Here is a 918,195-nt window from a genome sequence, read left to right on the forward strand (position 1 = left end):
GCCCGGCCACCTCTCGCTCCTTGGAGGCACCCGTGAAGATGACGCGCCTACAGCGCCGACTCGTCGTCGCCGTCGCCGTCGGCGCCGCGGTCATCGCCGCGATCGGCTTCATCGGCTCATACGCGGCCGTCGCCGACCTCGCCGAGCGCAAGGACTTCGGCGCGTTCGCCACGATCTTCCCGATCGGCATCGACGCCGGGATCCTCGTACTCCTCGCACTCGACCTGCTCCTCACCTGGCTCGGCATGACGCTGCCACTGCTGCGCCACACGGCATGGCTCCTCACCGGCGCAACGATCACCTTCAACGGCGCCGCCGCCTGGCCCGACCCCATCGGCACCGGCATGCACGCCGTCATCCCCGTGCTCTTCGTGGTCATCGTCGAAGCCGCACGGCACGCCATCGGCCAGGCCGCGGCCATCACCGCCGGCCGCCACATGGACTCGGTGCGCCTCTCGCGGTGGCTGCTCTCTCCGCTGTCGACGTTCCGACTGTGGCGCCGCATGAAGCTGTGGGAACTCCGCTCGTACGACGCCGTGATCGAGCTGGAGCAGTCCCGACTCGTCGAACGGGCTCGGCTCCGCTCCCGCTACGGCTGGCGCTGGCGCTGGCGTGCGCCCGTCGGTGCCGTCATGGCGCTGCGCCTCACCCGCTACGGCCGGGCCCTGGCCCCGGTCGAGGGTGTCCTCAACATCGAGCGCGTCCCGACGAACACTGCGCCCGCGCTGGCGAACACGACACCGCCCGCGGCGATCGAGTCGGCCACGTTCGCCGCCGCAGCCGAGCAGGCGATCGACGTTGTTCGCGAACCCGAGCAGGCCGAACGCGAGCAGCCGAACGCCGTCGCGAACACCGCACCTGCCGCCCCGAACACGGTCCGCGAACACGTCGCGAACGCTGCCGTGACCAGCCCGAACCCCGATCGCGAGCAGTCGCCGAGCATGGCCGACGTCGTCCGCGAACAGATCGCGATCCACCCGAGCAACGCGGACGCCGTTCGCGGCGTGATCGCGATCATCCCCACTGCGAACAAGGCGAGCGTGGCGGCCACTGTTCGCCGCGAACGAGGCAAAGCCGCGATGGAAGGCGGCTACGGATGATCTCCGCCCTCGACCCCGTCGCCCTGACCCGTCTTGCCGAGAGGCCCACCCCATGACCAACACCCGCCCCGGGCCCGACGAGCGGCGCGTCCGCGCGATCCTCCGCAGGCGCGGCGTCAGCCTCGGCACCAGCGAGGAGCAGCCGCTCCCGCCCGCCCCCGAGCACCTGCCGCCCGGCTTCCCCACCCGCCCCCGCGACTGGCTCGACGACGTCCTCGACGGCAACGCCGACACTCCGACGCCGCGCCCCGCTCCCGCACCGATCGCCGATCCGCCGGCCGAGGCCACCGCCCCGGAGCCGGACGAGCGCCGTGACTGGTCGTGGCTGATGCGGTGGATCCGCCCTTGGCAGTCCTTCACCGCCGGCGCCGTCAGCGTCCTGCCCCTGTTCAACGGCTGGTCCCTGGCCACCGGTTGGGCGCGCGCCCTGCACGAGATGCGCACCGACACCCTCGCCGGCGCCTACACCACGGCGCTCCTCGCCCTCGGCGCGGCGTTCCTCCTCGACAAGCGCCGTAAGCGCTGGCTGCTCCGCCTCGCCCTGATCACCACCGCCGTGGGATCCCTCGGCGTCCTCGACTGGTTCGACCCGATCACCTTCGTCACAGGAGTCCACCGATGACCGGCACCGGCCTTACCTTCGCGGGCGTCGCAATCGTCCTCGTCGTCCTGTGGGCGAACCTCCGCCGCTGGTGGTCGGGCGACCGCGACCCCGCCAAGCTCAAGTCCTTCGGGCTCGGCTCGCTCCTCGGCGCGCTGTCGACGATGTGCGCCGGTGGCATGCTCGGCTGGCTCGCCGGATGCTCGGCCAAGGCCGCGAACACGGGCGGCGGCAAGGGAGTTCAGGCCGCCACCGGCACGGCATCCGAGGCCGCGATCACGCACGGCGACCTTGGCCAGCTCACCCCTGAAGGCGCAGTGATCGTCTTCCTGATCACCTGCGGGACGATCTTCGCGTTCCGCGCCGCAGGCAAGGATGAGCGGAAACGCATGGTCGGCGGGATCTTCTGCGGCGTCTGTCTGTGCCTCACCGCCGGAGTCGCCTCCGCCCTCGACTTCCTGCCCGACCTCATCAACCAGGCCGGGACCGTGCTGAAGGACAGCGTGCAGGGGGCGGGCCTGCTGTGAAGTTCCTCGCCCGTACCGTCCGTGTGCGCACGGCGGAGCGTCTTGCCCGGGGTAGCGCAATCGTGTGGCAACGCCGTACCGCTGCCCTCACCGCGTGGGTGCGGCGCGGACGCCGCGACGACCTCACCGGCTGGCGCGCGGCCCTCGGCCCCGTCCTCCGCCTCGTCCTGCTCGGCGTCCTTGCCTGGATTGCGTACGGCATCCTCCGCGCGCTGCCGTGGCTGTGCAGCCTGTTCGCCGCCCTGTGGTGCCGGGCCGCGTGGAAGGCCGGACGAGCGCCCTCGGAGCAGCCCTCCGAGGCGGCCCCGGCAGCGCCTCCAGGGGAGACGATCCGCGCGCTCCTGCTGGACCTCATGGGCAGCGACTCCGCGGTGCACCTCTCGACCGTCCTGGACCACCTCCAGCAGCGCCCCGATACCGCGGCCCTCACGGCCTCCTGGCAGGTGTCCGATCTGCGCTCTCAGTTGGAGGCCTTGGGGGTTCGCGTGCACCCCAAGGTGAAGGCCGGCGGGCGGGGTCCGACGAGGGGTGTGCGGCGCGTTGATCTGGCCCCTGCCCCGGCTGCGGCGCCTGAGACGTCTACCGCGCCGTCTACCGCCGTCTGACCTGCGCGTCTACCGGTTCATCTACCGCGATCTACCGGGATATCTACCCGGTCATCTACCCCGGAGCGGCCGCCCGCCTGGCAGCTAGTCGGCCGCCCCGGTTCACCCACCCCGATCACACGAGACAGGACGGCCATCATGGCACTGCGCCGAGACATGCCCATCCGCGACGACGACGCCGCGCAGCAGACCACCACGCACACCACGACCTATCAGGCGTCCCGGGGCGGCTACTACCCGCCGAACCAGGCACAGAGCGCACAGCCGGAGGGCGCCACCCACACCGTGGAGCGGGCGGACAAGTAGCCGGCGCTGCGCCGCACTGAAAGCTGCGCGCCGTGTAACGCCCGGCATGAGAGCCCCGCTGCGTCCCCCGTCGTGGCGGGGCTCTCGCGTGCCCGAGGGCAGATATTCATCAGGCGTTGAATTACAGCCGACGATCATGCACACTGGGCCGCAGATTTGGCGTGCCCGAAAACGAGCGACTGTCACAGGTCAGCCACAGGCGTTCACAATTCCCCCACACCCGCGGATGATGGCCCCTCGCCACGCCATCCCTGGGGGGACCATGAACCAGCAGCCGCCACGCTGGCCACAACAGCCGCCACCGCACGCACAGCAGACACCGCCCCCAGGATGGGGAACCCCCACACCGCCACCCCAATGGGGTGCTCAGCCGCCGCGGCCACCCAAGAAGCAGCCGCCTCGTCTCGCAATCGCCCTCACCATTGGGGGCGTGATCGCGTTCATCGGACTCGCCGGTGTGATGGTGCCGGACGGCAGCGACGAACCAGAGGCCAAGTCCAACACCAGCGCAGCGCCCGCCAAGGCTGACCCCGACAAGCTCGACGACGCGGGCAAGTTCGCGTGCGACGACTTCGCCAAGGACTACAAGGCCGCCGTGACCACACCGGACCGGCTCGACCTCGCCCACAAGGTCAACAAGTGGGCGCCCAAGTCGCAGACGCGGAACATCGCCGATAACGGCAAGGTGCTCGCGCGCGGCGCCGGCGGATCCGACGGGGCATGGCAGATCGCCGCAGACGCGTTCGCGCAGTCCTGCCTCGACGCCGGGTGGAAAGCCTGACCGATCACTGACGAGCCCGGCCGCCACGTCGCAGCGGCCGGGCTTTCGCACGCCCGGGGGTGGCCATGTCGACGAGCCCCAAGTTCTCCAAGGGCGGCCGCGTCACCGCGGAGGAGCGGGCCGAGATCATCCGTCTCGCCCGGTCCCGCAAGGGCCGCAACGAGATCGCCCGTCTCACACGCCGATCGCTCCGCACGGTCTCCCTCATCTGCGAGGACGAAGGCATCAGCTTCGACCGGTCCGCGACCGCGGCAGCAACGGAGGCCAAGATGCAGGACGCCAAGGCCCGCCGCGCCGCGATCATCGAGGGCCTCTACGACGTCGCCGAGGACGAACTCGCCTACCTGAAACAGGGCGAGGGATACAACCTCGTCGAGGTGTCCATCGGCAAGCCCGTCCCGTACACCGTCGAACGGCTGCCCGCCCAGGACCGTAAGGCCCTCGTGTCCAGCATCAGCACGGCGACCACCGCAGCGGCCCGCCTCGAAGCGCTCGACACGAACAACGGAGTCGACGACGGCATCAGCATGCTCGGCAAGCTCGCCTCCGGGCTCACCGCGGCGTACAACGCGATGAACCAGGAGGCCGACGGCGAGGGGGCTGGTGATGCTCCGTGACCTCGATCTCCCGCTCTCGCGCGCGCAGATCGCTTCGATCGTCGAGTCACAGGACGCACCCCTCGCCCTGTGGTCCGGGGCCGTGTCGTCCGGGAAAACCATCGCGTCCCTGATCGCATTCCTCCTGCGGCTCGTCGCCGCACCGGACCACGGCCTGATCGTCATCGTCGGCCGGACCCTCCAGACCATCGAGCGGAACCTGATCGACCCGCTCCAGTCGAAATATCTGTTCGGCCCGCTGGCCAAGCACGTGCACCACACCACCGGCTCGACGACGGCAACGATCCTCGGCCGAACCGTGCACCTGATCGGCGCCTCAGACGCGCGCGCCGAGGGCCGCATCCGCGGTTCCACCATCGCGCTCGCGTACGTCGATGAGGCGACGCTCGTCCCGTACGAGTTCTGGATGATGCTGCTGTCCCGGCTCCGCGTCGGCGACCAGTCGAGGCTCCTGGCCACGACCAACCCGGACGGCCCGTTCCACTGGCTGCGCAAAGAGTTCCTCCTGCGCGCCCCACAAGTGGGGCTGTCGCACTGGCACTTCACCCTCGACGACAATCCGTCGCTCGACCCGCGGATGGTCGCCCGCCTTAAAGCGCAGTACACCGGGCTCTGGTACCGCCGGTTCATCCTCGGCGACTGGTGCCTGGCTTCCGGCGCGGTCTACGACGCCTTTGACGACACCAGGCACGTCGTCGACCTGCTGCCGGAGATGCGCCGCTGGATGTCCGTGGGCATCGACTACGGCACGATCAACCCGTTCGTCGGGCTCCTCGTCGGCCACGGTGTCGACGACCGCCTGTACGTCGCCTCCGAGTACCGGCACGACTCACGCGCCGCGCACCGGCAGATGACCGACGCGCAGTACAGCCTCGGTGTCACCGGCTGGCTACGCGAGTTCGAGCACAAGGGCGCCACCGGGGTCACCCCGGACTGGCTGTTCGTCGACCCGTCCGCAGCCTCGTTCATGACGCAACTGTGGGCCGACGGCGTACAGGGCGTCGCGAAGGCAGACAACGACGTGAAGGACGGCATCCGCTCCGTGTCCATGGCGCTCGCCGCCGGCCGCCTGCTCGTGCACCGCTCCTGCGAGGGCCTGCTCGGTGAGCTGCCGTCGTACTCGTGGGACGAGAAGGCCGCGATGGCTGGCGAGGACAAGCCGGTGAAGGCGAACGACCACAGCTGCGATGCGCTCCGGTACGCGCTGCACAGCTCGGTGAACGAGTGGCGGCATCTGATCCGCGCAGACCTGGAGGTGGCAGCGTGACGACTCGACTCGGTGCGGTGCCACCGTTCCCGCGCTGGACGGGCGTCCGGGCTCAACTCGACTGCCCCACGCGGGTGCATGCGGGCGGGCTCGTCGTGAACGTTCGCGTACGTCTGACCTGGCGAGCCCGCGTGTGGGCGTGCTGGCACATCTGGAGAGGGGGATCGTTCCATGCCGCTTCCTGACAAGGGTGTTCGCTGGCCGCCGATCCACCCCGCGATCCAAGCCGACATGGCGGACTGGGCAGCGTGGCTGTCCGCGAACCCGGACCGGCTCGCCTACCGCTACCGCAACCGGCACCGCGACAACGCCCGTTTCGGGCCGGCCGAGAACCGGCCGTCGCAGTACCGCGGCGGCGTCGTCGGCCGCGTGTCCCGCTGGTTCTGGGGTGAACCGACACCGCTCGGCGAGAAGCGCGCCAACCTCCATATGCCGCTCGCCCGGGACATCGCCCGCACGTCGGCCGACCTGCTGTACTCCGAGCCTCCGGCGCTGAAGGTCGCGCACAAGGCCACGCAGGAGACGTTGGAGACGCTCCTCAACACCGGCCTGAAGCGCACCCTCATCGCCGCAGGCGAGTCCGGCGCGGGCCTCGGCGGCGCCTATCTGCGGATCGTGTGGGACACCGACGTCGCTGCGCTCCCATGGATCGGCCGCGTGCGGGCGGACGGCGCGGCACCGGAGTTCGCGCACGGGGAGAAGCTGCGCGCAGTCACGTTCTGGACCGTGCTGGAGGCCGACGGGCAGCGCGTCGTGCGGCACTTGGAACGGCACGAACCGGGGTGGGTGCTGCACGGCGTGTACGACGGCACCGAGGACAACCTCGGCAAGCCCCGCGCACTCACCGACTTCGAGGCCACGAAGGACTTCCTTCCCGCACGGGCACTTCCGTCGGGCATGGAGCGAAAACTCCTCGTCGCCTACCTGCCGAACACCATGGACGCCCCCGACTGGGAAGACATCCCCGGGGCCGCAGGGCTCGGCACGTCCGACTTTCAGGGCGCGGAGACGTTCCTGTCGGGCATCGACGAGACGTACACCAGCTGGCTGCGGGACATTCGTCTCGCGAAGGCGCGGATCATCGTGCCGTCGGGCTACCTGCTCAACTCCGGTCCTGGCATGGGCGGCGTGTGGGAGGACCGCGAGGTCTACGCCCCGATGAACGTCCCTCCGACCGCCGACCAGGCGATCACGTTGAACCAGTTCCTCATCCGGCACGAGGAGCACCGGGCCACGGCCGCCGAGCTGACGGAGAAGGTGGTGCGGAACGCCGGGTACAGCGCTGGCACGTTCGGCGACGACTCGGCCGGCGCCGCGGTGACTGCGACGGAGATCAAGGCCCGTAACGCCCGGTCGATGTCGACCCGTGCCCGTAAAGCCGAGCTGGCAGCACCCGAGATCGCTGACATCACGGAGGCGTGGCTCATGCTCGTCGCCTCGCCGATGTTCCCGGGGGCTCCGGCGGTCGACGTCGAGAGGCCGGACGTCAGGTTCCAGGACTCCGTGCAGGACGACGTGAAGACTCTCGCCGAGACCGCGGCCCTGTGGTCGCAGGCCGAGGCCGCCTCGACCGAGGTTAAGGTCGCACTCCTGCACCCGGATTGGGACGAGCGGGACCAGCGCGCGGAAGTCGACCGGATTCTGCGTGAGTCCGGCCGGCTCGTCGAGGATCCCGCCACGGTCAGGGAGGACCGGCCCATCACCGATCCGGGCGCGGACGATGACGCTGGCACTGAGGCTGTGGGCGTAGAGGCGTAGGGGGTCCGCGATGCCGGTGTCCCCGTGGATGGCTGAAGATCTGTCCGCGGGGATCCGCGACGTCTACGCCACCGCGGAGGAGCGGCTCCTGTCCCTGGTGGCTCGCAGGCTCGCTGACGGGCTCGGCGCGCCGGGCTGGGTCCAGGCCAAGCTCCGCGACATTCAGGCACTCCGCAGGGGCGCGCAGGCGGTCGTCGACGAGCTCGGCCGGGCCACCTCGTTGGAGGTTCACAATGCGGTCGCCGAGGCGTACAACGTCGGCGCCCGCGCGGGCCTGCTCGAACTCGGGGCCCTCCACGATGACGACGTGCGCCGGATCGCCGAGGAGACACCCGGCACCCGCCGCGTGGACCGGCTCGCCATGGAAACGATCGACCGCGTCACCGACGCGCATCGCGGAATCCTCCGCGGTGTTGAGGACATCTACCGGCGCGTGATCGCGCAAGCGGCGGCGACCCCGCTCGCAGGTGTCGACACTCGCAGGCAGGCCACTCAGCAGGCCGTCCAGCAGTTCACGCGGCGCGGCGTCACCAGCTTCGTCGACCGGGCCGGCCGTGGCTGGTCCATGCCCGCGTACGCGGAGATGGCCGTGCGCACCGCGGTCGGCCGGGCCGCCGTCGAGGCGCACACGGATCAGCTCACCGCGGCCGGAGTCGAGTTGGTCATCGTCTCCAACAGCCCGCACGAGTGCCCGCAGTGCCGCCCGTGGGAGGGCAAGATCCTCGCTCTGTCGGGAGTATCGGGCGCGCGCACGGTCGAGGCCGAGCACGCCACGGACGACGGCCGGATGGTCCGGGTTGAGGTAGCGGGCACCCTCGACGACGCGCGCCGGGCGGGCCTGCAACACCCCAACTGCAAGCACACGACGAGTGCGTACCTGCCGGGCCTCACCCGCACACCGCAGAATGCTGCACAGGACCCGGACGGGTACGAGGCGACGCAGCGGCAGCGGGCGATCGAGCGGAACATCCGCAGGCACAAGCTGGACGTGGCGAGCGCCGTGGACCCGGCCGTGAAGCGGCAGGCCGAGGCCCGCGTCCGGGACTGGCAGAAGAAGATGCGCGAGCACCTCGACGCGCACCCGGAACTGCAACGCAAGCGGTACCGCGAGCAGCCCGGCGCCTCGAACCTGCCGACCGGCGCCCGCCCGCCGCAGGACGCCGTCGAGGCCGCACGCATCCGCGCGGGCGATGCCCGGACGCCGGCCGAGATGAGCGACACCCAACTCGGCGCGGCGATGCGCTCCGGCGCCCTCGACGAACGTGACTTCGCACGCGTCCGCGACGAGGCCGACCGCCGCGACCATGCGGCACTCCTCGACCGGATCCGGCCCGGCGGCCGGCTCGCCGACGACCTCACCGGCTTTGCCGATGACGAACTCGGCCGCGCACTGCGGGACATGGGCGCCGAGGATGCGCTCCGCATCGCTGCAGAACTCGACCGGCGGGACCTCGACGCGGGCATGCCCGGCATCGACCGTGCGCTCGTCGGCATGTCGGACGAGGCCCTCGGCCTGCGCGCCGCGACCGCAACCGGCAGCGACCTCGCTGCGATCGCCGCGGAGGCCGACCGCCGGCAGATGCTCGCCGACTTGTTCCCTGGCGGACAACTCGCCGCGAACGTCGCCGCGTTCGGCGACAGCGTCCTCGGATGGGCGATGCGGTACGCGACCGAACGCGACGCGGCTCGGATCGCCGCCGAGTTCGACCGCCGCTACCCGCCCGCCCCGGCACCGGCCGCGGCCGGCGGGCACACGATTGAGGGTCAACTCGCGGACCGGGCCGCCCTCGACGAGGCACTCGGCCCGCTCGGCGACCTCGACGACTGGTCGCATCTGGTCGACGATCTGCCGGACCCGTACGCGGGCATGACGTCGACGGAGCGGTGGATCGCCGAGCGGGACGCCGAACAGCAGGCCGCGCGCGGTACGTACACCCGGAAGCAGATCCGGGAGCTGTACGCGGAGCACGTGTTCTCGCAGATCCTCGCCGCCGAGGAAGCCACGAACGGCGTGATGCTGTCCGCCAAGGCGCGCGCCGCCGGCGTGGACGTCCGGTCCCTGTTCACGGGCCCGTCACACGTCGCCTACGCGCGTGCTTCGGAAGAGCTGAAACGGTGGTGGGCGGACAACCCGCGCACTACTCTGGCCGAGTACACCGAGCAGGTCACCGGAGAAGCCAGCGACGCCGCGCAGACGGCCCGCCAAGCAGCCAACGACCAGCAGAACCGACTCTGATACTGGGAGGGCCGCATGTCCCGCGAGACGCTTGTACGCGCTGTCGGGCAGGGTGCTGCGGCCGGCCGTGAGGGTGCTTCGGTGACGACGTGTCCGTATCCGGCTGGTGACCTGCACCGGACGGCGTGGCTCCGCGGTTACGCCAAGACGGGGAAGCTTGACCTCGGCTGACGCTCGCACCTTTCAAGGCCCGCCCTGTGCGGGCCTTTTTTCATGCCCTGCCTCGGACTCCGAGCAGGGCTGTGACTTCCGGCCGCCCGGAGCGGTCGGGGATACCGATCCGCCTGGAGCGGGTCACTCCTGAAGGCCCGCCAGGCGCGGGCCGAATGCACTACCGCGGGCACGCCAGGCGCGGCCCGAACCCCACCGCTCGCCAGGCGCGGGCGACTCATGCCCTGGAGGGCGCATGCCGAAGAAGACCCTGCCTCGACACCGGCTCTCAGGGGCCGGCTGGTCCCACCCCTATGGACACGGCCCTTTCGCCCCGTTCCTCTACGCGGACGGAGGGGACAGCGAAGGCTCCGGATCCGGCGAAGGGAACGGTGACGGCGGGGCGGACACCGGCAACGGCGACGCTGACGGGGCCGCAGGCGCCGGTGGCACTGGCGGCGACGCCGGGGCGGACACCGGGCAGGGGAAGGACGGCAAGAGCGACGACTCCGCGGCCACGATCAAGCGGTTGGAGAAGGAACTCGCCGACGCCCGCAAGGACGCGGGCAAGTCCCGCACGGACGCGAAGAAGCAGGCCGCCGACGAGGCCGTTACCAAGCTGACGCAGCAGCTCGGGAAGGCGCTCGGGTTCGTCAAGGACGACACCCCGCCCGACCCGGCGAAGCTCGCCGAGGCGATCGCACAGAAGGACACGACGATCGCCGACCTGAACACGACGCTCCGCACGAAGGACGTCGAGCTGGCGGTGTGGTCCCGCGCGGACAAGCAGTCCGCGAAGGCCGGGGCGCTCCTCGACTCCCGCAGCTTCCTGAAGGCGATTTCGGAACTCGACCCCTCCGCAAAGGGCTTCACTACCGCTCTCGACGACGCGATCAAGGCGGCCGTCAAGGACAACCCCGCATTCGCGGCTGCCGCGCCCGCCGGAAAGAGCGGCGGCGACCTGTCCGGCGGCACCGGCGAAGGCACCGCGAAGAAGCGGACCGGCTCCCTGTCCGGGGCGGTCGGCGCGCACTACCAGACCTGACGATCAGGAGTAACCCATGCCCATCACGCTCGCCCAGGCGGCGATCAACACCCAGGCCGACGTGAACTACGCGGTCATCGACAACCTCCGCCGCTACTCGTGGCTGCTCGACCAGATCGTGTTCGATGACACGGTCACCCCCGGCACCGGCGGCGGCTCGCTGACCTACGGCTACACCCGGCTCACCGCCGCACGTAGCGCGCAGTTCCGCGAACTGAACCAGGAGTACGGCGTCTCGCAGGCCACCCGCGGCCGGCAGACCGTCGACCTCAAGCCGCTCGGCGGCGCGTTCAGCGTGGACCGCGTCCTCGCGAACCTCGGCCAAGCGCAGACCAACGAGGTCACGTTCCAGATGCAGCAACTCCTGACCGCGGTCCGTACGCGGTTCCAGGACGAGCTCATCAACGGCGACACCGCCGTGGACTCCGCCGGGTTCGACGGCCTGGACAAGGCGCTGACGGGCCAGTCGACCGAGTACCTCCCGGTCAACGAGGGCGTCACCACCGGCTACCTGGACTGGACCCGCGGCACGATCGACACGCAGGCCGAGGCGATGTCTCAGCTCGACGTAATCGACGACTTCCTGTCGCGGATCGTCCCCTCCCACACGGGCGGCGGCGACCAGGGCGCCCCGGGCTCCCTCCCGCCGGGCCTGAAGGCGATCCTCGGCAACACCAAGAGCATCACCCGCATGCGTGCGCTCGCCCGATGGGCGGGGATCTACACGCAGACGAAGGACGACCTCGGCCGCCAGATCGAGATGTACGGGCCGTGGACGCTCATCGACCTCGGCGACAACGCCACCGGCTCGGCGCCGATCATCCCGACCGAGACCCGCGACACCGACGGCGCGGGCGGCGGCGGCAACATCACCAACGTCACCGACCTGTACGCGGCCAGCTTCGGCCTGGACGCGCTGCACGGTGCGAGCGTCGCGGGCAAGCCGCTCGTCGAGACGTGGATGCCCGACTTTTCGCAGGCCGGTGCAGTCAAGTCCGGCGAGATCGAGATGGGCCCGGTCGCGATGGTTCTACGGAACAGCAAGAGCGCGGGCGTCCTCCGCAACGTGAAGGTGGCCTGATCATGAACGCCTTCACTGTGCACGCCCCCATGGGTGACTTCAGCGGCGAGTCGGCCGGCGTCTCTTTCAGGGATGGCGTCGGGCACGTCACCGACGAGGCGAAGGAGGGCCGGGCGGCGATCGAGTACTTCCGCCGCCGCGGCTACACCCTCACCCGTGACGGCGCTGAGAAGGGCGAGCCGGCCGAGCCGCAGCGCCCCGAGCAGGGCGACGAGCCGTTCGACCCGGCCGAGCATGACGCGCCGGAGGTCATCGCCTACCTCGACGCGCACGCCGACGACGAGGACGAAGTCGCCCGCGTCCTCGACGCCGAGAAGGCGGGCAAGGCCCGCAAGACCGTTCTCCAGAAGGGAGCCGAGGCATGACCGTTCACGGCGCATTCCGCGGCAACGTCCGCGACAGTCTCGGCTACCTCGACACCGGAGGCCGCCCCGACGTCTTCCACCGGGCCAACCTCCCCAGGATCGGCCTCGACGACGTCGCCGCGCTCGCCTCCGGTGTGATGACGTCCGTCGACCTGTGGCTGAACGAGGGCGACCTCGTCACGAACCTGTCGTTCCTCTCCGCGGGCACCGCGGCCGGCACGCCGACGAACTACTGGTTCGCGCTGTACGACCCGACGGGCGTCCTGCTGTCGCAGTCTGCGGATCAGCTGACCGCGGCGTGGGCGGCGGACACGTGGAAGACGCTGGCGCTCGGGGCGCCGCAGCGGGCCACGCGGTCGGGCCGGTACAGGGCCGCGGTGAACGTGACGGCGACGACTCCGCCGACGTTGGCGGGCACGATCGCGTCCAAGCCGCTGCTGGCCGGTGAGGGCAACCTCGCGCAGACGTCGGGCTCGTCGCTGACGGGCACCGCTCCGGGGACGATCGCGACACCCGCGTTCAAGCGCCAGTGCCCGCTCGTCATCGCGACCTGACCGGAGGGACACCACCATGCCTCTCTCCGGAACGATGCTCGCCGTCAGCGGGTTCGCCGAGCTGACGTCGGCGCTCGACCTCGGCACCGCCAAGGCCGCACAATCCCTGTCCCGCTCCATGTCGCTCGCCTCGGGCACGGGCGCGGGCAAGGCCGACCGGGTGTTCTCGGATCGGCGCACGCTGGCCGCGTCGGCGTCCGAGGATCTCGACCTCGCCGGCGTGCTCCTCGACGCGGTCGGCGCGGCGATCACGTTCGCCCGCATCAAGGGGCTCATCGTCGCGGCGGCCGCCGGGAACACCAACAACGTCGTCATCGGCGCAGCGTCCAGCAACGCCTGGGCCACGCTCCTTGGTGCAACGCACACCCTCACGATCAGGCCGGGTGCCTTCGTGGCGGTCGGTACCGGGGTGGCTGACGCGACCGGGTATGCGGTGGCGGCTGGCACGGGCGACCTGCTGAAGGTCGCCAACTCGGCTGCGGGCACCGCGGTCACGTACGACATCCACATCATCGGCGCGTCCGCGTAGCCGACCAGCTCAGCGAATAGGGAGGCCCCTCGTGGCCTCCCTTTCGCGTTCCCGAAGGGAGACGCGATGGCGAACATCGTCTTCAACATCGCCCTGGGCAGGCTGGCGTACTACGCGTCGCTGCCCGCAACGAACGACGCTCTGATCATGGTGCCGATCGAGACGGCGGGGATCGTCACCGACGCGGTCATGCGGGATTACGACGACCTCGGCACGCTCCTCGCCGGGGCGTCCAACGAGCAGACGACTATGGGCCGCAAGACCCTCGCCTCGGTGACGGGGACGGTCGACGACACCAACGACCGCTGGAACGGGGACGCAGCCGACGTCACTTGGACCGCGGCGACCGGCAACCCGATCTCGGCGGTGGTCATCTGCTACGACCCGGACACCACGACCGGGACGGACGCGGACCTCATTCCGCTCACGAAGCACGACGTCACCATGACGCCGGATGGCAGCGACTTCACGCTCACCATCGCCGACTTCGCGCGCGCCTCGTCCGCAGCCTGACCCCTGAGGGAGGCCATCGTGGCGCGCTTGTGGACGTGCGGGTTCGAGCTCCAGTCGGCGGCCGCAGGGGTGGAGGTTCTCTCCGTCACCGGCACCCCGACGATCTCCACGACGGTCCACCGGCTCGGCACGGCCTCCCTCAGGATCAACCCCACGGCGGCGACGCAGTACGTCGAGCAGCAGGTCGACACCGGCGTCGTGAAGCGCACCCTGCACCGCCTGTACCTGCGGATCACGACGCTCCCGTCCGCGACCGTCACGATCTACGCGATCGGCCAGTCCGGCTACTTCCCCGCACAGCTTCGCCTCACCGCGGGCGGCACGCTGCGCCTGTACGACGGGTTCACCGGCACCGACCTCGGCACCGCCTCGGCCACGCTCAGCACCGGCCAGTGGTACCGCATCGAGCTCGACCACACCGACGCAGCCGGGACCGCGGGCAGCGTCACCGGGGCGTTCATCGGCTACCTCAACGGCGTCAGTTTCAGCGGGGCGACGGTCGTCTCCAACATCAACGGCTTTTCCCGCATTCGCACCGGCTTCGTCACCGCGGCGACCGGCGAGATCCACCTCGACGATCTCGCCGTGAACGACACCAACGGCACAGCCCAGACCGGGCTCCCCGGGCCGGGCAACGTAGTCCACCTCACGCCCGACTCCGCGGGCGACGCGAACGGCTGGGCCACCGCGGTGGGCGGTACGGCCGGCACCGCGAACAACTGGGGCCGCGTCTCCGAGACGCCCCCGAACGATGCGACCTCGTACAACGAGACGACCGCGACCGGGACGACGACGGTCGACGACTTCAACGTCAGCTCCCCGGCGGCTGCGGGCCTTGGCGTCTCGGACACGATTGCCCTGGTGGCGGTGGGCGGCCGGATCGGCTCGAATGCCGCCACCGCGGCGAGTCTCGTATACCGGCTCAAGAGCCAGGCGGCCGGGACCGTCGTCGAGTCCGGATCGGTATCCGTCGCCGTGAACGGGTGGGCGACGCACAAGGCGGCGATGCCGTACGTGCCGCAGCTCACCGCGTACACGAATCCGCAGACCGGGGCGGCGTGGACAAGGGCAGCGCTCGACAACGCGCAGATCGGCGTACGCTCTAACGCCTCGCAGACGACCGCTCGCCGCGTCTCCGCGCTGTGGGCGCTCGTCGAAGCGACCGCCCCGGCATCACTCGCCGCCGGAACGTGCGGGGAGACGAGCACGGCGCAGGCCCTCGGCCGCCGTAAGGTGCTGGCGCTCGGCACCGCCACGGAGGCGGCCGCCGCACAGCCGGTGGTCGGGCTCGGAGGCGTCCCGTTCGCCGCGCTCACCGACGACTTCAACGACGGTGTCACCGACCCGGCGAAGTGGCCCGACTCCTACGAGCCCGGCGGCTACTCCGAGACGGGCGGCCGGGCCCGGGTCGCCTGTACTGCCGCGTACAACGCGTACGCGTCCGCGGAGGCGTACCGGCTGCGCGAGTCCGCGGTCCACGTCCGCATGTGGCCGCCGGCCGCAGGCGGCGCGACGGCGGAGGCATGGGCACAGCTCCTCGTGCAGACGGCCACACTCGGCACGGACGCCATTTTCGAGGTGTCGGCGATCACCGGGAACCTGGTGATGGCAGTCCGGACCGCCTACTACGACCCCGCCCAAGTCGCCATCACCTACGACCCGTTAGCGCACGCGTGGCTGCGGCTGCGCGAGACGGGCGGCGCCCTGTACTGGGACACCAGCCCCGACGGGTCGACGTGGACGAACCGGCGCACCACCCCGTCCCCGGCATGGGCGGGCGACACGAACCTCCAGGTGCAGCTCATCGCGCACCGGAACAACGGGACCGACGACTACGCCGAGTTCGACAGCCTGAACACCGCGGCGAGCCAGCAACTCGCGGTGGCTCTGGCAGCGGAGACGAGCTCCGCGCAGCCGCTCACTCGGGCGAAGCGCCAGACGCTCGGCGCCGCCGTCGAGAGCAGCACCGCGCCGGCCCCGGCCCGACTCAAGCGGCGGACACTACCGTCCGCAGGCGAGGTCGGCACGGCCCGCCCGTTCGCTCGGGCGTCGGGGTTGGCTCGCGTTCAAGAGACCGACACGGCCCACCTGTTGGGCCGTCGCAAGTCCTCCGTGCAGGGCACGGCGGGGATGGTGGAAACGGCCAGGCCACTCGGTCAGGCCAAGGTGGCGCGGCTCGGCGTGACGGCCGAGACCGCGGAGGGCAGGCCGCTCACGGGCGGCCAGGTTCGAGCTCTCGCACCTGCCGAGGAGACGTGGACGGCGCGCCTCCTCGGCCGGGCGAGAGCACGAGCCCTGCCTAGGACCGGCGACACGCACACCGCCCGCCCACTCGGCACAGCCAAGACTCGCGCCCTGACCATCGGCGCAGAGACAGAGACGGCACGGCCCCTCACTCGGGCCAAGCGTCTTGCGCTCACGGCCGCGGAGGAGAGCAGCCAGGCGCAGCTCCTCGCCGTCCCCGATCAGGTGATGCCGGCCGAGGAGATGAGCACAGCGCGCAGCCTGCGCGCGGTCAAGACACAGCCGCTCGACGTGGCCGCTTCAACCGACGCTGCTCAACCCGTGACGGCCGGCAAGCGTCGCGCCCTCGGAACGGCAGTCGAGTCGGTCACGGGGCTCGGCCTGGTCCAGGGCAAACGCGCCTCGCTCACGATCGCTGTGGTGGTCGACGAGGCCCTCTCGATGGGGGCAGGCGCACGGCGTCCGCTCGGCACAGCGCACGAGGTGTCGCGGGCCCTGATCGGTCCGCGAGTGCGGCTCGTCCTCGCGGTCGAACTCAACGTCGCCGTGTCTCTGGCTGGAGTGCGGCAGCGCCCGGCGGACCGGCTCGACGCCACGACGTCGGGGCCGCTGCTCACGCCGAGCAGCGATGGTCCGGCCCTCACCGCATCCACGAACGGCCCGCAACTGGCCGCGATTTCATCCTCGGGAGGCTGACGATGCCGGACGTAGGCGATGTGGTGACTGCCCGGCTCGTGGTGTCGCCGGCCGACCAGACGACCGGGGCGGCGCTGGTCGTCACCCGGCCGGACGGGACAACGGACGCGCCGGTCGTCACCAGCGAGGACGACGGCACGGTGTGGGCGGCCCCGGTGACGTACACGCTGGCGGGGCTGTGGCGCCTGTCGTGGACCGTGACAGGCACAGGCGCATCCGTTGAGCACGAGGTCGTCTCCGTTGCCCCGGCGCCGCTGGTGGCGACGACGGGCCGCGTGTACGCGACGACGACGCAACTCGCCGAGTACCTCGGCACCGCTGTACCGCTGGACGCGGTGCGCCTCCTGACGGACGCGTCGCGGGCGCTCGACGACATGCTCCGGGCCGCACGGTACTGCGTTGACGACGACGGTATGCCGACCGATCCGGCCGCCTCAGCCGCGTTCGCTGAGGCCGTCTGCGCGATCGTGCAGTGGTGGGACGAGACCGGTGACCCGGTCGGCGCCGGCGCGGGCTGGGACAGCGTCTCTGCCGGATCGATCAGCCTGTCCGGACGGTCCAGCAGCACCGCTACACCGATCGCCGCCGGGAACCTGCCGCCGCGCGCGCTCGCTGCTCTCCAGCGCGTGCCTGGCGGGATCCTCGACTTCACGGTGTGGTCCGCGTGGTGAGGCAGATCCCGGCCTTCGTGCTTCAGCACGAGGTCACCGTCGAGCAGTATCTCGGCTCGTCCAGCAAAGGCGACCTGTTCGGGCCTCCTGCCGTCGTGCGCTGCCTGATCGACGAACGAACACAGCTGGTGACCAGCCCTGGCGGCGATCAGGTCACCTCCGGATCGTCGTACCTCACCCGGCCCGGCCACCGGCCACCCCCCAAGAGCCGCGTGACGCTGCCCGGCGGCCGGAAGACGACGGTCATCACCGTTGCCCGGCCGGACGGCGGTCGCCTTCCCGTGCCCTCGAACGTGCAGGTCTATCTCAAATAGGGAGGCCCCTGTGGCGCAGTCTTTCCGCCTCCGGTTCGACGGGTCCGCGGTGACACGGGAGACGCGCGCCGCTGCGTCGCGCGGCCTGTACCTCGGCGCCGAGCACGTCCTCGGGAAGTCGAACGAGCGGGTGCCGCTCGACGAGGGCACCCTCCAGCATTCCGGCACAGCCTCCGTCGACGAGGCAGCGCTCACAGCCGCCGTGTCCTATGACGGTCCGTACGCGGTGGTTCAACACGAACGGCTCGACTTCCGGCACGCCCCGGGCCGCGAAGCGAAGTTCCTGGAGAACGCCCTCAACAGCTCGCGCGATGAGGTCATGGCGCTGGTGGCGGCCGAGGTTCGGCGGGCACTGCGGTGAGCGGGTACACGAGCACGCTCCTCGATGGGATTGCCGTCCTCCTGGCAGACGCCGGGGCTGGCGTGTTCCGCCCCGACGGGGCGATCGCGGACGAGGAGACGGGGATTTACCGCGCGGTGATCCCGGCGGCCCCGGACCGGGCGCTCGGCCTGACCGCGTACCCGGTCGAGGACACGCACCTCACGGACGCGACGACCGGGGTGCAGATCCGCATGCGTGCGGGCCGCGACCCGGACGCGGTCGACGACCTTGCCGACGCCGTGTTCAACGTGCTGCACGGCCGCGAGAACTACGACGCGGGCGGTGTGTTCGTCGAGCTGTCGTGGCGGCAGTCGCAAGCGTGGATCGGCCAGGACGAACACGGCCGCATGGAACTGACCTCGAACTATTACCTCCGGACCACTCGGCCGGGCCCTCACCAACAGGACTAGGAGCACCGCATGTCCACTCCCACGCCGGAGACCGCGCTCGCCCGCAGGTGGCGACTTCAGATCGACATGAACTACCCGAACGCCGGAGACCCGGACTGGCAGACCGTGTTCGGCGTCAAGGAGTTCACGCCTCCGATGCCGGACCCGAACGTCGAGGACTCCTCGGACTACGAGTCCGGCGGCTGGAACGGCAACGAGAAGACCGCGCAGGGCTGGGAACTGTCGGTCACCCTGAACCGGAAGAAGAACGGGGCCACCAAGGTCTTCCACCCCACCCACGAGAAGCTGCGCCAGGCGGCGTTCCTGTTCGCCTCGGGGAGCCGGGCGCACCTGCGGTGGTTCGACCGCGAGGGGATGCCCGAAGCGTACGAGGGTGTCGGCATCGTCAAGTGGGAGAACTCCGGCGGCGAGCACACCGACCTGGACACACCGGAGATCACCGTCACCGGGGACGGCGAACTCCTCATGATCGACAACCCGCTCGCCTGATGGCCGAGGAATTCAAGCCGCTACAGCGGTTCCTTGACGACGCCCTCGTCCTCCCCGTCCCCTGCCGCGACGGCGAGGAACGACGCTTCCGCATCCCCTCGCCCCCGGCCGAGGACGGCCTGCGCGTCGACCTCCTCACCGTGGCCGCCGCTCGCCTCGCCGCTGGCGGCTCCCCGGACCACGAGGAAGTCCTCAACGACGAGGACGAGCGGCACATCTTCCGCCTCTCGCTCGGCGAGATGCACGACGAGATCCTCAAGCACGTCGAGTGGAGTCTGTTCAAGCACATCGCCCTCACGGCGATGGTGTGGATCACGCAGGACCGTGACCGGGCTGAGCAGTACTGGAACTCGGCCGGCGACCCTTCTCTCCTGGCCCCGAACCGGGCGGCCCGTCGATCGCGGAACAGCGGCTCCTCGGCGTCGGCTGCGGCGAGTACGACCCAGTCTCGGGGCTCTACGAGTGGTACGAGGGCGGGCTCCCGTCGCGGCGGCAAGGGGCGACGGAAGTAACCCGCGAGGCCCTGCTGGAGCAATGGCCGCTGGTTGAGGCCGACATGCATGAGCAGTACGGCCTTGACCTGTCCAGCGGGATCCTCCGCGAGCGGTCGTGGCGCTGGTTCCTGATCCGCCTGTATGGCCTCCTCTCCGCGGACTCCCGCATCGCCCGGCATTTCGCACCTCCTGACCCCCAGCAACCCCAAAGGAGGTAGCAGCGTGGCGCTCACCGTCGGCGAACTCACCGGCCTCATCACCCTCGACGCGTCCGGAGTCACCGACGGACTGCGCACCGCAGAGAGCCAGATGCGGCGCGCGGGCACCCAGATGGGATCGGATGCCGAGCGGGCCGGGCAGCAGGCCGGGCAGCAGCTCGGCGACGGCGTGGTCCGCGGCGCCGACGGCAGGCTCCGGGATCTGCGGGGCCGGTTCGTCGCCGCAGGCCGCGACGCGGGCGACGGCCTCGGCGACGGCCTGAACGACACCAGCGGCCCCGGTGCCGACAACGCCGTGGGCGGCATCGCCGAGAAGCTCGGGAAGCTGAAGATGGCTGCGGCCGGCATCGGCGCAGCGGCGGGCGCGCTCCTGATGACCGCGATGAACGACGCGATGGAACAGGGGAAGATCACCGGCCGTCTGGGGGCCCAGTTGGGGCTCACTGCGCAGGAGGCGCAGCGCTACGGGCACATCGCCGGGCAGATGTACGCGGACGCGGTGACCGAAGATTTCCAGGGCGCGGCCGATGCGATTTCGGCGGTAATGCGTGCTGGGATCGCCCCGCCGGAGGCGACGAACGCACAGATCGAGTCGATCGCGACCAAGGTCACCGACCTCGCCAGCAGTTTTGAGCTGGACTTGGGCCAGACTGCGAATGCAGTCGGGCAGATGATCAAGACGGGTTTGGTCGACAACGGCGCCGAGGCCGTCGACATCATGGCCGCGGCGCTCCCGAAGCTGGGGCAGCGCGCCGATGACGTCGCGGACACGTTCAACGAGTACTCGACGATCTTCCGGCAGATGGGCCTCGACGGCGCCGACGCTATGGGCCTTCTCTCGCAGGGCATGCAGGCCGGTGCGCGCGACACCGACGTGGTCGCCGACGCATTGAAGGAGTTTGTCCTCATCACCCAGGGCGGCGGCGACAAGGTCGACGAGGCGTTCCGGAAGATCGGCCTCTCCGGCAAGGAGATGCAAGCGGCTTTCGTGAAGGGCGGGCCCGAGGCTCGGGCCGCGCTGGACAAGGTGTTCGAGGGCCTGTCCAAGATGAAGGACGGCACCGACAAGAACAATGTCGCGCTCACCTTGTTCGGCACCAAGAGCGAGGACACGCAGAAGGCGTTGATGGCGCTCGATCCGTCCTCGGCCGCGGAGTCGCTCGGCAAGGTCGGCGGCGCCGCGGACAAGATGGGCGACGCGCTCCGCGACAACGCGGCGACGAAGGTGGAGCAGTTCAAGCGCGGCATGCAGCAGGGAGTCGTGGACTTCCTCGGCACGAAGGTCATCCCCGCGATCACGGGCCTGAAAGGACTGGTGGGCGGGGCGTTCGGCTCGATGTGGGACGAGGCCGGGGCATCCGGCGCGGCCGGGCTCGACAGGGTGTTCGCGTTCTTCGGGCTCCTCGGCCCGAAGCTGATCGAGAAGATCAAGACGCTTGCGCCGCAGGCCATTTCGGGGCTGATGGGGCTGGGCGAGAGCATCGGCGCTTGGATGATGGCGAACCCCGACAAGATGTTCAAGATCTCCTTGATCGCCGCCGCGATCATCGTCGGGCTCATCGCGCTACCGCTCCTGATCGCCGGGGCGCTGGTCGCCGCAGTCGGCATGATCCTCGTCAACCTCGGCAGGGGCTTCGTCGAGGGCATCCCCGCACAGTTGGGAAAGCTGGGCTCTGCCATCGGCGGATGGTTCGGCGGCCTGTGGTCCCGCTACATCGCCGGACCCGTCGGCGGCGCCTTCAGTTCCTTCATCTCCTACGTGGCCGGACTCCCCGGGCGCGCAGTCGCGGCACTCGCCTCGCTCGGGGTACTCCTCGCTTCGGTCGCTTCGGTCGCCTTCCAGCGGTTCAAGACCGGGGCGGTCACCAAGGCCGTCGACTTCATGGCGTGGGTGCGGGGACTGCCCAGCCGAATCTCCGGAGCCCTCGGCTCACTTGGCGGACTCCTTGTCAGCAAGGGCGCCGACCTTGTGCGCGGCCTGGTCCGCGGCGTGCAGTCCATGGGCGGCTACCTCCGCAGCCAGCTCATGTCGTTCGCGAAGGGGATGATTCCCGGGCCGATCGCCAAGGCGTTGGGCATCCACTCGCCCTCCCGCGTGATGGCCGACCAGATCGGCCGGTGGATCCCTGCCGGTATCGCGCAGGGCGTCGAGGCGCACTCCGGAGTCCTCGACGACACCATGTCGAACCTCGTGAACACGCCGACCCCGTCCGCAGCGATGGCCTCGGCTGTCGGCGGGGCGGCGGCCGGCGTATCTGGCGGGTCCTCGTCGCAGACCTCCACGCAGCGCGTGGAGCTCGGCGGAGAGCTCGGCCAGGCGATCGTGTCGGCGCTCCGTAAGAAGGTCCAGACAGACGGCCGCGGCAACGTGCAGCTGTACCTCGGGAGGGGATGACATGGCTTTTCCGGAGGATCCGCTGGGCCTGCGTGTCGAGATCAAGGCGGGCGTGTGGACGGACATCACGGCGAGCGTCTACACCCGCGATCCGATCCGCCATACGCGTGGGATCCGGTCCAACGGCGCGACGGCGGACCCGGCTTCGGTGCCGATCACGATCAACAACCGTGACGGGAAGTTCAGCCCGCGCAACCCGATGTCCCCGTACTACGGGCTCATCGGCCGCAACACCCCCGTGAGGCTGTGGCTGCCGGGCGGGGAGCACTTCCTCGACCTCGACGGCGACCCCGCCAACATCGCCTCGACACCGGACGCGGCGGCGCTCGACATCACCGGGGACCTGGACCTGCGCATCGAGCTGGAAGCCAACTGGTACCAGCCGACGCCCCAGACCCTCATCGGCAAGTGGGCACCTGGCCAGGCCAGTTACTACATGCGCATCCAGGACGGCCTCCTCAGCCTCATCTACTCGACAGACGGCGGCCCGGGGTTCTTCGTCCGCCAGCGTTTGCCTGCGCTGCCGCGGCGCGCCGCGCTGAGGGCAACGCTCGACGTGGACAACGGGGCCGGCGGGTTCACTGCGTCCCTGTACTGGGCTCCGTCCATGGCGGGCCCGTGGACGCTGCTGAACAGGCCGTACAGCGCCAGCGGTGTGCTGTCCCTGTTCTCCGGCAGTGCGCCGTTGACTATCGCTCCGCTCGACGTGACTGCGACGGCGACGCGGCCCCCGGTGGTGGGCCGGGTGTACAAGGCCGAGGTCAGGTCGGGGATCAACGGAACGGTCGTCGCCAGCCCCGATTTCACGCAACAGCCGCTCGGCACAGCCTCGTTCACCGACTCGGCGGGGCGCACGTGGTCGCACTCGGGCACCGCAGCCGTGGCCGACCGCCGGGAGCTGTTCGTCGGGGAAATCGCGTCGTGGCCACAGAAGTGGGTGGCCTCGCACGCCGACGTGTGGACGTCCGTGGAAGCCGCGGGCATCCTGCGCCGGTACGGGCAGGGCGCCAAGGCCCTCGACAGCACACTGCGGCGCCGGATCCCCTCCGGCTCCCCGATCGCGTACTGGCCCATGGAAGAGGACCGCTACGCGACCCGCGCGTACTCGCCGATCAAGGGTGTCAACCCGGCCGCGCTCACCAACGTGGAGTGGGCCAGCCTCGACACGCTGCCCTCATCCAAGCCACTCCCCAAGATCAACGCGGGGGCGCAGCTGTCGGCAATCGTGCCTGCCGCGGCGGCCGGCCAGTGGCAGGTCGAACTCGTCTACAACGCCGACGACAAGGCCCCTCTCCCCACCAACCCGCCCGTCGAACTGATCGGCATCTCGTCCACCGGAACTGTGCGCCGCTGGACCGTTGCCATGCGCGCAGGCGCCGTGCAGATCCGCGGTGTCAACGCGGGCGGCACGGAGGTCGTCGGTGTCCTTGTTGCGGTCGAGGCTGACGTTTTCCACGGCTGGGTGCGCCTGCGCCTGTGGGCCCGCGACACCGGCACCGGCTCGGTGCAGTGGCGTCTCGACTTCCAGGACGTCGGCGGCGACGCCGGCGGTACCGGGGGCACCATCTCGGGCACGGCGGGCAGGGTCACAGCGGTCACGGGCACGTGGACTGAGGCAATGACCGGGTGGGGCATCGGTCACCTCGCTGTCCTGCCTACCGCACAGAACTCGCTCTACACCGGGTCGGATGACGGGTACGCCGGCGAGACGGCGTGGGCGCGGATGATGCGCCTGGCTGGCGAGGAGTCGATTCCTGTATCCCGGATCGCCGGACCGCTGGAGCCTCAGCTTGTGGGCCCGCAGCGCCCGGAGACGCTCCTGGCTCTGCTCCAGGAGGCCGCGGACGCCGACGGCGGCATGCTGGTGGAATCCCGTGACCGGCTCGGTCTGCTGTACCGGGACCGGTCGAGCCTGTACACGCAGGAGCCTGCGCTCGTCCTCGACTACGCGGCCGGGCAGATCGCAGCCGGGTCGCTGGAGCCGGTCGACGACGACTCGGCGACCCGCAACGACGTGACCGTCACCCGCTTCGGCGGCTCGTCGGCGCGCGCGGTGCTGGAGACGGGGCCGCTGTCGATTCAGGAGCCGCCGGACGGTATCGGCGTCTATGACGAGTCGGTCACCCTCAACCTGAACGACGATCTCCAACCGCAATTCATCGCGCCGTGGCGGCTCCATCTGGGCACCTATGACGGCGCCCGGTACCCGTCGGTGTCCGTGCGTCTACACCGGCATCCGGAGCTCATCGACGACGTGATCGCACTCCGCGAGGGCGACATCCTCCGCATCGTGAATCTGCCGTCGTGGGTGGCGTACGGGCCGGTCGATCTCCTCATCACGGGCATGTCCGAGACGTACCTCCCACGCACATGGGAGATCACCCTCACCTGCGATCCCGGAGGCCCGTGGATGACGGCACAAGCAGACCACCCGGTGTACGCCAAGGCGAACACGGACGGAACTGTACTGACGCTGGCCGCTTCACCGTCGGACACGGTCCTCGCGGTCCGCGTGACGGCCGGCCCTCCGTGGACGACCGATCCGGCCGAGATGCCGATCCCCATCGAGCTCGGCGGCGAGGAGGCGACGGTCACCTCAATCGCCTCGCTCACCGACAACTTCGCCCGGACGGTGGCCTCGGGGTGGGGCACGGCTCCGGGCGGCGACGTGTGGGCCACGGCCGGCGGATCCGCGTCGGACCGGTCGGTCGACGGAGCGCGCGGCGTCGTCACGGTGCCGTCGAGCCCTACGACGCTGCGGGCTCAGACCATGCCTGGGGCCCTGGCGGACGCCGAGGTGCGGACCCGCATGTCCGTCGACCAGATGGCGACGGGCGCGAGTCTCGTCTCGGTGATCCTCCTGCGCTACGCGTCCGTGGCCGACTGCTACCGGGCGCGGCTTCACTTCAGCCCGAACGGAGAGCTGTACGTCAGCGTCGCGCGCGGCGCAACGGCCCTCAGCGCCACCGTGAAACTGGGCTACGCGTACACAGCCGGGGCGACGTTCGAGGTGCGGGCGCAGGTCGAGGGGCAGATCGTGCGGCTCCGTGTGTGGCCTACGGGCAGTGCTGAGCCGGCCGCGTGGGTCATCGAGCAGGAGGTCACGGCAAGTCCAATCGTCGAGGGTGCGGTGGGGCTGGCTGCGAGCGCCTTCTCCGGCAACACCAATACGGCTCCGGCCTTGCGCTTCGACGACTTTGAGGTGGTCGGCGTGCAGCGCATGACGGTCGTGCGCAGCGTCAACGGCGTCATCAAATCTCACGCGGCGGGCACGCCTGTTGGCCTTGCCCGGCCCGCGATCGCATCCCTGTAGAGGAGGACCTTTGTCGACCCCTGTGGACTGGCGTGCAGGCATGGACATCACCGCTGGGCGACTCCAGGCGATGGTGCCAGCGCGCACTTTCAGCGTCCTGAACTACGGCACCGACAGCAGCGGAACCGTGGGCGCCTCTCCGGGCATTCAGGCCGCGCTCAACGATGCCCGTGATGTCGGCGGCGCGGTGGTGCAGGTTCCTCCGGGCGTCTATCTGATCGACCAGACGCTGAGGATCTACGGCAACACGCGGCTGTCGCTGATGCAGGGCGCGGAGTTCCGGCGCACCGTGCCGGGGACGATGCTCATCAACGGCGACGGCGGGCAAAGCGCCCCGGGGTACACGGGGCACTCTCGGATCACGATCGAGGGTGGCCTGTGGAACATGCAGGGGAACGTGAGCGGCCTCACGGGGTCGGCAATGTGCATCAGCATCGGGCACGCCTCGGACATCGTGATCCGCGACTTGGAGATCCGGGATGTGCCGGGGTACCACGGCATCGAACTCAACTCGACGTCCCACGGCACGATCACCGGGTGCCGGTTCCGCGGCTACATCGACCCGGGCGGCCGAGATTTCTCCGAGGCCGTGCAGATCGACCTCGCCAAGTCGGCAGGAGTTTTCGGCGGGTTCGGCCCGTACGATCACACGCCGTGCGTCGACATCCTGATCAGCGGCAACCACTTCGGGGATTCGGACACGTCCGGAACGACCGCGTGGCCGCGCGGCGTGGGCTCGCACTCGGCGACGATCGGCCGCTGGCACCGCAGGATCCGTGTCGCGGACAACAGCTTTGAGAACCTCCTTCAGTACGCGGTCAGCGCGTACAACTGGGAGGACGCGACGATCACGGGCAATGCTTTCGTCGGCTGCGGCTCGGGGGTGCGTCTGCGGGCGGTAATCCTGGCGGACGCGGAGGACACGAAGGACGTCAACGGGAACCCCACGGGCGCCTCACAGGTGATGAGGAACCTGAGCGTCGTTGGCAATGTCTTCCGGCAGGGTGGCGGCTACGACGAGCCGATCATCGCGCTCGGGGAGACGTCCGGGCAGATCCTCAACCTGACCGTCGGCTCCAACAGCATCGACGGGTCGTCGTCGAGCCAGAACGGCATCCGCATGCAGCAGGTTTCCCGGGCGGCGATCAGCGGCAACGTGGTCGCCAACATCAACGGGACCGGGATCTCTACCGAGGACTGCGGCAACCTCGTCATCAGCGGGAACCAGTTGTGGACGATCGCCGGGCATGGGATGACGTTCGTCAACGTCGATCACTCCAGCGCAGTCGGCAACCAGATCAGGGAGCCCGGTAACAACGGGATCTTGATCCAGGGCGGAAGCAACATTCACTTGCGGGACAACTACATCAAGTCGCCTGGCAGGAGCGCGAACGCGCAGTACTACGGGGTTCGCCTGTCGACGTCCGCCTCGTCCATCTCGATCAGCGGCACCAAGGTCCGCCCCAACGGCTCCGGCAATGAGGCCAAGTACGGGCTGAGCATCAGCGGGACGTGCTCGCTGATTCAGCGGTACGGCAACGACTGGCGCGGCGCGGAGTGGAAGGGCGGCGATTCCCCGAATACGGGGACGGGCATCGGCGTGAACGTCGAGAGCGGCGCGACGGAGAACACGACCGCGACGGACCTGTCCACCTGACCCACCCCGCTTCACCTATACGCCCCGAGCCAGTTGGCCGGGGCCTTTCTCATGTCTGGAGTCCCATGGCTACACCCCTCACCCCGGACACGTTCCTCGCCATCCTGAGAGCGGAGGGCGTCAAGACCAGCGAGTACCCCGGGTGGCGCACCCGTGGGCGCGACGCCGCCACCGGCAAGACGTTCGGCCCGGTCCACATGGTCCTGAACCACCACACTGCCGGGGCCAACAGCCGCGACATCGTGGCGAAGAACGGAGTTCCTGGACTGCCGGGCCCGCTCGCGCACATCCACCTCGCCAAGACGGGCGTGGCGACGATGTGCAGCGCACACCGCGCGAACCACGCCGGCCTCATGGCACAGAACGCGTACTCCTCGTTCCTGAACGAGAAGGCGACGCACCCCGCCCCGTCCAAGGCCTCCGGCACGGTCGACGGCAACGACCTCAGCTACGGCATCGAGACGGAGAACCTCGGCAACGGGAAGGACGTCTACCCGCGCGAGCAGTACGACGCGTGGGTGCGGATCAACGCGGCGATCTGCCGGCACTACGGCTGGTCGGCAGAGTCGTGCGGCGGGCATCTGGAGACGTCGGTCGAGGTCAAGGTCGACCCGCGAGGCCCGGTCGAGGGCTACGGCAACCGCAGCAAGTTCACCTTCTCCATGGGGCAGTTCCGCAAGGACGTCGCCGAACGCCTGAAGAACAAGGCGTCGTGGTCCCCGGGCGCCGACGTCACGTACACCGTCAAGCGCGGGGACACCCTCTGGTCGATCGCCGTGCACGAGCTGGGTGATGGCGCCCGCTACGCCGAGATCAAGGCCCTGAACTCGCTGAAGTCGGACGCGCTCAGCGTCGGCCAGAAGCTCACCCTCCCCAAGAAGTGAGGTAGTCCCATGGCTTCGTCCTCTGCTCCGATCGAGAAGAAGGTCACGGCGGGGTCCGCGGTCGCGTACCTGGCCAGTCTCGCCGGGCTCGCGATCCTCGGCGCCGTCACCGACGACCCGTCGCTGATCTCCGGCATGCCCGATGCGCTGGAGCCGTTCGTGCTCGCCCTCGTCCCGGCCGCCGCGTCGTGGGTCGCCGGGTGGGCCGCGCCGCATACGCCGCGCTCGGACGCCTGATGCGGCCCGCGCTGGCCCGGCTGTGGGCGCGGCTGGGCTGGCGCGGCCTGGCCCTGGCCACGTCAGGAGTCGCGTGGATCAGCTACGGCGCGTCCATCGCAGTACAACCCCGCTACGGCACCGTCCGCGGCATCAGCGTCCTCCTCGACCTGATGTGCATGGCCGCCTGGGGCTGGCTGTGGATCGGCGCCGGACTGCTGTCCATCGTCTTCTCCGTCGCGCGCGCAGGCCGCGACCTCCCAGGGCTCGCCGCGGCGATGGGCCCGCCTCTGCTGTGGGCCCTGGCCTACGCGCTCGGCGGCCTCTCCGGCACGTCGCAGACGGCATGGGGAGCGGTCGCACCGTGGGCATCCCACGCGTTCCTCATCGCGATCGTGGCATACCTGACCCGCCCCCGACTGATCGTCCCGAGGATGGTGCCGCGTGGAGCCGAGTAGCTGGCTGGGCCTGCTGGCGGTCGTGGTCTCGACGCTCGGCACGGTGGCCGGCACATGGCTCGGTAGGACGCGTACGACGGTGCAGGAGATTCCCACGGACGGCATGGCTGCGGCGCCGCCGCAGGCGGAGGGGACGTGGACGGTCAGCCCGGAGATGTACAGGTGGTTCCAGGATCAGATGTCCGGGCTTCACCAGCGGACGCGCGCGCTTGAGGAGGATGCGCGCGAGTCACGCTCAAGGGCGGATCGCACGGAGCGGCTTCTTGGTCTGGCCCTCGATCACATCAGTCATCAGGACGAGCGGCTTCGTGCGGCTGGGATGCCGCTGGTGCCGATGGACCCTGAGCTGGTGGCGGCTCGCGATTCCCGTTGAACGGTATGGCCCCCATCGCCTTCGGGCGGTGGGGGCCGTTTCGTCATGCCTCGACGCGGTCGAGTGCTCCGATGGCGCGGGTGATGAGGGCGCGCGCGTCGGCTCCGTATACGGCCATGCTCCGCAGCTGGCCGAACGCCCGGAGATACTCATCGATCTCGGACTGTTGCCGGATACGCACCCGCGCGGTGACGAGCTCGACGGACACAAGCCGGTCGTCGTACACGTGGAACGTCTCTCGCGGCCACTGGCACCGTTCGACGGTCGCTGACGGGATGATGCCGAGCGAGACACTGGGCAGCGCCCCGACGGTGAGGAGGTGGCCGAGCTGTGCAGCCATCGCATCCGTGTCGCCGAGCTGGTAGTACAGGGCGGATTCCTCGATGACGAACAGGAACCGACGGCGCTGCTCGTGCAGGATCTTTGACCGCTCGATGCGGGCCTGCGCTGCCTGCGGACTGTCGTCGACTTCGAGGCCCCGCATCTCGGCAGAGATACGCAAGATGCCGCCCGCGTAGCCGACCGTCTGGAGCAGGCCCGGGACGAGGGTGGCCGAGTAGACGCGGAACAGGTGGGACTCGGTGAACAGGCGGCCGGTGACCTCCTGCAACTCCTTGAGTCCGTTGCGGACGTGCTGTCGCCACTCGGTGTACATCGACTCGGCGGTGAGCGACTTCGTGACGAGGCCCTCAGCCTGGTCGACTGCGCCGGTCGCTGCGCACCACAGGCGAATGTCGCGGGTCGATGGCGCCGTGACGGCGTTCTCGATACGGGACGTTTTCCCGCCGCTCCAGCCGCAGCGTCTTCCGTGCTCGGCGACCGTCTGCCCCGCCGTCCGGCGCAGATCACGCAACTGTGCGGCGACGGCCTCACGGGCGGCCTGCGCGGACGACGACGGCGACTGTGGCATGTGGTCCTGCTCGTACTCAGAGGGTCAACGAATCTCGTACTGCTCGTGGGGGATCGCTCGTTCCCACACCGACTCGAACGCGTCGGAGCAGAGTTTCGCGGCGGCCGGGTCGGTGCTGATCTCCCCGCCACCGGAGGCCCCGTCACCGCTGAAGTGGTTCCACCGGACGAGTCGCCTGTCGATGAGCCAGAAGTCGTTGCCGGGCAGGGCAAGGCCTGACGCGCGGCGACGCGGCAGCCACCGCACCTGTTCGCCCGCGGCGACGTTCGTGAAGGTCCCTGAGTGCTCGTAGCGGATGTACTCGCTCACCGGCTCGGACACGATGCGGGCCCGCCGCACGACGACGCCCCGGCCCACCGTCTCTTGGATCAGGTCGAGCCACGGCCGCCACCACGATGCACGGTCGGCGGGATCATGGCGGAAACCCTTCTTCCACTCGGCGAACGGCCCCGCCTCGTAGTCGACGGCATAACTGTCACGCATCTCCAGATGGACGGCGGACTCGACGGCGCTACCGAGGAGGTCAGGAAACGTCGGGACGCTGCTCGACTGCATTGCACGCCTCCTTCAGCATCGCGGCCATACGCGCCGGGACTCGTACCACCTGTTCGTGTTCGGGGATGCCGACCGCGTGCCCCGGTACCTTGAACGCCGCGGCGGCGGCCGCAACGTCGGGTGTGGGTTTCCATCCCTGAATGACGATCTCTGCTCTCTCCTCGTCCACCCACACCGTGGGGCTCTCTCCGTCTCCGGTGTTGGGGTCGATTCCGATGAACCGTAGCGACATCGTGGCCTCCCGCAATCGGTGTTGCAGTTCGTTGCACCACCGTCCGGCCCTTCAGGAATGTGGTCAAGACCGCGGTCACGCCAACACCCCACGTGAGGGGTAATTCCTGCAACGATCCGCAACAAGCTGGAGGGCACGCGTGCAGGGCTCCTAGCGTCATGAGCACACGGACGCCGCCCTACCCCCGCGGAGAGTGCCATGACCACTATCCAGGACCCCCCACCGCAGACCGAAGCGAGCAGACTGCGCAGGCTGCTCGACGACGCAGGGTCAGCCCCGCGCAAGCGGCCCTCTCCAGAACAGCGCAGCAAGCTCGACATCGCTCTGCGCGCCGAGATACGCCGGTTGATGCCTCTCGTGCAGACGCAAGCCGATCGCCTCAACAGGGGGAATCGGGCCTGGTATTCGCGCGATCGGGCGCTCGCCGACGCGGCCGAGGAGTTGAAACAGGGGCTCAGCCCCAGCTCGCTCGCCGGATCGCTGCGGCTGGCTGCGCTCGGCCGGATGGTCCGCACGCTCGATCAGTTCGCCGGCGGCGAGTCGTAATGGCGTTCGTCCCGATCCCAGGGATCTGCTTCATCCGGAAGCCTGGAACGAATATCCGGTGCACGCTGCCGCCGCACAGCTCCAAGCGCGACCACGTGAACGTCTACCAGGGCGTCACTAACAGCGCCGGCATCCGCCCCGGCGCGACCTGGCCGGCTAGTCCCGGCGAGACACAGGCGGGGTAGAGAGCGCTCGGCCTGGACCTCGCCGGCGGAGAGAACCGCACCACCCGAGAGGTACACCGATGACAGCAAGACGGCGACAGTGCGCTCGCTGCCGCAAGCCGATCACGGCGACGCAGGGGACAGCTCGGCTTCCGATCGATACCGGGTCGGGGGTTGGTCTGTCCGCCGAGGTGCACGAGGAGTGCGCGAGCGCGTCGCAGCAGCCGCGGACATCGCCGACTCGTCGGCATCTCTGATCCCCTGGCACGCTCCTTCCCCCGGGTCGGTGCCAGGTGGGGCGGCGGTATGACGGTCTCGGAATGCCGCCGCCCCCTTTTGTCTCCCTCGCTGGCGCGTCCCAGTCGGACGCCAGTTGGGGGGTAGCGGGCCTGCGTGTTGTCGCGGCCTGTGCCCGGTTCGGCGACTGGAGGGTTTCCGGGCCGGAAGAGGGCGGCCCGGAGTGGAGTCCCGGGTCGCCCTGCCAGGCTCCCGCGGCTTTGTGATTGGGCTGCGGGCGGGCGGCGGCACGACGGCTATCGGGGCCGCCGCCCATCAGTACTACTGGCTGCACGCGGCTCGATCACTGTTCGGCCACACGTGCAAGGCCTGTGCGAATACGACGCACGTTCGAGTGAATCCCTGTGGGCTGTCGGGCGCCCGGGGCAACGGTCGGACACCGTGCATATGACAACCGCTTTCCACGGACTGCCCTCAGCGCTGCGAGTGAGGGCTCAATGGCGCCTCTCCGGGACGTACGCCCGTCCGCCCGGGGAGGCGCCTTTGCGTGTGTGCTGGGGGTGATGTTCGCCCCATGGGTGGCGTTCACACGGGGTGTGCGTCACCGTCTATCGCAACGGCCCCCGCCGATTATTGCGGCGGGGGCCGTGGCCTGTGGGGCGGGCCTCCCCGCCCGGATCCCACAGGAGGTAGACGAGCGCCCGTCTGGCGCGCACGGGGAGAAGCGCCAGCCCTCGTCATCAGTGACTCTACGGATCGCCCGGGGCTGATCAATCCCTCGTTTCGGTGACAGGAGGGGGAGATCCTGTGGTGTTGTGGACTCTATGCGGACTTCGATCACGACGAAGGCCCCCCAGTGATCACACTGGAGGGCCCCTGACCTGCTATCTCACGCGGTGGGCGCGGACGGTTTCGAACCGCCGACATCCTGCTTGTAAGGCAGGCGCTCTACCCCTGAGCTACGCACCCGACATCCCGGGCTTTCGCGACCAGGACGAGCCGACAGCGTACCTTGCCGACGCCTGTGCACCGCAAACCCCTTACGGCCGGGGCCGCGGCGGGGGTTAACCCCACCTGCGATCCGGTGGCCGTCCGCATCCCGCGCACCACCTGCGCCGCCGTACGTTCACGGGGTGCCGGCCGCCGGTCCGGCACCGCAACACCAGCCGCCGCAGGGGGAATCGACCATGACCGTCCGCCATTTCCGCACCGCCCGCAGTGTCCGTGCGCTGGCCGCCGTGGCCGTCACGGCCGCGGTCGCGGCGACCGCCACGGCGTGCGGCGCCGACGCCTCCGACGACGACCACCCCGACCACCGCTCGTTCGCCCTGCACGGCAGGACGCTCACGGTCGACTCGGACGACTCGCGCCTCGAACTCGTCCCGGGCGACGGCGACCGGGTGGAGGTCACCCGCTGGTTCCAGGGCTCCACCGTGGTCGGCGCGGACCCGGAGGTGACCTGGAAGTGGCAGGCCGACGAGGACCGGCTGACCCTGCGGCTGCGCTGCAGCGGCTTCATCGCCGACTGCTCCGCGCGGCACCGCGTCGAGGTGCCGCGCGAGGTCGCCGTCGTGGTCCGGGGCGGCGACGGCAGCGTCCGCGCGAGCGGCTTCCGCAAGGGCCTCGACATCTCCACGCGCGACGGCTCCGTGCACGTCGAGAACGTCTCCGGGCCGCTGCGCCTGCGCAGCGAGGACGGCTCGCTGCACGCCTCCGCAGTGGACGCCCGCCAGGTCTCCGCCCGCTCCCAGGACGGCTCCGTGCACCTCGCCCTGCGCACGGTCCCCGACCGCGTCGAGGCGCGCAGCGAGGACGGCTCTTTGACCCTCGCGGTCCCCGGCAGCGCGACGTACCGGGTGACCACCCGTACCGACGACGGCGGCGTCGACGTCTCCGTCCCCCGCGACGCCCACAGCCCGCACCGGATCTCGGCCCGCTCCCAGGACGGAAAAGTCACACTGCGAACCGCGAACTAACCGGCCCGTGTGTTCGTCCTTAACCGGTGGGAGAATGGACACCGGTCAGGGCTGATGACGGCACGGGAGTGGTTGGTGACGGCGACGAACGAGCGCCCCGCAGGAGCGCGGCACAGTGCGCGCCCGGCACAAGCGAGCCCCTCCCGCCGCAGCGGCCCCCTCCGCGACTTCCTCACCCTCACCCTGCTCCCCGTGCCCCTGCTCGCGGCGACCGTCACGACGGCGTTCGCCGGCGGCGGCACGCGGAAGTGGTTCGGCGGCCGTGCCGAGTCCCAGCGCGCCGAGGCGCAGGCGGCCAAGGACGCGGCGGCCGCGGCGTTCTACGAACTGGACACGGCCCAGCGGGATCTGCGCATCTCGATAGAGACGATCACGGCGGTCGACGACTCCCCCGCGGCCCGCCGCGCCGTCACCGACTTCCAGCAGCTCGGCACCCGCATCGACGAGGTCAGCGGGCAGTACATCACCGCGGTCGACGCCCACGACCTCGACCGCGACGACCTGGAGGCGAGCGTCGCGTCCCGCGCCCGGGCCGAACTGACGCAGGCCAAGGACCAGTTGACCCGGACCAAGCAGGATCTGGACCGGTTCGCACAGGGTCTCGGTCCGCTGCTCGGCAAGGCCGAGACGCAGCTGGCCCGCCTCGCCCCGTCCGTGGAGCGCGCCCGGCAGGCCCTGCTCGCCGCCACGACCGCCCTCGACGCCGTCCGGCGGTCGGACCTGAAGGCCGACGACCTCGCGGCCCGGCTCGCCGCCCTCGGCCCCGAGCTGACCAAGCTGAACCAGGGCGCGGGGCAGCACGGCGTACCGGAGACGCTGGAGCGCGCGGAGCGGGTCGCGCGGGACGCCGAGTCCGTGCGGGCCGAGGCCGAGCGGCTCCCGGAGCGGGCCGCCGAGATCGACCGGCGCCTGGTCTCCCTGCGCACCCGGGCCCAGGCCCTGACGACCCGCGCGGGCCAGGTCGAGCCGGTCCTGAGCGAGCTGCGGCGCCGGTTCTCCGCCGCGTGCTGGCAGGACCTGCAGCGCGTACCGGACCTGGCCGCGGAGAACGTGCGGCAGGCCGAGACCAAGCTCGCCGAGGCCCGCGCCGCGCGCGACGCCCAGAGCTGGCCCGACGCCACCTCGCTGCTGTCCACGGTCCGCGCCCTGCTGAACACGACGGACGAGTCGGTCTCCGCCGCCTCCGACCGGCTGCAGCGGCTGAACGCGGTGTCGAAGGACCCGCAGCAGGAGATCGACCGCACCCGGTTCGCGATCCGTGACGCGCAGCGACTCGCGATGGCGGGCCGCAGCACCCCCGACCCGCGCCACGCCCGCCCCCTCGACGACTCCGTGGCCCGCCTCGACCGCGCCGTCGAGAGTCTGGAGGGCCGCCACCCCGACTACTGGCACTTCCTCACGGAGACGGAGGCCGTGCGGCGGACGGTGGCCCGGGTCGTGACACAGATCCGCGAGGAGCGCGGCGGCGCCTGACCCTGTTGGCACTCCCCCGGCGACGGGCGGATCCTTGGACTACGTACGGGTCCTCGACGTACGTACGTACAAGGAGGCGAGGCGATCATGGCCACGCAGGTGCTCCGCCCGGGATCCCGACGACACGTCACGCTCGACGAGCATCTGCCCGTCGACCACCGGCTCAGCCGGGTGTACCGCACCGGTGCGGGCCTGATGGGGCTGGTGCTGCTGGCCTTCGGGGTCCTCGGGCTCATCGACAGGATCGGCTTCTTCGACACGCGCGGGGACACGGTCGCGGGCCTGAACACGAACGGCGCGCTGAGCATCCTGTCCCTCTGCGCCGGTCTGCTGCTGTTCGCCGGAATGGTGATCGGCGGCAACATCGCGTCGACGCTCAACATGACGCTCGGCATCCTCTTCATCCTCAGCGGGTTCGTGAACCTCGCCCTGCTCGACACCCGCTACAACTTCCTGGCCTTCCGCATCCAGAACGTCCTGTTCAGCTTTGTCGTCGGGCTGCTGCTGATGGTCTTCGGAATGTACGGGCGGGTCAGCGGCACGCTGCCGCACGACAACCCGTACTGGCGGGCCCGGCACCCCGGCGCGGACCCGACTCCTGCCCTCAACCAGGCTGGTTCCAGAGCGAATTGATATTGCGAGGGACCCGTGCGAGCCTGCTGCGCATGACCAGCTCGCCGCCGATGCCGCAGGCCGGCCACGAGGCGCCCCGCCGGGCGGTCGAGCGGCTGGCGCGCGGCATCACCGACGGCACGTACGGCGTCGGCTTCACGCTCCGGCCCTCGCTCCTGGCCGACGAACTGGGCCTGGCCGAGGCGGTGCTCGGCGAGGCGGTGCGGGTGCTCGCGGGCAAGAGCCTCGTGGACGCCGCGCACCGGGTGCGTCCGCAGGCCGACTGGAACGTGCTCGACACCGACGTCCTGCGCTGGACCCTGACGCCCGGAGCGCCCTGGCCCGACGGCTTCTCCCCCGATCTGCACGAGCTGCGCCGGGCGGTCGAGCCGTCGGCCGCCGCGCTCGCCGCGCAGTTCCGCTCGTCGGCCGACCTGATCGCGCTGGACGAGGCGCTGACCGCGATGGCCGCGGCGGAGCGGTCCCCGCAGGGCGACCCGGCGCTCGCCGTGCTCGCCGACGTCGCGTTCCACACGGCGCTGCTCACGGCCTCCGGCAACCGGTTCTTCGCGCAGCTGCCCCGCGTGCTCGTGCCGGCCCTGGCCGCGCGGGGCGAGCGGGTGCGCATGGGCCCGCACCGCCCTCCACTGTCGTCCCACACCGAAGTCGCGGCGCGGGTGCGCGAGATGGACGCCGACGGTGCCTACACGGCGATGCTGGAGCTCCTGGACGTGTCGCTGCGCGACGACCCGTAATCTTGGCCCATGCCTCGCTACGAATACCGCTGCCGCACCTGCGGCGACACGTTCGAACTCAGCCGCCCGATGTCCGAGTCCGCCTCGCCCGCGGCCTGCCCGGCCGGCCACCCGGACACGGTGAAGCTCCTGTCGACGGTGGCGGTGACGGGCTCCGGCGCGAGCTCCCCGGCCCCCGCGCCGTCGTCGGGCGGCGGAGGCGGCTGCTGCGGTGGCGGCTGCTGCGGCTAGCCCCGGCAGCCACCGCCCGGGGCGGGCGGGCGTCGGCGCCCGCCCGGCACGGGCGGTGTCACACCTCCCCGAGGAACCCCCGCAGCACGGCCTCCCCCGCCAGCACTCCGCGCTCCGGGAGCACGGTCACGCCCGGCGCGGTCCAGCCCACGTCCGCCAGTTCGCCGTGCCCGGGACGCCAGCCGCGGTCCACGGCCCGCAGCAGATCCGCGTCCAGCAGTGAGTCGCCGGCCCCAAGGACCTGCCCGGCCCCGGCCCGCCGCGCCACTTCCTGGACCGCCGCGCCCTTGGTCAGCGGCTTGGGGACGGCGTACACCTTCCGGCCCTGGAGCGAGACGCCCCAGCCGACGCCCTCCGCCCACGCGCCGAGCTCCTTGACCCACCCCGGCGGCAGCAGGGCCCGGTCCACCACGAGATACGCGAACAGGTCCTCGGCGACCCGCTCCTTCAGCAGCCACGCCGGATCCGCGGCCGCGACCATCCGCTCCCGCACCTGCGCCAGCGGCGCGCACTCGGCCCGCAGCCGCTCGGTCACCGCGGCGCTCCACTCCGGGTCGGACACCCCGTCGACCAGCAGATGCCCGCCGTTCGCGCAGATCGCGTACCGCGGCGCCGGGCCGGGCAGGCGCACCCGCCCGTACTGCTCGCGCGTCCGCGTCGTCGTCGGGACGAACACCGCCCGGCGGGCCAGCTCCGCCAGCAGCTCCGCCGCGTCCTCGGTGACGTACGACAGGGGTCTGCCCTCGTACACCTCGACGCAGAGCAGTCGCGGCGCCAGCGCGTCGGGCATGGTCAGCCCGAGCGCACCGGACGAGTAGATGAGCGTACGGTCGAGGTCGCTCGCGACGACGGTCACGGAATCGGAACTCACTTCGCCGTCACCGCCCTGCCGTCCACTCCGGTGGCTCCGCGGGTGAACCGCGGATGGATCAGCCCGACGCAGCTGTACGGGAGTTCGTCCACCACTTCGACGGGAACCCCGCGCTGCTCCGCGAGCAGGCGGACATGGTCCAGGTCGGCCCCGGCGTCGGCCCGCGCCAGGATCTTCCACGGCACGCGCCGCAGCAGTACCCGGGTCGTCTCGCCGACCCCCGGCTTCACGAGGTTCACGTCGTGGATGCCGTACTCCTCACTGATCCGCTCGACGGCTGCCCAGCCCTCCCAGGTGGGCGAGCGGTCGGCCCCCAGCAGCTCCTTGACCTCGGCGTCGACCGCGTCGCGCACGCCCTCGAAGCGCTCCTCCATCACGTCGAGGAACTGCCGCGACACATCCGCTCCGGCCAGCTCGCGGTAGAACTTCGCCCCGTGGAAGTCGTCCGGGCCGACCAGGTCGGCGCGGAGCACGGTGCGCGAGATCAGTCCGGACACCGTCGAGTTCAGGCAGGCGGAGGGTATGAGGAAGTCCTCGCGCGTCCCGTACGTCCGCACGCACGACCCGGGGTCGGCGAGCACGGCGATCTCCGGGTCGAAGCCCTCGAACTCGGCCAGCGCCGCGGCCAGTTCGCGGGTGATGGCGCCCTTGCCCGTCCACCCGTCGACGAAGACGACGTCGGCCGGGTCGTGGTGCGCGGCGAGCCAGCGCAGCGCGTTCGCGTCGATGCCGCGGCCCCGCACGATGGAGACCGCGTAGTGCGGCAGCTCGATGCCGTGCCGGCGCAGGGCCCAGCGCCGCATCAGCACCCCGACCGGCGTCCCGGCCCGCGCGAGGGACACCAGGACGGGCCGCGGCGAGCGCTCCGCGAGCACCGTCTCCGTCACGACGCCCACGGCCCGCGCGATCCGGTCGGCCGACGCCTCGAGCGCCGCGTGGAACAACTCCTGGTACTGCGCGCTCGGTTGGTACTCGACCGGCAGCGACTCGGCGTAGTGCGCGCCGCCGCTCTGGATGGCCTCCTCGCGCTCCTCGGTCGGCGCCTCCAGCGTCACGTCCGAGAGGTCCTGCAGCAGCCAGCCCACCTCGTCGGGCGCGTACGAGGAGAACGCGGGGCCGCGCAGCGGCTCGGGCAGCGACATGGAGGGCCTTTCCTGAGGAACGTACGACGGGACCACGACCACCACCACGCGCGCCGCGTGTCCGGCGACCCGGTCCAACAGCCCGCCGGGCGCGTCGAGTTCGGCACGGTCGCCGACGGAGTCGAGGACGACGACGACCGTGTCGAAGCCGCCGCCCGCCACGTTGTACGCGTACCGCTCGCCGGGTCCGTCGGCCGGTGCGTCGTGCGCGGGGAAGACGAGGCGGGTACGGATCGCGTAGCCCGGGTCGTCGACGGCGAGGACGGGCGAGCGGGTGGTCGTGGAGTAGGCGATGTCGGCGCCCGTCGCCTCGAGGGCGGTGGCGAGGCGCAGCGGCGCGTACATCAACTCCTCGTTGCCGAGGACGAGTACGCGGCCCGTGAGGTGCGGGGCGATCCGCTCGGCCAGGCCGGGCAGCGCCGCTTCGAGGCGGGCGCGGTGCCCGGCGGTGAATCCGTGCCGCCCGCCGTCCGGTACGCCGGCCGGCCAGCCGGGGTCGCCGAGCCGCACGATCTCGCCGCGCTCGCGCCGGGGCTCGGGGACGGCGGCCGTCTCGTGGGCGGCGACGAGCGCCTGCCCCTTCTCCAGGACCCCGTCGGGAAGCCGCACCGAGCCGCGCGCCCTGACCACCAGGTCGACGCGGGCGCCGATCTCCTGGGCGAACGCGTCGAGGCGGCCCTGGTCGCCGGGCGAGCGCATGTCGACGAGCGCGACGATGACGTAGTGGTCGCGCCCGTGCAGGTCGTGCAGCGCGCGGATGGTGTTCAGGACCGTGTTCCCCGTGGAGAACTCGTCGTCGACCAGGACCAGCGGTCCGTCCCCGGCGAGCAGCGCCGGGTCCTCGGGCAGCAGCAGGTGCGAGGTGGCGTGCGAGTGGGACTCCTCGAAGCCGCCCGCACGGGCCACGCCCTGGACGGGGCGGCGCGTGGAGTGCAGGTACGGGGCGAGCGCGAGGCCGTCGGCGACCGAGTGGCCGAGGCCGGTCGCGGTCTCGGCGTAGCCCAGGACGACGGCCCGCGCCGCCGCCTCGTCGCCGAGCAACTCCCTGACGCGTACGCCGAGTTCGAAGCCCGAGCGCCAGATCACGGTCGGACTCTGCGGCACGTGCTTGCCCAGCACGTTCGACACGAGCAGATGCGCGCGCTTGGGGTTGCGCCGCAGGGCGAGCCCGAGGAGTCCGGTGAGCTCCCGGTCGCCGGCCAGCTCGACCCCGAGCCGCTCGGCGACCCATGTACCCGACCACACCACGTTGCTGTTCTCGTCTCTCGTCGCTTCGGTCATGCGGCCGCCCGTGCGGGCTTCGGCATCGGTCGTACGGGCTCGGGTCATGCGGGCAGTCCGGCGGTCAGCAGCTCCACGAAGCCGACGTCCTCGCGCGCCACCCCGAACGCCTCCGCGCGCTGCAGGGTCCGCTCGGCCCAGGCGCGGTGCGGCTTCACCTCGTTCATCTTGTTCGTGTACGCGGACCTGAGGACCCCGCCGCCGCCCCGCTCGGGCCGCAGGATGTCCCGGGCGTCGCTGTACTCCTCGTGGCTGACGACGGACAGCGCGTGCACGGGCAGCACGTGGGAGGGGTGGATGCAGGTCTTGCCGAGCAGGCCGTTGGCCCGGTCCAGCTCGATCTCGCGCAGCAGACCGTCCATGTCGTGCTCGATGAGCGCCTCGCGCAGCGGCTCGGCGCCCTCCTCCAGGAAGGGGCTGCGGCGCAGCTGCGGCTTGAACATCCGCTGCTGGTGGCGGAAGTACTCCCAGACCGGTCCGGTCACCGTGAAGCCGGTGCCGTCGGCCCGGCCCAGCAGATTGACCACGTCGGCGATGACCGAGGCCACGATCTGCACGTCGTACGCCGTCATGTCCGGCGGCCTGCGCAGACCGTACGCCGAGCAGAAGTCGGTGACGCCGAGCCGCAGCGCCAGGACGCGGTCCCGGTACTTGTCGACGGTGCGGGAGATCCCGGCGAGGGTCTCGGTGCGCGTCTCCAGGTGCAGCAGCTCGGGGGATTCCAGGACCGGCATGGCGAAAAGCCGCCGCCCGGAGACCGCCTCGGCCGCGGTGAGCGCCTCCAGGAACGGAACGCCCCGCTCCTCCGTGAACTTCGGCAGTACGAATCCGGACAGCAGCGCGACGGCCGGTCCGAGGCGGCGTACGAGATCGGTGATCTGCTCGGGCGCCCGGACCCGGACGAAGAGCAGCGGCACCTCGGCCCCGCCGGCGGCGAGGTCGGCGAACTGGCGCACGAGGTTGTCCTCGGCGCCGCTCACCTCGGAGTCGTCGATCGAATCCTCCAGGCAGAGCACCATGGACACGACACCGCGCCCGGTCTGCTTGACCACGTCCTCGGCGAGGTGCGGCCGGGTCGCGGGACTGTAGAGCGTGGCTCCCAGCGCCGCCGCGAGCATGCGGGGCGCGGAGTCCGTGGTGAAGACCTGCGGCTCCTGATGAAACAGGCGCTCTCGCACCTCAGGGGCGATGTGCCCGAAATGACGCATAAGTTTCCCCCGCACTGCCAGGCCACCGGACGTGATGTGGCCGGTAATAGTACGTACAAAGCTGTGTCAAGAGTTCCCGGGTGCAATGAAATTCTGGTAACCCATGGATGTCGGACGATCCGTTCCGGCCCGCGATCCCCCCGGTGATCACGGCACCCCGCGTTGTCCCGGCCCCCGGCGGGAAGGCAGGATGACCGCATGACGCACGCGATGCTCAAGGGGGCGAACTTCCCGCTCGAGGCCACGGCGGTGCGCGCCGTGCTCCGCTGGACCCCGGGGCAGGGCGTCCCGGCGGTGGACGCCTCGGCGCTGCTGCTCGGGGCGGACGGCAAGGTCCGCTCCGACGAGGACTTCGTCTTCTACAACCAGCCCAGGCACCCCTCGGGGAAGGTCTGGCGGCTCGGCCAGAAGCGGGTGCCCGAGGGCATGACGGACACCCTCCAGGCGGATCTGGCGGGCATCCCGCAGGAGATCACCCGGATCCTCTTCACGGCCTCCGCCGACGAGGTCGCGTTCGAGCACGTGCAGGCGCTGCGCATGTTCGTCCACGACGCCGGCGCCGACGGCGCCGACGGCGCCGAGCCGCTCGCGTACTTCGACATCAAGCCGGAGACCGGCGCCGAGACGGCGATGATCTGCGGCGAGCTGTACCGGCGCGGCGACGGCTGGCGGCTGCGCGCGGTCGGCGAGGGCTACTCGAACGGTCTGGTCGGCCTCGCCACGGACTTCGGCATCTCGGTCGACGACTCGGCCTCGGCGGAGCCCGCCACGGCACCGGTCGCCCCCGCTCCGGCCCCGTCGTTCCCGCTGCCGCCCCAGCAGCCGCCGATGTACGGCTACCCGCCGCAGCCCGCGCCGCAGCCCGCGCCGCCGTCCCAGCCCGCGTACGGGTACCCGCAGCCGGTGGCGGCGCCGGCCTACCCCGACCCGGCCTTCAGGCTCCCGCCGCAGGGCCCGCAGTTCATCGGGCGCTGAGCGCCACGGGGGCGGGCGGTCACCGCCCGCCCGTCTTGGACTTGTAGCCCCGGCCCCACTGCAGCCCCCAGCCGTACAGCCGGTCGAGCTCCGCCTGGAAGCCGTAGACGAACTTCACCTCGCGCCGCACCACCAGGTCGCCCTTGACGTTCTCGATGGAGATGACGGCGCAGGAGCGGGCCTGCGGTGCCCGCTCGTCCAGGCTGATCTCGATCCGCGGCCCGTTGCTCGGGTACAGCGTCACGATCGCGTGCGTACGGTCGAACGCCGGCGTCTGGTCGTAGATGTAGACGAAGACGAGCAGTCTCTTGATGGCGTCGCGGTGATCAAGATTGACGTAGATCGTCTCACCGGACGCCGAGCCGAACCGGTCGTCGCCGCTCGACTTCACATACGGCGGCGCGTTGAGATCGCCGTAGAAGCCACCGAGCGGCTGGACGACCCCCTTCTCGCCGTCCATCAGCTCGTACAGGCAGCCGAGGTCCAGGTCGACGTTGACCATGGACTGGGTGTGCGCCTGCACGACGTCCGGCTTGAACATCCTGAACGGGTGCCGCATCAGGCTGTTCTTCTCGAACCCGCCGATGTCCGAGGTCCGCATCCGCCAGGACAGGTTGATCCGCAGGTTGCCGGTGGCCGCGCCCTGTTTGGAGAGCGAGACGACCGGATGCCGCTTGGTGAGTTCGATGGCGTTGGTCGCCGCGCTGCCCGAATCGAACTCGAACTGCGCGGAGCGTCCGCGCCAGAGTTTGTCCCAGAAGGACATTCCGCCCCCAAGTGCCGTACCCGTACTGCCCGTTCCTGCCCGTTCATGCCGACGGGGCGGCCGCGGGAGGACTTGTCCTCGTACGACCGCCCCGTTCAGAGGGTTCCAAGAAAGGCCCCCTGGTCAAACACCGGGCCTCGGGTTCCGGTCAGACCCCGGAGGACACCTCGGACTTGTCCGGGCTGCCCGAGCCGCCCTCTTCGGCCGCGAGCGCCTTGTTGCGGCGCACCGACGACCAGAAGGACCAGGCGATCAGGACGACACCGACGAGGCCCGTGATGACCTCGTTGATCTCGTAGCGGATGGTGACCAGCAGGATCACGGCCAGCGCGCCGATCGCGTAGTGCGCGCCGTGCTCCAGGTACACGTAGTCGTCCAGGGTGCCCTGGCGGACCAGGTAGACCGTGAGCGAACGGACGTACATGGCGCCGATGCCGAGGCCGAGCGCCATCAGCACGATGTCGTTCGTGATCGCGAAGGCGCCGATCACGCCGTCGAAGGAGAACGACGCGTCCAGGACCTCGAGGTAGAGGAACATGAAGAACGCGGCCTTGCCCGCCAGCGCCACGGCCGACTTGGGCTTGCCCTCACGGGCGGCCTTCTCCTCTTCCTCGTGCTCGCGCTCCTCCTCTTCCTCGAGACGGTTCTCGAAGAAGCCGGACAGACCGCCGACCACGAGATAGGTGATCAGACCCGCGACACCGGAGATGAGCACCGTCGCCTGCTTGTCGACGTGCACGCCGCCGTGCTGGTGGGCGTGGATCGCGAACGTCATCGAGGACACCAGCAGCACGATCAGCGCGATGCACACCGACAGCATGTCGACCTTGCCGAGCTTGGCCAGCGGCCGCTCGATCCAGCGCAGCCACTGGACGTCCCGCTCCTCGAAGATGAAGTCGAGGAAGATCATCAGCAGGAACATGCCACCGAACGCGGCGATCGACGGGTGCGCGTCGGTGACCAGCTGCTGGTAGCGGTCGGGCTGGTTGAACGCGAGGTCGACGGCCTCGATCGGGCCCATCTTGGCGCTGATCGCGACGATCACGACGGGGAAGACCAGTCGCATACCGAAGACCGCGATGAGCACACCGATCGTGAGGAAGATCTTCTGCCAGAAGGCATTCATCTTCTTCAGGACCCCGGCGTTGACCACCGCGTTGTCGAAGGACAGCGAGATCTCCAGGATGGCCAGGATCGCGACGACCCCGAACGCGGTCCATCCGTCGTAGAACACCGCTGCGATCAGACCGAGCACGGTGATCGCGAACGACCAGCCGAAGGTTTTCAGAACCACTGACTACCCCATCGTGTGTACGGGTTTCCCCGTGCTGGTTGTACGGGGCTCCCCCGCTCCGTGCACGGCTTTAGGAACGCTTTATGAAACGTTGACTCCGAAGTCTAGAGCGATGCCCCGAAGTCCGGACGCGTACCCCTGTCCCACGGCCCGGAACTTCCACTCCCCGCCGTACCTGTACACCTCGCCGAAGATCATCGCGGTCTCGGTGGAGGCGTCCTCGGAGAGGTCGTAGCGGGCCAGCTCCTGGCCGTCCGCCTGGTTCACGACACGAATGAACGCGTTGCTGACCTGTCCGAAGGTCTGCCCGCGGTTGTCCGCGTCGTGGATCGAGACGGGGAAGATGATCTTGTCGCAGGTGGCCGGCACCTTGGAGAGGTCGACGATGATCGACTCGTCGTCGCCCTCACCCTCGCCCGTGAGGTTGTCACCGGTGTGCTCGACCGAGCCGTCGGGGCTCGTGAGCTGGTTGTAGAAGATGAACCACTCGTCGCCCATGACCCGGCCGCCGCTGCACAGCAGCGCGCTGGCGTCGAGGTCGAAGTCGGCTCCGGTGGTGGAGCGTGCGTCCCATCCGAGCCCGACAAGGACCTGGGTGAGATTCGGTGCGGCCTTGGAGAGGGAGACATTGCCTCCCTTGGCGAGCGTGACGCCCATGATCTGGTCCTCCCCGGATGTAAGGCACTGCTGTTGTCGAGCGCGTCCGGCGCCGCACTGAAGCAGTGCGGCGCCGGACGGATGAGCGGGGTGCTGTACTTCGGCTCAGACGTTGACGCCGAAGTCCTGCGCGATACCGCGCAGACCCGACGCGTAGCCCTGGCCGATGGCACGGAACTTCCACTCGGCACCGTGCCGGTACAGCTCACCGAAGACCATCGCGGTCTCGGTGGAGGCGTCCTCGGAGAGGTCGTAGCGGGCGATCTCCGCCTCGCCCGCCTGGTTCACGACGCGGATGAACGCGTTGCGCACCTGGCCGAACGACTGCTGGCGGTTCTCGGCGTCGTAGATCGACACCGGGAAAACGATCTTGTCCACGTCGGCCGGGACCGTCGCGAGGTTGACCTTGATCTGCTCGTCGTCGCCCTCGCCCTCACCGGTGATGTTGTCGCCGGTGTGCTCGACCGAGCCGTCCGCGCTCTTCAGGTTGTTGAAGAACACGAAGTCCTGGTCGTTGCGGACCTTGCCCTCGGCGCTGGTCAGAATGGCGCTGGCGTCGAGGTCGAAGTCCGTACCGGTGGTGGTACGGACGTCCCAACCGAGGCCCACGACGACCGCCGTGAGGCCCGGGGCCTCCTTGCTCAGCGATACGTTGCCGCCCTTGCTGAGGCTGACTCCCACGAGTCCTCCCTATGGTCTTGGGGGCGGGGAGCCCCGTAGTGCGTCTGGCATCGGATCAACGTCTGGATCCTAGTGACGGGTTCCCGCCTCCGGCGAGGCTTAATACAGGGTGTCGTACCCCGGAGGGGTCTCAGAGAGCGTCGATCGCCTTGACGTACTCGTTCAGGTCACGGGCGTCCGGCAGGCCGTTGACGACGGTCCAGCGGACCACGCCCTCCTTGTCGATGATGAAGGTGCCGCGCACCGCGCAGCCCTTCTCCTCGTCGAAGACGCCGTACGCGCGCGAGGTCTCGCCGTGCGGCCAGAAGTCGCTCAGCAGCGGGTACTCCAGGCCCTCCTGCTCGGCGAAGACGCGCAGCGTGAACGGGGAGTCGTTCGAGACGGCGAGCAGCTGCACGTCGTCGTTGACGAACGCGGGCAGCTCGTCGCGCAGCGCGCAGAGCTCGCCGGTGCACACCCCGGTGAAAGCGAACGGGTAGAAGAGCAGCACCACGTTCTTCTCGCCGCGGTAGTCCGAGAGCTTCACGGTCTCGCCGTGCTGGTTCTTCAGCTCGAACTCCGGAGCCTTGGTGCCGACCTCGATCGCCATGGTGAAGCTTCCCTTCGATGGGGCTGTTCGGGTGGCTTCAGCCTAGTTGGCGATCCGGAACGGCCGCCCACCGGCCGCCCGGCCGCGGGCATGCGTAAGGCCCTGTGGGCGCACTTTCGTGCCCACAGGGCCCTCCACGTGGGATCTCCGCTCCGCCGGGACGGCTACCGCTTCTTGGCGGCCGTCTTGGGCGTCACCAGCCTGCTCCCGGTCCAGTCCTTGCCGACGCTGACGCCCTTGGTCTGCGAGAGGCCGGCGGTGGTGGCGGCCTCGCCGATCTCGCTCGGCTCGACGTACCCGTCCCGTCCGGTCTTCGGCGTCAGAAGCAGGATGTAACCGCCGTCTTCGATGTACGTGGTGGTATCCACCAGCGCATCAGTAAGGTCCCCGTCGTCCTCACGGAACCAGAGCACCACGGCATCAGCCACGTCGTCATAGTCCTCGTCGACGAGCTCGGTGGTGGTTGTGGCCTCGATGGCCTCACGGAGCTCTTGATCGACGTCCTCGTCGTAGCCGATCTCCTGGACCACCATGTCGGTCTGGAAACCAAGCCTCACGGCAAGGTTCGTCTCCGCGTGGTCCGCGGTCGCGCTCACGGATTGCCTCCTGATCATGTTTACGAAGTTGTCTGCAGCATCGCGCACGCGCGAAGCGTTGGCCGTAGTCCACACGTGCGCGACGGATCGCGCAAGTACCCGGCCGTCTAGACCGCCGAAACGGTGACGTTCCAGGCCGTGCCACCACAACCCCTGTCAAGGATTCCCACAGGTCAGTGATGTACGCCACACCGATCTGCCAGGTTTGCCCGCCCTGCCCCGGCACACAGCGTAACCGGGACCGAACAGACGCAGGGAACACCTGAGCGAGATGGGCGTATCGTTGCGATTTGTTCGCAGCCGCTCGAGGATCACGCGCCGGACCTTCGGATTACCTCTCGGTAGAGATGACGATTCCGATTCCGAGGTACACGATGGACACCGGCGCAGCCGACAGTGGAACAGTGGCATCACCGACAGTGAAGGAACAGCGTGGCTTCCGGATCCGATCGCAACCCGATCATCATTGGCGGTCTTCCCAGCCAGGTCCCGGACTTCGATCCAGAAGAGACCCAGGAGTGGCTCGACTCCCTTGACGCCGCAGTGGACGAACGCGGCCGCGAGCGGGCCCGCTACCTGATGCTCCGACTGATCGAGCGGGCCCGCGAGAAGCGCGTGGCCGTGCCCGAGATGCGCAGCACGGACTACATCAACACGATCGCCACCAAGGACGAACCGTTCTTCCCCGGCAACGAGGAGATCGAGCGCAAGGTCCTCAACGCCACCCGGTGGAACGCAGCGGTGATGGTGTCCCGCGCCCAGCGCCCCGGCATCGGCGTCGGCGGACACATCGCCACGTTCGCCTCCTCGGCGTCGCTGTACGACGTGGGCTTCAACCACTTCTTCCGTGGCAAGGACGAGGGCGACGGCGGCGACCAGATCTTCTTCCAGGGGCACGCCTCGCCGGGCATCTACGCCCGCGCGTATCTCCTGGACCGGCTCACCGAGGACCAGCTCGACGCCTTCCGCCAGGAGAAGTCGAAGGCGCCCAACGGCCTTTCCTCGTACCCGCATCCGCGCCTCATGCCGGACTTCTGGGAGTTCCCCACCGTCTCCATGGGCCTCGGCCCGCTCGGCGCGATCTTCCAGGCCCGGATGAACCGCTACATGGAGGCCCGTGGCATCACGCAGACCTCCACGTCGCACGTGTGGGCCTTCCTCGGCGACGGCGAGATGGACGAGCCCGAGTCCCTCGGCCAGCTCTCCATCGCCGCCCGTGAGGGTCTCGACAACCTCACCTTCGTCGTCAACTGCAACCTGCAGCGCCTCGACGGTCCGGTGCGCGGCAACGGCAAGATCATCCAGGAGCTGGAGTCCCAGTTCCGCGGGGCCGGCTGGAACGTCATCAAGCTCGTCTGGGACCGCAGTTGGGACCCGCTGCTCGCACAGGACCGCGACGGTGTGCTGGTCAACAAGCTGAACACCACGCCCGACGGCCAGTTCCAGACCTACGCCACCGAGCCCGGCTCGTACATCCGCGAGCACTTCTTCAACGACGACCACCGGCTGCGCGCCATGGTCGAGAACATGACCGACGACCAGATCCTGCACCTGGGCCGCGGCGGTCACGACCACAAGAAGATCTTCGCGGCGTTCACGGCGGCCAAGGAGCACAGGGGTCAGCCGACGGTCATCCTCGCGCAGACGGTGAAGGGCTGGACCCTCGGCCCGAACTTCGAGGGCCGCAACGCCACGCACCAGATGAAGAAGCTGACGGTCGACGACCTGAAGGGCTTCCGCGACCGGCTGCACATCCCGATCACGGACGCGCAGCTGGAGGGCGGCGCCCCGCCGTACTACCACCCCGGCCGCGACTCCGAAGAGATCCAGTACATGCACGACCGCCGCAAGGCGCTCGGCGGGTACGTCCCGACCCGTGTCGTGCGCGCGAAGCCGCTTCAGCTCCCGGACGACAAGGCGTACGCGGGTGTGAAGAAGGGCTCGGGCCAGCAGTCGATCGCCACCACCATGGCGTTCGTCCGGCTCCTGAAGGACCTCATGCGGGACAAGGAGATCGGCAAGCGCTTCGTGCTGATCGCGCCCGACGAGTACCGCACCTTCGGCATGGACTCCTTCTTCCCGAGCGCGAAGATCTACAACCCGCTCGGCCAGCAGTACGAGTCCGTGGACCGCGAACTCCTGCTCGCCTACAAGGAGTCGCCGACCGGCCAGATGCTGCACGACGGCATCTCGGAGGCGGGGTGCACGGCCTCCCTGATCGCCGCCGGCTCCGCCTACGCGACGCACGGCGAGCCTCTGATCCCGGTCTACGTCTTCTACTCGATGTTCGGTTTCCAGCGCACCGGCGACCAGTTCTGGCAGATGGCCGACCAGCTGGCGCGCGGGTTCGTCCTCGGTGCGACCGCGGGCCGCACGACGCTGACCGGCGAAGGTCTCCAGCACGCCGACGGTCACTCGCAGCTGCTGGCCTCGACCAACCCCGGCTGTGTCGCCTACGACCCGGCGTACGCCTACGAGATCGCGCACATCGTCAAGGACGGTCTGCGCCGGATGTACGGCCCGACCGAGGACGGCAAGCCCGGCGAGGACGTCTTCTACTACCTCACCGTCTACAACGAGCCGATCCAGCACCCCGCGGAACCGGCCGATGTCGACGTCGAGGGCATCCTCAAGGGCATCCACCGCATCAGCACCGGGACCGCGGGCACGATCCCCGCGCAGATCATGGCGTCGGGTGTCGGCGTCCCCTGGGCGCTGGAGGCCCAGCAGATCCTCGCGCAGGAGTGGAACGTGCGGGCCGACGTGTGGTCCGCGACCTCGTGGAACGAACTGCGCCGCGAGGCAGTGGAAGTGGAGCGCCACAATCTGCTGCACCCCGAGGAGGAGCAGCGCACGCCCTACGTCACGCAGAAGCTGTCCGGCTCGGAGGGTCCGTTCGTCGCGGTCTCCGACTGGATGCGCTCGGTGCCCGACCAGATCTCCCGCTGGGTGCCCGGCACCTACCAGTCGCTCGGTGCCGACGGGTTCGGCTTCGCCGACACCCGGGGCGCCGCGCGCCGCTTCTTCCACATCGACGCGCAGTCGGTCGTGGTCGCGGTCCTCACCGAGCTGGCGCGTGAGGGCAAGGTCGACCGCTCGGTCCTCAAGCAGGCGATCGACCGGTACCAGCTGCTCGACGTCACGGCCGCCGACCCGGGCGCGGCCGGGGGCGACGCGTAGCAGTCCGCTTGTCCGAGGGCGGCGGGGCTTTGGGCCCCGCCGCCTTCCGGCTTTTCCTGCGAGGCGATGTGCTGGCGTCGGGCATGGCACAGGCAGGCGCGGCGCCAGCGGCGCGGCGCCGGCAGGCGTGGCGCCACCGGGCGTCCCCCAGGCGGTTGCACCCATGGCTCCGGGTGAGCCGGATGTACCGCAGCCCGGCGGCGCGGGTGCCTCCGGAGACGGCCCCGGGAACTCGTCCGGGGCCGCGTGGAGTTGACCGCGCGGAGCGGTCAGCCGCTCGGACTCGGGCTCGGAACCGCCCGCCCGCGGCGTGACCGGTCGCCGAGGCCGGTCAGGCGATCGCGAGCAGGGTGTCGATCGCGCCGAGGACCACGGCGACCAGCGCCGGCACGGACTGTGTGCCGGCCCAGCGCCGGCCCATGGCCAGCCAGCCGCAGACCAGGGCGACCGGTCCCAGCACGATCCCCAGGACGAAGAACCCGGCGATCGCGCAGATGAACCCGATGATTCCGAGCGTCGCGCGGTCCGGCCCGCTCCGCGACCTCGTGCGACCGCGTGAACGGGGGTGCTTGCGCGTGGTGTGTCCGAAGCCCGCCATCATCACTCCTCGAGTTCGTCCGGACTCGGGCAATGCTTCGGGTACCCCGTCGGCCGTTGTCTATCGCGCGCGCTCTGTCCAACGCGCACGGCGCCCGGGTTGCGTCATCTCTCCCAGATCTTGAACGCCCGTGTGCGATAGGGCGATTCGGGTTCCCAGGTACCACTGCCGGGGTAGGTCTGGAACTCCCCTGTCTCCGCGCACTCCGCGGACTGATAGGTGGTGACGGGACGGCCGGTGCGATTGGCGAGGGACGCCGCGCTGCTCCCCTCCGGCAGCGCGACGCAGCTCTCGATGTCGGTCCCGGCCAGTTCGTAGGTGTGCCGGGGTCCCTTGAACCCGGCCTTGCCCCACAGGCACAGCTCCCCCGCCGCGCAGGCGCCGAGTGTCGGTGGCGACGCCGCGGCGGCGGGACCGGGTGTGAGAGCGGTCGCGGCGAGTGCGGCTGCGGTGACGATCATGGGCATGGACGTACGCATGTGTTTCAACCCCCGTGTCGTATCGACCAGTTGCGTTCGCGACTGATCGCTTGCCTCACACTTTGGCCCGGAGGATCAGGTTCCGGGAAGGGCTGCCGGGCGGCGTCACCCGGATAAGCGAAAGCCCCCGGAAAGTTCCCCGGGGGCTTCCCTCACAAGGGCGGTTTCAGCGCCTCGTCACGACTGAGGACAGTGCCGTCCGACACCCATGAGCTGGGGCGACGTACGCGGGATCCGTCCGGCGTCAGATGTGCGCGGCACCCGCACCCGCCTCCGCGTTGGCACCGCGCTTGGTCAGCATCGCGACGAGGATCGCGACGACCGCGACTCCCGAGGCGACCAGGCAGGCCAGGCTCATGCCGGAGATGAAGGTGTCGTGGGCGACGCTCGTGATCTTCTCGGCGAGCGCGGCCGGCGTGCCGGGCGGCACCGGGGCGGCGCCGACCTGCACGGCCTCGGAGGCCTGGTCCAGCTGCGTGGCCGAGAGCGGCGGGAGCTTGGCGTCCGCCCAGTTGCCCGCGAAATCGCTGTCGACCTTCGACGCCATGACGGCACCGAGGACGGCGGTGCCGAGGCTGCCGCCGATCTGCATGGCGGCCTGCTGGAGTCCGCCGGCGACGCCAGAGAGCTCCATCGCCGCGTTGCCCACGATGACTTCGGTGGCGCCCACCATCACCGGCGCGAGGCCGAGGCCGAGCAGTCCGAACCAGACGGACATGATGCCGCTGCCGGTGCCCGCCTCCAGCGTGGACATGCCGTACATGGCGATGGCCGTGCACGTCATGCCGCCCGCGAGCGGGATGCGCGGGCCGACCTTCGTGATCATCGCGCCCGCCAGCGGCGAGGCGACGATCATCATGCCGGTCAGCGGCAGCAGGTGCAGACCGCTGTCGATCGGGCTCATGCCGTGCACGTTCTGCAGGTAGAAGGTGACGAAGAACAGACCGCCCATGAACGCGATGGCCATGAGCACCATCAGGACCACACCGGCCGACAGCGGCACGGAACGGAACAGGGACAGCGGGATGAGCGGCTCCGCGACGCGGGTCTCCCAGATCGCGAACAGCGCGAAGCAGAGCACGGACGCGGCGATGAACGTCCACGTCATCCCGTCGCCCCAGCCCCACGCCGGCGCCTTGATGAGGGCCCAGACCAAGCAGAACATCGCGCCGGACAGCAGCAGGATGCCGGCGATGTCGAAGGACCGCGGCGCGTTCTTGGCACGGTGGTCCAGGAGGATGACGAGCCCGAGGACGAGAGCCAGGACGCCCACGGGAACGTTGATGAAGAAGACGGACTGCCAGCTGACGTGCTCGACGAGCACACCGCCGAGGATCGGACCACCCGCGGTCGACGCACCGATCACCATGCCCCAGATACCGATCGCCATGTTCAGCTTCTCGGCGGGGAAGGTGGCCCGCAGCAGGCCGAGCGCGGCGGGCATGAGCAGCGCGCCGAACAGACCCTGGAACACGCGGAACGTGATGACGAACGCGATGCTGTCGGACAGACCGATGGCTCCCGAGGCGGCGGCGAAGCCGACCACGCCTATGAGGAAGGTCTGCCGGTGTCCGAACCGGTCGCCGAGCTTGCCCGCGGTGATCAGCGTGACCGCGAGGGCGAGGAAGTAGCCGTTGGTGATCCATTGGACGTCGGCGAAGCTCGCGCCGAGGTCCTTCTGAATGGCCGGGTTGGCGATGGCGACAATGGTGCCGTCGAGGGCAACCATCATCACGCCGATCGCGACGGAGAAGAGAGTCAGCCAGGGGTGGCCGCGCAGCCCCTTGGCCGGTGCCGGGACGGGGTCGGGCTCCGGAACCCGGTCCGTCTTGTCGACAGTGGTCTGACTAGTCATGTGTTCGAGGCTAGTGACAGCCCCTGACAGTTGACAAAGCATTTCACAAGTCGGTAACTGTCACGTCGCTCACAGTACGGTGGTCTGCACAAACAGCCAGAAAGAGGACCATGGCGCCCCGATTGAACCTGCGTGAACTCAAGAAGCAGCGCACGCGAAACGCTCTGCTGCGCTCCGCACTTGAGCTCTTCACGTCCCAGGGGTTCGACCGCACCACGGTCGACGAGATCACCGAGGCCTGCGAGGTCTCCCAGCGCACCTTCTTCCGCTATTTCGCGAACAAGGAAGAGGCCGCTTTCGCCGTACAGGAGATGGTGGAGTCACGTTTCGTCGCCGCGCTGCGCGAACGCCCTGCCGCGGAGAGCCCGTTCGAGGCGCTGCGCCACACGGTCCTCGGCACCTGGGAGGCCCTGAGCCGCTCGGTGGAGGAGGTCATCCCCGTCGAACTCCACATGCGCACCTACCAGATGATCGAGTCGACACCCACGCTGCTCGCGGCGCACCTGCGCCGCTCCACCGAACTGGAGGAGGAGATCGCGGGCGTGATCGCCGAGCGGGAGGGGCTGGACATGGACGCCGATCCGCGACCGCGCGTGGCCGTGGCCGCGTTCAGCGGCGTGATGCGGATGACCGGGCGGCTGTGGGGCGCCGGCGAGGACGCGAGTGTCGATGCCATTCGTGCGCTCACCGAGTCGTATCTCGACCATCTGAAGCCGTCGTTGGGCGAGCGATGGAGTCATGACCGAGTGTGATCGACGTGGGCGCCGTCACGTGACCCCGGTCGCACTCCCGCGCGCGTGAGGCGCCTTCTTCGCCTACGCAGCGTGAAGGCTTGACTGCAACTATGCCCGGTTTTACCCAAATACACCCCGGAAACCGTGATCTGCCTCACCCGCTGCACGGAGTGCCCCGCGCTTCTCCTAGGGTGTCCCGCAGTGACTTCCTTCGACTCGTCCCCCCAACTCAACGTCTGGCGCGCACTGCTTGCGCTGGCCGTCGTGTTCGTCATGCTGGCGACCACCGGCTGGACCGCGGTGCGTCATCACCGGGGCGTCACATCGCCGCTCCAGGCCGCGCTCACCGCATGGGAGCACGGCAGTCTGAACGGACGGGCCCTGCCCGCGCCCGACGGTTCCCCCACCCGCCTCGCGCACTTCTTCGCCTCGCTGACACCGCACCAGCGCAGCCGTCTCGCCGATCGCTACCCGCTCGCGGTCGGCAACATGAACGGCGCACCCGTCGAGCTTCGCTATCGCGCGAACCGGGTCGCCCTCGACCAGGCCCGCAAGGTCGAGGCCAAACGCATGCACGACGTCCGGCTGTCCACCGTCGGCCACCACGACGCCGAGCAACGCATGAAGCGCTTCGCGCTCCTGAAGAATCCCGACCGCAAGATCCTCGCCTTCGACCCCATGGGCAACGGCCGGGTCGCCGAGGTCTTCGGCAACCTGGACAAGGCCCAGCGCGTCTCGGTCGTCGTGCCGGGGGTCGACACGAATGTGCTGACCTTCCAGCGCACGTTCCGCAAGTACTCGGCTCCTGTGGGCATGGCCCGCTCCTTGTACTCCGCCGAGCGCGCGGCGAGCCCCCACACCCGCACCGCTGTCATCGCGTGGGCCGACTACACGGCCCCGATCGGCCTCGGGGTGGACGCCGCCACGTCCATGCGCGCCGACGACGGCGCGGTCCGGCTCAACTCCATGCTGCGCGGCCTGCCCGGCCGCTCCCCCGTCGCCCTGTACTGCCACAGCTACGGCTCCGTGGTGTGCGGAGTGGCGGCGCACGACCTGCCCTCGCGGGTCAGTGACATCGCCGTGGCCGGCAGCCCGGGCATGCGTGCCGAGAACGCTTCGGGACTGCACACCCACGCGCGCGTGTGGGCCACCCGCGACAAGGACGACTGGATCCAGGACGTGCCCTACATGGAGGTGGGCGGCCTCGGGCACGGCGCCGACCCGGTCTCCTCGGGCTTCGGCGCACGGGTCGTCTCCTCAGCGGACGCCAAGGGTCACACCGGTTACTTCGCACCGGGCACCGAGAGCCTCAGCAACTTCGCCGAGATCGGAACTGGCTCGTACCGATCGGTGCGGTGTGCGGACGCGAACCAGCACTGTCGGGAGGGTTTTTCCGGCAGTGCCTCGACCTGACGCGCGTAGAAATCTGCGAAACAGCGGTCTGACGCAACAGGCGACGGAGGCGCGCGTGCCGCATACGATGAGCCGCATGGGTGACGTACTGGCCGGATTTCATGCCGCCTGGGAGTTCGAGTCCGACTCCGTGCTCATCCGCTTCGAACGGGGGATCCGCACGCCGAAGCTCCTTCAGGCGCTCGGCGAACGCCGCATCCCTCTGGAAGCGATCGCGGCGGTGACTCTGACTCCTGGTAAGCGCGGGACCGTAGTTCTGCGTGCCGTGCCGAGACCGGGCACCGATCCGCTGATGGACGCCGCGGCGGGCCAGCTCAAGGAGGGCAGCGACCCTTATCGCCTGGTGCTGCCCGCGGAGCGGGAGACCCTCGCCGAGTACTACGCGGACGAACTGCGCGGCCGGCTCGTCGCCGACGAGGACGTCTGGCCGGACGGCTATCTGGTGGCGCCGCCCGCGGCTCCGCTGCACTTCAAGGGGTACGACGGCAAAGCCTCCTTCGACGGGACGTCGGTGTCGTTCCGCTGGTTCTGGACGGGCGCGTCGTCCGCGAAGTGGAAGGCCGGGGACAAGACGTTCCCGGTCTCCGGTCTGAGCGGCGTGGAGTGGCGCTCCCCCGAGCTGTTCGAGGGGCATCTGCGACTGCTGCACCGTGACGCGGCCGAGGAACAGCCGGGGCAGGCCGATCAGGATCCGGCCGCCGTGGTCTTCGGACTCGGCTACGGGCCGGTGCACGAGTCGCTCCCCTTCGCCGCCTCGGTGCTCGCCGCCGTGCGGTCCACGGGCTCCACGCCGGTGCCGGCCGGGCACCTGCGCGCCGAGTCCGCCACGGCCGGACGCCGTGACCCGGCGGACATCGCCGAGCGCATCCGTCATCTCGGCGAGCTGCACCAGGCGGGGCTGGTCACGGACGCGGAGTTCACGACGAAGAAGGCCGAGCTGCTCGCGGAGCTGTGACAGCCGGGTGAGCCAGGTGGCTGGTGATACCCGGGTATGAGGTGCGGTTGAGCACCTCGGTATGACGGCACGGGCCGGGCTCATTGCCTACGCTGAACGGGCCATGAGCACTGCACCGCCCCCTCCCGATCAGGCACCCCGCACACCGGACGAAGACTCCGGACGAGCGGGGCCCCGCCACATGTCCGGTGCGCCCGGGCATGGACTGCGCAGCGCGCGGGACAGGCTGGCCGCGGCCGGTTCGGCACTCACCGTCGCCGTCGGCGGCGACCGGTCCGAGCCGCTGCTGGCCCAGGCGCCCAAGCGCTGGATGCGGCTGCTGCCCTACGTGGTCGCGCTGGGATTCGTCGCAGTGCTCATCCCGGTCACGACGCAGGTGTTGTCGCAGGACTACGGGGTCGGCGGCGGCCTCGCCGGCGCCATCGGTGTGGCACAAGCCGCTCCCCTGCTGCTCGCCGTCAGCCGCCCGCTGACCGCCTGGTACATCACGATCGTCGCCGTCGTGCTGGGCACGATCCCTGTGCTCCAGGGCGACGCACACCATCCGTCGCCGTGGACGCCCATGGTCGTCGTGGGCTATGTGGTGCTGTGCATCGCCCTGGCGCTGCGCGAGAGCCGCCGCACTCTCGTCGGCATCTGGCTGGTCACCGTCGTCGTCAGCATCGTCCTCGGCCTCTTCCGCGACGGGACGAGCCAGGACACGGGCGTGCTGCTCATCGTCCTGAGTGGCGGGGTACTGCTGTTGGGTGCTCTGTTGAGGGAGCGCGGCGAGACACAGCGCAAGCTCGTCGAGCAGGAGACGATCAGCGAGGCCGAGCGGACCCGCCGCACGCTGCTCGAGGAACGGGCGAGAATCGCCCGCGAGTTGCACGACGTCGTGGCTCATCACATGTCGGTGATTACGGTGCAGGCCGACTCCGCGCCCTACCGGCTGCCGGGCCTGAGCGGACCGACGCGCGAGGAGTTCGAGTCCATCGCCGCGGGAGCGCGCGAGTCGCTGACCGAGATGCGCCGCCTGCTTGCCGTGCTGCGCAGCGAGGACGCGCAGGGTGACCTGGCGCCCCAGCCGGGCCTCGCGCATCTGCGACAGCTGGTGGAGGCGACGATACGCGGAGGCGTACCGGCCGAGCTGTCGTACCCGGAGCTGACGCTCGTCGGTCAACTGACCGATGTGCCGCCCGCGGTGGACCTCTCCGCGTATCGCATCGTGCAGGAGGCACTGGCGAATGTGGTGCGGCACGCCCCCGGCGCACGAACACAGATCTCGGTCGGCCTGGACGACGACGCGCTGTTGGTGATCGTGGTCAACGGGCCGGCCGGGGAGCCCGTCTCCCCCATCGAGTCGACCGGCACGGGACACGGGCTGGTAGGGATGCGCGAGCGCGTACGGTTGGTCGGCGGCACGCTGGACGTGGGACCGCTGCCCGACGGAGGTTTCCGTGTCGCGGCCCGGATCCCGTTGACCGAGCCCGACTCTCCCACGGCGTAAAGGAATTCGGCCCGCATGACCATCCGCGTGATCATCGTCGACGACCAGAGCATGGTGCGGGCGGGATTCGCCGCGCTGCTGTCCGCGCAGAGCGACATCGACGTCGTGGGCGAGGCACCGGACGGCAGACAGGGCGTCGACGTCAGCCGGTCCACCCACCCCGATGTGGTCCTCATGGACGTACGGATGCCCGAGATGGACGGACTGGCGGCGACGCGCGAGCTGTTGGATCCGCCGCGGGGCGTCGTGCACCGCCCCAAGGTGATCATGCTGACCACGTTCGACGTGGACGACTATGTGTATGCCGCGCTGCGTGCGGGCGCGTCCGGCTTTCTGCTCAAGGACGCGCCGCCCGCCGATCTGATCGCCGCGGTGCGCATCGTCGCGGCGGGAGAGGCGCTGCTCGCGCCGACCGTCACCAAGCGGCTCATCGAGGACTTCGCCAAGACGCGGCCGACGCGCAGGGAGCGCTCCCCGCTGCTCAAGAGTCTGACGCCGCGCGAGTTGGAAGTGCTGGAGCTGATCGCACGCGGCCTGTCCAACCAGGAGATCGCGCAGAAGCTGGTCCTGGCTGAGCAGACCGTGAAGACCCATATCGGCCGGGTGCTGGCGAAGTTGGGGCTGCGCGACCGGGCACAGGCCGTGATCTTCGCGTACGAGTCCGGGCTCGTCACGCCAGGCGAGCAGTAGCACCCCTACCGGAGTACCGGTTCACCTGACGCACGCCCCGCGCCGCACCGGATCGCGCCCCGGCAACTCCATTGGTATCAGGACGTCTTGCGAGATCAGCGGCGTGCGGCCCTGACACCCCCTACTGCGGTATGAGGTACGCATACCCAGGTATCAGGCGCGAGTTGGCTCCGTAGTGTGACGTGCCGCCCGAAGCCGGCTCCTTACCTTCCCCTCGTCATGCCGACGGACGAAGGGGAGACGGGCGATGGGCCTGGGCTTTTGGAAACGACGCGGGCGCCGCACCCTGATCGCCGCCGCGCTCACGACGACGATCGTCGCGGGCACTGCGGGCTGGGCATCGGGACACGAGCAGCGTCCGCTCACCGGCCCGCCACCGGGCACCGCGTCCTGGCGTGCGGACGGCACTCTGGGGCGGCAGCTGCCCGATCCCGAGACGGCGACCCCCGCACGCATGGCCTCGTTCTTCCGCGGGCTGAGCGCGGCCGAGCAGCACAGGCTGGCCGCCCGGCACCCGTCGGTCGTCGGCAACCTGGACGGTGCGCCGACCTCCTTGCGCTACGAGGCGAACGGGCTGGCGTTGCGTGCCGAGCACGCCCGGGCCCGCGCGGACGCACAGGACACGGCGCTGACCCCGCAGGCGCGGGCAGCGGCACGCGCCCTCGCCGAGCGCTGCGCCGATCTCCTCACGCCCGGCCGCCGGGTACTCGCCTTCGACCCGCGGGGCCGAGGGCAAGTGGCCGAGGTGTACGGGGACTTGCGGACCGCCCGGCATGTCTCCGTCGTCGTCCCCGGCTCGGACATCGATCTGACGTCGTTCGACCGGACCAAGGAGGTGTACGGGACTCCGGCCGGGATGGCGAAGTCCCTGTACACAGCGGCGCACGGGCGTACGGCGGTGGTGGCGTGGGTCGGGTACACGACTCCGGTCGGTCTCGGCCCTGATGCCGCCACGGGCCGGCTCGCCGAGGCGGGAGCTCCCCGCCTGACCCGCTTCGTCCAGGGCCTCACCGCCTCGGGCGCACCGGAGCCGGCCGTCTTCTGCCACAGCTACGGATCGGTGGTGTGCGGGCGCGCTGCGTCCCGGCTGCCCGCGTCGGACCTGGTGGTGCTCGGCTCGCCCGGACTGCGCGCGGACAGCGTCTCCGATCTGCACACCAGAGCCCAGGTCTGGGCGGCGCGGGACGACAGCGACTGGATCTCCCGGGTGCCCCATGTCGAGCTTCTCGGCATGGGACACGGCGCCGACCCCACCGACCCCGCCTTCGGAGCGCGACGGGTGCCCGCCGAGCGCGCGAAGGGCCACACCGGCTATTTCGCGCCCGGCACGGACTCGCTGCGCGCCTTCACCGACATCGCCACCGGAGCGACCTCATGACCCTCACCACCTTGCGGGCCTCCGCCGCGTCGGCTGTCGCCACGATCGACGCGAGGACACCGGCCCACCGCGACCGGGCGGTGGACGGGCTGCGTGCCCTGGCGCTGCTCGCCGTACCGACCGGCCACTGGCTCCTCGGAGGCTTCACCCTGGACTCCCAAGGCGCCCTGCACAATGCGAGCCCGCTGTCCTCGTTCGGCTTCTTCGCACCCCTGAGTTGGATCCTGCAGATGCTCGGCGTCTTCTTTCTCGTGGGCGGGTACGCGTCGAGCCTGTCGTACCGCCGCGCTCGGGATCGCGGCACGTCGACGGCCTGCTGGCTGCGGGGCCGGCTGGCCCGGCTCGGCCGTCCGGTGCTGGGCGTGACGGCGGTCTGGGCCGTGATGCTTGCGGTCCTGTACGCCGTCGGGGTGCCGGAGACGACCTTGCGGACGGGCTCCACACTGGTGATACAGCCGCTCTGGTTCGTCGGTGTCTACACCGTGATCACCGCGCTCACGCCCTGGTGCATCCGGGTCGCCCGACGGCTCGGGGCCTGGTCCGCGGCGCCGCTCCTGGGCTCGGTGGCCGCCGTCGACTTCCTCCGGTACGGGCCCTTCGCCGCGGCGATGCCGTCCTGGCTGAGCCTGCTGAATCTCCTGCCGGGCTGGATGTTCGCCTACCAACTGGGCGTCTGCTGGGGCGAGAAGAGGCTCGGCAGGCGCGGCGCGTGGTTCCTGCTTGTCGGCGGAACAGCACTGTTCGCGGCGCTCCTGCTCGTCTTCCACTACCCGACGTCGATGGTCGGGGTACCGGGCGAGTCTCGGACGAACTCACATCCTCCGTCGCTTCTGGTGCTCGCTCTGGCGGCCGCGCAGAGCGGCGCCGCGATACTTCTGCGGGACCGCATCGGCCGTCTGCTGCGACGCCGACCGACGCTGTGGGCGCCGGTCGTAGTGATCAACCTGTCGGCGATGACCATCCTGTGCTGGCATCAGACGGCACTGCTCGCGGCAGCGGTCCCGGCGTCCTTCGCCGGGGCGATACCGGGCCTGACCACAGGCCCGGACACGCTGATCTGGATAGCGGCCCGCCTCGCGTGGCTGCCGCTGTTCGCGATACTCCTCGCCCTGATAGGTCGCTACGCGCGGGGCTTCGAATCGCCCTGGAAGCAGGTGAGTCGGGGGCGCCGGGCACTGGCGGGACTGCTCGCCGCAGGATTCGCGGTCTTCGCACTGGGTCTGGCGTGAAGGGCCTGGCGGGACCCACGGCCCCGCACGTCAGTCAGCAGGGAACGCCCCACCGTCAGGGGCGGCCGGCTGTGACGACGGGGGCCGCCCCCAGCAGGTCCGACAGCTCGGGCCGGACATTGAAGGCACCTGGCTGCCTGGGCCGGCGGAGAACGGGTTTGGGCGCGCCGTGTTCACCTGCCGGACCGTAGGTCCACTCCTTCACATACGGCCGCGATCATGATGGCCCACCACGGGCCCGCTGCTTCTCAACTCAACAGTGGAAAGCCACAGTTCAGACTCGCTCGGGCACCTGCTGGGCACCCGCATAGAAGTTGATCTTGTGGTCGAGTACGGCCAGGGTGTCCTGGAGTTCGGCCATCCGGTTCAGCACGTCGCGGCGGGTCGACTCGAGGAGCTCGCGGCGCTCCTCGAAGGTGTGCTCGCCCAGGCGGACGAGCTCGGCGTAGCGGACCATGTGGGCGACCGGCATGCCGGTGAGCCGCAACTTGCCGACGAAGGCGAGCCAGTCCAGGTCGCGATTGCTGTAGCGGCGCTGACCGGTGTGCGAGCGGTCGACATCGGGCATCAGGCCGATCCGCTCGTACCAGCGCAGGGTGTGCGCGGTCAGTCCGGTGAACGCGACGACCTCACTGATCGTGTAGCGGTCCTGGCCGTCCGGACGCGGATGGGCGCTCGGCGCCGAGGCACAGACATCGACCTTGGTCCGATCGGGCTCGGCCTGGGCACGTGCGGGCGTGGTCTCCATCACCGTCATGCCCCCACGCTAGAACCTTGGAGTGCGCTCCAAGCAAGCGCATCACAAGGAATTCCTGGCGACAGCCGCGCGGGCACCCCACTACCGTGCGGATCATGCCCCTCGTCCGCCGTGCCGTCGCTGAAGACGCCGAAGAGCTGGTCCGACTGCGCAAGATCATGCTCGACTCGATGAACCCGAGCTCCGATACGAGCTGGCAGTCGGCCACCACCGAGACCTTGCGGGCTCATCTCGCCGATGCACAGGGCGAGTTGGCGGCGTTCGTGGTCGATGCCCCGACAGGCGACGGACGTCTCGCGGCCTGCGCGGCAGGGGTGATCCATCGCGGTCTGGGCTCTCCGGGAAACCCCTTCGGCCTCTCGGGGCACGTCTCCAACGTGTGCACCGACCCGGAGTACCGACACAGGGGATTCTCACGAGCCTGCATGGAGGCGCTCCTGGGCTGGTACCGGGACCGCGACGTGCGCCGGATCGACCTGCACGCGACGATGCAGGGCGAGCCGCTGTACACCTCCCTGGGGTTCGTCCGCACCCCGGCGCCCTCGATGAGGCTGACGCTCTGAACACCCGGCTCACCTGACGGGCGTCCCTGCGGAGGAATTAGGCTCGTGGGCATGCAGAGCCTCGCGTTGATCGAGAACTGGCCGGTCCCGACCGCCGCCGCAGCCGTCGTCCGTGCGGACGGCACAGTCCTGGGCACGCACGGGCCAACGGCCCACCGCTTCCCGCTGGCCTCGGTGACCAAGCCCCTCGCGGCCTACGCGGCCCTCGTCGCCTACGAGGAAGGGGCGATCGAGCTCGACGAGGCGGCCGGCCCGGAAGGTTCGACGGTGCGGCACCTGCTGGCGCACACCAGCGGGCTGGCCTTCGACGAGCACCGGACGACGTCGGCGCCGGGGACCCGGCGGCTGTACTCGAACGCGGGCTTCGAGGTGCTCGGGGACCACATCGCGAAGGCGGCGGACATGCCGTTCGCGGAGTATCTGCGGCAGGCCGTGTTCGAGCCCCTCGGGATGACGGCGACCACGCTGGACGGCTCGCCCGCCAAGGACGGGGTGTCGACGGTGGACGACCTGGTGCGGTTCGCCGCGGAGGTGCAGGCGCCGCGGCTGCTCGACCCGCGCACCGTGGCCGAGGCGATGACGGTGCAGTACCCGGGGACGAAGGGCGTGCTGCCGGGGTACGGGCACCAGAACCCGAACGACTGGGGCCTCGGGTTCGAGATCCGGGACCACAAGTCGCCGCACTGGACGGGCGGCTCCTCGTCGCCGCGGACGTTCGGGCACTTCGGGCAGTCCGGCACGTTCCTGTGGGTCGACCCGGAGGCCGGTGCGGCCTGTGTCGCGCTGGCGGACCGGGCGTTCGGGCCCTGGGCGGCCGAGGTGTGGCCGCCGTTCACCGACGCGGTACTCGCGGAGCTCTGACCGAGCGGAGCCGGTCGCGGCGGGCGGCGCCCGGGTCAGCCGGTCATCTCCCAGATCAGCAGCTGCGCGTCCGTCGTCGCCTGTGCTTCGGGGCCGCTCTCCCCGGTGATGCGGGCGGCGTCGCCCTGGCCCAGAACCGTTCCGGCCAGCCGCACTTCGCCGTGCACCACGTGAAGGTAGACGTACGGGGCGGTCGGCAGCTCCGTCCGCTCCCCCTCGGCCAGGCGCCGCACATGGAGCATGGCGCCCGCCGCGGAGACGTCGTACGGGGTCGAGTCGGCGATGCCGTGCACCACTTCGTACGCGGGGTCGCCACCCGGATCCCGGGGGGCCAGCCACATCTGGATGAAGGCGAGGGGCTCGGTGGCGTCGTTGCGTTCGACATGGCGGACGCCGCCACCGGAACTGAGGCGCTGCACGTCGCCGGGCCGCACGACCGACTCGTGACCGGTGGAGTCGCGGTGGGTGAGTTCGCCGGTGACGACCCACGTGACGATCTCGGTGTGGCTGTGCGGGTGCTCGTCAAAGCCTGCGCCGGGCGCCAGACGCTCCTCGTTGCAGGCGAGGATCGCGCCGAACCGCAGATTGTCCGGGTCGTAGTGCGGGCCGAAGGAGAACGCGTGGAAGGACTCGATCCCCGCGTCGGGGTCACCGCCCGGATAGCGGTCGCCGGAGCGACGTACATCAATCACGCAGTACACGGTAGCCGCCGTTTCCGGCCTTCCGCCGGGGTCACCTCGGACCCTCCACTCCGCTGAGCCGTCCCGATAAGGCAGTCTTGTCCCCGTGCCCCAATCGGAATCAGCGCAGCCTTCAGCGAACGAACAAGCGGACCGCCGCCCGGACGTCCGTGCGGATCCCCACCCGCACTCGGCGACCCTGAAGCGCCTGGAGAAGTCCTCCGGGGCGCTCGCGGCGCAAGCGATCACGCGCATGGACGAGACGCTGTCCTGGTACCGGGCCATGCCACCGGAGAACCGGTCGTGGATCGGGCTGGTGGCGCAGGCGGGTATCGCCGCGTTCACCGAGTGGTTCCGGCACCCGGACGCCCCGCAGGCCATCTCGACGGATGTCTTCGGCACCGCGCCGCGGGAGTTGACCCGGGCGATCACCTTGCGCCAGACCGTGGAGATGGTGCGCACGACGATCGAGGTCATGGAATCGGCCATCGACGAGGTGGCCGCGCCCGGCGACGAGAGCGTCCTGCGGGAGGCGCTGCTCGTGTACGCGCGAGAGATCGCGTTCGCCACCGCGCAGGTGTACGCGCAGGCGGCGGAGGCGCGGGGCGCCTGGGACGCGCGGCTGGAGTCGCTCGTGGTGAACGCCGTGCTGTCCGGGGAGGCCGACGAGGGCGCGGTCAGCCGGGCCGCGGCGCTGGGCTGGAACTCACCGGAGCATGTGTGCGTCGTGCTCGGGACCGCGCCCGACGGCGACAGCGAACTGACCGTGGAGGCGATCCGGCGGGCATCGCGGCACGCCAAGCTGCAGGTGCTGACCGGGGTGCTCGGGGACCGGCTCGTGGTGATCGCGGGCGGCAGCGACAATCCGCTGGCGGTGGCCAAGTCGCTGATCGGGCCGTTCGCGGCGGGCGCCGTGGTCGCGGGTCCTGTGGTGCCGGACCTGCTGGCCGCCACGCGGTCCGCCCAGGCCGCGGCCGCCGGACTCAAGGCGTGCGGGGCCTGGCAGGACGCCCCGCGTCCGGTTCTGGCGGACGATCTGCTTCCGGAGCGGGCGATCGCGGGAGACCCGGCCGCGCGGGAGCAATTGGTGGAGGAGATCTACAGACCGCTGGAGGAAGCGGGCTCGGCGCTCCTGGAGACGCTCAGTGTCTATCTGGAGCAGGCGAGCAGCCTGGAGGGCGCGGCCCGGATGCTCTTCGTGCACCCGAACACCGTCCGCTACCGGCTCCGACGTGTGACCGACGTCACCGGATGGTCGCCGTCGGACGTCCGCTCGGCGTTCACGTTGCGCATCGCGCTCATCCTGGGGCGCCTGGCCGACGCAGATCCCCAGTCGTAGGCTTTTGTCGGGGGCCTACAATTCCCCCTTCGGTTCTTCGTCCCTGTCCCCACGGGCGGCCCGCACCGTCCACAAGAGAGAGTGTGAGAGTGCTCGTACTCGTCGCTCCCGGCCAAGGCGCTCAGACGCCCGGCTTCCTGACTCCCTGGCTCGACCTCCCCGGCGCAGCGGACCGCCTCGGTGCGTGGTCCGACGCCATCGGACTCGACCTTGCCCACTACGGCACGCAGGCCGACGCGGACGCGATCCGTGACACGGCCGTGGCCCAGCCGCTCCTTGTCGCGGCCGGGCTCCTGTCCGCATCCGCTCTCGGTGACGTGACGCCGGGTGCCGTGGCGGGACACAGCGTCGGCGAGATCACCGCGGCCGCGTTCGCGGGCGTGCTCGACGACACCGCCGCCCTGAAGCTCGTCCGGGGACGGGGCCTGGCCATGGCCGAGGCCGCGGCGATCACGCAGACCGGTATGTCGGCGCTGCTCGGCGGCGACCCCGAGGTCACCGTGCCGCACCTGGAGAAGCTGGGCCTGACCCCGGCGAACGTGAACGGCGCGGGCCAGATCGTGGCCGCCGGCACGCTCGAGGAGCTGGCCGCGCTGGAGGCGGACAAGCCCGAGGGCGTGCGCCGTGTGGTGCCGCTGAAGGTGGCCGGGGCGTTCCACACCCGGCACATGGCCCCCGCGGTGGCGAAGCTGGAGGAGGCCGCGAAGGAGCTGTCCCCGGCCGATCCCACGATCACGTACGTGTCGAACAAGGACGGCAGGACGGTCGCGACCGGCGCCGAGGTGCTCTCGCGCCTGGTCGGCCAGGTCGCGAACCCGGTCCGCTGGGACCTGTGCATGGAGACGTTCCAGAAGCTCGGCGTGACGGCGCTGATCGAGGTGTGCCCGGGCGGCACCCTCACCGGCATCGCCAAGCGCGCGCTGCCCGGCGTCCAGACCCTCGCCCTGAAGACCCCCGACGACCTCGACGCGGCCCGCGCCCTGATCGCCACGTATGCATCTGCCGCTGACGCGGCGGGCGCCACTTCGGCCTGACAAGGAGATCCGAGCAGCATGTCGAAGATCAAGCCCAGCAAGGGTGCCCCGTACGCGCGCATCCTCGGTGTCGGCGGTTACCGGCCGACGCGGGTCGTGCCCAACGAGGTGATCCTCGAGAAGATCGACTCGTCCGACGAGTGGATCCGTTCGCGCTCCGGCATCGCCACCCGCCACTGGGCCAACGACGAAGAGACCGTGGCGATGATGTCCATCGAGGCGTCCGGCAAGGCCATCGCCGACGCGGGCATCCAGGCCGAACAGATCGGCGCCGTGGTCGTGTCGACCGTGTCGCACTTCGCGCAGACGCCGGCCATCGCGACGGAGATCGCGGACAAGCTGGGTACGCAGAAGGCCGCCGCGTTCGACATCTCGGCGGGCTGCGCCGGCTTCGGCTACGGGCTGACCCTGGCCAAGGGCATGGTCGTCGAGGGCAGCGCGGAGTACGTGCTCGTCATCGGCGTGGAGCGGCTCTCGGACCTGACCGACCTGGAGGACCGCGCGACGGCCTTCCTGTTCGGTGACGGCGCCGGTGCCGTGGTCGTCGGCCCGGCCCAGGAGCCCGCGATCGGCCCCACCGTGTGGGGTTCCGAGGGCGACAAGGCGCAGACGATCAAGCAGACCGTGCCGTGGGACAAGTTCCGCGTCGGCGACGTGTCGCAGCTGCCTCTCGACTCCGAGGGCAACGTCAAGTTCCCTGCGATCACGCAGGAGGGCCAGGCGGTGTTCCGCTGGGCCGTGTTCGAGATGGCGAAGGTCGCCCAGCAGGCGCTGGACGCGGCCGGGATCAGCCCGGACGATCTGGATGTCTTCATTCCTCACCAGGCCAACGAGCGGATCATCGACTCGATGGTGAAGACTCTGAAGCTGCCGGAGCACGTCACGGTCGCCCGCGACGTACGCACCACCGGCAACACCTCGGCCGCCTCGATTCCGCTCGCGATGGAGCGGCTCCTGGCGACCGGCGAGGCGAAGAGCGGCGACACCGCGCTCGTCATCGGCTTCGGGGCGGGTCTCGTATACGCCGCCACGGTCGTTACCCTCCCCTAGGCATCTCGTCCGGATCACCTGATCCGGACGGGCGTAACACCTGCCGCTGCCGCGGCGGACGCCACACCCTCTGGATACACACCGAAGGAGCGCCACAATGGCCGCCACTCAGGAAGAGATCGTCGCCGGTCTCGCCGAGATCGTGAACGAGATCGCCGGGATCCCCACCGAGGACGTCCAGCTGGACAAGTCCTTCACCGATGACCTGGACGTCGACTCGCTGTCCATGGTCGAGGTCGTCGTCGCCGCCGAAGAGCGCTTCGACGTCAAGATCCCGGACGACGACGTCAAGAACCTCAAGACCGTCGGCGACGCCACGAAGTACATCCTCGACCACCAGGCCTGAGCCACCAGCTCCGGACCCTGAAGGTCAGTCGCTCCGCCACCCGGCGGTGGCGCCGCTGAATCCCTCGCATCCGTTGGAGAAAGAATTCCTGTGAGCTCGACCAATCGCACCGTGGTCGTCACCGGTATCGGCGCAACCTCACCGCTGGGTGGCGACGCGACAACCACCTGGGAGGGCCTCGTCGCCGGACGTTCCGGTGTCAAGCCCCTCGAGCAGGAGTGGGCCGCCGAGCAGGCGGTCCGTATCGCTGCACCGGCCGCCGTGGACCCGAGCGAGGTCATTCCTCGCCCGCAGGCCCGCAAGCTGGACCGCTCCGCGCAGTTCGCGCTGATCGCCGCCAAGGAAGCCTGGGCCGACGCCGGCTTCACCGACAAGGCGGGCGACGACCCGGCTGTCGACCCCGACCGTCTGGGCGCCGTCATCGCGTCCGGCATCGGCGGCGTGACCACGCTCCTCGACCAGTACGACGTGCTGAAGGAGAAGGGCGTCCGCCGCGTCTCCCCGCACACCGTGCCGATGCTGATGCCCAACGGCCCGTCGGCCAACGTGGGCCTGGCCGTGAACGCCCGTGCGGGTGTGCACACCCCGGTCTCCGCCTGCGCGTCGGGCGCCGAGGCCATCGGCTACGGCATCGAGATGATCCGCACCGGCCGCGCCGACGTCGTCGTCTGCGGTGGCACCGAGGCGGCCATCCACCCGCTGCCCATCGCCGCGTTCGGCAACATGATGGCGATGTCGAAGAACAACGACGACCCGCAGGGTGCCTCGCGCCCCTACGACACCGCCCGGGACGGCTTCGTCCTCGGTGAGGGCGCGGGCGTCATCGTCCTGGAGTCCGCCGAGCACGCCGCGAAGCGCGGTGCCCGCGTCTACGCGGAGGCCGTCGGCCAGGGCATCTCCGCCGACAGCCACGACATCGTGCAGCCGGAGCCGGAGGGCCGCGGGATCGCGCAGGCCCTGCAGCACCTGCTGGACAACACGGACCTGGACCCGGCCGAGGTCGTGCACGTGAACGCGCACGCGACGTCGACGCCGGCCGGTGACGTGGCCGAGCTGAAGGCGCTGCGCAAGGTGTTCGGCGACGACACCGACCACATCGCCGTCTCCGCGACGAAGTCCATGACCGGGCATCTGCTCGGCGGCGCCGGTGGCGTCGAGACGGTGGCGTCGGTGCTGGCCCTGTACCACCGGGTGGCTCCGCCGACCATCAACGTGGAGAACCTGGACCCCGAGGCCGAGGCCACGGCCGACATCGTCCGCGGTGAGGCGCGCAAGCTGCCCGTCGAGGGCCGGATCGCCGCGCTGAACGATTCGTTCGGCTTCGGTGGGCACAACGTGGTTCTCGCGTTCCGTTCGGTCTGAGACCTGACGTAGCACGCGGGACGCGGAGCACCTGGCGCTTCACGCTCGGTGCTCGACCCCCGCGTAAAGGAGTGGGCCCGCCCGGGACTTCCCGGGCGGGCCCACTCCTTTTCACCCTGACGGCTGTCGCCCGGGCTAGACCACTTGGTGGAGCCAGCGGACCGGCGCGCCCTCGCCCGCGTAGCGGAAAGGCTCCAGTTCGTCGTCCCAGGGCTTGCCGAGGAGCTTGGCCACCTCGGTCTCCAGATCCGTCTCGCCGCCCGCGGAACGGGCCAGTGCGGCCCGCAGACGGTCCTCGGGGATGAGGATGTCGCCGTGGATGCCGGTGACGGCGTGGAAGATGCCGAGTTCGGGGGTGGCGCTGTAGCGCTCGCCCTCGGCGCTCGCGCAGGGTTCGGCCGTCACCTCGAAGCGCAGCAGTTGCCAGCCGCGCAGCGCGGATGCCAGCTTGGCGGCCGTGCCCGCCTCGGCCTGCCAGGAGAACTCGGATCTCCAGGTGCCAGGCGCCGCGGGCTGCCTGATCCAGTCGAGGCTGACGCGCGCGCCTAGTACACCCGCGACCGCCCATTCGACGTGCGGGCACAGCGCGCGCGGCGCGGAGTGCACGTACAGAACTCCACGTGTCGTCACCGGACCTCCAGTGTGGGTCGAGGTTCGCCTTCCCCAGCGGCCTCGCGCCCGTGCCGAGCCTTCTTCCCTTGCTGCCCGAACTCGAAGGTACAGACAAAAAGGGACACATCTGACGTGTAGTAACTTAGCGGAACCGGTACAGCGGGGTCTCACTGGGTCGACCGGGGACCCCGGGGCGAGGCTATCGCGCAGCGGTGCAAGGAGTGTGACGTACTGTCGGTCCCGAGGCGCACAAACGCCGACCTTTCACCCGGCGGGGCGCAACCCCGGCCCCGTTCACGGCGTCAGCCTGGTCGGTACGGGCGACGAGTGGACGACGCAGAGCGACGGAGGGGCCACAGGATGCGGAAGCGAAGCCACCGGTCAACTGCCTCGCGTGCGGCCGTCGCCGCGGTGACGGCGGCCGTACTCGGTGCCGGCGCGCTCACCGCGTGTGACGCCTCCGGCGGCAACTCCCCCGGTCCCAACGGCTCGACGGCCGGCGCGAAGCCGTCGCCGAAGCCCACTCCGACGTGGGACACGAGTCCGCGTTCGGTTGCCGCGGTGGGGGATTCGATCACGCGGGGGTTCGACGCGTGCAGCGTGCTGTCGGACTGCCCCGAGGTGTCGTGGGCGACCGGTACCGACGCGCAGGTCAAGAGCCTGGCCGTGCGGCTGCTCGGCAAGAGCCGGGCCAGGACGCACAGTTGGAACCTCGCGCGGACCGGCGCGCGGATGGCCGATCTGCCGGCGCAGATGGCGCAGGCCGGTGCCGAGCGGCCCGAGCTGGTGACGGTGATGGCCGGGGCGAACGACGCGTGCCGGCCGACGGCGGCCGCCATGACGCCGGTGGCCGACTTCCGGGCCGATTTCGAGGAGGCGTTGCGGAAGTTGCGGCGCGCGGCGCCCAAGGCGCAGGTGTACGTGATGAGCGTGCCGGACCTGAAGCGGCTCTGGTCCGAGGGACGGGCCAATCCGCTGGGCAAGCAGATCTGGAAGCTGGGGATCTGCGCGTCGATGCTGGCGGATCCGGATGCCATGGACGTCGCGGCCACCGAGCGGCGCGACTCCGTGCAGGAGCGCGTCGAGGCGTACAACGAGGTGCTGAAGGACGTGTGTGCGAAGGACCGGCGGTGCCGGTCCGACGAGGGTGCGGTCTTCGGGTACCGGTTCGACGGGGACCAGTTGAGCCACTGGGACTGGTTCCATCCGAGCAAGAACGGACAGGCGCGGCTCGCGGCGCTCGCGTATCGCGGAGTGACCTCGCAGGAACCGCTCGTCTGAGTGTCCAGGGGGCGGGCGTAGGGTCTCGATCATGCGCAGTGAACTCTTCGACGCCCTGCCCGACGGCACCGACGTCCACCGCTGGACCCTGGAACGGGACGGGGTGCGGGTACGTGTCCTGACGTACGGGGGCATCCTGCAGACGGTCGAGGTTCCCGACCGCGCGGGAGCCAGGGACGGGATCGTGCTCGGGTTCCCCGACCTGGCTTCGTATCTGGCCCATCCCGAGCCGTACTTGGGCGCCCTGGTCGGGCGGTACGCGAACCGGATCGCGAGCGGCCGGTTCCCGCTCGGCGAGCGGACCCACGAGCTCGCGCAGAACAACGGACGGAACGCGCTGCACGGCGGTGAGCTGGGCTTCGACAAGCGGGTGTGGGACGCGGAGGCGGTCGGGGAGCACGTGCTGCGGCTGACCCGCGTCTCCCCGGACGGCGAGGAGGGGTACCCGGGCCGGCTGGAGGTCTCGACGACGTACGCGCTCGAGGAGGGCGGGGTGCTGCGGATCTCCTACGAGGCGGTGACCGACGCCCCGACCGTCGTGAACCTCACCAACCACAGCTACTGGAACCTGGGCGGACCGGGTTCCGGGAACGCGGCGGGCAGCCATGAGGTGCGGATCGACGCCGGGCATGTGACCGCGGTGGACGACGAGCTGATTCCCACCGGTGAGGTGGCGGCGGTCGACGGGACGCGGTTCGACTTCCGGGAGAGCCGGAAGGTCGGGCCCGGGTACGACCACAACTACGTGCTGGACAAGGGGGTCACCGAGACGCCCGTGGAGGTGGCCGAGTTGCACGATCCGGCGTCGGGCCGGGTGCTGACCGTGGCCACGACCGAGCCGGGGCTGCAGCTCTACACCTCGGACGGCTTCGACGCCACGGTGCCGTACGCGCCGGGTGACGGGATCGCGCTGGAGACGCAGCACTTCCCGGATTCGCCGAACCGGCCCGAGTTCCCGAGCACCGTGCTGCGGCCGGGCGAGGTGTACCGGTCGCAGACGGTGTACGGGTTCGGGCTGCGCGGCTGAGAGCGGCGCGGGAGCGGTGCAGGGGCGGCGGGGGTCAGGGTCCGCCGCCCCTGGATCAAGGCCGGCCGTCGCAACAAGCCGGTTACCGAGCCGGGCGTCGCGACAAGCCGGTCGTCGGGCCGGTCGTCAGGCGACGATCGTCTCGCTGACGCGGCCGTCGGTGAGCGAGCGGCCGGCCGTCAGCTCGTAGGAACCCGGCTGGTACGCCCAGGCGTCGGCGCTCTCGTCCCAGATCTCGAAGGTGCGGCGCGGGAGTTCGACGACTGCTTCGACGGTCTCGCCGGGGGCGGCCGTGACGCTCGCGAAGCCGGCCAGCCAGCGGGCCGGGCGGGCCGCGTCGGGCTCGCTCGGGGCCAGATAGAGCTGGACGACCTCACGGCCGGGGCGGGGGCCGGTGTTGCGGACCCGGACCGTGGCGGTCGTGCCGTTCACGTCGATCGACTCGTACGTCCAGTCGGTGTAGCCGAGGCCGTGGCCGAAGGGGTACGAGGGGGTGGCCCCGGACTTGTCCCAGGCCCGGTAGCCGATGAACACGCCCTCGGCGTAGTCGAGTCGGCCGTCGGTCGGGGTGACGTGGGTGACCGGGGCGTCCTCGAACGAGCCCCAGGTGGTGGGCAGGCGGCCGCCCGGTTCCTCGGCGCCGAGGAGCACGTCGGCGAGCGCGTCGCCGCCCTCCTGGCCGGGGAACCAGCTCAGCAGCACGGCCGCGACGTCCTCGCGCCACGGGAGTTCCACCGGGGAGCCGGAGTTGACGACCACGACGGTGTTCGGGTTGGCGGCGGCGACGGCGCGCACCAGGTCGTCCTGGCGGCCGGGGAGCCGGAGGTCGGTGCGGTCGAAGCCCTCGGACTCCACGCGTTCGGTGGTGGCGACCACGACGACGGCGACCTCGGCGTCCCGGGCGGCCTCGACCGCCTCGGCGATCAGTTCCTCCTCGCCGCGGCGCGGGCCGAGGTGGGTGAGGGTGAACATGATGGCGGGCAGCGGCATCTTGAGGGACTTGTCGAGCGGGTGCAGGAGGGAGACCTCCACCGGCTCGCCTGCCGTCACCGTCACCCTGCCGCGCTCCAGCGGGGCGCCGAAGAACGCCTCGAACGGGTCGGATCCGTCGCCCATCGGCTGGACGCCGTCGTAGAGGACGGTGCCGTCGACGGTGAGCTTGTAGGCGCCGGTGCCGCGGGTGCCGAAGGCGTGCTCGCCGCTCTCGCGCGGGGTGAAGGTGCCCTTGATCTCGATGCTGTGCAGCGCCTCGTGGGTGACGCCGGCGGGCAGGTCGGCGCCCATCCACTGGAGCTGGCCGCTGGGCAGTGATCCCTCGCCGATGACGGTGCCGTCGGCGTCGCGGCAGATGGCGCGCAGCGCGAACCCCTTGTCGGCGGGGGCGAGTTCGTCGCTCGGGTCGGCGCCGACGGCGTAGGCGAGGGAGTCCACCGCCGCGGTGAGGCCGTCGAGCGGGGAGACGGTGCGGGCGGGGAAGACGGTGGCGGAGCCGCCGCCGAGGATGCGGGCGTCGCGGGCGGCGGCGCCGATCAGCGCGATCTTCGCGTCGCGGCGCAGGGGCAGCACGCCCGAGTTGCGTACGAGGACGAAGGCGCGGCGGGCGATCTCGCGGGCGAGGGCCTCGCCGTCGATCTCGGCCGGTGCTTCGGTGACCACCGGTTCGGCGCCTTCGAGGATGCCGATGCGGGCGGCGAGCCGCAGGACGTTGCGCACGGCGTCGTCGACCTCGGACTCCTCGACCTCGCCGGCCCGTACGGCGGCGGCGAGCGCGGGTCCGTACACGGTCTGCGGGCCGGGCATGGCCACGTCCAGGCCGCCCTTGATGTCGCCGGTCGTGGAGCGGGCTGCCATCCAGTCGGAGACGTTGAAGCCGTCGAAGCCCCATTCGCCGCGCAGGACCTCGTTCACGAGGTAGCGGTGTTCGGTCATCGAGGTGCCGTTGACCGTGTTGTAGGCGGTCATGATGCCCCACGGGTGGGCGTTCTCGACGATGGCTTCGAAGGGGGCCAGGTACAGCTCGCGCAGGGCGCGGCCGGAGACGATGTTGTCGACGGTGAAGCGGTCGGTCTCCGCGTCGTTGGCGACGAAGTGCTTGACGGTGGTGCCGACGCCGCCGGACTGGACGCCCTGGACGTAGCCGGTGCCGATGGCGCCGGTGAGGTACGGGTCCTCGCTGTACGCCTCGAAGTGGCGGCCGCCGAGCGGGGAGCGGTGCAGGTTCACGGTGGGCGCGAGCAGCACGTGGACGCCCTTGCGGCGGGCCTCCTGGGCGAGGAGGGCGCCGGCCCGGCGGGCGAGCGCGGGGTCCCAGGTGGCGGCGAGCGCCGTCGGGGACGGCAGGGCGATCGAGGGGTCGTCGGCGGTCCAGCGCACGCCGCGCACACCGATCGGGCCGTCGGACATGACCAGCGAGGTCAGGCCGATCTCGGGGATCTCGGGCAGCGACCACATGTCCTGCCCGGCGAGCAGTCGCGCCTTGGTGTCGAGGTCGAGCTTGCCGAGTGCGGCCTCGACCACCGTCTCGCGGGCCTGCGCCCCGCCGTCACCGCTGTTGCCGTCCACCTGGTTCGCCATGCCGGCACCTCCTCGTCGAAGTCTGAGCTCCTTCATCCTGCACCCGTTACCTGTAGAGCGGTAGGTTTCGTTATCTTGGCGTTATAAAGAACACCCGGGGGCGTTCTCGTGATGTCGTACGGTGACCGCATGAGCAGCACCAGAACCGCCAGGAGCGAGGAGCGGCGGGCCGAGATCCTGCGGGCCGCGCTGGAGGTGATCGCCGAGCGCGGGTACCGGGGCGCGAGCCTCGCGGCGGTCGCCGAGCGCGTGGGACTCACCCAGCAGGGGCTCCTCCACTACTTCCCGACGAAGGAGGCGCTGCTCGTCGCGGTCCTGGCGGAGCGGGACCAGTGGGACGCGGTGCCGGACAGCCGGTGGCGGCTCGATCTGCTCGGGTCGCTGGTGGAGTACAACGCGATGCGGCCGGGGATCGTGCAGACCTTCTCGGCGCTGCTCGGGGAGTCGGTCACCGAGGGGCATCCGGCGCGGGAGTTCTTCTCGCGGCGCTACGACGGGGTGCGCGCGTCGATGGCGGAGGTGCTGCGCGCCGAGTACGGGGAGCGGCTGCCGAGCGGCCTGACGCCGGAGCGGGCCGCCCCGCTGCTCGTCGCGGTGATGGACGGGCTGCAGTACCAGTGGCTGCTCGACCCGGAGTCGGTGGACATGCCGGGGGCGTTCCGCGACTTCCTGACGCTGCTGGGCGAGGACGCGGCCGGGGGCTGAGCTACTGGTTCCAGACCACCGCGAGGGTCTTGCTCGCCACGCACACCAGGGCGAAGACGACCGCCCAGAGGTACGCGCCGGAGAGCGCCAGGGCGACGACTCCCGCGCCGAACCAGACGGTCTCGAAGGCGACGCGGGTCGCTCCGCGGGTCTTGTGGCGGGCCTTCGGGGAGCCGAAGAGGGCCCAGGTCGTGATCATCACGGCCAGTCCCAGGAGGCCGTAGAGCCAGGCCAGGGGGGTCGCGACGTCGCGGGTGAAGCCGTACGCCCCCACCGCGCCGAGGGCGACCAGTTCCACGACGAAGAGGACGCCGAGGTTCGCTGTCTTCATGCCGTCGTTCCTCGCGGGCTCTCGTCCGCCGGGTGAGCCTCGCCGGCCGCGCGCGGGTCCGTCGTGGGCGCGGCGGCGCCTTCCATGTCGCGCACCATCAGGGTCGCCCCCGCCACCGCTCCCGGCATCAGGAACACCGCCACGACCGGCACCAGGAAGGCCACCGCCAGCGGCGCGCCGAAGCCCCACGCGAGTCCCTTCCTCGACCTCAACAGGGCCAGGCGGTCGCGGAGTTGGACGCCGCGGCGCTGCAGCGCCACCGCCGTGAGCTCCTCCGTGAGGAAGAAGCCCGTGACGAAGAAGCCGAGGACCGGGATCACCGTCTGGCCGACGAAGGGGACGAAGCCGAGCGCGAAGAGCAGCAGGCCCCACAGGCCCGCGCGGGCCAGGATGCGCAGGCTGTCGCGGGCCGAGATCCACAGGTCCCGCCAGAGCGGCAGGCCGGACTCGGGGGCGTGGCCGCCCTCGGCGATGTCGACCTGCTCGGAGAGGGATTCGTAGAAGGGCTGCCCGATCAGGAGCGTGACCGCGGTGAAGGTGAGCACCGCCAGGAGCAGGGCCAGGGCGAAGAGGACGACCGTCAGGAAGCCGCGGAACAGGCCGACCCACGGGGACGACCAGTCGTCGGCGAACGGGGTCGTCCAGGCGATGAAGTCGCTGCCCCATATGGCGAGGCAGACCAGGGCCGCCGCGTACAGGACGAGGGTGATGAGGCCGGGCAGCAGGCTCCAGCCGTACTGCTTGCCGTGCTGGGCAACCCAGCGCTGCCCCTTCATCAAATAGCCGAAGCCCGCCCCGAGATCACGCATGGCGCAAACCTTACGGGACGGGCCGGGGCCGTCGAACGGTCAGACCGAGAGCGTGACCGTGATGTTGCCCCGGGTCGCCTTGGAGTACGGGCAGACCTGGTGGGCCTTCTCGATCAGGGCCTGGGCGGTGGCCGCGTCCGCGTTCGGGATGGCCGCCGAGATCTCGACGATCAGGCCGAAGCCCTCGTCGTTCTTGCCGATGCCGACCTTCGCGGTGACGGTCGAGCCGGTGATGTCGGCGCCCTCCTGGCGGGCGACGACGGCGAGGGCGCCCTGGAAGCAGGCGCTGTAGCCGGCCGCGAAGAGCTGCTCCGGGTTGGTACCGGCGCCCGAACCACCCTGCTCCTTGGGCGGGTTGACGACGACGTCGAGCTTGCCGTCGTCGGTGGCGACGCGGCCGTCGCGGCCGTTCTCGGCGGTGGCTACGGCGGTGTAGACGACGTCGGACTGCGTGATGGCCATGCCCGTGCTCCCTCTTTGGTTCGATCCGGCAGACGGATCTCGTCGGGAGATCCGTAATGCGGAAACTTCAATCCGTAAGACGGAAGCACACTATCGAATGCCCGCGGGAACGAAAGTGGCCCCCGTCACAGAAGTGCGGGGGCCACCGATGTGCGCGGAGCGTCAGAGCTTCACGACCATCTTTCCGGTGTTGTCGCCGCGCAGGACGCCGAGGAACGCCTCCAGGTTGTTCTCGATGCCCTCGACGACCGTCTCGCGGTACTTGAGCTCGCCGGATCGGACCCAGGCGCCGACCTCCTGGACGAACTGCGGCTGCAGGTCGTAGTGGTCGCCGACGAGGAAGCCCTCGATGCGGCCGCGGGTCTGGATCAGACGGGAGAGGTTGCGCGGGCCGGGGGCCGGCTCCGTGTTGTTGTACACGGAGATCGCGCCGCAGATGGCGATGCGGCCGTCGCGGTTCAGGCGGGCGATGGCGGCCTCCAGGTGGTCACCGCCGACGTTGTCGAAGTACGTGTCGATGCCGTCGGGGGCCGCCTCCTTCAGCTGCTCGTGGACGCTGCCCTTCTTGTAGTTGAAGGCCGCGTCGAAGCCGTACTCCTCGATGAGCAGCTTGACCTTCTCGTCCGAGCCGGCCGAGCCGATGACCCGCGAGGCGCCCTTGAGCTTGGCGATCTGTCCGACCTGGCCGCCGACCGCGCCCGCGGCGCCGGACACGAAGACGCTGTCACCCTCCTTGAAGGAGAGGGTGCGCAGCAGGCCCGCGTACGCGGTGAGGCCCGTCATGCCGAGCACGCCGAGGTACGTGGACAGCGGCGCGGCCTCGGGGTCGACCTTCACGGCCTGCTTCGCGTCGAACGTCGCGTACTCGCGCCAGCCGAAGAAGTGCAGGACGTGGTCGCCGACCGCGACACCCTCGTCGTTCGAGGCGATGACGACGCCGACCGCGCCGGCCTGCATGGCCTTGCCCAGCTCGTACGGGGCGACGTACGACTTCGCGGCGCTCATCCGGCCGCGCATGTACGGGTCGACCGACACGTACAGGTTCTTCACCAGGACCTGGCCGGGGCCCGGCTCGACCACCGGGGCCTCGCGCAGCTCGAAGTCCGTGGGCTCGGGCCAGCCGACGGGACGGCTGATCAGGGCCCACTCACGGCCGGTGGCGGGGATCTGAGGGATGTCGGCGGGCATGCGCTGATCCTTCGTGGCAGTGGGGGAAGTGCTTCAGCAAGTACTTCAGTACGTGAAACAACCATGCTCCTGAATATTTCAGGATGTCAAGTAACTGGGTACGCTGGAACCCATGACCGCCACCCGTTCCCCCCGCACGGACCCGCTGACGCTCGAAGTGGTCGAGCTGATCGGGGCCGTCGTCGCGCGCTACCACCAGGAGTACGAGGAGGCCGCCGCGCGGCACGGGCTGACCGGGGCGCAGGCGCGGGTGCTGAGCCTGCTGTCGCTCGAACCGCTGCCGATGCGGCAGATCGCGCAGCGGCTGAAGTGCGAGCCGTCGAACATCACGGGCATCGTGGACCGTCTGGAGGCGCGGGACCTGGTGGAGCGGCGGCCCTCCCCCGGCGACCGGCGGGTGAAGGTGGCCGCGCCCACACAGGAGGGCACGCGGGTGGCGCTCAGCCTGCGGGACTCGCTCGACTTCGCGCGCGAGCCGCTGGCCGGGCTGTCCCGTGCGGAGCGGCTGGCGCTGCGGGACATGCTCCAGCGGATGCTCGGGGTCGGCTGACCCCCGGAAGGCCCCTGAGCCTCAGGTGCACCACCAGAGGAACCGGTCGCACGTCTCCGACGGAGTCGGATCGGGGGTCGGGGACGCGGATGTCGGGCGCGGGGCCGCGGTGGTCGGCGTCGATGTGGCCGGCGAGTCCGAGGGCGAACCAGCCCTGGACGACGGGGCGTTGACCGGGGTCGTGGTGCCGCTGCCGGACTGCGCCGACGCAGAGGCGGTGCTGCGCTCCGGGCTCGGTGACGCCGACAGGGAGGCCGGCGCCTCGGGCGAGGAGGAGGCCGGCGCGGGCGCGCTGGAGTGCCCGGTCCCGGCGGACGGGGACGTGGCCTCGGCCTCCGCCTCCGTCACGGCGTCGGCGGTGTCCGGCGCGGCCTGGGCGTCGCCGCCCCCGGAGGACTCGGTGCCGAGTTCGGCGAGGCTGAGGCCGCCCGCGGCGAGCGCGAGCCCCGCCGTGGCGAGGAGGATGCGCCCGCGACGCCGGCGGTGCGCCCTGCGGGTGCGGCGCCGGCTGCGGGGACGGGTGGGCTCGCCGTCGTGCGCCGCCTCCGGCTCGTCGACCGCTTCCTGCGCGACCGTGGCCTCCGCGTAGGCGCGCACGGCGTCGGCGGGGGTGCCGCAGCCCGGGCAGGCGAGGGCGCCGTTGAGGTGCCTGCGGCACGGGTGGCAGTAGTCCATGACGTAGGGAGGCTAGGCGCCCGGCCGGTAACGGAAAAAGCCGGTCCTGTGAAACTTCTGTGCGGAACCGCGTGTTCCGTCGGGCGCGCGGCACGGAGATCCTCCGCGCAGACCCATTGACACCCCCATAGGGCCGCTTTACTGTCACGCCAGCATTTCGAACGTGTGACGAAATATCGAACGGCACAGGGGGCAACTGCCTTGCGCATCACGGGAATCAGCACGCATGTGGTCGGGACGCCGTGGCGGAATCTGACCTACGTCCAGGTGCACACCGACGAGGGGATCACCGGCGTCGGCGAGACCCGCATGCTGGGCCACACCGACGCGCTCATCGGTTACTTGAACGAGGCTCTGGCCAATCACATCGTGGGCTCCGATCCGTTCGCGGTCGAGGACCTCGTGCGGCGCATGAAGTACGGCGACTACGGGCGGGCCGGCGAGATCGTCATGTCCGGTATCGCCGTGGTGGAGATGGCCTGCTGGGACATCAAGGGCAAGGCGCTCGGCGTCCCGGTGTGGCAGCTGCTCGGCGGCAAGGTCACCGACCGGGTCAAGGCGTACGCGAACGGCTGGTACACCACCGAGCGGACCCCGGAGGCGTACCACAAGGCCGCCAAGGCGGTGATGGAGCGCGGGTACAAGGCGCTGAAGATCGACCCGTTCGGCACCGGGCACTTCGAGCTCGATCACGAACAGTCTCTGTACGCCGTGTCGTTGATCGAGGCGGTGCGCGACGCGATCGGGCCCGACGCCGAGCTGATGCTGGAGATGCACGGCCGGTTCTCCCCCGCCACGGCGATCCGGCTCGCGAACGAGCTCGCCCCCTTCCGGCCCGCGTGGCTGGAGGAGCCGGTGCCGCCGGAGAACCTCAAGGCGCTGGAGAAGGTGGCCGCCAAGGTGGACATCCCGATGGCCACCGGTGAGCGGATCCACGACCGGATCGAGTTCCGGGAGCTGTTCGAGAGCCAGGCCGTCGACATCCTGCAGCCCGACGTCGGCCACCTCGGCGGCATCTGGGAGACGCGGAAGCTGGCGGCCACCGCCGAGACGCACTACATGCTCGTCGCCCCGCACAACGTGGGCGGTCCCGTGCTCACCGCCGCGTCCCTCCAAGTCGGCTTCACCTCGCCGAACTTCAAGATCCTGGAGCACTTCAACGACTTCGCCGACGCGGAGATCAAGAAGGTCGTGAAGGGCGCCCCGCAGGTCGACCCGGAGACCGGATGCTTCGCGCTGTCGCACGAGCCGGGGCTCGGGGTCGAGCTGGACGTGGACGCGGCCGCCGAGTTCCCGCAGCAGCAGGCCCGGTTCGACCTGTGGGCCGAGGGCTGGGAGAAGCGCGCCCCCAAGGGGTCGAAGTGAGCTCCGCGGTCGTCGTCGACGCACCCGGGCGGCACCGGCTGGTGCCGCACGAGCCCGCGGCACCGGGGCCCGGCGAGGCGCAGGTGCGGGTGCACGCCGTGGGGATCTGCGGCAGCGACCGCGAGGTCTACCAGGGCAACAGGCCCAAGGAGTACGTCCGTTACCCGGTGACGCCCGGGCACGAGTGGTCCGGCGTCGTGGCGGCCGTGGGCGCCGGGGTGCCGAAGGAGCTCGTCGGGCGGAAGGTCGTCGGCGAGGGCTTCCGGAACTGCCAGGTCTGCGAGCGGTGTCACGCCGGTGACACGACGCTGTGCACCGCCGGGTACGAGGAGACGGGCTTCACCCGGCCGGGAGCGATGGCCACGACGCTGGTGCTGCCGGCCCGGCTGCTGCACGTCCTGCCCGACGGGGCGGATCTGAGCGCCGCCGCGCTCCTGGAGCCGGCCGCGTGCGTCGCGGCCGCCGCGCTCAAGGCCGACGCCAGGCCCGGGGAGCGGGTCGCGGTGGTCGGGACCGGGACGCTCGGGATGCTGGCCGTGCAGTTCCTCGCGGCGAACTCGCCGGCGGAGCTGCTCGTCGTCGGGACGCAGGACGAACGGGCCGCGCTGGCGCGGCAGTTCGGGGCGACGGACTTCCGGCTGCACGACGAGCCGCTGCCGGCCGACCTCGATGTGGTGATCGAGGCCGCCGGGTCGGCCTCGGCGGCGCGGACCGCCGCCGGGCTGCTGCGGCGGGGCGGGCGCCTGGTGCTCACCGGGCTTCCGCCGGCGGGCTCCGAGGGGCTCGACCCGACGGATCTGGTGGTGCGCCAGCTGGAGGTGCGGACCGTGTTCGGCGCCGGTGCCGACGCGTGGGCGCACGCGGTGCGGGTGTTCGGGGCGGGGCTGCTCGATCCGCTGCCGCTGGTGACGCACGAGGTGCCGCTGGAACGGTTCGCCGAGGCCATCGAGTGGGTGGGGGCCGGGGATCCGAAGGTGGGGAAGGTGCTGCTGCGGCCTTAGCCCGGCGCGCGGCGCGCCGCTCTTCGGCCCCGCGGCACCCGGCACGCCGTCCCACGGAACCGAACTCCGTCCGACATACCGAACAACCGCAAAGGACCAGCGTGACCGACTCACCCCGCCACCCCGGCGAACCCGCACTCTCCGCCCTCGGCCTGCCCTCTCCCGCCGCCGAGCCGGCCGATGCCTCCCCGCACACCTTCCCCGGCGGGGGCCGCTGGCGTACCGAGATCCCCTCGTGCGAGGGCCCCGAGGCGCTGGCCGTGGTGCTCAAGGAGTCCTCCCGGCTCGATGTGCCGATCCACCGGATCAGCCAGGGCAGCGGCGTATGGATGCTCACCGATGCCGAGATCACGGAGATGGCCGAGGCCACCGCCGAACGCGACATCGAGCTCTGCCTGTTCACCGGCCCGCGCGGCACCTGGGACACCGGCGGCTCGGTGCGCACCGACTCGGGCGGCGCCGGGCTGCGCGCCCGGGGGCACAACGCCGTCGCCGGCTGCGTCGAGGACGCCGTGCGGGCCACGGAGCTGGGCGTCAAGTGCCTGCTCGTCGCCGACGAGGGCGTGCTGTGGACGCTGCACCGGGCCCGGCTGGCCGGGATCATCCCCGCCGACACGACGCTCAAGGTCTCGGCGCTGATCGGGCCGGTCAACCCGGCCGCGTACGCCGTGTTCGAGCGGCTCGGCGCCGACTCCCTCAACGTGCCCAGTGATCTGACCCTGGACCATCTCAGCGAGATCCGGCGGGTGTCGGCCGCGCCCATGGACATGTACATCGAGGCGCCGGACGACCTCGGCGGCTATGTCCGCATGTACGAGGTGGCCGAGCTGATCCGGCGGGGCGCGCCGCTGTACCTGAAGTTCGGGCTGTCCAAGACGCCCGGCATCTACCCGTACGGACACCATCTGCGGGAGCTGACGCTCGCCACCGCGAAGGAGCGGGTGCGGCGCGGACGGCTCGCCCTGGACCTGCTCGCGCGCCACGGCGCGGACGGCGACATGGCTCCGCTCGGCTCCCGGCTGCCGGGTGACCTGCAGCGGTTCGACACGGCTGAATAACTTTCCGGAAACGCAACTTCACACAACCCGACAGGGCCGCGCACAATCCAACGCATCTCGCCTCGGTCAACCTCCGTTCCCCGCAGGTGATTTGGCTTCTCCGGACCGAGCTCTGCACTCTCACATCAAGGATGATGACCATGCGAAACCGCCGAGCCGCACTCTCCGCGCTGGCCGCGACCGCGTCCCTCGCTCTCACCCTGACGGCCTGCGGCCAGGACAGCGAGGGCGGCAGCAACGAGAAGGCCGGGGACGCCAAGGGCGGCACCGTCGGCATCGCGATGCCGACGAAGTCGTCCGAGCGCTGGATCGCCGACGGCAACAACGTTGTCAAGAACCTCAAGGCCAAGGGGTACAAGACCAAGCTGGTCTTCGGGGAGGACGACCCCGACCAGCAGGTCTCGCAGATCGAGAACCTGATCACGCAGGGCGTGAAGGCGCTGATCGTCGCGGCCATCGACAACAAGTCGCTCACGAACGTGCTGCAGCAGGCGCACGACGCGAAGATCCCGGTCATCGCCTACGACCGGCTGATCCTCGACTCGAAGAACGTCGACTACTACGCGTCCTTCGACAACACCAAGGTCGGTGAGCTGCAGGCCAGTTACATCGTCGACAAGCTCGGCCTGAAGGACGGCAAGGGCCCCTTCAACATCGAGCTGTTCGCCGGCTCCAACGACGACAACAACACCAAGTACTTCTTCAACGGCGCGATGAGCGTGCTCAAGCCGTACATCGACAAGAAGAAGCTCGTGGTCCGCTCGGGCCAGACCGCGCTCAACCAGGTCACCACGCTGCGCTGGGACGGCGCCACCGCCCAGAAGCGCATGGACGACGTCCTCACCAAGTCGTACAAGAGCGAGAAGGTCGACGCGGTGCTCTCGCCGTACGACGGCATCTCCATCGGCATCCTGTCGGCGCTGAAGTCCGACAACTACGGCTCGGCGTCCAAGCCGCTGCCGGTGGTCACCGGCCAGGACGCCGAGCTGGCGTCGGTGAAGTCGATCATCGCGGGCCAGCAGACGCAGACCGTCTACAAGGACACCCGCGAGCTGGCCAAGGTCGCCTCCAACATGGTCGACGACGAGCTGGGCGGCAAGAAGCCCGAGGTCAACGACACCAAGACGTACGACAACGGCGCCAAGGTCGTCCCCTCGTACCTGCTGAAGCCGGTGAGCGTCGACAAGAGCAACTACAAGGAAATCCTGGTGGACGGCGGCTACTACACCGAGGGCGACCTCAAGTAACCGCTCGCTCCTACTGATTGGAAGGCACGACCATGGCGGGACCCGTCCTGGAAATGCGCTCGATCGTCAAGACCTTTCCCGGTGTCAAGGCGCTGTCGGACGTCACGCTGACGGTGCGTCAGGGCGAGGTCCACGCCATCTGCGGGGAGAACGGCGCCGGGAAGTCCACCTTGATGAAGGTGCTCTCCGGCGTCCATCCGCACGGGAGTTACGAGGGCGAGATCCTCTTCGACGGAGAGGTCTGCGAGTTCAAGGACATCCGGGCGAGCGAGCAGCGCGGCATCGTCATCATCCACCAGGAGCTGGCGCTGGTGCCGTTCCTCTCCCTCGCGGAGAACATCTTCCTCGGCAACGAGCATGCCAAGCGCGGCTTCATCGACTGGACCGAGACGCTCAAGCACGCCAGCACGCTGCTGCGCCGGGTGGGGCTGTCCGACCACCCGGAGACCCGCGTCGCCGACATCGGCGTGGGCAAGCAGCAGCTCGTGGAGATCGCCAAGGCGCTCTCCAAGAAGGTGAAGCTGCTCATCCTCGACGAGCCGACGGCGGCGCTCAACGACGAGGACAGCGGCAAACTCCTCGATCTCATCCTGGAGTTGAAGCAGCAGGGCATCACCTCGATCATCATCTCCCACAAGCTCAACGAGATCCGGGCGGTCGCCGACTCGGTGACGATCCTCCGGGACGGCCGGTCCATCGAGACGCTGGACGTGAAGGCGCCGGAGACGACGGAGGACCGGATCATCTCCGGCATGGTCGGCCGGGACCTCGACAACCGGTTCCCCGACCGCACCCCGCACCATCCCGAGGAGGGCGCCGCGCCCGCCATGGAGATCCGCAACTGGACCGTGCACCATCCGATCGACCAGCAGCGCAAGGTCGTCGACGACGTGTCGATCCAGGTGCGGCGCGGGGAGATCGTCGGCATCGCGGGCCTGATGGGCGCGGGCCGCACGGAGCTCGCGATGAGTGTCTTCGGCCGCACCTACGGGCGGCACGCGGCCGGCACGGTCCTCAAGGACGGCAAGGAGATCCGTACGAAGACCGTCGCGGAGGCGGTCGACCACGGCATCGCGTACGTCACCGAGGACCGCAAGCACTACGGCCTCAACCTCATCGACACCATCAACCGCAACATCTCACTGACCGCGCTGAAGAAGGTCGCGAAGCGCGGGGTCGTCGACGAGCACGAGGAGCGGCAGGTCGCCGAGGGCTACCGCAAGTCCATGAACATCAAGGCGCCGACGGTCTTCGAGCCGGTCGGCAAGCTGTCGGGCGGCAACCAGCAGAAGGTCGTCCTCAGCAAGTGGATCTTCGCGGGTCCCGATGTGCTGATCCTGGACGAGCCGACCCGCGGCATCGACGTGGGTGCCAAGTACGAGATCTACACGGTCATCGACCAACTGGCCGCCCAGGGCAAGGCGGTCGTCTTCATCTCCTCCGAGCTGCCGGAGCTGCTCGGTATGTGCGACCGCATCTACACCATGGCCGCCGGGCGGCTCACCGGTGAGGTGGCGCGGGCCGACGCCACACAAGAAGTGCTGATGCGTCGGATGACAAAAGACAAGACGGGCGAAGAGGTAACGCGATGAGCACCGATGTGACCGACAAGAGCCCGGCCGCCGCGCCGCCGGGCGGCTCCGCGGGCGGCGGTCTGCTGCACCTGGTGCTCGACGGCCTGCGCCGCAACATGCGCCAGTACGGCATGCTGATCGCGCTCGGCCTGATCGTCGCCCTGTTCGCGGTGTGGACCGACGGCGACCTGCTGCTGCCGCGCAACGTCTCGAACCTGGTGCTGCAGAACAGCTACATCCTGATCCTCGCGATCGGCATGATGCTGGTGATCATCGCGGGCCACATCGACCTCTCGGTCGGTTCGCTCACCGCGTTCATCGGCGCGTTCGCGGCCGTCCTGACGGTGCAGCACGGGATGGCCTGGCCGCTGGCCCTGGTGCTCTGCCTGGTGGTGGGCGCCGTGGCGGGCTCGCTGCAGGGCTTCATGATCGCGTATCTGGGCATACCCTCCTTCATCGTCACGCTCGCCGGGATGCTGCTGTTCCGCGGTCTGACGGAGATCTTCCTCAAGGGGCAGACGCTCGGCCCGTTCCCCGAGGGCATGGGGAAGATGGGCAACGGCTTCCTGCCGGAGGTCGGACCGAACACCAACTACCACAACCTCACACTGCTGCTCGGCCTCGCCCTGATCGTCTTCGTGGTCGTGCAGGAGGTACGGGACCGGGGACGCCAGAAGGAGTTCGCGCTCGACGTCCCGCCGCGCAACCTGTTCCTGCTGAAGCTGGTCGCGATCATCGCCGCGATCCTGGCCGTCACGATGCTGCTCGCCAGCTACGAGGGCGCCCCGATCGTGCTGCTCATCCTCGGCGTGCTGGTGGTCGGCTACGGCTACGTCATGCGCAACTCGATCTTCGGCCGGCACATCTACGCGATCGGCGGCAACCTGCCGGCGGCGAAGCTGTCCGGCGTCAAGGACAAGAAGGTCACCTTCGCCGTCTTCCTGAACATGGGCGTGCTCGCGGCCCTGGCGGGTCTGGTCGTGGCGGCCCGTCTGAACGCCGCCTCGCCGAAGGCCGGCCTCAACTTCGAACTCGAGGCCATCGCCTCGTCGTTCATCGGCGGCGCGTCCATGAGCGGCGGTGTCGGCACCGTGCTCGGCGCGATCATCGGCGGCCTGGTCCTGGGTGTCCTCAACAACGGCATGAACCTTCTCAGCGTCGGCACCGACTGGCAGCAGGTCATCAAGGGTCTGGCCCTGCTCGCCGCGGTCGGCTTCGACGTGTGGAACAAGCGCAAGTCCGGTTCGTAACTCACCCACGAGGAGAGCCGCACATGGAACTGAGCAGACGCACGGTCATCGCCTCCGCGGCGGCCGCCGGGGTCGCCGCCACTGCCCTCGGCGGCACGGCCCACGCCGCGGCGGGCGGCCGGCGGCCGACGAAGGAGCTCTTCGGCCGGCTCGCCGACGGCACGAAGATCCACCGGTGGTCCCTGGAGAACGGCGGCACCCGCCTGAAGGTCCTCTCCTACGGCGGCATCGTGCAGTCCCTGGAGATCCCGGACCGGCGCGGCCGGTACGTGAACGTGTCGCTCGGTTACGACCACATCGAGGGGTACGTCACCGGGACCACGTTCTTCGGGGCGACCATCGGCCGGTACGGCAACCGCATCGCGAACGGCCGCTTCACGCTGGACGGGACGGCGTACCAGCTCTCCGTGAACGACGGGGTCAACTCCCTGCACGGCGGCGCGAAGGGCTTCAACACGCGGGTGTGGGACGTGGAGCCCTTCACGTCCGGTTCCGACGTGGGCCTCGATCTGCACTACACGTCGGTCGACGGCGAGATGGGCTACCCGGGCACGCTCAGGGTGAAGGTCACCTTCACCCTGAGCGCGCGCGGCGCGTGGCGCATCGACTACACGGCGACGACCGACAAGGCGACCGTCGTGAACCTCACCAACCACACCTACTACAACCTCGCGGGCGAGGGCAGCGGCGGTGTGTACGACCACGAGCTCACCCTCGCCGCGTCCCGCTACACGCCCACCGACGCGGGCCTCATCCCGACCGGCGAGCTGGCGAAGGTCGCGGGCACCCCGTTCGACTTCCGGTCCGGCAAGGCGATCGGCGACGACATCCGGGCCGGGCACCCGCAGCTGATCACCGCGAAGGGCTTCGACCACAACTGGGTGCTCGACAAGGGCGGCACGGACCGGCCGGTGCACTTCGCGACCCTGCGGGACCCGGGCTCCGGGCGCACCCTGAAGATCGCCACCGACCAGCCGGGCGTGCAGTTCTACTCGGGCAACTTCCTCGACGGCACGCTCGTCGGCCCGTCCGGGCGCGCCTGCCGGCAGGGCGACGGCCTGTGCCTGGAGACGCAGCACTTCCCGGACGCGCCGAACCAGCCGTCGTTCCCGTCGACGGTGCTGCGCCCGGGGCAGACGTACCGCTCGACGACGGTGCACTCGTTCAGCACCACATGAGCCGCGTCCGTTGAACAACGCCCCGCCCGTATCCGTATGAGAGGCCACCACGGATACGGGCGGAGGCAGTTGATGAGCGGAAGTGTCGTCTCACTCTTCCAGGGCAGCACGGCCCACAGCCCCTCGTACGGCCAGCTGACGCGGGCCGGGGCGGGCGACGAGACCGGCGGCCGGGTGACCGACTTCTGCATCCCCTGCAATCCGTACTTCCCGACGCCCGCGATGCTGGACGCGCTGCGCGGGCGGCTGCACGAGATCCTGACGTACTACCCGAGCGGTGCCGACACCATCACCGCCGAGCTGTGCCATGTCCTCGGGCTCAATCCGCAGACGGTCGCGATGGGCAACGGTTCCACCGAACTCATCACCTGGATCGACCACTTGCTGGTCCGTGAGTCACTGGCGGTGCCCGTGCCGACGTTCGGGCGGTGGACGGACCAGCCGATGGAGACGGGCAAGCGGGTCGACATGTTCCCGCTGCCGGAGCGCGACGGTTTCGCCCTGGACCCGGCGGCGTACGCGGAGTTCCTCCACGCGCGCGGCTCGCGGGTCGCGGTGATCTGCAACCCGAACAACCCCGACGGCGGGCTGCTCCCCCGCCATGCGCTGCTCGCCCTCGTCGACGAGCTGCGCCATCTGGACCTGGTCGTGATCGACGAGTCGTTCCTGGACTTCGCCGACGCCTCCGATGCCGGCGGGCAGGACCCGAGCCTCGTCCAGGAGGCGGTCCTGCGCCCGAACGTGATCGTGCTGCGCAGCCTCGGCAAGAACTTCGGGCTGCACGGCATCCGCTTCGGCTACCTCGTCGCGAACCCGGCCCTGGCCGGGCGGGTGCGGGCCGCGCTGCCGAAGTGGAACCTCAACTCCTTCGCGGAGACGGTGGTGTTCATGCTGAAGGAGCACCGCCAGGAGTACGCCGACAGCATCCGTCAGGTGTGCCGCGACCGGCAGGACATGCGCTGGCACCTGGCCCGCCTGCCGGGCCTGACCGTGTACCCGTCGCAGGGCAACTTCCTGTACGTACGCCTGCCGGACGGCGTCGACGGGGTCGAGGTCCGCGATCGGCTTCTCGCGCGGCACGGGGTGCTGGTCCGCGAGTGCGGCAACAAGATCGGCTCGTCCAGCAGCTTCCTGCGCCTCGTGGTGCGCCCTCAGCCGGATGTCATGCGCCTGGTGTCCGGTCTGGAGGCGCTCCTGGGGAGCGGGAGGGAGGCCGTGCCCGAGCTGGGCGGAGGGACCACCTACAGCTCGGGCACGGCGGCGGTGGACCGGCTGGTGCGCACGACGGGGTCCTGAGCGTCCGCGACGGGATCAGGATCTGCGGATCAGGGGTTGCGCCAGGCCGCCGGGTCCTCGGCCAGTTCCCGCACCGGGTCCGGCAGTCGGTCGTGCGCGATGTCGGCGAGCGTGACGCCCTCCAGGATCTTGCGCACGTTCGCCCGCAGCGCCACCCACAGCGGGAGCAGCGGCTGCGCCGGTCCCGTGTAGGCGAGTGCGCTGGGCCGCTCCCCGCGCACCGACACGATGGGCCCCTCGACGGCGCGTACGACGTCGGCGACGGTGATCGTGTCGGCGGCCCGGGCCAGCAGGTACCCGCCGTTGCCGCCGCGCCGGCTGACGACGATGCCGCCGCGGCGCAGGTCGCCGAGGATCCCCTCCAGGAACTTGTGCGGGATGTCCTGGGCCGCGGAGATCGCCTCCGCCGTGACCGGTTCGCCGTTCGCGCGGACGGCCAGTTCCAGACCGGCGCGCACCGCGTAGTCGGCTCGGGCTGAGATCCTCATGGGGTCATTGTCGGGGACGGCTCCGGCTCCTCGGCCCGCCGCTGCGCCGGCAGCGCGGCGTCGGCCCGCCGGGTGCGCAGGGTCACCACGGCGCCGACCGCGGCGAGTGCCACGCAGGCCAGGACGAGGGGGGTGCCGGAGACGCCCCACATGGCCAGGCCCGAGCCGGTGAGCAGGACCACCAGGGCCCAGCGCAGCGCGGGGCCCGAGACCCGGGTGGAGAGCAGGGCGCCGCACAGGACGCCGGGGATCGCGCCGATCAGCAGGGTGCCGGCGAGGCCGAGGGACACGTCGCCGACCAGGAAGTGACCGAGGGCGGCGGCGCCGACCAGCGGCACGGCCTGCACCAGGTCGGTGCCCACCAGGTGGTTGGCCTTGAGCCGAGGGTGGGCGAGCATCAGCATCACGATGATCAGGGAGCCGGAGCCGACCGAGGTCATCCCGACCACGACCCCGCCGACCAGGCCGATCAGCAGGGTCGCGACCGGCCTGACCCGCACGTCGGCGTCCTCGGCGGTGTCCGTGCCGAGTCCGCGGCGCCGGTCGAGCCACATCCGGGCGACCATGCCGGTCACAGCCAGCAGCAGCGCGCCGCCGATGACGTACTTGACCCGGGTCTGGAGCTCCTCGCCGTCGCCGAAGAGCTGGAGCAGCAGGGCTCCGCCGAAGGCGGCGGGCAGGGCCGTGGGCAGCAGCCAGCGGACGATGTCCCAGCGGATCGTGCCCGCTCTCTGGTGCACCGCGGCGCCGAAGGGCTTCATGAACAGGGAGGTCGCGAGGTCGCTGCCGATCGCGGCAGTGGGGTTGACCCCGAAGAACATGACCATGATCGGGGTCATCAGTGCGCCGCCGCCCATACCGGTGAGGCCCACCGCGAGCCCGACCAGGGCGCCGGCGACGACGATCGTCCACGAGAAGTCCATGGCGCCCACTGTGCCCACGATCCCTATGGGAAAGGTATGAATCGCGTCGGGATCTCGTATGGCGGACTCGGCCGGGCCCGCGCACGGGCCGGTCAGCATCCGGGCCTGCCCCGCCGACGTCGGGCATCCGCATCGGCTGAGCTTCCAGTAGGACTCCGCCCGGCCGCCTCTCTCCTCCCCCCTCCCCCTCACGCACATCGTGACAGGACCGGAACACGCGCTTCGGTAGAGTCGAACACGTTGCTCACGTGATTCGAATTCACGGAAGGTGTACGGGGGATGGGCTACACGATTCCGGGCTGGCTCGATGACGTCCTGGACTTCATCGGCATCAACTTTCCGAACGTGGACGAGGACGACTACCGCGAGATGGCCGACGCCATGCGGGAGTTCGCGGAGAAGTTCGAGGGGCACGGCGGGGACGCGCACAAGGCGTTCTCCCGGATCCTGTCGTCGTCCGAGGGCTGGGCCGTCGACTCGATGGAGAAGCACTGGAACCAGATCAAGGCGAGCCATCTGGAGAAACTCCCGGAGCTGGCGCGGCTGTTCGCCGACGCGTGCGACGTGCTCGCGGACATCATCTTCGGGATGAAGACCAAGGCCGAGATCGAACTGGGTGTCATGGCCGCCTCAGTGGGGATCTCGGCGGGTCTGGCGGTGGTCACCGGTGGTCTGTCCGCGCTGATCGGCGCGGCCGAGGTGACCGCGATGCGGCAGGTGGTGAAGCGGATCATCGACGAGGCCGTGGACCGGATCGTCGACGAGGTCCTGGCGAAGATCACCGAGCCGATCAACGCCAAGCTGGAGTCGATGGTCGAGGACATGGTGCTCGACCTGGCCGAGGGCGCGTTCTCCATGCCGTCGCCCGACGGCAGCGGCGGCGGGCACGGCGGCAAGGGCGGGATGCACATCGCCTCGGCCGGGGACGGCGGGATGCAGCTCGCCTCGGCCGACGGCGGGGCGCAGAAGCGCACCAGGATCGACCACTTCGAGTTCGAGGACGGCGCGGGCAAGGTCTCCAGGCACGGCGGCGAGCTGCACCTGGCGGCGTCCACGTCGCTCGGCAAGGCCCGGGGCGCGTTCGGCCGGAGCAAGGGCCGCGACCCGTTCACGCAGGCCTTCGACAGCGTGCTGCACGGCGCGCTCAAGGGCTCCGAGAAGGCGCTCGGCAAGGTCGCCAAGCACATCACCGACACGGTCCCCGAGCGGGTCAAGGGCGCCTCCCGGCTGCACAAGGGCAAGGACCACGACGTACGGGACAAGGTCGACGCCGTCGTCGGCGGCAAGAAGGGCGGTGACGGGCCCGGCGTCCGCACCCGCGTCAACGAGGCGATCAAGCGCCTGCCCGGCTCGACGAGGGACGCCCTGGACAAGGCGCGCGCCAAGGCGATCGCGCTGGCCCAGCGACGCTGCAAGACCGACCCGGTCGACGTCGCCAGCGGCGAGATGGTGCTCAGCCAGACGGATCTGGCCCTGCCCGGGATCCTGCCCCTCGTCCTCGAGCGCACCCACATATCCGGCTACCGCTACGGCCACTCCTTCGGCACGAGCTGGGCCTCGACCCTCGACGAGCGCCTGGAGCCGACGGGCAGCGGCGCGGTCTGGGCGCGCGCCGACGGGTCGCTGCTCGCCTATCCCCGGCTGCCGCGCGAGGAGGGCGAGGAGGTGCTGCCGCTGGAGGGCGACCGGATCGCCCTCACCTTCGTCGGACGGTCGGCCCTCGGCGACATCACGTACGCCACGACGGATCCGCGGTCGGGCCTGATCCGCCGCTTCACCGGCAATCCGTACTCCGTCGGCAGCCTGTACTGGCTGGCCGACGTCGAGGACCGCAACGGCAACGGCCTGCAGTTCACCCGCGACGCGCAGGGCCTGCCGTCGGCGGTCCTGCACGAGGGCGGCTACCGCGTGCGCGTCACCCGTGACACGGACCTCGGCCGGGTCACGGCCCTGGACGTGGAGACGCCCGAAGGACCCGTCCGGGTCGCCTCGTTCACGTACGACGAGACGCGCGAGCTGGTGGGGGTCGCGGGATCGCGTGGCGTACCGCTGCGGTTCACGTACGACGACGAGCACCGCGTGACGTCCTGGACCGACCGCAACGGTCACACCTACGGCTATGTGTACGACGCGGCGGGCCGGGTCGTGGAGACCGTCGGTCCCGACGGCGCGCTCTCCTCGCGCTTCGCCTACGACCTCGCCGCCCGCGAGACCCGCTTCACGGACTCGACCGGCGCGGTCACCGTCACCCGACTCAACCAGCTCGGCCAGACCGTCAGCGAGACCGACCCGCTCGGCAACACCGTGCGCTTCGCGTGGGACCGCTACGACAACCTGCTGGCCCGCACCGACGAGCTGGGGCACACGGCCCGGTTCGCGTACGACGGGGCCGGCAACCTGACCACCGTCCGGTACCCGGACGGGCGGCAGGCGTCGACCACGTACAACGCCCTGCACCTGCCGGAGACGATCACCGGTCCGGACGGCGCGGTGTGGCGGCAGACCTTCGACGAGCGCGGCAACCGCACCGCGATGGTCGCGCCCGACGGCACGTCGACGACGTTCACGTACGACGCGACGGGGGCGCTCGTCACGGCCGCCTTCCCGACCGGCTCGACGGAGACCCGCACCAACGACCCGGCGGGGCTGGTCCTTTCGGTGTCCGACGGGCACGGCGCCGCGTACACGGTGAGCCGCGACGCCTTCGGCCGGCCGCGTGAGTGCGCCGACCCGGCGGGCGCCGTCACCCGCCTGGAGTGGACGGCGGACGGCTGGCTCACCCGGCGCACCGCGGCCGACGGGACGGACGAGCGGTGGACGTACGACGAGGAGGGCAACTGCCTGACCCGCACGGACCCCACGGGCGGCGTGACCCGCTTCGAGTACACCTGGTTCGACCTGCTCGCCGCCCGCACCGGCCGGGACGGGGCGCGGTACGAGTTCGCGTACGACACCGAACTGCGGATCGCCGAGGTGACCAACTCGCAGGGTGGGACGTGGAGTTACCGCTACGGCCCGTCGGGGCTCACCGAGTCCGAGACCGACTTCGACGGGCGCACGATGCGCTACGAGTACGACGCGACGGGCCGTCTCACGGCCCGGACGACCCCGCTCGGGCAGCGCATCGCGTTCACCTTCGACGCGGTGGGCAACGTGCTGGAGAAGGACGCCGCCGGCGTGCTCACCCGCTACACGTACGACGCCGGCGACCAGCTCGTCACCGCCGTGTCGCCGGCCTCCTCGCTCTCCCTGGAGCGCGACGTCATGGGCCGGCTGCTCGCCGAGACGGTCGACGGGCACAGCATGCGCTACGGCTACGACCCGCACGGCGAACTGGTCTCGCGCACGACCCCGACCGGGGCCACCTCGTCGTACGCCTACGACGCCGCGGGCAACCGGGTGCGCGTGGACCTCGCCGGACATCCGCTGGCCTTCGCCCACGACGCGCTGGGCCGCGAGACCCGGCGCACGCTGGGCCCCGCGGACGCGCCGGTGACGCTCGCCTCCCGGTGGGACGCGATGGGCCGGCTCGCCGCCCGGTCGGTGGCCACGTCCCGCGGCACCCTGCGGGACCGCTCCTACGGCTACCGCGCCGACGGGTTCCTGACGCGCGTCACGGAGGAGCAGGGCGGCTCCGACGTGCGGTTCGAGCTGGACCCGGTGGGCCGTCCGCTGGCGGTCACCGCCGACGGCTGGTCGGAGCGCTACGCCTACGACAGTGCCGGGAACCAGACCGATGCCCACTGGCCGGACCGCGCCCGGTCCACGCAGAGCCGCGGCGAGCGGGCCTACGAGGGCACCCGGCTGCTCGGCGCGGACGGTTTCCGCTACGAGTACGACGGGGCAGGACGCGTCGTGCTGCGTCAGAAGCGGCGTCTGTCCCACAAGCCCGACACCTGGCGCTACACGTGGGACGCCGAGGATCGATTGGTCTCGTGCACCACGCCCGACGGCACCGTGTGGCGCTACGCCTACGACGCGCTGGGCCGGCGCACCGCCAAGCACCGCATGGCGGCCGACGGGCACTCCGTGGCGGCCACGGTCCGCTTCAGCTGGGAGGGCACCCAGCTGGCCGAGGAGACCGACTCGGCCACCGGGGTGACGCTGACCTGGGAGTACGAGGGCGTGCAGCCGATGTCGCAGCTGGAGCGCAGGCTGCCGGCCGACGCCGGTCAGCACGAGGTGGACAGCCGGTTCTTCGCGATCGTCACCGACATCGTCGGCACCCCGACCGAACTCGTCGGCGAGCAGGGCGACATCGCCTGGTACAAGCGCTCCACGGTCTGGGGCATCACGACGCGCAACCGCGATGCCCAGGCGCACACGCCGCTGCGCTTCCCCGGCCAGTACGCCGACCCGGAGACGGGCCTGCACTACAACCTGAACCGGCACTACGACCCCGAGACGGCCCGCTACGTGTCGGCCGACCCGTTCGGCCTCGTGCCGGCGCCCAACCCGGCCGCGTACGTCGTCAATCCCTGCACGTTCATGGATCCCGAAGGCCTGGTCGCCAAGGGGTGCACGCAGGAGAGCGGGTGGTACGGCGGGCTGCTGCCCGCGAACAAGAAGGCGGACGGGACGAAGTATCCGAAGCCGATGGAGGTCAACCACATCCCGGCCAAGTCGGCGTACAAGGACGTCATCGAGCCCGGGTTCTACTTCGCGAACAAGCCGCACAAGAAGCAGAAGGTCAACAACGGGCCGGCCATCCGCATGGAGCGGGATCACCACGAGAAGCTCTACAGCACCGGGTACTCGCTGGAGTCCCAGGCGTGGCAGCAGTACCAGCGTGAGCTGATCAATTCCGGGCGCATCACCGAAGCCATGCGCATGGACATCGACGACATCAAGCGGCGCTTCCCCGGCACGTACGATCAGCACATCAAGGACATGGTCGACAGCCTGAAGGACAACAAGCCCCTTCAGGACATGCTCACGAAGCGAGGATGGACCATCGACGAGAGCGCCCTGCTCGCGTGAGGTCCGGGGCGCGTCGGCGAGAGCACCGAGGGCATCGAGGGAAACGAGGGACTGGACATGGAACTGGAACTGCTGCCGCAGGTCGGCGTCGGGCCCCTGCGGCTCGGCATGTCGGTGGAGGAAGCGCGCGGCGCGGTCCAGGAGTGGGGGCTCTTCCAGGTCGTCCACAGTGATCCGGAGCCGGGACAGATCCTGCTCAAGCACGGCGACTCCGAGCTGAACGTCATGCTCGGTTTCACCAAGGGCGCGCTGAGCGGTGTGGAGCTGTTCCGGTTCCTGGACGAGGACGCCGACGTCCGGGTGCTGCTGGACGGCCTCGACGTCTTCCGCACCCCGAGCGTGGATCTCTTCGAGCAGCTCGGGGAGCGCGGCCACACGATCACCGAGGACGACCTCGGCTTCGACGCCCTCCCGGACCTGAAGGTGATCCTCGCCAACCAGAGCAGCCACGAGCATCCGGTGGACGAGGACGGGGATCCCCTCTACTACGACTACGTGCGGGTCGCGGACCAGATCTGAGCCGTCCTCGTCGGCTCCCGGGGGTGTCAGCCCAGCCGGATCACGTTCCAGGACAGCGGTTCGAGCTCCGTCCTGAGCGTGCTGTCCTCGATCGTCGTGCCCGGTGTCGCCGCCCGCGGTGCCACCCGCTCCGGCTCCGCCTGCGTGTTGCGGGCGTCCGGGTCGGCGTCGGCGAGCACCGAGTGCTCGACGACGGATGTCAGCTCCAGTCCGTGCAGGGCGACTTCGAGCGGCAGTGATGCGGTCTGGCTGCGGTTCACCGCGAAGACGGTGACCGTGCCGTCCTCCGCGCGGACCGCCGTCGCGTGCAGCAGGTCCGCGGTGCCGTGGCGCTTCGTGTCGTACGTCGGACCAAAGACCCGGACGTCGAGGACCTCGCCGCGGCCGTGCTTCGAGGCCTGCGCGAACGGGAAGAACGTCGTCTGGCGCCAGGCCGGGCCGCCGGGCTCGGTCATGATCGGGGCGATGACGTTGACCAGCTGGGCCAGGCAGGCGACCGTGACGCGGTCCGCGTGGCGCAGCAGGGCGATGAGGAGCGAGCCGAAGACGACCGCGTCGGTGACCGAGTAGACGTCCTCCAGGAGGCGGGGGGCCTGCGGCCAGTCGAGGGCGGAGACCTGGGCCTCCGTGCGCGACATGTACCAGACGTTCCACTCGTCGAAGGAGAGGTTGATCTTCTTCGTCGACTTGAGGCGGGCGCCCACGTGGTCGCAGGTCGCGACGACGTTCTCGATGAACGACTCCATGTCCACCGCCGAGGCGAGGAACGAGTCGCGGTCGCCGTCGTGCTCCTCGTAGTAGGCGTGCAGGGAGATGTGGTCGACCAGGTCGTAGGTCTCGGCGAGGACCTTCGCCTCCCACTCGGCGAAGGTCTCCATCGACTGGCCCGAGCTGCCGCAGGCGACCAGTTCGACGTCCTTGTCGATCTGGCGCATGGCGCGGGCCGTCTCGGCCGCGATCCGCCCGTACTCCTCGGCGGTCTTGTGGCCGGTCTGCCAGGGGCCGTCCATCTCGTTGCCCAGGCACCACAGCCGGATGCCGAAGGGGTCCTTGTCGCCGTGGGCGATGCGCAGGTCGGAGAGGGCCGTGCCCTGCGGGTGGTTGGCGTACTCCTGGAGTTCGATGGCCTCGGCGACGCCGCGCGTGCCGAGGTTCACCGCCATCATCGGCTCGGCCTGCGGGCCGACCTTCTTCAGGAACGCGATGTACTCGGACAGGCCGAAGCGGTTCGACTCCGTGGTGCGCCAGGCCAGGTCGAGGCGGCGCGGGCGGTCCTCGACCGGGCCGACCGAGTCCTCCCACTTGTAGCCGGAGACGAAGTTTCCGCCGGGGTAGCGGATGGCGGTGACGCCCAACTCGCGTACCAGGTCGAGGACATCGGTGCGCAGGCCGGACTCGTCCGCGGTCGGGTGGTCCGGCTCGTGGATGCCGGTGTAGACGCAGCGGCCCAGGTGCTCGACGAAGGAGCCGAAGAGCCGGGGGTTGACCTGGCCGACGGTGAACGCGGGGTCGAGGGTGAAGCGGGCGGTACGCAATGGGTGCCTTTCGTCGTGCGGTGGTGTGGGGCTGGTCGCGGTCACTGTCCGGCGAGTCCCGTGTGGGCGACGCCCGCGACGATCTGCCGCTGGAAGAAGATGAAGACGACGATGAGCGGGAGCCCGGCCATCAGGCCGCCGGCCATGAGCTGGGCCCACTGGATGCCGTAGGAGTTCATGACGGTCGCGATGCCGTTGGGCATGGTCATCAGGTCGGGGTTGTTGGTGACCATGTACGGCCACAGGAAGTTGTTCCACGACGCGATGAAGGTGAAGATGCCGACCGCCGCGAGCGAGGGCCGGGCGAGCGGCACCACGAGGGTGAAGAAGATCCGCCAGCGGCCCGCGCCGTCGATGAACGCGGCCTCCTCCAGCTCCTTCGGGATGCCCTGGAAGAACTTGTAGAGGATGTAGACCATGGCCGCGGGGGCGCACTGCGGCAGGATCATGCCCCAGTAGGTGTCCACCATCCCCATCTGCTGGACCGTGGTGAACAGGGGGACGCCGAGGACCGCCGGGGAGATCATCAGGCCCGCCATGACGACGCCCATGAGGGCGCCCTTGCCGCGGAACTCGGTGCGGGCGAAGCCGTATCCGGCCAGCGCACTGACGCAGAGCACCACGGCCGTCACGCACACGGAGACGACCAGCGAGTTGACGAACCAGTTGGTGATGTTGCCGGTCTCGAAGAGCGCCTTCCAGGCCTGGCCGGTCCAGTCCTTCGGCAGCCAGTGCGTCGGTACCTCGACGGCTTCGGTCTCGGACTTGAGCGAGGTGAACAGGGCCCAGGCCAGGGGCGCCAGGAACACCGCGGAGACGGCGGCCCCGAGCAGGGTCAGGACGATCTGGCCGGGCGTCCAGGAACCGCGGGGCCTCAGCCGTGGCGGTGGTACGGGTGTGGCGCTCATCGCGCACCCTCCTCACGGTTGCGCAGCAGCCACATCCGCCCGAGGGCGACGGCCGCGATGATCACGAAGAAGATGATGGAGATCGCGGAGGCGTAGCCCACGCGGTAGCTGGTGAAGCCCTCTTCGAGGGTGTACTGCACGAAGGTGCGGGTCGAGTTCTCGGGGCCGGGGCCGAAGTCCATGAGGGTGACGGCCTGGTCGAAGACCTGGAGCGAGGCGAGGATCTGGAGCGCGATGACCAGGCCGGTGATGTTGCGCAGCATGGGCAGCGTGATGTGGACCGTGCGGTGCCAGGCGTTCGCGCCGTCGAGCTTGGCGGCCTCGTAGAGGTGGGCGGGGATGCCCTGGAGCGCGGCGAGGTAGAGCAGGAAGCTGAAGCCGACCGTCCACCACAGGGTGGTGATGACGACGGCGAGCATCGCGTACGACGTGTCGGTCAGCCAGGGCGTCTCGATGCCGAGGACGTGGTTGATCATGCCGGTGCCGGGGTTGAACAGCCACTGCCACAGGTTGCCCGCGACGGTGGACGGCAGCAGGAACGGCATGAAGAAGCAGAGCCGCCACAGCCATTTCCCGTGCTCGATGTGGTGGGCGAGCATCGCGAGGAGGAAGGCGAGGACCGTGATGCAGGGCACGACCAGGAGCGTGAAGTACGCGCTGTGGCCGAGCGCGTCCCACATCAGCGGGTCGTTCAGGGCCTCGCGGTAGTTGTCGAGGCCGACGAAGCCGGGGCTGTCGCCGGAGATGTTGGCGTCGGTGAAGCTGAGGTAGATGCCGCGCAGCAGCGGCCAGATCACGAACAGGGCGAAGAGGGCGAGGAACGGGGCGACGAACCAGCCCCCGTGCTGGAAGCCCTGCTTGCGGCGGACGGTGGCGCCGTCCGCGGCGGTCCGCGGGCGCGCCGGTGGTGCGATGACGGTCTCGGCGCTGGTCGTCGTCATGCGGCCGTACCTCCCTGCGCGGCGGTCCTGCCGTCCATGGGGTTCTTCATGGCGAGGAGCGCGGTGAGCGTGCTCTTCATGCGGCGGGCGGCGGCCTCGGGCCGGGCTGAGCCCATGGTGGAGGAGACGACGATCGGGCCGACGCGCTGGGCGAGGATGCCGGTGGAGCCGGCGAACCAGACCTTCGGTTCGGTGGCCTGGTGGTCCATGGCCGTCACGTATTCGTTCTGCGGGGCGAGCTTCTGGTACGCGGCCGTGGACAGGGTCGGCGTGTAGGCGGGGATGTGGCCGCCGGCGGCCCACTGCCGGGCGTGCTTGACGACGTAGGCGGCGAGTTGGTGGGCCCCCTCATTGGCGGCGCCGCCGCGGTCGGCCTGGTGCGGCAGCACGAACGAGTGCGACTCGGCGTGCGTGGCCTGCTTGCCGAAGACGGGCGGCAGCGGGGTCGCTCCGTACTCCAGCTTCGCGCCGGAGAAGACCGGCACCGACCAGTTGCCCTCCCAGGTGAAGGGCGCGCCGTTGAGGAACTGTTCGCCGTCGGCGGCGCCCGCGACGGAGTATCCGTCGGTGACGTGCTGCCGCAGGAACTCCAGGACCTGGGTCGCCTTGTCGGTGTCGAAGGTGACCTCGGTGTTCGCGGAGTTGAAGCAGGTGCCGCCGAGCTGGGTGTAGAACGCGACGAAGAACCACCACATGAAGTTCTGGTCGTTGGCGTGCAGGCCGACGGTCTGCAGCCCCTTCTTCGTGGCCTTCTTCGCCTTCTTCAGCAGGTCGAACCACTCGCCGGTGGACGTCACGGGCACGATCCTGCCGTCGTCGCCGAGCAGGTCCGCCTTCTTCAGCACGTCCTTGCGGTAGAAGCTGAGCTGGACGTGGATGTCGAGGGGCAGGGCGTAGAGCTTGCCGTCGATGACGGCGCGCTTCCACAGCTCGGGGTTGAAGTCGGCTTCCTTGACGCCGTACTTGGCGAGCAGGCCGACGTCCCAGGGGTCGAGCAGGCGGCCCGGCGAGAAGCCGGTGACGCGGCCCAGGTGCATGACGCCGAGGTCCGGTGCGCGGTTGCCGGCGGCGGCCATGGCGAGCTTGGTGTAGAAGGGGCTGCCCCACTGGAGGGTGGAGTCCTTCACGTCGATGCCCGGGTTCGCCGCGCGGAAGTCGTCCAGCATCGCGATCATGTTGTAGCCGTCGCCGCCGCTGAAGAGGTTCCAGTAGCGCACGCGGGTGTCGGCGCCGGAGGCGAGCGCGTCCGCCCCGGTCCCGAGCGCCGCGAAGCCGAAGCTTCCGGTGACGGTCAACCCGCCGATTCCGGCGAGGAGTTGCCTGCGACTCAGGCCAGGTCGTCCCATGCCCTGCCCTTACTGTTCGAAAGTGGCTGCTGTTCGATATCTCGAATAGCGCTCGTAACTTCGAACGGGACCGTAAAGTCGAAGCGCTTCGACGTCAATGGGTCGCGCAACGAAAAGTTCCGGCCGCCTTGAGGGGTGCGGGGCCACGGGGCGCTGCCCCGGACCCCGCTCCTCAATCGCCGGAGGGGCTCGGTCTCACGTCACCGGCGCTGTCAGCCGACGAACGCCGGCTGGGCCAGACCCTGGCCGATCGCCGGCAGGACGAGCAGCGAGCCCGCCAGTGGTGTGGGGCGGTCCAGGCCCACGCGGGCCGTCGACACGTACAGGTCGCGCAGGTCCTGGCCGCCGAACGCGCACGCCGTGGGGCGCCGCACCGGGAGCGGGACGACGCGGTCCAGGGCGCCGGACGGCGTGTAGCGGCGCAGCGCGGCGCCGTCCCACAGCGCGACCCAGACGCAGCCGTCGGCGTCGACCGTCAGCCCGTCGGGGAAGCCCGCACCTTCCTCGACGGTCGCCAACTCGCGGCGTCCGCCGACCCGTTCACCGTCCACGTCGAAGACGTCGATGCGTCGGGTCGGTGTGTCGATGTAGTACATGAGCGTGCCGTCGGGGCTCCAGCCGGTGCCGTTGGAGACGGTGACGTCGTCGAGGATCCCGGTCGTGGTGCCGTCGGGGGCGACGCGGATCAGGTTGCCGCCGCCGGGCGTCTCGGCGTAGGCCATCGAGCCCGCCCACAGCGCGCCGTCGGGGGCGACCGCCGCGTCGTTCCCGCGCCGCCCGGGGACGGGCTCGCGGTGCAGCCAGGAGAATGCGCCCTCGGCCGAGTAACGGCCCACGCCGTCGCGGAGGTTGACCACCAGGCCGCCGTCCGTCCGCGGCTTGGCGGCGCCCACGTGCTGCTCGGTGGCGAGGACCGTGCGGCGGCCGCTGCCCGGCTCGTACGTGTGGACGCGCGAGCCGAGGATGTCCACCCAGATCAGCCGGCCGGCGGCCGGGTCCCAGGTCGGGCCCTCGCCCAGGGCCGCCGTCTCGCGCACGGCGACGTCCACCGCCGGACGGCTGCTCATGCCGGCCCCCGATGGCCGAGCCGCTCGGAGAGGTCGGCGGCGCCCTTCGCGGCGAGCTGGGCGAGCTCGGTCTCCCGGGCGTCGCTCCAGCGGATCATCGGTACGGAGATGGAGAGCGCGGCGACGACCCGGTTGGTGCGGTCGCGCACGGGCGCGGCGACACAGGACACGTCCGTGTTCGACTCGCGGCTCTCGACGGCGATGCCGCGCTCCCGGATGCGGGCGAGCGCCGCGCGCAGGACGGCCGGGTCGGTGATCGAGTTCTCCGTCATGGCCACGAGGTCGGCGGAGTCCGGGACGCGCGCGGCGAGTTCGGGCTCGGGCAGCGACGCGAGGAGCATCTTGCCGACCGAGGTGCAGTGCGCGGGCAGCCTGCGGCCCGCGGCGGAGACCATGCGCACGGCGTGCGTCGAGTCGACCTTGGCGATGTAGATGACGTCGGTGCCTTCGAGGATCGCCACATGGACCGTCTCGTCACAGGTCTCGGCGACGGTACGGGCGACCTGCTGGCCCTCGGCGGCGAGGTCGAGCTGCTCCGCGTACCGGCTGCCGAGCTGGTAGGGGCGCACACCGAGCCGGTAGCGGCCGGGCTGGCCCGGGACCTGCACGATGTACGAGCGGGCGGCGAGCGTGGTGACCAGCTCATGGACCGTGGTGCGCGGCAGCTGTAGCTTGCGGACGATGTCGGGGGCGGACAGCGTGCCGTCCCCGTCCAGGAAGAGCTCCAGTATGTCCAGAGCCCGGGTCACGGCGGGTACGAGGCGTCCCACGACCGGCCCCCTCCCATGTTCGATATTTCAACAGTCGGTCGGTATGACGAACATAGGCTACGCACAGCGGGGTTGACCGGGCAATGGGCTCGGTGAAACCGCAGGACACGGCGGGCGTCAGGGCCCCAGCTCACCGCGCAGCCGCCGGGCCCGCAGCACCAGCTCCAGCTCGAAGCGGCGGTCCGGGTCGTCGACCTCGGCGCCCCACAGTTCGCGGATCTGGCGCAGCCGGTAGCGCACCGTCTGCGGGTGGACGCCGAGCCGGGCCGCGACCTCGGGGGCGCCGCCGCGGGTCTCCAGCCAGGCGAGCAGGGTCTCGGCGAGCCGCCGGGCGTGGGTGGGGCCGCAGTGCGCGAGGGGCGCGAGGGCGCGCCGGGTGAGGTCGTCGACGAGTTCCTCGGGCTGGAGCAGGACGAGGGCCTGGGTGTGCTCGGTGCAGTGCAGGACCCCGTCGGCGGGGAGCAGTCCGCGCTCCATCAGCGTCACCGCCGACTCGGCCCAGCGCAGCGACTTCGCGGCGTCGGGCGGTGCGACGGGCGGGCCGATCGCGCCGCTCCAGCCGGACAGGGCGCGGCGCAGCAGGTCGGGCCGGCCCGCCGCGTCGGGGTCGGGGACGACGAGCCGGGGCCGCTCCGTCTCCATGTCGAGCAGGATGTCGCAGGCAACGGCCGGGGCGACCGCGTCGCGGGCCGGCCGCAGCAGGACGCCGACGGCCAGCCGGTCGGGCACCGGCCAGCCGATCCGGGCGGCGCGTTCGGTGAGCGCCTTGACCGGGTCGGGCGGCGCCGCGACCCGCCCTTCGAGCAGCAGGTCCATCAACTTGCGTTGCTGGCGCAGGCGTTCACCGGCCTGCCGGGCGGCCGCCTCGACGTAGCCGCGGACCGACTGGTCGACGAGGCCGTCGAGGTACTCGTATCCGGACTCGGCGAGTTCGTACATGGCCGGGGGCGGGATGCGCAGTTGCTGCCCGAGGTCGGCGAGGCGGCGCCAGGCGAGCTTCACACCGAGCCGGTACATCGCCTGGAGGGAGTCGAGGCTGCGCCCGTGCAGGCTCTGACCGCGCCCGAACTCCTGGAAGACGGACGGCGGCAGGTCCTCCGGTTCCGTATCGGCGGACACCCGGGTCAGCCGGCGCACGAAGCCCTCGATGGCGCGGCGGATGCCGACCAGGGCCATGGGTTCGCCGGACTCGTCGAGGACCAGCGGCAGGTGCGGGAACTCGCGGCGGATCTCCTCGAGGATGTCCTGGGCGAGCCGGGGCGCCTCGTCCATGGCGAGCGCCGCGAACTGCTTGACCTGGAGCGGCGGCACGTCGCACCAGGCGGACCGGGTGACGGCGGGCACGGCTCAGCGCCCCTGGCCGGGCGTCTCGTACGTCACGAGCGGGGTGTTGGGCTGGTCCGGGGTCACGTTGATCAGCGCGAGCACGCCGAAGGAAGCGGCGACGGCGAGCGCCGCTCCGGCGGCCGCGGACAGCACGGCGGTGAGCAGTCGGTTCATCGCAGGGTCAGCCTCTCGTCCGTGATGAATGCGGAGTGCTGAGGTCGGTCCCCACCCTGTGTGTCCCGTCAAGTGCCCAGTCTCAGCAGTGCATTGACACCCCGTCAAGAGTGCGTCTACGGTTCCCGGCCCATGACCGGCAGACCACGGGCGTGCCGTGGTGCCCTTCCCCTCAGGAGTGCCGGATGCGCCGTACATCGAAGATCACCACATCGAAGATCCCCTTCGTCTGCACAGGCCTCGGCACGTTCCTGCTCGTCCTCGCCGGGCTGCTCGCCTGGTACGTGGAGCCGCGTGCCGAGCGCACCCCGATCGACACCGACACCACGACCGTGTTCACCGGAACCGGCAGCTACTTCGACACCGGAAAGATCAAGACCGTCGACGGCCGGCGCCTCACGATCACCCGGCAGGTCCGCGGCGACGTCGCCGAGAGCGAGCGCAGCGGCCGGGCGGTGTGGGACGTGACGACGTCCGTCGACACGGACGCGTCGCTGCCCGCGGCCGATCCGCACGACGCCCTGCAGTGGACCCAGGAGCGCTGGGTCACCGACCGGGAGACCAATGCGCCGGTGCACTGCTGCGGTGAGCAGCCGGCGTTCGAGGGCGAGGCGTACCTGAAGTTCCCCTTCCGCGTCGAGAAGCGCACCTACACCTGGTGGGACAACACGCTCGGCGCCACGGTCCCGCTCCGCTTCAGCGGTACGAGGAAGGTCCAGGGGTACGAGGGCTACCGGTTCACCGGCACCGTCGCACCCGCCAGGACCGGTTCGCGCCTGGTGCCGGGCCGGATCGTCGGGCAGCCGAGGAAGAGCCAGGTGCTGGCCGAGGAGTGGTACGCGAACCACCGTGTCGAGCTGGTCGTCGACCGGCTCACGGGCCGGATCCTGTACGCGGCGGTCGGACCCCGCAAGACGCTGCGCGCGCCGGGCACGACGAAGGACGCGGCGGTGCTCCTGGACAGCGAGCGGATCGCGTTCACCCCGGCCACACAGCGCGCACAGGTCGCGCTGGCCCGGGACGACAACGACCGCCTCACCCTGCTCGGTACGACGCTGCCCATCGGGGCGGGCGCGCTGGGCGGGCTGCTGCTGGCGGGCGGGATCGTCCTGGTCGCCTGGGGCGGGCGTGGCCGCAGGACGCCGGACGGGCCGGGGCGTCCCGATCCCGATTCGTCCCCGACTGCCCTGCAGACATCCACGATGTGACAGAACGTCAGCTCGGCAAAGCACGAAACTTGTCACGCAGGTGAGTAGCCGCGGCGAACAGCGCAGCGAAAACTGTCCCACCCCACCTTGTGCACAGCCCGAACACAGCCCCGGCACAGTACCCGCCGGTTCGTCTCGGCAGCCCGCACCCTGCCGAGCCGTCCCCCCACCCTCACGCACCCTGAGACGAGTTGGAGCACCCATGCCCCAGCACGTGCCATCGTCGCTGCGCACCGTGTCGCCGCGCGGCGCGCAGCCCCGTCCGGCCGGTCCCCCACCGCCGCGCCGCATCGTCTTCCTGGCCCACCGCGACCTCGGCAACCCGGCCGCGGGCGGCTCCGAACTGCTCGTCGACCGGCTGGCCGAAGGGCTGACGGACCTGGGCCACCAGGTGACGCTGCTGTGCGGCGGGCCGGCCGCGTACGGCGCCTTCCGCGACTACCGGGTCGTGTCGGCGGGCGGGCCGGCCGCCCACTACCTGCGCGCCCGCTCGGCGTTCGCCCGCCAGGTCGGCGACTGCGATCTGCTGGTCGAGGTCTGCAACGGCATGCCGTACCTGGCCCCCCTCTGGCACCGCGGTCCCACGCTCTGCCTGGTCAACCACGTCCACACGGACCTGTGGCGGATGCGGCTGCGCGGACCGCTGGCGCCCGCGGCCCATCTCGGCCGAAGACTCGAGCACTGGGCGCTGTCCGGCGCCCAGCGCCGCAATCTGCTCGTCGCCGTCTCGCCGTCGACGGCGCACGCGCTGCACTCCATCGGCGTCGACCCGGCCCGGGTCCGTCTCGTGCCGAACGGCGTCGAGGAGCCGGGCCCGCGCGCCGACCGGTCGCCGGAGCCGATGTTCCTGGCGATGGGCCGGCTGGTCGAGTACAAGCGGATCGATCTGCTGCTGCGCCTGTGGGAGCGGGTGCGTCCGGTGACGGGCGGCCGCCTGGTGATCGTGGGCGACGGCCCCGAGGGCCCGAAGCTGCGCCAACTCGCGGGCCCTGGCGTTGAGTTCACCGGCCATGTCTCCGAGGCCGACAAGCACCGGCTGCTCTGCGAGGCGTGGCTGCTGCTGCACCCCTCGGCCGTCGAGGGCTGGGGCCTGGTCATCACGGAGGCGGCGGCGCGCGGCACGCCCGCGGTCGGCTTCGACGTGCCCGGCGTACGCGACTCGGTCGAGGACGGCCGCACCGGGCTGCTGGCCCACGGGCCGTCGTCGTTCGCGGCGGCCTGGTGCACGCTCGCCCTGTCCACGCACCGCCGCGAGCTGATGGGCAAGACGGCACAGGAGCGGGCCGCCGGGTACCGGTGGGCGCACACGGTACGGCAGTTCAGGGCGGTCGCGGCGGAAGCGGTGCGGGGCTGGGCGCCATGACTCCGGCCGGGTTCAGGGACCCGTCGCTGACCAGGTCCCTCACGCTCTTCCGGGCGTTCCTGCGCGAGCAGCGCGACCCCGAGGCCTGTTACGCGCTGCTCGCCCGGGACGCCGCCGACCAGGTGGAGGCGTACGGGAAGGTCGCGGGCAAGGTCGTCGTGGACGTGGGCGGCGGCAGTGGTCACTTCACGCGCGAGTTCCGCTCCCGCGGCGCCCACGGCGTCCTCTTCGAGCCGGACACCCGGGAGCTGGGCCGGGAGCCGCCGCCGAACACGGTGGTGGCCGACGGCTATCTGCTGCCGCTGGCCGACGCGTCGGCGGACGTCACGTTCTCCTCGAACGTCCTGGAGCACGTCGCCGACCGCGACACGTTCCTCGGCGAGCTGGTCCGGGTGACCCGGCCCGGCGGCCTGATCTACGTCTCGTTCACCAACTGGCTGTCCCCGTGGGGCGGTCACGAGTGGGCGCCCTGGCACTACCTGGGCGCCCACCGGGCGCAGGCCCGCTACCGGCGGCGTACCGGAAGGGCGCCCAAGCACACCCTCGGCGAGAACCTCTTCGCCCACCACATCGGTCCGACGCTGCGCCATGTCCGCTCCCGTGACGACGTGACGCTCGTCTCGGCGCGCTCGCGCTACTGGCCCTTCCTCACCGAGGCCGTGGCGCGGGTGCCCGGGGTGCGCGAGTTCGCCACCTGGAACCTCCTCCTCATCCTCAGGCGGTGTCCCCCATGACGACCATGGTCCAGACCCCACCCGCCGCGGCGACGGGCCCGGATCCGGAACCGGGTCCCTGCTCGCGCCGCTGGCTGCTGTCCTTCTGGGCCGTGCTGTTCGTCGCGTTCTGCGCGGTGCATCCGGGCCGGATGACGTTCGAGACGAAGCTCGGGGTCGCGCTCGACCCCTGGCAGTTCATCGAAGACCTCGGGCAGCTGTGGCACGACCGCGCCGGGTTCGGCGGCATCGCCGACCAGTACATCGGCTACGCGTTCCCGATGCTGCCGTACTACGGCCTGGCCGAACTGCTGCGGGTGCCGGTCTGGCTGGCCGAGCGGCTGTGGCTGTCGGTCGTCGTGACGGTCGCGTTCTGGGGCGCCCTGCGGCTCATGGAGCGGCTCGGCGTCGGCAGCCCGCGCGGCCGGCTGCTCGGCGCGATTGCCTACGCCCTGTGGCCGACGTTCACGATCGTCATCGGGTCGACGTCGGCGGCGGCTCTGCCCGGCGCGTTCCTGCCCTGGGTCCTGCTGCCCCTCACCAACCCCCGGACGACACCGCGGATCTCGGCGGTGCGCTCGGCGCTGCTCGTGCCGTTCATGGGCGGGGTGAACGCGGCGGCGACGCTGGCCTCCCTGCTCCCGGTAGGCCTCTATCTGCTCTCCCGGGCACCGTCCGCGCGCACACGCCGGCAGATCGCCTGGTGGATCCCCTCGGTGGTCCTGGCGACCCTGTGGTGGACGATCCCGCTGCTCCTGCTCGGCGCGTACGGCGAGAACTTCCTGCCCTACGTGGAGAACGCGCGCACCACGACCGACACGATGGCGGCGACGGAGACCCTGCGCGGCGCGGGCAACTGGGTCGCCTACCTCCATCTCGGGGACGCCTGGCTCCCGGCCGGCTGGACCGTGGCGACCGCGGCCGTCGTGATCGTCTGCTCGGCGCTGGCCGCCGCGTTCGGCCTCGCGGGACTGGCCCGCCGCGATCTGCCGGAGCGGCGCTGGCTGGTGCTGACCGTGCTGACGGCGGCCCTCGTCACCCTGGCCGGATACGCGGGTGCGGCCGGCGCCCCCTTCCACGACACGGTCCAGTCGTGGCTGGACGGCGGCCTGGCCCCGTTCCGCAACGTCTACAAGTTCCAGACGGGCATCGCGCTCGCGCTCGCCCTCGGGATCGCGCACCTCGTGGGCGTCGCCACCGAGGCCCGCGGCACCCGGCCCCTGCGCGGCCGCCGGTACGCCCCGCTGCTGGTGGCCGTCCTGATCCTGCCGGGCCTGGCCTGGCCGTACCTCAACGGTTCGATCCTCCAGCCCGGCTCCTTCAAGAAGCTGCCCGCCTACTGGCAGACCACGGCGGACTGGCTGCACACCTACTCCCCCGACTCGCGCGCGCTCGTGGTCCCCGCCACCGCCCACGGCATCTACACCTGGGGCTCCCCCATCGACCAGCCCCTCGACGTCCTCGCGGAGTCCCGCTGGGCGCAGCGCGACTTCGTGCCGTTCGGCACGGCGGGCAACCGGCGCGTCCTGGACGCGATCGAGCAGGCCCTCATGTCGGGCGGCGAAGTACCGGGACTGCAGGACTACTTGAGCCGCAGCGGCCTGCACTACGTGGTGGTCCGCAACGATCTGGACCCGGACCAGTTCGGGTACGTCCCCACGGCCACGGTCAAGCGCACGCTCACCGAGTCCGGCTTCCACCGCGTCACCGGTTTCGGCCCGACGGTCACCGGCGGCCGGATCGCCGAGGGCACGCCGGTCCAGGTCGAGGGCCTCTACCCGCGCTCGCGGTCCGTCGAGATCTACGCGCCGCGGAGCAACGCCCGGCGCCCCGGGCAGGCGGGCCTGCTCCCGGTGCGCGACACGGCGGAGGTCAGCGGCGGCCCCGAGTCGCTGCTGCCGCTCTCCGCGGACCCGGCGTTCGGCGACCGGCCCACGGTACTGACTGGCGACAACCACCCCGGCATCGGAACACCCGCCCTGCGCACGGCAGGTGACGGACTGCGCCGCGCGGACACCCGGTTCGGCCTGGTCAACACCCACACCTCGTACCCGTACACCCCGACGGAACGCAACAGCCCCGAGGCCACCCAGGAGCCGGGCGCGGAACCGAAACAGATCCTGCCCACCGAGGGCGTCGGCCACCAGAGCACGGCCCGGATCACGGGCGCCCGCTCGGTCACCGCGTCCTCCAGCGGCAACTGGCTGCTGTACCTGCCCCAGTTCGATCCGGTGAACGCCTTCGACGGAGACCCGGACACGGCCTGGACGGAGGGCTCCCCGGACTCGGCGAAGGGCGAATGGCTGCGGATCGACTTCTCCCGCCCGACGCGGATCCCGGCGACTCTCCAGGTGACACCGCTCCCGCAGGACGGGGTCCGGGCGGCGCCCACCCGCATCCGTGTCGAGACGGACAAGGGATCCAGCACGGCGCTCCTCCAGCCGGACGGCAGCCGCCAGCGCGTCAAGGCGCCGCAGGGCACAGCGAGTTGGCTGCGGGTGACGATCCTCGACACTCAGCGCGCCCGACCGTCCCTGACCGGAGCCGGCTTCTCCGACATCAGCGTCCCCGGCGTCCGGGCGAGCCGCTCGCTGCAACTGCCCGCCGACTCCGCGCAGGCGGACCAGTTCACGTTCCGCCGCGCGACAGGCGACGGCGCCCTCACCCTCACCGACATGGAGCCGTCGCTCAACCGCACGTTCACCACGACCGGCACCTCGCGCTTCACGTTCCGGGCGACGGCGACGCCCACCGCCTCCGCCGCCCTCGACGAGCTCCTCTACTCCGTCGCCCCCGACCAGCGGCGGAAGATCACGGCCACCGCCGACTCCACGGCCCTGCTCGGCACCAACACCTCGCCGCGCAACCTCACCGACGGGGATCTGACCACGGCCTGGATCGCGGGCGACAAGCCGACGATCCATCTGCGCTGGCCGGGCAAGAAGCGCGTCTCCACGCTCGTGCTCCCCGCGGCCGGCGGTCTGTCCACGCGACCGGAGAAGATCGAGATCAGCTCCCCGGACGGGGCCGCGATCGCCGGCGTGGACGAGAACGGCGTGGCCCGCTTCGACCCGATCACCACGGACCGCCTGGACGTCACCGTCACCGCCACCGCGCCGCTCACGGTCCACAACCCGATCGCGGACGAGGACCTCCAGCTGCCCGTGGGCCTGACCGAGGCCTATCTCCCCGCGCTCGACCAGTACCGGGTCCGCCAGCCCGACCCGGAGCGGAAGTTCAGCCTGCCCTGCGGCAAGGGCCCGACGGTCACCGTCGACGGCACCCGCCACCGCACCTCGGTCAAGGGCACCGTCGCGGACCTGACCGAGCGCCGCCCGGTCACCCTCACCCTCTGCGACCCGCTCACGCTCCCGGCGGGCCGCCACACCCTCAGGACGGACCCCGACGGCCCGCTGGCCCCCACCTCCGTCACCCTCACCCGCGCCGGCAGCGGCACGGAGGCGACCCCCACCCGGCGCGCACTGACCGTCCGGGACTGGCTGGGCGACCACCGCGAGGTGCGCGTCGACGCGGGCGAGGCGACGTATCTGACGACGTACGAGAACGCCAACGACGGCTGGCGGGCGACGCTCAACGGCAAGGAGCTGACCTCCCTGCGCCTCGACGGCTGGCAGCAGGCGTGGCTGATCCCCCAAGGGGCGGGAGGCTCCGTCAAGCTCTCCTACGAGCCGGCCGTCCTCTACGACGCGGGCCTGATCGCGGGCGCCGTGGGGCTCCTGGCGCTCGTCGCCCTGGCCCTGTGGCGCCGCAGGCCACCCGCCGACCCGCAGGAGGTGCCGCCGCCCCCGCCGCCCGGCTGGGTCCTCGGCACGGTGGCCCTCGCCCTCGTCGGCTTCGTGATCGCGGGCCCCTGGGCGGCCCTGGTCCCGGCCCTGGCCCTGCTGTCCTGGAAACGCCCCTCCCTGCTCGTACCGATCGCCTTCCTGGCGATGACGGCGGCGGGCGCGGTGGCCGCGACAGCGGCGGGCGAACCGGTCCGCGACGGCCAGGGAGCGTTCAGCACGGCGGCCCAACTCCTGGCGCTGCTGGCCCTGTTCGCAGCACTGACGACAACAGGATCCAGGCGGAGTCAAGCCCCGCCAGTTCAAGCCCCTCCGGCGCTTGAGGAGCGGGGTCCGGGGCGGAGCCCCGAAACAGCAACCCCAGCACAGGGCACACCCAATCAAGCCCCTCCGGCGCTTGAGGAGCGGGGTCCGGGGCGGAGCCCCGAGGCGGCGCCCCCGGCACGGGGCACGAACCCGACGGAGGGGCCCAAGCCATGACGACCCTGGACGACCACCCCACCCCCACCCCCAGCGGCAAGCGCCTCCCGTTTCCGACCGTCGACGAGATCGCCCGCCACTGCCTCCAGGACGACGAGCCGGAGACGGTCCACATCGAGGTGCACCTCACCGGGCAGCTCACCCCGGACCGGCTCACCGCCGCCTTCGACGAGGCCCTGCGCCGCCACCCCCGCATCCTCATGCGCGAGGCCCGCCGCACCTGGTACGCCCGCCGCTACGTATGGGAGCTGACGGACACCCCCGACGTACCGCCCGTCTCGTTCCCCGGCCCGGGCCCGGACGCGCTCAAACAGGCCCGCACCCGGTCCCTGACCCAGGCCCCGCCCCTCACGGCGTCCCCGCCCGTCCGGCTGGAGGCCGTCCCGCACCCGGACACCGGCAACACCGTCCTCTTCCTCACCATCAACCACACGGCGCTCGACGGCCCGGCCTGCCTCCGCGTCCTCGCCACGGCGGCGGGCCTCTACGGCGGACGGGACAACGGCCCGCCGCCCCCGCCCGCGACCGCCCCGCCCCGGCCGGCCCCGCCCGACCTGCCGTCCTCCTGGGCCCGCCCGGCCCGGGTGGCCCCCGGCACCCCCGAACCCCGCCCCGGCAACGGCCTCCTCGTCTGCGACCTCCCGGTGCCGCGCCGCCCCAAGGGCGCCCCGTACACGGTGAACGACCAGCTCATGGTCGCCACCGCCCGCACGATCGCGGACTGGAACGAGGAGCACGGCGACCTCCGCACCCGTCGCCCCCTGCGCATCACGATGCCGGTCGACGACCGCCCCCGGGACGCGTCGATGCCCATCGGCAACGGCACCCGCCTGGTCGAAGTCGCCTTCACCACAGCCGAGTTGCGCAGGCCCGTGCCCGCCCTGCTGCGCCTGACCGCCACCCGCACCACGGCCCTCAAGTCCCTCGTGCGCCCCCAGCTCGGCCACGGGGCGGCCCTGCTGACCACCCCGTACGCCCCGGTGGCCTGGCGGGCCGCCGCCACCCGCGCGCTGCGCACGGCCGCCGCCCCCTGGACCTCGACGACCCTGCTCAGCAACATCGGCCGGATCCCGTACCCGCTGGACTTCGGTGACGGCGGCCGGGCCCGCGCCGTCTGGTTCTCGGCGCCCGCCCGCATGCCGCGCGGGCTCACCGTCACGACGGCGTCCACGGCGGGCCGCCTGCACCTGGCCCTGCGCTGGTCGCGCACCCTGCTGGGCCACGGCGACGGGGCGCACCTGCGCGACCTGTTCGAGCACCACCTCCACGCGACGCAGGAGGAGGCACCATGACGTCCACCGTGTCCGGCCTGCGGGACTTCTACGAGAACCCCGCCGTCCCGGTCGCCTCCGGCACGCCCCGCACCCTGCGCCAGACCCGGGTGCTGGCCGCCGCGCTCACCGGGACCCGCTCCACCGTCCTCGACGTGGGCTGCGGCGACGGCACGGCCGCGCACACCGCGGCGCGGCTGCTGCCCGGCCATCGCCTCGTCGGCGTCGACTGGTCCCAGGACGCGCTGCGCCGCGCGAAGTCACGCGTCCCCCGGGTCGTGCGCGGCGAACTCACCGGCCACGGGCTGCCGTTCAGGGACGGCGCCGCCGACGCGGTGCTCCTGTCCGAGGTGATCGAGCACCTCGTGGACCCCGATGCCGCCCTCGACGAGATCCGCAGAGTGCTGCGCCCGGGAGGCCATCTGATGCTGTCCACCCCGAACCTGGCCGCCTGGTACAACCGGGCCCTGCTGCTGGCCGGTGTGCAGCCCGTCTTCTCGGAGGTGAGCCTGCGCGCCGTCCACGGCCGGCCGGGCTCCGAGGTGGTGGGGCATCTGCGCCTGTACACGGCGCGCGCGCTGCGCGAGTTCGTCGCGGCCGCCGGCTTCGAGGTCGTACGCGTCACGGGGGCGCCCTTCCACGGTGTGCCCCGTCCGCTGCGCCCCCTGGACCGGCTCGCCTGCGCCGCGCCGTCGCTCGCCTCGATCCTTCTGCTGCACGCCCGAAGGACGTGACGCGCGATGCCCGCCGTGGCATGGGGAGTCGGCGCGGCACTGCTCGCGAACACGCTGTACAGCGTCGGCTTCGTCCTGGAGAAGCGGGCTCTCACCCGTCTCCCCGAGGTCAGTGTGCGCCGTCCCGCGCACCTGCTGCGCCAGGTCGTGACGAGTCCGCTGTGGCTGGCCGGGTCGATCGCCCTGGCCGCCGGCTTCGGCGCCCAGCTGGCCGTCTACCGCACGCTTCCGATCGCCGCCGCGCAGGGCATTTTCGTATCGGGTCTGGTGCTGCTGCTCCTGCTGTCCTCCCGGCTGCTCGGGGAGCGCACCTCGGGCCGCGAGCGGTACGCCATCGCCGCGATCCTGCTCGCGCTCCTCATGGTGGTGCTGTCGCTGCGCGACACCGGGCAGGACCCGGACACGGTGGGCGGCGGCGCCCCGGCCCCGCTCATCCTCACGGTCTGCGTGCCCTCGCTCGCCGCGGGCCTGTGCCTCTACGCGGCGGCGGAGCGCCGGGCCGGGCACCGGCACCGGAGGCCCACCACGGGCGTCGAGTACGGCGTGGCCGTGGGCCTGCTCTACGGGGTCAGCTCACTGGCGATCAAGGGCGTGTCCGGGGTGCTCCCGGACGTCCCGGCGCTGCTGCGGTCCCCCTACCCGTATCTGCTGCTGTGCACGGGCGCGTGCGGTCTGGTCATGTCGCAGGCGGCGCTGCAGCGCTGCCGGGCCTCGCTGATCGTGCCGGTGTGCACCACGGTGACCTGCGTGTTCACGGCGGTGCTCGGGACGGCGGCGTTCGGCGAGTCGCTGCCGTCCGAGCCGCTGCGCCTCGGGCTGCGCGTGGCGGGCACGGCGCTCGCCGTCGCCGTGCTCCTGCTGATGCCGAAGCACGATCCGGCCCCGGAATCCCCTCAACCCAACCCACCCCCCAGGGAGTTGCTCCCCCATGTGCCCCATGAGCCCTGACGATCCGCTGCTGCGCCTGCTCGCCTGCCCCCTCGACAAGGGGCCGCTGCTGCTCCTGCCGGACGGCGGTGCGCTCTACAACCCGCGGCTGCACCGCCGCTACCCGATCGTCGACGGCATCCCGCAGCTGCTGCCGTCGTCCGGCGAGCAGCTCCCGGAGGACGAGCACGAGCGGCTCCTCAAGACGGTGGAGCGGGCCAGGCGGGCGGCGCCGTGACCACGCTCGCCGCCCGCCTCGCCCCGTACCTTCCGGCCCGGCTGACCGCCGCGACGGCGCGGGCCCTGTATCCGCGCTTCGAGCCCGAACTGGCGCGGCTGGCCGACATGCTGCCCGCGCCGCGCGGCCGGTGCGGGACGGCGGTCGACGTCGGCGGCTGGTACGGGCCGTGGACGCACCGCCTCGCCGCCCGCGCACAGCACGTGGTCGCCCTGGAACCGGTGCCGCACCTGGCCCGGACGCTCGCCGCGTCCGCGCCGCCGAACGTCCGCGTCGTCCGCGCGGCGGCCAGCGACCGTCCGGGGCCGGCGCCGCTGTGGCAGCCGCCGCACGACGAGCGCGGCGAGCGCGGTGTGTCCTCCCTGGTCCGCCGGGACGGCCTGCACGCGCCGACCGCGCATGCCGTGCCCTGTGTCACCCTCGACGAACTCGCCCTGCGCGACGTCGGCTTCATCAAGGTCGACGTGGACGGCGCGGAGCTGCCGGTGCTGCGCGGCGCCCGCGCGCTGCTGGCCCGGGACCGCCCGGCCCTCTTCATCGAGCTGGAGACCAGGATCCAGCCGACCGCCCCGGTGGTCCGCCATCTGCGGGCGCAGGGGTACGCGGGCTGGGTCCTGCCCGCGGGCAGCTGGCTGCCGCTGGCCGGCTTCGACCTGGCGGCGCACCAGCGCGACACCGCGTACATCGCCTCGCAGGGCCTGCTGCGCCGGGCGCTCACCCCGGCCGGGCGCCGGCCGCGCTATGTGAACTCGGTGCTGTTCCTGCCGGACGGGCGGACCCCCGGCCCGGTGCGCGACCATGGGAGGCATGCCACGCCCCAAGCCCACCGGACCCGCTGAACCGTTCACGCCGCTCCACTTCCAGCTGGTGCTGCTGCGGCGCATGGCCGACCACAACCCGGAGCTGGTGGAGACCGCCCGCGCCGACCTCGGCGTCTCCGTAGCGGACATGCGGGAGGCCAACCGGCGCTGGCAGGCGATGCTGCACGCGCCCCGCGGGCGGGCGGCCGTCTCCCGGTACCGCTCCGTCCTGGGCGCCCCGGAGCAGCGGCTCACCCGCAGGATCGGCGACCTCGACTGCGAGGCCCTGCTGTGGCCGGTGCCGCTCTGGCCCGGCCTGCGCTTCGAGGTGCTGCTCGCGCCCACGGGCGCGGTGTGGAACGAATGGCTGATCCGCGCCCCCGGCACCCCCGGCCCGTCCCTGCGCACCCTCGACGACCTGACTCCCTGGTCCTGCACGGTCGACGAGGCGGCCCGCGCCTTCGCCCCGGCCCGCCCCCTGGAGGGTTCGGCGCCCACGCGCTGGGGCCTGGCGTTCGCGGCGCCGGACGCGTCGGGCGAACCGCGGCAGGTGCGGGCGGAGTTCACCTGGGGGCTGCTGCAGCGCTGGACGGAGGTCTAGGCGCACCACCGGGCGCTGCCCTACCTCCTGACGCGCGCGGGACGCGCCGCGGCGCGCAGCCGGCCGGGCGCCGCGAGCGCCACCATGGCGAGCGCGGCCGCGACGCCGACGCCGAAACCGCCGTGCGGGCCGGCGGTGTCCACCGCGCGTCCGGCGAGGGCCGCGGCGCCGGCCGACCCCGCGGCGCTCGCGGACCCGAGCCAGGTGAAGGCCTGGGTGAGGACGGCGCGCGGCACGGCGATCTCGGTCAGCACGTTGAAGAGGACGAGCAGGACCGGGACGGCGAGGCCCGTCAGGGCGAGGCAGCCGGCCACCGCGGCCGGGGCGTCGACGACGGTCAGCGGCAGGCAGGCGAGGGCCAGTCCGGCGGTGGCGAGGGCCCGTTGCCGGAGGGGCGGGGCCGTCCAGTGGCGGGCGCCGTAGGCCCAACCGGCCACCAGACTGGTGCAGTTGGACACCATGTACAGCAGGGGCGCCGCGTCCGGGGTGCCGCGGCCGACCGCGTACGCCGTCACGGACACCTGGAGGGCTCCGAAGTAGATCCCGAGCGCCGCGCTGAGGGCGACGAGCCGGACGAAGGCGGGGCGGAGCAGGCCGCGTCCGGCGCGGTGGCGTTCGGCGTGGCCCGCGACCGGTGGCTCGGTGCGGCGCTGCGCGGCGAACGCGAGGCCGCCGCCGATGACGAGGGCCGCGGCGAGCAGGCTGCCCAGGCGCGGATGCCCGGCGGCCCCGACCGCGCTGACCAGGGCCGGACCGGCGAGGAAGGACAGCCCGTTGGCGAGGGCCTCCAGGGTGTAGGCGCGGGGCAGCGCGGCCTCGTCGGGGGTGCCGCGCAGCAGGGCCGTCCAGCGGGCCGCGGACAGGGCGCTGAGCTGCGGCAGGGAGGCCCCGGCGAGGATCGCTCCGGCGACGGTCAGCGGCCCGCCGCAGAACAGCAGGCCCACCGCCCCCGCGTGTGCGGCCAGCGCGCAGGTCAGCACCCGGCGCTGCCCGAACCGGTCGGTGAGCCGGCCGATCTGGGGCCCGCCGAGCGCGTCGGCGACGGCGAAGCAGCCCGTCACCAGGCCGGCGTCCGCGAACGAGCCCGTGCGGGCGTGCACGAGCCACACGATGCCGATCCCGGTCATGGCGAGGCCGACGCGTCCGACGACGGCGGCGAGGAAGAAGGTGGCCGCGCCCGGAATGCGCAGCAGAGCACGGTAGTTCGCCGAGGGCACGGCGCGTCCCTTTCGCCGCCCGGCGGGGCGCGTCGCAACGGGGTCGCCGGCGTCCGGATGTGCCGACCCGTGAGCGTGCCTGAAGCCGTCCAGTGCGGGCGGGAGGTGGGGACGCGCGCCTCACGCCGGCTCCGTCACCGGGCAGAAGTGTCGTTGCAGAAGTGTTGTCGATGACCTTCGAGCGGCCCGACCCTAGCCGACGGCCGATGCCCGCCGCCAGAAGCGTGCGTGCGCCGCGGCGGAATCTCGCCACCGCCGGAAAACGGGCCGGTGGGGGAATGCGCGCGTCACGCGCATTCCCCCACCGAGTAATTCACCGCTTCCGCCGGACTCCCGGTCACCCGCCGACGTACCAGCTGAATCCGCCGTTGGCCGCGACGGCGATCAGGACGATGAAGAGGATCAGGTCGATGATGCCCAGGATGATGGCCGCTTTCGCCATTCCACCCCCACCGGCCGCCTTCTGGCGCACCGCGAGGGCACCGAAGATGATCGCGAGCGGACCCAGGACGACGCTGAGGAAGAACAGCCCGACGATGCCGCACACCAGACCGGCCACCGCGAGGCCATTCGTCCGGGAACCGGAGGAAGCCGCCGGCGGACCACCGTAACTCGACATGTCCCACACCCCTTACAGGTCGCTTTACAGAATTCCGTGACGCAGCTTCGAGTGCCCCGGAATTCCGTGCGCAGTCAGCTCCCTGTTCCGATGAAGCGGAATTCGCGATTCGCCGCACTGTCACGCCTCGGCGGCGTCCGGATCCCATTCCAGGAGGCGGACCTTGGCCACCGAGCGGACGTGCCGGCGCATCGCGGCCGCCGCGCCGCGCCCCTGTCCCGCCTCGATCGCGTCGAGGATCGCCCGGTGCTGGGCGAGCGAACGGCCCGGGCGGCGCGGCTGGCGCAGCGACTCGGTGCGGGACTCCGCGATGGGCTCGTCGATCTCCCGCATGAACGCGGCGAGCAGCGCGCTGTGCGCGGCCGCGGTCACGGCGGCGTGGAACAGCCGGTCCCCCTCGATGCCGAGTCCGCCCGCCTCGATGTCCCGCGCCATGTGGTCGAGGGCCGAGCGCAGTGCGGTCAGGTCGGCGTCGGTGCGGCGCTCCGCCGCCAGTTCCGCGAGCTTCGTCTCCAGCGCCTCGCGCGCCTCCAGGACGTCCGGCAGCCGCTTCTTGCGGGCGACGAGGCTCTCCACCGGCTCGACGACGACGTTGTCCAGGCTGTCGCGCATCAGATACGTGCCGCCGCCGTGCCGCGCCTCCACCAGGCCCTGCACCTCGAGGACGACGATCGCCTGCTTCACCGAGGCCCGGCTCACCCCGAGCCTGGCCGCGAGATCGCGCTCGGTCGGCAGCCGGTCGCCCGCGCGCAGCCCGCCCTCGGCGACGTACGTACGCAGCCGGTCGAGCACCTGCTCGTACAGGCGCGGGCGCGCCGCCATCGGCCGCAGTGCGTCGGTCATGCCTGCTCTTTCCCGCCCCTGGTCGCTCCGGTCCGTCCCCGTCATGCGCCCGCAGCGTACGTCCTTGACGTGGGCGGCTGCCAGACGGCACGCTCGGATTGGCTCAGCCACTGAGCCAATCAGGATGGTCCGCTCACCGCATCGCTAGGAGCGTTCACGTGCCCCGTCTCCTCCCGGCCCTGGCCGACACCCCCGACCGCCCCGCGCTGCGCTTCGGCGACCGCGCCCTGACCTATGGCGAACTGGCTTCGGCCGCCGCCCCGTTGGCGTCCCGGCTGCACGGTTCGGCCCGGGTCGCCGTGTGGGCGACGCCTTCCCTGGAGACCGCGGTCGGCGTGGTCGCGGCGCTGCTCGCCGGGGTCGCCGCCGTCCCGGTCAACCCGAAGTCGGGCGCGAGCGAGCTCGGCCACATCGTGGCGGACAGTGCCCCGGACGCGGTCCTCGCGGCGCCGGGCACCGAACTCCCGGCCGCGCTGGCCGCGTTGCCGCGCATCGACATCGGCGTACCGCCGCAGCCGGGGCGGCCGGCCGCGCTGCCCGACGAGCCGGACGACCCCGAGGCGCCGGCCTTCGTCGTCTACACCTCCGGCACGACCGGCCCGCCCAAGGGCGCCGTGCTGCCGCGCCGTGCCGTCTCCTCGACGCTCGACGCGCTGCGGGACGCCTGGCAGTGGACCGAGGCCGACACTCTGGTGCACGGTCTGCCGCTGTTCCACGTGCACGGGCTGATCCTGGGGATCGTGGGCCCGCTGCGCCGGGGCGGCGCGGTGCGGCACCTCGGGAGGTTCGACACCGAGGGCGTGACGCGCGAGCTGTCGTCGGGGGCGACGATGCTGTTCGGCGTGCCCACGATGTACCACCGGGTCGCGGAGGCGCTGCCCACCGACCCGGCGCTCGCGAAGGCGCTGGCGTCGGCCCGGCTGCTGGTGTCCGGTTCGGCGGCGCTGCCGGTCCACGACCACGAGCGGATCACCGCGGCCACCGGTCAGCGGGTCGTCGAGCGGTACGGCATGACCGAGACGCTGATGAACACCAGCGTGCGCGCGGACGGTGAGCCGCGCCCCGGCACGGTCGGCGTGCCGCTGCCGGGGGTGGAGCTGCGCCTCACGGAGGACGACGGCACGACCGAGGTGCCCGCCGGCGATCCCGAGGCCGTCGGCGAGATCCAGGTCCGCGGGCCCAACCTGTTCCTGGAGTACCTGAACCGGCCCGACGCCACGGCGGCCGCCTTCGCACCGGGCGGCTGGTTCCGCACGGGCGACATGGCCGTGCGCGACCCCGACGGCTACGTCCGCATCATCGGCCGCAAGGCCACCGACCTGATCAAGAGCGGCGGTTACAAGATCGGCGCGGGCGAGATCGAGAACGCGCTCCTGGAGCACCCCGGCGTCAAGGAGGCCGCGGTCACCGGCGCCCCCGACGCCGATCTGGGCGAGCGCGTGGTGGCCTGGATCGTGCCGGCCGACGACGACCACCGCCCGGGCGCCGACGAGCTGGCCGACCATGTCGCGGCGCGGCTGTCCCCGCACAAGCGCCCCCGCACCGTGCACTACCTGGAGGCACTGCCCCGCAACGACATGGGCAAGATCCTCAAGCGGGCGCTCCCCGATGGCTGACGGCACGGGCGCCCGGGCCGTCCTCGGCACGGTCTGCGACCCGGGCACCTTCCGCGAGCTCCCGCGCCCCGCCGCGCCGGAGCGCCCCGACCCGCTCGGCTGGCCGGGCTACGGCGCGTCCCGCGAGCGTGCGGCGGCGCGGACCGGTGAGACGGAGTCCGTCGTCACCGGCACCGCCGAGGTCGACGGCGTGCCCGCCGTCCTCATCGCCTTCGAGTTCGGCTACCTGGGCGGATCGCTCGGCCAGGAGACCGGCGACCGGATCGAGGCCGCCCACCGCCACGCCCGCGCGCACCGCCTCCCGGTGGTGCCGCTGATCGCCACGGGCGGCAGCCGGATGCAGGAGGGCATGACCGCCCTGACCCAGCTCCAGCGCGTGGCGGGCCAGTCGGCGCTGACCCGCGCCGCGGGCCTGCCGCAGATCGCCGTGGTGCGCGACCCGACGACGGGCGGCGGCTGGGCCACCCTGGGCGCGGGCGCCGACCTGACGCTCGCCCTGGCGGGGGCGCAGATCGGTTTCGCCGGGTCCCGGGTGCGCCCGCCGGACGCGGACCCGGCGGCGTACGGCGCGCCGGGGCAGCTGCGGGCGGGCGCGGTCGACGCGGTCGTGGCGCCGGACGCGCTGCGGGCCGCGCTCGGCCGCCGGCTGCGGCTGCTGACCCGCCCGGCCGTGGGCCCCGCGCCCGTCCCGCACACCCTGGGCCGTACCGACCTGCCCGCGACCGGCTGGGACGCGGTCCTGCGGGCCCGCGCTCCCGAACGGCCGCGCGCGGACGCCTACTTGGACGCCTACTTCACGTACCGCGAGGAGCTGCGCGGGGATCGCGCGGGCGGCACCGACGACGGCATGCGCTGCGGTTTCGGTGAGCACGCGGGGCGGACGGTCGCGTACGCCGCCCAGTGCGGCACGGCCACCACCCCGGCCGGCTACCGCACCGCCACCCGGCTGCTCCGGCTCGCGGGCCGGCTCGGCATCCCGGTGCTCACTCTCGTCGACACCCCGGGGGCGGCGAGCGACGCGGCGGCGGAGCGGGCGGGGGCGGGCGCGGCGATCGCCGAACTGTTCCTCGCGGTCGCCGAGTCGCCGGTGCCGGTCACCACCCTGGTCATCGGTGAGGGCGGTTCGGGGGGCGCGCTCGCGCTGGCCGCGCCCGGCAACACCTGGGTGGCGCCGGACGCGTACTTCTCGGTGATCGCTCCGGAACTGGCCGCCGCGATCCTCAAGCGCCCGCCCGATCAGGCACCGCAGACCGCCGACCACCTCCGCATCCGTCCCCAGGACCTGGTCGAGCTGGGCGTCGTCCGGGGGATCGCGACGGCGTCGACATGATCCCGGAAACGAACAGGCGAGCAGTTGTTCCCGCGAACAGGTGATCGTGGCGCCAGAAATTGCATGAGGCACGGGTGACCAACGATGCTTACGGTGCGCAAGCAACGGGCTGCAGACCGTAGTTGACGCGCACCCGGTCCATGTCCCAAGCAGGGCCGGGGTGTTGGTCCCACACACAAGCACCATCGCAAGGAGAAGCACCACCATGAACCTGCTCACCGACATCCTCGCCGGCATCGTCCACTTCGTCGGCTGGCTGGTGTAACACCGTCGGACGCAAGCGCGGCGCCGTCTCCCCCGGTCCCACGGGGAGGCGGCGCCGCCGCGTTCACGCGGGCCCTCAGGCCCCGGCCGCCTCGCGGGTCGCGGCCGCCAACTCGCCGCGCAGGCGCGAGAACCCGGCCGTCGCCCGCAGTCCGGCGACATCGGCCGCACCGCGGTCGAGCCCGATGGGCACCTCGGCGACGATCCGGCCCGGACCGGCCGCCATCACCAGGACCCGCGAGCCCAGGAGGACGGCCTCCTCCGCGGAGTGCGTGACGAACAGGACGGTGGTCCCGGTGGCGTCGGCCAGGGACCGCACCTCCTCCTGGAGCCGCTCCCGGGTCAGCGCGTCGAGGGCCGCGAACGGCTCGTCCATCAGCAGGATCTGCGGCTCGGTCGCCAGCGCGCGGGCGATCGCGACCCGTTGCTGCTGCCCGCCGGACAGCTCCCAGGTGCGCCGCCCGGCCATCCCGGCCAGCCCCACCCGCTCCAGCAACTCAGCTGCTTTTGCCGCTCGTTGAGCGCGGGGCACCCCGTGGCGGGCCAGTGCGAAGGCGACGTTCCCGCCGGCCGTGCGCCAGGGGAACAGACGGGGCTGCTGGAAGACGACGCCGACCGGGCGGCGCACGTCGACGTCGCCCTGTGCCGCCCGTTCGAACCCGGCGACGAGCCGCAGCAGCGTCGTCTTGCCGCAGCCGGACGGTCCGACGAGCACCACGAACTCACCCGCGCCGACGCTCAGGGACACGTCCTCGACAGCGGTGACGGGTGCCTTGGCGCCGCCGTAGCGGACGGTGACGCCGTCGAGCACGATGTCCGCCGCCGGGGCCCCGGCGTCCTCAGCGGGCGGCACGGGCCAGCTCCTCGACCGCGAGAGCCTTGTCGAACACGGCCCGGGACGGCACCGCGTCCACCGCCTTCTGTCCCTTGAGGAACACGGCGGCGTCCCGCAGGTTCACGGCCAGCTTGCCGGGCGCGCCGGGCGTGCCCAGGTAGTCGGGGCCCTGCTGCTCCTTCGCGCTGAGCAGCACGAGCTGCTTCAGCTGGGCCTTCGCCTCGGCGGCGGGGATGCCGAGTTCGGCACCGATGGAGGCGGCGGCCTTGTCGGGGTCGGACGTGGCCTGCGCGACGGCCTTGTCCTCGGCCTTCAGCCAGGCGGTGACGATGTCCGGGTGTTCCTCGGCGAAGTCGTTCGTGACGACGCCCAGGTCGGCGGTGGGCTTTCCGGCGTCGGCGATCTTCCGGCTGGTGGTGAGGACGGTGCCGTCCTTCTCCAGCTCGCCCAGGGTGGGCGTCCACACGTACGCGGCGTCGATGTCGCCCCGCTGCCACGCGGCCAGCGCGTCCTGCGGCTGGAGGTCGACGAGCGTGACGTCCGAGGCCTTCAGCCCGGCCGCGTCGAGGGCGGCGAGCAGCGAGTAGTGGGAGGTGGAGCCGAAGGGGGTGGCGATCTTCTTCCCCTTGAGCCCCTTCACCGAGGTGATGCCCTTGCCCTTCTTGGCGACGAGGGCTTCGTTGTCACCGATGACGTCGTGGATCCACAGCACCTTGTAGGGGATGTTCAGGGGTGCGGACAGGCCCTTGGTCACCGGGCTCGATCCGGCGAGGCCGAGGTCCACCGCGCCGGAGATGACGGCCGTGTTGACGTCGCCGCCGGAGTCGAACTTCACCCACTTCACCTCGGCGTCCGGCAGCGCCTTCTCCAGCAGGCGCTGCTGCTTCACGACCAGGTCGGCGTTGGGTATCGCCTGGTAGGCGATGCGCACTTGAGTTCTCCCGGACGCGGTGTCGGAGCCTCCGGTACCGCAGGCGGTCGCGGTGGCGGCGAGGACGAGGGCGGCGGTGCCGGCGAGGAACGCGCGGCGGGTGGCGGTTTCGGGCATGACGGATCTCCAAAGGGCGTGGTGCGTACGGGACTTCAGGCGCGGCCGCGCCAGGGGACCGCGATCCGCTCGACGGCCTTGAGCAGCGCGTCGAGCACGATGCCGGAGACGCCGATGGCGAGGATGCCGACGATCACGACGGCGGTCTGGTTGTAGCGCTGGGCGTCGCGGATCATGCCGCCGATGCCGGGGACGCCGTTGACGGTCTCGGCGGCGACGACGGAGGTGTAGGCGACGCCGACGGCGATCCGGATGCCGGTGAGGATCTCCGGCAGCGCGGCCGGCAGCCGCACGGACAGCAGCAGGGTGCCCGGCCCCGAGCCCAGGGCCCGTGCCGCTTCCAGGAGTTCGCCGGGCACGTCGCGCACGGCGGCGGCCGTGGCGGCGGCGATCGGCGGCAGCGCGGCGACCACGAGCAGCCAGATCTTCGGGGACTCGTCGATGCCGAACCAGATGACGAGGAGGGAGAGGTACGCGAGCGGCGGCAGGGTCCGCAGGAAGGTGACGGCGGGTTCCAGGACGACGGCGACGGGCTTCACCGCGCCGATGACGAGGCCCAGCGGTACGCCGACGAGGGCGGCGTACCCGGTGCCGATGCCGATGCGGCGCAGGCTGACCAGGAGGTGGTCGGTGAGGAGGTGGCCGCTGTAGCCGTCGGTCATGCCCACGGTGAAGGCGTGCCGGACGTCGCCCGGCGACGGGACGAGCACCCGGGGCCAGAGTTCGGCGGAGACGGCGGCCTGCCAGGCCGCCAGGAGTACGGCCAGGGCGATGGCCCTGAGGGCTGTCCAGCGCAGCGCCGTGGCGCGGGGGCTCCCCCGCCGCGCCGCCGCCGTCGGCGGGATCTCTCTCGTCCGCGGCCGGTCGCGCCCCTTCAGGTCCAGCGCGCTCATCCGGCGCCGCCCACCAGCTGCCGCAGCCGCGGAGCGACCTCCTCGCCGACCCGGAACGCCTCCTCCAGATGCGGATATCCGGAGAGGATGAACTCGTCGATGCCCAACTGCCGGTACTCGTAAAGGCGTTGGGCCACCTCGTCGTGGCTGCCCACGAGTGCGGTGCCCGCGCCCTCCCGGACCAGGCCGATGCCCGCCCACAGGTTGGGGGCGATGGTCAGGCCGTCCGTGGAGCCGCCGTGCAGGGCGGTCATCCGGGCCTGGCCGGTGGAGTCCATGCGGGCGAAGCGTTCCTGGCTGGCGCGGATGGCCTCCGGGTCCATGCCGGACAGGATGCGGTCGGCCTCGGCCCACGCCTCGTCGGCCGTGTCGCGGCTGATGACGTGCAGCCGCAGCCCGAAGCGGAGCGACGGATTGCGGCCCCGCAGCCGCTCGACGCGCTCGGCGACGGCGGCCGGCGGTTCGCCCCACAGCAGCTGGACGTCGGCGCGGCGCGCGGCGACGTCCTCGGCGGCCCGTGACGCGCCGCCGAAGTACAGCGGCACCTTGTGCTGGACGGCCGGGTCGGTCAGCTGGGCGCCCTCGACCTGGACGTGCTGCCCCTGGAAGTCGATGCGCTTGCCGTCGAGGAGATCGCGCAGCACGGCCATCACCTCGTCGGTGCGGCCGTAGCGCTGGTCGTGCGCCAACTGGTCTCCGTAGGAGCGCTGTTCGACGGAGTCACCGCCGGTGACGACGTTCAGGCGCAGCCGTCCGCCGGTGAACCGGCGGAACGCGTCAGCCTGTTGGGCCAGCAGCGTGGGACTGGCGAAGCCCGCCCGGAAGGCGACGAGGAACCCGATGCGCTCGGTGTGCTGGGAGAGCGCGGAGGACAGGATCCACGGGTCGACGCAGCCGAGCCCCACGGGGGTCAGCAGCGAGGTGAATCCGGCCTGTTCGGCGGCGCGGGCGACCTGCGCCAGGTAGCCGACGTCGGCCGGGCGCCGGGTCGCGGTGCCGCTCCTGGCCTGCACGGCGGTGACGCCTCCGGGGTCGCGTCCGTCCCCGCCGGTGGGCAGGAACCAGTGCAGCAGCGGTTGGGTTTCGGGCATGGGGGCACCTCGGGCCTACGACGGGGTGGCAAGGGCAGGACGGCGCGCCGCACGCCTCACGGGGGCGGAGCGCGAAAGGGAGAAGGTGCCGCTACGGCGTGCCGGAGTGGATCAGCAACCGGCCGTACGGCACTGCGAGTAGGCCCGACAGAGCATCGTGGAGACACGCAGCAGATCCACGTGACGACGCGAGACGAGTACGGGGGCCATGCCCCGCATCCTGTCCGCGCACACACCACCACGACAAGCATGTTCCGCATCATGGACGGAGCCGTCTCGCCATACGGAATGCCGAAGGCCCGGCGCGACGTGGTTCCGCACCGGGCCCCGGCCCGTGATTCCCCTGTTCCCAGGGGCTTCAGGGCACTACTTCACGCCCACCGCCCGGATGATCTCCTGGGACACGGAGCCGCCCTTGTCGTCCTTCGCCGACGCGCGCAGCGAGATGTACTGCGCGCCGCGGGGCACGCTCAGGCTGCCCTTCCAGGAGGCGCCGCGGCCGTCGAGGGCCACGGACTTCCAGGTCCTGCCGTCGTCGTAGGACACCTCCAGCTTTCCGCCGCCGATGGTGCCGGTGCCGGACGCGTCCTGCACGTACTGGCCGTAGATCCCGACCGGGACGCGCGAGCCGCCGCGGACGTCGCCCGCGAGGTCGGTGTCGACGTCGAAGCCGAGGTTGATCAGCGGCAGGTACGTCCACTTGTCGTCCGGGGTCTCGGCCGATCTGACCGTCCACTCGGCGTGGCCCTCGGTCGACAGCTTCCAGCGCTCGGGGTCGAGCGTGGTGTCGGTGGTGACCTTGTACGTGTGCTCGGCCGGGTCGGCGTCCCACACGTACACGCCGGAGCCCTGCTTGCGTCCTCCGGGCACCCCGTCGACGGACACCTCGGTGAACTGGGTCATGCCGGTCGTGTCGGACCACGCGTCGCCGAAGCCGGTGTGGTCGGGCCCGGAGTCGCCCCAGCCCGGGGTGTTGAACTGCAGGGTGGAGCCGGAGCGCTGCTGGCCCCAGCCGAGGCCGGTGCCCAGCCACGGGTGCCAGACCGGCTTGAACCAGTCGAGGTCCTGGTGCGAGCCGCCCTTGTAGGTGATGACGCCGCTGCGCTGCTCCAGGTCGGTCGGGCCGGTCTGCACGGACTCGTGCCATCTCTGGCCGGTGCCGGTGGAGACGTAGTCGGTGCGCTCGGCCGGGTAGGCGATCTTCTCCAGGAAGCCGATGCCGATCGGGAAGGTGTCGGTGAGGGAGTACCGGTACTCGCCGCCGTCCTGCGGCTTCACCGCGTGGAACTTGGCGTCCAGCACGGCGAGTTCACGCTTGCCGGGCTCGTACGTCAGGTCGCCCTTCGGCACGGCCCCCTTGTGCTCGTCCGCGAGGTCGTACACCCACGGCGTGTACTGCGTGCCCGTCATCGACACGGTCCGCCCCGCCTTGGCGAGCCCGGCGAGCGTGGCGCCGGCGGCCGCGTCGACGGTCGCGATCTGCAGCGGCCGGTCACTGCCGTCGTCCGGCCCGAACCAGGCGTTGAGGCGGCCCGCCGCGTCGTCGGTCACGAACAGCGCCTCGGCGCCCGCGTCCTGGGCGGCCTGCGCGAGCTCGGCCGGGGTGAGCGCGTCGCTGCGGCGCACCAGGACGGCCTTGCCGCGGACGTTCTTGCCGGTGTAGTCGGCGGGCGCGCCGTGGCCGGCGTCGACGACGCGGAGGCGGCTGCGGCCCTCGATCAGGGTGCCGCCGCCCTGCACGGTGGCCTCCCGCAGGCCGTCGACCTGCAGGGTCGGCTTGCCCAGGCGCCACACGGTGCGGTACTCGAAGCTGCCCTCGGTCACCTTGTGGGTGGGCGCGGCGAAGACGCTGTCGTACTTCACGGGCAGCTGGACGGCACTCATGTAGTCGGCGCCGCCCGCCGTGCGGTCGGCCTCCATGAGGAGCTGCCGGGTCTGCGTGGTGCGCCCGACGTCGGCCGTGATCTCCTTCAACTGCCGTCCGTCCAGGGTGATCTCGCGGTCCCGGTCGAGCGTGATCTCGGGGTCGGCGAGATAGCCGAGCCCGAGCGAGTCCTTGCCGTGGCTGCCGCGCACGTCCAGGTAGGACTCCAGGTAGTACGAGCCGGGCTTGAGCCGCAGCTGGAGGGTGCCGGAGTCACCGACGGCGGCCGGGAACGGGTCGGTGTTCGCGGTGAGCTGCTGCACCCCGAGATGGGCGGCGGTCGGCGCGCCGGACCGGTCCTTCACATGGACGGTCAGCGTGTACCGCTCCTCCTCCTTCACGAGGCCGAACGCCGTGTGCGCGACGGTCTTCCCGCCCGCGTCGGCGACGATCTGCCCGCTGGTGCTGCCGACGGGGGCCTCGGCGCCGTCGCCGGTGACGGTGGTGGCGGCGGTGCCGTGCGCCGGAACGGTCAGCGTGCTGTCGGCGAGCGTGGCGACGCCTTCGGCCGCGCCCTGCACGGCGAGCTTCAACTCCACCGCACTGTCACCGGAGTTGGTGTACGTGACGGTCCTCGTCACCGGCTGATTGTCCTCGTACGGCCACGTGTAGTAGCCGAGGTCGGCGCTGCCGGTGGCGGTGACCTGCGCGTCGACCGCGTCGGGCACGCTGACCCGTCCGGCGCCCAACTCGTAGGCGGAGGAGTCCAGTTCCTTGCTGCTGGACATCAGGGCGTCCTTGAGCTGCGGGCCCGTCCAGTCCGGGTGCTTCTGGGCGAGCAGCGCGGCGACTCCGGCGACGTGCGGCGTCGCCATCGACGTACCGCTCATCTCCGTGTACGCGCCTTCGCCCGCGACCAGTGAGGAGCGCGCGGCCAGGATGTCCACGCCCGGGGCGGAGACGTCGGGCTTGAGGGCGTTGTCGCCCAGGCGCGGCCCCTGGCTGGTGAAGTAGGCGGCCCGGTCGGCGGAGTCCACGGCGCCGACGGTGAGCGCGGAGTCGGCGGCGCCGGGCGAGCCGATGGAGGTGGGTGCGCCGTTGTTCCCGGCGGCGATCACGAACAGCGCCCCGGTCTGTGCGGTCAGGGAGTTGACGGCGGCGGCCATCGGATCGGTGCCGTCGCTGGCCTCCTGCGACCCGAGGCTCATGGAGATGACCTTGGCCTTGATGTCCTTGGCGGCCCACTCCATACCGGCGATGATCTGCGACTCGCTGCCGGAGCCCTCGTTGCTGAGCACCTTGCCGACGGCGAGGGTGGCGTCCGGGGCGACGCCCTTCTCCTTGCCGTCGGAGGCGGCACCGGAACCGCCGACGGTCGAGGTGACGTGGGTGCCGTGGCCGTTGCGGTCGGCGACCTCCTCGCCCTCGATGAACGACTTCGACTCGCTCACCCGCGAGGCGAGATCGGGGTGGGAGGAGTCGTACCCGGTGTCGAGGACGGCGACCTTCACGCCCTTGCCGGTGAGCCCCGCCTCCCAGGCCTTCGGGGTGCCGATCTGCTCGTTGCTCGCGGCCATGTCGGCCTCGACCCGGCCGTCGAGCCACACCTTGCTGACGCCGTCGGCGAAGCCGCTGCCGGTCGTGGCGGCGTTCCAGAAGGTCCGGCTCTTCGCGGCGTCGAGCGCGGCGCCGCCGATGCTGCCGAGCGTCCGGGTGCGCTCGGCGCCCCGCGGCACGGCCCGGGCGGCGCGGGCGGCCTTGCTGCCGTAGGTCACGATGAGGGGCGTCGCGTCGGCCTTGCCGTCCGCGAGGCCCTGCCGTATCAGTTCGCTGACGTTGAACAGGCGCGCGTCGAGGGTGCCCGCCGCCAGGTAGGGCCGGGCCTCGTCGGGGACGACACTGACGTCGCCGTGCGCCACCTGGGTACGGACGGCGCCGGTCGCGCCGGCGGCCCGGTCCACTGTGACGGTCCGCTTGTCACCGCCGAGCTCCGTCACGGTCACCTTGTCGCCGGTCACCAGGGTCACGGTGTGCGCGGCGGCCGCGGTCCTCGTCGCCTTCGGCGCGGCCTCGGGGGCGGCCTGTGCGCCACCGCCGGGCAGCAGCGCGAACGCGATACCGGCCGACAGCAGGGCCGCGCCACGTCTCGCGGCAGGTCCTCTGGTCATCGTCGCCTCTCTTCATAGGCCTCGGATCGGGGGTCACCCGAGTGCTGTGAAGAGTCTCAAGGGGCATGTGTTGCAGGGACGTTGACTGGTGCTGGCGGGAAGCTGCCCTGGCACGTTCCCGCCAGCGGGCGGCACACCGGCCGCGGACGCCCGGCCCCCTCGCGCGCACCCCGGACTCCACCGGCCGCCCGGTCCGCGTGGTCCCCCGCGTCTCGCCGCCCGTCATACCGGCGTACCTCCAAGGCCGCTCCCCGGCCGTACGCGGCGAGGGACACCACGACGACCCGCCTCACCGCACCGGGCGCCCGTCACGTCGTACAGAACATCCCGGAACCGGTCGGCGCCCCGTCCGGGACAGCGCTCACCGGGCGCTGGGCCTCCGGAGTGCGCGCCACGGCACGGGAGCCCCCGCCGTCCCGGTCGGCGCCGGTCGCACGGGAGGACGACGGCGGCCTCGTTCATCGAATTCTTCACCTGTTGGGCCCAGCCCCGCACGGCCTATCCCACCGCGCGGAATCCGGACCTCCGCCGCACGATGCCAAAAGGACCGCGGACCCGCGGCCCGCCCACGGTCTGCGCTCTCGGGAGGATCTGCCATGACCGTCAGTCTGGAGCAGTTGCGCCGCTGCCACTTCGCCGTCGATCTGGGTGCCGCGCGCACCCGCGTCTATGTGAAAGGCGCGGGCCTCGTCGTCGACGAGCCGAGCGCGGCGGCCATCAACACCCGCACCGGCGCCCTGATCGCGGTCGGCGAGCTCGCGGAGAAGATGACCGGCCGCACCCCCGGCTACATCCGTGTCGTCCGGCCCGTCTCCGGCGGCACCGTCGTCGACATCGAGATGGCCCAGCGGATGCTGCGCCACCTCATCGGCGAGAAACTGCGCCGCACGCTGCGCCGCAAGCCCCGGCTGCGCGCGGCGGCCTGCACCCCGCACGACGCGGACCCGCTGGCGCAGCGCGCGGCGGTCGAGACGCTGGTCGGCCTCGGCGCGCGCCGCGTCGAACTGGTCGACACCCTCATCGCCGCCGCCGTCGGCTGCGGCCTGCCGGTCGAGCAGCCCGAAGCCACGATGATCATCGTGTGCGGTGCGGCGACGACGCAGATCGCGGTGCTCTCGCTGGGCGCGATCGTGACGGCCGACCGGGTCCCGGTCGGCGGCGACGCCATCGACCACGCGGTGGTCCAGCACCTGCGCCAGCAGCACGAACTGATGCTGCCCTCGCAGTCCGTACGCCCCCTGCAGCTCGCCCTGAGCGGCAACGGCCTCACCCCGTACGGCCCCGAGCAGACCGAGATCCACGGCCGCGACGTGGCGACGGGACTGGCCCGCTCGGTGCACGTCGACACCTCCGCGGTGCGCCGCGCCATCCACACCCCGCTGACCGCCGTCCTCGACGGCATCGGCAAGGTGCTCCGCGACTGCCCGCCCGACCTGGTCGCGGACCTCGCGGACCGCGGCATCATGATGGTCGGCGGCTCGGCCCTGCTGCCCGGCCTCGACCAGATGCTGCGCGACGCGACGGGCATGCCGGTGCACATCGCCGAACGTCCCGACGTGTGCGCCGTGCAGGGCCTCGGTGCGATGCTGGAGGGCAAGATCCAGCCGCTGGTCCTGGACCCGCTGGCCGGCTGACCGCACAGACCTGGGGGCGGACGCGCGATGACCGCAGCAGCACGCGAGCCGGGGGTCCCCTCCGGCCTGTCCGTCCTCCTGGAAGCCGTGCTGAACGTCGGCTCCGAGCTCGAACTGCGCAGCACCCTGCAGCACCTGGTGGACAGTGCGGTCGCCCTGACCGGCGCCCGGCACGGCGTCCTCGGCGTCCTCGACCCGGGCCACGGCGGCCTGGTCGAAGCGGTCGGCACCGGGGACGCGGAACCCACCCTGCCGCCGGACGAGGCGCCCGGCGCGGTCGTCCACGAGCCGGGCGTCCTCGCCGTCCCCATCCACGTGCAGCAGACGGTTTTCGGCCGCCTGCGCCTGACGGGCGAGCCGTCCCGCGCGCACCCGGGCGGCTTCACCGGCGACGACCTCGACCTGCTGCGGGTCCTCGCCACACAGGCCGGCATCGCGATCGGCAACGCCCGCCTGTACGAGACCGCCAAGCAGCGCGAACGCTGGATCGAGGGCGCCGCGGCGGTGACGACGGCGCTGCTCACCGGCCGTCCCGGGGACGCCCTGACGACGGTCGCCGAACGGGCCAGACTGCTGGCCGACGCCGCGGCCGGGGTCGTCCTGCAGCCCACGGAGTCGGGCGGCATGGAGATCGTGGCGGCGTCCACGGCGGACGCCCCGGACAGCCTGATCGGCGCGACGATCCGGCCGGGCACCGCGGTCCTGGCGCAACTCCTCAGCGGGGAGCCGGTGTTCATCGACGACTCGGCGACGGACCCGCGGATGACGACCGAGGTACGGTCCCGGTTCGGCCCGAGCATGATGCTGCCGCTCCAGGCCGGCGGGAAACTGATCGGCACCCTGGCCCTGCCGCGCTCCCCCGGCTCCCGCCCGTACACCTCCGTCGACCATCTCCTGGCCACCCAGTTCGCCTCGCAGGCGGCGCTCGCCCTGGTCCTGGCCGACGCCCAGGCGGGCCGCGAGCGCCTCGCCGTCTTCGAGGACCGCGACCGCATCGCCCGCGACCTGCACGACCTGGTCGTCCAGCGGCTGTTCGCCACGGGCATGATGCTCGAATCGACGCAGCGCCGCGCCCAGGTGGGTGACGTCCGCGACACGCTCGCCCACGCCGTCGACGAGCTGGAGTCGACGATCCAGGAGGTCCGCACCACGATCTTCGCGCTCCAGCAGCCGCCGGCCGACGCACCCACCACGTTCCGCGGCAAGGTCCTGCGCGAGACGGCGGGCGCGGCCGCGGTCCTCGGCTTCGCCCCGTCGGTGCACTTCACGGGCCCGGTCGAGACGGCCCTGAGCGGCCCGGTCCAGGGCCACCTCCTGACGAACCTGCGCCGCGCCCTGGCCACGGCCTCGCGCCGCGCGGAGATCTCCCGGATCGACGTCACGGTCGACTCGGCGACGCCCCTGCCGGACGGCCGTCCGGGCGTACGCCTGACGGTGGCGGACGACGGCACACGGGACGACGGCGGCTCGGCCACGACGGTGACGTGGCAGTCACCGCACTGACGCCTCACAGCCCCTGCACGGCGCCGTAGCGGCACGGGATCTGCCCGAAGAATCCACGAATGAGTGAGCCGGTTTCCGCAGCATCTCGCTGAACGGGTGACAGGAGGGCCGCCACCGTTTGTGTGACGGCCCATCAGGTTACGTACGTCCTGGTCGCATCGTTTCTGCGCCACGATCGCGTGGTGGGGCGGGTGGGACTCGAACCCACGGCCGACGGATTATGAGTCCGCTGCTCTAACCGGCTGAGCTACCGCCCCGTTACGGCGCGTCGCGCACATTTGTGCGCGCCGTCTGCCGCAGCATAGCCGCTCATACGATCTCCTGCCTCGAATGGTTCGGCTCTGCACGACCTTGAGGACTCCATGGGCGCGCACATGGTTCCACCAGGCACGAAAAAGCCCCCCGGAGTGGACTCCGAAGGGCTTGTTCCGCAGCTCTCCCGACTGGACTCGAACCAGTAACCTGCCGGTTAACAGCCGGCTGCTCTGCCAATTGAGCTACAGGAGATCGAGCTCCCCCGACTGGACTCGAACCAGTAACCTGCCGGTTAACAGCCGGCTGCTCTGCCAATTGAGCTACAGGGGAATGCATCGTTGCTTCGAACGCACCTACCTGGGTACTTGCCAGGCGGCGGGCGCTCGCTGCGACACATACATTAGCGCAAGCAGGGGGGTGCTCCGCCAATCGGTATCCCCCTCGGTGATCACGACTCGCTACGGAAGGGTGGCCGTCATGCGCTACCGGCTCACATTCATCGCCGGTCTGGCCCTCGGTTACGTGCTGGGAACGCGCGCCGGGCGCGAGCGGTACGAGAAGCTCAAGAAGACCGCGCGTGAGATCGCCCAGAACCCGACGGTGCGCAACACCGCCGAGTCGGCCGCGCAGCAGACGCGGAGCTACGCGGGCAAGACCTTCCACGCGGTGAGCGAGAAGGTGGAGAACAAGGTGCCGGACTCGGTGGCCGACCGGGTGCGCTCGCTGCGCAAGCGCACCGACGCGGGCGAGGACGACGACTGGGGCACCAGCAACACGTAGCGAAGCGGACGCTGCGGTACGGGAGTGGCCTGCGGTGCGGCAGAATTTCTGTCATGGGGATAGTCGCCGGGCTGGACAGTTCGCCCGATTTCACACGCATTGTGGTCTGTGACTCCGACACCGGGGCCGTACTGCGGCAGGGGTACGCCCCCCATCCGCTGGACCCGGTGGAGGGCGGTGGCCGGCCCTCCGACGTCGATCCCCAGGCCTGGCTGCTGTCGCTGGGCGAGGCCGCGGGCGGCGGACTGCTCGAAGGCGTGCAGGCGATCGGGGTCTCCGCGCAGCAGAACGCGCTGGTGCCGCTGGACAACCAGGGCAACACGGTGCGTCCCGCGCTGGTCGGCGGCGACAAGCGGGCGCAGGCGGCGGCCGCCGATCTGATCGACCGGCTCGGCTCGCGGGAGGCCTGGGCCGACGCCGTCGGGTGCGTGCCCCAGGCGGCGCAGCCGGTGACCAAGCTGCGGTGGCTGGCGCGGACCGAGCCCGACAACGCCCAGCGGGTGGCCCTGCTCCTGCAGGCGCACGACTGGCTGGTGTGGCAGCTCCTCGGCCGGCCCGCGCGGCGGACGACGGACCGGGGCGGCGCCTCCGGCACCGGGTACTGGTCCGCCGCCACCGGTTCCTGGCGGCCCGATCTCGTGGAGCTGGCCCTCGGGCAGCAGGCGATGCTGCCCGAGGTCCTCGGACCGGGCGACGCGGCGGGGACGACCCCGGAGGGGCTGATCATCTCGGCCGGGACCGGGGAGACCATGGCGGCCGCCTTCGGGCTCGGGGTGCGGGCCGGCGACGCCGTGGTGTCGCTCGGCGCCTCCGGGTCCGTGATGGCCGTGCACCATGAGGCGCTGGTCGATTCGACCGGTGCCATCACCTCGCTCGCGGACGCGACGGGCATGCATCTGCCCGTCGTGCACACGTTGAACGCCGTGCGGGCGCTGCGGGGCACGGCGGAGATGCTGGGGCTCGACGGCGGCCTGGAGGAGCTGTCCGAGCTCGCCGTGAAATCGACGCCGGGTTCCCACGGACTCGTCCTCCTGCCCTATCTGGAGGGCGAGAAGACGCCGAGCCTGCCGCACACCGCCGGGACGCTGAGCGGACTCCGGCGGGAGTCCATGCGGCCCGAGCACCTGGCGCGGGCCTCCTTCGAGGGCATGCTGTGCGGCCTTGCGGACGCCATGGACGTGCTGCGCGGGCGGGGCGTCGAGATCCGGCGGGTCTTCCTCCTCGGGGCGGCCGCGGAGCTGCACGCCGTGCAGGCCGTGGCGCCGATGCTGTTCGGGACGCAGGTCGTGGTCCCGCAGCCCGCGGACTACGCGGCGCTCGGCGCGGCGCGGCAGGCCGCGTGGGCGCTGACCGGGCAGTTGCCGCAGTGGCAGGGCGCGGCCGCACAGGTCTTCGAGCCCGGTGAGGAGGCGGCCGTGGGACAGGCGGTGCGCCAGCAGTACCGGGCCGTTCGGGAGCAGATCCATCCCGGCGCTTTTTCTTAGACCCTTGGCTGGTCTTTGAGCGCTCTTGGGTTAATCGGTTGAGGTAACGCGGGTGGAGTGTCGGACGATAGGGGTCCATGCGTCGCCGTTGTGGCGGCGGCGCCGGACCGTCCCCGTTTTTCCGTCGCTCCCCCGTCCACCGCTCACACTCACCCGCCGACCACCGAGAGACCGAGCGTGCTCATACGACTCCTGCGGACCTATCTCAGTCCGTACAAGAAACCCATCGGGCTGCTGGTGCTGCTGCAGTTCCTGCAGACCTGCGCCTCGCTGTACCTGCCCACCCTGAACGCGGACATCATCGACAACGGTGTCGTGAACGGCGACACCGGCTACATCCTCGAGTACGGCGCCCTGATGCTGGGCGTCACGGTCGTCCAGGTCGTCTGCAACACCGGAGCCGTGTTCTTCGGCGCCCGGACCGCGGCGGCGCTCGGGCGCGACGTGCGCGGCGCCGTCTTCGACCGCGTGCAGTCCTTCTCGGCGCGGGAGCTCGGCCAGTTCGGGGCGCCCTCGCTGATCACCCGGACCACGAACGACGTGCAGCAGGTCCAGATGCTGGCGCTGCTCTCGTTCACCCTGATGGTGTCGGCGCCGATCATGTGCGTCGGCGGTGTGGTCATGGCCCTCGGGCTCGATGTGCCGCTGTCCGGCGTGCTGCTCGCCGTGCTGCCCGTCATGGCGATCGTGCTGTCGCTGATCATCCGCAAGATGCGGCCGCTGTTCCGGTCCATGCAGGTCAAGCTGGACACCGTGAACCGGGTGCTGCGCGAGCAGATCACCGGCAACCGCGTCATCCGCGCCTTCGTCCGGGACGACTTCGAGAAGAGCCGGTTCGGCGAGGCCAACTGGGACCTGACCAAGACGTCGCTGGCCACCGGCCGGATCATGGCACTGATGTTCCCGTTCGTCATGACGATCGTGAACGTCGCGTCGATCGCCGTCGTCTGGTTCGGCGCGCACCGGATCAACAGCGGCGGCATGCAGATCGGTGACCTGACCGCGTTCCTCGCGTATCTGATGCAGATCGTGATGAGCGTGATGATGGCCACCTTCATGTTCATGCAGGTGCCGCGCGCCGAGGTCTGCGCCGAGCGCATCCAGGAGGTGCTCGCCACCGAGTCGAGCGTCGTGCCGCCGGCTCCGGAGGCCTCCGTACGGGAGCTGCGCCGGCACGGCCACCTGGAGATCCGCGGCGCCGACTTCGGCTACCCGGGCGCCGAGGAGCCGGTGCTGCGCGGCGTCGACCTGGTCGCGCGGCCCGGTGAGACCACCGCGATCATCGGCTCGACGGGCAGCGGCAAGTCGACGCTGCTCGGACTCGTGCCGCGGCTGTACGACACCACCGCCGGGGTCGTGTACGTCGACGGTGAGGACGTCCGCGAGATCGACCCCGTGCTCATGGCGCGGACCGTCGGGCTCGTACCGCAGAAGCCGTATCTGTTCTCCGGGACCGTCGCGTCCAACCTCCGGTACGGCCGGCCGGACGCGACCGACGAGGACCTGTGGCACGCGCTCGAGGTGGCGCAGGCCAAGGACTTCGTCAGCCGGCTGGAGGGCGGGCTGGACGCGCCCGTCTCGCAGGGCGGGACGAACGTCTCCGGTGGTCAGCGCCAGCGCCTGGCCATCGCGCGCACGCTCGTGCAGCGGCCGGAGATCTACCTCTTCGACGACTCGTTCTCCGCGCTCGACTACGCCACCGACGCCGCGCTGCGCCGTGCGCTCGGCGCCGAGACGGCCGAGGCGACCGTGGTGATCGTGGCCCAGCGGGTCGCGACGATCCGGGACGCCGACCGGATCGTCGTCCTCGACGAGGGGCAGGTCGTCGGGGTGGGGCGCCACCACGAACTGATGGCGGAGAACGAGACGTACCGGGAGATCGTGCTCTCCCAGCTGACGGAAGCGGAGGCCGCCTGATGAGCGGGCCGATGGCGGCGCGGATGGCGGCCGGTGGGCCCGGTTCGCGCTCGATGGACTTCAAGGGCTCGGGCAAGCGGCTGCTCAAGCGGATGGCGGCGCACCGCGCGGCGGTCGTCGCGGTGCTGGTCGCGGTCGTGATCAGTGTCGGTCTGTCGGTGGTCGGGCCGAAGATCCTCGGCCATGCCACCGACCTGCTGTTCGGCGGGATCATCGGCGGGCAGATGCCGGCCGGGCAGACCAAGGAGCAGGTCATCGAGGGCCTGCGGGCCAAGGGCGACACCGGTATGGCCGACATGCTCGGCGGGGTCGACTTCACTCCGGGCCAGGGCGTCGACTTCGACGCGATCGGGCGGGTGCTGCTGCTCGCGCTCGCGGTGTTCGCGGTGGCGGGCCTCGCGATGATGATCGGCACCCGGCTGGCCAACCGGGTCATCAACCTGGCGGTGTCCCAGCTGCGCAAGGAGATGCAGGCGAAGCTGTCGCGGCTGCCGCTGTCGTACTACGACAAGCAGAAGCGCGGCGAGGTGCTGAGCCGGGCGACGAACGACATCGACAACATCGGGCAGACGCTGCAGCAGACGATGGGCCAGATGCTCAACTCGCTGCTGACCATCATCGGCGTCCTCGTGATGATGTTCTGGATCTCCTGGCTGCTGGCGCTGGTCGCGCTGGTGACGGTGCCGCTGTCGGTGCTCGTCGCGGCGAAGGTCGGCAAGCGGTCGCAGCCGCAGTTCGTGCAGCAGTGGCGGACGACCGGCGTGCTGAACGCGCACATCGAGGAGATGTACACCGGCCACAACCTGGTGAAGGTGTTCGGGCGGCAGAAGGAGTCGGCCGAGCAGTTCGCCGAGCAGAACGAGGCGCTGTACGAGGCGTCGTTCAAGGCCCAGTTCAACAGCGGCATCATGCAGCCGCTGATGTTCTTCATCTCGAACCTGAACTATGTGCTGGTCGCCGTGGTCGGCGGGCTGCGGGTGGCGTCCGGGTCGCTGTCCATCGGTGACGTGCAGGCGTTCATCCAGTACTCGCGGCAGTTCTCGATGCCGTTGACGCAGGTCGCGTCGATGGCGAACCTCGTCCAGTCGGGTGTCGCCTCCGCCGAGCGGATCTTCGAGCTCCTCGACGCGGAGGAGCAGTCGGCCGAGCCGGTTCCCGGTGAGAAGCCGGCCGATCTGCGCGGGCACGTCGAGTTCGAGCACGTCGCCTTCCGCTACGAGAAGGACAAGCCGCTCATCGAGGACCTGTCGCTCACCGCGGAGCCGGGGCACACGGTCGCGATCGTCGGGCCGACGGGCGCGGGCAAGACCACCCTGGTCAATCTGCTGCTGCGGTTCTACGACGTCACCGGCGGGCGGATCACGCTCGACGGGGTCGACATCGCGAAGATGTCGCGCGACGAGCTGCGGGCCGGCATCGGCATGGTGCTCCAGGACACGTGGCTGTTCGGCGGGTCCATCGCGGAGAACATCGCGTACGGCGCCGCGAAGGACGTCACCCGGGAGCAGATCGAGGAGGCGGCGAAGGCCGCGCACGCGGACCGGTTCATCCGGACGCTGCCCGACGGGTACGACACCGTCATCGACGACGAGGGCACGGGGGTCAGCGCCGGTGAGAAGCAGCTCATCACCATCGCGCGGGCCTTCTTGTCGGACCCGGTGATCCTGGTGCTGGACGAGGCGACCTCCTCCGTCGACACGCGGACCGAGGTGCTGATCCAGAAGGCCATGGCGCGGCTCGCCGCGGGACGCACGTCGTTCGTCATCGCGCACCGTCTGTCGACGATCCGCGATGCCGACACGATTCTGGTCATGGAGAACGGGGCGATCGTGGAGCAGGGCTCGCACGATGCGCTGGTCGCCTCCGGCGGGGCGTATCAGCGGCTGTACGAGGCTCAGTTCGCGCAGGCCGTGGCCGAGGTCGACTGATCGCCGTAGGGGCATGGCGATCTGTCGAGTGACACGTTCGTCGTGGCTGGTCGCGCAGTTCCCCGCGCCCCGGTAGGCGCCCCTTCGGGGCGGCCTACCGGGGCGTCTGCACCACGCAGAATCTGTTGCCGTCGGGATCGGCCAGCACCACGAAGTCCGCGTCCGGCGGGTACTTCCAGCCCATGACCTCTTCCGCGCCGAGGTCCAGCAGGCGGGTCACCTCCGCCTGCTGGTCGGTCGCGTAGAGGTCCAGATGGGTGCGCGGGGCGTCCTGGGGCGGGGTGCCGCTCTCCATCAGGGAGAGGTGCGCGCCCGCGGCTCCGTCCGGCGGGACCAGGACCACCCAGTCGTCGTCCAGGGGGCCCGGATCCCGCGGCACGTAGCCGAGGGCGCCTGTCCAGAAGGCGTACGCGCGGCGTACGTCGCTCACCCCGAGCACGGTCGAACCGATCGTCAGCATCAGTCCAAGTAACCACGCAGCTGGTCGGCGAACGCGTGGTCGCGCAGCTTGTTCAGGGTCTTCGACTCGATCTGACGAATCCGCTCGCGGGTGACGCCGAAGATACGGCCGATCTCCTCCAGGGTGCGGGGGCGGCCGTCGGCGAGGCCGTAGCGGAGCTGGACCACCTTGCGTTCGCGCTCGCCGAGGGTGGAGAGGACCGCCTCCAGGTGTTCCCTGAGCAGCAGGAACGCCGCCGATTCGACCGGGCTCGTCGCGTCGCCGTCCTCGATGAGGTCGCCGAGCGCCACGTCGTCCTCCTCACCGACGGGGGCGTGCAGCGAGACCGGCTCCTGCGCGAGGCGCAGCACCTCGCTGACCCGTTCGTGCGGGAGGTCCAGGTGGGCCGCGACCTCTTCGGGCGTCGGTTCGTAGCCGCGCTCCTGGAGCATGCGGCGCTGCACCCGGACGACCCGGTTGATCAGTTCGACCACGTGGACGGGGACGCGGATGGTGCGGGCCTGGTCGGCCAGCGCGCGGCTCATGGCCTGGCGGATCCACCAGGTCGCGTACGTCGAGAACTTGTAGCCGCGGGCGTAGTCGAACTTCTCGACGGCCCTGATCAGGCCCAGGTTTCCTTCCTGGACCAGGTCGAGCATGGTCAGGCCGCGGCCCACGTAGCGCTTGGCCACCGACACGACCAGGCGCAGGTTCGCCTCGATCAGGCGGCGCTTGGCCATCCGGCCCATGACCACCAACTTGTCGAGGTCCAGGGCCATTTGGGAGTCGAGGTCGGGGGCGTGGGTGAGTTTCTCCTCGGCGAACAGGCCCGCCTCGACGCGCCGGGCGAGCTCCACTTCCTCGGCCGCGGTGAGCAGCGGGATGCGGCCGATCTCGCGCAGGTACTGGCGGAACAGGTCGGAGGAGGGGCCGGCGGTGTCCGTGCGGGTGCCGCGCACGGGCTCCGGCGGCTCGACCGTCTCGGCGGGCTCGGGCTCCGCCGATTCGGGTTCGGCGGTGTCCACCGCGGGGCGGGGCTCCGCGCGGGATTGCGGCGGCACCGTGGTGAGGGCCTCGCCGTCAGCGCCGCCTTCGGGATCGGCGAGGGCCTGCGCTGCGCTGTCGCTCTGACTGAGGGTCTGGGTCTGCACGGGGGCGACCTCCAAGGTGATCGCTGCTGAGGCGTGCGGCAAGGGGGGCGGTAGCGGCGGCCGCGCCGCTGCCCGTCCCGTACGCGATGAGCGGAATCGCGGGGGTGTCGGACCCGGTGTCCGGGCTCCGGCCGCGCTCCGAGGACTCAGGCACCGCAACCCAGTGTGGAGTACGACACAGTGCCGCCACGAGGGGCGTGCGATGACTTTTTGAGTCCGGTGCGTGACCGCACGGTTACCGTGCTGTACGGGTGCCCGCTCTTCCCGGCCCCGAACAGGCCGAAACGGCGCACGAAGGTGCGGGCCCGCGCCTACAGCGCTTCCGCGCCCCGCTCGCGCAGTGCCTGGCCGTACTGCTGGAGCACCCACAACTCGTTCTGCACGGCCACCAGTTGGGCCGGGTCGCCGCCCGAGCCGAGGCGGGTGAAGGTGCCCTGGACGTCCCGGATGCGGCGCTCGACGGCTCGCCTGCGCACGGTGACGAGCTGCTCGCCCGCGTACGCCTCGTCGACCGACTTGCGGTGGATCGCCTCGACGGCCAGCTCGGTCACCATCGCCCGCACCGCGTTGTCCGGCGCCGCCTCGCGGACCCGGACGAGGTATTCCTGTGGGTCGTGCACGCCCTGCTCGACGCCGCCCGCCTCCAGGACGGCCTGGCGCACGGCGGCGTAGGGCGCGGCCGTGAACTCGTCGACGCCGTACGCGTCGAAGGCCGGGGCGACCAGGTGCGGGTGCTGCAGGGCGAGCTTGAGCAGTTCGCGCTCGGTGGCGTACACCGGGTTGCGCAGGGTGAGCGCGGGGCCGCCGAACGCCGGGGCGGGCGCGGCAGGCTGGGGGGCCTGCGGGCCGCGCCCGGCGGGGGCCGGGCCCTTGCCGCCGCGGTCCCGGGCCCAGCGGGCCAGCTGTGCGACGCGCTTGACGACGAACTGCGTGTCGAGGATGCCGAGCATGCCCGCGAGCTGCACGGCGACCTCGTGCTGGGCTCCGCTGTTCTTGATGCGGGCGACGATCGGCGCGGCCTCGTCGAGCGCGGCGGCGCGGCCGGCCGGGGTCTCCAGGTCGTAGCGGCTCACGATCTGGCGGAGCGCGAACTCGAAGAGCGGCGTGCGGGGTTCGACGAGGTCGGCGACGGCGTCGTCGCCCTTGGCGAGACGCAGGTCGCACGGGTCCATGTTGTCCGGGGCGATGGCGATGTACGTCTCGGCGGCGAACTTCTGGTCGTCCTCGAAGGCGCGCAGGGCGGCCTTCTGTCCGGCGGCGTCGCCGTCGAAGGTGAAGATGACGCGGGCGCTGCCGTTGTCCATCAGCAGGCGCCGGAGGATCTTGATGTGGTCGCCGCCGAAGGCCGTGCCGCAGGTCGCGATGGCGGTGGTGACGCCCGCGAGGTGGCAGGCCATGACGTCGGTGTACCCCTCGACGACGACGGCGCGGCTGGACTTGGCGATGTCCTTCTTGGCGAGGTCGATGCCGTACAGGACCTGCGACTTCTTGTAGATCGGGGTCTCGGGCGTGTTCAGGTACTTCGGGCCGTTGTCGTCCTCGCGCAGGCGGCGGGCGCCGAAGCCGACGACCTCGCCGCCGATGTCGCGGATCGGCCACATCAGACGGCCGCGGAACCGGTCGATGGGGCCGCGGCGGCCTTCCTGGGAGAGCCCGGAGAGGGTCAGCTCCTTGTCGGTGAAGCCCTTGCCGCGCAGGAAGCGGGTCAGGTGGTCCCAGCCCGCCGGGCTGTAGCCGACGCCGAAGTGGGCGGCCGCGGCCTGGTCGAAGCCGCGCTCGGCGAGGAACGCGCGGCCGATCTCGGCTTCCGGGGACTCCAGCTGGTCGACGTAGAACTGCGCGGCGGCCTTGTGCGCCTCGACGAGGCGGATGCGCTCGCCGCGCTGGTGCGAGGGGTTGTACCCGCCCTCTTCGTAGCGCAGCGTGATGCCGGCCTGGCCGGCCAGGCGCTCGACCGCCTCGGAGAAGGTGAGGTGGTCGACCTTCATCACGAACGTGATGGTGTCGCCGCCTTCCTGGCAGCCGAAGCAGTGGAAGAACCCCTTGCTCGGACTGACCTGGAAGGACGGGGACTTCTCGTCGTGGAACGGGCACAGGCCCTTCAGGTTCCCGCCGCCCGCGTTGCGCAACTGCAGGTACTCGGACACCACGGCGTCGATCGGGACCGCGTCCCGAACCGCCTTCACGTCCTCGTCATTGATCCTGCCTGCCACGCGGCAATTCTACGGTCCCCGTCGGACACTCCCCTCACTCCTCCAGAAGATCGGCGAGCGGAACGGTCGGGTCGGACAGCCGCTCGGTGCCGGGCCGGGCGCCGGAGCGGATCAGCTCCTGGATGTGCTCCGTGACGTCCCACACATTCACGTTCATCCCCGCGAGCACCTGGCCGTCCTTCAGCCAGAAGGCGATGAACTCGCGCTTGCCCGCGTCGCCCCGCAGGACCACCTGGTCGTACGAGCCCGGGGGCGCCCAGCCCGAGTACTCCAGGCCGAGGTCGTACTGGTCGGAGAAGAAGTAGGGCACGCGGTCGTACGTGACGTCCTTGCCGAGCATGGCGCGAGCCGCGGCCGGGCCGCCGTTCAGCGCGTTGGCCCAGTGCTCGACGCGCAGGCTGCCGAGGGTCGGCGAGAAGAGCGGGTGCTGGAGGGCGGCGACGTCGCCGGCGGCGTGGATGTCGGGGTCCGAGGTGCGCAGGTGCGCGTCGACGGCGATGCCGCCGCCGTGCTCGCGGGGGGCCAGGTCCAGGCCCGCGGCCTCGGCGAGCGCGGTGCGCGGGGCGGCGCCGATCGCGGCGAGCACGTCGTGCGCGGGGTGCTCCTCGCCGTCGTCGGTCTGGGCGGCGAGGACCATGCCGTCCTGGCCGGTGATCTCGGTGAGCCGGGCGCCGAAGTGGAAGCGGACGCCGTGGTCGCTGTGCAGTTCGGTGAAGATCTGGCCGACCTCGGGGCCGAGGACGGCGTGCAGCGGCGTCTGTTCCGGCTCCACGACGGTGACCTCGGCGCCGTACTCGCGGGCGGCGGCGGCGACCTCCAGGCCGATCCAGCCGGCGCCGGCGATCACGAGGTGGCCGTTGTCGCGGCCGAGCGAGGCGAGCACGTGCTTCAGGCGCTCGGCGTGGGCCAGGCGGCGCAGGTGGTGGACGCCGGCGAGGCCGGTGCCGGGGATGTCGAGCCGGCGCGGTTCGGCGCCGGTGGCGAGCAGGAGCTTGTCGTAGCTGATGGCGGTGGAGTCGCCGAGCCGCACCGTCTTCGCGGCGCGGTCGATCGCGGTGACCGTCTGGCCCAGGTGCAGCTCGATGTCGTTGCTCGCGTACCAGGCCGGTTCATGGACGAAGACGCTGTCCCGTTCCTCCTTGCCCTGGAGGTATCCCTTCGACAGGGGCGGGCGTTCGTACGGGTGGTCCCGTTCGTCCCCGATGAGGATCACTCGCCCGGTGAAACCCTCCGAGCGAAGTGTCTCGGCGGCCTTCGCGCCGGCGAGTCCTCCCCCGACGATGACGAACGTCTGGTCCGCGTCGACCACTTGATGCCTCCTCGTTGCGCTGCCGTCATATGCGAGCGTCCCGCACGCAGCGTGATGCGGGAAGGGGGCGTGGCCCGAACAGGGCACCTTTTCCCTGGTTTTCCCTCAGTTTTCGTCACGCCCAGTGGTCGGGGGTGCGCTCGGCGGGGTGCTCAGGGCCGGTCGCCGGTGAGGCGGGAGTGCAGGGAGCGGGCCGAGGCGTCGGTCAGGGAGGCGATCTGGTCGACGATGACGCGCTTCCTCGCACGGTCGTCGGGCGCGTCGTCGAACAGGGCGCGGAACTGGGGGTCCAGGCCGTCCGGGGCGCGGGCCGTCAGCGCCTCGGCCAGCTCCGCGACGACGATGCGCTGGTCGGCGCGGAGCCGCTCCTGCTGCGGGCGCTGCATCACGTACCGGTCGGCGACCGCCTTGAGGACGGCGCACTCGTGGCGGGCGGTGCGGGGGACGACGAGCTCCGCCGCGTAGCGCGTGAGGCGGCCCGTGCCGTACCGCGCGCGGGTCTCGCTCTCCGCGGCCAGGCAGAAGCGGCCGATGAGCTGGCTGGTGGCGTCCTTGAGGCGGGCCTGGGCGACCGCCGTGCCGTCGTAGCCGTGCGGCCACCACTCCTGGTCGAGGAGCCGGTCGAGAGCCGCGGCGAGCTCGGCCGGGTCGGTGTCCGCGGGCACGTACCGTCCGATGGCGACGGCGAAGATGTCGGCGCGCTCGGGCTCGGCGTGCAGCACGTTCGGATCCAGGTGGCCCGCGTGCAGGCCGTCCTCGATGTCGTGCACGGAGTACGCGACGTCGTCCGACCAGTCCATGACCTGGGCCTCGAAGCAGGTGCGGCGTCCCGGCGCCTCTTTCCTGACCCAGTCGAAGACGGGCCGGTCGTCCTCGTACACCCCGAACTTGGGCGAGACGGGATCGCTCGGGTGCTCCCCGCGCGGCCACGGGTACTTGGTCGCGGCGTCGAGCGCGGCCCGGGTCAGATTCAGGCCCACGCTGACCAGTTCACCGCTGTCCTGCGAGCGGATGAACCGCTTGGGCTCGATGCGGGCGAGGAGGCGCAGCGACTGCGCGTTGCCCTCGAAGCCGCCGCAGTCCTGCGCCACTTCGTTCAACGCCTGCTCGCCGTTGTGCCCGAAGGGCGGGTGGCCCATGTCGTGCGAGAGGCAGGCCGTCTCGACGAGGTCGGGGTCGCAGCCGAGGGCCGCGCCGAGCTCGCGCCCCACCTGGGCGCATTCCAGCGAGTGCGTCAGCCGGGTGCGGGGGCTGGCGTCCCAGTGCCTGCTGCGCGTGCCCGGCGTGACGACCTGGGTCTTGCCGGCGAGCCTGCGCAGCGCCGACGAGTGCAGGACGCGGGCCCGGTCGCGCTGGAACGCGGTGCGGCCCGGGCGCTTGTCGGGCTCGGGGGCCCAGCGCTCGACGTCCGCTTCGTCGTACGTACCGGAACCTTCGTCCGTGGTGTTCATGCACTGACAGTAAGGCCAGGCACCGACAAAAGGGGCGGGCCGGTCAGGTCAGGCGGACGCCAGGTGCCGGACGGTCCCCGCGGGGGCGGCGAGGGCGCCGTCGTAGCGGTGCAGGACCAGGCGGGCGAGGTCCGGGTGGGCGCCGAGCGGAGCCGCGACGACACCGCGGGCCTCGGCGAACGCCGCCGCCGTCTCGGTGGCGAACCGGCCGGGCGCGGTGAAGTACGAGGCGAGCCCGACCCGGTGCCGGCCGCGGGCGGCGAGGGCGCGGACCGCGGTGGCCACGTCGGGCGCGGAGCCGGAGGCGTAGGCGGGCACGACGGGGACGCCGAGGCGCCGGGCGAGGAGGCCGGCGGTGCGCCGGGTGTCGACGGCGGCCCGCGGATCACGGGACCCGGCGGCGGCGAGGACGACCCCGGTGCGCCGGCGGCCGCGCTCGGAGAGGTGCGCGGGCCAGCCCGCCTCCCGCAGCCGCTCGTGCAGGACGTCCACGAGCAGGGGGTGCGGGCCGAGCGGCTCGGCGACGCGGGTGAGCAGGTGGGCGGCGGCCTCGGCGGCCCGGGGCAGGTCCCGCTTGACGTGGTGCCCGCGGGACAGCAGCAGCGGTACGAGGACGGCCCGGCCGCCGTCCGGCAGACCGGCCAGGACGTCCGTGAGCAGTGGCTCGTTCAGCTCGATGTGGGCGAGGCGGACGGTGAGGCCGGGGCGCTGCTCCCGTATCCGGCCGGCGAGTTCGCCGACGGTGGCCAGGGCGCGCGGGTCGCGGCTGCCGTGGGCCACGAGGACCAGCGCCGGGTCGGGGCGGTGGGTCCGCAGGGACCTCTGGTCGAGCTGGCTGCCGAGCTGATTGCTGATCATGGTGAGGAGTCCCGCCGTGCTGGCCGTGTGGTCGAGGTGTGCCGACGCGTCCGTCATGGGGCGATCCTGCCGGGCGGGGGTTGCCGGTCTGTTGCGCGACGGTGACGGGTCGTTGCCGGTCCTTCACCGCGCGCCTCCGGCCGAGGTGAGCGGCGAACCATCCGGCCGCGCCCGACGTCTCCTTCTTCCGAAAGCCCGCACGTCCATCGTCCACCGGGGGTCCCGCATGCGCCTGTCCCGTCCACGGCTGCCCCGCACCCGGCAGGGGCGGCGACGGGCGCTCCAGGCGCTCATGGCGGCCTGTGTGCTGGCGCTGCTGCCCGCGACGTGGCTGTTCACCTCGACCGGCGACCGGCTGCGCTCGATCGCCGAGGTGCCCCGCACGGACGTGGCGGTGGTGTTCGGGGCGGGCCTGTGGCAGGGCGAGCCGTCCCCGTACCTGGCGCACCGCCTGGACGCGGCGGCCGAGCTGTACCGGGCGGGCCGGGTCCGCGCGGTCCTCGTCACCGGCGACAACAGCCGCAGGGACTACGACGAGCCGGACGCGATGCGGACGTATCTGACCCGGCACGGGGTGCCGGACCGGGTCGTGGTGAGCGACTACGCGGGGTTCGACACCTGGGACTCGTGCGTGCGCGCCAAGAAGATCTTCGGGGTGGACCGGGCGGTGCTGCTCAGCCAGGGGTTCCACATCCGGCGTGCGGTGGCGCTGTGCGAGGCGGCGGGGGTGTCGTCGTACGGCGTCGGGGTGGACGAGCGGCACGACGTGACCTGGTACGCGGGCGGGGCACGGGAGGTGCTCGCGGCGGGCAAGGCGGCGCTCGACGCGCTGGTCCGCCCCGACCCGCACTTCCTGGGCGCGCGGGAGGACGGCGTGCGGCGGGCGCTGAAGGAGGCGCCCTGACCTCACACCGGCCGGCCGGGGCCTGCGAGATGTGCGTACCGCGCGCGTAACCCGACCCTTCTCCACCACGTAACAAGCGCCGCGCACGCTGGCGACCATGCACACGCGAGCGACGTCACCGGCCCCCGTCTCCACGCACTGTCCGTACTGCGCGCTGCAGTGCGGCATGACGCTCACGCCGGACGCGTCGGGCGCGGGCGTGACGGTCGCGGGCCGGGCGGACTTCCCCGTGAACCAGGGGGCGCTGTGCGGGAAGGGGCAGAGCGCGGCGGCCGTGCTCTCCTCCCGGGTCCGGCTGACGACCCCGCTGATCCGCTCGGCCGGCGGCGAGCTGGAGCCGGCCACGTGGGACGAGGCGCTGGACGCGATCGCCAACGGCCTGCGTCGTACACGTACGGCACAGGGCGCGGACGCGTGCGCGGTGTTCGGCGGCGGCGGACTCACCAACGAGAAGGCGTACGCGCTCGGCAAGTTCGCCCGCACGGTCCTCGGCACGTCGCAGATCGACTACAACGGCCGGTTCTGCATGTCGTCGGCGGCCGCCGCGGGCCAGCGTGCCTTCGGCCTGGACCGGGGCCTGCCCTTTCCCATGGAGGACATCCCGCGCACCGGCTGCGTCGTCCTCGTCGGCTCGAACCTGGCCGAGACGATGCCCCCGGCGCTGCGCTATCTGACGGAACTGAAGGCCAACGGCGGCAAGTTGATCGTCATCGATCCCCGCCGCACCCGCACCGCCGACCAGGCCGACCTGCATCTGGCGCCGCGCCCCGGCACGGATCTCGCGCTCGCGCTCGGCATGCTGCACCTGGTGGTGGCCGAGGGCCGGGTCGACGAGGAGTACGTGCGCGAGCGCACCCGGGGCTGGGAGGCGGCGCGGGCCGGGGCGATGGCGCACTGGCCGGAGTACGTGGAGCGGGTCACGGGCGTACCGGTCCCCCAACTCCGTGCAGCGGTCAGGCTGTTCACGGACACCGAGCACGCCATGGTGCTGACGGCCCGCGGCCCCGAGCAGCAGTCCAAGGGGACGGACACGGTCGGCGCCTGGATCAACCTGGCCCTGGCCACGGGACGGCCGGGGCGCCCGCTGTCCGGCTACGGCTGCCTGACCGGCCAGGGCAACGGGCAGGGCGGCCGCGAACACGGCCAGAAGGCGGACCAGTTGCCCGGCTACCGCAAGCTGACGGACCCGGCGGCTCGCGCGCACGTGGCCGGGGTCTGGGGTGTGGACCCCGATTCGCTTCCGGGGCCGGGCCGTTCGGCGTACGAGTTGCTGGACGCTCTGGGCGGTGACATCCGCGCGCTCCTCCTCATGGGCTCGAACCCGGTGGTGTCGGCTCCCCGGGCCGCACACGTCGAGGAACGCATCCGGTCCCTCGACTTCTTGGCGGTGGCCGACGTGGTGCTCTCCGAGACGGCCGAACTCGCCGACGTGGTGCTCCCGGTGACGCAGTGGGCCGAGGAGACGGGAACGACGACGAACCTGGAGGGCCGGGTCCTGCTGCGCCGCCGCGCGCTCGCTCCGCCCGACGGGATCCGCTCCGACCTGGAGGTCCTGCGCGACCTGACCACCCGCCTGGCACCGGACCTGGAGAAGGGCTTCCCCGCGGACCCGGAGGAGGTGTTCGACGAACTGCGCCGCGCCTCCTCGGGCGGCCCCGCGGACTATGCGGGGATCTCCTACGAGCGGCTGGCCGAGGGCCGGGGCGTCTTCTGGCCGTGCCCGGAGCCCACGGACCCGGGCACGCCCCGTCTCTTCCTGGACCGTTTCGCGACGGAGGACGGCCGGGCCCGCTTCGTCCCCGTGACGCACCGGCCGGCGGCCGAGGAGCCCGACGCTCAGTACCCGCTCCACCTGACGACGGGCCGGGTCGTGGCGCAGTACCAGTCGGGGGCGCAGACCCGCCGTGTCGCGGAGCTGAACAAGGCGGCCCCGGGTCCGTTCGTGGAGCTCCACCCGCGGCTGGCCGCGCGGCTCGGCATAGCGGAGGGCGATACCGTGACGGTCACCTCCCGGCGCGGCCGGGCCCTGGCCCCGGCCCGCCTCACCGCCACGATCCGCCCGGACACGGTCTTCATGCCCTTCCACTGGCCCGGCCCCGGTCGCGCCAACACCCTGACCAATCCGGCGCTGGACCCGACGTCTCGTATGCCGGAGTTCAAGGTGTGCGCCGTGCGGGTGGCCCGGGCCGGTTGAGCGGGGTCTTCCGGGGGCCTGTCGATCTGTCGCCCCGCGCTGCACCCCAGCCCCGGGGGCTCCGCCCCGGCCCCCGCTCCTCAATCGCCGGAGGGGCTTGATCTGCCAGGCGGCCACCTTCCCTTCAGTGCGAGCCCACCTCGGCCCGCACCCAGGACACGTACCCGCAAGCCCCTCGCACCACCGGCACGGCAATGATCTCCGGCGTCTCGTAGTCGTGATGCTCCGTCAACCACGCCTCCAGCTCGGCGTACCGCGCCTCCGTGGTCTTCAGCAGCACCTGCCACTCATGAGCCGTCTCCACGGCCCCTTCCCACCGGTACACCGACGTCACCGGCCCGGAGATCTGCGCACACGCGGCAACCCGCGCCTCGATCGCCCCCCGGGCCAGCGTGTCCGCCTTGTCGGGGGCGTCCGTCGTGGTCAGGACGGTGAGGAGACCCGGCGTGTTCTGTGTCTGGTTCTGCACTCCCCCATTGTCACCTTCACAGCTCCGGCACCGGCGCACCCTGGACGAGTCTTGTCATGACCGCCTAAAACTGAGGCGTCATCAGCGAGCCGCCCGTCCACCCCTCCCCACGTAGGAGACCGATGAGACCCACCAGGACCACATCGCGCCTCACCACGGCCGGCATAGCCGCGGCCGGCATAGCCGCGGCCGCGGCCACCCTCCTGGCCGCGGCCCTCGCCCCCACCGCGGGCGCCACCGGCACCCCCACCCCCACCCGCGCGGAGACCCTGAGCGCCGCGGCCACCGCGCTCACGGCCCACGCCGCCGCCCTGGACCTGACCCCCGCTCAGGACACCTCCGCCCGCGACGTGATCGTCGACAAGGACGGCACGCGGCACGTCCGCTACGACCGGACGTTCCGCCGACTGCCCGTGCTCGGCGGCGACTTCGTGATCCACCTGACTCCGTCCGGCGCGTACAGGAGTGCCGACCGGGCCGTCCCCGGTAACCTGTCCGTGCCCTCGACGACCCCCGAGGTCACCGCTCCGCAGGCCGCCGACCTGGCCGCGACGGCCCTGCGCTCGGCGAACGCCGGCGAGACGCTCCGCAAGCTGGTCTCCAAGCCGCTGCTGGTCGTCGACGCCCTGCACGGAGCGCCCAAGCTGGCCTGGCGCACCACCACCGCGGCCAAGGACTCGCTCGGCAACCCGGTCGCCCGCGTCGTCCTCAGCGACGCGCTCACCGGCCGGCAGATCGACGCCTGGGACAGCATCGAGACGGCCACCGGCGACGGCAAGTCGCTCTACTCCGGCACGGTTCCGCTGGAGACGACGCAGTCCGGATCGACGTACCAGCTGAAGGACGCGACGCGCGGCGGCACGTACACCGGCGACGCGCAGAACAAGACCGACCTGTGCATCCTCGGCATCTGCCTGAGCCGCGCCCCCGCGACGCTGTTCACGGACGCCGACAACCACTGGGGCACGGGCGCGAACGCCGACCGCGCCACCGCGGCCGTCGACGCGCAGTACGGCACGGACCGGACGTGGGACTACTACAAGCAGGTCCACAACCGGAACGGCATCGCGGGCGACGGCAAGGGCTCGTACAACCGCGTGCACTACGGGAACAAGTACAACAACGCGTTCTGGGACGACAGTTGCTTCTGCATGACGTACGGGGACGGCGACGGGACGACGTTCGGCCCGCTGGTCGCGCTCGACGTGGCGGGGCACGAGATGTCGCACGGCGTGACGTCCAAGACGGCCGCCCTGACCTACTCCGGTGAGTCCGGCGGCCTCAACGAGGCGACGTCCGACATCTTCGGCACGCTCGTCGAGTTCCACGCGGACAACGCGTCCGACCCCGGTGACTGGCTGATCGGCGAGGAGATCGTCAAGTCCGGCTTCGGGAAGGCGGCGCTGCGCTTCATGGACCGGCCGAGCAAGGACGGGAACTCGGCCGACTGCTGGAGTTCGAGCGTCGGCAACCTCGACGTGCACTACTCCTCCGGCGTGGCGAACCACTTCGCGTACCTGCTGGCGGAGGGGAGCGGCCCGAAGGTGATCGGCGGGGTCCAGCACAACGGCACGACCTGCAACGGTTCCACGCTCACCGGTATCGGCAAGGACAAGCTCGGCAAGATCTGGTACCGGGCGCTGACGGTCTACATGACGTCGTCGACGAAGTACGCGGGCGCGCGCACGGCGACGCTCAGCGCGGCCAAGGACCTGTACGGGGCGGGCAGCGCGGAGTACGCGGCGGTGGCCGCGACGTGGTCGGCGGTGTCCGTGAACTAGCACGACCGAGGTCCCGGAACCCGCGGGTCCGGCGGCCGGGACCTAATGCCCGAAAAGGCAGGATAAGGTCCTGGCCGCGCCTTCTGTTACAAAACATCGGCCATGTCGCAACAGTCGGTTTCTACCGTCGATGACATGAGCCCTCTCCACCGCCTCCTGCCGGGCGCCGTCGCGGTCATGACCGCGCTGGGCATCGCCGTGCTCGCCGGCTGCGGCCGCACCGACGGCCTCGCCGCCGGGGAGGCCGCGCCCTCCGTCTCCGTACAGCCGCAGCCGCAGGACGTGTGGCCCGCCTGGTCCAGTACGTCGACGAAGGCGCCCGGCGCCGAGGCGTCCACCCACCAGCCGCCGCCCAAGCCGCTGACCGGGCTGCCCCGGCTCGGCAAGGAGGGCATCCGCGGCCTCGATGTGCACGCGGTGCTGCGGGCCGACCCGCGGATGCAGCCGATCGCCGGGCGCGGGGACATCGACGAGCCGGGGAAGGCGGGGGTCCGGCCTCCCATGTACCGGGATCTGACCGGGGACGGCCGACCGGAACTGCTGGTCGCGGTCGACACCGAGACCCGGCGCACGGTGCTGACCGTGTACCGGGAGGGCGACGACGGCCGGGTGTACCCCGTGCTGTTCACGACGGGCAAGCGCGTCGCCGTGGAGACCCTCGGCCAGGACCTGCTGCTGCGCAGCTCGTGCGCGGACGGCGGGGAGCAGGCCGTGCGCTTCCACTGGGACGGGGTGCGCATGTCGACGCTGCGCGACGTGAAGAAGTACAAGAAGTCCGAGCCGACGCTCTCGGAGACGACCGAGCCGGAGTCGCTGGAGGAACCGCGCACGCCGGTCGCGTCCGGTACGGTCCCCGCCCCGGTCCGGACCGCCGCCTCGCCGTACGGGAACGTCGTATGAGCCGCCCGCGGCTGTCGTGGGCCCGGGTCCGGGCGGGGCGGCTCGGGCTGCGCTGGCGGATCGCGGTGCTCGTCGCGTTCGGCTGCACGCTGGTCGCCGTCGCCATCGGGCTGCTCGTGCACCACGCCCGCCTGGAACAGGTCTCGGCGAACGCCCGCTCCAGCGCCACCGCGCAGCTCGCCCGGGTGCGGGACCGGTACCAGCTGACCGGGCAGGTCCACAGTGACGGCCGGCCCGACGGCACGCACGGCGCGTTCGACGCGCCCCGTCTTCCCGCCCCGCTGCGGAAGGCGGCGCGGGACGGGCGCCGGACCACGTATCTCGACCTGTCCTCGGCGCACCCCGCGGTGTGGGCGGCGCTGCCGGTCGGCGACCGGGTGCTGTCCGTGCGCGAGCCGCTGGACGAGCAGGCCACCGAGATGGCCGACTTCGACCAGCAGCTCGTGGTGTTCGGTGTCGTCGTGGTGGCGCTCGCCGCGCTGAGCGGTGCCGCGCTGTCCTCCCGGCTCAGCCGGGAGCTGCGGGAGGCGGCCGCGACGGCGCGGCGCATCAGCCAGGGCGAGCTGGACGCGCGGATCGGGCATCCGCGGCCCGCGCACAGCCGGGACGAGGTGGCCGAACTGGCCAATGCCGTGGACACGATGGCGGCGTCGCTGCAGAAGCGCATCGAGGCCGAGCAGCGGTTCACCGCGGACGTGGCGCACGAGCTGCGCACCCCGCTGACGGGGCTGCACACGGCCGCGGAGCTGCTGCCGCCGGGGCGGCCCGCGGAGCTGGTGCGGGACCGGGTGGGCGCGCTGCGCACGCTGACCGAGGACCTGCTGGAGGTGGCCCGGCTCGACGCGCACGCGGAGGAGCCGGACCTGGCCGCGCATCCGCTGGGGCCGCTGGTGGAGCGAGCGGTGGACCGGGTCGGGCCGGTCTGTTCGTTCCGCTGCGACGCGAGCGCGCGGGAGGCGTTCGTGCGGACGGACGCGCGGCGTCTGGAGCGGATCCTGGCCAATCTCGTGACGAACGCGCGGCGGCACGGCTCGGAGCCGATCGAGGTGCTGGTGAGCGGGACGACGGTGTCCGTACGCGACCACGGCCCCGGGTTCCCCGACGAGCTGCTGCGGGACGGGCCGCGGCGGTTCCTCACCGGGGCGTCCGAGCGGGGGCAGGGGACGGGGCTCGGGCTGACGATCGCGCTGGGGCAGGCGGCGGCCATCGGGGCGGTGGTCGCTCTGCGGAACGCGAGTGCGGGTGGGGCGGTGGCTTCGGTCTCGCTCCCTGCGGTTCTGGGGGGCTGACGGGGCGTCGGGTGCGTGCGGGGGCTGTCGGGCGGGTCCTCTCGCCGTGGGGGTTCCTGACGCGTCAGAGGGTGCGGGTCGCGGGTGGCTGGTCGCGCCGCTCCCCGCGCCCCTGGCGCCATCGGGCTTTCCGACCGTCAGAAAGTGGCGGTCGTACGTGGTTGCTCGCGCCGTTCCCCGCGCCCCTGGCGGCGTGGGGGTTCTCGGCCGTCAGAGTCGTGCGGGCGGTGCGTGGTTGCTCGCGCACCTGGTGAGGGGGTTCACCCGGTCGCACGGGTGGCGCTGTCCTTCGGGTAGTTTTTCGCGACACGCCGATGACCTGCTGGAATGTTGCCGTCGGGGCGTCAGGAGGGGTGACGGAACCGGGTTTCTGACGCAGCATCAGCAGGCGTGCCGCGGCGAGTGGCACTTACCTCGTGCTTGCAGGGCGCGCCCGCCGCCCGATAAGGAGCAAGCACGATGCGTACAGGCCGATCCCTGACCGCCGCCGCGTTCGCCGTCGCGGTCGCCGGATTCGCGGCCGCGCCCTCCGTCGCGGCGCAGGGCGGCCTCGAGGTGTACCCGGCGACGGCGGTCCCCGGCAGCACGGTCAGCGTGAGCACCACCGCCTGCGGGGCGCACGGCACGGCCGCCGGTGACGCCGGGGCGATCGGGGCGGGGGCCTTCACCCTGGCCCCGGGGACGGATTCCGCGGACGCCGCGGGGCGGTTCGCGGTGCCGGTGTCCGCGCAGCCGGGCACGTACGAGATCGTCGCCCGCTGCTCCGGCGGCACCGTGGTGACCGGCGATGTGATCGTGTCGCTCGCGCAGGACGGCGCACCGGGGGCACAGATGCCCCGCGGGCATGTGAAGACGGGGGTCGGCGGCGCGCTCGGGCCCGACCCCGTACAGACCGCGGCGGGTGTGGCGGCGCTGGCCGTCGCCGCCGCGGGCGGTACCTGGCTCCTGCATCGCCGGGCGAGAGGCGATGGGATCTGAGGATTCGAGGGTCTGAGGATTCGAGGATCCGAAGAGGGAAATGACGGGCTTGCGGGCTCCCTCCGCCGTCCGTGAGCCCGTCCGTCCACCGGTACCGCCAGTCCCGTCCCCTCCGGCCGCAGCCCCTCGCGGGCCGGAGGGGAAGGGCTTTCCACGTGGGTGTCCGCACCGGGTGCCCGTCCCGGGTGTCAGGAGGCATCGTGCGCGTCGCGAACCCCGTCAACGCCGTCATAGGTGCCGTCACGGTGCTCGCGCTGAGCGCCGGCGCCTGGCTGCTGACCAGCGGCTCCGAGGGGCATCCGCCACCGCAGCCGTCGGCCGCGCAGGCCCGGGCGGGCACGGACCGCAGCGCGCCGGGGGCCGCGCCGATGTCCCCCTCCCCGCCGGACCGGATCCGTATCCCGTCGATCCGCGTGGACGCGCCGCTGATGGGGCTCGGTCTGAACCGGGGCGGCAGCCTGGACGTGCCGCCGCCGGAGAAGAAGAACCTGGCCGGCTGGTACGAGGCGGGCACCAGGCCCGGCGAGCGGGGCACGGCGGTGGTGGCGGGCCACGTCGACAACGCGGTCGGCCCCGCCGTCTTCTACGACCTGGGCGCCCTGACCCGCGGCCGCACCATCGAGGTCGACCGGCGGGACGGTTCGGTGGCGGTGTTCACGGTCGACGCCGTCGAGGTCTACGAGGCGAAGGACTTCCCCGACGAGAAGGTGTACGGCGCCGCCGCCCGCCCGGAGCTGCGGGTGATCACGTGCGGGGGGCCGTACTCACGGCGGACCGGCTACCAGGGGAACGTGGTGGTGTTCGCGCACCTGACGGGGAGCCGCTAGGCGCGCGTCGCCGTCCGGCCGCGTCTCACGCGACCCACTGCTCGTACGCCATCTTCAGCACCAGCGCGCACACCACGGTGAGCAGCACGACGCGGACGAAGCCGGCGCCGCGCTTCAGGGCCGTGCGGGCGCCGATCATGCCGCCCGCCAGGTTGAAGACGGCCATGAGCGCGGCCAGTTGCCAGTAGACCGTGCCCTTGAACGCGAACATGGCGAGCGCGCCCGCGTTCGTGCAGCAGTTGACGATCTTGGCGGTGGCGGAGGCCGTGACGAGGTCGAGGTGGAGGAGCGCGGTCAGCGCGAGGACCAGGAACGTGCCGGTGCCGGGGCCGATCAGGCCGTCGTAGAAGCCGATGCCGAGGCCGGCGAAGCCGATCGCGGCGAGGATCCGGCGGGGCGAGGCGGGCTCCGCGGTCGGGGCCGTGCCGAAGGACGGGCGGAAGATGACGAAGGCGCCGACGGCGACCAGCACCACCATCACGATCGGCTTGAGGACGTCCGTGCTCATGCCCGCGGCGAGGAGCGCCCCGCCCGTCGAGCCGATCAGCGCCGCCACGCCGATGCGGACCGCCAGGCGTACGTCGACCGGGGCCTTGCGGGCGTAGGTGACGGCGGCGCCGGTGGTGCCGACGATAGCGACGGCCTTGTTGGTGCCGAGCGCGTACGGGCCGGCCGCCGCGGTGTTCGGCAGGCCGAGCAGCAGCGCGGGCAGCAGGAGGAGCCCGCCGCCGCCCACCACCGCGTCGATCCAGCCGGCCGCGAGGGCGGCGACGCACAGCACGACGACGGTGGTCAGGGATATGTCAGGCATGATCGCGAGCCTATGGACGGGTTACGTGTGCCGTCCACGAATGGGTGGAGAGTTGAGGGTCATCTGAGCTTGCCGTTCCGGCATGCGGGACGGCCCGGTCGGGAGCGGGCGGCCCGGCCGGGTCGACGGTCAGCGCGAGGCAGGTCGCGACCAGGGCACTGGCCGAGGCGAGACCGGCCGCCAGTTTGCGGCGGGCCTGGACCGTGGGGGCGTGGGCGGTGCGGGTGGGTCTGCTGTGGCGGCCCATGAGGTGACTCTCCGGAAGCGGCTAGGAGGGATCCGGCGCGTACGTCAGTGGTCAGCTGCCAGTGGTCAGCTGCCAGTGGTCAGCTGCCAGTGGTCAGTACGTGAAGCACTCGGCTGTCAGTACGTGAAGCACTCGGCGTGGATGCGGTCCTCGGGGACGCCGCCGCGGACCAGTGCCGTCGTCGCGGCGGCGGTCATGCCGGGCGGGCCGCACACATAGACGTCGTGGTCGGCGAGTCCGGGCACGAGGTTGCGCAGCGCCTGCGGGGCGAGCGGGTCGAAGGCCGCGTCGGAGGGGCCGAGGAGGTAGTGCAGGGCGGCCTGCCGGGTGCGGGCGATGGCCTCCAGTTCCTCGCGCAGGACGAGCTGTCCGGCGTTGCCCGCACGGTAGAGGAGCGTGATGTCGCCGGGCTCGCCGGGCAGCGTCTCGAACAGGGCGCGCAGTGGTGTGATGCCCACTCCCCCGGCGAGCAGCAGCACCTTGCGGCGGGTGCGGCGGTGGGCGGTGAGCGCGCCGAACGGGCCGGTGGCGACGACGCGTACCCCGGGGCGCAGCCGGCGGACCCGGCGCGTGTGGTCGCCGACGGCCTTGACCGTGACGCGGACGTGGTCGCCGTCGACCGGCGCGGACAGGGAGAACGGGAGCGCCGTGTGCCAGAGCCTGCGGGTCAGGAACCGCCAGCGGAAGAACTGGCCCGACTCCGCGTGCAGCCGGCCGAGGTCGCGGCCGCGCATCAGGACGGACACCACGCCCGGGCCCTCGGCGCGCACCTCGACGACCCGCAGCCCGTGCCGGAGCGCCTGCCGCAGCGGCACGACGAGCCGGTACCAGAAGAGGAGCACGGCGACGGTGGCGTGCAGCAGGCACCACAGGCCGAGGCTGAGGGAGCTGTACGCGATGTCGGGTCCGGCGAGTTGGTGCGCGAAGGCCAGGGCCGCGGCGAGGTAGGTGAGCAGGTGCAGGCCGCGCCAGGTGCCGTGGCCGAGGCGGCGGCGGGCGGCGCGGGCGCTGCTGACGCCGACCGTGACGAACAGCAGGGTGCCGGCGGTGGCGGCGGCCAGCCCGGGGTAGCCGAGCAGGTCGGTGAGCGTGGTGAGGAGGTCGGTGCCGGTGTTCGCGGCGTAGCCGCACAGGGCGAGGACGGTGTGGGCGGCGCACAGGGTGAGGACGTGCCGGCCGCCGCGGGCGTGGTGGCGGGCGAGCCGGTCGGCGCCGATGCCGTGCTCCACCGCGGGCACCCGGGCCATCAGGAAGAGCATGACGAGGATCCCGTACCCGGCGAGCAGCCCCGACAGGTGGGCGCCGGTCGCGAACAGCACGTCGAGCCGGGCCGACGGCCGGGCCTGCACGCCCCACAGCGCGGTGACGGCGGCGCCGCCCGCGCCGATCCCGGTGCGCAGGGCGCGCGGGGTGACCCGCAGCGGGGCGGCGGGCCGGACCCGGGGGGCCCGGCGCGGGCGCGGGGGTATCGGCGGTGCCTGCGCCGGGCCCTCGGTCTGCCTCAGATACGCGGACAGGGCGGGGTAGCGGGCGAGTTCGGGTTCGACGGCCTCGGTGGTCACCTGCGGCACACTAGGCTCCGCCGAGCTGGAATATTGGCTGGTCAGGGTCGCCGGGGAGATCCTTAAGGCGGGCTTGAGGAAGACCTGAACACGGGTTAAGCCGCCGTCGAGTTCGGGTCCTTGAGCGCGTTCGCGACCGCGCCTCCGGTGGGGGCTGGCGCCCCTGGAGGAGATGCGCACTACGTGCCGCATCTCCTCCAGGGGCGCGGGGAACTGCGCGACCAGCCACGACGCACCCCGCACCCGCCGCCGATACCGAACCCCCAACGGCGAAAGGGCGCCCTCACACCCGCCCATCCACCTCGCTGAGCCCACCGTTCCCCCCGGGAAACCGACGAGACGCCCCCGAGAAACACCCACCCCGCACGCTGCAGAGCATGAATCGCGTCGTCGTCATCGGCACCGGCCTGGCCGGCACCCGCCTCGCCAGGCGTCTGGGCGAGCGCGCGGTGCTGATCGGCGAGGAGCCGCACGCCCCGTACAACCGGGTCCTGCTGGCCGAGGTCCTGGCCGGCAGCTACGGCCCCGAAGTCATCAAGCTGCCCGCCGTCCCGGGCCCCCGGCTCCGCACCCGCGCCGTCCGCGTCGACCGCGAGCGGCGCCTGGTGCAGTGCGAGAGCGGCGCCGAGGTCGCGTACGACACCCTGGTCCTGGCCACCGGCTCGAACCCGGTACTGCCCCCGCTGCGCGGCCTGTTCGCGCCCGGCGCCACCGAACTGCCCGGCGGTGTGCACGCGTTCCGCACGATGGACGACTGCCTGGCGCTGTCCGGCGCCGTGGCGGAGGGCACCCGCGCCGTCGTCATCGGCGGCGGGCTGCTCGGCGTCTCGGCGGCCCGCGCGCTCGCCCGCCGCGGCGCCCAGGTCGTGCTCGTGCAGCAGGCCGAGCGCCTCATGGAGCGCCAGCTCGACCCGGCGTCGTCGGAGTTGGTGCGGCGTCATCTGGTCGCGCTCGGCGTCGAGATCCACACCGAGTGCCGGGTGCGCGCCGTCGGGGTCGTCGACGGGCGTGTACGCCGGGTGGAACTCCATGACGGGTACGTGCTGGGCACCGACGTCACCGTCCTCGCCTGCGGCGCCCGGCCGCGGACCGGTCTCGCGAGCGCCGCGGGGCTCGACGTGCGCCGCGGCGTCGTCGTCGACGACGAGCTGCGCACCTCCGATCCGCGCATCCACGCCGTCGGCGACTGCGCCGAGCACGAGGGCACGGTCTACGGGCTGGCCACCCCCGCCCTGGAGCAGGCCGACGCCCTGGCCGACCTGCTCACCGGGACCACGAAGACGTACACCGGCACCCGCGCCCTGACCCGGCTCACGCTCCCGCACGAGGCGGACCCGCTGGACCTCGCCGCGTTCGGGGAGACGCAGCCGCTGCCCGGCGACGACGTCGTGCAGCTCGCGGACGCGACGCGCGGCACCTACCGCAGGGTCGTCGTGCGCGGCGACCGGCTGGTCGGCGGGGTGCTCGTCGGCGCGCTCGGCGGTGTCGGCGCGCTCGCGCACGCCTGGGAGTCGAACGAATCGCTGCCTGCCGCCACCGACGTCGGCGCCGCGCCGCTGCTCCACCTGCTCACCCACGACGGAGGCCTCTGACATGGCGACCTCACTGCCCACCCTCGTCCTCGTCGGCCACGGCATGGTCGGCCAGCGCTTCCTCGAAGCGGCGGCCGAACGCGGCCTCACCGGGACGCACCGCGTGGTCGTCCTGTGCGAGGAGCCGCGGCCGGCCTACGACCGCGTCCACCTGACTTCGTACTTCTCGGGCACGACGCCCGAGGAACTGTCGATGACGGACCCGGAGTTCATCGAGAGGCACGGCATCGAGCTGCGGGTCGGCGACCCCGCCGTGGTCGTGGACCGCGGCACCCGCACCGTGCACGCCCGCTCCGGCTTCAAGGTCACCTATGACGCGCTGGTGCTGGCCACGGGCTCGTACCCGTTCGTGCCGCCGGTGCCCGGCAAGGACGCCACGGGCTGCTTCGTGTACCGCACGATCGAGGACCTGTACGCGATCGAGGAGTACGCGAAGAACCACGCCACCGTCGGCGCCGTGGTAGGCGGCGGGCTGCTCGGCCTGGAGGCCGCGGGCGCGCTGCAGGGCCTCGGACTGACCACGCACATCGTGGAGTTCGCGCCCCGGCTGATGCCCGTCCAGGTCGACGAGGGCGGTGGCGCCGCCCTGCTGCGGACCATCACCGGCATGGGGCTGTCCGTCCACACCGGTGTCGGCACGCAGGAGATCGTGGCCGGTCCGGACGGCGACGGCGCGGTCAGCGGCATGAAGCTGTCGGACGGGTCGGAGCTCGCGACCGACCTGGTCGTCTTCTCTGCGGGTGTCCGGCCGCGTGACCAGCTCGCCCGCGACATGGGCCTGTCGGTGGGCGAGCGCGGCGGCATCGCCGTCGACGAGCAGTGCCGCACCAGCGACCCGGCGGTGTTCGCGATCGGTGAGTGCGCGCTGGCCGCCGACGGCCGCGTGTACGGGCTCGTGGCGCCCGGCTACGAGATGGCGTCGACGGCGGCCGCCGCCATCGCCGCGGACGAGGACGCGGACCGGCCGGGCTTCACCGGCGCCGACCTGTCCACCAAGCTGAAGCTGCTCGGCGTGGACGTGGCGTCCTTCGGCGACGCGCACGGCGCGACCGAGGGCTGCCTCGACGTCGTCTACTCCGACTCGCGCTCGGGCACGTACAAGAAGCTCGTGATCGGCGGCGAGGGCGAGCTGCTCGGCGGCATCCTCGTCGGTGACGCCGAGGCGTACGGGACGCTGCGCGCGCTGACCGGCACCGTGCCGCCGCTCGCCCCCGAGCAGCTGGTCCTTCCGGCGGGCGCGGGCGCCCCCGCGCAGCTCGGCCCGGAGGCGCTGCCCGACGACGCGGTCATCTGCTCGTGCCACAACGTCACCAAGGGCGAGATCTGTGCGCACACCTCGCTGCCGGAGGTGAAGAAGTGCACCAAGGCCGGTACCGGGTGCGGGAGTTGCGTCAAGCTCATCGGGCAGCTGCTGCCGAAGTCCGGTGACGACGGGCTGTGCGGCTGCTTCGGGCACACGCGCCAGGAGCTGTACGAGATCGTGCGCGTCAAGCGGATCACGAGCTTCGCGCGGCTGCTCGACGAGCACGGCCGGGATGCGGCGCGCGGCGGCGAGGGCTGCGAGGTCTGCAAGCCGACGGTCGGCTCGGTCATCGCCTCGCTCGCGCCGTCGATCGGCGCGGACGGCTACGTCCTGGAGGGCGAGCAGGCGGCGCTGCAGGACACCAACGACCACTTCCTCGCCAACCTGCAGAAGAACGGCTCGTACTCGGTCGTGCCGCGCATCCCCGGCGGTGAGATCACCCCGGAGAAGCTGATCGTGATCGGCGAGGTCGCGCGGGACTTCAATCTCTACACGAAGATCACGGGCGGTCAGCGCATCGACCTGTTCGGCGCACGGGTGGACCAACTGCCGATGATCTGGGCACGGTTGGTGGACGCCGGCTTCGAGTCCGGGCACGCGTACGGCAAGTCGCTGCGCACCGTGAAGTCGTGCGTGGGGCAGACCTGGTGCCGCTACGGCGTGCAGGACTCGGTCCGGATGGCGATCGACCTGGAGCTGCGGTACCGCGGCCTGCGGGCGCCCCACAAGCTGAAGTCGGCGGTCTCCGGGTGCGCCCGCGAGTGCGCCGAGGCCCAGTCGAAGGACTTCGGGATCATCGCCACGGCCAACGGCTGGAACCTGTACGTGGGCGGCAACGGAGGAATGACACCACGTCATGCCGACCTGCTGGCACAGGACTTGAGCGACGCGGAACTGATCCGCCTGATCGACCGTTTCCTGATGTTCTACATCCGCACCGCCGACCGCCTGGAGCGCACCGCGGCCTGGATCGACCGGATCGACGGCGGCCTCGACCACGTGCGGGACGTCGTCGTGCACGACTCGCTCGGCATCTGCGACGAGCTGGAGGCCTTGATGGCCGCGCACGTCGCGCACTACCGCGACGAGTGGTCCGAGACCATCAACGACCCGGAGCGGCTGTCCCGCTTCGTCTCCTTCGTCAACGCCCCCGACACCCCGGACCCGACGGTCCGCTTCGTCCCGGAGCGCGACCAGATCAAGCCCGAGCTGCCGCTGATCCCCCTGGAAGGACTGGCCGTACGATGACGATCGCCCCCGAGAAGACGACGCTCCTGGTCCAACTCGGCCTCGATGAAGACTGGTTGACCATCTGTGACCTGTCGCGCCTCACGCCGGGCCGCGGTGTCGCGGCCCTGCTGCCGGACGGCCGGCAGGCGGCGGTCTTCCTCGATCGCGCGGGCCGGGTGTACGCGGTGGACAACACGGATCCGTTCACCGGAGCGGCGGTGCTCTCGCGCGGCCTGCTCGGCTCGGCACAGGGCCGCCCGTTCGTGGCGTCGCCCCTGCTGAAGCAGCGCTTCGACCTGGAGTCGGGGCGCTGCCTGGACGACGAGTCGGTGGCGGTTCAGGCGTATGCGGTGCGCACCGCGTAGGAGTACGGAGGGTGCGCAGGAGCACAGAGAGCACAGAGCGTACGCAGGGCGTGGAGAGTCCGAGCAATACTTGACCGGTCGTTCTGGATACGCGTAGGTTCCCTGTCGTGGCCAGGACCAAGGAATTCGATCCGGACGCCGCGCTGCGGGCAGCCCTGGAGCTGTTCCACCGGCGCGGCTACGAGGCGACGTCGATGGCGGACCTCGTCGAGCACCTCGGCATCGGCCGCGCCAGCATCTACGCGACGTTCGGCAACAAGCACGCGCTGTACCTGAAGGCGCTGGACCGCTACACCGAGTCCACCGACCCGCGCGTGCTCGCCGAGCTGTCCGTCGGCGGCCCGGCGCTGCCCGCCGTGCGCGCCCTGGTCCGCCGGTTCGCCGCCGAGGCGACCGCCGACGACCAGCGCCTGCTCGGCTGTCTCGTCACGAACACCGCGGCGGAGCTCGGCCCGCACGACGCGGAGGCCGCCCGCCGCGTGGAGCGCAGCTGGGAGCACATCGAGACCGTGCTGCACAGCGCGCTCGCCCGGGCCCGCGCCCAGGGCGAGCTGCCCGCCGACCGCGATCCGCGGGCGCTCGCCCGTCTCCTGCTGGTCCTCATGCAGGGCATCCGGGTCGTCGGCAAGGCCTCGCAGGACACCGCACGCGTCCGGGACGCGGCGGAGCAGGCCCTCGCCCTGCTGGACTGAGGACCGAGGGGCCCGGCAACCAAGACCTCCTTGAATCGAGAGCCCTCCCCCCTTCCTCTTTCCTTCCCTCTTCACGCTCTCATACTGAACCGATCGGTCAAGAAAGAGGTACGTTCATGTCCGCTTCGTCCCGCACCCGCTTCTCCGGCAGGACCGCCCTCGTCACCGGCGCCGGCTCCGGGCTCGGCCGCGCCGTCGCGCTCGCCCTGGCCGCCGAGGGCGCGAACGTGGTCGTCGTCGGCCGCACCCCGGCCCCGCTGGCGGAGACCGTCGCCCTGATCGAGCAGGCGGGCGGCACGGCGCTCGCGCACTCCGCCGACGTGAGCCGCCCGGAGTCGGTGACAGGTGCTGTTCGTACGGCAGTTGAGCGGTTCGGGTCCCTCGACATCGCCGTGAACAACGCCGGCGTCTTCCGCGGTGGCGCCCCGGTCGCCGACCTGTCCGCCGAGGACTGGCACGCGCTCCTCGACATCAACGTCACCGGCGTGCTGTTCTCCCTGCAGGCCGAGATCGCCCAGATGCGCGCGCAGGGAACGGGCGGCGCGATCGTGAACGTCTCCTCCAACATCGGCCCTCACCGCACCCAGGCCGGCGCCACCGCCTATGGCGCGTCGAAGGCCGCCGTCTCCGCCCTCACCCGCGGCGCCGCCCTGGACCACGTCGCGGAGGGCATCCGCATCAACGCGGTGAGCCCGGGCGCCGCGGACACCACGATGTCGCTGCGCCCGGGCGAGACGGAGGCGGAGCGCGCCGTCCGCATGAAGGACCAGTCCCCGCTCGGCCGTCTCGCGGCCACGGCGGAGATCGCCGCCGCGGTCCTCCACCTGGCCTCGGAGGACGCCGGGTCCACGGTCGGCGCCGACCTGGTGATCGACGGCGGCGCGTCCGCGTGACCCGGTAACTCATACACCGTGTGCGGGAGTCAGTCGATTCCGGACCGCTCCACTCCCGCCACGATCCACCGCTGGAACAGCAGGAAGACCAGCAGCAGCGGCACGATCGAGACGGCCGCCGCGATGAACAGCTCGTGCAGCCGCACCACTTGGGACGTGGTGAAGGAGGACAGGGCCACCTGCACCGTCCACGCGTTCCGGTCCTGGCCGATGACCAGCGGCCACAGGAACGAGTTCCAGGCGCCGATGAAGACGATCGTGCCGACCGCGGCGAACACCGGCCGCGCGTTCGGCACGACCACACGCCAGTACGTGCGCCAGTATCCGAGCCCGTCGACCCGCGCCGCGTCCTCCAACTCCTGCGGGAATCCCAGGAAGTACTGACGGAAGACGAAGCACGCGAAGGCGGAGAAGAGCGTCGGGACGATGAGTCCGCGCAGCGTCGACACCCAGCCCAGCGACGACACCAGGACGAAGGTCGGTACGAAGGTGACCGCGGCCGGGACCATGAGGGTGCCCAGGATCGCGTAGAAGACCTTGTTCGCGTGCCGGTACGGGATGCGGGCGAGACCGTATCCGGCGAGGGAGGCGAGCAGCAGCGTCCCCAGGGTCGTCACGAGCGCGATCAGGGCCGAGTTGAGGAGGGAGCGCGCGAAGGGCACCGAGGTGTCGTCGAACAGCTCGCCGAGATTGCCCCATTGGATGTCCGAGGGGAAGAACGTCCAGTCGGGCGAGGTGATGTCCTCCTCGCGCGCGAGTCCGTTGCGGACGAGGAGATAGAAGGGGATGAGGAAGAGCAGGGCGAGCGCGATGAGCAGCACGAGGCGCAGGGCGCGGCCCGCGCGGACCAGCGCGTCGTCCTGGACGGTGCGGCCGGCCATCAGTCGGCCTCCTTCCTGCCGAGCCCGAACCAGCGGGCCTGCCCCACCGTCACCACCGCGATGATCAGGGCGAGCAGTACGGCGCCCGCGCTGCCGAGGCCGAGGTTCTGCCCCTGGCCGAGGGCGGTGTAGTAGAGGTAGACGAGCGGCGGGCGGGCGTAGGGCGGATAGCCGCGGGCGTCGGAGAGCAGGTTGTAGAACTCGTCGAACGCCTGGAAGGCGTTGATGACGAGCAGCAGCACCACGGCGACGGACGTGGCCCGCAGCTGCGGGAACGTGATGTGCCGGAACACCTGCCAGCCGGGCCGCGCGCCGTCGACCGCCGCCGCCTCGTAGAGAGTCGGGCTGATGCGCTGGAGCCCGGCCAGGAACAGGATCATGTAGAAACCCGCCTGCAGCCACAGCCGTACGGTGACGATGACGAGCCAGTACCAGGGCGGCTGCGTCGTGGACAGCCAGGCGATCTGGTCGGCGTCGACGTATCCGAGGAGCGTGTTCGCGAGGCCGAAGCGCACCCCGTTGAAGAGCGACATCTTCCAGATCAGGGCGGCGACGACGTACGAGCAGGCGGCCGGCAGGAAGAACACCGACCGGAAGAACGCCTGCGCGCGCCGCAGCCGGTTCACCATGAGGGCGAGGGCGAGCGAGGCGGCGTACGTCGTCGGCACGATGAAGAGCGTGAAGACGCAGAAGGTCCACAGGCTGTCGAGGAAGGCGTCGTCCTTCAGCAGCGCGGTGTAGTTGTCGAGGCCGACGAAGGTGTCGGGCGTGACGGTGTTGTGCGCGTCGAAGAAGCTGAGGTACACGCTCCAGCCGAGCGGGACGTACGTGAAGACGAGCAGCCCGAGCACGAACGGGCCGACGAACGCCCAGAACCACAACGCCCGGTTGCGCTCGCGCGGTTGAGCCACCGTGCCGCCGCTCACTTCTTCTTCACGCGGTCGAGCTCCGCCGACGTCTTCCGCACGACGGTCTTCAGTTCGCTCTCCGGGTTCGCGCCGTTCTTGATGATGCGGTTGAGCGCGTCCTGGTACGCGGTCTGCGCGGCCGGCGTCCACAGCAGCGGCTGGGCGTGGCCGTGGTCGGTGGTGAAGCGGACCGCGTCGGCCGCGGCGCCCTTGCGCAGCTTGGCCGCCTTCTCGGCGAGGGAGATACGGGCCGGGATGTGGAAGCCGTAGCTGAGCGCGAAGTCCTCCTGATAGTCGGTGCGTTCGACCCACAGCCACTTCAGGAAGTCCTTGCCGGCCTGCTGGTGCTTGCTGCGGGTGGAGACGGCGGCGGCGTAGGCGCCGACCGGCACGGCCGGCTCGCCCTGCGTCCCGTCCTTGGGGAACGGCAGCACTCCGAAGTCGTCGCCGAGCGCCTTCTGGACGGCGGGCAGGGCCCACAGGCCCGACCACTGCATCGCGGTGAGGCCCTGGGTGAACGCCGACGGGTCCGACCAGTCGGCGGGCGCGCCGAGCAGCAGTGACTTGTCGGCGTACAGCTGGCGGAGCTTTCCGAGGGTGCGGGCGGCGGCCGGGTCGTCGAAGCCGACCTTTCCGTCCTCGGTGACGAGTGCGAGACCGGCGGCGTAGAGCGGGGTCCCGCCGAGCACTCCGGCGCCCGCGTCGTTGCCGAGGAACAGCCCCTTGGCCTTCTTGGTGGTCAGCTTCTTCGCGGCGTCGAGGAGTTCGTCGAGCGTGGCCGGAGGCTGCACGTCCGCGTCGGCGAGCAGGCTCTTGCGGTAGTAGAGCATCTGCATGTCGATGACCTGCGGGATGCCCCAGATCTTGCCGTCGTGGCGCTTCGGGGCGAGGGCCGCCTGGTTGAAGTCGTCCTCGACGCCGTCGAGAAGCTCGGTCACGTCCGCGACCTGCTTGCCCTGGATCATGTCCAGGGACGGGCCGTTGACCTCGAACACGTCGGGGCCCGAATCGGTGAGCAGCGCGGCGGCGGTCTGCTGGTCGTAGTTGCCGGGCCGCCACTGCACGGCGACGCTCGCCTCGTCGTAGGCGGCCGCGTACTTCTTCACCGCCTGCTCGGTGCCCGCCTCGCCGTACTGGTGGTACCACTGGGACAGCTTCGGCCCGCTGCTGCCACCGCCTCCGTCGCCGTCCCGCCCGGTGTTGGACCCGCACGCGCTCAGCAGACCGAGCGCGGAGCCGACGGCTCCGGTGGCGAGCAGTCCCCTGCGGCTGATGGTCATCGCGGGTGTCCCCCTGTCCGTTCTGTGTGCCGTTGCTGTGAGGCCGTCGGCCCCAACGATCAACCATGCAACGGATTTACGACAGAGGTACTACAGCCGCGTGTCGGCGTCAGCGCAGCGTAAGGGTGCGGGCCTTGCGGGTCAGCGGATCGTCAAGAAGGGCCGCCGGGACGCGCTGCCGGGCTTACGGTGCGCTGCATGGACCGCATCGTCACCGACCGGAACTGGGCGCGCGAACTACGGGCCGCGGTGCTCTGCTCGGTACTGCTGCTCGGCCTCGTGACGACCATCGACGCCGCCAACTCCACGCTGAGCCCGGCGCGCGGTGTGCTGTGGACGGGGCTGACCCTGCTCCTCTACGTCGTGCTGCACCCGCCGCGCGTCACGGCGGGCCCGGGGCGGCTGGCGGTCCGCGGGCTGCTGCGCGGCGGCCACGTCTGCACGGACCTGCTGGTGTCGGTGCGGCGCGCCGAGGGAATCACGCCGCGGCTCGTGCTGCGGGACGCGCTGGGCGCGCGGGTGGAGCTCGACCCGAAGGTCCTCACGTCGAACCCGGTGCTGTGGCACCGCCTGGAGACGGGCGCGCGCCGGGCCCGGGCGAGCGGGCTGCTGGTGGCGGGCGACGCGGTGCTGCGGGAGCTGGGGGATCACGTGGACGGCGACGGGGCACGGGAACTGCTCAGGGCGGCGGGCCTGGAGGGCCCGGCGCGGGAGCACGGAGCGCGGGCCCGGAGATCCAGCCCCTCCGGCGACTGACGAGCGCGGGCCCGGACGATCGAGCCCCTCCGGCGATCGAGGAGCGGGGTGCGGCGCTGAGCCCTGTGACGGTCAGCCCTTCAGGCCGGTGAACACCACCCCGGTCAACTGCTCCGAGGCCGCCCACAGCCGCTCCCCGGCCACATCGTTGCGGGTCCACGACGCCCGCCACGAAGGCGCCGGGGCCCCGCGCCACATCATCACCCGGGGCCCGTAGAACCCGTCGCCCCGCACATCCGGCGCGGTCGCCGCGTGCAGCGTCGGCAGCGCGCCGCCCTCGGCCGACTGCCCGAAGACCCGGTTGCCCACCTCGTAGAACCGCTCCATCGCCTTGCGGCCCTCCATCTGCGCGCCGCGCGCCTGCAGCGACGTGGCGGCGTACCCCGGATGCGCGGCGGCGGCCAGCAGCGGGACACCGGCGTCGGCGGCCCGCCGCGCCAGCTCGTGGACGAACAGCAGATTGGCGGTCTTGGACCGGCCGTAGGCGATCCAACGCCGGTATGTCTTCTCGCTGTTGAGGTCGCCGATGTCGATGTTGGCCAGGGCGTGCAGTCCGCTGGACACCGAGACGACGCGGGGCGCGGCCGCCTCCAGCAGGCTCGGCAGCAGCAGCCCGGTCAGGGCGAAGTGTCCCAGGTGATTGACACCGAACTGGGTCTCGAACCCGTCGGCCGTGCGCCCGTACGGCAGGGCCATGACCCCGGCGTTGTTGACGAGCAGATCGAGCGGCCGCCCGGCCCACCCTTCGGCGAACCCCCGAACGGACGCCAGATCCCCCAGGTCGAGAGCCTCGAACGCGGCTTCGGCGCCCGGTACTTCGCCGCGCAGCCGGTCCACGGCGGCGGTGCCCCGCTCCTCGCTGCGGCAGGCGAGCACGACGCGGGCGCCCGCGCGGGCCAGCTCGCGCGCGGTGACGTAGCCGATGCCGCTGTTGGCACCGGTGACCACGGCCGTGCGGCCGCTCTGGTCGGGGATGTCGCTGGCGTTCCAGCCGCTCATGGCTGTGCTCCCTGGGCGCGGGTCGGTGGTTGCCGGGTGAACTTACCCGACAGTAGGTGCCCGCTCCGCGCTCGCTCAACCCCACACACCGGGAGGGCGGCACCCCCCGCACAGGGGTGCCGCCCTCCCGTCTCGCACCGGAGCCGCCGCCGATCGGTGAGGGTCGGGGACCTGCGGCGGCTCCGGCAGCCTCTACCGGTGGTCGCTGCCCGTCGACGTGGAGGCGGCGCGGCCCGCCTCCAGGCGCGCGACCGGGATACGGAACGGCGAGCAGGAGACGTAGTCGAGACCGACCTCGTGGAAGAAGTGGACCGACTCCGGGTCGCCACCGTGCTCGCCGCAGACGCCGAGCTTGAGGTCGGGGCGCGTGGCGCGGCCGGCCTCGACGGCGGACTTCACCAGGGAGCCGACGCCGTCCTTGTCGATCGTCTCGAACGGGCTGACTCCGAAGATGCCCTTCTCCAGGTACGCGGTGAAGAAGCTGGCCTCGACGTCGTCGCGGCTGAAGCCCCAGACGGTCTGCGTCAGGTCGTTCGTACCGAAGGAGAAGAACTGCGCGGCCTCCGCGATCTGGCCGGCGGTCAGCGCGGCGCGGGGCAGCTCGATCATCGTGCCGATGGCCAGCTTCAGCTTGACGCCGCTCTGCTCCTCGACCTCCGCGATGACCTGGTCGGCCTCCTCGCGGACGATCTCCAGCTCCTGAACGGTGCCGACGAGCGGGATCATGATCTCGGCGCGCGGGTCGCCCTTGGCGCTCTTGCGGGCGGCGGCGGCCTCGGCGATGGCCCGCACCTGCATGGCGAACAGGCCGGGGATGACCAGGCCGAGCCGGACGCCGCGCAGACCGAGCATCGGGTTCTGCTCGTGCAGCCGGTGCACGGCCTGGAGCAGCCGCAGGTCGTTCTCGTTGTTGTCCTGGCGGGACTCGGCGAGGGCGACGCGGACCGACAGCTCGGTGATGTCGGGCAGGAACTCGTGCAGCGGCGGGTCGAGCAGGCGGATGGTGACGGGCAGGCCGTCCATCGCCTCGAACAGCTCGACGAAGTCCTGCTTCTGGAGCGGCAGGAGCTGCTTGAGGGAGTCCTCGCGCTCGACCTCGGTGTCGGCGAGGATCAGCTTCTCGACCATCTCGCGGCGCTCACCGAGGAACATGTGCTCGGTGCGGCACAGGCCGATGCCCTGGGCACCGAACCGGCGGGCGCGCAGCGCGTCCTCGGCGTTGTCGGCGTTGGCCCGTACGCGCAGGCGGCGTACTCGGTCCGCGTACGCCATGACCCGGTGCACGGCGCCGACCAGCTCGTCGGCGTCGTCGGCGCCGGCGTGCATGCGGCCCTCGAAGTACTCGACGACCGGGGAGGGCACCACCGGCACCTCGCCGAGGTAGACCTTGCCCGTCGAGCCGTCGATGGAGACGATGTCGCCCTCCTCGACGACCACGCCGCCGGCCGTCAGGCGCCGCCGCTTGGTGTCCACCTCGATGTCCTCGGCGCCGCAGACACAGGTCTTGCCCATGCCGCGCGCGACGACGGCCGCGTGCGAGGTCTTGCCGCCGCGGGAGGTCAGGATGCCCTCGGCCGCGATCATGCCGTCGAGGTCGTCGGGGTTGGTCTCGCGGCGGATCAGGATGACCTTCTCGCCGGAGCGGGACCACTTGATCGCGGTGTACGAGTCGAAGACCGCCTTGCCGACCGCGGCGCCCGGCGACGCGGCGATGCCCCGGCCGAGCTGCTCGACCTTCGCGTCTTCGTCGAACTTGGGGAACATCAGCTGCGCGAGCTGCGCGCCGGTGACCCGCTGCAGGGCCTCGGCCTCGTCGATCAGACCCTGGTCGACGAGCTGCGTGGCGATCCGGAAGGCGGCGCCCGCGGTGCGCTTGCCGACGCGGGTCTGCAGCATCCACAACTGGCCGCGCTCGATGGTGAACTCGATGTCGCAGAGATCCTTGTAGTGGTTCTCCAGGGTCTCCATGATCTGCATGAGCTGGTCGTACGACTTCTTGTCGATCTGCTCCAGCTCGGCGAGCGGCACCGTGTTGCGGATACCGGCGACGACGTCCTCGCCCTGCGCGTTCTGCAGGTAGTCGCCGTACACGCCCTGGTGTCCGGAGGCCGGGTCGCGGGTGAAGGCGACGCCGGTGCCCGAGTCGGGGCCGAGGTTGCCGAAGACCATGGAACAGACGTTGACGGCGGTGCCGAGGTCGCCGGGGATGCGCTCCTGGCGGCGGTACAGCTTGGCCCGGTCGGTGTTCCACGAGTCGAAGACCGCGTGGATGGCGAGGTCCATCTGCTCGCGCGGGTCCTGCGGGAAGTCGCGGCCGGCCTCGGTCTTGACGATCTTCTTGAAGCGCGTGACGAGCTTCTTCAGGTCGGCGGCGTCCAGGTCGGTGTCGACCGCGACCTTCTTGGCGCGCTTGGCCTTCTCCAGCTCCTCCTCGAAGAGGTCGCCGTCGACGTCCAGGACGGTCTTGCCGAACATCTGGATGAGGCGGCGGTAGGAGTCCCAGGCGAACCGGTCGTCGCCGGCCTGCTTGGCCAGGCCCTGCACCGACTTGTCGGAGAGACCGATGTTGAGGACGGTGTCCATCATGCCGGGCATGGAGAACTTGGCGCCCGAACGGACCGACACCAGAAGGGGGTTGTCGGCCTGGCCGAGCTTCTTGCCCATCGTCTGCTCGAGGGCGTCGAGGTGCGCACTGACCTCGTCACGGAGTGCCACCGGCTCGGCGCCGCTGTCGAGGTAGACCTTGCAGGCCTCGGTGGTGATGGTGAACCCCGGAGGGACGGGAAGTCCCAGGTTGGTCATCTCGGCGAGGTTGGCACCCTTGCCGCCGAGAAGGTCCTTGAGGTCCTTGTTCCCCTCGGTGAAGTCGTAGACGAACTTCGCGCCTCGATCGGCTACCTGAGGATCTTTGTTTTCCGACACGGGTCTCGACTCCTCGAGGCTCGGTGGCTGCCCTGACGGCGAGGAACATACCCAGATCCAAGGCCTGTGGGTACGTCCACTCAGCCGTCATACGGCCGTAACCACCCGTCCGCCAGGAGATCGAAAGTGACCGGCGGGTAGGCACTGTCGGATTTCTGTGTTCACTTCCTGAACCATCAACCCCCGTAGACCCCGATTATCGCTCACATGAGCATGCTGAGCTCTCATGTGCGTTCAAGCTGTAAATGATCGAGCAGTGGCACTGAGTGCCAGGGCTTGGAGAAGTGCAGTCAGCGAATTTCCGCTCATCTGAGCGCAAGGCCTATCAGGGGTGGCGAGAATCACGCCGTTTGAAACGGCCTTCGGACGGCTCGATGTCAGCATGCGGACAGGACACGGGGGTGAAACGGGCGTGTCAGACGCCCAGCGCCGCCAGCCGCTCCTCGGCCCGCCGGGGCGCGTACAGCTCCTCCACCACCAGCGCTCCCGCTCCGATGAGCGCGGCCCGCTCGCCGAGCCGGGACGTGACCACCTCCAGATGGGCGGTCGAGCGGGGCAGGGCGCGCTGGTAGAGCAGTTCGCGCACGCCCGTCAGGAAGGGAGTTCCGGCCAGATCTCCGGCGATCATGAGAACGCCGGGGTTCAGGAGGGTGACGACCGTCGCGAGGACCTCGCCTACGCTGCGGCCCGCCTCCCGCGCGAGCCGTACCGCCTCGGGATGGCCGGCCGCGAGCAGCGCGCGCACGTCGGAGCCGGAGGCCGCGGACACGCCCGACTCGGTCAGCCGGCGGGCCACGGCCCGGCCACTGGCGACCGCGGCCAGGCAGCCGTACGAGCCGCAGTTGCACAGGGCGTCCGCGCCCTCGGGGACGCGGATGTGCCCGATGTCGCCCGCGCCGCCGTCGATGCCGCGGTAGATCGCGCCGTCCACGACGACGCCCGCACCGATCCCGGTGGAGACCTTGACCAGGGCGAAGGCGTGGCAGTCGGGGTGGGCGGCGCGCTGTTCGCCGTACGCCATGAGATTGGCGTCGTTGTCGACGAGGACCGGCGCGTCGAGGGGGCCCTGGCCGGTCGCCGCGTGCTCGGCGACCGCGCGGGCCAGCCGGCCTCTTATGTCGTAGCCGTCCCAGCCGGGCATGATCGGGGGCTGTACGACGCGGCCGGAGTCCGTGTCGACCGGGCCGGGGACCGCGAGGCCGATGCCGCACACCGCGTCCCCGGGGCGGCCGGCCTCCTTGAGCAACTCGCCGAACCAGACGCCGAGTCGGGGCAGCACCGCCTCCGGTCCCTCTTCGACCGTGAGCGCGCCGGTGCGCTCGGCGACCACCTCGCCGGACAGGGTCAGCACGGCGGCGCGGGCGTGCCGGGTGTCGAGGTCGGCGGCGAGCACGACCGCGTGCGCGTCGTCGAACTCCAGATGGATCGAAGGGCGGCCGCCCAGCGGGGAGTTGACGGGTCCGGCCGTGCCCTCGCGCAGCCAGCCCGCACGGAAGAGCCGGTCCAGGCGCTGTCCGACCGTGGCCCTGGACAGGCCCGTGACCTCCTGGAGTGCGCCGCGTGTGGTCGCCCGTCCGCTGCGCACCAGGTGCAGCAGATCTCCGGCGCTCGCCTGGTTCCCCGCCATGCCCGCCAACCCCCTTGCGATCATCAACTGCACGTTACATTCTGGGTTTTGCGTGTTAAGTAGACGTAACTCTATGCTGCCTGCTGCGTAACCGGCAGCCTGCGGGAGAGCATGTGGAGCACACCACCGAGCGGTCCAGAACCGCGGTCCGCGTCGCGCGGCGCGAGCCGCTGCGGGACCGCGCCGTCCGTGTCCTCGACGCGAACTGGACGGGTGCCTCGACGGTCCCCTCGCGCACGCTGTATCCGCACCAGTGGTCGTGGGACTCGGCGTTCATCGCGATCGGACTGCGTCATGTGTCCCCCTTGCGCGCCCAGTCGGAGCTGGAGACGCTGCTGAGCGCCCAGTGGGGCGACGGCCGGATCCCGCACATCGTGTTCAACCCTGCCATCCCGCTGGACGCGTACTTCCCCAGCCCCGACTTCTGGCGCTCCTCCACCGCGGGCCGGGCCGCCGGAGCACCGGCCGCCGTGCAGACCTCCGGCATCGTGCAGCCGCCCGTGCACGCGCTCGCCGCCTGGCTGGTGCACCGCGCCGACCCGGCGCTGTCGCGCTCCCGCGGCTTCCTGCCCCGCGTCTACCCGGGCCTCGCCGCCTGGCACCGCTACCTCCTGCACCGCCGCGACCTGGGCGGCGCGGGCCTCGCCTCGGTGGTCCACCCCTGGGAGCAGGGCATGGACAACAGCCCGTGCTGGGACGCCCCGTTGAGCCGGATCACGCCCGCTCCCCCGCGGACGTTCCGGCGCGCCGACCTGGAGCACGGGACGGCGGACGACCGGCCCACGGACATCGACTACGGGCGGTACGTGCGTCTCGCGACGGACTACCGCGACGGTGAATACGCCGACGGGCAGGGCGAGTTCGCGGTCGAGGACCCGGCCTTCAACGCCCTGCTGGCCGCCTCCGAGCACGCGCTGGCCCGGATCGCCTGCGAGCTGGGGGCGGCGGGCACGGCCCGGCACGCGCGCGCCGAGCGGCTGACGTCGGCGCTCGTGCGGCGGCTGTGGGACCCGGTGGCGCAGATGTTCTTCTGCCGTGATCTGCGCGGCGGCGCGCTGGTGCCGGAGTACGGCGTCGCCGGGCTGATCCCGCTGATCCTGCCGGCGCTGCCGCGCGACGTGGTGGCGGCGCTCGTCCGCACCGCGCGCGGACCGCACTTCGGCCTCGGCGGCCAGGTGCGCCTCGCGCCGAGCTACGACCTTCAGGGGCCCGCCTTCGACCCGCACCGGTACTGGCGCGGCCCCGCCTGGTTCAACACCAACTGGCTTCTGGAGCACGGCCTTCGGCTGCACGGCGAGCACGCGCAGGCCGCGCGGCTGCGCACCGCGCTGCTCGACGCGGCCGGGGCCTCGGACTTCGCCGAGTACGTCGATCCGTACACGGGAGCGGGCTGCGGCGCCCGCGGCTTCGGCTGGACGGCCGCGCTGACGCTGGATCTGCTGGGCCCCGGGGAGGGAACCTCGTGATGACCGACACGCACGGGTACGCGCGTCACCATCTGGTACGCGGCACCACGTTCGCCGCGCTGGACGCGAGCGGAGGGCTGACCGCGGTGCGCGGCGGCTCCTCGCCCGACGGCCTGTTCGTGCGCGACGCCCGGCACCTGTGCCGCTGGCAGCTCACGGTCGACGGCGCCGCACCCGAGGTGCTGACCCCCATGACGTACGAGGACGAGGGCGTCGCCCGCTGCGTGCTCGTGCCGCGCGGCGGCCGCCAGGAGCCCCCGGCCTACACGCTCTTTCGTGAACAGGCCGTCGGGGACGGGTCGTTCGTGGAGCTGCTGCGCGTCGTGTCGAACCGTCCGGTGCCGACGACGGTGCGCGTCGCGCTGACGGTCGACGCCGACTTCACGGACCAGTTCGAGCTGCGCTCCGACCACCGTACGTACGCGAAGACGGGGGCGGTGCGCACTCGCGAAGTCCTCGACGACGGCGTGGAGTTCACCTACAAGAGGGGCGACTGGCGCTCCTCGACGGCCGTGACGAGCACCCCCGCCCCGGACGCGGTCGAGGAGACCGGCACGGGGGCGCGCCGCCTGGTGTGGACGCTGGAACTGGACGCGCAGGGCGCCGCCGAGCTGGCCTTGCGCGTGACGGCCCGACCGCACGGATCCCGGCCGGCCCGTACGCCGGCGACCCCGGCGGCCGCCGCCGCCCAACTCTCCGACGTCGTACGGGACTTCGCGGACGGGGTGGAGCTGCCTGGGGCGTGGCCGGAGCTGGCGGCGGCGTGCGCGCGGGGGCTGGCCGATCTCGCGGTGCTGCGGGTGGCGGCCGAGGGTCCTGACGGGGAGCGGCATCTGGCGCCGGCGGCCGGGGTGCCGTGGTTCCTGACGCTGCTGGGCCGGGACGCCCTGCTGACGTCGCTGTTCGCTCTGCCGTACCGGCCCGAACTGGCCGCGGCCACCCTGCCGGTGCTCGCCGCGACCCAGGCCACCGAGCAGATCGAGGCGTCCGTGGCGCAGCCCGGGAAGATCGTGCACGAGGTGCGGCACGGGGAGCTCGCGCACTTCGGGCAGGTGCCCTACGGGCGCTATTACGGGTCGGTCGACGCGACGCCGCTGTTCCTCGTGCTGCTCGGGGCGTACACGGAGCAGACCGCGGACACGTCCCTCGCGCGGCGCCTCGAGCCGTACGCGCGGGCGGCCGTGGGCTGGATGCTGGACCACGGCGGGCTCACGTCGCGCGGATACCTCGTGTACCGCGCCGACCAGGGCGGCCTCGCCAACCAGAACTGGAAGGACTCCCCCGGCGCGATCTGTTCGGCCGACGGGAGCCGGGCGACGGGCCCGGTGATGGCGGCGGGCGCGCAGGGCTACGCGTACGACGCGCTGCGGCGCACGGCCGTGCTGGCGCGGACGGTGTGGGACGACGCGGTGTACGCGGATCTCCTCGAACAGGCCGCGGCGGATCTGCGGGACCGTTTCGTGCGGGACTTCTGGATGCCGGAGAAGTCGTTCGTGGCGCTGGCCCTCGACGGGGACGGGCGGCGGCTGGACGCGCTCGCCTCGGACGCCGGGCATCTGCTGTGGTCCGGGCTGCTCGACAAGGAGTTCGGCGAGGCGGTCGGGCGGCGGCTGCTCGAACCGGACTTCTTCTCGGGGTGGGGGGTGCGGACGCTGGCCGCGGGGCAGGCCGCGTATCACCCGCTGTCGTACCACCGGGGTTCGGTGTGGCCGCACGACAACGCGTTGATCGCGCTCGGGCTCGCCCGGTACGGGCTGCACGACGAGGCGCGGACCGTGGCACAGGGGCTGGTGTCGGCGGCGATCGCCTGCGGCGGGCGGTTGCCGGAGGTTCTTGCCGGGTACGCCAGGGCTTCGCATCCGGCGCCGCTGCCCTATCCGTACGGGTGTGTACGTGAGTCGCGGTCCGCGGCGGCGCCGTTGGCGCTGTTGAGCGCCGTCGGGGGGTGAGCGTCTCGGTCGGCACGGCTTCGCCGCGCCCCCATCATGAGATGCCGCACGAAGTGCGCGTCTCAGGGGCGCGGGGAACCGCGCGAGAAGTCCCACCGGCCCGCACACGGCCGACGTCAGGACATGGCGGACGGGACGCCGGACCGGTCAGCCCCCGGACGTGTCCAGCTCGGCGTCCTCGGAGAGGCCCGCGCAGTCGTACGGGTCCTTGAGCCACCCGTCCGGCAGCACCACCCTGTTGTTGCCGGACGTCCGCCCGCGCGGGCCGTCCGCCCCGGCGGGCCACTCCTGGTCCAGGTCCAACTCGTCGAGGCCCGTGCGGAGTTCGGCCAGGGACGAGGTGATCGCGAGCCGCTTGCGCATCTCGGAGCCGACCGCGAACCCCTTCAGGTACCAGGCCACGTGCTTGCGGAAGTCGATGACGCCCCGCGCCTCGTCACCGATCCACTCGCCGAGCAGCGTCGCGTGCCGCACCATCGCGTCGGCGACGACCCGCAGCGTGGGCTGGGCGCGCTCCGGGCGGCCCTCGAACGCGGCGACCAGGTCGGCGAAGAGCCAGGGGCGGCCGAGGCAGCCCCGGCCCACGACGACGCCGTCGCACCCGGTCTCGCGGACCATGCGCAGCGCGTCGTCGGCCGACCAGATGTCGCCGTTGCCGAGGACGGGGATCTCCGGGACGTGCTCCTTGAGGCGGGCGATGGCGTCCCAGTCGGCGGTGCCGCCGTAGTGCTGGGCGGCGGTGCGCCCGTGCAGGGCGATCGCGGTGACGCCCTCCTCGACGGCGATCCGGCCCGCGTCGAGGAACGTGATGTGGTCGTCGTCGATGCCCTTGCGCATCTTCATGGTGACCGGGAGGTCGCCCGCGCCCGAGACGGCTTCCTTCAGGATCGCCCGCAGCAGGTTGCGCTTGTACGGGAGGGCCGAGCCGCCGCCCTTGCGGGTGACCTTCGGGACGGGGCAGCCGAAGTTCAGGTCGATGTGGTCGGCGAGGTCCTCTTCCGCGATCATGCGGACGGCCTTGCCGACGGTCGCCGGGTCGACGCCGTACAGCTGGATCGAGCGCGGCTTCTCGCTCTCGTCGAAGTGGATCAGCTGCATGGTCTTCTCGTTGCGCTCGACCAGCGCCCGCGTCGTGATCATCTCGCTCACGAAGAGGCCCTTGCCGCCGGAGAACTCGCGGCACAAGGTGCGGAACGGCGCGTTGGTGATCCCCGCCATGGGCGCGAGGACCACGGGCGGCTGCACGGTGTGCGGGCCTACGGTGAGCTGCTGCTGGGTCATCGGGGCGGGTCTCCGGGAGCGTACGAGAAAACCTTCATGGGGCACGGACAGGACTCCATTGTCCCTCACCCGGCGCCCGGCTCGTCAGCCGGTTTCCCGAGCCGCCGCGCGCTCCGCCAGTTTCTCCAGGCGCTCGTCGGTCCTGTCGTCCGCGGGAAGGTACGCGACGACGCGGTACGCGCCGGTCTCCGGGGCCAGCCACATGTGGCGGTGCTCCAGGCGCAGCAGGCCGATGTCCGGGTCCGGGTGCTGGTACCGCTTGACGTGCGAGACCATCGGCGCGACCTCGCGCCGCTCCCACAGCTCGCGGAACTCCGGCGACACCGCGAGCAGCTCGTCGACGGGCGCCCGCCAGGCGGGCTCGGCGACGTGCTCGGCCATCGCCTTGCGGTACTTGGCCAGGAGCTCGGGCAGCATCACGTCGCGGTCCAGGAACTGCACGCGCCAGCGGTCGTTCATGAACATCATCCACAGGGCGTTGCGGTGCTCGGGGTCGAGTTCGGCGGGGTCGCCGAAGACGTCGGCGTAGGCCTGGTTGTGCGCGAGGACGTCGTACCGGGCGTTCTTCACCTCGGCCGGGTAGGGCTCCAGGCGCTTGAGCAGGCGCAGGACCGTGGGCGTGACGGCCGGGCACACGGTCTCGGCGCGCGGGTCGACGGTCCCGGCGAGGGTGAAGGCGTGGGCGCGCTCGGTGGGGTCCATGAGCAGGGCGCGGGCGATGGCGTCCAGGACGCCGGCCGAGACGTTGATGGCGCGGCCCTGCTCCAGCCACGTGTACCAGGTGATGCCGACCGAGGCGAGGTGCGCGACCTCCTCGCGGCGCAGGCCCGGGGTGCGGCGGCGGGCCGTGTCCGGCAGGCCGACCTGTTCCGGGGTGATGCGCTCGCGGCGGCTGCGCAGGAACGCGGCCAGCTCGGCGCGGCGCAGCTCGGCGGCCGACGGAGCGGGGGCGGAGGCCGTCGTCGGAGTCGTCATGCCACCAGGATGCCTCCGCGCTCATCCTGTTGCCAGGTAGTGCCTGTACCACGATGAGGAGACTCTGGTACCAGGCTGAGCGGACGAGGACGCTGGTGGTCATGACCTCACGTGCCCGTCCCCTCACCGATCCGGTTACCGTCGAGAACATGCCCGACGCACCACCGACCCTGACGCACCGCAGGCGGATGCTCGTCCTCGCGATCTGCTGCATGAGCCTGCTGATCGTCAGCCTCGACAACACCGTCCTGAACGTCGCCCTCCCTTCCATGGCGAAGGACTTCGACGCCACGCTCTCGGGCATGCAGTGGACGATCGACGCGTACACGCTGGTCCTCGCCGCGCTGCTGATGCTGGCCGGCTCGACCGCGGACCGGATCGGGCGGCGCAAGGTCTTCCGGACGGGGCTGATCGTCTTCACGGCCGCGTCGGTGGCCTGCTCCCTGGCCCCGAACCTGGAGTCGCTGGTGGCGTTCCGGATGGTGCAGGCCGTCGGCGGCTCGATGCTCAACCCGGTCGCCATGTCGATCATCACGAACACGTTCACCGACCCGCGGGAGCGGGCCCGCGCCATCGGGGTGTGGGGCGGCGTCGTCGGCATCTCGATGGCCGCGGGGCCGCTGGTGGGCGGCCTGCTCGTGGACTCGGTCGGCTGGCGCTCGATCTTCTGGGTCAATCTGCCCGTCGGCCTCGCCGCGCTCCTGCTCACCCTCCGCTACGTCCCCGAGTCCCGTGCCCCCAAGGCCCGGCGGCCCGACCCGGTCGGCCAGGTCCTGGTCATCGCGCTGCTCGGCTCGCTGACGTACGCGATCATCGAGGCGCCCGACGCGGGCTGGACGTCGGCGCGGACCGTCGTCTGCGCGGCGGTCGCCCTGGCCGCGCTCGCCGGCCTGCTGTGCTACGAGCCGCGCCGCGCCGAGCCCCTCATCGACCTGCGGTTCTTCCGGTCGGCGCCGTTCAGCGGGGCGGCGGTGATCGCGGTCTGCGGCTTCGCGGCGCTCGGCGGCTTCCTCTTCGTGTCCACGCTCTACCTTCAGGACGTGCGCGGCCTGGACGCGCTGCACGCGGGTCTGTGGATGCTGCCGATGGCGGCGATGGCCCTGGTGTGCGCGCCGCTGTCCGGGCGTCTGGTCGGCAGCCGCGGTCCGCGTCTGCCGCTGCTGATCGCGGGCGTGACGATGACGGCGAGCGGCGTCCTGTTCGCGGCCTTCGACGCGGAGACCTCGAACGTGTCGCTCTTCGTCGGCTACGTCCTGTTCGGCATCGGCTTCGGTTTCGTGAACGCTCCCATCACCAACACCGCCGTCTCCGGCATGCCGCGCGCGCAAGCCGGTGTCGCGGCGGCCGTGGCCTCGACCAGCCGGCAGATCGGCCAGACCCTCGGCGTCGCCGTCATCGGCGCGGTCCTCGCGTCGGGCGTCGCCGGGTCCTCGTACGCCCGCGCCTTCGTCGAGGCCAGCCGGGCCTGCTGGTGGATCATCGCCGGGTGCGGCCTGGCGGTGCTGGCGCTCGGCGCGCTGACCAGCGGGCGGTGGGCGCGGGAGACGGCACGGCGGACCGCAGAGCGGCTGGAGGAGCCGGCGGACGCGGCGGCCACCCGGGCCGCCGCCGGTTCATGAGGCGCGGCTGAGCGCCAGCTCCTGGAGCCGGTCGAGGCGCTCACGGGTCGCCTCGTCGGCCGGGGTGTACGTCACCATGCGTGCCCCGCAGTCCCGGCCGAGCCAGAGATCGGTGTGGACGACGGCGAGCGGGCCCACGTACGGGTTGACGAAGTGCTTGACCTTGCTGGGCACCGACCGCCCCACCTCGTGGCGCTCCCACAGCTCACGGAACTCGGCGGACTCGTCGAGGAGCCGCTTCAGGACCAGCTTCCAGGCGGGCTCGGCGAGATGGTCGGCCATGCCCGCGCGGAACTTGGCGGCCATGGTGCGCAGCACGTCGTCGAGGGAGACGATCGCGGAGCGCCACTGCTCGTTCGTGAACGCGAGGAGCATCCAGTTGCGGTCCTCGGGCCGGATCTCGTCGAGGTCGCACAGCAGCATCCGGTAGGTGCGGTTGTAGGCGAGGACGTCGTAGCGGCTGTTCTGCACGCAGGCCGGCATCGGCTCCAACTGGGCGAGCATCTGGCGCAGTTCGGGGGTGAGCGTGGTGCAGCTCGCGGCCGGGGTCGGGTCGATCGCGCCGGCCAGGCCGAACAGATGGGCGCGCTCGCTCGCGTCGAGCCGCAGGGTGCGGGCCAGCGCGTCGAGGACCTGCGCCGAGACCTGGATGTCGCGGGCCTGCTCCAGCCACGTGTACCAGGTGACGCCGACCGCGGAGAGGTGCGCGACCTCCTCGCGGCGCAGGCCCGGGGTGCGGCGGCGGCTGCCGCGCGGCAGGCCGACCTCCTCGGGCAGGATGCGCTCGCGGCGGCTGCGCAGGAACCCGGCCAGCTCGTGCCGCCGGATCTCGGCGGGCCGCGCGTCCTGCGTCATGGTGGTCATGCTCCCAGCCTGTACCCGGGGCCATCCTGTTTCCAGGTAGCGCTTCTACCAGGATAAGGACACTCTGGTACCCGTCTGAGCGGTGGCGGACGCTCGATGCCATGACCACCCACACGCAGTCCCCGCCGGTCACGCCCGTCGCGGCGCCCGGCACCCTGCTCACCGGTGCGGGTCTGTTCACCGTGCTGCTCGGTGCGGCCCTGCCCCTCGTCGACTTCTTCATCGTCAATGTCGCCCTGCCCACCATCGCCCGGGACCTGTCGGCGAGCGAACCGGTCCTGGAGCTGGTCGTCGCCGGGTACGGCATCGCGTACGCCGTGCTGCTGGTGCTCGGCGGCCGGCTCGGCGATCTGCTCGGCCGGCGCCGGCTGTTCCTCGGCGGCATGGCGGCGTTCGGCCTCACCTCGCTGGCCTGCGGGCTGGCGCCGACGGCGTGGACGCTGGTCGCGGCGCGGGTCGCGCAGGGCGCGGCGTCGGCGGCGATGCTGCCGCAGGTCCTCGCCACGATCCAGGCGACGACGGCCGGGCCGCGCCGGGCCAGGGCCATGAGCCTGTACGGGGCGACGGCCGGCCTGTCGATGGTGGCGGGGCAGGTCCTGGGCGGCGTGCTCGTCTCGGCGGACGTCCTCGGCACGGGCTGGCGCTCGGTGTTCCTGGTGAACGTGCCGGTGGTCGTCGTGGCGCTGGTCCTCGCGGTCCGGACGGTCCCGGAGACCCGCTCGGCGCGGCCCGAACCGGTCGACGTGCCCGGCACGGTCCTGCTCGCCCTGGCTCTGGTCGCGCTGCTGGCCCCGCTGACCGAGGGCCGGGCGGCGGGCTGGCCGCTGTGGACGTGGCTGTCGCTGGCGGCGTTCCCGTTCCTCTCGTACGCGTTCTACGCGGTGGAGCAGCGGGCCGACCGGGCGGGCCGCACCCCGCTGGTCCCGCCGTCGCTCTTCCGGCTGCTGTCCCTGCGGCGGGGCCTGGTGATGGTGGTGCCCTTCTCCATCGGCTTCAGCGGTTTCATGTTCGTGATCGCGGTGGCGCTGCAGCAGGGCGAGCGGCTCGGCGCGACGGCGGCGGGCCTCGCGCTGGCCCCGATGGCGGCGGTGTTCTTCGCGACGTCGCTCGCCGGTCCGCGGCTGGTGGCCCGCTGGGGCACGCGCGTCGTCACGGCGGGCGGTCTGCTCCAGGGGGCCGGGGTCGCGCTGATCGCCCTGGCGGCCTGGCGTTCCTGGCCGCACCTCGGGGTGCTCCAGCTGCTGCCGGGCGCGGCGCTGGCGGGCGCGGGCCAGGCGCTCCAGCTGCCCATCCTGTTCCGGATCATCCTGTCCGAGGTGCCGGCGGCCCGGGCGGGCGTCGGCAGCGGCGTCATGACGACGACCCAGCAGGCGGCCCTGGCCCTGGGCGTGGCCACGCTCGGCACGCTCTTCCTGTCGCTGACCCCGACGCTGGGCATGCGGGACGCGCTGGTGACGACGCTGCTGGTGCAGCTCGCGGCGGTGGCGCTGACGGTGGGGCTCAGCGTGCGGCTGCCGCGCTCGGTCTCCTGAGTCGCGGCGGGCCGGGGGGAGGTTGCTAGGCCCCGCCCCGGGCGGCGGCCCGGCGCCGCTCCCCGCGCTCGTACGCGACCGTCGCGCCCGCCCCGAGGCAGACCGTCACGGCGGCGAGGCCGAGGAGGGCGGGGTTGACGTACGGGGGCACGGTGTCGGCGACGTACTCGCCGCCGCCCTTCGTCTCGCACACGAACCGGAGCGGCACGAAGTCGACGTGGTAGCCGAGGTATCCGGGGTCCGCCACCTGCGGCCCGGACCGGCACGGCCGCAGCGGGGCCGAGCCGGTGCCGCCGTCCTCCGCGTCCATGACGGCCCCGGCCACGTGGAGCGCGCCCCACGCGTAGAGCGCGCAGGCCGCCGCGGCGGCGAGGCCCGCCCAGCCGGCCGCGCGCCGGTCCGCCCGGCCCAGCGTGGAGACGCCGAACCCGAGGAAGGAACAGGCGGCGATCAACGCGACGATGAGCACCAGGAAGGTCGTCATGCGGCGAGTTCAGCAGCCGGACCCCCCGGCCACCGTGACCCGCGTCACATCGCCCGTCACAGGAGTGTCACACCATGGGCCGACGGCCCGGCCACGCCGATCTGCTGCGGGAGCGGATCGACGGGGCCGTCGGCGTGTGAACAGCCGCTCTCCGCTCAGGAGTTGACCGCGTCGAAGAACCGGGTCAGGTCCGCCGCGAACGCCTCCGGCTGGTCCATCGCCACGAAGTGGTGGCCGCCCGGATTGCCCGTCGGCCAGTGGGCGATGGTGTTGTGCCGCTCGGCGAGGCGCCGGATCGCGGGCGCGTCGCCGCTGTACACCCCGGTCGGCACGGCCTTCTGCCCGCGCGGCCAGGCGAAGGGGCCGGCCGGGCTGTCGTAGTACGGCCAGGACGAGGTGCCGAACGTGCCGGTGAACCAGTACAGGCTGACGTTCGTCAGGAACAGGTCGCGGTCGATCGCCTCGAACAGCGGCCCGCCGGAGGCGTTGAAGTCGTGGAACTTCTGCAGCATCCAGGCGAGCGCCCCGGCGGGCGAGTCCTGCCACCCGTACGCGAAGGTCGCCGGGGCGGTCCGCAGCAGGGCGTGATGGTCGACGCCGTGCATCCAGTCCGCCGACTGCAGGGCGTCGTACACCTCCTTCTCCTGCGGCGTCAGGTCGGGCACGTCGGCGTCGGACGGGAAGCCGAGCCCGCCGATGACGTACACGCCGACGACGTGGGCGGGGTCGGCCAAGGCCACCTCCGGGGCGACGTACGCGCCGAAGTCGCCGCCCTCGACGCCGTACCGGTCGTGGCCGAGCCGCCGCATCAGCTCGGCCCACAGCCGGGCGACCCGCGCCGCCGTCCAGCCGCCGGTCCGGGGCGCGGCCGAGTAGCCGAAGCCGGGCAGCGACGGCACGACGACATGGAAGCGGCCGGTGAGCCGGTCGATCAACTCGGCGAACTCCACGAAGGAGTTGGGCCACCCGTGGGTGAGCAGGAGCGGCAGCGCGTCGGGGTCGGCGGAGCGGACGTGCAGGAAGTGGACCTCCTGGCCGTCGATGTCGGTGCGGAACTGCGGGAAGCGGTTGAGCCGGGCCTCGTGGCGGCGCCAGTCGTAGCCGGTGCGCCAGTACGCGGCGAGCTCGCGCAGCTCGGCGAGGGGCACACCGCCCGGCACCGGCAGGTCGCGCTCCGGCCAACGCGTCTTTTCCAGGCGGGAGTTGAGGTCGTCGAGGTCGGACTGCGGGACCGCGACACGGAAGGGGCGCAGCGAGGAGGTCATGAAGGGACCGTAGGCAGGAAGTAGGTCAGATCCTGTCCGCTGCACGACGGGGCGGAACGGAAGGGCGTGACGGGTGACCGGCCACGGGCGACGAGTCGCGAGTAACAGATGACAGCTGACAGATATTGAAATCTGTCAGCTGTCATGCGAAGGTGGAAGCCCCCGAGTCCCGGCCTCAAGGAGCCCCCATGAGCACCACCCTCCCCACTCGCTCCCTCGGTACCACCGGCCCCCGCGTCTCCGCCCTCGGCCTCGGCTGCATGGGCATGTCCGCCCTGTACGGCGACGCCGACCGTACCGAGTCGATCGCCACCATCCACGCCGCGCTCGACGCGGGCGTCACCCTCCTCGACACCGGGGACTTCTACGCGATGGGGCACAACGAGATGCTGATCGGCGAGGCCCTGCGCACCGCCCCCGCGGCGGCCCGCGAGCAGGCGCTGACCAGCGTGAAGTTCGGCGCCCTGCGCGACCCGGCCGGCGGCTGGTCCGGCTACGACGGGCGTCCCGCGGCCGTGAAGAACTTCGCCGCGTACAGCCTGCAGCGCCTCGGCGTCGACCACATCGACGTCTACCGCATCGCCCGCCTCGACCCCGACGTGCCGATCGAGGAGACCGTCGGCGCCATCGCCGAGCTGATCGAGCAGGGGCACGTCCGGCACATCGGGCTCAGCGAGGTCGGCGCGGACACCATTCGCCGGGCCGCCGCCACCGCCCCCATCGCCGACCTGCAGATCGAGTACTCCCTCATCTCGCGCGGCATCGAGGAGTCGATCCTGCCGACCACCCGTGAGCTGGGCATCGGCATCACCGCGTACGGGGTCCTCTCGCGCGGCCTGATCTCGGGCCACTTCACCCGCGACCGCAAGATCGCCGCGAACGACTTCCGCGGCATGAGCCCCCGCTTCCAGGGCGACAACCTCCAGCACAACCTGGACCTCGTGGACCGGCTGCGGGGGATCGCCGAGCAGCAGGGTGTGAGCGTCGCGCAGATCGCGATCGCCTGGGTGCTGGCCCGGGGCGCGCAGCACGGCGACGACATCGTGCCGCTGGTCGGCGCCCGCACCCGCGAGCGCCTGGCCGAGGCGCTCGGCGCGCTCGACGTCAGCCTCGGCGCCGCCGACCTGGCCGCGATCGAGGAGGCCGTGCCCGCGGACGCGGCGGCCGGCGAGCGCTACCCGGCGGCCCAGATGGCACACCTCGACAGCGAGCGCTGACCACGGCCGGGTACGGTCAGTGACATGGCACCGTCCACCGAGCCCCTGACCCCCGAGCGCATCCTCGCCGCGACCGAGGACATGCTGCGCCGGCACGGCGCCGCGAAGGCGACCGTCGTCGACGTGGCGCGCGCGCTCGGGGTCAGCCACGGCTCTGTGTACCGGCACTTCCGCACGAAGGCGGAGCTACGCGGGGCGGTCACCAAGCGCTGGCTGGACCGGACGACGGCGGTCCTGGCCGAGGTCGCGGCGGGACCCGAGGAGCCGGCCGCCAAGCTGCGGCACTGGTTCACGGCGCTGTTCGACGCCAAGCGGCACAAGGCGGGCGACGACCCCGAGCTGTTCGCCACGTACTCGGTGCTGACGACGGAGATCAGTGACGTGGTCGACGCGCACATCGCCGAGCTGGCGGGCCAGCTGACCGCGATCCTCCAGGAGGGCGTCGCCCAGGGGCAGTTCGAGGCACCGGACATCACGGCCACGGCCCGCGCCCTGTTCGAGGCCACCGCCCACTTCCACGACCCGGTGTACGCGCCGCAGTGGTCACGGCCCGGCGCCCAGGAGTCGTTCGACGCGGTGCTCGGCCTGGTGATGCGCGGTATCGCCGCCCGCTGAGGCAGGCCCGAAGGGGCGTCAGTCCCCCGCCGGGTCCACCGTCGCCTGGTGCTCCTGTTCCAGGTGTTCCTGCGCCTTGAGCCACGGCAGGAACTGCGCCGATCTCCGCCAGCCGCACGTCTCGCACGTCAACTGCCGTTGTATACCGACTTTTTCGACGTGTACGACATGGGCCCGCCCGTGCTGGTCCCAGCGGCTGACCTTGCTGCTCGTCATGTGAGGCACAGCGGCAGTGTGCAGCAAAAGGCCCCGGCCCGCCGCAAGAACGGCGAGCCGGGGCCGATGCGCGTACCGGTGTCAGCAGCCGATCAGGCGGCTGGCCAGGTAGCCCTCGATCTGGTCGAGGGAGACGCGCTCCTGCTTCATGGTGTCGCGCTCGCGCACCGTCACCGCGTTGTCGTCGAGGGTGTCGAAGTCGACCGTGACGCAGAACGGCGTGCCGATCTCGTCCTGACGGCGGTAGCGGCGGCCGATGGCGCCGGCGTCGTCGAACTCGATGTTCCAGTGCTGGCGCAGCGCCTGGGCAAGGCCCTTGGCCTTCGGCGACAGCTCCGGGTTGCGGGACAGCGGCAGCACCGCGACCTTCACCGGGGCGATGCGCGGGTCGAAGCGCATGACCGTGCGCTTCTCCATCTTGCCCTTGGCGTTCGGGGCCTCGTCCTCGAAGTACGAGTCGAGCATGAACGCCAGCATCGTGCGGCCGACACCGGCCGCGGGCTCGATGACGTACGGCGTGTAGCGCTCGCCCTTCTCCTGGTCGAAGTAGGAGAGGTCCTGGCCGGAGGCCTTGGAGTGCGCGGACAGGTCGTAGTCCGTGCGGTTGGCGACGCCCTCCAGCTCGCCCCACTCGCTGCCGCCGAAGCGGAAGCGGTACTCGATGTCAGCGGTGCGCTTGGAGTAGTGGGAGAGCTTCTCCTGCGGGTGCTCGAACCACCGCATGTTCTCCTCGCGCAGGCCCAGGCCGGTGTACCAGTTCCAGCGCTGCTCCATCCAGTACTCCTGCCACTTCTCGTCCTCGCCCGGCTTGACGAAGAACTCCATCTCCATCTGCTCGAACTCGCGGGTGCGGAAGATGAAGTTGCCGGGCGTGATCTCGTTGCGGAAGCTCTTGCCCATCTGGGCGATGCCGAACGGCGGCTTGCGACGAGAAGTCGTCTGGACCTGGCCGAAGTTGGTGAAGATGCCCTGCGCGGTCTCGGGGCGCAGGTAGGCGACGGAGCCGCTGTCCTGCGTCGGGCCGAGGTGCGTGGAGAGCAGGCCGGAGAACTGCTTGGGCTCGGTGAACGTGCCCTTGTTGCCGCAGTTGGGGCAGCTGAGGTCGGCGAGGCCGTTCTCGGGCGCGCGGCCCTTCTTCTCCTCGTACGCCTCCTCGAGGTGGTCCGCGCGGAACCGCTTGTGACAGGAGGTGCACTCGGTGAGCGGGTCGGTGAACGTGGCGACGTGACCCGACGCCTGCCAGACCTCGGTGGCCAGGATCACCGACGAGTCGATACCGACGACGTCCTCACGCGAGGTGACCATGTAGCGCCACCACTGACGCTTGATGTTCTCCTTCAGCTCCACACCCAGCGGACCGTAGTCCCAGGCGGCCCGCTGACCACCGTAGATCTCACTGCAGGGGTAGACGAAGCCACGGCGCTTGCTGAGGCTGACGATGGTCTCGATCTTGTCGGCGGCCACGGTGCTCTCTTCTTACGACGACGAATTCAATAGGTGCGGCGCGCAGCGCCTCCGTCAGGGGTGGTGGTCGGGCGACGGGCGGGCGGATACGCGCTCCGGGAGCGAATGCTTCAGGTTACCGGCGGGCCTACCCCCCTAACCAAATCGGTTCTCGGTACAGAGCAGGACGAAGGGCTTGTTGACAATCGTTTCCAGTTTTGTTGAAAATGACTGTCATGAACGTACGCCTGCCTCGTCGCCCCCGCCGCCTCATATCCACCACCGCCGTCGCCGCCACCACGGTGCTCGGCCTGACGGCCCTGTCCGCCTGCTCCTCGTCGAGCGCGGCGGACGGCAAGAACGACGGCAAGCTGGACGTCGTGGCGTCGTTCTACCCGATGCAGTACCTCGCGGAGCGGATCGGCGGCGACCACGTCGACGTCACCAACCTCACCGAGCCCGGCCAGGAGCCGCACGACCTCGAGGTCAGCGCCCAGCAGCGCGGCCAGATCGAGGAGTCCGACGTGGCGCTCTACCTCAAGGGCCTGCAGCCCGCCGTCGACGACGCGATCAGCCAGTCCGGCATCGGCACCAAGGTCGACGCGGCCTCCCTGACCAGCCTGGAGAAGCACGGCAGCGAGGTCGGCGGCCACGCCGAGGAGCACGACCACGATCACGACCACGGCGACGAGAACGGCTCCGACCCGCACATCTGGCTCGACCCGGTGAAGTACGCCGAGGTCGCCGAGGGCGTCGGCAAGGCCCTGCAGAAGGCCGACCCCGACCACGCGGCCGAGTACAAGAAGAACACCGCGGCCGTGGTCAAGGACCTGGACGCCCTGAACACCGCGTTCGAGGACGGCCTGAAGGACACCGGCTCCAAGGTGTTCATCACGACCCACGCCGCCTTCGGGTACCTCGCCGAGCGCTACGGCCTCACCGAGGAGGCCATCAGCGGCCTCGACCCCGAGAGCGAGCCCAGCGCCGCCCGCGTCAAGGACCTCCAGAAGATGGCGAAGGCCGACGGCGTCACCACGGTCTTCTACGAGACCCTCGTCAGCGACAAGACGGCGAAGACCCTGGCGGGCGACGCGCACCTGAAGACTGATGTACTCGACCCGATCGAGGGCATCACCGGCAAGTCCAAGGGCGACGACTACATCCAGGTCATGAAGTCGAACCTGGCGGCGCTGCAGAAGGCACTCGGCGCCAAGTGACGTACGGATCAAGCGGCTTGAAGGGCGGCACCGAGATGAGTGACCCCGTCATCACCCTGCGGCGGGTCACCGCCGAGCTGGGCTCCCGGCCGGTGCTGCGCGGCATCGACCTCACCGTGGGCCGCGGCGAGGTCGTCGCCCTGCTCGGCGCCAACGGCTCCGGCAAGTCGACCGCCGTGCGCAGCGTCATCGGCCAGGTGCCGCTCACCGGCGGCGAGATCGAGCTCTTCGGCACCCCGCGCCGCCGCTTCAAGGACTGGGCGCGCGTCGGCTACGTGCCGCAGCGCACCACCGCCGCGGGCGGCGTCCCGGCGACGGTCACCGAGGTCGTCGCCTCGGGCCGGCTGTCCCGGGCGAAGTTCGGCGTCCTGCGCAGGGCGGACCGGGAGGCGGTGCGCCGCGCCCTGGAGCTGGTCGGGATGGCCGACCGCGCCAAGGACTCGGTCAACGCGCTCTCCGGCGGCCAGCACCAGCGCGTGCTGATCGCCCGGGCCCTGGTCGCCGAGCCCGAGCTGCTGATCATGGACGAGCCGATGGCGGGCGTCGACCTGGCCAGCCAGGAGATCCTCGCCGCGACTCTGCGTGAGCAGGTCGCCACGGGCGCCACCGTCCTCCTCGTCCTGCACGAACTGGGCCCGCTGGAGCCGCTGATCGACCGCGCGGTGGTGCTGCGCGACGGCTGCGTGCTGCACGACGGGCCGCCGCCCAAGGCCGTCGGGCAGCACGCGCTGCCGGGCCACGACCACGTCCACCCGCACTCCGACGCGGGCGCCGAACCGATCCGTACGGGACTGCTGAGCTGATGGAATTCCTCGACTTCGCCTTCATGCAGCGGGCTCTGCTCGCGGCCGTCCTCATCGGGATCACGGCACCCGCCATCGGCATCTACCTCGTCCAGCGCCGCCAGGCCCTGATGGGCGACGGCATCGGCCACGTGGCGATGACCGGCGTCGGTCTCGGCTTCCTGCTGTCGACGTCCCCGGTGTGGATGGCGATGGCCGTCTCCGCGGTCGGCGCGCTGCTCATGGAGCTGATCCGCTGGTACGGCAAGACCCGCGGCGACATCGCCCTCGCGATGCTCTTCTACGGCGGTATGGCGGGCGGCGTCATGCTGATCAACCTGGCGCCGGGCGGTTCGACCGCCAACCTCAGCTCGTACCTGTTCGGCTCGCTCACCACGGTCTCCCCCGAGGACGTCGTGGCGATCAGCTGGCTCGCCGCGTTCGTCGTCCTCGTGACGGTCGGGCTGCGCCGGCAGCTGTTCGCGGTGAGCCAGGACGAGGAGTTCGCCCGGGTCACCGGTCTGCCGGTGCGCGCCCTGAACCTGCTGGTCGCCATCACGGCGGCGGTCACGGTGACGGTCGCCATGCGTGTCGTCGGACTGCTCCTGGTGTCGGCGCTGATGGTGGTCCCGGTGGCCGCCGCCCAGCAGCTGACCCGCAGCTTCAAGGCGACGTTCGTGATCGCGGTCGCCATCGGCGTCGTGGTGACCCTCGGCGGCACCGTCACCTCGTACTACCAGGACGTGCCGCCCGGCGCGACGATCGTGCTCCTGACGATCGGCGTCTTCATCGTCCTGACGCTCCTCGCCACGCCGCTCGCCCGCCGCAGGGCACGGGCGGCGACGGTCGCGGCCGGCGATCCGGCGGAGTGCTCGATCCCCGAGCAGGCCCCGGCCAAGGTCTGACCCGGTCACAGCGCCGCCTGGCACAATGGCGGCGGTACGTACGTGGCAGGGATGTGAGGAGGAACCCGTGGCAGCCCCGGTTCGAGGCAGGTCTACCCGCCAGCGCGCGGCAGTGGCGGCGGCGCTCGACGAGGTGGACGAGTTCCGCAGCGCCCAGGAGTTGCACGACGTCCTCAAGCACAAGGGCGACTCGGTCGGTCTGACCACGGTCTACCGCACGCTGCAGTCCCTCGCCGACGCCGGCGAGGTGGACGTCCTGCGCACGTCGGAGGGCGAGGCGGTGTACCGCCGTTGCTCCTCGGGCGACCATCACCATCACCTGGTCTGCCGGATGTGCGGCAAGGCCGTCGAGGTCGAGGGCCCGGCGGTGGAGAAGTGGGCGGAGGCGATCGCCTCCGAGCACGGTTACGTCAACGTGGCGCACACGGTGGAGATCTTCGGCACGTGTGCGGAGTGCGCTGCCGCCGGTTGAGCGGGGGCGCCTCCTCGTGTGCCGGGTCGGGCGTCGCGGGCGGGTGCGGGTTGCGTCGTGGCTTCTCGCGCAGTTCCCCGCGCCCCTGAGGGGCGCGGGCGCAACCTGCAGCAGAGATCCGGCCTAGCCCTCGGCTTCCAGCTGCAGCAGGACCTCATTCGGCGTCGCGCCGCCGAACCGGCGGTCGCGGGAGGCGAATTCGACGCACGCACGCCACAGGTCGCGGCGGTCGAAGTCCGGCCAGAGCACGTCCTGGAAGACCATCTCGGCGTAAGCGCTCTGCCACAGAAGGTAGTTGGACGTGCGCTGCTCGCCGCTGGGGCGCAGGAACACGTCGACGTCCGGCATGTCCGGGTAGTAGAGGTACTTGGCGAAGGTCTTCTCGGACACCTTCGACGGGTCGAGGCGGCCGGCCTTCACGTCCTCGGCGATGGCCTGCGCGGCGTCGGCGATCTCGGCGCGGCCGCCGTAGTTCATGCAGAAGTACAGGGTCAGCTTGTCGTTGTCCTTGGTCTGCTCCTGGGAGATCTCCAGCTCCCGGGCGACCGACTTCCACAGCTTGGGCATCCGCCCGACCCAGCGCACCCGCACGCCCAGGTCGTCGAGCTGGTCCCGGGTCTTGCGGATGAAGTCCCGGTTGAAGTTCATCAGGAAGCGGACCTCGTCGGGCGACCGCTTCCAGTTCTCCGTCGAGAACGCGTACAGGGAAATGGCCCCCACGCCCATCTCGATGGCGCCCTGCAGGACGTCGAGCACCCGCTCGGCGCCGACCTTGTGCCCCTCGGTGCGGGGCAGCCCGCGCTCCTTGGCCCAGCGTCCGTTGCCGTCCATCACGATGGCCACGTGCTCGGGCACCAGCTCGCCCGGGATCTTCGGCGGCCGCGCGCCCGACGGGTGCGGTTCGGGTGTCTCGTACTCACGACGGGACGACCGTCCGAGGATTCCTCGACGTGCCATGTTCCGGGCCTCTCCCCTTAGCTCAGTGCCAGCTCTCGCTAGCTTTTCTCCACGTACCGCAGCGAGCGCAGTCCGCGCTCCAGGTGCCAGTGCAGGTACGCCGACACCAGCCCGCTGCCCTCCCGTACGAAGCGTGCCTCGCACGCGTCGGCCGTCTCCCAGTCGCCGGTCAGCAGCGCACCGAGCAGGGTGAGGGCCTGCGGTGAGGGTACGACGCTGCCCGGTACCCGGCAGTCGACGCAAACCGAGCCGCCCGCGCCGACCGAGAAGAATCGGTTGGGACCGGGCATTCCGCACTTCGCGCAGTCGCCGAAGGTGGGCGCGTACCCGTTCACGGCGAGGGAGCGGAGCAGGAACGCGTCGAGGATGAGGTGCGCCTCGTGCTCGCCGCGGGCGAGCGTGCGCAGGGCCCCGACGAGCAGCAGGTACTGCTGCACGGCCGGCTCGCCCTCGTGGTCGGTGAAGCGTTCCGCCGTCTCCAGCATGGCGGTGCCTGCGGTGTAGCGGGCGTAGTCGCTGACGATGCCGCCGCCGTACGCGGCGATGGTCTCGCTCTGCGTGCACAGCGGCAGCCCGCGCCCGATCAGCTCGCTGCCCCGGGCGAAGAACTGGACGTCGACGTGGGAGAACGGTTCGAGCCTGGCCCCGAACTTCGACTTGGTGCGCCGCACGCCGCGGGCCACGGCGCGGACCCGCCCGTGGCCGCGGGTGAGGAGCGTGATGATGCGGTCGGCTTCCCCGAGCTTCTGGGTCCGCAGGACGATCCCGTCGTCACGGAAGAGACTCATCCCACACCCCCTCGGGTCCTCCGCCGGGGGTACGGGGGCCGTCCCCGGGGCGCGAGCGGCGTGCTCCGTCCCGCCGCACCCGGCTCGTGGGTGCGCGGCTTCTGGATGCGCAGCACGGTGCCGTCGTCGCGGAGCAGGCTCATGACTCCATTCTGCCTCTCCGCGGACGGGGGCCGGGGCGCGGCCGGGTTGTTCGGGCGCGGAGGCCCGGGGCCGCCCCGATCAGGGGACCTCGCCGCGGCTCCTTCTGTTCTCGTACGCCGTCGCGGCCCGCAGCCGCTCGGTCGTCGTCGCCTCGCGCACTATCTCGGGCGGGCAGTCCCACTCGCGGCCGCCGCCGAAGGGGCGCAGCTGTACGTACGGGCCCTCGTGTCCCATCACCCGGCCCACCTGTCCCGTGCTCGTGTCGACTGCGTACGAACCGATCGGCGGCTTCATCGGGTGGTGCTCCTGTCAGGTAGTGCGTCCTGCCGTGCGACGAGCGCGGCGGCCGGGCGGGCCGCCGCGTCAACCGGACAACGTCTCGATTCCACCGAGGGACACGGGGCGGTCCGCGCAATTGACACCGGGTCCGGACCGAGTGGGGACAGCACAATTCCCGGCCCCGTGCGTGCGACTCGCGCTTTCTCCGTCATTTCGTCGTTCCCTCCACGCTCGGCGGACATGGTTCTCGTGGCCCGTCACGTGGCTCCCCTTCCCGATTCGATTTCACGCTTCGCCACTCGGCGGTGGCGTCGTGTCTCTACAGTGGGGAGGAGTCTGTGCAGTACAAGCGCCTTGCCGGACCGACGGGTCGGCCATGGCCATTGGTCCGGGCAAGGGATGCGGCCTTTCCTCCGCTGCGGCTACTTCGGTGGTTTCGAACGGGCAATTCGCAAACCGAAGTCGGATGTCGCCCGGAGGGCCGACGAGGCGCCGCGAACGCTGATTCTTTCGAGCGGATGTGCCGTAGGTGACAAGGATTCGCGCTCACCGTCGGGGAAGTTCCGCACCCACCCGCCCCTCGCATCCGTGCGTGTCCCGCGTCACCCCGTGGACGGCGTCCGCGACGGGGTCGGCCTGCTGGCACAGGACGAGTGCCACGTCGTCCTGGAGCGGCGCCGCGGTGTGCGCGGTCACGGCCGCGTACAGGGCGTCGAGGGCGTCGCTCTGCAGGACCGCGGAGAGCGGCTCCGCGCACCGGTCGAGCAGCGCGAACTCGGTGCCGTCCGGGGAGCGCGCCTCGATCAGGCCGTCGGTGTAGAAGAGGACCCGGTCGCCCGGCTGCAGCCAGCAGCGGCGTGCGCCCGGCCGGGTACCGAGGCCCAACGGCAGCGCGGAGTCGGCCGGTTGGAGCAGTTTGAGCGATCTGCCGATGCGCAGCGGCGGCGGGTGGCCGCAGTTGACGAGCCGGACCTCGCCCGGGGCGAACTCGGCGAACAGTGCGGTGACGAAGTCCTCGGGGCCGAGGTCCGGGGCGACGAGCGCGTCCAGGCGGACGGCGATGTCGGTGAGTTCGGGGGTCACATAGGCCAGGTCGCGAAAGCCGCTGAGCACCGTCGCGGCGGTCTGCACCGCGCCCAGGTCGTGTCCGCGTACGTCGCCGATGAACACCCGTGTCCCGAAGGGGGTGTTGACGATCTCGTACACGTCGCCGCCGACCGTCGCCGGCTCCAGGGGGCAGTGGTGCCGGGTGAAGACGTCGACCTCGCCGATCCGCGCGGCCACCGGGCGCATGATCGCGCCCTGCGCCACCTGGGCCACCTGGACGGCGTGCCGGAGGGCCGCCGTGTGCGCCGTCAGCCGCCCCGCGACCCGGACGGCCAGGACACCGCCCGCGAGCAGCACCAGGTACTCCAGGACGAACGGCGGCGTGCCCGCCAGATGCCGGACGGTACCGACCGACAGGGCGAGGGCGGCGCTCCACCCGGCCACGGCGAGCGTGCCGCGCGCGCCCAGCCGGGAGCAGGCCAGGACCGGCCCGATCAGCAGCGCCCCCACCGCCGGCCGCCATCCGTCGTGGAACGTACCGAGCACGGCGAGCAGCGCGGTGACGGCCAACGGCAGCAGTAAGCCGCCCGCCCTTCTCCAGCGCCCTCGCCCGCTGTCCCGCACAGCCATGCAGGAGCCTCCCGCCTGCCCTGCCCCGCTCGCCCCGCCGCAGTGAGCGATCCACTCTGGCCGAACGCACCGTTCCGTGCCCCCCGTTGAGCACAGTGCGCATCCGCGCGACCGCAACCGTCCCCCGCTGACGCCTTCTGCCCGGATCGGCGTGCCGGGCGCGGGGCAGCCGCTCAACTTTCGCCAACCACTGATGCGGCCCGCGTGCCGGAGCAGACTGTCCGGCGACGGCGCGCGGACGTGCGCGGTACGGGCGAGCCGGGAGGCGGTGCGGGTGGAGACTTTCCCCGCCGAGACGACGAGCTTCATCGGGCGCGATCAGGAACTGGCCGCGCTCGACCGGGTGCTGACGCGGCACCGGCTCGTCACCCTCACCGGGGTCGGCGGCGTCGGCAAGTCGCGCCTCGCCGCGCGCGCCGCCCGTCGCGCGGCGCCGCGGTTCGCCGACGGCGCGCGGCTGGTCGCGCTCTCCCCGCTGCGCGAACCCTCCCTGCTGGGCCACGTCCTCTTCGAGGAGCTCGGTCTGGTCGACCAGTCGACGCGGCCTCCCGAGGAGCTCATCGCCGAGTGGCTCGCCACCAGGAACCTGCTGCTCGTCCTGGACACCTGCGAGCACCTGGTCGGTGCGTGCGCGCGGCTCGCGACCCGGCTGCTCGACGCGGGGCCCGGGCTGCGGATCCTGGCGACCAGCCGGGAGCCGCTGGGCGCGGCGGGCGAGTGGCTCATGGAAGTGGACCCGCTGCCCGTGGCGGCCGATGCCGCGGCGGAGCCGGCGGGCGGTGACGCCGTCTCGCTGTTCGCGGACCGGGCGGCCGCCGCGGTCGACGGCTTCCGGCTCGGCCGTGCGGAGCGGGAGTCGGCCGTGACCGTGTGCCGCCGCCTCGACGGCATCCCGCTGGCCATCGAGCTCGCCGCGGCCCAGCTGGCGGAGCTGACGGTGCGGGAGCTCGGCGAGCGGCTGCGGCACCGGTTCGACACCCTGGTCGTCCCGGACGCCCCGGGCGGCCCGGCCCCGTCCCGGCACCGGACGCTGCGCACCACGATCGGCTGGAGCCACGAACTGTGCGCGCCCCTGGAGCGGCTGCTGTGGGCCCGTCTGTCGGTCTTCGCCGACGGCTTCGACCTGGCCGGCGCCCGGGCGGTGGCCGCGGGCGGCCCGCTGTCCGCCGAGGCCGTTCCCGCCCTGCTCGACAAGCTGGTCGCGAAGTCCCTGGTGCGCCCGGACCCGGTACCGGGCGGGGCGGAGCCGACCCGGTACCGGCTGCTCGACACCGTGCGGGAGTACGGCGCGCAGTGGCTGCGCGAGCTCGGCGAGGAGGCGGCGGTGCGGCGGGCCCACCTGGAGCGCTACCGGGAGCTGGCCGCGCAGGGCGACCGCGAGTGGCTGACCGACCGGCAGCCGGTCTGGGGCGCGCGCATCACGGCCGAGCACGCCAACATCCGGGCGGCCCTCGACTTCGCGCTCCGTGAGGGCCGGCGGCACATCGCGCTGGAGATGACCGGCTCCCTGTGGTTCTTCTGGTTCGCGTGCGGGTTCGCCCGTGAGGGCCGCCACTATCTGGAGCGGGCTCTGGCCGACGGCCCGGAGCCCGGGCCCGAGTACGCCAAGGCGCTGTGGAGCTGCGGCATCGTGGCCATGGCGCAGGGCAGTCTCGACGTGGCGCTGCGGCACTCCGCCGAGTTCCGGGTGCTGGCGGCGACGTCCGCGGACCCGACCGCGGACGTGGCGGCGGACTACCTCACGGGCACGATCCTGACCCAGCAGGGCGACCACGAGCAGGCGATCGCCGTGCTGGACTCGGCCGCGCCGCAGACCCGGCGGGGCGCGTACGAGGCCGCGTGCTTCCTGAACCGGATCTCCCGCGCGTTCTCCCGCATCTACGTCGGCGACTTCGACGAGGGCAGGGCCCTCGCGCACGGCGTCTGCGTCGAGCTGGCCGCGCGCGGCGACTGCTGGGGGCGGGCGTTCGGCGACTATGTGCAGGCGCTCGCCGCGTTCGGGCTCGGGCACTGGTCCGAGGCCGCCGGGCACGCCCGCGCGAGTCTGCGGGGCAAGGCCGGTCTCCACGACACCCTGGGCGTCGCCCTCGCCGCCGACGTGCTGGCCGCCGCGACCGTGGCCGACGGGCAGGACGAGGCGGGGGCCCGGCTGCTGGGCGCGGCGCAGCGGGTGTGGCTGGGCTTCGGCCGCCCCCAGATGGGCAATCCGCAGCTCGTCGCGGTCCGCGCGGACGCGGAGCGGCGGAGCCGGCAGGCCCTCGGCGAGGCCGCCTACACGAAGGCGTACGAGGAGGGGCTGCACGACGAGGCCGTCGACGGGATCGTCTACAGCACCGGCACCTAGAACGGAGCTCAGCCGACCCCGCGGGTCTCCTGCTCGGCGCGTGCCTCGATGCCGCGGAAGTGGTGGGCCATGGCCTCCTGCGCCCCGGCGGCGTTCCCGGCGCGCAGCGCGGCCACGATGGCGCGGTGCCGTTCGACGGTCACCTCGGGCGCGGGGTCGTGGGCCCACCGGCGCACCCCGGCGACCCGGTCGAACACGTTCCAGAACGCGCCGAGCAGCTGCGGGATCAGTTCGTTGCCGAGCGAGCGGTAGAGCGTCTCGTGGAAGGCGCGGTCCAGGTCGGCGAACGGCTCGCCGGCCTGCCCCGCCTCGCTCATCTTCCGTACGATCACGTCGAGTCGGTCCAGGACGTCGTCGTCGGGCGGGGCCGCGGCGACCCGCCGGATCAGCCCTTCTTCGAGGACCTCGCGCACCTGGAGGATCTCGGCGAGGGCGTGCGCGTCGTCGGCGGGGCGCAGCAGGGTGCGGAAGGTGAGGCCGTCGGCGAGCGGGGTCAGCGAGGCCTGGCCGACGTAGGTGCCGTAGCCGTGTCTGATCTCCACGATGTCGAGGGCCTGGAGGGCCTTGAGGGCCTCTCGCACCGAGTTCCTGCTCACGCCGAGGGTGTCCATCAACTCGGCTTCCGTGGGAAGGAGTTCACCGGGCCGCAAGCCCGTGTCCAGGATCAGTTGCGTCACCGCGCGCCGGACCTGGTGGCTGACGCGGCGATGGCGTACGGCCGGGCCGCCGGGCTCGTCGTCGGACATGCGCCGCATCGTAGGCGCTCGGGACATCCCACGTCCCACCTCGGGGCGAAAGAGGTTCTCCGCGCGATGCTGCGCGATCTCTTGACCGCCCCTGCGGGGCCTCTTATGGTCACGTCGCTACCCAGACGTAGGACGTTGGATCTCCCGGCTCCGGTGCACCTCCCCGGCCGGGCGGTCCTCTCACCGGAGTCACTGGAGGCACCATGAGCGACCATGACGCGACCGGCCGCCGTTCCTTCCTCAAGTACACCGGCGCCCTCGGCGCCGCGGCCGCCATCTCCACGTCGCTGTCCGCCTGTTCGTCCGGTCCGAAGTCCACGAACGACACCGGTGACGACGACGGCGCGGGCGGCTCGACGTCCCTGACGGCCGTCATCGGCTACGGCAACGACGGCAGCTGGGACCCGACGCTGACGGCGTCCGCGTTCGCGATGGCCGGCAACCACCACATCTACGAGGGGCTCGTCGACACCGACCCGATCACCCGGGCTCCGTACGCGGCACTCGCGACCGAGGTGCCGGACGCGGCCCAGCTCAAGGGCACGACATGGACGTTCACGCTGCGCTCCGGCGCCACCTGGCACGACGGGAAGCCGGTGACGGCGGACGACGTGGTGTTCGTCTTCGACCGGATCCTCGACCCGGACACGCAGACGCTCGCCAAGGGATTCTTCGAGAGCTGGCTGAAGGAGGTCAGGAAGACCGGCGACTCCTCGGTCGAGCTGGTCCTCAAGTTCCCCTTCCCGGAGGGGATCGCCCGGCTGACCCTCGCCAAGATCATGCCGAAGCACGTCTTCTCGCGGCCCGGCGCGTGGGACGACGCGATGAAGGGCAAGGCCGTCGGTTCGGGCCCGTACCGGCAGACCTCGCACCAGCCCAAGGTGAACACGACCTTCGAGGCCTTCGCGGACTACAACGGCCCGCGTGAACCGGCCTTCAAGAAGATGAACTGGCTGACCATCGTCGACGCGGCGCCGCGGGTCGCGAAGATCTCCGGGGGCAGCGCCGACGCGCAGATCGCCGACAACGTCCCGTACGCCAATGTCCCCCAGCTGGAGAAGGGCGGGCTCACCGTCGAGGGCGGCGCCGGGATGAACAACCTGTTCCTGCTGTTCAACACCGCGCACGAGCCATTCGGTGACGTACGGGTGCGGCAGGCGCTGCACTACGCGATCGACCGGAAGAAGATGATCGAGGTCGCGCTCAAGGGGCACGGGAAGGCGGCCACGTCGTTCCTCGACGAGGGGAACCCCGCGCACCGCGACGCGAAGCCGGTCTACGGCTACGACCCGGAGAAGGCCGAGCGGCTGCTGAAGGACGCCGGGGTGAGCGGTCTGCGCATCAACCTCATGGCCGTGAACGTGTCGTGGATCGTGGACTGTCTGCCGACCATCAAGGCGTCCTGGGACGCGATCGGCGTCAGGACCACGCTCGACCCGCAGGAGACCACGGCGGTCTTCACGAAGCTGGACCAGAAGAAGGACTTCCAGGTGGTGGCGGCGGCCTCCAATCCCAATCAGTTCGGCCTCGACGCGGACCTGATCATGCACTACAACTACGGGCCCGCCAACACGTGGATGGGGTACGCCCGTTGGGCGGACGACCCCACGGCCAAGCAGCTCTTCCGGCGGATGGACCAGGCGACGCGGGAGCCGGACGCCGCCAGGAAGAAGGCGATGATCCAGGACTATCTCGACGTCGTCGCCGAGCAGGCCGTCATCTACCCCGTCGTGCACAACGAGCTGATGACCGCGTGGGACGGCAAGAAGATCACCGGTGTGCAGGCGCAGCCCTACCCCGGGATCAACCTGCTCAAGGCCCACCCCGCGTAGGACAGGCTCCGCCTCGGTACACGCTCCGCCTCGAACAAGGGAGTTCACGCCCGTGGCCGTGATCGCCAGAATTCTCGCCCGGCGCCTCGTGCTGCTCGTGCCGCTGCTGCTCGGCATCGTCCTGTTCGTGTTCCTCGTGATGCGCTTCGCCGACGTCGACCCGGCGTCCGCGTACTTCCAGGGCGCCAACCCGACGCCGCGGCAGCTGCACGAGTTCCGGGAACGCAACGGGCTGCTCGACCCGTTGCCGCTGCGCTACCTCCACTTCGTCGGCGATCTGCTCCAGGGCGACATGGGGATCAGCGTGCTGACCCGGCAGCCGGTCGTCGAGCAGGTCACCACCGCGCTGCCGCTCACCCTGCAGCTGACGTTCCTCGGCCTCGGCATCGCCGTGGTGGTGTCGCTGGTGCTCGGCATCAGCGCGGCCATCCACCGCGACCGGACCTGGGACCAGGTCGTCCGGGTCGTGTCGCTGACCGGGGTGGCCGCGCCGGGGTTCTGGCTGGCGCTGCTGATGATCCAGTACCTGGCGGTGGACCGGGGCTGGTTCCCGACCGGCGGCTACGTCAACCCGGCCGATTCCCTCACCGGTTGGCTGACGTGCATGACGCTGCCGGCGCTGGCCCTGTCGCTGCCGGTCGCCGCGCAGCTCACCCGGATCGTCCGGACGGCCGTGGTGGAGGAGCTCGACAAGGACTACGTGCGCACGGCCGTCGGCAGCGGGCTCCCGCCGCTCGTCGTGGTCGGCCGCAACGTGCTGCGCAACGCCCTGATCAACCCGCTCACCGTGCTCGGCCTGCGGGTGGGCTATCTGCTGGGCGGGGCGGTGGTCGTGGAGACGATCTTCTCGCTGCCCGGGATGGGGAAGCTGATGATCGACGCGGTGAAGAACGGGGACCCCGCCGTGGTTCAGGGGGTCGTACTGACGACGGCCGTCGGGTTCGTCGTCGTCAACCTGGTGATCGACGTGCTGTATCTGCTGGTGAATCCGCGGCTGCGGGGGCTGTCGTGAAGGCCTCGGGGCTCCGCCCCGGACTCCGCTCCTCACGCGCCGGAGGGGCTCGGCTGCGCTCCCGCATCGCGCTCGGCGTTCTCGCGGTCGTCGTGCTCATGGCCCTGTTCGCCCCGCTGCTCGCCCCGCACGACCCGCTCGACCAGCAGGCGCAGGTGGACGGCACCGGTCATCCGTCCGGCGCGCACTGGATGGGACAGGACAGCCTGGGCCGGGACATCCTCAGCCGGCTGATGTACGGGGCCCGGTGGTCCCTCGCCATCGGGCTCGGGGCGACCCTGCTCGCGCTCGTCGTGGGCGCGGTCCTCGGCGCGGTCGCCGCGACGTCCCGCAAGGCCGTCGACGAGACCCTGATGCGCTGCCTGGACGTCGTCATGGCGTTCCCCGGGATCGCCCTCGCGGCCGTGCTCGTCGCCGTGTTCGGCGGCGGGATCCCGGTGCTGATCTGCGCGCTCGCGTTCCTGTTCACGCCGCCCATCGCCCGGGTCGTCCGCGCCAACGTCCTGGACCAGTACGGCGAGGACTACGTGACCGCCGAGCGCGTCATCGGGGCCCGCACCCCGCACATCGTGCTCAGGCACGTCGCGATCAACTGCGCGGCGCCGATCCTGGTGTTCTGCACGGTGCAGGTCGCGGAGGCGATCGTCTTCGAGGCGTCGCTGTCCTTCATCGGCGCGGGCGTGCGGCCGCCGGACCCGTCCTGGGGCAGCGTCATCGCCGACGGCAAGAACATGGTGCTGATCGGCGGCTGGTGGGCGACCGTCTTCCCCGGCCTGCTGATGCTGGTCACGGTCCTGTCCCTCAACGTCCTCAGCGAAGGCGTCTCCGACGCGTGGGCGGCGCCGGCCGCGCGGGACGTGGCGGCCGAGGAACCCGACCGGCTGGAGGCCGCGGCGCCCGGCACCGGCCAGGTCCTCGAACTCCCCGGGCTCACGCAGGCCGCGGCCCGGCTGCGCGCCCGCGCCCGGCCGCTGCCCGACGGGCCGCCGGTGCTCTCCGTGCGGGGCCTCGCCATCGGCTTCGACGCGCGGCACGGCGGGGTCGACATCGTCGACGGCATCGGCTTCGACGTACGCCCCGGTGAGGTCCTGGGCCTGGTCGGCGAGTCCGGCTGTGGCAAGTCGCTGACCGCGCTGACCGTGATGGGCCTGCAGCCCAAGGGGGCCCGCGTCCAGGGACAAGTGACGTTCGACGGGACCGAGTTGACGTCCCTGCCGATGAGTGCGCGGCGCCGGCTGCTCGGCCACGACATGGCGATGATCTACCAGGACGCGCTGTCGTCCCTGAACCCCGCGATGACCGTGCGTGCGCAGCTCAAGCAGGTCGTCCGGCGCGGCGGCCGCCGCTCCCCCGCCGAGCTCCTCGCCCTCGTCGGGCTCGACCCGGACCGCACTCTGCGCAGCTACCCGCACGAGCTGTCCGGCGGTCAGCGCCAGCGCGTCCTCATCGCCATGGCACTGTCCCGCGACCCGAAGCTGATCGTCGCCGACGAGCCGACGACGGCGCTCGACGTGACGGTGCAGGCGCAAATCATCGAGCTGCTGCTGCGGCTGCGCGCCGAGCTGGGCTTCGCGCTCGTCCTCGTCTCGCACGACCTGGCGCTGGTCGCCGACGTCACGGACCGGGTCGTCGTCATGTACGGCGGCCAGATCGTGGAGACGGGAGTGACGGCCGATCTGGTGGGGGCACCCCGGCACCACTACACGCGCGGCCTGTTGGGCTCGGTGCTCTCCCTGGAGTCGGCGGCCGACCGGCTCACCCAGATCAAGGGCGTGGTCCCGTCCCCGGCGGACTTCCCGGCGGGCTGCCGCTTCGCGGACCGCTGCCCGCTGGCGTCGGAGGTGTGCCGGGACCTGGCCCCGGACCTGGTGGGCGGCGCGGCGCACGCCACGGCGTGCCATCACCCGGCAGCGCCCCACAGGGACGCGGGGAACGGCGCGAGCGACCACGACGGCGCCGCGGACGCGCCACCGGCCACGGTGCCCCCGGCGCGCGGCGCCGAGGCGGAGAGGGAGCCGAAATGACCACGCCACTGGTGGAGTTGACCGACGTGCACGTAGTGCACAGGGCACGCTCGGGCGGCCTCTTCGGCCGCGACCGCGTCCACGCCCTCACGGCGGCGGACCTGACCGTCGTCCCGGGCGAGACCCTGGGCGTCGTGGGCGAATCGGGCTGCGGCAAGTCGACCCTGGCCAAGGTCCTGGTGGGCGTCCAGAGACCGGCCTCGGGAACGGTGACGTACCGGGGCGGCGACCTGTGGACCATGCCCGCCGCCGAGCGCCGCGCGGCGGTCGGCACCGGCGTCGGCATGATCTTCCAGGACCCCTCGACGGCCCTGAACCAGCGGCTGACCGTACGGCAGATCGTGCGCGACCCGATGGACGTGCACCGGTACCGCACGAGCGGCGGACGCGATGTGCGGGTACGGGAGTTGCTGGGGCTGGTCGGCCTGCCGAAGGCGCTGGCCGATGCACTGCCCGGGCAGCTGTCGGGCGGGCAGCGGCAGCGGGTCGCCATCGCGCGGGCGCTGGCCCTGGAGCCGGACCTGGTGGTGGCCGACGAGCCGACGAGCGCCCTCGACGTGTCGGTGCGCGCCCAGATCCTCAACCTCCTCCTCGATCTCAAGGAACGCCTCGGCCTCGCCCTGGTCTTCGTCTCGCACGACATCCAGACGGTGCGCCGGATGAGCGACCGGGTCATCACCATGTACCTGGGCCGCATCGTGGAGGAGACGCCCGCCGCCGACGTCCTGGACCGGGCCCGGCACCCGTACACGCGCGCCCTGTTCTCGGCGACGCCCGGGCTGCTCGCCCCGGTCGACCCGATCCCGCTGGCCGGCCCGGTGCCGTCGGCCACGCGTCCGCCGTCCGGCTGCCCGTTCCGTACGCGCTGCTGGCGGGCGGACGCGGCCTGCGCGGCGGCGATGCCCGAGCCGGAGGGGACCGGCGGGCACGTCCACCGGTGCCACCACCCGGTCCGCGCGGACCAGTCCACGCACGACCTCGTCCAGGAGGTCCGCTGACCGGTCAGCCCCTGTTCACCGGCTCTCCGGGCGCGGCGAAGTCGACCTGGGCGGCCGGCCGTACGCGGATGCCCCGGTCGGGGAAGTCGATGTGCCGATAGATCTCGTTGTGGTGGGCGATCGACCGGTCCGGCGGGGCGAAGTCCGTCGTGGCGGGGCGGACGGACGTCGTGTGCCCGTCCGCCACGAGCACCAGGTCGTAGCCCTCGCTGAGGGCCCGGCGCGCGGTCGTCTCCACGCAGTTCTCCGTGGCGAAGCCCGTGACGAGCAGCTCGGTGACGCCCAGCTCGCGCAGTGCCGCGTCGAGCCCGGTCCGCAGGAACGCGTCGGCGGTCGACTTGGTCACCAGCAACTCACTCTTGTCAGGCGCGAGTTCGGGCACGACGGGCCCGGCACCCTCCTGCCGCACCGTGACGACGGGAACACCCGCCGCCCGCGCCCTGGAGCGCAGGCCCGCGATGACGCCGATGGTCTCCTCGGCGCGATGCATGATCGGCAGCATGTCGTGCTGCATGTCGATGACGAGGAGCGCGGGGCGGTGCGGGTGAGCGGCCACGGGCCCACCCTAACCGCGGCTATTCCCGGGGGAGTTCGGGGCGGCGGCTGTGCAGGCGGAGCGCGCCGCGCAGCCGGACCCAGTGGCCGGTGGCCAGGCACAGCAGCGGGTAGCGCCAGCGGGCGAGCCCCACGACCTGCGGGCTCTCCGCGCCCATCAGGCGCACGCCGTCCTGGATCACGGCGTCGAACGCGGCGACGGAGCGATGGGGGCGGCAGGCCCAGAGCAGGGCGTAGGCGACCCGGCCGCGCGCGTACCAGGCCTGGAGGTGATCCCGGCCGTGGATGCGCGCCTCGTCGGCGGCCAGCGCCTCGTACTCCGCGAGGGCGGTACGGACCCGGCCGGTCCGCCGGTGGGTGGTGGCGGTGAACCGGCGGGCGCCCAGGGTCCAGGGATGGTCGGGGCCGTACAGCCGGGCGTAGTCGGTACCGCGGGCCCGGGCCACGGCCGCGGCCTTGCGCCAGCGCCCCGCGCGGCGCAGGGCGAAGGACCACCAGTCGCGCTGCATCAGGGTCGCGACGTGGTCCGGGCCGAAGTGCGCCGTCAGATCCTCCAGGAGGCGCCGTTGCAGGGTGGCGTTGCGCCGGACCAGGCCGACGGAACAGTAGGCGGAGCCCAGGCTGCGGCGTGCGTGGATCGAGGCCCAGCTCCAGGGGCCCGATCTCGTCTCCTGCGCACGCAGCACGCGCCGCCGGATCCGCAGGGCCTTGAGACGTCGCTGCACCGCGCGGTAGCCGTCCGCCACGTCGTCGAGCAGGCCGATCGTCTGCGGATGGCCGGGGCCGAGCAGACGCGTGTAATCGGCGTACAGGTCCCGTGTCAGACGGCGTGCCGCCCGCCCGAGCCCGACGGAGAGGAGCGCCGACGCGTACTCCGCGCGCGTGGCCAGGGTCAGCAGGCTGTCGGCGCCGTACATGCGCTCGGTGTCCGCGAGGGCCGCGCGGGTCAGTGCGCACTCCTCCCGGTGGCGTCCCGCCTTGCCGTGGGCGGTCGCCAGCCAGCGCCGGGCAAGGAGCGTGGCCGGGTGGTCCGCGCCGCGGATGCGCGCCATGTCGTCCACGACCCTGCGGTGCTGCGCGAGCGCCTCGTCGTGGCGCTCGCACGCGGTGAGCGCGTCGGCCAAGTCGCTGCGGGCGTAGACGACTTGCGTGTTCTCGCTCCCGTGGACCCGGGTGTACTCGGCCACGTTCGCCTCGCGCAGCTCACGGGCCTGCTCGAACGCGCCGAGACTGGTCAGCACCCCGGCGAGGCGGGCGCGCGCGGCGAACGTCCACGGGTGCCCGGCGCCGAGGGTCAGCGCGGTGTCCCGCACCGCCCCTCTCAACAGGGTGAGACTCTCCTGGTACTCGGCGGCCGCGGTCAGGGCGTCGGCAAGGGCGAGGCGCATGTCGACCGTCCGCGGGTGGTCGGGGCCGTGCACCCGCTCGTGGTCGGCCAGGAGCTCGCGTGCGAGGGCGACTCCTTCCCCGATCCGTCCGTGCCGCGTGCACAGGTGGACGTGGAACCGGCGGACACCGAACGTGCTCGGGTGGTCGGCGCCGAGGAGCCGCTCGTAGTCGGCGATCAGCTCGGTCTGGGCGGTGTACGCCTCGGCGTGCCGCCGCGACTCGTCCAGGGACCACACGAGTTGGCCGCGGGCGCCGAGCACCCGGGGATGATCCGGGCCGTGCAGGGCGATCCGGTCGTCGACCACGCGCCGGAACAGGCTCATGGCCTCGTCGTCGCGGTCGACCCCTTGAAGGCAGGTGGCGAGCGTGTCGCGGAACTCGACGGTGTCCGCCGCCTGCGGGCCGAGGACCCGCTCGGCGTCCGCGAGCGCCCGCTGCGCGGCGGCGAGGCCCTCGTCCTGCAGACCTGCGTCCATGTACTGCAGGGCCAGGTCGTTGCGGGCGCCGATCGTCTGGATCGCGTCCGCGCCGTAGGAGGCCTCGCACTCCTCGAGATAGCGCCGCAGCAGTGCCGCGCCCTCGGCGTCCTGACCGACCGAGCCATAGGCCTCGGCGAGCCCCCGCAGGGAGTCCAGGCCCGATGCCGTGGACCGGGTGTCCCGCGACCACTCCGTGCGCATCCGGTCCACGATCGAGGCCGCCTCGCGGAGCCGGCCCGCGGCCGCGTACGCGTCCGCCAGGCGGCGCAGCGCGGTACGGGTCCGCTGATGGTCCGCGCCGTGGAGGCGTCGCTCGTCCCGCTCCAACGCCTCGTACATGGGCACCGATTGCTCGTAGCGCCCCGCGGACTGGTACGAACTGGCGAGATCCATGCGCGCGTTGAGGGTCTTCTCGTGGTCAGGGCCATGGCGCCGCTCGGTGATCTCGAGGAGCCTGCCCCGCTCGTCGAGCGCCTTCTGGGTGATGCCCACCCATGCGTGCATGTCTCCCTCGAACTCCAGGGCGCGGAGGAAGCCGGTGCTCTCCTCGCCCAGCAGCCGTTCGCACGCCTTCCTGGTGTCCACGGCCCACTCGACCGCCCGTCCCATCGCCCCCACCTCCCCCAGGTGTTCGTAACCGGCCCAGTACCGCAGGTCGACCAGGGCCTCCTGGTCCTCCTCCTCGTACTCCGCCAGGTCCTCGCGCACGGTGTTCCACAACGCGTCGATCTGGTCGACCAGTTGCCCTCCGACCTCCCGTCGCTCCCATGCCTCCAGGGACGGGACCAGCACCTCCGCCAGGTGCCGCGTCACGGCCCGCACCACCGGCCGGATGCCCTCCCCGGCGCGTTCCCGTACGACCCGCTGCACCAGCCGGTGCACCGCCACGGCGTCCGCCCCGGCGTCGGTGACCAGTGAGGCCTGGGTCAGCGCCCCGAGCGCCGCCTCCGCTCCCGCCCCGTCCTCGACCCCGGCCTGCCGCATCACCCCGTAGAGCACCTCACGAGGTACCCCGGCCGGCGACAGCACGGACAGCGCCTCCAGCAGCGTCCGGACGACCGCGCCCGCCTCGCCGTGCTCCGCCTGGTCGACCGAGAGGAGCACCGCCTCGGCGACCCGATGGGGGTACCGCTCCCCCGGCACCCGCTCGAGGACGTCCCCGAGCGGATAGGCCCGCAGCCGCTCCAGATAGCCCCGGTACCCGATCCCCCGCATCCGGATGACCTGCGCGGCCTGAGCGAGCGCGAGCGGCAGCCGGCCCAGTTCCTCGGCGACCTCCAGCGCCGCCGCGTCGGTGTCCGGGGACGGGGGCACGGCCGTGCGGTGGCGCAGGAAGTCGAGGGCCTCCTCCCGCGTGAACACCGTGACGTCGACGCGCGCTCCGGCCCCGGCGAGGTTCTCGAAGGACTGCGCCGTGGCCGTCACGACCACCTGGGCGCGGCCGCGCCCGGCCGTCGGGAGCCAGCGCAGCACCTCGTCCGGGTCCGTCGCGTTGTCCAGGACCATCAGACACGGATCGGGGTTCTGCCCGATCCAGGTGAGGGCCGCGCGGGCGGCCGTCGCCGTGTCGTCGGCCGGTTCGCGCACCCCCAGCTGGTCGGCGAGGTCGGCGAGTCCGGAGGTGAGCTGCCCGCCGTTCTCCGCGGTGATCCAGGCCACGACCGGCCAGCCCTCCTCGATCCGGCGCCGGGCGTAGGCGGCTGCGAGCTGGGTCTTGCCGACGCCCCGCGCGCCGGTCACCGCGTGGACGACGGTGAACCGGTGCTCCTCGTTGGCGGCGGCGAGCGCGGCGAGCAGGTCCTCGCGGGGCTGGAAGCCGACCGGTTCGTGCGGCAGATCGCCCCGGTAGACAGGGGGCCGGGGCGGGGCCTGCCCGGGGCCGCCGTGCACCGTCACCGTCGCGTGGGGCAGTTCGAGACGTACTCCGGGCTGCGGCCCGGGTTCCGGCCCGCCCGCCGCCGTCGGCGCCACCGCTCGCGGTGCCCACCAGGCGCCCCATGCCCCGCCCACCGTCGCGGCGACCGTGGCGGCCGCGACCCCGACCGCGATGCGCCCCTCGTCGGAGGCGGGCAGCAGCGGTACGTCGGCGGCGTAGAAGATCAGAAAGACACCCGCGAACGCCGCCACGTTCAGAGCCACCACCAGCGCCCAGCGCATGCCGTGCCTCACGCGCTCCCCCTCGTCCACCCGCGCCTGCCCGGAGAGACGATTGTGCCCCGCGAAACGTGTCACGGGAGCGGTCCGGGGAGAGACGTGAACGAAGTAACCCCGTTTATGACAAGGGGAGTTACGAAGGCGTCCGCGCCGCCGCCACCAGCAGCCGTCCGACCTCGTCGGTACACATGGTCAGGGCGGCGCCCACCGTGCCCAGGACGTCCCGCTCCGCCGCCGAGTACGGCCCGTCGGCCAGGGCGATCCGCGCGCCCTGCAGCAGAATCGATTCCCGTCCGGCCGGGGCGAGGTGCTGGGCGAGCGGGTCGAGCGCCTCGTGCAGTTCGATCGCGAGCCCGGCCGCGGGCCCGCAGTGCTCGGGCAGTCGCCCGGCGTCCGTCATCAACGCCTCGACCAGCGCGGCCAGTTGTTCCTCGGAGCAGTCGTCGAAGCCGGCCCCGCGCAGCGTGCCGACGGCGCACTCCAGCGACGTGCGGGACGAGGAGCCGCCCGCCGAGAGCACCGCGAGCACGACCGTGTGCACGGCGTCCCGGAGCATCGCCGAGAAGCGGTGCGTGGTCGGGTGGTCGAGCGCCTCCGTCCCGTACCGGCCCTCGCAGGCGGCGCACTGGACGACGGGCCCGGTCTCGCCGCGCGGCACCACCGGCACGCCGAGCACGGTGAAGCGGCGCCGGCCGGTGCGCCGCTGGTAGTTGCGGTCACCGCCGCAGCCCGGGCAGAAGAACTCCCCGTCGCCGACGGTGGTCCATGTGGTGTGCACGCCGAGGACCCGCGAGACCCCGGTTCGCCGCATACGTCCCCAAATCGGCAGCACGTCGCACACCTCCGTTTAACGGCGCCGCAACATCGCGGCGTTGGCGTGATGTTAGCCACATTGTTGATGCGGCGTCAGTACCTTGGTCACGCCAAGGTCACGGAGATCGGGCTGACTGGCCGAGACACGCCGCGGCCCCGCACACCGACAAAAGGTGTACGGGGCCGCGTTCGCGCAGCTCAACCGCCTCAGCGGGCCGCGCGGTTGACCGCGGAGACGACCGCCTTCAGCGACGCACGTGTCGTATTCGCGTCGATCCCGATACCCCACAGAACCTTGTCGCCGATGGCGACCTCGATGTACGAGGCGGCGACCGCGGAGGCGCCCTCGCTCATCGTGTGCTCCTGATAGTCCAGCAGGCGGGCGTCGATGTCGATGCCCTGCAGTGCGTGGAAGAACGCGGAGATCGGGCCGTTGCCGGTGCCGACCAGGACCCGCTCGGCGCCGTCGACCTCGGCCTCGACGGTCAGCGTGTCCACGCCGTCCTTGTCGGTCGTGGTCTGGCCGGTCTTGACCTGGATGCGGCCCCACGGGTTGTCCGGGTTGGGCAGGTACTCGTCCTGGAAGATGCTCCAGATGTCCTTCGGCGTGACCTCGCCGCCCTCGGCGTCCGTCTTCGCCTGGATGACCTTGGAGAACTCGACCTGCATACGGCGCGGCAGGTCCAGGCTGTGGTCGTTCTTCAGGACGTACGCGATACCGCCCTTGCCGGACTGCGAGTTGACGCGGATCACGGCCTCGTAGGAGCGGCCGACGTCCTTCGGGTCGATCGGCAGGTACGGGACGGCCCACTCGATGTCGTCGACGGTGACGCCCTTGGCGGCGGCGTCGGCCTCCATGGCGTCGAAGCCCTTCTTGATGGCGTCCTGGTGGGAGCCGGAGAAGGACGTGTAGACCAGGTCGCCCACGTACGGGTGGCGCGGGTGGACCTCCATCTGGTTGCAGTACTCCCACGTACGACGGATCTCGTCGATGTCGGAGAAGTCGATCTGCGGGTCGACGCCCTGCGAGAACAGGTTCATGCCCAGGGTGACCAGGTCGACGTTGCCGGTGCGCTCGCCCTGGCCGAACAGGCAGCCCTCGACGCGGTCGGCGCCGGCCATGACCGCCAGCTCGGCGGCGGCGACGGCGGTGCCGCGGTCGTTGTGCGGGTGGACGGAGAGCACGACGTGCTCACGGCGCGACAGGTTGCGGTGCATCCACTCGAAGCGGTCCGCGTGCGTGGACGGGGTGGAACGCTCGACCGTGGCGGGCAGGTTCAGGATGATCTCGCGGCCCGGGCCCGGCTGGTAGACGTCCATGACCGCCTCGCAGACCTCCAGCGCGAAGTCCAGCTCGGTGTCGGTGAAGATCTCGGGGCTGTACTGGTAGCCGAACTCCGTCTCCGGGCCCAGCAGCTTCTCCGCGTACTCGATCACCAGGCGGGTGCCGTCGACGGCGATCTGCTTGATGTCGTCCTTGGAGCCGCGGAAGACGACCCGGCGGAAGACCGGGGCGGTGGCGTTGTACAGGTGGAGCGTGGCGCGCTTGGCGCCCTTCAGGGACTCCACCGTGCGCTCGATCAGATCCTCGCGGGCCTGGGTCAGTACGGAGATCGTGACGTCGTCCGGGATCGCGCCGGGCTCCTCGATGATCGACCGTACGAAGTCGAAGTCGGTCTGCCCGGAGGCCGGGAAGCCGACCTCGATCTCCTTGTAGCCCATCTTGACCAGCTGGTCGAACATCCGGCGCTTGCGCTCGGGTGACATCGGGTCGATCAGCGCCTGGTTGCCGTCGCGCAGGTCGGTGGAGAGCCAGCGGGGCGCGACCGTGATCCGGTTGTTCGGCCACGTGCGGTCGGGGATGTCGACCTGGTCGTACCGGCCGTACTTGTGGATCGGCAGGGCGCTGGGGCGCTGGAAGTTCGGCATGATGCGTGGGGCTCCTCGAGGGTGGCCGGTAAGGCGGCCGACGGCGCAACGCCAAACTCCGCGGGGAGGGGGTCGGCCTCGACTACAGGCCCTCGCCGCGGCAGCTAAGGAGAAGCAGCCCGTAACGCATGATGCTCCGCACCTTAGCCGAGTCTCGCCGGACGCGCGGGCCCGTATCAGTATGCGGGATCCGCGTCAGGTAACGGGTAAGAGGTGATCAATACCTCTATTTCACTAATCATTGTTGCAGGTAGTGACAGCGGCATGACCCAGTGCCACATTGCCTCGCATGACCGCCAACCCGACGGGCGGCCCGCAAGGGTTCGAGCCCGTTTTCTGCACCATCGTGCCGCCGCACATCCTCGACCGGGCCGCGCAGTCCGGCGAGGCGGCGATCGCCGTCAAGGCCCGCAGGAGCCTGGAGCGCGACGCCTTCGAGCGCACCCGCCGCCGGATGACGACCGTCATCGGCGCCCCGTCCGTCGCCCCGCCCGCCGGCACCCCGGCGGAGCAGCCGCAGCGCACCGTCTACGACGCCCGGCACCACACGGAGCTGCCGGGGCGCAAGGTCCGCGGGGAGGGCGACAAGCCCGGCAAGGACGCGACCGTCAACCGCGCGTACGCAGGCCTGGGCGCGACGTTCGAGCTGTACCTGGAGAAGTTCACCCGTCACTCGATCAACGGCGAGGGCCTGCCGCTGAACGCGACGGTGCACTACTCCGAGGACTACAACAACGCCTTCTGGAACGGCGAGCAGATGGTGTTCGGCGACGGTGACGGCGAGATCTTCCTCGACTTCACCATCCCCGTCGACGTCATCGGCCACGAGCTGACCCACGGCGTCACGCAGTACACGGCGAACCTGACGTACTTCGGCCAGCCCGGCGCCCTGAACGAGTCGGTGTCGGACGTCTTCGGCTCGCTCATCAAGCAGTACACGCTCGGCCAGACCGCCGCCGAGGCCGACTGGCTGATCGGCGCGGGGCTGCTCGCGCCGCGCGTCACGGGCGTCGCCCTGCGCTCCATGAAGGCCCCGGGCACGGCGTACGACGACGATGTGCTCGGCAAGGACCCGCAGCCCGCCGACATGGACCACTTCGTGCGGACCGGCCGGGACAACGGCGGCGTGCACATCAACTCCGGCATCCCCAACCACGCCTTCTACATCCTCGCCGAGTCGCTGGGCGGTCACGCGTGGGAGCGGGCCGGGCAGATCTGGTACGACACCCTGACCGGCGGTGAGCTGAAGCAGGACGCCCTGTTCGCCGACTTCGCGAAGCTGACGGTGAAGGCCGCGCAGGCCCGGTTCGGCGGCGGCGAGGAGCAGCAGGCCGTGCTGAAGGCGTGGGAGCAGGTCGGCGTACCGACGCACTGACTCGCGGCCCGGATGTGGAGTAGACAGGGACCCATGCGTATCCACGTCACGCGCACGGGCGGATTCGCCGGCATCGACCGGCACGCGGAGGTCGACACGGCGGGCCGTGCCGACGCCCATGAGTGGCAGGTCCTGGCCGAGAAGGCGATGGCCGCGGGCCGGGGCACGCCGCCCATAGGGGTTCCCGACGGGTTCAGCTACACCATCACCGTGGACGGCAGGACGGTGTACTGCGCGGACCCCCGGCTCACCGAAGAACAGCGCAGGCTGATCACCCGAGTACTCAAAGAAGGGGCGTAACTCCCGGTCGCTGCATGGGCGTTGACTTCCTACCGGCCGGTACGGATGATCGCGCCCATGACAGCCACCGAGGCACCGCAGCCGTCCGCGCCGTCCTTTCCGCCCGGCTTCCTGTGGGGCGTGTCCACGTCGGCCCACCAGATCGAGGGCGCCGTCGAAGGGCGCGGGCCCTCGGTGTGGGACGTGTTCGGCGCCGAGCCGGGCCGGATCAAGGACGGTTCGACGGCGGCGGTGGCCTGCGACCACGTGGCCCGCTACCGGGAGGACGTGGCGCTCGTCCGCGACCTGGGCGTGGACGCGTACCGCTTCTCCGTCTCCTGGCCGCGGGTGCTCTCGCCCGGCGGTCTCGACTTCTACGACCGGCTCGTCGACGAGCTGTGCGCCCAGGGCGTGCGTCCGGTGCCCACGCTCTTCCACTGGGATCTGCCGGTGGGGCTGGAGGCGGCGGGCGGCTGGCTGGAGCGGGACACCGCGGCCCGCTTCGCCGAGTACGCGGCGACGGTCGCGGCCCGGCTCGGCGACCGCGTGGACAAGTGGATCACCCTCAACGAGCCGGCGGAACACACCCTGTTGGGGCATGCCCTCGGTGAGCACGCGCCCGGCAGGAAGCTGCTCTTCGGCGCGCTGCCGGTGGCCCATCACCAGCTCCTCGCCCACGGTCTCGCGGCGCGGGCGCTGCGCGCGGCGGGCGCTAGCGACATCGGCATCGCGAACTCGCACGGCCCGACGTGGCCCGCGTCCGACGATCCGGCCGACACGGCCGCGGCGGACCTGTACGACGTGATCCTGAACCGCCTCTTCAGCGACCCGCTGCTGCTCGGCCGGTACCCGGAGGGATTCGGCGAGCTGATGCCCGGCGACGACGTGGCCGCGGACCTGAAGGTGATCTCCGAGGACACCCTCGACTGGTACGGGGTCAACTTCTACCAGCCGACGAAGGTGGGCGCCCCGGGCGCGCGGGACGTGGAGTTCTCCGGGCTCACCCTCCCCGCCGAACTCCCCTTCTCCGTCCAGGAGATCACGGGGTATCCGGTGACGGACTTCGGCTGGCCCGTGGTCCCGGACGCGCTGACGTCGCTCCTCACCGGTCTCCGCGACCGCTACGGCGACCGGCTGCCGCCCGTGGTCGTCACCGAGAACGGCTGCGCGTACGAGGGCCTCGACGACCGGCGGCGGATCGACTACCTCGACGGTCATCTGCGGGCGCTGCACCGGGCGTCGGAGGCGGGCGTGGATGTCCGCGGCTACTTCGTCTGGTCGCTGATGGACAACTTCGAATGGGCCGAGGGATACACGAAGCGCTTCGGGCTCGTGCACGTCGACTTCGCCACCCAGGAGCGCACGCCCAAGGCGTCCTACCACTGGCTGCGGGACGCGCTGCGGGCCCGGCGGGCATGACGGCGGGTGCGCTCGACGAGCCCGTCGAACGGGTCGGGCGGGGCTGGACGACCGCCCTGTCGCTGGCCAACGGCGCGATCTGGGTGGGCTGGTACGGGCCGCTGCAGATCCTGCTCGCCCGGCAGTCGGAGCACTTCGCGCCGGGCACCGGGCTGTCGAAGGAGGCGCTGCTGGCCTGGGTGACGGGGGTCGGCGCGGTGGTGTCGCTGGCCGCGAACCCGCTGTTCGGTGCCCTCTCCGACCGCACGGTGTCGCGGTACGGGCGGCGTACGCCGTGGATCGTGGCGGGCACGGCGGGCGGTGCGCTGTCGCTGCTCCTGCTCGGGGGCGCGGACGCGGTGTGGGTGGTGTTCGCCGGCTGGTGCCTGGTGCAGCTGACGCTGAACGCGGCGTTCGCGGCGGTCACGGCGGCCGTCCCGGACCGGGTCCCGCGGCTGCAACGGGGTTCGGTGGGCGGCTGGTTGGGGGCCGCGCAGATCCTGGGCGTGGTCGGCGGGACGGGGCTGGCGACGGTGGCGGGCGGGGTGGGCGCCGGGTATGCGGCGTGCGCCGTGTGCACCGTGCTGGGCGTCGCCCCGTACGTGCTGCGCCATCGGGATCTGCGCCTCGACCCGGCCGACCGTCCGGTGTGGTCGTGGCGTGCCTTCGCCGCGGGGTTCCGGCTGAGCCCGCGACGCCACCCGGACCTCGGCTGGGCGTGGCTGACCCGCTTCCTGATCAACCTGGGCAACGCGCTGGTGCTGCTGTACCTCTTCTACTACCTGCGGGACCGCCTCCACCACGACGATCCGGACTCCGGCGTGCTGATCCTGACGGCAGTGAACGGGGTGACGCTGCTCGCCACGGTCGTCGTCGGCGGCGCCTGGTCGGACCGGGTGGGGCGGCGCAAGCCGTTCGTGCTGTGGTCGGGCGTGCTGATGGCCGTGGCGACGGGACTGCTCGCCGGGTGGCAGACCTGGCCGGGCGCGCTCGTCGCGGCGGCGGTCCTCGGGATCGGGTTCGGAGTGTTCACGTCGGTCGACTTCGCGCTGATGACGGACGTCCTGCCGGCGGCCCTGGACCGCGGCAAGGACCTCGGCGTCGTCAACATCGCCAACTCCCTTCCCCAGGTGGCCGCTCCGGCGCTGGCGGCGCCGCTGGTGAACCACCTGGGCGGATACCGGGTGCTGTATCTGGTGGCGGCGGCCGTGGGGCTGCTCGGGGCGCTGCTGGTCCGGAAAATCAGGGCGGTGGACTGACGGGTATGACGTACCCTCCGCCTCTATGACCCCTGCCGCTCCCTCCCCCGACGCCTCCTCGCCGCTCCTCGGCCGTCTGGAGCGGTACTACGACACGGTGCCGCGCGCCGCCGCCCGCGTCGAGGAGTTCGGCTCGCTCACGCTGTTCGTCCGCGAGGGGCCGGGCTGGCCGTACTACGCGCGGCCCGCGTTGCGCCCGGACGCGCCGCCGCCGAGCGTCGAGGACGTCCGTCATGTGGTGGCCCGGCAGCGGGAGCTGGGGCTGCCCGAGGCGTTCGAGTGGGTGGCGCAGACGACGCCGGGGATGCGGAAGGCCGTCGAGGCGGCGGGGCTGCGGGTGAGCGAGCACCCGCTGATGGCGCGGGACGCGTCCGCGCCGCTGCCCGCCCCGCACCCCCTGGTCCGGGTCCTCGACGCGCAGGACCCTTTCCTGGCGGGGGCGTTGGCGCTGGGCCATGTGGCGTTCGCCCACCCCGGGACCGCGGTGGGCGCGGCGGGCGCCGCCGAGCTCACCGCGGAGGTCACGGCGCGGGCCGCGGACGGCAGCCTGCCGGGTTACCAGGACCGGATCCGCTCGGGCCGCCTCGTCCTCGCGGCGGCCGTCGAGGACGGGGTGGTCCTCAGCTCCGGGATGCACATGCCTGTCGGGGACGTGACGGAGATCGCCGGGGTGGGGACGCTGCCGGTGGCTCGGCGGCGGGGTCTGGGGCTCGCCGTGACAGCGGCGCTGGTCGCCTCCGGCGGCTCCACGGTGTTCCTGTCGGCCGGGGACGATGATGTGGCCCGGATCTATGCGCGGCTCGGTTTCCGCCCGGTCGGCACGGCGATGATCGCGGCCCCGTCGAGCCCCTCCGACCCATCGAGCCCCTCCGGCTCCTCAAGCCCCTCCGGCGATTGAGGAGCGGGGGCCGGGGCAGAGCCCCGGGGCGGCGCGCCGTTGCCGGTTGAGATCTCGCCGCCGGGCGCGACATCGTCGTGGTTGCTCGCGCAGTTCCCCGCGCCCCTGGCGGGGCACTCCTAAAGCGCGCCCATGTCCCGAGCCGTCCAGACCGACGGGAACATCGGCCGGTAGCCCAGTTCACGGCGGATGCGGGACGTCGACATCACGCCGACCCACGGATCCGGGTCGACCTTCTCGTACACCTCCGGAGGAACCGGGACTCCGTTGAGCTGGAAGATGTCGACCGTGGTGACCGGGGCGTCGTCGGCGATGTTGTAGACGCCCCGCGCACCCGGCGCGTACAGCAGCCGCTGCAGGCCCTGGGCCACATCCGCGTGGTGCCCCATGTGCAGCCGCTGCATGGCGGGCCAGGACGGCGCCCACTGCATCGCGTTCTCCAGGTGCGGATCCCCGTCGCCGTACACGAAGGGCAGCCGCCCGATGCGGAGGTCGTCGAGGCCGTCCAGCGCGCCGAGCGCCCGCTCCGCCTCCCCTTTGGACTCGGGGTAGGTGCCCCACAGGTGGCCGCCCGGCACGGTCCCGTCGTCCTCGACCAGCGGCCTGCCGCGCCCCTTGCCGTACACGAGCCCGGTACTGACCTGCACGAACCGCCGCACGCCGGAGGCCACCGCGGCCCGGCCCAGCTCGATCGCCGCGTCCCGGTTGACCGCGCGCGCCTCCTCGTCCGGCACCCCGCGGAACGCCGCGGCGACGTTCACCACCGCGTCCGCCCCGGCCGTCGCCTTGCCCAGCGCCTCGGCGTCCCGCAGATCGCCGACCACCACCTGCGCGCCCAGCGCGGCGAACCGTTCCCCGCGCGCCGCGTCGCGGACGAGCACCCGCACCTCGTCGCCCGGCGCCGTGCCCTGCAGCAGCCGCGGTACGAACCGCCGCCCGACCTGACCCGTCGCTCCCGTCACCAATGTCAGCATGGCCGCCTCCTCGTCGTCGTAGCCATGCACACCACCCTCGGCGCACCGTCGCCGCGGCGGGAGAGACGCCTTTATCCAGGGACCGGCACTCCCTGGCTAAGACCGGGACCGCGAGCGACCCTGGAGAGGTGAACCGAGCCGAACTCGCCGACTTCCTGCGCCGGGCCCGCACCCGCCTGGCCCCCTCCGACGTGGGCCTGGCCGCCGGCAGCCGGCGCCGTACGCCGGGGCTGCGGCGGGAGGAGGTGGCGGGGCTCGCCGGGATGTCCGTGGACTACTACACGCGGCTGGAGCAGCGGCGCGGCTCCCATCCCTCGCGCCAGATGCTGACCGCGCTGGCCCGGGCGCTGCGGCTGACGGCCGACGAGCGTGACCACCTGTTCCACCTGGCGGGCGAGGTGCCGCCGCGCCGGGGCAGCTCCTCGGGCCATGTCCGGCCGGGTCTGCTGCTGATCCTCGACCGGCTGCAGGACACCCCGGCGCAGGTGCTGAGCGACTGGGGCGAGGTCCTCGCGCAGAACACGATGGCGGTGGCGCTGTCCGGTGACGCCACGGGCGAGAACCTGGTCCGCCGCTATTTCCTGGACCCGGGCGTGCGCGCGCTGATCCCGCCGGAGGACTACGAGACGCACGCCCGCGCGCACGTGGCGAACCTGCGGGCGGTCTCCGCCGCGCGCCCCGACGATCCGGGCCCGGTGTCCCTGGTGGCCGAACTCCGCGGCGCGAGCGCGGAGTTCGAGCGGCTGTGGGCGTCGCACGAGGTGGCCGTGCGGCGGGCGTCGACGAAGCGCTTCCTGCACCCGGTGGTCGGCCTGCTGGACCTGGACTGCGAAGTGCTGCTCAGCAGCGGGCACGACCAGCAGCTCGTCGTGCACTCGGCCCGGCCGGGCACGCAGACGTACGAGCGGCTGGCGCTGCTGCGGGTGATAGGGCTCCAGGACCTGAGCCCCAGCGAACGCTAGAAGCCGAGCTTGCGCAGCTGGCGCGGGTCGCGCTGCCAGTCCTTGGCGACCTTCACGTGCAGGTCGAGGTAGACCGGCGTACCGAGCAGGGCCTCGATCTGCTTGCGGGACTTGATGCCGACGTCCTTGAGGCGCTTGCCCTTCGGGCCGATGATGATGCCCTTCTGGCTGGGCCGCTCGATGTAGACGAAGGCGTGGATGTCGAGGAGCGGCTTGTCGGCGGGGCGGTCCTCGCGCGGCAGCATCTCCTCGACGACGACGGCGATGGAGTGCGGCAGCTCGTCGCGGACGCCTTCGAGGGCGGCCTCGCGGATCAGCTCGGCGACCATGACCTGCTCGGGCTCGTCGGTGAGGTCGCCCTCCGGGTAGAGCGCGGGGCCCTCGGGCAGCAGCGGCACGATCAGGTCGGCGAGCAGGTCGACCTGCTTGTCGCCGACGGCCGAGACGGGGATGATCTCGGCCCACTCGAAGCCGAGCTCCTTGCCGAGCTGGTCGATGGCGATGAGCTGCTCGGCGAGCTGCTTGCTGTCGACGAGGTCGGTCTTGGTGACGATCGCGATCTTCGGCGTCTTCTTGATGGACGCGAGTTCCTTGGCGATGAACCGGTCGCCGGGGCCGAGCTTCTCGTTCGCCGGCAGGCAGAAGCCGATGACGTCGACCTCGGCCCACGTGGTGCGGACCACGTCGTTGAGGCGCTCGCCGAGGAGGGTGCGCGGCTTGTGCAGGCCGGGGGTGTCCACCAGGATCAGCTGGGCGTCGTCGCGGTGGACGATGCCGCGCACGGTGTGCCGCGTGGTCTGCGGCTGGTCGGCGGTGATCGCCACCTTCTTGCCGACCAGAGCGTTCGTGAGGGTGGACTTGCCCGCGTTGGGGCGGCCGACGAAGCAGGCGAAGCCGGCGCGGTGGGCAGGTCCGGCAGCGGGGGTGTGAACGCTCATGGCGCCCATTGTCCCTGATCGTGGAAGCGCCGCAGCACCGTGAGGTTCCGGTAACCGCCGGGCAACACGAAACACGGTGGAAACGCGCGGGTAGGGATTCGGAAACCCGGGACGGTGACGCTCTACGACAGCCCCCACCCGGAGGAGACCCGTGACCGTCCCCCTCGTCCCCCTGGCCGCAGAGAAAGCCCCCGCCCTGGACTCCGGCGACACCGCCTGGCTGCTCGCCGCCACCGCGCTCGTCCTGCTGATGACGCCCGGCCTCGCCCTCTTCTACGGCGGCATGGTCCGCTCGAAGAGCGTCCTCAACATGCTGATGATGAGCTTCGTCTCGATCGCGCTCGTGACGGTGGTGTGGCTGGTGGCGGGGTACTCGCTCGCCTTCGGCGACGACTCGTTCGCGGGGCTGATCGGCGGCCTGGAGCACGCGGGCATGGCGGGCGTCGGCCCGGACTCGGTCACCGGCACGGTGCCCACGTTCCTCTTCACCACGTTCCAGCTGACCTTCGCGATCATCACCGCGGCGCTGATCAGCGGAGCCGTCGCGGACCGCACGAGATTCGGGGCGTGGCTCGTCTTCGTGCCCGTGTGGGCGCTGCTCGTATACGTTCCCGTGGCGCACTGGGTCTGGGGACCCGGCGGCTGGATCACGCAGCACCTGGGCGCCCTGGACTTCGCGGGCGGCCTCGTCGTGGAGATCGCGTCCGGCGCGTCGGGCCTGGCCCTGTGCCTGGTCCTCGGCCCGCGCATCGGCTTCAAGAAGGAGGCGATGCGCCCGCACAACCTGCCGATGGTGGTCATGGGCGCGGGCCTGCTGTGGTTCGGCTGGCTCGGCTTCAACGGCGGCTCGGCCCTCGGCGCGAACGGCGTCGCCGCGGCCTCCCTGTTCAACACCCTGATCGCGGGCTGCACCGGACTGCTCGGCTGGCTGTTCGTGGAGCAGAAGCGGGACGGTCACCCGACGACGTTCGGCGCGGCCTCGGGCGCGGTGGCCGGCCTCGTCGCCATCACCCCGGCCTGCGGTGTCGTGGGCGTGCTCGGCGCGGCCGTCGTCGGACTCGCGGCCGGTGTCGTCTGCTCGTACGCCGTGGCCTGGAAGTTCCGGTTCGACTACGACGACTCGCTGGACGTCGTCGGCGTGCACTTCGTGGGCGGCGTCGTCGGCACGCTCCTCATCGGCCTGTTCGCCACCTCGGCGATGACCGGCTCGGCCGCCGAGGAAGGCCTCTTCTACGGGGGCGGGTTCGGGCAGCTCGGCAAGCAGGCGCTCGCCGTGGTGGTCGTGGCGGCGTACACGTTCCTCGTGACGTACGGGATCGGGAAGGCCATCGACAAGCTGATGGGCTTCCGGGCGTCGGCCGACGAGGAGATGACGGGCCTGGACCAGACGGCGCACGCGGAGAGTGCGTACGATCACGGCGTCCTCGGTGCCTCCGCGCACCCCGGCCATTCCCTCATTGCCCCCGTCGCCGTTCCCGGAAAGGCCAAGCAGCCATGAAGCTGATCACCGCGGTCGTCAAGCCGTACCGCCTCGACGAGGTCAAGACGGCGCTGCAGGAGCTGGGCGTGCTCGGCCTGACGGTGACCGAGGCCAGCGGCTACGGCCGCCAGCGCGGGCACACCGAGGTGTACCGGGGCGCCGAGTACCGGGTCGACCTGGTGCCCAAGGTGCGCATCGAGGTCGTCGTCGGGGACGAGGACGCCGAACCGGCGATGGACGCGATCGTGCGGGCCGCGCGCACCGGCAAGATCGGTGACGGCAAGGTATGGGCGGTGCCGGTGGACAGCGTGGTGCGGGTGCGGACGGGCGAGCGGGGCCCGGACGCCGTGTAGGGCCTGTCGCGGTACACGGCCGAGCGGGCCCGTGACGTCGTACGTCACGGGCCCGCTCGGTGTGTGCCGGAGGTGCGGCCGGGTCAGAGGCTGACGCCGCAGTGCGGCCAGGCGCCCTTGCCCTGGCTGGCCAGGACCTTGCCGGCGACCGCCTTCTGCTCGCCCGGGGTCGCGAGGTGGGCGCTCGAGGCGTACTGCGTGCCGCCGTACGCGGCCCAGGTCGACTGGGTGAACTGCAGACCGCCGTAGAAGCCGTTGCCGGTGTTCGCCGACCAGTCGCCGCCGGATTCGCACTGGGCGACCTTGTCCCACGAGCCCTGCGTCGCCGCGGAGGCGGAGCCGGTGCCCGCGATCACCATCGTTGCGGCGGCACCGGCGAGGGCGGTGGCGGCGGCGAGACGGCGGACGCGGGTGGAACGGGAAGCGGGCTTGCGAGCGGTGGAGAACACGTAGGAAGCCTTTGTTCGGGGACGGGGCCTGCCGCACCGGGCCAGGCCCTGGGCGACTCGTCCACCATGGCGTCCGCGGCGGGCCGCTCGCAGAGGCTTCCGCCCGGCCGGCCGGGACTTTGGTCCCGAGCCGGACGGGGACGGAAAAAGGACTTTCGGCCCTGGCGGGACCCCCGCCGCCCGCTCCGGCCACGGGCGCCGCGAAGCCGCCCGCCGGGACGTCCTGCCCGGCCCGTGGACGGACGTGACACCCTTCACGTCACCCGTCCGGCGGACCCCGAAAAGGAGCATCTGACCTGCGGATACGTCGCAGGCCGCGCGATCCGCGTGACCCGTGTCACCGGCCGGCGGGAGGCGCCGGGGACGGCTCAGACGGCGTCGGTGCGGCTGCGCAGGGTGCCGTCCGGGCCCGCGAGGAACACGGGGGTGCCGGCCCCGCCGAGGTCGCGCACGGCGGCGAGGTCCTCGGCCGGCACGCTGTCCTGGCCGCCGACGACGGCCGCCGCCTCCAGGGACTGCGCGCCGGACGCCACGGCCATGGCGACGGCCGTCCGCAGCGCGCTCAGCTTCAGGGAGTCGAGGGCGACGGTGCCCGCGACGTACGTACGCCCGGTCTCGTCCCGCACGGCCGCGCCCTCGGGCACACCGTTGCGGGCCCGCGCGGAGCGGGCCAGGGTGACGATCTTGCGGTCCTCGGGGCCGAGGTCGGTGCTCTCAGTCATGGGGTGAGCATAAGGAGGGCGGCGGGGGTCATCCGGCGACGGGGTACATCGATCCGCGCCGCCCCTCGGCGGAGGCCAGCCACTCCAGCTTGGCGGCGGTGTCGGCCTCGGGCAGCGGGGTGTGCAGGACGACGGTGAGGTCGGGCCGGGCCGGGATCTTCATGGTCGTCGCCTCCAGGTGCAGCCGGCCCACCACCGGGTGCTCCAGCTCCTTGGTGACGACGCCGGGCGCCGCGATGTCGCGCCGCTCCCACAGCTCGGCGAACTCCGGGCTCGCGGCCTTCACCTGGGCGAGCACCTCCTGGAAGCCCTCGTCGTCGACGCACTCGGAGCAGGCGGACCGGAACTGCGCGACCAGACCGGCCGCGATCTCCTCCCAGTCCCGGTGCCGGACGCGGTAGGCGGAGTTGGTGAAGAAGTCCAGGACGCAGTTGGTGGTCGTCTCCCGGTTCATGCCGAAGACGACCAGGGCCGCGTCGTTGACCATCACGCAGTTGTAGTAGGCGTCCATGATGTGCGCCGGGTGCGGCATCCAGGTGTCGATGAGCCGCCGCAGTCCGTCGCCCATCGCCTGCGCGGACACCGCGTCGGCTTCCAGGGCGGGCGGGTTGAGCCCGGCCAGCACGTACAGGTGGCGCCGCTCAGCGCTGCTCATGCGCAGGACGCGCGCGACCGAGTCGAGCACCTGCGGCGACACCGAGATGTCCCGGCCCTGCTCCAGCCACTGGTACCAGGAGGCGCCGACCCCGGCGAGCACCGCGACCTCCTCGCGGCGCAGGCCCGGGGTGCGCCGACGGGCGCCGCCGTCCGGCAGACCGGCCTCGGCGGGGGTGACCCTGGCCCGCCTGCTCATCAGGAACTGCCGCAGCTCACCGAGCCGATGTGCCTTGAGTGCCGCGCTCTCCGCCACCGCTGATCCCCCTGTCTGGTGGTGCGACCACCAGCATAAGTTCCCACTCTCCACGGCCGCTCGGCCCGTACGAGGCTCAGGGGCATGGCAATCGACACCCTCGCTCCGACCTCCACCTCACCGGCCGTCGCGGCTGCGCCCCGGTTCTCCCGCCGTGACCGGCTCGTCCTCTTCGTGCTGTGCGCGGCCCAGTTCATGGTCGCCCTCGACTTCTCCGTGCTGAACGTGGCGCTGCCCGTGCTCGGCCCCGATCTGGGCATGAGCCAGTCGGCGCTGCAGTGGGCGGTGACGGCCTTCGCGCTCCCCTCGGGCGGTTTCCTGCTCCTCTTCGGCCGGGTCGGCGACCTGTTCGGGCGGCGCCGGATGTTCCTCGGCGGGCTGGGGCTGTTCGCGGCGGCCTCGGTCCTGGCGACGTTCGCCTGGGACCCGGCGTCGTTCCTGGCGGGGCGCGCGCTGCAGGGGATCGGCGCGGCCGCCGTGGTGCCCACCGGTATGTCCCTGCTGACCACGACGTTCGCCGAGGGGCCGCGCCGCGACCGGGCCCTGGCCGTCTTCGGCACCCTGCTCTCCCTGGGCTTCACCGTCGGCATGGTGCTGGGCGGCGTCCTGACGGAGGCGTTCGGCTGGCGCTCCACGATGGGCCTGCTGACCCTGTTCGCCCTGATCGTGCTGCCGCTGGCCCCCGGCCTGCTGCCGGAGTCGCGCACCCCGCGGCGGCCGCGCCTCGACGTGCCCGGCGCGGTCACGGTGACCGGTGGTCTGCTCGCGCTGATCTACGCCCTGTCGACGGCGGCCGAGCGCGGCTTCGGCGGCACGGACGTCGTCGTGACGCTCGTCGCGGGCCTCGGCCTGCTCACGGCCTTCGTCGCCGTCGAGTCCCGCACCGCACAGCCGCTGATCTCGCTGGCCATGCTGCGCCGCCGGACCGTGGCCTGGGGCAATCTGGGCGGTCTGGTCACCTTCTCGATGATGACGACGGTCGTCTTCGTCCTGACCCTCTACCTGCAGGAGACGCTGCATCTGTCGGCCCTGGCGACCGGCCTCTCCTTCGGGCTGCAGGGCGCCGTCGCGGCGGTCACCGGCACGCTCGTCCCGAAGGTGATCGCCCGGACCGGCGCGCACCGCACGCTGGTCGTCTCGCTGCTGTGGCAGGGCGTGGTCACCGCGACGCTGGTGCTCCTCGGCACGGGCGGCGCCTGGGTGTGGCTCGCGGTGCCGGCCAACGCCGTGATCGTCGTGGGCCACATGGGCGCGATCATCGCGTACGGGGCGACGGCCACCGCGGGAGTGACCGACGCGGAGCAGGGCCTGGCCACGGGCCTGGTCACCTCGTCGCAGCAGCTCGGCATCACGCTCGGCATCCCGCTGCTCGGCGTCCTCGCGACGACGTCGGCGGATCTGGTGACCGGGGTGCGCACGGTGATCGCCGTGGACGCGGCGCTCGTCCTGGCCGCGGCCCTCATGATCGCGGCGGGCCTGCGCACGAGGAAGGCTAGGGCCGGTCGAGCCTGAGCCGCTCCGCGCGGGGCAGGCCCGCCACCACCAGGTCGTACGAGTCCTCGACGAGCTCCCGGACGAAACGGTCCGGGAGCTCGGTCACGGTCACGGTGTTCCAGTGCCGCTTGTTCATGTGCCAGCCGGGGACGATGACGCCCTCGTACTCGCCGCGCAGCCGTACCGCGTCCTCGGGGTCGCACTTGAGGTTGACGGTCAGGGGCCGCGCGTCGAGGGAGGTGAGGGCGAACATCTTCCCGAGCACCTTGAACACGGAGGTCTCCGGGTTGAAGGGGAAGTCCTCCACCGTCGCGTTGAACGACAGGCACAGGGCGCGCAGCTCCTGGGGTGTCACCGGTCCGGCTCCTCCTCCACGGGCCCGAGGGGTTCCACGAGCACCGTCACGATCTTGTTCCGGCGGCCGGCGGCGGCCTCGGCGGTGAGCCGCAGCCGACGCCCGTCCGGCAGGGGCACCTCCGAGGAGGCCCCGGCGATCGGGACCCGGCCGAGCGCCTTGGCGAGGAGGCCGCCGACGGTCTCCACGTCCTCGTCGTCGTACTCCTCGATGCCGTACAGCTCGCCGACGTCGCCGATGTCGAGGCGCGCGGTGACCCGGAAGCGGTCGTCGCCGAGCTCCTCGACGGGCGGCAGCTCCCGGTCGTACTCGTCGGTGATCTCGCCGACGATCTCCTCGAGGATGTCCTCGATGGTGACGATGCCCGCCGTGCCGCCGTACTCGTCGATGACGACGGCCACGTGGTTGCGCAGCTGCTGCATCTCGCGCAGCAGGTCACCGGCGTTCTTGGTGTCCGGGACGAACGTGGCGGGCCGCATCGCCGTGGAGACGAGCTCGGCCTCGGCGTCCCGGTTGATGTGGGTCCTGCGGACGAGGTCCTTCAGGTACACGATCCCGACGACGTCGTCCTCGCTCTCGCCGACGACCGGGATCCGCGAGAACCCGGACCGCAGCGCGAGCGTGAGGGCCTGCCGGATCGTCTTGTACCGCTCGATGACGACGAGGTCGGTGCGCGGCACCATGACCTCCCGCACGAGCGTGTCGCCGAGCTCGAAGACGGAGTGCACCATGCGGCGCTCCTCGTCCTCGATGAGGGACTCCTTCTCGGCGAGGTCGACCATGGCGCGCAGCTCGGCCTCGGAGGCGAACGGTCCGCGCCGGAAGCCCTTGCCGGGGGTCAGCGCGTTGCCGATGAGGATCAGCAGCGGCGGGATGGGGCCCATGATCCGGGCGAGCGGCAGCAGTACGTACGCGGCCGCGGTGGCGGTGTTCAGCGGGTGCTGGCGTCCGATGGTGCGCGGGGAGACGCCCACGGCGACGTACGAGACGAGCACCATCACGCCGATGGCGACGAGCAGCGCCTGCCAGGTGGCGTCGAACTCCTCCAGGCAGGCGTACGTGACGAGCGTGGCGGCGGCCATCTCGCAGGCCACCCGGACCAGCAGCGCCACGTTCAGATAGCGCGTCGGGTCGGCGGCGACCTGGGCGAGCTTGGCGCTGCCGCGCCGCCCGGACCGTACGGCCTCCTCGGCGCGGAAGCTGGAGGTCCGCGCGATGCCGGCCTCGGCGCAGGCGGCGAGCCAGGCGACGACGACGAGCGCGACCGCGCCCGCGATCAGCGAAAGGCTCATGACACGGTCGGGGCCGGGGAGGGACCGGTCAGCCCCTTCTCCGCGCGCCAGCCGTCCACGATGGCCGCCTGGAGGCCGAACATCTCGGCCTTCTCGTCGGGCTCCTCGTGGTCGTAGCCGAGCAGGTGCAGCACGCCGTGCACGGTGAGCAGCTGGAGCTCCTCGTCCATGGAGTGCTGCGTGGGTGCTTCCTCGCCCTGCTTCTTGGCGACCTCGGGGCACAGCACGATGTCGCCGAGCAGCCCCTGCGGGGGCTCCTCGTCGTCCTTCATCGGCGGCCGCAGCTCGTCCATCGGGAAGGACATGACGTCCGTCGGCCCCGGCAGGTCCATCCACTGGACGTGCAGCTGCTCCATGGCGTCGGCATCCACGACGATCACCGAGAGCTCGGAGAGCGGGTGGATACGCATCCGCGCGAGTGCGTAGCGGGCGATGTCGAGGATCGCCTGCTCGTCGACCTCGGTTCCGGACTCGTTGTTGACGTCGATCGACATGGCGCTGTTGGTTCTCTACTTCCCTCTGGGGCGGCCCTTGTGGGAGCCGTTCTCCGTACCGTGCTCGGTGTCGTACTTCTCGTACGCGTCGACGATACGGCCGACCAGCTTGTGCCGGACGACATCCTGGGACGACAGCCGCGAGAAGTGCACGTCGTCGACGCCCTCCAGGATGTCCTGGACCTGGCGCAGACCGGACTTCGTGCCGTTCGGCAGGTCGACCTGCGTCACGTCACCGGTGATCACGATCTTCGACTCGAAGCCGAGGCGCGTCAGGAACATCTTCATCTGCTCGGGGCTCGTGTTCTGTGCCTCGTCGAGGATGATGAAGGCGTCGTTGAGCGTGCGTCCGCGCATGTAGGCCAGCGGGGCGACCTCGATGGTGCCCGCCGCCATCAGCCGCGGGATCGAGTCCGGGTCGAGCATGTCGTGCAGGGCGTCGTACAGCGGGCGCAGGTACGGGTCGATCTTCTCGTAGAGGGTGCCGGGCAGGAAGCCGAGGCGCTCGCCGGCCTCCACCGCGGGGCGGGTCAGGATGATGCGGTTGACCTGCTTGGACTGCAGGGCCTGCACGGCCTTGGCCATGGCCAGGTAGGTCTTGCCGGTGCCGGCGGGGCCGATGCCGAAGACGATCGTGTGCTTGTCGATCGCGTCGACGTACCGCTTCTGGTTGAGCGTCTTGGGGCGGATGGTGCGGCCGCGCGACGACAGGATGTTCTGGGTGAGGACCTCGGCCGGGGTCTCCTGGCCGTCGCTCTCACCGCCCTGCGTGGCCTTCAGCATCGCGATGGAGCGCTCCACGGCGTCCTCGGTCATCGGGGCTCCCGTCCTCAGGACCAGCATCATCTCGTCGAACAGTCGCTGGACGAGGGCCACTTCGGCGGGCTGCCCGGTCGCGCTGATCTCATTGCCCCGGACGTGGATGTCGGCCTCCGGGAAGGCCTGCTCGATCACTCGCAGCAACGCGTCACCCGATCCGAGCACCTCGACCATGGGGTGCTTCGCCGGAACGGTGAACTGCGCGCGGGCGCTGGATGGTGTCTGCGTCATGGGCGGGCACTGAGGGCCGCATTCTCCTTGTGACAGCCGTTGTTCTGATGCTTTCCAGCCTACGACGTGGCACTGACAGGACCGAAGGCTTTTCCGGACGCACCCCGGCCGGTCCGGCGGGGCTACGCCGAACGTCCGAACCCGATGGTCGGCACCGCGCGCCGCAGCGGCCACGGCCGGGCGGCCTCCGGCAGCAGCGGGTCCAGGAAGGCGAACCGGTCCAGGGCCGCCGGATCCTGGTCGTCGTACGACCGCACCTGGCGCCACCACGCCGCGATCTCCGACCAGCCGGGCGCGGACAGCGAGCCGCCGAACTCCTGGACGGAGAGCGCCGCGGTGAGCCCGGCGAAGGCCAGCCGGTCGGCGAGCGGCCACCCGGCCAGCGTGCCGGTCACGAACCCGGCCACGAACACGTCGCCGGCGCCGGTCGGGTCGAGGGCCTCGACCTTGATGGCCGGGACGGACGCCGTCTCGCCGGTGCGGCCGTCCACCGCGTAGGCGCCCTCGGCGCCGAGGGTGACGACGGCCAGCGGTACGTGTTCGGCGAGGGCGTGCGCCGCCGCCTGCGGGGACGACGTGCCGGTGTACCGCATCGCCTCCTCCGCGTTCGGCAGGAACGCCTCGCAGTGCCGCAGGTCCCCGAGGGCCGCCAGGTCCCAGCGGCCCGTGTCGTCCCAGCCGACGTCGGCGAAGACCCGGGTCCCCTTGCGGGCGGCCTCGGCGATCCAGGGTGCGTCGACGCCGGGGACCAGCGCGGCGATCGCGGCTCTGGTGCGGGGCGGGCAGGCGGGCGCCGGTTCCTGCGGCGGCGGCTCGTGGCCGTGGCTCACCATGGTGCGCTCGCCCTCGTACGCCATGGAGACCGTGACCGGCGAGTGCCAGCCGGGGACGGTGCGCGAGTAGCCGAGGTCGATGCCCTCGCCGTGTTCGAGGGTGTCCCAGCAGTACTCGCCGTAGTGGTCGTCGCCGAAGGCCGCGGCGAGTGAGGTGCGCAGGCCGAGGCGGGCGAGGGCGGTGGCCATGTTGGCGACGCCGCCGGGGCTCGACCCCATGCCGCGCGCCCACGACTCGGTCCCCCGGACCGGCGCGCTGTCGAGCCCGGTGAAGACGATGTCGAGGAAGACGGTGCCGGTGAGGTACACGTCGCAGGCCGGGTCACCGGGCGCGCGGAGGGCCGCGAGCGGGTCGGTGTGGGCCGGGTCTGTGGAGGTCACGTCACGCTCCCTGCAGTGGTAGGGGTCCGGACAGTGTGCCCGACGGGACCCCGTACCACCGCGGTTGACATCAGCCCGTCACGGGGACGTGGTCTCCGGCCCGGCGATCACCCGCGCGGTGGCGCCGGGTACCGTCCGGGCCCGCTGCGGCGCGCGGCGCCGCGCGCCGCGGACGGCGTCGTTGCGCCCGCCGCCGCGGACGAGCAGGACGCTGAGTGCGGCCAGGAATCCCACCACGGTGAGTCCGACGAGGCCGCCCTTCGTCGAGCCGGTCGCGTCCTCGATGAGCCCGAAGGCCGTCGGGGCGACGAAGCCGCCCAGGTTCCCGAGGGAGTTGATGAGGGCGATGCCGGGCGCCGCGGCCCGCGCGTCGAGGTAGCTCTGCGGGATGGTCCAGAAGATCGGGGACGCGGGCTTGAAGCCCACGGCGGCCAGGCACAGGGCGCCGAGTCCGGCCCAGGGCGAGACGAACACGGCGAGCAGTGTCCCGGCGCCGCCGATCACCAGCAGCGCCACCAGGACGGGCCGCCGCTTGCCGAGCCGGTCGGAGAGCCGTCCGGAGACGTACACGGAGGCGATGGCGAACAGCCAGGGCACGGCGGTCAGCAGGCCCACCTGGAACTCGCTCAGTCCGCCGATGTCGTCGACGATGGACGGCAGCCAGAACGTGACGGCGTACAGGGCGACGTTGATCGCGAAGTAGATCCACAGGAAGAGCAGCATCTGCGGATCGGCGAGGAGCTTCCACCGGGAGACCCGGGCGGTGCCGCGGTCCTGTTCCCGCTCGCGCTGTTCGGCGTCGATGACGGCGACGAGCCCGTCCTTCTCCTCCTGCGTGAGCCAGGTGGCGCTCTCCACGCCGGAGTCGAGGAACCGGTAGACGACGAACCCGAGGACCACCGAGACGACGCCCTCGATGAAGAACATCCACTGCCAGCCGGAGTGCCCCCAGATGCCGTGCATTTCGAGGAGCGCGCCGGAGACGGGCCCGACGATCACGGTGGCGGTGCCGGAGCCCATCAGGAAGACCGATGTGGCGCGCCCGCGGTGGGAGTCGGGCAGCCAGCGCGAGAAGTAGTAGATGACGGCGGGGAAGAACCCGGCCTCGGCGACGCCCAGCAGGAACCGCAGGGCGTAGAACATGCCGGCGCTGTCCACGAAGGCCATCGCGGTGGCGACGACACCCCAGCTGATCATGATGCGGGTCAGCCAGACCTTCGCCCCGAAGCGCTCCATGAGCATGTTGCTGGGCACTTCGAAGAGGGCGTACGCGAGGAAGAAGATGCCGGCGCCGAGGCCGAAGGCGGCGGCGGAGAGCCCCACGTCGGCGCGGAGCTGGTCCTGGGCGAAGCCCAGGTTGACCCGGTCCATGTAGTTGGCGACGAACATGACGAAGAAGAGCGGGACGACCCGCCGGAATATCTTGCGGACGGCCGAGCGGACGGCGGGCGGGTGTTCCACGGGGGCGGGGGCGGGGACTGCTGCGGACACGAGCGGCTCCGGTCGTGGGCAGGGAGAGCGGGATGCGGGGCGGGGCCGGGAGAGGGGAACTCCCGGCCCCGGTGCGGCTGTTACCAGCGCGGCACGGACGGTGTGACCCACGCGGGGTCGAGGACGCGCATGGCGGCCGCGTCGTCGCGGTCGCGCATCGCGGCGAAGTCCTCGTCGAGCCAGCGCCGGTGCAGCGACTCCAGCTTGGCGCGGTCGAGTTCGACGCCCAGGCCGGGCGCGTCGCAGACGGCGACCCGGCCGCCCTGGAACGTGAGGCGTTCGGTGAGGACGTCCTCGGACTGCCAGGGGTAGTGGGAGTCGCAGGCGTGGTGCAGGTTCGGCACGGTGGCGGCGACGTGGGTCATGGCGGCGAGGCTGATGCCGAGGTGGGTGTTGGAGTGCATGGACACGCCGACGCCGAACGTGCGGCAGATGGCGGCGAGTTGCTGCGTGTTGCGCAGGCCGCCCCAGTAGTGGTGGTCGGAGAGGACGACCTGGACGGCGCCGGTGGTGAACGCCTCCTTGATCTCCGCGAAGGTGGTCACGCACATGTTGGTGGCGAGCGGGACTCCGGCCTTGGCGGCGACCTCGGCCATGGCGGGGGTGCCGAGCGCCGGGTCCTCCAGGTACTCCAGTACGTCGCCGAGCTCGGCGGCGACCTTGAGCGACGTCTCCACGGACCAGGCCCCGTTGGGGTCCAGGCGCAGCGGCTTGCCGGGGAAGGCCTCGGCCAGCGCGCGGATCGCCGCGATCTCCTCGTCCGGCGTGAAGCAGCCGCCCTTGAGCTTGAAGGACTCGAAGCCGTAGCGCTCGTTGAACAGGCGGGCCTGCGCGACGACTCCGGCCGGGTCGAGGGCGGCGCCCCAGTCGTCCTTCTCGCTCGCGACACCGTCCGGGTGGTCGGCGTACTTGTAGAAGAGGTAGGCGCTGTACTCGACGGAGTCGCGGAGCTTGCCGCCGAGCAGGGCGTGCACGGGCAGGCCGAGCGCCTTGCCGAGCGCGTCGAGACAGGCCACCTCGAAGCCGGAGACCACGGACAGGCGCAGTTTGTCGGCGGTCTGGACGCCGCGCAGGCCGCCGACGTCCACCTGGTTCTCGACGCGCGCGTCGTCGACGGACACCTCGTCCGCGACGGTGAACAGGCCGTTCAGATCGGATACTTGACGGCCTATCAGGCGTTCGGCGAACGGCCGGGCCAGTTCCAGGTACTTGGCGTCGCCGTAGGTCTCGCCGATCCCGGTGACGCCGTCGGCCGTGACGACCTCGACGATGAGCCGGGGCGTGTACGGCTGGTGGACGCCCTGCGTGTTGAGCAGGGGCGGGTCGGCGACGAGGATCGGGGTGAGGCGGACGTCGGTGATCGTCAGATCGGTCATCGGGCGGCTCCAGCGGTGACGGGTTCGTCGGCGAGTTCGAGGCCGGCGGCGAGCAGCCGCTCCAGGTCGGCGAGGTCGGCCGGGGCGGGGTCGGCGAGCGGTGCGCGGACCGGCCCGACGGGGCGCCCGCGCAGCCGCGCGGCGGCCTTGACGAGCGAGACGCCGTATCCGGGCACCCGGTCCCGCAGCTCGACGAAGGGGATGTAGAAGTCGCGCAGCAGCCGGTCCACCCGGGGGTCGTCGCCGTCGCGCAGGGCCGCGAAGAACGCGGCGGCGATCTCGGGCGCGAAGGCGTGCACGGCCGAGGAGTACGCGGGCACGCCGACGGCGGCGTAGGCGCGGGCCTGGACCTCGGCGGTGGCGGCCCCGTTGAAGAACAGGAATCCGTCGGGCGCGGCGAGCGTGAGGCGCTGGAGCCGGTCGAGGTCGCTGTGGCCGTCCTTGAGGCCGATGACGTCGGGCAGGGCGGCGATCCGCCGCAACGATGCGACGGAGAAGGTCACTTGGTCGCGCTGGTAGACGATCAGCGGGAGCCGGGTCCGGGCCGCGATCCGCTCGATCTGGGCGACGAGCCCGCTCTGCGGTCCGCGCACGAGGTAGTGCGGCAGGACGAGCAGCGCGTCCGCCCCGGCCTCCTCCGCGATGCGCGCGAACCGTACGGCCTGCGCCCAGCCGTATCCGATCCCGGCCACGACGGGCACGCGCCCGGCGGTCTCCTCGACGGTGGCGGTGACGACCTGCCGGTACTCGTCCTCGTCGAGCGAGAAGAACTCGCCGGTTCCGCACGCCGGGAAGACGGCGCCGGGCCCGGTCGCCACCTGCGCGGCGACGTACTCGCGGAAGCCGGCGAGGTCGAGCGCCCCGTCCTCGTCGAAACTCGTCAGCGGGAAGGAGAGGACACCGCCCGCCATGCCCTCCCGCAGCCGGGCCACGACCGCGTCGCGACCCTCCCCTGTCTCCGTACGTAGATGCCATCCACACATGTAGATGGAGATTAGATACGCGAACGTGGGGCGTCAATGCCCCGTGACGCCCCGCCTTACGATCGGCACATGCCGGACCAGCACACAGAGCAGGAGAGCGCGCAGCCCCGGGGCGGCGTCCGCGAGGTGAAGTCGGCGGCCCGCACCGTCGACCTGCTCGAAGTGCTGGCCGCCCGCGGCGACCGCCCGGCCCGTCTCCAGGAGCTCGCCGACGAGCTGGCCGTGCCGCGCAGCTCCATGTACGCGCTGCTGCAGACGCTCATCGCGCGCGGCTGGGTCCGCACGGACGTCACCGGCTCCCTCTACGGCATCGGCATTCACGCCCTGCTGACCGGCACCAGCTACCTCGACACCGACCCGTACGTGATCACGGCGCGCCCGCATCTCGACGAGGCGTCCGAGGCGCTCGGCGAGACGATCCACCTGGGCCGGCTGGACGGCTTCGACGTGGCATATCTGGCGACCCGGGAGTCGCACGAGTACCTGCGCACGATCAGCCGGGTCGGCCGCCGGCTCCCCGCCCACGTCGGCGCCCTCGGCAAGGCCCTGCTCGCGGAGCGCTCCGACGCGCTGCTGCCGGCGGGTCCGTACGCCCCGGCCACCGCGAACACGCACACCACCCGCGAGGCACTCGCCGCCGATCTCGCGGCGACCCGCACCCGCGGCTACTCGGTCGACCGGGAGGAGGGCGTCGCGGGCATCGTCGGCTTCGGTTTCACCCTGCGCTACGCGGCCCCGGCGCACGACGCGATCAGCTGCTCGGTGCCGGTGGCGCGGCTGACCGCGGAGCACGAGGAGCGGATCGTGGCGGTCATGCGCGAGACCCGGTCGAAGATCGAGACGGCCGCCCACCGGGGCCCGTCGGGCACGCCCAACTGGCGTTAGCCACCTGCCGAAAGGCAGCTCGGCTACCCGGCTGAACCACCGCCAAACCGAATGTGCGACAGGTCACATCACCCCGCCTTCTGCGGGGCCCCTTCGGCTTGATACAAATTGGCCGCGCCCAACGTCCCCGGTTCGGTCCCGTTCGCAAAGACGTCGCGCTCCCCAACCCCTTTTCCTTACCACCCCCTTGCCCAAAACAGCGTCCAAGGCAGGGGGTCCGTCTACAGGACTGCCCGTGTCTTCGCGCGCTCCCCGGCCCGCACTCATAGCCCTCTTCACGGCCGGCTATCTCGCTGCCTACCTGCTGCCCACCGTTGTCGGCCGCCTCGCCGACAGCCTGCGCCTTTCCCCCACCCAGGCCGGTCTGATCGGCAGCGCGCTGCTGCTGAGCTCGGCCACCGCGGGCTTCACGCTCGCGGCCCGCGTCGAACGGGTGGGCGCCGCCCGCGCCGCCCGCGCCGGGCTCCTCCTCGCGGCCGTCGGCTACGGCACCGCGGCCCTGTCCACCGTCGTCCCCCTGGTCGTCGCGGGTGCGATGATCGGCGGCTTCGGCTCGGGCACGGCGACGGCCGTCGCCGCCACCGGGATCGCCGCCCAGAAGGACCCGCACCGCGCGTCCACGCTCGGCCTGCTCACCGTCTCGGCCCTCGCGGGCGCCCTCTATCTGACGATCCCGCGGATCAGCCCGACCGGGCACGCCCTGCCGTTCGCCGCGCTCGCCGTCACGGCCGTCGCCGTGTGGCCCGCGACGCGCCGGCTGTCCGGGCCGGCCGGGCCGGACAACAGTCCGGCGCAGGCCCCCAAGTCCCCGCTCCCGTTCGCGCGTTCGGGCATGGCCCTGGCCATGGTGATCGTCTGCTGGTCGATGGCGCAGAACTCGCTGTGGGGCGTCAGCAGCCGTATCGGCACCGTGCAGGCCGGCCTGAGCGAGGTCGCGGTCGGCTCGGTCTTCGCGGTGGCGCTCGGCGCGGGTCTGCTCGGCGTCATCGGCGCGGGCGCCCTCGGCACCCGCCTGGGCCGTGCGCTGCCGATCGGCGCCGGCACCGCCGCCATCGCCGGCTGCATCGCGCTCAGCGCCCGCGCCGACGGCCTCGCCACCTTCGCGACGGGCGAGATCGCCTGGAACACCCTCTACCCGGTGGTGCTCTCGTACCTGCTGGGCCTCGCCGCCTCGCTCGACCCGCGCGGCCGCTGGGCCGTCCTGGTCGGCTCGGCGTCCTCGCTCGGCACGGCGTGCGGCCCGCTGGTGGGCAGTTCCCTGTCGCAGGCGGTCGGCTTCCCCGCGATGGGCGCGGCGCTCGCCACCGCGCTGCTGCTGCTCGCGGTGCCGCTGACCGCGGTGGCCCTGCACACGGGCGGCCGCCCGCTGTTCGCTGGTGCGGCCCGGCGCCGCAGCGGTGCCCCGGTCGGCGCGATCGTGCCGCCGTCGGGCGTCCTGGAGCAGCCGGTCGTCGAGATCACGGCGATCGAGATGCCCGCCGTCGCGCAGGCCCTGCCGGAGCCGGTGCAGGACGAGTTCACGACGGCGGGTCCGGCCGGGACTCAGCCGGTGATGTCGTCCAGCGGGTACGCCTCGACCTCGGCGAGATAACGCGCCCGCCGCGCCTCGTCCTCGGCGCTGCCGTCGAGGAAGGACGCCACGAACGAGTTGCGGGCGAGCTCCCGCACTCGTTCGTGGTCCAGGGCGAGCGCCTCGTGCACGGCGTGGAAGGTGTCGCCGACGTAGCCGCCGAAGTAGGCCGGGTCGTCGGAGTTCACGGTGCACAGCAGCCCGGCGTCCATCATGGCGACGAGCGGGTGCTCCTCCAGCACGTCGATGGCGCGCAGCCGCACGTTCGACAGCGGGCACAGCGTCAGCGGGATCCGGTCGCGCACCAGACGCTCGACGAGCTCCGGGTCCTCCAGGGACCGCAGGCCGTGGTCGACGCGCTCGACGCCGAGCACGTCCAGGGCCTCCCACACGTACGACGGGTCGCCCTCCTCGCCCGCGTGCGCGACCTTGCGCAGCCCGAGCGCGCCCGCGGCCTCGTACACGTCGCGGAACTTCGAGGCGGGGTTGCCCACTTCCGCCGAGTCGAGGCCGACGCCGACGATGTGCTCCAGGTACGGCTTCGCGGCCTCCAGCGTCTCCATCGCCGACTCGGCGGACTGGTCGCGCAGGAAGCACATGATGAGCTTGGTGGAGACCCCGTGCCGCTCCTCGCTGCGCGCGAGCGCCCGCGAGAGCCCCTCGACGACCGTGCCCATGGCGACGCCGCGCGCCATGTGGGCCTGCGGGTCGAAGAAGATCTCGGCGTGCCGCACCCCCTGCTCGGCTGCGCGCGCCAGATAGGCGTCGGCGAGCGCCTCGAAGTCGTCCTCGGTGATCAGGACGGCCATGAGCTCGTAGTACAGGTTCAGGAAGGACTGCAGATCGGCGAAGAGGTACGCCGTGCGCAGGGCCTCGGTGTCGGCGTACGGCAGCGTGATGCCGTTGCGGTCGGCGAGGGCGAAGGCCAGCTCGGGTTCGAGGGTGCCTTCGATGTGCAGGTGCAGCTCGGCCTTGGGGATGCGAGCAAGTGGTGCGAGGGACATCCGATCATCGTACGCAGGTCAGGGCCTCAGAGCCGTTTCGGCACCGGCACCCGGTCCAGGTCGCGGGCGACCGTCAGCTCCCCGTCGAACCCGGCGGCCCGCGCCTGCCGCGCGAACTCCTCCGGGTCGCCGTAGCGCTGGCTGAAGTGCGTGAGGACGAGATGCCGCACGCCCGCGTCCCGGGCGACACGGGCGGCCTGCCCGGCGGTCAGGTGCCCGTGGTCGGAGGCGAGCTGGTGGTCCTCGTCGAGGAACGTCGACTCGATGACGAGCAGATCGCACCCCTCGGCGAGCGCGTGCACGCCCTCGCACAGCCGGGTGTCCATGACGAACGCGACGCGCTGCCCGCGCCGCACCTCGCTGACGTCGTCGAGACCGACCCCGCCGACGCTCCCCTCGCGCTGCAGCCGGCCCACGTCCGGTCCGGCGATCCCGTGCGCGGCGAGCCGCTCGGGCAACATCCGGCGCCCGTCCGGCTCGACGAGGAGATAGCCGTACGACTCGACGGGGTGCGACAGCCTGCGTGCCTCCAGGCGGTACGCGGGGGTGTCGGCGAGCACGCCGCCGTCCCCGCTCACCGGCTCCTCGGTGATCCCGACGGTCTCCCGGTACGCGGTGGCGTACCGCAGCCGGTCGAAGAACCGCTGCCCGGACGCCGGGTAGTGGGCGGTCACCGGGTGCGGTACGCGGTCGAGGTTGATCCGCTGGATGACACCGGCCAGGCCGAGGCTGTGGTCGCCGTGGAAGTGGGTGACGCAGATCCGGTTCAGGTCGTGCGCGGCGACACCGGCGCGCAGCATCTGCCGCTGGGTGCCCTCGCCGGGATCGAAGAGGATGCCCTCGGCGTCCCAGCGCAGCAGATAGCCGTTGTGGTTGCGGTGGCGCGTCGGCACCTGGCTGGCGGTGCCGAGGACGACGAATTCACGTACGGACACGGCCAGTTATCCGGGGGGCCACTGGAGGCCGCGGCCGCCGAGGACGTGGGCGTGCGCGTGGAAGACGGTCTGGCCGGCGCCGCTGCCGGTGTTGAACACGAGCCGGTAGCTGTCCAGTTTCTCCTCCTTGGCCACCTCGCCCGCCTCGCGCAGCACGTCGGCGGCGATCGCCGGTTCGGCGGCGGCGAGGGAGGCGGCGTCCGGGTGGTGGACGCGCGGGATGACCAGGATGTGCGTCGGCGCCTGCGGGTTGATGTCCCGGAAGGCGACGGTGGTGGCGGTCTCGCGGACGAGCGTGGCGGGCACGTCCCCCGCGACGATCTTGCAGAACAGGCAGTCCGCCTGGGGTTCGCCGGACACGTTCGGGTCTCCTTCGCGAGGGGGTCTGCGTACCGCGGCATCGTATCGATCAGCCCCGCCGGGCGGGGCATCGGCATCTGCGTGGCCGGTCCCGGTGGGGCTTCTCGCGTGACCAGCCACGGCGTGAGCCGCACTCGGCAACGAACCGAACACGGCGGACGCGTCACGGCAACGCGGGCGCAGACTTCGCCGGGTTCTCCCCGAGAGCCGCCAACGCGATACGAACCGCCTCGTCCAACTGCGGGTCACGCCCGGCGGCCGCGTCCTGGGGCGTGGCGACCACCTCGACGTCCGGATCGACCCCGTGGTTCTCGAGCCCCCACCCGTACCCCTCCATCCAGGTCGCGTACTTCGGCTGCGTCACCAGCGTCCCGTCCACCAACCGGTACCGGCTGTCGATCCCGATGACGCCGCCCCAGGTCCGTACGCCCACGACGGGCCCGATGCCGAGCGCCTTGATCGCCGCGTTGACGATGTCGCCGTCGGACCCGGAGAACTCGTTGGCGACGGCGACGACCGGGCCCCGCGGCGCGTCCATCGGGTAGCTGAAGGGGCGGCTGCCGCGGGGCACGTCCCAGCCGACGACCCGCCGCGCCAGCTTCTCCACGACGAGCTGCGAGGTGTGCCCGCCCCGGTTCTCGCGGACGTCGACGACGAGGCCCTCGCGGGCGACCTCCACGCTCAGGTCGCGGTGGATCTGCGCCCAGCCGGGCGCCTGCATGTCGGGCACGTGCAGATACCCGAGCCGTCCGCCCGAGCGCTCATGGACGTACGCCCGCCGGTCCGCGACCCACGCGTGGTAGCGCAGCGGCTCCTCGTCGGACAGCGGCACCACGACCACGTGCCGCGGGTCACCGCCCCCGGCGGGCGACACGGTCAGCTCGACCGGCTTGTCGGCCGTGCCGACGAGCAGCGGACCGGGCCCGGTCACCGGGTCGACGGGCCGTCCGCCCACCGCCACGATCGCGTCCCCGGCGCGCACCGCGACACCCGGCGCGGCGAGCGGGGAACGGGCGCGCGGGTCGGACGTCTCGGACGGCAGCACCCGGTCCACGCGCCACTGTGCCGATTCCTGCGGGCCGTCCTCGTGCCGGGAGATGTCGGCCCCGAGCAGCCCCTGCCGGCGCGCGGCGGAGCCGCCCCCGCCGCCCGGCAGGACGTACGCGTGGGAGGTGCCGAGCTCGCCCTGCACCTCCCACAGCAGGTCGACGAGGTCGTCGTGCGTGGCGACCCGGTCGAGGACCGGCCGGTAGCGGTCGAGGACCCCGGTCCAGTCCACGCCGTTCATGTCGGGGCGCCAGAAGTTGTCGCGCATCAGGCGGCCGGTCTCCTCGTACATCTGCCGCCATTCGGCGGCCGGGTCGACGGTCTGGCTGATGCGGGCCAGGTCGACGGTGATGTTCGTGTCGCTGTCGTCGTCGTGCGCGGGCCTGCGGTCGCTCGGCACGACCTTCAGCACCTCGCCGGTCCACAGCAGCAGCCGCTTGCCGTCGCCGGTGACCTCGAAGTGGTCGGCGTCGGCGCCGAGTTCCTCGATGCGCTGCTGCGCCAGGTCGTAGCGCTCCAGCCGGGTCTTCGGGTCGGGGGCGCTCCGGTCGGCCCGGGAGTCGCCGAGCACGCCGCGCACCGGGTGCCGCAGCCACAGCACGCCGTCCTTGGCGGTGCGCAGGGTCGAGTACCGGGCGGCCTCGACGGGGAACGGCACGATGCGGTCGACGAGCCCTTCCAGGTCGACGCGGGTGGCGGGCGTGCCCTCGCTGTCGGGGGTCTCGGCGCCGGGACTGTCCGCCGGTTCGAACGGCCGGCCGTGCCGCTGCGGCCCGAAGGGCGAGGGGGTCGTCGCGGCCAGGGTGATCAGATGCGGCCGGGCGCCGCTCACGAACGCCAGGTCGAAGGCGTGCTCGTCGTAGACCGGGTCGAAGGACCGGGCCGACAGGAACGCCAGATGTCTGCCGTCGAGGGTGAACGCGGGCGCGTAGTCCCGGAAGCGCAGCGGGGTCGCCTCGGTGACGGCGAGGTCGGCGGTGTTGGCGAGCTTGAGCTGGCGCAGGCCGTGCGGCCCGGGGTGGGACCAGGCGAGCCAGGCCGAGTCGGGCGAGAAGGCGAGCCCGGTCGCGTGCCCGTCCTCGCTCCGGTCCACTTCCCGTACGTCGCCGCTGTCGCGCTCGACGAGCAGGACGCGCCCGTCGTGGGCGGCGACGGCGGCCCGGCCGCCGTCCGGCGAGACGGTCAGCCCGAGGACCCGGCCGAGCCGCCCGGCGCCGAGCCGGCGGGGCGTGGCGCCGGGCCCGGCGCCGGTGGCGGGCGCGAACTCCAGCGCGTCGTCGCCCTCGGCGTCGGTCACCCACACCACGTGTTCCTCGCCGTCGACGCGGAACGTGTGCGGCAGCCTGGCCCGTACGCCCTGCTGCGCGGCGAGGGCGCGGGCCGGGCCCGCGCGGTGGGTCACCCAGTGCACGGCGCCGCGCACGGCGACCGCGCTGCCGCGTCCGGTGTGGTCGGGCGAGGCGGCGCCGAACCAGCGGGTGGCGTCGACGGGGTGCGGCTGCAGATCGACCCGCTGTCCGCCGAGCCGCACGTCGATCCGCCGCGGCCGGGCCGCCGCCAGGTCGTCGACCACCCACAGCTCACCGGCGCTCGCGTGGACGACCCGGGTCCCGTCGGTGGTGGCGTGCCGTGCGTAGAACCCGTCGACGGGCGTGTGCCGCCGCAGGTCGGACCCGTCGGCGAGGGAGGAGTAGAGCGCCCCGACGCCCTCGTGGTCGGACAGGAACGCGACGCGCTCCCCCACCCACATCGGGTACTCGATGTTCCCGTCGAGGTCGGCGTGGAGCCGTTCGAAGCGGCCGGCTTCCCCCGTGTCCTCGGCGGCCCGGTCGATCCACAGCTTGCCCGCGGTGCCGCCCCGGTACCGCTTCCACCAGGCGGCCTCCCGGCCCATCGGCGCGGACAGCAGCACCACCTGGCCGTCCGGCCCGTACGCGACACCGCCCACCGGCCCGTAGGGCAGGGTCTCGGCGGGGCCGCCGTCCAGCGGCACCGCCCGGGCCCAGCTGCGGCGCAGCGAGGCCTGCCCGTGCGTGGTGGTGGCGAGAACCCGTCCGTCGGGGGTCCAGCCCCGCACGGCGGTGGTCCAGCTTCCCCAGTACGTGAGGCGTTTGGCGGGTCCTCCGTCGATCGGGGCGATGTGCACCTCGGGCGCGCCGTCGCGCCGCGACGCCCAGGCGACGGTCGTCCCGTCCGGGGAGATCCGGGGGTGGCCGACCGGTACGTTGTCGGCGCTGATGCGCCAGGCGCGGCCGCCGTCGAGGGGAGCGGCCCACACGTCGTCCTCGGCGGTGAAGACCACCGACTCGCCGTGCAGGTGCGGGAACCGTAGGTAGGCAGGGATCGTCACCCCGCCCACCCTAAATTTGGGACACGTCGCCCGTCAGCCCTTTTGATCGCTTTCCGCGGTGGTCACTTGCCCTGGTCCTGCGAGTGACCGGAGTCGGGGGGCTCGACGGTGACCGTCTCGGTCTCGGTCACGGTCGTCGTGACGCCGGGCTCCGGCTCGTGGGAGGGCGGGTTCTCGTCGTCCTGCGGCGGTTTGTCGTCGTCCTGCGGCGGCTTCTCGTCGTGCGACGAGGAAGGCCACTGGTCGTCCGGCGGCGGAGTGTACTCGTCCGGCGGTGGAGTCGAACTGCCGCTGCTCTCCGTGCAGTTGCCGAGGACGTAGACGTGGAACCACACCTTGTTCTCGACGCGCGCGGTCAGATCGCCGCGGACGCACTTCCCGGAGACGACCTCGTGCACGGCCCCTTTGACCGTGATGTCCTCGCCCTTCCGGGTCTTGCCCGTGCAGTTCACCTCGACCGAGGTCGGCGTCGAGGCACTGGATCCGGAGCTCTCGTCGGTCACCGCGGAGCAGCTGAGCCAGGCCACGTCGGCGTGCTGCCGGTTCAGCTCCTCGGTGGCCTCCTGGTCGGTGGTGCTGGCGGCCGTGGACGGGCTGAGGTCGCCGTTGACGGGCTCGCACGCGACCCCCGCGGCGACGACGGCCGCCACGCACCCGGCCACCGCCAGCCCTCGCGGGTTCCGTAACCGGCGCAAATTGCCATTGATCCTACTCAATGCCCCCATGCACGGCAGGATGCCACCGTCCACGACGGGAGGGTAAGACAGGTTGAAGCCAGGACGCGGTCGGCGGCGGTCAGCCCCAGCGTCCCGTCCGCCCCAGCAGCAACGCGACCGCCGCGGTCCCGGCCGTGGACGTCCGCAGCACACTGCGCCCGAGCCGGAACGCCCGCGCCCCGGCGTCGCCGAACACCTTCAGCTCCTCCGGCGACACTCCCCCTTCGGGGCCGACGACGAGCACGATCTCGCCGGCCGCCGGAAGCTGCGCCGAGGCCAGCGCGGTGCTCTGCGCGTCGCGGTCCTCGTGCAGCACGACCGCCAGGTCCGCCGCGTCGAGCAGCGCCGCGACCTCCTTGGTGGACGCGGCGTCCGCGACCTCGGGGAAGCGCACCCGGCGCGACTGCTTGCCGGCCTCGCGCGCGGTGGCCCGCCACTTGCCCAGCGCCTTGGCCCCGCGCTCGCCGCGCCACTGCGTGATGCACCGCGAGGCCGCCCACGGCACGATCGCGTCGACGCCGGTCTCCGTCATGGTCTCGACGGCGAGCTCGCCCCGGTCGCCCTTGGGCAGCGCCTGTACGACGGTGATCCGCGGCCCTTCCTCGGCCTCGACGTGCACCGGCCCGACCTCGACGACCAGCCGGTCCTTGCCCTCGGCCGCGGCGACGACGCCCTCGCTCCACGACCCGAGCCCGTCCGTCAGCACGACGGTCTCCCCGGCCCGCAGCCGCTTCACGGAGACGGCGTGCCGCCCCTCGGCACCGTCCAGTACGTACGTGCGGTCGCCCGGCACCGGGCCGTCGACGACGAACACCGGCGCCGTCACGCGGCACCCCGCTGCCCGAGCGTGGCCCTGGCGGCGTCGAGTTCGGCGGCGAGCACCTCGACGAGCTGCCCGGCCGGGAGCTCCCGGGCGAGTCTGTGTCCCTGCCCGGCCCACAGCGCCATGGCCTGCGGGTCACCGGCCTTGGCGGCGGCCTTGCGCAGCGGCGACGTCATGTGGTGGACCTCCGGGTACGCGGCGGGCGCGTACGGGCCGTGCTCGCGCAGGAACCGGTTGACGAGGCCGCGCGCGGGCCGCCCGGAGAACGCCCGGGTCAGCTCGGTCCGGGTGAACAGCGGGTCGGTCATGGCCTGCTTGTGCAGTGCGGGCGCGCCCGACTCGGGGGTCACGAGGAACGCCGTGCCCAGCTGGGCGAGGTCGGCGCCCGCGGCGAGCACGGCGGCGATCTGGGTGCCCCGCATGATTCCGCCGGCCGCGATGATCGGCAGCTGTACCGCTTCGCGCACCTGCGCGATCAACGAGAGCAGGCCGACGCCGCTGCCGTCGGTCTCGGGGTTGTCCCGGTGCGTGCCCTGGTGGCCGCCGGCCTCGATGCCCTGGACGCACACGGCGTCGGCGCCCGCCCACTGCGCGGCGAACGCCTCCTCCACCGTCGTCACGGTGACGGCGGTGAGCGTGCCCACGGCGCGCAGCGAGTCGATCACCTCGCGGGTGGGGCAGCCGAACGTGAAGGTGACGAGCGGCACCGGGTCGTCGACGAGGATGGCGAGCTTGGCGTCGTAGCCGTCGTCGCGTCCGCTGTCGGGGTCGCCGAGCGGGGTCTGGTACCAGCCCGCCTCGCCGGTGAGCTGGTGGCGGTAGACGTCGACCGCGGCGGGGTCCGCGTACTCCGGCTGCGGCATGAACAGATTGACGCCGAAGGGCCGGGCGGTCAGCCCCCGCACCTGCTTGATCTCCTGGTACATGCCGTCGGCCGTCTTGTACCCGGCGGCGAGGAACCCGAGCCCGCCCGCCTCGGACACGGCGGCCACGAGCTCGGGACAGGACGCGCCGCCCGCCATCGGGGCCTGCACGATCGGACAGGGGCAGAGATCGGTCAGTGCGGAGGACATGACCGCATCGTGCCACGTACGCGTCAGACGACCGAATCGGAGGTTCCGCCTGGCATGTGCCACGCAAAAGGGGCCCGGGGGTGTTCACCCCCGGGCCCCTCCCGCCAACGGCTCACCGCCCGTTGAACGCGTCCTTCAGCCGTGAGAACAGCCCCTGCTGGCCGGGCTGGAACTGGCCGGTGGGCCGCTCCTCGCCGCGCAGCTTGGCGAGCTCGCGCAGCAGCCGCTCCTGCTCGGGGTCGAGCTTCTGCGGCGTCATGACCTCGACGTGCACGATGAGGTCGCCGCGGCCGCCGCCGCGCAGATGCGTGATGCCGCGCCCGTGCAGCGGGACCGACTGGCCGGACTGGGTGCCGGGCCGGATGTCGATCTCCTCCATGCCGTCGAGCGTCTCCAGCGGCACCTTGGTGCCGAGGGCCGCCGCGGTCATCGGGATGGTCACGGTGCAGTGCAGATCGTCGCCGCGCCGCTGGAAGACCGGGTGCGGCAGCTCGTGGATCTCCACGTACAGGTCACCGGCGGGGCCGCCGCCGGGGCCGACCTCGCCCTCGCCCGCGAGCTGGATCCGCGTCCCGTTGTCCACACCGGCCGGGATCTTCACGGTCATCGTGCGCCGCGACCGGATGCGGCCGTCACCGGCGCACTCGGGGCACGGCGTCGGCACGACGGTGCCGAAGCCCTGGCACTGCGGGCAGGGGCGGGACGTCATGACCTGGCCGAGGAAGGACCGCGTGACCTGCGAGACCTCGCCGCGCCCGCGGCACATGTCGCAGGTCTGCGCGGAGGTACCCGGCGCGGCGCCCTCGCCGCTGCAGGTCGTACAGACGACGGCCGTGTCGACCTGGATGTCCTTGGTGGTCCCGAAGGCGGCCTCGTCCAGCTCGATCTCGAGCCGGATCATGGCGTCCTGGCCGCGGCGCGTGCGCGACCGCGGGCCACGCTGCGACGCGGTCCCGAAGAACGCGTCCATGATGTCCGAGAAGTTCCCGAACCCGCCGGCGCCGAAGCCTCCGGCGCCGCCTCCGCCGGCCTGCGACAGGGGGTCGCCCCCGAGGTCGTAGACCTGCTTCTTCTGCGGGTCGGAGAGCACCTCGTAGGCGGCGTTGATCTCCTTGAACCGCTCCTGGGTCTTCGGATCCGGATTCACGTCCGGGTGCAGCTCGCGCGCGAGCCTCCGAAAAGCCTTCTTGATCTCGTCCTGGGAAGCGTCGCGGCGCACGCCGAGTACGGCGTAGTAGTCCGTGGCCACTTACGACTCCGCCAGGATCTGTCCGACGTAACGTGCCACTGCGCGTACTGCTCCCATCGTTCCCGGGTAATCCATGCGGGTCGGTCCGACCACGCCGAGCTTGGCGACTGCCTCGCCGCCCGAACCGTAGCCGACCGACACGACGGACGTGGAGTTGAGTCCCTCGTGGGCGTTCTCGTGACCGATCCGTACGGCCATGCCCGAATCACCCTGCTCACCAAGCAACTTGAGGAGCACGACCTGCTCCTCCAGCGCCTCGAGGACGGGCCGGATGGTGAGGGGAAAGTCATGTCCGAAGCGGGTGAGATTGGCGGTGCCGCCGATCATCAGCCGCTCCTCGGTCTCCTCGACGAGCGTCTCCAGCAGAGTGGAGAGCACCGTCGCGACCGTACCGCGGTCCTCCGTCTCGAAGGCCTCCGGCAGGTCCTGCACCAGCTGCGGCACATCGGCGAACCGGCGGCCCGCGACCCGGCTGTTGAGCCGCGCCCGCAGATCCGCCAGAGACGATTCGCCGAACGGCGCCGGGCAGTCGATCATCCGCTGCTCCACGCGCCCGGTGTCCGTGATCAGCACGAGCATCAGACGGGCGGGCGCGAGCGACAGCAGCTCGACGTGGCGCACGGTGGACCGGGTCAGGGACGGGTACTGGACGACCGCGACCTGCCGGGTCAGCTGCGCGAGCAGCCGCACGGTCCGGCCGACGACGTCGTCGAGGTCGACGGCGCCCTCCAGGAAGTTCTGGATGGCGCGCCGCTCGGGCGCGGTCATCGGCTTCACCGCGGTGAGCTTGTCGACGAAGAGGCGGTACCCCTTGTCGGTGGGGATGCGCCCGGCACTGGTGTGCGGCTGGGCGATGAACCCCTCGTCCTCCAGGGCGGCCATGTCGTTGCGCACGGTCGCCGGGGAGACGCCCAGGCTGTGCCGCTCGGTCAGCGCCTTGGAGCCGACCGGCTCCTCGGTGCCGACGTAGTCCTGGACGATGGCGCGCAGCACTTCGAGCCTGCGTTCACTGAGCATCGGCGCGCACCTCCAGCAACTGACTCTGCGATCTTTCCGTTTTGGCACTCCCTGTCCGCGAGTGCCAATCGTCCCCGGCTCAGTGTACGGCCGGTGGGTACGGGCCCGGCAAGGCCGCTAGCGTCGAACCATGGAGACCACCACGGGCATCGACTGGAAGTCGGCGGGCTGGGAGGAACTGGCGCCGCACGTGGGGCGGGTCCGGCTGCCCGGCTGGGACTGCACGACCGGACTCGTCGTGGGCGACGGCGCGGCCCTGTTGATCGACACGGGATCCTCACTCCGTGAAGGCGCCCGGCTGCGCGCGGACACCCGGCGCCTCCTGGGAACACACGGGAGAGTGACGCACATCGCGCTCACCCACCCGCACTTCGACCATGTGCTCGGCACGGCGGCGTTCGCGGGCGTCGAGGTCTACGGGGCCGTGGGCATCGACACCGTGTTCGCGGGCAGCGCCGACGGGCTGCGCGCCGACGCCGTACGCCACGGTCTGGACGCCGACGCGGCGGCCGAGGCGGCCGACCTCCTCGTCACCCCGCACCACCGGGTCTGCGGCGAGTGGACGCTGGACCTGGGCGGCGGCCTGCAGGTGCTGCTCGCGAACGTCGGCCCGGCGCACACCGGTCACGACCTGGCGGTCCTGGTGCCCGCGACACCGCACGGGCCGGAGATCGTCTTCTGCGGCGACCTGGTCGAGGAGTCGGGCGAGCCCCAGGCGGGCCCGGACGCGGCGCCGCGCCACTGGCCGGCCGCGCTCGACCGGCTGCTGTCGCTGGGCGGCGAGGACGCCCGCTACGTCCCGGGGCACGGATCGGCCGTGAACGCGGAGTTTGTCCGTGCGCAGCGCGCCACACTGGCGGCCCGTTCCGGCGTGTCGTAGGCCGAGCGCCGCGGTTTCTCTTATCGTCTGCCGAATGCGCCAGTACTCCCCCGACCTGACCCCTCCCTGGAAGAAGCGGAACAACCCCGCGCCCGAGGTCCCGGCGGAGCCGGACCTCGTCGTGGAGGAGGTCACCACGGGCTTCTGCGGAGCGGTCGTCCGCGTCGAGAAGACGGCGCAGGGTCCGACGGTGACCCTGGAGGACCGCTTCGGCAAGCTCCGGGTGTTCCCGATGGAGCCGCGCGGGTTCCTGCTGGAGGGCAGGACCGTCACCCTGGTCCGCCCCTCGGCCGTCGCTCCCGCACCGGTCCGCCCCACGCGCACGGCGTCCGGCTCGGTCGCGGTGCCGGGTGCCCGCGCCCGGGTGGCCCGCGCGGGCCGCATCTATGTGGAGGGCAAGCACGACGCCGAGCTGATCGAGCGGGTCTGGGGCGACGACCTGCGCATCGAGGGCGTGGCGGTGGAGTTCCTGGAGGGCGTCGACGACCTGCCGGCGATCGTGGCGGAGTTCGACCCGGGCGCGGACGCGCGCCTGGGCGTCCTGGTCGACCACCTGGTCCCCGGTACGAAGGAGTGGCGCATCGCCCAGTCGGTCACGAGCGAGCACGCGCTGGTGGTCGGCCACCCGTACATCGACATCTGGGAGGCGGTGAAGCCGGCCTCGCTGGGCATCGAGGCCTGGCCCCGGATCCCGCACGGCCAGGACTGGAAGACGGGTGTGTGCCGGGCCCTCGGCTGGCGGGTGGCGAACACGGGCGAGGCCTGGCAGCACATCCTGTCCCGGGTCCGCTCCTACAAGGACCTGGAACCCGAGCTCCTCGGCAAGGTGGAAGAACTGATCGACTTCGTGACGGCACAGCCGTAGTCGCAGTCGCTCGGCCCGGCCCCGCCCCGCCCCGCCCCGCGTCAGTCGACCAGGTCCCGCACCACGCCGTCCGCCAGCAACCGCCCGCGCAGCGTCAGCACGGCGCGCCCCTCCTCGAAGGGGCCTGCCTCCAACAGCCCGCCGGCCAGGGCCTTGCGGGCCGCGGCGAGCCCCGCGGGCCGCAGCAGCGACAGCGGGCACCCCTCCCGGAGCCGCAGCTCCAGCAGGATCCGCTCGACCCGCCGGTCCTCGTCGGCCAGCACCTCACGCCCGGCCCCGGGCGACCGTCCGCCCGCCAGCGCGGCCGCGTACGCACCGGGATGCTTCACGTTCCACCACCGCACCCCGCCGACGTGCGAGTGCGCGCCCGGGCCCGCGCCCCACCAGTCGGCCCCGCGCCAGTACAGCTCGTTGTGCAGGCACCGCGCCGCCTCGGACGTCGCCCAGTTCGACACCTCGTACCAGTCGAACCCGGCCGCCGACAGCATCTCCTCGGCGATCAGATACCGGTCCGCGTGCACGTCGTCGTCGGTCATCGGCACCTCGCCGCGCCGGATCCGCCGGGCGAGCTGGGTGCCCTCCTCGACGATCAGCGCGTACGCGGAGACGTGGTCGGGGCCGGCCGCCAGCGCCGCGTCCAGCGAGGCCCGCCAGTCGTCGTCGCTCTCGCCCGGGGTGCCGTAGATCAGGTCCAGGTTGACGTGCTCGAACCCGGCCGCCCGCGCCTCGGCGACACAGGCCTCGGGCCGGCCGGGCGTGTGCGTGCGGTCGAGGACCTTCAGGACGTGCTGCCGCGCGCTCTGCATCCCGAACGACACCCGGTTGAAGCCCCCGGCGCGCAGCTCCGCCAGATAGGCCGGGTCCACCGACTCCGGGTTCGCCTCGGTGGTCACCTCCGCGTCGTCCGCGAGCCCGAACTCGTCCCGGATCGCCCCCAGCATCCGTACGAGATCGGCGGCGGGCAGCAGCGTCGGGGTGCCGCCGCCGACGAACACGGTCCGCACCGGTCGGGGGTCGTCGCCGAGCACCTTCCGCGCGAGGCGGAGCTCGTCGGCCAGCGTCTCCGCGTAGTTGTCACGGGAGGCGAGCACGCCCCCGGTGCCGCGCAGCTCGGTCGCCGTGTACGTGTTGAAGTCGCAGTAGCCGCAGCGCGTGGCGCAGTACGGGACGTGCAGGTAGAAGCCGAGCGGCCGGTCGGCGGCGCCGGCGAGCGCGGAGGCGGGCAGCGCCCCGTCGTCGGGCACCGGTTCACCGTCGGGAAGTGCGGAAGGCATGACCCCATTGTCCCGCCTCCCGGAACGTCACTGCGCCTGCAGCACGAGCAGCGCCAGATCGTCGTCCGCCGGGGTGTCCGCGAAGGCGTGCACGAGGCGCCGGATGCGCTCGGCCAGCAGCGGGGCCGTCAGTCCCGCGCACCCGGCGAGGGCCTGCGCGAGCCCGTCGCCGTCGTCGAACTGGCGGTGTCCGGAGCGCCGCTCCGTCACCCCGTCCGTGACGCACAGCAGGGTGTCCCCGGTCTGCAGCTCGAACGTCTCGCTCGTGTAGTCCGGGTCGTCGACGACACCGAGCAGGACCTGCGGGGCGGCCGCCGTGACGACCTCGCCGCCGGGCCGCATCAGCAGGGGCAGCGGATGCCCGGCGGAGGCGAGGGTGCAGGTGACGACCGCTCCGTCGGCGGACAGCGTCAGTTCGCCGTAGAGGAGGGAGAGGAAGCGGGAGGTGGTGCCGTCGGGCGAGACGTCCTGTCCGTCGGCGGCGGCGAGGGCGCGGGCCGCGGCGTCGGCGGCCTCGGTGGCGTCGTCGAGCAGCAGCCGGTTGAGCCGGTCCAGGACCTGGGCGACCGGATATCCCTCCCGGGCGAGCAGCCGCAGCCAGGGCCGCGCGAGCCCGATGACCACGGCGGCCTCGGGCCCCTTGCCCTGGACGTCGCCGAGCGCGAAGCACCAGCGGCCGTCACCGGCGGGGAAGACGTCGTAGAAGTCGCCGCCGGGGCCGCCGGCCTCCTTCGGTTCGTATACGAGGGCGCTGCGCACGCCGGGGATCTCGGCGATGGACGTGGGCAGCAGGCCGCGCTGCAGGATGCGGCTGATGGTGGCCTGCCGGGTGTAGCGGCGGGCCGCGCTGACGGCGAGGGCGACCCGGCGGCTGAAGTCCTCGACGAGTCCGGTGACCTCGTCGGGGAAGCGGAGCTGGCCCGCGCGCCCGATGAGCAGGATGCCGAGGGTGCGGCCGCCGACCATGAGCCGGTAGGCGAGCGCGGCGCCCGCCTCCTCCTCGGCCCCGGTGTCGTCCGGTGCCTCGAACGGCCAGGGCACGGGGACGGCCGCGGTGCGGGCGGCGTCGGGCAGGCTCGGCGGTTCCTTCTCCAGGATCTGGCGGAGTTCCTCGATGCGGTTCTCGTGGGTGTGCCAGACGCGGGCGAGCCGGGGCGCGGGCATCGGGTCGGCGCCGCCCCGCAGCTCGTGGTCGGCGGTGCCCGGCAGACCGCGGCCCTCCTCCTCGTACAGCCAGACCGCGCACCAGTCGGCGAGCCGCGGCACGAGGAGCTGGCCGACGAGCGCGGCGACCATGCCCTCGTCGAGCTGTCCGGCGAGCAGGTCGGAGGCCTCGGCGAGGAAGGAGAGCGCGCCGCGGTTGATCCAGTCCTGGTCGTGGGGCACGCGTCTGGGCAGGGGGGCGAGGAGGTCGGCGGCGCGCAGGCCGCGCTCCAGGGCGCGTACGGCGGAGTCCACGGAGGGGTCGTCGGCGACGGCCTCGGCTTCGTCGACGGGCAGCCGGGCCCACACGGTCTTGGTGCCGGGGCGGTACGTGATGCCCCAGGAGTCGGCCAGGGACGCGACGAGCTGGAGGCCGCGGCCGTATTCGGCGGTGTCGGGCGTGCTGACGGCCCGCTCGCTGCGCACGGCGCGGGCCGGGTGGTGGTCGGTGACCTCGACGACGAGTCCGGCGGGGGTGCCGTCCGGGGCGGGCTCGTCGAGGCGGCACAGGAGGTCGACGCTGGTGCCGGCATGCACGACGGCGTTCGTGACGAGCTCGCTCAGCACGACGACCGCGTCGTCGACGAGCCGGTCGCCGAGGGGGGCCGCCAGGGGCGGTACCCGCTCGCTCCATGCCTCGAACGCCGTGCGCAGGAAGCGGCGGGCGGCTGCGGGCGCCAGCGGGTTTCCGGGCAGCGACGTCTGCGCCACGGCCGGTCCTTCGTGCGGGGAGTCCGCTTCGCTCCCGTCGCTGAAGGTGGTTTCCCGCTGAATCGGAATGGGCCCCACGTTCGGCTCCTGAGCAGTTCGGGCAAAGACGCCTCAGGCGACATGAACAGAGTGACAGACTGACCACGCCCATAAGCACCGAGTTACCGAAGTGGGCTGCCATGAGCGAGAACAGTGCTATGCGTGTGCAGGGAAGCGGTTTCGAGGGCGAGGTGATCCGCCCGGCCGACCTCCGCCCCCTGATGGCCGCCATCGCGGCCGCCCGCGACGGGAACTTCACCCGCCTCCCCGACGGCGGGGACGGCATGATCGGCGAGCTGGCCGCGGTCTACAACCAGCTCATAGACCGCAGCGTCCACTACAACGCCGAACTCACCCGGGTGCGCCGGGAGATAGTCCGGCACGGCCGGCTCGACGAGCGGCTGGAGGCGAGCCCGGGGCAGGGCGCGTGGGCCACCCGCGTCCACGACGTCAACACCATCATCGGGGCCCTGGTCGCTCCGGCGGCCAATGCCACACGGGTGCTCGACGCGGTGGCGGGCGGCGACCTGACGCAGCGTGTCGATCTCCATGACGGAAACCGCCAACTCCGCGGCGATTTACGGCGGTTGGGGCGCGCGGTCAACAAGATGGTGGACCAGCTGTCCCTCTTCACGGGCGAAGTGACCCGGGTGGCCCGCGAGGTCGGCACCGAGGGCCGGCTCGGCGGCCGCGCCAAGGCCCAGGGCCTGTCCGGGAGCTGGCGGGACGTGACCGAGGCGGTCAACACCATGGCGTCCCGGCTGACGGCTCAGGTGCGGGACATCGCGCTCGTGACGACGGCGGTGGCGCGGGGCGACCTGACACGTACGGTCACCATCGAGGCGACCGGTGAGCTGCTCGAACTGAAGCTGACCGTGAACACGATGGTCGACCAGCTCTCCGCGTTCGCCGACGAGGTCACGCGTGTGGCCCGCGAGGTCGGCACCGAGGGCCAGTTGGGCGGCCGCGCCCAGGTCCGCGGCGTCTCCGGCGTCTGGAAGGACCTCACCGACAACGTCAACTTCATGGCGTCGAACCTGACCTCCCAGGTCCGCAACATCGCCCAGGTCACCACCGCCGTCGCGAACGGCGACCTGAGCCAGAAGATCACGGTCGACGCGCAGGGCGAGATCCTCGAACTCAAGTCGACGATCAACACGATGGTCGACCAGCTCTCCGCGTTCGCCGACGAGGTCACGCGCGTGGCCCGCGAGGTCGGCACCGAGGGCCAACTCGGCGGCCGCGCCCAGGTCCGCGGCGTCTCCGGCGTCTGGAAGGACCTCACCGACAACGTCAACTTCATGGCCGACAACCTGACGTCGCAGGTCCGCAACATCGCGCTCGTCTCCACGGCCGTGGCGCAGGGCGACCTCGGCAAGAAGATCACGGTCGAGGCGAAGGGCGAGATCCTCGAACTCAAGTCGACGATCAACACGATGGTCGACCAGCTCTCCGCGTTCGCCGACGAGGTCACGCGTGTGGCCCGCGAGGTGGGCACGGAAGGCAACCTGGGCGGTCAGGCCCAGGTCCGCGGCGTGTCGGGCGTCTGGAAGGACCTGACCGACAACGTCAACTTCATGGCGTCGAACCTGACCTCCCAGGTCCGCAACATCGCCCAGGTCACCACCGCCGTGGCCCAGGGCGACCTGTCGAAGAAGATCTCGGTCGACGCGCGCGGCGAGATCCTGGAGCTGAAGGACACCGTCAACACGATGGTGGAGCAGCTGCGCGGCTTCGCCGACGAGGTGACCCGCGTGGCCCGCGAGGTCGGCACCGACGGCCGCCTCGGCGGGCGTGCAACCGTGCACGGCGTGTCGGGCGTCTGGAAGGACCTGACCGACAACGTCAACTACATGGCGGACAACCTGACCTCCCAAGTACGCAACATCGCGCAGGTCGCCACCGCGGTGGCCCAGGGCGACCTCTCCAAGAAGATCGACGTCGACGCGCGCGGCGAGATCCTCGAACTGAAGACGACGATCAACACGATGGTGGACACGCTGTCCTCCTTCTCCTCCGAGGTCACGCGTGTGGCCCGCGAGGTCGGCTCCGAGGGCCGGCTCGGCGGCCAGGCGCGGGTCGAGGGCGTCTACGGCACCTGGAAGCGCCTGACGACGAACGTGAACGAACTGGCGCTGAATCTGACCACGCAGGTCCGTGCCATCGCGGAGGTCGCCTCCGCGGTGACCCAGGGCGACATGTCCCGCTCCATCACCGTGGAGACGCAGGGCGAGGTCGCCGAGCTGAAGGACAACATCAACCTGATGGTGGCCAACCTCCGCGAGACGACCCGAGCGAAGGACTGGCTGGAGTCGAACCTGGCGCGACTGGCGGCCCTGATGCAGGGCCACCGCGACCTGATGGAGGTCGCGGACCTGATCCTGCGCGAGCTGACCCCGCTGGTGAACGCGCAGTACGGCGCCTTCTTCCTCGCCGAGCCCGACGAGGGCGACACCCCGATCCGCACCGCCATCCCCACCAAGGGCCTCGCCTACATCGCGGGCTACGGCTCGGCCGCGGCCCTGGTCGTCGACACCGGCGGCATGCCGGTCCACGGCCTGGTGCGGCAGGCGGCCCTGGAGAAGAAGCGCATCCTGGTCGAGGACGCGCCGCCGGACTACATCAAGATCAACAGCGGCCTGGGCGAGGCAGCCCCGGCCTCGGTCGTCATCATCCCGATCCTCTTCGAGGACAAGCTGCTGGGTGTCATCGAGCTCGCCTCGTTCTCCCGCTTCTCCGACGTCCACCTGGCCTTCTTCGACCAGTTCGTGAACACGATCGGCGTCGCGATCAACACCATCATCGCCAACTCCCGTACGGAGTCCCTGCTGGGCGAGTCCCAGCGGCTGGCGACGCAGCTCCAGGAGCGGTCCGACGAACTCCAGCGCCAGCAGGCCGAGTTGCAGCGCTCGAACGCCGAGCTGGAGGAGAAGGCCGCCCTGCTCGCGACGAGCTCCCAGTACAAGTCGGAGTTCCTGGCGAACATGTCGCACGAGCTGCGCACCCCGCTCAACTCCCTGCTCATCCTGGCCCGGCTGCTCTCGGACAACCCGGACGGCCATCTCAACGACCAGGAGGTCCAGTTCGCCTCGACGATCCACCGCTCCGGCTCCGACCTGCTCCAGCTCATCAACGACATCCTCGACCTGTCGAAGATCGAGGCCGGGCGCATGGACGTACGCCCCAAGAAGCTTCCCCTCATCAAGCTCCTCGACTACGTCCACGCCACGTTCCGCCCGATCACCATCGACCGCGGGCTCGCCTTCGAGGTGTCGGTCGGCGAGGACGTGCCGCGCGAGGTGTTCTCCGACGAGCAGCGCCTCCAGCAGATCCTGCGCAACCTCCTGTCGAACGCGATCAAGTTCACCGCGAACGGCAAGGTGGAACTGCGGGTCAACCGGGTCAAGGACCCCGAGCACAAGTACGTGCGGGAGAGCGACGATCTGATCGCCTTCGCCGTCTCCGACACCGGCATCGGCATCGCCCGCGACAAGCTCCCGGTCATCTTCGAGGCGTTCCAGCAGGCCGACGGCACCACCAACCGCAAGTACGGCGGCACGGGCCTCGGTCTGTCCATCAGCCGGGAGATCGCCGGGCTGCTGGGCGGCCGCATCATCGCCGAGAGCGAGCCGGGCGAGGGCTCCACGTTCACCTTGTACGTCCCCGTGGTCTATCCCGGTCACGAGCCGGTGGCCGACACCTCGCACACCGCTCCGACGCCGCTCGTCCCCGCGCAACCGGACGACTCCACGAACGCGGACGCGTACACGATCCACGGGCAGGAGGACAACTGGCCGACGCCGACGAAGCTGGAGCAGTGGAAGGGCGGCATCGCGGGACAGGTGCTGCCGGGCCGTCGCGTCCTCATCGTCGACGACGACATCCGCAACGTCTTCGCGCTCACCCATGTCCTCGGCCGCGTGGGCATGCCCGTCCTGTACGCGGAGAACGGCAGGGAGGGCATCGAGACCCTGGAGCGCAACCCGGACATCGAACTCGTCCTGATGGACATCATGATGCCGGAGATGGACGGCTACGAGACGATCTCCGTCATCCGCGGGACGCCGCGGTGGGCCGGGCTGCCGATCGTGGCCCTCACCGCGAAGGCCATGCCCGGCGACCGGGAGAAGTCGATCGCCAAGGGTGCCAACGACTACGTACCGAAACCGGTGGACGTCGATCAGCTTCTGACCGTCGTGTGCGACCTCCTGGCCCCCGAGGTCGACGGCACCACGGACGAACCCATCGCATCAGGGGCGCCGGAGAGCAAGAACGAACCCGTCGCCCCGCCGACGATCGAGTGAGGCACCGTGATCATGACCACTGCAGAGATCACTCCGGACGAACGGGCGAGCATTCTCCTGGTCGATGACATGGAGGACAATCTGGTCGCGCTGGAGGCCGTCCTCGGGTCGCTCAACGAGCCTCTGGTCCGGGCCCGTTCGGGCGAGGAGGCGATGAAGGCGCTGCTCCGCCGCCGGTTCGCCGTCGTCCTGCTCGACATCCGGATGCCGGGCATGGACGGCTTCGAGACGGCGACGAACATCAAGCGTCTCGACCAGACGAAGGACGTCCCGATCATCTTCCTCACCGGCACGGACGCCGACGCCGGATACGCCTTCCGCGGCTACGCGACCGGCGCGGCCGACTACTTGACCAAGCCCTTCGACCCCTGGGTGCTGCGCGCGAAGGTCACGGTCTTCCTGGATCTGCACCGCAAGACCCAGCAGCTGGAACGTCTGCTGGCGCGTGAGCAGCGGCAGTTCGACGCACTGGCGTCCCGGATGACCTCGATCGAGCACCAGTTGGCGCAGAGCGCCGAACCCGACGTACGGGAACTGCGGCACCACCTCACGCGGATGGAGGAGACGCTGCGCACGATGAGGCGCCCCTGAACCGGGGCGCCCCGCCCTGCTGCTAGCCCTCGCGCGTCCCGGCGTACATCTCGTCGAGCAGCGCCTTGTACTCCCGCTCGACGACGGGCCGCTTCAGCTTCAGGCTCGGCGTCAGCTCGCCGTGCTCGATGTCGAGGTCCCGCGGCAGGAGCTTGAACTTCTTGATGGTCTGCCACTTCTGGAGACCCTGGTTCAGCTCCTGCACATAGCCGTCGACCAGCTGCACGGTCGCGGGCGCGGCCACGACATCGGCGTAGGACCTGCCCTCGAGGCCGTTCTCCTTGGCCCACTCCAGGATGGCCGGCTCGTCGAGCGCGATGAGCGCGGTGCAGAAGTTCCGGTCGGCGCCGTGCACCAGGATGTTGGACACGTACGGGCACACGGCCTTGAACTGGCCCTCGACCTCGGCAGGGGCGATGTACTTGCCGCCCGACGTCTTGATGAGGTCCTTCTTGCGGTCGGTGATCCGCAGGTAGCCGTCGACGGACAGCTCGCCGATGTCGCCGGTGTGGAACCAGCCGTCGGACTCCAGCACCTCGGCGGTCTTCTCGGGCAGCCCGTGGTAGCCCTCCATGATGCCGGGGCCGCGCAGCAGGATCTCGCCGTCGTCCGCGATCCGCACCTCGGTGCCGGGCAGCGGCTTGCCGACGGTTCCGGTGCGGTACGCCTCACCGGGGTTGACGAAGGACGCGGCGGACGACTCGGTCAGCCCGTAGCCCTCCAGGATGTGCACGCCCGCGCCGGCGAAGAAGTAGCCGATGTCCGGGGCGAGCGCCGCGGACCCGGAGACGCACGCCCGCAGCCGCCCGCCGAAGGCCTCGCGCAGCTTGCCGTAGACGAGACGGTCGGCGGCCTTGTGCTTCGAGGCGAGCTTGAACGGCACCGAGGCGACACCCGTGCGCCGGAAGTTGTCCTGGCTGACCTTGGCGTACTCGCGGGCGACCCCGGCCGCCCACTGGAAGATCTTGTACTTGGCGGCGCCGCCGGCCCGCGCCTTGGCCGCGACCCCGTTGTAGACCTTCTCGAAGATGCGCGGCACGGCCGCCATGTACGTCGGCTGCACGACCGGCAGATTCTCGATGATCTTGTCGACGCGTCCGTCGACGGCCGTCACGTGCCCGACCTCGATCTGGCCGCTGATGAGCACCTTGCCGAAGACGTGCGCGAGCGGCAGCCACAGGTACTGCACGTCGTCCGGGCCGAGGAGTCCGGTCGCGGCCATGGCCTTCGCCAGGTACGACCAGTTGTCGTGCGGCAGCCGGACGCCCTTGGGCCGCCCGGTCGTCCCGGACGTGTAGATGAGGGTGGCGAGCTGCTCCTTGCGGATCGCCCCGACGCGCTCCGTGACGACGTCCGGGTTCTTCTCCAGGTGGGCGGCGCCGCGCGCCTCCAGGTCCTCCAGGGTGAGCAGCCAGCCGTCGGGGTCGGCGGCGTCGGGCTCGACCCCGGTCGCGTCGATCACCACGACGTGGGCCAGCTCGGGCAGCTCGGCCCGCCGCTCGCGCGCCTTGGCGAGCTGCGCGGCGTCCTCCGCGATCAGCACCTTCGACCCGGAGTCGGCGAGGATGAACGCCGACTCCTCGGCGTTGGTCTGCGGGTAGACGGTGGTCGTCGCCGCGCCCGCACACATGATGCCGAGGTCGGCGAGGATCCACTCGACCCGCGTCGAGGAGGCGAGCGCCACCCGCTCCTGCGGCTGCACCCCCAGCTCGACGAGCCCGGCGGCGACGGCATAGACCCGCTGCGCGGCCTGCGCCCAGCTCAGGGACTTCCAGTCGTCCGGTCCCGTACCGGCGGGGGCCGGTACCGGATAGCGGTAGGCCTCGATATCCGGTGTGGCCGCCACGCGCTCCAGGAAGAGAGACGCCACGGACGGCGGCCGGTTCTCGATAAGGGTCTGTGTGTCGCTCACGACGTCCTCCGGGCCCGCGACGGTGCGGCTTGTTTAACTGGCGAGTAACCATCGAGCAGTGATCAGGGTAAAGGGCACATGCCCAGCGCGTAAGAGGCTCCGGCACTCGACTTCCGCCCTGGCGCCCCTACAGCCTCTGCCCACACAGGGCCCACACAAAAGCGGTGGGCCCGTCACGCCTGTGCGTGCCGGGCCCACCGCTCGATTCGGCCTGGGTCCTACTTCTTACCCTTGGAACCGCCGCCGTCGTCGCTGGACAGAACCGCGATGAAGGCTTCCTGCGGCACCTCGACGGAGCCGACCATCTTCATCCGCTTCTTGCCCTCCTTCTGCTTCTCCAGCAGCTTCCGCTTACGGGAGATGTCACCGCCGTAGCACTTGGCGAGTACGTCCTTGCGGATGGCGCGGATGGTCTCGCGGGCGATGACCCGGGAGCCGATCGCGGCCTGGATCGGCACCTCGAAGGCCTGCCGCGGGATGAGCTCGCGCAGCTTGGCGACGAGCCGCACGCCGTACGCGTAGGCCGCGTCCTTGTGCGTGATCGCCGAGAAGGCGTCCACCTTGTCGCCGTGCAGCAGGATGTCGACCTTGACCAGGCTGGAGGTCTGCTCGCCCGTGGGCTCGTAGTCCAGCGAGGCGTAGCCGCGGGTCTTGGACTTCAGCTGGTCGAAGAAGTCGAAGACGATCTCGGCCAGGGGCAGCGTGTAGCGGATCTCGACGCGGTCCTCGGAGAGGTAGTCCATGCCGAGCAGCACGCCGCGCCGGGTCTGGCACAGCTCCATGATCGCGCCGATGAACTCGCTGGGCGCGAGGATCGTGGCGCGCACGACGGGCTCGTAGACCTCGCCGATCTTCCCTTCCGGGAACTCGCTCGGGTTGGTGACCGTGTGCTCGCTGCCGTCCTCCATGACGACGCGATAGACCACGTTCGGAGCGGTGGCGATCAGGTCGAGCCCGAACTCGCGCTCGAGCCGCTCGCGGATCACGTCGAGGTGCAGCAGGCCCAGGAAGCCGACGCGGAAGCCGAAGCCGAGGGCGGCCGAGGTCTCCGGCTCGTACACCAGCGCGGCGTCGTTGAGCTGGAGCTTGTCGAGGGCGTCGCGCAGCTCCGGGTAGTCGGAGCCGTCGAGCGGATACAGACCGGAGAAGACCATCGGCTTCGGGTCCTTGTAGCCGCCGAGCGCCTCCGTGGCGCCCTTGTTCAGGCTGGTGATCGTGTCACCGACCTTGGACTGGCGGACGTCCTTCACGCCGGTGATCAGATAGCCCACCTCGCCGACGCCGAGGCCGTCGGCCGGCAGCATCTCGGGCGAGTTGGTGCCGATCTCCAGGAGCTCGTGGGTGGCGCCGGTGGACATCATCCGGATCCGCTCACGCTTGTTGAGCTGGCCGTCGACGACACGGACGTACGTGACGACGCCGCGGTACGAGTCGTAGACCGAGTCGAAGATCATCGCGCGGGCGGGGGCGTCGGCGACGCCGACCGGCGCGGGGATCTCGGCGACGACCTTGTCGAGCAGCGCGTCGACGCCCATGCCGGTCTTCGCGGAGACCTTGAGGACGTCGTCGGGGTCGCAGCCGATGAGGTTCGCCAGCTCCTCGGAGAACTTCTCGGGCTGGGCGGCCGGCAGGTCGATCTTGTTCAGTACCGGGATGATCTTGAGGTCGTTCTCCATCGCCAGGTACAGGTTGGCGAGGGTCTGGGCCTCGATGCCCTGGGCGGCGTCGACGAGCAGGACCGTGCCCTCGCAGGCGGCGAGAGAACGCGAGACCTCGTATGTGAAGTCCACGTGGCCCGGGGTGTCGATCATGTTGAGGATGTGGGTACTGCCCTGGTCGGGCCCCTCCGTGGGGGCCCAGGGCAGCCGCACCGCCTGGGACTTGATCGTGATGCCGCGCTCGCGCTCGATGTCCATCCGGTCGAGGTACTGAGCACGCATCTGCCGCTGCTCGACCACACCGGTCAGCTGGAGCATGCGGTCGGCGAGCGTGGACTTGCCGTGGTCGATGTGCGCGATGATGCAGAAATTGCGGATCAGAGCCGGGTCGGTACGGCTCGGCTCGGGCACATTCTTAGGGGTCGCGGGCACGCAGGGTCCTGTCTCTTGAGGCGCCGTATGCCTCAGGTCGGCCTCGGTTGGGATCGATACGTAGCTTCCATGGTCCCACGGCCGCGGTACTGGGACCGGTTTGGGCCGGTGGGAGTACGGCTGGTACCGTGGGCAGCTGTGTCTCATGCCCTCTCAGCACGAGGCACGCACTCAGTGAAAACCATCGGTACGGGACCGTCACCGGCCCCGTGCCTGAACCTGCAAAGGCTCATTTCGTGGCGAACATCAAGTCCCAGATCAAGCGGATCAAGACCAACGAGAAGGCTCGACTGCGCAACAAGTCGGTCAAGTCCTCCCTGAAGACCGCGGTCCGCAAGGCCCGTGAGGCCGCTGCCGCGGGTGACATCGAGAAGGCCACCGAGTACCAGCGCGCTGCCGCGCGTCAGCTCGACAAGGCTGTCTCGAAGGGTGTCATCCACAAGAACCAGGCCGCCAACAAGAAGTCGGCGCTTGCTTCCAAGGTCGCCGCCCTCAAGGGCTGAACCCTTCTTCCCGGACCTCGTCGTCCGGGATCTCTGATCTGACGCCGGAAGGACCCGGGCGGGCCCTCTCTCATCCGCCCCCGACCGGCACCCCGAGCCCGCACGCGACTGCGTTCGCCACGCGGGTGTGGGCTCACCACATGCGTGATCCGAAGCCCCGCTCTGTTCCTCAGGGCGGGGCTTCGGCATGTCACCGAAAATTCGGCATGTCACCGGAAAGGGGTGTCCGGGCCGGACCCGCGTCCGGACCCGCGCCCGCGACGGGATCCGCCGGACGGGCCCTAGCCCCGGCCGCGCGATCGCGCGGCCCGCGCGATCGTCACCACGGCCTTCTCCAGCGCGTACTCCGGGTCGTCCCCGCCGCCCTTCACTCCGGCGTCGGCCTCGGCGACCGCCCGCAGCGCCACGGCGACCCCGTCGGGGGTCCAGCCCCGCATCTGCTGTCGCACCCGGTCGATCTTCCACGGCGGCATGCCCAGCTCCCGGGCGAGGTCCGCGGGCCGCCCCCCGCGCGCGGACGACAGCTTCCCGATGGCCCGCACGCCCTGCGCCAGGGCGCTGGTGATCAGCACCGGCGCGACGCCCGTCGAGAGGGACCACCGGAGGGCCTCGAGCGCCTCGGCGGCCCGCCCCTCCACGGCCCGGTCGGCCACCGTGAAGCTGGATGCCTCGGCCCGTCCCGTGTAGTACCGCCCGACGACGGCCTCGTCGATCGTGCCCTCGATGTCGGAGGCGAGCTGGGTCACGGCCGAGGCGAGCTCCCGCAGGTCACTGCCGATGGCGTCGACGAGGGCCTGGCACGCCTCGGGGGTCGCGGACCGCCCGAGCGTCCGGAACTCACCGCGGACGAACGACAGCCGGTCCGCGGGCTTGGTCATCTTCGGGCAGGCGACCTCCCGGGCCCCGGCCTTGCGCGCGGCGTCGAGCAGCCCCTTGCCCTTGGCGCCCCCGGCGTGCAGCAGCACCAGGGTGATCTCCTCGACGGGCGAGCCGAGATACGCCTTCACGTCCTTGACGGTGTCCGCCGACAGGTCCTGCGCATTGCGTACGACGACGACCTTGCGCTCGGCGAACAGCGACGGGCTCGTCAGCTCGGCGAGCGTGCCCGGCTGCAGCTGGTCGGGGCTGAGGTCGCGCACGTCGGTGTCCGCGTCGGCGGCGCGGGCGGCCGCCACCACCTGCTGCACCGCGCGGTCGAGCAGCAGGTCCTCCTGGCCCACCGCGAGGGTGAGCGGGGCGAGGGGATCGTCGTTTGCAGTCTTCCTGGCCATCGCGGTCAAGCATCCCACGGGGCACTGACAACCCGGCCGGGCCGACGTCCCGCCCGGCTACTGCTCCTCGCGCCAGCCGTCCCAGCCGGCCGCGAACTCGTCCAGCTCTTCGGGGTCGAGCCGGCTCTGCGGATCCTCGACGACCACCAGCCACTGCGCGTCCTCGGCGTCGTCCTCGCCGGCCAGCGCGTCCCGGACGAGCTGGGGTTCCTCGGTCACGCCGAAGCGCTCCCCGAGCGCCTCCGCGGCCTCCTCCGCGGCATCGCGGTCGGGCAGCACCAGTACGTGTCTCACATCGCTCACGCCACCATCTTCCGGCACGCGCCGACCGCGGCCGCACGCGGCTCGTGCCCGGGCCCGGTTCAGCCCCTGGCTGGTCCAGTCCCTGGGAACGGTTCGGCCCCTGGGCGGTTCAGCTCTTGGGCACGATCTGCACGTCGAGGTCGATCCGGACGCTGGAGCCGACGACGGCGATGCCCTTCGCGAGCATGGTCTGCCAGCTGACGGTGAAGTCGTCGCGGTGCAGCTCGGCGGTGGCGCGGCAGGCCGCGCGGGTCTCGCCCTCCATGCCGTTGCCCAGGCCCAGGTACTCGGCGTCGAGGGTGATCGTGCGGGTCACGCCGTGCAGGGAGAGCGCACCGGTGATGCCCCAGCGGCTGCCGCCCTTGTGCGTGAAACGGTCGCCGTAGAACTCCAGGGTCGGGAACCGGTCGACGTCGAGGAAGTCGGCCGACCTGAGATGGTCGTCGCGCATCTTCACGTTCGTGTCGATGGACGAGGCGTCGATGACCACATGCATCGCGGACTGCTCGATGCGGTCGGCGACGCGCAGCGCGCCCGCGAAGGTGTTGAACCGGCCGTGGATCCGGGCGAGCCCGATGTGCCGGGCCGTGAACGCGATCGAGGAGTGCGTCGGCTCGATCTCCCAGTCGCCCGGCTCGGGCAGCTGCGGCGGCGCGGCGACCTGGAGCATGACGTCGCCGAGCGCGGCGTGGCCGTTCTCCGTGACCGTGGCGCTGCCGCGGAACGGGGCGTACCCCTCCGCCGAGACGGCCATCCGGTACTCACCGGCGGGCACGGTCGCCACGAACGAGCCGAACGGATCGGCGCCGCCGCTGACGATCTTGCGCCCCATGACGTCGCTCACCGCGAACTCGGCGTCCCGCACCGGCTCGTTCACGGGGTCCAGGACGCGGCAGCTGAGCACCCCCGCACGGGGCGGCACCGTCACCGCCACCAGAGGGCTTGTCCGTTGAGTCTGGTTCGTACGGTTTCCCAGCCAGCGGCCGAACATGACCTCTCCACCCCAGTGCGCCTTGACACGATCGTTGCCTCTTGAACGAAGAAGTATTCGACCACCGTTGCGGCTTTCGAGGCAACACGGGCCCACATCACGGGAATCGAGGGGAAGGGACACAGCTGCCCCCGAGTGCCCCTGATTCACCCCTCCGATGACCGTTTCGCCAGCTCAGCGGCATTTCTACTCACGGGTAGCAATGAGCCCGACACTCCTCCGCCGATACGACCGGGCCCCGCCTCGCCCATCCGTCCCGCCGGCCTTCTGGCACAGCAGCTTTCACGCACAGCCTTCACGCACAGCTTTCAGGGTCCGAGATGCGCCACCTCCAGCCCGCCCCCGCCGCCCCCGCCGCTCTCGTCGCGACCCACGACCGCGATCGCCCCGTCCCGGTCCGTCCGCAGCACCGACGCGCCCCGGGCCCGCAACGCCGCCACCGTGCGCGGCGCCGGGTGCCCGTACGGGTTGTCGACCCCGCACGAGACCAGCGCGAGCCGGGGCGCGACCCGGCGCAGCAGCTCCGGATCCTGGTAGGCCGACCCGTGATGGGCGACCTTGAGCACGTCGACCGGGGGCAGCCGGGCTCCGTCGGCGGTTCTCAACAGGGCCCGCTGCGCGGCCGGTTCGAGATCGCCGAGCAGCAGCATGGTCAGCCCCGCGGTGCGCACGAGCAGCGTGACGCTCGCGTCGTTCGGACCGTCGGGGGTGAGGACCGGCCGCGCCGGCCACAGCACCTGCCAGTCGAGCGGCCCGGTCCTGCGCCGCTCCCCCGTCACCGCCCGCACCACCGGGACACCGCGCTCCGCGGCGAGCCGTCGCACGAACGCCGCCTGGCCCACCGGCTCCTGGAACCCCGTCGTCTCGATCACCCCGACGGAACGCCCGCGCAACACCCCCGCGAGGCCCGCCACATGGTCCGCGTGGAAGTGCGTGAGCAGGACCAGCGGCACCCTGGTGATGCCCAGCGAGCTCAGGCACCGGTCGACGAGCAGCGGATCGGGTCCGGCGTCCACCACCACGCCCGTCCCGGCCCCCGCCGCGAGCACCAGCGCGTCGCCCTGCCCCACGTCGCACATGACCAGCCGCCACCCCGGCGGCGGCCAGCCCGTGACGAACCGGCCGAGCGGCGGCGGCCGCACCACCACCAGGAGCAGCACCAGCACACATGCCGCGGCGGCCCAGGGGGACTTGAGCACCCTTCGCCCCACCACCACGGCCACCACCGTGCCCGCCGCCAGCAGGGCCCCGCCGCGCCAGCCGCCGGGCCAGTCCACTCCGCTGCCCGGCAGTGCGGCCCCGGTTCGTGCGATGTCCGCGATCCATCCCGAGGGCCAGCCCGCGCACCGGGCCAGGAACTCGGCCACCGGCATCGCCACCGGCGCCGTCACCAGAACGGCGAACCCGAGCACCGTCGCGGGCGCCACGGCGAACTCCGCGAGCAGATTGCACGGCACCGCCACCAGGCTCACCCGCGCCGCCAGGACGGCGACGACGGGCGCACACACGGCCTGTGCCGCCGCGGCGGCCGCCAGCGCCTCGGCGAGCCGCGCCGGAACCCCGCGCCGGCGCAGCGCCGCGCTCCACCGCGGGGCCAAGGTCAGGAGGGCCCCGGTGGCGAGCACCGACAGCAGGAATCCGTAACTCCGCGCCAGCCAAGGGTCGTAGAGGACGAGCAGCAGCACCGCCGTGGCCAGCGCCGGGAGCAGGGATCTGCGGCGCCCGGTGGCGATGGCGAGCAGTGTGATCAGGCCGCACGACGCCGCCCGCAGGACGCTCGGCTCGGGCCGGCACACCACGACGAACCCGAGCGTGACCGCCCCGCCCAGCAGTGCCGTCGCCCTGAGCGGCAGGCCGACGCGGGGTGCGAGCCCCCGTCGCTCCACCCGGTGCGCGGTGCCGGGCGGGCCGATCAACAGGGCCAGCAGGATGGTGAAGTTGGCCCCGCTGACCGCCATGAGATGGAGCAGGTCCGTCTCCTCGAACGCCGCGTGCAGTTCCGGTGTGACGCGTGCCGTGTCGCCCACGACGAGGCCCGGCAGCAGCGCCCGCGCGTCCCCCGGCAGACCGTCCGTCGCCTCGCGCAGTCCTGCCCGCAGTGAGCCGGCCAGGCGTTGCGGCCCGCTCGGCCCGTGCACCATGTTCGGCCGCTCGCCCTGCCCGACGCGCAGCACCGCCGCGATCCGGTCGCTGTCGGTCAGCGGCGGTGCGAGTCCGCCCCGGACCGACAACCGGGTGGTCGGCAGCAAGGACAGCCAGCGGCCGCCGCGCGCCTCGGCGATGACCAGGACCGGCGTACGCGTCCGTGACACCGAGCCGTCGGGAGCCGTCACCCGCACCAGGTCCGCCTCGACGAGCACGGCGGTCGGTGCCGCGTGGTCCCCCGTGACCCGGGGCCTGGTGACCCGCGGATCGGAGGTGACCTCCAACTCGGCCTCCACCCGAGCGTGTTGAACAGCCAGTGCGGGCACGGGCCCTCTGCGCGAATCGGCCCCATGGACCCCCGCCGTGCCCGCGGCCGCAGCCACGCAGAGCAGGAGCACAGCGACGGACGGGCTCCGCCAGGAACGGGCGAGGTGAGGCGCGGGCGCCTCAGCGGGCGGGGCATCTGACGTCGGCGGTGGTTCTGGTGCCGGTGTCGGTGCTGGTGCCGGTGCTGGTGCCGGTGCCAGCGGGGTGCCGGGCGTCGGAGGGCGCGGCGCCTCGGTCGCCCCGCGCGCACACCGCCGTGCCCCGCCCGACCGCCGCCCCGGGCTTCCCGCACGCCCTGGACTCCCCGCACGCCCCGCCACCAGAAGCGCCGCCCCGGCCACCGCGCACACCGCCGCCACGACCGCGGCCCAGTGCCCCGGAGCCGTCAGCAGCACCGCCGCTGTCGCCCACGTGGCGAGCGCGGGCGGCACGAGTCTCAGGTCCGCCGGGCCCTCCCGCCGCGGGTTCGCCTCGCCGAGCCGGCCGGTCGGGGCCGACGGAGCGGGGTGCCGGGGCTCGGCGCGGGCGCCGCTCATGGCCGTACGAGATTCTGCAGATCCTCGAACCGGCGGTCCCCGATCCCGTTGACCTCGCGCAGTTCGTCGATGGAGCGGAATCCTCCGTGCTCCGTGCGGTAGTCGATGATGTGCTGGGCCAGCACCGGACCGACGCCGGGCAGCGTGTCGAGCTGTTCCACCGTGGCCGTGTTGAGGCCGATCGGTCCCGCGGGCGCGGGAGCGGCTCCGGCAGGACCACCCGGCGCCGCGGCAGCCGGGGCCGCGGACGCGCCGACCAGGACCTGCTCACCGTCCGTCAGGAGCCGTGCCCTGTTGAGCCCTTCGGTGTCCGTACCGGGGCGGACCCCGCCGGCCGCCCGCAACGCGTCCGCCACCCGGGCCCCGGCGGGCAGCCGAAGCACGCCCGGCCTGCGCACCTTTCCGCTGACGTCGACGACGATCCCCGCACCGGCTGACACCGCCGGCCCCGGCGCGGTCGAGGATGCCGGAACGTTGGGCGGCTCCACCGCCTCCGGCGCCACGGCGCGCACCGTCTGCGGCGCCCGCACCGGCTGGGTCCGCGCCGACCAGAAGTGCTGCACCGCGAAGAGCGCCACCACCCCGAGCACGACGACCAGCGCCAGCGCGCCGCGCCGCTCGATCCCGCACCGCGTCTGCACCCACAGCGGCAGCCGGTCGCGCACGGCGAGCGCGGCCCGCTCCCGCCACGGCGGCGACGGTTCCTGAACCGGCTCGGGCTCGCGCGCGGGGGACGGATCGGGGACGCGCGGCACCGGGTCCCGCGCCGAGCCACCGTCCACCGGCGCCGACTCCGGCTCCTGGTACCGCGGCTGCTCGTGCGGTTGCGGCGGCGCGAAGAGCGCCTGCGCCCGCAGCCGTGTCCGCTCCTCAGCAATGTGCCTGCGGCGCGCCCGGCGCCGGACGACGTGCCGTCGCCGGGCGCGGCTGTCGGATGCGGGGCCGCGCCCGGGCCCGCTGGTGATCTGTGCTGTCCGGGACAGTGATCGAAGTTCCATGTCACGGGACGGTAGACAGCCCGCGACGAATCAGTGGATCTTGGTCAATTCCCGGGGAGAACCCAGCAGTTGTGGATAACTGCGGCACCCACACCAGCGATAAGAGGGCGGAAAACCACCGAAAGAATCCACCGGGCCCACCGGCGCAGACCCGGCTTCGGCCCTCCCGAGCCGCCCTACGCCCGCGGTGACACCACCGCGCCCAGCAGTCCGGGCCCGGCGTGCGCGCCGATCACTGCCCCGACCTCGCTGACATGCAGCTCCCCCAGCCCCGGCACATGTTCGCGCAGCCAGTCGGCGAGCGCATCCGCCCGCTCCGGCGCCGCCAGGTGGTGCACGGCGATGTCGACCTGGCCGCTGCCCGCGCGCTCCGCGACGATCTCCTGCAGCCGCCCGATCGCCTTCGACGCGGTGCGGACCTTTTCCAGGAGTTCGATGCGGCCGCCGTCGAGCTGCAGCAGCGGCTTGACGGCGAGCGCGGAGCCGAGCAGCGCCTGCGCGGCGCCGATCCGGCCGCCGCGGCGCAGGTAGTCCAGCGTGTCGACGTAGAAAAAGGCGGAGGTGCCCGCGGCCCGCTTCTCCGCCGCCGTGACCGCCTCGTCGACGGTGCCGCCGGCGTCGGCGGCCTCCGCCGCGGCGAGCGCGCAGAACCCGAGGGCCATGGCCACCATCCCGGTGTCCACGACGCGCACCGGGACCGGGGCCTGCCGCGCGGCCATGACCGCGGCGTCGTACGTCCCGGAGAACTCGGCGGACAGATGCAGCGAGACGATGCCGGTGGCGCCGGACTCGGCGACCTTGCGGTAGGTCTCGGCGAACAGCTCCGGGCTCGGTCTCGACGTCGTCACCGAGCGGCGCTTCTGCAGCGCCTCGGCGACCGAGCGGGCGGAGATCTCCGTACCCTCCTCGAGCGCCCGATCGCCCAGGACCACGGTCAGCGGCACCGCCGTGATGCTGTGGCGCTCCATCGTCCGCTGCGGCAGGTAGGCCGTTGAATCGGTGACGATCGCGACATGGCGGGACATGCACCGGAGATTACCCGCAGGGGCCCGTCGGTGGCAGCCCGGCCCCCGTCGGCCGGCCGCCGACCGGTGTCCGTCGGCCAGGGATCAAGTCGTGCTCTCGGGACGGGGTTTCTTCTGCCACGGATACACCGGCCGCACACCTGGCGGAGTGATCGCCTGCCGTGTGGGCTCCTGAACCATACCGGTGTCCTCGGCGGCTCGTGGAGCTGCCTGCGGAGCGGTCCGCGTGCCGTCCTCCGTCGTCCAGTGCCGCAGCGCCCCGGCCTCCAGGTCGATCTGCGCGCTGAGCGCGTCCAGGTCGTCGCCCGCGAAGCGGCTGGCCCGGTCCCGGGCCGCGTGCCGCAGCGCGTCGGCGGACGCCGTGATCTGCTCCGTGCGTGCCCTCAGATCCGGCAGCAGGCGCCTGACGTGGGCCTTGTCGGGCTCGCTCTCCAGGCGCTTGAGCTCGGCGTCCAGCTCATGCCCGTGCGCGCTCAGGCGCTGGAAAAGGCCGAGAGACTCCTTGAGCGTGGTGTCCTCGGCCACGCGCGCGTGCAGCGAGTCCTGGGTGGCCCGCATGGAGGTGCGCAGCTTCAGACGCAGCTGCGCCAGCTCGCTCGCCGCCCCGGGCTGGGCGAAGGTCCTGGCCCGCAGCGTGGTGTCCTCCACGGTGCGCCGGGCCTGCGCGACCGTGCGGTCCACCCCGCGCTTGGCGGCGCCGACCGCCTTCACCGTCGCGTACGCGCCGAGCGCGAGAAACGCGATGAAGATCAGCGCCACGATCACCAGCACAGCTTCCACGGCGCTCCTCCGATTCGTCCGTCCACCCCGTTGTCCCGCCTCTCCACCGTAAACGGAGCGGGCAGGCCAGGGGTTCCATCAGAACCCCCAACCTGCCCGTAGGGAACAACCCTGAGTGCCTACGCGGGCACGATGTTCACCAGCTTCGGCGCCCGCACGATCACCTTGCGGATGCCGGCGCCGTCCAGCGCCGCGATGACCTTCTCGTCGGCCAGGGCGACCTTCTCCAGTTCCTCGTCCGAGATCGACGGGGCGACCTCCAGGCGGGCCTTGACCTTGCCCTTGATCTGCACGACGCAGGTCACGGACTCGTCGACGACGTACTCGGGGTCGGCGACGGGGAAGTCCCGGTGGACGACGGAGTCGGTGTGGCCCAGCTTGCGCCACAGCTCCTCGGCGACGTGCGGGGCCAGCGGCGCGACCAGCAGCACCAGGCTCTCGGCGACGGACCGCGGCAGCGCGCCGCCCGCGTAGGACTTGACCAGGTGGTTGTTCAGCTCGGTGACCTTGGCGATGGCGGTGTTGAAGCGCATGCCGTCCAGGTCGCCGCGCACGCCGTCGATCGCCTTGTGCAGGGCGCGCAGCGTGGCCACGTCGATGTCCGCCTCGGGCACGTCCACGACGGTGACCTCGCCGGTCGCCTCGTCGACGATGTTGCGCCACAGCCGCTGCAGCAGGCGGAACTGGCCGACCACCGCGCGCGTGTCCCACGGCCGCGACACGTCCAGCGGCCCCATCGCCATCTCGTACAGGCGCAGCGTGTCCGCGCCGTACTCGGCGCAGATCTCGTCCGGCGTGACCGCGTTCTTCAGGGACTTGCCCATCTTGCCCAGCAGGCGGCTGACCTTCTCGCCCTGGTAGTAGTACGCGCCGTCGCGCTCCTCCACCTCGGCGGCCGGTACGGCGATACCGCGCGCGTCCCGGTAGACGTAGGCCTGGATCATGCCCTGGTTGAACAGCTTGTGGAACGGCTCGGCCGAGGAGACGTGGCCCAGGTCGAACAGCACCTTCGACCAGAAGCGGGCGTACAGCAGGTGCAGCACGGCGTGCTCGGCACCGCCCACGTACAGGTCGACACCGCCGGTGGGCATGCCCTCGCGGGGGCCCATCCAGTACTGCTCGATCTGCGGGTCGACCAGCTTGTCGCTGTTGTGCGGGTCCAGGTAGCGCAGCTCGTACCAGCACGAACCCGCCCAGTTGGGCATGGTGTTGGTCTCGCGGCGGTACTTCTTGGGGCCGTCGCCCAGGTCCAGCGTGACGTGGACCCACTCCTCGTTGCGCGACAGCGGCGTCTCGGGCTGCGTGTCGGCGTCGTCCGGGTCGAACGTGCGCGGGCTGTAGTCCTCGACCTCGGGCAGCTCCAGCGGCAGCATCGACTCGGGCAGCGCATGCGCGACGCCGTCCTCGTCGTAGACGATCGGGAAGGGCTCGCCCCAGTAGCGCTGGCGGCTGAACAGCCAGTCGCGCAGCCGGAAGTTCACGGTGCCGTGGCCGATGCCCTTGCGGGCCAGCCACTCGGTCATCCGGGCCTTGGCGTCGGCGACGCCGAGGCCGTCCAGGCTGATCTCGTCGCTCGCGGAGTTGACCAGCTTCGCCTCGTACGCGACGAACGCGTCGTCCCACGCGGCCGGGTCGGTGCCGCGGTCGTCCGACGGCTCGACGACGCAGCGCATCGGCAGCTCGAAGGCGCGCGCGAAGGCGAAGTCACGGGCGTCGTGCGCCGGGACGGCCATGATCGCGCCGGTGCCGTAGCCCATCAGCACGTAGTCGGCGATGAAGACGGGGACCTGGTCGCCGCTGACCGGGTTGATCGCGTACGCGCCGGTGAAGACGCCGGTCTTGTCCTTGGCCTCGGCCTGGCGCTCGACGTCGGACTTCGAGGCGGCCTGCTTGCGGTACGCGGCGACGGCCTCGGCGGGCGTCGCGTGACCGCCCGTCCACACCTCGTGGGTGCCCTCGGGCCAGGCGGCCGGGACGATCTTCTCCACCAGGTCGTGCTCGGGCGCCAGCACCATGTAGGTGGCGCCGAACAGGGTGTCCTGGCGGGTCGAGAAGACGGTGATCGCCTCCTCGCCGGAACCGGAGCCGGCCGGGACCGCGAAGTCGATCCGGGCGCCCTCGGAGCGGCCGATCCAGTTGCGCTGCTGCAGCTTGATCGCCTCGGGCCAGTCCAGGCCGTCCAGGTCGTCCAGCAGGCGGTCCGCGTAGGCGGTGATGCGCATGTTCCACTGGCGCAGCTTCGCCTTGAAGACGGGGAAGTTGCCGCGCTCGGAGCGGCCGTCGGCGGTGACCTCCTCGTTGGCCAGGACGGTGCCCAGGCCGGGCGCCCAGTTCACGGGCGCGTCGGAGGCGTACGCCAGGCGGTACGCGCTCAGGACGTCGGCCCGCTCGACCTGGGTCAGCTCGGTCCAGGCGCGGCCGTCCTCAACGGCGCGCTCGCCGGTCTCGAACTGCTTGACCAGGTCGGCGATCGGACGGGCCTTCTTCAGGTCGTCGTCGTACCAGGAGTTGAAGATCTGCAGGAAGATCCACTGCGTCCACTTGTAGTACTCCGGGTCGATCGTGGCGAACGACCGGCGCTTGTCGTGGCCCAGGCCCAGGCCGCGCAGCTGCGCCTTCATGTTCTCCATGTTGGCCTCGGTCGACGTGCGCGGGTGGGTGCCCGTCTGCACGGCGTACTGCTCGGCCGGCAGGCCGAACGCGTCGAAGCCCAGGGTGTGCAGCACGTTGTGCCCGGTCATGCGCTGGAAGCGGGCGTAGACGTCCGTGGCGATGTAGCCCAGCGGGTGGCCGACGTGCAGGCCCGCACCCGAGGGGTACGGGAACATGTCCATGATGAACTTCTTGGGGCGGGCGGCGATCGCCCTGGCTTCCTCGGAGTCACCGGCCAGGTCGCCCGTCGGGTTGGGCGCCTCGTACGTGCCGTCGGCGTCCCAGAAGTCCTGCCAGCGTGCCTCGATGTCGGCGGCCATGGCCGCCGTGTAGCGGTGCGGCGCGACCGCCGCCTCGGAAGGGGCGGCGGTATTCGTCTCGCTCATGATCCTCAAAGCTCCATCGATCGTCTCTGCCGCGGCCTGTGCCTGGGAAATGAAAAAGCCCCTCGCACAGGAGGGGACGCCGCGCCGATTCCGACCTCACGCCCTGGGGGGCGGGTCGGGACTGATCAGCGCGGCTCGCTAAGCAGAAGGCGTACGGCACGCATGGCGTCAGGGTACCGCAGGCCCCGCGCGGGCCGCGACGGGCTTCCACGCGCCCCACCCAGGGCCAAGGGTTACTCCGCGTACCGGCCGCTATCGGGGCAACACAAATACCGGGCTTCCTCTAGATAACGGCGAGATAACTCAAACCTCGTACTGGCTGGTATTCATCGACCTAGAGTGCGGGCTGTGGGTCCACTGTGCCGAACCATTCGGAGTCGCCCCCATGAACCCTCGAACCCCTCACAGCCTGAACTCCCTTTTCACACAGCGGAGTTCACGCACTACTGGTAGCAGCCGCCGCGCGACAACGGGGGTGTTGTGCGCGGCGGTCCTTCTGCTCATCCCTGTGGTCGTGGTCACAGGGAGCGACGCCTTCCGGGCGGCGCTCGACTTCACCACGGGCGTGCTGTCCCTGGTCTCCCTCACGGCGTCCGTCGTATGGGGCCTGGTCGCCTCGGACCGGCTGTTCCTGACCTCCCGGCAGCGACTGCTCGCCCAGGGCGTCCACCGGGCCACCGCGGTCGCCTCGCTGGGCTTCCTGCTGCTGCACGTCAGCGTGAAGGTGGCGCTGGCCCATGTGACCCTCATCGGGGCGCTGGTCCCCTTCGGGGCGGGCGTCACGGGCAGCAGCGGGCTGATCGGCATCGGAGTGCTCGCCGGGCTGCTCATGGTGACCACAGGCGTCACCGGCGCGCTGCGCAGCTCGATGGCCTCCCCCGCACGACTCGCCGCGCGCTGGCGCGCGACCCACATGCTCGCCTATCCGGCGTGGTGCATGGCCCTGATGCACGGCCTGTATGCGGGGCGGCCACCGAAGACGTACGTGGTGGTCCTGTACTGCCTGTGCCTGCTCGCGGTCGCCGGCGCGGTGGGCCTGCGGGCGGCGCCCCGCTCGGTCAAGCGCAAGGTGGCGGCCCGCATTCTCGCCTTCCTGGATCCGGGGCCGCGCACCGCGCGTGACGCGGCACGGGACGCGGACCGCGGCATGACACGCGACGTGGCCGCACAGCCGCTGCCCGCCACCGAGGCCCCGGCCCGCCCGGCGCCCGCACCGGCCGGCGTCGGCTTCGCGGCCGCCTACCGTGCCGTCTCCGCGACTCCGCGCAGAGAGGCACCGACGTCTTCGCTCTCGCACACGGAGCCGCTGCAGGCCACCTATGTAGAGCCCACCTACGCCGCGCCCCTCGAACCCGCACCCACCCAGCGCTGGCCCGCTCCGTCGCCCCCGCCCCCGGCCGAGGCGCCGCCTTCCGCGTACGACCCCACGTACGACACGCCTTACGGAGGCGTCCCCTCGTACGACGCCACATACGAGAGCAGCAACTCCTCGTACGGAGAGAAGCCGTACGGAGAGAAGCCGTACGGGGAGAGGCCATACGGAGACAAGTACGACGGCACGTTCGCTGACAACGAGCCACCCACCGAACCGCTCCCCGGCCCTTTCCAGGCCCCCTCGTCGGGTGAGCCCTGGACCACGCCCTACGGAGGCACGCAGTGAACACGGCGCTGCCCGACGTCCCCGAAGTCCGCGTCGTCGGACTTCCTCAGCTCACGTCGGGGTTCGACCTCGTGGAGCGGCTCGACCTCGACATGCATCTCAAGGTGCACGGCCCGCTGGAACCCATGGCGGGCGAGTCGCTCGCGCAGCTGGCCCAGGCGGTGTCGCTGCGCGGCCGGGGCGGCGCGGGTTTCCCCTTCGCCAAGAAGCTGCGCGCGGTCGCCGAGTCGGCGATCCGGCGCGGTGTACGCCCCGTGGTCGTCGTCAACGGCAGCGAGGACGAGCCCGCCTGCCGCAAGGACACCGTCCTCATCAACCGGGCCCCCCACCTGATCCTGGACGGCGCCCTGCTGGTCGCCGAGGCGATCGGCGCGCGCACGCTCGTCGTGGGTGTGACCCGTGACTCCACGGAGGCGTCGATGCAGGCGGCCCTCGCCGAGCGCGGTCTGTCGAACCGGCGCAATTCCCCGCTTCGCGCGCGCGTGCAGCGCAACCCGGTGCGGATGGTGACCGGCGAGTCCTCCGCGCTGATCCGCTCGGCGGACGGCGGTCCGCCGATGCCGCCGGGCCGCAAGGTGCGTGCCTCGGACTCCGGGGTGGGCGGCGCCCCCACGCTCCTGTCGAACGCGGAGACCTTCGCCCAGCTCGCCGTCGCCGCTCGCACGGGCCCTGAGCGGTACTGCCGCACCGGCCTGCACGACGAGCCCGGCACCGTCCTGCTGACGCTCTCCGGCGCCGTCGCCCGCCCCATGGTCCTGGAGGTGCCCTCCGGCGTCCCGTTGCGCTACGTCCTCCAGCTGGCGGGCGCTCCCCCGCTCCCCCAGGGGGTCCTCACGGGCGGCTATCACGGGAAGTGGCTGGACGGGGTCGGCGCGCAGGACGCGATCGTCTCCCGTGCGTCCCTGGAGGCGTGCGGGGGCGCTCTGGGCGCGGGGGCGATCCTGCCGATCGGCCCGGACACCTGCCCGCTCGGCGAAGCCCTGAAGGTGGCGCAGTGGCTGGCCTCGGAGAGCGCGGGCCAGTGCGGGCCCTGCTATCTGGGCCTGCCGGCGGCGGCGCGCGGCCTGGAGGACGTCCTGAACGGTGGCGGGCCCACCGCCCTGGAGGCGTTGCGCCAGGTCACCCGCGCGGTGAAGCGGCGCGGGGCGTGCAAGCACCCCGACGGTTCCGCGGCGTTCATCGAGTCGACGGTCTCGGCGTTCACCGACGATCTGGCGGCACACGTGCTGGGCGCCGGCTGCGGCCGACCGGTGCGCGGGGTGCTGCCGCTGCACACGGAGGCGCCGGCGAGCACGGCGCCCAGCGGCAAGCGGCTCGCCGTCGACTGGACGCTGTGCCGGGGCCACGGCCTGTGCGCGGACATCGTGCCGGAGCTGATCCAGCTGGGCCCGGACGGCTTCCCGGCGGTCGCGGACGCGGTGGTGCCGCGCTACTCGGAGGCCAACGCCGTACGCGCCGTGCGGCGCTGCCCCGCGCTGGCCCTGCGCGTCGAGGAGGACGCGGCCGCGCTGCCGCCCCGGCCGGCACTCCCGCCCGCGCTGCCGCCGGGCCGCAGCCGGGCGCGCAAGTAGGCGCCGGAGACACGGGCGGCAAGCGAGGCAAGGGCAACAAGGGCAGCAAGGGAGGGGACACACGAAAGCGGGCCATCCGATCGGATGGCCCGCTTCACATCACTGTGGAGCTAAGGAGAATTGAACTCCTGACCTCCTGCATGCCATGCAGGCGCTCTACCAACTGAGCTATAGCCCCTTGCTGTGCTCCGCCCGGTTTTCCTGTCGGTTTCCCCGGCGGCGACGCCAACATTACACGGTCCCCCAGGTGCATCACCAAATCGTTTCCCATCTGCCCCGCTCTGTACGGAAAGAGGACGGATAGGGCCACTAGGGTCGCCTGACGTGACCGCCCTCGCCCTGCCCCGCGCCCATCGCCGTGTGCCCGCGGCCCTGGCCGTCTGCCTGCTCTCCTTCGTGAGCTTCTGGATCGCCCAGCGGGCCGCCCATGTCTCGATGATCGACTTGATGGTCTACAGAGCGGAGGGGGCGACCGCGAGAGCGGGTGGCGACTTGTATGCGCTGCGGGCGACTCATGCCCGGCTGCCCACCACCTATCCGCCGTTCGCCGCGCTGTTGTTCATTCCGCTGACGTTCCTGGATGTCGTCACGCTGCGCGCTACGGCGACCGTCGCGAACCTCGCTCTCCTTGTCGCCTTCGTGCAGTTGTCCTTACGGCTCGTGGGGCGGCACGCGCGCGTGGAGCACGCCTTGTGGGTGGCCGCGGGCGCCGTGTGGTGCGAGCCGGTGTGGACGACGCTGCGCTACGGGCAGGTCAATCTCCTGCTGGCGGTGCTGGTCCTGTGGGATCTCACGCGGCGACCGGGGCACCGGTGGGCGGGTGCGGGGATCGGGGTCGCGGCGGCGGTCAAGCTGACGCCGGCGCTGTTCGCCGTCTTCCTGGTGTGTACGGGAATCACGCTGGCGGTGACCAGGCGGGGGGCCTGGTGGCCGTGGCTGCGGGCCGCGTGCGTGGCGGTGTGCGCGTTCCTCGGTGCCACGGCGCTGGCCGCCGTGGCACTGCCGTACGACTCCCGCCGCTTCTGGACCCGGATGGTCTTCGAGGCGAGCCGGGTGGGACATGCCGAGGAGACCGCGAACCAGTCGCTGCGCGGCGTCCTGGCCCGGCTGCTGCACACCGGCGACCCGAGCCCGTGGTGGGCCCTGGCAGCCGCCGTGACGGGCGCTCTCGGCCTCGCGGTGGCCGTCGCGGCGGCTCTGCGCGGACGGCGCGCCCAGGCCGTGGTGGCGTGCGCGACGACGGCGCTCCTGGTCAGTCCGGTCTCCTGGTCGCACCACTGGGTGTGGTGCGTGCCGCTGGTCCTGCTGGTGTGGGAGTCGGGCCGCCGGCGTACCGCCGCCGTCATGGCGGCACTGTTCTGCTCGTACGCGGTGTGGTGGGTGCCGCACGGCTCGGGCAGGCCCGAACTGCACCAGAACATGGAGCAGTCGGCGCTGTCGGCGCTCTACGTAGGAGCGGCGTACGCCTTCCTGGTGTACTCCGGGGTCAGGCTGTGGCGAACGAGTAGAACCGCTTGAGGGTGCAGTGCTCGTCGAGGAGGCGGCCGTAGATCGGCTCGCCCTCCAGTTCCCGATACGTCTCGATCGGGTCGCCCTTTATGATCAGCGCCCGCGCGCACTCCTCGCACCAGTACTGGTAGTCCGGGTTCACCGGCTCCATGTCGCGCACGATGGGCGTACCGCTGCCGCACCAATCGCACTTCCTCCTGTGTGCACCCATCGATCAGCTCCAGAGGTGGCCGCAGGCCGTGCACACGTACGAGATCCCGCCGTTGTCGCCCAGCATCTGGGCGACGTGGCGGGAGCCGCAGGACGGACAGTTGAGGAGAACGTCCCCGGCAGCAAGGGGGACGTCGCCGGAGGTACGGGGCGGGGCCGGGGGCTCGGCGGGTATCACTGCCACGCCGAGGAGGCGGTCGGCCTCCTCGTTGATGCTCAAGGGCATCGCGCACTCCCTCCCGTCGGGCCGTCTTCGTCGGTCGGACGCAGCCCCCATCCGGCCGTCCGATTCTGCCACGGCCGGAGCAATACGGTCAGCGACGCCTGCGTACCAGTCCGGACACGGCACCCAGGAGAGCCGCCCCGGCCAGCGCATAAGCGCACATCAGGAGGGCGTCCGCAGATGTATACGCCCCAGGAGCCTCCGACGCCTCAAGGCGGTTGAGGAAAAGTGCGCCGAAAGCGGCGACCCCGACGAGTTGGCCGAGTTGTGTGACGGTGGCGAGCAGCCCGCTGGCGTCGGCCGCGTCCTGCGGCCGCACCGTCGCCAGGGCCTTCGTGAGCGTCGGGCTGAAGCCGAGCGCGAGGCCCGCGCCGATCGCCACGAAGGAGACGTAGAGCCAGAATCCGCCGCCGTCCCCGCCGCGCAGCGCGAGCCCGGTGCCGAGCGCCCCCGCCGCCGCGAGGACGAACCCGCCCGGGATCAGGGCCGGTTGCAGGCGTGCGGGCCAGCGCCGCCAGGTCAGTCCGACCGCGCCGAACACGACGGCGGTGGGCGCGAACGTCAGCCCGGCGCGCAGCGCGCTGTAGCCGAGGCCGCTCTGTACGTGGAGGGTCAGCGCGAAGAGGTAGCCGGCGTTGACGGCCATCCCGGCGAGGATCCGCAGGACGGCGAGGCCGATGCCGGGCACGCGCAGTACCCGCGGCGCGATCAGCGGTGCGCCGCCGCGCCGCGCCAGGGCGGCCTCGTAGCCGCAGAACAGGGCGAACACCACGACGGAAGCGGCCAGGCACAGCCAGGACCACAGCGGCCAGCCCTCTTCCTGGCCGAGCACGAGCGGCACGGTGAGCAGCGAGACGGCCCCGCCGAGCAGCACGAGCCCCGGCAGGTCGAGCGGCCGCGCGCTCCCCGCCCGGCGCGCACCGTCGCGGGGCAGTTCCCGTCGCCCGAGGACGAGCAGGGCCAGGCCGACGGGCACGTTGACGAGGAACACCGAGCGCCAGCCGGTGCCGAACAGATCGGCGCTGACCAGCACCCCGCCGAGCACCTGCCCGGCCGCGGCGCCCACGGCGAGCACGGCTGCGTACGCGCCGAGGGCCCGGGTGCGGGAGTCCCCGGTGAAGTGGCGCTGGATGAGGCTGAGCACCTGCGGGATCATCAGCGCCGCCCCCGCGCCCTGCAGCATGCGGAACGCGATCAGCTCGCCGCTGCTCCGCGCCAGTCCGCAGGCGAGCGAGGCCGCGGTGAACACCGCGAGCCCGCCGAGCACGGCCCGGCGGTGCCCGAACAGGTCGCCGAGCCGCGCGCCGGTGATCAGCAGCACGGCGTACGTGATGGTGTATCCGGCGATGACGAGCTGCAGTGCGGCGCCGGACGCGTCGAGTTCGCTGCGCATCGTGGGTGCGGCGACGTTCACGATGAACACGTCGAGGACCGCCATGAACTGGGCGATGAGCACCACGGCGAGCAGCCGCCCGCGACCGGGCGCGGTGCTGTTGTCAGTGCCAGGGGCTTTACTGGATCCGGGAGTTGGGGAACGCGGGCTTTCCGGGGTGGTCGTCGTCATGGCTGGAGCCTGACGCCGATCGGATACGGGTGCCGAGAGCCCGCTGATGCTGGTACTGGCAGCACCCGGTACGTGCCTTCCGGGGCACCGCGCCGGCGCACACGATGGGGGATGTGACGACGATGACCGCGACGGACCGCACGGCAGCGCGCACGCACGACCGCCGCAGGCCCGAGCTGGCCGCCTTTCTGCGCGGCCGCCGGGCCAGAGTGACTCCGCAGGACGTCGGCATGCCGCCGGGCCCGCGCCGGCGCACGCCCGGTCTGCGCCGCGAGGAGGTCGCCCAGCTCTCCGGTGTCGGCGTCACCTGGTACACGTGGCTGGAGCAGGGCCGCCCCATCAACGCCTCTCCGCAGGTCCTGGACGCGGTGGCGCGGACGCTGCGGCTCGACCGGCTGGAGCGGGAGCACCTGTACCAGTTGGCGGGGGTGCCGTTCGCCTCGGCGCCGGAGTCCGGGCCGAGCACGGTCGCGGCGGACGTGCAGGGCATTCTCGACGCCCTCGACCCGCTCCCGGCGGTGGTGTACAACGCGCGCTACGACCTGCTGGCCACGAACCTCGCGTACCGCCTGCTCTTCCGGGTCTCACGGGACCTGAGGGATCCCACCACTCAGCGGGTCGCCAATGCGATGTGGACGCTGTTCGTCGCTCCGGACGAGCTGTGCCCGCTGCTCTTCCGCGAGAGCGAGCTGCCCGTGATGGTGGCGATCCTGCGCTCGGCGTACGGGCGCCATGTGGGCGAGCCCGTATGGGAGGAGTTCATCCACGCCCTGTCCGGGGCCAGCGACTGCTTCGCCGAGCTGTGGCGCAGCGGCGACGTCGCGCCGCCCGGGCGGTACGTCAAGACGTTCCGGCACCAGGAGCTCGGTGACGAGCTGCGGATGACGTCGACGTCGCTGACGATCGACAACATGCCGGAGTGCCGGATCGTCGCGTACTCGCCGGCGGACGAGGAGACCCGCGCGCTGCTGGGAAGACTGCGCGCGGACAACGAAAGATCCCGCCCCTGACGGGACGGGATCTTCGATTCCTGTGGAGCTAAGGAGAATTGAACTCCTGACCTCCTGCATGCCATGCAGGCGCTCTACCAACTGAGCTATAGCCCCTTGCTGTGCTCTTCCCCCCGGTGTTTTCCCCGGCGGGCCGAACAAGAAGAACTTTAGCCTGCGACCTGCCGGAAAGTGAAATCCGGTCCCCGCGGCCCACGGGGACCGGCTCAGTCGTCGTCGCCGAGGACCGGCTCGGGCAGCGTGCCGGCGTTGTGCTCGAGCAGCCGCCAGCCGCGCGCGCCCTCGCCGAGGACGGACCAGCAGCAGTTCGACAGACCGCCGAGCCCCTCCCAGTGGTGGGACTCCAGGCCCAGGAGGCGACCGATGGTGGTGCGGATGGTGCCGCCGTGGCTGACCACGACGAGCAGGCCGTTGTCCGGCAGCTTGTCCGCGTGCCGCAGCACGACGGGCGCGGCCCGGTCGGCGACCTCGGTCTCCAGTTCGCCGCCGCCGCGGCGCACCGGCTCGCCGCGCTTCCACGCGGCGTACTGCTCGCCGTACCGCGCGATGATCTCGTCGTGCGTCAGGCCCTGCCACTCACCGGCGTACGTCTCGCGCAGACCCTCGTCGTGCGTGATGTCGAGGCCGGTCAGGGCGGACAGCTCGCCCGCGGTGGCCGCGGCCCGCTTGAGGTCGGAGGCGACGATGGCGTCCGGCTTCAGCGAGGCGAGCAGCCGGGCGGCGCGGCGGGCCTGGGCGACGCCGGCCTCGGTCAGCTCGATGTCCGTGGTGCCCTGGAAGCGGCGCTCCAGGTTCCAGGACGTCTGGCCGTGGCGCCACAGGACGACCCGGCGGCCCCGGTGGGAGCCGCTGGTCAAAGGACCTCACCGCCGAGCTCGCGGATGTCCTCCGCGTCCTCCGCGGCCTGCTCGCGCTGGGCGTGCTCCGCGCCCTTGCCGCGGGTGGCCTTGGCGTCGGCGGGCAGGTCCAGCTCGGGGCAGTCCTTCCAGAGGCGCTCGAGGGCGTAGAAGACGCGCTCCTCGCTGTGCTGGACGTGGACGACGATGTCGACGTAGTCGAGCAGGATCCAGCGGGCGTCGCGGTCGCCCTCGCGGCGGACCGGCTTGCTGCCGAGCTCCTTGCTCAGCCGCTCCTCGATCTCGTCGACGATCGACTTGACCTGGCGGTCGTTGGGCGCGGAGGCCAGCAGGAAGGCGTCCGTGATGGACAGCACGTCGCTGACGTCGTAGGCGATGATGTCGTGCGCGAGCTTGTCGGCGGCCGCCTGTGCGGCGACGGTGATGAGCTCGAGGGAACGGTCAGTGGCGGTCACTACAAGGCTTTCGGTCGGCGGTCAGAATCCCTCACGGGGTTACCCCAAGGGTCTCACGGACCGCCGGATGGCCTCACGGCGTCGCCGGTGGCCCCGGACCGCACGGTTCCGGGGCCACCGGGAGGTCACTTGCCGGTGTAGTCCTGGCCGAGGACCACGGACACGTCCGCGTTCGCCGCGGCCTTGCCCTTCTTCACCGCCGAGGTGGACAGGCCGAGCGTCTTGGCGACCTCGACGGCGTCCTGCTTTCCGGCGTCGTCGCCGTACGTCACCTGGGACGTGGCCAGCGAGGTGCCGGTGCCGCCCTCGACGAAGGTGTAGCCGCCGTTGACCAGGGCGACGCGGGCCGTCTCGGTGCGGGTCTTGACGCCGGTGGCGTTCTTGATGGCGACGCGCAGCGAGTCGCCCTTGGCGGGGGCCTTCACGGTGCCGCCGAGGACGTCCTTGACCACGGAGTTCGCGGCGGCTTCGGAGAGGGTGCCGCCCTGCTGGACCGGGAGCAGGGCGGTCTTGTAGTCGCCCTCCTTGGCGTGGTCGGCGAGCTTGGCGAGGAAGGCGCCGAGGTCCTTCTCGGTCAGCGAAGGGTCGAGGATCTGGGCCAGCGTCTGCACGGTGGTCGTCGCGGCCTGCGGGTCGGACGACAGCTTGCGCAGCACGCCCTGCATGACTTGGCCGAACCGCATGAGCTGCGCCGTCTCGGCCTCGCCCTTGCCCTGGTAGGTGGCGTACGCGACGGCCATCGGGCCGCTGAGGGTCTGGTTCTCGCCCTTGTGGACGAGGTCCGTGCCCTTCTTGGCCGGGTCGGGCACGTCCGCGTTGGTGTCGATGTCGATGTCGCCGACGAGTTCGACGAGGTTGTTCAGGTAGGGGGTGTCGAGTCGCCAGGTGCCCTCGACGTCGGTGCCGAGCAGGGTGTCGATCGCGCCGCTGGTGCCCGAGGACCCGTCGTCGTCGACGGACTTGCGCAGCGTGGTGGCGGTGCCGTCCTCGTCGGTCAGGGCGAGGGTGTTGGGCAGCAGGACGGTCGTGCCCTGCCCGGTGGTGCTGTTGTTGACGAGCAGCGCCGACAAGGTCTCACCGCCCTTGGTGTTGTGCAGGTGGACGACGATGACGTCGCGGTTCTGCGGTCCGGCCGCGGCCTCGGCGCCGCTCTTCGCCGTGTCCTCGGACAGGAACGGCAGCTTGCCCGCGTACCAGAGGTAGCCGACGCCGCCGACGACGCACAGGGCGAGGACGACGACGAGGGCGACGACGCGGTTGCGGCCGCGCCGTCTGGCCTCCTCGCGCCGCTCGCTGCGCGACTCGGTGAACTTGAGCCAGTCGATGACGTCTTCGGAGTTCTCGTCCGGCTCCTCCACGAAGGAGAACTGCTCGGTGCGGTACTCGCGTTCCTGCCGGTCGGGCTCCTGCGGCGGCGGCGCCTGCTGCGGGATATAGGCGGTGGCCTGCTCGGTCTGCTGCCGGCTCGGCTGGGCGACCCGGGGCTGTTCACCGGTCCCGGCGGCCTGGCCGTACGGGTCGTAGGTGCCGGTGCCGTACGGGTCGTACGACTGCGCGGGCTGCTGCTGCGGCGGAGCGGGCGGAACCGGCGGCTGCTGCCCGGTCGCGTACGGGTCGTAGCCGTATCCGTACCCGGAGTGCTGCTCGTACGACGGCGCCTGCTGGACCTGCCGGTACACCGGCTGGCCGAACTCGTCGTAGCCGACCAGCTCGTACTGCTCGTTGCGCTGGTCGTAACCGTCGTAGCGGTCGTTCACCGATGCCCCTCTCGGCGGTGCAGGGTCATTCGCCTCGGTACAGCTGGCGCTTGTCGATGTAGCGCACCACACCGTCCGGCACCATGTACCAGATGGGGTCCCCCTTGGCGACCCTGTCCCGGCAATCCGTGGACGAGATCGCGAGGGCCGGCACCTCGACGAGCGAGACGCCGCCCTCCGGGAGGCCCGGGTCCGTGAGCGGGTGGCCGGGCCGGGTGACGCCGATGAAGTGTGCCAGGGAGAAGAGCTCTTCGGTGTACCGCCAGGTGAGGATCTGGCCGAGGGCGTCGGCGCCCGTGATGAAGAAGAGGTCCGTGTCCGGGTTGAGCGCGCGCAGATCGCGCAGCGTGTCCGTGGTGTACGTCGGGCCGCCGCGGTCGATGTCGATGCGGCTGACCGAGAACTGCGGGTTCTCCGCGGTGGCGATGACCGTCATCAGATAGCGGTCCTCGGCCGGGGAGACCTTCTTGTCGCTCTTCTGCCACGGCTGCCCGGTCGGTACGAACACCACCTCGTCGAGGTGGAACTGCGCGGCGACCTCGCTGGCCGCCACCAGGTGTCCGTGGTGGATCGGGTCAAACGTTCCGCCCATGACGCCGAGGCGTCGCTTGGCGGGTGACACCCACTCGCGATCCGGGCCGCCGGCCGGGCTGTTGACCGGGCCGGTAGGCATGTCCTGCGCTCCCATGCGTGCAGAGCCTACTGGCCCGATCCGAGTGCTCCGCCCTCCGGGCTCAGCGGTCGCGGTTGAAGCGGGTCACGATCCACAGCAGCAGGAGCAGGATGACGAGGGCGGCGCCGCCCGTCATCAAGGGGCTGATGCTCTCGTGGTTGCCGCCGTGCTCGCCGCCCTCGGCGGCGAGAGTGGCCAGCTGGGCAGCGGTGCTTGGGAGGCTCATCTTCAGCAGGACCTATCCGGTGTGGGATCGGGATAAAGACTTCCGGCCCATCGTAAGCGGGGCGCCTCGCGGCGCTCACGCCGACTCTGCCGTACGGCCCTCGGACGGTCGCACACCCGGTGCCGGTCACCCGCTCCGGTGGCTCTGTCCCAGGCGTCCTGAGTCGTCCTGAGTCGCTCTCAGTCGTCGCGCTTGTAGCCGCGCAGCAGGAACCAGGCGAGGAAGACGGCGCCGAGCACCCCCACGACCAGCACGATGCGCAACAGGTTGCCGGCGCCCTGATCGGAGGCTGCCGCACTGACCACGTGGTCGAGCCGGACGGCGTCGGTGTGCTGATCCATGACGGTTCGCTCCTTCTGTGTGCTGCCCCGTCACGGTATCTCCGCCTAGTCTGGACCCCACCTTGGGGGCACAACCGAACGCTTCGACAGACTCGACCGTCATCGACATGCCATCGACATGGGGGGCCGCATGCCCGACGAACCGAACGAGCAGCACGACAACGTACCCAGCAGGCAGCGCCGGCGTTTCCCGGGCATCTCCTCCCGGGCGTACGAGCACCCCGCGGACCGCTCCGCCCTGGTGGCGCTGCGCAAGCTCAGCGGCTTCGACACGGTCTTCAAGGCGCTGAGCGGTCTGCTGCCGGAGCGCAGCCTGCGTCTGCTGTTCCTCTCGGACTCGGTGCGGGTGTCCGACGACCAGTTCGCGCACCTCAACTCGATGCTGCGGGACGCCTGTTACATCCTGGACCTGGAGAAGGTCCCGCCGATGTACGTGAACCAGGACCCGCAGCCGAACGCGATGTGCATCGGTCTGGACGAGCCGATCATCGTCGTCACCACCGGCCTGGTGGAGCTGCTCGACGAGGAGGAGATGCGGGCGGTCGTCGGCCACGAGGTGGGCCACGCGCTGTCGGGTCACTCCGTGTACCGGACGATCCTGCTGTTCCTGACCAGCCTCGCGCTGCGCGTGGCGTGGATCCCGCTCGGCAACCTCGCGATCATGGCGATCGTGACGGCGCTGCGCGAGTGGTTCCGCAAGTCCGAACTGTCGGCGGACCGCGCGGGACTGCTGGTCGGCCAGGACCTGCAGGCCTCGATGCGCGGCCTGATGAAGATCGCGGGCGGCAATCACCTGCACGAGATGAACGTGGACGCGTTCCTCAAGCAGGCCGAGGAGTACGAGGCCGGGGGCGATCTGCGGGACTCCGTCCTGAAGATCCTGAATGTGATGCCGCGCTCCCACCCGTTCACCACGGTGCGCGCCGCCGAGCTGAAGAAGTGGGCGGAGACCCGCGACTACCAGCGGCTGATGGACGGCCACTACCCGCGCCGCACCGAGGACAAGGACACGTCGGTGACCGACTCGTTCCGCGAGTCGGCCGCGCACTACACGGACCACGTCAAGAGCTCGAAGGACCCGCTGATGAAGCTGGTCAGCGACATCGCGGGCGGCGCCGGCGACCTCGGCGGCCGGGTGCGGCGCGGCTTCGGGAGCTTCGGGGCCGGCAACGGCGGGGGCAACAACGGCAACCACGGCACCGCCGACGACGAGTAGGCCCGCGGGCGGTCGCCGGCTCTTGAGGGGCGGCCGCTAGCTCTTGAGGGACGGCTGGGCGCCCGGTGCGAGCGCGCCGCACAGCGCGGTCGCACTGCCCGTCGCGTACGGGTCGGTGCCCGCCGGGCCGCCCTTCTTCGCCGTCTGGCCCGCGAGCAGCGGGTGCAGATGCTCGGTGGAGTCCGCGGAGCAGGCGAGCGGGCCGGCCTGGACGTAGGACACGAGCAGTTCGGCCTGGTGGTTGCGCAGGTCCTCGCGGTCGAAGCGGAAGTGCAGCTCGCGGCGGACCGTGAACAGGGAGGCCCGCGCGCCGTCGGCGGCGTCCGCGGGCCGCAGCGCGTACACGAAGGTGTGGTCGGAGGTCACTTCGAGGGTGTCCGTGTCGGTCTCGGCGGCGTGCAGGGTGCCCTGGACCCGTATGCGGGGGTCGGCGAGCTCGGCCTGCGCCGGGTCGAAGCGGACGAGCCAGCCGGTCGCCGCGTGCCGCCCGTCCGCGGCAGGCCGGTCGAAGCTCTGGTCGAACTGGTCGAGCTGCTGCGGGTCGACGAGCATGCGCACGGGCCGGAGGGCTCCCCCGGTGAGCACGTCCGGGTCGAGCGAGGAGTCGACGAGGTAGTCCTTGACGGTGGTCAGCGCGGTGATGACCTGGCTGTCGGAGAAGTGCGCGGTGCGCTGGACGGCCGGCAGCGTGATGCCGTCGGCGGCGATCCGGAAGCGGGCGGCGGGGCTGTGCTCGTACAGGTCGTGGGCGGAGGCGGCGCCCGGGACCGCCGCGGCGGGGGCGAGCGGGATGACGGTCATCCGCAGCGGTTCGGTGTGCCGGGCGACGGGGGTCGTGCGGTACGGGCTGCGTACGCCCATGTAGATCGCGGTGCCGAAGGCCAGGAGGATCAGGACGACGAGTATGACGGCCTGCCTGGTCAGGCCGCGGCGCAGTGCGGGCATGCGGCGTACGGCGGGCGCGTGGTCGGTGATCCGCTCCTGCGCGGAGAACTCCTGGAGGCGGGCAGCACGGACGAACGACTCGTCGAACACGACGGATCGGTATTCGTCCTCGCTTCCGCTGCCACCGCCGGGGCCGCTCTCCGGTGTCCCCTCCGGTGGGTCTCCTGGCCCGCCCATACCTTCAGGGTAGGTCTCCGGGACCTCAGGTAAACGCCCTGGTGTGCGACAACTTCCGACAGCCTCTCGCGCCGCCGCTCAGGGCGTTCTCGGGACCGCGGAAACCGCCGGGCGCGAGTAGTCCGCGGAGGCGGAGGGCGAGCCCGGCAGGCTCTTCTCCAGTTCCGTCGTCGCGGGCGGCGGGACCTTGTCGTCGCGGCCCGCCGAGGCGCCCCGGTAGACGGCCGTGAAGGCGAGGGCGACCATGCCGATGCCCATGAGCAGCGCGAGGGCCCAGGCGACCGGCCTGCGCCAGCGGATCATGCCGGCGTGGGATCCGGTCCGGCCGTCCCGCTCCAGGCCCTCCTCGTACAGCCCGTCGGCGTCGTCCGGAGCGCGGCCGAACGCGTCGGCGTCGTCCAGACCGTAGCCGTCGCCGTCCTCGTAGAAGTCGTCGTCGGGTCCCCGGCGTATGCGCGCCCTGCGGGCCTCGGCCTCCTGGGCCTCGGCACGGGCCTGCGCCGCGGCGAGCAGGCGCTCGACCGCGGTCGGCTCATGGACTTCGGCAGACTTCACGAAGTCCTCGTCGAAGACCACGGAGGCGAACTCTTCGTCCCAGCCCCCGCGGTCGTGGTCGTCGTCGGGCTCCCAGCCGTCCGGGAACGGCGTGCCCCCCACGTCCTCCGGCACCCGTCCAGAGTAGACCGGAGGGGTCAATTTGGGCAGACGGTAAGGGAATTCACCCCACAAGACTCTTAACGGGTGTGCCCGTCGCCCGTGACGATGTACTTGGTGCTCGTCAGCTCGGGCAGTCCCATGGGGCCGCGGGCGTGCAGCTTCTGCGTGGAGATGCCGATCTCGGCGCCGAAGCCGAACTGGCCGCCGTCGGTGAAGCGGGTGGAGGCGTTGACCGCGACCGTCGTGGAGTCGACGAGCTGGGTGAAGCGGCGGGCCGCCGCCTGCGAGGTGGTGACGATGGCCTCGGTGTGGCCGGAGGACCACAGCCGGATGTGCTCGACGGCCTTGTCCAGGTCCTCGACGACGGCGGCCGCGATGTCGTACGAGAGGTACTCGGTCTCCCAGTCGTCGGGGGTCGCCTCGACGACGGTGGCCTTGGACCGGTCCGCGTACGCGAGGATCCGCGGGTCGGCGTGGACGGTGACGCCCGCGTCGGCGAGGGCGTCCAGGGCGCGCGGCACGAACGCGTCGGCGATGTCCTGGTGCACGAGGAGCGTCTCGGCGGCGTTGCAGACGGAGGGGCGCTGCGCCTTGGAGTTGACGAGGATGTCGACGGCCATGTCGATGTCCGCTTCGGCGTCGACGTACACGTGGCAGTTGCCGGTGCCCGTCTCGATCACGGGGACGATCGAGTTCTCCACGACGTTCTTGATGAGGGAGGCGCCGCCGCGCGGGATCAGGACGTCGACCAGGCCGCGGGCGCGCATCAGCTCGGTGACCGAGTCGCGGCTCTCGCCGGGGACCAGCTGGATCACGTCGGCGGGCAGGCCGCTGCCGCCGACGGCGTCGCGCAGCACGCGCACGAGCGCGGTGTTCGACTCGTACGCGGAGGAACTGCCGCGCAGCAGCACGGCGTTGCCCGACTTGAGGCAGAGGGCGGCGGCGTCGACCGTCACGTTCGGCCGGGCCTCGTAGATGATGCCGACGACACCGAGCGGCACGCGGACCTGGCGCAGGTCGATGCCGTTCGGGAGGGTGTTGCCGCGGACGACCGTGCCGACCGGGTCGGGCAGGGCGATGACGTCGCGCACGTCGGAGGCGATGGCGCGGACCCGCTCGGGGGTCAGGGTCAGCCGGTCGATGATCGACTCGCTGGTGCCGGCCTCACGGGCGCGGGCGATGTCCTTGGCGTTGGCCTCGACGATCTCCGCCGTCCGCACTTCGAGGGCGTCGGCGATCGCCGCGAGCGCGTCGTCCTTCGCCGCGCGCGGCAGCGGGGCGAGGTCGTTGGCGGCGGCTCGGGCGCGGTACGCGGCCCGGGTGACCGGAGTCATCGAGTCGTACGGGTTGAGCGAAAGCGACGTCATGCTCCGCAGCGTAACGGGGGACGGCGGGCATCCAGACGGTGTTTCGGGAGGTGAGACATGGCCGAAAACGGTCAGGTTCGGCGAAGGTTCTGTCGCGGTCCGACCACAGGTCGCCCGCGGTGCGCTAGAAGGGATGTACGCCGACCGGGGTGGCGGGAAGCGGTCCGTAGCCCTCCGCGATGCGGTGGTGGTAGGTCTGGCGGTCGATGACCTCCAGGCCCACGATCTCCCAGGGCGGCAGCTGCGAGGTCCGCCGGTGCTCGCCCCACAGGCGCAGCGCCACGGCCGCCGCGTCGTGCAGATCGCGGGCCTCTTCCCAGTAGCGGATCTCCGCGTGGTCGACCGCATAGCGGCTGGTCAGCAGGAAAGGATGGTCGTGAGCGAGTTGTTCGAGGCCGCGGCGGACCTCCGCGAGGGACGTCTCGGCGCCGGAGACGCTGAGCGTGATGTGCCACAGGCGGGGGCCCTCTTCGGCCATCGTGCCCTTGTCGGACACGGTGTCGCCCCTGGCTTCCTCCTCGTACGCGTCCCCGGCGGCCACGCTGGTCAGTGCACGCTCCGCCGACCCTCGGGGCGACGCCCCCGGGCGCACTCGTCTCACGACGGCCTCCTTCGCGCAATGGTCGTGCGGAACTTCCCTGCCTGAACTCCCTGCATCAAGAGTTGAGCAGGCCACGAGGCTTCGTGGGGTGGTTTTGGGGAAGGTCCCCCGCGGGTGACAGGCTTTCCGGCCGTTTGCACAGCGGTTTCGAAGGCGGACGGGCGCAGATCACGCCCGGAGGAGGACCAAGTCGTCCCTGTGTACGACTTCCCGTTCGTAGGCGGGACCGAGATCGCGGGCAAGCTCCCGGGTGGAGCGGCCGATCAGCTGCGGGATCTCCTTGGCGTCGAAGTTGACCAGGCCACGGGCGACCGCCCGGCCGCTCTCGTCCCGCAGTTCGACCGGGTCGCCCGCGCTGAACTCGCCCTCCACCGCGGCGATCCCGGCGGGCAGCAGCGAGGTGCGCCGCTCGACCACGGCCCGTACGGCGCCGTCGTCGAGGGTGAGCGAGCCCTGCGGGGTGGACGCGTGCTGGAGCCAGAGCAGCCGGTCCGCGCTGCGCCGGCCGGTGCGGTGGAAGTACGTGCCGGTGTCGCGGGCGGCGAGGGCGTCGGAGGCGTGCGAGGCGGAGGTCAGCACCACCGGGATGCCGGCCGCGGCCGCGATCGAGGCCGCCTCGACCTTGGTGACCATGCCGCCGGTGCCGACGCCCGCCTTCCCGGCGCTGCCGATCTTGACGTGCGCTATGTCGGCGGCGCCGCGCACCTCGGCGATGCGGGAGGTGCCGGGCTTGCTGGGGTCGCCGTCGTAGAGGCCGTCCACGTCGGAGAGCAGGACCAGCAGGTCGGCGTGGACGAGGTGGGCGACGAGAGCGGCGAGCCGGTCGTTGTCGCCGAAGCGGATCTCGTCGGTGGCGACGGTGTCGTTCTCGTTGACGACGGGGAAGGCGCCCATCGCGAGGAGCTGGTCGAGGGTGCGCGAGGCGTTGCGGTGGTGGGCGCGCCGGGCCATGTCGTCGCTCGTGAGCAGCACCTGGCCGACGCGGACGCCGTAGCGCGCGAAGGAGGCGGTGTAGCGCGCCACCAGGAGGCCCTGTCCCACGCTCGCCGCGGCCTGCTGGCGGGCGAGGTCCTTGGGGCGGCGGGTCAGGCCGAGCGGGGCGAGCCCGGCGGCGATGGCGCCGGAGGAGACCAGGACGATCTCCTTCTCCCCTGCCCCGCGATGCCGGGCCAGGACGTCCACCAGGGCGTCGACGCGGTCCGCGTCCAGGCCCCCGGCGGCCGTGGTGAGCGATGACGATCCGACCTTGACCACGATCCGGCGCGCTTCCGCCACGCCCTGCCGTGCCGCACGTGTTGCCCCTGACATGCTCCGCAATCTACGTGACGTGACCAATCAGACGCTCCCGGGTTTCGAGGAGCGGACAAAGCCCCGGAAGACCGGACCCCTGACGGGAAAATGGTCCCAAGCGTTCCATGACGTTTGCCCCTTTATAAGGTGATTGGCGTCACGGAGGATTGCTACGGGGCCGCTGGAAGTCATACGGTCAGTGGTCAGCCTTTTCACGAGGTGGACCCACCCCCACGGTCACGCCCCCTCGCTGTTCCCCTCCGATCCCTGCCAGGAGCCCAGCCCGTGCCCTCAGCCGGACTTGCCCCACGCCGCGTCGTGCAGCTGTCAGCGCTGCTCTCGATGTTCGCGCTCTATGCGGCCCAGCTCGTCAGCGCGTCCCTTCCGTACGTTCCGGTGTTCGTCGCCGCGAGCGCGGCGGGCCTCGCCCTGGACACGTACATGCAGTACAAGCAGCCGGGCCTGCTGACGCTCCTGGGCAAAGTGCGCTTCGACGTCACCGTGCGGCAGCTGCTGCGCGACATGCTGATCCTCGTCGGACTGCTGCGCATCGACGGCATCGAGCCGCTCGGCGAGCAGGCCCCGCTGCTGATCGCGCTGCTGGCCGTGTACGTGCTGCACTTCGGCTGCCAGGCCGCCGCGGTCCTGGTGCGCCGCACCCGTACGCTGCCGATCCTCACCCGCAACATCGACGCCTCGGCCCTGCGGCTGTCCGCGGCCCCGCCGCGCATCCTGGCCCGTCGCTCCAGCCACCGCATGCTGACGTTCTCGATCCCGGCCACCGTCGGCCTGCTGATCACGGCGGCGACGACGGACGCGTACTGGGGCGGCATCGGCATCGGCATCTCCATCGCCCTGTTCGGCGGCGGCATGCTGTACCTGGCCACCTGGCTGCTGCCCAGGAAGCGGGCGCTGAACGAGGCCAAGGTCATGGAGTGGCTGGACACCTGGCTGGAGAACTACAAGCCGACCGTGGCCATGTACTTCTCGGGCGGCACGAGCTCCGCGTACCAGGCGAACATGTGGCTCTCCACGCTCTCCGACGTGGACGGCAAGCCGCTGATCGTGCTGCGCGAGCGCTTCATGGTCAACAAGATCGACGCCACCGACGTGCCGATCATCTGCTTCCCGAAGGTCGCGACGATGTTCTCGCTGGAGAACTCGACGCTGAAGATGATGCTGCACCCGGCCAACGCCGCGAAGACCTCGCAGGTCCTGCGCATCCCCACGGTCAAGCACGCGTTCATCAACCACGGCGAGTCAGACAAGCTCTCCTCCTGCAACCCGTACGCGAAGGCGTACGACGAGGTGTGGGTGGCGGGCCCCGCGGCCCGCGACCGCTACCAGCTGGCCGACGTCGGCGTCGAGGACAAGGACGTCGTCGAGGTGGGCCGCCCGCAGCTGTCCCCCATCAGGACCGCCTCGGGCCCGGCGAAGGGCGCCTACACGACGGTCCTCTACGCGCCCACCTGGGAGGGCTGGGACGGCAACCCCGGCAACACCTCGGTGATCCTGGCCGGCGAGAACATCGTGCGGCACCTGCTCGCCGACGACCGGGTGCGTCTGGTCTACAAGCCGCACCCGATGACCGGTTCGCAGATCCCCGCCGCGGGCGCCGCCAACGAGCGCATCAAGGCGATGATCCGCGAGGCCAACACGCGCCGCTCCGTCACCCGCCCGGGCCCCGGGGCGGCCGCCGAGCTGACCCGCGCCGCCGCGGCGCTCGACAAGCTGACCTCCACGTCGTTCCGCACCAGCGCCGACGAGATGGAGAAGATGCTGCTGCAGGGCCGGCCCGACGGTGACCGTGCCGCGGCCGTGGCCGAGGCGACGGCGGCGTGGGAGCAGGCGTACTGGGCGTCGTTCCCCGAGGGCGAGCACCTGATCGTCACCGAGGCCCGCCCCGCGATCTTCACCTGCTTCAACCAGGCCGACGTGCTCATCTCCGACGTGTCATCGGTCGTCTCGGACTGGCTGGCCAGCGAGAAGCCGTACGCGGTGGCGAACACCTCGGGGCTCTCGGAGACGGACTTCCGCTCCGGGTTCCCGACGGTGCGCGCCGCGACGATCCTGGCGCCCGACGCGCAGGGCGTGCCCGGCCTTCTCGCGGCCGTTCGCGGTGAGACCGAGGATGTGTACGCCGAGGCCCGTCTGGAGCTCAAGGAGCACCTCCTGGGCCCCTCGGACCCGCCGTCCATCGACCGCTTCAACGGTGCCGTGCGCGCGCTGTGCGACCGCGCCGACGAGCGCCGGGCGCGGATGGCCGCGCGGGGCGAGGCGGAGATCCCCGCGCAGCGTGAGGACTCCGTCGAGGAGCAGGCGGCCGAGGCGATCGCCGCGGAGGCCGCGCCGGAGTCCGAGGACTCGGTGACGGCGTAGCGGTACCGGAGCACCCCGGACATACGAAGCGGGCCGCACCTCATGGTGCGGCCCGCTTCGTATGTCCCGTCCCCCGAGTGTCCCGTCCTCCTAGGGGGACGGGACACAGGGGTTAGAAGGGCTCGAAGTCGTCGTACGCCTGCTCCGCCTCGTCCCGCTCCGCCTGCTTGTCGCGACGGCGCTGGGCGGCCGGGCGCGGTGCCTCGAAGCGGTGGTCCTCGCCACGGCGGCCGAGCATCTCGGCGCCCGCCATCACGGTCGGCTCCCAGTCGAAGACGACCGCGTTGTCCTCGGGGCCGATGGCGACACCGTCGCCGCTGCGGGCGCCGGCCTTCATCAGTTCCTCTTCGACACCGAGACGGCTGAGGCGGTCCGCGAGGTAGCCGACGGCCTCGTCGTTGTTGAAGTCGGTCTGGCGCACCCAGCGCTCCGGCTTCTCACCGCGCACCCGGAACAGCGGCTCCCCGTCGACGTCCTCGCGTACGACGCTGAAGCCCGTGTCGTCCACGGCCTTCGGGCGGATGACGATGCGGGTCGCCTCCTCCTTGGGCTTCGCGGCGCGCGCGGCGCCCACCAGCTCGGCCAGTGCGAACGACAGTTCCTTGAGGCCCTTGTGGGCGACGGCCGACACCTCGAAGACGCGGTAGCCGCGCTCCTCCAGGTCGGGCCGGACCATCTCGGCGAGGTCCTTGCCGTCGGGTACGTCGATCTTGTTGAGGACGACGAGGCGCGGCCGGTTCTCCAGGCCCGCGCCGTACTCCTTCAGCTCGGCCTCGATGACGTCGAGGTCGGAGACGGGGTCGCGGTCGGACTCCAGGGTCGCCGTGTCCAGTACGTGCACGAGGACCGAGCAGCGCTCGACGTGCCGCAGGAACTCCAGGCCGAGGCCCTTGCCCTGGCTGGCGCCCGGGATGAGGCCCGGGACGTCGGCGATCGTGTAGACCGTCGCGCCGGCCGTGACGACGCCGAGGTTCGGGACCAGCGTCGTGAAGGGGTAGTCGGCGATCTTCGGCTTGGCGGCCGAGAGCACCGAGATGAGCGAGGACTTGCCGGCGCTCGGGTAGCCCACCAGCGCGACGTCGGCGACCGTCTTCAGCTCGAGCACGACGTCGCGGAGGTCGCCGGGGACACCGAGGAGCGCGAAGCCGGGGGCCTTGCGGCGGGCCGAGGCGAGGGCCGCGTTGCCGAGGCCGCCGCGGCCGCCCTGGGCGGCGATGAAGGTGGTGCCCTCGCCGACCAGGTCCGCGAGGACGTTGCCCTGCTTGTCGAGGACGACCGTGCCGTCCGGCACGGGCAGGACCAGGTCCTCGCCGTCCTTGCCGGAGCGGTTGCCGCCCTCGCCGGGCTTGCCGGCGGTGGCCTTGCGGTGCGGGGAGTGGTGGTAGTCGAGGAGCGTCGTCACCGACTGGTCGACGACCAGGATGACGTCGCCGCCACGGCCGCCGTTGCCGCCGTCCGGGCCGCCGAGCGGCTTGAACTTCTCACGGTGGACGGAGGCACAGCCGTGGCCCCCGCTACCCGCGGCGACATGCAGCTCGACGCGGTCCACGAAGGTGGTCATTGGTCAGTGCCTCCAGAAACATGCGGGAATTACTACTGCGTGCTGTGTTCCATTAAGAACACGCGAAAGGCGGACCCGCTTCCCCAGGAGGGAAGTGAGGTCCGCCTCGCGAAAAGTACCGGTCAGGGTGCCGTTCAGGCAGCGACCGGGACGATGTTCACGACCTTGCGGCCACGGTGGGTACCGAACTCCACCGCGCCGGCGTCGAGCGCGAACAGCGTGTCGTCCTTGCCACGACCCACACCGTTGCCGGGGTGGAAGTGGGTGCCGCGCTGGCGGACCAGGATCTCACCGGCGTTGACGGTCTGACCGCCGAAGCGCTTCACACCGAGCCGCTGAGCATTGGAGTCGCGCCCGTTCCGAGTGGACGATGCGCCCTTCTTGTGTGCCATGTCTCAGTCCCTACCCTTACTTCGCAGCCGCGGGGATCTCAGTGACCTTGATCGCCGTGTACTGCTGGCGGTGGCCCTGACGACGGCGGTAGCCGGTCTTGTTCTTGTAGCGAAGGATGTCGATCTTCGCACCCTTGTGGTGGTCCACGATCTCGGCCTGGACCTTGATGCCCGCCAGCACCCACGGGTCGCTGGTCACGGACTCGCCGTCGACAACGAGCAGGGTCGAGAGCTCGACCGTGTCGCCAACCTTGGCAGTGGAAATCTTGTCAACCTCAACGATGTCGCCGACAGCAACCTTGTGCTGGCGACCACCGCTGCGCACGATGGCGTACACGCGGATCTCTCTCTCGCTCGGAACGGAACCCCCGCAGTCCAGCCGCACGAGACGGCCTCTCCGGACGAACGCCCGGAGGAAGAAGGTTTACGGGAGTGAGGCGCATCTATGGACACGCCGACGGTCAAGGTTACGGGTCACCCCTGAGAAGGGTCAAACCGGCCCCGGCCCGCCCCTCACGTCGTCGGCTTCGTCTCACCGTCCTGCGGCAGGACCTTCACGCCCTTGCACAGGTTCGTGGCGTCCTTGGTGCCCGGGTACGCGACGTTCCACACGTTGCCGAAGTGGGTGCGGTACGTGTCGTGCACGGAGTCGTCGTCGATCTTGACGTACGACTCGTCGTTCTCGCGCAGCGCCGGGCCCGAGGCGTTCTGCGAGCCGGTGAACGTGATCTTGTTGCGCGCGCCGTCGTACATGCCGTCGATCAGCACGTACTTGGTGTGGATGATGAACGGTGTCGTGAGCTTGGCGCCGCCCGGGTTCAGCGGATCCCGGTCGTCGTTGTAGCAGCGCACCGGCGGGGCGCCCGTGGCGTGCAACGACTTCCAGGTGCCGCTGTCGGTGGTGGCGTACTCGATGCTGACCGTGCAGCCCGCCTTCTTCAGCGCGACCAGCTTGTCGGCGATGGACTGCCGGGTGATCTGGAAGATCGCGGCGCGCACCACGGTGCTGCGCTTCACGCCGCCCGCGTCCTTGTAGGTGCACGAGATGTTGTTGAGCACCGAGTGGAGCGTGTCCGTCGAGGTGGTCGTCCCGGCCCGCGGGAAGAAGTACGCCTTGTAGTAGCCGTTGCTGACCGTGCGGTAGTCCCAGTTCTTCCAGAGCTTGGCGGCCATGTCGTCGAAGTAGTCCGAGAACGCCCCGTACAGGACCCGGTTGTCGGGCAGCACGAGGGCGTCGTTGAAGAACCTGGTGCTCGCGGACGGCGTCGAGTTCGACGTGGTCTCCACGACGACGTTCGTGGCGCCCTTGACGGCCGAGAACAGCCAGAACTTGTTGTGCATGATCGACTTGCCGAACTTCGGGTCGCCCAGACAGGACTTGTCGGTGGGGCACAGCGTCACGAACGACCGGCTGGTCGGGCTGGTGCCCAGGGCCGCCTTCAGCTGCTCGTACACCGGGTTGGCGGGGCGGTCCTTCACGCTGGAGGAGTCGAGCACGACCTGCACGTTCACCCCGCGGTTCTTGGCGGCGACGAGCGCGTCCGAGATCGTCGTCTCCCATACGTGGTAGACGGCGACCTTGATGTACGAGCCGGGCAGCGCCGCGTTCGTCAGGTCGAGCAGGCGGGTGCGGATCGCGTACTGCTGGTCGGCGGTGCCCAGGGGGTTGTTGAAGACCGGCCCCTCGGTCCAGGTCGGCGCGTCGTCGGCCGCCGCGGAGGTCGTGGCGAGCCCCGCCTGCACCCCGGCGGCCGAGAGCACGGTGGCCAGCGCCACCGCCTGCCGTCCGCCCCTGGCCGGCCTCACTGCCCGGTGCCGGCCCGTGCCTCTGAGACGCGCGTGCATCATCGCCATCCCTCCCCTGGCACGGGCACCCGTCTCCCCAACGCGCACCCCTGCGTGCACTTGTACGACTGAATGAGTTTTACAGGTAGTTGTACGGGCTCCAAGAGGCAGGGGCGAGTCGAGTGTTCTTCCAGACATGTCGGGCGTTCCCACGAGCGGCGGGGCACACGGCGAAAAGGCCGACGCCCCCGCACAGCGTGCTGCTGTGCGGGGGCGTCGGCCCTGCCCGGTCCGCCGGGCGGTGTCTCAGGCCTCGTCGGCCGCGGCCGAGACGGACGGCAGCGACTGCTGCTCGGCCGCCGCGGTCTTCTTCGCGGTCGTCTTCTTGGCGGTGGTCTTCGCCGCCTTCTTGGCCGTCGTCTTCTTCGCCGCGGTCGTCTTCTTGGCCGCGGTCTTCTTGGTGGCCGCCTTCTTCGCCGTCGCCTTCTTGGCCGTCTTACGGGCCGTCTTCTTGGCGGCGGGCGCCTCGGCGTCCTCCGGCTTCGGCTCCTCGGCCTCGGCCTCCGTGGCCGACGGGACGACCATCACGGCCGCCTCCTCGGACGCGGCGGGGGCGGTGGCCTTGCGGACGGCGCGGCGGCGCGGGCGGGCCGGGGCCGCGGTCGGCTCGGCCGCGGCCTCCTCCGGCTTCGGCGCCTCGGCCACGACGGGCTCCGGCTCCTCGGCCTTCACCGGCTCGGTGACGGTGACCGCGGCGTCCTCCGAGGAGGACGCCTTGGGCGAACCGGCCGGCGCGCTGGCCTTGCGGGTGGCCCGGCGACGCGTACGCGGCGCGGGAGCCTCCTCCTGCACGGGCTCGGCGGCCTTCGGCTCCTCGGCCGTCACGACCGGCTCGGGCTCGGGCGCCGGAGCCGGGGCCTCCGGGGCCACGGGCTCCTTCGGCGCACCGGCCGGGGCCGACGCGCGACGCGTGGCACGGCGGCGCGAGCGGCCGCCACGGCTCACCGCGGCCTCCGCCTCGGCGGCGCTGGAGTACAGCTCCTCGTCCGCGGCGAAGTCGGGCTCGGGCAGCGCGACCGGAGCGGCGGCCTCCGCGGCGACCTCGGCCTCGGTCTCGGTCTCGACCGGCTCCGTGGCCTGCGCGGCCTCGTGCTCGTGGTGGTCGTGACCGTGGTCCGCGCCGTTGCCGCCGCGGCCGCGCTTCTTGCGCTTGCCGCCGCCACCGCCGGAGGCGGGCTGCTCCATGTGGACGATGACGCCGCGGCCGTTGCAGTGCACGCAGGTCTCGGAGAAGGACTCCAGGAGACCCTGGCCGACGCGCTTACGGGTCATCTGGACCAGGCCCAGCGAGGTGACCTCGGCGACCTGGTGCTTGGTGCGGTCGCGGCCCAGGCATTCGAGCATCCGCCGCAGGACCAGGTCCCGGTTGGACTCCAGGACCATGTCGATGAAGTCGATGACGACGATGCCGCCCAGGTCGCGCAGCCGCAGCTGGCGCACGATCTCCTCGGCCGCCTCGAGGTTGTTCCTCGTGACGGTCTCTTCGAGGTTGCCGCCCTGACCGGTGAACTTACCGGTGTTGACGTCGATGACGATCATGGCCTCGGTCTTGTCGATCACGAGGGAGCCGCCGGACGGCAGCCACACCTTGCGGTCGAGCGCCTTGGCGAGCTGCTCGTCGATCCGGTACGTCGCGAAGACGTCGACCTCGGACGTCCACTTCGAGAGGCGGTCCGACAGGTCGGGCGCCACGTGGTTGACGTAGCCGTGGATCGTCTCCCACGCCTCGTCACCGCTGACGATGACCTTGGAGAAGTCCTCGTTGAAGATGTCGCGCACGACGCGGACGGTCATGTCCGGCTCGCCGTACAGCAGGCTCGGCGACGACGTCGAGATCTGCTTGGACTTCTTCTGGATGTCCTCCCACTGCGCCTGCAGACGCTCGACGTCGCGGCGCAGCTCGTCCTCGCTCGCGCCCTCGGCGGCGGTGCGCACGATGACGCCCGCGTCCTCGGGGACGATCTTCTTGAGGATGGTCTTCAGACGCGCGCGCTCGGTGTCCGGGAGCTTGCGGCTGATGCCGGTCATCGAGCCCTCGGGCACGTAGACCAGGTAGCGGCCGGGCAGCGAGATCTGGCTGGTGAGGCGGGCGCCCTTGTGGCCGATCGGGTCCTTGGTGACCTGCACCAGGACCGACTGGCCGGACTTGAGGGCGGTCTCGATGCGGCGCGGCCCGTTGGCCATGCCGAGCGCCTCGAAGTTGACCTCACCGGCGTAGAGCACCGCGTTGCGGCCCTTGCCGATGTCGATGAAGGCGGCCTCCATCGACGGCAGCACGTTCTGGACCTTGCCCAGGTAGACGTTGCCGACGTACGAGGTCGACTGCTCCTTGTTGACGTAGTGCTCGACGAGGATGTTGTCCTCGAGCACGCCGATCTGGGTGCGCTCGCCGTTCTGGCGGACGACCATCACCCGCTCGACGGCCTCGCGGCGCGCCAGGAACTCGGCCTCGGTGATGATCGGGACGCGACGGCGTCCCTGCTCACGGCCTTCGCGGCGGCGCTGCTTCTTGGCCTCCAGACGCGTGGAGCCCTTGATGGACTGCACCTCGTCCGAGGAGGTCGACTTCTCGGCGCCGCTGTCCTTCTTGCGGGGCTCGCGGACCTTGACGACCGTGCGCTCCGGGTCGTCGGAGGACGCGTCGCTGTCGGACGCCGAGTCACCGGCGCGGCGACGGCGGCGACGGCGACGGCGGCTGCTGCTCGACCCGGACGCGCTGTCGTCGCGCTCGTCGTGGTCGTCGGCGTCGTCGGTGTCGTCGGTGTCGTCGGCGCTCTGCTCGGCGTCGTCGTCGGACGCGCCCTGCTCGTTCTCGGTGTCGGAGTCCGCGTCGGCGGACTCGCCGCGGCGGCGGCGACGGCCACCGCGACGACGACGACGGGCCGGGCGGTCGCCGTTCTCGTCGTGGTCCTCGGCCGACTCGTCCTGGTCGGCGGACTCCTCGGCCTCGGCCTCTGCGGGCTCCTCGGCCTCGGGCGCGGCGGGCTGCTCGGCGACGGGCTGCTCGTCCGCGGCACGCCGGCGGCGGCGGTTGCGGCGCGGGGCCGTCTCCTCCTCGGCGACGGGGGCGGCGACCGGCTCGGCCTCGGCGGTCTTCTCCTCGGCGGCCTCGGCCGCGGCAGCGGCAGCGGCGCGCTCCGGCGTCTGGAACATCGGCTCGGTGAAGACGGGCGCCTGGAACACGGCGACGGACGGCCGCTTCGGACGGCCCGTCTCCTCCTCGTCCCGCTGGGCCTTCGACGTGCCCCGCTGAGCCGCCTTCGGCTCGGCGAAGCCGCCCGCGGCCTTGCGGGTGGCGCGGCGACGGCGGCGCGGAGCCGCGTCCTCGGCGTTGTCGGCGGCCGGGGTGTCCCCGGCCTGCTCCGGCTGCGCCTCGGCGGGCGCGGCGGCGGCCTCGGCCTCCTGCGGCTCCGGGGCGGCGACGGCGCGGGTGGCGCGACGGCGGTTGCGGCGCGGGGCGGCCTCCTCGGCCGGCTCCTCGACCGCGGCGGGCTCCTGCGGCGCGGCGGCGGCCTGCGGCTCCTCGGCCGGGGCGGCCTCGGCGGTGGCGGGCGCGGCGGCGGTACGGGTGGCGCGGCGACGGCGGCGCGGCGCGGGCGCGTCGGCGGCGGCCTCCGGCTCGGCGGCGGCGACCGGCTCGGCGATCGACTCGGGCTCGGCGACCGGCTCGGTGACCTGCTCGGGCTGCTCCGCGACGGGCGCGGACACGGCGCGGGTGGCGCGGCGGCGGGCGCGGCGCGGGGCCGCGTCCTCGGTCGGCGTCTCGGCGGCGGGCGCGGCCGGCTCCTCGACGGGAGCGGCGGTCTCGGCCACGGGCTGCGCGGACTCGTCCTGCGCGGGCGCACCGGCGGGCGCGGAGGCGCGACGGGTGGCGCGGCGGCGCGGGCGGCCGGCGGGCGCGGTGTCCTGCGCCGGGGCCTCGGCGGCCGGGGAAGTCTCAGGGGTGGAGGCCTCGTCTGCGGCGTCGAGCTCGGGCTCGGCGTCCGCGGCGGCGGCCGGTATGGCCGGCGCGGTGTCCGCGGCGGCCTGGCCCGCGGGCGGTCCCGCGGGGCGCGACGCGGCCCGGCGCCGGCGGCGCGGGGGCAGGGTGTCGCTGGGGGTGTCGCCCACGGCGGAAGCGGTGGGTTCGTTCGGCTCGGTCGGCTCGGGCATGCGGGTGGATCTCCCGTCGGGCCCCCGGGCGCCGCGCCTGATCCGGTGACCGGTGACGCTGCGGCTCGCGCGTCTCGCGCGGTGCCGCCGGTCCGGGGCGCGGGCGCCGCACGGGGGCTTCTCTGTCTGTTCTCGCCGGTTCCGGTACGCGATGTACGTACGGCCTGGCGAAAGTCCTTGGGTGGGTGCACTGCCCGACCCAGGTGGCTCCCGAGTACAAGGGCGGCGCTACGACGACCGCCTTACGCGGAACCTTCCACGGCAGACGCCTTCGCGGCGGCAGAATCCGCGGCCTCCGTTTGGGGGGCGGCCTGGACTGCCTCGCGGTCGGGCGCGAGCGGGTCGGTCACCGTGCCGGTCTCTTCATCGAAAGGCCCCTGCGCCAGCCTGGTCACCGCTGCGGGGACCGGCGGCGCCAGGTCGGCCACGGCGCGGAGACCGGACAGGACGTCGTCGGGTCGAACGGCAGGCGTCACGTGCCGAACAACCAGGCGCAGTATCGCACAGGCCTTGTCGCTGGGCCTATCAGCCGGTACATCCGTGGCTTCCAGGCTCGCGACGGCGGCGCGGGCGTCGAACGTACGGATCCCGTTCTTCGTCCTGCGCTGGACCTCGACGGTCTCGGCGCCGCGGAACGCCTCGGCGGCGCGCGCGGCCTCCTCGACCGTCACCCCGTCCAGCCGCAGCTCCCACACGGAGGCGGCGAGCCGGTCTGCCAGGCCCGAGGTGCGGGCCTCGACGGCGTCGACGATGTCGAGGCCGACGGGCATCGACTCGTCGAGCAGGTCCCTGAGCTTCTCGGGGTCGCGCGGTGCGGTGAGCGCGATCTCCAGGTACTCGGCCTCACTGCCCGTGCCGGTGGGTGCGGCATTGGCGTAGGACACCTTGGGGTGCGGCGTGAACCCCGCCGAGTACGCCATGGGCACCTCGGCGCGGCGCAGCGCACGCTCGAAGGCGCGCTGGAAGTCTCGGTGGCTGGTGAACCGGAGGCGGCCGCGCTTGGTGTAGCGCAGTCGGATGCGCTGCACCGCGGGTGCGGGCGGCGGGCCTACGGGCTGTCGCTTGCCCAGTGTCCTAGTCCTTCGTGAGAGCGGTCGTACTGCTACCTAGAGTACGTGGCCGCGCGCCGCTCGGTTCCCGCCGGTCCCTGACCTGGGGTTCAGGAGGGGGCGGAGTGCCGAAGAGCGCGCGGCGGATGTCGGCGCGGGCCTGCCGGACGCTCGCCCGGATCTCCTTGGCGAGCCGGGCCACGGGCCGCCACACCTGATCGCGCACCGCGTGTCCGACGGGGGTGAGCACACTGCGGTACGTCCAGCGCAGCGGGTCGACGACCAGCCACCGCAGCAGCCGCCCGAGGAACCGTCCGACGGCGAGCGACACATACCCCGCCACGCGCCAGGCATGTCCGAGGGCCGCGCCGATCTCCCGGGCGAGGACGGCGAGGGCCCGGCCGACGGGCACGAGCACCCAGCGCCACAGGGTCAGCGCGGGCACCACGAAGATCCACCGCACGAGTGTCGCGGCGCACCGTCCCAGGGCGAGCGCTGCCCACCGGAGCGCGTGCCCGACGGGGGTGAGCAGGTGCGTGTACGCCCAGGCGCAGGGCACGACGACGAGCATCCGCACGAGCCAGGCGAGCGCGAGCCCGACCGGCACCAGCCCGTACCGCCACAACGCGACCCACGGCCACACGAACAACGCCAGACCCAACCACCGCAGCCCGACCCCAACACCCCGGCCCAACCACGCCATCACCCGCCCCACCGGCGCCAGCACATACGCGTACAGCCACACCGCCGGCACCACGACCAACACCCGCACGAGCCAGGCGAGCGCGAGCCCGACCGGCACCAGCCCGTACCGCCACAACGCGACCCACGGCCACACGAACAACGCCAGACCCAACCACCGCAGCCCGACCCCAACACCCCGGCCCAACCACGCCATCGCCCGCCCCACCGGCGCCAGCACATACGCGTACAGCCACACCGCCGGCACCACGACCAGCACCCGGGCGAGGGGCACGAGCACCCGGTCGCGCAGGACGCGGCCGACGACGGCCAGCGCGTCCCACGCGAGGCGGACGGGCACCACGAGGACGAGCGCGAGGATCCGCACCGGCAGTCGGATCGCCACGACGAGACAGCCCTCGGGCTCGGGGCGCTTCTCCAGGTCCATGCATGTCAAGACGCCGGTCGCGGCGCCGTGGATCCGCTTCACGGGAACTTCCCGCACCGGACGCGGCTCGAGTTCGCCGCAGGAGAAGGGGAGTTGAGGCCGGTGCCGGGTCGCGGCCCGCGCGCACGTGGACGAAAACCGCCTCGTATAGGCACACTTTGCGCAGTAGACGGCCCACACAAGGGGGATTCCCGCATGATCACGCTCACGAAGGAAGACGGCCCGGCGGACCTGGACGGTGTGACGCACCTGTCGATAGGGGTGTCCTGGGACCCCACCTCCGGGAGCAGCGGCGGGGTGCTCGGCTCCCTGCGCCGCAAGCAGGGCACCGACCTCGACCTGATCGCCATCGCGATGGCGGGCGGGGACCCGGTGCGGCTCGCGGGCCTCGACTCCCTGGACCCGATGGGCAACGGCTCGCTGCAGCACAGCGGTGACAACCAGACCGGCAAGGGCGACGGCGACGACGAGACGGTCACCGTCGAGTTCTCGCGGATCCCGCAGAACATCACGTCGATCGTGTTCATCGCCGCCGCGTACAAGAAGGGCAGCTCGTTCCAGAAGGCCCGCAACATCAGCTTCAAGGTGTACGACGCCACGGGCGGCAGCAGCCAGCAGGTCGCCGACATCTGGCCGAGCCTGCTCAGCGCCGACAACGGCTGCGCAGTGGCGAAGGCCATGCGGGTCGGCGGCAGCTGGAAGCTGGAGGTCATCAACACGACGGGCAAGATCAAGCAGGGCGACGAGCACGCCCTGATGCGCTTCGCCGCCAGCAAGTAGTCCCGAGTACCGCGAAGGGGCGGCCGGTCTCTCGACCGGCCGCCCCTTCGTGTGCGTACGGGGTGCTACTTCACGACCGTCAGCGGCAGCAGCTTCTTGCCGGTCGGGCCGACCTGGATGGCCGTGTCCATCGCCGGGCAAAGTGAAACAACCTCACATCCATCGACTATTGTCGTGCCATGAAGACGTACGACATCGAGGCCGAGTGGTCGGTGGCAGACCTGGCCCTGTTGGAGGGCCTCAAGCGGGCAGAGGCGCTACTTCCCGAGGACGCGCCCCGTGCCTTGCTCTCCGTCCGCCTGTCCGTGCTCACGGACGACACCACGTCGCCTGTCCGGCAGGAACTCGACCTCCGGGTGCTGGCGAGAGAGAAGGGATACCGCGTCGTCGGTGTCGCCTCCGACCTCAACGTCTCGGCCACGAAGGTGCCGCCGTGGAAGCGCAAGGAACTCGGTGACTGGCTCAACAACCGTGTGCCCGAGTTCGACGCCCTGCTGTTCTGGAAGCTCGACCGCTTCATCCGCCGCATGTCGGATCTCTCGACCATGATCGAGTGGTGCGAGCGGTACGCGAAGAACCTTGTCTCGAAGAACGATGCGATCGACCTGACCACGACGGTGGGACGGATCATGGTCACGCTCATCGGCGGCATCGCCGAGATCGAGGCTGCCAACACAAGCACCCGGGTCTCCAGCCTCTGGGACTACGCGAAGACGCAGACGGACTGGCTCGTGGGTAAGCCCGCGTACGGATACGGGTCGGCGCAGAAAGACGGCAGGAGCGTCCTCGTGATCAACGCGAACGCCCATAAGGGTCTGCACTGGGCCCGGCGCATGGCGCTCCGGGGCGTCTCCGCCCGACGCATGGTCAGGTGTCTCATCCGTGCGGGACTCATGTCAGCGGGGCTCACACCGACAACGCTTCTGCGGCGTCTGCGCAACCCGGCGCTCATGGGCTACCGAGTGGAAGAGAACAAGCAGGGCGGGAAGAGGCGGAGCCGCGTCGTGCTCGGCAATGACGGCAAGCCGATCCGCATCGCTCCCGCGATCTTCACTGACGAGGAGTTCGAGACGCTCCAGGCGGCGCTCGACCGCCGGGGCAAGAACCAGCCCACCCGGCAGGCCGGCGGAGCGACTCAGTTCCTGGGTGTCCTGATCTGCACGGACTGCACCACCAACATGACCGCGCAGAAGACGAGTCACAAGGGCCGGGACTATGAGTACCTGCGCTGTGGCAAGTGCAAGAGCGGCGGGCTCGGTGCCCCCAACCCGCAGGGTGTGTACGAGGTTCTCGTGAACGATGTCCTGCGTGTGCTCGGCGACTTCCCCGTGCAGGTCCGGGAGTACGCACGAGGAGCAGAGGCGCGGGCCGAAGTGCAGCGCCTCGAAGAGGCCATCGCCTACTACATGACCGAGCTGGAGCCGGGCGGCCGGTACACGAAGACGCGATTCACGAAGGAACAGGCGGAGAAGACGCTCGACAAGCTCACGGACGAGCTGAACGCCATCGACCCCGAGACCACGCAGGACCGCTGGACGCTCGTACACAACGGGAAGACTTTCCAGGAGACATGGGAGACGGGCGGCATGGAAGCCATGGCCGAGGATCTGCGTCGGGTCGGTGTCACGTGCGAGGTGACGCGGACGAAGGTCAAGGGGGTGCGCGCCCCGTCCGTGCATCTGCGCCTGAAGATCCCCCGTGACGTGCGGGAGCGCCTCGTCATCAAGAGCGACGACTTCGCCGCCAAACTCTGACGGATCCGCGCCCGGTCCTGACTCGTCCATCGCGAAGTTCGGGGCCGGGGCCCGTTGGACACGTTTGACGGCCACGCCGCTGACCAGGTAGGAAGGCCTCCCTCGCTCTTCGAATGACGAGGACCGTAGCTCCCGTCGCTCGACGACGGTAGAGCTGGCCACCAGAGCCGGGGGCCGCCATCCCAGGGGGCTGGCAGGGGAGGCAGGAACACCCCGAGCGCGAACGGTACGCGCGACTTCCACTGAATCGCCGGGTGCGGCTTGTCGCCGCCATGGCCACCCACAGGAGGTTGCGGCCCTTGAACATCACGATCGAAATCGTCTGGACCTGCGAGATCTGCGCATCGCCGCTCGCTGAAGCCGGGACTCACGTCTGCGACACGGCCGAGCCCACCACCTGACCGCTCTGCTCACTCACGCCATGCCACCGGAGGGAGGCACATGTACCCGCCCTTCGGCGGGAGTTGGCGGCACTGCGGTGCCATGTGAAGTGCAGGAAGGGCGGTAGCGCTTTGGGAGCCATCAAGGACAAGGGGCGTCAGCTCCATCAGATCGAGCGCGTTCCCTACCAGGACGCGTTCCTCATCGGCGATCTGCTCACGACCCGGACCACGGTGCTGTCCGGGGAGCCGAAGGCCGGGAAGACGCTGCTCAGCGCGGGCATGGGGATAGCACTGCTCAACGGCGATTCGACGTTCCTCGGGCAGCCCGTGCTCCAGAAGCTGGATCACATCGTGTTCGGTGTGACGGACGATGGTGCTCCGGAGGAGTTGAAGGAGCGTCTGCACAGTGCCGTGCCTGACGACGCGGTCACCGTCTTCCCCGTCGAGGACCCTGGCGATCCCCGCTACTGGGCGGATATCGCTGCGGACCTTGCCGACATCAGGCCGGGTCTGTTCGTCCTGGACAACATCATCGGCGCGCTCGCCCCCGGTGAGGACATCGCCTCACCCGTGACTGCCCAGCGGATCATGCGCAGCCTGCGGCCGATCAGCGAAGCAGGCCTCCCCACGCTCCTGGTCACCCACACCCCGAAAGGGACGGCCGAGGGCATGAGCGTCTCCTCCTCTCCGATCGGAGGCCGGGCCATCGCTGCGGGTGCCCGCGGGCTGATCTCGCTACGGAACTCCGGCAAGCACGGACGACGCATCCAGACCGCGAGCAACCGCGCGAGCGAGGATCTCGACATGAAGGTCACCGTGCGCCGTGCCGGCGAGTCCAGCGAAGTCCCCGTCTGGGAGCGGGCGCAGCCACGCCTGAGCAGCATCAGTCTGCCGAAGGCGGCGGCATGGGACGAAGGCCTCATTGCCCGGATCATCAAGGAGCAGCCGGAAGAGACGACGTACGCGCCGCTGTCCAAGCGCTACGCGCCGGATGTCGCCAGGAGTCCCGAGACCGTACGCCAAAAGCTCCGCGACTCCATGGAGTATGTCGACGGGCGTTGGCGCAGAAAGCCGGTCGCGACGGTCTGAAGCATGGTGGTGGTGACATCGCCCCCTTATAGAACGTGTCACCACCACCAGTCACCTCGCTCCGCTCGGCAAGCCTCGCTCCTCCTTCTCCTTACGTAAGTACGTCAGTCCTCTGGCACTGGCGGCCTCCGGCCGACCAGCATGCAGACCGCTGGGGACTGCGAGGCCCGAAGCCTGTCAGCGGCGAAGAGGTATGCCACGAACCGCGGCCTTCGGCCGCACAGCGCGAAGACGCGTCGGCAGGTGGCCCCGAAGGGGCCCACAGGAGCAAGACCTAAAGAGGATGGGGCCGCATGGCGGCCACAGCGTGAAGCGCTCTGCGCGGGTGGCCCCTTCGGGGCCCGCAAGAGTGAGACGGCTTACGGCTTGTGGCCGCTGACGCGGCCCATCGAGCGAAGACCGGTCCTTGTTCACGGGCTGTTCCTGCACACCTCTTCGCCGGTGCCGCAAGCCGCGCATAGTGGCCTTGACCTGGAGTCCTTCGCCACTGCCAGGACTGTGCCGATGTGCTTGACGAGGTCTGTAACCGTGGCAGATTCCGAGCTGCTAAGACACGGCGGTCGGGCGCGCATGCTCAGGGGGTCATACCCCACCCCCTCGCCGTCACCGTGGTGGTGGGCTCGAACGCCCGCTTCCGGCCAGCTTGTTAGACCTGCGACATGCGGCCACTCTTGAGGCTGCGGATCGGCAAGATGGACCGCGTGTCTGTTCCCACGTCCTCCGTCTCTGAGCTGCTCAGCAGCGTTCTGCTCCTCTCCTGCATCGTCATCGTGTTGCTGGCCGTCTCGTACGTTCCCGTTCGCAGGTGGCTGCACCGCCGGGTCAGAGAGCCAATACGGCGCTGGCGACGCCGCGCCGAAGCTGCGGTACGGGTCAGGTACGAGGAACTCGTCAACAGGCTCATGGGCCGCACGATCAGCCAGGTCGCCCCGGCTCTGAACGAGGTTCTCTCGGAGACCGGCCTGAGAGCGAGGCCGCTGGTCGTGGAGGCCACTTTGAAGTGGTGGCGAGCAGCGCTGTGGGCGATCCCCGCCCGGGCCGTCAGCCTTGCGCTCCTGGCCTACGGCATGGCGCACGTCGAGGGGATCGTCGACTTCATCCAGAACCCTGAGAAGTACAGCAAGGGCTCGCCAGGTGACACGAGCGGCGGCCCTGGTCGGCCCCGTGATCCGGTGAGCGGGCTCATCAGGGGCATGAAGGACGCCGTCTCGTGGATGGTGGACAAGCTGGTGGAGCTGCTCACGCTGCTCAAGAAGCTGTGGCCCCTTGAGCTGCCCTCCTGGGGAGTCGTCACCCCGCTGGTGTACGTCGCGATGACCCTCTCCCTGCTGGTCGCGCTGAAGGCGCTGTACCCGATCCTGATCGCTTTGACGAACGGAGCCCGGCGGACGGCGTCGCAGGAGGACACCGCACCACGTCGGCCCCGTTCCGGTCGCCATCCCGCCGCAGTCGACGACGAGCAGCGCTACCGGCCCGTCGTCGTGCTCCTGCTCACGTCGGCCGACTGCGCCCGCGCCTGGCAGGCCTGGGGAAACGGCTCCCCGTTGGACACCCCGAGGGTCTCGGTGCGCCGTGCCGAGCATGTCATCCGGAACGCATGGCGGACCCGCTGCGAATACGACTCGTGGTCCGCACGCAGGCGCCATCGTCACGCGCACAGGGTCCATGCGGCGAAGGTGATCGGGGCTCTGCGCGAGGTCGAACGGCGCCAGTACACAGAGCCGGACATCGGGCTCGTCTTCCAGGAGCTGGCCGACATGCTCTTCCAGGAGCTGGCCGACATGCTTCTGAGCATCGCGGAGCGGTACGCAGAGGGGCGCATAGGACAGCTTCTGGAGGACGTCGACGACGTCGAGGCCGTCACCGACTACGAGTGGCTCCGGCTGCTGGGGGCCGCCGCGTTCGGTGTCGCAGCCGTGGTCGCCGCATCGCTGGCCGACCTTCCAGAGGGAGCGACCGGCCTGGTGGCCGGTCTGGCGCTTCTCCTTGGCGGGTCCTGGCTGTTCCGGCACAGGCTGACGCACCCCATGGAGCTGATGGACGTTCTCCGGGGAGCCGACCGCAAGTAGCAGTCGTCTCACAAACCTTCGTTATCGGGACGTCCGCCCTACCGCCTGCGGCTGCCCGATTCACCCCACCCCGACCGTCTCGAAACCCGTCCCGAAAGATCGCTTCCGGCTCTGGATATCGGGATACCTTTATGAGACGGTCGGGCCATGCCGAAGAAGATCACCCCTGCCGAACGCGTTGAGCGCCACGACTGCCCCAAGTGCCAGGCCCCCGCCGGAAGCCCCTGCCGTACCGGCGCGGGCAAGGTCGCGGCGAACTACCACACGGGACGCTTCGCCCTGGTGCCCGCACTCAAGGCGGAGCTGACCATCAAGACCCCGTCCGACCGCAACCCCGGTAAGCCCTGGTCCGCCGGTCCCGCCCTGCCGGTCGCCGACGAGCCGACGCTGGGCGCAGCGATCCGCATCGGATACGCCCGGTGTTCCACGGTCGGGCAGGAACTCCAGTCCCAGTTGGATGCGCTGGCCGCAGCTCAGTGCACCCGCGTGTTCTCGGAGAAGATCAGCACTCGGGTGAAGAAGCGGCCGGAGCTGAACAGAGCGCTCACCCTCGCCCGGGAGATCAAGATGGCAGCGTCCGGCCAGCCGGTCATCCTGACCGTGGTCGAGATGAAGCGACTGGCCCGCAATGCAGCCGAGTTGATGACACTGTCCGCCACCCTCCAAGCGGACGGCATCCAGCTCGAACTCCTCTCTGGCCCCTTGCAGGGCGTCTACGACCCGAACGGCGCGGGCGCCATCGTGTTCGCCGTCCTGGCCGTCGCCGCCGAAGTCGAGCGAGAAGGCATCCGGGAGAAGACCTTGGAAGGACTGGACGCTGCGGCCCGCCAGGGCCGACACGGGGGCCGACCGACCGTGGTCGACGACGACAAACTGGCCGTAGCCCGCGCCCGGCACGCCAAGGGAGAGAGCGTCACGTCCATCGCCAAGACCCTGGGGATCGGCAGAGCCACCCTGTATCGGCACATCACTGACAACGGTTGAAGCCGCGCGCCACCCACTCCGCTGACATCCTGAAGCACGTCATCAAGATCTTGTCCGTACTCACTCACGCAAACCGCCCCACCCAACGGATCAACTCATCGCAACGGAAACGCAGTTGAGCCCTGTCGCCGGGGGCTCTTCTCGCATTCCCGGAGGTAGCTTCCCTACGCGGCGATCAAGTTGACTCGGGCCTTGGCCGACGCGCACATGGACCCGTAGGCGCGGGCCTACTTCCCGAGACGTTCCTCGTTCAGTTCCAGGCGCCCGTCACCCCCAAAGGCCGCGCGGCCGTGAACGCGGGGCGGCAATGGAACAAAGCTGCCGGTCCGCCGCTGGCAGCCCTGGCACCTGCGGGCCGAAGGAGTGCCGACGGCACCAAAGGACAGAAATGACACGCGGAAGGGCTCACCGGTCCCGAGAGATGTCGGTCCCCTCCGGCGCTCTATAGCATCGCGAATTCAAATTGACATTGATGAGCTGCTTGAGATTCCCCGACCTCTCTTTAGCCCACTCAATGGACACCACGTGATGCGTCTTCTTGTCCGTAGCAACGATCTCTGGATTTCGGGCGATCGACTCCGTCTCACCATCCTTCGTAATCTCCCATCCCTGCTTCGGGAGTTCCTCTCGCAGATTTTGCATGGCCTGCTCGAACGTCCCACTCTTGAGATCATAGATTGACCACGGATGATTGATTGAATAATACTTCTTCATGTCGGGATCGATCGACTCGCACAGATTCACGTCTGCGCTCGGCTCCGTAACCTTCCCCTTCACCTTCATGATATCCAGAAGTCGACTAGAGATATCGTTGGCCTTCTTTACGGCAGGCTCGATGGCCATCGTTTCGGGCTTGTACCCGAGCTTTTCTTCATCACTTTTCACTGATGAGCAACCCGTCAGTATGACCCCCACCATCAATACAGCAGAGGCCGCTCGCATCCATTGCAGAGTACGTTTCATTACTACGCTCTTCTTACTCAAGAGTCACGCTCTTGTAGTCGCCTACGATTACGCGGGCCTGGTTCTTCAACGCTTCCGAAGGTCTATTGTTTCCATCAACATCCCAATATGCGCCGTGATTTCCACCATCTGTTTTCATCACGTGCGAGCCAAAAGCGTCATCTGTGGGGATGACACCACCGCCGCCAAGCCCGACGGCCCTACCGCCACCCGTCACGAAGTCATCATTGCCGGTTCCTTGCATCGCCCACATATGATTCGGATCGATCCCCAAATCGGCTGAGCGAGCCGCCTGCATGCCGGGACTACCAGCGACCAGGACATCATCCGCGGCCAAAGGCCCATCCTTGAAGCTGCCAGACTTGGCCGCGTCGCCAATTACGGTTGACCCGTAGCTGTGGCCGATGACGGTGGAGTGCCCGAAGTCGTTTGGCCCCGAGGCCGTCTGGTGGGCAATCCGGTTACCTTCGAGGAATTCTCGTAGTGTCGGTCCACCTTTTTCCGCATACTGATCGTGTATGGCTTGCGGAATGGCATCGCCCTTGTCACCGGGGTAAGCGGAGCGCGGGGCATCGTAATCGAACCATGTGATGGTGGAAACGTCCTGCCCAGGAGCCATCGCAGAGCTGGTCGACCAGAGACGCTCACCTCGCACAATATCTTTGTCGATACCCCCCAAATTTGTCCCCGTACCCGGAACGTAAGTCGCGACGTGATCGGCAGTGTCAGGATTCCCATTGGCGAGAATTACCTTACCGTCCGCTTTCCCTACAGGGTCGAACCCGAGCAGGTACGCCTCCGGCATACCCCGATGCCCGGTCCTGTCAAAGCGATCCTGAATTGCCGTCATGCCGTCTAGTGCCGATTTCAACCGAGCCTTACGGTCGCCATACTTCTCGTTCCACGCCATCCACTCATCTGAGTGCACCCGCACTGGGCCACTCATGGTGGTGATGGTCGTGTACTTGTTGGCCGGCTCCGGCGGGATGGAGTCAAGATCCAGTTGGTACTTCGCGTGGGTCTCGGAGAGCACCGTGCGGTTGGCATCGTCTCGGGCCTCGGCGGGCAGGCCATCGAGGGCGCCAACAACGTCAGGATGCAGCGAGAGGTAAGCCTCGCGCTCCTCCTGGCTGAGGTCTTTCCACCACTGGGCGTTGTCCTCGGCGTCGCCGTCCTTCGGGGGATGCTTGATGCTGTCCATATAGTGATCTGCGGCCTTGGACACGCCTTTCATGTCCGAGTTGGCGTCTGCCCAGTCACGGTTGGAGACAGTCAGGTCATCATCGGCCTTCAATGCTCGGAGCTTCGGGGCCCACTTACTGTCGACCTCTGTCGCCTCCTGAAGGGCGCCAGCGATCCGGTCCGCGATCGCTTGGGCCTCGGCAGCATGGGAATTCGGGTTGAAGTTCGCCGCCTGGCGGCCCACCGCCTGGGCGGTCGGGTCGGTCGCCCCACTGACGGAACCGCCCTTGGGCGGTTCCTTTACGCCACCAGCCGCCGGGCTCTCGGGATATGCGACACTGCCGTCTGAGTTCACCGTGAACCCCTTGGCGTCTGCGTCGTCCAGCGCAGACAACAGATGCTTGCGGGCCGCGTCCATGTCGTAGGCAAAGCCGTTGAGGGCGACGCTCGCGAGGCTGCACTCGGTCTGCGTGTAGTGGAAGTTGGCGGAGAGCTTCTTCAACTCACCGACCGCCGCGGTGAGCGCCTCACCGTGCAAGGCCTTGTTCATGCCGGCGATGATGACGTTGTCGATCTCGTCCTTCGCCGTGCTGGCCATGTCGCTGGTCGCACGGTAGCCGTCAGCGGCCTGCTCGAACTCGGACGGCTTCAGATTCTTGAGGGTGGCGAGGTCCATGGTTGTCCGTCACCGTCCCTTGCCGTGACCGCCGAGTGCGGGCGTGTCAGCGTACTTGGTGTCGACGTTCCCGAACGCGGCCCTGACGCTCTCGTCCGTGATGAGCAGATCATGCCCGACCTGCTCCAGCACCTTCTTGACCATGCCGCACCGGTCGTTGACCGCCTTCACGTAGCGAGCCCAGGAGGTATGCACCTCCTTCTGCGCGCCGGCAGTCAGGCATCCCGCGTCGTCGCCGAGACCCTTCTGGCCATCGGACAGCTTGGACAGCGCCTTGGCGACCTCGTCTCGCAGGCCGTCGACTCCCTCGCCTGCCCTGTTCCATGCGGCCTTGGTCGACTTCAGGCCCTGGGTGACACTGCTGGTAGGAAGAGCGCCGGGCCCGTATCCCCCGTCTTGAGAAGCGCTGTTGAGCTGCATCTGAGCTGGGCCGCCACGGGCCGCAGCGTCTGCCTTGAGCTGTTCCCACTCGTCCCACGCCATGCGCGGTCTCCCTCCCCGTTTCCCCCGGAAGTCCGACGCCGGGGTGCATCGAGCCCATCTGTGCGGTGATGGGTGCGGTGACTGATCTCCACGCTACGAAAGTTGCAGTCGTGACGCGTCCGTGCGATCACTCAAATCCGGGCCTGAGTATCTGTACCTAGGCCCGCACCGCGAGCAGGAAGCGCGCGGTGTGACTCAATACGTGCGGTGCTGGTCCTGCGGACTGTTGCTGGTCGGCCCGTACGCGGGCGGTGCTCCGTACGGACCCTGGGGTTGTGCAGGCTGTCCGAATCCGGCCGCCCGCTTCCGGCGCCGTACGATCGCGAATCCCGCCACCGCAGCCACCACGACCAGGCCGCCCGCCCCGCCGACCACCCACACCGTGGTGTTCGACGACGAGCTGCTGCCTCCAACGGCCTTGCCGTATCCGGTGGACGGAGACGCCGACGGCGACGGAGCTGCCGACGCCTTCACCGGGAAGTCCGGCAACGGATACGTACCGGCCGGACCCGGATCACCGGGGTTCGTGAGCGCGATGCGCGGACGCACGATTCCGTAGCCGATCGCGTCCGTACGCTTCGACCCGTCCGTGGGCGCACCGATCGTGTTCAGCATGACCCTCAGCACCTGGTTGTTCGTCCAGTCCGGATGCTTGGCCCAGATGAGCGCAGCCGATGCTGAGGTGAGGGCAGTGGCGTCGCTGGTGCCGTGCGAGCGGCACAGCCCCGATCCTCCACCGCAGGCGGCGATCATGTCGTCGCCTGGCGCGGCCATGTCCACCTGAGGCCCGAACTCCGACTCGCCTGTCCGCTTGAGGTTCTTACCGACGGCAGCGACCCCCACCACTCCAGGAGTGGCAGCCGGGTACATGACAGGGTTGCCCTTGGCCCCGTCGTTTCCCACGCCCGCGAAGACCAGCGCGCCCTTGTCAAGGGCGTACTTCACGGCCTCGGTCAGCTGCCGTGTGCTGAGCGAGGAGGCCTGGGAGATGTTGATGACCTTCGCGCCGGATTCGACCGCGTAGCGGATGCCCTCGGATGTGGCCTTGGCAAACGCCTCTTCGCCCTGCGCCCCGTTGAGATCTTCGGAGAAGGGCAGACGGATAGGGAGGATCTTTGCGCCGGGCGCGAGGCCGAACGCACCGTGTCCGCCCGCCCGGGCCCCGGTACCCGCGATCAGTCCGGCCATGCTGGTGCCGTGCCCGTCGTAGTCGGAATGCGCGTCGCCCAGCTTGTCCGGTGCCAGATCCTTCCCGGGCAGGACTCGCCCCTTGAGGTCCGGGTGGGCAGCGTCCACACCGGTGTCGATGACCGCGACCGTGATGCCCTTACCTGTGCTGGTCTTCCACATCTGGTCAGCCTTCATGGCATCCAGGAACCACTGTTGCTCGCGGACCGATTCGGCATGGGCGGGCAGGGCGCCGGCACCTGCGAACAGCAGTGCAGTAGTAGCGGTGACGAGCATGCGGCGGGCGAGACGGGGGGAAGGCACGGTGAGGTCCGTTTTCTGCGAGACGGTCAGTCGACGGTAGGGGGCACGATACGGCGCCCGTCGGGAAGCCAAGTCTCCTCGTCCTCGGTGACGAACTCCGGGCGCTGGTCGCGACGATCCTGACGGCGCTTCTTCTTGTTGTCGCGCTGGGCGCTGCCCGAGCCGCCTGCGATCCCGCCCCGCTCGGCCGCGCTGCCGGGCACAGCTCGCTCACCGGAGGCGGTGCGCACCGTGCGCTGTGCCTCCGGAGCACCCATCACGCCACGGCCCGCCGTGCCGGCTCTACCGGCTGCTGCCTGCCCACGCGACGCACCCGTACGCCCCGCGGCCTCTTCCTCGCCGATCGAACCGACGCGTCCAGCAGATCGGGCACCGGCCCGGGATGTTGCTCCGGCCCGGCCCTCTGTGGTCTGGCCGGTGACGCCACGTCCGTTTACCTGTCCGCCGGGCGCCGTACGTCCCGTGCCGCCGGTCGTCGTGCCGCGCCCTGTGGTCTGGCCTTCGGGTTCCCTGCCGACGACCGTTCCCCGGTACGGAGTCGTACGACCCGTGGACGTCTGCGAAGGGCGACCGCCCACGATCCCGCGCGAAGTATCTCCAGGCGCGCGCCCGTACGGCCCTGTACCGGTCCCGCTGGCGCGCCCGGTGCCCGCATTGCTGCGGCCTTCCTCGAAGCCAGGCCCACTGGTGCGCGAGCGGGCGGTTCCCCCGAACTCGCCCGAGCGGCCAGTTCCGACCGTGCGGCCCTGGCCAGCAGTCTGGCCAGGCCCTGTCGGCACCCGGCCGCCCGGGAACGTGCCAGTGCGCCCCGTCGAGGGGCCGGTCATCGGGGGAAGCGGAACGATCGGCGTGCTCGAACCGCTCGCGGACGGGCCCTGTGTAGGCGGCGTCGTTGCCGTGGTCGGCCCGGTGGTGCGGGCATCGGGGAGTGTGCCCACCGAGTCGATACCGGTGTGGGCACTCAGCTGCTCGACATTCGGCGTGCTGTCGGCCGACACAGTGCCACCGTGCCCGCTCGTCGCGGGCTGCACCGCACGAGCCGTCCCAGCCGGGGTACCGGTGTGTCCGGCAGAGACCGTATCCGGACCGGCTGTGCCGCCGGAGCCCGTGGACCCACCAGGGAAGCCGACGTGCTGGGAGCCGCTGACACCGTCCTTCTGGTCCGGCAGGATCGCGGCGGGTGGCGGTGGAATCTTCGGCGGCTCCAACGCCGTCATCCGCTCCGCCGACTGCTGATACGCCTGCCCCAACTTGTTCATCTCGTCGGCCGCCTGCTGCCGCACGGCCTCCTTCTGCATGGTCGCCTTGGCCAGCACGCTCGCCGCATCAGGGTCGTGCGGCGCGGCCTTCGCCGCGTCGATGTTCGCCTGCGCCCCGCTGTCATCCCTGGGGATCGACGACTTCGTACGCGCGATCGCGTCCGCCGCGTGAGAGAGGAAGTTGCCGGATTCGGAGGCGTAGTCGGAGATCCGCAGCGTGGCATTGGCGAGGTCACCGGCCCAGACCCGGAACGAGTCACCGCCGTCGCCTTTCCACTCCACGTACTGCGGACGGGTCTTCAGCTCGGCGGCAGCCTTCTCCACGGCCTTCGCCGCCGCGAGGAGCCTGTCTGCTCCCGCCTGCACCGTGCCGGGGTTGGCCTGGTCGAGGGCAGCCAGCATCTCCTCGTGCGACATGTTCGCGAACGGATCGTTGGCCATCGTCAGATCCCTCCCGCCGTCTCGCCGCCCGACACATCCGCCGTCGGCGCGCTGCTCGGATTGCCGTGCGAATCCCCGGCCTGCTGCTTGGACAGGTCCGGTACGTACGTGCCGTCGTAGTTCTTCCTGGTTTCAGCGGTGATGGCGTGCAGCCGCTCGCGTACGTCCGTATCCACGTTCTCGTAGCCCTTGTGCGAGGCGAGGACCGCGATGCCCATGCCCTCGATCGAATCCGAGAGCAGCTTGGAGAGCTTCTCCAGCTCGGCGATCACCTTCGCGTGCGCAGTACCGAGATCATCGGCTCCACCCCAAGTACCGGCAAGTCCGCCGAAGTTGCCACGCTGCGGCTGGTCAAGGCCCACCTGGTGCGCACTGGCCGGTGACTGCTTGAGGTCCGTGATGACCTGCTCGATGCTCTGCTGGAACTTCGTGAACGACGAAAGCTCCGTCATCAGGTCCGCGGCAGCACCCGCCGCGTCCTTGGCCATGTCGAAGATCCCCGACACCCATGAGCTGCTGTCCCCCGTGGACACTGGCCCTCCTCCAACACACGTCCTGTGGCGTACCAGCCAACTACCGTGACGGTAGTGGCGTCTTGCTGTGGCATGCCTGAGTACGCGTACTCAACCACCCTCCCCGTGCGGTAATTGGCGTGAAGCCGTCCCCGACCGGGCCGAAGGTGTGCCCGGTGGGTTCCGTCCCGGGCCGCGCACGACCGCGCACGCCCACGAGGGCGGGGCCGGTCCTCCAACGACCTGAAACGCGGAGGAACAAACCCCTGGGGCTCGGCGACGCCGCCTCCCCTCCGGGACGGAACCCACATCCAGCACCCCGAACCAGGCCGAGTTTCCGGCGGTCGGAGTTGGCCGCCCTCCCGGGCTCGGGGGGGGTGTACCCGGGAAGGCGACGCTGGGCGGTCCGGGCCCGGGGAAACGGGCGTCAGCGTACGGCTGACGGGGCAGCCGCGAGAAGGTACTCGCACCGGCACACCGGCCCCGAGCCCGAACCAAGTCCAGGAGCGCGCCACCCGAAGTGGTCTGCGACACTCTGGGGCGGGATGTGAGCCTCACGGGCCCAGCAGGCACGCTCCCTGCCCGACACACCCACTGGCTGGTGCGACGAGCGGATTCATCCTGAAGGCGAAGGCAGCACCTGTCGTGCGCCGCCAGCCACATGTGGCTGAAAAGTTTCCCTGCCGGAATCCACGGAGACACGGCAACGAGCCCCGGATACGGGTGTGGCCAGTGTGAATGCGGAGGCTCACCCAGGCATCAGGAAATGGCGAGGACTCCCGGAAGAGCGCGGGCTCCCGGGTCACGCCGCTGGTGCTACCTCCTGCGCCCCGTGTGGTTGAGGAACTCCACTGCTGACGCTGTCCCCTCCGGACACGGAGTGCGTCGTCTCGTCTTCCCGTGCACCATCACCCTGGTCACGCAGTTCGTACCACGATCGCAAACGACGTACACACCCGCCGGAAGCCCTCGTGCCCGGTGCGGCCGGTATGGCTCATGCACTCCACGTCGACCGCCGCGCCGTCCTCCGACGGCTGCGCCGACCAGCCGCACGGGTGAGCCAGACACTCCGCCTCGAACGTCACGTCCGTGTCCGGGTGTTGGGCGATCCGGTGCTCCACGTAGCGCAGGACGGAGCGGCTCATCGTCGCCCCCGTCCGAGGGTGCGGTGAGGGTGGTTACGGATCTCCACGTCCGCATCCGTCGCCGCCGACAGGTCGCCCCTGTCCCGCGCCGCCCGCCGCTGTGCGTCGAGTGCGGCGCAGACCCCGCAGCCCGTCGCAGGTCTGGGCGGAGTGGGCGGCAGAGCCACATGTACTGGACCGCACATCGTCCTTCTCGAATCACCCACGGCCTGATGCCTCCCCAGCCGAATGTCCTGAGCGGGCAATCAGTCTCATCCGGTGCGGGCCGGTGACCTACGCCTATTGGTGTCGTCGGGTAAAGACCATGGACCACTCGGCCAGGAGCGCCCGGCAGGCATCCCCGAAAACGGCATGGGATTCGTACCGCTCGAACTCCTCCCTGTACGCGCCCACGTCTCTGTGGTCTCGGAGGATCAAAGCCCCTGTGTGGGTCTCGACTTGGACCAGCCGCCGGTCGTAGACCGTGAAGACGCTCAGCGGGGTCTCGGCTACAGGGCCGACAATCCCGAGAGGGATCACACCGAGTCGTACGTTCGGAATCCGGGAGACCGACGCCAGGCGGTCAAGCTGCATGGCCATCGCCATCGGAGAAGCCAGGGGCCAGCGCACGGCCTGTTCCGTGAGCAGGAACGTGAAGAACTTCGACGAGTCCATCAGGATCTGCTGGCGCTCCAGCTTCTTCGCAACCGTCTTGGTCATGTCGCCGGAGTTGCGCGAGAGGCTGGCGCGTACGTAGTCGGGCGTCGCCAGAAGACCCGTGACCATGGTCGGCAGGAAGAACCGGAACTCCGTGGTGACCGCTTCCAGCCGCGCCAGCTCGTTCTGCTTCTTGTCCAGGCCCCGCCGTTGAGAACCCCAGTCGTCCTGCCACTCGGTGTTCGCCGAGCGGGCAAGGCGGAGTATCTCTGTGGCGACGGGGCCCGCTGCACCGAGCGCCTCCAGGACCAGCTCCACGTCGACGATCGTGGGGGTGACCTTGCCGCTCTCCATGTTGCTGACCTTGGTCTGGGACATGGCACAGCGCCGGGCGAGCGTCGTCTGGGTGAGGCCGGCTCTCCTGCGCTCACTGCGCAGCGCCTCGGCCAGGCCCGACCTGGACCTCCCCAGCGACTCCGGATCAAACGTCAAGGCCCTTCACGTACTCCTCGAAGGGGACCGACTCGGCCAGGGCGATCCGCTGGTACTCAAGGAAGGGGGCGATGTCCCCTTCGAAGACTTCCCGGTTGATCTGCGTGCCGTCCGACTCGTAGTTCATGAGCACGATCTCCGAGCGGTCGAACATCCAGAAGTCCTGTATCCCGGCAAGGGGGTTGGGACGGTCTGTGACATCCAAGATGCGAATGTCCTCACCGGCCCACGCGTGCGGGCGGTAGTACATGAACTCGTAGCGCAGATAGTCCGAGAGGGGGCGGGTCACGATGTGGACGCGACCCTTGCTCCTGCCCTCTTGCCGCAGCCGTTTAAGGTCATCGGTGTACTCGTTCGAGTAGGCGTGAGGGTCGAGCCGCTCCCCTGCGAGGAACGCCTCGATCTCCTCGGTCTCCTGCGGTACGCGGTACTCCGGCAGCGTTTCCAAGCGCCACGCTTCATGCTGGAAGGAGTCGAACCGGGCCGCCCACTCGTCACCATCCAAGAGCACGGAAAGCCTCCCTCAGCGTCTCCTCCGGGATCTCCACGAGCCCTTCCCCATCAGGGGCGGAGAACGCATCGGACACGTTGCCCTGCACCACCAACGAGCCGGACGCCGTGCGGTAGACGTTCGGGCAGTCGTTCTTGTTGCACTCGCCGTTCCCGTTGCCAGTCAGCCGGGTCAGTTCCTCACGAGCCATGGCGAAACCCCCCTGTCTCGCGCCCTGCATGGGGCGACTCCACGACCGTACGGAGAAGGCGCCACCGTCGTCTATGCGGTCACGTCAATATTTGCGTTGTCGCATAAAGAGACGCTCAACGACCGAGAGGCGCCCGGAGCCCATGCCCCGAACGCCTCTCATCGCCTAGAGCCACTCGACTGCCGAGACGATGCCCTCAGCCTCCCGAGGGGCCGGGAGCGGCGTCCGCTTGGTAGGCCGCTCCTCGCGCTCGCGCTCCCCCGTTCCAAGCATCCGCAGTACCTGAGCACGCTCCGCCTCACTCATGGCAGCAAGCCGCTCAGCCATCCCCCGTACCGCATCGCCGCTGTTCAAGACGGCTTCTTCACACTCAGCGGAAGCAGCTTCTTCCCGCTGTCGCTCAGTTGTGGCCATGTATCAAACTGCGGGCAGACACCGCAGTCGAAGCACGGCGTCCAGCGGCAGTCGTCGACCTCGGTCTCGTCGAGCGAGTCCTGCCAGTCCTCCCAGAGCCAGTCCTTGTCGAGACCGGAGTCCAGGTGGTCCCAGGGCAGGACCTCCTCGTAGGTGCGCTCACGCGTCGTGTACCAGTCGAGGTCCACGCCGTGCGCGGGCAGCGTCTTGGCGGCGCACTCCATCCAGCGGTCGTAACTGAAGTGCTCGCGCCAGCCGTCGAAGCGGCCGCCGTCCTCGTAGACGGCGCGGATGACGTCGCCGATGCGGCGGTCGCCGCGGGAGAGCAGGCCCTCGACGATGCCGGGCTTGCCGTCGTGGTAGCGGAAGCCGATGGAGCGGCCGTACTTCTTGTCGCCGCGGATCTTGTCGCGCAGCTTGGTGAGCCGCTCGTCGGTCTGCTCGGCGGACAGCTGCGGCGCCCACTGGAACGGGGTGTGCGGCTTGGGCACGAACCCGCCGATGGACACCGTGCAGCGGATGTCGTTCGAGCCGGAGACCTCGCGGCCCTTCTGGATCACGTTCATCGCCATGTCGGCGATCTGCAGGACGTCCTCGTCCGTCTCCGTCGGCAGGCCGCACATGAAGTACAGCTTCACCTGGCGCCAGCCGTTGCCGTACGCGGTCGCGACGGTCCGGATGAGGTCCTCTTCCGAGACCATCTTGTTGATGACCTTGCGCATGCGCTCACTGCCGCCCTCGGGGGCGAAGGTGAGGCCGGAGCGGCGGCCGTTGCGGGTCAGCTCGTTGGCCAGGTCGACGTTGAACGCGTCGACGCGGGTCGACGGGAGGGACAGACCGATCTTGTCCTCCTCGTACCGGTCCGCGAGTCCCTTCGCGATGTCACCGATCTCGGTGTGGTCGGCGGAGGACAGCGACAGCAGGCCGACCTCCTCGAAGCCGGTCGCCTTGAGGCCCTTGTCGACCATCTCGCCGATGCCGGTGATGCTTCGCTCCCGCACGGGGCGCGTGATCATGCCGGCCTGGCAGAAGCGGCAGCCGCGGGTGCAGCCGCGGAAGATCTCGACGGACATCCGCTCGTGGACCGTCTCCGCGAGCGGCACGAGCGGCTGCTTCGGGTACGGCCACTCGTCGAGGTCCATGACGGTGTGCTTGCTGACCCGCCACGGCACGCCCGACTTGTTCGGCACGACGCGGCCGATGCGGCCGTCGGGCAGGTACTCGACGTCGTAGAACGCGGGGATGTAGACGCTGCCCGTCTTCGCGAGACGGAACAGCACCTCCTCGCGCCCGCCGGGCCGGCCCTCCGCCTTCCAGGCGCGGATGATGTCGGTCATGTCGAGCACGGCCTGCTCGCCGTCACCGATGACCGCGGCGTCGATGAAGTCGGCGATCGGCTCCGGGTTGAACGCCGCGTGGCCGCCCGCGAGGACGATCGGGTCGTCCACCGTGCGGTCCTTGGACTCCAGCGGGATCCCGGCCAGGTCGAGCGCGGCCAGCATGTTCGTGTAGCCGAGCTCGGTGGAGAAGCTCAGCCCGAAGACGTCGAACGCCTTGACCGGGCGGTGGCTGTCCACCGTGAACTGGGGGACCTTGTGCTCGCGCATCAGCGCTTCCAGGTCCGGCCAGACGCTGTAGGTGCGCTCGGCGAGGACGCCCTCCCGCTCGTTCAGCACCTCGTAGAGGATCATGACGCCCTGGTTGGGCAGACCGACCTCGTACGCGTCCGGGTACATCAGCGCCCAGCGGACATCGGCGGACTCCCACGGCTTGACCGTGGAGTTGAGCTCTCCGCCGACGTACTGGATCGGCTTCTGCACATGCGGGAGCAGCGCTTCGAGCTGCGGAAACACAGACTCGACCACTTGGGGCGCCGCGGCGGCGGCTTCGGCAGGCATAACCGTGGACCTTTGTGAGCTGACAGGGGTGACCCTCAAGCCTAACCCGCCCGGCGACCCCGCCTCACCGTCTACAGCCGGGGCTCCGCCGCCTTCGCCCACACCCCGGGCAGTTCCCGCTCCCGGTCCGCCGCGGACGCCTGTTCCTGCCCGTACAGCAGTCCCCAGGTGAAGGCGGTCTCCCCCGCCGCGTGGGCCTGGATCGCCAGGTCCCGCAGCGCCTCGCGGGCGACGACGGAGTCCTGGTGGTCGCCGAGCAGCGACTGCACCTTCTTCATGCGCTTGGCGAACTTCTTGGCCTGCTTGCCGAGCGCGGGCACGGCGGCCTCCCCCGCGTACCGGGCGCGCTTGGCGGCCTTCCGGGCGTCGTGCATCGCCAGGTCGCGGTCCGTGCCGGGCTCCAGGGCCAGAGCGTGCTCGACGCGGGCCGTGAGGCGGGCGTGGTCCTTGAGCGCGGCCTTGGTGAGGACGTCGGCGGCGGGGCGGCGGGCGGCCGGGCCCAGCGGCGGCTCGGCGAGCAGCGCGTCCAGGCTGTCGAGGAGCGTCAGGTACCGCTTGCCGTCGAGCACGGCGACCGTGTGCCGGCGCGAGCCGTGGCGCCGGGCGACCGTCCAGATCCGCAGCCGGCCGCGGACCGGCCCGAGCAGCAGGGTGCGGGGCACGGCGTCGATCCGCTGGGTGAGCCGCTCGGTGAGGACCTCGTGGTCCCGGTCGATGCCCAGTTCCGCCGCGAGCCATTTGAGCTCCTCGCCGACCGGCTCGGTGACGGCCGGGTCGAGCACCTTCTTGTACGTCTTGAAGGCGCTGCGCATGCGCCGGGTCGCGACCCGCATCTGGTGCACGGAGTCCGGCAGGTCCCGGCGCACCGCCGGATCGAGTTCCAGGAGGGTGTCGCGCTGGGCCCGCAGATGGGCGAGGACGTGGTCCCCGGCCGTGACGGGCTTCTCCGCGGCGTCCTTCCGGGGCGGGCGGACCCCGGTCTCGTCGAGGGCGCGGGCCAGCTTCGACGTGGCGGCGGAGCGCGCGACCCCGGCCTTGACCAGCTTCTTCTCGACCTTGGCGAGGAACGCGGGGTCACCGTCGTCGGCGAGCTCGACCTCGATCTCGGTCCAGGCGGCCGCCTCCGCGCCGCCGACCCGCTCGGCGCGGACGGCGTCGACGCTCACCTCGGCGAGGAGTGCGCCGTCGGCCCCGGTCAGATGGGACACGTCGCGCGAGGACAGGAGCCGCACGACGGGGATCAGCTCGTCGCCGCGCACATGGGACCGGACGAGCCCGGCGAGCGCCCGCGGCACCTCGTCGGAGAGCGGGGCGCGTACCTCGTCCCGTACGCCCTCGCTGATGGCGACGGGCAGTTTCAGGTGCCAGCCGGCGTCGTCGCCCCCGGTCCGGCGCCGCAGGGTGATCTGGTGCGCGGCCAGCCGCTGGTCGGTGGTGTCGTAGTACACGGCGTCGAGTTCCATGACGCCCTTGTCGACGACGGCCGACACTCCGGGGACCTTGTGCAGGTCGGGGAGCCTGAAGTGCTCGGCAGGGGCGTCGTACTTCCGCTCGATCTCGCGCTTGGTCTCCGCCATAACCTGAATCTAGACGGCACATCTGCGCGCCGATAGAGGTCAGGGCCGCCAGGGGCGCGAGGATCCGCGCGAGCGACCCCGACGACTGCCGCGCCCGCCGGAGGCCTACGCAGACATGGGACGTTGCACCCTGATCGACTGCAACAGCCCCACCGCCACCCACACGGCGAACATCGACGATCCTCCGTACGAGACGAACGGCAGCGGCAGGCCGGCCACCGGCATGATGCCGAGGGTCATTCCGATGTTCTCGAAGGCCTGGAAGGCGAACCAGGCGATGATCCCGGCGGCGACGATCGTGCCGTACAGCTCCGTCGTCTCCCGGGCGATCCGGCACGCCCGCCACAGCAGCACCCCGAGCAGCAGCACGATCGCGCCCGCTCCCAGGAAGCCCAGCTCCTCGCCGGCCACCGTGAAGACGAAGTCCGTCTGCTGCTCGGGCACGAACTGTCCGGTCGTCTGCGATCCGTGGAACAGGCCGGCACCGCTCAGCCCGCCCGAACCGATCGCGATCCGCGCCTGGTTGGTGTTGTAGCCGACGCCCGCGGGGTCGAGCGCCGGGTTGGCGAACGCCGCGAACCGCGCGATCTGGTAGTCGTCGAGCACCCCGAGCTGCCAGACGGCCACGGCCCCGGCGGCGCCGACCCCGATCAGCCCGAGCACCCACCGGTTGGACGCGCCGGACGAGAGCAGCACGCCGAGCACGATCATCACCATGACCATGACGGACCCGAGGTCCGGCATCAGCATGACGACCATCATCGGGACGGCGGCGAGGCCGAGCGCCTGGAGGACGGTGCGGTGGTCGGGGTGTTCCCGGTCTCCGGCGTCGACGCGCGCCGCGAGCAGCATCGCCATGCCCAGGATGATCGTGATCTTCACGAACTCGGAGGGCTGGAGGGAGAAGCCGCCGCCGATGATGATCCAGGCGTGCGCGCCGTTGACGGTGGCGCCGAGCGGGGTGAGGACGAGCAGCACCAGGAAGACGGAGATCCCGTACAGGATCGGGACCGCCGTCCGCAGCGTCCGGTGTCCCAGCCAGATCGTCCCGATCATCAGCGCGAACCCGATGCCGGTGTTCAGCAGGTGCCGGAACAGGAAGTAGTACGGGTCGCCCTGGTTGAGCTCGGTGCGGTTGCGCGTGGCCGAGTAGACCAGCGCGGCGCCGATCAGCGACAGCGCGACCGCCGACAGCAGTATCGGCCAGTCGAGCCGGCGCACCACCGAGTCGCGGGCCATGAGCCGCGACATGGTGGAGCGCTGCTGCGGCCCGTAGCCGGAGACGGAGAAGCCATTGGTGCCGGCCATGGTCGGTCAGTCCCTCCTGCTGTACGTGGAGGTGGGCAGACCCGCCGCCAGTTCCTGCTGCGCGGGCGGCTCTTCCTTGTTGGGCTCGTACGGCTTGATCTTCGGGGAGTCGATCGAGCCGTCCTTCTCGATCTTCGGCAGGCTCTTCTCCGGCTCGGGCAGCAGCGCCTTCTTCAGGTTCTGCTTGCCGCTGCTGTCGAGGCCGTAGATCGCGTCGTAGATCTTGCGGACGGCGGGACCCGAGGCGCCGGAACCCGTACCACCCTGGGAGATCGTCATGACGATCGAGTAGTCCTTGGTGTACGTCGCGAACCACGACGTCGTCTGCTTGCCGTAGACCTCGGCCGTACCGGTCTTGGCGTGCATCGGGATCTTGTCCTGGGGCCAGCCGCCGAAGCGCCAGGCCGCCGTACCGCGGGTCGCCACTCCCGCCAGTGCTTGGTCTATCTCGTCGCGGGTCTTGCCCTTGAAGGGGAGCTTGCCGTTGACCTTCGGCTGGATCTCCTGGACGTTCTTGCCGTCGGCGCTGACGATGGCCTTGCCGACCTCGGGCTCGTGCAGGGTGCCGCCGTTGGAGATCGCCGCGTAGATCGACGCCATCTGGATCGGGGTGACGAGGGTGTCGCCCTGGCCGATGGAGTAGTTGACGGAGTCACCGGCGCGCATGAGGTTGCCTTCGAGGCAGTTCTCGTAGTTCAGGCGCTGGACGTAGTCGCCGTCCTTCTTGCCGGACTTGCACCAGGAGTCCTTGTTGGCCTTCCAGAACCGCTGCTTCCACTGGCGGTCGGGGACCCGGCCGGTGACCTCGTTGGGCAGGTCGATGCCGGTCTCCTTGCCGAGACCGAACTGGTGGGCCGTCTTGTAGAACCAGTCCTGAGTGTCCTTGTTGCCCTTGAGACCGCCGTCCTTCTTCCACTCGTTGTGGGCGAGTCCGTAGAAGACGGTGTCGCAGGAGACCTCCAGGGCGCGGCCCAGGTTGATCGGGCCGAAGTTCTCCGACTCGAAGTTCTTGAAGACCTGGTTGCCGATGGAGTACGAGCTGGTGCAGGGGTAGCGGCCGTTGAACGGGTAGCCGGCGTTGACCGCGGCCGTCGTGGAGACGACCTTGAAGATCGAGCCCGGGGCGGCCTGGCCCTGGATCGCGCGGTTCAGCAGCGGGTAGTTGGACTTCTTGCCGGTGAGCTCGGCGTAGTCCTTGCCGGAGATGCCGCCGACCCAGGCGTTCGGGTCGTAGGCCGGGTTGGACGCCATGGCGACGACGCGGCCGGTCTTGGCCTCCATCACCACGACGGCGCCGGAGTCGGCCTTGTAGTTGGTGCCGGTGTTCTTGTCGAACTCCTTGCGGGCGGCCTTCATGGCCTCGTTGAGCTCGTACTCGGCGACGGACTGGACGCGTGCGTCTATCGACGTGACGACGTTCGCTCCCGGCTCGGCCTTGTCGCTGTTGGCGCGGCCGATGACGCGGCCGAGGTTGTCGACCTCGTAGCGGGTGACGCCGGCCTTGCCGCGCAGCTCCTTGTCGTAGGTGCGCTCCAGGCCGGAGCGGCCGACCTGGTCGGAGCGCAGGTAGGGCGAGTCGGTGTCCTTGGCCTTCTCGATCTCCGCGTCGGTGACCGGGGAGAGGTAGCCGAGGACCTGGGCGGTGTTGGAGCCGCCGGGTCCGGCGTAGCGGCGTACGGCGGTGGGTTCGGCGGTGATGCCGGGGAAGTCCTCGCCGCGCTCGCGGATCTGCAGCGCCTGCTTGGGCGTGGCCTCGTCGGTGATCGGGATGGGCTGGTAGGGCGAGCCGTTCCAGCAGGGCTGCGGCGTCTTGGCGTCGCACAGCCGGACCTTCTCCTCGACCTCCTTGGGCTGCATCCCGAGGACGTCGGCGAGCTTGGCGAGGACGCTCTTGCCGTCGTCCTTCATCTTCATCAGGTCGGTGCGCGAGGCGGAGACCACGAGCCGGGTCTCGTTGTCGGCGATGGGCACACCGCGGGCGTCGAGGATCGAGCCGCGCACGGCGGGCGTGACGACCTGCTGGACGTGGTTGCCGGAGGCCTCCTTGGCGTACTCGTCGCCGTTGCGGATCTGGAGGTACCAGAGGCGGCCGCCGAGCGTCAGCAGGAGGGAGAGGACGAGGATCTGAAGGACGATGAGGCGGATCTGGACCCGTGGGGTCCGGCCCGTCTCGGGGATGTTGGTCACGGTGGCGTGCTCCCCCTCTCAGTACGTGTACGAGTACGTGTACACGCGGAAGCTGTGCATGGCGGGCGTCAGGGGCGTCAGGGGCGTCGACTGCCGGGCGCTCACAGGCGCTTGACCCCCTTGATGCGTCCGGCCCGGGCGGCGCGCGCCTTGACGGACTTCATGCGCAGCCCGCCGCGCTGGTTGCCGATGCGCAGACCGGTGCCGGCGGAGAGCCAGCCGGAGGACACGTCGGCGGCCTTGGCGGAGCCGCCGGAGCTGTCGCTCAGCGGGTCGTTCTCCGCGCGTCTGGCGAGCGCCATCACGCCGGGCACGACGAACGGCGCGAGCAGCAGGTCGTAGAGCGCGGCCGTGAACAGCAGGCTGCCGAGGCCGACATGGCGGGCCGCGGTGTCGCCGACGAGGGCGCCCACGCCCGCGTAGAGCAGGGTCGTGCCGACGGCCGCGCCGACGACCACGAGCATGGGGCCCGCGGCCGAGCGCAGCTGTCCGGTGTCCGGCTTGGCGAGACCGGCGAGGTAGCCGATGACGCAGAGGACGAGGGCGTAGCGGCCGGCGGCGTGGTCGGCGGGCGGGGCGAGGTCGGCGAGCAGACCCGCGCCGAAGCCGACGAGGGCGCCGCCCACGTGCCCGTACACCAGGGCCAGGCCCAGGACGGTCAGGAGCAGCAGGTCGGGTACGGCACCGGGGAGTTGGAGCCTCGCGAGAATGCAGACCTGGACGACCAGGGCGACGACGACGAGGGTGATGGAGAGCAGCATCCGGTTGAAGCGCATGGTTCTTTGCTCCTCCTGACTACTGCTCGTAGCCGTTGTCGGCGCCGCCTGCGGGCGCGGACGGGGTGGCGGTGACGGTCACGGTCGGGGCCGGCTTCGGCTTGGCGGGCTTGGCGGGCAGGACCTCGTCGCGCGGGTCGGTGCGCGGGGGCTGCACGACGATGCCGACGATGTCGAGCTTGGTGAACCCGACGTAGGGCTCGACGTAGACGGTGCGGGTCAGATCGCCGCCGGACGGGTCGACGCGGACGACCTTGCCGACCGGGACGCCGGGCACGAACGGCTTGTCGGCCTGCGAGCCGAAGGTGACGAGGCGGTCGCCCTTCTTGACCTTGGCCTTGCCGTTGAGCAGTTGGACGCGCAGCGGTCGGTCGCCCTGCCCGGAGGCGAAGCCGAGCTCGTCGGTCTTCTCCATGCGGGTGCCGACGGTGAAGTCGGGGTCGTTGGCGAGCAGCACCGTGGCGGTGTTGGGGCCGACGGTGGTGACGCGGCCGACGAGACCGTCCCCGTTCAGGACGGTCATGTCGCGCTTGATGCCGTCGCTGGCGCCCGCGTCGATGGTGACGGTCCAGGAGAAGCCCTGCGCGGACCCTATGGCGATGATCTGGGCGCCCTTGATGCCGTACTGGCCCGCACCCGCGGTCTTCAGCATGGTGTCGAGCTGGTGGATCTTGCTGCGGTTGCGGTCGTCGCTGCCGAGCTCGGCCTTCAACGCGGCGTTCTCGCGCTCCAGCTGACCGATGCGGTCGTGCCGGTTGCCGGAGTCGCGGACCGCGCTTATGGCGTTCCCGATGGGGTCGACCGCGCCGGAGACGCCGTTCTCCACCGGACCGAAGACCTTGGCGGCGGCCTGGCGGGCACCGTCGACCGGCGAGTCCTCACCGCCGCGGATGTCCACCGTGATCAGTGCGAACGCGATGGCGATCAGCAGCACCAGGAGCAGCCGGCTCTCTCGTGTGTCCCTCACGTGCGGCGGCCGTGCCTTCCTCAATTGGAATCTGGGGAATTCTTATGCCTTGCCTCTATATCAACGATCCGCCGCACGAAGTGGCAGGCACTCGTACGGCGGACGTTTTCGCGTCACGTCATCTGCGTGGCGAGGCGTCCAGCACCTGCTGGAGCGCCTCGAACTCCTCGACGCACTTGCCGGACCCGAGGGCCACGCTGTCCAGCGGGTCCTCCGCGATGTGGATCGGCATGCCGGTCTCGCGGCGCAGCCGCTCGTCGAGGCCGCGCAGCAGGGCGCCGCCGCCGGTCAGGACGATACCGCGGTCCATGACGTCGCCCGACAGTTCGGGCGGGCACTTGTCGAGGGTGGTCTTGACCGCGTCGACGATCGCGTTGACCGGCTCCTCGATGGCCTTGCGCACCTCGGCGGCCGAGATGACGACCGTCTTCGGCAGACCGGACACGAGGTCGCGGCCGCGGATCTCGGTGTGCTCGTCGGAGTCGAGGTCGTACGCGGAACCGATGGTGATCTTGATCTGTTCGGCGGTGCGCTCACCGAGGAGGAGCGAGTACTCCTTCTTGATGTGCTGGATGATCGCGTTGTCCAGCTCGTCGCCCGCGACGCGGATCGACTGTGCCGTGACGATTCCGCCGAGCGAGATCACCGCGACCTCGGTGGTGCCGCCGCCGATGTCCACCACCATGTTGCCCGTGGCCTCGTGGACCGGGAGACCGGAGCCGATGGCCGCGGCCATCGGCTCCTCGATGATGTGCACCTGGCGGGCACCGGCCTGCGAGGAGGCCTCGATGACGGCGCGACGCTCCACGCCGGTGATGCCGGAGGGCACGCACACGACCACGCGGGGCCGCGCCAGGTAGCGACGCTTGTGGATCTTCAGGATGAAGTAGCGGAGCATCCGCTCCGTGATCTCGAAGTCGGCGATCACGCCGTCCTTCAGTGGACGCACCGCGACGATGTTGCCAGGGGTGCGACCGATCATTTTCTTGGCTTCGGCGCCGACCGCGAGGATGCCACCGGTGTTCGTGTTGATCGCGACCACGGAGGGTTCGTTGAGCACGATCCCGCGACCCCTGACGTACACCAGCGTGTTGGCGGTCCCGAGGTCGACAGCCATGTCACGGCCGATGAACGACATTGAGTTCCCCATCAGGATTCGTCTGGCCTTCCCAAGTGGAGCGTCTGATTGCTTGTCAGGTAGGCGAGAGGTTAACGCGTGTGGCGTGGAGGCTTCCATCGTAGTCTTGCCTGCACGACCACGGCGCGAGGGTCTTCGCCATTGTCAGCAGATGAATCGCCGCCCCGCTAATGGGGACGTGCCGACGGAGGGTTGCGTTCCCCCAATCGGGGCGCATATGCCAAAGAGCGGCCCATTTTATCGGGCCGCTCCAGGTCAGTCGCGCTGCGTGACTGATGCGGCGTCAGAAAAGAAATTCCGGAGATCTCAGCAGCCGAGACCGGAAAACCTCAGACCAGGTTCGGGAAGAAGATCTTCAGCTCACGCTCGGCCGACTCCTCGGAGTCCGAGGCGTGGATCAGGTTCTCCCGGACGATGACGCCGAAGTCGCCGCGGATCGAACCGGGGGCGGCGGCGATCGGGTCGGTCGGACCGGCCAGCTGGCGTACGCCCTCGATGACGCGCTCGCCCTCGACGACCAGCGCGACGACCGGGCCGGACGACATGAAGGCGACCAGCGGCTCGTAGAACGGCTTGCCCTTGTGCTCGCCGTAGTGCTGCTCCAGCGTCTCCTGGCTCAGGCTGCGCAGCTCCAGGGCGCTGATCGTCCAGCCGGCCTTGCGCTCGATACGGCCGATGACCTCGCCGATCAGGCCGCGGCGGACGGCGTCGGGCTTGAGCAGGACGAGCGTGCGCTGGGTCATTGTGGCTGGACTCCTTGTGCGGCCTGGATGTGCGGTGGGCCTGAGATTACAGGGGGTCACCGGGGCCGGGCGCCGTGGGTCCTGCCGCTGGTGGGCTGGTCCCGGTTCGTCGTGGTTGCGCGACCGGCCCCCACCGGCCCGCAGACGAGGCCCCCGCCCCGAGAACACGCTCAGGCCGCGCTCGACTCCTGCTGCGCCCAGCGGGCCTTCGCCTCGTCGACCTTCCGGCCGAAGTGGACCGATGCCCACCACAGGGCCGCGAAGCACGCCCCCATGAAGAACATCAGCGGCACGAAGACGCCGCTGACGATCAGGGCGATCTGCAGGGCCCAGCCGAGCTGGACACCGCCCGGCCGGGTCACCATGCCGCACAGCAGCACGCTGAGCACCATGGCGATGCCGCACACCGTCCACACCAGACCGCTCGACAGATCGGGGTCCTTCATCGCCACCAGACCGGCGAAGCCGATGACGAAGAACTCACCGATCAGGGTCGAGGAACACAACGTACGCACAGCGGATCAGCCCTTCCCCAGCAACAGCCTGGCCTCGCCGACCGTGATCACGGATCCGGTGACGAGCACTCCCCCGCCCGCGTACTCGCCCTCTTCCTCGGCGAGCGTGATCGCGGCCTCCAACGCGTCGTCGAGCCGCGGCTCGACCTGCACCCGGTCGTCGCCGAAGACCTCCACCGCGACGGCCGCCAGTTCGTCGGCGTCCATGGCCCGGTGGCTGGAGTTCTGCGTGACGACGATCTCCGCGAAGATCGGCTCGAAGGCCTCGAGCAGTCCTCGCACGTTCTTGTCGGCGCTGGCGCCGACGACGCCGATCAGCCGGCTGAAGTCGAAGACCTCGCTGATCGCCTCGGCGGTGACCCGGGCGCCCGCCGGGTTGTGCGCGGCGTCGAGCACGACGGTCGGCGAGCGGCGCACGACCTCCAGGCGGCCCGGCGAGGTGACGCTCGCGAACGCCTTGCGGATGGTGTCGATGTCGAGCGGGCGCGCGTGCTGCGAGCCGATGCCGAAGAACGCCTCGACGGCGGCGAGCGCGACCGCCGCGTTGTGCGCCTGGTGCGCGCCGTGCAGCGGGAGGAAGATCTCCTCGTACTCGCCGCCCAGGCCGCGCAGCGTCACGAGCTGGCCGCCGACGGCGACCTGGCGCGCGACGACGCCGAACTCCAGGCCCTCGCGCGCGACGGTCGCGTCGGTCTCGACGGCCTTCTTGAGGATCACCTGCGCCGCGTCCACCGGCTGCTGCGCCATGATCACGGTCGCGTCCTGCTTGATGATCCCGGACTTCTCGCCCGCGATCTCGCCGGGTGTGGAGCCGAGCCGGTCGGTGTGGTCGAGGTCGATGGGGGTGATGACGGCGACCGACGCGTCGATCACGTTGGTCGCGTCCCAGCGGCCGCCCATGCCGACCTCGACGACCGCGACGTCGACGGGGGCGTCGGCGAAGGCCGCGTAGGCCATACCGGTCAGCACCTCGAAGAAGGAGAGCCGGAACTCCTGCTGGGAGTCGACCATCTCCACGTACGGCTTGATGTCCTCGAACGTCTCGATGAAGCGCTCGTACGCGATGGGGGCGCCGTCGAGGCTGATGCGCTCGGTGACCGACTGGACGTGCGGCGACGTGTACCGGCCGGTGCGCAGCTCGAAGGCGCCGAGGAGCGCCTCGATCATGCGGGCCGTGGACGTCTTGCCGTTCGTCCCCGTGATGTGGATCGAGGGGTACGCGCGCTGCGGCTCGCCCAGCACGTCCATGAGCGCGGCGATGCGGCTGACGGACGGCTCCAGCTTCGTCTCGCCCCAGCGCCCGGCGAGGTCGGCCTCCACCGCGCGCAGCGCCCGCTCCACCTCGGGGTCCTGCGGGCGCGCGGGGACACCGTCGCCCTGCGGCGGGCCGCCCTGGGTGCGCAGGGTGCGGCTGCCCGCCTCGATCACCGCGAGGTCGGGGTCGCGGTCGGTCTCGGCGCCCACGATCTCCTCGAAGGCGTCGGAGTCGGGGTGGCCGGCGGGCTCGTCGTCGCTGCTGTCGCGCGGAGGGAGGTCACTCACGTACGCCAGTCTACGGAGGCGCGCCGACAGTGCCGCAGACGCCACCCGCGGTCCCGAATCAGGACTTTGTGCCTGTCCGTTTCGGGACCTTGGTCCCGCCGGATCACAGCATCGACCTGCAAACTTGGCGATCATGGACATAGGCATCGATCTCGGCACCGCCAACACCCTTCTCTACGTGCGCGGTCAGGGCATCGTGCTGAACGAACCGTCGGTCGTCGCCGTCAAGGAAGGCGGCCGCGGCGCGCTCGCCGTCGGTGCCGAGGCGAAGGAGACCATCGGCCGGACCCCCGGCTCGATCACCGCGATCCGGCCGCTGCGCGGCGGCGTGATCAGCGACTACGAAGCGGCCGAGGAGATGATCCGGCACTTCGTGCGCAAGGCGGTGCCCGGGCGGCGGCCCCGTACGCGGATGGTGGTGTGCGTGCCGAGCGGGGTGACGCCCGTGGAGCGGCGGGCCATCGTGCACGCGGCCCAGCGGTCGGGCGCGCGGGCCGTCCACCTGATCGAGGAGCCGATGGCGGCGGCGATCGGGGCGGGCCTGCCGGTGGCCGATCCGCGCGGGTCGATGGTCGTGGACATCGGGGGCGGCACGACCGAGGTGGCCGTCATCTCCCTTGGCGGCGTGGTCACTTCGCAGTCGCTGCGGGTGGGCGGTGACCGGCTCGACGAGGCGATCACGGACCATGTGCGCAAGGAGCACGGGCTCCTCATCGGGGAGCGGACGGCCGAGGACATCAAGGTCGCGATCGGTTCGGCGTGGCCGGTGCCCGGGCAGGACGCCTTCGAGATGCGGGCGTTCACCGTACGGGGGCGCGAGAAGGTCGCGGGGCTGCCCAAGACGGTCGAGCTGACCGTGCGCGAGGTGCGGGCCGCGCTGGACGAACCGGTGGAGGCGATCATCACGGCGGTGAAGGCGACGCTGGAGGAGTGTCCGCCGGAGCTGTCCGGCGACGTCATGGAGCACGGGATCGTGCTGACGGGCGGCGGCGCGCTGCTGCCCGGCCTCGATCTGCGCCTGGCGTCCGGGACGGGCATCCCGGTGTTCGTGGCGGAGGACCCGCTGGACAGCGTCGCGTTGGGCTGCGGCAAGTGCGTGGACGACTTCGACGAGCTCCAGCGGGTGATGACAGCGGCGTAGGCCGTCCCGGCGGGGCCGGGCATCGGCGCGGGCCGCGGCCCCGTCGGTCCGGGGCCGCACACGGTCCGGCTGCCGGCGGGCGCGGACGCCGCGTCCATCTGCCGTAAACCGTGAGGCCGTTCGGCGCGGTGACCCCCCGTCCGGCGCAGCCAGGGTTCCAATCGGACCATGTGGTACGCACATCAACCCGGCCGCCGCGCCCGGCAGGTCCTCGGCGACGGCGCCGCTCTGCTCTGGGTCGGGGGCTGGGCGGCGACCGCGGTCGTCGCGCACCGGCTCATCACGGTCGCCGCCCGCCCCGCCCCGCACACCCGGCCCCGCATCCCGCTGCTCGGCCCCCGGATGACCGGCGCCCTGCACGACGTCGCCCGGGCCGGCGACCGGCTGTCCGACGCCGCGCCCAGCGGATCGGCGCCCGTGCAGGCGCTCGCCGTGCTCGCGGCCGTCGCCCTGTTCGTCGTCCCGGTCGGCCTGTTGCTCGCCCTGTGGCTGCCGCGCCGGATCCGCTGGACCCGGCAGGCCGCCGCGGCACGTGAACTGGCCGCCACCGAGGACGGCCGTGAGCTGCTCGCGCTGCGCGCCCTCGTCCGCCCCCTCGACGAGCTCGCCCGGTTCAGCGACGCGGGCCCGGGCCGGCTCGCCGAGGGCTGGCGGGAGGCGGACCCGGCCGTCCTGGACGCCCTGGCCGACGTCGAGTTGCGGCGCCTCGGCCTGAGCACCGCCTCCTGAGGCCAGGGCCCGGCCCGGACACGGGGAAGGCCCCGGAACCCATGGGTTCCGGGGCCTTCCGCTGCCGATGACTCACGCCTGCGGCAGTCGCTCCAACTGCGCCTGGATACGGGCGATGTCCTCGTCCGCCTTGGCCAGCCGCGCACGGATGCCCTCGACGACCTTCTCCGGTGCCTTGCCGAGGAATTTCTCGTTGCCCAGCTTGCCCTCGGCCTGCGCCTTGTCCTTCTCGGCGGCGGCGAGGTCCTTGGCGAGACGCTTGCGCTCGGCGGCCACGTCGATGGCGCCGGACAGGTCGAGCGCCACCTCGGCACCGGCGACCGGCAGCGTCGCCGTCGCCTGGAAGGCGTCGCCCTCCGGCTGCAGCTTCAGCAGCTGCCGGATGGCCGCCTCGTGCGGGGCGAGCGCCGTGCCGTCCAGGGTGAGCCGGGCCGGGACGCGCTGGCCCGCCTTCAGGCCCTGCTCGCCCTTGAACCGGCGGACCTCGGTGACGACCTGCTGGACCGTCTCGATCTCGCGCTCGGCGGCGTCGTCCCGGAAGCCACTGTCCTTGGGCCACTCGGCGACGACGACCGAGTCACCGCCGGTCAGCGTGGTCCACAGCGCCTCCGTCACGAACGGCACGATCGGGTGCAGCAGCCGCAGCGTCACGTCCAGGACCTCGCCGAGGACCCGGCCCGACACCTCGGCCGGCTCGCCGCCCGCCATGAACGTCGTCTTCGACAGCTCGACGTACCAGTCGAAGACCTCGTCCCACGCGTAGTGGAACAGCGAGTCGGAGACCTTGGCGAACTGGAAGTCGTCGTAGAACGCGTCGACCTCGGCCACCGTCTTGTTCAGCCGCGACAGGATCCAGCGGTCCGTCGCCGTCATCTGCTCCGGCGCGGGCAGCGGGCCCTCGATCGTCGCGCCGTTCATCAGCGCGAAGCGCGTGGCGTTCCAGATCTTGTTGGCGAAGTTCCGGGAGGCCTGGACCCAGTCCTCGCCGATCGGCACGTCGGCACCGGGGTTGGCGCCGCGGGCCAGGGTGAAGCGGACCGCGTCCGACCCGTACGCGTTCATCCAGTCGATGGGGTCGACCGCGTTCGGGTTCGACTTCGACATCTTCTTGCCGAACTCGTCGCGCACCAGGCCGGTCAGGGCGACCGTCTTGAACGGGACCTGGTCCTCCATCGCGTACAGGCCGAACATCATCATCCGGACGACCCAGAAGAAGATGATGTCGTGGCCGGTCAGCAGGACGTCGGTCGGATAGAACTTCGCGAGGTCCTCGGTCTCCTCCGGCCAGCCCAGCGTGGAGAACGGCCACAGACCGGACGAGAACCAGGTGTCGAGGACGTCCTCGTCCTGCGTCCAGCCCTCGGCCTCGGTGCCCGGCGGCTGCTCGTCGGGGCCGACACAGACGACCTCGCCGTCGGGCCCGTACCAGACGGGGATGCGGTGGCCCCACCACAACTGCCGCGAGATGCACCAGTCGTTGAGGTTGTCGACCCAGTCGAAGTACCGCTTCTCCATGTCCTTCGGGTGGAGGGCGACGCGCCCGTCACGGACCGCGTCACCGGCGGCCTTGGCCAGCGTCTCGACCTTGACCCACCACTGCAGCGACAGGCGCGGCTCGATGGTGGTCTTGCAGCGCGAGCAGTGCCCGACGGAGTGGACGTACGGGCGCTTCTCGGCGACGATCCGGCCCTGCTCGCGCAGCGCGGCGACGATCGCCGCGCGCGCCTCGAACCGGTCGAGGCCCTGGAACGGACCGGGCACCGTGATGACCGCCCGCTCGTCCATGACGGTCAGCGTCTCAAGGTCGTGCCGCTGCCCGATCGCGAAGTCGTTCGGGTCGTGGGCCGGGGTCACCTTGACGGCGCCGGTCCCGAACTCCGGGTCGACGTGCGTGTCGGCGACGACCGGGATCGTCCGGTCGGTCAGCGGCAGCTTGATCCGCTTGCCGATCAGATGCGCGTACCGCTCGTCGTCCGGGTGGACGGCCACGGCGGTGTCACCGAGCATCGTCTCGACACGGGTGGTCGCGACGACCACGGTCTCGTCGCCCTCGCCGTACTTCAGCGAGACGAGCTCACCGTCGTCGTCCTGGTAGTCCACCTCGATGTCCGAGATGGCGGTGAGGCAGCGCGGGCACCAGTTGATGATGCGCTCGGCGCGGTAGATCAGCCCGTCGTCGTACAGGTCCTTGAAGATCTTCTGGACGGCGCGGGACAGCCCCTCGTCCATCGTGAACCGCTCGCGCGACCAGTCGAGGCCGGCGCCGAGGCGCTTGAGCTGGCCGAGGATCCGGCCGCCGTACTCGCTCTTCCACTGCCACGTCTTCTCGACGAAGGCGTCACGGCCGATGTCGTGCCGGGACTTGCCCTCCTCGGCGAGCTGCTGCTCGACCTTGTTCTGCGTCGCGATGCCGGCGTGGTCCATGCCGGGCAGCCACAGGGTCTCGAAGCCCTGCATGCGCTTGCGGCGCGTGAGGGCGTCCATGAGCGTCACCTGGAACGCGTGGCCCAGGTGCAGCGCGCCGGTCACGTTCGGCGGCGGGATGACGATCGTGTACGGCTCCTTCTCGCTCTTCGCGTCAGCGGTGAAGTAGCCCCGTTCTACCCAGCGCTCGTACAGCGCCCCCTCTACCTCGGCCGGCGCGTACTGGGTCGGCAGTTCGGAGGTGGGCGCTGGGTTCTGCTGCTGAGAGTTCTCGGTCACGGGGCCAGTTTAGAGGGGTCACAGTCCCGTACTGAAACCGAATCCGGGGGACCGAACCGCACGCACGTACGTCAGGATGTCGGAAGCACATAAACCTCGGGAGGGAACCCCAGTAATGAGCCACAACCAGCCGGGCCCGTACGGAGGCCAGCAGCCCCAGCAGCCCGGACCCTACGGCCAGCAGCCGCAGCAGCCCGGACCGTACGGCCAGCAGCCCCAGGCCCCGCAGCCCGGCTACGGGTACCCACAGCAGGCCCCGCCCGGTGTCCCGCCTCAGCAGCCCGGACCGTACGGCCAGCAGCCCGGCGGCTACGGCCACCCGCAGCCGCAGCAGCCCTACAGCCAGCCCCAGGCCCCCGGCCCCTACGGGCAGCAGCCGCAGGCCCCGTACGGCCAGTACCCGCCGGCTCCGCCGCAGGGCGGCGGCAAGAAGAAGACGGGCCTCATCATCGCGGCGGTGGCCGTGGTCGCCGCCATCGGTGTGGGCGCCTACTTCGTGTTCGGCGGGGGCGGCGCCTCGGTCGCCGACGACGGCGCGCACAAGCTGACGACGCCGGCGACGGTGCTGACCGAGTACAAGAAGGACGCCAGTTCCTCGTCCGGCGGCTTCGACGAGCAGGACATGAAGGACGCCGAGAAGAACGGCCTGAAGAACGGAAAGTCCGTCAACGCCTCCTACGAGGTCAAGGACACCTCCAACCCGTTGGCCGGCAAGGTGATGCAGTTCACCGGCGCCTACGGGGAGATCGACGATCCCGAGAAGGTCGTCGACGGCATGTTCGCCAAGGCGACCCTCCAGGCGGCGAAGGACGAGGGCGACAGCGAGGGCAAAGCCAAGCTCGTCGGCAGCCCCACGAACTACAGCACGGACGACTACATCCTGAAGTGCCAGGAGATGCAGTACGAGAACACGGACACCTCGTCCAGCAGTGCCGGAACTCCCAAGTCGATCCACATGCCCGTCTGCATCTGGGGCGACCACAGCACCGCCGCCGTGGTCATTCCTCTTGAGATCGCGGACATGATGTCCGGCAAGACGCCCGACCTGAAGGCGTCCTCGGAGATCGCCGTGAAGCTCCGCAAGGAGGTCCGCGTCCCGGCGTGACCCCACCGCCGTGAACGCATGAAGAGGGGCCCTGGCCGGATGTCCGGCCAGGGCCCCTCTCGCGTCTCGTGTCGACCCGCGTACCGCTACGCCGACTTCTGCTCCCCGCTGCCGCTCCCCCGCGCATCCCGCGGAATCAGCGTCGGGTTCACGTTCGAGTGAACGGCGTCGGCGGTGATGACCACGCGTGCGACGTCCTTCCTCGACGGGACCTCGTACATCACCGACTGGAGGACTTCCTCCATGATGGCGCGCAGGCCGCGCGCTCCGGTGCGGCGCAGGATGGCCTGGTCGGCGATGGCCTCCAGGGCCTCGCGCTCGAAGTCCAGCTCCACGCCGTCGAGTTCGAAGAGGCGCTGGTACTGCTTCACCAGCGCGTTGCGCGGCTCGACGAGGATCTGGAGCAGGGCCTCGCGGTCGAGGTTGTGGACCGAGGTGATGACGGGAAGACGGCCGATGAACTCGGGGATCATCCCGAACTTCACCAGGTCCTCCGGCATGACCTCCTGGAACTGGTCCTTCTCCTCCAGCTCGCGCTTGGAGTGGATCGTCGCGCCGAAGCCGATGCCCTTGGCGCCGGCCCGCGACTCGATGATCTTCTCCAGGCCGGCGAAGGCGCCGCCCACGATGAAGAGGACATTCGTGGTGTCGATCTGAATGAACTCTTGGTGCGGGTGCTTGCGGCCGCCCTGCGGCGGGACCGAGGCCGTGGTCCCTTCGAGGATCTTCAGCAGGGCCTGCTGGACGCCCTCGCCCGACACGTCGCGCGTGATCGACGGGTTCTCGGACTTCCGGGCCACCTTGTCGATCTCGTCGATGTAGATGATGCCCGTCTCGGCCTTCTTGACGTCGTAGTCGGCGGCCTGGATGAGCTTCAGCAGGATGTTCTCGACGTCCTCGCCGACGTAGCCCGCCTCCGTGAGCGCCGTCGCGTCGGCGATGGCGAACGGGACGTTGAGCATGCGCGCCAGCGTCTGCGCGAGGAGTGTCTTGCCCGAGCCGGTCGGGCCGAGGAGCAGGATGTTGGACTTCGCGAGTTCGATCGCGTCGTCACGGCCCGCCGCCCCGCCGTTCTCTCCGGCCTGGACGCGCTTGTAGTGGTTGTAGACCGCCACGGAGAGCGCCTTCTTGGCGGCCTCCTGGCCTACGACGTAGCCCTCGAGGAACTCGTAGATCTCGCGCGGCTTGGGCAGTTCCTCCCAGCGCACTTCGCTCGTCTCCGCGAGCTCTTCCTCGATGATCTCGTTGCAGAGGTCGATGCACTCGTCGCAGATGTATACACCGGGGCCTGCGATGAGCTTCTTGACCTGCTTCTGGCTCTTTCCGCAGAACGAGCACTTGAGCAGATCGCCGCCGTCACCGATGCGTGCCACGAGGTGCTTCCCCTTCGCCTGGGAGACGCCACGTTCAGCGGCTCCTGGTGCCTGTATCCGACGGTACCTTGCCGGGCCCCCCGTTCGGGCCCCCCTTGGCACGGTTCACTTTGACGAGGTCCTGTCGAGAACCTCTGAACGCCCGGTGAACCGTGCCGGGGAGTGGCAGACGATACAACGCCTTGTCAGGCGATTGCCTCGTTGTTCATCTTGCGCGTCGAGATGATCTGGTCGACCAGGCCGTACGCGAGCGCGTCCTCGGCCGTCAGGATCTTGTCGCGCTCGATGTCCTCGCTGATCTTCTCCAGCGGGGTCGTCGAGTGCTTGGCCAGCATCTCTTCCAGCTGCGTACGCATCCGGAGGATCTCGTTGGCCGCGATCTCCAGGTCGGAGAGCTGCTCGCGGCCGGTGCCGCCGGAGGGCTGGTGGATCAGCACGCGGGCGTTCGGCAGCGCCATGCGCTTGCCCGGGGTGCCGGCGGCGAGCAGGACCGCGGCGGCCGAGGCGGCCTGGCCCATGCAGACCGTCTGGATGTCCGGCTTCACGAACTGCATCGTGTCGTAGATGGCCGTGAGGGCCGTGAACGAGCCGCCGGGGCTGTTGATGTAGATGGAGATGTCGCGGTCCGGGTCCATCGACTCCAGGCACAGCAGCTGCGCCATGACGTCGTTGGCGGAGGCGTCGTCGATCTGCACGCCGAGGAAGATCACGCGCTCCTCGAACAGCTTCGCGTACGGGTCGTACTCACGCACGCCCTGCGAGGTGCGCTCGACGAAGCGCGGGATCACGTAGCGGTTGTCGACCTGCGGGCCCGTGTAGAGGCCGCTGCCGGGGATGTTGTTCATGGTCGGTGTTCCGTCCTGGTGAGGGAGGCAGTGGGCTTGGGGCCGGTGCTCGATCGGAATCCCGATCAGGCGCCCGTGCCGCCGCCGCCCGGAACACCCGTAGCGGCAGAGATGATCTCGTCGATGAGGCCGTACTCCTTGGCCTCCTCGGTGGTGAACCAGCGGTCGCGGTCACCGTCACGGATGATCGCCTCGACGGTCTGACCGGAGTGCCGGGCGGTGATCTCGGCCATGCGCTGCTTCGTGCGCAGCAGGTACTCGGCCTGGATCTTCACGTCCGAGGCCGTACCGCCGATGCCCGCGGAACCCTGGTGCATCAGGATGTCGGTGTGCGGCAGCGCGAAGCGCTTGCCCGCCGTGCCTCCGGTGAGCAGGAACTGGCCCATCGAGGCCGCCATGCCCATACCGATCGTGATCACGTCGTTCGGGATGTACTGCATGGTGTCGTAGATCGCCATGCCGGCCGTCACCGAGCCGCCGGGGCTGTTGATGTAGAGGTAGATGTCCTTGTCCGGGTCGGCGGCAAGGAGCAGCATCTGCGCGGTGATCTTGTTCGCGATGTCGTCGTCGACCTGCTGGCCGAGGAAGATGATCCGCTCGCCGAGCAGCCGGTTGTAGACATGGTCGCCGAGGCCACCACCGATGGACGGCTCGCCGGCGGCGGAAGGCATCAGATTCGTCACGTATCCACCTGCTCGTCTCTGACGGCCACGTGCCGTCTCGCGTCTCTAACTGAGGCCGGGGGCCCTCGCTCGGAGACTCCCCTGCCCTCGTATTCATGGACCCTAACGCGCAGCTCCCCCCGGGGAATCCCGCAGAAGGAACTGTTCGCTGTGAGCGCATGCCGCCGCTTGCCGGAGGGGCCTGTGCGGCAGGGTGCGACAGACCCCCGGGACTGGATCGTGTCCCGGGGGCCTGTCGTGTGTGACTTAAAGGGAGGCTCAGGCCTCGGCCTTCTCCTCGTCGGCGGAGGTCTCGGCGGCGGCCTCGACGGCCTCCTCCTCGTCGTCCTCCAGGTCGACGACCTCACCGTTGGTGTCCTTGACGGTGGCGGCCTCGACGACCACGGCAAGAGCCTTGCCGCGGGCGACCTCGCCGACCAGCATCGGGACCTGGCCGCCCTCGACGACGGCCTGGGCGAACTGGTCGGGGGACATGCCGGAGGAGGCGGCGCGACGCATGAGGTGCTCGGTGAGCTCCTCCTGGTTCACGTTCAGCTTCTCCTTGTTGACGAGCTCGTCGAGGACGAACTGCGTCTTGATGCCCTTGATGGCCTGCTCGCGGGTCTCGGCGTCGAACTCCTCGACCGTCTTGCCCTGGATCTCGAGGTACTTCTCGATGTCGAGGCCCATCTGGCCGAGCTGGTGGTGCTCGAGGTTGTGCTTGCGGGTCTGGACCTCGTCCTCGAGCAGCTTCTCGGGAACGGGGACCTCGACCAGCTCGAGCAGCTTCTCCAGGACGCGCTCCTGGGCCTGCGTGGCCTGGTCGTACTGCTTCATGTTCTCGAGGCGCTTGCGGCTGTCGGCCTGCAGCTCGTCGAGGGTGTCGAACTCGGAGGCGAGCTGGGCGAACTCGTCGTCCAGGGCCGGGAGTTCACGGGCGGCGACCTGGGTGACCTTGACGGTGACCTCGGCCTCCTTGCCCTCGGCGGAGCCGCCCTTGAGCTCGGAGGTGAAGGTGGCCTCGCCACCGGCCTCCAGGCCCTTCACGGCCTCGTCGATGCCGTCGAGGAGCTCGCCGGAACCGATGGTGTAGGAGACGCCGGAGGCGACGCCGTCCTCGAGGACCTCGCCCTCGACCTTGGCCTCCAGGTCGATCGTCACGACGTCGCCGTCCTCGGCGGCGCGCTCGACCGGGGAGGTCGAGGCGAAGCGCTCACGGAGCTGCTCCACGGACTTCTCGACGTCCTCGTCGGTGACCTCGACGGCGTCGACCTCGACCTCGATGCCGGAGTAGTCCGGGATCTCGATGGCCGGACGGACGTCCACCTCGGCGGTGAAGTTCAGCGTCTCGCCGTCCTTCAGCTCCGTGATGTCGACCTCGGGCTGGCCGAGGACGTTGAGCTCCGCCTCGTTGACAGCCTCGGTGTAGAACTTCGGAAGCGCGTCGTTGACGGCCTCCTCCAGCACCGCACCGCGGCCGAACCGCTGGTCGATGACGCGGGCCGGGATCTTGCCCTTGCGGAAGCCCTTCACCGTGACCTGCTGGTTGATCTTCTTGTACGCCGCGTCGAGGCTGTCCTTGAGCTCCTCGAAGGGCACCTCAATGCTGAGCCGAACCCGGGTCGGGTTCAGGGTCTCGACGGCGCTCTTCACGGTTCGGTCTCCTTGGGGGCTGACTTTAGGGATCGTGCCCGGCTTAGAGACACACGGGCATGCAGCTTGCATAGTAACGGCACGCCGGAGCACACCCACAATGCGATCTTGAAGCCGATACCGGCGGAGAAGCTCGGAGAGGGGCCGCGGGCGTCGTGCCGGCACGGCAACGCTGGTCGGGGTGGCGGGATTTGAACCCACGGCCTTCCGCTCCCAAAGCGGACGCGCTACCAAGCTGCGCCACACCCCGTCGGTGCGACACGTAGGGTACATGCCCGCAGGCAGTGCGGCTCCCGCATTGCCTGCGCGACGCAGAGGGCGGCAATGGGGTGTGCGTCCGGGGCCCCGGACCCGCTACGATGCCTTCCGTGCCGCGATCGGTGATCCGCGGCGCACACCGTGCGGGCGTAGCTCAATGGTAGAGCCCTAGTCTTCCAAACTAGCTACGCGGGTTCGATTCCCGTCGCCCGCTCTTGATCAAGGCCTCCGGCCCGGTTCCGCACAGTGGACCGGGCCGGGGGCTTTTTGCTGCTCCCCGGCCTGTGATCCGCTCATCGGCGCTCAGAAATTGATCGCGCTGATGCTGGACGCGACGGAGTTGAGGAAGTTGTTGATCGCGGGGGCCATTCCGGTCGACGCCAGGAAGAAGCCGAAGAGCACCGCCACTATGGCGGGCCCCGCCTTGATCGAGCCGCCCCGCATCAAGACGACGAGGACGATCGCCAACAACAGCACTACTGACAGCGAAATGGCCACACTGATCACACCCTAGGTCGGTCCGCTCTCCCGGCCCGGGGGGCACAGCCCCACACACCCCCCGCCAGAACCATCGTGCCACCAACGCGGCGTCTGTATGCGGTCGGTGACGCATCGTCGGCCACGCGCGCGTAGGGGCGCGGGGGCCGCGGGCCCTTGGGGCGCACGGACAGCGCATGCCGGCGGCCGGGCCACGGGGCGCCCGGAGGGTCGGAATTCGGCTTGATCGTTTCCATCGGCGCACATGCGGCGCACACATGCCCCTCGCATGCCACACCCGGTTTTCCCGCACTTTCCCCTCGGGGCACCCACAGGAAATCCGCAGGATTCACCGGCCGAATACCGATCCGATATTCGGCCTCGTCGACGGACCTGCGATTACCGGCGAAACGGACAATCGACCGGAGGGTTCGGCGGGCATTATGCGGTATTTAAGAGGGATTAGCTGTGCGATACCGGACAGATCGGCAATGCGTCGGCCATAACCCCGTGTCGTACGACGTCATGACGACTTCTTCGAATCCGGGGTAGCCGGAGGCGATAAGGAGGATTCGAGTTGAGAGTTTTACGAAATCGCACAGGCGCCGCTAGGGTGCCTCAGATGTTCCACACTGCCATGACCCCCGCCGGCGCAGTGCGGCCCCGGATCTTCTCCCCGAGTTCCTGGTGGGAGGGCCTGTGACCAACTCGCTGTACCCGCACGGCTCGCACCGCAGCCCGCTGCCCGCGGCCTCGGTGACGTCCCCCCGCGACACCACTGCCCCGTCCCCCGCCGCCGCGCCGCCCCCCACCTCGGCGCCGGCCCCCGCTCCGCCCGCCGGCGCCAAGCCGAAGCAGCGGGACGCGTTCTTCGACAACGCCAAGTACCTGGCCATCGTGTTCGTCGCGATGGGCCACTGCTGGGAACCCCTGACGGACGGCAGCCGCACCGCCGAAGCGCTGTACATGATCGTGTACACGTTCCACATGCCGGCGTTCATCATCATCTCCGGCTACTTCTCGCGCAGCTTCGACATGCGGCCGGACCGGCTCAGGCGGCTGATCACGGGCGTCGCCGTGCCCTACGTCCTCTTCGAGGTCGCGTACACGATCTTCAAGCGGACCGCCGGGGACGACCCCGACTACCCGTTCAGCCTGCTCGACCCCTGGTTCCTGACGTGGTTCCTGGTCGCGCTGTTCATCTGGCGGCTCACCACGCCGCTGTGGAAGGTCATCCGCTGGCCGGTCCCGGTCGCCCTCGGGATCGCCGTGCTCGCGTCCGTCTCGCCCGACATCGGCGACGACCTGGACCTGCAGCGCGTCCTGCAGTTCCTCCCCTTCTTCGTGCTCGGGCTGTTCATGAAGCCGGAGCACTTCCAGCTGGTGCGGCGGCGCGAGGTGCGGATCCTGTCCGTGCCGATCGCGGCCTGCGCCCTCGTGCTGGCGTACTGGGCCGCTCCGCGGATGACGTCCGCGTGGTTCTACCACCGCGACAGCGCCCAGGAGCTGGGCGCCCCGTGGTGGGCCGGTGTCGTCATGACGCTCGCCCTGCTCGGCTGCTCGCTGGTGCTCACCGCGTGCTTCTTCGCCTGGGTGCCGGGGCGGAAGATGTGGTTCACGGTGCTCGGCGCCGGAACGCTGTACGGGTACCTCCTGCACGGGTTCCTGGCGAAGGGGTCCCGGTTCTGGGGCTGGTTCGACGCGGACTGGGTGCACAAGCCGTACGGGGAGATCGCCGTCACGCTCGCCGCCGCGGTCATCGTGACCGTGCTGTGCACGCCGCCCGTGCAGCGGATCTTCCGGTTCGCCATGGAGCCGAAGATGGAGTGGGCCTTCAAGAAGGACGCCGCGGACCTGGCCCGGCAGCGCCAGAAGGCCTAGCGCCTGTCCGCTACGCCTCCAGGCCCAGCAGCGCGCGCATCGTCGCGTACTTCCGGGTCAGGCGGTCCCGCGTCGGTGCGTCCAGGACGGCGAGGCGGGCCGGGTCCGCGTTGTGGGCCAGGTCCGCCTCCTTGACCAGCCGGGCGCCGGGCGTCGCCAGGATGCGCCGCGCGTACGCCTCCGGGGGCTCGCCCGCGCGCTTCGTCAGGGCCAGGACCATCGCCTTGGTCTCCTCCGGGAGCGCCGCGGCTGCCAGCCAGCCGGCCGTGAGGGCGTCGTCCTCGACCGCGTCGTGCAGCCAGGCCGCCGCGATCTGGGCCTCGGTGCCGCCGCGCCGGCGCACCCCGTCGGCCACGGCGTGCAGGTGCTCGGCGTAGGGCCGCCCGGCCTTGTCCGTCTGTCCCTCGTGGGCCCGCCTGACCAGTGCCTCTACTTCCGTCAACGTGAGCATGCGGCGAGCGTAGGGGGAACCGCGTCCCTCAGGCAGTGCCCCGCAGCGCCCACCGGGCCGGGAAGGCCGTCGCCGCCAGGCCCAGCACCAGCGCCGCTCCCGCGAAGGACCCGTACAGCAGCGGTGGGACGTACGGGTTCTGGCCGGTCAGGCCGTTCATCATCGGGATCAGCGTGGCGAGCGCGATCCCCGTGCCCAGCGCGATGCCGGCGCAGGCCACCAGCAGCGCCTCCCAGCGGATCATGCGGAGCACCTGGCGGCGGGTGGAGCCGATCAGGCGGAGCGTGCCGAGTTCGCGGCGGCGGTCGAGGACCGTCATGACCAGGGTGTTGACGGCGGCGATCGCGGCGAAGCCGCCGAGCACCGCGGCCATGGTGGTGTTGGCCCAGGCGTTGAGCTCGCGGTCCAGGGACCGGGCCGTGGTGTAGTCGGCGCGGGCGAGCGGGGTGCCGAGGGCCGACAGCGACGCGGCCGTGCCGCCCTTCGCCCACAGCTCGGTGTCGTACGGGTCGGTGACGTGGCCGGTCAGGGCCGCGCGGGACAGGGTGACCTGGGAGAGGCCGAGGCCGCGTGCGTACGTCGCCGAGACCGTCAAGGACGCTTTCGTGCCGTCGGGGAGCCGGAGGTGGAGGCGGTCGCCGACCCGGACGTGCGCGCTGCGGGCGAGGGACGCGTCCAGAGCGATCTTGCCGGGATCCGCGAGGTCGATGGCGCCCCGGGTCACCTTCAGGTCCTGGACCCGGGACAGGTCCTTCGCCGTGCCGCTGACCGCCTGGGCGGACGCCGGCTCCAGCCAGCGGTCGCCGCCGGAGCCCGCCGGGACCAGGACCGCGGTCCTGAGCAGGCCGACGGCGGAGGTGACGCCGGAGGTGCCCGCCGCCCGGTCGACGGCGTCCGGCGCCAGGCCCGCGTCCGCCGTGACGATGTGGTCGGCCGTGATGCCCGCCTTCTGCTGGCCCGCGGCGGCGTGGTCCTCGCTCGTGTGCATGAAGACCAGCACCGAGGAGAAGGCCATCGCGAGGACGAGGGGGGTGATCGCGGAGGCCAGCCGGCGGGCGTTCGTGCGGGAGTTGGCGGCCGCGAGTGAGGCGGACGCGCCCGCGCCGCGCAGCGGGAGGCCGAACAGCGCGGCGCACAGCCGGGCCACGAGCGGGCCGAGCAGTGCCACCGCGAGCATGAAGAGCATGACGATGCCGAGCGCCGCGTTGGCCGCGTCCTCGCCGCTGAGGGTGGCGGCGAGGGCCGCGAGGACGACGCCGCCCACCGCGGCGGCGATGCCCAGCGGCGTCCGGATCCAGCCGGGTCGCAGCCGCTCGGTGGACGCCTCGGCCAGGGCCTGGCCCGGCTTGATGCGGGAGGGGCGGCGGGCCGCCAGGTACCCGGCGAACAGGCCGGTGAGCAGGGCCGTGCCGACGGCGGTGAGCAGCGGCACGTAGGAGACCGAGAGGTGTACGGCCTCGGGGACCGCGCCCTTGGCCCGGAGCCGGCCGAACCACCAGCGGGCCAGGGCGATGCCGGGCAGGCAGCCGAGGGCGCCGGCGAGCGGGGCGACCAGGAGGGTCTCGGTGGCGATGCTGCGGCGGATCTGGCGCGGGGTGGTGCCGATGGCGCGCAACAGGGCGTATTCGCGGGCGCGTTGGCCGACGGAGAGGGCGACCGTGCCGGCCGCGGTGAACACGGCGACGACCGTGGCGATGCCGCCGAAGGAGCCGCCGATCCCGGTGAGGTTCTCCTTGGCGTAGGCGAGCGCGCCGCTCTCGGCGGCGCCGCGGTCGTCCCCGGTGTGCACCTGGACGCCGGACGTACCCGAAAGGGCGTGTGCCACCTGGGACTTGAGGGTGTCCGCGGCGACGCCGTCCTTCGGGAGCACGGCGATCGCGTCGATACGGCCCGGGTGTCCCGACGCACCGAGGGCTTCGGAGTCCGTGAACCAGGCGGAGGCGGGTGTCTGTGCGGTGCCCGAGACGCGGTACGTGCGCTCGCCCTCGGGTGTGGTCAGCGTGACGCGGTCGCCGACCCGGGCGCCGGACAGGACGACCTCGCCGGTGCCCGGGGCGCGGCCCGCCGTCAGCCGGTCGCCGGTGAAGGCGGTGGAGCCCCAGTTGTGCGCGGTGACGGACGCGCCGTCGCGCTGGACGGGGAAGGTGATGTCGGCGACCGCTCTGCGTGCCCCGGGGGCCGATGCCGCCTTCGCGACCAGCGCGTCGTCGAGGCGGGCGCGGTCCGGGAGCGGGACCGCCTCGTCCTCGCGGTCCTCGCCGGAGCCGGTCACGTAGTGGGCGCGCTGGTCGGCGGCGGCCACGACGGGGGCGCCCGCGTAGCGCCCGGCCGGGACCGAGGCGCGCAGGCCCGTCTCCAGGAGGATGCCGCAGGCCGAGACGATCAGGGCGGACATCATCAGGGCGACGAACGTGCCGGCGAAGGCGGCCGGCTTGAAGCGGACGGCGGCGCGGGCCAGCCCGTTGGGGCGGAACATCACGCGGCCGCCCCCGCCGGCGTACGGGCGGTCAGGGTGCTCATGCGGGCGGCGATGCGGTCCGCTCCGGCGCCCTCCAGGTGGTCGACGATCGCGCCGTCGGCGAGGAACAGGACGCGGTCCGCGTGGGTGGCGGCCGCCGGGTCGTGCGTGACCATGACGACGGTGGCGCCCATGCGGTCGACGGCGGAGCGCAGGAGTCCCAGGATCTCCGCGGCGGTCGTGGTGTCCAGGGCTCCGGTCGGCTCGTCGGCGAAGATCACGTCGGGGCTCGTGACGAGGGCGCGGGCGATGGCGACGCGCTGCTGCTGGCCGCCGGAGAGCTGGCCGGGGCGGCGCCGGCCCTTGTCGGCGAGGCCGACCTGCGCGAGGACCTCCGCCGCGCGGCGCTTGTCGGGTCGGCGTCCGGCCAGGCGCATCGGGAGCAGCACGTTCTGCTCGACGGTGAGCGAGGGCAGCAGGTTGAAGGCCTGGAAGACGAAGCCGAGGCGGGTGCGGCGCAGGGCGGTGAGCTTGTTCTCGCTCATGCCGGTGATGGTGGTGCCGCCGAGGGCGACGGTGCCTTCGGTGGGCCGGTCGAGTCCGGCGGCGCACTGCAGGAACGTGGACTTGCCGGAGCCGGAGGGGCCCATCACGGCGGTGAACGTGCCGCTGGGCAGGGCGAGTTCGATGCCCCGCAGGGCGTGCACGGCTCCGCTGCCGCGGCCGTACCGGCGGCGCACACCGCGCAGTTCCACGGCCCAGCCGTCGCCGCGGGGTGTCTCCGGCTCGTCGTGCCGCTTCTTCCGCAGGCCCATGGTCGCCCTCTCGTACGTGCCGGATCCGGTGTCTCGAACGTACGGATCCGGGGGCGCCGCCGACCATGAGGCCGGCTGGCGAAACCGGGGTGGGGAGAACCCCACCCCGGGACTTCCGGCCCTGCTCCCACAGTCCTTTGGTAAGCTAACTATTGACGCTTTCTTGACGCTCCCTTTACCAAGGGTGCTTCCCCTACCAGGGAGGAACGGGCCCATCGGACACGCAGACACCTTGATAGCCATGGGCGGCGCCTTCCTCGCCGCCGCCGTCCTCGCCCGCCTCGGCGGACGCATCGGACTCCCCACCATTCCCCTGTTCATCCTGGCCGGGATCCTCCTCGGCCCGCACACACCGGGCATCGTGCTCGTCGCCGACCCGCACGACCTGGAGATGCTCTCCGCGCTCGGCCTGGTGCTGCTGCTCTTCTACCTCGGCCTCGAGTTCCACCTGGACGACCTCAAGGAGGGCGGCCGCAAGATGGCCGTCGCCGGCGGGACGTACCTCGCGCTGAACGTCGGCGCCGGCCTCGGTTTCGGATTCGCCCTCGGCTGGGGCACCTCCGAAGCTCTGGTCCTCGCCGGGGTGCTCGGCATCTCCTCGTCCGCCATCGTCACCAAGGTGCTCGTGGACACCGGGCGGCTCGGCAACCCCGAGACCAAGCCGATCCTCGGCATCATCGTGGTCGAGGACATCTTCCTCGCGCTGTACCTGGCCGCGCTGCAGCCGATCCTGTCCGGCGCGGACTCGCTGGCGGCCGCGGTCATGGACGGCGGCAAGGCCTTCGGGTTCCTGCTACTGCTCGCGCTCGCGGCGCGTTTCGGCACACGGGTCGTCGGGCGCCTGTTCAACATCAAGGACGACGAGCTCCTCGTCATCTCCTTCCTCGGCGCGGCCGTGTTCGTGGCCGGGGTCTCGGAGTGGTTCGGGGTCGCGGACGCCATCGGTGCGTTCATGGTCGGTCTGATGCTGGGCTCGACCACGTCCGGCGAGCGGATCCGCAAGCTCGTGCACCCGCTGCGGGACGCCTTCGGCGCGATCTTCTTCTTCGCGTTCGGGCTGTCCATCGATCCCGGGGATCTGCCCACCGTGCTGTGGCCGGTGCTCGCGGCTGTCGCCGTGACGCTGGTGATGAACGTGCTGGCGGGGCTCGGCGCCGCCAGGGTCTACGGGTTCGGGCCCGGGCCCGCGGCCAACATCTCCACGACGCTGCTGGCCCGGGGTGAGTTCGCGCTGATCCTGGCCACGATGGCCGCCGGCGCGGGGCTCGACCATCGGCTCTCGCCGTTCATCGCGGGGTATGTGCTGCTGCTCGCCGTGCTGGGGCCGCTGGCCGCGGGGCAGTCTCATCGGCTGGCCCGGATTCTTCCAGGTGGGCGGCGGGATTCGGCGCCCGTCGAGGAGCGGATCGGGGCGGGGGTGTGACAGGTTCCCGCCGTGGGCGGTGACCTGCCGTTGCCGGGTGCGGCTTTCGTCGTGGCTGGTCGCGCGGGGAACTGCGCGAGAAGCCCCACCGGGCCGCACCCGGCACCGAGACAGCAACGGGGCAGGCGAGAAGCCGGGTCACGCGTCCCGGCAGATGAGGAGGAGCGCCCGGTCGTCGTTGACGTCCTTGGCCACCGCCTCGATCAGATGCCAGGCCGCCCCGTGGAAACCGCCCTGCACATAGCGGTCGGCCTCCCCGGTGAGCCGGTCGATCCCCTCCGCGATGTCCCGGTCGGAGGTCTCCACCAGGCCGTCGGTGAAGAGCATCAGCACGTCGCCGGGGCGCAGCGTGCCCTTCGTCGCGTCGAAGTCGGCGCCGTCGTAGACCCCGAGGAGCGGCCCCTCGGCGGCCTTCTCCTCCCAGCGCCCGGTGCCCGCGCTGAGCTGGAGGCCCGGCGGGTGGCCCGCGGAGTACAGCTCGTAGTCCCCGGACTCCAGGTCGAGGACGAGGTGGATCGAGGTCGCGAAGCCCTCGTCCCAGTCCTGGCGGAGCAGATATCCGTTGGCCGCGGGCAGGAACGCGTGCGGGGGCAGCGAGCCCAGCAGCCCGCTGAAGGCTCCGGCGAGGAGCAGGGCCCGCGAGGCCGCGTCCATGCCCTTGCCCGACACGTCCGTGAGGACGACTTCCAGGGTGCGGCCGTTGTTCGTACGGGCCGCGACCACGAAGTCGCCGGAGAACGACTGGCCGCCGGCCGGGCGCAGCGCCATCTCGCGGTGCCAGCCGGGCGGCAGCTTCGGCAGCCGGGACTGGGTGCGGATCCGCTCGCGCAGGTCGAAGAGCATGGTGCCGCCGCGCCGCCAGGGCACCCCGACGCGGCTGCGGAACTGCGCGATGAGCAGGCCGAAGAAACCGCAGGCGGCGACCGTGAGCACCGTGCCGGGGGTGACCCCGGCCGCGCGCTGCGCGTACGGGCCGAGCTGCACCGACTCCACGATCAGCGCCGCGGCCGCCGCCGCGTACAGACCGAGCAGGCTGGCCGGGCGCAGCAGCAGGCCGCCCGCGACGATCGGCAGGACGAGCACCGAGGGCGAGCACCAGACCGGGTCGAGGATCGTGAAGCAGGCGATCAGCGGGACCGTGATCAGCAGTCCGGCGAGCGCGATCCAGTCCGAGCCGTCGCCGCGGAAGTAGTCGACCCCGGATTTGCGCACGGCGGTGCGGACCCGGTGCATACGCATCCTCATCCGGGCCGGGAACGTCTGGGCTTCCGCACGCTGCTCGCGCGCGCGCCGCTCTCGTCGTACCGCCATTGCTCGTGGACCTTATCCATCGCGCCTGGCCCTGTGCACGGGTGGTCCCGGTTGTCCCCCTTTCCGGGCACACCCCGGGCTGGTCCGGAAGTCGGGAAATTCGCTCGCTCATGTCCCGGTTGCCCTGGTAGGGATGGCCTATGACGACCGACGTACGCGTACTGCGCCAGGACGAGTGGGACCGCTGGTACGCGAAGCTGGAGCTGGCCTTCGGCGGGGTGACGGAGTCGCCGCAGGAGCGGCAGTTGTGGCGGGACCTGACGGACCTCGACCGCTCGATCGGGGTGTGGGACGGCGAGGAGTGCGTGGGCACCGCGGGTGCCTTCCCGTTCCGGGTCTCGGTGCCGGGCGGCGCGTTCGTCGACGCCGCGGGCGTGACGATGGTGAGCGTCGCCGCGACGCATCGGCGGCGCGGCATCCTCACGGCGATGATGCGCCGCCAGCTCGACGACGTGCGGTCCTGGGGCGAGCCGCTCGCGGTACTGACCGCGTCCGAGCCGGCGATCTACGGCCGGTTCGGGTACGGCATCGGCACGCGGCAGGCGTATCTGACCGTCGACTCCTCGCAGGTGCGGATCGACGCCCCGGCCGGGACGGACGACGTGCGGCTGCGGTTCGTGGACCCGGCGTCGGCGGCCGAGCGGTGCGAGGCCGTGTACCGGCGGCTGATCGGCACCCGGCCCGGGATGCTGGACCGCGGCCCCGGCTGGGAGCGGCTGCCGCTGCTCGACCCGCCGGAGGAGCGGGGCGGGGCGTCGCCGCTGCAGTGCGTCGTCGCCGAGCGGGACGGGGAGACGGTCGGCTTCGCCCGGTTCCACAACAAGCCGGAGTCGGAGTGGGCGGTGCCGCACGGCCGGATCCAGGCGCGGGACGTCACCGCGCTCGACCCGGCGGCGTACGCGGCGCTGTGGCGGTTCCTGTGCGACATCGACCTGACGGCGACGGTGGAGGCGCGCAACCGCCCCGTGGACGATCCGGTGCTGTCCCTGGTCTCCGACATCCGACGGTGCGCGGTCCGGGTGCGGGACTCGATGCACGTACGTCTGGTGGAGGTCGGGGCCGCTCTCGAAGCGCGTACGTATCTCACGCCGGTGGACGTCGTGTTCGAGGTCGAGGACGCCTTCTGCCCCTGGAACCATGGGCGTTGGCGGCTCTTCGGCGACGCGAAGGGCGCGTCCTGCCGGCGCACCGAGGACCCGGCCGATCTCGCCCTGTCCGTCAGGGAGTTGGGCGCCGCGTATCTCGGTGACGTGTCACTGGCCGAGCTGGCCGGGGCCGGCCGGGTGCGGGAGCTGCGGCCGGGGGCGCTCGCGGAGGCGGCGGTGGCGTTCGGGTCGCCGGTCGCGCCGTGGCTGCAGCACGGGTTCTAGCGGGTGGACGTACCGCCGGGCTGGCAGGTCGGGCACCAGAAGAGGTTGCGGGCCGCCAGCTCGGCCGTGCGGATCTCGGTGCCGCACAGGTGGCAGGGCTGCGGCGCGCGGCGGTAGACGTAGACCTCGCCGCCGTGGTCGTCGACGCGCGGCGGGCGGTTCATCGCCTCGGGGGTGTGCTCGGGGCGGACCGTGTCGATGCGGTTGGCGCGGACGCCGTCGTGCATCAGCTCCACCAGGTCGTCCCAGACGGCGGCCAGTTGGGCCTGCGTGAGCTCCTTGCCCGGGGTGTACGGGTCGATGCCGTGCCGGAAGAGGACCTCGGCGCGGTAGACGTTGCCGACGCCCGCGATGACCTTCTGGTCCATGAGGAGCGCGGCGATCGTCGTGCGGCTGCGGGAGATGCGTGCGTACGCCCTGCCCGGGTCGTCACCGGCGCGCAGCGGGTCCGGGCCGAGGCGGTCGTGTATCGCCTGCTTCTCGGCGTCGGTGATCAGGGCGCAGGTCGTGGGGCCGCGCAGGTCCGAGTAGTGCGTGTCGTTGACGAGACGCAGCCGGACCGTGTCCGTGGGCGGCGGGGCGGGGATCTCGCCGATGGCGTACTTGCCGAAGAGGCCCAGGTGGATGTGGACCCAGTGGTCCGCTGCGCCGAACCCGAGGAAGAGGTGTTTGCCGTGGGCCTCGGTGCGGGTCAGCTCTTGACCGGTCAGTAGTTCGGCCGCGTCGGAGAACTTGCCCTGGGGGCTGGTGACCTGGGTCGTTCGCCCCGCGAATCGCTCGGCGTGGTCCTTGGCCAGGCGGTGGATCGTGTGGCCTTCCGGCACGGCCGTCGTTCTCCTCGGGTTCGCGGGGGCTGGTGTTCCGGGGCTCTGCCCCGGGCCCCGCTCCTCGATCGCCGGAGGGGCCGGATGATGCCGGCCGGGGCTTGAGGAGCGGGGGAACGGACTCAGCCCTGCTGCGGGTGGTGGGCCGGGATCGCCGGGAGCTCGCCCGTCTCCTCGTACGCCGACAGCATGTCGATGCGGCGCTGGTGGCGCTCCTCGTTCGAGTACGGGGTGCTCAGGAAGATCTCGACGAACTTCGTCGCCTCCTCCTCGCTGTGCATGCGGCCGCCGATGGAGATCACGTTCGCGTTGTTGTGCTCGCGGCCGAGGGCGGCCGTCTGCTCGCTCCAGGCGAGGGCCGCACGGACGCCCTTGACCTTGTTCGCGGCGATCTGCTCACCGTTGCCGGAGCCGCCGATCACGATGCCGAGCGACTCCGGGTCCGCCGCCGTGCGCTCCGCGGCGCGGAGGCAGAACGGGGGGTAGTCGTCGAGGGCGTCGTAGATGTGGGGCCCGCAGTCGACGGGCTCGTGGCCGTGGGCCTTGAGCCATTCGACCAGGTGGTTCTTGAGTTCGTAGCCGGCATGATCCGAGCCGAGGTACACGCGCATGGGTCCGAGTGTGGCACGCCGCGCGCCGGGTAGCCGCGTCCGGGTACGGAACATCACCGTCCGGAAGTAAACCCGACGTAAGGAAGGCAACAATCCGGAGTCAGGTCTTCCGCTCCGCGCGGTTCTGCGCTTTGAATGCCAGGGCTCGTACCCCGAGAACCTAAGGATCCGTTCATGACCTCGCAGTCATCCCTTGCGACGGAAGACACCTCGCCCAGCGCACCCGGACCGGGCCAGGGCGGGCCCGGCGACGGCGACGGCCTGAAGGCAGGGCTCAAGAACCGGCACCTGTCCATGATCGCCATCGGCGGTGTCATCGGCGCCGGCCTGTTCGTCGGGTCCGGTTCCGGCATCGCGGCGGCGGGTCCCGCCATCCTCATCTCGTACGCCCTCGTCGGCGCGATGGTCGTGCTGGTCATGCGCATGCTCGGCGAGATGGCCGCGGCCCGGCCGTCCTCCGGTTCCTTCTCCGCCTACGCCGACCAGGCGCTCGGGCGCTGGGCCGGGTTCTCCATCGGCTGGCTGTACTGGTTCTTCTGGGTCGTGGTGCTCGCCGTCGAGGCGACGGCCGGGGCCAAGATCCTGAACGGGTGGATACCCGGCGTCCCGCAGTGGGGCTGGGCGCTGATCGTGATGGTCGTGCTCACCGCCGTGAACCTGGCGGCGGTCGGCTCCTACGGCGAGTTCGAGTTCTGGTTCGCCGGGATCAAGGTCGTCGCCATCGGCGCGTTCGTGATCGTCGGCCTGCTCGCCGTCTTCGGTGTGCTGCCGGGCTCCGACAACCCGGGCAACGGCTTCGGGCACCTGACGGACGCCGGCGGCTTCTTCCCCGAGGGGCCCGGCGCGATCCTCACCGGTGTGCTGATGGTCGTCTTCTCCTTCATGGGCTCCGAGATCGTCACGCTCGCCGCCGGTGAGTCCGAGGACCCGCAGAAGGCCGTCACCAAGGCCACCAACTCGGTGATCTGGCGCATCGGCATCTTCTACCTCGGCTCGATCTTCGTCGTGCTGACCCTGCTGCCGTGGAACGACGCCTCGATCCTGAAGGACGGCTCGTACGTCGCCGCGCTCAACTCGATCGGCATCCCGCACGCCGGTCAGGTCATGGACGTCATCGTGCTGACCGCCGTGCTGTCCTGCCTCAACTCCGGTCTCTACACCGCCTCCCGCATGGCCTTCTCGCTCGGGCAGCGCGGCGACGCGCCCAAGGCGTTCGCCCGCACCACCTCCCGCGGTGTGCCGCGGACCGCGATCCTCGGCTCCGTCGTGTTCGGGTTCCTCGCCGTCTGGTTCAACTACCAGTGGCCGGACACGGTCTTCGACTTCCTGCTGAACTCCTCCGGTGCCGTCGCCCTGTTCGTGTGGCTGGTCATCTGCTTCACGCAGCTGAAGATGCGCGGGATCATCCTGCGCGAGCAGCCGGAGAAGCTCATCGTGAAGATGTGGCTGTTCCCGTATCTGACCTGGGCGACGATCGCGATGATCTCGTTCGTGCTCGTCTACATGCTCACGGACGACGCCGGTCGCGAGCAGGTGCTCCTGTCGCTGCTGGTGGCCGCGTTCGTGGTCGGGTTCTCGCTGGTCCGCGAGAAGGTGCGGCGCAGCAGCTGAGGGCGGTCAGGCGCTGGAGGGACCGAGCACCGTGAAGGTCTTCTTGACCTGTTCGTACGTCGGGCGTGCCCGGCCCTCCGCCCGCGGCTGGTACCAGGTACCGATCTGGTAGGACCGCGAGCCCTGCTCGAAGCCGAGCAGTTCCGCGTGCCAGCGGTCGCCCTTGAGCGTGAACAGGTACTCCCAGACCACCGCGGGGCGGCCCCGGAAGGTCGTGCGGTTCAGGCGGATCTTCTCGTAGTCCTGGCCCTGGTGGGCGTCGACCTCCGCCTTCTGCCAGGTCGCCAGCAGGTCGTCCTTGGCCAGCGCCGACTGGGCCACCAGTTCCTGGGTGCCGTCCGGGGACGTGTAGTGCACCTCCGACGCCGTCTTCACGACCCGCTCCCAGCCCTTCGGCGGCACCCACGCGTACCCCGCCTCGCGGCGCGAGCCCGGCGGCAGGGACGGAGTGGCCGGCGGGCGCGAGGTGCCCTCGACCGTGGGCGGCCGGGACGTGGCCGTCGAGGAGCCGCCGGCCTGCGGTTCGCCGCCGGGCGAGCCGTCGCCCGGCAGGGTGAGGGCGAGGGCCGCGGCGACGCCCGCGGCCAGTACTCCCCCGGTGGTGAGAAGGACGACGCGGCGGCGCCCGGGCCGCCGTCCGGCCGGGGCGGGCGCGGCGGGCGGCCCCAGCAGGTCTCGCCCGCGGGGCGTCGCGGACTCCGTCCGGGCCTCGGACGGCGTCCTGGACGGGGCCGTCGGCGGACCGGCCGGGCGGCGCAGCCCTATGTCGAGCGTGGGGGTCCTGGGGGGCGGTGCCGGGGCGTGCTCCTCGGCCGGGGCCGCCGGAGCGAGGGCCTCCAGGACCGCGTCGAGATCGGGGCGGTCCTCCGGCTCCTTCGCCAGGAGCGCGGCCAGGAGGGGGCGCAGCCGGCCCGCCTCGGGCGGGAGCTGCGGTTCCTCGTACAGGACGGCGTGCAGCGTCGCGAGGGTCGTGTCGCGGCTGAACGGCGAGCGGCCGCCGAGCGCCGCGCACAGCGTCGCCCCCAGGGACCAGAGGTCGGAGGGCGGGCCCTGCGGGCGGCCGGAGACCCGCTCGGGCGCCATGTAGTCGGGCGAGCCGACGAGCATGCCGACCATGGTCAGCGCCTCGGTGTCCTGGATCGCGGCGATACCGAAGTCGGTGAGCATGACCCGGCGCCGCCCCACCCGCTCGATCAGCACGTTGCCGGGCTTGATGTCGCGGTGCAGGACGCCGCCCGCGTGCACGGGGCGCAGCGCCTCGGCGAGGCCCCGGCCGATCTCCGTGACCGCGTCCAGGTCGAGCGGCCCGTCCTCGACGAGGACCTGCTCCAGGGAACGGCCGTCGACCAGTTCCATGACGATCCACAGGCGTTCGCCCTCGTCCACCACGTCGTACACGCGCACCACGTTGGGGTGGTCGATGCGGGCCGTCGCGCGGGCCTCGCGCAGGGTCCGCTCGCGGCGGGTGCGGGCGTCCTCGGGGTCGAGTCCGTCGATGCGCATCTCCTTGACGGCGACCGGGCGGTCGAGCATCTCGTCCACCGCACGCCACACACGCCCCATTCCCCCCTGGCCTATGTGTGCGTCCAACCGGTAGCGCGCCGCCACCACCAGTCCCCGGACGCCTCCGCTCATGTTTCCTTGCAATCCACTGCACCCCCGAAACACAAAAACGACACTTCGCGCCGTCCCAGCATAGTGCGGAGAAATCTTGTGGTACCTCTTCAAGTACTGCGAATTCAGGCGCAGTTGGAGAAACACCGGAAAGACCAGGAAAGACCTAGGGGGACGAACATGAGTTCAAGGCGTCAGGCCAAAATCGCCGCTTCACTCCTGACCGCGACGATCTCGACAGTAATGATCCTGCCCTTCACCGCTGTCGCGGACGACGGGCCTGGTCCGGGCAGCAGCGAGGGCGGCAAGGCCGTGGACGAGGCACCTGCGGGCGTCGAACTGACCACGGGTCTTTCCAAGAAGATCTCGGCCGACAACGCGACCGGGGAAACAAGCGGTCTCACCGCGAGCTTGAGCAACAAGGGCACCAAGGACAGCGGGCCGGTCAATCTCCTCGTCGTCGGTTTCGACGGAATGACGATCAAGGATGTGCCCGGCTGCTCGGCGGTCCCCGAGAACAAGTTGCCCAAGGGATCCAACAGCGCATTCAGCTGCGGGATCAAGAATGTCGCGGCCGGGAAATCGGTGTCGTACAAGGTCTCCGCGACCTTCGACACCGCGAAGACCGGGAAGATCTGCCTGCCGGTGCAGAGCGCGGACGGCAAGAAGACGTACTGGCAGCAGGGGCCCGTGCCGTTCGGCACGACCAGCCCCTCGCCGAACGCGCCGGTGACCCCGCTGCTGCTCGGCACGGAGAACAAGCCCGCGGCACCGGCCGGCGACAAGAGCGGCGACAAGGGCGGCGGCAAGGACACCGACCGGGAGACCCTGCCGTCGACCGGCCCCCGGGACGAGGTGCTGCCGCTCGGCGCGGCGGGCGCCGCGCTGCTCGCCGCCGGCGCGGCGGGCCTGTGGTGGACGTCCAGGAAGCCGTCCGAGGCCGGCTGAGAAAGGTGCACGCCGGGAAAAGCTGACGGCACCTGTCAGGTTATGCGGGCACAGTACGCCGCATGACGACGCATGACCGTGACAGCACCGCCGGCGCCTCCCCGCTCACGTTCCGGCCGGGCGAGCCCGGCTTCGACGACGAACTCGCCGGATTCCAGACCGGGTTCGCCCAAAGGCCCGACGTGATCTTCGCGGCGGCCACCGCGGACGACGTGGTGGCCGCCGTGCGGTACGCGGCGGCCCGGCGGCTCCCGGTCGGGGTCCAGGCCACCGGCCACGGACTGCCGGGCGACGCGGAGGGAGGAGTCCTCATCAGTACGCGCCGGATGGCCGGGATCACCGTGGACCCGGCCGCCCGCACCGTCCGGGTCGGCGCGGGCGCCCGCTGGGGCGCCGTCGCCGAGGCGGCCGCCGAGCACGGCCTCGCCCCGCTCAACGGCTCCGCGCCGGGCGTGGGCGTCGTCGGCTACGTCCTCGGCGGCGGACTGGGCATCCTGGGAAGGGAGTTCGGCTGGACCGCCGACCACGTGCGGTCCGTCGACGTGGTGACCGCCGACGGCACGGCCCGCCACGTCACGGCCGAGAGCGACCCCGAGCTGCTGTGGGGCCTGCTCGGCGGCGGCGCGAACCTCGGCGCGGTGACCGCGCTGGAGGTGGACCTGGTGCCGGTGACCCGCCTGTACGGAGGGTCCCTCACCCACGACGGGCGGGTGACCGCCCCGGGCGACATCGTGCGCGCGTACGCGGACTGGGCGGCGACGGTCCCGCAGGCCCTCACCTCGTCGCTCGCCGCGCTCGTGTACCCGGACCTGCCGATGCTGCCGCCGCAGCTGCGCGGCCGGTACCTGGTCTCGGTGCGGGTCGCGTTCACGGGCTCCGCCGAGGAGGGCGAGCGGCTCGTGGCGCCGCTGCGCGCCGCGCTCGGTCCCGCCGTCACGGACACCCTGCGCGAGATGCCGTACGGCGAGAGCCACACGATCCACAGCGACCCGGACTTCCCGCACGCGTACTACGGGGACAGCGTGTTCCTGAGCGAGCTGGACGCCGAGGCCGTCACCGAGGTGTTCACCCGGTCCGGGCCCGCGGCCGACGCGATGCACGTCGTGCAGCTGAACCATCTGGGCGGCGCGCTGTCGCGGCCCGCGCCGAACGCCGTGCCGTACCGGGACGCGGGCTGGCTGGTGCGGATCCTGTCGCCGCTGGACGGCGGTTCACGAGGGGCCGCACGGGCGCACCACGCACGGGCGTTCGCGGCCGTCGCGCCCCGGGCCGTGGGCCGTTCGCTGAACTTCGCGTTCGGCGGCGGCGACCGCCCGGAGGGGCTGTACGACGCGGATACGCGAAAGAGGCTCGCCGGTCTGAAGGCCGCGTACGACCCGGCGAACCTCTTCCGGAGGAACTACAGCGTCCGCTGAGGACGGGCGCCCTACTTGTCGGCGAACTTCCAGGCGGTGGGCAGCGCGCCCATCGCCAGGGCCGCCTTGAGGGCGTCGCCGATCAGGAACGGGGTGAGGCCCGCGGCGATCGCCGCCGTCAGGCTCATGCCGGTGGAGAGCGCCAGGTACGGGACGCCGATCGCGTAGATGATCGCTTCGCCGAGCAGCATCGTGCCCGCGGTGCGCAGCGCCGAGCGGTCGCCGCCGCGGCGGGCCAGGGAGCCGACGACGGTCGCGGCGAGCAGCATGCCGAGCACGTAGCCGAACGACGGCATGGCGAAGCCGGAGCCGCCCTCGGCGAACCACGGCATGCCGGCCATGCCGGCGAGCGCGTACAGGGCGAGCGAGAGGAAGCCGCGGCGGGCGCCGAGCGCGGTGCCGACGAGGAGCGCGGCGAAGGTCTGCCCGGTGACCGGCACCGGCGAGCCCGGCACGGGGATCGCGATCTGCGCGGCGATGCCGGTGAGGGCGGCGCCGCCGAGGACCAGGGCCGCACTCTTCACAGCAACGGCGGACTTGGTGCGGGAGGCGGGGAGGAGGTCGGCCAGGACCTTGCCCGGACGGGCGGTGACAGCGGCGGTGCTCATGGGGACTCCGCGTTCTCGAGTACGGGCAAGTGGGGTCTCCCCTGCTCGAACGGAGCTGAGAGCCTGGGGAAGGGACTCCGTGACGCTATCCCAGGGGAGTTGAGCCGATCACGGTCGCCGGTCGACAAAGGGTGGAGGCGCCTGTTGGTGGGCTCCGTACAAAGGGGCGCGTGTACACCTCGCGCAAGGTGATGCTGGTCACTGGGAAGAGCCCGTTTTGCGTAGGACGGCGCCCGAACGGGAGACTGTAGGTTCCCGCCAATACCGCGCTAGTCCCCAGATCGGCTGAAGCACATGCACGACGACGCAACCCCCTCTTCAGCCGTCCCCGCCGAGCCCCTCGCCGGCGGGCTCAAGCAGCGCCATCTGACCATGCTCGGCCTCGGCGGTGTCATCGGCGCCGGACTGTTCGTCGGGTCGGGCGCGGGGATCGCGGTCGCGGGGCCCGGGATCGTCGTGTCGTACCTGATCGCGGGCGCGCTCGCGATGTGCGTGATGCGGATGCTCGGCGAGATGTCGGCGGCGATGCCCGCGTCCGGTTCGTTCTCGGTGCACGCGGAGCGGGCGCTCGGGCGCTGGGCCGGGTTCAGCGTGGGGTGGCTGTACTGGTTCCTGCTGGTGGTCGTGCTCGCCGTCGAGGCGACCGGCGCCGCGCAGATCGCCAACGGGTGGGTGCCGGGTGTCCCGCAGTGGGCGTGGGTGCTGCTGTTCATGGTGGTGTTCACCGCGACGAACCTGACGGCCGTGAAGAACTTCGGCGAGTTCGAGTTCTGGTTCGCGACGCTCAAGGTCGTCGCGATCATCGCGTTCCTGGTCCTCGGCACGCTGGCGGTCTTCGGGCTGCTGCCCGACACCGACCCGGTCGGCCTGACCCACCTCACCGGTGACGGCGGCTTCCTGCCCAACGGCTGGCAGGGGGTCGTCTCCGGGGTCCTCGCGGTCGTCTTCGCCTTCGGCGGCCTGGAGGTCGTCACCATCGCGGCGGCCGAGTCCGACGACCCGGTGCGTTCGGTGGCGCGGGCCGTGCGCAGCGCGGTGTTCCGGATCCTGTTCTTCTACGTCGGTTCGATGCTGGTCATCGTGACGGTGCTGCCCTGGACGGCGCAGCGGGCGGGCATCAGTCCGTACGTCACGGTCCTCGACTCGATCGGCGTCCCGTCGGCGGGCCAGATCATGAACATCGTGGTGTTCGTGGCGCTGCTGTCGGCGCTGAACGCCAACCTCTACGGCTCGTCCCGGATGGTCTTCTCGCTGGCCGAGCGCGGCGAGGCGCCGAAGGCTCTGCTGAAGGTGAGCGGCGGCGGGGTGCCGCGCAGGGCGGTGCTCGCGTCGGTGGCCTTCGGTTTCGTCTCCGTGCTGCTCAATCTGGAGTGGCCGGACACCGTCTTCCTCTACATGCTCAACTCGGTCGGCGCGGTGCTGCTGTTCGTGTGGGCGCTGATCGCGGCGTCGCAGCTGCGCCTGCGGCGGCGGATCGAGGCCGAGGCACCCGAGCGGCTCGTGCTGCGGATGTGGGCGTTCCCGTGGCTGACCTGGGCGACGCTCGCCGCGATGGCCGCGGTGTTCGGGCTGATGCTGACCGACGACACGGCGCGGCCGCAGCTGCTGTGGTCGACGGGGGCGACGGCGGCGGTGCTCCTGGTCGCGGGTGTGCGGGAAGTGCGCGCACGGCGTGCCTGATCCTTCACGGACCGTCGACACGCTCGTCGCGGGGTGTGAGCGTCGTGTCCGTATATCGGAAACGTATTCCCTGTAGGCGGGGTCGCCGCTCAGACTGTGGGCCGTTTTACGCGTTCCTTACGTTCCCCGCGTCTCAGCTACTGAACAGGGCAATTCCATGTCTCGGACGTCAGCGCAGTCAACCGCAGAGAGCGGGGACGCGCAGCCGGTGGAGCCGGCGGCCGATACGCCGTCGCTCGGCCACGGTCTCAAGCAGCGCCATCTGTCCATGATCGCGCTCGGCGGTGTGATCGGGGCCGGCCTCTTCGTCGGCTCCGGCACCGCCATCGCGGCCGCCGGACCGTCGATCATCCTCGCCTACGCGATATCGGGCGCCCTCGTGATGCTCGTGATGCGCATGCTGGGCGAGATGGCGGCCGCGTACCCGGCCTCCGGCTCGTTCTCCGTGCACTCCGAGCGGGCGATCGGCCCGTGGGCCGGGTTCACGGCGGGCTGGGCGTTCTGGTTCCTGCTGTGCGTGGCGGTGGGGCTGGAGGGGATCGGCGCCGCGGGCATCGTGCACGCGTGGGTGCCGGGCGTGCCCGAGTGGGCCTGGGTCGCGCTGTTCATGCTGCTGTTCACCGGCACGAACCTGGCGGCCGTGAAGAACTTCGGCGAGTTCGAGTTCTGGTTCGCGACGCTCAAGGTCGGCGCGATCGTGCTCTTCCTCGCCATCGGCGTGCTGGCGATCCTGGGCGTACTGCCCGATGTCGACGCGCCCGGCATGTCCAACCTCACCGGCCACGGCGGGTTCATGCCCAACGGCACGGAGGGGCTGATCGTCGGTCTGCTCGCGTCCGTCTTCGCGTACGGCGGCCTGGAGACCGTCACGATCGCCGCCGCCGAGTCCGAGCACCCGGTGCAGGGCGTCGCCAAGGCGGTCCGTACGGCGATGTGGCGCATCGCGCTGTTCTACGTCGGCTCGATGGCCGTCGTCGTGGTCCTGCTGCCGTGGACCGCGAAGGAGATCCCGACCAAGGGTCCGTACGTCGCGACCCTCGACCACCTCGGCATCCCGGCAGCCGGCCAGATCATGAACGTGGTCGTCCTGATCGCCCTGCTCTCGGCGATGAACGCCAACATCTACGGCGCCTCCCGCATGGCCGGTTCGCTGGTCGCCCGCGGCATGGGCCCGAAGGCGATCGGCAAGATCTCGAACGGGGTCCCGCGCGTCGCCGTACTGCTGTCGGCGGTCTTCGGCTTCGTCTGCGTGCTGCTGAGCTACTGGCGTCCGGACGACGTCTTCGCCTGGCTGCTCAACACCATCGGCGCGATCATCCTCGTCGTCTGGTTCTTCATCGCCTTCTCGCAGCTGATCCTGCGCCGCAAGCTGGAGCGCGAGGCGCCCGAGAAGCTCGTCGTGAAGATGTGGGCGTACCCGTACCTGACGGTCCTGGCGCTCCTCGCGATGGTCGTCGTCTTCGTCCTGATGGCCCGGGAGCACGACACGCGCGTGCAGCTGTACTACACGGGCGGCCTGACGATCGTGCTCGCGGTCGTCGGATACGTCCGCCAGAAGATCGCGGAGTCGCGGGCGGCCGCGTAACACTCCCCCGCAACGCGAAGGACCCCCGGGCCGACCTGGCCCGGGGGTCCTTCGCGTGCGCGGCCGCGGCCTAGGTCGAAGGGCTGATCAACTCGGCCACCCTCCTGCTGTTAGCCTGCACTTGCACATTGATTGCAATAAGCTCGCATCAGCACCTTGCAGCAGCCGGAGGGCAGACGCACATGGCCATCTACACGCTCCCTGAACTTCCGTACGACTACGCGGCGCTCGAACCGGTCATCAACCCGCAGATCATCGAGCTGCACCACGACAAGCACCACGCGGCGTACGTGAAGGGCGCGAACGACACCCTGGAGCAGCTGGCGGAGGCGCGCGACAAGGAGTCGTGGGGCGCCATCAACGGCCTGGAGAAGAACCTGGCCTTCCACCTCTCCGGCCACATCCTGCACAGCATCTACTGGCACAACATGAACAGCCCCAAGGACGGTGGCGGCGGCGAGCCGCTGGCCGCGGACGGGGTCGGCGACCTCGCGGACGCGATCACCGAGTCCTTCGGCTCCTTCGCCAAGTTCAAGGCCCAGCTGACCAAGGCCTCCGCGACGACCCAGGGTTCGGGCTGGGGCGTCCTCGCCTACGAGCCGCTCAGCAACCGCCTCATCGTCGAGCAGGTCTACGACCACCAGGGCAACGTCGGTCAGGGCTCGACCCCGATCCTCGTCTTCGACGCCTGGGAGCACGCCTTCTACCTGCAGTACAAGAACCAGAAGGTCGACTTCATCGAGGCCATGTGGCAGGTCGTCAACTGGCAGGACGTCGCCAAGCGGTACGCCGCCGCGAAGGAGCGGGTGAACTCCCTGCTGCTCGCCCCCTGACGGGCCCGCACCCCATACGTCCCGCCTCGTGATCGTCTTCTCAACCTTCACGCCGGCGGGCGGCTGAAAACGACAGGCCCCGCGAGGACGTGACTCGCGGGGCCTGTCGGTATGCGGGGTTCCGGGGGACCTTGGTCCGCATGGTGAAAGCAGCGCAGATGGAGTGGTCGTGCCCCACGTGCGGCGGCGGGCCCCGGCCCTTCCGCCCTTTGAGGGCGAACGAAGAGGCCTTCCTGGAGTCGCAGGGGGTGAGCCCCGCGGACATCCACGCGACCTGGCGGTGCGCCACGGCCGGATGCCGGTCGATGCGCCAGCACCTCAGGACCTGGGAGGGCCGACGTCTCCCCGCCGACATCGACGACTAGGGCCTGTCCGGCGGGGTCAGTCGAAGATCGGCCCCTGGGTCCGCGTCCGCTTGATCTCGTAGAAGCCCGGGACCGAGGCGACGAGCAGTGTGCCGTCCCAGAGCTTGGCGGCCTCCTCGCCCTTGGGGGCGGGGGTGACGACCGGGCCGAAGAAGGCGAGCTGCTCGCCGTCCGCGCCGGGGACCGCGATGACCGGCGTGCCGACGTCCTGGCCGACCTTGTCGATGCCCTCCTTGTGGGAGGCGCGCAGTTCGGGCTCGTACGTCGTGCCGTCCCAGTGGTCCATGAGGGAGGCAGGCAGGCCGACCTCCTCCAGGGCGCCGGCGACGGCCTCCTTCGTGGGGCCCTCACCACGGTTGTGGATACGGGTGCCGAGTGCCGTGTACAGGTCACCGAGCACCTCCGCGCCGTGCTCCTGCTCCGCGGCGATGACGACGCGCACCGGGCCCCAGGCCTTGGTCTCCAGCAGCTCGCGGTACTCGTCGGGCAGGTCGTCGAGCTTGTCCTCGTTCAGTACGGCAAGGCTCATCAGGTGCCAGCGGACCTTGATGTCGCGGACCTTCTCGACCTCCAGGACCCAGCGCGACGTCATCCAGGCCCAGGGGCAGAGCGGGTCGAACCAGAAGTCGACGGGGGTCTTCTCGGACATGTCTCTCCTCGCACATCACCGGGTGGTCTCGCCTGCGGCAACGCGACCCGCACCGCAGGCATTCCCGGATGTCCGGCGCGGGGGCGCGTGCGAGGATCGTAGGCGTTCGAACGGTCCCACAAGGACCTGGACAGGCCACATGAGAACGTCACGAAGGAGTGCCCCCGTGCCCGGAGAGAATCTGTCCCGCGACGAGGCCCGCGAGCGGGCGGGCCTGCTGTCCGTCGACGGGTACGAGGTCGCGCTGGATCTGCGGTCGGCGGTCGGCGAGAGCGGCGGCGCGGGCCCGCGCACCTTCCGCTCCGTGACGACGATCCGGTTCCGGGCGAACGAGCCGGGGGCGGCCACCTTCGTCGACCTGATCGCGCCGTCGGTGACGGCCGTCTCCCTGAACGGCGAGGACCTCGACCCGGCCGCCGTGTTCGACGGCAGCCGCATCCACCTGGAGAACCTCGCCGAGGACAACGAGCTCGTCGTCGACGCCCAGTGCGCGTACTCGCGCACGGGTGAGGGCATGCACCGGTTCGTCGACCCCGAGGACGGCGAGGTCTACCTCTACACGCAGTACGAGCCCGCCGACGCGCGGCGCGTCTTCGCCAACTTCGAGCAGCCGGACCTCAAGGCGCCGTACCGGTTCAGCGCGCAGGCCCCGGACGGATGGACGGTGTGGTCCAACGGCGTCGGTGAACTCGTCGACGGGGTCTGGCAGTTCGCGGAGACCAAGCCGATCTCGACGTACATCACCGCTGTCGTGGCCGGCCCCTACCACTACGTGACCGACTCCTACGAGCGCGTCCTGGAGGACGGCTCGAAGCTCGTCGTGCCGCTCGGCGCCATGTGCCGCAAGGGGCTCGCCCCGTACTTCGACACCGACGACATCTTCCTCGTCACCAAGCAGGGGCTCGACTTCTTCCACGAGCACTTCGACTACCCGTACCCCTTCGGGAAGTACGACCAGGCGTTCGTGCCCGAGTACAACCTCGGCGCCATGGAGAACCCGGGCATGGTCACCTTCCGCGAGGAGTTCATCTTCCGCGGGAAGGTCACGCAGGCCTCGTACGAGCGCCGGGCGAACGTGATCCTGCACGAGATGGCCCACATGTGGTTCGGCGACCTCGTCACCATGCAGTGGTGGGACGACCTGTGGCTGAAGGAGTCCTTCGCGGACTTCATGGGGTCGTTCTCGATGGTGGAGGCGACGCGGTTCACGAACGGGTGGATCACGTTCGCCAACAACCGCAAGTCGTGGGCGTACCGCGCCGACCAGCTGCCGAGCACCCACCCCGTCACGGCCGACATCCGTGACCTGGAGGACGCCAAGCTGAACTTCGACGGCATCACGTACGCGAAGGGCGCGAGCGTGCTCAAGCAGCTCGTCGCCTACGCCGGCCGGGACGCGTTCCTCGAAGGCGCGCGGCGGTACTTCAAGCGGCACGCGTACGGGAACACACGGCTCGGCGATCTGCTGTCGGTGCTGGAGGAGACCAGTGGCCGGGACATGGCGGCGTGGTCGCGTTCGTGGCTGCAGACCGCCGGGGTCAACTCGCTGACGCCGCAGCTCGTGCTGAACGGCGAGGGCCGGATCACGGAGCTCGCGGTGCTCCAGGAGGCCGCCGAGTCGCACCCCGAGCTGCGGCCGCACCGGGTCACGGTCGGGCTGTACCGGCGGACGCCCGAGGGCGCGCTGGAGCGGTACGCGCGGGCCGAGACCGACGTCGACGGGCCGCGGACCGTGGTCGGCGAGCTGGCCGGGGCCGAGGCGCCGGAGCTGGTGCTCGTCAACGACGACGACCTCACGTACTGCAAGATCCGGTTCGACGAGAACTCGCTGGCGACGCTGCGCGAGCGGCTGGGCGAGATCTCCGACCCGCTCGCCCGCGCGCTGTGCTGGTCCGCGCTGTGGAGCATGACGCGCGACGCGCTGCTGCCGGCCCGCGACTTCGTGGACCTGGTGCTGCGGTTCGCGGGGCGCGAGTCGGACATCGGGGTGCTGCAGATGCTGCACGCCTGGGCGCGGTCCGCGCTCGAGCACTACGCGGCGCCGCAGTGGCGCGAGGAGGGCGGGCGGCTGCTCGCCGAGGGCGCCCTGCGTGAGCTGCGGCTCGCCGGGCCGGGCAGCCAGCACCAGCTGACGTGGGCGCGGTTCTTCGCGGCCGTCGCGTCCGGCCCGGCCGATCTGCAGCTGCTGCAGGGCCTGTTGGCGGGCAGCGCGAAGATCGACGGTCTGGAGGTCGACCAGGAGCTGCGCTGGGCGTTCCTGGACACGCTCGCGGCGTACGGCGTCGCGGACGAGGCGGCGCTGGCCGCGGAGCTGGCGCGCGACGACACCGCGTCCGGCAAGCGGCACCAGGTGCGGTGCCTGGCGGCGCGCCCCTCAGAGGCCGTGAAGGCGCAGGCGTGGGCGCAGGTCGTGGAGTCCGACGTGCTGTCGAACGCGCTGGTGGAGGCGGTGATCGCCGGGTTCCAGCAGCCGTCGCGGCGGGACCTGACGGCGCCGTACGCCGAGAAGTACTTCGCGGCGATCGAGCGGGTGTGGGAGGAGCGGTCCATCCAGATCGGGATGGACGTGGTGCGGGGCCTGTTCCCGTCGCTGCAGGACTCCGCCGCGACGCTGGAGCGGACCGACGCGTGGCTGTCCGCGCACGAGGGGGCCGCGCCCGCGTTGCGGCGTCTGGTCCTGGAGGCCCGTGACGACCTGGCGCGGTCGCTGCGCGGCCAGGCCTGCGACGAGGCCGCCGCCCGGTAGCGAGGGACGGCCCGGCCCCCGGATCCGCGGTGTTACCGAACGCGGTCATCGGGGGCCGTAACCCCGGGCTCCGCCTGGCCTTTTCGGCAGTCGAACGTCTGGACTTTAGGGCGAGCTTGTCCGGTTTTGTCGACGGGACTGTAACAGGGGTTAGCGGGGGTGATCCGGGCGGGAATGCCCGGGTCATGAACCACAACACCCCCGCCCCCCTGTCCCCCCGCCCCCTGCGTCACCTCGTCGAGACCCAGCGGCGCGTGATGAGCGGCGCGCAGCTGAAGGCGCACGGGGTCACCACCTCCGCGGTGTCCGAGCAGTGCCGGCCCGGCGGGCCCTGGCAGCAGCTGCTGCCCGGGGTGTTCCTGCTCCACCCGGGGCCGCCGACCGGCGAGGAGCGGCTGCACGCGGTGCTGCTGTACGCCGGCCGGGTCCAGGACCGGCGCCGCCCGGCGGACGGCGTGCCCACGCAGCCCGCCGCCGGCGATCCGCACGGGGCGCCCGTCGTGCCGTACGCCGACGCGATGGTCACCGGCCTCGCGGCGCTGACGCTGCACGGGTTCACGTCCGCTCCCCCGCTGCTCTCGCTCGACCACATCGACGTCCTCGTGCCGCGCACCCGGCGCCTGCGGTCCACCGAGTTCGCCCGGCTGGTCCGCACGACGGGCATGCCGACTCCCCTGCGGGTGGCGGGAGTTCCGGTCGCGCCGGTGCCGCGGGCCGTCGCGGACGCGGTGGCGCAGCTCTCCGACGCGGGCACCGTGCGCCGGCTGCTGACCGAGGCCGTGCGCGGCGGCCACTGCGAACCGGCATCCGTCGTACGGGAGTTGACGCAGGCCCGGCTGCTCACCCGGCCGCATGTGGTGGACGCGGTGGACTCCCTGCTCGCGGAGGGGCGGGCCATCGCCGAGGACCGGCTGTTCGCCATGGTGCGCGAGCACGGCCTGCCGGACCCGCTGTGGAACGTGGACCTGCGGCTGCCGGGCGGCCCGCACCTCGGGGGCGTGGACGCGTACTGGCCCGACCAGGCCGTGGCCGTGGAGCTGGACACGCGGGCGCCGCGGCAGGACGAGGACGCGATGTGGAGCGAGTACGCCCGTAAGCGGGAGCACTTGGAGCGGCTCGGGATCACGGTCGTGCACATCACGCCGAAGAAGCTGCGCGAGTCACTGGAGCAGCAGGCCGCCGTGGTGCGGACCGCGCTGATGGCGTCCGGCGACCGCGATCCGGCGGCGTATGTCGTGGTGCTGCCCCGGTAGTGACGGACCGGGGCGGTTGCCCGGAGGGGAGTGAAGGGGCGGGACCCGGGCAGTGGGTCCCGTCCCTTCACGTGTTCCGGGGCGCTGCTCGGGGCAGAACTCGGCCGTTGCCGCCCCGGTCGGGTCGCCCGTCCAGTCGGCGTTGCAGTTGAGGACCGCCGGGACGGGTGGGACGGTTGCTCCGGGATGGGCCGGAGGGGCCGGAGGGGCGGGAATCAGCCTTTTCGCAGCACGAGTTCCGTGTTGCGGTCGCCCGGGGTGCCGGAGAGCGTGGCCCGGGAGCCGGGGGCGTTGAAGGACAGTTCGCGATAGAGGGCGGCGAGGCCTGTCTGGGTGAGGTCCGTGGTGTCCGTGCGGTGCGGGGCGGACGACTCGATGAGGGTGGTGAACAGGGAGAGCGTGCCGTCGTGGTTGTCGGCGATCTCGATGATGCGGGCCAGTTGCGGGAAGTCGACGTGGGAGGCGGTGGAGATCTCCCAGTAGCCGCCGGTGCCGTTCTCGCCGGCGTGCGGGGTGATGGCGTTCTTGTGGCTGTGGCCGTTGACCCAGGCCAGGACCGGGCGGTGGCGGGAGAGGAGGGCGGCGAGTTCCTTGCCGCCGTGGCGCCGCTCGCCGGGGTGGTGCGGGTCCTCGCGGAGGTTGCGCATCGTCTTGCTGGTGTGGTGCGAGAAGACGACGACGTGGTCGCCGCGCTGTGCGGCGTCCTTCAACTGACGCGTGAGCCAGGTGAGCTGGCTGGTACTGATCGACCCTTCGTAGTGGCCGCCGGGGTCGGTCGTGTCGAGGCTGATGCCGAGGACGTCGTCGGAGATCCGGAACGCGTAGTACTGGGTGACCGAGGCGAGGTTGGCCTGGGTGTAGCCGTGGCCGACGGGGCCGGGGCCCGTGTGGGCCGGGTCGAGGTGCGCCGCGAGGTACTCGGCGGGGGTGAACGGGGCGCGGGCCTCGTCCGGGGTGACCGCGCGCATGTGGCGGGCCTGGCTCTTGAGCAGTTCCTTGAACGCCGTGCCCTTGGGGTCGCCGCCCTGTTGGACGTTGTCCCAGATCGCCTTGCCGGCGGAGGTGGGCAGCTCCATCAGCTTGCGGCCGCCGACGGCGAACTCGGCGAAGAACGCGTCGCCGGGCGCGTAGCAGCCGCCGGGCAGGGCGTCGTGGTTGCCGACCGTGGAGTACCAGGGGAGGTTGAGGCCCGGGCTGCGCACGTCGGCGATCGCCGCTTCGAGGAAGCCGGGGATGCGCGGGAAGTGGTGCCGCTGTTTGTCGGCGTCGCGCAGGGCGGCGTCCGGGTGCCAGTAGAGCGGGAGGCCGCTGTTCTGGACCCCTTCGTAGTGGCGCGGGTCGCCGGTGTTGGGGCTGATGCGGCCGCCGCTCATGGCCTTGAGGAACCAGTCGAGTTCGGAGCGGGCGTTGTTGTCGGTGTTGTCGCCCGTCGTCATGACGAATTGCAGGGGGGACGCGGTGACGGGGGCGCCGCGCAGGGCGTTGACGCGTTCGACGAGGGCCACCGCTCCGGCGACGGAGAGCGCCTCCTGCGGGCGCCAGGCGCTGGCCGTCTGCGACCTCAGGTACTCGTAGCGCAGCGGGTGTTGTACGTCGACCAGGTGCAGGTCGGTGAACTGGACGAAGGCGGCGAGCGCGGTGCGGCGGGCCTCGCGTCCGGACCGGGGCGCCTTGAGGTCGGAGCGGACGACGCGCTGCCAGGCCGGGCCGTCGCCGAGGCGGCGGTAGCCCGGGCCGGCCGGGGCGGCGGCGACCGAGGCGAGGGTCGTGCCCCGGGTGTAGGGGGCGAGGGGGGCCGCGGGGGCGCCGCGGGAGGAGAGGGTGCGGGCCGGGGCGGGGCCCGCGGCGGCCGCGGAGCCGCCCGGGGCGAGGGCGTAGCCGAGTCCGGCGGTCAGGGTCACCGCGCCGGTCGCGGCCAGGAACGTACGGCGGTCGAGTTCTGCGGCGGCTTTGGTGACAGAGCGTATGCGCGACATGGCGCGGTCTCCCCGAGTGCGAACGCGTCGACAGTGACGGCGGGGTGGGCGGCACCGGGGTCCGGGCCGAACCTCCCGCTCGTACTGGATCGTTGGCATCGGGGATGGCCTGCGCGTTAACGGCGACGCAACGCGCAGCGCCGATCACGGTACGTGGATCACCGTGCGGCGGCGGGGAGCCGGGGGGCGGCCCGTCTTGTCATGCACGGGTGGGAACTCGCCCCCCTCGCTGTCACTCTGTGTTCACTTTCCGGGGAACGACGTGCCCGGCAGGCGGGCGCTCGCGCCAGAGCCGGAGTCCGACGTCGACGAGTTCGACCCGCGGCAGGCCGGGGACCGCGTCGAGGTCGTGCCAGGCCGCCATGTCCGTGGAGCCGTCCTGTTCGTGGCGCAGGGTGCCGCCGGTGACGGTGCCCTCGTAGACGAGGCGCAGGCCGTGGAAGTCGGCGACCGTGCCGAGCTTGCGGGGGTAGCGGCGCAGTACGGAGTGGACGCCGAGGAAGGTGACGGGGTCGACGCAGTAGCCGGTCTCCTCGTCCACTTCACGGATGACCGTGTCGTACGGGTCCTCGCCGTGGTCCATGCCGCCGCCGGGCAGGGTCCAGCGCTTGCTGCCGTCGCCCGCGACCCAGCGGGCGAGCAGGATCTGTCCGCCGCGCACGCACACGGCGTACGCCGCCACCCTCAGCTCTTTGTGCATCCCCCGACGCTAGAGGCATCCGGGCCGCCGCGCAGGGGATGTGACCGCGCGCCTTTACGGCACCTCGCGTACGGGCGGAACCACGGAGAGTTCAAGATCTCCACCGGGTCTTCAAAGAAGCGCGCGACTACGTCCGGATAGCGGGGGTTTTGCGCCGTGTGGCGTATGGCGGAAGTACGCCATGGCTTCAACCCGTCTCGGGCAACTCTCCCCAAACTGTGGTCACTTACGTAAAGCTGAGCGGTCATCCGGCACCGAATTCCGGAGCCCTTTCGAACAGCCCTCGTTGTCTCACCTTCACGTACAGGGATGCTGATGACCCCCGATCCCCAGCGCGCTCCGATATCCGGCGCGAGACGTGCGGCCCGGCTCGCGGCCGCCGCAGGCCTGGTGGCCGCGCTCACCGCGGCCGGGCCGATACCCATGGCCCTCGCCGCGGACTCCGACTCCGCCGCCGCTCCGACCGCAGACCCCGCCGTCAAGTCGGCCGGCGAAAAGCTCGGTTCGCACGACGCGGAGCTGCTCGCCGACGCCAAGGCCGACGGCAAGAAGAACGTGACCCTCATGGTCGCCACCGCCCCGGGCGCCACCGAGCAGGTGGCCGAGCAGCTCGACGCGGTCAAGGGCGGCTCCGTGGGCCGCACCTACGACAAGCTCGGCTATGTGCGGGCCACCCTGCCGACGGGCCGGGCCGAGGCCGCCATCGAGGCCGCCGCGAAGCTCGACTCCGTGCACGGCATCGACCTGCGCCAGGAGATCGAGCTCGACGACCCGACCCCGGCGGCCGACTCCGCCAAGGGCGCGTCCCGCAAGGCCACCGGGACGTACAGCGGGCCCGGGAAGAACACCCCCGCCAAGAACCCGTACAACCCGTCCTTCGAGACGGGCGCCGTCGACTTCGTGAAGGACAACCCGAAGGCGGACGGCCGCGGCGTCACCATCGGCATCCTCGACTCCGGTGTCGACCTGGGTCACCCGGCGCTGCAGAAGACCACGACCGGCGAGCGCAAGATCGTCGACTGGGTCACCGCGACCGACCCGATCGTGGACGGCGACGGCACGTGGCGGCCGATGGTCACCTCGGTGACCGGGCCCACGTTCACGTACAGCGGCCGTACCTGGAAGGCCGCTTCGGGCTCGTACGGCATCAGCGTCTTCTCGGAGGCGGCCACCGCGGGCGGCGACGCCAAGGGCGACGCGAACCGCGACGGCGACACCACCGACAAGTGGGGCGTCCTGTACGACGCCAAGGCCGGGACCGTCACGGTCGACCTGAACGACAACGGCGACTTCACCGACGACACCCCGATGAAGCCGTACAAGGACGGTTACCAGATCGGCTACTTCGGCAAGGACGACCCGTCCACCGATGTCGTGGAGCGGCAGCCGTTCGTCGTGGAGATCCGCAAGGACGTCCCCATGGACCCGTACGGCGGTGACTGGGTCGGCCAGAAGCGCGACTTCGTCAACATCGGCGTCATCGAGTCCGAGCACGGCACGCACGTCGCGGGCATCACCGCGGCCAACTCGCTGTTCGGCAACAAGAACATGAACGGTGCGGCGCCGGGCGCGAAGATCGTCTCCTCGCGCGCCTGCACCTGGTCGGGCGGCTGCACCAACGTGGCGCTCACCGAGGGCATGATCGACCTCGTCACCAAGCGCGGCGTGGACATCGTGAACATGTCGATCGGCGGTCTGCCCGCGCTGAACGACGGCAACAACGCCCGCTCCGAGCTGTACACGCGCCTCATCGACCAGTACGGCGTGCAGCTCGTGATCTCGGCCGGCAACTCCGGCCCCGGCGCGAACACCATCGGCGACCCGGGCCTGGCGGACAAGGTCATCTCCGTCGGCGCCTCGATCTCCAAGGACACCTGGGCCGCCAACTACGGCTCCAAGGTGGAGAAGTCGTACGCGATGATGCCGTTCTCGTCGCGCGGCCCGCGCGAGGACGGCGGCTTCACGCCGACCATCACCGCGCCCGGTGCGGCGATCAACACGACCCAGACCTGGCTGCCCGGTTCGCCGGTCGCCGAGGCGGGCTACTCGCTGCCGGCCGGCTACTCCATGCTGCAGGGCACCTCGATGGCGTCGCCGCAGGCCGCCGGTGCCTCCGCGCTGCTGCTGTCGGCCGCCAAGCGTGAGCGCATCGACCTGACCCCGGCGGCGCTGCGCACCGCGCTCACCTCGACCGCGGACCACATCTCGGGCGAGCAGGCGTACGCCGAGGGCTCCGGCCTCATCGACATCGAGGACGCGTGGGACGCGATCGAGGACGGGGCGAGCGCGCACACGTACACCGTGAAGGCACCCGTCGACACCGCGATCGACTACGCGCTCAAGACGCCGGGCTTCGGCACCGGCATCTACGACCGCGAGGGCGGCCTGAAGGCCGGCCAGCGCAAGACGTACGACGTGACCATCACCCGCACCTCCGGGTCCGCGAAGCCGGTGCTGCACAAGCTGTCGCTGAAGAACAACTCCGGTGACACGTTCCGCATCGCCGGGTCGAGCAGCGTCTGGCTGCCGCTGAACAAGGCCGTCACCGTGCAGGTGCAGGCCAGGCCGGAATCGGCCGGGCTGCGCAGCGCCATCCTGCGGGTGGACGACCCGCGGACCGAGGGCGTCGACCAGCAGGTCCTGGCGACCGTCGTCGTCTCGAAGCCGCTGGCCAAGCCGTCGTACACGTTCAGCGACAAGGGTTCGGTGCAGCGCAACAGCACCAAGTCGTACTTCCTGACGGTGCCCGAGGGCGCCAAGGCGCTGCAGGTGCGGATGAGCGGGCTCAAGGACACGAGCCAGACCCGCTTCATCTCCATCCACCCGTACGGCGTCCCGGTCGACGACACGTCGACGCCGAGCTGCTACCCGAACTACAACAACCCGGCCAACACCTGCCGCCCGGACCTGCGTTCGTACGCGGACCCGCAGGCCGGTGTCTGGGAGATCGAGGTCGAGTCGCGCCGTACGTCGCCGCTGCTCGACAACCCGTACACGCTGGACGCCTCGGTGCTCGGCGCGTCCTTCGACCCGGCCGTGCAGACGCTGCCCGAGGCGAAGGTCGGCACGCCGGCCGCCGTCGACTGGAAGGTGACGAACGACTTCGCCGCCATCTCCGGCGGGAAGCTGCAGGGCGGTCCGCTCGGCTCGTCGAAGTCGGCGCGGCCCACCATCGCGGACGGCGCGACGCAGACGTCGACGGTCGAGGTGCCCGCGGGCGCCGAGAAGCTCGACGTGTCCATCGGCAACGTCTCCGACCAGGCCGCCGACCTCGACCTGACGGTCTACGACAAGGACGGCAACGTCGTCGGGACGTCGGCCGACGGTGACTCGGAGGAGGCCGTGAGCATCGCGAAGCCGGCCGCCGGTACGTACACGGTGGAGGTCGCCGGGTACTCGGTGCCGTCCGGTTCGACCGCGTACGACTACGTCGACGTCTTCTTCTCGCCGTCGCTCGGCACGGTGAAGGTCGACGAGTCGACGTCCGTGTCGCTGGCCAACGGGGCGTCCACGGACGTCGCCGCCGAGGTCACGGCCGCGGCCGCCGCGCCGGAGGGCCGGGAGTTCTTCGGCCAGGTGCGGCTGCTCAACGAGCGCGGTGTCGCCGCGGGCGTCGGCAGCGTGAAGATCGAGAAGGTCACGCCGTAACGGCATGACCTGAGCGGAGAGGGGCGGTCGCCGGTGGCGGCCGCCCCTTTCCGTGTCTCAGGTGCCCGGGCCCGGCGCCCGGTCGCAGTGGAGGGCGCGGGAGCCCGGCAGGGCCTTCAGCACCATCGTGCGCAGGCGCTCGCGGTCCTTGCCCAGGGACCAGTTGTCGGGCTGCCGGCCGCCCAGGGGGATGGTGATCAGCGGCCGGTCGCCCGGTTTCAGGCGGGGGTCCACGTCGTGGTCCATCGGGAACGTGAGGGTCTTCGCGGCCCCCGACTCCGGCTTGACGGACCGGGTGACGCGGAGCGTGATCCGGTCCTGGCCGGTGCCCGGGATCTGCTCCACCTTCACCACCGTGCCCTCGGCGATGACCCGGGAGCAGGCCACGAAGCCCTCCGGGGACATGTCGGCGTTCGCGCCGCCCGCCGACTTGCCGCTGTCGGCGGCCGACTTGTCCGACGCGCCGCTCGTCTGGTTCATGGTGCCGCTCTGTGCGAGGAGCCACACCAGCCCGGTCGCCACCGACAGACCGCAGGCCGCGACGAGCCCGCCGGCCGCGAGGCGCAGCGCCCGGCGGCGGCGGACCGGCGGGGCGGGCACGGCGGCCCGCTTCGGGGCCTCTCGGGCCGCGAGCGCGTCGCCCAGGCCGCGGACCTGGTCCCGCAGCAGCGCGACGTCCGCCGCGACGGCCGCGGCGTCGGGGTCGTCGTCGGGCAGCGGTTCCCCGCTCACGGCCAGCAGGAGGAGCTGGTCCTCCCGTGCGCTGTTCTCCACGTCACACCACCTCCTGTTCGTGCAGGCAGGCCCGCAGCAGGCGGACCGCCGTGTGCAGCCGGCTCTTGACGGTGCCCTCGGGCACCCCGAGCTCGGCCGCGATGTCCCGGACCGGCAGATCGGCGTAGAAGCGCAGCACGACCACCTGCCGCTGCTGGTCCGGGAGCGCGTCGAGGCCCTGGGCGACCGCGAGCGAGAGGACGCGGGTGTCGGCGGCGTCCCGGGAGTCCTCCTGGCGCAGCGAGGCGAGCCGCTCCCCCAGGCGTTCCTGGCGGCGGCGGGCCCGGTGCCAGTCCATGGCGAGGTTCGAGGCGACGACCGCCGCCCACGCCGAGACGTCGCGCGGCGCCTCCTGCCCCTTCGCGGCCCGCTCCAGGAGCCGCAGCCGCACCTGCTGGACGCCGTCCGGCAGATCGGCGTACGGGACCCCGCCCAGCGACAGGACCGCCCGCACCCGGTCCTCGACGGCGGCGTCCAGGGGGTCGTCCGGCCGACCCCCGGGTTTTCTGCGCAGCACTGCCCCTCCCCTCCCCGCGTGTGGCCTACGACGCGGCAGGCACCCGGAACGTTCGCCTCCACCTGTGGTGAACCCCACGTGTCCCGTTCCGCGGACAATCGATTGGACAAGGCGGGCCTGGACAGACGCATCATGGACGCACCCGCCAGGCCGGATGGCCGCACGCAAGCACGGAGGAACCCCTGTGAAGGTCGGAATCGTCGGAGCCACCGGTCAGGTCGGCACGGTCATGCGCAAGATCCTCGTCGAGCGTGCCTTCCCCGTCGACGAGCTGCGTCTGTTCGCCTCGGCGCGCAGCGCCGGCTCGGTCGTGGACGGCGTGACGGTCGAGGACGCCTCGACGGCCGACTACACGGGCCTGGACATCGTGCTGTTCTCCGCCGGCGGCGCCACGTCCAAGGCCCTCGCGGAGAAGGTCGCCTCGCAGGGCGCCGTCGTCATCGACAACTCCTCGGCCTGGCGCAAGGACCCCGAGGTGCCGCTCGTCGTCTCCGAGGTCAACCCGCACGCGATCGCGGACCGCCCCAAGGGCATCATCGCCAACCCGAACTGCACGACGATGGCCGCGATGCCGGTGCTGCGTCCGCTGCACGACGAGGCGGGCCTGGAGGCCCTCGTCGTCGCCACGTACCAGGCGGTCTCCGGTTCGGGTCTGGCCGGTGTGGCCGAGCTGCACGGGCAGGCGCAGAAGGTGGTCGCCGACGCCGACAAGCTGACGCACGACGGCGAGGCCGTCGACTTCCCCGAGCCGGACGTCTACAAGCGCCCCATCGCGTTCAACGTGCTGCCGCTCGCGGGCGCCATCGTCGACGACGGTCTGAACGAGACGGACGAGGAGCAGAAGCTCCGCAACGAGTCCCGCAAGATCCTGGAGATCCCGGGCCTGAAGGTCTCCGGCACCTGCGTGCGCGTCCCGGTCTTCTCCGGCCACTCGCTCCAGGTCAACGCCCGCTTCGCCCGCCCCCTCAGCACCGAGCGCGCCACCGAGCTGCTCGCGAACGCCCCGGGCGTGGAGCTGTCCGACATCCCGACGCCGCTGCAGGCCGCGGGCAAGGACGCGTCCTTCGTGGGCCGCATCCGCGGTGACGAGACGGTCGACAACGGCCTGTCCCTGTTCATCTCGAACGACAACCTCCGCAAGGGTGCCGCGCTGAACGCGGTGCAGATCGCGGAGCTGGTGGCGCAGGAGCTGTCCGCCAAGTAGTTCCTCCGTCGCGCGAGGGGCGGTCACCGGATGCCGGTGGCCGCCCCTCGTGCGTGGGCGCCCGTCGCGGCCGCTCCGAGCGCCAGCGCCCCGCCGAGCCAGAGCACCGAGGTCACGCCGAGCCGGTCGACGGTGACGCCCCCGGTGAGCGCGCCGAGCGCGATCGCGCAGTTGAAGACCCCGGCGAACAGCCCCGACACGGCCTCGCGGGCCCCGGCCGGAGCGGCGGCGGCCAGCCAGTTCTGGCCCGCCACGGAGACACCGCCGTAGGCCAGGCCCCAGGCGCACAGCAGCGCGGCGGACGCGAGGAGCGAGCCGCCCGCGGGCACGAGCAGCAGCGTGCCGGTGCCGAGCGCGGCGGCGAGGGCGGTGAGGGTGCGGCGCGGGGCACGGGCCGCGAGGGCGCCGCCGAGGAAAGTGCCGGCGATGCCCGCGACGCCGTACGCGAGGAGCAGGGCGCCGACGAGCTGCGGGTCGAGGTCCGGTACGCGTTCCAGGAGCGGGCGCACATAGGTGTACGCGGCGAAGTGCCCGGTCACGAGGAGCAGCAGGACGGCGAGTCCGCGCCGGACGCGGCCCGTCCGCAGCGGGGCGAGCAGGGCGGCGGGGCGGGCAGCGCGTGCGGCGGGCAGCGGCGGGAGCGCGGCGCGCAGCAGTACGGCGGCGGTGAGCGCGAGGGCGCCCCCGGCCACGAACGGCCAGCGCCAGCCGGTGAGTTCACCGAGGAAGGTGCCCGCGGGCAGGCCGGCGACGGAGGCGACGGCGATGCCGCTGAAGACGACGGCCGTGGCCCGTCCGACGCGCTCGGCCGGTACGAGCCGGGGCGCGAGCCCCGCCGCGAGCGCCCAGACCCCGCCGATGCAGATGCCGACGAGGGCACGGGCGGCGAGCAGGGCGGGCAGGTCCGGGGCGAGGGCGGACAGGGTGTGGGCGGCGCCGAGCAGGACGAGGAGTGCGGTGAGGACGGTGCGGCGGTCGGTGGCGCGGGCGGCGAGCGGCAGCAGCGGCGCGGCGCAGGCGGCGACGATCCCGGGGAGGGTGACGGCGAGTCCGACGGCGCCCTCCGACCGGTGGAGTCCCGCGGCGAGCGGGCTGAGCAGTCCGACGGGCAGCATCTCCCCGGTCACGACGGTGAAGGTGGCGAGGGCGAGCGCGAGGACGGCGCCGCGTGCGCGGGCGGGAGACAAGACGTCTGCCGGGGCGGGGAGTTCGGTACCGGTGTGCATGGGATCAAGGCTTCGCCGGGCGGGCGCCGGGAACAACGGCGAAGAGCTCACCCTTCTATGAGCGGGGCTCATCGATCGTCGAGGGGGACGCGTGCCGGGTCTGGAGCTGAAGGAGCTGGAGGCCTTCCTCGCGGTCGCCGAGGAGCTGCACTTCGGGCGGGCCGGTGAGCGGCTGTACGTGTCGCAGTCCCGGGTCAGCCAGCTGCTGGCCGCGCTGGAGCGGCGGGTGGGGGCGCGGCTCGTGGAGCGGACCAGCCGGCGGGTGCGGCTCACTCCGCTCGGCGACCGCTTCCTGTCCGAACTCCGGCCCGCTTACGAGGAGTTGGGCAGTGCCGTGGAGCGGGCCCGGGAGGCGGCGCGCGGGGTGGCGGGGCGGCTGCGGGTCGGCTTCCAGGGGACCGCGGACGAGCGGCTGACGGCGGCGCTGGCGCTGTTCCAGGAGCGGCATCCGGCCTGTGCGACGGAGATCGTGGAGGTGCCGTTCGCGGATCCGTTCGGCGCGGTGCGGCACCGGGAGGTGGACCTGGCGATCGTGCTGCTGCCGGTCGAGGAGCCGGACCTGGTGCTCGGCCCGACGTTCTCGCGCGAGCGGCAGAACGTCGCGGTGTCGGTACGCCATCCGTTCGCGGCCCGGACCGGGGTGGACGCGGCCGAACTGGCCGCCGCCCCGTTGATCGGGGCGGCGGGCCCGGCGCCCGCGTACTGGCGTGCGGCCCACGCCCCGACGGCCGCGCCGGGTCCCCGGGTGCGCACGCTCCAGGAGGGTCTGACGCTGGTCGCGGCGGGGCGCGGGGCGATGCTGCTGTGCCGCCCCACCGCGGAGTACCACGGGCGGCGGGACGTGGTGCACGTGCCGGTCGCCGGGCTGCCGGACTCGGAGCTCGGCGTGGTGTGGCACCGCGACGGGGAGACGGCGCGGGTGCGGGCCTTCGCGGCGGCGCTCAGTGCGTCGGCGGGCGACGCACCGCGAAGTGCAGGCAGCCGTACTCCACCGCCCTGACGTGCACGAGTACCACGGCCGGGTCGGTGAACGCCTCGTCGAGGGCCGCGTCGAATGCGGTCGTGGCGTCGGACGGGATCTCCAGGAGGCGGCCGCCGGCGATGTGGCCGCGGGCGTCGTAGCGGCGCAGGGTGCGCAGGGCGCCGGGGCGGTCGAAGGGGTAGTGGTCCGGGTCGGGCGCGGGGCCGCCGCAGTCGTCGGCGTGCAGGAAGACCGGGCCCTGTTCGTCGTAGGCGCCCGGGTCCGCGCCGGTCCGCGCGGCCCAGCGGCGCAGGGGCGCGTACGAGACGAGGGCGATGCGCTCGCCCTCGCGGACCGGCCGGAGGCAGCAGCGCAGCGGGGAGCCCGCGTCGTCGCCGGTGGCGGCGTACGGGACGCAGGGGCGGCCCGCGTCGTCGGTGGTCCGGAGTTCCTTGAGGGCGGTGGCGTCGATGGGCAGAGCGGTGTACCTGGTCATGGCTTCAGGCTCGCTCCGCGCCCGCGTGTTCACCGGCGGAAAACGGACATCGCGTTGCCGTACCCCGCGTGGAAGGATGGCCGGAAACGTCACAAACGTAGACCGCACTAGGAGATGACCGCGTGCCTGGCACCAATCTGACCCGCGTAGAGGCGCAAGCGCGGGCGAAGCTGCTCACCGTTGACTCGTACGAGATCGATCTCGACCTCTCCGGCGCGCAGGAGGGCGGCACGTACCGGTCGGTGACCACCGTGCGCTTCGACAGCGCGGAGGGCGGCGCCGAGACCTTCATCGATCTCGTCGCCCCGGCCGTGCACGAGGCGGTGCTGAACGGGCGCTCGCTGGACGTGGCCGCCGTGTTCCGTGACTCGCGCATCGCGCTGAAGCACCTGGAGCAGGGGCCGAACGAGCTGCGGGTGGTCGCCGACTGCGCGTACACGAACACCGGCGAGGGGCTGCACCGTTTCGTCGACCCCGTCGACCAGCAGGCCTACCTGTACACGCAGTTCGAGGTGCCGGACGCGCGGCGTGTGTTCGCCTCGTTCGAGCAGCCGGACCTGAAGGCCACCTTCCAGTTCACCGTGAAGGCGCCGAGCGGCTGGACCGTGATCTCGAACGCGCCGACGCCGGAACCCAAGGACGACGTCTGGGTCTTCGAGCCGACGCAGCGCATGTCGACGTACATCACGGCGCTGATCGTCGGCCCGTACCACTCGGTGCACTCCTCGTACGAGAACGCCGAGACGGGGCAGTCGGTGCCGCTCGGCATCTACTGCCGTCCCTCGCTGGCCGAGCACCTCGACTCGGACGCGATCTTCGAGGTGACACGGCAGGGCTTCGACTGGTTCCAGGAGAAGTTCGACTACGCGTACCCGTTCGCGAAGTACGACCAGCTGTTCGTGCCGGAGTTCAACGCGGGCGCGATGGAGAACGCGGGCGCGGTCACCATCCGCGACCAGTACGTGTTCCGCTCGAAGGTGACGGACGCCGCGTACGAGGTGCGGGCGGCGACGATCCTGCACGAGCTGGCGCACATGTGGTTCGGCGACCTGGTCACCATGGAGTGGTGGAACGACCTGTGGCTGAACGAGTCGTTCGCCACCTACGCCGAGGCCGCCTGCCAGGCGTACGCGCCGGAGTCGAAGTGGCCGCACTCGTGGACCACGTTCGCCAACTCCATGAAGACGTGGGCCTACCGGCAGGACCAGCTGCCCTCCACGCACCCGATCATGGCCGAGATCAACGACCTCGACGACGTGCTCGTCAACTTCGACGGCATCACGTACGCCAAGGGCGCGAGCGTCCTCAAGCAGCTCGTCGCGTACGTCGGCATGGACGAGTTCTTCCAGGGCGTGCAGGCGTACTTCAAGCGGCACGCGTTCGGGAACACCCGCCTGTCCGACCTGCTCGGCGCTCTGGAGGAGACCAGCGGCCGGGACCTGAAGGCCTGGTCGAAGGCGTGGCTGGAGACGGCCGGCATCAACGTGCTGCGCCCGGAGATCGAGACCGACGAGCACGGTGTCATCACGTCGTTCGCGATCCGCCAGGAGGCCCCGGCGCTGCCCGAGGGCGCGAAGGGCACCTCGACGCTGCGGCCGCACCGCATCGCGATCGGCCTGTACGACCTCGACGACGACAGCGGCAAGCTGCTGCGCGGCGAGCGCCTCGAACTCGACGTCACCGCGAGCGAGTCGACGCCCGTGCCCGAGCTCGTCGGCAAGCACCGGCCGGCCGTGATCCTGCTCAACGACGACGACCTGTCGTACGCGAAGGTCCGTCTCGACGAGGACTCGCTGCGGGTCGTCACCGAGCACCTCGGCGACTTCGAGTCCTCGCTGCCGCGTGCCCTGTGCTGGGCGTCGGCCTGGGACATGACGCGCGACGCGGAGCTGTCCACCAGCGCCTACCTGGACCTGGTGCTGTCCGGCATCGCCAAGGAGTCCGACATCGGCGTCGTGCAGTCGCTGCACCGCCAGGTGAAGCTGGCGATCGACCTGTACGCGGCCCCTTCCCACCGTGACGCGCTGCTGGCCCGCTGGACCGAGGCGGCGCTGACCCATCTGCGGACCGCCGAGGCGGGCGGTGACCACCAGCTGGCGTGGGCCCGGGCGTTCGCGGCGACGGCCCGCACGCCGGAGCAGCTCGACCTGCTGGACGGTCTGCTGGAGGGCTCCCAGACCATCGAGGGCCTGGCCGTCGACACGGAGCTGCGCTGGGCGTTCGTGCAGCGGCTCGCGGCGGTCGGCCGCTTCGACGAGGCGGAGATCACCACGGAGTACGAGCGGGACCGCACGGCGGCCGGTGAGCGGCACGCGGCGACCGCCCGTGCCGCGCGTCCGACGCCGGAGGCGAAGGCGGAGGCCTGGGCCTCGGTCGTCGAGTCCGACCAGCTGCCGAACGCGGTGCAGGAAGCGGTGATCGGCGGCTTCGTCCAGACCGACCAGCGTGAGCTGCTCGCGCCGTACGCGGACAAGTACTTCGAGGCGCTCAAGGACGTGTGGGACTCGCGCTCGCACGAGATGGCGCAGCAGATCGCGGTCGGCCTGTACCCGTCGGTCCAGGTCTCCGAGGACACGCTCGCGAAGACGGCCGACTGGCTGGACTCGGCGGAGCCGAGCGCTGCGCTGCGGCGGCTGGTGTCGGAGTCGCGGGCCGGGGTCGAGCGGGCCCTGAAGGCGCAGGTCGCCGACGCGTAGGCCTCCGGCCGGTGCGGGGTCCGTCTTTCCGGGCCTCGCACCGCCCGAGTGACCTCGGTCCGTCCCGGGCCACGGGCCGGTGGGGGCTGGTCGCGCAGTTCCCCGCGCCCCTGAGATGCGCACTGCGTGCGGCATCTCATCGAGGGAGCAGCGGCGCAGCCGCATGCTCCACGGGCGCGGGGAACTACGCGACCGGCCACGACGAAAGCCGCACCCCGCGACGGATCACGTCACCCGCGGTGGAAGCGCTCGCGGAGCGTCGCCCGGCCCTCTTCCGTCAGGACGCCGTGCAGCCGCATGCGGGCGACGCCGCCGTCGGGGAAGGCGTCCAGGCGTACGTGCGTGACGACGGCCTGTGCGGCGAGCGGGAAGCGGTGGAGGGTGTCGGGCTGGAGGCGGGTGCGGGGGATGATCTCGAACCATTCGCCGGTCTCGCCGTTGCGGCCGCTCAGCGCGATCCAGCCCGCCGAGTTGCCCTTCAGGTAGGCCGTGTCGATCTCGACGGCGCGGATGGCGCCCTGCGCGGCGAGGCGGAAGCGGACCCAGTCGTTGGTGCCGTGGACGCGGCGGCGCCGGTTCTCCCAGCCGTCGTCCATCTTGCGGGAGGTGCCGGGCAGGATGATCTGGGTCGGCGACGAGTAGAACTTGTCGGACGCGTCCTCGTACACCCCGCCGTTGAGGACCGAGAGCAGGTCGAACGTGCCGAGCAGGTCGAGCCACTCGGGGTCCGGGACGACCTCGCCGTGGACGCGCAGGCGGGCGATGCCGCCGTCGGGGTGCTGGCAGACGCGGAGGTGCGTGTAGCGCCGCTCGGAGGTGACCGTGAAGGCGTTCGCCGCGTGGCCGCGGACCTGGCTGCGCGGGACGATCTCCTCCCACTTCACGTCGTCGGCGAGCAGGTCCTCGGGGCTCGGGGTGCCGGGCACTGAGGTGGCCTGGATGCTCACGCGCTGCGGGTAGTTGCCGCGGAAGTGCGCGGTGTCGACGATGACGCCGCGGATCACGCCGGGGGCGCCGAGGCGGACGATCGCCCAGTCGTGGTCCTCGGGGGCGGGGAAGGGCGAGTCGGCGGTGCCGCGGCGGCGGCGGGTCTCCCAGCCGTCCATGATCTTGCCCTTGTGCCCGAAGTGCTCGGGGTCGAAGACGGCCCGCTCGCGCACGAGGAGGTTCTCGCGCTCGGCGAAGAACTCGTCGTTGGCGGCGATGACGCCCGCGCCGAGCCGCCGGTCGGCGAGGTCGACCAGCTCGGCGAAGGCGGAGGCGTCACCGAAGGCGCGGTAGTCGGCGTACGGGTCGCCGCCGCCGTAGGGCGCGGCGTCGTTGGCGTGCGGGTCGGCGGTCTCGGCAGGTGTCGCGGGGGTCGTCGTCATGCGCCCACTGTCGAACGCGGCGACCGCACAGGTCCATCGAATGTTTTCGATATTCCTTTTCAGCTGAGCTGAACGATCACGTGGCGTGCTCCACGCGCAGCGCGTCCAGCACCCGCCGCACCGTCGCCCCCTCCTCGGCGCCTGAGCGCACGGCCGCCACCACATGCCGTACGGGACGGTCGGCGCCCAGCGCGCACATCACGACGCCGTCGCGGCGCGCGGCCGCCATCCGCGGTACGAGCGCGACCCCCATCCCTGCCTCGACCATGGCCAGGATCGCCGTCCAGCCGGCCGCGCTGTGCGCCTGCTCGGGCACGAACCCCGCGGCCTCGCACGCGGCGATGGTGATCTCGGACCAGGGCCCGGACCCGCCGAAGATCCACGGCTCCCCGGCGAGGTCGGCGAGCCGCAGGCCCGGCTCCTTCGCCAGCCGATGCCCGACCGGCAGGGCCACGTCGAGCGGGTCGGCGAGCAGCGGGACCCGGGTGAACTTGGGGTCGCGGGCCGTCGGCGCGTGCGCGGCGAGCGAGAGGGCGAGGTCGACGTCGCCGGACGCGAGCAGCTCGTAGGCCTGCGCGGCCTCGGCCTCGCGGACCCGGACGGTGATCCCGGGGTGGGCGGTGCGCAGCGCCCGTACGGCGGGCACGACGAGGGCGGGCACGGCGGTGGAGAACGCGGCGACCCGCACCGTCCCCGACTCCCCGTGCACGTAGGACGCCAACTCGGCGTCGGCGCGCTCCAGTTGGGCGAAGACGGCTTCCGCGTGTCCCAGTACGAGATGCGCCGCGTCGGTGAGCCGCACCCGGCGCCCCTGTGCTTCCAGGAGCGGCACCCCGAGCTGTTTCGCCAGATTGGTGAGCTGCTGCGAGACGGCGGAGGGCGTCATGAGGAGGGCCTGCGCGGTGGCGGTGACGGTGCCGCGCTCGCGCAGGGTGCGCAGGATGACCAGCTTCTTGACGTCCCACCGGTCCGGCCTCGGCCCTCGCTCGCTCATACGGCACAAAGTAACCCGGCCTAGGCTGGCGTCATGCAGCAGACGGTACGGATCCGGGCGGGCCGCCCGGACGAGGCGGAGCGGCTGAGCGCGCTGGCCCTGCGGTCGAAGGCGCACTGGGGGTACGACGCGGACTTCATGGCGGCGTGCGTGGCCGAGCTGACGCTCGGGGCGGACGAGGTCGCGGAGCGGCGGACGGTGGTGGCCGAGGACCGGGACGGGCGGGTGCTCGGCTTCGCGACGCTCGAAGGGCGGCCGCCGCGGGGCGAGTTGGGACTGATGTTCGTCGACCCGGACGCGATGGGCTGCGGCGTGGGCCGTCTCCTGTTCGACCAGGTGCGCGCCACGGCACGGGCCGCGGGTTTCGCCCGGTTCGGCTGGGCGGCGGACCCGAACGCCGTGCCGTTCTACGAGGCGATGGGCGGGCGGCGGGTCGGCACGATCCCGTCGGGGTCGGTGCCGGGCCGGGTGCTGCCGCTGATGGAGGCCGACCTCGGCGACGCCTAGGGAAGGGCGGCCAGCCATTCCACCAGCAGCCGGTTGACCTCGTCGGCCCGCTCCTGCTGGATCCAGTGCCCGGCCCCGTCGAGGACGTGCGAGGCGACGAGTCCGGGCAGGGTCTTCGGGAAGGCGTCGATCGCGTCGGCGAGCCACATCGTGGACGCGTCGCGCGCGCCGCCGACGAAGAGGGACGGCTGCGGGACGGGAGCGCCGTCGTAGGGCTCCAGGTCGGCCCAGTCGCGGTCCATGTTCCGGTAGCGCGCGAGGGCGCCGCCGAACCCGGTGCGTTCGAACTCGTCCGCGTAGACGTCGAGTTCGTCCTCGTCGAGCCAGCCGGGCAGCCGGCCTGCCGCGGGGAAGCGGTCCCGCAGCCGGCCGCCGCGCGGGACGAAGTGCGGGTCGGGGGCGTCCGGGCCGGGCATCGTGTCGGCGGACAGCGCCGCGTAGAACCCGGCCAGCCAGCCGCGGACGTCCGGCTCGGTCTCCGCCTCGGCGCGTCCCGGCTCCTGGAAGTACGAGACGTAGAACTCCTGCTCCCCGCCGGCCATCGCGGCGAACACCTCGCTCGGCCGCGGTCCGCCGCGCGGCGCGTACGGCACGCTCAGCAGGCCGACGGCGCGGAACACGTCGGGGCGCAGCAGCGCCGAGTTCGCGGCGATGTTCGCTCCCCAGTCGTGGCCGACGACGACCGCGCTCTCCTCGCCGAGGGCGCGCACCACGGCGGCGCTGTCCTCGACGAGTTCCGTCATCCGGTAGGCCTCGGTGGCGGCGGGCCGGGAGGAGCGCCCGTATCCGCGGACGTCGACGGCGACGGCCCGGTACCCGGCCGCGGCCAGGGCCGGGAGCTGGCGCCGCCAGGAGTACCAGGACTCGGGGAAGCCGTGCAGGAGCAGGACGAGCGGGCCGGTGCCCTGCTCCACGAGGTGGGTGCGGCCGGCGGGCGTGGGGACGAGGCGGTGGACCGGGGCGGCGGGCGGCTGCGTCATGGGGACCTCCGGGAGGGGCGGCACTGCGGTGCTCCGATCGTCTCCCCGACCGGTCCGCGGCGCCGCGCCTTGTTGCCGGTCCGGCAAATTCAGCGGGTTCCACCGGGTCGCCGGGCCGCCGAGGCGAGCACGACGCCGCCCAGGATCAGACCCATGCACAGCAGCTGCGCCCAGCCCGTCGCCTCGCCGAGCACGGCGTAGGAGAGCAGGGCCACACAGACCGGCTGGAGGTAGTAGACGGCTCCGGCGCGGGCGGCGCCCACCAGCGCGATCGCCTTGTTCCAGGCGAAGAAGGCGACGGCCGAGGAGACCACGCCGACGTACAGCAGCGGGCCGACGGTGCCGGGTCGCGCCTCGAAGCCGCCCTGCACCGCAAGGCTCACCCCGTACGCGGGCAGCAGCATGAGCGCGCCGAGCACGAAGGTCGCGAACAGGAACGCCACGCCGCCGATCTCCTGGGGCCTGCGGCGCAGCAGTGCGCTGTACGAGCCGAAGCAGACGGCCGCGGCGACCACCCACAGGTCGCCGGGGGCGAAGTCGGGGGTGGGCGAGCCCTTGCTGACGAGGAGCACGACTCCGGCGCAGGCCAGCAGGGTTCCGGTGACGCGGCGGGCGCCGAGGCGGGCCCCGCCGAGCCGTTCGTACAGCGCCATGAGCACCGGGGACGCCGCCATGATCATGCCCATGTTGCCGGCGGAGGTGGTCAGTCCCGCCTGGTTGACGAGGGTGTTGTAGACGGTGACGCCGAGGAGCGCGGCCAGCGTGACGTAGCCCAAGTGCCTGCGTATCAGGGCCCGTTCGCGCCAGGCCGCGCGGATCCCGAACGGGGCGAGCGCCACGATCGCGACGATCCAGCGCCAGAACGCGTGCTGGACCGGCGGCACGCTGTCGTGCAGGGCGCGGGAGGTGACGAAGCTGCCGGACCAGACGACGGTGGCGAGGGCGGCGAGGGCGAGTCCGGCACCGAGCCCTCCGGCCGCGCGGCCGGGGGCCGCGCTCGGCGCCACAGGGGTGCGGGTTCGGTCCAGGACGGCCATCGGAGTCCTCTCGTGCGGGGTGTCTGCGGGTACGGAGCTACCGTCGCAGCACGTCACCCATCACGTCCATCGAATGTTTTCGCTGATTACGTTCAGCAGATCTGAACATTCGAGCGGGGAGCTGGCCGGTCACGGTCGCCCCGAACGCCAGCGCCATACCGGCCAGTTGGACCGCCGTCAGGCTCTGTCCCAGTGCCACCCAGCCGATCACCGCCGCCGTCAGCGGTGAGAGCGGGCCGAGGAAGGTGACCTGGGTGGCGGTGAGGCGGCCGATGCCGCGGAACCAGAGCCAGTACGCGACCGCCGTGTTGGCCAGCGCGAGGTACGCGTAGCCGGTCAGGGCCCGGCCGTCCAGGGCCGGCGGCGCGCCCTCGACCGCGAGCGCGAGCGGCGCGATCAGCAGTCCGCCCGCCGTCAGCTGCCAGCCGGTCAGCGCCAGCGGGCCGGCGCCCTCGGGGCGGCCCCACTTCTTCGTCAGGACCGTGCCCGTCGACATCGACGCCGTCGAGGCGAGGGCCGCCGCGACGCCGAGCGCGTCGAGCGCGCCCGCGGCCCGCAGCACCACGAGGCTGACGCCGAGCGCGGCCACGGCCCCGGTCACCAGCGTGCGCCGCGAGGGGCGCCGGCCGAGCAGGCCCGCCGACAGGCCCGCCACGAACAGCGGGCCGAGGGAGCCGACCACGGCGGCGAGACCGCCCGGCAGCCGGTACGCGGACAGGAACAGCAGGGGGAAGAACGCGCCGATGTTCAGCGCGCCCAGGACCGCCGCCTTCCACCACCACTCCCCCGTCGGCAGCCGGCGCGCCAGCGCGAGGAGCAGCAGCCCGGCGGGCAGGGCGCGCACCGCCGCCGTGAACAACGGGCGGTCCGGCGGCAGCAGTTCGGTCGTCACCGCGTAGGTGGAGCCCCAGGAGACGGGGGCGAGCGCGGTCAGCAGCACCACGGTCGCCCGGTTCACGACGCCACCGCCACCGGCTCGCGCACGGCCCGCGGGGCGCGCGCCACGACGACCGACTCCACCGGCAGCCGCCGCTCGACGCGGATCAGCAGCCCGGCCGCCACGGCGGAGGTGGCGATCAGGAACAGCCACGGCACCCGGCCGTCGAGGGCGAGCAGGCCGGTGAAGAGCGAGGGCGAGACCGCCTTGGCCAGGGACCAGGACAGCTGGTAGGCCGCGAGGTAGCGGCCGCGGGCCCGCTCCGGCGCCGCGGAGACCGCGAGGACCTCGGCGGCCGGGCTGTGCACCAGCTCGCCGAGCGTGTAGACGACGACCAGGACGACCAGGGCCGTACCGACGGGCCAGGCACCGTCCGGCCGGGCCGTGCCGAGCACCGCGAGGCCCGCGAACGACGCGGCGAACAGCATCCCGCCGAGTGCCGCCGCGCGGGTGCGGCGTGCTCCGGCGCCGCGCACCCGGCCCGCGACGAACATCCCGGCGACCGCGCACAGCACCGTGTTGACCGTGAACGCCGTGCCGGTGAGCGCCGCCGGGCCGTGCAGCCACTGCACGACGAACAGCGGGAAGAGCACCGAAAGGGCCGAGTAGGACAGGGCGTTGAGGAAGTTGGCGCCGGTCAGGACCAGAAAGGGGCGGTCGGCCGCGACCAGCCGGTAGCCCGCTGCGCGCCGGGGGCCCGCTTGGGTGCGCACCGGTCGCAGCGGGATCAGCAGCAGCGCCGCCGCCGCGAACGTCAGCGCGTTGCCCCAGGCCGCGTACGTGTACGCGCCGGGGCCCGCGACCGCGATGAGCAGCGTCGCGAGCAGCGCGCCCGCGCCGCTGCCGCCGTTGGTGAGCGCGCGCAGGGCCGCCTGGAGCCGGTCGCGGTCGGCGCCGCGTGCCACCTCGCCGATGAGCGCGGACTGCGCGGCGGGGAAGGCCCGGTCGGCGGCCGCCGTCATGAAGGCCACCGCGGCGAAGGCGGGCAGCGAGTGGGCCGCCGGATAGAGCAGGAAGCCGGCGGCCCGGACCGCGTAGAGCGCGTACTGGACGGGACGCGCCCCGAACCGGTCGACCGCCGCGCCGGCCAGCGGCAGCGCGCCCATCCCGGCCAGGCCCGTCACGGTGAGGACGGTGCCGACGACCGGGAACGACAGGCCGGTGACGTAGTGGAAGAAGACCAGGGTGAACGGGACGTACATGCCGTTGCCGATGCCGTTCACGGCGGCGGCGAAGGTCATGGACCGTTCGCCGGGTATGCGGCGCTTGTTCTTCACCGGATTCACCGGGACCCCCTCAAGTAGCTCGATGGAAAGTAGCTTAGCCGCAAGCTACTTTTCGTCAAGCAACTTTCTTGCCCGGGAGCGAGAAGCCTCGGATACTCGGGGTCATGACTGACAAGGACGCCGTCGACGCGATCGTCGACCAGTGGGCGACGGTGCGGCCGGACCTGGACACCACCGCCATGGAGGTCTTCGGACGCGTCTACCGGCTGGCCCGGGGCATGGGCGACCGGATCGAGAAGACGTACGCGCGACTCGGCATCTCCCGCGGCGAGTTCGACGTGCTGGCGACCCTGCGCCGCGCCGACGCCCCCTACACCCTCTCGCCGCGCCAGCTGTCGGCCACGCTGATGCTGACCACGGGCGGCATGACCGGGCGCCTCGACAAGCTGGAGCGGCGGAACCTGGTGCGCCGCTCCCCCGACCCGCACGACCGGCGCGGACTGCACGTCACCCTGACCGACGAGGGCCTGGCGATCGTGGACGAGGCCGTGGGCGCCGGCCTCGACGTCCAGCGCAAGGCCCTGGAAGCGGCGCTCGACGGTCCTCAGGCCCAGCAACTGTCCGATCTGCTGCGGCAGTTGCTGGCGACCACCGCTCCCGGCGAGTAGTGGGCCTCAGCCCTCCAGGTACGCCAGTACGGCCAGCACCCGGCGGTTGTCGCTCTCGCCGGGCAGCAGGCCGAGCTTCGTGAAGATGTTGCCGATGTGCTTGGCCACGGCCTTCTCGGTGACGAACAGCGCCTCCGCCACCCCCGCGTTGGACCGCCCCTGCGCGAGCAGGCCGAGCACCTCGCGCTCCCGGGCGGTCAGGGAGCCGAGGCGCCGGTCGCGGACCTTGCGGGCCAGCAGCTTCGAGACGACCTCGGGGTCCATCACGGTGCCGCCGCCGGCGACCTGCCCGATGGTGCGCAGGAACTCGGCGCCGTTCGTCACCCGGTCCTTCAGGACGTAGCCGACCGCGCCGGCGCCGTCCGCCAGCAACTCCCTGGCGTACAAGGGCTCCACGTACTGCGAGAGCAGCAGCACCGGGAGCCCCGGCACCTGTTCGCGTGCGGCGAGGGCCGCGCGCAGGCCCTCGTCGCTGAAGTCCGGGGGCAGCCGGACGTCGACGATCGCGACGTCGGGCCGCTCCGCGACGAGGACCTTGCGCAGTTCGGGACCGTTGTCGACGGCGGCGGCGACCTCGTGGCCGTACGCGCCGAGGAGCCGGACGAGACCGTCCCTCAGCAGGAAGTGGTCTTCGGCGACGACAACGCGCACGGCACCTCCATCGAGATCTGCGTCGGACCGCCGGCCGGGCTGTTGACCGCGAGGACGCCGTCGAAGGTGGCCAGGCGGCGCTCGATCCCGGCGAGGCCGCTGCCCCGGGACGGATGCGCGCCGCCGTGCCCGTCGTCGGTGACGCCGACGCGCAGGGCCGAGCGCGCGGTGTCGTAGCCGATGTCGATCCACAGCCGTTCGGCGTCCGCGTGCTTGGCCGCGTTCGTGACGGCCTCGGCGACCGCGAAGTACACGGCCGACTCGACGGGCGGCTCGGGGCGGGCCGGCAGGTCGACGGTGACCTCCGTGTCCAGCGGGCTCAGCAGCGCCAACGACCGCACGGCGTCGGCCAGTCCGCGGTCGGCGAGGACCGGCGGGTGGATGCCGCGGACCAGGTCGCGCAGTTCCTTCAACGCGGCCGACGAGGAGGCACGGGCCTCGGCGAGCAGCGTCCGTACGGCCTCCGGGTCGTCCTTCAGCCGGTGCTCGGCGGCGTCCAGCGTCATGCCCATCGCCACCAGGCGGGCCTGGGCGCCGTCGTGCAGGTCCCTTTCGATGCGGCGCAGTTCGGCCGCGGAGGTGTCGACGGCGTCGGAGCGGGTCGCGGACAGATGGGCGATGCGGGCGGCCATCATCTCCTGCTCGCCGGGGGCGAGGGTCGCGCGGACGAAGCGGGCGTGCCGGTCGACCATGGCGGGCGCGATCCCGAGGCCGGTCGCGGCGACGACGAGTCCGAGCAGACCCGCCATCAGGGCCGTGGGGACGTCCGTCACGTGGATGATCGTGTACCAGAGGCCGTCCCAGCCGGTGCCCCGGTCGGCGAGGTACGGGCCGAAGAACGCGAGGAAGACGCCCCACAGTCCGTAGCCGACGAGGCCGACGGGAAGGCCGGCGACGAGTCCGGCGGCGAACGAGTACAGCGTGATCCAGCGCCACTCGCGCAGCCGCTGCGGGTCCTCCAGGAGCCACCGGTAACGGGCCACGACCCCGCGCCGCTCCGTGCCGTGCCCGTCCCGCGCGGCGGGCGGCGCCTCGACGGTGATCCCCGACCAGGCGGCGGCCAGCTTCCGCTCCCGGTCCACGAGGCGGCGCATCCCCGCCGCGGCCCGCGGCAGCCACCCCGGCACGGGCGTCCACAACGCCGTCCCGACCATCGCCGACCAGTGCATCGCCGCCACCGAGAGCCACCACAACCGGTAGCACCTCCTGAGCGCCACGACCCGCTCCATGTCCCCCAACTCCCCTGCTCGCTCCAGCTATCGCAAAGAGTATGTGGCGAACTCGCGGGGGAAGTCGGTGGACTTAACTCCCCCTTCTGCCGACGTCGACGCCCACGCCGCGTACCCGTCGGGCCGCACCAGCAGGGCCGTGCGGCGGTCGCTCGCCCAGTGGGCGACCCGGACGCCGTCGCTCCTGTACGCGGTCCCCTCGGGCAGGATCAGCACGAACTCGCCCGCGCGCAAGGCCTCGTAGAGCCGGGTGCCGCCGGCGAGGGCCACGTCGGGCACCCGCTTGCCGACGAGCGGGTGGGCACCCTTCGGCGCCGGGTAGGCGACGCCGATGCCGGTGATCTGGCCGAGGGCGCGCTCGCGGGCGGGGCGGATCCGGTCGAGCACGGCGGTGAGGGCGCCGCGGGCCGCGAACATCCAGGGGGTCTTGGCCATCGCCATCCGCACCAGGCCACCGCTGCTGCGCAGCACGGCCTTGCCGACGGGGTGCCGCTCGGCCTCGTACGTGTCCAGCAGGGCGTCGGCAGCACGCCCGCCCACGACGGCGGCCAGCTTCCAGCCGAGGTTCGCGGCGTCCTGGAGACCGGTGTTCATGCCCTGGCCGCCCGCCGGGGTGTGCACGTGCGCGGCGTCGCCCGCGAGCAGGACGCGGCCCACGCGGTAGTGCGGCGCCTGGCGTTCGTCGCTGTGGAAGCGGGACATCCAGCGGGCGTCGTGCATGCCGTAGTCGCGGCCGAGGGCGAGCCGGGCGATCTCCTTGACCTCGTCGAGGCCGAGGGGCTCGCTGTCGGGCACGTCGCGGGCGCGGTTCCAGCCGATGACGCGGTAGTAGCCGTCGCCGAAGGGGGCGATGAAGGCGAAGGCGTCGCCGACGGTGTTCACGGTGAGCAGGTCGTCCGGCTGCTCGGCGAGGCGGACGTCGGCGAGGACGACGGAGCGGATGACCGACTTTCCCGGGAAGGGCAGGCCCACGGCCTCCCGTACGGCGCTGCGCATGCCGTCGGTGCCGACGACGTAGGCGGCGCTCAGCTCGGCCGGCTCGCCGTCCGCGCCCCGGACCTGGAGGGTGACCCCGTCGGTGCCCTGGACCAGGCCGGTCACCTCGGTGTCGTACGCGAAGACGACCCCGGCCTCGGCCGCGCGCCGCTCCAGGACCTTCTCGACCTCGTACTGCGGGACGACGAGGAGGTGGTCGAAGCGGGTGGGCAGGCCGGTCAGCTCGATGGTGAGGCTGCCGAACAGCCGCAGCCGGTCGAGCACCCGGCCCTTCTCCTCGATCTCGTCGGAGAGGCCGCGCGCGTCGAGCTGTTCCAGGGTGCGGGCGTGCACGACGAAGGCGCGGGAGAGGTTGCTGATCTTGTGGGGACGCTTCTCGACGAGGGTGACGGGGACGCCGGCGGCGGCGAGGTCCCCGGCGAGCAGCAGGCCGGTGGGGCCGGAGCCGACGACGATGACGGAGCGGTCGTGCGGGGTGCCGTGGTGCGCGGTGCCGTTCATGAGGGCCTCCTACGACCGGGCCGCGCCGACGCCTTCTGGTCAACGCTTGTTGGCAAACGTAGAGCCGCGGCTATGGACTGTCAACAGGCGTTGGCCTACGTTTGTTGGCATGAGCGAGAAGCAGCAGGCCGGACGCCGTTCCGACGCCACCAGGGCCACGATCCTCGCGGCGGCCCGGGAGCGGTTCGCGGCGGACGGGTACGAGCGGGCCACGATCCGGGCCATCGCGGGCGACGCGCGGATCGACCCGTCCATGGTGATGCGGTACTTCACGAACAAGGAAGGTCTCTTCGCGGCGGCCGTCGCCGTGGACCTGGAGCTGCCGGACCCGGCCGGCGTCCCGCGCGACGAGCTGGGCCGCGCCCTGGTGACCCGCTTCCTGGACCTGTGGGAGGAGAACGAGGTGCTCACGGCGCTGCTGCGGGTCGGCGTCACCAATCCGGCCGCCGCCGAGCGGATCCAGGGCGTGCTGCGCGACCAGCTGATCCCGGTGGCCCGGCAGGTCTGCCCCGTCCCGGAGCAGGCGCCGGCCCGGGCGGCCCTGTGCGCGTCCCAGGTGCTCGGGCTCGCGCTGACGCGGTACGTGCTGCGGTTCCCGGCGAGCGTGGCGCTGGACCGGGCGGAGATCGTGGACTGGCTCGCCCCCACGGTGCAGCGCTATCTCACGGCGAAGCGGCCGCACACCCCGTGAGAACGCGTCGAGGGCACCCGCCGCGACGGATGCGCGGCGGGTGCCCTCGACGGGGAAACTCTGCGGGTCAGCCCTGCTTGGGCTGCTTGCGGGACTTGTCGCCCAGGATCACGAGGCCGGCGATCACCAGGAAGATGACGATCGGGGCGGCGACGTAGAGGCCGAGCGTCTCGATCACGCTCAGGCCCTTACCCGGGTCGTCGCCGTCGTCGCGCGTGAGCGCGAGCGCGGGGGACGACATGAGCAGCATCATCAGCGTCGTACCGGAGGCCAGGGCGCCGGCGCGCAGGGCGTTCTTCTTGTCCACGGTGCCAACGTAGCGAACCCCTAAACGCGCCGCGCGTCCGGGGGGCCTGTAAGGGGCACGGCCGTCTGCGCGTGCCGGTCCCCGAACACCGCCAGCAGGGCGTGCGCGCGGGCCGATGCGGCCAGTTCCTCCAGGGTGACGGGGCGGCCGGCGGCGTCCGCGACGGGCAGCCGCCAGTTCGGGTACTCGTCCCAGGTGCCGGGCAGGTTCTGCGGGCGCCGGTCGCCCACCAGATCGGGCAGCCAGAGGCCGACCAGCCGGGCCGGGGTGCGCAGCAGGAAGCGGTGCACGGCCCGGACGGCCTCCTCCTCGTCGTCGTGGCCGCCGCGCGGCAGCAGGCCGAGCCGGGCGAACAGGGCGAGCCAGTCCGCCACCTCCGCCGCCGCCTCGGCCGGTGTCGCCGTGGACAGTCCGAGCCGCTCGCGCAGCCGCACGTCGTCGCCGGACAGCCGGGCCGCGGTGGACGGCAGGTCGTGCGTGGTGGCCGTGGCGACACAGTCCGTGCGCCACTCCTCGGCCGGCACCGGACGTCCGTCGCCCTCCCAGTCCCGCTCGAACCACAGCACCGACGTGCCGAGGACGCCGCGCTCGCGCAGCCGCTCGCGCACGCCCGGCTCGACCGTGCCCAGGTCCTCCCCGATGACGTACGTCCCCGAGCGCGCCGCCTCCAGGACGAGGACGGCCAGCATCGCCTCGGCGTCGTAGTGGACGTACGTGCCCTCGGTCGGGGCCTCGCCGTCCGGGATCCACCAGAGCCGGAACAGGCCCATCACATGGTCGATGCGGACGGCGCCCGCGTGCCGCATCAGATGGCGCAGCAGGTCGCGGAAGGGCGCGTAGCCGGTCGCCGCGAGGCGGTCGGGGCGCCACGGGGGCAGGCCCCAGTCCTGGCCGCGCGCGTTGAAGGCGTCCGGGGGCGCGCCCACGCTCATGCCCTGCGCGAAGACGTCGCGCTGCGCCCACGCGTCGGCGCCGCCCGGGTGCACGCCGACCGCGAGGTCGTGCACGAGCCCGATCGGCATGCCCGCGTCGCGCGCGGCCCGCTGGGCGGCGGCAAGCTGGGTGTCGGTGAGCCAGGCGAGCCGGCCGTGGAAGTCGACGCGGTCCATCAGTTCGCGGCGGGCGCGGGCGGTCTCCGGCGAGCGCGGGTCCTGGAGCGCGGCCGGCCAGGTGTGCCGGTCGGGGCCGTGGCGCTCGGCGAGCGCGCTGTACGTGGCGTGGTCCTCCAGGGCGGTGCCCTGCTCGGCGAGGAAGTCCCAGTAGGCGGCGCGGCGGCCGGGGGTCAGCGGGACGGCGTGGACCGCTTCGAGGGTCTCCCGCTTCAGCGCCCAGACCGCGTCCCGGTCGATCAACTCCCCGCCGCTCAGCACCGCTTCGCGCAGCCGGGCGGCCTCCCGCGCGCGTGAGGGGACGTACGCGTACTCGGGTACGTCCTCGATCCGCAGGTGCACCGGGTCGGGGAAGCGGCGGGACGAGGGGCGGTACGGGGACGGGTCGGTGCCGCCGTCGGGGCCCGCGGGGACCGCCGCGTGCAACGGGTTGACCTGGAGGAATCCGGTGCCGTGGGTGCGGGCCGACCAGGATGCCAGGTCGGCCAGGTCGCCGAGGTCGCCCATGCCCCAGGAACGGGCGGAGAGCAGGGAGTAGAGCTGGACCAGGAGGCCGTGCGTGCGGGGTGGCGGGAGCGGGGCGGTGGGCGGTGCGGCGATGAGGTGGGCGGTCGCCGTCGTGCCGTCCGTGGTTTCCGCCGTGAGTGTGTGCACGCCCGGTGGGGGGACTTCCTGTTCGCCGCTTCGCGGCGGATACGTCCACCTGCCCGCCCGTTCACCCGGCGGCTCGGGCGTCAGGGACAGGCGTGTGCCCTCGGGGAGTTCGGTCAGCCACGCCGGGCGCGGGTCGTCGAGCCACCACACCACCGTCGGCGGCAGCAGCCGGCCCGCCTGTTCGGCCTCCCGTGCGGCCAGCGCGTCGCGGATCGCCTCCGGGGTGCCCGCGTCGACGCCGAGCGCGGCGAGCGCCGCTGTGACGGCCGTGTCGGAGGCGCGGACCGTGCGGCCCGGTGCCGGGGAGTAGGACGTGGCCACGCCGTGCAGTGCGGCGAGCCGGGAAAGGCTCACCCCGCGGCCAGGCCGCTCGCGGTGGGCTCGGACGTCAGCGGGGCCGCGTCGGTGAGGGGCGGCTCGGAGGTCAGCGGGGCGTAGTCCGCGAAGGGCGGCTCGCTGGTGAGCGGCGGTTCGGTCGAGGACGTCGTGGTGTCGGCGCCGGTCAGCGTGGTGTCCGCCTGTTTGGAGAGGGCAGAGAGCAGGAGGTGTGCTGATGCGGCCACGAGGGCCTCCTTCGTCAGAGGTCGCGTACGTGTCTGGAGTCGGATGCCCTACCCAGTGGACACGCACGCAGACCTTTACGGGTGGAGAACGTGTTGCTGGTCACATTGTGGACGGCGAAAGGAACTTGACCATAGGGCGGTGAAAACCGGAAGTCCTGCGGCCGCCCCACCACGCCCGACCGGGCAATTGCGGCACATCGGCCACGGGCGTTGACACCCTGCCCCGGACAGTGGTGGGCTCGTCAGCCATGCTGGGACAGGTCTGTCCCCTTGACCATTCGAGGAGTACGCGGTGCAGCTCCGGCGCAGGAAGCGGGCGGCCGCCCTCGCGGTCGCCGTCATCGCGGGGACGCTGGGCGGGGCCACGGGAGCGCTGGCGGCGCCGCCCGCCCCCGGCGGCCCCTTCGCGGGTGACCTGGAGTCGGAGTCGGGGCTGCCGTCGGTCTGGCCGCGCCCGCAGTCGCTGAAGGCGGCGGCGAACGGGGTGTCGGTCCCGGACGACGTGGTGCTCGTGACGCCGCCGGGCACCGACCCGTACGCGGTGGAGGCGCTGCGCACGGTGCTGCGCGGCGCGGGCGCGCGGGAGATCCGGCAGGTGGACGCCGAGACGGCGGTGCCGGCCGGCTCCGGGCTCGTGGTGCGCACGGGCTCGACCACGCCCGAGACCTCCTCCGGGGCGGCCGACTACCGGACGGGCTCTTGGGACAGCGGCACCGGTTCGCTCGACGCGACGCTGCGCGGGCTCGGCGCCGCCGCCCGCCGCGATCTGCCCGCCGGCGGCTACCGCCTCGCCGTGGGACACGTGTCGGGGCGTCCGACCGTCGCCATGGAGGGCATCGGGGACGACGGCCTGTTCCACGCCGCGCAGACGTTCCGGCAGCTGGTCCAGGGGCGGACCGTCGCCGGGGCCGTCGTCCGGGACTGGCCGGGCACCGCCGTGCGCGGCCTCACCGAGGGCTTCTACGGGACGCCCTGGACCACCGGACAGCGGCTCGCGCAGCTCGACTTCATGGGCCGCACCAAGCAGAACCGCTACCTCTACGCCCCCGGCGACGACCTGTTCCGGCAGGCCCGCTGGCGCGAGCCGTACCCGGCGGAGCGGCGGGCGGACTTCCGCCGGCTCGCCGAGCGGGCCCGCGCCAACCACGTCACGCTCGCCTGGGCCGTCGCACCCGGACAGGCGATGTGCATGTCGTCCCCCGACGACGTCAAGGCGCTCAACCGCAAGCTGGACGCCATGTGGGCGCTCGGGGTGCGGGCCTTCCAGCTCCAGTTCCAGGACGTGTCGTACAGCGAGTGGCACTGCGCGTCCGACGCGCGGGAGTTCGGGTCCGGGCCGAAGGCCGCGGCGAAGGCGCAGGCGAAGGTCGCGAACGCGGTGGCCCGGCACCTCGCCGCGCGGCACCCGGACGCCGAGCCGCTGTCGCTGATGCCGACCGAGTACTACCAGGACGGGCGGACCGCGTACCGCACGGCGCTGGCCCGCGGCCTGGACGACGCGGTGCAGGTCGCGTGGACCGGCGTCGGCGTGGTGCCGCGCACCATCACCGGGGGCGAACTGGCGGGCGCCCGGGCGGCGTTCGGCTCGTCGGGCGGCACGCACAAGCTGCTCACGATGGACAACTACCCGGTGAACGACTACGCGCAGGACCGTATCTTCCTCGGCCCGTACACCGGCCGGGAGCCGGCGGTGGCGTCCGGTTCGGCGGCGGTGCTCGCCACCGCGATGGAGCAACCCGCGGCGTCCCGCATCCCTTTGTTCACCGCCGCGGACTACGCGTGGAACCCGCGCGACTACCGCCCCCAGGAGTCCTGGAAGGCGGCGATCGAGGACCTGGCGGGCGGCGACGCGGACACGGGCGCGGCGCTGGGCGCCCTGGCGGGCAACGACGCCTCGTCGGTCCTCGGCGCGGACGAGTCGGCGTACCTCAGGCCGCTGCTCTCCGCGTTCTGGCAGGCGCGTACGACGACGGACGCGGCACGGAACAAGGCGGCGGCAACGGAGCTGCGGGCCGCGTTCACGGTGATGCGGCGCACGCCCGACGGGCTCGACGACACGGCCCTGGAGGACGAAGTGCGTCCCTGGAGCGAGAAGTTGGGGCTCTACGGCGCGGCGGGCGAGACGGCCGTCGACATGCTGGACGCGGCGGCGCGCGGCGACAGCACGGCGGCGTGGACGGCGTCGCGCCGGCTCGCGACGCTGCGTACGGAGCTGAAGAAGAGCCAGGTCACCGTCGGCAAGGGCGTGCTGGACCCGTTCCTGGCCAGGGCCGCGAGGACGTTCGCGGCGTGGTCGGGGGTCTCGGGGCCCGACGCGGCGAGCGGTGAGCGGGCCGAACTCCCGCGGGTGCGCGCCCTGTCGACGGTCACCGTGCTGGCCGATCGGGGTACGACGGGCTCGGTCGAGGCCCATGTGGCCGGCGAGGGCTGGCAGCGGCTCGGCGCGCTCGCGGACGGCGGTTTCACGGAGCTGGCCGCGAAGAACGTCCGGGCGGACGCGGTACGGGTCACGGGCGCGTCCGGCGGCGCGGTCCGTCACGTCGTCCCCTGGTACACGGACTCCCCCGCCGTCTCCGTCACGCTGGCCCGCACCGAGGCCGACGCGGAGATCGGCGGCGGCGCGCAGCGGGTGACCGCCCGGCTGACCTCGCGCCGCCCCGCGGACGTCCACGGCAGGCTGACGGCGAAGGCACCGCACGGCATCCGCGTCGAGGTGCCGAAGAGGTCGGCGCTGCCGCGCGGCACCACGGTGGACGTGCCGGTCGAGGTCACGGTCCCCGAGGGCACCCCGGCGGGCACCTACGACGTGCCGGTGGCGTTCGGCGACGAGACCCGGACGCTGACCGTGCGCGCCTACCCGCGCACCGCGGGCCCCGATCTCGCCCGCTCGGGCACCCCGTCGTCCTCGGCGGACGAGACGCCGGACTTCCCGGCCGACGGCGCCAACGACGGGGACGTGGGGACCCGTTGGTCGTCCCCGGCGAAGGACGGCGAGTGGTGGCAGGTGGAGCTCGCGAAGCCGGTCCGGCTCGGCCAGGTGGTGCTGCGCTGGCAGGACGCGTACGCGTCCGGCTACCGCGTGCAGACCTCCGCCGACGGCCGCGCCTGGCGCACGGCGGCGACCGTGCGGGACGGGCAGGGCGGACGCGAGTCGGTGCGGATGGACGCGAAGGACGTGCGGTTCGTGCGGGTCGTCGGTGACAAGAGGGCGACGCGGTTCGGCATCTCGCTGTGGTCGGTGGAGGCGTACGCCGTGGCGGAGGCCCCGGGCGACTGAGCCGCACGGCACCTGAACGGAACCCCGGTTCCCACTTGTTGCCGCCTCGCGGATCACTATGTACTCAGTACATATACGCGGTACATAATGATCGCCATGAGCACCCGCCATGTCCTGCTGGGGCTGCTCGCTTCCGGTCCCCGGCACGGCTACGACCTGAAGCGACGCCACGACGAGCGGTTCCCGCAGGCCCGCCCCCTCGCCTACGCGCAGGTCTACACGACCTTGCAGCGCCTGGTCCGCGACGGACTCGTGGAGGTCGACGGCACGGATTCCGACGGCGGCCCGGAGCGCACCCTGTACCGGTCGACCGCCCGGGGCAGGGGTGAACTCCTCGGCTGGGCCGGGGAGATCACGCCGCCCGCGCCGCACGTGGCCAACGAGATCTTCGCCAAGGTCGTCGTCTCGATCCTGGTCGCCGACCACGGCGCCGACCCCGCCGCGCACCTGCTCGCCCAGCGTGCCGCGCACATGGCCCGGATGCGCGAACTGACCGTGCTGAAGAGCGACCCGGGGGCCGATCTGACGACCGTCCTGTCCGCCGACTACGCCCTGGCCCACCTCGACGCCGACCTGCGCTGGATGACCACCACCGCGGCCCGGCTCGCCACTCTGACCGCGGAGGTCACCGCAGCATGAGCAACTCCTTCCTCCTGTCGGCGCACGGCCTGACCAAGGCGTACGGGAAGACGCCGGCGCTGAGCGGCGCCTCCGTCGGCGTGCGCCCGGGCGAGATCCTCGCCGTCACGGGCGCCAGCGGCAGCGGCAAGTCGACGCTGCTGCACTGCCTGGCCGGCATCGTCCGCCCCGACGAGGGCACGGTGACGTACGCGGACACCCGGCTCGACGGCCTCGGCGAGGAGCGGCTGAGCGAGCTGCGCCGCACCGACTTCGGCGTCGTCTTCCAGTTCGGCCAGCTCATCCCGGAGCTGACGGCCCTGGACAACGTCGCCCTGCCGCTGCTGCTGGCCGGCCGCCCGCGCGCCGCCGCGCAGGCGGAGGCCGACGCGTGGCTGGAGCGGTTCGGGGTGCGCGGCCGGCGCGAGCTGCGGCCCGGCGAGCTGAGCGGCGGCCAGGCCCAGCGGGTCGCGCTGGCCCGGGCCCTGGTCACGGAGCCGAAGGTCGTCTTCGCCGACGAGCCGACCGGCGCACTGGACTCCCTGGCGACCGAGCAGGTCATGACGTCCCTGGTCCACACCGCGCGCGAGACGCACACGGCGGTGGTCCTGGTGACGCACGAGGCGCAGGTGGCGGCGTACGCGGACCGGGAGGTGAGCCTGCGCGACGGGGTGGTGCAGGAGACCTCGCCGCACGCCGTGCTGTCGGCGGAGGTGGCCCGATGAGTGTCACCTCCGACCTGCGCCTCGCGTGGCTGCTGACCCGCGGGGCGGACCGGCTGGAGCGGCGCCGGGCCGTGCTCACGGCGCTCGGCGCGGCGGTGGCGACCGGGTTCGCGCTCGCGGCGGTCGCCTTCGGGAGCCTGCGGGGCCAGGTCCATTTCCCGTTCGGCCACGGTCTGCTGGACCAGCCCGGCACACGGCACGGCGTCGTCGCCGCGCTGCTGCTCCTCCTCGTCCCCGTCCTCGGCTTCCTCGGGCAGTGCGCCCGGATCGGCGCGGTCCACCGCGAGCGGCGCCTGGCCGCGCTGCGGCTCTCGGGGGCGGGCCCCCGGCAGGTGCGGCGGATCGCGGCCCTGGAGGCGGGGCTCACGTGCCTGCTGGGTGCGGTGGCCGCCTTCGTGGTGAGCACGGTGTGCGTGGTGGCGGCGGGCCGGCTGCCCGATCCGCTCGCCTGGGCCGGGTCCGCCCTCGTCGTCCTGGTGGTCCCGGCGCTGGCCGCGCTGGTCGGTGCCTTCGCGCTGCGCCGGGTCGTGGCGTCCCCGCTCGGGCACGTCCGCCGGGAGAGGCCGGGGCGCGGTCCCGGCCTCGTGACCGGTCTGCTGCTGCCCGCTCTCGTGGTCGTGCTCGGTGCGGTCCTGGTCCTGAACCAGGGCCGGACGGGCCGGACCGCGTCCCTGCCGCTGTTCGTGGTCGGCGCCGTCGTGCTGACCGGCGCGGGCGCCATCCGGGTCGCGGGCGCGGCCGCCGCGATCCTGGGGCGGCGGCTCGCACCGCGCACCGAGCGGCCCGCCGTGCTGCTCGCCGCGCACCGGCTCCAGGAGGACCCCTGGTCGGCGGCGCGCAGTCACGCGGCGATCGTCCTGGTCACCGTCGTCGGTGTCGGCCTGGCCGGCATCCGGGAAGTGCTGCTCGAGCAACTGTCCGTGAACGCGGCCGAGACCGGCGTGGCCCAGGACGTCGGCTACTACGCCTTCGGCCTGAACCTCACCGCCGCCGCTGTCCTGATCGCCCTGCTGATCAGCCTGGCCGGGCTCGCGGTGGGCACGGCCGAGTCGCTGTCCTCGCGGCGCCGGGCGCTCGCCGCGCAGGCCGCCGCCGGAGTGCCGCGCCGGGTCCTGACGCGGGCCCTGCTCCTGGAGACGGGGCTGCCGCTGCTGCCCGCGCTGCTCCTCGCTACGGCCGGCGGCACGGCGATCCACACGGCGTACGCGTTCGTCACGGACCGGTCCGTGACGCTCGTGACACCGCTCCTGGTGCCCTTCGCCGTCTACGCGGCGTGCCTGCTGGCGGCGGCCACCACGCTGCCGCTGCTGCGCCGCTCGGTGCAGCCGGCTCAGCTGCGGACCGCCTGACGCGGACGGGGGCGCCCGGAGAGAGATCTCCGGGCGCCCCCGCGTCGTCGTACCGGGTGCTACTTGGCCAGGTTCGGCGGCACTATCGGGGAGGCGGCCAGCGACTGCGGCGACGTGGTGGACGCGTACGCGGACGGCGCCGACATACCGGCCGTCGGGTCGGCCGGATCGGCGTCCACCTGCGCGGGCACGCCGCCCACGATGCGGATGCCGGCCTCGTCGAAGGCCCGCTTGATGCGCCAGCGCAGTTCGCGCTCGACGGTCAGGGCCTTGCCGGGCATGGTCTTGGCGGTGACGCGGACCACCATCGAGTCGAGCAGCACGCTGTCCAGGCCGAGCACCTCGACGGGGCCCCACAGCATCTCGTTCCACGGCTCGGCCTTGCTCATGGTCTCGCCGACCTCGGCCAGGGCCGCCTTCACCTTGTCCAGGTCCTCGTCGGCGCGGACGGTGACGTCGACGCCGGCCGTGGCCCAGCCCTGGGAGAGGTTGCCGATGCGCTTGACCTCGCCGTTGCGCACGTACCAGATCTCGCCGTGGTCGCCGCGCAGCTTGGTGACCCGCAGGCCCACCTCGATGACCTCGCCGGAGGCGACTCCCGCGTCGATGGTGTCCCCGACGCCGTACTGGTCCTCCAGGATCATGAAGACACCGGAGAGGAAGTCGGTGACGAGGTTGCGGGCGCCGAAACCGATCGCGACACCGGCGACACCGGCGGAGGCCAGCAGCGGCGCGAGATTGATGTCGAACGCGCTGAGGATCATCAGCGCCGCGGTGCCCATGATCAGGAACGAGGCGACCGAGCGGAGCACGGAGCCGATGGCGTGGGAGCGCTGGCGGCGCCGCTCCACGTTCACGAGGAGACCGCCGAGCGCGGTGCCGTCGACGGCCTGCGCGGTGCGGTTCATGCGCTCGATGAGTTTGGTGATGGCGCGCCGTATCGCCACCCGCAGCGCACAGGCGATGACGACGATCAGCAGCACCCGCAGACCGATGCCCAGCCAGGCCGACCAGTTCTGCTCGACCCAGCTGGCGGCCTGACCGGCCTGCTCCTGGGCGTCCTTGAGGGTGGGTTGCGGGGTGTCGGACGAGGAGTCGCTCGCCCCCGCGGCCGACAGGACGGACAAGATCACGGCAGGTACCTCCAGGCGTAGCCATCTGCCCGCCTCGGGACGCGGCTCGGGGACATGAGCGGGCAGACCCACCACACTAACGGGGCATTGTGTGTGGATCGTTGTGATGTTCGAGGGAGAGCCGGTACCCGCCTGGGGATGAAGGACGTGTGGTCGAAAACACTCCCAGCCCGTTACGTGGACATGGTGGCGCCACGACCAGGCATGAGGGGAGACTGGCTACGAGATCGTCCCGGCGCGAGCCACGCGCCGCCGGCGTACAAGGAGGCCTCCGTGCCGCATGTCCTGGTCCTCAACGCGTCGTACGAGCCACTCGGCGTCGTACCGCTCCGCCGCGCGCTCGTACTCGTCCTCGAGAACAAGGCCACGTGCCTCGAGGAGTCCGGCGCCTTCATGCACAGCGCGACACGCACCGTCCCCGCTCCCAGCGTGGTCCGGCTCAAGCGGTTCGTCCGGGTCCCCTACCGGGGGCCCGTTCCTCTGACCCGGCGTGCACTGTTCGCCCGTGACGGCGGCCGGTGCATGTACTGCGGTGGCGTCGCAACCAGCGTCGACCACGTGATCCCGCGCAGCCGCGGCGGTCAGCACGTCTGGGACAACGTGGTGGCGTCGTGCCGCCGCTGCAACCACACCAAGGCCGACCGCCACCTGGTGGAGATCGGCTGGCGCCTGCGCCACAAGCCCGCCCCGCCCACGGGCCTCGCGTGGCGCATCATCGGGACCGGGCATAGGGACCCGCGCTGGCTGCCGTACCTGCAGCCGTTCGGCGCGGACGAGGCACTGGCCCGGATCGAAGGCGTCTCCGCCTGATCTTCGATCCGGGTCTTCGTGTTCCGGGTGGCCGGCAGCCGCAGTCCTGGGCGGTCGGCCCCTCCCCTGTGCGGTCACCGCCGGGCGGACCGGAATCCAGGGCACCGAAGGGAAGCGAACCGGTGCGGCGGCGTCACCGTGGCGTCCGGGGACGTGGTCGTCGCCGACGAGGACGGCGTCGTGATCGTGCCCGCCGCCCGCGGCGCCGAGATCCTCGCGGACGCGCGGGCGAAACTCGCGCAGGAGGCCTCCGAGACGCTGGACGCGTGGGAGACGGCGCACCGGGCGAAGGTCGAGGCCGCGCTGCACGCGGGAGGCTTCACCGGCTGACGGGCCGAAGCCGGGCGTCAGCCTGTCCCCGCCGCCCGGCCGGCCGCGGGGCACGGCCGTGCGTCAGATCAGATCCTCGTCGGCGTGCCGCACGCCGCCCTTCTTCTCCCGCAGTGTGGCCCGTACGCGCTCCAGGACCTGCGGGAAGTCCAGCGGGTCGCCGGAGTCGACGGTGGCCTCGGCCGAGGAGGAGACCCTCAGGTTGATCGAGGTGCGGTCGCCGCTGGAGACGATGATCTCCATCACGCGCTTCGTGTCGAACCGGGCGAAGTACACCCGCTGCGAGGGCCGCGGGTTCACGTACTGCCCGCCGTGCCGGTTGAGCGGTACGGAGGAGGTGCGCACCGCCACCACGTCCTGGTAGTGGTACTCGTTCGTGCTCTCCTTCAACTGACCTGTGTAGAGGTCGAGTTCGCACTTGTAGATGGCCAGCTGGTAGTGGGTGGGGCAGATCACCATGAACTCGTAGCGCGAGTACCGGGTCCGTCCGTCCGCGCCGATGGCGCTGTTGCAGGGGAAGGCCGGGCCCCAGACCATCATCTGGTTGCCGCCCGGGACCGCCGTCGCGCCGGCCCGGGCCTCGATGTCGGTGAAGCTCACCCCGGCCGCGCCGGAGACGCCCCTGGGCTGCACCAGATCCGCGTCGGTGAGGCCGAGCTGGGGCAGGGCGCGGTTCAGGATGGAGAAGGAGTCCATGCCGATCAGCTGGTCGATCTCGGCGTCGCTGGGACGGGGCATCGCCAGCGCGTACGCGGCGTCGTAGACCTTCTTCGCCGACAGGCCGCTGCCGCCGACGATGCAGCCGACCACCAGCAGGATGGCGCCGAGCCCCTTGCCTCCGGCGTCCGCCGCGACGAGCAGCAGCACGCCGAGGACCAGGGCGCCGGCGCCGATCCCCATCTTGATCTGGGCGGACCGCAGCGCTGCCGGGTGCGGCGGGTCGATGAAGTAGCGGGCGATCCAGTGGGCCGGGGGCCGCGAGGTCTGCCCGCCCGGGGCGGGCTGCTGTCCCTGCGGCGGCACGTGCGGCTGTGGCGCCGAGGGCGGCGGTAACGTCATGGCTCAGGACTCCTGGGGGTTCGGGGACGTGGCTCTGCGTCCGGCGGCGCGGCCGAGCAGCGCGCGGACGGGGCTCTCGGGGACGTGGACGTGGTCGACGATCTCGCGGGCCCGGTCCGGGTCGACCAGGGCGACGAGGCGGCGGGTCTCCGCGCCGGGCACGGGCGGGCCCGCGGGGCCGCTCGCCACCATGCCGTCGTTGATGACGAGGGCGAGGAGCCGGGCGTGGTGGCAGTCGGGGTGCTCGGTGACGAGCCGGACCAGGCGCGCGGTCAGGTCGTGGATCTGGCGGGCGCCGTAGCGGTCGGGGTGGCGGCCGCGCAGGGCGGCGAGGACCAGCCGGAAGCGGGCGAGCGGGTCGCCCGGGTCCGTCGTCAGCACCTGCTTGAGGTGGGTGATCGCGGACTCGTAGTCCTGTGCGCGCAGCGCGTTCTCGGCCGCGGCGCGGTGGTCGGTCGCGGGGGCGCCCGCGTTGATCACGACGTCCGCGTTCTGGATCAGGCCGGCCCGCTGGCTGCCGATGTGGAAGTCGGTCATGACGCCGCCTCAGCCGAGCGGCAGCGCGGCGACGATCGCCTCGAGGGAGGTGACGATCCCCGCGGCCGAGGCGACGCCGGCGAGGAGTCCGGCGGCCCTGGCGAGCGCGGTGCGCACCCGCCCCGGGTCGGCCTGCGGGGACGAGGCCTCTTCCAGGGCGCCGACGAGCTCGGCCGCCGCCTGCTCCGCGCGCGCGTCGCCCTGAACGGCCGGGGCCCGCAACTCCGCGATCAGCAGGGCCAGTTGGTCGGCGAGTTCACCGGGCGGACCGCCGTGGTTGTGGATCACATCGGCTTGCTGGATGGTGCCGCTCTGCTGCCGGATGTTGAAGGTGGCCATGCGAACCCCCGAGGTGCCTGACGCGCACAAGACGCAGGAGACATAGAAGACGTAGAAGACGTAGAAGGCAGGGAACGACTGTAGACACCGGAACCACCTGAATGTGATGCAAGTTACAAATCCGGTGACATTCCGCTGCGGACCGGGGCCGGAAGGCCGTCGGCCGGCCCGGCGCCGACCCGGCCGCCGCGCACGTAACGACTTGGTAGCCGCCGATCCACCCCCTATTGACGCCCCCTTCATTCGCGCCATACGTTCCTCGCACCCAATAGGAAACTTTCCTAACAGTGCTGCGAGGAGGCAGGACACATGGCTGGTACCCCCGGCACGCCCAGCGTGCTGCGCGCCATGAACGACCGCGCGGCGCTCGACCTCCTCGTGGCCCACGGCCCGCTGACCCGCACCCGGATCGGCGAGCTCACCGGCCTCTCCAAGCCGACCACCTCGCAGATCCTCGGGCGGCTCGAAGCCGCGTCGCTCGTGCGGACCACCGGCAGCCAGACCGGCCGCCCGGGACCGAACGCGGTGCTCTACGAGATCCACCCCGGCGCCGCGCACATCGCCGCGCTGTCCGCCGACCCGACCGGCATCACCGCCGTCGTCGCCGACATCACCGGCGCCGAGCGCGGCCGGTGCCGCATCGAGGCGCACGCCGTCGCCGAGGACGTGCGCCACCGCACCGCCCAGCTCGTCGCCGAGGCCGTCGACGGGGCTCTTGACCGGGCCGGGCTCGGCCACGACGACCTGACCGCCACCGTCATCGGCACCCCGGGCGCGATCGACCCGCACTCGGGCCGGCTCCGGTACGCCCCGCACCTGCCGGGCTGGCACTCGCGCACCCTGCGCACGGAACTGGCGGAGGTGCTCGGCACCCCGGTCTCCATCGAGAACGACGTGAACCTCGCCGCCGTCGCCGAGCAGTACGAGGGCGCCGCCCAGGACCACGACGACTTCGTGCTCGCGTACGTCGACGAGGGCGTCGGCGCCGCGATCGTGCTCGGCGGCGTGCTGCTGCGGGGTGCGACCGGCGGCGCGGGCGAGATCGGCTACATGCCGCTGCCCGGCGCCCCGCTGGCCCGCGGCGGCGACGCCGTCATCGCCCGCAACGACGCGGGCGGCGGGTTCCAGAGCCTGGTCGCCGCCCCCGCCGTGCGCCGGCTCGCGGGCGGCGTCGAGGACCTGACCGAGGCGCTCGCCCGGGGCGACGTCCTCGACGAGGTCGCCCGGCGCCTCGCCACCGGCCTGGCCGCGGTCGTCGCCGTCGTCGACCCCGAACTCGTCGTCCTGTCCGGGCAGGTGGCCCAGGCCGGCGGCGACGCCCTGCGCGAGCGGGTGGAGGCCGAGCTCACCGGACTCGCCCTGCCCCGCCCCCAGTTGCGCATCAGCCGGCTCGACGGCGACCCCATCCTCACCGGCGCCCTGCGCACCGCCCTGACCCAGGCCCGCGACTCCGTCTTCGACACCAGCGGCGCCTGACCCCGATCCCCCGCACGCCCGTCTCCCCTCCCCAGCCCCCGTACACGTAAAGGACGTTCGCCATGTCGCGATGGCGTATACCCCTGCGCGCCCCCGTGGTGCTCGCCGCGGCCGGACTGCTGCTCGCCGGCTGCGCCAACCCGAGCACCGGCAGCGCCGACGACGATCCGACCGAGCCCGTCACCATCAAGTTCTGGCACGGCTGGTCGGCGCCCGGCGAGGTCAAGGCGATCAACGACTCGATCGCCCGCTTCGAGAAGCTCCACCCGAACATCCACGTGCAGGCCACCGGCAACGTCACGGACGCCACCGTCAACCAGGCCCTGCGCGCGGGCGGCGACGAGGCCCCCGACGTCGTCTCGTCCTTCACCACGAACAACGTCGGGCAGTACTGCGACTCCGGGATGTGGGCCGACCTCGACCCGTTCATGAAGAAGACCGGGCTCGACAAGAACAAGGTCTTCCCGAAGTCGCTTCTGAACTACACGAGTTACGACGGCAACCAGTGCGCTCTGCCGCTGCTCGCGGACGCCTTCGGGATGTACTACAACAAGGACGCCTTCAAGGAGGCGGGCATCACGCACCCGCCGAAGACGATGTCCGAGTTCGTCGCCGACTCCAAGAAGCTCACGAAGAGGAAGGGCTCCTCGTACGAGCGCGTCGGCTTCATGCCGAACTTCCGGCTCTACCAGAACAGCCCCGACCGGCTGTTCGCCCAGTGGGGGCCGACCTACTTCGACAAGGACGGCTCGTCACGGCTGTCCAAGGACCCGGCCTCGTACGACTTCTTCAAGACCGCGAAGAAGCTGATGGACGCGCAGGGCGGATACGGCGCCCTGGAGCGGTTCCGCACGTCCTTCGGCGACGAGATGTCGAACCAGAACGCCTTCCTGAACGGCAAGCTGGCCATGCACCTCGACGGTGAGTGGCGCGGGCTGATGCTGAACGACGCCAAGGCCAAGTTCACGTGGGGCGTGGCCCCGCTGCCGGTCCCCGACGACCAGGCCGAGACGTACGGGCGCGGCTACCTCACCGGCACCGTCGCCGGCATCGCGCACAGCAGCAGGCACCAGAACGCGGCCTGGGAGCTGGTGAAGTTCCTGACCGCCGACACCGACCAGGTCGTGAAGTTCGCCAACGCGATCCACAACGTGCCCTCGACGAAGGCGGCCCTCAAGTCGCCGAAGCTGGACGCCGATCCGACGTTCCGCACGTTCCTGGACATCGCGAAGAACAAGTACAGCCAGGTGCTGCCCCCGTCGACGAACGGCGGCATGTACGTCGTCCAGCTCCAGGACTTCTCGTACACCGAGGAGGCGGGCAAGGTCCCGAACCTGAAGAAGGGCCTGCAACGGCTCGACAAACTCATCGACGCCGACACCCTGCAGTCGCAGAACTGAGGACCCGCGCATGGCAATCGCACTCTCCCGGCCCGCGCGGCGCAGACTGCGCACCCTGGGCTTCCTGTCCCCCTGGCTGATCGGGTTCAGCGTCTTCTTCGCGTACCCGCTGCTGGCCACCGTCTACTTCTCGTTCATGCACTACAACCAGATCAAGGCGCCCACGTTCGTGGGGCTGCGGAACTGGAGGTACGTGTTCCAGGACATGCCGCTGTTCGGCCCCGCCCTGTGGAACACGCTGTGGCTCGTCGTGATCATGGTGGCGCTGCGGGTCGTCTTCGGACTCTCGCTCGGGCTGCTCGTCACGAAGATCAAGAGCGGGGTCGGCCTCTTCCGGACCGCCTTCTACCTGCCCTACCTCGCCCCGCCGGTGGCCGCCACCGTCGCCTTCGTGTTCCTGCTCAACCCGGCGACCGGACCGGTCAACGAGGTCCTGAGCAAGATCGGTATCGACGGCCCGAACTGGTTCAACGACGCCGCCTGGGCCAAGCCGTCCCTCGTTCTGCTGTCCCTGTGGGGCATCGGCGACCTCATGGTCATCTTCATGGCCGCGCTGCTCGACGTACCGAAGGAGCAGTACGAGGCGGCGGAGCTGGACGGCGCCGGGCCGTTCGCCAAGTTCCGCTACGTGACCTGGCCGTCGATCACGCCGATCGTCATGTTCGCCGTGGTGACGGGCGTCGTGCAGACCATGCAGTACTACACGCAGGCCCTGGTCGCCGGGAAGATCGCCTCCGGCGTCTCCATCGGCCCCGGCTCGGTGATCCAGCCCGGCTACCCCGACCACTCGACCCTCACGGTCCCCCAGCTCGTCTACTCGATGGGCTTCCAGAACTTCAACACCGGCGCGGCGTGCGTGCTCTCGCTCGTCCTGTTCGTCATCGCGATGGCCGTGACGATGCTGCTCATGCGCAAGCGCTCGGGCCTGCTCGCGGCGGAGGACTGATCCCATGACCACCACCACCCTGCACCCGGCGGCGACCGCCGGCGGCGCCGTCGACGACAGAGGCACCGCCCCGAACCGCCCGCGCCGCAAGGAGATCCTCAACTGGATCGCCGTGCACAGCATCGCGATCGCGGTGGCGCTCCTGTTCGTCCTCCCCTTCGTGTTCGTCTTCCTCACGTCCGTGATGAGCGACGACCAGGCGATGAGCGGCGATCTGTGGCCGAACTCCTGGCACTGGGAGAACTACAGGACCGTCTTCGAGACCGACGGCTTCCTCGACTGGTGGAAGAACTCGATCATCTACGCGGCCCTGGGCACGCTGCTCACCGTGTGCTCGGCGATCCCCGTCGCGTACGCGCTCGCCAAGTTCCGCTTCCGCGGCCGCCGCACCGCGATGATCCTCGTCATCTCGACGATGATGCTGCCGCCGCAGGTCATCGTGATCCCGATGTACCTGGTGTGGGCCCAGCAGTTCCACCTCTCCGGGACGCTGTGGCCACTGATCATCCCGATGGCGTTCGGCGACGCGTACTCGATCTTCCTGCTGCGTCAGTTCCTGCTGACGATCCCGAAGGAGTACATCGAGTCGGCGAAGGTCGACGGCTGCGGCGAGCTGCGCACCCTGCTGAAGATCGTGGTGCCGATGGCCAAGCCGGGCATCGCCGCGATCGCCCTCTTCCAGTTCTTCTACTGCTGGAACGACTACTTCGGGCCGCAGATCTACGCGGCCCAGAACCCGGCTTCCTGGACGCTGAGCTACGGCCTCGAATCCTTCAAGTCCGCGCACAGCGTCAACTGGAACCTGACGATGGCCGCGACGCTCCTCGTGATGGCGCCGGTCTGCATCGTCTTCTTCTTCGCACAGAAGGCCTTCGTCGAAGGCGTCACCCTCACCGGAGTAAAGGGCTGAGAACGCACATGAAGCTCGCAGTGGTCGGCGGAGGGTCGACCTACACACCCGAACTCATCGACGGATTCGCGCGGTTGCGGGACACCCTGCCGATCGAGGAGCTGGTCCTCGTCGACCCGGCGGCCGACCGTCTGGAGCTGGTCGGCGGTCTGGCCCGGCGGATCTTCGCCAAGCAGGGCCACCCCGGCGTCATCCGCACCACGTCCGACGTGGACGCCGGTGTCGCCGACGCCGACGCCGTACTGCTCCAGCTGCGCGTCGGCGGGCAGGCCGCCCGCAACCAGGACGAGACGTGGCCCCTCGACTGCGGCTGCGTCGGCCAGGAGACGACCGGCGCCGGCGGCCTCGCCAAGGCGCTGCGCACCGTCCCGGTCGTCCTCGACATCGCCGAGCGCGTCCGCCGCACGAACCCGGACGCCTGGATCATCGACTTCACGAACCCGGTGGGCATCGTGACGCGGGCGCTGCTCCAGGCCGGGCACAAGGCGGTCGGCCTGTGCAACGTCGCCATCGGCTTCCAGCGCAAGTTCGCGAAGCTGCTCGACGTGAACCCGTCGCAGGTGCACCTCGACCACGTCGGCCTCAACCACCTCACGTGGGAGCTGGGCGTCCGCCTCGGCGGCCCGGACGGCGAGAACCAGCTGCCGCGCCTGATCGCCGAGCACGGCGACGCGATCGCCGAGGACCTGCACATGCCGCGCGCGATCGTCGACCGCCTGGGGGTCGTGCCGTCGTACTACCTGCGCTACTACTACCAGCACGACGCCGTCGTGCGGGAGCTGCGCACCAAGCCGTCCCGCGCCGCCCAAGTGGCCGAGATGGAGCGGGAGTTGCTGAAGATGTACGGCGACCCGACGCTGGACGAGAAGCCGGAGCTGCTCGCCAAGCGCGGCGGCGCCTTCTACAGTGAGGCGGCCGTCGACCTCGCGGCGTCGCTGCTCGGCAACGGGGGCTCGCGCCACCAGGTCGTCAACACGTACAACAACGGCACGCTGCCCTTCCTGCCCGACGACGCGGTCATCGAGGTGCAGGCGGCCGTCGACGGCAAGGGCGCCCGCCCGCTGCCGGTGCCGCAGCTCGACCCGCTGTACGCGGGCCTCATCGCGAACGTGACGGCGTACGAGGACCTGGCCCTGGAGGCCGCCCTGCGCGGCGGCCGCGACCGCGTCTTCAAGGCGCTGCTCGCACACCCGCTGGTGGGCCAGATCGAGTACGCCGAGCAGCTCACGGACCAGCTGATCGCGCACAACCGGGAGCACTTGGCGTGGGCCTGAGCACCAGCGTGCTCGCGATCGACGCGGGCAACAGCAAGACCGACGTCGCGGTGGTCGCGGCCGACGGCAGTGTCGTCGGCGCGGCCCGCGGCGGCGGGTTCCAGCCGCCCCGGGTGGGCGTCGAGGCGGCCGTGGACGTCCTGGCGGACGCGGTCGGCCGGGCGTTCGCGCAGGCGGGAGTCGAATCGGCCGCGCATGTCTCGGCGTGTCTGGCCAACGCCGATCTGCCCGTCGAGGAGCGGGAGTTGGCGGCCGCCCTGCGCGCCCGCGGCTGGTCGTCCACGGCGAGTGTCGACGTACGCAACGACACGTTCGCGGTGCTGCGGGCCGGCCTCCTGGAGGACGCGGAGCCGCGCGGTGTCGCCGTGGTGTGCGGCGCGGGCGTCAACTGCGCGGGCATGCTGCCGGACGGCCGCACCGCCCGCTTCCCGGCGATCGGCAAGATCTCCGGCGACTGGGGCGGCGGCGGGGGCCTGGCGGAGGAGGCCCTCTGGTTCGCGGCGCGGGCCGAGGACGGCCGCGGCGAGCCGACGGCCCTGATGCGGACGCTGCCCGCGCACTTCGGCGTCCCCTCCATGTACGCCCTCATCGAGGCGCTGCACCTGGAGCGGGTGCCGGTGGAACGCCGCCATGAATGCACCCCCGTGCTGTTCGCCACGGCGGCGGACGGCGACCCGGTGGCCCGTGCGCTGGTCGACCGGATGGCCGACGAGGTCGTGGCCATGTCCACGGTGGCCCTGCGGCGTCTCGATCTGCTGGACGACGAGGTGCCGGTACTGCTGGGCGGGGGCGTGCTGGCGGCACGTCACCCTCAACTGGATGCGCGCATCTTCGAGTTGCTGGCGGAGCGGGCTCCCAAGGCGGTCCCCCGGGTGGTGTCGGAGCGACCCGTCCTGGGCGCGGCCCTGCTGGGCCTGGACGCGATCGGGGCTCCCCCGGAGGTGCATGCGCGGGTGCGGGCCCACTTCGCGCCGTAGCTCCGCGCGTTCGTTGCCGGGTGCCTCCAGGGGCGCGGGGAACTGCGCGACCAGCCACGACGGCGCGGCACCCGGCAACCGACCGTCGCCGCCACGGCGCGTATCCGTGCTTTCAGGGCCGCGGGGAACCGCGCGACCAGCCCCTCACGCACGCGCGGCAGGCACACGAACGGGAACCGAACACGGCTCCCGGCACGTGTTCCCCACAGGGCCCCGTACACAAGATCCAGGCAAGACCTGTGCGGATCCCCGTCTCGGCAGCGATACTTGCGGCCGACGTACGACCATGGGGGAGGGTCGAGAGTGACATATCTGCCGAACGGGAGCACCGCACCGCCGGGGCACGGCGCCGTGCCGACGATGCCGAGCGTGCCGCCGCAGCAGACACGCGGCGGCACGTCATCAGGCCCACGTCCGGCGGAACCACGCCGCACCGCCTGGGCGGAGGGCATCGACCGGCTCAAGGCCGGGGCCACGACCGAGCCGGGCCGGCTGCGCATCATCGGGGCCGTGATCGCGCTGCTCGTCGTCGCGTTCGGCGCGACGACGGCCTGGCAGATGACGGACCGCTCGGCCGCGGCCGACGACGTGCTGCACTCCAGCCAGCCGCTGAGCGCCGACGCCGCCGACATCTACCGCTCGCTCGCCGACGCCAACACCGCGGCGTCCAGCGGTTTCCTGGCGGGGGGCCAGGAACCGGCGGACGTGCGCGACCGGTACGAGCGGGACATCCGGACCGCCGCCACCAAGCTCGTGACCGCCGCGGCCAGCACCGACCCGGGGTCCCCCTCGGCGAAGACGATCGCGAAGCTGAACACGCTGCTGCCCGAGTACAAGGGCCTCATCGAGCGGGCCCGCGCCAACAACCGGCAGGGCTTCCCGCTGGGCGGCGCCTATCTGCGGTACGCGAACGACAAGATGCAGGAGCAGATGCTCCCGGCCGCCGAGGATCTCTACAAGAACGAGAACCAGCGGCTGCGCGACGACTACGACGCGGCGACCCCGTACCCCTGGATCGCGATGGCGCTCGGGGTGCTCGCGCTCGGCGGTCTCGTCTGGGCCCAGCGGCGCAACTACCGCCGCACGAACCGGGTGTTCAACCACGGCCTGCTCGCCGCGACCGCCGCGTCGACGGTCGTACTGCTGTGGCTGGTGGTCGGGCACACGGTCGCGCGCAGCGGGCTCAACTCCTCGTACGACCACGGCGTACGGTCCCTGAACGTGCTGCACGACGCGAGCATCGCGTCCCTGAAGGCGCGCGGCAACGAGAACCTGACGCTGGTCAGCCGCGGCGCCGAGACCAAGCAGGTGGGCGGCAGGACCGAGGACAAGTACGACTACGACTTCAAGAAGCAGATGAGCACGCTGGCCGCCAAGCTGAAGACGGCGGACGCGCTCGCCGACGACGTCGCGGGCCGGGCGCCGGTGGGCAAGGCGAACGACAGCATGAAGGAGTGGCTGGCCCGCCACAAGATCGCGCGCGAGCAGGACGACGACGGCAACTACCAGGGCGCCCTCGACAAGATCATCGGTTCGAGGGAGAACAAGCCGACGGGCGACTGCTTCGATCTGGTGGACGACAGTCTCGACACGGCGCTCACGCACGAGCAGCGGCAGTTCAGCGCCGACGCGGGCGACGGGCGTGACGCGATGACCGGGCTGCCCGTCGGCGCGGCGCTGCTGGCGGTGCTCGCCGCCGCGGGCGCGGTGCTCGGCATCGGGCGCAGGCTTTCGGAGTACCGGTGAGAGGGGGTGCGGTGATGGATGAGCGAGGTGCGCGCAAGGTGAGTCTGCGCGGCTGGGGCGGCGTGGCGGCGATGGCGGTGGCCTGCGCCCTGACGGTGGTGTTCGCGCTGCTGCTCCCCCTGACGCAGCGCGACTCCGGCGGCGACGGCAGCACGGGGCTCGGCTCGGGCGGCGTGGCCGCCGGTACGCAGGCCAGGGCGGACGACTGCAACCCGGACGTGGCGGGCAAGGAGCCGGAGCGCAGCCTGGATCCGGACGGCGACGACAGCGGCGGCGCCGTCCAGAAGATCAAGGACCGCGGTGTCCTGCTGGTCGGCGTCGACCAGAACAGCTACCGGTGGGGCTACCGGGACCCCAACAGCAAGGACAAGAAGAAGAACGAGCTGGAGGGCTTCGACATCGATCTGGCCCGCGAGATCGCGAAGGAGATCCTCGGCAGCCCCGAGAAGATCCGTTTCAAGGCCATCCCCACCAACGAGCGCATCCCCGCCATCAAGCGCGGCGACGTCGACATGGTGGTGCGCACGATGACCATCAGCTGCAAGCGGCTCGAGGAAGTCGACTTCTCCACGGCGTACTTCCAGACGGGCCAGCAGGTGCTCGCCCCGAAGGCCTCGAAGATCTCGGGGTACGACGACTCGCTCGACGGCAAGCACATCTGCGCGGCGTCCAGTTCGACGGCGGAGTCGGCGCTGAACGGGGACACGGCGAAGGACAAGCAGCCGCGGAACGCCAAGATCCTCATCGTGCCGAACCAGCTGGACTGCCTGGTGCGCCTCCAGCTCGGCGAGGTGGACGCGGTGGTCACCGACGGCGCGCTCGCGGCGAGCCAGGCCGCGCAGGATCCGACAGTGGACCTCAAGGGTGAGCCGTTCACCAAGGAGTACTACGGCGTCGCCATGCAGAAGGGCTCGAAGGAGCTGGTGCGCCGGGTCAACAAGATCCTGGAGAAGTACCGCTCCGACGGCTGGCAGAAGTCGTACGCGAACTGGCTGGAGCAGACGCTCGGCGCGTCCTCGGGACCGCCCGCGCCGAAGTACAAGTAGCAGGGCAAGTAACCTCATTTTCACGGCATTTCAGCGAAGCGAGAGGTGATCGATGGGCGTCGCGGGACCCCCTGGTCCGGTGATGGACCGGGACGAGGTGGACCGTGCCCTGGCCCGGCTCGGTGCCGAGCACGAGGCGATCGAGACGTCGCTGCTCGCGCTCCAGGACCACGCCGGACGCCGCCTGCTCGAAGGCGCCGAGCTGACCGGGACGACCCGGGACCGCTGGGCGGCCGCCGAGCAGGCGATCACGCTGCTGTGGACGTACTTCGACGCGTACACGGGAGCGCTGCGCCTCGCACGTGACGTCCGCACCCGGCGCAAGTGGCCGAACCGGGACGACCTCGTGCAGCTGACGGAGCTGCTGCGCGGCGAGTCCGTCACGGTCGCCTCGGGCGCGGGGCACGGGACGCCGTCGTCGATCACCGGCCCCGCGAAGCTGTCCGAGCACTTCACGCTGGCCGCGCTGGTGCAGCGGATGAACGACCTGTACGCGTCGTCCCTCGACATGGTCGTGGCCGCCGACGCGGTGTGGTCGGCGCTGCCCGCCCGGATAGACATGCTCTCGGCCGAGCTGGGCCGCACGCGGCAGCTCGCGCACTCCGTGGGCGTACGGCCCGGGGAGCACCCGGCGGGTGACGACCTGGAGCGGATCACCGGCTCGCTGACCCGGCTGCGCGAGCAGGTGGTGTCCGATCCGCTCACGTACTGGCAGAAGGCGCAGGGCAGTTCGGCGCCCGGCGGCGGCCGCCCGGACACCACGGCGTACGACCGTCAGGCGCGCGCCCTGGAAGAGGTGCGGCGGGAGATCGAGGCCGTGCTGACGGTGCGGCAGGACGCGGAGTCGCGGCTGGGCCGGCTGCGGGACGTGCTCTCGCGCGCGGACCGTACGCTCGCCGAGGCGAGATCGGCGCGCGGGGAGGTGCTCGCGAAGATCGCCGCCTCTGAGGTGCCGGCGGTGTCCGGTCCGCCGATCGCCCTGCAGGAGCAGCTGGCGACGGCCGCCGAGTACCGCAGGCACGGCCAGTGGCACCGGCTCTCGCCGCTCCTGGAGTCCCTGGAGACGAAGGCCGAGGACGAACTGCTGCGGGCCCGCGAGTCGTTGACGGCGGTGACGGCGCCCCTGGCCGTCCGCGCGGAGCTGCGCGGGCGGCTCGACGCGTACAAGGCGAAGGTCGCGCGGCTGGGGTTCGCGGAGGACCCTCTGCTCGTGGAGCGGTACGACGCGGCGCGCCGCATGCTGTGGAGCGCGCCCTGCGATCTGCGGGTGGCGGGCGAGGCGGTGCTGCGCTACCAGCGGGCGGCCGCCGAGGTGTTGTCGGCGGGCGGGCCCGAGCGGGCCGCGCCGGCCGACCGGAGGGGGGAGTCGTAGGCATGGCGCAGAAGTGCACGCGGCCCGGTTGCACGGGTTCGTACGAGGACATGGGCGGGGAGCTGTACTGCGACACGTGCGGGCTGAAGCCGGACGGTGCCACGGGCGGCGTGCCCGCGCAGGCCGGCCCGGTGTCCCGCGGCTGTCAGCGGCCCGGCTGCGGCGGCTCCTACGAGGACATGGGCGGCGGCGAGCTGTACTGCGACACCTGCGGGCTCGCCCCGGTGGTGTCGCCGACGGGCCTGGTGTCGTCGCCGCCGACCGGGGTCGCGGGCCGTGGTGCGCGCGGCTCGCAGAGCTCGGCGTCGAGCTCGCGGGCCTCGTCCCGGGCGTCGTCGCGGTCCTCGCAGTCGCGCCGGTCGGTGTCGGGCCGGCTGTCGCGGTCGCTGTCCGGGAGCGCGACGTCCCGGTCGGTGTCGGTGCGCAGCTCCGGCTCGTCGGCGAGCGGTTCGGGGCGGGCCCGGCTCGGCGCGGGCCTGGTGCGGGTCCCGGACGTGCCGCGCCCGGACCCGCGCGTGATGGTGCAGGAGAACCCCGAGGTCCCCGAGCGGAAGCGATTCTGCTCGCGTTCGGACTGCGGTGCGCCGGTGGGGCGTTCGCGCGGTGACCGGCCCGGCCGCACGGAGGGGTTCTGCACGAAGTGCGGGCACCCCTACTCGTTCGTGCCGAAGCTGGGCGCGGGCGACATCGTGCACGGCCAGTACGAGGTCGTGGGCTGTCTGGCGCACGGCGGTCTCGGCTGGGTCTATCTCGCCATCGACCGTGCCGTGTCGGACCGTTGGGTGGTCCTCAAGGGTCTGCTCGACACCGGTGACCAGGACGCGATGGCGGCGGCGATCTCGGAGCGGCGCTTCCTCGCGGAGATCGAGCACTCGAACATCGTCCGCATCTACAACTTCGTCGAGCACCTCGACCAGCGCACCGGCTCCATGGACGGCTACATCGTCATGGAGTACGTCGGCGGCAAGTCCCTGAAGGAGATCGCCAACGAGCGGCGCACCGTCGACGGCAGACGCGACCCGCTGCCGGTGGAGCAGGCGTGCGCGTACGGCATCGAGGCGCTGGAGGCCCTCGGGCACCTGCACAGCCGCAACCTGCTGTACTGCGACTTCAAGGTGGACAACGCGATCCAGACCGAGGACCAGCTCAAGCTCATCGACATGGGTGCGGTCCGCCGGATGGACGACGACGAGTCCGCCATCTACGGGACGGTCGGCTATCAGGCGCCCGAGGTCGCCGAGATCGGCCCGTCCGTCGCCTCCGACCTCTACACGGTCGCCCGCACCCTCGCGGTCCTGACGTTCGACTTCCAGGGCTACACGAACGTGTTCGTGGACTCCCTGCCCGACCCCGACAACATCGAGGTCTTCCGCCGGTACGAGTCGTTCTACCGGCTGCTGGTGCGCGCCACCGACCCGGACCCGGCCCGCCGGTTCGCCTCCGCCCAAGAGATGACCGAGCAGCTGACGGGGGTGCTGCGCGAGGTCGTGGCGCTGCAGACGAGCCGGCCGCGGCCCGCCCTGTCGACGCTGTTCGGGCCCGAGGTGAAGGTCACCGACACCGAGCTGTTCGCGCGGCTCGAGGGCGAGGTGTCCCCTCTCGGGGCGCGGGCGGTCCCCGTCCGCGTACGGAAGAAGGCGGCCGCGCTCGCCACCCCGGTGGTCCCCGCTCTGCCGCCGTCACCGTCCGCGCTGGTCAAGCGGCTCCAGGGGGCGGCCACCGCGGTGGCGCTGCCGGTGCCGCGGGTGGATCCGGGCGACCCGAACGCCGGGTTCCTCGCGGGCCTGATGGCGTCCGCGCCGGCCGAGCTGATCTCGGCGCTGCACGCGGCGCCCACCGGCTCCCTGGAGCTGCGCCTGCGCGAACTGCGGGCCCGCCTGGAGATGGGCGAACTCGACTCGGCGGTGCGGGGGCTGACGGCCCTGGAGGCCGACCACCCGGACGACTGGCGGGTGGTCTGGTACCGGGGCGTGGCGGCGCTCGCGACGGGCGACCACGCGAACGCGGCGCTGTCGTTCGACGCGATCTACGACGCGTTCCCCGGCGAGCCCGCGCCGAAGCTGGCGCTCGGGGTGTGCGCGGAGGTCCTGGGGCAGCTGGACAACGCGGCGGAGTACTACCGCCTGGTGTGGTCCACCGACCCGAGCTATGTGAGCGCCGCGTTCGGCCTGGCGCGGGTGCAGCTCGCCGCCGGGGACCGGGGCGGCGCGGTGCGCACCCTGGAATCGGTGCCGGAGTCGTCGATCCACTACACGGCGGCGCGCGTCGCGTCGGTGCGGGCGCGCCTGCGCGGACGGATGACCGGAGGGCTGGGCGGCGACCCGCTGCTGAACGATCTGACGGCCGCGGCCGGGCAGGTCGAGGCGCTCCAGTCGTTCGGCCTCGACGCGGTGCGCCGCGAGGAGTTGTCCACCGAGGTCCTCGGTACGGCGCTGGACTGGGTACTCTCCGGTAGGCAGGGTTCCGGTCAGCCCCAGGGCCCCGTACGCACGGTGGTCCTCGGCAACGACCTGGACGAGCGCGGCCTGCGTCTCGGCCTGGAGCGCTCGTACCGGACACTGGCCAGGCTCGCTTCGCGCGGCGAGGAGAGGATCGAACTGGTGGAGCGGGCCAACCGCTACCGCCCCCGGACGTGGGTGTGAGTTGATGTCGCAGACGCACCAGCTGGCCGCTTGCCCCAGTTGCGAGGAGCCGCTCGACGAGAGCGACCGCTTCTGCGGGGCCTGCGGATACGACCTGTCGTCGGTGCCGCCGGTGCCGGACGACCAGCCGACGCTGACCATCGCCGCCCCGGAGGCGGAGCCGGCCGAGGGGGCGCGGGCCGCTTCCGTGGACTGGCCGGACGCGCCCGAGCCGGACAGCTCGGACACGCCGGCGCCGGTCCATCTGCCGACCGACCTGGAGGGCACGGACTCGGGCGGGGGTGAACTGCCCACGGCCGTCCGGTTCGACGACGCCCCGGAGGGCGACTTCCCGCTCGCCGCGCCCGATCCGCGGACGGCGACGCCCGAGGAGCTGGGGGCCGCGACCCCGCCGGCCGGCACCAAGCTGTGCGTCGCCTGCCGGGCCGGGCAGGTCGACGCGGACGGCTACTGCGAGAACTGCGGGCACGCCCAGCCGCGCGAACGCGACCACATGGAGCAGGAGTTGGGCGCGGTCGCGGCCGTCAGCGACCGGGGCCTGCGGCACCACCGCAACGAGGACGCGTTCGCGATCTCGTCGGCCGCGCTGCCCGACGGCTTCCCCGCGGTCGTCGCCGTCGTCTGCGACGGGGTGTCGTCCGCGACCCGCCCCGACGACGCGTCGCTGGCCGCGTCCCGTGCCGCCAACGAGGCGCTGCACGAGTCGCTGCCCCGCGGCACGCACCCGCAGCAGGCCCTGCACGAGGCGATCGTGGCGGCCGCCGAGGCCGTCAACTCCCTGGCGCAGGAGCCCGCGACGGCCCGCGAGCACCAGCCGCACCAGAACGCGCCGGCGTGCACCTTCGTCGGCTCGATCGTCACGCGCGAGCTGCTGGTCGTGGGCTGGGTCGGGGACTCGCGCGCCTACTGGGTGCCCGACGACCGGACGGCGCCCGCGGCCCGGCTCACCGAGGACGACTCGTGGGCCGCGCAGATGGTCGCCGCCGGGCTGATGAACGAGGCGGAGGCGTACGCCGACGAGCGGGCCCACGCGATCACCGGCTGGCTGGGCGCGGACGCGTACGAACTGGAGCCGCACACGGCTTCCTTCAAGCCGGACCGGCCTGGTGTCGTGGTGGTGTGCACCGACGGGCTGTGGAACTACGCGGAGGCCGCGGAGGAGATGGCGCGGATCGTTCCCGCCGACGCGGCGCGGCGCCCGCTGCACAGCGCCCAGGTCCTCGTGGGCCACGCGCTCGACGGCGGGGGCCACGACAACGTAACAGTGGCGGTGCTGCCGTTCCCGGTCCCCCAGCAGGGGGCAGGATCGGCCTAGGACGGGCGGTTTCGTCCGGCCGGCACCGATCGTCACCGATGGTCTTGTTCAGGGGGGACTTGTCACCATGGCCATTTTCTCGAAGTCGAACGTCCCGCAGTTCTCGGTCGAGGTGTACCAGAACGAGTACCTGCCCGAGGGCGGCCGCGAGGTCAACGCGATCGTCACCGTGACGTCCACGGGCGGCGGCACCGTCGGCAGCGCCGTGGGGGCCCCTCATCGGTACAGCGCCGGGGACGGGCCGGACGCCGCGGTGGCGCTGATGGTGGACTGTTCCGGCTCGATGGACTACCCGCCGACGAAGATGCGGGGCGCGCGCGAGGCCTCGGCCGCGGCGATCGACACCCTGCGCGACGGGGTGCACTTCGCGGTGATCGCGGGCACGCACGTCGCCAAGGAGGTCTACCCGGGGGCCGGGCGGCTCGCCGTCGCGGATCCGGCCACCCGGGAGCAGGCCAAGCAGGCGCTGCGCAAGCTGTCCGCGGGCGGCGGCACCGCGATCGGCACCTGGCTGCGCCTCGCCGACCGCCTGCTGTCCTCCGCCGACGTGGGGATACGTCACGGCATCCTGCTCACCGACGGGCGCAACGAGCACGAGTCGCCGGAGGACCTGCGCGCGACGCTCGACGCGACGGCGGGCCGCTTCACCTGTGACGCCCGCGGCGTCGGCACGGACTGGGAAGTGAAGGAGGTCACAGGGATCGCTTCGGCGCTGCTCGGCACCGCCGACATCGTGGCCGACCCGGCGCACCTGGCGGCCGACTTCACGCAGATGATGGAGACGGCGATGGGCAAGGAGGTCGCCGACGTCGCCCTGCGGCTGTGGACCCCGCTCGGCTCCGAGATCAAGTTCGTGAAGCAAGTGGCGCCCACCGTCGGGGAGTTGACGGACCGCCGCACCGAGGCGGGCCCGCGCGCGGGCGACTATCCGACGGGTTCGTGGGGCGACGAGTCGCGCGACTATCACGTGTGCGTCCAGGTGCCGAACGCCGAGCTCGGCCAGGAGATGCTCGCCGCCCGGGTCTCGCTGGTGATCCCGCAGCCGGACGGCACCGCGCAGACGCTGTCGCAGGGGCTCGTCCGCGCGGTGTGGACGGACGACATGGCGGCCTCCACGTCGATCAACCCGCAGGTCGCGCACTACACGGGCCAGGCCGAACTGGCGCAGGTCATCCAGCAGGGCCTGGACGCCCGCAAGGCGGGCGACGTGGACGGGGCGACCGCGAAGCTGGGCCGCGCGGTACAGCTCGCGGCGCTCTCCGGGAACGCGGATACGGCGAAACTGCTTTCGAAGGTGGTGGACGTGGTGGATGCCGCGGAAGGTACTGTTCGATTGAAGGCGAAGGTCGCGGAGGCCGACGAGATGACTCTCGAGACCCGGTCCACCAAGACGGTTCGCGTCAAGAAGTAGCGTCCAGAACCAACAGCTCAGACTGACGTACGCGTACGTACGAAGGAGAGGGGGAAGCGCCGACATGCCGACCTGCCCGAACGGACACCAGTCGGGTTCCGACGACTGGTGCGAGGTCTGCGGTCACCGCATGGCCGGTGCCGTGCCCCCGCCCCCTCCGCCGCCCCCGGCCGCCGGTTACGGCTACCCCGGGCCGTCCGTGCCGCCCGCGCCGGGCGGTGTGGGCGGAGCGCCCGAGCTGTGCCCGCAGTGCCGTACGCCGCGGGAGGGCGGCGCGCCGTTCTGCGAGGAGTGCCGCTGGAACTTCCTCACGAACACGGCGACGTCGTACACCCCCGCGGCCCCGAACCCGCCGCTGCCGACGTCCGGCGGCTCCAGTGGTCCCGGTGGCCCGGCGGGTCCGAACCCGGCGCTGCGCTTCCAGCAGCCGCCGCAGGGCCGCGACCCGTACGAGTACCAGGGCTCGCGTCCCTCGCAGGTGAACCGGCCGGCCGAGCCGATCCCGCCGAACCCGTTCGGCGGCGAGCCGTCGGGCCCGTCCCCGTTCCCGCCGCCCGGGCCGAACGGGACGGGCGGGGGCGTCCCGCAGGCGTTCCAGCAGCAGCCGCCCGCGCCGGCGCAGCCGGGTCCGCCCGCGCCTCCGCCGTTCCCGGACCCGCAGGGCCCGCCGCCTCCGCCGCCGGGGCCGACGGGTCCCACGGGTCCCTCGAACCCGTCGTTCGGCGGGGGCGGGACGGGCGCCGACGACTGGGTGATCTCGCCGCCGTCGTCGGCGTCGACGACCGCGCCGCCGTTCCAGCAGCAGCCGCCCCAGCACCAGTACCCGCCGCAGCAGCCGCAGGGGCCGGTGAGCTGGTCGGCGACGATCGGTCCGGACCGTGAGTACTTCATGGCGATGATGCAGCGCAGCGGCCCCGAGGCGTCGGGCCTGAACCTGCCCGCGTACTCGCCGGAGCAGCAGCGTCAGCTCGTCGGCAACCAGATCACGATCGGCCGCCGCCGGCACTCGACCGGTGACACCCCGGACATCGATCTGTCGGTGCCGCCGGAGGACCCGGGCGTCTCGCACTCGCACGCGATCCTGGTGCAGCAGCCGGACGGCACCTGGGCGGTCGTCGACCAGAACTCGACGAACGGCACGACGGTCAACGGCGGCGAGGAGCCGATCCAGCCGTTCGTCCCGGTCCCGCTCCAGGACGGCGACCGGGTGCACGTCGGGGCCTGGACCACGATCACCATCCGGCGCGGCTGAGCGGCCACGCGTACGGCCCTTCCGGGTCGTCCAGCCAGGCCCACTGCCGGCCCTCGCGCACGGTCACGCCGAACCGTTCGCGCGCGGGCCGGCCCTCGCGTTCCCAGAGCGCCAGTGCCTCGTACGGATCCGTGGCGCCGGCGGTCAGGGTCAGCAGGAAGCGGAACAGCTCGTCCTGCAGCACCCGCCGCGGCAGCCCCCCGATCAGCGGCTCGGGCACCGTCGCCGCCGTGTCGCCCCGCAGGGCGACGAAGTACGCCGGGGTGTGCAGGAACCGCCCCTCGGCGTACTCCGTGTCCCGCACGGTCAGCACCAGCAGCCCGGTCGACAGCGGTGCGAGGATCCGCGCCCCGGGACGGCACTGCCCGAGCCAGGCCGGCGGCACCGCGCGCAGCGCGCACGTGGCCATGATCCGGTCGTAGGGCGCCCGTTCCGGGCAGCCGCGCGCCCCGTCCCCGGTGACGACGGCCGGCCGGTACCCGGCGGCGGCGAGATGGGCCCGCGCCGACTCGGTGATCTCGGGGTCGAGGTCGACGGTCGTCACCTGGTCGTCGCCCAGCCGGTCGGCGAGCAGCGCCGCGTTGTAGCCGGTGCCCGCGCCGATCTCCAGGACCCGGTCCCCGTCGCGGATGTCCAGGTCGGCCAGCATCCGGGCCATCAGCGACGGCTGGCTGCTGGAGGACACCAGCTCCCCGTCGCGCAGCCGGGTGGCCAGCGGCTGGTCCGCGTAGACACCGCGCAGCCAGCGCAGCCGGCGCTGCGGGTCGGGGTGCTCGCCCCACAGCCGCTCGTAGCCGCCGGGTACGCCCAGGAAGTAGTACGGCACGAAGAGGTGGCGCGGCACCCGCTCGAACGCCGCGCGCCAGCGGGAGTCGTCGTCCCACACCCCGCTCTCCTCGATCTCGCGCACGAGCCCGGCCCGCGCCCGTGCGGCGAGCAGCCCGAGGTCACCAGGTCCTTCGACGTGCTCTGCGCCCATATGTCCACTGTGCTGCGGCGACGCCCGTTCGGCGAGCCCCCTGCCGCGGCCCGGTGCGGTCCTAAGCCCCGGGTCCTCGGTCACCGTGTCTGAGAGCATGGACACGTGACTGAGATCCCGCGCGACACGCTTCAGGAGCAGACGTTCTACGAACAGGTGGGTGGCGAGGAGACCTTCCGCCGTCTCGTGCACCGCTTCTACGAGGGCGTCGCACAGGACCCGCTGCTGCGGCCCATGTACCCGGAGGAGGACCTGGGTCCGGCCGAGGAGCGGCTCGTCCTGTTCCTGATGCAGTACTGGGGCGGCCCGCGCACGTACAGCGACAACCGGGGCCACCCGCGGCTGCGGATGCGGCACGCCCCCTTCCAGGTGGACCGCGCCGCGCACGACGCGTGGCTGAAGCACATGCGGGACGCGGTGGACGAGCTCGGGCTCTCCGACGAGCACGAGCGGACGCTGTGGAACTACCTGACCTACGCGGCGGCCTCGATGGTGAACACCGCGGGCTGACCCGGCGGTCCCGCCCGGACACCGCTCACCGACCGCGGTGTACCACTATTCGGCCACGATCCGGTCCAGACCTCTTCCCCAACCCCGTCGGCTCTGACAGCATCCCGCACAGACTTTCGGGGGCGCACGGCGTGAAACGGGGATGCGGGGGCGGCAGGGGTGTGGGGTTTTGTCCTCCTACGGGTGCGGGCGCATCGTCTGCTGCTGACCGCCGCGGTGCTCGCGGTGCTGCTGACGGCGTCCGTGCTGGCGATGCTCAGCGCGTTCTCCGGCGCGATCGGCGACGCCTCGCTGCGGCACGCGCTGCGCACCCGGGACGCGGCGTCGACCGCGCTGGTGGTCCGCGCCGACGTCCCCGCCGAAGGGCGAAAGGCGGCCGAAACCGCCCTCGACAAGGGCGCGCGGCGCGTCTTCGACGGGCTGCCGGTACGTCGTGAGTCGCTGATCGCCTCCGGCCCGTACGCCCTGCCGCACACCCCGCACGGCAAGCAGCCGGATCTGACGAGGCTCGCGGCGATCGAGCGCTCCGAGGTGCGGGTCACCGCCGGCCGGCTGCCCCGCGCCCCGCGCGGCTCCGTGATCGAGGCGGCCGTCCCGCAGGCCGCCGCGCAGGTGCTGAAGCTGGAGCCGGGCGACCGCCTCGCCCTCACCGACCGGCTCGGCGGGCCCGCGGTCACCGTCGAACTGACCGGCGTCTACCGCCCGGCCCGCCCGCAGTCCCCGTACTGGACGCTCGACGAGCTCGGCGGGCGCGGTGTGCAGAAGCAGAGCTACACGACGTACGGGCCGCTGCTGGCGGACCCCTCGGTGCTGGCGGGCGGCAGGGTCAGCGACGGGCAGTCGGCGTGGCTGACGTCGGCGGACTTCCGGACGGTGACGACCGGCCGGATCGACGCGCTGCGGGACGCCGCCCGCGCCGGCACCCGAGAGCTCCAGCACGGCAAGGCCCTCGCGGACGCCTCCGCGGTCGGCACCTCGCTGCCCGACGTGCTGGACCGGGCGGAGCGGGCGCTGCTCGTCTCGCGCTCGACGCTGCTGATCGTCGCGCTGCAGCTGATCCTGCTCGCCGGGTACGCGCTGCTGCTCGTGGCCCGGCTGCTGAGCGCCGAACGCGCCGGTGAGACCTGGACGCTGCGGGCCCGCGGCGCCTCGCGGGCCCGCGTCACCGGGCTCGCGGCGACCGAGGCGCTGCTGCTCGCGCTGCCCGCCGCGGTGTGCGCGCCGCTGCTCGCCGGCCCGCTGACCCGGCTCGTCTCCTCGCAGGGCGCCCTGTCCCGGATCGGGCTGCGGCTCGACGTGGGCGCGAGCGGGTCGGTGTGGCTGGTGGGCGTGGCCGTCGCGGTGGGCTGCGCGCTCGCGGTGACGGTGCCGGCGCTGACCGCGCAGGCACCCGAGCGCGGCCGGGCCCGGGCGCTGCCCGCGCCGCTGCGGTCCGGTGCCGACGTGGGGCTGCTCGTCATCGCCGGTGTCGCGTACTGGCAGCTGGACCGGCAGACGACCGGTTCGGGCGCGATCAGCGCCGACCGCGGCGGCAACCTGGGCATCGACCCACTGCTGGTGGTGGCGCCCGCGTTGGCGCTGCTCGCGGGCACCGTACTGACGCTGCGGCTGCTGCCGCCGGTGGCGAAGCTCGCGGAGCGGTGGGCGGCGAGCGGGCGCGGGCTGCCGACGGCGCTGGCGGGCTGGCAGTTCAGCCGCCGTCCGATGCGCGGCGCCGGGCCGGTGCTGCTGCTCGTCCTGGCCGTCGCCATGGGCATGCTGGCGATCGGGCAGGGCGCCTCGTGGGACCGCTCGCAGGAGGACCAGGCGGACTTCCGCTCCGGCGCGCCGGTCCGGGTCCTCGCGACGGAACCCGGCATGGACCGGGTCGCCCGGTACGGGTCCGTGCCCGGGGTGCGCGAGGCGGCGCCCGGCTACCGGCTGCCGGTGTCGCTCAGCGGCGGCCGGTCGGCCACGGTCCTCGCGCTCGACACGGCGCACCTCGAGGACGACCTGCTGCTGCGCGAGGACCTCGCGGACTCCTCGCCGCGCCAGGTCGTCGCGTCCGTCGCGCCGAGGACGAAGGCGGACCCGGGCATCGAGCTGCCCGAGAACACCTCACGCGTCGAGTTCACCCTGCGCGGGACGCAGGCGGAGAGCGCGGACAGCGTCGGCCCCGCCGGGGCCACGACGGTCGCCGCGACCCTCCAGGACCGGTACGGACTCGCGTACCGGATGCAGGTCGGCACCCTCCCGGTGGACGGCCGCACCCACCGCCTCGGACTGGACCTGGGCCCGGCGGCGGGGCCGCTCGTCGTGACGGGGCTGGACTTCGACACGGAGAAGCGCATCGGCCAGGAGGCGACGCACCGCATCGCGCTGCAGGGGGTCGGCGCCGCCGGACAGGGCGGCTCCACCCGGCGGTTGGACATCGCGGGCACCCGGTGGACCACGTCGATGGTGGAGTCGCGGACCCCGGAACCGGGTGCGCCGGGCGCGCCGACCGCGCCGACGCTGGATGCGCAGCGGGCCGACGGGACGACGGCCGTGGTGTACGGCACCGGGTTCGAGCTGGCGGGGGACGCGGCGGGCGACCTGCCCAGCGTGAACGTCCGGCTCGGTGTCGACCGTCCCAAGGTCACGCAGATCGCCGCGGTCGCCACCGACCGCTATCTGCAGGCGACGGGGACGCGCACCGGGCAGAGCGTCGACGTGGACCTGGGCGGCGGCGAGGCCGTACGGGCCCGGATCGTGCGGAGCGTCCGGGCGCTGCCGACGACGGGCCCCGAGGCGGAGGCCGCGGCGACGGGCCCGGGCTCCGGTGCGGACGGGACGAGGGACGGTGGCGCGCTCCTGCTCGACCTGCGCGACCTCAACCGGGCCCTCGTGGACCGCGGCACCGATCCGGTCGCCCCGAACGAGTGGTGGCTGTCGACCGCGCCCGGTGACGAGGCGACGGCGGCGGCCGCGCTGCGCGCCGACCCCGACACGGGCTACGCGCAGATCGTGGTGCGCGCGGAGATCGGCGAGCAGTTGCGTGACGATCCGCTGGGCGCGGGCCCGCAGTCGGCGCTCACCGCGGCGGCCCTCGCGGCGGCCGCGCTCGCGGCGGTCGGCTTCGCGATGAACACGGCCGGTTCGCTGCGCGAGCGCGGCGCCGAGTTCGCGATCCTCGGCGCGCTCGGGGCCTCTCGCCGGCGGCTGGCCCGGCTCGTCGCCGCCGAGCAGGGCATTCTCGTGGCGCTCGCGCTGCTGGTGGGGATCGGGCTCGGCACGTTCCTGACCCGGGCGGTGGTGCCGCTGATCGTGCTGACCGGTGACGCGACCCGGCCGGTGCCCGACGTCCTCGTCCGCCTCCCGCTGCACCAGGTGGGGCTGCTGCTCGCGGGCGTGGCCGTCACCCCCGTACTGATCACCGCGGGTCTGGCGCTGCGCAGGCCGCCGCGCGCCGCGATCACGCTGCGCACCCAGGGAGGCGAGTGACATGGCCGCTGCGACGAAGCCCGTGGCGCCCTGGGTACGCACCCGGCTGCGGGCCGCGCCGGGCGCGGCGGCGGCGCTGTTCCTGCTCGTGCTGCTCACGTCGTGCCTGGCCGCGGCGTTCCCGCGGGCCGTGGACCGCTACGAGGACGAGGGGCTGCGGCAGGCCGTCGCCGACGAGGCGCCGAGCCGGACAGTCCTGAACGTCACCGCGAGCGCCCCGGGCCTCGAGGTCGAGCAGGAGCAGCGGGAGCGGCAACTCACGGAGCGCTTCGCGAGGACCGCGTTCCACGCCATCGTCGGCTCCCTCAAGAAGCCGTACGTCGCGGACCCGCGCGAATCGTCGTACGGGCTCCGCGCCCCGGCGGGCTCGAAAGGTGTGCGCGTCGACGACGCGTGGCTGCCCCGGCCGTACGGCCTGCGGCCGGAGTTCACCCTGTACGCGCAGAGCGGGCTCGCCGCGCACGCGACGGTGACGGCGGGCCGGCTGCCGGGCGCGACCGCCACGGACACGCGGCTGGAGGCGGCCGTGACGCGGGAGACCGCGCGGCGCCTCCACATCAAGGCCGGTTCGGTCCTCCATGTACCGAGCGCGGACGCCCGGACCATCGCCGTACGGATCACCGGGATCGTCGCGCCGAAGAACCCTTCGGGCGCGTACTGGTCGGCGGCTGGGCTGCTGCGTACGCCACAGCTGCGCAGCACCGACGGCATACCTCCGTCGAGGTACTGGGGGGCCGCTCTGCTGCTGGACCCGAGTGCCTCGATCGCGCTCTCGCGCTCATGGCTCGTCGAGCCGTACTGGCGGATCGCCCCGGACACCTCGGCGCTCACGGCCCGTGAACTGCCGGACCTCAAGGCGGGGTTGGCGTACACGATGGACGGCCCCGGGATGCTGGAGGTGCAGCAGGCGACGAGGAGCACGGGCACCGAAGTCACCAGCGGGCTCCGCGACATCCTCATCCGCTACGAAGACCTGCGCGGCGACGTGACCCCGGTGGTGTCGGTCGCCGCGTACGGCACGGGCACCGTCGCCTGCGTCGTGCTGCTCATGGCGGGCGGCCTGGCCGCGGACCGGCGCCGCACCGAGTTCGCCCTGCTGCGCTCGCGCGGCGGTTCACTGCGCGGCATCGGCCGGCGGCTGTTCGCCGAGACGGCGGTGGTGGCGGTCCCCGCGGGCGCGCTCGGCTTCCTGCTCGCGGTCGCGCTCGTGCCCGGCGGCCGCCCGTCGCCGGCCGCGTTCGCCGCGGGCGCGGTGGTGCTCGTGGCGTGCGCGGTGCTGCCGGTGCACGCGCTGGCCGCGCATCGCCGCGTACGGCTGCACGGCGAGCGCGACGACGTGGCCACGGCCCGCCCGTCGGCCCGCCGCACGGTCGCCGAACTGACGGTGCTGGTCCTGGCGGTCGGCGCCATCGTGGCGCTGCGCCGCCGCGGTGCCACCGACGGCGGCGACGGCCTCGTCGCGCTCGCGCCGGTCCTGGTCGGTGTGGTGGCCGCGTTCGTCCTCGTACGGGTCTATCCGCTGCCGCTGCGCCGCCTCGTGGGGCCCACCGGGCGGCTGCGCGGCGCGGTCGGGCATCTGTCGCTGGCCCGCGCGGCCCGTGCCAGGTCGGGCGCGGGCACGGCCGTGCTGTCGCTGCTCGCGCTGCTCACGGCGCTGACGACGGCGGCGTTCGGCGGCAGCGTCCTCGCCGGGATCGACGGCACCCGCGACCACGCGGCGCTCCTCGCGACCGGCGCCGACGCCCGCGTGGAGGGGTCCGGGCCGCTCTCCGCCGCGGTCGTCTCCCGGGTCCGCGGGACGTCCGGCGTGGGCACCGTCACCCCGGCCACGATCCGCTCCGACGCCGAGGTAAGGGACGGCACCCGGCGCCTGCCGCTGGCGGCGGTGGACCCGGCGGCGTACGCGCGTCTGGCCCGTCACACGGGCCTCGGGGCGTTCGACGCGGGCGCGTTGAAGCCGTCGGGCGACACGATCCCGGCGCTGGTCTCCCCGTCGATGGCCGCGCTGTTCGAGGGCGGGCGTCTGGGCCTGTGGATGAACGGCGAGATCGTGTCGCTGCGGGTGGCGGCCGTCCGCGCCACGACGCCCGCCCTCGCCGAGGACTTCCTGATCGTCGACACCCGCGCCCTCGCCCGCGCGACCGGCGTCCCGAGCCGCCCCACGACGCTGCTGCTCACCGGCACCGCCATCGACGCGGGCGCCCTGCACAAGGCGGCGGGCGGGGGCACGACCGTCCGGCTGCGCTCCGTCGAACGCGCCCGCTACGTCGACTCCCCGCTGCAGACCGGCGCCACCGGCATCTACGTCGCGGCGGTCGCCGCGGGCGCGGGCTTCGCGGTCCTCGCCCTGCTCCTCGCCCTCGCCAGGGCCGCCCCGGAGCGCCTCGCGCTGCTGGCCCGCCTGCGCACCATGGGCCTCACCCGCCGCCAGGCGCGCCGTCTGCTGATCCTGGAGGCGCTCCCCCAGGCCCTGCTCGCCGCGGCGGGCGGCGCCCTGACCGGCTGGGCCGCGGTCCTCCTCCTCGCCCCCGGCCTCGACCTCACGAGGCTGGCCCTGGCGGACGCGGCGGGCGACACGACGACCCAGCTGTCCACGGACCCGCTGTCGCTGGTGCTGCCCGCGGCGGGAGTGGTGGTGCTGGCGGCCGGGGTGGCGTCGGTCCAGGCGTGGTGGGCCGGACGGCGGGGCTCGGTACGGGAGTTGAGAGCGGGTGAGACGACGTGAGGGCGCGGCCCGTGCGGCACAGCACCCCCGTCGCACAGGACATCGGGCAGCGCACCAGGCCGCACACCAGGCACGGCATCTCTCAGAACAGCACGCAGGACAGCACGCAGGACATCTCGCAGGAGACGGTGACCTCATGACGACCGACCACACCGGCACCGGCACGGCCTCCCCCTCCCTCGCGGAGCTGGAGCAGCGGGCGTCCGCCCACCGCGACCGTCCGGCGTACGGCCACGACGCGCTGATCAGCTGTGACCGGCTCGTCCGCATCTTCACGACGGACGGCGTCGAGGTGCAGGCCCTGCAGGGCCTCGATCTGCTGGTCGAGGAGGGCGAGTTGATGGCTCTCGTGGGCGCGTCGGGCAGCGGCAAGTCGACCCTGATGAACATCCTGGCGGGCCTGGACGAACCCACCGCCGGCGCGGCCAGGGTCGCGGGCTACGACCTGCTCACGATGGGCAGCAAGGAACGGCTCCGCTACCGCCGCGAGGCCGTCGCGTTCGTCTGGCAGCAGACGGCCCGCAACCTCCTGCCGTATCTGACGGCAGCTCAGAACGTGGCGCTTCCCATGCAGTTGCGCGGCCGTGGCGCCCTCCGCCGCGCCAAGAAGGACGAACGGGCCAGGGAACTCCTGGACCTCCTCGGCATCGGCGACTGCCACGACCGCCGCCCGGAGCAGATGTCCGGCGGTCAGCAGCAGCGCGTCGCCATCGCCGTGGCCCTGGCCAACGAGCCGAAGGTGCTGCTCGCCGACGAGCCCACCGGCGAACTCGACTCGCACACCGGCGAGCAGATCTTCGCCGCGTTCCGCACGGCGAACGAGGAGCTGGGCACGACCGTCGTCATCGTCACGCACGACCAGACGGTCGCCTCGGAGGTACGCCGCACGGTCGCCATCCGCGACGGCCGTACGTCGACGGAGGTACTGCGCCGCACGCACGTCGACGCGGCGACGGGCCAGGAGTCCCTGGTCTCCCGCGAGTACGCGATGCTGGACCGCGCGGGACGCCTCCAGCTCCCCGTGGAATACACGCAGTCGCTGGGCATGCGGGACCGGGTCATGCTGGAGCTGGAGGAGGACCACATCCAGGTCTGGCCGGACGACCAGGAGCGGTGACAGGTCCCGCCGGGCCACCCGGCGGCCCCGGGAGGATCAGGTGACGCCGCCGCTCAGGCGGGCGTGACCGCGAGCCCGCCGAGGCCGGTGGTCCCCCGGCGCAGCGCCACCGAACCGTACGGGGTACGCAGCCGCACCCACGCCCCAGCGGCCAGCAGATCGACGGGGTCCCCGCGCAGGAACCCGAGCGAGACCGCCGCGTGCGCGACGCGCACCGGCACCCCGCCGGCCCCGATCTCCCGGGTCCAGATCTCCCGGCCGATGCGGTCGAGCGCGGCACGGGTCCGCGCCTCGGGCGCCAACTCCTCGACGCGGGACCGGAATTCACCCACGGCGACCTTCACGAGCTCGCGCAGTGCCGCCGCGCCGGGGAAGCCGGGCACCCGCTCCCACCCGCCGCGGGGCGGCAGCACTCCGGCCCACGGCGGCCCGGTGACGGCCCCCGGGACCACGGCGGTGGCGGCGCCCTCGTCGACCGACTCGAGCAACTCCCCCGCCGACACGGTCACGTCGAGCGCGTCGTCGATCCCGTTCTCGTACGGCTTCAGCAGCCGTGCCGTACGGATCGCCAGCACCTCGAACGACGGCGGCCGCCCGAACACGGCGAGCGCCTGCCCGCCGGCCTGCGCCTGGACGCGTACGGCGGCCGCCTTGTCGTAGTGCAGCAGCCGGCCCAGGAAGGCGGCGAGGTCCGCCGCCTCCCCGGTGTCGGCGAAGTGCAGCACGGGCGCGCTCATGCGGCGAGCGCCTCCGCGCCGTCGTCGAAGTACTCCCGCAGGAAGGACTTCTCGTCGTCGGTGATCCGCCGCGGCCGCTGCGCCTCGAAGTCGAACGGCACGATGACCGTCGACGCCCGGACGTAGACGTCGTCGGCGTCCTTCACCTCGTAGGCGAGCGTGAACGAGGCGGCCCTTATCTCGGTCACCCACATCTCGATGTCCACCGGCGCGTGCCGGTGGACCAACTGCCGCTTGTAGTCGATCTCATGGCGCGCCACGACAGACCCCTGCTGGAAGTCCTTGTCCGGCCGGAACAGGAAGTCGATACGGGCTTCCTCCAGGTACCGGAGGAACACCACGTTGTTCACGTGGCCGTACGCGTCCATGTCCGCCCAGCGCAGGGGGCAGGCGTATACGTGGCGAGCCATCAGCCGCGGGTCAGCTTCTTGTAGGTGGCGCGGTGCGGGCGGGCCGCGTCGGCGCCGAGCCGCTCGATCTTGTTCTTCTCGTACGACTCGAAGTTGCCCTCGAACCAGAACCACTTGGAGTCACCCTCGTAGGCGAGGATGTGCGTGGCCACTCGGTCCAGGAACCACCGGTCGTGGGAGACGACGACGGCGCAGCCGGGGAACTCCAGCAGAGCGTTCTCGAGAGAGCTGAGGGTCTCGACGTCGAGGTCGTTGGTCGGCTCGTCGAGGAGCAGCAGGTTGCCGCCCTGCTTGAGGGTGAGCGCGAGGTTGAGGCGGTTGCGCTCACCGCCGGAGAGCACACCGGCCGGCTTCTGCTGGTCCGGCCCCTTGAACCCGAAGGCCGACACATACGCGCGGCTGGGCATCTCGACCTGGCCGACGTTGATGTAGTCGAGCTCGTCGCTCACCACGGCCCAAAGGGTCTTCTTCGGGTCGATGTTGGCGCGGTTCTGGTCGACGTACGAGATCTTGACGGTGTCGCCGACCTTGATGTCGCCGGAGTCCGGCGTCTCCAGGCCCTGGATCATCTTGAACAGGGTGGTCTTACCGGCACCGTTCGGACCGATGACACCGACGATGCCGTTGCGCGGCAGCGTGAAGCTCAGGTCGTCGATCAGCACCTTCTCGCCGAAGGCCTTGCTGAGGTTGTTGACCTCGACGACGATGCTGCCCAGGCGCGGGCCCGGCGGGATCTGGATCTCCTCGAAGTCCAGCTTCCGCATCTTGTCGGCCTCGGCGGCCATCTCCTCGTAACGAGCGAGACGGGCCTTGGACTTGGCCTGACGCCCCTTGGCGTTGGACCGCACCCACTCCAGCTCTTCCTTGAGCCGCTTCTGCCGCTTCTCGTCCTTCTTGCCCTCGACCTTGAGCCGCTCGGACTTCTTGGTGAGGTAGGTCGAGTAGTTGCCCTCGTAGGGGATGGCGCGACCGCGGTCGAGCTCGAGGATCCACTCGGCGACGTTGTCGAGGAAGTACCGGTCGTGGGTGATGGCGACGACGGTGCCCTTGTACTGGGCGAGGTGCTGCTCCAGCCAGTTCACCGACTCGGCGTCGAGGTGGTTGGTGGGCTCGTCGAGGAGCAGCAGGTCGGGGGCCTCGATGAGGAGCTTGCAGAGCGCGACGCGGCGCTTCTCACCACCGGAGAGGTTGGTGACGGGCCAGTCGCTGGGCGGGCAGCCCAGCGCGTCCATGGCCTGCTCCAGCTGACCGTCGAGGTCCCACGCGTCGGCGTGGTCGAGGTCCTCCTGGAGCTTGCCCATCTCTTCCATGAGCGCGTCGCTGTAATCGGTGGCCATGAGCTCGGCCACCTCGTTGAAACGCTTGAGCTTGCCCATGATCTCGGCGGCGCCGTCCTGCACGTTCTCCAGGACGGTCTTCGACTCGTCGAGCTTCGGCTCCTGCATGAGGATGCCGACGCTGTAGCCGGGCGACAGGAAGGCGTCACCGTTCGACGGCTGCTCGATGCCCGCCATGATCTTCAGGACGGTCGACTTACCGGCACCGTTCGGACCGACGACGCCGATCTTCGCTCCGGGGAGGAAGTTCAGGGTGACGTCGTCGAGGATCACCTTGTCGCCGTGCGCCTTGCGCGCCTTGCGCATGGTGTAGATGAACTCAGCCAAGAGAAACCGTCCGGCAGTCGAAGTGTGGCAGCGAGGGGCCCGCGTGATGCGGCTCCACCGCGTGAGGGCAGATACACCCCATCTTGCCGCATGGCCAGTGCTGGGCGGAAACCCGTATCAGGGGGTGGGCCTGAGCTGGGGGTTTCGGCGGGCCGCGGTGGTGGGGCTGTGTACGGCGGGAGGTGAGCGTTGGACGCGGACGGCCCGGTCCGACGCGAGAAGCGCCGGGCCGGGCCGTCGGGGACGTCGTCGGATCAGTCCGTGCCGAACTCCATCGCCGCCCGGTCCAGCGCAGCGTCGTCGTCGGAGACCGCGCCGCGGGACGCGATGGCCTCGGCGCCGCCCTCGGGGAGGGTGCCGATGAGGCCGGTCGCGGCGGCCTGGGCGGCGCCGATCGCCGGGTTGGCGGTGCCGATCAGGCCGAGGCCCGCGTACTGCTCCAGCTTGGCGCGGGAGTCGGCGATGTCGAGGTTGCGCATGGTCAGCTGGCCGATCCGGTCGACCGGGCCGAACGCGGAGTCCTCGGTGCGCTCCATGGAGAGCTTGTCCGGGTGGTAGCTGAACGCCGGGCCGGTCGTGTCGAGGATCGAGTAGTCCTCGCCGCGCCGCAGGCGGAGGGTGACCTCGCCGGTGACGGCGGCGCCGACCCAGCGCTGGAGCGACTCGCGGACCATGAGGGCCTGCGGGTCCAGCCAGCGGCCCTCGTACATGAGGCGGCCCAGGCGCCGGCCCTCGTTGTGGTACTGGGCGAGGGTGTCCTCGTTGTGGATCGCGTTCACGAGGCGCTCGTACGCGGCGTGCAGGAGGGCCATGCCCGGGGCCTCGTAGATGCCGCGGCTCTTGGCCTCGATGATCCGGTTCTCGATCTGGTCGGACATGCCCATGCCGTGGCGGCCGCCGATGGCGTTGGCCTCCATCACCAGGTCGACGGCGGAGGCGAACTCCTTGCCGTTGATGGTCACCGGCCGGCCCTGGTCGAAGCCGATCGTGACGTCCTCGGTGGCGATCTCGACCGACGGGTCCCAGAACTTCACGCCCATGATGGGCTCGACCGTCTCCACGCCCGTGTCGAGGTGCTCGAGGATCTTGGCCTCGTGGGTGGCACCCCAGATGTTGGCGTCGGTGGAGTACGCCTTCTCCGTGCTGTCCCGGTAGGGCAGGTCGTGGGCGACCAGCCACTCCGACATCTCCTTGCGGCCGCCGAGCTCGGCGACGAAGCCCGCGTCGAGCCAGGGCTTGTAGATCCGCAGGTTCGGGTTGGCGAGCAGGCCGTAGCGGTAGAACCGCTCGATGTCGTTGCCCTTGTACGTCGAGCCGTCGCCCCAGATCTGGACGTTGTCCTCGAGCATCGCGCGGACCAGGAGCGTGCCGGTGACGGCGCGGCCCAGCGGCGTGGTGTTGAAGTAGGCGCGACCGCCCGAGCGGATGTGGAACGCGCCGCAGGTGAGCGCGGCGAGCCCCTCCTCGACGAGCGCCTCGCGGCAGTCGACCAGGCGGGCGACCTCGGCGCCGTAGGACTTGGCGCGGCCGGGGACCGAATCGATGTCGGGCTCGTCGTACTGGCCGATGTTCGCCGTGTACGTGCAGGGGACGGCGCCCTTGTCACGCATCCATGCGACCGCGACCGAGGTGTCGAGGCCACCCGAGAAGGCGATGCCGACGCGCTCGCCGACGGGGAGGGAGGTGAGGACCTTGGACATAGGAAGAGTATGCATGATTACGCATGACCATGCAACGGTGATGTGCGTCCCACCCCGCCGGGCGGCCGGTGCGGCCGTCGGCGGAGCGGGGAAACGGGAGCGGACGGGGTTACTCGCCCTCGGTCGGCGTCTTCTTCTTGCGGACCAGGAAGACGGAGGCGCCACCGATCAGGACCAGCACGATGGCGATGCCCGCGATCACCGGCGTCGCGTTGGAACTGCCCGTCTCGGCGAGGTCCGTGCCCGCGGCGCCGGTGCCGCCGACGGACGCCGGGCTGGGCTGCGTCGTGGTCTGGGTGGTGAGGCCGCCGTCGTCGTCGGCCCCGGCCGCGTCGGCCACGGTCCGGCAGTCGAGCACCCCGCGCAGCCGCTTCTCGAAGCCGTGCGGCCCCGTGATCGTGAAGTCGTACGCCTGGTCCTCCTGGAGCGGGATCGTCACCGTCCGGGAGGCCCCGGCGTCGATCGTGTACTCGACGTCCATCAGCGTGAAGGTGAACGGCTCGTCGCCCTTGTTGACCGCGGTGATGTCCAGGCCACTCTTCGCGCAGTTCTTCCGCGCGGACAGCGCCGGCACCGGGCCCGTGCCCGCCCAGTTCGCCGTGGCGGTCGCGTCGACCATGGACTCGCTGGAGCCCGCGAGGATCTGCGTCTGGCTGCGCGACTCGGAGGTGAAGGCGCGGCCGACCGGCACGGTCGTCGACGCCTGCACGGTCAGCGCGGCCGAACCCGCCGAGGCGTCCTTCGGCACGTCGAAGAAGATCTGGCTGCCGTCGACGGCGGAGGTGACCGGCCTGCCGTCCTTGTCGACGACGGTCACGCCGTCCGTGGCGGCTTCGGCCGGCGGCGTCACGGTGACCGCGTCGGCGTTCGTGTGCACGGTGACCGGGCCGAGCCGCTCCCCCGGCCGCCCCGAGACGGCGCCCGGCGACAGGGTCAACGAGGCCTGCGGTTCACCCAGGTCACGGGCGCTCTTCTGCAGGTAGTCCGCGAGCTTCTCGGCGGCGGGGCTCACGGCGTCGACATCGGCCTTGTCCGAGTAGCGCCAGATGGCGACCTGGGTGCCGGCCGCGGCGTCCTGCTCGGTGAGGCTGCCGGCTCCGGCCTTGCGGGCGAGCGCGGCGAGGTCGTTGACCTGGGGGTACGAGTTCTGCAGGATCCAGCGGATCCGGCCCGCGTCCGCGTTGCCGCTCAGGGACGTGCCGCTCCAGGCCGTCTCCTGGTACTTGGCGTCCGTCTGGGTCGGGTTGTGGATGTCGATGCAGTAGGTCTGCAGCGTCCCACCGCCGTCGACGGTCATCCGGAACAGCCCGGCGGAGACCCGCTCGTCGCGCCCGCCGTCGTGGATCACGGCCGACCCGTACGTCTCCAGGCCGCCTATCGTGGCGCTCGCTCCGCCCTGCTCCTTGGTGCCGTCGTCGGCGAAGGCCGTCCCGGTGCCGGATATCGCCCCGGTCACCGCCAGTCCCGACAGCAGGGCCGCCGCGGCGAGGCGAGCGGCGCCCCGCCCACGACGTCCGGCCCGTGAGAACACAGAAAACACGCAATTCCCCTTCAGGCAGGACGTTGTGACACATGGGGGGTGGTGTGTCCCGCCGGCAGCATCATGCGAACCAGTGCAATTCGGCTGGCCCTTGAATCTGTTGAAGCCCCTACGGCCCATTGGGCCACGCCCGGCATCCTAAGGACGCGGCCCATCACGATCCCCGGAGGCTTCGCCAGGCAACCAATCCGACTCGTAATCGTTATCGCCAACAGCGGCCACGAACTGGGGTTATCGACAAATCGCCGGAACGCAGCCGCAGATAAGCCACACTTCGGTCACCCGGCGTCCGACGACCGCGGCCCCTCACCCGACCGGCTCCGGCTCGATCTCGAACGACGGCTCGTCCCTGGCCTGTTGTGCCCGCTCCGCCTGTTGCTCCTGCTGTGCCCGTTGCGCCTCTTCCGTGTCCGCGGACGCCCTCCTGATGCCCCGACGGAACGCCGACGTGCCGCGCGACAGGTCGTGTCCGACCGCGGTCGCCTGGATGTCCGCCGACGTCCAGTGCTGGCCGCCCCGCTCCTCGTCGCGCACCTTCAACCGGCCCTGCACGATCACCGGTTCACCGATCGACACCGATCCCTGCACGTTCGAGCCGAGCGTCCCCCTGGCCCACACCGTGAAGAAATTCGTGTGCCCGTCCACCCATGCGTTCTGCACCGCGTCGAAGCGGCGTGGGGTCACCGCGAGCCGGAACCGGGCCACCGGTCCGGTCGGCAGCTCCCGGTACACCGGCGTCGTCGCGACGTTCCCCACCACGGTCAGCAGCGTCTCGTTCATGTCGTGCGTCCCTCCCCGTCCGCATCGCGGCCCGAGCCCGCCCCGAGCCGCGATCCCAGACTGCCCCGGCACCGCGAACCGCGCCGACGCCTGTGCCCTACCGGCCGGTTGTGGAAAACCCGGCCACCCGTACGTACTGCTCGCGCACCTCCCGGTAGCGCAGCAGCTCCGCCGCGACGGGGTCCAGGACCCGCGCCCTGCCGCAGGCCGCGGCCGCGTCCCGCAGGCGCCGTTCCGCCTCCTGGCCGTACCGCCGCGCGGGCCCCTTCGCCGCCATCCGGCAGGACCACTCGACGCACGGGCCGCCCACGATCCCCGTGAGCATCATCAGCACGGGCACGCCGAGGTTCGGCGAGAGGACGCCGACGATCTGGCCCAGCAGCCAGAGGCCGCCGATCACTTGAAGGACCGTCATGGACGCCTGGACGAACACGGCCACCGGCCACCAGCCGGGCCGCGGCGGCCGCACCCCGGTCGCGTAGGGCGTCGCGGCGGTCCGGCCGCCGCCCCCGTGGGCCGAGTCGGCCTCCACGGCCAGCTCGTCGAGCGCCTCCGGCAACCCTTCCGCGCCCCGCGCGGCGGCCTCCCGCACGGCCTGCCCCCACGCGGCCGGCAGTCCGCTCGCGGCGGCGTCGCCGACCGCCCGCACCGCGTGCTCGACGCGCTGGCGTGCCGTGGCCTCCTCGTCGGCGGGCGCCGCGGGGGCCTGCGCGGGCGTGGTGAGGGCGCGCTGGGCCTCGTACCAGCGCCAGAGCCTGAGCCACGGCGTCCCGCACGCCTTGTTCGCGCCGCGCGCCCAGGCGCGCTCGGCGGCCTGGCCCGCGGCGGCGGCGCCCACCGAGTCGGCGAGCCGGTCGGCGAACTCCTCGCGGGCCGCCTCGCTCAGCCCCAGCTGCCGCCCGGCGGCGTACACGGGCCGCAGGCGGTCGGCGGCCGCGGCGACATCGGCGTCGATCCGGCGGGCGGCGGCCAGCCGCTCGGCCGTGAACTGGTCGAGCGCGTCGCGCAGTTCACCGACGCCCTCGCCGGTCAGGGCCGACAGCGGCAGGACGGTGGCGCCGGGCTCGCCGTGCTCGCCGACCGCGATGCCGTCCTCGTCGAGCAGCCGCCGCAGATCGTCGAGGACCTGCTCGGCGGCGTCCCCCGGCAGCCGGTCGGTCTGGTTGAGGACCACGAACATGACCTCCGCGTGCCCGGCCATGGGGCGCAGGTACCGCTCGTGGAGCATGGCGTCGGCGTACTTCTCTGGATCGACGACCCAGATCACCGCGTCCACCAGGGCGAGCACCCGGTCGACCTGTTCGCGGTGCGCGGGCGCGGCGGAGTCGTGATCGGGAAGGTCGACGAGGACGAGGCCCTCCAGGGCGGCCTCGCCGTTGTGTCCCTGCAGCGGGCGCCGTCGCGAGCGTCCCGGGATCCCGAGCCGGTCGAGCAGCCCGGCCGCCCCGTCCGTCCAGCTGCAGGCGATCGGCGCGGAGGTGGTGGGCCTGCGCAGTCCCGTCTCCGAAAGGGGTACGCCGGCCAGCGCGTTGAACAGCGTCGACTTGCCGCTCCCGGTGGCACCGGCGACGGCGACGACGGTGTGCCGCTCGGAGAGCCGCCGCCGGGCCGCGGCCTCGTCCAGGACGCGCCCGGCCTCGGCGAGCGTGGCGCCGTCGAGCCGCGTCCGGGACAGCCCGACGAGCTCGCGCAGCGCGTCGAGCCGCTGCTCCAGCCGCCCGTCACGCCTGCCGTCGTACGCTCCCGGGCCCGCCGGCGTCTCGAAAGCCTCGCCCGGCAGACCTCCGGCGCGGCGTGCGATGAGCCCGTCGTCCCAGGGCTCGGCGCGTTCGGTGTGATCCGCGTGGTCCGTGACGGCGGTCACCGTCCTCACCTCTCCTTCTGCAGCAGCGACAGGGCCGCGATCAGTTCGGCCTGGGGTTCGGGGCCGACGCCGAGCGTGTCCAGCGGGGCGAGGCGGCGCTCGCGTTCGGCGCCGAGGACGGTGTCCAGGTACTCGCTCAGCAGCCGGCCGCCGCGATCGCGCAGACGCAGGGCGCCTTGTGCCCCGATCCGCTCGGCGAGGGTCTCGCCGGCGGACCTGGCCCGCCGCCCGCCGAGCAGGGCGGTGGCCACGAGCGCGGCGACGACCTCGGGGTCGGGAGGCGTCGAGCCCTGCGCGTCGCCGACGGCGCGCACCTCTTCCTCGGCGTACTCCTCGAGCACCCGCCGCCATCGCCGTACGGCCATCCCGATGCGGTGCTCGGCGCTCTCCAGTTCGGGATCGCGGGTGTTCAGTTCGGCGGCGTGGCCGCCCGGGTCGCGGCGCCATGCCTCGTCGATCCGCTCGTCGGCGGCGGTCGCCGCGCACAGCAGCAGAGCGCCGAGACTCTCCACGAGCGCGTCGAGCAGCTCACCCGCCGAACAGTCCAGCGGATGGCTCCGCCACCGCTTCAGGGCGTCCCCGGTGAGCACGGCGCCTCCTTGCAGCCGGGTGCGTACGCGCGCGTGCTCGCTCTCGTACGCGTCCTCGACGGCGGCGGTGAGCCGGACCGCGGCGGAGTACTGGGCGGCGACGGCGGCGGCCAGCTCCGGCATCCGGACCCGCAGCGAGTCGAGCACGCCCCGGGCGGTGCGGGTCACGGCGAGGGCGCGGGCGGCGGGGTCCTGGGCGCGATGGGTGAGCCAGGCGCGCAGCGGAGCGACGGCGGTGGCGGGCAGCAGCCCGCCGTTGCCGGTCGACTCGGGCAGTTCGGGCACGGTGAACCGGGGCACCTCGCCGAGCCCGGCCTTGGCGAGCAGCGCGCCGTACTGCCGCGACACCTCGGCGACGACCTGGTGCGGCACGCGGTCGAGCACGGTGACGAGGGAGGCGTCGTGCTCCTTGGCGGTACGCAGCAGATGCCAGGGCACGGCGTCGGCGTACCGGGAGGCGGTGGTGACCATGACCCACACGTCGGCGGCGCTGATCAGCCGGGCGGCGAGGAGGCGGTTCTCGGCGACCAGCGAGTCGACGTCCGGCGCGTCGAGCAGCGCGAGCCCGCGCGGCAGCGTCCCCGCGGTCTCCACCCGCAACACCCGCTCCCCGTCCTCGAGGAGGGGCGCGAGCTCCTCGTCCTCGTCCGGTTCGCCGTCGGACTCGAGGTCCGCCTGCCGGGGCACCCACACGCGCGTGAGGTCGGGCAGCACCCGCATCCCGGAGAACCAGTGGTGGTCGTCGGGATGGCAGACGAGCACCGGGGTACGCGTCGTCGGCCGCAGCACGCCCGCCTCGCTCACCACGCGCCCCACGAGCGAGTTCACCAGGGTCGACTTGCCGGCGCCCGTGGAACCCCCGATCACCGCGAGCAGCGGCGCTTCGGGGTCCCGCAACCGGGGCACCAAGTAGTCGTCGAGCTGTGCGAGCAACTCGCCGCGGTTGGCACGCGCGCGTGGCGCCCCCGCGAGGGGGAGCGGAAAGCGCGCGGCGGCGACACGGTCGCGCAGCGCGGTAAGTGCGTCGAGCAGCTGAGGCCGTACGTCCAAGGTCACCACATGTGAAGAATGCCCAATTTTGGTGGCTTTCTGAAGCATATGACCACCTCTGCGCGCCGATAAGACACCAGCGGCAGAGCACCGGGGTCCGAACAAGGCGCCCGATACCGCACAGGAAGCACACAGCGGGACGGAAGGGGAGGCAGGGGGCGCAGGCATAACGAGTGCACAACACCCGGGGCGTGAGACGCCAAAAGCGATGCAGGATTCGTACCCACCTGCGATTATCAGGACCGCTTCACTGAACCTCCACATCAAGCCACGGAGGCGAAGCAGCAAGGACCGGGACCCGGGAGCCCTATCCTTGTCCCCGGCAAGGTCACGGATCTCCCCCACATCCGTCCAAGCCACCGGCCACACACCGGCCCCCGTAGCTCAGTGGATAGAGCAGGCGCCTTCTAAGCGCTTGGCCGCAGGTTCGAGTCCTGCCGGGGGCGCCTCTCCACACAGGGCCCTACTTCGGTAGGGCCTTTTTGCTGTCCGCACGGGATGCCCCTGCTCGCCCGGAAGGGGGCGGGGCGGGCGCCTGTGGCGGCGCGGGGGTGAAGTGCAAGGCGGTGAGAAAGGCGTGAAGCCGCTCCCCGGCCCGGGATCGGCACCTCATCCAGGCCAAGATCGCTGCTGCCCGGTCCGGGGCGTCGAGCCGCGCCTGTCCATGGCGCCGTGCGTGAGGCCGCCGCCGGGGCTGGGTGACCGGTCGGCGGCGGCCATCGGCGCAGTGCCGCCGTGTCCTCTCCACGGCGGCACTGCGCACCAGCCCTCCGGCACCGGGGCATGCGGGAGTAAGCCCTGGTTGGAACAGGCCTGAAGGGCATGGGACCGGGTCCGTGCTGACGCAGATAGGGAACCGGCCGTGCAGGGCTGCGGGGATGTCCCCGCAGGGGTGGGTCAGGGAAGGGTGGGGTGCCCGGGCCGAGATGCCAGGACGCGGTCTTCTCTGCGGTGGAGTGCCAGAAGCGTCCAGGGGCCGGGGACTTTGCCTCGAGCCGTCGTAGCGCGGCTGATTTGTACTCATTCAGACTAGCCCGACCCAGGACAGGGGCGGTACGGGGCCGCGGTACCAGTCTGGATGCGCCGATTCCGGTACGGGCGGCCAGGTGTGGGGGCTTCGGCCCGACGCGCTCAAGGCGGCCGCCCGATCGACCGCGCGCTACTCGTCGTCGCGGGCACCGGACTCGCCCTTTTCCGGACCGACTTGGCCGCCGTCCCGCCGGCACGGTGGCCGGTGTTCGCCGTGGCTGCCCCTCGGCCGGGGCGCCCGTACCGTCCGCGAGGGTGCCCCGCGCCACCTCGACACCGGCGCATCCGATCCGGACCGGTGGCGAACCCGCCATGCGGCGCATGGCGCGAAGCCTCCGGCGGTGGTGTGGCACGCCGTGTTGTGTGCTTCGCTCGGGTGCTGCGGCGCCTGGATCAGGCGCCGCAGACCGCAGCGAAGGGGGCCCGCATGGCCTGGAGGTTCCGGGTTCCGCGTTCCCTTCCGTGGGCGTCGGTGGTGAACCGGCTGACCAGCCCGCTCGCCGTGGACGACTATCTCGGCATGCTCGATCCACTGTGGTCGGCGCGGCATCCTGCGGGCCGGGTCACCGCGGTACGGCGGGAGGTGCCCGGTGCGGCCACCCTGACGATCCGTCTCGGCAGGGGCTGGCACGGCCACCGGGCCGGGCAGTACCTGCCGGTCGGCGTCGAGCTCGACGGCGTACGGCACTGGCGTACGTACTCGATCACGTCGCCGTCACCACCGCTCGGGCAGGGGGCGGGGCCCGGTGAGGTCACCTTCACCGTGAAGGCCCACGCCGACGGCCGTGTCTCCCCTCACCTGGTGCACCGCACCGGGCCCGGCACGGTGCTCCGACTCGGCCCGGCGCAGGGCGAGTTCACGCTGCCCGATCCGTTGCCCGACCGCATCCTGTTCATCACGGCGGGCAGCGGCATCACCCCGGTCATGGGGATGCTGCGCACGCTCGCCCGGTGCCGCCGCCCCGTGCCCGACACCGTGCTCCTGCACAGCACGCCGACACCGGCCGAGTGTCTCTTCCGTGCCGAACTGGCCTCGTTGGAAGCAGCGTCGCCGTGGCTCAGGGTCCGCCTCACCCACACGCGTCACGACGGCAGACTGACCCCGGACCGGATCGCCGCGCTCTGCCCGGACTGGCGTGACCGGGACACCTGGGCATGCGGACCGGCCGCGCTGCTCGACGCCGCCGAACGGCAGTGGGCGGCCGCGGACGCCCAGGACCGACTGCGCGTGGAGCGGTTCCGCCTCGCACCTGTGCTGCCGCACGGCGAGGACGCGGTCGGCGGCCGGGTGCGGTTCGCGCGCAGCGGCGTGGAGGCCGACGCCGCTGCCGGCACACCGCTCCTCGTGGTCGGCGAAGCGGCGGGCGTCCCGCTGCCCTACGGATGCCGACGCGGTCTGTGCTTCGGCTGCCTCGTCCCGCTCGTCGACGGGCGCGTGCGCGATCTGCGCACCGGCGAACCGCACGGCGGCCCTGGTGAGTTGATCCAGACCTGCGTCAACGGTGCCGCGGGTCCCCTGGTGCTCGACCTCTGAGGCCGGCACCACCAACGCTCTTCCGAGGAGTCCTCATGGCGCAGCCCGCCACCGCACCCGACGCAACCCGTGCCGAGGACCTGGGCCGGGAACTCGACCGTCTCCGCGCCGAGATCGTCACCGCCCGCGGCCCCGCCGACGCCCACTACATCCACACCGTGATCGCCGTACAGCGCGGCTGCGAGGTCGCCGGCCGCTGCGCCCTCGCCGTCTCCCTCCTGCCGCCCGCCTGGGTGGCGGGCACCGCCCTGCTCGCGGTCGCCAAGACCCTGGAGAACATGGAACTGGGCCACAACATCCTGCACGGCCAGTGGGACTGGCTCGGCGACCCGGCGATCCACTCGACCACCTGGGACTGGGACTTCGTCACCCCGCCCGACGCCTGGAAACACACCCACAACCACCTGCACCACACGTACACGAACGTCGTCGGCCGCGACCGCGACCTCGGCTACACCGTCCTGCGCATGGCCCCGGACCAGCCCTGGCACCCGGTGTACCTGCTCCAGCCGCTGTACGCCGCCCTGCTCGCGCCCGTCTTCGAATGGGGCATCGCCCTGTACGACCTGGAGGTGGACGCGGTACCGGCCGGCCGCAAGAGCCTGCGCGCCCTGCTCGGTGACGCAACCGGCCTGCTGCGCAAGGCGGTTCGCCAGTCGGCCAAGGACTATCTGCTCTTCCCGCTCCTCGCGGGACCCAGCGCGGTGCCCTGTCTGCTCGGCAACCTCACCGCCAACGCCGCCCGCAACATCTGGGCACACACGATCATCTTCTGCGGTCACTTCCCCGACGACGTGCGCACCTTCACGTACACCGAGGAGCAGATCGAGGGCGAGAGCCGGGGCGAGTGGTACCTGCGGCAGATCCAGGGCTCCGCGAACATCGAGGGCAGCCCGCTGTTCCACGTCCTCTCCGGCAACCTCAGCCACCAGATCGAACACCACCTCTTCCCCGACCTGCCCAGCAACCGCTACGCCGAACTCGCCCCCCGCGTCGAGGAGATCTGCGCCCGCTACGGCCTGCCGTACGTCACCGGACCCCTGTGGCGCCAGTACGCATCGATGTGGCGCCGCGTACTGCGCCACGCCCTGCCGTCCTGAGGCCGGCGCGGACGGCGGACGGGCGCAGGCGGCTGGACCGCGCCGCTGTCGGGCCCGGCTGCCGGCTTCCGCTGCCGAAGCCCGCGAACCGCCGGGCCGGGCAAGCGGGCGACGACGAAGCCCCGGTCGCCTTCCGGTCGGTCACGGGAGGCGTCCGGGGCCGGTGGCGCCGCGCACGAGCGTCAGAGCTTGTCCATGTGCGTGTAAGGGCTGCTGATGCGGGCCTGCCGGGAGCCGAAGTCGACGAGCATCGCCACGCCGCTCTCGACGCCGATGATCCTTCCCAGACCGTACCGGTCGTGCGAAACCCGGTCCCCCAGTTCGAAGTGCTTGGGCGGTGCGGCGGACGGAGCGTTGAAGGGGCTTGTCGGAAGATGGCGCCGGGGCGCGGGAGGCTTCGTCATCGTGACGTCAGTATGCGCCCCGGAGGCCTTGAATGGTGAGGCCCCTGAGACCCTGAATGACAGCGGCGGCGACAGAGCAGGGTCCAGGCAGAGGCGGAGACGATGACCACGCAGGCACACCACGTCGACCACGAGCTCGTCGAGGCGGCGACCCACGTCGCCCGCACCCGCTGCCGCGGGGACAACCACACCGTGGCCGCCGCCGCCCGCGCCCGGGACGGCCGCATCGTGACCGCGGTGAACGCCTATCACTTCACGGGCGGCCCCTGCGCGGAACTCGTCGTCATCGGCACGGCCGCCGCCCAGGGCGCGTACGAGCTGACCACCATCGTCGCCGTGGGCGACCGCGACCGGGGCGTCGTTCCGCCGTGCGGCCGGTGCCGCCAGGCCCTGTTCGACTACTTCCCCGACATCGAGGTCATCGTCGGCCAGGGCACGGGCGAGCCGGTCCGAACGCTCCGGATCGGCGAGTTGCTGCCCGCCACGTACGTGTGGGCCGATCACCAGCTCGACGCCGATCAGGACGCCGGGTGAAGCGCCGAGTCGGCTCAGGCCCGGTCCCACGGCAGCCGCAGTTCGCCGTACGCCCCGGTCGGCACCACCGCCGAGCGGGGCTTCACCGGTGCCAGTTCCCGGTAGCCCGTGCCCTGCCGGGGCCGGGGGTCGGGCTCTGACCGGTTCGGCCAGTACGACATCGCCCGCTCGGCCTGCGCCGTGATCGTGAGGGACGGGTTGACACCGAGGTTCGCGGAGACGGCCGAGCCGTCCACCACCGAGATGCCGGGATGCCCGTACAGCCGGTGGTAGGGGTCGATGACGCCGCGCTCCGGGGAGTCGCCGATGGCGCAGCCGCCGAGGAAGTGGGCGGTGAGGGGCTTGCCGAGGAGCTCGCCCAGGTTCGTGCCGGCGAAGCCGTTGATCGACTCGGCGATCAGTCCGGCCGCCTGCCAGCCCTCCGGGATGTGCACGGGGTTGGGGCTGCCGTGGCCCTGTCCGGCGGTGAGGAGCCCGCGCCGGGTCAGGCCCGTCGTCAGGGAGTTGTCGTGGGTCTGCATGACGAGCCCGATGATGGTCCGCTCCGACCAGCGCCGCAGCAGCACGGTGCGCGCCACCAGCACGGGATGGGACAGGAAGGCGAGGGCGGCGGCGACCGGCTTCGGCAGGTTCTGCCTGTACTGCGGCACGCAGATCAGGGCCATGAGGTTGGAGCCCTTGCCGTAGCGGACGTTCTCGATGTGGGTGGTGGGGTTCGGGTGGACGGAGGAGGTGATGGCGACGCCGCGGGTGAAGTCGATGTCCTTGCGGCCGAGGCGGCGCGGCCAGGTCAGCGCTCCCACCAGCGCTTCGGAGTTGGTGCGGGTGAGCACGCCGAGCCGCTGCGACAGCCGGGGCAGCGTGCCGTCGGTCTTCATGCGGTGCAGCAGGGTCTGGGTGCCGTACGTGCCCGCGGCCAGGACGACACGGCGGGCCCGCAGGACCGTGCGGCGGCCGCGCCGGGGCCTGTCGGTGGGCACGGTGGTGACCTCGTACCCGGCGTCGGCGGGCAGTTCACGGACGGCGGTCACGGTGGTCATCGGGCGGACCTCGGCGCCGGCCCGTTCGGCGAGGTGGAGGTAGTTCTCGGTGAGGCTGTTCTTGGCGCCGACCCGGCAGCCGGTCATGCAGGAGCCGCACTCGGTGCAGGCGGTGCGGGCGGGGCCGGCGCCGCCGAAGTACGGGTCGGGAACTTCGGTGCCGGGCGCGGCCGTTGTCGTGGTGTCGGCGTCCCGCCCGTCGCCGAAGAACACGCCCACGGGCGTCAGCCGGAAGGTGTCCCCCGCGCCCATCTTCCCGGCCGCCGCCCGCAGCAGCTCGTCGGCCTCGGTCGTGGTCGGGTTGGTGCGCACGCCCAGCATGCGCCGCGCCTGGTCGTAATACGGGGCGAGTTCGGCCTGCCAGTCCGTGATGTCCGCCCACTGCCGGTCCTGGAAGAAGGCGGGCGGCGGGACGTAGAGCGTATTGGCGTAGTTCAGCGAGCCGCCGCCGACCCCGGCGCCCGCGAGCACCATCACGTTCTTCATCAGGTGGATGCGCTGGATGCCGTACATGCCCAGGCGCGGGGCCCACAGGTAGTCGCGCAGCTTCAGGGACGTACGGGGAAGGGTGTCGCGGGTGTAGCGGCGCCCTGCCTCCAGTACGCCCACCCGGTAGCCCTTCTCGGTCAGGCGGAGGGCGGAGACGGAGCCGCCGAATCCGGAGCCGACGACGATGACGTCGTAGTCATGGTCACCTTCACCGCCACTGCCGTGGTCAAGGTCGTCCGGGTGCTCGGCCGGGGAGGAGTCAGGCACCGTAGAGCTCCTCGATCTCCCGCTCGTAGGCCGCCATGACGGCCGGGCGTTTGATCTTGAGGGACGGGGTGAGCAGCCCGTTGTCCTCGGTGAACTCGCCCTCCACCAGGGTGAATTTGCGGATGGACTCGGCGCGCGAGACGGCCTCGTTGGCGAAGTCGACGGCCTTCTGCACGGCGGCGACGATCCGGGGGTCGGCGATCACCTCGGACATCGGGGTGTCGGCCGGGAGTTTGCGCACGCTCAGCCAGTGGGCGACGGACTCCGGTTCGAGGGTGATGACGGCGGCGACGTAGGAGCGGTTGTCGCCGACGACGATGCACTGGCCGACCGGTGACCGGCTGCGCAGCCGGTCCTCCAGGACGGCGGGCGAGACGTTCTTGCCGCCGCTGGTGACGAGGATGTCCTTCTTGCGGCCGGTGATGGTGAGATAGCCGTCGTCGTCCAGCGCGCCGAGGTCGCCGGTGGCGAACCAGCCGTCGGCGTCGAGGACTTCGTCCGTCGCGGCGGCGTTCTGCCAGTACGAGCCGAAGACGATGGGGCCCTTGATGAGCACCTCCCCGTCGTCCGCGATCCGGATGGTGGTGCCGGGGACCGGCAGGCCGACGGTGCCGGGCCGGGGCCGCAGCGGCGGCGTGATGGTGGCGGCGGCCGTCGTCTCGGTCAGGCCGTACCCCTCGTAGATGACGATCCCTGCGGTGTAGAAGAAGAGGTTGAGGCCCCGGTCGAGGGGGGAGCCGCCGCTGATCGCGTACCGCAGCCGCCCGCCCAGTTCCTTGCGGACGCGGCGGTAGACGAGCAGGTCGTAGAGGCCGGTGGCGAGGTTGAGACCGAGCCCGGGTCCCGGCCCGCCGTCGAGGAACCGCGCCAGGCTCCGCTCGCCGAACGTGACGGCGATCCGGTCGGCCCGGTCGAAGGAGGCGCCGCGCCCGATCTTCTCCGCGGTGGCCCGCCCGGTGTCGTGGATCTTCTCGAAGAGGTAGGGCACACCGACGACGAACGTCGGCCGGAACGAGCGCAGTTCGGGCCGCAGCTCGTCCGGTTTGATGCTCGGGCAGTGGCCGAGTTCGATCCGGGCCAGCAGGCACGCGACCTGGATGGTCCGCCCGAGGATGTGCGCGAGCGGCAGGAAGAGCAGGGTCGAGGCGGACTGTCCGGTGATGGCCTTGAAGATGGGGTGCAGCAGCTCGACGGTGTTGGCGGCCTCCGCGTACAGGTTGCCGTGGGTGAGGACGCAGCCCTTGGGGCGGCCGGTGGTGCCGGACGTGTAGCAGACGGTCGCGATGGTGTCGGGGGTCAGGGCGGCGCGCCGCTTGGTGACCTCCTCGTCCGGTATCTCCCGTCCCAGGGTGGCGAGTTCGAGCACGGCACCGGCATCGAGCTGCCAGGTGCGCGGCCGGTCGGCCGCGGGCAGGGCGGCGAGTCCGGCCGCCGCGGCGGCCGCGTTCGCCTCGGTCTCCACGATCAGCAGCCGGGCGCCGGAGTCCCGGACGATCCACTCGATCTGCTCGGGCGAGGACGTCGCGTAGACCGGCACGGTCTGGCCGCCTGCCGCCCAGATCGCGAAGTCGAGGACCTGCCACTCGTAGCGGGTGCGGGACATCAGGGCGACGCGGCCGCCCGGTTCGAGCCCGGCGGCGATCAGCCCCTTGGCCGCGGCGGTCACCTCCCGCGCGAAGGCGGCGGCGGTGACCGGCTTCCACTCCCCCGCCTCCTTGCGCCGCACGACGACCGCGTCCGGCGCCTCGGCCGCGTTCACGAACGGGATGCCGGCGGGCGTGGAGCCGTCCGACGGAGGTGTGGCGAGCGGCGCGGCGCGGGCCTCGCGGACCACGCCCCGTTCGTCCCTGACGAGGTCGACCTTCGCGCGGTCCGCCAGGTCGCTGCGCTTCCTGGCCCGCTTCAGATCCTTGCGTACGCCCATGTCGGCTCCCGGTCGCGCGGCGGCTGGCGTTCGATGGAACGGGGAACTTACTCGGGAGTCAACTTACTCATGCGTAAGGAAAATTCAATGGGTCGTACGCGAATCCGCCCGCGAGGCCGGGCACCCGGACCCGGCGACGTCAGCGCTCCGGCAGCCACGCCTTGCCGTCGAGGACGTCGCGCATGCCGACCCACACCATGTTCATCAGGCGCAGGGTGATCCCCTCGGGCGGCTGACCGGGGTTGCGCTCCATCCAGTCGGTGAGCGAGTCGGCCGCGCCGACCAGCGCGTGCGCGACGAAGTCGGCGTCCTCGTCGCCGAGCCGGGCGCCCCGGCCGCTGTCCGTGATGCCGTCCCTGACCAGCCCCGCGACCTCGGCCATGACCGCGCGCCGGGCCTCGGCCACGGCGCCGGCGATCGCCTCGCTCAGCTCGGAGGCCTGCCGGTGCAGTACGACCCAGCTGTCGCGGTGCTCAGCAACGAAGGCGAAGAACGCCGAGAGGCCCGCGTAGAGCCGGAGTTCGGGCGCGGCGCCGGCGCCGCGGGCGGCCTCCTGGAACGCGGCGACCAGCCGCTCGGCCTCACGGCGCAGACAGGCGAGGAACAGGCCCTCCTTGGAGTCCAGGTAGAGATAGACCATCGGCTTGGAGATCCCGGCGAGTTCGGCGATCTCGTCGACGGAGGCGGCGTGATAGCCGCGCTTGGCGAAGACCCGCACGGCCACGTCGATGATCTGCTGCTCGCGCACCTGCCGCGGCACGCGCTTCCGGCGCCCCGTGGTGCGCCCTTGAGCCTCTCCCGATGTCCCCGTCACTCTTGTCAGCCTACCTACGTCGCCGTAACCTTACCAATTAGTAAGCTTACTGAGCGGTAAGATCCATGCCAAGTGATCAACGGCCGGACAACCTAGGAGAGTTCCATGAGCGGTGCCGACGACATCGCGGCCCTCGACTTCGCGAGCGTCACGCCCGAGGAGTTCGCGCGGATCGTGAAGGGCCTGTCCGCGAAGGAGATCAATGAGATCGCGCAGGACAGCGCGTTGCGCGCCCGCGTCCTGAAGGAGGTCTTCGGGCGGATGGAGCGGCAGTTCAAGCCGGAGGTCGCCGGGACCCTGGAGGCGCTCATCCGCTGGAAGGTCACCGGCCAGGGCGAGACTCCCGAGGCCGTCTACGAGACGAAGATCACCGGCGGGACCTGCACCGTCACCGAGGGCCGCTCGGACGCCGAGCCGCGCGTCACGCTCGTCATGGGCGACGCCGACTTCCTGAAGCTGGTGTCGGGCAACTCCTCGCCCGTCACGATGTTCATGATGCGCAAGGTGAAGATCGCGGGCGATGTCGCGCTCGCGGCCGGCCTGACCCGCTACTTCGACATCCCGAAGGCGTAGGGGGCGACGGCATGGCTTTCTCTCTCGAACTGGATCAGGACCAGAAGGACCTGCGCGACTGGGTGCACGGCTTCGCCGTCGACGTGGTGCGTCCGGCCGCCGCCGAGTGGGACGAGCGCGAGGAGACTCCCTGGCCGGTGATCCGGGAGGCCGCGAAGATCGGCCTGTACGGGTTCGAGTCCCTCGCGGAGCTGTTCGGCGACCCGAGCGGGATCTCCCTGCAGATCGCCAACGAGGAGCTGTTCTGGGGCGACGCGGGCATCGGCATGGCGCTGTTCGGCACATCCCTCGCGGTCGCCGGGATCTTCTCCTCCGGCACGCCCGACCAGCTGGCCGAGTGGGTGCCGCAGTGCTTCGGCGACGAGGACGACCCGCAGGTCGCGGCGTTCTGCGTCTCGGAACCGCAGGCCGGTTCCGACGTGGCGGCGATGCGGACGCGGGCCCGCTACGACGAGGCGAAGGACGAGTGGGTGATCAGCGGCCAGAAGGCCTGGATCACCAACGGCGGGATCGCGAACGTGCACGTGGTCGTGGCCTCCGTCGACCCCGCGCTGGGGTCGCGCGGGCAGGCGGCGTTCATCGTGCCGCCGGGCACGCCGGGTCTCGAAGGGGCCAAGAAGATACGGAAGCTGGGGCTGCGGGCCTCGCACACCGCCGATGTCTTCCTGGACGACGTACGGGTCCCCGGGCACTGTCTGCTCGGCGGCAAGGAGAAGCTGGACGCGCGGCTGGCCCGCGTGCGCGAGGGCACGCGCTCGTCCGGCCAGGCCGCGATGTCCACGTTCGAGGTGAGCCGGCCGACCGTGGGCGCGCAGGCGCTCGGCATCGCGCGGGCCGCGTACGAGTACGCGCTGGAGTACGCGGGCGACCGGGAGGCGTTCGGCCGCCCGATCATCGAGAACCAGGCGATCGCGTTCGCCCTCGCGGACCTGCGCACCGAGATCGAGGCGTGCCGGCTGCTGATCTGGCAGGCGTCGTGGATGGCCCGCAACGACAAGGTCTTCGACGCCGGACAGGGCTCGATGTCGAAGCTGCGGGCCGGTGAACTGGCCGTCTGCGCGAGCGAGAAGGCGATCCAGGTGCTCGGCGGCGCCGGGTACAGCAGGGAGCATCCGGTGGAGCGGATGTACCGGGACGCCAAGATCTACACGATCTTCGAGGGGACGAGCGAGATCCAGCGGCTGGTCATCGCCCGGGCGATCTCGGGCCGGCAGATCCGGTAGCCCGCCGGGCCCGCGCCGCAGCTCCGGCTCCCGTACGCGGTATACGTCCTCGACGCTCCGGCGGCGGGGACATGCGGGATGCTGTCGGTCATGGGGACACGGTAGGGCGGGTGGCCCCTGGGGGCCCGGCGTGTCTGCGGGCCCGGCAGGGAAGCGCCGATACAGCGACGGGGGCAGGGCCGGTGCGGCAGCACGCACGACTGAGCACGCTCGGAGACCTCTTGCGTCGGCTCGCCGAGGGCGGCGCCTACGTGCGGCACGGCCGTCTGCACGCCCCGGCCGATCCGGCGACCTGGCGCGGGCACCTCGTTCCCGAGATCCACCGGATCGCCGGCAGGGCGACCACGGAGTGGGCCGCGATGGACAGCTGGGTCCAACAGCAGCCGTCCGTGACCGAGATCGAGGTGGGCCTGAAGCGGCTGGCCCCGGACCAAAGCGCCGCGGAGCTGGCCCGGTTCGCCTCGGTCGACCTCGCCCACCGCAGCTCCCTGATGGATCCGGAGGACGCCCGCGACCTGGCGTCCCGTGCCGTCGGTCTCCTCGGCCCGCGGGCCCTGTGGTGGACCAACCATGAGGACGCTCACTCCTGGAGCGGCGTGACGGGGTGCACGTTCGACGGCATGGTGGCGGGCACCGACGGCACCTTCTTCGCCGTCCTCGTCCAGGCCGTCGAGGACTGACTCCGCCCCAAAGGCACATGCACGCCTCATGAGTTGACGTACGCCTCCTTGCGTCACTGTGTGCACCCGTCCGATGCTGATGGTTCTTGTCGCCTTCCGTTCGGAGCTGTCGCATGAGCCGCATCAGCCGCACGGGCCGGATGAACCGCCGTTCCTTCCTCGCGACCACCACCGGGACCGCTCTCGCGGGCTGGGCCGCGTTCGCCTCGCAGAAGCAGGCGTTCGCCGCCGGGGCCGCCGGGGCGGGGCCCGAGTGGGACGCCCGGCCGGGCGTGTTCCAGGTCAACAGGGAGCCCGCCCGCACCGGCCGCCTCGTCCCGTACGCGAGCACCACGGACGCCCTGAGATCGGACATCTCACACTCCCCGTACCACCGCTCCCTGAACGGCAGTTGGCGCTTCCACTGGGCCAAGAACCCGGACGCCCGACCGGTCGGGTTCCAGGAGCCGGACTACGACGACTCCGCCTGGAAGCACCTCACCGTGCCCTCCAACTGGGAGATGGCGGGCTACCCCGAGCCGATCTACCTCAACATCGCCTATCCGTGGACGGGTTACGAGGAGCCGGAGCCGCCCGCGGTGCCGAAGGAGTTCAACCCCGTCGGCTCCTACCGGCGCACCTTCGAGGTGCCGGAGGCCTGGCACGGGCGGCGGACCCTGATCTCCTTCCAGGGGGTGAAGTCCGCGTTCTTCGTGTGGGTGAACGGCCGGCAGGTCGGCTACAGCGAGGACAGCTACACGCCCGCCGAGTTCGACCTCACCCCGCATCTGAAGGCGGGCACCAACTCCCTTGCCGTGGAGGTCTACCGCTGGTCCGACGGCAGCTGGCTGGAGGACCAGGACATGATCGACCTGTCCGGGATCTTCCGGGACGTCTTCCTGTACTCGACGCCGTCGGCCGACGACGCGTACGTCCACGATCTGTTCGTCCGTACGGGGCTCGACGACGCCTTCCGCGACGCCACGCTCTCCCTCACCACGACCGTGCGGGGCGAGCGGGCCGCCGGACACCGGGTCGAGGCCGTGCTGTACGACGCCCGCGAGCGCCGCGTCGGCACGCTGAGCGGCGCGGTCGGCGACAGCGAGGACGTCTCGCTGGAGGCCGAGGTCCGCTCCCCCGCCCTGTGGTCGGCCGAGGCCCCGAACCTGTACACCCTCGTCGTCTCCCTCAAGGACAGCGGCGGCCGGACCGTCGACACGCACCGCACGCGCGTCGGGTTCCGACAGGTCGACTGCGGGCCCGGGAAGTTCACGGTCAACGGCGAACCGGTCATGCTGCGGGGCACCAACCGGCACGAGTCCGACCCGGACACCGGGCAGGCGGTCTCCGAGGAGCGGATGCTCCAGGACGTCCTGCTGATGAAGCGGCACAACATCAACGCGGTCCGCACCTCCCACTACCCGAACCATCCGCGCTGGCTCGAACTCTGCGACGAGTACGGGCTCTACGTCGTCGCCGAGACGAACCTGGAGACCCACGGCGTACGGGACACCGTGCCCGCCTCCCTGCCCGAGTGGACCGACGCCTGCGTGGACCGGATGCGGTCCTCGGTGGAACGCGACAAGAACCATCCCTGTGTGATCCTGTGGTCGCTGGGCAACGAGGCCGGTTCGGGCGACAACTTCCGTGCCATGGCCGACTGGACCCGCGAGCGGGACTCCTCGCGGCCCGTGCACTACGAGGGCATGAACGAGATCGCCGACGTGCACAGCGAGATGTACACCAAGCCCGACGCCGTCGAGGAGTACGGCAGGTCGGGCAAGGCGACCCCGTTCATGCTGTGCGAGTACGCGCACTCGATGGGCAACAGCACGGGCAATCTGCAGGAGTACTGGGACGTCTTCGAGCGCTATCCGAACCTGCACGGCGCCTTCGTGTGGGACTGGGTCGACCAGGCGGTCCGGCTGCCCGTGCCGGGCGACTCCCGGCGGACCTATCTCTCCTACGGCGGCGACTGGCACCCCGGCTACCCCACCGACGGCAACTTCGCCGGCAACGGACTCGTCGCCGCCGACCGGACCCCGCACCCGGGGCTGCTGGAGGTGAAGAAGGTCTACCAGCCGGTGGCGGCGCGCGCCGACGACCTCGGCGGCCGGGACGCGGTCTCGCTGAGCGTCGTCAACAAGCACCTGTTCACCGCGCTCGACGTCTACGAACTGCGCTGGCACGTCACCCGGGACGGTCAGCGCGTGCAGGAGGGCAGCCTGGCCGCCCCGGCGATCGCGCCCGGCGGGACCCGGTCCGTACGCATCCCCTGCCGGCGGCCCGCCCGCCCGGAGCCCGGCGCCGAGTACCTCCTCGGCGTCGCGTTCGTGCTGCGCCGCAAGGAGCGGTGGGCGGACGCCGGACATGTCGTCGCCGCCGAACAGTTCGCCCTCGACTGGCACACACCGGCCCCGGCCGACCCGGCGCCCGGCACGCTCCCGCCGCTCCGGCTCGACCGGACGGACGGCGCGGTGCGGATCACCGGGCGGGACGTCGAGGTCGTCGTCGACGGGCGGACCGGCACCCTCACCACGTACCGGATCAAGGGCCGGGCCCTGCTCGCCGAGGGCCCCGTGCCGAACTTCTGGCGCGGGCCCACCGACAACGACATCGGGCGTGGCTTCCAGAAGACCGCCGCGACCTGGCGGGACGCGGGAGCGAAGCGGGACGTGACGAAGGTGGACGTCGCCCAGCCGTCGCCGGGCGAGGTCATCGTCGAGGTGACGGCCACGCTGCCGACGAACCCGGCGGCTTCTGCCTGGCGGTCGGTGTTGACGGTACGCGGCGACGGGGAGCTGCGGGTGCGCCACACCCTCGACGCGGCGGCCGGGCTGCCCGATCTGCCGCTGGTGGGCGCCCTGTTGAGGATCCCTGCGGGCCTGGAGCGGATCGACTGGTACGGGCGCGGCCCGCAGGAGAACTACTGGGACCGGCGTACGGGGGCGTTCGTCGGCCGGTACCGGGCGACGGTCGACGACCAGGTCGCCGCGTACCTGCGGCCGCAGCAGACCGGCAACATGACGGACGTGCGCCGCCTGTCGCTCACCGACCGCACCGGCTTCGGCGTCACCATCAGCGCGGACCCGGCGCGGGACGAGCCGTTCCTGGAGTTCAGCGCCCTGCACTACGCGCCGACCGACCTGGAGGACGTCCGCCATCCCTACGAGCTGAAGCGCCGCGACGAGACCGTGCTCGGCGTCAATCTCCGTCAGACGGGCGTCGGCGGCAACGACTCCTGGGGCGCGCCCCCGCTGGACAAGTACACACTCCACGCGGGCCGCACCTACACCTACGCGTACCGGATAAGCCCCGCGTAGGGGCGCGCGGAACCGCGCGAGCAACCACGGACAGGCCGCGGTCGCGTCGGCTCGGTGATCGAGCGGGCGCGACCGCGGCCTTTTCACGCGCCGGGCGCCGTCACAGGTCGCTCAGATCCCGCGCCTGCCGCACGGACTCCGCCAGGTCACGGACATCCGCGTCCTCCGTGTCGGACACCAACTTCCTTGTTTGGTCATCCAGTTCACGGAGCGAGGGCTCACCGGGGAACGGCGCGTCGGAACCGCCCCCCAAGCGGTGGGCGAAGTACGCCGCGGTCGCGGCGAGGCGCAGCCGCGGCGCGGTCGACCCCGCCCAGAGATCCCCGGCGAGCGCGGACGCGGCGACCGTGCCGGCGGCCTCGCGCGGTGCCCGGCTCTCGGGGTCGAGCCAGCGGACCGTCGCCGTCGCCACCCGGCCCTCGGCTCCCTCGCGGAGCTTGACCGCGTACAGCGCGGTGACGGTGTGGCCGGGGCCGACCTCGCCGCCGTCGACACGGTCGTCGCGGAAGTCGTCGTCGGCGACGCGCCGGTTCTCGTAGCCGAGGAGCCGGAAGTCGGCGACCGTGTCCTTGTCGAAGGCGACCTGGGCCTTCGCGTCGCGGGCCCGCAGGTCCACGTTCGCGGGCAGTTGCCGGACGAAGACCTTGCGGGCGTCGGCGGGCGAGGACACGTACGTGGTGTGGCCGTCGCCCTTGTCCGCGAGGCGTTCCATGAGTTCGTCGCCGTAGTCGCTGCCGACGCCGACGCCGAAGAGGGTGATGCCGTGCTCGCGGCGGGCGTCCGCGATGCGTTCGAGGATCGCGTCGGCGGAGGTCTCGCCGGTGTTGGCGAGCGCGTCGGAGAGCAGGACGACGCGGTTGGTGGCCCCGGTACGCACTCCTTCGACCGCCGTGGCGTAGCCGGTGCGGATGCCCGCGTCGAGGTTGGTGGAGTCGGTGGGTTCGAGGGTGTCGATCGCGTCGTGGATCCGGTCGCGGGCGGAGTCCTCCGCGGCGCCGAGCCGGGTCATGGGCAGCACGGTCCGCGCCTCGTCGCTGAAGGTGACCAGGGCGATCGAGTCGTCGGCGCGGAGCTGGTCGGTGAGGGTGGCCAGGGACTTCTTGACCAGGTCGAGGCGGCCCGCCTCGGCCATCGAGCCGGAGATGTCGATGACGAACGTCAGTGCCGCCGGCCGGCGTTCACCGTCCGCCGGGGCCGGTGCCGTCGCGAGGCCCACCCGCATCAGGCGCCACCCGTCGTCGCCGGTGCGGGCGCCGTCCACGGTGACGGAGAACCCGTTGCCCTCGGGGCGCGGGTAGTTCTGCCGGAAGCTGTTGACGAACTCCTCGGGCCGCACCGTCCCCGGGTCGGGCAGCCGGCCCTCGGCGAGGGTGCGGCGGGCGTAGCCGTAGGAGGCGGTGTCGACGTCGAGGGCGAACGTGGAGCGGTAGTCCTCCGTGTCGCCTCGGTCGCGGCCCGGCGCGACCGAGGCGGCGGGCTTGTCCGCACGGGCCTTGCCCCGCGCGCTGTCCGCCGCCCCGCCAAAGGCGCCGCCCTCCGCGCTGCACCCCGTGAGCAGCAGCCCGCCGGCGAGTGCCGCGGCGATCAGCGCTCCACCCGTACCGGTCCTCTTCCTCATGCCCGCCCCTTCCGCTCCGCCACGCGCCGGTGTCGTCGGCGTCTTGTGACTGTGACGTGGCGAGGGGGCCCGGTGTTCGTCCCGGGCGGTCTCGCCTTGGCGGCAAAGCGGTTACGGAGGACGGCTGTTGTGACCGGTGGGTGATCCTCCGGAGACCGGGCCGATCCCGACCGGTCACCGGGCCTACGACACGATGTCCTTCCGTGCGAAGCCGCGGAACGCCAGCGCGAACAGCACCACCGCGTACGCCACCGACACCGACGCCCCCTGGATCATGCCGCTCCATTCGGGCTGCGGCTGGATGACGTCGGCCCAGGCGAACTGCCAGTGCGCGGGCAGGAAGTCGCGCCAGTGGCCGAGGGCGGTGACCGCGTCCAGGACGTTGCCGACGATGGTCAGGAAGACCGCGCCGCCGACCGCGCCCAGCGGGTTGTCCGTCTTCGTCGACAGCCAGAACGCGAGCCCCGCGGTGACCAGTTGGGACACGAAGATGTACGCGATCACGACGAGGAGGCGCTGGGCCGCCTCGCCCGCGGGCAGCGCCCCGCCGGTCGGGATCTCGAGCGGTCCCCAGCCGTAGGCGACCGAGCCGACGCCGAGCGCGACGACCGGCAGCAGCACCATCGCGGCGAGGCTGAGCCCGAGCGCGACGGTGAGCTTGGACCACAGCAGGCGGGCCCGCGGTACCGGCGCGGCCAGCAGATAGCGCAGGCTCGACCAGTTCGCCTCGGAGGCGATGGTGTCGCCGCAGAACAGGGCGACGGGGATGACGAGCAGGAATCCGGCGGAGACGAACAGGGCCGTCGCCGCGAAGTTCGCGCCCGACGCGGTGGCGGTGTCCATGAGCGTGACCCGGCCGCTGCGGCCGCCGGGCTCGCCGCCGATGGCGAAGGCGATGACGAGCACGAACGGCAGCAGCGCGAGGACGGCCCCCATGACGAGGGTGCGCCGCCGCTTCACCTGCCGGACCAGCTCGACCCGCAGGGGCAGGGTCCGTCCGGGCCGGTATCCGTCGGCGCGCTCGGCGACGGGCGGCGTGGGCAGGGTCGTCCCGGTGCCGGTCATGCGGAACCTCCGATCAGCGTCAGGAACGCGTCCTCGAGACGCCGGTGCGGGCCGAGCGACTTCACCGGCACGTCGAGCCGGACCAGGTCGGCCAGCAGACGGGCGGCGGGGTCGCTGCCGTCGGGCGCGGGGGCGAGGCGGACCAGGAGTCCGTCGTCGGCGCGGACCGCCGACTCCACCGCCTCCAGTGCGGCCACCTTCTCCAGGAGCGGGTCGGTGATCTCGCCGGCCAGGCCGACGAGCACGGTGTCGCCGGAGCCGACGATGTCCGCGACCGGGCCGGCCTGGACGAGGCGCCCGCGGTCCATGACGACGAGGTGCGTGCAGGACTGCTCGACCTCGGCCAGCAGGTGGCTGGAGACGATGACGGTGCGGCCGCCGCGCGCGTAGCGGATCATCACCTTGCGCATCTCGCGGATCTGCGGCGGGTCGAGCCCGTTGGTCGGCTCGTCCAGGATCAGCAGGTCCGGCAGGCCGAGCATGGCCTGGGCGATGGCGAGGCGCTGCCGCATGCCCTGCGAGTAGGTGCGCACGGCGCGGGCCAGCGCGTCGCCGAGCCCGGCGATCTCCAGCGCCTCGTCCAGGTGCGCGTCCTCGGGCGGGCGGCCGGTGGCCTGCCAGTACAGCTCCAGGTTCTCGCGCCCGGACAGGTGCGGCAGGAAGCCCGCGCCCTCCACGAAGGCGCCGACCCGGGAGAGGACGGGCGCGCCGGGGCGGATCGCGTGGCCGAAGACGCGGACCTCGCCCGCGTCGGGCCGGATGAGGCCCATGAGCATGCGCAGGGTGGTGGTCTTGCCCGCGCCGTTCGGCCCGAGGAGGCCGAGGACCTGGCCCTGTTCGACGCGGAAGGACAGGTCGCGGACCGCGTACCGGTCCGTCGACCCGGCGTACTTCTTGCTCAGGTCCGTGATCTGGAGGGGGACGTCCGCGAGGGCCGGGTCGGGCGCGGGCGCCGTCGTCCTCCTGCGGGCCGTCAGGAGCAGCGCCGCCGCGACGACGGCCGCGCCGATCGGCAGCCACCACACCCATGCGGGCAGCGGCGCGGCCGCGGTCTTCACGCCGGGCGCGGTCGGCAGGCTCAGGCCGCCGGTGACGGAGACCTGGTACGTCGCGGGCTCGGCCGGTGACGCGTAGCCGAGGTCGGTCGCGGACAGGACGAGCCGGAGCGTGTGTCCCTTCTCGACCTGGTGGTCGATGGCGGGGAGGGTGAACGTGACGTCCTTGCCGGAGCCGCCCGCCCCGGTCACCCGCACCGGCGCGACCAGCTGCGAGGGCAGCATTTGGCGCGCCCCGCCGGGCCCGGCGTCGTAGACCTTCGCGAACAGGACGGCGGTGCCGGTGGAGGACTTCACGTGGGCGGTGACCGTCGGGGAGCCGGTGATGCGCACCGACCGCCCGAGCGGCGCCGAGTCGAACCGGGCGAACTGGCCGGGGAAGTCCAGCGAGAGGCCGACGCCGAGGGAGGACGACAGCTGTGATGCGTTCCCCAGGCCCGGGACCGTGGAGATCGACGGCGGGCCGCCGCCCGGCGGGTTCTGGAACGTCTCGACGGCGGACTTCAGCGGCACCGGCACCCGGTCCTCGCCGCGCAGCCCCGGATACCGGTCGCCGCTCGCGCCGCGCTGCGTGGCCGCGCCGTCGGTGGAGTCGACGCCGCCGGTGCGGGTGACGCGGAACGCGGGCCCGGTGTCGACGTCCTTGTCCTTGAGGTAGCGGTCGAACCAGGTGGTCACGCGCTGCGTGGTGCGGCCGACCTCCATGTCGCCGCCGTCGTGGCCGCCGGCGATCCAGTCGACGTCGACGGGCGCGCCGTTGGCCTTGACGTGCCGGGCGATCGCGTCGGCCTGGCCGAGCGGGAACAGCGAGTCGGTCTGTCCCTGCGAGATGAGTGTGGGCACCTTGATGCGGTCGCCGACGGCGGACGGGCTGCGTTCCTCGAGGAGCTTGCGGGCCTGCGCGTCGGGCTTCCCGGACATGGCGACCCGCTGGTACATGGCGCACAGTTCCGGCTGGAAGCGGCCGCAGTGCAGGCCGGCCTCACTGGTGCGCGCGCCGATGTTCGCGGAGCCGGTGGTGAAGAAGATCCCGGTCCACAGCTTCTTGAAGACGTCGTCGGGGAAGAGCGCGTCCGCGAGGTTCCAGTACGTGATCTGCGGGGCGATCGCGTCGACCCGCTTGTCGTACCCGGCGGCGAGCAGCGAGACGGCCCCGCCGTACGAGGCGCCGGTGACGCCCACGCGCGGGTCGCCGGCCTTGTCGAGCTGGATCTCGGGGCGCTTCGCCAGCCAGTCGATGAGCCGGGAGACGTCGGCGACCTCGCCGTCCTTGTCGTTCAGCCCGATCTTGCCGGTGGACTTTCCGAAGCCGCGCGCCGACCACGTCAGCACCGCGTACCCGTGCCGGGCGAGCTTCTCCGCCTCGGCCCGCACATCGGCCTTGCTGCCGCCGAAGCCGTGGGTGAGCAGCACGGCGGGCCGCTTCTCGCGGCTGTCGCCCGCGGTGAAGTACGAGGTGTCGATCCGGACGCCGCCGCCCATCGGCATCATCCGGTCCTGCCGGTGCACGGCGGTGCCGCCCCCGGACGACGTGGCCGCCGCCACGGACCAGGTCCCCGCCCCCGCGAGCACCACAAGGGCCGCCGCGACGGCGATCCACCGCCGCGGCCTCCCGCGTACCCGCTCGCGCCATGCGCCCACTCGTAGATCCATACGTCAACGGTAGGCGCCGCCACCGACAGCCGCTGCAACCCCCGGTCGGAACCCGCTGACCTCCTCGGGTAGTACAGTCCGCCCGCCGTGTACCGCGGGCGTGGTACGACGCACCCATGACCGTCCACGAGATCCGCCGCGCGCGCACCGTCGGGGAACTGATCGCCGCGGGACCGCTGTTCGACTCCCCGACCCGCCCGGAGGCGGCCCGGGACTTCCTGGCCGCGCCGGGCCACCACCTGTATCTGGCCTACGCGGGCGCCGAGCCCGTGGGTTTCGTCAGCGGCGTCGAGACCGTCCATCCCGACAAGGGCCGCGAGATGTTCCTGTACGAGCTCGCGGTGGCCGAGCCGTACCGGCGCCGTGGCATCGCCCGCGCCCTGATCCGGACGCTCGCGGAGCTGGCCGCCGGGCGCGGCTGCTACGACATGTGGGTCGGGGTGGACACGGACAACGACGTGGCGCTCGCGGCGTACCGCAGCGCGGGCGGCAAGGACGACGGGCCGTGCGCGGTGATCACCTGGGACTTCACGGACGTCCCGGGCAGCACGGACGGAACAGATATCGCGGACTTCGCATAGGAGGACTCCGCAGGGGGGACCCTCCGGGGAGCAAGCGCTTTCCATACGATCCTGCAAGCGCTCGCAGAAAACGTCAAGAGGGTGTGCGGCAAAGGAAGTTGGCGGATATCTGCGCACGTCAGAACTGTTGACGGCCTTGCGAGCGCATGCAAAGGTCCCACCTCGACACCGCCGTCGAGCCGTGGAGGCCCCCTATGGGCAACGACGCCCCCTCCCGCCGCCCGCTGACCCGCCGCACCACCCTCACCGCCCTGCTGTCCGCCGGTCTCGGTACCGCGCTCACCGCCTGCGGCGGGCCGTCCCGGTCCGTCGGCGCCGGCGGCGCCGTGACCCTGCGCTACTTCTTCTGGGGCGACAGCGGACGGGCCGATCTGATCAACAAGTGCATCGCCGTCTTCGAGCGCGACCATCCGAAGATCAGGGTCAAGTCGAGCTTCGCCGCCTTCGACTCGTTCTGGCCGAAGCTGAGCACGGCCGCGGCGGGCGGCAACCCGCCCGACGTGATGCACATCGACTACGCCTGGATCCGCACGCTCGGCGAGCACGGCGTCCTCGCCGACCTCGACGGCCACACGGGCCCCGGCAAGGAGATCGACGCCTCCACGCTGGTGCCCTCGCTGCGCACGGCGGGCATGGTGGAGGACCGCCGCGTCGCACTGCCGCTGGCCCACAACAGCGTCTCGCTGATGTACGACGCGAAGGTGTGGGCCGACGCCGGGGCGCGGCCGCCGACCGCGCGGATGACCTGGGACACGTTCATGGAGCAGTCCCTGAAGGTGACCCGGCACAGCGGGCGCACACAGTTCGGCATGGACAACCCCGGCCAGAACTACATGGGCGTCGAGACGTGGATGCGCCAGCAGGGCCTGCAGATGTGGACCGAGAAGGGGGCGCTCGGCTTCGGCCACGACGACATGCGCCGCTATCTCGGCCTGGTCGACGACTGGCGCAAGGAAGGCGCGCTCGCGGGCCCGGACGTGGTCCTGGAGTCGCTGCCCGGCTATCCCGTCACCACCCGCCGGGTCGCGTCCTACCTGGAGTGGGACAACCAGGTCGGCGGCCGCAGCGAGATGCGCGGCAGCAAGCTCTCCCTCGGCCTCGTGCCCACCGACACGAGCCGCTCCGGCATCTACGCGAAGCCGGGCATGCTGCTCAGCGCCGCCGCGAAGAGCCCGTACGTGGGTGAGGCCGCGCAGTTCATCAACTTCATGATCAATGACCGGCGGGTGGCGAAGATCCTCGGCACCAACATCGGGATGCCGCCCACCACCCGCCAGGAGGGCGCCGCCGAGGTCACCGATCCGGCGGTGCGCCAGGTGCAGACGTACGAGAAGCAGGTCGCGGCGACGCTGTCACCGACCCCGCCGCCACCGGCCGACGGCGGCGCCTCGCTCAACGTCTATCTGCAGCGTGTCGCCGAGAAGCTCTTCTACGGCCGGATCTCCATAGACCACGCCGTGGATCTCTTCTTCGACCAGGCGAAGGTCGTCCTCGCCTGAGGCCCCCGGCCACCCCCATCTACGTACGGAGGGAGCCCTCATGGCCTCCACGACGACCCGCGCCGCGGTCGCCCGCACACCGCAGAGCGCCCCGGCGAAGCCACCGCGCCGGCGCGCCAACGACCGTGCGGCGTACGTCTTCCTGACGCCCTGGATGCTCGGTGCGGCGGTGCTGACGCTCGCGCCGATGCTGTTCTCGCTCTACATGTCGTTCACGGACTACAACCTGTTCGACGCGCCCCGCTGGATCGGCCTCGCCAACTACAAGCGCATCCTCTTCGACGATCCCGAGGTCCGCGACACGGTCGGGGTGACCCTGCTGTACGTCGTCGTGGCGACGCCGCTCAAGCTGATCGCGGCACTCGGCGTGGCCCTGCTCCTGCACACCCGGCGCAAGGGCCGCAACTTCTACCGGGCCGCGTTCTACATGCCGTCGCTGATCGGCGCGAGTGTCGGCGCGGCCATCGTGTGGCGGCTGCTGTTCTCCACCGGCAGCGTCGTCGACCGTTTCCTCGGCGCGTTCGGGGTGCACACCGGCGGCTGGATCTCCAACCCCGACTGGTCGTTGATGTCGCTGGTGGCCCTGTCGGTGTGGCAGTTCGGCGCCCCGATGGTGATCTTCCTGGCGGCGCTGCAGCAGATCCCGCGGGACCTGTACGAGGCCGCGGAGATTGACGGGGCGGGTCCCTGGCGCCGGTTCGTCTCCGTCACCGTCCCCATGCTCTCCCCGGTGATCTTCTTCAACCTGGTCCTGGAGATGGTGCACGCCTTCCAGATGTTCAACTCGGCGTTCGTGCTCTCCAACGGCACGGGCGGCCCCGCGGGCTCCACCCACGTGTACTCGATGTACCTGTACGAACTCGGCTTCAACGACTTCCGGATGGGGTACGCGGCCGCCCTGACCTGGGTGCTGCTCCTGGTCGTCGGCGTGGTCACCGCGGTGCTGTTCAAGACGTCGGGCCGCTGGGTCCACTACGCGGGCGAGGAGAAGTGACGATGACGACGACAACGGTGCCGACGGCGGCTCCTCGCGCGCGTACCCGTTCCCTGGCCTGGCACGTGGGCGCGCTGGCCCTCCTCCTGGTCCTCCTCTATCCGGTGGTGTGGGTGTTCACCGCCGCGGTGAAGCCCGCCGACGAGATCCTCTCCAGCTTCAACCTGCTGCCCTCGAAGATCACTTGGGGCGGATTCAGTACGGCCCTGGACGGCATCGCCGAGGTCCCCGCCTGGCGCTTCTTCAGCAACTCCCTGATCCTGGCGCTCGGTTCGGTGCTCGGCAACGTCCTGTCGTGCTCCATCGCCGCGTACGCCTTCGCGCGGCTGCGGTTCCGGGGGCGCGGGCCCATGTTCGCGGTGATGATCGGGACGATCCTGCTGCCGACGCATCTGCTGCTCATCCCGCAGTACACGATGTTCCAGCAGGCGGGCCTGGTCGACACGTACGTGCCACTGCTGCTGGGCAAGTTCCTCGCCACGGACGCGTTCTTCGTGTTCCTGATGGTGCAGTTCGTACGGAACCTGCCGCGCAGCCTCGACGAGGCGGCGTTGATCGACGGCTGCGGCCACTTCCGCATCTTCGGCCACATCGTGCTGCCGCTGCTGCGGCCCGCCCTGATCACCACGGCGATCTTCACGTTCATCTGGTCCTGGAACGACTTCTTCGCCCCGCTCATCTATCTGCAGTCGCCGGAGAAGTACCCGCTGCCGCTGGCCCTGCGCCTGTTCGTCGACTCGACCAGCAGCCAGGACTACGGCGCGATGCTCGGCATGTCGGTCCTGTCGCTGCTCCCGGTGATCATCTTCTTCGTGGCGTTCCAGCGGCTGCTCATCGAGGGCGCGGCGACATCCGGGATGAAGGGGTGACCATGAACTCCTCGGCCGCACAGGCCCGTCGGCGCGACACCCCGTACGGGGAACGCTTCACGCTCTTCGCCGAGGTGCTGTGGATCGGGCTGCTCGTGGCGGCCGGTTCGCTGCTCGTGGTGACCTGGCCGGCGGCGATGGCCGCGGGCTGCGCGGAGGTGCGGCGCTGTGTGCCGGACGGGCCCTCGACCGGTACGGCCCGTCGTTTCCTGGCGGACTGGCGGGGGGCCCTGCGCGGCGGTTCGGCGGTCGGGGCGCTGGGGCTGCTGGCCCTGGCTTTCCTGGCCGCCGATCTGCGGCTGGCGGCCGCCGCCGGGGATCTGCCGTTCTTCTGGGTCCTCGCGCTGGTGGTCGGCGGGGCGGCCGGGGCGGTGGTCGTGCTGCAGATCCGGGTTGCCGCCCGGTGGTCGGTCACGGGGCGGTGGGCCCGGCCGCGGTGGGATCCGGGCGGGACGGTCATGCTGGGCGGGGCCGTGCTCGTCTCTGCGGTGTGCGTGTGGCAGTTGCTGCTGCTCGCTCCGCTGGTCGCGGGGGTACTGGCCCTGGCCGCGGTAGCCGTGGACCGGCGCTCGGGACACTCCCCGGGGCTCCGCCCCGGCCCCCGCTCCTCAAACGCCGGAGGGGCTTGATGTGCCGGTTGGGCCCGAGATGGAGCTGAGGATCAGTGCCCCAGGGGCGCGGGGAACTGCGCGACCAGCCACGACGTCTCGGCAGTCGCCGACGAAGCACCGAACACCCACGGCGCCGAGGCGCCTGCGTCAAGGGGGACGCCATGACTGAGGACGACCGGCGAAGGAGCGGCAGCGTAGGCGCCGAGGACGTCGCAGCGCAGGCCGGCGTGTCCCCGTCGACAGTGAGCCGCTGCTTCGCCTCCCCGCACCAGGTCCGCCCGGAGACGAGGGCCCGGGTCCTCGCCGCGGCGGAGCGGCTCGGGTACCGCCCCAGCCGGATCGCCCGTTCGCTCGCCCTGGGGCGGACCGGGACCCTCGGGCTGATCGTCCCGGACATCGCGAACCCGTTCTTCGCCGTGATCGCCAAGGCGGTGCAGGCCCGTGCCCGCCGCAAGGACTACGCGGTCTTCCTCGCCGACACCGACGAACACCCCGACGACGAGTACGAGTTGGCGCTCACTCTGGCCCGGCAGGTCGACGGGCTGCTGCTGGTCGCCCCGAGGATGGACGGCGACCGGCTCGGCGAGGTCGTGCGGCAGGTACCGAGCGTCGTGGTGAACCGGAGCGTGTCCGGTGTGCCGTCCGTCGTCGCGCCGAGCGAGGACGGCCTGCGCCAGGCGGTGGCCCATCTGCACGCGCTCGGCCACCGCCACCTGGCCCTGATCCTGGGCGCCCCCAACTCCTGGTCGAGCGAACAGCGCGGCCACGCCGTGCGCTACGCCGCCGAGCAACTGGAGCTGAAGGTGACCGAGTTCGGGCCGCACGAACCCAAGTTCCACACGGGTGCCCAGGTCGCCGATCTGACCCTGGCCGCGGGCGCGACCGCGATCGTCGCGCACAACGACCTGATGGCCCTCGGGGTCCTGGCCCGGCTGGCCGAGCGCGGGGTGCGCGTGCCCGACGACGTCAGCGTGGTCGGCGCCGACGACACCCTGCTCGCCACCACGGCCACCCCTGCCCTCACCTCGGTCCGCATCCCCCTCGACACGCTCGGCGAACGGGCCGTCGACCTGATGCTGCACCGCCTGGACCACCCCGACAGCACGCCGCAACACGCTTCCCTGACCAGCGAGTTGATCGTGCGCCGCTCCACCGGACCCGCCCCGCGAAAGGAAGCCCGACCATGACCTCCGCCGCTCCCAAGCGCGCCGCGATCATCGGCACCGGCCACCGCGCCCAGATGTACACGAAGGCCCTCGGTGCCCGCGCCCACTACGCCATCGCCCTCCTCGCGGACCCGAGCCCGACCCGCATCGCCCACCACAACCGGCTCCTGGCCTCCCTCGGCCGGCCGGCGGCCACCACCTGCGACCCGTCCGACTTCGCCGCTGCGCTGCGCCGGGACCGTATCGACGAGGTTGTGGTCACCACGGTCGACGCGACCCACCACACGTACATCAACACCGCTCTGGAGGCGGGCTGCCGCGTCGTCACGGAGAAGCCGCTGACGACGGACGCGGAGAAGTGCCGCTCGATCCTCGACACGGTCGAGCGCACCGGCGGCGACCTCTCCGTCGGCTTCAACTACCGCTACAACCCGGCCCACGAGAAGGTCTGGCAGCTGCTGCACGACGGCGCGATCGGCGAGATCCGCTCGGTCCACTTCGAATGGCTCCTCGACGTCCGCCACGGCGCCGACTACTTCCGCCGCTGGCACCGCGAGAAGCGCCACAGCGGCGGCCTCCTGGTCCACAAGTCGGGCCACCACTTCGATCTGGTCAACTGGTGGCTGGGCGCGGCCCCTTCAAGGGTCCACGCGGAGGGCGGCCTGGTCTTCTACGGCCGCGACAACGGCGAACGCACGGGCCTGCGCCGCGACTACGTCCATGCCCACGGCTCCGCCGAGGCCGCCTGTGACCCGTATGCGATCGACCTCACCGCCGACCCGAACCTCGACTCCCTCTACATCCGGGCCGAGGCGGCCGGCGACTCCGACTACGTCCGCGACCGCAACGTCTTCGGCGACGCCATCGACATCGAGGACGATCTGTCCCTCCTGGTCCGCTACGACTCGGGCGCGACGATGACGTACCACCTCACGGCGTACTCCCCCTGGGAGGGCTACCGGGTCATGTTCAACGGCACGGCGGGCCGCCTGGAGCTGGAGGTGGAGGAGAACACCTGGCAGCCCCCGCGCGTCGCCTCGGGCGCCGAGGGCGCGCACGGCGGCGTGGTCATGGACCGCCCCGGCCGTACGTCGATCCTGCTGCGCCCGCTGTGGGAGGCGCCCCGCGAGATCCCGTACGAGACGGCAGCCGGCTCCCACGGCGGCGGCGACCTGCGCATGCTGAAGGAACTCTTCGGCCCCCTCGGCGACGGCTCGGACGAGGGCGCGGCCCCGGCGGCCGGGAAGGGCGCGACGGCGCGGGATGGGGCGCTGGCGCTGGCCGTTGGGGTGGCCGGTAACCAGTCGTTGGTGACGGGGGCTCCGGTGGAGACGGCCGACTTGTGGTGACCGTGCCCCTCACAGCAGCTGGTCGGCCTTCCCCTCTGTGATGTCACGGATCAGGGCGCGGGGCGCGTCGCGAGTGCCGCTGAGGTGCGCCTCCTCGGCACCCGCTACGGCGATGCGGGCGTCGCCTCCGGGGAGGCGGCGAGCTGCGCCTCTCTCCGCCACCGCTGAGTCGGCACCCTCTGCATCACGGTCCACGGCTACCGCCTCACCTTTCCTGCGACACCGAAGCCGTGTATCCCTACGCCTCCACGCCTGGCCGCCGGTAACACCAAGTGGCTCCGTACAGAACGTCCGCCTCAGACAGGGGCAAGATTTCGCCTCCACGTACAGCTTCTGATGATTGCGGAATGTCGCACTTTTTCTTCAGATTCGATCAAACACTGTATGGGTACACATCGATCCGGCCCGTCTGAAATTCGACACAATCACCGGTCTGGGGCTTACCATACGGGGCCGCTCGACCCTCGTTTCTACCCTCCGAAAACTCCACCAGAAGAACGTCGGAGCCGATTCGGATGGCCACGACGGAGTCCTCGTCAGCGCTTGCCACCGTACCTTTGATCGCGACCGGTGCTCCCGGGGAATCCGCCACCAAGCATCCGCCCCTTCTGCCTCGTTCCAGCTGGCCACCCCTCCAGGGATATCCACCTCGACGACAGCTACCGATCCGACAACAGGAGGCTCAGCACCACGCCAATAGGCCCAAGCTCGACCGGCGGGCCCACTGAAAGTAATTGCAGGCCCCGGTTCACCGGTAGCGCCATCTTGCTTTTTAGGATTCTGAAGAGCATTACTTCAACCCTAGCGGTACGCGAACCATGACATTGTCAACGATCCAGGTATTCGTAGGAGACCTCGTCGAGATCGAAGCCCCGAGGGCCGTTCAGCTGAATTGGTGAGTGACGATCCAGTACTCATCCTCCTCAACGGTGACCGCATACAGCGTCTTGTTGTCCAGGGACAAACAACAGAACTCGGGCCTCCCAATGACAGAGGCAACCCGAGAGGGGAGTCCGAGAGGGTCGTTTCTTTCGGTTACCTGGAACCACCCTGCCTCCATAGAGCCCGGCCCCCACAGGATGATGAGGAATTCACCGGTATGCGATGCCAGCTTGGCGTGCAGAACTTTCCAGTGTTCGTCCAGGATTCTCAGGCCGCGTGCACTCTTTTCCGCGGTGACTTCCGGACGAACTCGACCACCGGCCACCGCCAGAATCGCTTTGGCCGGAGGAATAGCATCGGGGATGGGTGGAGTAGCTGTCACCTCCAGCCCGCAACTCCGCAGTTTGGATTCCCAGGCCATGACGTCATTATTCCTAGCCACTATGTTCCCCATCCGTACTTGTAGAAGAAATGATGGTCGCCGCCGGGTTTATCTATGGCGGCATAACGCTCCCAGGAGTCCTGATATCTGTAAAGGTTACCGGGAGCATTATCCCATCCGAAATTGACGCCACTCCTCGACGGGTCGAGTTTCGGTTGCCCTGCGTGGAAGTGCGGACCTGCCCGGTCGAAGGTGTGCTCGACAATGACTCGTGAACCGTTCGGTGTCTCAAACTGCCGGAACCTGCCGAGGTGGGAGTCCGTTGACGAGTAGAAGTGGCCGGGCATGTGAGCCATATGCTTGACGTCCGTGACGATCCATTCGCCTGTCGAAAGGATTGCCCCTCTCGCCCTTCGGATAATCCGGGGCCAGACCCAAGCTGTCAGTCTGTCGAAGTGGGTCGTCCACGTACGTGGCTGGATTGGGCGCGGGGGTCAGCCCGAGGGGATCGGGTGAGACATATCTAGCCGTGCCAGGGTCGTAATGGCGGAATTAGTTGTAGTGAAGCCCGGTTTCTGGGTCGTGGTACTGGCCAGGAAACCGGAGAGGGGTGTAGCCCGAAGCGTCGGTGTTCCATGCCGCAGTGCCCCAGAGCGTGCCGCGCGTCCGCCACGCGACCTCGCCCCGCTCGTCGATGAGTTCACTGGACGTGCCCACCAGGTCGGTGACGATGGCGAAGAAGCGGGAGTCGATCTCGGACTGCGGGGCGTCGGCCGCGGTGAGGCGTCGTTCGGTCTGGGCGATGGGGTGCAGGCCCCGATGGTCCCAGGTGAGGGCTATCGGGTTCGGCAACTCGGGGCTGCGCGTGGTCTGTTCGCACAGGGTCGTGCCGTCCCAGGTGAACTCGATCCGCTCGACGACCGTTTCACCGTCGGTGGCCAGGCGGAGTTTCGCCGTGCGGCGGCCGAGCGTGTCGTAGGTATCGAGATCGGATTGTCGGAGCCGATCTCGCCCCAGCTCTTCCGGGTGACCTCGTCCTCGGTCGCGTACGGGTTGCCCTCGTTGATCAGCGCGCGCACGCCCCACTCCCAGCGCTCGCAGAACGACGTGAACGACTCCGTGACGTTCTCCACGCCCAACTCGAGCCCGGAGAGCGCCAGATCCGAGAATCCGCGCCCCGCCCCGGCCTCGCCGACCATGCCGAGTTCCTTCAGCTCCCTGAGTGCCTCGGTCAGGCCCTTGGCGATCAGGCCCAGCCCCTCGGCCTTGAGGTCCTTGCCGCTTTCGCCGCCCCCGCCGGTCATGCGTGATCCCCCTCGCGTACGTCCTCGTCCACGTCGATGTCCACCGCGGCCTCGTCGGGCACGATGCCCTTCACCGGCGGGAACACCGTCCCGCCCTCCGGTGCGTCCGCGCAGTCCAGCGCGACCCCGCACGGCACCCCGGCTGCGGGCACCGCCACATCCAGCAACTTCGCGCCCAGAACCGTGCGATACGTCCATGTTCGCGACATCTCACCACGCAGCTGCGCATAGCGGGCAAGCGCCTGCTCGTCGGAGAACGCCAGAATGAAACGGATCCCGTTGAAGTCGGCCGTCAGCAGCCCGCGATCGCCGTCCGCGCCGGGCTCCTCGCCCAGGGGGACCAGCACGGCAGTACGCCGGAACTCGCCGAGCAGCTCCGCGAACTCCCGCCTGCGCGCGGCCACATCCGCGGCGTCAACGAGAGGCTCGCGAGCTACTGGTTCCCGCGGCGCGTCTTCCGCCGGTGCGACCTCCGTCGGTGCGGGGACCTCACGGTCCTCCGGCTCGTTCTCCGCCAGCTGCGCGTACTCGTCGAACACCGAACGACGTATGCGCTCAGGCGTCTCGTTGCTTCCCCCCGGTTCTCTCCACGCACGGCATCTTCACATCGGCGCATTACCGATCGCAACGAAATGCCGCCGGAGCGAAGCAGGAGTGGTGAAACGCATCTACGGACAAAGGGCGCCGGGCACCCGCCGCCCGACGCCCGTCTCCCCCGCTGAACCGCCTGAACCGCCCGACCCGCCTAACCCCGCGCGTCCTCCGGGATCTCCACCAGCCACCGGGTGTCCCGGCGGGGTCGCAGGTAGAGCGCCCAGTACAGCGTGGCGGCCGCCGTGATGCCGCCCGTCCAGAGCAGGTACGACGCCTCCTGCTGGCTGAGGATGTACGCCATGACCGCGATCAGGACCACCGGGACCGCGGGCCACAGCGGCATGCGCCAGGCGGCCCGGTCGCGGTGGGTGCCGCGGCGGGAGAGGAGGGCGGCGACCGCGACGAGGAGGTACATGCCCGTCACGGAGACGCCCGTCACGCCGTAGAGGGTGTCGAGGTTGACGAAGCAGAGGGCCGCGCCGGGCACGCCCACCACGAGCGTGGCGACCCACGGAGAGCCGAAGCGGCCGAGCTTGGCGAGGCCCTTGTTCACGGCGGACGGCCACGCCTTGTCGCGGGCCGAGGCGAACAGGACGCGGGAGTTCTGGATGACCATGACGATGCCCGCGTTGATGATGGCGAGCGCGACGCAGAGGGAGACGAACGTGCCGACGGCCGAGTTCGACCAGGCCTCGACCATGGAGCCGATGTCACCGGAGGTGAGGGCCGACAGGTCCTTGGCGCCCATCGTGATCGCCACGACCGGGACGAGGATGATCACCGTCGAGATGGCGAGCGTGGCGAGGACCGTGCGGGAGACGGACGTGCGGGGGTTCTCCAGCTCCTCGGAGAGGTAGACGGCGGTGGAGAAGCCCTGGGTCACGAAGAGGGCGATGGCGAGGCCGGAGACGACGAGCATCGCGGTGACCGTGTCCGCGTGGCCGTCGCCGCCCGCGACCTGCATGGAGACCAGGGAGCCCGCGCCGCGCTCGGCGTGCGCGAAGCCGAGGACCGCGACGACGGCCGCGGCGATGACCTCCAGGACGAGGAAGATGCCGGTGATCCACGCGTTGGCCCGCAGGTCGAGCAGGCCCGCGAGGGTGGCGAGCAGCATGACGCCGGCGCCGGCGATCGACGGGTCGAGGTGGACGAGCGGGGCGAGGTAGTCGGCCGTACCCATCGCGATCACCGGCGGCACGATCATCACGACCAGCAGCGACAGGACGAAGACGAGCCAGCCGGCGAGCCGTCCCGCGAGGGTGGAGACCATGGCGTACTCGCCGCCCGCGCTGGGGATGAGCGTGCCCAGCTCGGAGTAGCAGAACGCCACGCCGATACAGAGCAGCGAGCCGATGGCGATGGTGAGGGCCGTCGCCGTGCCGAGGCTGCCGAAGAGGTCGGGGACGACGACGAAGAGCGTGGAGGCGGGCGTCACGCACGACAGCGTGAGCAGGGTGCCGCCGACGACGCCGATGGAACGCTTGAGCTTCTGGGGCGGTGCCGTGTTCGGCAGGGGCTCCACCGCGGGGACGGTGGTGGGGCGAAGCGTGTCGGTCATGGAGCGGTTCCGATCGACTCGTGCGACAGGTGGTTCGGGCGGGAGCGCTATCGCCTCCGAAGGCTGTGATGGTGCGCTGGTGGTGCGGGTACGTCCGCTCCCGGCGCGTCATGGAACCTCGCCGATATCCGGAACGTCAACGCTCGTTTCCCTGCGGATTCCGCACCCGCAACCTGCGCCAACTACCCGCGCTTCCTTACCCTTTCGCAAAGCCGGCCGAGTTCCAGGCAGCGGATTCGAAGATTGACCTTGCTATCAAAGGTGAATGCCTCGACCTGGCTGCGGCGCCCGTTTCATCCCCTACGTACGGGAACCGCAGCCGCTCCCTCGAACTTTGCCGGAACTTGTCCGCAGTGCGGACACCGGGGCAGCCCTAGGCGGCGGGCAGGCCGCGTGCGGCCACGTGCGTGCGCAGCAGCTCGGCGAAGGCGCGGGAGGCCGCCGAACGGTAGCCGCCGTCCCGGGTGAGCAGCGCCGCGGTGCGGTGCGGCAGCGGTGGGTCCAGCGGCACCGGCGTCAGGCCCGGCCGGTCCAGGGTCACGGCGTCCGGCAGCACGGTGGCCAGCGACCCGCCCCGCACGATCTCGATGAGCGCCAGCGCCGAGTCCGCCTCGACGGCGACCCGCGGGGACACGCCCTGCGCCGCGAAGTAGGCGTCGATCCGCGCCCGGGTCGCGAAGTCCCCGGCGAGCAGCGCCAGGTCCCGCCCGGCCAGCTCCGCGACCGGCAGCGGCACCGGACCGCCGCCGCCCCCGGTCACCACGCCGAGCGTCTCCCTGAACAGGGGCTCGGCGGCGATCCCGGAGGCCGGGGCGTCGCCGAACGCGATCCCCACGTCGAGCTCGTCGGCGAGCAGGGCCTCCGCGATGCGGTCCTGGTCCGCATCGCGCACGGTCAGGTCGAGACCGGGGTGGCGGGCGTGCAGCGCGGCCAGGAGCGGCCCGACGAGATAGGCGGTGAAGGTGGGCGTGACGCCGAGCCGCAGGTGCCCGCGCGACAGATCGCGCACGTCCCGCACGGCCCGGTCCGCGGCCGCCAGCTCGCTCAGCGCCCGCCGCGCGTGGGCCACATAGACCTCGCCCGCGTCGGTGGCCCGGACCGTGCGCCCGGAGCGGTCCAGCAGGGGAAGGCCGACGGCGCGCTCCAGCTGGCGGATCTGCTGCGACAGGGTCGGCTGGGAGACGTGCAGGGCCTCGGCGGCACGGGTGAAGCCGCCGTGCTCCACGACGGCGAGCAGATAGCGCAGGTGCCGCAGTTCCACGGGAGCCATGACAGCAGCGTAGCCCGGGCCATAGCTGCCATCTATAGGAGACATGGACAGCGCGACTTGGACGCTATAGGTGCAGTTCAACCACACTGGGGTCATCGGTTCGCACCGGCCGGCCCGGAGGGCGAACCGCCGCGAACCACACCGACTCACCGCACGCCGACGACCCCCACCGGAGGCATCCCATGGACTACGCACAGCGCACCGTCGACCTGGCCCGCCAGAACGTCGCGGACGGCGGCCGCCCCTTCGCGACCGTCATCGTGAAGGACGGCGAGATCATCGCCGAACGCGCCAACCAGGTCGCCCAGACCGACGACCCGACGGCCCACGCGGAGGTGCTCGCCGTCCGCGACGCGTGCGTGCGGCTCGGCACCGAGCACCTGACCGGCGCCACGATCTACGTGCTGGCCCAGCCGTGCCCGATGTGCCTGGGCGCGCTCTACTACTGCTCCCCCGACGAGGTCGTCTTCGTCACGACCCGGGACGCGTACGCGCCGCACTACGTCGACGACCGCAAGTACTTCGAGCTGGACACGTTCTACGACGAGTTCGCCAAGCCCTGGCAGGAGCGCCGGCTGCCGATGCGCCACGAGCCGCGCGAGGGCGCCGTGGACGTCTACCGCCTGTGGCAGGACCGCAACGGCGGCGACCGCCGGGTGCCGGGCGCGCCGGTCTCCGGCACCGCGCGGTGAGACGGGCACGCATGACACGGGTGGGGCCCGGCCGGAACGCTCCGGCCGGGCCCCACCCGTACGACGGGACGGTCAGTGGTTGCGCGGGAAGCCCAGGTCGACGCCCGCCGGGGCCTCGGACGGGTCCGGCCAGCGGGTGGTGACGACCTTGCCGCGGGTGTAGAAGTGCGTGCCGTCGTTGCCGTAGATGTGGTGGTCGCCGAAGAGGCTGTCCTTCCAGCCGCCGAAGGAGTGGTAGCCGACGGGGACCGGGATCGGGACGTTCACGCCGACCATGCCGGCCTCGACCTCCAGCTGGAAGCGGCGGGCCGCGCCGCCGTCCCGGGTGAAGATCGCGGTGCCGTTGCCGAACGGGGAGGCGTTGATGAGGGCCACGCCCTCCTCGTACGTGTCGACGCGCAGCACGCACAGGACCGGGCCGAAGATCTCGTCCTGGTACGCCTTGGCGGACGTGGGGACGTTGTCGAGGAGCGAGAGACCGATCCAGTGGCCGTTCTCGTGGCCCTCGACCGTGTAGCCGGTGCCGTCGAGGACGACGTCGCAGCCGTCGGCCGCCGCGCCCTCCACGTAGGAGGCGACCTTGTCGCGGTGGACGGCCGTGATGAGCGGGCCCATCTCGGACGTCGGGTCGTTGCCGGGACCGATCTTGATCTTCTCGGCGCGCTCCTTGATCTTCGCGACGAGCTCGTCGCCGACCGAGCCGACGGCGACCACGGCCGAGATGGCCATGCAGCGCTCGCCCGCCGAGCCGTACGCCGCCGAGACCGCCGCGTCCGCGGCCGCGTCCAGATCGGCGTCCGGCAGCACCAGCATGTGGTTCTTGGCGCCGCCGAGCGCCTGCACGCGCTTGCCGTTGGCGGAGGCGGTGGTGTGGATGTACCTGGCGATCGGGGTCGAGCCGACGAAGGAGACAGCCGCGACGTCCGGGTGCTCCAGGAGGCGGTCGACGGCCACCTTGTCGCCGTGGACGACGTTGAAGACGCCGTCGGGCAGCCCGGCCTCGGACAGCAGCTCCGCGATCTTCAGCGACGCCGACGGGTCCTTCTCCGACGGCTTCAGCACGAAGGTGTTGCCGCACGCGATGGCGATCGGGAACATCCACATCGGCACCATGGCCGGGAAGTTGAACGGCGTGATGCCCGCGACGACACCGAGCGACTGACGGATCGACGACACGTCCACCCGGTTCGCGACCTGCGTCGACAGCTCGCCCTTCAGCTGCACGTTGATGCCGCACGCCAGGTCGACGATCTCCAGGCCGCGCGCCACCTCGCCGAGCGCGTCGGAGTGCACCTTGCCGTGCTCGGCGGTGATCAGCTCGGCGATCGCGTCGCGGTTGGCGTCCAGCAGGGCCCGGAACCGGAAGAGGATCTCGGTGCGCTTGGCGAGCGACGAGGTGCCCCAGCTCGCGTACGCCTCCTTGGCCGCGGCGACGGCCGCGTCCACCTCCTCGACGGAAGCGAAGTCGACCTGGGTGGTGACGGCGCCGGTCGCCGGGTCGGTCACCGGGCCGTGGTTGCCCGACGCGCCCTCGACGGTCTTGCCGCCGATCCAGTGGTGGACCAACTTCGTGTCAGACATGTGGGCAACTCCTGTTACGTCTGCGGTGCATCTCAGAGGTGGCGGCGTCGGGTGGTGACGTGCCGGTCGTACTCCTCGCGGGCCGTGCGGGCCGACGGTCGGTCGGCCGTCTCGGCCACGGGCACATCCCACCACGCCTGCGCCGGGGGCGGGCCCGACACTGTGTCTGCCGTTTCTGTCTCCACATAGACACATGTGGGGCGGGTCGCGGCGCGCGCCACGGCGAGCGCCTCGCGCAGTTCCCTGACCGTCTTCGCGCGGTGCACGTCCATCCCGAGGCTCGCCGCGTTCGCCGCGAGGTCGACGGGGAGCGGGGCCCCCGTGTAGCCGGCGTCCTCGTCCGGGAAGCGGTACGCCGTCGCGAAGCCCTCGGCGCCCACGGACGCGGAGAGACCGCCGATGGACGCGTAGCCGTGGTTCTGCAGGATGACCACCTTGACCGGGATGTTCTCCTGCACGGCCGTCACCAGCTCCGTCGGCATCATCAGATACGTCCCGTCGCCGACCAGCGCCCACACGGGCCGGCCGGGCGCCGCGAGCGCGACGCCGAGCGACGCCGGGATCTCGTAGCCCATGCAGGAGTAGCCGTACTCGACGTGGTACTGGTCGCGCGAGCGGGTCCGCCACAGCTTGTGCAGGTCGCCGGGGAGCGAGCCCGCCGCGTTGATGAGGATGTCCTCGTCCGTCACCAGGTCGTCCAGCGCGCCGAGGACCTGGGTCTGGGTCGGCCGGACCAGGTCGTCGTCGGCGGCGGCGTAGCAGGCGTCGACGCGGTGCTCCCAGCGCTCCTTGTCGTCCGTGTACGCGGTGACGTGGGCAGGCTCGGCGCGGAAGGCGCCGACCGCCTGGCGCAGTGCGGTCAGGCCCTCGCGGGCGTCCGCCACCAGGGGCAGCGCGGCCAGCTTGGCCGCGTCGAACGAGGCGATGTTGAGGTTCACGAAGCGGACGCCGGGGTGTGTGAAGAGGGTGCCGGAGGCGGTGGTGAAGTCCGTGTAGCGGGTGCCGACGCCGATCACCAGGTCCGCGGTGCGGGCCAGTTCGTTCGCGGTGGCGGTGCCGGTGTGGCCGATCCCGCCGACGTCGGCGGGGTGGTCGTGCCGCAGGGAGCCCTTGCCCGCCTGCGTGGACGCGACGGGGATGCGGGTCGCGTCCGCGAAGGACTTCAGGGCCTCTTCCGCGCCGCTGTGGTGGACGCCGCCGCCCGCGACGATCAGGGGGCGCCGGGACTCCCTCAACGCCTTTGCCGCGACGGCCAGTTCGGCGGCGTCGGGGGCCGGGCGGCGGATCGTCCAGGTGCGCTCGGCGAAGAAGTCGTCCGGCCAGTCGTACGCCTCCGCCTGGACGTCCTGCGGCAGCGCGAGCGTGACCGCGCCCGTGTCCACCGGGTCGGTGAGCACGCGCATCGCCTGCAGTGCGGCGGGGATCAGCTGCTCGGGGCGGGTGACCCGGTCGAAGTACCGCGACACCGGCCGCAGGCAGTCGTTGACCGACACGTCGCCCGCGTACGGGACCTCCAGTTGCTGGAGCACGGGGTCGGCGGGGCGGGCCGCGAACACGTCGCCGGGGAGCAGCAGGACGGGCAGGTGGTTGATGGTGGCCAGGGCCGCGCCCGTGACGAGGTTGGTCGCGCCCGGGCCGATGGAGGTGGTGACGGCGTGGGCGGACAGACGGTCGCTCTGCCGGGCGTAGCCGACCGCCGCGTGCACCATCGCCTGCTCGTTGCGGCCCTGGTGGAACGGCATCTCGTCGCCGTACTGGACGAGGGCCTGCCCGAGCCCCGCCACATTGCCGTGACCGAAGATGCCCCAGGTCGCACCGATCAGCCGCCGGCGGACGCCGTCGCGCTCCGTGTACTGACGCGCCAGGAAACGCACGAGGGCTTGCGCGGTGGTCAGCCGGCGAGTGCCCCCGGCCGCGCCGGACGTGCTGGACGTGCCTGACGTGCCGGTTGCGCCTGAGGTGCCGGTTGCGCCCGTCCTCCCGGACGTGCCCGTCGCGCCGGTCGTGCCCTTCGTCCCGGTCGTGCCGGACGTGCCCGTCGTCTCCTTCGTCACCGGTATCCCTCCGTCACGTGGTCGGGGTGGAAACAGATCTTCCACTCCCGCTCCTGTCCCGGCCCCGCCATGACATTCAGGTAGTACATCGCGTGCGCCGGCTGGGCGATCGACGGGCCGTGCCAGCCGTCCGGGACGAGGACCGCGTCGCCGGTGCGGACCTCGGCGAGCAGGTCGGTGCCGCCGGGGCGGGACGGGGAGACCCGCTGGTACCCGTAGCCGTCCGTGCCCGTGCCGGGGTCCGCCTCGATCTCGAAGTAGTAGATCTCGTCGAGCCGGGACTCGATGCCCGGGCGGTCCTCGTCGTGCTTGTGCGGCGGGTACGACGACCAGTTGCCGCCCGGCGTGATCACCTCGACCGCGATGAGCTGATCGCAGTCGAAGGTGTCGGCGGCGGCGAAGTTGCGGACCCGGCGGGCGCTGGTGCCGCTGCCGCGGGCCTCGACGGGTACCTCCGGCGCGGGGCCGTAGCGGACGGGGAGTCGTCGCCCGCACTTCGCTCCTGCCAGGGCGAAGCGGCCTCCCGCACCGGAGGCGATCTCTGCGCGGGTGTCGCGCGGGATGTACGCGAAGTCGCTCGCGCCGCTGAACACGCTGTCCCTGCCCAGTAGTTCGATGATCCGCCCGGACACGTCGACGGAGCAACCGCCCGTCAGAGGGAGCACGATCCATTCACACTCACCGGTGTCGAACGCGTGCCGCTGTCCGGGCGCCAGTTCGAGGATGCGCAGCGCCGCGCGGGACCAGCCGGGCAGCCCCGTCTTGTCCGGGTCGACGAGCAGGCCGTACGGGCCGTCCGCCGCGGTGCCGTTGGGGAGGTACGTCATCCCTGTACTTTCCTCCTCCTGCTGGGTACTGGTGGGCTTACAGCAGACCGACGGCCGTGTCGACCGCCCGCGCGACGTCCCCGTCCGCCGGGTACAGCAGCGACCGGCCGACCACCAGGCCCTGCACGGTGGGCAGTTGGAGCGCACTGTGCCATTTCTCGTACGCGGCGTCCTGGTCGCCGTCCTTGACGTCGCCGCCGAGCAGGACGGCGGGCAGCGTGGACGTCTCCATGACGCGGGCCATGGCGTCGGGGTCGTCGGTGACGGGGAGTTTCAGCCAGGTGTAGGCGGAGGTGCCGCCGAGCCCGGAGGCCACGGCGATGGACCGGACGACGGCCTCGGGGCTGAGGTCGTTGCGGAGCAGGCCGGTTCCGGGGTCGCGGCGGGACAGGAACGGTTCGACGAAGACGGGCAGGCGGTGTGCCGCCATGGCGTCCACCGCGCGGGCGGCGGCGGCCATGGTGCGTACGGAGCCCTCGCCCGGGTCGTCGTAGTCGATCCGCAGCAGCAGCTTGCCGGCGTCGAAGCCGCGGCGGTGCAGGTCCGCCGGGGCGTACCCGGTGAAACGGTCGTCGAGCTCGAAGGCGGCGCCCGCGAGGCCGCCGCGGTTCATGGAGCCGATGACGATCTTGTCGTCGAGGGCGCCGAGGAGGAGCAGGTCGTCGAGTACGTCGGCGGAGGCGAGGACGCCGTCGACGCCGGGCCGGGACAGCGCGAGACAGAGCCGGCCCAGCAGGTCGGCCCGGTCGGCCATGGCGAACGGCCGCTCCCCGGCGCCGAGCGCGCCGCGGGCCGGGTGATCGGCGGCGACGATCATCAGCCGGGCCTCGGGGGTGGGAAGCATCGCCCTGCGAACGCGGCGGGCCGCGGCCTCCGCGATCGCCTCGGGCCGCTCGGCCCGGAGACGGGCGAGGGTGCGGAGGTCGGGGGGCGGTGTTGGTGCCGTGTGGCGGGTGTCGTGCGCCGTCGGTTGCGTGGTGGGGGCGGGGCCGTGTCGGGGTACCTCCTCGGCCGGATGGGTCTCGTCGCCTCCGTACGCCGTAGGCGCGCTTGCGGCCTCGCGTGCGTCCATCGTCCCGTCAGGCGGCGACGCCGTCGGCCCCGGCTCCGCCTTGGGCAATCTGCCGCCTGGGGCGGCAGGGTGGGCAAGGCGGCACCCCGGCGCCGGACCACCGTCCTGGTCGGCGAGGCCCTCGGCACCGCCGGAGGCAGACCCCGAGCCACCGTCCCGGCCGGGGAAGAGCTCGGCGTGGACCCGGCCGGAGGCCAGCGCCGCCTCGACCTCCTCCCGCACCGGCATCGCCGAAGAGCACTCGAGCCGCGACGCCACGATCGCCCCGGCCGCGTTGGCGAACCGCATGACCCGGCTCAACTCCCAGCGGGCCAGCAGCCCATGACACAGCGCCCCGCCGAACGCGTCCCCCGCACCCAGCCCGTTCAGGACGTCCACGGGAAGCGGCGGCACCTCGGCCGTCTCCCCCTCGGCCGTCATCGCCAGCACCCCCTCGGGCCCCCGCTTGACGACAGCCAGCCGCAGCCCGAAGGAGAGCAGCGCCCGCGCCGCGGCGACCGGTTCGCGCTCCCCCGTCGCGATCTCGACCTCGTCGACGTTGCCGACGGCGACCGTGGCGTGCCGCAGCGCCTCGACGTAGGAGGGCCGCGCCGCCTCGGGGTTCTCCCAGAACATGGGCCGCCAGTCGAGATCGAAGACGGTGTCGCCGGATGCCCCCGCCCGGTGCGCGAGCGCGGCCAGCGTCGCCGCCCGGCTGGGCTCGGCGCTCAGCCCCGTCCCGGTCATCCAGAAGATGCGGGCGGCGCGGATCGCGTCGAGGTCGAGCTCACCGGGGGCGATCTCCAGGTCGGGTGCCTTGGGCTGCCGGTAGAAGTACAGCGGGAAGTCGTCGGGCGGGAAGATCTCGCAGAAGGTGACCGGGGTGGGGAGTCCGTCGACCGCGCTCACCCAGCGGGCGTCGACACCGAACTCCGCCAGCTGGGACCGGAGATAGTCCCCGAAGGGATCCCGCCCGGTGCGGCTGATCGTGGCCGTGCGCAGGCCGAGCCGGGCCGCCGCGACGGCGACGTTCGTCGAGGAGCCGCCGAGGAACTTGCCGAAAGCGGACACGTCCGCGAGCTTCCTGCCCGCCTGCAGCGGATACAGGTCCACCCCGATCCGGCCCATCGTGATCAGGTCGAGCTCGCTGCGGGCCATCCGGGGTTCCCTTCGACGACGCTGTTCGGCGGGACTGCTGCCAGATCTAGCCCCGTTCCCACCCCCCTGTCAACATTTTGTCCTGACATTCGGACCATGCCTTGACACTCTTCTCCGGGGCCCTCAAGGCTGGTCCCATGACGACCCGGACATCACGGTCAGCACGCATCCGCATCGGCTCGGCACCCGACTCCTGGGGCGTCTGGTTCCCCGACGACCCGAAGCAGGTTCCCTGGCAGCGCTTCCTCGACGAGGTGACCGAGGCCGGCTACGAGTGGATCGAGCTGGGCCCGTACGGCTACCTGCCGACCGATCCGCGGGTGCTGGGCGAGGAGACCGGCCGGCGCGGGCTGAAGGTGTCGGCGGGCACCGTGTTCACCGGCCTGCACCACGGGCCGGCCGTCTGGGAGCGCACCTGGGACCACGTCGCGTCGATCGCCGCCCTGACCCGGGACATGGGCGCCCGCCACCTGGTGGTCATCCCCTCCTTCTGGCGCGACGACAAGACGGGCGAGGTGATCGAGGACTCCTCGCTCACCGCCGAGCAGTGGGGACATCTGGCCGCGGGGACCGAGCGGCTCGCGCGCGAGGTGGGCGAGCGGTACGGGCTGCGGGTCGTCGTCCACCCGCACGCCGACACCCATATCGACACCGAGGAGAACGTCGCCCGCTTCCTCGACGCCACCGACCCGGACCTCGTGTCGCTGTGTCTGGACACCGGGCACTACGCGTACTGCGGCGGCGACAGCGTCAAGCTCATCGAGACGTACGGGGAGCGCATCGGCTATCTGCACCTGAAGCAGGTGGATCCGGCGGTGCTGGCCGGGGTGCGCGAGCGGGGCACCCCCTTCGGGCCGGCCGTGGCTCAGGGCGTGATGTGCGAACCCCCGCTCGGTGTGCCGGAGTTGGAGCCGGTGCTGGCCGCCGCCGAGCGGCTCGACGCGGATCTCTTCGCGATCGTCGAGCAGGACATGTACCCGTGCGAACCGGAACGGCCGCTGCCGATCGCCCGTCGCACCCGGGGCTACCTCAGGTCGTGCGGCGTGTAGCAGTATCGACGGATGAGTTCTCGCGTCACGAGTTCCTCACGGCCCGCCATCCGTCCCGCCCGCTGCCCCAGCGGCACCTGGGAGACGGCCGCCGCGCGCCCGCACCCCCGGCTGCACCCGGGCGTCATCGGCTACCGCGGCTACCGCCTCGCCTTCCCCGGACCGCGCGCCCGCCTGGAGGCGCCGATCGGCGCGGTGACGCTGATGCTCGGTTTCCGGGGGACGGTCCGCGTCACGGAGGCGACGGGCGGCTGGGTGGGGGTGGGCCGGGACGGCGGCGTCCGTCCCGCGGGGCTGCGCACGACCGAGCTGTCCTCCGTGCTGTCGGGTCTGACGACCACGCCGGTCCTCGGCGAGCACGACGGCCGGCTCAGCGGCGTGGAGGTGCTGCTGACGCCGTGGGCCGCCTTCACGATCTTCCGTACGCCGCTGCACGAGCTGACCGGCTGGCGGGTGCACCCGGACGAGCTGGGCGCGCTCCCCGCCGAGGAGGTCGCGGAACTGTCGTACTCCTTGGGCGAGTTGACGAGCTGGCGGGCCAGGTTCCGGCTGCTCGACGAGACGCTGGGCCGCTGGCTGGAGTCGGGGCCGCGGTGCGCGAGCGGCACCGTGCGGGCCTGGTACGCGCTCACCCACAGCGGCGGCTCCGTGCCCGTCGGCCGCCTCGCGGACCACGTCGGCTGGAGCGTACGGCACTTGGAGAACCGCTTCCGGGAGCAGATCGGGCTGAGCCCGAAGGCCGCCTCACGGGTGCTGCGCCTGCAGCGGGCCCGCCGGCTGCTGTGCGCGGGCAGTACGCAGGCCGAGACGGCCGCGGCCTGCGGATACTACGACCAGGCGCATCTGAGCGGTGAGTTCAAGGCGCTGACCGGCTGCACTCCCCGCGAGTTCGCCCTCGCGCGCGGCATCCGCGTCGACCCGGACGGACCGCCGGCCGCGGACCGCCTCGCCGGGGAGGCGACGAGCCTGATCCTGCGGCGTGAGGGCCGCTCGGACAGTGCGCATTTCTCCAAGACCGGCGGTCCGCCCTGACGGCACCCTTGTCCCTTCGAACCACGTGACCGGGGGGATGCGGGGAGCGGTGGGCCGGACCTGGCGCAGCGGGTCCGGCCCACCGTGCTGTGCGGGTCCGGTCCGGCGGGCCGCACGGGTCCGCTCCCGTCCCGTTCTCTCCCTCCGTGCGCCGGTGCATGCGCCCGCAACGCGCCCTCTTTACCTCATTCACGTCACAAACGCCCCCTTCCTGTCACAGATGTCAGACCTACGCGGGTTCTACGTCACAGGGGCCCCACAGGCCCTCCCTTCACCTCGGTGCACATCGTTCTCCGGGCACAGGGTGAGTGATCGCAGGCGGCCACCCCCGAGCCGCCGTCGCGACACCCGCCAGGGAGGAGCCACTGATGACCGACCACCGGCTCTGGTCGTACAAGGACATCGCCGCGCACATCCGGGTCCAGCCCGACACCGTCCGCTCGTACCGCAAACACGGTCTGCTGCCGCCCCCGGACCACGTGGAGGGCGGCAAGCCCTACTGGTACGCCGACACGGTCCGCGCCTGGGTCGCCTCCCGCCCCGGCAACAGAGGCCGCAGGAATGACTGAGCGACGAGGCGCCCCGCCCGCGTTGACACCGCTCGTGATCAATACGCCTGGGGCCTGCCCGGAGGGGCTTGATACGGCTCGACGACCGTCACTCCGGCCCCGGCGGCCGACCCCATCGAGGCCAGCGCCCGGGGCGCGTCCCCCAGCGCAATCACCGACGTCACCAACAGCTCGGGCCGCACCAGACCGCCCCGCACCATCTCCAGCATCCGCGGATACGCGTGCGCGGCCATCCCGTGACTGCCGATCAGCTCCAGCTCCCACGCCAGGGCCCGCCCCATCGGCACCACCGGATCCTCGGGCAGCAGCCCCACCTGCACGTGGCGGCCCCGGCGCCGCAGCCCGCGCACCGATGCCGCACAGGTCGCCACCGACCCCAGCGCGTCCAGCGACAGATGCGCTCCGCCGCCCGTCACCTCCCGTACGGTGTCGGCCACATCGTCCACCGCGGTCGCGTCGACGCACTCGACGGCCCCGAACTCCCTGGCCAGTCGCAGCGCGCCGGGCGTCACGTCCACGGCCACCACGCGCGCCCCGGCCGCCGCCGCGATCATCACGGCGGACAGGCCCACCCCGCCGCAGCCGTGCACCGCGACCCACTCGCCGGCCGCGGCCCGGCCCTGCTGCACCACGGCCCGGAACGCGGTCGCGAACCGGCAGCCGAGACCGGCGGCGGCCCCGAAGGCCATCCCGTCCGGCACCGCCACCAGGTTCACGTCGGCATGGTCCAGGGCGACGTACTCGGCGAAGGAACCCCAGTGCGTGAACCCGGGCTGCGTCTGCCGCTCGCACACCTGCTGGTCCCCGGCCGCGCAGGCCGGGCAGTTGCCGCACGCGCACACGAACGGCACCGTCACCCGGTCCCCGGCCCGCCATCCGCGTACGTCGGCGCCCACCGCCTCGACGACCCCGGCCAGTTCGTGCCCGGGCACGTGCGGCAGCACGATGTCCGGGTCGTGGCCCATCCACCCGTGCCAGTCGCTGCGGCACAGCCCGGTGGCCTCGACGCGCACGACGACCCCGTGCGGCGCGGCCACCGGGTCCGGCACCTCACGCACCTCGGCCGGCTCGCCGAACCGCTCGAACACGACGGCACGCATGCGGCCACCCCCTTTCCGTAGACGATCAACAGCCTCACGGTAACGGCGGTGTCACCAGGACTCGGCGCCCTGCCGGGGGCCCTGCGGCAGCGCGGGTTCGCCCTTGGCGGCGCGCAGTTTCAGGCCCACGAGCGGGAACACCAGCACGGACAGCATCGCGGCGCCGACCAGCGCCGCCGCCTCGTCGGTGCGCAGCACCCCGGCGTCGACGCCGATCGTGGTGATGGCGACGACGAGCGGCAGCGCGGTCGACGCGAAGAGGGTGAGCGCGCGCCGGTCCCGGGCGGCCAGGTCCCGCGGCGCGAGCACGTACACCGGCAGTCCGCGCACCACCAGGAACAGCACCAGGAAGACGGGCAGCAGCAACAGCGCCCGTCCGCCCTCCAGCAGCGCCTTCAGGTCGAACTCGATGCCGGTGACGACGAAGAAGATCGGCACCAGGAACCCGAACCCCATCGCCTCCACCTTCCCCACGACCTCGTGCGCGCTGTCGGGGGCCGCGCCGTGCAGGACGAGGCGGACGACCATGCCGGCGGCGAAGGCGCCGAGCAGCACGTCCACGCCGAGGGCCTGCGACGCGCCCAGCATCAGCGCGAGCAGCAGCACCACGAGCCGCACCGCGAACTGGCCGCTGCTGTGCAGGGTCTTCGCGATGACCTGGGCGAACCACGGCGGCCGCGGCCGCATCGCCCAGAGCACGGCGCCCGCCGTGATCGCCGCGAAGGCCGCGAGCAGCACCGCGGACTCGGCGGGCGAGCGCCCGCTGAGCAGCAGCGCCATCGCGATGATCGGCCCGAACTCGCCCACCGCGCCGATCGCCAGCATCACGGACCCGAACCGGGAGTGCAGGTCGCCCGAGTCCCGCAGCACCGGCAGGATCGTGCCGAGGGCGGTGCTGGTGAGGGCCGTCCCGAGGTAGACGCCCTTCGCGTACGACCAGCCGCTCAGCGCGCAGGCGAGCACGAGGCCGGCGGCGAGCGAGATCAGCCAGGCCCAGGCGGACCGTTTGAGGGTGTCGCCGCGGATCTTGTCGAACTCGATCTCGTACCCGGCGAGAAAGATCAGCATCGAGAGCCCGAGCTGCGAGAGGGCGTCGACGACCTCGCCCTGCCCCGCCCAGCCCAGTACGTCGGGCCCGACGACGATGCCCAGCAGGATCTCGAAGATCACGAGCGGGACCGGCAGCCAGCGCCCCGCGCCATAGGCCAGCAGGGGTGCCAGGACCGCGATGACCATGATCAGGATGAGCGTTCCAGACTGCGACATACCGGGTGCTTATCATAAACTTCCGGCAAATCCCCCACATCTGCCGCCAGTTCGAGGGAAGTCAGAGGGAACCGCCGTGACGCACCCCCAGCCCCCCGGAGCCCCCCGGGCCCGCATCCCCCAGCAGCCCCCGCCGCCCGGACCGCAGATCCGCCCGGGCCTCTGGAAGCGCTGCCTGTGGGGCGGTCTGACCCTGTGGGTCCTGACGGCGATCGTCACGTACGCCACGAAGAACACCACCCTGCTCCCCACGCTCATCCTGCTGGGCAGCTTCCTGGTGCCCGCGGTCTTCGTGCTCTGGGCGTACGAGCGGCACGGCCGCGACCTGGGCGTGAGCCTGATCCTGGGCTGCTTCCTGGTCGGCGGCGTGCTCGGCGTGCTGGGCGCCTCGGTGATGGAGTACTACCTCCTGCATCCCTCGGTGTGGATCTTCGTCGGCGTCGGGCTGATCGAGGAGGCGGTGAAGCTCCTCGCCCTCATGTACGTACTGCACCGCCATCCGCGCATCCACGGGCTGCGTGCCGGGCTCGTCCTGGGCGCCACGGTCGGCTTCGGCTTCGCGGCGTTCGAGAGCGCGGGCTACGCCTTCAACGCGGCGGTCACCATGAAGGGCATCGACCTGCGCTCCCTGCTGGAGACGGAGGTGCTGCGCGGTCTGCTCGCGCCGTTCGGCCACGGCCTGTGGACGGCGATCTCCGGCGCCGCGCTCCTCTCCTTCCGCAGGCCGGACGGCCGCTACCGCTTCGCCGCCCCGGTGATCCTCACCTATCTGGGCGTCTCCCTCCTGCACGCCCTGTGGGACTCGATGCACGGCATCGCGATCTGGCTGGTGGCCCGCATCACCGGCGCGGGTCTGGATCCCGCCCTCTTCGCCCAGGGCTACATCCCCGAGCCCACGGACACCCAGGAGCACCTCTTCACGCTCTTCTCGGTCGGCGGGCTCGTCCTGGTCTCGCTCCTCGGCATCGGCTGGGCGCGCTCGCTGGCCCGCCGCGACCCGTCTTGGAAAAATACCCCCTAGGGGTATAGGGTCCCTAGTGTCAGGAGATGCCGGGGGTACCCGGCCCTTCACCCGGCCTTCCAGCAAGGAGAACGACATGAGCGCCCAGACCGAGCTCCACCAGATCGGCGGCGAGTCCGCGGAGACCACCGGTTCCTGCTGTGGCGGCGCCTGTCACACGGACGCCGCGACCCCGGCCGCCGAGGGCTCCGTCACCACGGTCTACCAGGTCAAGGGCATGACCTGCGGCCACTGCGAGGGCGCGGTCACCGCGGAGATCTCCGAGCTCGCCGGCGTCTCCTCCGTCCAGGCGGTCGCCGCCACCGGCCAGGTCACGGTGGTCTCCGCGGCCCCGCTCGACCAGGAGGCCGTCCGCGCCGCCGTCGACGAGGCCGGATACGAGCTGACCGGCCGGGCCTGACCGCGACCCGGGCCGGGCCGCACCGGCCCGGCCCGTCCGCCGTACCCTCGACAGCACCATGACGGACGCACCCTCCACCGAGACCGACCTCGCCATCGGCGGCATGACCTGCGCCTCCTGCTCCGCCCGCATCGAGCGGAAGCTCAACCGCCTCGAAGGCGTGACGGCGACGGTCAACCTGGCCACGGAGAAGGCGAAGGTCTCCTACGCCGCCGACATCGGCCTGGACACCCTGATCCAGACGATCACCAAGTTGGGCTACACGGCGGAACCGATCATCAAGGCCCGGCCCGAGCCCGAGGTCGAGACGAGCCCCGTCAGGGACGCGGGGAACGGCGCGACCGGACACGACGCACCGGCAGACGCCAACACCGCAGAAGCCCCGGCGGCGAGCGGCGCAGCGACCCCGATCGGCCGGCGCCTCAGGATCTCCGCGGTCCTCACGGCCCCGGTGATTCTCCTCGCCATGATCCCCGCGCTGCAGTTCGACAACTGGCAATGGCTGTCGCTGACCCTGGCCGCCCCGGTCGTGGTCTGGGGCGGCCTGCCCTTCCACCGCGCCGCGTGGACCAACGCCCGCCACGGCGCGGCCACCATGGACACCCTCGTCTCCCTGGGCACGCTGGCCGCCTTCGGCTGGTCCCTGTGGGCCCTGTTCCTCGGCGACGCCGGGATGCCGGGAATGCGGCACGGGTTCACGTTCGTCACGGAGGGGGCCGACGCCTCCTCCACGATCTACCTCGAAGTCGCCTCGGGCGTCGTCACGTTCATCCTCGTCGGCCGCTACCTGGAGGCCCGTGCCAAGCGCAGCGCGGGCGCCGCGCTGCGGGCGCTGCTCGAACTCGGCGCGAAGGACGTCGCCCTGCTGACCCCGGAGGGCACCGAAGTACGCGTCCCGGCCGGACGGCTGGCACCCGGTGACCGCTTCGTCGTCCGGCCCGGGGAGAAGATCGCCACCGACGGCACGGTCGTCGAGGGCGCCGGCGCCGTCGACGCCTCCGTCCTCACCGGCGAATCGGTCCCCATGGACGTGACCGTCGGGGACAGCGTCACCGGAGCGACCGTCAACGCCGGCGGGCGGCTCGTCGTGGAGGCCACCCGGGTCGGCGCCGACACCCAGCTCGCCCGGATGGCGAAGCTCGTCGAGGACGCGCAGACCGGCAAGGCACGGGTGCAGCGCCTGGCCGACCGGGTCTCGGCCGTCTTCGTCCCTGCGGTCGTCGCCCTCGCGCTCGGCACTCTGCTCGTACGCCTTCTCGCCGGCGGTGACACCACCACCGCGTTCGGCTCGGCGGTCGCCGTGCTGATCATCGCCTGCCCGTGCGCGCTCGGCCTGGCCACCCCGACCGCGCTCATGGCCGGCACCGGCCGCGGCGCCCAGCTCGGCATCCTCATCAAGGGCCCCGAGGCCCTGGAGAACACCCGCGCGGTCGACACGATCGTCCTCGACAAGACCGGCACCGTGACCACAGGGCGGATGACGCTCCTCGCCACGCACCCGGCCGACGGCGTCGACGAGAAGGACCTGCTGCGCCTGGCCGGTGCCGTGGAGCACGCCTCCGAGCACCCGGTGGCCCGCGCCGTCGCCGCGGGCGCCGCCGACCGTGCGGGCGAGCTGCCCCCGGTCGAGGACTTCGCCGCCGTCCCCGGGCTCGGCGTGCGCGGCACGGTGGAGGGCCGCACCGTCCTCGTGGGACGCGAGCGGCTGTTCGTCGACGCCGGGATCGAGCTGCCGCCGGCGCTCGCGACGGCCAGGCGGGCCGCCGAGGCGGAGGGCGGCACGGCGGTCACCGTCGCCTGGGACGGCGTGGCACGCGGTGTCCTGACCGTCACCGACGCCGTCAAGGACACGAGCGCCCGGGCCGTCACCGAGCTGCGCGCGCTGGGCCTCACCCCGATCCTGCTGACCGGCGACAACCGGGCCGCGGCCGCGGCCGTCGCGCAGGCGGTGGGCATCGACCCCGGCCAGGTGATCGCCGAGGTCCTGCCGCAGGACAAGGTCGACGTGATCCGGCAGCTGCAGGCCGAGGGGCGGGGCGTGGCGATGGCCGGTGACGGGGTCAACGACGCCGCCGCGCTGGCCGCCGCCGACCTGGGCCTGGCGATGGGGACCGGGACGGACGCGGCGATCGAGGCGGGGGATCTGACGCTGGTCCGCGGGGACCTGCGGGTCGCGGCGGACGCGATCCGGCTCTCCCGCCGCACCCTGGCCACGATCAAGGGCAACCTCTGCTGGGCCTTCGGCTACAACGTCGCCGCGCTGCCGCTGGCCGCCGCCGGCCTGCTGAATCCGATGATCGCGGGGGCCGCGATGGCCTTCTCCTCGGTGTTCGTGGTCACAAACAGCCTGCGACTTCGCAGATTCATCTAGCCAGATCTGGACCTCCACACAATCCACACGGCACAATTGCAGCACTCTCACGCTAGAGGTCCACATCTACAAATGTGGCCTCTTGCGTACACACGGGACATATGCGGGAGACGCAGATCACACTGATGGGAACGTAACCCTTTATCGGTCTCGTGAGTCTAAGGAGGCGATGCAGAAACGTCTTGGGGGGCGAATCTGCATTGAGCGGGGCCGTCTTGGGGGACGGACCCGACTGCGTTGGCCGGGGCACGTGCACCGGGGAGCTTGAGCGGCCCACCCGTACGTACGTGTTCCGGCGGCCGACGCGGACACCAAAGACGCCCGGCCGGATCCCGTGGGGGGAATCCGCACCGGGAAAAAGGAAAGCGCCCCGACTGTCAGCCCGTGGGGGGACTGGCAGGGGGGCGCTTTCCGCTGCTTACGGCCAGAAGCCGGAGCGGTGGAGGCTCAGCGCTCCTCGACGGGCACGAAGTCCCGCTCGACGACACCCGTGTAGATCTGGCGCGGGCGGCCGATGCGCGAACCCGGCTCCTTGATCATCTCGTGCCACTGGGCGATCCAGCCCGGGAGGCGGCCCAGCGCGAAGAGCACCGTGAACATCTCGGTCGGGAAGCCCATGGCCCGGTAGATCAGGCCGGTGTAGAAGTCGACGTTCGGGTAGAGCTTGCGCTCGACGAAGTAGTCGTCGGCCAGCGCGTGCTCTTCCAGCTTCAGCGCGATGTCGAGCAGCTCGTCGCTCTTGCCGAGCGCCGAGAGGACGTCGTGCGCCGCCGCCTTGATGATCTTCGCCCGCGGGTCGAAGTTCTTGTAGACGCGGTGCCCGAAGCCCATGAGCTTCACGCCGTCTTCCTTGTTCTTCACCTTGCGGATGAAGGTGTCGACGTCGCCGCCGGAGGCCTGGATGCCCTCGAGCATCTCCAGCACCGACTGGTTGGCGCCGCCGTGCAGCGGGCCCCACAGTGCGGAGATGCCGGCGGAGATCGAGGCGAACATGTTCGCCTGCGAGGAGCCGACCAGACGCACGGTGGACGTCGAACAGTTCTGCTCGTGGTCCGCGTGCAGGATCAGCAGCTTGTCCAGCGCGGAGACGACCGTCGGGTCCAGCTCGTACTCGGCGGCCGGCACGGAGAACGTCATGCGCAGGAAGTTCTCGACGTAGCCGAGGTCGTTGCGCGGGTAGACCACCGGGTGGCCGACCGACTTCTTGTACGCGTACGCCGCGATCGTCGGAAGCTTGGCGAGCAGGCGGATCGTCGAGAGGTGCCGCTGCTTCTCGTCGAAGGGGTTGTGGCTGTCCTGGTAGAAGGTGGACAGCGCCGAGACCACGGACGAGAGCATGGCCATCGGGTGGGCGTCGCGCGGGAACCCGTCGTAGAACCGCTTGACGTCCTCGTGCAGCAGGGTGTGCTGCGTGATCTCGTTCTTGAAAGTGGAGAGCTCGTCGACGGTGGGGAGCTCACCGTTGATCAGCAGGTACGCCACCTCGGTGAAGGTGGAACGCTCGGCCAGCTGCTCGATCGGGTAACCGCGGTAGCGCAGGATGCCCTGCTCGCCGTCCAGGTAGGTGATCGCGGATTTATAGGCGGCGGTGTTGCCGTATCCGCTGTCGAGGGTCACCAGTCCTGTCTGGGCCCGGAGCTTCCCGATGTCGAAGCCCTTGTCGCCGACGGTGCTGTCGATCACCGGGTAGGTGTACTCGCCATCGCCGTACCGCAGTACTACAGAGTTGTCGCTCACGTCATCCCTCACCGACGTAGTGCCTCTTCTTCGAGGTGCCCTGACTGTCTCTACCATCCCCCACTTGGCCTAGCAGAGTGCACTCGGGGTCGACCATTGGGCCTATTGGCGGCACTGAGTGCCGCTAACCTGCTCATCCTGCCCCCTTCGCCCTGGTTCCGGAAGAGCTGTGTGACGTTTGCGACTCGTTTGATCGATCAAACCTGGTCGGAGGCGTCACCGGGCCCCGCCGGACAGCCGGAAATCGAGCGCGGTGCACCGTCTGCCCGCCGAAACGGTCCGCACGGCCTGCCCCAGAGCCTTCCGTGAACCGACCAGGACCACCAGCCTCTTCGCACGGGTGACTGCCGTGTAGAGGAGATTCCGCTGGAGCATCATCCAGGCTCCGGTGGTGACCGGGATCACCACGCACGGGTACTCGCTGCCCTGCGAGCGGTGGATGGTGACCGCGTAGGCGTGCGCCAGCTCGTCCAGTTCGTCGAAGTCGTACGGGACTTCCTCGTCCTCGTCCGTCCGTACGGTCAGCTTCTGCTCGTCCGCGTCGAGGGAGGTGACGACGCCGACCGTGCCGTTGAAGACGCCGTTCTCCCCCTTCTCGTAGTTGTTCCTGATCTGGGTGACCTTGTCGCCGACGCGGAAGACACGGCCGCCGAACCGCTTCTCGGGCAGCTCCGGGCGGCCCGGCGTGATGGCCTGCTGGAGCAGTCCGTTGAGCGTGCCCGCGCCGGCCGGGCCGCGGTGCATCGGGGCGAGGACCTGGACGTCGCGCCGCGGGTCGAGCCCGAACTTCGCGGGGATGCGCCGCGCCGCCACGTCGACCGTGAGCCGCCCCGCCTCCTCCGTGTCCTCCTCGACGAACAGGAAGAAGTCCTTGAGGCCCTGGGTGACGGGCGGCGTACCGGAGTTGATCCGGTGCGCGTTCGTGACGACGCCGGACTGCTGGGCCTGCCGGAAGATGCGCGTCAGGCGCACGGCGGGGACCGGGCTGCCCTCGGCCAGCATGTCGCGCAGCACCTCGCCCGCGCCGACGCTCGGCAACTGGTCCACGTCCCCGACGAACAGCAGATGCGCGCCGGGCGGGACGGCCTTCACCAGCTTGTTGGCCAGGAGCAGGTCGAGCATGGACGCCTCGTCGACCACCACGAGGTCCGCGTCGAGCGGCCGGTCCTTGTCGTACGCGGCGTCGCCCCCGGGCCTCAGCTCCAGCAGCCGGTGGACGGTGGACGCCTGTGCTCCGGTCAGCTCGGCGAGGCGCTTGGCGGCGCGGCCGGTCGGCGCGGCGAGCACCACCTTCGCCTTCTTCGCGCGGGCCAGCTCCACGATCGAGCGCACGGTGAACGACTTGCCGCAGCCGGGGCCGCCGGTGAGCACCGCGACCTTCTGCGTCAGCGCGAGCCGGACGGCCTCCTCCTGCTCGGGCGCGAGCTCCGCGCCCGTCCGGCCCGAGAGCCAGGCCAGGGCCTTGTCCCAGGCCACGTCCCGGAAGGCGGGCATCCGGTCCTGGTCCGTGCGCAGCAGCCGCGTCAGCTGGGCGGAGAGCGACAGTTCGGCCCGGTGGAAGGGGACGAGATAGATGGCGGTGACCGGCTCGCCGTGCTCGCCGGGCACCTGCTCCCGTACGACACCGGGCTCGCCGGAGTCCTCGTCGGGCAGGGCCAGTTCGGCCAGGCACTCGATGACCAGGCCGGTGTCGACCTGGAGCAGCTTGACCGCGTCGGCGATCAGCCGCTCCTCGGGCAGGAAGCAGTGTCCCTGGTCGGTGGACTGCGAAAGGGCGTACTGGAGACCGGCCTTGACGCGCTCGGGGCTGTCGTGCGGGATGCCGACGGACTGCGCGATGCGGTCGGCGGTGAGGAAGCCGATGCCCCAGACGTCGGAGGCGAGCCGGTACGGCTGGTTCTTCACGACGGAGATGGAGGCGTCCCCGTACTTCTTGTAGATGCGCACGGCGATGGACGTCGACACGTCGACGGACTGCAGGAAGACCATCACCTCCTTGATGGCCTTCTGCTCCTCCCACGCGTCGGCGATCTTCTTGGTGCGCTTGGGGCCGAGGCCCGGCACCTCGATCAGCCGCTTCGGCTCCTGCTCGATGATGTCGAGGGTGTCCAGTCCGAAGTGCTGGGTGATGCGGTCGGCGAAGATCGGCCCGATGCCCTTGACCAGGCCGGATCCGAGGTAGCGGCGGATGCCCTGGATCGTGGCGGGCAGCACCGTCGTGTAGTTCTCGACGGTGAACTGCTTGCCGTACTGGGGGTGCGAGCCCCAGCGGCCCTGCATCCGCAGCGACTCCCCCACCTGCGCGCCGAGCAGCGAGCCGACGACGGTCAGCAGGTCACCGCCGCCTCTGCCGGTGTCCACCCGCGCGACCGTGTACCCCGACTCCTCGTCGGCGTACGTGATCCGCTCGAGGACCCCCTCCAGCACCGCCATCGGCCGTACGGCCGTCGCCTGCTCCTTCGCCATGATCCGACGGTAGCGGTGGGGTCCGACAACGGAACAGGGGCCCGGAAGAACCTGCCCCGTGAAGCTGTTCTGCGGCCGTTCAGGCGACTTACCGAGGCATTGCAGGTCCGAATGAACGATCCTGCGTGACTTAATTCCATTCGGCGCGGTTCCAGCAGATCGACAGTCACGAAAAAAGTTACTGTCACCTCCCCCACCTAGAACTGGAGCAGAAATGATCCGCAAGGTTCTGGCCGGTGCCGCACTGGCGACCGCCGCAGCCGCAGCGACCGTCGGCAGCACGGGCGTGGCCTCGGCCACCACCGGCGGCCCGGAGGCCGAGAACATGCAGACCAGCGCGCACGACATGAACCAGGCCGCGCGCGTCGCCTACGGCGACACGACCAGCGGGACCGGCTCCTCGGAGTTCGCCACCCGCAACGGTGACGTCGCCATCGCCGGTGACCCGGGCGGCATCCTGAACAGCTACGGCGCCCCGTTCGTCGACGTCGACCTGCGCTGCGCCGTCCCCGCGGCCCAGGGTGTGGGCGGCAACGTCCTCGGCGGCCCGGTCACCACGTGCAACAACGCGCCGGTCGACCAGTTCGACGCCCCCGAGCGCATCATCTGAGAACCGCTCCGGCATTTCCCTTCCTTCAGAGCGGGTTGCGGTAAAGCCCTCTTTCGGCCGCGTTTTCTCCTTGCGCGGCCGAGGGGGGCTTTCCGTTGTCCTTTTCCGTTTCCCGTTTCCAATTGCCCGCATTTCGTTTTCCGGTTTCCGTTTCCTGCCGGTGCCGTGAGCCCGGGGCGGGCCGCCGTCCTCTTCCGCCCGCCGTCTAGGGTTCCGGCATGGACGGGACGAACGGAGCGGCCGTGCCGCCGGTGAGCGTGCGACGGCTGCTGCCCGATCTGCTGACGGCCGTCGCGCCCGTGGTGGGCGAGCGGCTGGCGGGGATCTGGCTGTACGGGTCGGCGGTCACGGGGTCCTTCGAGCGGGGCGTCAGCGACGTGGACGTGCTGATCGGCGTGAGCGGTGAACTCGATCTGGATCCGGCCGGGTTGGAGACCGCCCTGGCGCACGTCCTGCGGGCCCGTCCGGGCTTCCGTGACCGGCTCGACCTGACGTTCGCCCCTGCCGCCGCGCTCGCCGGAGGTCTGCTGGAGCCGCTGCTGGTGATCTCCCCCGGCGAACCGCTGCACAGCACGCGCGTGGCGCCCCGCTGGGCGTTGACGCGGGCGCTCGTACGGGAGACCGGTCTGACCCTGGCGGGCCGGCCGGCGCGGGAGGCGCTGGCCGCGGCCGGTGCCGAGGAGCTGCGGACGGCGCTCATCGACTCCGTCGCGGAACTGCGGAGCGCGGCCTCTCAGGTACGTCATCGGGGCGGCCAGGCGTATGTCGTGCTGACCGCGTGCCGCGCCCTGCGCGCCCTGACCACCGGGGAGTTGACCGACAAGGGCGCGGCGGCGGCCTGGACCGCCGAGCGGTGGCCGCGGCTGCGGCCGCTGCTGGAGGCGGCGCTGGCGTGGCGGCGGACGCAGGCGGTGCGGGACGAGACGCCGCTGCCTTCGGAACTGGCCCCGCTCCTGGACGAGTTGCTCGGTCTGGCGGCGGCGTCGGCGGTCACCGGGAGGACCTGACGGCGCGGCCCCGGGATCCTCCGGCCGCCCGTCGCCGATGATTTTCCGGCGCGGCCACGGTCCTACAGGCGACACACACCGACCGCACCGGAGGACAGGGACACCATGACGACCACCAAGGGCCCCGCCAGCTACTTCCCGTCGATCGAGAAGAAGTACGGGCAGCCGGTCTCGCACTGGCAGGAGCTCATCCGGTCCTCGCCGCTCACCAGGCACATGGAGCTGGTCGCCTGGCTGAAGTCCGAGCACGGGCTCGGCCACGGGCACGCCAACGCGCTCGTCGCGCACACCCTCGCCGAGTCGAAGAAGTGAACCGGTCCCCGCGCGGGAAGTGAGCCGGGGCGGGCTCAGATCCCGCCCATCGGCTCCACGTCGACCTTCACCGGCGTCCCCCACACCCGCACGACCTCGTAGTCCGTGAACTCGTGCACCAGCCGGTACGCCATCGCCGCGTCCGGACGGCGGCGCTGCGCGGCCAGATAGAGGTCCGCCTCGCGCCGGTCGTGGCGGGGGGTGCCGCACAGCTGCCACACCTGCCCGGTCCACATCTCCGGGATCCAGCGCTGCTGGGGCTGCGGGCGGTCCTCGCGCGTGCCGTAGCGCGACAGCACCGGCTGCTGCTCGGCGCGCGGGCGGGCGGGACCGCCCCCGTACTCGGAGCGGCGGGCCTGGCGGCGGCGCGTCTCGCACAGCAGGCACAGGTCGGGCGCCGACTCGTCGACCGCGCCCTGGGGGTGCTCGCGGCAGCGGGTCGTGGGCGCGGCGCCGCTGACCGTCTCGTCGAGCAGCTCCAGGGCGCGCTTCACATCGCCCCGCACCTCATGGAGCTTGGCGTCCGTCGCGTCGCCGGTGAGACCTTCGCCGTGCTCGCCGAGCAGGCGCAGGGCGCGGCCGAGTGCGGTGAGCTGCGCGTGGTTCACGGTCGTGTGCTCCGTCTCCGTCTTCCGTAGGCCATGGCGTGCTCCATGACCCATGGGTTCGTGCGTTCTCCACCATCGCACGCGGCGCCGACAACACCCCGCTCCCATCACGATCCGGTCACGACAACCGGAGCCCCTCTTGTCACAGCCTCGTGTAATCGATTCCAATCCTCCGTGTAATCGATTCCACGCACATGTGCACCGCCCGCTCCACACACGAGCACCCCGCGCATGCGCCCCCGCAGCCACAAGGAGGTGGTCTGTGATGTCGTCGAGCGCGAGCATCAAGGACGTCGCGGCCGCGGCCGGGGTCTCCGTCGCCACGGTCTCCCGCGTCCTCAACAGCCATCCGTCCGTCAGTCCGGACGCCCGGGCCCGGGTGCTGGCCGCCGTGGAGTCGCTCGGCTACCGGCCCAACGCCGTCGCCCGCTCCCTGCGCACCGACCAGACCCGCACGCTCGGCCTGGTCATCAGCGACGTGCTGAACCCGTACTTCACCGAGCTGGCCCGCTCCGTCGAGGAGGAGGCCCGCGCCCTCGGCTACAGCGTGATCATCGGCAACGCCGACGAGCAGCCCGGACTCCAGGACCACCACGTCCGCACCCTGCTGGACCGGCGCATCGACGGGCTGCTCGTCTCCCCCACCGACGGCGGCTCCCCGCTGATGCTGGACGCGGCCCGGGCCGGCACCCCCATGGTCTTCGTCGACCGGTGGATCCCGGGGGTCGACGTGCCGGTCGTACGCTCCGACGGGCGGGCCGCCATCCGCGACCTCGTCGCTCATCTGCACCGGCTCGGGCACCGCAGGCTCGCCATCATCGCGGGCCCGGCCGCCACCACGACCGGCAGCGAGCGCGTCGCCGCCTTCCGCGAGGCGCTCGCCTCGTACGCGATCGAGCTGCCGGACGCCTACATCGGGCAGGGCGACTTCCAGGCGGGCAGCGGGCGCCGTGTGACGGACACGTTCCTGGACCTGCCCGAGCCGCCCGAGGTCGTGTTCGCGGCCGACAACCTCATGGCGCTCGGCGCGCTGGACGCGATCCGCGCGCGCGGGCTGCGCGTCCCGGACGACATCGCGCTCGCCGCGTTCGACGACATCCCCTGGTTCGTGCACACCGACCCGCCGGTCACGGCGATCGCCCAGCCGACGAAGGAGCTGGGACGGGCCGCCGTGCGCGCCCTGGTGGACCGCATCGAGGGCCGCCCGCCCGCGTCGGTCACCCTCCCCGCGCACCTCGTCGTACGGCACTCGTGCGGCGAACCGCGCAACCCAGAACCGCGTACCTCGACAGAACCGCGTACCTCGACGGAGAGGAGCAACCGGTGAGCAACCCGGACGAGTTGCTGCGTATCGAAGGGATACGGAAGACCTTCCCCGGCGTGGTCGCGCTCGACAGCGTCGACTTCGACCTGCGCCGCGGCGAGGTACACGTCCTGCTCGGCGAGAACGGGGCCGGCAAGAGCACGCTGATCAAGATGCTCTCCGGTGCCTACACGCCCGACGAGGGCCGCATCACCGTCGGCGGCGAGCAGGTCCGTATCCATGGCGCGCAGGACGCCGAACGGCTCGGGATCGCCACGATCTATCAGGAGTTCAATCTCGTTCCTGATCTGACCGTGGCCGAGAACATCTTCCTGGGGCGCCAGCCGCGCCGCTTCGGTCTCATCGACCGCAAGAAGATGGACGCCGACGCCGAAGCGCTCCTCGCGCGCGTGGGCGTGAACGTGTCGCCACGCGCGCGTGTCCGTGAACTGGGCATCGCCCGGCTCCAGATGGTCGAGATCGCGAAGGCGCTCAGCCTGGACGCCCGTGTGCTGATCATGGACGAGCCGACCGCCGTGCTCACCTCCGAGGAGGTGGAGAAGCTCTTCGCGATCGTGCGGGCGCTGCGCGCGGACGGTGTCGGCGTCGTCTTCATCACGCACCACCTGGAGGAGATCGCCGCTCTCGGCGACCGGGTCACCGTGATCCGGGACGGCCGCAGCGTCGGGCAGGTCCCGGCGTCGACGCCCGAGGACGAGCTGGTCCGGCTCATGGTGGGCCGGTCGATCGAGCAGCAGTACCCGCGGGAGCGGCCCGACACCGGCGCCGCGCTGCTGAAGGTCGAGGGGCTGAGCCGCGACGGCGTCTTCCACGACGTGAGCTTCGAGGTGCGGGCCGGCGAGGTCGTCGGTATCGCGGGGCTGGTGGGCGCCGGGCGCACCGAGGTCGTCCGCGCGGTCTTCGGGGCCGATCCGTACGACGCGGGCCGGGTCGAGGTCGGCGGGGTCCGGCTCCCCCGCCACGACGTGAACGCCGCCATGGCCGCCGGGATCGGGCTCGTGCCCGAGGACCGCAAGGGCCAGGGCCTCGTCCTCGACCAGTCGGTGGCGGAGAACCTGGGCCTCGTGACCCTGCGGACGGCGACCCGGGCCGGGTTCGTCGACCTCAAGGGACAGCACGCGGCGGCCGAGCGGATCGCCGGCCAACTGGGCGTGCGGATGGCCGGGTTGGGCCAGCACGTGCGCACCCTGTCCGGCGGCAACCAGCAGAAGGTCGTCATCGGCAAGTGGCTGCTCGCCGACATCAAGGTGCTGATCCTCGACGAGCCGACGCGCGGCATCGACGTCGGCGCGAAGGTCGAGATCTACCAGCTGATCAACGAACTGACCGCGGCCGGCCACGCCGTGCTCATGATCTCCAGCGATCTGCCCGAGGTCCTCGGCATGAGCGACCGCGTCCTGGTCATGGCACAGGGCCGCGTCGCCGGTGAACTCGCCGCCGGCGAAGCCACCCAGGACTCCGTGATGGCACTCGCCGTCAGCACCACCAGCACCCTTGAGGAGGAGGGCTCCCGTGACCTCGACAAGCACTGACGCGCACAAGAACGGCACGAGCACGACCAAGGCGGGCGGGGGCCTGCTGCGGCTGCTCCTCGACAACGGCGCGCTGACCGCGCTCGTCGTCCTCGTCATCGCCATGTCGCTGCTGTCCGGCGACTTCCTGACCACCACGAACCTGCTGAACGTCGGCGTGCAGGCGGCCGTGACCGCGATCCTCGCGTTCGGTGTCACCTTCGTCATCGTCTCGGCGGGCATCGACCTGTCGGTCGGCTCGGTGGCGGCCCTGTCCGCGACCATCCTCGCCTGGGCGGCCACGAGCGAGGGCGTGCCGGTCGTGATAGCCGTACTGCTCGCCGTCGTCACGGGTGTGGCGTGCGGATTCGTCAACGGCGCCCTCATCTCGTACGGCAAGCTCCCGCCGTTCATCGCGACGCTGGCGATGCTGTCGGTCGGGCGCGGGCTCTCGCTCGTCATCTCGCAGGGCAGCCCGATCCCCTTCCCCGACTCGGTGTCCCGGCTCGGTGACACGCTGGGCGGCTGGCTGCCGGTGCCGGTCATCGTGATGGTCGTGATGGGCCTGATCACCGCCGTCGTCCTGGGCCGCACGTTCATCGGGCGTTCCATGTACGCGATCGGCGGCAACGAGGAGGCGGCCCGGCTGTCGGGCCTGCGCGTGAAGCGGCAGAAGCTCGTCATCTACGGCCTGTCCGGGCTGTTCGCGGCCGTCGCGGGCATCGTGCTGGCCTCGCGGCTCGCGTCCGCGCAGCCGCAGGCGGCGCAGGGTTACGAGCTGGACGCGATCGCGGCCGTCGTCATCGGCGGGGCCTCGCTGGCCGGTGGCACGGGCAAGGCGTCGGGCACGTTCATCGGCGCACTGATCCTGGCGGTGCTGCGCAACGGTCTCAACCTCCTGTCCGTGTCCGCGTTCTGGCAGCAGGTCGTCATCGGTGTCGTCATCGCGCTCGCGGTGCTGCTCGACACGGTGCGCAGGAAGGCCGGGGCCGCTCCGGCGGCCGCGGGGGCGGGCTCCGGCGGGCCGAAGGGCAAGCAGGCGCTGCAGTACGTGATCGCCGCTGTGGTCGCCGCGGCGATCGTCGGCGGGCTCGCGCTGTGGAACAACGGCTCGTCGTCCGGCGGCAAGAAGGACCTGAAGCTGGGCATGGCCGTCTCCACGCTCAACAACCCCTTCTTCACGGAGATGCGGGCCGGGGCGCAGGCCGAGGCCAGGAAGCAGGGCGTGAAGCTGACGGTGACGGACGCCCAGAACGACGCGTCCCAGCAGGCCAACCAGCTGCAGAACTTCACCAGTGAGGGCATGGGCGCCGTCATCGTGAACCCGGTCGACTCCGACGCCGTCGGGCCGTCCGTGCGCGGCGCCAACGACGCCGGCATCCCCGTCGTCGCCGCCGACCGCGGGGTGAACAAGGCGAAGACCGCCACGCTCGTCGCCTCCGACAACGTCGCGGGCGGCAAGCAGGCCGCGAAGACGCTCGCCGACAAGCTCGGCGGCAAGGGCACGATCGTGATCCTGCAGGGCCAGGCCGGTACGTCCGCGAGCCGCGAGCGCGGCGCGGGCTTCGCCGCGGGCATCAAGGAGTTCCCGGGCATCAAGGTCGTCGCCAAGCAGCCCGCGGACTTCGACCGCACCAAGGGCCTGGACGTCATGACGAACCTGCTCCAGTCGCACGCGGACATCGACGGTGTCTTCGCCGAGAACGACGAGATGGCGCTCGGCGCGATCAAGGCGCTGGGTTCCAAGGCCGGCACGTCGGTGCAGGTCGTCGGCTTCGACGGCACGCCCGACGGCTTCAAGGCGGTCGAGGCGGGCACGCTGTACGCGTCCGTCGCCCAGCAGCCGCGCGAGCTCGGGAAGACGGCCGTGCAGAACGCGATCAGGGCGGCGCAGGACACGAAGATCGCCGGCGCGGTGAAGGTGCCGGTCAAGGTCGTGACGTCGAAGAACGTCGCCGACTTCAAGTGACGCTCTCGTAGCCTTTGCAGTGACGTACGAAGAAAGGCACAGCATGAACACGTACGACCTCCTCGTCGTCGGGTCGGCCAACGCCGACCTGGTGGTGGGCGTCGAGCGGCGCCCCGGCGCCGGGGAGACCGTCCTCGGCTCCGACCTGGTCGTCCACCCGGGCGGCAAGGGCGCCAACCAGGCGGTCGCCGCCGCGAAGCTGGGCGCCCGTACGGCGCTGCTGGCGCGGGTCGGCGACGACGGGCACGGGACGCTGCTGCGGGAGTCGATGGAGTCGGCGGGCGTGGACACGTCCGGCGTGCTGGTCGGCGGGGCGCCCACCGGGGTCGCGCTGATCACGGTCGACCCGTCCGGGGACAACAGCATCGTGGTGTCGCCGGGGGCGAACGGGCGGCTGACGCCCGGGGACGTGCGGGCGGCGGGCGAGCTGTTCGCGGGGGCGAAGGTCGTCTCCGTGATGCTGGAGATCCCGCTGGAGACGGTCGCGGAGGTGGCCCGCGGTCTGGCCGAGGGCGCCCGGCTCGTGCTGAACCCGTCGCCGCCCGCGCCGCTGCCGGACGAGGTGCTGGCGGTGTGCGACCCGCTGATCGTGAACGAGCACGAGGCCCGTGTGGTGCTGGGCTCGCAGGCGGACGGGGACCCCGGGGACCGGGAGGACTGGGCGCGGGCGCTGCTCGCGCTCGGCCCGCGCTCGGTCGTCATCACGCTCGGCTCCGAGGGCGCGCTCGTCGCGGACGCGTCGGGCTCGTCCCGGGTGGCGTCCGTGAAGGTGAAGGCCGTGGACACGACGGGCGCCGGTGACGCGTTCACCGCCGCGCTCGCCTGGCGGCTGGGGACCGGCGAGTCCCTCGCCGAGGCCGCGGCGTACGCGGCCCGGGTCGGCGCCGCCGCCGTCACGAAGGAGGGCGCCCAGGCGTCCTACCCGACCGCCGACGAGGTCGCTGCCCTGTGAAGCGGTCCGGCATTCTCAACCGTCATCTGGCGGGCGCCCTGGCCGAGCTGGGGCACGGGGACGGGGTGCTCGTGTGCGACGCGGGGATGCCGGTCCCGGCGGGGCCGCGCCTCGTCGACCTCGCCTTCCGGGCCGGGGTGCCGTCGTTCGCCGAGGTCCTCGACGGGCTCCTCGACGAGCTGGTGGTCGAGGCGGGGACGGCGGCGCGCGAGGTGCGCTCCGCGAATCCGTCGACGGCCGAGCTGCTGCGGGAGCGGGTGCCGTCGCTCGGCTTCGTCACGCACGAGGAGCTGAAGGGGCTGTCGGCGGGCGCGCGCCTGGTCGTACGGACCGGGGAGGCCCGGCCGTTCGCGAACGTGCTGCTGCGCTGCGGAGTGTTCTTCTAGGCAGTCGCGTCATGGAGCTACGAGGGGCCCGGTCCGCGGACCGGGCCCCTCGACGCTTCCCCTCCTCGCCAGGACTCTCCGGATCCCCCCAGATCCCCCTCCAAAAGTCCTGACGCACGCTAGACCCGCCGGGCCCCTGAAAGGTTGCACGCTCCGCAGCGATTTCTTTCATGGATTTTCAGCGTGCCGACATACCGGGGCGGCCTTAGCGTTTGGGGCATGAGCGAACAATCGGGTGAACAGTCGCTGGAGAAGGACGTCCTCGACGAGCTCGGCGACGACCGGCTGCAGGAGCTCGCGGGTCTGCTGGGCACGGACGCCTCCGGCGCGCAGAGCGTCGTCGGCAGCACCGTGTCGGCGTTGTCGGGCGGCCTGCGCGAGCGGGCGGAGGAGGGTCCCGACGGGGCCCAGGAGGTCCGGCAGGCGATCGCCGAGGCCGAGCAGCCCCCGCTCCAGGGCGTCGCCACGCTGGGCGGGCTCGGCGGTATGGCGTCGGGCGGGCTGCTGGCCGGTCTGCTGTCGAAGATGAGCCGGCCGGTGGCGAACGCCGTCTCGAAGAAGACGGGGCTGCCCGCGGCGAACGTGGCCCGGGGCATCGAGCTGCTGATCCCGGTCGTTCTCGCCGTGATGAGCAAGCGGGCCGCTCGGAAGAAGTAGCGTCCGGCCCCTCCGGCGTGCGGGCCTCGGGGCTCCGCCCCGGACCCCGCTCCTCGAACGCCGGAGGGGCTGGATTCACGCGTGCCGCGTGAACCGTTCCGCCGTCTCCGCGAGGACCTCGCGGCCGTCGCGCGCCCACAGCCCGTCGTTGAACAGCTCGACCTCGATCGGCCCGGAGTAACCGGCGTCCTCGACGTACCGGCGCCACTGCCGCATGTCGATCGAGCCGTCCCCGATCTGGCCCCGCCCGTTGAGGACCCCCTCCGGCAGCGGGGTCGTCCAGTCGGCGAGCTGGAACGTCGCGATACGGCCCTGCGCCCCGGCCCGCGCGATCTGTGCGGGCGCCTGGTCGTCCCACCAGACGTGGTACGTGTCCACGCAGACGCCGACCTGCTGCGCGGGGAAGCGTTCGGCCAGGTCCAGGGCCTGTCCGAGCGTGGAGACGACGCAGCGGTCGGCCGCGTACATCGGATGCAGCGGCTCGATGGCGAGCCGCACGCCGTGCTCGGCGGCGTACGGGCCGAGCTCGGCGAGCGCGTCGGCGATCCGTTCCCGGGCGCCGTGCAGGTCGTACGAGCCCGCCGGGAGTCCGCCGGAGACGAGGACCAGGACGTCCGTGCCGAGGGTGACGGCCTCGTCGACGGCCCGCTTGTTGTCGTCGATCGCCGCCTTGCGGCCGGCTGCGTCGATCGCGGTGAGGAAGCCGCCGCGGCAGTGCGTGGAGACGGCGAGCCCGGCGTCGCGCAGGAGCCCGGCGGCGGCCTCGACGCCGTACGCCTGGACCGGCTCGCGCCAGGTCCCGACGTGCTGGACGCCCAACTCCAGGCAGGTCTTGACGAGTTCGGGCAGGTCGAGCTGCTTGACCGTCATCTGGTTGATGGAGAAGCGGGGGTCGGCGGTCATCCGGTCACTCCGTACAGGGCGAGCAGGTTCTTCATGCGGGACTCGGCGAGCGCCGGGTCCGGGAACAGGCCTAGTCCGTCGGCGAGTTCGTAGGCGCGGGCGAAGTGCGGCAGCGAGCGGGCGGACTGCAGGCCGCCGACCATCGCGAAGTGGTCCTGGTGGCCCGCGAGCCACGCGAGGAGGACGACGCCCGTCTTGTAGAAGCGGGTGGGCGTCTGGAAGAGGTGCCGGGACAACTCGACCGTGGGGTCGAGGAGTTCGCGGAAGCCTTTCGCGTCGCCCGTGTCCAGGACGCGCACCGCCTGCGCGGCGAGCGGTCCCAGCGGGTCGAAGATGCCGAGCAGGGCGTGGCTGAAGCCGCGGTCGTCGCCGGCGATCAGCTCGGGGTAGTTGAAGTCGTCGCCGGTGTAGCAGCGCACGCCCTGCGGGAGGCGGCGGCGCAGCTCGACCTCGCGGCGGGCGTCGAGCAGCGACACCTTGATGCCGTCGACCTTGTCCGGGTGGGCGGCGATGACCTCCAGGAACGTCTCGGTCGCGGCGTCCAGGTCGGCGGAGCCCCAGTAGCCCTCCAGGGCCGGGTCGAACATGGGGCCGAGCCAGTGCAGGACGACCGGCTCGGACGCCTGGCGCAGCAGGTGCCCGTACACGTCGAGGTAGTCCTCGGGGCCCTCGGCGACGGCGGCCAGGGCCCGGGACGCCATGAGGATCGCCTGCGCGCCCGTCCCCTCCACGAGCGCGAGCTGTTCCTCGTAGGCGGCCCGGACCTCGGCCGGGTCCTTGGCGGGCCCGGTGAGCTGGTCGGTCCCGACCCCGCACGCGATGCGCCCGCCGACGGCCTTCGCCTCGGCCGCGGAGCGCCGGACGAGTTCGGCGGCGCCCGCCCAGTCCAGGCCCATGCCGCGCTGCGCGGTGTCCATCGCCTCGGCGACGCCGAGCCCGTGCGACCACAGGTGGCGGCGGAAGGCGAGGGTGGCGTCCCAGTCGACGGCGGCCGGGGAGTCGGGGGTGGTGTCGGCGAACGGGTCGGCGACGACGTGCGCCGCCGAGAAGACGACGCGGGAGGCGAGCGGGGCGCCCGTGTCGACGGCGAGCGGCGTGGCGCGCGGCTCGTAGGCCCGCAACCGGCCGCTGCTGTCGGGCAGTCGGATCGTCACAGCGTGATCTCCGGTACGTCGATGCGGCGGCCCTCGGCGGACGACTTCAGGCCGAGCTCGGCGAGCTGGACGCCGCGGGCGCCGGCCAGCAGGTCCCAGTGGTAGGGCGCGTCGGCGTACACGTGCTTGAGGAAGAGCTCCCACTGCGCCTTGAAGCCGTTGTCGAAGTCGGCGTTGTCGGGCACCTCCTGCCACTGGTCGCGGAAGGAGTAGGTGGCCGGGATGTCCGGGTTCCAGACCGGCTTCGGGGTGGAACTGCGGTGCTGGACGCGGCAGTTGCGCAGGCCCGCGACGGCGGAGCCCTCGGTGCCGTCGACCTGGAACTCGACCAGTTCGTCGCGGTTGACGCGCACGGCCCAGGAGGAGTTGATCTGGGCGACGGCGCCGCCGTCCAGCTCGAAGATGCCGTACGCGGCGTCGTCGGCGGTGGCGTCGTAGGGCTTGCCGTTCTCGTCCCAGCGCTGCGGGATGTGCGTGGTGATCAGCGCCTGCACGGACGCGACCCGGCCGAACAGCTCGTGCAGCACGTACTCCCAGTGCGGGAACATGTCGACGACGATGCCGCCGCCGTCCTCCGAACGATAGTTCCAGCTCGGCCGCTGGGCCTCCTGCCAGTCGCCCTCGAAGACCCAGTAGCCGAACTCGCCGCGCACGGACAGGATCTGCCCGAAGAAGCCGCCGTCGATCAGCCGCTTCAGCTTGAGCAGGCCCGGCAGGAAGATCTTGTCCTGGACGACGCCGGACTTGATGCCCGCGTCCCTGGCGAGGCGGGCCAGCTCCAGGGCGCCGTCGAGGCCGGTGGCGGTCGGCTTCTCGGTGTAGATGTGCTTGCCGGCGGCGATCGCCTTCTTGATGGCGTCCTCGCGGGCGGAGGTCACCTGCGCGTCGAAGTAGATGTCGATCGAGTCGTCGGCGAGGACGGCGTCGAGGTCGGTGGATATGTTCTCCTCCCCCAGGCCGTGCCGCTCGGCGAGCGCCCGCAGGGCGTGCTCGCGGCGGCCGACGAGGACCGGCTCGGGCCACAGCACCGTGCCGTCGCCGAGGTCGAGTCCGCCCTGGTCACGCAGGGCGAGGAGGGAACGGACGAGGTGCTGGCGGTAGCCCATGCGCCCCGTCACACCGTTCATGGCGATGCGCACCGTCTTGCGTGTCACGTGAATCCCTTCGTCCTTCTTCGTCCGGCCGTACGCGGCAGAGGCCGTCGGCGTACGCGCGATGGCGCTCGCCGGATGGTTCGTAGCAAGCGCTTTCTATCTGGAAAGAAGCTAGCCTCTGCACAGCCGCTCGGACAAGAGCGGGTACGAGACCGGGGACCTTCGGCCCCCGGGGACTTTCGAGCAGTGGGCCGAAGGCCGTTGACGGAGGATGACTCGATGACCGTGACCCTGGCGGACGTGGCAGCCCGTGCGCAGGTGTCCCCCGCCACCGTCTCCCGCGTGCTGAACGGGAACTATCCGGTCGCCGCGGCCACCCGCGAGCGGGTGCTCAGGGCCGTGGACGAACTGGACTACGTGCTCAACGGCCCGGCCAGCGCCCTCGCGGCGGCCACGTCCGACCTGGTCGGGGTCCTCGTCAACGACATCGCGGACCCGTTCTTCGGGATCATGGCGTCCGCGGTGCAGTCCGAGATCGTCGGGCCCGGCGGCCGGGCGGGCGGCGAGCGTCTCGCGGTCGTCTGCAACACGGGCGGCTCACCGGAACGCGAACTGACGTACCTGACCCTGCTACAGCGCCAGCGCGCGGCGGCGGTCGTCCTCACCGGCGGAGCGATCGAGGACGAGGACCATGTCGCCGCGGTGGCGGGCAAGTTGAGGAGGCTGTCGGAGGCCGGCACCCGGGTCGTGCTGTGCGGGCGGCCGCCGGTGCCGGAGACGGACGCGGCGGCGATCACCTTCGACAACCGGGGCGGCGCACGGGAGCTGACCGCCCATCTGCTCACGCTCGGACACCGGCGGATCGGCTACGTCGCCGGGCCGGAGGAGCGCACGACGACACGTCACCGCCTGGAGGGGCACCGTGAGGCGCTGGCCGACGCGGGCGTGACGGAGTCGGACGGGCTGGTGGCGCACGGCCTGTACGACCGGGCGGCCGGCCACGCGGCGACGGTCGAACTACTGCGCAGGGACCCGGAGTTGACCGCGGTGGTCGCGGCGAACGACACGGTGGCGCTCGGCGCGTGCGCGGCTCTGCGGGAGGCGGGCCTGCGCATCCCCGAGGACGTCTCGGTGGCGGGCTTCGACGACCTCCCGTTCAGCGTGGACGCGGTCCCCGCGCTGACGACGGTCCGCCTCCCTCTTGCGGAGGCTGCGGCCCGGGCGGGCCGTATCGCGATGGGCCGGGAGGCGGCGCCGCAGGGCGGGATCGACGCGGTGCGCGGCGAGTTGATGGTGCGCGGGTCGACGGGCGCGCCGCGAGGGGCGTGACCGCGGGACGTGCCCTTCCGGCGCCCGCGCCGGGCGGGGAGCAACAGGACTGAGGGCCCCGCCCCTCGGTGAGAAGAGGCGGGGCCGGGTGCCTACACGTGCGGGCGGCGGCCCTGCTCCTGGTGCGGGAACCGCTGGTCCGCGCCGGGCAGGGTCGGCTTCGGGAGGGTCGCCACGTCCTCCTTCGCCTGCTCCAGCTGCTCCGCCGTGTCGCGGGGCAGGCGGGGCGGCCGGTGGGTGGCGTGGGAGAAGCGGAAGGCCGAGGTGAGGTCGCCGAAGGTGTCGCGGCGCCAGTCGGTGATGTTGGGCTCCTCGACGCCCGTGAACTTCTCCAGGAACTGCAGCGCCGAGGTGTGGTCGAAGGACTCGGAGGCCACCCAGCCGCCGACCGTCCACGGGGAGACGATGATCGCCGGGACGCGGAAGCCGCCGCCGATGGGCAGGCCCTTGACGAACTCGCCCGCCGTGCCCGCCGCAGGCGTGGGCGGGGCCACGTGGTCGAACAGGCCGTCGTTCTCGTCGTAGTTGAGGATGAAGGCGGTCTTCGCCCAGACCTTGGGGTTGCTGGCTATCGCCTCGATCTTCTGGGCCACGAAGTCGGCACCCGCGGCGGGCAGGTAGTCGGGGTGTTCCGACTGATAGCTGGTCGGCATGATCCAACTGACCGCCGGGAGACGGTCGTTGCGGGCGTCGTCCTCGAAGGTGCCCTCGGGCTGCGGGCGGACACCGCGCTCGTAGAGGTCGGAGCCGGGCCGGGCGTTCTTGAACGACGCGAAGTTCTCCAGCATGTTGCAGCCGTAGTCGTCGTCCTGCTGGTAGACCTTCCAGCTGACTCCGGCGGCCTGGAGGCGCTCGGCGTACGTCGTCCAGCGGTAGGGCGAGGGCGCCGTGTTGTTGAGGATCGGGCCGCCCTGGGTGCCGGACGGGTCGATCGTGCCGGTCATCCAGTAGAGGCGGTTGGGCCAGGTCGGGCCGAAGACGGAACAGAAGTAGTTGTCGCAGATGGTGAAGGTCTCGGCGAGGGCGAACTGGAAGGGGATGTCCTTGCGGGTGTAATAGCCCATCACGTAGGGGCCGTTGACACCGTCGGCCTTGCGGTGGGCCGGCAGCCACTGGTCCATCTTCCCGTTGTTCCAGGCCTCGTGCTGGACCGACCAGGCGTGGCTGGTGGACGGGATCGCCTGGGCGCTGGTGGAGTGCGTGTCCAGGTGGAAGGGGAGCAGGTACCCCTTCGGGTTCTCGGCGTCGGGCTGGTAGAAGACCGAGCGGCCGTTGTCCAGCTTCAGCGCGTGGGGGTCGTTGAAGCCGCGGACGCCCTTGAGCGTGCCGAAGTAGTGGTCGAAGGAGCGGTTCTCCTGCATCAGCATCACGACGTGCTCGATGTCGCGGAGCGAGCCCTTGCGGGGCGGGCCCGCGGCGACGGCCTTCTGGACGCTGGGCGGGAGGAGGGAGAGCGCCGCGGCGCCGCCGACGGCGCCTGCCGCGGAACCGAGGAGTCTGCGTCGGGTCAGTTCGGCCATGGAAGTCCCCTGTGAGTGGCTGGACGGGCGGTTCGGTCATGCCAACGGCCCGTGTGCGACGGGCCGTTGTGCCACTCTGCGACCCGCCCGGGGAGGGGCGGAGGGGGTGAAGGGTGAACTCGTGGCCAACGCGCGGGAAGGGGTTGGCCAACCCATGGGCTGCCCTTGAACCGCTATACCTGCCATATGCACGGACTTGACCCGGGGGCGTCCCGGCGGCTCTCCGGTGTCCGGTCCGTGGACGGGCCCGCCCGCCGGGCGTAGCCTGGCGCCACCCCCAGACCTCTGACTGAGTCAACTGTCCATGTCTGCCGGCCGGTCCGACCGGCCCCATGAGGTGAGCCATGACCGTGCAGGACATCCGGTCCTTCAACCGCTTCTACACGAACCTGGTCGGCGCGCTGGACCACAGCCGCCATCTGTACGCCCCGTACACCCTCACCGAGGCGCGCGTGCTGTACGAACTGGCGCACAGCGAGCGGCTCGACGCGGCCGACCTGCGGGCGCAGCTCAATCTGGACGCCGGGTACCTGAGCCGGATCCTCGGCAGATTCGAGCGGGACGGGCTCGTCGAGCGCGCCTCGTCCGAGCGGGACTCGAGGCGCCGCCGCATCACCCTCACCGCGCGGGGCCGTACCGCCGCGGAGCTGCTCGACGAGCGTTCGCGGGAGGCGGTCGGCGCGCTCCTCGCCACGGTTCCCGCGGCCGAGCGCGCCCGGCTGACGGAGGCGCTGCGCACCGTGCGCGCGATCCTCGGCGACGGCCGCGCCGCCCCGCACCCGGAGAACGTGCTGCTGCGCGCCCCCGGCGCCGGCGACCTGGGCTGGATCGTGGCACGCAACGGGGCGGTGTACGCGGCCGAGTTCGGCTGGAACGCCGACTACGAGGGCCTGGTGGCCCGGATCGTCGCCGATTTCGCGCAGGACCACGACCCGCATCTGGAGCGGGTGTGGATCGCCGAGCTCGACGGCCGTCCGGTGGGGTGCGTGATGTGCGTACGCGACGAGGCGCCCGGCACCGCGCGGCTGCGGCTGCTCCTGGTGGAGCCGGAGGCGCGCGGCCTCGGTGTCGGCGACCGGCTGGTGCGGTCCGTCATCGCCTTCGCGCGCGGCGTCGGTTACCGCGAGCTGGTGCTGTGGACGAACGACGTGCTGAAGTCGGCCCGTTCGCTCTACCAGCGCCACGGGTTCGTCCTCGCGGGCGAGACTGCGCACCGTTCCTTCGGCGCGGACCTGATCGGCCAGGACTGGCGGCTTCCGCTGCATCGGGCCCCCGAGTGACGGACGGGAGCGCGGGTAGGGTCCGCCCCATGAAACTGGCGTTCTCCACTCTCGGTGTCCCCGGCCTCCCGCTCTCCGACGTCCTCCGCCTGGCCACGGCGCACGGCTATCACGGGGTGGAGCTGCGCGCCCATCCCGAGGAGCCGGTCCATCCGGGCCTCGATCCGGCCGCGCGGGCGGACGCCGCCGCCGAGTTCAAGGCCGCGGGCGTCGAGGTCCTGGGGGTGGCCGGGTACGCGCGCGTGGCGGCGCCCGGCGACGACGCCCCGGTGCTCGACGAGATCCGCGCCCTGGTGGACCTGGCCCGCGACCTGGGCGCCCCGTACGTCCGGGTCTTCCCGGGCGGGGGTGACGAGCAGAGCGCCGAGGAGGCCGACGCCACCGCGGCCCGCCGGCTCGGGGTGGCCGCCGAGTACGCCGCGGACCGGGCGGTGCGCGTCCTGCTGGAGACGCACGACTCGCACCGCACCGGGGCGGACGCGTCCCGCGTGGTCGGCCCGGTCGGTCACCGCAATGTGGGTGTGCTGTGGGACGTCATGCACACCTGGCTCGGCGGCGAGCAGCCCTCGGCCTCCTACGCGGCGCTCTCCCCCTACCTCGGCTATGTGCAGGTCAAGGACATCGCCGGCCCGCACGACAAGACGCCCCTGCCCCTCGGCGCCGGGGTGCTCCCGCTGGCCGAGTGCGTGGAGGTGCTCAGCCGCGCGGGCTGGGACGGCTGGCTGTGCTGGGAGTACGAGGCCCGCTGGTACGAGGCCGCGGCCCCGCTGCCGGATCTGCTCCGCGAGGGACGGGAGCACATGGCTCGGCTGCTCAACGAGTCGGCGTAGGAGCGGAGTTCAGGACCTCGGCTGCCTGGTGCTCGGCGTTGCCGACCGCGGGCCGTCGTGGCTCCTCGCGCCGTTCCCGGCGCCTCTTCGGGGCGCCTGCCCGTGAGGTCAGCGCCACCCCGGCCACCAGCAGCGCCGCCGCGCACCAGCCGAGCGGACTGACGGACTCGTTCAGGAAGAGGGCCGCGGAGGACATGCCGAAGACCGGGACGAGGAGCGAGTACGGGGCGACCGTCGAGGCGTCGTAGCGGCGCAGCAGGCGGCTCCAGGCGCTGAAGCCGAAGAGTGTGGTGACGAGGGCTACGTAGACGATGGCGCCCGCGCCCGGCAGGTCGAGGGAGGCCAGCGCGTCGGCGTCACGGTCCGGGCCCTCGAAGAGCAGGGAGAGGGCGAGGAGCGGCAGGACCGGGACCGCGCTCGACCAGACCATGAAGTTGAAGGGGGCGTCGGGCGCGGCCTTGCGGGTCAGGACGTTCGAGACGCCCCAGAACGCGGCCGCCACCAGGACCAGCGCGAAGGCGCCCAGCGGGCCCGAGCCGCCCTCGTCCGCGGCCGCGACGGCGATGCCGGCGAGCGCCACCGCCATGCCCAGCAACCGGATCCTGCCGGGCCGCTCGCCGAGGAACGCGAACGCGATCAGCGCCGTGAACACGGACTGCACCTGGAGCACGAGCGAGGACAGCCCCGCGGGCATCCCGGTGTTCATGCCGATGAAGAGCAGCCCGAACTTGCCGACGCCCAGGGCGAGTCCGACCCCGATGATCCAGCGCCACGGCACACACGGCCGGCCGACGAGGAACACCGCGGGCAGCGCGGCGAGCAGGAAGCGCAGGGCACAGAAGAGCAGCGGCGGGAAGTGGTCGAGGCCGATGTCGATGACGACGAAGTTCACACCCCACAGGGCGGCGACGAGGACGGCGAGGCCGGTGTGCGCAGGTCTCATGCGTCGAGCATCACTCCGTACGACCGTGTAGCACCAGCGATGATCACTGCATGATGGGATGAAGCACTGCTACATGAACCGTGGAGGGACACATGCTGGATCTTCAGCGGCTGCGCGCGCTGCACGCCGTGTCCGTCCACGGCACCGTGGGCGCCGCGGCGGCCGCCCTCGGCTACACGCCGTCCGCCGTCTCGCAGCAGATAGCGAAGCTGGAGCGGGAGACCAGGACGGTGCTCCTCGAACGGGCCGGGCGGGGTGTCAAGCTCACCGAGGAGGCCCGGCAACTGGCCGAGACCGCGCGCGAGTTGATGGCGATCGTGGAGCGGGCGGAGACCGGGCTGGAGGAGCGGCGCGGGGTGCCTTCCGGGCAGTTGACGATCGCCGCGTTCGCCTCCGCGGCGCGGGGTCTGCTGCCCGCGACGCTCGCCGGCCTCGCCGCCCGGCATCCCGCGCTCGACACCCGCCTCAGCGAGGTCGACCCGCATCTGTCGGTGGACCTCGTCGCCAAGGGCGCCGTCGACCTGGCCGTCGCGCACGACTGGGACATCGCGCCGCTGCCCGCCCCTGCCGGGGTGGAGCAGGCCGTGCTCGGCGACGATCTCTGCGATCTGCTCGTCCCGGCCGGGCATGCGCTGGCCGGGCGGACGGCGGTGCGGAGGGAGGAGCTCGGCGGTGAGCGCTGGGTGTCGCAGCCGCCGGGGCGGGTGTGCCACGACTGGCTCGTCCGCACGATGCGCTCCGCTGGGTTCGAGCCGCGGATCGTTCATCAGGCCGAGGAGAATCCGACCCTGACGGCCCTGGTCGCGGCCGGGTTGGGGGTCGCGCTGATTCCTCGTCTGGGGCGGGGGCCGTTGCCCGAGGGGGTCGTCGCGGTGGGGCTCGATCCGATGCCGCGGCGGCGGCTCTACGCGTTGTGGCGGGCCGGGTCAGGGGGGCGTCCGGCGATCACGGAAACGGTCAGCGCGTTGCGCGCCCAGGGTCGCGTCTGCCTGGTCACGCCGTAGCCCCGACCGCGGCCCGGCGGCACCTGGTCGCGGCCCGCGCCCGCCTGGAACCTGCGGCGGCCTGGCGCCGAGCGTCTGCCGTGTTGCGCTCCCAGGCGACCACCGCCGAGTGGGGCTTCTCGCGCAGTTCCCCGCGCCCCTGGAGGCCTGCGGCTCCGCCGCGCCTCAAGGGGCGGGATTTCATACTCCGCCGCACCTCCACGGGGAGATGCGCACTTCGTGCAGCATCTCCGACCCAAGATGGCGCACACCCACGCAGCACCCCCGGCCCGAGATGGCGCACGAAGTGCGCATCTCAGGGGCGCGGGGAACTGCGCGACCAGCCACGACGAAACCCGCACCCGCTATCCGGCACACAGCACCCCGCACCCGGCACCCGGCACTCCGCACCCAACCCCCCGCACAACCCACACACCACCCCACCCCTTCTCCGCCACCCGCGCACCAATTTCGCAGAACCTTCAAGGAGGCGGGAACCCGAGCGCCGCCCCGCCCGTCCAAAGGGCACGCTGCCGGTGAGTCTCCGCAGTGCGGTGTCGGCCTCGCTGCTGGCTGCGAACGCTGACCACCCTCTCCGCCGCCTGTGGCCGGCAGCACGCCGTCACCGGCGCGCCCCCCTCCAACTGCGCCGGTGACGGCCCCTTTCCACGCCAACTCCCTTGACTGGCAGAAACTTTCCCGATATCCGTGTCGCGCGTAAGTTTTTTTCACCGTGGCCCCACCCAGCTCGTGCCCCGCCCCTCCCTCCGGAAGGAGCGCAAGTGCACCACCGCCAGACCAGCAAGGGTTTCCCCAGACGCACGCTGCTCGCCGCCGCCACCGCAGGTGTCGCCGCCGCGGGCCTGGCCGCCGCACCCGCCCAGGCCCGGGCGAAGAACCGCGACAAGGACCTGAAGAAGATCATCTCCGGGATGTCCCTGGAGGAGAAGGTCGGCCAGCTCTTCGTGATGCGGGTGTACGGCCACTCGGCCACCGCCCCCGACCAGGCCGACATCGACGCCAACCTCAAGGAGATCGGCGTCCGCACCGCGGCCGAGATGATCGCCAAGTACAAGCTCGGCGGCATCATCTACTTCGCCTGGGCGCACAACGTCCGCGAACCGCACCAGATAGCCGACCTCAGCAACGGCATCCAGACGGCCGGCCAGCAACAGCCGTCCCGAATACCGTTGTTGGTCGCCACCGACCAGGAGCACGGCATCGTCGCCCGGGTCGGCAAGCCCGCCACCCTGTTCCCCGGCGCGATGGCCCTCGGCGCGGGCGGCTCGCGCTCCGACGCGCGCGAGGCGGGCCGCATCGCCGGCGCCGAGCTGCGCGCGCTCGGCATCAACCAGGACTACGCCCCCGACGCCGACGTCAACATCAACCCGGCCAACCCCGTCATCGGCGTCCGTTCCTTCGGCGCCGACCCGGCGGCGGTCGCCCGGCTCGCCGCCGCCCAGGTCCAGGGCTACGAGTCGGCCCGCATCGCCTCGACGGCCAAGCACTTCCCGGGCCACGGCGACACGGCGACCGACAGCCACAGCGGACTCCCGGTCATCACGCACACCCGCGAGCAGTGGGAGCAGCTGGACGCGCCGTCGTTCAAGGCCGTGATAGCCGCGGGCATCGACTCGATCATGACGGCGCACATCGTGGTCCCGGCCCTCGACCCGGCCGAGGACCCGGCGACCCTCTCGCACCCGATCCTCACCGGCATCCTGCGCGAGCAGCTCGGCTACGACGGCGTCGTGATCACCGACTCGCTGGGCATGGAGGGCGTCCGCACGAAGTACGGCGACGACCGCGTGCCGGTGCTCGCACTGAAGGCGGGCGTCGACCAGCTGCTCAATCCGCCGTCCCTGGAAGTCTCCTGGAACGCCGTCCTCGACGCGGTGAAGAGCGGCGAGCTGACCGAGGAGCGCCTGGACGTCTCCATCCTGCGCATCCTGCGCATGAAGGCCGGCCTGGGGCTGTTCGAGGAGCCGTACGTCACCCAGCGCGGCGTCGACCGCACGGTGGGGACCCGCGCGCACCTGGCGGCGGCCGACCGGATCGCCGAGCGCACGACCACGCTCCTGGTCAACAAGGACCGGCTGCTGCCGCTGTCCCGGCGCCGGCACAAGAACATCCTCGTGCTCGGCGCCAATCCGGCCTCGCCCTCCCTCAGCGACGGCCCGCCGACCACGGTGCTCGGCGCGGCCCTGACCGAACTGGGCTTCACCCCCACGGTGCTGGCGACCGGCACCGCGCCGAGCCAGGCGGTCGTCGCCCAGGCGGTGGCGGCGGCCCAGGGCAAGGACGCGGTGCTCATCGGCACCTACAACGTCACCGCGGGCAGCGCCCAGCAGGCCCTGGTGAACGCCGTCGCCGCGACCGGCGTACCGGTCGTCACGCTGTCCCTGCGCAACCCGTACGACGTGGCCCAACTGCCCTCCACCGGGGCCCACTTGGCGGCGTACTCCTGGATCGACGTCGAACTGCGGGCGGCGGTGAGGGTCCTCGCGGGCCGGGCCGAGCCGCGCGGCAAGCTGCCGGTTCCGGTGCAGCGGGCGGACGATCCGGCTCAGGTCCTCTACCCGATCGGTTACGGCCTGCGGTACTGAAGCGGCCGTACAGGGCGTACGCCGCACTACCGGCGCACCACCCCCAACTGACGCAAAGCCCCCTCCACGTCTGGCGTGCGCCCGCCCCGGCGGGTCACGCTGGGGCGGGTACATCGGGGGGATTGCCATGCGCGTGCGGACGGTTGGGGTGGTGTGCGCTGCGCTGTTGTCGGCGCTCGCACTGGGCGGTTGTCAGGCTTCGTCGGGGTCGGGGGAGGAGTCGGCGACGCCGTCGGCGGCGAACCCGCTGCGCTCCCCGTCCGGCTACGGGGCGGTCTTCCTCGCGGTGGGCGAGTGCAGCTCCCGGGGGCGGACGTCGTTCAACGAGGTGTCGTGCGGCAGCGAGAGCGCCGTGGCACGGGTCGTCGAACGGTACGAGGGCGGGACGGCGCAGGGGCCCGCGTGCCCGGCCCGCACCGACTTCGTGCTGCACATCAGCGAGAGCCGGCCGGCGTCCGACGAGAACGGCGACGGGTCGATCGCCCGCGGCTACGCCTGTATGCGCAACCTGGAGGAGCCGCACCCCGGCGACCCGGGCGGCGGTGGCGGTCCCCGCACGATCGTCGGCGACTGCGTGTACTCCGCGGGCAAGGGGCAGGTCAGGGAGACCCCGTGCGACGGCTCGGGCGAGCGCGCGCCGCAGTACCGCGTCCGCTCCGCGGTGCCGGGCCGCGACGCGTGCCCGTCGGCCACGGCCCTGTACGTGTCGCTCGGCGGGACGGAGCCGGTGGGATGCGCCGTGAAGGTGTGAGCGGGACTCCCGGACGGAGTGCTCCCGGACGGAGAGCTCCCTTGCATGAAGAAGGGGGCCGCGGCGTGCGGCCCCCTCTCCGTCGTGCGGGCGTGCTCACGGGCGGAGCGTGAACTCCCGGGCGGTGTCCGGCCGGTCCAGCTTCGCGTCGTGCGGCGCCTTGGCCGTCGTACCGGACAGACCGGCCCACGCGAGGATCCGCGAGGTGGCCAGGGCCTTGTCGTCGGCGTTCAGACCCGCGACGTTCGCACCGTGGTTGGCGTGCGGCGCCGTCAGGACGTAGCTGTCCCGGGCCCCGGCGCCGAGCCGGAAGCGCTCCGCGCCCCACGGGTCGTTGTCTCCGTAGACGTACAGCATCCGCGTGGCGTTGTGGCGCACCCACGAGTCGACGTCGCGCATCGCCCACGGTTGGAACTTCATGGGGATGGAGCGCGGCACGAAGTTGCGCGGCGGCTGGTAGCCGTAGCGGGAGAGCTTGCCGAGCCAGGGCTGCTTGATGTCGGGCGAACCGAGCTGCACGCCCGCCTGGTAGTAGTACGGCGTGTACTGCTCCAGGCCCTGGTCGGCGTAGGAGGCCCAGCCGCCGACGGCGTCGACGTAGTCGAAGAGGTCCTGGTCGGAGACCGTGGCGGCGTCCGGGACGTCCGCGCAGGCCGACTCCGGCTGGTACTGCCAGAAGCCCCACACCAGGTCGAGCACGGTCGCCTCGTAGGCCTTGTCCAGCGAACCGACCGTGTTGACGGTGTAGTCGTTGGCGGCGAGGTACTCCTTGTACTTCTTCTCCAGCGCGTCACGGCGCACCAGCGTCTCGCGCTGCACCTTCTGCAGGGCGACGCGGCAGTCCCTTGGGCCGACGTTCGCGAGGAATTTGTCGTACGCCGAGTCCTCGTCGTTGACGACGTCGTTCGGGGCGACGTACGCGACGACGCCGTCCATGTCGCGCGGGTAGAAGCGCTCGTAGTACGTGGCGGTCATGCCGCCCTTCGAGCCGCCGGTGGTCAGCCAGTTCTGGCCGTAGACCGGCTTGAGGGCCTGGTAGATGCGGTGCTGGTCGCTGGCCGCCTGCCAGATGTCGAGCTTCGACCAGTCGGCGGGCTGCGGCCTGGACGGCGTGAAGAAGCGGTACTCCACGGAGACCTGGTTGCCGTCGACGATGCGGGTGGGCTCGCTGCGCGACGGGTTCGTCGAGACGTTGTAGCCGCTGGTGAACATGACCGTCGGGCGGCTGACGTCCTTGTGCAGCACGGTGATGCGCTGCTGGAAGGTGCCCTTGGACGGGTGCCGGTGGTCGACCGGCTGGGTGTAGTTGAGGACGAAGTAGCGGTAGCCGTCGTACGGCTTCTCCTCGACGAGGCTCATGCCCGGTATCGCGAGGAGCCGGTCCTTGATGTCGGTCGTGGCGGCCACGGCGTCGGCCGGCTGCGCGGCGGCCGCCGTGGATATCCCGGCCGTGCCCACGGTTCCTATGACCACCGCGAGTGACAACAGCCATCTGAGCGTCTTGCGCATGCACCCTCCCCTGGAGTTACACGGACGCTCCGGAAACTATCGGAGCAACTCGTGCACCACCAGGGGTACTTGGTGTCCGCTCAGCATGACATTCGGTACTGCTTCAGCACAGAATCCACCCTGAACTGACCGATTTCGACCCCACTCGCCCCTTCACCCGGACACAGCGGTGACCGGCGTGCACGGTGACCGGGCCCGCGTGGTGGGTGAAGCGGCCCTCCTCGACGACGGCCCGGTTGCCGCGGGCCTGGACGCTGACCGACATGGTCTGGCGGACCCCGGCGCGCTTGGCGACGGTGACGGCGCAGACGTAGCCGCGGCTCCTGTAGAGGACGGTCGAGCCCGTGCTGAACGACAGGGTGCGGGCCTTGTGTCCGGCGCAGAGCGCGGCGGCCCGCGCGCCGCCGGCACCCGGCCCCGCCACGACCAGCAGCGTGGAGGAGACCAGCGCGGTCAGCACGAACGTGAGCAGTCGGCGCGGCCCTCGTACGCCCCGCGCGCGCCCTATATCGCCTTCCTCACCTCTTCGCACCGCAGCCCCTCCCGTCACATCGGCACCAGAGTACTGATGAACGGACGCGACACGCGGGCCGTACGGTTGCACGAGGACCCGGTCCGGTCCCCGGCGCCGCCCGGTTCGGGACAACCCTGGGCGCGGCGCCGCACCGGTCACGTCGCCGTGGTGACGGCCTCCCCCACGAAGGTGCGCCACAGTTCGGCGTACTTCCCGCCCCGCCGGACCAGCTCCTCGTGCGTCCCGTCCTCCGCGACCCGGCCGTGGTCCATCACCACGACCCGGTCCGCGCGGGCCGCCGTCGTCAGGCGGTGCGCGACGACCAGGGTGGTGCGCTTGCCGGCGATGCGGTCGGTGGCGTGGTTGACCTGGGCCTCCGTGGCGAGGTCGAGGGCGGCCGTGGCCTCGTCGAGCAGCAGGATGTCCGGGTCGACGAGCTCGGCGCGGGCCAGCGCGATCAGCTGGCGCTGGCCGGCCGAGAGGTTGCGGCCGCGCTCGGCGACCTCGTGCAGATAGCCGCCCTCCAGCGTGGCGATCATGTCGTGCGCGCCGACCGCCCGCGCCGCCGCCTCGACCTGGGCGTCGCTCGCGTCGGGCCGCCCGTAGGCGATGGCGTCGCGGATCGTGCCCGGGAAGAGGTAGGCCTCCTGCGGGACGACGCCGAGCCGGTGCCGGTACGACGTCAGGTCCAGGTCGCGCAGATCGGTGCCGTCGACGGTGACCCGGCCGCCGGTCGGGTCGTAGAACCGGGCGACCAGCTTGACCAGGGTCGACTTGCCCGCGCCGGTCTCGCCGACGAAGGCGACGGTCTGCCCGGCGGGGATCCGCAGGGCCACGTCGCTCAGCGCCGCCTCGTCGGTGCCGTACGCGAAGTCGACGTCCTCGAAGGCGATCTCGCCGCGCAGCGAGAGCACGTCGAGCGGCTCGTGCGCGGCCTTCGTCGAGGTCGGCTCGCGCAGCAGTTCCTGGATCCGGCCGAGCGAGACGGTCGCCTGCTGGTAGCCGTCGAAGACCTGCGAGAGCTGCTGCACGGGAGCGAAGAACAGGTCGATGTAGAGGAGGTAGGCGACGAGCGCGCCGGTCGTCAGGGTGCCCGCGTCGACCCGGTGCGCGCCCACCATCAGCACGGCCGCGGCCGCCACCGACGCCAGGAGCTGTACGAACGGGAAGTACACGGAGATCAGCCACTGTCCGCGGATACGGGCCTGGCGGTAGCTCTCGCTGCCGGCCGCGAACCGCTCCCCGCCGTCCCGCTCGCGCCGGAACGCCTGCACGATGCGCAGTCCGGCGACGGACTCCTGCAGGTCGGCGTTGACGACGGAGACGCGCTCGCGGGCCAGCTCGTACGCCTTCACGCTGGAGCGCCGGAAGAAGAACGTGCCGATGATCAGCGGCGGCAGCGTCGCGAACACGACGAGCGCGAGCTGTACGTCGATGACGAGCAGGGTGACCATGATGCCGAAGAACGTGACGACGGAGACGAACGCGGTGACGAGCCCGGTCTGCAGGAACGTCGACAGGGCGTCCACGTCCGTCGTCATCCGGGTCATGATCCGCCCGGTCAGCTCGCGCTCGTAGTAGTCGAGGCCGAGCCGCTGGAGCTGGGAGAAGATCTTCAGCCGCAGCGAGTAGAGGACCCGCTCGCCGGTGCGTCCCGTCATCCGGGTCTCGCCGATCTGCGCGGCCCACTGGACGAGCACGGCGACCAGCGCGAGCGCGGACGCAGCCCAGACCGCGCCGAGCGCCAGCTGGGTGACGCCCTCGTCGATGCCGTGCCGGATCAGGATCGGCAGCAGCAGGCCGACGCCCGCGTCGACGGCGACCAGCGCGAGGCTGATCAGCAGCGGCGCCCCGAACCCGCGCAGCAGCCTGCGCAGCCCGTAGGAGTCCTCGGGCGTGACGGCCCGCGCCTCGTCGATGCCGGGGGTGTCGGTGGCGGGCGGCAGCGCGTCGACCTGCGCGAGCAGCTCGGGGGTCGCGGGCATCCCGGACAGCGCGGTGTCCTTGGGTTCGCGGTCGCCGGTCCACAGCCTGGGGGTGACGCCCCGCTCGGCGTCGAACTCGGCGTCCAGCTCCTCGCGTACGGAGGTGTCCTCCGGCTGCTCGGCGCTGGGCGCGGCATGTCCGGGCGAGACTCCGCCCAGCTCGTCGGGGTCGGTCAGCAGCCGCCGGTAGAGCGGTGAGCCGGCCTCCAGCTCCTCGTGCGTGCCGATGGCGGCGAGGCGGCCGCCGTCGAGGACGGCGATGCGGTCGGCGAGGCCCAGGGTGGAGCGGCGGTGGGCGATGAGGAGGGTGGTGCGGCCCGCCATGACGCCGCGCAGCGCCTCGTGGATCTCGTGCTCGACACGGGCGTCGACCGCGGACGTGGCGTCGTCGAGGACGAGCAGGCGCGGGTCGGTGAGGATGGCGCGGGCCAGCGCGAGGCGCTGGCGCTGGCCGCCGGAGAGGGTCAGCCCGTGCTCGCCGACCTTGGTGTCGTAGCCCTCGGGCAGCTCGGCGATGAACCGGTCGGCCTGCGCGGCGCGCACGGCCGCCTCGATCTGCTCGTCGGTGGCGTCCGGCGCGCCGTACGCGATGTTGGCGCGCACGGTGTCGGAGAACAGGAAGGAGTCCTCGGGGACCAGCCCGATCGCGGCCCGCAGCGAGGACAGGGTCAGCTCGCGCACGTCGCGGCCGCCGATGAGGACGGCGCCGTGCGAGACGTCGTAGAAGCGCGGCAGCAGCAGCGAGACGGTGGACTTGCCGGAGCCGGAGGAGCCGACGACGGCGAGGGTCTCGCCGGCCCGGATCTCGAAGGACAGCCCGTCGAGGACGGCCCGGTCGGCGCCGGCGTACTCGAAGGACACGTCGTCGAACTCGACGGTCGCGGGGGCGTCGGCGGGCAGTTCCTTCGTGCCGTCCTCGATGGAGGGCTCGGTGTCGATGAGTTCGAGGACGCGCTCGACGCCGGCCCGGGCCTGCTGCCCGACGGTGAGCACCACGGCGAGCATCCGCACGGGCCCGACGAGCTGGGCGAGGTACGAGGAGAACGCGACGAACGTGCCGAGCGTGATCTGCCCTCGCACGGCCAGCCAGCCGCCGAGGGCGAGCATGGCGACCTGCCCGAGGGCGGGCACGGCCTGCAGGGCGGGCGTGAACTTCGAGTTGAGCCGGATGGTGCGCAGGCGTCCGGCGAACAGCCGCCGCCCGACCTCCCGCAGCTTCCCGGTCTCCTGCTCCTCCTGCCCGAAGCCCTTCACGACGCGGACGCCGCTGACGGCGCCGTCGACGACCCCGGCGACGGCGGCGGCCTGCGCCTGCGCGTACCAGGTGGCGGGGTGCAGCTTGGAGCGGCTGCGCTTGGCGATGAACCAGAGGGCGGGCGCGACGGCGAGTGCCACGAGGGTGAGCGGCAGCGACAGCCACGCCATGATCACCAGGGACATGAGGAAGAGCAGGATGTTCCCGATGGTCATCGGGAGCATGAAGAGCAGCCCCTGGATGAGCTGGAGGTCGCTGGTGGCGCGGCCGACGACCTGCCCGGTGGACAGCTCGTCCTGGCGCCGCCCGTCGAGCCGGGTGATCGTCCCGTACATCTCGGTGCGCAGGTCGTGCTGGACGTCGAGGGCGAGGCGTCCGCCGTAGTAGCGGCGGATGTAGGTGAGGACGTAGACGACGACGGCCGCGCCGATGAGGATGCCCGCCCAGGTCCCCATGGACCGGGTGTGGTCCCCGATGACGTCATCGATGATGATCTTGGTGATCAGCGGTACGAGCGCCATGACGGCCATGCCGCCCAGCGAGGCACCCAGCGCGAGCAGCACGTCCTTGGGGAAACGCCATGCGTATCCCGCGAGCCGTCGCGCCCAGCCCCGTTTCTCCGCCACGCCTCTGCCTCTCGCCGTACCCGCTCGTCCTGACCTGCCGAAGGGCCAACGCGGGCCGCTCCGGATTTCATCCCGCCGCAACAATCGGAGGCGCCGGCCGCGATCCACAGGTGACACCCAGCTTCGTCACAGCGCCCGCTCACCCGGCCCCGGCACGGTGCACTGGTGACCTCTGCGACCGAACCGCTCCCCCACGCCCCAGCCCCTCCGCCGCCCGCGGCCGCGCCCACGGCGCACCGCGCGCCGCGCTGGTCGCTGCCCGCGCTGCTCGCGATCCTGGCGCTCGCCGCGGTGCTGTACTCCTGGAACCTCTCCGCCTCCAGCCTCAACAGCTTCTACAGCGCGGCCGTGCTCAGCGGCACCGAGAGCTGGAAGGCCTGGTTCTTCGGCTCGCTGGACGCGGGCAACTTCCTGACCGTCGACAAGCCGCCGTTCGTCCTGATGGTGATGGGCCTGTCCTGCCGGGTGTTCGGCTTCGGGACGTGGCAGATGATGCTGCCGCTGGTCCTGGCCGCGCTCGGCACGATCTGGATCCTGCACTCCTCGGTGAAGCGGGTGTGGGGCCACGGCGCGGCGGCGGTCGCCGCGCTCGTCCTCGCGCTCACCCCGATCACGGTCGCCATCAACCGCGACAACAACCCGGACGCCCTGCTCGTCCTGCTGATGGTGGCGGGCGCGGCGCTCGCGCTGCGGGCCGTCCACAACGGCCGCCTGCTGCCGCTGATCGGCTCGGCGGTCTGCTTCGGCCTCGCCTTCAACACGAAGATGCTCCAGGGCTACATCGCGCTGCCCGCGGTCTTCGCCGTGTACCTGTACGCGGCCCGGGGCGGCCTGTGGCATCGCGTACGGAACCTGGCTGTCGCGGCCGTCGCGCTCGCGGTGTCCAGCTTCTGGTGGGCGGCGGCCGTGTCGTTCGTGCCCGCGTCCGAGCGCCCGTACATCGGCGGCTCCACGGACGGCACCGCCTGGGACCTGATCATGGGCTACAACGGTCTGGACCGGGTGTTCGGCGGCGACGGCAACATGGGCGCAGGCGGCGGGGGCGGCGGCTTCGCCGGGGCCGCGGGCATCGGCCGCATGTTCAACGAGGTGCTGGGCGGCCAGATCTCCTGGCTGCTCCCCTTCGCGGGCATCGCGCTCGTCGGCGGCCTGGTGCTGCGCGGGCGCGCCCCGCGCACGGACCTCACGCGGGCGGCGCTGATCCTGTGGGGCGGCTGGACGGTCCTGCACTACCTGACCTTCAGCATGGCCGAGGGCACCATGCACCCGTACTACACGACCGCGCTCGCCCCCGGCATCGCGGCCCTGTGCGGGGGCGGCGGCCTGATGCTGCTGCGCGCCTTCCGCGCGGACAAGCGGTGGGCGTGGGTGCTGCCCGTCGCGCTCGGCGTCACGGGGATCTGGGCGATCGTGCTGCTGCGCCGCGCGTCCGGCTGGAACAGCTGGCTGTGGCCGGTGGTCGCGCTCGTCATGGCGCTGGCCGTCGCGGGGCTGCTGGTCTTCCGTACGGCGTCGGGGCACCGGCTGCGTCTGCTCGCGGCCTCCCTGGCGGCGGCCGTGGTGGCCTCGGTCGCGGGCCCGGCGGCGTTCGCCTGGTCGGTGCCGTCGGCCTCCGGCGGCGCGGGCGGCATGGGCGGCACGAATCCGACGGCGGGCCCGTCGACGGGCGGCGGCTTCGGCGGCGGTCCCGGCGGGGGCGGCGGCCGGGGCGGATTCCCCGGTGGCAGCGAGAGGCCCGGCGGCGGTCAGCAGCAGGGGCAGGGCGGTCAGCAGCAGGGCGGTGGCGAGATGCCCGGCGGGGGTGAGATGCCGAACGGCGGCTTCCCCGGTGGCGGGGAGATGCCCGGCAGCGGCTCCCCGCAGGGCGGTGGCGAGATGCCGAACGGCGGTGAGATGCCCGGTGGTGAGTCCGGGGGCTTCCCCGGCGGATCGCAGCAGAACGGCGAGTCCTCGCAGGGGGGCAACGGCGAACAGGGCGGCGGCACCCGGGGCGGCTTCCCCGGCGGCGGCATGGGCGGCGGTATGGGCGGCGGCGCCTCCACCGAGCTGATCACGTACCTGAAGAAGCACCGTGACGGCGCCACGTGGCTGCTGGCGGTGTCGAGTTCGCAGAGCGCGGCCTCACTCATCGTCTCCTCGAAGCAGCCCGTCATCTCCATGTGGGGCTGGTCCGGCAGCGACAAGGCGATGACCGTCGCCAGGCTCAAGGAGCTGGTGAAGAAGGGCGAGCTGCACTACGTCCAGCTCGGCGGCGGCATGGGCGGCGGCCCCGGCGGCGGCAACGACCTCAGCTCGGCGGTCACCGCGTGGGTGCAGAAGCACGGCACGAAGGTGAAGGCGAGCGAGTACAGCACGTCGACGTCCGACAAGGACGGTGCCAGTGACGGCGACAGCGACTCGACCGGCTCGGAGAACTCCCAGTCGCTGTACCGACTGGACGCGTCCGACGTGACCTGACCCCGCAACCACCGGACACGACGCGGCCCCTGACGTTCCGTCAGGGGCCACGGTCGTCACAGGATCGACGCCTCGCGTTCACCCAATCCCTACGTGTTCATGTCACGCTCCGGACTACCCATTCAACCCGCGTAGAACGGACGGACACCCCACATGCCCGGAACGCACATACGCACCTTCGCCCTCGGCGCCGCCACCGTCCTGGCCGCCGTCACCCTGCCGACGGCCACCGCCACCGCCGGCCCGGCCGCCGCCCACCCCACCGCGGCGGTCTCCGCGTACGACGACACGTACTACCAGGACGCGCTGGGCAAGACCGGCACGGCCCTCAAGTCCTCGCTGCACACGATCATCAGCGACCAGACCAAGGTCTCGTACGACGGCGTCTGGAACGCGCTCAAGGCCACCGACCAGGACCCGGCCAACAGCAACAACGTGATCCTTTTGTACAGCGGCGTCTCCCGCGCCAAGTCGCTCAACGGCGGCGCGAGCGGCGACTGGAACCGCGAGCACGTGTGGGCCAAGTCCCACGGCGACTTCGGCACCGCGACCGGCCCCGGGACGGATCTGCACCACCTGCGGCCCGAGGACGTGACGGTCAACTCGGTGCGCGGCAACCTGGACTTCGACGAGGGCGGCAGCGCCGTCACGAACGGCGGCGGCAGCAAGGTCGACTCCGACTCCTTCGAGCCGCGCGACGCGGTCAAGGGCGACGTGGCCCGCATGATCCTCTACATGGCGGTGCGCTATGAGGGCGACGACTCCTTCGCCGACCTGGAGCCCAACGAGTCGGTGGACAACGGCAGTTCACCGAACATCGGCAAGCTCTCGGTGCTGAAGAAGTGGAACGACGAGGACCCGCCGGACGCCTTCGAGGAGAACCGCAACGAGGTCATCTACACGACCTACCAGCACAACCGCAATCCGTTCATCGACCACCCGGAGTGGGTCGAGTCGATCTGGTAGAGCCGCGCCTCACCGCTCTCCGCGCCGCTCGTCCAGGTAGTGCCCGAGGCGCTCGATCACGGTGTCCAGGGCGCCCAGGTCCCGGCTCTTGTCGGTGATCACGGTGTGCCCCTGGTACTCCACCCGGTACGCGAAGAGATCGCGGCCGGTCGCGGAGACGGTGCGGGCGGGGAGCCTGTCGAAGTCCACCTGGTCCAGCAGGGAGTCGAGGTCGTCCCGCTCCTTCTCGGAGAGCGCGCGGGCGGCGCGGGCGGTCCCCCGGTCCGTCGTGCGCACCGCACCGTCCGGGGCGACCTCGATGCCCTGGTCCACGCCGGCGAATCCGCCGCTGACGGTCAGGCTCACCGCGCCGTGCCCGGTGGCGTCCGCGAGGCCGCCGCATCCCGCGCCGGACAGGACCGCCACCGCCACGACGGCCGAGCGCCACGCACCTCTGTTCACCGGAGCCTCCAGCCGGGCCGGTCGGCCGCACCCGCGGCGACCGGGGAACAGTACCGCCGTCAGCCCGTGTGCGTCGGCGCGAACATCCGCAGCCGCGCCGGGAGTACGACGACCCGCGGCCCGGGCGCCTTCAGTGCCGCGGCGAGGTCCTCGCGCAGCGCCTCCGGTGACGTGCGCACCGCGGGCACGCCGAACGACTCGGCGAGGGCCACGAAGTCCGGCCGGGTCAGTTCGGTGCCCTCGGTCGCTCCGAAGGTGTCGGTCATGTACTCGCGCAGGATGCCGTAGCCGCCGTCGTCGACGATCAGCCAGGTCACGTTCAGCGACTCCTGCGCGGCCGTGGCGAGTTCGGCGATCGAGTACAGGGCGCCGCCGTCGCCGGAGACCGCGAGGACCGGCGTCGTCGGGTCGGCGACCGCGGCGCCGAGCGCGGCCGGGAAGCCGTAGCCGAGGCCGCCCGCGCCCTGCGCCGAGTGCAGCGGTCCCGGCCAGGCCGCCCAGGCCCAGTAGGACAGGATCGTCATGTCCCAGAAGGACGGGGCCCGGAGCGGGAGTGCGGCGCGCACGTCGGCCAGCACCTGCTGTTCCAGGGCGAGTTCCTGGCCGTCGATCCGGTCCCGTACGGCGGCGAGCACCTCGGCGACGCGGGCCGGGGCCTTGTCGTCCGTGCGCTCCCCGACCGTCTCCAGGAGTGCCTGGAGCGCCAGGCGGGCGTCGGCGTGGATGCCGAGGGCCGGGTGGTTGGACTCCAGCTTGCCCGCGTCCGCCTCGACCTGGACGATCCGGCCGCGCGGCGCGAACGTGTGGTAGTTCGAGGAGAGTTCGCCGAGCCCCGAGCCGACGACGAGCAGCACGTCGGCGTCCTCCAGGAACGCGGTGACGTGCCGGTCCTCCACCCACGACCGGAGGGAGAGCGGGTGCTCCCACGGGAAGGCGCCCTTGCCGCCGTACGTGCACACCACCGGCGCGTTCAGCTTCTCCGCGAGGGCGCGCAGCTTGCCGGACGCGTCGGCGCGGATCACGCCGCCCCCCGCGACGATCACCGGGCGCTCGGCCTTTTCCAGCAGGTCGGCGGCGACCGCGGTGAGTTCGGGCGGCGGGGCGAGCTCGTGCGGGATCGCGTCCGCCGCGCTCACCACCGGCAGGGCCGCCGGGGCGAGCAGCACGTCCTGCGGAATCTCGACGTAGACCGGGCCGTGGGGCACGCTCAGCGCCGACTCCCAGGCCGCCGCGATCGCCGACGGGATCTGCGACTGCGTACGGACCGCGTGGACGGACTTCACCACGCCCCGGAACACGGCCTGCTGGTCGGTCAGCTCGTGGAGGTAGCCGTGGCGGCCGCCGCCGAGCCCCGCCACCGGGACCTGGCTGGCCACGACGAGCACCGGCGCCGAGGCCGCGGCGGCCTCCTGGAGCGCGGGCAGGGTCAGCAGGGCGCCGGGCCCGGTCGACACGAACAGCGGGGCGGCCTCGCCGCTCACCCGGCCGTACGCGTCCGCCGCGAAGCCCGCGTTCTGCTCGGTGCGCAGGCCGACGTAGCGCAGCAGATCGCTGCGGCGCAGCGCGTCGAAGAGGCCGAGGGCGTGCTGGCCGGGCAGGCCGAAGACGGTGGACGCGCCGAGACCCGCGAGCGCCTCCACGACCAGGTCGCCGCCGGTGCGCCCGGCCGGCGGGTTCAGGGCCGCCTCGGTCTGGCGCGGCGTGGGCCGCAGGACGAGGTCGTGGTCGTGGGTCATCGGGCGTTCCTCTCCGTCGCCGCGCAGGTCAGGCCGTGCGGGCCGCCGCGATCTGCCGGGACATGATCGTCGTCAGCTCGTACGCGGTGTGCGAGGCGGCGACGGCGGTGATCTCCGCGTGATCGTACGCGGGGGCCACCTCGACCACGTCGGCCGAGACCAGGTTGCAGGAGGCCAGCCCGCGCAGGATCTCCAGCAGCTCGCGGGACGTCATGCCGCCCGCCTCGGGCGTGCCGGTGCCGGGGGCGTGGGCCGGGTCGAGGCAGTCGATGTCGATGGAGATGTACAGCGGGCGGTCGCCGATGCGCTGGCGCAGCTGGTCGGCGACCTCGTCGGCGCCGCGGCGGTAGATGTCCGCCGAGGTGACGATGCCGAAGCCCATCTTCTCGTCGTCGGTGAGGTCCTGCTTGCCGTAGAGCGGGCCGCGGGTGCCGACGTGGGAGAGGGCGGAGGTGTCGAGGATGCCCTCCTCGACGGCGCGGCGGAACGGGGTGCCGTGCGTGTACTCGGCGCCGAAGTACGTGTCCCAGGTGTCCAGGTGCGCGTCGAAGTGGAGCAGGGCGACCGGGCCGTGCTTCTTGGCGACCGAGCGGAGCAGCGGCAGCGCGATGGTGTGGTCGCCGCCGAGCGTCATCATGCGGGCGCCGGTGCCGAGCAGGTCGTCGGCGGCGGCCTCGATGGTCTCGACGGCCTCGTTGATGTTGAACGGGTTCGCGGCGATGTCGCCCGCGTCCGCGACCTGGGCGAGCGCGAAGGGGGACGCGTCCTGCGCCGGGTTGTAGGGGCGCAGCAGGCGGGAGGCCTCGCGGATGGCGTTGCCGCCGAAGCGGGCGCCGGGACGGTACGAGACACCGGTGTCGAACGGCACGCCCACCACGGCGACGTCGGCCGTGCCGACCTCGTCCAGGCGCGGCAGGCGCGCGAAGGTCGCGGGGCCCGCGTAGCGCGGTGTGCGGGAGGAGTCGATCGGGCCGCGGGGGGTGGCGTCCTGGTGCTCGCTGGTCATGGCGTGCCTTTCCTGAACAAACGGTCAGTCTCGTGAACTGGCTTACCGGGAAGGGAGGTCGGGGGGCGGGATCAGGTCCCGTACAGCTCGGGGCGCCGGTCCCCGAACACGTCGTTGTGGTCGCCGAGCCGCTTGTCGCGGGCCCGCGCGAGGTCGCAGGGGGCGAGCAGCAGGGCGGGTCCGTCGGTGGGGGTGTGCCCGGCGAGCGGGAAGCCGTCGGGGTCGACGATCACCGAGCCGCCGGTCCAGGCGACGCCGCGCTCCTCGCCGGCCCGGTCGCAGGCGGCGACGTACATCCGGTTGACGGCGGCGTCGGCCTGGACGCGGACGACCTCGCCGGGGCGCTCGCCGTCCGGGCGCGGGAACAGCGGCCAGTTCACGGGCGCGCACAGCAGCTCGGCGCCGGCCAGGGCGACGTGCCGGACCCACTCGGGGAACTCGACGTCGTAGCAGACCATGACGCCGATCCGGCCGACGCCCTCGATGTCGACGACGGGCGGCGCGGCGTCGCCGGGGACGAAGAAGTCCTTCTCGGTGCCGAACAGGTGGGCCTTGCGGTAGACGGCGCGGACGGTGCCGGTCGGGTCGACGATCACCGCCGAGTTCCGGACCTGCCCGTCCGCGTCCAGCTCGGCGAGGCCCGCCACCAGGGTCACACCGTGCTGCCGTGCGGCGGCGGACCAGGCGGTGACGGTGGGCCCGTCGACCGGTTCGGCGAGGGCGCGGGCCTCGGCGGGGTCCGCGAAGACGTAGCCGCTGTTGGTGAGCTCGGGCAGCACGACGACGCGGGCCCCGGCGGCCGCGGCGGCCGCGATCGCCTCCTCGGCGGCGGCGAGGTTCTCCGCCACGTCCCCCACCCCGAGGGCGAGTTGCGCACAGGCCACGGTCGTCGTCACGCTTCGGCACCTTCCAGTTCGGCCTCGCTGGCCTCCACCGCCGCGCGCTCGGCGTCGAGGTCGAGCCCGCGTGTCAGGACGTAGTACAGGATGCCTCCGACCAGCAGTCCGACCACGAACGAGATGTCGAAGCCGCCGATCGCCTCGGCCAGCGGGCCGGTGAAGAAGGACGTGGTGAAGAACGGCACCATCGCGGCGAACCCGACGACGTACGCGGTCAGGCCCTGCCAGGACCAGCGGCCGTAGATGCCCTTCGGGTCGAAGATCGCGGTGATGGCGTAGTGGCCGCGGCGCACGAAGTAGAAGTCGACGAGGTTGACCGCCGTCCACGGGATGAGGAAGTACAGCATCAGCAGGACGAAGTCGTTGAAGGAGCCGAGGTAGTCCTCGGGCAGCAGCAGCGCGACGACCAGGACGGCCAGCTCGATGACGACGATGCCGGTGATGCGGGAGCGGACAGTGGGGCGCACGGGGCGGAAGGCGTCGACGGCGCTGGTCGTGGTGAGCATCGCGCCGTACGCGTTCACGGCCATGATCGTGATGAGCGCGAGGGCGGAGACGACGACGGCGAAGGTGCCGAAGCCGGGCAGGATGTCGTTGCCGACCTGGCGCAGGCTGTTGATCGCGTCGGGCGCCTTCATCGAGGAGGCGAGGAGCGCGCCGAGCGACATCAGCCAGACCGCGGAGAGCGCGGCGCCGGCGTACGTCCACCAGATGACCTTGCGGGCCGAGACGTCGCGCGGCAGGTAGCGCGAGTAGTCGGACACGTAGACGGCGTACGAGATCTGGTAGCCGGCCGCGCCGCAGAAGACGATCAGGAACGCGGTCCAGGAGTGGCCGCCGCCCGCCGCGGAGACGTGGTGCGGGTGGAGCTGCACCAGCGCGCCGACGGTGATGACGCCGAAGACGACGATGAGCACGTACGTCAGCCAGCGCTGGACCAGGTGCAGCAGGTCGTGCCCGACGACGGCGAGGACGACCGCGACGCCGATGAGGATCGCGTACCAGGCACGCGGCCCGCCGGGCAGGATCGTCGTCAGGCCCTGCGCGGCGAGGACGACGTTGAAGACGTTGAAGCCGATGTAGACGAAGACGACGGCCGCGAACGGGACGACGGCGCCGCGGATGCCGAACTGGGCGCGCGACTGGATCATCTGCGGCAGGCCCATGCGCGGGCCCTGGTTGGCGTGGAACGCCATGAAGAACGTGCCGAAGCAGGCGCCGAGCGCGACCGCCGCGACCGACCAGCCCAGGCTCAGTCCGAGGGAGGGGCCGATGAAGCCGGTGACCATCGTGGTGAGCACGAAGTTCCCGGTGAACCAGAACGGGCCCTGGTGCCAGACCTTGCCGTGGCGCTCGCGCACCGGCACGTAGTCGATGGACCGGACCTCGATCAGGCCGCGGGAGGTACCACCACTGCTGTCGTGGACCGCTGTCTTGTCGGCCGTGGGAGCGCTCATCGCGGCTCCTTCCCTCACATGCGTACGGGCCACGGGACTGCGGAACCGCGGCAGCTGGAACCTAACCGCGGGTGAGCGGGCGCTTCGATCGCCCCCAGGGCGAATCATCCAAGGCCCTATGGACATCACGTCCATGCCCCGTGGGTGACACTGGACGCATGGCGTTGCTCCTGTCCGACCTGGTCGACCGTCCCGAACTGCATCTTTCCGTCGCCGCGTGCCCGGAGCACCTCGACCGCCCGGTGCTCGCCGCGCACGCCTCCGAGCTGGTCCGCCCCGGCTCCTGGCTGCAGGGCGGCGAGCTGCTGATGACGATCGGGCTGCTGCTGCCGATGGACGTGGCCGCCTGCCGCGCGTACGTCGACGACGTCACGGCCGCGGGCGCGCACGCGCTGGCGCTCGGCCTCGGCCCGGAGCTGCCGTACCAGGAGGCGCCCGAACCGCTGGTGACGGCGGCGCGGGAGGCGGGTCTGCCGTTGCTGACGGTCGGCGAGGACGTGCCGTTCATCGCGGTGACCAAGGCGGTGTTCGCGGCGCAGGCCGCCGAGCAGCGGGCCGCCGTGGAGAGCGCCTTCGAGACGCAGCGCCGGCTGACGGCGGCGGCCGCGGCGGGCGGCGGCCTCACCCCGACCCTGGACGCGTGGACCTCGGCGACCGGGGTGCGGGCCCATGTCACCGATCCGCTGGGCCGGGTCATCGCCGCCGACTCGGGCGGGCCCCAGGAGCCGGACGCGGCGGGCGCCGAGCTGCTGCGCCGGGTGGCGACGGGCGGGCTGCGCTCCAGTGCGGTCGCGCCGGGTCTGGAGGTGCAGCCGCTGGGCGCGCGCCGGCTGCGCGGCATGCTGGTCCTCGCGGGCGACCCGGGCCCGGACGCCCGCCTGCTGATCTCCGGCCTGGTCTCCCTGCTCTCCCTCGAACTGGAGCGCCGCCACCTCGCGGACGAGCCGGAGCGCCGCCGCAGGGCCGGTCTCCTCGGCCGCCTCCTCGACCCGTCCACCACCGCCGAGCAGGCCGCCGACGTGCTGTCCGGCGCGGGGCTCGCGGCGGACGCGGTACGCGGCGTCGTCGTCGAGGCGCCGTCCGAGGAGGCGGCCCGCGAGATCGCCGCCGACCTGGCCCTGGCGGTACCGGGCGGGCTGACCCGGACCCGCGGCGCGCTCGTCGACGCGGTCGTCGGCGAGGGCCTCGACCTCGACGGGGTCCTCGCCCACTTCGCGCCGGGCTGCCCGGCGGGCATCGGCTCACCGGTGCCGCCGGGCGCGGCCCGCACCTCGCGCAGGGAGGCGGCGGGGCTGCTCGAACTCAGCCGCACGGCGGGCCACCCGGTCCGGGCCCGCCACGACCACTCCAGCGGGCTGCTGCTCGACCTCGGCGACCGCGCGGCGCTCACCGGGTACGCGGACGCGCTCCTGGGCCCCCTCGACACGGCGGACCCCACCGGGGCCCTGTCCCTGACCCTGGCCACCTGGCTGGACAGCGGCAGTTCCTGGGACGAGACGGCCCGCCGCCTCGGCCTGCACCGGCACACCGTCCGCAACCGCCTCGACAAGGTCGCGCACCTGACGGGCCGCCGCCTCGACGACGGCGACGACCGCTTCGACCTGTGGCTCGCGCTGCGCGCACGGCGGGCGGCACGACGGGCCTGACCGGGCCCGACCGGTCCAAGGTGCGGAACCGATCAACGCCGCGCGGGGACCCTGGGCACAATGGACGCATGCCGATACCCGGGATTCCCAGCGATACTCCGACCCGTGCCGCCCTGATCGAGCACCTCGTCCGCACCCGCATCGCGGGCGATGTGGCCACCCCCCGCGACAACAACCTGTCGCACTACCGCAAGCTCGCGAACGGCGACCGGCACTACTGGCTGGGCCTGGAACTCGGCGACCGCTGGACCGACGAGCAGGACGTGCTCGCCGTCATGTCCGAGCGCTGCGGTGTCGTCGACGACCCGGAGCACCGGTACGGCCAGGACACCATCGACCCGGATCTGACGGTCGACGCCCTGGAGCGGATGGCGGCCCGGCTGCGCAAGGCGGCGGCCGGCCGGGAGCGCGTCCTGCTGGCGACCGGCCACCCGGGCGGCCTCCTCGACGTGCACCGCGCGACGGCGACGGCGCTGCGTGCCGCGGGCTGCGAGATCGTGGTGATCCCCGAGGGCCTGGCCACCGAGGAGGGCATGGTCTTCCAGTTCGCGGACGTGGCGATGCTGGAGCGCGGCGCGACGCTGTGGCACACGCACTCCCCCGACCCGATGACGGCGATCCTCGACGGCCTGGAGCGCGCCGGCCGCCCGCTGCCCGACCTGGTCGTCGCCGACCACGGCTGGGCCGGCTGCGCGGCCCAGCGCGGGCTCGACTCCGTCGGTTACGCGGACTGCAACGACCCGGCGCTGTTCCTCGGCGAGGCGGAGGGCACGATGCAGGTCACGGTTCCCCTGGACGACCATGTGACGAGCCCGCGCCACTACGACCCGATGACGGCGTACCTGCTGGACGCGGCGGGGCTGTTGGACTAGGGCCTGTCCGGATGCGGGGAGCCATCCCCTGAGATGCCGCACGCCGTGCGCGTCTCAGGGGCGCGGCGAACTGCGCGACCGGCCACGACGGCGCGGCACCCGCGAACGCATCAGCAGCTCCTACGGCGCCGGGGCCCCGGAGCTCGGCCCCGGATGAATCACCACGGGTTCAACCCCTCGGTGCGGCGCTGGGCAAACCCGGGGGTCGGATCCAGGTACACCCGCCGCACCGCAGGAAACCGCTCCCGCAACCGCCGCGCCGCATCCTCACAGGCCCACTCGATCTGCGCGGCGGTGGACGCGTCCCGGAAGTCCACCTTCGCCGCGACGAGCGCCTCCCGGGGCCCCTGCACGAGCGTGGTCAGCTCCAGCACGGCCTCGACGTGCTCCCCCTGGAGCAGGATGGACCGGATCTCCGCCCGGACGGGCTTCGGCAGCGGCCGCCCCACGAGCAGCTCCGCATTGGACCGGCCCAGCACCCAGGCGACCCAGAGCAGCAGCATCCCGATGCACAGCGAAGCGATCCCGTCCCAGACCCCGGACCCGGTGAGCTGCCCGCCCAGCAGACCGCCCGCGGCGAGGAGCAGGCCGACGAGCGCGGCGCTGTCCTCCAGGACGACGGCCTTCACGGCGGTGTCGGGCGTGTGCTTCAGATACGTACCGACGGGGGCCCGGAACCGCGCCGCCTCGCCCCGCGCCTGCTTGACCGCGGTCCGCAGGGAGAAGCCCTCCAGGACGAAGGCGATGGCCAGCACGATGTACGACACCAGGGGGTTGCCGAGCTCCTCGCCGGCGACCAGGGTGTGGATCCCGTCGTACAGGGAGAAGACGGCGCCGCCGACGAACGTGGCGACGGCGGCGAGCATCGCCCACACGTAGCGCTCGCCCCCGTACCCGAGCGGATGCTCCTCGTCGGCGGGCTTCTCGCTGCGCTTCAGGGCCGTGAGGAGCAGCAGTTCGGTGACGGTGTCGGCGAAGGAGTGCGCCGCCTCGGAGAGCATCGCGCTGGAGCCGCTGATGACTCCGGCGACCGCCTTGGCGAGCGCGATCCCCAGATTCGCCGCCGCGGCGACGATCACGGTGAAGACGCTCTCCCCGCCCGCTTCTTCCGTCTCCTCGACGCCGCCCGCGCCCTCAGCCCGTACATCCATGTACGGGACGGTATGTCCGATCAGCGCGGAACGCGAACGACGCCTTCCTGGATGACGGTGATCGCGAGCTGTCCGTCCCGGGTGTAGATGCGGGCCTGGCCGAGCCCGCGGCCACCGGACGCGGACGGCGACTCCTGGTCGTACAGCAGCCATTCGTCGGCGCGGAACGGCCGGTGGAACCACATGGCGTGGTCCAGGGACGCGCCCACGACGTCGCCGACGGCCCAGCCGCCGCGCCCGTGGGCGAGCAGGACGGAGTCGAGCAGCGTCATGTCGGACACGTAGGTGGCGAGGCAGACGTGCAGCAGGTGCTCGTCGATGGCGCCGTCGAGCTTGCCGTTCGTGCGGAACCAGACCTGGGAGCGCGGCGGCTGCGGCTCGCCGACGAAGGCGAACGGCGGCGCGTCCACGTACCGCAGGTCGACGGCCTCGCGCGCTTCGAGGAGCCGGTCGACGACACCGGGGTCGACGAACGCGCCGGCGTACCGCGGCAGCATCTCGGCGGCGGTGGGCAGCGTCTCCGGGTCGGGCGCGTCCGGCATGCCGGCCTGGTGGTCGAGCCCGTCCTCGTACGTCTGGAAGGACGCGGAGAGGTGGAAGATCGGCTGCCCGTGCTGGATCGCCACGACGCGGCGCGTGGTGAAGGACCGGCCGTCGCGGATCCGGTCGACGGTGTAGACGATGGGCGCGCCCGGGTCCCCCGCCACGAGGAAGTACGCGTGCAGGGAGTGGGCGAACCGGTCGGCCGGGACGGTGCGCCCGGCGGCGACGAGGGCCTGGGCGGCCACCTGCCCGCCGAAGACGCGCGGGACGACGGCGGACCGGGACTGGCCACGGAAGACGTCCTGCTCGATCCGCTCCAGGTCGAGCAGATCGAGCAGGGACTCAAGTGCCTGATTCATACAGGTAGTTGTACTCAGTGTGCTGGTCGGGCGGGTTACAGGCCCATGTTCTTCGCGATGATCATCTTCATGACCTCGCTGGTGCCGCCGTAGATGCGGTTGACGCGGTTGTCCGCGTAGAGGCGGGCGATCGGGTACTCGTTCATGAAGCCGTAGCCGCCGTGCAGCTGGAGGCAGCGGTCGATGACGCGGTGGGCGACCTCGGTGCAGAACAGCTTCGCGGACGCGGCCTCGGCGGCGGTCAGCTCACCGGCGTCCAGGGCCTCCAGGGCGCGGTCGGCGACGGCCTCGGCGGCGTCCACCTCGGCCTGGCAGGCGGCCAGCTCGAACTTGGTGTTCTGGAAGGACGCGACCGGCTTGCCGAAGACGGTGCGCTCCCGGACGTACTCCTTGGCGAACTGGACGGCGGCCTTGGCCTGCGCGTACGCGCCGTAGGCGATGCCCCAGCGCTCGGAGGCCAGGTTGACGCCGAGGTAGTGGAAGCCCTTGTTCTCCTCGCCGAGGAGGTCCTCGACGGGCACCTTCACGTCGACGAACGCCAGCTCGGCGGTGTCGGAGGTGCGCAGGCCGAGCTTGTCGAGCTTGCGGCCGATGGAGTAGCCCTCGGACGTGGTGTCGACGGCGAACAGGGAGATGCCGAAGCGGCGGTCCTCGGCGGACGGCGCGGAGGTGCGGGCGCAGACGATGACGCGGTCGGCGTGCACGCCGCCGGTGATGAACGTCTTGGCGCCGTTGAGCACGTAGTGCGTGCCGTCGTCGGAGAGCTTGGCGGTGGTCTTCATGCCCGCGACGTCGGAGCCGGTGCCCGGCTCGGTCATCGCCAGCGCCCACATCTCGTCGCCCGCGACGAACTTGGGCAGGTAGCGCTTCTTCTGCTCGTCGGTGGCGAGCATCTTGATGTACGGCAGGGCGAGCAGGACGTGCACGCCGGAGCCGCCGAAGGAGACGCCCGCGCGGGCGGTCTCCTCGTACTGGATGGCCTCGAACTTGTGGGTGTCCAGGCCGGCGCCGTCGTACTCCTCGGGCACGTTGATGCCGAACAGGCCGAGCTCCGCCATCTTGGCGTACAGCTCGCGCGGCACGATGCCCTGCTGGAACCACTCGTCGTAGTGCGGGACGACCTCGGCCTCGATGAAGGCGCGCAGGGTCTCCCGGAACGCCTCGTGGTCCTCATTGAAAACGGTACGGCGCACGGAGAACTCTCCCTCTACGACGATCTCGACGACGGTCTCTGCGACGAGTGTGCGGACAGCGGTCAAACGACTAAGCGCTTGCTCAGAGTCACGTTACTCGTCAGTTACGGGAGCGTCCAGAGATACAGGTCACTCCGAGGCGGCCGCGAACGCCCCACGGGCCAGCTTGTGCAACATCGCGGCGGTCGCTGCCCGGCCGGGCAGCGAGCCCGGACGGCTCAGGTGGGGCGTGGAGTTCAGCAGGCCGAAGACCGCGTGCACGGCCACGCGCGCGTGCGGCTCCGCGAGCCCCGGATAGACCTTCCGCACGGCGTCCACCCACAGCTCCACGTACTGGCGCTGCAACTGCCGCACCAGCTTGCGGTCGCTGTCGCGCAGCCGGTCCAGCTCGCGGTCGTGCAGCGTGATCAGGTCGCGGTCGTCGAGCGCGAAGTCGATGTGGCCCTCGATGAGCGAGTCGAGCAGCGCCTCGGGCCCGCGCTCCGCCTCGGCCACCCGCCGCTTGCCACCGGTCAGCAGCTGCCCGCTGATCCCGACGAGGAGCTCGGCGAGCATCGCGTCCTTGCCCGCGAAGTGGCGGTAGAGCCCGGGGCCGCTGATGCCGACCGCGGCGCCTATCTCATCGACCCCGACACCGTGGAACCCGCGGTCGGCGAAGAGCCGCGCGGCCTCTCGGAGGATCTGCTCACGGCGGGTGGGGGCGTCGGTTCTGGTGGCCATGGAAGCAATTCTAGACAGGGAGGTTAGCGACCGTTAACCTGACGGCAACAGGTTAACGCTCATTAACGTCGGTCGGCGCTCATGGACCGAGTGAGGGGACCGCAGAATGCACGAGGCACCGGAGCTTGCGAGCGCGGCCGATCCCGCGTCGGAGGCCTGGCGGGCCAATGAGGCGGCGCACCGGGCGCTCGGCGAGGAGCTGCGCGGCAAGCTCGCGGCGGCCCGCCTCGGCGGCGGCGAGAAGGCCCGCGCCCGGCACACCGCGCGCGGCAAGCTGCTGCCGCGCGAGCGGGTGGACACGCTGCTCGACCCGGGCTCCCCGTTCCTGGAGCTGGCGCCGCTGGCGGCGGACGGGATGTACGAGGGACAGGCACCGGCGGCCGGGGTGATCGCCGGGATCGGGCGGGTCAGCGGGCGCGCGTGCGTGATCGTCGCCAATGACGCGACGGTCAAGGGCGGCACGTATTACCCGATGACGGTGAAGAAGCACCTGCGCGCGCAGGAGGTGGCCCTGGAGAACCGGCTGCCGTGCGTCTACCTGGTGGACTCCGGCGGCGCCTTCCTGCCGATGCAGGACGAGGTGTTCCCGGACCGCGAGCACTTCGGGCGGATCTTCTACAACCAGGCGCGGATGTCCGGTGCGGGCATTCCGCAGATCGCGGCGGTGCTCGGCTCGTGCACCGCGGGCGGGGCGTACGTCCCGGCGATGAGCGACGAGGCCGTCATCGTGCGCAATCAGGGCACGATCTTCCTGGGCGGCCCGCCGCTGGTGAAGGCGGCCACCGGTGAGGTGGTGACGGCCGAGGAGCTGGGCGGCGGCGAGGTCCACTCCCGCGTCTCGGGGGTGACCGACCACCTCGCGGAGGACGACGCGCACGCGCTGCGGATCGTGCGCACCATCGTCTCGACGCTGCCGGAGCGCGGCCCGCTGCCGTGGGCCGTGAAGGCCGCGATCGAGCCGAAGGTGGACCCGGCGGGTCTGTACGGGGCGGTGCCGGTCGACTCCCGCACGCCGTACGACGTGCGGGAGGTCATCGCGCGCGTGGTCGACGGCTCGCGGTTCGCCGAGTTCAAGGCGGAGTACGGGCAGACGCTGGTCACCGGATTCGCGCGGATCCACGGCCACCCGGTCGGCATCGTCGCGAACAACGGCATCCTGTTCTCCGAGTCCGCCCAGAAGGGCGCCCACTTCATCGAGTTGTGCGACCAGCGCGGCATCCCGCTGCTGTTCCTGCAGAACATCTCGGGCTTCATGGTGGGCCGGGACTACGAGGCGGGCGGGATCGCCAAGCACGGCGCCAAGATGGTCACCGCGGTGGCCTGCACGCGCGTGCCGAAGCTGACCGTCGTCGTCGGCGGCTCGTACGGCGCGGGCAACTACTCGATGTGCGGCCGGGCCTACAGCCCCCGCTTCCTGTGGATGTGGCCCGGCGCGAAGATCTCCGTGATGGGCGGCGAGCAGGCCGCGTCCGTGCTCGCGACCGTCAAGCGCGACCAGTTGGAGGCCCGCGGCGAGTCCTGGCCCGCGGACGAGGAGGAGTCCTTCAAGGACCCGATCCGCGCCCAGTACGAGACGCAGGGCAGCGCCTACTACGCGACCGCCCGGCTCTGGGACGACGGGGTGATCGACCCGATGGAGACCCGCCAGGTCCTGGGCCTGGCCCTGACCGCGTGCGCCAACGCGCCACTGCCGGAGAAGTCCGGCGGCTTCGGCGTCTTCCGGATGTGAGGGCCATGGAGACCCAGGTGGAGAGGCGAACGACCATGTTCGACACGGTCCTTGTGGCCAACCGCGGCGAGATCGCCGTCCGCGTCATCCGTACGCTGCGCGAGCTCGGCATCCGCTCGGTGGCCGTGTACAGCGACGCCGACGCGGACGCGCGCCATGTGCGCGAGGCCGACGAGGCGGTGCGGATCGGGCCGCCCCCGGCCGCCGAGAGCTATCTGTCCGTGGAGCGGCTGATCGAGGCGGCGCAGCGGACCGGCGCGCAGGCGGTGCACCCGGGCTACGGCTTCCTCGCGGAGAACGCGACGTTCGCGCGGGCCTGCGAGGACGCGGGCCTGGTCTTCATCGGCCCGTCCGCCGACGCGATCGCGCTGATGGGCGACAAGATCCGTGCCAAGGAGACGGTCCGGGCGGCCGGGGTGCCGGTCGTGCCCGGCGGCCGGGACCCCGATCTGGCGGACGCCGCACGGGAGTTGGGCGCTCCGGTCCTCCTCAAGCCGTCCGCGGGCGGCGGCGGCAAGGGCATGCGCCTGGTGCGCGACCTGACCGTGCTGGAGGACGAGATCGCCGCCGCCCGCCGTGAGGCCCGCGCCTCCTTCGGCGACGACACGCTCCTGGTGGAGCGGTGGATCGACCGGCCCCGGCACATCGAGATCCAGGTCCTCGCCGACGCCCACGGCAATGTGGTGCACCTGGGCGAGCGCGAGTGCTCCCTGCAGCGCCGCCACCAGAAGATCGTGGAGGAGGCTCCGAGCGTCCTGCTCGACGAGGCCACGCGCGCGGCGATGGGCGCGGCGGCCGTGGAGGCGGCGCGCAGTTGCGGCTACCGGGGCGCGGGCACGGTGGAGTTCATCGTGCCGGGCGAGGACCCGTCCGCGTACTGCTTCATGGAGATGAACACCCGCCTCCAGGTCGAGCACCCGGTGACCGAGCTGGTCACGGGCCTGGACCTGGTGGAGTGGCAGCTGCGCGTGGCCGCGGGCGAGCCGCTCGGCTTCGGGCAGGACGACATCACGCTCACCGGGCACGCGGTGGAGGCCCGGCTGTGCGCCGAGGACCCCGCGCGCGGCTTCCTCCCCTCCGGCGGCACGATCCTCGCGCTGAGCGAGCCGCAGGGCGACGGGGTGCGCACCGACTCGGGCCTCAGCGAGGGCACGGAGGTCTCCTCCCTGTACGACCCGATGCTGGCGAAGGTCATCGCGTACGGCCCCGACCGGGAGACGGCGCTGCGCAGGCTGCGGGCCGCGCTGGCCCGGACGGTGACGCTGGGCGTGCCGACGAACGCCGGGTTCCTGCGCCGCCTGCTGGCCCATCCGGCGGTCGTGGCGGGCGAGTTGGACACCGGCCTCGTGGAGCGCGCCGCGGACGGCCTGGTCGAGGCCGAGGTCCCGGCGCAGGTGTACGCGGCGGCGGGCACCCTGCGCCAGGAGCGGCTCGCGCCGGCTTCGGCCGAGGGCTGGACGGACCCGTTCGCCCGCCCCGACGGCTGGCGGCTCGGTGGCGAACCGGCCTGGACCGTGCACCACGTGAGAGTGCCGGGCCATGACCCGGTGGAGGTGCGGGTGCGCGGCGCCGAGATCCTGGTCGACGGCGCCCCGGCCGCTCCCGCCCGCCTCACGGCCGTCGCCGGTGACTGGCTGGGCCGCGACGGGGACGCCTGGCACGTGCAGGACCACGACCCGGTCGCGGCGAGCCTGACCGGCGCCGGCGCGGGCGGCGCGGGCTCCCTGACCGCGCCCATGCCGGGCACGGTGACGGTCGTGAAGGTGGCGGTCGGCGACGAAGTGGCCGCGGGCCAGAGCCTCTTGGTCGTGGAGGCGATGAAGATGGAGCACGTCATCGCGGCACCGCACGCGGGCGTCGTGACGGAACTGGACGTGGCCCCGGGCACGACGGTGGCGATGGACCAGATCCTCGCGGTGGTCGAGAGCGCCCCGGAAGGGGCCGACCGCGAGGAGGCGGCCTCATGACACCGGCACTCCCCATGGTGGTCCCGTCCCCGGACCTGCCCGCCCAGGTCCGGATCCACGAGGTGGGCGCCCGCGACGGCCTCCAGAACGAGAAGACGACGGTCCCCACGGAGGTCAAGGCGGAGTTCGTCCACCGCCTCGCCCGGGCCGGCCTGACCACCGTCGAAGCGACCAGCTTCGTCCACCCCAAGTGGGTGCCCCAGCTGGCGGACGCGGAGACCCTGTTCCCCCGGCTCCAGGACCTGAGCGGCGTCCACCTGCCGGTCCTCGTACCGAACGAGCGCGGCCTGGACCGCGCCCTCATGCTCGGCGCGAGCCGCATCGCCGTCTTCGCCAGCGCCACCGAGTCCTTCGCGAAGGCCAACCTCAACCGGACGGTCGCCGAGTCCCTCGCGATGTTCGAGCCGGTGGTGGCCCGGGCCAAGGACGCCGGGGCCCATGTGCGCGGCTACCTCTCCATGTGCTTCGGCGACCCGTGGGAGGGCCCGGTCCCCGTCCGTCAGGTCGTCGCGGTCGCCACGGCCCTGAGGGAGATGGGCTGCGACGAGCTGAGCCTCGGCGACACGATCGGCGTGGCCACCCCCGGCCATGTGCGGACGCTGCTCGCGGCGCTGAACGCGCAGGGCGTGCCGACGGACGTGATCGGCGTGCACTTCCACGACACGTACGGGCAGGCCCTCGCCAACACCCTGGCGGCCCTGCAGCACGGTGTGACGACGGTGGACGCCTCCGCGGGCGGCCTCGGCGGCTGCCCGTACGCGAAGAGCGCCACCGGCAATCTCGCCACCGAAGACCTCGTCTGGATGCTCGACGGACTCGGCATCGAGACCGGGGTCGACCTCGGCCGTCTCACCGCCACCAGCGCGTGGATGGCCCGGCAGTTGGGCCGACCCAGCCCGTCCCGCACCGTTCGCGCCCTCTCGAAGGAAGACGTTCGAGAGACACAGCCCCCACAGGAGCAGTGAGACAGATGGACCACCACCTCTCCCCCGAGCACGAGGAACTGCGGCGCACGGTCGAGGAGTTCGCGCACGAGGTCGTCGCGCCGAAGATCGGCGACCTCTACGAGCGGCACGAGTTCCCGTACGAGATCGTGCGGGAAATGGGCCGCATGGGGCTGTTCGGGCTGCCGTTCCCCGAGGAGTACGGCGGCATGGGCGGCGACTATCTGGCGCTCGGCATCGCCCTGGAGGAGCTGGCGCGCGTCGACTCGTCCGTGGCCATCACGCTGGAGGCGGGCGTCTCGCTGGGCGCGATGCCGGTCCACCTGTTCGGCACCGAGGAGCAGAAGCGGGAGTGGCTGCCGCGGCTGTGCGCCGGGGAGATGCTGGGCGCGTTCGGCCTGACGGAGCCCGAGGCGGGTTCGGACGCGGGCGGCACGCGCACGACGGCCGTCCGGGACCCGGAGAGCGGCGACTGGGTCGTCAACGGCACCAAGTGCTTCATCACGAACTCGGGTACGGACATCACGGGTCTGGTGACGGTGACGGCGGTGACCGGCCGCGCCCCCGACGGCAAGCCGCTGATCTCCTCGATCATCGTGCCGTCCGGGACGCCCGGGTTCACGGTCGCGGCGCCGTACTCGAAGGTGGGGTGGAACGCGTCGGACACCCGCGAGCTCCACTTCGACGACGTGCGCGTGCCCGCGGCGAACCTGCTGGGCACGGAGGGCCGCGGTTTCGCCCAGTTCCTCCGCATCCTCGACGAGGGGCGCATCGCGATCTCGGCGCTCGCGACCGGGCTCGCGCAGGGCTGCGTGGACGAGTCGGTGAAGTACGCCAAGGCGCGGCAGGCGTTCGGGCGCAGCATCGGCGGGTACCAGGCCATCCAGTTCAAGATCGCCGACATGGAGATGAAGGCGTACACCGCGCGGCTCGCCTGGCGGGACGCGGCGTCGCGGCTGGTGGCCGGGGAGCCGTTCAAGAAGGAGGCCGCGCTGGCGAAGCTGCACTCGTCGACGATCGCCGTGGACAACGCGCGGGAGGCCACGCAGATCCACGGCGGCTACGGCTTCATGAACGAATACCCCGTGGCCCGGATGTGGCGGGACTCCAAGATCCTGGAGATCGGGGAGGGGACGAGCGAGGTGCAGCGGATGCTGATCGCCCGGGAGCTGGGGCTCACGTCCTAGGCGCGTTTCGTCGTGCGGCCCCCTCGACGCGCCTGCGCGCCGTGGGGGCTTCCCTCATGTGTGCGCGGGCGGCGCCGTCGTGGTCGCTCGCGCCGCTCCCCGCGCCCCTGGGGGACGCACCCCCTCTGGACATGCCAGGAACTTAGGTTAACCTACCCTGAGTTCTAGAGACCCAGCCCGGCGCAGGTCCGGCACGTCCGAAAGCAGTGCGAGATGCCCAACGCCCGACTGTCCCGCCCCACCCGCCGCGGCATCCTGGCCGCAGGCGGCGCCATCGGCCTCGGCGCCGCGCTCGCCGCGTGCGGCGACGACAGCGGCTCCAAAGACAGCGGCTCGGGCTCCACGACGAAGGCCAAGTCCGGCCCCTGGTCCTTCAAGGACGACCGCGGCACCACGGTGAAGCTGGACAAGGTCCCGGCGAACATCGTCGCCTTCACCGGCGTCGGCGCCGCCCTGTGGGACTACGGCGTCAAGGTCAAGGGCGTCTTCGGCCCGACGACCACCAAGGGCGGCAAGCCGGACGTCCAGGCCGGCGACATGGACGTCTCCAAGGTCACGGTCATCGGCAACGAGTGGGGCCAGTTCAACATCGAGAAGTACGCGGGCCTCGCCCCGGACGTGCTGATCTCCACGATGTTCGACAGCGCCGGCACCCTCTGGTACGTCCCGGAGGAGTCCGCCGCGAAGATCGCCAAGCTCGCCCCGAGCGTCGGCGTCTCCGTCTTCGACCGCCAGCTGACCCAGCCGCTGGAGCGCCTGTACGCGCTCGCCGAGTCGCTCGGCGCCGACCTCAAGGCCGACAAGGTCGTCGCGGCGAAGAAGCGCTTCGAGGAAGCCGCGGCCCGGCTGCGCAAGGCCGCCAAGGCCCACCCCGACATCAAGGTCATGGCCGGCTCCGCGAGCCAGGACATCTTCTACGTCTCCGGCACGAACCTCTCCATCGACCTGGAGTACTACAAGGCGCTCGGCGTGAACTTCGTCGAGCCCTCGGAGGCCGCGAAGAAGGAGTCCGGCGGCTGGTTCGAGAACCTGAGCTGGGAGAACGTCGACCAGCACAAGGCCGACATCATCATGATGGACGACCGCGCCCAGGCCATCCAGCCGGCCGACATCGACAAGCCGACCTGGAAGAAGCTGCCCGCGGTCAAGGCCGGCCAGGTCATCGCCCGCTCCCCCGAGCCGATCCTGTCCTACGACAAGTGCGCCCCCCTCCTGGAGAACCTGGCCAAGGCCATCGAGACGGCGAAGAAGGTGTCCTGATCCCATGACGACGACGGCCGAAGCCCCCGCTGTAGCCCCTTTCCGATTCTTCGATCTGCAAGTGGTCCGCACGCGGCGGCTCGGCCCGTCGCTGCTCCGGGTCACCTTCACAGGAGAGGACCTCCCGGACTTCCACGGCGGGGGCCGCGACCAGTCGCTCTCGCTGTTCCTGCCGCATCCCGGCCAGGACGCCCCCGTGCTGCCGCCGGTACTGCCCGGCGACGACGGCCGCGCCTGGCACGCGGCGTACCGGGCGATCCCGGACCACGAGCGCGCCATCATGCGCTCGTACACGCTCAGCGGCCAGCGCCGGGTGCCCGCGGAGGAGATCGACATCGACTTCGTGCTGCACAACGACGACCCGGCCGCCGCGGGCCCCGCCTGCCGCTGGGCGGAGGCCGCCCGGGCCGGTGACAGGGTCGTCGTGCTCGGCCCGGCGATCGCGGACAACACCGCGGTGCGCTGCCGCCCGCACGACACCTTCGACCACATCGTCATGTGGGGCGACGAGACGGCCCTGCCGGCCGCGCTGGGCGTCCTGTCGTGGCTGCCCGCGCATGTCTGCGCGCACGTCTGGCTGGAGGTCCCGCACCGCGACGACATCCAGCCGATCGTGTCCCTGGCCGATGTCACGGTGACCTGGCTGGTGCGCGACGAGGACTGCCCCGGCGCCGTCGACGCCGTGCGCGCCGCACAACTCCCCGACTGCGCAAGCCCGTACGCCTGGCTGGCGGGCGAGTCCGGGACCATGAAGGAGATGCGCCGGCACCTCGTGCGCGAACGCGGCTACGACAAGCGGTCCGTGACGTTCGTCGGGTACTGGAAGCGCGGTCTGAGCGAGGACGCACTGCGGGCGGAACCAGCCGCCGCATAACGCACCACGGTCACTTCCAGCCATTCCAGGCACAGAACGAGGGGTGGGGTCGCGAACTCAACTTAGGTTAGGCTAACCTAAGTAAAGGGTTCGCGACCCCGCCCTTTTTCCTGCCCCACCCGGGAACACCCTCATCCCCACCCGGAGGAACCGTTCATGCGCTCGCACCTGCTCAATGACACGACCGCGGAGCTGTACCGCAGTTCCGTGACCGAGGGAATCGAGCGGGTGGCGGCCAAACTCGCCACCACCACAAGGCCGTTCACGGGCGTCTCCCCGGACGCCCTCTCCCCCGTGATCGACGCCGTCGACCTGGACGAGCCGCTCCACGACACCATCGCCGTCCTCGACGAGCTGGAGGACGTCTACCTCCGCGACGCCGTCTACTTCCACCACCCCCGCTACCTGGCCCACCTCAACTGCCCGGTCGTCATCCCGGCCGTGCTCGGCGAGGCCGTCCTGTCCGCGGTCAACTCCTCGCTGGACACCTGGGACCAGTCCGCGGGCGGCACGCTGATCGAGCGCAAACTCATCGACTGGACCACCGGACGCATCGGGCTCGGCCCGGCCGCCGACGGCGTGTTCACCTCCGGCGGCTCGCAGTCCAACCTCCAGGCCCTGCTGCTCGCCCGCCAGGAGGCCAAGACGGACTCGCTCGCGAAACTGCGCATCTTCGCCTCCGAGGTCAGCCACTTCAGCGTCAAGAAGTCCGCGACGCTGCTCGGCCTCGACGCGGAGTCCGTGGTGACGATCCCCGTCGACAAGGACAAGCGCATGCAGACGCTGGCGCTGGCCGCGGAGCTGGAGCGCTGCCGCCGCGACGGCCTCGTCCCCATGGCCGTCGTCGCCACCGCCGGCACCACCGACTTCGGGTCCATCGACCCGCTGCCCGAGATCGCCGAGCTGTGCGCCCAGTACGGCACGTGGATGCACGTCGACGCCGCCTACGGCTGCGGGCTGCTCGTGTCGCGGAAGAACCGCGACCGGCTCACCGGCATCGAGCGCGCCGACTCGGTCACCGTCGACTACCACAAGTCCTTCTTCCAGCCGGTGAGTTCGAGCGCCGTGCTGGTCCGCGACGGGGCCACGCTGCGGCACGCCACCTACCACGCGGAGTACCTCAACCCGCGCCGTACGGTCGCCGAGCGCATCCCCAACCAGGTCGACAAGTCCCTGCAGACCACCCGCCGCTTCGACGCCCTCAAGCTGTGGATGACGCTGCGCGTCATGGGCGCCGACGGCATCGGCGGTCTCTTCGACGAGGTCTGCGACCTGGCGTACGAGGGCTGGAAGGTGCTCGCCGCCGACCCGCGCTTCGACGTGGTAGTCGAGCCGAGCCTGTCCACGCTCGTCTACCGCTACATCCCGGCCGACATCACCGATCCGGCCGAGATCGACCGCGCCAACCTCCATGCCCGCAAAGCCCTGTTCGCCTCCGGCGACGCGGTCGTCGCGGGCACCAAGGTCGGCGACCGCCAGTACCTGAAGTTCACCCTGCTCAACCCCGAGACGACCCTCGCCGATATCTCGGCCGTCCTCGACCTCATCGCCGGCCACGCCGAGCAGTACCTGGGAGACACCCTTGACCGCGCTTCCTGAGTCCCGTGACTCGTACGACTTCATCGGGATCGGGCTCGGCCCGTTCAATCTCGGCCTCGCCTGCCTGACCGAGCCGATAGCCGAGCTGAACGGCGTCTTCCTGGAGTCCAAGCCGGACTTCGAGTGGCACTCGGGGATGTTCCTCGACGGCGCCCACCTCCAGACCCCGTTCATGTCGGACCTGGTCACCCTCGCCGACCCGACCTCCCCGTACTCCTTCCTCAACTACCTGAAGGAATCGGGGCGGTTGTACGCCTTCTACATCCGCGAGAACTTCTATCCGCTGCGCGTCGAGTACAACGACTACTGCCGCTGGGCCGCCGCGAAGCTCTCCTCGATCCGGTTCTCCACGACCGTGACCGAGGTGACGTACGACGAGGCCGACGGCCTCTACACGGCCGTCACCGAGGGCGGCGCCACCTACCGCGCCCCGCACCTGGTCCTCGGCACCGGCACCCCGCCGCACCTCCCCGAGGCGGTCAAGGACCTGGGCGGCGACTTCATCCACAACTCCCGCTATCTGCAGCACAAGCAGGAGCTGCAGAAGAAGGACTCGATCACGCTGGTCGGCAGCGGCCAGTCCGCCGCCGAGATCTACTACGACCTGCTCAGCGAGATCGACGTCCACGGCTACCGGCTGAACTGGGTCACCCGCTCCCCGCGCTTCTTCCCGCTGGAGTACACCAAGCTCACGCTGGAGATGACGTCCCCGGACTACATCGACTACTTCCACGCGCTGCCCGAGGCTACCCGTTACTCGCTGGAGGAGCGGCAGAAGGGCCTGTTCAAGGGCATCGACGGCGAGCTGATCGACGCGATCTTCGACCTGCTGTACCAGAAGGGCCTGAACGGGCCCGTGCCGACACGGCTGCTCACCAACTCGGCGCTCACCGGCGCCGGTTACGAGAACGGCACGTACACCCTCGGCCTGCGCCAGGAGGAGCAGGACAAGGAGTTCGAGCTGCGCACCGAGGGCCTGATCCTGGCCACCGGCTACAAGTACGCCACGCCCGCCTTCCTGGAGCCGGTCAGGGACCGCATCCGCCTCGACGGCCGGGGCCGCTTCGACGTCGCCCGCAACTACGCGATCGACACGACCGGGCGCGGCATCTTCGTGCAGAACGCGAGCGTCCACACCCACTCGATCACCAGCCCGGATCTGGGTATGGGTGCGTACCGCAACAGTTACATCATCGGCGAGCTGCTCGGCACCGAGTACTACCCCGTCGAGAAGACCATCGCCTTCCAGGAGTTTTCCGTATGAGCACCACCACCCAGACCGTCGGCGAGCTGACCTTCCGGCCGGTCGACCCGCGGACCGACGCGGAGCTGCTGCACCGCTGGGTCACCGATCCCAAGGCCGCCTTCTGGCTGATGCAGGACGCCAAGCTGGAGGACGTCGAGCGCGAGTACATGTCCATCGCGGCGGCCGAGCACCACGACGCGTTCCTCGGCCTGCACGACGGCGAGCCCGCGTTCCTGATGGAGCGCTACGACCCGCGGTACGTCGAGCTCGTCGGCCTGTACGAACCCGAGCCCGGCGACATCGGCATGCACTTCCTGACCGCGCCGTCCGACCTGCGCATACCCGGCTTCACCCGCGCCGTGATCACCGCGGTGATGGAGTTCCTGTTCACCGACGCGGCCGTGCGGCGCGTCGTCGTCGAGCCCGACGTGCGCAACACGGCGGTGCACGCCCTGAACGAGGCCGTCGGCTTCGTGCCGGCCCGCGAGATCGCCAAGCCGGAGAAGAACGCGCTGCTGAGCTTCTGCACCCGCGCCCAGTTCGAAGCCGCGGCCGGCAAGGAGAAGGAGGACCCGGCATGACCCTCGCCGACACCGTCTCCCACCTCTCCCCCGAGCGCTGGGCCGAGGCGAACCGCCTGCTGATCCGCAAGGCGCTCGCCGAGTTCGGCCACGAGCGGCTGCTCACGCCCGAACCGCAGGAGAACGGCACGTTCGTCGTCCGCAGCGACGACGGCGCCACCCGGTACCGGTTCAGCGCCCGCCGACTGCGCCTGGACCACTGGCAGGTGGCCGCCGACTCGATCACCCGGCACCGCGACGGCAGCGAACTGCCGTTGCACGCGCTGGAGTTCTTCATCGAGATGAGGGACTCGCTGGGCCTGAGCGACGCGATCCTGCCGGTCTACCTGGAGGAGATCTCCTCCACCCTCTCCGGCACCTGCTTCAAGCTGACCAAGCCGGACGTCACGTCCCGCGAGCTGGCCGCGTCCGGCTCGTTCCAGGACATCGAGACCGGCATGACCGAGGGCCACCCGTGCTTCGTCGCGAACAACGGGCGGCTCGGCTTCGGCATCCACGAGTACCTCTCGTACGCCCCCGAGACGGCGAGCCCGGTCCGGCTGGTGTGGCTGGCGGCGACGCGCGAGCGCGCGGCGTTCACGGCGGGCGCCGGTCTCGAGTACGAGTCGTTCCTCCGTGCCGAGCTGGGCGAGGAGACGCTCGCCCGTTTCGACGGCGTCCTGCGCGACAAGGGCCTCGACCCGGCCGACTACCTCCTCATCCCGGCCCACCCGTGGCAGTGGTGGAACAAGCTGTCCGTCACGTTCGCCGCCGAGGTCGCCCAGCAGCACCTGGTGTGCCTGGGCGAGGGCGACGACGAGTACCTGGCGCAGCAGTCGATCCGTACGTTCTTCAACTCGACGTCCCCGTCGAAGCACTACGTGAAGACGGCGCTGTCGGTCATCAACATGGGCTTCATGCGCGGCCTCTCGGCGGCGTACATGGAGGCGACGCCGGCGATCAACGACTGGCTCGCCGGGCTCATCGAGAACGACGAGGTCCTCAAGGGCACGGGCCTGACGATCATCCGCGAGCGCGCGGCCGTCGGCTACCGGCACCTGGAGTACGAGGCCGCCACCGACCGCTACTCGCCGTACCGCAAGATGCTGGCGGCGCTGTGGCGCGAGTCGCCGGTGGAGTCGCTCGGCGAGGGCGAGCGGCTGGCCACGATGGCGTCGCTGCTGCACGTGGACCGCGCGGGGCGCTCGTTCGCCGGCGCGCTGATCGAACGCTCGGGCCTCACCCCGCGCGAGTGGCTGAAGCCGTACCTGACGGCGTACCTCACGCCGCTGCTGCACAGCTTCTACGCCTACGACCTGGTGTTCATGCCGCACGGCGAGAACGTCATCCTGGTCCTGGACGAGCGCGGCGTGGTGCAGCGGGCGATCTTCAAGGACATCGCCGAGGAGATCGCGGTGATGGACCCGGACGCCGTGCTGCCGCCCGCGGTGGAGCGGATCAAGGCCGAGGTCCCGGACGACATGAAGCTGCTGTCGATCTTCACGGATGTCTTCGACTGCTTCTTCCGCTTCCTGGCGGCGAACCTGGTCGAGGACGGCATCGTGGACGAGGACACGTTCTGGGCCGCGGTCGCGGACTGCGTCCGTGACTACCAGCAGTCGGCACCTCAACTGGCGGACAAGTTCGCCCAGTTCGACATGTTCGCCCCGACGTTCGCGCTGTCCGCCCTGAACCGGCTCCAGCTGCGCAACAACCAGCAGATGGTGGACCTGGCCGATCCGTCGGGCGCGCTGCAGCTCGTCGGCGACCTGGAGAACCCGATCGCGTAAGGGTTCCACGCAGGCCGAAAGGGGCTCGGGAGACGGTCCTCCCGAGCCCCTTTCACGTGCCGACTAGCTTGCGGGCCAGGGCACTTGCGGCGACTTGTAGTAGCCGATGCCGAGCGCGTCCCAGCGCGGCGCCTGCGCGGCGAGCCGCACCTTGTACGCGTCCCAGTCGTGCGTGGCCGCGGGCGACCAGCCGAGCTCGGCGACACCGGGAAGGCGCGGGAACGCCATGTGGTCGAGCTGCGCGGAGGTCGACAGGGTCTCCGACCACAGCGGCGCCTCGACGCCCTTGACGGCCGAACTCGGCGCCCCGGGAAGGTAGTTCGCCGGGTCCCAGTCGTAGGACCGCTGCACCTCCACGTAGCCCGCCCAGGACAGGCCGAGAGGCTCGTCCTTGGTGTACTTCATGTCGAGGTAGGTGCGGTCGGCGGGCGAGATGATCAGGCCCGTGCCGTTCTTGGCGGCCTCGGCGACCTGGGCCTTCTCGACGGCGCTGGTGCCGTCGAGACCCCAGTACTGCGCGAGCGCGCCCTTGGCGGGCGTGGCACCGGTCAGCTGGTGCCAGCCCACCACCGTCTTGCCGTACTCGGCGACGATCGGCTGCACCTTGTCCATGAAGGTGACGTAGTCCTCGTGGCTGGTGGAGTGCGCCTCGTCCCCGCCGATGTGCAGGTACTTGCCGGGGGTGAGGGCGGCGAGCTCGCGCACCACGTCGTCCACGAAGTCGTACGTGATGTCCTTGCCGGCGCACAGCGAGCTGAAGCCGACGCTGGTGCCGGTGTAGAGCGGGGGTGCCACGCCGTCGCAGTTCAGATCGGCGTACGAGGCGAGGGCCGCGTTCGTGTGCCCCGGCATGTCGATCTCGGGCACGACCTCCAGATAGCGCGAGGCCGCGTACCGGACGATGTCCTTGTACTGGGCCTTGGTGTAGTATCCGCCCGCACCGCCGCCGACCTGGGTGGATCCGCCGTACGTGGCGAGCTTGGGCCAGGAGTCGATCGCGATGCGCCAGCCCTGGTCGTCGCTCAGGTGCAGATGCAGCTTGTTGACCTTGTAGAGCGCCAACTCGTCGATGTAGCGCTTGACCTGGCCGACCGTGAAGAAGTGCCGGGACACGTCGAGCATGGCGCCGCGCCAGCCGTAGCGCGGGCTGTCCTCGATGGTGCCGCCCGCGACGAGCCACGGCCCGCTCTGCCGGCTGTCGGCCTCCACCTGGGCGGGCAGCTGCTGGCGCAGCGTCTGCACGCCGTGGAACAGCCCGGCGGGCTCGCGCGCGACGATGGTCACGGACCGGTTCGTGCTCGTCAGCCGGTACCCCTCGGCGCCGAGTCCGCTGTCTTTCCGGCTCAGTTCGAGCCGGATGCCGTCACCGGCACGGGCGTCGGTGACGGGCAGCGCGTATCCGGTGGAGGGGCGCAGCACGTCGGCGAGGTAGTCGCCGACGCGGCGCGCGTCGCGCGAGTCGTCGACCCGGATCCGGGTCTTCCCGGTGATCTCGTACGCGGATCCGCCGGCGGCCGCCTTCGCGGGCGCGGGCACGATCTGCCCGAGGGGCGTGGCGGCCTCCGGTGCGGCGGAGGCGGGGGCGACGCCGAGGGCGCCGGCTCCGGTGGCGACGAGGAGCAGGGAGCCGAGCAGGGCCAGGGCCGGCCTGCGGTGTGCTGGGCGATGCGGTGTGCGGCGCGGTCTGCGGTGCGTCCTCACGAACGATCCCTTCGACGGTGGTCGTTGGCGGAGTTCGTTGTGCGAGCTGAGCAACCGATCGGTCACCATGCGTACCGCCCGCCTCTCGGCCGGTCAAGGTGTAGACCACTTCCCGGGGGCCTGATGCCAGAATTGCCCCATGGCGGAAATCATCCAGCGCGACGGCACATGGACGTTCGACGGGGAGACGCTGCGGCTGGTCCCGGGGCGTGACAAGGGTGTGAGCCTGCTCCGCAGGACGCTGGGTGAACTGACCCTGCCGCTGGAGGCGTTGGCCGGCGTCTCCTTCGAGCAGGGCAAGAAGTCGGGACGGCTTCGGCTGCGGCTGCGCGACGGCGCGGACCCGCTGCTCCAGGCGACCGGCGGCAAGCTGACGGAGGGCACGGACCCGTACCAGCTGGCCGTGGAGTCGGACCGGTACGGGGTCGCCGAGTACTTCGTGGACGAGGTGCGCAACGCGCTGCTGCTGGAGCAGGTCCCGTCGTCGGCCTGCACGGCGTACGTGCTGCCGGGCCCGGCCCTGCCGGTGTCCGTCTCCGCCGGGGACGGCACGGCGAGCTTCGACGGGGAGCACGTCCGGCTGGAGTGGAACTGGAAGACGGAGGACGCGAAGGCCGCGGCCGGGACCCGGCTGCTCGCCCTCGCCGAGATCGCGGCGGTGGAGTGGCAGCCGGCCGTGGGCCTGGAGAACGGCTGTCTCCGCTTCGTCGTCCGCTCGTCCCCGACGAAGGCCCCGCCGAAGTACGACCCGAACTCGGTCGAGCTGTGGGGCTTCAAGAAGGATCCGCTGATGGCGCTGGTCGCGGCAGCCGTCCAGGCCCGGCTGCCGCACCCCGCCGCCCAGGCCGCCCAGGCCGCCCAGCCCGGACAGGGCGTCCCGCCGGCTCCCAAGGAGCTGCCCCCGCGGCCGGCGGCCGCGCCTGCCCCGGCGGAGGACGACCACGACGCGCTGCTGCGCCGGCTGCGCGAACTGGGCGAGCTCCATCGGGCCGGAATCCTGACGGACGAAGAGTTCGCTGCGGCAAAGCAGGCGGTGCTCAAGCGCCTCTGACGGAAGCGCTTGAACGGCTGTGACGCAGGTGGCCGGAAAGAGCTACCTCTTGACCTGCCGGGCGACCACGAACCGGTCGATCTCCTCACCCGTCTCGGCGAGACCGCGGACCGTCAGCCTGGCCGTGCGGCCGACCGGTGCCGGCTCCACGTCCACCCGCAGGAACGAGTAGTTGGTGTACCGCACCCGCGACCAGTCCACCGTCACGGCCTTCTTGCTGCCGTCGGGCTGGGTCACGTACGACGGGAACGGGTCGACGTCCTTCTCGTGGCCCTCGTACGTGTCGGCCACCGGGAACGCGTACAGGCTCTTGCCCGCCGCGCCCGCCGTGACGTAGACGACGCCGTCCGTCTCCGGGTACGCGGTGCCGCCGATGGGCAGTTCCTTGGTGACCTTCTCGCCCTTGAGCACGTCGGAGCGCTCGTAGACGTGGTTGTGGCCGTTGATCACCAGGTCCACGGTGTACTTCTCGAACAGCGGCACCCACTCCTTGCGCACGCCCCCCTCCGAGGCGTGCGCGGTCGCGGTGCAGTACGCGCAGTGGTGGAAGAAGACGACGACGAAGTCGACACCGGAGCCGTGCGCCCGGAACTTCTTCAGCTGCGCCTCGAACCACTTGGTCTGGGTGCCGCCGGACAGGCCGAGGTTGGCCGGGATCTCCCAGGACACGTCGTTGGCGTCGAGCGAGATGATCGCCGTGTTGCCGTGCACGAACGAGTAGACACTCGGCAGGTTCTTCGGGTCCGGGCCGTTGCGCGGCGGCGCGAAGCGGGCCTCCTGGCTGCCGTAGCCGTGCGGCGCGTACCAGGCCTCCATGTCGTGGTTGCCGTAACTGACCATCCACGGCACGGACTTGGCGACGGTCTCGGTCTGCGCGAGGAACTGGTCCCAGGTCCGCGCGTCGAACGTGTCCGTGGTCTGCCCGGAGCCGGACGGGTCCGCGTACGCGATGTCACCGGCGTGCAGGTGGAAGGAGGGGCCCTGGGCGAGGATCAGGCTGTCGTTGGCGAGCGCGTGGTAGCTGACGCCCTGGTCGCCGAAGGCGGTGAAGGTGAAGCGCTCCGAGCGGGCGGGCGCCGTGGTGAAGGTGCCGATGGTGCCGGCGAAGCGCGGGGCCGCCGGGTCGAAGCCCTGGTGGCCGACGCCGTAGTAGTACGTCTTGCCGGGCTTGAGGTGGGTCAGCTCGGCGTGCACGTAGTACTGGGTGTGGTCGGCGCTCGTGCCGACGCCCGCCGGGGTGTACAGGGCGCGGACCTCGGCCGGTATCTTCCGCGACAGGTCACCGGCGTGCGCGCCGATGCGGATGAACGGGTTCTTCACGGCGACCGGCACCTGCCAGGACACGGTCATCTCGGTGCGCGGGTCGGCCCCGTAGGAGAGGTGCCGGCCGAAGGGCGCGACGAGCGCGCCGTCGACGTGCTCCGTGGCGGGCGCGGTGGCGGCGGAGGAGGCGGCCGGGGCCGCGGCGCTCGCGGCGCCCGGTACGAAGACGCCGCCCGCGATGGCGCCCAGGGTGACGGCGCCGCCGCGGATCGCGGTGCGGCGGGAGAACGTGCTGCGGAGGTACTCGTGCTGCTCGGCCAGGGAGCGGTCGGCGAGCTCGTCGGGCACGCCCATGCGTGGAATGTCCATGGCGTGAAAGTTGCTGGCGGCACCTATCCCGGCCGGATACGCCGGATGAACGCGGCCCGAACAAGCGGCATGGCCCGTTCCAAACCTTGACCACATCCACCCCAAGAGCCCCGAAAGCCACCCACCCCCGGCCACCCCTGCCCGATATCGGGCAGATTTCTTGCGAAAGACCCGGCGGTCCCCCAGGATCGACCGGGTGCACGAGGAACTTGTCGATCATCTGACGCGCAGCACGCCCCTCAGCAGGGGTGAGGCGCTGCGGGTGATCCAGGACGTGCTCGCCTACTTCGACGAGTCGACGGAGGAATACGTCCGTCGCCGCCACCGCGAGCTCCAGGGTCAGGGCCTGGTGAACGCGGCGATCTTCGAACAGATCACGGCGGATCTGCGGTACCGGGCGGTGGCGCCGCCGGAGCTCACGCTCAGACAGCTGCGCCGCATGGTCTACGGCTGACCGGCCACCCGGCCCGGATCGATCCACAACCAGAGGGGACCCTTCTCACCCATGTGCGGAATTGTCGGCTACATCGGCAAGCGTGACGTCGCGCCGCTCCTCCTCGAGGGGCTGCAGCGCCTGGAGTACCGCGGCTACGACTCCGCGGGCGTCGTGATCACCAGCCCGAAGGCCACCGGCCTGAAGATGGTCAAGGCCAAGGGCCGCGTCCGGGACCTGGAGGCCAAGGTCCCGGCCCGCTTCAAGGGCACCACCGGCATCGCCCACACCCGCTGGGCCACGCACGGCGCCCCCTCCGACGAGAACGCCCACCCGCACATGTCGGGCGACAACAAGGTCGCCGTCGTCCACAACGGCATCATCGACAACGCCTCCGAGCTGCGCGCGAAGCTGGTCGCCGAGGGCGTCGAGTTCCTCTCCGAGACGGACACCGAGGTCCTCACCCACCTCATCGCCCGCTCGCAGCAGACGGAGCTGGAGGACAAGGTCCGCGAGGTGCTGCGCCTGATCGAGGGCACGTACGGCATCGCGGTCCTGCACGCCGACTTCCCCGACCGCATCGTGGTCGCCCGCAACGGCTCGCCGGTCGTCCTCGGCATCGGCGACAAGGAGATGTTCGTCGCCTCGGACATCGCCGCGCTGGTCTCCCACACCCGCCAGATCGTCACCCTCGACGACGGCGAGATGGCGACGCTGAAGGCCGACGACTTCCGTACCTACACGACGGAGGGCACCCGCACCACGGCGTCCCCGACGACCGTCGAGTGGGAGGCCGCCTCGTACGACATGGGCGGCCACGACACGTACATGCACAAGGAGATCTCCGAGCAGGCCGACGCCGTGGACCGCGTGCTGCGCGGCCGCATCGACGACCGCTTCTCCACCGTGCACCTGGGCGGCCTGAACCTGGACGCCCGCGAGGCCCGCTCCGTGCGCCGCGTGAAGATCCTCGGCTGCGGCACCTCGTACCACGCGGGTCTGATCGGCGCCCAGATGATCGAGGAGCTGGCCCGCATCCCCGCGGACGCCGAGCCGGCCTCCGAGTTCCGCTACCGCAACCCGGTCGTCGACCCCGACACCCTCTACATCGCGGTGTCCCAGTCCGGCGAGACGTACGACGTGCTGGCCGCGGTCCAGGAGCTCAAGCGCAAGGGCGCCCGGGTCTTCGGCGTCGTGAACGTCGTCGGCTCCGCGATCGCCCGCGAGTCCGACGCAGGTGTGTACGTCCACGCGGGCCCCGAGGTCTGCGTGGTCTCCACCAAGTGCTTCACGAACACCACGGTCGCCTTCGCGCTGCTCGCCCTGCACCTGGGCCGCATCCGCGACCTGTCCGTCGCCGACGGCAAGCGGATCATCGAGGGCCTGCGCAAGCTCCCGGCCCAGATCACGGAGATCCTCGCCCAGGAGGCGGAGATCAAGAAGATCGCCGAGGAGTACGCGGACGCCCGCTCGATGATGTTCATCGGCCGCGTCCGGGGCTACCCGGTGGCCCGCGAGGCGTCCCTGAAGCTCAAGGAGGTCTCGTACATCCACGCCGAGGCCTACCCGGCGTCCGAGCTGAAGCACGGCCCCCTCGCCCTGATCGAGCCCGCGCTCCCCACGGTCGCGATCGTCCCGGACGACGACCTGCTGGAGAAGAACCGCGCCGCGATGGAGGAGATCAAGGCCCGCTCCGGCCGCATCCTCGCGGTCGCCCACCAGGAGCAGGAGAAGGCGGACCGCACGATCGTCGTCCCGAAGAACGAGGACGAGCTCGACCCCATCCTGATGGGCATCCCCCTCCAACTCCTCGCCTACCACACGGCGTTGGCCCTCGGCCGCGACATCGACAAGCCGCGCAACCTGGCGAAGTCGGTCACGGTGGAGTAGCGGGACCGCACCCCACACACAGGCGAACGGGTCCCACACGCGCCACCAAAGCGCATGGGACCCGTTCCGGTGGGCCGGGGTCGCCCATTACCCCGGCCCGAGGGGGCTGTCAGCCGGTGGCCGTCACCCCCCGGCCGGCAGCACGTCGAGGCAGTGCGGTCGGGAGCTTGGCCATCGAGGCCGTGGCTCCGTACCAGGCCAGCAGGCCGCCCGCCGCGGCGAACCAGCCACCCACCTTGGCCGGCCCCGCGGTGTCACCGAACGCGGCGACCGCGAGCAGTACGAACGCGACGGTCATCGCCCCGTACGTGCCCCGCGTGAACGGGCCGGCCGCGGTGGCGCCGAGCGTCAGGCTGAGCGCGAGCAGGGCGAACAGGAGCAGGAACAGCCCCGCGGCGTTCGCCGGGACGGCGTCGCCGGAGCCGACGCCCCAGGTGAACCAGAAGGCTCCGAGCCCGGCGAAGGCCGTGCCCGTGAAGCCGTCGTCGCGCAGTGCGAGCAGACCGGCGACGAAGAGGGCGATGCCGCCCACGTACGTGGCGATCGAGACGGCGTCGGCCGCCGTCACACCGTCGATCACCCGGGTGTGGCCGAGGCCGAAGGCCAACAGGGTAAGTCCGAGGGCGAGTTGGCCGAGAGTCGAGACGGACGGGGTGGGTGCCGTGCTTCCCGCGGAGACGTCGTTGTCCACAGCGGGCTCCCTTCGTGCAAATGCGGGTGCTGTGCTGTTGTCCAGCGACCGGTATGTACCCTTCACAAGGGCACAAAGCACCTCTACGCACGAGTAGTTTCAGCCACCCGGCAGAAATTCACCGAACAGCCAACGCCGCTTCCCCGTAAACAAGTTGAAGAACCGTCAGCCACATTCCACCTGGGACAGGGCCTGGTTACGGAATGACAACGACAGGGCGCTGCGCCCGCCGGGCGAGCCGGCCCGCGACCGAGCCGAAGATCCGCCCGACGAGCCCATGGGTCGAGCCCACGACGATGGCGTCGGCGGAGTACTCGCGGCCGACCTCCTCCAGCTCGTGGCAGATGTCGCCGCCGCGCTCGACGAGGATCCAGGGCACCTCGGACAGATAGTCCGCACAGGCCAGTTCCAGACCGAGCACCTCGGTGCGGTGATCCGGCACATCGACGAAGACGGGGGGCTCGCAGCCGGCCCACACCGTGGTCGGCAGCCGGTTGGCCACATGCACGATGATCAGCCCGGAGCCCGAGCGGTGGGCCATGCCGATCGCGTAGGCCAGCGCCCGCTCGCTCGACGTCGAGCCGTCGAAACCGACGACTACACCGTGTCGGAAAGCGGGGTCACAGGCGTGACGTGTCTCTTCCGCCGCCTGGGGGGTCGTCGTGGGATCGGCGACCTGCCGCTTGCGGTCCGCGGGTTCGGGAATCTCGTGACCGGCCATGAGTGTCTCGGCGTGTACCTCGTGGGCCTCTGTGATGAGGGGACGACAACAGATTCGGCGGAGCTGTGTCCGGGAATCATCTTCCCAACCCCATACCCCCAAGGGTACGGCGACACTCCTCCTCTGCCCAGACTCCGGCCCGCTGTCAGGCCTGCTCGCACGTCCGCTCCGCAGCGTTCAGGGGAGCATGCACGAGGCCCCGCCCGTATGGCAATGGTTGCTGCCCCGTACAGGCGGTTTGCGCACTCTTGTGGCCCCTGTGCGGGGTGGATCAAGTGACCGGGACGATGGCCGCGCGTTGAACTCCCGAACCGAGACACAGGGAGCACTCCGTGCCCGGACCGACCACCGCGCACCGGGAAACCGCCGACCGCCGGCGCATCCCGGCACCTGCCCGTACGCCCGGGTCGCACACCCGGGCGACCCCTCACGCCCAGGACGCGCCACCTCCGGGGACGGACGGGGCGGGCGACGTGGTCCGGTGGGCGGTGTTCAGCTGCTTCCTGGTGCCGCTCGTCCTCGTCGGGTACGGCATTTCGGCCGCGGGCGCCGCGGGGGCCGCTCTGGGGCTCGCCGCGGTCACCGCCGCCTGCCGGGTCCTCCTGCGTCAGTCAGAACGTGGCGCCGCACAGTTGCACAGTGAACAGTGTTGCGGTCATCGTGGGCGTCACGGGCGGACCGGTCCCGGGGTGCGTGGGCGCGGTCGCCGAACGGGTCGCCGTACGTCGGTCGACTGATCGGAATCTGGGCACTACTCCGTAGATTTTCAGCCAACTTCGGCTAGGGGTGGATTGCTTGCCCGACCCCTCCTCCAACCCCCGTTCCACCAGGGCTGAAAGGGCCGCAGAAGGCGCTTGCACCCTACGGGGACCGGCCACCGAGTTGAGACGCACTTCCCAGCAACGCCCGTGAGTGCAACGCTTCGTGATCGAATGCTTCACGCCAAGTTGCCATGTCGACAATGTGCCAGGTCCTTAACTGGTCACGACGGCACCACGGGACACAGTAGATTCGATCATGACTGTCTGATCTGTAGGCGGCGGGGGACTTCGTGCAGGACCGAGGGGAAACGTGCAGGAGCGAACAGCCCGTCAAAATATTGAGGGAGCCGCGATCACCGAGGGGGGCTTAGCAGGATGAGCCACGACTCCACCACCGCGCCGGAGGCGGCGGCTCGCAAGCTGTCGGGGCGCCGGCGACGAGAGATCGTCGCGGTGCTGCTGTTCAGCGGCGGACCCATTTTCGAGAGTTCCATTCCGCTTTCCGTGTTCGGAATCGATCGACAGGACGCGGGCGTTCCCCGGTACCGGTTGCTCGTGTGCGCCGGCGAAGAGGGACCTCTGCGAACGACTGGGGGACTTGAACTCACCGCGCCACACGGGCTCGAGGCGATCTCGCGGGCGGGCACGGTCGTCGTGCCGGCCTGGCGCTCGATCACCTCGCCGCCGCCGGAGGAGGCGCTGGACGCGATCCGTCGCGCCCACGAGGAGGGCGCGCGCATAGTAGGCCTGTGCACGGGCGCGTTCGTGCTCGCCGCGGCCGGCCTGCTCGACGGCCGGCCGGCCACCACGCACTGGATGTACGCACCGACGCTCGCCAAGCGCTACCCGTCGGTCCATGTGGACCCGCGTGAGCTCTTCGTCGACGACGGGGACGTGCTGACGAGTGCCGGTACCGCGGCCGGTATCGACCTCTGTCTGCACATAGTGCGCACGGACCACGGCAACGAGGCGGCCGGAGCGCTCGCCCGCCGCCTGGTGGTCCCGCCGCGCCGCAGCGGCGGTCAGGAGCGCTATCTCGACAGGTCTTTACCTGAGGAGATCGGCGCGGATCCGCTGGCCGAGGTCGTCGCCTGGGCCCTGGAGCACCTCCACGAGCAGTTCGACGTGGAGACGCTGGCGGCCCGCGCCTACATGAGCCGCCGTACGTTCGACCGGCGCTTCCGCTCGCTCACGGGAAGCGCTCCCCTGCAGTGGCTGATCACCCAGCGGGTGCTGCAGGCCCAGCGGCTCCTGGAGACCTCCGACTACTCCGTCGACGAGGTCGCCGGGCGCTGCGGCTTCCGGTCGCCGGTGGCACTGCGCGGGCACTTCCGGCGCCAGCTGGGCTCGTCCCCGGCGGCGTACCGGGCGGCGTACCGCGCGCGCAGGCCGCAGCAGGGCGACCCCGTCACGGGCGCCGGGAAACCGGAGAAGCCCGTGGAGATCGCCTCGGTGCCGGGCCCCGAGACCCCGGGCCCCGGTCCGGTGCCCGCCCAGTCGCGGCGCACCGCCGCGGCGAACGCGTTCGGAGCGCCGGCGGCCTCGCTGCCGACGGGTCCGGCGGGCCACGCGGAGGGCGGCAAACCGTCGTCCGACGCGTTCGCCCCGGGCCGGGCGAGCCTGCCCGGTCCGCGTACGGCGCCGTAACAACCGGAACAGGAGCTGACGCCCGTCGTCTGCCAGCGGGAAGGTCCGGGCCTTAGGGTTGGTCGCATGAACGATCGCATGGTGTGGATCGACTGCGAGATGACCGGACTCTCGCTGGCGAACGACGCGCTCATCGAGGTGGCCGCACTGGTCACCGATTCGGAGCTGAACGTACTCGGCGACGGTGTGGACATCGTGATCCGCCCGCCGGACGAGGCCCTGGAGCAGATGCCCGAGGTGGTGCGGAACATGCACACCGCCTCGGGTCTCCTCGACGAGCTGGCGGGCGGTACGACGCTCGCCGACGCCGAGGAGCAGGTTCTCTCCTATGTACGTGAGCACGTCAAGGATGCGGGCAAGGCCCCGCTGTGCGGGAACTCGGTCGGTACCGACCGCGGATTCCTGCTGCGCGACATGCCGACGCTGGAGGACTACCTCCACTACCGGATCGTCGATGTGTCCTCGGTCAAGGAACTGGCCCGGCGCTGGTACCCGAGGGCGTACTTCAACAGTCCGGAGAAGAACGGCAACCACCGGGCACTCGCCGACATCCGCGAGTCCATCGCCGAGCTGCGCTACTACCGTGAGGCGATCTTCGTCCCGCAGCCCGGGCCCGACTCCGACACCGCGAAGTCGATCGCGGCGAAGCACGTCCTGCCTGCGGAATAACCCGTCGTAGGCCCTCTCGTACGGGGTCCGTAAAAGGGGTGCGCGAGCACCCCTTCGGACCCTGTACACTTTTTCTCGGCCGGTCGGAAGAACGACAAAAGACCGGACATGGTGGGTGTAGCTCAGTTGGTAGAGCACCTGGTTGTGGTCCAGGTGGCCGCGGGTTCAAGTCCCGTCACTCACCCTGAAGGGTCGAAGGCCCCGGTTCGGAAGAACCGGGGCCTTCGGCGTTCCCGCCGCCGCCCTCAGGAGGAGGCGCGGACGACCAGCTCCGTCGGCAGCACCACATGGCGCTCGGCGCCCCGGCGGGCCGAGGAGCGCTTGCCCTCGGCGGCGAGGGCGATCTCGTCCAGCAGCAGGGCCGTCATCGCCCGGCCCATGTCGCGGGTGGGCTGGCGCACGCTGGTCAGGCCCGGCTCCATGTGGCGGGCGATCACCGAGTCGTCGAAGCCGACCAGGGCGACGTCGTCCGGGATCCTTCGGCCGGCCTCGCGCAGCACCTGGCGGGCGCCGGAGGCCATCAGGTCGGAGCAGGCGAAGACCGCGTCGAGGCCGGGGCTGCGCTCCAGGAGCTCGGCCATGCAGCGGCGGCCGCCCTCCTCCGTGAAGTCTCCGTAGGCCACGAGTTTCTCGTCGTAGGCGATCCCGTCGGCGGCCAGCTGGCTCTCGTACCCGGCAAGACGCCGCTGGGCGCCGTACACGTCGAGCGGACCCGCGATGATCGCCACGGAGCGGCGGCCGCGCGAGGTCAGGTGCTCCACGGCGGAGCGCGCGCCCGCGTAGTTGTCGGTGTCGACCGAGGGCAGCGGCTCGTCGGCGGAGCGGGGGCCGCTGATCACCGTCGGAATGTCCATCTGCAGGAGACGGTCCGCGAGGGGGTCGTCGGCGTGCACGGAGACGAGCAGGACGCCGTCCACGCGGTGGGCGGCGAGATACGCGGCCAGCCGGTCCTGCTCGCGCTCGCCGCGGGCGAAGGTCAGCAGCAGCTGGAGGTTGGACTCGGCGAGGGCGACGCCGACGCCGCCGACCATGCCGGAGAAGTACGGCTCCGAGAAGAACCGGGACTCGGCTTCCGGAACCACCACGGCTATCGAGTCCGTGCGGTTGGCCGCGAGGGCGCGGGCCGCCGTGTTCGGGACGTAGCCGAGCTCGGCGACCGCCTCCTCGACCGCGGCCCGGGTGCGGTCGCTGACCCGCGGCGATCCGTTGATCACGCGAGAGACCGTGCCCCGGCCGACGCCCGCCCGGGCCGCGACCTCCTCCAGGGTCGGACGCCTGTTGTGAGTGCCGCGAGCCGCCATAGCTCCTACCTCCCCAAGTCTCACGCGGAATCTAACAGCCCGATAAACGCTGCGACTTGCCGCTGCCGAGTCTCTTGACACCCCCGGGCCGAACGACGACCCTTCAACACATCACACATGGGAGCGCTCCCACCCTAGTGGACGCATACAGAAGCCGCACGTTCCCCGACCGAGCCGCAAGTGAACGCACGGGTCCAGCAAGGCAGTTGGCCGGGACATGCATGTGAGAGCAATTGAGCACTTGGAGGACGCAATGCGCACGACTGCCCGTATGTCCCGACGCGCGATGACCTTCGCGGTCGCCGCCGCCCTGGCCACAGGGCTGCTTGCCGGATGCGCGAGCGACGACGGTTCCGGATCCGACGAAGGGTCGAGCGGGGGTTCCGGCGGCAAGGGCGGGACGACGCTGACCATCGGCACCTTCGGCACCTTCGGGTACAAGCAGGCCGGGCTGTACGAGGAGTACATGAAGCTGCACCCGGACATCACGGTCAAGGAGAACGTCACCACGCGGACCGATGTCTACTGGCCCAAGACGCTCACCCGTCTGCAGGCCGGGTCCGGTACGGACGACGTCCAGGCCATCGAGGTCGGCAACATCACCGAGGCGGTGCAGACCCAGGCCGCCAAGTTCGTCGACATCGGCAAGGAGGTCGACAAGTCGCAGTGGCTGGACTGGAAGAACGCCCAGGCCACCACCAAGGACGGCAAGCAGATCGCGCTCGGCACCGATGTCGGCCCGATGGCCATCTGCTACCGCAAGGACCTCTTCGAGAAGGCCGGTCTGGAGACCGACCGCACCAAGCTCGCCGCGTCCTGGCAGGGCGACTGGAGCAAGTACGTCGACCTGGGCAAGCAGTACATGAAGAAGGCGCCGAGCGGCACCAAGTTCGTGGACTCGGCGTCCTCGGTCTACAACGCGGCGCTCGGCGGGGAGAAGGAGCGCTACTACGACAAGGACGGCAACGTCATCTGGGACAAGTCCTCGGGTGTGAAGAGCTCCTGGGACGCCGCGATGACGGTGGCGACCAGTGACATGTCGGCCAAGCTGAAGCAGTTCGACAAGCCGTGGGACCAGGGCTTCGCCAACGGCACCTTCGCCACGGTGGCCTGCCCCGCGTGGATGCTCGGCTACATCCAGACCAAGGCCGGCAAGGCCGGCGAGGGCAAGTGGGACGTGGCGGCGGCGCCGACCGCGGCGAACTGGGGCGGCTCGTTCATCGGTGTGCCGACCGCGAGCAAGCACCAGAAGGAGGCCATCGCCTTCGCCAAGTGGCTGACGGCCCCCGAGCAGCAGGCGAAGGTCTTCGGTGAGCAGGCCAGCTTCCCGTCCACCCCGTCGGCGTACGCGAGCCTGAAGCCCGAGGCCAAGACCACCGCGTACTTCTCCGACGCTCCGCTGACGCAGATCTTCTCCGACTCGGCGAAGACGATCCCGGTCCAGGTCTTCGGTGTGAAGGACCAGCCGATCGGCACCGCGATCACCGACACCGGCATCCTCCAGGTCGAGCAGAAGGGCAAGTCGCCCGCGCAGGGCTGGGACGCGGCCACCAAGGAAGTCAAGGACGTGCTCGGCCAGTGACCAGCTCCGAACAGGCGTATCGGCAGTCCTCGTCGAGCGCCGACGCCGCGTCCGACTCCCTCGAGGAGTCGGGCGCGGCCCGGAGCGCTCAAGGTCGTGGTACCCCTCCGGGCTCCTCCTCCTGGCGCAGCCGGTTGTACCGCTGGGACATGAAGGCGTCGCCGTACGCGTTCATCTCTCCGTTCTTCATCATCTTCGGCGCCTTCTCGCTGGTGCCGCTGCTCTACACCGCCTGGTACTCGCTGCACAACGTGCAGCTGTCGGCGCTGGACAACCAGACCTGGGCGGGCCTGGACAACTACAAGAACCTCTTCGAGTCGGACTTCTTCTGGAACGCCCTGGGGAACACGTTCTCCATCGGTGTCCTGTCGACGGTGCCGCAGCTGATCGTGGCGATCTGGCTCGCGCACATGCTCAACTACCGGCTGCGCGGCTCGACCGTGTGGCGCGTCGTCATGCTCACCCCGTACGCGACCTCGGTGGCGGCGGCGACGCTCGTGTTCGTCCTGCTGTTCTCGCCGGACACCGGAATGATCAACTGGGTGCTCGACCTGGTCGGCATCGACCCGGTCAACTGGCGTGAGTCCGACTGGGGTTCGCAGTTCGCGGTCTCCTCCATCGTGATCTGGCGGTGGACCGGGTACAACGCGCTGATCTATCTCGCCGCGATGCAGGCGATCCCGGCCGACCTGTACGAGTCGGCGGCCCTGGACGGCGCGAACCGCTGGCAGCAGTTCCGGCACGTGACCGTTCCGATGCTGCGCCCGACGATCCTGTTCACCGTGGTCGTCTCCACCATCGGCGCGACCCAACTCTTCGGCGAGCCCCTGCTGTTCGGCGGGGTGAGCGGCACCAAGGGCGGGTCCGAGCACCAGTACCAGACGCTCGGCCTGTACATGTACGACCAGGGCTGGATCGTCGGCAACCTCGGCAAGGCGTCCGCCATCGCCTGGTCGATGTTCCTGATCCTGCTGGTCATCGCCGCGATCAACCTGCTGATCACCCGACGGCTGAGGAAGACCCAATGACCACCATCAGTGATGTGACGCCCGGCCAGGTGGCGGACGAGGTCGCCGCCGGACCGCCCGTCCGCAGGCGGGTGCTCGGCGCGGGCAAGCAGCTGCACGCGGGACCGGTCACCTATGTCGTCCTCGCCCTGTTCGCCGTGGTCTCGCTCGCCCCGCTGCTGTGGACGGCGATCGCGGCCTCGCGCACCAACACCCGGCTCGCGCAGACGCCGCCGCCGTTCTGGTTCGGCGGCAATCTGTTCAAGAATCTGGAGACCGCCTGGAACCAGGCCGGCATGGGCACCGCGATGTGGAACACGATCATCGTGGCCGCCTCCATCACCGTGGGCACCGTGCTCTTCTCCACGCTGGCCGGGTTCGCCTTCGCCAAGCTGCGGTTCCGGTTCTCCACGACGCTGCTGCTGATGACCATCGGCACGATGATGATTCCGCCGCAACTGGCCGTCGTGCCGCTGTACTTGTGGATGTCCGACCTGGGCTGGGCCAACCAGCTGCAGACCGTCATCCTGCCGACCCTGGTCAGCGCCTTCGGTACGTTCTTCATGCGGCAGTACCTCGTGGGCGCGCTGCCCACCGAGCTGATCGAGGCCGCCCGCGTCGACGGCGCGAGCAGCCTGCGGGTGGTCTGGCACGTCGTGTTCCCCGCCGCGCGTCCGGCGATGGCGGTCCTCGGGCTGCTGACCTTCGTCATGGCCTGGAACGACTTCCTGTGGCCGATCATCGCGCTCAACGGTGAGAACCCGACGGTCCAGGTCGCCCTCAACCAGCTGGGCACCGGGTACATCCCCGACGACTCGGTCATCATGGCCGGCGCCCTGCTCGGCACGTTGCCGCTGCTCATCGCGTTCCTGCTGTTCGGCAAGCAGATCGTGGGCGGCATCATGCAGGGCGCGGTCAAGGGGTAACCGGTCGTCGTCGCCTTCGGCGGGGCCGGTACGGAATCCCGCCGGGGGTGTGTCGGTCTCGTCGCCGGGTGCGGACCGGTGGGGCTTCTCGCGCAGTTCCCCGCGCCCCTGAGGCATGCGGCTTCGCCGCGCCTCATGAGATGGCGCACACAGTGCGCATCTCAGCGGCGCGGGGAACTGCGTGACCAGCCCCCACCGGACCCGCACCCGGCACCGAACCGCCACCCCTACGGCGCCCCGCCGCATCCCGACCGAACCCGAAACCGTCCCCCCTCCACAACCCCCATGGGAGCGCTCCTATGACCACCACTGACAACACCGGCGTCACCACCACCGCCCTCACCGCACCTGCCGCACCGGAGGGGGCCCGATTTCCCGCAGGGTTTCTCTGGGGGTCGGCCACGGCCGCGTACCAGATCGAGGGCGCCGTGCGGGAGGACGGACGCACCCCCTCGATCTGGGACACGTTCAGCCACACCCCGGGGAAGGTGGTGAACGGCGACACCGGGGACATCGCCGTGGACCACTACCACCGGTGGCGCGACGACGTGCGCCTCATGGCGGACCTGGGCCTGACCGCGTACCGCTTCTCCGTGGCGTGGCCGCGCGTGCAGCCCACCGGGCGCGGTCCCGCCGTGCAGCGCGGGCTCGACTTCTACCGGGGGCTCGTCGACGAGCTGCTCGCGCACGGGATCAAGCCGATGGCGACCCTGTACCACTGGGACCTGCCCCAGGAGCTGGAGAGCGCCGGCGGCTGGCCCGCGCGCGACACCGCCCACCGGTTCGCGGAGTACGCCGGGATCGTCGGCGAGGCGCTCGGCGACCGCGTCGAGAGCTGGGTGACCCTCAACGAGCCCTGGTGCAGCGCCTTCCTGGGGTACGGCTCGGGGGTGCACGCCCCGGGCCGCACCGACCCCGCCGCCGCGCTGCGCGCCGCGCACCACCTCAACCTGGGCCACGGGCTGGCCACTTCGGCGCTGCGCGCCGCGCTGCCGGCCCGCGCGGGCATCGGCATCAGCCTCAACCCGAGCGTGGTCAGGGCGCTCACCGACGCTCCGGCCGATCTGGACGCCAAGCGCCGGATCGACGCGCTCGCGAACCGCGTCTTCACCGGGCCGATCCTGAAGGGCGCCTACCCGCAGGACCTGATCGACGACACCGCGCGCGTGACGGACTGGTCCTTCGTGCAGGACGGGGACACCGACGTCATTCACCAGCCCCTCGACTTCATCGGGATCAACTACTACACGCCCGCCGTCGTCTCCGGCCCGCGCGGCGAGCAGGACGGACCCAGGCTGGACGGTCACGGCGCCAGTGACCACTCCCCCTGGCCGGGCGCCGACGACATCGTCTTCCACCACGCGCCCGGTGAGGTGACCGCGATGAACTGGCCGGTGGATCCGACCGGCCTCACGGACCTTCTCCTTGACTACACCGCTCAGGCCCCCGGGGTTCCGCTCTACGTGACGGAGAACGGCGCCGCCTACGAGGACTCCGTCGACGCCGAGGGCCGCGTCCACGACCCCGACCGCATCCGCTACCTGCACGGACACCTCGGCGCCATCCACGAGGCGATCGCCCAGGGCGCCGACGTCCGCGGCTATTTCCTGTGGTCGCTGCTGGACAACTTCGAGTGGGCCTACGGGTACGGCAAGCGGTTCGGCGCCGTCTACGTCGACTACGAGACGCAGGCCCGCATCCCGAAGTCGAGTGCTCTCTGGTACTCCCAGGTCGCGCGGGTCGGCGGGCTGCCCGCCGACCAGTAGCCGCTTCCCGGGCCGGTCCGTCGCGTGGCGAGGCGAGGGACCGGCCCGTATTTTCCGTATATGTCGTATATCACCGTCATTGAGATCAGCTGAGCCGCCGTGGGCGTACTCAAGGACCATCCGGAACTCGTCCTGTTCGTGAGCCTGGCGCTCGGCTACCTCGTCGGGAAGCTGCGCGTGGGGCCGCTGACCCTGGGCGGTATCTGCGGGACGCTGATCGTCTCGCTGCTCCTCGGCGCCTGGACGAAGGCCCAGGTGTCCGACGACGTGAAGACCGTGTTCTTCGCGCTGTTCATCTTCGCCCTCGGCTACATGGCCGGGCCCCAGTTCTTCCGCAACCTCAACAAGAAGAGCCTGCGCTTCTTCGTGCTGTGCGGCATCGAGCTGGCCTGTGTCCTCGGCATCGCCTTCGGCCTCGCCAAGGCCTTCGACCTCGACGTCGGCACGGCGTCCGGCATCCTGGCCGGCGCCGCCACCGAGTCCGCGGTCGTCGGTACGGCCACCGAGTCCATCGGCAAGCTGTCGGGCCTCACCGCCCAGCAGATCACCGAGTACCAGGGCAACGTCGCCACCGCGTACACGGTCTGCTACCTCTTCGGCCTGATCACGATCGTGCTCTACACGAGCCAGATCATGCCGATGATGCTGCGCATCAACCTGCGCGACGCCGCCCGCGAGCTGTGGGAGCGCACGCGCAGCCGCGGCAGCCTGGAGGCCGACGAGCGGCCCGCGCTGCCCGGCATGGTCGGCCGCACCTACCTGGTGACGACCGCCGACGGGCGGACCGTCGGGGACCTGGAGTCGCATCTCGGCGAGCGGGTCACCATCGAGTCGGTCAAGCGCGGCAGCAAGGTCCTCGCCCCCGACCCCGGCCTGGAGCTCACCCTCTCCGACCTGGTGCTCGTGGTCGGCCGGCGGGCGAACACCATCGAGGCGGGACGGCTCATCGGGCCGGAGACGCCGGGGGTGCCCGGCCTCGACTCGCCGCTGGCCACCAAGCAGGTGTCGATCACGCACAAGGCCGACGACGGCAAGACGATCGACCAGCTCCAGCGGGAGAACCCCGAGTTCCTCAAGGACGGCGTGTACGTCACCGACGTCACGCGCGCCGACACCGATCTGCCCGCGAACGGCGACACGGTCCTGCACCGCGGTGACGTCCTCACCCTGGTCGGGGCCCGCTCGGGGCTCGGCAAGCTCGTCGCGAAGCTCGGCTCCGTCGTCAAGAACGACGCCACCGACTTCATCTACCTGGGGCTCGGTATCGCCGCCGGTTCGCTGCTCGGCCAGATCGTCGTGAAGTTCGGCGACGTACCGATGTCGCTCGGCACCGGTGGCGGCTGCCTGATCTCGGGCCTGCTGTTCGGCTGGTTCCGCTCGCGATCGCAGACCTTCGGCGCGTTCCCGCCGCAGGCCGCCTCGACCATCAAGGACATGGGCCTGGCGGTCTTCATCGCCTGCACGGGCCTGGTGTCGGGGCCGCAGGCGTGGCCGCTGCTCAAGGAGTACGGGGCGCTGCTGCCGTTCGCCGGGATCGCGATGGTGCTGATCCCCGCCACGATCTCGCTGATCGTCGGCCGCAAGCTCCTCAGGATCGAGAAGCCGCTGCTGATCGGCGCCATCGCGGGGCAGCAGTGCTCGACCCCCGCGATCACGGCCGTCACCCAGGTGGCGCAGTCGTCGGTGCCGATGCTCGGCTACACGATCACCTACGCCCTCTCGAACTTCCTGCTCCCCCTGACGGGCCCCGTGCTCGTCGGCGTCCTCGGAAACTGAGAGGCGGCCCGAACATGATCGACTTTCTCAATCGGAACATCTTCCAGCCCCATCCCGAGCTGCTGGTCTTCATCACCGTGGCGATCGGCTTCCTCTTCGGGAAGATCCGCTACAAGGCCATCGCGCTGGGCGCCGTCACCGGCTGTCTGGTCGCGGGGCTGCTGCTCGGCGCCCAGTTCAAGGTCACCATCGACGGGACCGTGAAGAACCTGTTCTTCACGATGTTCCTGTTCGCGCTCGGCTACAAGGTCGGCCCGCAGTTCTTCCGCGGCCTGAAGAAAGACGGCCTGCCGCAGGTGATCAACGCGATCGTCGTCTGCGTCACCGGCCTGCTGGTGTGCTGGGGCTTCGCGGCGATGCTCGGCTACGGGCCCGGGCTCTCCGCCGGCCTGCTCGGCGGGGCCCTCACCCAGTCCGCGGTGATCGGTGTCGCGCAGGACGCCATCGGCAATCTGCCGGGCCTGTCCTCCGCCCAGGTCAAGGACGAGAGCAACCTCGTCGCCATCGGCTACGCGGTGACGTACCCCCTCGGCACGATCCTGTGCGCGATGCTCCTGGCGAACGTCCTGCCGAAGCTGTACCGCAAGGACCTCGCCGCCGAGTCGGCCGCCCTGGCCAAGGAGCTGGACGCCCCCGAGGACGACCCGGACCTGCACGAGGGCTACTACGAGGTGGTGCTGCGCGCCTACACCATCCAGCGCCCGGACATCGTCGGCCGCACCATCGACGACTTCGAGCAGCAACAGCAGCAGCTCGGGCACCGGATCTACATCACGCGGGTACGGCGCGACGGGCAGATCCTCGACCACGACCAGCAGACCGTGCTGCGCGAGGGCGACGTGGTCGCGCTCAGCGCGCTGCGCGGCTCGCTCGTCGACTACGACGCCCGTACGCACATCGGCGGCGAGACCGACGACGTGGAGCTGCTCGGCTACCAGACGGAGACGCTGCACGTGGTGGCCTCCGAGAAGGCCCAACTCGGCAAGAGCGTGGCCGAGTTGCGCAAGGAGCCGTTCATGGTCGGGGTCTACATCGACAAGATCTACCGCTCCGGCGCCGAATTCCCGTACCGCCTCTCCTCGAAGATCGAGCGCGGCGACACCCTCATCCTGACCGGCCCCAAGCGGCTGGTGGACCCGGCGGGCAAGGCGATCGGCAAGGCCGTGCCGACCTCGTTCGCGACCGACATGATCTGGGTCGGGCTCGGCATCTTCCTCGGCGGCTGCATCGGCATCCCGGCGCTCACCGCGGGCGGCGTGCCGATCTCGCTGTCCACGTCGGGCGGCGCGCTCATCATGGGCCTGGTCTTCGGCTGGATCCGCGGCAAGTACCCGACGTACGGCAATGTGCCGCCCGGCGCCCAGTGGTTCATGGACACGCTCGGCCTGTGCCTGTTCGTCGCGGTCGTCGGCATCAACGCGGGACCCAGCTTCACCTCCGGCCTGTCGACGGCCGGCTGGGGGCTGCTGGTCTTCGGCGCGGTGGCCACGGTGATCCCGCTGATCGTCGGCTTCCTGGTCGGCCACTACGTCCAGAAGATCCGCTTCCCGATCCTGATGGGCGTCCTGGCGGGTGGCCAGACCACGACGGCCGCGATCGGCGCGATCAACGAGTCGTCCAGATCCCAGGTCCCCACGCTCGGCTACACCATCCCGTACGCCGTCGGAAACGTACTGCTGACCATCTGGGGCGCCGTGATCGTCCTGCTCCACCACTGACCCGCAGCGTTCAAGGACGTAAGGAAAGACCATGCCGAAGACGACCCTCACCCGCGAGCAGATCCAGCAGTACGCGCAGCTCTCCCCCTTCGAGCTGAAGAACATCTTCATCGACCTCGCCAAGGAGGCGCAGGCCGACCAGCCGGGCCAGAAGGACAAGTCGAGCGTCCAGATGCTCAACGCGGGGCGCGGCAACCCGAACTGGACCGCGACCGGGCCGCGCGAGGCGTTCTACGCGCTCGGCTACTTCGCCCTGGAGGAGTCGCGCCGGGTGTGGACGGCGGACAACCTCGGCGGCATGCCGGAGGAGAAGGGCTCGTACGAGCGTTTCGACACGTTCGTGCGCCGCCACCCCGACCTGCCCGGCATCGAGATGCTCGCCCAGTGCGTGCAGATGGGCATCCAGCGCTTCGGGTTCGACAAGGACGCCTTTGTGCACGAGCTGACGGACAGCTCGATCGGCGACAACTACCCGGTACCGGACCGCATCCTCACGCACGTCGAGCAGGTCGTGCGCGGTTACATCGACGACGAGATGTTCAACAAGCAGCCGCCCGAGGGGAACGTCTCGTACTTCGCGACCGAGGGCGGCACCGCCGCCATGTGCTACATCTTCGACTCGCTGATGAAGAACGGCGTGCTGAAGAAGGGCGACAAGATCGCCCTGATGGTGCCGGTGTTCACGCCGTACATCGAGATCCCCGAGCTGGACACGTACGAGTTCGACGTCACGTACGTGGAGGCCAACATGTTCGCCGAGGCGGGCGTGCGCGAGTGGCGTTACCCGGAGGAGGAGGTCGCCAAGCTGGAGGACCCGGAGATCAAGCTGGTCTGCCTGGTCAACCCCTCCAACCCGCCCTCCCTCGCGCTGAGTCAGCGGGTCGCGAACCAGATCAAGAACATCGTCGCCGAGAAGAACCCGAACCTCCTCATCGTCACGGACGACGTGTACGGCACCTTCGTGGAGGGCTTCCGGTCGATCGCGGCCGACCTGCCGCGCAACACCCTGCTCGTGTACTCGTACTCCAAGCACTACGGCTGCACGGGCTGGCGGCTCGGTGTGATCGGCCTGCACGACGACAACGTGATCGACGAGCTCATCGCGGCCATGCCCGCGGACGCCAAGGAGCGCCTGAACAAGCGGTACGGGACCCTCACCCTGGAGCCGGAGAAGATCAAGTTCATCGACCGCCTGGTCGCCGACTCCCGCCAGGTCGCCCTCAACCACACGGCGGGCCTGTCGCTCCCCCAGCAGGTCATGCTCGGCCTGTTCTCCCTCTTCGACATGCTGGAGGAGGGGCAGGCGTACAAGCTGCGCATCCGCTCCATCGTCCAGCAGCGCCTCCAACTCCTGCTGGAGGGAGCTCAGATGAAGATCTCCGACGACGCCCACCGGGCCGGCTACTACATCGAGCTGGACCTGATGGCACAGGCCCAGCTCGAACACGGCGAGGAGTTCGCGTCCTACCTGGAGCAGACGTACGAGCCCATCGACCCGCTGTTCCGCCTCGCCCAGCAGACGGGCGTGGTGCTGCTCAACGGCGGCGGCTTCGAGGGCCCGGAGTGGTCGGTCCGCGTCTCCTTGGCCAACCTCGACGACCTGGACTACCTGAAGATCGGCCACCACCTGCGGGCGATCTTCAACGACTACGCGGAGGAGTGGCGGACGTCGAAGGGCTGACGCCCCTCGGGGCCGGGCGGGGCCGGAAGGGCTCCGCCCGGCCCCTGCCGACGGCCCGGCCCGGCGGACGTCCCGGACGCCGTCAGGCCACCTTCACCAGGCCGCCGTCGATCAGGTAGTCCGCTCCCGTCACGCTCCCGGCCACCGGCGACGCCAGGAAGGCGATCAGGGCGGCGACCTCTTCGGGCTCGGCGAGGCGCCCGGTCGTCATGCCCATGAACTCGGGCGCCCGGGTGAGGAAGTCCGCGTGGTCGACGCCGTTGGCCGCGGCCAGCTGGGCGCCGAAGCTGCCCGGGGCCTCCCAGAGGCCGGTGCGGACCGGGCCCGGTGACACCGTGTTGACGCGGACGCCGCGCGGGCCGAACTCCTCCGCGAGCGCCTTGCCGAGGGCGGTCAGGGCGGCCTTCGCGACGTTGTAGTCGACGGGCCCGGCGGCCGGCATGCGGGCCCCGACGGAGGAGACGTTCACCATCGCGCCCTGCCGCTCGATCAGGGTGGGCAGGGCGGCGCGGGCCAGGCGCTGTGTCGCGTAGAAGTTCACGTCGAAGGTGCGCCGCCAACCGTCGTCGTCGACGTCGAGGAAGCTGCCCACGCGCGTGGAGTCGCCGCCACCGACGTTGTTGACCAGGATGTCGAACTCCCCTGCCTGGGCGACGAGTTCATCCGGGCCGTCCGGGGTCGCCAGGTCGACGGAGACCGCCCGCGCGCCCGTCTCCTTCAGCTCGGGTGTGATCGTGCGTGCCGCGCCGACGACATGGGCGCCCTCCGCGACCAGGGCGCGGACGACGGCCAGGCCTATGCCGCGGCTCGCGCCGGTGACGAGGGCGGCCTTGCCGGTGAGGTTCAGTTCCATCAGCCCTGCTCCATTTTTTAACCGTAGGTACAAAACATGGACACACGAAAACCGGGCCCCGCCCCGTACGTGTCACAGCGTGTCGAGCAGCCCGTCCACCACGCGCTCCACCTGGGCCCGCCCGTCGGCCGTCTTGGCCAGGACCCGCATACCGATCACGGCGCCCAGCAGGAGTGAGGCGAGGGCCCGTACGTCGCGCGCGGCATCGATCTCCCCGGCGCGCTGCGCCTTCTGGAGCTCGGCGAGGAACGCCTGCTCGGTGCGCGCGAACATGCGGCGCACCGTCTCCGCGGCCGCCGGGTCCGACCGCGCCAGCTCGGTCGCCGTGTTGACCGCCATGCATCCACGCCGGTCCGAGTCGGTGAAGTCGAGTTCGACCAGGAGCCGCAGGGCTTCGCGGATACGCGCCCTGACCGGGCCCGGCCCCTCCAGGAGCTCCGTCAGACGGACGGCCTGGGTGTCCCGGTAGCGGGTCAACGCCCGGTCGAACAGGGCGCGTTTGCCGCCGAAGGCATTGTAGAGGCTGCCCTTGCCGAGGCCCAGCTCGTCGACGAGGTCCTGCGGAGTGGTCGCCGCGTACCCCTTGCGCCAGAAGACGTCCATCGCGCTGTCCAGCACCTGGTCCTCGTCGAACGTCCGCGGTCTCGCCATGGCAGGATCGTACGAGGTAATGGACCTGTGGGTCAATAACCGAGGACGAAATGAACCCCGGCCGGGTGGGGGGTGGACCGGCCGGGGTTCAGTCCCCCGTTCACTCAGTGGCTGTGGCAGGGCCCTCGCGGTTTCCCGAAGGGCCCTCGTGGCTACTTGAAGGCGGCGAACGCCTTCTGGAACGCGTTGGCCGACTGCTCGATCGAGCTGCAGGTCGGCTGCGCCGAGTTCGAGGCGCCGCCCTCGCACTGCTTGTCGCGGGTCGCGGACCACATCGACAGGCCGCCCAGGCCCTTCTCCTTGGCGAAGGTGACCAGCTGCGTGGCGTCGTCGACCTTGAAGACCTCGGCGCTGACGTCGTTGACGCCGATCATCGGGGTGATCGCGACGGCCTTCCAGGCGGCGGCGTCGGAGAGGCCGAGCGCGCTCTTGATCTGGGCCTGCGTGGCGGTCGCGGCCTGCTCGGCGTAGGTGCCCATGTCGCCGTCGTACGAGGCGCCGTAGTCCATCGCCATGATGTTGACGAGGTCGGCGTTCGCGCCGTTGGACTTGGCGTTCTTCAGGAAGTTCACGCCGTCCGAGGTGAGGCCCTCGGGCATGACCGGGAGCGTGAAGGAGACGTTCAGGTCCGGGTTGTCCTTCTGGAGGGTCGCGATGGCCTGGGCGCGCTTGGTGTTGGCGGCCGTATCCGGCAGGGCGCCGCCCTCGACGTCGAAGTCGACCTTGGTGAGCTTGAACTGGTCGACGACCTTCTGGTACGCCTTCGCCAGCTCGCCCGCCGAGGAGCAGGCCTGCGCCAGCTCGGTGCCGGAGGCGCCGCCGAAGGAGACCCGGACGTCGCCGCCCGCGGCCCTCAAGTCACCGATCTGCGAGGCGACTTCGTCGCTGCCGAGGTCGGTCACGCCGCCCCACTTCGGGCTGCAGTCGCCGCCTGAGGTGATGAAGGCGAGGTTGTACTCCTTGACGCCGGAGGCCTTGGAGGAGGCGACCAGGTCGAACTTCGGGTACAGCGACGTGTCGACGTACGGGGCGAAGCCGGCGCCCGCCGCCGAACCGGAGCCCGAGCCCGAACCGGAGCCGGACGAGGAGGACGCCGAGGGGCTCGCCGTCGCCGTCGTGCTGGGCTTGGCGGTCGAGGACGCCGAGGCGGAGGCGCTCGGGCTGGGCTTCGCCGACTCGGTCGGGCGGCCGCTCGGCTCCGGGGTGGCGGCGTCGTCGACGGAGCACTTGGCGTCGTTGATGAGACAGCCGGTCGGGTCGGCGTCGCCGGAGACGACGAAGCCGACGGTCACGGACTTGCCCGCGGCGATGCCCTGCTTGTCCCAGGAGGAGGGCTTCACGGTGACGTGCGAGCCGGCGACCTTCGAGTCGGCGTTCCACAGCGAGCTGAGCTTGGCGCCGGACGGCAGGTCGAACTCCAGCGTCCAGTCGGACTGGGCCTTGTCCGTGTCGTTCTTGATGACGTACTGGCCGGTGTAGCCGCCGGACCAGCTGCTGGTCTTGGTGTACGCGGCGCCGACCGAGGCCGCCGACGCGCTGGAGGCGAACAGGAAGGCTCCGCCGCCCACGACGGCCGCGGCGACGACGCCGCCTATCGCCTTGTTCCTGCCGCTGACCCTGCGCCGGTGCGTGCTGCTCATCGCGTGCCTGCCTTAGCTGTACGGGGGGTGTTGGGGGTGCGGCAGCACGCTAGCGATCCGGAATCCGTCAATTCGGGCAACCGGGAAGGGGATTGAGGATCTTAGGGTTGGCTTAAGGAAGGGATCGGGAGCGATTAAAGGTCGAGACCAGTCCTTTACGTTCCCGGCCCCGATGTCCGCGTCCGCGGCGGCTCTCACCGGGGGCCCGGCCGTCGAGCTGCACCCAGATGCGCACCTCGGTGCCGCCGAGCACGGACGAGCCGATCCGCACGTCGCCGCCGGTCGACTCGGCGAGGCGGCGCACGATGTCCAGGCCGAGCCCGGTCGAGCCGTCGCTGCCCGACCCCGCGCCCCGGGCCATCGCCGCCTCCGGGTCGAGGATGCCGGGCCCGGCGTCCGAGACGAGCACGATCACGGCGTCCTCGCCGCTGTGCACGTCGACGGCGAAGGCGGTGCCCTCGGGCGTGTGCCGGAACACATTGCCGAGCAGCGCGTCGAGCGCGGCCACCAACTCGCCGCGGGCGACCGGGATCCGCACCGGCCGGTCGACCCCGGCGACCCGGACCTTGCGGCCCTCGTCCTCGGCGAGCGCCGACCAGAAGTCCATCCGCTCCCGGATCACCTCGGCGGCGTCGCAGCCGGCGCCCGGACCGGCCGCGGCGGTCTGCGGCTTGGCGTCCCGCGCCGTACGGATGATGGTGTCGACCTCACGCTCCAGCTGCTCGACGGCGACCCGGGTCTGTTCGGCGGCGGTGCCCTCCCCGAGCGAGGCGACGTTCAGCCGGAGCACGGTCAGCGGCGTGCGCAGCCGGTGCGAGAGGTCGGCCGCCAGCTCCCGCTCGTTCGCCAGGAGCTGCACGACCTGGTCGGCCATGGAGTTGAACGCGACGGCGGCCAGCCGCAGTTCGGTGGGCCCGTCCTCGGGGACGCGCGCGCCGAGCTTGCCCTCCCCCAGGTCGTGCGCGGCGCCGACCAGCCGCTGCGCGGGCTGCACCATGCGCACCCCGAGCCGGTCGGCCACGGCCACCGAGCCGATGATGAGGGCGACGCCGACGCCGGCGAGCACGACCCAGGAGGTCGTCACGCCATTGGTGACCTCCGCCTCGGGGACGAACACCTCGACGACGGCGATCTTCACGGTGCTCACGGCGATCGGCTGCAGCCACACGGAACCGCCCGGGACCTCGTCGTGCCGGGCCCGGCTGATGTCCAGGCTCGCCGGGTCCACCCACTGCTTGCCGAGCCGGATCTCGGGATCCCCGCCGGCTGCCGGGACGTACACGGACATCCGGTCCTCGCCGCCGGTCTGCGCGGTGGCGAGCGCCCGGGCGAGCTGGTCGCGGTCGGTGGTGATGGAGAGGGTGGGCCCGATGGCGGCGGCGGTCCGCTCGGCGTTCGAGAACGCCCGGTCCCGCGCCATCTCCTTGATGACGAGCCCGAGCGGAACGGCGAACGCGACCACCACCATCGTCGTGACGGCCAGGCACACCTTGACCAGTGCCCATCTCACAGCGACGACTCCGGGCGCGGCGGCTCCAGCTTCACGCCGACGCCGCGCAGGGTGTGCAGATAGCGGGGGCGCGCGGCCGTCTCGCCCAGCTTCCGGCGCAGCCAGGACAGATGGACGTCGATGGTCTGGTCGTCCCCGTACGACTGCTGCCACACCTCGGCGAGGAGTTCCTTGCGGGGGACGACGACGCCGGGGCGCCCGGCGAGGAAGGCCAGCAGGTCGAACTCGCGGCGGGTCAGGTCGAGCCGGGCCCCGTCCAGCTCGGCCTGGCGGCGCAGCGGGTCGATGGACAGCCCGCCGACCTGGAGCAGCCGGGACGGCGGCTCGGCGGCGGCGCTCCCGCGCGAGCGGCGCAGCACGGCGGCCATCCGCGCGGACAGGTGCTCGGGCGAGAACGGCTTGGTCAGGTAGTCGTCGGCGCCGTCGTTCAGCAGCCGGACGATCTCGGCCTCGTCGTCCCGGGCCGTGGCGATGATCACGGGTACGTCGGTGATGCCGCGCAGCATCTTCAGCGCCTCGGCCCCGTCCAGGTCGGGCAGACCGAGGTCGAGGATCACCACGTCGAAACGGAAATGGGCGACCTCGCGCAGCGCCTCCAGGGCCGTGCCGACGCTGCGCACGGTGTGCGCTGCGTCGGTCAGGTGCCGGATGAGGGCGGAGCGCACGAACTGGTCGTCCTCGACCACGAGCACACTTGCCATGGGCGGCACCGTACGCCATCCGGGCGTTTGCGGTCCTCCCCCCGAGTGACCGCGGACTCTGTGGGACAGCGGTGGCGGGTGTGGTGCAGTATGGCCCGCGATGCAACCGATGCCACCGCCACCGCAGCCCCCGGATCCCTCTCGGGTCCCGCACCCGATGCGCCGGGGTCTGGTGCACACGGTGGCCTGGCTGCTGGCCACCGGGGCCGCGGTGACCCTGTCGTGGTGGGGCGTGCACACGGTGATGTCCGGCACGGCGTACGACCCGCCGAGGGCGCTGCCGGTGGTCGCGGCCGACGAGTCCGACTCGGCGTCGCCTCTCTCCTCGTCCACGCACCGGCCGGAGCCGTCGCCGTCCACGACGTCGTCCACGCCCTCGTCGAAGCCGTCGAAGCCGAGCCGGACGCCGTCGGCGACGCCCCGGCCCGGTACGTCGCCGCCCGGCGCCGCGTCCTCCGCCACGGCGTCCGCCGGGAACGTGAAGAGCTATGCGACGGAGGGCGGCCGTGCGGTCTTCGACCTCGGCGAGACGTCGGCGACGCTGGTGTCCGCGACGCCGGGCCCCGGCTGGTCGGTGCAGGTGTGGAAGCAGACGACGTGGATCCGAGTGGAGTTCACGTCCGGGGAGAAGAAGGTGTCGGTGTTCTGCACCTGGCACGACCACCGGCCGACGGTGGAGATCGCCGACTACTGACCGAGGCCTGCCGTCAGCGGAACACGGAGGGCGGCGGCGCAGGGGACGCCTTCGCGGCGGCGTCCGCGACCGGCACGGCTCCGCCCGTGAAGTCCACCAGCGCCCGGCCGTGCTCCACCCGGCCGGGGTGCGGGTCGCCCGCCGCGCGCCGGGTCAGTTCGGCGACCGGCAGCGGCAGCGCCGACGCCACCAGGACCGCGTTGCCGAAGCGCTTGCCGCGCAGCACCGTGGGGTCGGCGATCAGGGCCAGTTCGGGGAAGACGGCCGCGGCGGTGGCGATCTGCGCGCGCAGATACGCGAGGGGCGGGCCGTCGGCGAGGTTGGCGACGTAGGTGCCGGCGGGCCGCAGCACGCGCCGCACCTCGGTGAGGAACTCGGTGGTGGTGAGGTGGGCCGGGGTACGGGCCCCGCTGAACACGTCCGCCACCAGGACGTCGGCCCAGTCGTCGGGCAGCTTGGCGAGGGCGGCGCGGGCGTCCGCCGTCCGGACGCGGATACGGGCTCCGGGGTCCAACGGCAGCGCGGAGCGCACGAGTTGGACGAGGGGGCCGTCGCTCTCCACGATCTGCTGGGTGGCGCGGGGCCGGGTCGCCGCGACGTAGCGGGCCAGGGTGAAGGCGCCGCCCCCGAGGTGCACGGCCTGGACCGGGCGGCCCGGGTCCGCGGCCAGGTCGAGGACGTGGCCGATGCGGCGCTGGTACTCGAAGGAGAGGTGGGCGGGGTCGTCGAGGTCGACGTGCGACTGCGGCGCACCGTCCAGGTACAGGGTCCAGCCGGCCGGCCGGTCCCGGTCGGGTATCAGCTCGGCGAGCCCGCCGTCGACGCTCTGCACGACGGACTCCCGGGATCCCCGGCCGTCCCTGTCGCCCTTGCGCCCCTGATTCCCGCGTGACCTCGCCATCCGGCCATTATCCGTGGGCGCGGTCGGAAGGGCGCCCCGAAGGGGGTTCGAGCAGGGCGCTGGCGGGCGACGGGCGGTCGGACCGGCTCAGCGGCAGTTGTCGGCGGCCTCGATCAGGCGGGCCGCCTCGTCGAGCGCGGCGCGCAGCACGGCCGGGTCGGTGACGAGGTCGCCGTCCGGCGAGGCCGCGGGGTCGGGCGGCAGCAGCCAGCCGGTGCCCTCGACGGGCGGGGCGAGCGAGAGGCCCCGCCCCTGGGTGTGCGTACAGGCGCTGCCCGGCACGTCCCAGCCGTCGGCGGTGCCGGGCGGGACGAGGAAGCCGAGGGTGTCGCCGCCGCCGTCGTGCAGCACCGGGCCGACCGGCTCCGTGCTGCCGCGGCGCAGGATGTCGACCGCCTCCAGGCCCTGCCGGGACGGCACCGTCACGAGGTCGCAGGCGCCGGGCGGCTGCGCACTGCGCTCCTCGCTCGGGCAGTGCCGCGCCGTCGACAACGACGCCGCGGGTTGTGACGTCATGGGAAGTGACGCGTCCAACATGTCGGCCCCTCCTCGCTCTTCGCGTACGTGGCTCTCACGCCAGATGGGGTTTCGCCGCATGGTTCAACGCATACGGGCGTCAACGGCTACGGCGGCACGCCGCCGCAAAGGATGGCAGTTCATGGCAGATCGCGGGTGAGATATCCGTTTTGTAGCCAAACACTGCGTGTCGGGACTGTCACAGCCGGTACCTTCGAGCCTCGCCGGAACAAGGGAGTTGCCGACTCGCAGGTGCTGCCCGGCTTCCCGAGTCCACCCAACTCCCCTGGTCTCCGGCACGGTTCGCACGGGAGGACCCGCCCATGACGTCGTCTCCGTATGTCCCGGCCGCCTCGGAACCCCAGGCCCCGCGGCCGAATCTCGCCTTCCGGCGGCTGCGCGGGCAGCGCTCGCCGGGCGAGTTCGCCGCCGCGGTACGGCGTGCGGCCCGCGAGATCGGCGAGCGGGTCAGCTGCGACGCGCGCTACATCGGCCGCGTGGAGGCGGGCGCGATCCGCTGCCCCAACTACGCGTACGAGCGGGTGTTCCTGCACATGTTCCCAGGCCGGTCGCTCACGGACCTCGGGTTCGCGCCCCGCGCCTCGGTACGCGGCCGGGGCGCGCGCCCACCCGTGGCCACCGCGCACCCGCGCCCCGATGACCCCGAAGTCCCTGAGCACACGCACCACGAGGAGAGCGACGTGCGGCGTCGCGCATTCATGACCGGCATGACCGGCTCGACGGCCACCGTGGCCGTCGCCACCCTGACGCCCTTCGGCGTCCCGCTCGGCGCCGCCCCCGGTGACGCCGCTCTCGACCGGCATCCCGCGCGGGCCGGCGCCGGCGCGGTGGAGGAGGCGATCCGGCGGATCCGGCTGCTCGACGACCGGCACGGCGGCGACGGCCTGTACCGGCGGGCGGCGACGCCGCTGCGCACCGCCTTCGAGCTGCTCGACGCGGGCACCGCGCAGGGCGACGTCGCCGAGCGGCTGACCGCCGGGGCGGGTGAACTGGCCATCTCGGTGGGCTGGTTGGCGCACGACTCGGGCCGGTTCGACGACGCGCGTTCGCACTACGCGGAGGCGCTCGCCACGTCGCGGATGGCGGGTGACGAGGCGCTGGAGGCGCACGCGTTCTGCAACACCGCGTTCCTCGCGCGCGACGCGGGCCGCCCGCGCGAGGCCGTACGGGCGGCGCAGGCGGCGGCCCGGGTGGCGGCGCCGCTCGGTTCGCCGCGGCTGCTCTCGCTGCTCGCGCTGCGGGAGGCCGGCGGCTGGGCCGGGCTCGGCGACCGCCCGGCGTGCGAGCGGTCGCTGGCGCGGGCGCAGGCGTTGTTCGCGCGGGGCGGCTCGGACGCGGACCCGGAGTGGATGTCGTTCTACGGCGAGGCCGAGCTGGAGGGTCTGGAGGCGCAGTGCTGGTCGGCGCTCGGCGAATGGCACCGCGCCGCCCGGCACGCGCGGCGCGCCGCCGCCCTGCAGGATCCGCACTTCACCCGCAACATCGCCCTGTACACCGCCGAACTGGCGGACGACCTGGCCCGCTCCGGCCGGCCCGACGAGGCCGCCGACGCGGGGTCGCGGGCGCTCGGCCTGCTCCGCGATGTGCGGTCCTCCCGGATCGAGTCGATGCTGGCGACCACGGCGCGGGTTCTTCTGCCCCATCGCCGGGCGGCCGGGGTCGCATCCTTCCTGGAGGCACACGCGACGTCCCGCCGCTAGTTCCGGCTGCGGCGAGTGGGCGAGTGCGGGTGAGTGGGGGCTGGTCGCGCAGTTCCCCGCGCCCCTGTGATGCGCACTGCGTGCGGCATCTCATCGGGGAGGCAGCAGCGAAGCTGCATGCCTCAGGGGGCGCGGGGAACTGCGCGAGAAGCCCCACCGGGCCGCACCCGCCGACGAAACACCACCCGCAACGGCGCGGACGCGTGACCGGCCCCCACCGGACGTGCACCCGCGAACGAAATCCCGAGCCCGGGCGGCGGGCCCGCGATTCCGGTCAGCCCACCGCCAGGTGCCCCGTCTCGTTCCAGCTCTCCAGCGCCGGCTCCCCATAGGCCCAGCCCAGTACGGACAGCGACGTCGGGTTGAGCCGGATCCGGGACGCGAAGTCGAGGGGGAGGCCGAGCCAGCGTGCCCCGATCGACCGCAGGATGTGCCCGTGCGCGAAGACCAGGACGTCGCGGTCGGCGGACCGGGCCCAGGCCACGACCTCGTCGGCCCGCGCCGTCACCTCGGCGAGCGTCTCACCGTCGGGCACACCGTCGCGCCAGATGAACCAGCCGGGCCGCAGCTCCTGGATCTGCGCCGGGGTGAGGCCCTCGTACGCGCCGTAGTCCCACTCCATGAGCGCGTCCCACGCGGTGGCCCGGTCCCCGAATCCGGCGAGCTCGCACGTCTCGCTCGCCCGCACCAGTGGCGACGTGCGCACCTCCACGTCGGCCAGACCGTCGTAGGGCGCCCGGTGCAGCCGTTCGCCGAGCAGCTTGGCGCCGCGCCGCCCCTCTTCCAGGAGCGGGATGTCCGTCCTGCCGGTGTGCCGTCCGGACAGGGACCATTCCGTCTGTCCGTGCCGGGCCAACAGGATGCGCGGTGCCATGCGGGGACCTTTCACGACGACAGGACATACGGGGTGAACGGGGAGCGAACGGGGAACGTTGCCCCGTCCATCATCGCGCAACCTGATTGCGGACCGCCCGCCGGGCAACCCGGTCAGTGATCTCCGCGTCTACGAGGGTCAGGGGTAAGCCTCCCAGCACCCCGCTTACACCGTAGGGTGACCGATGTGGCCGGAGGCCGCCGGACGAGGAAGAGGGGGAGCGGCCCGAAATGTCGCAGATCGACCACGCACCACGCACGGAGGCGATACCCGGCGCCCGGCTCCGCTGGTGGACCGAACTGCCGCTGCTCGTCCTCGTGTACGGCGCGTACTCGGCGGGCCGGCTGCTCGCCCGCGGCGATGTGAGCACGGCCGTCGACCACGGGCTCGCGATCCTCCGCGCCGAGAAGGCCGTCCACCTCAATCTCGAACACCCGCTGAACCGTCTCTTCACCCGCGAGGCCTGGATCGGCGTCCCCGCCGACTTCTGGTACGCCTCGCTGCACTACGTGGTCACCCCGGCCGTCCTGATCTGGCTCTTCCGCCGCCGCGCCCACCTGTACCGGGCGGCCAGGACCTGGCTGATGACCTCCACGATGATCGGCCTGATCGGCTTCACGCTGCTGCCGACCTGCCCGCCGCGGCTGCTCACCGCGAGCCACGGTTTCGTCGACACGATGGCCCAGTACAGCTCGTACGGCTGGTGGGGCGGCGCGGCCAGCGCGCCCAAGGGCCTGGGCGGCATGACGAACCAGTACGCGGCGATGCCGAGCCTGCACGTCGGGTGGGCACTGTGGTGCGGGATCATGCTGTGGCGCCACAGCCGCAACCCGTACGTGAAGGCCGCGGGCGTCGCCTACCCGCTGATCACCACGATCGTCGTGATGGGCACGGCCAACCACTACTTCTTCGACGCGCTGGCCGGGGTCGCCGTGATGGGCGCGGGTCTGCTGCTCACGAAGCCGGTGACCAGGCTCGCGGCACGGGCCAGGGACCGGGTGAACGTCATGGCCGCGGGCGGCTCCGAAGCAGCCCCTTCCGCCACACGTTCCTCGATTGTCAGTGGAGAGTGCCAGACTTCCCCGGGTGAGCGAATTCCCCGACAGCGCAAGGCTGCCGCGCCCCGCGACTCAGGCGACGGGGCTGCGGCACCGGCTCGCTGAGCTGCGCGGCCCCGACAATCCGCCGCGCCCGCTGGACGCCCGCGCCCTGGCCGCGCTCGCGGCGAACCCGGGGTGCAGCAGGCGCGCGCTGCTGGACGGCGCGGGAGTGGACAAGGCCCGTCTCGCGGACGCGCTCGGCTCGCCCTCCGCGTTCGGCCAGTCCCAGTTCGCGCTGACCCGCGGCAATGTGTTCGAGGCGCGGGTGAAGGCGGACGGCGGCGCCCAGCTGCTGCACCTGGTGCACGCGCGCGTGGGCGGCGACGCCCCGGAGCCGGCCCCCGAGCTCGTCCGCGCCCCCGATCTGTCGGCGATCGGGCCCGAGGGCCGCACCGAGCGCACGCGCCTCGCGCTGCGCGAGGCGGTGGAGGCCCCCGGCACCTGGACGTTCCTCGACCATCCGATGCTCGCCCTGGACGTGGCGGGCAGCCCGGCGTTCCTGGAGCCGGACGCGGTGGTCGTGCATCCCGACGGGAGCTGGACGGTCGTCGAGATCAAGTCCTTCCCGATGATCGACGGCGCAGCGGACGCGGCGAAGGTGGGCGCGGCGGCCCGCCAGGCGGCGGTGTACGTGCTGGCCCTGGAGCAGCTCGCGGACCGGATGCCGGACATCGCGGTGCGGGTCCGTGACCGCGTCGTCCTGGTCTGCCCGAAGGACTTCTCGAACCTACCGGCCGCGTCGGCCGTCGACGTGCGCCGGCAGCTGTCGGTGACGCGGCGCCAGTTGCGGCGCCTGACCCGGATCGAGGACATCGCGGCGCAGCTGCCGCCCGGCACCGTCCTCGACCCGGCCCGCTCCCCCGCCGAGCTGACGGCGGCCGTCGAATCGGTGCCCGCGACGTACGCGCCGGAGTGCCTGGCCGCGTGCGAGCTGGCGTTCCACTGCCGTGACCGGTCGCGGGCGGCGGGCGCGGTGACGGCGCTCGGCCGGCCGCTGCGCGCCGAGCTCGGCGGTCTGACCACGGTGGACGCGGTGCTCGCCGCCGCCCACGGCGAGGCGGGCGACCCCGCGGATCCGACGGTGGCGGCGCTGCGGCGGGCGGCGGCGCTGCGGGCCGAGGCATTGGCGGGGGCGCGGTGCTGAACCCTGATGTGACCGGCCTGTCCGAGGAGCCCACCCCGTGAGCCTGATCAACCACCTGGCCCGGCTGGAAGCCACCAGCACCGGCCGCGCCCAGCCCACCGCCACGGTCCGGCACCGGCATCTGTCCCAGCGCCCGCTGGTCCTCGTGCCGCTCATCACCGCGGGCGAGACGGGCGCCCCGCTCGGCGCCCTGGTCGGCACCGAGCGCACCGCACCGCGCCTGCTCGTCGTGCCGCAGCCCCGCGACCGCGACCTGCGCTTCGCCTTCCTGACGCAGCTCGCGGAGACGGTCCTGCCGTACGTCGACGGGTACGCCGCCGAGGTCGAGGCCGCCGAGCGCAGCGAGACCGACCCGGAGACCGGCAAGAAGGTCAAGGTCGAGGTCGAACTGTGCGCGGACGCGCCGCAGTTGATCGTGCCGAGCCGCGCGGGCATCGAGTTCGTCCGGCTGCTCGGCCGCTCGATGCGCTTTCGCCGGACGGCCGAGCAGGATCCCGAGACGCCGTACCCGGCGCCGCCGCACGTCCCGCTGCTCGGCCGCTGGCTGACGCACTACGGCGAGCGGGCCAGGGTCCCCGGCTCCTCGCTCCTGCTCGCCATGACGGACCTGCTCGCCCGGCACTGGGCGACGGGGCAGTCGAGCCTGGAGGACCAGCACCTGGGGGCGCTGCTGGCCTGGATCGCCGCGCCGGAGGGCACGTCGGGCGCCGAGGCCGCGCTCCGCGCCGAGCTGGACCGGGGCGCGGACGGCCAGCTGCTGTGCCCGCCGGCCGGCCCGGCCACGGACCCGGCCTTCGACAACAGACTGCTGGCTCCCGCGATCGAGCGCTACGACCGGGCCCGTACGCGGCTGGCCGCCACCGAGGACGCGGTCGAGGCCGACGGCCGCCTGGCCGAACTCACCGCGGCCGAGCGGGAGATCCACGATCTGGTGGAGTCACGGACCCGGCCCACCTGGGACGCGGTGTGGCGCGGACTCGACCTGCTGTGCACGCTGCCCGAGGGCCCGCGCGCCGCGGAGCGCTGGACGCGGGACCGGTGGTCGTTCACCGGGCACCGCGACCGGGTCGCCGCGGGCGAACCGCCGCAGCCGCGCCGCGACGACGCGGTGACCGCGGCCAACAAGCTGGCGACGCGCGAGCGCGAACAGGCCCGCCTGGACGCGCAGGAGGCGCTCGACGACCCGCTGGTGATGGCGGGACGGCGGCTGTCCGGGGAGGCGTTCGCCGGAGAGGTGACCGAGGTCGTGGCGGCGTACAACGACAAGAAGCGCCCGCGGCCGCTGGTCACGGTGCGCACGGAGGACCGGCCGCATCTCGGGGAGCGCGTGAAGGTGTACCGCTCCCTGGCCGGCAAGCCGCAGGCGGCCGAGTTCGTGGGGTACGAGGACGGCGCCGACGGTTCCCCGGGCGCGGTCGTCCTGCGGGTGCTGGACAAGATGGGGCGCGGCAAGGAGCCGGAGGACGGGTCGGTGCCGGGCAAGGGGGACCGGGTGTGCTGGACGCTGTTCGAGCACGAGCAGCGCGGCGGGCCCACGCTGCCGGATCCGGAGGAGACCCCGTGGACGCACGGCGGCCCGCCGGGCTCGGCCGCGGAGACACCGGACGCCGTGACCTCGGAGGACCTCCTGTGACCGTGACACCGCTGACCCCGGCCGTCCTCAGCCCGTCCGTCGCCGCCACCCGGGCGACGGAGGCCATCTTGCGCGACACGCTCCACGGCGACGCGCGCGGCGTCGTGGTGGACTCCCCGCCGGGCGCCGGGAAGTCGACCCTGGTGGTGCGGGCCGCGCTCGAACTGGCCGGTGCGGGAAGGCCGTTGATGGTGGTCGCGCAGACGAACGCGCAGGTGGACGACCTCGTCGTACGGCTCCACGAGAAGAACCCGGAGCTGCCCGTCGGCCGGCTGCACAGCAGTGACCCGGACGCGTACGACAAGGCGCTCGACGACCTGGCGAACGTGCGAACGTCGACGAAGGCGGGCGATCTGGCACCGCTGCCGGTGGTGATCTCGACCGCCGCGAAATGGGCCCATGTGAAGGGCGTCGATCCGTGGCGGCACGCCATCGTGGACGAGGCGTACCAGATGCGGTCCGACGCGCTGCTGGCCGTGGCCGGGCTGTTCGAGCGGGCGCTGTTCGTGGGCGATCCGGGGCAGTTGGACCCGTTCGCGATCGTCGGCTCGGAGCAGTGGGCGGGGCTGTCGTACGACCCGTCGGCGTCGGCGGTGTCGACGCTGCTGGCCCACAACCCCGACCTGCCGCAGCACCGGCTGCCGGTGTCGTGGCGGCTGCCGGCGTCGGCGGCGCCGCTGGTGTCGGGGGCGTTCTATCCGTTCACTCCGTTCCGCAGCGGCACCGACGAGGGCGACCGGGAGCTGAGCTTCCGTGCGGCGTCGGACGGTTCGGGCCCCGACCGGGTCATCGACGAGGCGGCCGAGTCGGGCTGGGGCCTGCTCGAACTGCCCGCCGCGCACACGCCCCGGACCGATCCGGAGGCGGTGCGGGCGGTGGCGCTCGTGGTGCGGCGGCTGCTGGACCGGGAGGGCGTCACGCGTTCCGAGCGGGGTCCGCGGGAGGCTCCGCTGACGGCGGACCGGATCTGTGTCGGCACCGCGCACCGCGACCAGGCGGCGGCGGTGCGGGCCGCGCTGGCCGAGCTGGGCGTCACGGACGTCACCGTGGACACGGCGAACCGGCTGCAGGGCCGGGAGTTCGACGTGACCGTGGTGCTGCACCCGCTGTCCGGGCGGCCGGACGCGACGGCGTTCCACCTGGAGACGGGCCGGCTGTGCGTGCTCGCGTCCCGGCACCGGCATGCGTGCATCGTGGTGTGCCGGGAGGGGGTCGCCGATCTGCTGGACGAGCATCCGTCGACGGAGCCGGTGCAGCTGGGAGTGACTGTGAAGTTCCCGGACGGCTGGGAGGCCAATCACTCCGTGCTGGCCCGGCTGTCGGAGCACCGGGTGGCCTGGAGACCGTAGGCAGGGCCCCCTTGCGTCCCCGGGGACAATGGAAGATGGCCCCGGCACGGACCGCGGGGCCGCACGTCTGCACGAGGAGGAACCACCATGGCGGAGCCCGAGCGGCCCCGTACCCCGCAGCCGCGGCTGCGGCCCGCCCCGCTGATCTTCGAGCCCGCGCAGGCCGCCGCCGACCCGGAGCACTTCTTCGACCTGGAGTCCCTGGAGGACCCTCGCGAGCTGCTGGCCCGCGCCACGGAGCTGACGCACGCGTTCCGCGCGGCGACCGACCGGTCCGTCGAGTTCCAGGCGATCGCGGCCGCCCAGCTCGCCGACCCGCGCCGCTTCGACCGGCTCACCACGGCCGACATCGCGGAGCGCGCGGAGTGGACCGAGGACTATGCGAAGAAGATGGTCGAATTCGGCCGTGACCTGCTGCGCGGCACCACCGAGCAGACCCCGTAAAGATCTTTTGGCATATGCCAGAGGGGCAAGATACTCCACCCCGCCCCCTCCTGTCCCGGTTTCCCGCAACCGTTGGGAGCTATGCGTGCACGCCCTGTAGATGTGGGTGGCATGAGCAGCGCACACCCCCACCTTGCCCCTGCCCCCGGCAACCTCGACGACCGCTTCGACGTCAGCGGAGTCACTCCGGAGGGCGCCGCCTGGCTCGCATCCGCAGGATCGTATCCGCGCTCCACGCTGGCCCACTGGGAGTCCCGGCCCACGGCCCCCGTGGTGCTGCCCTGCGGCTCCGTCTTCGACGTGGTGAACGTCCCGGCGATCTTCGGCCGCCGCATGTTAGACCGGCTCTGGGACGAAGGCCCCGGCTCCGGCCCGGTCGCCGCCCACCGCGGCCGCATGCTGCTGTTCACCGCGCCGGGCACCGCCCAGCGCCTGCCCTCGCTCCTCGAATGGGAGGAGTGGGGCCCCGCGGTGCCGCCCCTGCTCTGTCACGGCACCGGCGACGCGGTCACCGTGCCCGCGCCCGCGCCCGGCTCCGACCAGCGCCTGGAGTCCCGCTGGGTGGTCGCCCCCGACACCCGGCGCCCCTGGTTGCCGGGCCCCGAGGTCCTGCTCTGGGCCTGCGTCCGGGCGGCCCGGGCCAGCGCCCACGCGGCGGTGCGGATATCGATTTTTCCTGCCGCCGATCAGGATGCTAAGGTCTACGACGTCAGCAGGCGCCGCTAGCTCAGTTGGTTAGAGCAGCTGACTCTTAATCAGCGGGTCCGGGGTTCGAGTCCCTGGCGGCGCACGTTGTCGGTGGCGGGATGTGTTCGCGGAAAGCGCGAATCGTCCCGCCACCGTTGTTTTTGCGCGACTGCGTCGCGCGTTGTGGGGGCTCCGCCACCCACACCCCCAGCGCGGGGTCGCCGCCCGGGGCGCTGTCACTCGCACCGTCCACACACAGACGCCGCACAGGCCAGCCGGTGGCGGGAGCTCGTTGCCGCCCGCCCCCAGCAGGGCCACAGCTCAGACCGATGAGTGGCGGGCCGGATCAGCCCGTCGTCACCTTGACCGTCCAGGCGCCCGAGGCCGTCCGGTCCTCCACCTCGATCCGGACCTTCTCGCCCGCCGCCGTGTAGCTCTCCCCGACCCCGACCGGCGCGTCCGCGAGCGGTGGGTACACCGAGTCGCCGTAGCAGGCCTCGGTGTCCGGGTGGGCGTCGAGGACCTGGACGGGGCCGCCGCCGGACGAGGAGTCGCTGCGTACCCGGTAGGCGAGGACGCCCTGGCTGCAGGTGGCGCTGTCGTTGCCGCCCCCGCCGCGGGCCTCCAGGGCGATGGCGGTGGCCGGACCGGTTCGTACGACCGCCAGCTTGGTGCCGTCGCCGGTGCCGAACGGGGCGCCGGCCCGGTGCGGCGCCGTGCTCAGCGGCTCCAGCGTCAGCCGGGTCGACCCCGTACGGGACACGCACGCCACCTGCCGCGGATCGAGCCAGCCGAGCTTCCACTTGTGCCAGCCGAAGAAGTCGGGCGCCAGCCCGAACTGGCTGCCCATGACGTCCCAGTCACCGACGTAGGTGTCCCAGTCGCCCTTGCCGTCGGACGGCCGGTGGTAGAGGTCGGGCAGGTCGAAGACGTGCCCCGTCTCGTGCGCGAGGACGTTGCGGTCCGGCGGATGCTGCTCGAAGACCGTGACGATGCGGCGGATGTCCGTGCCGTCCGCCCGCATCGGCCGGTCGAAGTTCACCACCTTCGTGGCGTCCGAGTCGACGCCCGGCGCGTCCGGGTCGGCGACGAAGTAGACGACGTCGTACTTGCTGAAGTCCGTGTGCGGGTCCGCCACTCGCAGCGCGTCGCGCAGGTACGCGCTGCGGTGCGCCGCGTCCCAGTCACGCCGTATCGCGTACGCCGTCGAGTCCTTCGGCATCTCCAGCCAGGTGCGCTGCGGGTGCGGCTCCAGCCGGAACTTGCCGTACGAGGCCCGCTCGAAGAAGCGGCTGGTGGCCGGGAAGTAGTCGGCCGTCAGTTCCTCGGGCGTGGTCAGCGGGGCCGAGTCCGGGAACGAGAGGAAGACCATCACCGCGTTCAGGGTCTTCTTGGGGCGCGGATAGGCCGCGTTCCAGGTGTCCAGGCCTTCGGAGTGGTGGGCCGCGGTGCGCTCCAGTGCGCACGGGCCCGCGTACGGAGCGGCGGCCGCCGGGCCCGCTACGAGGCCTGTGGCCGCCAGGGCGGTGAGAGCGGTCAGCGCCGCCGCGGTGGCGCGCAGGCGGGGCTTGTCCACTCCCCCGGGTGGCTGCGGACGCGGCAAGTCGACCTCCGGGAGGGGAATGTGAGACACCCAACCCAGAGTGTGGGTATTTGTAGGCCTTCGCCCTGTTTATCTGGCCCGGATGAGTGAGGGACCGACACCCCGAACGGTCACGGAACGTCACAGTTGATCGAGGTGCGGCAGCAGCCCGACCGGATGCGGGCAGAAACGATCTGGCAGGCCCGGGTCCGTCCGGCTGGAACCCCACTGCCCCGTGGACGAGGCTGGATAGGCCCTCCGACCGGCCTCTATGATCGGCACTCTTCCCTGCCGGGACCCGGCCGCAGCAGACCACGCGACCAGACGACGCACCATGGGAGCGAGCGGTGAGCGCACAGCCCGAAGGGCCCACGACCGCGGCGGAGGTGTCCCCGCCCGGCCCGCGCCCCGAATTCCTCACGGAGAGTGGCCGGCCACACGAGCACCGCCCGAAGGGGGTGCACGGGGCCGCGTTCCTCGCCGCGCCCCAGCCCATGCTGCTCGTCGGCCGCGACGGTGTGATCGTCGGTGCCAACGCGGCCGCGCTCGCGCTGCTGCACGGCGAGGGCACCCGGCCGCTCGTCGGCCGCGACGCCGCCGAACTGCTCGACCTGACCTCCGACCCGCGCACCCGGGACGCCTACGCCGAGGTGCTCCGCGGCCGGCAGGCCCGGCTCGGCCGCACCCGCCGCCTCAAGCACGCCGCGGGCCACTCCATGTGGGTACGGATCACGGTGTCGCCCGTGCCCGGCGCGGACGTCGTCCTGCTCTCGCTCAGCGACATCGGCGAGCACCGCGACCTCCAGGCCCGGCTGCGCCATCTGCAGATGCACGACCCGGTGACCCGGCTGCCCAACCGTGCCCTGTTCTTCGAGCGGCTGACCGCCGCCCTGGAGGCCGGTACGTACGAGGGCTCGGGCACGACCGGCCGGGTGGGCCTGTGCTATCTCGACCTCGACGGGTTCAAGGCGGTCAACGACACCCTCGGCCACCATGTCGGCGACCGGCTGCTCGCCGCCGTCGCCGAGCGGCTCACGCACTGCGCGGACCTGGCCCGGCACGCCACCGGCGCCCCGCTGGTGGCCCGGCTCGGCGGCGACGAGTTCGCGCTCCTCGTGGAGGACTCGACCGGTACGGAACAGCTGGCGGATCTGGCGGAGGCGGTGCTCAGGGCGCTGCAGGAGCCGTTCGACCTGTCCGGGCAGCGGCTGTCGGTCTCGGCCTCGATCGGGATCGTCGAGCGGCAGGTCGCGGGCACCACCGCGACGGGCCTGATGCAGGCCGCGGACACCACGCTGTACTGGGCGAAGGCCGACGGCAAGGCGCGCTGGACGCTGTTCGACCCGGAGCGCAACGCCCGTCGGATGACCCGTCAGACCCTGTCGTCCGGGCTGCGGCCGGCCGTCGAGCGGGGCGAGTTCGTGCTGGAGTACCAGCCGTTGGTGCGTCTTGAGGACGGTGGGCTGCGCGGCGTGGAGGCGCTGGTGCGCTGGCGGCACCCGCAGTTCGGCCTGCTCACGCCGAATCGGTTCATCGGGCTCGCCGAGGAGGACGGCTCCATCGTGCAGTTGGGACGGTGGGTGCTGCGGACCGCGTGCGAGCAGGCGCGGCGCTGGCAGGAGGAGCACCCCGGGGTGCCGCCGCTGGTGGTGAGCGTCAATGTGGCGGTGCGTCAGGTGTGGGACTCGGATCTGGTGGCCGATGTGGCGCAGATCCTGGAGGAGACACAACTGGCTCCCGAGATACTGCAGTTGGAGCTCACCGAGTCGGGCGTGATGGGCTCGGCCGGACGCCCGCTGCAGGCGTTGCGGGCGCTCAGCGACATGGGCGTGAGCATCGCCATCGACGACTTCGGCACCGGCTACTCCAACCTCGCGTATCTGAGCCGGCTGCCGGTGTCGGTGCTGAAGCTGGACGGGGCGTTCGTGCGGGGGTTCCAGGACGACGAGGCGCAGGGCGCTCCCGCGGACCCGGCCGACGCGGTGATCGTGGAGGCGCTGGTGCAGCTGGCCCACCGGCTCGGGCTGACCGTGACCGCGGAGTGCGTCGAGACGGTGGAGCAGGCGGAGCGGTTGCGGTCCCTCGGGTGCGACACGGGGCAGGGGTGGCTGTACTCGCGTCCCGTCGAGGCCGAGCGGATCGCGCACCTGCTCGCCGTCGGGTCCAGGAACCGCTGACGGAGTCGTTCCGCACCGTCCGGCACGCCGCCACGAAGTCGCTCACCCCGCGCACCGGTCGGTGGACGACGTCGGGGCGCCGGCAGAAGCGGGGCCGGCCAGTAGGGCGGCGACGTACGGCTGGTCGCGGGGCCGGTGACGGTCATGAAGATGCCGCCGCCCCTCGCCGTGCATATGCGGCGAGGGGCGGCGCCCGTGTCAGGCCTGCGGCAACCCGTAGGCGTCCGCGATGAGTTCGTACGAGCGCAGGCGCACCTCGCCGCTGTGGGCGTTGGCGGTGAGCATCAGCTCGTCGGCGCCGGTGCGCTTGTGCAGGTCGTCGAGGCCGGAGCGGACCTCGTCGACGGTGCCGTGGATGACGTTGGAGTTCCAGGAGTCGATGAAGTCCCGCTCCATCTCGCTGAACCGGTGCGCCTCCGCCTCCTCGGGCGTGGGGACCAGTCCGGGGCGGCCGGTGCGCAGCCGGACCATGTTGAGGGCGGCGGCCATCACCTGGCGGCGGGCCTCGGTGCCGTCGTCGTCGGTGGCGAGCGCGGAGACGCCGATCAGGGCGTACGGCTTGTCGAGGACCTCGGAGGGCTGGAACGACTCGCGGTACAGGTCGAGCGCCGGGATGGTGTTCTGCGCGGAGAAGTGGTGCGCGAACGCGAAGGGCAGGCCGAGGACCCCGGCGAGGCGCGCGCTGAAGCCGGAGGAGCCGAGCAGCCAGACCGGCGGGCGGTGCGGGTCCTGGACGCCGCCGGGCGACGTGGCCTGGACCGGGCCCGGGACCGCGTGGATGCGGGAGTAGGGGTGGCCGTCGGGGAAGTCGTCGTCGAGGAAGCGGGTCAGCTCGGCGAGCTGCTGCGGGAAGTCGTCGGCGCCTTCGTTCAGGCGGTCGGTGCGGCGCAGGGCGGCGGCGGTGGCGCCGTCGGTGCCGGGGGCGCGGCCGAGGCCGAGGTCGATCCGGCCCGGGGCCATGGCCTCCAGCGTGCCGAACTGCTCGGCGATCACCAGCGGGGCGTGGTTGGGCAGCATGACGCCGCCGGAGCCGAGGCGGACGCGCTCGGTGTGGGCGGCCAGGTGGGCCAGGATCACGGCCGGGGAGGACGAGGCCACCCCGGGCATGGAGTGGTGCTCGGCGACCCAGTAGCGGTGGAAGCCGCGGCGCTCTGCGAGGCGCGCGATGTCGACGCTGGTGCGCAGGGCCTGCGTGGCGGTGCGGCCCGCGCCCACGGTGACCAGGTCCAGGACGGAGAGGGGGGTCGGCGCGGTGCCGTGGGCGGTGCCGCGGATCTCGTCGTGGTTGGCCGGCACGGGGTCCTCCTGGTGACGTGGGTCTGTGTAACCCCGACGTAACGGAGGCTTACTCCGCTTTATTCCCCGTGTTCCCCGCCGGCTCCCGGCACGACCCCCCGGCCCGGCTACACCTGGACCACCGGCTCCTTCGTGAAGAGGGCGCCGAGCGCCGGGGCGTTCACCCGGCGGCCCACCAGGCGCAGCGCCTCCCAGACGGTGACCTGATTGGCCGTGAGGACCGGCTTGCCCAGCTCGCTCTCCAGGTCACGGACGTACGCGGCCGTGTGCAGCGCCGTGTCGGGCAGGAGCACCGCCTCGGCGTCCGGATGGTCACCGGCCCGGGCCATCGCCAGGACCTCGTCCCAGCCCCAGGTGCCGACCTCCGCGGCCGTGATGATCCCGCTGCCCCGCACCGAGAGCACCTCGGCGCCGGCGGCCTTCAGGAACGTGGCGAAATGGTCCGCGACATCCGCCGGGTACGTCGCGGCGACCGCCACCCGGCGCACCCCGAGCTCGCGCACCGCGTGGGCGAAGGCGAACGAGGTGCTGGAGGCGGGCAGGCCCGCGGTCCGGGCCAGCTCCCTGACCTGGTCGTGCGCGCCGTCCCAGCCGAAGACGAAGCTGGCGGACGTGCACGCCCACACCACCGCCTCCGCGCCGGAGAGCCTGAGCTCCTCGACGCCCGCGGCCAGCCGCCCGGCCGAGCCCATCTCGAGCAGCGCGTCGACCCGGTGCGCGTCCTCGCCGATGTCCGTGTGGACGACGGACAGCCGGACGTCACTGTCGATCAGCATCTCGATGCGCGGATAGTCGTCCTCGGCGGAATGTCCTGGGTAGAGAAATCCGAGCGCGGTCATGTCCTATGCCCACCCTTCCTGGCCCTCCGGGAGCTCCGGAAGGCCTTGTCCGGGCCGGAGCCCTTGGTCCGGCAGGGGCCACTGCGCTCGCGCCGCCGGATCGAGCAGCGCCTGGTAGGGCCCCACCGCTCGCGTACCCAGTCGGCGCAGGGCTGCCCACATCGTGACCTGGTTGGCCGAGATCACCGGCATCCGCAGCTCGGCCTCCAGCTGCGGGATGACGTCGTACGTGGGCAGGTTCGTGCAGCTGATGAACAGCGCGTCGGCCGCCCCGCCCACCGCCTGCCGCGCCATCTCCGCGACGTCCCGGTAGGGGACCTTCCAGATGTGCCGGGTCAGGCCGAGGTAGGCGCGTCCGGTGACCGTGATGCCGGCCTGGGCCAGGTAGTCCTCCAGCGACTCGGTGACCGACTGGGTGTAGGGCGTGACGAGCGCGATGCGGCGCGCCCCGAGCTCGTCCAGCGCCTCCAGGAGCGCGCCGGAGGTGGTGAGGGCCGGCAGCTCGCCGGCCCGGCGCATCGCTTCGCACATGGCGCGCTCGCCCGCGATGCCGCCGACGAAGCTGCCCGAGGTACAGGCGTAGGCGAGCACCTTCGGTTCGGTGGCGCCGAGCGCCCGTACCGCCTCGCCGAGCGTCTCGTGCTCGCTGACCAGACGCGCCAGGTCGAGGCTGACCTCGACCGGGACGAACGGGGTGCGGGTGAGGTGGAGGGAGATCTCGTCGGGGACCCAGCGCCACAGCTCACGGTCGAGGGCGAAGTCGAACGGTGCGACGACGCCGACGCCGCACTGCGGCTGCGGTCCCCCCAGGAAAGAGACGTCCATAGAGCATGCCCCAAGTTCAGACGACGTGTGGATGTCGATGCGGTGCTTGAGCCGGCGGACCGCCGCCGGGACGTCGGGACAGCGAAGAGGAGGGGAACCCGCTGACGCAGTGCCCCTGTTGACGAAGGTAGGTTCAGGTGCCAGCGTGGTCAATCCGCCCATGTCAGATGGATGCCGCGAGGCGGCTCGCACGCCATGATCGCGACGTTCCCGACGTGTCTCCCCCAAGGAAAGCGGAGCTTCGTTGCGAAACGATTTCCCTGCCGTGTCCGGCCCTGACGGCTCCGGTCCCGAGGAGGCCGACCGCGACCGGCCCACCCTCCTCGTCCTGGACGCCGCGCCGCCCGCGCCGCCGCCCCGGCTGGGCAGTCTCACCGGCCGGGCCCGGGTGCTGCACGCCGCGGACGCGAGCGAGCTGCGCGCTCGACTCCCCGAGGCGGACGCGCTGTTGGTGTGGGACTTCCTTTCCGACGTGGTGCGCGAGGCCTGGCCCGGCGAGGGGCCCCGGCCGCGCTGGGTGCACACCGCGAGCGCGGGCGTGGACCGGCTGATGTTCCCCGAACTCGTCGACTCCGACGCGGTGTTGACCAACGCCCGCGGGATCTTCGACCAGCCCATCGCCGAGTACGTCGCCGCGCTGGTGCTCGCGATGGGCAAGGACCTGCCGCGCACCCTCGCCCTGCAGGCGTCCCGCGAATGGCGGCACCGCGAGTCGCAGCGCATCGCCGGGACCCGGGCCTGCGTGATCGGCTCGGGGCCCATCGGGCACGCGATCACCGCCCAGCTGAAGGCGCTGGGCATCACCTCGGCGCTGGTCGGGCGGCGGGCACGGGCCGGCATCCACGGCCCCGCCGACCTCGACCGGCTGCTCGCGCGCGCCGACTGGGTGGTGTGCGCGGCGCCGTTGACCGAGGACACACGGGGCATGTTCGACGCGCGCCGGTTCGGCGTGATGCAGCCCTCCGCCCGCTTCATCAACGTGGGGCGCGGGCAGCTGGTCGTGGAGTCCGACCTGGTGGACGCGCTGCACAAGCGGTGGATCGCGGGCGCGGCGCTCGATGTCTTCGAGCACGAACCGCTGGCCGAGGACAGCCCGCTGTGGACGGCTCCCGGACTGATCGTCTCCCCGCACATGAGCGGCGACACGGTCGGCTGGCGGGACGAACTGGGGCGCCAGTTCGTCGAGTTGTACGGCCGCTGGGAGGCCGGCCGGCCACTGACGAATGTAGTCGACAAGAAACGTGGGTATGTCCCCGGGAACTGATCCTGATCGCTGATCCATGGCGCTGACCCATGGTGTGGAGGGGCGGATGACGACCGAGCTCACCGGACTGACCGCGCAGGACCTTCTCGACGGCTACCGCAAGGGCGAGTTCAGCCCTGTCGACGCCACCCGGGCGGTGCTCGCCCGGATCGAGGAGACCGAGCCGGGGCTGAACGCGTTCGTACGGACCGACGCGGCGGGCGCGCTCGCGCAGGCGGAGGCGAGCGCGGAGCGTTGGCGGCGCGGGGAGCCACAGGGGCTGGTCGACGGTGTGCCGGTGACGGTGAAGGACATCCTGCTGCAGCGCGGCGGGCCCACCCTGCGCGGCTCCAGGACGGTGCGCGAGGAGGGGGCCTGGGACGAGGACGCGCCCTCCGTCGCCCGGCTGCGCGAGCACGGGGCGGTGTTCGTCGGCCGGACCACCACGCCCGAGTTCGGCTGGAAGGGCGTCACCGACTCACCGCTGTCCGGGGTGACCCGCAATCCGTACGACACCGCGCGCACGGCCGGCGGGTCGAGCGGCGGGAGCGCGGCGGCCGTCGCGGTCGGCGCGGGCCCGCTGTCGCTGGGCACGGACGGCGGCGGCTCGGTCCGCATCCCGGCCTCGTTCTGCGGGATCTTCGGGCTGAAGCCGACGTACGGGCGGGTGCCGCTGTATCCGGCGTCCGCGTTCGGGACGCTGGCGCACGTGGGGCCGATGACGCGCAGCGCGGCCGACGCGGCGCTGATGATGGACGTGATCTCCGGCCCGGACCCGCGCGACTGGTCGGGGCTGTCCCCCGCGGCCGGGAGCTTCCGGGAGGGGCTGCGGGGCGGGGTGCGCGGGCTGCGGGTGGCGTTCTCGCCGTCGCTCGGCGGGCAGGTGGCGGTGCGTCCGGACGTCGCGGCGCGGGTGCGGGAGGCGGTGACGCGGCTCGCGGGGCTCGGCGCGTACGTGGAGGAGGTCGACCCCGACTTCACCGATCCGGTCGAGGCGTTCCACGTGCTGTGGTTCAGCGGGGCCGCCCGGGTGGTGCAGCATCTGTCGCCCGCGCAGCGGGAGTTGCTGGACCCGGGGCTGCAGGAGATCTGCGCGCAGGGCGCCCGGTACAGCGCGCTCGACTATCTGGCGGCGGTGGACACGCGAATGGCGCTCGGCCGGCGGATGGGCCTGTTCCACTCGACGTACGACGTGCTGGTGACGCCGTCGCTGCCGCTGACCGCGTTCGAGGCGGGGGTGGAGGTGCCGCGGCGCTCGGGGCTGCGGCGCTGGACGGGCTGGACCCCGTTCACCTACCCCTTCAACCTGACCCAGCAGCCGGCGGCGTCCGTCCCGGTCGGGGCCGACGGGGACGGACTGCCGGTGGGCCTGCAGGTCGTCGGGGCCCGCCATCGGGACGGGCTGGTGCTGCGGGTCGCCGACGCGCTCTACGAGGCGGGGATCGCGGCGGACCCCCGGGCGGTCGTCACACCCGCCTGAATCCGAGCGTCTCCCCCACCGCCCCGGCCCGCCACAGGTCCTGGCAGGCCGCGGCCATCTCGTCCAGTCCTTCCACCACCTGGCCCCAGACGATCCCGGGCACCCAGCCCACGTCGCCGTTCATCAACAGGTTGTTGCGCTCGTAGAACAGCGCGAGGTCGATGACGGGAGTGCCGGCCGCCAGCGCGGCCCCGCTCCCGTACCCGTAGGACTGGCTGCCCAACTGCGTCCCGTTGAAGGAGAAATAGCAGAGGTCACCCGGAATGGGAGTCACCGTCGGATTCTCCAGCGGTGGCTCCTGTTCCGCGAATGCCGGGAACAGGGCGTAGATCTCGTTGCGGGCGTATTTGGCGTGGTAGACGTCCGAGACGAGCGGCAGCGCGTCCCACACCGCCGCGCAGGTGAGCGGCGCGCGGTCGTCGAGCAGCTTCGCCGTACAGGCAACTCCCCGCTTGGCCAGGGAGACTTCGATGAATCGATCCGATGAGTCAGCCATGCGCTCCATGGTCGGCCTCATCCACCCCGGTGGGTCAAGACCGCCTCGCCCGCATCAGGGGCGTGAATTGATCGGCATAGTTCGAATCGAGTCGGGTAGCCGCGCGCCCATGGCTCCGACTCCTCAAAGACGAAACCGGCGAGATCCAAGCGGCATAGCCCGCAGAACACTTCTGGCGGGTGCCGCGGCACTCGGTACGGCGGTGGCCGTGGGCGGTGCGAGCGGCTGCAGCAGGATCGACAAGGGCAACACCCTTGAACGACTGAAGGCCCAGGGAGTGGTCCGGCTGGGCATCGCCGGAGAGGTTCCCTTCGGCTACGTCGACAAGGACGGCGAGTTCACCGGCGAGGCGCCGGAACTGGCGAAAGTGGTCTTCAAGCGGCTCGGCATCGAGAAGGTCCAGCCCGTGGCCACCGAGTTCGGCTCCCTGATCCCGGGGCTCAACTCACAGCAGTTCGACGTCGTCTCGGCGGGGATGTACATCAACGCCGAACGCTGCGAACAGGTCATCTTCGCCGATCCCGAGTACCAGATGCTGGACGCGTTCATCGTGCGCAAGGGCAATCCGCTCGGCATCCGGAACTACAAGGACGTCGTGGAGAAGAAGGCCAGGTTCGCCACCGGCACCGGCTACGCCGAGATCGGGTACGCGACGGGGGCCGGCTACCCCGAGAAGAAGATCACGATCCTCAGTGACCAGGTGGCGGGACGCGATGCCGTCGAGGCGGGCCGGGTGGACGTCTTCGCGGGCACCGCGCTCACCGTGCGCACCGTGGTGAAGGGCAGCAACAGGGTCGAGGCGACGGCGGCGTTCGCCCCGCTCGTCGACGGCAAGGAGCACGTGGACGGCGGCGGCTTCGCCTTCCGGCCCACGGACACGGATCTGCGCGACGCGTTCAACCGCGAGATCGGCAAGATGAAGAAGAGCGGCGAACTCCTCGACATCCTGCGCCCGTTCGGCTTCACCGAGAAGGAAATGACGACCCTGACGGCGAAGGAGCTCTGCGGCGCATGACGAGCGGACTCTGGCAGCACTGGATCCTTCCCGGCATCTGGATCACCATCCAGCTGACGATCTACAGCGCCGCCCTGGCGACCGCGGTGGCCTTCGGCATCGGCATGGCCCGCACCCACCGCCTCAAGGTCGTCCGGTTCCTGGCCGGCTTCTACACCGAGCTCTTCCGCGGAACCTCTGCCCTGGTGCTGATGTTCTGGATGTTCTTCGTCATCCCCGTGCTCTTCGGCTGGCAGCTGGTCCCCCTGTGGGCGGCCGTCCTCGCGCTCGGCCTGTCCTACGGGGCGTACGGCGCGGAGGTGGTGCGCGGTGCGCTCAACTCCGTGGCCCCGGCGCAGCGGGAAGCGGGCATCGCCCTGAGCTTCACGCCCTGGCAGCGGATGCGGCTGATCCTGCTCCCGCAGGCCGTCCCGGAGATGATCCCGCCGTTCAGCAACCTGCTGATCGAACTCCTCAAGGGCACCGCGCTGGTGTCCCTGCTGGGCGTCGCCGACACCTCGTTCGCCGCGAACCTGGTGCGTCTGGCGACCCAGGAGAGCGCCAAGATCTACTCGATCAGCCTGGTCATCTACTTCGTCATCGCCTTCGTGCTGTCCCGCGGGATGCGGAGCCTGGAGCGGAAGACCAAGGCGAACATCGGTCAGCCCAGTGAGCCCGGCTTCTTCAAGAACCTGTCGACGAGCCGTACGACCGACCTCGACAAGGACGTGGCCAAGACCGGAGGTGTCGCGTGAACAGCTGGGACTGGTCGGCCGTCGGCGACTTCATGCCGACCTTCTGGGACGGCGTCCTCGTCACCCTGCAGGCAGTGGTGCTGGGTTCGCTGATCTCCTTCGCCCTCGGGCTCGTGTGGGCCATCGCCTTCCGGGCGCCCACCCGGTTCGTCCGCTGGCCGGTGGGCGTGATCACCGAGTTCATCCGCAACACCCCGCTGCTGGTGCAGCTCTTCTTCATCTTCTACGTGCTGCCGGAGTGGAACATCCAGTTCTCTCCCCTGACCACCGGCATCGTGGCCATCGGCCTGCACTACTCGACGTACACGATGCAGGTGTACCGGGCGGGGATCGAGGCGGTCCCGGCGGGCCAGTGGGAGGCCGCGACCGCGCTGAGCCTGCCGGTCCGGCGCACCTGGACCGCGGTGATCCTGCCGCAGGCGATCCGCCGGGTGGTCCCGGCGCTCGGCAACTACGTGATCTCCATGCTCAAGGACACACCGATGCTGCTCGGCATCGGCGTCCTGGAGATGCTGAACGAAGCGAAGCTGGAGGGCGCCGCCACGTTCCAGTTCGCCGAGCCGATCACCGTCGTGGGCATCGCCTTCATCCTCATCGCCTACCCCGCATCCCTTCTCGTCCGAGTTCTGGAGCGTCGCCTTGTCCGCTGACAGCAGCACTTCCCAAGAGATCAGAAACCCCGCCGTCGACGGCAGCGAACTCATCCGGTTCGACCACGTCACCAAGCGGTTCGGGGCCAACACCGTCCTCGACGAGCTGGACTTCTCCGTCGCCTCCGGCAAGCACGTCACGCTGATCGGCCCGTCCGGCTCCGGCAAGACGACGATCCTGCGGCTGCTCATGACCCTGATCAAGCCCGACGAGGGCACGATCAAGGTCGGCGGCGACTACCTCACGCACGAGGAGAAGAACGGCAAGCTGGTCCCGGCCGGCGAGAAGCACGTCCGCGAGGTCCGCAAGAACATCGGGATGGTCTTCCAGCAGTTCAACCTCTTCCCGAACATGAAGGTCCTGCGCAACGTCATGGAGGCGCCGGTCACCGTGCTCGGCCTGTCCAAGGACGAGGCGGAGCAGCGGGCCCGCGAGCTGCTCGACATGGTGGGCCTCGGCGATCGCTGCGACGCGTACCCGACGCAGCTCTCCGGCGGCCAGCAGCAGCGCGTCGCCATCGCGCGGGCGCTCGCGATGCGCCCGCAGGTGCTGCTGCTCGACGAGGTGACCTCCGCGCTCGACCCGGAGCTGGTGGCCGGTGTCCTCGACGTCCTGCGGGACATCGCGCACACCACCGACATCACCATGCTCTGTGTCACCCACGAGATGAACTTCGCGCGGGACATCTCGGACCAGGTGCTGATGTTCGACGCGGGCCGAGTGATCGAGTCCGGTTCGCCGGAGAAGATCTTCACCGAGCCGGAGCACGAGCGGACGCGTGAGTTCCTGAGCGCGGTGCTGTGACCAGCCACGCACCGAATGGGGCATGACTTTGGCATATGTCACGGTGGCGCGTTCCTGCTGAGAGGCATGGAACGCGCCACCAATCTCGTCAACAGGCGCCCCGATTGGGTGCGTTGGCGGCTATCGTGGACGGAGCCAGCTGTCCGGAACCGATCCTTGCAGGGGGATGCCGTGGCGCTGAAGCACGAGCAGGACGCCTCGTCGTACCAGCCGCACCGATCGGTGCAGCGCGCTCTTCGCGTGCTGGAAGCCGTCGCCCACCGTGGCGTCGGCATCACCGACACCGAGCTGGCACAGGTCGCGGACCTGCCCGCCGACCAGCTGACCGCGCTGCTGCGCATGCTCCGCCGCGAGGGGTACGTCCAGCAGACCGCCGACGGCGCGTACGTCACCGGCGAGACGCTGACCAGGCTGGGTTCCGCCGAGGGCCGCGCGGCCGCCCTCACCGACAAGCTCCAGGACACGCTCGACGAGCTGCGCGACTCCGTCGGCGCCGCGGTCTACATCAGCCGGTACATCGACGGCGAGGTCCAGATCACGCAGTACGCGTCCGGCCCGGAGACCCCCGCGGTGAACGAGTGGGTGGACTTCCGGGTCTCGGCCCACGCGAGCGCCGTCGGCAAGAGCCTCCTCGGCCAGCTGGACCTGAACGGCCGGCGCGACCACCTCGCCCGCCACAAGATGGCCCGCCTCACCTCGCGCACCATCACGAACGAGAAGGTGCTGCTCTCCAAGCTGGCCGCCCAGCCGGCGACGGTCCCGGTCCTCGACCTCCAGGAGTACGCGGTGGGCACGGTCTGCGCGGCCGTCCCGATCACCGCGGGCTCCGCGGTCGGCTGCCTGGCCCTCTCCCTCCCGGTCGAGCACGCCCACCGCCTGCACAACGCGGCGGACCGCCTGAACAAGAGCGCGGCACCGGTACTGCTGTCACTGACGATCTGACCCCGCACACACCGAAGGCCCCTCGCTCTCACGAGGGGCCTTCGACAGATGGGGGGTGCGGGTGGCGGAGCCCCCGCAACGCGCGACGCAGTCGCGCAAAAACAACGATGGCGGGACGGTTCGCGTTTTCCGCGAACACATCCCGCCACCGACAACGTGCGCCGCCAGGGACTCGAACCCCGGACCCGCTGATTAAGAGTCAGCTGCTCTAACCAACTGAGCTAGCGGCGCGTGCTGACTCGTAAATAGTACCTGGTCCGGAGGGTGCTGGTGACCAAGATCGTCAGGGGGTCGGGAGCAGGCCCTCGCGGCCCTGTTCCCGGTAGGTGTCCACCAGGGCGGACCGCTCGTCCGGCGTCAGCCGCCGGTACGTCGCCTCGCCGGCCGGGCGCCACCAGACTTCTCCCCCGCTCCAGAACCCCTCGCGGCGCAGCTCCCCGCGCCGCACCTTGTTCGTCGCCGTCACCGGCATCCGCTCCACCACGCGTACGAAGCGGGGCGCCATCTTCGTGCCGAGGTCGCCCTGGGTCAGCAGGAACTCGCCGAAGGCCAGCGGGTCGAACGCGGCCTTCGCGCGGGGCGCCACGGTCGCCATCACCTGGTCCCCGGAGACCGGGTCGGGCACCCCGTACACCGCGACGGCCGCGGCGTCGGGCCAGCGGGCGAGGATGTTCTCGATCATGGCGGGGGCGAGGTTCTCGCTGTCCACCCGGATCTTGTCGTCGCCGCGCCCCGCGAAGTACAGGAAGCCGGCCGCGTCCCGGTAGAAGAGGTCGCCCGTCCAGTACCAGCCGTCCCGCCGGACCCGCTCGGCGTACGCGGCGTCGTTGCGCCAGTACCCCTCGAACGGCGAGCGCCCGCGGTTGACCAGCTCGCCGATCGCCTCGGCGCCGTTGACCAGCCGCCCGGCCGCGTCGAACGCGGCGGGCGGGCACGGCTCCCGCGTCTCCGGGTCGAGCACCACGAGGTCGTCGCCGGGCGCCGCGCGGCCGATCGCGCCGGGCGGGGTGTCGGCGGTCCGCTGCACGGCGGCGCCGCCCTCGGAGGAGCCGTACCCCTCGACGAGCCGCACCCCGAACCGCTCCTCGAAGCGGACCGCGTCCACCGCCCCCGCCTCGGTGCCGAAGCCGACGCGCAGCGGGTTGTCCCGGTCGTCGGGGCGTTCGTCGGTGGCCAGGATGTACTGCACGGCGCGTCCCACGTACGTGAAGTAGGTGGCCCGGAACTTCCGCACGTCGGTCAGGAAGTGGGATGCCGAGAAGCGCCTGCGCAGTGCCACGCCCGCTCCCGCCGCCATCGCGGGGGCCCAGTCGGCGATGACGGCGTTGCCGTGGAAGAGCGGCATGCAGATGTAGTGCACGTCGTCGGCGCGTACGCCGAAGTGGTCGACCAGGGAGCGTCCGGCCGCGGCGAGGCGCCCCTGGGTGCAGATGGCGGCCTTGGGCGCGCCGGTCGACCCGGAGGTGAAGTAGAGCAGCATCCGGGTGCCGGGCCCGACCCCGGCGGCGCTCTCCGGTTTCGTGCCCTCGTACGGGGCGAGCAGTTCGTCGTACGCCCCGGTGTCGGTCACGAGGACGCGCACACCGGGCAGCTTCAGGCCGTCGAGCAGGGGCAGATGGGCCCGCTCGGTGACGAGGACCCGGCATTCGGTGTGCGTGATGTCGCGGGCCAGTTCGGCGCCGCGCCGGGTCGGGTTGATCCCGGCGACGGCGGCTCCGGCGAGCGCCGCCGCGCCCAGCCACTGGGGGAACTCGGGGGTGTTGTCGAGCAGCACCCCGAGGTGCGGCTCGGCGCCGCGGGGCAGCAGATCGGCGAGGAGTGCCGACCGCGCCGCCGCCCCCGCGGCGACCTGGTGGTGGCTGAGGACCTGATCGTCGTACGCGAGCCCGGGCCGGTGGTCCCCCCATCGCTCCTGGACGAGTTCCGCGAAGGTGCGCGTCATGGATCCCATGGCGGCGCACGGTAATTGACGTGTCGTCAGATGTGGAGGGGCGTGCGCCTCCGGCTCACCAGTACTGGACGGTCACCTTGGCCAGGATGATCACTCCCACCGCGATCACCACGAGGCCGAACACCGTGCCGAACATGTCCTTGCCCGACTGCGGCTCGGAGGCGGTGGCCTTCTCGGGGTCTGCGGCCACGTAGTACACGAGCGTCTCGTCGCCCCGGCCGCGGCTCGCGGGCCCGCCGGACTCCTTGAACCGCACGGCCCGGCCGCCCTCGGTGGTGAAGTCGTACTCGTGCCACTGGATGCGCCGGGCCACGTTGTTGACCATCTGCACCCGCACGTACGCGGCCACGACCCGGGCCTGCGCGGTGAGCCCGCTCTCCCAGGCCGCCCGCCGCTCCCTGGCGCGGCGCACGATCGCGTACGCGGCCCAGATCAGCAGCACCATGAGCAGCGGGAAACATATGTGGAAGACGAAGCCGTCCATGGCCGCGGGACCCCCGGTTCAGAAGTGTTCGGTGGGCAGATCGGCCACGAAGAATACGCAGAAGGCCACGACCAGTCCCACGAATCCGAGCAGCAGCACCGTCCCCGCCACGTTCACCGCGGGGCGCGGCGCGTGGGCCGTGGCGTGCTCGGGGCGGTCCGGCGCGTAGCGCACGACCACCACGTCGCCCTGGACCGTCACGGCGGGGCCACCCGCCTCGTCGATGCGGACGGTACGGCCGTCGCCGGTGGTGAACTCGTAGACGTGGTGCTGTGTCGTGTGCGGGCGGTCGCCGCCGCTCGTCCGGGTGTACGCGCGCAGGCAGCGCGCCTCGGCGGTGAGCCCGCCGCGCCAGGCGGTGCGCAGCCGCAGCGACTGCCGCGCCACCGCCCACCCCATGCACAGCGCCACCCCGGCGATGAACACCGGCACGAGATAGAAGAACAGGTCCATGGCACTCCCCCGTAGTCGTGCTTCCCCTGCACACCGCCCCGCGATCGGGCGGTGTGCGGGGAAGCTACCCGCGTCCGGGGCGAAAGCGCCTCAAGAGAACCTCAGAACGTCAGAACGTGACGTCCGAGCATGCGTAGAACGCGTTCGCCGTGTCCGCGATCGTCCACACCGCGAGGATCACGTGGTGGCCGGACTTGCCGGAGGGCAGGGTGCCGGAGTGCGAGAGGGTGGCCGGCGGCTGGCCGCTGTAGGGCACCGTGAGGAACGGGGTGGTGTCCAGGGCGGACCGGGTCAGCGCCTTGCTGTCGTCCCAGCCGTTCTTGGTGACGTAGTAGCGGAAGTCCGTGGTGGAGTGTCTGGCGGTGAACTGCCAGCGGAACGTGTAGCTCTGACCGCCCGTCACCTTGGTGGTGGGCCAGGCCGAGCCGTTCGGCTGCTTGGGCGCGTTGAGCTGCCCGAACTCGCCGTGGTTGGCCGAACAGATCTGGCCGTCGGCGGGACCGGCGGCCGGGAAGCCCTTGGGGCCCTCGACGCTCTGCGGCTCCCACTGGATGTTGCCGCAGTTGGCGACGGTGCCGTTGGCGCAGAGCTTCTGCCGGCTGATGGGCAGGTCGGTGTAGCCGTGGCCGCTCGCGCCTCCGGCCGAGAGCGCGAACGCCCCCGCGGTCGTGAGGCCGAGCAGGGCCGCGTAGGTCTTGGTACGTCGGGAGGTCTTCCGCATGCTGCCGCTCCTGGGGGTGTGGGGAGTGCCGGAAGCCGTGCGCACAGCGATATTCCAGGTCTAGACCAACCCCCAATGTATTGCCGGGAGTTGGCCGTGTCCAGACAAAGACGTGACCGTACCGATCCTTGACCGGCCCACACCCTCGGGTTCGGTGCCCGTCACTCACCCCGGCCCGTGTAGAACGCCACCGTCAGGTCCTTCACCAGCGCCCTGCGCTCGTAGTCGTCCAGCTCGACCAGACCCCGGGTGGTCAGCCTCGTCACCGTGTCCTCCACCGAGTCCACGACCGAGGTCAGCACACTGTCGCGGTGCTGCGCGTCGAGCGCCGCGATCCGGCGGCGCTGCATCGCGGCCGCCACCTCGGGCGCGTACTCGATCCGCGTCGGCTGCGCCGAGAACACCTCGATGCCGACCGGTTCGGCGTCCGTGGCCAGGCGCCGGGTGAGCAGATCGCCGACGGCCTCGGCGTTGCGCAGCGTCGGGGCGTCCGTGTGGAAGGCGTCGGCGGGCAGCTGGGACAGGACCCGGGCCAGCCCCGCCTCGACGCACTCGCGCAGGTACTCCTCGTGGTCCTCCACGCCGAGCGTGGCCCGTGCCGTGTCCTTGATCCGCCACACGACGAGCACGACGACGCGCAGCGCGACCCCGTTCGCGTCGACCGCGGGCATCGGCTCGCTGCGCCAGTGACGCAGCCGCAGGTCGACACGGCGGCGCAGCAGCAGCGGGTTCACCCACAGCAGCCCGGACCTGCGCACACTCCCCCGGTAGCGCCCGAACAGGGTGAGCACCCAGGCCCGCCCGGCCCGGCCGCGGGCGAGCCCGCCGAACCCGAACAGGGCGAGCGCGCCGGAGCCCGCGAGCGCCGCCCACTGGGCAGCGCCGAGCCCCACGCCCTCGTACCCGGGCAGCCCGGCGATCTCCGTCATGATCCGCGGCAGCGCCCCGGCCCAGCCGAGGGAGACCGCGGCGCCGGCCGCTCCCACGGCCCCGCCGAACACCCCGACCGCACCGGGCAGCACCCGCCCGGCCCGCTCCCCGAGGTCCGGGTCGAGGGACGGCACCGGCCGGGCCGGTGTGCGCAGGTGCGGGCGCGGCGCGGGGCGGCCGCCGCCGGTGCCGGTGCCCACGACGGCGGGCCGCAGCGGCACCGCCACCGGTTCCGGGTCGTCCCGGAACAGCAGGTGCAGGGGGATCTCGGTGGTCGCCTCGTTGTGAATGAGCCGGGTGCCCCGGCCCGCGGGCGGTCCGGCACCCGGGACCGGCCCCGCTCCCTCCCGCCCGGACTCGGCCCGGCCGGACCGCTCGGTCCTGCCGCCGGCGCCGCTCCGGTCGTCGGCCGCGCTCCGGCCGCCCGTCGCGCGGTCGTCGTCGGCCTCCGGCGCCGGGCGCTCCGCTGCCCGTTCCGGCTGTTCCGCCGTCGTACTCATCCTCGCCTCCGTACTGAGATGTCGCCGCCTGCCGCCTGCTCACCACTGGGCCGCCTCACCGGCCCGCACCGTTCACGAGAAGAGCCGCCGCCATGTCTCCGGCCCCGGGTATCCGTCGGCCGCCGCGCCCCGCCAGCCCTGGGCCCGCTGGAACGCCTCGACATTGCGCCGGTCCGCCTCGCCCCAGCGCGGGCCCGGACCCTGGGTGTAGTACTTGCCGAAACCTTTCTTCGCGAGCTGCTTGCCGAGCTGGGTGACCGAGGCACTGCTCACGCCGGGCCGGAACGTGGCCGCCCCCGGGAACGCCGGTACCTTGCTCCCCTTGGCGCCGCCGCTCCCACCACTGCCGCCGCCGCTGCCGCTGCCGCTGCCGCTGCCGGGGATGTCCTTGCCCTTGCCGCTGACCAGGTACGACCAGGTCGTCGGCCCGGGAATGCCGTCCGCGTCGGCGCCGGTCCAGCCCTGCGCCTTCTGGAACGCCTGCGTCGCCTTGCGGTCCGCTTCGCCCCAGCGCGGGCCGGGCCCCTCGCTGTAGAACCGCTTGCCGCCGCGCTCCACGAGCAGCTTGCCGAGCTGGGTCACGTACACGTTGTTCGCGCCGGGCCCGAAGGACGCGGCTCCCGGGTACTTCGTCGTCGCCGACGCGTCGGAGCCCGAGGTGGTGCCCGCCTTCACGCCCTTGTAGCGGTAGGCGAGGTACTTGCTGGAATTGCTCCAGTACGCATACGGGGTGGACTGCTTGCGGGTGCCGGGGCGGGTCTGCTCGTAGGCGATGTAGTAGCTGCGCGTGTAGTCGGTCCAGCCGCCGAAGATCGTGACGTGCGAGCCCTTCTCCGGGTCGGCGGGGTTGTGGAAGAGCAGGATGTCGCCGGGCTGCAGCTGAGCCTTGGTGATCCGGGTGCCGTAGGCGGCGAGGCTGCCCGTCCACTCGTTGCCCGGCAGGTCCCATGCCATGGAGACGAACCCCGAGCAGTCCTGGCGGTAGCCGTCCTTCCAGAACTTGTCCATGCTGTACGGCACCTTCGCCGCGACCCAGGTCTTGGCGCGGTTGATGATCGCGGCCCGGGTCGTGGTGCGCAGCGCGCTCTGCCGGGCGAGGTCCACGGTTTCCGCCGCGGAGCCGGGGGCGCCGGGTGCCCCGTGCAGCGCGCTGGTGCCGCCCTGCGGAGTGGAGGTCCCGTCGGGGCCGGGGTCCTGGGGTCTGGCCTCGTGGTGTCCGGCCGCGATCGCCGGGGCCTGCTGGAGGCCGCCGATGACGGTGCCGGCCGCGGCGGCGGCGACCAGCATGTGCCGGGCGCCGACCTTGGTGCGCACCGGGTGCGGGACGGTGCGGCGCCACTGGGCGCAGCCCGCGCAGCCGCAGTCGCCCGCCGGGTCGATCTCCTCGAAGACCGGAGTCTCCATGCGCTCCCTGCCCTCGCCGCGATCCATGCGATTCCCCTCACACTCCGGTGCCGACCGTTGGACTGATGAGCCTCGTGCTCGCACGCAGGAAGCGTCTCAACTCTCTACGCAAATCGCATGTTGACGGTCCGAATGATGGAAATCGACACAAATCGACCCCTCCTTCGGCGCGTCGAGTGGTCAGGAGCACCCCTGGAGGTCGGGTAAAGTTATGCAGGTCAGCAGGCGCCGCTAGCTCAGTTGGTTAGAGCAGCTGACTCTTAATCAGCGGGTCCGGGGTTCGAGTCCCTGGCGGCGCACAGACGATCGAAGGCCTCTCGCATCAGCGGGGGGCCTTCGGTGTTGGACCGGTTCCGCCTCGGCACCCTTCGCGGCTGGGGGTCCGGGGGGTGGCTCCGCCACCCACACCCCCCGCGCGGGGTCCCCGCCCGCACCACAGATGCCGCAGAGCCCGTCCCCCCGACCGGGGTCCCGGCCCCCGTCGTACGGCTAACGTGACCCCATGCCGCGTGACCTCCAGGAACAGATCAAGAAGCTGATCGTCGACCGGCGGCTTCCGCCGGGGGCCTCGCTGCCCACCGAGCCCGAGTTGATGGAACTCCTCGGCGTCAGTCGCAACTCCGTTCGGGAAGCGCTCAAGGCCCTCCAGGCGATGGGCATCGTCGAGATCCGGCACGGTTTCGGCACCTACGTGGGGTCCATGTCGATGGCCCCGATGGTCGAGGGCCTCACCTTCCGCACCGTCGCCGCGCACTACCGCGGCGAGGACAGCCTGCTCCAGCTGCTCGAACTGCGCGAGGCCGTGGAGACCGGGCTCGTGGCGCGCCTCGCGGGCAAGGTGCCGGACTCCGACCTCGCCGAACTCGACGCCCTGGTCGCGCAGATGGAGAAGGAAGCCGCAGCCCCGGACGCGGCGGTCGCTGCGGCCACCGACCGCGCCTTTCACGCCACCCTCTACCGCAGCCTGGGCAACCCGCTGCTCGGCGAGGTCATGGAGGCCTTCTGGGAGGCCTTCCACCGGGTGCGCACCGACCTCGTGGACGTGCCGCAGGACCCGGTCGTGACCTGCCGTCAGCACCGGGAGATCCTCGACGCGGTGCGCTCCGGGGACATGATCCGGGCGGAGCGGGCGATACATGATCACTTCGGGAACATTCGGCTCCGATTGGCAGCAACCCCACAGCAAGACCGGTAAACACCATGTTTCGCTGCGTATCGCCCTTGCGATCATGATGCGGGGCGCAGCACCCTATCCTGGAGCCATTGGCTCCAATGAGGCTTACGGTGCAAGGCAGTTGGAGGCCGCACCGAGGCCCGTACGGCGGGAACACGGCACGATCCGGTTGCTGAAGGCACGGGTATGGGGGTCCCGTTCATGAAGCGATGCCGAGGGGGGCATCATGCAACCGGAAGGTTGTCGTTCCAGTCTTAGAGAGGGTGGGACGGTGGCCTGCCACTGATACGCCCGGAACGGTCGAGGGGGACCGGACCGGGTGCGAACCGACGACCACGCGGTGACTCGCGTGCGGGGGGATGACTCATGACGTCGACGCCGACCGGCGCCCGGCACAACTTCGACGCGTCCGAAACGACCCAGCTGCGCGTACCGCCGCACCGCACCGGCGGCTTCAGACGCATCAAGAAGTCGCTGCCGCGGTACGACTACGAGCACTACAGCCGCCTCGCCGGACCCCTCACGCAGCCCGATCCGACGAAGCCGTACGAGGTCCAGTACCGCTCCCTGCTCTCGCAGGAGCCGCACCGGCTCCGTGCCGCGCTCATGCTGGGCGCCGCCCCGCTGCTCTCCCTCGTGCTGCTGTTCTGGCTGCTGCAGCCCGAGCACTGGACCGAGCGCGACTACGTGAAGTACGACTTCCTGCCGGCGCTCGACATCGTCATGCTCGTCTCGATCGGCCTGATCGAGTTCTTCCGCTGCATGAACGTGCTGTCGAACGCGCACGCCACGCTGGTCGCCCGCGACCCGATCCCGGTGGTGCCCGAGACCGGCACGAGAGTCGCGTTCCTGACCTCGTTCGTGCCCGGCAAGGAGCCGATCGAGATGGTGACGAAGACCCTGGAGGCGGCGGTCAAGCTGCGCCACCGGGGCCTTCTGCACATCTGGCTGCTCGACGAGGGCGACGACGCCGAGGTCAAGGCGGTCTGCGAGCGGCTCGGCGTGCACCACTTCTCCCGCAAGGGCGTCGCGAAGTGGAACCAGCCGAAGGGCCCGCACCGGGCCAAGACCAAGCACGGCAACTACAACGCCTGGCTGGACGCGCACGGCGACGACTACGACTTCTTCGCCTCGGTCGACACCGACCACGTGCCGATGCCCAACTACCTGGAGCGGATGCTCGGCTTCTTCCGCGACCCGAACGTCGGCTTCGTCATCGGCCCGCAGGTCTACGGCAACTACGACAACTTCGTCACCAAGGCCGCCGAGTCCCAGCAGTTCCTCTTCCACGCGCTGATCCAGCGCGCCGGCAACCGCTACGGCGCGCCCATGTTCGTCGGCACGTCGAACGCCGTGCGCATCAAGGCGCTCAAACAGATCGGCGGCCTGTACGACTCGATCACCGAGGACATGGCGACCGGTTTCGAGATCCACCGCCACAAGAACCCGGCCACCGGCAAGAAGTGGCGCTCGGTCTACACGCCGGACGTGCTCGCCGTCGGTGAGGGCCCGAGCGCCTGGACGGACTTCTTCACGCAGCAGATGCGCTGGTCGCGCGGTACGTACGAGACGATCCTCAAGCAGTACTGGAAGGGCTTCTTCACGCTCCCGCCGAGCAAGCTCTTCAACTACACGATGATGATCATCTTCTACCCGATGGCGGCGATGAACTGGATCCTGGCGGCGCTGAGCTGTGCGCTGTTCCTGGGTCTGGGCGCCTCGGGTGTGAACATCGACCCGACCATCTGGCTGATGCTGTACGGCAACGCGTCGGCGCTGCAGATCGGCCTGTACATCTGGAATCGCCGGCACAACGTCTCGCCGCACGAGCCGGAGGGCTCCGGCGGCGTCGCCGGTATGGTGATGTCCGCGCTGTCCGCGCCGCTGTACGCGAAGGCGCTGATCGACTCGATGCTGCGCCGCAAGAGCAAGTTCGTGGTCACCCCCAAGGGCGACTCGGCCAGCCCCGACCGGTGGTTCGGGACGTTCCGGTACCACTGGTACTTCATCTTGATCTTCGCCGGGTCGATCGCCGCCGGCTTCGTGTTCGGCCACTCCCACCCGGCGATGATCACCTGGGCGTGCTTCGCCCTGCTGATCACCGCGCTGCCGATGTTCGCCTGGCGGTACATGCTGCGGCAGGACAAGAAGAAGCCGAAGCACGCCGCCGAGGCGCCCCAGCAGCCGGGGCTGCCTCAGCAGGCCGCGCAGCCGCACGGTGCGCCGCAGCCGAAGCCCAGTTGGGCCGCGGACGGGGGCAACGACCAGACCATGCAGATCTCCCTGGGGGGACGTAACAAGTGAAAGACGGTGCGAGCCGCCGCCGTGCCCGACGGATAGCCATCGGCACGGTGGTGGTACTGGCGCTGGCCGGGATGAACGGACCCTGGCTGTATCGCTTCGGGTCGGCCAAGTACCACGACTACAAGATCAACAGACCCGAGTACAAGGCCGAGAACGGCAAGTGGGACGTCATCGACTTCCCCAAGGACATGCGCCTCAACACGATCCACGCGGCGCTGCTCCGCACCGGCAAGATCCTGCTGGTGGCCGGTTCGGGCAACAACCAGAAGAACTTCGACGCGAAGAAGTTCGACACCCGGTTGTACGACCCGGTGAAGAAGACGATCAAGAAGATCCCGACGCCGAGCGACCTGTTCTGCACGGGCCACACGCAGCTGGCCAACGGGAACCTGCTGATCGCGGGCGGCACCAAGAAGTACGAGAAGCTCAAGGGCGACGTCACCAAGGCCGGCGGCCTGATGATCGTCCACAACGAGGACCCGGACGCGCCCAAGACCATCAAGGCCGGTACGAAGTTCACCGGCAAGGAGAACGGCAAGACGTTCGTCTCGGACATCAACATCACCGTCGAGCGGGCCAAGAAGGTCTTCGACCCGCAGACCGGCAAGTTCCTGCGCAACGACCCGGGGATCGGCCGGGTCTACGTCGAGGCGCAGAAGAGCGGAACCAAGTACGAGACCGGCACCCAGGACAACTACCGGGTGCAGGGCCTCACCGGCGCCGACGCGCGCAATGTGTACGGCATCGCGCAGAAGCTCGCCCTCGACAAGAAGGACTTCCAGGGGATCAAGGACTCCTACGAGTTCGACCCGGTCGCCGAGAAGTACATCAAGGTCGACCCGATGAACGAGGCGCGCTGGTACCCCACGCTGACCACGCTCTCGGACGGCAAGGTCCTCTCGGTCTCCGGCCTCGACGAGATCGGGCAGCTGGTGCCCGGCAAGAACGAGGTGTACGACCCGAAGACGAAGAAGTGGACGTACCTCAAGGACGTCCGCCAGTTCCCGACGTACCCGGCGCTGTTCCAGATGGAGAACGGCAAGATCTTCTACTCGGGTGCCAACGCGGGCTACGGACCGGACAACGTCGGCCGCAAGCCCGGCATCTGGGACCTGACGACGAACAAGTTCCAGAAGATCCCGGGGCTCTCCGACGCCAACATGATGGAGACGGCCAATACGGTCGAGCTGCCGCCCGCGCAGAACCAGAAGTACATGGTGGTCGGCGGCGGCGGGGTCGGCGAGTCCAAGCTGTCCAGCAAGAAGACCCGGATCGTCGACCTCAAGGCCGCCGACCCGACGTTCGTGGACGGCCCCGAGCTGGAGAAGGGCACGCGCTATCCGCAGGCCTCGGTCCTGCCCGACGACAGCGTGCTGATCTCCGGCGGCTCCGAGGACTACCGCGGGCGCGGGGACTCCAACATCCACCAGGCGCGGATCTACGACACGAAGACGAACTCGTTCAAGCGCGTCGCGGACCCGCTGGTGGGCCGCAACTACCACTCCGGGTCGCTGCTGCTGCCCGACGGGCGCGTGCTGTTCTTCGGCTCCGACTCGCTCTACGCGGACAAGGCGAACACCAAGCCCGGCGAGTTCGAGCAGCGCATCGAGATCTACACGCCGCCCTATCTGTACCGGGACTCGCGGCCCACGCTGCAGGGCGGCGAGAAGACGATCGCGCGGGGCTCCTCGGCGACGTACCGGACGGACCACGCGTCGTCGATCACGACGGCCCGGCTGATCCGGCCGAGCGCGTCGACGCATGTCACGGACGTCGACCAGACGTCGATCGCTCTCGATCTGAAGAAGTCCGACGACTCGGTCACGGTGACCGTGCCGAAGAACCGCTCGCTGGTCGAATCGGGCTGGTACATGCTGTTCGTGACGGATGACCAGGGCACGCCCAGCAAGGCCCAGTGGGTGCACGTGCCGTAACAGGCTTCAGGGGCGCGGGAGTTGTCTCCCGCGCCCCTGCATCGTGTCTGCCTGCCCGGTCAGTTGGCGGCGTCGGCGAGCTTCATCGCGTACGCGCCCCACCACTCCCCGGCCTTGGGGCCGCCCTTGCACGTGCCGTCGGACTCGCCGGGACGCTTGACCCAGAGGTACGCCTTCACCAGCGGGTCGCCGGTCTTCGTGGTCGGGGTCTCGCCCAGCGCCCGCCCGGGCGGATTGCACCAGCGCTCGTCGGCGGAGCCGGCCGTGTACGGCCCGTTCCCGTTCCGGCTGGTGTCGATGACGAACGGCTTGTTGCCGACCTTCGCCGACAGTTCCTTGCCGTACTTCACGGAGTCGTCGGTGGTGTAGAAGTTCGACACGTTCACCGAGAAGCCGTCGGCCTGGTCGATGCCGGACCACTGCAGCGGCTGGAAGATCTGGTCGGGCTTGCCCCAGCCCGCGTTGCCCGCGTCCAGGTAGACCGTCGTGTTCTTCAGCGACTGGAGCTTGCCGATGGCGCCCTTGAGCAGGTCGTAGCGCTCCTCGTGGAACTGCTCCGGCGTGCAGTTGTCCACCATGTGCTGGACGGCGTCCGGCTCCAGGATCACCGTGGCGGGCCGGTCGCCGATGCCCGCCGCCACCTGGTCGATCCACTCCCGGTACGCGTTCCCGTCGGCGGCGCCGCCGCCGGAGTACTGGCCGCAGTCGCGGTGCGGGATGTTGTAGAGGACGAGCAGCGCGTCCCGGTCCGCCTTCTCGGCGGCCTCCGTGTAGCCGCGCGCCTGCTCCTGCGCGTTCTCCGGCAGGATCCACTCGCCGCTGGGCTGCTCTGCGATCTTGCGGACCTTGTCGGCCTCGTCGCCCTTGCCGTCCTTCTCCAGGGCCGCGACGGCCTGAGCGGCTTTGCTGTCCGGGTTGACCCAGAACGGATCGGCGCTCTTCGGCTGCTGCTTCACCGGAGGGCTCGATGAGCCGTCCTTGTCCTTACCTCCGGAGGAACACGCGGACACCAGCAGCGCCGCCCCCACGACGACTGCCCCGGCCCTCAGTTTCCGGTACATCCACTCCCCCTTGGGTGCACTGTCTGGTCTCCAATCGTGACATACGTCCAGCTCGGACCACGAGGTCGGACCTCGCTTGTCAAAGACCTGTTACAGCCCGCCGCAACGGGGTAGGCGGCGATCAGCGGACGTCTCTCCCGAGGGACGAAAGGGGCAGGGCCATGGCGGAGGGAACCCTCGAACTGCGGTTGGCTTCAGCCCTGCTGGAGTGCGTGGACACGCTCCTCGACGACTTCGACGTCGCCCGCTACCTGCGGCGGCTGGCCGACTCCTGCGCGGAGCTGGCCGGTTCGCGGGGCGCCGGCGTGTTCCTGCGCCGCCCCGAGGGCCCCGTGCTGGTCGCGCAGAGCACCGAACAGGACGCCTGTGCCGGGAGGTTGCTGCGGGGCGACTGGTCCACGAGCCCGGCGCGCGACAGCCTGGAGACCGGGAAGGCCGTGCCGCCGGTCGCCCTGGACTCCGAGGAGGCCGTGGCCCGCTGGCCCGCGTTCGCGTCGGCCGCCCACGGGGTCGCCGCCGCCTGCGCGGTGCCGCTGCGCCGGCGCGAGGACGTGTTCGGCGTGCTCGGCATCACGCTGCCCGAACTCCCCCGGAGCGAACGCGGATTGGCATTCGCACAGACACTGGCCGACGCCGCGGCCGTCGGTCTGTACAACCAGCGCGCTTACGCCCAGTACAAGGAGCTTTCACGGCAGCTGCAAGGGGCACTTGCCAGCCGCGTGCGCATCGAGCAGGCAAAGGGCATACTCGCCGAGCGCTGGGACAGTACACCGGACGCGGCCTTCACGATATTGCGCCAGTACGCACGCAGGAACCGGCTGCCCATGGGCCAGGTCGCGCACTCCGTGATCCATCGCACCCTGACCGACGGGGAGTTGCGTCACGACAAGTCCGGACCTTCCTGAAAAGTGCCGTCCACCTGCGATGACCACGCTGTGCCACCAGCCTCGTACTTGGCGTCAAACGCCCTCTAGGCTGCGCGCCCCATCCGTTCTAAAGTCGGTGCCAGTGGCCCAAGACCTCGGCCTGCAGGACCGGACGACCCCTCGAACCTCCCGCGCCGACGCCGGGTTACTCCCGCAACCCGTAGCGCGCGCGGTCGAGGACCAGCCCGGCCGACGGCTCCGGGGGGAGCGGGTCGTCGGCCGGGCCGGGTGCCGCATATGTCAGCTCTCCCGCTTCGGCGCCTCGTCGATCCCGGTCAGATAGGCGGAGACGACGACGTTCGCGGTGTACGTACGCGACGCCTTGTCGAAGGTTCCGCCGCAGGTGATCAGGCGCAGTTCGGCGCGGTCGGAGCGGTGCTGTCCGTACGCCCGGTGCGGGTCGAAGGAGTCGCGGGAGAAGACCTGGACGTCGTCGACGGTGAACTCGGCGACCGAGCCGTCGTCGCGCACCACCCGCACCGTGTCGCCGGGTTTGGCCTCGCTGAGGTGGAAGAAGACGGCGGGCTTGCTCTCGGTGTCGACGTGCCCGACGAACAGGGATGTGCCGCGCTCGCCGGGCCGGGCGCCGGCGCCGTACCAGCCGACGACTCCGGCCTGGCTGTAGGGCGGCGGGTCGACGGCGCCGCCGCCGTCCAGGCCACGGGCCACGACGGGGGCCTGGATGCGCAGGGCGGCGACGTCGATGCGCTGCGGCTTCGCCGCCTTGACGGGTTTGTGGGCGGCGGGCAGCTCGACGCCGAGGGGGCGGCCGACGGCGGCCGCGTCGCCGGTGGTCGGCGAGGAGAGGTTCACGTCGGTGATGCCGCGGCCCCACAGCCACAGGCCGAGCAGCAGGACCGCCCAGGCGACGCCGGTGATCAGCCGCCCGACGCCGTGCGACGACCGGTCGCTCATGGCGCGCTCACTCCTGCGGGGTCCGGCGGCGCCGGACGCTGCGGAAGGCCACGGCCACGGCGGCGATCGCGGCGAGCACCAGGCCGATGACGGCGTGCCGGGTGCCGGGGCCGTCGGCCATGGCGGCGCGCGGCGCGGTGTGCGCGGCGGCGAGTCCGGTGGCCGCGCCGCCGCCTCCGGCGTGCACGGGCGCGGTCGGCGTCGGTGCCGGCGAGGGGCTGTTCGCCTGCACCCGGACGGTGCCCTTGACCTTGGCGTCGACGCCGTCGCAGGTCACCTTGATCTCGTAGTCGCCCGGGGCGGTGGACGACTTCACGCGGGCCTCCGCGAACAGCGTCGGCCGGTCCGCGGAGGGGGCGAGCACGCCGGGCGTGACGAAGGCGTCGGAGGAGGCGCGGCCGGTGGTGCCGTCGCAGCCGCTCACGCGCAGGTCGACCTCGGTGCCGGCGGGTACCGCGGCGGGGGTGACGGCGACGGAGCCGCCGCGGTCGGCGGCCCGGGCGGTGGCGACCGGCCCCACCGGCACGGTCACCAGGGCGACGGCCGCCGCCGCGGCACTCAGAGCAAGCAGACCAGCACGCATCGTGAACCTCCTGATACTGGCAGGTTCACGCGTCCGGCGGCTTTCCGCATCCCGGGAGGGGCCGGGCGCGGGTCAGACCAGGTCGACGAGGTCGGCGATGGAGTCGACGACGTGCGAGGGGGTGAACGGGTACTTCGCGATATCGGCGTCACTGGTCAGACCGGTGCGCACGAGGAAGGTCTGCATGCCCGCCTCCAGGCCGGCCAGCACGTCGGTGTCCATCCGGTCGCCGATCATGGCGCTGGTCTCGGAGTGCGCCCCGATGGCGTTCAGCCCGGTGCGCATCATCAGGGGGTTGGGCTTGCCCGCGAAGTAGGGCTGCTTGCCCGTCGCCTTGGTGATCAGGGCGGCGACGGCGCCGGTGGCGGGCAGCGGGCCCTCGGTGGAGGGGCCGGTCTCGTCGGGGTTGGTGCAGATGAAGCGCGCGCCGCCGTTGATGAGGCGGACGGCCTTGGTCATGGCCTCGAAGGAGTAGGTGCGGGTCTCGCCGAGGACCACGTAGTCGGGGGCGTGGTCGGTCAGCACGTAGCCGATGTCGTGCAGGGCCGTGGTCAGGCCCGCCTCGCCGATGACGTACGCGGTGCCGCCGGGCCGCTGGGCGTCCAGGAACTTGGCGGTGGCCAGGGCCGACGTCCAGATGTTGCCGACCGGGACCTCCAGGCCCATGCGGGTGAGGCGGGCCTGGAGGTCGCGGGCGGTGTAGATGGAGTTGTTGGTCAGCACCAGGAACGGCTTGCCGGAGTCGCGGAGCTTCTTGATGAAGGCGTCGGCGCCCGGGATCGGGACTCCTTCATGGATGAGCACCCCGTCCATGTCGGTGAGCCACGAATCGATGGGCTTGCGCTCTGCCATGGGGTGCACTCCTGCGGTTCGCCGTGAATCTAGTGAGCTGAGGGGCGCCGGGACGACTCTGTGCCGACGCCCACAGCCTAATCAGGAAGTGCTGATCTTGACCCCGTCGATCGTCCAGAACCAGTTGTTGCCGCCCGTGTACCGGAAGCGGACCTTCGCCCTGGTCACGCCGCTGGGCACGGACAGGGCGACGGTCTCGCTGCGGGAGGGGACGTCGGCGGTGTACGTCTTCACGGAGACCGGGGTGCCGCCGTCGTAGGAGACGAGGACCTCTCCCTTCTGCGGCGACTCCTGCCGGTAGAAGGTGGTGTACGTGAGCGTGGCCGGGCGCCCGCCGGTGACCGGGAAGTCGGGGCTGACCAGGGTGGAGTCGAAGGTGCCGGAGACGGTCCTGTCGGACCATTCGTCGCCGTCGGCGACCGCGAAGACGTTCCGGGCCCGTACGTTGCACTCGCGCTGCTGGTCGCGTTCGGCCTTGGTCCAGAACTCGTCGGTGGTGAAGGACCAGCCGCGCCACTCGGTGACGCCGCCGGTGCCCATCGCGGAGTTGTCGACGCTCCAGCCGCTGGGCGGGGTGTGTGTGAAGCCGACGGTGCCCGCGCCGATGCCGGTCTCGTCCACCGGGCCGGTGAGCCGGGCGCGCAGGGTGTCGAAGTCGTCCGGGGCCGGCTGCTGGACCGGGCGGCCGTCCAGGCCCCAGGCCGGGTCGATCGCGATGCCGAGGTGGGCGAGGGCGGTGGCGGCGATGTCGGGCATCTTGACGTCGTAGCGGGTGGAGCCGGCGGTGATCGTGCCGCCGACGGCGATCATGAACGTCTGCCGTTCCTGCCAGGTGGAGCCGCCGTGGCCGCCCGGGTCGGTGTGCCCGTGGTCGGCGGTGACGAGGATCAGCCAGTCCTCGTTGCCGTACGTGGCACGGGACTTCACCGCGTCGACCAGCTGCCCGACCTGCCCGTCGACGCCGTGGATCGCGTCCAGGTACTGCCGGCTGGCGGCGCCGTAGGAGTGTCCGGCGTGGTCGACGTTGTCGAGCTGGACGAAGACGGCGTCGGGGTTCGCGCTCGTGAGCCGGTCCACGGCGCGGCTGGTGGTGCCGGTGTCGTACTCGGCGCTCGGGGTCGAGACGCGGGCGTCGACCTTCGACGAGAAGACCGTGTCCGTGATCGGCGCCCAGGAGGAGACGGCGTACGTCGACAGGTTCGGCTTCGCGGTCTCGACGCGGGTGAGGAAGTCCGGGTACTGGGCGAACTTGTGGCCGGTGAAGTTGTTGTCCTTCACGTGGTGCTTGTCGGGCCAGACGCCGGTGATCAGCGTCGACCAGCCGGGCCCCGACATGGTGGGCGCCATCGGGTCGGCGTAGATCGAGCTGGGCGCGGTGAGGCCGGCCGCCATCAGGGCCTTCAGGCGGGGCGCGTCGGCGTCCTTGATTCTGCTGAGGAGCGTGCCGTCGAGGCCGATGACCAGGACCTTGGGGGCCTTGGCCGCGGCGAGCGCGCTGTTCGCGAGGGGGCCGGCCACCGCGAACGCGGCGACGGTGGCGGACAGGACGGTGCGGCGGGATATGCCGTGGCGGGACATGTCTTCCTCCAGGGGCGTACGAGTACGGGTCCGGGCCAACTCCCCCAGTACAGCGAGGATTTGGACCAGACCCGTTATCTTCTGGTGACGTGGGAGCGAAGGGCCATGGACATTCGTGCCGGCCCGATGGACTCGGGCCCGCTGGACCGGCGGACAGGTCTCAGCTGCCGGTCGCGGACTTCCAGTCGTCGACGTACGTCTGGAGGTTCTTGTCGATGTCGTTCCAGTCCGGCTCGAAGATCTCCACACCGTCCATGATCTTGGCGAGCGCGAGGGCGTTCTCGTCGGTGGCCTTGACGTCCTTGCGGGCCGAGAAGCCGCCGCCGACGGCGCTGACCTGCCGCTGCTGCTCGGCGGCGAGCATGAAGTCGAGGAGCTTCCTGCCGTTCGCGGTGTGCGGGGCGTTCTTCACGAGGCCGGCCGCGTACGGGAGGGCGAAGGAGGTGGGCTTGCCGCCTTCGGCCTTCGGGAACCAGATGCCGAGGTTCGGCATGTCCTTGGACTGGGCGTAGTTCATCTGCACATCGCCGTTGGCGACGAGGAGTTCGCCCTTGTCGACCTTGGGGGCGAGCTTGCCGGTGGAGGCGGACGGGCCGACGTTGTTGGCCTGGAGCTTCTTCAGGTAGTCCATGGCCTGCTGCTTGCCGCCGAGGTCGTGCATGGCCTTGACGACGACGGCCGTGCCGTCGCCGGCCACGCCCGGGGTGGAGTACTGCAGCTTGTTCTTGTACTTCCCGTCGAGCAGTTCCTCCCACGTCGTGGGCGCCGTCTTGAGCTCCTTCTTGTTGTAGATGAAGCCGAAGTAGTTGTTCACGACCGAGGTCCAGGTGCCGTCGGCGGCCTTGTCCGCGCCGTCGACCTGGTCGGAGCCCTCGGGCGCGTACGTGGCGAGCAGGCCCTTGCCGTCGGCCTGCTGGATGAACGGCGGCAGGGTGACGAGGACGTCGGCCTGGGTGTTGGTCTTCTCGCGGACGGCGCGCTGCACGACCTCGCCGGAGCCGCCCTCGACGTACTTGACCTTGATGCCGGTCTTCTTGGTGAAGTCCTTGAAGACCTGGTCGTACCAGCCGTCGCCGTTCTCGCCCTTGAGGCCGTCGGCGCTGTAGACGGTGACGGCCTTCTCGTCGGAGGCGGCGGAGCTGCCGCCGCAGGCGGTCAGGGAGGCGGCGAGGGCGAGGCTGCCGGTGACGGCGCCGATGGTGGTGAGCGTGTTTCTGCGCATGGCGAGGTGAACTCCGTTGCGTGATACGAGGGTCAGCGGTACGAGGCCTTGGTGCGGATCCGGGAGACGGCGAGCAGCACGATCAGGGTCGCGGCCATCAGGACCACCGCGATCGCGGATCCGGTGAACAGCGAGCCGCGGTCGGTGGTCGCGTAGATCTGCACCGGCAGCGGCATCCAGTCCGGCGGGTAGAGCATCATGGTGGCGCTCAACTCGCCCATGGACAGGGCGAAGCAGAGCCCGGCGGCCGCGTTCAGGGAGGGCAGCAGCAGGGGCAGCTTCACCTTCCACAGGACGTACGCGGGCCGGGCGCCGAGCGACGCCGCGGCCTGCTCGTACGCCGGGTCGAGACGCACGATGGCCGCCGAGACCGACTGGTAGGCGAACGCGGTGACAAGAATCGTGTGCGCGATGATGACGATCCAGCGCGTGCCGTTGAGCAGCATCGGCGGCTTGCTGAACGCGACGAGCACGGCGAGGCCGACGACGACGGACGGCACGGCGACGGGCAGCATGAACAGGGCGTCCATCGCCCGGCGCCCGCCCTTCCTCAGCGACGCGGCGGCGAGCGCGGCCCACCCGCCCACGACCAGCGCGAGCACACTCGCCGTGACGGCCGTGACGAGGCTGGTGGTCAGCGCGGTGAGCGAGTCCCCGCTGGTGGCGGCCTGGTAGTGCCCGCCGGTGAACCCGGAGGGCAGGGCCCCGGACCAGTTCGTGGCGAACGAGGCGGCGACGATGACGAGAAGAGGCAGCGCGAAGAGCGGAAGGAAGAGGAGGAAGAAGACGGCCCAGGTGGCCCACTTGCCCTTCTTGCTATGCACCAGCATGAGACTTCACCCCAGGGAGGACAGCGCCCTGAAGGGGCGCGGGGAACTGCGCGCTCAGCCACGACGAACCCGCGGACAAGGAACACTCACGCGCCGGCACGACGGCTCACCACCCGGTAGAGCCCGTAGAGGCCGACGGATATGAGGACGTTGACCACGGCCACGACGCAGGCCCCCGGATAGTCGGACTCCAGGATCGCCTTGCTGTACACGAGCATCGGAAGCGTCGTGACCCCCTTGGCCCCGGTGAACAGCACGATGCCGAACTCGTTCAGGCACATGACGAGGACCAGCGAACCGCCAGCGGCCAGCGCGGGCAGCGCCTCGGGCAGGATGACCTGCCGCACGATCCGCGCGGGCCGCGCGCCCAGCGACGAGGCGACCTCCAGCTGAGCCGTGTCGACCTGGGAGAACGCGGCGAGCAGCGGCCGCATCACGAACGGCGTGAAGTACGTGACCTCGGCGAGCAGGACGCCCCAGGGCGTGGTCAGGAACTGGAAGGGGCCGGTGGCGGCGCCCGTCACGTCCGTCCACAGCCCGTTGGCCATGCCGACCTGCCCGTAGACGAAGAGCAGGGCGAGCGTGATGAGGAAGGACGGGAAGGACAGGAACACGTCGATGAACTTGGCGACGGCCTTCCCGCCGGGGAACGGCACGAACGCGATGACCAGCGCGAGCACGAACCCGAGGACGAGGCAGCCGACGGTCGAGCCGACGGCGAGCCACACCGTGGTGCCGAGCGCCTCGCGGAACGCGGACGAGGCGAACACATCGGCGTACGGCTCGATCGACGTGCCGCCGGTGTCGGGCCGGAGGGACTGCTGGACGACGAGGCCGAGGGGGTAGAGGAAGACGACGGCGAGGGCGGCGACCGGCGGTACCGCCCACACCCAGCCGCCCGCGATGCGGCGCGACGTGGTGACGGTCCCGGCCGGCGTGGCGAGGGCGGCGCTAGCCATCCTTGCTCACCCCCGCGGCGACTTCGGCGGCCAGCAGCACCGCGTCCTGGGGCGCGAAGTGCACGGTGACCCGCTCGCCCAGGGCGGGCGGCTCCCTCAGTTCGCGCAGGTCGGCCTTGACGCGGTGCCCGTCCACGTCGACGTAGAGCCGGTGCGTCGAGCCGCGCCACTGGACCTCGGCGACCTCGCCCGTCAGGGAGTTGGGGCCGTCGCCGAGTCCGACGAGGTGCGGGCGCACGCACAGGGTGGCCGTGACGCCGGGCGCGACGTCGCCGGTGGGCACCTCGAGCTCGGCCTGTCCGAAGGAGACGGCGCCGGAACCGACGGTGACCGGAAGGAGGTTGGCGTTGCCGACGAACGAGGCGGTGAACTCGGTGCGCGGCCTGCGGTACAGGTCCTGGGGCGTGCCCACGTCCTGCAGCCGTGCCTTGTCCATGACGGCGATCCGGTCGGCCAGGGTGAGCGCCTCGACCTGGTCGTGGGTGACGTAGAGGATGGAGACGTCGGGCAACTCGCGGTGCAGGCGTGCCAGTTCGGCCAGCATGCCGGACCTGAGCTGTGCGTCGAGCGCGGACAGCGGCTCGTCGAGAAGCAGGACGCCGGGGCGGATGGCGAGCGCGCGGGCGATGGCGACGCGCTGCTGCTGTCCGCCGGAGAGTTCGCGCGGGTACCGCTTGGCGTAGGCCGCCATGCCGGTCAGGTCCAGCGCCTCGGCGACGCGCGCCGGGATCTCGCCCTTCGGCACCTTCTGCGCGCGCATCCCGAAGGCGACGTTGTCCTCGACCCTCATGTGCGGGAACAGGGCGTACTGCTGCACGACCATGCCGATGCCGCGCCGGTGCGGCGGCAGGCCGGTGACGTCGCGCCCGCCGATGAGGACGCGCCCGGCGGCGGGCCGTACGAATCCGGCGACCGCGCGCAGGGCCGTCGTCTTGCCGGAGCCGGAGGGCCCGAGGAGGGCCATCACCTCGCCCGGTTCGACGGTCAGGTCGAGGGAGTCGAGGACGGTGTTCCCGCCGTAGGCGACGGAGACCCGGTCGAACCGGATGCCGCTGCGGGGGTCGGGTATCGGGTCGGTCACCTTTCCCACCGGTCCTGCTCGTCGGCGGTCTGTTCGGTCGGCACGACCTCGCGGCCGCATTGCTCTGCGTGCCGGGCGTGCGTGGTGCCCACCACGCCGGCTCCTACGACGATGACTCTCACGGCGGCAACGCTCCTTGGGGCGGGTGTCCCGCAGGGGTCCGGGCACCAACGGGACGGTGAACGGCCACCCAAGGTTGGCCTAGACCCGTTACGCTCTCGTTATCGACGTGAGTCGTGGAGAGTCAACTGACAGCGAGATATGCGTATTTACCGCTCGTCGCCGCCCAAACGCGTGGTGAACGAGAACCGGTCCCCGCGGTAAAGCGTCCGCACGCGCTCGGTGGCCCGGCCCCCGGTGTCGTACGAGACGCGGTGGATCAGCAGCATCGGCAGGGCGGGCGGTGTCCCGATGAGCAGGGCCTCGCGCGGCGTCGCGAGCACCGTCTCGATGCGTTCGTCGGCCGAGCCGAAGTCGATGCCGAGGCGTTCGTGGACGTACGAGTAGAAGGACGAGTCGGGGTCGAAGTCGGTGTCGAGGCGCGGCATCCGTGCGACGGCCACGTACGTGGACTCCAGGCCGACCCGCTCGTCGTCGGCGAGCAGGACGCGCTCCATGTGCCAGACGGGCTCGCCGCGCTCCAGGCCGATCTCGGCGGCGAGCGCGGGCGGGCACGGGAAGCGGTCGAGGCCGATGAGGTTGCGGCCCGGCCGCCTGCCCTGGCGGCGTACGCCCTCGGTGTACGAGGCGAGGGAGAGGGGCTGTTCCAGCTTGGGGCCCGCGACGACCGTGCCCCGGCCCTGGCGCCGCAGCCGTCCTTCGAGCAGCAGCTCGCGCAGGGCCTGCCGCACGGTCTCCCGCGAGACCTCGTAGCGGACGGCGAGGTCGCGCTCGGTGGGGAGCGTCTCACCGCCGGCCAGCTCCCCGATGAGGGTGCTGAGCCGGGCCTTCACCGCGTAGTACTTCGGGATGCGGCCGTGCTCGGGGATGCCGTCGCGCACGGGGGCGCCGGGTGCCTGGTCGTTCGGGTAGTCCACGCAGGGATGGTCGCAGACGCCGGTGAACGCCCCGGGGCGGGACGTGGTGCGGGCCGGGCGCCGGGGTCAGCGCCGGCCGGGGCGCAGGCGGCGGGATCCGGCCATGAGGGCGACGCCGCCGAGGAGCAGGGCGACGGAGGTGGCCCCGAGTCCGAGCAGTGCGCCGCCCGGTCCCGTCCTGGCGAGCTGCCCCGGGAGGCCGGAGCCGGGGCGGTCCCCGTACCCGTCGCCGCCCTCGTCCGGGACGATGTCGAAGGGGTAGTCGTCGGACTCCCCCACCCAGTCGCCGTCGTCGTCCCGGCGCTGCACGAGCGCGGCGTCGACGACGACGTGGTCGGGCCGGGTGTCGGAGGTGAACGCGAGCCGGACCTGCACGGTGACCGTCTCGCCGGGGCCGACCGAGAAGCCCGGGAAGCCGTCGTCGAAGACGCCCACGTGCTCGTGCCGGCCGGTCTCCTCGAACCGCACCGGACGCCAGCGCGTGCCGTCGTCGAACTCCAGCTGGATCTGCCGGGGCCGCAACGACCGCTGCCGGTCGACGAAGACGAGGACCGGGTGGACGGCGCTGCAGGCGGAGGTGGTCGTGTTGGTCAGATCGAGCGACCAGCGCCCGTACCCGCCGCCGGGGTGGTAGTCGTTCGGCCCCTTGTGGATCTCGGTGTCGATCGGGAAGTCGCCGCTGTCGGGGGAGATTTCGCAGACGGGCTCCCGGACGGGGGCGGCCGGGCCCGCGTCGCGCGCCCTGGCGTCCGCCCCGGCCGCCGCGCCGCAGCTCGCCGCGCACGCCCGGCCGGGCAGGAGCCCGTCCGCCGCCGGGGCGGGGCCCGCCGGGGCGAGGGCGAGGGCGGCGGCGGTGAGGCCGAGGACGATCGGGCGGCGCAGTCGCATGCAGGGCCTTTGCTGGTCGCGGGTCGGTCGCGGATCCGGTCGACGACCAGCGCGGACCCACGGGCCCCGGTGGTCGTGGCCCAGGAATCTGCCACGCGCGCGCGACGCGACGGCCGCGCCACGGCCCGATGCGCCCCGAAGTCCCCCCGATCAGATCATTTTCTGTTCATGACGATGGGCGGGGACGGTCGCCTTCCCGCGCCCGAACAGGGGCGCCAGGATCAGCTGCGCGGCGCCTTCGACGACGAGGGTGGCGCCACCGGGCGCGGCCCGCACCGGTATCGCCGGCCCGCCGCCCTCGCGCCGCGCACGGGCGTCGAGCACTTTGGCCACGCCTCGGACGAACCGCTCCTCGGCGGCGAAGACGGTCCGGCCGCCGAGCAGGACGGCGTCGATGTCGAGCAGGCTCACCAGGTTCCCCGCGCCCTCGCCGAGCACCCGCGCGGCCTCGTCGAGCGCGCCGTCCGTGACGGCGGCGAGGCAGAGCGCCTCGATGCAGCCGCGGTTGCCGCAGCCGCACTCCGGGCCGTCCAACTGGATGACCTGGTGGCCGAATTCGCCTGCCCCGGTGCGCGCGCCGCGATGGAGCACGCCGCCGAGCACCAGCCCCGCGCCGAGCCCGGTGCCGAGGTGGAGGTAGGCGAAGGACCGCTCGCCGTCGCCCGCCGCGCCTTCGAGGGCGAGGCCGAGGGCCGCCGCGTTCGTGTCCTTGTCGACGACGACCGGGAGCCCGAGCCGCTCGGCGAGCGCGGCGCGCAGCGGGAACCCGTCCCACTGCGGGAACCCGGTGACCCGGTGCAGCACCCCGTCGGCGTGGTCGAGCGGTCCGGGCACGGCGACGCCGACGCCGAGCGCGGAGCCGCCGTCGACCAGCTCGTCCACCTCGCGGGCCGCGGCGGTCAGGACCGCGTCGGAGCCGGCGCCCAGATCGAGCGGGGCGCGCCGGGCCGCGACGACGGTGCCGGACAGGTCGGTCAGGACGATGCGCAGCTCGTCGCGGTCCAGGTGCAGGCCGACCGCGTGCCCGGCGCCGGCGACCAGCCGCAGGACGGTGCGCGGCTTGCCGCCGGTGGAGGCCCGCCGCCCGGCCTCGACGACGAGCCCGTCGCCGCGCAGCCGGGCCGTGATCTTGCTGACGGCCTGCGGGGTCAGGCCCGTGCGCTCGGCCAGTTCGAGGCGGCTGATGCCCGCCTCGCCCGCGGTGCGCAGCAGGTCGAGCACGAGCGCGGCGTTGTGCCCGCGCAGAGCGGTCAGGTTCACGCCCGCGGTGGGCCGTGCATGCGTGTTCACCGGTCCATTGTCCCCCGCGCTTGCACTTTGGCAACACCGTTGCTTAAGTGGAGGCATGACTGGTAACAGCTCCCCGCTCACGGTGGGCCTCGTCGGCTACGGCCTGGCGGGCTCCGTCTTCCACGCCCCGCTGATCGCCGCGACCGAGGGTCTGGCCCTCGACACGGTCGTCACCTCGAACCCGGAGCGGCAGGCCCAGGCCCGTGCCGAGCACGGCGACGGCCTCCGGTTCGCGGCCTCCCCCGACGAGCTGTGGGAGCGGGCCGACGAGCTGGACCTGATCGTCATCGCCTCCCCGAACAAGACGCACGTACCGCTCGCGACGGCCGCCCTCAAGGCGGGCCTGCCCGTCGTCGTCGACAAGCCGGTGGCGGGCACGGCGGCCGAGGCCCGCGAGCTCGCGGGCCTCGCCGACGAGCGCGGCCTGCTGCTGTCCGTCTTCCAGAACCGCCGCTGGGACAACGACTTCCTCACCCTGCAGAAGCTGCTCGCGGACGGCGAGCTGGGCGACGTCTGGCGCTTCGAGTCGCGCTTCGAGCGCTGGCGCCCGCAGCCCAAGGGCGGCTGGCGCGAGTCGGGGAACCCGGAGGAGATCGGCGGTCTCCTCTACGACCTCGGCAGCCATGTCGTCGACCAGGCGCTGGCGCTGTTCGGCCCGGCCGTGTCCGTGTACGCGGAGTCGGACGTGCGCCGCGCGGGCGCCGAGGCCGACGACGACACGTTCATCGCGATCACCCACGCGAACAAGGTGCGCTCGCACCTGTACGTCTCCGCGACCACGGCCCAGCTCGGCCCGCGCTTCCGCGTCCTGGGCTCCCGGGCGGGCTTCGTGAAGTACGGCCTGGACCCGCAGGAGGCCGCCCTGCGCGACGGCAAGCGCCCCGAGGCCGGCGAGCCGTGGGGTGTGGAGTGCGAGTCGATGTGGGGCCGGGTCGGCTCCGGCGAGTCCCCGCTGACCGGCGGCGGCCGCCCGCTGCCCACGGTCGACGGCGACTACCCCGCGTACTACGCCGCGATCGCCGCGGCCCTGCGCGACGGCGCCCCGAACCCGGTGCCCGCCACGCAGGCCGCCGCCGCGCTCGACGTGCTGGAGGCGGCCCGCCGCTCGGCCCGCGACGGTGTGACGGTGACGCTGTGACGAACCCTCAGGAAGCCCCTGGCGTCCCCGAGCTGGAGGAGCAGGAGCGCCGGCTCGTGCTGGACTCCTTCACGTACGACGACGCCTGGCGGCTGGGCTCGCTGCTCGTCGAGCTGGCCCGTGAGCGCCGGGCGCCGGTGGCGATCGACATCACGCGCGGCGGCCAGCAGCTGTTCCACGCGGCGCTGCCCGGCTCGACGCCGGACAACGACGCGTGGATCGCCCGCAAGCGCCGCGTCGTGGAGCGCTACCAGGCCTCGTCCTACCTGGTCGGCAGCCGGTTCCGGGCCAAGGGCACGACGTTCGAGGACTCCTCGCGCCTCGACCCGGACACCTACGCCGCGCACGGCGGCGCCTTCCCGCTCTCCGTACGGGGAGCGGGAGTCGTGGGCGTCGTCGTGGTCTCGGGCCTGCCGCAGATCGAGGACCACGCGCTGGTCGTCGAGGCCCTGGAGCGGTTCACCGCCGGCCGCTGACCGCCCGTTGCCTGCGGGCCACGAGGACGATCGCCGCGCCCGCCGCCGCGGTGGCCGCGGCGATCGAGCCCAGCACGACACCGCCCTCGGCCGACGCGCCGGTCTCGGCGAGCTCGCCGCCGGTGCCGCCGGTGTCACCGGTCCCGCCGCCCGAACTCCCGCCCGTGGAGCCGCCGTTGTCGCCGCCACCGGTCGTCCCCGGAGTGCTGTCGGTAGGACTCGGCGTGGGGGTGGGTGTGGGGGTCGGTGTGGGAGTGGGCGAGTCCGTGGGGGTCGGTGTGGGCGTCGGCGAGTCCGTCGGCGTAGGAGTGGGCGTGGGCGAGTCCGTCGGCGTAGGGGTCGGCGTGACCGTGGGAGTGGGCGACGGGGTGTCGTCGCACGTCGGCAGGTCCCCTTCGAAGGGGTAGGCGTGGAACTCCTGGCCTCCGCCGCCTCCGGCCGACGACGCGTGGGTGAGCGAACCAGCCGTGTAGAAGCGCCCGTTGAACCCGGACATGGTCACCGTCGTCGTGCTCGCGGGGTTGCCCACCAGGGTGCTTCCGGAGAACTGCGCGGCGCCGCTGAGCGTCACGTCCGTCGCGTCGGGGAAGTTCCACAGCAGCCTGTTGCGCAGCTCCGCGGGGAGCAGCCCCTCGTACGTGCTGATCTCCCGCGCGTCCCCGTAGATGTTGACGAGGACGGTGGCCCCGGCGGGGATGCCGTCGAACCGGAAGCCTTCCTGGCCGCCGCTACGGCTGATCATGTCGAAGTCGACGTCGAAGACCTGGATCGGGGAGCTGCCGTCGCCGGTGAAGACGGTGGTGCTGCCGTCGTTGACGGCGGTGCCGGTGGCCGGGCGGTGCGCGGCGCCGACGTACGCGTAGCAGTGGCTGGCGTCGGTGAGCTGCTGCCGCAGGGCCTTGTACGGCGCGGCCGCGTCGGGGTCGGCGATCTTCTCCGTCTCGACGGTGCCGGTCAGCGTGCCCCCGTACCGCACGTCGCCGGTGGCGCTGGCGTCCTCGACCAGGAGGCGCTCACCCGAGCCGACCGACACGTTCCCGCCGACGGTGAGGAAGTCGGTGCCGTCGTCCGGCGGGACCCGTGAGCCGACGCCCGCGACGCCCACGTTGTAGACCTGCGAGACCCCGGCGTCCTTGTCCTGGTCGAAGTTCCCGAGGACGACGACCTTGCCCTCGGCCTCCGCGGCGGAGCGGCGCACGAGCATGTCGCCGCCGACGAAGACGTTGATGTTGTTGTCGCGGCCGGTCGGGGTCCCGTTGTTCGGGTCCGGGTACGCGTCCGGACAGTTGCTCCCCTTGCAGGGCCCGAGCCCGCCGGGCAGCGGATCGGCGTGGGCGACGCCTGCGACGACGCCGACGGTCAGGGCCACTGCGGCGGCCACGGTGACTGCGCGGGTTTTTCCCATAGGCGCACTATGGGAAAAACCCACCTCAACCCCCGGCAGACACGCGAGGGGCGCCCCCGAACGGAGGCGCCCCCGAAGATGCCGCACGAAGTGCGCATCCCAGGGGCGCGGGGAACTGCGCGACAAGCCACGACGACGCCGCACCCACCAACACACCACACAACCCCAACAGCGCACAGGCGATCCCCCCGCCCCCAGCGGAGCGCCTACGCCCCCCTGAGTTCCCGCCGCTGCCGCCCCCGAAGATGCCGCACGAAGTGCGCATCCCAGGGGCGCGGGGAACTGCGCGACAAGCCACGACGACGCCGCACCCGCCAACACACCACACAACCCCAACGGCGCACAGGCGATCCCCCCGCCCCCCAGCGGAGCGCCTACGCCCCCATGAGTTCCCGCCGCTGCCGCCCCCGAAGATGCCGCACGAAGTGCGCATCCCAGGGGCGCGGGGAACTGCGCGACAAGCCACGACGACGCCGCACCCGCCAACGCACCACACACCCCCAACGGCGCACAGGCGATCCCCCCGCCCCCCAGCGGAGCGCCTACGCCCCCTTGAGTTCCTGCCGCTGCCGCCCGAGCCCCTCGATCTCCAGCTCCACGACGTCCCCGGCGCGAAGGTACGGCTTCGGCTCGGGCTGCCCCATGGCCACACCCGCCGGAGTACCGGTGTTGATCACGTCACCGGGGTACAGCGTCATGAACTGGCTGACGTAGCGCACCACTTCGGCCACCGGGAAGATCTGCTCGGCGGTGGTGCCGTCCTGCTTGAGCTCGCCGTTGACCCAGAGCTTCAGGCCGAGCGCCTGGGGGTCGGCGACCTCGTCGGCGGTCACCAGCCACGGGCCGAGCGGGTTGAACGTCTCGCAGTTCTTGCCCTTGTCCCAGGTGCCTCCGCGCTCGATCTGGAACTCGCGCTCCGATACGTCGTGCGCGACCGCGTACCCGGCGACACAGGCGAGCGCCGCCTCCTGGGACTCGACATAGCGGGCCGTACGTCCGATGACCACGGCCAGCTCCACCTCCCAGTCGGTCTTGGTGGAGCCGCGCGGCACGAGCACCGTGTCGTCCGGCCCGACCACCGTGTCCGCCGCCTTGAAGAAGACGACGGGCTCGGCGGGCGGCTCGGCACCGGTCTCGGCGGCGTGGTCGTGGTAGTTCAGACCGATGCACACGACCTTGCCGATCCGGGCCACCGGCGGGCCGATGCGCAGCCCCGCCGCGTCGAGTACGGGCAGCTCGCCCGATGCGTCGGCGGCGCGGACCCGGTCGAGCGCCGCGTCGTCCGCGAGCAGCGCCCCGTCGACGTCCGGCACCAGACCGGACAGGTCGCGCAGGGCACCCTCGGCGTCCAGGAGCGCGGGGCGCTCGGCTCCGGCCGGACCGACTCGCAGCAGCTTCATGGTGTAACTCCCTCTGATCTAGGAGGAGCCTCCCTGGCGAGGTGCGGCCTTCAACCATCGGAGGTCTGGTCGATCCTCCAAGTTCGGCGTCCAGTCCGCAATACCCCGTTCACGGACTGGACCGGACCGACCGGTCAGACCGCGGGTGCCGCGGCCGCCGCCCCGTACGGCATGTCGCGGTACAGGACGGCCCGCTCGACCGCGCTCCACGTCGTCGACGTGACGACGTACAGCGCGGCGGCGAGCGGTACCACGGCCACCGAGAACAGCGTCATGAACGACATCAGCGGCATGTACTTGGTCATCGTCGCCATGCCCGGGACCTGCGGCTGGTCGGTGGCGGGCGTCGCGGCGGCCGAGAGGGCCATCTGCCGCTTCGTCCGCCGGTAGTTGAAGGTGGCCACGGCCGCGACGAGCACGAACAGGGCGACGTAGACGAGGCCCTGCGCCCCGAACAGCCCGCCGTGCGCGAGCGCGTCCTTGAAGTTCCCGCCGAGCGGGGCGGCGCCCAGGGTGTGGCCGAGCAGGGCGTTGGGGTCGCCGCCGATGCTCTTGCTGGAGAACAGGTGGTAGAGCAGGAAGAACGCCGGCATCTGGAACAGCATGGGCAGGCAGCCCGAGAGCGGGGAGACCTTCTCCTCGCGGTGCAGTTCCATGATCGCCTTCTGTAGCGCCTCGGGATTCTTCTTGTGCTTCTTGCGCAGCTCGGCGATGCGCGGCTGCAGCTTGAGCCGGTCGCGCTGGCCGCGGGCCCCGGCGCGCGACAGGGGGTGGACGAGGAGGCGTACGAACGCGGTGAACAGGATGATCGCCGCGGCCGTGGCCGAGGCGTGGAAGAGCGGCTGGAGCAGGTCGGCGAGGTGCGCGACCAGGCTCGCGAAAACGGACATGAACCACGACATGGGTGAGCCCTCCGGGGGTCTCGTCAGCCGGAAACGTCAGGGGGTTTCGGCATGACGGACTGCGGACCCGGTGCGGAAGGACTCGGTGTCAGCAGGCCGTCGGGACGGGACGGCCCGGCGCTCGGGGCCTGGTGCGTCCCGACGCGTCGGGATCGCGTTGCGGCAAGAACGCGGTGCGCTGCTCGCGGTCGCGCATCGCGGTGCGGACCCGGTGGCGCGGCACGGCCGGCGCGCAGCGGGCGGCGAGCAGGGCGCACGCGGCGAGGGCGGAGCCCGCGGCGGCGGTCGCGGCGAGGGCGACGGCCCCGGCGAGGCTGCCGGTGTCGACGAGGACGGACTGGATCAGGAGGAGCAGCAGCAGCGCGGCGGGCCGTACGGTCGCGGTCCAGCCGTGGGTCCGTGCCATGGCGTGCTCTCCTCCTTCCCTCGTCGTGTCCGGATGTCCGGTCCCTGCCAGTTATACAGGCTCGGTCACGACGGGCTGAAGGAGGCGGCGGGGTGCGAGCAGCGCGCGGCTGACCGGATCGGCGGGGTCCGGGTCGAGTCCGGCGCCGGGCAGCATCTCGACCTCCTCCAAGGCCACGGGGCCGCCGCAGCTCGGGCACTCCCCCGCGATGCCGAGCGCGGTGCCGCAGGGGGCGTGGCGGAACTCACGCATCGGCGCGGTGCCGGGGATGCCCCGGCCCCAGGCGCCGAGCGCGCGCAGCACGGGCCACAGCTCGCGCCCGCGCTCGGTGACGACGTACTCGTCGCGCGGCGGCGACTCCTGGTAGCGGCGCTTTTCGAGCACGCCCGCGGCCGTGAGGGCCTGCAGGCGGGAGGCGAGGACGGCGCGCGGGATGCCGAGGTGCACGAGGAAGTCGTTGTAGCGGCGCACTCCGTAGAGCGCGTCGCGCACGACGAGGAGCGTCCAGCGTTCGCCGACGATCTCCAGCGCGCGGGCGATGGAGCACTCCTGTGCCGCGTAGTCCTTGCCGAGAGCCATGCCCCCACTGTAACCACTCGTCAGCCCAAAGGTTCAATGAACGAACCAACCATGCTACGGTCGTCCCGCACTCAGAGTTCATTCACTGAACCCATCCTCTGGACGGCCGAACCATGTCCCAGCCCGTACGCCCCGCCCCCCTACAGGCCCCCGCGGCACCCGCTCCGTCGGCGCCGCGGCCGGCCGCCGCCCTGGCCGTCACGAGCGCGGCGACCGCGGTGGCCCTGATGACGTACACCGCGCCGATGATCACGCTCGGCGACACGGCCGCGTCGCTGCACACGGCTCTGTCCTCCCAGGCCTGGCTGCTGAACGGCACCCCGCTCGGCCTCGCCGCGCTGCTCCTCGTCGCGGGCACCCTCGCCGACGACTACGGCCGCCGCCGCGCCTTCGTAGGGGGCACCTTCGCCCTCGGCCTCACGACGGTCCTCGGCGCCTTCGCCCCCACCACCCTGCTCTTCACGCTCGCCCGGATCGCGCAGGGCGCCGCGTCGGCCGCGATCATCGCCGCGAGCCTGGGCCTGCTGGTGCACGCGTTCCCGACCCCGGCGGGCCGGATCAGGGCCACCGGCGTGTGGGGCGCGTTCGTCAGCGGCGGCATCGCGCTCGGCCCGGTCGCGGCGGGCGGGGTCGCCCAGCTCGCCGACTGGCGCTGGTCGTACGCCGTCCTGGGCGCGGCCGCCCTCGTCGTCGCGGCCCTCGCCCCCAGGTCCCTGACCGAGTCCCGGTCCCCGCGCGGCGGCCGCCCCGACCTGCCCGGCGCCCTCACCCTCGGCCTCGCGCTCGTCGCCCTGCTTGCCGCGCTCACGCTGGGCCGCGACGGCTGGCTGCGCGCGCCCATCGGCGTACTGCTGCTGGCGGCGGCCGCCCTCCTGGCGGCCTTCGTCGCGCTGGAACGCCGCAGTGCGACCCCGATGCTCGACCTCTCCCTGCTGCGCCGCCCGCTCTTCCTGGCCTCCACGGCGGGCGGCCTGTTCACCGGGCTGTCGGTCATCGCCCTCTTCAGCTACGTCCCGACGCTCGTCCAGCGCACGATGGGCGTGACCCCGATGGGCACGGCGGGCCTGTTCGTGCTCTGGTCCGGTACGTCGTTCCTGGTCGCCCTCCAGTCCCGGCGCCTGCACGGACGGGTCTCCCCGCGCCACCAACTCGTCGTCGGCTTCGTCCTGCACGCGCTGGCCGTCGGCACGATGCTGGGCGCGGCGGGCTCCGGCCACTGGCCGCGGCTGCTGCCCGGCCTGCTGCTCTCCGGCATCGGCAGCGGCCTCCTCAACGCCGCGCTGCCCCTCCTCGCCGTCGAGTCCGTCCCACCCGGACGCGCCGCGATGGGCTCGGGCGCGAACAACACGGCCCGGTACATCGGTTCGGCGGCGGGTGTGGCCCTGATGATCGCGGTGTCCACGTCGACGGGCACGTCCCGCCACGCCCTGGACACCGGCACGAACACGGCCCTGATCGTCTCCGGCGCGCTGGCGCTCGCGGCGGCGGCTCTCTTGCTCACCCTGGGCGAGCCCCGTTCGTCACGTCCGGGGGCGTGAGGGTCCATCGCCGAGTGCGGGTTGCGTCGTGGCCGGTCGCGCAGTTCCCCGCGCCCCTGAGATGCGCACTGCGTGCGCCATCTCAGACTGAGAGTGCTGCGTGGGGTGCGCCATCTCGGACGGGAGGCGCCTGCGCGGCGCGCGCCATCACAGGCGGGAGATGCTGGCCGGCGTGCGCCGTCTCAGGGGCAGGTTCTGGGCGGCATGCGTCGTCTCTGGCAGGAGGCCTGCGCGGCGCGCGCCATCTCCCGCAGGAGGCGCCGCACGAAGTGCGCACCGCCTCCGGGAGGCGCGGCGAAGCCGCGGGCCTCCAGGGGCGCGGGGAACTGCGCGACCAGCCCCCACCGCCCGGTGGCCGGCAACGGCACCCCAACCCAGCAGACGCTCCCCACAAGGCCGCCGAAGGCAGGCCCCCCAGGGGCGCGGGGAACTGCGCGAGCAACCCACCACCCACCATCAGCCGCCCCACACCCCAGCCCGGCACACGCTCAGGCGCAAGGGCCGCCGAAGGCAGGCCCCCCAGGGGCGCGGGGAACTGCGCGACCAGCCACGACGAGACCCGCACCCGCCAACCCACACTCACCCGGCAGACGCACCGGCACCAGCCCTGCCGCCGGGCGCACCCTCAACCGGGTCCCACGCCAGCACATCCCCATCCGCCCGCTCATCCCGATCAGCCGCACACAAATACGTCACCACGAGCGTCACCGCAAGATTCACCGCAAGCGCAACAATCCCCGCATTCACCCCGAACACCGGATCCCGCCCGCTGAACACAAGCCCGCACACGACCCCCACCCCCACGACCAGCCCACTCAGCGCCCCCACAAAACTCAGCCGCCTCCACAGCAACCCCACCAGCAACATCGGCACAAGCTGAGCCATCCCCTCGTACGAGATGAGGGAGAGCCGCACCAGCGTGTTGGGAGCCGCATACGTCAACACCAGCGCGACCGACCCGGCCACGACGACCACGACCTGCGACCCCGCCTTCTGAGCCCGGGACGCCGCACTGGACGCCCCCCGCCACCGCGGCACGAGCGACATCACGCTGCTTCCCCACATCGTCCCGATGACCAGCATGAACACGGCCATGGGAACGATCGACGACAGCGCGGCCGCGACCCCGATGATCCCCACGGCCCAGGCCGGCAGCGAGTCGACCACGAGCTTGAGGAGCGCGAGGTTCGACTCCGCCCCGGTCAGCCCCGGCACGACGAACAGCGCCGCCATGCCGAGCAGCATCGGCACGAAGAGAAGGACGTTGTAGGCGGGCAGCCACATCGCGTTGCGCCGCAGCCCGTCCGCACTGCGCGCACCGAGGTACCCGGCGACGGTGGTCGGGAAGATGACGACGGTGAGCGCGTTCAGGAAGGTGGTCGTCGCGAACCACCCTTCCCCGTACGGGCTCCCGCCACTGCCCGGCAGCGTCAGCCAGGCGCTCTTCTCGTCGACGAGCCGCCCGAGGAAGTCCCCGTACCCGTCGAAGTAGTGCAGCGGCACGTACACGGCGAGGAAGGCGAGCGTGACGATGACGAGGAGGTCCTTCAGCACGGACACCCAGGCGCTGCCGCGCAGCCCGCTCACCACGACGAAGACGGTGGTGACGGCGAACCCGATGAAATAGGCCCAGTTGAGGCTGATGGCACCGTAGGAGATCGTCGACACGACGACGCCCATCCCCGTGATCTGCAACTGGATGTACGGCAGCAGGAACACGGTGACGAGCACGGCGACGGCGGCGCCGAGCCACGGCCGCCGGTACCGGTGGGCGATCATGTCGGTGATGCTGACGAGCCCGTGCCGGCGCGCGTACGCCCACAGCATCGGCCCGACGACGTAGCCGACGGCGTATCCGCACGACATGTAGGCGACGACGTACAGCACCGGCGCCCCGAAGGTGTACCCCCACCCGGCGGCCCCCAGATAGCTGAAGCTGGTGTACCCCTCCCCCGCCATCAGCACCCAGATGAACACCGCCCCGAGCGACCGCCCGCCCACGGACCACTCGGCGAGCCCGCCGCCCTTCCCCTTGCCGCGCACGGCGAGCAGCCCGAGCGCGAGGGTGACGACCATGAAGGCCCCGAAGAGCGTGCTGGCAACGGCTCCGTCGCTCATCGGCGGGCCTCGCGCATCTTCCGGTCCCCGCGCCAGGTCAGCCATACGGCGACGGGCGTGAGCAGGGTCGCGGCCAGCAGCCACACGAACAGGAACGGCAGCCCGAGCAGCACGGGCTCGACGCGGTTCACGAACGGGAGCGCGCCGATGTACAGCACGAAGGGCACGAGGAGCCAGAGCAGATGGGGCCGTCGTTTGATCACGGACGACGAGACTATCGGGGCGTCATACGGCTGAGCTTCCCCCACACCACCAGCCGGTACTTGGACGTGTACTCGGGGGTGCAGGTGGTGAGGGTGATGTAGTACCCGGGATCGTCGTACCCGGCGGACGGCACGACCCGGCTGCGCGGCACGGGGTTGATGACGCCCCCGTCGCCGGCGGACGTCTGGGACAGGCCCTTGTCGACGACGTACGTGTAAGTGGCGCTCTTCGTCTCGACGGTGAGGGTGTCGCCGCGGCGCAGCCGGTTGATGTACCGGAAGGGTTCACCGTGCGTGTTGCGGTGCCCGGCGAGCGCGAAGTTCCCGGCCCGGCCGGGCTGGGCGGTACCGGGGTAGTGGCCGACGTATCCGTGGTTGAGGACGTTCGCCTTGCTGACGCCCTGCGCGACGGGCGCGCGCACGCCGAGGCGCGGGATGGACAGGATGGCGTAGGCCTGGTCCCAGCGGGGCTGAGGCGCGGGCGCCCGGGAACCGGTACCGCCGGAGCCGTGGGCGCTGTCAGCACTCGGGGCGCCGCCGTCATCGCCGTTCTCAGTCTCATCGGTGTCATCGGTGACGGCGGGGTCGTCGGTCGCCGGGGACTCTGGGGCGGGGGTCTGCTGCCACTCGCGCTCCAGGGCCTGCACCTTGTGCCCGGCGTCGGCCTTGGCCTGCCGATTGGTCCACCACAGCTGATGCACGACGAGCAGGAGCAGCACGACCCCGACGGTGACGGCGGCCTCGGCGCCGCTCCACAGGACGCGGGCGGCCGTCGGCCGGGCCCGGCGCCCCTGCGCCACGACCTGGGGCCTGCTGTCCGTCCGCGTACGTTGCAGCACGCGCGCAAGATAGATCGCGGCGCTTCAACTGACCAGGCCCACGCCACGATTGGGCCCGGGCGCGCGGCGGTACGCGGCTACGGTGAGGCCCATGAGCGCTCTGTGGCTGCTGGCCCTGATCCCGTTCGTCGCCGGACTCGCCGTGACGGCGGGGTCCGCCGTGCAGCTGGTCACGGAGATCCTGCGCCGCAGCACCGGCACGGTGGTGGAGGCGACGGTCACCGGCCACGTGGCCTCGCGCGAGGCGACGTACGCGACTTTGCACCCGGTCGTGTCCTGGACCGCCGCCGACGGCACCCCGCACGAACAAGCGCTGCCCGACGACGCCCCGGCCCGCGCCCTGCCGGAGGGCGCCCGGGTCCGGATCCGCTTCGACCCGGCCCATCCGGAACTGGCCGCGCTCGACACCGACGCCCGCCACCGGCAGGCCGTCGTGGGCGTGTGCGCGGGCATGACGCTGTGGGCGGGCACGCTCGTCGTGGTGATCTGGCGGCTCGCGTACGTCCTGAACGAGGTCAGGGACCGCGTGAGCTGGCGCTACTGACCACGGGCCCCCTCCCACCGGGCCGGCCCCGGACGCCGCCGGCGGCACTGCCCGACAGTGACGGTCCCACCCGGGCCGTCCGGCAGTACGGTGTCCTCCATGCGCCCCGACACGCCTGCCACGCCCGCCGAGAACGAGCACGCCGACCACGTAGCGGAAGCCGAGCGCCTGGAACGCACGGCGGCCATGTACCCCGAGGACGCGGAAGCGCTGCTCCTCCAGGCCGCGGCCCACTACGAGCTGGCGGACGCCCGCGACCGCGCCACGGCCCATTACGACGCCCTGCTGGCCTCATCGGACGTACACGACCCCGCCCTGATCCGCGCGCTCAAGGCGGCGAACCTCTGGGAGTACGGCCACGAGGCCGAGGCCCGGGCGATCATCACGGGCCTGCGCACGACGGCCCCGCGGGATCCGGCGCCCTGGGTGATCGTGGCCGAGTCCCTCGAGTCCCACGACGAGCTGGAACAGGCCCACGAGACGTTCACCGAGGCGCTGGAACTCCTGGTCCCGGAGGCGGAGCGCGAATCCGGCGACCTCCCGTACCCCAAACACCCCCTCGTCCTGGGCCGCCACCGCGTCCGCCGCCTGCTCGGCGCGGACCACGACCTCTGGGACGCCCTGGCCGACCGGGTCAACCGCACCCCGGTCTCCCTCGACGAACTCCACGACCCGAAGCGCCTGTGGGCCCTCGGCTCGAACAACCCGGCCGAACTCCGCGCCGAGATCGACCGCCTCCGCGCCGAACTGGGCACCTACCGCGAGGCCCTCTCCCGCCCCTTCCCGGTGGCGGTCCTCCACTGGCCGTCGACGGAATACGCGGAACTCCTGGCGGCGTACCCGACCCTGTCCACCGAATACCCCTCCTACGAAGCCCACTTGTCGTCGATAGAGGCATCGCTGCGCGAACTCTCGGCCTCCGGCACGGGCAACCTGGGCATCGTCACGGGCACGGTCCCCTCCTACGAGGCCTTCGCAGCATCAGAAGCCTCCTCCCCGACCGAGACGTCCCTGCTCCCCCAGTACGCGACGACGCTGGCCGCGCGGGGGCGGGCGGTGGAGTGGCCGCCGGAGGCGGGGGCGGCTTGTTGGTGCGGGTCGGGATCCACGTACTCGGCGTGCCACGGGGAGTAGGTAGAGCCGCTGGAGCGTGAAATTCCGCCTCCCTCAGCGCCTCCGGCACTTACGCTGTTGACCCACGCCACATCGTCAACAGCGATCCCAGGAGCGGATGTTGGACATAGAGATATCGAGACTCGCCGTCGGAGATGCGGTGCGACGCGTCCATCTCCACGAGCAGTACGGGGGAAACCGTCAAACCGGTATCTCTTATCCAAAGTCAGAGCCCTACATCTTCCTCTTCACCAATCACTCCCGAGGCCAGCAATACGGGTACAACGACGGCTGGGGCAATGACGGCCTGTACCACTATTGCGGTGAAGGTAAGAGCGACGACCAGACCATGACCCTTGGAAACAAGGAGATTCTGGAGCACGCGAAAAACGGGCGCGCAATCTACCTCTTCGAGTACATCAAGCGTGGCGTAACTGAGCTCAGAGGAGAGTTCGAGCTAGACAAGGACCGGCCTTGGTATCTAGCCGAATCTCGGGGCGAAAACGGCGTCATGCGTACGGTCATCATGTTTCGACTGGTGCCTCGTTTCACGCCGCAGTCTCACGAGCCGCATCTTGCCCATACGCCCATTGCACAGTCAACGGCCGAAGACATCGCGCTTGAGACGCACCGGACGGAACAGTCTGCGCTGCCAGAGCTACGCCTGCCGAGCCCGGCCATCCGTCGCGAGTCCCCCCTCGTACATGCTTACGGTGCGCACTTGCGAGCGCGTGGGCACCGTGTCGGCCGTAAGCGCCTCTACCCAGCAGGCGAAGTGAACGCTCTCCTCACCGACCTCTTCGATTACACGTCGAATACGCTGGTCGAGGCAAAGGGGACCACCACACGGGAAGCCGTGCGCATGGCGATAGGGCAGCTTTACGACTATCGACGCTTCATCTCACCGGTTCCCACATTGGCCATATTGACTCCCGGTCGCCCACGAAAGGACTTGCGCGACCTCTGCGCAGCCATGTCGATCCACTCCATTTGGCGGGAAGGCGACGAGTTCCATTCAGAAGCCCCAGAGGACGCTCAAATCTAGTCCCTAGTAGGTGGTGGCGGCCTCAAAGTAGTCCTGCGCGCGGTCCAACACCTCGCCAGGGTCATGCCCGTGGGCACACGCCCATCCCAGAAGGTCAGCGATCACCTCAATCGCCGTCTGTTTGCTCGCCACTCCGCGCTGGCTAACAGCTGGCTGCATGAGGCCTGTCCGTAGAATCTCGCCCTCTTCATAGAGACCGAGCAGAGATTCCGCGCGATGGACGGACACGTCAGCCACGTGACCGCCAGGCTCCTCAAGGCAGGCCTTCAACTCACACCAGGTCACCTTGCGATCGGCCTTGAGGAGCACGCCCCAACGGTCAGTCACCGCGGCCACAATCTTCACTCCACGGCCAGCCTCCACATCATCGGCGGCCTCAAGGAGCGTCGGCAACGCCCTCAAATCTGGGTCCTCAACCTCGATGCGCAAGAAGGCACCATTCATCGAGAGAGCGAGAGCGGCGGGAGTTCCCAAGCCAACGTGCGAAATGACATTGGCGACCAACTCTGTCACGCACAGCTCAGCATCCTCAATCAGGTGCTGCAGCCCCCAGTACCTCAGATGAAGTCGCGTGATGCGGCGTAGCGCTGGCAGCTCTCTAGGTTCGGCAACGAACGCTAGGTCCCAGGGCTTGCGGAGCACACAGTGCGATGCGGTCAAGGACTCTTCCTCCCTTAGAGGATCACTGCCACCAGCGGTCACAACTCACAGCGCCGGCATGAGAGTTCACGCATGTCTTCACAGTCCGCGCTTGGCTCAAGCGTGACCTCTGAGTATCCCTTCTTGCAATTTGCACGACGGGATTCCCACCTTCGTGTGATTGGCAAGCGCGCACCTTGGCGCAGAGACTTGGCTCCGCTACCGAGGAGGGTGTCGAGATGGCTGGATCACCGACCGCGCGGCGTCGGCGACTCTCGATCGAGCTGAAGAAGCTCCGCGAGTCAAGTGGCTTGACCTGCAATCAAGTTGGGGCCGCGGTGGACTGGAGCGCCTCCAAGGTGAACCGGATGGAAACCGGACATGGTCGGGTGCAGCCGTCCGACGTGGAGGCTCTGTGTCGCCTCTACGAGACCACCGACGACATGCGCGACTTCCTTAAGTCGTTGGCGCGGCAGGCAAAAACCAAAGGCTGGTGGCAGGTTCACGGATCAGGCGTGCCCGAGTGGTTCAACATCTACATCGGGCTGGAGCAAGCAGCGTCCTCGTTCCGGCAGTACCAATGCGAGCTCGTACCCGGCCTGATGCAGACGGCTTCCTACATGACCGAACTGCACTTCAGCGGCTCGCACATGACTCCGGCTGATGCGCGGCGTGCGATCCGCGTACGGATCGCACGCCAAGAGATGTTGACCCAGGAGGGCGCTCCCGATGCATGGTTCGTGATCAACGAAGGCGCCCTACGACATGTCGTCGGCGACCAAGCGATCATGCGCACCCAACTTGAACATCTACTGGATATGGGGGCATTGCAGTCCACAACCTTGCAAGTACTCCCGTTCGACTCAGGAACCAGGCCGGTTACCGGGGCATTCACGATCCTCGGCTTCCCTGACCAAGAGGACCCCGACATCGTCTATCGCGACGGCATCACCGACGCCGTCTACCTTGAAGGGGAGCACCATGTTCGCGAGTACACGCGGGCCTTCGATGGGCTGAGGGCAGCCGCTCTGAGCCCCGCTCGTTCCCTTCAGATGATCGAGAACGTCGTCAAGGAGTACACCCGATGACCGCTCACCACGCCCCAGGCCAAGCCGCTTCGGACATCGGCGAGCCACTCGGCTGGTTCAGGTCGTCGTACAGCAACGGAGCTGGCGGCGAGTGCCTGGAGTGCGCCGTCTACACAGGAGACAGCGTGCTCATACGCGACTCCAAGCAGGCAAGCGGCGACATCATCCCCTTCGGAACCCAAGCCTGGAGCGAGTTCGTACGCTCGGTTCGCTGACCCAAAGCGGCGTAACTCGGACCGCATGCCGAGCAGTTGGAAGCGCAGGCCAGAGATTGCACCTACCGGACCACCTGTGTCACTCTCCGTCGAGTAGGTATCACCTAACCGTGAACAACTCCACACACAGGTGACCCCCGCGAGGCGCCAACCTCCGGGGGTCCGGCATCAGGAGACTCCACTCCCCATGCAGATTCATCGTATGCCTCGGCATGAGCGGGACTTCACCGTCATTGCCAATAAGGCCATCCGCGATCCGCGTCTGTCCCATACTGCGCGCGGCATCCTCGTCTACGTCTTGTCGTTGCCCAGCGGCGTGCAGGTCAACGTACGCACCTTGAGCGATGGGTTCCCGCAGGGGCGGCTCGCCGTGTCCAAGGCCGTCAAGGAGCTGCGGGAGTGCGGGTATTGGGTTACTCGGACCGAGCGGGAGCGAGGTACGCGGCGGATCATCTCCTCCGTCGACGTGTACGAGGTTCCGGGATCGGCCTCGACTTCGCCCGCTGCGGCCGACGCCCGAACTCCTGCTCCCAGTAAGCCGGTTCCCAGCCGGGTGGGAACCGGGGACGCGGGCGCGTTTTTCCCTGGCGGGAAGATGGACTCTCTCAAGGACGGGGAGAAGAACCCTCCCTACCCTCCCGCCAGGGCCGCCGCCACTCACGCCTCAGTACCGATCGCGGCGCCGCGGGCCACATCGCCGCAGGTCACAGATCCACACACCGACGAAGGCGCCCGCATCCTTCGTCGTCTCGCATCCGTCGATCCACGGCTGCGGCTGTCCGAGCGGAGTGTGCAGGCGCTTGCGGCCGAAGTCGGTGTCTGGCTGGAGCGTGGGGCCTCCGCCTCCGATGTTGTTGATGCCGTCAGCGCCGGGCTGCCCAGCCAGGTGTACTCGGCGGCGCGGCTCATCGGCGACCGGCTCAGCCGTAAGCGGCCCGCTCGGAAGCGGGCCTGGCGGCGGGTTTTTGAGTGTGTCGAGTGCCGGGATCCGTTGCCGTGGGGACGAGAGTCGGGGGCCTGTCGGGCTTGTGCCGACAGCGGCGGTCCCGAGAAGCAGCTCGCCGTCGCAGAGAGCGGTGACTCCGGGTACAGCGAAGTGCGACGCGTTCTGCGGGATCGGGTGCGGGTGCCCGTGCGCCGCCCATAAATCGCCCGCGCACCGCCCGTGAAACGCCGGTCAGCCGTCGGTTCAGTCGCTGTCGGTAGCCACGAAGTCGGGGATCGGCTCTCGGTGATCGATGACATGGGGCATGGCCTCGCCGAACAGCACTGCTTTCTTGTCGAGCGGTGTCATTCGTGCCGCCTGCCAGGAGCCGTCCGCGAAGCCGATCTCGTAGTCCTCGTCGCAGTCCGCCTCCCTGATGTCGCGGACCCAGGGGACGGACGCGAGCGGGGTCACGAAGCCCAGCTCCGCCGCCTCGGGGCGCTCCAGTCTGCGGAGCGAGGCGTCGAGGTAGATCACCGCCAGCTGGGAGCCGGTCACCACCAGGACGGTGTGGAAGTCGCAGCGCGAGCGCGGCTGGAGGGACTTCAGGAACGTGCCGGCGTCGCTCTGCCAGCCGCCGAAGTGCCGGTGCGTCATCCTGCCCCGGCTCCTGGCGACCGCTTCGGCGCGGCGGCCGGCACCCGACGGGAGCGATCTGTTCATGAGGAACAGGCCCGGTGATTCCGTCAGCATGGCCACGCACCACCACGGCAGCCACAGCGGCATGAACAGCCAGTACGCAAGGGCGTGGCGGCGGAAGACGACGGGCCTGTTGGGCACGGCCCGCTCGCAGTCCCAGGCATCGCTGCGGCCGTGCACGAAGTACATGGTGCGCACGTCGTCCGTGCCGAGCAGTCGAGCTGCGTGCCGGCGCATGCCCTCAGCGCGGCAGAGCCCCTTGTCTCCGTCTACCGCTTTCACACCGACACCGCATTCGCCTCGCACGGGTGCTGCCCCGGGCGGCTGTCTGCCGTGACAGGGCGCGGGCGGCAAGGATCAAGATCCTAGTTCCGCGATACGGGCGCGCCGTGCCGGAGATGTCAAAGGTTCGTGGGCGGGTCAGTCCGACACCCGGCCAGCCCGACACCCGGCAGTGGCCCACGTCACATCCGAGAGCCGTCACATCTCTCCGCCCCGCTCCGTCATCGAGGCGTAGGCGCAAACAACCACCACCACGCAGACACAGGAGAGACCGCCATGGACGCTCGACTCGACATGTTCGGCAACGCGCTCGCCGGTAAGTTCATGAAGCACATCAACAGCGCGGGCAAGGTCGTCGGTGACGCCGGGGTGCCGCATGCCACTCAGGAGCTCGTGAAGATCCGGGCCAGCCAGATCAACGGGTGCGGGTTCTGCACCGACATGCACACCAAGGACGCCGCGCACGCCGGGGAGAGCGCCCAGCGGCTCCATCTCGTCGCTGTCTGGCGCGAGGCCAAGGTGTTCACCGACGCCGAGCGGGCCGCGCTCGAGCTGGCCGAGGAGGGGACCCGGATCGCCGACGCGGCGGGCGGGGTCAGTGACGAGGTGTGGGCGAACGCCGCCAAGCACTACGACGAGGACCAGCTCGTCGCGCTCGTCGGGCTGATCGCCGTCATCAACGCCTACAACCGGCTGAACGTCATCGTGCAGCAGCCCGCGGGGGACTACCAGCCCGGAATGTTCGGCTGAGCGGGGCGGCGGGGCCGGGGCTCCGGGGCGGGAAGGGTCGTGACCCGGAGCACATCCCGGCCCCTCCCGCCGTACGCCGTACCGCCCGGCGTAGCCTCACAAATGGCGTCGAACGAGTCGAAGAAGCCGAACGGGTCGAACGGCGTCAGCCGATGCACCGTATGCATGGCGACTCGCCCGGAGCTCCACGACCCCAGGAGGCCCCTGTCATGGCCCGTCCCCTTCCCACCGCCCCCATCGCCGCGGCCGGCCTGATCGGCGGTTACGCCACCGCCCGCTTCACCAAGAAGCGGCAGCTGGGCGGGGCCGTGCTCGCGGTGGCCGGGGCGGCCGCCGCCACGCAGTGGACGAAGACGCGGGGCGGGAAGGTCGCGGGGGCGCTGACCGGGGCGTACGTCGCCGCGTTCGCCGGGTCGCACCCGCTGGCCAAGAAGGTCGGCGCCTGGCCCGCCGTGTTCGGCGTCGCCGGGGCCGTGGCCGCCGCGTCGTACGTGCTCGTGGACCGCAGGGCCGCCTAGGACCTGTCCCCGGCCGGGGCGTGGCCCAGCACGTTCACCACCCGGCCCTGCGGGTCCCGGACGAAGAAGCGGCGCACGCCCCACTCCTCGTTGCGCAGGTCGCGGACGATCTCGGCGCCCGCCGACAGCATGGCCGCGTAGGCGGCGTCCACGTCGCTGACCTCCACGCTCATGTCGGGTACGACGAGCGCGGGGCCGCCCTGCTCGATGAAGTTGATCTGGGCCGTGGGGTGGGCGGGGGACGCCAGGGTCATCACCCAGCCGAGGTCCATGACCTCCTCGAAGCCGAGTGCGCCGTAGAAGGCACGGTTCGCCGCGAGGGACTCCTCGCCGTCCACGGCCACGTTCGGTACTGCCCTGCGGGCCTCGTTCATCTCAGTCATGCGGTTCATCGTCCCCGGAACGTCGCCCGGTACGCCCCCGGCGACACACCCAGCACCACCTGGAAGTGCTGCCGCAGCGACGCGCCCGTGCCGAAGCCCGTCTCCGCCGCCACGCGGTCGACCGTGTGATCCGTCCGCTCCAGCAACTCGCGCGCCCGGTCGACCCGTTGGCGCGACAGCCAGGTCATCGGCGTGAGACCCGTCTCCTCGCGGAAGCGGCGGTTGTACGTACGGACCGACATCGCGTCCCGCGCCGCCAGATCCGCCAGGGTCAGCGGCTCGGCGAGCCGCTCCAGGGCCCAGGCGCGGGAGCCCGACGTCGAGGTCAGCCCGGCCTCCTCCACCGGGCGCCGGATGTACTGCGCCTGCCCGCCCTCCCGGTGCGGCGGGACCACCGTGCGGCGCGCCACCTCGGCCGCGACCGCCGCGCCGTGGTCGGTGCGGATCATGTGCAGGCAGAGGTCGATCCCGGCCGCCTCGCCGGCCGAGGTCAGTACCGCGCCCTCGTCCACGTAGAGGACATCCGCATCGACCGTGACCCGTGGGAACGTGCGGGCGAACAGCTCCGACGACATCCAGTGCGTCGTCGCCCGGCGGCCGTCCAGCAGGCCCGCCGCCGCCAGGACGAACGAGCCCGTGCAGATCGATGCCACCCGGCCGCGGACCGACCGCAGCGCCGCCGCCAGGTCACCTTCCGGGGAGCCCGGCCCGAGCGACTCGTCCGTCTCGTGCGACGCCGGGACCAGGACCGTGTCCGCGCGCTCCAGTGCCTCCAGGCCGTGCTCCGCGTAGACGGGGAAGTCGGCGTCCGTGCGGATCCGGCCGGGGCGCGGGGCGCAGGTGCGGACGTCGTAGAGGCGCTCGCCCGTCGCCGGGTCGCGGGCCGTGCCGAACAGCTGGTGGACCAGGCCCAGTTCCATGGGCAGGACACCGTCCCTGACCAGCACCGCGACCGACTGCCTCGGTGCCGGCCGCCCCGCACTCGTCCCACTCATGGCCAGATTCTTTCACAGCATGGCCATCTGGCCAGTCGTGCGGGCGGGCCGCCCCGGCGCATCGTCGGAGGCATGGACAAGATCGCCCTGGACGGGATGGACAGGAAGTGGGTCGTCGCGGCCGGTGCCGCGCTCGCCATCGTGGTCGCCGGTGCGTTCAGCACGCTGGCGGGGCTGCTCGTGGGGCCGCTGCACCAGGAACTCGGCTGGTCGCGCTCGGCGATCGGGCTCGGCTCGCTCGTGAACATGATCGTGTACGGGGCGACCGCGCCGCTCGCCGCCGCCCTCATGGACCGGATCGGCATGCGCAGGGTCGCCGCCGGCGCGCTCGTGCTCGTCGGGGGCGGGGCGCTGCTCACCACGACCATGACCGCACCCTGGCAGTTCACCCTGTACTGGGGGGTGTTGGTGGGGCTCGGCACCGGGGCCACCGCCACCACCTTCGCGGCCACCGTCACGGAGCGCTGGTTCGTGGCGCGGCGCGGGCTCGTCGCCGGGCTGCTCACGGCGGCCAGTGTGGTGGGGCAGTTCGTGTTCCTGCCGCTGCTGTCGTGGGTGATCGACGGGTGGGGGTGGCAGGCCGCCGCCTACGGGCTCGCGCTCGCCGCCGCGGGCGCTCTGCCCCTCGTGTACGCGGCTGTACGCGATCCCGGAGCAGAAGCCGGAGCCGGAGCCACAGCTGGAGTCACAGGCGGACCCGTCCTCGTACGCGCCAAGGGCACCGTCAACTTCCCTCGTACCGGCCCCTTCTGGCTGCTGGCCGTCACGTTCGCCGTCTGCGGTGCCTCCACGAACGGCGTCATGTGGACGCACTTCGCGCCCGCCGCGCACGACCACGGCATGCCGGTGACCGTCGCCGCCTCGCTGCTGTCGCTCATCGGGATCTTCAACGTCGCCGGGACGGTCGCCTCCGGCTGGGCGACCGACCGGTTCGACCCGCGGCGGCTGCTCGCCGCGTACTACGCGCTGCGCGGGGCGAGCCTGCTCGCGCTGCCGCTGCTGCTGAGCGCCACGGTCGATCCGCCGCTCGTCGCGTTCACCGTCGCCTTCGGCCTGCTGGACGTCGCGACGGTGCCGCCGACGATCGCCCTGTGCCGCGCCCACTACGGCACGGGCGCCCCGGTCGTCTTCGGCTGGGTCAGCGCCGCGCACCAGGTGGGGGCGGGTTCGGTGGCGTACGTCGGGGGCGCGGTGCGGGACGTCTTCGGGTCGTACGACCTGGTGTGGGTGGGGGCGGGGGTGCTGTGCGCCGGGGCGGCGCTGCTCGCGCTCGTCATCGACCGTGGGCAGCGCCAGCAGGTCGCACCCGAGCGCCAGTTGACCGCGTAGAGCCCTACTGCCGCGGCTCGCTACGCGATGCGGGTGGGGACGGTGGCCGTGTTGTTGCCGGTGCTGGACTCGGGGCTGCTCGTGGTGACGGTGTTCACCAGGCGTACGGTGCCGCCGCCGTAGGAGGGGGCGCGGCCGGCTATTTCGAGGCGGACGGTCTGTCCGGGCGCGAGGTCGCCGATGGTGAGCACGATGCGGCCGTCGCCGGTCAGGCTCTCCGAGGCGTGGCCCTGGCTGATGCGGTGGGCGACGTACGTGATGCCGTTCGGCATGGTGGTGCTGGACCGCACGTTCTTGGCGGTCGCCGTGCCGCTGTTGGTGACCTCGACGACCCAGCGCTGCTCCTGGCCGTGGTCCAGGTGGGACGGGCCGGAGGCGGTGATGCGCACGTCGGCGAGCTGCTGCCGGCCGGTGGTGCCGCCGCCCCAGGGCTTGCCGTGGTCCTTGTCGTAGGTCTTGGTCCAGTTGTCGGCGTAGCCGTTGCCGTAGCGCTTGACCCAGGAGTCGCCGTAGTTGCCGCCGTGGTCCGCGGAGGCCACCCCGGTGGCGGCGACGGACACGCCGGCCGCTCCGGCCATGGCCAGCAGCGCGACGGCGCCGCGACGGCGGAGGGAACGGGTGCGGGCGGGGCGGTGAGCCATGAGGGCCGGCCTTTCGTGCGAACGAGTCGGGGGAAGTGACGAGGTCGCACCGTCCGCGGTGCGACCTGCACCAACCCTGCCGAGCCCGCGGCACGGCCGCGGCGAGCAGAAGTCCCGGGGCGGGAGCCTTTCGCCCCTCGGCCCGCGTCTCCGCCGGCGCCCCGGCCCGTGTTCCGGCGGACCGGCCCGCCCCTGAACATGCGGCAGTTCCTCACTTCGCAGGCAAATACGCCTCGGGACCTTTGACTTATGTACCGGATGCGACATTTTGCGCTGGATTTACCAACTACGACACCGCCGACAGGGGCCGCGCCACATCCTCCAGGGACCGCCGTTCCGCCCGCACCGCGAGCGCCGCCGCGACCAGGCCCGCCGCGCACATCAGCGCGGCGCCCACCTGGAACGCGAGCACCGTGTCACCGACCCTGCCGCTCCCGGTGAGGTCGGCGAACAGGAGCGGGCCGCTGATGCCGCCGGCCGCCGTGCCGACCGCGTAGAAGAAGGCGATCGCCATCGCGCGAGTCTCCATCGGGAAGATCTCCGAGACGGTCAGATACGCGCTGGACGCGCCCGCGGAGGCGAAGAACAGGACGACCGACCAGCAGACCGTCAGCGTCGTCGCGCTCAGCGAGCCGCGGTCGAACAGCCAGGCCGTGCCGAAGAGGAGCAGGCCCGACAGCAGGTACGTCGACGAGATCATGATGCGGCGCCCGACCGTGTCGAAGAGCTTGCCGAGCAGCAGCGGTCCGAGGAAGTTGCCGGCCGCGATGACCACGAAGTAGGAGCCGGTCGAACCGGTCGGCACGTCGTAGAACGTCGTGAGGATCGCGCCGAATCCGAAGGTGACCGCGTTGTAGAGGAACGCCTGCCCGATGAAGAGGGCGAGCCCCAGCGTGGTGCGGCGCGGGTAGTCGCGGAAGACGGTGCGCGCGATCTCCAGGAAGCCGATGCTCTTGCGCTGCCGGATGGTGATCTCCCCGGCGGGCGGCGGGAGTTCGCGCCCGCCGCGCTGCGCCCGCACCCGGTCCTCGACCTCCGTCACGAGCGCTTCGGCCTCCTCTCCCCTGCCGTGGATGAACAGCCAGCGGGGGCTCTCCGGGACGTTGCGGCGTACGAGGAGGATGACCAGGCCGAGTACGACGCCGAGGCCGAAGGTGAGCCGCCAGCCGACGTCCTTCGCGAACAGGTCCGTGTCGAGCGCGACGATCGACAGCAGGGAGCCGCCGATCGCGCCGAGCCAGAAGCTGCCGTTGATGATCAGGTCGACGCGGCCGCGGTAGTGGGAGGGGATCAGTTCGTCGACGGCCGAGTTGATGGCCGCGTACTCGCCGCCGATGCCGAAGCCGGTGAAGAACCGGAAGAGGAAGAACCACCAGGTGGAGAACGAGAACGCGGTGAGGGCCGTCGCCGCCAGATAGACGGCCAGGGTCAGCAGGAACAGTTTCTTGCGGCCGAACCGGTCGGTGAGCCAGCCGAAGAAGAGGGCGCCGGAACAGGCGCCCGCCACGTACAGGGCGGCGGCGATGCCGGTGACCTGCCCGGCGGAGATCGGCAGACCGCTGCCGGACTCGGACAGCCGCCCGGCGATGTTGCCGACAACCGTGACCTCCAGGCCGTCGAGGATCCAGACGGTGCCGAGCCCGATCACCACGGTCCAGTGCCAGCGGGACCATGGGAGGCGGTCCAGGCGGGCGGGGACGGCCGTGGTGACGGTGCCGCCGGCGGGCGTGCGGTGCTGTTGGTGCCCCAGGGACATGTGCGCCCTCCTCGTCGAGGGAACGGTCTAGGTGTCCCCGCACGAGTGCCCCGCCAGGGACACGGGGAACTGGGCGAGCAGCCGCCACGTGCGCCGCGCCCGCCGTCCGTCCCCCTCCCCGGCCCGCGACGGGCGGCACCGTCCGGGGGCTCCGCCCCGGACGCCGCTCCTCGACCGCCTCAGGGGCTTGATCCGGCTACGCCCCGAACCCCTTCGACACCGCATAGATCAGCAACCCCGCCAACGACCCCACCACCGTGCCGTTGATCCGGATGAACTGCAGGTCACGGCCGATGTGCGCCTCGATCTTCCGTGAGGTGTGCTCCGCGTCCCAGCCGGCCACCGTGTCGGTGATCAGGGAGGTGATCTCGGCGCGGTACGTCGTCACGACGTAGACCGCGGCGCCCTCCACCCAGCCGTCGACCTTGCCCTGCACCTTGGCGTCGGTGGCCATCCGCCGCCCCAGCGAGAGCAGCGAGGCCCGGACCCGCAGCCGCAGCTCGCTGCGCTCGTCCTCGGCGGCCGCGACGATCATCGAGCGGACCGCGGACCAGGTGGAGGCGATCAGGTCCTGCACCTCGGAGCGGCCGAGCACCTCGGACTTCAGGCGCTCCACGCGGGCCCGGGTGTCGGTGTCGGACTGGAGGTCGCCCGCGAAGTCCTTCAGGAAGCGGTCGACGGCGCCGCGGGCCGGGTGCTCCGGCATGTCCCGCATCTCGGTGACGAAGCGCAGCAGCTCCTTGTAGACGCGCTCGCCGACCCGCTTGTCGACGAAGCGGGGGGTCCAGCCGGGGGCGCCGCCCTGCACCGCGTCCATGACGGAGTCGGAGTGCAGCACGAGCCAGTCGTGGGCCCGCGCGCACACCAGGTCGACGACCCGCTTGTGGCCGCCGTCGGCGACGACCTTCTCCAGCATCTTCCCGATGCCGGGCCCGATCTCCGCGTTGTCGGCGCGGCGCGTGATGGCCTCGCCGACGACCGCCTGGACGTCGGAGTCGCGCAGCACCGTCAGGGCGCCGCGCAGGGCCGTGGCGAGCTCGGCGGTGACACGGTCGGCGTGCTCGGGCTCGGCGAGCCAGGCGCCGAGCCGGGAGCCGATGCCGACGGCGCGCAGCCGGTCGCGGACGACATCGCCGGACAGGAAGTTCTCACCGACGAATTCGCCGAGCGATACGCCGAGTTGATCCTTCTTGGTCGGGATGATCGCGGTGTGCGGGATGGGCAGGCCGAGAGGGCGGCGGAAGAGGGCCGTGACCGCGAACCAGTCGGCGAGCGCGCCGACCATGCCGGCCTCGGCGGCCGCCGCGACGTATCCGGCCCAGGCGCCGGCCCCGGAGTGCTCCGCCCAGGTCGCCAGTACGTAGACGACCGCGACGAGGACCAGCAGGCCGGTCGCCGTCGTCTTCATCCGGCGCACACCGCGCCGCTTCTCCTCGTCGGCGGGGCTGAACTCGCCGGTGAAGCGACGGGCGGCGCGCGGTTCGGCGGGGGTGGGGCGGGCATACTCCCCGGTGTCCGGTTCGCCCCTTTTCTCCAGCACAGGCCCGCCTCCGCCCTCCAGCACAGGCCCGCTTCCGCCCTCCGTCGCGGACCCGCCTTTCGCCGCGGACGTGCCCGCTTCGTCCGCCCCGCCCGTTCCGTTCCCTACGCCGCCGGCCATCCGGCCCGCTCCGTCCCGGTCATCGCCCGCTCCACGTCCGTGCGTCCGTCAGATGTCATTCGCCTCACACATTGTCCCTTCCTGACCTACTCCTGGAACGAACCACAAGTTCCCGGCGTCTGAGTGATCGGAGGGGGGCAGTGTCGGCCTCGTCCCGTCCCATGACGCATCATGGGTTCATCACACCGGAGCCTCGGGCTCCCCCTGCCCGAGGAGACACACACCGCATGGCCAGGCGTCACGGTTATGCCTTGTTGGCCGCGCTCGTCGCGGTCGCCGTAGTGATCTCGGCCGCCATCTACGTCGGTTTCTCCGGCGTCCTGCGCGGCGACGAAGGCTCCGTCCAGGCGGGCGGTGCCCACCCGCACGGGTCGGCCGCTCCGGCCTCCACCGGTACCTGGGCGGGCAGTTGGTCCGCCTCCCCCGCGGGCGCCGAGCCCGGCACGGAGACGAATGGATTCTTCGGCCGCTCCATCCGCAACGTCGTGCACACCAGCATCGGCGGCACCGGTGCCCGCATCACCCTCTCCAATCTGTACGGGCAGCAGCCCCTCAGCATCACGCACGCCTCCGTGGCCGTGGCCTCGGCGCCCAACAGTCCGACGGCACTGGCCGGCACCGTGCGCCGTCTGACGTTCTCCGGGAACACCTCGGTCGTCATCCCGGCCGGCCAGCAGGTCGTCAGCGACGCCGCGCGCCTGCGCGTGCCGCGCGACGCGGACATGCTGGTCACCACGTACTCGCCGACGCCGTCCGGACCGGTCACCTACCACCCGCAGGCCCGGCAGATGTCGTACGTGGCCCAGGGCGACCTCACCGAGGACCCCAGCGGCGTCCAGTACACCGAGCAGAGCCCGTACTGGCGCTACCTGACCGCGCTCGACGTGCTCAGCCACGAGGCCGAGGGCACCGTCGTCGTCCTCGGCGACTCGCTCACCGACGGCATCACCTCCACGATGGGCGCGAACCGGCGCTGGACGGACGTGCTGGCCGACCGGCTCCGCTCGGAGTCGGGTGCCCCGCGCTACGGCGTCGTGAACCAGGGCATCAGCGGCAACCGCGTGCTGTCCGACGGCCTCGGCCGCCCCGCCAACAACCCGAGCGGCCTGTCCCGCTTCGACCGGGACGCGCTCGGCCGCACCGGGGTCCGCGCCGTCGTCATAGACCTCGGGATCAACGACATCCTGCGCAACCCGCAGCAGACCGACCCCGACGAGATCGTCGAGGGCCTGCGGGAGCTGGTCCGCCAGGCGCACACGCGCGGCCTGCGCGTGGTCGGCGCGACCCTCATGCCGTTCGAGGGGCACCGGGGGTACGAGCCGCACCTCGAAGCCGTCCGCCAGGGCGTGAACGCGGCGATCCGCGGCGGCAAGGTCTACGACAGCTACGTCGACTTCGACCGCGCGCTGCGCGACCCGTACAACCCGCGCAAGCTGCTGCCGCGCTACGACTCGGGCGACCACCTGCACCCGAGCGACGCGGGCTACCAGCGGATGGCCGAGACGTTCGACCTCTCGGCCCTGCGGGGATCCACCGGGGCCGAGCTCTAGGTCCTGTCGGGCGCCGCTCCCGGTCAGTCCCGGTTCCGGCGGCGCTCCCGGCGCTCCCTGCGCTCCTCGATGCGGTCGAGGTGGTCCTCCAGGAGCTCGCGGTGCCGGTCCATCCGGTCCGCGTGCAGGTGATGGTGCCGGTCGCGGCGCCCCTCCAGCTCCTGGAGCCGCTCGGCCTTGCGGTCGAGCTTCTCTCTGCGGCGCTCCTCCTTCAGGCGCTGCCGCTCCGCCCGCGTGACCTTCCGCTCCACACCGACGCCGCCCCAGAACGCGAAGCCGGTCACCACCACGCGCGGCGCCCGGGGATCCCCCGGCACGCCCTCCTCGCTGTGGTCGAAGCCGCCCATGATGCCGATGCCGCGCACCACGACCTCGACGCCGGGCGGCACGACCACGTTCATCCCGCCCATGACCGCGACGCAGTTGATGACGATCTCGCGGTCCTCGAAGTTCGCCTCGCGCAGATCGATCTCGCCGCCGCCCCAGAACGCGAAGCAGGTGAACCGCCGCGGCGCCGTCCACCGCCCCTTGCGCTGGAACCCGGACATGACGCCGACGCCCCACGTGGAGGTGGCCTCACCGCCGATCCGCGCCGGCCAGTCCACGGCGCCCTCGGGCAGCGGCTCCTTCACAAGGTTCACCGGGGCGCTCACCCCGGCGCCGGGCAGATCCCGGGTCAGCGGCGCCAACTCCCCGTACGTACGCGCCTTGTACGTCGCTTCGAGCCGCTCCTCGAACTCCTCCATGTCGAGCCGCCCCTCGGCGAGCCCGTCACGCAGCCGTTCCGCGACCTTCTCTCGGTCGGCGTCGGAGGCCCGCAGATCGGGAGCGGACGGCACATCGGAACGCTCGGGAAGCGATTCGTCGGTCATACGCCTCAGCGTACGGGCGCTCGGGCGTGACGGAAGTGTCCCTGCCACACATCCGCACGCCCACCGCCCCGTCACACCACCCCGGACGCGTCCCTGGCATACATCCGGGCGATCACCGCCTCGATGTCCGGCTCCCGGACGGAGAGGTCCACCAGCGGGCAGCGCTCCGCGATCGCGGCGACCAGCGGGGCCGCCGACTGCCCCGCCGGGAACGCCAGCCACTGCCGCGCCCCCTCCACCTTCACCACCCGCGCGAACTCCACGTCCAGCGGCGGCAGTTCCCGCTCCAGGTCGACGACGAGCGTGCGCTCGACGGCGCCGCCGCCCGCCTGGTGCAGGCCCTCCAGTTCGCCGTCGTACATCAGGCGCCCGTGGTCGATGACCATGACCCGCCGGCACAGCTGCTCGATGTCGGTCAGATCGTGCGTCGTCAGCAGGACCGTCGTGCCCTTCTCCGCGTTCAAGTCCCGCAGGAAGCCCCGCACCTTGACCTTCGACACCACGTCGAGGCCGATCGTCGGCTCGTCCAGGTACAGCACCTCGGGGTCGTGCAGCAGCGCCGCCGCGATGTCCCCGCGCATCCGCTGCCCGAGCGACAGCTGGCGCACCGGGACCTCCAGCAGGTCCCCGAGCTCCAGGAGTTCGACGCAGCGCGCCAGGTTCTCCTCGTACCGCCCGTCCGGGATCCGGTACATGCGCCGCATCAGCCGGTACGAGTCGATCAGCGGCAGATCCCACCACAGCGTCGTGCGCTGCCCGAACACGACACCGATCCGGTGCGCGAGGCGGGAGCGCTCGCGCGAGGGGTCGATGCCCGCGACCCGCAGCCGGCCCGCGCTGGGTGTCAGGATGCCCGTCAGCATCTTGATCGTCGTCGACTTCCCGGCCCCGTTCGGCCCGATGTAGCCGACCATCTCGCCGCGCGGCACCGCGAACGTCAGCGAGTCCACCGCCCGCACCTCGCGCCGCTCCCGCCGCATGAAGCCCACCTTGCGCCGTACGTCGAAGACCTTCTCGACGCCGTCCACCTCGATGAACGCCTCGCCCTCAACCACCAAGCCCTCCCGTTCCGTTCAGCTTCCCGTACTGCGATACGCGCGCAGCGCCGACCGCCACACGAGGCCCGCCGCGCCCAGGCACGCGGCCGCCACGAGCGGCGGCGCGAACGCGACCCACTGCGGCAGGTCGAGCGGGTAGGGGCGGCCGAGGATGTAGAGCGCCGGCAGCCAGTTCACGAAGGCCAGCGGCAGCACGAAGGTGACCCCGCGCAGCAGGTTGTCGCCGAAGACGGTGGGCGGGTAGGCGAGCATGGCGTTGCCGCCGAACGTCGCCGCGTTCTGCACCTCGGCCGCGTCCTGCGCCACGATCTGGAACGCCGCGCCCGCCATGAACACGGCCGTGAAGATCCCGGCGCCGCTCACCAGGAGCACCGGCACCAGCAGCGCCTTCAGCGGCGTCCACGCGACGTCCAGCGCGAGCAGCGACCACACCACGACGATCAGGCCCTGCGTGACCCGGCCGAGGCGGCGCAGCGCGAACCGGTCGGCGGCGACCTGCGCGAGCACCGGCGCGGGCCGCACCAGGAACGCGTCGAGGGTGCCGTCCCGCACCCGCTGCCCGATCCGCCCCAGCGACCCGGCGAACAGGTCGGCGAGTCCGAACGCCGCGCCCGAGGTCCCGTACAGGAAGGCGATCTCGGGCAGCGTGTAGCCGCCGAGCCGGTCGACCTGGGAGAACATCAGCAGGATGCCGACGAATTCGAGGCCGGTCGCGGCGAAGTTGCCGAAGGCCGTCATCAGGAAGGACGCGCGGTAGGTCATCGTGGAGCGGATCCACATCGCGCTGATCATGCCGAACGACCGTGCTCCGTCCCGGACTTGCCCCGTGCGGTCAGCCACCCTGCACCACCACCCGTCGCGTCGCCGTGGTCTGCAGCAGGCGGCCCGCACCGAGCAGTCCGGCGGCCCAGGCGGCCTGGAAGGCGTAGCTGCCGAGCAGTCCGCGGCCGTCGTGCGTGCCCATCAGGACGTCCGCGGGCACCTGGAGCAGCGCCGACCACGGCAGGACGCGGGCCACGTCTCCGATCGCCCCCGGGAAGACGTTCAGCGGCAGCAGCATCCCGCAGAAGAACGTGGCCGTGATCCCGTAGATCTGCACGACCCCGCTCCCTTCCATGAACCAGAACGCGGACAGCGCCACGAGATAGCGCAGCGCGAAGCTGACGACCACCCCGAGCGTCACCGAGACGAGGAAAGCCAGCCATCTCAACGGATCGGTCGGCAGCGCCAGTTGGAAGACCAGGGCGCCGACCGCCATCGGCACGACACCGCGCCCGAGCAGCTGGAAGAGGGCCCGCCCCAGGTCCTGCGCCAGCCACCAGGCCTGCAGATCGGCCGGCCGGTACAGGTCGACGGCGATGTCGCCGCTGCGGATCCGCTCCGCCAGCTCGGTCTCGAACCCGTTCGGCACGCCGAGCAGCATCACCGAGAACATCGCCTGACCGACCCACACATAGGTGAGCGCCTGCGCCTGGTCGTATCCGCCCAGGTGGGGCCGCTCGTCCCAGAGCGCGATGTAGGTGCACGCGATGATCAGGCCGAAGACGGTGTTGGTGAAGACCCCCGCGAAGGTGGCCCCGCGATACGTTGCGTAACGCCGGAAGGCCCCGGCGGCGACGGCCCCGTACAGCCGCACTGCTCCCACGCCTGCCCCCTCGAATAGGCCGAAGCGCAGGAGCCTAGTCAGTGCGGGCGACGCCTGCCACGCATTTTCTGGGTGATGTAGGAGGCTTATGTGTCATACGAGGCGTACGTGACGTGCGACGCGAATCAGGAGTTCCACAGGACATGAGCAGCGACGAGCCGCCCCAGCCTGCGCAGCCCGAGCCCACGCCCGAGCCATCGCAACAGCCGGCGCCGACCGGGCCGGGCACGAAGAAGGCCAAGGCCAAGCGCCCCAAGCGCAAGGGCTGGCGCCGCCTGATCCCGACCTGGCGGATGCTCCTCGGCACCGTCATCGGCTTCGTCCTGCTCTGCGTCGGCCTGTTCGCGCTCGGCTACGCCCTGGTGGACATCCCGCCCGCCAACTCGGCCGCGACCGCGCAGTCCAACGTGTACCTGTACGCCGACGGCACCCAGATCGCCCGCGACGGCGAGGTGAACCGGGAGAACGTACGGCTCGCGCAGATCTCCAGGACGACGCAGCACGCCGTGCTCGCCGCCGAGGACCGGGACTTCTACAGCGAGTCCGCGATCGACCCGAAGGCGATGCTGCGCGCGGCCTGGAACACGGTCACCGGCAAGGGCAAGCAGTCCGGCTCCACGATCACCCAGCAGTACGTGAAGAACTACTACCTGGGGCAGGAGCAGACGGTCTCCCGGAAGGTGAAGGAGTTCTTCATCTCCATCAAGCTCGACCGGGAGGCGACCAAGGACGAGATCCTGGAGGGCTACCTCAACACCAGCTACTTCGGGCGCAACGCGTACGGCATCCAGGCCGCCGCCCAGGCGTACTACGGTGTCGACGTCGAGGACCTGACGGCCGCTCAGAGCGCCTATCTGGCGGCGCTGTTGAATGCCCCCAGCGCGTACGACGTGATCGCGCACCCGGAGAACAAGGCGAAGGCCGTGGCCCGCTGGAACTACGTCCTGGACGGCATGGTCAAGGAGAAGTGGCTCTCCGCCGCCGACCGCGCCACGATGACGTTCCCGGTGCCGGACGAGGCGAAGGGGCCCGCCGGGATGTCCGGGCAGCGCGGCTACATCGTGCAGGCGGTGAAGGACTTCATCACCGACAACGAGATCCTCGACGAGGACACCCTCGCCACCGGCGGCTACCGCATCACCACCACCCTGCAGAAGAAGAAGCAGGACGCCTTCGTGGACGCCGTCGACGACCAGCTGATGTCGCAGATCGACAAGGACGCCCGCAAGGCCGACCGCAACGTCCGCGCGGGCGGCGCCGCCATCGACCCGGCCACCGGCAAGGTCCTCGCGATGTACGGCGGCATCGACTACACGAAGCAGTACGTCAACAACGCCACCCGCCGCGACTACCAGGTCGGCTCCACCTTCAAGCCCTTCGTGTTCACGTCCGCCGTGGAGAACGGCTCGACCACGCAGGACGGGCGCGTCATCACCCCCAACACCGTCTACGACGGCACCGACGAGCGCCCCGTGCAGGGCTGGGACGGCGGCTACTACGCCCCCGAGAACGAGGACAACGTCTCCTACGGCCCCATCACCGTGCGCACCGCCACCGACAAGTCCGTGAACGCGGTGTACGCCCAGATGGCCGTCGACGTCGGCCCGGGCGAGGTCAAGCGGACCGCGGTCGACCTGGGTCTGCCGCAGAACACCCCCGACCTGACCGCGACCCCCTCCATCGCGCTGGGCCCGGCCACCGCCAGCGTCCTCGACATGACCGAGGCGTACGCGACGCTCGCCAACCACGGCAAGCACGGCAGGTACACCCTCCTCGCCTCCATCAGCAAGGACGGCACGGACCTCGAGCTGCCCGAGCAGGACACCCGGCAGGCCGTCAGCCGCGAGTCCGCCGACACCACCACCTCGATCCTGCAGTCCGTCGTCGAGGGCGGCACCGGTACCGCCGCCCAGGCCGCGGGCCGCCCCGCCGCCGGCAAGACCGGCACCGCGGAGGAGGACACGGCGGCCTGGTTCGCGGGCTACACCCCCGACCTCGCCACCGTCGTCTCGGTGATGGGCCAGGACCCGGACACCGGCGCCCACAAGTCGCTGTACGGCGCGGCCGGCCTGCCGCGGATCAACGGCGGCGGGTTCCCGGCCCAGATCTGGGCCCAGTTCACCAGGAAGGCCCTGGCCGGCACCGAGGCCACCGACTTCGACCTCGAGCTGGAGGACGGCGCCGAGGAGGTGCCGATCCCGTCGGAGCCGCCCGCGACCACCGGCGCCACGTCCGCCTCCCCCGACGACCCGGGCACCGACACCGGCGGCACTCCCACGGACGGCGGTCCCACGGACGGCGGCACCGACACCGGCGGCACCGACGAGGGCCAGGACCAGGGGCAGACGCAGGGCACCACGGACGGCGGGACGACGACCGACGGAGGCACCACGGACGGCGGCACCACCACAGACGGCGGTACGGACACCGGAGGGACCGATACGGGCGGCACGGGTGGCACGGGCGGCACGGACACCGGCGGAACGGACACGGGCGGCCCGCTCAGTGGCCTGACGTCGCCTTCAAACCGACGATCGCCACAAGCAGCAGGCCGATGAAGAAGATCCGCGCGGCCGTCGCCGGCTCCCCCAGCACCAGCATGCCGACGATGGCCGCACCCGCGGCCCCGATGCCCACCCACACGCCGTACGCGGTACCGATGGGCAGCGACTTGGCGGCGTAGGACAGCAGCATCATGCTGGCGACGATCCCCGCGCCGGTGAACACGCTCGGCCACAGCCGGGTGAAACCGTCCGTGTACTTCATGCCGATCGACCAGGCGACCTCGAGAAGTCCGGCGATCACGATCAGGATCCAGGCCATGACTGGCACCTCCGTCAGTGGTTCTCAACAGGGGTGCGTCGTCTTTGCGGATCCCGGTACGGCGCGTCTCGTCGGGGTCCCCCAAAGATAGCAAAGGGCAGACAAAAGGGGCTGGTGACAACGGTCACCAGCCCCGCACGGGCCCCTGGGGCCACGTCCTACAAGTACAGGCCCGTCGAGTCCTCCGAGCCCTCGAACCGGTCGGCGGCCACCGCGTGCAGGTCCCGCTCGCGCATCAGCACGTACGCGACCCCGCGCACCTCGACCTCCGCCCGGTCCTCCGGGTCGTACAGGACCCGGTCGCCCGGTTCCACGGTCCGCACGTTCTGCCCGACCGCGACGACCGCGGCCCAGGCCAGGCGCCGGCCGACCGCCGCCGTCGCGGGGATCAGGATGCCGCCGCCACTGCGCCGCTCGCCCTCCGACGTGTCCTGCCGCACCAGCACGCGGTCGTGCAGCATGCGGATGGGCAACTTGTCGTCGTGGGTGCTGTGTCTGTCGAGATTGCCGCTCACGCCGACGAACCTACCTGTCCCTCGCGCGGATGTACGCCGCCGGGTCAGCCCTTGCGCCGGCGCGAGGCCACCGTGAGGAGCCCGACGACACCGACCACGAGGAGCGCGGCCGGCACGATCCGCTCCAGACGCGGCGCGCCCTCCTCGGACACGAACTGGCCCTTCGCCTCGGAGACGAGCCGATTCGCACCGACGTACGCCCGACCGAGGGTGTGGTCGACGTTCGACACGAACTTGGCCTTGGCGTCGCCGACGATCGTCTTCGGGTGCACCCGCACCCCGATCTCGTCGAGCGTCTCGGCCAGGGTCTCGCGGCGGCGCTTGATGTCCGCCTCGATCTGCGCCGGCGTCCGCGTATCCGGCGTATCCGACGTGCTGGACGTGTCCGACACCGCACTGCCTCCGTGGTCGCTACGAATCTGCTTGCTGGTCCTGCGTTACGGCTAGGGGACAGTCTGTCAGCTCGGCGCCGCACTCACCCCACGGCACCCCTATTACGCTCGTCCGGAGTCACCCCACCCGCGAGGAGATGCGAGCGACATGAGCGAGCGACTGCAGCCCGGCGACACCGCCCCCGCCTTCACCCTGCCCGACGCCGACGGCAACGAGGTCTCCCTCGCCGACCACAAGGGCCGCAAGACGATCGTCTACTTCTACCCCGCGGCGCTTACCCCGGGCTGCACCAAGCAGGCCTGCGACTTCACCGACAACCTCGAGCTGCTGGCCGGCGCCGGCTACGACGTCATCGGCGTCTCCCCCGACAAGCCGGAGAAGCTCGCCACGTTCCGCGAGAAGGAGAACCTCAAGGTCACGCTGGTCGGCGACCCGGAGAAGAAGGTCCTGGAGGCGTACGGCGCCTTCGGCGAGAAGAAGCTGTACGGCAAGGTCGTCACCGGTGTCATCCGCTCCACGGTCGTCGTGGACGAGGACGGCAAGGTCGAGCGGGCCCTGTACAACGTCAAGGCCACCGGCCACGTGGCGAAGATCATCAAGGACCTGGGCATCTGACGGATCCCGGGCCGCCGGGCCGCGTACCCATGTTGTGACGAAAGTCCCCTCCGACGGGGACTTTCGTTTGCAACCGCCACCATCGAGCAAGTGATCCCCTTGGAAGCGTTGTATGTCCAGAGAAGGGATCGCCATGTCCACCGACACCGAGGAAGGGCCCCTGTCGCCCGACCCGGAGGCGGTCAAGCGTCACCGGGCGCTGTTCCGTGCCGTCAGACGGCGCAAGAATCCGCCCCTGCGCCGCACCGACATCACCGTCACCGACGACACGGCGGTCAAGCGGGCGGTGAAGGCGGCCTCGCTCGGCAACGCCATGGAGTGGTTCGACTTCGGCATCTACTCCTACCTCGCGGTGACGATCGGCCACGTCTTCTTCCCGTCCGGGAACGACACGGTCCAGCTGATCTCGTCGTTCGCGACCTTCGCGGTGTCGTTCCTCGTCCGGCCGATCGGCGGCATGGTCTTCGGCCCGATGGGTGACAAGATCGGCCGCAAGAAGGTCCTGGCGATGACCATGATCCTGATGGCGGTCGGCACGTTCGCCATCGGCCTGATCCCGTCGTACGCCTCGATCGGCTTCTGGGCGCCGGTCCTGCTCATCGTCTTCCGGCTGATCCAGGGCTTCTCCACGGGCGGCGAGTACGGCGGCGCGTCCACCTTCATCGCCGAGTACGCGCCCGACAAGCGACGCGGCTACTTCGGCAGCTTCCTGGAGTTCGGCACGCTCGCCGGGTACGTCGGCGCGGCGGGCCTCGTCACGATCCTGACGACCACGCTCGGCAGCGACGGCATGGAGTCCTGGGGCTGGCGCGTCCCGTTCCTCGTCGCGGGCCCGATCGGCCTGGTCGGCCTCTACCTGCGGCTGAAGCTCGACGAGACCCCGGCCTTCCAGAAGCTCGAGGACGAGTCCGCCCACAAGGCCTCCGACGCCGCTTCCTCGGTCGAGACGACCGCCAAGGGCGACCTGCTCCGGATCTTCCGCGACTACTGGCCGACGCTGATCCTCTGCATCTGCCTGGTCGGCGCGTACAACATCACGGACTACATGCTCCTGTCGTACATGCCGACGTACCTGTCGGACGAGATGGGCTACTCCGAGACCCACGGCCTGCTGATCCTCATCGCCACGATGGTGATCCTGATGTGCGTCATCAACCAGGTCGGCAAGCTCTCCGACCGCTTCGGCCGCAAGCCGCTCCTGATGGCGGGCATGCTCGGCTTCTTCGTCCTCTCCATCCCCTCCTTCCTCCTGGTCAAGAACGGCGCCCTGTGGGCCGTCTCGATCGGCATGCTGATGCTGGGCCTGTCCCTGGTCTGCCTGCTCGGCACCATGTCGGCCGCGCTCCCGGCGCTCTTCCCGACCCAGGTCCGCTACGGCTCCCTCTCGGTCGGCTACAACCTCTCCGCCTCGATCTTCGGCGGCACGACCCCGCTGGTGATCACGGCGCTGATCTCCCTGACCGGGACCGACATGATGCCCGCGTACTACGCGATGGCCGCGGCCCTCGTCGGCGTCATCGCGGTGGCCTGCATGAAGGAGACGGCCCAGAAGCCCCTTGCGGGTTCCCCGCCCTCGGTGGAGACGGAAGAGGAAGCGGCGGACCTGGTCGAATCCCAGGCCCCGACCCCGAAGTTCTGACCTGCTCCGCTTCCCGTGGCCGGGCCGCCCCGCATACCGTGCGGGGCGGCCCGGCTTCTGCCCCAACTGTCCGGCTCCGGCCTGAACTTGGCGGCGGGCCAACGGCGCGCTCCCGAGCCGGGCGGCGCCCCCGTACACTGACGGCGGGACATGCACCGGGAAGGTGGAATGTCCGCTTTAATGCGGTCGTGGTGGAATTGGCAGTCACGTCGGGTTTAGGTCCCGGTGGGAGAAATCCCGTGAGGGTTCGAGTCCCTCCGACCGCACACGCAGAAGGGCGCTCCCGCACCGGGAGCGCCCTTCGTCGTACGAGGCCGGGTCTCAGCCCAGCAGCTCCCGCACCACCGGCACCAGCGCCCGGAACGCCTTCCCCCGGTGGGAGATCGCGTTCTTCTCGTCGGCGGTGAGCTCCGCGCATGTGCGGGTCTCGCCGTCCGGCTGGAGGATCGGGTCGTAGCCGAAGCCGCCCGCGCCCGCCGGGGTGTGCCGCAGGACGCCGCGCAGCTGGCCCTCGACGACGCGCTCGGTGCCGTCGGGCAGGGCGAGGGCGGCCGCGCAGGCGAAGTGGGCACCCCGGTGCTCGGCGGAGTCGATGTCGCCGAGCTGGGCGAGGAGGAGGTCGAGGTTGGCCTGGTCGTCGCCGTGGCGGCCGGCCCAGCGCGCGGAGAAGATGCCGGGGGCGCCGCCGAGGACGTCGACACAGAGGCCGGAGTCGTCGGCGACGGCGGGCAGGCCGGTGGCCTGGGCGAGGGCGTGGGCCTTGAGCAGGGCGTTCTCGGCGAAGGTGACGCCGGTCTCGCGGACGTCCGGGATCTCGGGGTACGCGTCGGCGCCGACCAGCTCGTGGGGCAGGCCGGCGTCGGCGAGGATGGCGCGGAGTTCGACGATCTTGCCGTTGTTGCGGGTGGCGAGGATGAGGCGGGTCATGCCTCCAGTATTCACGCCGCCGCGGGTCCGTTACGGCGTGCAGACCTTCGTCAGTTCGCCCGCCGCGTCCGTGACGGGGGTGACGTCGGGGGTCTCGTCGCCGTTCCTGATGGCCGTACGGACGTTGTCCACCGCCTTGTTGAGGTCGCCGACGGCCTTCGACACATCGGCGTTGTCGGTCTTGTCGCCGATCTTGTCGAGGTTCTTGTCGATGGAGGCGAGCGCCTCGTCGGCCTGGCCCGGGTCGTTCGACGCGTTCTCGACGGCCTGCTGGAGGTCGGTGACGCTGTCGGCGATGGAGTCGGCGGTCTGGACACAGTCGAGGGCCTTGTCGACGGCGGAGCAGCCGACGGCGGCCGGGACCGCGATCAGTGCCGCGGCGGCGACGGTTATGGCGATTCGACGGTGGCGGCGCGCGGCCATGGAACGGTCCTCCCCTGAAGTACGGACGGATGGACGGCGGTTGATGTCGCGTGCCGTCCACCCGTACGTAGTGACGCAGTCGGTGGCTGTGCGGTTGCCACCCTACTTGGGGAGTTCTTTACCTAGGCAAGGTCTTTTCCGAGGGCGCCCTCAAGGGCCTTGCGCTGGGCGGCGGCGAGTTCGTCGCAGCCCGAGACGGCGAGGTCGAGCAGGGAGTTGAGCTCGTCGCGGGCGAACGGCTCGGCCTCGGCGGTGCCCTGGACCTCGACGAAGCGGCCGTCGCCGGTGCAGACGACGTTCATGTCGGTGTCGGCGCGGACGTCCTCCTCGTAGCAGAGGTCGAGGAGCGGTACGCCGCCGACGATGCCGACGGAGACGGCGGAGACCGTGCCGGTGAGGGGCTGGCGGCCGGCCTTGATCAGCTTCTTGCCCTGGCCCCAGGCGACGGCGTCGGCGAGGGCGACGTAGGCGCCGGTGATGGCGGCGGTGCGGGTGCCGCCGTCGGCCTGGAGGACGTCGCAGTCGAGGACGATGGTGTTCTCGCCGAGGGCCTTGTAGTCGATGACGGCGCGCAGCGAGCGGCCGATGAGGCGGCTGATCTCGTGGGTGCGGCCGCCGATCTTGCCGCGGACGGACTCGCGGTCGCCGCGGGTGTTGGTGGCGCGGGGCAGCATCGAGTACTCCCCGGTCACCCAGCCCTCGCCGCTGCCCTTGCGCCAGCGGGGGACGCCTTCGGTGAAGGAGGCGGTGCAGAAGACCTTGGTGTCGCCGAAGGAGACGAGGACGGAGCCTTCTGCGTGCTTGCTCCAGCCGCGTTCGATGGTGATCGGGCGGAGCTGTTCGGGGGTGCGGCCGTCGATGCGAGACATGGGGAGGAGCCTAGCGGCAGGGGCGCGGGGCGAAGGTCCCGCGGGGCGGGCCCGCGCCGTACTCCGCGCCGCGCGGGCCCGGACTCCGAGGTCCCGCACGGCCCAGGCGGAACCCGCTCGTCCCTTCAACAGCCCTTGAGTGATCCACGAGCGCGCGGCGGTACAAAAACGGTGTTGCTCCCGGTCGAGGAGAAGCACCCGATGACAGGCGTGAACGTCCCGCCGAGTCACCGCGTTCGCCCGACAGCGCCAGCCCCGCCCCGCAGGACAGACCGCTGCAGAACCTCACCCGAGAACGGAAGTCCCATGGCCGTTGACCAAGTACTGACCGGCTCCGCGTCGGACGGAGAAGGCAGTCTGGGTGCCCGGGCCGCTGAAGCCGCCGAGCCGACGCGTGCCCCGATCTCCCGGCTGCCGTCCCTGACCGGCCTGCGGTTCCTCGCCGCGCTGGCCGTGTTCGCCGCCCACGCCTTCATACCGATCCCGTCGCTGCGGCTGCTGGCCGACGACCGTACCGAGTTCCGGTTGTTCCACTGGTTCGACCAGGCCGGCGGGCCCGCCGTGTCGTTCTTCTTCGTGCTCAGCGGGTTCGTACTGACCTGGTCGGCGCGGGACAACGACACCACGACGGGGTTCTGGCGGCGGAGATTCGTCAAGATCTACCCGACCTACGTGGTCGCCTGGGTGCTCGCGATGGTGCTCTTCGCCGGCGACGCCACCTCCACCCGGATCGCCGTCGCCAACCTCTTCATGGTCCAGGTGTGGGTGCCCGAGTACTACACCAACTTCAGCGTGGACCCGCCGAGTTGGTCGCTGGGCGTGGAGGCGCTCTTCTACCTGAGCTTCCCGCTGCTGCTGGCCGTCCTCCGGCGCATCGAGCCCCGGCACCTGAAGTACTGGATCATCGGGGCGATCGCCGCGGTGTGGGCCACCCCGGTGGTGGCGTACACGGCGTTCCCGAAGGCCCCGCTGGTTCCCAGCGGCCAGGACCTCGCCGCCACCGCGTACTGGTTCAACTATGTGCTGCCGCCGGTCCGCGTGGTCGACTTCGCCCTCGGCATCCTGGTCGCGCTCGCGGTCAAGCACGGGCGCTGGCGCAACATCGGCATGATCCCGTCGTTCGTGCTGCTGGCCGGCGGGTACTGGCTCACCTTCCACATGCCCGCCTTCTACGGGCAGCGCGCCACCATGATCATCCCGATCGTGCTGCTGATCGCGGCCGCGGCGACCGCGGACATCGAGGGCCGCTTCACCCTGTTCCGCAACCGCACGATGGTCTGGCTGGGCGAGATCTCCTTCGCCTTCTACCTGCTGCACTACATCGTACTGGCCCGGCTCCGCAAGGAGCTCGGCACGGAGCTGTACTCCACCACGGAGGGCATCGCCCTCCTGGCCGGCGCGGCCGTCGCCGCGGTGGCGCTGTCCTGGCTGCTCCACCGGCTGGTCGAGCTTCCGCTCGTGCGCCGGTTCGGCCGCTCGCGGCCCGCGGCACGTGAGAAGACGGTCGCCTGACCGAGCGCGCGGGCCCTTCCGGGACGCGAACGGCCGCCGCTGCCCGTACATCGGGGAGCGGCGGCCGTTCGCGTGCGGCCCGTCAGTGACGGTTGCTCACATCATGTCTTCGATGTCGGCGGCGATCGGGTCGGCGTCGGTGCCGATGACGACCTGGATGGCGGTGCCCATCTTGACGACACCGTGGGCGCCGGCGGCCTTCAGCGCGGCCTCGTCGACCAGGCCGGCGTCCTTGACCTCGGTGCGCAGCCGGGTGATGCAGCCCTCGACCTCTTCGATGTTGTCGATGCCGCCGAGCCCGGCAACGATCTTCTCAGCCTTCGTGGCCATTTCGTTCTCCCTGTTGTTCCCTGGCCCGCCGTGAGCCGTTTTGTCACGGTAACCCACGGTTGGCCCATCTTCACGAGCGGTAGCACCACACGTGACGAAAGATGACGAGCACGTGGACCGACCCGTCCCGCGACTGGTCTACACCAGTTTCCAACGACCGCCAAACGTGGCTTGTTCCGGGAGGACGCCCATGAGCGCGAACGCCGCCGCCGCACCCCGACCGAGCCCCTGGAACAACTTCTTCCAGGGGCTCCAGAAGATGGGGCGCAGCCTGCAGCTGCCGATCGCCGTGCTCCCCGCGGCGGGCATCGTCAACCGCCTCGGGCAGCCCGACGTCTTCGGCGACGACGGCCTCGGCTGGACCAATGTGGCCAAGGTCTTCGCGGGCGCGGGCGGCGCCCTGCTCGACGCCGACCTCGGACTGCCGCTGCTGTTCTGCATCGGTGTCGCGATCGGCATGGCCAAGAAGGCGGACGGTTCGACCGCGCTCGCCGCGGTGGCCGGCTTCCTCGTCTACCGAGGCGTGCTGCGGCAGTTCCCGATCGACTGCGCCGACGGGGCGAAGGCGGTGGCGACGGGCTGTCAGGCGGCGGACAACACCGTCTCCGCGTTCCAGTTCCAGAACCCGGGCGTGTTCGGCGGCATCATCATGGGCCTGCTGGCGTCGTTCTTCTGGGTCCGCTTCCACCGGACGAAGCTGGTCTCGTGGCTCGGCTTCTTCAACGGCCGCCGCCTCGTCCCGATCATCATGGCCTTCGTCGGCATCCTCTTCGCGGTCATCTGCCTGTGGATCTGGCCGCCGATCGGTGACGGCCTGGAGAGCTTCTCCAACTGGCTGGAGGGCCTGGGCGCCGTCGGATCGGGCATCTTCGGCGTCGCCAACCGCGCGCTGCTGGTGATCGGGCTGCACCAGTTCCTGAACGTGCCGCTGTGGTTCCAGTTCGGCTCGTACACGAAGCCCGACGGCACGACCGTGCACGGCGACATCAACATGTTCCTCAGCGGTGACCCCAGCGCGGGCATCTACCAGTCGGGCTTCTTCCCGATCATGATGTTCGCCCTCCCCGCGGCCTGTCTGGCGATGGTGCACTGCGCCCGGCCCGATCGCCGCAAGGCCGTCGGCGGCATGATGCTCTCGCTGGCCCTGACCTCGTTCGTCACCGGCATCACCGAGCCGATCGAGTACTCCTTCGTCTTCATCGCCCCCGCCCTGTACGCGGTGCACGCGGTGCTGACCGGTGTCTCGATGGCCGTGACCTGGGCACTCGGCGTCAAGGACGGCTTCAGCTTCTCCGCGGGCCTGATCGACTACCTGATCAACTGGAACCTGGCGACGAAACCCTGGCTGATCATCCCGATCGGCCTGTGCTTCGCGGTCGTGTACTACGCGGTCTTCCGGTTCGCGATCACCAAGTTCGACCTGAAGACCCCGGGCCGCGAGCCCGAGGAAGAGGTCGAGGACGTCACCAAGGCCTAGCCTTCCGCCCCTGCCCGAAGGGCCCCCGGACCTCTGGTCCGGGGGCCCTTCGTCACGTATGAGCTCAAGCGGACGCATATGTTCCACACCACAGAAATCGTGGGTTCCTTATCTCAGCTTCACCGTGCTACAACAGGTCTACACCACTGAGTGGTGTAGACCATGTGGCCGTCGGCCACGGTCCCCCTCGAGACGCCGCCGTCCCACAATGACCCCTTGGCGGCGCCTGCCCACCTGGAGGAAGTTGTGTCCACGGCTAGCGCCGCACCCGCGGCCGACAAGAAGAAGAAGGGCGCCGGCGCGATGGCTGTCATGCAGCGCATCGGCCGCAGCCTCATGCTGCCGGTCGCCGTGCTGCCCGCCGCCGCGCTGCTGGTCCGGTTCGGCCAGGCCGACATGCTCGGCAGGGAGTCGTTCCCGACCTTCATCAACAAGCTCGCCGGCTACATGGCCGCCGGCGGTGGCGCGCTGCTCGACAACATGCCGCTGCTGTTCTGCGTCGGCATCGCGATCGGCTTCGCCAAGAAGTCGGACGGCTCCACCGCGCTCGCCGCGGTCACCGGCTACCTGGTCTTCCAGAAGGTGCTCGCCACCTTCACGGACAGCAACCTCCCGAAGGTCGCGAGCGTCGCCGACGGCAAGATCGTCATGAACGAGGCCCCGGTCAACGCCGGTGTCCTCGGCGGTGTCGTGATGGGCATAGTCGTCGCCCTGCTCTACCAGAAGTTCTACCGGACCAAGCTGCCCGACTGGGCGGGCTTCTTCGGCGGCCGCCGGCTCGTCCCGATCCTCTCCGCGTTCGCGGGTCTCGTGGTCGGCATCGTCTTCGGCCTGATCTGGCCGGTGCTCGGCACGGGTCTGCACAACTTCAGTGAGTGGCTGGTCGGTTCGGGCGCCGTCGGCGCCGGCATCTTCGGTGTCGCCAACCGTGCGCTGATCCCGATCGGCATGCACCACCTGCTGAACTCCTTCCCCTGGTTCCAGGCCGGTACCTACAACGACGGCGGCGTCGACTACCACGGCGACATCGCCCGCTTCCTGCACGGCGACCCGACCGCGGGTCAGTTCATGACCGGCTTCTTCCCGATCATGATGTTCGCCCTTCCGGCGGCCTGCCTCGCGATCACGCACTGCGCCCGCCCCGAGCGCCGCAAGGTCGTCGGCGGCATGATGTTCTCCCTCGCGGCCACCGCGTTCGTCACCGGTGTGACCGAGCCGATCGAGTTCACCTTCATGTTCATCGCCCCGGTCCTGTACGCGATCCACGCGGTCCTCACCGGTGTCTCCATGGCCCTGACGTGGGGCCTGGGCATGAAGGACGGCTTCGGCTTCTCGGCCGGCGCGGTCGACTACTTCCTGAACCTGGGCATCGCCTCCAAGCCGTGGCTGCTGGCCCTGGTCGGCCTGTGCTTCGCGGCCGTCTACTACGTGGTCTTCCGCTTCGCGATCATCAAGTTCAACCTGCCGACGCCGGGCCGTGAGTCCGACGAGGAGCTGGCCGAACTGCAGAAGGCCGAGGCCAAGTAGCCTCTGCCGGGTACGACGAAGCCCCGCCGACCATGTGTCGGCGGGGCTTCGTCGTACCCGGGAAACGATCAGATCTCGTACGTCGCCCCGGCCACCGCCAGCTCCACCGGCCCGTCGTACACCGCACGCGCGTCCGCCAGGTTCACCTGCGGGTCCGTCCACGGCGGGATGTGCGTCAGGACCAGCTTGCGGGCGGCGGCGCGCTGGGCCGAGTCGCCCGCCTCGCGGCCGTTGAGGTGCAGGGCCGGGATGTTCTCCTTGCCGTGCGTGAACGCGGCCTCGCACAGGAACAGGTCGCTGTCCGCGGCCAGTTCGTCGAGCGCGGCGCAGGGGCCCGTGTCACCCGAGTACGTCAGGGAGCGGCCGCCGTGCTCGATGCGGATCGCGTACGACTCGACCGGGTGGCAGACCTTCTCCATGCGTACGGAGAAGGGCCCGATGTCGTACGAGCCCGGCTTCACGGTGTGGAAGTCGAAGACCTCGCTGAAGGCGGACGCCGAGGGGGTGTCGGCGTGCGCCGTGGTCAGCCGCTGCTCGGTGCCCTCGGGTCCGTAGACCGGGATGGGGTCGCAACGGCCGCCCTCATGGCGGTAGTAGCGCACGACGAAGTACGCGCACATGTCGATGCAGTGGTCCGCGTGCAGATGACTGAGGAAGATCGCGTCGAGGTCGTAGAGACCACAGTGGCGCTGCAGCTCGCCCAGGGCGCCATTGCCCATGTCGAGAAGCAGCCGGAAGCCGTCGGCCTCGACGAGGTAGCTCGAACAGGCCGAATCCGCGGACGGGAACGACCCCGAGCAGCCGACGACGGTGAGCTTCATAAGAGCCGGAACCTCCGCGCTGGCGGTCGGGAAGCGGTAAGGAGCGGGACTGAGGGGTCCGTCGAGCGTAAGGCGCAAAACGGTGGGTCGCTCCTCCGTCGTGGGCCGTTGTGGGCGAACTCACCTGCGCTGTCACCGGTTCGGGGGGCGCTCGCCCGGTGCGGCACCCCGTGCGCCCCACCGGTACCGTCATGCCTATGGACACGTCCTGGTGGCTCGCGCTCGCGGCCGTCGTGCTGCTCGCGCTGGTGGCGACCCTGGTCGACGGATGGGGCCGGGGCACCCGGCGCCGCCGCCCGCGGACCGGCTCAGGCCCGGTGGCCGGCGGGCCGCGGCCCGGGGAGATCTGGTGGGCGCGGGTGCCCTACGAGGACGGGCCGGGCGCCAAGGACAGACCGTGCCTGGTGCTGGCGGTGCGGGGCGGTGTGGCGCGCGTCGCGAAGATCACCAGCCGGTACCACGACGAGCGGCCCGGGGTGATCGCGCTGCCGCCGGGCGCGGTGAGCGATGCGCAGGGGCGGGCCAGCTATCTGGAGACGGACGAGCTGCGCGAGGTGCCGGTGCCGGACTTCCGGCGGCGGGCCGGGGTCGTCGACCCGGCGCTGTGGGATCAGGTGCGGCACCTGGGCGCGTGATAGCCCCTCCGGCGATCGAGGAGCGGGTCCGGGGGCCAGGCCCCGGGTCCTCGGCCGCGGAGGGGCCGGACCGTGCGGGTCACGCCCACAACTGGCCGTGCAGGACCTCGATGGCCTCTTCGGTCGTCGCCGCCGTGTACACGCCCGTCGACAGGTACTTCCAGCCGCCGTCCGCGACGACGAAGACGATGTCCGCCGGCTCCCCCGCCTTGACGGCCTTCTTGCCGACGCCGATCGCGGCGTGCAGCGCGGCGCCGGTGGAGACGCCCGCGAAGATGCCCTCCTGCTGGAGGAGTTCACGGGTGCGGGTCACCGCGTCGGCCGAGCCGACCGAGAAGCGGGTGGTGAGGACGGAGGCGTCGTAGAGCTCGGGGACGAAGCCCTCGTCGAGGTTGCGCAGGCCGTAGACCAGGTCGTCATAGCGCGGCTCGGCCGCGACGATCTTGATGTCGGGCTTCTGCTCGCGCAGGTAGCGGCCGACGCCCATGAGCGTGCCGGTGGTGCCGAGGCCCGCCACGAAGTGGGTGACCGAGGGGAGGTCCGCCAGGATCTCCGGGCCGGTCGTGGCGTAGTGCGCGCCCGCGTTGTCCGGGTTGCCGTACTGGTAGAGCATCACCCAGTCCGGGTGCTGTTCGGCCAGTTCCTTCGCCATCCGCACGGCCGTGTTGGAGCCGCCCGCGGCGGGCGAGGGGATGATCTCGGCGCCCCACATGGCGAGCAGGTCGCGCCGCTCCTGCGAGGTGTTCTCCGGCATGACGCAGACGATGCGGTAGCCCTTGAGGCGGGCGGCCATCGCCAGCGAGATGCCGGTGTTGCCCGAGGTGGGTTCGAGAATGGTGCAGCCGGGGCTCAGCCGGCCGTCCTTCTCGGCCTGTTCGATCATGTGGAGCGCGGGGCGGTCCTTGACCGAGCCGGTCGGGTTGCGGTCTTCCAGCTTCGCCCAGATCCGTACGTCGTCGGAAGGGCTCAGCCGCGGCAGGCGCACCAGAGGGGTGTTGCCCACCGCGGCCAGCGGACTGTCGTAACGCATACGTCGCTACGTCCGGCTCAGCGCATGCCGCCGGCCACGGCCGGCAGGATCGTGACGTTGTCGCCGTCGGAGAGCTTGGTCTCGATGCCGTCGAGGAAGCGGACGTCCTCGTCGTTCAGGTAGACGTTCACGAAGCGGCGCAGCTGGCCCCCGTCCACGATGCGGGCGGCGATGCCCGCGTGCCGGGTGTCCAGGTCGGTGAACAGCTCGGCGAGGGTGTCCCCGCTGCCCTGCACGGCCTTCTCGCCGTCGGTGTAGGTGCGGAGGATGGTCGGGATGCGGACCTCGATGGCCATGCTGGTGCTCCTGTCAGGAGTCGGAAGTCGTGTGGGCGAGCGCGCGGCGGTGCGAGCGATCTGGATGGTTCGTGGTGCGTGGGGCCGCGGCCCGGGGCCGTACGGCGGTGCGGCTCAGCGCGGACAGATGGCGCTGGCGAGGCGGCACAGATCGACGTGCAGCCGCGCCACGAGCAGCATGCCCGGCGTCTTTTCGCTCACGTCGTGGGAAACCATGGGCTCATCGTATCGATTCCCGTCCGGGGTCCCGGAATGTGATCTCACCATGCGGTCGGAATCCGTCCGATATGCGAGACCGCCGGTGGGTCAGGCCGTGACCTGGACCTCTTCCTCGGTCACCTGGCCCTCGACGATGCGGAAGGACCGGAACTGGAAGGGGCCCGCCTCGTCGGTGTCGGCGGTGGAGACCAGGACGTAGTGGGCGCCCGGCTCGTTGGCGTAGGTGATGTCGGTGCGGGACGGGTACGCCTCGGTCGCGGTGTGGGAGTGGTAGATGATCACCGGCTCCTCGTCGCGGTCGTCCATCTCGCGGTAGAGCTTGAGCAGGTCGCCGGAGTCGAACTCGTAGAAGGTGGGCGAGCGGGCGGCGTTCAGCATCGGGACGAAGCGCTCGGGGCGGCCCTCGCCGACCGGGCCGGCGACCACGCCGCAGGCCTCGTCGGGGTGGTCGGCGCGGGCGTGGTCCACGATCTGGTCGTACAGGGCCTGGGTAATCGTCAGCATGCGGCCAGGATAAGCAGGTGGGCCGCCGCGTACCGGAGTCCGGTACGCGGCGGCCCACCTGGTGAGATGCCCAACGGGTGCGGAGGCTACGAACGCTTGGCGAACGCGGCGCCCTGCGGGTTGCGCTTGCGCAGGACGAAGTACGAGACGCCGAGGATGACGCCCCACACCGGGGCCGCGTACAGCGAGATGCGCGCGTCCTTGTCGATGCCCATGAGGACGATCACCAGGGCGATGAAGGCGAGCGAGAGGATGCTGGCCCAGATGCCGCCCGGCGCGCGGAACTCGGACTTGGGGAGCTCGCCGCGGTCGGACTTGAGGCGGTAGCGGACCTGGCAGATCAGGATGACGATCCAGGCCCACATGCCGGAGATGGTGGCGAAGGAGACGACGTAGTTGAACGCCTCGCCGGGCCACTGGTAGTTGATCCAGACGCCGACCATCATCAGCGCGGCGGAGACCGTCGTGCCGATCAGCGGCAGGCCGTTCTTCGTCAGCTTGGTGAAGGCCTTCGGGCCCTGGCCGTTGAGCGCGAGGTCGCGCAGCATGCGGCCGGTGGAGTACATGCCCGAGTTGCAGGACGACAGGGCGGCGGTGAGGACCACGAAGTTCACGATGCCCGCGCCCGCGGCCAGGCCCATCTTCTCGAAGGCGGCGACGAAGGGGCTGACGCCCGGCTGGAAGTTCGTCCACGGCACGACCGAGAGGATCATGATCAGGGCGCCGACGTAGAAGACGGCGATGCGCCACGGCACGGTGTTGATGGCCTTGGGCAGGACGGTCTTCGGGTCCTTGGACTCGCCCGCGGTGACGCCGACCAGCTCGACCGCGAGGAACGCGAACATGACCATCTGCAGGGTCATGAGGGTGTTGCCGATGCCGTGCGGGAAGAAGCCGCCGTCGGCCCACAGGTGCGTGACGGAGGCGGTGTCGCCGGCGTCGGAGAAGCCGAGGGTCAGGATGCCGGCGCAGATCAGGATCATGCCGACGATGGCGGTGACCTTGACCATGGAGAACCAGAACTCCAGCTCACCGAAGAGCTTCACGGAGATCAGGTTGGCGCCGTACAGGATGATCGTGAAGACGAGGGCGGACACCCATTGCGGGATGTCCCACCAGTACGTCATGTAGGTGGCGGCCGCGGTCACCTCGGTCATGCCGGTGATGACCCAGAAGAGCCAGTACGTCCAGCCGGTGACGAAGCCCGCGAAGGGGCCGATGAACTCGCGCGCGTACTCCGAGAACGAGCCGGAGACGGGGCGGTACATGAGGAGCTCGCCGAGCGCCCGCATGATGAAGAAGATGACCAGACCCGCGATGGCGTACGCGAGGATCAGGCTGGGGCCCGCCTTGGAGATGCCCTTGCCCGCGCCGAGGAAGAGGCCGGTGCCGATGGCGCCGCCGATGGCGATCATCTGGATCTGCCGGGCGCCGAGTCCCCGCTTGTAGCCTTCGCCGCCCTCGGCGGCGTCGCTCACGGCCTCATTGCCGGCGTTGTGCTTGTCGACCTGCACTGAGGTCATGATGGTGCGCCTTTCTCCATGCCGATCCGTGCCATTCGCGGCTCGGATCGACTGTGACGATCCTTCGGGGTGGGGCCCTGGGATGGATGGAGCTGTGCCTACCGGCGGTCGGCCGGTAAGGGCGCCCCCGGCGGACAGGGGTGGCGTCCGTCGGGCGGTCGTGAAGATTTATCACGGCGTTCACGGTGCCCGACCGAGGCGCGTGTGACACAGGTCACTGGAAAAAGGGGACAAACAGCACCCGCGACCGCATTGAGGGTCGGGCCGGTGATGCGATCGTTATGCGGATTTGAGCGTCCGTTGAGCGAACGCGCTTCCATGCGGCGCCCCGCCTTGTCCGGACACGTCAGGGCATAAGGGTTTCGACCAGAGTCTCCTGGAGGCCGCCCAGCCACAGGTACGCCATCACCATCGGCTTGCGCGGGTCCTCGTCCGGGAGCCGGTAGAGGAGGTCGGTGTCCTCCTCGTCGGTGATGTCCAGACGGGTGCCGATGGCCAGGCGCAGGTCGTTGAGGGCCCGCATCCACTGGACCGACTCGTCCGGGGCGAGCTTCAGGACCGCGCCGCCGTCGCCGACCGGGCTGAGCGCGTCCAGCGTGCGGACCACCACGAGGGCGTCCTCGCGCTTGCCGGCCCGCAGGTCGTTCTCGGTGAAGCGGCGGAACTCCGAGGAGTGCGCGCGCAGTTCGGCCTCGTCCTCGTCCGCCGGGCCGCCCGGACCGCCGTACGCGTCCGGGAGCAGGCGGCGCAGCACGGCGTCGGTGGGCGGCTCGCTGGGGCCCTCCGCGAAGAGCTCGGCGAGCGGGTCGTCGGAGATCTCGCCGCCGGGCCCGGGCCCGATCAGCTCCAGGAGCTGCACGGCGAGCGAGCGGATGATGGAGATCTCGACATCGTCGAGGGCGACGGCCGCACCGCCGCCGGGGATCGGTTCGAAGTGCCCGGGCATCAGAGCGCTGTACCCCTCATTACTTCCGATCCTGTTGCAACGTGGCCCACAGGCCGTAGCCGTGCATGGCCTGGACGTCCCGCTCCATCTCCTCGCGGCTGCCGGAGGAGACGACCGCGCGCCCCTTCTGATGGACGTCCATCATCAGTTTGGTGGCCTTGTCCTTGGAGTACCCGAAGTAGGTCTGGAAGACATACGTCACGTAGCTCATCAGGTTGACGGGGTCATTGTGGACGAGCGTGATCCAGGGGACGTCCGGCTCGGGGACCGCGGAGAGATCCTCCGTCGTCTCGGGGCTTTCGATCTCAAGGGGTGCTGGAGCCGTCACACGGCCCATGCTGCCACCACGAGGCGTCAACCGCACAAACGAGCCGCTCGCGCGGGCCTTGCCGCACACCTGCTCCACGATCGGACGCAGAAATCGTCACACTGACGCTAATTGGGGGTAGCATTCCTCTCATGAACACAGCGGACCTTGGCCTGCCGGTGGACGTTCCGTCGACAGCGCTCTTCACCGATCACTACGAGCTGACGATGCTGCAGGCCGCCCTCCACGGAGGTACGGCCGACCGGCGCTCGGTCTTCGAGGTCTTCACCCGGCGCCTGCCGGAGGGCCGCCGCTACGGGGTCGTCGCGGGCACCGGGCGCGTCCTGGACGCCGTGGAGAACTTCCGCTTCGACGCGGGCGTGCTCGGCTTCCTGCGGGAGCGGAACGTCGTCGACGAGCCGACGCTCCAGTGGCTCGCGGACTACCGTTTCTCCGGCGACATCTGGGGCTACCCCGAGGGCGAGGTCTACTTCCCCGGCTCCCCGATCCTGCGCGTCGAGGGCTCCTTCGCCGAGTGCGTGCTCCTGGAGACGGTGATCCTCTCCATCCTCAACCACGACTCGGCCATCGCCGCGGCCGCCTCCCGGATGGCCTCGGCCGCCGGGGACCGGCCGCTGATCGAGATGGGCGCGCGCCGCACGCACGAGCTGGCCGCGGTCGCCGCCTCGCGGGCCGCGTACGTGGGCGGTTTCGCCACGACGTCGGACCTGGCGGCCGGGTTCCGGTACGGCATCCCGACCGTGGGCACGTCCGCGCACGCCTTCACGCTGCTGCACGACTCCGAGCGGGACGCCTTCCGTGCCCAGGTCGACTCCCTCGGCGAGGGGACGACGCTGCTCGTGGACACGTACGACGTGCAGGAGGCGGTCCGCACGGCCGTCGAGATCGCGGGGCCGAAGCTCGGGGCCGTCCGGATCGACTCCGGCGACCTGCTGCTCGTCGCGCACCGGGTGCGTCAGCAGCTCGACGAGCTGGGCGCGAAGGACACCAAGATCGTGGTCACCTCCGACCTCGACGAGTACGCCATCGCCTCGCTCGCGGCCGCGCCCGTGGACGCGTACGGCGTCGGTACGCAGCTGGTGACGGGCTCGGGGCACCCGACCTGCTCCATGGTCTACAAGCTGGTCGCGCGGGCCGAGTCCGCCGACCCGAAGGCGCCGCTGGTGCCGGTCGCCAAGAAGTCGGCGGGCGGCAAGACGTCCATCGGGGGGCGCAAGTGGGCCGCGCGCCGTCTCGACCGGGACGGCGCCGCGGAGGCCGAGGTCGTGGGCACCGGAGCCGTGCCGGCGGAGCTCGCCGACCGGCAGCTGCTGGTCGAGCTGGTCAAGGGCGGTGAGGTGGTCTCCCGCGAGCCGCTGGACGCGGTGCGCGAGCGGCACATCGCGGCGCGCGACGGGCTCCCGCTGTCGGCGACGCAGCTCTCCCGGGGCGAGGCCGTGATCCCGACCGAGTACGTGTGAGCCGTGCGGGAGCGAGTGCACCAATTGCCCTCTCCCGCAATGCACTTGAAGCTTCTACGCTCGTAGTCTCCAGCCGAAGACCTTTAAGGACACCGACCATGCGCCGCGCCCTGATCGTCGTAGACGTGCAGAACGACTTCTGCGAGGGCGGCAGCCTCGCGGTGGCGGGAGGTGCCGATGTCGCTGCCGCGATCACCGATCTCGTCGGGCAGACGGCGGGCGGCGGCTACCAGCACGTCGTCGCCACCCGCGACCACCACATCGCGCCCGGCAACCACTTCGCCGACTCCCCCGACTACGTCCACTCGTGGCCCGCGCACTGCGTCGCCGGGACCGAGGGCGTGGGGTTCCACCCGAACTTCGCGCCCGCCGTCGCCTCCGGCGCGATCGACGCCGTCTTCGACAAGGGGGCGTACTCGGCCGCGTACAGCGGGTTCGAGGGCGCCGACGAGAACGGGGTGTCCTTGGCGGACTGGCTGCGGGACCGGGAGATCTCCGAGGTCGATGTCGTCGGGATCGCCACGGACCACTGTGTGCGGGCCACTGCGCTGGACGCCGCGCGTGAGGGGTTCCGTACGCAGGTTCTTCTTGATCTCACCGCGGGAGTCGCCGCCGGTACGACCGAGTCCGCGCTGGAGGAGATGAAGGCGGCCGGGGTCGAGCTCACCGGTAAGCCGGTCGTGGCCTAGGTCGCGGGGCCCCGCTCCTCAAGCGCCGGAGGGGCTGGCTGCGCCGGGTCTCAGCAGCGCGCGTATCGGGTGCCACAGCTCGCCCGTCGTCGCGTCCGGGGCCTGGCGCCAGACCAGGCCGTCCGGATGGTGCAGGACGGCCGTGATCTCGTCCGGGGTCGGCGGGTGCGCGTTGCCCCGGAGGTAGACCGCGCGCAGGCCCAGATTGCGCAGGCGGGTCAGGGCGCGGGCCCGGTTCACGGCGTGCACCAGGACCCGGACCGCACCCTCGCCGGTACCCGGCGCGGGCAGCGTCAGAGCCACCACCACGCTGCCGCCCGGCAGCTTGCAGAACCCTCCTGCGGACATGACTGTCACACCCCCGTGAGACGTAGTGTCAATAAGGAACTCACAGGACGCACTCAAACACGATCGGCCGCGACCCGCCAGAGGGTCGCGGCCGATACGTTTCTGACCTGCGGTTTTACCGGCTACTTCGCCGAGGGGCCGACCTTCACCGTGATCGAGGAGCCGTCGAGGGGCTGGCCCACGACCGTGATCCGGGTGTTGGTGTCAGTTGTCTGGACACTGCCGGTCGGGTTCTCCTTGTACCAGTAGGTGCCCTTGTGGTCGTCGAAGACCGGGTTGCCGAGCTGCGCCGGGATCCTGGTCTCGACGCCGAGCTTGTGGAGCTTCATGCCGGGCACCGGGTACCAGCCGAAGGCGGCGTCGTACGGCGTGATCTTGTTCGTGATCAGCTTGCCGTCCGCCCACTTCAGCGGCTTCGCGTGCGCGTCGACCGGCAGGATCAGACCCTTGCCGGGGTGCTGGCCGACGTTGTTGTTGCGCTGCGAGGTGTCCCACTGCCAGATCATCAGGCCGGGCCGGTACTGGTAGTGCTCGACCCAGTCGTTCTTCGCGCCGCCGTCGCGCCAGCCGAAGTTGTACGGGCCGACCTTGAGGGTCTTGTCGTACGACACGTACTGGCGGTTCTCGGCGATGTAGAACTGCGGGAAGTCGCCGTTGATCGCGGCGCCGACGCGGGAGAAGCCGCGCGCGGTCCAGCCGTTGTCGTCACCCTCGGCGTTGTCGGTGAACACGGCCGAACCGTCCGCCTGCACCGAGAGGTTGTCGGCGGTGAAGCCCAGGCCGCCCGCGCCGCCGTCGGTCTTGTAGCGGAAGCGGATGTCGATCTTCTTGCCCGCGAACTCGTCGAGCGGGAAGACCAGGTGCTGGAACGTGGTGGAGTCACCGGTCAGGGCCGGCTTGTCGCCGCCGTCGCGCGGGATGGTGACGCCGTCGGCCGTGCCGTCGATCGACTTCCAGCTCGCGCCGCCGTCGGTGGAGACCTGCGTGTACAGGTAGTCGTAGTCCTTCTCGATGTTCCACCAGCCGTCGAGCTCCAGCGACGCCTTCGCCTTGCCGCTCAGGTCGACCGTGCGCGACAGGGTGTTGTCGAGGTCGTCGCCGTAGTCCGACCACCACTGCTTGGAGCCCTCGGCGGGCTTCACGATGTCGGTGGTGACGTTCTTCTTCGGCAGCTCGACGACCAGCGCCTGCTTCAGCTTGGTGTTGTACTCCGAAACACCAAGCTTGTGCGTCGAGTTGGTGGCCGCCTTCGCCTTGTCGTAGGTGAGCCAGCCCAGCTGCAGCTTGTCCCAGGCGGTCATGTCGCCCGGCATGTCGCCGATCGAGTCCTTGCCGGTGCCGAGCCAGGAGCCCGCCGACATCAGCGACCAGAAGCCGACCGAGTTCTCGCCCGCGTACGAGGTGTCGTACAGGTCGGGCAGGCCCAGGTCGTGGGCGTACTCGTGGGCGAAGACGCCGAGGCCGCCGTTCTCCGGCTGCATCGTGTAGTCGCCGACCCAGATGCCGGTGTCGCCGACCGGGGTGCCGCCCGCCTTGAAGCCCTCGGGGCCGGTGTCGCCGTCGTCGCGGCTGTAGACGTAACCGCGGTGCGCCCACAGGGAGTCGCCGCCCTGCGCGCCGCCGCCGGCCGACCCGTCCTCGCCCGCGTGGACGATCTGGAAGTGGTCGATGTAGCCGTCGGGCTCGTTGAAGTTGCCGTCGTTGTCGTGGTCCGTGCGGTCCCACTGGTCGTACTGTGCGAGGTCGGCCTTGATGTCGGCGTCCGACTTGCCGGCCGCCTTCTGCTGCTCGACCCACGCGGTGACGCCGTCACGGACCAGGTCCTCGACGTTCGGGCAGTTGTCGGCGCCGCAGTAGTTGGAGCCGTAACGGGCCTCGTTCCAGGGCACCTTCACCCAGTCCGAGACCTCGCCGTCCACCGAGTAGCGGCCCGAGGACGTCTTCTCGTAGTACGTCTTGAGGGAGTCGACTCCCTTGCCCGTACCGAAGTAGAGGTCCTTGTAGTGCTGGGAGTCGTAGTCCTTCTTCCAGGCCGTGCTGTTGTTCGTGGCGCGGTCCGGCTCGGCGATCTGGTTGTGCAGCGGGCCGGGCGTACCGCCGTACTTCGGCTTCAGCTCGTCGGTGTCGTCGTCCGCGCGGTCCACCAGGGTGGTGTTGTCGACCTTGTCGCCGAACTCGGTCAGGATCGTGAAGATCTTGTCCGTGCGCTCGCGGCCCAGCTCGACGTACTTGCCCTTGCCGAGGTCGACGACCCGGGAGCCGTGGCGCTCCTGGACCTTCGACGTGCCCTGCAGCACGTTCTGCAGGGCGGTCTGCCGCTGCTGCTCCTGCTGCTTGCTGAACGGGCCGTCCAGGACGTGGCCCTTGCCCCCGTACGTCTTCCCGTCGGCGGTCGTGCTCGTCGCGGCCGGAGTGTCGGCCTGGGCGGTCGTCGCCGCTATGGAACCGGTGGCCGCGGTGGCGGCCAGGGTCACGAGCACGGCGGCGGATCTCAACGCCCGTCTCTTGGTGGTCACTTGAGTGGTCCCCTCCTCCGTGGCGCACCCGCCACGTGTCACAAGTGACGCCATTTGACCGGAGGTAGAGGAGAAATAACAGTCCTTGACTGTGACGTTTCCGTTGCACTATGCAGGTGCGCCGGTCCGGAATCCGGACAAGCACGCCGATACTCAACAGCGCGTCGAGCCGTCCACTTGGCGGACGGGATGACTCCGTGCGCCCCCCATGCTCCGACACCGGGGGTTAGGTCATGCTTACCGGCCGTTCCGCTCGGGCACACGTCGGAATAGAGTCGGGCCGTTGGTGTGAACCAACCCGGCAGCCCGCTCGCGCTCCCCCGATGTCACGAGGACGGATACCGCCATGCCTCGCCCGACTGTCGCACAGCTCCTCTATGGTTCGGCCACCGTCGTCTTCTCCACCCTCGCCATGCTGCTGCTGTCCCAGACGAGTTCGGGTCCCGGGGTCGTCGTGATCGCCGTGTCGGCACTCGCCCTGGGGCTGCTCGTGGCCCTGTCCGTACCGGTACGCAGGCAGACGCCCGCGGCCGAGCGGGCCGAGGAGCGGGTGCCCGGGCAGCGCGTCGCGGCCCCGGAGCCCACCGGGTCCCGGAGCGTGCGGGAACGCGAACCGGCAGGCCCGTGAGGCACGGACCCGCCGGTTCGGTCGTACGTCGCCGCTGTCGCCGTGAGGCGCCCGGTCAGGCGCTGCTGACCACCACCGTCTTCGCGGCCTTGTCGTGCAGGCCCTGCTTGTAGGGCTTGTCGAAGAAGCTCCAGCCGCCGGAGATCGCCGTCCAGATGCAGGCGCAGCAGAACACGGCGGGGACCCAGAGCACCACGGCGCGGATCAGGTTGGTCTGCACACTGGGCGTCGCCCCGTTGTCGAGGTTGGCCAGGCGCAGCTTCATCAGCTTCTTGCCGAGCGTCTGGCCGGTCCGCGCCATCAGCACGGTGTCGTAGCCGATGTAGAGGACGGCCGCGAGCAGCGACTGGCCGAACTGCTTGCCGTACTCGATCTTGTCAGGGTCGGTCTCGTACTCGGAGATCCCGAACACCCACGACAGCAGGCCCGCCACGATCCCGACCAGGATCAGGTCGATGATGCGGGCCAGGACGCGCTTGCCGCTGTCGGCCAGCGGCGGCATCCCGGCCAGCGGGTCGGCGGCGCCGCCGTAGCCCCCGGACCCGTACGGGTCACCGCCGTAGGGAGGGGGCGTGCCGCCGCCGTACGGGGGCGGGGTGCCACCGCCCGGCGGGGGCGCCGAGCCGTAGGGGTTCTGCGCGGAGTCGTACGGGTTCTGGCCCGCGGAGCCCTGGGAGCCCTGCGGACTGTCGTACGGGGAGCCGCCGCCCGGCGTGGCCGGGGGCGGCTTGCGGAACGGGTCGTCGTCCGGCGGCTGGCCGGATCCGTTGGGCGGCGGTTCGGTACTCATGGCCCGAGTGGACCGCGAACACCGGCGGTACGCACCCGGCGGGCCGCCGTCCGGATGACCCAGGAGGGCCTGTCCGGCCGCGCCCCGGCTATCCGGCGACGAACGTGCGCGCCGCCTTGTCGTGCAGGCACTGCCGCCACGGCCGGTCGACCGCACCCCACAGGACGCCGACGACACCGATGACGAGCACGACCGGCACGCAGTAGGCGAACCAGCGGCGCAGGGCCGCGCCGAACGTCGGGGAGTCGTGCGCCTCGATGTCCCGCACGCTCAGGCCCATCAGCTTCTTGCCCAGCGTGCGGCCCCACTTGGCGGTCGGCAGTGCCTCGTACAGGACGCCGGCGACGAGCAGCACGGCGAGCACGATGCCGAGGTACGTCGCGGTCGTGCCGTCGAGCAGCCAGACCGTGACCTGCCGGCCCGAGGCCTTCGCCGCGTCGATCTTGCCGTCGATGTGGTCGGCCGCGCGGGCGCCGAGCGGCACGGCGGCGACCGCGGTGACGGCGCCGAGGACGAGCGTGTCGACGAGCCGCGCCACGAACCGCTTGCCGAGGCCCGCCGGACGCGCCGACGCCTGGGCCTGCGCGGCGGCGAGGAACGGGTCCTCGGCCACCGGCTTGAACGGGGTGACCGGGCCCTCCGGCTCCGCCGTCTGCTGCTGCGGCGCGGCCAGCTGGTGCACCTGCTGCGCCCAGGACGGCGAGCCGCCGCCGGGGCCCTGGGTGACGGGCGTGGGCAGCGCGGGCGCCGACGCCGACGGGGCGGGCTGCGGGTATCCGTAGGCGGGCTGACTCGGGGCGGGCGCGGGCGCCGGAGAGGGCGCCGGAGCCGGGGCGGCCGCGCGAGGAGCGGCCTGGGCGGGGGCGCTCGCCCGGGGCGGGGCGGCGCCGAGGCGGGGGTCGGCGGCGGGGGTGCCGGGCGCGGGCTGCGGGTTGAGGCCGGCCCGGGACTGGGCCGGCGCCTGCGCCTGCGCCGGGGCGGGTGCCTGCGCGGGTGTCTGGGCCGGGGTCCCCGACTCGGCCGGGGTGCCCTGCTGCGGTACGGCCCGGATCGTCATGGTGCCGTCGGCGCGCGGGGCGGTCTCGGCGCCGGGCCGGACGGCGCGGAGCGCGACGGTGCCGTCCGCGCGTGCGGCCGCGGGAGCGGCGGGGGCCTCCGGGGCGGCGGGCTCGGCGGGCGTCTCGGGGGCGGCGGGCGGGTCGGTGTGCTCCGCCGCGTCGTCGCCGGAGGCGTCCGCGCCCCACGAGACGCGGCGGTCCTGGTCACCGCCGAAGCCGGACTGGCGGGCGGTGTCGGCCGCCCACGCCGAGGCGGGCTCGGGCGACGCCGGCTCGTCGGGGCCCGTCTCCGTACGGACGGAGGGCTCTTCGTCGAGGAAGACCGGGCCGGTCTCCTCGGCGGGGGCGGGAGTCTGCGTGACGACCGGGGCCGAACCCGGCGGCGTCGGCAGGGTCTCGCCGTCGGACGGGGCGGGGCGGCTGGTGCCGGGGACCCAGGCGGCTCCGTTCCAGTACCGGACATATCCGGGAATGGACGGGTCGGGGTAATAGCCTTCGCGGGGCCTGTCGTCACCGGGGGCCGGGGTTGGGGCGCTCATGTCCGTCGTCCCGTATCTGCTCGGGGGTCTTGTTGTGGCCTCTACGTCTATCAGAAGGCCGCACCCGCCCGCGCCGGTCCGCCGGTACGCCCCACTTTCCGGGCAACGGAACCTGCCAAAAAAAGAATCTTCGCGAACTCGCGTAATGCCGCGGGGGGATCGCTGTCTCACCTTGCACGGGCCCGCTCCGGGGACCCGTGCAGATGGAGAGGAAGCGCACGACATGCACACCGTGGTGGAACGTGAACTCGAGCTGAAGCTCGTGCTGTCGCCCGAGCGAAGCATCCCTGTACCGGCCCGACTGACCTACCGCACCGATGACCCGTACGCCGTCCACGTCGCGTTCCACATCGGCTCCGAGCACCCGGTCAACTGGACGTTCGCCCGCGAACTGCTCGTGGAGGGGGTGTTCCGGCCATGCGGGCACGGGGACGTACGGGTATGGCCGACAAAGGTGGACGGGCGCTCCGTCGTGCTGATGGCGCTGAGTTCGCCGGACGGCGACGCGCTCCTGGAGGCCCCGGCCGCCCAGGTGTCGGCCTGGCTGGAGCGGACGCTGCGGGCGGTCCCCCCGGGCTCTGAGGGCGAGCGGCTCGGTATCGACGACGGCCTCGCCGAGCTGCTCGCACCCACTCCGGCCGACGACCTCTACCTGCGCGACCCGTGGCCGTCGGACGAGTCGTCCGACGAGCGCTGAGGCGGTCGCGTGGGCACGTCAGTGCGCGGGGGTGCCCGGGTGCGCGGGGGCGGACGCCCGGGGCGCGGCCGGGGCCGGGCCGGTGTCGGCGACGGCCGAGCCGACGGCGAGACCGAGCGAGGCGAGGGCGACGGCGCCGGCCAGCGCGACGGCACCGGCCTTGCGGGCACGGGTCGTCCGGCGCGGGGCGCGGCGGGGGTTGCTGGCGTCCATGGCAGGACCTCACGGGGGCAGGGTGCGGTCGGCACCCTGACGGCCGGCCGCGCGACCGTTCCAGGGTGCCTGCGACCGGCACCTCACTTCATGAGGCTTTCGTCCCTTATGTCACTCATACGGGAGCCACCCATGACCGTGGGTGATCAGAACAGCTTGCCGGGGTTGAGGAGGCCCAGCGGGTCGAAGGCCGCCTTCACCGTCCGCTGCACCTCGACGCCGACCGGGCCGAGTTCGCGGGCCAGCCACTCCTTCTTCAGGACGCCGACGCCGTGCTCACCGGTGATGGTGCCGCCGAGCTCCAGGCCGAGCGCCATGATCTCGTCGAAGGACTCGCGGGCCCGGCGTCCCTCGTCGGCGTCCTGGGCGTCGAAGCAGACGGTGGGGTGGGTGTTGCCGTCGCCCGCGTGCGCGCAGACGCCGATGGTCAGCGCGTACTTCTCGGCGATGCGCTCGACGCCTTCAAGGAGCTCGCCGAGCCTGGAGCGGGGCACGCACACGTCGTCGATCATCGTCGTGCCCTTGACCGCTTCCAGGGCGGTGAGGGACAACCGGCGTGCCTGGAGCAGCAGTTCCGACTCCGCCGCGTCCTCCGCGGGCACGACCTGGGTGGCGCCCGCGGCCTCGCAGAGCGCGCCGACCGCGGCGAGGTCCCGGGCCGGGTCGAGGGTGTCGAAGGCGGCGAGGAGCAGCGCCTCGGTGGTCTCGGGCAGACCCATGTGCGCCATGTCGTTGACGGCCTTGACGGTCGTCCGGTCCATGAGTTCCAGGAGCGACGGGACGTGGCCGTCCTCCATGATCCGGCAGACGGCGTCGCAGGCCGCGGCGGCCGAGGCGAACTCGGCGGCCAGGACGAGCTGTTGCGGCGGCTGCGGCTTCAGCGCGAGGGTGGCCCCGACAACGATGCCGAGACTGCCCTCCGAGCCGACGAACAGACGCGTGAGGTCGTAGCCCGCGACGCCCTTCGCGGTGCGCCGCCCGGTGGACAGCAGCCGGCCGTCGGCGAGGACGACGTCGAGTCCGAGCACGTACTCCGCCGTCACCCCGTACTTCACGCAGCACAGGCCGCCGGAGGCCGTGCCGATGTTGCCGCCGATGGTGCACATCTCCCAACTCGACGGGTCCGGCGGGTAGTACAGGCCGTGCTCGTTGACCGCGCGCGAGAGCGTGGCGTTGATGACGCCCGGCTCGACGACCGCGATCCGGTCGACCGGGTTGATCTCCAGGATGCGGTCCATCTTGACGAGCGAGAGCACGATGCAGCCGTCGGAGGCGTTGGCCCCGCCCGACAGGCCCGTGCGGGCGCCCTGCGGGACGACCGGGACCCGCAGCGCGGTGGCCGTGCGCATCACGTGCTGGACCTGCTCGACGGTCCGGGGCAGCACCACGACGGCGGGTCTGCCCGCGTCGCAGAAGCTCGCCATGTCGTGGGCGTACGAGGCGGTGACGTCGGGATCGGTGACGAGTGCCTCGGCGGGCAGCCCGTCGCCCAGCAGTTCGATGAGGGTGCGGCTCATGATCACAGCCTGGCACTCGGGGCCATCGGTGTGAACCCGTCTGCGGGCTCCATCACGTGCCGGAATGGCGAGCGGGTGTGCTCTTCGTATTGACGCACAGTGTGCGTCATGGACAACTCCGTGGAATCCCCGGAAGCCGAAGCGGTACCCGTCGCGAACCCGGCACCTCCCGAGGTCACCGCGCCGTCGCGCCGCCTCTCCCCCGCCCTGAAGCGCACGGTCGTCGCGTCCGTCGCCGGGTGCGCGGTGCTCGGCGGCGTGCTCGTCCTGCTGCCCGACGGCGATGTGCAGGGGCCGCCCGCGCTGCCGGGCCCCGCCGGACGGGCGGTCATCGCCGCCTCGGCCGGGGCGCCCGCCGCGCTGCCCGACCTGACCGCGCTGATCGGCGAGCGGGAGGCCGAACTGCGCAAGAACCCCCGGGACGACCGGACGTGGGCGGCGCTCGGGGCCGCCTACGTCGAGCGCGGTACACGCACGGCCGACGCGGCGTACTACTCCAAGGCCGAACAGGCGCTGCGCAGTTCCGTCAAGGCGCGCCCGAAGGGCAACGTGGAGGCGCTCGACGGGCTCGCCGCGCTGGCCGCCGCCCGGGGCGACTGGCGTGCCGCGAAGAACTGGGGCGAGGCCGCGCGCAAGCTGGCGCCGGAGCGCTGGTCGACGTACTCCGGTCTCGTCGCGGCCTATCAGGGGGTCGGTGACTACAAGGCAGCCGGGCGTTCTCTGGACAAGCTGTCCGAGCTGGCGTCGGGGACGGCGGTGACCCTGCGCACCGCCGCCGTGTACCGCGACCGGGGCTGGCGGGAGGACGCGGCGGCGGTCCTGAGCGACGCGACGGCCCGGGCCGGCACCCCCACCGAGCAGGCCGCGCTACTGCACCGCGCCGGCGACCTGGCCTGGGAGCGCGGCGAGGCGGCGGACGCGCTGCGGCACTTCGACGCGGCGCTCGCCGCGGACCCGCAGTTTTCCGCGGCGCTCGCGGGCCGGGGCCGGGCGCTCGCCTCGCTGGGCCGCACGGCGGACGCCGTGCGGGCGTACCAGCACGCGCTCATCAAACGGCCCGCGCCCGAATACGCCCTGGAACTGGGCGAGTTGTACGAATCCATGAACCTCGACGCGGAGGCCCGTGCCCAGTACGACGCGCTGCGGGCCCGGGTGGCCGCGCAGGGCGCGCACGGGGTGGACGACGCGCTCGTGCTCGGCCTGTTCGAGGCCGACCACGGCGACCCGGAGGCGGCGGTCGAGCGGCTGCGGGCGGAGTGGAAGCGGGCGCCCGGCATCGCCGCGGCGGACGCGCTCGGCTGGGCGCTGCACCGGGCCGGCGAGGACGACGAGGCGATCGGTCTGCTGCGGCGGGCCACGGACCGACAGAAGGGCGGCACGGTGCGCAGCGCGCTGTACTCGTACCATCTGGGCGCCGTGGAGCGGGAGATGGGGCTGTACGGGGCGGCGCGGCGGCACATCGGGGAGGCACTGCGGATCAATCCGGCGTTCTCCCCGCTGCTCGCTCCGCAGGCCCGGGAGGCGCTCAGTGCCCTCGGCGATCCGCCGGAGGGCGGGCCCGAGCAGATGTGGCCGCCTCAGCCGAAGGCTGCCGCGCCTGTGCGTAAGCCCGCCGCCCCGGCGCGGAAGCCCTCTCAACCGCCCGCGCCCAAGCGCCGCTAGCGTTCACTTGCCGGACGAGTGCGCCTCCGGTGGGGGCTGGTCGCCACGACGACAGCCGCACCCGGCAACGAATGCGCACCCGGCAGACGCGGACGCGACCCGCCACACCCGTGCCGTCCCGATCAGCCCGTTCCGGGTCACAAGAGAGGCCGGCTCCGCCTCGCCCAGAGAATCCGTCCCCGCGGGCCGCAGCGGAAGCGGACTCCGTGTTCTCCGCGACGCGCAGCCGCTGGTGCTGGACTCCCCCGGCCGCGAAGCCGAGTTCGCCGACCGCCGCCGCGCCGTCCGCGAGGAGCCGCGCCTTGAAGTCGGGGTCGGTCCAGGCGCGTGCCACCGCCTTCGCCCCGTTCACCGGGGAGGCACCGGCGAGGAACCCGTCGATGACCTCGTCGACGGTGTCGCCGCCGACGATGCCCTTCTCCTCCAACGGGCTTTCCAGCAGCCTGACCTGACGGGAGATCACGGCGTCGTCGTGATCACGGGAGTCACCGGACATCAGCGTCGTCGGCCTTCCGCAAGTAGCTCGCCGACAGGTCGAGGACCACCTCGTGGTCGCCCTCGCCCCACAGGTCCCGCGCCGCGAACCGCACCGCGTAGATCATCTCGACCGGGGCGTCGTCCCGGCCCTGCGCCCGGACGTCGGCGAGCTCGGCGTCGCCTGCCGCGTACACGGGTTCAGGCACGGTCCAGCACCCCCGCCTCGATCACGCCCTTGCGCTCCAGCAGCGTACGGATGCCGTGGAACCAGCGCTCGTGGTACGAGGCCGCGAGGTACTCGCCGGGCGGCATCGTCTCGATGGCGTCCCGGAACTCGTCGAGGTTGAAGACCTTCTCGACGAGCAGTGCGCGCTGGAGCGCGAAGACCCGCGCCTCCCAGTCCGCGTGGAAGGGCTCGGCGTCGTCGGTGGTGTCGACGGCGCCGACCCCGGTCATCCCGCCCACGTCGTTCGTCCTGGCCGTACGACCAGCCTAGAAGCCCGGGTCAGAGATTTCCGCGCTTCTCCTGCTCCCGCTCGATCGCCTCGAACAGGGCCTTGAAGTTGCCCTTGCCGAAGCCCATGGAGCCGTGCCGCTCGATCATCTCGAAGAAGACGGTCGGCTTGTCCTGGACCGGCTTGGTGAAGATCTGCAGCAGGTAGCCGTCCTCGTCGCGGTCGACGAGGATCTTCAGCTCGCGCAGGGTCTCGACGGGCACGCGGGTCTCGCCCGCCCACTCGCCGAGGGTGTCGTAGTACGAGTCGGGGGTGTCCAGGAACTGGACTCCCGCCGCGCGCATGGCCCGTACGGACGCGACGATGTCGTTCGTGGCGAGCGCGATGTGCTGGACGCCGGCGCCGCCGTAGAACTCCAGATACTCGTCGATCTGGGACTTCTTCTTGGCGATGGCCGGCTCGTTGATCGGGAACTTGACCTTCAGCGTCCCGTCCGCGACGACCTTCGACATCAGCGCGCTGTACTCGGTCGCGATGTCGTCGCCCACGAACTCCTTCATGTTCGTGAAGCCCATGACCTTGTTGTAGAACGCCACCCACTCGTTCATCTTGCCGAGTTCGACGTTGCCGACGCAGTGGTCGACGGCCTGGAAGGTGCGCTTGGCCGGCGGCTCGACGATCGGGTCCGCGGCCACGAAGCCGGGCAGGTACGGGCCGTCGTAGCCGCCGCGCTCGACGAGGGTGTGGCGGGTCCTGCCGTACGTGGCGATGGCGGCGCGCACGACGGTGCCGTGCTCGTCCTTCGTCTCGTACGGCGCCTGGAGGCCGCGGGCGCCGTGCTCGACGGCGTACGCGTACGCGGCGCGGGCGTCCGGCACCTCGATGGCCAGGTCGACGACGCCGTCGCCGTGCGCGGCGACGTGCTCGTCCAGGAAGTGGCCCCAGTCGGTGGACGCCTTGATGACGGAGGTGAACACGAAGCGGGCGGAGCCGTTGGTCAGGACGTACGAGGCGGTCTCGCGGCTGCCGTTCTCCGGTCCGGAGTAGGCGACGAGCTTCATGCCGAAGGCGGTGGAGTAGTAGTGCGCGGCCTGCTTGGCGTTGCCCACGGCGAAGACGACCGCGTCCATGCCCTTCACCGGGAAGGGGTCGGCCTGCCGGGCGGTGTCGGGGGCACTTTCGGAGGACGAGTGTGTGGTCTGCGTCATGTGTGGAGGCTCCCGCCGTTCCACAAGATGCGCAATAGTTGGCGAATTCGCTGGGCAATGTGACCAGTGAAGGGCCCGTTCCTGCGGGCGCTGTGTACAGGATGACCATCCCGGAGGGGCGCATGGCGATCGATCATCTGGACGGGCGGCTGATCGTGCTGCTCGCGCGGGAGCCGCGGATCGGGGTCCTGGAGATGTCGCGCCGGCTCGGCGTCGCGCGCGGCACCGTGCAGGCCCGCCTGGACCGGCTTACCTCGAACGGAGTCATCCGCGGCTTCGGCCCCCAGGTGGACCCGGCGGCGCTGGGCTACCCGGTCACGGCGTTCGCCACGCTGGAGATCCGGCAGGGGCAAGGAGCCGACGTCAGAGCCCATTTGGACGGCGTGCCCGAGGTCCTGGAGCTGCACACGACGACCGGCGGCGGGGACATGCTGTGCCGGCTCGTGGCCCGCTCGAACGCGGATCTTCAACGTGTGATCGACCTGGTTGTCGGTTTTGATGGCATCGTCCGGGCTTCCACGGCGATCGTCATGGAAAATCCCGTTCCGCTGCGGATCATCCCGCTGGTGGAACAGGCGTCGGGAGATTCCTGACGACCAGGTGAGCACCGCCCGGAAGTGAGGTGCGATGAACTTCTGGGACTACCTGGGCGCGCGCCACCAGCAGCTGCTCGTCGACGCCTACCAGCACGCGAGCGCCGTCTTCCAGTGCATGGTCGTCGCCACCCTCATCGGCATCGTCATCGCCGTCGTCACCTACCGCAGCGACTGGGCCGGGAACCTGGCGACCACCGCCACCTCCACCATCCTCACCATCCCGTCGCTCGCCATGATCGGTCTGCTGATCCCGGTCGTGGGGCTCGGTGTCGCGCCGACCGTCATCTCGCTGACCCTGTACGGGCTGCTGCCGATCGTGCGGAACGCGATCGTGGGCCTGCGCGGTGTGGACCCCGCGCTGATCGACGCGGCGAAGGGCATCGGGATGTCGCGGGCGGCCCGGCTGTTCAAGGTGGAGCTGCCGCTGGCGTGGCCGCCGATCCTCACCGGGATCCGGGTCTCCACGCAGATGCTGATGGGCATCGCCGCCATCGCCGCGTACGCCTCCGGGCCCGGCCTCGGCAACGAGATCTTCCGCGGCATCGCCTCGCTGGGCAGCGCCAACGCGCTCAACCAGGTGCTCGCCGGCACGCTCGGCATCATCGTTCTCGCCCTGCTCTTCGACGCCGCGTACGTCCTCATCGGACGGCTGACCATCCCGAGGGGGATCCGTGTCTGAACCCGCATCCGAGACGCAGGCGTCCGGGGCCAGCATCGAGCTGGAGAACCTCACCAAGCGCTACCCGGGCTCGTCCGACCCGGCCGTGGACAGCGTCAACATGGAGATCAAAGCGGGCGAGCTGATCATTTTCGTGGGCCCGTCGGGCTGCGGGAAGTCGACGACCCTGAAGATGATCAACCGGCTCATCGAGCCGACCGGCGGCCGCATCCGCATCGGCGGCGAGGACGTCACCGACATGGACCCGGTGAAGCTGCGCCGCAAGGTCGGCTACGCGATCCAGTCCTCCGGGCTCTTCCCGCACATGACGGTCGCCCAGAACATCGCGCTCGTGCCGAAGATGGTCGGCTGGTCCAAGTCGAGGATCAAGTCACGGGTGGAGGAGATGCTGGACCTCGTCGGGCTCGACCCGGGCGAGTTCCACGGCCGCTACCCGCGCCAGCTCTCCGGCGGCCAGCAGCAGCGCGTCGGCGTGGCCCGGGCGCTCGCCGCCGACCCGCCCGTGCTGCTGATGGACGAGCCGTTCGGCGCGGTCGACCCGATCACCCGCGACCACCTCCAGGACGAGCTGATCCGGCTCCAGCACGAGCTGCACAAGACGATCGTCTTCGTCACGCACGACTTCGACGAGGCCATCAAGCTCGGCGACCGGATCGCGGTGCTGCGGGAGCGCTCGCACATCGCGCAGTTCGACACCCCCGAGGCGATCCTCACCAACCCCGCGGACGACTTCGTGTCCGGCTTCGTCGGCGCGGGCGCGGCCCTCAAGCGCCTCAACCTCACCCGCGTACGCGACGTGGAGGTCACCGACTATCCGACGGTGGGCGTCGACGACCCGCTGCAGGACATCTTCAACAAGCTGCGCGCGGCCGGGACGAACGAGCTCCTGCTGCTCGACAGGCGCGGCCGCCCCTACAAGTGGCTGCGGCGCGGCGACCTGATGCGCGCCAAGGGCTCGCTGGCCCGCGCCGGCACCCTGGTCCACGACACCGTGACCTGGGACGCGACCCTGCGCGACGCGCTCGAAGCGGTCCTCACCGACAACGCGGGCCGTGTCGCGGTGACCGGGCGGCGCGGCGAGTACGAGGGCGTCGTCGACATGGAGACCCTGATGAACTCCGTGCACGAGCTCCTGGAGGCCGACCGGCTCGAAGCGGTCGAGCACCAGCACGAGCTGCAGGAGCAGCGCGCCCACCAGACGGAACTGGAGCAGGAGGGCGCGCAGGCCGGCGACGGGGAGGCGAAGGCGTGAGCAGTCCCCTGAAGAAGGGCGGCGAGCGCCCCGACGGCGAGCACGAGGTCAAGGGCCTCGCGTTCCGCGACGAGGGCGAGGGCGAGCAGGAGGCACCGCCGTCGGCCTCCCCGGCGAAGGAGCCGCGCCGCATCACCTGGCAGAAGCTGACGTTCCTGCCGGTGGTGCTCGTGGTGGTCCTGCTGGTCACCTGGCTGTGGTTCCGCAACGCCGACCTCGACTCGATCTCCGAGAACGCGCTGTCCGGCGGGCAGGTGTGGAAGGCGCTGCGCCAGCACATCAGCCTGACGGTGATCTCGACGTTCTTCGTGCTGATCATCGCGATCCCGCTGGGGATCCTGCTGACCCGCAAGGCGTTCCGCAAGGCGACCCCGTTCGCCCTGGCGCTGGCCAACATGGGTCAGGCGACGCCCGCCATCGGTCTGCTCGCGCTGCTCGTCATCTGGCTCGGCATCGGCGAGAAGACCGCTCTGATCGGCATCATCATCTACGCGATCCTGCCGGTGCTCTCCAACACGATCGCCGGGCTGAAGGCCAACGACCCGACGCTCCTGGAAGCCGCGCGCGGCATCGGCATGTCGCCGCTGGGCGTGCTCGCCAAGGTCGAACTCCCCCTCGCCGTCCCGCTGATCCTCGCCGGTGTCCGTACCGCGCTCGTCCTCAACGTCGGCACCGCGACGCTCGCCACGTTCGGCGGCGGTGGCGGGCTCGGCGTCCTGATCACCACCGGGATCACCAACCAGCGCATGCCGGTCCTGATGCTCGGCTCGATCCTGACCATCGCGCTCGCGCTGCTCGTCGACTGGCTGGCCTCACTGGCCGAACTCCTGTTGCGGCCGCGCGGGTTGGAGGTGCGCTCATGAAGTACCGGATGCGCGTGGCAGCGGCGGCGGCGAGCGGGCTCGCGCTGCTCGCGGGCTGCGGACTCACCAGCGGCAGCCCGCTGGTCGACACGGTGCGGCCCGGCTCGATCGGGCAGGGCGAGCCGCTCGAGGGCGCGGACATCACGGTCACGTCGAAGGAGTTCACCGAGCAGCTGATCCTCGGCGCGATCATGGGCATCGCGTTCAAGGCGGCCGGCGCGGACGTCCTGGACCGGACCGGCATCCAGGGCTCCATCGGCGCCCGCGAGGCCATCAAGTCCGGTGACGCGGACGCCATGTACGAGTACACGGGCACGGCCTGGATCACGTACCTCGGCAACTCCGACCCGATTCCCGACCCGCAGAAGCAGTGGCAGGCGGTGCACGACGCCGACCTGAAGAACGGCATCACCTGGCTGCCGCCGTCCGCGCTGAACAACACCTATGCGCTGGCCATGAACGAGGCCAACTTCAAGAAGTACGGCACGAAGACGCTCTCCGAGGTCGCCGAGCTGGCCAAGTCGAACCCGAAGGCCGTCACACTGTGCGTGGAGAGCGAGTTCGCCAACCGCGCGGACGGGCTGCCCGGCATGGAGAAGGCGTACGGGATGAATATCCCCGCCGCGAACATCACGCAGATGGACAGCGGCATCATCTACACCCAGGCGGCCAAGGGCAGTTGCACCTTCGGCGAGGTGTACACGACCGACGGCCGCATCAAGGCGATGAACCTCAAGGTGATGGCGGACGACCGGAAGTTCTTCCCGAACTACAACGCGGCGCCCGAGATCAACACCAAGTCGCTGAAGAAGTACCCGAAGATGGCCGAGGTCATCGACCCCATCACGAAGAAGCTCAACAACGACGTCGCGCAGGAGCTCAACGCCAAGGTCGACGTCGACGGGCAGGACCCGCACGACGTGGCGAAGGACTGGATGGTGAAGGAGGGCTTCGTCAAGGAGTGACGGGCCTGACGGGCCCGCGGCTCAGCACGCGGGAACGCTGCCGGACCCTTTCTCCAGGTGCGTCAGATCGGTGACCGCGCCCTTGAGCGTGGTCACCGGGATCAGCCGCATCGACTTCGGCGCCGACGCCTTGGCGTCCGAGCACTCCGCCTTCGGTACGAGGAAGACGGTGGCGCCGTCCCGGTCGGCGGCCTGCACCTTCAGGGACACTCCCCCGACCGCGCCGACCTTGCCGTCCGCGTCGATGGTGCCGGTGCCCGCGATGGACTTCCCGCCGGTCAGCTCGCCGCCGCTGCCGTCGCCGTCGAGCATGTCGACGATGCCGAGCGAGAAGAGCAGGCCCGCGCTGGGCCCGCCGACGTCGCCGAGCTGCAGGGTGACCCTGACCTTGTCGGAGTCGTCTCCGAGGTAGGACAGCGCGGCCTCGGTGGCGGCGTCCTGGGAGCCCTTCATCTCGTCCGCGTTGTGCTGCTCGATCTCCTTGGTGGAGCCCCCCGACGGATAGACGGAGTCACGCGGCATGATCGCGCGGTCCTCCGCGAACCAGCCGTCGATCACGTCGCCGAGGTGCACGGTGGCGTCGGGCCCGGTCGCCACGATGGTCACCGCGCGCAGCTGGCCCTTCGTGTCGCGGGTGGGCGCGCCGGTGATCTCGATGACGGGCTTGCCGTCCGAGTCCCCGAGCACGTTCGTGGTGGGACCCGGCTGCGCCACCGAGAACGGCAGCGGGGCCAGGCCGGCCACCGCGAGCAGCGCGACGACGGGCAGCGCGCACAGGGCGAGGGCAGCAGGGGGGCTGAGGCGGTTGAGCACGGGCCCAATCTAACGCGGCGGGGTCGTGAGGCGCGGGGCGGCTGTCGCCGGGTGCGGCCCGGTGGGGCTTCTCGCGCAGTTCCCCGCGCCCCTGAGGGAGGCGCGGCGAAGCCGCATGCCTCCAGGGGCGCGGGGAACTGCGCGACCCGCCACGACGAAAGCCGAGGCCGCCAACGAGACGCACCCGACCACGGCGAAGAGGCGCAGGCCACGACCCCGCCGCACCCCACCCCGCCCCCGCGCGGTCAGCGCAGCGCGTCGGCGACCTCCCGCGCCGCGTCCATCACCCGCGGCCCCACCCGCTCCGGCACCGCATCCGCCAGCATCACGACCCCGACGCTGCCCTCGAGCCCGGTCACCCCGAGCAGCGGCGCCGCGGCCCCGCTCGCGCCCGCCTCCAGTTCGCCGTGGGTGAGGGTGTAGCCGGGTTCGGGCAGGGTGCCCTGCCGGGAGGCGAGGATGGCGCGGCCCGCGGCGCCCTTGTCCAGCGGATGCCGGAACCCGGTCCGGTAGGCCACGTGATAGTCGGTCCAGGTCGGCTCGACGACGGCCACGGCCAGCGCCTCGGATCCGTCCACCAGCGTCAGATGCGCGGTGGCGCCGATGTCCTCGGCCAGCGAGCGCAACGCCGGCAGCGCGGCCTCGCGCACCAGCGGATGGACCTGCCGGCCCAGGCGCAGCACGCCGAGGCCGACCCGGGCGCGGCCGCCCAGGTCACGGCGGACGAGGGCGTGCTGTTCCAGGGTGGCGAGCAGACGGTAGACGACGGTCCGGTTGACGCCGAGCTTGTTGGACAGCTCGGTCACGGTCAGTCCGTGGTCGGTGTCGGCGAGCAGTTTGAGGACGCGCAGTCCCCGGTCGAGCGTCTGGGAGGTCTCCGCGGTCACGACGCCCACTCCTTAGTGGTGAGGGTCGGCGGTCTCCTACGCGGCGGTTGCGCCGCCTGTCCCGTGGGGCGACGCGCGTCAGAGCCGCCGGTCGGTGATCAGGCGCTGGGCTGCATACGACTGTCTTCGGTACGTACCGGCTGCGCTCCGCGGCGGCGCTGCCACGGGGCGTGTGCGTTGCCGGGAATGTAGCGAGGTCGTCCCGCTGAGCGGAAGACTCCGTCCAGAATCCGGGCACCGCGGAGCCTGACTTGTGGGTGATTGCCCCGGTCCGGATGTGCGGCCGGGGGTCACTTCATCCGCGTCGCCCACTCCTGGACCTTGGCGATGCGCTGCCGCAGCTGGCCGGCGGTGGCCTCGGCGCTCGGCGGTCCGCCGCACACCCGCCGCAGCTCGGTGTGGATCACACCGTGCGGCTTGCCGCTCTGATGGACGTACGCGCCGACGATCGTGTTGAGCTGCTTGCGCAGCTCCATCATCTCCTTGTGGGAGACCACGGGCCGCCGCTCGGCGGGCAGTTCGAGCAGATCGGCCTCGGTGTCCGGCTTCTTCTTGCTGTGCGCGATCTGCCGGGCCTGCCGCTTCTGCAGCAGCATCTGCACCTGGTCGGGTTCGAGGAGCCCGGGAATCCCGAGGTAGTCCTGCTCCTCCTCGCTGCCCGGGTGGGCCTGCATGCCGAACTCGGCGCCGTCGTAGAGGACCCGGTCGAAGACGGCCTCGGACTCCAGCGCCTCGAAGGAGAACTGCTCCTGCTCGCCGGTGTCCTCGTCCTGCTCCTTGTTCGCCTCCTCCATCTCCTTCTCGGACTCGGCGTAGGGGTCCTCCTCCCCGTCCTTCTTCGGCTTGTCGAGCACGTGGTCGCGCTCGACCTCCATCTCGTTGGCGAAGCCGAGCAGGTCGGGGACGGTGGGCAGGAAGACGGACGCGGTCTCGCCACGCCTGCGCGAACGCACGAAACGGCCCACGGCCTGCGCGAAGAAGAGCGGGGTGGAGATGGTGGTGGCGTACACCCCGACCGCGAGGCGCGGCACGTCGACGCCCTCGGACACCATGCGCACGGCGACCATCCAGCGGTCCTCGCTCGCCGCGAAGTCGTCGATCCGCTTCGAGGCGCCGGTGTCGTCGGAGAGCACGACGGTCGCCTTGGTCCCGGTGATCTCCCGGATCAGCTTCGCGTACGCGCGTGCCGAGTCCTGGTCGGAGGCGATGACGAGGGCACCCGCGTCCGGAATGCCCTTGCGGACCTCGGTGAGCCGGGCGTCGGCGGCCCGCAGCACGCTGGGCATCCACTCGCCGCGCGGGTCGAGGGCGGTGCGCCAGGCCTGGCTGACGGCGTCCTTGGTCATCGGCTCACCGAGCCGCGCCGCGATCTCGTCACCGGCCTTCGTGCGCCAGCGCATGTTGCCGCTGTAGGAGAGGAAGATGACGGGCCGCACGACGCCGTCGCCGAGCGCGCTGCCGTAGCCGTACGTGTAGTCGGCGGACGAGCGCCGGATGCCGTCGTTCCCCTCCTCGTACTGGACGAAGGGGATGGGGTTCGTGTCGGACCGGAACGGCGTACCGGTGAGGGCGAGCCGCCGGGTGGCGGGCTCGAACGCCTCCAGGCACGCCTCACCCCACGACTTGCTGTCACCGGCGTGGTGGATCTCGTCGAGGATGACGAGGGTCTTGCGCTGCTCGCTGCGGTTGCGGTGCAGCATCGGCCGCACGCCCACACCCGCGTACGTCACGGCGACGCCCTGGTACTCCTTGCTGAGCGGGCCCGCGCTGTACTCCGGGTCCAGCTTGATCCCTATCCGGGCGGCCGCTTCGGCCCACTGCTTCTTCAGGTGCTCGGTCGGCGCGACCACGGTCACCTGCTGCACGACGTGATGGTGCAGCAGCCATGACGCGAGCGTCAGCGCGAACGTGGTCTTTCCGGCTCCCGGGGTGGCGACCGCGAGGAAGTCGCGCGGCTGCTCCTGGATGTACCTGTCCATCGCCCCCTGCTGCCAGGCGCGCAGCTTGTTGGCGGTGCCCCAGGGGGCGCGGCCGGGGAAGGCGGGCGAGAGGTGATGGGACGAGGAGGCGGCGGTGGTAGTCACGGTCTCCGGTTACTTGAGGTCGACGGCACGGCTACGTATGACAACCGGGCCACCCTACCGGTGACGAAGTTGACGATCGCGGTGGACGAGGCCGAGCGAGGGAGGGTTGGGACGCGCGTCACAGATCAACTGGCCTGAGTTCACGGGGAGTCGCGATTACGTCACCGGGGCGGGGGCCTGGATCTTGGTGAGGCGCGGGGCGGTGATGGTTCCGTGGGGCTGCGTGCGGTCGGGCGGTCGGTCGGGAGGCGACGCTGCCGTGTCGGGGCCCGGCGCGGGCCGAAGTCCGGCCAGGACCACCACGTGCGCCGCCGGGCCCCGCCACCACCCGAAGCCGGCCGCCGCCAGGGTCACCGCTCCCGCAGCCGCGTCCCCACCCACGCCCCGGCGAGCGCGACGGCCGCCATCGGGAGGAACACGGCGAGGAAGGCGGCCGGGTGGGAGCCGCCCACGCCTTCGGTCACCCCGTGCCCGGCCGCTCCGACCGCTCCCCCGCCGAGCGCGGCGAAGGCGGCGCCACCGGCGGCGAGAAGTACGACGTTCGACAGGCCGTCGGAGATCTGGAGGGCGGCGGAGTTCGCCCCGGCCTCCTCCGGCGCGGACAGCTGGAGCAGCATCACGCTGGTCGACGAGATGACCAGCCCCATCCCCAGGCAGCCGAACCCCCACGCCACGGCCACGGTCCACACCGGCACGGCATGGATCAGGACGCTCGGGGCGGCGGCGATGGCGGCGGCGACGAGCACCATGCCGCCGGCGACGAGCCGCTCCCGGTAGGGCTCGAGCCGGGGCCGCGACTGCACCCAGGACCCCAGGGCCCAGGTGGCGCCGCCCGCCGCCAGCGAGAACCCGGCGAGCGTCGGCGACAGCCCCCGCTGGGTGACCAGCATCAGCGGCACGAACGACTCCGCCGCGATGAAGGCCCCCGCCGCGATCCCGCGCAGCAGCACCACCGACGGCAGCCCGCGCACGGCCCGGTACGTGCCGCGCGGCAGCAGCCCGAGCACGGACGGCACGAGGAGTGCGGCGCCGGCGACGCCGGGCAGCAGGGAGAGGACCCGCAGGTCCTGGGCGGCGTACTGGAGCAGCCCGGCCCCCGCGGAGATCCCGAACGCGAGCCGGATCCGCCGCCGGTCGAACGCCCCGGCGACCGCGCCCTCGGCCGGACCGCCGGCCCGCCGCCGGATCTGCGGCAGCGCGAGCGCGAGGGGCAGGACGACCAGCACCGGAATCCCGAGGAACACCCACCGCCACCCGAGCTGCTCGGTGACGGCACCGGCGGCCAGCGGCCCGACGACGGAGGGTACGACCCAGCTCGCCGCGAACGCCGCCATGATCGCGGGCCGCAGCCGCGCCGGGTAGGCCCGGCTGACGACGACGTACAGCGCCACGATCACCAGCCCGCCGCCCAGCCCCTGCACGGCCCGCCCGGCGACGAACAGCCACATGCCACCGGCGGTCCCGGCGAGCACGAGCCCCGCGGCGAAGGTCCCGATCCCGGCCGTGACCGGGCCCAGCGGCCCGCTCCGGTCGGCCCACTGCCCGGCGAGCACCATGCCGAAGAGGCTGGTGGTGAAGTACCCGGAGAACGCGAAGGCGTACAGCGCCACCCCGTCCAGCTCCCGCGCGGCGACGGGCATCGCGGTCCCGACGGCGGTCGCCTCGAAGGCGATGAGGAGAACGACGGTGACGATGCCGATGCTGAGGGCGCGATAGGTACGCCCCAGGACGCCTTCGGTCTCAGAGGTGGAGAGGATCGGTGCAGGGGCAACGGCGCTGTCGCCTTGCACTTCATCTACTTCGTCTACGTCGTCTTCGAGGGCGGCCATGCGGTCACAGTAAGGGGCATGGAACGCTCTGACCCCTGTCCGGAGGCGGGGATGAGCTGGTCCCTTGGTCGTACGCCCCGCAGGGCACCGCGCCGGATCATGAACGGCGTATGGCAGTCGCGTTGCGGGCCGGGCCGGAGCCTTGAACGGCCCTCGGCCGGGCGCCTACGGTCGAAGCACCGGATCCCGACGGGGGAGTTCTTCCGAACTTCGGGGATTCGGGGTTTGGCCGTGTGCCCGAGTGGTTTAGGGATTCGCCTGCAAAGCGAAGCACACCGGTTCGATTCCGGTCACGGCCTCTCACGCAGCTCAACGGCGCTGAGCTGCGCGTCCGTGAAGGGGCGCCCCGCTTCGGCGGGGCGCCCTTCGTCGTCCCCGACCAGCGGCCGACCGGCCCTCACCCGCCGGCGGTCAGAATGACGCCTCCACCGACGACCACCACGGCGAAGCCGACGAACACGAGCACGAAGAGCAACAGCTTGCGGGCCGAGGGCGCGGGTTCGTAGGCGCGCGGCGGGGACTCCTCCCGCCCGCGCGGCAGGGGTTCATCCACGACACCGCTCCTCTCCGACACATGGCACAACCACGGTACGACTCCCCCAAACCCACCCTTCGGCCGCCCCGACCGAGCCACGCGAGGCGGCCGGACATGTGCAGTCGGCCAAAGCAAAAAGCGATACGAGCAGTCGACGCGAGGAGAACATCACAGCTCAGCGCAGGAATGCGTATCGGCAGCGCCCGTCGCGTAGTCCTGGGTGAAGGCGAGCATGTCCTTGGCCGTTGTCGTGTGTATCGTCCGCACTGTCACCCACAATGACCGATCCGACTTCGCAGAAGAAGGACACTGCACACGGCCGACCGCACCGGTCTTGGCATAGAGGAACCGGCCGTTACTCGTCGCGGAATCCGTGGGTTCGACACCGATGGCGGACTCAGCCACGTCCCTGGCCGAGACGTCCCCGGCCCGCGTCTCCACACTGCTCGAGAACACCACTTCACCGTCGGCCTGGAGCCGACAGCGTTCAGCGCCAACGGCAGAGGTAGGTTGCGCAGATACCTTCTTCCCTGGCGACAGCAGCGGCTCCAGCAACGCGCTTGAGACTTTCGTGCCGCACAGGCTGCTCGGGATCGCATATTCGCGCTTCGACCAGTAGTGCTGCCCCGAGTGCGACAGGGCTCAGACGACTCCTGTTGTGCGCCATCCCGCACATGTTTCTTCCGTTGTTGTCGTCGGAGGGAGCCGATGAGAACGGGCCGAAACGTCGTTCAACGTCCCGGCCCGAAGCATCGGTCTACCGTCAACCCAAAGACCCTATTGACATTGCTGCGAGCCCCGCACATCTTTCGTGTAGGACTTGATCATCTGCAGCATGGAATCAGCATCGCGATGCTTGGAACCGGTTGCCTGCAGCCCGGTGTACAGCTCTTGATCCTCATGGTCAGGGTTCACGCAGCCCGTGACCTTGCCAAACGCTTGATACCCCGAGTAGAGATAGGATCCAGCCCCTGATGATTTATCTGGGTCGTCAAGGGTCTGCCCCATTGCAAACCGCGCAACGGTGGACCCGGATTCCCACCAGGTCTGCGTTGTGACAAGAATTGTTTTGGAGTCGACACGCACATCACAGTGTGTCGTATCAGGCCCCACTCGCCTTCCCCTTGCCGTCAGCTTCTCACCCGCGGGAAGGAACTCTTCAAGGAGATTGGCCTCGATCTTGGTGCCGCACAATGAACTGGGAGTTGAATATTCACGCTTGGGTTCTTCGCCAGAGCATCCTGAAAGCGTGAACGCCAGGCAGCCCACAGCGGCGGAAATCGCCAGGAATCGTGGTCGGGAAAAAGTATCCAGAAACATCGAGGGCTTCCTTTGCCGGCTCGTGGTCACTCGGTTGTCATGCTGCCGGGGGCCTGCCCGTCCAGCACGGGTCGAGCGTTGATGAATCCCTGGTCAGCTGCCGCGCGTGCCCAACCAGCCGCGTCGCTGGCGTCGACATCTCCGTACTTCTCGGCAGCAAGCCGAGCCGCCTGGCTAGTCCTGGTGTTGTTCTCTTCCCGCCCGACCTGCCAGAGGTCTCCCCTCTCATCCGCCGAATCAGCCAGTGCATGTCCCTCCGCATCGGCGAATACACCTTCAAGGACGCTACCAGTTACCGTGCCGACCGCTCCCCCAACCAGCGCTCCGGCCCAGGGAGTCGCGATGAATGAAGTGCCGACGCCCGTAATCGTGCCGGCGGTTCCCGAGATAAGGTTCTTGTACTGGGCCATGGACTTGCCGTAATCCTCGTCCTCCACCGAAGAAGGGCCGGCCAGTTCCTCCTGCCGACCGAGCCCAAGGACCCCGGATACCTGTCCCGAACTCTGGCCGATCGCCTTGATCGTCGTCTCGGGATCATCGGAGTACCGCATATCCTCCGGTAGCTCCGGGTTGAGGTGGTACTCCATCAACCGCGACATGTAGTCCTTCTGCCCCACCTCAATGGCCGCGTACCCTTCAGGGTTCTGCCCCACCGCGACCGGTCGTCGTCGTGGTCGTCTCGTCCGCCGGGATGCCATTCAGCTGCATTCCGGTTGAAGCGTGCTTTCCCTTGAGCTCTTCCCACTCATCCCATGCCATGGCCGACAACTCTCCCCGTATGGCTACCTCTGACTGGATTCGCTCCATGCACGCTAGCAACTGCAACTGTTCAGTGTCGGAGCAAGGAAAAGCCCGCACGGTTTGCACACCTTCGCGGGCCGCAGAACCGGGCGCTCCACGCCTTCCGCGAGAAGTCGACTAATTCAACTCAAAGTTGACGACCTGCCGACCGTTGTACGGCTGCTGTCGATACACCCTTGTGCGGCGACCGCCTGAGGCATAGCGGCACCATAGAGGCCGGGATCAGGAGCCGTGGTAGGGATTGTGGTCGGGATTGCTGCCCGGCGTCGGCGAGCCATACGGCTGCTGCCCCGTGAACTGCTGATTTCCGTAGGGCTGTTGAGTGCCGTACGGCGTACCGGGCGGGCCTCCCGGATAGGGCTGCATCGGCGCGGCCGGCGGAGGAAGCTGCTGAGCGTCGCGGCGACGCCGCCGCGTCAGGCCGAACGCGACAGCGGCGCCGATCACCACGACGACGGCAACGCCCACGCCGATCCACAGCCCGGCATTGTTGTCGTCGGACTTCGCTGCGCTGTCCGCGGCCTGGTCGCCATCCGAGGTCTGGGCACCCGTGTCCTTCGAAGCTCCCGAAGAGGGCGACGTGGCGGCGGCCGGATAATCCGCCATCGGGAACTTGTCGGCCGGGCCCGGGTCGCCGGGGTCGGTCAGGGCGATGCGGGGGCGGACGGCTCCGTAGCCGAGGTAGTCGCTGCGCTTTCCCCCGTCGTCCTTGACGCCGCCGATGGTGTTGAGGATGACCTTGAGGACCTGGTTGTTGGTCCAGTTCGGGTGCTTGGACCAGATCAGGGCCGCGCTCGCCGAGGCCAGGGCGCTGGCATCACTGGTGCCGTGGCTCTTGCAGTAGCCCGTCTTACCGCCGCAGGCGTGGACGATGTCCTTGCCCGGGGCTGCGATGTCGACCTGCGGACCGTACTCGGATTCCGTCGTGCGACGGCCGTTCGTGTCCACGGCGGCCACGCCGACGACGCCAGGGGTCGCGGCCGGATACTGCACGAGGTTGGTCGTGTTGCCGTCGTTACCCACCCCGGCAAAGATCAGCGATCCCTTTTCCAAGGCGTACTTCACGGCTGTCGTCAGTTCCGGAGTGCCCTTCGGCGCCGCCTGGGAGATGTTGATGACCTTCGCATCATGATCCGCCGCGAATCTGATGCCTGCGGCCATCGCCTTGAACAACTGGGCATCCGCCGATGCCTGATTGTTGGCCTTCTCCGCATTGGGCAGGCGAACCGGAAGCACCTTCGCGCCCGGGGACAGCCCGAAGGCGCCCTGGCCGCCGTTGCCGGCACCGGTTCCCGCGATCATGCCCGCGATACCGGTGCCGTGGCCGTCGTAATCCGTGTGCTCGTCGCCGGTCAGACCTGTGGAGAGGTCCTCCCCCGGCAACACCTGTCCCTGCAGATCCGGATGGTCCGCGTCGACACCGGTGTCGATCACGGCGACCGTGATGCCCTTGCCCGTACTCGTCTTCCACATCTGGTCTGCCTTCATGGCGTCCAGATGCCATTGCTGAGCACGGAACGACTCCGCGTAAGCGGGCACCGATGTGCCCGCCAACAGCAATCCGAGAGTTGCCGAGGCCGCGATGCCGAGACTTCTACGGCGGATGCTGTTGGCGGGCATGGGCTACCTCTCGTCGTTCTTGGTCTCGTCAGCGACAACAGGGGGCACATTACGATGCGCGTCCGGCTGCCACGTGGCCTCGTCCTCAGTGACGTAGTCCGGTCGCTCGCTCTGCTCGTCGTCCTTGCGCGAACCGGGACGCGCACCAGTGGGCGCCGCACCACCACGTCCTGCCGCACCTGTGCCGTGCCGATCTTCGCCCGGACCACCGGCCGCGCCCTGGGAACGGACGAGCCCTGAGCCGCCTTGGCTGAAGGATCGTGTGTTCGCTCTCTGTTGCTGGCTCGGCCTGCCGCCCACGACGCCCTTCTCACCGGCGGCACCGCCAGAAGTACGACCCGAGGTGCCTCCGCGCGTGGGAGAACCCGTCGCGGTCGGCCTACCGGTGATCCCGCCCTGAGCCGAGCCCGACGGGCCTCTGGTGCCCGACGTACCCCTCGCGTTACCGGATCCTTCGGCTCCCATGACAGTGCCGCGCGGCACGCCGGACGTGGGCTTCCCCGTCGCCGGTTGAGGGCGGCCTCCTGTGACACCGTTCTGTGCCGGACCTCGTCCCGTCGACGAGCCTGCTGTCCGGCCCGTGCCCGTGGTTCCTTGGGCAGACGGAGAGCTGTTGGTCGGGCGGCCGACCACGTTGGGCGTCGAGGAGCCAGGCCGACCTGTCCCGCCACCGCCGAGAGGTGTCGGTGTCGACCGTCCACCAGGAGATGTGCCCAGGCCGCGGGCGCTTGGCGGGGTGCCGCCCGTAATGCCGTAGGCAGGCGGAATCAGTCCGGGGGGCGAGGGCTGGACTCCGCCGGGACCGGTCGTGCCCGTGACGCCCGGTGGAGTCACCGGGCTCTGCGCCTGAGGACTGTGCGGAAGCACGTCGACCGAGTCGACCTCCATCCGGGCCGGTGCCTCCGGAACGACAGGGGTGACGGTGCCCGTGTGCTCGGCGACAGGCGGTCGCACTGCCTCGCCGCCAGAAGGTGAGCTCCCCCTCCCCGTGGCGGCGCCTTCGGGAACGGTCACTCGTCCTGAGCCGACCCCGCCGATCGAGGTCCTGCCCGTCCCACCGCTGGGGCCGGTGCCCAGGTCTTCACTGTCGTAGACATCTCTGCCGTTCGGGTCCTGGATATCAACAGGAGGCGGTGGAAACTTCAGCAGATCCGGCTTCCTCGCCGCAGCCATCTGCGAAGAGGAGAGCGAGTACGCCTGCCCCAGCTTCACCATCTCGTCGGCGGTCTGCTGCCGGACCGCCATGTTCTTCGACAGGACCGACTGGGCGTCCGGGTCGTTGTGCGCGGAGCGGGCTGCATCAATGTTGGCGTCGACGTTCTTGTCGCGCGGAACCGACGTCTTCGCCTTGCCGATCGCCACAGCCGCGTGGCCGAGCCACTTCGACGAGTCCTGGCTGTAGTCGCCCAACGCCACCGTGGCGTTGGCCAGCTTGCCTGCCCACTGGCGGAAGGAGTCGGCGCCCTCGCCCTTCCACTTCACCCACTGCGGGCGGACTTTGAGCTCATCGGCGATGCTGTGGATTTCCTTGGCCGCAGCGGCAAGCTTGTCGGCCGCCGCCTGCACCGTGTCCGCGTCGGCGTTGTCGAGCCACGCCAGCATCTGCTCGTGCGTCATGCCGTCGAAGGACGTCTTCTTCTGTCCGGCCATCAGAGACTCGTCTCCTCTCCGCCGTCAGGGCGGGCCCCAGTGGGCGCATTCGTGCCGCCGGCGTCGCCCGTCCCGCCCTTGGGATCCTCCGGCACGTAGTCCCCGCCGTAGTGGCGCTTGGTCTCCGAACTGATCGCCACCATCCGCCGACGCACGTCCATGTCGACGTTCTCGTATCCCTTGTGCGAAGCCAGGACCGCGATGCCCATCGCCTCTATCGAGTCCGACAGGAGCTGCGAAAGGCTTTCCAGGTCCGCGATCACGGTGTCGTACTGGGTGAACATGCCGTCGGCCTCGTGCCAGCCCTTGTGGCCGCCGCCGAACTTCACCCGCTCCAGGGCCTCTTGGCCCACCTTCTTGGGGCCGGCCTGAGACTCCCTCAAGTCCTTGATCAGCTGATCCACCCGCTGCTGGAACTTCGTGAACGACTCCAGCTCCGTGACGATGTCCCCGGCCGCGTCCTTCGCCGCCTCGACCACGCTGAACGCCCAGCCGCCGAGCCCGCCCGAGCCGCCACCCTTGTCGTCCGCCATCGCGTACGCCCTCCCGTTCCCCCGTAAGTCCCCGTGCCTCGGGCCCCGCGCAGTCGACGCGGAGCCGAAGTCCGGTCACAACTCTAGCCACGCACACTGACAGTTCACAGGCACCACATGACCGAAGCAACTCACATCACGTCACGGAACGCCACGGCACGTCACAGTTCGGAACGGTTGCGCCGCGCAGGGGCAGGGGCAGGGGCAGAGGCAGAGGCGGGCAACAACGGATTGGCGCCGTCAGGCAGTTGACTCCGCCGCGCCGGACGCGACCGGCTCCGCTACCACCGCCGCCTGCGGCCGGATGGGCAAACGGTTCACGGGGCGCCCCGTGGCCGCCCGTACCGCCGAGGCGACGGCCGCCGGGGACGCCACCACCGGTACCGCGCTCGCCGCCTTCGCGCCGAACGGGGCCACGACGTCGCGTTCCTCCACCAGCTTCACGATCCGGATGTCGGGGGCGTCCAGTGAGGTGGGAAGTGCGTAGCCGGTGAGGTCAGGGCGCCGGACGACGCCCTTGGGCGTCCGGAGGTTCTCCGTGAGGGCCGCGCCCACTCCCTGCGTGACGCCCGCCTCGATACGGGCCGCCAACTGCCCCGGGTTCAGGACCCGTCCGACGTCCTGGGCCACCGCCAGTTCCACCACCCGCACCGAGCCGATCTCGATGTCGACGTCCACGACGGCGCGGATCGCGCAGAAGGCCAGGCCCACGAACGCGTCGCCCTGGCCTGCGGCGTCCAGGGGCTCCGTCGGGTGCGGGCGGCACTGGGCCGTCGCCCACAACTCCTTTCCGTCCATGGCCTCTTCGACCGTCGTGGAGAGGACACCGTCGTACGACGTGATCTTGCCGTCGGCGATCTGCAGCAGCTCCGTGGACATGCCGAACTTGTGGGCCAAGGGCTGCAACAACTGCGTGCGGACCATCTTCGCCGCCCGCTCGACCGCGCCGCCCGACACCCAGGTGTGACGGCCTCGGCAGCCCGGCCCGGCCGGCGGCTGGTCCGTGTCGACCGGGGCCACGTGGACCTCGTCGATACCCAGCGTCTCCTGGACGATCTGGCGGGCGAGGGTGGTGAAGCCCTGGCCCGTCTCGACCGCCGCGCAGATGACCGTGGCCACGCCGCCCTGGACCTTGACCGTGGCCGTCGAGACCTCGTCGGTGCCCTCGGCGCCCAGCATGTGCACCATGCCGATGCCGTAGCCGACGCCGCGGCGGACCGCGCCGGGCTCGCCCGCGCCCTCGGGGCCGCCGGGCAGCAGCCAGTCCTCCTCCGGGGTGTCCTTGGGGAGCGCCGGGAGCGGGAAGTCACGTACGGCGTCGAGGAGTTCGGCGACCGGGGCCGGGCAGGTCACCGTCTGGCCGGTGGGGAGCACGTCGCCGGTCGCGAGGACGTTGCGCATGCGCAGCTCCGCCGGGTCCACGCCCAGCTTCTTCGCCAGCTTGTCCATCTGGGCCTCGTAGGCCGCGCAGACCTGGAGTGCGCCCTCTCCGCGTACGTGACCGGAGGGCGGGTTGTTCGTGCGCACCGCCCAGCCCTCGATCGAGGCGTGGGGGACGACATAGGGGCCGCAGGCGAAGGCGACCGCTGCCGCGAGAGCGTCCGAGGACGTGTCCGCGTAGGCACCCGCGTCGAGGAGGATCTGCGCCTCCACCTTCACCAACTTGCCCTCGGCGTCCGCGTGGTGGCGGTAGCGCAGCAGGGTCGGGTGGCGGTGCGGGTGGCCCAGGAAGGATTCCTCACGGGTCGCCGTCAGCTTGACCGGGCAGCCCGTGCTCAGCGCCAGCAGGCCGAGGGGGAGGTGGAAGCTCGGGTCCTCGCGGTCGGCCGTCGCGCCCGCGACGCCCGTGACCACGACCTTCACGCGCTCCGGCTCCAGGCCGTAGCGGGCCGCCGCCACGTCGCGGTCGCCGTGCGGGTCGGTCGAGGCGATGTACAGCTCCACGCCGCCGTCGGGGCGGGGCACCGCCAGACCGGCTTCCGCGCCGATGGGCGCCGGGTCCTGGCGGCCGATGCGGTAGAGGCCCTCGACGATCACCTCGCCCGTCGCGTCGAGGTCGCCGTGGCTGAGCGGGATGTGGCGGACCAGGTTGCCGTCGGGGTGCAGGGGTTCGGCCGCGAAGGACTGCTCCGGGTCCGTGACCGGGTCCAGGACCTCGTACTCGACGATGATCGCCGCGGCCGCCATGCGCGCCGTGTCCGGGTGGTCGGCGGCCACCGCCGCGAGCGGCTCGCCGTGGTGGCGTACGACGTCGGAGGCGAACACCGGGCGGTCGGCCGTGCGGTGGCCGGGCAGCGGGCCGCCGGGGACGTCCTCGTGCGTGACGACGGCGCGGACGCCGGGCATCTCGCGCGCGTGGGTGGTGTCGATGGAGACCACGCGTGCGTGCGCGTGCGGGGAGCGCAGGATCGCCGCCCACAGGAGTCCCTCGGCCCACAGGTCGGAGGCGTAGGGGAAGGTGCCCTCGGCCTTGGCGCGCGCCTCCACGGAGGGCAGGGTCGTGCCGAGGCCGTGCGGGATCTCTTCCGTCTCGGGGGTCGCGGGGACCTCCGTCGTCTCGTTGGTCACGCCCGGCCTCCGTCCTGGAAGTCCTCACTGGTGGCCGGGCCCCCCTGGCGCGGGATGCGGGGCTCGTCCTCGGCGGTGCTCTCCGCCGCCTCCGCGGATGCCTGCCGCTCGTCGGCGACCTGGCGCACGGCGTCGAGTACGCCGCGGTAGCCGGAGCAGCGGCACAGGTTGCCGCAGAGGGCCTGGCGGGTCTCGAGGTCGGTGGGGTTCGGGTTGCCCTCGAGCAGGTCGTGGACCGTCATCGCCATGCCGGGGACGCAGAACCCGCACTGGACGGCGCCGCAGGCGGCCAGCGCGCGCTGCACGTCGGAGGCCTGTCCGTCGTCCGCGAGGCCCTCGACGGTGCGGACCTCGCTGCCGGCGGTGGTCGCCGCGGGCACCAGGCAGGAGGCGACGAGGCGGCCGTCCACCTGGACGTTGCACGCGCCGCACTCGCCCTGCGAGCAGCCGTCCTTGGCGCCCGCGAGGCCGAGGCGCTCGCGCAGCACGTACAGGAGCGACTCGCCGATCCAGGCGTCGGTGACGGGGCGGTCGGTGCCGTTGACCCGCAGGACGTAGCTGGTCACGGGGTGGTCGTCGTGGAGCGGGGCGGAGGCCGGGGAGGCGTCGCCCTCCCGCGACTCCGGCTCCGGCTCCGGCTCTGTTTCCAGAACCTGATCCGGTGCCGCTTCAGGCTCCGCTTCCGCTTCGACGACCGCCTCGATGTCGGCCTCCGGCTCCGGCTCCGGTGCCGTCGGCTCGACGGGCGCCTCGACCGGTTCCGGTTCCGGCTCCGCCTGCTGTACGGGCTCGGGCTCGGGCTGCTGTACGGGCTCGGGCTGCGGCTCCGGCTCGGGCGCCTCGGCCGGCTGTGCCCACGGCTCGGACGCCCAGGGCGCGGGCGCGCCGCCGGGAAGCGTCGCGGGAGGCGTGCGGTCGCCCCACTGGGCGGCCAGCGAGGAGGTGGTGAACTCCCCCGATTCATCGGGCAGTTCGCCGTCCGCGACCGGGATCGACCATTGCCCCGTGTCACCCTGCGCGGCGCTGTACGGCTCCGGGGCGGGCTCCGGTTCCCGGGTCGCCGTGGGCCAGCCGGTCTGCTGTCCCGCCGGGTCGGCGCCGCCCGCTCCGGTCAGCTCCGGCGGCAGCACCCACACGCCGGTCGCCGCCGGGTCGGTCGCGGCGGCGCCCGTGGCCGGGCTCACCGTTATCTGCGGCGGCACGTACCCGTGGCCCGGGGCGGCCAGCGGGGCGGCGTCCGGGAAACCGTCGGGGGGCAGTTGCACGAAGGCCGTGGCGTCGGAGTCGTAGTCGCCCTGGGGCAGCGGCTGCCAGCCGTCCGGGTCGGGCGCGGCGCCCGCATCGGGACCGTTGTACTCGTTCGTCACGACAGCGCCCTCCCAAGTGCACGTCGGGCCAGCGCGGCGACGGTGCGCCGCAGATGCAGTACGGCGGGCGGCAGCGTCTCCTGCGTGCCGTCCGGGGCCGGGGCCGGGTCGGGGATGCAGGCCGCGGCGACGTACTCGCCGAACGCCTGCACGGCCTCGGGCACGAGCGCACCGCGGTCGCCGTCCCAGTCGATGAGCGAGGCCACCCACTGCTCGGCCTCCAGCGGGCGCAGCGGCATCGGCGCGATGGCCCCGACGGCGCAGCGCACCCCGCGCCGGGCGGGGTCGAGGACCAGCGCGACGGACGCGGTGGCCCGGCCGGGTCCGGTGCGGCCCGTCGCCTTCAGGAAGACCTGCGGGGCGTGCAGCAGCGGAACCCGGACGAAGCCGATCAGCTCGCCCGGGCGCAGCATCTCCATTCCGGCCAGCAGATGGGACACGGGGACCTCGCGGCGCGCGCCCTGCGGCCCCGCGATGATCAGCGTGGCCTCCAGGGCGGCCAGCACGGGCAGCGTGTCGTTGGTCGGGGCGGCCGAGGCGATGTTGCCGCCGAGGGTGCCGGCGTTGCGGATCTGGGGCGGGCCCGCGGCGCGCGCGGAGGCGGCCAGGGCCGGGATGAGGGCGGCGAAGTCGGGGCGGCCCATGCGGGCGTGGGTGAGGCCGGCGCCGAGCAGCGCGTGCCCGTCCTGGTACTGCCAGCCGCGGATCTCGCTGATCCGGCCGAGGCCGACGAGGGCCGCGGGGCGGAGTTGACCCGCGTTGACCTGGGCCATGAGATCGGTGCCGCCGGCCACGGGCACGGCGGCGGGCATGGCCGCGAGCGCCGCGACCGCCTCGTCCAGCGAACCCGGAAGTACCGCGGCCTGTGTCGCCTGCGGTGCGTGCGTGGTCAAACCGGCTGCCCCTTCCCGATGTCCGGCCGTGCGCCCGGTGGCTCGGTGATCGCCGCGTGAACTGTCGTGCGACCGCCGTACCCGCCGTTACGCCTGTTCCGCCGTACGGTACGTGCTGACCGGCCGGACGTGGCAACTCTGGCACATCTTCACCGGCGCCCGGAGAGGGGGTCCGGTAGGAGGCATTCGCCCCTTCCACCTGGGAGATGACCGATATGACAGCTGATCGCCGTCGAGAGCGAATTGACACTCTTCGGTGACGTATGAGGTGACGTAAGGGCCGCTCACGGCTCCCGGAAGCACGGCCGGGCCGGCCGCGCCCCCGGGACACGCGGGGCGGACGCACTTCTCACACGTTCGGGGGCGCCCCTTCGATCGGGCGTCCGAGCACCCCGGGTCGCCGCTGCCACGGCAACGGGCCGCCCGGCGGGCGGTAGTCGACGCCCAGGGCGTCAAGTCGCCGGTAGTGGGCGGTCATTCGGCGCTCGAAGTCCGCGTGGTCGCGCTCGGCGGGCGCGGGCAGCTCGCTCCACGCCACTTCGCAGAAGGCGGACAGGCGCGGGAACGCCTGGTAGTCGACGCGCTGCTGGTTCTCCATCACCTCGGTCCACAGGTTGGCCTGGGTGCCGAGCACGTGCCGCGCCTCGTCCTCGGTCAGCTGCGGCGGAACCGGCTCGAAGCGGTAGACGTCCTCCAGGGTGCGCACGAAGCCGATCGGCACCGGCTCGTCCTCGCCGGGCGCCTGCCGGTGGTCGAGGTAGACCTGCTGCTCGGGGCACATGACGACGTCGTGGCCCGCCTGGGCGGCGGTGATGCCGCCGCCGTAGCCGCGCCAGGACGAGACCGTGGCGCCCGGCGCGAGGCCGCCTTCGAGGATCTCGTCCCAGCCGATGAGGCGCCGGCCGCGCTCGCTCAGCCAGGTGTCGAAGTGCCGGATGAACCAGGACTGGAGCTCGTCCTCGTCCGCCAGCCCCAGCTCCTTGATGCGGGCCTGGGCGACCGGCGACTCCTTCCACTGGTCCTTGGGGCACTCGTCGCCGCCCACGTGGATGAAGGTGGACGGGAAGAGGTCGAGCAGCTCCTCGAAGACGCCCTCGTAGAAGCGGACCGTGGCGTCGGTGGGGGCCAGGACGTTCGGGTTGACGCCCCAGCTGTCCCAGACGGGCAGGGCGGCCGTGTCGACGACGTCGGTGTTGCCGAGTTCGGGGTACGCGTGGATCGCGGCCTGCGAGTGGCCCGGCAGGTCGATCTCGGGGACGACCGCGATGTGCCGGGCGTCCGCGTAGGCGACGATCTCGCGGATGTCGTCCTGGGTGTAGAAGCCGCCGTGCGGCTTGTCCTCCCAGAGCTCGGAGGCGCGGTGGCCGAATTTCGTCCGTGACCGCCAGGACGCGTCCTCGGTGAGCTTGGGGTACCGCTTGATCTCGACGCGCCAGCCCTGGTCGTCGCTGAGGTGGAAGTGGAAGACGTTGAGCTTGTGGGCGGCGAGCAGGTCGAGGTAGCGCAGCACCCCGTCCTTGGGCATGAAGTGGCGGGCGACGTCGAGCATCATGCCGCGCCAGCCGAAGCGCGGGCTGTCCTCGACGGTGACGTGCGGGAGCGCCCAGACGTGGTCGCGGGTGAGCGGGGCCCGGCGGAAGGCGTCGGGGCCGAGGAGCTGACGCAGCGTCTGCGCGCCCCAGAAGACGCCGGCCGCGGCGCCGCCCTCGATGGTGACGCCCGCGTCGGTCACGCGCAGCCGGTAGCCCTCCGCCGCCAGGGACGGGTCGATCGACAGGTGTACGCCGGGGCCGTCGGACGGGGGCAGGGCGAGTCCGGTGACGGCGCCGAGCGTGGCCCGCAGCCAGCGCGCGGTGTCCTCGGTGCCCTCCCCCGCCGCGATGCCGGTGTCGCCGTCGAGGACGTAGGAGCCGTCGCCGTCCCGCGTCAGCAGGCGGGGCGCCGGAATGAGATCCAGGGGATGGTCAGACACTTCAGTCCTTAACCGCGCCGCCGAGCCCGGACACCAGGCGCCGCTGTACGAGTACGAAGAAAACCAGTACCGGAATGGTCATCACCGTCGAGGCTGCCATGATTCCGCCCCAGTCGTTCTCGTCGGGTTTGAAGAAGACGAGCAGGGCCATCGGCAGCGTCGACTGGGACGTGTCGCTGATGATGAACGACTTCGCGAACAGGAAGTCGTTCCAGGTGGAGATGAAGGAGAAGACACTCGTCGCCACGAGACCGGGGAAGACGAGCGGGAAGAGGATCTGCCACAGGAAGCGGGAACGGCTCGCGCCGTCGAGATACGCCGCTTCCTCCAGCGCCTGAGGAACGGCTTTCACGAATCCGCGCAGCATCCAGATCGCGAACGGCAGCGAGAAGGCGAGATGCGGCAGGATCAGCGAGCCGAGCGTATTGAGCTGACCGAAGTCGCGCATCAGGAAGAACAGCGGGATGGTGAGCGCCTCGACGGGCACCATCTGCGCGACGAGGAACATGATGAGCAGCGTCGTACGGAACCGGAAACGGAACCGCGTCACGGCCGTCGCCGCGAGGAACGCGACGAGTGCCGAGACCACGACGACCGTGCCCGCCACGATGAGGCTGTTGACGAAGTAACGGCCGAATTCCTGCTGTTGGAACACGCGGCGGAAAGAGTCGAGCGACGGCGAAAGGGTCCACGGCCGCGGCTCGGTCGATTCGATCTCGCCCGCCGGTTTGAAGGCGCTGAGCACCATCCAGTACAGCGGGAAGGCGACGGCGAGGGCGATCAGCAGGGCGGACACTTCGGCGGCGAGCCGCCAGGGGCGTTGAATTCTCACAGTTCCCTGCCCTCCCTGCGCATGAGCCGCAGATAGACGAGCGTGACGGCGAGCAGGATCACGAGCATCACGACGCCGATGGCGGAGCCGAGGCTGTACTCGCTGCCGGCGAAGGCCTTTTGATACGCGTACACGTTCAGGACGAGGTTCTGTCCCGCGATGCCGCCGCCGTTCGTCATGACGTAGATCTGCGTGAAGACCTTGAAGTCCCAGATGATCGACTGGATGGTGACCACGACGAGGATCGGCCGCAGCATCGGCGCCATGACCGAGCGCCAGATCCGCCACTGCGAGGCGCCGTCCAGCGACGCCGCTTCGAGGACCTCGCCCGGGATCGCCCGGATCCCCGCGTACACGGTGACCATGACGAACGGGAAGGAGCACCAGACCACTTCGAGCAGGACGAGCGCGAAGGCGCTGTACCGCCCGTACGTCCAGGAGAAGTCGCCGAGCCCGAGCACCTTGTCGACCGGTCCGAAGTCCGGGTCGAAGAGGAACACCCAGACGGTGGACCCGGTGATCGCCGGGGTGGCCCAGGCGCCGAGCGCGGCCAGCATCAGCGCGAGCCGGGGCACGGCCCGCACCCGGGTGAGCAGCACGGCGAGCGCGCAGCCCACGAACAGTGTCGCCACGACGCAGGCCGCCGCGAACAGCACGGTGGCGAGCAGCACCTGCCAGAACTGGCTGTCGGAGAAGAGCCGCTGGTAGTTGCCGAGGCCCTGGAAGGTGGTGGGTTCGCCGCCGCTGACCTGGGCCTGGGTGTACTCCAGGAACGAGATCAGGCCGAGCTGGTAGATCGGGTAGACCAGGAGGCCGCCGAGGAGGACGAGGGCGGGGGCGAGATACAGCCAGGGAGCCCAGCCCCCGCCCCGCAGCCGTACGGAGCTCACCCGGCGGCCCCGAACGCGTCGTCCATCTTCTTCGCCGCGTCCGCGGAGGCCGACTTGACGTCCTTACGGCCGCTGACGATCTCCTGGAACATGGTGGGCAGCACGAGCGAGGCGTCGATCTTGGCCCAGCCGGGCGAGGCGGGCACGAACTTGGCGCCGGCGCCGAGGGTCTTCACGAAGGGCGCGACGAACGGCTCGCTCTTGGCGACCTCTTCGCGTACGTCCGTGTAGGTCGGCAGGAATCCCATGCCGCCGAAGAGGCTGCGCTGCGCGTCCTTCCCGGCGAGCTGCTTCATGAGGTCCACGGCCAGTGTCCGGTGCGAGGTGCTCTTCAGGACGCCGATGTTGTTGCCCCCGGCGAACGCGGGCGCGATCTCGCCGGCCTTCACGCCCGGCAGCGGCACGACGGCGTACTTGCCCTTCACTTTGCCGTCCTCCATGGCCTGGTGGCTGAAGTCGCCGCCGATCGCCATGGCGGCCTTGCCGGAGGCGAAGGCGGTGACGGTGTCGTTGCCGCCCATGGAGGCGCACTTGGCGGCGGGACAGTTGGTGTCGCCGAACAGCGAGGTGTAGGCCTTGATGCCCTTCTGGGCGGCGGGGCTGTCGATCGCCGAGGTGTAGGAGTCGCCCTTCTCGTCGGCGAGTTCACCGCCGTTGGCCCAGATGAAGGGCATCGCGCCGTACGTGTACGCGCCGCCGACGGCGAGCCCGTACAGCTCGGGCCGCTTCTTGTGGATCTCCTGGGCGGTGGCGGCGAGTTCGGCCTGCGTCTTCGGCACGTCGACGCCGAGGTCCTTGAAGACGTCGGTGCGGTAGTAGAGGGCGCGGACGCCGACGAAGTACGGGGCGCCGTAGATCTTCCCGTCGACCGTCACGGACTCCTTGGCGGTCGGGTCGGTGTCCTTGGCGTCGGCCCAGTCGCCGAACTCCTCGCTCACATCGGCGAGTCCGCCGTCCTTCACGTATCCGGCGGTGTCGGTGTTCCCGTACTCGATGACGTCGGGAGCGCTTTTAGGGTCGTTGAACGCGGCCTTGATCTTCTCGGCGCGGGTCTCGACGGGTATGTACTCGACCTGGACCTTCGTGCCGTCGTGCGCTCTTTGGAAGGTGTCGACCGCGGCGTCGACGACCTTCTTCTTGGGCGCGTTGTTGACCTCCTGGAAGAGCCAGACCCGCAGCGTGCCGCTCTTCTCGTCCTGGCCGGCGCCGCTGTTGTCGGAGGTGCCGGGAGCGCAGGCGGTGGCCGCGAGAACAAGTGCCGTGAGGGGGACGGCAGTTCGTACAGAGAGCTTCACAGGGAGCTTCATCGGAAACGCCTCCGAAGTGTCGTTGCAACATACGCAATGGGTGTTTCGCTGTGCACAACATCACGGAGGCTAGAAGGACTGGACCAGTGAGCGCAATGGTTTACGGGAGGTCAAAGAAGCGAACGGCCCCCCGGGCAGCACAAAGGCCCCCGGCGTGCGTCACCGCACACCAGGGGCCTCACGCGGGAGAGGGCCGGACTACTGCTTGCCGCCGTCCTTGCCCTTGTCCTTGTCGCCGCCGGCGCCCATGGACTCGTAGATCTCCTTGCACATGGGACACACCGGGTACTTCTTCGGGTCACGGCCCGGCACCCACACCTTGCCGCAGAGCGCGACCACGGGCGTGCCGTCCAGCGCGCTCGCCATGATCTTGTCCTTCTGGACATAGTGGGCGAAGCGCTCGTGATCGCCGTCGCCGTGCGACGTCTGCGGCGTCGGCTCTACGAGGGTCCCCGTACCTGTCCCGCGCTCGGGCTCAAGAGTGCTCATAACCGCCAAGGGTACTGAAGGCCGCCCGAAGGGCGAAGAGTCGCCAGTGCCCTTAGTTGAGCGAGGGATCATCCGGGTACGTCGCCACCATCGCCAGCTCGCTGCGCTGGCGGCGCAGCACCGCGCGCCACAGCCCCTCGGGCCGGGTGGCCGAGATGTCGCCCGGCTCCGACTCGACGACGTACCAGGCGCCCTCGGTCAGCTCGTTCTCCAGCTGTCCCGGGCCCCAGCCCGAGTAGCCGGCGAAGATGCGCAGCGAGCCGAGCGCCGCCGCGAGCAGCTCGGGCGGCGCCTCCAGATCGACGAGGCCGATCGCGCCGTGCACCCGGCGCCAGCCGAGCGGGCCCTCCTCGCCGGGGATGACGGCGACGCCGAGCGCCGAGTCGAGCGAGACCGGGCCGCCCTGGAAGACGACGCCCGGCTCACCGGCCAGCTCGCCCCAGCCCTCCAGGATGTCGCCGACGTCCACCGGGGTCGGCCGGTTGAGGACGACGCCGAGGGAGCCCTTGGCGTCGTGGTCCAGGAGCAGCACGACCGCGCGGTCGAAATTCGGGTCCGCGAGGGCCGGTGTGGCGACGAGCAGTCGCCCTGTGAGCGAGGACACCTCGGTCATGCCAGACATGATCCCGCACATTCGGCGCGCGAGGGGAGCCAAGCGGAAGAACGACATGAATGCAGCTCAGCGCGCATCGAAGCGGAAGGGGCGCACGTCAGCCGCCCGTCACCCCATGTGTCCGATTCGGAACGGTTCGTGTTGTAGCGAAGTCATGACGGTTCCGTCCGTCCTCGGGCTTACTCAGCAGGGGGAGGCGGCCCTTACCCTTGTCCCTTGGCCCCCTGCCCATCTCATCGGAACGCGAGATTCATGACCGTCACCGACGATGTACTGCTTGTCCACGGCGGAACCCCGCTGGAGGGCGAGATCCGTGTCCGCGGCGCGAAGAACCTGGTGCCCAAGGCCATGGTCGCCGCGCTGCTCGGCAGTGCTCCGAGCCGACTGCGCAATGTCCCCGACATCCGCGACGTGCGGGTCGTACGCGGCCTGCTGCAGCTGCACGGTGTGACGGTCCGCCCCGGCGAGGAGCCGGGCGAGCTGGTCATGGACCCCTCGCACGTGGAGTCGGCGAACGTCGCGGACATCGACGCGCACGCGGGCTCCTCCCGCATCCCGATCCTGCTCTGCGGCCCGCTGCTGCACCGCCTCGGCCACGCGTTCATCCCGGGGCTGGGCGGCTGCGACATCGGCGGCCGGCCGATCGACTTCCACTTCGAGGTGCTCCGGCAGTTCGGCGCGACGATCGAGAAGCGCGCGGACGGCCAGTACCTGGAGGCCCCGCAGCGCCTGCGCGGCACGAAGATCCGTCTCCCCTACCCCTCCGTGGGCGCCACCGAGCAGGTCCTGCTCACGGCCGTCCTCGCCGAGGGCGTCACGGAGCTCTCGAACGCGGCCGTGGAGCCGGAGATCGAGGACCTGATCTGCGTCCTGCAGAAAATGGGCGCGATCATCGCGATGGACACCGACCGCACCATCCGCATCACCGGTGTCGACAAGCTCGGCGGCTACACGCACCGCGCGCTCTCCGACCGCCTGGAGGCGGCCTCCTGGGCGTCCGCGGCGCTCGCCACCGAGGGCAACATCTACGTGCGCGGCGCCCAGCAGCGCTCGATGATGACCTTCCTCAACACGTACCGCAAGGTCGGCGGCGCCTTCGAGATCGACGACGAGGGCATCCGTTTCTGGCACCCCGGCGGCCAGTTGAAGTCCATCGCGCTGGAGACGGACGTCCACCCCGGCTTCCAGACGGACTGGCAGCAGCCGCTCGTCGTGGCGCTCACGCAGGCCACCGGCCTGTCGATCGTGCACGAGACGGTCTACGAGTCCCGCCTCGGCTTCACGTCCGCGCTGAACCAGATGGGCGCGCACATCCAGCTCTACCGCGAGTGCCTGGGCGGCTCCGACTGCCGCTTCGGCCAGCGCAACTTCCTGCACTCGGCGGTCGTCTCCGGCCCCACCAAGCTGGAGGGCGCCGACCTGGTCATCCCCGACCTGCGCGGCGGCTTCTCGTACCTGATCGCGGCCCTGGCCGCGCAGGGCACGTCCCGGGTGCACGGCATCGACCTGATCAACCGGGGTTACGAGAACTTCATGGAGAAGCTCGTTGAACTCGGCGCGAAGGTTGAGCTTCCGGGCAAGGCCCTGGGCTAGTCGCCGTTCCCGTTACGTACGTTGAGGGGGGCCGTCCGGACGACCGGGCGGCCCCCTTCGACGTACGAGAGCCGTGATGACGCAACTGCCCCGCCCCGCCGCCCTGCTGACCGACATGGACGGCACGCTCGTCGACACGGAGCGGGCCTGGCTCGACGTCGTGGGCCGGCTGCTCGGCGACACCGCCGGGCTCGACGCGTTCGCGGGGCTGACGATCCAGGACGCCGCCCGGCGGATCGTCGACGAGGGGCGCACGGCGCTGTCGTACGCGCGGACGGCGGCCTGGCTGGACGGGGAGTTCAGCGCGGCTGTGGGGGCCGGTGTGCGCGTGCAGCCCGGGGCGCTCGCGCTGTTGGACGGGGCGCGGGCGCTGGGCGTTCCTGTGGCGCTCGTGACGGCGTCTGAGCGGCATGTGGCGGAGCGGGTGCTCGAGGTGCTCGGGGCGGAGCGGTTCTCGGCGTCGGTGACGAACGGGGAGACGGTGCGCGGGAAGCCGCACCCTGACCCGTATCTGGCCGCGGCGGCCGCGCTTCGTGTGGCGCCGGAGGAGTGCCTGGCCGTCGAGGACACGCCGACCGGGGTCGCCGCCGCGGTCGCCGCGGGGTGCCGGGTGCTGGCCGTTCCGTCGGTCCCTGGGATCGTCGCCGGTCCCCGTACGACGGTCGTCGCGTCGTTGGAGGAGGTCTCGCTCGGGCGTCTGCCGGGTTGATGCCCCGTCGGCGGGTGCGCGTCGAGTGTGGCTGCTCGCGCAGTTCCCCGCGCCCCTGGGATGCGGCGCAGGCGGAAAGCCGCGAGGGGCGGTGCCCGGCGAAAATCCGGGTACCGCCCCTCACGCTTGCCGGAGGCTTACTTGCCCTTGGCGGCTTCCTTGAGCTTGGAGCCCGCGGAGACCTTGACGCTGTAACCGGCCGGGATGTTGATCGGCTCGCCGGTCTGCGGGTTACGAGCGGTGCGAGCGGCACGGTGGGTGCGCTCGAAGGTCAGGAAGCCGGGGATCGTGACCTTCTCGTCGCCCTTGGCAACGATCTCGCCGACGGTCTCGGCGAACGCGGCCAGCACGGCGTCGGCGTCCTTGCGGGTCACCTCGGCGCGGTCGGCCAGCGCGGCCACCAGCTCACTGCGGTTCATGTTTGTACTCCCGTGTTCTTCTTGCCGTTGAGGCGTGCCATACGGCTGAGCCGCATGTTGGGCAACAGCGAAGCCGATGCTGCCAGGGTCTCGGTCAGGCCCAGGACCCGGGTCCGTTTTCCGGACCCTCGCGCCCGAAGACGCATCCTGCCCCCACCAGCGGCGGTAAAGCCAATCCGGCACCCGTGGGGGTCACACGGACAGCGCCACCGCCCTGGGACCGGGCGGGTCGGGGGGCCTGCTTCCCGGCCACCCTAGAGGGCCCGGCCGGGCCCCGCATTCCGCGACGCGCCGGGCCTCAGGCGGTCGTGGTACCCGTCACAGCCACTCCGGCGGCCTTCGCGGCGTTGCGCACGGCACCGGCGACGGCACCTGCGACCTTGTCGTTGAAGACGCTCGGAATGATGTAGTTCGGGTTGAGCTCGTCCTCGCTCACCACGTCCGCCAGAGCCGTGGCGGCCGCCAGCATCATTTCCGTGTTGACCGTACGCGACTGGGCGTCGAGCAGGCCACGGAAGACGCCGGGGAAGACCAGGACGTTGTTGATCTGGTTCGGGAAGTCGGAGCGGCCGGTGGCCACGACCGCGGCCGTCTCGCGGGCGATCGCGGGGTCGACCTCCGGGTCCGGGTTCGCGAGCGCGAACACGATGGCGCCGTCGGCCATGGCCGCGACGTCCTCGCCGTTCAGGACGTTCGGGGCGGAGACGCCGATGAAGACGTCGGCGCCGACGACCGCTTCCTTGAGCGTGCCGGTCAGGCCTTCGGGGTTGGTGTTGTCGGCGATCCAGCGCAGCGGCGAGTCGCTGTCGGCGCCCACCAGGTCCTCGCGGTCGGCGTGCACGACACCGTGGATGTCGGCCACGACCGCGTTCTTGACGCCCGCCGCGAGGAGCAGCTTGAGGATGGCGGTGCCGGCCGCGCCGGCGCCCGACATGACGACGCGGATGTCGCCAATTGCCTTGCCCGCGACGCGAAGTGCGTTGGTCAGGGCGGCGAGCACGACGATGGCGGTGCCGTGCTGGTCGTCGTGGAAGACCGGGATGTCGAGGGCCTCGCGCAGCCGGGCCTCGATCTCGAAGCAGCGGGGCGCGGAGATGTCCTCGAGGTTGATGCCCGCGAAGCCGGGGGCGATCGCCTTGACGATCTCGACGATGGCGTCGGTGTCCTGGGTGTCCAGGCAGATCGGCCAGGCGTCGATGTCGGCGAAGCGCTTGAAGAGGGCCGCCTTGCCCTCCATGACCGGCATGGCGGCCATCGGGCCGATGTTGCCGAGGCCGAGCACCGCGGAGCCGTCCGTCACGACCGCAACGGTGTTGCGCTTGATGGTGAGGCGGCGGGCGTCCTCGGGGTTCTCGGCGATCGCCATGCAGACGCGGGCCACACCCGGCGTGTAGACCATGGAGAGGTCGTCACGGTTGCGGATGGGGTGCTTGGACTGCATCTCGATCTTGCCGCCGAGGTGCATGAGGAACGTACGGTCGGAGACCTTCCCGAGCGTCACACCCTCGATGCCGCGCAGCTCCTCGACGATCTCGTCCGCGTGGGACGTCGAGGTGGCCGCGATCGTGACGTCGATCCGGAGCTTCTCGTGGCCGGAAGCGGTGACGTCGAGGCCGGTCACCGAGCCGCCGGAGGACTCCACGGCGGTGGTGAGCTGCGAGACAGCCGTACCGCTCGCGGGCACCTCCAACCGGACCGTCATCGAGTAGGAGACGCTGGGCGCCGTTGCCATGGCCGACTTCCTCTGCTTTCACCGTGTAGCTGTTGCCGTCCGATGGTCGCACCTACCGCCGAGTACGTGGTAGCCGCATCGGATTTTGAACGTTACGTTCATCCTGCTTTTGGAAACTGGTTTCCACCATACGAGAAGTTACGGGGAACAGGAAGAGGTACCGGGAGAACGAGAAGAGGCTCACGTCACTGGGTGACGTGAGCCTCTCTCTACGTTCATGACACCGACCCGCCATGCTCGCCTCGCGGCAAGTGGTCCCTCTGAGGGACGAAGGTTGGGCCCGGGGGCTTGGATCGAGCCGGTGCCGTCATCAACGGTAACACCGGCTGCTGCGGACACAAGGGTCAGTCGCGCAGCAGGTCGGGCACCCCGTTCGCGTCCGGTGCGTCGCGCTCCGCGGAGACCACCGTGAGCTGCTGCGTGGCGCGGGTCAGGGCCACGTACAGGACCCGCAGACCCGCCGGGGACTCGTCGGCGATCTCGGCCGGGGAGACCACGACCGTGGCGTCGTACTCCAGGCCCTTGGCCTCCAGCGAGCCGAGCGCGACGACGCGCTCGCCGAGCCCGGCGAGCAGGCGGGCCGCCTCCGCGCGCCGGTTCATCGCCACGACGACGCCGACCGTGCCGTCGACCCGGTCGAGGAGCCGGGCCGCCTCCTCCCGTACGGCGTCGGAGAGCCGGCCCCGGGCGACGGCGAACCGCGGCTCGACGCCGGTGGAGCGGACGGCGGACGGGGACGCGGAGCCCGGCATCGCGAGCGCCAGGACCTTGGCGGCCAGCTCCGCGATCTCGGACGGGTTGCGGTAGTTGACGGTGAGCGTGAAGCGGCGGCGCGGTCGCGAGCCGAGCGCCTCGTCGCGGGCCTCGGCCGCCTCGTCCGGGTCCGACCAGGAGGACTGGGCCGGGTCGCCGACGACCGTCCAGGTGGCGTGCCGGCCGCGGCGGCCGACCATGCGCCACTGCATCGGCGTGAGGTCCTGCGCCTCGTCGACGATGACGTGCGCGTACTCGGTGCGTTCCTGCGCGAGGCGCTCGGCGCGCTCGCGCTGGGTCTCCTCGCGCTGCGGCATCAGCTCTTCCAAGCCGGTGAGCTGGTCGAGCGGGTCGTACTCGCGCTTCTTCTTCGGGCGGGCCGGGGCGCCGAGGACGGCGTTCAGCTCGTCGAGGAGGGCGACGTCGTGGACCGAGAGGGCGTCCCGCTTCAGGGACCGGGCGAGCTTGCGGACCTCGCCCGGGTTCAGGATGCGGCGGGCCCAGCGGCCCAGGCGGCGCTCGTCGGCCATCGCGGACAGCACGGCGCGCGGCGTCAGCTCCGGCCACCAGGCGTCCAGGAAGCGCAGGAAGTCGTCCTCGCCGGTGATGTCCTCGTCGAAGGAGGAGCGCAGCTCGGCCGCCAGCTCGGGGTCCGTGTGCCGGCTGCCCGCGCCGGACTGCTCCCACAGGGCGTCCAGCAGGAGCTTGCGGGCGCGCGGGCGCAGATGGTTGACCGGGGCCGTGCCGCCGAGGGCGGCGTGCCGGATGCGGTCGAGCCGGTCGGCGTCGAGTTCGAGACGGCGGCCGAAGGCGACGACGCGCAGCCGGGCGGGCGTGCCGGTGGCGGCCGGGGCCTCTTCCTCCTCCTCGCCGAAGGCGAGCTGCTCGGCGGGGGCCGAGGCGGAGGCCGCGGCGGGGCGGCCCGACTCCAGCGCGCCGCGCGCCGCCTTGCGCAGCACCTTCAGCATCCGCGACGACCCCTTGACGCGGGCGACGGCCGGGCTGTCGTACTCGGTGGCCTCGGCCCCGTCGACCAGGGAGCCGACCGCGCGGATCGCGACCTGGCCCTCCTCGCCGAGCGAGGGCAGCACGCCCTCCGTGTACGCGACCAGGAGCGGGGTCGGCGAGACGATGAGGATGCCGCCCGCGTACCGGCGCCGGTCCTGGTAGAGGAGGTAGGCGGCGCGGTGCAGGGCGACCGCCGTCTTGCCGGTGCCCGGGCCGCCCTCGACGTACGTCACGGAGGCGGCGGGGGCCCGGATGACCAGGTCCTGCTCCGCCTGGATGGAGGCAACGATGTCGCGCATCGAGTGGCTGCGGGCCTGGCCGAGCGCGGCCATCAGGGCGCCGTCGCCGATGGCCGGGAGCCGCTCGCCGTCCAGGTACGCGGTCAGCTCGGGGCGCATCAGGTCGTCCTCGACGCCGAGCACCCGGCGGCCCTTGGAACGGATGACGCGGCGGCGCACGACGCGGCCCGGGTCGACCGGCGTGGACCGGTAGAAGGGGGCGGCGGCCGGGGCCCGCCAGTCGATGACGAGCGGCGAGTAGTCCGCGTCCAGGACACCGATGCGGCCGATGTGCAGGGTCTCGGCGATGTCGGCCGTGCGGTCGGCGCGGACCGCGCCCTCGGCGGGCTCGACCGCCGTGTACGCGCCGTCCGGGCCCTTCTTGCCGTCCTTGCCGAGCAGCAGGTCGATACGGCCGAAGAGGAAGTCCTCGAACTCGTTGTTGAGGCGGCTGAGGTGGATGCCCGCGCGGAAGACCTGGGCGTCCCGCTCGGCGAGCGCGCCGGGCGTGCCGACCTGCCCGCGCTTGGCGGCGTCGTCCATCAGGAACTCCGCCTCGTGGATCTTCTCTTCCAGTCGGCGGTAGACGGCGTCGAGATGATTCTGTTCGACGCCGATCTCGCGGTCACGAACGGAGTCCGTATCCGAGTCCACCGCTGAATCCTGCTGAGCCTGAGCGGCCACCGGGCCCCCTTCTGACGTGCTGGGCAGCCGTCAAAGGTACGCGAAAGGGGGCCGCGGAAGCTACGTGCGCGGCGACCCGCTCAAGAAAGGCTCATGCGTTCACCTCGACGAGCCGTTTCCCGTCGAGCGTCTCGACCTCGAAGTGGTCGATCTGGTTCCGGTCGAAGGCCGCGCCCCCGTGCACGTACAGCGGGTATTTGGCGCTCTCGTGCGTGCTGTCCTTGATGCCGTAACCCCACTTCGGGACGGCCCACGTGGTGACCGTCTCGCGCTCGCCGTTCTTGCCGACCGCGACGAGTGAGCATTTCAGCGGGCCCTTGACGTTCTTCAGTTCCAGGACCGTGTGGGTGCCCCAGGCCTTCTTCTCCATGCCGATGGTCGCGGTGACGTCCGTCGTCGTGTCGGTGGCCTCCACCTTCTCGTCCATGTGGTGGAAGAAGGCGTCCTCGGCGGGGCTCGTGGGGTGCGGCTCCGCGACGGTCCCGGTGCCGCCGCCGTCGTCGGTGACCGCCATGACCGTGAGGGGCCCGCCGATGATCAGGGCCGCGGCGGCCGCCACCAGGTAGAGGCCGCGCCGACGTTTCTGCACGCGCCTGCGGGCGACCTCGTCGACCAGGGACTCCGCGAGCCGGCGGCTCGGCGCGGCCGCGAGAGACTCCCCGATGTGCCGCACGGTGGGCCGGTCGCGCCCGGCGGGCAGATCGGCGAGGGCGGCGAGCATCGGCTCCATCCCCGCGAAGTCCTCCAGCTGCGCCGCGCACTGCTCGCACCGCGCCAGATGGGCCTCGAACGCGCTCGCCTCGGCGTCGTCGAGGATCCCGAGCGCATAGGCGCCGACCGTCTCGTGCACGTCGCCCGCCGGCTCGTGGCCGTAGGGCCCGTACGATCCGTGCGGCGTCGTCATGCCGTCACCCCCCGCTCCTCCAGCGCCAGCTTCATGGAGCGCAGCGCGTAGAAGACGCGGGAGCGCACCGTTCCGCTGGGGATGCCGAGCGTCTCGGCCGCCTCATTGACCGTACGCCCTTTGAAGTACGTCTCGACGAGCACTTCCCGGTGCGCGGGGGTCAGGTCCTCCAGGGCATCGGAGAGGGTCATCAGCCAGAGCGCCTTGTCGATCTCGTCCTCCGCGGGGATGACCTCCAGCGGCGACGCGTCGACCTCCTGTGGCCGGGCCTGCCGGCTGCGGTGGCCGTCGATGACGATGCGTCGGGCGACCGTCACCAGCCAGGGGCGTACCGAGCCGGTCGCACGGTTGAGCTGACCGGCGTTCTTCCAGGCACGGATGAGCGTCTCCTGCACGACATCCTCCGCGCGCTGCCGGTCCCCCGCCACCAGGCGGAGCACGTAGGCGAGAAGCGGTCGCGCGTGCTCGGCGTAGAGCGCGCGCATGAGCTCCTCGTCCGGCTCCGGGGGCCGGGACGCGCGATGTCGGGCCCGGGGAGGGCGTTCATCGGCCACGGCGGAATCCTTGCGCACGCCTACCTCCGGTGTCCCCAGTTCGACGATCCGGCCGTCTCTTTTCGGCTGGGCTCACGGGAGGGATACGTAGTCGAACGCACCGCTGTTCAAAGGGAGTTCGAAATCGGCGCTCACGCCCTGGCGAGCGCCGCTCTGCGACGGTGCCTGGCCACCCGCTCGCGGTTGCCGCACACCTCGCTGGAGCACCAGCGGCGCCTGCGTCCGCGGGACGTGTCGAGATAGATGATCGGGCAGTTGTCGCCCTCGCACTGCCGCAGACAGCCGCGCGCGGCGGGGTCGGTGAGCAGGTCGACGACGTCCCGGGCGACGGCCGCGAGCAGCGCCGGGCAGCCGGGCTGGTCGTGCAGGGCGCGGACGAGCGTGCCGTCGGCGGTGCGCACGGCGCGCGGTGCGGGCGGGGCGGCGCGGGCCAGCAGATTGACCCGCTCGAGGGCGCCGGGCGCCGGCCGCCCGGCGAGCTCGCCGCGCACCAACTGGGCTATGTGGCCTCGTAGTTCGAGGAAGGCCGCGAGCCAGGCGGGGGCGCAGGCGGGCAGTGCGGCGGAGTCGGGGACGAGGCCGGCGCCGACGCACCAGGCGCGCAACCGGTCGGGGGAGACGAGGCGTTCATCGGGGTGTGCGGTGGCGACCAGGTCCAGGCAGAGGCGTCCGGAGTCGAACCGCAGCTCGTGGGGGAAGGGCCCTGTGGGTACTGCTGCCATGTCCTCTACAGTGCCCGCCCCGGCGCCCCTGAGGAACCCCCGGTAACGCGGGGCTACTTGGGGACGTGCGGGGGCGGGTCGTCGTGCAGCAGCCGCTGGAACAGGATGTGGTCGCGCCACTCGCCCGCGATGTAGAGGAGCTTGGGGGCCAGCCCGTACCGCTCGAAGCCGCTCTTGGCGAGGACCCGCTGCGAGGCGGTGTTGTCGGTGAGGGTGCCCGCCTCGATGCGGTGCAGGCCGAGTTCGTCGCGGGCGGTGCGGCAGACCTCCTCGACGGCCGCCGTGACCAGGCCGCGGCCGGTGTACTCGGCGTCCACCCAGTAGCCGAGGCGCGCGGCGCACAGCGGGCCGAGCACGATCTCGGCGAGCGCGATGCGGCCCACCACCCGGTCGCCGTCGAACAGCAGCCAGGTCACGCCGTCCCGTTCGCTGAGCCGGGGCAACTGCCCCTGCGCGGTGTAGAAGGCGTCGTCGCGGTACGGCTCGGTGGGCCGCAGGTGGTCCCGGTTGCGTATGCACGCCTCGGCGAGGGCCTCGGCGTCGTCCGGGACGGCGCGGCGCAGTGCGATGTCGTCGGTGATCATCATGTCCGTACGGTACGCGCGGGCGTGGACGCTCGCTTATGGAGCTGCGCGGATCGGCGATGTCGGGGCGGCGGGGCCGCGACTTCACTGGATCCCATGACAACCGCCGAGCGTTTCACCGGATGCGTGCTGGGTGCGGCCACGGTCGCCATGGGCCTGATCGCCGGGGCCTTCTACGTCTTCTCGTGCGCCGTGATGCCCGCGCTGGCCCGCAGCGACGACCGTACGTACATCGAGGTGATGCGGAACATCAACGACGTCATCCAGAACCCCGTGTTCTTCCTGAGCTTCTTCGGGGCGCTGCTGCTGACCGCCCTCGCGGCCTGGCGGGTGCGGCGCCGGCCGGGCCCGCGGGGCTGGGCGGTGGCGGCGCTGGCCGTCTACGCGGCGGCGTTCGTGCTCACCTCTGCGGTGAACGTCCCCCTGAACGACGCGCTGGCCGCGGCCGGCGCCCCCGCCCGGATCGCCGACCCGGCCCGCGTACGGGACGCCTTCGAGGGCCCGTGGGTGGCGTGGAACGTGGTGCGGGCGGTGCTGTGCACGGTGGCCATGGGGTGTCTGGTGCGGGGGTCGGTGCGGTGGGGACGGGCGGGGGCGTGAGAGGGCGGGTGCGGAGGCGGGAGTCGTGGCCGGGGCGGGGTACGGGCCGGTGCGGGCCCTCGCCGGGGTTCGGCCCCGGGCCGCTCCCCCGCCCCGCTCAGGCGTCCGCGTACTTCGCGTCGGCCGCCGTCGGGTCCAGCGCCAGCCGGTACCCCCGCTTCACCACCGTCTGGATCAGCTTCGGCGCCCCGAGGGCCGACCTGAGCCGGGCCATCGCCGTCTCCACCGCGTGCTCGTCGCGGCCCGCGCCGGGCAGCGCGCGCAGCAGGTCCGCGCGGGCCACCACCCAGCCGGGCCGCCGCGACAGCGACCGCAGCAGCGCCATACCGGCCGGCGGCACCGGCCGCAGCGCCCCGTCGACCAGGACCGCGTGCCCGCGGATCTCCACCCGGTGGCCGGCGATCGGCAACGTCCGGGCGCGGGAGGGCAGTTCGTGGCACAGCAGCTGGACCAGCGGGCCGAGCCGGAAGCGCTCCGGCTGCACCGTGTCCACGCCGCGCGCCTGCAGCGGCAGCGCCGTCACCGGGCCCACGCACGCCGGGAGCACGTCGTGGTGCAGGGCGGCCAGCAGCTCGGGCAGCAGGCCGCGCTCCTCCGCACGGGTCAGCAGTGACGCCGCCGCCGGGGCCGAGGTGAACGTCAGCGCGTCCACGCCCCGCGCCACCGTCGCGTCGAGGAGGCGGTCCACCGGCCCTATGTCCTCGGGCGGCATCCACCGGTACACCGGCACGCCGACCACCTCGGCCCCGGCCTCGCGCAGCGCCTCCACGAATCCGGGCAGCGGCTCCCCGTGCAGCTGGACGGCGATCCGCCGCCCCTGGACCCCCTCGGCGAGCAGCCGCTCCAGCACCTCCGCCATCGACTCCGACGACGGCGACCACTCCTCCGTCAGCCCGGCGGCGCGGATCGCGCCCTTGACCTTCGGGCCGCGCGCGAGGAGCTCCACCCCTCTGAGCCGGGCGAGCAGATCCTCCCCCAGGCCCCAGCCGTCGGCGGCCTCGACCCAGCCGCGGAAGCCGATGGCGGTCGTCGCCACCACCACGTCCGGGCCGTGGTCGAGCAACTCCTTCGTCGCGGCCAGGAGTTCGCTGTCGTCGGCGAGCGGCACGATCCGCAGCGCGGGGGCGTGCAGCACCGTGGCGCCGCGGCGCTGGAGCAGCGCGCCGAGTTCGTCGGCCCGGCGTGCCGCGGTCACCCCCACGGTGAAGCCCGCCAGCGGGCCGTGCGGCTGCGCGGACCCGGAGGCCTGCTGTTGCTCGTACATGCTGGTTCTCGTCCCGCTCGACGGTCGTCCCGTGCACTGCTGCGCTGTCGCGTCCCCACGCACGCAGTCGTCCGAGCCTGTCAACACACCGTGACAGGCCCGGATCAACGTGATTGCGTGCGTGTTACGTGCGCGTTCCTCACACCTCGGCGTAGCTGAGCTGCGGCTTTGCTTCGGCGCTGGGTACGGTCGCCGAACGCGCGGCCGAGCGGCGAAGGTATACGGCCCACGTCACGGCGAAGCACACCGCGTAGAAGACGAGGAAGGACACGAAGGCCCCGGTGCCGGTGCCGGCCGTCTGGAAGGACTGGCGGAACGCGAGGTTGATGCCGAGCCCGCCGAGCGCTCCGACCGCGCCGATCAGCCCCATGGAGGCGCCCGAGAGGCGGCGTCCGTACGCGGCGGCCTCCTCGCCGGTGAGGCCCATGCCGAGCGCCTTGGCCTGGAAGATGCCCGGGATCATCTTGTACGTGGACCCGTTGCCGAGCCCGGTCAGCACGAACAGCGCGATGAACGCGACCGTGAAGAGGGTCAGCGACTTCTCCACCGACGCCAGGGTCACCACGGCGGTCGCCGCGGCCATCGCCACGAAGTTCCACAGCGTGATGCGCGCCCCGCCGAACCGGTCCGCGAGCCGGCCGCCGACCGGCCTGATGAGCGAGCCGAGCAGCGGGCCGATGAAGGTGATCGACGCCGCCTGCAGGGGCGTCCGGCCGAACTGCGTCTGCAGGACCAGGCCGAACGCGAACGAGTAGCCGATGAACGAGCCGAACGTGCCGATGTAGAGGAACGCCATGATCCAGGTGTGGGCGTCCTTGACGGCCTCCTTGGCGGCGCCGGTGTCGTTCTTCACCGTCGCCAGGTTGTCCATGAACAGGGCCGCGCAGACCGCCGAGACGACGATCAGCGGGATGTAGATGCCGAGCAGGACACGCGGGCCGCCGTTCGCGCCGATGACGGCGAGCGCGATGAGCTGGATGACGGGGACGCCGATGTTGCCGCCGCCCGCGTTCAGGCCGAGCGCCCAGCCCTTCTTCCGCATCGGGAAGAAGGAGTTGATGTTCGTCATGGAGGAGGCGAAGTTGCCGCCGCCGACGCCGGTGAGCGCCGCGCACAGCATGAACGTGCTGTACGAGGTCCCCGGCTCCATCACCACGAACGCGACGACCGTCGGCAGCAGCAGCGTGGTCGCCGCGATGACCGTCCAGTTGCGGCCGCCGAACAGCGCGACGGCGAAGGTGTAGGGCACGCGCGCGAAGGCGCCGACGAGCGTGGCCATGGACACGAGGAAGAACTTCCCCGCCGGGTCGATGCCGTACTCGGGCCCCATGAACAGGACCATGACCGACCACAGGGTCCAGATGGAGAACCCGATGTGTTCGGAAAGGATGGAGAAGACGAGGTTGCGCCGGGCCACCTCGGCGCCCGTCTCTGCCCAGAACGCCTCGTCCTCGGGGTCCCACCGCTCGACCCACTCACGGGTCCGGCTCCGGCCTGCCATCTCACGCCTCCAGGGTCGCGGTTCGTGCCTGATGCGACCGAAGGTAGGGAGGCCGGATTTCCGGACTGTGCCGTGGAGTGACCGTGGGGGAACGTTGCTCTCACCTGGCCGCCGGGCGAGTGGTGAGGCTCAGGGCGGAGGTTGACCGGGCAGCCGGATCAGGTCGAGCCGGGACCGGACCACGGCAGCTGCACCGAACCGCCCTTGTCCCACTTCAGCGTGACCACGTCGGAGGCCTGGGTGAGATTCGCGGCGAAGACCTCGTCGCCGGTGTCCTGGCCCACGCACGACACCGCGATCCGGAAGCCGTTCCCGCTCTGGGGCTGGCCGATGCCGCTGCAGATGCCCTTACCGCCCGCGTCGATGTAGGAGACGCTGTACTTGCCCTTGGCGTTGCCCGAGGCGATCTTGGCGCCGACGGTGAGGGTCTGCGCCTTCTCGTTCTGCCACTGCCCCTGGTACCCGGTGTCGCCCGCCGGGCGCTCGCTGGGCTCGTCGTCGGCGTACGGGTCGTCGGTCGGCTCGTCGCTGTACGGGGCGTCGGACTCGGGCCCCTCGGGGCTCGGTTGGTCCGTCTCGCTCGGGGCCTGGCCCGCGCTTCCCGTCGCGACGACGCTGCTCCGCGCGGCGACCGGCTTGTCGTCGCCGCCGTCGTCCCCGCTGGTGGCCAGCAGGATGCCGCCACCGGCGAGCGCGGCGACGACCACGACCGCGACGGCGATCAGCACGGCCCGCTGCTTGCCGCCGCCCTGGTTCGGCGGCGGGGGCGGGAACGGGCCCTGGGGCGGCGGGAACTGACCGTACGGCGACTGCTGCGGCGAGGGCTGCTGACCGTAACCGGGCTGCGCGGGCTGTCCGTAGCCGGGCTGCGGCGCGGTGGGCGCGCCCGCGTACGGGTTGTCGGTGCCGTACGGTCCCGGGGGCTGCGGCGGGGCGCCGTAGGGACCCTGCCCTCCGTAGGGCCCGGCCGGGGGCTGTCCGGGCGGCGGCTGCTGGGGCGGCGGGCCCCCGTAGCCGTACCCCTGACCGTCCTGCGGCGGCTGCGTCATGGCTGTCCCCGTCCCCCGTGGTTCCCCGTACGAACCATGCGGCCCACGCCGCACAGTTCGCACAAGTCAACCCGGAGGGGGCCTGCGGGCACAACCCCGCCCGGCGGCCCCGGAACCCGGGATCAGTGCCGCTTCCGCTTCTTCCGCGCGCCGTCCGGCCACAGCCGGGGCGAGCGCTTGGCGGCCAGGTCCTCGATCCAGCCCACGCTCACGATCGCGAGTGCGATCAGTGGCCACACGAGAACGAACATCCAGATCATGTACGTCGTGTCGAGCGCGCCGCTCCAGCGCGCGTCCTCCATGAACGGCAGGTCGTACGCGAGGTCGATGAGCGGCACCGTGGCCATGATCAGCATGTTGTGCCAGAGATAGATCGTCACGGCACGGTTGTTGGACAGCGTGATGAGCTTGTCCCACTTGGCGAGCGCGCCGGGCAGCTGCTGCCAGGACGGCGAGTACTGGAGCAGGATGACGACGAACCCGAAGGACCAGGTGGCCTGGGCCATCGGGATGTCGTTCAGGTCCCAGCCGTCGGGCCCCAGATGGCCCGAGGCCCACCACAGGCCGAACGCCATGACGAGCGCGGCGCACGACACCGCGAGATACCGCGGGACCTTGGCGAGCAGGCCCTCGTGGTGCGCGAAGCCGAGCACCCAGCAGCTGCCGTAGACGGCGAAGTCCGTCACCGCGTTGCCCGTCTCGCCCGGGATGGTGACGAGGCCGGTGCCGACGATCGCGGTGAGGCCGAGCGGGGCGAGCAGCGTCGCCCACGGCACCTTGCGGAACGCCCACAGCAGCAGCGGCGAGGCGATCACGAACCACAGGTACGCCCGCAGGTACCAGAGCGGACCCGCGGCCTGGGCCGGCCAGGTGTCCTCCAGCAGGCCCGCCTTCTCGCCGAGGTGCCACGGGAAGCTGGGCGCGCCGATCGGCACGAGGTAGTTGAAGAGGCTGACCCAGCCCCAGGTCCCGCCGTTGTCCGGGTCCTTGCCCGGGTTCCAGCCGCCCAGGAACAGCAGGGCGAGCACGGCCGCGCTGAACGCCCACATCGGCGGCAGCAGACGCCGGACGCGCCCGCGGATCACGCCGAGCGCGGGGCGGCTGAGGGAACGCGCCATCAGCGACCCGGCGAGCGCGAACATCACGCCCATGGACGGGAACACCACGCTCAGCCACGCCCACCCGAAGAGGTGGTAGATGACGACGCGGACGAGCGCGATGGAGCGCAGGAGGTCGAGGTACCGGTCCCGGCCGGGCTTCTTGGGCGCGGCCGGAGCCGGGGCCTGGGTCTGAGGCTGGGCCTGGGTCTGTTTCTGGGCCGGAGCCCGGTCGGTGGCCACGGCCGACCGGCGCGGCGGGTGCGGCAGCGGTCGCGTGGCGTACGCCTGCGGGGGTGCCTCGGCGACGCGGGGGGCGACGGGCTCGGGCTGCGGCCAGGACGACGTGCGGGGCCCGCCCGCCGCCGCCGAGGGCCACTCCGTCAGCGCCGCGGCGGGCTCCGCCGTCTCCGCCTCGCGCCGCCACTCCGACTCGCGGCGGGATGCCCCGGGGACCGACTGCCCGGTCCCTTCGGACCAACCGCTCTGCCCGGCCTGCCCGGTGACCCCGGAGCCGTCCTCGTACGGAGGGTGCGTCATCCCACCGGCCTCCTGTCGTCACCGGGCACCGAGGCGGACCGCTGCCGCGGTAGAGCGCCGGCCGGGGCGGAGCCCACGGCGCCCGTGCGGCGCAGCTTCTGCCAGCGCAGCCGGCCGCCGGTGAGCGCGGTGATCCAGGACTGGAGCAGCACGACGTACATCAACTGCCGGTAGAGGAGCTGCTGGAGCGGGAGGGATATGAGGTGCGTCATGCGTTCCTTGTCGAGCCGGAAGGCGTACGCCGCGCAGACCGCCTGGACGGCGAGCACACCGAGCCAGGCCACGACCGTCTTCTCGGTGGGACCGAACACCACCCCGTACAGCAGGAAGACGTCGATCAGGGGGGCGAGGAGCGGGGCCAGGACCATGAACAGGGAGACCAGGGGCAGGCCGACGCGGCCGAAACGGCCGGACGGGCCGCGCTCGATCAGTGCGCGGCGGTGCTTCCAGATGGCCTGCATGGTCCCGTACGACCAGCGGTAGCGCTGCGACCAGAGCTGCTGCACGGACTCGGGGGCCTCGGTCCAGGCGCGGGCCTTCTCCGCGTAGACCACGCGCCAGCCGTCGCGGTGCAGCGCCATGGTGACGTCGGTGTCCTCGGCGAGCGTGTCGTCGCTCATGCCGCCGATGGGTTCGAGCGCCGACCGGCGGAAGGCTCCCACGGCGCCGGGGATCGTCGGCATGCAGCGCAGGATGTCGTACATGCGGCGGTCGAGGTTGAAGCCCATCACGTACTCGATGTGCTGCCAGGCCCCGATGAGGGAGTCCCGGTTGCCCACCTTCGCGTTGCCCGCGACGGCGCCCACGCGCGGGTCGCCGAACGGCTGGACCAGTTCGCGCACGGTAGCCGGCTCGAAGACGGTGTCGCCGTCCATCATCACGACGAGGTCGAACCGGGCGTTCGCCAGGCCCCTGTTGAGCGCGGCCGGCTTGCCCGCGTTGTGCTGGCGCACCACCCGGACGTTGGGCAGCCGCAGGTTCTCCACGATGCGGGCGGTGCCGTCGGTGGAGCCGTCGTCGATGACGATGACCTCGACGGGGTGCTCGCTCGCCATCAGCGAACGGACGGTGTTCTCGATGCACTTGGCTTCGTTGTACGCCGGTACGAGCACCGAGACCGGTTCGGTGACCGGCGGGCCCCAGGCGAAGCCGCGGCGGCGGACCCGCCGGGCGTGCGCCGCGGACAGGATCAGCATGAGGCCGAAGCGGCCCATGACGAGGACGCCGATGACGGCGAGCCCGGCGACCAGGACGTCCGTGATGTGCTCCGAGGCCTGGACCGCGTAGATCCACGCCCGGCCCTTCCACAGCTCGACGCCGGTCACGGGCGTGTGCGCGCTCGGCATGCCGAGGGCCTCGGTGAGGTTCTGGAACCTGTAGCCCTCGCCCTGGAGGTCCGGCAGGAAGCGGTCGAGGGCGGCGACGGTCTGCGCGCGGTTGCCGCCGGAGTCGTGCATCAGGACGATGGCGCCCTTGCCGCCGTGCGGCGTGGCACGGCGGATGATCTCGTCGACGCCGGGGCGCTTCCAGTCCTCGCTGTCCGTGTTGTTGACGACGGTGATGTAGCCGCGCGAGCCGATGTACTGGGTCACCGGCCACGACTTGTCGTCCATGGCGTCGGCGAACGAGGAGTAGGGCGGCCGGAACAGGGAGGTGCGCACGCCCGCCGCGCCCTCCAGCGCCAGCTGGTTCTGCGACAGCTCCCAGTCGATGCGCTTCTTCGACTGGTAGGAGAGGTCGGGGTGGTTGAAGGTGTGCAGGCCGACCTCGTGGCCCTCGTCCACCATGCGGTGCACCAGGTCCGGGTAGCGCGAGGCCATGGTGCCGGTGACGAAGAAGACGGCGTGCGCGTGGTGCTTCTTGAGGACGTCGAGGACCTTCGGGGTCCACTCCGGGTCGGGCCCGTCGTCGAAGGTGAGGACCAGCTTGTGCGGGTCGATGGAGCGGCTGCTCTCCTGGCCGCCCCGGGTGTCGATGACGGGTCCGCCGTCGAGGATCTTCTCGGGGACGCGGTCGGTGGCGGCCTCGGGCTGGATGCGGTGGTCGGCCATGATCTCGCTGTGCACATAGCCGCGCAGCATGAGCATCGCGATCATCGCCACGAGGAGCAGCGAGGGCAGCAGGTAGCGCAGCGGAAGGCGGCGCTTTCGGGCACGGGCCCGCCGGGGACGTGAGCGGTCGGACATTTAGAGGACGCTGCTTTCCAGGGACGCGACGAACGGTGCCGTCGGCTCGGCGCCGAGGCTCTGCGCGATGAGCGCGCTCAGGGCGCCGACGGCGACGGTGCCGGCTTCGGCGCCGCCGCCCACGGGTTCGGTGGCCGGGTCGGACGGCTCGACGGGCGGGGTGGACGGGTCGGCCGGCGGCGTCGACGGGTCGGCCGGCGGCGTGGTGTTCTTCCCCGGCTCGGAGGGCTTGGCGGGCGGCGTCGTCCTGTCGTCGGCGGGCTTGCCGGGCGACTCGGTGCCGGCGCCGGGCCGGTCGTCGTCCGGGCTGGTGCCCGTGGACGGCGCTTCGCTGCCGCCCGGGGTGGCTTCGGCCCCGGACGCGGTGCCGGAGGCACTCGGGTCCGGGGTGCCGCCGGGCGACGCGGACGGTGCCGCGGATTCGGCGGGCAGCACCGGCTTGGTGTCGACCTGGCCCGCGGGCCCCTTGTCGTCGGGCATGGGCAGCCAGGGCGCGCTCGAATTGCCCGACAGCAGCGTGACCACGATGACGACGGCGTACACCGCGCAGGCGATGCCCATCATGACGCCGACGCGTCTGAACGTACGGCTGCGCCGCCCCGAGTCGTCGACGAAGACGGGGACCTCTTTGCCGTCACCCGGCGGCGCCGTCGGCGCTCCCGGCTGCCCGTCCATGCCGAGCCGTGCACCCAACTGGCGGCCCGCGCCGTCGAGTTGGACCGTCACCTCGTTCGGATCATGGGTATGCCCGGGCAGGGCATCCTCTCGCCAGCTCTCCACCGTACGCACATCCCCCCAAGGACATGATCAACGGGTGCGCACGCGACTCACCGGGCACTTGTCGGTTCGGACCGGGCCCCCACCCGATCCGAGCGCCCCCCTTATCACATGGCACCCGGACCACGAATGTAGCGCACACATGTGACAGCCGTGTCCCGGTGTCATCTCCGGCTCATCATGATGAGTGCATCCATGGCCGGTATCCACCCGTTCTCCGGGCGGCGAAGCCAGCCGTTCTCCTCGGCGAGCGCGGCCGCCGCGGCCCTCAGCGCATCGATTCCGGGGTGCTGTCGCCCCTTTCGCCACACCAGCGACACGGGCGACAGCGGTACGGGATCGACGAGCGGCCGGAGCACCGCGCCCGGCATTGCCGGAAAGTCGACCCCGGTGAGGACCGGATTCCGGTACTTGGCCATGATCCGCCGGAACTCCTCCTCGCCGACGGCGAGCGGCGCGGGCGGCGCGATCCCGATACCGCGCCCGGCGAACAGCTGCCGGGCCAGATCGGTCCATTCGGGCGTGCGCGGATTGCCGGCTCCCGCGTAGACCGTCTCCCCCGCGAGCCGGTCCAGCGGCACGGTGTCGAGGGCGGCCAGCGGATGGTCCTCGGGGAGCACGACCGCCATCGGCTCGTACCGCATGGGCTGTTGGGCGAGGCGCTCGCGCACGGCCGGGTCGAGCCCCGCGAAGCGGCCGAAGGAGACGTCGATCCGTCCCGCGAGGAGTTCGGCGGCGGCGCCGGTCAGGCCGCTCTCGTAGCGGGCCATCAGTTCGCAGCCGGGGGCGAGTTCGCGGGCCCGCGCGAGGACGCGTTCGTTGACGAGGCCGGGGCTGTTGACGTCGACGAGCAGCGGCCGGACCTCGGGCGCGGGCCGGGTGAACGCGGTGAGCAGCTCGTCCTGCGCCTCGATCGCACGCCGCGCGTACGGCAGCAGCCGGGCGCCCTCGGCGGTGAGCGTGACCTGCCGCGTGGTCCGGCCGAACAGTTCGGCGCCCAGCTCCCGCTCCAGGCGCCGGATGTCGCGGCTGAGGGCCTGCTGCGCGACGTAGAGGCGGGCGGCGGCACGGGTGAAGTGCAGCTCGTCGGCGACGGCGAGGAAGGCCCGCAGCAGGCGCGGCTCGACGTTGCGCGGGGAGATCGACATCGGGCGAACTTACAACGCAGGCGCGTGAATCGGTACCGAGTAGGTGTTGGACCTCGCAGGTGACCTGCGGCAACGCTCTTGGCATGGCCGACACCACGACTGCCGCCCCGCCCCGCAGGAACACCTACACCCGGCTCTTCACGATCCCCGGCGCCCGCGCCTTCACCCTCGGCAACCTCATAGCCCGCTTCCCGCAAGGGATGTTCAGCATCAGCGCGGTCATCATGATCTCAGGAGCGCGGGGTTCGTACGCGCTCGCAGGCGCCGTCACCGCGACGGGCCTGGTGGCCAACGCGGTCGTCGGCCCGTGGACGGCCCGGCTGGTCGACCGCCACGGGCAGGCGCGCGTCGCCGTCCCGGCCACGGTGATCTCCGCGTGCGGCTCCCTCGCCCTGCTGCTGTGCGTGCACTTCGGGGCGCCGGACTGGACGCTGTTCGCCGCGTACCTGGCGTCGGCGGCGACCCCCAACACGGGCGGCATGTCCCGGGCCCGCTGGGCGCATCTGCTCAAGGGCGACGCGGACGCGCTGCACACCGCGAACTCCTTCGAGCAGGCGGCGGACGAGCTCTGCTACATGCTCGGCCCGGTGGTGGCCGCCTTCTTGTGCGGGTCCCTCTTCCCCGAGGCGGGCACGCTGGTCAGCGCCGTGCTCATGGTGACGGGCGTCCTGATCTTCGCCGCACAGCGCGCCACGGAACCGCCGCCCCACGCGCGTACAGAGGCGACGAGGTCTCCGCTCCGCGCGCGTGGCATGCCGCCCCTGCTGATCGCGTTCCTCGCCACCGGCGCGATCTTCGGTTCGCTGGAGGTCGTCACGGTGGCCTTCGCGGACGCGCGGGGCCACAAGGTGTGGGCGGGCGGCATCCTGGCGCTGCAGGCGGCGGGGTCGTGCGCGGCGGGACTGGCCTACGGAGCGCTGAAGCCGGCGGGCCCGGCCGACCGGCGCCACCCGCTGTGCGTCGCGGCGATGGCGGTCCTCATGACGCTGCCGCTGCTGGCGGCCGCTCTCACCGGCTCGCTCCTCGCCCTCGGCGGGGCGCTCCTGATCGCCGGGATGGCGACGGCGCCGACGATGGTGACGGGCATGACCCTGGTCCAGCAGCGCACCCCGGAAGGACAGTTGAACGAGGGCATGACGCTCGCGGTGACCGGTCTGCTCGGCGGCATCGCCTGCGGCTCGGCGACGGGCGGCGCCGCGGTGGAGCACTGGGGCCCCACCGCGGCGTACACGGTGCCCGTCACGGCGGCGGCGACGGCACTGCTGCTGTCCCTCTACGGCTCCGTACGACGGGCCGGGTAGCTCTGTGCGCTCAGCACGTGGCGGGCTTGCGCCACGAGCACTCCAGGTCGCCGTCCCGCTCGGCGGCGGGCAGGGAGCGGGTGGACTTCGGCAGGACGGCCGCGGCCTCCTCGGCGGTGGACTTGGCGAGGGTCACGACGATCGCGTCCTCCAGGGGTTTCACGGAGTCGACGAGGTAGTTGTTCTGGACGACGCTGTAGACCAGCTCGCGCCCGTCGGCGTCCTTCACGTAGCCGGACAGCGCGCTGGCTCCCGTCAACGACCCGGTCTTTCCGACGGCGTTGAGGGCGGCCGGGGTGCCGCACATCCGCGACCGCAGCGTCCCGCCGACGAACCGGTCCGGATCGCAGGCCACCGGCAGCGCCGTGCGCCAGTCCGCGTACCAGGGCTCCTGCCGTACGGACAGCAGCAGGTCGGCGAGCTGCCGGGCGGCGAAGTTGTCCTTGCGCGAGAGGCCCGAGCCGTCGACCTGCCGGATCTTCCCGGCGTCCACCCCGGCGCCCTTCAGGTAGGAGGCGATGGCGGCGGTCCCGTCGCCCCAACTCCCCGGCCGTCCGGTCGCCTTGTACCCCATGGCCTTGGTGAGCGCCTCGGCGTGCATGTTGTTGGACAGCTTCATGAAGGGGACGAGCAGGTCCTTCAGGGGCATGGACTCGTGTGCGGCCAGCGTCCTCGCGCCCGCCGGGGTGGCCCGGCCCAGCTCGGTCGAGCCGCTCACCCGCACCCCGTGGGCGGCGAGCGCGTCGCGGAAGACGGCCGCCGCGTACCCGGTCGGCTCCCACACGGTGACCCACTCCTTGGTGGTGTCCCCGCCCACCGGCACGGTCCCGCTGACGCTGATCGTGTTGGTGCCGTGCCGCCGCTGGACGACGACGCCGTCCTCGCCGCCGGCGGCCCCGGTGCGCGCCCGCACGTCGAGGTGCACGTAGTCCGTCTTCGGCGTGACGTGGACGACGGGCCTGTCCCCCGCCTTCTTGCCCGGCGCGACCTCGACGATGACGGTGCCGGTGTCGTAGTCGGTGTCGGGGGCGACGCTCAGGGCGGAGATCTGGGCGGCGTAGTACGAGGACTCGTCGTCGGCGCCCCAGGTGTCGCCCTGCCGCTGGTCGTCGAACCGGGTGTCGTCGGCGACGAGCCGCCCGCCGACCTTCTTCACACCGGCGGCGGCGACCTCGGCGGCGAGCTTGTCGTAGTCGGCGGCGAGCGTGGTGGGATCACCGGTCCCGCGCAGATACAGGTCCCCGTCGAGGACCCCGCCGCGCACCCGCCCGCCGGCCAGCACGTCGGTGCTGAAGCGGTGGTCGGGGCCGAGGAGTCCCATGGCCGCGGCCGACGTGGCGAGTTTGGTGTTGGAGGCGGGCATGAGCCGCCCGGTCGGGTTGTGCTGGTACAGGGTCTCGCCGGTCGTGGCGTCGGCGACCACGACACTCGCGGCGCCGCCCTCCATGCGCGGGTCGCCGAGGATGGTGTCGATGGCCTCGGGCAGCCCGCCGGGCGTGGAGTCGGCGCCGGCGGGCGCGCCCCAGGAGAGCGTGGCGGCGGCCACGCCCAGGACGGCGGGCCAGACCCATTTCCTGAACCGCGTGCGGGAGTTGACGCGTGGGATCGCGAATCCGTCAGGTCTGCTCATGGAAGAGGAGCATTCCGGATCCCGGCGGCCGGGGACAGACCTTCCCCGGCCGCCGGTGCCCGTGTCTCAGCCGAGCCCCCACGAGTGGCCCATGGCGTAGGCGGCGCACAGGTTCACGTCGAGGACGTACGCCCCGGCGGTCCCGCACTGCGCGGCCCCGCTCCCGGGATCGACGGGCTGCCCGTGTCCCATCCCCGTGATGCTGTACGTCTCGACGGCCGCGGCGCCGGACGCGTCCCGGAAGACCTGGTGCGGATAGCCGCCGACGGTGTCGCTCACATCGGCGGTCTGGTCGGCGCCCCGCACATTGCTCCACTGCTTCATCAGGTCGGTCATGTTGACGGGCTTCACGGTGTAGTCGGCGCTGCCCTGGAACACGGTCAGCCGCGGCCACGGCCCCGCGTACCCGGGCCGCGCGGCCCGCACCCGGTCGCCCCACTGCGCCGCGGTCTGGGTGGCCCCCACGTACATGCACACGTACGGCGACCCGGCGGCCTGCGCGCACCCGTAGGGCAGCCCGGCGACGACACCGCCGGCGACGAACTTCTCCGGGTACGCGGCCATCATCACGGACGTCATGCCGCCACCGGCGCTGAGCCCGGTGACGTACACCCGGGAGGCGTCCGCGCCCGCGTCGGCGACCTGCTTGTCGACCATCTGCGCAATCGAAGCGGCCTCGCCCTGGCCGCGCTCGATGTCGCCGCTCTGGAACCAGTTGAAGCAGGAGTTGAGGTTGTTGCCGGAGGTCTGCTGCGGCAGCACGACCGAGAAACCCCACCGGTCGGCGAGCTCGGTCCAGCCGCTGCCGGTGCCGTACCCGGCGGCGTTCTGCGTACAGCCGTGCAGGGCGACGACGACGGGCCGCCCGCTCGGCAGGCCGTCGGGAACGTAGCGGAACATCTTCAGCGCCCCCGGGTTGGTCCCGAACCCGGTGACTTCCTGGATGCTCGCGGCGGCAGAGGCATGGGGGACGGCGGGCAGGAAGAAGGCCAGCAGGGCCACGAGGACGGTGGCGGCTCTGGTTCTGCTGTGGGAGGAGGTCATGGGCAGGGACCGTAGAACCGTCCCGCGACCCCAGACATGTAGTGGGCCCACACAACGACAAAGGCCCGACTGTGGTGAACAGCCGGGCCAAGGTCTACATGGGGTGGTGGAGATGGCGGGAATCGAACCCGCGTCCAACGGTGCAGCAGCAGGGCTTCTCCGTGTGCAGTTCGCTTCGATTTTCTCGGCCCCGGTGATCACGCGAACAAGTCGCCGACGGGCCCAGTCACTGTTTGATTTCCCATCGAACCCCGTGACCGGGCTCGATGGTTTAGTTCCCTAGATTATGCCAGGGTCCGGGTCGGGAACACCCCCGGGCTGACACCCTTTTAGGGTCCTTCAGTCGCTGTTATTAGGCAGCGAGGGCGAAGGACTGGGAATCGCTCTTGGAATTGGCGATTATTGGTTGCGACATATGGTTAACGAGATCATTGCCGCTTCCTCGACACGCTTCACCTGCTTCGACAGCCGCTGTCGAAACCGATCATCCCCATGTTGATTTTTCAAAGTGGATCTCTCGATCCGGTGCCCCTGCGTGAGGAGCAGTGCCATCGTACGTGACCAACACCCGACGGTGCCAGCGTATTCCCCGGCGCCCGTCGCGGCCGGTCAGCGCTCGCGGGCCCGCTGGCGCCGCTTCGCCGCCGCGATGGCACGGTCCGAGTCCCTGCGGTCCTGCTGTTCGCGCAGCGTCTGCCGCTTGTCGTACTCCTTCTTGCCCTTGGCGAGCGCGATCTCGGCCTTGGCGCGGCCGTCCTTGAAGTAGATCGCGAGGGTCACGATCGTGTGACCCGACTCCTGGGACTTCGACTCCAGCTTGTCGATCTCCTCGCGGTGCAGGAGCAGCTTGCGCTTGCGGCGCACGGCGTGGTTGGTCCAGGTGCCCTGGCTGTACTCGGGGATGTGGGCGTTGTGCAGCCACGCCTCGCCCCCGTCGATCTGGACGAAGGCGTCGGCCAGGGAGGTCCGCCCCTGGCGCAGCGACTTGACCTCGGTGCCGGACAGCACGATGCCGGCCTCGTAGGTGTCCATGATCAGGTAGTCGTGCCGCGCCTTCTTGTTCTGCGCGACGATCTTGCGCTTGCCGTCCTTCTGGTCGGACGCCTTCCCCTTGCCCTGCTTGGGCTGGGACTCCTTCGGTACGTACATTCCCTTGGCCATAGTGCTGGCCATTTTCGCACTACGAGGGGTCCCCGAGGCCACTCAATACTGTCTCGGCCCGCTCCTGGGCCCCGTCGGCGGCCTCCAGGTCGGGGGTGATGCCCCGGCCGTCCACGCTCCGGCCCGAGGGGGTGCGGTAGTGGCCGACGGTGAGCTCGGCGACGGAACCGCCGGGCAGCCGGCTCGGCATCTGGACCGAGCCCTTGCCGAAGGTACGGGTGCCCACCACGACCGCGCGGCCGCGGTCCTGCAGGGCTCCGGTGAGCAGCTCGGCCGCACTCATCGTCCCGCCGTCGACGAGCACGACCACCGGTCTGGTGGTGTCGCCGCCGCGCTCGGCGTGCAGGGCGCGCTGCGCTCCGCGTACGTCGTACGTCGCCACGAGCCCGCCGTCCAGGAACGCCGAGGCCGCGCTGACCGCCTCGGTGACCAGGCCGCCCGAGTTGCCCCGCAGGTCGAGGACGAGGCCGGCGTCCGCGGGCAGCGCGCGCACCGCCTTGCGGACCTGCGCGCCGGAGCCCTTGGTGAAGGCGCTGACCTTCAGCAGGGCGGCGCCGGAGCCGAGACGGGTGGCGGTGACGGAGTCGGTCGACAGGTTGGCGCGGCGCAGCGTCTCGCTCCACGCGCGCGTGCCGCGCTGCAGACCGACGCGTACGGGCGTGCCGGCGTGCTCGCCGCGCAGCAGGCCGAGGACCTCGGTGACGGGGCGGCCGGTGACCGGGCTGCCGTCGACGGCCGCGATGCGGTCGCCCTCGCGGATGCCGGCGAGCTGCGCGGGCGATCCGGAGCGGACCCTGGTGACCTGGACGTCGCCGTCGGCGGCCCGTCGCGCCCAGAGCCCGACGCCGGTGTACTCGCCGTCCAGGGACTGCTCGAACTCCTCGTACTCGCCCTGGGAGTAGACCGCGCCCCAGCGGTCGCCGCTGCGGCTGACGGCCTCCTCGGCGGCCTGCGTGGGGGACTTGCCGTCCTCCATCGCCTCGGCGGCGGCCTCGGTCGGGTCGGCGAGCGGTTTGTCGTGCGCGGCAGCGGCCACCGAGCTGCCGGTGTCCGCCCCGGTCCCGTCGGCCTCGTCGGGCCAGGACCCGGTCGCGGCGCCGGTCGCGAGGATGCTCGCGAAGACCAATGTCAGGGTCGCCCCACGGCCGATGCGGCGGGGCCGGGAGAACAGTTCCGGGCCTGACATGTCGGTGAGTCTAGGACAACGCGGGGCGCCGTACGGGGTGTTGACCCGCTCGGCGCCCCGCGTTCCGGGGGACTCTCGTCACACCTTCAGGTACTTGCGCAACGCGACGAACGCGGCCAGCGCAGGCATCAGAACGCTCACCGCGAGGATGAGCGGCAGCTTCGTGAGCACCGCGTCCCAGCCGATGAAGTTGATGAGCTGGAGCTTGTCGGAGAGCGCGACGCCGTTGTCGATGACGAAGTACTGGCCGGCCGCCAGGAAGACGCAGGCGATACCGCCGCCGATGAGTCCGGCGACCGCGGCCTCCATGATGAACGGCGCCTGGATGTAGAAGCCGGACGCGCCGACCAGGCGCATGATGCCGGTCTCGCGGCGGCGGCTGAACGCGGACACCCGGACGGTGTTCACGATCAGCAGCAGCGCGACCACGAGCATCACCGCCATCACCGCGCCGGCCGCGTAGTTCAGGTAGCTGAGCAGCCGGAAGAGGTTGTCCAGCACGCCCTTCTGGTCCTGCACGGACTGCACGCCGGGCCGCCCGTTGAACGCGGTCGCGATGACCTGGTACTTCTCCGGGTCCTTCAGCTTGATCCGGTACGACTCCTGCAGCTGGTCCGGCGTGAGGGAGCTGGCCAGCGGGGAGTCGCCGAACTGCTCCTTGTAGTGCTTGTACGCCTGGTCCTGGGACTCGTACGACACCTTCTGTACGACGCCCATCTTGCCGAGGTCGTCCTGGATCTGCTTCTTCTGCTCGGCGGTGACCGGGCCCTTGGCGCAGTTCGGGTCGGACTCGGAGTCTCCCTTGTTGCACAGGAAGATCGAGACGTTGACCTTGTCGTACCAGAAACCCTTCATCTGGTTGACCTGGTCGCTCATGAGCAGCGAGCCGCCGAACAGGGCGAGCGAGAGGGCCACCGAGATGATGACGGCGAAGGTCATCGTGAGATTGCGGCGGAGACCGACGCCGATCTCCGACAGAACGAATTGGGCACGCATAACGCTTACTGAGCCTTTCGCAGCTTCTCTCTCGGTACTTCTCAGTGCTGGTAGCCGTAGACGCCGCGCGCCTGGTCGCGGACGAGGCGGCCCTTCTCCAGCTCGATGACGCGCTTGCGCATCTGGTCCACGATGTTCTGGTCGTGGGTGGCCATCACCACGGTGGTGCCCGTGCGGTTGATCCGGTCGAGCAGCTTCATGATGCCGACCGAGGTCTGCGGGTCGAGGTTGCCCGTGGGCTCGTCCGCGATCAGCAGCTTCGGCCGGTTCACGAAGGCGCGGGCGATGGCCACGCGCTGCTGCTCACCACCGGACAGCTCGCCCGGCATCCGCTCCTCCTTGCCGCCCAGGCCGACGAGGTCGAGGACCTGCGGCACGGCCTTGCGGATCTCGCCGCGGGACTTGCCGATGACCTCCTGCGCGAACGCGACGTTCTCGCCGACGGTCTTGTTGGGCAGCAGGCGGAAGTCCTGGAAGACCGTGCCGAGCTGGCGGCGGATCTGCGGGACCTTCCAGTTGGAGACGCGGCCCAGGTCCTTGCCCAGGACGTGCACCTGGCCGTGGCTGCACCGCTCCTCGCGCAGGATCAGCCGCAGGAACGTCGACTTGCCGGAGCCGGACGAGCCGACCAGGAAGACGAACTCACCGCGCTCGACCTCCAGGGAGACATCCCTGAGGGCGGGCCGGGTCTGCTTGGGGTAGACCTTGGAGACGTTGTCGAATCGGATCACGGGTGCGCCTCGGAGCGTCGTGGGCGTCGGGGGCGGGGCGTCTTCCGAGACGCCCCCTCGGTGAGCGTGACCATACGCGAACCGGGGCGCGGGGCGCAGGCGCCGTCCCTGGTTGCGCGTTTTGTCCCGGTGCGGGGTCTACGGTAGGGCCGGTTTTGTCCGGGCCGTGCCTGGTCAGGGACGGTCCTGGGGGTGAGGCGCGCCGAAAATCCCGGAAGCTGGCACAGTGGTAGGGGGAACGGTTGCGTTTCCCGGAGCGTTGAGCGGAGAGAACCAGTGGGAAACTGGCAGCCGGTTCAGTCGGCTCCGCCGCGCGGGAGGAGGAGAGCGCATGACCTATGACCGGTTGGTGTGCGCGAACTGTGCGGCGCCGGTGAGCGAGGGCCGCTGCCCGGTGTGCCGGGCGAACCGGGAGCGGCTGCAGCAGCAGAACCCGCTGTCCGGGCTGAACCCGATGGCGCTGGTCGCGCTCGTGGCCGTCCTCGTGGCCGCGGTGGCCCTGCTGGCCCATCAGACGGTGTAGCCCGCCGAAGACCCGCCGAGACCCGCCGAGACATACGGAAGGGCCCGGAGCCGTTCGGCTCCGGGCCCTTCCGCGTGCGCCGGGTCGGTCAGGCAGGCGTTACGCGGCAGCGCCGCGGTTGCCGGCGAGACGCGGCAGCAGCCGGAAGCCGACACCGCCCGCGATCATCGTCGCGGCACCGATCAGCAGGACCGTGGTGCCGTCGGCACCGGTCTCGGCCAGCTCGCCGCCCTTGCCCTGGGCACCGGTCTGCTCGGCCGGCGTGGAGCCGGTGTCCTGCAGGCTGTCCTTGCCCTGGCCCTGCTCGACGGGGTTGTTGTTGCCGTCGGGGTCGGTCTGGTCGCCGCCGGTGGACGAGCCACCGTTGCCGCCGCCGTTGCCGTTCCCGCCGCTGTTGCCGTTGCCGCCGTCGGTGGAACCGCCGTCGGTCGAACCGCCGTCCGTGGCACCGCCGTCGGTCGCGCCACCATCCGTGGCACCACCGTCGGTCGCGCCACCATCCGTGGCACCACCGTCGGTCGCGCCACCATCGGTCGCGCCACCGTCGGCACCGGCGATCGCGCCGCCGTCCGTCGCGCCACCGTCGGTCGCGCCACCATCCGTGGCACCACCGTCGGTCGCGCCGCCGTCCGTGGCACCGCCATCGGTGGCGCCGCCGTCCGTGGCACCACCATCGGTCGCGCCACCGTCGACACCGGCGATCGCGCCGCCGTCCGTCGCGCCACCGTCGGTCGCGCCACCGTCGTCACCGGTGCCGCCGAGCAGGCCGACACCCACGCCGTCCTCGTCGGCGCTCACGTGCGCCAGGCCCGGAACGTCGACCTCCAGGGCGGAAGCGGCACCCGCGGCGGTCAGCGACGCACCGGCGGCGATCACCGCACCGGCGGCTATCCGCGCTACACGGATCCGCGTCTTCTTGGTCATCTGTCTGCTACCCCCAGTAGCCAATCGTCAATGGAGCAGCGCCCGGGACCGCGTTCAACCGGGGGGCAGCAGAGATCGCGTACGACCAGCCCCCGTTCACACGCGTCCCACTGATACGCATGCCGCGCGCCAGCCTTCCCAGTTTTCAGATCAACGTCAAGGTCGTTGCGCACGCGATGACCCGAAATAGGGGGAGTTGACCGCCGTACGGACATGTGACTGTGACGTAAAAGGCCGTAAGACCTTCACAGTCGGAAGCACCACCGGAAAACAAAAGGCAACTGCCGCTCGGTGAGCGGCAGTTGCCTTGTCGATAAATCGCGGGTTACTTCTCCTGCTGCTTGCGCCAGCGAATTCCGGCCTCGATGAAACCGTCGATCTCGCCGTCGAGCACGGCCTGCGGGTTGCCGACCTCGAACTCGGTGCGGAGGTCCTTGACCATCTGGTACGGGTGCAGCACGTACGAACGCATCTGGTTGCCCCAGGAGCTGCCGCCGTCGCCCTTGAGGGCGTCCATCTTGGCCCGCTCCTCCTGGCGCTGACGCTCCAGGAGCTTGGCCTGCAGCACGTTCATCGCCGTGGCCTTGTTCTGGATCTGCGAGCGCTCGTTCTGGCAGGAGACCACGATGCCGGTGGGGATGTGCGTCAGACGGACCGCGGAGTCCGTCGTGTTCACGCCCTGGCCGCCGGGGCCCGAGGAACGGTAGACGTCCACGCGCAGGTCCGACTCGTCGATGTCGACGTGGTCGGTCTGCTCGACGACGGGGAGCACCTCGACGCCCGCGAAGGACGTCTGGCGGCGGCCCTGGTTGTCGAACGGGGAGATGCGCACGAGGCGGTGCGTGCCCTGCTCGACGGAGAGCGTGCCGTAGGCGTACGGGACCTGGACGGCGAAGGTGGTCGACTTGATGCCGGCCTCTTCCGCGTACGACGTCTCGTAGACCTCGGTCTTGTAGCCGTGCCGCTCCGCCCAGCGCAGGTACATGCGCTGCAGCTGCTCGGCGAAGTCCGCGGCGTCGACGCCGCCGGCCTCCGCGCGGATGTTGACGAGGGCCTCGCGGGAGTCGTACTCGCCGCTCAGGAGCGTACGGACCTCCATCTCGTCCAGGGCCTTCTTCACCGAGGTCAGCTCGGACTCGGCCTCGGCGCGGGTGTCCGGGTCGTCCTCCTCCTCGGCCATCTCGAAGAGGACGGAGAGGTCGTCGATACGACCGCGCAGCGCCTCGGCCTTGCGGACCTCCGCCTGGAGGTGGCTCAGCTTGCTGGTGATCTTCTGCGCCGCCTCCGGGTCGTCCCACAGGGACGGCGCGGCCGCCTGCTCCTCGAGCACGGCGATATCTGCCCTCATCTTGTCGAGGTCCAGGACGGCCTCGATCGACTCCATGGTCGAGGAGAGGGACTTCAGCTCTTCGGAAACATCGACGACTGCCACGAGACCAGCCTAACGGCTGGTGCAAGTGGTCTCCGCCGGGTGCCGGTGCGTGGGTGCTCCGGGGGCGGGTTCGGGGGTGTGTTCTTGTCCGCGGGCCGGTGGGGGCTGGTCGCGCAGTTCCCCGCGCCCCTGGGATGCGCACTTCGTGCGCCATCCCAGAGAAGAAGGCTGCGGCTTCGCCGCAGCCGAGAACGTGTCCCCTACGGCTGGGCCGGTGCCGAGTTCTGGTTGTCGGACGGGGGCGGTTCGTCGCCTCCGGAGGAGACCGCCCAGATGCCGCCCCCGATCGCCGCCGCGAGGGCGACCCCGGCCACGCCGAGCGTGATCCGGCGGCGGCGCGCGGGGTGCCGGTTGCGGGCCGAGCCGGGCCGGGGCGCACCCGCGGCGCGCGGCGCGCGGGCCGTGCCGCGGGCGCCGCCGGCCAGCTCGTCCGGTGCCGGGACCCGCATCGACGTATGGGTGTCGCGGTTGGAGTCGGCGGGGGCGGAGCCGGGGACCAGGGAGACCGCGCCGCGGCGGGGCGCGGCGGGCTCGGCGGGCTCGGGCTCGGTCTGCTGGGACTCCTCGGGGGCCGGGTCCGCGTCGGGCTCGTCCACGTCCAGCGGGGCCATGCCCGCCAGGAGGGGCTGCAGTTCGCGCAGCCGGGCCGCCAGCTCCGAGGCCCGCAGACGGGACGCCGGGGCCTTGGCCAGGCACTGGATCAGCAGCTGCCAGAGCTCGTCGGGGATGCCGGGGAGCGGGACCACGGTCTCCGTGACGTGGCGGCGCAGGATGGCGCCCGGGTGGCCGCCGCCGAAGGGGGTGAAGCCCGCGAGGAGCTCGTACAGGACCGTCGCGAGGGCGTAGATGTCGACGGCGGCGCGGGGCGGCAGGCCCTCGATGATCTCGGGGGCCAGGTAGTCCGGCGTACCGATGATCTTCGTGGCCTTCGTGCGGCGCGGGGTGTCGATCAGCTTGGCGATGCCGAAGTCGGTGAGGAGGGCGGGGTGCGAGCCGCCGGGGCCGAGCGGGCCCTGCATGTCGAGCAGGACGTTCTCGGGCTTCACGTCGCGGTGCACGATGCCGGCGGCGTGCGCGGCGGCCAGGGCGTCGGCGACGTCCGCGGCGATGGCGACGGCGGCCTCGGGGGCCAGGCGCCGCTCGCGCTCCAGGCGGGTGCGCAGATCGGTGCCGCGGATCAGGTCCATGACCAGTGCGAGGTCGTTCCCGTCGACCACCAGGTCCTGGACGCCGACCACGCGCGCGTGGTCGAGGCTCAGCAGGGCGGTGCGCTCCTGGACGAAGCGGCCGACCAGCTCCTGGTCGGAGGCGAGGTCCTCGCGCAGCAGTTTGATGGCGACGGGACCGTCGGGTCCCTCGCCCAGCCACACCGTGCCCGCACTGCCGCGCCCCAGGATCTGGTGTGCGGTGTACCGGCTGCCGATCTTCCGTGCCAAGGCTGCTCCTACAGACGCGTGTTGGCGCCCAAGCTACGCGGCCCGGACGCCAACCAACGCATCAGAGGGGGAAATCACCCGTCGGATGTCGACAAATCTCCAACGTCACCGCTCAGTTGCGGTGCCGGACGGCTCAGTTGCCCGTTTTGCTTCCCAGGTCGCCGACCCAGTCCTTCGCCGTCGAGAACCAGTCGGACAGCTGCGCCCAGTAGCCCTTGCCGGTGCCGATCCAGTCCTGCAGCGGCGTGAACTCCCAGACCAGCCAGCTCACCACGAACAGGATCACGATCATGAACAGGCAGCCCTTGAGGCAGCCGAGACCGGGGATCTTCATCGGGTTGGAGCTGCGCCGGCGCGGCTCGCGGGGCTCCCGGGCGGGCGGGGCCTGCCGGGGCTGCTGCGGCGGCGCGTACTGCTGCGGCTGCTGCTGCGGCTGCTGGCGCTGCGGGGCGTACTGCTGCGGCTGCGGTGTCTGCCGGCGCGGCTGCTGAGGCGCGTACTGCTGCTGCCGGGGCTGCTGCTCGGGACGCGACACCTGGCGCTGGGGGCGGCGGCGCAGCGGGTCCTCGTTCGGGTCGAGGTACTGGACCTGCGTCTGCTCGTTGCGGTCGCGGGCCGCGCGCAGCTGGTTCTGCCAGGGGTGCGGGTCGTCGGGGTTGCCGCCCGCCGGGTTCTGGCCGGGCTGGTGCGGCGGGACCGGCGGCATGACGGCGGTCGGGTCGGCCGCGCCCCGGTTCGGCAGCACGGAGGTGGGGTCCGCGTCCCCGTACTGGTTGGCCTGGCCGCCCTGATGGTTCATGACGCTGGTGGCGGCGTTCGGGTCGTACTGGCCCGCGTTGTTCGGCAGCACCTGGGTGGGGTCGGCGGCGCCGGGGACGTCCGGCACCTGCGCCGGGTCGGGGTCCGGCATCAGCAGGACGCCCACGCCCTCGGCGGCGGCGATCTGCGCGCTGTTCGCGTGCACGCCGATGCCCTCGGCGACGGTACGCAGGCCCCGCGCGAGGTTCTCGGCGCTGGGCCGCTCGTCCGGGTTCTTGCGCAGACAGCGCTCGATGACCGTCCACAGCGGGTCGGGAACCGTGGAGGGGCGGCGCGGCTCGGCGCTGAGGTGCTGGTGGAGCACCTCGAGGGCGGAGCCGCCGGAGAACGGGGGCCGGCCGGTGACCAGCTCGTACAGCAGGATGCCCGCGCCGTAGATGTCGACGGCGCTGGTCTGCGGACGGCCCTCGGCGGACTCCGGGGCGACGTACGCGGGCGTGCCGACGAACTCGTGGGTGCGGGTCAGGCCCGGAGAGTCGGCGAGGCGCGCGATGCCGAAGTCGGTCAGCATCGGGTGCATGCCGCCGTCGTCCTGCTTGAGCAGCACGTTCGCCGGCTTCAGGTCGCGGTGCACGACGCCGTCCGCGTGGCTGGCGGCGAGCGCGTCGGCGATCTGCGCGGTCAGCAGCGCGGCCGCGACCGGCGAGAACGGACCGTTCTCGCGCAGATAGCGGTGCAGGTCCGGGCCGTCGATCAGGTCCATGACGAGAGCGAGCAGCTCGCCCTCCACGACCAGGTCGCGGGTACGCACGATGTTCGGGTGGGTGAGGCGCAGCAGGACGGAGCGCTCGCGCAGGAAGCGCATCACCACGTCCGCGTCGTTCGCCAGCTCCTCCTTGAGGACCTTGATCGCGACCGTCTCGCCGGGCTGCCCGGCGACGGCCGCCTCGGCGCCCGCGGTCTCGCGCTGGCGGGCCCGCCAGACGGTGCCCGTGGCGCCGCGTCCGAGCGGCTCCTCGAGCAGGTACTTGCTCCCTACCGGCCGCACGTCATGCGCTCCCTGCATCGGTACTTGCTTGGTCTGCCCGGTCCCGGGTGTTCCGACCCACTCTAGTGGCGGCGCCCCCGGTACAGGCTGTCGATCTTCTTTGACCCTTCTTGACCACTTTCCATGACCACACCCCCCGACAAACCCGTGTTCGACGAGAAGACGCAAGCGCCGCGTTCTTGGTTGCCGTCCGCGCGACGTGACCGATCTCAAGCGGCCTCCAGGAGGCATGCACCAGGCACTTTTGCGGGCAGAGCCGACCAATCAAGATCACTTACGGGTGGGGGGCGGGCGTGTTGTCAGTGGCAGGTGCGAGGATGCCCCCAGCACTGGCTGACGTGCCCGTGGTGGTGGGGGGAATCCGCGGTGGGGACCGCGGGCCGGCCCCGTCCCGGGCGCCCGCGCAGAAGGGACCGCAGACGGCGATGCAGATCCGCCTTTCCGTCGTAGACCCCCTGGGCACGCGCCCCGACGCGTCCGCGCGCGACGCCGCCGCGGGCGGCGCCGTGGATGTGCTGGTCACCGCGCCGGCGGGCACCGCGCTCGCCGCCGTCGCCTCCGGACTGGCCACGGCCGTCGCGGGCGGCGACGCCCCGTCCTCCGTCCTGTACGCGGGTGCCGAGCGGCTCGACGCGCAGCGCTGCCTGCTCGGGGAGCCGCCGTTGACCGACGGTGCGGTGCTCTCGCTGGGCGCCCCCACGGACCCCGGGCCCGAGCCGGACGGCGCGGCCGCGCAGCTGCACGTGGTGGCCGGTCCGGACGCGGGCGGCGTCCATCTCCTGCACGGCGGGCAGATCCGCGTGGGGCGCTCCGCCGACGCGGACGTGCCGCTGGACGACCCGGACGTGTCACGGCTGCACTGCGCGGTGACGCTGGCCGCCGACGGCCGGGTCACGGTGGTGGACCTCGGTTCGACGAACGGGACGACGGTGGACGGCCGCCCTCTCGACGAGCGCCCCGTGCGCCTCTCCCCCGGCGCCCTGCTGCGCCTGGGCGAATCGGCGCTGCGGGTCTCCGGCGCGGGCGACGGGGCCCGCCCGGCGCCGCTCGCCACGGCGCCCGACGGCGAGGGGCACGTCCGGGTGACCTTCGGCGCGGCCGCGGAGCCCCAGGACACCACCGCCCCGGACGAGACCCGCCACGCGTACGGGGACGCCGCCTGGGGCGCCGCGGGTGAGCACCCGGCGGGCGCCGAGCCCATGGTCCCCGAGCAGGGCACGGCGCCCGACGTGGAGCAGACCCGGGCGGGCACACCGCCCCGCGGCACCGCGCTGCCCCGCACCCCGCGCCGGCGCGGGGGCCTCGGGCGGCTGCTGCGGCGCGGCCGCGACGAGCAGGACCAGCAGCACGAGATCCACGAGCCGTACGCGCTGCGCACCCCGCACACCCCCGAGACGTACGAGGACGGGCCGGACCCCGCGCCGGGCCCCGGGCCCCTCGCCGCCGAGACCTGGCCCGACGCCGCCTCCCTGCTGCTCACCGCGCTCGGCCCCGGTCCCCGGCTGTGGGAGCGCGGGCCCGGGCACCCGGAGTCGCTGGCCGTGCGGCTCGGCACCGTCGACCGGACGGGCCCCGGCGGTGGCGGGCTGCTGCCCGCGGTCCCGGTGACCGTGGGGCTCGCCGAGGCCGGCGCGCTGGGGCTCGCCGGTCCGCGGGCGCGGCTGGCGGGGCTGGCCCGCTGTGCCCTCGCCCAGCTCGCGGCGCTGCACGCGCCGGACCGCCTGGAGATCGTGCTGATCGCCACCGACCGGGCCAGGACCGTGCCGGAGCGCGTCGCCGAGTGGTCCTGGCTCGGCTGGCTGCCGCACGTCCGCCCGGCGCACGGCCAGGACTGCCGGCTGCTGCTGGCGTACGACCGCGAGCAGGCGGCGGCCCGCACCGGCGAGCTGCTGCGGCGGCTCGACGACCATGCGGCGGGCCTTCGCCCGGCGCGCACCGGGTCGGCGGAGGCGGAGGCGGCCGCCGTCTCGACCGTCGTCGTCATCGACGGCGACCCCGGGTCCGCCGCGCTGCGGGAGGCCACCGTGCGGCTCGCCGCCGAGGGGGCCCCGGCCGGGATCCATGTGCTGTGTCTGGCGGAGACGCCCGCCACCTCCCCCGCCTCGCCGGTCACCGAGACGTACGAGGCGGCCTGCGCGCAGTCCCCGGCGTTCCGGGCGTGCGGCGCCGTGGCCCTGCTCAGCGGGGACGTGGCGACGGCGCTGCGGCTGCACCGGGCCGCCCGCGGTCAGCTCGTCGGGCACGGCACGGTCGCCACGGTGGACGCCGTCTCGCTCGCCTGGGCGGAGCGTTTCGCGCGGGCGCTGGCCCCGCTGCGGACCGACGCGGGCGGGTCTGGTGCCCGGCACGCGCGCGTGTCCGCTCCGCTGCCTCATATCGCGCGGCTGCTGGACGAGTTGGGGCTCGCCCGGGCCACCCCGGCGTCCCTGATGGCCCGTTGGGCCGCCGCCGCGGACGATCCGGGGTCGATCGGCGGCCGGGTGTGGGCGGTGCTCGGGGCGGGGCCGCGCGGTCCCGTCGCCGTCGACCTGGCCGCGGACGGACCGCATCTGCTGGTCGAGGGGCCCGCGGGCAGTGGCCGTACGGAACTGCTGCGTTCGGTCGCCGCGTCCCTCGCCGCCGCCGAGCGGCCCGACCGGCTCGGCATCGTGCTCGTCGACGGGCAGGCCGGCGGCACCGGCGGCGACCGCGCCGAGGGGCTGCGGGTCTGCACCGACCTGCCGCACGTCACCACGCATCTGGGGGCCAACGACCCGGTGCGGATGCGGGAGTTCGCCCAGTCGCTGACCACGGAGCTGAAGCGGCGGGCCGAGCTCATAGGGCGTACGCACTTCACGGAGTGGCACACCCAGCGCGCGGTCTCGGGGCGGATGATCACCCAGCGCACCGCGCCGCCCTCCAGCGGTACCGGTGACCTGGAGGCGCCGCCGAGCTCCACGATCCGACTGCGGCCCGGTGCGGCGCGGGAGAAGACGGAGGCCGCGCCCCCGCTGCCGCGGCTCGTGGTCGTCGTCGACGATCTGGACGCGCTGCTCGCGCCGCCGCTCGGTTCGCCGGGGCGGCCCGCCGCCGGGTCCGTCGTGCGCGCCCTGGAGGCCGTGGCGCGGGACGGGGACCGGCTCGGGGTGCATCTCGTGGCGGCGTTCGCCGCCGGCGCGGCTCCGGGGTGGACGGCCCGGCCGCTGGTGGTACTCGATCCGCCCGGGTCCGGCGTGGAGGATCCCGCGCCGGGGCGGGGGCGGTTGCACGCGGCCGACGGGCGGGACGTGGGGCTTCAGGCGGGCCGGGTGACCGGGCGGATCCCGCGGACGGCCACGCTGCGGCCGACGGTCGTCGCGCTGGACTGGGCGCGCATGGGGGATCCGCCGGACCGGCGCCCCGTAAGGGAGCTGGGGAACGGGCCCACGGATCTGGCCCTGCTGGCCAGTGCGCTGGAGCGGGCCGCCCGGTCCGTGGCCGCCCGGGAGGTGCCGTCGCTGTTGTGACGGGCCTGAGGACGAACGGGCCTGAGGACGGCTTGAGCGGGCATCGATCATGGATCGGGCCCGGCACCGTCACATCATCGGGCCCCTGGCTCAACTCCCGTGCTGCATATAGACGTTGACGTATCACGACCCCGTCACGATCACCGCCTTGACACCACGGGCACTCTTGCCGGTTCTCCCTGGTCGGGCGTAGACCAGTGCGCACGGGACAGCGCTCGGTACGTACGTTCAGCGTTCAGGACGAGAACGGGGCAGTGATGCGCAGCACTCTTCGGACACCCATATTCCGCCGGGCCGTCGTGGCGGTGACCGCGGGGTCACTGGCCCTCGCGCTCACCTCCTGCGGGGGCGACAGCAAGGACGACGAGCCGAGCGGGGACAGCGGCGGCACGTCGCCGTCCTCCGGGCTTCAACTCCCCAAGCTGGACGGTGAGTCGCTGGAGATCGCCGCGGTGTGGACCGGTGACGAGCAGAAGAACTTCAAGCAGGTGCTCAGCGAGTTCGAGAAGCGGACGGGCGCGAAGGTCACGTTCGTACCGGCGCAGGACCCGATCATCAACTTCCTGGGGTCGAAGGTGGCGGGCGGCGCCCCGCCGGACGTCGCGATGCTGCCGCAGCCCGGCGCTATCAAGCAGGCCGTCGACAAGAAATGGGCCAAGCCGCTCGGCAAGGACGCCCAGGCCCAGCTCGCCAAGAACTACAGCAAGGGCTGGCAGGACCTGGGGACGGTCGACGGGACGCAGTACGCGGCCTACTACAAGGCCGCCAACAAGTCGCTGGTCTGGTACAACGCCAAGGTCTTCGAGAACGCGGCGGCCCAGGAGCCGAAGACCTGGAAGGAGTTCCTGTCGACCGCGCAGGCCGTCTACGACTCCGGTGTGACGCCCGTGTCGATCGGCGGCGCCGACGGCTGGCCGCTGACCGACTGGTTCGAGAACATCTACCTCTCCCAGGCGGGCCCGGAGAAGTACGACCAGCTGGCCAAGCACGAGATCAAGTGGACGGACCCGACGGTCAAGAAGGCGCTGACCACGCTCGCGCAGCTGTGGGGCAAGAGCGACTTCATCGCGGGCGGCAACAAGGAAGCGGTGCAGACCGAGTTCACGAAGTCGGTCGAGCAGACCTTCACCGGCGGCGACCAGCCCAAGGCCGGGATGGTCTACGAGGGCGACTTCGCGCAGGTCAACATCCAGCAGACCAAGGCGAAGATCGGGACGGACGCGAAGGTGTTCCCGTTCCCGGCGGTCGGCGACCAGGCGCCGGTGGTCAGCGGCGGTGACGCGGCGGTGATCCTGAAGGACTCCAAGGCCTCGCAGGCCCTGGTGACGTGGCTGGCCTCGCCGGAGGCGGCGACCATCCAGGCCAAGCTGGGCGGCTACCTCTCCCCCAACAAGAACGTGGACCTGTCGGCGTACCCGAACGAGGTGCAGCGCACGATCGCCAAGGCCGTCATCGACGCGGGCGACGACTTCCGCTTCGACATGTCGGACCAGACCCCGCAGGCGTTCGGCGGCACCCCCGGCAAGGGCGAGTGGAAGGCGCTGCAGGACTTCCTGGTGAACCCGAAGGACGTCGCGGGCACCCAGCGGACGCTGGAGGCCGAGGCGGCCAAGGCGTACAAGGACTGACGGGGCGATGACACCGGCCGCCGACGGCGGCGGCCCGGACAACGCCGCCAAGTCACCGGACACCTCGGCCGACTTGGCGGCGACGCCCTCCGGGCCCGCCCCCGACAAGACCCCCGAGAAGACCGCCGTGAAGAACTCCGCGAAGACCTCCGTGCAGACCACCGACACGGCTTCCGGCCGGGCTTCCGCCACGCCTCCAGGCCGCTTCAAGAGCGTGACCGGCACCCGCCGGACGGTCGCGGTGCTGTTCCTGCTGCCCGCGCTCGTGCTGCTCGGCGCGCTGGTCGTGTACCCCATCGGGTTCTCGATCGTGCGCAGCTTCTTCGACGCGTCGGGCGACTCGTTCATCGGGTTCGACAACTACGAGACGCTGTTCACGCGCGCCGACACCAAGGCCGCGATCAACAACAACATCTTCTGGGTGGTGCTCGCCCCGACGGTCGCCACGGCACTCGGCCTGATCTTCGCCGTGCTGACGGAGCGCATCCGCTGGGGCACCGCGTTCAAGGTCGTCGTCTTCATGCCGATGGCGATCTCGATGCTGGCCGCGGGCATCATCTTCCGGCTGGTGTACGACCAGGACCCGGAGAAGGGCGCGGTGAACGCGGTCTGGGTCGGCATCCACGACACGTTCGCCGAGTCGTCCGCGTTCCCGAAGGCGCATCCTCGGCCGAACGGGACGCTCGCCGGGCAGAGCGGCGGCCCCTACCTCACCAAGGAGCCGGTGCGGGCCGGGCAGCCGGTGAAGCTCGCGCTCGTCGGTGTCGCCGCCGATCAGATGCCGAAGGACGCGAAGCCGGCGAAGGAGCCGCGCAACGCGCCGGCCGAGGTCACCGGCACCGTCTGGCAGGACTTCACGCTCGGCAAGGGCGCGGGCGGTGTGAACGGTCTCGACTCCACCGAGCTCGGCTACCCGGGCATGCGGATCGAGGCCGTCAAGGGCGGCCAGGTGGTGGCGTCCACCACGGCCGCGGCCGACGGCACGTTCGCCCTGCCCGCCAAGGCCGACGGCGCGAAACTCCGGCTGCCCGCCTCGAACTTCAAGGAGGCGTACAACGGCGTCGACTGGCTCGGCGACAAGAAGTTCTTCACGATCCACCTGGGCGGCTTCGACTTCTACCTCAACATCGTGACGACCTCGATCATGGTCTCGTACGTGTGGATGTGGGCCGGCTTCGCGATGGTGCTGATCGGGGCCGGACTCGCCAGCATCCCGCGGGAGTTGCTGGAGGCGGCCCGGGTGGACGGGGCGTCCGAGTGGCAGGTGTTCCGGCGGGTCACGGTGCCGCTGCTCGCGCCGGTGCTCGCCGTCGTCCTGGTGACCCTGATGATCAACGTCCTGAAGATCTTCGACCTGATCTTCATCATCGCGCCAGGTGCCTCGCAGGACGACGCCAACGTGCTGGCGCTGCAGCTGTACCGGTCGGCGTTCAACGACGACGACGTAGGCCTGGCCAGCGCGATCGCGGTCCTTCTGCTGCTGCTCGTGATCCCGGTGATGTGGTTCAACATGAGGCGACTTCGGCGGGAGGCACGGCGATGACCACCGTCGACGAGTCAGTGAAGGCACGGCGCTCGTTCGCGAGCCGCGTCACCGAGAGGGTCGGCGGCGGCGTCGTGCAGTTCGTCCTGGTGCTGGTGGGCGCCATGTGGCTGGTGCCGACGGTGGGGCTGCTGCTGTCCTCGCTGCGCAGCCCGGCGGACATGGCGGCGAGCGGCTGGTGGAAGGTGTTCAGCGAACCCTCGCAGCTCACCTTCGACAGCTACCGCAGCCTGCTGGAGAACTCCGACATCACCAAGTCGCTGGTCAACACGATCCTGATCACGGTGCCGGCGACCCTGCTGGTCATCGTCATCGGCTCACTGGCCGGGTACGCGTTCGCCTGGATGGAGTTCCCGGGCCGCGACTGGTGCTTCCTGATCGTGGTGGGGCTCCTGGTGGTGCCGGTGCAGCTCGCCCTGGTGCCGATCGCCAAGCTCTTCGGCAGCATCGGGATCTTCGGCTCGCTGCTCGGCGTGATCCTCTTCCACGTCGGGTTCGGGCTGCCGTTCGCGGTGTTCCTGCTGCGGAACTTCTTCGCGGAGATCCCCCGCGAACTCCTGGAGGCGGCACGCCTGGACGGCGCCGGTGAACTGCGCCTGTTCGTCCGGGTCGTGATGCCGCTGGGCGGTCCGGCGATCGCCTCGCTCGGCATCTTCCAGTTCCTGTGGGTGTGGAACGACATGCTGGTCGCGCTGATCTTCACGGACACCGGCAGCCAGCCGATCACGGTCGCCCTGCAGACCCAGGTCCGGCAGTTCGGCAACAACATCGACGTGCTCGGCCCCGGCGCGTTCATCTCGATGGTGATCCCGCTGGCCGTGTTCTTCGCGTTCCAGAAGCAGTTCGTGTCCGGCGTGATGGCGGGCGCCGTGAAGTAGTTCCACCGTCGCGGCATCGGGGGGCGGGCCAGGAGAACACGGCCCGCCCCTCTCGCCTGCGACGTTGTCCCCCGGATGGCACATCCGGCGTAACCCGGTCACTCCGTCGGGCGTTCCCGGGCAGTATGCCCGCGCCGACCCATGGATGTGCGACCTTGCCCCGGTTCAGTGTCATCGTCCCCGTGTACAAGGTGCAGGCATACCTGCACGAGTGCCTCTCCTCGGTCCTGGACCAGTCCTTCACCGACCTCGAAGTGATCGCGGTGGACGACTGCTCGCCGGACGCCTGCGGGGCGATCATCGACGAGTTCGCGGCGCGGGACGCCCGCGTCACGGCGGTCCACCTCGACGAGAACGTCGGCCTCGGCCGCGCCCGCAACGCGGGCCTGCGGCACGCCACCGGCGACTACGTCCTGTTCCTCGACAGCGACGACACCCTCACCCCGGGCGCGCTCCGGGCGATCGCGGACCGCGTCAAGGAGACCGGCTTCCCCGACGTCCTGCACTACGACTACGCGCGCACGTTCTGGGACGGCCGCGAGGTCCGCAACCAGTACGCGCATCTGCTCACCCAGGAGGGCCCCGCACCGTTCCGTCTCACGGACCGTCCGGGCCTGCTGAGGATCCTGATGGTGGTGTGGAACAAGGCGTACAGCCGGGAGTTCATCGAGCGGGAGGGCTTCTCGTTCCCCCCTGGTTACTACGAGGACACTCCGTGGACCTACCCAGTTCTGATGGCCTCCGAGACCATCGCGACCCTGGACCGGGTCTGCGTCCACTACCGCCAGCGCCGCCAGGGCAACATCCTGGGCACGACGTCCCGCAAGCACTTCGACATCTTCGACCAGTACGAGCGCGTCTTCGAGTTCCTCGACCAGCACCCCGATCTGGACGCCGAGTGGCGGCCGGTCCTCTTCCGCCGCATGGTCGACCACCTGTCCACGATCTTCACCAAGCGGGGCCGGCTGCCGCGCCGCAGCCGGGCCGAGTTCCTGCGCAGATCCCGCGCGCACTACGCCCGGTACCGCGTCCAGGGGGTCCGGGTCCCGCGCCGGACCCGGCTGCGGCACGCCCTGGTCCGTCTCGGCTCGCACCGCACGTACCGGGCCCTGTGGCTGGCCCTGCGCGTCGCGCGGCGCGCGGGCCGGTACGCGGCGACGGCCCGCCGCACCCTGCGGGCGGCCGTCCTGCAGCTCCACTACCGGGTCCAGCTGCGGCTCCCGGTACGGCCGCACGAGGCGGTGTTCACCAGCTACTGGGGCCGCGGCCACGGCTGCAACCCGGGCGCCCTGGAGGAGGCGTTCCGTGAGCACGCCCCGCGGGTGCGCACCTCCTGGATCGCCCTTCCCGAGCACCAGCACACGATCCCGGCGGGCACCCGGCGGCTGACGCCGGGTACGGCCGCGTACTGGACGGCGCTCGCCCGCTCCAAGTACCTCGTCAACAACGTCAACTTCGACCGCCGCCTGGTCAAGCGCCCCGACCAGGTCCTGATCCAGACCCAGCACGGCACCCCGCTGAAGAAGATGGGCCTGGACCTCCAGGACCATCCCGCGGCCGCCCGCGACACGGACTTCGGGCAGCTGCTGCGCAACGCCGACAAGTGGGACTACGTCCTGTCCTCCAACCGCCACTCCACCCTGGTCTGGGAGCGCGTCTTCCCGGCCGCGTACACGACCCTCGAGTACGGCTATCCGCGCAACGACCGCTTCCGGAAAGCCACTTCGGAGGAGGTCGCGCGCATCCGGGAGTCGCTCGGCATCCCGCGCGACGCCGTCGCGATCCTCTACGCCCCCACGCACCGGGACTACCGGGTCGCCCAGCGCCTCACGCTGGACCTGGACCGGATGCTGCGCACCCTGGGCCCGCGCTTCGTGATCCTCACCCGTGCCCATCACGCGTACGACGCCCCGCTGACCAGCGCGGCGCGGGACCGCCTCATCGACGTGTCGGACCACCCGAGCGTCGAGTCCCTCTGCCTGGCCTCGGACGCGCTGGTCACGGACTACTCGTCCCTGATGTTCGACTACGCGTGCCTGGACCGGCCCCTGGTGATCCACGCCGACGACTGGGAGGCATACGAGGCGGCCCGCGGCACCTACTTCGACCTGCGGTCCTTCCCGCCGGGCGCGGTGGCCCGCTCCGAGGACGAACTGATCGACATCTTCGCCACCGGGCACTGGCGCGGCTCGCGCTCCGCGCAGCTGCGGGCCGCGTTCCGCGAGCGGTTCTGCGCGTACGACGACGGGCGCGCGGGCGAGCGCGTCGTGCGGCACCTGGTGCTCGGCGAGACGGTGGCCACGCCGTCGGCCGCGCGCGGCGTACCGCACCAGACCGCCGAACCGTCCGGCACGGCTGTTCCCCACCTCTGACCCCACCTGAGACCCCGCATCCGGATCCGCACCCCCGGATCTCCACACCGACACGGGAGTTGACATGCAGCACGAGCCCCATGCTCTGCCGCGCCCGGCCGCCCTCGCCGAGGTGAAAGGCTGGTTCCACAACATCGACCAGGTGCTCTTCGACTGGTTCCTGACCCGGCAGCGCGAGCGCGGCCAGAAGGGCGATCTGCTCGAGATCGGCGCCTACATGGGCAAGAGCGCCGTCTTCATGGGCCAGTACCTGGAGGCGGGCCAGACGTTCACCGTCTGCGACCTCTTCGACTCGCCCGCGTCCGACACCGCGAACGACAAGGAGATGAACAAGTCGTACAGCACCCTGACACGGGCCGCGTTTGAGGCCAACTACCAGGCTTTCCATGACGAGTTGCCGCGGGTCGTCCAGGGGCCCTCGCACGTGATCACGTCCCTGGTGGACGCGGACAGCTGCCGCTTCGTGCACGTCGACGGCTCGCATCTGTACGAGCACGTGCGGGGCGACATCGAGGCGGCCCGCGCGCTCCTCGGCGAGGACGGCATCGTGGTGCTCGACGACTTCCGGGCCGAGCACTGCCCGGGCGTGGCCGCGGCCACCTGGGGCGCGGTCGCCACGACCGGCCTGAAGCCGCTGTGCATCACGGCGACCAAGTTCTACGGGACCTGGGGCGCGACCGAGCCGGTCCGCGGCGAGCTGGGCACGATGCTGGCCGGCCGGGACGACTTCTGGCACGGGGCCGAGGAGGTCGCCGGGCAGTCGATGATCCGGATCGACGGCCGCAAGGCGCGGATCCCGGCCCAGCCGAGGTCCCGGTACGAGGCCGAGGGCGGGGCCGCGACCGCGGCGGCCCCGGCGCCGAAGGTCTCGTCGAAGGGGCTGCTGCGGTCGCTGCTCGGCCGGTAGCTACCGCTCCAGCAGGCCGAACAGGTCCTCCCACAGCTCCAGGACCCGCTCCTCGGAGAACCGCTGGACGTTGATCCGTGCCCGCTCCCCCATGGCGTCCCGCATCCGCGGGTTGCCGGTGAGGCGCAGCAGCCGGTCGGCGAGGGCGTCGACGTCACCGAGCGGCGCGAGGAGCCCGTCCTCGCCGTCGCGGACGATCTCGCGGACACCGGGCGCGCAGTCGAACGCGGCGCACGGCACGGCGCTGGCCATGGCCTCCATGAGGGCCAGCGGGAAGCCCTCGCCGCGGGAGGACTGCACGAACACGGAGGAGGCGGCGAGGGCGGCCGGCACGTCGTCGGTGCGCCCGAGCCACTTCACCGACCCGTCGAGCCCCAGCTCGGTGCACTGGCGCCGCAGTTGGGGCTCGTCCGCGCCCGCCCCGTACACGTGCAGCTGCCAGTCGGCACGGAACGGCGCGACCTTCGCCCAGGTGTCGAGCAGCATGTCGACGCCCTTCTGGTCGGCGAGGCGGCCGATGGAGCAGACGACGTTCTCGGCGCGCGGCGAGGGGACGGCGGGCAGGTGGGCGAGGGCGTTGGGCATGAAGTCGACGTTGTCCAGGCCCTCGGCCGTCCAGATGTCGGCGTCCTCCTGGGTGAGCGCGAGCCAGCGGTCGACGTGCGGGTAGTGCCGCTTCACCCAGTGGTAGCGGTGGCAGGCGCGGGAGTACGCGAACGACTCGTGGCTCATGCCGATCAGCGTCAGGTGCGAGGTGTCGATCTCGCGCAGCCACTCCATCGGCCACACCTGGGTGACGACCACGACGGAGCCGGGTCGCGCCTCGCGCAGGATCCCGTCGAGCGTGGCGACGGCCCGCTTCTTCGCGGCGATCCGGCGGCTCTCGCGGCGGCGGGCGGGCACGCTGAGGCGGCGGGCGCCGCGCAGCGGGCGCGGGGTCGGCGGGTGCTGCTCGTAGAGGCTGGTCACCGGGTAGCCGGGGGCCTCGGGCACCGCCATCTTCAGGTCGGACTCGTGGACGCCGATGACGTGCACGCGGTGTCCTGCGCCCGTGAACAGGCGGGCCATCTGGTGGGTCCAGGCGGTGACGCCGCCGAGCTCGTCGGTGGTGTTGGCGACGAGGAAGAGGTCGCGGGCCGCGGTCATGAGCCTGCCTTTCGCGTGAAGAGCGCGTCGACGACGGCGCGGGCGGCGCCTCCGTCGTCGTACGTCCCGAACTCGGCGGCGAACGCGCGCCGCGCCTCCCGCCAGTCGCCGTCCGACTCCTTGATCCCGGCGAGGGTGCGGTGCAGCTCGTCCTGCGTCGCGACGACCGGACCGCCGGCACGGGCGCGCAGGTCGAAGTAGCTGCCGCGCTCGGCGGCGTACGTGTCGAGGTCGGGCGCGAAGTGCACGATCGGACGGTCGAGGAGCGCGTAGTCGAACATGATCGACGAGTAGTCGGTGATCAGCACGTCGGCGAGGCAGAGCAGTTCGCTGACGTCGTGGTGGGCGGACACGTCGAGGACGGTGCCGGGCGGGGTGACCGGCAGGGTCGCGGCCTCCATGTAGTGGGCGCGCACGAGCAGGACGTGCGTGTCGCCGAACTGCTCGGCGAACGCGCGCACGTCGAGCGGGAGCCGGACCTTGCGGTTCTTGGGGGTGCCGCGGAACGTGGGCGCGTACAGGACGACGGTCCGGTGGTCGGGGATGCCGAGTCCGGCGGCCAGGGCCGGGCGCGGGAAGCGGCCCTGGCGCTCGTCGCGCTTCCTGGTCTCCACGAGGCGGTCGTTGCGCGGGTAGCCGACGCGCATCAGCCGCTCCTCGGGGAGGCGGTAGGCGCGGGCGAGGGTCTTCACGTCGCGCTCGGAGCGCACCAGGAAGTGGTCGAACCGGCCGACCGCGCGGGCGAGTTGCTCGCGCTGCGGGGCGTTCTGCGTCTTGTGCCGGATCTCGTCGAAGCCCATCCGCTTGTACGCGGAACCGTGCCAGGTCTGCAGGTACGTGGTGTGCTTCGGCTTGTCGAGGGCGTGCGGGAAGCCCTGGTTGTCGACCCACCACTCGGCGCGGGCCAGCGCCCACAGGTACCGCCACGACCAGCGCCGGACCAGTGTGGCGTCCTTGGGGAAACCGGTCGGGTCCTTCGCGTACGACCACACGACACGCGCGCCGCGCCGCCGTGCGATCAGTTCCTCGTGGACGGCGCGGGGGCTGTCGCCGTAGCACTTGCCCATGTGGCTCTCGAAGACGACGGTGCCACGGCTGACGGGCAGCCGACACAGGACCCGGCGGTAGACGCGGATCTTGACGCGCTGCGTGTGCAGGGCCTCGTACTTCTTGCGGAGCTTCTTCCAGAGCTGCTTGACCTTGCGGGCCGGGCGGAAGTTCGTGGCGTAGCGGGCGAGCGCGTTGGCCTTGCGGGCGGGGCGCCTGCGCGGCAGCAGGCACACGGCGAGGTGGTGCTTCGCGGTGACGTACGGCTGCCAGGTGTCGGCCGTCAGCCGGGACAGCCGGGGCCTGGCCGGCAGGGCCGTCGCCTTGGCGGGGACGGCGTCCTTCTCGGCGAACAGGTCGAGCGGGGGCAGGAGTTCACCGTCGATGCCGAGGCGCAGCCGGGGGTCCCACACACGGTCGCCGATGCCGCGCGGGCGCAGCGCCCGGGTGAGGGGGACGGCGGCGCGCCAGCTGACGGTGTCGCCGTGCTCGCCCCGCAGCCGGACGTCGTCGACGGGCACGGTCACGGTCCGCTCGCCGGCGTCGCGCACCTTGAAGTCGAGGGTCGCGGTGAGGACGCCGGCGCGGGCGCCGTCGAACAGGCCGAGCGGCACGACGACCTCGCCCTCGATGACGAGCGTCCCGTTCTCGCGTGCGCACCGGGTGACGCGGTTGAGGAGGGTGAGGTCGCGGTGCGCCCGGTGCTGGTGGCCGAGTTCGGTGACGTCGTAGGCGGCGTCGGTGTGGCGCGCGCTCCAGTGGACGCGCCCTTCGGTGCGGGCCAGCGGGGTCACGACGGTGCCGGGCCGCTGCAGGGCGTACGCGGCGGTGTGCACGCCGTCCGCGTCCCCGTCGGCGAGCAGCCGGACGGCGACGCGTTCCAGGGGCGGGAGCCCGGCGAGCACCTCGGCGTCGACCAGTCCGTCCAGCAACTGTGCGATCTGGGCCGCGTGTTGGGCCCTGCGGGTCCGGTCGGGGCCGAGGAAGGCGCGGGCGCACGGCAGGACGTGGTCGGCGACGAAGGCGTGCGCGCGGCGGTCGCGCAGCTCCGGGTCGGCGATCAGGGTGAGGGCGTGCCGGTGCGCGGCGACGGCGGCCTGGAAGTCGCGCAGCGGGTCGGGGGCGGCGCGGTGGGTGGTGATCAGGTTCGGGACGAGGGCGATCCGGCGGGCGGCGACGGCGAGCGCGAGCCCGGTCGCGCCGTCGCCGAACAGCGGACGGCGCACGCAGTACCCGGCCGTCAGCGCGTCCCGGGTCACGAGCTCCGGCGCCTGGGCCACCGTCTCCAGGACCCGTGACCTGGCGTACAGGCCGGCGGACCACTCGGGGGCGCGCTGCTTGCCGCCGTTGCCGGTGAGCCGGGTCCAGCGGCCCGCGACCAGGTCGGCGCCGGTGCGGCGGGCAGCCGCGAAGAGGTTGCGGCAGGCGTTGCGCTCCAGGATTTCGCCGGGGGCCAGTGGCAGGACGTACGTGCCGCGGGGGGCGCCGACGCGGACCCGGTGCGGGTGGTCGGCGGCGAGGGCGGCGCCCGCCTCGCCGGCGCCGGCGCCGGTGAGCGCGGCCTCCGTGCCGGCGAGGGTCTGGTCCAGGGCGGAGCGGACGGTGGCCCGCAGCCGCGCCGGGTCGGTGCCCGCCGGGCAGTCGACGAGGACGCTGACGTCGAAGAGTTCGGCGGCGCTCATCGGCGGCCCCCGTCCACACCGTGGGCGAGCATCGCGTCGGCGACCTGCGCGGCGGCGCTGCCGTCGTCGAGATCGCAGAACGCCTCCCGGAACCGCGCGTACCCGTCGCGGTGCCCGGCGACCGCGGCGTCCGGGTCGAGGAGCGCGGCGATCACCTCGTCGCTGGTGCGCAGCAGCGGCCCCGGCGCCTGCGCGGCGAAGTCGAAGTAGAAGCCGCGCAGGGAGTCCCGGTAGTGGTCGAGGTCGTAGGTGTGGAACAGCATCGGCCGGCCGGTCTGCGCGAAGTCGAACATCATCGAGGAGTAGTCCGTCACCAGCACGTCGGCGATCAGCAGGAGTTCGGCCGCGTCCGGGTGGCGGGACACGTCGCGGACGAAGTCGGACACGGGCACGGCGCCGCCGACCAGGTAGTGGCGGCGCACCAGGAGGACGTGGTCGTCGCCGAGCGCGGCCTGCGCCGCCGCCAGGTCCAGCTGGAGGTCGAGGCCGTAGCGGCCCGCCTTGCGGGGCTGGTTCTCGCGCCAGGTCGGGGCGTAGAGGATGACGCGCTTGCCGTCGGGGATGCCGAGGCGCTCGCGCACGGACGCGGCGAGCTTGTCGCGGTCGGCGGCGTGCAGCACGTCGTTGCGCGGGTAGCCGGAGGCGAGGACGTCGCCGGTGTAGCCGAAGGCTCCGCGCAGGACGGGCGTGGAGAAGCTGTTCGGGGAGACGAGCAGCGACCACTGGTCGGCGCGGGCGGGCAGCGTGGCGATGTACTTCGCGTCGGCGGAGGCGCTGCCCAGCAGGTCCCGGCCGATCCGCTTGAGGGGCGTGCCGTGCCAGGTCTGGACGACGTACTGGCCCTCGGCGCGCTCGAACCACTCGGGCAGGTGGGTGTTGGTGACGATGTACCGGCAGCGGGCCAGCGCCTCGTACCAGGCGGCGCTCCACAGGGCGACGGGCGTGGCGCCGGGCGGCAGTTCCACCTGCTGGTCGCGGACGGCCCACAGGTGCTCCAGCTCGACGCCCCGGGAGGCGAGTTCGTCGAAGACGGCGCGCGGCGAGTCGGAGTGCTGGCGCCCGTCGAAGCTGACGTAGAAGACGGCGTCGCGGCGCGGCAGGGTGCGCTGCGTGGCGTAGGCGGTGCGCAGCGCCTGCTGCGCACCGCGCCCGCGGTCCCGCTCGGGCAGTGACGAGCCCGAGGTGAGCAGCAGCTGGTCGTGGTGGCGGCGCTGCACGGTGAAGTCCCGGCCGCCCAGGGCCCGGGTGAGCGGCAGGTCCGGGTGGCGGACGGGCGCGACGAGGACGGGGACGCGGTGGTCGGGGTCGCTGTCGCCCGCCGGGCGCAGGAACAGGTACCAGTTGCCCTCGGCGAGCGGCAGGGTGCCGGCCGGCCCGGGGAGGGCGTGGGCCGTCAGCGTGGCCTCGAAGCGGCCGTCGGCGAGCGTCACCGGGACGACGGTCTCCTCGGCGTGGCCGCTGTGGGCGAGGACCAGTTCGCGCCGGCCGGCGTCCGGATAGCTGCCCGCGAGGAGCAGCCGCCCGGACTCCTCCCAGCGGACGGTGTCGACGACGGGCCGCACGGTCTGGTCGCGCAGTTCGGTGTTGCCGGACGGGTTGGCGAGGATCATCAGCTCCCGGCCGCCGGGCAGGCCGTAGCGGCCGGGCGCGATGTCGGGGCGCACGGCGAGCGAGGACCAGCCGCCGCCCTCGCGGACCAGACCGGCGCCCCACGGGTCCGCGGGCCCTTCCGACGCGCCGAACAGGGCCAGCGGGATTCGGGCGGTGAAGGTGCGGCCGTCGACGGCGACGGGCAGGTCGTGGGCCTCCTTGCTGCGCCAGTTCTCGACCCGCAGGGCGACCAGGCCGCCGGGCGCCCCGGCGCTCAACTCGCCCTTGATCGTGATGTGTTCGCCGTCGCCGGTGTGCTCGACGAGCCGTGCCTGCAGCCTCTCCACCCGCAGCCGCAGCCGGCCGCCCCGCAGGGTGGGCGCGATCCGCAGGAAGTCGTCGAGGTGGCGTACGGGCAGCGGACAGGGGCCGCTCATCCGGACCGGCCCGGTGCGCGGCAGCAGGCCGCCCGCGAAGGCGCCGAGCTCCAGGTTCCAGGTGGTGCCGGTCTGTCCGGTGACCAGCTTCGCCGGGTCGACGACGGTCTCGAACCCGGCCCGGTCGTAGCTGTGCAGGCCCTGCTTGGAGGCGAGCGTGGCCTCGCGCGAGCGGACGGTGCGCAGCCGCAGCGGCACGGCCCGGCGCCGGCCCGCGCGCAGCCAGGCGACGCGGGCGCGGGCGCGGAACCGGCCCGCGGGCAGGTTGCGCACGTACGCGTAGCCCTTGAGCCGCAGCTTGCCGTCGTCGCCCCAGGCCGCGTGCGTGACCCGGGCGTCCAGCGGCAGGTCGGCCTTGGCGAGGCCGACGATCCTGCGGGGCAGCCGTCCGGTCACGGCGGGGAAGTCTGCGCGGCGCCCGCGCAGCCCGCGCCGGGCCCGGAAGGCGCCCGGGTTCGCCTTCTCGTACGCCATGAAGGCGAGCAGCTCCGTCGTGCGGCGCTCGCGGATCAGCCGCCAGCGCACCCGCAGGCCGAGCGGCAGCGCGTCGAGGACGGCCGGGTCGACGCTGTCGGCGAAGGAGTTGGCGTGGTCGAGGAACGCCTCGTGGTACTCGGCGTCGCCGTCGGGCAGCGCCTCCATGAACATCCACAGGTCACCGGCGAGCACCGAGGAGTCGTAGCGCCGCTTGGCCTCCTGCCACTCGGCCCGCCCGGCGAGGAAGTCGCTGACGTGGGCGACGGAGGCGGTCCGGTCGTGCACGGCGCGCGGGATGGCGCGCCGGTTGGAGATCGAGCCGTCGCGGTCGCGCCAGAGGTAGACGGTGTCGTGCAGGACGTCGACGGAGCGGGCTTGGAAGTGGGCGGGCAGCACGACGGGGATGTCCTCGAAGAGCACGCCTTCCGGGAAGGCGAAGGAGTGCGCGTCCCAGAAGTCGCGCCGGAACACCTTGTTGCAGGCGATCCGGTCGGCGATCAGGTCCCAGTCGCGGGTGATGTGACTGGCGGTGCGGGTGGTGGCCATCGCCTTGCGGAACATGGGCGACTGGTCCGTGGAGCCGTCGGCGCGCAGCCGGAAGACATTGCCGGTGACGAAGTCGGAGCCCGACTCCTCGATGGTGGCGAGCATCAGCTCGTAGGCGCCCTCGGGGATCACGTCGTCGCTGTCCACGAAGGCGAGGTGGGTGCCGGTGGCGTGCCGGGCACCGGCGTTGCGGGCGGCACCGAGGCCGGCGTTGGCCTGCTCGACGAGCCGGAACCGGGAGTCCCCGGCGGCGAATGCGCGCGCGATCCCGCCGCTGCCGTCGGTGGAGCCGTCGTCGACCATCACGACCTCGAGGTCCGGCATGGTCTGCGCCGACAGCGACTCCAGGCAGGCGCCGAGGTAGTCCTCGACGTTGTAGATGGGGACGACGACGGTGAGGCGGGGTGTCATGCGCTGCGCACATTCCTTCCGGCGAACGACGATGGACCGGCGGTGGGCCTTCGAGAGGCCTACTCGTTAACAACCGGTGACGCCGTTCCCGGTCACCCGTCCTGGGCCATACGAGTGATCACGCCTCGGCCCCCGCATCCTTCGACGCGGGGGCCGGTCGCCAAATACGCGCAGGTGAGCAGCAGTTCACGGCTTGACCGCGATGCGCCCCTCGTCCATGCGGAGCAGCAGCAGCCGCTCGCCGGTGCGCTCCAGGAACTCGTCGACGGCCTGGCGGGAGCCCTGCCAGTAGCCGTAGTCGTCGATGAGCAAGACGCCGCCGGGCACCAACCGGTCGTAGAGGTGGTCGAGTTCGTGCTTGGTGGAGGCGTACCAGTCGGTGTCGAGCCGCAGGATCGCGATCTTGTCGGGGGCCTCGCCGGGCACCGTGTCCTCGACCTTGCCCGGCACGTAGTGGACGCGCTCGGCCGGGTACGGCACGTTCCCGAAGCCGGACTTGACGTCGTCGAGGGTGGCGTACGCCCAGATCGCCTTGTCCTTGTCGTTGCGCGCGAGGATGTCGGCGGCGGGCGTGCCGTCGCGCCGCAGGTCCTCCTCGGTGGGCGGGGTCATGCCCTCGAAGGTGTCGAAGAGGTACAGGTCGCGGTCGGTGACGCCACAGCCGAGCAGCGTCTTCGCACAGGCCTGCATCGAGCCGCCGCGCCACACGCCGCACTCGACGACGTCGCCGGGGATGCCGTGCCGGACGACGTACCGGGTGGCGAGGATGAACGCGTTGAGCCGCTCCGGGGACGTCATGGTCCACGGCTTGACCGCGCGGATCGTCTCCTTGGCCTCGTCGTCGTAGTCGACGGGCAGCTTGAGCCCCTTGGGCCTGGCGGGTGCGGGCGCGGGCGGCGCGGGCTTCGGGGGCTGCGGGGCCGCGGCGCGCGGGGCGGGCACCTGCGGTCGGGTCAGCTGGTATCCGGTGAGCGTCCGCAGGGCGCCGTTGACAGCTTTCTTCCATGCCATGGGGCGGGACACTACGCGCATTTCACCCTTCATGTCACACTCAGTCAACTCCTGATTACTTTAAGTGCGTTGACGGTGTGCCCACCAGCGGCGGGCCGGTTCCTCGACATAGGCGTACGCGGCCCAGGACAGGGCGACGACGACGGTCGCGACGCCGATCAGGGCGAACACGTTCTGGTCGCCGGGCGCGGCCTGTCCCCAGCGGTCGAGGATCAGCCGGTTCACGGTCTGGTGCAGCAGGTAGAAGGCGTACGACCAGGCGCCGAGCCGCACCATGAGCGGCGTGCAGAGCCAGCCGCGCTCACCGTCCCGCTCGCGCCGCACATACGCGACGATCACCAGCGCGGAGAACAGGGCGACCAACGGCCGCACGGTCCAGTCGAGTTGGCCGGAGACGGCCGGACCGAACCAGTCCTCGCGATGCACGTACACCACGGTGTACGCGGCGAAGGCGGCGGTCAGGACGCCCGGCCGCAGCGGCAGGCGCAGCCCGCGTCCCACCGCCAGCGCGAGGGCGACGCCCAGCGCGAACTCGGGCAGCCGGGTCACCGGGTGCCGCATCAGCCATTCGCAGTGGAAGGGCGAAAGGTGCGTGGCGGCCCACCAGTTGACGCCCCACATGGCGACGAGCCCGGCCGCCGCGACGGCCAGCAGGGCCCGGGTGCGCAGCCGGTAGGCGCCCCGGATGACGAACGGGAACAGGAGGTAGAAGAACGCCTCGACGCTCAGCGTCCACGACACCCCGTTGCCCGGGAACATCGGCACGACGCCGGGGAACCAGGTCTGCACGAGCACCAGTGAGGCGAGGAAGCTGGGCAGGTCCCAGGGCACGCCGCCCCACACGTGGAACACCCAGATGCAGGGCACCGTCGCGGCCAGGTGCAGGGGCAGGATGCGGCCCGCGCGCCGCAGGTAGAAGTCGCGGGCGGGGGTCCCGGCGCGGTGTCCCCAGGCCAGCAGGAACCCGGACAGGACGAAGAAGAACCCGACGCCGTTGACGCCCATCGTCGAGTACGGGAACAGGGCGGGCGCGTGGGCGACGCCGCCGGTCGGGCTCGCGCCCGTGAAGTGGTGGGTGAACACGGCGAACGCGGCGAGGAAGCGGAGGCCGGTCAGCGAGTCGAGCCGGTCCGTACGGGGGACGCGGGCCCGCTGCCGCAGCGGGGGCTGGTGCGGGACCAGGGCGGTGGTCATCGGGTCACCTCCGCGGCGGCGAGCACGACGGGGGCGCTGCGCACGGGGGCCAACGGGATGGGTTCAGCGGCGCCGGGGGGCGGGACGCGCCTGCCGGGGGGCGGTACCTCGCCCCGTGCGGGCGCATAGTGGCCGATCGCCACGGCCCGGCCCGGCACCAGGCGCGCCCCGCAGTCGCCGAGGCGGCCGCCCTCCGCGTGCTTCTCGTGGCGCATCCGGTCGACCCGGGGCCGCGCCCACTCCCGTACGGCGGCGATGCGGCGGGCCCCGCCGGGGACGGCGGAGGCGAGCACGTAGTCGCCGCCGTTGTCCTCCCGGTACAGCGGCACGTATCCGGCGGCGGCGAGCCGGGCGGCGGTCAGACCGGACCGCCCCGGCCAGGCGCCGTGGGAGTGGATCAGCTCGGGGCGGACCTCGTCCAGCACGTACCGCGTGAGGGCCGCCTTGTCGTGGGCCGCGTACGCGTCGGCGATCCTGCGGTCGGTGAGCCCGGCGACGTCGACGATCCGCAGCCGGCTGGTGAGCAGCGTGCCGCCGAGGTCGGGCAGCGCGGCGGTGGCGCCGGGGCGCAGGGCGAGCCGGTCGGCGTACGTGTCGAAGGTGCGGCCGTAGCGGTCGGCGACCCAGCACATGGAGAGCGTCGGCTCGGCGGTGAACCGCTCGTCGTGCGCGCCCTGCCCGGCCAGGGAGAGGGTGAGCGCGCCGCCGAGGGCGCAGCCGAGCAGGGCCCGGGCGCGCGGCCGGGCCGCGCTCCACGCGGCGGTGACGGCGAGCGCGGCGACGGCCGAGCCGAGCACCCACACCGGGGTGGCGAACCGGTACAGCGGCATCCAGTCCCGCGCGAGCGCCCCGTACGCGAGGAGGGTGAGGGTGAGCGGCACGCACAGCACGCCGAGCACCCGCCGCACGGGACCCGGCCGCCCGAGGGCGAGCCCGGCGCACGCCACGCAGACGAGGACGAAGGCCCAGCCGGCGTACCCGATGAGCTCCCCCACCTTCGCCAGCTCTGCGGTGTCCGGCGGCTCCTGCGACTTGGCGACGGCCGTGTTGGGCACCCAGCGCCCGAACTCCGCGTGCCGCCACAGCAGGAAGAGGCCGTACCCCGCGCCGAACACCGCGCAGTGGCACAGGGCCGCCCGCAGCGCGCCCGGGCGGCGCAGCAGCAGCACGGTCAGCGGGTACGCGGCGGCAAGCACGGCGCCGTCGGGGCGGGTCAGGGCGGCGAGCAGCGCGAGAGCGGCGGCGGCGCACGCGGCCCGGGGCGTGGCGCCGCCGCGGACGAGCAGCAGGGCGAGGGCCGCGGCGAGCAGCCCGTACAGGGAGTTCTCCAGACCGGAGAAGCACCACACGACGTACGCCTGGTCGGCGGCGAGCAGCGCGCCCGTACCGAGGACGACGAGCCACGCGCGCGCGGGCAGCGCCACCCGCGCCGCTCCCCCGACGCACGCCAGCGTCCCGGCGACACAGCCGAGGGCGAGGGCCTTCGGGAACAGCGCGAGATCGCTCACCCCGAACCACGCGCCGCGGTCGAAGAGGCCGAGCACCCGCCCGACGAGCAGCAGCGCCAGCCAGGCCGGGTTCGAGTACCCCTCGACGGGCGGGGATCCCGCCTGCTGCACCGGGCCGAGCCCCTCCCCGATGCTGCGCACATAGGCGAAGGTGACGGCGGCGTCGTCGACGATCCACTGCCCGAGCCCCGCGGCGCGGACGGCGACGAGGGCGGTGCCGGCGAGCACGGCGACGGGCACGGCCCAGGACCGGGACGGGGTGTCGGGCGGAGCGCCGGAGCGGCGGGCGCCGGGGACGGCGGGGCGGGACGGGGCGGGACGGTTCAGGATCTTCATCCACTGCCCAACCCCTGCGGGCCCGCTCGGTCACTTGTACTAGCCCACCCGTGTGAACCGGCTCAGTTGGCCTGTGACGGCACGGTTTGTGGCCGCGCGCAGCGTGCGCGGCCCTCGACCGGCGCCGGGACCGGGATCCCGTCGACGCCGCCGACCCGGTTCGCCCACCAGCGGGTCACCCCGCGCACCAGCCGCATGCGCAGGGCCGGGTACTTCCGCGGCCGGCGGAAGACGCCGACCGTGTCGCCCCAGTACGCGTGCTTGGCGTCGATGGCCGGGTAGTCGTGGCGGATGCCCTTGAAGGGCGGGAAGTCCGTGTGCACCTCGACCAGTTCGAGGCCGGTGTACGCGGCGAGCGCCCGCATGCCGTCCGGGTAGTAGCGCCAGCAGTCCTGCGCGTCGTGGACGTGGCCGCGCGAGGGCGCGGTGACGAAGGCGGTGCCGCCGGGCCTGAGCACCCGGGCGATCTCCAGCATCGTCGCCCAGAAGAACGGGATGTGCTCGAAGGCCTGCCCCGAGATGACGAAGTCGGCGCTCTTGGACTTCACCGGGATCCGGTACGGCCTGGTCATCACGCGGTCGACGTTGCGGCCGTCGAGCACGTCGACGCCCACGTAGTCGATGTCGTGGCCGGCGAGCAGCGAGCGGTGGGTGCGGGTCTGCTTGTCGGAGATGCGCGAGCCCAGGTCGACGAGGCGGTGCCGGCCCTCGGCGGGGAGGTACTCCTCGACGCAGAGCTTCATGTGGGCGTAGGCGGAGGGATGCATGGGGCCGGTTCCTCTCGGCTCAGGTGCGTCGGCGCAGCATGCCGAGGCAGCGCCTCACCAACTGGCCGACGGGAACGCGGGTTACGCGCAGCGTCAACACATCGGGGTGCTCGTCCGCGGGCTCGACGCTGATCCGGTAGGAGCGCATCCGGTGCCGGTGACGGCGCGCGGGGACCACGGCGGCCAGCGGCACGACGTGGGTGACACCGAGGGCCGTCGCCTTCAGGCCGAGGGTGCAGGTGCTCCACACGGCACCCTTCCGCGGGAACAACTGCCGCCCGTCGTAGCGCAGTTCGATGTCCGTACCGCCGGCGCCGTCCGTCTCCACGGCGGTCAGGCCCACCGAGCACTGTGCCGCCTGCCGGTCCCCCGGCCGCAGCGACTCCGCCCGCGCGCGGACCACGTCCGTGCCCGCCGTCCGGGCCAGCTCAGGCAGCGAGCCGCGCATCCGGATCACCAGTTCCTCCCCGGACCAGGACGCCTCGGCCGGCGCGAAGGTCTGCTCGGCCCAGGGGTTCTTCAGTTCCTTGGTGATGTCGAACCAGGCGTCGGGCAGGCCGAGTCCGGCATCGCGGAAACAGGGGTGTCCGGCATAGGCGCGTTTCCCGTCGACGACGATGCGCGGACCGCCGGCCGCCGCGCACTCCAACACCGCACGCATCAGCCCGAGTTCGCCTCTCTCCGCGAGCCGCAGCAGCAGCCGCTGCTCGGACGTCAGCTTGCGCAGGGCGAACTCGCTGCCGCACTCACGGTGCAGGTCCCCCACACCGTCACAGACCGTCCGCTGGTCCTCGGGGCTGAGCTCCAGGAACTCCGGACCGATCAGCCGCGCCACTTCCCAGGTGAAGTGGCGCCGGTGGATCCAGTCGCGCCCCTGCCCCGGCTCGGTCATCCGCCGGGTGAGGTCCATGAGCCGCCGGGTGCCGCGCAGCCGGTCGAGGGCGCGGTACGAGACGGTGGCGTTGGTGGCGTCGTCCCGGCGCACGGCGAAGTAGTAGTCGTAGTCGGCGAGTACGGTGATCCGCCCGGCCCGGAAGCAGGCCTCCAGGGTGAACGGCTGATCGCTGAGGACCGGCAGGTCCTCCGGGAAGCGCAGCCCGTGCTCCTCGACGAGGGAGCGCCGGAAGAGCTTCGTGTTGGACAGCGCCCACGGCAGCGCGGAGTCGAACAGCGTCGCCTCGTCGCGGCTCTCGGTGAAGACGGCGCGCGACACCCAGCGCCCGTTCACCCCGACCATCCGGCCGAGCACGATGTCGGAACCGAGCCGGTCGGCGGCCTCCACCATCCGCTCCAGCGCCTCGCTGCCCAGGTGGTCGTCGGCGCCCAGGAAGAACACGTAGCGCCCGCGCGCCAGGTCGAGGGCCCGGTTGCTGGGCGCGGCGGGGCCGCCCGAGTTCTCCTGGTGCACGACGGTGAGGACACCGGGGTACCGCTCGGCGAACGTCTGCAGTTCCTTGTCGCTGCCGTCCGTCGACCCGTCGTCCACGGCGACGATCTCGATCCGGTCCGTCCCGATGGTCTGCCCGACGAGCGAGGCCAGGCACTCGGTCAGATACGGCATCGTGTTGTACACAGCGACGATGACGCTGACGTCCGGCTCACCGACGGCGGTCTTCTGCATGCCATGCAAACGACTGACGGCGCCGCTCGTTGCATAGTTCATGACGACTACGACGGTTACGAGCGCTTCCCCCGCCCCTGTCCGTATCGCACAGGGCGCCCAGGTGCACGACACGGCGACACTCGGATCGGGCACCTCCGTATGGGAGTTGGCGCAGATCCGGGAGGGCGCGACGCTCGGCGCGGGCTGTGTGGTGGGCCGGGGCGCGTACATCGGGACGGACGTCGCGATCGGCGCCCACGTCAAGATCCAGAACTACGCCCTCGTCTACGAGCCCGCGACGCTCGGCGACGGCGTCTTCGTCGGCCCGGCGGTGGTCCTCACCAACGACCACAACCCGCGTTCCGTGGACCCCGAGGGGAACCTGAAGCGGGCGGCGGACTGGGAGCCGGTCGGCGTCACGGTCGAGGAGGGGGCGTCGCTCGGGGCGCGTTCGGTGTGCGTGGCGCCGGTGCGGGTGGGGCGCTGGGCGATGGTCGCGGCCGGGGCCGTGGTGACCCGCGACGTCCCCGACTTCGCGCTCGTGGCGGGGGTGCCGGCGCGGCGGATCGGGTGGGTGGGGCGGGCCGGTGACAGGTTGCGCTCCGCTGGGGACGGGGTGTGGGTCTGTGACCGTACGGAAGCGCGCTACCGGGAGTCCGGCGACGGGCTCGTCGAGGAGTGACGGCGGGGTCGTCGGGTCCGCCCTCTCGTCTGCCGGGTCGTGGAGGTCGGGCGGCTGACGGTCGGTGGGGCTTCTCGCGCAGTTCCCCGCGCCCCTGAAGGCTGCGGCTTCGCCGCGCCTCCCCGCCATGGCGCGACGGAACTGCGCGAGAAGCCCCACCCGGCGGCGAGCCCTACGCGGGCGCGCCGAGCACCACCCTGCGGACACCCTCCCAGCGAGCCGGATCCGTCACCCGGCGGCCGTCCACCAGAACCCCGACCCCGGGCAGATCGGCGGCCCCCAGATCCCGGTACTCCGCGTGGTCGGCCTGCACGACGGCGGCGGTCACGGCCTGCCCGGCGTACGGGGTGAGCCCGAGCTCGGCCAGCTCCTCGTCCCCGTACAGCGGGTCGGAGACGTACGGCACGGCCCCGGCCGACCGCAGCGCGCCCACCACCCCGAACACCCCGGAGAACGCCGTCTCCTTGACCCCGCCCCGGTACGCGGCACCGAGCACCAGCACCTCGGCCCCGGCCAGATCCCCGTACGCCTCCGCGAGCCGCGTGACCGCGTACCCGGGCATGGCCGCGTTGGCCTCGCGGGCCGCGCGCACCACCGTCGCGTCGGGGTCGTTCCACAGGTACATGCGCGGGTAGACGGGGATGCAGTGGCCGCCGACCGCGATCCCGGGCCGGTGGATGTGGCTGTAGGGCTGTGAGTTGCAGGCCTCGATGACCTTGAGGATGTCGATCCCGGCGCCGTCCGCGAACCGCGCGAACTGGTTGGCGAGCCCGATGTTCACGTCCCGGTACGTCGTCTCGGCGAGCTTGGCCAGCTCCGCCGCCTCGGCCGAGCCGAGGTCCCACACCCCGTTGGGCCGCGGAAGGTCGTCGCGGGGGTCGAAGTCGAGGACGCTCTCGTAGAACGCGACGCCCGCGCGCGCGGAGGCCGTGTCGAGGCCGCCGACGAGCTTCGGGTAGCGCCGCAGATCGCTGAACACCCGCCCGGTCAGGACGCGTTCGGGGCTGAAGACGAGACTGAAGTCGTGTCCGGCGCGCAGCCCGGACCCTTCCTCCAGCATCGGCGCCCAGCGCTCCCGCGTCGTGCCGACCGGCAGCGTCGTCTCGTACGCCACGAGCGTGCCGGGGGTCAGCCCGCGGGCCACGTCGCGGGTCGCCGCGTCCATCCAGCCGAAGTCCGGGGTGCCGTCGGCGTCGACGTACAGCGGGACGACGAGGACGACGGCGTCGGCGGTCGCGACGGCCGCGGCCGTGTCGGCGGTCGCGGTCAGCCGCCCCTCGGCGACGGCCGCCTTGAGGCGCGCGTCGAGGTCGTGCTCGCCGGGGAAGGGTTCGACGCCGTCGTTCACGAGGGCGACGACGCCCTCGTCGACGTCCGCGCCGATGACCTCGTGGCCCTTGGCGGCGAACTGGACGGCGAGCGGGAGTCCGATCTTGCCGAGCCCGACTACACAGATCCGCATGACTACTTGACCTCCATCGGAGCGACGGACGCGAGCGCCGACGGCTCACGGGCGGGCTGGGGGAACCTCGGTACGTCCGGCAGCAGCCGCGCGTACACGTCGTCGAGCACCTCGGCCTGCGCCTCCCAGGTCCATTCGTCCAACCGGCCCGGCACGTCGTACGCGGCCCGGTAGGTCCCGGGGTCGGCGAGCACCGCGCGTACGGCCCTCAGGTAGTCGTCGAGGTGCGCGGCCTCGTACACCTCGCCCTGGCCGGTGGAGCGCACCTTGGCCGCCATCGTGCGGATGTCGCTGACCACCAGGGGGAGCCGGGCCTGGGAGTACTCGAAGAACTTGTTGCTCAGCGCGATCTCGTGGTTCGGGAGATGGAGCAGCGGGCTCACGGCGGCGTCCGCGGTGGCCAGGAACTCCGGCACCTGCCAGTGCGGCACGTAGGGCAGCGCGTGGACCCGGTCGATCACGCCCAGCTCTCGCGCCCTGTCGAGCAGATGGTCCGCGTTCCGCTTGCCCTTGTGCAGCGACACCAGGGCGATGTGCACGCCGGGCAGCTGCGGCAGCGCCTCCACCATGATGTTCACCCCGCGCTGCTCCGCGACGCCCCCGCAGTACACGAGCAGCGGGGTGTCCGGGCCGATGCCGCACAGTTCCCTGAGGTCGTCGACGGGGGTGTCGCGCTGGTCGTCGGTCAGGGCGCGGACCGGGGCGTTCATCACGATGGACGGGCGCTCGGCCAGGCCGTGCTCCGCGACCAGCAGATCGCCGAGCCCGTCGGAGACGGTCACGACCGCGTCGGCGTGCGGCGCGTACTCCCGCTCGTGGGCGCATTGGGCCGTCATCCAGCGGGCGTTGGGGGCGACGAGTCCCGGCAGGTACTCGTGCGCGTCCCAGACGAGCTTGACGTCCCTTCCTGCCGCGCGGGCCCGGAGCTTGGCGCGGGCGGCGACGCCGAGCATGCGGAAGTCGTTCGCGTGGATCAGGTCGGGGGCGAGCTTGTCGATGGTGTGGCCGAGGGCCAGCTCGTAGGACCACAGCAGCGGTTCGAGCCGCCGCCAGCAGCGCCGTCCCCGCACCGTCTTCCAGAAGGCGGTGACCATCCGGGCGTAGGGCCGGTCCATGTTCCCTGCGGCGGCCCAGGCGTCCTCGGTCTGCCGCAGCCGCAGGCCGGCCCAGCGCAGACCGATCCTGGCGACGAGCCGGCGGACCGGGAAGCGGCGCTTCTCCGCCACGCCGCGCGCCCGCAGATCCGCGCGGCGCGCCTGGGCCAGCTGGAGGCGCCGCTGCGCCGTGCTCCCGGGCGGGCAGGAGAGCGGGTAGCGCAGTCGGGAGCGCTTCAAGTGCTGCTTGTTGCGCCGCAGTTCGCGTCGGTACGGCAGCAACTTCACCTGGGCTTCGCCGATCCGCCAGGAGCGGTGCCGCGTGTCCCGCGACAGTCCGATGAGCGTGACGGTCCAGCCCGCTTCCGCCATGGACCGGGCGGCCTTCTGGACGCGGGAGTCGCCGTCGACCGCGTTGTCCACCAGCATGACGACGCGGCCTCTGCTCTGCTGCCGCTCTGCCGACTCCTGCCCCACCATCACCGGCTCCTCTGTCCTTTCGGCGGCGACCGCGTTCGGATCGCCCGCCGGGGCAACGAACTTCGCCGGAAGGGCGCTACGGGAGGCGCTCGCGCGTCACCCGTACGGCCCTCTGCGGGACGGCCCGAGTATTCGTTGACCTCCCCGTAAGGCCGGTTCGCGAGCCACTGGCATCCCCCAACGCCCCCGCAGGAGTCATCGGTGAAGGTCCTCAGCGTCGTCGGCGCCCGCCCTCAGTTCGTCAAACTCGCTCCGGTGGCGGCCGAGTTGACCGCTTCGGGCCACGAGCACGTCATCGTGCACACCGGCCAGCACTACGACGCCGAGCTGTCCGACGTGTTCTTCACCGGGCTCGGCATCCCCGCTCCCGACGTGCATCTCGGCATCGGCTCCGGCAGTCACGGGGCGCAGACGGGTGCCGCGCTGACCGCCCTCGACCCGGTTCTGGAGGCTCATCGGCCGGACTGGGTGCTGGTCTACGGCGACACCAACTCGACGGTGGCGGCGGCGCTTTCGGCCGTGAAGCAGCATCTCCGGGTCGCCCATCTGGAGGCGGGCCTGCGTTCCTTCAACCGCCGGATGCCCGAGGAGCACAACCGCGTCCTGACCGATCACGCCGCCGATCTGCTGCTGGCGCCCACCGAGGAGGCCATGCGGCACCTGGCGGCCGAAGGGCTCGCGGCCCGCTCGGCCCTCGCCGGGGACGTGATGGTGGACGTGTGCCTGCGCGTCCGGGACGCGGTCCGTGCGGGCGGGCACGCGGCACCCGAACTGCCCGACGGGATCAGCCCGGTTGAGCCGTATCTGCTCGCGACGGTGCACCGCGCCGAGAACACCGACGATCCGGCCCGTCTCTCGGCCCTCGCGGACGCGCTGGCCGATCTGCCGCTCCCGGTGGCTCTGCCGGCGCATCCGCGGCTGGTCGCCCGGGCCGAGGAGCACGGCGTGAAGCTGGAGCGGGGCGCCGTCCGGGTGGGCAGCCCGCTGCCCTACGCGGGGCTCGTCGCCGCCGTCATCGGCGCGGCCGGTGTCGTCACCGACTCGGGGGGCCTGCAGAAGGAGGCGTTCCTGCTGGAGCGGCCGTGCACGACGCTGCGTACGGAGACGGAGTGGCCGGAGACGCTCGCCGGGGGCTGGAACGTCCTGGTGCCGGAGCCGGGCGGGCTCGGCGCCGCCCGGTGGGCCGACACCGTCACGCGCCCGGCGCCCACGGCCGGTCGCGGGACGCCGTTCGGTGACGGGCGGGCGGCACGACGGGCCGTGGAACTGCTGGAACAGCGGCTCTGACCGCCGGCCGGGGCGGGCGCCCGCCGGCGCCCGCCCCGCGCCTCAGTGCCGCGCCCCGGACGCCGCCCGCCGTGCCTGCGGGAGGCGCACCGACACCCGCTCCCGCGCCGACTCCAGCACGGCCGCCGCCACCTCCACCGTCCGCAGGCCTTCCCGCAGGGAGACGATGCCGGGGGCGTCCTTGCCGGCCACGGCGTCGCGGAACCGTTCGTGCTCCACGAGGAGCGGTTCCCGTTTGGGGGTCGCGTAGCGGATCATGTCGCCCTCGCTGACCCCGCGGAAGGCGGCGATCGCCTCCCACTCCGTCGCGACGGCGCCGTTCGCGTGGAAGGTCAGGTCGGCGGTGAGGGTGTCGGCGACGAAGCAGCCGCGCTCGCCGGTCACCGCGGTGAAGCGTTCCTTGAGGGGGCTGAGCCAGTTCACGAGATGGCTGACGAGGGTGCCGTCGGCCAGGTCGCCCGTCACCGTGACCATGTCCTCGTGCGCGCGGCCGGACTTGGAGAGCGTGCGGGCCGACACCGACGCGTACTCCTGGCCGGTCACCCAGCCCGTGAGGTCGATGTCGTGCGTCGCCAGGTCCTTGACCACGCCGACGTCCGCGATGCGGTGCGGGAAGGGGCCCTGGCGGCGGGTGACCACCTGGAAGACCTCGCCGAGCTCACCGGCCTCCAGACGGGCGCGCAGGCTCTGCAGGGCCGGGTTGAAGCGCTCGATGTGGCCGACCCCGGCGACGAGGCCCGCCGTCTCGAAGGCGTCGACGAGGCGGCGGGCCGCCACCACCGAGTGGGCGAGCGGCTTCTCGACCAGGGCGCACACGCCGTGCGCCGCGAGCGTCATGCCGACCTCTTCGTGCAGTCCGGTGGGGCAGGCCACGACCGCGTAGTCGAGACGCAGGGCGAGGAGTTCCTCCAGCGTCCGCACCACCGGGACGGCGTCGGGCAGCGTCCCGCCCGCCGGGTCCGCCGCGCCCGCGAAGTCGACGCCGTCGAGGAGGCCGAGCACCCGGGCGTGGTTGCGGCCCATCGCGCCGAGGCCGATCAGTCCGGCGCGCAGCCGAGCGGCTTTCGAGGTCATCGGAGTTCTCCCGCAACGGAGTTGACGGTGTCCGCGATCCGCTCGATCTCGGCGTCCGTGAGGTCCGGGTGCACGGGCAGCGACAGCACCTCGGCGGCCGCGCGGTCCGTCTCGGGGAGGTGGTCGCCGGTGCTGTAGGGGGTGAGCCGGTGGATGGGGGTGGGGTAGTAGACCGCGTTGCCGACGCCGCGGGCGGTCAGCTCCCGCTGCACCGCGTCCCGTCGGCCGCCCGGGACGCGCACCGTGTACTGGTGGTAGACGTGCCGTGCGCCGTCGGCGACGTACGGCGTGGTCACCGCGTCGGCGGTGATGAGCGCGTCGAGGCGCTTGGCGTGGGCGCGGCGCCGCTCGGTCCGGTCGGCGAGGCGGCTCAGCTGGACGCGGCCGATCGCGGCGTTGACGTCCGTCATGCGCATGTTGGCGCCGACGATCTCGTTGGCGTAGCGCTGTTCCATGCCCTGGTTGCGCAGCAGGCGCAGGGTGCGGGCGAGTTCGGGGTCGGTCGTGGCGACCATGCCGCCTTCGAGGGCGTGCATGTTCTTCGTCGGGTAGAAGCTGAAGCAGCCCGCCGCGCCCCGGGCGCCGACCGGGCGGCCGTGCAGGGCCGCGCCGTGCGCCTGGCACGCGTCCTCCAGGAGCGCGAGGCCGTGCCGCCGGGTGAGGGGCAGCAGGTCGTCGAGGGCCGCCGGGTGGCCGTACAGGTGGACCGGCATCACGGCCGCCGTGCGCGGGCCGATCGCGGCGGCCACCGCGGCCGGGTCCATGCAGTACGTCGCCGGGTCGATGTCCGCGAAGACGGGTTCGGCGCCCACCAGGCGCACCGCGTTGGCGGTGGCGGCGAAGGAGAAGGACGGGACGATCACCTCGTCGGACGGGCCGACACCGAGGGCCATCAGGCTCAACTGGAGTGCGGAAGTGCCGGAGTTGACGGCGACGCAGTGCACCCCGTCCAGCACCTGCTGCCCGAACTCGGCTTCGAAGGAGGCCACTTCGGGGCCCTGCACGACACGGCCGCTGCGCAGCACGCGCACCGCCGCCTCGATCTCCGCGTCACCGATGACCGGCTTGGCCGCCGGGATCGGCGGCGCGCCGTCGTACGTCTGCATGCTGTCGTGTGGCCCTTCTCGTGGCGGCTCCGGCGGAAGGGTTCAACCGGGGTTCATCGGGGCGAGTTGTGCCGTACGCCGACAGGTCACTCCATCGGCTCAGCGCGCGCAGCCCGGCGCGCGGCCGCCCGTCCGCGCGTACAGCACCAGCACCCCGCTGCGCCGCCGCATCTCGGACAGCGGCACGAAGTCCCGCCGCAAAAGGGCGAGTTCGGCGCGCTCCGCGGCCGAGCGGGTGCGCCGGCCCGGTCGGGCGGTCTCCGCGTCGAACAGGACGTGGACGCGGGGCAGGCAGGCCAGCCGGGCGGCCAGTTCGCGGGGGCCGACGTCGGTGCCGTAGAGCGTTCCGGCGGCGGCGCCGGAGGTGTGCAGGGCCACGTCGCGGACGCCCGCGACCGACGCCGGGTACGCCTCGGCGTACCTGCGGCCGGTCTTCGGCAGGTACAACAGGGCGTCACCGGGGTGCAGTTCGGCCGCGAGCATCCGGGCCACCGCGCCGAGGTCGTCGCGCCGGGCGTCCGCCGAGCGCTGGTGCTGCTGGAGCGGGAGCTGGGCGAGGAAGGCGACGGCGACCAGGCCCGCGCCCGCCAGCGCCGGGGCCGCAGGTCCTGCCGCCGGGAGCAGCCGCGGCACCCGGGCCAGCAGCGTCTCCGCGCCCGCCGCCACCAGCAGCGGCACCCCGGCGAAGGCGAAGAGGGTGTACCGGGCGGCGTACAGCGGGTGCCACTGGGAGGCCGTGAGCAGGATCAGCGGGGGGACCAGGGCGAGGGGCAGGGCCGTCGCCACGAGGCCGCACGCGCCGGGCGCCCGGCGGGCCGGCGGGCGGCACAGCGCCACGGCGATCAGCGCGAGCGTCACCGCGTACAGCGGCCCGGAGCGGCCGGTCGCCGTGCGCAGCAGGGTCTCGGCATCGGCCCAGCCGGGCCGGGCGATCCACGCCACCTGCCCGCTCTGCCCCCGGGTCACGGCGGCGAGCGGCAGCAGGAGCAGCGCGGCGCAGCCGGCCGAGACGGCCCAGCCGCGCCGGGTCCGCCCCGGCACCCGGGTCACGGCGAGCGTCACGGCGTGCGCGGCGAGCAGCAGGACCGCGAACTCGTGCAGCCAGGCGGTGACGGTGACGGCCGCCGCGTAGCCGGTCCAGGCCCGCGGCGACGGCCGTGCGACGCAGCGCACGAGCAGCAGCGTCGCGGCGGCGGCACCGGCCGCGACCAGGGCGTAGGAGCGGCCCTCCTGCGCGTAGTACTGGGCGAGCGGGGCGATCGCGTACAGCAGCCCCGCCCACAGGCCGACCCGCGGCCGGGCCAGCCGGGTGCCGAGCGCGGCGACCAGGCAGGCCGTGGCGCTCGCGCCGAGCACGGAGGGCAGCCGGAGCATGGACTCGCCGGGGCGCAGCGGCAGCAGGAAGTGCATCAGCAGGTAGTAGAGGCCGTGCACGGCGTCGATCGTGCCGAGCACGTGCCACAGCTGGGGCAGGGTGCGGGAGGCGATCATGACGGTGGCGGCCTCGTCGCGCCACATCGTGCCCCGGTCCAGGTGCCACAGCGCCAGGGCGAGCGCGGTGGCGCCGGGGAGACCGACGGCCAGGGCCCGGGCGCGGACCGGCCCCGGCTGCGGGATCAGCGGCATGCGACGAGCGTGGCCGACGGGACGGCCGGGGCGGTTTCTCGCGCGGCCGGTGCCGCGCGAACGTCACCCGTTCAGAAACAGCTTCCGTACGACCCGGTCGGCCGCGCCCCCGTCGTCGTAGGCGCAGAAGCGGTCGCGGAACGCCGAGCGCAGCCGGGTCGTGGCGGGGGTGTCCCAGCCGCCGTCCCGGAAGAGGCCGATGAGGTCGTCCTCGGTCGTGGCGACCGCGCCGGGGGTGTCGCCGGGCAGGCCGGACAGCAGGTCGAAGTAGGTGCCGCGGGCCAGCCGGTAGGCCTGCCAGTCGGGGGCGTAGCTGACGATCGGGCGGTCCAGGCAGGCGTAGTCGAACATCAGGGACGAGTAGTCGGTGACCAGGGCGTCCGCCGCCAGGCACAGGTCCTCGACGCGGGGGTGGCCGGTGACGTCGAGGATCCGGGGGTGGGTGTCGGCGAGTCCGGCCTGCGCGCCGTAGAAGTAGTGGGCGCGGACCAGGACGACGTGGTCGTCGCCGAGCGCGTCGGCGAACCGGGCCAGGTCGAGGCGGGGCAGGAAGCCCTTCTGGTAGTCGCGGTGGGTCGGGGCGTAGAGGATCGCCCGCTGTCCGTCGGCGATGCCCAGCTCCCGGCGGGTGCGGAGGATCTCGTCGTCGCCGGTGGTGAAGTAGACGTCGTTCCGCGGATAGCCGAGCTCCAGCGGGGCGTACGCGGCCGAGGGGTAGACGCGCTCCCAGACCTGGGTGGAGTGCGGGTTGGCGGAGAGGCTGTAGTCCCACTGGTCGGTGTGGGCGAGGACCTTGGCGAAGCTGATGCCGTGCGTGCCGGCCGGGTAGCGGCGCTGGTCGAGGCCCATCTTCTTGAGCGGGGTGCCGTGGTGGGTCTGGAGGTAGACCTGGCCGGGGCGCTTGGTGAAGCCGCCGGGGAACGACGAGTTGTTGATCAGGTACGTCGCCGTGGCCATGGTCTGCCAGTAGCGGCGGGAGCCCTCGATGACGTACGGGACGCCGGCGGGGACGCGGTCCTTGTGCCGGGAGGAGACGACGAAGATGCCCTTGACGTGCGGGGCGAGCCGGCGGGCCGCGGCGTGGACGGCGGCCGGGTTGCAGCTGACGCCGCGGTTCCAGTAGGCGCCGTAGACCGCGAGGTCGGGGTCGAGCCGTGCGGTGCGCAGGTCGGTGCGGTAGGCGGCCTTCATGACGCGCGAGCGGAGCTTCTTCTTGTGCCGCTTGAGCGCCGAACTCACGCTCTTCTTGCGGTCCTTGGCCTTCTCCTGCTTCTGGTACGCGGACCAGGACCCGGCGGCGAGCGCCTGTTCGCGCGGGCCCTGCGGGGTGTGTCCGGCGGGGCGGTGCGCGCGGTGCAGCTCGGCGGCGAGGCGGAAGAGTTCGGGTCGGTCCCCGGCGGTGGTGCGCGAGCCGTCGTCGAGGACGGCGAGGACGCGGCGGACGGCGACCGGGAAGAGGCGGGCCGTGTCGGCGGTGGCGGCGAGCAGTTCCCCGTAGCGCTCCACGACCGCGAAGTGCTGCCGGCCCGGCGTCCCGGCGAGGCCGCCCGCCCGGCGCTTGCGCCAGCGCACGCAGGGGCGGGGCAGCGTCGCGAGGGTGCCCGCCTCCAGGACGGCGCGGTGGGCCGGGACCACGTCCTCGTAGGGGCCCTCGGGGGTGAAGGCGAGGCCGCGCCCGGTCCAGAAGTCGCGGCGGACGGCGCGGTTCCAGGCGGCAGGGGTGAGGGCCAGCGGGTCGGCGCCGTCGAGGTCGTCGCCGCTGCCCCAGACCTTGTCCCACCAGTCGGTGCGGTCGTGGTCGTAGAGCAGGACGTCGGGGTCGTCCGCCGCGGTGAGCGCCGTGTCGATCGCGGCGAGGGCGCCGGGCAGCAGGGCGTCGTCGGCGTCGAGGAAGAGAAGGTAGTCGCCGGTGGCCGCGTCCACCCCGGCGGTGCGGGCGGCGCCGACGCCCTCGCGGGCGGGCCGGGTGACGACGCGCACCCGTGGATCGCGCTGCGCGTACTCCGCGGCGATCGCGCCGGAAGCGTCCGGGGAGGCGTCGTCGACGACGATCAGCTGCCAGTCGGTGTGGCTCTGACCGAGCACGGAGTCCAGGCACTCACGGAGGTAGCCCTGGACGCGGTAGGCGGGGACAACAACGGAGAATCGGGACATAACACCTGACGGTACCTCAGCCCCCCGCGCGCCGGGCCGGGCTCGCTCACCCACACGGATTACCCGAGGCAAAATCATTGACGCGATCGGGCACATCGAATGAATGCCGCAAAAGCCTCATATCACGCGCCTCAGTGTCGTCGTCCCCGTCTACAACATCGAGGACTACCTGGCCGAGTGCCTGGAGTCGATCGCCGCTCAGACCCTGACCGACCTCGAGGTGGTCCTCGTGGACGACGGGTCCACCGACGACAGCCCGCGGATCGCCCGCGCCTTCGCGGCCCGCGACCCCCGCTTCCGCTACGTCCGGCAGGACAACGCCGGGCTGAGCGCCGCCCGCAACACCGGCGTGCGGCACGCCGACCCGGCCGCCGTGTACCTCACGTTCGTCGACAGCGACGACGTCGTGCCGCAGGACGCGTACGAGCGGATGATCGCCAGCCTGCAGCGCACCGGCTCCGACTTCGCGACCGGCAACGTGTGGCGGCTGAACGAGCGCGGCCGGCAGCAGGCCTGGCAGTACAAGTGGCTGACGCGGCGGCGCGAGCGGACCCACATCACCCGCGACCGGCAGCTCCTGTCCGACCGGGTCGCCTGGAACAAGGTGTTCCGCCGCGCGTTCTGGGACAGGCACGCATTCACCTTCCCCGAGGGGAAGTTGTACGAGGACACGCCCGTCATGATCCCGGCGCACTTCCTCGCCGAGTCCGTCGACGTGCTCGACGACCACGTCTACTACTGGCGGGTGCGCGAGGGCTCCATCACCCGGCGGCGCACCGACGTGAAGGGCGTCCGCGACCGGATCGCGGCCTGCGACCACGTCAGCCGCTTCCTCGCCGAGCGCTTCCCCGACCGGCCCGAACTGAAGAGGACGTACGACACGTCCTGCCTGCGGGACGACTTCGTGTACTTCCTCGACGGGCTGCCGATGGGCGGGCCCGAGTACCGGCAGGCGTTCTGCGACGACACGGCGGCGTTCCTGCGCCGCGCGGACCCGGCGGTCGCCGACGGCCTCCCCCTCGACCTGCGGGTGAAGTGGCATCTCGTGCGCGAGCGCCGTCTGGACGACCTGGTGCGCCTGCTCTCCTTCGAGCGCCGCAACGGCACCGCCTTCCAGGTCCGCGGATCGCTGCGGCGCAGCGCCGCCTACCCGGGCCTGACCCGGCTGCCCGAGCGGCTCGTGAAGGTCGGCAAGCGCGAGATGCCGGTGGTGGCGCGGGTCCGCGAGACGGTGTGGGGCACCGACGGGAAGCTGCGCGTCAGCGGCTACGCGTACGTGAAGAACCTGGCGGCCGACCGGCCCGGCCACTCGGTGAGGACGGGTCTGCTCAAGGCGGCGGGCAGCCGTACGCAGCTGCGGCGGGTGCCGACCCGCACCGTCCCGGACCCGCTGGCCACCGCCGACTCCGGTCAGGAGCTGCACAGTTACGACCACTCCGGGTTCACCATGACGATCGACCCGGAGAAGCTGAAGGTGAAGGGGCGGTGGCGGCCCGGCACCTGGAACCTGGGCGTCGTGGTCGCCGGGCACGGGCAGCTGCGCCGGGCGGCGCTGCGCGCGCTCGACGGTTCGGCGCAGCAGCACCTGGTGCGCGACCTCGGCGACGGGGCGCGGCTGGTCCTCGGCTACGCCAAGGGGCGGCTCGTGCTGAAGGTGGTGGAGTACGCGGCGCTCGCCGACGACCACCGCGCCGAGGACGGCGCCATGGTGCTGGCGGGCCGTCTGCGCGGCGGCGTCGAGCCGCGCACCCTGCGCCTGACCCACAAGCACTCGGGCACCGAGTGCGCGTACCCGGTGACGTGCGCGGGCGGCCGGTTCCTGGTGCGGGTGCCGCTCGCCGACCTGGCGGCGGTGGAGCAGCCGCCGCACCGCGCGCCCAAGGAGGTCGAGCCCGCGCACGGCGACCGCTGGCAGGTGAACTTCGTCCTGCCCGACGGGAAGTCGCGTTCGGTGGCGGCGGCGCTCGATCTGCCGCCGGGCCGGTACGCGGCCGGGGGGCGCGAGCTGTGCGCGTCCGCCAACGACCAGGGCCAGCTCGTGGTCGAGCTGACCCGGCAGCCGGTCGCCGACCTGGTGAGCTGGGCCGGCGACGGCTCGTTCGTCGTGGAGGGCACGGCCTGCGAAGCCTCGTGGCAGCGGCCGGAGTTCGTGCTGCGGCACAGCTCGACCAACGAGGAGGTCGGCACGCCCGCCGAGCACGACAAGGACCGCTTCCGGGCGGTCGTCGCGCCCTCGGAGCTGTGGGAGGGGCGCTGGTACGCGTTCCTGCGGGAGGCCGAGGACCGGCTCGGCGACGGGGTCCCGGTACGGGTCCTGACGTCGGTCGGCACCGAGCTGCCGCGCCACCGCCCCTCCTCTGAGAGGGAGTTCACGCTGGACCGGCGCTTCGGCGACCGGCTGCTCGTGGAGGCGGGCCCCTCTCTCTCCCCCGCCGACCGCGGCCCTTACCGCCGCCACCGGCTGCGCACCGTGCACTATCCGGCCCAGCGGCAGCTCCCGCTGCGCGACGCGGTCCTGTACGTCGACGGGGACTCGCCGCGCGCGGTCCACGCGGAGCTGGTGCGGCGCGGCGCGGACGTCGAGCACCTGTGGGTGACGCGTGACGGCCGCACCCGGGTGCCGGAGTCGGCGCGCGGTGTCGAGGAGTTCTCGGCCGACTGGTACGCGGCCCTGGCGCGCTGCCGCCGGATCGTCACCGCCCATCAGCTGCCCGACTTCTTCGAGCGCCGGGCGGGCCAGACGGTCGTGCAGACCTGGGACGGCACCCCGCTCAAGCGGATCGGTGCCGACCTCACCGACACCCTGTACGCCGACCACGACCATCTGGCGCTGCTGCCGAAGCTGGCTCGCCAGTGGGACGTCCTGGCCGTGCCGTCCCGCTGGTCGGCCCCGCACCTGTCGCGCGCCCTCGCCTACGACGGGGAGGTCCTGCAGGCCGGCTCGCCGCGCAACGACATCCTGTTCGGCGCGCCCGCCGACCGCGCGGAGCGGGCCGGGCGGCTGCGCCGCGACCTCGGCATCGACGCGGACAAGCGGATCGTGCTCTACGCGCCGACGTACCGCGACCACCTCGCGCACTCCCCGGGCCGCTTCCGCCACGAGCCGGCCTTCGACTTCGCGGCGGCCGAACGCGAACTCGCCGCGGATCACGTGCTGCTGGTCCGCAAGCACCCGCAGGCGACGGGCCGCCTCACCGGAGCGCGTGCCCCGTTCGTCCGGGACGTCACGGACCATCCCAGCGCGGCCGAGCTGCTGCTGCTCGCCGACGTGCTGGTGACGGACTACTCGTCGCTGATGTTCGACTTCGCGCACACCGGCCGCCCGATGCTCTTCCACACCTACGACCTCGACCACTACCGGGACACGGTGCGCGGCTTCTACCTCGACTTCGAGGACCACGCGCCGGGCCCGCTGCTGTCCTCCACCGACGACGTCGTGTCCGCGCTGCGGGAGTTGGACACGCTCACGGACCGGCACGCGGCCGCGTACGAGGCGTTCCGCTCGGCGTTCTGCGACCTGGACGACGGGCGCGCGGCGGAGCGGGTGGCGGAACGGCTGATGCGATGACCGTCCCGGTCCTCACCCGGCGGGTGGTGCGCGGCGCGACCGCCCTGCGGGGCGGCCGCTTCTGGCGCCCCACGCCGTTCTTCGTCGTCGGCGGCCTGTTCTGGCTGGTGATGACGCTGGCGTACTGGCGGGTGCCGATGTGCTGCGACTTCGGCCAGCACGCGGCGGTCGTCGAACGGCTCAGGGCGTCCCTGCTCCACCCCCGCCACCCCATGGCGGACCTGCCGGGCGCGGGCAGCCCCTACTACTCCCCGTACGCGGTCGCGGAGGGCGCCTTCGCCCGGCTGACGGGCCTGGCGGGCTGGGAGGTCGTGAAGCTGGCGGGCCCGCTGAACCTGCTGGTGCTGCTGACCGGCCTGAACCGCTTCGTGCGCGGCCTGACGTCCCGCCAGTGGGCGCCGGTGCTGGCCCTGCTCGCGATGACCCTGCTGTGGGGCACGCGGACGGCCTGGTGGAGCGGTTACCTCGGCCTGATGTCGATGACGGGCAATCTCGGCTACCCGTCGACGTGCGCGATCGGCCTGGCGTTCTGGGCGTGGGCGTGGACGGGCCGGCTGCGGCCGGGCGGTTCGTGGTGGGGGTACGCGGGGCTGGGGGCCCTGGTGGGCGTCATCCTGCTGATCCACCCGATCTCATCGGTGGCGGCGGTGATCGGAGTGGCGGGGATCGGACTGGCCAGGGGCGCGGGGAAGTGCGCGACCAACCCCCACTCAGCCGCACCCGGAGCACTCGCCAGATGGACAGCGGCGGGACTGGCCGCGACGGCGGTCACCCTGGTCTGGCCCTACTACGACGTCCTGTCCCTGGTCGGAGACACCCGCGTGGACGCGATCCACCAGCAGCTCTACACCGACCTGCCGGGCCGGTTCTGGCTGGCCCTCATCGGCCTGCCGGTGCTGTGGCGACGGTTCCGCCGCGACCGTCTGGACCCGCTCGCCCTGATGTTCGCGCTCGACGTCCTGGTGGTCGCCTACGGCTGGGCGACCGGCCATTACACGTACGGCCGGATCATGGGCCTGGCCCTGGTCCCGCTCCAGTTCTCCCTGGCGATCGCGCTGGCGGCGCCCCGCCCCTGGACGTGGCCCCGGCGCGCCCTGGGCGCGATCACCGCGGCGGGCGCGGCGCTCGGCTTCCTCACGGTGCAGGGCGGCGCGGTCGTGCCGTGGGGTCTGCCCCAGCCGTTGATGTGGCCGACGTACACCTGGGCGGCGCAGCACGTGCCGCCCGGTGACGTGGTGCTGACGAACGACTCCCGGGCGGCCCGTTCGCTGCCCGGGTTCGGCCCGAACCTGCTCGCGCCGCCCTGGCCGGACCCGTCCCTGGACGAGCGGGAGCGGCAGCGGCGCCTGGCCTCCGTGCGCGCGTACCTCTCCCCCGGCTCGACCCGCTCGGAGCGGAGGGCGATCGCCCGGCGCTACGGCGTGCACTGGCTGCTGCTCGACAAGAACCAGAGGCTGCCCGCGGAGGCGGTGGTGGTGGCGTGGAGCCCCCGGACCGGCGAGGTGCTCGCGCGGGTCAACGGGGGCTCGCCCAGGCTGCGTTGAGCCTTACTCGACGACGAGCTCGACGTCGATGTTGCCGCGGGTCGCGTTCGAGTACGGGCACACCTGGTGGGCCTGCTCGACGAGCTTGCGGCCGGTCTCGGCGTCGACCGAGTCGGGCAGCTCGACGCGGAGCACGACCGCGAGGCCGAAGCCCTCGCCCTGCTTGCCGATGGAGACCTCGGCGGTGACGGCCGCGTCGGCGACGTCGACCTTGGCGGAGCGGCCGACCAGCCCGAGCGCGCTGCCGAAACAGGCCGCGTAACCGGCGGCGAAGAGCTGCTCCGGGTTGGAGCCCTGGCCGTTGCCGCCCATCGCCGTGGGGATGCCGAGCTGGAGGTCGATCACACCGTCGGAGGAGACGGCGCGTCCGTCGCGTCCGTGGGTGGCGGTGGCGACGGCGGTGTAGATGGCGTCCATGGGAAGACCCTGCCTCTCGAATGACCTGGGGCGTTCATGACCTGCTGCGCGCAGGAACAACAACAGGACCCAGTAGAGCACGCAATTCAATTGTGCACAACTCAATCGCGTGGGGTCGGCTACCCTGGACCCATGACCACCACCGGGAACCACGAGGACTATCTGCTGCTCGACCGGCAGATCTGCTTCTCACTGAACGCGGCGTCGCGCGCGTTCGGCGGCGTCTACCGCACCCTCCTCAAGGACCTCGGTCTCACCTATCCCCAGTACCTGGTCATGCTGGCCCTCTGGGAGGACGGCGAGCTCCCGGTCAAGCGCCTCGGCGAGCGGCTGCGCCTCGACTCGGGCACGCTCTCGCCACTGCTCAAGCGCCTGGAGGCGAACGGCCTCGTGCGTCGCGAGCGCAGCGCGCGGGACGAGCGCTCGGTGAACGTGACGCTCACGGAGGCGGGCGCCGCGCTGCGGGAGCGCGCGGTGGAGGTCCCGGTCAGGATCGCGCAGGCGACGGGCTTCGAGCTGGAGGAGATCGAGGACCTGCGGGAGCGCCTGAACCGGCTGACCGAGGCACTGGACCGCTCGGCGCTCGACTAGCCCCCTCCAGGACCCGGGGCGCGACGCAGATGCGAGACAGACGCCGATACGGGACATACGCTCCCGAATCGTGACAGTCGACACGCAGAACCGCCCGACCGCCCTCGCCCCGGTCCATGCCACCTGGGTCCGCCCGAGCCGGACCGCCCGCGTCGCCCTCCCCGTCACCTGGCTGCTCACCCGCGCCGCGATGCTCCTGCTGCTCGTCCGGGACGACGCGCACCCGCTCGGGGTCGGCGGCGTCGCCCGCGAGGTCCACGGGCTGTACGCGCGGTGGGCCGCGACGCTCGCCCACGGCTCGTTCCCGGCCGGCGACCCGATGTGGCAGTACCCGCCGGGAGCGGGACCGGTGCTCCTCGCGCCCGGTCTGCTGCCGGGCCTGACGTACTTCCAGGCGTTCGTGGCGCTCACCCTCGCCGCGGACGCGCTCGTCACGTACGTGCTGGTGCGCGGCGACCGCGACCCGCGCGGCGGCTGGCTCTGGACGGCGGGCCTCCCTCTGCTCCTGCACATCCCGCTCGCCCGCTACGACGTCCAGGTCACCGCGCTCGCCGTCCTCGCGCTGCTCGCCGTCCACGAGGCGCCCCGCCTCTCCGGGGCCCTCGCCGCGGTCGGCGCCCTGGTGAAGGTGTGGCCCGCGCTGACCCTGCTGGGCGCGCCGCGGGGCCGTACGACACGGGAGGCGTGGGGCGCGGCCCTCGCCGCCGGGGCCGCGCTGCTGCTGGTGCTGGCGGTGGCCTTCCGCTCGCCGTTCTCGTTCCTGGGCGGGCAGGGCGGGCGCGGGGTGCAGATCGAGTCGCTCGGCGGGACGCTGCTCGCGTTCGCGCGGCTCGCCGGATGGCCGGGCCAGGTCCGCTACCAGTACGGGGCGATGGAGTTCGTCGGGCCGCACGTGGGGATCGTCGCGGGCGCCTCGCTCGCGCTGACGGCCGCGGCCTTCGGGCTGCTGCTGTGGTGGCGGGTGCGGGCCCGGCAGTACTCGGCGGCGACGCCGTACGACGCCGCGCTGTGCGCCGTGCTGATGTTCACCGTCACCAGCCGGGTGATCAGCCCGCAGTACCTGATCTGGCTGCTCGGCCTCTCCGCGGTCTGCCTCACCTCGCGCCGGACCACCCAGCGCACGGTCGCGCTGCTGGTCCTCGCGGCGGCGGCGGTGAGCGCGCTCGCGTACCCGGTGCTGTACGAGGACGTGATGGCCGGGACATGGACGGGCGTCGCCGTGATGACGGTGCGCAACGCCCTTCTCCTCGGAGGGGTTTTCGTGTCGTTCCGTTCCCTTTGGAGGGCCACAAAAGAGTAAAAGTTCCGGCTTACCGGACAATTACCTGAAACCCCTAAGATTCCCCCTGTGAACGTCCCGCACTCCCCGGCCCCCACCGTCTCGGTGGTCGTCATCGGTTACGACGACGCCGCCCATGTCTCCGACGCGGTGCGCTCCGCTCTCGCGCAGGGGCCGGCGGTGCGCGAGGTGATCGCGGTCGACGACTGCTCCACGGACGGCAGCGGCGCCCTGCTCGACTCGCTCGCCGCCCACGAGCCGCGGCTGACCGTGGTGCACCGCGAGGTCAACAGCGGCGGCTGCGGCACGCCCCGCAACGACGGGATCGCCCGCGCCTCCTCCTCGTACGTGATGTTCCTCGACAGCGACGACGTGCTGCCGCCGGGCGCGGTGGACGCGCTGCTCGGCGCGGCCGTGACGCACGACGCGCAGGTCGCCGCCGGGCTGTGCGTCCGGCGCGAGATCCCGTCCGGGCACGAGACGCCCTGGCAGCCGGAGCTCTACGCGAAGCCGTCCGTGGTCGTCCATCCGACCCGGCGCCCGCGCCTCGTCCACGACACGCTCTGCGTCAACAAGCTGTACCGCACGGATTTCCTGCGCGCGCACGCGATCCGTTTCCCGGACGGCCGGTTCGTCTACGAGGACTTCGTGTTCACGGCGCGCGTGCTCGCCGCGGCCCCGCGCATGGCGCTGGTCCCCGACCGGGTCTACGTGTGGCACGTGCGCCGCGCCGCCGAGAGGCTCTCGCTCTCCCTTGACCGGTCCGGCATCGACAACTGGCAGGCCCGCCTCGACGCCCACCGCCAGGCCGTCGACATCCTCCTCGGCGCCTCGCAGAAGCGTCTCGCCCGGGCGGCGCGCTCCGCCTTCCTCGACCATTCCTTGCGGATGTACGCGCGCGAACTCGATCTGCGCGGGCCCGAGTACCGCGCCGAGTGGTGGACCCGGACCCGCGCCCATCTGGAGTCCTTCGACACCGCCGACTTCGAGGCGGCGCCGGCCCCGGGCCGCGTCGTCGGCCGTGTCGTCCTCGCCTCTCCGACACCCCGCGACCTGCCCCGCGTCAAGGAGGTCGCCTCCCGTCCGGCGCGGCTGCTCCCGCCGTACGCGCGTGCCGCCGACGGCACGCCCGTCTGGTCGTCGGACCTGCCCCAGGTCACCCTGGAGCATCTGCTGCACCGCCCGATGAGCCTGCTGCCGCTGGCCGTCGACGGCGAGCTGCGGCCGAGCGCCCGCGGCACCCGGCTCCGGCTCCTGCTGCACGAGCTGTACGGGCGGGTCGCGGACGCGGGGCCGCGCACGGTCGACGTGGAGCTGGTCGACCGGCGGCGCGGCACGGTCCTGCAGCGCCGCACGGCGGCCTTCACGGCGCTGTCCGAGGACGAGATGTGGGTGGCGGCGGTCCGGCTCGACCTGTCCGCGCTCGGCCGCCCCGGCACCTGCGACATCCGGCTCCGGCTGCACTTCGCGGACGGCAGCCACCGGGACGCCACGGCGCACGCCGTCCGCGGCCGCCGCCTGCTGCGCCGTGCCGTGGTGCCGAGCCGCCGCCACGGGGTGCTGCTCGCCCAGCCGTACGCCACCCACTCCGGCGCCCTCGCGCTGCGCACGGCGCCGGGGCTGCGCGGGGTGGCGTCGGTGGTGCGGCGCCGGGCGGCCCGGCTGCTTCACTGACTTCCGGGCCGCGGGCTCCGGGGGTGCACGTTCACCGCTTTCGACGACGAGGGGACCTCACCGACATGACCTGGCTGATCACCGGCGGGGCCGGCTACATCGGCGCGCACGTGGTGCACGCGCTGCGCGCGGCGGGCGAGAGCGCCGTCGTCTACGACGACCTGTCCACGGGCGTGGCCGAGCGGGTCCCGTCCGATGTGCCGCTGGTGACCGCCTCGACGCTGGACCGCGCCGCGCTGGACCGCACGCTCGCCGGGCACGCGGTCACCGGCGTCATCCATCTGGCGGCGAAGAAGCAGGTCGGCGAGTCGGTGGAGCGGCCGCTGCACTACTACCGCGAGAACGTCGAGGGCCTGCGGGTCCTGCTGGAGGCGGTGACGGCGGCCGGTGTGCGCTCCTTCGTGTTCTCGTCGTCGGCCGCGGTGTACGGCATGCCGGACGTGGAGCTGGTCACCGAGGACACCCCGTGCGTGCCCATGTCCCCCTACGGCGAGACGAAGCTGGCGGGCGAGTGGCTGGTCCGGGCGACGGGCCGCGCCACGGGCCTGGCGACGGCGTCCCTGCGCTACTTCAACGTGGCCGGGGCGGCCTCCCCCGAACTCGCCGACACCGGCGTCTTCAACCTCGTCCCGATGGTCTTCGAGAAGCTGACCGCGGGCGAGGCGCCTTGTGTCTTCGGCGACGACTACCCCACCCCGGACGGCACCTGCGTCCGCGACTACATCCACGTCGCCGATCTGGCCGAGGCCCACGTCGCGGCGGCGCACCGCCTGGCCGGCGCGGCACCCGGCACCGGCCTGACCCTCAACATCGGCCGCGGCGTCGGCGTCTCGGTCCGCGAGATGATCGACCTCATCAACGAGGAGACGGGCCACGCCCTGGCCCCCGAGGTCACCCCGCGCCGCCCCGGCGACCCGGCGCGGGTCGTGGCGTCGGCGGACCGGATCGCGACGGAGCTGGGCTGGACCGCGAAGCGGGACGTGCGGGAGATGGTGGCGTCGGCCTGGGCGGGCTGGCCCGAATCAAGCCCCTCCGGCGATTGAGGAGCGGGGTCCGGGGCAGAGCCCCGAGGCCTCAGCCCGATCGCCGGGCCACGGTTCACAGGACCCCGCACAGACCCTCACCCCCGCCCAGGCGCACCCCCACGAACCCTCCGCACCAGCTGGCCGACCTCCCCCGAAAGCCCCACCCCCACCGCCAACGCCAGTGTCACCGCGGCGACATTGACCAGCCCCCCGACCCCCAGGGTCGTCCGCCCGGAGGCCAGCGCGCTGAGGGCGACGTAGAGCGCCCCGCCCGGCAGCAGCGGGGCGATCCCGGGGACGACGAGCGGCAGCGCCGACTCGCGGCGGCGCCGGGCCACCCAGTGCCCGGCACCGCCGACCACGGCCGCCACCAGCGCCGTACCGACCAGCGACGAGAATCCCAGCGCCCGGAACTCGACCGCCACCACGAACGCGCCGAGCCCGAGCGCCGCCGCGGGCAGCCAGTCGCGGCGCGGCGTACGGGCCCGCGCCGCCACGGCCACCGCGAACACGACGGCGCCCGCGGCGGGCGATCCGAGGTAATCGACCCGCGCGGCGGACGGCACGATCGGCACCCCGAACCCCAGCAGATCGCCCACCCCGAGCACCACCACGACCCCCGTGACGACCGCGGCGAACACGAGCAGCGCGTCGGAGAGCCGCCCCAGCGCGGTCAGATAGTGCCCGGTCAGCGCGTCCTGCACGGCGCTCACGAACGTCACGGTGGGCAGCAGCCCGAGCACCCCCGCCACCACGATGGCCTGCACGGCGAACGGCGGCGCGCTCCCGCTGACGGCCAGCGCGAGCGCGGCGGCCGGCATCGACGCGACGGCGTACCGGTAGAACGCGGGCACCCCGTGCCGCGCCAGCCACCCGCACAGCTGCGCGCCGAGCAGCCCGGCCACGAACGAGCACAGCGAGGTGAGCGGCCCGCCGCCGAAGACGACGGCGGCGCCTGCGGCCACGGCACCGGTCTGCACCGGCACCCGCCACCGCGCCCACCGCCCGCGCTCCGCGGGCGCGTCGAGGATCCGCGCGGTCCGCGCCCGCGCCTCCTCCAGGGAGAGCTGCCGCGCGCTGATGCCGTCCACAAGGCTGTGGATACGGCTGAGGGTCCGGAAGTCGGTCGCGTGCTTGCGGATGACGCGGCTCGCGTGCAGCGGCGTGAGCTCGCCGGGCGCGTACCCGGACAGCGACACGGAGGCGAGGGTGACGCTCGGCTCGCAGTAGCTGAGTCCGTACGTCTCGGCGGTGACCAGCATCCCGGCGACCGCCTCCTCGGCGGAGGCACCGTACGACAACAGCGCCTCCCCGAGCCGGATCGCGAGATCGGCGACGCGCGCCCCGTAGGCCTCCATGTCGGCCCGCCCGTCATCGTGCAGCAGCTCACCGCCGTACCCGTAACTCCGGGTCGGTTCGAGCCCCCGCAATCGCGGCAGGGCCTGCGTCAGCCAGGGAGGGGTGGGCGGGGTGCTGGTCTCGGGCCTCACAGACATACAGATGGAGCGTAACGGACATAACGCCCATTTGGCCTATCGGTCCGGAGCCGTCACCGGGCGCGCGCTCACCGCGTCAGCGCCGCCTCGAACTCCCCGCGTCTGCTTGCCTGCCACTCCTGCAGCCGATCCCAGCCGGACCAGCCGCCGCGCTGTGCCAGTGCGGCGGTGAAGGCCGGGTCGCCGGCCGTCACCCGGCGGGCGACGAAGGCGCGGCAGACCGTGGTGGCCTGTTCGATGACGGTGGGGAGGGCGGCGCGGTCGGCGGCCGGGAGGCCGTAGGCGTCGGCGAGGACGGTCAGGCGTGCCGCCACGTCGAGGCCTTCCGGGTAGGTCCCGGCGGCCGAGAGCGGGTCGCGCATCGGGATCCAGTAGCGGGCCGTCATGGCGACGTCCCAGACCGGGCGGCCGGGCGCCGCCGCGTCGAAGTCGATGAGGGCGACCGCGTGGCCGTCCCGGAAGACGACGTTCTCGGGGCAGACGTCGTTGTGGCAGAGGACGGGTCCGCCCGCCGGGTCGGCGAAGTCGCGGGACCAGTCGGCGTCCGCGGGGATCTCCGTCGCCGCGTCGTGCATCCGGCGCAGCAGCACGCCGACCGACCGCAGCGCGTCGTCGGTCATCGCCCAGGCCGGGAAGGGCGGCAGCGCGACATCCCCTGGTACGTACGTGAGTTGCTCGCGCCGCCCGTCCGCGCCGCGGCCCACGGGGAGCGGCGCCCCGTCGAAGCCCCGGCGCCGCAGCGCGGCGAGGTGGGCGTGCAGCGCGTCCGCGTGCGGGGGCGCCGGGCGGTCCACGACCTGGCCCCGCCGGTACACGGCCCCCGCGTTGGCCAGGCCCCCGGCGAGCGGCTCCACGTCCTCGGGCGCGGCCACGTCAGTCCTTCCGGCCCGTGACGGCCACCGTGACGCCGAGCCCCACCATCGCGAGGCCGCCCGTCCCGCCGACCATCGCGAGCCGTCGCGGCGAGCGCGCGAACCAGGACCGGGCCGTCGACGCCACCAGGCCCCACAGGCTGTCCGAGGTGATCGCGATGGCGTTGAAGACCAGCCCCAGCAGCAGCATCTGCAGCGTGGCGTGCCCGGCCTCGCGGTCGACGAACTGGGGCAGGACCGCCGCGAAGAAGACGATCGTCTTGGGGTTGGCGACCCCGACGGCGAATCCTTCCCCGAGGGTGCGCAGGGTTCCGGTGTGCCGGGTGTCGTCCTCGGCCTCGAACGCGGCGCGCAGCGAGCCCCGTTGACGTATCGCCTTGATCCCCAGGTGGATCAGGTACGCGGCACCCACCAGCTTCAGCGTGGTGAAGACGACGATCGAGCGCTCCACGATCGTCCCGACGCCGAGCGCCACGGCGACGACGAGGACGTACGCCCCGAGGGTGTTGCCCGCGACGGTCGTGAGCGCCGCGCGCCGCCCCTGGGCGAGGGCGCGGCCGACGACGAACAGGACGCTGGGTCCCGGGATCACGATGAGGAGGAAGGACATCGCCGCGAAGGCGAGCAGGCGGTCGGTCGACAGCAGAGTCATGGACCCCATGGAGCCACGAACCCGTTCGCGGCTCCACTCATATTCCGTGCCCCTGCCGCCCGCCGCGGACGGCAGGACCGGCACAGGCCGTCCGGGACCGCCTCCGGGCGGCCGGGCACGCCGCAGTCCGTGCACTCGACGAGGTTGCGGGCCCGGGTGACGGGAGGCGCGTCCGGTACGGACCGCACGGCGCGTTCCGGGGGCAGCTTGTCGCGCAGCCGGTGGGCGACGAACGCGCGCGGCGACTGGACCACGTCCGGCAGCCCTGCCGTCAGCGCCCGGGTGAGCAGGTACGGGTCCGGGTCCCGGGCGAGCCAGGTGGCGGCGAGCCCTTCGAGGGCGGCGCAGTCCGCGGCGGAGAGGACCAGGCGCGGCTCACGGAGGCCGAGCCGGGCGAGTGTGCGGTACGCGTCGGAGCGGGCGGGCGGCGCCTCGGGGGCGGCCGGGGGTTCGGGGTCCGCGTCGGGTACGTCACCGTCGAGATGGCGCGTCCACCACTCGTTGCTCCGTGCGGTACGCGACCAGTACGTGCGGAACACCCACCGGGTCACCCCGTCCGGCCCCGCGTCCGCGCGGCGGCGTACGCGGCGCAGGTGTCCGGCGGCGGAGAGTTCGTTGAGCGCCGAGCGGACCGCCATCTGACCGTAGAGGGGCTGGGCCTTCGCGAGGGTCTTGGCGTCCATCGCGGCGTTCTCGGGCAGCGCGTCGATGAACCCGGCCAAGTAGCGGGCGCGGAGCGGGAGGTGAGCGAAGGAGTCCCGGCGGAGGGGGTCCTGGTCCGGGGTGCGGCGTTTCCCGTATCCCGGGTTGGCCATGGGATGTGCGGGGGACGGCAGGGCGGGGCTAAGGTCGGCAGTAGCCACGAGATCGCTCGATTCGATCTTGGAGGTCAGACCCCGGCGGGTGTTGGTAGCACCCGACCGGGGTTGTTTGTTGTCGCGAACCTAGAGGGTCACGACCCTCCGTCGCAAGCCGGTCACGAAAAGTCATCTCCACTGGCAGCGGCGGCAGTTGGACCGCCACGCAAGGGAGGGCGGGAGGGTGGGTCAAGACCCCACCACCCATTCCTTGAAAGCGCGGCTCGGCTCTTGTGGCTCGAAGCTCAGGTGGTGCGGGCGTGCGCGATGAACGCCGTCCAGGCGGGTGCGGCCGCGGTGAACGTCGGGCCCTGGGGGCCTAGCTTCGAGTCGCGGATGTGGATGGCTCGGGGGGCAGCTTCTGCGCAGGCGACGTCGAGAGCGACTTCGAGGCACTCTCCGCCCTGACTGTCGCTGTAGCTGGACTTGATCCACGTCAGACGGGCGCTCACGGGGCCTCCGCCACCTTTCTGATGAACTCGGCCGAATCCTCGGGGCTCAGAGCGTGCATCCGGATCATGCCATGGGCACGGGTGAGCGAACTGACCTTGTCCGCACCGGCGTACAGCGTGCTCGTCTCCGGGCCTTCCACGTACGCGTAGTGCTCATGGTCGACCGTCTCCAGCAGCGCGATGGCCCCGTTGAGCGCGACACCGTACGCCCTCCCGAACGGCAGCACCTGAATCGAGACGTTCCGCAACTCCCCGACTTTCAGGAGATGCTGAAGCTGTTGCCTCATGACGTCACATCCGCCCACCGCCGTTCGCAGCGCCGCCTCGAACACCACGAAGCTGAACATGACGCCCGTACGCGCAGCCAGCGCCTCCTGCCGCCTGAGGCGTCCAGTGACGCGCTCCTCGACCGTCTCGTCATCCAGCGGTGGGGAGCTGGCGCCGATCAGCGCCTTCGCGTACTCCCTCGCCTGCAGCAGCCCAGGAATGAGCAGAGGCTGGTAGAAGCTGACGGCGATGGCGTCCTTCTCCAGCGCCATGTACTCCTGCGAGCGCTGCGGATGCGGCTCCGGTTTCAGGTACTCCTGCGCGGCGACGATCTTCCCGCCGGCTCCGCACAACTGGTCCGCGACCTGGAGCAGTCGCAGAGTGGGCTTGCGGCGGCCGTTCTCCATGGACTTGACGTACTCACAGCCGTACCCGGCCTCCCTGGCCAGGGCCTCGCGCGCCACACCGGCCTCGGTGCGCCACAGCTTGATCTGACTGCCGCAGTAGCGCCATGCGAGATTCGCATCATTCGACATCGGCACGCATCCTCCACCGGGGGCCACGACGGGTACAACTACCCGTTGTACCCGCGCCGTTACTCCTGAGGCTACTCGGCGACCGGAACGGTAGGGGCATGCAGACGACAGGCCGCCCCACGACGGCCCTCCCCCAGGACATCGAATGGCGCCTGCCGCGTCACGCCCGCAGTGTCGGGCGCGTACGGAAGCTCTTCCGGGAACAGGCCGCGTCCTGGGCGCTGCCCGAAGACATCAAGGATGCCGCCGAGCTGCTGCTGAGCGAGCTGGCGACGAACGCGTACCGGCACGCGAAGGTGCCGGGGCGGGAGATCCGGGCGCGGGCGGTACTGGACCGGGAGGGCGGCCGGCTGCGCCTCATCGTGACGGACGCCGACGGGACTCCCCCGGCGCCGCTGCCCCAAGCGCCCGCCCCCGGAGCCGAGTCGGGGAGGGGCCTCGCGCTCGTCGAGGCGCTGGCGGACACCTGGGGCTCGGAGCCGCGTCCGTGCGGGCCCGGCAAGACGGTGTGGTGCGAACTCCGCCTGGACCAGGGCCCTTCGACGACCGGCACCTAGTGGGAGCTGTGCCCGCACATGCCTTCTTCCAGCTCGTGGATGTACCGGTCGCCGGAGGCCACACAGGTCCAGCGGACCGGATCCTCGTACTCCCAGCTGGTGGGGTCGGCGAGGAGAGCGTCCAGGTCCTTGCCCGTCACCTCTTCGCTGGTGTGGTCAGCGGGCCACTCGTCGGACTGGAACACCTTGATGAAGCCGAGGCGCTGCCAGCAGCTGATGAGGCGGGTGAAACGGGGGATGTGCGTCCTCCACTCCTCCTCGTCCTCCGTGTCGGACCAGTCGGCGAGCAGGGCCCAGAGGTCCGCCCCCTCCCCTCCGTTGATGAAGAGGCAGTACTCGTCGTCCGCCCACTCCTTCACCGTCAGACCAGGCGTCGCGCGGTCGCCCACCGCGTCAGCTCGTGCCGGTTCGACAGCTGGAGCTTCCGCAGGACCGCCGAGACGTGCGACTCGACCGTCTTCACGGAGATGAAGAGCTGCTTCGCGATCTCCTTGTAGGCGTAACCGCGGGCGATCAGGCGGAGCACCTCCCGCTCGCGCTGCGTGAGGCGGTCCAGGTCCTCGTCGACCGGCGGCGCGTCCGTCGAGGCGAAGGCGTCGAGGACGAAACCGGCGAGGCGCGGCGAGAACACCGCGTCGCCCTCCTGGACACGGAAGATGGAGTTCACGAGGTCCGTGCCGGTGATCGTCTTGGTGACGTAGCCGCGCGCGCCTCCCCTGATCACGCCGATGACGTCCTCCGCCGCGTCCGAGACGGACAGGGCGAGGAAGCGGACCGGGTTCTCCGCGTCGGCCATCATCTGGGCGCTGCGGCGCAGGACTTCGACCCCGCCGCCGCCCGGAAGGTGGACGTCCAGCAGGACGACCTCCGGGCGGGTCGCCGTGATGACGGTGACGGCCTGGTCGACGTCGGCCGCCTCGCCGACGACCTCGACCCCCGTCTCGTCGGTGCGGCCGATCTCCGCCTGGACGCCCGTGCGGAACATCCGGTGGTCGTCGACCAGGACCACGCGGACGTGCCGGCCCGGACCGGTTTCCTCGATCGGTTCCGTCATGACGTCTTCTCCGCCCTCTTCATGGTCAGTTCGACCTCGGTGCCGCCGTCCGGGACCGCCCGCAGCCGGGCCGTCCCGCCGTTGCGCTCCATCCGGCCGATGATCGATTCTCTTACGCCCATGCGGTCCGCGGGGATCGCGTCGAGATCGAAGCCGGGGCCCCGGTCCCGTACGGACACGAACACCTCGTCCCCCTCGACCTCCGCGAAGACCTGGACCGCGCCGCCCTCGCCACCGTACTTGGCGGCGTTCACCATCGCTTCCCTCGCGGCCTGCATCTGTGCGCTCAGGCCGTCGTCGAGCGGGCAGTCGCCGACGACCACGACCTCCAGGGGGACGCCGTGCTTGTCCTCGACCTCGGCCGCGTTGCGCTTGACCGCCTCGGCGACCGTCTCGGGCTCCTGCGGGTTCTCGGCGGCGGCCGGCTTGTAGAGCCAGGCGCGCAGGTCGCGTTCCTGGGCGCGGGCCAGGCGGCGCACCTCCGCGGGGCTGTCGGCGTTGCGCTGGATCAGGGTGAGGGTGTGCAGGACCGAGTCGTGGACGTGGGCGGCGACCTCGGCGCGCTCCTGGGCGCGGATGCGCATCAGGCGTTCCTCGGACAGGTCCTGCGTCATCCGGATCAGGTAGGGGCCGGACAGCAGCGCGATGCCGACCAGGACCGCCAGCGCCGCCTGGAGGATCGAGCCGAGGTGCTCGGTGGCGCCCTGCGTGACGAAGATGCCGGTGACGCCCGCGCCGACGAGCACGACGCCCGCGGCGGAGCGGGCCAGGCTCAGGGTGCGCTTGCGGCGGCCGACCTCGGCCCAGCGGGCCCGGCGCGCGTTGTCGGCCTGGCGCCACACGAGGGCGACGCCCGCGCCGACCAGGACCGTGGGGATCAGGTACGCCTTGGTGTTGCCGGTGAGGTTCACGTTCTGCACGAAGATCATCGCGACGACGACCATCAGCAGCAGCGCGAGGATCTGCCCCTTGTCGGGGCGGCGCGCGACCAGCCTGCGGCGCCCGTCGGAGGACGTCTCGGTGGCGAGGACGGACGGCCGGTCGGTGCCGACGCCGCCGACGCCCAGCGGCACGAAGAACCAGAACGCCGCGTAGAGCAGCGCCCCGAGCCCGTCGGCCATGAACAGGCCCACGAAGACCAGCCGCACCCAGATCACCGGCAGGCCGAGATGCCCGGCGAGCCCCCGCGCGACCCCGCCCAGCCAGCGTCCGTCGCTGCTGCGGTAGAGCTTGCGCGGCGGCCGCGGGTCTCGCGCGTCTTCGCTGAGAGGGACGGTCGCTGCTTCCGGCATGCCACCGATCGTCACACGGCGGACCAGGTCCGGGCATCAGGGTCGGCCCCGGATACGCCCCTGATCTCCGGGCCGGTACGGGGACGGGTGTCAGGGACGATCTCAGGGTCCGGCCAGGGTCGTCCCGACTGCCGCCGGGGGCGCGGGCCCGTCACCATGGACGTATGACCGAGCAGCCTCACGACGCGGTGCCCACCGCCGAGAAGGAACCGCCCGCCCCGCTGCGCCGCTTCCGCAGGGACCGGCGGCACAAGACGCTGGGCGGCGTGTGCGCGGGCCTGGGCCGGCACTGCGACATGGACCCGGTGATCTTCCGGATCGGCCTGGCGGTACTCGCCGTGACCGGCGGCGTCGGCCTGATCTTCTACGGCTTCGCCTGGCTCTTCGTCCCGTACGACGACGAGGACGAGAACGAGTTCCGCAAGCTGCTCACCGGGCGGGTCGACGGGCCGGGGCTCGCCGCCATCGTCACCGCGCTGGTCGGCTGCGGCGTCTTCCTGTCGATGCTGAACAACGGCGGGGCGCTCACCTTCGCCGCCGTCCTCGCGCTGCTGCTCGCGGGCGCCGGCTACTGGTCGCAGCAGCGCCGCACCGCCGACCCCGACCCCGTCGCCGCGCAGGCCGTGGCCGACGCCCCGCCGGAGGCGCAGGCGCCGCCGGTGTCCCCGGCCCCGTCCTGGTGGCGCGACCCGATCGTCAAGGACGGCACGTACGTCGGCGGCACCGGCTACTTCTGGGGCCCGGCCGGCAGCGAGGACCTCGCGGCGGAACGGGCCGGGGCGCACCGCACCGCGGCCGGACGGCGGCCCGCCGCGCCGCCGCGGCCGCCCGGGCCCCGGGGCATCGGCGCCCTCACGTTCCTGGCGGCGCTCGTCGCGGGCGCCATCGGCACCGGCGCGTCCTGGGAGTCCCGCACGTTCAGCGCCAGCCTGCAGACCGGGCTCGCCTGCGCGCTCGGCGTCTTCGGTCTCGGCATCGCGATCAGCGCGTTCCGCGGGCGGACCGGGGCGGGCTCGATCGTCCTCGCCGTGATCACAGCGGGCCTGCTCGCCGCGTCGGCCGCGCTGCCGTCGAACATCAGCACCGAGTGGGTCCGCACGGACTGGACCCCGGCGAGCGCGGCGGACGTGCGGCCGCACTACGAACTGGGCTCGGGGGTGGGCACGCTGGACCTGTCGAAGGTGGACGTGGCCGCGGGCGAGACGCTGGCCACACACGTGGAGGTCGGGGCGGGGCGGGCGAAGGTCGTGCTACCGAAGAACGACACGGTGAAACTGCGCATCGAGGTCGGCGTCGGGGACGTCCGGCTGCCCGGCGACGCGTCGGACGACGTGGACGTGCAGCCCGACATCGAGAAGACGGTCACGCTCGAACCGCCGGCCGGCACGAAGGCCTCCGGCGGTGTGCTGGAGCTGAATCTCGAGGTCGGTCTCGGACAGGCGGAGGTGTCCCGTGCGGCATGACTTCCATCCCGGGCGGCTGATCGCGGGCCTGGCGCTCATCGTGACGGCCGTCGTGTACTTCGGCGACGCGGGGGGTGTGTGGGACACGCCGTGGTTCATCGTGGTCCCGCTGGTGTGCGGGGGGCTGGGGCTGGCGGGGGCGGTGGGAACAGTGACCCGGGCGGTCCGCCTACGACGGGGCCGAACCGGCTGACCCTCCCCGTCGCCGGCCGCGCCCACGCATCTGCCGAGCAGCGCAGATCTGGCGCCTGCGAGCCGGTGGGGCTCCTCGCGCAGTTCCCCGCACCCCTGGAGGCTGCGGCTTCGCCGCGCCTCCCCCTACGAGACGCGCCCCTGAGATGGCGCACGCAGTGCGCATCTCAGGGGCGCGGGGAACTGCGCGAGAAGCCCCACCGAACCCGCACCCGCCAACGCACCACCAACCCGGCAGACGAGAAGGCACGAGGCCGCCGCAGGCAGGCCTCTCAGGGGCGCGGGGAACTGCGCGAGAAGCCCCACCGAACCCGCACCCGCCAACGCACCACCAACCCGGCAGACGAGAAGGCGCGACCGCCCCCGGGTCAGTCCAGTTTCCGGCCCCGCCACCACGCGTCCACGGACCACACCGCCGCCCCGGCCAGAACCAACGGCAGCCACGCCATCAGGTAGGCCAGATCGTTGCCCAGGTAATACGGCTCGGTCGCCCAGCTCACCGTCAGCCACAGGCTCAGCGAGATCAGCGCACCCCCGACCGCCGCAATACGCGCCAGAAGCCCGAGCAGCGTCCCGATCCCGACCGCCAGCTCGCCGAAGGCAATCGCGTAGCCGAAGCCCGTCGGCGACTTCAGGGCGAGATCGACGAGCCCCGGGATCGCGGAGATGTCGCGCACCCCGCGCATCTGGTCCCCGATGGACCCGGCCCCGCTCGCCTTGAAGAACGCGCTGTCGGTGAGCTTGTCGAACGCCGCGTAGATGAAGGTGACACCGAGGAAGACACGCAGCGGGACGAGGGCGTAACGCTGCGCGGTCTCGCGCCAGCCCCCGCCTCCCCGGACGTAACTGGTGTGCAGATCCGATCTCATCCCGTGCGCCATAGCTGATCCGCCGCCTCTCGCGCCTGGTGCCCTTTACCCGACCATACGTACGAGACGGCGCCCCGGCTCAGTTCCGCGGCCGATCAGCCGGTTTCAGTCCATGACGTCGATGGCGCAGCTGTTCGTCTCGACGCCGGTCGCGGTGATCACCTGCACATCGACCCGGCCGGGCTCGACGTCCACCGGGACCGGCACCGTCAGCAGCGCGTCCGTGGGGTTGGTGAAGCCGCCGGGGACGGGCACGAGCGGCACATGGACGTGCACGGCGCCGATGCGCACGGCGACCCGGGCCAGCTGGTCGGCGGTGCCCGCGCCCGGCGGCACGAACCCGGCACCGCGGATCTCGATGTCGTCGCCGGTGCGGATCGGCGCGTCCAGGTCACCGGGCTCGCGGGCCCGCACGACGGAGAGGACGACCGGGCGGCCGCCCTCCGCGTACTTGCCGCACAGGTACGTCGCCGCCGACACCGCCACCAGGACGGCGAGGCCCCACGGCAGGTCGGGCAGCTGGTCGGGGCGGCGGGCGAGGCGGGCCGCGGCCCACACGAGCGCGGCCGCGCACACGGCGACGTACTGGATGTCGGTGAAACTGCCGCGCCCGGAGTCGTCGGTGAGCAGGTCGGCGGCGCGGGGGCGGGCGGCGCGCACCTTCTGCAGGCGCTGGGCGAGCACCCGCACCCCGATGACCCGGCGCACCAGCACCGCGACCGCGCACACCACGGCCAGCACGGTCAGCAGGCCCGCGCCACGAGCGAGTTCGAGCCCCTCGATGAGGTCGTCGCGGGCCGCCGGGCCGGACGCCGAGGCCAGCTCACCGGCCAGCACCAGTACCGAGTAGACCGCGAACAGCACCACGGAGCCCGCCACCGCGCGCGACGTCGACAGCCGGTTGTCCTCGCCGATCACCGGCGCGAGAACACCGCCGCGGGTCCGGTGCACGGACGCGGCGCCGCTCAGCAGCCCGCCGGCCACGACCGCGGCGACGAGACCCGCCGTGCGCGCGGCGCTCCAGCCCGCGCCGATCGCGGTGAGCGCCTGGACGAGCAGCAGCACCCCGACGCCGCCCCACACCACGTACAGGGTGCGCGGCCACAGCCCGGCGAGCCAGACGGCACCCTCCTCGCGGCCCCGGTCGGCGACCGCCCTGGCGGACTGGGTCAGTTCGTCGGAGATCCACTGCCGGGAGGCCCCGGCCGAGTGCGCGACAGCGGGCGGCAGACCGCCGCCGGACGCCAACTCGTCGCGCTTCGCGAGGAATTCGGCCACAGCCTTGCGGTGCCCCGCGCGCGCCCCGTGCGGGCAGTCGCCGCACGTGCACCCGCCCCCGTGCGTGCCCTGCCCCTGCCGCGCTTCCTGCACCGCCACCGCGACGCCCCCGCCCTCAGCCTCTGTCCCGCCCGTGAACTTCCTTGCGATGAAAGGGAATTGTGCCCCACACGGCGCATGCTCCGGCGCACGGGTCCGGCCCCGGAGAGTGAACGGCATTCGTCCGCATTGACCGGAGTGTTGACGACGCTGCGAGAATTTCCGTATGGCCGAGATCATCCAGCGTGACGGGACCTGGGCCTTCGACGGGACCACCGTCCGCATCACCCCAGGTCTGCACCGCACCGTGGCCCTGCTGCGGCAGACGTACGGCGAGATCAGCGTGCCGCTCACGGCCGTCTCCGGAGTCGCCTACGAGCCCGAGCGCAGGCGCGGCCGGCTCCGCCTCACCCTGCGCGAGGCCGCCGACCCGCTGCTCCAGGCCACCGGCGGCCGCCTCCCGGACCCCGCCGACCCCTACCGGCTCGCGGTCGACGCGGACCGCTCCGGGGTCGCCGAGTACATCGCCGAGGAGATCCGCCAGGCGCTGCTGCTCGAACAGCTCCCGGACGGACCCGCCGAGTCGTACCTCGTGTCGGGCCCCGCGGTCCCGGTCTCCGTCCGCTCCAGCGACGGCACCGTCTCCTTCGACGGCAGCCGGGTCCGGATCGACTGGAGCGACACCTCGGACCGGGTGAAGCGGGCGACGGGCCCGCGCGTCATCGCGCTCGGCGACCTCGACGGCGTCGACTGGGTCCCCAACTCCGGTTACGAGGACGGGGTGCTGCGCTTCGTCCTGAAGGGCTCGGCGTACGCGAAACTGCCGCCGGAGAAGGACCCGTACGCCCTCGACCTGTGGGGCAACGCCCGCAAGGACCTGCTCACGGCCCTCGTCGCGGCCGCCGTCACGGCCCGCCTGCCGCACCCCTCGACGCCGCCGGGCACCGCGGAGCGGTCGGCGACGCGCCACCCGGACCACGACGTCCTCCTGCGCCGCCTGCGGGAGCTGGGCGAGCTGCACCGGCAGGGCGTGCTCACGGACGACGAGTTCCTGATGACGAAAGGGGTCGTGCTGCGCGACTTCCGGTAGCGGGGAGCCGCGCCCGGCGAGCGGCTACGCCAGCAGATCCGGCTCGCTGCGCGTGATGTCCTGCCACAGGGACTGGTAGTTGATCCACGCCACGAGGTCCCCGCCCGTCCGGTCCCGCGTCGCGACGGCCTGCCGCCGGTCGATCAGGACGGGCCGCCCGGCCGCCCGCGCCGCGAGCTGCACCTGGCAGCACCGCTCCAGGGCGATGAACCACCAGGCCGCCGCGTCCACCGAGTCGCCGACGGTCAGCACACCGTGATTGCGCAGGACCAGCGCCTTGTACGCGCCCAGCGCGACGGCGATCCGCTTGCCCTCCCCCGCGTCGACGGAGACCCCCGTGTACTCGTCGAGCAGCGCGTGGTCCTCGTAGAAGGCGCAGGCCTCCTGGGTGATCGGCTCGATCAGCTCGCCGAGCGCGGACAGCGCGCGCCCGTACGTGGCATGGCAGTGCGCCACGGCGACCAGCTCGGGCCGGGCCCGGTGCACCTCGGCGTGCACCGTGAACGCGGCCTGGTTGACGTGATGGCGGCCCTCGACGACCTGCCCGTCCCCGTTGGCCAGCACGAGGTCCCCGACGGTGATGTGCCGGAAGGGCATCCCGAACGGGTTCACCCAGTAGCAGTCCTCGAACTCCGGGTCCCGGGCGGTGATGTGCCCCGACACCCCGTCCTCGTACCCGAGCCGCCCGAAGATGCGCAGGGCGCCCGCGAGCCGCTCCTTGCGGTGGCGCCGCTCGTCGGCCGGGTTCGTGTGCACCGGGGGCATCGCGAACTGCAGCTGGTCGGGAGGTATCGGGGCGGGGTTCTGCGTCGACATGCAGCGGAAGGTACCTCCGGGGCGGCGAAGGCGACAGAGGTCCGCTGTGAAGAGAATGCGGCGAAACGCCCGTGGATACCCGACAGGAGATGACGGGTATGGGCGCCACACTCGACGCATGACGTCGAACGTGACCTCCTGGGCAACCTTCACCGCCGCCGAGCCGGACCTCGCCAAGACCGTCGAGGAGCGCTTCGGCCGGCACACCCACCATGTCCTCGCGACCCTGCGCAAGGACGGCTCGCCCCGCACCTCCGGGCTCGAAGTGCGCTTCCTGGACGGCGAGTTCTGGCTCGGCATGATGCCGGGCTCGCTCAAGGCCCGCGACCTGCTGCGCGACCCGCGCTGCACGGTCCAGGCCAACCCGGGCGACGGCACGACGATGGACGGCGGCGACGTCCGGATCAGCGGCCGCGCCCGCCTCGTCGAGGACCCGGCGGACATCGCCCGGTACACCGGCCAGGTCCAGGTGCCGGACCCGGACGACTTCCACCTGTTCCGCGTCGAGCCCACCGAGGTCACCCGGACCTCGATCGAGGACGACACGTACCTCGTCGTGCAGGTGTGGAAGCCGGGCGAGGCCGTACGCACGATGAAGCGGACGTGACGGGCCCGGACGTGCGAAAGTGCCGCCCACCCGGAGGCGGACGGCACTCTCACCGGACTGTGGGGACTACTCCCACTCGATGGTGCCCGGCGGCTTCGACGTCACGTCGAGCACGACGCGGTTGACGTCCGCCACCTCGTTCGTGATCCGCGTCGAGATCTTCGCGAGCACCTCGTACGGCATCCGCGTCCAGTCCGCCGTCATGGCGTCCTCGGACGAGACCGGGCGCAGCACGATCGGGTGGCCGTAGGTGCGGCCGTCGCCCTGGACGCCGACCGAGCGGACGTCCGCGAGCAGGACCACCGGGCACTGCCAGATCTCACGGTCCAGGCCGGCCGCGGTCAGCTCCTCGCGGGCGATGGCGTCGGCCTCGCGCAGCAGGTCCAGGCGCTCCTTGGTGACCTCGCCGACGATCCGGATACCGAGGCCCGGGCCGGGGAACGGCTGGCGCTGGACGATCTCGTCCGGCAGGCCCAGCTCGGCGCCGACCATGCGGACCTCGTCCTTGAACAGCTTGCGCAGCGGCTCGACGAGCTGGAACTCGATGTCGTCGGGGAGCCCGCCGACGTTGTGGTGCGACTTGATGTTCGCGGTGCCGGTGCCGCCGCCGGACTCGACGACGTCCGGGTAGAGCGTGCCCTGCACGAGGAAGGCGACCTCGGGGCCGTCCTCCTGGAGGATCTCCAGCTGGGCCTGCTCGAAGACGCGGATGAACTCACGGCCGATGATCTTGCGCTTGGTCTCCGGGTCGGAGACCCCGGCCAGGGCGGTCAGGAACCGCTCGCTGGCGTCGACGACCTTCAGGTTCGCGCCGGTAGCGGCGACGAAGTCCTTCTCGACCTGCTCGGTCTCGCCCTTGCGCATCAGGCCGTGGTCGACGTACACGCAGGTCAGCTGCGAACCGATGGCCTTCTGGACCAGGGCCGCGGCCACCGCCGAGTCGACGCCGCCGGACAGACCGCAGATGGCGCGCTTGTCGCCGACCTGCTCGCGGATCGCGGCGACCTGCTCCTCGATCACGTTGCCGGTCGTCCAGTCGGGCTTGAGGCCCGCGCCGCGGTACAGGAAGTGCTCCAGCACCTGCTGGCCGTGCGTGGAGTGCATCACCTCGGGGTGGTACTGGACCCCGTACAGCTTCTTCTCGTCGTTCTCGAAGGCGGCGACCGGGACGACCTCGGTGGACGCGGTCACGGTGAAGCCCTCGGGGGCGGCGGAGCAGGCGTCGCCGTGCGACATCCACACCGGCTGCTCGGCCGGGGTGCCCTCGAAGAGGGTCGAGTCGGCCTTGGAGACGGCGAGCGGGGTGCGGCCGTACTCGCGGGCGCCGGTGTTGTCGACGGTGCCGCCGAGGGCCGTCGCCATCAGCTGGAAGCCGTAGCACATACCGAAGACGGGGACACCCGCCTCGAAGATCGCGCGGTCCAGGCGCGGGGCGCCCTCCGCGTAGACCGACGAGGGGCCGCCGGAGAGGATGATCGCCGCCGGGTTCTTGGCGAGCATCTCCTCGACCGGCATGGTCGACGGGACGATCTCGCTGTAGACCCGGGCCTCACGGACTCGGCGGGCGATGAGCTGGGCGTACTGCGCACCGAAGTCGACGACCAGGACGGTGTCGGGGGCGGCGGCAGCGGAAGTCGCTGATGACACGGGTTGCCTTCCGGCGGCTTAGCAGGGGGTCGTACCGGTGATTCTACCGGCTCGGCCGGGCCGCCCTTCAGGCCACGGGGCTCGACCCCGGACCCCGCTCCTCGATCGCCAAAGGGGCGTGAAGGTGCCGCGCTATACTCGGGGCCATGTTCTCGCAGACGACCTTCGTCTTTACCTATGGCAGCCGGCCCGCCGGATGCCATGGTGGTGCTGCTTGAGCTACTGACAAGCGACTTCCCAGGCGCCCCGGGCCGACAAGGCCCGGGGCGTCTGGCGTTTCCGGGTCCTGCCGGTCCGGGGCTCCCGACACCGACCGTGAGGAGCCCCACCATGACCGCCACCACCACCGAGCAGACCGGCGCCCGCACCCCCGAGGCCGCCGACGTGATCACCGGCGCCCGCGAGCGCATCGACGCCCTCGACGACCGGATCATCGGCCTCGTCCAGGAACGCATGGCCGTCTCCGCCGTCGTGCAGGAGGCACGCATCGCCTCCGGCGGGCGGCGCGTGAACCTCTCCCGCGAGATGGAGGTGCTCGGCCACTACAGCGACGCCCTCGGCAAGCCCGGCACCTCGCTCGCGATGACGCTGCTCGAACTGTGCCGGGGCCGGATCTGACCCCGCCCGACCGACGCCGTATCCGAGTTCGAATCCGCACTCACCCGTACGGCGCGTGACCGGTCGGCGCGGGCTTCGTTGGTCCCGGTGTCCGTGCCAGCCAGGGGCGGGCCGAACAAAACCACGCGTGGCTTCGCTGGAGCGATGAGACGTCACGGTCACGCCGTACGTCGTGGGACCTCGCTTCAGTGCAGTGACCGGACGGCAGGGGACAGCAGCCCGGTCACCCAAGAGAACGGTCGGTCCCGGGGACGCCCGGGGCCGGCCGGCCTCCCGGCTTCCTCCCTCCCCGGCATCGAGCACGATGCGCAGGAAACCCCACACCTGCGCGTCACGTCCCCTGCTCACCCAGTGAACCGACCACCACGGCCGCACAAGAGCCAGCGGCGCTACCCCCCGGCGCCGCTCCGCGGCACCGACGCTGCCCTGACGTCGGAGCCGACACCGAAGGGCCCCGCAGATCCGTCCTGCGGGGCCCTTCGCCCATGCCGCTGCCCATACGGCAGATCGTCCTGATGTCTCGTCAGGATGCTTTGTTCGCGGTCGACTTCTCCAGCTTGGCCAGCTGCGCCCGGATGATCTCTCCCGGGACCTCGGCCTGCTTCGCGTCCAGGATGTTCATGGCGTAGAAGGAGGCGACGGTGGAGCCGGTGCGCACGACCGTGTACGTCATCGGGATCGTCTCGCCGTCGATCTTTCCGGTCATCTCGTACGAGACGGCCTCGTCGCCCAGGTCGGGCGCCTTGCGGGGCTTGACGCCGCTGTACTTGTAGCCCGTGTGCTCGTACGCCTCGCACTTCTCGCTCGCCGTGCGCAGCCCCGCGAGCACCTTCTTGGCGTCCGCCTCCTCGTGCGCGAGCAGGCCCAGCTGGATCACCGTGGCGTCCGTCTCGGTGAGGCTGGTCACCGACCGGGCCACGATGGCGGCGGCGTCCGGCTCGGTGCCGAGCAGGAACAGATCGGCGATCGGCTGGCAGGCGGCCGGCTTCGCGGGCACGCTCACCTCGGCGATGTCGCCCTTGCCCAGGGCGCCGACGCGGTAGCCCTTCACATCCGCCTCGGTGATCACGGCCTGCTTCAACTGTGCCTCACTGAGCGGCTTCAGCGCGGCCTTCGCGGCGGGCCTGTCCGCGCTCTTGGCGTCGTCCGCTCCCGAACCGCACGCCGCCGTGGCCGCGAGTGCCGCCGTCGCACAGACACCGGCCAGCACGCGCCCCAGACCTGACTTCATGTTCGTTCCCCACCCCATGTGTACGCGGGCGCGTCCGCCCATCCGGTCGCACCGAGCCGCAATCAAAGCCCGGACCTGCGGTGTTTGCCAGCCCTTCAAGCCCGCCGCGCGTAACGATCGGGGATCGGCACACCGGCTGGTGATCCACTTCACATAAAGATCCTGTGAGAACCCGGACAACCATTACCGGCCATCACGGGTCACATGTGCAGAACCGACGGCCACACCCGCGACCGCCACCGCGGCGGCCTCCACTCCGCACCGATCGAGGTCCTGATGAAGCTTCGCCGCGCACTGGTGACGGCGGCCGCGACGGCCGCCATTGCCCCGATCGCGCTCCTGTCCGCGCCGGCCGCGTTCGCGGACGAGACGCCGAGCACCACCCCCGGAGCCGTGGAGACGACCCCGTCGTCCACCGAGGCCACGCCGGGCGAGACGCCCCCGACGACCACGCCGGCCCCGGCCGAGACCGAGACCGTCCCGGCGCCCGAGACCTCCTCGCCGTCGACCGACACGACCACGACGCCGCCGGCCGTCACGACCACGCCGCCGAGCGAGACGACCGAGCCGGGCGACGAGCCGGGCGACGACGAGTGCACCGACTACGAGGACAGCCCCGGCACCCTCGCCGAGCTGCGCGGTCTGCCGTCGAAGGTCGTGGCCGGCTCGGGCTGGCACGGCTTCACGTTCCGCGTCTCGAACTACACCGGCAAGGCCTTCGAGTCGGTCTCCGCGGAGCTGTACGCCTTCGCGTACGCCTACGACGAGGACACCACGGAGATCACCCGCTTCGTGCACGTCCAGTGGTTCGACGGGTCCGCCTGGAAGGACATCGACACCAGCATCGAGAGCGAGGACTACCTGCCGTTCGCCGACGCGGGCGCCCTCGCGCCGGGCGAGCACGCCGACATCAAGCTGCGCCTCAAGGTGGACGCCAAGGCCCCCACCGGGATCGGCGGCTCGATGGCCTTCGCCACCAGCGTGGACGCGGACGGCGTCTGCGGCTTCAGCGTCCCCGAGGACCAGGAGTACCGCTTCGAGATCCTGGCCGCGGACAGCGAGCCGGGCAAGGTCCCGCCGGCCAAGCCCGAGCCGAAGCCCAGCAACACCCCGGCCCCGCAGTCCAGCAGCACCCCGCTCGCCGGCTCGCTCGCCTCGACCGGTGCCGACTCGATGCTGCCGACCGTCGGCCTCGTCGGCGGTGTCGCCGTCCTCGCCGGTGCCGGTGTCGTCTACTCCGTGCGTCGCCGCTCGGTGAGCGACGAGGCGTAAGCGCCCCGCACGTCTCGCGAGAAGGACCCGCACTCGGAGGGGGGTGCGGGTCCTTTCGCGTGCAACTGCCGTACGGCTACTGCTCCTTGGGCGGCACCGCCGGTATGCCCAGGAACGGCAGCTTCAGCGCGCCGAACGCCTCCGCCGGGACCGCCGGGCTCTTCGGCTCGACGGGCGCGAGCCGCGCGTACACCGTGCCGATCTCCGGACGCGGGTCCTCCTCGCCCTTGTTCGGCCAGTACGACATCGCGCGCTCGGCCTGCGCCGTGATCGTCAGCGACGGGTTCACGCCCAGGTTCGCGGAGACCGCGGCGCCGTCGACGACGGAGATGCCCGGGTGGCCGTAGACCCGGTGGTACGGGTCGATCACACCGGTCTCGGCGCTGTCGCCGATGGGGCAGCCGCCGAGGAAGTGCGCGGTCAGCGGGGTGCCCATCAGCTCGCCGACGTTCGACCCCGCGAAGCCGTTGATCTCGGCGGCGATCGCGGACGCGCCGCGCGAGGCCGCCTCGATCTGCTTGGGGTTGGGGGCGCCGTGCCCCTGCTCGGCGGTGAGCAGCCCCTTGCCGACACCGTCCGGCTTCAGGTACGTGGTCAGCGAGTTGTCCAGGGACTGCATGACCAGGCCGATGATGGTCCGCTCCGACCAGCGGCGGTTGGACAGCGAGCGGGCCAGCAGCGTCGGGTGCTTGGCCACGTTCGCCAGCCACCCGGCGACCCTGGACGAGCCCTCCGCGTACGGCACTTGGAGGATGGACATGCCGCCCATCGCGTTCGAGCCCTTGCCGTAGCGGACCGGCTCGATGTGCGTGTCCGCGTCCGGGTGGATCGACGAGGTGATCGCGACACCCTTGGTGAAGTCGGCCTTCGCGGTGCCGTGCCGCTTGCGGTAGCGCCGGTCGGTCGTCTGCGCACCCACCAGAGCCTCGGAGTTGGTGCGGGTCAGCTCCCCCAGCCGCTTGGACAGATACGGGAGTTGGCCACTGGCCTTCATCCGGTGCAGCAGCGTCTGCGTGCCGTACGTGCCCGCCGCGACGACGACCTTGCCGGCCGTGAAGACGCGCCCGGCCGACTTCTTCTTGTCGGTGGGCAGCGTCGAGACCGCGTACCCGCCCTGCGAGTCGTCGGTCACGGAGACCACGGTCGTCATCGGGTGGACGACCGCGCCCGCCTTCTCGGCGAGGTACAGATAGTTCTCGTTGAGGGTGTTCTTCGCGCCGTGCCGGCAGCCCGTCATGCACTCGCCGCACTCGGTGCACGCCTTGCGCGCCGGGCCCGCGCCCCCGAAGTACGGGTCCTCGACCTGCTGTCCCGGCCGGGCCCTGGTGGTCCCGTCGGCGTCGTCACCGTCGCCGAAGAAGACGCCGACCGGCGCCATGTGGAAGGTGTCGCCGATGCCCATGGACTGGGCGGCCGCCTTCAGATGGACGTCGGCCGGGGTCATCGTCGGGTTGAGCCGCACGCCCAGCATGCGCCGCGCCTGGTCGTAGTACGGCTTCAGCTCCTCCTCCCAGTCCGTGATGTCCTTCCACTGCGGGTCCTCGAAGAAGGGCTTCGGCGGTACGTAGAGGGTGTTGGCGTAGTTCAGCGAGCCGCCGCCGACCCCGGCACCGGCCAGGACCATGACGTTGCCCAGCAGGTGGATGCGCTGGATCCCGTACATGCCGAGCCGGGGCGCCCACAGATAGTTCTTCACGTCCCAGGAGTTCTTGGGCAGCGTGCCCGGCGCGAACCGGCGGCCCGCCTCCAGGACGCCGACCCGGTAGCCCTTCTCGGTCAGGCGCAGAGCGGTGACGCTGCCGCCGAACCCGGAGCCGATGACCAGGACGTCGTAGTCGTACGCGGGGCCGTCTTCGCCCATCGCCATTGATGGTTCTCCCTGTGTGCGTGTGCGGGCTGTGGGTGGCTGGTCGCGCGGTTCCCCGCGCTCCTAGCGCAGCCGGAACTTCTTCATCACGCTCAGGCTGGTGGACATGAACTTCGCGTACTTCTCGTCGTCCATCCCGAACGACGGCGCCATCGGCATCACCCGCTGGTGCGCCACCGTCTGCGCCTCGGTGTACTTGAGGATGCCCTCGGAGCCGTGGCGGCGGCCGAGCCCGGACTCCTTCATGCCGCCCATGGGCGCCTGCACGCTGCCGTACGCGGGCGCGTAGCCCTCGTTGATGTTCACGGTGCCGGTGCGCAGCCGGGCCGCGACCTCGTGGCCGCGCTTGGCGTCCTTCGTCCACACCGACGAATTGAGTCCGTACGGCGTCGAGTTGGCCAGCGCGATGACCTCGTCCTCGTCGCTGAAGCGGTAGATGGACACGACCGGGCCGAAGGTCTCCTCGGTGCAGACCGCCATCGGCGCCTCCACCCCGTCCAGGATGGTCGGCTCGAAGAAGTACGGGCCGATGTCGGGGCGCGCGACACCACCGGCGACGAGCGTGGCGCCCTTCGCGACGGCCTCCTCGACGTGCCGGGACACGGTCGTCAGCTGCCGCTCGCCCACGAGCGAGCCCATGTCGGCGCCGTACGCGAGGGACTTGCCGAGCCGCATCGCCTTGGTGCGGGCGGCGAACCGCGCCACGAAGGCGTCGGCGACCGACTCGTGGACATACAACCGCTCGATGGAGATGCACAGTTGGCCCGCCGAGGAGAAGCAGGCCCGCACCGCGCCGGCCGCCGCCTTCTCCACGTCGGCGTCCTTGAGCACCAGCATGGCGTTCTTGCCGCCGAGTTCGAGGGACACGCCGACCAGGCGGGCGGCGGCGCCCTGCGCGACCTCGCGGCCCGTACGGGTGGAGCCGGTGAACGAGACGTAGTCGGCGTGCTTGACCAACTCGGGCCCCACGACCGGGCCTTCGCCGAGGACGACCTGGAAGACCTCGGCGGGCAGCCCCGCCTCGATGAGCAGGTCCCGCGCCCACAGGGCGGTCAGGCAGGTCTCCGTGTCGGGCTTCATGACGACGGCGTTACCCGCGACGAAGGCGGGGAGCGCGTCGCCGACGGACAGCTCCAGCGGGTAGTTCCAGGGCGCGATCTGGCCGACGACGCCGCGCGGCTGGCGCAGCTCGGTCACCTTGGTGAGCGTCGGGACGGCGCCGGTGTGCCGCTTGGGCTTCAGGTACGCGGGGGCCTTGCGGCCGTAGTGCCGGGCCGCGACGGCAACGGCCTGCACCTCCTCGTGGGCGTGCAGGCGGGCCTTGCCGGTCTCCAGCTGGATCAGGTCGAGCACCTCGGCCTGCCGGGCGAGGACCAGATCGTGGAAGCGCAGCAGCACGGCGGCCCGCTGCCGCGCCGGCGTCTTCGCCCAGACCTCCTGGGCGGCGCGGGCCCGCTCGAAGGCGCTCGCCACGTCCTCGGGCGTCGACTCCGGCAGGTCGGCCAGCTTCTCACCGGTGAAGGGCGTGTGGTTCGCCGTCCGCCCCGAACCGACCACGCCCCGGGTGAGCTGGGCGACCAGCTCGGGCGTGACCACGTCGGAAGCCGTGCGCGCGCCCTCGGGGGCGGCGGCCTGCGGATTCGTACCGGTCTTCGCTGCGGTCTCTGCGTTCTCGGGGGTGGCCTGCGACTCCGTCATGTGGGGGAGGGTATGCCGAAGCCGACGCTTTCGGTACCCATCAGTAATCGGCTTTCACCGAGTACACACACTGCGCCAGTGATCGCTGGCAGCAAAGCCGCTGATCAGCGGCTTTGTCGACCTACCCGCTGCTCTCCTCGCCGCCGGAGAAGTCTTTGCCGAGTTCGATCCGATCCCGCGCCTGCTTGAACAGCGTGGTGCCCTGCTTCTCGTGCGCCTTCACGCCCTTCGGCATGCTCACGGCCAGGTCGTAGCGGGCGTGCTCGTCGACGACGTACAGGTGCATCTCCCGCTCGACATAGCTCCCGTCCGCGTTCGTGAACGTGACGTCGAGCTGGGCGGCGTCCTTGCCGTGGAAGCTGGTCCTGGTGACCGTCCGGTGGATGTCGCTGTAGCCCTTGTCGTCGTAGGAGTCGCCGACGCCGGTCGCCCAGGCGAGCGCCGTCGAGCCGCCCGCGGTGACGGCCCAGCGCTTCAGGCTCAGCGTCACGTCGCTCTTGGGGTCGGTGTACTGGACGCCGTCGTCGGACGGGTCGTGGTAGACGTCGGTGAGTTCGTCCGGGACGGAGATCAGGGCGCGGAGCCCGGACTCCTTGCGGACGGTCCAGCCCTCGTCCGACGCGGACGGGGAGACGGGCCGGGTGGGCGTCGCCCCGCCGCTCCAGGTCTCGCTCCCGCCCTTGCCCTCGCCGTGCGGGACGCTCGGGTCACCGCCCGCCCCCTCGCTCAGCGACGTACCGAGCCAGACCCCGCCGCCGACCATCAGCGCCCCGACGACCGCGGCGATCACCAGGGCGGGGCCGCGCCGCGCGCCGCGCCGCTTCGCCCCCGACTCCGCGCCGCCCTCGGGTTCCGCGACGGTCCCGGTCCCCGGACGCCCGGTGAGCCGCACCGTGCCCACGTCGTCGCCCATTTCCCGCAGCCCGGCGGGGTCCTGCGCGGGCACGTCGCCGAACGGTTCGGGCAGCGGCCGCCCGGACACCGCGGCGTCGAGCCCCGCCTCGGCCACCGCCGCGTCCGGCCGCCCCGCCGGGTCCTTGACCAGCAGCCGGTCGATCAACGGCCGCAGCGCGCCCGCCCGTTCGGGCACGGGCGGATCGGCGGAGAGGATCGCGGCGAGCGTGGACTCCAGCGTCGTACGGCGGAACGGCGACCAGCCCTCCACGGCCGCGTACAGCAGAACCCCCAGCGACCACAGGTCACTTGCCGGTCCGGCGCCGTCGCCCGACATCCGCTCGGGCGCGATGCACTCCAGCGAGCCGACGAACTCGCCGCTGACCGTGAGCGACTCCTCGCCCTGGATGTGCGCGATGCCGAAGTCGGTGAGCACGACCCGGCCGTGCGGGCCGAGCAGCACGTTCGCCGGTTTCACGTCGCGGTGCACGATGCCCTTGGCGTGCGCGGCCCGCAGCGCGCCGAGGACGGCGAGCCCGATGCGGGCCGCTTCCTGCGGGGCCAGCGGGCCGCGCTTGAGCACCTCGTGCAGCGACTCGCCCCGCACCAGCTCCATGACGATCCACGGCAGTTGGTCCTCCAGGACCACGTCGTGAATGGCGACCGCGGACGGGTGCTCGACCCGCGCCGCGGCCCGTGCCTCCCGGTGCAGCCGCGCGTAGGCGCGCCGCTGGGACTCGCCGTGCGGGTCGCCGGGCAGCCGCGGCTGCTTCACCGCGACGTCCCGCCCGACGAGTTCGTCGACGGCACGCCACACGGTGCCCATGCCGCCGGCGCCGATCCGCTCGACGAGCCGGTACCGGCCGCCCACCAGACGGCCCGCTCCGGTGTCCGTTCCCCCGTGACCGCTCACTTCAGAGGTTCTCGATGTCCAGGTTGGCGACGGCGGTCTCCGCGACCTCGCGTCCGCGCTCGGTGAAGTCGCCCTTGGCCGGATAGTCGATCCAGAGCTGGTACATGTCGCCCTTCGAGGTCTTGAAGTAGAAGACCTTGGCCTCGCGCGGCTTGACGGCGTCGGAGTCCGAGTCGTCGACGTAGGTGATCGTGTTCTCGGCGGAGGCCTTGTCCCGGTACGTGGTCTCGGCGGTCCTGCTCGTCGGCTCCGGCTTGTCCGCCATGCCGGTGGCGTCGCCCTTGTTGATCTCCTCCGAGTCCTTGTTGGCCTGCGCGCTCGCCGAGCTGGCGATCTCGTTCAGCGAGTCCTCGGACTTCTTCTTGAGGTTGAGCGTGATGGAGACGGCGTAGCTCGGATCGGTGTACGAGACCCAGTGCCTGGTCCTGTCGATGCTGTTGTCCGCCTCGGCGCGGACGTACGACGCCGGCGTCCCGAACGAGGCGCCCAGCAGCTTCGCCTCATCCTGCTGCTTCCACCCGTCGGGCAGCGGCCCCGCGAACGGGTTCGCGATCACCAGGTACGCCGCGACCGCCGCGGCCACGACGCCCGCGCCGATCCCGGTCGACGCCTTGCGGCCGAGCCGGAACCCGCCCTGGCCGGAGCCGGTCCGCACGACCTGCGTGGGCGGCTGGACGGGCGGCTCGGCGGCGCGCTCCAGCAGGGCGCGGACCTGCGCGGCGTTCGGCCGGCGCGCCGGGTCCTTCTGCAGCAGCCCGTTGATGGCGTCGGCCAGCGGGCCCTGCGCGGAGGCGGGCGCGGCCGGGGTCGCGTTCAGCACGGACTGGAGCGTCGCGGGGGTGTTGGTGCGGCGGAACGGCGAGACGCCCTCCGTCGCCGCGTACAGGACGACGCCCAGCGACCACAGGTCGGAGGCGGGGCCCGGCCGCTGCCCCAACACCCGCTCCGGCGCGATGAATTCGGGCGAGCCGACGAAGCCGCCGGTGTCCGTCAGGTTCGTCTCGCCCTCGATCTGGGCGATGCCGAAGTCGGTGAGGACCACCCGGTCGTGCCGGCCGAGCATGACGTTGTCCGGCTTCACGTCGCGGTGCAGGATCCCGGCGGCGTGCGCGGCCTCCAGGGCGCCGAGCACCTCGAGGCCGACGCGGGCGGCGTCCCGCACGCCGAGTGTGCCCTCCTGGAGCGCGGCGCCGAGCGAGCGGCCCTGTACGAACTCCATGACGATCCACGGCTGGCCGTCCTCGACGGCGACGTCATGGACGTTCACCACCGCCGGGTGGTCGAGCCGGGCCGCGGCCCGCGCCTCGCGCCGCATCCGCTCGAAGACGGTGGCCCGCTCCCGGTCCGGCAGATGGTCGGGCACCCGGGGTTCCTTGACGGCGACCTCACGGTCCACCGTCTCGTCCTTGGCCCGCCACACGGTGCCCATGCCGCCGTGCCCGAGCTTGCTCAGCAGCCGGTAGCGCCCGGCCACCAGCCGCCCGGCGCCCGGGTCCGACTGCGGCGGCACGGCCTGCGCGGGCTCCGGCCGGGGCTGCTGCTGCGGAGTGGTGCGGGCGTACGGGTTCCCCTCGTGCGGCACGTGCGCGGGCCCCGGCCGCGGCGGCTGCAGCCCGAAGCTGGTTGGTTCGTTCGGGCCGTAAGAGGCTCCCCCGTTGTCACTCATGGACCCATGACTACCGCGAGGCACGCCCCCGGTTCCACTCAGGTCACGGACTTGTGACCGCGCTGATGCCTCACCTGCCGTCATTCCGTCGCAGATGGGGCGAACGTGTCGACGGCGGCGTCGAAGTACGCGCGTGCCTGATCGATTCTGCCGACCGGCGCCGACACCCACACGTCGTACATCCGGCGGCCCTCCCGCCAGCACAGATCGAGGGTGTGCCGGGCCCCCTCGGCCGCACTGAACCCGTTCCAGGTGAACTCCCACAGCGCGGCGTCGTGCCCGTCGTGCGAGGTGTCGGTGACCTTCCCGTCCCGGTAACCGGGGTTGGTGCGCGGCCCGTCGGCGGCCGCCCGCCGCTGCGCCGCGCCGGGCCCGCCGGCCGGCACCGCGGAGACCTTGATCCCGATGCGGAAGGTCCTGCCCGGCGACGTGTAGAGCACCCGCGGCCCGTCGAGCGAGCGCGTGAACCCCTCCGGCACCGCGAGGCTGAACCCCTTCCGGTCCGCCACGGTCCGGTACCCGGGCGGCGCGGTGGGGGTGCGGGTCTCCTGCCGGGTGACGGTGACGGTCGGGGTGGGCGAAGGGGACGCCGTCGCGGTGCGGGACACACCGGGCGCCGAACTCGTCGGCCTCGAAGGAGCGTTGTCGTCCCGGTGGGCCAGGAGCAGCGCCACGGCGAGCGCGGCCCCGGCGAGCGCCGCGACGAGCGCCGCCGCCACGAGCAGCACCCGCGTGGAGATCCTTCGACCGCGCAAGCCCGGCGCCTCGCGCCGGATCGGCGCGTACGGCATCCGCGACAGGGCGGGCCGCGGGGTCGTGCCCGTGGCGAGGTACGCGAGCAGCAGCCGCTCGGCCTCGTCGAGCCCCATCCGCCGGGCGGGCTCGCGCTCCAGCAGGCCCCGGATCACCGGGAGCAGCGGGGCGGCCTCGGCGGGCGGGCGCACCTCCTCGTACACGACGGCGTGCAGGATGCCGCCCAACGAGTCGCGGCGGAACGGGGATTCGCCGCTCAGCGCGGCACACAGCAGAGCCCCGAGCGACCACAGGTCGGCGCCCGCGCCGGCCCGGTCCCCCGCCATCCGCTCCGGCGCGGTGTACTCCGGCGATCCGACGAAGCCGCCGGTCTCGGTGAGCGTGGTGGCGCCCTCGACCTGCGCGATCCCGAAGTCGGTGAGCACGACGCGGCCGGTGCCCGGCTCCAGCAGGACGTTCGCGGGCTTGAGGTCGCGGTGCAGCACCCCGGCGGCGTGCGCCACCCGCAGCGCGGCGAGCAGCGCGAGCCCGATCCGCGCGGCCTCGACGGCGTCGACGGGCCCGTCCCGGGCCGTCCGGTCGGCGAGCGAGCCGCCGCCGATCAACTCCATGACGATGCAGGGGTGTTCGTCGTGCAGCACCACGTCGTGCACGACGATGATGTTCGGGTGCCGCAGCCGGGCGACGGCCCGCGCCTCGCGCAGCATCCGCTCGCGCTGCTGGCGCGCCTCGTCCTCGGAGAGCGTCTCGTCGACCCCGAGTTCCTTGACAGCGACCTGTCGCGCGAGCAATGTGTCGGAGGCCCGCCAGACGACCCCCATGCCGCCCCGCCCGATCCTGGCCTCCAGCCGGTAACGGCCGCCGACCACCCGGACGTTGCCCCCCTCGGTCCCCATGCGCCCCATCATGCCGCACGGTTGCGGGCGGCAGTCCTCCGGTTCCGGTCAGCTCTTTCAGGCCTTAAGCGGGCTGCCAGCCCCGCAGAATCGCGTCGAACTGTTCCCGCGCGCCGTCCCAGTCCGCGGCCGGCACGGACAGATAGATCGCGTACTCCCTCCCGTCGGCGGCCCGGTAGGTCTGCTCGATGGCGTGCCGCGGACCGGACGTCGCGTCCTGCGTCCCGGCGGTCCAGGTGAACTCCCACAGCGACCCCGGCCGGCCCCGGAACATGTTCGACTGCAACGCCACCCGCTTGTAGTGCGGCAGCTTGGGCTGCAGCCCCTGCTCCAGCTCCAGCTGGTGCTGGTAGGAGTCCGGCCACTCGGAGCCCTGGTCGATGGCGATGCGGACGAACCGCTGGCCGCCGTCGGGCGTGTAGTCGATCTGCGAGCCGTCCTGCTGCCGCTTCCATCCGGGCGGCAGCTTCAGGCTGAAGCCCTCGACGTCGTCGTACGGCACCCAGTTGTCGGGAATGGCGCCGGACTTACCCCCGGACCCGGACCCCTGCTTCCCGTCGGAGCCCTGCTGGCCCCCGGTGTTCTGCTGCGCCGAGTCGCCGCTGCCGGCGTCCCGGTGGTCGACGTAGTACATCGCCCCGGCCGCGCCGCCGCCCCCGACGAGCAGGGCCGCGACCACGACACCCAGCACCCGGGGCCAGCGCCGCCGGGGCCCCAGGACGACCGGCGGCTGCGCGGGCGGCGCCACCGACGTGGCCGTCTCCGGGCGCGGGGCCGGCGGGGGCGTCGGCGTCGGTACGTGGACCTGGGTCGGCACATACGCCTGCGCCGCGCTGGACCGCCGGCCCTCCGCGGCCTCGGCGAGCATCATCTCGGCCTCGTCGGCGCTGGGCCGGGTGGCCGGGTCCTTGCGCAGCAGCGCGCTGATGACCGGCCCCATCGCCCCGGCGTGCTCCAGGGGTTCGGGCTCGTCCTCGACGACCGCCTGCATGGTGCTCAGCGGCGAGGTGCGCCGGAACGGCGAGATCCCCTCGATGGCCGTGTACAGGGTGGCGCCGAGCGCCCACAGGTCGGAGGCGGGCCCGGGCTCGGAGCCGCTGACCCGCTCCGGGGCGAGGTAGTCGACGGACCCGACGATCTCGCCGGTCCGCGTGATGGTCGAGTCGCCCTCCAGCTGCGCGATGCCGAAGTCGGTCAGCTTGACCTGCCCGTTGCGGGCGAGCAGGACGTTGCCCGGCTTCACGTCGCGGTGCAGCACCCCGGCGTTGTGCGCGGCGCGCAGCGCCCGCAGCGTCCACAGGCCGATGCGGGCGGCCTCGGCGGGCACGATACGGCCGTGCTCCTTGACGGCGTCGGCCAGCGAGGGCCCCTCGACCAGCTCCATGACGATCCACGGCCGGTCGTCGTGCTCCAGCACGTCGTGCACGGTCACGCACGCGGGGTGATTGATCCGCGCGGCGGCCCGCGCCTCCGTCTGCGTTCGGGCGAGCAGCACCGCACGATCGGCTTCGGCGACCCACTGAGCGGCCGTCAACTCCTTCACCGCGACGGCCCGGTGCAGCACTTCGTCATGGGCGCGCCACACGCGGCCCATGCCGCCGCGTCCGATCGATTCACCGAGCCGGTAGCGGCCCGCGAGGAGCTGGCCCTGCATCTGATTCACGTTCCCCCGCAAAGGTCTTGACGGGGCCACACTAGGGAGCGGGCGACACTCAAGGAACAGGCGGGGTGCCATGGAAACAGCACTGTGACGCGCGTCGCGTCCGAAACCTCCCGGTTCAGCCGCCGTACTGGTAGGTGGACGACGCCTGTTCGTACAGCCGCGTCACCTCGTCGCGCTCCGCCTCCGGACCCCGGACCTGCACGACGTGGTACTTCCCGCCGACGACCATGGCCAGATTCCGCACGTACACCTCGCGCCCGTCGGAGCCCTGCCAGGTGAACTGCCCCTCGGCCATGGACCGCCCGCCGACGTCGATGGTCTTCATGCCGCTGGAGGTCGCCCAGGTCGAGTCGCGGAACGGCTGCAGCTCGCGCTCGTCCTCCCGCTGGTACTTCATGGGATCACTGCCGTACGAGGACGTGGAGTCCCGCCCGGGGACGAGCAGCAGCTCGAACTTCCCGTGGGTGTAGAGGACCTGCCCCCGGCCGTTCTTCCCCTGCCGCTGCCAGCCCTTGGCGACGGCGACCTCGAAGCCCTCGGGGTCCTTGCGGAGGGTGAACCCTGCGGCGACATCGGACTGCGGCTGTGTGCTGGACGGGGTGGAACTGCTCTTGCCGTCCGGCGTCTTCGAGGCGTCCGGGGCCGACGGCCTGCCGTCGCCCTTCCCGTCCACCGCGGACGGGGAGCGCTCGGGCGCCTCGCCCACCGAGTTGGCGTTCTCCTGCGCGCCCTCGCCGGGCTCGGCCTTCGGCATGAACACCATCGCGTACGCCACCGCGCCGACGAGCCCGACCAGGACCAGCACGACCAGCCACCGGCCCAGCGACCTGGGCCCGCGCTCGCGCCGCTCCCTCGGTGCCCGCTGCGGCTTGGGCGCCCGCTGCGGCCTGGGCGCTCGCTGCGGCTTCGGCGCCCGCTCGGCGCGGCCCCGCTTGTGCCTCGCGTGACCGGCGGCCGCGGCCCGGCGCCTGCGGACCAGCTCGCCGCGGCGGCGCACGACGGGCAGCCGGGCGGCGTCGAACGGGGGCGCGGGCACCACGTTCGCCCCGGCCTCCGGCTCGGGCGCGGAGCGCACCAACGACCGCAGCCAGCCGCGCAGTTCCTCGAAGTCGAGCCGCTCGGTGGGGTCCTGCCGCAGCAGCGACTCGACGACGGGCCGCAGCGGCCCGCACTCCTCGGCGAACGCGGGCGGCTCGGCGCACACCATCTGCACGAGCTCCGGCGTGGACTCCTCCGGGTAGGGCGCGTGCCCCTGCACGGCCCGGAAGAGCAGGGCCCCCAGGGCCCACAGATCGGTGGCGGGCCCCACCGGAGCGGCCAACTGCCAGCTCTCCTGCACGGGATAGGCCTGCTCGGGCGCCCACCGCTCGGTGACGGGCCCGACCACGGTCATCCGCACCTGCCGGGCCCGCTCGGCGGCGACCCCGCCCAATTGGCGGCCGTCCGCGGCGGCTGCGTCCCGGGATTCGGCTCCGGCCGGTGCCTCTCCAGCCCCTCCGGCGCTTTTGGGGCGGAGCTCCGAGTCCTCGGCGCCGGGGATCAGCTCGTTCCACCGGGTCGGCCGCACCCCGGTGTCCACGGCGGCCTCGACAGAGCGCCCGGGCCGGGGCGCGGCCCCGTGCCAGGACTCCCCCACCCCGTACGGATCATCGATACGCCCCCCGGCGGCGGCCGCCCGCGCTCCCGCCCGGTACGCGGCGATCGCCCCGGCCCGAGCGGCCCGGTAGTCCCCGGGGTCCGGTGCGGCGGCGGGCGCGGGCACCGGCGCGGACTGCGAGGGCGGCGGCGCCGCGGCCGGCTGCGGCGCGGCGCTCCCGGTGTCCGACCCGAACCCGTCCTCGTCCTCCGGCGACCGGGGCGGCCGGGGGTCGTACCCGCACAGAGCCTCCTCGGCGGCCCCGGCGGCCAGCCCGGTCAGCACGATCCGCCCGTCGTCGCAGACCAGCACGGTCCGGGCGGTGATGTTCCGGTGCACCCACCCGTGCGCGTGCAGCGCCCGGAGCGCGGTCAGCACGTCGGAGGCGACCTCGGCGGCCCGGTACGGGCTCAGCGGCGCCTCGGCCAGCACCGAGGCCAGCGGCCGCGCCCGGACGGCCTCGCTCACGACCCACAGCGACCCGCCCTCGGCGAACACGTCGAAGACCTGGTCGAGCCGGGGATGGTCGGGTATCTGCGCGGCGGCCTGGGCGGCCTCTATGGCCCGCGCCACGGCGGGCTCGGCGGACCCCCGGGCGGCGGCCGCCCCGGGCCGGAACCCCTCCGGCAGCCCGTCCGCGTCGAGCACCTCGGCCTCGACGGTCTCCGGCAGCGGCACCTGCCGGACGAGGACTTCCTGACCGCTGTAGGTGTCGAAGGCGCGGGTCTCGGCGGACTCGGCGGACTCGTACGCGTCAGAGGACGGAACGGGCAGCCGGTACCGGTCGGCGAGCACCCGTCCCGCGTACTCGTCCACGACGACACCCCCTGCTCCACCCGGCGGTCAAATCCGTTCGTTCTGTGCCCAGTTGTACGCACTGTCGCGTCACGACGCCTCCTGATACGGCTGCGTACGGTCCGCAAGCACTCACGATACGTGCCGAACGGCTCCGGAGTTGAGGACTTGGGTTTTCAACTCTTGGGCTTGAAGGACTCCGTGAACGTCTTCCAGGTCGCCTTGCGCTTCGCCCCGTCCCAGCCGGCGTCCTTCGCGGTGTACATCAGCGCGTACCCCTGCGAGCCGTTCACCACGAACCCCCGGTCTATCGAGCGGTACTTGGTGCCCCCGTCGACATAGGTGAACTCCCAGTCGGCCGTGTTCCAGCCGCGGTAGTCCACCGCGGCTATGCGTATGCGGTCGTACTGGGAGCGGCGCATGTAGTTCTCCTGGCTGCGCCAGTCCGCGACCGGGTCGGACTTCGGCGTGCTGGTCCAGCCGACCAGCAGCTTCTGTCCGTCGGGGCCGGTGAAGCGCGCCCCGGCGGCGCTGGTGGAGCCGTACTTCCACCCCTTGGGCAGATCGATCGAGAAGCCCTGGGAGTGCTTGTACGGGGTGGCCGAGGTGTCGGCGCCGGAGCCGGAGTCGTCGCTGCCGGGCGAGGCGCCCTGGCCGGGGTCGGACGAGCCGCCCTCGTTCTCGTCCGGCTCGTTCTCGTCGGGCTCGTTCTCGTCCGGCTCGTCCTCGCCGGACCCCTTGCCCTGCTCCTGCCCCTGGGCCTCTTCCCCGCCCTTGCCCGTGTCCTTGCCGCCGGACCCGGTGGACCCGGCGGACGAAGCCTTGTCGCCGCCGTTCTTGGCGCCGCCGCCGTTGCCGTCACCGCCGTTGAGGGAGACGGCCAGGACGACACCGATGACGACGAGCGCGACGACGGCCGCGATGATCGCGAGGGTGCGGCGCGGCACGACATCGGTGATCGACGCCTTGCCGGCCGGGGTGCGCGGCGGTCCCCCGGGCTGCGCCGGGATCCGGCCGGACGCCACCGGCGCCGAGGCGGAGGCGGCGGACCCGGCGGGCTTCTCCCGGGCGGCCGTGGCGGCGGCCGCCGCCTTGCGCACCGACTTGAGGGCGCCGCGCAGCTTCTCCGCGGCCTCCTCGCTCCGGGCGGCGACGGACGAACCGGCCTTGCCCGCGGGCTTGTCGAGGGGCGGCGCGGGCGGCAGCGGCACGACCTTGGTGGCCTCGACCGGCTCCGGCTCGGCGACCGCCTTGGGCGCGGGCGCGTGGATGACGTCGTTCAGCAGCGCCCGGGCGCCCGCGTCGTCGAGCCGCTGCGCGGGGTCCTTGGCGAGCAGTCCGTAGATGACCTGCTCCAGCGCCCCGGCGTTCTTGGGCGGATCGACCGGCTCGGTCATCACCGCGGTCAGCGTGGCGATCGCCGACCCCTTGTCGTACGGGGGCACGCCCTCGACGGCGGCGTACAGCAGACCGCCCAGCGACCACATGTCGGCGGCGGGACCGGGCTTGTGCCCGCGAGCGCGCTCGGGCGAGATGTAGGAGGGCGCGCCGACGAGCATGCCGGTGGAGGTGATCGAGGGGTCGCCCTCCACCTGGGCGATGCCGAAGTCGGTCAGCACGACCCGCCCGTCCTCGGCGATCAGCACGTTGGACGGCTTCACGTCGCGGTGCAGGATGCCTTCCCGGTGGGCCGAGCGCAGCACGTCGAGGACGGCGAGCCCGACCTCGGCGGCGCGCCGCGGTTCGAGGAGCCCGTCCTCGCGGATGGCCTCGGCGAGCGACTTGCCCTCGACGAGCTCCATGACGATCCACGGCCGGTCGTCCTCGTCGACGACGTCGAAGACGGTGACGGCGCCGTTGTTGCGGATCCGGGCGATCGCCTTCGCCTCACGCAGCGTGCGCGTGATGAGGCGTCGCTTCTCCTCCTCGTCGATGCTCGACGGGAAGCGCAGCTCCTTGACCGCGACCGTGCGTCCGAGGGTCTCGTCCTTGGCCCGCCACACGGTGCCCATGCCGCCGCGGCCGAGCACGTCGCCGAGGCGGTACCGCCCGGCGAGCAGCCGGCCGGTCGCATCCTGGCCGGAAGCGGACTTGCCACCGGTGGACGACGCCTCGTCCGGGCCGTCGTGAACGTCCTGTGCGTCCTGCAAGGACGAGTCCTGACGAGCGCTCTTGTCCTGACGGGCCTCGCCCGCCCGCTCCGACTCCGACATGCGTCCCCTCTGCAACCCGCCCTGACAGAGCCTTCATTGTCCCTCACGCGACGACCGCCCTACGCCCAGGGTCGGTCCTCCGGCACCCTTGCCGAGAACGTCCCGAAGGGACCGTCATGCCCGTACTCCGGACACTCCCGGCCATTCCTCCGGCCGTGGCTCTGCTCTGCCTGGATCCGGGCAGCACGCCACCCGTTGATCCTTCTGTGAAGGTCACTCTTCCGCTGCTCGTCACCAAGGGCAAGGCCCGGGGGAAGCCCTGCTGACCACTGGCGATCCCCCAACTGACAACGGAACAGCGCCTCGACCCCGCCCCCGCGCACGGCAGCCCGGACGCGGCGGGCGCCCCGGCTCCCGAACACCGTGTGCCGGGAGCCGAGTTGTGCGCCACGCGAACGGCGGACCGCCTACAGCGGCGCGATGTCCGGCGCCCCCAGCCGGGCCGCGTCGGCCGTGAGGTCGTCGGGCTGCAACTGCGACTCCCGCTCCGCCTCGACCCGCTTCTCGTAGTGCTCGACCTCGCGCTCCACCTGGTCCTTGTCCCAGCCGAGCACCGGAGCCATCAGTTCGGCGGCCTCCCGGGCGGACCGCGTCCCCCGGTCGAAGGTCTCGATGGAGATCCGGGTCCGCCGGGTCAGCACGTCGTCGAGATGCCGCGCCCCTTCGTGCGACGCCGCGTACACGACCTCGGCCCGCAGATAGTCCTCGGCTCCGCCCAGCGGCGCCCCGAGACCGGGATCCGCGGTGATCAGCTCCAGCACTTCCTGGGCCAGCGCCCCGTACCGGTTGAGCAGGTGCTCCACCCGCACCACATGCAGCCCGGTGCGCGCGGCGATCCTGGCCCGCGCGTTCCACAGCGCCCGGTACCCCTCGGCGCCCACCAGCGGCACGTCCTCGGTCACGCACTCGGCGACCCGCTGGTCGAGCGCGTGCACCGCCTCGTCCACGGCGTCCTTCGCCATGACCCGGTACGTCGTGTACTTGCCGCCGGCGACCACGACGAGCCCCGGCACGGGGTGCGCGACGGTGTGCTCCCGCGACAGCTTGCTGGTGGCGTCGGACTCCCCGGCGAGCAGCGGCCGCAGACCGGCGTAGACGCCCTGCACGTCGTCCCGCGAGAGCGGCACGCCGAGCACGGAGTTCACATGCTCCAGCAGGTAGTCGATGTCGGCGCTGGACGCCGCCGGATGGGCCTTGTCGAGGTCCCACTCGGTGTCCGTGGTCCCCACGATCCAGTGCCGGCCCCACGGGATCACGAACAGCACGCTCTTCTCGGTCCGCAGGATGAGCCCGGTGGTGGAGTTGATCCGGTCCTTCGGCACGACGAGGTGGATGCCCTTGGAGGCGCGCACGTGGAACTGGCCGCGCTCGCCCACCATGGCCTGCGTGTCGTCGGTCCACACCCCGGTCGCGTTGACGACCTGCTTGGCGCGGATCTCGTACTCGCCGCCGCCCTCCACGTCCTGCACCCGCGCGCCGACGACCCGCTCGCCCTCGCGGAGGAAGCCGGTGACCCGCGCCCGGTTGGCGGCCTTCGCGCCGTACATGGCGGCGGTCCGCACCAGGGTCGCCACGTACCGCGCGTCGTCCATCTGCGCGTCGTAGTACTGCAGGGCGCCGACCAGCGCGTCCTTCTTCAGGCAGGGCGCGACCCGCAGCGCGTGGCGCCGCGACAGATGCCGGTGCATCGGCAGCCCGCGCCCGTGTCCGCGGGCCATCGACATGGCGTCGTAGAGGGCGACACCCGATCCCGCGTACAGCCGCTCCCACCCCTTGTGCTGCAAGGGGTACAGGAAGGGCACGGGCTTCACGAGGTGCGGTGCGAGCCGCTCGATCAGCAGGCCCCGCTCCTTCAGCGCCTCCCGTACGAGCGCGAAGTCCAGCATCTCCAGATACCGCAGCCCGCCGTGGATCAGCTTGCTGGACCGGCTCGACGTGCCCGAGGCCCAGTCCCGCGCCTCGACGATCCCGGTGGACAGGCCCCGGGTCACCGCGTCCAGCGCGGTTCCCGCACCGACCACCCCGGCGCCCACGACAAGAATGTCCAGCTCGCCCTCGGCCATGGCCGCGAGCGCCTCCGCGCGCTGCTCGGGTCCCAGTGTCGCTGCCTTCACTGCTGCCTCCCGCTGTCGTCGGCGCCGGCCTCACCGGCAGGTGTACCCGGGCTCGCGGGACGCAAGCAGGGGCACCGAATGCGGCATGTTCCCGATTCTGGCCCTCCCGCCCGATTCCGGCCACCACGAAGCCGCCCCGGCAACACTCCCTAACCCAAGGCGGCGCAATGCCGCATATCGGTCATATTTACTCCTAGTCTGACATTGCGCTCGCCCGTCCTGTCCACAGGGCTTGCACACTCGTCCCGCCCCGGCTAGAAGCCGGGTTCGCCTCCGGGAAGGACGGCAAACGCCATGCCCGCAGACCTCGCCGTCGTCGGCCTCGGCCACCTCGGCCTGCCGCTCGCCCAGGCCGCCGTCGCCGCAAGGATCGCGACCGTCGGCCACGACCCGGCCCGCGCCCAGGACCTCGCCGCGGGCCGCCTCCCCGGCGACGGCGACGACGCGGCCCTGACCGCCGCCGACGTCCGCCGGATGCTCGCCGGCGGCTTCCGCCCCACCGCGAACCCCGCCGAACTGGGCCGCGTCCGCACCGCCGTCATCTGCGCGCCCACCCCGCCCGGGGCGGACGGCACCCCGTCCCTCCACCCCGTCATCGAGGCGACCCGCACCCTGGCCGCCCACCTGCGCCCGCACACCACGGTGATCATCGAGTCACCGGTCCCGCCGGGCACCACGGAGACCGTCCTGCTCCCCCTCCTCGAAGAGGGCTCGGGCCTGCGCGCGGGCCGCGACTTCCACCTGGCCCACGCCCCCGGCCGCCTCGACCCCGGCAACCGCACCCAGCCCTACGCGGCGATCCCCAAGGTCATCGGCGGCCACACCCCCGCCTGCACCGAGTCGGCGGCGACCTTCTACAGCCGCCTCACCGACAAGGTCGTCCGCGCCCGCGGCCCCCGGGAGGCGGAGACGGTCCACCTCCTGGAGACGAACTACCGCCACGTCAACATCGCCCTGGTCAACGAGATGGCCGTCCTCTGCCACGACCTCGGCGTCGACCTCTGGGACGTCATCCGCTGCGCCGAGACCAAGCCCTTCGGCTTCCAGGCCTTCCGCCCGGGCCCCGGCGTCGGCGGTCACGCCCTCCCCCAGGACCTGACCTCGCCCCACCTGCCCACCCGCCCGCTGCGCATGGTGGAACTGGCCCGCCAGGTCAACGACCACATGCCGGCGTACGTCGTCCAGCGCGCGGCCACGCTCCTCAACGAGCACGGCAAGTCGGCCCGCGGCGCCCGCGTCCTGCTCCTCGGCATCACGTACAAGCCCGACCTCGCCGACCAACAGGCCGCCCCCGCCCAGGAGATCGCCACCCGCCTCATGCAACTGGGCGCCGCGGTCAGCTACCACGACCCGTACGTCCCGTCCTGGAACGTGCTGGACCGCCCGGTCCCGCGCGCCGACTCCCTCTACGAGGCCGCGGCCGACGCCGACCTGACGATCCTGCTCCAGCACCACCGCACGTACGACCTCCAGGGCCTCGCGGTGAAGGCCCAGCTCCTCCTGGACACCAGAGGAGCGACTCCGGCGGGCGCGGCCCACCGGCTCTGACTGCTACTGTGCGGCCCCTCTGCGCACACACGTGCCAGCGTTCACACTTCAGGGGGACCGCATGACCCAGCCGCCGCAGCCACATCCGCAGGACGGAAACCCGTACGCCCAGCAGCAGCCCCCGGCGCCGCAGCCGGGCTACGGCTACCCGCAGCAGCAGCCGCCCCAGGGCCAGCAGCCGTACGCCCCGTTCCCGCAGCAGCAGGGCCATCCCGGCGGCTTCGCGCCCCCGATGCCGCCGGCCCGCAGCGGGAACGCCGCCCTCGGCATCGTCGCCGCCGTGGTCCTGGCCCTCGTCACGGCCTGGATCTACGGCGCCGTCATGAAGGCCACCGAGCACGAGATCGGCTACGCGGCCGTGGCGGTCGGCGCCGTCATCGGCTTCGCCGCGGGCAAGATCGGCGGCCGCAACCAGGTCCTGCCGTTCGTCTGCGCGGTGCTGGCGCTCGGCGCGGTGTACCTGGGCCAGCTCACCGGGTACGCGATGGCCATCGCCGAGATCGGGAACGTCTCGTTCATCGACATCCTCACCGACCACTTCGGCGACCTCAACGAGGGCTGGAAGCACGAGGCCGACTTCCTGACGTACCTCTTCCTCGTCATCGGCGCCGTCGCCGCGTTCGGCAGCTCGAAGAAGGCGGCCCTCTGACCGAGGCCGCACACGAAAAGGGGTGGGGCCCCGCCGGATCGGCGGGGCCCCACCCCTTTCCTGCTACGACACAGCGTCAGCGCCGGTGCTGGGAGTCGGCCACCGTGACCTCGACCCGCTGGAACTCCTTGAGCTCGCTGTAGCCCGTCGTGGCCATGGCCCGCTTCAGCGCGCCGAAGATGTTCATCGAGCCGTCGGGCGTGTGCGACGGTCCGGTCAGGACCTCCTCCGTGGTGCCCACGGTCCCGAGGTCGACCTTCTTGCCGCGCGGCACGTCCTCGTGGACGGCCTCCATGCCCCAGTGGTGACCGCGGCCGGGCGCGTCCGTGGCGCGGGCCAGCGGCGAGCCCATCATGACGGCGTCGGCACCGCACGCGATGGCCTTGGGCAGGTCACCGGACCAGCCCACGCCACCGTCGGCGATGACGTGCACGTACCGGCCGCCGGACTCGTCCATGTAGTCCCGGCGCGCGGCGGCGACATCGGCGACCGCGGTGGCCATCGGCACCTGGATGCCCAGCACGTTCCGCGTCGTGTGGGCGGCGCCGCCGCCGAACCCGACGAGCACACCGGCGGCGCCGGTCCGCATCAGGTGCAGCGCGGCGGTGTACGTGGCGCAGCCGCCGACGATCACCGGCACGTCGAGCTCGTAGATGAACTGCTTCAGGTTCAGCGGCTCGGCGGCACCCGACACGTGCTCGGCGGACACGGTGGTGCCCCGGATCACGAAGATGTCGACGCCCGCGTCCACCACGGCCTTGGAGAACTCGGCGGTGCGCTGCGGCGAGAGCGCGGCGGCGGTGACGACACCGGAGTCGCGCACCTCCTTGATGCGCTGCCCGATCAGGTCGGCCTGGATGGGGGCGGAGTAGATCTCCTGCAGACGCCGCGTGGCGACATCCGCGTCCAGCTCGGCGATCTCGTCGAGCAGCGGCTGCGGGTCCTCGTACCGGGTCCACAGACCTTCGAGGTTCAGTACGCCGAGGCCACCCAGCTCACCGATGCGGATCGCGGTCGCCGGCGAGACGACGGAGTCCATGGGAGCGGCCAGGAACGGCAGCTCGAACCGATAGGCATCGATCTGCCAGGCGATCGAGACCTCCTTCGGGTCGCGGGTGCGCCGACTCGGCACGACGGCGATGTCGTCGAAGGCGTACGCGCGGCGGCCGCGCTTGCCGCGCCCGATCTCGATCTCAGTCACGTTGTGTGGGCCTTTCCCTCTTGGTCTGCCTGTCCAGTATCCCCGACACACGAGTGAGGGGCGGCCCCAGGCAATCCCGGGGCCGCCCCTCACCGCATGGCCTGCGGCTACCGGCGACTACTTACGGCTGTAGTTCGGCGCCTCGACCGTCATCTGGATGTCGTGCGGGTGGCTCTCCTTGAGACCCGCCGACGTGATGCGCACGAAGCGGCCGTTCTCCTGCAGCTCCGGCACGGTCCGCCCGCCGACGTAGAACATCGACTGGCGCAGACCACCGGTGAGCTGGTGCACCACGGAGGCCAGCGGGCCCCGGTACGGGACCTGCCCCTCGATGCCCTCGGGAATCAGCGCATCGTCGGAGGCGACGCCCTCCTGGAAGTACCGGTCCTTGGAGAAGGACTTGCGGTCGCCGCGCGTCTGCATGGCGCCGAGCGACCCCATGCCCCGGTACGACTTGAACTGCTTGCCGTTGATGAACAGCAGCTCGCCCGGCGACTCCTCGCAGCCCGCGAGCAGCGAGCCGAGCATCACCGTGTCGGCACCGGCGACGAGCGCCTTGGCGATGTCACCGGAGTACTGCAGACCGCCGTCGCCGATGACCGGGACCCCGGCCTCCTTCGCGGCGAGCGAGGCCTCGTAGATGGCGGTGACCTGCGGGACGCCGATACCGGCGACGACGCGCGTGGTGCAGATGGAGCCCGGTCCGACACCGACCTTGATGCCGTCGACACCGGCGTCGATCAGCGACTTGGCGCCGTCCCGCGTCGCGATGTTGCCGCCGATGACGTCGACGCCGCTCGCGTTGGACTTGATCTTGGCGACCATGTCGCCGACGAGCCGCGAGTGCCCGTGCGCGGTGTCGACGACGATGAAGTCGACGCCCGCCTCGACCAGCGCCTGCGCGCGCTCGAAGGAGTCACCGGCCACGCCGACCGCGGCACCGACGAGCAGCCGGCCCCCGGCGTCCTTCGCCGCGTTCGGGTACTTCTCCGCCTTCACGAAGTCCTTGACGGTGATGAGCCCCTTGAGCACACCGGCGTCGTCGACCAGCGGAAGCTTCTCGATCTTGTGGCGGCGCAGCAGTTCCATGGCGTCGACGCCGGAGATGCCGACCTTGCCGGTCACCAGCGGCATCGGCGTCATGACCTCGCGCACCTGACGGCTGCGGTCGGACTCGAAGGCCATGTCGCGGTTGGTGACGATGCCCAGCAGCTTGCCCGCCGGGTCGGTCACCGGGACGCCGGAGATACGGAACTTGGCGCAAATCGCATCGGCCTCGGCGAGCGTCGCGTCCGGGTGCACCGTGATCGGGTCGGTCACCATGCCGGACTCGGAGCGCTTCACGAGGTCGACCTGGTTGGCCTGGTCGGCGATGGAGAGGTTGCGGTGCAGCACACCGACACCGCCCTGCCGCGCCATGGCGATCGCCATCCGCGACTCGGTGACCTTGTCCATCGCGGCGGACAGCAGCGGGATGTTGACCCGCACGTTCTTCGATACGTACGAGGCGGTGTCGATCTGGTCGGGCGCCATGTCCGACGAGCCCGGCAGCAGCAGCACGTCGTCGTAGGTCAGCCCGAGTGTCGCGAATTTCTCGGGCACTCCGTCGACGTTTGCAGTCATGACACCTTCCCCAAATGGCCTTGATCGGTGCGGATGTCCATGCTAACGGGAACAAGACGTGTCTCATTCCACGATCAAGATCATCGGCCTTATTTGTACGTTCGCACGTACCCGGCCCCGCCCCTGTGCTACTGCTCGGCGAGCGCCCGCAGGCGGCTCAGCGCCCGGTGCTGCGCGACGCGCACGGCTCCGGGTGACATCCCCAACATCTGCCCGGTCTCCTCGGCGGTGAGGCCGACGGCGATCCGCAGGAGCAGCAGCTCCCGCTGGTTCTCCGGCAGGTTGGCGAGCAGCTTCTTGGCCCAGGCGGCGTCACTGCTCAGCAGCGCCCGCTCCTCGGGCCCGAGGGAATCGTCCGGCCGCTCCGGCATCTCGTCGGACGGCACGGCCGTCGAACCGGGGCCGCGCATGGCCGCGCGCTGCAGATCGGCGACCTTGTGAGCGGCGATGGCGAAGACGAACGCCTCGAAGGGCCGCCCGGTGTCCTTGTAGCGCGGCAGCGCGAGCAGCACCGCGACACAGACTTCCTGGGCCAGGTCCTCCACGAAGTGCCGCGCGTCACCCGGAAGCCGGGACAGCCGCGTGCGGCAGTAGCGGATGGCCAGGGGATGGACGTGCGCGAGCAGATCGTGCGTGGCCTGCTCGTCACCGTCGACGGCGCGGCCGACGAGCGTACCGATGACCCCTTGCGGGGTCACTGCCTCGTCGTCGCGCATCGGTCCATGGTGCCTTGCCGACACCTGATCCGTGGCACCGTGCCCTTGGTTGTGCACCGAAGCGTTATGAGCAGGTGCGCCGGAACTCATCTCCTGCGCCCTCCCCTCTCGCTGACCCTGCTCGCCCGACTCGTCGTCCCCGAGGAACTCCACACCTCAAGGATGCGGCATCACTCGCGAAGCGTCGAAAAGCCGCGGCGCGGCGGGCTGGATCGGTGCCCCTAGCAGCCCCGTCCGTCCAGTGACGGACGGGGTTCAGGGTTCCCCCGCGCTGGCGCACCGGGTCCTAGCGCACCAGGCCCCAGCGGAAGCCGAGCGCCACGGCGTGCGCACGGTCCGAGGCGCCGAGCTTCTTGAACAGACGTCGTGCGTGCGTCTTGACCGTGTCCTCGGAGAGGAACAGCTCGCGCCCGATCTCGGCGTTGGACCGGCCGTGGCTCATGCCCTCGAGCACCTGGATCTCCCGCGCGGTGAGGGTGGGCGCGGCACCCATCTCGGCCGAGCGCAGTCTGCGCGGGGCGAGCCGCCAGGTCGGGTCGGCGAGCGCCTGCGTCACGGTGGCCCGCAGCTCGGCGCGCGAGGCGTCCTTGTGCAGGTATCCGCGGGCGCCGGCGGCGACCGCGAGCGCGACCCCGTCCAGGTCCTCGGCCACGGTGAGCATGATGATGCGCGCACCGGGGTCGGCGGACAGCAGCCGCCGAACGGTCTCGACGCCGCCCAGACCGGGCATGCGTACGTCCATCAGAATCAGGTCCGAGCGATCGGCGCCCCAGCGGCGGAGGACTTCCTCGCCGTTGGCCGCGGTCGTCACGCGCTCGACGCCGGGCACGGTCGCGACCGCGCGGCGGAGCGCCTCTCGGGCAAGCGGGGAGTCGTCGCAGACGAGGACGGATGTCATGACCGTCCTCCGCAGCTGATGCGCGTCACCTTGGGCCTCCAGGCTGGTACGAATCGTCACCTGTGCGGTCGACGCTCTCGGACAGATGCCCGAGCGCTTGTTGTTTCAACCGCCTCCGCACTCTCAACGACGGTCACTCGAAAGAGTTACGGGTCGGACGGCCTAGTTCGGCACTCTACGTGAGGGGCCGCACACAGCCGAGATGGCGCAACGGACCCTCAAGGATTCATCACAAGCTATGCCCCATTTAGCGGCTTTTCTTCCCTTTTGCTGGTGTCTGTAGCTAGATTCTCAATGAGTCATATTTTCATCTCCTTAGACAGTAGATGTACGGTCATGGGCACCGTATCCGCGTCACAACGGCTACAAGGGGACAACGCAATGGCAGATTTCTCCCGCCTTCCCGGACCGAACGCAGATCTCTGGGACTGGCAGCTCCTCGCGGCCTGCCGCGGGGTCGACAGCTCGCTCTTCTTCCACCCGGAGGGCGAGCGAGGAGCGGCGCGCAGCGCCCGCGAGAACTCGGCCAAAGAGGTCTGCATGAGGTGCCCGGTGCGCGCGGAGTGCGCTGCTCACGCCCTACAAGTGCGCGAGCCGTACGGCGTGTGGGGAGGGCTCACCGAGGACGAGCGCGAAGAGCTGATGGGACGGGCCCGCAACCGGCTCGTCACGGCGTCGACAGCGGGGGGCGCAGCGGCCACGGCTGCCGCCGCACGCAATTGAAGGAACGTTTCTGCTGACGCGGTGGCCGCGGGCGCACTCGGGCGGGCCCGCGCCCGTGCTCAGCGCGTGGCGGCCTTCGCCAGATGGTCGAGGGTCGCGGCGACCGCCGGCACCTGGGCCAGATCGGGCAGTGTCAGCGCGACGATCTCGCGCTGCACGGCCGGTTCAACGGTTACTGTCCGTGCACCCTTGGGGCGAACGGACTCGATGGCCAGTTCGGGCAGCACGGCAACACCGAGCCCCGCGCCGACCAGGCCGACCACCGCCGGATAGTCGTCCGTGGCGAAGTCGATGCGCGGCGCGAACCCGGCGCCCCGGCACACCTCGACCAGCTGGCGGCGGCAGCGCGGACACCCCGCGATCCAGGGGTCGTCGGCGAACGCGTCGATGGTCACCGAGCCCGCCTCCGCGAGCCGGTGCCCTTCGGGGACCAGGCCCACGAGCCGGTCGGCGAGCAGGGGACGGACGACGAGGTCGTCCCACTCCTGCGCCGCGTGCGCGCCTTCGTACCGGAAGGCGAGGGCCACGTCGCAGTCGCCCTCGCGCAGCATCTCCACCGAGCGCGGGGGCTCCGCCTCCACCAGGGACACCCGGGTGCCCGGGTGTTCGGCACGCAGGGCGGCCAGGGCCGTCGGGACCAGCGTCGAACTGCCGCTGGGGAACGAGACGAGGCGGACGCGGCCGGCGCGCAGGCCCGCGATCGCGGCGACCTCCTCCTCGGCGGCGGTGAGCCCGGCGAGGATGCCCGCCGCGTGCCGGACGAGGGCCTCGCCGGCCTGGGTCAGGCGCATCTCGCGGCCGGTGCGGATGAGGAGCGGGGTGCCCGCCGAGGTCTCCAGGGCCTTCATCTGCTGGCTGACCGCGGGCTGGGTGCAGCCCAGCTCGCGGGCGGCCGCCGAGAAGGACCCGGTGGCGGCCACGGCGCGCAGGACACGGAGATGACGGGCCTCGATCATGCCCCAAGCATAAGCGGAGCTTGGAGATCGCGCCGATTAATGCATGGCGACTTTGGTCACGGGTCTCGTAACGTCGGTGTCATGAGACTTCTGTCGCTGAACCTGGGCCGGCCCGAGACCGTCGAGTACACCGATCAGCCCGAGGGCGTGACCGGCATCGACAAGCAGCCGGTCGACGGGCCCGTGCGGGTCACCGCGCCCGGCCCCAAGGGGACCGGCGGCAGCGGCCTCGCCGGGGACGCCGTGTGCGACAAGCGGCACCACGGCGGGAACGACCAGGCGGTGTACGCGTTCGCGCGCGAGGACCTGGACGCGTGGGAGGCCACCCTCGGCCGGGCGCTGCCCAGCGGGTCCTTCGGGGAGAACCTCACCACCGAGGGCGTCGACATCACGGGCGCCAAGGTCGGCGAGCGCTGGCGGATCGGCCCCGACCTGCTGCTGGAGGTGACCTCCAGCCGGATCCCGTGCCGGACCTTCCAGGGGCACCTGGGCGAGAAGGGCTGGGTCAAGCGGTACACGCAGGACCGCAGGCCCGGCGCGTACCTGCGGGTGATCGAGCCCGGTGAGATCCGGGCCGGGGACCCGATCGAGGTCGTGCACCGGCCCGACCACGAGGTGACCGTCGCCTTCGTGTTCCGCGCGGTGACCACCGAGCGCGAGCTGCTGCCGCGGGTGCTCGCCGCCGGGGACGCGCTGCGCCCCGAGGAGCTGAAGGCCGCGCGGGCGTACGTCGAGAAGTACGGCTCGTCCGCGTAGGGGGGAATCCTGGTGGCGTACGGGGGTTGAGTCGGGGGGCGCGTCAGGGGCCGCCCCCGATGTGCCGCGGCGGGGCCGGCGGGACGCTCGACGCATGACCCGAGCTGCCGGAAAGTCCCGCCTCAAGCGCGTCCTCGTCGCCCTCGGCGCGTTCGTCACCGTCCTCGTCCTCGCGGTCGGCGGCGGTGTGCTGTGGCTCTGGAACGACGCGCGGGTGAGCACCGTCGGCACGACGGACTTCCGCAACGAGCTGGCGGTGCCGCCGCTCGCCGCGTCCCGGCTGGACGAGAGGAGCGGCCGTCGCGTCTTCGACCTGCGGATGCGGGCGGGCGAGAAGGAGTTCGAGCCCGGCCGCACGACCAGGACGTGGGGCTTCAACGGCGACTACCTGGGTCCCACGCTGCGCGCGAAGCGCGGCGAGAAGGTCGAGGTCCGTGTCCACAACGGGCTCGACGAGCCCTCCACCGTGCACTGGCACGGCATGCATCTGCCCGCCCGGATGGACGGCGGCCCGCACCGGATGATCGGGCCGGGCGAGGAGTGGACGCCCCGCTGGACCGTCGACCAGCCCGCCGCGACGCTCTGGTACCACCCGCATCCGCACGGGCGGACGGAGCGGCACGTGCAGCGCGGGCTCGCCGGGATGTTCCTGCTCGACGACGAGAGGAGCGCGCGGCTCGCGCTGCCGAAGACGTACGGCGTGGACGATCTGCCGGTGATCGTGCAGGACGTGAAGTTCGACGGGGCGGCCTTCGACCACGGGCACAAGATGATGCGGTCCGTCGGCTTCCTCGGCGACCGCACCATGGTGAACGGCACCCTCGATCCGTACCGGGTCGTGCGTGACGAGCGGGTACGGCTGCGGCTGCTGAACGCGTCCACGGCCCGGACGTACGACTTCGGGTTCTCGGACGGGCGGGGCTTCGCGCTCGTCGGGACGGACGGCGGTCTGCTGGAGCGGCCCGCGGCGATGCAGCGGGTACGGCTGTCGCCGGGTGAGCGGGCCGAGGTCGTGGTGCGGATGGAGCCGGGTGAGCGCACGGTGCTGCGCAGTGACGCGCACGACGGCTACGGGGACGCGTGGCAGCGCCGGTTCGGCGGCGGGGACGACTCGTTCGACGTACTGCAGCTGCGGGCGGCGGGCACCCTGCGACCGTCCCCCGAAGTGCCGCACGTCCTGGGCGAGTTGGAGCTCCCGGAGGCCGCCGACGCGGTGCGTTCGCGCTCCTTCGACCTGAAGATGAGCGGGATCAACGGGCGGGCGATGGCCATGGACCGCGTCGACGAGACCGTCACGCGCGGCAGCACCGAGGTGTGGACCGTGCACAACGGCAACGGGATGCCGCACAACTTCCATGTCCACGATGTGCAGTTCAGGGTGCTGGAGATCAACGGCGGGACGCCGCCGCCCGAGCTGCGCGGGCGCAAGGACACGGTGTTCCTGCCGAACGGGACGACGGTCAAGCTGGCGCTGCGGTTCGACGGAGGGCCCGATTTCGCCGATCCGGACGTCCCGTTCATGTACCACTGCCATCTGCTGTACCACGAGGACGGCGGGATGATGGGGCAGTTCGTGGTCGTCGACAAGGGGCAGCGGGCACACACCCCGGCCGGAGCAGGACCCGGTGATCACGAGCACCACTGAACCGTCACTAACCTTGGCCCATGACTACGGCACTGATCACGGGATCCACCGCGGGCATCGGCGCCGCGTTCGCCCGGCGCCTCGCCGCCGACGGCCACAACCTGGTGCTCGTCGCGCGCGACACCAAGCGGCTTCAGGAGCAGGCGACCGAACTGCACGACCGGCACGGCATCGAGGCCGAGGTACTGACGGCCGACCTCGCCACGGACGAGGGCATCGCGGCGGTCGAGGAGCGGCTGAAGGACCGTAAGGCCGCGGTCGATCTGCTCGTCAACAACGCCGGGTTCGGCAACAAGGGCCGCTACCTGGAAGTCCCCATGGCCGACGAGCTGACCATGCTGAAGGTGCACTGCGAGGCGGTGCTGCGGCTGACGTCGGCGGCGACGGAGGTGATGCGCGAGCGCGGCCGCGGCGGCGTGATCAACGTCGCGTCGGTCGCGGCGTTCGTGCCGCGCGGCACGTACGGGGCGTCGAAGGCGTGGGTCGTGCAGTTCACCCAGGGCGCGGCGAAGGACCTGGCGGGCAGCGGGGTACGGCTGATGGCGCTGTGCCCGGGCTTCGTCCGTACGGAGTTCCACCAGCGGGCCGGGATGGGCACGGGCAACATCCCGAAGTGGATGTGGCTGGACGCCGACAAGCTGGTGGCGGCGGCGCTCACCGATCTGTCCCGCGGCAGGTCCCTGTCGATCCCGGATCCGCGGTACAAGGCGCTGATGGGCGTGGTGAAGGTGACGCCGCGCGCGCTGCTGGGCGGGATCACGTCGAAGACGGGGCGCAAGTACGGGCCGCAGTAGTCGCCGGGTGCGGGTCCGCTGTGGCCGGTCGCGCCGTTCCCGTCGAAACCGCATCAGGAAAACGCCGAGGCCCGGCTCCCTGCGACAGGGAGCCGGGCCTCGGTTCAGGTCAGCTCGGCGGAGCGCCTCAGTGCGAGTGACCGTGGCCGTGACCGGCCTCGGGCTCCTCCTCGGCCGGCTTCTCGACGACCAGGGTCTCGGTCGTCAGGAGCAGGGAGGCGATGGACGCGGCGTTCTCCAGGGCGGAGCGCGTGACCTTGACCGGGTCGATGACGCCGGCCTTGACCAGGTCGCCGTACTCACCGGTCGCGGCGTTGTAGCCGGAGCCCTTCTCGAGCTCGGCGACCTTGGAGACGATCACGTAGCCCTCGAGGCCCGCGTTCTCGGCGATCCAGCGCAGCGGCTCGACGGCGGCGCGGCGGACGACGGCGACACCGGTGGCCTCGTCGCCCTCCTTGCCGAGGGAGCCCTCCAGGACCTTGACGGCGTGGACGAGCGCGGAGCCACCACCGGAGACGATGCCCTCCTCGACCGCGGCGCGGGTCGCGGAGATGGCGTCCTCCAGACGGTGCTTCTTCTCCTTGAGCTCGACCTCGGTCGCGGCACCGACCTTGATGACGCAGACGCCGCCGGCGAGCTTCGCGAGGCGCTCCTGGAGCTTCTCGCGGTCCCAGTCGGAGTCCGTGTTCTCGATCTCGGCCTTGATCTGGTTGACGCGGCCGTCGACGTCGGCCTTGTTGCCGCCACCGTCGACGATCGTGGTGTCGTCCTTGGTGATGGTCACGCGGCGCGCGGAGCCGAGGACGTCCAGACCGGCCTGGTCGAGCTTGAGGCCGACCTCTTCGGCGATGACGGTGGCACCGGTGAGGGTGGCCATGTCCTGGAGCATCGCCTTGCGGCGGTCACCGAAGCCGGGGGCCTTCACGGCGACGGCGTTGAACGTGCCGCGGATCTTGTTCACGACCAGGGTCGACAGGGCCTCGCCCTCGACGTCCTCGGCGATGATCAGCAGCGGCTTCGAGCCACCGGCCTGGATGACCTTCTCCAGGAGCGGGAGCAGGTCCTGGATGGACCCGATCTTGCCCTGGTGGATCAGGATGTACGGGTCGTCGAGGACGGCCTCCATACGCTCCTGGTCGGTGACGAAGTACGGGGACAGGTAGCCCTTGTCGAAGGCCATGCCCTCGGTGAAGTCGAGCTCCAGGCCGAAGGTGTTGGACTCCTCGACGGTGATGACACCGTCCTTGCCGACCTTGTCCATCGCCTCGGCGATGAGCTCGCCGACCTGGGCGTCCTGGGCGGACAGACCGGCGACGGCGGCGATGTCGGACTTCTCGTCGATCGGGCGGGCGGTCGCGAGGAGGTCCTCGGACACGGCCTTCACCGCGGCGTCGATGCCCTTCTTCAGGGCGGCCGGGGAGGCGCCGGCGGCGACGTTGCGCAGGCCTTCCTTGACGAGGGCCTGGGCCAGCACGGTGGCGGTGGTCGTACCGTCACCCGCGATGTCGTTGGTCTTGGTCGCCACCTCCTTCACCAGCTGGGCGCCGAGGTTCTCGTACGGGTCCTCGACCTCGACCTCACGGGCGATGGTCACACCGTCGTTGGTGATGGTGGGGGCGCCGAACTTCTTGTCGATGACGACGTTGCGGCCCTTGGGGCCGATCGTCACCTTGACCGTGTCGGCAAGCTTGTTGACGCCGCGCTCGAGGGCGCGACGGGCGTCCTCGTCGAACTTCAGGATCTTCGCCATGGGAGCGGTTCAGCCCTCTCGAAAACTGGAGTAATGACACTGCGCCCCTCGCCGCCCGGCTTGAGCAGGGTGACCAGGGGCGCAGCTCTTCAAAGCATTCGCTTCGAGGTGATTACTTCTCGACGATCGCGAGCACGTCGCGAGCCGAGAGGACGAGGTACTCCTCGCCGTTGTACTTGACCTCGGTGCCGCCGTACTTGCTGTACAGCACGATGTCGCCGGTCTTCACGTCGAGCGGCAGGCGCTCGCCGTTCTCGAAGCGGCCCGGGCCCACGGCGAGGACGACGCCCTCCTGGGGCTTCTCCTTCGCGGTGTCCGGGATGACCAGGCCAGAGGCCGTGGTCTGCTCGGCGTCGAGCGGCTGGACCACAATGCGGTCCTCGAGCGGCTTGATGGCAACCTTGGAGCTGGCGGTCGTCACGATCCGACCTCCCCCTTCGGAGATCTCACGGGGTTAACTGTCTGAGGTGGCGACCAGGTGGATCCGTCGTCGCGGGTGCCGGACCTGCCCGTCGCTGTTGGCACTCTCCGGTGGGGAGTGCCAGAGCCGAGACTATGACCGCGATTAGCACTCGGTCAAGCGGACTGCTAATCGACTCCGGCGCGGCGGGGGATTTCGAACGGAGCTGCGCCCCGATCCGGCCATGCGCCGCGGGGGATTCCCCGCGTTGCCGAGTGCGGCTCCGCCGTGACCGCTCGCGCCGTTCCCCGCGCTCCTTCGGGGCACGGGTCGGTCTCGATTGGGGAACGCGGGCGGTGGAGTCGCCGGTTCCGTACGAGGGTGCGGGCATGGCCGGTCAGCATCGCAAATCCCTCGTGGGCGACATCGCCCTGGCTGTCTTCGTGCTGTTCGTGGACGCGCTCGCGTACGCCGTCACCACGATCTGGCAGTTCGCCGCCCACGTCCGCCCCGCCCAGGAGGCGTGGTCGTGGACCTACCTGGGTCTCGCCGTCCTGATCGCGGCGTCGGCCTTCGCCTTCGGCGGGCGCGCGGGGCTGCCGGTCACCGCGGGGGCGCAGCTCCTCGCGGGCGCCTTCCTGGGCCTCGCGGCACTGGCCCGGCTGGCCTCGGCGTGAGCGCGCAGGCGCGGCAGGACGACGACGCGTTCACCGGTGGCTGCGTGGTGGCCTTCGTGGTGTTCCTGGAGATCGGCTACGCCCTGCTCGCGGGCTTCTCCCTGATGCTGCACGGGATGGCCCGGTCGTCCTACGACCCGAAGTCGGGGGGCCCGCCGCCGGCCACGGACTGGACCGAGGTGTGGTGGTGGGGCGGCGGCGCCGCCATGACCCTGCTGTTCGGCGCCGCGCTGCTGTGGCTGCGGCGCCCGTACGCCGGCGCGGTCCAGCTGTTCGCCGCCGCCTGGACGGTGACCCTGGCGGTCGCCGCCTGGCAGCGGGCTCAGACGTAGTCCTCCAGCCGTCCCACGGTGAACCCCTGCTCCTGGATGCGCCGCAGCATCCGCGTCGTCATCTCGGTCAGCGTCGTGCCCTTGAGGTCGGACGGGCCGCGGAAGTGGGTCAGGATGATGTCGCCGGGGCGCAGGCGGTCGCCGTCGGCGTAGCGCAGGTCGTTGATCTGCATCGAGGCGCGCCACAGGACGATCGCGTCGATGCCGCACGCGCCGGCCGCCCGCAGCGTGTCCGCGTCGTAGTTGCCGTAGGGCGGGCGGAGCAGGCGCGGGGCGGTGCCGAAGCGGCCCTTGAGGCGGTCCTGCTGGCCGCAGATCTCCGCGTGCTGCTCCACGTAGCCGAGGCCGGGCAGGAAGGGGTGCGTGAGGGTGTGGTTCTCCACTCCCGCGCCGAGCGCCCGCAGTTGGCCGAAGTGGTCGTAGCCGGGACCCGCGACGGAGTGCGTGAGGAACATCGAGATCGGCAGCCGCAGGTCACGGACCATGTCGACGAAGCGGGAGTCCTTCTCCGCGCCGTCGTCGAAGGTGAGGAAGACGACCTTGTCCTTGGTCGGGACGCGGTCGATGACCGGGGGGACCTTTCCCGGCGCCCGGGGCGGGAGCACCCGCTGGGCGGGGGGGCCCGGCGCCGGGGCCAGCGGGGCCGGCAGGCCCCAGCGGCGATGGGCGCCCGGGGCCGCCGGGCCCGCGGCGCCGGCCGCCGGACGCGGATGGTGCCGGACCTTCTGCGCGGCCTTCCTGCCCATCCGCTCGATCGGGTCGACGGACTGCGCGCACCCGGTGAGCAGCGCGGCGGCCAGGGCGCAGGCGATGGCCCGCCGCACCCCGGCCGCCCGAACGGCCGCCCCCGCCCAGGGAGTTGTCACAGGTAGTCCTCCAGGCGGGCCACCGCGTACCCCTTGTCGGTGACGTACTTCAGGAACTTGCGGATCATGTCGGGCATGGTGCCCTTCCAGTCCGAGCGTCCCCGGAAATGCGTGAGGATGATGTCGCCCGGATGGATGTCCCGGTCCCACTCGCGGTAGTCCATCCGGTCCACGAACGCCTCGGCGTTCCAGATCGGCGCGTACGTGATGCCGCAGGCCTTGGCGGCCTTCAGGGTGTCCTGGTTGTAGTTGCCGAACGGGGGCCGGAAGAGGGTGGGCCGCTTGCCGTACTTCTTCTCGATGACGTCCTGCATGCCGCAGATCTCGTGCTTCTGCCGCGCGTAGGACAGGCCCGGCAGGTACGGGTGGTGCAGCGTGTGGTTGTTGAGGGTGACACCCAGGCTCTGGGCCCGCTTGAAGTAGGCGTAGTCGGGCTTGACCTCGGCATCGGTCAGGAAGGCCGTGTACGGGATCTTGAGGTCGCTCATCATCTTCAGGAACTGCGGGTCCTTGTCGGCCCCGTCGTCGATGGTGAGGAAGACGACCTTGTCCTTGGTGGGGATCGTGGTGAAGACGGGGGGCAGGCCGAGCTCGGCCTGGTCGTCGACCTCGAAGCCCTTGCGCGGCTTGATGACGGGCTTCTTCGCGGGCGGCTTCGGCGCGGCGAGCGGCACCTTCGCCACGCCCCAGCGCCTGGCCGCGGCGGCCCGCTGCGCCTGCTGGACCTTGAGCTTGGTGGCGTACGAGTCGAGGGCGCGGGCCGGCGGCGCGTTCAGGCCCTGCTGCCCGGGCGCCGGCCGCACCGCCTCGCCGCCCGAACCGGAGGCACAGCCGGTGGCCAGCGCGGCGGCGGCGAGAGCGGCGGCCGTGACGCGGAACGCCGCCCGCTTCCCGGGTCGCGCGGGGGTCACCTTTGCGGCGGTTTCTTCGTTTTGTCGTACTAGTTGCATGGCGCCGGATCTTTGCAGCTCAAGGCCCTGATCAGGGGCCGACACCGCCGCCGGGCGCGCACCGTCCTCCGACTGGCCCACAATGGGCCGGGTGAGCTCCTTCTCGACCCCCGACGACTTCTCCGCCCTCCTGTCCCCCGAGGGCCGGGCCCTGCTCGAAGAACTGCGCGACCACGACCCGGCGCAGGAGCTCGCGCTCGCCACCCGGCTGCGCCGCGAGCACCCGGCCGAGCTCGTCTCGGCGGCGCTCGCCCAGGCCCGGCTGCGGCAGCGCGCGGTGGCGAAGTTCGGGCCCGAGGACGCGGCCCGCATGTACTTCACGGCGAACGGGGTCGAGCAGGCGACCCGGACCGGCGTCGCCACGCACCGGGCCGAGTCCTTCCGGGCCCTCGGCGTCCGGTCCGTCGCCGACCTGTGCTGCGGCATCGGCGGCGACGCGATCGCGCTGGCCCGCGCGGGGATCGCGGTGCTCGCCGTCGACCGGGACCCGGGGACGTGCGCCGTGGCCCGGGCCAACGCCGAGGCGCTCGGGCTCGCCGGCCTCATCGAGGTGCGCGAGGCGGATGTGACACAGGTCGACACCTCCGCGTACGACGCCGTGTTCGTGGACCCCGCGCGCCGCTCCACGAAGCGGGGGCGGATCTTCGACCCCGAGGCCTACTCCCCTCCGCTGTCCTGGGCCGTCACCGCCGCGCTCTCGGCCCCGCGCGCCGCGCTGAAGATCGCCCCCGGCATCCCGCACGAGGCGATCCCGGCCGAGGCCGACGCCGAGTGGATCTCGGACCGGGGTGACGTGAAGGAGGCCGTGCTGTGGTTCGGCACGGAGCCCGGGAGAATGCGGGCCACTCTGCTCCCCGGGCCGCGGGAGCTGGCCGGGAGCGGGCTGCCGGACCCCGAAGTGCGTGCCGTGGGGCGGTACTTGTACGAACCCGACGGCGCCGTCATCCGCGCGCATCTCGTCGCCGAGGTGGCGAAGGAGGTCGGCGGCGGGCTCATCGACGAGACCATCGCGTACGTCACCGCGGACGAGCTGCACCCGACGCCGTACGCCACCGCGTACGAGATCACCGACCGGCTTCCCTTCAACGTGAAGAAGTTGAAGGCGCTGCTGCGGGAGCGGGAGGTCGGGGTGCTGACCGTGAAGAAGCGCGGGTCGGCCGTCGAGCCGGAGGAACTGCGGCGCAAGGCGATGCCGAAGCCCTTCGGGAAGCGGGCGGCGACGGTGTTCCTGACCCGCGTCGCCGGGGCCCCCACCATGCTGGTGGGGCAGCCGGGAACGAGCCCCTCCGGCGATTGAGGAGCGGGTCCGGGCCAGAGCCCCCGTGCCCGCCGCGGATCAGCCGTCGGCACGGCCGAGCAAGAACTCCCGCTCCCGTTCGTTGCGGGCCAGCCCGGCCGCCCGCAGGAACTCCGCCCGCGCCTCCTCCCCCCGCCCCAGCCGCTCCAGCAGATCGCCCCGCACACTCGGCAACAAGTGGTAGTCCCGCAGCGCCGGTTCACCGGCGATCGCGTCCACGATCGCCAGTCCCGCCGCCGGGCCCTGTGCCATGGACACCGCCACCGCCCGGTTCAGCTCGACCACCGGTGACGGGGCGCGGACCGCGAGGAGGGCGTAGAGGGCCGCGATCTGGGCCCAGTCGGTCTCCTCGTACACGTGGGCCCGGGCGTGGCACGCGGCGATCGCGGCCTGCAGCGCGTACGGGCCGGGACCGCCGGAGGCCGCCGCGTCCGCCCGGCCGAGCGCGGCGAACCCGCGCCGGATCAGCGTCATGTCCCAGCGCGACCGGTTCTGGTCCTTGAGCAGCACGGGCCCCCCGCCGGCCGCCGTCCGGGCGGCCGCGCGGGAGGACTGCAGCTCCAACAGGGCCGCCAGACCGTGCACTTCGGGCTCCTTGGGCATCAGCGACTGGAGCACCCGGGCCAGCCGCAGCGCGTCCTCGCACAGCCCCGGCCGCAGATGGTCCTCCCCGGCCGTGGCCGCGTACCCCTCGTTGAAGATGAGGTAGATGACCTCCAGGACCGAGCCGAGCCGGGCCTCGCGGTCGGGGCCGTAGGGCACCTCGAAGGCGACGTTGCGGGTGGCGAGGGTGCGCTTGGCGCGGACGATGCGCTGGGCCACGGTCGGCTCGGGGGCGAGGACCGCGCGGGCGATCTCGGCGGTGGTCAGACCGCCGAGCAGGCGCAGCGTGAGCGCGACCCGGGCCTCGGCGGACAGCACCGGGTGGCAGCTCATGAAGACGAGGCGCAGCAGGTCGTCGTCGATGTCGTCCGGGTCGGCGGCGGCCGGTGCCTCGTACGCGAACTCCGTCGCCCGGCCGACCTCTTCGAGCTTGCGCGCGTAGTTCTCGCGGCGGCGCACCAGGTCGACGGCGCGGCGCCTGGCGACGGCGGTGAGCCAGGCGCCGGGGCGGTCCGGGACGCCGGTGTCCGGCCACTGCTCCAGGGCGGCGACCAGCGCGTCCTGCGCCAGCTCCTCCGCTATGCCGACGTCGCGCACGACGCGGGTCACGGCGGCGATGATGCGCGGCGCCTCCATGCGGAAGACCGTCTCGATGGCGCGGGTCGCGGCGGCGTCCGGGCGGGCCGTGGAGCGTTGCTCTGTCACAGCCCACCATCAGACACCGGCCGGGGCCCGCGGCCAAGGCTCAGCCGCCGACGATCTCCCGGACCTCGGAGGTGACGGTCCAGTGCTCCTCGTGGACCCGCAGGAACCGCTTGGTCCACTCCAGGACCTCGGCCTCGTCCTTCGCCTGGATGATCGCGTAGCCGCCGATGACCTCCTTGGACTCGGTGAAGGGGCCGTCGGTGACGGTGATGTCGCCCTTCTCGTAGTGCACGCGCTTGCCCTGCGCGGTCGGCGCCAGACCCGCCGTGTCGAGCAGCACGCCGGCCTTCGTCATCTCCTCGATGAGCGCGCCCATGCGCTGCATCAGCTCGTCGCTGGGGCCCTCGGCGGGGGCGTTGTTCTCGTCGATGCGGACCATCGTCAGGTAGCGGGGCATCGTCTTCTCCTCGTGGTGAACGGGTGGCCGCTGCCGGCCTCTCACCCTTGCGTCGAACAGGGGACGGCCGGATCGACACGGCCGCCGGATTTCTTCGAAGATTCTTTTCGGCCGTACGTTCCCGCAGGCCGGCGGGGTTGTCCAGGGCGCTTACGCCCCGCTCACCCCCGGCCTGCCAGGGTGCTCCCCCATGCCGTTCGACCACAACGACCACTACCACCGCCTGCTGCTGCGCCATCTGCCCCCGCGCGGCGGCACCGCGCTCGACGCCGGCTGCGGCACGGGCCGCTTCGCGCGCCGCCTCGTCGCGCACGGCTACCGGGTCGACGCGCTCGACGCGGACCCGGCGACGCTGGCCGCGGCGGAGGCGACCGGCGGCGGCCCGCACTACCGCCTGGCGGACGCCGCCACGACCGCCCTGCCGACGGCCCACTACGACGCGATCACCTGCCTGGCCGGCCTCCACCACATGCCGTTCGACACGGTGACCCGCTTCCGCGACGCCCTCGCGCCCGGCGGCCGCCTCCTCGTCCTCGGCTGCTCCGCGGGTGCCACGCCCCGGGACCTGGCCGCGGTCCCGGCGAACGCGGTGGCCCGGGCCGCGGTGTACGGCGCCGAGCGCGTCCGCGGCGTCCGCACACGCCCGCCCGGGGCCCCGGTCCGGCAGCCGGAGATGACACTGCCGCAGATCCGCACGGAGTCGGCCCGCCTGCTGCCCGGCAGCGAGGTGCGTCAACTGCTGTTCTGGCGGTACCTGTTGACGTACACGCACTGACGCACGCGGGCAGATCCGTACGGGACGGCCCTCAGCGCAGCGACTTCCACAGCTTCCCCGCCTCCGGCTCGTCCGCCACCACCCGGTTCACGTCCGACGGCGCGCGCACGACCGGCATCATCACCGTCTTCACGGAGTCGGCCGGCAGATCGCCCAGACTGCGTGCCAGGCCGGTCAGTTCGGAGAGCGAGTCGAGTCCGGTGTCCGCGGTGAGGCTGCCGGTGGCCGCGTCGGCGACGTTGTAGAGGCGGGCCGGATCGGTCAGCAGGCCGCTGTCCGAGACCTGGCCCATCAGCGACTTCACGAGCTGCTGCTGGAGCTTGATGCGGCCCAGGTCGCTGCCGCCGCCGACGCCGTACCGGGTGCGCGCGAAGGCGAGCGCGTCCTTGCCGTCGAGGTGGTGGTGGCCCGCCTCCAGGTGCAGCCGGCTGCGGTCGTCGTCGATGTCCTCGGTCGTCGTGACGTTCACCCCGCCGAGCGCGTCGACGAGCTTCGCGAAGCCCGCGAAGTCGATCTCCAGATAGTGGTCCATGCGCACCCCGGTGAGGTGCTCGACGGTCTTCACCGCGCAGACCGGACCGCCCACCGCATAGGCGCTGTTGAACATGACGTTGTACGCGACCGAGGTCGTGCCGCCGGACTCCGTCGGGCAGGAGGGGCGCTCGACGAGGGTGTCGCGGGGGATGCTCACCACCGTCGCCTCGGTGCGGCCGGCGTCGAGGTGCACGACCATCGCGGTGTCGGAGCGGGCCCCGCCGCTGTCGCCGCCGCCGAGCGCCTTGTTCGCCTTGCCGGTCCGGGAATCGGAGCCCAGGACCAGGATGTTGAGGACGCCCCTCTCGACCGGCTCGACCGGCTCGACCGACGGCGACGCCGACGCCGACGCGGACTCTGTGGGCGAGGCGACGGCCACCGGCTTGGCCGGGCGGTCGTCGCCGAGGGCACTGTCGATGTCGACGCTGCGTATGTTGTGGTCGAAGTGCCAGTAGAGCCACCCCGCGCCCGCCCCGCCGAGCACGAGGACGCAGCCGACGGCGATCGCCACCACCTTCACCGCACGCGCACGGAACCGTTTCTGCTCAGTCACAGAGGGAACATAAGTCCGAATTATTACAGCGGTAAACCAGTTGGCACGCGATTTCGGAAATCTTCAGTCAGTTCTCAGACTCTCCCGCCCGCCCGCCGGGCCGTGCGTCAGGCCGTCTCGAACCGCCACCGGTGCACCGCACGCGTCACCAACTCGGCGTCGGGCTCGGGGAGTTCGGGCAGCTCGGCGTCGAACTCCGCGTCCCACCAGGTGATCACGAGGACCCGGTCGGCGGGCGCCCGGAACGTCTCGCGACGCTCCGGCTCCCGCTCCAGGCCCTGCGCCTTCGCCCAGGCCAGCAGCTCCTTGCCGTGGCCCTCGACGGCCCGGGCCTCCCACATCAGCGCGACGGTCACGAGTAGAGGTTCTCCTTGCTGACCTCGTGCACGTGATCGTGGCCGTGGTGATGGCCGTGGTCGTGGCCGGGCACGTGCGGCTCCGTCACCGGCAGCGAGGAGTCCGCCGACAGGTCCCAGGACGACGGCTGCCGGTTCCTGGCCACCATCTCGGCGCCCAGCGCGGCGACCATCGCGCCGTTGTCCGTGCACAGCTTGGGGCGCGGCACGCGCAGCCGGATCCCGGCCCGCTCGCAGCGCTCCTCGGCCAGCGCCCGCAGCCGCGAGTTGGCGGCCACCCCGCCGCCGATCATGAGGTGGTCGACGCCCTCGTCCTTGCAGGCCCGCACCGCCTTGCGGGTCAGCACGTCGACGACGGCCTCCTGGAAGGACGCCGACACGTCGCGCACCGGCACGTCCTCGCCGGCTGCCCGCTTGGCCTCGATCCAGCGGGCCACGGCGGTCTTCAGGCCGGAGAAGGAGAAGTCGTACGCGGGGTCGCGCGGCCCGGTGAGCCCGCGGGGGAAGGAGATGGCGTTCGGATCGCCCTCCTTGGCGTACCGGTCGATGACGGGGCCGCCCGGGAAGCCGAGGTTCAGCACCCGCGCGATCTTGTCGAAGGCCTCGCCGGCCGCGTCGTCGATGGTCGCGCCGAGGGGCCGTACGTCCGAGGTGATGTCGGTGGACAGCAGCAGCGACGAGTGACCGCCGGAGACGAGCAGCGCCATCGTCGGCTCGGGCAGCGAGCCGTGCTCCAGCTGGTCGACGCAGATGTGCGAGGCGAGGTGGTTGACGCCGTAGAGCGGCTTGCCGAGCGCGTACGCGTACGCCTTCGCGGCCGAGACGCCGACGAGCAGCGCACCGGCGAGGCCGGGCCCGGCGGTGACGGAGATCCCGTCGAGGTCCTTCGCGGTGACGCCCGCGTCCTTCAGGGCGCGCTGGATCGTCGGGACCATCGCCTCCAGGTGCGCGCGGGAGGCGACCTCGGGCACGACGCCGCCGTAGCGGGCGTGCTCGTCGACGCTGGAGGCGACGGCGTCGGCGAGCAGCGTGGTGCCGCGGACGATGCCGACGCCGGTCTCGTCGCAGGAGGTCTCGATGCCGAGGACGAGCGGTTCGTCAGCCATGGTTCTTCTCTTCACTCACGGTGTTGGTGTTCAGGCGCATCACGAGGGCGTCCACGTTGCCGGGCTGGTAGTAGCCGCGGCGGAAGCCGATCGGTTCGAAGCCGAAGCGCTCGTAGAGCCGCTGCGCGCGCGTGTTGTCGACGCGTACTTCGAGCAGCACCTCGGCGGCCTCGAAGGCGGTGGCGTGCCGCAGGAGCTCGGTGAGCAGCCGGGCGCCGAGCCCGGTGCCCCAGTGGTCGCGGGCGACGGCGATGGTCTGCACGTCGGCCCCCTCGGCGGAGCCGCCGTCGGACGCGGTCCCGGAGGCGGCGAGCCCGCCGTACCCGACGAGCCGGTCGCCGTCGTACGCGACGACGTAGCGCCGCGTCGAACCGACCCCGCGCGCGTGCGCGAGCTCGGACCAGAACATGCCGCGCGACCAGGCGTCGTCCGGGAAGAGGTCCTTCTCCAGGGCGAGCACGGGATCGATGTCCCACCAGCGCATCTCGCGCAGTTCGGCCGTCACGGTGGTCACTTGGGGGTGACCACCTTGTAGTTCTTGGGGACCTGGGCGTCGGGGCGGCGCAGGTACAGCGGCCGGGGCTCCAGGAGCTCCTCGCCCGCGGCCAGCTTCTCGGCGGCCAGGGCGGCGAGCGCGGCGGCGGACACGTGCTCGGGGCCGCGCGGGTCCGCGAAGGTGTCGGGGTAGAGCAGCGCGCCCGCGCCGACCGCGGGCAGTCCGGCGACGGCTTCGGCGATGTCGGCGGGCCGGTCGACGGCGGCCTCGGTGACCCGGGTGCGCGGGTTGTCGAAGCGCGCCCAGTACACCTCCTTGCGCCGCGCGTCGGTGGCGACCACGAAGGGGCCCTCGACGTCGGCGGCGTACGCGAGGCCGTCCAGCGTGCACACGCCGTGCACGGGGACGCCGAGCGCGAGCCCGAAGGTGTCGGCGGTCATCAGGCCGACGCGCAGTCCGGTGTACGGTCCCGGGCCCACGCCCACGACGATCCCGGTCACGGCGTCGAGCTTCACCCCGGCCTCGGCGAGCACCCGGTCGACGGCGGGCAGCAGCAGCTCCCCGTGTCTGCGGGCGTCGACCTGACTCGACTCGGCGACGGGGGCCGTGCCGTCGTGCAGGGCGACGGTGACGGCAGGGGTGGCGGTATCCAGGGCGAGCAGCAGCACGCAAACAGCCTACGGCTCCGCGGAGCCGGACACGTCCGCCCTCCGGCAACCCGGGCCCGCCGGGCCCCTGCTGCTAACGTCACTCAGAGCCGTCACTGGCGTCGTACATGCGTACATGAGAGGCAGGCACCTGGTGGCACGGAGCAGCACCGGATTCGTGACCGCGCTGACCGCGGGAGCGCTCGCCGTGGTCGGCTTCCTCACGTACCAGGCCTCGGCGAACGCACCGTCCCACCTCGGCAAGCCGAAGGACGGCACCTCCCCCTCCTCGACGGCGTCCCGCTCCCCCAAGGACAAGGCCGACCCGACGGCGCTGCCCGCGCAGTCCGGGGCCGGCGAACGCGTCGTCTACGCGCTGGGCTCCGACCGGGTCTGGCTGGTCGGGGCGAACGGCAAGGCGCAGCGCACGTACAAGGTGACGCCCGGCACGGTGGACCCGGCGCCCGGCAAGTACGCGGTGACCTCCCGCTCCGGGACGATCACCGGCACCGACGGGGTGCCGATCGAGCACGTCGTGCGGTTCGCGAACACGGGCGGGGTCGCGGTCGGGTTCAGCGCGGCCGTCGACGGTTCCACGCCGGAGCCGGACCCCTCGAAGCAGACCGGCGGCATCCGGGAGTCGCGGGCGGACGGCAAGGCGATGTGGGAGTTCGCGACGTTCGGCCGGAAGATCGTCGTCGTTCCGTAGCCACCGCCCGCGCGGGCCGGTCGGGCGGATCAGGCCGCGTCGGCGGGCCGCTCCCGCGGCACGGGCCCGACGGACACCGGGACCTCCGCGGCCGGCGGGGTGGAGACCGCCCTGGCCGCCGCGCACGACGCCAGCAGTTCGCTCATCGACACCTCGCGCGCCCGGTCACGCCCCGCGACCGGCGCAGCACACCGCACGTCACGTTCTGAAGCCGACATGGACGCCTCCCGAGCAGACGTGGTTAGGTAAACCTAACCAGGGCCGGTCTCCATGTGACCACGCCGAACGGGCGTCGCGCAACATTTTGCCGACGCCCTGTCGGGAACGTTCGGGGAACGTGCGGATCAGCCGCCGAGCGAGCCCAGGTCCGCCTCGGCCCAGCGGCCGCCGATGCCGTTCAGCGTCACGACGCGCACCTCGTCCGTGGTGTCGCCCGTCGCCCGGTCGATGAGCACGTGCAGCCGGTCGTCGGCGAGCTCCTCGACCTTGCCGTCGCCCCACTCCACGACCACCACCGAGTCCGGCAGGGACACGTCGAGGTCGAGGTCCTCCATCTCGTCGAGGCCGCCGCCGAGCCGGTACGCGTCGACGTGCACCAGGGCGGGCCCCTCGCCGAGCGGCGGGTGCACGCGGGCGATCACGAACGTGGGCGAGGTCACCGCGCCGCGCACGCCGAGCCCCTCGCCGAGCCCGCGGGTCAGCGTCGTCTTGCCCGCGCCCAGCTCGCCGGTGAGCATGACGAGGTCGCCGGGGCGCAGTTGCTTGGCCAGGGTCAGGCCCAACTCCCGCATCTCGTCCGGGGAGTTGACGGTGACCGTGACGGTCGTGACGGGGGTGGCGGGATCAGCCGCCGGGCTGTGCGGTGCTGCCGGTGTCTCCATGGCTCCCCACGGTAGCGGCTGCGCCCAGCACTCCGGCGCGGGCCAGCAGGTCCGCGAGGCGGTCCGTGACGGCCTCCGGGTGCTCCAGCATCACCAGATGCCCGGCGTCGGGCACCAGCACGAACTCGGCGTCCGGCAGCACCGCCGCGATCGCCTCGCTGTGCTCGCTCGGCGTCACGAGGTCCTGCTCCCCGGCCAGCACCAGGACCGGCAGCTCCGCGAAACGCTTCAGGGCGTCCGCCTTGTCGTGGTCCTGGAACGCCGGGTAGAACTCGGCGACCACGTCGATCGGCGTGCCCTCGATCATCCGCTCGGCGAACCGGGCGACCGACGGGTCCACGTCGCGCGTCGCGAACGAGTACCGCTTGATGATCCCGGCGAACAGGTCCGCCGTCGCGCGCCGCCCCTTCTCGACGAGGTCGGCCCGCTGCCCCAGCACCTTCAGCACGCCGGGCAGCACCCGCCGCACCGCGTTCACCCCGGCCACCGGCAGTCCGTAGTTGACCTCGCCGAGCCTGCCCGACGACGTGCCCACCAGGGCCACCCCGACGACGCGGTCGCGGACCAGCTCGGGGTACCGGTCGGCCAGCGCCATGACGGTCATGCCGCCCATGGAGTGGCCGACGAGCACGATCGGGCCCTCGGGCGCCGCCGCGTCGAGGACCGCCTTGAGGTCGTCGCCGAGCCGGTCGATGGAGACGGGCGTGCCGTCCCCCGTCCGCACGTCCTGCTCCATGCCGCGCCCGGAGCGGCCGTGGCTGCGCTGGTCCCAGTACACGCAGCGCACGACACCGCGCAGGGCCGCGCGCTGGAAGTGCCAGGAGTCCTGGTTGAGGCAGTAGCCGTGGCTGAAGACGACGGTGACCGGGGCCGGGGTCCTGCGGCCGAACAGGCGGCGCCTGCGCGTGCCCGTGCCGCTGTCCGGCTCGACCTCGTCGACCTCGTAGTACAGCTCCGTGCCGTCGGCGGCGCGGGCCCGGCCGGGGACGCCGCGCAGCGAGCCGTAGGGGCCGGACGCGTCGAGGGCCAGCCGGGCCTTGCGGCGCATGCCCCGCCCGACCGTCAGCCGCTCGATGGCGACACCGGCGGCGGCGCCCGCGGCGACCACGCCTATCGCGGCACCGGCGAGACCGGCCCGTCGCCAGCTCGCCGAAGCCGCGGCTTCGGCGACGGCCGCCGTGGCCTGTGCGCTGCTCTCGCTCACGTGCCGCTCCTCCTACGGGATGCCGTTCGGTGTCTCAGGTCGTCCGGGTCATTCTTCGTCCACGTACACGCGCGGAACTCGAGAACCGATGCGCGTCACGATCTCGTACGCGATGGTGCCCGACGCGGCCGCCCAGTCCTCGGCGGTCGGCTCGCCCGCGTCGCCGGGGCCGAACAGCACCGCCTCGTCGCCCGCGGCCGGCTCGTCGCCGCCGAGGTCGACGACGAACTGGTCCATCGCGACCCGCCCGGCGACCGTGCGCCGCTTGCCGCCGATCAGGACCGGGCCGGTGCCGGAGGCGTGCCGCGGGATGCCGTCCGCGTAGCCGAGCGGGACCAGTCCGAGGGTGGTCGCGCCCGGCGTGACGTAGTGATGCCCGTAACTGACGCCGAGTCCACCCGGCGCGTGCTTCACCAGCGCGAGCGACGCCTTGAGGGACATCACGGGGCGCAGCCCGAAGTCGGCGGGCGTGCCCAGCTGCGGACTCGGCGAGATGCCGTACATCGCGATGCCGGGACGGACGAGGTCGAAGTGGGTCTCGGGGAGGGTGAGCGTGCCCGGCGAGTTGGCGATGTGCCGCACTTCCGGGGTGACGCCCTGCTCCTGCGCGTACCCGACCATCTCGCGGAAGCAGGTCAGCTGCGCCGCGATGGACGGGTGGCCCGGCTCGTCGGCGCAGGCGAAGTGCGACCACAGGCCGGTGACCGTGACGAGGCCGGCGGCCTGCGCGGCGAGCGCCTCGCGGACCAGCTCGGGCCAGTCGGCGGGCAGGCACCCGCCCCGCCCGAGCCCGGTGTCGGCCTTCAGCTGGATCCGGGCGGGGCGCCCCAAGTCGCGTGCGGCGTCCGTGACTTCCCGCAGGGCCCACAGGCCGCTCACCGACATGTCCAGGTCGGCCTCGATGCCCTCGCGCCAGGGCCCGCCGGGCACCCACAGCCAGCACATGATGCGGCCGGGCAGCCCGGCGGCGCGCAGGTCCAGGGCCTCCTCGGCGGTGGCGGTGCCGATCCAGTCGGCGCCCGCCTCCTTGGCGGCGCGGGCCACCGGGATCATGCCGTGCCCGTACGCGTCCGCCTTGACGACGGCCATGAACGCGGCCCCCGGCGCATGGGCGCGCAGGGACCGCACATTGGCCTTCAGTGCGCCGAGGTCGATCTCGGCGCGGGCGCGGAGCGGGGCAGTCACGTTCTCGTTCATCGTGCGCCCAGTCTCTCAGAGCTCTCCGACAAGCCCTCAGGTACCGGGCTTTCGTCCCCACACGTAAACCCGGTCGTTCTTCTTCAGAACGCCCCACAGCTTCTTGGCGTCGGCGAGCCGCATGTTCACGCAGCCGCGCGAGCCGGGCGGGTTGTGGACATTGCCGTAGATGGCGTGGAAGGCCTGCCCGCCGCTGAAGAACTGGCTGTACGGCATGGGGGTGTTGTAGATCGACGACCAGTGGTTCTTGTGCTTCCAGTAGACCTTGTGCCAGCCGGTGCGGGTCACGTACCCGGAGCGCCCGCTGCGGATCGGGACGGGGCCGAAGACGATCTTCTTGCCCTTGCTGACCCACATCAGCTGGCGCGGCAGGTCGACGCAGGCGAGGCGGTACGCGCGCGTGGGGCACTTCTTCGCCGCGTTCGGGTTCTTGCGGGCGGACAGCCACTGCATCCGGGCCCAGGTGACGGGCCCGGCGTAGCCGATGTTCGGGCGGATGCCCTGCTTGGTCTGGAAGGCGCGGACGGCCTTGCAGTCGGCGGGCGACTGCTTGCCGTCGACCTTGAGCTTCAGCCACCGCTCGACCTGCCGCTGGTGGCTGCCGGTCTTCTTCGTACAGGTGGCAGCCGCGGGCGCGCCGAGGCTCCCCGGCGCCGCCTGCACCTCGCTCGGCGGCACGTACTCGATGAGGTCGTCGGCCGCGGCGGGCGGCGCGGCGGGCTCGATCGCGTCCTCGGCGGCGCTCGGCCGGTACACGTGCGGCGCCAGGGTCTGGTCCGGGGTGTCCTGCTGCCAGGGCTGGGACGGTGCGGGCCGGATGCCGGGGACGAGCGCCGGGGCGGGGGCCGCCGGCCGGGGCGGTTCCGGGTCCGCGAAGGCCGGGCCGGCCGGCAGGACGGCGGCGAGGGCGAGCAGCGCGGCGATGCCGCCGCGCACGGTGGGGCTGGTCATGGGCCGAGGGAATCCGGCCGGGCGCCGGATCAGGGGCCGCCGCGCGGCGAGGTCCCCCGAAAATCCGTTGATCAGCCCAGTCCGCCTAGGTACCGTAAGCAAAAACCTAGGGGCCCTAGGAAAAGGGTCCGCGGGGAAGACGGGGAAGAAGAGCGGAAGAGGAGTTGAGTCGCCCATGATGGCCAGGGCAGGCCTGACCAGGGAGCGGGTGGTGGCGGCCGCCGCCGACCTCGCGGACGCCGTCGGCTTCGAGCACATCACCGTCGCGGCGCTCGCCCGCGGCTTCGGCGTGAAGGACGCGAGCCTGTACGCCCACGTCAGGAGCCTCTCCGACCTGCGCACCGGGGTCGCGATCCTGGCCGGTCTCGATCTCGCCGACCGGATCGCGGACGCGCTCGCGGGCCGGGCGGGCCGCGACGCGCTCATCGCCTTCGCGGACGCCTACCGCGACTTCGCCCTCGCCCACCCCGGCCGGTACGCGGCCACCCAGCGCCAGGAGCTGGACCCGTCGGTGTACGACGACCACCCGGGCCTGCGCCGCAATCTCACCTGCACGTACGCGCTGCTCCAGGGCTACGACCTGGCCGAGCCCGACCTGACCGACGCGGGCCGGCTGCTGCGCAGCACGTTCCACGGCTTCGTCAGCCTCGAACTCGCGGGCGGCTTCCGGCACGAGCGCGAGGCGGCCGCGAGCTGGGCGCGCGCCGTGCGGGCCCTGCATGTCGCGCTCACCGACTGGCCCGAGGGGGACGACAGTTGATCACCGCACACCGGCTCCGTGTACCCGGCGCGACGCTGTACCACGAGACCCGGGGCGAGGGCCCGCCGCTCCTGCTGCTGCCCGGCGCGGGCGGTGACGCGGCGGCCCTCGACCCGGTCGCCGACGCACTGTCCGGCACCTTCACCGTCCTCACGCACGACCCGCGCGGATACTCGCGCAGCACGCTGGACGGCCCCCGCGCCGAGCAGCGGGTCGACGTCCACGCGGACGACGCCCTGCGCCTGCTGGACGCGGTCGCGCCCGGCGAACCGGCCTACGTGGCGGGGGCGTCCAGCGGCGCGATCGTCACCCTCGACCTGCTGGCCCGCCACCCGGAGCGGCTGCGCCGGGTCCTCGCGCACGAGCCGCCGTCGTGGAGCGTGCTGCCGGACGCGGCCGAGCAGCTGGCCTTCTTCCAGGAGGTGCACGACACGCTCGTCGCCGAGGGGCTGGCGGCGGCAGGCGAGCGCTTCCTGAAGGGTGTGGGACCGGTACTGCTGCCGCGGCGTGACGGCGACTCGGTCGCGCCGCGTGCCCGGGAGGCGGCGGAGCGCATGCTGGCGAACGCGCCGCTGGCGATCCGGTTCGAGCACCGCAGCTTCGCGGCGTACGTCCCCGATCCCGACGCCCTCGCGGCCGTCTCGGACCGGCTGGTCCTGGCGGCGGGCACAGCGACGCGGGGCCATCTCCCGTACCGCCCGGCGGCGCTGCTGGCCGGCCGGCTCGGTCTGGACCTGGCGGATTTCCCCGGTGCGCACAACGGCTGGTCCACCCACCCCGCCGAGACGGCCGACCTGCTCCGCGCCCACCTCCTGGGGGACACTCGGTGACATGCGCACTGCCTACGACGTGGAGACGATCAGGGCCGCCGAACGCGCGCTGATGGCGCGGCTGCCCGACGGAGCACTGATGCAGCGGGCGGCAGCGGGCCTCGCCGCGGCCTGCGCGGACCTGCTCGGCAAGGTGTACGGAGCGCGGGTCGCCCTGCTGGCCGGCTCCGGGGACAACGGCGGCGACGCCCTGTACGCGGGCGCCCGCCTGGCCCGGCGCGGCGCGGGCGTGACGGCCCTGCTGCTGTCGCCAGAGCGGGCGCACGCGGGCGGCCTCGCGGCGCTGCGGGCGGCGGGCGGCTCGGTGCTCGACGGGGAGTCCGGCGCAGCCGTGGACGCGGTGTCCCGGGCCGACCTGGTCATGGACGGCATCGTGGGCATCGGCGGCAAGGGCGGCCTGCGCCCGCGCGCGGCCCGGCTGGCCGCGGCGGCGACGGAGTCGGGGGGCACGGTCGTGGCCGTGGACCTGCCCAGCGGGGTCGACGCGGACACGGGCGAGGTGCGCGGCGAGGCCGTGCGGGCGGACGTGACGGTCACGTTCGGCGCGTACAAGCCGGGGCTGCTCGTCGACCCGGCGCACGCGTACGCGGGAGCGCTCCGCCTGGTCGACATCGGCCTCGAACTCCCCGCGAAGGAAGCCGAGTTGGAGGCGCTCCAGTACGACGACACGGCGCGGCTGCTGCCCCGGCCCACCGGTGAGAGCGACAAGTACCGGCGGGGCGTGGTCGGGATCGTCGCGGGCTCGGCCCGCTACCCGGGGGCGGCCGTCCTGGCCGTGGCCGGGGCGCTGCACGGCGGCGCGGGCGCGGTCCGCTACGTCGGCCCGGCCGCGGACGCGGTCCTGGCCCGCTTCCCGGAGACCCTGGTGTCGGCGGGCCCCCCGGCCAAGGCGGGCCGGGTCCAGGCGTGGGTGATCGGGCCGGGCCTGGGCGACGACACGGCGGGACTTTCGGACGTCCTGGCGTCCGACGTGCCGGTACTGATCGACGCGGACGGCCTGCGCCTGGCGGACGCGGCGACGGTCCGCGCCCGCACCGCCCCGACGCTCCTGACCCCGCACGCCGGCGAGGCTGCGGCGCTGCTGGGCTCCGCCCGGGACCAGGTCGAGGAGCAACGCCTCGTTTCCGTACGGGAGTTGGCGGCGCGGTACGGGGCGACGGTGCTGCTGAAGGGCTCGACGACGCTGATCGCGTCGCCGGAGGGCGGACCGGTGCGGGTGAATCCGACGGGTACGCCGTGGCTGGCCACCGCGGGCAGCGGCGACGTCCTGTCCGGCCTGACGGGCTCCCTCCTCTCCGCCGGCCTCCACCCCGCGGAGGCGGCCTCGGTGGGCGCCTATCTGCACGGCTTGGCCGCGCGGCATGCGGCGCAGGGGGCGCCCGTGTCTGCGCAGGATGTGGCGTCGGCGGTACCCGTGGTGTGGCGGGACGTCATGGGGGCCTAGCCGTTCGTTGCCGTCCGTTGCCGTTCGTTGCCGACTGCGGGCCGGTGGGGGCTGGTCGCGCAGTTCCCCGCGCCCCTGAGATGCGCACTGCGTGCGGCACCTCATCGATGAGGCAGCAGCGAAGCTGCATGCCTCAGGGGCGCGGGGCTGCATGGATCAGCGGCTCCGTCGCGGGGCGCGACCCGCCACGACGAAGCCCGCACCCGGCACCGCACACCACACCCCGACGGCGCCCGGCCGGACCCGCGCCCGGCCCCCGCCCCGCCTATCCCTCGGCCACAACCACCGCGGACGCGACCCCCGCGTCATGGCTCAGCGACACATGAAACCCGGTGACACCCAGCGCCGCCGCCCGCGCAGCCACCGTCCCGGTCACCCGGAACCGCGGCTGCCCCGTCTCCTCGACCCACACCTCCGCGTCGGTCCACCGCAGCCCGCCCGGCGCGCCGAGCGCCTTCGCGATGGCCTCCTTCGCCGCGAACCGCGCGGCGAGCGACGCGACCCCGCGCCGCTCGCCGCCGGGCAGCAGCAGCTCGCCCGGCAGGAACAGCCGTTCGGCCATCCCCGGCGTCCGCTCCAGCGACGCCGCGAACCGCTCGATCTCGGCCACGTCGATACCGACCCCGATGATGCTCATGCCGAGCACCTTAGAGCGACCGGCCGGGACCGGCTCACTCCACCGTCACGGACTTCGCCAGGTTCCGCGGCTGATCCACCTCGTTGCCCCGCGCCGTCGCCAGCTCGCACGCGAACACCTGCAGCGGCACCGTCGCGACCAGCGGCTGCAGCAGCGTCGGCGTGACCGGTACCCGGACCAGGTGGTCGGCGTAGGGCACGACCGCCTCGTCGCCCTCCTCCGCGATCACGATGGTCCGCGCCCCGCGCGCCCTGATCTCCTGGATGTTCGACACGATCTTGTCGTGGAGCACCGACCGTCCCCGCGGCGAAGGCACCACCACGACCACCGGCATGCCCTCCTCGATGAGGGCGATCGGCCCGTGCTTCAGCTCACCGGCCGCGAAGCCCTCGGCGTGCATGTACGCCAGTTCCTTGAGCTTCAGGGCGCCTTCCAGAGCCACCGGGTATCCGACGTGCCGCCCCAGGAACAGCACGGTGTCGTGCCCGGCCAGCGAACGCGCCAGCTCCCGCACCGGCTCCATGGTCTCCAGGACCCGTTCGACCTCCTCGCCGATGCGGGACAGGTCCCGTACGACGGCGAGGATCTCGTCGGCCCACTTGGTGCCGCGCACCTGGCCGAGATACAGCGCGACCAGATAGCAGGCCACCAGCTGCGTCAGGAACGCCTTCGTCGACGCGACCGCGACCTCGGGACCGGCGTGCGTGTACAGCACCGCGTCCGACTCGCGCGGGATCGTCGAACCGTTCGTGTTGCAGATGGCGAGGACCGTGGCGCCCTGCTCGCGCGCGTGCCGCAGCGCCATCAGGGTGTCCATCGTCTCGCCGGACTGCGAGATCGCGATGACCAGCGAGCGGGCGTCCAGGATCGGGTCCCGGTAGCGGAACTCGCTGGCCAGCTCCACCTCGCACGGGATCCGCGTCCAGTGCTCGATGGCGTACTTGGCGATCAGGCCCGCGTGGAAGGCCGTGCCGCACGCCACGATGACGACCTTGTCGACCATCTTCAGGACCTGCGGCGGGATGCGCAGCTCGTCCAGCGTCAGCTGGCCCTCCGCGCCGATCCGCCCGAGCAGCGTGTCGGCGACGGCCTTCGGCTGCTCGGCGATCTCCTTGAGCATGAAGTAGTCGTAGCCGCCCTTCTCGGCGGCGGAGGCGTCCCAGTCGACGTGGTAGTGCCGCACGTCCGCGGCCCGCCCGTCGAAGTCGGTGACGACGACACCGTCCCGGCGCAGCTCCACGACCTGGTCCTGGCCCAGCTCGATCGCGGAGCGGGTGTGCGCGATGAAGGCCGCCACGTCCGAGGCGAGGAACGCCTCGCCCTCCCCCACGCCCACCACCAGCGGCGAGTTCCGGCGCGCGCCCACGACCACGTCCGGGGCGTCCGCATGCGCCGCGACGAGCGTGAACGCGCCTTCCAGGCGCCGGCACACCAGTCTCATCGCCTCGGCGAGGTCCGCACACACCGAGTACTCCTCGGCCAGCAGATGCGCCACGACCTCGGTGTCCGTCTCGGAGGACAGGACATGGCCCCGCTCGGCCAGCTCGGCCCGCAGCGCCGCGAAGTTCTCGATGATGCCGTTGTGGACGACGGCGACCCGGCCCGCGTTGTCCAGATGCGGGTGCGCGTTGGCGTCCGTGGGGCCGCCGTGGGTGGCCCAGCGGGTGTGCCCGATACCGGTGGCGCCGGCCGGCAGCGGCCGGTCCACGAGTTCCTTCTCCAGATTGGCGAGCTTCCCGGCCTTCTTCGCGGAAGCGAGCGAGCCGTCCGCGAGCACGGCCACACCGGCCGAGTCGTAGCCCCGGTACTCCAACCGCTTCAGCCCCGCCAGGACGACGTCGAGAGCCGACTGTGAACCTACGTAACCCACGATTCCGCACATGAAGCGCAGCCTAGGGCCGGTTTTCGCGCCCCCACAGGAGCCGGTCCCGCGCGTCCTGCACGAGCCCCAGGTACTCGACCTCCTCGCAGCGCGGCTTGCTGCCCATCTCGTAGAAGTCGAGGCAGTCGTCGAGGTCCTCGCCGATGTCCTCGTCGGGCAGCTCCAGCGCCAGCTCACTGCGGACGTGGCCGGCCCAGTCGTCGGGGTCCTGCGCGGCGCCGGTCCGCCGTCGCACGAAGCCGGGCACGCGAAGTAAGGACATCACGGTTCCCCTCCCGCCCCGCGGAGGCGGCTCTGCCCCACGGGTCTGGGGACCGTACCGCCGCCTCCACCGCAGGTCCATACCTGTGCACGAGCCGTGACGAGCCGCGGGAGGCGGGGCGGGCGCTGCGCCGCGTGACGCACCCCACCCCCCGCCCCGTCCGTACAGCCGTAACAATGGACTGTGATCTCTCCGGTCTCCGAGCCCCTGCACTCGACCTCCCGGAGCGCCCACCGGCACAAGCCGGAGGCGACTCCCTACGTCGACCTCACCCGCACCGAGTGGAGCGCCCTGCGTGACAAGACGCCCCTGCCGCTGACCGCCGAGGAGGTGGAGCAGCTCCGCGGCCTCGGCGATGTGATCGACCTCGACGAGGTCCGCGACATCTACCTGCCGCTCTCCCGCCTTCTGAACCTGTACGTCGGCGCGACCGACGGCCTGCGCAGCGCCGTGAACACCTTCCTCGGCGACACCGTCCAGAAGGCCTCCCAGTCCGGCACCCCCTTCGTCATAGGGGTCGCGGGCTCGGTGGCGGTCGGCAAGTCGACGGTCGCCCGCCTCCTGCAGGCCCTGCTCTCCCGCTGGCCCGAGCACCCGCGCGTCGAGCGCGTCACCACCGACGGCTTCCTGCTGCCGACCAAGGAGCTGGAGGCCCGCGGCCTGATGTCGCGCAAGGGCTTCCCCGAGTCGTACGACCGCCGGGCCCTGACCCGCTTCGTCGCCGACATCAAGGCGGGCAAGGACGAGGTGACGGCCCCCGTCTACTCGCACCTGATCTACGACATCGTGCCGGACCAGAAGCTCACGGTCCGCCGCCCCGACATCCTCATCGTCGAGGGCATCAACGTGCTGCAGCCCGCCCTGCCCGGCAAGGACGGCCGCACCCGCGTCGGTCTCGCCGACTACTTCGACTTCAGCGTGTACGTGGACGCGCGCGCCGAGGACATCGAGCGCTGGTACCTCAACCGCTTCCGCAAGCTGCGCGCGACCGCCTTCCAGGACCCGTCGTCGTACTTCCGCAAGTACACGCAGGTGTCCGAGGAGGAGGCACTCGACTACGCGCGCACGACCTGGCGCACCATCAACAAGGTGAACCTGCTGGAGAACGTGGCGCCCACCCGCGGCCGCGCGGGCCTCGTCATCCAGAAGGGCCCCGACCACAAGGTGCAGCGGCTGCGGCTCCGCAAACTCTGAGAGCCCGTTACCGTACGCGCATGCTGCATCTGCGACTGATCACCCCGGCCGACACGACGGACGACGTGGTGGACCTGATCGAGAAGACGGTCGGCACCACGCACGTCACGGTGCTGCCGGGTGCGGCCCGGGTCCCGGCGGGCGATGTCGTCACCTGCGACGTCGCCCGCGAGGCGGGGGACGAACTCCTCGGCGCGCTGCGCGGTCTCGGCCTCGACCGGACCGGGTCGATCGCCGTCGAGAACATCGATCTGTCGCTGTCCGAACGGGCCGACAAGGCCGAGGACGACGCCCCGGGCGAGGGCGCGGACGCGGTGCTGTGGGAGCAGCTGACGGACGCCACCCACGAGGAGTCGACGCTCTCGGTGACCTACGTGGCCTTCATGGTGATCGCCACCATGATCGCGGCCTGCGGCGTCGTGCTCGACAACGCCATTCTGATCGTCGGCGCCATGGCCGTCGGCCCCGACTTCGGCCCGGTGGCCGGGGTGTGCACGTCGCTGGTCCGCCGGGCACCGCGGCTGGCCGCCCGCTCCCTGACCGCGCTCCTGGTGGGGTTCGCGGCGGCGATGGTGGTGACGGCCGGGTTCAGCTGGTTCATGGACGCGGTAGGGCTGTTCAGCGACGAACTGCTGCAGGGCGACCGGCGCCCCAACACCAGCTTCATCTACAACCCGGACTGGTTCTCGTTCGTCGTCGCGGTCCTCGCGGGCGCCGCGGGCACCCTCTCGCTCACCTCGGCGAAGTCCGGCGCGCTGGTCGGTGTCGCCATCTCGGTGACGACGGTCCCCGCCGCGGCGAACGCGGCGGTCGCCTTCAGCTACAGCGAGTACCGGCAGGCCTGGGGCTCGACGGAACAGCTCCTGCTGAACCTGCTGGGGATCGTCCTCGCGGGCACCCTGACGCTCCTCGCCCAGAAGCTGTTCTGGGCGAGGACGCGGGTGACGCCGCGGACGAGCCGGCGCCCTTAGCCGAGCGCCGACTTCACGACGTCGGCGAGGCGTCCGGCGACGGTCCGGGCCTGCTCGATGTCGGCGGCCTCGACCATCACGCGCACCAGCGGCTCGGTGCCGGAGGAACGCAGCAGCACCCGCCCGGTCTCGCCCAGCTCACGCTCGGCGTCGGCCACGGCCGCGGTCAGCTCGGGCGAGGTGGTGACCCGGGACTTGTCGACGTCCGGCACGTTGATGAGCACCTGCGGGAGCCGCTCCATGACGGACGCGAGGTCCTTGAGGCTCCGGCCGGTCTGCGCGACGCGCGCCGCGAGCAGCAGCCCGGTCAGCGTGCCGTCACCGGTCGTCGCGTGGTCGAGCACGATGACGTGCCCGGACTGCTCACCGCCCAGCGCGTAGCCGTGCTGCTTCATGGACTCCAGGACGTACCGGTCGCCGACCGCGGTCTGCACGAACGTGATGCCCGCGCGCTCCATGGCCAGCTTGAAGCCGAGGTTCGACATGACGGTCGCGACAACGGTGTCCTTCCGCAGGGCACCACGCTCGCTCATCGCGAGGGCGAGGACGGCCATGATCTGGTCGCCGTCGACCTCGGACCCGGTGTGGTCCACGGCCAGGCACCGGTCGGCGTCGCCGTCGTGCGCGATGCCGAAGTCGGCCTTGTGCTCGACGACGGCGGCCTTCAGCAGGTCGAGGTGGGTCGAGCCGCAGCCGTCGTTGATGTTGAGCCCGTCCGGCTCGGCGCCGATCGTGACGACCTCGGCACCGGCGCGCGTGAACGCCTCCGGCGAGACACGGGACGCGGCGCCGTGCGCCTCGTCGAGGACGATCCGCAGACCCTCCAGCCGGTTGGGCAGGACACCGACGAGGTGGGCGACGTACTGGTCGAGCCCTTCGTCGTACGACTTCACGCGGCCGACGCCGGCCCCGGTCGGACGGTCCCACGGCGCACCGGTGCGGTGCTGCTCGTAGACGTCCTCGATGCGGTCCTCCAGGGCGTCGTCGAGCTTGTGGCCGCCGCGCGCGAGGAACTTGATGCCGTTGTCCGGCATGGCGTTGTGGCTCGCGGAGAGCATCACGCCGAGGTCGGCTCCCAGCGCACCGGTGAGATACGCCACCGCGGGGGTGGGCAGCACACCGACGCGCAGGACGTCGACGCCCGCGCTGGCCAGACCCGCGACGACCGCGGCCTCCAGGAACTCGCCCGAAGCACGCGGGTCACGGCCGACGACCGCCACCGGACGGTGCCCCTCGAAGCTGCCCGCCTCACCGAGCACATGCGCCGCGGCAACCGAGAGACCGAGCGCCAGCTCGGCCGTGAGATCCGCGTTGGCGACACCGCGCACGCCGTCCGTGCCGAAGAGTCGTCCCACTTGTGTCCTCCGAACTTCAAGTCGTCCATAAGCCGAACGCCCCGGCGGCACGGAAGGTGCCGCCGGGGCGAACGGGAAAAACAAGCAGGCAGCAGATTTAGCGCTTGCTGTACTGCGGGGCCTTGCGGGCCTTCTTGAGACCGGCCTTCTTGCGCTCGACCGCACGGTCGTCACGCTTGAGGTAACCGGCCTTCTTGAGCGCCGGACGGTTGTTGTCCACGTCGGCCTCGTTCAGCGCGCGGGCCACGCCCAGGCGCAGGGCGCCGGCCTGACCGGAGACGCCGCCACCCGAGATGCGGGCGATGACGTCGTAGCGGCCGTCGAGCTCGAGCACCTTGAAGGGCTCGTTGACTTCCTGCTGGTGGACCTTGTTCGGGAAGTAGTCCTCGAGCGTGCGCCCGTTGACCTTCCACTTGCCGGTGCCGGGCACGATGCGAACGCGCGCGATGGCGTTCTTGCGACGGCCCAGGCCGGCGGCCGGCTGCGGGTCACCGAAGCGGGCGGGGTTGGACTCCGAGGTGTACTCGCCCTCGACGGGCGCGTCCGACTCGGTGGTGTAGCTCTCGACGTCCACGATCTCTTCGACCGGCGTCTCAGGGGTGGTCTCGGCCACGATGCTCCTCAGATTCTTTTCTGTCTTTGGGGGTGTGGCCGGAACTACTGCGCGACCTGGGTGATCTCGAACGGCACCGGCTGCTGGGCAGCGTGCGGGTGCTGGTCGCCCGAGTAGACCTTCAGCTTCGAGAGCATCTGACGGCCGAGCGAGTTCTTCGGGAGCATGCCCTTGATGGCCTTCTCGACGGCCTTCTCCGGGGTCTTCGCGAGAAGCTCGTCGTAGCGGACGGAACGCAGACCACCCGGGTAACCGGAGTGGCGGTACGCCATCTTCTGGGTCTTCTTGTTGCCGGACAGGTGAACCTTGTCGGCGTTGATGATGACGACGAAGTCGCCCATGTCCATGTGCGGGGCATAGGTCGGCTTGTGCTTGCCACGGAGGAGGTTCGCAGCAGTGGTTGCCAGACGGCCCAGGACGATGTCCTGCGCGTCGATGACGTGCCACTGGCGAGTCACATCGCCGGGCTTAGGGCTGTACGTACGCACTTAGCAGCCTTCTTCTTCAGTGGATGGGTGCTGAAAATGGCATCACTGAAGCGATCGTGCAGCTGGGGACGACAGTGCCGGGTTCAGCGCCCGTATGCCGCCCACTGGTAACTGCTCCAGGGAACCCGTGCAAGGGCCTCTCACATGAGAATGAGCAAGCCGATACACATAACGACTAGGCAGAATACCCGCGGCGCCCCGGATGGGTCAAAACGCTGTCCGCCCTCGACTCCGGGACCGTGGTCCGCCCGGTCACTTCCAGCCTAACGGCCCGCCGGAGCGAACAGCTCCGTGCGACCGTGACGGCCAGCACACACAGCGTCGCGCAGTCGAGGAAGGCCCTGCGCACTCCCGTGTCGAGGTACGGCCAGGAAAGGCCGGGCAGCTGCGGCAGCAGCGCCACCCAGAGCCAGGGGGCACGGGCGGCGGCGCCCGCCTCCAGGGCCCCGGCCAGCAGCAGGGGCACGACGACCAGGAGGTAGTGGTCATAGCTGGGCCGGGAGACGAGAAAGGCCGAGAGCATCAGCATCACGGCGGTCTCGGACACCCGCCGCGCCCCCGCGTCCCCCCTCCTCCAGCGCCGCCACGCGCACCACACCCCGGCCGCCGCCCCCGCCGCGGCGAGCGCCGTCGCCGCGGCCGCCGGGACGCCGAGCCGCGCGAGGACCGCCCCGGGCGAGGCCTCGTAGAGCCGTACGAAGCCGTCGTCGCCGCGCAGCAGGAAGGGCAGGGTGCGGGTGAAGAAGCCGGCCGGGTCCGGCATCGCCAGGGCCGCGGCCGCCGAGGCGCCCGCGGGCACGAGGACCAGGGCCGCGAGCCCCCGCCACTGCCGCGCGAGGACGAAGAGGAGGGCGACCGGGGCGAGCAGCGGTTTGAGCGCGAGGGCCGCACCGAGCACGACGCCCGCCGCGAGCCAGCGCCCCCTGGCGGCGAGCAGCAGGGCCCAGGGCAGCGCGGCGACGGCCGTCACCGTCCAGTTCCCGAGGGCGACCAGGTGCGCGAAGGGCGCGAAGCCGACGGCGAGCGCGAGCAGCCCGTACGCGGCGAACCGGCTGCGCCACGGCACCCCGTGCACCCGCAGGGCGCCCGCCCAGCCGGCCACGAGGCCGCCCGTCACGAGCACCGGAACGGCCAGGCGCAGCACGGCGGTTGGCGTCAGGGCCTGCGGCACGGCGGCGAGCACGGCGCTCGGGAAGTAGAGGAAGTGCCGGTCGACGTACGGGGATCCGCCGTCCAGCCACACCCGGGCGGCGCGCACGACGATCCCGTTGTCCATGCCGCCGCCGGGCGCCTTGAGCGCGACGTGAGCGGCGAGCACGGCGAGCACGACGCACAGAGCGGCCCGGACGGAACGGGGCGCGGGCCGCAACAACCAACTGGTTAGGGGCGATTTGGCGGCTTTCATGCGGTTTACGTTAGGTGGTGCCGGACCGCATCAGGCGTATCCCCCGCCCCATCCGGGCCGTCTAAGATGCGCCCCATGAGTTTCGGGCAGGGGGGACCCCAGTGGGGGTCCGGTGACAGCGGGGGCGCCCCGGACTGGGCGGCACTCGCCGAGGCCTCAGAGGCACGGGCGCGCAAGAAGCGCTGGATGATGATCGGCGGCGCCGTCGTCGCCACGCTCGCCGTCGGGTCGGTCGTGGCCTGGGGCATCGTCTCCGCCAACAAGAACAGCACGGCCGGGAACAAGCCGTCCGACCAGCTGCCGAGCACCGCGGACATCCCCAGCGAGGGGAAGACGCCGGGCCCCTCCTTCGCGGAGACGACCCCGCCGCCGCCGCTCGACCCGAACGACTTCATCGACAGCGCGGCCAAGGACAAGGCGCCGCTCACCGCCGACACCCTCTACCCCGGCAAGACGCTCACCTTCGGCGGCCAGGTGTACAGGAAGGGCGCGACGGCCCGGACGACGGACTGCTCCTCGGTGGGCACCAAGGGCCTGCCCGGCGTCCTGAAGAAGAACGGCTGCACCCAGGTCATCCGCGCGACCTACTACAAGGGCGGCTCCGCGGTCACCATCGGCGTCGCGGTCTTCGACACGAAGGCGGCGGCGACCCGGGCCAAGGAGCAGTACGACTTCGACGGCGCGATCGTCTCCCTGCCCGGCTCCGGCGTGCCCACGTTCTGCCGCACGACGGTGTGCCGCCAGACCGCGAACTCCGTCGGCCGCTACGCGTACTTCACCAACGGCGGCCGCACCAACGGCACGGACGCCACCAAGCAGGACACCACGGTGTACAACCTGGGCGACGACCTCCAGGAGTTCACGTTCCAGCAGATCAAACGACGCGGCGAGGCGCAGGCCTCGGCGGCGGCGACGCGCTGACCGGGCGGAGCGTCAGCGTCTCCTCCACCGACTCGACGAATCCCGCCGTGTCGAAGCCGTGGCGGGCCACCGGCACCTGCGGCGCCCTCTTGAACACCCAGGTGCGGTACGACCAGAAGCGGAACAGGGTCGCGACGCCGATGCCGGTGAACTTATTGAACGCCGCGAGGTTCACGACGATGCCGCACAGGCCGACCACGCCGAACTTGGCGATCTCGGCGTACAGCCTGCTCACCGCGGACGGGGCGCCACCGTGCCTGCCGCTCACCGCCCTCACACCCCGCGGTATCGGCGGCGCAGCCGCAACGGGATCACCGCGGACTCGATCTGCGTACCGAGGCTCATCTTGGAGACGCCCTCGGTCCGCTCCTCGAACCGGATCGGGATCTCGACGACCTCGCACCCCCCGCGCACGGCCTTGTACTTGAGCTCCACCTGGAAGCTGTAGCCCGCGCTGTCCAGCGACTGCAAACGCGTGTTACCTGAGGGTTTCGTCTCTTCTCGCCCCAGCCGTACAACCATCGCCCCGTTTCGGCTCTCTGCGCCTCAGCAGCAGCCCGCCCCGGGAAGCGTCCGCTTGTTCCGCGCTTCCTTGTTCCGCGCGGCCAGCAACTCATCGGCGGGATAGCCGACTTCCTCCAGCGTCAGCCCGTGCGGCCGCACCACGTGCACGGCGGAATCCCGCACTCCGGCGGCCAGCACCTTCCCCGGCCAGTCGGCGCCGCGGTGCCCGTCGCCCACGAACAACAGCGCCCCGATCAACGAACGCACCATGTTGTGGCAGAACGCGTCGGCCCGCACGGTCGCGGTGATGATCCCGTCGTCCCCGCGCACGAGGCTCAGCGCCTGCAGGGTCCGGATGGTCGTGGCCCCTTCGCGCCGCTTGCAGTACGCGGCGAAGTCGTGCTCCCCCAGCAGCCGCTCGGCCGCCTCGTTCATGGCGTCGACGTCCAACGGCCAGTCGTGCCACAGCACATGCCCCCGCAGCAGCGGATCGACCCCGCCCGGGTGATCGGTCACGCGGTACGCGTACCGCCGCCAGACCGCCGAGAACCGGGCGTTGAACCCGCTCGGCGCCTCGGCCACCGACCACACCCGCACATCCTTCGGCAGCCGCCCGGCGAGCCGCTTCAGCAGCTTCTCCCGGTGCTCCTCCCACACGCTCTCCGGCAGATCGACGTGCGAGACCTGCCCGCGCGCGTGCACCCCGGCATCCGTCCGCCCCGCCACGGTCAGCTCGTACGTCTGCGCGGACCGCGTCACGGTCCGCAGCGCGTCCTCGATCTCCCCCTGGACGGTCCGCCGCCCGCCGGCCTGCTTGGCCCACCCGGAGAAGTCGGTCCCGTCGTACGACAGGTCGAGCCGTACGCGCACGAACCCGTCCGCCACTTCGTCACTCACACCCAGTTCCTTTCCACACCCACGCGAACGCGAAAGCGGGCCCGCCCGAAGGGGCGGACCCGCTCACACAACACTCGAGGCAGAGCCTCAGGCGTCCTTGGACTCCTCGGCGGCCTCGGCCGGCTTGGCGTCCTCGACGACCTCGGCGGCCGGAGCGGCAGCCTCGGCGTCCTTGGCGGCACGCTTGGTGGCGGCCTCGGCCTCACCAGTGGCCTGCTGCGCGACCGTCAGGGCCTCGACCAGCTCGATGACAGCCATGGGCGCGTTGTCGCCACGACGGTTACCGATCTTGGTGATACGGGTGTAACCACCCGGACGGTTCTCGTAGCGCGGGGCGATCTCGGTGAAGAGCGTGTGGACGACGCTCTTGTCCGTGATGACCGTGAGCACCTGACGGCGGTTGTGAAGGTCGCCCTTCTTCGCCTTGGTGACCAGACGCTCCGCGTACGGGCGCAGACGACGGGCCTTGGCCTCGGTCGTCGTGATCTTGCCGTGCTCGAAGAGCGACTTCGCGAGGTTCGCGAGGAGCAGCTTCTCGTGCGCGGCGCTGCCGCCCAGACGGGCACCCTTGGTGGGCTTCGGCATGGTGTTTCTCCTAGGTGTCTGCCCCGGCCGTATCAGGTACCGAGGTCAGTGTCCGAGCGAGCAGGTTTGCCCGTCGGAGACCCCGCGCCCCAAAAAAAGGGGCGCGGGGAGGTGTCTGTCTGCGGCTCCGCCGCGTGGGCGCGACCAGCCGAAGCCGGCCCGCAGCCGAGATCGAACAGCGAGCTCTTAGTACTGCTCGGTCTCGACGAAGCCCGCGTCCGCGTCGTCGTCGGCGCCGAAGGCGTCGGCGGCAGCGGTCGGGTCGAACCCGGGAGGCGAGTCCTTCAGCGCGAGGCCCATACCGGCCAGCTTCGCCTTGACCTCGTCGATCGACTTCGCACCGAAGTTGCGGATGTCGAGCAGGTCCGCCTCGGAACGGGCCACGAGCTCACCCACGGAGTGGATGCCCTCGCGCTTGAGGCAGTTGTACGACCGAACGGTGAGCTCGAGCTCCTCGATCGGCAGCGCCAGGTCGGCGGCCAGGGCGGCGTCCGTCGGGGACGGACCCATGTCGATGCCCTCGGCGTCGATGTTCAGCTCGCGGGCGAGACCGAACAGCTCGACCAGCGTCTTACCGGCCGACGCCATGGCGTCACGCGGACGCATGGCCTGCTTGGTCTCGACGTCGACGATCAGCTTGTCGAAGTCGGTGCGCTGCTCGACACGCGTGGCCTCGACCTTGTACGTGACCTTGAGGACCGGCGAGTAGATCGAGTCGACCGGGATGCGCCCGATCTCCTGGCCGACCTGCTTGTTCTGCACGGCGGAGACGTAGCCGCGACCGCGCTCGACGGTCAGCTCCATCTCCAGCTTGCCCTTGCCGTTCAGCGTGGCGAGGACCAGGTCGGGGTTGTGCACCTCGACACCGGCCGGCGGCGCGATGTCGGCGGCGGTGACCAGACCCGGGCCCTGCTTGCGCAGGTACATCACGACCGGCTCGTCGTGCTCCGAGGAGACGACCAGCTGCTTGATGTTGAGGATCAGGTCGGTGACGTCTTCCTTGACGCCCGGCACGGTGGTGAACTCGTGCAGGACACCGTCGATCCGGATCGACGTGACGGCCGCACCCGGGATCGAGGACAGAAGGGTCCGGCGGAGCGAGTTGCCGAGGGTGTAACCGAAGCCCGGCTCCAGCGGCTCGATCACGAACCGGGAGCGGAACTCGTCGACGACCTCTTCGGTCAACGAGGGACGCTGAGCGATCAGCATGAAGTGATTCCTTCAGTCAGGGGCACCCACTATTTGATGCCCTGAGGTAGTACAAGGGTACGGGCGGCACGACCCGAAAGAGCCGTACCGCCCGAAAACCTCAGACCAAGCGGCCTGCGTTACTGACCGAGATCAGACGCGGCGACGCTTGGGGGGACGGCAGCCGTTGTGCGGGGTCGGCGTGACGTCCTGGATCGAGCCGACCTCGAGGCCGGTCGCCTGCAGGGAGCGGATGGCGGTCTCACGACCGGAACCCGGGCCCTTGACGAAGACGTCGACCTTGCGCATGCCGTGCTCCTGCGCGCGACGGGCGGCCGACTCGGCAGCCATCTGCGCGGCGAACGGCGTGGACTTGCGCGAGCCCTTGAAGCCGACGTGGCCGGCGGAGGCCCACGAGATCACGTTGCCGGTCGGGTCCGTGATGGACACGATCGTGTTGTTGAACGTGCTCTTGATGTGAGCGTGCCCGTGGGCGACGTTCTTCTTTTCCTTGCGGCGCACCTTCTTGGCAGCGCCCTGACGACCCTTGGGGGGCATGTCGTTCTCCTACGGGAGGTGGTCGGTCCTACAGCGAAGACCGCTGGTGAGCGTCCGCTGAGGACTACTTCTTGCCCGGCTTCTTCTTACCGGCGATGGCGCGACGCGGGCCCTTGCGGGTACGAGCGTTCGTGCTGGTGCGCTGACCGCGGACCGGCAGACCACGACGGTGGCGCAGACCCTGGTAGCAGCCGATCTCGACCTTGCGGCGGATGTCGGCCTGGATCTCGCGACGGAGGTCACCCTCGGTCTGGAAGTTCTGGTCCACGTACTCGCGGATCTTGACGAGGTCTTCCTCGCTCAGGTCGCGAACACGGATGTTGCGGTCGATACCGGCGGCGTCCAGCGTCTGCTGGGCGCGCGTACGCCCGATGCCGAACACGTAGGTGAGGGCGACCTCGATGCGCTTGTCGCGCGGGAGGTCAACGCCTTCAACGCGTGCCATTCATGGCTCCTGTTTATCTTCGGAGGTCTGCAGCAGAGCCGCTCCCGGCCGCCGTTCCCTTTGTGCTCAAAGAGTCGGTACGCACCAGGTCCCCGGCCTCCGACCGAAGGTGTCGCCACGGTGGAAACCACCGCCGGCGGGCCCTGCATATGTACTCAATGTGTTGCGTGCGTCGCGCGAAACTCTGCGAACGAACTGCAGTAAGTCGTGCGTCAGCCCTGGCGCTGCTTGTGGCGCGGGTTGTCGCAGATCACCATGACCCGACCGTGACGGCGGATCACCCTGCACTTGTCGCAGATCTTCTTGACGCTCGGCTTGACCTTCATGGGTGAGGTTCTCCGGGTCAGTTGCCGGCAGCCCGCGGGAAGCGGGACTTGGGCAAGATCTACTTGTACCGGTAGACGATCCGGCCACGCGTCAGGTCGTACGGAGACAACTCCACCACGACCCGGTCGTCAGGGAGGATACGGATGTAGTGCATACGCATCTTGCCGCTGATGTGAGCCAGGACCTGGTGGCCGTTCTGGAGCTCCACCTTGAACATGGCGTTCGGAAGAGACTCGACGACAGTGCCTTCGATCTCGATGGCACCTTGCTTCTTGGCCACGCTTCGCCCTTCGAATCGACTACCTTGATCGACTCCCGATTCGCATGCGGACATGCAGATACACGAGAGCCGACGAGTCAGTCTACGTCAGTACCCCCGGAAAGACGAATCCGAGAATTCTGCCCTATCCGGGAGATCGCTAAGCCCCCGAATCAGCCCAACGGGTCAGGAGCCGCCGTCACGCCCAGCTCCGCCAGCTTCGCCCTGCCGCCATCCGGAGCAGTCAGCACCAGCGGACCCTCCTCCGTCAGCGCCACCGAGTGCTCCCAGTGCGAGGACCAGGTGCCGTCCGTGGTGATGACCGTCCAGTCGTCCTCCAGGACCTCGGTCCTGGGAGTGCCGAGGGAGACCATGGGCTCGATGGCCAGGCAGAAGCCGGGGACGAGCTTGGGGCCCTTGCCGCGGCGGCGCTCGACGTAGTTCAGCAGGTGCGGGTCCATGTGCATCTCGGTACCGATGCCGTGGCCGCCGTAGTCCTCGACGATCCCGTACTTGCCGCCGCCCGGCTTGGGCTGGCGGCGGATGTACGTCTCGATCGCGCGGGAGATGTCCACCAGCCGGTTGCCCGCCTTCATCGCGGCGATCCCGGCCCACATCGACTCCTCGGTCACCCGGGACAGCTCGATGAGCTCCGGAGCGTGACCGGAACCGACGAACGCGGTGTACGCGGCGTCCCCGTGCCAGCCGTCGATGATCGCGCCCGCGTCGATGGAGATGATGTCGCCGTCCTCGAGCACGACCTTGTCGCTCGGGATGCCGTGCACCACCACCTCGTTCTTCGAGGTGCAGATCGTGGCGGGGAAGCCGCCGTACCCCAGGAAGTTCGGCTTCGCCCCGTGCTCGGCGATGACCTTGCGGGCGACCTCGTCCAGGTCCTTGGTCGTCGCGCCCGGCACGGCCGCCTCACGGGTCGCGGCGTGGATCGCCGCGACGACAAGCCCCGCCTCCCGCATCTTGCGAATCTGGTCGGGGGTCTTGATCTGCACCATGAGGGCCTGCGCTCTCCGTCATCCGGCCGGTAAGGCAACTGTGGAACACCTGGGACTACACAACAACACTAAGGCCGCGGCCCCCCAGTCGGGGAACCGCGGCCTCAGGTACGTACGGAATGCGGCGGGACTAGCGCCCCAGGGCCTCCATGGCCCGTGCCGTGACCTCTTCCACCTTGCCGAGCGCGGAGATCGTCTTCACGAGCCCCTGCTCCCGGTAGTAGTCGATGATCGGCTCGGTCTGCGTGTGGTAGACCTCGAGCCGCTTGCGCACGGTCTCTTCCTTGTCGTCGTCGCGCTGGTACAGCTCGCCGCCGCAGACGTCACAGACGCCCTCGGTCTCGGGCTGCTTGTACGCGACGTGGAACACGTGCGCCGATTCGTTACGGCAGATGCGGCGGCCGGCGATGCGCTTGACCACCTCGTCCTCGGGGACCTCCAGGTCCAGGACCGCGTCCAGCTTCACGTCGTCGGCCTTGAGGGCGACGTCGAGCGCCTCGGCCTGCGAGACGTTGCGGGGGAAGCCGTCGAGCAGGAAGCCGTTCACGGCGTCCGGCTGCTCCATGCGGTCCTTGGCCATCCCGATGGTGACCTCGTCCGGAACCAGCTGACCGGCGTCCATGTAGGACTTCGCCTGCTTGCCCAGCTCCGTGCCCTGGCTGATGTTGGCACGGAAGAGGTCGCCCGTGGAGATGTGCGGGATCGACAGGTTCTGGGCAAGGAACGCGGCCTGCGTTCCCTTGCCGGCACCAGGCGGCCCGACGAGGACGATTCGCATCAGCGGAGGAACCCTTCGTAATTGCGCTGCTGGAGCTGGCTCTCGATCTGCTTCACCGTCTCCAGACCAACACCCACGATGATCAGGATGCTGGTGCCGCCGAACGGGAAGTTCTGGTTTGCCCCGAAACCAACCAACGCCATCGTCGGTACGAGAGCGATCAGACCCAAGTACAGCGAACCCGGCCAGGTGATCCGGTTGAGCACGTACGAGAGGTACTCAGCGGTCGGTCGGCCAGCCCGGATGCCCGGGATGAAGCCACCATACTTCTTCATGTTGTCCGCGACTTCCTCGGGGTTGAACGAGATCGCCACGTAGAAGAAGGCGAAGAACACGATCAGGAGGAAGTACGTAACGATGTAGATCGGGTGATTTCCCTTGGTCAGGTGGTCGTCGATCCACAGCTTCCACGACGAGTCACCACCCGCGAACTGGGCGACGAGGGCCGGGATGTACAGCAGCGACGAGGCGAAGATGACAGGGATCACACCCGCCTGGTTCACCTTGAGCGGGATGTACGTGGACGTGCCGCCGTAGGAACGACGGCCGATCATGCGCTTCGCGTACTGCACCGGGATACGGCGCTGGGCCTGCTCGACGAAGACCACCAGGCCGACCATGACCAGGCCGACGAGGATGACGGTGCCGAACTCGATCCAGCCGTCGGCCAGCGAGCCCGACTCCTTGATGGCCCACAGGGCGGACGGGAAGGTGGCGGCGATCGAGATGAACATCAGGATCGACATGCCGTTGCCGATGCCGCGGTCGGTGATCAGCTCGCCGAGCCACATCATCACGCAGGTACCGGCGGTCATCGTGATGACCATCGTGATGGTGATGAAGATCGACTGGTCCGGCACGATCTGGCTCGCGACGGGGCAGCCCTGGAAGAGGGCGCCGGTGCGGGCGGTGGCGACCAGGCCCGTGCCCTGAAGGATGGCGAGCGCCACGGTCAGGTAGCGGGTGTACTGCGTGATCTTCGCCGTACCCGCCTGACCCTCCTTCTTGAGGGCTTCGAGGCGCGGGATCACCACGGTGAGCAGCTGCAGAATGATGCTCGCGGTGATGTACGGCATGATGCCGAGCGCGAAGACCGTGATCTGCAGCAGCGCGCCACCGCTGAACATGTTGACCAGCCCGAAGAGACCGGTGCTGGAGTTGGCCACATCCATGCACGTCTGGACGTTCGAGTAATCCACACCGGGGATCGGGATATGCGCGCCGAGCCGGTAGATCACGATGATGCCCAGCGTGAAGAGCAGCTTCTTGCGCAGGTCGGGCGTCTTGAACGCCCGGGCGAACGCGGTGAGCACGGTGCCTCCTGCGACCCCCGCGCGCGTGCGTAGAGGTGACGGTCTTGAGGATTCGACGAATGGGTAACGGTCAAAGTCCGGGATTGGTGCCGGGGGCACACAACTAGCCCGGAAATTAACAGCGGACGCCACCTTACCGGCGTACCCGCCCCCCTAGGAACGACCAACCGGGGATACCCCATTTGTGGGGTATCCCCGGTCGGGATCGCTCATGTCATCGAGACGGCGTCTGAGATCAGACGAGCTCGGTGACCGTACCGCCGGCGGCGGTGATCTTCTCCTTGGCGGAGCCGGAGACGGCGTCGACCGTCACCTGCAGCGCCACGGAGATCTCGCCCTGGCCCAGGACCTTGACGAGGCTGTTCTTGCGCACGGCACCCTTGGCCACCAGGCCCTCGACCGTGACCTCGCCACCCTCGGGGTAGAGCGAAGCCAGCTTGTCCAGGTTCACGACCTGGAACTCGGTCTTGAACGGGTTCTTGAAGCCCTTGAGCTTCGGAAGACGCATGTGGAGGGGCATCTGGCCACCCTCGAAGCGCTCCGGAACCTGGTAACGGGCCTTCGTGCCCTTGGTACCACGACCGGCCGTCTTACCCTTCGACGCCTCACCACGACCGACACGGGTCTTGGCGGTCTTGGCGCCGGGGGCCGGACGGAGGTTGTGGATCTTGAGCGGGTTGTTCTCCGCCATGATCAGTCGACCTCCTCGACCGTCACGAGGTGGCGGACGGTGTGCACCATGCCGCGGAACTCGGGGCGGTCCTCCTTGACGACCTGCGTGTTGATGCCCTTGAGACCAAGGGAGCGCAGGGTGTCACGGTGGTTCTGCTTGCTGCCGATGTACGACTTCGTCTGCGTGATCTTGAGCTGCGCCATTACGCACCAGCCCCGGCACGCGCCCGGAGAAGAGCCGCGGGAGCAACGTCCTCGAGGGGCAGACCACGGCGAGCCGCGATCTCCTCGGGGCGCTGCAGACCCTTCAGGGCCTCCACGGTCGCGTGCACGATGTTGATCGCGTTCGACGAACCGAGCGACTTCGACAGGATGTCGTGAACGCCGGCGCACTCGAGCACTGCACGCACCGGGCCACCGGCGATAACACCGGTACCGGGGGAAGCAGGCTTGAGCAGGACGACGCCCGCGGCCTTCTCGCCCGTGATCGGGTGCGGGATGGTGCCCTGGATACGGGGGACCTTGAAGAAGTGCTTCTTGGCCTCCTCAACACCCTTGGCGATGGCGGCCGGCACCTCCTTGGCCTTGCCGTAACCGACACCTACGGTGCCGTCACCGTCGCCCACCACGACGAGCGCGGTGAAGCTGAAGCGACGACCACCCTTGACAACCTTGGCGACACGGTTGATCGCGACAACGCGCTCAACGTATGCGGTCTTCTCGGCGGCAGCGCCACCGTCGCGACCCTTCCGGTCCCGCCGCTCGCCGCCACCGGCACCGCTTCCGCGGCGCTGGGGTCCAGCCATTGGAATTACCTCTCTCTTTTTCCGCTAGCTACGCAGCGTGCAAAAGCCACTGCGTGGCGGGCGACTCAGAACTTGAGTCCGGCTTCGCGGGCGGCGTCCGCCAGGGCGGCGATGCGCCCGGCGTACTGGTTACCACCACGGTCGAACACGACGGCCTCGACACCGGCGGCCTTGGCGCGCTCGGCAACCAGGGCACCGACCGACTTGGCCTGCGCGGACTTGTCGCCCTCGCCGCCACGGATCGAGCTGTCCAGGGTGGACGCCGACGCGAGGGTGTGACCCTTCACGTCGTCGATCACCTGGGCCACGATGTTGCGGTTCGAGCGCGTCACGACCAGGCGCGGACGCTCAGCCGTACCCGAGATGTGCTTACGGATACGGATGTGGCGCCGCTTGATGGCAGCACGCTTGTAAGCGTCGCCCTTAGCGATCTTCTGACCGTATGCCATGGCTTACTTACCCGCCTTTCCGACCTTGCGGCGGATGACTTCGCCTTCGTACTTGACGCCCTTGGCCTTGTACGGGTCGGGCTTGCGCAGCTTGCGGATGTTGGCCGCAACCTCGCCGACCTTCTGCTTGTCGATGCCCTCGACCGAGAACTTGGTCGCCGATTCGACCTTGAACGAGATGCCCTCGGGCGCCTCGACCAGGATCGGGTGGCTGTAGCCGAGCGAGAACTCCAGGTTGGAGCCCTTCGCCAGGACGCGGTAACCGACACCGCTGATCTCGAGCTTCTTCACGTAACCCGTGGTCACGCCGGTGATCATGTTCGCCACCAGCGTGCGGGACAGGCCGTGCAGGGCCTTGTTCTGACGCTCGTCGTTGGGGCGGGTGACGTTCAGGACGCCGTCCTCACCCTTGGCGATGTCGATCGGCGCGACGATGGTGTGGCTCAGGGTGCCCTTGGAACCCTTCACCGTGACCGTGCGGCCATCGATGGTGACGTCCACGCCGGCGGGAACCGTGATGGGGAGCTTGCCAATACGCGACATAGCTGTTTCCTCCGTTCCCTTCCGCTACCAGACGTAGGCGAGGACTTCCCCACCCACGCCCTTCTTGCCTGCCTGCTGGCCGGTCAGGAGACCGTGCGACGTGGAGATGATCGCCACGCCGAGGCCGCCGAGAACCTTCGGCAGGTTGGTGGACTTCGCGTAAACGCGCAGACCCGGCTTGGAGATGCGCTTGATGCCGGCGATCGAACGCTCACGGTTCGGGCCGAACTTCAGCTCCAGGACGAGGGACTTGCCGACCTCGGCGTCCTCGACCTTCCAGCCGGTGATGAAACCCTCCTGCTGGAGGATCTCCGCGATGTGCGACTTGATCTTGCTGTGCGGCATGGCCACGGTGTCGTGGTATGCCGAGTTCGCGTTCCGCAGACGCGTAAGCATGTCTGCGATCGGATCAGTCATGGTCATGAATTGGCCTTCGGCCTCTCTCGCCGGGGTTTCCTGTATGCGCCATCCCTCTCCCCACACAGGGGCGGGACGGGTGCGGCGCGGGGACCTACGGCGTAGTAAGTCGGTCAGGGCGGCAGAAGCGCCCAACCCTCCTAGCGTAAGCCATGAGAGCTGGGGCCTCTGCCGACCCTTTGCTTACCGAGAGATCCGGGTCATCCCAACTGGGGGATTACCAGGAGCTCTTGGTCACGCCCGGCAGCTCGCCACGGTGAGCCATCTCACGAAGGCACACGCGGCACAGGCCGAACTTGCGGTACACGGAGTGCGGGCGGCCACAACGCTGGCAGCGGGTGTAGCCACGCACACCGAACTTGGGCTTACGAGCAGCCTTGGCAATAAGAGCCTTCTTCGCCATCTCGCTTACGCCTCCTTGAACGGGAAGCCGAGGTGACGAAGGAGCGCGCGGCCCTCAGCGTCGTTGGTCGCCGTGGTGACCACGGTGATGTCCATACCCCGGACGCGGTCGATCTTGTCCTGGTCGATCTCGTGGAACATGACCTGCTCGGTGAGACCGAAGGTGTAGTTGCCACGGCCGTCGAACTGCTTGGGGGACAGACCACGGAAGTCGCGGATGCGCGGGAGCGCGAGCGACAGGGTGCGGTCCAGGAACTCCCACATGCGGTCGCCACGGAGCGTGACGTGGGCACCGATCGGCTGGCCCTCGCGCAGCTTGAACTGCGCGATGGACTTACGGGCCTTGGTGATGGCCGGCTTCTGACCCGTGATGGTGGTCAGGTCGCGGACGGCACCGTCCATGAGCTTCGAGTCACGCGCAGCGTCACCGACACCCATGTTGACCACGATCTTGACCAGACCGGGGATCTGCATGACGTTCTCGTACGAGAACTCCTCCTGCAGCTTGCCCTTGATCTCGTCGCGGTACTTCTGCTTCAGACGCGGGTTCGTGGTGGTAGTCATCAGATGTCCTCACCCGTCCGCTTGGCAACGCGGATCTTGTTGCCCTCGTCGTCGAAGCGGTAACCGACGCGCGTGACGACCTTGTTGCCGTCCTTCTCCACGACCAGCTGGACGTTGGAAACGTGGATCGGGGCCTCGGTGGTCACAATGCCGCCGGCCTGCGAGCCGGAAGCCGTGGGACCGGCCTTGGTGTGCTTCTTGACCCGGTTGACACCCTCGACCAGGACACGCTCGTCGCGCGGGTAAGCGGCAATGACCTTGCCCTGCTTGCCCTTGTCCTTGCCGGTGATGACCTGGACCAGGTCACCCTTCTTGATCTTCATGCTTACAGCACCTCCGGCGCGAGCGAGATGATCTTCATGAACTTCTTCTCGCGCAGCTCACGGCCCACCGGGCCGAAGATACGGGTGCCGCGAGGGTCGCCGTCGTTCTTCAGAATGACGGCGGCGTTCTCGTCGAAGCGGATGTACGAGCCGTCCGGACGGCGGCGCTCCTTGACGGTGCGAACGATGACGGCCTTGACGACGTCACCCTTCTTCACGTTGCCACCGGGGATCGCGTCCTTGACGGTGGCGACGATGACGTCACCGATGCCCGCGTAGCGGCGACCCGAGCCACCGAGAACACGGATGGTGAGGATTTCCTTCGCACCCGTGTTGTCGGCGACGCGAAGTCGCGACTCCTGCTGGATCACGTCTATCTCCTGTTTGTCTGCCGGTTCCCGGCAGGGGCTCGCCTCTTACGAGGCAGGCCCCTGCCGAGCCTGGCGGAACGAACCCTGAGGGATACCCCTCAGAGAATTACTTGGCCTTCTCGAGGATCTCGACGATGCGCCAGCGCTTGGTCGCCGACAGCGGACGCGTCTCCATCAGGAGGACGCGGTCGCCGACGCCGGCAGCGTTCTGCTCGTCGTGCGCCTTGAGCTTGTTCGTACGGCGGATGACCTTGCCGTACAGCGCGTGCTTGACGCGGTCCTCGACGGCGACGACGACGGTCTTGTCCATCTTGTCGCTGACGACGAGACCCTCACGGGTCTTGCGGAAACCGCGCGCCTCAGTGTTCTCAGTCACGTTCTTCTCGCTCATCAGGCGTTCTCCACCGTCTCGATGCCGAGCTCACGCTCACGCATGAGGGTGTAGATCCGGGCGATGTCCTTGCGGACGGCCTTGAGCCGGCCGTGGTTCTCGAGCTGACCCGTCGCCGCCTGGAAGCGGAGGTTGAACAGCTCTTCCTTGGCCTCGCGGAGCTTGCCGACAAGCTCCTCGTTGCCCAGCTCGCGCAGCTCGGACGCCTTGGTACCGGTCGACATCACGCTTCACCTGCCTCGCGCTTGACGATCTTGCACTTCATCGGCAGCTTGTGGGCCGCGCGAGTCAGCGCCTCACGCGCGATCTTCTCGTTGGGGTACGACAGCTCGAACATCACGCGTCCGGGCTTGACGTTGGCGACCCACCACTCCGGGGAACCCTTACCGGAACCCATGCGGGTCTCGGCAGGCTTCTTGGTGAGGGGGCGGTCCGGGTAGATGTTGATCCAGACCTTGCCGCCACGCTTGATGTGACGCGTCATGGCGATACGAGCGGCCTCGATCTGACGGTTCGTCACGTACGCCGGGGTGAGGGCCTGAATGCCGTACTCACCGAACGCAACCTGCGTGCCACCCTTGGACATACCGCTGCGCTTCGGGTGGTGCTGCTTGCGGTGCTTGACCCTACGGGGGATCAGCATTTCGGTCAGGCCTCCGTTCCGGTGCTCTCAGCAGCCGGAGCGGCAGCGGCGGGAGCGTCGGCCTTGGGGGCCTCGGCAGCCGGCGCGGACTGCTGCTGCGGCTTGCGACCGCGACCGCCACGCTCGCCACCACGGCCACCACGGGCCGGGCGGTCGTTGCCGCCACGGGCCGGACGGTTGCCGGCGCGGGCTGCGGCGTTCTCGGCGCGAACCTCGGCGATGTTCTTGACGTCGCCCTTGTAGATCCAGACCTTCACACCGATGCGGCCGAAGGTCGTCTTGGCCTCGAAGAAGCCGTAGTCCACGTTGGCGCGGAGCGTGTGCAGGGGCACACGGCCCTCGCGGTAGAACTCCGAACGGGACATCTCGGCACCGCCGAGACGACCGCCACACTGGATCTTGATGCCCTTGGCGCCCGCCTTCATCGCCGACTGCATGCTCTTACGCATGGCGCGACGGAAGGAGACGCGGGAGGACAGCTGCTCCGCGACGGCCTGGGCCACGAGCTGAGCGTCCGTCTCGGGGTTCTTGACCTCGAGGATGTTCAGCTGGACCTGCTTGCCCGTGAGCTTCTCGAGGTCACCGCGGATGCGGTCGGCCTCGGCGCCACGGCGGCCGATGACGATGCCGGGACGAGCGGTGTGGATGTCCACCCGCACGCGGTCACGGGTGCGCTCGATCTCCACCTTCGAGATGCCGGCGCGCTCCATGCCGGACGTCATCATCCGACGGATGGCGACGTCTTCCTTGACGTAGTCCTTGTACAGCTTGTCGGCGTACCAACGCGACTTGAAGTCGGTCGTGACACCGAGCCGGAACCCGTGCGGGTTTACCTTCTGGCCCATTACCGGGTTCCTTCCTTGCTGCTGACGACCACGGTGATGTGGCTGGTCCGCTTACGGATCCGGTAGGCACGGCCCTGGGCACGCGGACGGAACCGCTTCAGGGTCGGGCCCTCGTCCACGTACGCCTCGCTGATGACCAGCGTGGAGGCGTCGGTGTGGTCGTAGTTGTGCGCGGCGTTGGCAATGGCGCTGTCCAGCACCTTGCCGACCGGCACGCTCGCGGCCTGCGGGGCGAATCGCAGGACCGCCTGAGCCTCCGTGGCATCCATGCCACGGATGAGGTCCACCACGCGGCGGGCCTTCATGGGCGTGACGCGGATGTACCGCGCCTGGGCCCTGGCTTCCATGGTTGTCCCTTCGGTGTTAGTCATAGTCGATTCCACCCCGCCTTAGCGGCGCTTCGACTTCCGGTCGTCCTTGACGTGACCCCGGAAGGTGCGCGTCGGCGAGAACTCGCCGAGCTTGTGGCCGACCATCGACTCGGTGACGAACACCGGGATGTGGGTCTTGCCGTTGTGCACCGCGATCGTGTGGCCCAGCATGCTGGGGATGATCATCGAGCGGCGGGACCAGGTCTTGATGACGTTCTTGGTACCGGCTTCGTTCTGAGCGTCCACCTTCTTTACGAGGTGTCCGTCGACGAAGGGTCCCTTCTTGAGACTGCGCGGCATCTAAACCCGCTCCTAGCGCTTCTTGTTCGTCTTGCGGCGGCGGACGATGTACTTGTTCGAAGCCTTCTTCGGCGAACGAGTACGACCCTCCTTCTGACCCCACGGCGAGACCGGGTGGCGACCACCGGAAGTCTTGCCTTCACCACCACCGTGCGGGTGGTCAACCGGGTTCATCGCCACACCGCGAACGGTCGGACGGACGCCGAGCCAGCGCTTGCGGCCGGCCTTGCCCCAGTTGATGTTCGACTGCTCGGCGTTGCCGACCTCGCCGATCGTGGCGCGGCAGCGCACGTCGACCAGACGGATCTCACCGGACGGCATACGAAGGTGGGCCATCGAGCCCTCCTTCGCGAGCAGCTGCACGGAGGCACCGGCGGAGCGGGCGAACTTGGCGCCGCCGCCCGGACGGAGCTCGATCGCGTGGATCGTGGTACCGACCGGGATGTTGCGCAGCGCAAGGTTGTTGCCCGGCTTGATGTCGGCCGCGGGGCCGTTCTCAACCCGGTCACCCTGCGACAGGCCACGCGGAGCGATGATGTAGCGCTTCTCGCCGTCTGCGTAGTGCAGAAGCGCGATGCGCGCGGTGCGGTTCGGGTCGTACTCGATGTGCGCGACCTTCGCCGGCACGCCGTCCTTGTCGTGACGACGGAAGTCGATCACGCGGTAGGCGCGCTTGTGTCCGCCACCCTGGTGGCGAACGGTCACACGACCGGCGTTGTTACGGCCGCCCTTGCTGTGCAGCGGGCGGACCAGCGACTTCTCCGGCGTGGACCGCGTGACCTCGACGAAGTCGGCGACGCTGGAGCCGCGACGGCCCGGCGTAGTCGGCTTGTACTTGCGGATTCCCATTTCTCAGTCCTCGTCCGATATTCGGACCAGGGCGCTCCGTTAGGAGGCCTGGCCGAAGATGTCGATACGGTCGCCCTCAACGAGGGTCACGATCGCGCGCTTGGTGTTCGCACGCTGGCCGAAGCCGGTGCGGGTCCGCTTGCGCTTGCCCTGACGGTTGATCGTGTTGACCCCGGAGACCTTGACCGAGAAGACCGCCTCGACGGCCTGCTTGATCTGGGTCTTGTTGGCACGCGGGTCGACGATGAAGGTGTACTTGCCCTCGTCGAGGAGCGCGTAGCTCTTCTCCGAGACGACCGGCTTGACGAGGACGTCACGGGGGTCCGTGAAGCTCTTGCTCAGCGGCGTCTCAACGGTGTTCTTGCCCTCGGTGGCGTGGCGCTTCGCCTTGGCGACGCGCGCGGCCTTGGCGGCCTTGGCGGCCTTCGAGGCGATGCTCGGGTGACGCGTAGCCATCAGGCTTCGCTCCCTTCGGTGTCAGCGGCCTTGGGGCCAGACACGAAGGACTCGAAAGCGGCCTGGGTGAAGACCACGTCGTCCGAGACGAGAACGTCGTACGTGTTCAGCTGGCCCGGCTCCAGGATGTGGACCTGGGGCAGGTTGCGAGCGGAGAGCAGCGAGGCCTCGTCGGCACGGTCGATCACGAGGAGCAGGTTCTTGCGCTCCGAGATCTTGCCGAGCAGCGACTTGGCGGCCTTCGTGGAGACTCCGCCGTCGACCACGCCGGTGACGACGTGGATGCGAGCGTTGCGGGCCCGGTCGGTGAGGGCGTGGCGCAGGGCCGCGGCCTTCATCTTCTTCGGGGTCCGCTGCGAGTAGTCACGCGGCGTGGGGCCGTGGACGACGCCACCGCCGGCGAACTGCGGCGCACGGGTCGAACCCTGGCGCGCGCGGCCGGTGCCCTTCTGGCGGTAAGGCTTCTTACCGCCACCACGGACCTCGCCACGGCGCTTGACCTTGTGCGTGCCCTGACGGGCGGCAGCCAGCTGCGCGACGACGACCTGGTGAAGCAGCGGAACGCTGATCTTCTCCACGTCGAAGATCTCGGCCGGGAGCTCAACGGTCCCGGTCTTGTCGCCGGAGGGCGACAGAATGTCAATGGTGCTCATAGTCCTCAGGCCCCCTTGGCCGCGGTGCGGACCAGGACGAGGCCGCCGTTCGGACCAGGAACCGCGCCCTTGATGAGGAGCAGGCCCTTCTCCGCGTCAACGGCGTGAACGGTCAGGTTCTGGGTGGTGACCCGCTCGTTGCCCATACGGCCCGCCATGCGGAGGCCCTTGAACACACGACCCGGGGTGGCGCAGCCACCGATCGAGCCCGGCGAGCGGTGCTTGCGCTGGGTGCCGTGACCGGCGCCGAGGCCCTTGAAGTTGTGACGCTTCATGACACCGGCGAAGCCCTTGCCCTTGCTCTTGCCGGTCACGTCCACCTTGACGCCGGACTCGAAGGTCTCAGCGGTGATCTCCTGGCCGAGGGTGTACTCGCTGGCGTCAGCGGTACGGATCTCGACGAGGTGACGACGGGGGGTGACGTCGGCCTTGGCGAAGTGGCCCTTGAGGGGCTTGTTCACCTTGCGCGGGTCGATCTCGCCGAACGCGATCTGGACGGACTCGTAGCCGTCGGCGTCGTTCGTGCGGACCTGGGTCACGACGTTGGGGCCGGCCTTGACGACGGTGACCGGAACAACACGGTTGTTCTCGTCCCACACCTGCGTCATGCCGAGCTTCTCGCCCAGGATGCCCTTGATCTGCTTAGCCATCTCTCAGATCACCGGCCCTCAGAGCTTGATCTCGATGTCGACACCGGCCGGGAGGTCGAGTCGCATCAGGGAGTCAACGGTCTTGGGCGTCGGGTCGAGGATGTCGATCAGGCGCTTGTGCGTGCGCATCTCGAAGTGCTCGCGCGAGTCCTTGTACTTGTGCGGCGACTTGATGACGCAGTACACGTTCTTCTCGGTAGGCAGCGGCACCGGGCCCGCGACCGACGCACCAGTGCGAGTCACCGTCTCGACGATCTTCTTCGCCGAGGAGTCGATGACCTCGTGGTCGTAGGCCTTGAGCCGGATGCGGATCTTCTGTCCCGCCATGGCTACTTAGTAGTCCTGTCTCTCGTAACGCTCTGGAACCCGGGGGTCCTGTTTCACACTTCCTCCGACCCACGCGGTCGGGCGTGTCGCAGTCCCGCTGACAGAAATATCCGTACGGATTTCCCTGCTAAGGGGGCTGCGGCCCGAGGCCGCATGTACCGGGGGAAGAAACCCACCGGGTGCCTGGCAGAGGGACCGCACCGCACTTCCCGGAAGATTCCCGTACGTCCGCCCCAGCGCTGCCGCAAGCGACAGATAAGGCGACGAGTACTGTGGGACTCGCTTCCGGTCCTCCCGGCGGGAGGCGCGCAGCATCGGCACTCAACCGAGCAACCCCGACAGTCTGCCATACGGGGCATGTCCGGGGCCAATCGAGCCGTAGAGATTACCCCCTGTGTGACTGAGGTCAAACCCTCGGCAGCGTCCGCCGTCGCGGACGGCGTGCCGGTGGACGTCTCGTGGCCGCTTCGTGCGGGCCACGTGACGCTTGCCGAGGCCCTTGGCATTGCCACGTATCCCGTGTGAAAGAGTCGCAGGACCGCAGATCACAGGGGGTCAAGGCCATGTCCGGCCACTGCAAGGCCGAGTTCGAAGCACTCGCCGGGCTCATCACCGATCTCAGCACGTGTGCCGACGGCATGCGTTCCGCGATGCGCGAGCTGAAGGACATCGGCCCCAAGGGGTCCGGGTACGACGACCTGGAAGACGCCTGCGACGACTTCCAGGACAAGTGGGGCTACGGGATCAAGCTGATCGCCGACGCCACCGGCGGGATCACCGACAAGGTGGCCAAGGCCGGCAAGGAGTTCCAGCACCTGGAGGACCTGGTCCGCAAGAAGGTCGAGGCCGTCGAGGCCAAGGACGCCCACCGGTGACGACAGCGCCCGAGACCGGCCACGGACCGGCCTTCCGCTTCGAGGTGCAGCCCGAGTTCCACGAGATCCCGCTCGGCCTCGACGCCGACGCCGCGGCCCTCGACGAGCGGCTGCGGCAGTTCGCCCGTGACTACTGGGGCGAGGGCGAGGAGCGGGAGCCACTGCGCAGGCTGACCGCCGTCCTGTACGGCGTCACCGCGCAGGACCTCACGGCGGGCGGCGCGGTCTACAGCGCCCTGGGCATCTTCCCCATCGGCGGCACCGCGGACGGATCCGAGCCGCCCGAGCGCATCAGCCGCGCCACGCTCACCGTCAGCGTGCGGGACCTGGAGAACCCGGATCCGCACATCAGCGCCGCCGGGATCGCCGAGGTCCTGGACAAGTCCGCCGAGAGCGGCGAGGTCCAGTCGATCGTGCTGCCCGCCGGGCCCGCGGTCGTGCACATCGCGGGCACACGCGCCGTGTGGGACCTGCCGACGCCGTCCGAGGAGCCCGATGGCGCCGCCGGCCCCGGCGAGCAGGAGCGCTTCTTCGTACGCATCGAGATCTGGCTGCCGTTCCCCGACGAGGACCGGCTGCTGCTCCTGTGCCTGAGCACGCCGGACACCCAGGATCTCTTCCACTACCAGGCGGTCCTCGCGGACATCGCCGACACGATCGCCTTCGGGGAGCAGGCACCGGCGTCCGCCGAGGCCGGCGCCGCGCACTCCCCCCTCGCCGCGTACTGACCGCGCAGCGTCAGCAGAGGACACCTCCATGACCACGCAGACCTACGACGCACTCGGCTTCGACCCGGCCCCGGGAGTGCCCGCTTCCGTGCAGAAGCTGGTCGCCTCGCTGGAGACGGCGGGCAAGCGGCTGGGGGACGCGCACGGGACGCTGTCCAAGCTGGGGAAGGGGAACGCCGCCTGGGAGGGCGTGGCCGCCGAGGCCTTCACCAAGAAGCTCGGCGATCTGCCCAAGTACCTTGCGGACGGCCACAGTTCGGTGGCGGACGCCACGCATGCGCTGAACGGCTGGCACACCCGGCTGACGGAGTTCCAGACCCTCGCGGGCCGCTACGAGCGCGAGGCCGAGGCGGCCCGGCGCACCCTCACGGAGGCACAGGGCAACCCCGACCTCAAGCTGGCGGGCAGGACCTTCGACACCGATGCGGCCCTGCACGACGCACAGCGGCGCCTGGACCACGCGACGCGGCGGGTGAACGAGGCGCAGGGCGACCTCGACGCCGTCATCAAGAAGGCCCGGTCCCTCCTGGAGCACCACGACGAGGCGGCCCGCGCCGCGGCCCGCGTCATCCGCGAGGCGGCCGGCATCGCGCCCGACCAGAGCCTGCTCGACAAGTTCGTGGACACGCTCAAGGACATCGGCAACAAGATCAAGGAGATCGCCGGCGACATCTGGAAGTGGATCCAGAAGCACGCGGACACGATCTACAAGATCGGCGACTGGCTGGGGTACGCGAGCGCGGCCTGCGACGTACTGGCGGTGGTCTTCTCGGAGACCGTCATCGGCGCGGCCGTCTTCGAGGGCATCGGCATGGCACTCAACGGCGGAGCGCTGGCCTTCCACGCGCTCGGGTGGGCCGCCGGTTCGAAGAAGGGGAACTGGACCGACATCGGCCTGGACATCATCGGCTTCGTCCCGTTCGGCGATCTCGCCCGCGCCGGGAAGGTCGCCAAGGGTGCCTTCAAGGGCGTCAAGATCCCGACGAACCTGCTGGAGGCGGGTTCCAAGGCAGCCGACGCGTTCAAGCGCGCGGACGACATCGTCGCGGCGGTCGGCGGCAGCGCCACGCGCAGCGTCGAGCAGGCCGGGATGCGCTCCCTGGGCATCGTCGGCAACCGGATCGACGCGCTCAAGATCACGGCCGACACCTTCGGCGAGCGCTTCAAGGTCGCCGTCGCCAAGGAGTTCGGCGACAGCACCCTGTACCGCGCGGCCGCCGGGCGGCTCGGCGGCCCCCTCGACCAGGTCGTGCCCAAGCTCGTCGAGCACACGCCGCTGGGCCGGATCCCTGCCATCGCCGACTCGGTCAAGCCGATCGTGGACGACGCGGGGAACACGGTCCGGCACTACGTCGATCCCCGGTCGTGGACCGCGCGCGGCTACGAGGCGGTCACCGGGGCCAAGGGCCTGTACACCGAAGGCGCCCGACTGATCCATGAGAACGTCGAATACGGTTCCGAGAAGGTGCACGAAGGGCTCGACAGGGCGCGCGAGACAGCCGGTGAGCTGGTGGACGGCGTCAAGAGCCTGAACCCCTTCTGACGGGCGGGACCAGGGGCAGGACAGTGACAGGACAGTGAGATGAACGTGATGCACCCCGAACCGCAGGCCGGCGGCAGGGCCCCCAAGTCGCTCACGGCTGCGCGCGTGCGGTACACGATGCAGTGGCTGTGGTTCCCGCTGCTCTGGGCGCTGTGGCTGGTGCCCTGGCTGGTCCTGGTGTTCCTGTACTTCGTCTTCCTTCCCTTCACCTTCCTGTGGGACCTCGACCTGCCGGGCATGCCCGGCACCGGCCGCCGGTTCCGCTGGCGCCGTCGCATGTGGCTGAACCGCAAGCGGATGCGCCGGGAGTGCTCCGCCGACCTGCCCTGGCTGGAGGACCAGCTGCGGGCCCTGTTCGACAACCGGTCCCCGGTTCTCGAAGGCCGCCAGAGCAGCGGCACCACCTGGCGGCACCGCGACGGCCGCATCGAGGTCGACGACAGCCACTACCGGCAGCTGGGTGTGGCACGCGCCGTCCAGATCGCCCAGGAGAACGGCTACGAGGCCGATGTGAGGGACGCACCGACGTGGCTGGTGTTCCGCTACCGCGGCGCCTGACTGGCTCGTCCCCGCCGCGTACATGGCCCTGCGGGCGTCCGGCGAGTGGCCGCCGACGCGCTGATCCCCGTCCGGGTGAACAGAACATGTACGCGCATGGAACCTGATCCCCATGGCGACCCTCTAGCCAGGTGAACAACCTGAACAGAGGCGAGCGCCCCACCCACCGCTGCCTCCACAGCGGACGGAGTGAGCGCCCCCGTGCGGAACCCACCTGCGACAGCCCTGCCCGGAATACGTGGAATGTCGCGCCGTGGGCTCCTGGCCGGCGGCGCCGCGCTCGCCGCCGCCGGCGCACTCACCGCCTGCTCCCGCACCGCCCCCGCTCCCCCGCCGCACACCACCGCCCCCTCCCCCGCGACCGGCCTCCCCGCCGCCCAGGCCGAGCGCGCCCTGCTGCTCCAGGTCCTCGCCCACCCCGACGACGACCTGTACTTCATGAACCCGGACACGCAGCACGCGCTCGACGCGGGCACCCCGCTGGTCTGCGTGTACGTCACGGCCGGCGAGGCCGACGGCATGAACAAGACGCCGGCCGACCGCGCCCCCGCCCCGAACAAGGCCGCCTACTCCGCGGCCCGCCACCAGGGCCTGCGCCAGTCGTACGCGACCCAGCTCGGCCTGCCCGTCTTCACCCGCTGGAACACCACCGTCACCCGCTTCCGGAACGGATTCCAGGCCGAGGTCAGCACCCTCGAACACCGGGGCCGCCGCGTCGAGTTGGTCCATCTCGACCTCGCGATGCACACCCCGGCCGGGCACATGGGCGTACCCGCTCTGTGGCGCGACCGCGGCCTGCTCCTGCGCACCCTCGTCCCGGAGGGGTCACCCCTGCGCACGGTCCAGACGTACGACTACGAGTCCCTGATCGGGGTCCTCGTCGAGCTGTACGAGCGCTACCGCCCCACCCTCGTGCAGACCCTCGACCCGGACCCCGACATCCAGCTGAGCGACCGGATCACCCAGATCCGCGACAGCGAGCAGCCCGGCTACTCCGATCACGCCGACCACACCGCCGTCGCCTGCTTCAGCTGGGCCGCGCTGATCCGCTGGGCGCAGACGGCCAAGGGCGGCCCGCCCGCGTTCGTGGCCACCGCGTTCCGCGGCTACTACAACCACCACTGGCCGAAGAACCTCCCGCCGCAGGTACTCGACCAGAAGGCCGCGCACCTGATCCCGTACGGCGCCGCCCCCGACTGGCAGTGCGGCAACCCGGCGGGCTGCGGCGACTACAACGTCGGCGGCGACCGCCCCCTCACCAACCGCAAGGGCTGGGTCCGCGCCACCCACTACCGCTACCCCGGCCCCCGCCTGGCCCTCGCGCAGAACGCCGACGGGCGGGTCACCGCGTACGGCGTGCTCGGCCTGCGCGCGGTCCGCTACGACGAGCGGGACGGGGCGGCCGGGGGGTTCGGCGCCCCCGCCGACCTCGGCGGCGGCCCGCTCGCCCCCGTGCTCGGCAGCGCCACGCTCCCCGACGGCCGCCACCTGGTGTTCGGCCTGCGGCTCGCCGCGATCGAGGGCAGGGGCGCGCCAGATGTGCGCGAGATCGTGGTCCTGGAGCAGCGCGGCCCGCGCAGATACGGCCCCTGGACCAGCCTCGGCAACCCGGAGAGCGACGCCGACCGCGGCCGCCGCACAGGCGTCCCCGTGGCGGTCACCGCCCCCGACGGCCGCGTCCACCTCTTCGTGCGCAACGCGGACCAGGGCATCAGCACCCGCGTCCGCGACACGGCGGGCACCTGGTCGCCCTGGCGCGACCTCGGCGGCGGCCCGGTCCAGGACGGCCTCACGGCGGTCGTCGGCGACGACGGGCAGGTGCACGTCTACGCCCCCGGCCACTACACCGTCCACCACTGGACCCCGGACGGCCCCGACCCGCTCACCGGCCTGCCCACCCCCGCGGACGCGATAGCCGCGGCGGGCAGCCGCCTCTACTTCCGCCCGCCCGCTTCCGACCGGCTGCTGTCCCCGGGCGGCCCGGCCGTGCACTTCCCCGGCTACGGCCCGGTGACGGCCGCCGGCCCCTACCTCCTCGGCCGCGACACCACCGGCCGCGTCCAGCTCCTCCACGCCGGCCGCATCACCCGCCCGGCCACCGCCCCGGTCACCCTGGACGGCCCGACCCTGACCACGAGCAGCCGCGGCCCCACAGCCGCGGGCCTGTCCCCGGACGCCCGACCGTGGCTGTGGCGACCGGCACAGGCGAAGGCCTGACCCCTCTCCCCGGAACACGGGCCACGAACCACGGACCACGGGCCACACTGGCCCGATGCCCGACCTCTCCCCCGAGCCCGACGACATCGGCTGCGTCCGCACGGTCCTCGCCGTCCCGCTGACCCTCCTCACCCTGCCCGCCGCCTGGTTCTGCTGGACGGCCCTGACGATCCGCCCCGGATACCCCGAGGACGACGACGCCTACCGCGGCATCGAGGCCTCCTGCCTGGTCACCGTCTTTCTCGCCGGCGCGGCCGCCCTGCTGTGGCTTCTGCCCTCGGTGCGCCGCGTCCTGGGGTGGCCCTGGGTGGCCCCGGCCGCGGTGCTGCTGGTGGTCGCCGTGGTGCGCTGGGTGACCGTCCCCCAGTAGATGCGCGCATGCGAAAGGGCCCGTACGACCGAAGTCGTACGGGCCCTTTCGGAGCTCTAGGAGCTACCAGGCATCAAGCCCAACAGGCAAGCGGAACTTACTTGTTGATCTTGGTGACCTGGCCGGCGCCCACGGTCCGGCCACCCTCACGGATGGCGAACTTCAGGCCCTCTTCCATGGCGACGGGCTGGATGAGCTCAACGGTCATCTCAGTGTTGTCACCCGGCATGACCATCTCGGTGCCCTCGGGGAGGGTCACGACGCCGGTCACGTCCGTGGTACGGAAGTAGAACTGCGGGCGGTAGTTGTTGAAGAACGGGGTGTGACGGCCACCCTCGTCCTTCGACAGGATGTACGCCTGCGCCTCGAACTCGGTGTGCGGCGTGACCGAACCCGGCTTGATGATGACCTGGCCGCGCTCGACGTCCTCGCGCTTGATGCCACGGAGGAGCAGACCGACGTTCTCACCGGCCTGGCCCTCGTCGAGCAGCTTGCGGAACATCTCGATGCCGGTGACCGTGGTGGTGGTCTTCTCGGTCTTGATGCCGATGATGTCGACGGTCTCGTTGACCTTGAGGATACCGCGCTCGATACGACCGGTGACGACGGTGCCACGACCGGTGATCGTGAAGACGTCCTCGATCGGCATCAGGAACGGCTTGTCGACGTCGCGCTCGGGCTCCGGGATGGACTCGTCCACGGCCTTCATGAGCTCGAGGACCGAGTTGCCCCACTCCTTGTCGCCCTCGAGGGCCTTCAGAGCGGAGACCTTGACGACCGGAACGTCGTCGCCCGGGAACTCGTACTCGGAGAGGAGCTCACGGACCTCGAGCTCGACGAGCTCCAGGATCTCCTCGTCGTCCACCATGTCGGCCTTGTTCAGGGCGACAACGATGTACGGAACGCCGACCTGGCGGGCCAGGAGCACGTGCTCCTTGGTCTGCGGCATCGGGCCGTCGGTGGCGGCGACCACGAGGATGGCGCCGTCCATCTGCGCGGCACCCGTGATCATGTTCTTGATGTAGTCCGCGTGACCGGGGCAGTCGACGTGCGCGTAGTGACGCGTCTCCGTCTGGTACTCGACGTGCGCGATCGAGATGGTGATACCGCGCTGGCGCTCCTCAGGAGCCTTGTCGATCTGGTCGAACGCCGAGGCCTCGTTGAGCTCCGGGTACGCGTCGTGCAGCACCTTGGTAATGGCGGCCGTGAGGGTCGTCTTACCGTGGTCAATGTGACCGATGGTGCCGATGTTGACGTGCGGCTTAGTCCGCTCGAACTTCGCCTTCGCCACTGGGTCCTCCTGTGGAGTGGTTCTGTACGCCTTGCTTCATCGGCGCCAGGTGATCTTTGCTGGAAAGCCCGGGCCCCGGGGTATTTCACGACGGTTGCCGCGAAATACCCCGAGAGACTCCGGAGTCAAGCCTAAAGCGTGAACTCGAGTGAGTTACTCGCCCTTGGCCTTCGCGATGATCTCCTCGGCGACGTTCCGCGGAACCTCGGCGTAGGAGTCGAACTGCATTGAGTAGCTTGCGCGACCCGACGTCTTGCTGCGGAGGTCGCCGACGTAGCCGAACATCTCCGAGAGGGGCACGAGGCCCTTCACGACGCGAGCGCCGCTGCGCTCCTCCATGGCCTGGATCTGGCCACGGCGGGAGTTGATGTCACCGATGACGTCACCCATGTAGTCCTCGGGCGTGGTGACCTCGACGGCCATCATCGGCTCGAGCAGCACGGGCTTCGCCTGACGCGCGGCCTCCTTGAAGGCCTGCGAACCGGCGATCTTGAACGCGAGCTCGGAGGAGTCGACCTCGTGGTAGGCACCGTCGAGAAGCGTGACGCGGACGCCCGTCATCTCGTAGCCGGCCAGGATGCCGAACTGCATGGCCTCCTGCGCACCGGCGTCCACCGACGGGATGTACTCCCGCGGGATACGGCCACCGGTGACCTTGTTCACGAACTCGTACGACGCCTCGCCGCCCTCGATGGGCTCGATCGCGATCTGCACCTTGGCGAACTGACCGGTACCACCGGTCTGCTTCTTGTGGGTGAAGTCCACGCGCTCGACGGCCCGACGGATCGTCTCGCGGTACGCGACCTGCGGCTTGCCGACGTTCGCCTCGACGCGGAACTCGCGCTTCATGCGGTCGACGAGCACCTCGAGGTGAAGCTCGCCCATACCACCGATGATGGTCTGGCCGGTCTCCTCGTCCGAGTGAACCTGGAAGGAGGGGTCCTCCTCCGAGAGACGCTGGATGGCGACACCCAGCTTCTCCTGGTCACCCTTGGACTTCGGCTCGATGGCGACCTGGATGACAGGCGCCGGGAAGTCCATGGACTCCAGGATGACCTGCTGCTTGTCGTCACAGAGCGTCTCGCCCGTGGTGGTCTGCTTCAGACCCATGACGGCGACGATGTCACCGGCGCCCACCGACTCGATCTCCTCACGCTTGTTCGCGTGCATGCGGTAGATCTTGCCGATGCGCTCCTTCTTGCCCTTGACGGGGTTCAGCACCGCGGTGCCGGACTCCAGGCGGCCCGAGTAGACCCGGACGAAGGTGAGCTTGCCCAGGTGCGGGTCGCTCATGATCTTGAACGCGAGGGCAGCCAGCGGCTCGTCGTCCGACGGCTTGCGCTTGACGACGACCTCGGGGTCCTTGACGTCGTGGCCCTCGATGGCCTCGACGTCGAGCGGGGTCGGCAGGTAGCGCACGACGGCGTCGAGCAGGGGCTGAACGCCCTTGTTCTTGAACGCGGTGCCGCAGAACACGGGGGTGACGGTGGTGTCGCCGCCCTTGCCGGAGGCGATGGTGATGCGACGCACGGCCGCGTACAGCTGCTCCACGGTGGGCTCGGTGCCCTCCAGGAACAGCTCCATCATCTCTTCGTCGTTCTCCGCGACGGCCTCGAGCAGCTTGCCGCGGTACTCCTCGGCAGCCTCGGTGTGCGTGGCGGGGATGTCGACGATGTCGTACGCCTCGCCCTTCGCGGCCTCGGCCGACCAGACGAACGCCTTCATCGTGACGAGGTCGACGACACCCTGGAAGTCGGCCTCGGCACCGATGGGCAGCTGCATGACCAGCGGGGTCGCACCGAGGCGGTCGACGATCATGTCGACGCAGCGGTGGAACTCGGCACCGGTACGGTCCAGCTTGTTCACGAAGCAGATGCGCGGCACGCCGTAACGGTCGGCCTGACGCCACACCGTCTCGGACTGCGGCTCAACGCCGGCGACGCCGTCGAACACCGTCACAGCACCATCGAGAACACGCAGGGAGCGCTCCACCTCAACGGTGAAGTCGACGTGCCCAGGCGTGTCGATGATGTTGATCGTGTAGTCGTCGTTCTCGAGCGGCCAGTGACAGGTGGTGGCAGCAGAGGTGATCGTGATGCCACGCTCCTGCTCCTGCTCCATCCAGTCCATCGTGGCAGCGCCGTCGTGGACCTCACCGATCTTGTACGAGACACCGGTGTAGAACAGGATCCGCTCGGTCGTCGTCGTCTTGCCCGCGTCGATGTGAGCCATGATCCCGATGTTGCGGACCTTGGCCAGGTCAAGTGAAGTGGTAGCCATAAGGCTTCAGTCTTCTCTCGGTCTCGATGTGGGTAGCGACTACCAGCGGTAGTGCGCGAAGGCCTTGTTGGACTCGGCCATCTTGTGCGTGTCCTCGCGCTTCTTCACGGCAGCGCCGAGGCCGTTGGAGGCGTCGAGCAGCTCGTTCATCAGACGCTCGGTCATCGTCTTCTCGCGACGGGCGCGGGAGTAACCGACGAGCCAGCGGAGCGCGAGGGTGCTGGCGCGGCCGGGCTTGACCTCGACCGGAACCTGGTAGGTCGCGCCACCGACACGGCGGGACTTGACCTCGAGGGTCGGCTTGATGTTCTCGAGCGCGCGCTTCAGCGTGATGACCGGGTCGGCGCCCGACTTCTCACGCAGGCCCTCCATGGCGCCGTACACGATGCGCTCGGCGGTGGAGCGCTTGCCGTTCAGCAGCACCTTGTTGATGAGGGAGGTCACCAGAGGAGAACCGTAGACCGGGTCGATGATGACCGGGCGCTTCGGGGCGGGGCCCTTACGAGGCATTCTTACTTCTCCTTCTTGGCGCCGTAGCGGCTGCGGGCCTGCTTGCGGTTCTTGACACCCTGGGTGTCGAGCGAACCGCGGATGATCTTGTAACGAACACCGGGCAGGTCCTTCACACGGCCGCCACGCACGAGCACGATGGAGTGCTCCTGCAGGTTGTGTCCCTCACCCGGAATGTAGGCCGTGACCTCGATGCCGCTGGTCAGACGCACACGCGCGACCTTACGGAGGGCCGAGTTCGGCTTCTTCGGGGTGGTCGTGAACACACGCGTGCAGACGCCACGGCGCTGGGGCGAACCCTCGAGTGCGGGCGTCTTGTTCTTCTCGACCTTGTCCTGCCGGCCCTTCCGGACCAGCTGCTGGATCGTAGGCACTACTTCTCCGGTTTCTGTGTGCCGAGTAGTAAAGCTAACCTGGAACGTTGCCGACCCACGCGGTCGGGTGTGTCGAATACTGCAGACCCCCGCTCGAAGACGGGAAGGCGGCAGATTGCGGTGGCCTTGATCGGAATCGATCGGGACTCGCCGTGCGGCTGAAGACACGCACACGAGCCCAGGCACACCCCAGGCACAAGGTCTGAGCGTACCTATCTCATACGCTGCGGTCAAAACAAATGCCCCGCAGCCGGGACACGCCGGACGCCTGCTCAGGCGCCCGAGGAGCTCGCCATCGCGATCACGAACGTGAGGAACAGCACCCAGCCCGCGATCGAGAGCCAGCCGAGCACCAGCCCGGCCACGGCCATACCGTCGCCCTGCTCCCCGCTCCGCTTGATCTCGCCGCGGGCCATGTGCCCGAGGATCACCGCGGGAAGCCCGGTCAGACCCCCCGAGAAGAACGTCGACACCCCGCACACCAGCGCCCCGATGGCCTTGCCGTTGGTCGGCACGGGCAGCGGCGGAGCCGGCAGGAACGTCCGCGGCACCGGCGGCATCAGCTGCGGCTGCTGCGGTACGGGCCCCTGCGGAAGATCGGCGACGAGAACGCTCAGCTCCCCCACGGTGCGCGCCTGATACGCCCGCTCGACCCGCTTCTCGTACTCCCCCTGCGGCAGCCGCCCCTCGGCGAACCCGGCCCGCAGCACGTCCACGGCGCGCTCCCGGTCGGCGTGCGCGGCCAGCATCGACGGCTGCTGACCGTGCTGCGGCGGCCACGGCGCCGGCTGCCACGAAGAATTCGACACGAGACCACTCCCCCGGGACCCGGACACGTTGTGCCCTCCATCATGCGTCAACGCGCCGCAGGGCGGCCACCCCGGCATTCCCCGGGATGACCGCCCTGCGGTTCAAGCAGCTGCTCGCTTACTGGTTGTACGGACCGTAGTCGTAGTCCTCCAGCGGAACGGCCTGGCCGGAGCCGGTGCCGAACGGCGAGTAGTCGATGTCGTCGTAGCCGACGGCCGAGTACATCGCGGCCTTGGCCTCCTCGGTGGGCTCCACCCGGATGTTGCGGTAGCGGGACAGACCCGTACCGGCCGGGATGAGCTTACCGATGATGACGTTCTCCTTGAGGCCGATGAGGCTGTCGGACTTGGCGTTGATCGCCGCATCCGTCAGGACTCGGGTCGTCTCCTGGAAGGAGGCGGCCGACAGCCAGGACTCCGTCGCCAGCGAGGCCTTGGTGATACCCATCAGCTGCGGACGGCCGGAGGCGGGGTGACCGCCCTCGGTGACCACACGACGGTTCTCGGTCTCGAACTTCGAGCGCTCGACGAGCTCGCCCGGCAGCAGCTCCGCGTCGCCGGACTCGATGATCGTCACGCGGCGCAGCATCTGCCGGATGATGATCTCGATGTGCTTGTCGTGGATCGACACACCCTGCGAGTTGTAGACCTTCTGGACCTCGCCGACCAGGTGGACCTGGACCGCGCGCTGACCCAGAATGCGCAGCACGTCGTGCGGGTTGGTGGCACCCACGGTCAGCTTCTGGCCGACCTCGACGTGGTCGCCCTCGCCCACGAGCAGACGGGCACGCTTCGAGATCGGGAACGCCGTCTCGTCGCTGCCGTCGTCCGGGGTGACGACGAGCTTCTTGGTCTTCTCGGTCTCCTCGATGCGGACACGGCCCGCGGCCTCGGAGATCGGGGCGACACCCTTCGGCGTACGAGCCTCGAAGAGCTCGACGACACGGGGCAGACCCTGGGTGATGTCGTCACCGGCCACACCACCGGTGTGGAAGGTACGCATCGTCAGCTGGGTACCGGGCTCACCGATGGACTGGGCGGCGATGATGCCGACCGCCTCACCGATGTCGACCAGCTTGCCGGTGGCCAGCGAGCGGCCGTAGCAGAAGGCACAGGTGCCGACCGCCGACTCGCAGGTGAGCACCGAGCGGGTCTTGACGACCTCGACACCGTGCGCGACCAGCGCGTCGATGAGCACGTCACCCAGGTCGACGTTGGCCGGCGCGATGACCTTGCCGTCGACGACGATGTCCTCGGCGAGCATACGGGCGTACACGCTGGTCTCGACGTCGTCGGCCTTGCGCAGGACGCCGTCGGCGCCGCGCTCGGCGATCGTGAGCTTGAGGCCACGGTCGGTGCCGCAGTCCTCCTCGCGAATGATGACGTCCTGCGAGACGTCGACCAGACGACGGGTGAGGTAACCCGAGTCGGCGGTACGCAGAGCGGTGTCCGCCAGACCCTTACGAGCACCGTGCGTCGAGATGAAGTACTCCAGCACCGACAGGCCCTCACGGAAGGAGGCCTTGATCGGACGCGGGATCGTCTCGTTCTTGGCGTTCGACACCAGACCACGCATACCGGCGATCTGACGCATCTGCATCATGTTTCCTCGGGCACCCGAGTCAACCATCATGAAGATGGGGTTGGTCTTCGGGAAGTTCGCGTTCATCGCCTCGGCAACCTCGTTGGTCGCCTTGGTCCAGATCGCGATGAGCTCCTGAGTGCGCTCTTCCTTCGTGATGAGACCGCGCTCGTACTGCTTCTGGACCTTCTCGTCCTGCGCCTCGTAGCCCGCGACGATCTCCTTCTTCGCCTCGGGAACGACGACGTCGGAGATGGCCACGGTGACACCGGAACGGGTCGCCCAGAAGAAGCCCGCCGCCTTCAGGTTGTCGAGCGTCGCCGCCACGATGACCTTGGGGTAGCGCTCAGCCAGGTCGTTGACGATCTCGGAGAGCTGCTTCTTGCCCACCGAGTAGTCGACGAACGGGTAGTCCTCGGGCAGCAGCTCGTTGAAGAGCGCGCGGCCCAGGGACGTACGCAGCCGGAAGCTGTCGCCCGTCTGGTACTCGGGCTCGCCCTCCTCGGCAGCCGGCGGGGTCCAGCCGCGCGGCGGGATGGTGCCCACCGGGAAGCGGATGTCGATCTGCGACTGCAGCGCCAGCTCGCCGGCGTCGAACGCCATGATCGCCTCGGCCGTGGAGCCGAACGCGCGGCCCTCGCCCTTGGTGTCACGCAGCTCGCCGTCGGTGGTGAGGAAGAACAGACCGAGGACCATGTCCTGGGTCGGCATCGTCACCGGGCGGCCGTCGGCCGGCTTGAGGATGTTGTTCGAGGACAGCATCAGGAT

General features: G+C 71.4%; 802 protein-coding genes, 15 tRNA genes, 1 other RNA gene, 8 pseudogenes and 1 riboswitch (1 of these 827 only partly in view). Of the genes and pseudogenes, 354 read left to right on the forward strand and 472 right to left on the reverse strand.

Translation table 11 applies throughout. The annotated features are described in order from the left end of the window. Positions 1-38: 38 nt before the first annotated feature. The 31 genes and pseudogenes from ACVHNB_RS32800 to ACVHNB_RS32950 form a co-directional block, all read left to right on the forward strand. Positions 39-863, forward strand: a pseudogene (locus ACVHNB_RS32800) (DUF2637 domain-containing protein); the annotation flags it as partial. Between the two features lie 289 nt (positions 864-1,152). Further along, positions 1,153-1,722, forward strand: a complete 570-nt coding sequence (locus ACVHNB_RS32805) for a hypothetical protein (protein ID WP_456226531.1) — start codon at positions 1,153-1,155, stop codon at positions 1,720-1,722. Next, the gene (locus tag ACVHNB_RS32810) at positions 1,719-2,228 is read left to right on the forward strand and encodes a hypothetical protein (RefSeq protein WP_456226532.1); all 510 of its coding nucleotides are present in this window, start codon (positions 1,719-1,721) and stop codon (positions 2,226-2,228) included. The genes ACVHNB_RS32805 and ACVHNB_RS32810 overlap by 4 nt, the downstream gene beginning before the upstream one ends. A gap of 62 nt (positions 2,229-2,290) precedes the next feature. Continuing rightward, positions 2,291-2,833, forward strand: a complete 543-nt coding sequence (locus ACVHNB_RS32815; protein WP_456226533.1) for a hypothetical protein — start codon at positions 2,291-2,293, stop codon at positions 2,831-2,833. Positions 2,834-2,971: 138 nt separating this feature from the next. Beyond that, positions 2,972-3,139, forward strand: a complete 168-nt coding sequence (locus tag ACVHNB_RS32820) for a hypothetical protein (RefSeq protein ID WP_456226534.1) — start codon at positions 2,972-2,974, stop codon at positions 3,137-3,139. A 430-nt stretch (positions 3,140-3,569) separates the two neighbouring features. Further along, a complete protein-coding gene (locus ACVHNB_RS32825; protein ID WP_456226535.1) occupies positions 3,570-3,920 on the forward strand; it encodes a hypothetical protein in 351 nt (116 codons plus the stop codon). 65 nt (positions 3,921-3,985) lie between these two features. After that, on the forward strand, positions 3,986-4,537 hold the full coding sequence (locus tag ACVHNB_RS32830; RefSeq protein WP_456226536.1) for a helix-turn-helix domain-containing protein: 552 nt from the start codon (positions 3,986-3,988) through the stop codon (positions 4,535-4,537). Next, on the forward strand, positions 4,527-5,804 hold the full coding sequence (locus ACVHNB_RS32835) for a PBSX family phage terminase large subunit (protein WP_456226537.1): 1,278 nt from the start codon (positions 4,527-4,529) through the stop codon (positions 5,802-5,804). The genes ACVHNB_RS32830 and ACVHNB_RS32835 overlap by 11 nt, the downstream gene beginning before the upstream one ends. Before the next feature lie 171 nt (positions 5,805-5,975). Then, the gene (locus ACVHNB_RS32840; protein WP_456226538.1) at positions 5,976-7,562 is read left to right on the forward strand and encodes a phage portal protein; all 1,587 of its coding nucleotides are present in this window, start codon (positions 5,976-5,978) and stop codon (positions 7,560-7,562) included. Positions 7,563-7,590: 28 nt separating this feature from the next. Further along, on the forward strand, positions 7,591-9,798 hold the full coding sequence (locus ACVHNB_RS32845) for a phage minor capsid protein (protein WP_456226539.1): 2,208 nt from the start codon (positions 7,591-7,593) through the stop codon (positions 9,796-9,798). A gap of 15 nt (positions 9,799-9,813) precedes the next feature. Then, a complete protein-coding gene (locus ACVHNB_RS32850; RefSeq protein WP_456226540.1) occupies positions 9,814-9,969 on the forward strand; it encodes an Rmf/CrpP fold protein in 156 nt (51 codons plus the stop codon). A 235-nt stretch (positions 9,970-10,204) separates the two neighbouring features. Then, positions 10,205-10,993, forward strand: coding sequence for a hypothetical protein (locus tag ACVHNB_RS32855; protein WP_456226541.1), 789 nt, complete (start codon positions 10,205-10,207; stop codon positions 10,991-10,993). 16 nt (positions 10,994-11,009) lie between these two features. Then, positions 11,010-12,074, forward strand: coding sequence for a major capsid protein (locus ACVHNB_RS32860; RefSeq protein WP_456226542.1), 1,065 nt, complete (start codon positions 11,010-11,012; stop codon positions 12,072-12,074). A 2-nt stretch (positions 12,075-12,076) separates the two neighbouring features. Further along, complete coding sequence (locus ACVHNB_RS32865) at positions 12,077-12,439, forward strand: hypothetical protein (protein ID WP_456226543.1); 363 nt, start codon at positions 12,077-12,079, stop codon at positions 12,437-12,439. After that, positions 12,436-12,993: a hypothetical protein gene (locus ACVHNB_RS32870; protein WP_456226544.1), complete on the forward strand. Its 558-nt coding sequence runs from the start codon at positions 12,436-12,438 to the stop codon at positions 12,991-12,993. The genes ACVHNB_RS32865 and ACVHNB_RS32870 overlap by 4 nt, the downstream gene beginning before the upstream one ends. Positions 12,994-13,009: 16 nt before the next feature. After that, the gene (locus tag ACVHNB_RS32875) at positions 13,010-13,522 is read left to right on the forward strand and encodes a hypothetical protein (protein ID WP_456226545.1); all 513 of its coding nucleotides are present in this window, start codon (positions 13,010-13,012) and stop codon (positions 13,520-13,522) included. 66 nt (positions 13,523-13,588) lie between these two features. After that, positions 13,589-14,035: a hypothetical protein gene (locus ACVHNB_RS32880; protein ID WP_456226546.1), complete on the forward strand. Its 447-nt coding sequence runs from the start codon at positions 13,589-13,591 to the stop codon at positions 14,033-14,035. An 18-nt stretch (positions 14,036-14,053) separates the two neighbouring features. Further along, positions 14,054-16,975: a hypothetical protein gene (locus tag ACVHNB_RS32885; protein ID WP_456226547.1), complete on the forward strand. Its 2,922-nt coding sequence runs from the start codon at positions 14,054-14,056 to the stop codon at positions 16,973-16,975. A gap of 2 nt (positions 16,976-16,977) precedes the next feature. Then, positions 16,978-17,646, forward strand: a complete 669-nt coding sequence (locus ACVHNB_RS32890; protein WP_456226548.1) for a hypothetical protein — start codon at positions 16,978-16,980, stop codon at positions 17,644-17,646. Further along, complete coding sequence (locus ACVHNB_RS32895; RefSeq protein ID WP_456226549.1) at positions 17,640-17,960, forward strand: hypothetical protein; 321 nt, start codon at positions 17,640-17,642, stop codon at positions 17,958-17,960. Before ACVHNB_RS32890 ends, ACVHNB_RS32895 begins: the two co-directional genes overlap by 7 nt. A 10-nt stretch (positions 17,961-17,970) precedes the next feature. Further along, entirely contained in the window at positions 17,971-18,321 is a 351-nt protein-coding gene (locus tag ACVHNB_RS32900) for a hypothetical protein (RefSeq protein WP_456226550.1), read from the forward strand. Then, the gene (locus ACVHNB_RS32905) at positions 18,318-18,752 is read left to right on the forward strand and encodes a minor capsid protein (RefSeq protein ID WP_456226551.1); all 435 of its coding nucleotides are present in this window, start codon (positions 18,318-18,320) and stop codon (positions 18,750-18,752) included. Before ACVHNB_RS32900 ends, ACVHNB_RS32905 begins: the two co-directional genes overlap by 4 nt. A gap of 9 nt (positions 18,753-18,761) precedes the next feature. Further along, on the forward strand, positions 18,762-19,241 hold the full coding sequence (locus ACVHNB_RS32910; RefSeq protein ID WP_456226552.1) for a phage tail tube protein: 480 nt from the start codon (positions 18,762-18,764) through the stop codon (positions 19,239-19,241). Continuing rightward, the gene (locus ACVHNB_RS32915) at positions 19,241-19,753 is read left to right on the forward strand and encodes a DUF7426 family protein (RefSeq protein WP_456226553.1); all 513 of its coding nucleotides are present in this window, start codon (positions 19,241-19,243) and stop codon (positions 19,751-19,753) included. The genes ACVHNB_RS32910 and ACVHNB_RS32915 overlap by 1 nt, the downstream gene beginning before the upstream one ends. Positions 19,754-19,957: 204 nt before the next feature. Next, positions 19,958-22,348, forward strand: coding sequence for a phage tail tape measure protein (locus ACVHNB_RS32920; protein WP_456226554.1), 2,391 nt, complete (start codon positions 19,958-19,960; stop codon positions 22,346-22,348). 1 nt (position 22,349) lies between these two features. After that, positions 22,350-25,661, forward strand: a complete 3,312-nt coding sequence (locus tag ACVHNB_RS32925; RefSeq protein WP_456226555.1) for a hypothetical protein — start codon at positions 22,350-22,352, stop codon at positions 25,659-25,661. Between the two features lie 40 nt (positions 25,662-25,701). Beyond that, positions 25,702-27,318, forward strand: a complete 1,617-nt coding sequence (locus ACVHNB_RS32930) for a right-handed parallel beta-helix repeat-containing protein (protein ID WP_456226556.1) — start codon at positions 25,702-25,704, stop codon at positions 27,316-27,318. 65 nt (positions 27,319-27,383) lie between these two features. Further along, positions 27,384-28,202, forward strand: a complete 819-nt coding sequence (locus tag ACVHNB_RS32935; protein ID WP_456226557.1) for an N-acetylmuramoyl-L-alanine amidase — start codon at positions 27,384-27,386, stop codon at positions 28,200-28,202. 9 nt (positions 28,203-28,211) lie between these two features. Further along, positions 28,212-28,439, forward strand: coding sequence for a holin (locus tag ACVHNB_RS32940; RefSeq protein ID WP_456226558.1), 228 nt, complete (start codon positions 28,212-28,214; stop codon positions 28,437-28,439). Beyond that, complete coding sequence (locus tag ACVHNB_RS32945) at positions 28,403-28,876, forward strand: hypothetical protein (protein WP_456226559.1); 474 nt, start codon at positions 28,403-28,405, stop codon at positions 28,874-28,876. Before ACVHNB_RS32940 ends, ACVHNB_RS32945 begins: the two co-directional genes overlap by 37 nt. Beyond that, positions 28,863-29,249 (forward strand): hypothetical protein, encoded by a 387-nt coding sequence (locus ACVHNB_RS32950; protein ID WP_456226560.1) that lies wholly within the window; start codon positions 28,863-28,865, stop codon positions 29,247-29,249. Before ACVHNB_RS32945 ends, ACVHNB_RS32950 begins: the two co-directional genes overlap by 14 nt. Positions 29,250-29,292: 43 nt before the next feature. On the opposite strand, the gene ACVHNB_RS32955 is transcribed toward ACVHNB_RS32950, so the two are convergent. The 3 genes from ACVHNB_RS32955 to ACVHNB_RS32965 are packed head-to-tail and all read right to left on the reverse strand — an operon-like array spanning position 29,293 to position 30,946. Continuing rightward, entirely contained in the window at positions 29,293-30,159 is an 867-nt protein-coding gene (locus ACVHNB_RS32955) for a helix-turn-helix domain-containing protein (RefSeq protein WP_456226561.1), read from the reverse strand. A 24-nt stretch (positions 30,160-30,183) separates the two neighbouring features. Next, the gene (locus ACVHNB_RS32960) at positions 30,184-30,714 is read right to left on the reverse strand and encodes a DUF6879 family protein (protein ID WP_456226562.1); all 531 of its coding nucleotides are present in this window, start codon (positions 30,712-30,714) and stop codon (positions 30,184-30,186) included. Further along, complete coding sequence (locus tag ACVHNB_RS32965) at positions 30,683-30,946, reverse strand: hypothetical protein (protein WP_456226563.1); 264 nt, start codon at positions 30,944-30,946, stop codon at positions 30,683-30,685. The genes ACVHNB_RS32960 and ACVHNB_RS32965 overlap by 32 nt, the downstream gene beginning before the upstream one ends. 198 nt (positions 30,947-31,144) lie before the next feature. Here ACVHNB_RS32965 and ACVHNB_RS32970 point away from each other — a divergent pair, with 198 nt between their 5' ends. Next, positions 31,145-31,492 (forward strand): DUF6415 family natural product biosynthesis protein, encoded by a 348-nt coding sequence (locus tag ACVHNB_RS32970; RefSeq protein WP_456226564.1) that lies wholly within the window; start codon positions 31,145-31,147, stop codon positions 31,490-31,492. Positions 31,493-32,790: 1,298 nt separating this feature from the next. Here the strand turns inward: ACVHNB_RS32970 and ACVHNB_RS32975 are convergent. Continuing rightward, a tRNA-Val gene (locus tag ACVHNB_RS32975) sits at positions 32,791-32,862 on the reverse strand. 218 nt (positions 32,863-33,080) lie between these two features. On the opposite strand from ACVHNB_RS32975, the gene ACVHNB_RS32980 reads away from it, so the two are divergent. From ACVHNB_RS32980 to ACVHNB_RS33000, 5 genes are all read left to right on the forward strand, one after another. After that, positions 33,081-33,869 carry a DUF4097 family beta strand repeat-containing protein gene (locus ACVHNB_RS32980; protein WP_428954929.1) on the forward strand — a complete coding sequence of 263 codons (789 nt, stop codon included), beginning with the start codon at positions 33,081-33,083 and terminating at the stop codon, positions 33,867-33,869. Positions 33,870-33,944: 75 nt separating this feature from the next. Continuing rightward, complete coding sequence (locus tag ACVHNB_RS32985) at positions 33,945-35,342, forward strand: hypothetical protein (RefSeq protein WP_456226565.1); 1,398 nt, start codon at positions 33,945-33,947, stop codon at positions 35,340-35,342. An 87-nt stretch (positions 35,343-35,429) separates the two neighbouring features. Then, positions 35,430-35,975, forward strand: a complete 546-nt coding sequence (locus ACVHNB_RS32990) for a DUF4383 domain-containing protein (protein WP_428954927.1) — start codon at positions 35,430-35,432, stop codon at positions 35,973-35,975. 32 nt (positions 35,976-36,007) lie between these two features. Continuing rightward, a complete protein-coding gene (locus ACVHNB_RS32995) occupies positions 36,008-36,709 on the forward strand; it encodes a FadR/GntR family transcriptional regulator (RefSeq protein WP_428954926.1) in 702 nt (233 codons plus the stop codon). Between the two features lie 9 nt (positions 36,710-36,718). Continuing rightward, a complete protein-coding gene (locus ACVHNB_RS33000) occupies positions 36,719-36,940 on the forward strand; it encodes an FmdB family zinc ribbon protein (RefSeq protein ID WP_428954925.1) in 222 nt (73 codons plus the stop codon). Positions 36,941-36,998: 58 nt separating this feature from the next. On the opposite strand, the gene ACVHNB_RS33005 is transcribed toward ACVHNB_RS33000, so the two are convergent. The 3 genes from ACVHNB_RS33005 to ACVHNB_RS33015 form a co-directional block, all read right to left on the reverse strand. Further along, positions 36,999-37,730, reverse strand: coding sequence for an HAD family hydrolase (locus ACVHNB_RS33005; protein WP_456228980.1), 732 nt, complete (start codon positions 37,728-37,730; stop codon positions 36,999-37,001). Between the two features lie 77 nt (positions 37,731-37,807). Next, complete coding sequence (locus tag ACVHNB_RS33010) at positions 37,808-40,234, reverse strand: phosphoribosyltransferase (RefSeq protein ID WP_456226566.1); 2,427 nt, start codon at positions 40,232-40,234, stop codon at positions 37,808-37,810. Between the two features lie 44 nt (positions 40,235-40,278). Continuing rightward, a complete protein-coding gene (locus ACVHNB_RS33015) occupies positions 40,279-41,442 on the reverse strand; it encodes an HpcH/HpaI aldolase/citrate lyase family protein (RefSeq protein ID WP_428954923.1) in 1,164 nt (387 codons plus the stop codon). A 198-nt stretch (positions 41,443-41,640) separates the two neighbouring features. On the opposite strand from ACVHNB_RS33015, the gene ACVHNB_RS33020 reads away from it, so the two are divergent. Further along, complete coding sequence (locus ACVHNB_RS33020) at positions 41,641-42,417, forward strand: TerD family protein (RefSeq protein ID WP_456226567.1); 777 nt, start codon at positions 41,641-41,643, stop codon at positions 42,415-42,417. Positions 42,418-42,436: 19 nt separating this feature from the next. Here the strand turns inward: ACVHNB_RS33020 and ACVHNB_RS33025 are convergent, their stop codons facing one another. The 6 genes from ACVHNB_RS33025 to ACVHNB_RS33050 all read right to left on the reverse strand — a co-directional run bounded on the left by ACVHNB_RS33025 (position 42,437) and on the right by ACVHNB_RS33050 (position 47,000). Continuing rightward, positions 42,437-43,183: a TerD family protein gene (locus tag ACVHNB_RS33025; protein WP_428954921.1), complete on the reverse strand. Its 747-nt coding sequence runs from the start codon at positions 43,181-43,183 to the stop codon at positions 42,437-42,439. 148 nt (positions 43,184-43,331) lie between these two features. Continuing rightward, positions 43,332-44,477: a DUF475 domain-containing protein gene (locus ACVHNB_RS33030; protein WP_428954920.1), complete on the reverse strand. Its 1,146-nt coding sequence runs from the start codon at positions 44,475-44,477 to the stop codon at positions 43,332-43,334. A gap of 81 nt (positions 44,478-44,558) precedes the next feature. Continuing rightward, on the reverse strand, positions 44,559-45,134 hold the full coding sequence (locus ACVHNB_RS33035; RefSeq protein WP_428954919.1) for a TerD family protein: 576 nt from the start codon (positions 45,132-45,134) through the stop codon (positions 44,559-44,561). 105 nt (positions 45,135-45,239) lie between these two features. Continuing rightward, positions 45,240-45,815, reverse strand: a complete 576-nt coding sequence (locus ACVHNB_RS33040; protein ID WP_428954918.1) for a TerD family protein — start codon at positions 45,813-45,815, stop codon at positions 45,240-45,242. A 130-nt stretch (positions 45,816-45,945) separates the two neighbouring features. Next, entirely contained in the window at positions 45,946-46,404 is a 459-nt protein-coding gene (locus ACVHNB_RS33045) for a peroxiredoxin (protein WP_428954917.1), read from the reverse strand. A 164-nt stretch (positions 46,405-46,568) separates the two neighbouring features. Beyond that, a complete protein-coding gene (locus ACVHNB_RS33050) occupies positions 46,569-47,000 on the reverse strand; it encodes a DUF3052 domain-containing protein (RefSeq protein WP_324776036.1) in 432 nt (143 codons plus the stop codon). 432 nt (positions 47,001-47,432) lie between these two features. Here ACVHNB_RS33050 and aceE point away from each other — a divergent pair, with 432 nt between their 5' ends. Further along, positions 47,433-50,180, forward strand: a complete 2,748-nt coding sequence (gene aceE / locus ACVHNB_RS33055; RefSeq protein WP_456226568.1) for a pyruvate dehydrogenase (acetyl-transferring), homodimeric type — start codon at positions 47,433-47,435, stop codon at positions 50,178-50,180. A gap of 331 nt (positions 50,181-50,511) precedes the next feature. Here aceE and ACVHNB_RS33060 read toward each other — a convergent pair whose 3' ends face one another. The 3 genes from ACVHNB_RS33060 to ACVHNB_RS33070 all read right to left on the reverse strand — a co-directional run bounded on the left by ACVHNB_RS33060 (position 50,512) and on the right by ACVHNB_RS33070 (position 53,112). Then, positions 50,512-50,781, reverse strand: a complete 270-nt coding sequence (locus tag ACVHNB_RS33060; protein WP_428954915.1) for a small hydrophobic protein — start codon at positions 50,779-50,781, stop codon at positions 50,512-50,514. Positions 50,782-50,882: 101 nt separating this feature from the next. After that, complete coding sequence (locus ACVHNB_RS33065; RefSeq protein WP_428954914.1) at positions 50,883-51,257, reverse strand: peptidase inhibitor family I36 protein; 375 nt, start codon at positions 51,255-51,257, stop codon at positions 50,883-50,885. Positions 51,258-51,501: 244 nt separating this feature from the next. After that, positions 51,502-53,112 carry an MFS transporter gene (locus ACVHNB_RS33070; RefSeq protein ID WP_456226569.1) on the reverse strand — a complete coding sequence of 537 codons (1,611 nt, stop codon included), beginning with the start codon at positions 53,110-53,112 and terminating at the stop codon, positions 51,502-51,504. 110 nt (positions 53,113-53,222) lie between these two features. On the opposite strand from ACVHNB_RS33070, the gene ACVHNB_RS33075 reads away from it, so the two are divergent. The 7 genes from ACVHNB_RS33075 to ACVHNB_RS33105 all read left to right on the forward strand — a co-directional run bounded on the left by ACVHNB_RS33075 (position 53,223) and on the right by ACVHNB_RS33105 (position 61,000). Next, the gene (locus tag ACVHNB_RS33075; RefSeq protein ID WP_428954912.1) at positions 53,223-53,864 is read left to right on the forward strand and encodes a TetR/AcrR family transcriptional regulator; all 642 of its coding nucleotides are present in this window, start codon (positions 53,223-53,225) and stop codon (positions 53,862-53,864) included. Between the two features lie 183 nt (positions 53,865-54,047). Then, complete coding sequence (locus ACVHNB_RS33080; RefSeq protein ID WP_456226570.1) at positions 54,048-55,259, forward strand: alpha/beta hydrolase; 1,212 nt, start codon at positions 54,048-54,050, stop codon at positions 55,257-55,259. A gap of 76 nt (positions 55,260-55,335) precedes the next feature. Beyond that, positions 55,336-56,214, forward strand: coding sequence for a DUF4429 domain-containing protein (locus tag ACVHNB_RS33085; protein ID WP_456226571.1), 879 nt, complete (start codon positions 55,336-55,338; stop codon positions 56,212-56,214). A 103-nt stretch (positions 56,215-56,317) separates the two neighbouring features. After that, on the forward strand, positions 56,318-57,703 hold the full coding sequence (locus ACVHNB_RS33090; RefSeq protein WP_456226572.1) for a sensor histidine kinase: 1,386 nt from the start codon (positions 56,318-56,320) through the stop codon (positions 57,701-57,703). A 15-nt stretch (positions 57,704-57,718) separates the two neighbouring features. Then, positions 57,719-58,393, forward strand: coding sequence for a response regulator (locus ACVHNB_RS33095; RefSeq protein WP_428954908.1), 675 nt, complete (start codon positions 57,719-57,721; stop codon positions 58,391-58,393). Positions 58,394-58,640: 247 nt separating this feature from the next. Further along, a complete protein-coding gene (locus ACVHNB_RS33100; protein WP_456226573.1) occupies positions 58,641-59,771 on the forward strand; it encodes an alpha/beta hydrolase in 1,131 nt (376 codons plus the stop codon). Further along, entirely contained in the window at positions 59,768-61,000 is a 1,233-nt protein-coding gene (locus ACVHNB_RS33105; protein WP_456226574.1) for an acyltransferase family protein, read from the forward strand. The genes ACVHNB_RS33100 and ACVHNB_RS33105 overlap by 4 nt, the downstream gene beginning before the upstream one ends. A 274-nt stretch (positions 61,001-61,274) precedes the next feature. On the opposite strand, the gene ACVHNB_RS33110 is transcribed toward ACVHNB_RS33105, so the two are convergent. Beyond that, positions 61,275-61,757, reverse strand: coding sequence for a MerR family transcriptional regulator (locus tag ACVHNB_RS33110; protein ID WP_428954905.1), 483 nt, complete (start codon positions 61,755-61,757; stop codon positions 61,275-61,277). 95 nt (positions 61,758-61,852) lie between these two features. On the opposite strand from ACVHNB_RS33110, the gene ACVHNB_RS33115 reads away from it, so the two are divergent. Together ACVHNB_RS33115 and ACVHNB_RS33120 are read left to right on the forward strand one after the other, a co-directional pair. Then, positions 61,853-62,320, forward strand: coding sequence for a GNAT family N-acetyltransferase (locus tag ACVHNB_RS33115; RefSeq protein WP_456226575.1), 468 nt, complete (start codon positions 61,853-61,855; stop codon positions 62,318-62,320). 45 nt (positions 62,321-62,365) lie between these two features. Next, positions 62,366-63,181, forward strand: a complete 816-nt coding sequence (locus tag ACVHNB_RS33120; RefSeq protein WP_428954903.1) for a serine hydrolase domain-containing protein — start codon at positions 62,366-62,368, stop codon at positions 63,179-63,181. A 35-nt stretch (positions 63,182-63,216) separates the two neighbouring features. Here the strand turns inward: ACVHNB_RS33120 and ACVHNB_RS33125 are convergent, their stop codons facing one another. Beyond that, complete coding sequence (locus ACVHNB_RS33125) at positions 63,217-63,873, reverse strand: pirin family protein (RefSeq protein WP_428954902.1); 657 nt, start codon at positions 63,871-63,873, stop codon at positions 63,217-63,219. A 94-nt stretch (positions 63,874-63,967) separates the two neighbouring features. On the opposite strand from ACVHNB_RS33125, the gene fasR reads away from it, so the two are divergent. From fasR to ACVHNB_RS33150, 5 genes are all read left to right on the forward strand, one after another. Continuing rightward, positions 63,968-65,200, forward strand: a complete 1,233-nt coding sequence (gene fasR / locus ACVHNB_RS33130) for a fatty acid biosynthesis transcriptional regulator FasR (protein WP_428954901.1) — start codon at positions 63,968-63,970, stop codon at positions 65,198-65,200. Between the two features lie 89 nt (positions 65,201-65,289). Beyond that, positions 65,290-66,234, forward strand: coding sequence for an ACP S-malonyltransferase (locus tag ACVHNB_RS33135; RefSeq protein ID WP_456226576.1), 945 nt, complete (start codon positions 65,290-65,292; stop codon positions 66,232-66,234). Positions 66,235-66,252: 18 nt separating this feature from the next. Beyond that, positions 66,253-67,284 carry a ketoacyl-ACP synthase III gene (locus tag ACVHNB_RS33140; protein WP_428954899.1) on the forward strand — a complete coding sequence of 344 codons (1,032 nt, stop codon included), beginning with the start codon at positions 66,253-66,255 and terminating at the stop codon, positions 67,282-67,284. A 97-nt stretch (positions 67,285-67,381) separates the two neighbouring features. After that, positions 67,382-67,630: an acyl carrier protein gene (locus ACVHNB_RS33145; RefSeq protein ID WP_018530896.1), complete on the forward strand. Its 249-nt coding sequence runs from the start codon at positions 67,382-67,384 to the stop codon at positions 67,628-67,630. Between the two features lie 90 nt (positions 67,631-67,720). Then, a complete protein-coding gene (locus tag ACVHNB_RS33150) occupies positions 67,721-68,992 on the forward strand; it encodes a beta-ketoacyl-[acyl-carrier-protein] synthase family protein (RefSeq protein WP_428954898.1) in 1,272 nt (423 codons plus the stop codon). A gap of 135 nt (positions 68,993-69,127) precedes the next feature. Here the strand turns inward: ACVHNB_RS33150 and ACVHNB_RS33155 are convergent, their stop codons facing one another. Next, positions 69,128-69,622, reverse strand: a complete 495-nt coding sequence (locus tag ACVHNB_RS33155) for a DUF3145 domain-containing protein (protein WP_428954897.1) — start codon at positions 69,620-69,622, stop codon at positions 69,128-69,130. A 342-nt stretch (positions 69,623-69,964) separates the two neighbouring features. Between ACVHNB_RS33155 and ACVHNB_RS33160 the strand changes: the two genes are divergently transcribed. Both ACVHNB_RS33160 and ACVHNB_RS33165 read left to right on the forward strand, forming a co-directional pair. Then, positions 69,965-70,885 (forward strand): SGNH/GDSL hydrolase family protein, encoded by a 921-nt coding sequence (locus ACVHNB_RS33160; RefSeq protein WP_456226577.1) that lies wholly within the window; start codon positions 69,965-69,967, stop codon positions 70,883-70,885. Positions 70,886-70,916: 31 nt separating this feature from the next. Then, a complete protein-coding gene (locus ACVHNB_RS33165) occupies positions 70,917-71,912 on the forward strand; it encodes an aldose epimerase family protein (protein WP_456226578.1) in 996 nt (331 codons plus the stop codon). Positions 71,913-72,038: 126 nt separating this feature from the next. On the opposite strand, the gene ACVHNB_RS33170 is transcribed toward ACVHNB_RS33165, so the two are convergent. Further along, a complete protein-coding gene (locus ACVHNB_RS33170) occupies positions 72,039-74,486 on the reverse strand; it encodes a beta-glucosidase (protein WP_456226579.1) in 2,448 nt (815 codons plus the stop codon). Between the two features lie 111 nt (positions 74,487-74,597). Between ACVHNB_RS33170 and ACVHNB_RS33175 the strand changes: the two genes are divergently transcribed. Further along, a complete protein-coding gene (locus tag ACVHNB_RS33175; protein WP_428954893.1) occupies positions 74,598-75,191 on the forward strand; it encodes a TetR/AcrR family transcriptional regulator in 594 nt (197 codons plus the stop codon). A 1-nt stretch (position 75,192) separates the two neighbouring features. Here the strand turns inward: ACVHNB_RS33175 and ACVHNB_RS33180 are convergent, their stop codons facing one another. The 4 genes from ACVHNB_RS33180 to ACVHNB_RS33195 form a co-directional block, all read right to left on the reverse strand. After that, positions 75,193-75,522, reverse strand: coding sequence for a YrdB family protein (locus ACVHNB_RS33180; RefSeq protein WP_428954892.1), 330 nt, complete (start codon positions 75,520-75,522; stop codon positions 75,193-75,195). Then, a complete protein-coding gene (locus tag ACVHNB_RS33185; RefSeq protein WP_428954891.1) occupies positions 75,519-76,331 on the reverse strand; it encodes an EI24 domain-containing protein in 813 nt (270 codons plus the stop codon). The genes ACVHNB_RS33180 and ACVHNB_RS33185 overlap by 4 nt, the downstream gene beginning before the upstream one ends. Positions 76,332-76,370: 39 nt before the next feature. Beyond that, positions 76,371-76,793, reverse strand: coding sequence for an organic hydroperoxide resistance protein (locus ACVHNB_RS33190; RefSeq protein ID WP_428954890.1), 423 nt, complete (start codon positions 76,791-76,793; stop codon positions 76,371-76,373). Between the two features lie 162 nt (positions 76,794-76,955). Next, positions 76,956-77,981, reverse strand: a complete 1,026-nt coding sequence (locus tag ACVHNB_RS33195) for an NADP-dependent oxidoreductase (RefSeq protein ID WP_428954889.1) — start codon at positions 77,979-77,981, stop codon at positions 76,956-76,958. A 112-nt stretch (positions 77,982-78,093) separates the two neighbouring features. Here ACVHNB_RS33195 and ACVHNB_RS33200 point away from each other — a divergent pair, with 112 nt between their 5' ends. After that, a complete protein-coding gene (locus ACVHNB_RS33200) occupies positions 78,094-78,531 on the forward strand; it encodes a MarR family winged helix-turn-helix transcriptional regulator (RefSeq protein WP_428954888.1) in 438 nt (145 codons plus the stop codon). A 21-nt stretch (positions 78,532-78,552) separates the two neighbouring features. Here the strand turns inward: ACVHNB_RS33200 and ACVHNB_RS33205 are convergent, their stop codons facing one another. Further along, on the reverse strand, positions 78,553-79,206 hold the full coding sequence (locus ACVHNB_RS33205; protein WP_456226580.1) for an SCO2400 family protein: 654 nt from the start codon (positions 79,204-79,206) through the stop codon (positions 78,553-78,555). Between the two features lie 201 nt (positions 79,207-79,407). Between ACVHNB_RS33205 and ACVHNB_RS33210 the strand changes: the two genes are divergently transcribed. The 8 genes and pseudogenes from ACVHNB_RS33210 to ACVHNB_RS33245 all read left to right on the forward strand — a co-directional run. Continuing rightward, positions 79,408-80,571: a mandelate racemase/muconate lactonizing enzyme family protein gene (locus ACVHNB_RS33210; RefSeq protein ID WP_428954886.1), complete on the forward strand. Its 1,164-nt coding sequence runs from the start codon at positions 79,408-79,410 to the stop codon at positions 80,569-80,571. Further along, on the forward strand, positions 80,568-81,572 hold the full coding sequence (locus ACVHNB_RS33215) for a zinc-dependent alcohol dehydrogenase (protein ID WP_456226581.1): 1,005 nt from the start codon (positions 80,568-80,570) through the stop codon (positions 81,570-81,572). The genes ACVHNB_RS33210 and ACVHNB_RS33215 overlap by 4 nt, the downstream gene beginning before the upstream one ends. A 101-nt stretch (positions 81,573-81,673) precedes the next feature. Continuing rightward, a complete protein-coding gene (locus tag ACVHNB_RS33220; protein WP_428954884.1) occupies positions 81,674-82,630 on the forward strand; it encodes a hypothetical protein in 957 nt (318 codons plus the stop codon). A gap of 140 nt (positions 82,631-82,770) precedes the next feature. After that, a complete protein-coding gene (gene chvE / locus ACVHNB_RS33225) occupies positions 82,771-83,877 on the forward strand; it encodes a multiple monosaccharide ABC transporter substrate-binding protein (protein ID WP_428954883.1) in 1,107 nt (368 codons plus the stop codon). Positions 83,878-83,909: 32 nt separating this feature from the next. After that, on the forward strand, positions 83,910-85,469 hold the full coding sequence (mmsA, locus tag ACVHNB_RS33230; protein ID WP_456226582.1) for a multiple monosaccharide ABC transporter ATP-binding protein: 1,560 nt from the start codon (positions 83,910-83,912) through the stop codon (positions 85,467-85,469). Beyond that, on the forward strand, positions 85,466-86,701 hold the full coding sequence (gene mmsB, locus ACVHNB_RS33235) for a multiple monosaccharide ABC transporter permease (protein ID WP_428954881.1): 1,236 nt from the start codon (positions 85,466-85,468) through the stop codon (positions 86,699-86,701). Before mmsA (ACVHNB_RS33230) ends, mmsB begins: the two co-directional genes overlap by 4 nt. A 23-nt stretch (positions 86,702-86,724) precedes the next feature. Then, positions 86,725-87,879 (forward strand): aldose epimerase family protein, encoded by a 1,155-nt coding sequence (locus tag ACVHNB_RS33240; RefSeq protein ID WP_456226583.1) that lies wholly within the window; start codon positions 86,725-86,727, stop codon positions 87,877-87,879. 72 nt (positions 87,880-87,951) lie between these two features. Next, a pseudogene (locus ACVHNB_RS33245) lies at positions 87,952-89,166 on the forward strand (pyridoxal phosphate-dependent aminotransferase); the annotation flags it as partial. 38 nt (positions 89,167-89,204) lie between these two features. Here ACVHNB_RS33245 and ACVHNB_RS33250 read toward each other — a convergent pair. Both ACVHNB_RS33250 and ACVHNB_RS33255 read right to left on the reverse strand, forming a co-directional pair. Beyond that, positions 89,205-89,663 carry an RrF2 family transcriptional regulator gene (locus tag ACVHNB_RS33250; RefSeq protein WP_428954879.1) on the reverse strand — a complete coding sequence of 153 codons (459 nt, stop codon included), beginning with the start codon at positions 89,661-89,663 and terminating at the stop codon, positions 89,205-89,207. Next, positions 89,660-90,586 (reverse strand): sulfite exporter TauE/SafE family protein, encoded by a 927-nt coding sequence (locus ACVHNB_RS33255; RefSeq protein ID WP_428954878.1) that lies wholly within the window; start codon positions 90,584-90,586, stop codon positions 89,660-89,662. The genes ACVHNB_RS33250 and ACVHNB_RS33255 overlap by 4 nt, the downstream gene beginning before the upstream one ends. 279 nt (positions 90,587-90,865) lie before the next feature. Here ACVHNB_RS33255 and ACVHNB_RS33260 point away from each other — a divergent pair, with 279 nt between their 5' ends. After that, positions 90,866-95,566: an RHS repeat-associated core domain-containing protein gene (locus tag ACVHNB_RS33260; RefSeq protein ID WP_456226584.1), complete on the forward strand. Its 4,701-nt coding sequence runs from the start codon at positions 90,866-90,868 to the stop codon at positions 95,564-95,566. 57 nt (positions 95,567-95,623) lie between these two features. Beyond that, positions 95,624-96,085 (forward strand): hypothetical protein, encoded by a 462-nt coding sequence (locus ACVHNB_RS33265; protein WP_456226585.1) that lies wholly within the window; start codon positions 95,624-95,626, stop codon positions 96,083-96,085. A gap of 26 nt (positions 96,086-96,111) precedes the next feature. Here ACVHNB_RS33265 and arfA read toward each other — a convergent pair whose 3' ends face one another. The 8 genes from arfA to ACVHNB_RS33305 all read right to left on the reverse strand — a co-directional run bounded on the left by arfA (position 96,112) and on the right by ACVHNB_RS33305 (position 104,152). After that, on the reverse strand, positions 96,112-97,620 hold the full coding sequence (gene arfA / locus ACVHNB_RS33270; protein WP_428954875.1) for an arabinosylfuranosidase ArfA: 1,509 nt from the start codon (positions 97,618-97,620) through the stop codon (positions 96,112-96,114). A 41-nt stretch (positions 97,621-97,661) separates the two neighbouring features. Then, entirely contained in the window at positions 97,662-98,528 is an 867-nt protein-coding gene (locus ACVHNB_RS33275; protein ID WP_428954874.1) for a carbohydrate ABC transporter permease, read from the reverse strand. Next, positions 98,525-99,469 (reverse strand): carbohydrate ABC transporter permease, encoded by a 945-nt coding sequence (locus ACVHNB_RS33280; RefSeq protein WP_428954873.1) that lies wholly within the window; start codon positions 99,467-99,469, stop codon positions 98,525-98,527. The genes ACVHNB_RS33275 and ACVHNB_RS33280 overlap by 4 nt, the downstream gene beginning before the upstream one ends. Beyond that, positions 99,466-100,815: an extracellular solute-binding protein gene (locus tag ACVHNB_RS33285; RefSeq protein WP_456226586.1), complete on the reverse strand. Its 1,350-nt coding sequence runs from the start codon at positions 100,813-100,815 to the stop codon at positions 99,466-99,468. Before ACVHNB_RS33285 ends, ACVHNB_RS33280 begins: the two co-directional genes overlap by 4 nt. 212 nt (positions 100,816-101,027) lie before the next feature. Then, positions 101,028-101,882 (reverse strand): SMP-30/gluconolactonase/LRE family protein, encoded by an 855-nt coding sequence (locus tag ACVHNB_RS33290; RefSeq protein WP_428954871.1) that lies wholly within the window; start codon positions 101,880-101,882, stop codon positions 101,028-101,030. Continuing rightward, the gene (locus ACVHNB_RS33295) at positions 101,879-102,652 is read right to left on the reverse strand and encodes an IclR family transcriptional regulator (protein WP_428954870.1); all 774 of its coding nucleotides are present in this window, start codon (positions 102,650-102,652) and stop codon (positions 101,879-101,881) included. Before ACVHNB_RS33295 ends, ACVHNB_RS33290 begins: the two co-directional genes overlap by 4 nt. Before the next feature lie 117 nt (positions 102,653-102,769). Next, positions 102,770-103,996: a helix-turn-helix domain-containing protein gene (locus ACVHNB_RS33300; protein WP_428954869.1), complete on the reverse strand. Its 1,227-nt coding sequence runs from the start codon at positions 103,994-103,996 to the stop codon at positions 102,770-102,772. Positions 103,997-103,999: 3 nt separating this feature from the next. Next, positions 104,000-104,152: a hypothetical protein gene (locus tag ACVHNB_RS33305; protein ID WP_428954868.1), complete on the reverse strand. Its 153-nt coding sequence runs from the start codon at positions 104,150-104,152 to the stop codon at positions 104,000-104,002. Between the two features lie 185 nt (positions 104,153-104,337). Between ACVHNB_RS33305 and ACVHNB_RS33310 the strand changes: the two genes are divergently transcribed. The 10 genes from ACVHNB_RS33310 (at position 104,338) to ACVHNB_RS33355 (ending at position 116,290) form a co-directional block, all read left to right on the forward strand. Next, the gene (locus ACVHNB_RS33310) at positions 104,338-105,360 is read left to right on the forward strand and encodes a DUF3068 domain-containing protein (protein ID WP_428954867.1); all 1,023 of its coding nucleotides are present in this window, start codon (positions 104,338-104,340) and stop codon (positions 105,358-105,360) included. 202 nt (positions 105,361-105,562) lie between these two features. Continuing rightward, positions 105,563-106,723, forward strand: a complete 1,161-nt coding sequence (locus ACVHNB_RS33315) for a glycosyltransferase family 4 protein (protein WP_428954866.1) — start codon at positions 105,563-105,565, stop codon at positions 106,721-106,723. Continuing rightward, entirely contained in the window at positions 106,720-107,457 is a 738-nt protein-coding gene (locus tag ACVHNB_RS33320) for a class I SAM-dependent methyltransferase (RefSeq protein WP_428954865.1), read from the forward strand. The genes ACVHNB_RS33315 and ACVHNB_RS33320 overlap by 4 nt, the downstream gene beginning before the upstream one ends. Next, entirely contained in the window at positions 107,454-111,719 is a 4,266-nt protein-coding gene (locus ACVHNB_RS33325; RefSeq protein ID WP_456226587.1) for an alpha-(1->3)-arabinofuranosyltransferase domain-containing protein, read from the forward strand. Before ACVHNB_RS33320 ends, ACVHNB_RS33325 begins: the two co-directional genes overlap by 4 nt. After that, positions 111,716-113,011, forward strand: a complete 1,296-nt coding sequence (locus ACVHNB_RS33330) for a condensation protein (protein WP_456226588.1) — start codon at positions 111,716-111,718, stop codon at positions 113,009-113,011. Before ACVHNB_RS33325 ends, ACVHNB_RS33330 begins: the two co-directional genes overlap by 4 nt. Beyond that, the gene (locus ACVHNB_RS33335; protein ID WP_428954862.1) at positions 113,008-113,724 is read left to right on the forward strand and encodes a class I SAM-dependent methyltransferase; all 717 of its coding nucleotides are present in this window, start codon (positions 113,008-113,010) and stop codon (positions 113,722-113,724) included. Before ACVHNB_RS33330 ends, ACVHNB_RS33335 begins: the two co-directional genes overlap by 4 nt. Positions 113,725-113,730: 6 nt before the next feature. After that, the gene (locus ACVHNB_RS33340; protein WP_428954861.1) at positions 113,731-114,672 is read left to right on the forward strand and encodes a DMT family transporter; all 942 of its coding nucleotides are present in this window, start codon (positions 113,731-113,733) and stop codon (positions 114,670-114,672) included. Continuing rightward, positions 114,662-114,889 (forward strand): Trm112 family protein, encoded by a 228-nt coding sequence (locus ACVHNB_RS33345; protein WP_428954860.1) that lies wholly within the window; start codon positions 114,662-114,664, stop codon positions 114,887-114,889. The genes ACVHNB_RS33340 and ACVHNB_RS33345 overlap by 11 nt, the downstream gene beginning before the upstream one ends. Next, positions 114,886-115,728, forward strand: coding sequence for an FkbM family methyltransferase (locus tag ACVHNB_RS33350; RefSeq protein WP_456226589.1), 843 nt, complete (start codon positions 114,886-114,888; stop codon positions 115,726-115,728). The genes ACVHNB_RS33345 and ACVHNB_RS33350 overlap by 4 nt, the downstream gene beginning before the upstream one ends. Further along, positions 115,697-116,290, forward strand: a complete 594-nt coding sequence (locus ACVHNB_RS33355; RefSeq protein WP_428954858.1) for a hypothetical protein — start codon at positions 115,697-115,699, stop codon at positions 116,288-116,290. The genes ACVHNB_RS33350 and ACVHNB_RS33355 overlap by 32 nt, the downstream gene beginning before the upstream one ends. A gap of 20 nt (positions 116,291-116,310) precedes the next feature. Here ACVHNB_RS33355 and ACVHNB_RS33360 read toward each other — a convergent pair whose 3' ends face one another. From ACVHNB_RS33360 to ACVHNB_RS33370, 3 genes are all read right to left on the reverse strand, one after another. Continuing rightward, entirely contained in the window at positions 116,311-117,507 is a 1,197-nt protein-coding gene (locus ACVHNB_RS33360; RefSeq protein WP_428954857.1) for an MFS transporter, read from the reverse strand. 337 nt (positions 117,508-117,844) lie between these two features. Then, positions 117,845-118,126, reverse strand: coding sequence for a DUF4190 domain-containing protein (locus ACVHNB_RS33365; protein ID WP_428954856.1), 282 nt, complete (start codon positions 118,124-118,126; stop codon positions 117,845-117,847). 120 nt (positions 118,127-118,246) lie between these two features. After that, positions 118,247-118,969, reverse strand: coding sequence for a FadR/GntR family transcriptional regulator (locus tag ACVHNB_RS33370; RefSeq protein ID WP_428954855.1), 723 nt, complete (start codon positions 118,967-118,969; stop codon positions 118,247-118,249). A 158-nt stretch (positions 118,970-119,127) separates the two neighbouring features. Here ACVHNB_RS33370 and ACVHNB_RS33375 point away from each other — a divergent pair, with 158 nt between their 5' ends. Beyond that, positions 119,128-120,585: an acyl-CoA synthetase gene (locus ACVHNB_RS33375; protein WP_456226590.1), complete on the forward strand. Its 1,458-nt coding sequence runs from the start codon at positions 119,128-119,130 to the stop codon at positions 120,583-120,585. Continuing rightward, positions 120,578-121,915 (forward strand): carboxyl transferase domain-containing protein, encoded by a 1,338-nt coding sequence (locus ACVHNB_RS33380; RefSeq protein ID WP_456226591.1) that lies wholly within the window; start codon positions 120,578-120,580, stop codon positions 121,913-121,915. Before ACVHNB_RS33375 ends, ACVHNB_RS33380 begins: the two co-directional genes overlap by 8 nt. A gap of 340 nt (positions 121,916-122,255) precedes the next feature. Here the strand turns inward: ACVHNB_RS33380 and ACVHNB_RS33385 are convergent, their stop codons facing one another. The 5 genes from ACVHNB_RS33385 to ACVHNB_RS33405 all read right to left on the reverse strand — a co-directional run bounded on the left by ACVHNB_RS33385 (position 122,256) and on the right by ACVHNB_RS33405 (position 130,078). Further along, positions 122,256-123,032, reverse strand: a complete 777-nt coding sequence (locus ACVHNB_RS33385; RefSeq protein ID WP_456226592.1) for an ABC transporter ATP-binding protein — start codon at positions 123,030-123,032, stop codon at positions 122,256-122,258. Beyond that, a complete protein-coding gene (locus ACVHNB_RS33390; protein WP_456226593.1) occupies positions 123,019-124,062 on the reverse strand; it encodes a taurine ABC transporter substrate-binding protein in 1,044 nt (347 codons plus the stop codon). The genes ACVHNB_RS33385 and ACVHNB_RS33390 overlap by 14 nt, the downstream gene beginning before the upstream one ends. 35 nt (positions 124,063-124,097) lie before the next feature. Beyond that, positions 124,098-124,955: an ABC transporter permease gene (locus ACVHNB_RS33395; RefSeq protein WP_456226594.1), complete on the reverse strand. Its 858-nt coding sequence runs from the start codon at positions 124,953-124,955 to the stop codon at positions 124,098-124,100. After that, entirely contained in the window at positions 124,952-126,046 is a 1,095-nt protein-coding gene (locus ACVHNB_RS33400; protein WP_428954849.1) for an LLM class flavin-dependent oxidoreductase, read from the reverse strand. The genes ACVHNB_RS33395 and ACVHNB_RS33400 overlap by 4 nt, the downstream gene beginning before the upstream one ends. A 366-nt stretch (positions 126,047-126,412) precedes the next feature. Next, entirely contained in the window at positions 126,413-130,078 is a 3,666-nt protein-coding gene (locus ACVHNB_RS33405) for a S8 family serine peptidase (protein ID WP_456226595.1), read from the reverse strand. Between the two features lie 596 nt (positions 130,079-130,674). On the opposite strand from ACVHNB_RS33405, the gene mreB reads away from it, so the two are divergent. Further along, positions 130,675-131,712: a rod shape-determining protein gene (gene mreB, locus ACVHNB_RS33410; RefSeq protein WP_428954847.1), complete on the forward strand. Its 1,038-nt coding sequence runs from the start codon at positions 130,675-130,677 to the stop codon at positions 131,710-131,712. Between the two features lie 27 nt (positions 131,713-131,739). Next, entirely contained in the window at positions 131,740-133,215 is a 1,476-nt protein-coding gene (locus ACVHNB_RS33415) for a sensor histidine kinase (RefSeq protein ID WP_456226596.1), read from the forward strand. A 180-nt stretch (positions 133,216-133,395) separates the two neighbouring features. Here ACVHNB_RS33415 and ACVHNB_RS33420 read toward each other — a convergent pair. The 3 genes from ACVHNB_RS33420 to ACVHNB_RS33430 all read right to left on the reverse strand — a co-directional run bounded on the left by ACVHNB_RS33420 (position 133,396) and on the right by ACVHNB_RS33430 (position 133,800). Continuing rightward, positions 133,396-133,472: transfer RNA gene (locus ACVHNB_RS33420), tRNA-Ile, on the reverse strand. A 177-nt stretch (positions 133,473-133,649) separates the two neighbouring features. Next, positions 133,650-133,722: transfer RNA gene (locus ACVHNB_RS33425), tRNA-Asn, on the reverse strand. A 5-nt stretch (positions 133,723-133,727) separates the two neighbouring features. Beyond that, a tRNA-Asn gene (locus ACVHNB_RS33430) sits at positions 133,728-133,800 on the reverse strand. Between the two features lie 147 nt (positions 133,801-133,947). On the opposite strand from ACVHNB_RS33430, the gene ACVHNB_RS33435 reads away from it, so the two are divergent. The 4 genes from ACVHNB_RS33435 to ACVHNB_RS33450 all read left to right on the forward strand — a co-directional run bounded on the left by ACVHNB_RS33435 (position 133,948) and on the right by ACVHNB_RS33450 (position 139,579). Continuing rightward, the gene (locus ACVHNB_RS33435) at positions 133,948-134,250 is read left to right on the forward strand and encodes a YtxH domain-containing protein (protein WP_428954845.1); all 303 of its coding nucleotides are present in this window, start codon (positions 133,948-133,950) and stop codon (positions 134,248-134,250) included. A 53-nt stretch (positions 134,251-134,303) separates the two neighbouring features. Next, positions 134,304-135,734 (forward strand): FGGY family carbohydrate kinase, encoded by a 1,431-nt coding sequence (locus tag ACVHNB_RS33440; RefSeq protein WP_428954844.1) that lies wholly within the window; start codon positions 134,304-134,306, stop codon positions 135,732-135,734. A 177-nt stretch (positions 135,735-135,911) separates the two neighbouring features. Beyond that, on the forward strand, positions 135,912-137,651 hold the full coding sequence (locus ACVHNB_RS33445) for an ABC transporter ATP-binding protein (protein ID WP_428954843.1): 1,740 nt from the start codon (positions 135,912-135,914) through the stop codon (positions 137,649-137,651). Further along, complete coding sequence (locus tag ACVHNB_RS33450) at positions 137,651-139,579, forward strand: ABC transporter ATP-binding protein (protein ID WP_428954842.1); 1,929 nt, start codon at positions 137,651-137,653, stop codon at positions 139,577-139,579. The genes ACVHNB_RS33445 and ACVHNB_RS33450 overlap by 1 nt, the downstream gene beginning before the upstream one ends. Positions 139,580-139,673: 94 nt before the next feature. On the opposite strand, the gene ACVHNB_RS33455 is transcribed toward ACVHNB_RS33450, so the two are convergent. The 6 genes from ACVHNB_RS33455 to ACVHNB_RS33480 all read right to left on the reverse strand — a co-directional run bounded on the left by ACVHNB_RS33455 (position 139,674) and on the right by ACVHNB_RS33480 (position 147,057). Further along, positions 139,674-140,039 (reverse strand): VOC family protein, encoded by a 366-nt coding sequence (locus ACVHNB_RS33455; protein ID WP_428954841.1) that lies wholly within the window; start codon positions 140,037-140,039, stop codon positions 139,674-139,676. Further along, positions 140,039-141,169, reverse strand: a complete 1,131-nt coding sequence (locus ACVHNB_RS33460; protein WP_428954840.1) for an RNA polymerase sigma factor — start codon at positions 141,167-141,169, stop codon at positions 140,039-140,041. Before ACVHNB_RS33460 ends, ACVHNB_RS33455 begins: the two co-directional genes overlap by 1 nt. Before the next feature lie 311 nt (positions 141,170-141,480). Next, a complete protein-coding gene (gene dnaG, locus ACVHNB_RS33465; RefSeq protein WP_428954839.1) occupies positions 141,481-143,382 on the reverse strand; it encodes a DNA primase in 1,902 nt (633 codons plus the stop codon). Positions 143,383-143,416: 34 nt separating this feature from the next. Continuing rightward, the gene (locus tag ACVHNB_RS33470; RefSeq protein WP_428954838.1) at positions 143,417-144,691 is read right to left on the reverse strand and encodes an NAD(P)/FAD-dependent oxidoreductase; all 1,275 of its coding nucleotides are present in this window, start codon (positions 144,689-144,691) and stop codon (positions 143,417-143,419) included. Between the two features lie 152 nt (positions 144,692-144,843). Beyond that, entirely contained in the window at positions 144,844-146,142 is a 1,299-nt protein-coding gene (locus ACVHNB_RS33475) for a deoxyguanosinetriphosphate triphosphohydrolase (protein ID WP_456226597.1), read from the reverse strand. A 48-nt stretch (positions 146,143-146,190) separates the two neighbouring features. Further along, positions 146,191-147,057 carry a sirohydrochlorin chelatase gene (locus ACVHNB_RS33480; protein WP_456226598.1) on the reverse strand — a complete coding sequence of 289 codons (867 nt, stop codon included), beginning with the start codon at positions 147,055-147,057 and terminating at the stop codon, positions 146,191-146,193. A gap of 169 nt (positions 147,058-147,226) precedes the next feature. Here ACVHNB_RS33480 and ACVHNB_RS33485 point away from each other — a divergent pair, with 169 nt between their 5' ends. Together ACVHNB_RS33485 and ACVHNB_RS33490 are read left to right on the forward strand one after the other, a co-directional pair. Then, entirely contained in the window at positions 147,227-147,904 is a 678-nt protein-coding gene (locus ACVHNB_RS33485; RefSeq protein WP_456226599.1) for a SanA/YdcF family protein, read from the forward strand. Positions 147,905-148,001: 97 nt separating this feature from the next. Beyond that, positions 148,002-150,098, forward strand: coding sequence for a molybdopterin oxidoreductase family protein (locus ACVHNB_RS33490; protein ID WP_456226600.1), 2,097 nt, complete (start codon positions 148,002-148,004; stop codon positions 150,096-150,098). A gap of 124 nt (positions 150,099-150,222) precedes the next feature. Here the strand turns inward: ACVHNB_RS33490 and cutA are convergent, their stop codons facing one another. After that, on the reverse strand, positions 150,223-150,567 hold the full coding sequence (gene cutA / locus ACVHNB_RS33495) for a divalent-cation tolerance protein CutA (protein WP_428954833.1): 345 nt from the start codon (positions 150,565-150,567) through the stop codon (positions 150,223-150,225). A 122-nt stretch (positions 150,568-150,689) separates the two neighbouring features. On the opposite strand from cutA, the gene ACVHNB_RS33500 reads away from it, so the two are divergent. The 5 genes from ACVHNB_RS33500 to ACVHNB_RS33520 all read left to right on the forward strand — a co-directional run bounded on the left by ACVHNB_RS33500 (position 150,690) and on the right by ACVHNB_RS33520 (position 156,342). Beyond that, complete coding sequence (locus tag ACVHNB_RS33500; protein WP_456226601.1) at positions 150,690-152,348, forward strand: M4 family metallopeptidase; 1,659 nt, start codon at positions 150,690-150,692, stop codon at positions 152,346-152,348. Between the two features lie 135 nt (positions 152,349-152,483). Further along, positions 152,484-153,248 (forward strand): hypothetical protein, encoded by a 765-nt coding sequence (locus tag ACVHNB_RS33505; protein WP_456226602.1) that lies wholly within the window; start codon positions 152,484-152,486, stop codon positions 153,246-153,248. Next, complete coding sequence (locus ACVHNB_RS33510; protein WP_456226603.1) at positions 153,245-154,537, forward strand: ATP-binding protein; 1,293 nt, start codon at positions 153,245-153,247, stop codon at positions 154,535-154,537. The genes ACVHNB_RS33505 and ACVHNB_RS33510 overlap by 4 nt, the downstream gene beginning before the upstream one ends. Before the next feature lie 459 nt (positions 154,538-154,996). Beyond that, positions 154,997-155,515: a hypothetical protein gene (locus tag ACVHNB_RS33515; RefSeq protein ID WP_428954829.1), complete on the forward strand. Its 519-nt coding sequence runs from the start codon at positions 154,997-154,999 to the stop codon at positions 155,513-155,515. A 200-nt stretch (positions 155,516-155,715) separates the two neighbouring features. Beyond that, complete coding sequence (locus ACVHNB_RS33520) at positions 155,716-156,342, forward strand: class F sortase (RefSeq protein WP_428954828.1); 627 nt, start codon at positions 155,716-155,718, stop codon at positions 156,340-156,342. Positions 156,343-156,367: 25 nt separating this feature from the next. On the opposite strand, the gene ACVHNB_RS33525 is transcribed toward ACVHNB_RS33520, so the two are convergent. Both ACVHNB_RS33525 and ACVHNB_RS33530 read right to left on the reverse strand, forming a co-directional pair. Further along, entirely contained in the window at positions 156,368-157,153 is a 786-nt protein-coding gene (locus tag ACVHNB_RS33525; protein WP_428954827.1) for a sulfite exporter TauE/SafE family protein, read from the reverse strand. A 363-nt stretch (positions 157,154-157,516) separates the two neighbouring features. Then, positions 157,517-158,971: a ferredoxin reductase family protein gene (locus tag ACVHNB_RS33530; RefSeq protein ID WP_456226604.1), complete on the reverse strand. Its 1,455-nt coding sequence runs from the start codon at positions 158,969-158,971 to the stop codon at positions 157,517-157,519. A 359-nt stretch (positions 158,972-159,330) separates the two neighbouring features. Between ACVHNB_RS33530 and ACVHNB_RS33535 the strand changes: the two genes are divergently transcribed. The 5 genes from ACVHNB_RS33535 (at position 159,331) to ACVHNB_RS33555 (ending at position 165,037) form a co-directional block, all read left to right on the forward strand. Then, a complete protein-coding gene (locus ACVHNB_RS33535) occupies positions 159,331-160,554 on the forward strand; it encodes an NAD(P)/FAD-dependent oxidoreductase (protein ID WP_456228981.1) in 1,224 nt (407 codons plus the stop codon). A gap of 1 nt (position 160,555) precedes the next feature. After that, positions 160,556-163,105 carry a nitrite reductase large subunit NirB gene (gene nirB, locus ACVHNB_RS33540; protein ID WP_456226605.1) on the forward strand — a complete coding sequence of 850 codons (2,550 nt, stop codon included), beginning with the start codon at positions 160,556-160,558 and terminating at the stop codon, positions 163,103-163,105. After that, on the forward strand, positions 163,102-163,452 hold the full coding sequence (gene nirD, locus ACVHNB_RS33545; protein WP_428954823.1) for a nitrite reductase small subunit NirD: 351 nt from the start codon (positions 163,102-163,104) through the stop codon (positions 163,450-163,452). Before nirB ends, nirD begins: the two co-directional genes overlap by 4 nt. 107 nt (positions 163,453-163,559) lie before the next feature. After that, positions 163,560-164,144 carry a TetR/AcrR family transcriptional regulator gene (locus tag ACVHNB_RS33550; protein WP_428954822.1) on the forward strand — a complete coding sequence of 195 codons (585 nt, stop codon included), beginning with the start codon at positions 163,560-163,562 and terminating at the stop codon, positions 164,142-164,144. A gap of 116 nt (positions 164,145-164,260) precedes the next feature. Continuing rightward, on the forward strand, positions 164,261-165,037 hold the full coding sequence (locus ACVHNB_RS33555) for an SDR family NAD(P)-dependent oxidoreductase (protein ID WP_456226606.1): 777 nt from the start codon (positions 164,261-164,263) through the stop codon (positions 165,035-165,037). 29 nt (positions 165,038-165,066) lie between these two features. Here ACVHNB_RS33555 and ACVHNB_RS33560 read toward each other — a convergent pair whose 3' ends face one another. From ACVHNB_RS33560 to ACVHNB_RS33570, 3 genes are read right to left on the reverse strand one after another with little or no spacing between them, the layout of a single operon-like run. After that, the gene (locus tag ACVHNB_RS33560; RefSeq protein WP_456226607.1) at positions 165,067-165,918 is read right to left on the reverse strand and encodes a carbohydrate ABC transporter permease; all 852 of its coding nucleotides are present in this window, start codon (positions 165,916-165,918) and stop codon (positions 165,067-165,069) included. Then, on the reverse strand, positions 165,918-166,844 hold the full coding sequence (locus ACVHNB_RS33565) for a carbohydrate ABC transporter permease (RefSeq protein ID WP_428954819.1): 927 nt from the start codon (positions 166,842-166,844) through the stop codon (positions 165,918-165,920). Before ACVHNB_RS33565 ends, ACVHNB_RS33560 begins: the two co-directional genes overlap by 1 nt. Then, positions 166,841-168,106 (reverse strand): ABC transporter substrate-binding protein, encoded by a 1,266-nt coding sequence (locus tag ACVHNB_RS33570; RefSeq protein ID WP_456226608.1) that lies wholly within the window; start codon positions 168,104-168,106, stop codon positions 166,841-166,843. Before ACVHNB_RS33570 ends, ACVHNB_RS33565 begins: the two co-directional genes overlap by 4 nt. A 198-nt stretch (positions 168,107-168,304) precedes the next feature. Between ACVHNB_RS33570 and ACVHNB_RS33575 the strand changes: the two genes are divergently transcribed. Continuing rightward, a complete protein-coding gene (locus ACVHNB_RS33575) occupies positions 168,305-168,862 on the forward strand; it encodes a hypothetical protein (protein ID WP_456226609.1) in 558 nt (185 codons plus the stop codon). A gap of 72 nt (positions 168,863-168,934) precedes the next feature. Here the strand turns inward: ACVHNB_RS33575 and ACVHNB_RS33580 are convergent, their stop codons facing one another. From ACVHNB_RS33580 to ACVHNB_RS33590, 3 genes are all read right to left on the reverse strand, one after another. Further along, entirely contained in the window at positions 168,935-169,861 is a 927-nt protein-coding gene (locus ACVHNB_RS33580; RefSeq protein WP_456226610.1) for an oxidoreductase, read from the reverse strand. Between the two features lie 192 nt (positions 169,862-170,053). Continuing rightward, complete coding sequence (gene ppdK, locus ACVHNB_RS33585) at positions 170,054-172,783, reverse strand: pyruvate, phosphate dikinase (protein WP_428954815.1); 2,730 nt, start codon at positions 172,781-172,783, stop codon at positions 170,054-170,056. A gap of 415 nt (positions 172,784-173,198) precedes the next feature. Beyond that, positions 173,199-174,410: an ROK family protein gene (locus ACVHNB_RS33590; RefSeq protein ID WP_456226611.1), complete on the reverse strand. Its 1,212-nt coding sequence runs from the start codon at positions 174,408-174,410 to the stop codon at positions 173,199-173,201. Positions 174,411-174,523: 113 nt separating this feature from the next. On the opposite strand from ACVHNB_RS33590, the gene ACVHNB_RS33595 reads away from it, so the two are divergent. Together ACVHNB_RS33595 and ACVHNB_RS33600 are read left to right on the forward strand one after the other, a co-directional pair. Beyond that, a complete protein-coding gene (locus ACVHNB_RS33595) occupies positions 174,524-175,876 on the forward strand; it encodes an MGH1-like glycoside hydrolase domain-containing protein (protein WP_456226612.1) in 1,353 nt (450 codons plus the stop codon). Next, positions 175,876-177,825, forward strand: coding sequence for an amylo-alpha-1,6-glucosidase (locus ACVHNB_RS33600; RefSeq protein ID WP_428954812.1), 1,950 nt, complete (start codon positions 175,876-175,878; stop codon positions 177,823-177,825). The genes ACVHNB_RS33595 and ACVHNB_RS33600 overlap by 1 nt, the downstream gene beginning before the upstream one ends. A 147-nt stretch (positions 177,826-177,972) precedes the next feature. Here the strand turns inward: ACVHNB_RS33600 and dusB are convergent, their stop codons facing one another. After that, positions 177,973-179,106 (reverse strand): tRNA dihydrouridine synthase DusB, encoded by a 1,134-nt coding sequence (gene dusB, locus ACVHNB_RS33605; RefSeq protein ID WP_428954811.1) that lies wholly within the window; start codon positions 179,104-179,106, stop codon positions 177,973-177,975. Positions 179,107-179,190: 84 nt separating this feature from the next. Further along, positions 179,191-180,081, reverse strand: a complete 891-nt coding sequence (locus ACVHNB_RS33610) for a helix-turn-helix transcriptional regulator (protein WP_456226613.1) — start codon at positions 180,079-180,081, stop codon at positions 179,191-179,193. A 149-nt stretch (positions 180,082-180,230) separates the two neighbouring features. Here ACVHNB_RS33610 and ACVHNB_RS33615 point away from each other — a divergent pair, with 149 nt between their 5' ends. Next, positions 180,231-181,700 carry an MFS transporter gene (locus tag ACVHNB_RS33615; protein ID WP_456226614.1) on the forward strand — a complete coding sequence of 490 codons (1,470 nt, stop codon included), beginning with the start codon at positions 180,231-180,233 and terminating at the stop codon, positions 181,698-181,700. Here the strand turns inward: ACVHNB_RS33615 and ACVHNB_RS33620 are convergent. After that, entirely contained in the window at positions 181,695-182,564 is an 870-nt protein-coding gene (locus ACVHNB_RS33620; RefSeq protein WP_428954808.1) for a helix-turn-helix transcriptional regulator, read from the reverse strand. The genes ACVHNB_RS33615 and ACVHNB_RS33620 overlap by 6 nt on opposite strands. Positions 182,565-182,665: 101 nt before the next feature. On the opposite strand from ACVHNB_RS33620, the gene ACVHNB_RS33625 reads away from it, so the two are divergent. Beyond that, positions 182,666-184,096 (forward strand): MFS transporter, encoded by a 1,431-nt coding sequence (locus ACVHNB_RS33625; protein WP_456226615.1) that lies wholly within the window; start codon positions 182,666-182,668, stop codon positions 184,094-184,096. Between the two features lie 25 nt (positions 184,097-184,121). Here the strand turns inward: ACVHNB_RS33625 and ACVHNB_RS33630 are convergent, their stop codons facing one another. Both ACVHNB_RS33630 and ACVHNB_RS33635 read right to left on the reverse strand, forming a co-directional pair. Further along, positions 184,122-184,580 carry a hypothetical protein gene (locus tag ACVHNB_RS33630; RefSeq protein ID WP_428954806.1) on the reverse strand — a complete coding sequence of 153 codons (459 nt, stop codon included), beginning with the start codon at positions 184,578-184,580 and terminating at the stop codon, positions 184,122-184,124. Between the two features lie 155 nt (positions 184,581-184,735). Continuing rightward, positions 184,736-185,845 (reverse strand): epoxide hydrolase family protein, encoded by a 1,110-nt coding sequence (locus tag ACVHNB_RS33635; RefSeq protein WP_456226616.1) that lies wholly within the window; start codon positions 185,843-185,845, stop codon positions 184,736-184,738. 188 nt (positions 185,846-186,033) lie between these two features. Between ACVHNB_RS33635 and ACVHNB_RS33640 the strand changes: the two genes are divergently transcribed. Together ACVHNB_RS33640 and ACVHNB_RS33645 are read left to right on the forward strand one after the other, a co-directional pair. Then, positions 186,034-187,062 carry an aldo/keto reductase gene (locus ACVHNB_RS33640; protein WP_428954804.1) on the forward strand — a complete coding sequence of 343 codons (1,029 nt, stop codon included), beginning with the start codon at positions 186,034-186,036 and terminating at the stop codon, positions 187,060-187,062. Between the two features lie 24 nt (positions 187,063-187,086). Continuing rightward, positions 187,087-187,677 carry a TetR family transcriptional regulator gene (locus tag ACVHNB_RS33645; protein WP_456226617.1) on the forward strand — a complete coding sequence of 197 codons (591 nt, stop codon included), beginning with the start codon at positions 187,087-187,089 and terminating at the stop codon, positions 187,675-187,677. 18 nt (positions 187,678-187,695) lie between these two features. Here ACVHNB_RS33645 and ACVHNB_RS33650 read toward each other — a convergent pair whose 3' ends face one another. Both ACVHNB_RS33650 and ACVHNB_RS33655 read right to left on the reverse strand, forming a co-directional pair. Next, positions 187,696-187,902, reverse strand: coding sequence for a hypothetical protein (locus ACVHNB_RS33650; RefSeq protein ID WP_428954802.1), 207 nt, complete (start codon positions 187,900-187,902; stop codon positions 187,696-187,698). Positions 187,903-187,974: 72 nt separating this feature from the next. Then, positions 187,975-189,357: a glycine--tRNA ligase gene (locus tag ACVHNB_RS33655; RefSeq protein ID WP_428954801.1), complete on the reverse strand. Its 1,383-nt coding sequence runs from the start codon at positions 189,355-189,357 to the stop codon at positions 187,975-187,977. A 215-nt stretch (positions 189,358-189,572) separates the two neighbouring features. On the opposite strand from ACVHNB_RS33655, the gene ACVHNB_RS33660 reads away from it, so the two are divergent. From ACVHNB_RS33660 to ACVHNB_RS33675, 4 genes are read left to right on the forward strand one after another with little or no spacing between them, the layout of a single operon-like run. Next, entirely contained in the window at positions 189,573-190,553 is a 981-nt protein-coding gene (locus ACVHNB_RS33660; protein ID WP_456226618.1) for a metal ABC transporter substrate-binding protein, read from the forward strand. Between the two features lie 35 nt (positions 190,554-190,588). Continuing rightward, on the forward strand, positions 190,589-191,356 hold the full coding sequence (locus ACVHNB_RS33665) for a metal ABC transporter ATP-binding protein (RefSeq protein ID WP_428954799.1): 768 nt from the start codon (positions 190,589-190,591) through the stop codon (positions 191,354-191,356). After that, positions 191,356-192,240, forward strand: a complete 885-nt coding sequence (locus ACVHNB_RS33670; protein ID WP_428954798.1) for a metal ABC transporter permease — start codon at positions 191,356-191,358, stop codon at positions 192,238-192,240. Before ACVHNB_RS33665 ends, ACVHNB_RS33670 begins: the two co-directional genes overlap by 1 nt. A 25-nt stretch (positions 192,241-192,265) precedes the next feature. Then, on the forward strand, positions 192,266-192,712 hold the full coding sequence (locus tag ACVHNB_RS33675; protein ID WP_428954797.1) for a Fur family transcriptional regulator: 447 nt from the start codon (positions 192,266-192,268) through the stop codon (positions 192,710-192,712). Positions 192,713-192,835: 123 nt separating this feature from the next. On the opposite strand, the gene ACVHNB_RS33680 is transcribed toward ACVHNB_RS33675, so the two are convergent. The 4 genes from ACVHNB_RS33680 to ACVHNB_RS33695 form a co-directional block, all read right to left on the reverse strand. Continuing rightward, positions 192,836-193,669 (reverse strand): isoprenyl transferase, encoded by an 834-nt coding sequence (locus ACVHNB_RS33680; RefSeq protein WP_428954796.1) that lies wholly within the window; start codon positions 193,667-193,669, stop codon positions 192,836-192,838. Between the two features lie 38 nt (positions 193,670-193,707). Then, on the reverse strand, positions 193,708-194,457 hold the full coding sequence (recO, locus tag ACVHNB_RS33685; protein ID WP_428954795.1) for a DNA repair protein RecO: 750 nt from the start codon (positions 194,455-194,457) through the stop codon (positions 193,708-193,710). Positions 194,458-194,679: 222 nt separating this feature from the next. Further along, complete coding sequence (locus ACVHNB_RS33690; RefSeq protein WP_428954794.1) at positions 194,680-194,895, reverse strand: hypothetical protein; 216 nt, start codon at positions 194,893-194,895, stop codon at positions 194,680-194,682. A 531-nt stretch (positions 194,896-195,426) separates the two neighbouring features. Further along, entirely contained in the window at positions 195,427-196,497 is a 1,071-nt protein-coding gene (locus tag ACVHNB_RS33695; protein WP_456226619.1) for a PP2C family protein-serine/threonine phosphatase, read from the reverse strand. A gap of 334 nt (positions 196,498-196,831) precedes the next feature. Here ACVHNB_RS33695 and ACVHNB_RS33700 point away from each other — a divergent pair, with 334 nt between their 5' ends. Then, the gene (locus tag ACVHNB_RS33700) at positions 196,832-198,901 is read left to right on the forward strand and encodes an ATP-binding protein (RefSeq protein WP_456226620.1); all 2,070 of its coding nucleotides are present in this window, start codon (positions 196,832-196,834) and stop codon (positions 198,899-198,901) included. Positions 198,902-198,909: 8 nt separating this feature from the next. Here ACVHNB_RS33700 and ACVHNB_RS33705 read toward each other — a convergent pair whose 3' ends face one another. Next, positions 198,910-199,647 carry a FadR/GntR family transcriptional regulator gene (locus ACVHNB_RS33705; RefSeq protein WP_456226621.1) on the reverse strand — a complete coding sequence of 246 codons (738 nt, stop codon included), beginning with the start codon at positions 199,645-199,647 and terminating at the stop codon, positions 198,910-198,912. 203 nt (positions 199,648-199,850) lie between these two features. On the opposite strand from ACVHNB_RS33705, the gene ACVHNB_RS33710 reads away from it, so the two are divergent. From ACVHNB_RS33710 to ACVHNB_RS33725, 4 genes are read left to right on the forward strand one after another with little or no spacing between them, the layout of a single operon-like run. After that, on the forward strand, positions 199,851-201,479 hold the full coding sequence (locus ACVHNB_RS33710; RefSeq protein WP_428954791.1) for an ABC transporter substrate-binding protein: 1,629 nt from the start codon (positions 199,851-199,853) through the stop codon (positions 201,477-201,479). 52 nt (positions 201,480-201,531) lie between these two features. Then, on the forward strand, positions 201,532-202,491 hold the full coding sequence (locus ACVHNB_RS33715) for an ABC transporter permease (RefSeq protein WP_428954790.1): 960 nt from the start codon (positions 201,532-201,534) through the stop codon (positions 202,489-202,491). Positions 202,492-202,544: 53 nt separating this feature from the next. After that, positions 202,545-204,515, forward strand: coding sequence for a dipeptide/oligopeptide/nickel ABC transporter permease/ATP-binding protein (locus tag ACVHNB_RS33720; protein ID WP_456228982.1), 1,971 nt, complete (start codon positions 202,545-202,547; stop codon positions 204,513-204,515). Further along, positions 204,512-205,513 carry an oligopeptide/dipeptide ABC transporter ATP-binding protein gene (locus ACVHNB_RS33725; protein ID WP_456226622.1) on the forward strand — a complete coding sequence of 334 codons (1,002 nt, stop codon included), beginning with the start codon at positions 204,512-204,514 and terminating at the stop codon, positions 205,511-205,513. The genes ACVHNB_RS33720 and ACVHNB_RS33725 overlap by 4 nt, the downstream gene beginning before the upstream one ends. A gap of 4 nt (positions 205,514-205,517) precedes the next feature. Here ACVHNB_RS33725 and ACVHNB_RS33730 read toward each other — a convergent pair whose 3' ends face one another. The 4 genes from ACVHNB_RS33730 to leuA form a co-directional block, all read right to left on the reverse strand. Beyond that, positions 205,518-206,027 carry an isochorismatase family protein gene (locus ACVHNB_RS33730; protein ID WP_456228983.1) on the reverse strand — a complete coding sequence of 170 codons (510 nt, stop codon included), beginning with the start codon at positions 206,025-206,027 and terminating at the stop codon, positions 205,518-205,520. 61 nt (positions 206,028-206,088) lie between these two features. After that, entirely contained in the window at positions 206,089-210,105 is a 4,017-nt protein-coding gene (fxsT, locus tag ACVHNB_RS33735) for an FxSxx-COOH system tetratricopeptide repeat protein (protein WP_456226623.1), read from the reverse strand. A gap of 118 nt (positions 210,106-210,223) precedes the next feature. Next, positions 210,224-210,901: a tellurite resistance TerB family protein gene (locus ACVHNB_RS33740; protein WP_428954786.1), complete on the reverse strand. Its 678-nt coding sequence runs from the start codon at positions 210,899-210,901 to the stop codon at positions 210,224-210,226. A 209-nt stretch (positions 210,902-211,110) separates the two neighbouring features. Then, the gene (gene leuA / locus ACVHNB_RS33745) at positions 211,111-212,832 is read right to left on the reverse strand and encodes a 2-isopropylmalate synthase (RefSeq protein WP_428954785.1); all 1,722 of its coding nucleotides are present in this window, start codon (positions 212,830-212,832) and stop codon (positions 211,111-211,113) included. A 289-nt stretch (positions 212,833-213,121) separates the two neighbouring features. On the opposite strand from leuA, the gene ACVHNB_RS33750 reads away from it, so the two are divergent. Genes ACVHNB_RS33750 through ACVHNB_RS33770 form a run of 5 tightly spaced genes read left to right on the forward strand, consistent with a single transcriptional unit; the run spans position 213,122 to position 218,041 of the window. Further along, entirely contained in the window at positions 213,122-214,207 is a 1,086-nt protein-coding gene (locus tag ACVHNB_RS33750; RefSeq protein ID WP_456226624.1) for a M4 family metallopeptidase, read from the forward strand. 33 nt (positions 214,208-214,240) lie between these two features. Then, positions 214,241-214,507, forward strand: coding sequence for a protealysin inhibitor emfourin (locus ACVHNB_RS33755; RefSeq protein ID WP_428954783.1), 267 nt, complete (start codon positions 214,241-214,243; stop codon positions 214,505-214,507). Between the two features lie 57 nt (positions 214,508-214,564). Further along, complete coding sequence (locus tag ACVHNB_RS33760) at positions 214,565-215,905, forward strand: GH1 family beta-glucosidase (protein ID WP_456226625.1); 1,341 nt, start codon at positions 214,565-214,567, stop codon at positions 215,903-215,905. Further along, positions 215,902-217,143, forward strand: a complete 1,242-nt coding sequence (locus ACVHNB_RS33765) for an MFS transporter (RefSeq protein WP_456226626.1) — start codon at positions 215,902-215,904, stop codon at positions 217,141-217,143. The genes ACVHNB_RS33760 and ACVHNB_RS33765 overlap by 4 nt, the downstream gene beginning before the upstream one ends. Positions 217,144-217,168: 25 nt before the next feature. Further along, complete coding sequence (locus ACVHNB_RS33770; RefSeq protein ID WP_428954780.1) at positions 217,169-218,041, forward strand: GNAT family N-acetyltransferase; 873 nt, start codon at positions 217,169-217,171, stop codon at positions 218,039-218,041. 119 nt (positions 218,042-218,160) lie between these two features. On the opposite strand, the gene ACVHNB_RS33775 is transcribed toward ACVHNB_RS33770, so the two are convergent. Next, a complete protein-coding gene (locus ACVHNB_RS33775; RefSeq protein ID WP_428954779.1) occupies positions 218,161-219,015 on the reverse strand; it encodes an NAD-dependent epimerase/dehydratase family protein in 855 nt (284 codons plus the stop codon). Positions 219,016-219,143: 128 nt separating this feature from the next. Here ACVHNB_RS33775 and ACVHNB_RS33780 point away from each other — a divergent pair, with 128 nt between their 5' ends. Then, on the forward strand, positions 219,144-219,977 hold the full coding sequence (locus ACVHNB_RS33780) for a helix-turn-helix transcriptional regulator (RefSeq protein WP_456226627.1): 834 nt from the start codon (positions 219,144-219,146) through the stop codon (positions 219,975-219,977). On the opposite strand, the gene era is transcribed toward ACVHNB_RS33780, so the two are convergent. Continuing rightward, a complete protein-coding gene (gene era / locus ACVHNB_RS33785) occupies positions 219,974-220,924 on the reverse strand; it encodes a GTPase Era (RefSeq protein ID WP_188339028.1) in 951 nt (316 codons plus the stop codon). The genes ACVHNB_RS33780 and era overlap by 4 nt on opposite strands. Positions 220,925-221,066: 142 nt before the next feature. On the opposite strand from era, the gene ACVHNB_RS33790 reads away from it, so the two are divergent. Together ACVHNB_RS33790 and ACVHNB_RS33795 are read left to right on the forward strand one after the other, a co-directional pair. Next, positions 221,067-222,413, forward strand: coding sequence for an ammonium transporter (locus ACVHNB_RS33790; RefSeq protein WP_456226628.1), 1,347 nt, complete (start codon positions 221,067-221,069; stop codon positions 222,411-222,413). Then, positions 222,410-222,748 carry a P-II family nitrogen regulator gene (locus ACVHNB_RS33795; RefSeq protein WP_428954776.1) on the forward strand — a complete coding sequence of 113 codons (339 nt, stop codon included), beginning with the start codon at positions 222,410-222,412 and terminating at the stop codon, positions 222,746-222,748. The genes ACVHNB_RS33790 and ACVHNB_RS33795 overlap by 4 nt, the downstream gene beginning before the upstream one ends. An 86-nt stretch (positions 222,749-222,834) precedes the next feature. Here ACVHNB_RS33795 and ACVHNB_RS33800 read toward each other — a convergent pair. The 3 genes and pseudogenes from ACVHNB_RS33800 to ACVHNB_RS33810 form a co-directional block, all read right to left on the reverse strand. Beyond that, positions 222,835-223,197 (reverse strand): annotated as a pseudogene (locus ACVHNB_RS33800) (transglycosylase family protein); the annotation flags it as partial. A 368-nt stretch (positions 223,198-223,565) separates the two neighbouring features. Next, positions 223,566-223,919 carry a cytidine deaminase gene (locus ACVHNB_RS33805; RefSeq protein WP_428954775.1) on the reverse strand — a complete coding sequence of 118 codons (354 nt, stop codon included), beginning with the start codon at positions 223,917-223,919 and terminating at the stop codon, positions 223,566-223,568. A 28-nt stretch (positions 223,920-223,947) separates the two neighbouring features. After that, a complete protein-coding gene (locus ACVHNB_RS33810; protein ID WP_428957668.1) occupies positions 223,948-224,772 on the reverse strand; it encodes a helix-turn-helix transcriptional regulator in 825 nt (274 codons plus the stop codon). Positions 224,773-224,913: 141 nt separating this feature from the next. Between ACVHNB_RS33810 and ACVHNB_RS33815 the strand changes: the two genes are divergently transcribed. Continuing rightward, the gene (locus tag ACVHNB_RS33815; protein WP_456226629.1) at positions 224,914-226,341 is read left to right on the forward strand and encodes an MFS transporter; all 1,428 of its coding nucleotides are present in this window, start codon (positions 224,914-224,916) and stop codon (positions 226,339-226,341) included. On the opposite strand, the gene ACVHNB_RS33820 is transcribed toward ACVHNB_RS33815, so the two are convergent. The 8 genes from ACVHNB_RS33820 to ACVHNB_RS33855 form a co-directional block, all read right to left on the reverse strand. After that, positions 226,322-226,678, reverse strand: a complete 357-nt coding sequence (locus ACVHNB_RS33820) for an MmcQ/YjbR family DNA-binding protein (protein ID WP_428954773.1) — start codon at positions 226,676-226,678, stop codon at positions 226,322-226,324. The genes ACVHNB_RS33815 and ACVHNB_RS33820 overlap by 20 nt on opposite strands. Continuing rightward, the gene (locus tag ACVHNB_RS33825) at positions 226,675-227,970 is read right to left on the reverse strand and encodes a hemolysin family protein (protein WP_456226630.1); all 1,296 of its coding nucleotides are present in this window, start codon (positions 227,968-227,970) and stop codon (positions 226,675-226,677) included. The genes ACVHNB_RS33820 and ACVHNB_RS33825 overlap by 4 nt, the downstream gene beginning before the upstream one ends. Next, positions 227,967-228,464: an rRNA maturation RNase YbeY gene (gene ybeY, locus ACVHNB_RS33830; protein WP_428954771.1), complete on the reverse strand. Its 498-nt coding sequence runs from the start codon at positions 228,462-228,464 to the stop codon at positions 227,967-227,969. The genes ACVHNB_RS33825 and ybeY overlap by 4 nt, the downstream gene beginning before the upstream one ends. A 15-nt stretch (positions 228,465-228,479) precedes the next feature. Continuing rightward, positions 228,480-229,514, reverse strand: a complete 1,035-nt coding sequence (locus tag ACVHNB_RS33835; protein WP_428954770.1) for a PhoH family protein — start codon at positions 229,512-229,514, stop codon at positions 228,480-228,482. 122 nt (positions 229,515-229,636) lie between these two features. After that, positions 229,637-230,728 (reverse strand): carbohydrate kinase family protein, encoded by a 1,092-nt coding sequence (locus tag ACVHNB_RS33840; protein WP_456226631.1) that lies wholly within the window; start codon positions 230,726-230,728, stop codon positions 229,637-229,639. Between the two features lie 78 nt (positions 230,729-230,806). Then, a complete protein-coding gene (locus ACVHNB_RS33845; RefSeq protein WP_456226632.1) occupies positions 230,807-232,219 on the reverse strand; it encodes an MFS transporter in 1,413 nt (470 codons plus the stop codon). An 80-nt stretch (positions 232,220-232,299) separates the two neighbouring features. Continuing rightward, positions 232,300-233,595 (reverse strand): glucarate dehydratase family protein, encoded by a 1,296-nt coding sequence (locus ACVHNB_RS33850; RefSeq protein WP_456226633.1) that lies wholly within the window; start codon positions 233,593-233,595, stop codon positions 232,300-232,302. Continuing rightward, entirely contained in the window at positions 233,592-234,578 is a 987-nt protein-coding gene (locus tag ACVHNB_RS33855; RefSeq protein ID WP_428954766.1) for a 5-dehydro-4-deoxyglucarate dehydratase, read from the reverse strand. Before ACVHNB_RS33855 ends, ACVHNB_RS33850 begins: the two co-directional genes overlap by 4 nt. A gap of 69 nt (positions 234,579-234,647) precedes the next feature. On the opposite strand from ACVHNB_RS33855, the gene ACVHNB_RS33860 reads away from it, so the two are divergent. Further along, positions 234,648-235,463 (forward strand): IclR family transcriptional regulator, encoded by an 816-nt coding sequence (locus ACVHNB_RS33860; protein WP_456226634.1) that lies wholly within the window; start codon positions 234,648-234,650, stop codon positions 235,461-235,463. A 235-nt stretch (positions 235,464-235,698) separates the two neighbouring features. Further along, on the forward strand, positions 235,699-237,054 hold the full coding sequence (locus tag ACVHNB_RS33865; RefSeq protein ID WP_428954764.1) for an MFS transporter: 1,356 nt from the start codon (positions 235,699-235,701) through the stop codon (positions 237,052-237,054). On the opposite strand, the gene ACVHNB_RS33870 is transcribed toward ACVHNB_RS33865, so the two are convergent. The 9 genes from ACVHNB_RS33870 to hrcA form a co-directional block, all read right to left on the reverse strand. After that, positions 237,006-238,037: an adenosine deaminase gene (locus ACVHNB_RS33870; protein WP_428954763.1), complete on the reverse strand. Its 1,032-nt coding sequence runs from the start codon at positions 238,035-238,037 to the stop codon at positions 237,006-237,008. The genes ACVHNB_RS33865 and ACVHNB_RS33870 overlap by 49 nt on opposite strands. Positions 238,038-238,063: 26 nt before the next feature. Continuing rightward, complete coding sequence (locus ACVHNB_RS33875) at positions 238,064-238,972, reverse strand: ribonuclease Z (protein WP_456226635.1); 909 nt, start codon at positions 238,970-238,972, stop codon at positions 238,064-238,066. Positions 238,973-238,978: 6 nt separating this feature from the next. Then, positions 238,979-239,332 carry a histidine triad nucleotide-binding protein gene (locus ACVHNB_RS33880; RefSeq protein ID WP_428954761.1) on the reverse strand — a complete coding sequence of 118 codons (354 nt, stop codon included), beginning with the start codon at positions 239,330-239,332 and terminating at the stop codon, positions 238,979-238,981. 163 nt (positions 239,333-239,495) lie between these two features. Beyond that, positions 239,496-242,729: a S41 family peptidase gene (locus ACVHNB_RS33885; protein ID WP_428954760.1), complete on the reverse strand. Its 3,234-nt coding sequence runs from the start codon at positions 242,727-242,729 to the stop codon at positions 239,496-239,498. 62 nt (positions 242,730-242,791) lie between these two features. Then, entirely contained in the window at positions 242,792-243,379 is a 588-nt protein-coding gene (locus ACVHNB_RS33890; protein ID WP_428954759.1) for a hypothetical protein, read from the reverse strand. Positions 243,380-243,524: 145 nt separating this feature from the next. Beyond that, positions 243,525-244,271, reverse strand: coding sequence for a 16S rRNA (uracil(1498)-N(3))-methyltransferase (locus tag ACVHNB_RS33895; protein ID WP_456226636.1), 747 nt, complete (start codon positions 244,269-244,271; stop codon positions 243,525-243,527). Then, complete coding sequence (locus ACVHNB_RS33900; protein ID WP_456226637.1) at positions 244,268-245,341, reverse strand: nitronate monooxygenase; 1,074 nt, start codon at positions 245,339-245,341, stop codon at positions 244,268-244,270. The genes ACVHNB_RS33895 and ACVHNB_RS33900 overlap by 4 nt, the downstream gene beginning before the upstream one ends. Before the next feature lie 112 nt (positions 245,342-245,453). Continuing rightward, the gene (gene dnaJ, locus ACVHNB_RS33905) at positions 245,454-246,590 is read right to left on the reverse strand and encodes a molecular chaperone DnaJ (RefSeq protein ID WP_428954756.1); all 1,137 of its coding nucleotides are present in this window, start codon (positions 246,588-246,590) and stop codon (positions 245,454-245,456) included. After that, on the reverse strand, positions 246,591-247,607 hold the full coding sequence (gene hrcA / locus ACVHNB_RS33910) for a heat-inducible transcriptional repressor HrcA (protein WP_428954755.1): 1,017 nt from the start codon (positions 247,605-247,607) through the stop codon (positions 246,591-246,593). It abuts the gene before it with no gap. Positions 247,608-247,737: 130 nt separating this feature from the next. Between hrcA and ACVHNB_RS33915 the strand changes: the two genes are divergently transcribed. Further along, a complete protein-coding gene (locus ACVHNB_RS33915) occupies positions 247,738-248,487 on the forward strand; it encodes an MBL fold metallo-hydrolase (RefSeq protein ID WP_456226638.1) in 750 nt (249 codons plus the stop codon). A 34-nt stretch (positions 248,488-248,521) separates the two neighbouring features. Then, positions 248,522-249,352 carry a DUF3097 domain-containing protein gene (locus ACVHNB_RS33920; protein WP_428954753.1) on the forward strand — a complete coding sequence of 277 codons (831 nt, stop codon included), beginning with the start codon at positions 248,522-248,524 and terminating at the stop codon, positions 249,350-249,352. A gap of 41 nt (positions 249,353-249,393) precedes the next feature. Here ACVHNB_RS33920 and hemW read toward each other — a convergent pair whose 3' ends face one another. Further along, positions 249,394-250,626, reverse strand: coding sequence for a radical SAM family heme chaperone HemW (hemW, locus tag ACVHNB_RS33925; protein WP_456226639.1), 1,233 nt, complete (start codon positions 250,624-250,626; stop codon positions 249,394-249,396). Positions 250,627-250,653: 27 nt separating this feature from the next. Further along, positions 250,654-252,540 carry a SpoIIE family protein phosphatase gene (locus ACVHNB_RS33930; RefSeq protein WP_428954751.1) on the reverse strand — a complete coding sequence of 629 codons (1,887 nt, stop codon included), beginning with the start codon at positions 252,538-252,540 and terminating at the stop codon, positions 250,654-250,656. A gap of 179 nt (positions 252,541-252,719) precedes the next feature. On the opposite strand from ACVHNB_RS33930, the gene ACVHNB_RS33935 reads away from it, so the two are divergent. After that, positions 252,720-256,883, forward strand: a complete 4,164-nt coding sequence (locus tag ACVHNB_RS33935; RefSeq protein ID WP_428954750.1) for a HAMP domain-containing protein — start codon at positions 252,720-252,722, stop codon at positions 256,881-256,883. Between the two features lie 12 nt (positions 256,884-256,895). Continuing rightward, positions 256,896-257,474 (forward strand): response regulator, encoded by a 579-nt coding sequence (locus tag ACVHNB_RS33940; RefSeq protein WP_428954749.1) that lies wholly within the window; start codon positions 256,896-256,898, stop codon positions 257,472-257,474. 22 nt (positions 257,475-257,496) lie between these two features. Here the strand turns inward: ACVHNB_RS33940 and ACVHNB_RS33945 are convergent, their stop codons facing one another. Both ACVHNB_RS33945 and lepA read right to left on the reverse strand, forming a co-directional pair. Further along, positions 257,497-259,386 carry an AMP-dependent synthetase/ligase gene (locus tag ACVHNB_RS33945; RefSeq protein ID WP_456226640.1) on the reverse strand — a complete coding sequence of 630 codons (1,890 nt, stop codon included), beginning with the start codon at positions 259,384-259,386 and terminating at the stop codon, positions 257,497-257,499. 218 nt (positions 259,387-259,604) lie between these two features. Next, on the reverse strand, positions 259,605-261,476 hold the full coding sequence (gene lepA, locus ACVHNB_RS33950) for a translation elongation factor 4 (protein WP_428954747.1): 1,872 nt from the start codon (positions 261,474-261,476) through the stop codon (positions 259,605-259,607). A gap of 236 nt (positions 261,477-261,712) precedes the next feature. Between lepA and rpsT the strand changes: the two genes are divergently transcribed. Then, the gene (gene rpsT, locus ACVHNB_RS33955; protein ID WP_404210778.1) at positions 261,713-261,979 is read left to right on the forward strand and encodes a 30S ribosomal protein S20; all 267 of its coding nucleotides are present in this window, start codon (positions 261,713-261,715) and stop codon (positions 261,977-261,979) included. A 281-nt stretch (positions 261,980-262,260) separates the two neighbouring features. Here the strand turns inward: rpsT and holA are convergent, their stop codons facing one another. The 8 genes from holA to leuS all read right to left on the reverse strand — a co-directional run bounded on the left by holA (position 262,261) and on the right by leuS (position 273,393). Continuing rightward, positions 262,261-263,250, reverse strand: a complete 990-nt coding sequence (gene holA, locus ACVHNB_RS33960; RefSeq protein WP_428954746.1) for a DNA polymerase III subunit delta — start codon at positions 263,248-263,250, stop codon at positions 262,261-262,263. Between the two features lie 57 nt (positions 263,251-263,307). Next, a complete protein-coding gene (locus ACVHNB_RS33965; RefSeq protein ID WP_428954745.1) occupies positions 263,308-263,553 on the reverse strand; it encodes a hypothetical protein in 246 nt (81 codons plus the stop codon). Positions 263,554-263,662: 109 nt separating this feature from the next. After that, positions 263,663-264,544, reverse strand: a complete 882-nt coding sequence (locus tag ACVHNB_RS33970; RefSeq protein ID WP_456226641.1) for a YceI family protein — start codon at positions 264,542-264,544, stop codon at positions 263,663-263,665. A 308-nt stretch (positions 264,545-264,852) separates the two neighbouring features. Further along, positions 264,853-267,552 carry a ComEC/Rec2 family competence protein gene (locus tag ACVHNB_RS33975; RefSeq protein WP_456226642.1) on the reverse strand — a complete coding sequence of 900 codons (2,700 nt, stop codon included), beginning with the start codon at positions 267,550-267,552 and terminating at the stop codon, positions 264,853-264,855. Further along, positions 267,549-268,550 carry a helix-hairpin-helix domain-containing protein gene (locus tag ACVHNB_RS33980; RefSeq protein ID WP_456226643.1) on the reverse strand — a complete coding sequence of 334 codons (1,002 nt, stop codon included), beginning with the start codon at positions 268,548-268,550 and terminating at the stop codon, positions 267,549-267,551. Before ACVHNB_RS33980 ends, ACVHNB_RS33975 begins: the two co-directional genes overlap by 4 nt. A gap of 176 nt (positions 268,551-268,726) precedes the next feature. Further along, positions 268,727-269,575: a DegV family protein gene (locus ACVHNB_RS33985; RefSeq protein ID WP_428954742.1), complete on the reverse strand. Its 849-nt coding sequence runs from the start codon at positions 269,573-269,575 to the stop codon at positions 268,727-268,729. An 84-nt stretch (positions 269,576-269,659) separates the two neighbouring features. Further along, a complete protein-coding gene (locus ACVHNB_RS33990; RefSeq protein ID WP_456226644.1) occupies positions 269,660-270,355 on the reverse strand; it encodes a hypothetical protein in 696 nt (231 codons plus the stop codon). A gap of 119 nt (positions 270,356-270,474) precedes the next feature. Beyond that, positions 270,475-273,393, reverse strand: a complete 2,919-nt coding sequence (gene leuS, locus ACVHNB_RS33995; RefSeq protein ID WP_456226645.1) for a leucine--tRNA ligase — start codon at positions 273,391-273,393, stop codon at positions 270,475-270,477. Positions 273,394-273,907: 514 nt separating this feature from the next. Between leuS and ACVHNB_RS34000 the strand changes: the two genes are divergently transcribed. Both ACVHNB_RS34000 and ACVHNB_RS34005 read left to right on the forward strand, forming a co-directional pair. After that, positions 273,908-275,053 (forward strand): cytochrome b/b6 domain-containing protein, encoded by a 1,146-nt coding sequence (locus tag ACVHNB_RS34000; RefSeq protein ID WP_456226646.1) that lies wholly within the window; start codon positions 273,908-273,910, stop codon positions 275,051-275,053. Further along, the gene (locus tag ACVHNB_RS34005; protein ID WP_428954738.1) at positions 275,050-276,624 is read left to right on the forward strand and encodes an NADH-ubiquinone oxidoreductase-F iron-sulfur binding region domain-containing protein; all 1,575 of its coding nucleotides are present in this window, start codon (positions 275,050-275,052) and stop codon (positions 276,622-276,624) included. Before ACVHNB_RS34000 ends, ACVHNB_RS34005 begins: the two co-directional genes overlap by 4 nt. Before the next feature lie 105 nt (positions 276,625-276,729). Here the strand turns inward: ACVHNB_RS34005 and ACVHNB_RS34010 are convergent. Continuing rightward, positions 276,730-276,802: transfer RNA gene (locus ACVHNB_RS34010), tRNA-Ala, on the reverse strand. Positions 276,803-276,948: 146 nt separating this feature from the next. Here ACVHNB_RS34010 and ACVHNB_RS34015 point away from each other — a divergent pair. Next, complete coding sequence (locus ACVHNB_RS34015; RefSeq protein ID WP_456226647.1) at positions 276,949-278,142, forward strand: glycosyltransferase 87 family protein; 1,194 nt, start codon at positions 276,949-276,951, stop codon at positions 278,140-278,142. On the opposite strand, the gene ACVHNB_RS34020 is transcribed toward ACVHNB_RS34015, so the two are convergent. From ACVHNB_RS34020 to ACVHNB_RS34030, 3 genes are all read right to left on the reverse strand, one after another. Then, positions 278,111-278,344 carry a hypothetical protein gene (locus tag ACVHNB_RS34020; RefSeq protein ID WP_016643127.1) on the reverse strand — a complete coding sequence of 78 codons (234 nt, stop codon included), beginning with the start codon at positions 278,342-278,344 and terminating at the stop codon, positions 278,111-278,113. The genes ACVHNB_RS34015 and ACVHNB_RS34020 overlap by 32 nt on opposite strands. 3 nt (positions 278,345-278,347) lie before the next feature. Beyond that, positions 278,348-278,569 carry a hypothetical protein gene (locus tag ACVHNB_RS34025; RefSeq protein WP_428954736.1) on the reverse strand — a complete coding sequence of 74 codons (222 nt, stop codon included), beginning with the start codon at positions 278,567-278,569 and terminating at the stop codon, positions 278,348-278,350. A gap of 88 nt (positions 278,570-278,657) precedes the next feature. Then, entirely contained in the window at positions 278,658-280,022 is a 1,365-nt protein-coding gene (locus tag ACVHNB_RS34030; protein WP_456228984.1) for an MFS transporter, read from the reverse strand. 212 nt (positions 280,023-280,234) lie between these two features. Here ACVHNB_RS34030 and ACVHNB_RS34035 point away from each other — a divergent pair, with 212 nt between their 5' ends. Then, the gene (locus tag ACVHNB_RS34035; protein ID WP_428954734.1) at positions 280,235-281,140 is read left to right on the forward strand and encodes a helix-turn-helix transcriptional regulator; all 906 of its coding nucleotides are present in this window, start codon (positions 280,235-280,237) and stop codon (positions 281,138-281,140) included. A gap of 23 nt (positions 281,141-281,163) precedes the next feature. On the opposite strand, the gene ACVHNB_RS34040 is transcribed toward ACVHNB_RS34035, so the two are convergent. From ACVHNB_RS34040 to ACVHNB_RS34070, 7 genes are all read right to left on the reverse strand, one after another. After that, positions 281,164-281,236, reverse strand: a tRNA-Ala gene (locus ACVHNB_RS34040). Between the two features lie 110 nt (positions 281,237-281,346). Next, entirely contained in the window at positions 281,347-281,997 is a 651-nt protein-coding gene (locus tag ACVHNB_RS34045; protein WP_428954733.1) for a histidine phosphatase family protein, read from the reverse strand. Further along, positions 281,994-282,452, reverse strand: a complete 459-nt coding sequence (gene rsfS, locus ACVHNB_RS34050; protein WP_428954732.1) for a ribosome silencing factor — start codon at positions 282,450-282,452, stop codon at positions 281,994-281,996. Before rsfS ends, ACVHNB_RS34045 begins: the two co-directional genes overlap by 4 nt. A 125-nt stretch (positions 282,453-282,577) precedes the next feature. Then, positions 282,578-284,209 carry an LCP family protein gene (locus tag ACVHNB_RS34055; protein ID WP_456226648.1) on the reverse strand — a complete coding sequence of 544 codons (1,632 nt, stop codon included), beginning with the start codon at positions 284,207-284,209 and terminating at the stop codon, positions 282,578-282,580. 25 nt (positions 284,210-284,234) lie between these two features. Then, on the reverse strand, positions 284,235-284,897 hold the full coding sequence (gene nadD, locus ACVHNB_RS34060) for a nicotinate-nucleotide adenylyltransferase (RefSeq protein ID WP_428954730.1): 663 nt from the start codon (positions 284,895-284,897) through the stop codon (positions 284,235-284,237). A 46-nt stretch (positions 284,898-284,943) separates the two neighbouring features. Continuing rightward, the gene (locus tag ACVHNB_RS34065; protein WP_428954729.1) at positions 284,944-285,108 is read right to left on the reverse strand and encodes a hypothetical protein; all 165 of its coding nucleotides are present in this window, start codon (positions 285,106-285,108) and stop codon (positions 284,944-284,946) included. 179 nt (positions 285,109-285,287) lie between these two features. After that, a complete protein-coding gene (locus ACVHNB_RS34070) occupies positions 285,288-285,449 on the reverse strand; it encodes a hypothetical protein (RefSeq protein WP_428954728.1) in 162 nt (53 codons plus the stop codon). Positions 285,450-285,579: 130 nt separating this feature from the next. Here ACVHNB_RS34070 and ACVHNB_RS34075 point away from each other — a divergent pair, with 130 nt between their 5' ends. After that, complete coding sequence (locus ACVHNB_RS34075) at positions 285,580-286,665, forward strand: M48 family metallopeptidase (RefSeq protein WP_428954727.1); 1,086 nt, start codon at positions 285,580-285,582, stop codon at positions 286,663-286,665. A gap of 36 nt (positions 286,666-286,701) precedes the next feature. On the opposite strand, the gene ACVHNB_RS34080 is transcribed toward ACVHNB_RS34075, so the two are convergent. From ACVHNB_RS34080 to proB, 5 genes are all read right to left on the reverse strand, one after another. Further along, positions 286,702-287,787, reverse strand: a complete 1,086-nt coding sequence (locus tag ACVHNB_RS34080; RefSeq protein WP_428954726.1) for an SCO2583 family membrane protein — start codon at positions 287,785-287,787, stop codon at positions 286,702-286,704. A gap of 78 nt (positions 287,788-287,865) precedes the next feature. Then, positions 287,866-288,456 (reverse strand): SCO2584 family spore wall biosynthesis protein, encoded by a 591-nt coding sequence (locus tag ACVHNB_RS34085; RefSeq protein WP_428954725.1) that lies wholly within the window; start codon positions 288,454-288,456, stop codon positions 287,866-287,868. A 65-nt stretch (positions 288,457-288,521) separates the two neighbouring features. After that, positions 288,522-289,811, reverse strand: a complete 1,290-nt coding sequence (locus ACVHNB_RS34090) for a glutamate-5-semialdehyde dehydrogenase (protein WP_428954724.1) — start codon at positions 289,809-289,811, stop codon at positions 288,522-288,524. Positions 289,812-289,935: 124 nt separating this feature from the next. Further along, a complete protein-coding gene (locus ACVHNB_RS34095) occupies positions 289,936-290,412 on the reverse strand; it encodes a hypothetical protein (RefSeq protein ID WP_428954723.1) in 477 nt (158 codons plus the stop codon). A gap of 168 nt (positions 290,413-290,580) precedes the next feature. Continuing rightward, a complete protein-coding gene (gene proB / locus ACVHNB_RS34100) occupies positions 290,581-291,687 on the reverse strand; it encodes a glutamate 5-kinase (protein WP_428957666.1) in 1,107 nt (368 codons plus the stop codon). Between the two features lie 300 nt (positions 291,688-291,987). Between proB and ACVHNB_RS34105 the strand changes: the two genes are divergently transcribed. Further along, the gene (locus ACVHNB_RS34105) at positions 291,988-294,081 is read left to right on the forward strand and encodes a hypothetical protein (RefSeq protein ID WP_428954722.1); all 2,094 of its coding nucleotides are present in this window, start codon (positions 291,988-291,990) and stop codon (positions 294,079-294,081) included. Positions 294,082-294,193: 112 nt separating this feature from the next. On the opposite strand, the gene obgE is transcribed toward ACVHNB_RS34105, so the two are convergent. The 7 genes from obgE to ACVHNB_RS34140 form a co-directional block, all read right to left on the reverse strand. Continuing rightward, a complete protein-coding gene (obgE, locus tag ACVHNB_RS34110) occupies positions 294,194-295,642 on the reverse strand; it encodes a GTPase ObgE (RefSeq protein ID WP_428954721.1) in 1,449 nt (482 codons plus the stop codon). 134 nt (positions 295,643-295,776) lie between these two features. Next, positions 295,777-296,034, reverse strand: a complete 258-nt coding sequence (gene rpmA, locus ACVHNB_RS34115; RefSeq protein WP_026245994.1) for a 50S ribosomal protein L27 — start codon at positions 296,032-296,034, stop codon at positions 295,777-295,779. A 16-nt stretch (positions 296,035-296,050) separates the two neighbouring features. Beyond that, positions 296,051-296,371: a 50S ribosomal protein L21 gene (gene rplU / locus ACVHNB_RS34120; RefSeq protein WP_428954720.1), complete on the reverse strand. Its 321-nt coding sequence runs from the start codon at positions 296,369-296,371 to the stop codon at positions 296,051-296,053. Positions 296,372-296,547: 176 nt separating this feature from the next. After that, positions 296,548-297,810, reverse strand: a complete 1,263-nt coding sequence (locus ACVHNB_RS34125) for a phospholipase D-like domain-containing protein (protein ID WP_456226649.1) — start codon at positions 297,808-297,810, stop codon at positions 296,548-296,550. Positions 297,811-298,125: 315 nt separating this feature from the next. Next, entirely contained in the window at positions 298,126-302,031 is a 3,906-nt protein-coding gene (locus ACVHNB_RS34130) for an Rne/Rng family ribonuclease (RefSeq protein ID WP_456226650.1), read from the reverse strand. Between the two features lie 242 nt (positions 302,032-302,273). After that, on the reverse strand, positions 302,274-303,059 hold the full coding sequence (locus ACVHNB_RS34135) for a TIGR03936 family radical SAM-associated protein (protein WP_428954717.1): 786 nt from the start codon (positions 303,057-303,059) through the stop codon (positions 302,274-302,276). Between the two features lie 46 nt (positions 303,060-303,105). Beyond that, complete coding sequence (locus ACVHNB_RS34140) at positions 303,106-304,209, reverse strand: hypothetical protein (RefSeq protein WP_456226651.1); 1,104 nt, start codon at positions 304,207-304,209, stop codon at positions 303,106-303,108. 195 nt (positions 304,210-304,404) lie between these two features. Here ACVHNB_RS34140 and ACVHNB_RS34145 point away from each other — a divergent pair, with 195 nt between their 5' ends. From ACVHNB_RS34145 to ACVHNB_RS34165, 5 genes are all read left to right on the forward strand, one after another. Then, on the forward strand, positions 304,405-304,989 hold the full coding sequence (locus ACVHNB_RS34145; RefSeq protein WP_428954715.1) for a TerD family protein: 585 nt from the start codon (positions 304,405-304,407) through the stop codon (positions 304,987-304,989). 179 nt (positions 304,990-305,168) lie between these two features. Continuing rightward, on the forward strand, positions 305,169-306,743 hold the full coding sequence (locus ACVHNB_RS34150; protein WP_456226652.1) for a recombinase family protein: 1,575 nt from the start codon (positions 305,169-305,171) through the stop codon (positions 306,741-306,743). A 512-nt stretch (positions 306,744-307,255) separates the two neighbouring features. Then, positions 307,256-308,215, forward strand: coding sequence for an AAA family ATPase (locus tag ACVHNB_RS34155; protein WP_456226653.1), 960 nt, complete (start codon positions 307,256-307,258; stop codon positions 308,213-308,215). Between the two features lie 701 nt (positions 308,216-308,916). Then, entirely contained in the window at positions 308,917-310,284 is a 1,368-nt protein-coding gene (locus ACVHNB_RS34160) for a hypothetical protein (protein ID WP_456226654.1), read from the forward strand. A 147-nt stretch (positions 310,285-310,431) separates the two neighbouring features. Continuing rightward, positions 310,432-311,268 (forward strand): recombinase family protein, encoded by an 837-nt coding sequence (locus tag ACVHNB_RS34165; RefSeq protein ID WP_456226655.1) that lies wholly within the window; start codon positions 310,432-310,434, stop codon positions 311,266-311,268. A gap of 405 nt (positions 311,269-311,673) precedes the next feature. Here the strand turns inward: ACVHNB_RS34165 and ACVHNB_RS34170 are convergent, their stop codons facing one another. The 20 genes from ACVHNB_RS34170 to folC form a co-directional block, all read right to left on the reverse strand. Beyond that, a complete protein-coding gene (locus ACVHNB_RS34170; protein WP_456226656.1) occupies positions 311,674-312,231 on the reverse strand; it encodes a hypothetical protein in 558 nt (185 codons plus the stop codon). Positions 312,232-312,244: 13 nt separating this feature from the next. Further along, entirely contained in the window at positions 312,245-314,089 is a 1,845-nt protein-coding gene (locus tag ACVHNB_RS34175) for an alpha/beta hydrolase (protein ID WP_456226657.1), read from the reverse strand. 9 nt (positions 314,090-314,098) lie between these two features. Then, the gene (locus ACVHNB_RS34180; RefSeq protein WP_456226658.1) at positions 314,099-314,572 is read right to left on the reverse strand and encodes a hypothetical protein; all 474 of its coding nucleotides are present in this window, start codon (positions 314,570-314,572) and stop codon (positions 314,099-314,101) included. A 195-nt stretch (positions 314,573-314,767) separates the two neighbouring features. After that, positions 314,768-316,036: a type VII secretion-associated serine protease mycosin gene (gene mycP / locus ACVHNB_RS34185; protein WP_456226659.1), complete on the reverse strand. Its 1,269-nt coding sequence runs from the start codon at positions 316,034-316,036 to the stop codon at positions 314,768-314,770. Positions 316,037-316,089: 53 nt separating this feature from the next. Beyond that, positions 316,090-317,763: a hypothetical protein gene (locus ACVHNB_RS34190; protein ID WP_456226660.1), complete on the reverse strand. Its 1,674-nt coding sequence runs from the start codon at positions 317,761-317,763 to the stop codon at positions 316,090-316,092. Between the two features lie 2 nt (positions 317,764-317,765). After that, positions 317,766-318,296: a hypothetical protein gene (locus ACVHNB_RS34195; RefSeq protein ID WP_456226661.1), complete on the reverse strand. Its 531-nt coding sequence runs from the start codon at positions 318,294-318,296 to the stop codon at positions 317,766-317,768. 896 nt (positions 318,297-319,192) lie between these two features. Then, complete coding sequence (locus ACVHNB_RS34200) at positions 319,193-319,420, reverse strand: DUF7848 domain-containing protein (RefSeq protein WP_456226662.1); 228 nt, start codon at positions 319,418-319,420, stop codon at positions 319,193-319,195. Between the two features lie 279 nt (positions 319,421-319,699). Beyond that, positions 319,700-320,548 carry a helix-turn-helix domain-containing protein gene (locus ACVHNB_RS34205; protein WP_456226663.1) on the reverse strand — a complete coding sequence of 283 codons (849 nt, stop codon included), beginning with the start codon at positions 320,546-320,548 and terminating at the stop codon, positions 319,700-319,702. After that, on the reverse strand, positions 320,538-321,059 hold the full coding sequence (locus ACVHNB_RS34210) for a DUF6879 family protein (protein WP_456226664.1): 522 nt from the start codon (positions 321,057-321,059) through the stop codon (positions 320,538-320,540). Before ACVHNB_RS34210 ends, ACVHNB_RS34205 begins: the two co-directional genes overlap by 11 nt. Next, on the reverse strand, positions 321,043-321,249 hold the full coding sequence (locus ACVHNB_RS34215) for a hypothetical protein (RefSeq protein WP_456226665.1): 207 nt from the start codon (positions 321,247-321,249) through the stop codon (positions 321,043-321,045). The genes ACVHNB_RS34210 and ACVHNB_RS34215 overlap by 17 nt, the downstream gene beginning before the upstream one ends. 350 nt (positions 321,250-321,599) lie before the next feature. Beyond that, positions 321,600-323,561, reverse strand: a complete 1,962-nt coding sequence (locus ACVHNB_RS34220; RefSeq protein WP_456226666.1) for a TIGR03960 family B12-binding radical SAM protein — start codon at positions 323,559-323,561, stop codon at positions 321,600-321,602. Positions 323,562-323,632: 71 nt separating this feature from the next. Next, positions 323,633-325,138 (reverse strand): CYTH and CHAD domain-containing protein, encoded by a 1,506-nt coding sequence (locus ACVHNB_RS34225; RefSeq protein ID WP_428954713.1) that lies wholly within the window; start codon positions 325,136-325,138, stop codon positions 323,633-323,635. A 105-nt stretch (positions 325,139-325,243) separates the two neighbouring features. After that, positions 325,244-326,446, reverse strand: coding sequence for a rod shape-determining protein RodA (gene rodA / locus ACVHNB_RS34230; RefSeq protein ID WP_428954712.1), 1,203 nt, complete (start codon positions 326,444-326,446; stop codon positions 325,244-325,246). Between the two features lie 6 nt (positions 326,447-326,452). Next, the gene (gene mrdA, locus ACVHNB_RS34235; RefSeq protein WP_428954711.1) at positions 326,453-328,633 is read right to left on the reverse strand and encodes a penicillin-binding protein 2; all 2,181 of its coding nucleotides are present in this window, start codon (positions 328,631-328,633) and stop codon (positions 326,453-326,455) included. Positions 328,634-328,734: 101 nt separating this feature from the next. Then, positions 328,735-329,409 (reverse strand): rod shape-determining protein MreD, encoded by a 675-nt coding sequence (gene mreD, locus ACVHNB_RS34240; protein ID WP_428954710.1) that lies wholly within the window; start codon positions 329,407-329,409, stop codon positions 328,735-328,737. 19 nt (positions 329,410-329,428) lie between these two features. Then, the gene (gene mreC, locus ACVHNB_RS34245) at positions 329,429-330,376 is read right to left on the reverse strand and encodes a rod shape-determining protein MreC (RefSeq protein ID WP_428954709.1); all 948 of its coding nucleotides are present in this window, start codon (positions 330,374-330,376) and stop codon (positions 329,429-329,431) included. A 118-nt stretch (positions 330,377-330,494) separates the two neighbouring features. After that, positions 330,495-331,514, reverse strand: a complete 1,020-nt coding sequence (locus ACVHNB_RS34250) for a rod shape-determining protein (RefSeq protein ID WP_018531437.1) — start codon at positions 331,512-331,514, stop codon at positions 330,495-330,497. A 329-nt stretch (positions 331,515-331,843) separates the two neighbouring features. Next, positions 331,844-332,257, reverse strand: a complete 414-nt coding sequence (gene ndk, locus ACVHNB_RS34255) for a nucleoside-diphosphate kinase (RefSeq protein ID WP_428954708.1) — start codon at positions 332,255-332,257, stop codon at positions 331,844-331,846. Positions 332,258-332,427: 170 nt separating this feature from the next. Next, positions 332,428-332,772 (reverse strand): DUF4233 domain-containing protein, encoded by a 345-nt coding sequence (locus ACVHNB_RS34260; RefSeq protein ID WP_428954707.1) that lies wholly within the window; start codon positions 332,770-332,772, stop codon positions 332,428-332,430. A 6-nt stretch (positions 332,773-332,778) separates the two neighbouring features. Continuing rightward, positions 332,779-334,314, reverse strand: a complete 1,536-nt coding sequence (folC, locus tag ACVHNB_RS34265; RefSeq protein ID WP_428954706.1) for a bifunctional tetrahydrofolate synthase/dihydrofolate synthase — start codon at positions 334,312-334,314, stop codon at positions 332,779-332,781. Between the two features lie 133 nt (positions 334,315-334,447). Between folC and ACVHNB_RS34270 the strand changes: the two genes are divergently transcribed. Beyond that, positions 334,448-335,455 (forward strand): rod shape-determining protein, encoded by a 1,008-nt coding sequence (locus tag ACVHNB_RS34270; protein ID WP_428954705.1) that lies wholly within the window; start codon positions 334,448-334,450, stop codon positions 335,453-335,455. Positions 335,456-335,623: 168 nt separating this feature from the next. Next, positions 335,624-336,184 (forward strand): hypothetical protein, encoded by a 561-nt coding sequence (locus ACVHNB_RS34275; RefSeq protein WP_428954704.1) that lies wholly within the window; start codon positions 335,624-335,626, stop codon positions 336,182-336,184. 72 nt (positions 336,185-336,256) lie between these two features. Here ACVHNB_RS34275 and ACVHNB_RS34280 read toward each other — a convergent pair whose 3' ends face one another. Next, entirely contained in the window at positions 336,257-338,887 is a 2,631-nt protein-coding gene (locus tag ACVHNB_RS34280; RefSeq protein WP_428954703.1) for a valine--tRNA ligase, read from the reverse strand. Positions 338,888-339,002: 115 nt separating this feature from the next. Between ACVHNB_RS34280 and ACVHNB_RS34285 the strand changes: the two genes are divergently transcribed. Next, a complete protein-coding gene (locus ACVHNB_RS34285; RefSeq protein ID WP_456226667.1) occupies positions 339,003-339,992 on the forward strand; it encodes a hypothetical protein in 990 nt (329 codons plus the stop codon). An 86-nt stretch (positions 339,993-340,078) separates the two neighbouring features. Here the strand turns inward: ACVHNB_RS34285 and clpX are convergent, their stop codons facing one another. From clpX to ACVHNB_RS34310, 5 genes are all read right to left on the reverse strand, one after another. Continuing rightward, positions 340,079-341,365 carry an ATP-dependent Clp protease ATP-binding subunit ClpX gene (gene clpX, locus ACVHNB_RS34290; protein WP_428954701.1) on the reverse strand — a complete coding sequence of 429 codons (1,287 nt, stop codon included), beginning with the start codon at positions 341,363-341,365 and terminating at the stop codon, positions 340,079-340,081. Between the two features lie 185 nt (positions 341,366-341,550). Continuing rightward, positions 341,551-342,210: an ATP-dependent Clp protease proteolytic subunit gene (locus ACVHNB_RS34295; protein ID WP_164303251.1), complete on the reverse strand. Its 660-nt coding sequence runs from the start codon at positions 342,208-342,210 to the stop codon at positions 341,551-341,553. Between the two features lie 65 nt (positions 342,211-342,275). Continuing rightward, positions 342,276-342,881 (reverse strand): ATP-dependent Clp protease proteolytic subunit, encoded by a 606-nt coding sequence (locus ACVHNB_RS34300; RefSeq protein ID WP_394438312.1) that lies wholly within the window; start codon positions 342,879-342,881, stop codon positions 342,276-342,278. 270 nt (positions 342,882-343,151) lie between these two features. Beyond that, entirely contained in the window at positions 343,152-344,525 is a 1,374-nt protein-coding gene (gene tig, locus ACVHNB_RS34305) for a trigger factor (RefSeq protein ID WP_428954700.1), read from the reverse strand. A 173-nt stretch (positions 344,526-344,698) separates the two neighbouring features. Then, positions 344,699-344,775, reverse strand: a tRNA-Pro gene (locus tag ACVHNB_RS34310). Between the two features lie 151 nt (positions 344,776-344,926). Between ACVHNB_RS34310 and ACVHNB_RS34315 the strand changes: the two genes are divergently transcribed. Further along, positions 344,927-344,997, forward strand: a tRNA-Gly gene (locus ACVHNB_RS34315). Positions 344,998-345,086: 89 nt separating this feature from the next. Here ACVHNB_RS34315 and ACVHNB_RS34320 read toward each other — a convergent pair. After that, a complete protein-coding gene (locus ACVHNB_RS34320; protein ID WP_161301056.1) occupies positions 345,087-345,281 on the reverse strand; it encodes a hypothetical protein in 195 nt (64 codons plus the stop codon). 678 nt (positions 345,282-345,959) lie between these two features. On the opposite strand from ACVHNB_RS34320, the gene ACVHNB_RS34325 reads away from it, so the two are divergent. Further along, positions 345,960-347,141, forward strand: coding sequence for an acyltransferase family protein (locus ACVHNB_RS34325; RefSeq protein WP_456226668.1), 1,182 nt, complete (start codon positions 345,960-345,962; stop codon positions 347,139-347,141). A 10-nt stretch (positions 347,142-347,151) separates the two neighbouring features. Here the strand turns inward: ACVHNB_RS34325 and ACVHNB_RS34330 are convergent, their stop codons facing one another. From ACVHNB_RS34330 to ACVHNB_RS34340, 3 genes are read right to left on the reverse strand one after another with little or no spacing between them, the layout of a single operon-like run. Beyond that, positions 347,152-347,592 (reverse strand): HD domain-containing protein, encoded by a 441-nt coding sequence (locus ACVHNB_RS34330; RefSeq protein WP_428954698.1) that lies wholly within the window; start codon positions 347,590-347,592, stop codon positions 347,152-347,154. A 28-nt stretch (positions 347,593-347,620) separates the two neighbouring features. Continuing rightward, complete coding sequence (locus ACVHNB_RS34335; RefSeq protein WP_456226669.1) at positions 347,621-350,068, reverse strand: ABC transporter permease; 2,448 nt, start codon at positions 350,066-350,068, stop codon at positions 347,621-347,623. Next, on the reverse strand, positions 350,068-350,865 hold the full coding sequence (locus tag ACVHNB_RS34340; protein ID WP_456226670.1) for an ABC transporter ATP-binding protein: 798 nt from the start codon (positions 350,863-350,865) through the stop codon (positions 350,068-350,070). The genes ACVHNB_RS34335 and ACVHNB_RS34340 overlap by 1 nt, the downstream gene beginning before the upstream one ends. Before the next feature lie 241 nt (positions 350,866-351,106). Between ACVHNB_RS34340 and ACVHNB_RS34345 the strand changes: the two genes are divergently transcribed. After that, positions 351,107-352,288, forward strand: a complete 1,182-nt coding sequence (locus tag ACVHNB_RS34345; RefSeq protein ID WP_456226671.1) for a cation:proton antiporter — start codon at positions 351,107-351,109, stop codon at positions 352,286-352,288. A 138-nt stretch (positions 352,289-352,426) separates the two neighbouring features. Here ACVHNB_RS34345 and ACVHNB_RS34350 read toward each other — a convergent pair whose 3' ends face one another. Continuing rightward, positions 352,427-353,599 carry a PP2C family protein-serine/threonine phosphatase gene (locus ACVHNB_RS34350; RefSeq protein ID WP_428954694.1) on the reverse strand — a complete coding sequence of 391 codons (1,173 nt, stop codon included), beginning with the start codon at positions 353,597-353,599 and terminating at the stop codon, positions 352,427-352,429. A gap of 140 nt (positions 353,600-353,739) precedes the next feature. On the opposite strand from ACVHNB_RS34350, the gene ACVHNB_RS34355 reads away from it, so the two are divergent. Beyond that, the gene (locus ACVHNB_RS34355; RefSeq protein WP_428954693.1) at positions 353,740-354,969 is read left to right on the forward strand and encodes a GNAT family N-acetyltransferase; all 1,230 of its coding nucleotides are present in this window, start codon (positions 353,740-353,742) and stop codon (positions 354,967-354,969) included. Here the strand turns inward: ACVHNB_RS34355 and ACVHNB_RS34360 are convergent. Together ACVHNB_RS34360 and ACVHNB_RS34365 are read right to left on the reverse strand one after the other, a co-directional pair. Then, the gene (locus ACVHNB_RS34360) at positions 354,966-355,793 is read right to left on the reverse strand and encodes an Fpg/Nei family DNA glycosylase (RefSeq protein ID WP_428954692.1); all 828 of its coding nucleotides are present in this window, start codon (positions 355,791-355,793) and stop codon (positions 354,966-354,968) included. The genes ACVHNB_RS34355 and ACVHNB_RS34360 overlap by 4 nt on opposite strands. Before the next feature lie 122 nt (positions 355,794-355,915). Continuing rightward, positions 355,916-356,404: a ribose-5-phosphate isomerase gene (locus tag ACVHNB_RS34365; RefSeq protein WP_428954691.1), complete on the reverse strand. Its 489-nt coding sequence runs from the start codon at positions 356,402-356,404 to the stop codon at positions 355,916-355,918. Between the two features lie 174 nt (positions 356,405-356,578). Between ACVHNB_RS34365 and ACVHNB_RS34370 the strand changes: the two genes are divergently transcribed. After that, entirely contained in the window at positions 356,579-358,015 is a 1,437-nt protein-coding gene (locus ACVHNB_RS34370; RefSeq protein WP_428954690.1) for an amino acid permease, read from the forward strand. A gap of 6 nt (positions 358,016-358,021) precedes the next feature. On the opposite strand, the gene ACVHNB_RS34375 is transcribed toward ACVHNB_RS34370, so the two are convergent. Further along, positions 358,022-359,650 carry a serine/threonine-protein kinase gene (locus tag ACVHNB_RS34375; RefSeq protein ID WP_456226672.1) on the reverse strand — a complete coding sequence of 543 codons (1,629 nt, stop codon included), beginning with the start codon at positions 359,648-359,650 and terminating at the stop codon, positions 358,022-358,024. Between the two features lie 159 nt (positions 359,651-359,809). On the opposite strand from ACVHNB_RS34375, the gene ACVHNB_RS34380 reads away from it, so the two are divergent. Beyond that, positions 359,810-360,577: a hypothetical protein gene (locus ACVHNB_RS34380; protein WP_456226673.1), complete on the forward strand. Its 768-nt coding sequence runs from the start codon at positions 359,810-359,812 to the stop codon at positions 360,575-360,577. Between the two features lie 62 nt (positions 360,578-360,639). After that, positions 360,640-361,992, forward strand: a complete 1,353-nt coding sequence (locus ACVHNB_RS34385) for an FAD-binding protein (RefSeq protein WP_456226674.1) — start codon at positions 360,640-360,642, stop codon at positions 361,990-361,992. 11 nt (positions 361,993-362,003) lie between these two features. Here the strand turns inward: ACVHNB_RS34385 and ACVHNB_RS34390 are convergent, their stop codons facing one another. Continuing rightward, positions 362,004-362,600, reverse strand: coding sequence for a biotin transporter BioY (locus ACVHNB_RS34390; RefSeq protein WP_428954686.1), 597 nt, complete (start codon positions 362,598-362,600; stop codon positions 362,004-362,006). Between the two features lie 294 nt (positions 362,601-362,894). Between ACVHNB_RS34390 and ACVHNB_RS34395 the strand changes: the two genes are divergently transcribed. The 3 genes from ACVHNB_RS34395 (at position 362,895) to ACVHNB_RS34405 (ending at position 366,698) form a co-directional block, all read left to right on the forward strand. After that, positions 362,895-364,280, forward strand: a complete 1,386-nt coding sequence (locus ACVHNB_RS34395; protein WP_428954685.1) for an amino acid permease — start codon at positions 362,895-362,897, stop codon at positions 364,278-364,280. A 157-nt stretch (positions 364,281-364,437) separates the two neighbouring features. Then, positions 364,438-365,865 (forward strand): amino acid permease, encoded by a 1,428-nt coding sequence (locus ACVHNB_RS34400; protein ID WP_428954684.1) that lies wholly within the window; start codon positions 364,438-364,440, stop codon positions 365,863-365,865. Between the two features lie 182 nt (positions 365,866-366,047). Next, positions 366,048-366,698 (forward strand): superoxide dismutase, encoded by a 651-nt coding sequence (locus ACVHNB_RS34405; protein WP_428954683.1) that lies wholly within the window; start codon positions 366,048-366,050, stop codon positions 366,696-366,698. A 381-nt stretch (positions 366,699-367,079) separates the two neighbouring features. On the opposite strand, the gene ACVHNB_RS34410 is transcribed toward ACVHNB_RS34405, so the two are convergent. Then, entirely contained in the window at positions 367,080-367,712 is a 633-nt protein-coding gene (locus tag ACVHNB_RS34410; protein WP_428954681.1) for a mycothiol-dependent nitroreductase Rv2466c family protein, read from the reverse strand. A 166-nt stretch (positions 367,713-367,878) separates the two neighbouring features. Here ACVHNB_RS34410 and pepN (ACVHNB_RS34415) point away from each other — a divergent pair, with 166 nt between their 5' ends. Together pepN (ACVHNB_RS34415) and ACVHNB_RS34420 are read left to right on the forward strand one after the other, a co-directional pair. Next, positions 367,879-370,458 carry an aminopeptidase N gene (pepN, locus tag ACVHNB_RS34415; protein WP_456226675.1) on the forward strand — a complete coding sequence of 860 codons (2,580 nt, stop codon included), beginning with the start codon at positions 367,879-367,881 and terminating at the stop codon, positions 370,456-370,458. Positions 370,459-370,643: 185 nt separating this feature from the next. Beyond that, a complete protein-coding gene (locus tag ACVHNB_RS34420) occupies positions 370,644-371,711 on the forward strand; it encodes a hypothetical protein (protein ID WP_428954678.1) in 1,068 nt (355 codons plus the stop codon). A gap of 215 nt (positions 371,712-371,926) precedes the next feature. Here ACVHNB_RS34420 and ACVHNB_RS34425 read toward each other — a convergent pair whose 3' ends face one another. Both ACVHNB_RS34425 and ACVHNB_RS34430 read right to left on the reverse strand, forming a co-directional pair. Beyond that, the gene (locus ACVHNB_RS34425) at positions 371,927-373,687 is read right to left on the reverse strand and encodes a TIGR03767 family metallophosphoesterase (RefSeq protein WP_428954677.1); all 1,761 of its coding nucleotides are present in this window, start codon (positions 373,685-373,687) and stop codon (positions 371,927-371,929) included. Between the two features lie 232 nt (positions 373,688-373,919). Then, complete coding sequence (locus ACVHNB_RS34430; RefSeq protein WP_428954676.1) at positions 373,920-374,387, reverse strand: NUDIX hydrolase; 468 nt, start codon at positions 374,385-374,387, stop codon at positions 373,920-373,922. A gap of 315 nt (positions 374,388-374,702) precedes the next feature. On the opposite strand from ACVHNB_RS34430, the gene ACVHNB_RS34435 reads away from it, so the two are divergent. After that, entirely contained in the window at positions 374,703-378,035 is a 3,333-nt protein-coding gene (locus tag ACVHNB_RS34435) for a S8 family serine peptidase (protein ID WP_428954675.1), read from the forward strand. 57 nt (positions 378,036-378,092) lie between these two features. Here ACVHNB_RS34435 and ACVHNB_RS34440 read toward each other — a convergent pair whose 3' ends face one another. Both ACVHNB_RS34440 and ACVHNB_RS34445 read right to left on the reverse strand, forming a co-directional pair. Further along, positions 378,093-378,809 carry a hypothetical protein gene (locus ACVHNB_RS34440; protein ID WP_428954674.1) on the reverse strand — a complete coding sequence of 239 codons (717 nt, stop codon included), beginning with the start codon at positions 378,807-378,809 and terminating at the stop codon, positions 378,093-378,095. Between the two features lies 1 nt (position 378,810). Continuing rightward, the gene (locus tag ACVHNB_RS34445; protein WP_428954673.1) at positions 378,811-379,326 is read right to left on the reverse strand and encodes a sigma-70 family RNA polymerase sigma factor; all 516 of its coding nucleotides are present in this window, start codon (positions 379,324-379,326) and stop codon (positions 378,811-378,813) included. 184 nt (positions 379,327-379,510) lie between these two features. Between ACVHNB_RS34445 and ACVHNB_RS34450 the strand changes: the two genes are divergently transcribed. Further along, positions 379,511-380,530 (forward strand): aspartate-semialdehyde dehydrogenase, encoded by a 1,020-nt coding sequence (locus ACVHNB_RS34450; protein WP_428954672.1) that lies wholly within the window; start codon positions 379,511-379,513, stop codon positions 380,528-380,530. Positions 380,531-380,553: 23 nt separating this feature from the next. Here the strand turns inward: ACVHNB_RS34450 and ACVHNB_RS34455 are convergent, their stop codons facing one another. After that, complete coding sequence (locus ACVHNB_RS34455) at positions 380,554-381,756, reverse strand: MFS transporter (protein WP_428954671.1); 1,203 nt, start codon at positions 381,754-381,756, stop codon at positions 380,554-380,556. A 91-nt stretch (positions 381,757-381,847) separates the two neighbouring features. Here ACVHNB_RS34455 and ACVHNB_RS34460 point away from each other — a divergent pair, with 91 nt between their 5' ends. Further along, the gene (locus ACVHNB_RS34460; RefSeq protein ID WP_428954670.1) at positions 381,848-382,756 is read left to right on the forward strand and encodes a LysR family transcriptional regulator; all 909 of its coding nucleotides are present in this window, start codon (positions 381,848-381,850) and stop codon (positions 382,754-382,756) included. Here ACVHNB_RS34460 and ACVHNB_RS34465 read toward each other — a convergent pair. After that, complete coding sequence (locus ACVHNB_RS34465; RefSeq protein ID WP_428954669.1) at positions 382,698-383,213, reverse strand: DUF1203 domain-containing protein; 516 nt, start codon at positions 383,211-383,213, stop codon at positions 382,698-382,700. The two genes, ACVHNB_RS34460 and ACVHNB_RS34465, sit on opposite strands and share 59 nt — an antisense overlap. 122 nt (positions 383,214-383,335) lie before the next feature. On the opposite strand from ACVHNB_RS34465, the gene pepN (ACVHNB_RS34470) reads away from it, so the two are divergent. Then, the gene (gene pepN, locus ACVHNB_RS34470; RefSeq protein ID WP_428954668.1) at positions 383,336-385,909 is read left to right on the forward strand and encodes an aminopeptidase N; all 2,574 of its coding nucleotides are present in this window, start codon (positions 383,336-383,338) and stop codon (positions 385,907-385,909) included. Positions 385,910-386,139: 230 nt separating this feature from the next. Here the strand turns inward: pepN (ACVHNB_RS34470) and alc are convergent, their stop codons facing one another. Then, on the reverse strand, positions 386,140-387,279 hold the full coding sequence (gene alc, locus ACVHNB_RS34475) for an allantoicase (RefSeq protein WP_428954667.1): 1,140 nt from the start codon (positions 387,277-387,279) through the stop codon (positions 386,140-386,142). Between the two features lie 76 nt (positions 387,280-387,355). Further along, positions 387,356-388,273: a LysR family transcriptional regulator gene (locus ACVHNB_RS34480; RefSeq protein WP_428954666.1), complete on the reverse strand. Its 918-nt coding sequence runs from the start codon at positions 388,271-388,273 to the stop codon at positions 387,356-387,358. A gap of 33 nt (positions 388,274-388,306) precedes the next feature. On the opposite strand from ACVHNB_RS34480, the gene ACVHNB_RS34485 reads away from it, so the two are divergent. Beyond that, positions 388,307-388,780 (forward strand): GNAT family N-acetyltransferase, encoded by a 474-nt coding sequence (locus tag ACVHNB_RS34485; RefSeq protein ID WP_428954665.1) that lies wholly within the window; start codon positions 388,307-388,309, stop codon positions 388,778-388,780. Here the strand turns inward: ACVHNB_RS34485 and ACVHNB_RS34490 are convergent. From ACVHNB_RS34490 to ACVHNB_RS34505, 4 genes are all read right to left on the reverse strand, one after another. After that, on the reverse strand, positions 388,777-389,760 hold the full coding sequence (locus ACVHNB_RS34490) for an alpha/beta fold hydrolase (protein ID WP_456226676.1): 984 nt from the start codon (positions 389,758-389,760) through the stop codon (positions 388,777-388,779). The genes ACVHNB_RS34485 and ACVHNB_RS34490 overlap by 4 nt on opposite strands. 89 nt (positions 389,761-389,849) lie before the next feature. After that, entirely contained in the window at positions 389,850-390,797 is a 948-nt protein-coding gene (locus tag ACVHNB_RS34495; protein WP_456226677.1) for a DMT family transporter, read from the reverse strand. A 37-nt stretch (positions 390,798-390,834) separates the two neighbouring features. Continuing rightward, positions 390,835-391,755, reverse strand: a complete 921-nt coding sequence (locus ACVHNB_RS34500; RefSeq protein ID WP_428954662.1) for an EamA family transporter — start codon at positions 391,753-391,755, stop codon at positions 390,835-390,837. Then, a complete protein-coding gene (locus tag ACVHNB_RS34505; RefSeq protein WP_456226678.1) occupies positions 391,752-393,020 on the reverse strand; it encodes an MFS transporter in 1,269 nt (422 codons plus the stop codon). Before ACVHNB_RS34505 ends, ACVHNB_RS34500 begins: the two co-directional genes overlap by 4 nt. A 104-nt stretch (positions 393,021-393,124) precedes the next feature. On the opposite strand from ACVHNB_RS34505, the gene ACVHNB_RS34510 reads away from it, so the two are divergent. Beyond that, positions 393,125-393,628, forward strand: coding sequence for a MarR family winged helix-turn-helix transcriptional regulator (locus ACVHNB_RS34510; RefSeq protein WP_428954660.1), 504 nt, complete (start codon positions 393,125-393,127; stop codon positions 393,626-393,628). Between the two features lie 6 nt (positions 393,629-393,634). On the opposite strand, the gene ACVHNB_RS34515 is transcribed toward ACVHNB_RS34510, so the two are convergent. Genes ACVHNB_RS34515 through ACVHNB_RS34525 form a run of 3 tightly spaced genes read right to left on the reverse strand, consistent with a single transcriptional unit; the run spans position 393,635 to position 397,005 of the window. Then, positions 393,635-394,279: a LuxR C-terminal-related transcriptional regulator gene (locus ACVHNB_RS34515; protein ID WP_428954659.1), complete on the reverse strand. Its 645-nt coding sequence runs from the start codon at positions 394,277-394,279 to the stop codon at positions 393,635-393,637. Continuing rightward, on the reverse strand, positions 394,243-395,496 hold the full coding sequence (locus ACVHNB_RS34520; RefSeq protein WP_428954658.1) for a sensor histidine kinase: 1,254 nt from the start codon (positions 395,494-395,496) through the stop codon (positions 394,243-394,245). Before ACVHNB_RS34520 ends, ACVHNB_RS34515 begins: the two co-directional genes overlap by 37 nt. A 39-nt stretch (positions 395,497-395,535) precedes the next feature. Continuing rightward, a complete protein-coding gene (locus ACVHNB_RS34525) occupies positions 395,536-397,005 on the reverse strand; it encodes an FAD-dependent monooxygenase (protein ID WP_456226679.1) in 1,470 nt (489 codons plus the stop codon). 109 nt (positions 397,006-397,114) lie between these two features. Here ACVHNB_RS34525 and ACVHNB_RS34530 point away from each other — a divergent pair, with 109 nt between their 5' ends. Beyond that, complete coding sequence (locus tag ACVHNB_RS34530) at positions 397,115-397,696, forward strand: TetR/AcrR family transcriptional regulator (protein ID WP_428954656.1); 582 nt, start codon at positions 397,115-397,117, stop codon at positions 397,694-397,696. A gap of 67 nt (positions 397,697-397,763) precedes the next feature. On the opposite strand, the gene ACVHNB_RS34535 is transcribed toward ACVHNB_RS34530, so the two are convergent. Genes ACVHNB_RS34535 through ACVHNB_RS34545 form a run of 3 tightly spaced genes read right to left on the reverse strand, consistent with a single transcriptional unit; the run spans position 397,764 to position 400,329 of the window. Continuing rightward, positions 397,764-398,003 (reverse strand): hypothetical protein, encoded by a 240-nt coding sequence (locus ACVHNB_RS34535; protein WP_428954655.1) that lies wholly within the window; start codon positions 398,001-398,003, stop codon positions 397,764-397,766. Positions 398,004-398,023: 20 nt separating this feature from the next. Continuing rightward, positions 398,024-400,120, reverse strand: a complete 2,097-nt coding sequence (gene malQ, locus ACVHNB_RS34540) for a 4-alpha-glucanotransferase (RefSeq protein WP_456226680.1) — start codon at positions 400,118-400,120, stop codon at positions 398,024-398,026. Next, positions 400,117-400,329 (reverse strand): hypothetical protein, encoded by a 213-nt coding sequence (locus tag ACVHNB_RS34545; protein WP_428954653.1) that lies wholly within the window; start codon positions 400,327-400,329, stop codon positions 400,117-400,119. The genes malQ and ACVHNB_RS34545 overlap by 4 nt, the downstream gene beginning before the upstream one ends. A gap of 292 nt (positions 400,330-400,621) precedes the next feature. Here ACVHNB_RS34545 and ACVHNB_RS34550 point away from each other — a divergent pair, with 292 nt between their 5' ends. From ACVHNB_RS34550 to ACVHNB_RS34565, 4 genes are all read left to right on the forward strand, one after another. Further along, positions 400,622-403,606 (forward strand): beta-N-acetylglucosaminidase domain-containing protein, encoded by a 2,985-nt coding sequence (locus ACVHNB_RS34550; RefSeq protein WP_456226681.1) that lies wholly within the window; start codon positions 400,622-400,624, stop codon positions 403,604-403,606. 96 nt (positions 403,607-403,702) lie between these two features. Continuing rightward, positions 403,703-404,245, forward strand: a complete 543-nt coding sequence (locus ACVHNB_RS34555) for a PadR family transcriptional regulator (protein WP_456226682.1) — start codon at positions 403,703-403,705, stop codon at positions 404,243-404,245. Next, entirely contained in the window at positions 404,242-404,949 is a 708-nt protein-coding gene (locus ACVHNB_RS34560) for an ABC transporter ATP-binding protein (protein ID WP_428954650.1), read from the forward strand. The genes ACVHNB_RS34555 and ACVHNB_RS34560 overlap by 4 nt, the downstream gene beginning before the upstream one ends. Next, positions 404,946-406,298, forward strand: a complete 1,353-nt coding sequence (locus ACVHNB_RS34565; RefSeq protein WP_456226683.1) for an FtsX-like permease family protein — start codon at positions 404,946-404,948, stop codon at positions 406,296-406,298. The genes ACVHNB_RS34560 and ACVHNB_RS34565 overlap by 4 nt, the downstream gene beginning before the upstream one ends. A 59-nt stretch (positions 406,299-406,357) precedes the next feature. Here ACVHNB_RS34565 and ACVHNB_RS34570 read toward each other — a convergent pair whose 3' ends face one another. Continuing rightward, a complete protein-coding gene (locus ACVHNB_RS34570; protein ID WP_428954648.1) occupies positions 406,358-407,431 on the reverse strand; it encodes a mechanosensitive ion channel family protein in 1,074 nt (357 codons plus the stop codon). A gap of 273 nt (positions 407,432-407,704) precedes the next feature. On the opposite strand from ACVHNB_RS34570, the gene ACVHNB_RS34575 reads away from it, so the two are divergent. After that, positions 407,705-408,241, forward strand: a complete 537-nt coding sequence (locus ACVHNB_RS34575) for an HNH endonuclease (RefSeq protein WP_361542039.1) — start codon at positions 407,705-407,707, stop codon at positions 408,239-408,241. A 27-nt stretch (positions 408,242-408,268) separates the two neighbouring features. Continuing rightward, the gene (locus tag ACVHNB_RS34580; RefSeq protein ID WP_456226684.1) at positions 408,269-408,571 is read left to right on the forward strand and encodes an RraA family protein; all 303 of its coding nucleotides are present in this window, start codon (positions 408,269-408,271) and stop codon (positions 408,569-408,571) included. Positions 408,572-408,634: 63 nt separating this feature from the next. Here the strand turns inward: ACVHNB_RS34580 and ACVHNB_RS34585 are convergent, their stop codons facing one another. Genes ACVHNB_RS34585 through ACVHNB_RS34595 form a run of 3 tightly spaced genes read right to left on the reverse strand, consistent with a single transcriptional unit; the run spans position 408,635 to position 410,506 of the window. After that, positions 408,635-409,630: a hypothetical protein gene (locus ACVHNB_RS34585; RefSeq protein ID WP_456226685.1), complete on the reverse strand. Its 996-nt coding sequence runs from the start codon at positions 409,628-409,630 to the stop codon at positions 408,635-408,637. 3 nt (positions 409,631-409,633) lie between these two features. After that, positions 409,634-410,167, reverse strand: a complete 534-nt coding sequence (locus ACVHNB_RS34590) for a hypothetical protein (RefSeq protein ID WP_456226686.1) — start codon at positions 410,165-410,167, stop codon at positions 409,634-409,636. A 9-nt stretch (positions 410,168-410,176) separates the two neighbouring features. Continuing rightward, positions 410,177-410,506 carry a hypothetical protein gene (locus ACVHNB_RS34595; protein WP_428954644.1) on the reverse strand — a complete coding sequence of 110 codons (330 nt, stop codon included), beginning with the start codon at positions 410,504-410,506 and terminating at the stop codon, positions 410,177-410,179. A gap of 309 nt (positions 410,507-410,815) precedes the next feature. Here ACVHNB_RS34595 and ACVHNB_RS34600 point away from each other — a divergent pair, with 309 nt between their 5' ends. From ACVHNB_RS34600 to ACVHNB_RS34660, 13 genes are all read left to right on the forward strand, one after another. Next, complete coding sequence (locus ACVHNB_RS34600) at positions 410,816-411,982, forward strand: ROK family transcriptional regulator (protein WP_456226687.1); 1,167 nt, start codon at positions 410,816-410,818, stop codon at positions 411,980-411,982. Between the two features lie 62 nt (positions 411,983-412,044). Further along, complete coding sequence (locus ACVHNB_RS34605) at positions 412,045-413,382, forward strand: ABC transporter substrate-binding protein (RefSeq protein ID WP_456226688.1); 1,338 nt, start codon at positions 412,045-412,047, stop codon at positions 413,380-413,382. Between the two features lie 10 nt (positions 413,383-413,392). Next, positions 413,393-414,328, forward strand: coding sequence for a carbohydrate ABC transporter permease (locus ACVHNB_RS34610; protein WP_456226689.1), 936 nt, complete (start codon positions 413,393-413,395; stop codon positions 414,326-414,328). 4 nt (positions 414,329-414,332) lie between these two features. Then, positions 414,333-415,238: a carbohydrate ABC transporter permease gene (locus tag ACVHNB_RS34615; RefSeq protein WP_428954640.1), complete on the forward strand. Its 906-nt coding sequence runs from the start codon at positions 414,333-414,335 to the stop codon at positions 415,236-415,238. Between the two features lie 8 nt (positions 415,239-415,246). Next, the gene (locus tag ACVHNB_RS34620; RefSeq protein ID WP_428954639.1) at positions 415,247-416,512 is read left to right on the forward strand and encodes a 6-phospho-beta-glucosidase; all 1,266 of its coding nucleotides are present in this window, start codon (positions 415,247-415,249) and stop codon (positions 416,510-416,512) included. After that, on the forward strand, positions 416,503-417,489 hold the full coding sequence (locus ACVHNB_RS34625; RefSeq protein WP_456226690.1) for an N-acetylglucosamine kinase: 987 nt from the start codon (positions 416,503-416,505) through the stop codon (positions 417,487-417,489). Before ACVHNB_RS34620 ends, ACVHNB_RS34625 begins: the two co-directional genes overlap by 10 nt. A gap of 303 nt (positions 417,490-417,792) precedes the next feature. Next, entirely contained in the window at positions 417,793-419,235 is a 1,443-nt protein-coding gene (locus ACVHNB_RS34630) for a hypothetical protein (protein WP_456226691.1), read from the forward strand. 14 nt (positions 419,236-419,249) lie between these two features. Then, the gene (locus ACVHNB_RS34635) at positions 419,250-420,281 is read left to right on the forward strand and encodes a glutamate ABC transporter substrate-binding protein (protein ID WP_428954636.1); all 1,032 of its coding nucleotides are present in this window, start codon (positions 419,250-419,252) and stop codon (positions 420,279-420,281) included. A gap of 52 nt (positions 420,282-420,333) precedes the next feature. Then, positions 420,334-421,653, forward strand: a complete 1,320-nt coding sequence (locus ACVHNB_RS34640; RefSeq protein WP_428954635.1) for a hypothetical protein — start codon at positions 420,334-420,336, stop codon at positions 421,651-421,653. A 2-nt stretch (positions 421,654-421,655) separates the two neighbouring features. Next, positions 421,656-424,295: a tetratricopeptide repeat protein gene (locus ACVHNB_RS34645; RefSeq protein WP_456226692.1), complete on the forward strand. Its 2,640-nt coding sequence runs from the start codon at positions 421,656-421,658 to the stop codon at positions 424,293-424,295. A gap of 4 nt (positions 424,296-424,299) precedes the next feature. Next, the gene (locus ACVHNB_RS34650; RefSeq protein WP_428954634.1) at positions 424,300-425,610 is read left to right on the forward strand and encodes a PP2C family serine/threonine-protein phosphatase; all 1,311 of its coding nucleotides are present in this window, start codon (positions 424,300-424,302) and stop codon (positions 425,608-425,610) included. Between the two features lie 67 nt (positions 425,611-425,677). Further along, a complete protein-coding gene (locus ACVHNB_RS34655) occupies positions 425,678-427,021 on the forward strand; it encodes a vWA domain-containing protein (protein ID WP_428954633.1) in 1,344 nt (447 codons plus the stop codon). A 64-nt stretch (positions 427,022-427,085) separates the two neighbouring features. Further along, complete coding sequence (locus ACVHNB_RS34660; protein WP_428954632.1) at positions 427,086-428,273, forward strand: FHA domain-containing protein; 1,188 nt, start codon at positions 427,086-427,088, stop codon at positions 428,271-428,273. Here the strand turns inward: ACVHNB_RS34660 and ACVHNB_RS34665 are convergent. Continuing rightward, the gene (locus ACVHNB_RS34665) at positions 428,254-429,252 is read right to left on the reverse strand and encodes a methyltransferase domain-containing protein (protein ID WP_428954631.1); all 999 of its coding nucleotides are present in this window, start codon (positions 429,250-429,252) and stop codon (positions 428,254-428,256) included. The two genes, ACVHNB_RS34660 and ACVHNB_RS34665, sit on opposite strands and share 20 nt — an antisense overlap. A 105-nt stretch (positions 429,253-429,357) precedes the next feature. Between ACVHNB_RS34665 and ACVHNB_RS34670 the strand changes: the two genes are divergently transcribed. The 5 genes from ACVHNB_RS34670 to ACVHNB_RS34690 all read left to right on the forward strand — a co-directional run bounded on the left by ACVHNB_RS34670 (position 429,358) and on the right by ACVHNB_RS34690 (position 437,066). Beyond that, positions 429,358-429,762 carry a globin gene (locus ACVHNB_RS34670; protein ID WP_428954630.1) on the forward strand — a complete coding sequence of 135 codons (405 nt, stop codon included), beginning with the start codon at positions 429,358-429,360 and terminating at the stop codon, positions 429,760-429,762. A gap of 159 nt (positions 429,763-429,921) precedes the next feature. Further along, positions 429,922-433,224, forward strand: coding sequence for an FtsX-like permease family protein (locus ACVHNB_RS34675; protein ID WP_456226693.1), 3,303 nt, complete (start codon positions 429,922-429,924; stop codon positions 433,222-433,224). A 1-nt stretch (position 433,225) separates the two neighbouring features. Then, complete coding sequence (locus ACVHNB_RS34680; protein ID WP_456226694.1) at positions 433,226-435,949, forward strand: FtsX-like permease family protein; 2,724 nt, start codon at positions 433,226-433,228, stop codon at positions 435,947-435,949. Between the two features lie 11 nt (positions 435,950-435,960). Then, a complete protein-coding gene (locus ACVHNB_RS34685) occupies positions 435,961-436,089 on the forward strand; it encodes a hypothetical protein (RefSeq protein ID WP_456226695.1) in 129 nt (42 codons plus the stop codon). Continuing rightward, positions 436,086-437,066, forward strand: a complete 981-nt coding sequence (locus ACVHNB_RS34690; protein WP_456226696.1) for an ABC transporter ATP-binding protein — start codon at positions 436,086-436,088, stop codon at positions 437,064-437,066. Before ACVHNB_RS34685 ends, ACVHNB_RS34690 begins: the two co-directional genes overlap by 4 nt. A 53-nt stretch (positions 437,067-437,119) precedes the next feature. Here the strand turns inward: ACVHNB_RS34690 and ACVHNB_RS34695 are convergent, their stop codons facing one another. From ACVHNB_RS34695 to ACVHNB_RS34730, 8 genes are all read right to left on the reverse strand, one after another. After that, the gene (locus tag ACVHNB_RS34695; RefSeq protein ID WP_428954625.1) at positions 437,120-437,803 is read right to left on the reverse strand and encodes a hypothetical protein; all 684 of its coding nucleotides are present in this window, start codon (positions 437,801-437,803) and stop codon (positions 437,120-437,122) included. Then, positions 437,800-438,213, reverse strand: coding sequence for an acyl-CoA thioesterase (locus ACVHNB_RS34700; protein WP_428954624.1), 414 nt, complete (start codon positions 438,211-438,213; stop codon positions 437,800-437,802). Before ACVHNB_RS34700 ends, ACVHNB_RS34695 begins: the two co-directional genes overlap by 4 nt. Then, positions 438,213-439,877 carry an energy-dependent translational throttle protein EttA gene (ettA, locus tag ACVHNB_RS34705; protein ID WP_428954623.1) on the reverse strand — a complete coding sequence of 555 codons (1,665 nt, stop codon included), beginning with the start codon at positions 439,875-439,877 and terminating at the stop codon, positions 438,213-438,215. The genes ACVHNB_RS34700 and ettA overlap by 1 nt, the downstream gene beginning before the upstream one ends. Before the next feature lie 254 nt (positions 439,878-440,131). Beyond that, entirely contained in the window at positions 440,132-441,577 is a 1,446-nt protein-coding gene (gene argG / locus ACVHNB_RS34710) for an argininosuccinate synthase (protein ID WP_428954622.1), read from the reverse strand. Positions 441,578-441,686: 109 nt separating this feature from the next. Continuing rightward, complete coding sequence (locus ACVHNB_RS34715) at positions 441,687-443,117, reverse strand: TQXA domain-containing protein (protein WP_456226697.1); 1,431 nt, start codon at positions 443,115-443,117, stop codon at positions 441,687-441,689. 306 nt (positions 443,118-443,423) lie between these two features. After that, entirely contained in the window at positions 443,424-443,897 is a 474-nt protein-coding gene (locus tag ACVHNB_RS34720; RefSeq protein ID WP_456226698.1) for a single-stranded DNA-binding protein, read from the reverse strand. 97 nt (positions 443,898-443,994) lie between these two features. Continuing rightward, a complete protein-coding gene (locus tag ACVHNB_RS34725) occupies positions 443,995-445,761 on the reverse strand; it encodes a GTPase (RefSeq protein WP_456226699.1) in 1,767 nt (588 codons plus the stop codon). 5 nt (positions 445,762-445,766) lie between these two features. Next, complete coding sequence (locus ACVHNB_RS34730) at positions 445,767-447,449, reverse strand: dynamin family protein (protein ID WP_456226700.1); 1,683 nt, start codon at positions 447,447-447,449, stop codon at positions 445,767-445,769. A 325-nt stretch (positions 447,450-447,774) separates the two neighbouring features. Between ACVHNB_RS34730 and ACVHNB_RS34735 the strand changes: the two genes are divergently transcribed. The 3 genes from ACVHNB_RS34735 (at position 447,775) to ACVHNB_RS34745 (ending at position 451,064) form a co-directional block, all read left to right on the forward strand. Then, a tRNA-Arg gene (locus ACVHNB_RS34735) sits at positions 447,775-447,847 on the forward strand. A gap of 1,010 nt (positions 447,848-448,857) precedes the next feature. Continuing rightward, positions 448,858-449,964 (forward strand): ferredoxin reductase, encoded by a 1,107-nt coding sequence (locus ACVHNB_RS34740; RefSeq protein WP_456226701.1) that lies wholly within the window; start codon positions 448,858-448,860, stop codon positions 449,962-449,964. Positions 449,965-449,999: 35 nt separating this feature from the next. Beyond that, entirely contained in the window at positions 450,000-451,064 is a 1,065-nt protein-coding gene (locus ACVHNB_RS34745) for a fatty acid desaturase family protein (RefSeq protein ID WP_428954604.1), read from the forward strand. 182 nt (positions 451,065-451,246) lie between these two features. On the opposite strand, the gene ACVHNB_RS34750 is transcribed toward ACVHNB_RS34745, so the two are convergent. After that, complete coding sequence (locus ACVHNB_RS34750; RefSeq protein ID WP_428954603.1) at positions 451,247-451,468, reverse strand: hypothetical protein; 222 nt, start codon at positions 451,466-451,468, stop codon at positions 451,247-451,249. A gap of 102 nt (positions 451,469-451,570) precedes the next feature. On the opposite strand from ACVHNB_RS34750, the gene ACVHNB_RS34755 reads away from it, so the two are divergent. Next, the gene (locus ACVHNB_RS34755) at positions 451,571-452,002 is read left to right on the forward strand and encodes a cytidine deaminase family protein (RefSeq protein ID WP_428954602.1); all 432 of its coding nucleotides are present in this window, start codon (positions 451,571-451,573) and stop codon (positions 452,000-452,002) included. A 14-nt stretch (positions 452,003-452,016) separates the two neighbouring features. On the opposite strand, the gene ACVHNB_RS34760 is transcribed toward ACVHNB_RS34755, so the two are convergent. The 3 genes from ACVHNB_RS34760 to ACVHNB_RS34770 form a co-directional block, all read right to left on the reverse strand. After that, entirely contained in the window at positions 452,017-453,798 is a 1,782-nt protein-coding gene (locus tag ACVHNB_RS34760) for a GMC family oxidoreductase N-terminal domain-containing protein (protein ID WP_456226702.1), read from the reverse strand. After that, positions 453,791-455,722: an AMP-dependent synthetase/ligase gene (locus ACVHNB_RS34765; RefSeq protein WP_456226703.1), complete on the reverse strand. Its 1,932-nt coding sequence runs from the start codon at positions 455,720-455,722 to the stop codon at positions 453,791-453,793. Before ACVHNB_RS34765 ends, ACVHNB_RS34760 begins: the two co-directional genes overlap by 8 nt. A 139-nt stretch (positions 455,723-455,861) precedes the next feature. Next, a complete protein-coding gene (locus ACVHNB_RS34770; protein ID WP_456226704.1) occupies positions 455,862-456,482 on the reverse strand; it encodes a TetR/AcrR family transcriptional regulator in 621 nt (206 codons plus the stop codon). A 159-nt stretch (positions 456,483-456,641) separates the two neighbouring features. Between ACVHNB_RS34770 and ACVHNB_RS34775 the strand changes: the two genes are divergently transcribed. From ACVHNB_RS34775 to ACVHNB_RS34790, 4 genes are all read left to right on the forward strand, one after another. Beyond that, complete coding sequence (locus ACVHNB_RS34775) at positions 456,642-457,109, forward strand: SCP2 sterol-binding domain-containing protein (RefSeq protein WP_428954598.1); 468 nt, start codon at positions 456,642-456,644, stop codon at positions 457,107-457,109. A gap of 11 nt (positions 457,110-457,120) precedes the next feature. Continuing rightward, a complete protein-coding gene (locus ACVHNB_RS34780; protein WP_456226705.1) occupies positions 457,121-458,332 on the forward strand; it encodes an acyl-CoA dehydrogenase family protein in 1,212 nt (403 codons plus the stop codon). Positions 458,333-458,514: 182 nt separating this feature from the next. After that, the gene (locus ACVHNB_RS34785) at positions 458,515-459,012 is read left to right on the forward strand and encodes a hypothetical protein (protein ID WP_456226706.1); all 498 of its coding nucleotides are present in this window, start codon (positions 458,515-458,517) and stop codon (positions 459,010-459,012) included. A 113-nt stretch (positions 459,013-459,125) separates the two neighbouring features. Continuing rightward, positions 459,126-462,314 carry a glycoside hydrolase family 2 TIM barrel-domain containing protein gene (locus ACVHNB_RS34790; RefSeq protein WP_456226707.1) on the forward strand — a complete coding sequence of 1,063 codons (3,189 nt, stop codon included), beginning with the start codon at positions 459,126-459,128 and terminating at the stop codon, positions 462,312-462,314. Positions 462,315-462,414: 100 nt separating this feature from the next. Here ACVHNB_RS34790 and ACVHNB_RS34795 read toward each other — a convergent pair whose 3' ends face one another. The 3 genes from ACVHNB_RS34795 to ACVHNB_RS34805 all read right to left on the reverse strand — a co-directional run bounded on the left by ACVHNB_RS34795 (position 462,415) and on the right by ACVHNB_RS34805 (position 467,705). After that, entirely contained in the window at positions 462,415-463,932 is a 1,518-nt protein-coding gene (locus ACVHNB_RS34795) for a YfbK domain-containing protein (RefSeq protein WP_456226708.1), read from the reverse strand. 183 nt (positions 463,933-464,115) lie between these two features. Then, a complete protein-coding gene (locus tag ACVHNB_RS34800; RefSeq protein WP_428954593.1) occupies positions 464,116-464,997 on the reverse strand; it encodes an ABC transporter permease in 882 nt (293 codons plus the stop codon). After that, a complete protein-coding gene (locus tag ACVHNB_RS34805) occupies positions 464,994-467,705 on the reverse strand; it encodes an alpha/beta fold hydrolase (RefSeq protein ID WP_456226709.1) in 2,712 nt (903 codons plus the stop codon). The genes ACVHNB_RS34800 and ACVHNB_RS34805 overlap by 4 nt, the downstream gene beginning before the upstream one ends. Before the next feature lie 116 nt (positions 467,706-467,821). On the opposite strand from ACVHNB_RS34805, the gene ACVHNB_RS34810 reads away from it, so the two are divergent. The 7 genes from ACVHNB_RS34810 to ACVHNB_RS34840 all read left to right on the forward strand — a co-directional run bounded on the left by ACVHNB_RS34810 (position 467,822) and on the right by ACVHNB_RS34840 (position 474,774). Further along, positions 467,822-468,286 carry a GNAT family N-acetyltransferase gene (locus ACVHNB_RS34810; protein ID WP_428954591.1) on the forward strand — a complete coding sequence of 155 codons (465 nt, stop codon included), beginning with the start codon at positions 467,822-467,824 and terminating at the stop codon, positions 468,284-468,286. Positions 468,287-468,480: 194 nt separating this feature from the next. Continuing rightward, positions 468,481-469,785, forward strand: a complete 1,305-nt coding sequence (locus ACVHNB_RS34815; RefSeq protein WP_456226710.1) for an ABC transporter substrate-binding protein — start codon at positions 468,481-468,483, stop codon at positions 469,783-469,785. Between the two features lie 40 nt (positions 469,786-469,825). After that, positions 469,826-470,779, forward strand: coding sequence for a carbohydrate ABC transporter permease (locus tag ACVHNB_RS34820; protein WP_456226711.1), 954 nt, complete (start codon positions 469,826-469,828; stop codon positions 470,777-470,779). A 2-nt stretch (positions 470,780-470,781) separates the two neighbouring features. Further along, a complete protein-coding gene (locus ACVHNB_RS34825; protein WP_456226712.1) occupies positions 470,782-471,648 on the forward strand; it encodes a carbohydrate ABC transporter permease in 867 nt (288 codons plus the stop codon). Positions 471,649-471,650: 2 nt separating this feature from the next. Next, the gene (locus ACVHNB_RS34830) at positions 471,651-472,277 is read left to right on the forward strand and encodes a hypothetical protein (protein WP_428954587.1); all 627 of its coding nucleotides are present in this window, start codon (positions 471,651-471,653) and stop codon (positions 472,275-472,277) included. Between the two features lie 143 nt (positions 472,278-472,420). Further along, a complete protein-coding gene (locus tag ACVHNB_RS34835; protein ID WP_456226713.1) occupies positions 472,421-473,446 on the forward strand; it encodes a LacI family DNA-binding transcriptional regulator in 1,026 nt (341 codons plus the stop codon). Further along, on the forward strand, positions 473,443-474,774 hold the full coding sequence (locus tag ACVHNB_RS34840; RefSeq protein WP_456226714.1) for a Gfo/Idh/MocA family protein: 1,332 nt from the start codon (positions 473,443-473,445) through the stop codon (positions 474,772-474,774). Before ACVHNB_RS34835 ends, ACVHNB_RS34840 begins: the two co-directional genes overlap by 4 nt. Positions 474,775-475,657: 883 nt before the next feature. Here the strand turns inward: ACVHNB_RS34840 and ACVHNB_RS34845 are convergent. The 6 genes and pseudogenes from ACVHNB_RS34845 to cynR all read right to left on the reverse strand — a co-directional run bounded on the left by ACVHNB_RS34845 (position 475,658) and on the right by cynR (position 480,764). Continuing rightward, the gene (locus ACVHNB_RS34845) at positions 475,658-476,077 is read right to left on the reverse strand and encodes a hypothetical protein (protein WP_456226715.1); all 420 of its coding nucleotides are present in this window, start codon (positions 476,075-476,077) and stop codon (positions 475,658-475,660) included. A 20-nt stretch (positions 476,078-476,097) separates the two neighbouring features. After that, the gene (locus tag ACVHNB_RS34850) at positions 476,098-476,394 is read right to left on the reverse strand and encodes an HNH/endonuclease VII fold putative polymorphic toxin (protein ID WP_456226716.1); all 297 of its coding nucleotides are present in this window, start codon (positions 476,392-476,394) and stop codon (positions 476,098-476,100) included. 67 nt (positions 476,395-476,461) lie between these two features. Beyond that, positions 476,462-477,016, reverse strand: a pseudogene (locus ACVHNB_RS34855) (RHS repeat-associated core domain-containing protein); the annotation flags it as partial. Positions 477,017-477,338: 322 nt separating this feature from the next. Next, positions 477,339-477,881, reverse strand: a complete 543-nt coding sequence (locus ACVHNB_RS34860) for a hypothetical protein (protein ID WP_428954582.1) — start codon at positions 477,879-477,881, stop codon at positions 477,339-477,341. Between the two features lie 206 nt (positions 477,882-478,087). Continuing rightward, positions 478,088-479,494, reverse strand: coding sequence for an APC family permease (locus tag ACVHNB_RS34865; protein WP_428954581.1), 1,407 nt, complete (start codon positions 479,492-479,494; stop codon positions 478,088-478,090). Between the two features lie 373 nt (positions 479,495-479,867). Further along, on the reverse strand, positions 479,868-480,764 hold the full coding sequence (gene cynR, locus ACVHNB_RS34870) for a transcriptional regulator CynR (RefSeq protein WP_456226717.1): 897 nt from the start codon (positions 480,762-480,764) through the stop codon (positions 479,868-479,870). 182 nt (positions 480,765-480,946) lie between these two features. Here cynR and ACVHNB_RS34875 point away from each other — a divergent pair, with 182 nt between their 5' ends. Further along, complete coding sequence (locus ACVHNB_RS34875; protein WP_428954579.1) at positions 480,947-481,456, forward strand: nucleoside deaminase; 510 nt, start codon at positions 480,947-480,949, stop codon at positions 481,454-481,456. Positions 481,457-481,528: 72 nt separating this feature from the next. On the opposite strand, the gene mmsA (ACVHNB_RS34880) is transcribed toward ACVHNB_RS34875, so the two are convergent. From mmsA (ACVHNB_RS34880) to iolC, 5 genes and pseudogenes are all read right to left on the reverse strand, one after another. Beyond that, positions 481,529-483,037 (reverse strand): CoA-acylating methylmalonate-semialdehyde dehydrogenase, encoded by a 1,509-nt coding sequence (gene mmsA, locus ACVHNB_RS34880; RefSeq protein ID WP_456226718.1) that lies wholly within the window; start codon positions 483,035-483,037, stop codon positions 481,529-481,531. Between the two features lie 32 nt (positions 483,038-483,069). After that, complete coding sequence (gene iolD / locus ACVHNB_RS34885; protein ID WP_428957664.1) at positions 483,070-484,932, reverse strand: 3D-(3,5/4)-trihydroxycyclohexane-1,2-dione acylhydrolase (decyclizing); 1,863 nt, start codon at positions 484,930-484,932, stop codon at positions 483,070-483,072. Between the two features lie 155 nt (positions 484,933-485,087). Next, positions 485,088-485,918 (reverse strand): 5-deoxy-glucuronate isomerase, encoded by an 831-nt coding sequence (gene iolB, locus ACVHNB_RS34890; RefSeq protein ID WP_456226719.1) that lies wholly within the window; start codon positions 485,916-485,918, stop codon positions 485,088-485,090. A gap of 37 nt (positions 485,919-485,955) precedes the next feature. Continuing rightward, the gene (locus tag ACVHNB_RS34895; protein WP_456228985.1) at positions 485,956-486,990 is read right to left on the reverse strand and encodes a Cgl0159 family (beta/alpha)8-fold protein; all 1,035 of its coding nucleotides are present in this window, start codon (positions 486,988-486,990) and stop codon (positions 485,956-485,958) included. Positions 486,991-487,170: 180 nt separating this feature from the next. Further along, positions 487,171-488,127: pseudogene (gene iolC, locus ACVHNB_RS34900) on the reverse strand (5-dehydro-2-deoxygluconokinase); the annotation flags it as partial. A 137-nt stretch (positions 488,128-488,264) separates the two neighbouring features. Between iolC and ACVHNB_RS34905 the strand changes: the two are divergent. The 3 genes from ACVHNB_RS34905 (at position 488,265) to ACVHNB_RS34915 (ending at position 490,777) form a co-directional block, all read left to right on the forward strand. Then, positions 488,265-489,176 (forward strand): sugar phosphate isomerase/epimerase family protein, encoded by a 912-nt coding sequence (locus tag ACVHNB_RS34905; protein ID WP_456226720.1) that lies wholly within the window; start codon positions 488,265-488,267, stop codon positions 489,174-489,176. A gap of 12 nt (positions 489,177-489,188) precedes the next feature. Continuing rightward, positions 489,189-490,208 carry a helix-turn-helix domain-containing protein gene (locus ACVHNB_RS34910; protein WP_428954575.1) on the forward strand — a complete coding sequence of 340 codons (1,020 nt, stop codon included), beginning with the start codon at positions 489,189-489,191 and terminating at the stop codon, positions 490,206-490,208. A gap of 368 nt (positions 490,209-490,576) precedes the next feature. Further along, positions 490,577-490,777 (forward strand): helix-turn-helix transcriptional regulator, encoded by a 201-nt coding sequence (locus ACVHNB_RS34915; RefSeq protein ID WP_428954574.1) that lies wholly within the window; start codon positions 490,577-490,579, stop codon positions 490,775-490,777. A 38-nt stretch (positions 490,778-490,815) separates the two neighbouring features. Here the strand turns inward: ACVHNB_RS34915 and ACVHNB_RS34920 are convergent, their stop codons facing one another. Together ACVHNB_RS34920 and ACVHNB_RS34925 are read right to left on the reverse strand one after the other, a co-directional pair. Further along, the gene (locus ACVHNB_RS34920) at positions 490,816-491,877 is read right to left on the reverse strand and encodes a zinc-dependent alcohol dehydrogenase family protein (RefSeq protein ID WP_456226721.1); all 1,062 of its coding nucleotides are present in this window, start codon (positions 491,875-491,877) and stop codon (positions 490,816-490,818) included. Between the two features lie 51 nt (positions 491,878-491,928). Beyond that, positions 491,929-493,143: a cation:proton antiporter gene (locus ACVHNB_RS34925; RefSeq protein WP_428954572.1), complete on the reverse strand. Its 1,215-nt coding sequence runs from the start codon at positions 493,141-493,143 to the stop codon at positions 491,929-491,931. Positions 493,144-493,219: 76 nt separating this feature from the next. Between ACVHNB_RS34925 and ACVHNB_RS34930 the strand changes: the two genes are divergently transcribed. The 3 genes from ACVHNB_RS34930 to ACVHNB_RS34940 all read left to right on the forward strand — a co-directional run bounded on the left by ACVHNB_RS34930 (position 493,220) and on the right by ACVHNB_RS34940 (position 496,935). Further along, entirely contained in the window at positions 493,220-494,164 is a 945-nt protein-coding gene (locus ACVHNB_RS34930; RefSeq protein WP_428954571.1) for a PrsW family intramembrane metalloprotease, read from the forward strand. Positions 494,165-494,240: 76 nt separating this feature from the next. Next, positions 494,241-494,564: a heavy-metal-associated domain-containing protein gene (locus ACVHNB_RS34935; RefSeq protein ID WP_428954570.1), complete on the forward strand. Its 324-nt coding sequence runs from the start codon at positions 494,241-494,243 to the stop codon at positions 494,562-494,564. A 58-nt stretch (positions 494,565-494,622) separates the two neighbouring features. After that, positions 494,623-496,935, forward strand: coding sequence for a heavy metal translocating P-type ATPase (locus ACVHNB_RS34940; protein ID WP_456226722.1), 2,313 nt, complete (start codon positions 494,623-494,625; stop codon positions 496,933-496,935). Positions 496,936-497,382: 447 nt separating this feature from the next. Here the strand turns inward: ACVHNB_RS34940 and ACVHNB_RS34945 are convergent, their stop codons facing one another. Together ACVHNB_RS34945 and recD2 are read right to left on the reverse strand one after the other, a co-directional pair. Next, entirely contained in the window at positions 497,383-498,672 is a 1,290-nt protein-coding gene (locus ACVHNB_RS34945) for a citrate synthase (protein WP_428954568.1), read from the reverse strand. A gap of 216 nt (positions 498,673-498,888) precedes the next feature. Beyond that, complete coding sequence (recD2, locus tag ACVHNB_RS34950; protein WP_428954567.1) at positions 498,889-501,138, reverse strand: SF1B family DNA helicase RecD2; 2,250 nt, start codon at positions 501,136-501,138, stop codon at positions 498,889-498,891. Positions 501,139-501,352: 214 nt separating this feature from the next. Between recD2 and ACVHNB_RS34955 the strand changes: the two genes are divergently transcribed. The 3 genes from ACVHNB_RS34955 (at position 501,353) to ACVHNB_RS34965 (ending at position 503,067) form a co-directional block, all read left to right on the forward strand. Then, positions 501,353-501,748, forward strand: coding sequence for a hypothetical protein (locus tag ACVHNB_RS34955; RefSeq protein ID WP_428954566.1), 396 nt, complete (start codon positions 501,353-501,355; stop codon positions 501,746-501,748). A 218-nt stretch (positions 501,749-501,966) separates the two neighbouring features. Further along, on the forward strand, positions 501,967-502,755 hold the full coding sequence (locus ACVHNB_RS34960) for an aminoglycoside adenylyltransferase domain-containing protein (protein WP_428954565.1): 789 nt from the start codon (positions 501,967-501,969) through the stop codon (positions 502,753-502,755). A gap of 105 nt (positions 502,756-502,860) precedes the next feature. Beyond that, positions 502,861-503,067: a DUF4287 domain-containing protein gene (locus tag ACVHNB_RS34965; RefSeq protein ID WP_428954564.1), complete on the forward strand. Its 207-nt coding sequence runs from the start codon at positions 502,861-502,863 to the stop codon at positions 503,065-503,067. A 35-nt stretch (positions 503,068-503,102) separates the two neighbouring features. Here ACVHNB_RS34965 and ACVHNB_RS34970 read toward each other — a convergent pair whose 3' ends face one another. Next, entirely contained in the window at positions 503,103-503,675 is a 573-nt protein-coding gene (locus ACVHNB_RS34970; protein ID WP_428954563.1) for a hypothetical protein, read from the reverse strand. A gap of 265 nt (positions 503,676-503,940) precedes the next feature. Here ACVHNB_RS34970 and ACVHNB_RS34975 point away from each other — a divergent pair, with 265 nt between their 5' ends. The 6 genes from ACVHNB_RS34975 (at position 503,941) to ACVHNB_RS35000 (ending at position 510,474) form a co-directional block, all read left to right on the forward strand. Beyond that, on the forward strand, positions 503,941-505,002 hold the full coding sequence (locus ACVHNB_RS34975; RefSeq protein ID WP_428954562.1) for a LacI family DNA-binding transcriptional regulator: 1,062 nt from the start codon (positions 503,941-503,943) through the stop codon (positions 505,000-505,002). Further along, positions 504,999-506,531, forward strand: a complete 1,533-nt coding sequence (locus ACVHNB_RS34980; protein ID WP_428954561.1) for a sugar ABC transporter ATP-binding protein — start codon at positions 504,999-505,001, stop codon at positions 506,529-506,531. The genes ACVHNB_RS34975 and ACVHNB_RS34980 overlap by 4 nt, the downstream gene beginning before the upstream one ends. After that, complete coding sequence (locus ACVHNB_RS34985; protein ID WP_456226723.1) at positions 506,512-508,479, forward strand: ABC transporter permease/substrate-binding protein; 1,968 nt, start codon at positions 506,512-506,514, stop codon at positions 508,477-508,479. Before ACVHNB_RS34980 ends, ACVHNB_RS34985 begins: the two co-directional genes overlap by 20 nt. A gap of 43 nt (positions 508,480-508,522) precedes the next feature. Then, positions 508,523-509,431: a ribokinase gene (locus ACVHNB_RS34990; RefSeq protein WP_428954559.1), complete on the forward strand. Its 909-nt coding sequence runs from the start codon at positions 508,523-508,525 to the stop codon at positions 509,429-509,431. Further along, positions 509,428-509,817: a D-ribose pyranase gene (gene rbsD / locus ACVHNB_RS34995; RefSeq protein WP_428954558.1), complete on the forward strand. Its 390-nt coding sequence runs from the start codon at positions 509,428-509,430 to the stop codon at positions 509,815-509,817. Before ACVHNB_RS34990 ends, rbsD begins: the two co-directional genes overlap by 4 nt. Positions 509,818-510,036: 219 nt before the next feature. Further along, entirely contained in the window at positions 510,037-510,474 is a 438-nt protein-coding gene (locus ACVHNB_RS35000; RefSeq protein WP_428954557.1) for a DUF937 domain-containing protein, read from the forward strand. Positions 510,475-510,549: 75 nt separating this feature from the next. On the opposite strand, the gene ACVHNB_RS35005 is transcribed toward ACVHNB_RS35000, so the two are convergent. From ACVHNB_RS35005 to ACVHNB_RS35015, 3 genes are read right to left on the reverse strand one after another with little or no spacing between them, the layout of a single operon-like run. Beyond that, positions 510,550-511,377 carry a sugar phosphate isomerase/epimerase family protein gene (locus tag ACVHNB_RS35005; RefSeq protein ID WP_456226724.1) on the reverse strand — a complete coding sequence of 276 codons (828 nt, stop codon included), beginning with the start codon at positions 511,375-511,377 and terminating at the stop codon, positions 510,550-510,552. Further along, positions 511,374-512,531: a dihydrodipicolinate synthase family protein gene (locus ACVHNB_RS35010; RefSeq protein WP_428954555.1), complete on the reverse strand. Its 1,158-nt coding sequence runs from the start codon at positions 512,529-512,531 to the stop codon at positions 511,374-511,376. Before ACVHNB_RS35010 ends, ACVHNB_RS35005 begins: the two co-directional genes overlap by 4 nt. Next, positions 512,528-513,685 carry a Gfo/Idh/MocA family protein gene (locus ACVHNB_RS35015; protein ID WP_428954554.1) on the reverse strand — a complete coding sequence of 386 codons (1,158 nt, stop codon included), beginning with the start codon at positions 513,683-513,685 and terminating at the stop codon, positions 512,528-512,530. The genes ACVHNB_RS35010 and ACVHNB_RS35015 overlap by 4 nt, the downstream gene beginning before the upstream one ends. A 219-nt stretch (positions 513,686-513,904) precedes the next feature. On the opposite strand from ACVHNB_RS35015, the gene ACVHNB_RS35020 reads away from it, so the two are divergent. After that, the gene (locus ACVHNB_RS35020) at positions 513,905-514,954 is read left to right on the forward strand and encodes a LacI family DNA-binding transcriptional regulator (RefSeq protein ID WP_456226725.1); all 1,050 of its coding nucleotides are present in this window, start codon (positions 513,905-513,907) and stop codon (positions 514,952-514,954) included. A 92-nt stretch (positions 514,955-515,046) separates the two neighbouring features. Here the strand turns inward: ACVHNB_RS35020 and ACVHNB_RS35025 are convergent, their stop codons facing one another. Continuing rightward, positions 515,047-516,474, reverse strand: coding sequence for an alkaline phosphatase family protein (locus ACVHNB_RS35025; protein ID WP_456226726.1), 1,428 nt, complete (start codon positions 516,472-516,474; stop codon positions 515,047-515,049). A 344-nt stretch (positions 516,475-516,818) separates the two neighbouring features. On the opposite strand from ACVHNB_RS35025, the gene ACVHNB_RS35030 reads away from it, so the two are divergent. Further along, on the forward strand, positions 516,819-517,754 hold the full coding sequence (locus ACVHNB_RS35030; RefSeq protein WP_428954551.1) for a bifunctional helix-turn-helix transcriptional regulator/GNAT family N-acetyltransferase: 936 nt from the start codon (positions 516,819-516,821) through the stop codon (positions 517,752-517,754). A 29-nt stretch (positions 517,755-517,783) separates the two neighbouring features. Then, positions 517,784-518,584: a sugar phosphate isomerase/epimerase family protein gene (locus ACVHNB_RS35035; protein WP_428954550.1), complete on the forward strand. Its 801-nt coding sequence runs from the start codon at positions 517,784-517,786 to the stop codon at positions 518,582-518,584. Here the strand turns inward: ACVHNB_RS35035 and ACVHNB_RS35040 are convergent. Then, complete coding sequence (locus ACVHNB_RS35040; RefSeq protein WP_456226727.1) at positions 518,568-519,527, reverse strand: EamA family transporter; 960 nt, start codon at positions 519,525-519,527, stop codon at positions 518,568-518,570. The genes ACVHNB_RS35035 and ACVHNB_RS35040 overlap by 17 nt on opposite strands. A gap of 92 nt (positions 519,528-519,619) precedes the next feature. Here ACVHNB_RS35040 and ACVHNB_RS35045 point away from each other — a divergent pair, with 92 nt between their 5' ends. The 3 genes from ACVHNB_RS35045 (at position 519,620) to ACVHNB_RS35055 (ending at position 523,867) form a co-directional block, all read left to right on the forward strand. Further along, positions 519,620-520,531, forward strand: a complete 912-nt coding sequence (locus ACVHNB_RS35045; protein ID WP_456226728.1) for a LysR family transcriptional regulator — start codon at positions 519,620-519,622, stop codon at positions 520,529-520,531. Positions 520,532-521,292: 761 nt separating this feature from the next. Further along, positions 521,293-523,116 carry a glycoside hydrolase family 3 protein gene (locus ACVHNB_RS35050; RefSeq protein ID WP_456226729.1) on the forward strand — a complete coding sequence of 608 codons (1,824 nt, stop codon included), beginning with the start codon at positions 521,293-521,295 and terminating at the stop codon, positions 523,114-523,116. Positions 523,117-523,243: 127 nt separating this feature from the next. Further along, positions 523,244-523,867, forward strand: coding sequence for a hypothetical protein (locus tag ACVHNB_RS35055; protein ID WP_428954547.1), 624 nt, complete (start codon positions 523,244-523,246; stop codon positions 523,865-523,867). A gap of 96 nt (positions 523,868-523,963) precedes the next feature. Here ACVHNB_RS35055 and ACVHNB_RS35060 read toward each other — a convergent pair whose 3' ends face one another. The 3 genes from ACVHNB_RS35060 to ACVHNB_RS35070 form a co-directional block, all read right to left on the reverse strand. Next, positions 523,964-525,376 carry a S28 family serine protease gene (locus ACVHNB_RS35060; protein WP_428954546.1) on the reverse strand — a complete coding sequence of 471 codons (1,413 nt, stop codon included), beginning with the start codon at positions 525,374-525,376 and terminating at the stop codon, positions 523,964-523,966. Between the two features lie 103 nt (positions 525,377-525,479). Beyond that, on the reverse strand, positions 525,480-525,908 hold the full coding sequence (locus ACVHNB_RS35065; RefSeq protein ID WP_428954545.1) for a hypothetical protein: 429 nt from the start codon (positions 525,906-525,908) through the stop codon (positions 525,480-525,482). A gap of 137 nt (positions 525,909-526,045) precedes the next feature. Continuing rightward, positions 526,046-529,756 (reverse strand): ABC transporter ATP-binding protein, encoded by a 3,711-nt coding sequence (locus tag ACVHNB_RS35070; protein WP_428954544.1) that lies wholly within the window; start codon positions 529,754-529,756, stop codon positions 526,046-526,048. 165 nt (positions 529,757-529,921) lie between these two features. Between ACVHNB_RS35070 and ACVHNB_RS35075 the strand changes: the two genes are divergently transcribed. Both ACVHNB_RS35075 and ACVHNB_RS35080 read left to right on the forward strand, forming a co-directional pair. Further along, entirely contained in the window at positions 529,922-532,213 is a 2,292-nt protein-coding gene (locus tag ACVHNB_RS35075; RefSeq protein ID WP_456226730.1) for an ArnT family glycosyltransferase, read from the forward strand. A gap of 153 nt (positions 532,214-532,366) precedes the next feature. Then, positions 532,367-533,179 (forward strand): endonuclease I family protein, encoded by an 813-nt coding sequence (locus ACVHNB_RS35080; protein WP_456226731.1) that lies wholly within the window; start codon positions 532,367-532,369, stop codon positions 533,177-533,179. A 9-nt stretch (positions 533,180-533,188) separates the two neighbouring features. Here ACVHNB_RS35080 and ACVHNB_RS35085 read toward each other — a convergent pair whose 3' ends face one another. From ACVHNB_RS35085 to ACVHNB_RS35105, 5 genes are all read right to left on the reverse strand, one after another. Next, on the reverse strand, positions 533,189-533,620 hold the full coding sequence (locus tag ACVHNB_RS35085) for a hypothetical protein (RefSeq protein ID WP_428954541.1): 432 nt from the start codon (positions 533,618-533,620) through the stop codon (positions 533,189-533,191). A gap of 59 nt (positions 533,621-533,679) precedes the next feature. Beyond that, the gene (locus ACVHNB_RS35090; RefSeq protein WP_428954540.1) at positions 533,680-535,356 is read right to left on the reverse strand and encodes a thiamine pyrophosphate-binding protein; all 1,677 of its coding nucleotides are present in this window, start codon (positions 535,354-535,356) and stop codon (positions 533,680-533,682) included. Positions 535,357-535,384: 28 nt separating this feature from the next. Beyond that, the gene (gene speB, locus ACVHNB_RS35095; protein WP_428954539.1) at positions 535,385-536,362 is read right to left on the reverse strand and encodes an agmatinase; all 978 of its coding nucleotides are present in this window, start codon (positions 536,360-536,362) and stop codon (positions 535,385-535,387) included. Positions 536,363-536,433: 71 nt separating this feature from the next. Then, positions 536,434-537,258: a nitrilase-related carbon-nitrogen hydrolase gene (locus ACVHNB_RS35100; RefSeq protein ID WP_428954538.1), complete on the reverse strand. Its 825-nt coding sequence runs from the start codon at positions 537,256-537,258 to the stop codon at positions 536,434-536,436. Further along, positions 537,255-538,655 (reverse strand): purine-cytosine permease family protein, encoded by a 1,401-nt coding sequence (locus tag ACVHNB_RS35105; RefSeq protein WP_428957662.1) that lies wholly within the window; start codon positions 538,653-538,655, stop codon positions 537,255-537,257. The genes ACVHNB_RS35100 and ACVHNB_RS35105 overlap by 4 nt, the downstream gene beginning before the upstream one ends. A 221-nt stretch (positions 538,656-538,876) precedes the next feature. On the opposite strand from ACVHNB_RS35105, the gene ACVHNB_RS35110 reads away from it, so the two are divergent. Next, positions 538,877-540,364, forward strand: coding sequence for a PucR family transcriptional regulator (locus ACVHNB_RS35110; RefSeq protein WP_456226732.1), 1,488 nt, complete (start codon positions 538,877-538,879; stop codon positions 540,362-540,364). Positions 540,365-540,432: 68 nt separating this feature from the next. Continuing rightward, positions 540,433-541,236 carry a phosphatase gene (locus ACVHNB_RS35115; RefSeq protein WP_428954536.1) on the forward strand — a complete coding sequence of 268 codons (804 nt, stop codon included), beginning with the start codon at positions 540,433-540,435 and terminating at the stop codon, positions 541,234-541,236. A 158-nt stretch (positions 541,237-541,394) separates the two neighbouring features. Here ACVHNB_RS35115 and ACVHNB_RS35120 read toward each other — a convergent pair whose 3' ends face one another. The 4 genes from ACVHNB_RS35120 to ACVHNB_RS35135 form a co-directional block, all read right to left on the reverse strand. Then, positions 541,395-542,387, reverse strand: a complete 993-nt coding sequence (locus tag ACVHNB_RS35120; protein WP_428954535.1) for a cation diffusion facilitator family transporter — start codon at positions 542,385-542,387, stop codon at positions 541,395-541,397. Positions 542,388-542,407: 20 nt separating this feature from the next. Continuing rightward, positions 542,408-543,289 (reverse strand): acyl-CoA thioesterase, encoded by an 882-nt coding sequence (locus tag ACVHNB_RS35125; protein ID WP_428954534.1) that lies wholly within the window; start codon positions 543,287-543,289, stop codon positions 542,408-542,410. Positions 543,290-543,324: 35 nt separating this feature from the next. Further along, positions 543,325-544,482, reverse strand: a complete 1,158-nt coding sequence (locus tag ACVHNB_RS35130) for an acyl-CoA dehydrogenase family protein (RefSeq protein WP_456226733.1) — start codon at positions 544,480-544,482, stop codon at positions 543,325-543,327. A 129-nt stretch (positions 544,483-544,611) separates the two neighbouring features. Then, positions 544,612-545,202: an SACE_7040 family transcriptional regulator gene (locus tag ACVHNB_RS35135; protein ID WP_428954532.1), complete on the reverse strand. Its 591-nt coding sequence runs from the start codon at positions 545,200-545,202 to the stop codon at positions 544,612-544,614. 106 nt (positions 545,203-545,308) lie between these two features. On the opposite strand from ACVHNB_RS35135, the gene ACVHNB_RS35140 reads away from it, so the two are divergent. The 10 genes from ACVHNB_RS35140 to ACVHNB_RS35185 all read left to right on the forward strand — a co-directional run bounded on the left by ACVHNB_RS35140 (position 545,309) and on the right by ACVHNB_RS35185 (position 558,358). Further along, entirely contained in the window at positions 545,309-546,931 is a 1,623-nt protein-coding gene (locus ACVHNB_RS35140) for a carboxyl transferase domain-containing protein (RefSeq protein ID WP_428954531.1), read from the forward strand. 35 nt (positions 546,932-546,966) lie between these two features. Next, positions 546,967-548,898, forward strand: coding sequence for an ATP-binding protein (locus ACVHNB_RS35145; protein WP_456228986.1), 1,932 nt, complete (start codon positions 546,967-546,969; stop codon positions 548,896-548,898). After that, positions 548,895-549,863 (forward strand): hydroxymethylglutaryl-CoA lyase, encoded by a 969-nt coding sequence (locus ACVHNB_RS35150; protein ID WP_428954530.1) that lies wholly within the window; start codon positions 548,895-548,897, stop codon positions 549,861-549,863. Before ACVHNB_RS35145 ends, ACVHNB_RS35150 begins: the two co-directional genes overlap by 4 nt. A gap of 5 nt (positions 549,864-549,868) precedes the next feature. Next, positions 549,869-551,029 (forward strand): acyl-CoA dehydrogenase family protein, encoded by a 1,161-nt coding sequence (locus ACVHNB_RS35155; protein WP_428954529.1) that lies wholly within the window; start codon positions 549,869-549,871, stop codon positions 551,027-551,029. A gap of 213 nt (positions 551,030-551,242) precedes the next feature. Then, entirely contained in the window at positions 551,243-552,289 is a 1,047-nt protein-coding gene (locus ACVHNB_RS35160; RefSeq protein WP_428954528.1) for an ABC transporter substrate-binding protein, read from the forward strand. 4 nt (positions 552,290-552,293) lie between these two features. After that, positions 552,294-553,163: a siderophore-interacting protein gene (locus tag ACVHNB_RS35165; RefSeq protein ID WP_428954527.1), complete on the forward strand. Its 870-nt coding sequence runs from the start codon at positions 552,294-552,296 to the stop codon at positions 553,161-553,163. A 156-nt stretch (positions 553,164-553,319) separates the two neighbouring features. Beyond that, a complete protein-coding gene (gene desA, locus ACVHNB_RS35170; protein ID WP_428954526.1) occupies positions 553,320-554,762 on the forward strand; it encodes a lysine decarboxylase DesA in 1,443 nt (480 codons plus the stop codon). Next, positions 554,746-556,026, forward strand: a complete 1,281-nt coding sequence (locus ACVHNB_RS35175; protein WP_428954525.1) for a lysine N(6)-hydroxylase/L-ornithine N(5)-oxygenase family protein — start codon at positions 554,746-554,748, stop codon at positions 556,024-556,026. The genes desA and ACVHNB_RS35175 overlap by 17 nt, the downstream gene beginning before the upstream one ends. Continuing rightward, a complete protein-coding gene (locus ACVHNB_RS35180; RefSeq protein WP_456226734.1) occupies positions 556,023-556,589 on the forward strand; it encodes a GNAT family N-acetyltransferase in 567 nt (188 codons plus the stop codon). The genes ACVHNB_RS35175 and ACVHNB_RS35180 overlap by 4 nt, the downstream gene beginning before the upstream one ends. Continuing rightward, positions 556,586-558,358, forward strand: a complete 1,773-nt coding sequence (locus ACVHNB_RS35185) for an IucA/IucC family protein (RefSeq protein ID WP_456226735.1) — start codon at positions 556,586-556,588, stop codon at positions 558,356-558,358. The genes ACVHNB_RS35180 and ACVHNB_RS35185 overlap by 4 nt, the downstream gene beginning before the upstream one ends. A 63-nt stretch (positions 558,359-558,421) precedes the next feature. Here the strand turns inward: ACVHNB_RS35185 and ACVHNB_RS35190 are convergent, their stop codons facing one another. Continuing rightward, positions 558,422-559,993, reverse strand: coding sequence for a beta-N-acetylhexosaminidase (locus tag ACVHNB_RS35190; protein ID WP_456228987.1), 1,572 nt, complete (start codon positions 559,991-559,993; stop codon positions 558,422-558,424). Between the two features lie 205 nt (positions 559,994-560,198). Between ACVHNB_RS35190 and ACVHNB_RS35195 the strand changes: the two genes are divergently transcribed. Then, complete coding sequence (locus ACVHNB_RS35195) at positions 560,199-561,110, forward strand: DUF4429 domain-containing protein (RefSeq protein ID WP_428954522.1); 912 nt, start codon at positions 560,199-560,201, stop codon at positions 561,108-561,110. 42 nt (positions 561,111-561,152) lie between these two features. Here ACVHNB_RS35195 and ACVHNB_RS35200 read toward each other — a convergent pair whose 3' ends face one another. Continuing rightward, positions 561,153-562,742 carry a purple acid phosphatase family protein gene (locus ACVHNB_RS35200; RefSeq protein ID WP_428954521.1) on the reverse strand — a complete coding sequence of 530 codons (1,590 nt, stop codon included), beginning with the start codon at positions 562,740-562,742 and terminating at the stop codon, positions 561,153-561,155. 196 nt (positions 562,743-562,938) lie between these two features. Here ACVHNB_RS35200 and ACVHNB_RS35205 point away from each other — a divergent pair, with 196 nt between their 5' ends. Together ACVHNB_RS35205 and glmS (ACVHNB_RS35210) are read left to right on the forward strand one after the other, a co-directional pair. After that, complete coding sequence (locus tag ACVHNB_RS35205; protein WP_428954520.1) at positions 562,939-563,196, forward strand: hypothetical protein; 258 nt, start codon at positions 562,939-562,941, stop codon at positions 563,194-563,196. Positions 563,197-563,247: 51 nt separating this feature from the next. Beyond that, the gene (gene glmS, locus ACVHNB_RS35210; RefSeq protein WP_428954519.1) at positions 563,248-565,065 is read left to right on the forward strand and encodes a glutamine--fructose-6-phosphate transaminase (isomerizing); all 1,818 of its coding nucleotides are present in this window, start codon (positions 563,248-563,250) and stop codon (positions 565,063-565,065) included. 109 nt (positions 565,066-565,174) lie between these two features. Here the strand turns inward: glmS (ACVHNB_RS35210) and ACVHNB_RS35215 are convergent, their stop codons facing one another. Then, positions 565,175-565,756, reverse strand: coding sequence for a GPR1/FUN34/YaaH family transporter (locus tag ACVHNB_RS35215; RefSeq protein ID WP_456226736.1), 582 nt, complete (start codon positions 565,754-565,756; stop codon positions 565,175-565,177). 196 nt (positions 565,757-565,952) lie between these two features. After that, positions 565,953-566,477, reverse strand: coding sequence for a universal stress protein (locus tag ACVHNB_RS35220; protein ID WP_428954517.1), 525 nt, complete (start codon positions 566,475-566,477; stop codon positions 565,953-565,955). Positions 566,478-566,950: 473 nt separating this feature from the next. On the opposite strand from ACVHNB_RS35220, the gene ACVHNB_RS35225 reads away from it, so the two are divergent. The 4 genes from ACVHNB_RS35225 to ACVHNB_RS35240 all read left to right on the forward strand — a co-directional run bounded on the left by ACVHNB_RS35225 (position 566,951) and on the right by ACVHNB_RS35240 (position 569,738). Then, a complete protein-coding gene (locus tag ACVHNB_RS35225; RefSeq protein ID WP_428957659.1) occupies positions 566,951-567,214 on the forward strand; it encodes a hypothetical protein in 264 nt (87 codons plus the stop codon). A gap of 399 nt (positions 567,215-567,613) precedes the next feature. Further along, positions 567,614-568,885 (forward strand): helix-turn-helix domain-containing protein, encoded by a 1,272-nt coding sequence (locus ACVHNB_RS35230; RefSeq protein WP_428954516.1) that lies wholly within the window; start codon positions 567,614-567,616, stop codon positions 568,883-568,885. A 66-nt stretch (positions 568,886-568,951) separates the two neighbouring features. After that, positions 568,952-569,554: an oligoribonuclease gene (gene orn, locus ACVHNB_RS35235; protein WP_428954515.1), complete on the forward strand. Its 603-nt coding sequence runs from the start codon at positions 568,952-568,954 to the stop codon at positions 569,552-569,554. A 111-nt stretch (positions 569,555-569,665) separates the two neighbouring features. After that, a tRNA-His gene (locus ACVHNB_RS35240) sits at positions 569,666-569,738 on the forward strand. 61 nt (positions 569,739-569,799) lie between these two features. On the opposite strand, the gene ACVHNB_RS35245 is transcribed toward ACVHNB_RS35240, so the two are convergent. Next, on the reverse strand, positions 569,800-570,855 hold the full coding sequence (locus ACVHNB_RS35245) for a LacI family DNA-binding transcriptional regulator (protein ID WP_428954514.1): 1,056 nt from the start codon (positions 570,853-570,855) through the stop codon (positions 569,800-569,802). Between the two features lie 253 nt (positions 570,856-571,108). Here ACVHNB_RS35245 and ACVHNB_RS35250 point away from each other — a divergent pair, with 253 nt between their 5' ends. From ACVHNB_RS35250 to ACVHNB_RS35280, 7 genes are all read left to right on the forward strand, one after another. Continuing rightward, the gene (locus tag ACVHNB_RS35250) at positions 571,109-572,437 is read left to right on the forward strand and encodes an ABC transporter substrate-binding protein (protein WP_428954513.1); all 1,329 of its coding nucleotides are present in this window, start codon (positions 571,109-571,111) and stop codon (positions 572,435-572,437) included. Further along, positions 572,434-573,465, forward strand: coding sequence for a carbohydrate ABC transporter permease (locus ACVHNB_RS35255; RefSeq protein WP_428954512.1), 1,032 nt, complete (start codon positions 572,434-572,436; stop codon positions 573,463-573,465). Before ACVHNB_RS35250 ends, ACVHNB_RS35255 begins: the two co-directional genes overlap by 4 nt. Beyond that, positions 573,462-574,370, forward strand: coding sequence for a carbohydrate ABC transporter permease (locus ACVHNB_RS35260; RefSeq protein ID WP_428954511.1), 909 nt, complete (start codon positions 573,462-573,464; stop codon positions 574,368-574,370). Before ACVHNB_RS35255 ends, ACVHNB_RS35260 begins: the two co-directional genes overlap by 4 nt. 299 nt (positions 574,371-574,669) lie before the next feature. Then, complete coding sequence (locus ACVHNB_RS35265; protein WP_428954510.1) at positions 574,670-576,136, forward strand: GH1 family beta-glucosidase; 1,467 nt, start codon at positions 574,670-574,672, stop codon at positions 576,134-576,136. Positions 576,137-576,235: 99 nt separating this feature from the next. Further along, on the forward strand, positions 576,236-577,912 hold the full coding sequence (aspT, locus tag ACVHNB_RS35270; RefSeq protein ID WP_456226737.1) for an aspartate-alanine antiporter: 1,677 nt from the start codon (positions 576,236-576,238) through the stop codon (positions 577,910-577,912). A 14-nt stretch (positions 577,913-577,926) separates the two neighbouring features. Further along, complete coding sequence (aspT, locus tag ACVHNB_RS35275; RefSeq protein WP_456226738.1) at positions 577,927-579,630, forward strand: aspartate-alanine antiporter; 1,704 nt, start codon at positions 577,927-577,929, stop codon at positions 579,628-579,630. Between the two features lie 31 nt (positions 579,631-579,661). Next, positions 579,662-581,311, forward strand: coding sequence for a bifunctional aspartate transaminase/aspartate 4-decarboxylase (locus ACVHNB_RS35280; RefSeq protein WP_428954507.1), 1,650 nt, complete (start codon positions 579,662-579,664; stop codon positions 581,309-581,311). A gap of 82 nt (positions 581,312-581,393) precedes the next feature. Here the strand turns inward: ACVHNB_RS35280 and ACVHNB_RS35285 are convergent, their stop codons facing one another. The 5 genes from ACVHNB_RS35285 to ACVHNB_RS35305 all read right to left on the reverse strand — a co-directional run bounded on the left by ACVHNB_RS35285 (position 581,394) and on the right by ACVHNB_RS35305 (position 586,666). After that, on the reverse strand, positions 581,394-582,164 hold the full coding sequence (locus ACVHNB_RS35285; RefSeq protein ID WP_428954506.1) for an SDR family NAD(P)-dependent oxidoreductase: 771 nt from the start codon (positions 582,162-582,164) through the stop codon (positions 581,394-581,396). Between the two features lie 72 nt (positions 582,165-582,236). Next, positions 582,237-582,815: a TetR/AcrR family transcriptional regulator gene (locus ACVHNB_RS35290; RefSeq protein ID WP_428954505.1), complete on the reverse strand. Its 579-nt coding sequence runs from the start codon at positions 582,813-582,815 to the stop codon at positions 582,237-582,239. 152 nt (positions 582,816-582,967) lie between these two features. Then, positions 582,968-584,455, reverse strand: a complete 1,488-nt coding sequence (locus ACVHNB_RS35295) for a glycoside hydrolase family 18 protein (protein WP_428954504.1) — start codon at positions 584,453-584,455, stop codon at positions 582,968-582,970. Between the two features lie 112 nt (positions 584,456-584,567). Beyond that, positions 584,568-585,965 carry a sensor histidine kinase gene (locus ACVHNB_RS35300; protein ID WP_428954503.1) on the reverse strand — a complete coding sequence of 466 codons (1,398 nt, stop codon included), beginning with the start codon at positions 585,963-585,965 and terminating at the stop codon, positions 584,568-584,570. Beyond that, complete coding sequence (locus ACVHNB_RS35305; protein ID WP_428954502.1) at positions 585,962-586,666, reverse strand: response regulator transcription factor; 705 nt, start codon at positions 586,664-586,666, stop codon at positions 585,962-585,964. The genes ACVHNB_RS35300 and ACVHNB_RS35305 overlap by 4 nt, the downstream gene beginning before the upstream one ends. Before the next feature lie 157 nt (positions 586,667-586,823). Between ACVHNB_RS35305 and ACVHNB_RS35310 the strand changes: the two genes are divergently transcribed. After that, positions 586,824-587,360, forward strand: a complete 537-nt coding sequence (locus tag ACVHNB_RS35310) for a hypothetical protein (RefSeq protein ID WP_428954501.1) — start codon at positions 586,824-586,826, stop codon at positions 587,358-587,360. A gap of 13 nt (positions 587,361-587,373) precedes the next feature. Here the strand turns inward: ACVHNB_RS35310 and ACVHNB_RS35315 are convergent, their stop codons facing one another. Both ACVHNB_RS35315 and ACVHNB_RS35320 read right to left on the reverse strand, forming a co-directional pair. Further along, the gene (locus ACVHNB_RS35315; protein ID WP_428954500.1) at positions 587,374-588,261 is read right to left on the reverse strand and encodes a spermidine synthase; all 888 of its coding nucleotides are present in this window, start codon (positions 588,259-588,261) and stop codon (positions 587,374-587,376) included. 87 nt (positions 588,262-588,348) lie between these two features. Further along, positions 588,349-588,777, reverse strand: coding sequence for a hypothetical protein (locus tag ACVHNB_RS35320; protein ID WP_428954499.1), 429 nt, complete (start codon positions 588,775-588,777; stop codon positions 588,349-588,351). A 323-nt stretch (positions 588,778-589,100) separates the two neighbouring features. Here ACVHNB_RS35320 and ACVHNB_RS35325 point away from each other — a divergent pair, with 323 nt between their 5' ends. Beyond that, entirely contained in the window at positions 589,101-590,498 is a 1,398-nt protein-coding gene (locus ACVHNB_RS35325) for a tetratricopeptide repeat protein (RefSeq protein ID WP_456226739.1), read from the forward strand. A gap of 274 nt (positions 590,499-590,772) precedes the next feature. On the opposite strand, the gene ACVHNB_RS35330 is transcribed toward ACVHNB_RS35325, so the two are convergent. Further along, a complete protein-coding gene (locus tag ACVHNB_RS35330) occupies positions 590,773-591,372 on the reverse strand; it encodes a histidine phosphatase family protein (protein WP_428954497.1) in 600 nt (199 codons plus the stop codon). A gap of 230 nt (positions 591,373-591,602) precedes the next feature. On the opposite strand from ACVHNB_RS35330, the gene ACVHNB_RS35335 reads away from it, so the two are divergent. From ACVHNB_RS35335 to ACVHNB_RS35365, 7 genes are all read left to right on the forward strand, one after another. Beyond that, positions 591,603-592,535 carry a phosphatase PAP2 family protein gene (locus ACVHNB_RS35335; protein ID WP_428954496.1) on the forward strand — a complete coding sequence of 311 codons (933 nt, stop codon included), beginning with the start codon at positions 591,603-591,605 and terminating at the stop codon, positions 592,533-592,535. Further along, entirely contained in the window at positions 592,486-593,616 is a 1,131-nt protein-coding gene (locus ACVHNB_RS35340; RefSeq protein WP_428957658.1) for a hypothetical protein, read from the forward strand. Before ACVHNB_RS35335 ends, ACVHNB_RS35340 begins: the two co-directional genes overlap by 50 nt. Positions 593,617-593,653: 37 nt before the next feature. Then, positions 593,654-595,249, forward strand: a complete 1,596-nt coding sequence (locus ACVHNB_RS35345) for a hypothetical protein (protein ID WP_456226740.1) — start codon at positions 593,654-593,656, stop codon at positions 595,247-595,249. 2 nt (positions 595,250-595,251) lie between these two features. Further along, positions 595,252-596,598 carry an AAA domain-containing protein gene (locus ACVHNB_RS35350; RefSeq protein ID WP_428957657.1) on the forward strand — a complete coding sequence of 449 codons (1,347 nt, stop codon included), beginning with the start codon at positions 595,252-595,254 and terminating at the stop codon, positions 596,596-596,598. Between the two features lie 87 nt (positions 596,599-596,685). Then, a complete protein-coding gene (locus tag ACVHNB_RS35355; protein WP_428954494.1) occupies positions 596,686-597,042 on the forward strand; it encodes a hypothetical protein in 357 nt (118 codons plus the stop codon). A 111-nt stretch (positions 597,043-597,153) separates the two neighbouring features. Continuing rightward, positions 597,154-597,768 (forward strand): bifunctional DNA primase/polymerase, encoded by a 615-nt coding sequence (locus ACVHNB_RS35360; RefSeq protein WP_428954493.1) that lies wholly within the window; start codon positions 597,154-597,156, stop codon positions 597,766-597,768. Continuing rightward, a tRNA-Lys gene (locus ACVHNB_RS35365) sits at positions 597,759-597,832 on the forward strand. Before ACVHNB_RS35360 ends, ACVHNB_RS35365 begins: the two co-directional genes overlap by 10 nt. 243 nt (positions 597,833-598,075) lie before the next feature. On the opposite strand, the gene ACVHNB_RS35370 is transcribed toward ACVHNB_RS35365, so the two are convergent. After that, a complete protein-coding gene (locus ACVHNB_RS35370; protein WP_428954492.1) occupies positions 598,076-599,362 on the reverse strand; it encodes a M6 family metalloprotease domain-containing protein in 1,287 nt (428 codons plus the stop codon). Positions 599,363-599,658: 296 nt separating this feature from the next. Here ACVHNB_RS35370 and ACVHNB_RS35375 point away from each other — a divergent pair, with 296 nt between their 5' ends. Beyond that, a complete protein-coding gene (locus ACVHNB_RS35375) occupies positions 599,659-601,488 on the forward strand; it encodes a putative bifunctional diguanylate cyclase/phosphodiesterase (protein WP_428954491.1) in 1,830 nt (609 codons plus the stop codon). Positions 601,489-601,686: 198 nt separating this feature from the next. Here the strand turns inward: ACVHNB_RS35375 and ACVHNB_RS35380 are convergent, their stop codons facing one another. The 3 genes from ACVHNB_RS35380 to ACVHNB_RS35390 all read right to left on the reverse strand — a co-directional run bounded on the left by ACVHNB_RS35380 (position 601,687) and on the right by ACVHNB_RS35390 (position 604,448). Continuing rightward, positions 601,687-602,784, reverse strand: coding sequence for an LLM class flavin-dependent oxidoreductase (locus ACVHNB_RS35380; protein WP_456226741.1), 1,098 nt, complete (start codon positions 602,782-602,784; stop codon positions 601,687-601,689). A 107-nt stretch (positions 602,785-602,891) separates the two neighbouring features. Continuing rightward, positions 602,892-603,623, reverse strand: coding sequence for a maleate cis-trans isomerase family protein (locus ACVHNB_RS35385; RefSeq protein WP_428954489.1), 732 nt, complete (start codon positions 603,621-603,623; stop codon positions 602,892-602,894). Between the two features lie 3 nt (positions 603,624-603,626). Beyond that, entirely contained in the window at positions 603,627-604,448 is an 822-nt protein-coding gene (locus ACVHNB_RS35390) for a maleate cis-trans isomerase family protein (protein WP_456226742.1), read from the reverse strand. 265 nt (positions 604,449-604,713) lie between these two features. Between ACVHNB_RS35390 and ACVHNB_RS35395 the strand changes: the two genes are divergently transcribed. After that, the gene (locus ACVHNB_RS35395; protein WP_428954487.1) at positions 604,714-605,712 is read left to right on the forward strand and encodes a D-2-hydroxyacid dehydrogenase; all 999 of its coding nucleotides are present in this window, start codon (positions 604,714-604,716) and stop codon (positions 605,710-605,712) included. A 46-nt stretch (positions 605,713-605,758) separates the two neighbouring features. Then, complete coding sequence (locus tag ACVHNB_RS35400) at positions 605,759-607,171, forward strand: amidase (RefSeq protein WP_428954486.1); 1,413 nt, start codon at positions 605,759-605,761, stop codon at positions 607,169-607,171. On the opposite strand, the gene ACVHNB_RS35405 is transcribed toward ACVHNB_RS35400, so the two are convergent. Continuing rightward, the gene (locus ACVHNB_RS35405; RefSeq protein WP_428954485.1) at positions 607,158-607,667 is read right to left on the reverse strand and encodes a DUF3830 family protein; all 510 of its coding nucleotides are present in this window, start codon (positions 607,665-607,667) and stop codon (positions 607,158-607,160) included. The genes ACVHNB_RS35400 and ACVHNB_RS35405 overlap by 14 nt on opposite strands. Before the next feature lie 109 nt (positions 607,668-607,776). Here ACVHNB_RS35405 and ehuB point away from each other — a divergent pair, with 109 nt between their 5' ends. The 5 genes from ehuB to ACVHNB_RS35430 all read left to right on the forward strand — a co-directional run bounded on the left by ehuB (position 607,777) and on the right by ACVHNB_RS35430 (position 611,813). Continuing rightward, positions 607,777-608,682, forward strand: coding sequence for an ectoine/hydroxyectoine ABC transporter substrate-binding protein EhuB (gene ehuB, locus ACVHNB_RS35410; RefSeq protein WP_428954484.1), 906 nt, complete (start codon positions 607,777-607,779; stop codon positions 608,680-608,682). Continuing rightward, positions 608,679-609,416, forward strand: a complete 738-nt coding sequence (gene ehuC / locus ACVHNB_RS35415; RefSeq protein ID WP_428954483.1) for an ectoine/hydroxyectoine ABC transporter permease subunit EhuC — start codon at positions 608,679-608,681, stop codon at positions 609,414-609,416. The genes ehuB and ehuC overlap by 4 nt, the downstream gene beginning before the upstream one ends. A 32-nt stretch (positions 609,417-609,448) precedes the next feature. Beyond that, entirely contained in the window at positions 609,449-610,066 is a 618-nt protein-coding gene (gene ehuD / locus ACVHNB_RS35420; RefSeq protein WP_428957656.1) for an ectoine/hydroxyectoine ABC transporter permease subunit EhuD, read from the forward strand. Further along, positions 610,056-610,871: an ectoine/hydroxyectoine ABC transporter ATP-binding protein EhuA gene (ehuA, locus tag ACVHNB_RS35425; protein ID WP_428954482.1), complete on the forward strand. Its 816-nt coding sequence runs from the start codon at positions 610,056-610,058 to the stop codon at positions 610,869-610,871. Before ehuD ends, ehuA begins: the two co-directional genes overlap by 11 nt. Before the next feature lie 171 nt (positions 610,872-611,042). Next, on the forward strand, positions 611,043-611,813 hold the full coding sequence (locus ACVHNB_RS35430; RefSeq protein WP_428954481.1) for an IclR family transcriptional regulator: 771 nt from the start codon (positions 611,043-611,045) through the stop codon (positions 611,811-611,813). Between the two features lie 157 nt (positions 611,814-611,970). On the opposite strand, the gene ACVHNB_RS35435 is transcribed toward ACVHNB_RS35430, so the two are convergent. From ACVHNB_RS35435 to ACVHNB_RS35465, 7 genes are all read right to left on the reverse strand, one after another. Beyond that, a tRNA-Lys gene (locus ACVHNB_RS35435) sits at positions 611,971-612,044 on the reverse strand. A gap of 52 nt (positions 612,045-612,096) precedes the next feature. Then, complete coding sequence (locus tag ACVHNB_RS35440) at positions 612,097-613,764, reverse strand: AMP-binding protein (RefSeq protein WP_456226743.1); 1,668 nt, start codon at positions 613,762-613,764, stop codon at positions 612,097-612,099. A gap of 55 nt (positions 613,765-613,819) precedes the next feature. Beyond that, positions 613,820-614,248: a hypothetical protein gene (locus ACVHNB_RS35445; RefSeq protein ID WP_456226744.1), complete on the reverse strand. Its 429-nt coding sequence runs from the start codon at positions 614,246-614,248 to the stop codon at positions 613,820-613,822. Between the two features lie 18 nt (positions 614,249-614,266). Then, the gene (locus ACVHNB_RS35450) at positions 614,267-614,701 is read right to left on the reverse strand and encodes a DUF3592 domain-containing protein (protein WP_428954478.1); all 435 of its coding nucleotides are present in this window, start codon (positions 614,699-614,701) and stop codon (positions 614,267-614,269) included. Positions 614,702-614,810: 109 nt separating this feature from the next. After that, positions 614,811-615,422, reverse strand: coding sequence for a lytic polysaccharide monooxygenase auxiliary activity family 9 protein (locus tag ACVHNB_RS35455; protein WP_428954477.1), 612 nt, complete (start codon positions 615,420-615,422; stop codon positions 614,811-614,813). Positions 615,423-615,583: 161 nt separating this feature from the next. After that, positions 615,584-616,852: an SPFH domain-containing protein gene (locus ACVHNB_RS35460; protein WP_428954476.1), complete on the reverse strand. Its 1,269-nt coding sequence runs from the start codon at positions 616,850-616,852 to the stop codon at positions 615,584-615,586. 72 nt (positions 616,853-616,924) lie between these two features. Beyond that, positions 616,925-618,256: a peptidoglycan-binding protein gene (locus ACVHNB_RS35465; protein WP_456228988.1), complete on the reverse strand. Its 1,332-nt coding sequence runs from the start codon at positions 618,254-618,256 to the stop codon at positions 616,925-616,927. A gap of 225 nt (positions 618,257-618,481) precedes the next feature. Here ACVHNB_RS35465 and ACVHNB_RS35470 point away from each other — a divergent pair. The 4 genes from ACVHNB_RS35470 (at position 618,482) to glxA (ending at position 623,668) form a co-directional block, all read left to right on the forward strand. Further along, a tRNA-Lys gene (locus tag ACVHNB_RS35470) sits at positions 618,482-618,555 on the forward strand. A 203-nt stretch (positions 618,556-618,758) separates the two neighbouring features. Continuing rightward, positions 618,759-619,451, forward strand: coding sequence for a FadR/GntR family transcriptional regulator (locus ACVHNB_RS35475; protein WP_456226745.1), 693 nt, complete (start codon positions 618,759-618,761; stop codon positions 619,449-619,451). A gap of 345 nt (positions 619,452-619,796) precedes the next feature. Then, positions 619,797-621,734 carry a glycosyltransferase family 2 protein gene (locus ACVHNB_RS35480; protein WP_428954474.1) on the forward strand — a complete coding sequence of 646 codons (1,938 nt, stop codon included), beginning with the start codon at positions 619,797-619,799 and terminating at the stop codon, positions 621,732-621,734. Beyond that, positions 621,731-623,668, forward strand: coding sequence for a radical copper oxidase GlxA (glxA, locus tag ACVHNB_RS35485; protein WP_428954473.1), 1,938 nt, complete (start codon positions 621,731-621,733; stop codon positions 623,666-623,668). The genes ACVHNB_RS35480 and glxA overlap by 4 nt, the downstream gene beginning before the upstream one ends. Positions 623,669-623,727: 59 nt before the next feature. On the opposite strand, the gene ACVHNB_RS35490 is transcribed toward glxA, so the two are convergent. Next, positions 623,728-624,729, reverse strand: a complete 1,002-nt coding sequence (locus tag ACVHNB_RS35490; protein WP_456226746.1) for a glycoside hydrolase family 6 protein — start codon at positions 624,727-624,729, stop codon at positions 623,728-623,730. 161 nt (positions 624,730-624,890) lie between these two features. Here ACVHNB_RS35490 and ACVHNB_RS35495 point away from each other — a divergent pair, with 161 nt between their 5' ends. Continuing rightward, positions 624,891-625,634, forward strand: a complete 744-nt coding sequence (locus ACVHNB_RS35495; RefSeq protein WP_428954471.1) for an ANTAR domain-containing protein — start codon at positions 624,891-624,893, stop codon at positions 625,632-625,634. Positions 625,635-625,895: 261 nt separating this feature from the next. On the opposite strand, the gene ACVHNB_RS35500 is transcribed toward ACVHNB_RS35495, so the two are convergent. The 12 genes from ACVHNB_RS35500 to ACVHNB_RS35555 all read right to left on the reverse strand — a co-directional run bounded on the left by ACVHNB_RS35500 (position 625,896) and on the right by ACVHNB_RS35555 (position 636,947). Further along, positions 625,896-626,570, reverse strand: a complete 675-nt coding sequence (locus tag ACVHNB_RS35500; protein ID WP_428954470.1) for a class F sortase — start codon at positions 626,568-626,570, stop codon at positions 625,896-625,898. A gap of 7 nt (positions 626,571-626,577) precedes the next feature. Further along, positions 626,578-627,153 (reverse strand): hypothetical protein, encoded by a 576-nt coding sequence (locus ACVHNB_RS35505; protein WP_428954469.1) that lies wholly within the window; start codon positions 627,151-627,153, stop codon positions 626,578-626,580. A gap of 72 nt (positions 627,154-627,225) precedes the next feature. Continuing rightward, positions 627,226-628,005, reverse strand: a complete 780-nt coding sequence (locus ACVHNB_RS35510; protein WP_456226747.1) for an HAD-IIA family hydrolase — start codon at positions 628,003-628,005, stop codon at positions 627,226-627,228. Between the two features lie 81 nt (positions 628,006-628,086). Beyond that, positions 628,087-629,583 carry an alkaline phosphatase family protein gene (locus ACVHNB_RS35515; protein ID WP_456226748.1) on the reverse strand — a complete coding sequence of 499 codons (1,497 nt, stop codon included), beginning with the start codon at positions 629,581-629,583 and terminating at the stop codon, positions 628,087-628,089. Between the two features lie 160 nt (positions 629,584-629,743). Continuing rightward, positions 629,744-630,805 carry a 2-aminoethylphosphonate ABC transporter substrate-binding protein gene (locus tag ACVHNB_RS35520; RefSeq protein ID WP_456226749.1) on the reverse strand — a complete coding sequence of 354 codons (1,062 nt, stop codon included), beginning with the start codon at positions 630,803-630,805 and terminating at the stop codon, positions 629,744-629,746. Positions 630,806-630,837: 32 nt separating this feature from the next. Continuing rightward, positions 630,838-631,635, reverse strand: a complete 798-nt coding sequence (locus tag ACVHNB_RS35525) for an ABC transporter permease (RefSeq protein WP_428954466.1) — start codon at positions 631,633-631,635, stop codon at positions 630,838-630,840. A gap of 86 nt (positions 631,636-631,721) precedes the next feature. Further along, positions 631,722-632,594 carry a 2-aminoethylphosphonate ABC transporter permease subunit gene (locus ACVHNB_RS35530; protein ID WP_428954465.1) on the reverse strand — a complete coding sequence of 291 codons (873 nt, stop codon included), beginning with the start codon at positions 632,592-632,594 and terminating at the stop codon, positions 631,722-631,724. Beyond that, positions 632,587-633,675: an ABC transporter ATP-binding protein gene (locus ACVHNB_RS35535; RefSeq protein ID WP_428954464.1), complete on the reverse strand. Its 1,089-nt coding sequence runs from the start codon at positions 633,673-633,675 to the stop codon at positions 632,587-632,589. The genes ACVHNB_RS35530 and ACVHNB_RS35535 overlap by 8 nt, the downstream gene beginning before the upstream one ends. Continuing rightward, a complete protein-coding gene (locus ACVHNB_RS35540; protein WP_428957789.1) occupies positions 633,672-633,797 on the reverse strand; it encodes a hypothetical protein in 126 nt (41 codons plus the stop codon). The genes ACVHNB_RS35535 and ACVHNB_RS35540 overlap by 4 nt, the downstream gene beginning before the upstream one ends. 147 nt (positions 633,798-633,944) lie before the next feature. Continuing rightward, positions 633,945-634,712 carry a GntR family transcriptional regulator gene (locus ACVHNB_RS35545; RefSeq protein WP_428954463.1) on the reverse strand — a complete coding sequence of 256 codons (768 nt, stop codon included), beginning with the start codon at positions 634,710-634,712 and terminating at the stop codon, positions 633,945-633,947. Positions 634,713-634,778: 66 nt separating this feature from the next. After that, positions 634,779-635,600: a hypothetical protein gene (locus ACVHNB_RS35550; protein ID WP_456226750.1), complete on the reverse strand. Its 822-nt coding sequence runs from the start codon at positions 635,598-635,600 to the stop codon at positions 634,779-634,781. Between the two features lie 150 nt (positions 635,601-635,750). Next, positions 635,751-636,947: an ROK family transcriptional regulator gene (locus ACVHNB_RS35555; RefSeq protein ID WP_428954461.1), complete on the reverse strand. Its 1,197-nt coding sequence runs from the start codon at positions 636,945-636,947 to the stop codon at positions 635,751-635,753. Between ACVHNB_RS35555 and ACVHNB_RS35560 the strand changes: the two genes are divergently transcribed. Then, positions 636,946-638,028 carry a Gfo/Idh/MocA family oxidoreductase gene (locus ACVHNB_RS35560; RefSeq protein ID WP_428954460.1) on the forward strand — a complete coding sequence of 361 codons (1,083 nt, stop codon included), beginning with the start codon at positions 636,946-636,948 and terminating at the stop codon, positions 638,026-638,028. The genes ACVHNB_RS35555 and ACVHNB_RS35560 overlap by 2 nt on opposite strands. Next, positions 638,025-638,504, forward strand: a complete 480-nt coding sequence (locus tag ACVHNB_RS35565) for a heme-degrading domain-containing protein (RefSeq protein WP_428954459.1) — start codon at positions 638,025-638,027, stop codon at positions 638,502-638,504. The genes ACVHNB_RS35560 and ACVHNB_RS35565 overlap by 4 nt, the downstream gene beginning before the upstream one ends. On the opposite strand, the gene ACVHNB_RS35570 is transcribed toward ACVHNB_RS35565, so the two are convergent. The 5 genes from ACVHNB_RS35570 to ACVHNB_RS35590 all read right to left on the reverse strand — a co-directional run bounded on the left by ACVHNB_RS35570 (position 638,488) and on the right by ACVHNB_RS35590 (position 643,196). Beyond that, positions 638,488-639,909: a choice-of-anchor A family protein gene (locus ACVHNB_RS35570; RefSeq protein WP_456226751.1), complete on the reverse strand. Its 1,422-nt coding sequence runs from the start codon at positions 639,907-639,909 to the stop codon at positions 638,488-638,490. The two genes, ACVHNB_RS35565 and ACVHNB_RS35570, sit on opposite strands and share 17 nt — an antisense overlap. A gap of 542 nt (positions 639,910-640,451) precedes the next feature. After that, complete coding sequence (locus tag ACVHNB_RS35575) at positions 640,452-641,309, reverse strand: fumarylacetoacetate hydrolase family protein (protein WP_456226752.1); 858 nt, start codon at positions 641,307-641,309, stop codon at positions 640,452-640,454. A 134-nt stretch (positions 641,310-641,443) separates the two neighbouring features. Further along, the gene (locus tag ACVHNB_RS35580; RefSeq protein ID WP_456226753.1) at positions 641,444-642,211 is read right to left on the reverse strand and encodes a YidC/Oxa1 family membrane protein insertase; all 768 of its coding nucleotides are present in this window, start codon (positions 642,209-642,211) and stop codon (positions 641,444-641,446) included. 88 nt (positions 642,212-642,299) lie between these two features. Beyond that, entirely contained in the window at positions 642,300-642,617 is a 318-nt protein-coding gene (locus tag ACVHNB_RS35585) for a DUF6412 domain-containing protein (RefSeq protein WP_456226754.1), read from the reverse strand. Between the two features lie 51 nt (positions 642,618-642,668). Next, positions 642,669-643,196, reverse strand: a complete 528-nt coding sequence (locus tag ACVHNB_RS35590) for a winged helix-turn-helix transcriptional regulator (RefSeq protein ID WP_428954454.1) — start codon at positions 643,194-643,196, stop codon at positions 642,669-642,671. A gap of 113 nt (positions 643,197-643,309) precedes the next feature. On the opposite strand from ACVHNB_RS35590, the gene ACVHNB_RS35595 reads away from it, so the two are divergent. Then, positions 643,310-644,734 carry an MFS transporter gene (locus ACVHNB_RS35595; protein WP_456226755.1) on the forward strand — a complete coding sequence of 475 codons (1,425 nt, stop codon included), beginning with the start codon at positions 643,310-643,312 and terminating at the stop codon, positions 644,732-644,734. A gap of 579 nt (positions 644,735-645,313) precedes the next feature. On the opposite strand, the gene ACVHNB_RS35600 is transcribed toward ACVHNB_RS35595, so the two are convergent. Genes ACVHNB_RS35600 through ACVHNB_RS35610 form a run of 3 tightly spaced genes read right to left on the reverse strand, consistent with a single transcriptional unit; the run spans position 645,314 to position 647,894 of the window. Beyond that, positions 645,314-646,852: a sodium:solute symporter family protein gene (locus ACVHNB_RS35600; RefSeq protein ID WP_456226756.1), complete on the reverse strand. Its 1,539-nt coding sequence runs from the start codon at positions 646,850-646,852 to the stop codon at positions 645,314-645,316. Beyond that, entirely contained in the window at positions 646,849-647,055 is a 207-nt protein-coding gene (locus ACVHNB_RS35605; protein ID WP_428954451.1) for a DUF3311 domain-containing protein, read from the reverse strand. Before ACVHNB_RS35605 ends, ACVHNB_RS35600 begins: the two co-directional genes overlap by 4 nt. Positions 647,056-647,066: 11 nt before the next feature. Then, positions 647,067-647,894 carry a class E sortase gene (locus ACVHNB_RS35610; RefSeq protein WP_428954450.1) on the reverse strand — a complete coding sequence of 276 codons (828 nt, stop codon included), beginning with the start codon at positions 647,892-647,894 and terminating at the stop codon, positions 647,067-647,069. Between the two features lie 91 nt (positions 647,895-647,985). Between ACVHNB_RS35610 and ACVHNB_RS35615 the strand changes: the two genes are divergently transcribed. From ACVHNB_RS35615 to ACVHNB_RS35625, 3 genes are all read left to right on the forward strand, one after another. Then, a complete protein-coding gene (locus tag ACVHNB_RS35615; protein ID WP_428954449.1) occupies positions 647,986-648,438 on the forward strand; it encodes a DUF3592 domain-containing protein in 453 nt (150 codons plus the stop codon). A 99-nt stretch (positions 648,439-648,537) separates the two neighbouring features. Next, positions 648,538-649,572: an SEC-C domain-containing protein gene (locus ACVHNB_RS35620; protein ID WP_456226757.1), complete on the forward strand. Its 1,035-nt coding sequence runs from the start codon at positions 648,538-648,540 to the stop codon at positions 649,570-649,572. A gap of 97 nt (positions 649,573-649,669) precedes the next feature. Continuing rightward, the gene (locus ACVHNB_RS35625) at positions 649,670-650,596 is read left to right on the forward strand and encodes a restriction endonuclease (RefSeq protein ID WP_456226758.1); all 927 of its coding nucleotides are present in this window, start codon (positions 649,670-649,672) and stop codon (positions 650,594-650,596) included. A 3-nt stretch (positions 650,597-650,599) separates the two neighbouring features. Here the strand turns inward: ACVHNB_RS35625 and ACVHNB_RS35630 are convergent, their stop codons facing one another. After that, a complete protein-coding gene (locus ACVHNB_RS35630; RefSeq protein WP_456226759.1) occupies positions 650,600-651,256 on the reverse strand; it encodes an ATP-binding protein in 657 nt (218 codons plus the stop codon). Positions 651,257-651,474: 218 nt separating this feature from the next. On the opposite strand from ACVHNB_RS35630, the gene ACVHNB_RS35635 reads away from it, so the two are divergent. The 3 genes from ACVHNB_RS35635 to ACVHNB_RS35645 all read left to right on the forward strand — a co-directional run bounded on the left by ACVHNB_RS35635 (position 651,475) and on the right by ACVHNB_RS35645 (position 653,685). Further along, positions 651,475-652,323, forward strand: coding sequence for a helix-turn-helix domain-containing protein (locus tag ACVHNB_RS35635; protein WP_456226760.1), 849 nt, complete (start codon positions 651,475-651,477; stop codon positions 652,321-652,323). Next, positions 652,320-652,538: a DUF397 domain-containing protein gene (locus tag ACVHNB_RS35640; RefSeq protein ID WP_456226761.1), complete on the forward strand. Its 219-nt coding sequence runs from the start codon at positions 652,320-652,322 to the stop codon at positions 652,536-652,538. Before ACVHNB_RS35635 ends, ACVHNB_RS35640 begins: the two co-directional genes overlap by 4 nt. A 187-nt stretch (positions 652,539-652,725) precedes the next feature. Beyond that, positions 652,726-653,685, forward strand: a complete 960-nt coding sequence (locus ACVHNB_RS35645; protein WP_456226762.1) for a hypothetical protein — start codon at positions 652,726-652,728, stop codon at positions 653,683-653,685. A 42-nt stretch (positions 653,686-653,727) separates the two neighbouring features. Here the strand turns inward: ACVHNB_RS35645 and ACVHNB_RS35650 are convergent, their stop codons facing one another. Continuing rightward, positions 653,728-654,399: a hypothetical protein gene (locus ACVHNB_RS35650; RefSeq protein WP_456226763.1), complete on the reverse strand. Its 672-nt coding sequence runs from the start codon at positions 654,397-654,399 to the stop codon at positions 653,728-653,730. A 321-nt stretch (positions 654,400-654,720) separates the two neighbouring features. Between ACVHNB_RS35650 and ACVHNB_RS35655 the strand changes: the two genes are divergently transcribed. Both ACVHNB_RS35655 and ACVHNB_RS35660 read left to right on the forward strand, forming a co-directional pair. Beyond that, positions 654,721-655,194 carry a carboxymuconolactone decarboxylase family protein gene (locus ACVHNB_RS35655; protein ID WP_456226764.1) on the forward strand — a complete coding sequence of 158 codons (474 nt, stop codon included), beginning with the start codon at positions 654,721-654,723 and terminating at the stop codon, positions 655,192-655,194. A 209-nt stretch (positions 655,195-655,403) separates the two neighbouring features. Continuing rightward, on the forward strand, positions 655,404-655,712 hold the full coding sequence (locus tag ACVHNB_RS35660; protein WP_428954435.1) for a hypothetical protein: 309 nt from the start codon (positions 655,404-655,406) through the stop codon (positions 655,710-655,712). Here ACVHNB_RS35660 and ACVHNB_RS35665 read toward each other — a convergent pair. Then, entirely contained in the window at positions 655,709-656,086 is a 378-nt protein-coding gene (locus tag ACVHNB_RS35665; protein ID WP_428957652.1) for a VOC family protein, read from the reverse strand. The genes ACVHNB_RS35660 and ACVHNB_RS35665 overlap by 4 nt on opposite strands. 14 nt (positions 656,087-656,100) lie before the next feature. Continuing rightward, positions 656,101-657,090, reverse strand: a complete 990-nt coding sequence (locus ACVHNB_RS35670) for a GlxA family transcriptional regulator (protein ID WP_456226765.1) — start codon at positions 657,088-657,090, stop codon at positions 656,101-656,103. A gap of 72 nt (positions 657,091-657,162) precedes the next feature. On the opposite strand from ACVHNB_RS35670, the gene ACVHNB_RS35675 reads away from it, so the two are divergent. Then, the gene (locus ACVHNB_RS35675) at positions 657,163-658,419 is read left to right on the forward strand and encodes an MFS transporter (RefSeq protein WP_456226766.1); all 1,257 of its coding nucleotides are present in this window, start codon (positions 657,163-657,165) and stop codon (positions 658,417-658,419) included. A 20-nt stretch (positions 658,420-658,439) separates the two neighbouring features. On the opposite strand, the gene ACVHNB_RS35680 is transcribed toward ACVHNB_RS35675, so the two are convergent. The 3 genes from ACVHNB_RS35680 to ACVHNB_RS35690 form a co-directional block, all read right to left on the reverse strand. Next, positions 658,440-659,060: a DUF11 domain-containing protein gene (locus ACVHNB_RS35680; protein WP_456226767.1), complete on the reverse strand. Its 621-nt coding sequence runs from the start codon at positions 659,058-659,060 to the stop codon at positions 658,440-658,442. Positions 659,061-659,346: 286 nt separating this feature from the next. Beyond that, entirely contained in the window at positions 659,347-660,816 is a 1,470-nt protein-coding gene (locus tag ACVHNB_RS35685; protein WP_428954431.1) for an MFS transporter, read from the reverse strand. Positions 660,817-661,012: 196 nt separating this feature from the next. Further along, positions 661,013-662,476, reverse strand: a complete 1,464-nt coding sequence (locus ACVHNB_RS35690) for a DUF445 domain-containing protein (RefSeq protein ID WP_456226768.1) — start codon at positions 662,474-662,476, stop codon at positions 661,013-661,015. 227 nt (positions 662,477-662,703) lie between these two features. On the opposite strand from ACVHNB_RS35690, the gene ACVHNB_RS35695 reads away from it, so the two are divergent. Further along, positions 662,704-664,026, forward strand: a complete 1,323-nt coding sequence (locus ACVHNB_RS35695) for an SGNH/GDSL hydrolase family protein (RefSeq protein ID WP_428954429.1) — start codon at positions 662,704-662,706, stop codon at positions 664,024-664,026. Between the two features lie 23 nt (positions 664,027-664,049). On the opposite strand, the gene ACVHNB_RS35700 is transcribed toward ACVHNB_RS35695, so the two are convergent. From ACVHNB_RS35700 to ACVHNB_RS35715, 4 genes are all read right to left on the reverse strand, one after another. Beyond that, positions 664,050-664,898 (reverse strand): DUF1707 SHOCT-like domain-containing protein, encoded by an 849-nt coding sequence (locus tag ACVHNB_RS35700; RefSeq protein WP_428954428.1) that lies wholly within the window; start codon positions 664,896-664,898, stop codon positions 664,050-664,052. A gap of 71 nt (positions 664,899-664,969) precedes the next feature. Continuing rightward, positions 664,970-665,953 carry an ABC transporter ATP-binding protein gene (locus tag ACVHNB_RS35705; RefSeq protein ID WP_428954427.1) on the reverse strand — a complete coding sequence of 328 codons (984 nt, stop codon included), beginning with the start codon at positions 665,951-665,953 and terminating at the stop codon, positions 664,970-664,972. Between the two features lie 18 nt (positions 665,954-665,971). After that, positions 665,972-666,748, reverse strand: coding sequence for an ABC transporter permease (locus ACVHNB_RS35710; protein WP_428954426.1), 777 nt, complete (start codon positions 666,746-666,748; stop codon positions 665,972-665,974). 40 nt (positions 666,749-666,788) lie between these two features. Further along, the gene (locus ACVHNB_RS35715) at positions 666,789-667,592 is read right to left on the reverse strand and encodes an ABC transporter permease (RefSeq protein WP_428957651.1); all 804 of its coding nucleotides are present in this window, start codon (positions 667,590-667,592) and stop codon (positions 666,789-666,791) included. 152 nt (positions 667,593-667,744) lie between these two features. Between ACVHNB_RS35715 and ACVHNB_RS35720 the strand changes: the two genes are divergently transcribed. Then, entirely contained in the window at positions 667,745-670,159 is a 2,415-nt protein-coding gene (locus ACVHNB_RS35720; protein WP_456226769.1) for a transglycosylase domain-containing protein, read from the forward strand. On the opposite strand, the gene sugE is transcribed toward ACVHNB_RS35720, so the two are convergent. The 3 genes from sugE to ACVHNB_RS35735 form a co-directional block, all read right to left on the reverse strand. Next, on the reverse strand, positions 670,104-670,424 hold the full coding sequence (gene sugE / locus ACVHNB_RS35725) for a quaternary ammonium compound efflux SMR transporter SugE (protein WP_428954424.1): 321 nt from the start codon (positions 670,422-670,424) through the stop codon (positions 670,104-670,106). The genes ACVHNB_RS35720 and sugE overlap by 56 nt on opposite strands. A 32-nt stretch (positions 670,425-670,456) precedes the next feature. After that, a riboswitch (guanidine-III (ykkC-III) riboswitch) is annotated at positions 670,457-670,527 on the reverse strand. A gap of 55 nt (positions 670,528-670,582) precedes the next feature. Continuing rightward, entirely contained in the window at positions 670,583-670,885 is a 303-nt protein-coding gene (locus ACVHNB_RS35730; protein ID WP_428957650.1) for a GroES family chaperonin, read from the reverse strand. A gap of 98 nt (positions 670,886-670,983) precedes the next feature. Beyond that, complete coding sequence (locus ACVHNB_RS35735) at positions 670,984-671,331, reverse strand: DUF3618 domain-containing protein (protein WP_428954423.1); 348 nt, start codon at positions 671,329-671,331, stop codon at positions 670,984-670,986. Positions 671,332-671,479: 148 nt separating this feature from the next. On the opposite strand from ACVHNB_RS35735, the gene bcp reads away from it, so the two are divergent. The 3 genes from bcp to ACVHNB_RS35750 all read left to right on the forward strand — a co-directional run bounded on the left by bcp (position 671,480) and on the right by ACVHNB_RS35750 (position 673,852). Then, the gene (bcp, locus tag ACVHNB_RS35740) at positions 671,480-671,947 is read left to right on the forward strand and encodes a thioredoxin-dependent thiol peroxidase (RefSeq protein WP_428954422.1); all 468 of its coding nucleotides are present in this window, start codon (positions 671,480-671,482) and stop codon (positions 671,945-671,947) included. 133 nt (positions 671,948-672,080) lie between these two features. Continuing rightward, the gene (gene proP / locus ACVHNB_RS35745) at positions 672,081-673,586 is read left to right on the forward strand and encodes a glycine betaine/L-proline transporter ProP (RefSeq protein WP_428954420.1); all 1,506 of its coding nucleotides are present in this window, start codon (positions 672,081-672,083) and stop codon (positions 673,584-673,586) included. Positions 673,587-673,768: 182 nt separating this feature from the next. Beyond that, positions 673,769-673,852, forward strand: a tRNA-Leu gene (locus tag ACVHNB_RS35750). A 55-nt stretch (positions 673,853-673,907) separates the two neighbouring features. On the opposite strand, the gene rdgB is transcribed toward ACVHNB_RS35750, so the two are convergent. From rdgB to rph, 3 genes are all read right to left on the reverse strand, one after another. Further along, positions 673,908-674,513, reverse strand: a complete 606-nt coding sequence (gene rdgB, locus ACVHNB_RS35755; RefSeq protein WP_428954419.1) for an RdgB/HAM1 family non-canonical purine NTP pyrophosphatase — start codon at positions 674,511-674,513, stop codon at positions 673,908-673,910. A gap of 30 nt (positions 674,514-674,543) precedes the next feature. Then, positions 674,544-674,936 carry a hypothetical protein gene (locus tag ACVHNB_RS35760; protein WP_428954418.1) on the reverse strand — a complete coding sequence of 131 codons (393 nt, stop codon included), beginning with the start codon at positions 674,934-674,936 and terminating at the stop codon, positions 674,544-674,546. Positions 674,937-675,058: 122 nt separating this feature from the next. Beyond that, positions 675,059-675,805 carry a ribonuclease PH gene (gene rph / locus ACVHNB_RS35765; RefSeq protein WP_428954417.1) on the reverse strand — a complete coding sequence of 249 codons (747 nt, stop codon included), beginning with the start codon at positions 675,803-675,805 and terminating at the stop codon, positions 675,059-675,061. Between the two features lie 306 nt (positions 675,806-676,111). Between rph and ACVHNB_RS35770 the strand changes: the two genes are divergently transcribed. After that, a complete protein-coding gene (locus ACVHNB_RS35770; RefSeq protein ID WP_428954416.1) occupies positions 676,112-677,317 on the forward strand; it encodes an acyltransferase family protein in 1,206 nt (401 codons plus the stop codon). Between the two features lie 96 nt (positions 677,318-677,413). Here ACVHNB_RS35770 and ACVHNB_RS35775 read toward each other — a convergent pair whose 3' ends face one another. Beyond that, positions 677,414-677,647 (reverse strand): glucose PTS transporter subunit EIIB, encoded by a 234-nt coding sequence (locus tag ACVHNB_RS35775; protein ID WP_387217466.1) that lies wholly within the window; start codon positions 677,645-677,647, stop codon positions 677,414-677,416. A 190-nt stretch (positions 677,648-677,837) separates the two neighbouring features. On the opposite strand from ACVHNB_RS35775, the gene ACVHNB_RS35780 reads away from it, so the two are divergent. Together ACVHNB_RS35780 and ACVHNB_RS35785 are read left to right on the forward strand one after the other, a co-directional pair. Beyond that, positions 677,838-679,124 (forward strand): PTS transporter subunit EIIC, encoded by a 1,287-nt coding sequence (locus ACVHNB_RS35780; protein ID WP_428954415.1) that lies wholly within the window; start codon positions 677,838-677,840, stop codon positions 679,122-679,124. A gap of 246 nt (positions 679,125-679,370) precedes the next feature. Next, a complete protein-coding gene (locus ACVHNB_RS35785; RefSeq protein WP_456226770.1) occupies positions 679,371-680,651 on the forward strand; it encodes a PTS transporter subunit EIIC in 1,281 nt (426 codons plus the stop codon). A gap of 68 nt (positions 680,652-680,719) precedes the next feature. Here ACVHNB_RS35785 and ACVHNB_RS35790 read toward each other — a convergent pair whose 3' ends face one another. Continuing rightward, on the reverse strand, positions 680,720-681,472 hold the full coding sequence (locus ACVHNB_RS35790; RefSeq protein WP_428954413.1) for an MBL fold metallo-hydrolase: 753 nt from the start codon (positions 681,470-681,472) through the stop codon (positions 680,720-680,722). A 197-nt stretch (positions 681,473-681,669) separates the two neighbouring features. Between ACVHNB_RS35790 and ACVHNB_RS35795 the strand changes: the two genes are divergently transcribed. Next, positions 681,670-682,107: a type II toxin-antitoxin system PemK/MazF family toxin gene (locus ACVHNB_RS35795; RefSeq protein WP_428954412.1), complete on the forward strand. Its 438-nt coding sequence runs from the start codon at positions 681,670-681,672 to the stop codon at positions 682,105-682,107. A 79-nt stretch (positions 682,108-682,186) separates the two neighbouring features. Here ACVHNB_RS35795 and ACVHNB_RS35800 read toward each other — a convergent pair whose 3' ends face one another. The 7 genes from ACVHNB_RS35800 to clpS all read right to left on the reverse strand — a co-directional run bounded on the left by ACVHNB_RS35800 (position 682,187) and on the right by clpS (position 686,962). After that, positions 682,187-683,137 (reverse strand): PLP-dependent cysteine synthase family protein, encoded by a 951-nt coding sequence (locus tag ACVHNB_RS35800; RefSeq protein ID WP_456226771.1) that lies wholly within the window; start codon positions 683,135-683,137, stop codon positions 682,187-682,189. 17 nt (positions 683,138-683,154) lie between these two features. After that, positions 683,155-683,433 (reverse strand): MoaD/ThiS family protein, encoded by a 279-nt coding sequence (locus ACVHNB_RS35805; protein ID WP_428954410.1) that lies wholly within the window; start codon positions 683,431-683,433, stop codon positions 683,155-683,157. Positions 683,434-683,547: 114 nt separating this feature from the next. Beyond that, positions 683,548-683,649 carry a putative leader peptide gene (locus tag ACVHNB_RS35810; protein ID WP_323179532.1) on the reverse strand — a complete coding sequence of 34 codons (102 nt, stop codon included), beginning with the start codon at positions 683,647-683,649 and terminating at the stop codon, positions 683,548-683,550. 90 nt (positions 683,650-683,739) lie between these two features. Then, positions 683,740-684,156 (reverse strand): Mov34/MPN/PAD-1 family protein, encoded by a 417-nt coding sequence (locus ACVHNB_RS35815; RefSeq protein WP_428954409.1) that lies wholly within the window; start codon positions 684,154-684,156, stop codon positions 683,740-683,742. A gap of 86 nt (positions 684,157-684,242) precedes the next feature. After that, entirely contained in the window at positions 684,243-685,679 is a 1,437-nt protein-coding gene (locus ACVHNB_RS35820; protein ID WP_428954408.1) for an amino acid permease, read from the reverse strand. A 346-nt stretch (positions 685,680-686,025) separates the two neighbouring features. After that, on the reverse strand, positions 686,026-686,625 hold the full coding sequence (locus tag ACVHNB_RS35825; protein ID WP_428954407.1) for a DUF2017 domain-containing protein: 600 nt from the start codon (positions 686,623-686,625) through the stop codon (positions 686,026-686,028). A 19-nt stretch (positions 686,626-686,644) separates the two neighbouring features. Beyond that, on the reverse strand, positions 686,645-686,962 hold the full coding sequence (clpS, locus tag ACVHNB_RS35830; RefSeq protein ID WP_428954406.1) for an ATP-dependent Clp protease adapter ClpS: 318 nt from the start codon (positions 686,960-686,962) through the stop codon (positions 686,645-686,647). Positions 686,963-687,084: 122 nt separating this feature from the next. Here clpS and ACVHNB_RS35835 point away from each other — a divergent pair, with 122 nt between their 5' ends. Both ACVHNB_RS35835 and ACVHNB_RS35840 read left to right on the forward strand, forming a co-directional pair. Next, positions 687,085-688,413 (forward strand): nicotinate phosphoribosyltransferase, encoded by a 1,329-nt coding sequence (locus ACVHNB_RS35835; protein ID WP_428954405.1) that lies wholly within the window; start codon positions 687,085-687,087, stop codon positions 688,411-688,413. A gap of 98 nt (positions 688,414-688,511) precedes the next feature. Continuing rightward, on the forward strand, positions 688,512-689,102 hold the full coding sequence (locus tag ACVHNB_RS35840; RefSeq protein ID WP_456226772.1) for an isochorismatase family protein: 591 nt from the start codon (positions 688,512-688,514) through the stop codon (positions 689,100-689,102). 18 nt (positions 689,103-689,120) lie between these two features. Here the strand turns inward: ACVHNB_RS35840 and ACVHNB_RS35845 are convergent, their stop codons facing one another. Both ACVHNB_RS35845 and ACVHNB_RS35850 read right to left on the reverse strand, forming a co-directional pair. Continuing rightward, entirely contained in the window at positions 689,121-689,450 is a 330-nt protein-coding gene (locus ACVHNB_RS35845; protein ID WP_428954403.1) for a hypothetical protein, read from the reverse strand. 122 nt (positions 689,451-689,572) lie between these two features. Then, entirely contained in the window at positions 689,573-691,966 is a 2,394-nt protein-coding gene (locus tag ACVHNB_RS35850) for an immune inhibitor A domain-containing protein (RefSeq protein WP_428954402.1), read from the reverse strand. A gap of 346 nt (positions 691,967-692,312) precedes the next feature. On the opposite strand from ACVHNB_RS35850, the gene ACVHNB_RS35855 reads away from it, so the two are divergent. Next, positions 692,313-692,594, forward strand: coding sequence for a hypothetical protein (locus ACVHNB_RS35855; protein ID WP_456226773.1), 282 nt, complete (start codon positions 692,313-692,315; stop codon positions 692,592-692,594). A gap of 55 nt (positions 692,595-692,649) precedes the next feature. Here the strand turns inward: ACVHNB_RS35855 and ACVHNB_RS35860 are convergent, their stop codons facing one another. Both ACVHNB_RS35860 and ACVHNB_RS35865 read right to left on the reverse strand, forming a co-directional pair. Then, positions 692,650-693,384: an RDD family protein gene (locus tag ACVHNB_RS35860; protein WP_428954400.1), complete on the reverse strand. Its 735-nt coding sequence runs from the start codon at positions 693,382-693,384 to the stop codon at positions 692,650-692,652. Positions 693,385-693,472: 88 nt separating this feature from the next. Continuing rightward, the gene (locus ACVHNB_RS35865) at positions 693,473-694,981 is read right to left on the reverse strand and encodes an RDD family protein (RefSeq protein ID WP_456226774.1); all 1,509 of its coding nucleotides are present in this window, start codon (positions 694,979-694,981) and stop codon (positions 693,473-693,475) included. A gap of 223 nt (positions 694,982-695,204) precedes the next feature. Between ACVHNB_RS35865 and ACVHNB_RS35870 the strand changes: the two genes are divergently transcribed. Next, entirely contained in the window at positions 695,205-695,678 is a 474-nt protein-coding gene (locus tag ACVHNB_RS35870) for an SsgA family sporulation/cell division regulator (protein ID WP_428954398.1), read from the forward strand. An 18-nt stretch (positions 695,679-695,696) separates the two neighbouring features. Here ACVHNB_RS35870 and ACVHNB_RS35875 read toward each other — a convergent pair whose 3' ends face one another. Then, positions 695,697-695,891 carry a hypothetical protein gene (locus ACVHNB_RS35875; RefSeq protein ID WP_428954397.1) on the reverse strand — a complete coding sequence of 65 codons (195 nt, stop codon included), beginning with the start codon at positions 695,889-695,891 and terminating at the stop codon, positions 695,697-695,699. Between the two features lie 146 nt (positions 695,892-696,037). After that, a complete protein-coding gene (locus ACVHNB_RS35880) occupies positions 696,038-697,408 on the reverse strand; it encodes an FAD-binding oxidoreductase (protein ID WP_428954396.1) in 1,371 nt (456 codons plus the stop codon). 108 nt (positions 697,409-697,516) lie between these two features. Here ACVHNB_RS35880 and ACVHNB_RS35885 point away from each other — a divergent pair, with 108 nt between their 5' ends. Next, positions 697,517-699,070, forward strand: coding sequence for a tetratricopeptide repeat protein (locus ACVHNB_RS35885; RefSeq protein ID WP_456226775.1), 1,554 nt, complete (start codon positions 697,517-697,519; stop codon positions 699,068-699,070). 259 nt (positions 699,071-699,329) lie between these two features. Here the strand turns inward: ACVHNB_RS35885 and ACVHNB_RS35890 are convergent. From ACVHNB_RS35890 to hppD, 4 genes and pseudogenes are all read right to left on the reverse strand, one after another. Next, positions 699,330-699,566 (reverse strand): annotated as a pseudogene (locus ACVHNB_RS35890) (nitrile hydratase subunit alpha); the annotation flags it as partial. Continuing rightward, a complete protein-coding gene (locus ACVHNB_RS35895; RefSeq protein WP_428954394.1) occupies positions 699,556-699,753 on the reverse strand; it encodes an SH3-like domain-containing protein in 198 nt (65 codons plus the stop codon). The gene ACVHNB_RS35895 and the pseudogene ACVHNB_RS35890, both read right to left, overlap by 11 nt. After that, a complete protein-coding gene (locus tag ACVHNB_RS35900; RefSeq protein ID WP_428957649.1) occupies positions 699,746-700,003 on the reverse strand; it encodes a hypothetical protein in 258 nt (85 codons plus the stop codon). The genes ACVHNB_RS35895 and ACVHNB_RS35900 overlap by 8 nt, the downstream gene beginning before the upstream one ends. A 49-nt stretch (positions 700,004-700,052) precedes the next feature. After that, positions 700,053-701,210: a 4-hydroxyphenylpyruvate dioxygenase gene (gene hppD, locus ACVHNB_RS35905; RefSeq protein ID WP_428954393.1), complete on the reverse strand. Its 1,158-nt coding sequence runs from the start codon at positions 701,208-701,210 to the stop codon at positions 700,053-700,055. 122 nt (positions 701,211-701,332) lie between these two features. Here hppD and ACVHNB_RS35910 point away from each other — a divergent pair, with 122 nt between their 5' ends. The 5 genes from ACVHNB_RS35910 to ACVHNB_RS35930 are packed head-to-tail and all read left to right on the forward strand — an operon-like array spanning position 701,333 to position 705,565. After that, positions 701,333-701,803 (forward strand): Lrp/AsnC family transcriptional regulator, encoded by a 471-nt coding sequence (locus ACVHNB_RS35910; RefSeq protein ID WP_428957648.1) that lies wholly within the window; start codon positions 701,333-701,335, stop codon positions 701,801-701,803. Between the two features lie 34 nt (positions 701,804-701,837). Continuing rightward, a complete protein-coding gene (locus ACVHNB_RS35915; protein WP_428954392.1) occupies positions 701,838-702,485 on the forward strand; it encodes an ABC transporter permease in 648 nt (215 codons plus the stop codon). Then, complete coding sequence (locus tag ACVHNB_RS35920) at positions 702,478-703,737, forward strand: betaine/proline/choline family ABC transporter ATP-binding protein (protein ID WP_428954391.1); 1,260 nt, start codon at positions 702,478-702,480, stop codon at positions 703,735-703,737. Before ACVHNB_RS35915 ends, ACVHNB_RS35920 begins: the two co-directional genes overlap by 8 nt. Further along, positions 703,734-704,600, forward strand: a complete 867-nt coding sequence (locus ACVHNB_RS35925) for an ABC transporter permease (RefSeq protein WP_428954390.1) — start codon at positions 703,734-703,736, stop codon at positions 704,598-704,600. Before ACVHNB_RS35920 ends, ACVHNB_RS35925 begins: the two co-directional genes overlap by 4 nt. After that, positions 704,597-705,565 (forward strand): glycine betaine ABC transporter substrate-binding protein, encoded by a 969-nt coding sequence (locus tag ACVHNB_RS35930; RefSeq protein ID WP_428954389.1) that lies wholly within the window; start codon positions 704,597-704,599, stop codon positions 705,563-705,565. The genes ACVHNB_RS35925 and ACVHNB_RS35930 overlap by 4 nt, the downstream gene beginning before the upstream one ends. Positions 705,566-705,586: 21 nt before the next feature. Here the strand turns inward: ACVHNB_RS35930 and ACVHNB_RS35935 are convergent, their stop codons facing one another. The 4 genes from ACVHNB_RS35935 to ACVHNB_RS35950 form a co-directional block, all read right to left on the reverse strand. Then, positions 705,587-706,378, reverse strand: coding sequence for a S16 family serine protease (locus tag ACVHNB_RS35935; RefSeq protein ID WP_456226776.1), 792 nt, complete (start codon positions 706,376-706,378; stop codon positions 705,587-705,589). Positions 706,379-706,623: 245 nt separating this feature from the next. Then, on the reverse strand, positions 706,624-707,265 hold the full coding sequence (locus ACVHNB_RS35940) for an IclR family transcriptional regulator (protein WP_428954387.1): 642 nt from the start codon (positions 707,263-707,265) through the stop codon (positions 706,624-706,626). 290 nt (positions 707,266-707,555) lie between these two features. Then, positions 707,556-709,349, reverse strand: coding sequence for a DEAD/DEAH box helicase (locus tag ACVHNB_RS35945; RefSeq protein WP_428954386.1), 1,794 nt, complete (start codon positions 709,347-709,349; stop codon positions 707,556-707,558). A gap of 350 nt (positions 709,350-709,699) precedes the next feature. Further along, positions 709,700-711,178 carry an MFS transporter gene (locus ACVHNB_RS35950; protein WP_456226777.1) on the reverse strand — a complete coding sequence of 493 codons (1,479 nt, stop codon included), beginning with the start codon at positions 711,176-711,178 and terminating at the stop codon, positions 709,700-709,702. Positions 711,179-711,405: 227 nt separating this feature from the next. Here ACVHNB_RS35950 and ACVHNB_RS35955 point away from each other — a divergent pair. Further along, positions 711,406-711,477, forward strand: a tRNA-Cys gene (locus tag ACVHNB_RS35955). Between the two features lie 98 nt (positions 711,478-711,575). On the opposite strand, the gene ACVHNB_RS35960 is transcribed toward ACVHNB_RS35955, so the two are convergent. The 15 genes from ACVHNB_RS35960 to ACVHNB_RS36030 all read right to left on the reverse strand — a co-directional run bounded on the left by ACVHNB_RS35960 (position 711,576) and on the right by ACVHNB_RS36030 (position 728,568). Next, the gene (locus tag ACVHNB_RS35960; RefSeq protein WP_428954384.1) at positions 711,576-711,731 is read right to left on the reverse strand and encodes a hypothetical protein; all 156 of its coding nucleotides are present in this window, start codon (positions 711,729-711,731) and stop codon (positions 711,576-711,578) included. Between the two features lie 759 nt (positions 711,732-712,490). After that, positions 712,491-713,033, reverse strand: a complete 543-nt coding sequence (locus tag ACVHNB_RS35965; RefSeq protein WP_456226778.1) for a hypothetical protein — start codon at positions 713,031-713,033, stop codon at positions 712,491-712,493. Between the two features lie 26 nt (positions 713,034-713,059). Continuing rightward, positions 713,060-713,686, reverse strand: a complete 627-nt coding sequence (locus ACVHNB_RS35970) for a hypothetical protein (protein ID WP_456226779.1) — start codon at positions 713,684-713,686, stop codon at positions 713,060-713,062. 370 nt (positions 713,687-714,056) lie between these two features. Further along, the gene (gene mycP / locus ACVHNB_RS35975) at positions 714,057-715,454 is read right to left on the reverse strand and encodes a type VII secretion-associated serine protease mycosin (protein WP_456226780.1); all 1,398 of its coding nucleotides are present in this window, start codon (positions 715,452-715,454) and stop codon (positions 714,057-714,059) included. A gap of 3 nt (positions 715,455-715,457) precedes the next feature. Next, positions 715,458-717,104 carry a hypothetical protein gene (locus ACVHNB_RS35980; RefSeq protein ID WP_456226781.1) on the reverse strand — a complete coding sequence of 549 codons (1,647 nt, stop codon included), beginning with the start codon at positions 717,102-717,104 and terminating at the stop codon, positions 715,458-715,460. Then, positions 717,104-717,637 (reverse strand): hypothetical protein, encoded by a 534-nt coding sequence (locus ACVHNB_RS35985; protein WP_456226782.1) that lies wholly within the window; start codon positions 717,635-717,637, stop codon positions 717,104-717,106. The genes ACVHNB_RS35980 and ACVHNB_RS35985 overlap by 1 nt, the downstream gene beginning before the upstream one ends. A 240-nt stretch (positions 717,638-717,877) precedes the next feature. After that, complete coding sequence (locus tag ACVHNB_RS35990) at positions 717,878-720,205, reverse strand: xanthine dehydrogenase family protein molybdopterin-binding subunit (RefSeq protein WP_456226783.1); 2,328 nt, start codon at positions 720,203-720,205, stop codon at positions 717,878-717,880. Then, positions 720,202-721,572: a 2Fe-2S iron-sulfur cluster-binding protein gene (locus ACVHNB_RS35995; protein ID WP_456226784.1), complete on the reverse strand. Its 1,371-nt coding sequence runs from the start codon at positions 721,570-721,572 to the stop codon at positions 720,202-720,204. Before ACVHNB_RS35995 ends, ACVHNB_RS35990 begins: the two co-directional genes overlap by 4 nt. Continuing rightward, positions 721,569-722,465: an FAD binding domain-containing protein gene (locus ACVHNB_RS36000; RefSeq protein ID WP_428954374.1), complete on the reverse strand. Its 897-nt coding sequence runs from the start codon at positions 722,463-722,465 to the stop codon at positions 721,569-721,571. The genes ACVHNB_RS35995 and ACVHNB_RS36000 overlap by 4 nt, the downstream gene beginning before the upstream one ends. Positions 722,466-722,814: 349 nt before the next feature. Then, positions 722,815-724,437: a beta-N-acetylhexosaminidase gene (locus tag ACVHNB_RS36005; protein ID WP_428954372.1), complete on the reverse strand. Its 1,623-nt coding sequence runs from the start codon at positions 724,435-724,437 to the stop codon at positions 722,815-722,817. Position 724,438: 1 nt separating this feature from the next. Further along, positions 724,439-725,269 carry a carbohydrate ABC transporter permease gene (locus ACVHNB_RS36010; RefSeq protein WP_428954371.1) on the reverse strand — a complete coding sequence of 277 codons (831 nt, stop codon included), beginning with the start codon at positions 725,267-725,269 and terminating at the stop codon, positions 724,439-724,441. Beyond that, complete coding sequence (locus ACVHNB_RS36015) at positions 725,266-726,159, reverse strand: carbohydrate ABC transporter permease (RefSeq protein ID WP_428954370.1); 894 nt, start codon at positions 726,157-726,159, stop codon at positions 725,266-725,268. The genes ACVHNB_RS36010 and ACVHNB_RS36015 overlap by 4 nt, the downstream gene beginning before the upstream one ends. Next, the gene (locus ACVHNB_RS36020; protein WP_456228989.1) at positions 726,156-727,454 is read right to left on the reverse strand and encodes an extracellular solute-binding protein; all 1,299 of its coding nucleotides are present in this window, start codon (positions 727,452-727,454) and stop codon (positions 726,156-726,158) included. Before ACVHNB_RS36020 ends, ACVHNB_RS36015 begins: the two co-directional genes overlap by 4 nt. A 210-nt stretch (positions 727,455-727,664) precedes the next feature. Then, complete coding sequence (locus tag ACVHNB_RS36025; RefSeq protein WP_428954369.1) at positions 727,665-727,955, reverse strand: DUF3039 domain-containing protein; 291 nt, start codon at positions 727,953-727,955, stop codon at positions 727,665-727,667. Positions 727,956-728,007: 52 nt separating this feature from the next. Beyond that, entirely contained in the window at positions 728,008-728,568 is a 561-nt protein-coding gene (locus tag ACVHNB_RS36030; RefSeq protein ID WP_428954368.1) for a YqgE/AlgH family protein, read from the reverse strand. Positions 728,569-728,820: 252 nt separating this feature from the next. On the opposite strand from ACVHNB_RS36030, the gene murA reads away from it, so the two are divergent. Both murA and ACVHNB_RS36040 read left to right on the forward strand, forming a co-directional pair. Next, positions 728,821-730,161, forward strand: coding sequence for a UDP-N-acetylglucosamine 1-carboxyvinyltransferase (gene murA, locus ACVHNB_RS36035; protein WP_255976127.1), 1,341 nt, complete (start codon positions 728,821-728,823; stop codon positions 730,159-730,161). A gap of 76 nt (positions 730,162-730,237) precedes the next feature. Then, entirely contained in the window at positions 730,238-730,870 is a 633-nt protein-coding gene (locus ACVHNB_RS36040; protein ID WP_428954367.1) for an HAD family hydrolase, read from the forward strand. Positions 730,871-731,007: 137 nt separating this feature from the next. Here the strand turns inward: ACVHNB_RS36040 and ACVHNB_RS36045 are convergent, their stop codons facing one another. The 7 genes from ACVHNB_RS36045 to ACVHNB_RS36075 form a co-directional block, all read right to left on the reverse strand. Beyond that, positions 731,008-731,289: an HU family DNA-binding protein gene (locus tag ACVHNB_RS36045; RefSeq protein WP_016645140.1), complete on the reverse strand. Its 282-nt coding sequence runs from the start codon at positions 731,287-731,289 to the stop codon at positions 731,008-731,010. A gap of 298 nt (positions 731,290-731,587) precedes the next feature. Next, a complete protein-coding gene (locus ACVHNB_RS36050) occupies positions 731,588-733,021 on the reverse strand; it encodes an NAD-dependent malic enzyme (RefSeq protein WP_428954366.1) in 1,434 nt (477 codons plus the stop codon). Between the two features lie 344 nt (positions 733,022-733,365). Continuing rightward, positions 733,366-735,744 carry a HelD family protein gene (locus ACVHNB_RS36055; protein WP_456226785.1) on the reverse strand — a complete coding sequence of 793 codons (2,379 nt, stop codon included), beginning with the start codon at positions 735,742-735,744 and terminating at the stop codon, positions 733,366-733,368. Between the two features lie 91 nt (positions 735,745-735,835). Further along, positions 735,836-736,648, reverse strand: coding sequence for an anti-sigma factor family protein (locus ACVHNB_RS36060; RefSeq protein WP_428954364.1), 813 nt, complete (start codon positions 736,646-736,648; stop codon positions 735,836-735,838). Beyond that, positions 736,645-737,220 carry a sigma-70 family RNA polymerase sigma factor gene (locus tag ACVHNB_RS36065; RefSeq protein ID WP_365573088.1) on the reverse strand — a complete coding sequence of 192 codons (576 nt, stop codon included), beginning with the start codon at positions 737,218-737,220 and terminating at the stop codon, positions 736,645-736,647. Before ACVHNB_RS36065 ends, ACVHNB_RS36060 begins: the two co-directional genes overlap by 4 nt. Before the next feature lie 113 nt (positions 737,221-737,333). Beyond that, positions 737,334-737,924: a CGNR zinc finger domain-containing protein gene (locus ACVHNB_RS36070; RefSeq protein WP_428954363.1), complete on the reverse strand. Its 591-nt coding sequence runs from the start codon at positions 737,922-737,924 to the stop codon at positions 737,334-737,336. Positions 737,925-737,977: 53 nt separating this feature from the next. Then, positions 737,978-738,511: a GNAT family N-acetyltransferase gene (locus ACVHNB_RS36075; protein ID WP_428954362.1), complete on the reverse strand. Its 534-nt coding sequence runs from the start codon at positions 738,509-738,511 to the stop codon at positions 737,978-737,980. A gap of 93 nt (positions 738,512-738,604) precedes the next feature. Between ACVHNB_RS36075 and ACVHNB_RS36080 the strand changes: the two genes are divergently transcribed. Next, the gene (locus ACVHNB_RS36080) at positions 738,605-739,108 is read left to right on the forward strand and encodes an anthrone oxygenase family protein (protein ID WP_428954361.1); all 504 of its coding nucleotides are present in this window, start codon (positions 738,605-738,607) and stop codon (positions 739,106-739,108) included. 97 nt (positions 739,109-739,205) lie between these two features. Here the strand turns inward: ACVHNB_RS36080 and ACVHNB_RS36085 are convergent, their stop codons facing one another. The 7 genes from ACVHNB_RS36085 to ACVHNB_RS36115 form a co-directional block, all read right to left on the reverse strand. Further along, on the reverse strand, positions 739,206-740,372 hold the full coding sequence (locus tag ACVHNB_RS36085) for a uroporphyrinogen-III synthase (protein ID WP_428954360.1): 1,167 nt from the start codon (positions 740,370-740,372) through the stop codon (positions 739,206-739,208). Between the two features lie 139 nt (positions 740,373-740,511). Further along, on the reverse strand, positions 740,512-741,873 hold the full coding sequence (locus tag ACVHNB_RS36090; RefSeq protein ID WP_428954359.1) for a nitrate/nitrite transporter: 1,362 nt from the start codon (positions 741,871-741,873) through the stop codon (positions 740,512-740,514). A 158-nt stretch (positions 741,874-742,031) separates the two neighbouring features. After that, complete coding sequence (locus ACVHNB_RS36095; protein ID WP_456226786.1) at positions 742,032-742,922, reverse strand: hypothetical protein; 891 nt, start codon at positions 742,920-742,922, stop codon at positions 742,032-742,034. Between the two features lie 122 nt (positions 742,923-743,044). Then, positions 743,045-744,559 (reverse strand): acyltransferase family protein, encoded by a 1,515-nt coding sequence (locus ACVHNB_RS36100; RefSeq protein ID WP_456226787.1) that lies wholly within the window; start codon positions 744,557-744,559, stop codon positions 743,045-743,047. Continuing rightward, positions 744,556-746,745, reverse strand: coding sequence for a glycosyltransferase (locus ACVHNB_RS36105; protein WP_428954356.1), 2,190 nt, complete (start codon positions 746,743-746,745; stop codon positions 744,556-744,558). Before ACVHNB_RS36105 ends, ACVHNB_RS36100 begins: the two co-directional genes overlap by 4 nt. Beyond that, positions 746,746-747,471: a hypothetical protein gene (locus ACVHNB_RS36110; RefSeq protein ID WP_456226788.1), complete on the reverse strand. Its 726-nt coding sequence runs from the start codon at positions 747,469-747,471 to the stop codon at positions 746,746-746,748. A gap of 215 nt (positions 747,472-747,686) precedes the next feature. Beyond that, positions 747,687-748,670 carry a LysR family transcriptional regulator gene (locus ACVHNB_RS36115; protein ID WP_456226789.1) on the reverse strand — a complete coding sequence of 328 codons (984 nt, stop codon included), beginning with the start codon at positions 748,668-748,670 and terminating at the stop codon, positions 747,687-747,689. An 83-nt stretch (positions 748,671-748,753) separates the two neighbouring features. Here ACVHNB_RS36115 and ACVHNB_RS36120 point away from each other — a divergent pair, with 83 nt between their 5' ends. Beyond that, positions 748,754-749,971: an MFS transporter gene (locus tag ACVHNB_RS36120; protein WP_456226790.1), complete on the forward strand. Its 1,218-nt coding sequence runs from the start codon at positions 748,754-748,756 to the stop codon at positions 749,969-749,971. A gap of 10 nt (positions 749,972-749,981) precedes the next feature. Here ACVHNB_RS36120 and dacB read toward each other — a convergent pair whose 3' ends face one another. The 7 genes from dacB to ftsE all read right to left on the reverse strand — a co-directional run bounded on the left by dacB (position 749,982) and on the right by ftsE (position 756,719). Continuing rightward, positions 749,982-751,601 carry a D-alanyl-D-alanine carboxypeptidase/D-alanyl-D-alanine endopeptidase gene (gene dacB, locus ACVHNB_RS36125; protein ID WP_428954351.1) on the reverse strand — a complete coding sequence of 540 codons (1,620 nt, stop codon included), beginning with the start codon at positions 751,599-751,601 and terminating at the stop codon, positions 749,982-749,984. A 66-nt stretch (positions 751,602-751,667) separates the two neighbouring features. After that, positions 751,668-752,645, reverse strand: a complete 978-nt coding sequence (locus tag ACVHNB_RS36130; protein WP_456226791.1) for an extracellular catalytic domain type 1 short-chain-length polyhydroxyalkanoate depolymerase — start codon at positions 752,643-752,645, stop codon at positions 751,668-751,670. Between the two features lie 104 nt (positions 752,646-752,749). Further along, positions 752,750-753,137: a transfer-messenger RNA gene (gene ssrA, locus ACVHNB_RS36135) on the reverse strand. Positions 753,138-753,254: 117 nt separating this feature from the next. Then, on the reverse strand, positions 753,255-753,806 hold the full coding sequence (gene smpB / locus ACVHNB_RS36140) for an SsrA-binding protein SmpB (protein ID WP_428954349.1): 552 nt from the start codon (positions 753,804-753,806) through the stop codon (positions 753,255-753,257). A gap of 19 nt (positions 753,807-753,825) precedes the next feature. Beyond that, complete coding sequence (locus ACVHNB_RS36145) at positions 753,826-754,992, reverse strand: S41 family peptidase (protein WP_456226792.1); 1,167 nt, start codon at positions 754,990-754,992, stop codon at positions 753,826-753,828. Positions 754,993-755,070: 78 nt separating this feature from the next. Then, entirely contained in the window at positions 755,071-755,988 is a 918-nt protein-coding gene (ftsX, locus tag ACVHNB_RS36150) for a permease-like cell division protein FtsX (RefSeq protein ID WP_428954347.1), read from the reverse strand. 41 nt (positions 755,989-756,029) lie between these two features. Next, complete coding sequence (ftsE, locus tag ACVHNB_RS36155; RefSeq protein ID WP_365573138.1) at positions 756,030-756,719, reverse strand: cell division ATP-binding protein FtsE; 690 nt, start codon at positions 756,717-756,719, stop codon at positions 756,030-756,032. 331 nt (positions 756,720-757,050) lie between these two features. On the opposite strand from ftsE, the gene ACVHNB_RS36160 reads away from it, so the two are divergent. Further along, complete coding sequence (locus ACVHNB_RS36160; RefSeq protein WP_428954346.1) at positions 757,051-757,242, forward strand: hypothetical protein; 192 nt, start codon at positions 757,051-757,053, stop codon at positions 757,240-757,242. Between the two features lie 99 nt (positions 757,243-757,341). Here the strand turns inward: ACVHNB_RS36160 and ACVHNB_RS36165 are convergent, their stop codons facing one another. The 4 genes from ACVHNB_RS36165 to ACVHNB_RS36180 all read right to left on the reverse strand — a co-directional run bounded on the left by ACVHNB_RS36165 (position 757,342) and on the right by ACVHNB_RS36180 (position 762,841). Continuing rightward, positions 757,342-758,166 carry a hypothetical protein gene (locus ACVHNB_RS36165; protein ID WP_428954345.1) on the reverse strand — a complete coding sequence of 275 codons (825 nt, stop codon included), beginning with the start codon at positions 758,164-758,166 and terminating at the stop codon, positions 757,342-757,344. Positions 758,167-758,491: 325 nt separating this feature from the next. Next, positions 758,492-759,598 carry a peptide chain release factor 2 gene (gene prfB, locus ACVHNB_RS36170; RefSeq protein ID WP_428954344.1) on the reverse strand — a complete coding sequence of 369 codons (1,107 nt, stop codon included), beginning with the start codon at positions 759,596-759,598 and terminating at the stop codon, positions 758,492-758,494. Between the two features lie 200 nt (positions 759,599-759,798). Further along, complete coding sequence (locus ACVHNB_RS36175) at positions 759,799-761,034, reverse strand: serine/threonine-protein kinase (protein ID WP_428954343.1); 1,236 nt, start codon at positions 761,032-761,034, stop codon at positions 759,799-759,801. Between the two features lie 133 nt (positions 761,035-761,167). Next, entirely contained in the window at positions 761,168-762,841 is a 1,674-nt protein-coding gene (locus tag ACVHNB_RS36180; RefSeq protein WP_456226793.1) for a serine/threonine-protein kinase, read from the reverse strand. A gap of 425 nt (positions 762,842-763,266) precedes the next feature. Between ACVHNB_RS36180 and ACVHNB_RS36185 the strand changes: the two genes are divergently transcribed. From ACVHNB_RS36185 to ACVHNB_RS36210, 6 genes are all read left to right on the forward strand, one after another. Then, positions 763,267-766,326: an FHA domain-containing protein gene (locus ACVHNB_RS36185; protein WP_456226794.1), complete on the forward strand. Its 3,060-nt coding sequence runs from the start codon at positions 763,267-763,269 to the stop codon at positions 766,324-766,326. Positions 766,327-766,583: 257 nt separating this feature from the next. Then, positions 766,584-767,954, forward strand: a complete 1,371-nt coding sequence (locus ACVHNB_RS36190) for an ABC transporter substrate-binding protein (protein ID WP_428954340.1) — start codon at positions 766,584-766,586, stop codon at positions 767,952-767,954. Positions 767,955-768,168: 214 nt separating this feature from the next. Further along, positions 768,169-769,497 carry a carbohydrate ABC transporter permease gene (locus tag ACVHNB_RS36195; RefSeq protein ID WP_428957646.1) on the forward strand — a complete coding sequence of 443 codons (1,329 nt, stop codon included), beginning with the start codon at positions 768,169-768,171 and terminating at the stop codon, positions 769,495-769,497. After that, positions 769,494-770,375 carry a carbohydrate ABC transporter permease gene (locus ACVHNB_RS36200; protein ID WP_428954339.1) on the forward strand — a complete coding sequence of 294 codons (882 nt, stop codon included), beginning with the start codon at positions 769,494-769,496 and terminating at the stop codon, positions 770,373-770,375. The genes ACVHNB_RS36195 and ACVHNB_RS36200 overlap by 4 nt, the downstream gene beginning before the upstream one ends. A gap of 155 nt (positions 770,376-770,530) precedes the next feature. Next, positions 770,531-772,747, forward strand: a complete 2,217-nt coding sequence (locus ACVHNB_RS36205) for a bifunctional glycosyltransferase/CDP-glycerol:glycerophosphate glycerophosphotransferase (protein ID WP_456226795.1) — start codon at positions 770,531-770,533, stop codon at positions 772,745-772,747. A 64-nt stretch (positions 772,748-772,811) separates the two neighbouring features. Next, complete coding sequence (locus ACVHNB_RS36210; RefSeq protein WP_428954337.1) at positions 772,812-773,654, forward strand: class I SAM-dependent methyltransferase; 843 nt, start codon at positions 772,812-772,814, stop codon at positions 773,652-773,654. Here ACVHNB_RS36210 and ACVHNB_RS36215 read toward each other — a convergent pair whose 3' ends face one another. The 8 genes from ACVHNB_RS36215 to ACVHNB_RS36250 all read right to left on the reverse strand — a co-directional run bounded on the left by ACVHNB_RS36215 (position 773,655) and on the right by ACVHNB_RS36250 (position 787,427). Further along, on the reverse strand, positions 773,655-774,800 hold the full coding sequence (locus ACVHNB_RS36215) for a glycosyltransferase (RefSeq protein ID WP_456226796.1): 1,146 nt from the start codon (positions 774,798-774,800) through the stop codon (positions 773,655-773,657). Beyond that, positions 774,797-777,529, reverse strand: a complete 2,733-nt coding sequence (locus tag ACVHNB_RS36220) for a CDP-glycerol glycerophosphotransferase family protein (protein ID WP_456226797.1) — start codon at positions 777,527-777,529, stop codon at positions 774,797-774,799. Before ACVHNB_RS36220 ends, ACVHNB_RS36215 begins: the two co-directional genes overlap by 4 nt. Further along, positions 777,526-780,990 carry a bifunctional glycosyltransferase/CDP-glycerol:glycerophosphate glycerophosphotransferase gene (locus tag ACVHNB_RS36225; RefSeq protein WP_456226798.1) on the reverse strand — a complete coding sequence of 1,155 codons (3,465 nt, stop codon included), beginning with the start codon at positions 780,988-780,990 and terminating at the stop codon, positions 777,526-777,528. Before ACVHNB_RS36225 ends, ACVHNB_RS36220 begins: the two co-directional genes overlap by 4 nt. 186 nt (positions 780,991-781,176) lie before the next feature. Continuing rightward, a complete protein-coding gene (locus ACVHNB_RS36230) occupies positions 781,177-782,001 on the reverse strand; it encodes a TylF/MycF/NovP-related O-methyltransferase (RefSeq protein WP_428954333.1) in 825 nt (274 codons plus the stop codon). 60 nt (positions 782,002-782,061) lie between these two features. After that, positions 782,062-783,195: an acyltransferase family protein gene (locus ACVHNB_RS36235; RefSeq protein WP_456226799.1), complete on the reverse strand. Its 1,134-nt coding sequence runs from the start codon at positions 783,193-783,195 to the stop codon at positions 782,062-782,064. Beyond that, positions 783,192-785,039 (reverse strand): hypothetical protein, encoded by a 1,848-nt coding sequence (locus ACVHNB_RS36240; protein WP_456226800.1) that lies wholly within the window; start codon positions 785,037-785,039, stop codon positions 783,192-783,194. Before ACVHNB_RS36240 ends, ACVHNB_RS36235 begins: the two co-directional genes overlap by 4 nt. A gap of 62 nt (positions 785,040-785,101) precedes the next feature. Beyond that, the gene (locus ACVHNB_RS36245) at positions 785,102-785,806 is read right to left on the reverse strand and encodes a methyltransferase domain-containing protein (RefSeq protein ID WP_428954330.1); all 705 of its coding nucleotides are present in this window, start codon (positions 785,804-785,806) and stop codon (positions 785,102-785,104) included. Between the two features lie 19 nt (positions 785,807-785,825). Next, positions 785,826-787,427 carry a glycosyltransferase family 2 protein gene (locus ACVHNB_RS36250; protein WP_428954329.1) on the reverse strand — a complete coding sequence of 534 codons (1,602 nt, stop codon included), beginning with the start codon at positions 787,425-787,427 and terminating at the stop codon, positions 785,826-785,828. 40 nt (positions 787,428-787,467) lie between these two features. Between ACVHNB_RS36250 and ACVHNB_RS36255 the strand changes: the two genes are divergently transcribed. After that, a complete protein-coding gene (locus ACVHNB_RS36255) occupies positions 787,468-788,091 on the forward strand; it encodes an acyltransferase (protein WP_428954328.1) in 624 nt (207 codons plus the stop codon). Positions 788,092-788,263: 172 nt separating this feature from the next. Here the strand turns inward: ACVHNB_RS36255 and ACVHNB_RS36260 are convergent, their stop codons facing one another. Both ACVHNB_RS36260 and ACVHNB_RS36265 read right to left on the reverse strand, forming a co-directional pair. Continuing rightward, positions 788,264-789,553: a nucleotide sugar dehydrogenase gene (locus tag ACVHNB_RS36260; protein WP_428954327.1), complete on the reverse strand. Its 1,290-nt coding sequence runs from the start codon at positions 789,551-789,553 to the stop codon at positions 788,264-788,266. A gap of 2 nt (positions 789,554-789,555) precedes the next feature. Further along, the gene (locus tag ACVHNB_RS36265) at positions 789,556-791,127 is read right to left on the reverse strand and encodes a glycosyltransferase family 4 protein (RefSeq protein WP_428954326.1); all 1,572 of its coding nucleotides are present in this window, start codon (positions 791,125-791,127) and stop codon (positions 789,556-789,558) included. 201 nt (positions 791,128-791,328) lie between these two features. On the opposite strand from ACVHNB_RS36265, the gene wecB reads away from it, so the two are divergent. After that, the gene (gene wecB / locus ACVHNB_RS36270) at positions 791,329-792,414 is read left to right on the forward strand and encodes a non-hydrolyzing UDP-N-acetylglucosamine 2-epimerase (protein WP_456226801.1); all 1,086 of its coding nucleotides are present in this window, start codon (positions 791,329-791,331) and stop codon (positions 792,412-792,414) included. Positions 792,415-792,456: 42 nt separating this feature from the next. Here the strand turns inward: wecB and ACVHNB_RS36275 are convergent, their stop codons facing one another. The 4 genes from ACVHNB_RS36275 to ACVHNB_RS36290 form a co-directional block, all read right to left on the reverse strand. Next, positions 792,457-793,488, reverse strand: a complete 1,032-nt coding sequence (locus tag ACVHNB_RS36275) for a Gfo/Idh/MocA family oxidoreductase (RefSeq protein ID WP_428954324.1) — start codon at positions 793,486-793,488, stop codon at positions 792,457-792,459. Beyond that, on the reverse strand, positions 793,485-794,594 hold the full coding sequence (locus ACVHNB_RS36280; RefSeq protein WP_456226802.1) for a DegT/DnrJ/EryC1/StrS family aminotransferase: 1,110 nt from the start codon (positions 794,592-794,594) through the stop codon (positions 793,485-793,487). Before ACVHNB_RS36280 ends, ACVHNB_RS36275 begins: the two co-directional genes overlap by 4 nt. Positions 794,595-794,693: 99 nt before the next feature. Continuing rightward, a complete protein-coding gene (locus ACVHNB_RS36285) occupies positions 794,694-796,220 on the reverse strand; it encodes a glycosyltransferase family 39 protein (protein WP_428954322.1) in 1,527 nt (508 codons plus the stop codon). Positions 796,221-796,283: 63 nt separating this feature from the next. Next, a complete protein-coding gene (locus tag ACVHNB_RS36290) occupies positions 796,284-798,374 on the reverse strand; it encodes a bifunctional glycosyltransferase/CDP-glycerol:glycerophosphate glycerophosphotransferase (protein WP_456226803.1) in 2,091 nt (696 codons plus the stop codon). A gap of 103 nt (positions 798,375-798,477) precedes the next feature. Here ACVHNB_RS36290 and ACVHNB_RS36295 point away from each other — a divergent pair, with 103 nt between their 5' ends. Together ACVHNB_RS36295 and ACVHNB_RS36300 are read left to right on the forward strand one after the other, a co-directional pair. Next, complete coding sequence (locus ACVHNB_RS36295) at positions 798,478-801,942, forward strand: bifunctional glycosyltransferase/CDP-glycerol:glycerophosphate glycerophosphotransferase (protein ID WP_456226804.1); 3,465 nt, start codon at positions 798,478-798,480, stop codon at positions 801,940-801,942. Beyond that, the gene (locus ACVHNB_RS36300) at positions 801,939-803,486 is read left to right on the forward strand and encodes a hypothetical protein (protein ID WP_456226805.1); all 1,548 of its coding nucleotides are present in this window, start codon (positions 801,939-801,941) and stop codon (positions 803,484-803,486) included. The genes ACVHNB_RS36295 and ACVHNB_RS36300 overlap by 4 nt, the downstream gene beginning before the upstream one ends. Positions 803,487-803,489: 3 nt before the next feature. Here the strand turns inward: ACVHNB_RS36300 and ACVHNB_RS36305 are convergent, their stop codons facing one another. After that, the gene (locus ACVHNB_RS36305) at positions 803,490-803,903 is read right to left on the reverse strand and encodes an organic hydroperoxide resistance protein (RefSeq protein WP_428954318.1); all 414 of its coding nucleotides are present in this window, start codon (positions 803,901-803,903) and stop codon (positions 803,490-803,492) included. Positions 803,904-804,035: 132 nt separating this feature from the next. Between ACVHNB_RS36305 and ACVHNB_RS36310 the strand changes: the two genes are divergently transcribed. From ACVHNB_RS36310 to galE, 4 genes are all read left to right on the forward strand, one after another. Further along, complete coding sequence (locus ACVHNB_RS36310; protein ID WP_428954317.1) at positions 804,036-804,494, forward strand: MarR family winged helix-turn-helix transcriptional regulator; 459 nt, start codon at positions 804,036-804,038, stop codon at positions 804,492-804,494. Positions 804,495-804,564: 70 nt separating this feature from the next. Further along, entirely contained in the window at positions 804,565-805,794 is a 1,230-nt protein-coding gene (locus ACVHNB_RS36315) for a glycosyltransferase 87 family protein (protein ID WP_428954316.1), read from the forward strand. A gap of 48 nt (positions 805,795-805,842) precedes the next feature. Next, positions 805,843-807,447, forward strand: coding sequence for a glycosyltransferase family 2 protein (locus tag ACVHNB_RS36320; protein ID WP_456226806.1), 1,605 nt, complete (start codon positions 805,843-805,845; stop codon positions 807,445-807,447). Between the two features lie 65 nt (positions 807,448-807,512). Continuing rightward, entirely contained in the window at positions 807,513-808,490 is a 978-nt protein-coding gene (gene galE, locus ACVHNB_RS36325; protein WP_428954314.1) for a UDP-glucose 4-epimerase GalE, read from the forward strand. Positions 808,491-808,567: 77 nt separating this feature from the next. Here galE and ACVHNB_RS36330 read toward each other — a convergent pair whose 3' ends face one another. The 6 genes from ACVHNB_RS36330 to ACVHNB_RS36355 all read right to left on the reverse strand — a co-directional run bounded on the left by ACVHNB_RS36330 (position 808,568) and on the right by ACVHNB_RS36355 (position 813,604). Then, on the reverse strand, positions 808,568-809,968 hold the full coding sequence (locus tag ACVHNB_RS36330; RefSeq protein WP_456226807.1) for a threonine/serine ThrE exporter family protein: 1,401 nt from the start codon (positions 809,966-809,968) through the stop codon (positions 808,568-808,570). 68 nt (positions 809,969-810,036) lie between these two features. After that, positions 810,037-810,840 (reverse strand): phosphotransferase, encoded by an 804-nt coding sequence (locus ACVHNB_RS36335; RefSeq protein WP_428954312.1) that lies wholly within the window; start codon positions 810,838-810,840, stop codon positions 810,037-810,039. 1 nt (position 810,841) lies between these two features. After that, positions 810,842-811,486, reverse strand: coding sequence for a LysE family translocator (locus ACVHNB_RS36340; RefSeq protein ID WP_456228990.1), 645 nt, complete (start codon positions 811,484-811,486; stop codon positions 810,842-810,844). Between the two features lie 2 nt (positions 811,487-811,488). Continuing rightward, positions 811,489-812,307, reverse strand: a complete 819-nt coding sequence (locus ACVHNB_RS36345; RefSeq protein WP_428954311.1) for a hypothetical protein — start codon at positions 812,305-812,307, stop codon at positions 811,489-811,491. Positions 812,308-812,594: 287 nt separating this feature from the next. Further along, positions 812,595-812,801: a DUF397 domain-containing protein gene (locus ACVHNB_RS36350; protein ID WP_428954310.1), complete on the reverse strand. Its 207-nt coding sequence runs from the start codon at positions 812,799-812,801 to the stop codon at positions 812,595-812,597. Continuing rightward, positions 812,798-813,604, reverse strand: coding sequence for a Scr1 family TA system antitoxin-like transcriptional regulator (locus ACVHNB_RS36355; RefSeq protein WP_428954309.1), 807 nt, complete (start codon positions 813,602-813,604; stop codon positions 812,798-812,800). The genes ACVHNB_RS36350 and ACVHNB_RS36355 overlap by 4 nt, the downstream gene beginning before the upstream one ends. A gap of 98 nt (positions 813,605-813,702) precedes the next feature. Here ACVHNB_RS36355 and ACVHNB_RS36360 point away from each other — a divergent pair, with 98 nt between their 5' ends. After that, on the forward strand, positions 813,703-814,161 hold the full coding sequence (locus tag ACVHNB_RS36360; protein ID WP_456226808.1) for an ATP-binding protein: 459 nt from the start codon (positions 813,703-813,705) through the stop codon (positions 814,159-814,161). Here the strand turns inward: ACVHNB_RS36360 and ACVHNB_RS36365 are convergent. The 3 genes from ACVHNB_RS36365 to ACVHNB_RS36375 are packed head-to-tail and all read right to left on the reverse strand — an operon-like array spanning position 814,158 to position 816,507. Then, on the reverse strand, positions 814,158-814,550 hold the full coding sequence (locus ACVHNB_RS36365; protein WP_456226809.1) for a hypothetical protein: 393 nt from the start codon (positions 814,548-814,550) through the stop codon (positions 814,158-814,160). The two genes, ACVHNB_RS36360 and ACVHNB_RS36365, sit on opposite strands and share 4 nt — an antisense overlap. Continuing rightward, entirely contained in the window at positions 814,523-815,215 is a 693-nt protein-coding gene (locus ACVHNB_RS36370; protein WP_428954306.1) for a LuxR C-terminal-related transcriptional regulator, read from the reverse strand. Before ACVHNB_RS36370 ends, ACVHNB_RS36365 begins: the two co-directional genes overlap by 28 nt. Beyond that, positions 815,212-816,507, reverse strand: coding sequence for an ATP-binding protein (locus ACVHNB_RS36375; protein WP_456226810.1), 1,296 nt, complete (start codon positions 816,505-816,507; stop codon positions 815,212-815,214). The genes ACVHNB_RS36370 and ACVHNB_RS36375 overlap by 4 nt, the downstream gene beginning before the upstream one ends. Positions 816,508-816,671: 164 nt before the next feature. Here ACVHNB_RS36375 and ACVHNB_RS36380 point away from each other — a divergent pair, with 164 nt between their 5' ends. Next, positions 816,672-817,970, forward strand: a complete 1,299-nt coding sequence (locus ACVHNB_RS36380; RefSeq protein WP_456226811.1) for a PspC domain-containing protein — start codon at positions 816,672-816,674, stop codon at positions 817,968-817,970. Then, complete coding sequence (locus ACVHNB_RS36385; RefSeq protein ID WP_428954303.1) at positions 817,960-818,163, forward strand: hypothetical protein; 204 nt, start codon at positions 817,960-817,962, stop codon at positions 818,161-818,163. The genes ACVHNB_RS36380 and ACVHNB_RS36385 overlap by 11 nt, the downstream gene beginning before the upstream one ends. Positions 818,164-818,530: 367 nt before the next feature. Here ACVHNB_RS36385 and ACVHNB_RS36390 read toward each other — a convergent pair whose 3' ends face one another. Both ACVHNB_RS36390 and ACVHNB_RS36395 read right to left on the reverse strand, forming a co-directional pair. Further along, positions 818,531-819,043 carry a DoxX family protein gene (locus ACVHNB_RS36390; protein WP_428954302.1) on the reverse strand — a complete coding sequence of 171 codons (513 nt, stop codon included), beginning with the start codon at positions 819,041-819,043 and terminating at the stop codon, positions 818,531-818,533. A 93-nt stretch (positions 819,044-819,136) separates the two neighbouring features. Beyond that, positions 819,137-820,408 carry a hypothetical protein gene (locus tag ACVHNB_RS36395; protein WP_428954301.1) on the reverse strand — a complete coding sequence of 424 codons (1,272 nt, stop codon included), beginning with the start codon at positions 820,406-820,408 and terminating at the stop codon, positions 819,137-819,139. Positions 820,409-820,574: 166 nt separating this feature from the next. Between ACVHNB_RS36395 and ACVHNB_RS36400 the strand changes: the two genes are divergently transcribed. Then, positions 820,575-821,438 carry a DUF4429 domain-containing protein gene (locus tag ACVHNB_RS36400; RefSeq protein ID WP_428954300.1) on the forward strand — a complete coding sequence of 288 codons (864 nt, stop codon included), beginning with the start codon at positions 820,575-820,577 and terminating at the stop codon, positions 821,436-821,438. 24 nt (positions 821,439-821,462) lie between these two features. On the opposite strand, the gene ACVHNB_RS36405 is transcribed toward ACVHNB_RS36400, so the two are convergent. Next, a complete protein-coding gene (locus ACVHNB_RS36405; RefSeq protein WP_428954299.1) occupies positions 821,463-822,254 on the reverse strand; it encodes a class II aldolase/adducin family protein in 792 nt (263 codons plus the stop codon). A 118-nt stretch (positions 822,255-822,372) separates the two neighbouring features. On the opposite strand from ACVHNB_RS36405, the gene ACVHNB_RS36410 reads away from it, so the two are divergent. Next, positions 822,373-822,861: a pyridoxamine 5'-phosphate oxidase family protein gene (locus tag ACVHNB_RS36410; RefSeq protein ID WP_456226812.1), complete on the forward strand. Its 489-nt coding sequence runs from the start codon at positions 822,373-822,375 to the stop codon at positions 822,859-822,861. Between the two features lie 66 nt (positions 822,862-822,927). Here ACVHNB_RS36410 and guaA read toward each other — a convergent pair whose 3' ends face one another. Next, the gene (guaA, locus tag ACVHNB_RS36415) at positions 822,928-824,508 is read right to left on the reverse strand and encodes a glutamine-hydrolyzing GMP synthase (RefSeq protein WP_456226813.1); all 1,581 of its coding nucleotides are present in this window, start codon (positions 824,506-824,508) and stop codon (positions 822,928-822,930) included. Positions 824,509-824,838: 330 nt separating this feature from the next. On the opposite strand from guaA, the gene ACVHNB_RS36420 reads away from it, so the two are divergent. Further along, a complete protein-coding gene (locus ACVHNB_RS36420) occupies positions 824,839-825,126 on the forward strand; it encodes a chorismate mutase (RefSeq protein ID WP_428954296.1) in 288 nt (95 codons plus the stop codon). Between the two features lie 523 nt (positions 825,127-825,649). On the opposite strand, the gene ACVHNB_RS36425 is transcribed toward ACVHNB_RS36420, so the two are convergent. Beyond that, positions 825,650-826,357 carry a hypothetical protein gene (locus ACVHNB_RS36425; protein WP_456226814.1) on the reverse strand — a complete coding sequence of 236 codons (708 nt, stop codon included), beginning with the start codon at positions 826,355-826,357 and terminating at the stop codon, positions 825,650-825,652. Positions 826,358-826,561: 204 nt separating this feature from the next. Here ACVHNB_RS36425 and ACVHNB_RS36430 point away from each other — a divergent pair, with 204 nt between their 5' ends. Further along, complete coding sequence (locus ACVHNB_RS36430) at positions 826,562-827,629, forward strand: LAETG motif-containing sortase-dependent surface protein (protein ID WP_428954294.1); 1,068 nt, start codon at positions 826,562-826,564, stop codon at positions 827,627-827,629. Between the two features lie 76 nt (positions 827,630-827,705). On the opposite strand, the gene ACVHNB_RS36435 is transcribed toward ACVHNB_RS36430, so the two are convergent. The 9 genes from ACVHNB_RS36435 to ACVHNB_RS36475 all read right to left on the reverse strand — a co-directional run bounded on the left by ACVHNB_RS36435 (position 827,706) and on the right by ACVHNB_RS36475 (position 844,737). Then, positions 827,706-829,496: a GMC oxidoreductase gene (locus ACVHNB_RS36435; RefSeq protein WP_456226815.1), complete on the reverse strand. Its 1,791-nt coding sequence runs from the start codon at positions 829,494-829,496 to the stop codon at positions 827,706-827,708. Between the two features lie 63 nt (positions 829,497-829,559). Beyond that, the gene (locus tag ACVHNB_RS36440) at positions 829,560-831,194 is read right to left on the reverse strand and encodes a succinic semialdehyde dehydrogenase (RefSeq protein ID WP_428954292.1); all 1,635 of its coding nucleotides are present in this window, start codon (positions 831,192-831,194) and stop codon (positions 829,560-829,562) included. A gap of 121 nt (positions 831,195-831,315) precedes the next feature. After that, the gene (locus ACVHNB_RS36445) at positions 831,316-833,001 is read right to left on the reverse strand and encodes a serine/threonine-protein kinase (RefSeq protein ID WP_456226816.1); all 1,686 of its coding nucleotides are present in this window, start codon (positions 832,999-833,001) and stop codon (positions 831,316-831,318) included. Between the two features lies 1 nt (position 833,002). Then, positions 833,003-834,667, reverse strand: a complete 1,665-nt coding sequence (locus ACVHNB_RS36450; protein ID WP_456226817.1) for a serine/threonine-protein kinase — start codon at positions 834,665-834,667, stop codon at positions 833,003-833,005. Positions 834,668-834,747: 80 nt separating this feature from the next. Beyond that, complete coding sequence (locus ACVHNB_RS36455) at positions 834,748-836,316, reverse strand: protein kinase domain-containing protein (protein ID WP_456226818.1); 1,569 nt, start codon at positions 836,314-836,316, stop codon at positions 834,748-834,750. 64 nt (positions 836,317-836,380) lie between these two features. Next, positions 836,381-837,970 carry a protein kinase domain-containing protein gene (locus tag ACVHNB_RS36460; protein WP_456226819.1) on the reverse strand — a complete coding sequence of 530 codons (1,590 nt, stop codon included), beginning with the start codon at positions 837,968-837,970 and terminating at the stop codon, positions 836,381-836,383. Positions 837,971-838,094: 124 nt separating this feature from the next. After that, positions 838,095-840,431 carry a protein kinase gene (locus tag ACVHNB_RS36465; RefSeq protein ID WP_456226820.1) on the reverse strand — a complete coding sequence of 779 codons (2,337 nt, stop codon included), beginning with the start codon at positions 840,429-840,431 and terminating at the stop codon, positions 838,095-838,097. 155 nt (positions 840,432-840,586) lie between these two features. Beyond that, positions 840,587-842,623, reverse strand: a complete 2,037-nt coding sequence (locus ACVHNB_RS36470; RefSeq protein ID WP_456226821.1) for a serine/threonine-protein kinase — start codon at positions 842,621-842,623, stop codon at positions 840,587-840,589. Positions 842,624-843,030: 407 nt separating this feature from the next. Continuing rightward, on the reverse strand, positions 843,031-844,737 hold the full coding sequence (locus ACVHNB_RS36475) for a glycerol-3-phosphate dehydrogenase/oxidase (protein WP_428954285.1): 1,707 nt from the start codon (positions 844,735-844,737) through the stop codon (positions 843,031-843,033). A gap of 294 nt (positions 844,738-845,031) precedes the next feature. Here ACVHNB_RS36475 and ACVHNB_RS36480 point away from each other — a divergent pair, with 294 nt between their 5' ends. Further along, positions 845,032-846,285, forward strand: coding sequence for a nucleotide sugar dehydrogenase (locus ACVHNB_RS36480; protein ID WP_428954284.1), 1,254 nt, complete (start codon positions 845,032-845,034; stop codon positions 846,283-846,285). A 61-nt stretch (positions 846,286-846,346) separates the two neighbouring features. Further along, positions 846,347-846,934 (forward strand): hypothetical protein, encoded by a 588-nt coding sequence (locus tag ACVHNB_RS36485; protein WP_428954283.1) that lies wholly within the window; start codon positions 846,347-846,349, stop codon positions 846,932-846,934. 76 nt (positions 846,935-847,010) lie between these two features. Here the strand turns inward: ACVHNB_RS36485 and ACVHNB_RS36490 are convergent, their stop codons facing one another. The 4 genes from ACVHNB_RS36490 to ACVHNB_RS36505 all read right to left on the reverse strand — a co-directional run bounded on the left by ACVHNB_RS36490 (position 847,011) and on the right by ACVHNB_RS36505 (position 851,372). After that, positions 847,011-848,135, reverse strand: coding sequence for a GuaB3 family IMP dehydrogenase-related protein (locus ACVHNB_RS36490; RefSeq protein ID WP_428954282.1), 1,125 nt, complete (start codon positions 848,133-848,135; stop codon positions 847,011-847,013). Positions 848,136-848,252: 117 nt separating this feature from the next. Beyond that, positions 848,253-849,758, reverse strand: coding sequence for an IMP dehydrogenase (gene guaB / locus ACVHNB_RS36495; protein ID WP_428954281.1), 1,506 nt, complete (start codon positions 849,756-849,758; stop codon positions 848,253-848,255). A 128-nt stretch (positions 849,759-849,886) separates the two neighbouring features. Further along, positions 849,887-850,474, reverse strand: a complete 588-nt coding sequence (locus tag ACVHNB_RS36500; protein WP_428954280.1) for a sigma-70 family RNA polymerase sigma factor — start codon at positions 850,472-850,474, stop codon at positions 849,887-849,889. A gap of 286 nt (positions 850,475-850,760) precedes the next feature. After that, positions 850,761-851,372 carry a response regulator transcription factor gene (locus tag ACVHNB_RS36505; RefSeq protein WP_003948568.1) on the reverse strand — a complete coding sequence of 204 codons (612 nt, stop codon included), beginning with the start codon at positions 851,370-851,372 and terminating at the stop codon, positions 850,761-850,763. Positions 851,373-851,753: 381 nt separating this feature from the next. Between ACVHNB_RS36505 and ACVHNB_RS36510 the strand changes: the two genes are divergently transcribed. Continuing rightward, positions 851,754-852,095 (forward strand): WhiB family transcriptional regulator, encoded by a 342-nt coding sequence (locus tag ACVHNB_RS36510; protein WP_428954279.1) that lies wholly within the window; start codon positions 851,754-851,756, stop codon positions 852,093-852,095. A 59-nt stretch (positions 852,096-852,154) separates the two neighbouring features. Here the strand turns inward: ACVHNB_RS36510 and ACVHNB_RS36515 are convergent, their stop codons facing one another. Continuing rightward, positions 852,155-853,051, reverse strand: a complete 897-nt coding sequence (locus tag ACVHNB_RS36515; RefSeq protein ID WP_428954278.1) for a LysR family transcriptional regulator — start codon at positions 853,049-853,051, stop codon at positions 852,155-852,157. Between the two features lie 81 nt (positions 853,052-853,132). Between ACVHNB_RS36515 and ACVHNB_RS36520 the strand changes: the two genes are divergently transcribed. The 3 genes from ACVHNB_RS36520 to ACVHNB_RS36530 all read left to right on the forward strand — a co-directional run bounded on the left by ACVHNB_RS36520 (position 853,133) and on the right by ACVHNB_RS36530 (position 856,246). Then, positions 853,133-853,807: an MOSC domain-containing protein gene (locus tag ACVHNB_RS36520; RefSeq protein WP_428954277.1), complete on the forward strand. Its 675-nt coding sequence runs from the start codon at positions 853,133-853,135 to the stop codon at positions 853,805-853,807. Between the two features lie 94 nt (positions 853,808-853,901). Continuing rightward, positions 853,902-855,452 carry a multicopper oxidase family protein gene (locus ACVHNB_RS36525; RefSeq protein ID WP_456226822.1) on the forward strand — a complete coding sequence of 517 codons (1,551 nt, stop codon included), beginning with the start codon at positions 853,902-853,904 and terminating at the stop codon, positions 855,450-855,452. 20 nt (positions 855,453-855,472) lie between these two features. Then, positions 855,473-856,246: an SDR family NAD(P)-dependent oxidoreductase gene (locus ACVHNB_RS36530; RefSeq protein WP_428954275.1), complete on the forward strand. Its 774-nt coding sequence runs from the start codon at positions 855,473-855,475 to the stop codon at positions 856,244-856,246. 127 nt (positions 856,247-856,373) lie between these two features. Here ACVHNB_RS36530 and groL read toward each other — a convergent pair whose 3' ends face one another. Both groL and groES read right to left on the reverse strand, forming a co-directional pair. After that, positions 856,374-857,996: a chaperonin GroEL gene (gene groL / locus ACVHNB_RS36535; RefSeq protein WP_428954274.1), complete on the reverse strand. Its 1,623-nt coding sequence runs from the start codon at positions 857,994-857,996 to the stop codon at positions 856,374-856,376. Positions 857,997-858,108: 112 nt separating this feature from the next. Beyond that, positions 858,109-858,417, reverse strand: a complete 309-nt coding sequence (gene groES, locus ACVHNB_RS36540) for a co-chaperone GroES (protein WP_016434667.1) — start codon at positions 858,415-858,417, stop codon at positions 858,109-858,111. A 368-nt stretch (positions 858,418-858,785) separates the two neighbouring features. Between groES and ACVHNB_RS36545 the strand changes: the two genes are divergently transcribed. Further along, positions 858,786-859,073 carry a hypothetical protein gene (locus tag ACVHNB_RS36545; protein WP_428954273.1) on the forward strand — a complete coding sequence of 96 codons (288 nt, stop codon included), beginning with the start codon at positions 858,786-858,788 and terminating at the stop codon, positions 859,071-859,073. Next, positions 859,070-859,405, forward strand: coding sequence for a hypothetical protein (locus tag ACVHNB_RS36550; RefSeq protein ID WP_428954272.1), 336 nt, complete (start codon positions 859,070-859,072; stop codon positions 859,403-859,405). The genes ACVHNB_RS36545 and ACVHNB_RS36550 overlap by 4 nt, the downstream gene beginning before the upstream one ends. Here ACVHNB_RS36550 and ACVHNB_RS36555 read toward each other — a convergent pair. Both ACVHNB_RS36555 and ACVHNB_RS36560 read right to left on the reverse strand, forming a co-directional pair. Continuing rightward, a complete protein-coding gene (locus ACVHNB_RS36555) occupies positions 859,396-860,271 on the reverse strand; it encodes a polysaccharide deacetylase family protein (protein ID WP_428954271.1) in 876 nt (291 codons plus the stop codon). The genes ACVHNB_RS36550 and ACVHNB_RS36555 overlap by 10 nt on opposite strands. Then, positions 860,268-861,221 (reverse strand): polysaccharide deacetylase family protein, encoded by a 954-nt coding sequence (locus tag ACVHNB_RS36560; RefSeq protein ID WP_428954270.1) that lies wholly within the window; start codon positions 861,219-861,221, stop codon positions 860,268-860,270. Before ACVHNB_RS36560 ends, ACVHNB_RS36555 begins: the two co-directional genes overlap by 4 nt. Before the next feature lie 91 nt (positions 861,222-861,312). Between ACVHNB_RS36560 and ACVHNB_RS36565 the strand changes: the two genes are divergently transcribed. Continuing rightward, entirely contained in the window at positions 861,313-862,518 is a 1,206-nt protein-coding gene (locus ACVHNB_RS36565) for a class I SAM-dependent methyltransferase (protein WP_456226823.1), read from the forward strand. A 39-nt stretch (positions 862,519-862,557) separates the two neighbouring features. Here ACVHNB_RS36565 and ACVHNB_RS36570 read toward each other — a convergent pair whose 3' ends face one another. Beyond that, positions 862,558-863,757 (reverse strand): RNA polymerase sigma factor, encoded by a 1,200-nt coding sequence (locus tag ACVHNB_RS36570; protein WP_456228991.1) that lies wholly within the window; start codon positions 863,755-863,757, stop codon positions 862,558-862,560. Positions 863,758-863,866: 109 nt separating this feature from the next. Then, positions 863,867-864,223: a YciI family protein gene (locus ACVHNB_RS36575; RefSeq protein ID WP_428954267.1), complete on the reverse strand. Its 357-nt coding sequence runs from the start codon at positions 864,221-864,223 to the stop codon at positions 863,867-863,869. Between the two features lie 190 nt (positions 864,224-864,413). Between ACVHNB_RS36575 and ACVHNB_RS36580 the strand changes: the two genes are divergently transcribed. Next, a complete protein-coding gene (locus tag ACVHNB_RS36580; RefSeq protein WP_456226824.1) occupies positions 864,414-864,998 on the forward strand; it encodes a class I SAM-dependent methyltransferase in 585 nt (194 codons plus the stop codon). A gap of 31 nt (positions 864,999-865,029) precedes the next feature. Here the strand turns inward: ACVHNB_RS36580 and ACVHNB_RS36585 are convergent, their stop codons facing one another. From ACVHNB_RS36585 to tsaB, 5 genes are all read right to left on the reverse strand, one after another. After that, positions 865,030-866,085: an LCP family protein gene (locus tag ACVHNB_RS36585; RefSeq protein WP_456226825.1), complete on the reverse strand. Its 1,056-nt coding sequence runs from the start codon at positions 866,083-866,085 to the stop codon at positions 865,030-865,032. Between the two features lie 107 nt (positions 866,086-866,192). Next, positions 866,193-866,441, reverse strand: a complete 249-nt coding sequence (locus ACVHNB_RS36590) for a hypothetical protein (RefSeq protein WP_456226826.1) — start codon at positions 866,439-866,441, stop codon at positions 866,193-866,195. Beyond that, complete coding sequence (gene tsaD, locus ACVHNB_RS36595; RefSeq protein ID WP_456226827.1) at positions 866,438-867,547, reverse strand: tRNA (adenosine(37)-N6)-threonylcarbamoyltransferase complex transferase subunit TsaD; 1,110 nt, start codon at positions 867,545-867,547, stop codon at positions 866,438-866,440. Before tsaD ends, ACVHNB_RS36590 begins: the two co-directional genes overlap by 4 nt. After that, complete coding sequence (rimI, locus tag ACVHNB_RS36600; RefSeq protein WP_428957644.1) at positions 867,540-868,031, reverse strand: ribosomal protein S18-alanine N-acetyltransferase; 492 nt, start codon at positions 868,029-868,031, stop codon at positions 867,540-867,542. The genes tsaD and rimI overlap by 8 nt, the downstream gene beginning before the upstream one ends. A gap of 26 nt (positions 868,032-868,057) precedes the next feature. Next, the gene (gene tsaB, locus ACVHNB_RS36605; protein WP_428954262.1) at positions 868,058-868,711 is read right to left on the reverse strand and encodes a tRNA (adenosine(37)-N6)-threonylcarbamoyltransferase complex dimerization subunit type 1 TsaB; all 654 of its coding nucleotides are present in this window, start codon (positions 868,709-868,711) and stop codon (positions 868,058-868,060) included. A 115-nt stretch (positions 868,712-868,826) separates the two neighbouring features. On the opposite strand from tsaB, the gene ACVHNB_RS36610 reads away from it, so the two are divergent. Further along, a complete protein-coding gene (locus ACVHNB_RS36610) occupies positions 868,827-869,399 on the forward strand; it encodes a hypothetical protein (RefSeq protein ID WP_428954261.1) in 573 nt (190 codons plus the stop codon). A gap of 29 nt (positions 869,400-869,428) precedes the next feature. On the opposite strand, the gene ACVHNB_RS36615 is transcribed toward ACVHNB_RS36610, so the two are convergent. The 5 genes from ACVHNB_RS36615 to ACVHNB_RS36635 all read right to left on the reverse strand — a co-directional run bounded on the left by ACVHNB_RS36615 (position 869,429) and on the right by ACVHNB_RS36635 (position 873,632). Then, positions 869,429-869,617 carry a hypothetical protein gene (locus ACVHNB_RS36615; protein WP_456226828.1) on the reverse strand — a complete coding sequence of 63 codons (189 nt, stop codon included), beginning with the start codon at positions 869,615-869,617 and terminating at the stop codon, positions 869,429-869,431. Positions 869,618-869,743: 126 nt separating this feature from the next. Continuing rightward, the gene (gene tsaE / locus ACVHNB_RS36620) at positions 869,744-870,280 is read right to left on the reverse strand and encodes a tRNA (adenosine(37)-N6)-threonylcarbamoyltransferase complex ATPase subunit type 1 TsaE (protein WP_428954259.1); all 537 of its coding nucleotides are present in this window, start codon (positions 870,278-870,280) and stop codon (positions 869,744-869,746) included. Further along, complete coding sequence (locus ACVHNB_RS36625; RefSeq protein WP_428954258.1) at positions 870,243-871,484, reverse strand: alpha/beta fold hydrolase; 1,242 nt, start codon at positions 871,482-871,484, stop codon at positions 870,243-870,245. The genes tsaE and ACVHNB_RS36625 overlap by 38 nt, the downstream gene beginning before the upstream one ends. A 48-nt stretch (positions 871,485-871,532) precedes the next feature. Then, on the reverse strand, positions 871,533-872,681 hold the full coding sequence (gene alr, locus ACVHNB_RS36630; RefSeq protein WP_428954257.1) for an alanine racemase: 1,149 nt from the start codon (positions 872,679-872,681) through the stop codon (positions 871,533-871,535). 36 nt (positions 872,682-872,717) lie between these two features. Further along, entirely contained in the window at positions 872,718-873,632 is a 915-nt protein-coding gene (locus ACVHNB_RS36635; RefSeq protein WP_456226829.1) for a L,D-transpeptidase family protein, read from the reverse strand. A 178-nt stretch (positions 873,633-873,810) separates the two neighbouring features. Between ACVHNB_RS36635 and ACVHNB_RS36640 the strand changes: the two genes are divergently transcribed. From ACVHNB_RS36640 to ACVHNB_RS36650, 3 genes are read left to right on the forward strand one after another with little or no spacing between them, the layout of a single operon-like run. Next, positions 873,811-874,392, forward strand: coding sequence for a TetR/AcrR family transcriptional regulator (locus ACVHNB_RS36640; protein ID WP_428957643.1), 582 nt, complete (start codon positions 873,811-873,813; stop codon positions 874,390-874,392). Further along, positions 874,389-875,222, forward strand: a complete 834-nt coding sequence (locus ACVHNB_RS36645) for an alpha/beta fold hydrolase (RefSeq protein ID WP_456226830.1) — start codon at positions 874,389-874,391, stop codon at positions 875,220-875,222. The genes ACVHNB_RS36640 and ACVHNB_RS36645 overlap by 4 nt, the downstream gene beginning before the upstream one ends. A 1-nt stretch (position 875,223) precedes the next feature. Beyond that, positions 875,224-876,666: an NAD(P)H-hydrate dehydratase gene (locus tag ACVHNB_RS36650; protein ID WP_456226831.1), complete on the forward strand. Its 1,443-nt coding sequence runs from the start codon at positions 875,224-875,226 to the stop codon at positions 876,664-876,666. A gap of 265 nt (positions 876,667-876,931) precedes the next feature. On the opposite strand, the gene ACVHNB_RS36655 is transcribed toward ACVHNB_RS36650, so the two are convergent. From ACVHNB_RS36655 to ACVHNB_RS36665, 3 genes are read right to left on the reverse strand one after another with little or no spacing between them, the layout of a single operon-like run. Continuing rightward, positions 876,932-877,303, reverse strand: a complete 372-nt coding sequence (locus ACVHNB_RS36655; RefSeq protein ID WP_428954253.1) for a holo-ACP synthase — start codon at positions 877,301-877,303, stop codon at positions 876,932-876,934. A gap of 34 nt (positions 877,304-877,337) precedes the next feature. Next, the gene (glmS, locus tag ACVHNB_RS36660) at positions 877,338-879,185 is read right to left on the reverse strand and encodes a glutamine--fructose-6-phosphate transaminase (isomerizing) (protein ID WP_428954252.1); all 1,848 of its coding nucleotides are present in this window, start codon (positions 879,183-879,185) and stop codon (positions 877,338-877,340) included. A 10-nt stretch (positions 879,186-879,195) separates the two neighbouring features. After that, on the reverse strand, positions 879,196-879,447 hold the full coding sequence (locus tag ACVHNB_RS36665; RefSeq protein ID WP_428954251.1) for a hypothetical protein: 252 nt from the start codon (positions 879,445-879,447) through the stop codon (positions 879,196-879,198). Positions 879,448-879,630: 183 nt separating this feature from the next. Between ACVHNB_RS36665 and coaA the strand changes: the two genes are divergently transcribed. Together coaA and ACVHNB_RS36675 are read left to right on the forward strand one after the other, a co-directional pair. Further along, the gene (coaA, locus tag ACVHNB_RS36670; protein WP_428954250.1) at positions 879,631-880,641 is read left to right on the forward strand and encodes a type I pantothenate kinase; all 1,011 of its coding nucleotides are present in this window, start codon (positions 879,631-879,633) and stop codon (positions 880,639-880,641) included. A 20-nt stretch (positions 880,642-880,661) separates the two neighbouring features. Next, entirely contained in the window at positions 880,662-881,612 is a 951-nt protein-coding gene (locus ACVHNB_RS36675) for a DUF389 domain-containing protein (RefSeq protein ID WP_428954249.1), read from the forward strand. Here ACVHNB_RS36675 and glmM read toward each other — a convergent pair. The 4 genes from glmM to ACVHNB_RS36695 form a co-directional block, all read right to left on the reverse strand. Further along, complete coding sequence (gene glmM / locus ACVHNB_RS36680) at positions 881,609-882,967, reverse strand: phosphoglucosamine mutase (protein WP_456226832.1); 1,359 nt, start codon at positions 882,965-882,967, stop codon at positions 881,609-881,611. The two genes, ACVHNB_RS36675 and glmM, sit on opposite strands and share 4 nt — an antisense overlap. 97 nt (positions 882,968-883,064) lie before the next feature. After that, positions 883,065-883,580, reverse strand: a complete 516-nt coding sequence (gene rpsI / locus ACVHNB_RS36685; RefSeq protein ID WP_428954247.1) for a 30S ribosomal protein S9 — start codon at positions 883,578-883,580, stop codon at positions 883,065-883,067. Between the two features lie 44 nt (positions 883,581-883,624). Beyond that, positions 883,625-884,068, reverse strand: a complete 444-nt coding sequence (gene rplM / locus ACVHNB_RS36690) for a 50S ribosomal protein L13 (protein ID WP_428954246.1) — start codon at positions 884,066-884,068, stop codon at positions 883,625-883,627. Positions 884,069-884,243: 175 nt separating this feature from the next. Next, positions 884,244-885,473, reverse strand: a complete 1,230-nt coding sequence (locus tag ACVHNB_RS36695) for a glycosyltransferase family 87 protein (RefSeq protein ID WP_456226833.1) — start codon at positions 885,471-885,473, stop codon at positions 884,244-884,246. Between the two features lie 75 nt (positions 885,474-885,548). On the opposite strand from ACVHNB_RS36695, the gene ACVHNB_RS36700 reads away from it, so the two are divergent. After that, on the forward strand, positions 885,549-886,394 hold the full coding sequence (locus ACVHNB_RS36700) for a hypothetical protein (protein ID WP_428954244.1): 846 nt from the start codon (positions 885,549-885,551) through the stop codon (positions 886,392-886,394). Here the strand turns inward: ACVHNB_RS36700 and ACVHNB_RS36705 are convergent. The 33 genes and pseudogenes from ACVHNB_RS36705 to rpsJ all read right to left on the reverse strand — a co-directional run. After that, positions 886,348-886,548 (reverse strand): annotated as a pseudogene (locus tag ACVHNB_RS36705) (GtrA family protein); the annotation flags it as partial. The gene ACVHNB_RS36700 and the pseudogene ACVHNB_RS36705 overlap by 47 nt on opposite strands. Positions 886,549-886,667: 119 nt before the next feature. Beyond that, positions 886,668-886,865, reverse strand: a pseudogene (locus ACVHNB_RS36710) (polyprenol monophosphomannose synthase); the annotation flags it as partial. 75 nt (positions 886,866-886,940) lie between these two features. After that, positions 886,941-887,795, reverse strand: a complete 855-nt coding sequence (gene truA, locus ACVHNB_RS36715) for a tRNA pseudouridine(38-40) synthase TruA (RefSeq protein ID WP_428954242.1) — start codon at positions 887,793-887,795, stop codon at positions 886,941-886,943. An 87-nt stretch (positions 887,796-887,882) separates the two neighbouring features. Continuing rightward, positions 887,883-888,380 carry a 50S ribosomal protein L17 gene (gene rplQ, locus ACVHNB_RS36720; protein ID WP_018528369.1) on the reverse strand — a complete coding sequence of 166 codons (498 nt, stop codon included), beginning with the start codon at positions 888,378-888,380 and terminating at the stop codon, positions 887,883-887,885. A gap of 186 nt (positions 888,381-888,566) precedes the next feature. After that, on the reverse strand, positions 888,567-889,589 hold the full coding sequence (locus ACVHNB_RS36725; protein ID WP_003966937.1) for a DNA-directed RNA polymerase subunit alpha: 1,023 nt from the start codon (positions 889,587-889,589) through the stop codon (positions 888,567-888,569). A 132-nt stretch (positions 889,590-889,721) separates the two neighbouring features. After that, the gene (gene rpsK, locus ACVHNB_RS36730; protein ID WP_003948617.1) at positions 889,722-890,126 is read right to left on the reverse strand and encodes a 30S ribosomal protein S11; all 405 of its coding nucleotides are present in this window, start codon (positions 890,124-890,126) and stop codon (positions 889,722-889,724) included. Positions 890,127-890,190: 64 nt separating this feature from the next. Continuing rightward, positions 890,191-890,571, reverse strand: a complete 381-nt coding sequence (gene rpsM / locus ACVHNB_RS36735; protein ID WP_428954241.1) for a 30S ribosomal protein S13 — start codon at positions 890,569-890,571, stop codon at positions 890,191-890,193. Positions 890,572-890,783: 212 nt separating this feature from the next. Next, complete coding sequence (rpmJ, locus tag ACVHNB_RS36740) at positions 890,784-890,897, reverse strand: 50S ribosomal protein L36 (RefSeq protein ID WP_003974245.1); 114 nt, start codon at positions 890,895-890,897, stop codon at positions 890,784-890,786. 59 nt (positions 890,898-890,956) lie between these two features. Continuing rightward, positions 890,957-891,178 carry a translation initiation factor IF-1 gene (gene infA, locus ACVHNB_RS36745; protein ID WP_003948620.1) on the reverse strand — a complete coding sequence of 74 codons (222 nt, stop codon included), beginning with the start codon at positions 891,176-891,178 and terminating at the stop codon, positions 890,957-890,959. Between the two features lie 152 nt (positions 891,179-891,330). Further along, positions 891,331-892,167, reverse strand: coding sequence for a type I methionyl aminopeptidase (map, locus tag ACVHNB_RS36750; protein WP_428954240.1), 837 nt, complete (start codon positions 892,165-892,167; stop codon positions 891,331-891,333). A gap of 130 nt (positions 892,168-892,297) precedes the next feature. Further along, positions 892,298-892,945 (reverse strand): adenylate kinase, encoded by a 648-nt coding sequence (locus tag ACVHNB_RS36755; RefSeq protein WP_428954239.1) that lies wholly within the window; start codon positions 892,943-892,945, stop codon positions 892,298-892,300. Continuing rightward, on the reverse strand, positions 892,945-894,258 hold the full coding sequence (gene secY / locus ACVHNB_RS36760; protein ID WP_428954238.1) for a preprotein translocase subunit SecY: 1,314 nt from the start codon (positions 894,256-894,258) through the stop codon (positions 892,945-892,947). The genes ACVHNB_RS36755 and secY overlap by 1 nt, the downstream gene beginning before the upstream one ends. A gap of 235 nt (positions 894,259-894,493) precedes the next feature. Continuing rightward, positions 894,494-894,949, reverse strand: a complete 456-nt coding sequence (gene rplO, locus ACVHNB_RS36765) for a 50S ribosomal protein L15 (RefSeq protein ID WP_093824865.1) — start codon at positions 894,947-894,949, stop codon at positions 894,494-894,496. A 2-nt stretch (positions 894,950-894,951) separates the two neighbouring features. Then, positions 894,952-895,134, reverse strand: a complete 183-nt coding sequence (gene rpmD / locus ACVHNB_RS36770) for a 50S ribosomal protein L30 (protein WP_005481207.1) — start codon at positions 895,132-895,134, stop codon at positions 894,952-894,954. Beyond that, positions 895,134-895,736, reverse strand: a complete 603-nt coding sequence (gene rpsE / locus ACVHNB_RS36775; RefSeq protein WP_221353022.1) for a 30S ribosomal protein S5 — start codon at positions 895,734-895,736, stop codon at positions 895,134-895,136. The genes rpmD and rpsE overlap by 1 nt, the downstream gene beginning before the upstream one ends. 65 nt (positions 895,737-895,801) lie before the next feature. Beyond that, a complete protein-coding gene (gene rplR, locus ACVHNB_RS36780) occupies positions 895,802-896,185 on the reverse strand; it encodes a 50S ribosomal protein L18 (protein ID WP_207824965.1) in 384 nt (127 codons plus the stop codon). 3 nt (positions 896,186-896,188) lie between these two features. Then, positions 896,189-896,728, reverse strand: a complete 540-nt coding sequence (rplF, locus tag ACVHNB_RS36785; protein ID WP_018528361.1) for a 50S ribosomal protein L6 — start codon at positions 896,726-896,728, stop codon at positions 896,189-896,191. Positions 896,729-896,752: 24 nt separating this feature from the next. Continuing rightward, positions 896,753-897,151: a 30S ribosomal protein S8 gene (gene rpsH, locus ACVHNB_RS36790; RefSeq protein ID WP_028812365.1), complete on the reverse strand. Its 399-nt coding sequence runs from the start codon at positions 897,149-897,151 to the stop codon at positions 896,753-896,755. A 211-nt stretch (positions 897,152-897,362) separates the two neighbouring features. Beyond that, a complete protein-coding gene (locus ACVHNB_RS36795; protein ID WP_003948630.1) occupies positions 897,363-897,548 on the reverse strand; it encodes a type Z 30S ribosomal protein S14 in 186 nt (61 codons plus the stop codon). A 5-nt stretch (positions 897,549-897,553) separates the two neighbouring features. After that, positions 897,554-898,111, reverse strand: coding sequence for a 50S ribosomal protein L5 (gene rplE / locus ACVHNB_RS36800; protein ID WP_161304257.1), 558 nt, complete (start codon positions 898,109-898,111; stop codon positions 897,554-897,556). Next, a complete protein-coding gene (gene rplX / locus ACVHNB_RS36805) occupies positions 898,111-898,434 on the reverse strand; it encodes a 50S ribosomal protein L24 (protein ID WP_018543913.1) in 324 nt (107 codons plus the stop codon). The genes rplE and rplX overlap by 1 nt, the downstream gene beginning before the upstream one ends. Before the next feature lie 2 nt (positions 898,435-898,436). Continuing rightward, positions 898,437-898,805, reverse strand: a complete 369-nt coding sequence (gene rplN, locus ACVHNB_RS36810) for a 50S ribosomal protein L14 (RefSeq protein WP_003974257.1) — start codon at positions 898,803-898,805, stop codon at positions 898,437-898,439. Positions 898,806-898,911: 106 nt separating this feature from the next. Beyond that, complete coding sequence (gene rpsQ, locus ACVHNB_RS36815; RefSeq protein ID WP_428954237.1) at positions 898,912-899,196, reverse strand: 30S ribosomal protein S17; 285 nt, start codon at positions 899,194-899,196, stop codon at positions 898,912-898,914. After that, a complete protein-coding gene (gene rpmC, locus ACVHNB_RS36820) occupies positions 899,196-899,420 on the reverse strand; it encodes a 50S ribosomal protein L29 (RefSeq protein WP_052580777.1) in 225 nt (74 codons plus the stop codon). The genes rpsQ and rpmC overlap by 1 nt, the downstream gene beginning before the upstream one ends. Continuing rightward, on the reverse strand, positions 899,420-899,839 hold the full coding sequence (gene rplP / locus ACVHNB_RS36825; protein ID WP_059424836.1) for a 50S ribosomal protein L16: 420 nt from the start codon (positions 899,837-899,839) through the stop codon (positions 899,420-899,422). Before rplP ends, rpmC begins: the two co-directional genes overlap by 1 nt. 5 nt (positions 899,840-899,844) lie before the next feature. Continuing rightward, positions 899,845-900,684 carry a 30S ribosomal protein S3 gene (rpsC, locus tag ACVHNB_RS36830; protein ID WP_207824960.1) on the reverse strand — a complete coding sequence of 280 codons (840 nt, stop codon included), beginning with the start codon at positions 900,682-900,684 and terminating at the stop codon, positions 899,845-899,847. Then, on the reverse strand, positions 900,684-901,031 hold the full coding sequence (rplV, locus tag ACVHNB_RS36835) for a 50S ribosomal protein L22 (RefSeq protein ID WP_009997296.1): 348 nt from the start codon (positions 901,029-901,031) through the stop codon (positions 900,684-900,686). Before rplV ends, rpsC begins: the two co-directional genes overlap by 1 nt. A 42-nt stretch (positions 901,032-901,073) precedes the next feature. Beyond that, the gene (gene rpsS / locus ACVHNB_RS36840; RefSeq protein ID WP_030788278.1) at positions 901,074-901,355 is read right to left on the reverse strand and encodes a 30S ribosomal protein S19; all 282 of its coding nucleotides are present in this window, start codon (positions 901,353-901,355) and stop codon (positions 901,074-901,076) included. 12 nt (positions 901,356-901,367) lie between these two features. Then, positions 901,368-902,204 (reverse strand): 50S ribosomal protein L2, encoded by an 837-nt coding sequence (gene rplB, locus ACVHNB_RS36845; protein WP_428954236.1) that lies wholly within the window; start codon positions 902,202-902,204, stop codon positions 901,368-901,370. A gap of 39 nt (positions 902,205-902,243) precedes the next feature. Then, positions 902,244-902,660, reverse strand: a complete 417-nt coding sequence (gene rplW, locus ACVHNB_RS36850; RefSeq protein WP_164304029.1) for a 50S ribosomal protein L23 — start codon at positions 902,658-902,660, stop codon at positions 902,244-902,246. Next, positions 902,660-903,313 (reverse strand): 50S ribosomal protein L4, encoded by a 654-nt coding sequence (gene rplD / locus ACVHNB_RS36855; protein WP_338697305.1) that lies wholly within the window; start codon positions 903,311-903,313, stop codon positions 902,660-902,662. The genes rplW and rplD overlap by 1 nt, the downstream gene beginning before the upstream one ends. A 5-nt stretch (positions 903,314-903,318) precedes the next feature. After that, positions 903,319-903,963 (reverse strand): 50S ribosomal protein L3, encoded by a 645-nt coding sequence (rplC, locus tag ACVHNB_RS36860; RefSeq protein WP_428954235.1) that lies wholly within the window; start codon positions 903,961-903,963, stop codon positions 903,319-903,321. Between the two features lie 18 nt (positions 903,964-903,981). Further along, positions 903,982-904,290 (reverse strand): 30S ribosomal protein S10, encoded by a 309-nt coding sequence (gene rpsJ / locus ACVHNB_RS36865; protein ID WP_003948644.1) that lies wholly within the window; start codon positions 904,288-904,290, stop codon positions 903,982-903,984. 563 nt (positions 904,291-904,853) lie between these two features. Here rpsJ and ACVHNB_RS36870 point away from each other — a divergent pair. From ACVHNB_RS36870 to ACVHNB_RS36895, 6 genes are all read left to right on the forward strand, one after another. Beyond that, positions 904,854-905,165 carry a hypothetical protein gene (locus ACVHNB_RS36870; RefSeq protein WP_428954234.1) on the forward strand — a complete coding sequence of 104 codons (312 nt, stop codon included), beginning with the start codon at positions 904,854-904,856 and terminating at the stop codon, positions 905,163-905,165. Continuing rightward, on the forward strand, positions 905,162-905,893 hold the full coding sequence (locus ACVHNB_RS36875; protein ID WP_428954233.1) for a hypothetical protein: 732 nt from the start codon (positions 905,162-905,164) through the stop codon (positions 905,891-905,893). The genes ACVHNB_RS36870 and ACVHNB_RS36875 overlap by 4 nt, the downstream gene beginning before the upstream one ends. A gap of 28 nt (positions 905,894-905,921) precedes the next feature. After that, positions 905,922-907,436 carry a hypothetical protein gene (locus tag ACVHNB_RS36880; protein ID WP_428954232.1) on the forward strand — a complete coding sequence of 505 codons (1,515 nt, stop codon included), beginning with the start codon at positions 905,922-905,924 and terminating at the stop codon, positions 907,434-907,436. Positions 907,437-907,475: 39 nt separating this feature from the next. Next, positions 907,476-907,994 (forward strand): hypothetical protein, encoded by a 519-nt coding sequence (locus ACVHNB_RS36885; RefSeq protein WP_428954231.1) that lies wholly within the window; start codon positions 907,476-907,478, stop codon positions 907,992-907,994. 243 nt (positions 907,995-908,237) lie between these two features. Continuing rightward, complete coding sequence (locus tag ACVHNB_RS36890; RefSeq protein ID WP_428954230.1) at positions 908,238-910,211, forward strand: PIG-L family deacetylase; 1,974 nt, start codon at positions 908,238-908,240, stop codon at positions 910,209-910,211. 55 nt (positions 910,212-910,266) lie between these two features. Next, positions 910,267-910,581 carry a hypothetical protein gene (locus ACVHNB_RS36895; protein ID WP_428954229.1) on the forward strand — a complete coding sequence of 105 codons (315 nt, stop codon included), beginning with the start codon at positions 910,267-910,269 and terminating at the stop codon, positions 910,579-910,581. A 97-nt stretch (positions 910,582-910,678) separates the two neighbouring features. On the opposite strand, the gene tuf is transcribed toward ACVHNB_RS36895, so the two are convergent. The 6 genes from tuf to ACVHNB_RS36925 form a co-directional block, all read right to left on the reverse strand. Continuing rightward, positions 910,679-911,872, reverse strand: a complete 1,194-nt coding sequence (gene tuf, locus ACVHNB_RS36900; protein WP_428954228.1) for an elongation factor Tu — start codon at positions 911,870-911,872, stop codon at positions 910,679-910,681. 153 nt (positions 911,873-912,025) lie between these two features. After that, the gene (fusA, locus tag ACVHNB_RS36905; protein ID WP_428954227.1) at positions 912,026-914,152 is read right to left on the reverse strand and encodes an elongation factor G; all 2,127 of its coding nucleotides are present in this window, start codon (positions 914,150-914,152) and stop codon (positions 912,026-912,028) included. A gap of 39 nt (positions 914,153-914,191) precedes the next feature. Then, positions 914,192-914,662, reverse strand: a complete 471-nt coding sequence (rpsG, locus tag ACVHNB_RS36910; RefSeq protein WP_428954226.1) for a 30S ribosomal protein S7 — start codon at positions 914,660-914,662, stop codon at positions 914,192-914,194. A 2-nt stretch (positions 914,663-914,664) separates the two neighbouring features. Beyond that, positions 914,665-915,036, reverse strand: coding sequence for a 30S ribosomal protein S12 (gene rpsL, locus ACVHNB_RS36915; RefSeq protein ID WP_003948652.1), 372 nt, complete (start codon positions 915,034-915,036; stop codon positions 914,665-914,667). 272 nt (positions 915,037-915,308) lie between these two features. Further along, the gene (locus ACVHNB_RS36920) at positions 915,309-915,785 is read right to left on the reverse strand and encodes a DUF1707 and DUF4190 domain-containing protein (RefSeq protein ID WP_428957642.1); all 477 of its coding nucleotides are present in this window, start codon (positions 915,783-915,785) and stop codon (positions 915,309-915,311) included. A gap of 178 nt (positions 915,786-915,963) precedes the next feature. Then, on the reverse strand, positions 915,964-918,195 hold the 3' portion of the coding sequence (locus ACVHNB_RS36925) for a DNA-directed RNA polymerase subunit beta' (RefSeq protein ID WP_428954225.1). It continues 1,668 nt past the right edge of the window; the window shows 2,232 of its 3,900 coding nt (coding positions 1,669-3,900); its start codon lies beyond the right edge, outside the window; the stop codon is at positions 915,964-915,966.

It is taken from the genome of Streptomyces sp. YJ-C3 (assembly GCF_053891275.1).

Coding starts and splice junctions, on each gene's coding strand:
- ACVHNB_RS32805 (WP_456226531.1), top strand. CDS start 1,153: ATGACCAACACCCGCCCCGGGCCCGACGAGCGGCGCGTCCGCGCGATC.
- ACVHNB_RS32810 (WP_456226532.1), top strand. CDS start 1,719: ATGACCGGCACCGGCCTTACCTTCGCGGGCGTCGCAATCGTCCTCGTC.
- ACVHNB_RS32820 (WP_456226534.1), top strand. CDS start 2,972: ATGGCACTGCGCCGAGACATGCCCATCCGCGACGACGACGCCGCGCAG.
- ACVHNB_RS32830 (WP_456226536.1), top strand. CDS start 3,986: ATGTCGACGAGCCCCAAGTTCTCCAAGGGCGGCCGCGTCACCGCGGAG.
- ACVHNB_RS32835 (WP_456226537.1), top strand. CDS start 4,527: ATGCTCCGTGACCTCGATCTCCCGCTCTCGCGCGCGCAGATCGCTTCG.
- ACVHNB_RS32840 (WP_456226538.1), top strand. CDS start 5,976: ATGCCGCTTCCTGACAAGGGTGTTCGCTGGCCGCCGATCCACCCCGCG.
- ACVHNB_RS32845 (WP_456226539.1), top strand. CDS start 7,591: ATGGCTGAAGATCTGTCCGCGGGGATCCGCGACGTCTACGCCACCGCG.
- ACVHNB_RS32850 (WP_456226540.1), top strand. CDS start 9,814: ATGTCCCGCGAGACGCTTGTACGCGCTGTCGGGCAGGGTGCTGCGGCC.
- ACVHNB_RS32855 (WP_456226541.1), top strand. CDS start 10,205: ATGCCGAAGAAGACCCTGCCTCGACACCGGCTCTCAGGGGCCGGCTGG.
- ACVHNB_RS32860 (WP_456226542.1), top strand. CDS start 11,010: ATGCCCATCACGCTCGCCCAGGCGGCGATCAACACCCAGGCCGACGTG.
- ACVHNB_RS32865 (WP_456226543.1), top strand. CDS start 12,077: ATGAACGCCTTCACTGTGCACGCCCCCATGGGTGACTTCAGCGGCGAG.
- ACVHNB_RS32870 (WP_456226544.1), top strand. CDS start 12,436: ATGACCGTTCACGGCGCATTCCGCGGCAACGTCCGCGACAGTCTCGGC.
- ACVHNB_RS32875 (WP_456226545.1), top strand. CDS start 13,010: ATGCCTCTCTCCGGAACGATGCTCGCCGTCAGCGGGTTCGCCGAGCTG.
- ACVHNB_RS32880 (WP_456226546.1), top strand. CDS start 13,589: ATGGCGAACATCGTCTTCAACATCGCCCTGGGCAGGCTGGCGTACTAC.
- ACVHNB_RS32890 (WP_456226548.1), top strand. CDS start 16,978: ATGCCGGACGTAGGCGATGTGGTGACTGCCCGGCTCGTGGTGTCGCCG.
- ACVHNB_RS32910 (WP_456226552.1), top strand. CDS start 18,762: ATGTCCACTCCCACGCCGGAGACCGCGCTCGCCCGCAGGTGGCGACTT.
- ACVHNB_RS32915 (WP_456226553.1), top strand. CDS start 19,241: ATGGCCGAGGAATTCAAGCCGCTACAGCGGTTCCTTGACGACGCCCTC.
- ACVHNB_RS32925 (WP_456226555.1), top strand. CDS start 22,350: ATGGCTTTTCCGGAGGATCCGCTGGGCCTGCGTGTCGAGATCAAGGCG.
- ACVHNB_RS32930 (WP_456226556.1), top strand. CDS start 25,702: ATGGACATCACCGCTGGGCGACTCCAGGCGATGGTGCCAGCGCGCACT.
- ACVHNB_RS32935 (WP_456226557.1), top strand. CDS start 27,384: ATGGCTACACCCCTCACCCCGGACACGTTCCTCGCCATCCTGAGAGCG.
- ACVHNB_RS32940 (WP_456226558.1), top strand. CDS start 28,212: ATGGCTTCGTCCTCTGCTCCGATCGAGAAGAAGGTCACGGCGGGGTCC.
- ACVHNB_RS32955 (WP_456226561.1), bottom strand. CDS start 30,159: ATGCCACAGTCGCCGTCGTCGTCCGCGCAGGCCGCCCGTGAGGCCGTC.
- ACVHNB_RS32960 (WP_456226562.1), bottom strand. CDS start 30,714: ATGCAGTCGAGCAGCGTCCCGACGTTTCCTGACCTCCTCGGTAGCGCC.
- ACVHNB_RS32965 (WP_456226563.1), bottom strand. CDS start 30,946: ATGTCGCTACGGTTCATCGGAATCGACCCCAACACCGGAGACGGAGAG.
- ACVHNB_RS32970 (WP_456226564.1), top strand. CDS start 31,145: ATGACCACTATCCAGGACCCCCCACCGCAGACCGAAGCGAGCAGACTG.
- ACVHNB_RS32980 (WP_428954929.1), top strand. CDS start 33,081: ATGACCGTCCGCCATTTCCGCACCGCCCGCAGTGTCCGTGCGCTGGCC.
- ACVHNB_RS32990 (WP_428954927.1), top strand. CDS start 35,430: ATGGCCACGCAGGTGCTCCGCCCGGGATCCCGACGACACGTCACGCTC.
- ACVHNB_RS32995 (WP_428954926.1), top strand. CDS start 36,008: ATGACCAGCTCGCCGCCGATGCCGCAGGCCGGCCACGAGGCGCCCCGC.
- ACVHNB_RS33000 (WP_428954925.1), top strand. CDS start 36,719: ATGCCTCGCTACGAATACCGCTGCCGCACCTGCGGCGACACGTTCGAA.
- ACVHNB_RS33005 (WP_456228980.1), bottom strand. CDS start 37,730: ATGCCCGACGCGCTGGCGCCGCGACTGCTCTGCGTCGAGGTGTACGAG.
- ACVHNB_RS33010 (WP_456226566.1), bottom strand. CDS start 40,234: ATGACCGAAGCGACGAGAGACGAGAACAGCAACGTGGTGTGGTCGGGT.
- ACVHNB_RS33015 (WP_428954923.1), bottom strand. CDS start 41,442: ATGCGTCATTTCGGGCACATCGCCCCTGAGGTGCGAGAGCGCCTGTTT.
- ACVHNB_RS33020 (WP_456226567.1), top strand. CDS start 41,641: ATGACGCACGCGATGCTCAAGGGGGCGAACTTCCCGCTCGAGGCCACG.
- ACVHNB_RS33025 (WP_428954921.1), bottom strand. CDS start 43,183: ATGTCCTTCTGGGACAAACTCTGGCGCGGACGCTCCGCGCAGTTCGAG.
- ACVHNB_RS33035 (WP_428954919.1), bottom strand. CDS start 45,134: ATGGGCGTCACGCTCGCCAAGGGAGGCAATGTCTCCCTCTCCAAGGCC.
- ACVHNB_RS33045 (WP_428954917.1), bottom strand. CDS start 46,404: ATGGCGATCGAGGTCGGCACCAAGGCTCCGGAGTTCGAGCTGAAGAAC.
- ACVHNB_RS33060 (WP_428954915.1), bottom strand. CDS start 50,781: ATGATGGCGGGCTTCGGACACACCACGCGCAAGCACCCCCGTTCACGC.
- ACVHNB_RS33065 (WP_428954914.1), bottom strand. CDS start 51,257: ATGCGTACGTCCATGCCCATGATCGTCACCGCAGCCGCACTCGCCGCG.
- ACVHNB_RS33070 (WP_456226569.1), bottom strand. CDS start 53,112: ATGACTAGTCAGACCACTGTCGACAAGACGGACCGGGTTCCGGAGCCC.
- ACVHNB_RS33075 (WP_428954912.1), top strand. CDS start 53,223: ATGGCGCCCCGATTGAACCTGCGTGAACTCAAGAAGCAGCGCACGCGA.
- ACVHNB_RS33085 (WP_456226571.1), top strand. CDS start 55,336: ATGGGTGACGTACTGGCCGGATTTCATGCCGCCTGGGAGTTCGAGTCC.
- ACVHNB_RS33090 (WP_456226572.1), top strand. CDS start 56,318: ATGAGCACTGCACCGCCCCCTCCCGATCAGGCACCCCGCACACCGGAC.
- ACVHNB_RS33095 (WP_428954908.1), top strand. CDS start 57,719: ATGACCATCCGCGTGATCATCGTCGACGACCAGAGCATGGTGCGGGCG.
- ACVHNB_RS33100 (WP_456226573.1), top strand. CDS start 58,641: ATGGGCCTGGGCTTTTGGAAACGACGCGGGCGCCGCACCCTGATCGCC.
- ACVHNB_RS33105 (WP_456226574.1), top strand. CDS start 59,768: ATGACCCTCACCACCTTGCGGGCCTCCGCCGCGTCGGCTGTCGCCACG.
- ACVHNB_RS33110 (WP_428954905.1), bottom strand. CDS start 61,757: ATGACGGTGATGGAGACCACGCCCGCACGTGCCCAGGCCGAGCCCGAT.
- ACVHNB_RS33115 (WP_456226575.1), top strand. CDS start 61,853: ATGCCCCTCGTCCGCCGTGCCGTCGCTGAAGACGCCGAAGAGCTGGTC.
- ACVHNB_RS33140 (WP_428954899.1), top strand. CDS start 66,253: ATGTCGAAGATCAAGCCCAGCAAGGGTGCCCCGTACGCGCGCATCCTC.
- ACVHNB_RS33145 (WP_018530896.1), top strand. CDS start 67,382: ATGGCCGCCACTCAGGAAGAGATCGTCGCCGGTCTCGCCGAGATCGTG.
- ACVHNB_RS33160 (WP_456226577.1), top strand. CDS start 69,965: ATGCGGAAGCGAAGCCACCGGTCAACTGCCTCGCGTGCGGCCGTCGCC.
- ACVHNB_RS33165 (WP_456226578.1), top strand. CDS start 70,917: ATGCGCAGTGAACTCTTCGACGCCCTGCCCGACGGCACCGACGTCCAC.
- ACVHNB_RS33170 (WP_456226579.1), bottom strand. CDS start 74,486: ATGGCGAACCAGGTGGACGGCAACAGCGGTGACGGCGGGGCGCAGGCC.
- ACVHNB_RS33175 (WP_428954893.1), top strand. CDS start 74,598: ATGTCGTACGGTGACCGCATGAGCAGCACCAGAACCGCCAGGAGCGAG.
- ACVHNB_RS33180 (WP_428954892.1), bottom strand. CDS start 75,522: ATGAAGACAGCGAACCTCGGCGTCCTCTTCGTCGTGGAACTGGTCGCC.
- ACVHNB_RS33185 (WP_428954891.1), bottom strand. CDS start 76,331: ATGCGTGATCTCGGGGCGGGCTTCGGCTATTTGATGAAGGGGCAGCGC.
- ACVHNB_RS33190 (WP_428954890.1), bottom strand. CDS start 76,793: ATGGCCATCACGCAGTCCGACGTCGTCTACACCGCCGTAGCCACCGCC.
- ACVHNB_RS33195 (WP_428954889.1), bottom strand. CDS start 77,981: ATGCCCGCCGACATCCCTCAGATCCCCGCCACCGGCCGTGAGTGGGCC.
- ACVHNB_RS33200 (WP_428954888.1), top strand. CDS start 78,094: ATGACCGCCACCCGTTCCCCCCGCACGGACCCGCTGACGCTCGAAGTG.
- ACVHNB_RS33205 (WP_456226580.1), bottom strand. CDS start 79,206: ATGGACTACTGCCACCCGTGCCGCAGGCACCTCAACGGCGCCCTCGCC.
- chvE (WP_428954883.1), top strand. CDS start 82,771: ATGCGAAACCGCCGAGCCGCACTCTCCGCGCTGGCCGCGACCGCGTCC.
- mmsA (WP_456226582.1), top strand. CDS start 83,910: ATGGCGGGACCCGTCCTGGAAATGCGCTCGATCGTCAAGACCTTTCCC.
- mmsB (WP_428954881.1), top strand. CDS start 85,466: ATGAGCACCGATGTGACCGACAAGAGCCCGGCCGCCGCGCCGCCGGGC.
- ACVHNB_RS33240 (WP_456226583.1), top strand. CDS start 86,725: ATGGAACTGAGCAGACGCACGGTCATCGCCTCCGCGGCGGCCGCCGGG.
- ACVHNB_RS33250 (WP_428954879.1), bottom strand. CDS start 89,663: ATGAGGATCTCAGCCCGAGCCGACTACGCGGTGCGCGCCGGTCTGGAA.
- ACVHNB_RS33255 (WP_428954878.1), bottom strand. CDS start 90,586: ATGGACTTCTCGTGGACGATCGTCGTCGCCGGCGCCCTGGTCGGGCTC.
- ACVHNB_RS33260 (WP_456226584.1), top strand. CDS start 90,866: ATGGGCTACACGATTCCGGGCTGGCTCGATGACGTCCTGGACTTCATC.
- ACVHNB_RS33265 (WP_456226585.1), top strand. CDS start 95,624: ATGGAACTGGAACTGCTGCCGCAGGTCGGCGTCGGGCCCCTGCGGCTC.
- ACVHNB_RS33275 (WP_428954874.1), bottom strand. CDS start 98,528: ATGAGCGCCACACCCGTACCACCGCCACGGCTGAGGCCCCGCGGTTCC.
- ACVHNB_RS33280 (WP_428954873.1), bottom strand. CDS start 99,469: ATGACGACGACCAGCGCCGAGACCGTCATCGCACCACCGGCGCGCCCG.
- ACVHNB_RS33285 (WP_456226586.1), bottom strand. CDS start 100,815: ATGGGACGACCTGGCCTGAGTCGCAGGCAACTCCTCGCCGGAATCGGC.
- ACVHNB_RS33290 (WP_428954871.1), bottom strand. CDS start 101,882: ATGAGCAGCCGTCCGGCGGTGGACGTCGCCGTGCGCGAGACGGCGGCC.
- ACVHNB_RS33305 (WP_428954868.1), bottom strand. CDS start 104,152: ATGAACCGACTGCTCACCGCCGTGCTGTCCGCGGCCGCCGGAGCGGCG.
- ACVHNB_RS33310 (WP_428954867.1), top strand. CDS start 104,338: ATGCGCCGTACATCGAAGATCACCACATCGAAGATCCCCTTCGTCTGC.
- ACVHNB_RS33315 (WP_428954866.1), top strand. CDS start 105,563: ATGCCCCAGCACGTGCCATCGTCGCTGCGCACCGTGTCGCCGCGCGGC.
- ACVHNB_RS33320 (WP_428954865.1), top strand. CDS start 106,720: ATGACTCCGGCCGGGTTCAGGGACCCGTCGCTGACCAGGTCCCTCACG.
- ACVHNB_RS33325 (WP_456226587.1), top strand. CDS start 107,454: ATGACGACCATGGTCCAGACCCCACCCGCCGCGGCGACGGGCCCGGAT.
- ACVHNB_RS33330 (WP_456226588.1), top strand. CDS start 111,716: ATGACGACCCTGGACGACCACCCCACCCCCACCCCCAGCGGCAAGCGC.
- ACVHNB_RS33335 (WP_428954862.1), top strand. CDS start 113,008: ATGACGTCCACCGTGTCCGGCCTGCGGGACTTCTACGAGAACCCCGCC.
- ACVHNB_RS33340 (WP_428954861.1), top strand. CDS start 113,731: ATGCCCGCCGTGGCATGGGGAGTCGGCGCGGCACTGCTCGCGAACACG.
- ACVHNB_RS33345 (WP_428954860.1), top strand. CDS start 114,662: ATGAGCCCTGACGATCCGCTGCTGCGCCTGCTCGCCTGCCCCCTCGAC.
- ACVHNB_RS33355 (WP_428954858.1), top strand. CDS start 115,697: ATGCCACGCCCCAAGCCCACCGGACCCGCTGAACCGTTCACGCCGCTC.
- ACVHNB_RS33365 (WP_428954856.1), bottom strand. CDS start 118,126: ATGTCGAGTTACGGTGGTCCGCCGGCGGCTTCCTCCGGTTCCCGGACG.
- ACVHNB_RS33370 (WP_428954855.1), bottom strand. CDS start 118,969: ATGACCGACGCACTGCGGCCGATGGCGGCGCGCCCGCGCCTGTACGAG.
- ACVHNB_RS33380 (WP_456226591.1), top strand. CDS start 120,578: ATGGCTGACGGCACGGGCGCCCGGGCCGTCCTCGGCACGGTCTGCGAC.
- ACVHNB_RS33390 (WP_456226593.1), bottom strand. CDS start 124,062: ATGCCCGAAACCGCCACCCGCCGCGCGTTCCTCGCCGGCACCGCCGCC.
- ACVHNB_RS33395 (WP_456226594.1), bottom strand. CDS start 124,955: ATGAGCGCGCTGGACCTGAAGGGGCGCGACCGGCCGCGGACGAGAGAG.
- ACVHNB_RS33400 (WP_428954849.1), bottom strand. CDS start 126,046: ATGCCCGAAACCCAACCGCTGCTGCACTGGTTCCTGCCCACCGGCGGG.
- ACVHNB_RS33405 (WP_456226595.1), bottom strand. CDS start 130,078: ATGACCAGAGGACCTGCCGCGAGACGTGGCGCGGCCCTGCTGTCGGCC.
- mreB (WP_428954847.1), top strand. CDS start 130,675: ATGACCGTCAGTCTGGAGCAGTTGCGCCGCTGCCACTTCGCCGTCGAT.
- ACVHNB_RS33415 (WP_456226596.1), top strand. CDS start 131,740: ATGACCGCAGCAGCACGCGAGCCGGGGGTCCCCTCCGGCCTGTCCGTC.
- ACVHNB_RS33435 (WP_428954845.1), top strand. CDS start 133,948: ATGCGCTACCGGCTCACATTCATCGCCGGTCTGGCCCTCGGTTACGTG.
- ACVHNB_RS33440 (WP_428954844.1), top strand. CDS start 134,304: ATGGGGATAGTCGCCGGGCTGGACAGTTCGCCCGATTTCACACGCATT.
- ACVHNB_RS33450 (WP_428954842.1), top strand. CDS start 137,651: ATGAGCGGGCCGATGGCGGCGCGGATGGCGGCCGGTGGGCCCGGTTCG.
- ACVHNB_RS33455 (WP_428954841.1), bottom strand. CDS start 140,039: ATGCTGACGATCGGTTCGACCGTGCTCGGGGTGAGCGACGTACGCCGC.
- ACVHNB_RS33475 (WP_456226597.1), bottom strand. CDS start 146,142: ATGAACACCACGGACGAAGGTTCCGGTACGTACGACGAAGCGGACGTC.
- ACVHNB_RS33480 (WP_456226598.1), bottom strand. CDS start 147,057: ATGACGGACGCGTCGGCACACCTCGACCACACGGCCAGCACGGCGGGA.
- ACVHNB_RS33485 (WP_456226599.1), top strand. CDS start 147,227: ATGCGCCTGTCCCGTCCACGGCTGCCCCGCACCCGGCAGGGGCGGCGA.
- ACVHNB_RS33490 (WP_456226600.1), top strand. CDS start 148,002: ATGCACACGCGAGCGACGTCACCGGCCCCCGTCTCCACGCACTGTCCG.
- ACVHNB_RS33500 (WP_456226601.1), top strand. CDS start 150,690: ATGAGACCCACCAGGACCACATCGCGCCTCACCACGGCCGGCATAGCC.
- ACVHNB_RS33505 (WP_456226602.1), top strand. CDS start 152,484: ATGAGCCCTCTCCACCGCCTCCTGCCGGGCGCCGTCGCGGTCATGACC.
- ACVHNB_RS33510 (WP_456226603.1), top strand. CDS start 153,245: ATGAGCCGCCCGCGGCTGTCGTGGGCCCGGGTCCGGGCGGGGCGGCTC.
- ACVHNB_RS33515 (WP_428954829.1), top strand. CDS start 154,997: ATGCGTACAGGCCGATCCCTGACCGCCGCCGCGTTCGCCGTCGCGGTC.
- ACVHNB_RS33525 (WP_428954827.1), bottom strand. CDS start 157,153: ATGCCTGACATATCCCTGACCACCGTCGTCGTGCTGTGCGTCGCCGCC.
- nirB (WP_456226605.1), top strand. CDS start 160,556: ATGGCGACCTCACTGCCCACCCTCGTCCTCGTCGGCCACGGCATGGTC.
- nirD (WP_428954823.1), top strand. CDS start 163,102: ATGACGATCGCCCCCGAGAAGACGACGCTCCTGGTCCAACTCGGCCTC.
- ACVHNB_RS33555 (WP_456226606.1), top strand. CDS start 164,261: ATGTCCGCTTCGTCCCGCACCCGCTTCTCCGGCAGGACCGCCCTCGTC.
- ACVHNB_RS33560 (WP_456226607.1), bottom strand. CDS start 165,918: ATGGCCGGCCGCACCGTCCAGGACGACGCGCTGGTCCGCGCGGGCCGC.
- ACVHNB_RS33570 (WP_456226608.1), bottom strand. CDS start 168,106: ATGACCATCAGCCGCAGGGGACTGCTCGCCACCGGAGCCGTCGGCTCC.
- ACVHNB_RS33575 (WP_456226609.1), top strand. CDS start 168,305: ATGGACCGCATCGTCACCGACCGGAACTGGGCGCGCGAACTACGGGCC.
- ACVHNB_RS33580 (WP_456226610.1), bottom strand. CDS start 169,861: ATGAGCGGCTGGAACGCCAGCGACATCCCCGACCAGAGCGGCCGCACG.
- ACVHNB_RS33590 (WP_456226611.1), bottom strand. CDS start 174,410: ATGGCGGGGAACCAGGCGAGCGCCGGAGATCTGCTGCACCTGGTGCGC.
- ACVHNB_RS33600 (WP_428954812.1), top strand. CDS start 175,876: ATGACCGACACGCACGGGTACGCGCGTCACCATCTGGTACGCGGCACC.
- dusB (WP_428954811.1), bottom strand. CDS start 179,106: ATGACCCAGCAGCAGCTCACCGTAGGCCCGCACACCGTGCAGCCGCCC.
- ACVHNB_RS33610 (WP_456226613.1), bottom strand. CDS start 180,081: ATGACGACTCCGACGACGGCCTCCGCCCCCGCTCCGTCGGCCGCCGAG.
- ACVHNB_RS33615 (WP_456226614.1), top strand. CDS start 180,231: ATGCCCGACGCACCACCGACCCTGACGCACCGCAGGCGGATGCTCGTC.
- ACVHNB_RS33620 (WP_428954808.1), bottom strand. CDS start 182,564: ATGACCACCATGACGCAGGACGCGCGGCCCGCCGAGATCCGGCGGCAC.
- ACVHNB_RS33625 (WP_456226615.1), top strand. CDS start 182,666: ATGACCACCCACACGCAGTCCCCGCCGGTCACGCCCGTCGCGGCGCCC.
- ACVHNB_RS33630 (WP_428954806.1), bottom strand. CDS start 184,580: ATGACGACCTTCCTGGTGCTCATCGTCGCGTTGATCGCCGCCTGTTCC.
- ACVHNB_RS33635 (WP_456226616.1), bottom strand. CDS start 185,845: ATGACCTCCTCGCTGCGCCCCTTCCGTGTCGCGGTCCCGCAGTCCGAC.
- ACVHNB_RS33640 (WP_428954804.1), top strand. CDS start 186,034: ATGAGCACCACCCTCCCCACTCGCTCCCTCGGTACCACCGGCCCCCGC.
- ACVHNB_RS33645 (WP_456226617.1), top strand. CDS start 187,087: ATGGCACCGTCCACCGAGCCCCTGACCCCCGAGCGCATCCTCGCCGCG.
- ACVHNB_RS33660 (WP_456226618.1), top strand. CDS start 189,573: ATGAACGTACGCCTGCCTCGTCGCCCCCGCCGCCTCATATCCACCACC.
- ACVHNB_RS33665 (WP_428954799.1), top strand. CDS start 190,589: ATGAGTGACCCCGTCATCACCCTGCGGCGGGTCACCGCCGAGCTGGGC.
- ACVHNB_RS33670 (WP_428954798.1), top strand. CDS start 191,356: ATGGAATTCCTCGACTTCGCCTTCATGCAGCGGGCTCTGCTCGCGGCC.
- ACVHNB_RS33675 (WP_428954797.1), top strand. CDS start 192,266: ATGGCGGCGGTACGTACGTGGCAGGGATGTGAGGAGGAACCCGTGGCA.
- ACVHNB_RS33680 (WP_428954796.1), bottom strand. CDS start 193,669: ATGGCACGTCGAGGAATCCTCGGACGGTCGTCCCGTCGTGAGTACGAG.
- recO (WP_428954795.1), bottom strand. CDS start 194,457: ATGAGTCTCTTCCGTGACGACGGGATCGTCCTGCGGACCCAGAAGCTC.
- ACVHNB_RS33690 (WP_428954794.1), bottom strand. CDS start 194,895: ATGAAGCCGCCGATCGGTTCGTACGCAGTCGACACGAGCACGGGACAG.
- ACVHNB_RS33705 (WP_456226621.1), bottom strand. CDS start 199,647: ATGTCCGACGACGAGCCCGGCGGCCCGGCCGTACGCCATCGCCGCGTC.
- ACVHNB_RS33710 (WP_428954791.1), top strand. CDS start 199,851: ATGAGCGACCATGACGCGACCGGCCGCCGTTCCTTCCTCAAGTACACC.
- ACVHNB_RS33725 (WP_456226622.1), top strand. CDS start 204,512: ATGACCACGCCACTGGTGGAGTTGACCGACGTGCACGTAGTGCACAGG.
- ACVHNB_RS33730 (WP_456228983.1), bottom strand. CDS start 206,027: ATGCAGCACGACATGCTGCCGATCATGCATCGCGCCGAGGAGACCATC.
- ACVHNB_RS33740 (WP_428954786.1), bottom strand. CDS start 210,901: ATGCGGCGAACCGGGGTCTCGCGGGTCCTCGGCGTGCACACCACATGG.
- leuA (WP_428954785.1), bottom strand. CDS start 212,832: ATGCCGAACTTCCAGCGCCCCAGCGCCCTGCCGATCCACAAGTACGGC.
- ACVHNB_RS33750 (WP_456226624.1), top strand. CDS start 213,122: ATGACCGCCAACCCGACGGGCGGCCCGCAAGGGTTCGAGCCCGTTTTC.
- ACVHNB_RS33755 (WP_428954783.1), top strand. CDS start 214,241: ATGCGTATCCACGTCACGCGCACGGGCGGATTCGCCGGCATCGACCGG.
- ACVHNB_RS33760 (WP_456226625.1), top strand. CDS start 214,565: ATGACAGCCACCGAGGCACCGCAGCCGTCCGCGCCGTCCTTTCCGCCC.
- ACVHNB_RS33765 (WP_456226626.1), top strand. CDS start 215,902: ATGACGGCGGGTGCGCTCGACGAGCCCGTCGAACGGGTCGGGCGGGGC.
- ACVHNB_RS33770 (WP_428954780.1), top strand. CDS start 217,169: ATGACCCCTGCCGCTCCCTCCCCCGACGCCTCCTCGCCGCTCCTCGGC.
- ACVHNB_RS33775 (WP_428954779.1), bottom strand. CDS start 219,015: ATGCTGACATTGGTGACGGGAGCGACGGGTCAGGTCGGGCGGCGGTTC.
- era (WP_188339028.1), bottom strand. CDS start 220,924: ATGGGCGCCATGAGCGTTCACACCCCCGCTGCCGGACCTGCCCACCGC.
- ACVHNB_RS33795 (WP_428954776.1), top strand. CDS start 222,410: ATGAAGCTGATCACCGCGGTCGTCAAGCCGTACCGCCTCGACGAGGTC.
- ACVHNB_RS33805 (WP_428954775.1), bottom strand. CDS start 223,919: ATGACTGAGAGCACCGACCTCGGCCCCGAGGACCGCAAGATCGTCACC.
- ACVHNB_RS33810 (WP_428957668.1), bottom strand. CDS start 224,772: ATGAGCAGGCGGGCCAGGGTCACCCCCGCCGAGGCCGGTCTGCCGGAC.
- ACVHNB_RS33815 (WP_456226629.1), top strand. CDS start 224,914: ATGGCAATCGACACCCTCGCTCCGACCTCCACCTCACCGGCCGTCGCG.
- ACVHNB_RS33825 (WP_456226630.1), bottom strand. CDS start 227,970: ATGAGCCTTTCGCTGATCGCGGGCGCGGTCGCGCTCGTCGTCGTCGCC.
- ybeY (WP_428954771.1), bottom strand. CDS start 228,464: ATGTCGATCGACGTCAACAACGAGTCCGGAACCGAGGTCGACGAGCAG.
- ACVHNB_RS33835 (WP_428954770.1), bottom strand. CDS start 229,514: ATGACGCAGACACCATCCAGCGCCCGCGCGCAGTTCACCGTTCCGGCG.
- ACVHNB_RS33850 (WP_456226633.1), bottom strand. CDS start 233,595: ATGACCGATCTGACGATCACCGACGTCCGCCTCACCCCGATCCTCGTC.
- ACVHNB_RS33855 (WP_428954766.1), bottom strand. CDS start 234,578: ATGTGTGGATGGCATCTACGTACGGAGACAGGGGAGGGTCGCGACGCG.
- ACVHNB_RS33860 (WP_456226634.1), top strand. CDS start 234,648: ATGCCGGACCAGCACACAGAGCAGGAGAGCGCGCAGCCCCGGGGCGGC.
- ACVHNB_RS33870 (WP_428954763.1), bottom strand. CDS start 238,037: ATGTCCCTCGCACCACTTGCTCGCATCCCCAAGGCCGAGCTGCACCTG.
- ACVHNB_RS33900 (WP_456226637.1), bottom strand. CDS start 245,341: ATGTCCTCCGCACTGACCGATCTCTGCCCCTGTCCGATCGTGCAGGCC.
- hrcA (WP_428954755.1), bottom strand. CDS start 247,607: ATGCTCAGTGAACGCAGGCTCGAAGTGCTGCGCGCCATCGTCCAGGAC.
- ACVHNB_RS33915 (WP_456226638.1), top strand. CDS start 247,738: ATGGAGACCACCACGGGCATCGACTGGAAGTCGGCGGGCTGGGAGGAA.
- ACVHNB_RS33920 (WP_428954753.1), top strand. CDS start 248,522: ATGCGCCAGTACTCCCCCGACCTGACCCCTCCCTGGAAGAAGCGGAAC.
- hemW (WP_456226639.1), bottom strand. CDS start 250,626: ATGCCTTCCGCACTTCCCGACGGTGAACCGGTGCCCGACGACGGGGCG.
- ACVHNB_RS33935 (WP_428954750.1), top strand. CDS start 252,720: ATGAGCGAGAACAGTGCTATGCGTGTGCAGGGAAGCGGTTTCGAGGGC.
- ACVHNB_RS33940 (WP_428954749.1), top strand. CDS start 256,896: ATGACCACTGCAGAGATCACTCCGGACGAACGGGCGAGCATTCTCCTG.
- holA (WP_428954746.1), bottom strand. CDS start 263,250: ATGGCCAGGAAGACTGCAAACGACGATCCCCTCGCCCCGCTCACCCTC.
- ACVHNB_RS33970 (WP_456226641.1), bottom strand. CDS start 264,544: ATGTTCGGCCGCTGGCTGGGAAACCGTACGAACCAGACTCAACGGACA.
- ACVHNB_RS33975 (WP_456226642.1), bottom strand. CDS start 267,552: ATGAGCGGCGCCCGCGCCGAGCCCCGGCACCCCGCTCCGTCGGCCCCG.
- ACVHNB_RS33980 (WP_456226643.1), bottom strand. CDS start 268,550: ATGGAACTTCGATCACTGTCCCGGACAGCACAGATCACCAGCGGGCCC.
- ACVHNB_RS33985 (WP_428954742.1), bottom strand. CDS start 269,575: ATGTCCCGCCATGTCGCGATCGTCACCGATTCAACGGCCTACCTGCCG.
- leuS (WP_456226645.1), bottom strand. CDS start 273,393: ATGAGCGAGACGAATACCGCCGCCCCTTCCGAGGCGGCGGTCGCGCCG.
- ACVHNB_RS34020 (WP_016643127.1), bottom strand. CDS start 278,344: ATGGGTGCACACAGGAGGAAGTGCGATTGGTGCGGCAGCGGTACGCCC.
- ACVHNB_RS34025 (WP_428954736.1), bottom strand. CDS start 278,569: ATGCCCTTGAGCATCAACGAGGAGGCCGACCGCCTCCTCGGCGTGGCA.
- ACVHNB_RS34035 (WP_428954734.1), top strand. CDS start 280,235: ATGGGGGATGTGACGACGATGACCGCGACGGACCGCACGGCAGCGCGC.
- nadD (WP_428954730.1), bottom strand. CDS start 284,897: ATGGGAGCGCAGGACATGCCTACCGGCCCGGTCAACAGCCCGGCCGGC.
- ACVHNB_RS34065 (WP_428954729.1), bottom strand. CDS start 285,108: ATGAGCCTCCCAAGCACCGCTGCCCAGCTGGCCACTCTCGCCGCCGAG.
- ACVHNB_RS34070 (WP_428954728.1), bottom strand. CDS start 285,449: ATGGATCAGCACACCGACGCCGTCCGGCTCGACCACGTGGTCAGTGCG.
- ACVHNB_RS34075 (WP_428954727.1), top strand. CDS start 285,580: ATGCCCGACGAACCGAACGAGCAGCACGACAACGTACCCAGCAGGCAG.
- ACVHNB_RS34080 (WP_428954726.1), bottom strand. CDS start 287,787: ATGGGCGGGCCAGGAGACCCACCGGAGGGGACACCGGAGAGCGGCCCC.
- ACVHNB_RS34090 (WP_428954724.1), bottom strand. CDS start 289,811: ATGACGTCGCTTTCGCTCAACCCGTACGACTCGATGACTCCGGTCACC.
- obgE (WP_428954721.1), bottom strand. CDS start 295,642: ATGACCACCTTCGTGGACCGCGTCGAGCTGCATGTCGCCGCGGGTAGC.
- rpmA (WP_026245994.1), bottom strand. CDS start 296,034: ATGGCACACAAGAAGGGCGCATCGTCCACTCGGAACGGGCGCGACTCC.
- ACVHNB_RS34130 (WP_456226650.1), bottom strand. CDS start 302,031: ATGCCCGAGCCGACCGAGCCGAACGAACCCACCGCTTCCGCCGTGGGC.
- ACVHNB_RS34140 (WP_456226651.1), bottom strand. CDS start 304,209: ATGGACCTGGAGAAGCGCCCCGAGCCCGAGGGCTGTCTCGTCGTGGCG.
- ACVHNB_RS34145 (WP_428954715.1), top strand. CDS start 304,405: ATGATCACGCTCACGAAGGAAGACGGCCCGGCGGACCTGGACGGTGTG.
- ACVHNB_RS34150 (WP_456226652.1), top strand. CDS start 305,169: ATGAAGACGTACGACATCGAGGCCGAGTGGTCGGTGGCAGACCTGGCC.
- ACVHNB_RS34165 (WP_456226655.1), top strand. CDS start 310,432: ATGCCGAAGAAGATCACCCCTGCCGAACGCGTTGAGCGCCACGACTGC.
- ACVHNB_RS34170 (WP_456226656.1), bottom strand. CDS start 312,231: ATGAAACGTACTCTGCAATGGATGCGAGCGGCCTCTGCTGTATTGATG.
- ACVHNB_RS34175 (WP_456226657.1), bottom strand. CDS start 314,089: ATGGACCTCGCCACCCTCAAGAATCTGAAGCCGTCCGAGTTCGAGCAG.
- ACVHNB_RS34180 (WP_456226658.1), bottom strand. CDS start 314,572: ATGGCGTGGGACGAGTGGGAACAGCTCAAGGCAGACGCTGCGGCCCGT.
- mycP (WP_456226659.1), bottom strand. CDS start 316,036: ATGCTCGTCACCGCTACTACTGCACTGCTGTTCGCAGGTGCCGGCGCC.
- ACVHNB_RS34190 (WP_456226660.1), bottom strand. CDS start 317,763: ATGGCCAACGATCCGTTCGCGAACATGTCGCACGAGGAGATGCTGGCT.
- ACVHNB_RS34200 (WP_456226662.1), bottom strand. CDS start 319,420: ATGAGCCGCTCCGTCCTGCGCTACGTGGAGCACCGGATCGCCCAACAC.
- ACVHNB_RS34215 (WP_456226665.1), bottom strand. CDS start 321,249: ATGGCTCGTGAGGAACTGACCCGGCTGACTGGCAACGGGAACGGCGAG.
- ACVHNB_RS34220 (WP_456226666.1), bottom strand. CDS start 323,561: ATGCCTGCCGAAGCCGCCGCCGCGGCGCCCCAAGTGGTCGAGTCTGTG.
- ACVHNB_RS34225 (WP_428954713.1), bottom strand. CDS start 325,138: ATGGCGGAGACCAAGCGCGAGATCGAGCGGAAGTACGACGCCCCTGCC.
- rodA (WP_428954712.1), bottom strand. CDS start 326,446: ATGGCCGGCACCAATGGCTTCTCCGTCTCCGGCTACGGGCCGCAGCAG.
- mreD (WP_428954710.1), bottom strand. CDS start 329,409: ATGCGCTTCAACCGGATGCTGCTCTCCATCACCCTCGTCGTCGTCGCC.
- ACVHNB_RS34250 (WP_018531437.1), bottom strand. CDS start 331,514: ATGTCGTTCATCGGCCGTGACATGGCTGTCGACCTCGGGACCGCCAAC.
- ndk (WP_428954708.1), bottom strand. CDS start 332,257: ATGACCCAGCGCACGCTCGTCCTGCTCAAGCCCGACGCCGTCCGCCGC.
- ACVHNB_RS34270 (WP_428954705.1), top strand. CDS start 334,448: ATGGACATAGGCATCGATCTCGGCACCGCCAACACCCTTCTCTACGTG.
- ACVHNB_RS34275 (WP_428954704.1), top strand. CDS start 335,624: ATGTGGTACGCACATCAACCCGGCCGCCGCGCCCGGCAGGTCCTCGGC.
- ACVHNB_RS34285 (WP_456226667.1), top strand. CDS start 339,003: ATGAGCCACAACCAGCCGGGCCCGTACGGAGGCCAGCAGCCCCAGCAG.
- ACVHNB_RS34295 (WP_164303251.1), bottom strand. CDS start 342,210: ATGAACAACATCCCCGGCAGCGGCCTCTACACGGGCCCGCAGGTCGAC.
- ACVHNB_RS34300 (WP_394438312.1), bottom strand. CDS start 342,881: ATGCCTTCCGCCGCCGGCGAGCCGTCCATCGGTGGTGGCCTCGGCGAC.
- ACVHNB_RS34330 (WP_428954698.1), bottom strand. CDS start 347,592: ATGCTCACGTTGACGGAAGTAGAGGCACTGGTCAGGCGGGCCCACGAG.
- ACVHNB_RS34335 (WP_456226669.1), bottom strand. CDS start 350,068: ATGTTCCGCCCCAACGGGCTGGCCCGCGCCGCCGTCCGCTTCAAGCCG.
- ACVHNB_RS34340 (WP_456226670.1), bottom strand. CDS start 350,865: ATGGGCCTGCGGAAGAAGCGGCACGACGAGCCGGAGACACCCCGCGGC.
- ACVHNB_RS34345 (WP_456226671.1), top strand. CDS start 351,107: ATGGGCGGCGCCTTCCTCGCCGCCGCCGTCCTCGCCCGCCTCGGCGGA.
- ACVHNB_RS34350 (WP_428954694.1), bottom strand. CDS start 353,599: ATGGCGGTACGACGAGAGCGGCGCGCGCGCGAGCAGCGTGCGGAAGCC.
- ACVHNB_RS34355 (WP_428954693.1), top strand. CDS start 353,740: ATGACGACCGACGTACGCGTACTGCGCCAGGACGAGTGGGACCGCTGG.
- ACVHNB_RS34365 (WP_428954691.1), bottom strand. CDS start 356,404: ATGCGCGTGTACCTCGGCTCGGATCATGCCGGCTACGAACTCAAGAAC.
- ACVHNB_RS34370 (WP_428954690.1), top strand. CDS start 356,579: ATGACCTCGCAGTCATCCCTTGCGACGGAAGACACCTCGCCCAGCGCA.
- ACVHNB_RS34375 (WP_456226672.1), bottom strand. CDS start 359,650: ATGAGCGGAGGCGTCCGGGGACTGGTGGTGGCGGCGCGCTACCGGTTG.
- ACVHNB_RS34380 (WP_456226673.1), top strand. CDS start 359,810: ATGAGTTCAAGGCGTCAGGCCAAAATCGCCGCTTCACTCCTGACCGCG.
- ACVHNB_RS34385 (WP_456226674.1), top strand. CDS start 360,640: ATGACGACGCATGACCGTGACAGCACCGCCGGCGCCTCCCCGCTCACG.
- ACVHNB_RS34390 (WP_428954686.1), bottom strand. CDS start 362,600: ATGAGCACCGCCGCTGTCACCGCCCGTCCGGGCAAGGTCCTGGCCGAC.
- ACVHNB_RS34395 (WP_428954685.1), top strand. CDS start 362,895: ATGCACGACGACGCAACCCCCTCTTCAGCCGTCCCCGCCGAGCCCCTC.
- ACVHNB_RS34400 (WP_428954684.1), top strand. CDS start 364,438: ATGTCTCGGACGTCAGCGCAGTCAACCGCAGAGAGCGGGGACGCGCAG.
- ACVHNB_RS34405 (WP_428954683.1), top strand. CDS start 366,048: ATGGCCATCTACACGCTCCCTGAACTTCCGTACGACTACGCGGCGCTC.
- ACVHNB_RS34410 (WP_428954681.1), bottom strand. CDS start 367,712: ATGTCCGAGAAGACCCCCGTCGACTTCTGGTTCGACCCGCTCTGCCCC.
- ACVHNB_RS34420 (WP_428954678.1), top strand. CDS start 370,644: ATGAACCACAACACCCCCGCCCCCCTGTCCCCCCGCCCCCTGCGTCAC.
- ACVHNB_RS34425 (WP_428954677.1), bottom strand. CDS start 373,687: ATGTCGCGCATACGCTCTGTCACCAAAGCCGCCGCAGAACTCGACCGC.
- ACVHNB_RS34430 (WP_428954676.1), bottom strand. CDS start 374,387: ATGCACAAAGAGCTGAGGGTGGCGGCGTACGCCGTGTGCGTGCGCGGC.
- ACVHNB_RS34435 (WP_428954675.1), top strand. CDS start 374,703: ATGACCCCCGATCCCCAGCGCGCTCCGATATCCGGCGCGAGACGTGCG.
- ACVHNB_RS34455 (WP_428954671.1), bottom strand. CDS start 381,756: ATGCACACCGGTACCGAACTCCCCGCCCCGGCAGACGTCTTGTCTCCC.
- ACVHNB_RS34465 (WP_428954669.1), bottom strand. CDS start 383,213: ATGACCAGGTACACCGCTCTGCCCATCGACGCCACCGCCCTCAAGGAA.
- alc (WP_428954667.1), bottom strand. CDS start 387,279: ATGACGACGACCCCCGCGACACCTGCCGAGACCGCCGACCCGCACGCC.
- ACVHNB_RS34480 (WP_428954666.1), bottom strand. CDS start 388,273: ATGAGCGAGCGAGGGCCGAGGCCGGACCGGTGGGACGTCAAGAAGCTG.
- ACVHNB_RS34485 (WP_428954665.1), top strand. CDS start 388,307: ATGCAGCAGACGGTACGGATCCGGGCGGGCCGCCCGGACGAGGCGGAG.
- ACVHNB_RS34490 (WP_456226676.1), bottom strand. CDS start 389,760: ATGACGCAGCCGCCCGCCGCCCCGGTCCACCGCCTCGTCCCCACGCCC.
- ACVHNB_RS34495 (WP_456226677.1), bottom strand. CDS start 390,797: ATGGCCGTCCTGGACCGAACCCGCACCCCTGTGGCGCCGAGCGCGGCC.
- ACVHNB_RS34510 (WP_428954660.1), top strand. CDS start 393,125: ATGACTGACAAGGACGCCGTCGACGCGATCGTCGACCAGTGGGCGACG.
- ACVHNB_RS34525 (WP_456226679.1), bottom strand. CDS start 397,005: ATGAACGGCACCGCGCACCACGGCACCCCGCACGACCGCTCCGTCATC.
- ACVHNB_RS34530 (WP_428954656.1), top strand. CDS start 397,115: ATGAGCGAGAAGCAGCAGGCCGGACGCCGTTCCGACGCCACCAGGGCC.
- ACVHNB_RS34555 (WP_456226682.1), top strand. CDS start 403,703: ATGAGCACCCGCCATGTCCTGCTGGGGCTGCTCGCTTCCGGTCCCCGG.
- ACVHNB_RS34560 (WP_428954650.1), top strand. CDS start 404,242: ATGAGCAACTCCTTCCTCCTGTCGGCGCACGGCCTGACCAAGGCGTAC.
- ACVHNB_RS34565 (WP_456226683.1), top strand. CDS start 404,946: ATGAGTGTCACCTCCGACCTGCGCCTCGCGTGGCTGCTGACCCGCGGG.
- ACVHNB_RS34585 (WP_456226685.1), bottom strand. CDS start 409,630: ATGACGTTACCGCCGCCCTCGGCGCCACAGCCGCACGTGCCGCCGCAG.
- ACVHNB_RS34590 (WP_456226686.1), bottom strand. CDS start 410,167: ATGACCGACTTCCACATCGGCAGCCAGCGGGCCGGCCTGATCCAGAAC.
- ACVHNB_RS34595 (WP_428954644.1), bottom strand. CDS start 410,506: ATGGCCACCTTCAACATCCGGCAGCAGAGCGGCACCATCCAGCAAGCC.
- ACVHNB_RS34600 (WP_456226687.1), top strand. CDS start 410,816: ATGGCTGGTACCCCCGGCACGCCCAGCGTGCTGCGCGCCATGAACGAC.
- ACVHNB_RS34605 (WP_456226688.1), top strand. CDS start 412,045: ATGTCGCGATGGCGTATACCCCTGCGCGCCCCCGTGGTGCTCGCCGCG.
- ACVHNB_RS34610 (WP_456226689.1), top strand. CDS start 413,393: ATGGCAATCGCACTCTCCCGGCCCGCGCGGCGCAGACTGCGCACCCTG.
- ACVHNB_RS34615 (WP_428954640.1), top strand. CDS start 414,333: ATGACCACCACCACCCTGCACCCGGCGGCGACCGCCGGCGGCGCCGTC.
- ACVHNB_RS34620 (WP_428954639.1), top strand. CDS start 415,247: ATGAAGCTCGCAGTGGTCGGCGGAGGGTCGACCTACACACCCGAACTC.
- ACVHNB_RS34635 (WP_428954636.1), top strand. CDS start 419,250: ATGGATGAGCGAGGTGCGCGCAAGGTGAGTCTGCGCGGCTGGGGCGGC.
- ACVHNB_RS34640 (WP_428954635.1), top strand. CDS start 420,334: ATGGGCGTCGCGGGACCCCCTGGTCCGGTGATGGACCGGGACGAGGTG.
- ACVHNB_RS34645 (WP_456226692.1), top strand. CDS start 421,656: ATGGCGCAGAAGTGCACGCGGCCCGGTTGCACGGGTTCGTACGAGGAC.
- ACVHNB_RS34650 (WP_428954634.1), top strand. CDS start 424,300: ATGTCGCAGACGCACCAGCTGGCCGCTTGCCCCAGTTGCGAGGAGCCG.
- ACVHNB_RS34655 (WP_428954633.1), top strand. CDS start 425,678: ATGGCCATTTTCTCGAAGTCGAACGTCCCGCAGTTCTCGGTCGAGGTG.
- ACVHNB_RS34660 (WP_428954632.1), top strand. CDS start 427,086: ATGCCGACCTGCCCGAACGGACACCAGTCGGGTTCCGACGACTGGTGC.
- ACVHNB_RS34665 (WP_428954631.1), bottom strand. CDS start 429,252: ATGGGCGCAGAGCACGTCGAAGGACCTGGTGACCTCGGGCTGCTCGCC.
- ACVHNB_RS34680 (WP_456226694.1), top strand. CDS start 433,226: ATGGCCGCTGCGACGAAGCCCGTGGCGCCCTGGGTACGCACCCGGCTG.
- ACVHNB_RS34690 (WP_456226696.1), top strand. CDS start 436,086: ATGACGACCGACCACACCGGCACCGGCACGGCCTCCCCCTCCCTCGCG.
- ACVHNB_RS34695 (WP_428954625.1), bottom strand. CDS start 437,803: ATGAGCGCGCCCGTGCTGCACTTCGCCGACACCGGGGAGGCGGCGGAC.
- ACVHNB_RS34700 (WP_428954624.1), bottom strand. CDS start 438,213: ATGGCTCGCCACGTATACGCCTGCCCCCTGCGCTGGGCGGACATGGAC.
- argG (WP_428954622.1), bottom strand. CDS start 441,577: ATGTCCAAGGTCCTCACCTCCCTCCCCGTCGGCGAGCGCGTCGGCATC.
- ACVHNB_RS34720 (WP_456226698.1), bottom strand. CDS start 443,897: ATGAACGAGACGCTGCTGACCGTGGTGGGGAACGTCGCGACGACGCCG.
- ACVHNB_RS34730 (WP_456226700.1), bottom strand. CDS start 447,449: ATGCTTCAGAAAGCCACCAAAATTGGGCATTCTTCACATGTGGTGACC.
- ACVHNB_RS34740 (WP_456226701.1), top strand. CDS start 448,858: ATGGCCTGGAGGTTCCGGGTTCCGCGTTCCCTTCCGTGGGCGTCGGTG.
- ACVHNB_RS34745 (WP_428954604.1), top strand. CDS start 450,000: ATGGCGCAGCCCGCCACCGCACCCGACGCAACCCGTGCCGAGGACCTG.
- ACVHNB_RS34750 (WP_428954603.1), bottom strand. CDS start 451,468: ATGACGAAGCCTCCCGCGCCCCGGCGCCATCTTCCGACAAGCCCCTTC.
- ACVHNB_RS34755 (WP_428954602.1), top strand. CDS start 451,571: ATGACCACGCAGGCACACCACGTCGACCACGAGCTCGTCGAGGCGGCG.
- ACVHNB_RS34765 (WP_456226703.1), bottom strand. CDS start 455,722: ATGGGCGTACGCAAGGATCTGAAGCGGGCCAGGAAGCGCAGCGACCTG.
- ACVHNB_RS34775 (WP_428954598.1), top strand. CDS start 456,642: ATGAGCGGTGCCGACGACATCGCGGCCCTCGACTTCGCGAGCGTCACG.
- ACVHNB_RS34780 (WP_456226705.1), top strand. CDS start 457,121: ATGGCTTTCTCTCTCGAACTGGATCAGGACCAGAAGGACCTGCGCGAC.
- ACVHNB_RS34790 (WP_456226707.1), top strand. CDS start 459,126: ATGAGCCGCATCAGCCGCACGGGCCGGATGAACCGCCGTTCCTTCCTC.
- ACVHNB_RS34795 (WP_456226708.1), bottom strand. CDS start 463,932: ATGAGGAAGAGGACCGGTACGGGTGGAGCGCTGATCGCCGCGGCACTC.
- ACVHNB_RS34800 (WP_428954593.1), bottom strand. CDS start 464,997: ATGACCGGCACCGGGACGACCCTGCCCACGCCGCCCGTCGCCGAGCGC.
- ACVHNB_RS34805 (WP_456226709.1), bottom strand. CDS start 467,705: ATGGATCTACGAGTGGGCGCATGGCGCGAGCGGGTACGCGGGAGGCCG.
- ACVHNB_RS34810 (WP_428954591.1), top strand. CDS start 467,822: ATGACCGTCCACGAGATCCGCCGCGCGCGCACCGTCGGGGAACTGATC.
- ACVHNB_RS34815 (WP_456226710.1), top strand. CDS start 468,481: ATGGGCAACGACGCCCCCTCCCGCCGCCCGCTGACCCGCCGCACCACC.
- ACVHNB_RS34820 (WP_456226711.1), top strand. CDS start 469,826: ATGGCCTCCACGACGACCCGCGCCGCGGTCGCCCGCACACCGCAGAGC.
- ACVHNB_RS34825 (WP_456226712.1), top strand. CDS start 470,782: ATGACGACGACAACGGTGCCGACGGCGGCTCCTCGCGCGCGTACCCGT.
- ACVHNB_RS34830 (WP_428954587.1), top strand. CDS start 471,651: ATGAACTCCTCGGCCGCACAGGCCCGTCGGCGCGACACCCCGTACGGG.
- ACVHNB_RS34835 (WP_456226713.1), top strand. CDS start 472,421: ATGACTGAGGACGACCGGCGAAGGAGCGGCAGCGTAGGCGCCGAGGAC.
- ACVHNB_RS34840 (WP_456226714.1), top strand. CDS start 473,443: ATGACCTCCGCCGCTCCCAAGCGCGCCGCGATCATCGGCACCGGCCAC.
- ACVHNB_RS34845 (WP_456226715.1), bottom strand. CDS start 476,077: ATGGCCTGGGAATCCAAACTGCGGAGTTGCGGGCTGGAGGTGACAGCT.
- ACVHNB_RS34850 (WP_456226716.1), bottom strand. CDS start 476,394: ATGGCTCACATGCCCGGCCACTTCTACTCGTCAACGGACTCCCACCTC.
- ACVHNB_RS34865 (WP_428954581.1), bottom strand. CDS start 479,494: ATGACCGACACGCTTCGCCCCACCACCGTCCCCGCGGTGGAGCCCCTG.
- cynR (WP_456226717.1), bottom strand. CDS start 480,764: ATGGCTCCCGTGGAACTGCGGCACCTGCGCTATCTGCTCGCCGTCGTG.
- ACVHNB_RS34875 (WP_428954579.1), top strand. CDS start 480,947: ATGGACTACGCACAGCGCACCGTCGACCTGGCCCGCCAGAACGTCGCG.
- mmsA (WP_456226718.1), bottom strand. CDS start 483,037: ATGTCTGACACGAAGTTGGTCCACCACTGGATCGGCGGCAAGACCGTC.
- iolB (WP_456226719.1), bottom strand. CDS start 485,918: ATGACGTACCTCCCCAACGGCACCGCGGCGGACGGCCCGTACGGCCTG.
- ACVHNB_RS34895 (WP_456228985.1), bottom strand. CDS start 486,990: ATGGACGCACGCGAGGCCGCAAGCGCGCCTACGGCGTACGGAGGCGAC.
- ACVHNB_RS34905 (WP_456226720.1), top strand. CDS start 488,265: ATGACGACCCGGACATCACGGTCAGCACGCATCCGCATCGGCTCGGCA.
- ACVHNB_RS34910 (WP_428954575.1), top strand. CDS start 489,189: ATGAGTTCTCGCGTCACGAGTTCCTCACGGCCCGCCATCCGTCCCGCC.
- ACVHNB_RS34915 (WP_428954574.1), top strand. CDS start 490,577: ATGACCGACCACCGGCTCTGGTCGTACAAGGACATCGCCGCGCACATC.
- ACVHNB_RS34920 (WP_456226721.1), bottom strand. CDS start 491,877: ATGCGTGCCGTCGTGTTCGAGCGGTTCGGCGAGCCGGCCGAGGTGCGT.
- ACVHNB_RS34925 (WP_428954572.1), bottom strand. CDS start 493,143: ATGTCGCAGTCTGGAACGCTCATCCTGATCATGGTCATCGCGGTCCTG.
- ACVHNB_RS34935 (WP_428954570.1), top strand. CDS start 494,241: ATGAGCGCCCAGACCGAGCTCCACCAGATCGGCGGCGAGTCCGCGGAG.
- ACVHNB_RS34940 (WP_456226722.1), top strand. CDS start 494,623: ATGACGGACGCACCCTCCACCGAGACCGACCTCGCCATCGGCGGCATG.
- recD2 (WP_428954567.1), bottom strand. CDS start 501,138: ATGGCGAAGGAGCAGGCGACGGCCGTACGGCCGATGGCGGTGCTGGAG.
- ACVHNB_RS34955 (WP_428954566.1), top strand. CDS start 501,353: ATGATCCGCAAGGTTCTGGCCGGTGCCGCACTGGCGACCGCCGCAGCC.
- ACVHNB_RS34960 (WP_428954565.1), top strand. CDS start 501,967: ATGGACGGGACGAACGGAGCGGCCGTGCCGCCGGTGAGCGTGCGACGG.
- ACVHNB_RS34965 (WP_428954564.1), top strand. CDS start 502,861: ATGACGACCACCAAGGGCCCCGCCAGCTACTTCCCGTCGATCGAGAAG.
- ACVHNB_RS34975 (WP_428954562.1), top strand. CDS start 503,941: ATGTCGTCGAGCGCGAGCATCAAGGACGTCGCGGCCGCGGCCGGGGTC.
- ACVHNB_RS34990 (WP_428954559.1), top strand. CDS start 508,523: ATGAACACGTACGACCTCCTCGTCGTCGGGTCGGCCAACGCCGACCTG.
- ACVHNB_RS35000 (WP_428954557.1), top strand. CDS start 510,037: ATGAGCGAACAATCGGGTGAACAGTCGCTGGAGAAGGACGTCCTCGAC.
- ACVHNB_RS35005 (WP_456226724.1), bottom strand. CDS start 511,377: ATGACCGCCGACCCCCGCTTCTCCATCAACCAGATGACGGTCAAGCAG.
- ACVHNB_RS35020 (WP_456226725.1), top strand. CDS start 513,905: ATGACCGTGACCCTGGCGGACGTGGCAGCCCGTGCGCAGGTGTCCCCC.
- ACVHNB_RS35025 (WP_456226726.1), bottom strand. CDS start 516,474: ATGGCCGAACTGACCCGACGCAGACTCCTCGGTTCCGCGGCAGGCGCC.
- ACVHNB_RS35030 (WP_428954551.1), top strand. CDS start 516,819: ATGACCGTGCAGGACATCCGGTCCTTCAACCGCTTCTACACGAACCTG.
- ACVHNB_RS35035 (WP_428954550.1), top strand. CDS start 517,784: ATGAAACTGGCGTTCTCCACTCTCGGTGTCCCCGGCCTCCCGCTCTCC.
- ACVHNB_RS35040 (WP_456226727.1), bottom strand. CDS start 519,527: ATGAGACCTGCGCACACCGGCCTCGCCGTCCTCGTCGCCGCCCTGTGG.
- ACVHNB_RS35045 (WP_456226728.1), top strand. CDS start 519,620: ATGCTGGATCTTCAGCGGCTGCGCGCGCTGCACGCCGTGTCCGTCCAC.
- ACVHNB_RS35055 (WP_428954547.1), top strand. CDS start 523,244: ATGCGCGTGCGGACGGTTGGGGTGGTGTGCGCTGCGCTGTTGTCGGCG.
- ACVHNB_RS35060 (WP_428954546.1), bottom strand. CDS start 525,376: ATGCGCAAGACGCTCAGATGGCTGTTGTCACTCGCGGTGGTCATAGGA.
- ACVHNB_RS35080 (WP_456226731.1), top strand. CDS start 532,367: ATGCCCGGAACGCACATACGCACCTTCGCCCTCGGCGCCGCCACCGTC.
- ACVHNB_RS35090 (WP_428954540.1), bottom strand. CDS start 535,356: ATGACCCACGACCACGACCTCGTCCTGCGGCCCACGCCGCGCCAGACC.
- speB (WP_428954539.1), bottom strand. CDS start 536,362: ATGACCAGCGAGCACCAGGACGCCACCCCCCGCGGCCCGATCGACTCC.
- ACVHNB_RS35110 (WP_456226732.1), top strand. CDS start 538,877: ATGGCGTTGCTCCTGTCCGACCTGGTCGACCGTCCCGAACTGCATCTT.
- ACVHNB_RS35115 (WP_428954536.1), top strand. CDS start 540,433: ATGCCGATACCCGGGATTCCCAGCGATACTCCGACCCGTGCCGCCCTG.
- ACVHNB_RS35120 (WP_428954535.1), bottom strand. CDS start 542,387: ATGGATGTACGGGCTGAGGGCGCGGGCGGCGTCGAGGAGACGGAAGAA.
- ACVHNB_RS35125 (WP_428954534.1), bottom strand. CDS start 543,289: ATGAATCAGGCACTTGAGTCCCTGCTCGATCTGCTCGACCTGGAGCGG.
- ACVHNB_RS35135 (WP_428954532.1), bottom strand. CDS start 545,202: ATGGCCACCAGAACCGACGCCCCCACCCGCCGTGAGCAGATCCTCCGA.
- ACVHNB_RS35140 (WP_428954531.1), top strand. CDS start 545,309: ATGCACGAGGCACCGGAGCTTGCGAGCGCGGCCGATCCCGCGTCGGAG.
- ACVHNB_RS35145 (WP_456228986.1), top strand. CDS start 546,967: ATGTTCGACACGGTCCTTGTGGCCAACCGCGGCGAGATCGCCGTCCGC.
- ACVHNB_RS35150 (WP_428954530.1), top strand. CDS start 548,895: ATGACACCGGCACTCCCCATGGTGGTCCCGTCCCCGGACCTGCCCGCC.
- ACVHNB_RS35155 (WP_428954529.1), top strand. CDS start 549,869: ATGGACCACCACCTCTCCCCCGAGCACGAGGAACTGCGGCGCACGGTC.
- ACVHNB_RS35160 (WP_428954528.1), top strand. CDS start 551,243: ATGCCCAACGCCCGACTGTCCCGCCCCACCCGCCGCGGCATCCTGGCC.
- ACVHNB_RS35165 (WP_428954527.1), top strand. CDS start 552,294: ATGACGACGACGGCCGAAGCCCCCGCTGTAGCCCCTTTCCGATTCTTC.
- desA (WP_428954526.1), top strand. CDS start 553,320: ATGCGCTCGCACCTGCTCAATGACACGACCGCGGAGCTGTACCGCAGT.
- ACVHNB_RS35180 (WP_456226734.1), top strand. CDS start 556,023: ATGAGCACCACCACCCAGACCGTCGGCGAGCTGACCTTCCGGCCGGTC.
- ACVHNB_RS35185 (WP_456226735.1), top strand. CDS start 556,586: ATGACCCTCGCCGACACCGTCTCCCACCTCTCCCCCGAGCGCTGGGCC.
- ACVHNB_RS35195 (WP_428954522.1), top strand. CDS start 560,199: ATGGCGGAAATCATCCAGCGCGACGGCACATGGACGTTCGACGGGGAG.
- ACVHNB_RS35200 (WP_428954521.1), bottom strand. CDS start 562,742: ATGGACATTCCACGCATGGGCGTGCCCGACGAGCTCGCCGACCGCTCC.
- glmS (WP_428954519.1), top strand. CDS start 563,248: ATGTGCGGAATTGTCGGCTACATCGGCAAGCGTGACGTCGCGCCGCTC.
- ACVHNB_RS35220 (WP_428954517.1), bottom strand. CDS start 566,477: ATGGCCGGTCACGAGATTCCCGAACCCGCGGACCGCAAGCGGCAGGTC.
- ACVHNB_RS35230 (WP_428954516.1), top strand. CDS start 567,614: ATGAGCCACGACTCCACCACCGCGCCGGAGGCGGCGGCTCGCAAGCTG.
- orn (WP_428954515.1), top strand. CDS start 568,952: ATGAACGATCGCATGGTGTGGATCGACTGCGAGATGACCGGACTCTCG.
- ACVHNB_RS35245 (WP_428954514.1), bottom strand. CDS start 570,855: ATGGCGGCTCGCGGCACTCACAACAGGCGTCCGACCCTGGAGGAGGTC.
- ACVHNB_RS35250 (WP_428954513.1), top strand. CDS start 571,109: ATGCGCACGACTGCCCGTATGTCCCGACGCGCGATGACCTTCGCGGTC.
- ACVHNB_RS35260 (WP_428954511.1), top strand. CDS start 573,462: ATGACCACCATCAGTGATGTGACGCCCGGCCAGGTGGCGGACGAGGTC.
- ACVHNB_RS35265 (WP_428954510.1), top strand. CDS start 574,670: ATGACCACCACTGACAACACCGGCGTCACCACCACCGCCCTCACCGCA.
- aspT (WP_456226738.1), top strand. CDS start 577,927: ATGATCGACTTTCTCAATCGGAACATCTTCCAGCCCCATCCCGAGCTG.
- ACVHNB_RS35280 (WP_428954507.1), top strand. CDS start 579,662: ATGCCGAAGACGACCCTCACCCGCGAGCAGATCCAGCAGTACGCGCAG.
- ACVHNB_RS35285 (WP_428954506.1), bottom strand. CDS start 582,164: ATGGAACTGAACCTCACCGGCAAGGCCGCCCTCGTCACCGGCGCGAGC.
- ACVHNB_RS35290 (WP_428954505.1), bottom strand. CDS start 582,815: ATGGCGAGACCGCGGACGTTCGACGAGGACCAGGTGCTGGACAGCGCG.
- ACVHNB_RS35295 (WP_428954504.1), bottom strand. CDS start 584,455: ATGAGCAGCACGCACCGGCGCAGGGTCAGCGGCAGGAACAAGGCGATA.
- ACVHNB_RS35305 (WP_428954502.1), bottom strand. CDS start 586,666: ATGGCAAGTGTGCTCGTGGTCGAGGACGACCAGTTCGTGCGCTCCGCC.
- ACVHNB_RS35310 (WP_428954501.1), top strand. CDS start 586,824: ATGCGCCGGGGTCTGGTGCACACGGTGGCCTGGCTGCTGGCCACCGGG.
- ACVHNB_RS35315 (WP_428954500.1), bottom strand. CDS start 588,261: ATGGCGAGGTCACGCGGGAATCAGGGGCGCAAGGGCGACAGGGACGGC.
- ACVHNB_RS35320 (WP_428954499.1), bottom strand. CDS start 588,777: ATGACGTCACAACCCGCGGCGTCGTTGTCGACGGCGCGGCACTGCCCG.
- ACVHNB_RS35325 (WP_456226739.1), top strand. CDS start 589,101: ATGACGTCGTCTCCGTATGTCCCGGCCGCCTCGGAACCCCAGGCCCCG.
- ACVHNB_RS35330 (WP_428954497.1), bottom strand. CDS start 591,372: ATGGCACCGCGCATCCTGTTGGCCCGGCACGGACAGACGGAATGGTCC.
- ACVHNB_RS35335 (WP_428954496.1), top strand. CDS start 591,603: ATGTCGCAGATCGACCACGCACCACGCACGGAGGCGATACCCGGCGCC.
- ACVHNB_RS35355 (WP_428954494.1), top strand. CDS start 596,686: ATGGCGGAGCCCGAGCGGCCCCGTACCCCGCAGCCGCGGCTGCGGCCC.
- ACVHNB_RS35360 (WP_428954493.1), top strand. CDS start 597,154: ATGAGCAGCGCACACCCCCACCTTGCCCCTGCCCCCGGCAACCTCGAC.
- ACVHNB_RS35385 (WP_428954489.1), bottom strand. CDS start 603,623: ATGACCGCGCTCGGATTTCTCTACCCAGGACATTCCGCCGAGGACGAC.
- ACVHNB_RS35390 (WP_456226742.1), bottom strand. CDS start 604,448: ATGGACGTCTCTTTCCTGGGGGGACCGCAGCCGCAGTGCGGCGTCGGC.
- ACVHNB_RS35400 (WP_428954486.1), top strand. CDS start 605,759: ATGACGACCGAGCTCACCGGACTGACCGCGCAGGACCTTCTCGACGGC.
- ACVHNB_RS35405 (WP_428954485.1), bottom strand. CDS start 607,667: ATGGCTGACTCATCGGATCGATTCATCGAAGTCTCCCTGGCCAAGCGG.
- ehuB (WP_428954484.1), top strand. CDS start 607,777: ATGGCTCCGACTCCTCAAAGACGAAACCGGCGAGATCCAAGCGGCATA.
- ehuC (WP_428954483.1), top strand. CDS start 608,679: ATGACGAGCGGACTCTGGCAGCACTGGATCCTTCCCGGCATCTGGATC.
- ehuD (WP_428957656.1), top strand. CDS start 609,449: ATGCCGACCTTCTGGGACGGCGTCCTCGTCACCCTGCAGGCAGTGGTG.
- ACVHNB_RS35440 (WP_456226743.1), bottom strand. CDS start 613,764: ATGGGATCCATGACGCGCACCTTCGCGGAACTCGTCCAGGAGCGATGG.
- ACVHNB_RS35445 (WP_456226744.1), bottom strand. CDS start 614,248: ATGGACGGCTTCGTCTTCCACATATGTTTCCCGCTGCTCATGGTGCTG.
- ACVHNB_RS35450 (WP_428954478.1), bottom strand. CDS start 614,701: ATGGACCTGTTCTTCTATCTCGTGCCGGTGTTCATCGCCGGGGTGGCG.
- ACVHNB_RS35455 (WP_428954477.1), bottom strand. CDS start 615,422: ATGCGGAAGACCTCCCGACGTACCAAGACCTACGCGGCCCTGCTCGGC.
- ACVHNB_RS35460 (WP_428954476.1), bottom strand. CDS start 616,852: ATGAGTACGACGGCGGAACAGCCGGAACGGGCAGCGGAGCGCCCGGCG.
- ACVHNB_RS35465 (WP_456228988.1), bottom strand. CDS start 618,256: ATGGAGACTCCGGTCTTCGAGGAGATCGACCCGGCGGGCGACTGCGGC.
- ACVHNB_RS35475 (WP_456226745.1), top strand. CDS start 618,759: ATGCCGCGTGACCTCCAGGAACAGATCAAGAAGCTGATCGTCGACCGG.
- ACVHNB_RS35480 (WP_428954474.1), top strand. CDS start 619,797: ATGACGTCGACGCCGACCGGCGCCCGGCACAACTTCGACGCGTCCGAA.
- ACVHNB_RS35490 (WP_456226746.1), bottom strand. CDS start 624,729: ATGTACCGGAAACTGAGGGCCGGGGCAGTCGTCGTGGGGGCGGCGCTG.
- ACVHNB_RS35495 (WP_428954471.1), top strand. CDS start 624,891: ATGGCGGAGGGAACCCTCGAACTGCGGTTGGCTTCAGCCCTGCTGGAG.
- ACVHNB_RS35500 (WP_428954470.1), bottom strand. CDS start 626,570: ATGAGCGACCGGTCGTCGCACGGCGTCGGGCGGCTGATCACCGGCGTC.
- ACVHNB_RS35505 (WP_428954469.1), bottom strand. CDS start 627,153: ATGCGTGCTGGTCTGCTTGCTCTGAGTGCCGCGGCGGCGGCCGTCGCC.
- ACVHNB_RS35510 (WP_456226747.1), bottom strand. CDS start 628,005: ATGGCAGAGCGCAAGCCCATCGATTCGTGGCTCACCGACATGGACGGG.
- ACVHNB_RS35515 (WP_456226748.1), bottom strand. CDS start 629,583: ATGTCCCGCCACGGCATATCCCGCCGCACCGTCCTGTCCGCCACCGTC.
- ACVHNB_RS35520 (WP_456226749.1), bottom strand. CDS start 630,805: ATGCGCAGAAACACGCTCACCACCATCGGCGCCGTCACCGGCAGCCTC.
- ACVHNB_RS35525 (WP_428954466.1), bottom strand. CDS start 631,635: ATGCTGGTGCATAGCAAGAAGGGCAAGTGGGCCACCTGGGCCGTCTTC.
- ACVHNB_RS35530 (WP_428954465.1), bottom strand. CDS start 632,594: ATGGCTAGCGCCGCCCTCGCCACGCCGGCCGGGACCGTCACCACGTCG.
- ACVHNB_RS35550 (WP_456226750.1), bottom strand. CDS start 635,600: ATGCGACTGCGCCGCCCGATCGTCCTCGGCCTCACCGCCGCCGCCCTC.
- ACVHNB_RS35560 (WP_428954460.1), top strand. CDS start 636,946: ATGACTGGTAACAGCTCCCCGCTCACGGTGGGCCTCGTCGGCTACGGC.
- ACVHNB_RS35555 (WP_428954461.1), bottom strand. CDS start 636,947: ATGCCTCCACTTAAGCAACGGTGTTGCCAAAGTGCAAGCGCGGGGGAC.
- ACVHNB_RS35570 (WP_456226751.1), bottom strand. CDS start 639,909: ATGGGAAAAACCCGCGCAGTCACCGTGGCCGCCGCAGTGGCCCTGACC.
- ACVHNB_RS35575 (WP_456226752.1), bottom strand. CDS start 641,309: ATGAAGCTGCTGCGAGTCGGTCCGGCCGGAGCCGAGCGCCCCGCGCTC.
- ACVHNB_RS35580 (WP_456226753.1), bottom strand. CDS start 642,211: ATGTCGTGGTTCATGTCCGTTTTCGCGAGCCTGGTCGCGCACCTCGCC.
- ACVHNB_RS35585 (WP_456226754.1), bottom strand. CDS start 642,617: ATGGCACGGACCCACGGCTGGACCGCGACCGTACGGCCCGCCGCGCTG.
- ACVHNB_RS35590 (WP_428954454.1), bottom strand. CDS start 643,196: ATGGCTCTCGGCAAGGACTACGCGGCACAGGAGTGCTCCATCGCCCGC.
- ACVHNB_RS35595 (WP_456226755.1), top strand. CDS start 643,310: ATGTCCCAGCCCGTACGCCCCGCCCCCCTACAGGCCCCCGCGGCACCC.
- ACVHNB_RS35600 (WP_456226756.1), bottom strand. CDS start 646,852: ATGAGCGACGGAGCCGTTGCCAGCACGCTCTTCGGGGCCTTCATGGTC.
- ACVHNB_RS35615 (WP_428954449.1), top strand. CDS start 647,986: ATGAGCGCTCTGTGGCTGCTGGCCCTGATCCCGTTCGTCGCCGGACTC.
- ACVHNB_RS35620 (WP_456226757.1), top strand. CDS start 648,538: ATGCGCCCCGACACGCCTGCCACGCCCGCCGAGAACGAGCACGCCGAC.
- ACVHNB_RS35625 (WP_456226758.1), top strand. CDS start 649,670: ATGTTGGACATAGAGATATCGAGACTCGCCGTCGGAGATGCGGTGCGA.
- ACVHNB_RS35635 (WP_456226760.1), top strand. CDS start 651,475: ATGGCTGGATCACCGACCGCGCGGCGTCGGCGACTCTCGATCGAGCTG.
- ACVHNB_RS35640 (WP_456226761.1), top strand. CDS start 652,320: ATGACCGCTCACCACGCCCCAGGCCAAGCCGCTTCGGACATCGGCGAG.
- ACVHNB_RS35645 (WP_456226762.1), top strand. CDS start 652,726: ATGCAGATTCATCGTATGCCTCGGCATGAGCGGGACTTCACCGTCATT.
- ACVHNB_RS35650 (WP_456226763.1), bottom strand. CDS start 654,399: ATGCGCCGGCACGCAGCTCGACTGCTCGGCACGGACGACGTGCGCACC.
- ACVHNB_RS35655 (WP_456226764.1), top strand. CDS start 654,721: ATGGACGCTCGACTCGACATGTTCGGCAACGCGCTCGCCGGTAAGTTC.
- ACVHNB_RS35660 (WP_428954435.1), top strand. CDS start 655,404: ATGGCCCGTCCCCTTCCCACCGCCCCCATCGCCGCGGCCGGCCTGATC.
- ACVHNB_RS35665 (WP_428957652.1), bottom strand. CDS start 656,086: ATGAACGAGGCCCGCAGGGCAGTACCGAACGTGGCCGTGGACGGCGAG.
- ACVHNB_RS35670 (WP_456226765.1), bottom strand. CDS start 657,090: ATGAGTGGGACGAGTGCGGGGCGGCCGGCACCGAGGCAGTCGGTCGCG.
- ACVHNB_RS35675 (WP_456226766.1), top strand. CDS start 657,163: ATGGACAAGATCGCCCTGGACGGGATGGACAGGAAGTGGGTCGTCGCG.
- ACVHNB_RS35680 (WP_456226767.1), bottom strand. CDS start 659,060: ATGGCTCACCGCCCCGCCCGCACCCGTTCCCTCCGCCGTCGCGGCGCC.
- ACVHNB_RS35685 (WP_428954431.1), bottom strand. CDS start 660,816: ATGTCCCTGGGGCACCAACAGCACCGCACGCCCGCCGGCGGCACCGTC.
- ACVHNB_RS35690 (WP_456226768.1), bottom strand. CDS start 662,476: ATGGCCGGCGGCGTAGGGAACGGAACGGGCGGGGCGGACGAAGCGGGC.
- ACVHNB_RS35695 (WP_428954429.1), top strand. CDS start 662,704: ATGGCCAGGCGTCACGGTTATGCCTTGTTGGCCGCGCTCGTCGCGGTC.
- ACVHNB_RS35700 (WP_428954428.1), bottom strand. CDS start 664,898: ATGACCGACGAATCGCTTCCCGAGCGTTCCGATGTGCCGTCCGCTCCC.
- ACVHNB_RS35710 (WP_428954426.1), bottom strand. CDS start 666,748: ATGATCAGCGCGATGTGGATCCGCTCCACGATGACCTACCGCGCGTCC.
- ACVHNB_RS35720 (WP_456226769.1), top strand. CDS start 667,745: ATGAGCAGCGACGAGCCGCCCCAGCCTGCGCAGCCCGAGCCCACGCCC.
- sugE (WP_428954424.1), bottom strand. CDS start 670,424: ATGGCCTGGATCCTGATCGTGATCGCCGGACTTCTCGAGGTCGCCTGG.
- ACVHNB_RS35730 (WP_428957650.1), bottom strand. CDS start 670,885: ATGCTGCACGACCGCGTGCTGGTGCGGCAGGACACGTCGGAGGGCGAG.
- bcp (WP_428954422.1), top strand. CDS start 671,480: ATGAGCGAGCGACTGCAGCCCGGCGACACCGCCCCCGCCTTCACCCTG.
- proP (WP_428954420.1), top strand. CDS start 672,081: ATGTCCACCGACACCGAGGAAGGGCCCCTGTCGCCCGACCCGGAGGCG.
- rdgB (WP_428954419.1), bottom strand. CDS start 674,513: ATGACCCGCCTCATCCTCGCCACCCGCAACAACGGCAAGATCGTCGAA.
- ACVHNB_RS35760 (WP_428954418.1), bottom strand. CDS start 674,936: ATGGCCGCGCGCCGCCACCGTCGAATCGCCATAACCGTCGCCGCCGCG.
- rph (WP_428954417.1), bottom strand. CDS start 675,805: ATGTCTCGCATCGACGGCCGCACCCCCGAACAGCTCCGCCCGATCACC.
- ACVHNB_RS35770 (WP_428954416.1), top strand. CDS start 676,112: ATGGCCGTTGACCAAGTACTGACCGGCTCCGCGTCGGACGGAGAAGGC.
- ACVHNB_RS35775 (WP_387217466.1), bottom strand. CDS start 677,647: ATGGCCACGAAGGCTGAGAAGATCGTTGCCGGGCTCGGCGGCATCGAC.
- ACVHNB_RS35780 (WP_428954415.1), top strand. CDS start 677,838: ATGAGCGCGAACGCCGCCGCCGCACCCCGACCGAGCCCCTGGAACAAC.
- ACVHNB_RS35790 (WP_428954413.1), bottom strand. CDS start 681,472: ATGAAGCTCACCGTCGTCGGCTGCTCGGGGTCGTTCCCGTCCGCGGAT.
- ACVHNB_RS35795 (WP_428954412.1), top strand. CDS start 681,670: ATGGACACGTCCTGGTGGCTCGCGCTCGCGGCCGTCGTGCTGCTCGCG.
- ACVHNB_RS35800 (WP_456226771.1), bottom strand. CDS start 683,137: ATGCGTTACGACAGTCCGCTGGCCGCGGTGGGCAACACCCCTCTGGTG.
- ACVHNB_RS35805 (WP_428954410.1), bottom strand. CDS start 683,433: ATGGCCATCGAGGTCCGCATCCCGACCATCCTCCGCACCTACACCGAC.
- ACVHNB_RS35810 (WP_323179532.1), bottom strand. CDS start 683,649: ATGGTTTCCCACGACGTGAGCGAAAAGACGCCGGGCATGCTGCTCGTG.
- ACVHNB_RS35815 (WP_428954409.1), bottom strand. CDS start 684,156: ATGCTGACGATTACCCAGGCCCTGTACGACCAGATCGTGGACCACGCC.
- ACVHNB_RS35820 (WP_428954408.1), bottom strand. CDS start 685,679: ATGACCTCAGTGCAGGTCGACAAGCACAACGCCGGCAATGAGGCCGTG.
- ACVHNB_RS35825 (WP_428954407.1), bottom strand. CDS start 686,625: ATGCCCGGGCACTTCGAACCGATCCCCGGCGGCGGTGCGGCCGTCGCC.
- clpS (WP_428954406.1), bottom strand. CDS start 686,962: ATGGGCCGTGTGACGGCTCCAGCACCCCTTGAGATCGAAAGCCCCGAG.
- ACVHNB_RS35835 (WP_428954405.1), top strand. CDS start 687,085: ATGAACACAGCGGACCTTGGCCTGCCGGTGGACGTTCCGTCGACAGCG.
- ACVHNB_RS35840 (WP_456226772.1), top strand. CDS start 688,512: ATGCGCCGCGCCCTGATCGTCGTAGACGTGCAGAACGACTTCTGCGAG.
- ACVHNB_RS35845 (WP_428954403.1), bottom strand. CDS start 689,450: ATGTCCGCAGGAGGGTTCTGCAAGCTGCCGGGCGGCAGCGTGGTGGTG.
- ACVHNB_RS35855 (WP_456226773.1), top strand. CDS start 692,313: ATGCCTCGCCCGACTGTCGCACAGCTCCTCTATGGTTCGGCCACCGTC.
- ACVHNB_RS35860 (WP_428954400.1), bottom strand. CDS start 693,384: ATGAGTACCGAACCGCCGCCCAACGGATCCGGCCAGCCGCCGGACGAC.
- ACVHNB_RS35865 (WP_456226774.1), bottom strand. CDS start 694,981: ATGAGCGCCCCAACCCCGGCCCCCGGTGACGACAGGCCCCGCGAAGGC.
- ACVHNB_RS35870 (WP_428954398.1), top strand. CDS start 695,205: ATGCACACCGTGGTGGAACGTGAACTCGAGCTGAAGCTCGTGCTGTCG.
- ACVHNB_RS35875 (WP_428954397.1), bottom strand. CDS start 695,891: ATGGACGCCAGCAACCCCCGCCGCGCCCCGCGCCGGACGACCCGTGCC.
- ACVHNB_RS35880 (WP_428954396.1), bottom strand. CDS start 697,408: ATGAGCCGCACCCTCATCGAACTGCTGGGCGACGGGCTGCCCGCCGAG.
- ACVHNB_RS35885 (WP_456226775.1), top strand. CDS start 697,517: ATGGACAACTCCGTGGAATCCCCGGAAGCCGAAGCGGTACCCGTCGCG.
- ACVHNB_RS35900 (WP_428957649.1), bottom strand. CDS start 700,003: ATGACCGGGGTCGGCGCCGTCGACACCACCGACGACGCCGAGCCCTTC.
- hppD (WP_428954393.1), bottom strand. CDS start 701,210: ATGACGCAGACCACACACTCGTCCTCCGAAAGTGCCCCCGACACCGCC.
- ACVHNB_RS35910 (WP_428957648.1), top strand. CDS start 701,333: ATGGCGATCGATCATCTGGACGGGCGGCTGATCGTGCTGCTCGCGCGG.
- ACVHNB_RS35915 (WP_428954392.1), top strand. CDS start 701,838: ATGAACTTCTGGGACTACCTGGGCGCGCGCCACCAGCAGCTGCTCGTC.
- ACVHNB_RS35930 (WP_428954389.1), top strand. CDS start 704,597: ATGAAGTACCGGATGCGCGTGGCAGCGGCGGCGGCGAGCGGGCTCGCG.
- ACVHNB_RS35950 (WP_456226777.1), bottom strand. CDS start 711,178: ATGGCCGCCCTCGAAGACGACGTAGACGAAGTAGATGAAGTGCAAGGC.
- ACVHNB_RS35965 (WP_456226778.1), bottom strand. CDS start 713,033: ATGTTTCTGGATACTTTTTCCCGACCACGATTCCTGGCGATTTCCGCC.
- mycP (WP_456226780.1), bottom strand. CDS start 715,454: ATGCCCGCCAACAGCATCCGCCGTAGAAGTCTCGGCATCGCGGCCTCG.
- ACVHNB_RS35980 (WP_456226781.1), bottom strand. CDS start 717,104: ATGGCCGGACAGAAGAAGACGTCCTTCGACGGCATGACGCACGAGCAG.
- ACVHNB_RS35985 (WP_456226782.1), bottom strand. CDS start 717,637: ATGGCGGACGACAAGGGTGGCGGCTCGGGCGGGCTCGGCGGCTGGGCG.
- ACVHNB_RS36025 (WP_428954369.1), bottom strand. CDS start 727,955: ATGAGCACTCTTGAGCCCGAGCGCGGGACAGGTACGGGGACCCTCGTA.
- ACVHNB_RS36030 (WP_428954368.1), bottom strand. CDS start 728,568: ATGACCGAGGTGTCCTCGCTCACAGGGCGACTGCTCGTCGCCACACCG.
- murA (WP_255976127.1), top strand. CDS start 728,821: ATGACCGTCACCGACGATGTACTGCTTGTCCACGGCGGAACCCCGCTG.
- ACVHNB_RS36040 (WP_428954367.1), top strand. CDS start 730,238: ATGACGCAACTGCCCCGCCCCGCCGCCCTGCTGACCGACATGGACGGC.
- ACVHNB_RS36045 (WP_016645140.1), bottom strand. CDS start 731,289: ATGAACCGCAGTGAGCTGGTGGCCGCGCTGGCCGACCGCGCCGAGGTG.
- ACVHNB_RS36050 (WP_428954366.1), bottom strand. CDS start 733,021: ATGGCAACGGCGCCCAGCGTCTCCTACTCGATGACGGTCCGGTTGGAG.
- ACVHNB_RS36060 (WP_428954364.1), bottom strand. CDS start 736,648: ATGACGACGCCGCACGGATCGTACGGGCCCTACGGCCACGAGCCGGCG.
- ACVHNB_RS36070 (WP_428954363.1), bottom strand. CDS start 737,924: ATGGCAGCAGTACCCACAGGGCCCTTCCCCCACGAGCTGCGGTTCGAC.
- ACVHNB_RS36075 (WP_428954362.1), bottom strand. CDS start 738,511: ATGATGATCACCGACGACATCGCACTGCGCCGCGCCGTCCCGGACGAC.
- ACVHNB_RS36080 (WP_428954361.1), top strand. CDS start 738,605: ATGACAACCGCCGAGCGTTTCACCGGATGCGTGCTGGGTGCGGCCACG.
- ACVHNB_RS36085 (WP_428954360.1), bottom strand. CDS start 740,372: ATGTACGAGCAACAGCAGGCCTCCGGGTCCGCGCAGCCGCACGGCCCG.
- ACVHNB_RS36090 (WP_428954359.1), bottom strand. CDS start 741,873: ATGGCAGGCCGGAGCCGGACCCGTGAGTGGGTCGAGCGGTGGGACCCC.
- ACVHNB_RS36095 (WP_456226786.1), bottom strand. CDS start 742,922: ATGACGCAGCCGCCGCAGGACGGTCAGGGGTACGGCTACGGGGGCCCG.
- ACVHNB_RS36100 (WP_456226787.1), bottom strand. CDS start 744,559: ATGACGCACCCTCCGTACGAGGACGGCTCCGGGGTCACCGGGCAGGCC.
- ACVHNB_RS36105 (WP_428954356.1), bottom strand. CDS start 746,745: ATGTCCGACCGCTCACGTCCCCGGCGGGCCCGTGCCCGAAAGCGCCGC.
- ACVHNB_RS36115 (WP_456226789.1), bottom strand. CDS start 748,670: ATGTCGATCTCCCCGCGCAACGTCGAGCCGCGCCTGCTGCGGGCCTTC.
- ACVHNB_RS36120 (WP_456226790.1), top strand. CDS start 748,754: ATGGCCGACACCACGACTGCCGCCCCGCCCCGCAGGAACACCTACACC.
- dacB (WP_428954351.1), bottom strand. CDS start 751,601: ATGAGCAGACCTGACGGATTCGCGATCCCACGCGTCAACTCCCGCACG.
- ACVHNB_RS36130 (WP_456226791.1), bottom strand. CDS start 752,645: ATGACCTCCTCCCACAGCAGAACCAGAGCCGCCACCGTCCTCGTGGCC.
- smpB (WP_428954349.1), bottom strand. CDS start 753,806: ATGGCCAAGGGAATGTACGTACCGAAGGAGTCCCAGCCCAAGCAGGGC.
- ACVHNB_RS36145 (WP_456226792.1), bottom strand. CDS start 754,992: ATGTCAGGCCCGGAACTGTTCTCCCGGCCCCGCCGCATCGGCCGTGGG.
- ftsX (WP_428954347.1), bottom strand. CDS start 755,988: ATGCGTGCCCAATTCGTTCTGTCGGAGATCGGCGTCGGTCTCCGCCGC.
- ACVHNB_RS36160 (WP_428954346.1), top strand. CDS start 757,051: ATGACCTATGACCGGTTGGTGTGCGCGAACTGTGCGGCGCCGGTGAGC.
- ACVHNB_RS36165 (WP_428954345.1), bottom strand. CDS start 758,166: ATGACCAAGAAGACGCGGATCCGTGTAGCGCGGATAGCCGCCGGTGCG.
- ACVHNB_RS36185 (WP_456226794.1), top strand. CDS start 763,267: ATGCAGATCCGCCTTTCCGTCGTAGACCCCCTGGGCACGCGCCCCGAC.
- ACVHNB_RS36190 (WP_428954340.1), top strand. CDS start 766,584: ATGCGCAGCACTCTTCGGACACCCATATTCCGCCGGGCCGTCGTGGCG.
- ACVHNB_RS36200 (WP_428954339.1), top strand. CDS start 769,494: ATGACCACCGTCGACGAGTCAGTGAAGGCACGGCGCTCGTTCGCGAGC.
- ACVHNB_RS36210 (WP_428954337.1), top strand. CDS start 772,812: ATGCAGCACGAGCCCCATGCTCTGCCGCGCCCGGCCGCCCTCGCCGAG.
- ACVHNB_RS36215 (WP_456226796.1), bottom strand. CDS start 774,800: ATGACCGCGGCCCGCGACCTCTTCCTCGTCGCCAACACCACCGACGAG.
- ACVHNB_RS36220 (WP_456226797.1), bottom strand. CDS start 777,529: ATGAGCGCCGCCGAACTCTTCGACGTCAGCGTCCTCGTCGACTGCCCG.
- ACVHNB_RS36225 (WP_456226798.1), bottom strand. CDS start 780,990: ATGACACCCCGCCTCACCGTCGTCGTCCCCATCTACAACGTCGAGGAC.
- ACVHNB_RS36230 (WP_428954333.1), bottom strand. CDS start 782,001: ATGGCATGGAAGAAAGCTGTCAACGGCGCCCTGCGGACGCTCACCGGA.
- ACVHNB_RS36235 (WP_456226799.1), bottom strand. CDS start 783,195: ATGACCACCGCCCTGGTCCCGCACCAGCCCCCGCTGCGGCAGCGGGCC.
- ACVHNB_RS36240 (WP_456226800.1), bottom strand. CDS start 785,039: ATGAAGATCCTGAACCGTCCCGCCCCGTCCCGCCCCGCCGTCCCCGGC.
- ACVHNB_RS36245 (WP_428954330.1), bottom strand. CDS start 785,806: ATGCATCCCTCCGCCTACGCCCACATGAAGCTCTGCGTCGAGGAGTAC.
- ACVHNB_RS36250 (WP_428954329.1), bottom strand. CDS start 787,427: ATGCAGAAGACCGCCGTCGGTGAGCCGGACGTCAGCGTCATCGTCGCT.
- ACVHNB_RS36255 (WP_428954328.1), top strand. CDS start 787,468: ATGACGACTACGACGGTTACGAGCGCTTCCCCCGCCCCTGTCCGTATC.
- ACVHNB_RS36260 (WP_428954327.1), bottom strand. CDS start 789,553: ATGCGGATCTGTGTAGTCGGGCTCGGCAAGATCGGACTCCCGCTCGCC.
- ACVHNB_RS36265 (WP_428954326.1), bottom strand. CDS start 791,127: ATGGTGGGGCAGGAGTCGGCAGAGCGGCAGCAGAGCAGAGGCCGCGTC.
- ACVHNB_RS36275 (WP_428954324.1), bottom strand. CDS start 793,488: ATGACCTCGAAAGCCGCTCGGCTGCGCGCCGGACTGATCGGCCTCGGC.
- ACVHNB_RS36280 (WP_456226802.1), bottom strand. CDS start 794,594: ATGCAGACGTACGACGGCGCGCCGCCGATCCCGGCGGCCAAGCCGGTC.
- ACVHNB_RS36285 (WP_428954322.1), bottom strand. CDS start 796,220: ATGCCGCTGATCCCGCAGCCGGGGCCGGTCCGCGCCCGGGCCCTGGCC.
- ACVHNB_RS36290 (WP_456226803.1), bottom strand. CDS start 798,374: ATGTCCCGATTCTCCGTTGTTGTCCCCGCCTACCGCGTCCAGGGCTAC.
- ACVHNB_RS36295 (WP_456226804.1), top strand. CDS start 798,478: ATGCCGCAAAAGCCTCATATCACGCGCCTCAGTGTCGTCGTCCCCGTC.
- ACVHNB_RS36300 (WP_456226805.1), top strand. CDS start 801,939: ATGACCGTCCCGGTCCTCACCCGGCGGGTGGTGCGCGGCGCGACCGCC.
- ACVHNB_RS36305 (WP_428954318.1), bottom strand. CDS start 803,903: ATGGACGCCATCTACACCGCCGTCGCCACCGCCACCCACGGACGCGAC.
- ACVHNB_RS36310 (WP_428954317.1), top strand. CDS start 804,036: ATGACCACCACCGGGAACCACGAGGACTATCTGCTGCTCGACCGGCAG.
- galE (WP_428954314.1), top strand. CDS start 807,513: ATGACCTGGCTGATCACCGGCGGGGCCGGCTACATCGGCGCGCACGTG.
- ACVHNB_RS36330 (WP_456226807.1), bottom strand. CDS start 809,968: ATGTCTGTGAGGCCCGAGACCAGCACCCCGCCCACCCCTCCCTGGCTG.
- ACVHNB_RS36345 (WP_428954311.1), bottom strand. CDS start 812,307: ATGGCCAACCCGGGATACGGGAAACGCCGCACCCCGGACCAGGACCCC.
- ACVHNB_RS36355 (WP_428954309.1), bottom strand. CDS start 813,604: ATGTCGAATGATGCGAATCTCGCATGGCGCTACTGCGGCAGTCAGATC.
- ACVHNB_RS36360 (WP_456226808.1), top strand. CDS start 813,703: ATGCAGACGACAGGCCGCCCCACGACGGCCCTCCCCCAGGACATCGAA.
- ACVHNB_RS36370 (WP_428954306.1), bottom strand. CDS start 815,215: ATGACGGAACCGATCGAGGAAACCGGTCCGGGCCGGCACGTCCGCGTG.
- ACVHNB_RS36375 (WP_456226810.1), bottom strand. CDS start 816,507: ATGCCGGAAGCAGCGACCGTCCCTCTCAGCGAAGACGCGCGAGACCCG.
- ACVHNB_RS36380 (WP_456226811.1), top strand. CDS start 816,672: ATGACCGAGCAGCCTCACGACGCGGTGCCCACCGCCGAGAAGGAACCG.
- ACVHNB_RS36390 (WP_428954302.1), bottom strand. CDS start 819,043: ATGGCGCACGGGATGAGATCGGATCTGCACACCAGTTACGTCCGGGGA.
- ACVHNB_RS36400 (WP_428954300.1), top strand. CDS start 820,575: ATGGCCGAGATCATCCAGCGTGACGGGACCTGGGCCTTCGACGGGACC.
- ACVHNB_RS36405 (WP_428954299.1), bottom strand. CDS start 822,254: ATGTCGACGCAGAACCCCGCCCCGATACCTCCCGACCAGCTGCAGTTC.
- ACVHNB_RS36410 (WP_456226812.1), top strand. CDS start 822,373: ATGACGTCGAACGTGACCTCCTGGGCAACCTTCACCGCCGCCGAGCCG.
- ACVHNB_RS36420 (WP_428954296.1), top strand. CDS start 824,839: ATGACCGCCACCACCACCGAGCAGACCGGCGCCCGCACCCCCGAGGCC.
- ACVHNB_RS36425 (WP_456226814.1), bottom strand. CDS start 826,357: ATGAAGTCAGGTCTGGGGCGCGTGCTGGCCGGTGTCTGTGCGACGGCG.
- ACVHNB_RS36430 (WP_428954294.1), top strand. CDS start 826,562: ATGTGCAGAACCGACGGCCACACCCGCGACCGCCACCGCGGCGGCCTC.
- ACVHNB_RS36435 (WP_456226815.1), bottom strand. CDS start 829,496: ATGGCGATGGGCGAAGACGGCCCCGCGTACGACTACGACGTCCTGGTC.
- ACVHNB_RS36440 (WP_428954292.1), bottom strand. CDS start 831,194: ATGACGGAGTCGCAGGCCACCCCCGAGAACGCAGAGACCGCAGCGAAG.
- ACVHNB_RS36450 (WP_456226817.1), bottom strand. CDS start 834,667: ATGAGTGACAACGGGGGAGCCTCTTACGGCCCGAACGAACCAACCAGC.
- ACVHNB_RS36455 (WP_456226818.1), bottom strand. CDS start 836,316: ATGGGGACCGAGGGGGGCAACGTCCGGGTGGTCGGCGGCCGTTACCGG.
- ACVHNB_RS36460 (WP_456226819.1), bottom strand. CDS start 837,970: ATGCAGGGCCAGCTCCTCGCGGGCCGCTACCGGCTCGGTGAATCGATC.
- ACVHNB_RS36470 (WP_456226821.1), bottom strand. CDS start 842,623: ATGTCGGAGTCGGAGCGGGCGGGCGAGGCCCGTCAGGACAAGAGCGCT.
- ACVHNB_RS36480 (WP_428954284.1), top strand. CDS start 845,032: ATGCCCGCAGACCTCGCCGTCGTCGGCCTCGGCCACCTCGGCCTGCCG.
- ACVHNB_RS36485 (WP_428954283.1), top strand. CDS start 846,347: ATGACCCAGCCGCCGCAGCCACATCCGCAGGACGGAAACCCGTACGCC.
- guaB (WP_428954281.1), bottom strand. CDS start 849,758: ATGACTGCAAACGTCGACGGAGTGCCCGAGAAATTCGCGACACTCGGG.
- ACVHNB_RS36500 (WP_428954280.1), bottom strand. CDS start 850,474: ATGCGCGACGACGAGGCAGTGACCCCGCAAGGGGTCATCGGTACGCTC.
- ACVHNB_RS36505 (WP_003948568.1), bottom strand. CDS start 851,372: ATGACATCCGTCCTCGTCTGCGACGACTCCCCGCTTGCCCGAGAGGCG.
- ACVHNB_RS36510 (WP_428954279.1), top strand. CDS start 851,754: ATGGCAGATTTCTCCCGCCTTCCCGGACCGAACGCAGATCTCTGGGAC.
- ACVHNB_RS36515 (WP_428954278.1), bottom strand. CDS start 853,051: ATGATCGAGGCCCGTCATCTCCGTGTCCTGCGCGCCGTGGCCGCCACC.
- ACVHNB_RS36520 (WP_428954277.1), top strand. CDS start 853,133: ATGAGACTTCTGTCGCTGAACCTGGGCCGGCCCGAGACCGTCGAGTAC.
- ACVHNB_RS36525 (WP_456226822.1), top strand. CDS start 853,902: ATGACCCGAGCTGCCGGAAAGTCCCGCCTCAAGCGCGTCCTCGTCGCC.
- ACVHNB_RS36530 (WP_428954275.1), top strand. CDS start 855,473: ATGACTACGGCACTGATCACGGGATCCACCGCGGGCATCGGCGCCGCG.
- groL (WP_428954274.1), bottom strand. CDS start 857,996: ATGGCGAAGATCCTGAAGTTCGACGAGGACGCCCGTCGCGCCCTCGAG.
- ACVHNB_RS36545 (WP_428954273.1), top strand. CDS start 858,786: ATGGCCGGTCAGCATCGCAAATCCCTCGTGGGCGACATCGCCCTGGCT.
- ACVHNB_RS36560 (WP_428954270.1), bottom strand. CDS start 861,221: ATGCAACTAGTACGACAAAACGAAGAAACCGCCGCAAAGGTGACCCCC.
- ACVHNB_RS36570 (WP_456228991.1), bottom strand. CDS start 863,757: ATGGAGGCGCCGCGCATCATCGCCGCCGTGACCCGCGTCGTGCGCGAC.
- ACVHNB_RS36575 (WP_428954267.1), bottom strand. CDS start 864,223: ATGCCCCGCTACCTGACGATGGTCCGCATCGACGAGAACAACGCCCCC.
- ACVHNB_RS36580 (WP_456226824.1), top strand. CDS start 864,414: ATGCCGTTCGACCACAACGACCACTACCACCGCCTGCTGCTGCGCCAT.
- tsaD (WP_456226827.1), bottom strand. CDS start 867,547: ATGGCTGACGAACCGCTCGTCCTCGGCATCGAGACCTCCTGCGACGAG.
- rimI (WP_428957644.1), bottom strand. CDS start 868,031: ATGCGCTGGTGGGACATCGATCCCGTGCTCGCCCTGGAGAAGGACCTC.
- ACVHNB_RS36610 (WP_428954261.1), top strand. CDS start 868,827: ATGAGAGGCAGGCACCTGGTGGCACGGAGCAGCACCGGATTCGTGACC.
- ACVHNB_RS36615 (WP_456226828.1), bottom strand. CDS start 869,617: ATGTCGGCTTCAGAACGTGACGTGCGGTGTGCTGCGCCGGTCGCGGGG.
- tsaE (WP_428954259.1), bottom strand. CDS start 870,280: ATGGAGACACCGGCAGCACCGCACAGCCCGGCGGCTGATCCCGCCACC.
- alr (WP_428954257.1), bottom strand. CDS start 872,681: ATGAACGAGAACGTGACTGCCCCGCTCCGCGCCCGCGCCGAGATCGAC.
- ACVHNB_RS36635 (WP_456226829.1), bottom strand. CDS start 873,632: ATGACCAGCCCCACCGTGCGCGGCGGCATCGCCGCGCTGCTCGCCCTC.
- ACVHNB_RS36640 (WP_428957643.1), top strand. CDS start 873,811: ATGGCCAGGGCAGGCCTGACCAGGGAGCGGGTGGTGGCGGCCGCCGCC.
- ACVHNB_RS36650 (WP_456226831.1), top strand. CDS start 875,224: ATGCGCACTGCCTACGACGTGGAGACGATCAGGGCCGCCGAACGCGCG.
- ACVHNB_RS36655 (WP_428954253.1), bottom strand. CDS start 877,303: ATGAGCATCATCGGGGTCGGTATCGACGTGGCCGAGATCGAGCGGTTC.
- glmS (WP_428954252.1), bottom strand. CDS start 879,185: ATGTGCGGAATCGTGGGTTACGTAGGTTCACAGTCGGCTCTCGACGTC.
- ACVHNB_RS36665 (WP_428954251.1), bottom strand. CDS start 879,447: ATGTCCTTACTTCGCGTGCCCGGCTTCGTGCGACGGCGGACCGGCGCC.
- ACVHNB_RS36675 (WP_428954249.1), top strand. CDS start 880,662: ATGCTGCATCTGCGACTGATCACCCCGGCCGACACGACGGACGACGTG.
- ACVHNB_RS36695 (WP_456226833.1), bottom strand. CDS start 885,473: ATGAAAGCCGCCAAATCGCCCCTAACCAGTTGGTTGTTGCGGCCCGCG.
- ACVHNB_RS36700 (WP_428954244.1), top strand. CDS start 885,549: ATGAGTTTCGGGCAGGGGGGACCCCAGTGGGGGTCCGGTGACAGCGGG.
- rplQ (WP_018528369.1), bottom strand. CDS start 888,380: ATGCCGAAGCCCACCAAGGGTGCCCGTCTGGGCGGCAGCGCCGCGCAC.
- ACVHNB_RS36725 (WP_003966937.1), bottom strand. CDS start 889,589: ATGCTGATCGCTCAGCGTCCCTCGTTGACCGAAGAGGTCGTCGACGAG.
- rpsK (WP_003948617.1), bottom strand. CDS start 890,126: ATGCCCCCCAAGGGTCGTCAGGGCGCTGCCAAGAAGGTGCGCCGCAAG.
- rpsM (WP_428954241.1), bottom strand. CDS start 890,571: ATGGCACGCGTTGAAGGCGTTGACCTCCCGCGCGACAAGCGCATCGAG.
- rpmJ (WP_003974245.1), bottom strand. CDS start 890,897: ATGAAGGTCAAGCCGAGCGTCAAGAAGATCTGCGACAAGTGCAGGGTG.
- map (WP_428954240.1), bottom strand. CDS start 892,167: ATGGTGCAGATCAAGACCCCCGACCAGATTCGCAAGATGCGGGAGGCG.
- ACVHNB_RS36755 (WP_428954239.1), bottom strand. CDS start 892,945: ATGCGAATCGTCCTCGTCGGGCCGCCTGGTGCCGGCAAGGGAACGCAG.
- rplO (WP_093824865.1), bottom strand. CDS start 894,949: ATGGCGGAGAACAACCCGCTCAAGATCCACAACCTCCGTCCGGCCCCC.
- rpmD (WP_005481207.1), bottom strand. CDS start 895,134: ATGGCGCAGCTCAAGATCACGCAGACGAAGTCGTACATCGGCAGCAAG.
- rpsE (WP_221353022.1), bottom strand. CDS start 895,736: ATGGCTGGACCCCAGCGCCGCGGAAGCGGTGCCGGTGGCGGCGAGCGG.
- rplR (WP_207824965.1), bottom strand. CDS start 896,185: ATGGCATACGGTCAGAAGATCGCTAAGGGCGACGCTTACAAGCGTGCT.
- rplF (WP_018528361.1), bottom strand. CDS start 896,728: ATGTCGCGTATTGGCAAGCTCCCCATCACGGTTCCCGCCGGCGTGGAC.
- rpsH (WP_028812365.1), bottom strand. CDS start 897,151: ATGACCATGACTGATCCGATCGCAGACATGCTTACGCGTCTGCGGAAC.
- ACVHNB_RS36795 (WP_003948630.1), bottom strand. CDS start 897,548: ATGGCGAAGAAGGCTCTTATTGCCAAGGCTGCTCGTAAGCCCAAGTTC.
- rplE (WP_161304257.1), bottom strand. CDS start 898,111: ATGACTACCACCACGAACCCGCGTCTGAAGCAGAAGTACCGCGACGAG.
- rplX (WP_018543913.1), bottom strand. CDS start 898,434: ATGAAGATCAAGAAGGGTGACCTGGTCCAGGTCATCACCGGCAAGGAC.
- rpsQ (WP_428954237.1), bottom strand. CDS start 899,196: ATGAGCGAGAAGAACGTGACTGAGAACACTGAGGCGCGCGGTTTCCGC.
- rpmC (WP_052580777.1), bottom strand. CDS start 899,420: ATGTCGACCGGTACCAAGGCGTCCGAGCTGCGCGAGCTGGGCAACGAG.
- rplP (WP_059424836.1), bottom strand. CDS start 899,839: ATGCTGATCCCCCGTAGGGTCAAGCACCGCAAGCAGCACCACCCGAAG.
- rpsC (WP_207824960.1), bottom strand. CDS start 900,684: ATGGGCCAGAAGGTAAACCCGCACGGGTTCCGGCTCGGTGTCACGACC.
- rplV (WP_009997296.1), bottom strand. CDS start 901,031: ATGGAAGCCAGGGCCCAGGCGCGGTACATCCGCGTCACGCCCATGAAG.
- rpsS (WP_030788278.1), bottom strand. CDS start 901,355: ATGCCGCGCAGTCTCAAGAAGGGACCCTTCGTCGACGGACACCTCGTA.
- rplB (WP_428954236.1), bottom strand. CDS start 902,204: ATGGGAATCCGCAAGTACAAGCCGACTACGCCGGGCCGTCGCGGCTCC.
- rplW (WP_164304029.1), bottom strand. CDS start 902,660: ATGGCTACGCGTCACCCGAGCATCGCCTCGAAGGCCGCCAAGGCCGCC.
- rplD (WP_338697305.1), bottom strand. CDS start 903,313: ATGAGCACCATTGACATTCTGTCGCCCTCCGGCGACAAGACCGGGACC.
- rplC (WP_428954235.1), bottom strand. CDS start 903,963: ATGGCTAAGCAGATCAAGGGCATCCTGGGCGAGAAGCTCGGCATGACG.
- rpsJ (WP_003948644.1), bottom strand. CDS start 904,290: ATGGCGGGACAGAAGATCCGCATCCGGCTCAAGGCCTACGACCACGAG.
- ACVHNB_RS36870 (WP_428954234.1), top strand. CDS start 904,854: ATGTCCGGCCACTGCAAGGCCGAGTTCGAAGCACTCGCCGGGCTCATC.
- ACVHNB_RS36880 (WP_428954232.1), top strand. CDS start 905,922: ATGACCACGCAGACCTACGACGCACTCGGCTTCGACCCGGCCCCGGGA.
- ACVHNB_RS36885 (WP_428954231.1), top strand. CDS start 907,476: ATGAACGTGATGCACCCCGAACCGCAGGCCGGCGGCAGGGCCCCCAAG.
- ACVHNB_RS36890 (WP_428954230.1), top strand. CDS start 908,238: ATGTCGCGCCGTGGGCTCCTGGCCGGCGGCGCCGCGCTCGCCGCCGCC.
- ACVHNB_RS36895 (WP_428954229.1), top strand. CDS start 910,267: ATGCCCGACCTCTCCCCCGAGCCCGACGACATCGGCTGCGTCCGCACG.
- fusA (WP_428954227.1), bottom strand. CDS start 914,152: ATGGCTACCACTTCACTTGACCTGGCCAAGGTCCGCAACATCGGGATC.
- rpsG (WP_428954226.1), bottom strand. CDS start 914,662: ATGCCTCGTAAGGGCCCCGCCCCGAAGCGCCCGGTCATCATCGACCCG.
- ACVHNB_RS36920 (WP_428957642.1), bottom strand. CDS start 915,785: ATGCTGGCCGCGCACGCCGACCGGGAGCGCGCCGTGGACGTGCTGCGG.